We start from the raw sequence: 922,746 nt of genomic DNA on the forward strand, positions 1-922,746 counted from the left end.
CGCCAAAGAAACCGGGTAAAGCGCGCATTGCGCCTTTAACGAATGATTTAAAGCGAGTGAAGAAACTAAAACGAACAAGCGTAGGGTTTTAAGAACTCTTCTTTTTGAAAAATGTTGGATTATAAATTTCATGGGTTTTGTGTGTAGAGTAAAACTATGAAAATTTCTTGAAAGTGCAATAGTAGGCGTAGAAAATCCAGCTTACAATTTTAATTCTTCCATGGGGTCCCAGTAGAGGTTTTTAAAATCCTGAACCTTATCCTCTTTTACTTTTACCTTTTCTTTTTCCAGGAGTTCCTGCATCTGATAAGGAGTTTCAAAATGGTGTTTTCCGGTTAGAAGTCCATTGCGATTTACAACTCTATGAGCCGGAACTTTAGGTTTTACCTTGTGCGCGCCATTCATTGCATAACCCACCAGGCGTGACGAAGTTTTAGCTCCAAGAGAAGCGGCAATGGCCCCGTAGCTGGTAACCCGACCTTTTGGAATCAGTCTTACAACCTGGTAAACCATCTGGAAAAAGTCTTTTTCTGGCATAAAAATCTACGGCAAAGTAGAACATTTCGATTATCTTTGCAAACTATGGAAAAACGTGTTAGAGTTAGATTTGCACCCAGTCCTACAGGTGGATTACACATGGGTGGTGTGCGTACAGCTTTGTTTAATTATTTATTCGCTAAAAAACATGGCGGCGATTTTATTTTAAGAATTGAAGATACCGACCAGACACGCTTTGTAGAAGGCGCTGAAGATTATATTGTAAGTGCACTTAAATGGTGCGGCATTGAACCCAACGAAGGCGTAGGATTTGGAGATGGCAAACACGCACCTTACCGCCAAAGTGAACGCAAAGAATTAGGCATTTATAAAAAATACGCCGATAAACTCATTGAATCAGGTCACGCATATTATGCTTTTGATACGTCAGAAGAATTAGATGCGATGCGTAAGCGCCTGGAAGCCGCTAAGATGGCTTCTCCGCAGTACAATGCAGTAACGCGCCAAAACATGCGTAACTCTTTAACACTCCCTGAAGATGAAGTAAAACGTTTATTGGAGAGCGGCGAAAAATATGTGGTGCGTTTAAAAGTTCCGCGTAATGAAGAGATTCGTTTTAATGATATTATTCGCGGTTGGGTAACTGTAAACTCCGCTCAGGTAGATGATAAAGTGTTATTGAAAAGCGACGGCATGCCAACGTATCACCTGGCGCATATTGTGGACGACATCGAAATGGAAATTTCTCACGCCGTACGTGGCGAAGAATGGTTGCCAAGTGCACCGGCACATATTTTAATTTACCGGTATTTAGGTTTGGAAAATGAGATGCCGAAACTGGCGCATTTACCTTTGATCTTAAATCCGGATGGCAATGGAAAAATATCTAAACGTGAAGCACGCTTCCCTGTGTTTCCTTTAAGCTGGAAAGATCCTCGTGAAGCCACGCCGTACGTTGGTTACAAAGAAACGGGGTATTACCCTGAAGCCTTTGTAAACATCCTTGCCTTATTGGGATGGAACCCAGGGAATAACGAAGAACTTTTTACAGTGGAAGAATTAGGAAAGATTTTTGAATTTGAACGTGTGCACAAAAGCGGTGCCAAGTTTGATCCTGAAAAAGCAAAATGGTTCAATCAACAATATCTGCGCAAAAAATCAGATGCTGAATTAGCGGAAGCCTTTAAACCTATTTTAAAAGAAAAAGGTTTCGAAAAGGATGAAGCGTTCATGATTGAGTTTTGCAAACTAGTAAAAGAAAAAGTTCAGTTCGTTCACGAATTCTGGGATCATGGAAAATATATTTTTATTGCTCCTGATAGTTACGATGAAAAAGTGATGACGAAAAAATGGAACGAAAACAGTAAACCTCTGTTTACAAAAGTGCTTGCTACTTTTAAAAGCGTTAGCGACTGGAATTCTCAAAATGTACACGATGCTTTCGAAAATCTTGTGAAAGATGCCGGTAAAATTGACATGCAATTATTACGCGTACTTATAACAGGAGCTGCAGGTGGCCCACAACTCTTCGACATGCTTGCATTAATGGGGAAAGACGAAACCGTTAAGCGTCTCGAAACCGCCTTGAATAAATTTTAATAGAATAGGCCCGGGAATTACTGTTCTTTAATTTTCCCGGGCTATTCATCTGCACCATTGTGTTGGCGGCCATTCGCGATTATTTGGGTAAATGTCTTTTGTTGAGCTTTCAATTCTAATTATCTGGCAAGCAGGTTCTTTTCTGAATTACAAAAGAATCCGAGTGCAAGCAAACTAAAATCTTTCATGGCTTTAAGTTTTGGGTATCATGAAAGAGGGGCCAATTTACTTTAGTGCGATCATTCCTTCCACTAATTCCGATTCAGTTGTAGCAAGGTCTGCAACTACATATTTTCCAACTACGTTTATATTTAATTCATCAATCACGTCAATCACATTTCCGTAAGTAGCATTAGCATCGGGCTTAATAAGATAAGTGAAAGCGTCAGAATTGGATTTAGCATCTACGACCTTTTGTTTAAAAACAGAATCATTGAGCAGCCCCTTTGAATGTTGATCTGCAAGGTACCTGATTTGATCCTGCATGGTTTTGTTTTTAGAAAGCAGAAAAGTATGCAGGCTATTTTGAGCGTTTTGTGAAAAGCTAAGTTCCAGAAGTTGTGTTTTGCTTCGGCTTTCAGACTCTGAAGTTCTGAATTCACCTTCGTAATAAAAAAGACGGTTGTCTTTGCTTAATAAAAACGTGATCCCATTTCTTAAGTGTGAAGGTTCTCCTGGTGCCGGAAAGCTAAGCTCCATAGATTTCTGCTTGCTAAATGTGGCAGTGAGGACAAAAAAGGTGAGAAGCAAAAAGGCAAGATCAACCATTGGAGTCATATCTACACGGGTAGATTGTTTTTTTGCTCTTCTTTTTGAATTGCTTTGGGTAGTCGTGGTCTGTAGGTCTGCCATATTTAAAGATTTGGGTCTTGCGACGTGATTACAAATCAAAAGTAACATGGCAGGTGTAAAAAGAACTGGCTAATGTTCAGACCCGGGAGTATTCTTTGTAATTGGGAAGTACAAGAAGATATCTGGTTGGATCGCCTGACTGGAAAGAAAAAGTTTATACTACTTTAAAATTTTTTACACTTCCTGAAATAAGCTTTTCAGCATCGGCATTCAGCCAGTCTTTCAGAATGTTTTTATAAATGCTTCTGAAATCGACGCTGTATCTTAGATCTCCTTCGTCAAGATTCTCTAAATCGGGAGCCGAATTTACAATGCCGTTGTTTTTTAATTTTTTTCCGAATAAGAATACGTTACCGGCAGAGCCGTGATCTGTGCCACCGCTGGCATTTTCTTCCACTCTTCTTCCAAATTCGCTAAAGGTAAAAATCAAGCTGTCGTCCCATTTGCCAAGATCCTTCAAATTTTTAATAAAGGCAGTAACAGCCTCGGAATACTGTTTTAATAAATTATTCTGGCGGTCTACCTGATTTACGTGAGTATCAAACCCGCTCATGCTTACGTAATAAACCTTAGTTGTAATACCGCTTCCGATAAACCCGGCAATATCTTTTAGCTGCTTGCCAAGTGCTGTGTTGGGATACTCGTAGGAATTGGTAAAAATTTTATTCTTTTCGTAAATATAATTCACACTCGATTGCGTGTCTAAGAGTGTCTTGTATAAGTATCCCTGGTTATTTTCAGTGAGCAATTCGCTTTTGGTAGCACTTGAAATATCATCGAAATAAGGTGTTTTTAGTTCCCTGTAAAGTTGTTTGATATCCTTTATAGCAAGGCCGTTTAAGCGTTTACCCTTCATGGCCAGAGATAAATAGTTATCAGCTTCAATGCCGTCGTAAGGATACTTACATTCATTATCCATGTATCTTCCCAGCCAACCGGTTTGGAGAATTTCATTACTTGCACTTGCAGTTTGCCAAATATCCATGCTCCTAAAATGGGAGCGATCGGGATTTGGGTATCCAACGTTGTTCACGATTGCCATTTCTCCGTTATCGTAAAATTCTTTAAGACTCGCTAAGGAATTGTTAAGAGCCTGATGCTTGTCAAGCGTAATTAAATTTTCTTGTTTTAATCCTATCTTGGTGCGCTTCTGATAATAAAGATCATTTTTATAAGGTATAACGGTATTCAACCAGTCGTTTCCACCTGAAAGTTGAATGACAATCAGTTTTTTCTGCGAGGTATCGCTGAATAAGCGTTCCAGAGGTTTTAAAAATCCCGGAATCATAAAATAGCCGCTGGCAAGTGAACTTGTTTTTATAAAATTTCTTCTATCCATCTTACATCAAATTATATTCAGGCAATGAAACTATTTTCAAAATCATTTCTTTCTTATTAAACACCGAATCACTCTTTATCCTGGTAATGATCTCCTGCGAAGGCATTTTCAGCAGATAGAAGCTCATGAGGGTTTCAAAATCAAATGCGGAAATTTCGTTAAGAATCTCCTGCCATTGAACTTCGGTCTCGTATTTTTTGTTTACAAGCGGCGATAATTTTACCTGGTCGTCGGGATCGTCAATTTTATCAGCCACTTCTAACTCACCATTGTTCAGGATAACGGAAGGCAATTTCATGCGCAGTAAGAGTGTTGTGCTATCAATAAATGTTTTTCCACCCGGCCAGCCTGCAACATTTGGTGGATAAAACAGCTGTTGTCCGAGGGCGCGTTGTAATTGAAATAACACGTTGTAATTTGTGTAAGTGATCTTAAATTGACGCGACATAACAACGAGGTAATCAATAGGAGATTTAATAATGGCCCCGGCATTTTCTACGCTGTAAAACCAGGAACTTTGCATTATTTTTCGTAGCAAGGCGCCGGTGTTGTATTGACTGTGATAATAAAAATCGGCAAGTTCTTTTACATGCTCTTCATTTACAACTTCGTTAACATAATAGCGGTACATTTTTGTGCAAAGAAAATAAGCGGTCTGTTTGTTGTTAAGGATCATGTTGATCACATGCTCGCCGCCAAAGTTACCGGTCATATTAAAAATAGTTTTCTCCTGGTCGTCATGTTGTTTTGCCTTGAAATCGAAGCTCGCAGTTTCTTTGTTAAAGCTCCACCCCGTAAAAGCTCGCGCAACTTCTTTTACATCTTGCTCTGAATAATTTCCTCTTCCCAAAGTAAAGAGCTCCATAAGTTCGCGTGCAAAATTTTCATTAGGATGTTGCTTTTTGTTCTGCTGATTGTTTAGGTAATTCAGCATAGCAGGACTTTTACTTACTTCCATTAACAAGTCCCTGAAATTTGACAAGGCCAGGCGACGGTGAATGTTGTTAAGCTCCTGCATAAGATAAGGATCGTTAATTCTGCAGGAAAAATGATTGTGCCAAAAGAGGGTTTGTTTTTCAACAAGCTCTTTTTCGCTAACAAGTAATCGTTTTGTCCAGGCAATATTGAGGTCACGTAATTTGTCGCTGATTAATTTTTGAAGTTCCTTTTTATTCATGCCCTGCGCCATGGCATCTTTTTTAAGTGGAATGTCCTGGAAGTTTATTTCCGTAATGGGTTGTGGGTTGGCAGAAAAAACAAATAGTCGCTCTACTATCTCGTTAAACTCAACCTGCGTTAACTCATTGGCCTGCTTATATGAAATGCCAAAACCAAAGCGACTGAAAAGGTGAAAAATTTTGCCAAGCGGAGTTCCCATAATTATCAATTAGACTTAAGTTAGCGAAAAAGGTTTAATCCAAATGGATTAATCTAAATTACTCCATATTGACCCAGAAAAACAAGGGTGACGCAGAAAATAAGGATAGCAAGGATAGTATTCGTGATTTTTATTTGTTTGAGGCTGAATAGAAAATCGCCAATAAAAAACGAAATCGGAAACGCATAAACTAGAATAATATTACAACTATTGGCTCCACCAGAGAAAAACCCGAAGGTAGAAAAGAATAAGAACCAAAGTAAAATGGATTTTGCCCTCTGTTTTTTAACTGTATTTCCGAAACCGTTTACAAGACTGTGGAAAAACGAAATCACCAAAAGAACAAATAGGGAAATGGAAAGAGGCAAGTAATATTCGCTGAAAGATGGAACTTTCATAAACTGGAAATAAAGCTCAATAGCGTCAAATAAATACCCCTGGTTAAAATTACTGAGGTATGCCATGCACTCATACATAAAAAGAGGAGTTGCAAAACCAATGATGGCGATTACCCATTCGCGCCAGTCGAAAGGACGCAAAATAAGCAGGATAATAAAGAACAAGGGAAAGCTGATAACACTGGAAATAGTAATGAAAGACGAGAAACTCAACCAGAAAGCTGCTTCGAAAATTTGGCGGAGGACATACTCTTTCCTATAGGAATCTAAAAGCCGGTAAATGGAAAAAAGAACAAAAACATTGGTAAAAATCTGGGAAGTGATGTGCAGAGGGCTTACTCCCACAACGCAGAGCAGCAGGTATAAAAATACCGGAAAGTAATTTTGCTTGTCTGTTATCTCCTGATTAACAGAGATGAGACTCACTAAAAGCACGCCAATGCCTATAAAAAAGAAATTCAGGGCATTTATAGCGAGTTTAGAGTGGATTTTCTGGGCGAAGTAGTTGTAAAAGAGGTTGGGGTAGTGGTCCTGCTCAAGGGCAATAGGCGACAGGTAATTAATGAGAAAGCACACCAAAAAGATGGTAATCAATAGCACAAGACTCCCGCGGAAACCTTTATTTAACAGATCAGCAAACACCGTTTTTTTCTTTTAAAATAATTTCTATTTTTGTACCCGTAAACATGCAAATTTAGCAATTATGCGGGCTTTGTGTGGCTTGCGATAAAAACTAATAAACAAAAAATTACTTTGTAATTATTATATAAAAAAAGAGACTATGACAAAATTATTAATCACCTGGACAGACATTTTTAACGGAACCGGAGATTTATTTCAATACCTGTTTAAGGCAATGCGTGTTTTAGGACATGGTCCGAATTTATTTATTTCATTATTTGTTATTTTTCTTTTAAGCTACTGGACTCTTCGTTTGGTGCGTTACAGAAAAGCAACAGGACCGAATAGTACGGCGGAATAAATTTTAGATTTTCTCGAAGTTAGTTAACCACAGTTTACGTAAAAGACAGATTAAGTTCTGGTTTACGTAGGCTGTGGTTTTTTTTTCGGCAGCGGGTTGTGGCTGCAAAGCCTGACGCAGATTTCGCTGATAACGCTGATCTGTGCGGGTAAAAATTTATGCAGATTATTCGCTGGTTTTCCGGATCTTATCTAGCCACAGATTACTCAGATGGCGCAGAATAGTTTTGCGGGTTTGTGGTTTTTTATTTTTCGGTAGCGGGTTGTGGCTACAAAGCCTGACACAGATTTCGCTGGTAACGCTGATCTGTGCGCATAAAAATTTACACAGATTATTCGCAGGTTTTCCGGATCTTATTTAGCCACAGATTACTCAGATGACGCTGAATAGTTTTGAGGGTTTGTGTACTCTGTGGTTTTTTATTTAGGTTTTAGTCACAGATTGAACTGATTTCATTATCAGCGCTCTTAAACTAGGCAAGCGGCATAGAGCACAGGGAAGGGCCTCTCTGAAGCGACAGGTTTTCCGGATAAACTACGAAGACTTTCACTTAAGAGAGGAGGCGCCCAAAAAATTGTAGGTCAACAACCGTCAATGGAATTTATTTCATCCCCCGCCCAACTTTTCCGAATTATCTGTGATGCGTTCTGAAAACCCTTACATCTAAATTGAATCTGTGTCATCTGCGTAATCTGTTGCAAGCCTGGTAATATTATAGCGAACAAATAATCTCCGCGGCTTTCTCCAAAGTCTCATCTTTTTTGGCGAAACAAAATCGTAAAAGTTTATTGTCTGTTTTTTGACTGTAGAACGCAGACATAGGAATGGTAGCGAGTTTTTTCTCGACCGTTAAACGAATAGCGAGATCGGCATCATTTTCGTCGCTTATAGTTTTATAGGACATTACCTGGAAATAAGTTCCACTTGTTTTTAAGGGAACAAAACGTGAGGAGGCTGTTAGTTTTAAAAACAGGTCGCGCTTGGCCTGGTAAAAATTTTTCAGGTCCATGTAATTCTTTTTATCTCCGAGAAAATCTGCAAGCGCCAATTGCAAGGGATGATTGACTACGAATACCAGGAACTGATGCACTTTGCGAAATTCAGTCATTATTTCTTTTGGAGCAGCCACATAACCAATCTTCCAGCCGGTTGTATGTACTGTTTTGCCGAAAGAAGAAACAAGAATGGATTGGGCTTTTAAAACTGCATTTCCCGCAATACTCTGATGTTGTTCTCCATCAAATACCATGTGTTCATACACTTCATCGCTTATCACAAGAATATTTGTTCCGGCAACAATCTTTTCAAGTTCTTTCAGATCTTCAGCTGAGAGTGTTGTTCCGCTTGGGTTATGGGGCGAATTAATGAGGATAGCTTTTGTTTTTGAAGTTACTTTCTTACGAACATCGTTCCAATCGATACAAAAATTTTCAGGATGTAGTTGCGAGAAAACCGCTTTACCACCATGCACTTCAATAGCCGGTACATAACAATCATAGGCTGGTTCAAAAACGATTACTTCATCGCCTGCATGAATAAAAGCGGCGATAGCTGTATAAATGGCCTGTGTTGCGCCCGCAGTGATGGTAATTTCGGTATCCGGATGATAAGTGGTTCCATAACACAGGGAAATAATTTCTGCTACACGTTCGCGTAACTGAATGGTACCAGGCATTGGAGCATACTGATTAAATCCGTTATTAATGTAATGGTTGGCATATTTTCTTAAGTCTTCTGAACAGTCGTAATCGGGAAAACCCTGTGAAAGATTTATAGCATTGTGCTCGCGGGCAAGCGCGCTCATCGTGGTGAAAATGGTTGTGCCTACATTCGGAAGTTTACTTTGTATTTGCATACTTAATTTTTATTGCTCTAAAGGATTAAGGTGTGGGTGCTGCAGGAGCATCTTTTTTTGGTCCGTAAATGGTATAAATCTTCACAGTGCTTTGTCCGGTTTTTTCTTTGCACTCATAATTCTGTGTAATATAAAATCGGATGTTACCCTGGTAGGCATAAACGACATCGCCTTTTTCAAGTTGTTTGTAATCCTTGTAATAGGTTTTTACGCCTTTGTCATTTAAAATATCTGTGTAAAAAAAATTTTGTGCGTTATATCCTTCAGCCACAAAATAAGTGTTATTCAAGTCGTATTTCCCTTTGATGGCATTTTTGAGAAAGTACCCTATCTCGTACGGCTCGGCGTCCCAACTGTATTCAAGCGGGAAATAGGTTTTGGACCATACGTTTTTATAAGGAATTACGAAAAGTAAAAATAAAAGCAGATAGGGAAGAACATTGCTACTGAGTTTTTGTTTTATGAAATCAGAGTTCTGAAGGAAGTCAAAAATAAAATGCACCAGCAGGGCTACAGAAAAGGCGAATAGAGGAAACAGAGGCGCGTCGTACCAGATGAGTTTGGTTTTTGCCGTAGAGATAATTATGAAAAATGTGAAGATCAGGAGTGTCAGGAAAAAACTAAAGTGTTTAATCCGCCTGTCTCTGCTGGCCATTCCTACAATTAAACCGCAGGGAATAAGTAGGTATTTTTCGGGAAAGTGATAATTTTTTATCCAATCTAAGTAAAAGAAAAAATCTGATTGCTGTTCTCCCTGTGCAACCAAAAAACGTCCACCCAGTTCATTTTCGCTAACCGCTTGTATATAGCCCGGGTTTTGGGTTTCGCGCAATAAATAATAGCTAAGAATTAGAACCAGAAAAGAAAAGAATCCAATGTAAAAATGTTTGTTTTTTATTAAAGGCAAAATTTGTTTTTGAAAAAGTGCATAAAGAAAAAGTGCCGGGGTGAAGAGCATTCCCGCTACCCCCTTAGTATAAGTGGCAAGTAAGAGACATGTAAAAAATAAATAAAGAAATTTTGTTTTTTTTGTTTCGCTGTAGGCGTAAAAAAATAAGGAGCTTACTGTGGTGAATAAAGTCAATAAAGCATCGTAATCACCTGTTCTGCTTACATGTTCTGTTACAAAACCTTCGGTAGTTATTAAAGTAAGAATCGTTATAAAAGCGAACCAGAAATTCTTTAAATAACGAATAGAAAAAACAAGTATTGCAAAACAAATTCCGAAAGTGGCGAGCGCGGAGGGCAAACGGATAGCAATTTCATTTGGACCAATGGTATGCATAAAAAAGACCTGCAGCCATATTAATAAAGGTGGTTTAGTATTCCACATCTCCGGACAAAAATTCAGATGTGTCACCAAATAATCTCCGTCATGATACATTTGCAGGGCATTACAAGCTATGCGGGCCTCATCCCACATGCGTATAGGCAATGTGTCGAGAAAGCCGAATACAGGCATAACCAACAAGGCAGCCAATAAAATATATTTTAAAGAAGCGTAGACGCGGGTGTTCATTTGTTTTTGAGATTCCTCTTTTTTAAAAGTGCAAAATCAAATCTACAAAAATTATTTTCTAGACATGACTATACATTCAAATGGTTTAAAAGGGCGTTTCGAGGTTAATTAAAGTAAAGTTTGGCTCTGCTGGGAATATTATTTTTAAGGTCTTAAGAGGTTAAAATATTCTTTATTATTCTAAAAAAAGTGTATTTTTGCACCCGTTCTGATATATACCGATGAATTTTGGTTAAATTTGAACGAAATGGTCCTGTCCCCGATAGCTATCGGGGGAGTGGCTAGGGCAGCAAAGCTCTCAAAAAAAACACAAATGGTCCTGTGGCCGAGTGGCTAGGCTCAGCTCTGCAAAAGCTGCTACAGCGGTTCGAATCCGCTCGGGACCTCCCTAGCGGACAGCGTCAAAATTTGACTTGCTGTCCGCTTTTTTTCTGCCCTGTATGCCCCGTCAATTCGAGCAATCAGCGAAAACGTTTCATTCAATTTTCCCGTTCGAACTCGATCATTTTCAATTCGCAAATTTTCCTTCAATATCGAACGGAGGACACTTTGGCGATCTTTCACTTGTCCGGCATTATACACCACATTGAGGTTTTTAACCACGCATAAGCCCTTTTTCAGGTAACGTTTGAAGTCGGCGTCCATATCGTCCGATCCCATGTGATCTTTGATCAGGGAGTCCATTATGGGCTCGTAGCGTTTTTTAATATCCCGGTATTCGTCCGGACTGAGCGTTCCATCCAGCATCATTTGTTGAGCGTTGTTTAGACGTTCCCGGTGTTTCTGAACCTCAATCTGAATTTGCTGTTTTGCCAGCGATTTGCCGGACGTTTTTGATTTAAAAACGTCATCTATGATCTTGTCATAAAGGTTTATGATATCGGAATCGAAAACAACGGTTGACAGCTTGTCGGAAAAGTCGTCATTCAGATCAAAGGCTTTGAGGCGGGTCGCACAACCCTTTATGCAATGGTAATAGAAGTGCTTTATTCCACTTCCTCCCGTTGATCCGCTTCCAGTTAGATTCCTTCCGCACTTGGGACAAACTAAAAATCCCCGTAAGGGGAATTCATTTCGTGAAACAGCTGAATAGGCTAATCGTTTTTTTCCGGCCAGAACATCTTGCACACGCTGAAATAGTGCTTCGCTAATGATTGGTTCATGTAATCCTTTTACGATGGTAAACTCTTCATCCTTCCAAGCTGGAATTTGGATTTTGCCGCAATAGACCGGATTCTTTACAATTTGCCAAAAATTATCCTTACCGCATTTCATACCTTTTTCATTACAGCCTTTTCGTATTTCGTCAATGTTGTATTGACCAGTCGCCAGTTGATTGAATGCCCACCTCATTGTTGGAGCATCTTCATTTGGCACAATAACTCTCTTTCCTTCTTCGGTGGTTATGTTCTTGTAACCTCGAGGCGCAGTTGCCATCCAGCGTCCTTCTTTTTTAGCGCGGCGCATTCCGACAAATACGTTTAGTGAACGTCGGTGGTTTTCAACTTCGGGTGCGGCTAAATAAAATGCGAGCATGATCTTGTTTTCAGGAATGCTAAGATCAAGTGGTTGTTCTATTGCCTGACTTTCTACTCCGAGTCTTTCCAGTGTAGCTATCATGCCATAAGCATCTGCAGTATTACGTGAGAAACGATCCCACTTCGTAAATACTAAAAGATCTGCTTTCGTCTTTTTCTTTTTCAGTGCTTCCAACAATTTGTTGAAAGATGGCCTATTAAAAGACTTTGCGGAATAATCTTCACGGTAACTTTCTACAACCTGATAACCATTGATCTCACAAAATTTATTTAATCGCTCTTCCTGATGAGCAAGACTATAACCTTTGTCTGCTTGTTCATCTGTTGAAACCCTGATGTATAAAATTGCTTTTCTCATATTATGCTGCGTTTGATTGTTCGTCGTCTTCGAATTGAGATTGTTCAGCCCGTTCTTTCCAATCGTTGTAAATAAAAACGCTGTAATCAACCTGGGCGAGTTCATATAGAAAATCCCTGATCGCTAAAATTTCAGCGTCTGCATATTTGTCTTTGCTCTTACCAAGTGCTGCTCGGCACTTCGGTATAGAGAGTTTTTCTTTCAGCTTTACAATCTTTCCTTCCATTAGTCTTTGCTTATAATTCCGACAAATTGAACGTTCACGTCGTGAATGCCTTTTGTTGTTACTCCGAACTTTAAGAACGCATGATGCATCCTGATCACATCGCCCACATTTTCACTGAAAACATAAATACTCGTAAATAGAAAAAGATCAGGTTTCAATTCACCTTTTCTTATTGCGAGATGAAGCCGAGTAAACTCCGGTCGGTTAAAATTATGCCCCGGTGCATATTCGTGTATCACTTCCAAGACTTCGATTGCATTTTTTTCGCAGTATTGGCGAAGCTCCATTTCCTGCGTGGAGAGTTCGGCACTCGCTTTTTTCAGATCGCCTTTTTCGGCTCTCGTGTACAAAATTGCTTTTTTCATAATTATTTGTTTTTACTTGTTAGTACTGGCGGCCTCTGAAATAAAGGCTTTCAGCGTTCGAACAAGAACGGTACAGTATTTCGAACGTCCTCCTGAAAGACACAATAGTTTCGGACTTCGCTAACTTTAGCAAAACAAACTTGCACGTTTGAAATAAATGGTGCATACTGTAAAGCAGGCGGTGGCCTTTTTTCCGGCGCTGGTCAATGGCCCGAACAGCGCGGACACTTTACGTGGAATGCGAGATCAAAGATATTACGATAAAAATCCGCAAGTCTTTAAGTTTAAGCTATTGGCGTGTATTGGAAGGTATTGGCGGCTTATCCGTTTTTCTGAATAATCTGTTTATTTGACTAGTATGGTATTTAACCAGTTAAATGGTTGGATTTTGGCAGTAATTCAGCCTTTGATTATCATACTACTTTTTATTTCATGATGGGGAATGTTTAGTTCCGCACTTTCATAAGTAAACGTCATTTTTTGGTCTTCGGTCACTGCATGGTCTACAGACAAATCAAAGGTTTTTATTCTAACTGTTTGGGAGCCTTCGATTTTGTCGAAGGCAAAAGATGGATACAGAATTAGGTCAAGAGGTCTTTTCCCAGTATGTACATCGGCTTGTTCATTTGAAAAAGGAAGAAATATTTGAACAATCTGGTTGGCGAAACCTAAAATTAACGTATGCTTTGGAAACACTTTTCTTGTGGTACCCAATTTGTTAGCTTGATATAGGTCGGCCCAAGGGGTTTGAAAATAAGTTCTTGTTAAAGATGTAATGAAACCGGTTGAAACATAGGCTAATTCAACATTGTCACTGTTCAACCAAGTGAAAGACCTTTGATTGTTTTTATCATCTTCTAGTGGTAATAGAGACAACCCGATTTTTAAGATCGACTTATATACCCTCAGTGGCACAAATGGAGCTTTTCGAAATATAATGTCGAATGTTTTTTCGTCATGATTAATCCGATAATCATCAAGATCTTGAAGAATTAACTTTTTATGATTTCCTTCCTGATGCTCTAAGATCGTGCGAGTTTCTTCATTGCGGTCTTTGGTTCTCGAGTGAAACTTAGGAATCTTTTTCTTTCCCTTTACCCCAAGCATTGTGAGATAGGGCCGTACGAAAGTTGCCAGATGGCTCTCAAAATTGCTGAATGTCTTATTGCAGGTGTCGCATTCATCAAATGTTAGAGTATCGTTTTCTCCCAACAGTTCGGGTATTAAATGTGTGTCTTGGTTAAATTTGGTTTGAGTGTTATTTTTACTACAGTATCTACAGACTTTTGCTTTACTTTTTTTAAGGTCAATAGTTTTGGAACTACCAACTAAACTATATTTTTTAAAGAAATCTAGTGGATCAGGTCTTATTGATTTTTTTGATTTCATTTACTGATGAAATCAAAAGGAATTTAACTTCGATAATTTATAGATTCCATCTTTGAGGTGCATAATCTTGTCAGGTTCGGACGCGAACCAAGCAAATGAATTCCATGCTAATACTGGTAAGGATTTCCTTGAACCAGTCGATTCGCGGTCTTTAAACGCGGAAACGAAAAGTACGTTCTTTTTATCGAACCCAGCCTTGTCGGTTATCTTATACAGCGCTTCTTGACGCCGTCTGGTTATTGGCCCATCAGTAGCAACTACCTCAATAAAAATTAAGAGCGGCTTTTTATTATTTAGATCAACTAAAATAATGTCAGGTAACTCGGATTCCTTGCGTATTTCAATTCCTATTGAGTGAGCTATTTTTTCGTCGCGGGCAACTTCTTTATTGCCACTTTCACTAAGCCACAGCACTACGGGGTCATTGAGAAAAGTTTTAGCAAAAACTTCGATAACAGACTTCGAAATTTCGGAGCTTGGTCCAGCAGACATGTGTCTGGTTTCTCCATTAGGAAATGTAACAAGGACTTTATCGCCTGCTCCACTCGCTGAAAAGGAAGCTAGTGAGATTCTTGTCAATCCATGCTTCGAAAGATTACTCTCTTGCCATTTCTTAATTTTTTTCAAAAGATCAATATCTTCTATTTCAGGATTAAACAACGCCGCAAAATTTTTCTCTAAATAGTAGCGCGGCTTACTTGAAGTTGTTGGAACAACAATTGACTTTACGGCTCCTACCTGTTGAAGACCTTCGCGCAAAGTTTCATCGCGGATGGGCTCTCTAGTGTTATCGGCATACCAACGTTTACCATCAATGACAGCTCCCTTTTTTAAAGCCAATGAAAGGTAATTATTTCGAGACAGCAGATCGGATTTTAACGACTGCTCTTCGGTCATTCTGTATACATGAATCGGCCCCAAATATCTATCCAAACCTTCTACGGCTCCGATATAAAGCATTGTAAAAATAGTACTTGCAGACAATTCTCTTGTGCAATAATTTCTGTTTGGAGTTCCTTCCGGGAACACAAGTGGAAGACGTCGAACGACCTCTTGGTGAGAGATATACTTCGGAAGTGTCAAACTCATTTAAAGTTGTATAATCGATTGATCTCCTTTTCTATTTTTACAACCGGAGCTTTTTTGGAAATTAATTTATTTAGCGTGGCCAACTCCGAATATTTCGGCAATGGTATCGATTCAAGTTCGTATGCGGAAACTGCTACACTACCGCTTAAGCATCTGAAAATTTCATCAACTATTCTGGAATTCAAAAAGAAAGATAATACTTGTAAACTTACCTTTGGGTTTACTGGCTTGATTATGTTTATGTGATTTTCGACTACTACTCCATTTCTAGCCAAAGCATTAGGAAGCAATGCTGCAATGAGTCGTTTATCTTGTTCTTTCGAAGTTGTACGTTGGACTAATAAACATTGAGTACGAGTAATTAAATACTGATCTTTATTATGAACTTCAATAAACGGAGTGTGATTTGTCTTTGTAGCTTTTAATAAAAATGATCCATTTGGCATAATTGACTCTGCCCAAACAAGACTGTAACAGTTTTTACCACTGGAATTTCTTAATTGCTTTTTATGTCTGTTCCAAACCAATTGTCCAGTATTGATTTCATATCCCCAATCTGCTAACCGCTGACTATTATTCGATATGCTACTAACAATCGTTTTTTGGCTCTCTCTTCTTGGCAAAATCCAGGGATTTGAATTAATACCAATGTTCTTAAACCTCCCTAAAAGTGTATTTGAGGTTTGATATTCGTTTTTATCATTAACAAACGATTCGACTTCATTTACAGAATAAAAACTTTCGGATTTTGGTTTGCGTCTTTGAAATAATGATAAAACAGTTTCTTGTAGAACATCTTCAAAAATACCCTTTCGAGATTTTACAAAATCAAAGTTAATAGGAATTGTATTGTTTGAATATAACTCTCTAAGAACTTTAAAATACTCTCCGGCTAAATAACTGGTCGGTGTAACAAAAGCAATTAACCCATCTACGCGTGTCTTGCTTAATGCTATGTCCATAAATATTCCATAGAGGTTTGCATGGCCGTAAAGCGAGCGAGAAAAGTTCTTTCGTAATATTGGATTCAATTTAATTTTACCATAAGGCGGATTTCCGATCACAAGATCATAAAGCGTATTGTGCTCCAAGGATATTTCTAACGAATCCCCAACTTCAACAACTGAATTCAAATTACGTTTTATTCTAACTAACTGATCTTTCAAGGATATAGCTATAAAGGTTTGAGCAAGCCAAGCCGCATAAGGATCAATTTCCCAACCTCGAATATTTTTCTCAACATGGTTAACTAGTTTGGTTGCGTCCTTGACCGATTTGCATTCACTTGAAAGTCGGCTGCAGAGAAAAACTAAAAAAATTCCTGATCCACATGCTGGATCAAGAACATTTTTATTGTGTAAATCAAATCCGCCGTGTTGAATTCTTGAGTAGATAGTTTCTACTAAATTAGGTGGCGTATAGAACGCACCCTTTTCTGATCTCTCAGTATCTGAAAGCAACAAGGTATAAAAAACTCCAATATGAAAACACGCCTCGGTCACGTCTATTACTGATGCGGACAACGCTAAAGAATTTGCTAATGCTGTTGCAGTACGATCGATTTCTAAATCAGTTTTCGAAGTATTAAACTTCTTTAACTTAACCGAACTATTGAAATGATAAGTCCAGTATCTAGAAATAAGTTGATCGATAAATAGCTGACCTTTAATTTTACGTTCACTAGAATCTAAAGATTTTGCCCATGCTTTAATCAAAACTCTCCCGGTAAATAAAGCTTGTCTAATTGAAGCCTTGTCTAAATGGCTTAAAACAGCTTTGCTCTCCACTAGATTTTTGTTTTCTAGGAGATCAAAATTATAGTCTTGTAAGAGTGCTTCTAGGGCCATAGATTTTTTAAAAATAAGTATTAATTCGGTTTAATAAGATTTTGGTTAAAGATAATATCAATTCATAGTTGTTAATTGCTACAAATTATAGAAACTCTGCACTATTTATGACATTGAGACGCTTACCAAGCACGGTCATTCACTTTAGTTCGTAAAGAAAAATCTAGAGTAGCCAAATTGTTTGTTTGCTATCTGCGAATTACGCTTTGTGTGATTTCAGCTCAATTTGTTTTCTGCTGGAAAAGGGATGGTTTCACTCGCTTTTTTGCGTATGGAAAAGATAACCAGTAGGTTGATTTTTTAATATTTAACACGCAAATATCCCCAAAAGTAGGTAGTAAATTGTTGATTATCAGTAATAACTTAGCATTTTAACAAGGAATACAAAAAACAAAAATGGATTCAGTTTCGTACATTTGAGTAGCACAACCCTTGTCTGCGTTTAAACGCAGATTTTTGAGATATTACCGCTATGGCAACTAAAACCCCAACTCCACCAGTGGTGGACACAGATGCGCTATTACCCAAGATGGACGCCTTCATGCGTACTATGCACCACGTTGCGTTGGATTTCACAATAGAACCAAAAAAGAAGCACATCGCGACATGTATTGACTATCAGGATTTGAATCAACTCAGAAGCGAATTCTTAAGAGAGATGATAGCATCAGTGACCCGATATGTCTATTCAAAAGGAAAACAGGACGAAATACTGTCTGCGGAATCAGTAGATCGCGAACCTTCGGACGCACATAGTATCTTACAGCAACGTGCGAAAGAAAAATTCAGACCCTCCAGTGTGCAAGGCCAATTTTCTGAACTACTGCTGTTCAATCTTTTGATGTATCATTTCAAAGCCGTGCCAATCATCAGGAAAATGAAGATCACAACCAACACGGAATTGGAAAGGAATGGAGCTGATGCAATCCACCTTCGACGTGAGTTAAATAAGTACTTTTTATACCTAGGCGAAGCTAAAACATATACGTCTGGTTTCAAAGCTGCATTTAAGAAAGCCCTTGAAAGTATCCTTGAAACACACAGCAACCACAGGGACGAATTAAACCTTTACAAATATGAGGACTTCCTAGAGCCGGAGTTAAGGAAAGTTGCTGAGTCATACATTGACAACACTCTAAAAGATTTTGAAGTTCACTTTGTGTGTATCATTACCTATTGTTGTGGAGAAATGGAACTTGGAGCTGATCGTGACAAGACTATTCAGAAATATGTAGATTCGATCACCGAAGAAACAAAGAAGATAAAGACCTCTGATTACCCAACGATAGATGCAGCCATTAAAGCCCGAATTAATTATATTTTCATGCCTGTTAACGAACTGGATAAACTAATTGAAGACTTTAAAACAAAGGTGGGAGTGTGATGTATAAGGACGCAGAAGATTTATTAAAAGAACTGTTCGAGTACAATCTCGCACAAACGGCAGTTAAGTTTGGTCTTTCGGACAAACAGCTTGGACCTTTTGATATTAAAAAAGCAACTAAATTATTAAATGTCGCCGAATTTCTCTCTAATAAATCAGGTGATGAGGATAAAATAAAGAGCTTTCTGATCTGTGCTTTATTATGGGAAAATCGTCAGCAGGATTGGCATGCGCTAAAGTCTTTTTTACCTCGAGTTCTTATTAAGATCGGATTGACCACTTCGGCAAAAATGATCGGTCACAATAACGAGACTAACGCCTTCGCATCATTCGGTAGCTACATTGAAGAATTATTTTCAACCGCTAAGATCATCAATCACGAAGTCTCTCTTTTCAACACAACAATTGTGCTTTCTTCATTTCAGAAGCGGATGTGGGATGCCATAGATCAGTACAACCGCGTTGGTATTTCCGCGCCAACATCTGCTGGAAAATCATTTGTGCTGGTAAATAAAGTGATTGAACTTTTGTCTCGGGAGCCTGGTAAAGTAGTATTTATTGTTCCAACAATTAGTTTGATTAATCAGGTGTGTAACGATTTCAGGAAAAAATTTACAGAGTACGGCATTACTGATATTGCCGTTTCTCAGACAGTGAACAATCATTCTCTTTTTAAGGGCGATAAGGTAATTTACGTTCTTACCCAGGAGAGAGCGCTTGGCGCCCTCAACCATACTGAAGGTGATCTTGATGACGTGAAGATATTAGTTGTAGACGAAATTCAAAACGTTGAAAAAGTGGCAAATGAAGATGATGAACGCGCGAAGACGCTTTTTGACGCTATCCAAGAGCTGAAAAATGATAAGAAGCCCGGGCGTATAATCATTGCAGGCCCAAGACTAAAAAATATCGGAGAAATAGTAAAAGATCTGTTCGGGGATGACGGACAAAGCGTAAGCGAAGATATACCAGCCGTATTGAATGTGAGCTATTCTTTTAAGAAAAAGAAACGTGCGAAAAGTATTTACTTCACTCAGCATCTCCCTCTCGGTTATGAAACAAATATCGAAATTGAAGACAAGTATTTGTTGCGGGATAAGATACTCGGAAAAAAAGTCTACGGCGACGAGGTTCACGATTTTATAGCGAAGATTGTTGCCGGCGATTCTGAGTTTGGAAACATAATTTTTGCTGGAACGACTAAACAGGCAAATGAGACCGCTCTGGGGGTTGCTAAACGCTTGCCCGTTCTTCCACCGGGTCCTTTCATTCAGGGCCTAAAGGACTTTATTTCTGAAACGGTGCATCCCAATTACAGTTTGATCGAATCGGTTAGTAAAAGAGTTGGCTTTCACCATGCAAAGGTTCCACACCATATCCGGAGTCTGATGGAAAAAACTTTTGCTAAAAAATACTTACACACCATTGTTTCGACAACGACACTAATGCAGGGAATTAACCTGCCAGCAAAAAATATAATCATCAGGAACCCTTCTATAGCGAAAGGACAGAACCTAACGGGTTATGAATTTACAAACCTTAAAGGAAGGGCTGGCAGGCTTATGCAGGACTTGGTCGGCAGAGCTATCATCATAGACGAATTAGAATGCAATGATCAGCAGATCAGTCTTTCCATTCAGGAGGAAAAAAATTTAAATGTGGGATACGGTTCCCGCTATATTGAAGGCAAGGCAAATATTGATCAGGCAATAGCAGATAACGCTGTAGTGTCTATTGAAGATGCGATTGGTAACGACATTATCATTTACATACGTAATATGGCTCTGAAATATGGTGAACTCGGCTTTAAAAGATTGCATGATGTAGGTGTAAGGTTATCCCTTAAGCAATATCAGAAAGTGCTTGAGGATGTGAGTAAAATAGCAGTCCCGCGTTCTATTTGCTTTAGCAATTTTTATTGGGACCCACTAGTATTGAACAACCTGTATCTCTCTTTCTTAAACAAAGAATGGCCAGAAGTACCTACCAAAATTTTTGGTTGTGGTAATTCGCTATACGCTTTATTGGAAAAGATGTATGAATTCACCCCGATTTATTATAACAAGTACTTCGGGATTACACCAAGCCCTATCGGTGGAGGCAAAGCTCTTTCTATGTGCCTATTCGCCGAGAGTTGGGGACAAGGTAAGCCTATAAAGGAAGTGGTTAATCCAGCTAATTGGCCAATAACTGCTTCTGGAGATATTGATGGCAGAATAGGAGATTTGCATACCAAAGTGATGTATGGTTTACCTAAACTCCTGCGACCATTGTTTCAGATCAGCGATTTAATTAATCAGAATAAATCAGCCCACTTACTTTCTTACATTGAGGTCGGTGCTTTTGATCCAAAGTTGCGAACGCTTATTGAGATCGGTATTCCACGTGAATCTGCAATTGACTTTTTGGACAAGATACCGCAAAGTAACTATTTAGGTGAAGACGGCCAGATTGACGACATCGAATTAAAAAAATTCATTGAACGTGTAAAGGCAAGTGATAGTGTGAATCGGTGGCACAAAATGCTAATTGAAGATCTGTAAACAAAATTAATATCCACCAAATTCTTCGTCTTCGTACGATTCTGATTTTATCTCTTTATTTAGGTATTCCAAATATTTGTTAGCCCAATCGACAACTTCTGAAATACTATGTGTTTTAAGTTCTTGAAACATTCTACGTTGTCTTACCAAAAGGGGAACTATGCTTCCAGTCCAGCCATAAGTACCAAAATTTGACGACATAGATCTACGGACTGCATCTATTTTTCCAAATTCTTGTAATACTTCTAAGGCGAAAGGATGCCATGTGAAACGCTCGCCTTCCAGTTTATACAGGAGTACCATTTCAGCAATAATCGGTGCGTTGTTTTCTGGATTTGATCGACACCAATCCATTATTAATTCAAAATTTCTATCAGGAATATTAAATAAGACAGAACTCTCATTTCCATCTAACCCCATGTCAGATTCGAGAAGATGCTTTAGGTTGTATCGGACGATTGATTCGCTCATTGGACGTTCTAGGGCATTCGCGATTATAGGCCATATTTCTACAAAGTATCCTTTTATTAAAAATGAGAGCAAATTTTTAAGATACATATTGTAGTTACTTAATATTCTACTTCCGTCAGAACAAAAATCTATTATCTGCTTGGTGAATATAATGTGCAATTCAGCACCCAAATCATACTCAGAAATTAATTTTTGTGCGCATTCTCGCCAGGTATGTGCATCTAGATAGCCTTCCTTCGCTAGTAGCAAATTTGTCGAGGTCATTAATTTTTTCAGGTAATTAAAAACATAATCTGTTCGTGACTTATTATTATACTCCAAATAATAAACAAGCGACAATGTTACCGCTTTCGCTTCTAGCGATATAGCATTTAACTTGTCAAAGAATACTGTTGAATCGTTATCAGAGAGGTTTTCGATACCACGTCCGAATTTAAAAGCTAAAAAAAGTTTTACGTCCCAATTGTTTTTGATTGTATGTTCAACCAATTCCATAAAAGAACTTAGTGATACATTGGTTACAGAGAACAGCCAAAAAATATCAGACTCTTTAAGACTACCCAGAACGATAGTCAACGACAAAGCTTGATTTTGAGGCTCTAATGTTGAAATAATCCCCGCAAGAACGGTAACATTTGTATTTTGGTTTTTTTCATTTTTTAAATAATTAATACTGTTACGTATGAATGCCATTTTTTGATCACCTAACAATTCTGCGTATCGACTTCCAAAATAAAATCCATATTGTTGTTCTCCTTTATAGAATAGGTCAAAAATAGTATCATTTTCAATAGACTTATCGTTGAATAAAATATCCGCGAATTCGACAGATTTTACTCTTGCTTTTTCGTGGTAGTCTTCATGTTCTTCGATATCTTCGAAAGAGGGTTGTCCAACAAGGTTAAGGTATTTCTCTTTGAGCGTTTGGGGAGACAGGTTGTCTAATAATTTTTGTAACTCAATTTTTTCTTCTGGTTTGAGTTTATTAGCATGATATTTTTTTACTCTCAAGAGCACGCCTCTAACATCCTTCCATTCGTCAAGAGATAGATTTTTTGTATTTTGGATATATGGAAGTACAATTTCAAATGCACCGACGGTTATTAAATTTCCAAACGACTGCAAAAACGCTCTTTTTGCTTCGCCTGCAATTTCAATATCGTTATGATTTATCAGGTCAGTTAATTCAGTTAAGACAGACTTCCAGTATTCTCCAATTTCTTTACCTCTGGGCTGATAATCTCGCAGGGTTACACTGGTCCCCTGATCCTCGGCACCAGACATTCTCATAAAGTTGTGGGCCATCAGAGCCCGTTGCAAAGCCTTGATCCCAAGAATAACCTCTAACTTGGTTTTTCCTCTTGTAAATTTAATTAATGTGTCAAATCTTGTCTTGAGGTCTGCTTGCGTACCTGCCAGCTGAATTTGAAACAAATGGATAAACTGTCCAGTGGCATTATTAGAAATATGTGTTTCTACTTCTCCAACTGCAAAACTGCCTAGCATCTGACTTGCTCTTGAGAATAAATTTTGACGAAAGCACAATTTTTCAAGTGCCCAGACTAGATTTCTTCTGCCTTCGACTACCGACTCGATTAAGCTAATGTCACAGTTTAAAAATGCAGTTTCTAAACCATCCATCGCTGCTTCAGGGTTCACATCAACAATCGAGCGGAAGAGGCGTGAACCCTGATCTGTTCTAAGAACTTCCGCCGAACCGAAAGGGGCATTTTCCCCACATAAACTTTTGACTGTTTCCTGGGCTTCCTCCAAGAAGCTGAGATATTTCATTTGCTCGCACATCTGCACGCCCAAATTTTGATTTTGAAGTTTTGTTATTATTCGTTGGGCTTTGTCTATCGAGCAACTATGCCACCATTCGGCTGCAAGTGCAATGGCAATGGGCTTTGGTCGAATTGATATAAACCTGCCTTCCTTTTCTATGAGGCCTCTTTTTCGTAGCTGTTCATACATGTTTTCGAATTCAATCCTTAGTTGCTCTGAATCAGTGTGACCGACTATATCTGGATCAGATATGATAAGTTCGAATTCTGATTTGAATTCGTCATAAAACCCCACACGAAGAAATATTGACATGGACATTAGCAATGCCTTCTTCATCGGTGTGTCCCCTAAAGAACCAACGATTTTTTTTAAAACCTCTTGATCTGCAACATTTCGAATCTCTAGTTTTCCTTGCTTTATTTCACGTGCGATAATTATCGCAAGTTCGGTCAAGCCTTGACAAAGTTCAACTATTTTCTTGCGATCGTTCTGCGAGATTTCTGGAAAACTTTTCTCAAGCATACTTGCGATAATCTTTTCATATTTTTCCCGTTTTAAATCAATGTAGTCAACATCTGCGACTTTATATTCAGTGGGATCAGAATAGATAGATACAAGAGAGATACGACTATCCTGCATTTTGACCAGTCCATTTAAATGCTTAAAGGTTTCAAAGTCACAGTTATCAGCTACAATTGTGATCTCTTTTTTTCCTTTCAATACCAGTTCAGTTATCTTCTCCGTTATTCGTTGATAGGGCCCATCGGTATAACAGTCAACATAAAGGACTTTGTTACTTACACTCACTTCACCCGGCGCAGCTTGTTTATCACTAAGCGCTTCAAAGACCAGTCGAGTTTTACCCATTGCAGACAGACCAAGTATTCTCAATGACTTATTTGGATTGATTGCTGCTTGACGGACTTGATTCAGTTCATCCTTCACAATCTCCAAACCTTCGAACGAAACCTCCGGGTTAAGAATTCGTTGCCACAAGTTATAGGTCTTAAAAGGGGCGAACTCACTTCGTTGTCTTAAGCCCTCACTATTTATAATCGACTTTATTGCAATTGCCAGATCGTTCGTTAAGCTGATCTTGGCTGTTTCTTTATTATTCTTCTCAGTATTATCGTAGGTATATTGAATCGGCCACCGCAAATGATGAACATCAAAAGGTATCGAGTCAGAATCTTCAGATGGATTTCCGTAAACTGCGTTTAAGACTGCTATCATCCTTTCGCTTCCAACGGATTTCCGTGCCATACCGTACTCGATAAAAACGTTGTTGTTTTGAAATGGTTTTATCTTCGGTGCTGGATTGATTTTATTATTAATCCACAGCACTGCTTTTTGTACCGTATTTTTTTTTGTCGGTAATGCTTGGTTGACAACAGATAAATCTGAAATGAAAATGTCGCAATTGTCTATCTTGTCCTCGAGAGTCTCAAATATGGCAGGTGTACCGGGCACGTCTTTTGTATCCCTGTCAATTATTATTTCTAAACCAGCATCAGGCAGTTTGAGCTCTTTTTTTACTTTTTTTATTGAAGCTTGAATGCAGCTTTCAATAAAGTTCTTATTGAGCGTACCATTGGTGGTTAGTTGCCACGAGTAAAATATTCTTATATCCATCGGCGCTTTTTTATAAAACTAGTTGTTTTTTATGATAAAAAAAGGGCGGTAAACCGCCCTTTTCACTCAAATTGGTTAATGAATGAGGTAAATTTTTGTTTTAAATTTCCTTCCTTATCCATCCACTCAGGTAACACAAAATATAACATCTTAATCCCCGGTTGTTTTATCTTTTTTATCCTGCCTGATTTTAAACTACGACTAATCGCAGTTGTAAGATTGTTTTTTGGATCATTATAATCACGATACTGGGAATCGATCTTGGTTAGATATTGATCCAGGTCTTCTGATGTAAGTGGCTTTTGATGGAGAGCAAGTAAAAAATGGATTTTAGTTGGAAAGGACCAATCCAGCTTGAACATACCTTGTGTTAGAGCAGGTTTTTCTTCTTTTTGCTGCGATTTAGTTTTAGTTGGCCGCTGTTGATCTTCGAATTTAGTTATCTGCTGGCGAAGTTCGAGAATGTGATTTATAAAATCATTGGAGGTCCAATTCTCAAACTCTTTTAGTGCTGCATTTTTTAGTTCCTTTTGCAGATTTCGCTCCCAATTTTTTGCCATTTCTAACAGATGTAAGATTTTACTAAAGAAGTAACACTATAGTAACATATAAAATGCATATAATTGCTATCAAAGTATCTCAAAAGTAACATAAAAGAAACAAGTAACAAGAAGAAATTATCAACTATTAATGAACCAACAAAATAAATCGCACCCATATGAACCCAAGCAGAGAAGTCAGGGTAAAGGTTAAACCCTACAAGAATAAGGAGTTGAGAACTCTTTACGAAATGGACCACAACCCAAAGGCATGGAAAAAATTAATGGATAAGTATCGTCGCTACTTCGGTGAGCCAGATGGCCAATTTTACGATGTCAATCAGGTGATCATTATTTTTGCAAAACTCGGAGTGCCGGGGATGTATCTGCCGGATGAACTCGAGAAAATCGCGGACGACATGATCCCGAATAAATTTGACGAGGCCGCATAATCTCTACTATTATTTTTACGAAACAAAATACCACCCGATGATCTCGGGCGGTTCTTCTATTTTACCATATTACCTTCCAATAGCTTGTCGTTGCCGAAAAACTGCGCAGTTTTCGCCCGTTATCGCCCTTTTTAGGTAAAATAAGTCTTTCTGAATCCGAGCATATCCTAACTATTCTACTCTGCGGTGGACAGCGCAAGTTTATGCTTTGTACTTTTTTAGTGCTAGAATTTTGACTTCGCATTCACACGAATCTTTTAAAGCGGAGTAATATGGAAACTAATCATGATCATTCTAAAAACAAATTGGACGCACACCAAGTCGCACCAAAAACATTTGTATTAAAAGCCTATACAAAGAAAGAGCTTCGCCTGCTTTATGATATACCGGAGACAACTTTCCGGCGCTGGTTAAAACAAATTCCTGAAACTGCAAATACTGGATATAAAAACTGGTTGGACGTAAATCAAGTTGAAGCAGTACTCAAACATCGTGGTGTACCAGGTGTAAGGATATTTAAATGATTCCCACCAATAACTACCAATAGCTACCAAAAACTTACGATAGACTAAGAACACAGGATCAGCTTAAAATCCTTGCCAGACTTTTGTTCCCATAATCAGAAATCAAAAAATGAAAAATGGAAAAATCACAGTCAACGGATACAAGCAACAGTAGCAGCCTATTTCTAACCGGGACGATCCTGCTGGCTAACATGGACTACACCGGTTTAATGGATTATGCAATCAAAGCATTGGTAGGTGGTGCGATTTGGATGGCCTACAAAATAGCAGGAGATTTTTTTAGTAACCGAATGAGCAAAAAGAAAGAGAACACAAAGCAGAATTAATACAATGGCGAACTGGAAAAAAATAGGTTGGATCACAGGTATAGCAACTGCATCAACGGCGGGCTTGTTGTATATGGCGCGCGGCTTCTTCAATAAAGCGTATGACGTGAACGAGCTGAAGAAGCTCACTGATCAACTTGTTGTGATCCCTTCTGCTAAGATTCACAAGCTAGACTTTACAGGGTTGACTATTCGCATTGATGCCAAAATGAAAAACCCAACTGATCGCGGATTCAAAATGAAATATCCATTTATCCAAGTTGGCTACAATGGCAAAGTCCTCGGTTCTTCTCAAGCTACAAACGAAGTTCTTTCGATTCCTCCAAATGATGAATATACACTGAAGGCGGTTATGCTCAACTTCCCCCTGATCGGGATGCTGTCGCTTGTTAGTGCGCTTTTTAAATCGCTTCAATCCGGCCAAGCCGTGAAACTAAAAGTGGCGACCACTACAAAGATCGATCCGCTTTGGGAAGTGAGCGAAGGTAAGTGGGAATCATTAAAAGATTACGGTGTAAAAGTTCTGCGCGCTATCCCTTATGGGAACATTCAGGAAGTAACTCTTAAAAAAGCCGCAGCATGACCAGAGAGAACGTAAAAGTAAAACCGGGTCATGAATATGATCGCTACTTCCCGCCAGCGCAAGTAGGCACTATTCTTAAAAAAAGAAATGCAAAAGTATCGGACACGCTGAAGCTGATCCCGGTCATCATTCGCGAAACTGCGTGGCAAACTAAAAAGTTTGCGCAAGAAGTTATCAAAGCTGACACACTGGAAAAAACGGGCAGCAACCTGTGGCACTTTGTTTACGACCACATCGCCTATAAAAAAGATGAGACCGGAAAGGAACAGGTGCGTGATGCAGCAAGGATTTGGCACGACAGACACAACTTCGATCCGCAGACCGGTGAGCCGATGGGCTGCGACTGCGACTGCATGACGACACTGATATGTAGTGTCCTATACAACCTCGGAGTGAGGAATGTTTACTTCCGCGTCACTCGCTACGAGGAAGAACACTGGGAGCATATCTATCCCGTGATCAAGCAGCCCAACGGAAAAGAGATCATCATGGACTGCGTACTACATGAATTTAATAAGGAAGCAAAATACACAGCAAAACAAGACACACCAATGGATTTAGAATATCTAAACGGAGTTTCGGACTCCACAATGAGCAAGCTCTCTGATGCACCTGATCTGATGGGCATCATGGATGAGCGGGAAGCGCTCTCGGCGCTTGGAAAAATCTTCAAAAAGAAATCAGCTTCAGGAGGTGGACGATCAAAGCCCGCAAAAAAGGGACTATTCAAAAAGAAAACTGCCGAACAAAAGAAAGCAAACAAGGCGAAGGTTAAAAAGTTTATCGGAAAGGGTCTACACGTTACCAACCGTATTAATCCTGTAACTGTTGCTTTGCGCAATGGAGTATTGGCGGGAATGAAGCTGAACTTTTTAAAGGTGGCGGAATCACTGCGCTGGAGTTATCTCACACCTGAACAGGCGCAAGCTAAAGGTGCGGATATGTCAAAATATCAAAAGCTAAAAGGAGTACGAGAAAAACTGGAAAAAATCTTCCATGGCGCAGGAGGTAAGCCGGAAAACTTAAAGAAGGCAATCCTTACAGGGAGAGGAAACAAAGATAAAGCAGTGCCACTGAATGGACTCGGTTACATCCCCTACGAAAATGTTGAGGGTCTGCACGAAGACATGCCTTTAAATCAATTGCTTGGACGTGAGATCTACTACTCAGAAAATGTTGAGGGCTTAGAAGGACTTGACGGTTTCGAAGGACTTGAAGGTTTCAGCGAGGACAGTGATCTCGGCGCAGCAACCGCTGCAAGCGTAGCCGCTGCATCTACTGTACTTACTACCATAGCTGCTTTGATTAAGAGTATTGGAAGTGTGTTTCCCGGAAAAGCAAACGCTAAAGGTGGTGCTTCGAAAAAGGAAAACAGGAAAACCAAAAAAGCCTCTAAACGTGGCAGTGGAGAAAGTCCAGGAGATGAAAGTGGTGGTGAAGGATCAGGAGAAAGAACAGAAAGTGAATCAAGTGGCGGAGAATCGGATTCCAGTGGTGGTGAAGAAAACGAAGGTAGTGGTGATCCAGCTGCGAAATCAAATAGCGGCGATGAAAGTGGCGCATCAACCGAAGAAAAGAGTGAAGAGGAAAGTTCTGACGAAGACGGCACAACCAATGGTAACGCAGCAGCAAAAGACGGTGATGGGTCAGCCGGGAGCAATCTTAAACCAGCTACGCTTGCAAAAGCAAAACAGTTTTGGGAAAATAATAAAAAGTGGATCAAGCCAACCGGCATAGCAGTAGGTGTACTTGGACTTGTTTATCTCACCCACCGGCTTCTGAAAGCCAATTCGCCAAAAAAACCAGCGCTCGGTCTCACAGGCATCGGCAATAAACAAAAAAGGAAACCTACGAAAAAGAAAAATATTCTCAGCGGCATACGGTCGAAGAAAGGAGGTAAACGCCCGGCAAGAAGGAACCACCAAAAAAGAAAGGTGATCACCTTACTCTAAAAGAAAAAGATAAAACAATAAAACAATGAGCAAGCAGAAAAAAAATATCTATGAGCAAAAGGCAAAGCAGAAATCACTGACAGGACTTGGCTCCACGGCTGCACACGTCGAAGCCAAAGGCGATCTAAAAAATACGATGGCTTACACCGGGAGAGATATCCTGATCGGTGGTTTGGGAGGCAGTTTAGCAGGTGCACTCGCTGGCAGAACCTCACTCCTTATCGGAGCGGTTGTAACTGGCGCTGGTCATTACTTCGGAAGTCCAAGCACAGCTATGTTCGGAGTTGGCATGATGGCCTCTGGTGGTTACCAAACAATTTCAGGTTTGAGCGGAACAGAAAAAGACGGATTTGAGGGTGTCAAAGAACGTTTCCAAAACTTTCAGAGCAATCTCAAGCGTCAACTCTTTCTTGACAAGATCGTAAAGAAAAAGCCCGCTACTGATCAGGAATCTACAAATGGTATGGGCAACGTGCAATACTTCAAGCATGGCGAAGAGGTAAGCGGACTCGACTATACCGAAGCTAACCGTATTCAGGAACAGATCAACGAAAGCGCACGTCAGTTTGAAGCGAGTGTCTCGGGCACCGATGATATGGATGGCGTAGAAGGTTTAGACGGAACGGATGGTGTGGATGGAACGGATGGCATTGAAGATCGTCTGATGTAATCAACAAAAATTTAAAGTTCAATCGCCGGATGTCTCTGTGGTGGCAGGCATCCTTAGATAAGAACTGTCTAAACAAAACAAAAACAATTAAAAACAATAATCATGTTAGAATTAGAAGGACTTGGAGAATACAATAACTCAGGCGCGCTTCTCGGATTAGAGGGTGCAGATGATGAGTTGCTTGGAGCGTTGGCCGCAATGAATCCCATCAAACGTCACAAAACAATGAACCGTTTGTTCGGTGGCAAGGCAGGCAGCCGTGGATCGAGAGCAGAAATGGAAAAACACTTCCATGAATTGCCGCAGCATATTAAGGATGGTCTTTTAAAAGGTGATCTGCGCTTGGCGGATACGATCATCTACAGCCGCAAAGCTGTTAACTCAAAAACGATCAAGCTGTTTGAGACACAGGATGTAAAAGCTGTAGGCTTAAGAAACATAAGCAATGCAAAGCTGCCTAAAAATCAGGCGCTTTTGGTGAGTGGCATCATCCTACTTGCGGGCGTGATCCCCGACGCCCGTCCGGTGAATGACGACTCAGTAATGGCAACCCCATTCGGCAAGTTGGAGGATTTCCCTGCACTTTGCAACGGAGAATTTACTCTGAAAGCGAACAAGAAGATCATTCTCAGTGACGTGGACAACGCGGTTTTCAAAACATCCAACAACAATCAGATTCCGTTCGGCTACTACAAGCTGGCAAACCCACGCGTTATTCAGGATGACATCCTGCTTGAGGCTACGGTAGAGCTTGGATCGCTGACAGGGATCAATACCGAAAAGACCTGGATGTATATCGGGTTGCACGGTACTATTACTACTCCTTAGTAACAGGGTTGAAGTTCCATGCTCAAGGCTGGTGGCCAAGAGCATGGAGCGCAACCTAATCATTAAAAGCAAAAAATATCATGGCAAAATTTTTCAGTAAAGACTTTGATCTTCCTATTACCGCAGCCGGACAAACATTCAAAAAAACATTTGAGCTGGATAAAAGTGTAAAAGCTATCACGCACTATACAATACTGTCTAATCGTGAAGATCTCGCTTACTACCGTGGATCATTCAGATTGGAAATCAACAAAGATGAGATCGCACCTGAAGGATACAGTGTGAAGAAAGTAATGTGTTGGGCTTCTGTGCCTGCGGACAAGCGCTTAAAATCCATCGGCAGACGCGACACGGGTAACGGGCAGATCAACTTTGAATACACAGATACCAATGATGGGCTGACTGCTTTTCAGCCATACGTGGTTAGCATAAGCGTGGAAGGAGAAAGGGAGGATTAATGAGCAGAGCCAGGTTGATAGTTAAGCAGATCACAATCCAAAAACGCGGGGAAGTCAATTTTTTCCAAATCCGTCTTCCGAAAAACGTTGTGCGTATTACCGGAATTGAAACCGACGTGGTCATGCTCTCGACAATTGAAGCTGATTCAAGTGGTGGAAGTCATAGCGACGGCAGTGGTGGTGTAAGACCCGACGGAACATCCGGAGGCGTGGTAGTGAACCGTAGACCATTCATGTTGTGGCGCAGCATAAGCAATCCGGTTGTCGGCAAGCTAAAGCTGCAAAGCATGAATCGATACAACATCTTCTTTGACACCTGGATTCCGTTTGTATTTCTCAACGCATCTATGCCTGATATGAGCTATGGCATTTTCTCAAAAAGTCCTTACAGTCTTATCGTAAAAAGTGAACTGAGAACCACGAATATTCCTTGTAGCAGCAATATCCTGTATGGATTCTTTAGTGATGATATCGGAATAAGAAGAAACGCTGACACACGATACACTGTGAAGGTATTTGTATGGGTACAAACCACCGAGGTTAACAGAGGCGTGATATACGAATTCGAAAATAAATCACCAGATGTAAAACCATGAATACAGAATTAGCATTAGCAGTAATCAAGAGCAGGATGCGCGACATGGGATACAACCCCGTTGACTATTCAACGTCTTTCAGGCACTGTGTACTTCAGGGAGCAGAGATCAGAGAGATAGAAGCCTACAATGAATTCTATTTTCTCGAGCATGATCCCGTGGACGTGAACATCAAATCGGATTTCGGTTTTTACGATCTGAGTAATCCGACCTCTAACGAGCTGAAATACGAACATCAAGGATTGATCGTGCTGCGTAATCTGTCCGGCGCTCCAATCCACGTGCGCTTTATTCAGGTGATCTTAAAACACAAAGCAAACGAGAAATAACATGGCAGCAGAATACAAACCATACGACGCAAGTGAAATAGAAAGCATCCGCTTGATGCTGGATGCCGAAACGAAAGAAGGCAGGCCGCTCTCCTTTGAGGTCAAAGTAAACGGCTTTACACGCGTTCACAAGACAAATAAAGTAGAGCGTTTTGAAGAACTGCACAATTTCTTGAACGAGAACACAACGGAGTTGGTGATCAGTGTGTATCCTGACGTGAACAGCAACCGGAAGGAGTGGTACAAATACACGCTCAACGCAAAGCCGGAGGCACTCAATGGCGTGGACATGGAAGCGAAGATCTCCGAGCGCATGAAACAGTTTGAAGAGAAGCTGGTTATGCAGCGCACCGAAGAGAAACTGAAAGAAACAGAACATAAGTTAGAGCAGGCCGAATTGTACATCGACATCTTAGAGGACAAATTGGAGGATGTAAAAACTAAACCCAATCACATCGGGAGCTTTGATCTCGGTAAGCTGGCCAGCTCAACGATTGAAGGAATAGCCATTCACTATCCGAAAGTGCTGGATAAAGTTCCGGTGCTGAATGGGATCGCTAAAGTGATCCAGGAGGAGAACCGGACAAAGCCTGCACAACTGAACGGCGGTTTCGAGGGTGAGGTTTCATTTAAGACGAAAGCAAAAACAAAGCAACCTGATTCCGAACACGACGAAGCAGTACAACAGCTGAGTGATTTTATCGCTGAGCATTTCGATCAGGATCAGAAACAAATTCTCGGAGCTGTGATCGTAGCGCTGGGTGAGAATACTTCCCAATTAAAAACTGTGGCTGAGCTGCTCAACATTGATCTCAATGCAATCAACGAAGAAGAATAACAATCAACATAAGTAACCATGCCAAAATTTGAATTTGAAACAACCATTGTAGCTCCAAGCGAGCAGGAAGCAATAAAAAAAATGCAATGCCTGAACGCCATCGGCTCTAAACTAACAATGAGCGAACTACAAATCTTAACCAATACAGTTAACAGCCCTGCTGCGCTGGCTATTGCAAAACAAAAATTAGGACTGTAAACACGAAGAACTCCTGAATTGAACCAACTACAACCATATCAACCAACCGCCGCACCGAATTATACACCGGTTCCGGTGCATGAGGCAGGCAATCCATCCATAGCCACCACACTGAAGGATGAAAGCTGGACGCTGAAAGAAAAGATCGTGTACGGCCTGCTGGCTGCTGTGGGTGTCGGAGGATCAATTTGGTTCGGCAGAAAGATCATACTCAATGCCATCTCCAGTAAGGAAGAGCTAAAGAGCTTTGATGAAGGCACTCCGGCAACCACCGCCAAACAGATCAAAATGGCCTTTGATAACGACGGCTGGTGGGGAACCAACACAGATGCCTTACGTGAAGCGTTGGTTTCAGTTCCCTCGCAGGAGGAATGGGATAAGATTATAAAATCTTACCAAAAGCAATACAACAGCAACGTGATCCGCGACATGGCCGATGAGCTGCAAAGTACCGAGTACAACGAGATGATGCAGATCATTAATGCCAAACCAGCGAAGAAAGGACAGCCTCCACTGGCCACGCAGTACAAGGCGTGGGCGAAGAGACTGAAGGCAGCTTTTGACAAAGAGTACGGATTTCTGCCAGGCACAGATAGCGTGGCCGTAAAAGTAACGCTTGACGAAATACCGACGCAGGCAGCATTTATTAAGGTGGGGGTAGAATACAAAACCTTGTATGGTGCCAACCTCTTTGACGATCTGAAAGGCGAAGGAGAATTCGGCCAGTACGATGAATGGTTACAGATCATCGTGAAAAAAAGAAAAAGCTAAAAGTGAACATGACCATGAATACAGGAGAAGCAACAACACAAAACAATGCGGCAACCGATAAGGGAAAAGCCAAAAAAGCGGTGCTGCTAAGTCTCGGAACATTGGCGCTAGGCACTTTAGCCTTCTTTGGAATTAAACATTTAAAAAAACAAAAAAACGAAAGCAATGATAACTCCGATCAAACAACTGATAACCTGGATACTAAAATTCCTGTTCAAACTCATACTAATAGTTTGCCTCGTACCAGTGTACGTCCTGCTAATGCTGGCAATGCCTTTCCTCTTAATCTCGGCGCTAAAGGAAATAAAGTCCTCGAGCTTCAGCAATCTCTTGTGCGAACTTTTGGCGCCAGCATTTTTCCAAAGTACGGCGCGGATGGAGTATTCGGAACCGAGCTGGCGGACTTCCTTCGAAACAAAGGGTATGGAGTCCCGCTATCAGAAGCAGAGTTCAAAAAAATCACGCAAACACAAACAACAACACAAACACCATTAACCATTTTTGATCCGACATCCATTGCACTAGGAATTTATAAAGCGATCGTAGCGAAGGATTTCAACTCTGTAATTACACTGCTGAAGGCAATCACCAACACCAAAAACTATTCTCTCGTATCGGAAAAGTTTAAAAATTATCGGGTGAACGGTGGCGTGAGGCAGACTCTCGTAACTGCATTGTTTAAATCCTTCCCCGAAAAATCCCAGACAGAAGCAACGAAGCAGGTGTTTCTAAAAATGGGACTGAAGTACAACGAAGCAACGGACAAGTGGTCAATCTAAAATTCAAAAATATGGGAACAGTAAAGAGAATAATTAAATACATCGTTGTGCATTGCACAGCCACTCCACCGAACACTACCGTCGACTCCATTAAGCGCTATTGGAAAGAAGTCCGAAAGTGGGGAGACACTCCCGGCTACCACTATATCATTCTGCGGGATGGAACAATAGTGCGGCTATTAGACGAGAACAAAAACAGCTACGGGGTATACGCTCACAATAAAGTCTGCATTAGCATTTCCTATATCGGCGGCATCGACAAAAACGGGAAACCAATCGACAACAGAACAGCCGCACAGAAGCACGCTATGTTCAACAAGATCGTGGAGCTCACCGAAAAATACAAAGGGGCTGAAGTAAAAGGTCACCGTGATTTTGAGGGGGTGAACAAAGCCTGCCCTTCTTTCGATGTAAAAACATGGCTGGCAAATTACACGCCTGACTTTGATCACGCAGCTTAAGGGGATCGGATATGAGCTTGCAGAAAATGAAGGCAATACTGCGCCACAAAGGTTACCATCTATTCTCTCGTCCATACGAATTGAATGTGGTTGGCCTTCGGAGCAAGTCGGTAGTTCCGAATCGCTTTGACGATGAAATACACGTCTTCTACAAGGTCTCCGCACTCAACTGGGATTACCATGTATTCAGAGTGACTACTGATCCCGGAACGTTTTGGCTTAAGCAGCCGATGCAGCCGCAAGGAACAGCGATTCTTGCCGAAGGCCAGTACCTCAATAGCTATGGGTTAGGAATGCATCAAGGTAAGTACCTCTCGTTAGTTCAGCAGAAACCAATTACGGTGATACGCGACTACAATAGGGATGCAGTTCTTGACTTCAGCAATGGGAGCAGGTCAGTCGGAATGTTTGGTATCAACATTCATCGTGCGAGCATCTCAGGCAGCACGAAAATTGTTGACAAGTATTCTGCCGGGTGCCAGGTCTTCGAAAACGTAAATGACTTTCAGCTCTTTCTATCGCTCTGCGAAAAGCACAAACAGCAGTATGGAAATCACTTTACATACACCCTCATCGATTTCAGGGCGGTAAGGAGGCAGAATCTACGGTATGTGCTTGCAAGTGTGGGAGCTGTGAGCATGTTAGGTCTTGGTTATGCAGCGATAGTCAATCAGGAAAAAATTAAAACAGCGGCGCGGGAAGTAAGCGACTTCCTCTCGGACATTTTTCAAACAAAAACAAATGAAGATAAATTTCAGACACATCATTCACCAACTCCTTCAGGATAAAGACGGCAATTTTTCTCTCAGGGAGGCCATCGCGCTCACCTATGTTTTAATGAGCATTGTGGCGTGGATAAGCCAGCAGTTCTTTGGGCTGCATATTCCCGAATATATGTTCTACTCATTCATGAGCATGATAGGTGCTTCGGCCTTTGGCTATTCTCTTGAGAAAAGAAGCGAATAAAAAGATTAATCAATAACCAACTTAAAAAAACAAACATGAGAACCTTTCATATTATTCTCGCCTTTTGCGCAGGTCTATTTACAGGATACTTATTCTTTGACAGCAGCCTAAGCGCTGGCAACATCCGGTTGACGCCTCCCGGCAAAACTAGGGCGAAGGCAAACACCATCGATGCAACGAAATCGAATGCAAATGTTGTATTTAAGAACCGCAATGATATGTTGGCTGGTCAACTTCTGATAGCTAACTCGCAACTCAAAGAAAGTCATGCAGCGCTCCAAAAAGAGAGGAGTAAAATTAAAGACATGCAAAGACGACTGTTAAGCGGCGGCAGCAATGCAATCGGCGATAGTTTACTTAAACATGAAGTGGCCACTCAAATTGATACGCTTAACTCCGTCACCGATTCTTTGGTTTGTGACTACGAGAACAAAGTACATTTTTCAGAATCAATTATTGCGGTTCGCGACTCACAAATTGTGTTGTGTAACAGTGCTTATCAAGAGATGAAGTCATTAGTCCAGGAACAGGTTGAACGCGAAAGGCAACTAACCGAAAACCTAAATCATGCCCTGAAACAACAAAAACGAAAAAGGAATCAGAACCGGGTACTTGCAGCAGGAATGCTGTTTGTGTCCGGGCTTACCACTTCCCTTCTTATCAAATACAGGCGCTAACAAATAAGTAACGACCATGATCAACGAAAAGACAATCGTTTCGTCTGTCACTCTTTTGGCCTCACTCGGTACTTACTTCTATGCGAAAGTTGCCCACAAGGATGCAGTGCCCTATGTAATGATAGGCGGCTTCATAGGAGCGATAATCGGAGAGGCTATTACGGGGATTGTTATAAAAAACAAAGACAAAGACGACGAAGGCAAAACAAAGAATGAATAACCCGCACAAGGTTCGGGGATCAATAACCAACGCTATTAAACGACTTGTACAGTTTTTAGCACCTACCCTTTTTGATCGACTTAGAGCCAAATGCACAAAAACAGAAACAAATATGGCAACACAAATCATAGACGACGGTGCGAGTCTTAAAATTGTCACCAATGGAGTACCGAAGTTCGTCCTTAAATCAAATGTTGTAACGGTAGAGACGCTGTTCAATGGCAAGATCAAAATTGACATTGGCAAAGACCCATTGCATAACATTTACGTGGATCAGGCCACTGTTGACAACCCTGTTAGCGTGAGTCCGGACGACCTGCGTGATAAGATCGAAGCGATGCTTGAACCAGTGTCGATGGCTGGTACTACCGCGACGGCAGCTAATCAGTTGATCCAAACAGCTGAACTCCAAAATATCAAAAACTCCGTTCAGAATGTAAACACTGTTTTGAACGTGATGAATGATAACATGGTACTGGAACCCAAGTTGGTGGATGAAACTGAAGGTCGTGTAATCTACAAAGGCTACGCGGTTCCCGGTACGGCTGGTAATACTGCGGTGTGGGCAATCCAGCGTGTCACCAATGACGATGGAAACTTGTCTTACCATTGGGCTCTTGGCAACAAGAACTTCGACAAGCGCTGGGATATGCGTCGTGAGTACCAATACAGCTAGACTCTAACCTTAAAACTTCCTCCTGGATTCAGGGGGAAGTTTTTAATCATTCAAAACTATTGAAAACACCAATAACATATTACGGAGGTAAACAAACTATACTGAAGTACTTGCTCAGCATGATTCCTGAACACCGGTTGTACTGCGAGCCTTTTTTTGGCGGCGGCGCTTTGTTTTTTGCAAAGCCCAAAGCGGAGGTCGAAGTAATCAACGACGTGAATGGTGAAGTGGTCAATTTTTTTAAGGTACTTAAAACAAAATTTCCAGCGTTGCAGAAAGAAATACAAGCAACGTTGCACAGCCGAGAATTGTATCGTATCGCGATACAGATCTACAACGATCCCGAGTCGCATTCCGATGTGAAACGCGCATGGGCTTTATGGACAGCAACTAATCAAGGGTTTGCAGGAATGATTGGTTCGTGGGGCTTTGGTAAGACTAATTCAAAGGAGAATGCGGTTGCAGCAAAGCGCGAGGCGTTTATCGAGGCATACGAGAATCGTCTAAGGACTGTCCAAGTCGAGAACAATGACGCTTTGAAAGTGATAGCTCGATGCAATGAAAAAGATGCATTTATATATTGTGATCCACCGTACATCGGATCGGATCAAGGTCACTACGATGGTTACACCGAAGCTGAATATGAAAAATTGTTGCAAGCACTTTCAAAAGCAAAGGCCAAGTTTCTACTCAGCAGTTATCCTTCCGAAATTCTTTCCAAGTATATCCGGAAGAACGGCTGGAAAACCAAGAAGATCGAAAAGTACGTGGCTGTAACTAAGCTAACTGAAAAGCGCAAGACCGAGGTGCTGGTTTACAACTATGATCTTGCAAGGATCACCCCGCACATCGGTGTTGAAGCAGAAAAAGAAACCGTGGCTCTTGCTGGCCACATTCAACAAAACAAAAATCAAATGAAAAAAAATCCATATGCGGACATTTGGAGGGAAAGTCTTTTTATCGAACGTTTCCTTGGCTTTCATGGTAAAGTTTTATATAAAAATACATTCGGCATTTTTATAGACGAGCTGCAAAAAGCTATTGAAGAAAAAAAGATCAGAAAAACATCTCCGGTTGCGAAGGAGATTAATGCAATTCAGAAAGCCGCCGTTGATCAGTTTAACAAAATGTATCAGGCGGATTACTTTGTTCTGAAACCGGCAACTATAAAGCACCTGAACGAAATCGTGGCCAAGTGGCAGAATACTGTTGAAGTTTCAGATAAAATATACGCTAAATCAAAGAAGAAAGTAAAAGCCTTGAACGGAGTAAGTGAGCGAAATGCTGCGATCATTTCCAGTTCGCAGTTTGCAAATCTTGAATTTGCAACCATCGGACTAAAAGACAAATGGAAGGATTTTATCGGTGATCCTTCACCGGGATTCACTGCGATGGTGTTCGGTATGCCTAAAATGGGTAAGAGCTACCTGTGCGTCGACTTCGCCAGCTATCTGGCAAAGAATCATGGGAAGGTTCTATACGTGAGCAAGGAAGAGTTTATGAGTCCAACGCTTGCACTAAAGATCAAAGATAAAGAAGCCGCCAACGAGAACCTGGATATTGCGGGAACGATCCCTACAGATCTTTCGCCCTATGGTTTTGTATTCCTCGACAGTGTCACCAGCTTGAAACTTGCACCTGATCAATTGAAACGGCTGGAAGAAAAATATCCGAATATCAGCTTCGTGTATGTTTTTCAGGTAACCAAAGCCGGATCAGCACGTGGAACGAACGAATACATGCACAACGTTGATGTTGTCATTGAAATCCCGGAGAAAGGGAAGGCCATCCAGTTCGGTCGCTTTAATCAGGGAGGGAAGATGGATATTTTTTCTCCAGAATTGTATCCCGCTGCCTAAAAAATTACTCTCTCCTCGGCATTTTGGGCAACCTAAACGTGTTTCTGCCCGAAAGCGTTCAATTGCTCAAGAGAATAGCCTTTAATTTTGAATAAGTTAACGTACCTAATTTCATCTGAACTTTCCATAAAATCGTGATAGATATTTGCTAGCGAATTAAGCAAGTTTTTTGCTACTCGATCTTTATCAATGAGGGCCATTGCCGCCGCGATCTGAGAAAAGGTACTTACCGGAATGAAGATTGGCAATTCAGACTTTTGATGTTGCGTGATAATCGTCTTTGAATTCTCAGGGGTAAGAACAGTCTTACTACTTAGTAAACAAATTTTCAGAACATATTCGACATTGTTTAAGGCGGAGACTAGTTTTGGGTCTTCAAGTTTGTAAGCGTCTGTAATGATCTCTTTTTCGGTGTTATTCAATTGAAGGATCGCCTTTGTAATTGCAGCATGCCGTTTGGTAGGTTTCAAACTTTGAACATATTTAGATTCAATTAGGAGTGTGCGGTTATTGTCTATTATTATGTAGTCGCAGAATTCCGTTCCGTCAATATTTTTTGGACTAACAAAGAAATCTATGCCGTCTGTCATAACTCTATTTAGGATTGCGGTGACTGAAAATTCCTGATAGTATCCATGTTTTCCATCCCCTTGGAAATCTTGCTGGTTGAAAGCCTGTCCAAAAAAGAAATCTTCCTTGTTAAAGGGCTGGTCAAAGGGCAGATGAATAGTTGTTGGTTTTTCTTGCGCTGAATGATCTGTGTTAGATATTTTTATCGAAAAACCGATTTTACTATCTTCTGGTAGGTAGGGCAGTTCGGTAGTACGCAAATCATAGTTTTTATATTCCGGATTGTTATAGATATTGAAGACCCATTTATCGAATTCTGCTCGTTCTATGTCTAACTTTGCTTCAGTTCTAAAAATTGGGTGCGCTAGTTCATTATACAATGCAATAATAATCTCAGAGGATTGTAACAATTTGATAGCAAAAAAATCAAAGCCCTTGTGTATTTGATCTTCCTCACTTAATTTCTCAGCATTGACAAATAAGGGTTCGTCAGATCGGTCATAAATATATAAGGTGCAGCTTCTTGGAGTTACATTAGGATTTCTTAAAACTAGTTCCAAGGGGCAGCCAGAAATTATACTGTCTGTCACAGATGCTTCAAGTTTTATCAATAGCGCGGGCTTATCCTCACTATCCAAGTCTAACCAAAAGCCTTGAGCAAGCTGCTGTAGTTTTTCAAATACGGGTGTTGAAGGAATGTAAAGACCTGACATAGTAATTGGGATTTGAATGAGATCTAATTTCAGAATAAATCAAATGCAACCTAATATTTTTTACGTTTTTTTACACCAAATAGGAAAGCCAAGAAAAAATTAAAAATAATATTGTACTATTCGGTACAATTACTATATTTGTACCATAATTATTTTGAGCAGTGGCTGGTAGACCTAAAATATACGATAATGAAGTTGCTCTTGACAAGGCGACAGAGGTGTTTTGGAAGAAAGGTTACGAAGTTGCTTCTGCAGAGGACCTTTTAAAAGCAATGGGCATAGGTAAGGGTAGTTTTTACTTAGCATATAAAAATGGGAAGCAAGAGTTATTTGAAAAATCACTACAAAGATTTTTCTACAAGTATTTTGATCAATTCTTGAAGGGTCTAAAAACAATTGAAAATCCAGTAGACTCTATAAAGGCATTTTATTATCAAATGAGTGATGAGGCTTCCGGGCCACATATTAATGGTTGCTATTTTAGTAATGCAATAATACAGGTTGAGAAACAAGAGGTGAAAGATCAAGCCGCTGCCATTATGATGAAAATATCAAATTGCTTTTCAGAAGTACTAATTACTGCAAAACAGAAAGGAGTTTTAGACTTTAAAGTACCGAAAGACATTTTGCCCTTATATTTCCTCAATCTTTGGAGTGGCCTAAATATAACAAGGCAATTAGAGAAAAACCCTAAAAAAATTAAAAAGCTCATAGATGAGCATTTTAAACAGATAGTATAATTTTTTTGATCAATTTTGTACCAAATAGTAAAATATAGATATGAAAACAAATTACGATGACACAAGCTAGCGATTTTTTTTAAATAATTATGTACCGATTGGTACATAATTGTAATAAAAACATTAATTAAAAAAATACAATTTAAAAGTAGAAAAATGAAAAAATTAAAATTGACTCTTGCACTATTTGTTGCATTAGTAGCCAATATAAACAACAGTTTTGCTCAAAAAACAGAATCAAAAAATAAAACAAAAAACATGACAGAAACACAGTATGCAGTAATCGATAATCAAAAGATTGCTTATCGAAAAATTGGAAAAGGAACACCAATTATTTTAGTTAATCGTTTTCGTGGAACATTGGACACATGGGATCCACTTTTTCTTGAACTATTAGCAAAAAACAATACCGTTATAACATTTGATTATGCGGGTATTGGGTATTCAACAGGCGAATTACCTCTTCACATTAACGAGCTGTCAGCGGAAGTAACCAAGCTGGCTGACTATCTGAAAATTGATAAGTTCAACGTAATGGGTTGGTCTTACGGTGGATGGATAGCGCAGTATGTAACATTTTTAAATCCCAATAGGATATTAAAGACTGTTCTAATCGGTACTAATCCAATGGGGAAAAATGATGTGCCTTTTGAACCAATATTTTTAGAAAAAGCTTTGAAACCTGCAAATGATTTTGAAGACTATGTAGCTATTTTCTTTGAACCAAAATCAGAAAAAAGTAGAGCAGCAGCGAAAGCTTCAATGGACAGAATATTTGCACATGCTGACGTATCGAAAATTCCTGCTACACAAGATTTATTTCAACGTTACTTTGCAGCAAATAAAGCCATAGGAGAAGACAAAGAAAATTATAGAGCAGCATACGCTACTTTAAAAACGCCAGTTTTGGTAATCTCAGGTGACCATGATGTTTCTTTTGCTACAGAAAATTGGTTCCCGTTGTTAAAGAAAGCGGCTTCGATTCAGCATATAATATTTCCTGAATCGGGTCATGCTCCTCAATTTCAATATCCGGAGCTATCTACAAGCTATATAAACACTTTTCTTGCAAACTAATTAACTAAATAAATCAGGCAGTAATTTACAATACGAAAATTGCTGCCTGTTATTAAAACTAAAGAACAACATGAAATTAACAGGTAAAACAATAGTAATCACTGGTTCAAACCGTGGAATTGGAAAAGAATTGCTGTTAGCAGCATTAAAAGAAAATCCAGAAAAGATATATGCTACAGCAAGAGATACTAGCAAAATAGAAACAAATGATCCTCGAGTTCATAAAATTAATCTGGACTTGAACGACCCCGAATCAATTAAGAAAATGTCAACTTTTCAGAATATTGATGTTCTAATAAACAATGCTGGTGCTCTGGCTTATGATAATATCTCATTTGATAAGGATTTAAATATGTCTACTAATTATTATGGAACACTTGCTTTAACCGATACTCTTATTCCTAACATGAATAATGGTGGTATAATAGCCAATGTTTGCTCCATATTAGCATTAACTCCTATGGCGTTTACAAAGAAATATTCTGCATCCAAAGCAGCACTACATTCCGCAACGCAATCCTACAGAATGCAACTCAAAAAAGAAAATATTCATGTTTTAGGAATATATCCTGCAACGATAGATACTGACATGGCAAAAGATTTTGGGGATATGCAAAAGGCTGATCCAATAACTACAGCTCAAAATATTTTAAAAGGGATTGAAGAGGGCATTGAATATATATTCCCTGATAATGGTTCCAATTATGTAGGGAATGAATTCATGAAAAATCCTGCTAGTTTAGAAAAAATGTTTGCACAATAACTTTAATAACAATTTTAATAACTGGCGCATCATCCTGATTTGTGATCAAATCGGAAATAGAAAAATAGTTTTTTTAATTTAAAATATACAGTTCGCTATTTTGTTATGACAGGAGCATATATAATAGATTTTCAAAGGACTCCATATGGTAAATATGGAGGTGCATTAAGTAATTATCGACCAGATGATCTTGCGGCACTCGTAATTAAATCATTAGTAAAAAGGAATAAACTAATTGATTTGTCCGAAATTGATGATATTATTCTAGGTTGTGCGAATCAAGCAGGAGAAGATAACCGAAACATTGCCCGTTTCGCAGGACTTTTAGCTGAGCTTCCAGTTGATATTCCAGGAGTAACTGTAAATCGCTTATGTGCTTCAGGCATGCAATCAGTTATGGATGCAACTGCAAGAATACAAGCTGGTCTTGACCATATAATAATTGCAGGTGGCGTAGAAAGTATGAGCAGAGCACCTTATGTAATGTTAAAAGCCTCAAAAGGTTTTGACCGTAATTTAGAAATGGTTGACACTACATTGGGATGGCGTTTTGTTAACCCTGCCTTTGAGTCAATTTACAAAACATATTCTATGGGTGAAACTGCTGAAAACATTGCAGAGCAATGGCTTTGGAGCCGTGAAGCCCAAGATGATTTTGCGCTTGCTTCACATAAAAAATACCTTCATGCATATGAAAATGGGATTTTTGAAAAAGAAATTATTCCGTTGACTACAACCTCAAACACTATTCTAAATATAGATGAAGCTGTTAGGAAGGATACAACCATAGAAAAACTATCATCTTTAAAGACCATATTTAAGTCAAACGGTACCGTTACAGCAGGTAATGCTTCAGGCCTTAATGATGGCGCCGCTGCAATGATTATTGTTTCTGAGGATGTAGTAAATAAATACAAACTTAAACCAATTGCAAAAATACTATCAACCGCAGTAGCTGGTGTGCATCCCGATTTTATGGGAACGGGGCCTATACCTGCAACAAAAAAACTTTTAGAGAAAACAAGGCTTCAGATTAAGGATATTGATCTTTTTGAAATAAACGAAGCCTATGCTGTTCAGGTTATACACTGTATTCGCGAACTAAAGATTGATGCAGGAATAACAAATGTGAATGGAGGTGCCATAGCAATTGGTCATCCACTAGGCAGTTCCGGCACTAGAATAACCGGTCACCTTGCATTAGAATTAAATAGAAGTAATAAAAAATATGGCATAGCAACAATGTGTGTTGGTGTAGGCCAAGGTACAGCAGTATTAATCGAAAATGTAAATTACAAATCATGAAAGAAGTATTTATTGTACCTCTAGTGCGGATTGACTATGCTACGTGGTAAAAAAGGGCGAAGTAATGGCAAGAGAAGAACATACTATTGGTTCAACTGAACTTGAACCGCGTCTGAAAAAGATTAGGAACTTTTCAGTGATAACAAAGAGAAAAGCGGATATGGACATCAAGGAGGGCCATATTCAATTTTTGCGCAAAATTAATGCAGTCGATAATGTTCTCAAAGTAGGCGAGGTTGCTCCTGTATTTAGCCTTGTAAATCAGAGCGGCGAAATGATTTCGTCCGCTGAATTTTTAAAAAATGGCCCTTTGGTGATCAGTTTCCAGAGAGGAAGCTGGTGCCCCTATTGCGTCGAAGAAGTCGACATTCTAAATAACATCTATCCTCAAATAACAGCAGCGCGTTCTGATTTATTGGTGATTTCTCCGCAAAATCAACTGGGACATCCTCGTGTAAAATTCAACATGCTTTTAGATCAAGACAATGCATTAGGTAAGAAATTCGGGTTGGTTTACGAATTACCGCAATATTTGCAGAAGCTGTATAGCCTAAAATTTGGAAATGATATTGCAAAAATGAATGGCACAAACGTCTGGGAACTTCCCATGCCTGCCCGTTTCATTATTGGTCAGGATGGCATTATATTGAGCGCTCAGGTAGACCCAGACTACCGCTTTCGCCCGGAGCCACTGGAAACAGTCAATTTCTTGAAAAGCATAAAGGAGTGATTTGGTTAGGGAAATTATATTGATACGGTCTCGAGCCGTTCTTCAGGCAATTGGTGAAATTTCGCTTTTGCAAAAAACTCAAATACAGATACCTTTATGTTATAAAGGTTTTTGTTATGTCTGATAATTTTAATCCATTTAAGGCGCTTCACAAAAAGCAAATGGAAATGAGGTCTGGGGTGCTTAACTACGCCCTAATAATGGAACATTTCACTTCAATGTTCTTGAAGGAGTTATTTGGAGTTACCAAGCCAACTGAAGAGACATTTTGCTTTGGTAATAAAGGAACTTCTCTGTCCTTCGATACTAAAATTTATCTGTTGATGGATATTGGTGCTATGGACAAAAGCTCAAAAAGTAAGTTTCTCGCATTTATGGCAATAAGAAATCAGTTTATGCACAACTTTGATGCAAAATCATATGAGGAGTGTTTCAACTTTCTAGACGGGACGGAAGCGTTCTTGCTCAAAACTTATAAAATCGCTAAGACAGAAAGTAAGGAAGAGTATCTGAAGTTAGCGGTGGAAGCATTGTGCAAAGATGTCAATCAGTTGACCTCTGATGTTATTGAGCATATCAAAGAAAAAAGAAAACGAAATGCTGAACTGAAATTTAAAAGCGAGATGCTTACACATACAGAAACGGCGCTACACTCTTTAACTGATGAATTTATTGAAGATTTTAAGAGTGTTAAAAATAAGAGGTACACAGGCAAAGAAGTATCGAGTATAATAAGTTCTCTGGTTTCAAAGATCGGAACACATGTTATTTTAGGGCGATATAATGAGTTTTTAAAAACTAAAAGCCCGGAAGAAATAAAAGAAATCAATAGAAAATTTAATCGTAGAGACTGAATCTATCTCTTTTATTTATAAAATGTCTATATTTACAATAGGTTTTGACGGAACCTTGCCACTCATCTAAGCGAAGCTGTATCAGCACCGTCTTCTAATTAATAGTATAATCATCGAAACAAGCTTTTCGTTTCGAAGAACGGTAGATGAGTGACTTTTTTCCAACGAAAACTGTTTAACGATGGCTATAAAAATTAATGAGAACACCGGCATTTTTATTAAGCGTCAAGCGAAAAAAATTGCTTCTCAACAACTCATCCCGCATCACGAAGCTCTAGATAAATCAGCAGTTGCTGCGGGGTTTAAAAATTGGAAACATTTTATAAATGTTAGTAAAAATCTTTCAAAAAACATTGAAGTCCAGAATGATGCACCAACAACCGTAAGTTCCTCGGTAAAAGTGACGGCCAAAGTTCGAGGAAGGCGTTTGAATCCTCACAGAAATCTATTAGTTGCATCAATCAATAGGCTTCTCGATGACAATCTAATAAGCTTGACGAATGTGGAAGTAGCGCCTGCACATTCTGAGAAGAACGACGGGCATATTGTATGCGAATTATTTGGATATCCATCAGTTATACTATGGGAGGACATTGGTTGGGAGGAGCTAAGAGTTTCAGTCTGGTGGAATTATAATCACTCGCTTCATCCTCAAGCAAATCTAACTGGAAATCGTAGAGAGAATTTTCGAACTTCGGAGCCGCTTGCTAAGAACCATACCTATAAAAAATTTGTCGGAGTCGTTGCAAGCTGTTGGTTAGAAAGAAAGACCGGGAAGTACATTATGGGCAAGGACCGGGATAAAATTTTTAACATATACACAAGGTCAGCAGATAGATTGGCGCTTGAAAAATTACCCATCCAAGTACCAAAGGGGTATGCCGCTGAAGGAAAATTTATTTTTTAATTAATTCACTTAAAACACAGTTTGGAGAAAAAGGGGCGTTTTGCCCCTTTTTCTGGCTTATACTAGTCTGCTCCCGTCAACTTGAAATAGTCGAATGAATCGGCCAATTTCCGCATGTCTTCTAACAATTCGTTCGAACAGATCTTCTTAAATAAACTTATTCAAACCGGCCTTTTAAACAAAACAAATAGGACTTTAAAACAAACTCGCTCGGACTTTCGTCCTATACCTTTGTCATAACAAATCACCGGAGATTTAAATAAAGCAAAAAACGTAAAAAATAATAATTAATAATTAGAAAACAATTAAAATGGAAACGAACAACAACAAAAATGCAGAAGCAAATATTGCTATCGTGCGTCAGTACTTTACAGAATTGGATTCTACAAAAAAAGTGCCTGAACATTTATTAACCTCAGATTTTGTCTTTAACGTATCAGGATTTCCTCCGATGGATGTAGCAGCTGATCAACAATTCACAAAACTATTTTTCGACTCAATGCCGGATCTTAAACACCCATATGATGAGATATTCGCTAGCGGGGATTTAATTTGCTATCGCGGGAGATATAACGGTACTCATACCGGAGCTCCGTTTATGGGTGTGCCAGCAACTGGTAGCATTGTTGATGCCACTGGTATTGGTGTAGTGCGTGTTGTTGGCGGTAAGATTGCTGAGCTTTGGATCTCGCCTGATAGAATGACAATTATGCAGCAGCTTGGGGTTCTCCCTAAATAATGGTTAGCGAATGGGGAAGAAAGCTAGCGCTTCCCCGATCCTAAAAATTAGCAGGACGAGGTTTTTTAAATACAAATAAGAAAAGATAAAAAATATGAAAACAAATAATTATCAAGGCGCGTTACAGAAACCGATAAACTCAGGATTCAACGCGAAATCTGCTGCAAGCGATGTGATCAAGGGCATTGATCTAACTGGAAAACTTGCTATCGTTACGGGTGGTAACGTTGGTATAGGATTAGAAACTACTAAAAATTTAACGGCTACAGGAGCTAAAGTAATTGTCCTGGCCCGTGATACAGAAAAAGCCAATAAAAATTTAGAGGGACTAGCAAATGTTGATATCGAAAGATTTGATTTGTCGGATACAACATCTATAGATGCCTTCGCGGAAAAATTTCTTGCTTCAGAAAAACCACTTCATTTACTGATAAATAATGCCGGTATAATGTGGGTGCCCTTACGCAAAGATAACCGTGGTATTGAATCTCAATTGGCAACAAACCATTTAGGGCATTTTCAATTAACGGCACGCTTGTGGCCAGCCTTAAAAAAAGCAAATGGAGCTCGTGTAATAAATCTGTCTTCCTTCGGGCATCATTATTCATCCTTTAATTTTGATGATCCTAACTTTGAGAAACGCGAATATGAAACGCTGTTGGGGTATGGTCAATCTAAAACAGCAACGAATCTGTTCTCAATGGAATTGGATAACCTTGCAAAAAATCACAATGTACGGGCGTTTTCGGTTCACCCTGGCTCTGTAGGTGGTACAGAGTTAGCAAGGGAAGCATCATTCGAGTTGTTTCAACAATTGGGAATTCTTGATGAGAAAGGCAATATTCGTCCCGAAGTGGCAGCTACGCTTAAAACAGTTCCCGAAGGCGCGGCCACAACGGTTTGGTGTGCTACAAGTCCATTACTTAATGAATTAGGTGGAGTTTACTGCGAAGACGTAAACATTGCAGAGTTGGATATTGAAAATAAGTTTGTAGGACATGGCGTGTTACCTTACTCACTGGACGAGAATAACGCTAAAAAGTTGTGGAAACTCAGCGAAACAATGACAGGAGTAGAATTTCAAGTTATTTAGTACTTTTATTAAACGACATACAATGGACTTTCAAACAAAATATATAACCCCAGAGATCAAGTTATCATGCTATAAAGAGCGGCTTCATACAACTGATGTAACGTTCGAGAAGCATGGTTTGATTTGGTTTATTTCTGGCGAAACAAAAATAATCACAGCAGAAGGATCCTATCTGTTCTACCCTGGTGATATTTTTTTGATACCAAGAAATCAGATTGCAACCGTGATTTTAAATCCAAAAGATGGCGAGGCGCATAAATCAGTTGCAATGCATCTTACAACTGAAAGACTAAAGGAGTTTTACAGTAAACTAGACGTCAAGCCAAAAACTACAACAAGCAAAAAAATACTAAGATTCAACAATCACCCTTTGCTGCAAAGCTGTTTAGATTCTTTAATTCCTTACTTTGAAATGGAAGGAATATTCCCTGAAGAAATCGCTTCGCTAAAAATCACTGAAGCAATAAGCATTCTTCGGGTTATTGATCCTAGCATTGATAGCCTGTTGGCAAACTTTGAAGTACCTGGAAAGATTGATCTGACTTCTTACATGGAGAAGAACTATATGTTCAATATGCCATTGGAAAAATTTGCATACTTAACAGGTCGTAGCTTAACAACGTTTAAACGTGATTTTGGTAAAGCATTTAATGTTACACCTCAAAAATGGTTAACAGAAAAACGATTGGAGTTAGCATACTACCAATTTTCGGAAAAGAAAAAGAAGCCAATTGAGGTATATTTTGAAGTTGGTTTTGAAAACCTATCTCATTTTTCTCATGCGTTTAAAAAGCAATATGGTTACTCACCTTCTGTATTGATCGAACAAGCCGGTCGGTAATAGTTATTGCTGCAGTGGGCTGATGGTCACAAACCATCACCGCAGTAGCATCTATAAAAGATTCAAATTCATTATTTAAAATCATTGAAATGCTAAGTGTATTAATTATACAACTAATTAGGAAACTCATGTTTAGAAAGAAAATACCAACAGTAAAAAGCTATACTTCAAATCCGGCTTTAAAGACTGTGATGCAGGATTGGTTGGGTACGCCGTTAGACCAGGACGGATTATTTATTAATGCTGAATTTCCAACTATTATTAGCTTCAATGCGATATTTAAATTTTTGATCCAAAGAAATCCTCAACGCTCAATTAAAAAACATGACACATGGCGCATTCCGGTAATAAAAAATGACGTTTGGTTGAATGATTCTGATGACAAAATTGTTTGGTTGGGTCACGCTAGTTTTTTTATTCAATTAGGAGGCTCACGAATTATTGTTGATCCCATTTTCGGTAATCTTGTAGTGGGTAAACGTCATTCAGAGCTTCCGGTTGATCCGAGGAAATTAGTAAACATTGATTACATCCTCATATCTCACGCCCATTACGATCATTGTGATAAAAAAAGTTTGAAGTTATTAGCAGAAAAGAATCCACAAGCTAAAATACTTTGTGGATTGAACCTAAACAAACTAATACGCAAGTGGATTGGCAATTCAATACAAACTGCAGGTTGGTACCAACAGTATGTAACGCAACCCGATTTGCTTATCACATTTGTCCCATCACGACATTGGGCAAACAGAAATATATTTGATGCAAATACAACACTTTGGGGAGGCTTCGTAATTCAATACCATGGCAAGTGTATCTATTTTGGTGGTGATTCAGGACATGGTTCGCACTTCAAAGAAATCGGTAAAAACTTTCCCAACATCAGTGTAGCATTGATTGGCGCAGGGGCTTATGCTCCTAACTGGTTTATGGGTCAGCATCATCAGGACCCTTACAAGGCATTGGAAGCCTTCCATGCAACTGGAGCAAAAACCTTTATCCCTTTTCATTACGGCACGTTTGACTCTGCCGATGAGCCAATGGGGGAACCGGAACAAATTTTAAATAAGCTCAACGAAGAAGGAAAGATCAGGAACAATTTAAAAATCTTGAAACTTGGAGAAATATTTCAGTTCTAATAGTTAACAATCTAAAAATAAATACGATGTATGTAACTAAAAATTTACCATTTAGAACAATGATGCAAACGGGGGTAGTACATCTTGTTTGGATAATGGCATGGACAGGCTTGGTTCTCTTCCTGTTCAGTTATCTAAATCTAAAGTGGATAAATGTTCCTTGGACTGCGGTTGCAGTAATAGGTACTGCCGTTTCCTTTTATATCGGTTTCAAAAACAATCAGGCTTATGATCGCTTATGGGAAGCCAGGAAAATATGGGGCGCAGTTACAAACACAAGTCGTATGTGGGGGAGCAATTTGCGAGGATTCATTACGCCGCAGTTTACAGATAAATCAGTTTCGGACGAGCACATCAACGGGATTGTTAAGAGAATGATTTATCGTCACATTGCATACTTATATACATTAAGAAAACAGCTATTGATACCAGCACCTTGGGAACATGTAAGCCTTAACTCAAGAGTAGCGAGCGTTAATCGTAACAGAATGCAAAAGTTCGGAGCAGGAATGTTTGAAGACGAACATCTTCATTATTTAGAAAAACACTTGGAAAAAGAGGAGCATCAAAAATTACCCGAAGTAGCAAATATGGCAACACATTTAATTGATTTACAATCACAACAACTAATGCAACTTCGCAACGAACACCTTATTGATGATTTCAGGCACATGGAGTTACAGAAATTATTAAACGATATGTACACATCTCAAGGTCAAGCAGAAAGAATAAAGAAGTTCCCATTGCCAAGACAATATGGAAATGGCAGCAAGATCTTCGTTGGTATTTTCATTTTCCTTCTACCTTTTGGGTTAATTACCGAGTTCACAAATTCGGGAGTATTTGGCTCATGGTTCTTTGTACCTATAGTTTCAGTAATTGCATGGATATTTTTAATGATGGAATTAGTAGGTGATTATTCCGAAAATCCATTTGAAGGATTAGGCAATGATGTACCAATGCTCTCCATTTGCAGGAACATTGAAATTGACTTGAAACAGATGATACAGGATTCCGATATACCGGAACCTATAAAGTCAAAAAATGGAGTTTTAATGTAATCCATTACATTCTAAATTTAACCAAAACGATAGATGGCCTGGCAAAAAAGCTATGGATACTAAAAGCACAAAATATAAATTAACCAAACGCATCCTTAAATACTCAGATATATATACCCAGCAATATTTATCCGAATGTTCAGTTGAAGAACTGTTACAGATACAAGAAAGGTGTTTAATAAAACTGCTATTGAGATCTGCCTTTCGCAATCGTGATAAAAACCATAGCGTTTAGCAAATATTACATTTTGGCTTTTAATTTTCAATTAAACTTTCTGTTTTTCTATAACTTCTTTAAAATAATCTTTGGTTGGACAATAGAATTCCGAAGCTGGCATCGTTTCATACTTTTCATTCCAAACGATTATCGAATTTAAAATTGGAAGTAGTTCAATACCTTTTTCAGTTAATGAGTACTCAACTCGTGGAGGTATTTCACTAAATGCTTCTCTTATAACTATGCCATCATCTTCCAATTCCTTCAACTGTTCAGTTAAAACTTTTCTGGTAATCAATGGAATTAGCGCATCTAATTGACCAAATCTTACTTTACGTTTTTGTAATATATAAACTATGATAGGTTTCCACTTAGTACCTATAATAGACATTGATCGCGTCAGCGAACATTTTGAAAAGCTAAATCTTTCGTCTTTCATGTCAGTCTGGTTTTAATAGTTACTTTTCGGTAACTACTTAATATTCATATTGGTATCTTCTGGAAACAAATGTAGGTAACTTTGTGATACAATTCAATTATCAAATCATAAAACAAAAAAACGTAGAAAATGGACAAAAAATTAGCAAACAAGGTAGTAATTGTAACAGGTGCATCTAAAGGAATTGGTGCCGGAATCGCAAAACAAATGGGTGCTGCAGGTGCTAAGGTGGTGGTAAATTACTCGACAAGCAAAGCTGATGCTGATAAAGTGGTTAGCGAGATCACAAAAAAGGGCGGAACTGCAATCGCTATTCAGGGTGATGTCTCGAAGTCAAAAGATGTAAAGCGACTTTTTGAAGAAACAAAAAAGGAATTTGGAAATTTAAATGTGTTGGTAAATAACGCCGGAGTTTTTGCCGGAGTCTCTTTGGAGAATTTCACTGAAGAAGCGTATCGCAAAATGTTTGATGTAAATGTTTTGGGAACACTTTTAACGTCACACGAAGCACTTAAACTATTTGATGAAAAAGGCGGCAGCATTATTAACATTAGCTCTATTGTAAGTACAGAACCGGAACCTACCTTATCTGTGTATGGCGCCTCTAAAGCAGCAATGAGTTTATTAACTTATGCACTTTCAAAAGAGCTTGGACCTAAAAATATCCGCGTGAATTCACTCCGTCCAAGCATGATTTTAACTGAAGGTCTTGCAAGTCTTGGAGTAACTCCAGATAATCCCTACGTGGAGGTTATGACAAATAGAACGCCATTAGGAAGATTAGCTACTGCTGAAGATATTGGTAATATGGCAGTATTCCTTTCAACTGAAGAAGCTGGCATGGTTACAGGGCAGGAAATTGAGGTAACAGGCGGATTTAAATAATCAATTTAATGATTAGAAGGCCAGAAAAAGGAGCATTTCGTCTCTTTTCTGGCTTTTACTAGTCTGCTCCCGTCAACTTGAAATAGTCATATAAATCGGCTAGTTTCCGCATGTCTTCTAGCAATTCGTTCGAAATCAGTATGTCCGGGACCTCAAAAAATGAACAAAAACCACCTTTTCAGGTGGTTTTTTTGTTTTTCACAAGCGCTCGCCAAGCTCGCTTGAGCGAGTGTGAATTGAAAAACAAAAATACAAGCTCTGCTTGTATTTGTTCATTATGACTTTAGGCATGCCCTAAGGATCATAGAATAATCCGCTCGGGACCTCACACAAAATCAAACCCTTTGAAGTCACTGATCTTCAAAGGGTTTTTTGTTCGAAATCTACCAATTAGAATTCCGACTTGATATAAGTATCTGTAAATCAAGAAGTCATCTGTTCGAAAGGATACGTAGTTACACTTGTTAACCTGCCCTCATTCAGAATTTATTCTAAATTCAATAACTAACTTCACACTGTGAAAATCTTGGTTGTAGAAGACGAAAAAGAACTGGCCTCAAACATCGAAGCTTACCTTCATGGACAAGGTTATCGATGCGAATTCGCCGAAACTTTTAGCCAAGCGGTGGATAAGATCTCCGCTTTTCAGTATGATTGTATTTTACTTGACATAATGCTTCCCGGTGGAAGCGGATTAAAAGTACTGGAAGAAATTAAAAAGCAAAATAAACAGGACGGTGTGATTATCATTTCAGCGAAAGATTCTTTGGATGATAAGATTAAAGGTTTAGAAATAGGTGCTGATGATTATATCGCGAAGCCATTTCATCTTTCGGAGTTATCCGCCCGTATTCATTCTCTACTCAGGCGCAAACAATTTGGCAGTTCAAATATTTTAACTCTAAATGAACTTCAAATAAATCTGCTTGCAAAAACACTTACTGTAAATAACAATCCTGTAAGTCTCACTAAAAAAGAGTTTGATTTATTGTTATTATTTATCGGTAATAAGAACAGAATCATCTCTAAAAATGCATTGGCAGAGCATCTATCAGGCGACATGGCGGATATGCTGGACAATCACGATTTCGTGTATGCACATATTAAAAATATGAAACGTAAGCTAACGGATGCCGGTTATGGAAATTATTTAAAAACAGTTTACGGAACGGGATACAAATGGGAACAATGATCAAGCTGCTAAATAAGCCACTGAGAACATTTATAGTTTTTACCTGCGTAGTTCTTGCTTGTAGTATTCCCGCCTATTTCTACCTTATAGAATCCATTTGGTTAGATGAACTGGACGATCACAATCTGCATTTGAAGGAACAAATTCAAACACGGTTTAATGAACCAAATACAGCGGAACTAAATAAAAAAATTGAGCTGTGGAACCAAATCCAGGTTAGTTCTCAAATCACACCTGCATCAGATTTTCACAAAGACAGCGTTTACATTTCCGAAAGGGAAACGGGTGATAACGGTGTAATGGAGCTAGAGCGCTTCAGGGGTTTATTTTCGACAGTCTCGTTAAATGGAAAACCTTACAATGTCGCCATCGAAACAAACGTTGAGGAAGTGCATGAAACGGTATTCGCTATTTCGATGATTACATGCTTGTTTATCCTATTACTGATCTTAGGATTTATTTTGTTGAATAGGAGACTTTCAAAGAGGATTTGGATGCCTTTCACAAATACACTGGAGAAACTTAAGCAGTTCGACCTGAACAGCGCCGGTGTTATTAATTTTGTGAATACGGATATTCAGGAATTCGCGGAGCTGAATGAAACACTTGTAAAATTAATCGATAATAATGTGCGGGTCCATACACAACAAAAAGAATTTACTCAAAATGCATCACATGAATTACAAACGCCATTGGCTCTTCTTAAGACGAAGATTGATCTGCTCATACAAGATGCATCATTAACCACACAACAACGAAAGGTCATCGAATCGCTTGACAATTCAATCTCCAGAGTGACCCGGATCAATAAGAATCTACTGCTATTAGTGGGCATTGAAAACAAACTCTATGAATCAGAGTCGGTTGATCTGAGTGAACTCGTAAAATCTCTTGCCACAAATTTTACCGATTTTGCTGAAGACAAAGGGTCTGGCATTTCAATGAATGTGAAGGATGGCATAAACATACAAGCCAATGAAAGTCTTGTGGAAATCCTGATCTCAAACCTTCTATCAAATACAGTAAGGCATGGCGTGCCGAATTCGGGAATTGCCGTCACTTTAAACGAGCAGGTACTAATTGTTTCGAATGAAGGCAAAGGCTCTCTAAATGAGAATAATCTCTTTAAACGGTTTATTTCCGCTACCGCAAATAATCCAGGTACTGGTCTCGGCTTGGCGATCGTAAAAGAGATATCTGAAAAATACGGTTGGCGCGTTACATACACGTTCACGGGAAATCAACACGTTTTTTCCGTGTTTTTCTAAATTCCAAATTTCTTCAGAATCACTACCCAACCTTGTGGTGTAATTTTAAAACAATACATTATGAAAAAATCAATATTAATTACTGCCGGGCTGATGATCAGTTTAGCAGCATGCGCTCAGAAGGTTAAGGAAAGCGAAGTTCCAGCCGTTGTAAAAGATGCATTTAAAAAATCCTACAAAGATGCAAAGGAAGTGAAGTGGGAAAAAGAAGGTGCAAACTTTGAAGCTGAGTTTGAGATCGGTGAAACAGATCAATCGGTTGCATTTGATGCAACAGGACATTTAGTTGAAACCGAAGTAGAGATTAAAGTTGAAGAGCTACCTTCAGGCGCGAAGGATTACTTTGCTAAAAACTACAAGGACACAAAAATTAAGGAAGCAACTAAGATAACCGACGCAAAAGGAACTGTTACCTACGAAGCTGAAATCAAAGGCAAAGATTTGATCTTCGACAGCACCGGAAAATTCATTAAAGAAGAAGTAGATACGTACGAGGATAAAGACTAATGAACCGGATAAAAATAGTATTAATCTTTTTTCTTTTAGGTAGTTCCTCTTTTTTTGCACAGGAAAGTTTGATCACCATATCAGGCTTGCTAAGGGAAAAAGGGGCAAACGCTCCTTTGCCTTATGCCAGCATCGTAATAAAAACTGAGAAAGACTCTGTATTTGTTACGGGCACAATAAGCAACGATGAAGGCAGGTTCAGTATTCCGGGAATTAAACCGGGAAATTATATTCTTACCACTTCGCTGATTGGTTATACAACAAAAATTCAACCTCTATACGTTGGGAGTCTATCCCCATATTTAGACCTCGGTAGTATTGAAATAGCAGAAAGCGCCTCTACGCTTCAGGAAGTGGAGGTAGCGGCCAAGCAGGATGAAGTAAGTGGAAAAATGGATAAGAAAACCTTTTCTGTTGAGGACAACGTAAGTCAAAGTGGTGGCTCTGTGCTGCAGGTCATGCAAAACTTGCCCGGTATTACTGTACAAGATGGAAAGGTCCAACTGAGGGGAAATGAGAAGATCACCATACTTGTCGATGGAAAGCAAACGGCGCTCACAGGTTTTGGATCGCAGTACGGTTTGGACAATATTCCTGCTTCTGCAATTGAGAGGATAGAGATTATCAATAACCCTTCATCAAAATATGATGCAAACGGAAATGCCGGGATCATTAACATCATCATGAAAAAGAATCAGCAGGAAGGATTTAATGGGAAGGTTGGACTCGCTGGTGGCTTGGGCGCGCTTTGGATTAAGAAAAATAATCTTCCAACTATACGTCCGCAATATCAGGCCACACCAAAAATTAATCCGTCACTTTCTATTAACTACCGTAAGCAAAAGATCAATGCTTTTTTACAGTCTGATTATCTCTATACAGAGACGCTCAATAAAAACGAATTTGTTACCCGCAACTACAGCGATGGAACCGTTATTCGCCAGCAAACCAAGAGAAACAGGAACACTCAGTTTACTAACGCAAAGGCAGGCTTCGATTGGAATATGAGTGAGCGCGATCAGCTTACCGTTTCCGGTTTGTTTGGTAGCGAAAAAATTATTGATCACGGTGATGAGCCTTTTTTTAATTCCAACCTGGATACCCGCTTACGTTTATGGCAGTTTCTGGAGGATGAGTTGAAGACGACGGTAATGGCTTCTGCTGCTTACCAGCACAAATTTAAGGAAGCAGGACGCCTGTTCAATCTCGGGTTTAATTATACTTTTCACCGCGAGAATGAGAAGTATTTTTTTGATAACATTCTACCGAGCTATACAGGACACGATGCGTTCAAACTACTCTCTGACGAACAGGTGTTTGATCTGAATGCAGATTATATTAGACCTTTAAAATACGGTCGCATGGAAACCGGCCTCAAAATCAGGAAGCGGGATATACCAACCAATATGCAGTTTTTTCCCGGAATTAACTCACCACTGGATATCAATGCCGGAGGCGCAGCAACTTATAAGGAAATTATCCCTGCGATCTATGGAACTTATGTGTATGAAAGCAAAAAGGTGGAAGCGGAAGTTGGGTTGCGATTAGAATATGTGGATTTGGAGTATCAGGTTAATCCTAACCATAACACTTACAAAAGCGATGGTTATGCTTATACCCAGCCATTCCCTACGCTTCGATTCGGATACAAATTTAATGACCGCAACAAACTCTCCTTGTTTTATAATCGTCGCGTAGATCGTCCTAATGAAGTCGATATCCGTATTTTTCCAAAATATGACGATGCGGAAATTATCAAGGTCGGCAATCCCGGACTGAAACCTCAATTCACCAATTCATTTGAGATGGGCTATAAGAAAAGCTGGCAAAAGGGCTACTTGTATATGGCCGCTTACCACCGCATGGCGGATGCAACGATCACCAGAATCTCAACCACGATTGCGGGTAGCACTTTGATCTACGCTGTTTTCCAAAACGTGAACAAAAGTTACAACACGGGTCTTGAAATAGTGTTCACGCAGGAGATCGCAAAGTGGTATTCCTTTAATTTAAATCTAAATGGTTATCATAACCGGATAGATGCTTTCACCGTAAATAATCCGTACCCTGTGGCTCATACATTCAGCGCGTCGGCACAAGAGATCTACTCCGGCAACGCGAAATTCAATAACACGTTCCACTTTAAAAAAGATATTGATGCGCAAATAACAGCAATCTATCTTGCACCTGATCTTATTCCACAAGGGAAAATAGGCCAAAGGTTTTCATTGGACTTAGGAGTAAAGAAGAAGATACAGAAAGCAAAAGGGGAGATATTTCTGAACGCAACGGATTTGCTTAATACCATGAATATCCGAAGGGACATTGTAGGTGACGGGTTTAATTATACTTCGATAGACTATTACGAGACGCAAGTGGTTAGAGTCGGATACACCTACAAGTTTTGATTTAGACAGACCAGTCCAAATAAAAATCTGCATAAAAGGGCAATTTGCCCCTTTATGCATTTGTGGTAGTCACGCCGCATGAACCTTTTTAAAGGCCACACGTTTGAAATTTTCGGCCTTTAACGGGGCGTTATCCTTCCGCACCTGTCAATTTAAAATAGTCGTATAAATCGGCTAGTTTTCGCATGTCTTCTAACAATTCGTTCGAGGTCATTATGTGGGAGGGACCTCGTAAACACACTTAGTTACTGTTTTGGAAACGAGATCGAAGAGGGGAAACACGAGGTGGAACAATGCCTGCGCCGGCCAAATAACCTTATAGAAATTTTGAGAATGGCAGGTCTTACAGGAGCAGCTGCAATTAGGTTTAAATTGTGAAATATGATACATTTGTTCGACTATATGAAAAAGACGGGCATAGTATTACTCTCATTATTCTACTTTTTGGTAGCGTGTGGGTTTGCTGTTAATTTTCATTTTTGCGCGGGTAAACTAAAGAGCATTTCATTGTTTCAAAGCAAGGAAGACGGTTGCTGCGGTAACAAAAAGAAGAGTAAAGGCTGTTGTAAAGAAAAAACCGTTGTTTATAAAATAAAAGATAGTCATAAAGCTGTTTCTAATCCAATTGTTCCAAATGAAATTGTTAAAGATTTCCATTCATGGTATACCAGTTTAGATTTTACAGTTAACAGACCCTCACTCGAATTACATGCTTTGCCTGATTGCAATGCTCCGCCTTTTGCCTATCCCGAACCTGTCTATCTTCTAAACAGGAATCTTAGAATTTGATTTTAGTAATCTCTCACTAAACCTGCAACAGATGAGTGGCGGAGTTTTCTTGTTATTATTTATTATCACATTTTAAAATTAAAAAATGAAAAATTACTTTATTTTACTAGTATCCGCTGTATGCATTTCAAGCGCAGCAATAGCACAAATTCCAAACGCCGGTTTTGAAACCTGGACTAATATGGGAACATATGAAAACCCGAATGGCTGGAGTACGCTAAACACTAAAACCACAACACAAAGTATTTACACTGCGACTAAAGGAACTCCGGGAAGTCCAGGCAACTCGTATCTTAAGTTAACCTCTAAAACGATAGGTTTATCAGTAGTTCCGGGAATTGCTGTGAGTGGCAAATTGGATTCTATGTCAATGCAACCCATTTCAGGAGTTCCTTACACCCAAAGACCAGCTTCTTTTACTGGAAAATGGCAGCATATGATTTATGGCAGCAGTCAGGGTTCTCTTATGGTTTTACTTACCAGGTGGAACGCAACTACAAGCATGAGAGATACTATTGCTCATGGGTTACGAGGTTTATCGGGTATGGCCATGAGCTGGGCTAATTTTTCTTTTGCTCTTAATTACATGGATTCGTTAAACTACCCTGACAGTTGTATCATTGTTTTGAGAGCTAGCGGTTCTAATCCAGCAAATAACGATTATTTGTGGACAGATAACCTGGCATTTACGGGAACTGTGGCAGTGGTTCAGCCTACCGTAAATACAACCGGGCTAAATGAAAACACAAAGAAAAATCTTGCATTAACTTTATATCCTAATCCTGCGCAAGATCACGTTACCGTGAATTACTCTATAAATTCAGCACAGGAAGTGTCCGTTCAGATTATAGATGTAAGCGGGAAAGTTGTGAAGGATATGCATGCCCCAAACGCTATAGGACTAAACGTGTTGACAATTGAGACAACAAAGCTGGCAAAAGGAGTTTATACTCTGAAATTGAAAACAGATACTACTGTTACAAGTACAAATCTTGTTATTCAGTAGTCAGGTCTATAACGCTTATATTTTTTATCGATGAAAATATTTCTTTTTAATATTTTCTGTGTTATCGCATTCTTTAGCGATGCACAGAATCCATTATTCATTCCAGATACTCTGGCGGGGCCGAATTATTCTTTAACCATGCACACAGATAGCGTGCAGTTTTTCCCCGGGAAGAAATCTTATACCTATGCATACAATCTCAACAAGTATTTAGGTCCGACTTTGATTTTCAGGAAGGGGACGGCAGTGAATATTACCGTAAATAATCAGCTTAACGACACCACAACTGTGCATTGGCATGGCATTCACCTTCCATCCAAATGGGATGGGGGTCCACATTCGCCGATACTGCCTAACGCGACATGGAACCCGCAATTTACGATAATGGACAATGCGGCTACTTATTGGTACCATCCGCATATGCATATGAAAACGGCTGTTCAGGCTATAAAAGGGGCTACCGGACTAATAATAGTGCGGGACAATGTGGAAGCAGCATTAACCTTGCCGCGCAGATATGGTATTGATGATTTTCCTTTAATTGTTCAAAGTCAGCAATATGATTCTTTAAATCAATCTATGCCACGGGGGATGGAGGATAGCACTCTTTTAGTGAATGGCACGATGACTCCTTTTTTAAATGCGCCTGCGCAGGTTGTTAGAATGAGAATTCTAAACGCTTCAGGCGAAAGGACCTTTAATTTCGGGTTTTCAGATAATAAACAATTTTATCAGATCGCATCCGACGGTGGATTATTAAATCTTCCTAACGTTACAACACGAATCAGATTGTCTCCGGGTGAGCGTGCTGAAATATTAGTAAACTTAAGCGGAATGAATACGCAAACCCTTAACTTAATGTGTTATGGTTCTGAATTGCCGATAGGAGTTCAAGGAGGACCAACAATGCCAATGCCTCCGGGAAGCCCTCCGATGAGTAGCCCGTTGAATGGCGTGGACTATAGCATTATGAAAATAAATGTCGTGGCTCCAACACTAAATCCCATTACAACCGTACCTTCTATTCTTACTGCCAACACGGTTTATCTTCAAAGTCAATCTAATGCATCACGAAAAATAAGATTTACAGCAGATAGCGCGATGGTTATGGATGGGCCATTTTATTTTAATGACAGTACTTTTAACATGATGCGTATAGATTATACAATTCCTTTAAACAGCACTGAGATTTGGACACTGGTAAATAAAACAATGGTGGCGCACCCTTTCCATATTCATGATGTTCAATTTCAAATACTCAATAGAAACGGAATTTCGCCGGGCCCTGAAGAAAAAGGTAGAAAAGATGTGGTATTAGTCTTGCCTGATGATTCAATCAGCTTCATTGCGAAATTTGAAGACTATGCTGACGATCAAATTCCCTTTATGTATCATTGCCATATTCTTATGCATGAGGATGATGGTATGATGGGCCAATTTGTAGTAGGAACATCGGCAGTTGGAATTCGCTCATATACGAAAAACATAAATGAATTATTAATCTATCCTAACCCTGCATCAGATAAACTAAATGTTGTTATAAAGAACTTTAACAACCACAGTAATGCCTCTTTGAAAATATATAATATGCTAGGCAACATCGTCTATTCACAGAATAGAGTAGAGGGTAACCTAACTCAAATTTCTACCACGGGCTTCGCTATGGGTGTTTACACAATAGAATTTAAATGCAACACTCAAGTCTTAACACAAAAACTAATTATCGAATGAAAACAATTTTTAAACTTAATTGTGTGCTAATCTCCTTCTTAACCCTATATGCTTGTGGTGAGAAAGGATTTAATCCCAATGTTACGGAAAACTCTAAAGTAACCTTTCAGGTAAATGGTAACTGCGAAATGTGTAAAGAGACAATTGAGAACTCCTTAAAAGTAGAAGGTGTAAAAGATGCTTTCTGGGATGAGGACTCTAAAATTATAACAGTATCCTATGATACCACAAAAATCAGTCTCGATCAGATGGAGAAAAATGTAGCAAGGGTTGGGTATGATAACGAAAAGTATAAGGGGGATGACAAAGCTTACACGGATTTGCCTGAGTGCTGTCAGTACACAAGAAAATAAGAACCTTGATGTGATAACCAGGTATTCAAATACCCTCTGGCAAATTTCTTCAGAATGGCGACCTGGACTATGTGAACGTGCAAGGACATGAGCTTCAGAGTTGGTCTAACTATAAATTATTAAGTTTCTCAACAACTTGAAAAGTTGGACATTATAAAAGGCCGTCTTACTTTTGAGACGGCCTCTTTTTTATTTTGGATGAATTACTACTTGGGTGAGGGCTTTTCTTTCTATAAACCCAGCTTTTGGCTATTCATTCAAAAACGCTTCAAACTGGGCCCAGACACCTTTTATCTCCGGCTTGTTTGGATCCCCTTCAAACACTATTTTCGCGGCCTCCGTATATTTTAGCTTCACTGTTCCTTCGGCCAATAAATCGCCATTCTCCCCATCTCTGTGCGCGTAAAAACGAACGGTTACCTGATACACCTGGTCTATTTTAAATTTGTCTTTAAAGTTGTACAGCAGCTGGATTGCTGCATAATCTTGAACATAGGCCCTGGCGTAAGCGTTGTATTCGCGAATGGAGCGTGTTGTAGACTGGCGGTATTCAAAATCTTTTGTCTCAAGAATTTTTACCATGTTACTCCAGGCTGCAGATTTTTTGCGAAGCTCTTCACGGTTTACTTTTTGCCCGTTCATTTCAAATTCTATATTTATTTGTTGTCCCGGATATTTCACTTTTGGTGGCGTTTCGAAAAAGCCCATGAACATCATGTTTCCAGCCATGTCTAATTCTGTTTTAAAATCACCGCCGTTCACCGCGATTTTATCCGGGTATCCTTGTTTCTGGAGATGATACCATTGCGCTGCGAACACGACCTTCTTTACATTTTTTGCATAGACCTCATTTTTCATCCATTCTGCTTTTTCCTTCTCAAGTTTTTCTGTGTTTAAGGAAGCAATGATAAGATCCACTTTCGCTTTCGCTGTTTCCAGGTCGTAAGTAGCCAGCTTCGCCTGGTCTTTAGCATAGACATCTTTCACTATTCTTTTTGCTTCCAGCGGCGCCGGGCCACCATTAGAACTGTACTCTGTTTGTGCGGTCTGAGCGAAAACGCCGGGCTCAAGCTCGATCACTTCAATATAACCACCCGCGCTGCCTGTTGTCCATATGTAAAACAGTTTAACTTTATTTTTACTGTAATAACTTTCTTTTAAGGATAGCTTGAGTTGCGGCTCAGTGCTTTTCTTTTTCTCAAAATAGTGAAGTTCATTTACAATTTTTCCATCTGCTTCTTTTACGTATCTAAATCCATAAGATTTTTTATCAAGTGTGCAGAAGTATTGTCCCGTAACTCCCATTTCATCGGTTTCTGTATTAAAGGATTCAAAATTCCCTTTGCCTCCACCGCCACCACTACCGCCGCTGCTGGCTGTCAGTTTTTCTTTTAATTTTCCGATCTGCGCGTTGGTATCGTAACCTACCAGGCAAAGAATTGTTATCGCTAAAATAATTTGTAAATGTTTCATGTTGTTTTTATTTATGGTTATTTATTTACTGAGTATTCCATTTTTTCCCGAGCTTCCGTTATTGCCATTTAAGAAAGACTGCGTTTTCGCTTTTCCTCCAACCCCTCCTTTACCACCCTGGCTGCTGACACTTACTTTTAAGGTGCTAACACCATTGCCTGTGAGACTGATCGCGCCACCATTCCCTCCATTGCCACCGTTGCCGCCATTGCCACTTCCTTCACTACCATTTCCCCCTGATCCTCCGCTAGTGTTTATATTTACAGTATTGTTCACGTGAATTTTAACTTCGGATAAAGTTCTACCGGAGTATGCCTCCGTGACCACCAGCTTGTTTATCTGCTCTCCGTTAATTTGCATTGAAGTCACTACGATATTTATACTTTTGCCATCCGATCCGTTTGTGCCGTTAACATTATATCCCGCTGTATAACCTCTTCCACCTGGGCCTCCAGCTCCCTGGTAATTGTAGTAAATGTCTTTTTTGTAGTTAAGCGGGCAGCTGTATTTTCCTTTGATCTTTTTTTCGTCATACTTTGACCACACCGAGATTTCAATTTTATCATTCTGAATTTTGCGCGAATCGTCCGCAACTTTAAAATCTCCTCCTTCAAAATCGCCGCCATTCACTTCACTTTCAAAGTCGGTATAGGGTGTAAATCCGCCAAGGTTTTTTGTCTTAAGTACTTTCCCGTTGTCCAACTCAAATTCCACTCCAATACCCAGTAGTGTTAAGAGACCAAGGTCATCGGGCTTGCTTACAGGTATAACCCTTATTGCCTTTATTTTTTTTCCTTTCAGAGTGTTTTCTTCAGCTATTTTTTCAGCAGCGGCGTTGTTATTCTCTATTCTCTTGCTGCGTGCCGTAGCTTGAAGTTCTTTGATGCTGTTCCGGTAAGTATCCAAAGTGTTTTTTTCATCAGCGTAACTCCCCACTTTTGATTCAGAGAATATGTATCTGATCGTGGCACCCGTTTTAATGCTCCAGGTGTAGTAATAAATTTTTTTGTCGATGGCTGTAACAACGGTTTCCAGGGCAGGATTCATGTAGTAAGCCGGATACCCCGGCAAATCAACCTGGTATTTCTCTTCTATGATACCTGACCTGTTTACAATCACTTCCGCAAAGGATTCTCCCTCCTTTTTAAAACTAATGGGCCAGGGCTTGGATGCGGCTTCAAATTTAAATTTGCCTCCATTCTCTGTTACTTTATAAACAGGAAAATCTCCGGCGCTGAGTTTTGAAAGCTCAGTGTTCTGGTTCTCCTGTGCACTTCCCTGCAAAAATGAAAGACAGAGAAAAAGTGCACTGGCTATATAGGTTTTCATCAATCGCATCATCTGTTGAATCTTGACGCAAACATAGGGGTTCACTCGCGGGTAATTTAAAACAGTTCAGGAATGGCTGATTTAGTTTAGGAATGGACAAGTAGTTGCTATACTTTTATAAAACGCCTCGTCTTAACATTGCATGCTTTTGCGACCTTCGGCCGGTGTAAAGAATTTTGTTTGTTTAAAAATTTCACCGAACAGACGCATGAGAAATATAAACTACGAAGTGACAGCGGGTAATTTTTGGCTTGCAGAAAATGATTTTTATAGTTCTCCATTCAAAAAATTGAGCGCCTGTACAAAACTATGGTTCTAAATAAAAAAGTGATAGTCACCGGTGCTAGAGGAGAATTGCCGCTTCGAATTCCGCTTTTTTGTATTTGGAAAGTTTGGCAACAAGCCCATTGGTAAGATAAATGGAGAGTTCAGATTTAGAGTAATTTCGTATGTACTCTTTATTAATGATCCAGGATTTATGCACCCGGATAAATTTGGGCAGCCTTTCGAGCAAAGTTTCAAAGTGCTTGAGGTTTTTGCTTACTGTGTGTTTTCTTTCTTTGGTATAAATTGTACAATAGGATTCGAGGGCTTCAATGGCAATTATACTGTCAATTGTAATTATATTTTGCTGTCCCTTGTCATGCACTATAATATTTTTAATTTGTTTTGTCTGAAGTGTATCGCGCAAAAGATCCATTCTTTGTGATAGTCCATGAATGTCTTTTTGCTGTTTCACTCTTTTAACGGCAAGCTTTAAACGCTCAATGTCGATGGGCTTTAGCAGATAATCGATGGCAGCTATTTCAAACGCGCGCACTGCATACTGATCGTAAGCGGTTACAAAAACAATTTCAAACTCCACATTGTCAAAAAATTTAACAATCTCGTAGCCGGCATAATTTGGCATTTCAATGTCGAGGAAAACCAGGTCTGGCTTTTCTTTTTTTATGATTTCAACCGCTTGAATTATATTTTCGCATTTTGCAATCAAAGTTACATGCGGGCAAAAACGAGCGAGAAGATTTTGCAGGACATCTCTTGCACTTTCTTCATCATCCACCAAAATGGCCCTTATTGTGTTCATCGTTTGCAAATTAGCTTTTAAAAAGGTGTGGCTTTAATTGACTTTAGCAATGGCTGTTTTAGTTTAGTAATAGATTAGAATTTTTGTTTTACGGGCAGTTGTATAATTACCCGGGTTCCACTTATTTCGTTTTCCACATATACATCTTCTACTAGATAACCAAAATTTCCTCCAAGTGTTTTGCTTAAAATTTCAAAGCGTTTTTGAATGGCTCTACCTGAGAACGATTCGTGCGTGGCCCCTTGCCGTTGTTTGATAAGCTTTGCTTTTTCTCTTCCTATACCATTGTCTTGTATAATGCAGGTACAAAGCTCTCCGAATTTAAAGGCAATGGAGAGTTGTTTTTTGCCTTCTTTATGAAGCAGTCCATGCACGAGCGCATTTTCAATAAAGGGTTGAATCAATAGAGGTGGTATCATCAGATCTTCCATACTATCACTTATGATTTCATAGTCGAGGTCTTTTTTAAATCTTAATTTTTCCAGTGATAAATACAATTCTAATAATTTAATTTCCTGATTTATTTCAATGAACTCCCTGTCCGAATATTTGAGCGTTTTACGCACCATGTTGGAGAAAGTAGTAATGTAAGAATAGGAGTTTTCCACATCCCCTTTAAGAATCAGATCCTGGATAGAATTCAGAGCATTAAAAATAAAGTGCGGATTCATCTGTGATTTTATAGCGGTAAGTTTGGATGCATTTAATTCGTTTTGTTGCTCAGATTTTTTACGCTGAAGTTTTAGTTGCCATCTGTAGACCAACGCCACCATTAAAAAGAAGACAATAAACTCTAGGGAAATAAACCACCAGCGGTAGTAGAAGGGAGCCGAGATTACGAAGGAGTAGGTTTTGAGTTCACTATAAATACCTTGATTTTCTGCTTTCACTTCAAAAGTGTATTTGCCAGGAGCGAGAGCATTATAAGAGATTTCATTGTCTTCATAATCAGAAACAGACCAGGTAGTTTCATAGCCCGTTAGTTTATAGTGGTAGCGAATGTTTTCTTTATTGCGCAGGGTAGGAGATGAAATGGTAAATTGGATTTTCCTTTGTTCGCTGTCAAAGGCTCCATCTTTATCCAATTGCTTTAAAGGCTGATCATTTACGGCGATCCGTGAGAGTTCTAAAAGTGGTATTTCTTTTGGCTTCGTTAATTGGTTGATGTTTATTTTTTGAAATCCTTTGGAGTGAATGATCCAGATCTGATCTTGTATGATGCCAAAATCAAAAATTTTGTTCGTGGCAAATCCTTGTACCTTATTTAGTTTCGCCAGAATGTTACCGCTCTTTGCCAACACAATAAATCCCTCGGAGGAATTGACATAAATTTTATTCTTGTTTACAATTAATTTGTGAACTTCAATTTCCTTCTGATTCAGTTTTGAAATCAATTTCCGGATAACTTTACCCTGCCTGAAGATGAGGATGCCATGCTTTTTAGTAGCTACATAAAGCAGATCCTCATCATAGAAAAGATCATTCGCAAAAGGATTACTTCCTTCAAAAAGAGGACGCTCAATTTTGTTGTCTGGTTTTATGATCCTCAAACCATCGGAGGTTGCAACAAATATATTTTTTGTGCTTTTTTCCACTTCCACTGCGTAGGTCCGTATGTCTAAAGATGCAATGGCTTCGTGTTTAAATTTGCCCGGGCCGGATGGATTTAATTTCTGGATTCCGGAATTTAAAGCGAGAAATATAGAGTTAGAATCCAGTAATGAAGCGTCTTTTAGCGAGCCCTCAAATAGGCAGATCGTTCTCCGGGTTTTTTTATCGTAAGCTTTTACCTGGCCATCGTCATAAATAATATACCGAAAACCTGGCCAGCTGTTAATAGATTGCAGTGGTTTGTTGCCTTTATTTGAAAGCGTATGAAAAGTAGAGTTTCTGAAAGAAATAAGTTCTCCTTCAGACGAACCTAAAATAATCCCCATATCCTCGTCAATATGCACACTTGTTATGGCCTGGTGTTGAGGAAGCTTGAGCACATCCTGGATTTTAAGTTCCGGAACAACAAGAACGCCATTGTTAAAAGTACTGAGTAGTATGTTTCCTTCATTGTCTTTATATACATAGGATATGAAATAACCGGAATACATTTGTTCTGAAAGATCTTCGGCGTTTTCACCTTCAAGTCTTCTTACTCCCGCAGCTGTGCCTGCTATCCAGACGTCATTGTTCAGATTATAGAATCTTAGAAATCCCTGGAGATTTAAAATGGATTGCTCTTTAAGCGGAGTGCATTCGTAGCTGTCTTCGTTAAAAGAATAAATGCGTTTGTCTTTGTTGCTTATTGCATAAGTTGTGTTGTTTATTTTTAAAAAAATGAGTGGATTTATTTGCGGCTGCGCGGTGTATTTTAAAGGTTTGAATACGATTTTGTTTTGATAGATTTCGAGAAGTGAGTCTTTGCCCGATGCATGATAGATAATAGCACCGCGCCTGGTGTGGAAAGGAAAACTGAAAGCACCCGGATGGTTGTTGAACGCTTTAATGAGTTTCCCTTTGGCATCAAAGAGTATGGGTATACGCGCTACAACAACTAAATTATTTTCTTCTGATATAGCGAGGGACATGTCACTGGAACGTTCTGCTTCTGTTAGTTCGTAAAAAACGGAGCACTGGTTGTTCTCGATCTTGATTAGTTGATGATTTAAATTGTGGCAAAAAATGGTTCCTGTTTTATTGATCACAAATCCAAAGGCAGATAAACCCTTCATGCCATCGCAGTCTATTTTTTCAAATGTATAAGAGTTGTACTTGTAAAATCCCTTGTCTGTGGCAAACCAATAATTATGATTTTTATCCTGTATCGTACTGTAGATCTGAACGCCTTCAAATTGTTCTTTTCCCAACGTAAAATAGGCGGGTTGTTGCCCGAAAAAATATGCTGTGTTCCATAAAAAAAAGAGAAACAGAAATGGATATTTCATGCTACGAATATACTTATTATTAAATCTGAATAGATCGAAAGACTTATCGGGCTATTTTCTTAGTAGAAAGAGGTCAGTTAGAGTTGAGCGAGTGAGACTAAAAAAATGATCCCATCAGCAAACCAGAAGTATTTTTTTCACAGATCTGCTCGCTCTTTGAATGTCGAAATATACATTGCAATCAGCAAGTTTCCGGATGTCTTCCAGTAATCCGTTCGATTACCAGGATTTAAAACGCATAACGAAATATGTCACCCTTACTTCGCACTAACTTTTTTGGTTGAGTGATTAAACAACTCCAGAATAATACCTTTTATGGATACCACATTTAAAGGCAATTCGAGTAATACATGCAGAAAACTCAGGAAAAATAAACATTGAAACCCTGTTTTGTAATTAAAAGCATATGCGCCAATCGAAATGCACCATAATACAAGTATGGTCACTAGCCGGCGTTTAGGAACTTTGTGCCATTGTATTACTTCTGTTTTCGAAAACCAGTTTAAATAATGATAGGTATATGCAAAAGCGATAAAACGCATCAAGAGTATTCCTTTTGAAGAAAAATAAATTCCATTTGTAATTGTACCGGAGTTTGTTTGATCTATGGCAGAAAATAATTTAAGGGAAAAGAAATTAATGCCTTCAAAACTTTTGTAAGCATTAAAACCATAGTTGGAGATCTTATAAGAGGTAGGTCCCTGGAAGACCGAAAATAGTATCAGTGGTACGAGAAACATTGCCCAAAAAGAGAGGTAGCCGCTTTTGCTTTTTGTTTTCAATGCACCATAAAGAACGAACAGCGCTGTAAATAAAAACACATGAATTAGCGTTGGCAGAAAAACGGCGAGGATCAAATAAAAATTGTCAGAAAATTTAATAGTAAGCAGTGCAAGAACAAAAAAAAGAATCCTGTAAATGAAATTTTCAACAAACACAAAAATGATAGCTGCGGTAATTGACAAATAGAGCAACTGGGTTATTAAGGCATCGCTCATATGAATTTTTGTTTTGAATAGCATGCCCAAAACGGGTAAGGATAAAAGTACTGTTAGTCCAACCAAAACAAAATAATCATTTTTCTTTTTTGTGTAGTATTGTTTGTTATGAAGCCAGCTTATTTCTGTAAGATAATGCAGAGGTCCCAAGATAGCATAAGCAATAAGGAATAGTTCGAACGGAAAAACAATAGCAATAGCACAGCTAACAATAATTAAAACAATATTGCTATAGTTAATTTTATCAAGCGTACTAAGTCTCATAACTATAATGTTCCTCTTCTGGCTTGTTCTGCTTCTATAGATTCAAACAAAGCCTGGAAATTTCCCTTGCCAAAAGATTTTGCGCCTTTGCGTTGTATGATCTCAAAAAATAATGTCGGACGGTCTTCAACCGGTTTTGTGAAGATCTGTAGTAAGTAGCCGTCTTCATCTCTGTCAACCATAATGCCCCATTTTTTTAAGACCTCCATATCTTCTTCAATAATTCCGACACGGTTTTTTACGGTATCATAATACGTTCCGGGCACGTATAAAAATTCTATACCCCGTTTGCGCATTTCAGAAATTGTAAATACAATGTCGTCTGTGGCTACTGCTATGTGCTGGCATCCGGGACCATGATAAAAATCAAGATATTCTTCAACCTGCGATTTCTTTTTGCCATGCGCAGGTTCGTTAATCGGGAATTTAATGCGGCCGTTTCCATTAGTCATTACCTTACTCATTAATGCCGTGTATTCGGTAGAAATGTCTTTATCATCAAAAGTTACGAGATTGGCAAAGCCCATCACATTCGCGTAAAAATCCGCCCAGGTGTTCATGGATCCTAATTCTACATTTCCAACCATGTGATCGATGTATTTTAAACCAGTTGATGCAGGTTGATATTCGGTTTGCCATTTTTCATAACCAGGCATAAAAACCCCCTGGTAATTTTTTCGTTCAATAAACAAATGGATGGTTTCTCCGTAGGTATGAATGCCCGATTTTACAATCTCGCCCTGTTCATCCTTAAGCACGGTAGGTTCCAGATAAGATTTAGCGCCGCGCTTTGTGGTTTCTTCGTAGGCCTTACGTGCATCGTCCACCCACAGCGCTATTACTTTTACGCCGTCACCATGTTTGCGTATATGGTGTGAAATTTCACTTTCAGGATCGAAGGGCGAAGTTAGTACTAAACGAATTTTATCCTGAACTAATACGTAAGATACTCTATCGCGGCAACCTGTTTCTAGTCCAGCGTAAGCAAGTTCCTGAAACCCTAAAGCTGTTTTATAAAAATGCGCGGCCTGTTTAGCGTTTCCTACATAAAGTTCTATATGATCTGTTCCGTTAATTGGCAAAAAATCCTGAGCTTTTTCAAAAACTTTTTCTCCACTATAAGCGTAGTTTTTTACTTTGGTTAAATCTGTTACTGACATGATAAGTGTGTTTTAAATAATTTTATTTATGTTAATTGCGGAGCGCTCATCCACGATTTATAATAATCCTTTACTTCATATTTCATGGCTTCGGTTGTAATTTGTAAAGGATTGAAAGGATCAATCATCACGGCCAGTTCTTTGGTTTCTTTTTTACCTATACTTCGCTCAATGGCCCCAGGATGCGGGCCATGTGGAACTCCTGCTGGATGTAAGGTAAACTGGCCGGCTTTAATATTGTTGCGGCTCATAAAATCTCCATCTACGTAATACAAAATCTCTTCCGCATCAATATTGCTGTGATGGTATGGTGCAGGAATTGCATCTGGATGGTAGTCGTATAAGCGCGGTACAAAAGAGCAGATTACAAAATTGCGCCCTTCAAATTGCTGATGAATGGGTGGTGGCATATGAATGCGGCCAGTAATGGGTTCAAAATTAAAAATCGAAAACGCGTAGGGATAAACATATCCATCCCAACCTACTAAATCAAAAGGATGCGTTTCGTAAGTGTATGGATAAATCATTCCGCGTTTTTTGATCATGATTTTAAAGTCTCCATGCTCGTCATGCGTTTCGAAATTATAAGGCAATTTAAAATCGCGTTCGCAGAATGGAGAATGCTCTAAGAGTTGACCAAATTCATTTCGGTAACGTTTAGGAGTGCGGATAGGGCTATGCGATTCAATAAATAAGATCTTATTTTCCTTTGTATCAAATTCTAATTTATATACAATGCCACGTGGAATAATGACATAATCGCCGTATTCAAAATCAACAGTACCGTACATGGTTTTACACCGCCCGCTCCCTTTATGAATGAAAAGTATTTCGTCGGAATCCGCATTCTTATAAAAATAACTTTCCATAGATTTTGAGGGACAGGCCATACCAATCTGCATATCGTTATTAAAGAAAAAAACTTTACGGCTTTGAATATAGTCGTCGTCGGGGTCTACATTGTACCCCATAAAACTTAAGGCTTTTAAACTTTCTTCCTCAGCGGCCAATGGCTTGGCGCATTGTGCTTTCCCGATTTCTTTTACCATGGTGGGTGGATAAAGATGATAAACCAATGAAGAGGTGCTTGAAAATCCTTCAGTACCGAATAACTCTTCGTGGTATAAACTACCGTTGGGGTTACGAAACACAATGTGACGTTTATGAGGAACCCGGCCTTGTTTTTGATAGATCGACATGAAACTATTTTTTTGTAAAAGAAAGATATTTCACAAAAACCTGAAATGATTTTGCTCATCCTGAAAACTAATTATAGTCATTATGTCTTTTACCTGAGAGCTAAACATCAAAATATGAAATACTACTCATCGTGGGAGAATTAGATCATATTCTGCACTAGTTTGCTATAAATCATAACTAATTCTACACCACCAATGCAATTCACTAAATTTAGTAGAGACAATGTAGTCTTGTTAAGATTACGAGTTGTTGGGTTTTTTTTAGTCTTTTTGTTTATGGTCCTAAAAGTAAATTCCCAGGAAGTTATTGGGAAGATGATTGCAAAGCAGCGAATTTTGAAACACTTTACACAAACTGAATTCGCGCTTTTATTAAATGTTGACCGGCAGTACATCTGGAGGCTTGAAAACGGGAAGATAAACCTGACAATGAAGTATCTTGATAAGATAATTATTTGCCTGGACTGTGTTCATGATGATTTTCTTGTGATGGATAGTGTCTGACTAAATGCCTACTTTTTTTGTATCATTAACGTAGAGCTAATACACCAAACTTAAGCCATGAATAAACCCATACATCAGATCAATGACTTTGGATTGTTAGTCGCCGACCGGATTGAGGCCATGCTGGCATATTGGGACAAGGACCAGGTGTGCAAATTTGCTAATAGCGCCTACATGAAATGGTTCGGGAAAAGCAAAGAGGAAATGATCGACAAAATTACCTTGAAAGAACTTCTGGGACCTCTTTACGAACAAAACCTTCTGTACATTACTGAAGCGCTTAAAGGTCATGCTCAACAATTTGAACTCGAAAAAAAAACTTCAAGTGGAGAATCACGAACTAGCCTTGCCAATTACTATCCTGATTTATATGAGGGTAATGTAAGAGGGTTCTCAGTTCACATTACTGACATTACTACTCAAAAAAAAAGAGAAGAATCATTTAAACAAAGCGAAGATAAATTCAGGAGTCTGTTTAATTTTTCTCCTATTGGTATGGTCCTTACAAGCGCTCAAGGAAAATTTCTGGAAGCTAATCCAGCTGTTTTGGACGTGATGGGCTTAGAATCAATAGAGGAACTTACAAGTAAGCCAACAGAGGACTATTATGTGGAGCCAGATGAACGCCTGAAGATGTTTGATTTGTTTCGTAGGAATGGTTTTGTGAAAGATTTTGAATTTAAAGTTAAAAAGAAGAACGGCGAGTTAGCGTGGATCAGCAACAACATTGCACCATACCAGTTTGGGAATAACGACATACAAATGATTTCTTCAGCCGTTGATATTACCAAACGTAAAAACGCAGAGGAGGCATTAGCAGATTCTGAAAAAAAATACCGCGACCTAATCAATTTTTCTCCGGCAGGTATTACGATTTCTAACATTCATGGAGAAATTCTGGAAGCCAATCAGGCAATTATTGACATTTTTGGTTTTGCATCTAAAGAAGAATTCCTCGCTACTCCTGCATTGGAACTTTATGTGAATAAGAATGACCGGGCAAAATTAATTGAAGTTTTTAAAAAGGATGGTACGGTTAAAAATTATGAAATTCAACTAAAAAGGAAAAACGGGGAAATAATTTGGGTTAGCAATTATCTGATGCCGTTCGAGATGCCAGATGGCGAAAAGGCACTGCTTTCAACTTCCCTTAATATTACTGAACTCAAAAAAATAGTAGTACAATTACAAGATGCCAATAAAGAATTAGAGGCATTTACTTATTCTGTCTCTCATGATTTAAGAGCACCACTGAGGGCAGTGAACGGATACGCGCAAATGCTAAACGAGGACTATAGCCCTAAGCTAGACGGTGAAGGAAAGCGTGTTACCGCTGCAATTCGTGACAATGCTATAAAAATGGGAATACTAATAGACGAGTTACTCGCGTTTTCGAGGCTAGGCCGTAAAGAGGTGCAACGTACGAATATCGATATGAACGAACTCGTTGAGAGCGTAATTCACGATATGGATAAGGCACTTTTAAATAAAGCTGAAATAAGGATCGGTAAATTGCACGGGGTAGAGGCTGATTACAGTTTACTTTCACAGGTGATGATAAATCTTATTTCAAATGCTCTGAAATACTCATCAAAAAAAGAGCATCCTGTAGTAGAAATATTTTCGGAAGAAAAACAAGGGGAAATTATTTTTTCGGTAAAAGACAATGGTGCTGGATTCGATATGAAGTATTCTGATAAACTTTTCGGCGTGTTTCAGCGTCTGCATAAACAAAATGAATTTGAAGGGGTTGGTGTAGGCCTTGCAATTGTTCAACGTATCATTGCCAAACACAGTGGCAGAGTATGGGCAATAAGTGAAGTGAACGAAGGGGCAATTTTTAATTTTTCAATACTAAATAAAAGTCTTTAACATGAGTTACAGTGTAGAAATTCTTCTGGTGGAAGACAATTTGAGTGATGCCGAGCTTACAATAAGGGCATTAAAAAAAAATAATTTAGCGAATCAACTGGTGCATCTTGAAGATGGCCAGGAGGCGCTCGACTATATCTTTGCAGAGGGAAATTATCTCACTCGAAGCATTGATGACATCCCTAAAATAATACTACTTGATTTGAAAATGCCAAAAATAAATGGAATTCAGGTTTTGCAGAGAATAAAATCGGATGAACGGACAAAAAAAATACCTGTTATAATACTCACTTCTTCTAAGGAAGATCCGGACATCCAGATTTGCTACGATCTCGGTGCGAACAGTTATGTGGTAAAGCCGGTTCAGTTTGAAAAATTTCTTGCCGCCGTTTCTGAACTTGGGTTATACTGGTTATTATTAAATCAGCCACCTAAATGACCCATCATATGATAAATACAATAAAAATAGTAATTATCGAGGATGATCAAAATGATGCTGAATTACTCCAACATGAACTAAAAAAAGCTGGAATAATTTTTACATCAAAAATTGTTCAGTGTCGGGAGGAGTTTATTGCGGCTCTTGATAATTACCAACCGGATATTATATTGTCTGACTATTCACTCCCTTCCTTTGATGGTGTTACGGCTTTTCATATCAAGCAAAGTCGGCATTCCCACATTCCTTTCATTATTGTTTCGGGAAGTGTTGGCGAGGAAAATGCGGTAGAACTTATTAAAAACGGCGTTAACGATTATGCACTCAAGGATAAACTGTTTACGCTAGCTCCCAAAGTGGAAAGAGCACTAAAAGATGCGGAGAATATAAAAGCAAAAAGGCTGGTAGAGGAAAAATTGAAAATCCAAAATGAAAAACTTTTTGAAATTGCCTTCTTGCAATCGCATCAGGTAAGGGTACCCGTGGCTCAAATACTGGGCCTGTTCAACTTGTTTAAGTTCGAAGATCCCGCTGACCCCATTAATTCTGAAGTCCTTTACCGTTTAAAAAGCGCATCTGAGTCTCTTGACACTATAATCAGGGACATTGTTCAAAAAACAAGCGAGATAAAAGACGCCCTCTGATTTTCCCATTCAAATTTTTACCCATTCCGGCAGCAGCATTTACTATAGATCATTTTCCGGAGCTCTACTACCTGTTTGAGCCAGCTTGAATTAACGGTGAAAAGTAAATGCAAATGATTTTTATAAGCCGGTAATAAATGCTACAACACTAAACTGGATTTTAATTACCGGTATTTAAAAACCTTTTCATCTCTGTTTGTCTTATTGAAATCAAGATCCGGCTTTTGCCTCAATAAGTGTTAGTCATCGATTGCCAGCTGATGAGTTGCTTAATAATCTTTGTACTGGTCATCGACTCTGAACGGTTTTTATGAATAAAATACAAATTGTTTTCTTTTACCTGGAAGTCTTTTACAAAATAAAAATCTTTTAATTCAAAGCTATGTGTGAATGTGTTTTTTGTTAAGTCGTAACGGTAAAGCGTTAGAATGCCGGCGCTGTTAAGACGCGAAAAAACTAAATTGTGCGTGTCATGGTCAACATACAAATGCGGGGTTATTCCTGAAAAATTAGTAAGATCAGTTTTGCTTTTGAGCTTTCCGTTTAAAGAAAAAGTACGTAAGTGTTTATTTGTGTAATCGAATAAAACATAATTACTGTCCAGTCGTTTCATTTCTGATGCTATAGGAGGAAGCATACTTTCATATTTGGAAGGCAGGATCAGCTCTTCTCTCAAAAGATCGAGGTGTTTTTTTATCTCCGTTACCGAGGTCTGGTATTGATAGCCCGCTTTGCGGATACCCAGAAAATACTGCAGATCATAATCCATGTTAAATCCTTTGATGGCAACACTGTCTGCAATGGTAATGATCTCCTGAGGAAGCTGCGACTTACGCTGCTCATCAAAAAGATAATACGTGTTTTTTAACGCGCGGTATTTTTTCGACTTGAGTACAAAACTGTTTCTGTAAGTGCATTCACAGGGCTTCAAAACAGCATAATAATTTTTGATGGGGTAAGGCTTTAAAAGATCCAGTTTCTGGTAGTCAAAGTAAACCTGGTAAATACTGTCGTTGGTAATTAATTGAATGGCCTGAAAACAATCTTTAAAAAGAACTTCCGCTTTTAGAGACAATTGTTTCTCGGTTATTTTGTCTCCCTGCTGATTCATAAGCATCAGAGTGTTGTATTTAGTACCCTTATTTACAAGAGCAAGAATCATATCATCATAAAATTCAAAGTCCAGAAAAAAAATAGTCGTGTTTTTTTGAAAAGTGTCGGTGCGACTCGATTTAACAATTACTTCTTCGAGTGTAATGTTCTTTGGCCGCAGATGCACCCGGTTTCCATACGCTTCAACTTCCTCTACGATGATTTTTTTAATGAAATAACCCATCTGATAGACAACAAGAGTATCGGAGTGTTGAGCGGCTATTTTTACCAGGCCATTTTCGTCCGATTGCGCTGAGCTGTTTTTTCCTTTCACTACCACATAACAAAACTCAATCGGCTCATTGGTTTTGGTATCAAGTACCCGAAACTTAAAGAGTTCTTTTTGCGCTACCGCATTAAAATTGAATACTAGCAATACAATAACACTAAGTTTTATCTTAGTGCACATACTCGCAAGTTGGGTGTGATTTTCCGTTGTCATTATAAACTTTGGAAAGGCTTCTTGATATAAAGATAAAAGAAATAATGAAAATCCAAACAGGATTTTTATATACTCATTTTAAGATATGTGTTCTAAAGTGTCACACCGTTTTTTTGCTTGATTAACTTTGGCATTTCTTTTTCTTCACACATCTGTAAGAAACCTATTTCTATTGTTCTGCAAATAGAGGGCATAGGAATGTCAGACCTTGAACCCTCGAAGAGATTTTTTGACTACTCACGAATAACGTCCATCGCCATAGAAATCTATACTAACAGACCGGGTGCTTTACCAAATCAAGTGAGCCGTAAATTTTTAATGCGTTAAGCAGAGTCTTGTTCCAGCGGTTGAAATCAAAGCAAAAGGAATGTGCTGTCCCGGGAATTTTCAGAGACGATTTTTACGGTCATTTGTTTTACACATTATCTTTCGCAATCACAGTCCAGTCATTATTACCAAAACCTTTATCAATCCACTTGTCCATTTCTGCTGCAATTGCCGGAATGGCAGCGAGGTGTTGGTTCGCGGCGTTCGCTTCTTCCATCATGAGACGCGCGTCTTTGCGGGCCATATTCAATTCCCAGGAAGGATTAGCGAAATCTGCAGCCAGTATGCGTTGTAGTCTGGCAGGAGCCATAGCGCCGGGATTCCAGTTATCGAACAAAGATACCAGGTCTGAAGAAGGCACATCCATGGCTTTTGATAGAGCTAGCACATCAGACCAGCCTGCGGTAAGAAACAGCAAAAAGGAATTGCCTAAAAGTTTAAGACCCGCAGCTCTGTTAACTTCTGTTCCGAAATTGAGTAGCTTGCCCGTCATGCCTGAAAGAACAGGCTCCACTTTTTGAATGAGTTCCTGGTCTCCCGAAACTAGCATGTAGCCGGTACCATCCAGGGCATTTGGCGGACCCATAAAAACAGGTGCATGCAAATAGTGGAAGCCTTGATGTTTCCAATAAGCTGTGCGCCTGGTTGCGCCTTCGGTAGAGGTGGTTGTATGGTCGATAATAATAACCCCTGGTTTAAATCCTGACTTTGCTAATTCAAGTGTTGCATCCACTGCGGCGTCGTCCGACAAAGTGAGGTGAATGCGTTCAGCGTTTTTTACTGCTTCGGTAATATTTTCAAAAGCTTTAGCACCAAACCCTTCGAGGTTCTTCGCTTTAGCAAAAGTTCTGTTCCAGACATTTACCTCTTCGTTTTTCTTTAGAAATGCTTTTACAAAATTCGATCCGAGAAGTCCGGTTCCTATATATGTTATCATAATTTATTTTTTTAGTAAATGAGATTAGTTTTATCGTTTCAGCAGGTTAATATAAGAAACATTTTATGAGTTGATGAAATAGAAGAAAAGCAAATTGTAAAGTAAATAGTTTAAACTGCTTTTAACAACTTCTAAAAAACGAATACATCTTAGTAATTACATATAAGATGGTTCATGCGGTGTATTGAATACGCTAACACGGACTTGTTTTTTGCCGTTCATGTAGTATCGCGGGATATTTTCTAAATGTTGTTTCTTTTTCTGGATATTTAGATCTTAAAATAGATTCCATGAAAATAAAACACTTAATTAATGTAGTTGTAGTTGCGCTTTTGGCTTCGAGTTGTGGCGAAAAGAAAACGGAAGAAGCAACTGTAAAAGAGGCTCCGGCCAAGGAGATTGATTTTAAATTATTTTTTAAAAATCCAGAAAAGGCAGGCTTCAGGATTTCCGGTGATGGCAAGTATTTTTCTTACCGGGCAGATTACAAGGGTAAAACAAACATTTTTGTTCAGCCGGCGGCAGAGGGGTCAAAAGCCGTGCGGGTTACCAATGATACCTTGAGAAGCATCAGCGGTTATTTTTGGAAGGGCGATAGAATTATTTACCAGCAGGATGTGGGCGGTGACGAAAACTTCCAGATTTTTTCTGTAAATCCGGACGGAAGCGGGGCGATCTGCCTCACACCTTTTCCTGGTATTCGCAGCGAAATCATGGATGATCTCAAATTTATCAAAGGTCATGAAGATGATCTGATGATAACCATCAACAAACGTAACAAAGAATATTTCGATCCGTACCTTCTGAATATTAAAACCGGTAAATTGACTCTATTGTTTGATAATAAATTGAATTACGATTCGTGGTATACAGATAACGATGGCGTTATCAGACTTGCTACTAAAACGGATGGTGTAAACATTACCTACAACTATCGCAATACAGAGAAAGAACCTTTTAAAGAATTACTGACCGTTTCCTTCAAAGAGTCTTTTAGTCCTGCAGGTTTTGATTCTACAAACAAGGTGATGTACGTGATGACGAATATAAATCGTGACAAGGTAGCGCTTGTGGAATATGATCCGATTGCAAAGAAGGAAATAAAAGAGTTGTATGCCAATCCGGATTATGATTTAAGTGGCATTGATTACGACAGACAGAAAAATATGCTTGTGAGTGTGAATTGGGAAGGTGAAAAACAAGAACAGCACTTTTTTGACCAGGAGTGGAAAGCGATCCAGGAAAATTTAGAAAACAAATTCAAAAACTACGAAGTTTTTGTAACAGCCTATGATGATCAAAAAACTAAGGCGGTTGTGTGGACAGGCAATGACAGACTTCCGGGAAAATATTTTCTTTACGATTTTGCAAGTAAATCTACTACCGAGGCAGCTAATGCTTATCCGTGGCTGGAGGAAGAAAACATGGCCGTAATGAAGCCTGTCACTTATCAAAGTCGCGATGGCTATACGATTCACGGCTATCTCACCATTCCAAAGGGGAGTGACGGAAAAAATCTTCCGGTAGTTGTTAATCCGCATGGAGGCCCTTGGGCCCGTGATGGGTGGGGATATAATTCAGAGGCTCAGTTTTTAGCTAACAGGGGCTATGCTGTTTTACAAATGAATTTCAGGGGTAGTACCGGGTATGGAAAAAAATTCTGGATGGCCTCGTTTAAAGAGTGGGGTAAAAAAATGCAGGATGATGTAACGGATGGTGTGCAATGGTTAACGAAAGAAGGTATTGCAGATCCAAAACGCGTTGCAATTTATGGCGGAAGCTACGGGGGTTATACAACACTTGCTGGAATTTGTTTTACACCAGATCTTTATGCCTGCGCTGTAGATTATGTGGGGGTGAGTAATCTCTTTACGTTTATGAATACTATTCCTCCTTATTGGAAACCTTATTTAGATCAGTTTCATGAAATGGTGGGCGATCCAAAAAAAGATAGTCTGCTTTTAGCGTCGGCTTCACCAGCCCTGCATACAGATAAAATCAAAGTGCCGTTATTAATTGCGCAGGGTGCAAATGATCCACGTGTTAACAAAGCAGAAAGTGATCAGATTGTAGAAGCTCTTAAGAAGAGAGGTGTGACCGTAGAATATATGTTGAAGGAAAACGAAGGTCATGGTTTTCATAACGAAGACAACCAGTTTGATTTTTATGGTGCTATGGAGAAGTTTTTCGATAAACATTTAAAGGGTGCCAAGACCACTACTAACTAGTGGTGAAGAATGAAATGAAATCCCCGGAACCAGCTTGTTCCGGGGATTTTTTTTTTCGAATCAACTATCCTTTGAAAAGTAAACGAAAAAATCACCAACTGCTGCAAGTGTGCGAAAATAAACTGGTAGTGATTTTGAAATTATATATGAATGGAGAGATAACTTATAGAAAAATTAAGAGTAAAAGGATAAAATACTTCGCCTACTTAAATCTCCTTCCAGCCTTGCAGAAGTTTTTGACCAAGCAGGACTCGTTAAAAAAAGCGCCCGGTTGGTAAATGTGATTACATCCATTCTTTTATCATGCATCAATTGGATGTGACGAAGTTAAATGCGGACCTCACAATAAAAACAGTTATTAAAACATGTATTATTTTGGTCTTGTAGAAAGCAAAGCACTGAGCATACATGAAACCTGGTCGGCATCCAGAGTTGCTTTTCCTAAAGAAGCTAAGATCTATAACACTACGGAAAATTATTGAAGTCATAACTTTTCTGAAAAAATGGTTTTAATTTTTAATAAGTCGCTAAGGATTACAAAATATATCTGGTTATTTTGATCTCTTAATGATAGAACAAAACCAAACCCTTTTCCCCGATTTTACGAAATCACTTAGTATCAATGCGCCAGTCTCAAAGGTATGGCAAACTATAACACTGCCTGAACGTATAGAAAAATGGCTACTCGACGATAAGGTCAAAGTCACCACCGATTGGACTATTGGAAATACTCTAACGATTGAAGTCCTGGAGCACTGGGTGCTTTCTAAAACTACCGGAAAAGTTTTAGCAGTGGAGTCAGAACGACTTTTACGCTACACGCAGTTAAGCTCTCTGTCTAGATTGCCGGATGAGCTCCCAAATCATTGTATTTTGGAATTTAGATTAGAAACAATTGAAAATAAAACGCGTCTCATTTTTACAGCAAGGAATTTTCCCACGGAGTCTATTTACAAACACATGGTGTTTTATTGGAACACTACGCTTGAGGTCATTAAGCAGCTTGCTGAGGGAATCGAAATTTAAAAGATCTTGTGAGAAGTCTGAATGCACTGTAAATTGGGGTGCATGGAGATCAGACGAAACCTTGAGTGCACCGTCTCGACTACGCTCGACGTGACATTCGACTAAGCTCGACGTGACATTGCTAACACACAAGCCGGCTCAAAAGAGTCTTAACTCTTTTGCCCTGCTCGACGTGACATTGCTAACACACAAGCCGGCTCAAAAGAGTCTTAACTCTTTTGCCCTGCTCGACGTGAGATTCGACTAAGCTCGACGTGACATTCGACTAAGCTCGACGTGACATTGCTAACACACAAGCCGGCTTAAAAGAGTCTTAACTCTTTTGCCCTGCTCGACGTGACATTGCTAACACACAAGCCGGCTCAAAAGAGTCTTAACTCTTTTGCCCTGCGCGACATGACATTAGACAAAGCCTATTTCAGTTACGAGTTCTGAAATTATTTTTAAGTAGTTCAGATATTTCAATCCGGTTGTCCCAAAATGCAGGGATTAAGAACCAGCTTGCTTTTAAAAAAACGCTGTGGAAAAAATAATGTACCGCATCATTTGGCACAGCAATATTTATCTATATTTGCCGCTGAAACCCTAAAATCTAAGAACTATGAAAAAAGTATCTCTACTATGTATCGCTGCGGCGATGATTAGCCTTGCGTCTTGCAAAAAAGATTACACGTGTGTGTGTTCAACAAATTACGACAGTGATAAAAGTGTTACCACCCGCGATGTATCTAATTCCAGCAAAAAAAATGCAGAGGCTATTTGTGGAAATTCAACCGAAGTTTACACTTATACCTACACAAACAATGGTGTGACCGTTGTTGATTCGGAAACGTATTTAACCACTTGTGAATTAAAATAAGTGCTTGTTTTTACAAGAAAGCGCTGAAGTAAATTTCAGCGCTTTTTTTTGTTTGAGATGTTTAAAAAAAATTCAATTCATGCTGCTGACGAAAATTTAAGCCGGCACATTAAAAATAAATCCAACGCCAAAAACGTTTTCAATGCTTAAAGTAGGATCTTCTTTCAAATACTTGCGGATCTTGGTAATAAAGACGTCCAGACTTCTACCGAAAAAATAGTCGCTTTCTCCCCAAAGTGTTTTCAGCATTTCATCCCGTTTAATGACTTTATTGCGATGTTCCGATAAATAATTTAAAATATCGCTTTCTTTTTCGGTGATGCGTTTTGTTTTGCCATTGATAATTAAAGATTGATTATTAAAGTCAAATATATAATGGCCTAAGGCTACGCTTGCTATTTTTGTTTCACTCCTGCTTTCAGGAATGCGACGGATCACTGCTTTGATTTTCCAGAGTAATTCTTCCTCATCAAAAGGTTTGGTAATGTAATCGTCTGCATCCAGATCATACCCTTTTAATTTGTCTTCTTTCAAAGATCTTGCAGTAATAAAAATGAGTGGAATTTTTTTGTCTTTTGTCCTGACTAGTTTCGCCAAAGAAAATCCGTCTAATTTTGGCATCATGACGTCGAACAAGCAAAGGTCGAATCCATTTGTTTGAAAGGCTTTCAAAGCAAGTTCGCCGTCCTTGCAAAGCTTAACGTCAAAACCTTCTGTTTCAAGGTAATCTACTAAAAGTACACCCAGGTTAAGATCGTCTTCCGCCAATAATATTTTTAGTTTTTCTTTAGACATTTGGAAGTGTTATGATAAAGATAGCACCCTCATTTTTTTCGCTCTGTAATTCTATACCGCCACCGTGTAGTTCCACGATTTTTTTTATGTATGCCAAACCCAAACCAAATCCTTTAACATCGTGAATATTTCCGGTGGGAACTCTGAAAAATTTATCGAAAACCTGCTGATGATATTTGTATTCTATCCCGATCCCATTGTCAGATACAATGATCATTACAGCGTCGCCATTGTTTCTTGTTTCTATTGTAACTTCTGGTTTTTCTTCGCAATATTTAATCGCATTGTCTATCAGATTGCACAAGGCGTTTGCGAGATGCGTTTTATCTCCCAGTACTATAGACCTTTCAGCTTTAAGCTCGGTCCTCAAAATTCCCAGCCTGTTTTCAATTTGTATACAAATTGCTTTTGTACAAGTGTTTATCAATTGATGAATGTCCAGTTCAGTTTTCTGTAAAGGAATTTCTCCTCTCTCAAGCGCAGTCATACTGAGCACCTGTTCTACCTGGAGCCGCAGTTTTTCATTTTCTTCTAAAATTATGCCCGAGTAATGTTTTATTTTTTCTTCATTTTTGAGCGTTGTGTCTTTCAACATCATTTTGCCTGCCAATGCAATGTTAGTGAGGGGCGTTTTAAATTCATGAGTCATGTTATTTAAAAAATCTGTCGTATGCTCGGATATTTTTTTCTCCTTCATTAAAGACATCACAGTTCGCCAAAACATCACCAATACCACAATTATCAGGATTACCGAAGAGACAAAAGGTGTTCCCATTTCCTGCAGGATAAACTCTTCCTTATCGGGTAGTATGAGAACAAGTTCCAAACCATTTTTGCTGGCGATCTCATCCAAACGTTTCCTGTAAATATTATTTTTAAACCCGCTTTTATCTTTAAGAGAAAACATAGGTTCTTTTATGACTACAAAAGAATAATCGATGTAAAAATTATAAAAACTCATGTATTGGCGGAAGAGTTTATTTATTTTTTCAATATCCGGATTGCTGATGCAGACTTCGGTTGTCTTACAGGAATTGATTACAATACTGCGTGACGCCTGCTCTTCATTGCCAATGGTCTGAACGGTTTGTTTGTCGGAAGAAAGAGCTTCAGTTACTTTTGAGAGTACTATGTTCGCTTTTTCTGTGAAGAGCTCCTCCTTTACTTTTGCCGTTTCAAAAATCCAGTTCACCTGTATGATCAAAACGATCACCAAAGCGAGTGAAGACACTGCAATGAATAAATAGGTCCGGTTTAACTTCATCCTTTAAAAGTACTTATTTTTTGTTCCATCTTATTTCCGTTAACAAGTCATTAACAAGGCAATAACTACTGAGTAACAAGAAGGCATTGAATCGCCTGGTATCTTTGACAAAAGGCAAATCTACATAAGTCTTAGTATATGCGGACCAATTCTAACTTGATAATTTATTTCGTAGTGATCTCATTTATTATGTCCTGTGATGCACAGACAAAGCAGGAAGCAATTTCCGATGCGAAGAGCGCCAATTCGGTTATATCTACGGTTGAATTAGATCCGGAGCTACAGGTAAGTCAGTATATTCGTCGTATGCACCGGGATAAAAAGGGAAATCTCTGGTTCGGTACTAACGGAGATGGACTTGCCATGTATAACGGAGACACGCTGGTGTATTTCACGATGAAAGATGGATTAGGAGGAAGTGCCGTGCGTGGTTTTGTGGAAGATAAAAATGGAGATATATGGTTAGCCACCGACGGCGGGGTTTCAAGGTACAACGTGCAGCACGCCTCCGGCGCTTGCGTCATGAACAGATGTAAACATGATCTGACACATGAAAGTGAGGAAAAAGAACACGCAAAAGAACGCGCTAAGCTTTTTACAAATTTTACAATGATGCACGGATTGGCCAATAACCAGGTTTGGAGCATTCTGCAGGATAAAAAGGGCGATTTTTGGTTTGGTACAGAAAATGGTGTGTCGCATTACGACCACAAGACTTTTACAAAATTTAAACTGCCTGTCCCTGATCTTAAGAATTTTCCTGACGCTTATCCGAGTCCAGCCCTGGTTAATTATATCTTCGAAGATAAAGCTGGCGATATTTGGTTTGCTACCAACGGCGGCGGTGTTTACCGCTATGATACCCGTCTTATGGACTCTACAGGACGAGGAGCTTTCTTAAGTAATTTATCTGAAAAGGATGGACTCTGTAATAATTTTGTACAATGTATTCACCAGGATGAGCAAGGTAATTTTTGGTTCGGAACAAGATTTGGAGGGATCTCTTATTATGATGTAAAATCTTTTCCGGTAAATAAAACTTATTTTAATACCTATACTTTAAATTTTAAGGTGCCCGAAGGTTTGAGCAGAAATTTTATCTGGACATTTTTCGAAGACAGCAAACAAAGGTTGTGGGTAGGAACTGCGGGCGGCGGAATTTACCGGTATGAAGGAACACCAAATGCAATGGGAGTAAAACGGTTTAAAAATTTTAATGAACACGTTGAGTTGCCAAACAGATTTATTCAAAGTTTTATGGAAGACAAAAATGGAACCCTGTGGATTGGATCATCGGGCGGTTTGTTTCGGTATGACGAAGAGAGAAATCTTTTTATAAACGTCACTAAAAAAGGACCATGGAAATGATTTGGAATTCTACCAGTTATGTGAAAAAAGCAGGAGTGTTTTTAATGGCAGTTTCATGCATGGGTTGCGAATATGAATCTGCAAAACCAGACTCTGCTCCGGTAATTTATATTTCAAAAATCGTAGACACCGCTTATTTAAATACCTTCTATAATTCTGAAACAGTTGAAGTAGAACCCTGCGAAGGAGTTACCGTTACAGGAAAAGTGAACACTTCGAAAATAGGCACTTATTACCTTGATCATGATTATACAGATAAGTTTGGAAACAAGTCAGTGACTGTAACCCGAACCGTGCATGTAGTAGAAAACAGTGCTGCGTTTTTAAATGGACCTTATCGGGCAGTTTGCACTTGCACGACGGTTAAGGCTTCAGAGAGTTCTGTAGCTGCAGAAAATTACACCGCTTACATTTCTCCCTCTCCTTTGAAAAATCATTTTGAATTGGTAAATCTGAAAATAGGTCCGGATTTTGTTATTCCTATAACCTCATTGCAGAGAGATAAAATACAGGTAGAGTATTACAGGCATCAAGGCGGCACAAGTTCGGGTACTGTATCCCTTGCGAAAAACAGCTTTACAATTGAAAGTGAAGTAAATGGGAATTTTCCTGTTACTAAATACCGGTGCAAAAATGTATTTGTAAAAAGTGATCCTGACGAAAAGAAACGCAGTGTCAAACAATAAAGACTTAAAAAAAATCAAAATAACTTAACAAACTAACGCCCCTTAAAATTGAAAATTATGAAACTACTTAAACTAGTTCTACTAGCCGCAATGTTTTCAGCGACATCAGCTTTTGTTGTAGTAACAACCGTTATCTGGAAAGCACAAAAAGAATATTCGGTAAAAACAGACATGGGGTATTTCAAGGGGCTAGATGCACTTATTTCCTTTGATGAAATCAATCCGGAAAAATCACGGATCGTAGCTTCCATTGACGCGACTTCCTTTGAAACCGGGAATGGACTTATGAATACACACGCTAAAGATAAAGAAGGCTTGTACACCGAGAGATATCGCCTGATAACTTTTGTTTCTACTTCTATTAAGAGAATTGAGGGAAGCAGGTATGAGGCTACAGGAAACCTGAGCTTAAAAGGAATTATGAAAGAGATAAAACTGCCTTTTACTTTTGACAGTAAGAACAATGTCATGGATCGTTTCCCGATGGTTCCCAAAGGCACTTTCGCAGGTAAAATCGTCATTAATTCCAAAGACTTTAATATTACGCGGGACGGCGCTCCTCCCACAGTAGTAATTGATCTGATGATTCCAGTAAAGCAGTAGAAAATTTAGTTTACTTAAAAAGTCCTTACGGTTTGTAAGGACTTTTAGTTAACTGGTAAACTAATGGTATTAAGCTACAAGACTTGCTGATAGAGTAATTTCAGCTTTTAGTACTTTAGAAACCGGGCAAATTTCTTTTGCTTTTTTAGCAGTTGCCTGGAAGACTTCATCTGTAATTCCCGGAACTTTAGCGTTTAACAGAAGATGAATAGTGGTGATGGTACCATCTTCAAAAGTCAATTTTGCTTCCGTGTTTAAATCCTCCGGCACAAATCCGGCTTCTGATAAGAGGAAGCTGAGTTGCATGGTATAACAACCCGAATGTGCTGCTGCTATTAATTCTTCAGGATTTGTTCCAACACCATTGTCGAATCTTGTTTTGAATGATAGTTGTGCATTGTCTAAGGTTTTACTTTGCGTAGTGATAAGACCTTTACCTTCCATTCCTGTACCTTTCCAGTTTGCTGTTGCGTTTCTTGTGAATTTCATAATCTGATGTTTTTAAGTTTTTGTTTTTAAAATAATGCTCGTTTTGATGGTTCAAAGTTAGAGCGTCAAGGATTATTAATCAAATTAATAAAATTGTATCTTTATAAATAATATTTATAAGTGTGACTCTTCAACAACTCAGATACATTGTGGCCTTAGACGAAGAAAGAAATTTTGCCAGGGCAGCGGAGGCGTGCCTCGTTACACAGCCGGGGCTTACCACTCAATTAAAAAACCTGGAAGAAGAGATTGGGATTAAATTATTCGATAGGAATAAGGTTCCGCTAACCCCCACTGCGCTGGGAACCGAAATAATCAGGCGTGCAAAAAAAATCCTTCGGGAAGCAGATGAAATAAGGGATTTTGTGATTCATGAAAAAGATAAATTAGAAGGAGAAATTAAATTAGGAGTGATTTCCACCTTATCTCCTTATCTGATTCCTTTATTTATTAAAGCTATGCAGGTGGCCACTCCTAAAATGCACTACATTATAAAAGAAGCAAGCACCGGGCAGCTGATGCAGGATGTAGAGACGGGAGCGCTGGATGTAGCTCTGATGGCCACTCCCACAGGTAACCCGAATTTGATCGAGCATCCTGTTTTTAAAGAGCCCTTTGTAGCCTATTTAAATGAAGATCATCCTATGGCGAAAAGCTCCCATTACAAATTACAAGCTAATGATAAAACAGAACTCTTGCTTCTGCAAAGCGAATATTGCTACAATGCACAACTACTCGATATTTGCGGCATTAAGGATTCCGGAAAAATAAAAGAACAATTCAGTTACGATATTAGTTCTATCGAAACCTTAAAAAATCTGGTACGTGCACAATTAGGATTTGCCATCATTCCTGAACTCGCTATGATCAATGAAAAGGACACACGTTTGTTTAAACAGTTTAAAGAACCAAAACCAGTGCGCGAAATAAGTCTTGTGGTTTCTGATACCTTCACTAAAAAACTGGCATTGGAAAAAATGAGCAAAGCCATTTGGGATTGCCTGCCTTCTTCGCTGCGAAAAGATTTTGCTTATAAAAAGATACGCTGGAACGATTCTCCTTATTTTGTGAAGGCTGTGAGTCAGCACCAAAGGTAGTTAAACCGTCTACTCATGGTTTTAAGTTGCAGATTATGGTTTTTGAGCAGTGAATGCAGTTTAAATTTTTTTGTAAACAATATTTTTAAATCAAATAACCGTTCTGTGATGTTTCGCCCAACTTATCATTTCTCCAAGCAGCGGCCAAAGGGTTTTACAATACTCAGTTACTTCATATTCAATGCGAACGGGGATATCATCGTAAACCTTTCTTGTTACCAATTTATTTAATTCTAGTTCTTTCAGTTCCTTGGAAAGCATCCTGAAAGTAATATTGGGTACACTTTTTGCAATCTCCCGATAACGCGTGTGGCCTGTACTCAATGATACGATGATGGGCACTTTCCATTTTCCATTTAGAACATAAAGTGTATCCTGGATATATTTTATATCTGTTCCACAATTAAAATTACATACATACTTCTTTTTCATTTGCTGTCTTGTTAATTTTTCCAAATGCTATACTATAGTATACTGCACACAAAAGTATAGCATTGGCGGTATACCTTTGACAAAAAATATATAAAAATGCAAAAATTAAAAAATAAAGTGGCGGTAATTACCGGAGGTAATAGTGGCATTGGCCTGTCAACAGCAATCTTATTCGCCGAGCAAGGCGCCAAAGTGGCTATAACAGGGCGAAACAAAACCTCTATTGAAGAAGCTGTAAAAATCATCGGACATGATGCAATTGGAATTCCGAGTGACGTATTGGAGTTAAAGAATATTACAAGAGCATACGAAGAGGTACAAAGTAAATTTGGTAAAATAGATGTGCTTATTGTAAATGCTGGTATGGCGCATCAAATTCCTTTGGTAGATTTTACAGAAGAACAATTCGATCAGACTAGCGCTGTCAATTTTAAAGGGGTTTTCTTTTCTGTTCAGCTAGCTTTACCGTATTTAAATGATGGCGCATCTATAGTTTTAACTTCGAGCGCCGTGAATGAAAAAGGTTTTGCAAATGGTGCAGCCTACTCTGCGACGAAAGCAGCAGTGAGATCTTTGGCAAGAACTTTTTCTACCGAATTGCTGCCTAGGAGTATTCGTGTGAACGTATTGTCTCCCGGAGCTATTGATACACCATTCTTCGGAAGAAGTGGAGCGTCAACAGAAGTTGTAAATGGGATCAAGGATTACATGACTACAATTATTCCGGCAAAACGTTTAGGCGCCTCTCGGGAAGTAGCAGAAGGATTTCTTTACCTGGCTTCAGATAGCTCTAAATATATGCTAGGTTCGGAATTGGTTATGGACGGTGGCGTGAAAACGCTCTGATGCTTAAATTTCAATTTCCAGCAATTTTTAGGTGCTCGTAATGATTTTTTTGCCAAATGGCAAATGCTAATATTTTTTATTGAAGCAACTTTGTCTCATGAATAATTTTAAGAATTAAAGGATGGCAAAAACAGTTTTAGTAACAGGAGCTTCGGCAGGCATAGGTAAAGCAACGGCAATTCATTTGGCGCAAAACGGTTACAAGGTTTACGGTGTTGCGCGCCGGGTAGAAAAAATGCGGGACTTAAATTCGCACGGCGTAAGAACGATTGCGTTGGACGTAACCAACGACGAAAACCTTACAGCGTGTGTAGATCAAATTAGCTCCGAGGTCGGCGGGATTGATATACTTGTCAATTGTGCGGGCCTCGGTTCTTATGGTGCATTAGAAGATGTGCCCATGCAAGAGGCAAGAAATCAAATGGAGATAAATCTTTTTGGTGTTGCGCGTTTGATACAGCTTGTCTTGCCAGGCATGAGAAAGAAGAGGTATGGAAAAATAGTGAATATATCTTCTGTAGGTGGCAAAGTTGGATTACCTTTGGGTTCATGGTACCACGCCAGTAAATTTGCTATAGAAGGAATGAGTGATTGTCTTCGTAATGAAGTAAGGGATCTTGGAATTGACGTGATTGTTATTGAGCCGGGTGGCACTAAGTCAGAAATGATAGATATTGGATCAAAAGATATGCTGCGGGTTTCGGGAAACACAGTTTATAAAAATCTTAGTAGAAGCATGGATAAACTGTATGCTGAGATGGCAAAAAATGCTGTTGAACCTCTGGTGATAGCAAAACTTATACAAAAAGGCATTGAAGCAAAAAATCCCAAAACGCGGTATGTTGGCGGCGCCATGGCAAAGCCTATGTTGTTTATGCGGAAATTGTTATCCGATAAAATGTTCGACAAGTTGCTGATGAGTCAAATGAAATAACAAGTATGGAAAAATTAATCAATTATTTGTTACGCTTTGGGAATCTGAACCAACAACAGGTAGACTTCATTAAAAGCAAAGTGGTAAGCAAAGAAATAAAAAAGGACGCCTACTACCACGAAGCTGGAAAAATTCCCAGGGAGGTTATTTTTCTAACCGAAGGAATTATGCGGGTTTGCTATTATAACAACAAGGGCGACGAGGTGACCAAGTATTTTATGGAAGAAGATAATTTTGTAGCAGACATTAACAGCTACAATCAAAACATTCCTTCCACGGAATATGTACAGGCGATTACGGATTGTGCCTATCTTTCTTTTTCAAAAGAGGTGATGGAGGAGCTTTCGATGACCATTATAGAATGGGATACAATCATTGCAAAAATTACCGCGAAAGCATTAGCTGAAAAAGTGAACAAAATCAGTCACATGATGACAGAAGATGCAAAGGAACGTTACCTTTCTTTTCTTGTAAAATTTCCTTCACTTGCTAATCGCATACCACTTTCTTACCTCGCTTCCTACTTAGGGATAACACAATCTTCTTTAAGCAGAATTAGAAAAAACATTTAACAGGGTGTGCCGATACGCAATTGGTGTTTAACTTAACAAGTTTTTACACCTGTCTGGAGTGTTTTTAAGAAGTATTTCTTACTTTTAAATACACGCTTTTATTCGTAACACACATGCAAAAAATAGTAAGTTTTTTTTCGGTTTTTCTTTTGGCTTTTAACCTTAACGCGCAGCACGATACTTCTAAAGCGGGTCTGACCTGGTATACAGACCTAATGAAGGCAAATGAAATTTCGGTAGCAAGCAATAAACCTTTGTTTGCTTTTTTTACTGGAAGCGACTGGTGTGTGTGGTGTCACAGATTGCAGGCAAACGTTTTTGCGAAGCCTGAATTTATTAAATGGGCAAAGGAAAATGTGGTGTTGGTTGAATTGGATTTTCCGCGTGGCAAGACATTGAGTCCGGAGTTAACGCAGCAAAATGCGAGTTTGCAGCAAACCTTCCAGGTACAGGGATATCCTACCGTATGGATGTTTTTTTTACATAAGAAAAAAGATGTGCAGGGTTTTGACATAGAAGCGTTGGGCAGTTTGGGCTATCCTCAGGCTGAACCCGGTAAAGAACAAATTAAATTCATCAGTGATGGAAATGCCCTCTTAAAAAAAAGAGCGGCTAAATAACTTTAAGCTTAAAAATACTTCTCTGCATTCCCATTTTTCATTCTCCTGTTTTAACGCAATTTAGCTGTCTTTGCGGTATTTGCGCGGGTATCTCAAAGTATACCATCTTCTAACAGTGCTTCGGAAGCGCTAACTTTGATGAACCAAATAACCAGGGAGCATTTAATCTCTGTAGAATGGACAAACAATGAAAAGAAAATTAATCAGTATAGAATCTCCTGCCGCAGAACCGGGTTTCCTCGGCAAGGGACATACAGCACGCGCCGTGCTCAATGGAAATTTCGCGCAAAGTGATCCTTTTATTTTATTAATGGATGACATGTTAGATAAACAGGATGGTGAACCCGCCGGCGGTCCGCACCCACATGCAGGATTTGAAACCGTTTCACTTTTATTAGAAGGCACTATGGGTGATTCGCGTCACATGCTGAAAGATGGCGATCTGCAATTAATGACGGCCGGTAGTGGCATAGTGCATTCAGAAACAATCGACACAAAAAAGAAAATGCGTTTATTGCAATTGTGGATCAGTCTTCCAAAAAAAGACAGGTGGACAACGCCACGTGTTCAGGATCTTTCGTTTGAAAGAGCACCTTTTTTAGATGAAAACGGAACTAAGATCCGACTTTACAGCGGTTCGTTTGCAGGACTTACTTCTCCGGTTAAAAATTATGCGAATTTTATTTTGGCCGATATTCACCTGGATGCCGGAAGTACTCTGCTGAAAGAACTACCTGCTTCTTACAATGCTTTTTTATATGTGATTGATGGAAGTTTGAAAGTAGGAGAGGAAAATAAACTTTTAAAGGAATCGCAAACGGGTTGGCTAAATACTTTTTCCACGCAAGGAACAAGCGAGTTGATTTTAAATGGAGGGGAAAAAGGCGCCCGCGTTATTTTATATGCCGGTGAACCAACAGGTGACCAGATTGTTTCTTACGGACCATTCATTGGTGATACGCAAGAGGATATTCGCCGTCTTTATAAAGACTACAGAGAAAATAAGATGAAACACATCTCTTCGGTTTCTAACGAACAGATCTTTAGTTTTTAATGTTTAATGATTGTTCGTGCGTAGTCGGGAACATTTACAATGGAAATAGAATAAAAATGCAAGCGGCAAAACTTTGATCGCCATTGCGCAACCGGATATCTTTATGCAAAAGACTTAAGAGCCAGGTGTTAGCTGCTGGCGTGGTCAACAGAATTGTTCATGTTGTGCCAGTCGTTTCCACAACGGCACTATTTAGCCAGTGGGGTGCGGGCTAGTAGTCCGCACTTTGGGCAGTAGTTTAAGAAAATCTCGTTCTTATGTTTTTTAAGATTTTAGTCGCAACAAGAATATCAAAATTGTCATTGTGATTCGTAAAGGCGCCTGGTCAGAATTAAAATACTTGGAAGTGTGAGAGTTTGGGTCAACCCATTTTATTTCTTTAAGAAATTCTCCAAGTGTTTCAGGTGACAAAGTCAAATGAGATCTAGCATGTTTAATCATCACAAAAACCGGGAACAAAAAAGTTTCTTTTAAATGGACGCCCTAATCTGACGCCTATTTCGGCGTTAACGTATATCGATTTCTGGTATCGGCTTAACACGCTCCTGAATTTGCAAAACTTCAGGCGATGCATATTCCGCGCAATAATCGCGTTCATTCAATTACTGTATTTTTAGAATTTAAATCCAAAATCAAGCCCGGGTTGAATGAAGTAATTAGGCCATTTATTGTCTAGTTTTTTAAAAGATTCAGGTACATTAGTTCTCAGAGGCCAATAACTGCATCCAATAGCTGGTTCAAAAAAGAAGCGGTCTTTAAAAAACTTAAACTGGTAACCTAAATAGAAGTCCAGATACAATGTGTATCCATTTCCAATCTTTTTATTATTCTCATCCATATATTTTTCAAAAGCATTTAATGCATAGAGGGATGTATAAACTCCTTTCCACCAAAACCTCTGGTATCCTATTTGAGGAGCGAGGATGCGTGCATGTCCCGGATAGTTTAGTCCTGGCGCATCAAATGAAGGCCCAAAAGGGATACCTATTGGCCAGGAATAAATTGATCTTTTAAATCTGAGTTGAACAACATCTTTAGGTGTTATCCTATAACCGGCATTTAATTGTATATACTCGGGATTGTTTGTTTTATCAAAATTTCCTAATAGCAATAAGGTACTCCCAATAAACCACTTTCTATAAGTACTGTCTTTTTTAGTGTTCTGCGCATTCAACTGAAAACTGCTGGCTAACAGAATAGCGAGTGCAATCCATAAATTTTTCTTTTGCATATCTTTTTTAATTTTAGATGATGCGGCAAAAGTAGATTGGCGGGTTACAATGGGCCCTTCACTTAAGTTAAGAAATGAAAGTTACTGTTTGCTTTTTTCAAGAATCCGTGTTCTTAATCTGCTCAATGACTGAGGCTTAATGCCTAGAAAACTCGCTAATTGGTGTTGTGGAACACGTTGAAGAAGGTCGGGTCTTTTTTGTAGTAAATTCAGGTAACGTTGTTCAGGTGAAGAGGTCTTAAACTCATCAAAGTCTAGTTGTTGTTTGGCTAATAATTCTTCCGAGAATTTTCTACAAATTATGTCAAACTTTGGAAATTTGCTGTTTATTTCTTCTTCCATATCCGAATTTGAAATTGTAAGAATACTGTCTTCAACACAACTAATAAAATATTCAGAAGGAGCTTTATTGATAACACAATGAGGTGTTAAGGCGTCCATTTCTGTGTAGAAAGCGGTTGTTTTTTCCTCTCCGTCTATTATGTAATAAGTCCGAATGCAGCCATTTAAAACAAAATAGCTTTCTTTCGAACTTTGTCCTTCTTTGAGCAAAGTAGTGCCTTTCTTTACCGAGTGAAACAGGTCTAACGAAAGTAATGCGTTCTTCTCATCATCTGTCAGAGAAACGTATTTTGAGATAAAGTCAAATAGTAGGTCTTGCATCGTTTTAGGTTCTTACTGCCGTCGGTTGCACTTATTGGTAACGTCAAACAGCTAAAAATAGGGTTTTACAATTTACATAAAAATAGAAAAATAAACCAAGCTGAGCCAACTGAATAGAATTAAAATGAGCAGTTTAATTAAAGTTAACCTAATCTTGCAATACTCATTTTTCAGAGACTAGTTTTCTTTAAAAAGTAGCGAAGAAAACACTTTGCAATTTTTAAAGAAATAAATTTGGTACACTTGAAGTGGAAGGTTTACTGAGGTTTCATCCTTCGTCCTTCGTCCTTCAGACGCGATGAGCGCTTGGCTGTTAGTAGCAATTTTTAATGTCTAGTCGCTTGATGGTAAACAAACAGATCAAGGATAATCGCAACGAAGAAAAGGGCCCATCCAATTCGTCTTGTTGCCAATGTAAACTTTTGATAGTTGGTTTCGTTATTTCGTTTGTCGTAATGGTCAATAACAACAGAGATTAATGTAATAGATGCGAAAAGGAAGGCAAAATACATTATCCAACATGGTATGCCATGAAAGTGTAGGCCTCTGGAACGTTTACCTGGGATATAAAGGTCGTCTATATACAAGCCAAATGTGCCATAGGCGAGTAATCCTATTGAGAAAAAAAGACATTTAATTCTTTCACCAGTTGGAATATGATTTGGAGTATAGGTATCTCCATACGAATTTGACTTTGGTCTTACATGTTCAATTGAATCAAACAAATCAAAGCTGTCATTCGAATCAGATTCCTCTATCCTTTTGATACTCTTCTTTCTTTCATCTTCAAGGTCAGACTTTATTTGTTCGATTTCAACGTCTGTAAAGGTTTTACCACGTTTTTTAAATTCGTTAATAGCCGCATACACTGCTTCAGGGTTGTATTTACGTCTCTGAGCGATATAAACTTGAAGACCTTCATCACTTTTAGTTGTCATTAATTTCACGAAGTCGATGTCCATACTTATATATAGGATTTTTTGTCAAGATGTATCTGACCGCAGCTAGGCGCCGGGATAAAAACGATTTCGCAGATGCTAAAAGTTACAATGTTCAACATGAAGTTAATAATAAACAGAGCAAAAGCAAGACAAAAAGCGCCTGCCCCTATAATTGCTTTTGCATGTACTAATGCTCCGGCTGCCGCTGGGCCCTGTGTTAGCTGTCTGGCTGTCACACAATACTAAAAGTCCGGTGTTTTAAGCAAATTTTCTTCTCGCATTATTTTAATTGCTTTTTCAGTTTCACTTGTTCCACCAATTCTTAATCCTGAAAGTATTATAAGTCGTCTTTTTATTTTGCCGTCTTCGTCCTCAAATTTAATTTCGAACCGTGAACGCGTCAAGCCTGGAATTGCCTTTTTTAATTTCACGTCTTTAATTTTATTTCTGTCAATAATTGGAGTCGCGGAATTGTTTAAACTATTTATAATTCCATAAATTAAATACACGGATATAAGTCCGAAAAATATAGCCTTGCCTGTTTGTCCGTTTACATAGAGGTCATAAGAGCTATAAAAAAGGAAACAAGCTATTCCTCCATAAATTAAAAGTATCTTTTGAATGTTATTACCAACTATCACCTTTGCTACGCTACCCATAATGCCGTCTCTCGTAAGCACAATTCTGTCGGGGAAAACATGACAGAAGCCTGTCTTAGTGATGAATTTTTTTTCAGTTTCCATATATGTCGATGGGTTGCCGCTAACTGCCAACCAAACGCTGCAAATTCCAATTTTGATCCGTGTAAGCGTTCCTTGATACAAAGTAAAGTTAAAAAAAATTCAAGAGGACAGATCTTTGAATCTATCCTGTTTACACTACGAAAAACAGATATGGAAGTTAAGATCAGAGTTCATAAAAATTACATGGATTCTAAATGATGGCTTTGTATGCGCTTACTCGCACTATCCTGCTGGTATTTCTGAGATATCAGCACTGCGGTTGATGCGGGATTTTTAAATTGCTAACGAATGATAATCTTACAGCAAAATCACTAAATAGTTAAGAAAAAGTTTAGGAAACTTGCAATACAATTAAAGTTTCCTTAGTTTTACCAAAAATTAAGGACATATTCTTTTTTGTCATGACTAATACAAGCACTCCCGCGCAACAAAAGTTTTCAGATATTGAACCCGATAAAAAGATTTTTGAATTGCATGTAGGCACTTGTGCCATGCCTCCCAAGCACTTTAATATCTATGATGAGAGCCGCTCTGATTTTTTTTCGGTGGTGATTTTATTAAACGGAAGTGTTAGCCTGAAGCTCAACTTAAAGGAGCAGCGTTTTACGAAAAACACCATGGTCTTTCTTCTGCCTAACACGCTTAAGCAGCTGGTAAATGCAACAGAGGATGTGGAACTTTATAAAGTTATTTTCACGACAAAATTTTTATTGCAGATTGGGATCGATAAGAAGGATATGGAAATGATCGATTTTTATTCCCGCGCCGCAGATGGTTCGCTTACTTTGAAGGATAAGGAAGTAAATACACTCAAGAAAATTATCGAAGATCTTAAAGAAAAAAATGATTCTATTCACGATCATCCTTTCGGGGAAGATCTTGTGAAATATACTTTTCGCATTTTTTTATCAGAAATGGCGGGAATAGTTATAAAAAACAATGTGAGTAATCTTGCCCACAAAGTGTCGCGCAAACAGGATCTTGTTATGCAATTTGGCAGCCTCGTAGATGCACATTTTAAAGAGAACCGCTCGGTAAAGTTTTATGCAGACCGACTTTCTATTACACCAAAATACCTTACCGAAATTGTGCATGAAATAACAGGTGAGTCGGCCAGTGCGCTGATTGATGAGAAGGTGATGTACGAAGCTAAAGTGTTATTAAATAATCCGAGATTGAGTATTGCTCAAATAGCAGATGCTTTGCACTTTTCAGATCAATCGTTTTTAGGAAAATTTTTTAAAAGACATTTGGGTTTATCCCCATCGCAATACCGCAATCATAAATTAGTTTAGATAAAAAATAATTTTTGTCCCTTAAAAAGTGCCGGCCATTTATATAAATTTTTATTTTTTCAATGAAAATTATTTGGGTCAAATGATAATAAAAGCTAAAATAGTTTTTATAAAAAATAAAATCAGATTTTGCAGAACCTCTGCAAGCTCTTTAAATAAAGGTCTGTAGACCATCGCGTGAAAAGTTTGCGTAGTAAAATTTCGAGAAACGCACTTTTGACCAATTCCCCCGAACATTAGACCTTTGTATCAACTGTACACTACCTGATCTTTGCATCATCAATTGTTGATTAAGCAATTAGATGAAGTAAAATGATCTCAAAGGCAAAACATCACTTAGGCGCTTCCATAGTTTACACAGGAAGATTGCTTACAAACAGCATCAACAGCCACTTTTTAGCGACCGGGGCAAATATCACCTTCGAGCAGATGCGTATTCTTATGATGGTAGCGTCTCATCCTGAAAAGAAAATTATTCAGAATGACCTGGCAAATCTTGTTCAGAAAAATAAGTCTGGTATTCTTAGAACGATAGATATTCTTGAGAAAAAATATTTTGTGAAGCGCATTCCTGTAGCAGGAGATAGAAGGAAAAACATGATTGAAGTTACACAGGAAGGAATCCGGATCGCCAATGATGCGATTGCTTCGTTCGAAAAAATAGAAAAGGAGTTTATGAAAAAAATTAAAAAAGAAGATCTGGCTGCTTGCACCAAAGTGCTGGACATCATAAAAAAAGAATGCAGTCCGGTTACATTAAATGAAGACTGCGACTAATTACAATCACAAGCTAAGTAAATTACCATGAAGAGTTTATTCACACAACACAAATTACAGGCAGACAAAAGGGCAGGGGATGCGCGCGAAGCAGGGATTTATCCTTATTTCCGTCCTATTTCTTCTGATCAGGACACCATCGTTAAGATTGGCGGGAAAGACATTTTAATGTTCGGTTCAAACAGTTACATGGGTCTTACCAACCATCCCTATATTAAAGAACAGGCCAAGATTGCCATCGATAAATACGGTACTGGATGCGCAGGTTCGCGCTTTTTAAACGGCACGCTGGATATTCATTTGGCTTTGGAAGAGAAGCTTGCAAAATATCTGAACAAACAATCGGCACTGGTTTTCAGTACGGGCTATCAAACCAATTTAGGCGTGGTTGCTTCATTAACAGGGCGACACGATTATATCATTATCGATGAGGCAGATCACGCTTCCATTTACGAAGGCACACGTTTATCGTTTTCGAAAGTGCTGAAGTTTAAACACAATGATATGGACAGTCTTGAAAAAGTGTTATCCGCTTTGCCTTTAGATGCCGTAAAGATGATTGTTGTAGATGGTGTATTTAGTATGGAGGGTGATATCGCGAACTTACCGGGGATTGTTGATCTCTGCGAAAAATACCAGGCCATGATTGTTGTGGATGATGCGCATTCTCTTGGAGTGCTTGGAAATGCGGGGAGAGGAACCGCAGATCATTTCGGTCTGACAGATAAAACAGATATCATAGTGGGAACCTTCAGCAAATCTCTGGCCTCGCTCGGGGGTTTTGTAGCCGCTGATTCTGACGTGATCGAGTATTTAAAACACAATGCACGCTCTCTTATTTTTAGCGCGAGTGCTACACCAGCCTCTGTAGCAAGTGCCTCAGCTGCCCTGGATATTATTCAAAATGAACCCTGGAGGATTGAAACACTTTGGGACAATACAAACTATGCTTTAAAAGGATTAAAAGACCTGGGCTTTGAAGTAGGTCCTACACAAACACCCATCATTCCAATTTACGTGAGAGATGACTTGAAAACTTACCAGATGACGAAAATGTTGTTGGATGAGCAAGTGTTTGTAAACCCGGTAGTAACTCCGGCAGTGAAGTCAGATTCAAGTTTGATCCGTTTTTCTTTAATGGCCACTCACACCAAACAACAAATTGAATTTGCTCTCGAAAAAATAGATAAGGTGGCAAAACAACTTAACATCAAACAATTGGTTTCACTTTAAACCCACTGTCATGATTCAAATCAGCAAAGTGTCTTCGAAAGACGACTTAAAAGCCTTTATCGATTTTCCGCATGAACTTTATGCCGGCGATAAAAATTATGTGCCAGAATTATTTATTGCACAGCGGGATATGCTGACCCCGGGAAAACATCCGTCTTCGAAGCATATAGATCTTCAATTATTTTTAGCAAAGATTGATTCTATTGTCGTTGGCAGAGTGGCTGCTATTCACAATAAAAATCATATTGCATTTACAAAAGATAACAGTGGTTTTTTCGGCTTCTTTGATTGTGTTGAAAATTACAATGTCGCAAAAGTTTTGCTGGATAACGCTGTGGCATGGTTAAATGAGAAGGGACTCGACGGCATTTTAGGCCCGGTTAATTTTTCTACGAACGATCCTTGCGGACTTTTAATTGAAGGATTTGATTTACCTCCACAGGTGATGATGACCTATAATAAATCTTACTACCAGTCTTTTATAGAAATGTATGGATTTGAAAAACGCATGGACCTTTTTTCTTATTGGTTCAACAGCGATACAATTCCTAAACGCGTTTTAACACTGGCGAAAAATATCGAACAGCGCCTGAATAAAAATGGAATTACTATTCGTACAGTCAATTTGAAAAACTTTAAAGAGGAAGTGAAAAGTATCAAACGGATTTACAACGAGGCCTGGGACAAGAATTGGGGATTTGTACCCTTTACAGATGAAGAGTTTGAGTATGTGGCAAAAGACATGAAACTTATTCTTGACAAAGACTTTGTACATATCGCTGAAAAAAATAACGAAGTCATTGGATTCTCTTTAGCCCTTCCAAACATCAATGAAGTTCAAAAGAATGTAAAGCGTGGAAGATTATTGCCCTCTGGCATTTTTAAACTGCTTTTAAATAAATCAAAGATAAACAGTGTGAGGGTTATAACCCTTGGGGTGCTTGATGCTTACAGAATGCAGGGAATTGAGGCCTGTTTTTATACAAAGATAAATGAAAGTATCATCAAAAAAGGTTTCAGGGGCGGCGAGGCTTCGTGGATCTTAGAGAATAACGAGATGATGAATCGTGAGCTTCAGAATATTGGCAGTAAGATTTATAAGACACATCGTCTTTACACCCTGAATTTGAATTAATGCAAAACAAACCTACCATATTGATTACCGGAGCAACTGGCTTCATTGGCCAGCACCTGGTAAAGCTTTCCATCGAAAAAGGTTTTGCCGTACATGCGCTTGTTCGTAAAACAAGTGATGTGACATTTATCAAAAATTTAGGGGCAAATATTTTATACGCCGATCTGTCCAGTACAAAAAGTATCCTGAAGGTTTTTTTAGAATTAACGGGTTTGGGTTTAACCGTGGATTATATTATTCACGCGGCCGCACTGACAAAAGCGAGATCGGAAAAAGAATTTTTTGACAGCAATGCTAAAAGTACTTTACATATTCTTGCTGCGATTGAACAGGCCCGGCTCAAATTAAAGAAATTTATTTTTATAAGTAGTCTCGCCGCCAGCGGACCGGAGAATTTCGGAAAATTGATTGAGAAAGACCATGATCAACCAATAACACAGTACGGTAAAAGTAAATTACAGGCAGAACGCATCGTGCGATCTTTTGAAACAATTCCTTACCTCATACTCCGGCCAACAGCGGTGTATGGGCCGGGAGAAAAAGATCTGTTATCGGTTTTTAAAATCGTAAATCGGGGAATCAATCCTTCTTTAGGATTTAATAAACAACAGTTGACTTTCATTTATGTAAAGGATCTGGCTGAACTCATTCTCGCAGCTGTAGTTTCTGAGCAAATGAATAAAACTTATTTTATTACAGATACTCAGATCTATGACAAGGCAGATTTCGCGACAGCAATAGCACGGTTTATTGATAAAAAAGTTCTGAACGTAAAATTGCCACTTACCCTGGTGAAAGGAATTTCTTTTTTTGCAGAAAACATTTCTTCTGCGTTTGGAAAACAAAGTCCTCTCACTCTTGAAAAATACAAAGAACTCACCGCGCAAAGCTGGAACTGCAATGTGGCTGACACTTTTAAGGAATTAAATTACACACCCGTTTATTCTCTTGAAGAAGGCATCAAAGAAACCGCGCGCTGGTACAAACAACACAACTGGATTTAAAACAACAATTAATAATTTAAAACAAATAAAATGGATGCAATTAAAAAACCAAGTCCTGCCAAAGGCAAATTAGCTCTTTTAATGCCAGGCTTGGGTGCTGTGGCTACAACACTTATAGCAGGAGTAGAAGCAATTAAAAAAGGAAAATCACAACCCATTGGCTCTCTCACTCAGATGAGCACGATTCGTTTAGGCAAAAGGACAGAAGAGCGGAATCCACTGATAAAGGATTTTGTGCCTTTGGCTAAATTGACTGATATCGTTTTTGGTGGCTGGGATATTTACGAAGACAATGTTTTTGAAGCGGCAATGAATGCAAAAGTTCTTGAACCTCACCAGTTATGGGAATTGAGAGCGGAATTGGAAAAAATAAAACCAATGCCCGCTGTGTTTAACCAGGACTATGTAAAAAACATTTCGGGAACGAATGTAAAATCAGGTCCGACAAAAATGGATCTTGCCTATCAATTAATGGGTGATATCGAGCGCTTTAAAGCAGAGAATGAGTGTGAGCGCGTTGTAATTGTTTGGTGTGCCTCCACAGAAAAATATATTGAGCAATCAGATATTCACCAGAGTCTTGAGCAATTCGAGATCGCTTTAAAAAACAACGACGATAGAATTCCACCAAGCATGATCTACGCTTATGCCGCTTTAAAATTAGGGGTTCCTTTTGTAAATGGTGCGCCAAATTTAACAGTGGATATTCCCGCATTAATTGAATTGGCTAAGGAAACAAAAACTCCTATTGCCGGTAAAGATTTTAAAACGGGTCAAACATTAATGAAAACGATTGTAGCTCCAGGTTTGCATGCACGTGCATTAGGCGTTAACGGTTGGTTCTCTACAAACATTTTAGGAAATCGTGATGGACATGTTTTGGATGATCCTGAAAATTTTAAAACGAAAGAGGTTTCCAAATTAAGTGTATTGGACGAAATTTTTCAACCAGAGTCAAACCCTGTTCTATATGGTGACATGTACCATAAAGTGAGAATCAATTATTATCCTCCACGTGGCGATAATAAAGAAAGCTGGGACAATATTGATATTTTCGGATGGATGGGATATCCGATGCAGATAAAAATTAATTTCCTTTGCCGCGATTCTATTTTAGCAGCACCCATTGTTTTAGACCTGGCTTTATTCAGTGACCTTGCTAAACGCGCTGAAATGAGCGGCATCCAGGAGTGGTTATCCTTTTACCTGAAATCTCCGCAAACTGCTGAAGGGTTAAAACCGGAGCACGATATCTTCAAACAATTAATCAAATTACAAAATACTTTACGCCATATGATGGGTGAAGATCTGATCACACATTTAGGATTGGATTATTACCAGGAATTAGTGGAAATGATGTAATGTGGTTTTATAAGTTCATAGCGACTTTCTTTGGTGTAGGATACATCGGTAAGGGAGCAGGCACGGTTGCAGCGTTGTTTTTGTGTGTACTGTTGCATTTGGTCGTAAAATTTAATTTTTATTCCCATAGCCTGCTCTTATTTTTTATCGCTGTTGTTTTCATTACAGGTGTATTTGTATCAGGGAAAGTTGAAAAAAGTTGGGGGAAGGATAATAAACGTGTGGTTATTGATGAAGTACTCGGCATGGCTGTCACTGTTCTCCTTCTTCCAATCAACTTTTTTACTTTGATAACCGGATTTATTTTGTTTCGTTTTTTTGATATAGCAAAACCACTTTATATCCGAAGGCTTGAGAATTTTAAAGGCGGTTGGGGCGTTATGCTGGATGATCTTGGCGCTGGCATATACAGCAACCTTGTTCTGCAGGTACTCGTTTATTTTTACTACAGCTACTTATGAAGACCTTTTTAAAAGCACAGTTTTCCGCATTAATCGCAACCGGGGTCGATTTTTTGGTAATGATATGCCTTGTCGAAATTCTGGAGTGGCATTATACTTTAGCGGTTTTTGTTGGTGCTATTGGGGGCGCATTGACAAATTTTTTGGTGAACCGTTACTGGGCTTTCGACTTGATAGAGCAGCCGGTAAAACAACAGAGCTTAAAATATAGTTTGGTATGGATGGGAAGTGTATTGTTAAACGTAAGCGGAGTTTATCTTATGACGCAGGTTTTTAAAGTGAGTTATATTTTCTCAAAAATAATGGTTGCAATTATTGTGGGCCTGAGTTTTAATTATTTGTTGCAGAAGAATTTTGTATTTGTGAAATGAAAAAGCCAGGTTTTAGTAATTTTCTTCTTATCATTTTCTTTTTTTTAAGTGCTCTGCTTCCGGCTCAAACCACAGTTGTTAGAGGAAAGGTAACAGACGCTAAAACAAATGAAGCTTTGCCTTTTGTAACGGTTTTTTTTGATGAGTCCAGTGTGTCTACCCAAACAGATGAAAAGGGGGAGTTTACAATTAAGACAGAAGGCGAATACACCAAATTGAAACTTATAACGATGGGATACAAACCTACCAGCAGGGAAGTATTTCCTGGCAAAGTGCAAACCATCGCTGTGAAGTTAATTCAGGAAGCGAAAGTACTGAATGAAGTAACAGTAAAGTCTCAGAAAAGCAAATACAGAAATAAAAATAATCCGGCAGTGGAACTCATTCGCAAGGTGATAGATCATAAAGAGAGTAATCGTAAAGAAGGTTTTGATTTTTACGAATACGAGAAGTATGAAAAGATTCAGTTTGCTTTAAGTAATGTCACCGAAAAATTTCAGAACAAAAAAGTTTTTAAGAAATTTCAATTTGTTTTTGAAAATTTAGATACAACCAAGCTCGAAGGAAAGCCGGTACTGCCGGTCTATTTAAAAGAATCATTATCGGAAATTAATTACCGGAGATCGCCGAAGACGAAAAAGGAAATTGTTAAAGCAAATAAAATGGTTGCCTTTGAAGGGTATGTTGATAACCAAGGCCTGGAAGCTTACATGAAATATCTTTACCAGGATATTAATATTTACGATAACACTATTACACTCCTTACCAATCAATTTATAAGTCCTATTGCTAATTTATCTCCTGCCTTTTATAAGTTCTTTATTGCCGATACTGTAGAAGAAAATAAATCTCGTTTTATAAAACTGGAGTTTGTTCCAAGAAATCATTCTGATTTTTTATTCCAGGGATTTATGTATGTAACACTCGATAGCAATTATGCGGTTGCAAAAATTGATATGGGTGTCAATAAAGACATCAACCTGAACTGGGTAAAAGAATTAAAAATTACGCAGGACTTTGAAAAAATGGAGGGGCAGGGATATACCCTTGTAAAAGATGAGTTCTCTGCCGACTTTGGCCTGACGCAGGGAAAGATGGGGTTTTACGGACAACGGACCGCCTTTTACAGAGATTTTCTAGTCAATGTTAAGAAGGAAGAAGATTTTTATAAGGGTGAGGCAGTAACTGTTTTAGACAGCGCTAATTTTCAAACGAATGAGTACTGGACTAAAAACCGACATGAAGAATTATCGAAATCGGAAGCGGGAGTTTATGCAACAATTGACAGTATAAAAAAAGTACCGGCATTTAAGCGTTCTCTGGATGTTATAGTTTTATTAGTAGCAGGTTACAAAACAATTACTCCCTATTTTGATATGGGACCTGTGAGCACCTTTTATAGTTTTAATCCCGTGGAAGGATTCCGGCTCCGGTTTGGAGGACGCACTACCACAACCTTTAGTAAAAAGATAAATTTTGAAGCGTATGGTGCCTATGGTTTTAAGGATGAGAAATGGAAATATTATTTTGGAAGCACTTATTCTTTAACAAAGAAAAGTATTTATGAATTTCCGGTAAGGTCAGTAAAAGTAAGTTATCAGCAGGAAACAAAAATTCCCGGGCAAGAATTACAATTTGTGCAGGAGGATAACATTTTATTGGCCTTTAAGCGGGGAAGTAATACTAAATGGCTTTACAATACTATTTTTAATGTTGAGTATCTAAACGAGTTTAAAAATCATTTTTCTTTTAGTGTAGGGTATAAAAACTGGATCCAGCAAGCGGCCGGTACTTTGCATTACAATACGAGTGATTACACAAACACAGCTTTAGATCTCAAAAATCTGCAAAGCTCTGAAGCATCGTTAACATTGCGTTGGGCGCCTAACGAGCAATTTTATCAAGGGAAAACATATAGAATCCCGGTTTCGTATAAAAACCCAATTTTTACTTTGCGTTATATAAAAGGCATGAAAGGTTTTTTGGGTGGACAATACGACTACCAAAATATTTCGTTAAATGTTTCAAAGCGCTTTTATTTTTCACAACTGGGTTACACGGATGTGGTTCTTGAAGGCGGGAAAATAATTGGCACTGTTCCTTTTCCTTTATTGACAATTCACCGGGCAAATCAATCCTATGCTTACCAATTACAATCTTACAACCTCATGAATTTTCTTGAGTTTGTAAGCGATGAATATGCGAGTGTGAATATAGATCATTGTTTTAATGGGTTTTTCTTTAATAAAATACCTTTACTCCGACGTTTAAAATGGAGGGAAGCGGTAACATTAAAAGTTTTATATGGACGAATTTCCACGAGTAATCTGCCTTCGCTAACAAACGACCTTTATAGATTCCCGGTAAGCGATGATGGCACACCAATCACCTACAGTCTCACCAAACAACCTTATATAGAGGGCAGTGTGGCTATAGCAAATATTTTTAAGTTTTTTAGGATCGATTTAGTAAAAAGATTCACTTACCTCGATCATCCTGGTATTTCACAATTAGGGCTCAGGCTCCGGTTTAAATTTGATTTTTAGAATTATGGGAACAACAATTAGTAACACAGCAATGCGAGAACACATGTCAGTAAGAGACAAACTTCAAAAAGGAATTTATGTTGTCATAAATCCCTTTGTAAAATTTTTAATCAAAATAGGATTTACTCCAAACCTGGTAACATTAACGGGTTTTGTATTAAATATTGGTGTTGCTATTATTTTTATACTGGGTGCTGAAGACGGAAACCGCAACGACCTTTCTTATGTTGGCTGGGCCGGCGCCACGATTCTGTTCGCCGGCTTATTCGATATGCTCGACGGTCAGGTTGCCAGGCTTGGAAATATGTCGAGCAAATTCGGGGCTTTGTTCGATTCGGTGTTGGATCGTTACAGTGAGTTGATTATGTTCCTAGGCATTTGTTATTACCTGGTGGCTCACCATTATTTTTTGAGTTCTCTTTTTGCTTTTCTGGCGCTCATAGGTTCAATGATGGTTAGCTATACAAGAGCGCGCGCCGAAGGATTAGGGATTGAGTGTAAAGGTGGTTTAATGCAAAGACCGGAAAGGGTTATTACCATTGGCGTTTCAGCTTTAGCCTGTGGAATTGTAGCGCATTACATCGGTGGTGATTATAAATTATTTATTGGAGGCATGAGTTTTCATGTTTTTGAAAGCATGTCTGTGTTTACGATTCCGATAACACTGGTAGCGATCTTATCAAACATTACGGCGGTTAAACGTTTAAACGACTGTAAAAAAGCTTTAGAGAAATGAGAGTGCTGGCTGTTTTTTTTGTTTTTCTTTTGAGCTTTCAAAGTTATGCTCAAAGTCAAAAAATTGTGAATATCTCTGATACTTTTCCCGTTCCCAAAATAACAAAGGACTTACTTTTTTACATTCAGCGTACGCATAATAAAAACACCATTATGTATACTTTGAATTATAATGCGGATAGCACGATCAACGAGAAGGAACCAGTAAAAATCTTTTGGATCAGGTATTCAGACAAAGGCGAAGTCGCTCCCTTGTCTTATATACAGAGAAATTACGCTTACGGTATTGAGTCACAAATGACTGACGCTACAAAAAAAACATTCAAACTCAATCTTGTCTCATATAAAAAGCGGACAATTTATCTGATGCGATCGGAAGTGGACAAACAGTACCACGCTTATGTAATGATGGATAATAAACTTGTTTACCTCTTCAAAGCTTTCGCGAAAATAGACGGCGGCACTTTTTGGGTTCCGCATATCACTTACGTGGAGCTTACAGGAAAAGACAGTATGACTGGAAAAAAAATAATAGAAAAAATCATTCCCTGATCATGGAATACAAACGTTTGAGTAATAGTATACTGGTTAGTTTCATCACCGTTTTGTACCTGGCGCTGTCTGCCCGGTTTATAGGCTTTAAAATCGACCAGCTTTTTTTAGCAGCCGTTTTTAATCTGCTTTATTATCTAACAGCATCTACCCGCAAGTTTATTCTTGGCTTTCTTATTTTTATTGTGTTCTGGATCATCTTCGATAGTATGAAACTCTTTCCAAACTATTTGGTGAACGACATTCATATCAAAGATCTTTATCAAAGCGAAAAATCTTTTTTTGGAATAAACGACCACGGAACTGTTTTAACGCCTAATGAATATGCACAAAAGTATTCTATTACTTTTTTAGATGTACTAACAGGGTTCTTCTACATTAACTGGATGCCCATTCCTTTGATCTTTGCTTTTTATTTATTCCGGAAAAACAGGATGCAGTTTTTACAATTTGCTCTCGCTTTTCTTTTTGTAAATCTATTGGGATTTGTAGTTTATTATGCTTTTCCGGCTGCTCCGCCCTGGTATGTGAAAGAGTATGGATTTGAGGTACATTTTAATACCCCCGGCAATACTGCCGGCCTTGCAAGGTTTGATGATTTTTTCGGCATTAAATTATTTCACGGACTGTATGCTAAGAGTTCCAATGTGTTTGCCGCAATGCCCTCCCTGCATTCAGCCTATCCGATTGTAGTTTTGTTTTTCGGATTAAAAAATAAGCTTGGACCTATAACTGTTTTTTTCGCAGTTTTTATGATGGGAACCTGGTTTTCGGCGGTTTACACCGGACATCATTATGTACTTGATGTTTTGGCAGGCATTGCCTGCGCTTTAACAGGATTACTCTTGTTTGAAAAATTACTCTTAAAAACAAAATGGTTTAATTCCTTTTTGAATAAGTACAAAACCCTAATTTCCTGATCTTGAAACTAATTTACGCATGTTTGGTTTTCATAGTTTTAAGTTCCTGTCAAAAGAACTATACCTGCGTTTGTACAACAATACCCGCTAACCAGGATACTATCATTGATAAAGCCAGAACAACAAAAATTGGAAGTAAATACTATGCAAAATTCTGTGCTGACTTTGAGAATCAACGTTCTAATTTAAAAGATTGCCATCTTCAGTAAATCTCGGTTTGTTAAATTAACGCCTGTAAGGTTAAAAAAACTTACTGTGGCAACTTACAGAAAGGCCTCTTCAACATGGCAGCGTTTTTGCGGGAGAAGAGTAAATCTTTCTTAAACTGAACCTATGAGACTTTTATTTCTTACCCTGATGCTTACATTCATTAGCTCCGTGCAGGCTACTGTCTGGAAAGTGGGACCAACCAGAACTTATACTGTACCCAGTAAGGTTGCTGCTCTTGTAAATAGCGGCGATACTGTGGATATCGATGCTGGAGTATACGTGTCTGATGTGTGTGCCTGGACTGACAATAATTTATTACTTCGGGGTATAAATGGTATGGCGCATTTAAAAGCTAATGGGTCAAGCTTTGGCGACAAGGCTATTTGGGTAATTCAGGGCAATAATATCACTATTGAGTATGTGGAATTCTCACAGGCTGCTTCTACTTCCGCAAATGGCGCGGGTATACGACAGGAAGGTAAAAATGTGAGTCTTCGTCACTGTTATTTTCACGACAATCAAAACGGGATTTTGTCGGCTGCAGTGCTTGCAAGTAAAATAACCATAGAATATTGCGAATTTAATTTGAACGGATCGGGTGACGGCTACACTCACAATGTCTACATTGGAGCAGTCGATACTTTGCTCTTCCGTTACAACTATTCTCATCATAGTAAAGTGGGGCATGAATTAAAAACCAGGGCAGTTGTCAATTATATTTTATATAACCGCTTCAGCAATGAAACAACAGGAACAGGAAGTTATAACATAGATGTACCCAACGGTGGCCTGGCAATCATTATGGGAAACGTGGTACAGAAGGGAGTAAATTCGACCAATTCCAATTTGATATCTTATGGCGTGGAAGCATTAACAAGTGCAGGTCCTCACAATTTGTATTTGATAAACAACACATTGGTGAATGAAAGAAGCAATGGTACCTTTTTAAACATACAAACCGGAACAGCTTTATTTAAGTCGTACAATAATATTTTTGCCGGTAATGGAACTTTGTTTACCGGAAACCTTATCACCGTTGATACGGCAGGTAATAAAAAACTGGCGGGCGCTTCGGCTGGCTTTCTTAATTTAGCAGGATATGATTACCATTTAATAGCAGGCAGTGCCGCCATAAACGTTGGCGTAAATGCGGGAAATGCCAGCAATGGCTTTGCGTTAAGCCCCTTGTTCGAATATGCCCATCCTGCAGCACAGAATACTCGTATGGCTAATGGTGCGCTTGATGCAGGAGCTTATGAGCTCGCGGGAATTGTTTCTTTGAAAAACGAATCAAAAATTACCACTATTCGTTTTTATGTGGCGAAAGATATTTTAACCGTCTCCTCACCAGAGGAGATAGAAAGTGCGAAAATTGTAACGGTAGAAGGAAAGCTTATTTACCAAAGTGATAAGTCTTTTACTGTCAAATCACTTTCCACTGCCGAATGGACCCCGGGAATTTATGTCATCACAGCCTATTCAAAACAGGGACAGCGCTTCACAAATAAATTTATAATTCCTTAAGTAGTTAGGAGTTCCTGTATTTCTTTGTAGGTAAAAACATTGCTCGCTTTTTTCTCTTGAAGAGAATTTTTATAAAGCGCTAAGGCAAGTGTTTCTGCGTTAATGCTGCGGTATTTTTTCAAACTTCCAATTAGCAGAGGATTCAAAACTCTCCAAACCAAAATCAAAGATCTCTCCAAGACTCTATGTTCTTCACGGTTTCCGGCAAGCATGCTGGGTTGGTAAATAAATAAGACAGGCAGATTTAATTTTGCGAGATCTCTTTCCGTTTCTCCCTTCATGCGCGAATAAAAAATAGCAGAGTTAGGATCTGCTCCTATGGCTGAAATAAGATGGTACTGCGGAATGGAATTTTGTTTGGCAATTTCTCCTAAAATCACCGGGTAATCGTGGTCAATTTTATAGTAGTCTTTTCTGTCAGGCGTTTTTTTTCTGGTCGTTCCAAGACAGCTAAATAATACATCACCCTTTATCAGGTTTGTGTAATCGTGAAGCTTGTCAAAATTTAAAACATGTTGTTTTAATTTGGGGTGTTTAAGTGCGATCGGTTTTCGGACTAAAATCAGCACTTCGCTATATTCAGGCGCTTCCAATAAAATTCGCAGGAGGTGAGCTCCGATAAGACCCGTGGCGCCTGCAATAATAGCTTTTTTCGACATAAACAGTTTTTTTATAAAAGATGAAACCCTTTTAAAATTAATAAAAGGGTTTCAAACAAAGGTTTTTATTTTCTAAACCATTAAGGGTTATTGGAAAAAATGCTAATGTCCTTCACCAAAACTCTTCTTGACAGTTTTAAATTCGAAACGATAATTTCAGCAAGATCTTCTGCCTGCATTACTTTTTCGGGGTTACCATCTGTCAATTTTAAATTCACCGCCATTTCGGTAGCTGTGGTACTTGGGGTCATGGTAAATACACGGATATTGTCTTTGCGTACTTCCTGCATCAAAGATTCAGAAAGGCCGATAAGCCCGAATTTAGAAGCACTGTAAGCGCTTGTCATAGCTGCACCTTTTAATCCCGCTGTTGACGAAATATTTACAATATCTCCGCTCTTCCTGGTTTTCATATCAGGCAGCACAGCGCGAATCACATAATAAGCGCCCAGTAAATTTGTTTTGATCATACTTTCCCACTCATCTATGGTAAGGTCCATAAACCCTCCGAATTTTCCAATACCGGCGTTGTTAATGAGGATATCAATTTGTCCTAGTTCATATTTTAGAGCGTCAACGGCGGAAATAACAGAATTGTTATCGCTGACATCCGAAGTGATATAAGAAATTTTTATTTCCGAATTTATTTTTTTTGCTTCAGCAACCACCAGGGCTAAGTCTTTAGCGGTGCGGGCTGTGAGCGCAAGATTAATTCCCTCTTTGGCAAAAGCTAAAGCAATAGCTTTTCCGATTCCTTTACCAGCGCCGGTTATGAGGGCTGTTTTTCCTTTTAGATTTTCCATAATTTATTTTGTGCGGTAAATTTACTCAGATAAAGAATACACAAGTGTGAAGAAAGGTTATTAGGATAAAAATGCTTTTTTAATTAAGCTAATGCTCTAAGATTTATTTACTGATAGTGAATTAATTACACCCTGACACTAAATTAAATTTGCGCAATCATCTGCTTGCTTGTATATTTGCAAGCAGATGATTGCATATTAATATGGAAATTAGAAGAGATGTTTTTCAGGCGATCGCGGACCCCACGAGAAGGGAGATTATAACTATCGTTGCCCGGCGGCCTCAGAATTTGAATGCCATAGCTGATCAGTTTGATGTTACGCGTCAGGCAGTATCCTTGCACATAAAGATTCTGAATGAATGTGGTCTGATAATGATTACAAAAAAAGGAAGAGAACGCTACTGTGAAGCAAGACTGGAGCAACTCAGTGAAGTGCAGGAATGGGTCGCGCATTCTAAAAAACTGTGGGCAGGAAGGTTTAATGCCCTGGAAAAATTACTCGATGAACTTCAAACCAAATCGCCCAAAAAGGTGAGTAAAACAAGAAAAAATGGAGCGAGAAAATAATCCGTCAAGTAACAATGCAAACGAGGTGTTTATTGAGCATGCCTTCAATGCGCCGGTAGAACTGGTATTTAGAGCTTTTACTGATCCGGCATATCTGGAGCGTTGGTATGCTCCTAACGGATGTAACATTAGTTATAAGTTTATCGATGTAACTGTAGGCGGTAGATTTCACTCTTGTATTAGTGACCCGAAATTTGGAGACTGTTGGTGCGTTGGTGTATACAAAGAGATTGTAAAAAATAAAAAAATAAGCTATGATATAAGTATTGCAGATGAGTTGGGTAATCTCACTGATCCGGCAACGGCGGGAATGGATCCTGATTGGCCTATGACAACTCGTGTGGATATTTTATTTAGAGAAGAAAACGGCAAGACTCACGTAACGCTTCATCAAAGTGTGTTAGAGAAGATCGCTAAACGAACAGGCGCGCATCCTAGCTGGATTCAGATGCTCCGGAGACTCGAAAATATCCTGGTCATAAAATAATCAAGAAATTATATATGAAATCATTGAAAACACTTTTACTCGTAGCAGTCGTTTTTTTAAGCTGCAGGGAAGAAAACGAAAAGCTATCATCAGCAAAAATTACCAGTATGGATACACTACCAAAGATATCAGCTTCTGACGTTAAAATCGGTTACGCCCCCGTAAATGGAATTCAAATGTATTACGAAATTCATGGTAGCGGGAAGCCTCTTGTTTTAATTCATGGAGGAGGTTCAACCATCGAAACCAGTTTTAGCAAACTCATTCCTTTTTTTGCGAAAACGCGTAAAGTTATAGCTGTAGAGTTGCAGGCGCATGGACACACCGGAGATCGCGACGCGCCTGAAAGTTTTGAGCAGGATGCCGATGATGTGGCGGCACTTCTTGACTATTTAAAGATCAGGCAGGCAGATGTTTTAGGATTCAGCAATGGCGGAAGTACAACCCTGCAGATGGCCATGCGGCATCCGGAACTTGTAACTAAAATAATTCCCATTTCTGCTATTTATAAAAGAGAAGGCATGCAAGCTTTTTTCTGGGGCTTTATGGAGAAGGGCACTTTTAAGGATCTGCCGCAAGTTTACAAAGATGCTTATTCAAAAATAAATCCTGATCCGGAGAAATTGATGAATATGTACACCAAAGACCGTAACAGGATGTTGGCATTTAAAGATTGGAATGAGGAAGATGTGAAGACTATTAAAGCACCGGTGTTGCTGATCGTTGGCGACAAAGATGTGGTGAGACCAGAACATGCTTTTGAAATTGCTAAACTTTTGCCACAGGCCAGGGTAGCTATCGTGCCTGGTGCCCATGGAGATTTTATTGGCGAGGCAATGTCGACGGATGCTGAAAGTAAAATTCCGGAGGCGACTTTTTTAATGATCGAAACGTTTTTAAATGCAGGTAACTAGCGATTGATTTTTAGCAATGAATCCAAAAGCTTCATTTTGGATACAACAACCAGAGCTTCGGTTATTTTTTGTGTTTTCTTTCTTCTGAAATTTGTACCGTTAAAATAAAATTAAGAAAGATGAAGAAAGTAAAATTAGGAAGTCAGGGACTTGAAGTAGTTCCAATTGGATTAGGGTGTATGGGAATGACTAAAATTGCCGGAGGGGATATTTACGGAAAGGCAGATGAGAAAGAAGCAATCGCAACCATTCAACGTTCTTTGGAACTGGGCGGAAATTTTTTGGATACGGCAGATCTGTATGGTCCATTACACAATGAACGTCTGATAGCAAAGGCCATGAAAGACAACAGACAGAAATACGTGATTGCTACGAAATTCGGTTATGAAATTAACGACGAAGGAAATTTAACCTGGAAAATAAATGGCGAAAAAAACTATGTGAGAAAAGCAGTAGAGCGTTCTTTAAAGAATTTAGAAACAGATTTTATCGACCTTTATTATTTACACCGACTGGATCCCAATACAGCCATTGAAGAAACCGTAGAAGCTATGGGGCAATTGGTGAAAGAAGGAAAAGTAGGTTACATCGGACTCTCAGAAGTCTCTTCAGAAACCATCAGGCGGGCACATAAAATTCACCCGCTAACAGCCATTCAAACAGAGTATTCTTTGTTCGAACGTGGGGTAGAAGAAGCGGGAATTCTAACTACGCTGGAAGAATTAGGAATTGGCTTCGTAGCTTATTCTCCCCTGGGACGCGGATTTATTTCAAGCGACCTGAAAATTAAAAGTCCTGAAGATTTTCCGGAAAACGATTTTAGAAGAAGTATTCCCCGTTTCCAGGGGGAACAGTTTTACAAAAACCTTGAATTGTCTGAGGCAATAAATAAAATGGCAGAAGACAAAGGCATTACTTCTTCTCAGTTAGCTATTGCCTGGGTGCTTGCAAAAGGGTATTTACCAATTCCGGGAACTAAACGTGTAAAATACATTGAACAAAATATAGCGGCAACCTCTATAGTATTGAGTAAAGAAGAGCTAGCTCGCCTGGAAGAAATTGTTCCCCTGGGAACTGATACTGGCGCGCGGTACGATGCATCAACTATGGCCACGTTAGACAACTAGAATGACAAACAGAAAAGCTACCTTTATAAGTAGCTTTTCTTTTAAGAAAGAAGATGAAAAAACAAACTCTAAAACCTTATCTCGTTGATTCCATCTCTGAATGGCACCGGCTTTTAAAATTACCGGCCCCTGAACATCCGCTCATAAGCGTTGTAAATTTTGATGAAACAGAGTGTTACCAGGGAGAAGAACTACTGACTTTTTTATATAATTTTTACGTGCTGGGAATTAAAAAGAACTGCAAAGGTAAAATCAGGTATGGCCAAAAGCCTTATGATTTCGATTCTGGTGTTATGAATTTTTTTTCACCCGGGCAACTAATTACTTCTGAGCAAAGCTCGAGCGAAAGGCTTTCAGGCATCTGGTTGTTGATTCACCCGGATTTTCTACGCCGTTATTCTTTAAGTAAAATGATTAAAGGTTATGGCTTTTTTTCATACGCATTAAATGAAGCCTTACATCTTTCGGATAAAGAAGAAAAAACGGTTACTTCTATTCTACTAAATATAGAGCAGGAGTACCGCTCCGTTATTGATACCTACAGTCAGGATGTGATTATTTCGCATATAGAATTACTCTTGAATTATTCTAACCGTTTTTATAACCGCCAGTTTATTACACGAAAACATGCCAGCAACGATCTTCTCGATAATCTTGAAAAACTTTTAGCAGATTACTTTGAGAGCGATAAAGTCAGGAGCATGGGATTGCCTACGGTTCAATTTCTTTCAGATCAATTACACGTTTCCACACATTATTTAAGTGATATGCTCAGGTCGCTTACCGGACAAAGCACCCAGCATCATATTCACAATAAACTTATTGAGAAGGCCAAAGAAACGCTGACTACTACAAATTTATCTGTTTCTGAAATTGCTTATCAGCTGGGATTTGAATATCCACAATCTTTCAGCAAATTGTTTAAGGGTAAAACAAATCTTTCTCCAATGGACTTCAGGAACTCGTTTAATTAGTGCTTTATGGTTTATCTGTGAGTAGATTTTAATACGCATTCTCCTCGCTTGATCCTCGTTATATAGTAAAATCTATCTAAATAAAAGTCACTTTATTCGTTTTTGAGATACTTGTGTTTTTTACTTAAATAAAAAAACCTGATTCACTGGGAATCAGGTTTGATTGTTTTAGCAAAAACCATAGACACATCTGCTAAGTAAATGTCAAATTGCTAAACCAATTCTGTAACAGTCATTAAATTTAACTGGCCTAAATGATAGCTCTGGTGATTTGTTCTTCCTAAAAGCACATTTAATTTATTGCGGTGTGGCTCTTTAGCAAAGTCTTCTGCAGAAACAGCAGTATGTTTTCCCATCCAATCCTCTGCAGACATTTTCGCAAAATGTGTTGTAAGTGTAGCAGTTAAAGAAACCCATTTTGTTTTTAATTCCTGCACGGAACTAGTCATTTCAAAAGATCTGTCGGGATTTCCGCTAAACACTTCCAGCTCAGGAAAAAGTCTTTCTCCCAATCCAAATAAAGGTAACATGCCATCATTGGTTGCAATTAAATGTCCTAACAAATAAATTGCCCTGTTGCGTCCCGGCGCCACTTCACTTAAATAGTCTTCATCGCTGTATTTATTAAAAAAATCGCTGAAGGCTTTATTTCTTCCTGTCCAGGTTTCTACAATTTGTTTTATAAGTTGATCTGTGTAATTTTTTTGCTCGCTCATGATCCCGATTTTAATAAGTTTAAGCTTCTGTGGTTTTGATTAAAACAATCTGTGAAATTTATAATCTGTGGCAGATTAAATCCAAAACACATCGCCAAACACCGACCAGGGTTTCTGTTTGGAATTAACTTCCGTAGGAACACGGCGTGGCGCCGGAATAGCTATTTCAGGCTTTACTGCCAGTTTAGGAGCTTGCATGCCTGCACTGCAAAAGTGGGGTAAACCTGGGCAAAGTTGATCTTTTACATTTTCCATCTTTCTTTAATTTAAAGGGTTAAACTTTAATCTATTTATCTAAATATATCGATGTATTTTCTGATTAAAAAAGGCAGTCGATATATCTGCCTGTTTTCTTTTACAAATGTAAGTGATAAATCGATACATTCAAGTTTATCGATTTATTATTTGGTTTTTTTAACTTTCGTACTGGTTCAGGAATTTGATATAGGCACCAAGAACTTCTTTATTAATCTGGTAACTGGCGTTACGGCCGTCTTTTTCGGCAATTAAAAGGTCTGCATCCACCAATTGTTTAATGTGGTGTGAGATGGTGGATTGCGCAAGTTCGAGCGATTCAACTATCGCAGTGCATTGGCAGGGATTTTTTTGTCTTTTAATCATGTCCATCATTTTCAAACGGAACGGATCACCTAAAGCTTTTGAAATTTTCTCGATTTTCTTTAAATCTAACTTGATATTCATGCCTGCAAATATATCGATTAATTTCGATAGATGGATGTTATAAATTTCCAAAAAGGGAGGCCTATTTAATGAGGGCTGCAATATTTTCAAAAGCGTCGTCGTCTTTGACCACATACATGCTTCCTGAATCCTTTACTGCCAGGGCAATTTTGATATCCTGTTGTGCGCTCAGCAGGATTACTTTTGCTTTAGGATCTTTGGTTTTTATGTCGATAAGGATAGAAAATCCGTCTTCAGCGTCGTCGTACTGACCATTCAGAAAATAATCTACCACAATATAATCTGGTTTCATGTGAAGGTTGTCAAGGGCCAATTCCCCCACAGGAAATAACTTTACTTCTATATTTTCAAACTTTGTTTTCAGAAAAACTTCCAGAGATTTTGCATACAAGGTATTATCTTCTACTACAAAAATGAGTTTTGACTTGTTTTTGTGTCCAAACATTTCTTCAGAGCTTAGTGGTTTATCAGAAGTAAATATATTACTAAATCAGTAATTTTGAAACCTACGTTCTGCTATGTTTGATCTCTTCTATTACCTGAAGACAATCTTTTTTCACTAGTTTAAAAGATGTTTTAATTTGCACCATACCGGTGCTCGTTTCCGCCAGTTCCTCCATTTTGGATAAAATAGGTGAGAGTTTTTCATCCAGTCCTGCCATTGGAATCGACGACTTGAGTTTATGCGAAAGACTTCGAATGGTTTTAAAATCTTTTTTTTCTATGGCTTTTTCAATAAGCGCAAGTTCTTCCGGAATCTGTGTAAGAAATAAATCCAGGATTTCGGTTATAAAATCTTTGTTACCCTTAGAAATTTCTTTTAAATAAGTAAGGTCTAACAGTGTGCTTTCGTTTTTTTTAGAAACCGGCCTGACAGCTGGCTTTGATTTTGTTTCTTCGGTGTTATCTACAAGTTCAGCTATTTTTTCATAAAGCTCAAGGGGCTTAAAGGGTTTCGATATGTATTCATTCATGCCTAAACCAAGGCACTTCTCCCTTTCACTCTGCATGGCATGAGCGGTAAGGGCAATAATGGGAATGTTGTTCTTTAGTTTTGTGCGGATATACTGAGTGGCATCGTAACCATCCATTTCAGGCATGTGCATATCCATCAGGATAATATCGTACTGTTTTTTCTTTAAAGCGGCAATGGCGAGTTTTCCATTATCTACTATATCAATTTTAAAACCAAACCCCTCCAATACTTTTTCTGCCAGTTTTTGATTTAAAAAATTGTCTTCGGCCAGTAGAATTGAAATACTGGAAGGCTTTTTTTTCAGCGAAATTTTTGGTTTCTGAGTAAAGACTTCCATTTGCTGTGCATCAGGAACTTTGTAAGTAATTCTGACTTCAAACGTGGAGCCTTTTTTGGCTTTGCTTTTTATGGAAATATCACCGCCCTGCAACTCAGCTAGTTTTTTTACGATGCTTAAGCCTAATCCTGTGCCACCGTATTTTCTTGTAGTGTCGTTGCTTCCCTGGTTAAAGCGTTCAAAAACGGCATTTATTTTCTCGTCAGGAATGCCGATTCCGGTGTCCTGCACGCTAAATAAAACGGTAACTTCCTTTGACTTTTGTTCAAGTAATTTAGCCACAACTTTTATGCTGCCCTTCTCTGTAAATTTAATGGCATTGCTCACAAGATTTGTGATGATCTGCGTTAAGCGCATTGGATCACCGGTAACAACCTCTGGAATGGTTTTGTCGGACTCAAAAGTCAGTTCTAATTTTTTTTGTTTAGCACGTTCGTTAAATAGAACAAAAAGCGATTCAAACACTGCCCGTATACTTAAAGGCAACGCGTCTATCGCCATCATACCGGCTTCTATTTTCGAATAGTCTAAAATATCATTAATAAGGCCCATCAGGTTTTTGCCTGAAGTTTCAATAGCTTTTGTAAACCCTAATTGTTCGCCGCTTAATTTTGTTTTTAAAAGAAGATCTGTAAAGCCGAGTACGCCGTTCATAGGTGTTCTGATCTCGTGACTCATATTTGCAAGGAACTGCTCTTTTGCAATAACCGATTGTTCAGCTTCTTCTTTGGCTTTGCGAAGTTCTTCTTCAATTTGTTTACGTTCCGTTATATCCTGCATGGTTCCCCTGAACAAGGTAATTTCACCCTTCTCGTCAAGGATAGGTACAACGCGTGTTTCAATCCATTTTGTAGTTCCTTTTGCCGTGATAAAGCGGTTGATACTTTCAGTAGGTTTTTTGCTTTGGTAGGTTTTTGCTATGTCCTCCAAAACAAAAGAGCGGTCATCTGGATGAATCGCACTTATGTATTGCTCATAGCTTAAAGGCTCTACTGAATGATCCATTTCCATGAAATCAAAAATTTCTTTTGACCAGGTTATCTTTTGTTCTTTGATCTTGTTTTCGAAGCTCCCCATCCGTCCTATATTCATTGCTTCAACGAGAAGAGCACGTGCTTCACTTAATTCCCGCTCGCTTTTTTTACGCTCCGTAATATCATAGAACATGCTCAGTGCATGGGGTTTTCCATCTATTTCAATAATTTCGGCAGATACCAAGGCATGCTTTTTTTGTCCCGATCTGTCCGAAAAATTTATTTCATAATTCCTGAGGGATCCTGTTTTTTGAAAATGTGTTACCATGCCTAACCGTTCTTCCTCGGTTAACATGCCAAGTTCTGCGCTGTTTTTTCCAACAGCAGTTTCTTCATCGTAGCCGGTTAGCTGTTTAAAGCTTTCGTTGATTTCTATAATTTGATTGGGATTAAAAGTGGCTAAGTAAAGGGCTGCAGGACTAGAACGAAATATTTTGGTAAATCTTTCGTCTCTTTCTCTTAAAAGCTCTTCCACTTTTTTTCGCGCTGTTATTTCGGTATAAACACCACAAACGCCGTTTATGCTGCCATTTGCATCGTATAGAGGGAATTTTGTTACAAGAAAGTGTCTTGTCACGCTGTCTATGCTGAAAGAGTATTCGTAATCAATGGATTGTTCTTTTTCAAAAACTTCTTTGTCGGTTTCCTGAAGTCTTTCTGCAAGCTCTGCAGGACGAAAATCAAAATCGGTTTTAAAATAAATGTCCTCCTGGCTAATATGAAATATTCTTTCGTATTGTTTGTTAACCATCAGGTATCTTGACTGAGTGTCTTTTATAAAAATAATAGACGAGGTATTATCAAGAATAGATTGAAGCGTATGCTTAGCTTCTTCAATGGCGCTATTTGCGCGTGCCAGTTCTTGTTCAACTTTTTTACGGGAGTCGATATCTCTTACAATTCCCTGAAAACCTGCAATGCGTCCTTCGTTATAAAGGATAACCACATTTTGCTCAATCCATTTTGAAGTTCCGGCAGCTGTTAAAATTTCGAACTCGAAATTGGTTTGGTAAGTTTTGCTTTTAAGTTGATTCGCATAGAAGAGCTTGGTTTTTGTAATCCATTGAGGACTCAAAAGGCTCGTGAAGTGTTTACCCAGGAACTGCGAAGCAGGAAAGCCGGTGATTTCAACAAAGGCTTTACTGATATAATCGAAATTTCCTTCGCTATTGGTTGTGTAGATGATATCTCCTGCGTTTTCGACAAGGCCCAGGTACTGGTTTTTTAAAAGTTCATTTTCATTTTTTTTTCTCCTGAGTTCAAATTGGTTCATCACCAGGCGCGAAAGAGAAGTTAGGGCTTCTTTTTGTTGGCCGGTTAGTTTTTTTGGAACCTGGTCAATCACACATAAGGAGCCAAGAGCAAAGCCTTCCGGACTTAACAAAGGCGCACCGGCATAAAATCGGATGTTTGGGTGGCCTGTTACAAAAGGGTTATCTAAAAATAAAGAGTTTTCTTGTGCATCAGACACTTCGTAAATTTCTTTACCCAAAATAGTATATTGACAAAAGGAAGCATTTCGTGAGGTTTCGGCGCCATCCATGCCCAGCTGTGATTTGAACCATTGACGGTCTTTGTCGATCAAGGTAATGAGTGCAATTGGGCTATGGCAAATTTCTGAGGCTAGCAGCGTTATGGCATCGAGATCTTCTTCAGGCAGAGTGTCAAGAATGTTGTAGGCTTCTAATGCTTCTTGTCGTTCTATTTCGTTAGTGGGAACCGGATGTTTCATGATTTAGGGCTTAAACAAAAATAAGTTTAAAACCCGTAAAAAACCTTATTTTTTATCAGTTCTGTGCCGAAAATGGACGGAAAGGGTGCGGTCCTGAAAATGGGGCTATTCAGTATGTTTTGGGCTATGCACGAAGGCGCGGTTTAGCAGATATTTCTTATTCCTTAAATTCGACGGGTTTCTGAAAAAGTTTAGGGAGACATTGAGTAAATTCGCACCACTATATGCAAACACTCAACCAACTCGTTTCAGGTGAATTAAAGGGAATTAAAGAATTAAAATTGTCCTGTAATCTGATTGAGTTTCCAAAAGAGATTTTTTCTTTAAGCGATACGCTTGAGGTGCTTGATCTTTCTCAGAATAAGCTTTCAGAGCTTCCTTCAGACTTCGGTCGCTTACAAAAATTAAAAATTGTTTTTTTCTCTGATAATTTATTTACTCAATTGCCAGAAGTTTTGTTTGATTGCAGGGAGTTAAGCATGATTGGTTTTAAATCGAACCTGATAGAAGATGTTCCCGAAAATGCTTTGCCGCCTTCTACACGTTGGTTAATCCTGACGAATAATAAAATTAAAAAACTACCCGCGTCCATTGGAAAATGTTTACCCCTGCAAAAAGTAGCTTTAGCTGGAAATCAACTGAAGAGTCTGCCTGATGAAATGGCGAACTGTAAAAATTTAGAATTGCTCCGGATTTCAGCGAATCAGTTTACAGAGTTGCCAGGGTTTTTACTTCAGCTCCCAAGGCTGTCATGGTTAGCCTTTTCGGGAAACCCTTTCAGTCATACGCCTGAAGGAATTCAAAAATTAAATGCGATCGACTGGAATGAATTTGAAGTAGTAGATAAACTGGGAGAAGGCGCATCGGGCGATATCTATAAAGCAGTATGGAAGACTCAAGCATCTAATAAAGAAGTTGCCATAAAAGTATTTAAAGGAGAAGTTACCAGCGATGGTTTTCCGGAAGATGAACTGGAGGCTACGGTAGCTGCGGGAATTCATCCGAATCTTGTGACTTTGTTAGGAGAATTAAAAAGTCACCCGGATAAAAAACAAGGATTGGTGATGGATTTAATCCCTCCTTCGTTTTACAATCTTGGTCTTCCTCCGAGTCGCGATACCTGCAGCCGCGATACGTTTAAACCAGGAACAGTTTTTTCAGTGGAAACAATTTTAAAGATCGTCACCGCCATAGCCTCTACAACAAGCCATTTACATGCACGGGGAATTCTGCACGGGGATTTGTATGCGCACAATACGCTTATTGATAAGGATGTAAACACTTTAATGGGCGATTTTGGTGCCGCGTCTTTTTTTCAAAAGGAAGATAAGAATGCCGATGCTTTAAGGATGATAGAAAGCAGGGCACTGGGTTGCCTGCTGGATGACCTGCTACACCATTGTACCGATAAGGACTCTTTTATCCTTGAAACATTAAAAGTTTTAAGAAGTGATTTGATGAATGAGGATTTACATCTGCGCATTTCCGTCGCACAAGCAGTGGAGCGGTTAAGTACTGTTATGTAAACCCTTTTGGGAGCGGGAAAACCAGACTTTAAACGGCCTGCGCAAATTTTTTGCGCGATTTTGTAATGCCTGTCATGTTTTTATTAGCCCATCCGGCAAGTGCATGCATGTGTGGAAGTAAACTTTCACCTCTTGGAGTTAGCTCATATTCTACGCGTGGTGGAATTTCAGGATATACTGTGCGCTTCACAAGTCCGTCCGCTTCTAAAGTTCTTAAGGTTACCGTCAGCATTTTTTGAGAAATGTCTCCCAATGCTTTGTGTACTTCGTTAAAGCGCATGGTGTCTTCCTCTCCTAAAGTCAATAGCACCAGCATCGACCATTTGTCGCCAATGCGATCAAGAATGGTGCGCACCGGACAATCATCGCTGACATAAAACGTTTTTATTTTTTCTTTTAACTGCATCTTTATTTTTTTATTACATTTTGTATGGTTGCCAATAAGTGTTTTTTTGACATTACTTTATGCTTCACTAGCTCTGGTTGTAAATGCTTGCTCGTTGAGCTTTGCCCGACTTCCCGGTTTCATTAGGCATGCTTCTCTCGCACAGACGACAACCTCTATTTTCTTTTGCCTTGATGCAAAAGAAACAAAAGATCAAAACGATTTGCCAACCTGGATTTTTCGGATTAACGCTCAAATATTACCCCTCCTAAATGAAGAATCCGGGTTCGCACCAAATCGTTCTCCACCACCGAACTCTCCGAGACGAATCAAGGCGCATATGCATTTTATCCTGTTTTCAACAAACCTGTTACATCTATTAAAAAAATATCCATTTAATTAATATTTTATTTTATTGATAATCAGTATTACTAACTTTTAGGTAAGCGTGGCACTTTTTTGTGCCTTCTTGTTTCTGCCAGATCAAGCGTTTACCTTTGACTTACCAAAAGTAAGTAATAAACTTTAAGTAAGCAAGAAACTAAAAAAATCAAATTATGAGTAAAATTTTTATCACCGGGGTAACCGGTCATTTCGGAAAAGCCACACTGAATTTTTTATTAAATAAAGGCATTTCGGCAAGTGATATCACTGTGCTTGTGAGAGAAGAAGCCAAAGCCGAAGAATTTTTAAAACAGGGTCTGGCCGTAAAGCAAGCTGATTACAGCAATTACGAGGCGCTTGTAAAAGCTTTTAAAGGAAGCGATACACTTTTATTGGTATCAGGAACTGATATTCCGAACCGCAGTCAACAGCAGGAAAATGTGGTGAAGGCTGCGAAAGAAGCGGGGGTAAAAAGAATTGTTTACACAAGTTTTGACCGTAAAAATGAAACAAGCACTTCGCCCATAGCTATGATTGCTGAATCGCATTTGCATACCGAAAAGGCAATTAAAGCTTCGGGTTTGCAGTACACCATTCTTAGGAACAATCTATACATGGATATGTTGCCTATGTTTATTGGAGACAAAGCAGTAGAAACAGGAGTGATCTATCAACCTTCAGGAGATGGTAAAGCTGCCTATCTTCTGCGCGAAGACATGGCCGAAATTGCAGCCAACGTTTTAATAAACACGGGACATGAAAACAAAGAGTATGTGGTTGGTGGTGCTACAGCTTATTCATACGCTGAGATAGCTGAATTAATTTCAGAGCTTACCGGAAAAACAATGCAACATGTATCTCCTTCAAAAGAAGAATATATTAAAACGTTAACGGAGGCCAATGTTCCAACGGAGTTTGTGCATGTATTTGCAGGATTTGCAGATGCAAAAAAGCAAGGGGAGCTAGATACAGTGGGAACAGAGACCGAAACACTTTTAGGTAGAAAAGCCACTTCCATGAAAGCTTTTTTGACGGGAGTGTATTCAGCTAACTAGGTATATAACAAGATCGTCCCTAATGGGATGATCTTGTTTAAATCCCATTTATAAACGCCACCATCTCCTGCGGTTTTAACACCAGGTCCACGTTTCCTTTATTAATTGCATGCTGCGGCATGAAAGGTGCTTCAGCAGTTTCGGGATCCTGCACTACTATTTGTCCACCGTTTTTTTTGGTAACGCGTAAGCCCTCTACGCCATCGGAGTTCGCTCCTGACAAAAGCAGGCAGCGTAAATTTTTTCCATAGATATCTGAAGCGGATTCAAAAGACACGTCAATGCTCGGACGACTGTAACTTACTTTTTCAGAAAAGTCGAGAGAGAAGGAATTATTTTTTTCAAAGAGTAAATGGTAATCAGCCGGCGCTAAATAAATTGTTCCGGCGCTAATAGTTTCTTTGTCGTCTACTTCTTTTACAGGAAGTTCGGTGCGGGTAGAAAAAAGATCAGAGAGTGAAGAGTCTGCCGAACTTTTACGGTGCAATACAATAACAATTGGAAAATCAAGAGTTTTTTTAAGTCCTGGAAGTACCTGGAGGATCACTTCAATGCTCCCTGCGGAGCCGCCAATAACGAGCATTTTAGAAGGAGGCGTTATTTTACTTTTCTCCATATTTTTTCTCTTCCCACCTGGTTATACTTGGTTTGTATATCCGAAAATTTAAGTGTTTCTTTTGAACCAAGAGCCAGGTAAGAAAGTTTACCCAAACTCTCATCAAATAATTTGAAAACACGTTCCTGCAATTCTTTATCAAAATAGATCAATACGTTACGGCAAACGATCAGGTGAAACTCATTGAAGGATCTGTCTGACACAAGATTGTGTGTAGAGAAGATCATTTTACTTCTGAGTTCGGGGCTGAATTTACCACCTTCGTAGTTGGCAGTATAATAAGAAGAAAAATCCTGTTTTCCCCCCGAAGCAATATAGTTTTCAGAATACGACTTCATATGTCCCAAAGGAAAAATACCTGATTTCGCTTTTTCTAAAACAGCCGGATTTATGTCGGTAGCATAGAGCAGAGATTTTTGAAGTAGTCCCGCTTCCTGCAGTAAAATTGCCATAGAATAAACCTCCTCTCCTGTAGAACATCCTGCGTGCCAGATCCGGATAAAAGGATTGGTGCCAAGAGCAGGTAAAATAGAGGTTCGCAGCTCTTTATAAAAACCACTGTCACGAAACATCTCGGTAACGTTTACGGTGATTTCTTCTATAAAGCGTTTGATGTAATTGGTGTCGGAGATAATTTTACTTCTGAACTCGTTAAAATCCTTGAATTTATCGAGCGCAAAAAGCCTGTTCACACGTCTTTTAAGGGAGGCTTTCGAATAATAATTAAAGTCGTAGCCATACACTTCGAGCAAGTCGTTTAACAAGAGGTTTATTTCTTCATCAACTATTATCATCTCCAGTTCTTTGCTAATAGCTTGCCAACAGCGTTAGTAATTTGTCCACGTCAATAGGTTTCGAAATATAGTTGTCGGCGCCTGCAGCAAGACATTTTTCTTTATCTCCCGTCATAGCCTGGGCGGTAACCGACACTACCGGAACATCACTCCGTTTTGTTATTTTTTTTATTTCAGGTAGTGCTTCGTAGCCATCCATGTCGGGCATCATCATGTCGAGCAGTACTATATCAATGGGCTCGTCACCCTGTAAAAATTCAATGGCTTCCCTCGCGTTTGTGCGCGAAATACATTCAAAGCCTTTAGAACGCAGGGTTGCAGTGAGTGCAAAAATGTTCCTGTTATCGTCGTCAATTATTAAAATTCTTTTTTTAGACATAGATACTTTTATGCATAATTATCGTAAAGCCAAACTCTCAACAAGGATAACAACTGATCAATGTCCACCGGCTTGGTAATATAATCTGATGCGCCTGCGCTGATGCATTTATCGCGGTCGCCCGTCATGGCTTTTGCCGTTACTGCAATTACCGGGAGGTTGCGCCATTTCATATTTTCACGAATAATTTTAGCCGTTTCATAACCATCCATTTCGGGCATCATCATATCGAGTAACACTACATCCACTTCTGAATGATCGTTGAGTTTTTCCAGCGCTTCTTTGCCATTCATGGCAGTTATCACATTCATCTTTAATTTCTCGAGCGATTTAGAAAGTGAGAAAATATTTCTAACGTCATCGTCTACAATTAAAACTGTTTTTCCATGTAAGATTTCAGTGAGCACGCCTAATTTTTTGTAATCGTTTTTCCTTGGTTCCTGCTTTTTCTTTCCATCTACCACATGCAGGAATAAAGAAACTTCATCGAGCATACGTTGGTACGAGTGAGCCGTTTTTACAACAATAGAATCTGCATATTGTTTAATTCTCTGCTCTTCGCTCATCGACAAACTTTTCCCGGTAAAAATAATGATAGGCAGATTTTCCAATCCTGGATTTTTCTTGGCTTCCTCCAGCATTTGGTAAGAGCTGGCATCAGGAATTCCCATGTCGAGAATGACACAATCTATCTCATCCTCTTTAAGAGCATTTACGCTTTCAGGAACACTGTTTTTTACTTCAGAACTAATGTTGTAAGTCTCGAGGTAATAAGCAAGTGCCTTTGCATGTTTTGGATTGTCTTCTATGATAAGAACTTTTTTAGAGTTGCGGTTTAAAACATATTCAATCTTTTTAAAGATGCCGGGAATTTGTTCAAAGACCATTGGCTTGTTTATAAAGTCAACCGCACCTTTTAGTAAACTTTCATTCTTCACTTTGTATGAGGACATCATGTGTACCGGAATATGACGTGTTTGCAGGTCGTTCTTCAATTCATCAATCACTTCCCAGCCACTCTTCATTGGCAATTGTATGTCGAGCAAAATGCCAACCGGTTTGTATTTTTTTGCAAGGGGGTAACCTTCGTCGCCGCGCACTGTTACAACACCTTTGTATCCTTTTTTGCGGGAGACTTCTAAAAGCGATTTTGCGAATGGGGTATCATCTTCCACAATCAAAATCACCTTATCTTTTTCAGTAATGTTTTCGCGGTCATCCGGAACGCTTTCAGGAATGTTGGCAGCGATATAATTATCGAACTGCGCTTTACCTGTGGTGGCAGATGTTGGCATTGGAAGAAGGGATGGAACTTCGCTCAGATCTTCTTCAAAATAAGAATAGTCGTCAGGTTTTATAACAGGAACTCGCAAGGTAAACTCGCTGCCTCTATTTACTTCACTGGTAACATGAATGTCGCCGCCCAATAATTTTGTCAACTCACGACTGATCGATAAGCCTAAACCTGTTCCGCCGTATTTTCTGCGTGTAGATCCATCGGCTTGCTGAAAGGCTTCAAAGATAAATTGTTGTTTGTCTGCTGCAATACCAATGCCGGTATCTTTTACTACAAAACAAATCAAGGCGTTATTTACAACGCATTTCTTTATTTCAAGACTTACAGAACCTTGTGTGGTAAATTTAAGTGCATTGGATAATAGATTTTTAAGAATTTGTTCAACACGGCTCTTATCGGTTTGAATGCTGTATGGTAATTCCGGACTCACATGAACTTTGAAATCTAATTTCTTTTCTTTGGCAACTTCTTTAAAGAGGCCTTTCATATCTTCAGCTATGTCGTTGATGGGAACGTCGATGTATTCTAATTCCATTTTGCCGGCTTCAATTTTTGAAAGATCAAGAATCTCATCAATCAGTCCTAATAAGCCATTACCAGAACTTTGAATAACATTAGCGTATTCGATCTGATCCATGCTGAGATTTTTTTCATTGTTTTCTGAAAGTAAACGGCTCAGTAATAAAATAGAGTTGAGTGGTGTACGCAACTCGTGCGACATGTTGGCAAGAAATTCTGATTTATAACGTGTGGTTGTTTCAAGTTCCCTTGCCTTGCGCTGAATTTCCTGGTTACGCTCTTCTAACAATACCGACCTTTCTTCCAGCTCCTCGTTTGTTTGTTGCAGCTCTTCTTGTTGAACGCGCAGCTCCTCTTCTGAAGCCTGGAGTTTTTGTGACTGGGCTTCTAATTCGGCATTCAGATTTTCGAGTTCATTATGTTGTGCTTGTAATTCTTCTGTTTGTGCCTGTGTTTCTTCGAGTAAGTTTTGAAGTTTCGCATAACTGATGGCTGCATTGATACCAATAGCGATGGCTTCGGAGTTTTCATTCAAAAATTCAATTTCAAGAGAATCGGGTTTTCTTAACAAGCCGATCTCAACAATTGCGATGGTTTCATTATCATGAACTAATGGTACAATAACCAAAGAAACAGGAAGTGATTTTCCGAGAGTAGATTTAATAATAAAATCGGCGGGAAGATCTTCAACGATTTTTATTTCTTTGTTTTTTGCAGCCTGCCCAACAAGACCTTCACCAATTTCAAAATGCTGTGGGGCTTCGGTGATAGAGTAGCTGGAGGCCAGTGTAAAAGTGCCTGTGTCATTTATGTACAAGGTAGCGATTGGTGCATCGATGTATTCTGTGATGCACGTAATGAGTTTGGAAGCTAAGCGCTTAACATCCCGTTCACCACGAATGGCGTCACCAATTTTAACCGTGCCGTCCTGCAACCAACTTTTATTTTTTAATGTGTTGAAATTTGTTTCCAGAGAAACGGCCATACTATTAAGAGCAGTAGAAACTCTTCCCAGTTCGTCGTCTTTGGCATCTTTGCTTCTTATAGTGTAATCACCATCCGAAAGTTTTTGCGTAACACTTTCCATTACAGTGATACGGTTGGAAGTTTCCTGATATTTTTCTTCGTCTTCTTTTTCTTTTTTTACCCGCTCGTCGAGATCGCGTTTAATTTTTACATACGAGAACAGGGTAATAAGTATAGAAATAAGTGCTGCAAGAATAACAAGGGCGGGAGTAAAACTGGTGTAGGTTTCAAGTTGCCCGGTACGAATAATCAGCAAATTACTTTCTTCTTTTTTAATGCGGTTGGCAAAATTACGAAGGTCATCCATCATCACTTTTCCTTTCACCATTTCATTGTACATTAACGACGAATCGTTGGCAAAGCGGAGATTCTGTTTTTTAGAGACATCGATAACACGTTGCATCTGATCGAATTTATCGTCGATCAAAAATTTCATTTCAGCAATATTTTTTTGTTGCAGGGCATTGTCTGTTGTCAGGTCCTTTAAATTGCTGGCGCTTTCTAAAGCTTTTGACCTCGCATCATTGTAGGGTTCAAGAAAAGCCGGATTATTTGTGAGTAAATACCCCCTTTGCCCTGTTTCCGCATCCTTTAAAGAGGAGATGAGATTTTCAGCTTCTATAAGCACTGCATTGGTATGGTTAACCCATTGCGAACTATCCACTAATTTTTTAATACTATATATAGCCGAACCGATACTGACTACTAAGAGTACTGTTGAAATTAAGAAGACGATTTGAAGATTCCGGATAACTGAGTTGGATGAGTTTTCTGGCATAGTAGGATTTAGTTATTGATAGAATTATTTTTTACGGGCAAAATTAAAGTGAATACAGAGCCCTGTTTAACTTTACTTTTTACCTGGATAATACCATTGTGTTTTTCAATTATTTTTTTTGTGATAGCAAGTCCAATTCCTGTGCCTTCATATGTGTCGCGTGTGTGGAGGCGCTGAAAGATAACGAAAATCTTTTCAATAAATTCTTCTTCAAAACCAATTCCGTTATCCTTTACATGTATTCTGCAAAATTTTCCTTCAGACAGTGCAGGAGCTCCAGCATCTTTTTCATCGGAAAAGTCGGCCGTGATACTAATAACAGGCGGCACACCTTTCCTGGAGAACTTCAAACCGTTACTGATAAGATTTTGAAATACCTGCCTGATCTGGCTTGGAATCGCATCTATGACCGGAAGATGACCCAAAGTAATGCTTGCGCCTTTTTCAGAAATGCTTATTTCAAGATCAGATATGATTTCTTCTAAAATTTCGTCCAGCTTGGTGGGTTGAAATAAGGAAGAGGCAGAAAGGCGCGAATAGTTTAAGAGATTATCAATGAGGTCTGACATCCGTTCCGACGAGCGGATAACCTTGTCGAGAAGCGCATTCGCTTCTTCGTTGTTTTTTAGAAAACGGTCTTTGATCAGGTAATTAAAAGTCTGTATTTTTCTGAGAGGTTCTTTTAAGTCATGTGATGCCACCCAGGCAAATTGCTGCAGTTCGTGATTACTGGTTTCAAGTTCTTCGTTTTTTTCAGTCAGATCCATCGTCCGCTCTTTTACTTTTTGCTCGAGTAAATCGTTCGCCGTTTTTTGCTGGTGAATATCCATGAAGGTTCCCACCCATTTTAAAATTTCTTCTTCTTGTTTTATAGGTTTAACTTTAAGAAGATAGTACCTGTAAGAGTTAGTCTTTATTTTTTTCAGTCGAACTTCGCTGGTATATTCCTGACCCAAAGCAAAAGCTTTTTCCCAGTTCTCACAAACACTTTCGTCTTCGGGATGCACTTCCGGAAACTTATCAGAGACTTCTGAATACTCGTACCACTGATCGTTAACGTAATCTATTTGCCCGTTTTTTTTAACGGTGAAAGCTATAAGGGGCAGCGATTCCATAACAGAGCGCAACTCGTTGATGTTTACAGCCAGCTTATCCTGGGCTTCTTTGCGCGACTCAATTTCTTTTTTTAAAGAAAGTTGAATACGGTTAAGATCTTTGGTTTGTTCTGAAAGTTTATAGAAGGTTTTTACTTTTAAAAGGAGAACATCTGGATCAATTGGCTTCGTTACATAATCTGTCCCGCCAGAGGTGTAACCTTTAGTGATGTACTTTTTGTCTTTGTTAATTGCCGAGAGAAAAATAATCGGAGTATCTTTTGCCTTATTAAATCCTGAAATAGCTTCGGCTACTTCAAAGCCGTCCATATCGGGCATCTGCACATCGAGAAGAATGAGGGAATATGTGTTTTTCAGGACTTTTCTTAATGCTTCTTCACCTGAGCTCGCAGAATCTACAGTAAAATTGTGCAGATTTAAAAGGCTTTTAAGCGAGAAAATGTTGTCAGGTTTGTCGTCAACAATAAGAATCATTTCCAAAAATAGAAAAATAAAAATAATAAGATGTGATATTTTTTTCTTTTAAAAGAATGGGTCGCAGAAGGTGTAAAATATAATTGTGCCAAACTTATGCGGTGATGAAAAAAAAGTATAAACCGTTAAGTATAGGGAGGTTAAAATTGATCCTGATTTTTATTGCTACGCTTAGTTTCCAGCCAGGCCGGGGAAAAATTTCCCTAGCCGGTCAAAAAGGGTCCTGCTTTTATTTTTTGTTTCCTTAGCCATGTACCAAACGGCGAATTTAAAATTTTCAAAATGTTCAATTTCTTTACGATGAATTATTTCGACGCGGAATGGGGGTTGCTGAATATCAGTGTCCAGCACAAATGAAATGTCATCGGTAGTTTTCGCAGATAACCGAACGCACCGGTTATTGATGTCTGAAATAGTCACTATAAAATCTCCGGCGTTTGTTGATTGTTCGGTTTCTTGCAGACCAATGAAAAGTTGAATACTCCTTTCTTTTGGAGCGAAAAACAGCAACGTGCGAAAACGAATTCTTGTTGTAGGACACGGTAATGTCTTTTCGGACAAGGGTTTTAGTAAGCGTTGCCATGAGTGTTGCAGAAGAAGAGATCATAGGAGATTATTTTTTCTCTTGTTTTGCCTTTTTCTTAAAGTATTTTTTCAGTAAAAAACTATGCTGCGCCGCTTCCAGGTCTTCGTCTAATTTTTTGGAACCGCTATCGAGGTTTTTTAACGTGGATTTTAAATGTGCGCCTGCCTCCTCGTCATGTAAAATAACACCGGCGGGAGTTTTCGGATTTCGTGTTGCACTGTTAAGACTAGACACCATTGCTGCCGCTGTATCAGTGATCACATTTAATTTGGCCACCGATCTTTTTAAAGAACTGTAAACTAAAGTATCTGTTACTAATTGATTGGCAAGTGTTCCTTTTTTATTTAATCCGGATGTAAATCCGGATAGGGAAGTCATTACCTGGTTTGCTTTGTCAGATGCGTTTTTCAGGGAATTGCCGGTTGCTGTAAGATTGTTATAAAGCGTTTCGTCTTTAATAAGTTTTCCAATGCTTCCTTTTCCATCACTTAAATCCTGGCTTATCGTTTTTAAATTGCCGGTTATAGAAACAAGATTTTTATTGTTTTCCTGGAGCGTATTCATCATATCTTCTGTAGAAAAAGTCTTTTCAACACTTAAAGTGTCGTTCTCCTGAACAGCCATAGCTGTTGAACTTCCACCATAGATAACAAGAATTTTATTTCCGATCAGTCCATCCGAACTTACTTTTACTTTGGCATCTTTACGAATGTATTGCTGGGCTTTTTCGTCTATGCTCATGATCACACGAACTTTGGCGTCGCCGTAAAATTCTACTTTTTTAATGGTTCCAATCTTCACACCAGAGAACCAGATGTTGTTGCCTTTTTGCAAACCGCCCACATCATCGAATAAAGTGGTGACATGTAACTTTGTCGAAAAAGTGGAGTGCAGGTTTCCTATGGTCAAAATTCCTGCTATTAAAAACAGAATTCCTACGAGTACAAAAACGCCTACAATGATTGCGCGTTTATTTGGTGATTCATTCATGATTTACTGTATAAAATTGTAATTATAAAAACTTTGTATGCGTGCTTCGGGATGATCAAATACTTCGCCGAACGTTCCTACTTTTAAAAAAATTCCGTCAAGCAACATAGCAACACGATTGCCTGTTGCTTTGGCACAAGTGAGATCGTGAGTGATAATGATGGAACTGGTTTTATATTTTGTTTGAACTTCATTAATCAATTCATTTATTTCGATGCTGGTTATAGGATCCAGCCCCGATGTGGGTTCATCGTACAGCATGATCTCGGGTTTTAAAATCAGAGTTCTTGCAATACCGATCCTTTTTTTCTGTCCACCGGAAAGATCGCCGGGCATTTGATTTATTTTGTCACTCAACCCTACAGCGTCCAGAACTTCTTCAACGGAAGTGTCGATTTCTTTTTTGCTGAGGTGTTTAAAATTCATGCGCAGGGGAAATTCTAAATTTCTACGTACATCCATGCTATCATATAAAGCACTGTTTTGAAAAGAAAAGCCGATTTTTAAACGTAAAGCATCGAGTTCTTTGGGACTTAAATTAGCAACATCCTGTCCCAGGACTTTTACGTCTCCGGCATCTGGTTTTAATAGTCCGACTAAAATTTTGATGAGTACAGATTTTCCGGTACCTGAACGGCCCAGCACAGCAACGTTTTCGCCGCGGTAGACATCAAGGTCAACTCCTTTTAGAACTTCTAAAGGGCCAAAAGCCTTGTATAATCCACGAATGGCTATAACTTTTTCGTCCTTATTAATGATGTCTTTATCGTGATGTGTTTCCATAACTAATAAAGTCTGATCCAGTTACTAACTTGTACAATCACTACTTCTTCAATAAAAACCAGGAACATAGATAAGACCACGGCCTGGTTTGCCGCTTTACCAACACCTACAGTTCCGCTGCTTGCATTGTAACCTTTATAACAACCTGTCATGCCTATAGTAAAACCAAAAAAGATAGATTTTACTACTGAAGTAAAAATGTCGAGAAAAGTAATGGTTTCAAATCCGTTTTCGAAAAAACTAAAAATACTGGTCGATTCGTGTCCGTTAATATTTACAAATGATCCCAGCAAACCCACGAAGCCGCAGTAGAGTGCAAGGACGGGAATTGTGATAGTACTGGCAAGTACACGGGTTACAACTAAGTATTTAAAAGGATTGATGGAGGAAACTTCCATAGCATCGATTTGTTCGGTAACACGCATAGATCCTAGTTCGGCGCCTATACCTGAGCCTACCTTGCCAGCACAAATCAGCGCAGTAACTAATGAAGCAAGGGCGCGTAAAATGGCGATGGAAATAAGCGATGGCAACCAGGAAGTTGCCCCGAAAGTTTCCAGAGAAGGACGAGATTGTTTGGTAAATACTATCCCGGTAATAAATCCTGTTAATGTAATAAGTGGAAGAGAGCGTAATCCAATTTCAAAACACTGATTTATAACTTCCCTGAAATGAAAAGGTGGTTTAACCACTTCTCTAAAGAAGCGGCCAATAAACTTATAAGTTTTTTGAACGCCTAAAAAATAGTCGTCCAGTCCTTTTGATAAAACGTACTGTCTTGTTTTGGAATTACTCATACAAGGAGTGAAATGAAATTTATATGCCAGTTGTTTATCAGTTTGCTCCGTTTTATTTTGCACCTCCCGTTCCACACTTTTCCCAGATGGGAAATTTTGGGGAACTTGTTGCGCTAAACATTTAAATAATTCAAATAAATTTTTCTATTTCAGCCAGTAAATGATTTCCGGGCATAGCTCCCGATTGCTGCCAGAGTATTTTACCTTTCTTAAAAAGGATAAGCGTAGGTACTGAGCGCACATTGTAGGCATTTGCCGCGCTGGAATTTTTATCAATATCAACTTTAATGATTTTGGCTTTACCATTGAGTTTAGAAGCTACTTCATGAAGCACGGGTGCCATTGTTTTACAGGGTCCGCACCATTCTGCGAAAAAGTCAACCAGCACAGGTTGTTCTCCGTTAATAAGATCGTTGAATTGAGACATGTTGTTAAGTTTAAAATACCTTAGTAAAAAGCGTGCCAAAGCCTTGACAATTAAGTGATGGCACGGTTTTTTCAATTAGATGGATACAAGAAAAAATACTATGAGCAAATTAATCGTAACAGCCTGTTTTATGTTTGGAACAATTTGTCTGAACGCACAGGATGAAAAGAACATGATAGAAAGCAAACAAGACTCGGTTTATTGTTTGGTGATGAAAGACGGACTTGCTGTATTAACAAGCAGTTCGGGCAGGGTAATTACCAATGAGATTAGCATGTCTAACGGCGCAAAATTAACTCCCAAAGGTGTGCTGACGAAAAAAGACGGTAAGCAAATTATCATGAAAGATGGTGACTGCACCAATACGCTGGGTGAGCCTATGCAAGGCAATGCCACACGAGAAAAAATAAAAAGGAATTAATGATACGTTTGTGTACATTTTTTATAGCCTTATATTTTGGCTATAAGCAGGTTAATCCTGGTCTTCTGGTGCAAAGCACTTCTTTTGCAAACACGCACTATATTCCGTACCGTTACACCTGTGATGGAGAGAATGTGAGTCCTGAATTACGTGTTACACAGATTCCAAAAAACACAAAGACACTGGCTTTAATTTTAATAGATAGTAGCGCAGCCTTTGGTGAGTTTGACCATTGGGTAGTATGGAATCTTCCGCCAACCGCTAAGATTGCCGAGAAGAGCACTGCAGGTGTTACAGGCCGCAATAGTCGCAGAGAGAATAAATACATGGGACCCTGTCCTCCCAACGGAATCCATGAGTACCGCTTTCGCCTGTATGCTTTAGATACAGAATTAGAATTGCCCGATAGTACCGGAAAAGAAAATTTAGTGAAAGCCATGCAAGGGCATGTTTTGGCAAGTGGAGAATTGGTGGGAAAATTTCAAAGGCAGTGATCTCAAAATTTATTGGCATCGTGTTTGCCCTCTCTGAGGTAAGAGACAATAAATTATGAAGAAGATCAGTTTAATCATTACAGCAATTGCACTAACACTCTGTGTAGCCTGCAATGTGAAGGGCGCCAGGGCAGAGGAAGATGCATACAATCCTTACGATACAAGCGAGCTTGAAAACGTTAACTCGGTATCGGATACTTTATATTCGATAGATACCGTCATTAAAAATTTCAAGTTGCAGGAGCTAAAATAATAGCAATAAAAAATCCTTTCATTAAAAAGCCTGACAAACACTTGTCAGGCTTTTTTGATGTATGTTATTCGTAATAAGCCCGATTTCTTCCAGTGTAGGAAGAGCGATCGTCGTTACTTTGGTTTTCACTGTAACGTCCATGCGCCGTTGCATCGTAACCATGCCATTCGCCTGAACGATTTCTGCCGTTATATTCTCCATAAGACTGTTGGTCTCTGTTATTATTTTGAGAACGGCCGTGGTAGCTTTCATTGTCTGAACGCGAAGCAGAAGAGTGTTTTCCATCATAGCTGTTTCGCGAGCGTTCGTTGTTCCAGTTTCTGCCAGCATCCTGAGAGCGGGAATCAGAGTGTTGAGATTGATATCCGCGGGTATTTTCACGTGGAGAATTCCATGTGTTTCTGCCGGATGTTCGTTGCGAAGCGTCTTCGTACGATGATCTTCCGCCTCTTTGTTCTGGTGCAGAACTTCTTCCCTGGTATTGGGAAGTGCTCGTGTCTCTGTAACGGCGGCCATCATTGTCGTTTATAGTACGCGATTCGTAATGACTGTCGTAATCACTGTTCCAATTGTAATTTGAAGGTCGTGGATCGCTGTACTCATCATTGTAACGGCCGCGATCGCTAAATTCGCTAGTGTAATCCGGATTGTAGGACCGGTTGTAGTCGTGACTGTTATAACCGCTGCGGTAATTTCCCTGGTCGTATTGATTTCTGTAGTTTCCGTTGTCATATTCATTCGTGAATTCATATCCCCGATTTTGATTTTGAGCATAATCAGATTCAGAAGTGTAACGATCAGTAGTAGTGCTATAACTATTCGGATTGCGATCGGGGTTACTGTCGTGATCGCGCGAATAATTCGATTGGCCTTGGTAGCCGCTGTTGGAATTCCCATTATGAGATGGAGAATGGTGCCTTGATTGATTTCTGTTTTTCATAAGTTATGAGTTTTATCGATTTCCTTACAGTGTCCGGCTTTCCTTGTCCAGACTGCAATTGCGAAATTAATTTGCAAACCCTGTTCCCTATAGGAACGGGCGCAAAAAGACTGTTTTCTGGCGAGATTGTTGGACGTACTGGCATTTTATTTGCACACTCTCTAGCATGATGCAGCTAATTGATCAACTGATATGGTTATTTTTGATTGCGCTACCTGTGGCAGTAATTGCCTGGACCGTTACGCATGAAGAAATATTTCGCGAGCCCCACGAATGGTGCGTGGAAAAAAGCAAAAAAAGCAAGTATATGGTTCAGCGCAAATTTTTTTATGTGTGGACCTGTGAATACTGTTTCAGTTTTTACGTAACGGCTCTGATACTGTTTATTACCCGTTTTAAACTTTTATTCGACGACTGGCGGGGGTACTTAATTTCTGGTTTCGCTTTAATTTGGCTGGCCAATGTTTACATGAGTCTTTTCTTTTTACTTCGAACAGGAATAAAAAAAGAGGGCGTCGAAATTAAAATAGAAGAAAAAGAATTGGAAAAGTGATCAGACCCTTGCTCTTTATTGGCGATATCTGCAGCCGATGAGCAAATTATTCCCCAGAAAAAAATTCTCCAAATAGCGTGCCAGTATTAATTTAGTTTTCTATACTTTTTATTCGCCATATCTTATATCTTTGAAATAATTAATATTTTCTTATGCTGGTTTTTTTGGTGGATGACGATTATGAGGATCATGAAATTTTTGAAATGGCTTTTAGTAAGGCTGTCACCTCACATCAACTTGTTACTGCAGAAAACGGGATAGAGGCGATAGAAAAGTTTAAGCAGGACAAAAGTTTTAAGCCCGATATTATTTTTTTAGATGTGAACATGCCTCGCATGACCGGTAAAGAATGTGTTCATGAATTGAGAAAATTACCTGAACTGAAGAACATACCAATGATTTTATATTCTACCCACGATAGTCAGAAAGAAGTTATTGAAGCGCAACGCGCAGGAGCTACAGATTTTATGACTAAACCAGCAAGCATATCCGAGTATACACAAGCCCTCCAGGAGATTGTAAAGAAGCATGTGAAGTCATAGTTACATGATGGACACAAAAAATAGTTTCATAGGTAATGAACAGAGAGGCGAAGAAAAATACAATTATCTTTTCGCAAATCTCCCTGTGGCCATGTGTACATGCGATACAGAAGGGTATATTACCGGCTACAACGTAGCTGCTGCAACACTTTGGGGAGCTGTGCCCGCCGTGGGACAAGACAAATGGTGTGGATCTGCGAAGATGCTGATGTCGGATGGTTACACGGAAATACCCCGTGAAAAATCTCCCATGGCCCGGTTTTTAAACAAAGAAAAACAAACCGACAAAGAAATAATTATTGAAAAACCAGGAGGCGAAAGATCTTATGTGCAAACGCATTTAGTGCCAACCTATGATTTACAAGGTAAATTATCAGGAGCCATAAATATGCTGACTAATGTAACGGAACAACGCTTAGCTCAAAAAGCCATTGATGAAAATCAGTTGTTATTCAGAACTATTTCAAACTCGGCACCTGTTGGATTATGGATGACAAATGCCCAGGCAAAATGTTCGTACGTAAATCAAACCTGGGTAAATTGGACAGGGATAAGTCTTGAACAGGCTTTGTCTGAAGGATGGTTTAAAAGAGTGTTAGACGACGATAAGTCTGATATGCTAAACCAATTTCACACTGCTTTTGAAAAGAGAGAATATTTTAGCGGTGAGTTTCGTTTGAATCGCGCAGATGGCGAGTTGCGGTGGTGTCTTACCGAAGGCTATCCTTTTAAAAACATAGAAGGCGAGTTTAAGGGTTACACCGGGTCGGTTACTGATATTACCGACAGAAAAATTGCACAGAATGAATTAGAAAAAATTATTGCAGAGCGCACCAAAAGCTTGATTGATAAAAATGAAGAATTAAAAAAAAGTGAAGAGAAATACCACCGTATGACGGAGGAAGTTCAGGACTATGCTATTATTTTATTAGATAAAGAGGGTACGATATTGAATTGGAATAATGGAGCGAGAAAAATTAAGGGCTACCATGAAAGTGAGATTGTAGGGAAAAATTTCAGGATTTTTTATTTACAGGAAGATTTGGATAGTTGCCTTCCTGAGAAGCTTATTTCGTCGGCTGTAGAATCGGGCCGTGCTGTGCATGAAGGTTGGCGTAAACGTAACGACGGCACTAAGTTCTGGGGAAGCATTGTTATTACAGCGCTTCATGATGAAAAAGAAAATATTATTGGATTTTCAAAAGTAACGCGTGATCTTACAGAACGTAAAAAATCTGAAGATACAATGCGTCAGTATATGACTGAGCTTGAAAAGCAAAACATAGAACTTGAACAATTTGCTTATGTTTCTTCTCACGATTTACAGGAGCCGCTAAGGAAGATCAGAACTTTTTCAAACCTTTTGGAGGGTGAAGTAGAAAATGTAAATCACAGAAACTATCTTCAGAAAATAAATTCCTCTGCCGCGCGTATGTCGGAGTTGATAAAAGATCTACTAAGTTATTCGCAACTTAACAAGGAAGAGAAAAAATTTGTTCCCGTTAATATGAACCAGATTCTTGAAAATGTGAAAACGGATCTGGAGTTAGTTATTGCTCAAAAAAATGCAATTATTGTAAATGATGAATTTCCAATGGTTGAAGGCCTGAAATTGTAATTCAACCAGCTTTTTCTTAACCTGCTCAGCAATTCTTTAAAATTTAATACCGGACAGCCCAGAATTAGCATTACTGTTCAAGCGGCAACTTTGCACGAAATTACCGCTTCAGACCTGGATTCAAATTTGTCGTATGTAAAAATCAGGTTCTCCGATAATGGTATTGGTTTTGAACCTGAATTTTCAGAACAGATCTTTACCATTTTTCAACGTCTGAATACCAGGCAAAAATTCAGCGGAACAGGTATTGGTCTGGCTATGTGTAAGAAGATTGTTGACAACCATCATGGCTCGATTAAAGCAGAGGTAAATAGTGAACAGGGCGCCACATTTGTTGTTTATTTACCTTTAAAACAAGAAATATCCCAAAAATAAAATTAATTTCATCGCGTGGAAGAGCTAAAAAATAATTCTCATATTATCATTGCAGACGATGATCTGGATGATCAGTACATCATTAAAGAAGTTATTGAAAAAATGAATGTAAAGCATGAATTTATCTCGGTTTACAACGGGCTTGAACTCATTCATCTTTTAAAAGGCACAGGAAAAACCGGCGAAAAAATTATTCCCGGCTTAATTATCATGGATTTGAATATGCCTTTGTTGGATGGCCTGGGCGCGTTAACTCAGATTAAAGCTAACGAAGACCTTAATCATATTCCTATTTATATTCTTTCTACCAGTCGTTTTGACTACGACAGACAAAGAGCTCTCGAATTGGGAGCAAATGATTTTTTTAGTAAGCCCTATAAATTCGAAGAACTAAAAGAAATCATTAAAGAAATCTATACAAAAACTTTTACGGAATCTTAATCCGCACTAATTTTTCTTTTTCCTATTTTCAGTTGAACTGCTCTGTGTAGAAGGAGTAATTACAGGCTGCGGTTGACTTGGATAAGTTGTGTACGAACCATTTGTTCCGGGATTTTGTAAAGCAGGTTTTCCGGGTTCTACAGAGTATGAGCCACTGGCGCCCGGAACTGTGGAGTTGGAAGGATTAGCCATATTGTCAGCAGGAGTAGAAAAAGTTTGTGGTGCCGGCGGCGTTGTGTTTGCTCCGGTGTTTGGAACATTTGAAGATGCGGGAGTTGTTTGTGCCGTTAGGGCGGTTGTTGCTGCGAACGCACACAAGAAAAAAAGTTTTTTCATAAGAGAGAGAATTAATATCTATAAACGAAAAAGAAGCGCAAAATTCCGGGTTGAAAAAAGTATTACTATTTATGTAATCCCGGTCAATAACGCTTCAATTCCGTCGCTTTACTCTATCAAATTACATACCTGTAAGATAAGGCAATGCTTATTCAGGCAGGAATAAATATCCTTGATTCTCCGCGCTATGTAGAATAAAATCCTTTTCAACCCCTTGTTATAGTTGGCATTAGTATTTCAATAGCAAATGAAAAAAGAAATGGTTTTCAGTATGACCCAATATAATTCTCTTCAGCTTTACCAGAAAGCTGTGGTGCTTGGTGATGAAGCCGTTTTTTTAATGACCTTAGAGAAAAATGACATTATTTATGCCTTGTATTCTTTTTGTGGATTTTATATTGAGGTGCTCTTAGACCAGGAAGATAAAAGGTTGATCGATATCATTGCCTTTAGACAATTAAAAACAATGGATAAATACCTGGACAATATCACCCTTGTAGGTTTTTAACTGCTTATTCCAGATCAAGAACGTCTGCTCCAAGAACTTCGTCTTTCCTTCGCTCTAAACGTTTTTGGTAAACGCAGATCATTATCTCTAAGGAACCCGTACTCACTTCTGCAGACATTAAATGTCCTGCACGTGCCCTGAAATTTTTGTCTCCTCCTACACCGTGAGCGTGAATGGAAGGTTGACCGTTTTGCCAGGCAATACTTCCATCCAGGGAAGCGAGTTCCATATTTTTAAACATCTGTTTTTTATATGCCTTTTTCTTGGCATTAAAAAAACCAAACTCAATATTGGCAAAGCCCAGACCTGTAAAACTTGCTGAGGGAATATTTTCCTGCGTTGCGAGAGTTTTTAATTCTTTAAAGAGGGAATCGCCTTGTTTTAAAACCATGAGGTAACCACCCGTTACTCTAATGTACTTTGGTGCGGAGGGTGTTTGCGCAGAGAAATTTGGGCTTGAAAATATAAGCACAATATAGAAAATGTGAAAGATTAGGCGCATGAGTTTAGTCGTTTGAATCCGTAAATTTTTCGTGAATGCTGTTTCCCAGTAGCCTGAAGCAAACCAGGATAAGAATGGAAGTAGCGGTTAAAATTTTTAAGAATTTCACTTTAGTGGTTTAACTTGTGTTTACGTTATTACTTGAACTTTAATAGAACCCCTATCAACTAAACAACAAAAACCACCCTAAGGTGGCTTTTATTGTTTATGGTTGTTAGCTTATGTTTAGTTAGCAATAACCAGGTATTTTGAAGCGCTCCAGAATTTATCAGGATTAGTGATAGTAATAGAGTTGTACATTTTATCTGTTTTGTCAACAGTGTAAGAATCGCTTGGGTGAGTAGTTACCATTTTCATACTCTTGCTGTTAACAGGAATAGACATAGTTTGAGTGTAGTCAATTTTAGTAAACATACTGTTATCTAAGTTGTCACTTAATTTTGCTGTTTTACCAATTCCTAACAGACCACCTTTTTTGTCAATCAGATTTGCTTTTTCAAGATCTTTTGAATGACCTACGATGTAATAAGCAGTATGTAATTCATTTGTTCTATCGCTGATTGTTTGTTGGTTAGCTGCATTCTGCATGTTTAAAGTATCCACTGTAGTTTGCAATTGTGCAACTTGAGCGTTTAAAGCATTTAAACGATCGTTTAATTCTGCTAATTCAATATATTTTTGATTTAATTGATTCGTTAAGGTTTCAACGGTTTTTTGAAGTTGTGAATTTTTCTTATCAGAACGGCTTAAACGACGATTTAAGTCTTTTAGTTTTTTATTGTTGGCATCCATCAATTCATTGATCGCTTTGATCTCTTCATTGATACGTGCTTTTTGATCTGCTTTTAAATCCGATTTGTTGGAGTTCATCGTAATGATGTTTTGTCTGCGGCTTACAGAATCAAGATTACGCTCAACTTCATTGAAAGAAGACATGAAATCATTTACTGAAGTTTCGCGTTCATCAATAACTGCCATTAATGAATCTCTTTGGCGAATAACTCCTTCATCTTGTTTTGGGTCTTTACACGCTGTCATCATCATCAGGGTAGACGCGGCAATAAAAATGTAATTTTTCATAGTTGGATTGTTTTGATTTTTTTTGATTTATTTTTTTCCTGATTTCGATTTTTAGGAATACTCTCTTTATAAAAATCTCATGCCAAAATTTAACATATTGGGAACTACTTGATTTTATTGGGTAAACGGGTATCTTAAAAATTTATTGGGAAAGGGATTCCACACTATGAAACGGGGAATTGTTGCGAATCCCCAACCCCATTTTTCTATATCTAATAAAATCAGCGAGATAAAATGTGGCACGAATTTTTCTCTCTATACGCGCACTAAAGCAATCTTATGAAGATCCTGGAAACTAAAATTTTAAAAGGGCCCAATTTCTGGTCTAACTACCGCCACAATCTTATTGTACTAAAACTCGATATCGGCGAGTACGAAGAACTTCCAAGTAATAAAATAGAGGGATTCTCTGAACGCATGGAGGCTATGATACCCTCGTTATTTAGTCACCGTTGTTCTCAGAGCTACGAAGGTGGCTTTTTTGAGCGTGTGAAGGAGGGTACCTGGATGGGACATATTATTGAACATATAGCTTTGGAAATTCAATGCTTAGCCGGCATGGAAGCTGGTTTTGGCCGAACACGTTCGGCTGATGAACACGGAGTTTACCACGTAATTTTTTCGTATGAAATTGAATCGGCTGGCCTTTACGCAGGAGAAGCAGCTCTTAGAATAGTAGAGCATTTAATTTCAGGCGAAGCTTACGACATAGCAAATGATATTGATGTTTTAAAACGCATCAAACTGAGAAAAGGATTTGGTCCAAGCACACAATCGTTAATAAACGAAGCCAGGCGTAAAAATATTCCGGTAAGAGGAATGGAGAACGGATCTCTTATTTTATTGGGACAAGGAGCGAACCAAAAGATGATTCGCGCCTCAATGACCTCTGATACCAGCAGCTGGGGAGTTGAGATGGCTTGTGATAAAGAGGAAACAAAAAAAATACTGGATAAGGCATACATTCCTGTTCCTAAGGGAGAGGTTTGTCGCAGTGAAGAAGGATTAAAAGAGATCATTGCGGAAATTGGTTTCCCGGTTGTGTTAAAACCTATTGATGGAAATCATGGGCGCGGCATTACTACAAACATCACAAATCCTGATCAGGCTATCGCAGCTTTTGAAATTGCCAAAACTGTTTCTGATGAAGTAATTGTAGAAAGATATATTGTTGGTGACGACTACCGCTTTCTGCTTGTAAATTATAAGTTAGTTGCTGTTGCCAAGCGCACCCCGGCAATGGTTATGGGCGATGGACATTCAAGCATTCAATCTTTAATTGATCAAACGAATGCCGATCCAAACCGTGGCGAGGGTCACGAAAAAGTAATGACCACTATTAAAGTAGATAAGGTAACTGAGACTATTTTAAAAGAAAAAAATCTGAGCCTTGATCACATCCTGCCGCTTGGAGAAATTTTGTTTTTAAAAGACACAGCCAATATCAGCACAGGTGGCACTTCTACAGATATGACTGATAACGTTCATCCTGCAAATGTTTTTATGGCTGAACGCATTGCAAAATTGATGAAGCTGGATATATGTGGAATTGATATTGTGGCAAAAGATGTTGCGCTTCCTTTCAATCAGGACAATAACGGAGCTGTCATTGAAGTAAACGCTTGTCCGGGTTTTCGCATGCACTTAAATCCTTCTAAAGGACTTGCGCGTAACGTTGCAGAACCTGTAATTGATATGCTTTTTCCAGAAGGCGGAAAATCTTCGAGAATACCCATTGTTGCTATTACGGGAACAAACGGAAAAACTACCACCACGCGTTTAATCTCTCATATTGCTAAAGTGGCGGGACATAAAGTAGGGTATACTACCACTGATGGAATTTATTTGCAAGATCATTTAATTCATTACGGTGATTGTACAGGAAGCCAAAGTGCCGCCACGATTTTAACCGATCCAACGGTAGATTTCGCAGTGCTGGAGTGCGCACGTGGAGGACTTCTTCGTTCAGGTTTAGGATTTGACCATTGTGATATTTCTATAGTTACCAATATTTCAGAAGATCATTTAGGTTTGAAAGGAATAAAAACGCTGGAGGAAATGGCCAAAGTAAAATCGGTTGTTCCAAAAAGTACTTTTGATCATGGTTATGCCATCTTGAATGCAGACGATGATCTTGTTTATGGAATGAAAGACGAACTGGATTGTAATATTGCCTATTTTAGTATTGATGCAACTAACGAGCGTATTAAAAAACATTGCGCTAATGGCGGACTCGCGGCAGTAGTGGAAAAAGGATTTTTAACTGTGTGCAGAGGAGAGTGGAAGATTCGGGTACATAAAATTGAAAGTATTCCGCTAACGGTTGGTGGAAGAGCAGAATGCATGATCAAAAATATTTTACCGGCTACACTTGCAGCTATCATTCAGAATTTTAAAATAGAAGATATTCGCCAGGCTTTATTAAGTTTTATTCCTTCGCCCGAATTAACTCCAGGACGTATGAATCTTTTCAATTTCAAAAATTTTGATTTGATGATTGATTACGCACATAACACCGCAGGCTTTATGGAATTGAAAACCTTTATGGATAGAACAAGAGCTACTAAAAAAACCGGCATCTTCACGGGTGTTGGTGACAGAAGAGATGAGGATATCCGTAACCTGGGTATTATAGCGGGCCGTATGTTCGACGAAGTTATTATACGCCATGATAAGGACATGCGTGGAAGGCCACAGCAAGAAGTGACAAACCTGGTAATTGAAGGATTAAAACAAACAAATCCGGATATTTCTATTCTGGTAATTTCCGATGAACATGAGGCGGTAGAACACGCTATCAATCATGCTCAGCCCGGAGAATTTATTGTGGTTTGCACCGATACTATCAACGAAAGCACAGCGTATGTAAAATCCCGTCTACAGGAAGAGACAAATAAAAGCAATCTGGTGCATGCTATTAATTAAGCAAAAAGAAACGGTAACAAAAAAGACTGCTAAATTCTTAGCAGTCTTTTTTATTTGCAGTAGTGTATGCTCAGTGCTGAACGTTCACTACCAGATTACAAACGAATTTTTCCTTCAACTCCGCCATCCATTCTCAATCCTGAAACAGCCGAGATAGCGATCTTAATTAATGTGATCATTTTTCCGTTTTTAGTATCCCAGTAATAAGCTTCACTCGGACGCACGCGTACTACAGTTAAATTCGGATCGTCCTTTCCGCCTTTGAACCAGGCTTCGGCTAATTTATTCCACAACTCATCAATTTTTGCCTTATCTCTCGATACTTCGGCCTTACCCAAAACGGATAGGAATTTCGCATCTGAGTTTTTAGAATAAAGCAGTTGCACATCTGAGTCGTGACGAATCTCGTCGTTTTTGTCGCTGCTGGCAGCGCTTAAAAACCATAGGTCGCCGTTTTCATCCACTTTCTGGGTTCCCATGGGACGTGTTTGAAAAGGTACATTGCCCAGATCAGTACAAAACATACATACGCCGATATCTTCAGCCAATTCTTTTAATTTTGCGATCGCATCGTTTTGCGATAAATTTTTTACATCTCCCATACTATTTTTTTTAAATGGTTATTCTAAGGTTAGATACTCGCCAATTGCATGCCATTGTGTTTTTAGGTGGGAAAGCCGGTAGTTGGTAGTTTACAATGGGGATTAGTCGAACTACCTAACCGGGCGTACTAATAATAACTGACAAATTCGGGACGTGAAAATTCAAAAAGACGTACGCGTAAAGTAAAGCTGGTTACGGGATTGTAGACGAAAACAGTGTTGCGGCCATTCGGTGTAAAGGGATAGAGTCCAAAAGAGATCTGGAATGTACTGCTTAAAAGATTTTCATTTCGCACCATTATTCCCAATGAATAAGATTGGTAAAGACGGCTTTGCAGCACAGGATTCACAGGATCTCCTAACATAGCGACGCCCATCATCAGGATAGGGGCAAGGTGAAAGCCAATGATGTTGTATGGAAGGTAAGCAACGGTTTCGGAAGTTAAAGTCATCTTTGTATTACCGGAAAGGCTGGTGCCATTAAACCCATAAAGTTCATCCGGAACAATAGTCAGTCTTTCGCCAGACAATTTATTCTGGCCATGCACCAGGTTGAAATTTAAAAACTGCCTGTAGAACCAGCGTCCATTCCTCAAAAGATCGCTAAAGTAATTGAGTTTAAAATTGGTTGTAATATCGTTGTTAACCCTGCGGTTAAAAAATACACCCTGTGAAAATGTTGCAGATACGTAACCCACATCATAGTGTTTGGCTTTGGCAATTTCAAAGCCGGTGTAGTAACGAATTTTTTCGTGTTCTTTTTTCAGACCGCCGTAAATAAACTGAAGGATGAGTCCCTCGGGCACATCTTCATTGGCTCCGAATCTGTAGATGAATTTTTCCTTATAGTATTGCTGCACAGCGAAACCAATATTTCCTACAAAAGCGGCAGCGTTTTGAAAGCTATAAGTGCTGTCAATGCGGCGCGGGGGTCGTTGGGTAAAAAAGGTTTTATAATAACGTAAGCCGCCTAAAATGTTTGTGCTTTGATTAAATAAACTTTTTTCCTTGCTTAATTTAAAGCTTCTGCCAATCCATAAATCATAAGTATAAGTGTCAAGGTTAAGGCGTTTCACTACCGTGTCTTCTGCAGGCACATAGTCAAAATATCTTCGGCTGTAATTTTGATTTACGCCACCGGCCCATTTAGAGAGCGGTGAGAAAAATCCTCTGTTAAAGCCAAGATTGACAGATGTTCCGGTAATATTCGAATTGTAATCTGCATTTGCAGAGATATAGGTATTGTCAAGATTTGCAATGCCGTAGGAGCCACTGTATTCAAATACGTCGGGCTTCTTAAATCCTACACGTTGCTGGAACTGTTGCCCCCAACCAAAAAGATTTTGATTTTGAAAACGCACAAAACCTGAAATATCTGAAACTCCAAACGGAATGGTGATAGGAAATTTATCAAGCACAATCACATTAACGTCTACACTATCTTTATTTTTAAGGGGAATGATTACAATGCGCGCATCATTAATAAAAGGCGCTTGCCTGAGGATCCTCTCCGTCTCACTAATTGCCAATGCGTCTACCGTATCATTTTTGTGAAATAAGAGGCGATTGATAATGACGAACTTTCTTGTTTTAGTATGAACTTTATTTCCAAAACGTTCTATTCCGTTTGTACTGTGCGAGAGCGTATCGGAGATAGAGTAGCCAAATGGATCGAAAACCGTGACATTGATTTGGCGGATCATTTTGTTTTTGTACTTCAAATAGGGATTTACATTTTTTTCTTCGTGCGATGCTGGCAGAGCAGGGTATTCTTTTGCTTCAGGATCTTTGAAGGTTGCGTCGTAAGCCATCCGCGTAATTTTGTGCTTGTATGCCCAACGCTTTAAAGATTTATATACTCTTAAAGAATCTTTTTCAGAACTGGTTTTTTTTTGCTTGGAGTTTTTTTGTGCGAACGCCGAACTGGCAAGCAATAAAAAAAGGACGCATAGGATAACGCCTGGCTTACAAAAAATATCCGGGTTCATCCTGAGCATCTGGGTTAAAAGAATTACGGGAAACTAATGATTATGTTTTTTACTTATTAAGCCGATTCTTCTGCTGCCCACGCAATTGCTTTGTCCATATCGTCAATAGAAAAAATTGTTACTTCTGTTGCGAATAAATAACTGAGTAGAGTTACAAATAGTTTGGCACTTTTTGATTCAGACACAATGGCCACTCTTCTCCAATGTGATTTCCATTGCATCAAGTGTTTTAAACCGCTTAGCAAACTAAGGCGGAAGTGTTGCACAGAAGAGTTTAAAAGAATAAGGCAATTTAATTTACCGGTTTTTCCAACATGATTTTCAACGGAAGGTAGCATCACTTCTTCGAAATCTTTTTCGGTAAGATCCCACAAGGCCTTAAATCCTATAACATTGGAAGGCAGATCAATTAAACGGTAAATCATAACGTGCAGTAATTAACTATTTTTTGCAAATCACATGCCAAACGACTTAGCGTTCTACTTTTTACCCGCGCGACTAATTAGGTAAATGATCAAAGCAATAATTCCAACTACAAGGAAAATTCCCCAATACATTCCGGCCTTAAAAATTCCTCCAGCCACTGCACATCCACTTAAGGAGATCATTAGTAAGGCTGCTACTGCATAAGTGATAGTTTTCATATGTTCAGATTTTATATATTAAAAATTAGAAGTGAAAGCCTAATCCAAAAGTGGATAGACCAGTAGAGAGATCCAGGTAAATCCCCACGCGTTCTGTTAAATGGCATTCGCTGCCTATGTGCATGCTGCCGTACAATGGACTTTCGTACCTTCTTTCAACGCGCCTGTTTCCGTCATAGCCCGATTCCCAGGTAGTAGCTCTGTACGCAACTCCTATGGATGTTCCTACATAAAAATCCCAGCGCTCACCTGCTTTTAGCCATTCGTCAAAATAGTAGCTTGCTTTAACGCCAACCGGCACACTAGTTTCGCGGTAGTAATAATTTTTATAGGGGTGGTTCGGGCTTCCCCAATAATTATAATCTCGGTAAGTCATGGCCGAAATAAAAGGCGCGAGGGTGAAGTTTCTAAAAACGTCAAATTCATAGTTTACATTCACTGCGGGTCCAAACCCTGCATATGCTGCGCCTATCCCAACGTTTAGACTGTTTCCAAATTTTTCGTTCTGTGATTTTAACGACGATGTCAGAGCTGTTAAAAGCACTAATATTGCTATGGCGTTTTTCATAATCTGAAAATTTTGTTATTGTGGGGTTTAAAAGTACGTGCCACAACCAAAAGGCTATAAACCTTATAGTAGCAACTGGGGAATGGTGCTAAAAGTGCGGAAAGGATGAGGCGTGAATTCCTCATTCTCCAATAAAATTTAAGCCTATGAGAGGGTATTAAAATTGTTATCCTAAAGTATATTTACTAAATCTATATACCGGAAGATGTTTCCTTTTTCTACTAAAAAAATCATTTTTATTTTTTTTAGCATGCTTATGTTTTATTCAGGAGCCGATGCGCAGGTAAAATTAAGTAAGAAAGACAAGGCCAAATTTGTGGAGGATTCTATGCGCATTATGCGTCCCCGTTTGGTAAGACCGCAATTTAGATTAGACAACCGTAACTTGTTTTACCAGGGACAAGTTTTAAACGTGAGTGGAGTAGATGCCGGTGTTCTTCTCAAAAACAAGCTTCGTCTTTGTATTGGTTACTACTCTCTATCTAATAATTTAAACTCATATGAAAAAACGATCGACAATGTAAAATACGAACGTTCGATTAAACTTCAGTATGGGAGCATTAATACAGAAGTTATCTACAAAAATACACGTTATCTGTCTTTGGGTATGCCCCTGGAATTTGCATTCGGAAACAATACACTCGAATATAAAAACTCAGAAACGGGAGAACTTAGTACAAAAAAAGCGGGTTTCGTGGTGAGTAGTGATTTCGGACTATCTGCCACCTTTAAACCTATTCGCTGGATTGGTTTAAAGGGAATTGTAGGTTATAGAAAAACACTGTTTAATGCCGTTAAAGATTTTCGTTTCGACGGTTTGTTCACCTCTATTGGACTCAACGTAGACGTAAGAGAAATCATTAAAGACATTCAAATGTTTAGTCTGAAGCGAAAATACAAACGTGGTAATACTGTAGAAAATGCGGTAGATCTGATAACTGACTAGCAACACCGGTCACTTTACTTTTTTACCTATTGTAAGGATCTGCAGCGCTAAAGGACAATTCGCAGTATTGCCAACACTTATTTCAGATGGTTTTATTTATTGCCGGGAAATAGGTTGAAGCAATCCGCAATCTCTGGGCAGAAACAGTCAGTGTCAGACCCGTTTTTGAGAATCGCTTTTCAAAATTAATCTCAGCGAAGAATCTTTCGTGAAAAAATTCCAGCTCCAGTTCATAAAAGTCAGGAATTTATTTCTGGTGCTTAACATTAACATCAAATGTAGAAACATCCAGGCAAACCAGGCCAATGCCCCCTGAAATTTTAACCAGGGCAGATCTACCACGGCTTTGTATTCTCCTACAGTAGCCATAGATCCGAGGTCTTTGTATTCGTATTGTGTTAAAGCCTTTCCTTTTTCTAATGCTATAAGATTTGAACCGAGATTTTTACCCTGGTTAATAGCTACATTCCCAAGCTGAGGGTGACCATTCGGATATTTGGGAGTAACCATGTAAGCAATGTCGCCAATGGCAAAAATGTTGGGATGATTTTTTACTGCATTGTAACGGTCAACAACATAACGATTTCTTAAAATTGAATCCGGATTCACACCCTCAATCACATTGCCAGTGACGCCTGCAGCCCAAATAAGGTTTTTACTTTTAATCTTTTCGCCATCTTTTAAAGTAACCGTAATGCCATCGTAATCAGTTACAATTACTTCGGTTTTTATCTTTACGCCTAATTTTTCCAGATATTCTCTTGATTTTTTCTGAGAAGGAACGCTCATACTATTAAGTGTATTCTTGCTTCCTTCTAAAATTGTAATAGTAAGACCCGAAAAATCTATATGAGGATAATCTCTTGGAAGGATATTCTTTTTCATTTCCGCAAAAGCACCTGCAAGTTCTACGCCTGTGGGGCCTGCGCCAACGATAACAATATTTAATAATGCCTCTTTTTCTTCCTGGCTGGAAGAAATGTATTTTTCAAAACTAAGTAAAACTTCATTCCTGATACTAATAGCTTCCTGCGTACTCTTCATAGAATAGGCATGTTTCATAATTTGCTCATTGCCAAAAAAGTTAGTTTTGCAACCGGTGGCAATTACGAGATAATCATAGTCATAAACTTCTTCTGAAGTCTGAATCTGGTTACCCGAAGGAAGAATTTTTGTGACTTCAGCCATACGGATTTGTATGTTCTTAGACTTCTGAAAAATCTTCCTGAAAGGAAACGAAATATTTGCGGGCTCTAAACGTGCCGTGGCAACCTGGTAAAATAGAGGCTGGAACTGATGGTGATTTTGTTTGTCAATTAAAATAACATCAAAAAGACTGTTATTTAATTTTCTTGCAAGTTGTAGTCCTGCGAATCCGCCACCAAGAATGATGATCTTCTTTTTTGTCATAACCTGAAATTGATGGTCAAAGTTAACACTTATAAGCAAGAAGAATCATAAGCCAGATTAAGAAATTAACCCATTATAAAATGGCGCAGGGCAAACACAATTATGCCCATAATAATGAACGTCGACAAAAAGATGATGGAAAATTTTGTAACGCCATATTCAGCGATCAAATATTTAATAGGTTGACCGATTCGTCTTTCGATGGTGGTTTGAACTCGTTGCCATGCACCCATGCGATTGGGAATATAGTCTTTTACGCCACCTTTCATCGCTTCTACAGCAAGCCCAACGTTTTCGTCAGATGTTAATATAACTACTTCAGTTGAGGGACTTTTGTCTTTTATTTTTTTGAGAACATCGATACCAGGAGTGCCTTTAGAACCCTTTTCGTACAGGTAATCGTCTACCACAACCATATCCACTTTATGACCATACATCATGTTTAAACAAGTACGGCTGTTGAGGAAGAGAGAGATAGTTAACAGATCTCCAAATCTTTTTTTAAGATAGCGTCTTAATTTGCCTGCAACTTCTAAGTTATCATTCAGAATAAAGACGTTCATTTTTTGAGTAGTTTCCATGATGTAGGGTTATTAAATTAATAATTATGCTGCGGCAGATCTTCTGAAGTTTTTACTCGGAATGTTTAATTCTTCTCTGTATTTAGCAACAGTACGGCGGGCAATAGAGTAGGTTCTTTGCATTAACATATATGCAATTTGTTCATCGCTTAACGGATTTGATTTATCTTCCGTATTCACACATTCCATCAATACTTTTTTAACTTCTTTAGTACTTACAATTTCTCCGTTAGTAGTACTTAAACCTTCGGTGAATAATGATTTCATTAGTAAAGTACCGTAGGTAGTCTGAATATATTTACTGATAACAATTCTTGATACGGTTGAGATATCAGAATCAATTTCTTCAGCGATTGTTTTTAAGATTAAAGGTTTAAGATCAGCTTCATCTCCTGTTAAGAAGAATTTTTTCTGGTGTCTTACAATTGCTTTCGCAACGGTGATCATTAGTTTTTCGCGTTGTTGTAATGCTTCAATAAACCATTTAGCACTTTCTACTTTTGTTTTGATAAAGCTGGAAGCTTCACGCATGCTTTTATCTTTTGCTTTCGAATAAGTGTTTAACATATCCGTATAATCGTCGCTTATTTTTAATGGCGGGTGTTTAGCCGAGTTTAAAAATAATTCTACTTTATCGTTTTCTACTGTTACTGAAAAGTCTGGAACAATAGTCACCGCTCTGCCAGCACTTTCTACAGAGCTTCCTGCCGGAGTTGGATTTAATTTTTTAATTTCGGATAAAGCGTCTTGTAATTCTTCGTTATCGATTTTTAGTGTTTTTTTAATGTTCTCAAAATTTCTCACAGACAGTTCAGTCATATGGTTTTGTAAAATAGTGATAGCATTATAAGTATCTTTTGTTTTTTCTCTTTTTGCGTTTAGTTGCAGAAGAAGGCATTCTTTTAAATCTCTGGCGCCTATGCCAATAGGATCAAGGCTTTTGATCTTATTCAAAACGCTGATCAGTTCTTCTTCACTCACAAAATCGTTTACGAAAGAGTATTCGTCGGCAATGTCGGCTATTTCACGTCTTAGGTAACCATCGTTATCCAAAGTATTAATAAGATATAAACCAATTTGTTTTTCTTTTTCAGTAATAGGTAAAAGGTTTAACTGGTTAATCAAACCAACAGTAAAATCATGACTTTCTAAAAATACCTGTTCGCGTTTTTCGTCATCTTTTGTATGGTTGTTTGCTTCGTATTTATAATCGTCTAACGAATCACGGTCCATGTAATCTTTGTAATCATAGTCTTCTCCCAATTTAGGTTCTGCAATATAATCGTCACCGTGTTCTACTTCAGGCTCTTTATCCTGTTCATTCTCGGCTTCCGAATCGTTTTCTACGTTATCGAATTCCAACGCTGGATTAATTGCCATTTCTGCAGCTATATGCTGTTCGAGTGCGATGGTGGGTAAGCCTAATATATTTATTAGCTGAATTTGCTGGTGAGTAAGCTTTTGGGTAAGTTTTTGAGTTTGTGATTGTATAATAGCCATGATAAGTTATTTTTAAGAGGGGGTTAATAAATTATACTATCTGTTTTTATTTTGATTTAACTTGTTTAAAGAAATTTCGCGCGCAATGAGTGTTATTACGAAAAGCGCTGTGAATAGAAAATACAAAGCAATAAATAGTTTTTCTGAGCCAGATACGATTTCTGTAAGCCCAAAAAGGCCTGTAAAAAAAGAGATGATTAAAAAAGTGAGTGACCAGCGTAACATAAATAATTTGTTTAGTTTCTATCAGGGTATTTGAAATAATAGTGCCGAATTTTTTGGGTTTTTAACAGAATGAAAATCAGTTACTTAAAAAAAGAATTTAGTTCATATTGTGGGGAAAATCGGGAACTCATTCCCCAAACACTAAAAGAGTGGGGAATTAATAGCGTTTTACTGTTAAATTTTGCACAAAAATTAACGCTTGTAATGCCACGCAATCCTCATTTATAAAATTTGAAATTCTCAACCGCCATTATTTTTCGTGGCTGGTAGTTTATAAGGATGTCTAATAATTTTTGTCGCACAGGTAACGATTTAATTTCATTGTATGTAAACCATTTTACCTCGAGTGAGTGTTTGTCAGGTTTAACTTTTATTTTTCCATCCAACATTTTCGCACAGTAAAAAATAGAAATTTGTTTATTAAAAAGTCTTTCGTGATACCTTATGTAAAAGATCCCTTTAATTTTAATATCGCAGCCAGCCTCTTCTTTTACTTCACGTATGGCAGCCGCCATCGGAGTTTCACCCACTTTTGTATTGCCCCCTGGTAAAAACCATTTACCGTTCCACTTTTTGGCCGCCTCGCGAATAAGCAAGAAATACCCATCTTCTTCTAATAATACAAAACTTTTTATGATCATGAGTCAGTTGCTGGAATTCCTGTGCCAGATGGGCGTAGTAGAAATTATAAGAAAACACCATGGTCAGTGTTTTTTTTCACGAGCTCGATATATTGCTCGTAGTCGGTGGGAATTGCATTTGCATAGGAATAAGAAAATCAATTATGGAAAACCAAACACATGCACATGCTTCCGGCGAAAAAATAACTGCTGGGGCTCACGATACATTCTGGGTTAATTCTTCTGAACCTTTAGTGTTCAGAAAATTGGAGGAAAACCTGGAAACAGATGTAGTGATCGTAGGTGGTGGAATAGCCGGGATGAGCGTGGCCTATAATCTTGTTAAGTCTGGCAAAAAGGTAGTTTTAGTAGAAGATGGTTTTATTGGCAGCGGTGAAACAGGAAGAACTACTGCTCATTTGGTCACCGCTTTAGATGACCGGTATTACGAACTCGAACGCATGTTTGGAAAAAAGAAGACGGCATTAATTGCAGAAAGTCATAGCAAGGCAATAAATTTTGTAGAAGAGACCGTAAAAAGCGAACACATCTCCTGTGACTTTGAGAGAGTGGATGGATTTCTGTTTTTACACCCAAGTGACAGTGAAGACTCTCTGTATAAAGAGCTGGAGGCTGCTCGCAATGCAGGAGTGGGAGTGAGTATTGTAGATGAAGTACCCGGAATTGAAAAATACAAAGGCCAGGCACTACGATTTGAAAGTCAGGCACAGTTTCATCCGTTAAAGTATTTAAAGGGTTTGAGTAAGGTTATTGAAAGTAAAGGAGGAAGGATCTATACCAATACCCACGCAAAGGAAGTTGATCATACGGGCATCGTTACCGATGAGGGTTTCCGTGTAAATGCAAAGCATGTTGTGGTTGCTACTAATTCTCCTGTAAATAACAGCTTCACCATGCATTTAAAGCAGTATGCTTACCGTACTTATGTTATCGCCACTAAAATTAAAAAAGGCAGTCTACCAAAAGCTTTATGGTGGGATAGTGGAGATTTTGATGTAAACGAAAACATACCTCCTTATCATTATATACGAACTCAAGGTTTTGATGATACACATGATCTTTTAATTATTGGTGGTGAAGACCATGCTGTGGGCCTTGCAGACGTGGAGGGCAAAACAGAAGAGCAACGCTATAAACTTTTAGAAGACTGGGCAAAACAATTTTTCGAAATAAACGAAATTGTTTACCAATGGTCGGGCCAGGTGCTGGAGCCCATGGATGGTGTAGCATATATCGGAAAAAATCCTTTTGATAAGCAAACTATTTACATTGTGACGGGTGATTCGGGTAATGGGATGACACATGCAACTATTGCAGGCACTTTGATTACAGATCTTATAAATGGTGTTGAAAATAAATTCGAAGCGCTTTACAATCCTTCGCGCATAAAACCTTTTACCGCAGGTTCGGTATTTTTTAAAGAATTTATCGGTGGCTTAAAAACGTATAATGCGGCGAAAAAACGGGATATTGAGAAGAGTGAACTCTCTTTTCTAGAGAAAAATCAGGGGAAAATAATGGACCTCGATGGGAAAAAATTTGGTGTTTTTCGTGATGAATCGAACAATGTACATTTTGTAGGAGCAGAATGCACTCACTTACAATGTATGGTAAGGTGGAACAACGATGAGAAAAGTTGGGATTGTCCCTGCCATGGTAGCCGCTTCTCACACGAGGGAAAGGTTTTAAATGGGCCTGCAAATAGCGATTTACCCTACCACAAAGAAACTAACGAATAAGGCGGTGGCATGACATTTGGAGATAATAAGGCATAACACTAAAAGCTTAAACCCATGAACTACTTTACTCCAAAACGTTTAACAATTCATCCGGAAGATCAAAACGATTTAGCCTATTGGACCCGTAAATGGGGAGTAAATGTCCGTCAGATAAATGATGCCATCCTTGAAACCGGTAGCTTGCGTTTAGACGATATAAGAAACGTTCTTATTAAAAAAGGGTCTTTAGGAAGCGTTTCTCTTTGGCTTCATAAGTTTTTTGGTGATTCACTAACACTACATTAAAATACAACCTCTGTAAATGAGGGCTATAAATAAATTCGGGTAATTTGTTACTGCCTTATACAACCAAAAATATATATACGTAAATCCGTATTCTAACCAACCTACCGTAAACAAACCAATTACCCCAGTATAAAAAAATCCTTCAGTCGAAGGATTTTTTTATTTGAAGGAATCCGGATAAGTGAAGAGTAATCGCAACAATGAGAAACTGTTTAGAAAAGACAAAGCCTGAAATTAACGCTAGTAGAAATCGCTTTTAAGTTTATATTTTCGCAAAGCGCCCGGCTGATAAGGCTTTTGAACTTATGGAAAATAAGAAATTGGACGAAATTATTTGGAGAATAGTAACTGGCAGTTCATGCAAAAAAATGAAACCTGGAACTTTTTACTCATGTGCTTCAAAGTAATTTTAGAATGACAACAGGGACAGCTTGCTTTTTTATTAAATAGAATTGTTTTTCTAATGATAGAAATTTTATTTTCTTGTTTTTTGATAAGTTGTACTAAAGCAGCCATGAGAGTGTGTTATAGGTTATATCTCTTTAATCAAACGCTATGCCATTAAAAGAAGGCGATGGATCTACTCTAAAGCATTGCTTAACCCTCGCAAATCTTCTTTGTAAATTCCACCGCCTTCCATTTATATATGTTGAGTTGAAGAATACACAGATATCTATAACTCTGTGCCAGATGTTTTTCGCCTTTTTAAATAAGAAATGTGAATTATATTTCCCCCTTTAGTGGTATACTATGCACATATACATAAAATAGGCTATCTAATGGTTTTACCTTATAGATGGCAGTCACTTTGCATCTATACTATAAATTAAAAACAGAATGAAAAAATTACTTTTTATACCACTTGCTATTTCAGCACTTTGCATAGTGTCGTGTTCAGAAGAAAAAAAACTGATTCGCAAAGCAAGCAATGCGGTGGATTTATATGATTATGATAAAGCGTTGACGTACTATGACCAGGTACTTGCAAAGGATAGCAATTCTTATTACGCAAATGCCGGAAAAGGCATCGTACTCTCAGAATACATGGGCCGATACGATCAGGCAATTCCTTATCTTGAAAAAGCTGCAAAGAAAAATCCGGATAAAACTGAGATGAAAATTAATAACGACCTGGGGAAAAGTTATCACTATATCGGCAATTATCCACGCGCCCTGTATTTTTACGATAAAACATCCGTAAAAAACACAGAGAAAAATCCGGATTATGACATCTATTTGTATAAACGCATAGAAGATTGTAAGTATGCGCTAGAGCACCCGTCAATTGCGCCTCCTGAGCAGCAGTCGGTGAAAAATGTGGGCTCTGTTATTAATACAGATAAGCCAGAATACGGCCCTGTGTATACTAATGGTGAACTTATTTTTACTTCAAAAAGACAAGATACTCCTAAGGAAAAGAAAAATGGTGTAGACAGAAGGTATTGGGAAAGCATGTATGTTTCAAAACTTGACAATGGAAAATTTGGTCCGGTAAGAAGATTTAAACGTCCGGATTATGGCGAAGATTCTAATTTTAAAAACAAAGGTGGCGAGTCCGTTGTTAGTGCTAGTCCTGATGGAAAAACACTTTACATTTTTAAGAACAGTCAGCTGTATGAAGCAAAATTAAACGATTCTACAAAGAACGAACAGCTAATGCCGGCTAACATTAATATTTCCTATTTGCAAACACATGCATTTGTGTCTCCCGATAATAAAGTTTTATTCTTTACAAGTACTTCTGAAAAGGGTTTTGGAGGAATGGACATCTACAGGTCACTCAGGGGTGAAGATGGTAGATGGCAAGATCCTGTTGGTTTGCCAGGAACAGTTAACACGGGCTATAATGAGGACGCTCCGTTTATGACGGAAGACGGAACTTTGTTTTTTGCTTCTAATGGCTTACCAGGCTATGGCGGATACGATGTTTACAAAACACGTTTGGTAGATGGCCAATGGACAACTCCTGAAAATTTGGGACAACCCATCAATACGCCGGGCGATGACATGTATTTTGCACTTAACCCGAACAGTTCGAAAGGATATTATTCTTCTAACAGACCCGGAGGAAAAGGGGATTTGGATATTTATGCGGTTCACTACATTTCAAACGACATTCCTGAGTGTAAGTCTTTAGATACGTTATTTGTGATCAATGCAATTCCAAACGGCACTAATTCTATGATGTATAATTTCTCTTTACAAATTCCCGAGCAGTATAAAAATAATGTAAGATCTGTTAGCTTAACTGTTAATGATCAAAATTTCAATATGGCTTCAGGAAGTGCAGACTATACTTTTAGCTCGGCTAACGTTTATAAAGTTTCTGCAAAGGCGGTTGTTTATTGTGATACCTGCCCTTCTCTTAGTGCTTTATGTGCTGAAAAAGAAATAACTGTCGGACAAACTTTATTTGTGCAGACGGATACTTCATCAGTAAAAACAAATTCACTGGCTATTGCCGATGCAAATAAAACGGCTGTAAAAGATAAAAAATCGGCAGAAAAGAATAAGATAGGTAATTATGCTTCACAAAGCAAAGTGCCCGTTGGTCCTGATCAACTAAAAGTGTTGGGCTGGAATTCAACTCCAGGATATTTTGAGTATAACAAATCAGGTTTGACAAGCGACACAAAAAAAATGTTGGATGAAAATATAAGAGTCATGAAAAGTAATACAGACCTCGTGGTAATTGTTAACGGTTATGCCGATTCAAGAGGTACAGAGATCTATAACAAAAATCTTTCTGCTCAACGCGCCAACTCTGTTAAAGCCTATTTAATTGAAAATGGTATACCCAAATATAGAATCACAACCGTGAATGCTTACGGAGAAACTAAAATTGAAAATGGTTGTACAGACGGTGTAAGCTGTTCTGAAGAGCAACATAGCGAGAACAGGAAAGTGACATTTGATGTGTTAAGCAACGCGAAAATGATCACGTTTAAAGATTAAGACCTGGTTTAAGATAAACTAAAAAAGCGCGCTAAAAAAATAGGGAATAGCCCCTTTAACTCACCAGGGTAAAAAGAAGAAATCTACAGATTTCTTCTTTTTTATTTAAACCCTATTTATATTGATAATAAATTATTACGATATTATACTTAGTAATTATTTGTTAAGTATATGACGGATTTTAAAGAAAATAAACCATCAAGGGATTCAGATTTTCATATTGCCTTATTAAAAGAAAGGGGATTAATCATCACTTTAGAAGATGAGATAGAAATAAAAGTTTATTTAAATAAAATTGGTTACTATAGATTATCAGGATATTTTGGTCCTTTACAAAATCCTAAAGATAGTTTTAAGCCTGGTAAGACATTTAAAGATATAATTCGCTTGTATGAATTTGATAAGCAACTTCGAGTTATTACGTCTTATGCTGTGAAATCAATTGAAATTAAACTTAAATCTTATATTACGGATTTAATGTCGTTAAAATATGAAAGCACCTGGTATTCGGACTCAGCATTATTTTATAAAAGGACAAAAAAAGATATTATTAAAATGCCTTATATAGATGGTGATGAAATAAAATATCAACAACAAGAAAAAGAATTTGATTTATATAAACTTTTAATTGAAAAAATAAACGATTCAATTTCAAAAAATTCCGAAAAGGCATATATTCGAAAATTTAAAGATAATTATGGTAGCACAGCAATAGTTCCGTCTTGGATGATGATGGAATGCATTTCTTTTGGAGCATTAAGTAAATTATACAGTCTTATGGTACTTGATGGAACTACCAGAAAAATAGCTAAGGATTTTGGTTGTCCAGTTTCTGAAACATTTAATTCATGGCTTCATGGTTTTGTAGTATTAAGAAATCATTGCGCCCATCATGCAAGATTATGGAATATTAGGCCAGCAAAAGATTTGCAATTTCCAAAACGAGATGTTCACAGGTTTCATACAGCAAACGATTCTAACACGCATTTATTTTATGGAATTGGATGTTGTTTACTTCAGGTGTTAAAGACTATCGACGAAGAGTTATACATTCACTATAAAACACATGTAAAACAATTAATGTTGGATTATGGAATTGATAAAAAAGCAATGGGATTTCCGATGGATTTAGATCCCTGGGACGTCTGGAATTAGAAACGTCTATAAACAAGTAGCCCCACATCTTTGAGCGCATACACCGAAATGTATCTAGGCTTAGTGGGGCATTATTGTTATAAAGATAGTTATATATTTTATATTAATAAATTATTTAGAAAAATAAAACAAGCAACTGTTTGATAATCAATTATATATTTTTTGGCGAGTTAAAGGGATAATTCTCAAAAAATGAGTGCGCTTTTTTTATGCAGGATATTTTTTAAAATACGTTTCTATTCTGAGTTTTACATTTTCGCGAATGTTCATATAAAAAAAAGCATAGTCGTTTTTGTGGTAATAAAAAGTATTCATGCCGGGATAATGATTCAGAGGTTTTTTTAGAGCAGGCGCATGAACCCATAAAAAGCCGGATGGCGCCACTTTGGCATCGGTAAGGGCGGTATCAATTTTATTCGCCGTAAAAGGCAAACCACCTAAATTTTTTTGGTGAGGAACGTGCACGGTATCTGTTTTCCAGCTCAAAGGGTTCACGCCAAGAATTTTTCCAACAGGATCTCCATAAAAAGTATTCGTGCGGTAAGCAACGGTATTCCATGTTACATAGCCTCCGGTTTCAGAAGGGGAGCTCATTAGTTTTAGTTGCTTAAAAGTGGTGTCATAAATTGGTCGCCCAATTAAGTAGGCAGCAATTAGTTTTTTATTAAGGGTGGTATCTTTATCAAAAAAGTCTTTCACAAGACTCACTGCATAGTCTGTTCCCTGGCTGTGTGAGGCAATAATTATTGGCCTGCCTTTATTGTAGTGTTTGAGATAGTATAAAAATGCTCTCCGCACATCATCGTAAGCGAGGGCAAAAGCTTGCCGGCCATTTTTTTTTCTGATTGCAAAATAAGAATAGAGAATGGCTGTTCTATAATGAGGAACGTAGATTTTACAACTTTCATTAAAAACACTTGCTTGTAATTTACAGCCAATCTTTTGTGTCAGTTCTCTGGCAATAGAATCATTAACGCTTGCATTCCACTTATATCCATTCAGATAATTTGTAGGCGGAATAAAAAACACATCTGCCCTTGCTTTTTTTTGTCCGTCAACAACGCCGTATCCCGTAAGTTCAAAATCACAACTGTCCAGTTTATCAGGTAAAGCAGCCCAATACAAACGATTAGCATAATCAGGCGGAGAAGGCTGTTTTGTGTTTTTAAAAGAGCGAAGAGGAACGAGGCAAGAGGTTATAAGAAAACCGGATAAGGCAACGAATTTAAGGCCAGTAGTAATTTTCATAATCAAATTATGCGCAACGATGAAATTTTAAGCAATCGGAAATATGACTGGAGTTTTCAGTTTAAGGGCGTAACAACCGGTAAAGAAACAATAAATGTGGAACCTTCGTTTATTTTACTGCGCGCTGAAATAAACCCATTGTGCTGATCGGTGATTTTTTTACAGATAGCAAGGCCAATACCTGTTCCTTCAAATTCGCTGTTAAAATGCAAGCGTTTAAAGATGCTGAAAATTTGTTCGGAATCTTTCTGGTCAAATCCTATACCGTTATCCGTGATATGAATTCTGCAGTACTTTGCCTTTTCATTGGTTTCTATATTCGTTCGTTCAAAACTAATTTCAGAACTAATGCGAATAATCGGTTTTATATTTTTGCGCGAATATTTTAGAGAGTTACTGATCAAATTCTGAAAAAGAGAACGTATGAGGGAAGGATTTACGTATAACGGTGGTAATTTTTCAACCAGGATCTTCGCTTCTTTTTCTTTAATGCCCAGTTCCATTTCTCCGAGCACCTCATTAACCAGCGCGTTCAGGTTGGTTTCAATAAACGAGTTTTTATCTGCTACAATCTTCGACAAAGCAAGAATGTCTTTGATCAAAATACGCATTCGCTCTGCAGCTGTTTGAATGCGATTGATATACATGTCAGCCTCGTCGTCAATTTTGTTAGAATATTTAGAGGAAAGGCGGTCACTGAAGGTTATAATCTTTCGTAAAGGTTCCTGTAAATCGTGTGAGGCCATAAAGGCAAAACGATCCAACTCTTTGTTAGCAGATTCGAGACGCTCAATATTCTGGAGCAATTTGTGATTGAGCTCCTGAATTTTTTCTTCGGATGCTTTGCGCTCATTTATTTCTCCTTCAAGACTTTTATTAATGCTTTTTAAGGTTTGCTCCTGCATTAATAGCATATGGTTCTTGCGATAGAGGTCTACAAAGACATTCACCTTGGCCCTGAGAAGATCAGAGTTTATGGGCTTGTAAATATAATCCACCGCGCCGCTTTTATATCCCTGGAAAATACTTTCTTCTCCAAAATTATTTGCCGTTATAAAAATAATAGGAATATGTTTGAGCTTTTCTCTTTCATAAATTAAAGAGGCTGTCTCAAAACCATTCATATTAGGCATCTGAACGTCCATTAATATCAAGGCAAAGTCATGTTCATGCAACAGGATTTTTAAAGTCTGTTTTCCCGAATTTGCTTTTACAAACTGATAACGTTCGGTGCCCAGAATAGCTTCAATAGACATCAGATTGTCTTCCCGGTCATCAACTAAGAGTATTTTCGGTGGCATAATTTCTATTTATAAAACCAGATTCGCATTAACGATAAAAGCTGATCAATTTTTAAAGGTTTTGTAATATAATCGGAAGCCCCAGCTTCTATACATTTTTGTCTGTCGCCCTTCATCGCCTTTGCAGTAACCGCAATGATAGGAAGTGTACTATTCTTATGTTCCCGTCTTATTTTTTGTGTGGTTTCGTAACCATCCATTTCCGGCATCATAATGTCCATTAACACCATGTCAATTTTCGGATTTTCATTCAGAATATGGATAGCTTCTTTTCCACTTTCAGCTGTGATGGAATTTATATTAAGACGCTCAAAAACAGTAGTCAGGGCAAAAAGATTACGCACGTCGTCATCCACCACCAGAATATTTTTTCCGGTAAGAATGTCTTCTTTCATACGAATGTTTTCAATGATCTTGTTTTTTTCAGGAGCAAGGTCTTTGTGATTTATATGAAGATGTAAAACAGTTTCCTCAAGCAGGTAGTCAATAGAATTTACGCCTTTGGCAACAACGGTATTCGAATTTTTATTGATCTGCTGTAATTCCTGCTGCGTAAAGTCTTTCGCTGAATAAATGATCACCGGTGTCATTTTTTTCTTCACCTTCGAAACTTTTTGAATAAGATCTTGTCCTGATATATCGGGTAGGGTATAGTCAAGAATTATACAATCGAATTCCGATTCGGCGATTAATTTCAGCGCTTTTTTCGCAGTATTGGCAACGATCACTTCAATTTTGTCGCCTTGCAGTATTTTAGCAATTTGAGAAGAATCAATTTCATTGTCTTCCACCACTAAAACATGTTTCACTCCTTTTTCACTAAAATAAATGATGTCTTTAAACAAATCGTTAAGGGCTTCATTCTCTAAAGGTTTTAATAAGAAACTTCTGGCGCCACGTCTCAGCGCAAGGTCTCTGTTTTCTTCACCCGATATTAAATGAATAGGAATATGCCGGTAACTTAAATCATTTCTTAATAAGTCAAGTACTTTCCAGCCACTGGTATCAGGTAGTTTCACGTCGAGGGTGATGGCCACAGGCATAAAACGGTTTATGAAATCGAAAACTTCAATGTAGCTTATAGCAACAATGGCTTTCATGTTATTGTTGTGTGCGCGTTCAATCAGAATTTTTCCGAAACGTAAGTCATCCTCAACAATTAATAAAACTTTATCGGTTGCCTGAATGTTATTGCGATCATCACCACTTTCGTTGATCATCTCGTTTACATTCGTTTTTTTATCTTCCGTGGCAATGCTTAATGAACTTAGAAGCTTGTCGAGGTTTTGATTTTGATTTTCATCGGCAAGTTGCAATTGTTTGTAGGCAGGATTGCTAGAAGTTTCAACCGAAAGAAGGCCCTGGATATTTTCAACAGGAAGAAATAGAGTAAATGTACTTCCTCTGCCGGGTTGACTTTCCAATTCAATTGTTCCACCCAGCAGTTCGGCTAAACCACGGCTGATAGATAAGCCTAAACCGGTTCCGCCATATTTACGGCTCGTTGATCCTTCTGCTTGTTGGAACGCTTCAAAAATAATATTTTGTTTTTCCTGCGGAATTCCAATACCTGTGTCAATGATCGAAAACGCTACCACACGTTTTGCATTGTCCAGACTTAGCATCATTCCTTGCTTCCAGTTTTTACCTTCACTAATGCGGAGTTTCACTTCACCTTTTTCAGTAAACTTAAAAGAGTTGGAAAGAAGATTTTTTAAGATCTGGTTTAAACGTTGTAAATCGGTCTCCATCATATCCGGCAGTGTTGTTTCGGTTTCGATAGAGAATTTTAATTGTTTAGCCTCAGAAATGGGTTTAAAAGTAGTTTCAACAAATGCAGCAATCTCCGTGAAACGAACAGCAGAGAAGTTCGCCGAAATAAAACCGGATTCAATTTTCGATAAATCGAGAATGTCGTTAATCAGTTGAATTAAGTCGTCACCGCAAGAGTGAATAGTTTTCGCATACCGCACTTGTTTATCGTTAAGATTTCCTTCGGCATTTTCGTACAACTGCTGGGCAAGAATTAACAAAGAGTTAAGGGGTGTTCTTAACTCATGCGACATGTTGGCTAAGAATTCTGATTTGTATTTAGAAGTAAGTGTTAACTGTTCTGCTTTTTCTTCGAGTGAGCGACGGGCTTCTTCTACTTCTTTATTTTTAGCTTCTACCTCGTCTTTTTGTTTTACGAGTAAGAGCGCTTTATCTTGTAACTCGTCGTTTGTTCTGCGCAACTCTTCTTGTTGTATTTTTAATTCACCTGCAAGAGATTGCGATTGCGCTAATAGTTCCTCAGTTCTTGAGTTGGTTTCTATTGTGTTTAATACAATACCGATACTTTCTGTCAACTGACTCAAAAAGTCTAAGTGAGTAATACTGAAAGTATCTAAGGAGGCTAGTTCAATTACAGCTTTTACATCGTTCTCAAATAACACCGGAAGAATGATGAGGTTAAGAGGACGCGTTTTTCCAAGCGAAGAATTAATTTTGATATAATCGCCGGGAACGTTATTTAATAAAATTCTCTCTTTTTCAAAAGCACACTGGCCTACCAAACCTTCGCCAATAGCAAACTCTGTTGGAATACCTTTAGTTGCTTTGTATGCGTATGAAGAGAAAAGTTTTAATTTTGCACTCTGTGATTCTTCATCCTGTTTTAAAATGTAGAACGCCCCGTATTGCGCTGTAACAACTTGTGCTAACTCCGAAAGGATACGTTGCGTTACGGTATTCAGGTCTTTTTGACCCTGTAACATTTGCGTGAATTTGGCAAGATTAGATTTTAGCCAATCTTGTTCCTGGTTACGCAATGTTGTTTCGCGTAAGTTGGCGATCATTTGATTGATCGTGTCTTTTAAAGCTTCTACTTCTCCTTTTGCATCTACACGAATATTCCGCGTTAAGTCGCCTTTTGTTACGGCTGAAGCCACTTCAGAGATAGAGCGTACTTGCGTTGTTAAGTTTTCTGCTAACTGATTTACGTTTTCTGTTAAATTCTTCCAGATGCCGGATGCTCCTGGCACCGAAGCCTGGCCTCCCAGGCGCCCCTCTACACCTACCTCACGGGCAACATTGGTAACCTGATCTGCAAACAGAGCGAGTGTGTCAATCATTTCATTGATCGTTTCTGTAAGTTGCGCTACCTCGCCTTTTGCATCAATGGATAATTTTTGTCTTAGGTTTCCGGTTGCTACGGATGTTACAACTTTTGCAATTCCACGTACCTGAGACGTTAAGTTAGATCCCATCATATTCACAGAATCCGTTAAATCTTTCCATGTTCCCGCAACACCTTTTACTTCGGCCTGACCTCCTAATTTTCCTTCAGTTCCTACTTCCCTTGCTACACGTGTTACCTCGAAAGCGAAAGAATTTAATTGTTCCACCATCGTATTGATAGTGTTTTTTAAATCAAGAATTTCTCCTTTAACATCAATGGCAACAGTTTTTGACAAATTACCGGAAGCAACTGCTTTTGTTACTTCGGCAATATTTCTTACCTGTGCAGTTAAATTAGAAGTCATTTGATTTACCGAATCGGTTAAATCTTTCCATGTTCCTGCAACGCCCGGTACAAAAGCCTGACCGCCGAGTTTACCATCCGTTCCTACCTCACGGGCCACACGCGTTACCTCAGAAGCAAAGGCGCGGAGCTGATCCACCATGGTATTTAATGTTTCTTTTAATTGTAAGATTTCCCCGCGAACGTCAACGGTAATTTTTTTCGACATATCACCATTTGCCACAGCGATAGCAACTTCGGCAATGTTACGTACCTGGGATGTTAAGTTACCCGCCATTTGATTTACCGAATCGGTTAAATCTTTCCAGGTTCCTGCAACTCCTGGCACGCTTGCTTGCCCTCCAAGTTTCCCTTCCGTTCCTACTTCTCTGGCCACACGTGTCACCTCCGAAGCAAAGCCACGAAGTTGATCCACCATGGTATTGATGGTGTTTTTTAATTCTAAAATTTCTCCTTTTACGTCTACACCAATTTTTCTGGATAAGTCGCCGTTAGCAACCGCTGTTGTTACTTCGGCAATGTTACGTACCTGGGATGTTAGGTTAGAAGCCATCTTATTTACAGAGTCTGTTAAGTCTTTCCAGGTTCCGCCTACACCGGGTACGTCAGCCTGACCACCGAGTTTCCCTTCAGATCCTACTTCTCTGGCCACACGTGTTACTTCTGAACCAAAAGAGTTCAGCTGATCCACCATGGTATTAATTGTATTTTTTAATTCAAGAATTTCGCCCTTAACGTCTACTGTAATTTTTCTTGATAAATCTCCTTTCGCCACGGCAGTTGTTACTTCAGCAATATTACGTACCTGCGCCGTTAAATTTGAACCCATTTGATTTACAGAGTCTGTCAAATCTTTCCAAACCCCTCCAACACCTTCTACAGTGGCCTGGCCACCGAGTTTCCCTTCAGATCCTACTTCTCTGGCCACACGTGTTACTTCTGAACCAAAAGAGTTCAGCTGATCCACCATGGTATTAATTGTATTTTTTAACTCAAGAATTTCTCCTTTAACGTCAACAGTAATTTTACGGGATAAGTCACCATTCGCTACAGCTGTTGTAACTTCGGCAATGTTGCGCACCTGTGAGGTTAAGTTAGAACCCATTTGATTTACAGAGTCTGTCAAATCTTTCCATGTTCCACCCACACCGGTAACTTTCGCCTGGCCGCCTAATTTTCCCTCTGTTCCTACTTCCAAAGCTACACGTGTTACTTCCGAAGCAAAAGAGTTTAATTGATCCACCATCGTATTGATGGTTTTTTTCAGTTCTAGAATTTCTCCTTTTACATCCACAGTAATTTTACGTGATAAATCACCACGGGCCACGGCCGTTGTTACTTCAGCAATGTTACGTACCTGTGCCGTTAAATTTGATCCCATTTGATTTACCGAGTCTGTAAGATCTTTCCATACACCTCCAACACCTTTAACAGTGGCCTGTCCGCCAAGTTTTCCTTCTGATCCTACTTCTCTCGCAACACGTGTTACTTCAGAAGCGAAAGAGTTCAGTTGATCCACCATGGTATTGATTGTATTTTTCAATTCCAGAATTTCTCCTTTCACGTCAACGGTAATTTTTCTCGATAAGTCACCTTTTGCCACGGCAGTTGTTACTTCAGCAATATTACGCACCTGCCCGGTTAAGTTAGATCCCATTTGATTTACAGAATCCGTTAAATCTTTCCAAACTCCGCCCACACCTTCTACAGTGGCCTGACCACCAAGTTTTCCTTCACTACCAACTTCACGGGCAACACGCGTAACCTCTGAACCAAAAGAGTTCAGCTGATCTACCATGGTATTAATTGTATTTTTTAATTCCAGGATCTCTCCTTTTACGTCAACAGTAATTTTACGTGACAAGTCTCCTTTTGCCACAGCAGTTGTTACTTCGGCAATATTACGTACCTGTGCAGTAAGATTAGAACCCATCTGATTTACCGAATCGGTTAAATCTTTCCACGTTCCTGCTACTCCTTTTACCTGCGCTTGTCCACCGAGTTTTCCTTCTGTTCCCACTTCCAATGCTACACGGGTTACCTCTGAAGAAAAAGAGTTTAGCTGATCCACCATAGTATTGATGGTATTTTTTAACTCCAGGATCTCTCCTTTTACGTCAACCGTAATTTTTTTTGATAGATCACCTTTTGCCACAGCTGTTGTCACTTCAGCAATGTTACGTACCTGAGCTGTTAAGTTAGATCCCATCTGATTTACAGAGTCGGTCAAATCTTTCCATACACCGGCAACACCTTTTACTTTAGCCTGGCCTCCTAATTTTCCTTCGGAACCTACCTCACGCGCCACGCGGGTAACTTCCATTGAAAAGAGGTTGAGCTGCTTCACCATGTCGTTCACTTCTTTAGCGATCCGCGCAAACTCTCCCTGTAAAGCATGATCTCCAATTTTCTCAGACATCTGTTGCGAGAGATTTCCTTTCGCAACCGAACTAATTACGTGCGCAATCTCAATGGTTGGATGCACCAAATCAGAAATCAAAGTATTGAGTGAATCAATCCCTGTGTGCCAGGACCCGCTTGTGCCGGGCACTTCAATCCGTTGTGTAAGTTTTCCTTGCTTACCAATGGTATTGCCCGCGCGGGTAAATTCCTGCATCATCTTCTCGTTCAACACAATAATGTCGTTGAGTGTGTCGCATATCTTCCCGCTCAAACCCACATTGTCAATGGGCATGCGCGCGCTGAAGTTTCCGTTTTTAACTTCAGTAAGTACTTTTAGTAAATATTTTTTATCAAGCGTTCCAAAGAGCTGATCCATTGGATCTATCTGTACGTCCTGTAGTTTTAATTTGGCTTTTCCATTTTTAGGTTTTTCCATCACGAGCAGTTCTTTTTTATGATGTCCATTACCGTTCGAAGACCCATTTGATTTTACAGAGCCGTTAGCACTAGTTGCTTTTCCTTTGGAAGATTTAAGCACTTTTACTTTTTTAATACTCATAGCATTTGATTAAAAAATATTGCAGACCTCGTAGAAAAAAATCACGCGATTTTTTAGTTCAGGTCGTCTTTCAAAGCAAGAAAAAAATATGCTATTCCCCAAATAAAAAGGCCTAATATTAGGCGCTGGGGCCAAAATTGTGGAATAAATTGCTCACAAAAAGTGGCTTAATTTTTGTGTAAACTTGATTTATGTCAAAGAAAATATATCCACACAACTCATCACAATTTTATTATGGGGAACGCTTTCCCGAATAATTTTATAAGTGACTGTGAAAGGGGCGTATTTTTAAAGTTTTGACATGGCACGATTCTTTTATTTACTTCTTTAAAACACAGCATTATGGAAAATTTTAGAAAAGAAAACATGACTACCATGACTGGCATCATGAATAAATTACAGTCGGACGGTTATACTGAAAATTTTGTGGCAAGCGAAAAAGGTTTGGAAGCACCATCCAAAGAAAAGTTTTACATTCCTTCCGAAGTAACTATTAACAACTTCTACAGATTTGAAGGAGAGAGCGATCCGGGCGATAACGCAATAGTATATGCCGTTGAAGCAAATGATGGAACTAAAGGGATGGTGGTTGATTCGTACGGAAGTGAAGCGAGCCATCTTGTTTCTAAGTTCATAACAGAGGTTGAATCCATTACCAAAAAAGAACCACATTCATCTTAGTTCAGTAACCCACAATTAAAAAAAGCGAAATTTATAATTTCGCTTTTTTTGTTTTGTTGTTTTAAATTTTTTTAGCCGTTCCCCCTGATAACACGGAGTAAAATAGCGACGATTGCGATTACTAATAAAATGTGAATGATGCCTCCGGCGCTGTATGCGAAGAATCCTATTGCCCATGCAATAACAAGAATTACTGCTATAATGTAAAGTAAGTTGCTCATAGTTTTAATTTATTAAATGGTTGTTTTTTCTTTTTGGGTTTATATCGTTGTGTAAAATATTTATCAAAATAAGAGCAAAAGCTGCAAGAAGTAATATATGAACAACTGGGCCAACCATGCTAGTGAAAAATCCGACAGCCCAAAAAATGGTAAATAGAACTGCTACTATGTAATTTATTGCGATCATGCTTTGTAATCTTATAATTTCGTGCCTGTTAAAAAACATTGTATTTAATGCTCTTCAGCGCTCAAAATGAAAATTTTGGGGAAAAACATTGCCAGTCTGAGGAAATTTTTTTTTCCGGGTACTGTTATTTCCTTTTCTTTTTATTCTTCTTTTTTTCCTTTTGTTTTTTGTCCTTTTTCGAATCTTTTGAACTATCCCCCTTTTTGTTCTTGTCACCAAAAACTTTTTCAAGCAGCGTTTTATCCTTCGTTTCTTTGAGTTTTGTAATATTTATAGTATTGTCAATACTGGGTCTTAAGGCGCGAACGAAGGCATTTCTGAGAACAAAACTTATAGCACGCCAGATATTGATGTTTGGATCTTCGAACTTGCCATTAATATCAACTTTGGTAGCTAATTGCTCTTTATCCTGATTTTGCAGTACTTCTGCAGCGCTACCAATAAGCGTTTCCCACAAAATCTGTTTAAAGTCTCCTTCTTCTTTGTTCCATTGTACTATGTCCAGGTCTTTAATCACGGGTTTTATATATCCTCCAAAGCCCCCGTCTTTTCCGGCGAATTCGGTATAGACACCAAAATTTCCTTTTTTTGTATCAAAGTTCCCGTAGGCTTTCAGGAAGTCGTTTAACAACGCCAGGTTTACATTTTTAATTTCGGCACTCATATCAAACGTTGGCATTTTCTGCAAGGCATCAAAATCTACGCGGAGTTTAAAATCTCCTTCGTATACGGATGCACTCGCTACAGCGTTGGCAGGAAGTACTTTATTGCTATCGTTCACATTCGAGAGATTTGTAGCCACAATTTCGAGTTCTTTCATGGCCACGTCAACACGTGGTGAAGAGAAAGGATCAATATAATGTATTTGTCCGTTCGAAATTTCAAAGTGATTCACCGTTAGGGGCATTAAATCTTTGATCAACTGGCGAAAGTCTGCTGTGTCTGCCTTGGCATCTTCATCCTTGTGTTTTCCTTTTACAAAATTAACCACAGGATCTTCTACATAAATTTCTCCAACAATGCGGCCCTTGAAGATTGCTTTCCATTGCACTGAAAGATCAATGGCTGTTGATTTGAAAAATGGTATGGTATCCTTTTGTCCCTGCTCGTTACCAAGCTTAACCAATTTAATATCTTTTATAACATAAGCACCGCGAATGAGGGCAATGTCAATGTCTTCCACATGACCGTAATACTCTTCCAGATTTGCCAGTTTGTTGTTTACATATTTTAAAACAATGTAGGGAAGTAAAAGTCTGAAAATAATCAACAGAACAAGTAAGGAAAGGAGAATGATTTTTATTTTTTTTCTTTTGCTGTGTTTCGTGCTTTTGGAATGTATGTTTTCGTTGGAGGATGTTTGTTGAGTTGTTTCCATAGATGTATGCAAAATAAGTAACGTAAATCGCGTTAATTTCATGCCAGTGGAACACTATTTGTTTTTAAAGGGTATGAAAATTAATAAAGCCGCGTTTAAAAGCGGATGGTCAATAACCAAAGATTCTTTCAGTGAATTCAGCGACGATAAGGTGCTTAAACTAAGCGCTGCACTGGCATACTACACTATCTTTTCACTGCCGTCTATGCTCATTGTGATCATTGGTCTTTGCAGTATATTCTATGGTAAGGATGCTATTCAGGGTGAGATTTTTACAGAGATCAGCGGCTTTATTGGTAAGGATGCTGCTCTGCAGGTTCAGGATGTTTTAAAAAACACAACTTTGCACCACGATAATGTGCTTACAACCATTGTGGGGTTTTTAACGCTCCTGGTAGCAGCTACAGGAATGTTCGGCGAGATTCAGGATTCGATTAATTCGATATGGGGTTTACAAACCAAACCAAAAAAAGGATTTATAAAATTATTGCTTAACCGCCTGATGTCTTTTTCAATGGTGGTTGTTCTGGGATTTATTCTCCTGGTTTCGCTGGTGTTAAATGCTTTGTTAGAAGGATTACTGCACCGGCTCGAGCGCTATTTTTCAGAAAGTGTTATCAATTACTTTTTTGTGCTTGATTACGGGTTGATAATTATAGCAACAACGGTTTTATTTGCTTCCATTTTAAAAGTTTTACCCGATGCCAAAATTCATTGGCGCGATGTATGGACAGGAGCTTTTACAACTTGTTTGCTTTTTTTGTTAGGCAAATTTTTGATCGGTTATTATTTAAAACACAATTCGAGTATTACTGCGTATGGTGCAGCCGGTTCGCTTATTCTTATCTTACTTTGGGTATATTATTCCGCCATCATCCTGTACTTTGGGGCTGAATTTACTCAGGTATATGTACGTCATAAAAACAGGAAAATAGAGCCGAACAAGTATGCAGTTTGGGTTGAAAAAAATACGGTAGAGAAAAAGCTCAACACGCAAATTAACGAGCATACAACTACTATTGATAATAAGGTGGAAAAACCCTCTTAAAAAATAAATTCTCCCGACGTTTACTTTTAATTTTTTAAAGGAAGTGTGATCAAAAAGGATGTGCCCTTATCAATTTCACTGCTTACTTTTATATTTCCATCGTGTTTTGATATAATGGTATGCGTTGCAGTGAGTCCTAACCCGGTTCCTCCATGTTTAGAAGTAAAAAATGGCTCGAATAATTTATTAAGGTCTTGTTGCGGAATTCCCTTGCCGTTGTCGGAGATGACAATGGTAACAAGATCTCCGATTACGGAAGCTTTAATACTCAGTTCGCCATTCTCGCTCGTAATCGCTTCCACAGCGTTTACCAGAATATTGAGAAGTGCAATGCTGAGTTTTTCTTTATCGCCTTTTATCAGAATTCCTTCCTGGATATTTTTCGAGATTTTAATTTCCTTCAATTTTGCCCGGTCTTCAACATTTTGCAATGTGTCGCCAATAAGATCGTGAATATAGAGTTCTGCAATATTAATGGTGTCAAAACGTGTTGCATTTAACAGGTCTTCAATCAAAAGATTTATACGCTTACTGTTACGGTCAATAATATCAAGAAATTCGTCAGGACTCTCATCCGAATTTTCGTCGCTTAAAATCATTCGGAGCTCGGCAAGAGATAAATGAATATTGGTAAGCGGGTTTTTTATTTCGTGGGCAATTACCCTGGCTACTTTACCGGTAAGTGTTTGCTTCTCGAGTAATTTCTCTTTTTGTTCGTTTAATCTTCTTTCAGTAATATCATGCAGAACCAACTGGTAAATTTTCTTCTCAGCGTCAACCACAGAAAGGTTTAAAATGCAAAAGCACTTCTTATTTTGCTCCGGTAGCGTTAACTCTATTTCCATCGAAGGATTTGAATAACGTTCTGATTCAAAAATTCTTGGATAAAAATAATCGGAGATGTTTTCACCAATCAGCGCTTCCTTATTTTCGTATTCAAATAATTTTAAAGCAGCTTTGTTAGCATCAATAACATTGAGTTCGAGATCAACAATAAATACATACTCAACAGAGTTCTCAAAAAGATTTTTGAATTTATTTTCACTTTCTTTAAGCGACTTTAAGACGTTTGATTTTTCTATCGCATAGCGAATACTCCTGTCAATGTCTTCTGAAGTATATTGCCCTTTTACTAAATAGTCTGAAACCCCTAGTTTTAAAGCTTGTTCATCAATAGCCTGGGCCTGGAGGCCGGTCATTAAGATCGTGGGGGTAAATGGATATTTTTCGTTAATATAGGATACAAGCTCTATCCCCGTGTGAACTCCAAGGCGGTAATCTACAATAACAAGATCAATGGCTTGTTGTTTTAAAATTTCTTTCGCTTTAGAAAAAGATTCTGCCCAGGTAATGTTTTTTTCAAAACTTGTATTTTTTAGACTGCTTACCAGCAAGAAATAATCATCCTCGTCATCTTCTACTATTAATAATCTTATTGCTTTGTTAGAGTTCATTTTAAATAGCGGGGGTTTTAACTGTTAGTAACCAGTAATTCTTAAATACTTCCATCACTTTAACTAATTCCTGGTAGGAATACGGTTTAATAATATAACTACTCGCGCCGTTATCGTAGGCGAAAGAAATATCATCGGGGTTGCTGCTTGTACTATAAATCACTACAGGTATTTTTTTTAATGTTGCGTTTGTTTTTATTTCTTTAAGGCATTCACGACCGTCTTTCTTTGGCATATTTAAATCAAGGAGAATTATTTTCGGAACGGATACTTCCAGATCCTTATATTTTCCTTTCTTATATAAGTAGTCGAGCAACTCAACACCATCTGAAACAGTGTTCACTTTTTCTTTTACACTCACAGTAGAAAACGCCTGTTTAATCATATACTGATCATCGAGATCATCGTCGGCAATAAGAATACAATTTTCTTCTCTCATAACTGAATTCATGATAAAATTTTTACAGGGAGTCCGACAATAAATGTAGTTCCTATGCCAACTTCACTTTCAGCCGTAATAAAGCCTTCATGATTCTCAACAATGCGTTTGCATATAGCCAGTCCTATGCCAGTTCCTTCATATTCTGAACGGCCATGTAATCTTTGAAAAATAATGAAGATCTGTCGTAAATACTGAAGCTCGAAGCCAATGCCATTGTCCTTAACAAAAATGCAATAATACTTTTTGTGTTTTGTGGGAATATCTTTTACCCATTCGCCTGCTTTTAGTTCCTCTTCAGTATAGTAGTTTGCCGTCACTTTTATTTCTGGAAGTGCTTTGTCGCTAAATTTTAAAGCATTACTTAGCAAATTTTGAAACAGCTGACGGAGTTGCGTGTTATTGCCTTTTACTTCATCCAGCGAATCAATTTCAACCTTCGCACCTTTGGCAGCAAGAGCCAGGCTTAGATCTTCTGTTATCTGGCGAAAAGTGGAGTCGAGGTTAACTTTTTCATTGATATCAAGCATTCTGGTAACACGCGAATAATTTAGCAGGTCGCTGATAAGCACTCTCATTCGCACAACCGAGGTATTCAAACGTTTTAAAGAATCCATTACTTCCTCATCCGGATGATTGGCAAGTTTCATATGTATACGCTCACTGAACGAACCAATTTTCCGGAGAGGTTCCTCCAAATCATGCGATGCTATATAGGCAAACTGTTCAAGTTCTTTATTAGAGTTAGCCAGCAATTCAACTTGTTGTTGTAACTGTTTTTCCGACTCAATCAGTTTTTCTTCGAACATGGTTTTAGATTGGTGTTCGCGCCTTAAAGTCAATAAAATACTTATGAGTAGCAAAATAGAGATGCCAGAAGTGAGAGCAATGATAAAGATAGAAAGCTGTGATTTTGTAAACGTACTCTGGCGAAGCGTGCTAAAGCGCCTGTATTCTATCTTCTTCATTTTTGTAATGGTTTTACGCGTTTTATCCATGATAAAATCTCCGCGTGCCAATATCTTTCTTAAAGAGTCCTGCTCAATAAAGCCTTTTTCAAAATATTTTTTTCCGTCTTCCAGATTTTGAAGCTTGAGGTCTATTTCAATTCCAAAAGCTATCAAAGGTTCTTCTTGTTCCTTCTCTTCCTTTAATATGTCGTAAAGCGAAGCATATTCGCGCTTGATATTTCTTTTCGAATAGTCAAGTGTTTTTAAGAATACAGGACGGTAAGTAATCAGATAACCACGCTGTTGATTTTCTTCGTCTTTTAAAATAGAATGTATTTTGTCGATGCGGGCATTAATGCCATAAGCGTTATCGAGGTAGGATAAAGACTTATAATTATCAGTAATGGTATATAACGCCAATAGAATCGCAGCCAGAATAATAAACAGCGAGAAAGCTGCAATTATATAAAAATAGTTTTTATGGGGTATGCTAAAGCGCGTAAGGGGCATATAAGGTTCTAAATGTATAAACTTTTGTCGCAAATAATAACTTAACAACAAAAATTGGGAGATTAAGTTCTATAAAATTTTATGAATCCCTCAATTTTAAGCTGTGGTATTTTCTCCACACAATGCCGCACATTTTTGATCACGCTCCTTATTCGGGGAAAAGACTTTGATGAAGCTTAACGTAAATCTGGTGGCATATAATTGGTAAAAAATAAGCATCTAATTTTTTTACATGCAAAATTCGCACGACCTTAAAAGAAACCAAAAGGGATCTTCAACTGTAAAAGTTTTCAGGAACTCTTTTATCAAGGAATTAAAATTTATTTATTGGGCTGAAAAACTTCTTATTAAATTTTTAGCCAGGGCGGAAAGAGCAGCCTCAACCAGCTATGCAAAAGCCTGTTTAAAAGGACATAAAGGCGCTACTTCCGAGCAAATAAAACGACTTGAACGTATTTTTATGTTGCTTAATGAAAAGCCCGCCGGAAAAACTTGTTCAGAAATAAAATCGTTGGTAAACGAAGCACACCAGATTTTGAAAGCAACAGAAGAAAATACCCTTTCAAGAGACCTTGGTTTACTTGCCATTATTCAAAAAATGGAGCACCTCGAGATAATTAAATATAACAGCCTTATAAACCTCGCAAATGAACTCGGTATTTTCGAAATTGTTCTTTTATTAGAAAAATCAATCGAAGAAGAATTTGAAGCCAAAGAAATGTTTGCTGCAATAGCGGAAGATACTTTGAATGACGAAAAATTTCAAATTAGAGTTTCTGAAACTTCAGAGGAAGACGACGAGTTTGAACATCTTGAAGCAGTTTGATTTAATTACCTATGAATTTAAAGTCTGGTTACCCATATTTCTTTCTTAAGAATGGTTTATATCACGATTTTGATGTTCTTCGGGAAAATATTACAACAGATGTGGTAGTTCTTGGAGGCGGTATAAGTGGCGCCCTGATGGCTTATGAACTCGTTAAGCAGGGAATAGAATGTTGTGTGATTGACAAACGTAAGATCGGCCTGGGAAGCACCGGTGCAAGCACTTGTCTTTTACAGTACGAAATAGATGTTCCGTTGCATCAGTTAATAACAAAAATTGGTAAGGGAAATGCAATAGAGGCTTACCGCCTATGCAGCGAGGCCATCGATAAGATTTACAAAATTGCCGGCGAAATCGGGTATAAAGATTTTTCGTATTGCGAAAGCCTTTATTTTTCCCATACTTCCCGCAAAAACACCTACCTCCAGAGAGAGTTTGAAAGCAGGCATGAAGCGGGCTTTAAAGTGAAGTATCTTTTGGAAAAAGAAATTCAGGAACGCTATAAGCTAAGATCCAAAGAAGCTATTCTTTCTGAAAAAGCAGCCAGGATCGATGCCTACTTATTCACTCATTTATTACACCTGCATAATCAAAAAAAAGAATGCCGCGTTTACGAAGCTACCCATGTTACAAAAATTACAGAAACCGGCGAAGGCGTAGAGTTGATTACCGACACTGATTTGAAGATAAACACAAAAAAAATAATTTATGCTACCGGCTACGAAGTCACAGAACAAATTAGTAAGTCTATCGTAGACTTAAAGTCCACTTTTGCTTTAGTAACAGAACGTATTGAGAATTTGCCTGATTGTTTTGGTAAAAGTTTATTCTGGAATACAGACGATCCATATTTGTACGTTCGTGAAGACAAAGGTCGGCTGATAATCGGTGGCCGGGATGAGAAGCACTACAATCCTGCAAAGCGTGAAATCCTGCTTGAAAGGAAAGCAAAAAAACTGAAAGGGGATTTTGAAAAAATATTTCCTGATATAAAAATTAAAACACAATTTACCTGGGCGGGAACTTTTGGGTCAACCAAAGATGGATTGCCCTACATAGGCCCTTATGCTAAAAACCCAAACAGTTATTTTGCCCTGGGCTTTGGAGGAAATGGCATAACTTTTAGTGCTTTAGCGGCAGATCTGATCTCAGGATTAATTAAAGATAAGGTCAATACAATTCCCCCAATGTTTAGTTTCAACCGTTAAACTTTAACCTTATGCAAAAAGCCAGTCCTAAAAAGAAACTCCGCAAAGCCCAGCATCAAAGTCGTCCGGGAAGTGAAAAAAAATGCAGCCAAAACCTTTGGATGATGATAAAACAGTGAGGGGGAGTGGTAAGTTAAATGGCAAAACAGCATTTATAACCGGTGGAGACAGTGGGATAGGAAGAGCGGTAGCAATTCTCTTTGCCAAAGAAGGGGCGAACGTGGCTATTGCTTACCTCAGTGAAGATGAGGATGCACAAGAAACCCAAAAAATTATTGAAGAGTACGGACAGAAATGTTACCTCATTCCTGGAGACCTTAGCAAAGAGAAAAATTGCCTCTCGGCTGTAAATAAAACACTAAAAAATTTCGGAACAATTGATATTCTGATTAATAACGTGGCTTTGCACTATGAACAGAAGGAATTAAAAGACATTTCTACAGAGCAATTACTGAAAACATTTCAAACAAACGTTTTTTCTTTTTTCTGGATCACAAAGTATGCTTTGCCCCACATGAAAAGGGGCTCAACGATAATCAATACAAGTTCCGTTACTGCTTATCGCGGAAGTGCTGCCCTGATGGATTATGCTTCTACTAAAGGTGCTATTGTTTCTTTTACCAGAAGCTTATCGGCAAATCTTGCCGCTAAAGGCATTCGCGTAAACGCGGTTGCACCTGGTCCGGTATGGACACCTTTGATCGCCTCAAGTTTTAAAGCTGCTAAAGTTGCGGATTTTGGAAGTGAAGTTCCTTTAAAAAGAGCAGGTGAGCCTGCTGAGGTGGCATCAAGTTATCTATTCCTGGCTTGTGACGATTCTTCTTACATAACAGGCCAGGTATTACATCCTAACGGAGGAGAAATTGTAAACGGATAAATTAAAAATAAGTTCACCATGCATGACAACATAATGAATCTTTCACAGAAAGAAATGAGTTTGATAGTGAAGGATGCTGTAAAGACAGCAGAAGCGGTTAATTTGATTTATGTGAAAGACGCAGAGCCCGGCATCAACCGGGTGAAAAAAGGAGAGAAATTTCATTACGTATTAAAAAATAAAAAGGTAAACAGTAAGAATGAACTCGACCGCATAAAAAGCTTAGTTATTCCACCGGCCTGGCAGAATGTGTGGATTTGTGTGAAAGAAAACGGGCATTTGCAAGCTACCGGCCTCGATATAAAAAACAGGAAACAATACCGGTATCATCCCTTATGGAATGCGTTAAGGAACCAAACGAAATTTTACCGCCTTCATGAATTTGGAACAGTTCTTCCTCAAATACGCGTGCAACTCGAAAAAGATCTGTCTTTGCCGGGATTGCCCCTGCAAAAAATACTGGCATTAATTGTTAGTTTGATGGAGCAAACAAATATCCGTATTGGCAATGATCAGTATGAAAAATTATACGGGTCGTATGGCCTTACCACTTTAAAGGATAAGCACGTAAAGTTCTCGGGAAACAATGTTCAGTTTGCTTTTAAAGGAAAAAAAGGGGTTCATCATTCTATCAGCATTAACAATAAAAGACTTGCGCTATTAGTGAAGCAATGCCGTGACATTCCAGGTAAAGAACTTTTTCAGTACATTGATGAAAATAAAAGACATCATTGTGTAGATTCGGGCATGGTGAACGAGTACATAAAAAAAATCAGCGGTAAAGATTTTTCGGCTAAAGATTTCAGAACCTGGTCTGGAACCATTCATGCTTTAATGGCATTTAAAACCCTTGGCAATTGCGAAACACAAACCGAAACAAAAAAGAAGATTGTTGAGGCCTTAGATATTGTTTCGAAACATCTGGGGAATACCAGGACGGTTTGTAAAAAGTATTATGTCCATCCAGTCATCGTTTCTTTATATGAAACGAAACAGATCAATAGGTATTTTTCAGAACTTGAAAAAATAAAGCCGGCAAAAAAAATATCGGAACTGCACAGCGAAGAAAAAATTTTAATGAAAATATTCGAAAAGGAAGCTGCTCTCTCAAAATCACCTAAAGGAAAAAGAGCTGCGTAACACTTAAAATAAAAAAGTCATGAGATCAATTTGGACCGGCGCAATAGGATTTGGACTTGTAAACATTCCTGTGAAAGTTTACAGCGCAACAGAATCAAGCACTTTAGACCTTGATATGCTCGATAAAAAAGATCATTCGAACATACGCTTTATGCGGGTGAATGAAAAAACGGGGAAGGAAGTTACCTGGGCAAACATTGTAAAAGGCTACAAATTACCGAATGATGAGTATGTGGTATTGACAGAAAAGGATTTTGAATCGGCGAGTGCAAAAAAAACAAAAACAATCGAGATTACCGACTTCGTAAAAGAATCGGAGATCGAAAGCATGTATTATGAAACACCTTACTACCTCGAGCCCGACAAATCGGGAGCGAGAGCCTATGCTTTGTTGCGTGAAGCGCTGCTAAAAAGTGGAAAGGTTGGAATTGCTTCTTTTGTTATGCGTAGCAAAGAGGGCCTTGCAATCTTGCGGGCAAATCAAAAGGTAATTGTTTTAAATCGCATCCGTTTTCATGAAGAAATTCGCGATACTTCCGATCTTACTTTACCTGCCAAAACAGAGGTAAAAGCCAACGAATTAAAAATGGCTTTGTCTCTGATCGATCAACTAACCGAAAAGTTTGATATTTCTAAATATAAAGACACGTATAGCGCCGATTTGATGAAGGTAATCAAAGCCAAGTCGAAAGGTAAACCTGTAAAAGCTTCCAAATTAAAAGTGGTTCATAGTACTTCAAAAGACCTGGTAAGCCAGCTGAAAGCAAGTCTGGGTGGTAAGCGCAAAAAAGCTTCTTAAAATGAAGGCGCTCACACGAAAATCATCAGAGAATACAAAGAGACCGGATAACATGTCGCCAGACAAACCGGCGAAGAAAAAGTCTGCAACGATTTTTACTTTTGGTAGTAGTGATGTGCCTGTTACGCATCCCGATAAAATTTACTGGCCAAAAGAAAAAATTACAAAAGGCGAGGTCGTAAAGTACTATCAAAGCATTTCAGAATACATTCTGCCTTATTTAAAAGGACGTTCCCAGTCTTTACTACGCATGCCAAACGGAATAGACAAGCCGGGATTTTTTCACAAGAATGCCGGTGAAGGCGCCCCTGAATGGATAGAAAGCATTAAGTTATATTCAGAAGCTGCAGATCGCGAAATCGATTATATACTTTGCAACAATAAAGCTACGCTTGCCTATCTGAATAATTTGGGTTGTATAGAAATAAATCCCTGGCATTCTACGGTTAAAAAATTAAATAATCCAGATTACCTCGTCATTGATCTTGATCCTTCTGCCAAAAATACTTTTGATGAAGTAATAAAAACGGGTAAGGTTGTAAAAAAAGTTTTAGATCGTGCAGGGGCCGATGCTTATTGCAAGACCTCTGGCGCTACAGGACTTCACATTTATATTCCGGTTAAGAAGAAATACACCTACGATCAGGTAAAAGAGTTTGCCCATCTCGTTTGCAAATTAGTGCAGGGGCAGCTGCCTGAGCTTACCAGTTTAGAACGCAGTCTCAAAAAGCGTGGAAATAAAATCTATCTCGACCATTTACAAAATAGAAGAGGGCAGACCATAGCTAGTGTTTACAGCTTGCGTCCCAGAACGGGTGCAACTGTGTCAACGCCACTCGACGGGAAAGAGGTAAAAAAAGGTTTATCACCGCAAAATTTTACAATGTTTACTATTTTTGAACGATTGAAAAAGAAAGGCGACTTGTTTAAAGGAGTTTTAGGTAAGGGAATAGATCTTAAGAGGTGCCTTACTAAACTTTCCGCATAAAACGAAAGCACTAAAGTAAAAAAAGCTTACAAAATTTTGTAAGCTTTTTGTTATTATAAATAGTTAACCGATTAATGTTGATTGGCGTGAACCCTTGAATTGAATAGCGGAGAAGGTTGTGGGCGAGGATGAGAATTTGCATATTCTTCTTCCATCATTTTTTTCATAATAGCTTTATTTGCACGTTTTTCAGCTCTCATTTCTTTATACGCAAGCCACTTTTTTCCCAATAAAAAGTTCATCACTTTATCAAAGGGCATGTACAAGGTCAGGCTAAGAAGTCCGAGCAATTTCATTGCAAAGGTTGGAGCTAATTTTCTGTAGCTTACACCAAAGCCACCATCAAGGTAAGTGATATAGTGCCAATAACCGCTAGGCATAAACAAAGCGTCTCCGGGCTCTAAAATATATTCATTGGCTTCCACGTATTTTAAACCAGGGTATTTTGCGTAATCAGGATTATCAAGATCCACCAGGGAATATGTATTGTAGGGCAGGCGGTATAACAGATCGGAATATTCAGGTGAAATTAGCACCACTCTTTTTCTGCCATGAAACTGAGTAAGTATCACACTAGACATGTCAATGTCCTGGTGAATACGTACTTTAATGTTTTTGCTTCCAAAAAACATATAGCCAATTTTACCAAGAATACCTTTGAACAAATAAGGACATGGAAAATCTTTTCTAAGACCTGGTTTCTTTTTAAACATATTGAATAAAAACATGCGCAGGTCAGAAGGTTCGTCTTTTATAATAGTATCCACATAGTCACCAAAATTCATCTGAAGATCAGGGGTAGTGAATGCTGAAGACGAACTGTCTTTTTTACCATTGTCAAAAATATCTACTTTAACATCTCCACAATAAGCCTTGATAAAATTAATATTCCATTTACGGCCGGCTGGATATAAGTTGGCTAAACCTTTTATCAGTACAGGTTTTTGGGGTTTAAAATAGTTTTCGTCAAAATCCTTAGTGTTGATGGAACTAACGCTCTCGATGTTTGTATTGAGTTTCATAATAATCTGATTTTCTAGTTCTACTACATATAAAAGCTTGCCAGTAAATTTTAGAGTATCTTTTTAGATCACTTCTGAAATTCAAAGGTAGAAATCAATTTTTAAACTTTGCAATAATAAAAAACGGCCCCTTAGGGCCGTTTTATTTTTTTATGTTAATTTTTGTTGTCTTTTCCAAGATCTTTAATGGCAGCACCCAGTTCATCCATGTCGTGGTTCCACTCACGTTTAAATTCTTCCCAGTTGTCTTTTGATTTTTCTTTTCCATCGCGCATTTTAACTTTCATTTCAGCATTTTTAGCTTCCAGATTATCAATCGATTCCTTATATTTTTTACTGAATTGCTTATCGTTTTTTTCTTTTTCTCTATAATTAGCAATTTCTGCTTCATTAGCTATGATACGTTGATCGCTTTCAGCCTGGAATTTATCCCACTCTTCAGCATATTTACGCTCAGCATCTTCAAGATCCTTTTGAGCCTCATTTACATTTTCAGCCGCATTTTCTACTTTGTTTTCCGAACCGCCTGAGCAGCTGCTTAATACCGCTCCTGCCATTAGACCAGACAGTGCGAGAATAATAAATTTTTGTTTCATTGGTATATTTATTTTTTGGTTAATTTTTTTCTTTCTCACGCAGAACTTTAATACGGTCATGATCTTTAACAATCTCTGCTTTTTGCGATTCTATTAAAGAAATGAGTTGCGAATTCAATACCTTATCTTCATTTTTTAATATCGTTTCGTAAGTTTCAATAGCAGCATCTTCTCCAAATTCACATGAGGCAAGAATCTCAGCTTTGTTTTTTCCGGTCATTGCCGCTTTCAGATCCATCCACAGACGAAATAATTTACCGGAAGTTTTGGTGCCATCAGTAGGTGTTCCTCCAAGTAAAGTTATCTCATGACCAAGATCAGATTTGTTTGTCTTGCTATGGGAAGCCATCGTTACAAATAAATAATCTAACTCTTCGTCCTCGTTTTCTGCAATTGCTCTTTCATATCCTTGAATACGATCATTGTTTATCTCAACAAGATCATTCAGCCGGGCTATAATTTTTTCTGTAGTTTCTTTAGTGGCGGTTTCCATGATGTAAGTATTTAGTAATGCTCAGTAAAAATTATGCCAGCCTATAATCCGGAAAGTACAGGGGCGCGTCAATTATCAAGTAAAATGATGCTCAGATTGAGAAATTGAAAATCAGGATGTTGTAACCATTTTAAGCAATTTTAGATTTTCCACACTATGGGGAAATTATTTCTCTCCATCCAATTATGTGTAACCACGGGTTTTTGTAGCTGCTTGATTTTCAGTTCATAAGCCGGAAAATCAGGCATGGCACAATCTTGGTCATATCCGGTCATACAAATTATAAATTTTTTAAAAATTAAATATTATGGAAAACGCAGGAAAAATTATTGGCGCATTAGTTTTAGGAGCAGTTGTTGGAGCTGCATGTGGTATTCTTTTAGCACCAGATAAAGGTACTGAAACTCGCAAAAAATTATTCAACGGAGCTAAAGATCTGGCCGATGACTTAAAACAAAAAGCTCAGGACGGTTTAAACAAATTCAAAGACATGGCCGAAGAGCGTGCTGAAGAATTTACAAAAACAGCTAAAAATAAAATGGATCACCAGTATAAATCTGCTGCTGATAAAGTAAAAACTGATTTAGCTTAATAGTTTAATTCCAGCAATTATGATAATGGAAGAACCAACCAAAATTGAAGAAACGGTAGACAGTATTAAAGATTATATTAATACAAGATACGAATTAGCAATCCTTAAAGCTTCAGATAAACTGGCTCATGTAGGATCTAACACGTTCTCTTTTCTGCCGATAATTTTTCTCTCTGTCTTAACTATATTAATGTTAAGCTTTGGTTTAGGTTTTTATCTTAACCATGTTCTGGAGAGTGAATTTCTTGGATTCATTATTGTAGGAGGGGCCTATTTATTGATCGTAGTGATACTGTCAGCAATCAGAAAAAATTCAATTGCAAAACCTTTCCGCAATATGATTATCAAAGAATTATTCAAAAATCATAACCAGTAAAAATTACGAAAATGAGCCAGCAGATAGTTATACAGAACGATACCGATCTACATCACCGTATCATGAAACTTAACAACCTCAAAGAAGAACAAGAGTTAGTTATTAAGAGAAACGTGAGAGAATTGGTTTATTCTATGCATCCTTCAATGATGGTTAAAAATCTGCTGAATAAACTCGGTGGAGATAAAGAAACTACTTCAGACTTAAAAACTGCCGGATTAAATCTTGGAAAAGATTTTCTCATCTCCAAAATTTTTGGAAGAGGTGGCTCGGTAAGAGGGTTTATATCTTCTCTACTTGTTCGTAAGGCTACAGATTACGTTATGACAAATCATCCAGACCTTATTTCAAATGGAATAAATAAAGTGCAGGGCCTTTTTAAAAACCTGAAACAAAAAAAAGCGATAAGCTCAAACAATTCAATTTAAACCAAACAATTAATAACAAATAAAACGCTTAAAAACATGAAAAAATTATTCATTTTAGTAGCTGCCCTTGGATTAGGCGGAGCTATGACATCTTGTAAAAAAGATTACACCTGTGTATGTAACAGAACCTATACTGAAAATGGTACTACTGTAACCACGCATGATCAGGACTATACTTTTAAAGATACAAAAGTAAGAGCAGCTGATAAATGTAATGACATGGAGACTACTGGTACAAGTGGTGGATTCGATTACACTATCGAGTGTGACATTAAATAATCAGAATTAAGATTGGTGGTGAGCAATAATTGCTTTACCACCAATCTTAGTTTCTTTTAATGAATATAATACCCTAATTTAGCTCTAGTACTTTATGTTGATGCTGATGAATAAAAAAGTTCTGATTATTGATGATGAAGCAGACATTCGTTTTCTTCTTAAACGGGCGCTTACAACCCATAAATTTTCTGTTTTAGAAGCAGAGAATTTAAAAAAAGGTGTTGAGCTGTTTAATCAAAATCAACCGGATATAATTATCCTGGATGTAAATCTACCAGACGGAAACGGTATTTATTACGCTAGAAAATTTAAGAATGAAAATAACATGGTTATATTCATTAGCGCAGACAATGATAAATTAGCAGACGGGTATAAAGAATTGGGAGCAAATGGATTTCTCAAAAAACCATTTTTGATAAACCAATTACTAGAAGTGATAAACAACGTAGAATCTAACAAAACAACCATTAATTAAAACACTATGGCAAAAATTCTTATTATTGATGACGACACGGATATCTGTCAATTACTGGATAGATTTCTAAAAAGAAAAGGTCACGATACAAGTTATGTCACCAGCGGAAAAAAAGCGTTAACTTATTTGAAAGAGAATGAAGTAGATATCGCATTTTGCGATTTCAGACTTCCTGATACTGACGGTAAGGAGCTTTTATTAAGCATAAAAGAACTTAACCAAAAAACCCAGGTAATCATTATTACCGGGTATTCAGACGTTAAGATAGCCGTAGATGTTATTAAAAGTGGAGCTTTTGATTATATTACAAAACCCCTTTTACCGGAAGAAGTATTGATGCTTGTAGATAAAGCTATAAGTGCTAAAGATGAAAGAGCACAATCTGGTTCTTCTTCTTCTGAAAATTCTGTTACAGATGGCAAAGTAGAAGCCGTTCCGCATAAAAAACATGTGGTAGCCGATCCTAAAAATCTGGTTGTTGGCAGAAGTAAGGAAGCAGATAAATTGCACACACAAATTAAACTAGTAGCTCCGACAAATTATTCGGTAATTATTTATGGAGAAAGTGGAACAGGTAAGGAATCTGTTGCATACAGTATTCACACACAGAGTACGCGTAAGGATAAACCTTTTATCGCGGTAGATTGCGGGTCTTTAACCAAAGAATTAGCAGGCAGTGAATTGTTCGGTCACGAAAAAGGTTCATTTACCGGAGCTATGCAAACCAAGATCGGTCAATTTGAATTGGCTAATGGTGGCACTATTTTCCTGGATGAGATCGGGAATTTGACTTACGATATCCAGGTTTCTTTATTACGTGTAATTCAGGAAAGAAAAATTCGTAGAATTGGCTCTCAAAAAGAAACCAACATTGATGTGCGTATTATTGTTGCATCAAATGAAAAGTTAAGCGAAGTTACAGCAAAAGGAAAATTCCGTGAAGATCTTTATCATCGCTTCAATGAGTTCTCAATCGATCTTCCACCATTGCGTGAAAGAAATGACGACATTATGTTATTTGCGGATTTCTTTTTAAGAAATGCAAATGGCGAACTAAATAAAAATATTACGGGTTTTGTTCCTGAAGTTGAAAAAATATTTTTGGATTACAATTGGCCGGGTAATTTACGTGAAATGAATAACATCATTAAACGCGCAGCTTTGCTAACAAGCAAAGATGTTATTACTCTTGAAACGCTTCCTCAGGAAATTATTTTCCAATCGAAGTTTAACCTGATTGAGGATACTAAAGAGAGTTCGGCAAATTATAAAGATATGCCGGATCTTAAGTCTGCAGCGCTTCATGCAGAGTATGAAAAGATTCTGGAAGTTTTACGTAAAGTGAACTTTAATAAATCTAAAGCCGCTTTAATTTTAAATATCGACAGAAAAACTTTGTACAATAAAATGAAGACCTTTAATCTGTTAGTAAACGGATAGTACTTTTAATTTTTTATAATTTTAGAAAAGACCAATGTCAGCAGCATTGGTCTTTTTGTTTTTTGTATCGCATTTGTTTTTTTTATAAATTTGGTAAAGATCCCAACTTATGAAAAATCTTTTCCTCTCTTTTTTCCTCTGTTGTTTATTTCTTACTGGCCAAAGGGCTTTTTCACAAGCAAGCTTTAGCCTGACTTCTAATGTATGTGCGGGCACGTCTCTCACGGTAACGGCTAATGCAGGTACACTTTCAGCAACCGCCTATAGTTGGTCGTCTTCTCCTTCAGGACCAATAATTTTTTCCCCTGCTGCTTCAGTTACTTCCATAAGCTTTCCAATAGCCGGAACATTTACAATTAGTTTAGCAGTTGTCACCAGTACTGGTTCTTCTCATTTTAATGCAACGGTAATAGTAAATGCATTACCGTTAATTACTCTAACCGCCAGTGACGACACCATTTGCCCGCCTCAGACAACAACTCTGATGGCCACAGGGGCCACTAACTTTAGTTGGACTGGTACTGCATTGTCTTCACCCGTTGGTGGTGGCGTGATTGCAACACCAAGTGTCACTGCAGTTTACACCGTTACAGGCGAAACTTCAGGGTGTATAAGCTCCGGTACGGTTGTAGTGGTAGTAGGAAATTATCCTGCAGAAAGTTCGGTCTTATTAGCGAGTAGTGCTGCAGTCTGTGTCGGCGAAACGGCTACCCTAACTGGTTATGGGGCAATAAATTATATATGGACTTCCAGTTCCTTTACCGGCAGCATAGCGCAACAGTCAATAGCCGCTACGGTAGGCAGTTATAACTTGCTTTTATCTAATGGAGGAGGATGTACAGCGACAGCGGTTTTTTATCTGGCTAGTGCGAATTGTACCGGAATAGAGGAGTTGGGGGACGAAAAGCACCTGGCCATTTTTCCAAATCCATTTCAATCTGAACTGTTCATTAATATGAAGCATGCCAGTTTAAGTGAAATAAGGTTTTATGATAGCTATGGAAAACTTGTACTTGTGCGAAATTTTCCTTCATCTCCCCCTGGCCTTCTCCATTTTAATGCGACTGAGCTAAAGGCCGGTGTTTATCATCTAAAAATAGTTGACGGACAAGGTAATAGTTCAAATTGTAAACTCATTAAGAATTAGGAATTGTTTCCACTTTCCCTTTTTGCGCTTATTTTTCCCCACGTGCAAATACATTCCCCATTTTTTGCTTTTAATAATAGTGGATATAACTGGCATAAATTTTACTTTATATCCGGTATAAACCATTAAAAACCTATTCCATATGTTACGTTATTCAATAATATTTTTAGTGATTGCTTTAATAGCGGCACTATTCGGATTCACTGGAATCGCTGCAGGCGCAGCAAGTATTGCTAAAGTGCTTTTCTTTATATTCCTCGTATTATTTGTTCTCGCATTGTTAGGCGGAGCATTCTTAGTAAAGAAGAAGTAATTTTTATTTCTTCTTAGTTTAAACGTCTTTGTACTTTGTACAAAGACGTTTTTATTTTATATCTGTAAGCTTGTTTTGAAAGTTTAACCCCGAGAGAGCAATGAAGTTAGAGATCGCGGAAAATATGCCCATGCATGCTAAAGTGAACGAAGCGGGTTCACTGGAAAACTATAACTTAATTTTTAGACTAGTGGAAGAAAAATAGTAAAGAGAGCACCCTCATTCTCGCCGGGTTCAGCAGTAATATGGCCATTGTGTGTTTGTAAGATCTTACGGCAAATAGAAAGTCCGATTCCTGTACCCTCATATTCGGTTTTACCATGGAGGCGCTGGAAGATTTTAAAAATACGGTCCGCATGTTCCTGGTCAAATCCAATTCCATTATCGATGAATTGGATGTGATGGTATTTTTTACTTCCGTCCAGATGAGGATATTGCGCAATCTTTTCTTTTTTTGCAGGGCTTGCTGAAATCTTTATTACAGGCGCAACACCTGGGCGCGTGTATTTTAAAGAGTTAGACATAAGATTACTGAAAAGCTGCGTCATTTGTGAGGAAATTGCGTTAACGACAGGCATATCAATTACTTCAATAGAGGCCTCTTTTTCCTGGATCTGCAATTCAAAATCAACTTCTATTCCTTTAATAATTTTAGATAGGTCTACAGATTCGAAAATGCCTGTTGCCTGCGACAATTGCGAAAAAGCAAGAACATCGCGAATCAGATTTGACATTCTATCGGTAGAAGTATAAATTTTTGATATGTAATTTTTTGATTTTTCTGAGATTTCGGGAATACTGTGCTCCAGCATTTGCGTAAACGTACTGATCTTGCGCACAGGTTCTTGCAGATCGTGAGAAGCAATATAGGCGAACTGCTCCAATTCAGAATTAGAGCGTTTTAGTTGAAGATTCGATTCGTCCAGTTCTTTTGTACGTTCAATCACGGCCGTTTCAATTTGTTTCCGTGTTTCTACCTGGTGCGTAACTTCAATTACTAAAATAATAACTTTAGATACTTTATTGTAACTGTCAAAAATGGGTACATAATCAAATGTTGCAAAAATCTTTTCATGAACACCGCGCCGAATGAGCACCATTTCAGCCTCTTCCGATCTGAATTTTATGCCGGTTTCAAATACTTCTTCTAGCGCAGGGCCATATGTTTCAGCTACTTCCGGAAAAACGTCCCAATAGGTCGCGTCTTTAAATTGCTCACGTGATTTTCCGGAAATCTGAACAAAGCGTTCATTCACGTCTTCAATCTTCGCTTCTTTTCCTATTACAACAGCAATACCGATGGGAGCGGCAGTTATTAAATCACGTAATTCTTTTTCTTTGTTTTCTATTTGCTGGCGTGCAAGAACCTGGTCGGTAATTTCTGATGCAGCTGCCATCATACCATATATTTCACCGGAAACTTTTCTCAGGACTTTGTAAGTGTATGTATAATAGCCGGTATAAGGCTTCCCGAAGCGCACTAAATCGATCTTTTCTTCTGACTGTACAAAAGTTTCTCCAGTAGTAAATACATGGTTCATTCGTTCCTCAAGCACAGATCCGGCAAGTTCGGGAATTGCCTCTACAAATGTTTTTCCTATAATAGATTCATCACGTCCCAGAAGCTGTAACATATTTTTATTTACAACAGAAATAGTCAGCTCTTTTCCAGTATATACAATTTTGGCTACCGGAGAGTGATGTATCACATCGCGCGAAAACAGTTCACTCTCTTCAATTTTTTTAAGCGTTAAAATATGTTCTGTTATATCTGTGGCATGCACAATTATACCTTTCACTTTTCCATCGCTTTTTATGTCGGGTGTGTAAACGATGCTTAGCCACTTATCACCTTCCATTCTTGAAGGAGCATACATTTGATAAGTGACTTGTTCACCTCCGTATGCCCTTCTTAAATTAGGCCGGGTTTGATCGTAGGCTTTGTCTCCAATAAATTCACGAATGGTCTTTCCAAGTGCACCTTTTGCATCCACGTTAAACCATTTCATAAAAACGCCGTTGTATGATTGATACCGCTCCTCTTCATCCACATAAAAGATCATGGCAGGCACTGTATCACGCATTAATTGAAGATGCGCTTCACTTTCCTCAACTTTTTTCCGTGCGGCTACTTGCTGGGTAACATCGGTTGCTACAATCAAAATTCCTGTAATTAGTCCTTCTTCGCGAATGGGTTGATAAGTAAGATCAACATGAATTTTTTCCAGAACATTATTTCTTAAAAGGGTTGCCCCGACCTCATTTGCTGTGTATGCAACACCGGTTGATAGTACTCCGTTCAGCAGCTCTTCAAAACCCTGGCCTTTGAGCTCTGGCAAGGCATCGAGCAAAGACTTGCCAATAATGTCGTCAGGCCGGCGACCTACTAACTGGCCATAAAAACGGTTAGCCATTTTAAACACAAGATTTTCACTGCTTATCCTGGCAATGCCAACAGGCGATTCTTCAAATAGTGAAAGCAGCTCCTGCTGACTTTTTTCGGTTTTTCTTTTGGCCAGTACTTGTTCTGTAACGTCCACAGCCATATCCATAACACCGTAAATTTCTCCTTTTGTATTACGAACGGCTTTATAAGTAAAGTCAAAATAAAAGGGACGAAGTTTTCCATCCACCAACAATTCACAAAACAGACCATTTGCTTCAAATGATTTTCCTGTTGTAAAAACATCATCCAGTAGTTGTAGAAAAGATTGTTCTTTTAATTCAGGGAGTGCTTCGGCCAACGGCATTCCAATTACTGACTTACCTTTGCCCCAAATCTCTATCATCTTGTCGTTGGCAAGGTCAATCAACATCTCTTTTCCTACAAACAAGGCAGTAGCAACGGGAGCTTCCTGAATGAGCAGCCGCACTCTTGCTTCAGTTTCCTGCAGTGTTTTGGCCGCATTTACTTTATCAGTTGTTTCGAGAACAATGCTTTGCACTCCTCCTACTGTTCCATCTTCCATATAAATAGGAATATAGGAAACATTAAAAAAACATTCTTCAAAATATCCGTTCTTATCTACCAGGATCTTTGAGTCCTCCATGTAGATTGTCTCGCCACTCATTACTTTTTCAAAAAGTGCTTTTACAACAGGCCATCTTTGTGAAGTGTTTTCAACCTTCGCACCCAGTGCGCCCGGATGCCTTGTTTTTCCGAAAGAAGGAATGAATGCGTCGTTGTAGAATTGCACATAGTCTTTTCCCCACATAATACACATGGCAATGGGTGAGCTAAGCATTAATCTTAAAGCATTTTTTAATTCTGCCGGCCATGTTTCAGGGCTTCCAACCGGAGTGCTGGACCAATCGAAATTACGAATGAGTTCACCAGTTTCTCCTCCTGCTTTTAGAAATTTAAAGTCTGTATTCTTTTTATTTGAACTCAAAACGAATAACTTAGTTAATGATGGGTTTAAGAATTTCTACCAGCTGGTCAAAGCGATTAGGTTTTGTTATAAAATCTTTGGCGCCAAGGTCTCTTGTTTCTTTTATTGTTGTAGGACTAGCAGAGGTAGAAAAAATAATAACCGGAATTTCTTTAAGGGCTTCGGTATTTTTAAGGAGTGTCAAAAATTCACGTCCATTCATAATGGGCATATTTAAATCAAGAAATATTATGTCGGGATTAAGCTCTTTTGCTTTTAGTTTCTCTAACGCCGTTCTTGCGTTTGTAAAACAAACGCATTGTACCAGATCTGAAACTTTGGAAAGCGCATTGGTAAAAATTTCCTGATCTTCTACATCATCGTCTATCAGTAAAATAGTTTGATATTGCATATAGCGAAAGTACCTTTTTTGCCACATACTGGCAATAGACAGAATGCAGTAACTCCTGTTAATGGTATACCCTTAACTTTTAAAAAGAGAGAAAGCCAACCAAGATTACAGGTACTTCACTGGTGAAAGATTTACAATTGTGATCATCAGGTAACCACGATTAATCCACCTTTAAAAATATATAGCAAGAAAAAGGTCCTCCGTTTCCGGAAGACCTTTTTATAGTAAAGCAGATCTTAATTAATTACTGTTTTACAAAACGTTTAGTTGTTGTTTTATTTTCAGTGATGTTGGTAATTTTTACAAAGTAACAACCAGCACCTAAAGAAGAAACATCAAATTTATTTACTGAATTTGTAGTGATAGTTGTAAGAAGAGTTCTTCCAGTTACATCAATTAACTCAAATTGGTATTCGTCTGTTGAACTTGCAACTTTAATATTCAACACATCTTTAGATGGGTTAGGATATAATTCGATGCCAGTTAATTTTGCAACTTCTTTAATACCTACAGTTTGTCCGTTTTCAACTACGGCAAACGGACTTAATGAAGTTAAACCCATTCTTGATAATTCAAAAGTTCCATTAACACCTGCAGTAGCGCTTGAAGATGCAGTCACATCCCATGCACCTGAAGTGTAGTGACTAACAAATGCATTAGTTCTATCGAAAGCGTTTAATTCTGATGTTGCTTTCCAACCAAATTTTAAATTAGCATTTACTGTAGTTACACCAGCACCTTCAACAAACCATTGTCTGTCTACTGCTTTAAGGCTTGCATTGTACATGCTTTGAGCTTTAACGCTAAAGTTACCTGTAGTACCAGTTGCAGTTTGTTGTACATAAGCTGGAGAATATGCTGCTGTTAAACCTACAGGGAAAGTTACATAAGCACCTGCAGAAGTTACATTTTGAATCAAAACACCAGAACCGTTATCAGAAGTTACAATGTATTTAGTATCATCATATCCAGTGATAGAAGCAGATGGCATAATTTCTAAATCACCATTTCCTAATTCTAATTTTCCTTTTGTAAATTGTAATTCATTATTAATAAACAGTTTTGTTCCAAGAACGATGTTGGTGGTGCCACCAATATTAATAACTAACTTTTTAAGTGTTTGGTTGCTTGTTGATGCATTATCAAAATACAGCGTGTTTTGTCCCGCAGCAGTTAGGTTTAAATTAAGTTCAGATGTAGCACTTCCAATAAATGTACCGTTAGCTGAAGTAGCAGTTAAAGCGCTTAAAGTAAGAACCTTCCCGTTAAGATCAAGTTTACCACTTGTTAAGTACAATGTACTGTTAACTGTTGTATTAGAAGCAAGCATAACTTTATTGGATGCACCTGTAAAATTCACCATAAGTTGATTTAAAGAAGAACCCGAAAGTTCGATCCCAGAAGTGATGTCGCTTGTTCCTGCATATTCAACATTGTAAGCCGATGAACCGGTAAATGTACCCGAGTTAGCGGATAAAGTTCCTTTTTGTACATGAATGGTAGAATTTGCTCCTGCCATTAAATTACCACCTAGTTCAAGGCTTAAGTTACCTTCCATAAGGTAAAGGTTTGAAGTAACTTGCAAATCAGTTCCTAATTTAACAACACCTGTTGAAGTGCGGTTGATGGTTAATGCATCAAGAGAAGAACCAGTAGTGAATCTTAAAAAGTTAGTAGTAGAACCAGTTCCTTCAACAATCAGGCTTGAAGAACTAGTACTTGAAATCATAGCTCCTGAAGAAATTAAAATATCTCCTTTTAGAGTAAGCTTGTTATTGTTAATTTTTAATGTACCATTTGATAAATTAAGATTTCCATTTACCGTGGTGTTGTTAGCAAGAGTTACACTTTGTGTATTGCTTGACATGTTTAAATAGATATTTTGAACGGTTGCAGAATTTAATTCAACACCTGCCGTTTTAGAAGATCCTAAATACATCACATTGTAAGCGTTTCCTGAATTAAATACACCAGAGTTAATAACCAAAGCTCCGTTTCTAACTTTTACAGTTGAGCCGGCTGCCATTGTTAAATTTCCGTTTGTATTTAAACCTAAGTTTCCACTTTCTAATTCAAGTGTATCACTAATGTTAGCTACAGAAGCAAATGCAAGAGTAGAACTACCTGATATAAAATTAGCAAGGTGCTTTACATTCATAGTTCCTGCATAAGTAATGGCGCCTAATAAGCTGAAAGTCATTTTTCCGATACTTACAGTACCCGTTCCTGTAAAATTTCCAGAAGTCATGTGAACACCATTGTTTGTAGTGTTTGTTAGCATTCCGTTCACAGCAAAAGTGTTTAACAAGCCGCTGAAAGTTACATCTGCGTCTAAATTAACAGTGATATTAGCTGGAATGGTGATGTTTTGATTGGAAACTGTTGGACTTGGTGCTGTTCCACCCCATGTTGCAGAATTGCTCCAGTCGCCTGAAGTTACCGCCGTAAATTGCGCGCTAGCCAGTGTAGTGAAGAAAATTCCCACTGCGAATGCTGTTGTTTTTAAATTGAATAGATTTTTTTTCATTTTTGATTAATTTTTAGAATTAGTGTATTACGTTTTTTTATCTCATAGTATTTAATAAAATCATGCCATGCCTTATATACCGTGGTTTCCAACGACATATCTTTTAAGTGTGAACATTCTTCCTCAATAACTGGGCAATATTTGTCTGTTAAATAAAAACAAAAAGGCCGCCAGATTCACTGACAGCCTATTGTTTACAGAGTTCAATTTATTTTTTGTCGACATTTGTCTTAAGCCCGTAAATTTCTACATGAGCTTTTTCGTCTTTCTTATTAGAGATTGTTTTATAAACAAAAACAATTTTTTTGATAGCGCGTTCTCCTCCCTTAATGTCTATTTCTTTCGTTTGTCCCGGGGCCTTCACAGGAAAATTAACACTTACTTTTTGGTTGTCTCCACTTTCATAAAAGATTTCAATGTCCATTATATTAATGGGAGCATCTTCTACTCTGAAAATTAAGGCAGCAAATCTGTCAGCGCCAATAACGGTAATCTCGTCACGCTCTTTTGTGAAATCCACGGTGGTTTCACCTATTTTATGCCACCCTTTTTTATCGCTCACTACCATTTTGGTTTGAGCACTTAACTTATTTATCCCTAACATGGCCAGAAATAAAATAAAAATTACTTTTTTCATTTTTTTAAATTTTAATTTGTGAATAGGATAATAATCATGGAAATTCTGTGCCACGAGGTTTTAGTTCAGTAATTTGAATGAATTCGTAACTAGTTTAAGCGAAACATCAAAGTGTTCAAACGTGAGTGTGAAAAAATCTCAGAAAGCGGGGAGCATAGTTAAAAATGGCGGGCCGGCGTTTTTAATAGCGTCCAGCCGAGCCTTTCTTTTAGACGTTCAGGCATTTGTGCGAAAAAAAACTGCCAGTACTTACAAGGTTCTTAAGAAACATGGGCTCGCTTACTTAATAGGAAGGAATGTAAATGTCAAACCGGGCACCCTTGTTTATCTCCGCTGTTGCGGTAATAATACCGTTATGGTTATCTACAATTTTCTTTACGATAGCTAAGCCAATTCCAGTGCCTTTATAGTCGCTTTTTGAGTGCAAACGCTGAAAGACTTCAAAGATTCTTTCCTTGTATTGTGGGTCAAAGCCAATCCCATTATCAGACAAACTTAGTTGGCAGTAGTTAAGATGAGGCAAAATTCCCGGAAGAGTGATTTTTGTTCCTTCAACCGTTTTACTTTCGATTTTAATGTGGCTTGTAACGCCTGATTTTGCAAACTTTATAGAGTTGCCTATCAGATTATGTAAAAGTTGTCTGAATTGAAAAGGAATAACATGAGCTTCTGTCATTTTTCCCACTTCAATCACTGTAGCTGTTTCTGAAATTAATTCTCTAAGATCTTGCTGAACTTCTTTAACAATTTCATGGAGAGGAAGTGTTTTGAAAATCTTTTCTGTTGTATTGGTGCGTGAGTAAGCCAATAAATCTTCAATCAGAGTCTGCATGCGTTTTGCAGCATCCTGCATTCTTTTAAAATAATCTTTGCCACTTTCAGAAAGGTGTTCGTATTCTTTTTCAAGAATCCTCCCGGCAAAGGTTTGTATCTTGCGAAGGGGTTCCTGCAAATCGTGGCTTGATACATAGGCAAAGGACTGCAACTCTGCATTCATTTTTTCGAGATCGCGGTTTTTTTCTTCAAGTTCCGACGTGCGCTCCTGTATTTGTTTTTCTAACTCACCTGAAAAATCTTTTTGATCCTGGATATCTGTACTGGTGCCTACCCACATTTGAATAACTCCCTCGCTGTTCTTTTGAGGAATGGCTCTGCTTAGCTGCCAGCGGTATATCCCATCATGTCTTTTAAAACGATGCTCCAATAAAAAGTCATCGCCATTGTCGATGGCTTTGGCCCAAAGCAGTATGTTTTTTTGCCTGTCATCGGGATGTACAATTTGAAGCCAGCCATTTGTTGCAACTTCTTCGGCACTTAAACCCGAATAATCGTAAACAGATCGGTTAAAATAATTCAGATTTCCTTCCGGATCAGAAGTCCATATATGTTGAGGCATAGAATCTGCGAGCAGGCGGAATTTCTGTTCGCGCTCCTCAAGCTGCTGCTGGTATTTTTTTTCTTCGGTAATGTCGCGAAGGGTTCCAATGAGTTTGAAAGGTTTATGCTCATTATCATAAAAAACCTTCCCCCTCCCTTCAATCCAGTGAATCGAGCCGTCGCTCCAGATAATGCGTGAAATATATTGCAGTGCCCCACTACGATAGGCTTCTTTGAATGCTTCTGTGCGAATGGGTAAATCATCGGGATGGAGTCGCTGCAAAATTTCGGAATGTGTGATTTTAGCGCCTTGTTTAAATCCTAAAATTTCAAGGTAGCGTTCTGAGTAACTTACTTCCGAAGTCTGAACATTCAATTCCCAGGTAGCAAGATCACTCGCAGCTACAACAATGCTTAAACGTTCCTCATTGTATTTAAGATGTTCACCAGAAATAACACGCTCGTGAATGTCCATACAGGCTCCTATGTAACCCATAAATTCTTCGCCGATAAATCTTGGAACTCCAGAGTCTGAGATCCACCTGTATTCTCCGTCGTGTCGTCTCAAACGGTATTCTATATAAAATGCTTCCCGTTTGCTAAAGGCTGAAAGAAAAGCAGAATTACACCGCTCACGGTCTTCAGTATGAATACCGCTTGTCCAGCCTGTTCCGCTTTCTTCTGCAACCGTTCTTCCGGTAAACGTTAGCCAGGCTTTATTAAAGAAATAACAGTAGTTGGTTACGTCCGACATCCAGATGAGTACAGGAGCACTATCGGCAATATGTTTGAATCTTATTTCGCTCTCTTCTACTTTCTGGCGGGCTTCTACTTTTTCCGTCACATTGTTAACCGTTATCATAATGCCGGAAACATTGCCCTCAGCTTCAAATAATGGAGCGTACTCAAAGTCCAGGTAAAACTTCTTCAGTCCATCATTGCCCTGAACAAATGCAACAGATTCTGTTTCACGATGAATTATACCACTGCTATAAACCTTGTTCAATAGTTCAGGGTACTTTTGTTCTATTAATTCAGGGAAAACCTCCAAAGCTTTCTTGCCAAAAACTTCATCTGGTTTTTTTCTCCACATCAATTCAATCATGGCTGTATTTGCCATTTCTATAACATAGTCCTTCCCCCTGAAAATTGCCATAGGAACTGGAGATTGCATAACAAGCTTTCTGAATTGCCGTTCGCTTTCCGCAAGTGCATGCTTCGCCTTTACCGATTCCGTTACTTCGTTAGCTACTACAATAATTCCCGTGATGGTACCATGCTCTTCTGTTAATGGATAATAAACAAAATTAAAATAGGTGAGCTCGGGTATATTATTTCTGTTTAATGTAATTGGAAATTCATTTCCATAATAAGGGATGCCGGTTTTATATACATTTTTCAGTAGGGGGCGCACAATATCGCGAACCTCTGGCAGGGCTTCAAATAGAGTTTTGCCAACAAACTCATGCTCTTTTTTTCTTACCACGTTCAGGTAAGTTGCGTTAGCCATCTCCACGAAAAATTCAGGACCACGAAAAATAGATATTCCAATGGGTGCCTGTTCAACAATATTTCTAAAGTGTTTTTCGCTGGTTTCTAGTTTCTCGCGTGCTTTGGTTTGAGAGGTTATATCTTCAAGAATGCCACTGAAGCGATAAGCTTTATTATCGTTAAACAGCGCTTTGCCCTTGGCCAAAACTTTCCGTTCCGACCCATAAAAGGGATTCATAATACTGTAAGAGATCTCGTATTTTCCATCAGATCCTGGCATTAAAGCCGTCTGGATGGCATCAACAACTTTTTGGCGGTCTCTTTCAACAATATGGTTTAAGGCCAGCGACAGTTCAATCTCATTTTCAGGTTTTAGACCAAACCATTCTTTTATACGTGCGTTTCCTGTAAATTTATTTGTAACAGGGTCAAGGTCCCAGGTAGCGAGACTTGCTGCATCTAATGCAAAATTTAACTGTTCTTGTTTTTCCTTAACTTCTTTGAGTACGCGTACTTTTTCGGTTGTTTCTGTACAGGCAACAAGCACCCCGCCCGGGTTTCCCGATTCATCATTTATCGGGCTATAACTGAAGGTCCAGTAAACATCTTCAAGTCTGCCATTGCGGTAAATCGGAATAAGCTGATCTTCCCTCCAGGTTCCTTCACCCGTATTAATTGCGTTGTCAATAAACGGTTTTATCACCTCCCATATTTCCGGCCACACCTCTATGCCTGGCTTTCCAAGAGCAGCTGGGTGCTTACCTTCTATGCCTAAACTCGGACGATAAGCATCATTATAAAAACAAATATTATCCGTACCCCAAAAAATAAACATTGGAAATTTAGATTGAATAATAATTCCCAAGGAAGTGAGAAGACTTTGCGGCCATGATGCAGGACTACCCAAAGATGTTTTACTCCAGTCCTTCTTACGGGTGAGCTCCCCCATTTCTCCACCTCCTTTTGGAAGAGATTTATTTTGTTCTGAAAGGTCACCTCTCATAGATAAGGATTATGCTTGAATGATAAAGTTTTCTTTAGAAGGCTGCTTGGCATTTTTTTCTGTAGAGAGATAAATAGCATCATTTATCACTTTTTTAAGTTTTGAAAATTCGGCCGGTTTCCTGATGTAATAATGCGCTCCGTTTTCGTAGAGACTATTTATGGTTTCGGGGTCAAAAGAGGTTGAAAAAACAACTACCGGAAGTTTTTTAAGTTCTGCATCGTTTTTAATTTCTGTCAGACACTCAAAGCCGTTTTTCCGGGGCATGTTAAGATCTAAAAATAATATAGAGGGAAGATGTTGGGTGTTTTTACTCAGAAAACTCATTAACTGTTCTCCATCATGCACACTGCTAAAAAGAATATCTAAAGGTAACTCGTCCAGCGCTTCCCTGAAAAAAAGGCAATCGTCCGAATCGTCATCTGCAAGAAGAAGATTTATTGCTGGAGAGTTCATAGTGTAAAATTAACAATAAAACCCATTTACGCAAGACTTTTACATTTGCCGAAAACCCTTATACAACTGGTATTATAAGGGTTTCGTCGAATTGTTAACGAGAATATAAACTTAGCTTAATAGGCTGTTAAACCTTTATTCCAAAACTCCAGGCAGTCGCAATTTACACACCGGCAAGTCACATGTTACATTATAAGGCAACGTGGTTCCCTGTTATAAAATAATGTCCGAAATAAAATTATGAAGGTGATCGTTAAAAACTTCTTCCTGCTCAAGGTTGGATAAATGTCCCGCGCTGGCAATGATATGAATCTCTGCATTCGGCATGGCATCAAATAATTTTTGAGATTGTGCTACCGGTGTCAGTTCATCCTCTTCTCCACAAAGAATTAAAGTAGGAAGGGAAATGTTTTCCAGCCCAGAACAGGTTTCTTTTCTTCCAGCCATAGCCTTTAATGCTGCTGTAATAGATTTTTGTGGGTTAGATAAAATAACTTGTTTGATACTTTCTACCAATTCTGCTTTTTTAGCCTGAGTTTCTTTTGAGAAAGCTTTTTTTACAAATCCTTCGGTAAATTCATTCAGGCCTTTTGCTTCTATTTCTTTTATGGTGTCATACCTTTTTTTTGCGCCTTCGTCTGTATCTGCAACACATTGGGTGTCGCTTAAAATAATGGCTTCAAACCGATCCTGGTAACGTTCTACGGCATTTAAAAGAATGTAGCCTCCCATAGAGAGTCCGCAAACAACTGCTTTCTCAATTTGCAAAGCATCCATAAAGTGAATGAGGTTGTCTGCAAAAAAAGAGATACTTGTTTCTTCTGTATCCGTGGTCGATCCGCCAAACCCGGGTAAGTCATAAATAATCACCCGGTGGGTTTCTTTTAAAAATTCGAACTGTGGGCGCCAGCTTTCTTTTGAAAATGGAAATCCGTGTATAAAAATTACGGGAAGCGTTTGTTTTTGGGAGTCTTCGTAGTTTATTACTGATCCCGCAAGATTTATTTTGAATGTGTCTCTCATATCATAGTTTTCATTGATAGCTTATAATGTTATGCCAGCCTTTTAATCCCACCTGTTTTCCAGGTGATGTGTTTATTCCCCGTTATAAGCCGGTTAAATCGCTCAGATGCCGGGGCGTGTGATTAAAAGCCCAGAATGGCTGTGGTATGCAATTTGCGATAGAGGAAATGAACAAGATATCAAAGAATGAAAAAAGGAAAAATAATTTTGACACTGCTGTTTGGATTATCCTATGTTTTAAGTTTTTCACAACAACAAGCAGAACAGCGAAATTCAAGAGATGCAAAAAGGCGTGTTGTACCGGGAATCAGAGCTGGGATTAACCGTTCAAATGTTTATGACGAGCAAGGTGAAAACTTTGTGGCAAATAAAAAAACAGGTTTTGCCGGCGGCGTTTTTGTTGCCTTACCTATTGGTAGTTTTATTGGCATTCAGCCAGAACTGCTAATTTCTCAAAAAGGATTTAGTTCGCGCGGTACGATGTACGGGGATCAGTATTTTCTTGAGAGAACAAGTACTTTTCTGGATATTCCTCTACAATTACAATTAAAACCTACGCGTTTTTTCACTTTGTTAGGGGGCGTTCAATACTCTTATTTACTGTCGCAACGTGACGCTTTTACTAACGGAACAAACACCATTGCCCAAAGTCAGGAATTTTCAAATGACAATATTCGTAAAAACATTTTCGGAACTCTCCTGGGTTTTGATATCAATATAAGGCATGTCGTACTTTCAGGACGTTATGGTTGGGATCTTCGGGCTAACCGTGGCGATGGATCATCTTACACGCCTCGTTATAAAAATGTTTGGGCACAGGCAACCATTGGCTATCGCTTCTATTAAAATTACAATTCAACAATTAATAACAACAAAAAAAAACAAAATAATTATGGGAAATTTACTTTATACAATCGCAGTAATTCTTGTGGTAATCTGGGCAATCGGATTTCTGGGATTCCACACAGGCGGAATCATTCATATTCTTTTAGTGATAGCTATTATAGCGATACTTATCAGAGTTATTCAGGGAAAAAATCCGGTTTAAAGATTCTTTCTAAGCCTTCAGAAGCCAAAAGACCTAGTGTCTTTTGGCTTTTTTCATTTCCTGCATTGGTCGGTAACTTCTCCCAATTCTCTAAAAATCTTACATCTGAAATAAGTCAGGCCCAAAAGTAAAAAAGCAGGTTTCAAACTGCAGTAATTTTAACTTCAGATAAGCCTCCCATTCATAACATTAAAAAAGAAAGAAATGAAAAATCTTATTACCATTGTAGCCATAGCCTGTTTTACAAGCTCCGGCTTCGCACAAAATGAATCAGTTGCCTCTCTCAATCACAAATTAGAAGTTTCGAATACCTGTACACTTGGGTATGTAGAAGGTTCTAAAACTTTAAAGGATATTACAGGTTTTCCGGCCAGGTGTGAGCAAATTGCTATAGTGGAATTGCCGCCCGTTAACCAGACGCTCACCGAAATTACAATAGATTTTGCAACAACAGGCTCTTACACCTTTGTTAAAAGTGCCGACATAAAACTTTATCCCGATCGTGATGTATATATAGAGGACATGCTGACAGGAAAAGTATTTGATCTTAAAAAATCAGAATCCTATACATTCAATGTAAATCGCCGCGTAGCCCACCGGTTCATGCTACACATAGATAAGGATCTTAATAAATATGCTGTTTCTTCCCTCACCAGATAAGATTACCAAAAACACAAAAATCTTACATGTGAAACAAGGGAGCTTCAATAGTTAAATAAAGCATACCAAACAGCAGTAATTTTGAATCAACTAAGAACTCATTTAACAACACATAAAACTCAATAGTATGAAAATCTTAACCACATTAATTTACATCGTAGGATTACAATCTTTATCATTGGCACAGGTAAAAGGAGTTGTTCCTCCTCAACGTTACGAAAATCCAAATAAAGTTCAGTACGTTGTAACATCTGCCCGCCCCAATGTGCAGGTTGCCAAATTTACTCCTTCTACAGAAACCAGAAATATTATCATCACCGGAATTCCTGCTTCAGCCAGTCGTTTAACAACGGTAAATATCGATTTTGATACAAAGGGTTCTTTTGCTTTTAAGAAAGATGCTGGTTTAAAAATTCCTGCTACCAGCGAAGTATTCATTGAGGATAAATTAAATGGTAAAATATTTAATCTTAAAAATACCGGCGCTTACCAGTTTAATGTGGACGAAAAAACAGAAAATAGATTTGTACTCCACATTTTAGATAAAAGCATTCCTGAGGAAGTTGTTTCTGCAAATTAAAATAAGTTAGCTCACACAGCTTGATAGATCCGGTCAGAAAGGCCGGATCTATTTTTTTTGCGCCAAATAACTCTTGTCGATGAGGTTTACTTTTAAAACACTTTTTTCGTAGTCGGCACGGGTAATGTTTCCGCTTAGATATTTTTCAATCATCAGGCTTACAATAGGCGCCGCAAATGATCCGCCTGTTCCGGCATTTTCAACAATACAGGCGATGGCAATTTTTGGTTGTTCTCTGGGTGCAAAAGCCTGAAAAACCGCATGATCGTTTCCATGCGGATTTTGAGCTGTTCCTGTTTTTCCGCACATCCGAATGCCTTTTATCTTAGCGCCGGGAGCTGTGCCACCGGGCTCCATCGTTTTTTCCATACCGTCAATAACATTGTCGTAGTATTCTTCTTTTTGTACCGCAACAAAGTGTTTTTCCCTGAATTTTGGATCCAAAAACTTTTCTTTACCAATACCATTTATGCAATGCGGAATGTAATAATATCCCTTATTGGCAATAATAGCAACTACATTAGCCATCTGTAACGGAACAAGTAAAAGTTCCGATTGACCAATTCCTAACGATACTACGGTGTTACTTCTCCAATGATTTTTACCAAAAACTTTATTGTAATAATTTACAGAAGGAACATTCCCTGGTTTATCGAAAGGAAGATCTGAACCAAGACTGGTGCCCGGACCAAAAGTTTTAACCATGTCGCGCCAGTGATTATACCCATCAACAAATTCAGGATATTTTTTCTGGTCTACTATGGCTCTGAATACGTAACTATAATAAGAATTGCAGGACATTGCTACACTGTTTACAAGATCAGCGCCGCCGCCGTGTGAATGACATTTTGGTTTGCCGCCACCCAGGGGATACCCGCTGTGACAAGGAAAAAAAGTAGACCGGTTAATCAGTCCATCGTGTTGGGCTATAAGTGCATCTATTAATTTGAAAGTAGAACCTGGCGGATACATGGCTGTAAGTGCCCGGTTGAAAAGTGGCATTAATACAGAATCAGATCGCAGCAGCGTGTAATTTTTAGAGCTTTCTTTTCCACCAACTAATAAATTGGGATCGTAGCTTGGACTGGAGACAAGACAGAGAATTTCTCCCGTTGCAGGATCGATGGCAACAATAGCCCCTTTTTTACCTTGCATCAAATACTCCCCATACTCCTGCAAATTCATGTCGATGCTTGAATACAAGGGTTTGCCGCTTATGGCACTGGTATCGAATTTACCATCCATATAACGTCCTATTTCTTTGTTGTGCACATCTTTGATAATAATGCGTGTACCTTTTTTGCCCCGCAGCTGGGCTTCATAACTTCTTTCAAGCCCGCTAATACCTATGTAATCGCCTTCGCGATAATAATCATCCTGCAGGATTTTTTCTTTGCCAACTTCCTTTACATATCCCAAAAGATGCGCCGCAATGGGTTTAGAGTATTTTCTAACGGTTCGCCCCTGTACGTAAAATCCTTTCAAACGATAGAGTTTTTCAAGCACCGCGGCGTAAATTTCCGGTGACATTTGTTTTTCAAACACACTCTGTTTACGCGGAGAGTTAGGAGCCTGGCCCGCCTTCTTAATTCGGTTTAAAAATTCTTGCTTATCTATTTTAAGAACTTTGCATAGCGCGTTAGTGTCGCAGCCTTTTACAAGTTTCGGCGTCACCATAAGGTCATAAGCTTCCTCATTATAAACCATTAGTTTTCCATTACGGTCATACACGCAGCCACGTGGAGGATATTCTGTTATGTACTGAAAAGCGTTATTGTTAGCGTAGATCTTATAGTTGTCGTCTACCAGTTGTATATAGAAAAGTCGCGAAACATAAATAACTATGATCAGGCTGAAAAATCCACCAATAATAAATTTACGACTGCTTAAATAACCTGATCTCATTTCGCTAACGAATGTACTATCTAAAATACATTTTGCAAATAAGTCCTTGGTTTAAATCCGTGATTTTTGCTTTAAGAAAAAAAAGCCGTTCCGGATTTTCCGGAACGGCTTTTTTAGAAAATTTAGAAAACTACCTGGTAATAATTACTTTTTGACTTACCTGAACATTGTCTTTTTGCCCCGTCAGAAAATAAATTCCTTTTGCCAGATCATTCACATAAACTTTATAGTTATTCGTTCCTGACAATTCAATTACACGAATCAGTTGTCCGATATCATTTACCAAAGTTAATTTTAACGCAACAGGCGATTCAATTACAAACTCGCCATTGCTGGGGTTTGGATAGATATTCAAGCCCATAGCTGCAGGATTTTGTTCTGCAATACCCGAACAACCCGATACTTTTACCTGTATAGTTCCAGTGCTTGAACAATTATTAATGTCTGTGCCTGTAACTGTATAGATAGTAGTGCTGTTTGGTGATACTGAAATAGTTTGTGTAGGCGAACCAGTTGTCCAGAAATAGGTAACACCTCCGGTAGCAGTAAGAACTATAGATTCTTTTACGCAGATCTGTGTGCGCGTTGCTGTAGCGGTAATGGTTGGATTAAAATAGATACTTATGTCAACCGTTTTGGTAGCAGGACAAAGCACCGCAGTTCCTGAAGTAGTTAAAACGCTGATGGTGAAAACAGCAGCAGCGTTAACGGTAGACGATGTTTGTGAAGTACTACTTGTTGCTACTGATCCTGGGATAGTGTACCAGAGGTAGTTATTTCCCGTGCCTCCGCCTGCAGTTAAATTAATAATTCCATTAATACAGGTAGCCGTATTCCCTGTTACTGTAATGGTTGGAATAAAGATATTTACAGCAACTGTTTTTTCCGATTGACACTGTGTGTTGGTAAAAGTTCCGGTTACTGTATAGATTACAGGTCCGCTTACCAAACTCGTCGGGTTTACTATGGTACTCGCCGTTAAAGCACCTGAGCTCCAGGAATAAACGTTAGCTCCAGTCGCTACAACAGCAACACTTCCTCCACTACAAATAAGTGGTTTGCTCACAGATACAGTTAGTGTTGGAACAGGGAATACCTGTACAAATTGCACAGTAGAAGTAATACAACCAAACGAATTGTCGCCGCTAATATTAAAAGCCGTACTGTTTGTAAGTGTTTCCGTTATTGGAAAAGCAACATAAGAATTGGTAGAGGACGAAGAAGTAACCGTGTAACTTAACCCGCCTGTTGCATTAATGGTAGCAGTTCCACCGCTGCACAGGGTTGAAGGCATGGCAGTAGTGATAATGGTCGGATTTGGATCGGCCTGAACAAAAACGGTAGTGGTATTCACACATGTACCATCATGCGCGCTTACCGTATAGATACTGGATACGGGTGGAAATGCAAGTGGAGTAGCTCCTGTAAAAGTAAATGAAGGAACAGTTGGAGGATTACCTGGAGAAGTCCAGGTGTAAGTCTGACCGCCAGCAACCGTAAGTGATGTTGGCTTACCGGCACAAACCACGGTAGGGCTTGCTATAGCAAAAGTTACCGGCAGAGCATTTACAATAACTGTGACTATCTGCGAGGTGGTGCAGGTGGAGTTTGCTCTCACAATCGTGTAGGTATTTATACCTGGGTTTAACGGGGTTACTACATAAGAGTTGGTAGTAGCAGGTAGTAAATCACCTGACCAATTATAGCTGCCTGCGCCGGAAGCTGTTAAAGTGCTTGATTTACCAATACAAATAAGTGAAGGTGATACTGCCGAAGCAATACTTGGAGTAGCCACAACTGTAATAGGAATGGTGGCTGATGCTGTACAGCTTAATGCACTTGTTCCAATAACCGTGTAAGTAGAAGAGGTAGATGGAGAAAAGCCTACACCATTAACCGCAGAGCCCGACCATACATAATTCGTTGCATTACCAACGCCGGTTAGGGTTAAAGACGTTCCTGAACATAAAGAAGACGAACTTGCAACAGGTGTTACTGTTGGTAATGGATGTATGGAAACTGTTACAGCTGCAGTGGAAGTACCACACGTATTAAGTCCGGTTACTGTGTAAGTATCGGTAGTAGTTGGAGTAAAAGCTACTCCATTTGTAACGGTCGTAGTGTTCCCTGTCCATGTATAGCTCGTGGCCCCTCCTCCGGTTACAGTAACTGTTTTGCCCGGGCATACACCGGAGCCATTGCTGGCAGTTGCAGTAACAGTAGGAGTATTGTCTACCGTAACCGTTATAACACTGTTGGCAACGCATCCAAAGGAATTGGTTCCTGATACCGAATACGTTTGGTTGGTAGTAGGGGCAGGATTAATAGCCGCTGCATTAGATCCTGTTGACCAGGTATAGGTTGTATTTCCATTAGCAGTTAAAGTTGCTGTAGAGCCATTACAAATAGAATTGGTTCCAACAACAGAGATAGTAGACGGGCTAACTACAGTTGTTTGCGTAACTAAACAACTCGTGCCTGGAGTAAAACGCTGCATGTCGTTTACTGCCGACCAGCTTGAAGAATTTCGACCTGTTACTGTGTATGCCGCTGTTCCACCGTTGTTTTCAATCCCTTGTGTGTGATTTCCTCCGTCGGTTACCATAGAGTAAGTGTGAATTTCGATGACGTTTGTAGTTTCAAATAATTTGATTTGCGCAGTTAAAGGCCCTCCTCCTGATCCAAAGTGTGGTACATTGTCATACGTAACGAGTAATGTTCTGTTGGGTGTGGTGCCCACTGTAGCATAGCTGATTGTCCCACCACTGCCCGGATTAAAATCTTCCCATGCAACTGCTATCAAATCGTTGGGTGTTGTCGTACTGGGAAGAGATTGTCCGGTACAACAGCCGTTTACCGTAGATCCAAACGTAATAAAACCATTTGAACTAATGTTGAATGCCGAGTATGTGTTGCAGAAAAATTTAAAAGGAAAGCCAATACTCAATGTTCCGGTTACAGCATCATCAGTTAATGAAACAGTGTTGGTTATCTCAGGGCCTGAGGTATTGGTTGGCATAGGCACAGCATTGTACCATGCAGTACCCGTTCCGCCAGTAACCGCATAGGTTGGTGAGCATACGGAAAAAGTGATTGTTTTAGTGCCCGCACCAGCAAGCGATGGGCTAAATACGGCTCCTGTCATTCCAGGGCCTGAGAAAATACCCCCTGTAGTTGAACCCGCCGATAGGGTAGATGAGGGAGAGTTTGTGCAATAGTTGGCGTTTAAACCCGTAATTGTACACTGTGCTCTTAATGAAATCCATCCTCCTGCGAATAAGGAAATAGTTAACACTAATTTAATTAGTAGATTTTTTTTCATGTGTTGTGTATGTTTAGTGCGATAAATTTAACGTATTTTATGTATTAATTAACACTGTTAATTGATTTTAGTCCTATTTTTAATGCATTTCACCTCATTTCTTAACATCTAATTTTTTAATTTAATCGTTATTTACCTTTTCACGCTTAAAAAGCTCTTTACCTCATATGTTACCACCTTTTTCTCCCCTCCAAAAGCAAAGTCACCAAATCCTCGAATTTCTTCAACGATCTGCCAGCCAAAAAAATCCTGCCTGGTTTTTATATCACCATAAAGTGCGAAGCCCGTTATTTATGGCTGAATCTGTTACACGCATTCTCACTGAAATCACGGAAGAGAAATTTCTTTTAAAAGCCGGAAAAAAAATTAAAAAACTGGAAGATAGTTTGGGGGCTCTTGAAGATTATGACACCCTTGTAACTCTTTTCTCAAAAAATAAAAAGATAAAAAAAGAACAGGTGGCCTATTTTGAGAAAAAACTTGAAAAGACGCAAAAAAAACTAAATAGTAAATTGATAGAGAAAGAATTCTACCAGGAAATCTTTCAGCACCTGTCGTCCAGCAAACTCAATTTAAACAACAAAGAGTGGGTAGAGAAATTTAAAAAACAAATCTCTAAAGAACTTAACGACGGCTACTCCTTTTTTACAAAGCTCAAAACGGGCTTTACTTCTATGGAAGAGGAAGTACATGAAATTCGCCGCAATCTTCGCTGGATAAGCATCTATGCGCAAAGTCTCGACGGACTGATAGTTCTGGATGCGGATTCTAAAAAATACTCCTGGGAGAAAAAATTTATTACCCAGGCTGAAAAAAAATCACCCTATAATAAACTTCCCCTGCAAAAAAACCTGGAAGCTTATATTCACTTTAATAAAAAAGCATTTCTCGCTTTAAGCTTTGTGATAACAAAACTTGGTGAAATAAAAGATAAAGGCTTGCGTTGGGAAAATCTCGCAGAATCATTACCCGAAAATAAAAACGCCATGGATCTTGCCGCGAAACAATTAAATTTAAAATACAATCAAGAAGATCTCTTTAAAGAAGCCTATGATTTATTGGAGGACTATTTTGTGACGCACAGAATTCATGAACTTTTGCTGAAGAAATGATTTAGGATTTTTTCACTCCCTCAACCAGAGAGTACTTTTGCTAAGTCAGAATTTTTATATTAATTTAATAGCTAGTTTTAGCGAAAATATAAGATCATGCAAAAATACCGCGCAGTAATAATAGACGACGAAGAAGATAGCAGGAGCAATACACGCAATATGATCCAGAATTATTGCGAGGAACTCGAAATTGTTGGTGAGGCAGATAATGGTCCGGAAGGAAAAAAGAAGATACAGGAGCTAAAGCCACATGTTGTTTTTTTAGATATTAATATGCCCGGTATGAACGGATTTCAGATGCTGGAAGGTATTTATAACCGTGATTTCTGTGTTATATTTTTAACGGCTTATAGCGAGCATGGCATTACCGCTGTGAAGGCCGGAGCTACGGATTATCTTCTAAAACCTTTGATGTTGAACGAACTGCAGGGTGCTATCCGTAAAGTTGTACAACATTACGAAGCAAAAGGAAACTCAAGCTCAAACACAAAACCCGACGACAATAAAAACCTTGTTCTTATCAATCATAGTAAAGGATTTACCCTTGTTGATTTCCGTGATATCGTTTGGTTGGAAGCAAGTGATAATTACACCAATCTTTATCTTAACGGGCAAAAGAAAATTATTGCCAGCAAAACCCTCAAAGAGTTCGAGGCTATTCTTCCCGACCAGGATTTTTTCCGGGTGCATCGCTCAGCCCTTATCAATATTCATTTTATGAAAGAGTATACCAATCACGAAGGGGGAGAAGTTATCTTAAGCGATGGTACACATGTGCAGGTAAGTAAAGCCCGCACGCAGGAATTTGCCGAGTTTATCAAGTCAAGATCGGTCTCCCCGAAATAAAAACGTTTTTCTAACACAAATATAAAGCCCGTTTAGCGGGCTTTTTGTATTTTTATAGCAGCACAGCAATTAATTTAGACAAACAGTACCGATAGGTATCGGAAGAGAAATACAATTTAGAACCCATAAATTACTTTTTGAATTTTTTAAAACCATACCTGTTTTTTGTTCTCTGTGTGTTCAGCCTCCAACTTTTTTCACAGACTCCCTCATTTAATTTTCAAAAATTAGGAAGCGAAGAGGGATTAAACAATGCCAATATTTTTAATATTGAACAGCATCAAAATGGCTTGTTGTATTTTACCACACAAAATGGTATTTATTATTACGATGGTTATAACTTTAATAAGCTTGACATCGACAGTTTAAAAAGTAATGCGCTCATTAACGTCTCCATAAAAAACGACGAAGAGCTCTTTCTTTCCCTGCGCGAAGACGGTGTTGCCGCCTTTAATTTAAAAACAAAGAGTTTTCAGTTAGATCCCAAACTCAAAATAAAAGACAACAATGCCGATAACATTATAATTACCGAAAATTTTGCTTACTTACTCACTTCCGAAATTAAGATCATACTGGTAGATCTTAAAACGGGAAAACTTATTGTGGACGATCTGCGCAAAAAAGATATCACGAATCGTCCGTATTGCCTCTACAAAACGCAGTCGGGCAGAGTGCTCATTGGCAGAACGGATGGTATTTACGACGCCACTGAGGGAAAGCAGGTACGTTTGGAAGTTCTGAAAAATAATGCCATTCATTCTCTCACACAAACCAAACAGGGAAAACTGGTTGTGGGCACTTCAAACAAGATCTGTATCGTTAACGGCAATAAGATTGAAAAAGAAATCACACCGGCCTACGAAACAAAAAGTTCAACATTTCAGTTAAGTGGAGAGAAGCCCATCGGTAACATTATTGCCGATGATTACGGCCGCATCTGGTTTACTTCTTATCCTCACGAAAATCTTTATCTCCTCGAAAATAACCGGGTGTACGATGTGTTTGAAGTGCTAGACATTCAACCGGCTTTAATAAATTGTCTTTTTAAAGACGCTGATCAAAATATCTGGATCGGAACTTACAACGATGGCGTTTATTACGTGCAGAATTCTTTTTTTAATTCCATCAATTTTTCGTTTAACAATAAAAATCTCAACATTCACCAGGTTTTTTTGAGTAATAATCTGCTTGTGGCCGCCACCAGCAATGGTCTGTACGGTTTAAACCTCGCCGACGGTCAAACAAAAATATTATCAAAACCCGACGAAACATTTTTAGAACCAGTAAATAGCATAACCCAGTACAACGGAGATTTTTATTATGCAAAACGCAATCAAATGAACATGGGGCCCTCTATGATTTTTGATGCTAAAGGCGCCTATAAATTTAAACCGGTAATTGCTAAACAATTTTATCCCATCAATAAAGATCAGAGTATTATAGCCACCTGGGATTACGCATATATTTTATTGTGTAACAGTGATGGAACCAAAACACTGGATACGCTCATTGATTTTCCGGATTTTAGAATCTCTATCAATGCCTTTTTAAAACAGGATAATCTTTTGTACGTAGGAACAAGTAATGGTTTGTATGTTTATGATTTTAAAAGTAAACGCAGTAAAAATCTGGTCCGAAATGAATTAAATTTTAACATCAACGACGTAGCCTTCATTAATAACAAGCTCTACGCCGCCCACGAAGCAGGCATTACAGATGTTTACGATAACAAACTCATACAAGAAATAGGAAAATTCAGGCTCAATACTGTGAAAAAAATAAAACAGTACAAAGATCAGATCTGGTTAGCAACACTCGATGGTATTTTTATCTGCGATAAAGATTTTAATCCCGTAAAAACACTGAATAAATCTAACGGTCTCCTTTCCAATTCTATAAACGACATTACATTTAACGACCAAACGGTTAGTATCGCTACAACCCGCGGAGTATCTACCACACAATTTAAAAATATTATCCGCTTTAGTGCCATGCTGAAGCCGGTAACGATCAATAATATCATCTCAAATGAAGAAGTAATTACGCCGGGACCGAATGTATATACCCTTTCAGCTGGCCAGGAAAATATCTCGATCAATTTTTTCAGTCCCTTGTTTAATAAACCCAACAAGCAATTTTTCCGCTGGAGAATTGATAACGGAGAGTGGAAATATTTTAATAACACAACGTTCGACGTTATTCTGAGCGGCGGATCACATGAGGTAGATATTTCTGCTTCTGCCGATAACATTGTGTGGAGTGAGCCAACAACTGTACGTATTGAAAAAGAACAAAAAATAACCGAGAAACAATCTATTTATTGGCTTATCACTTTAGGCGGACTCACACTCATTACTCTCATTAGTTTTATCTGGATCAGAAGGGTAAAAATAAAAGCAAAGAAACGTCTGCGTGAAGAACAACAGGTAAATCTCTTAAAACACCAGGCAATGAATTCTTTGCTGAGCCCGCATTTTATTTTTAATTCTTTAACCTCCATTCAAAACTATATCAATACAAACAACGGCCTTAGAGCCAGTGAATATCTCGCAAAATTTTCGCGGCTTATTCGCATGATCATTGAGAAGGCCGCTCAAAGCGATATTTCTTTGCATGATGAATTAGCGCGTTTAACCTATTACCTGGAGCTTGAAAAGGAAAGGTTTAAAAATAAATTCGATTATGTCATTCATCTCGATGAAAATATTAATACCCACGAAATACTTATTCCAAACATGATCATCCAGCCTTTTGTTGAAAATTGTATTATTCATGGTATTCTTCCCAAACAGGAGCACGGAGAATTGACCATTTCTTTTGAAACCAGAGGGAATCGTAAATTTATGATCACTATCGAAGATGATGGAATAGGTTTGATTAAAGCTAGAGAACATGCCCGTACCGGACATAAGTCTTTAGGAACAAGTACCATCAATAATATTTTGGAAATAAACTCCAAATTAAGTGGAAAGAAGCAGAACGTAACCATGGTTGATAAGTCTACTTTAGATCCTGCAAAACACGGAACATTAATAACAATAGAACTGGAACTTTAGCGTATTAAGAAATTACTTACATATACATTTTTGCTCTTAAGCTTTTTGTCTTTCTCCCAGAAAAACAATCTGCTTAGAGATTCTGTTGGATTCTGTCAGGGAGACAGTGCTATAGTGGAGATCAAACAAACACCCGAGGACATCACATCAATTACATGGACCACACCTTCAGGAATTATTACCAACACTAAAAAAGTGAGAGCGAAAAAAGCCGGTAAATACTACGTGAAATTAACTTCTTCGCAATTAACCAGTCCCATTTATGATAGTACTACGGTTACTATTTATAGCAGACCAAGAATGCTTTTAAGAGACACGATAATTTGCAAAGGAAAAGCGATCACACTGGATGCGCGTAACACCGGCATGCAATATTTGTGGAACACTTTTGAAAGAACACAGAAAATAAGAATTACTAATCCAGGCATATATTGGGTTGCTATCATTAACGGTAGCTGCAACATGGTAGATACAGTTAGCATAAAACCTGTGCAGGGCAGTGGGGTAGTGGTAAACAGAGAGGCTACCTTTTGTGTGAACGATGAAAATAGAATTATCAGTGTGAGGGCAAATCCTGGAACAAAAATTCAATGGAGTACAGGATCTACCTCTGCCAGTATATACGCAATTAAAGAAGGCACCTATTGGGTGAAAACAGAAATTAATAATTGTGGTGTGCAGGTAGATACGGTTAAAGTGAAATTAAAGGTCTGCGAATGCGAAATGATGATCCCAAATAGTTTTACCCCAAATGAAGATAACCGTAACGATTACTTTTTTCCTGTGGCGCAATGCGATTATTCTTATTACATGATGACCATTACCGATCGGTGGGGAAATACCGTGTTCGCAACCAACAATATAAATTCTAAATGGGATGGGCGTTATAAAGGAAATCTTTGTCCTGAAGATATTTACATATTCCGGATAGAAAGCACGGAAAAAGGAGGCGACAAAAAGCTTGTCCGTAATGGTCATATCTCTCTCTTCCGTTAGCGGTGTCTTTTTTAGCATGAACCCTTAAATCTCCCGTATTTTTATATCTTTGTTTTAGCACCCAATGTGAGCCCACTATGAGAACTTTGCTGTTCATCTTTGCATTCGTATCACTTGTTTTTTTTTCTTTTTCGCAGGAGAGATTGGGTATTACAAATAGCAACTATTACAGCACGGCAGCCATACAACTAAACCCTTCAGCCAGTGCCGATTCACGCTCCTACATGCAATTGCACCTTGCAGGGTTTAATGTTTTTGCAAAAACAAATTTCGCCTACCTGCCCGACTTTAATATCCAACAGATAATTAATCCACCTGAACCGGTTAGAACAACGGGTTCCAACAAAAAATACCTCTATGCAAACGGCTCTGTAGAAGGACCTGCATTTATAATTAGTAAAAGAACTTACGGTGCTGGTTTTTTTGTGCGAGCCAGAACAGTATTGGATATGCGACGTGTATCTTACGACCTGGCAACTGTTTTGTTAAACGGCGAAGGATTAGGTTCTCCGCAAAATCGTAATCTCTTAGGCCAGGATTTTAAAAATGCAAAATTCAGTCAAATGAGCTGGGCAGAATATGGAGTTAATTTTGCGAAAATGGTAAAACGTCAACAAGATGTTCTGATAACGGTTGGTGGTAATTTAAAATACCTTACCGGTATAAATATTATTTATGCCAACCTTATTAATTTTGAAAGTTATAATAATGACAATGGTTCTTTTGGTGTAACAGACCTGGAAGCCAAAATTCTGCGAAATCAATCGCGCTGGAAATCGGGGAGAGGGATCGGACTTGATCTGGGTATTACCTATAAAATTATGGAAGGCTACGTGGATAAATATTACGCTAATTCCAAACAATCCAATTGTAAGTATGTAGACTATAAATGTAAAATAGGCCTCTCACTTCGTGATGCTGGTTTTGTGCGATTTAAAGGAGGAACTACGAGAACAGAAGTGAGTGGCTCGGGTTATTTTGATCCTTACCGTTCTGACACCTCTTTTTTTAATGCCGTAGAACAAAATTTTAAAAACACAACCGTTTATGAGAAGCCAATCATGGCAAGTCTTCCTACGGCTTTAACGGGGCAATTTGATTATAATTTTGACAATTCTATTTATTTAAATTTTACCCTGGTAAAAAATCTTGTTCCTACAAGAATTACAGGAGTTCAAAGTCCGGATATTCTTTCTGTTTGCCCGCGCGTGGAATGGCGACAGTTTGAATTTGCTTTACCGCTCACCCTGCAGAAATTTATTCATCCAATGCTGGGATTTGGTGTGCGTTACAGGAGTTTTGTTTTAGGCATGGATAATATGTTTCCACTCTTTCTTAAAAGAAATACTTATGGTATAAACGTTTATGCAAGTCTGGCTATAACTCTTTTTAGAAACCCAGCCTGTAAAAGCAGAAGTTCAAGTGTTTCTGATTGCCCGAAATACGGCTCAGGAAAAAACAAAATAAAAAAAAGAAAGAAATCAGGCAGACTTTAGTTCTGTGAAAACCCTTGAGGAGGATTCCGTTTCATAATAACTGATGCAGCGAAAGCCCCTGTTAAGCCAATAAATAAAAGGGGAATTAGTTTTCCGGTTGTTGCTTTAAACGCTGAGTCGGGAACACTTTGTTTTTGTTCGGCAATAATCTTCCCAAAGTCTTCCACTTTAATTTTGCCTGGCATCTTAAGTTGCTGTGCTTTTAATATTTCCAGGAATTCCGGGCTGTCATAATAGGCCGCAAAGTTTTCGGCCTGCCAGATAAATTCTATATAATTATAAATACTCGTCCCTATAACACCTATCGCTAAAACGGTAAGGGCTATTCGGGCACCTTCTTTAATGTCGATAAATCCCCCAAAATCTTTTTCGCGGGCATGATAGATGGCTACAAAGAAAAAAGGAATGATCAAAAATACAGCGGTAATAATGGAGTAATAAAATCCAAATTTGCTAAATGAGTTTCCGCTTAAAACGATCGAAACTTTAAAAACAATTACTACTATACAATAGAGTAATCCATAAAGAAGCCCTTTTTTATTCATTTTAACCGTTCATACTGATTAAGAACTCTTCATTGGTTTGGCTGCGACGAAGTCTGTCTAATAAAAACTCCATAGCTTCCTGGGGGTTCATGTCGCCAAGGTGTTTACGAAGAACCCATAAACGCGTTAGGGTTTCTTTATCAATTAATAAATCATCTCTCCGTGTCGAAGATGCTAAAAGATCGATAGCAGGATAAATACGTCGGTTAGATAATTTTCTGTCTAACTGAAGTTCCATATTACCGGTACCTTTAAATTCTTCAAAAATAACTTCATCCATTTTAGATCCTGTTTCCGTTAAAGCAGTAGCAATGATGGTTAATGATCCGCCATTTTCTACTTTACGAGCAGCTCCGAAAAAACGTTTTGGCTTGTGTAAAGCATTTGCATCTACACCACCCGTTAACACTTTACCACTGGCAGGAGAAACGGTATTATAAGCACGTGCTAAACGTGTAATACTATCTAATAAAATAACCACATCATGTCCGCATTCTACCATCCGTTTAGCTTTTTCTAAAACGATGTTGGCAATCTTTACGTGTTTTTCGGCCGGCTCATCAAAAGTACTGGAAATAACTTCGGCCTTTACGCTGCGTGCCATGTCCGTAACCTCTTCAGGACGTTCATCAATTAAAAGAATAATCAGATAAACCTCAGGATGATTATAGGCAATTGCATTCGCGATGTCTTTTAATAACACGGTTTTACCTGTTTTTGGCTGAGCCACAATTAAACCACGCTGACCTTTTCCTATCGGTGAAAAAAGATCCATCACACGGGTACTCATGTTTTCCTGAGGGTGCCCGGTAAGTTTTAATTTTTCGTATGGAAATAAAGGTGTTAAATAATCGAAGATTACACGGTCACGCACAAAAGAAGGGTCACGTCCGTTGATCTGATCCACTTTAATTAATGGAAAATATTTTTCTCCTTCTTTTGGAGGACGCACACCGCCTTTTACAACATCACCCGGTTTTAATCCGAATAATTTAATTTGCGATTGTGATACGTAAACGTCATCAGGAGAGTTGAGGTAATCATAATCAGAACTTCTCAGGAAACCATAACCATCAGGCATAATTTCCAAAACTCCGGTTACAAAAACGATATTGTCAAAATTGTAATAAACTTTTTCTGGCTTTTTTTCAGGAACAATTTCTTGTTCTTCCTTTTGCATACCTTTAACAGCAGCTGTCTCAGACTCACTCTCTTCTTCTTCTGCAGTCGGCACTTTTACTTCAGCTTCCTCTTCAGGAGCTACTTCCGTTTTTGCAGCAGGAATTACAGGTGCAGTTTCTTCTTCAGTATGAACGGCAGTGCTGGGTTGAACAGCGTCCTCAATAATCGGATCAAGCTTAACTTTACGTGGACGTTTTTCTTTTTGTTCACGCTGCTCTCTTGGTTCACGTTGTTCTCTCGGTTCACGAGTATCACGTGGTTCACGGTTTTCCTTCATCTCTCTGCTATTCTCCCTGGTTTCTTTGTGTTCTTTTTTTGGAAATTTATCTACTACCTGTTTTGTAAAATCAGCATTTTCAGATTGCGCAGCAACAATTTTTAAAATAAGATCTCCTTTGGCAAGGCCTTTACTGTCGATTGAAAAAGCTTTACCAATTTCCTTTAATTCAGGTAGCGGTCTACCATTCAGGTCAATAACTTCAAACATAGAGAGGGATAATAGTGATAATTAATTTCGGCTTAATTTAATTTTTTGATTGATTGTCAGCCGTAAGAAAAATTCAGCTGCTATAAATACAAGGCAATATTAGTGAAAATACTTCAAACAGCAAATAAATTGAAAATAAATTTAATAAGAAGGCACGCTTTACAGCGAAGAATGGGGAAAATTTTACCTCTTGTATGAATGTTTTATTGGAATGCGCACACAACACCGCCCATGAGCGCCATACATAAAATCCAATAGCCTGCATTTATCGCAATGTATTTAAAGGACTTTTGTTCAAACAAGGCGTTAACGCCTACTATTGGAAGGGCTAATAAAATTCCGGAGAGGGTGCCGTGAAAAGCGCCGTGTTTAAAAGTGCGGTAACTCGAGTCAAATAAGGACTTAAATTTTTCTAACATCAGGGCTGCTTCAGAATTTGGATCTTTGAATTCTGCCTGCGCACTAAGTAAACTGTAAACGTGCACCTGATGAATAACGAGAAATTGCATTATGAGGGCAACAAAAAAAGAGAAGAGTGTAACGAGTCCAAAAATCAAAAACATATTCGATGTTTTTGCCTTTTCTTCTGTCATACCTGTGGCGTTCATCCATGCTTTTCCAAAGCCAATTTTAGGACTATACCAGATAAAACCTATTACCAGCGGAATAAATGTTGCCGCCAAAACTGCCATCATATTCATTTGTCAAATTTTAAAGTTTAATCAAATATAGAGAACGGAAAGTGAATAGTCAATAGTTAATGGTCTATCGCTAATGATCTACAGGTGATGGGCAGTCGTTAAACTTCATTCCTCATTGATTAATGTTGAAGAAAAGCGTTCAATTCATCTACCGTGAAACTAAATTTAAAAACGTCGCCCACCTGATAATAATTAGCTTTGTCAACACAATGCTCATAAGCATATTTTGCATAATCAAGTCTGTCTTCATCCATGCTAAATAAGCCTGCAATAATTTTTATTTGATTTACTGACAGATAACTATTTTGCAACGCAACCTTTGCTGTACTCATTTTAGTGTCACTAAAACTTTTCGACTCAATAGATTCTTTCATTTTAAGAAAACCGCCTTCGTTCATAGCATACTTTGTGTTGGAAATAGGATGTATGGAGTAGGTGCCCTGAACAGTTGTAGAGGGATCTGTTATATAGGCGGTGTTAAAGCCCGGATCTACAGGGTGATTATCGGAATTTGAATTTGATTCTAAGGGAGCTTCTTCTGCTGTATGGTAGGTTTCGGGAGTAGGGTAGTGCGCTGTTTCAGTTATTGCTACACTCCCTGAATACCTGAGTTTTAGTTTGTTTTTTTTATCACGGCCTATTTTTACTATGTGCTCACGGTTGGCATCAAGCGACATATTCTGTTTTAGCGTTTGCAGATTTTTATTTTCAAATTCAATTCTTACGTTCAGCGATGTTAGCTGGTTGACAAGTTTTACGTGAGTCTCAGCAGAAATATTTTGTTTTACACCATTGACAAAAACATAAAATGCATCTCCGTCTTCCGAAAACAAAGTAAGGTTCATGGTGGTTTGAGAATGACCCAGCATGCAGGTAACTAAAAATCCCATAAGAAGAAGTAATTTATTTTTCATGTTTTTGATTTTAAAAATTATTTTTCAAGGACTGTGCCAAATTCTTCAGCTAAAGTTAAGAGATGCTAAGTGGCATTTTATTTCAAAGCTATTCTATTATTTTTTTAGAGGCAAACAAAATAACTTAGTTAACTTTTCTACTAATAACCAGGCAGGTTTTTATTTTTTTATCTCTGTAAGGTGCGTTACCAGTGTTTTTCACTAATTCGATTTAGGAGATTTTTTTGGCTTTTTTTTGGCTTTTCTTTGGTAGATAAAATTAAAAGATCTAACTTTCAATTTAAACTAAACTACCCACATGAGAACATTTACCAACAAATTTCTGGCCGCATTTGTCTTGGCTTTAGTCGCATTTTCAACTAATGCGCAAGTATCTACCCTTTACACGTTTTCCTCCTTTCAGGGCTCTTACACTGCAATCACAGGGGGAACGGCATTTTCAACAAGCTCTATGGACGATGAGGATATTGTTGATTTGACTTCTACTCCTGTTATTAACGTGACTACAGGGAGTCAGGGAGCAGGATTAAATATTGGATTTAATTTTCTATACGACAATATTATATATGATAGATTTGCTCTTAGTAATAATGGTTTTATTACTTTGGGTCAGTCAGCTCTGGGCAACAGTGCTGTTAATACTGCGATTGTAAACTGGAATCATCCTATTAGCACAGGTTCAAGCGCATCAGCAACTTTGCAGCATAAAATTTCCCCACTTGGTACCGATCTTTTAGGGAAAACCGGTTCTGAAATTCGCTTTCAGACTTTTGGCACATCTCCAACACGCACAACGGTGATTCAATGGTCAAATTATCAGAAATTTGTGGCGGCGCCAACAGGTTCAGATAATATTAACTTTCAATTAAAACTCTACGAAACAAGTAATATTATCGATTTTATTTACGGAGACGTTATTTCTGTAACTCTGGACAGCGCCGCAGAGGTGGGTTTAAAAGGGGGCTCAACCGCTGATTATAATAATCGTAAAGTTAACGCAACAAATACCTGGAGTAACTCTATAGCTGGTACAGCTAATAATCAGCGTGCCCAATTTAGCGCTACACTTGCCCCAGCGAATGGTTTAGTTTACCGTTGGTCGTTACCGCAATGCTCTTCCCTTTCGGCCCTTACAACCACCGCTACTTCAGCACTTGTTTGTCCGAGTAAAACGGTTAACGTTAGTTTAGCACCAACCTTTACACTGTCCGGTGTCAGCTATTCCTGGACGAGCTCTACAAACTCCGCCACAGGCCCCTTTACCGCAATGCCAAATGGTAGTTTGCCCACACAGAACAATCAAACTATGACAGCCACCACCTGGTACCAACTCGATGCTTTATGTATCACAGATAACTCTTCAGTAACATCAAGTGTGTATAATGTATCGGTAACTCCTCCTCCAACTGTAACCGCAGTAGCGAGTTCAGCTTCTTTATGTTCTGGAAGCAGCTTAACCTTAACGGGAGTAGGTAGTGCAACAGCTTACGCCTGGGCCGGCGGTTATCCTAACGGAACCGGGTTTAATGCTTCAACAACAACAACCTTTACAGTTATCGGTACAGGTGTGGCAGGATGTACAACAAGTGCAGTTGTTCCTGTAACGGTTGTACCTACGCCAAGTCTTTCTCCTACTGCCTCACCAACCGCCATGTGTATTGGTAATACTTCTACACTTACGGCTACGGGTGCTACATCTTATACTTGGGCAAGTGGTACTCAAACAGTGTTTACCAATACTTTAACAGTTACACCAAATACCACCGGAATTAGTACTTACACTATTTCAAGAGATAATCAGGGTTGCACGAATACACAGCAAATAACACTTATTACTTATCCGGTGCCTAATGTGCTCGCTATTGCAAATCCAACAATGGTGTGCGCGGGTAAACCTACGTCTCTGACTGTAGCGGGCGGTGTAAATTATACTTGGACTTCTCCAGGTAATCCACCTTCCATTCTCTCTTTTACTTTTGGTGGGCCAACTCCCTTAGCTTTCCCTCCTGTGTCGACAATTTATACAGTTACAGCTCATGATGGAACCTGCGCGACAACTACAACCGTATTTGTTCAGGCAAATCCGAATCCAACAATCATTACATCAGCGAGTCCTTCAACACTTTGTAGTGGAGGAGTGGCAACCATTAACGGGTCAGGAGGCTTAAATTATACAATTATATCATCCGTTACATCTAATACGTACACCTCATTTCCAGTTACAGAAACGGTTACAGGAACGGGTGCTGCAGCGTTTAATGTTACTGGTGATAACACTTTCGGTTGTTCAACTTCAACAGTGCAGTATATACAAATTTTTGCAAATCCATCTTTAAGTACTACGGTTACTAAAACCCTTGTTTGTGATGGTGGTAGCGTAACGCTTAATGCAACCGGTGCCAATGCCTATTCCTGGAGCAGTGGTGCAAACACATCGAGCGCGCTTGTAAATCCATCAAGCAGTATCACTGGTCCGGTAATTTACACCGTTACCGGAACTTTTACAGCTAGTGGTTGCAGTTCAAGCAAAACGGTTGCAGTTGGAGTTTTCATTCCAACATTAACTGCTTATGGAAATACTGCTACTTGTGCTGGAGGTACAATAAGTCTTATAGCCGGTGGAGGAACAGGAAACAATAACTACCGTTGGTACACAGTGCCAGGTGCTCCGGCAACGTCGAGTATCGCTGCTATCAATTCCACCATCTCTGGCACAACTATATTCACGCTTACAGGGTTAACAACTTCCGGAACGGCTTCTCTTTGTCCGGGAACAAAAACCGTTGAGGTTAACTTGTATTTTAATCCAACCATTACTGCCACGCCGCAGAGAAGCGTTATTTGCGTAAATGAATCGGTGATAATTACTGCCGGAGGTGGAGATGTCTATTTATGGAGTACCGGATTTGATACGAATACAATTAGCGTAAATCCAAAATCTACTACAAACTACACGGTTACCGGTACAGACACGAATGGTTGCGTAAACACAACCACAGTGCAGGTTAAGGTATCGGGTTGTGTAAGTATAACTGAAATTGGTGCTGCAAATGCAGGCCTCAATGTTTATCCTAATCCAAGTAATGGTGAGTTCGTTATAGAGTCTACCTCAAGTTTAAAACTGACTTTAGTAAATGATCTCGGACAATTAGTTCGTGTAATAGAATTATCAGGAGCGAATAACCATAAAATTTATGTGAATGATCTTGCCAGGGGAATTTATTTCTTAAGCGGGCAAAAAGACAATGTTCAGATAAATCAAAAAATAATCGTTTCTAAGTAATACTTTAAGATAAATAAAAAGCCGTCCCGATGCATCGGGACGGCTTTTTTAATTCCGTTAAGTGTACGGTAAGGCAGTGTTTATTTTTTAGGATTTTTTTTCGGTTTAATCTTGTAACCTTCTTTTTTGAAAGCAAGCTCTTCGCGCAATTTGCTGAATTCGCTTTTCATAAGTGTCATCAGCTCTCTGTTAGCTTGTGCCAGCTCTTCTTTGGTAGCATAGCCAAATTTATCTTTCGGTTCTCTAACAACATAAGCTTCACTGCTGTAATAACTGAAAAAATCGTGATTCAAAACTTTGCTGATTTGTTGAAGTAGCTCGGTATCTATACTTTCTCTTTTAAAGATATCGTAAATAACCTGGCGATCTCTGTTAATGGCTGCTGCGAACTCCGTACCTTTAAGGCGCGACTTTTTCCAGACCTCTTTAATTTTTTTACCAATGTGCAACTTAGCCATAAGGTAAAAGTCCAGCTTTTTAAAACCTCTGCCAGTATTAAAGTGTTTGTATTTTCAATACGAAGTGTATTTTTTTATTAGCTAAGCAAGGAAGAAATAATCATCCTTTTAGAGCAAATCATGAAAACAAAACTAAAATCTTTATCTGCCTGAAGTTTTCATCGGAAATTCTTCAACACTTAAACCTAAAGCCTTCGCGATTTTTAAATGAGTGCCTATAATCGAATTTTCTTTTGTTCGATTTTTGAATAAGAAGTTTTGCAACTAGGTTTGGCTTATTAAGACTATTTTATTTTAACTTTTAGACTTACCGTATCCTAATTCCCTTCAAAATAGCGAATGTGCGGATCTAAGAAATAGTCGAAAAAAAAATGCGCATCCATTGGGGGAATACGCACTCGTTTTTGTTGGGGTAAGGAATAGAAAGAATTTTTAACTTGCGTCACGCATTCTTTCAAAATTTGGTTTTGCTCCTGTTGTAAAGTGATTCAACATTTGCCACAGACGCTCAATTTCTTTTTCAAGCATTACATTCTTACTTTTTATTTCCAGGTAAGCTTCATCTTTCCAGAAATTGTCGTTTCCGTTTTCGTCGGTATAAATTTCTTTAATGCCGTTGGGCAGCATTTCATTTTTACCAAACAAAAGCCAGTCGGCTGTTGTACCAAAAATCGAAGCCATTCTCTGCAGAGAGCTACGATGAGGTTTTAATGTTCTGCCATTTTCAAGGTGAAAAATAGCTACGTGTGATAAGCCGCATTTAACAGCAAATTCTTTCACACTCAGATTGTAGTGAGTTCTTAACTCTTTGATTCGGGAACCGATTAAGTTTTCCATGGGTGTTGGGGCTAAATTGTATTGGTTTTTAATAATTGTTTAATGTTAAAATGCTTATTTATTATACAAAGTTTTAATACGTTTGGTTGGGTCAAATATTGTACCAATTTTATAATTACCACGTAGCCAATGATTGAAAGGGTGCTTTCACTTAGTGAATGGAATTAAAAAATGCTCAGAGTCATTAAATATTAAGCTTAATTTGTATCATTGTATAAGTAATTGTTATGATCTTGAAAGAAAAGAAACGCGCCATACTCTATTTCGTTTTATTTTTGTCCTACAGCTCGTTCGCTTTTAATGGAACTGTTAAATTCTCCGACGATTTTTACGCTGCCCAGAAATTTTTTTATAACGAAGCCAAACTTAAATTTCCAAAAATCAGTTCTGACCGCATGTATCCGGAAGTTCCGATTAAAGGGGCTGCAACAAGTGACGATCTCCGTAAAATAGAAGCTCTTACTGATTATTTTGATGCCCGTCTAAAATTTCTGAATGAGCTTTCCAGGTATCCTGAACAAATTTATCCGGAAATTTTCACGTTCCTGAACGGGCATCCCGGGTTAACCGTAAATGCCGGTAACAAAGCAAAAATGGCGGCTATTGAAAAATACTTTTCTCCTTTTTATTTTGTGTTTTCATCTGATAAACATTACAGTTTTGGTGAGGAAATAAAACAAAATCCCTGTCCGCTCATCTACTGTCTTAAAGACGAAAAGAAAAATGCACTTAGTTTTAGTGTTTTCAATGTTTCAAAAAAAAATTGGGATTACACTATCACTGAAAGTCCCGGCCAGGGCTATTTAACTGCAGTTGTAAAAAAGCCTGTGTCAGTAAAAGGCGGAGCAACTTCGGTGGTTAAAATTATGGTTGACGTACAAAAACTGAAAAAAGACTCCACATTTAAAGTAGTTAATCTCGTGCTTGCCGATCCCGCTCAACCTAAGATTAAAATAATTATTCCAATAGTTCTTCTGCCTTCAAAGGATCTGTTGAACCTACCTGTGCATGTTTACGATTTTACTTTTTCTTATGGCACCTATTTTAAACACATAAGTTTGCAAAAAGAAAAAGCAAGTTGGCCTGAGCCTTGTCCGAGCAGCGATTGTTCCGGTAAAAAAATGTTCATAACAAGAAGTCCTGATCATTTAACCAGTTCTTATAATTTCGGAGAGCTATGTACCATACAATATAATGTTACCACTGGATCTAATCCTATATATAATTTAAAAAATAATCTTTTTCGTTTTTCTTATAACGAAACCGGTAATTTAGCAGGTGAAGAACGTAATTGCCCTGGCTCTACTCCAGGATCAGAGATACATTGTCCGTACGATGCACCTAATAATGGGAAGGAAATTTATGGAAATCGCAAACTGGATTTTAAATTGTATTTGCCCTCAGGAAAAACACATGAAGTAAAAATAAGGATTGGGTATTCTGATCTCGTAAATCAACCAAGCTCGCATTCGGAATTGAGTTGGTTGCAGGAAAAAAAACTTTTAGTTGTTATTACGGATGAAAAAGACAAAGAAGTTTTTAAAGAGTTGGTCACTAAAAACCCTATAACACTCACTAGCAGAGCGCTATCGGCTGGAACTTACTCTGTGGCAGTTTACCCTGTAACCGAAGATGGAAAACAAGCGCCTTCCTTTAATATTCAACATCTGAACCACGGTACTAAAAGCCGTTTCGACTTTACCCTTATAGGTAACTTCACTGTTGTTTCCAATGCAATTACCGGCAAATAGCTGAATTTTATTTAGTTGGTAATCAGTTTTTAAGAATTTTTAAACCTGGCCATTGTTTTTAGTTTGATTTTTATCAAACTATTATTCCACTCTGTTTCTATCTTTGAGATGCAAATTCTCTTATATTCCAGGGCGAGATTCTAAGTGTGTTAGAGTCTCGCTTTTTTTGGAATTTGGTTTTACACTTTTATTTTTCTGAAATTCTTTTCGCATTACGGCTATCCAATAAAAATTATAAATTCGATTTTAATTTTATATTTGATCAATAAATAATTGTCACACACACACACACACAAATAGTTTATATGAGGAATAGCTGCAAATTTTTAGTCTTGGTAATTTTATGCCTCCTCTGGCAGGCTTCGCTAGCACAAAGCAAACGTCTTATCTCAGGAAGTATAGTGGATGCTTCCACCAAAGAACCTTTACCTTACGTTACAGTTTCTTTAAAAAAACTTCTGATAGGTGTAGTCACAAATGAAGAAGGGAAATTCGATTTGTACATACCTTCAGATCTTACAAACGATACTTTGTTTGTGAATTATCTGGGTTACAAGCATTACCTGGCTGATATTAATAAGCTGAGTTCTCCGGTTACTATCAAACTTCAATCTACCGTTGTGCAGTTAGAAGAAATTGTAGTACGCCCCCTCAATCCTGAAAATTATATTCAGTTTGCAATGCGCAAATTACCTGCAAACTATCCGTCTACGCCTTTTCAGACTGTAGCTTATTATCGCGAAAAAACTCTGGAAAATAACAATCTTATAAAATACGATGAAGGTATTTTTAAAACCTACAGTGCAAATTACAACGACACTCTTGCAGAACAACATCAACTTATGCTTTATAGAAGTGCTGAAAATCCACAACAGGTTCAGTTTATGCGTAAAGAAATTAAAAAGAAGCAAACTAAAGATTCTACAAAGGTGGCTGATGGTAAAGACACTAGCTCCACCATCATCGATCTGGGCAACTCTTTTGGTGGTCCGGATGACCTTTTAAAAAGTGGAAACATCCGAAAAAATAAAGCTGGGTTTTTAGATACCACTCAGTTTAATTCCTTCAAATATTCTTTTGCTAAATCATCTTCTTACAATACCGATGAATTGATGGTGATTGATTTCGCAAGCAAAGGAAAAGTAAATCACCTTCGTCAAACCGGCAAAATTTATATTGATCTGAAATCGCAAGCCATCGTTAAAATTGAAGTTGCCGGGGATATGATAGTTCCTGGCTTAGCAAAGACCATTTTATTTTTTATGAGCATTGGGGTTAAAAATCCAACCTATATAAAACGTGTTGAATTTCAGGAAGTAGATGGGATATGGTATCCTAAAACAATCCATATAAACCTGCATGTTATTTTGACGAATAATCATTTATTTAAAAAAGATGAGTATGCAGATTTTGAGATCGAGCAATTTTTTGCTGTAAACGAATTAAAAACAAATGGCGTTGAACCAATTCCGCTTGAGAAAAGATATAAAGAAAGTAAAGAAATGGACAAACAGGTTCATAACGATAACAACTTAAGCTGGGAAGGTTTGAATATTATTAAGAAATAAAATTTCAGAGTGATTATGCAAAAGACCGTTATGCCGATGGCCTTCTAACAGTTCAGTATTTACCCCCATTATGTTTTCGCGAAAAGCTCAAGTGAATTATTTTTTACTACAAGACTGAGAAAATAAAAAATCTAAATAGTCACTCCGTACAACTAAAATAATTACCGTTTATCATTATTTTGACTGTTAAAAGGCCTTTTCTTTGACTTTTATCATGCGTTTATCTCTATATTTGCATAGGCAAAATTTGATTTGAAAAAAATAAACTATATTTTTCTTTTTATTTTACTGGGGTTTTCTGCAAAAGCCCTTGCTTTGCCTTCGAATAGTTTTGCTGCCATTAAACTCAAAGAAAATAAGTTTGAGAAGGCCGTTAAAGAGACTAAGTTTTCAAAAGCGGGCCAATCTCCTAAAGCGGGCAAGCAAAAAAGACCGAAAAAACCTAAGGGCATAAAGGTTATCGTTCCTGTTGTTTCGAATCACGTATTCAAGTCCTATTATATCTATTCTGATTTATCAGTTAACGAATTAAAGGGCAATTATTCTTTACTGCTTCAATATTCCCATGGCAAAAGGGGACCACCCTCTCATCAGGCTTAAGACCATCTTTTTTTTCTTTACCCAAATTGCGTTTGCTTAAACGTGATTTAGAAATGGCAGGTGCCTTTCGTCTTCCAGTGTTGCTCTTATAATATGTGTAAATAGACTTTATACGTAAACCACCTAACAAAATTACAATGAATACTTTAATTAAAAATAAAATCGCTGACAACTTAAATTATTTCCACTTTTATTCAGGTATGCGTCTTGACACAATTCCTGAAAAAGAAAGAACTGAATTGGAATCTCAGGCAAAAACAATGCATGTTACCAGAAAATCCATCCTTTATACCGAGGGTGAAGTTCCAAAAGGAGTTTATGTTATTTTGAGTGGCAAAGTAAAAGTATCGCAACTAAATGTTGATGGTACGGTGCAGATATTTTTTATTTACTCGTCAGGAGATCTTTTTGGACACAGGCCAATTTTGTGTAACGGAAAACATCCTGTAACGGCCGTTGCCCTTGAAGATTGCAAAATCCTTTTTATTGAAAAAGAACATTTTACCAATGTGCTTGCAAATTCAGCACGTTTATCTTCTCTTTTTCTGCAGAGCGTTAGTCACGAATTTACAGTATTGGTTAACCGCATTAATATTTTTGCTCAGAAAAGTATTAAAGAAAGGCTGGCTTATTTTTTATTGGTTTTAAATGATAAATATAAATTGCCAGGACAAATAAGCGATGAGGCTGAGATCAAAGTTAACCGCAGTGATCTTGCAAGTTACACAGGAACTTCTCTGGAAAATCTTGTGAGGACTTTAAAAGAATTTAAAACCAAAAATTTTATCCGCACAGATGGAAAAAGTATTTATATAAATGATTTTGAATCGTTATACTCTTTAACCGGCGTATCTTCTTAATGGCGATATTCTCCAACAGAAGAGGGGAGGGCGAAAGCCCTCCTTTTTTTTATGTAAATGTTTTTAGTTTTTCGGTTCACACCTGAGCACCAGCTAAAAGAGGAAGGGTGTTAAAAGAGTGTTAGAAAGGTAGTAGTAATTAGTTGTGGCAGCGCGCCTTTTTTGAAGGCTAAACGAATTTCTCTCCTTTGCTTACTTTAACGTCGTTTACAAAATTGCGAATCTGCTGCTCGTCCTGTTTTTTACAAATCATTAAAATGCCTTCGCTTTCTACTACTATATAATCTTCAAGACCCTGTAAAACTACAAGTTTGTCTTTTGGAACAGAAACAATACAATTATTACAACCATATGTAATAATGTTTTTACCCACAAGAGCATTCTTGTTTTCGTCTTTTGGAATGTGAGTATAGAGACTTCCCCATGTACCAAGGTCGCTCCAGCCAAAAATACTTGAACGCACATATACATTATCAGCTTTTTCCATAACACTATAGTCTATAGAAATATTTTTGCAGGTTGCGTAGGCTCTGTTTATAAACTCGGCTTCTTTGTCGGTATTGTAAAAATCCCAGCCTTCTTTAAAAACGTTAGCTAGTTCTGGATCGTGTTTTTCAAGTGCATTGATGATGCTTTGAGTGCTCCAGATAAAAATGCCTGAATTCCATAAAAAGTCACCGCTTTCCATAAAAAAACTCGCCATTTCGGCATTTGGTTTTTCGGTAAACGTTTTAACTTTGTGAATACGCTTATCTTTTTCTTCTACATCGCTTTTAATAAATTGAATGTACCCGTATCCCGTATCAGGGCGCGTAGGTTTAATTCCCAGTGTAATTAAGCAATCGCTGCGTTCTGCTTTTTCAAAACAAGACTGTAAGGCCTTAACAAAAGTATCTTCCTTTTTTACCAGGTGATCACTCGGTGCAACAAGCGTTATGGCTTTAGGATCGCGTTTGTGAATTTTGTAAGAAGCGTAGGCAATGCATGGTGCGGTATTTCTGCGAACAGTTTCGCAAAGAATGTTTTCTTTTAAAAGTTCAGGTAATTGCTCAGCCACTAGTTCTTCGTAAGAGGCGCTGGTAACAACGTATATGTTTTCTTTAGGACAAACTTTAGAAACCCGTTTGTAGGTTTGTTGTAAAAGAGTTTCACCAGTACCTAAAATATCAAGGAATTGTTTGGGATGCTGCGTAGTACTCATTGGCCAAAAGCGGGTACCAACCCCTCCAGCCATTATAATTGCGTAATGATGTTTCATAAAAACGTTACAAAATTATAAAATAAAGCATGCAAATCCTTTTAAAAAGTGCTATTACTGTTAATTTAGATAAAAAGCGTATATTTGCACTCTTAATCTTAAAATTATCTCGCCTGTTTTCGTCGGCATGAAGCATTAAAGCGGGATTTTTTATGGCTTTAATGTATTAATTTAAAATTTAAAAAATGACTTTTCAAGAATCAGGTCTCAACAGCGACCTTATAAAAGCTGTTACGGACTTAGGGTTCGAAAATCCTACGCCCATACAAGAACAAACCATTGCTTTATTAGGTAAAGAAAAAACAGACTTAGTTGCCCTCGCGCAAACAGGTACTGGTAAAACAGCTGCATTTGGTTTACCAATGCTAAACAGAATCGATTGTGATAATAAAACAGTTCAGGCGTTAATTTTAGCGCCAACCCGTGAACTTTGTGTTCAAATTACCAACGACATTAAAAATTACGGGAAATATATGAAAGGCTTTGGTGTAACTGCTATTTATGGTGGTGCACGTATTGACGGACAAATTAAAGACATTAAACGTGGAGTACAAGTTGTTGCCGCAACACCAGGCCGTTTAATAGATATGATCGAGCGTCGTGCTATTAACTTAAGCACTGTTCAGGTTGTTATTCTCGATGAGGCTGATGAAATGTTGAACATGGGTTTTAAAGATGATTTAGATATTATCTTAAAAGAAACCCCAAAAGAAAAAAACACCTGGTTGTTTAGCGCTACAATGCCTAAAGAGGTTGAGCGTATTGCAAGAACTTACATGAGCAAACCTGCTGAATTAAGCACAGGTAAGAAAAATGAAGGTGCTGATAATTTAGAGCATATTTATTATGTAGTTAGTCCACGCGACCGCTATTTAGCTTTAAAGCGTGTTGCCGATTTTTATCCCGATATTTTTGGAATTGTTTTCTGTCGTACAAAAGCAGAAACACAGGAAGTTGCTGACTCGTTAATAAAGGATGGTTACAGCGCAGATGCTTTACACGGAGATCTTTCTCAAAGTCAACGTGATTTTGTAATGAAACGTTTCCGCAGTAAAACTTTACAAATGTTAGTTGCAACGGACGTAGCTGCCCGTGGTATTGACGTGAATAATGTAACTCACGTGATCAATTACAATTTACCTGAAGACGTTGAGAATTACACTCACCGTACAGGAAGAACTGCACGTGCAGGGAAATCAGGAATTGCCATAGCTATTATCACGCCGAAAGACAGTGGTAAAGTAAAAGACATCGAACGTATCATCAAAAAGAAATTCGAGAAAAAAGATGTACCAAATGGGTTAGAAGTTTGCGAAAAACAACTTTTTAACTTAGTACATAAATTACACAACGTAGAAGTAAAAGATGAAGAGATTGAAAGTTTCTTACCTGCTATCTACGAAGAATTAAAAGACCTTACTAAAGAGGAATTAATTAAACGGGTGATCAGTGAAGAATTTAACCGTTTCCACGAATACTACGACAACGCTCCTGATTTAAATATCGTGAAAGGTGCTGTTGATGGCGCTTTCGGAAATAGCAGAACAACGCGTTTCTTCGTGAATATGGGAGCTTTAGATGGCTTTAACATTAATAGTTTAAAAGATTTCTTAGCAGACGCTGTAAAGTTACAACAGCGTATGGTGTTTAATGTAGACGTAAAAAGCAGTTTTTCTTTCTTTGAAACTGAGAGTAAACTCGTAGATACGTTTATGGCTTTAAATTCTGCAGATCTTGAATTTAATAACCGCAAAATTTCGTTAGAGGTAAGTAACCGTAAAATGAAAGAAGGCGGAAGAAGCAGTGATGGTGGAGAAAGACGCGGCGGCGGTGGCGGAAGAAGCTACGGTGGCGGCGGTGGCTACAAAGGTCGCGAAGGTGGCGGTGGTTTCAGAGAGAAACGTGAAGGTGGCTTCGGTGGTGGAGAAAAACGTGAAGGTGGTTTCGGTGGTGGAGAAAAACGTGGCAGTGGAGAAAGACGTCCGAGAAAACCAGGATCTAGTTTCAACAGCGGTGGAGGTGATCGCGAAAAATCATCTTTCGGTGGCGAGAAGAAAAAGGGTTTCGGAAAAAGTAGATTTTAATATCGCACTATAAACTGGCCACAGATTTCACAGAGGACGCAGATTTTTAATTTGCAAGCTGTGAGGTCTGTGGTTTTTTTGTGCCTGTATTTTGCTTTTGTCGCCAGTAACACAGCTGCGATAGCTATTGGATCACCGAATGCTCTTGCAGACTGATTTTTAAAAATCAAATTCGTTTCAACTTTTATTTCGCAAATCTTCAGGTGGCGTGCCCTGAGACTTATTATTTAGAATCTCAAAGTAAATTATTTTTTAATCCGTGAAATCTGTGAAATCAGTGACTGACTACCTTCGAAATCTGGGGGTTTTACCTATATTTGTGACCTAAAAATACACTAACATCCATGCCTTCTATTTCAAATAAAGCCACAACAATGCCGGCTTCTCCAATCCGTAAACTTGTTCCTTTCGCAGAAACTGCAAAGAAAAAGGGAACTAAAATTTATCACTTAAATATTGGTCAGCCTGACATTGAAACGCCTGCTTCCTTTTTAGACGCGGTGAAAAATGCAGACATGAAAATAGTGGAGTACAGTCACAGTGCCGGCAATGAAAGTTACCGTAAAAAATTGTGTGGCTACTACAAAGAATATAATATTAACATTGATCAGAACGATGTGATCATTACCTGCGGAGGTAGCGAAGCTATTGAAATTGCTTTGTTAACCTGTTTTAATCCCGGTGATGAAATCATTATCCCTGAGCCTTTTTACGCTAACTATAATGGGTTTAGTAAGGCTGCTGACGTGGTTGTTAAACCGATCCGTAGTTTTATTGATACTGGTTTCGCTCTTCCTCCCATTGCAGAGTTTGAGAAACAAATCACTTCTAAAACAAAAGGAATTATGATTTGTAACCCGGGAAATCCGACGGGTTATTTGTATACAAAGGCGGAACTGGAAGCGCTGCGTGATCTTGTAAAAAAACACGATCTGTTTTTATTAAGTGATGAGGTTTACCGTGAATTCTGTTACGATGGAAAAGAATACGTTAGCGTGATGCACCTGGAGGGAATTGAAGAGAACGTTATCCTTTTAGACTCTATCAGTAAACGTTACAGTGCTTGTGGCGCACGCATTGGAGCTATGATCAGCAAGAACAAGGAAATTATGTCTGCAGCTTTGAAATTTGCTCAGGCGCGCTTGAGCCCTCCAAGCTACGGACAAATAGGAGCAGAGGCTGCGTTGGATACACCTAAATCTTATTTTGCGGAAGTGAAAAAGGAATATGTAGCGCGTCGTGATTTTGTTATTGAATCATTAAATAAAATGAATGGCGTTTTTTGTCCTAAGCCGAGTGGTGCTTTTTATTGTATAGCCAAATTGCCGATTGACAATGCCGATAAATTTTGTCAATGGTTACTGGAAGATTTTAATTACCAGTCTCAAACTGTCATGCTAGCTCCTGCAACGGGTTTTTATTCTACTCCGGGTGCTGGTTCCGATGAGGTAAGAATTGCATACGTTTTAAAAATAGAGGATCTTAAAGGTGCAATGACTTGTTTGGAAGAGGCTCTGAAAATTTATCCTGGCAAAACAAATTAAAATGGATTTTTTTAAAAGCACGCTTCTTGGTTTTGCGATTTGTATTCTCATCTCTTCTTGCGGAAATGAAAACGACGCAGATACGGAAATAAAAAAACAAGAGGTTCCGGTAGTCGAAAAAAAAATCACGGATACTACTTCCTTCGCCAATAATGTAACGGAGTTTGATCTTGCTAATGGACCGGTAGGAGTTTACCATGTGCCGGAGATGCTGGTATTAAGTATAACAGATTCAGCACAGACCGGGCAGGTATCGGCGGTGCTTCAGCGAAACTTCGCGACTCTTGAAGAGGAGATGGTTGCTGTAGGCGCCGAAGTGAACGGTCCAATAGGCATGATCACCTACAACAATAGTCTTAAAAATTTTAAATTCGAAAGCACGCTTTTTATTAAACGTATTCCAACTGTTCAACCTAAGCGTTGCAACATAGTGGTGCTCGAAGCTTCACAAATGCTGGTTTATAATTTTTACGGGCCGTACAGCAATCTATTTGCTGCTTATGATAAAATTAAGAAGTACTGTGAGAAAAATGATTTAATTGAAAGCGGACCTATGCGTGAATTTTATATCACCGATCCTGAAAAGGAAAAAGATCCCGCAAAATGGTTAACGCGTATCATGCTTCCGGTTATCTCTATGCGCAAAAAGTAGTGCTAAAGCTTTTTTAACCTTGTTCTAAATTTAATTTTTCGCAATTTTATTAGGTGAAAAATTATTTAGCAAAACAAATTTACAGTACGCTTTTCTATCCTTTGCTGTTTGTTATTTTCATCTGGATTGTTTTCTGGATGCAAAATACACTACAGTATAATTTTACGAATTTAGGTGTGCTTCCCCGCAATAAAATGGGTCTCCCGGGAATCGTGACTTCCGTTTTTATTCACGGCAATTTAAGTCACATCGTTTCAAATACACTTCCCTTATTGGTTTTGGGAATGATGTTGTTTTACTTCTATAAAAAAATAGCAAAGCCTGTTTTTTTATGGATCTGGCTCATTAGCGGAATATGGCTCTGGTTGGGTGGCAGGAACACTATTAATTATCCGACTTACCATATTGGTGCAAGCACTTTAGTGTATGGCCTTGCCGGATTTTTATTTTTTAGCGGAGTATTCAGGAGGCACTTACGTTTGATGGTTGTTTCTGCACTCGTTGTATTTTTATATGGGGGAATTGTTTGGGGTATTTTTCCAATAAAAGAGGAAATTAGTTGGGAAGGTCATCTTTTTGGAATGATTGCCGGAATTCTTGTAGCATTTAATTATAGAAAAGAGGGCCCTCAAAAAAGAGTGCACCAATGGAACGAAGAGGAAGACGACGCAACGGATTTGCCATGGCAGGAGGTGCAAGCGCCACCTTTAATTGCTCCGGAGTCTAAAGATGAAATAACCATTACCTACATCTATAAAGAAAAAGACAAAGAGACATAATATTTAGTATCTTAGATAGAACCAAAGAGTCTGAGATGTTTTATCGCTTCATTTTTGTTTTAGGTCTTGTAGTTCCTTTTTTGGGGATGACTCAGACTCAAAATAAAAAGCGTTATATAAATATGGGTTTCCATCGGACGAATTCTGCCGGGCTATTAGAATGTTATAAGTTTGAGGATGGTGGTTTTCCTACACGTCAAACGAGCGCTATATTTTTTGATCTTAATTTCCTCATGGAGCAACACGCTAAGGGCGCTGCGCAAATTCAGGAAAAAAGCCTGGACCTCACAAAATTCGCCTTCACTTACGGCTTCGGAATTAATAATAAAGGATTTAATCAAACGGGAATGACTTCCGATGGCACTGCAAATTACTATGAGTATAAAGCGCTGGTAAAACGAAGCTATTTCAGTTTTTATGGTGGATGTTCCTACGACTTTATAAGTACCGAAAGCTTAAAAGCAGGTTTAGGTTTTTTATTAAACCCTGATACCGATCTGGGTCGTCTCGTAGTGGAAAGCTCTGATTTCAGAATGATCGCACTTGGTTCGCGCTCTTTTGTATTTATTGATTATCAATTGGGCAAAAAATCCGGTTTAAGATTCAGTCCTTATTTTCAATATGCACTCACAAACTATTTCAAAGCTTCGCCAACAAAACTCTCCAACTACAGGCCGAATGGTTTTGGCTTTAATGTGGGAATTTCTTTTTAGAATTATACTTCCAGTTTCCTGAACGCCTTTGGTAATTGTTCAATCACATCACTTATCAAAAGACTCTCTTTGCTTTTCTTTTTTACACATAAATCCGCCGCAAATCCATGTACAAAAGTTCCGATCAATGCTGCCTGGGGTGCCGGATAGCCGCGACTCAGGAGACCAAGAATAATACCGGTTAATCCATCACCAGTACCACCCTTAGCTAAGCCTGCGTTTCCACTGGAGTTAAAAAACACATTGCCATCAGGCATGGCTATAGCTGTATGCGCTCCTTTTAAAATTAAAATACAATTGTATTTTAAAGAGAAATGTTTTGCTGCCTTAAGTCGTTCAAAGTCGTCGCTGTGTTTTTCCGTGAGACGCTCGAATTCTTTTGGATGTGGGGTTAATAGCGTGCCGGGTTGTAAAAAATTTAACCAGGTTTTATTTTCAGAAAGAATGTTTAAGCCGTCTGCATCAATTAGTAATTTTCCGGCAGAGTAACTGAGAATTTTTTTTAATGCTGTTTGCGTATCTTCGTGAGAACCTACACCAGGACCAAATGCTATGGCATCATATTTTTCAGGACTTTCGATTCCGGAAATCCGGTCTGTGTTTTCATCCTCGCTTGTCATCGCTTCGGGTAAATGTTGCAGGAGTGCGTTTAATGTTTCTTTATTCGAATGCAGCGTTAATAAACCTGCTCCGCTTCTTAAGCAAGCTTTAGAAGCTATAATTGCCGCGCCGCTTTTCCCTTTACTGCCTGCTAAAAGAAGCGCATGACCAAAAGTTCCTTTGTGAGAAAATTTTGATCTTGGTCTCATAAGCGAAGAAACGTCTTCTTTGGTGATATAGTAAAAATTACTTTGTTGAAGCGCTATGCCTTGTGGATGAAGTCCGATATCGATAATTTCAAATTCGGGAACATAATTTTTATTTTCAGCAAAAAGAAAAGCAAGTTTTGGGAACTGAAAAGTAAGCGTAAGTGTAGAGTGAATAATTGTTTTATTTTCGGAAGAACTTTTATCTGCGTACAAACCACTTGGAACATCGATGCTGATAATTTTACTGCCGCTGGCGTTGAGGTAAGTGATCGTATCTTCTAAAAGTCCTGTAGCCGCTTTGTTTGTGCCGGTTCCTAGAAGGGCGTCTATGTAAATACAATTTCTGGTAGTTAATTTTTCCTTGAGCTCGTCCAATGATTTTATTTGGGAAATTTTTTCTGGAAATTTTTCTTTCAATAAATCAAAATGATGTTGTGCATCACTACTGAATTTATCTGTGTAGTTTATTACCAATGCGCTTGCATTATAGCCTTGTTCGTTTAACTGGCGTGTAATGGCGAGTCCATCGCCGCCATTATTGCCTTTTCCGCAAACAACAAAAATTACGTCTTCAAGACTGGTTAGCTTCACGATACGACGCACGCAAGCCCGCGCGGCCCGATCCATAAGATCTGCAGACTTTATGGGTTCGTGTTCAATAGTGAATGCGTCGAGTGCTTTTAGATGATCGGTACTAAGAATTTTCATAAGCGTTTTTGGAACATATTTCCGTTTGCATAAATTAAATCAGCTGCAGTTATCACAATTCTTATCTCCTCCGCTCTTCTTCTTTTTAGGAATAAAAAATTTGTAGACTAAAAAAATAAGTGCTGAAGCAAGAAGTATGTATGTACTGATTTGTTGTATCATTATTTCAATACAGGTAAGGTGATTGAGGACGCAGAACCTGCCTGGTGAAAAATTAGTATTTCTGCAGTTTTAAAATCAGAATCATTACACTTGTAAATATCTATAAATGTCTGTGGATTGCGGTCAAACACCGGAAACCAGCTGCTCTGAATTTGAATCATTAGTTTGTGACCTTTTTGAAAAGTGTGTGATACGTCTGGTAGTGTAAATTTTACAGTTTCAATTTTATTTGCATCAAAAGGTTCGGGTTTTTCAAAACTGTTGCGGTATTTTCCGCGCATAATTTCTCCACGTACCAGCATTTGATAACCTGCCATTTCTACTTCTTTCTTCACGCCCTGGCAACAAACAGATGTATCGTAAGAAAAATTATCCGGAAATACGTCGATAAGTTTTACAACAAAATCCGCATCTGTGCTATTTATCGTCACTTTAAGGTCAGCAGTGATAGCACCGGCCAGGGTTAATTCGTTTTCGAGAATCTCTGTTTCGTAAACTAAAACGTCCGGACGTCTTGCTGCAAAGCGCTGGTCATCTATCATGTACTCGCGTGTTCTTTTTAGATGCACACCTTCCGAATACGGAACAGGTTTAGAAGGGTCGCTGGTATATTTTGAAAATGAACTAGACGATGATGGAGCAGTAAATGATAAAGTGTGGTTAGTGTTGAGATAAATTTGTTTGTATTCAATTGTTTTTGGAGGCCAACTCTCAAAGGTCCGCCATTTATTTTCTCCAGTAAAAAATAGAGTTGCTTCTGCGATAGAGTTGGCATCCCCTTTTCCATTTAAATAATAATTAAAAAAAGGAAACTCTAAATTATCCTGGTAATAAACAGAGGTTTTACTGCCGAAGCGCACGTTTCCTAAATAACTTCCATCAGCACGGTGCCATCCCCCGTGGTACCAAGGACCCATCACTAATTTGTTGTTTGTAGAAGGAGATTGTTTTTCGATAGCCTTGTACAAATTATAAGCGCCATAACAATCTTCCGCGTCAAAATTACCTCCAACAACAAGAACAGCCGGTTTGATAGTTTTTACTGCGCGCCTTGCATCTCTTGCTTTCCAGAAATCATCATAGTCAGGATGAGTCATAAGATCGTTCCAGAATTGAATACTATCGCCCATTAACCTGGTAAAATTTTTAATAGCCCCTTGCTTAAGAAAAAAATTATAATTGTCTTTTTCCGGAATGGGATAGCCTGATGCATGCTGTGTGGTAGGCTTTGGACGCGGCTTTCCGAATCCAGAATAAAATGAAAAAGCATCCATCAATGCAAAGGCACCATTATGGTGAAAATCATCTCCCAGGAACCACTCTGTTACGGGCGCCTGCGGACTAACAGCTTTTAGAGCGGGATGTCCGCTCAATGCAGCCATAGTACTGTAAAATCCCGGGTACGAAATTCCTGAAACGCCAATATTGCCATTATTTCCCGGAACATTTTTTATCAACCAGTCAATGGCATCATAAGTGTCGCTGGCCTCATCAATATCTTTTTTCGATTTTTTATTTTCAATAAAGGGACGCACATCCACAAAAGTTCCCTCGCTCATGTAACATCCGCGCACATCCTGCATTACAATGATATAATTTTGCTTAACATAATTTGAATAATGGGAGATCAGGTAAGGCGAAAATTTGCCGCCATAGGGCGCAAGCGAGTAAGGTGTTCGCACCATCAGGAAAGGATGCTTTTCGGTGGTGTTTTTTGGAGTGTAAATGCTTGTAAAAAGATTTATACCGTCTCTCATCGGAATGGATACTTCTTTTTTCGTGTAATTCTGTCTTAACCAGGTAGTATCAATAACCTGTGATTGAAGAAGTGAAAAAGTACAAACAAAAGAGATGAAAAATAATTTAGACATAAAGCGCGGGATTTAGCTGTAATCGGTAAAATTAAGGCTTTTTTGATTAACATCCGGTGGTTTAAAACATTGAAATTCCAGCCAAAAAAATGAAGGCATTCCTTCTATATTTAAAGGATAATGGCTGCAGAAAAAAAGAATAAATTCAGAGGAGGCGATACCGCCGAAACGCTCTTGGATAGTGATGAACGTTCGATTGAACAGAACGATATTGTAGATGTGGTGGAAAAAAAAACCAACGAACGGAAAAATAAACCTAAATCAATGCCTAAAGTGGCGGAGGTTAAGTCTGCGCCTACACCTGAACCATCCCCAATGGCTGGCGGTGCAAAAAAATCAAAAGAAAAAATCAGTTTGGGTAAGCGTTTCGAACAATTTCTTGTTTTTTACAAAGACGAACGTACTCAGAAAATTATGGGCTTGCTGCTGATCCTTTTCTCTGCTTACCTCACTATTGCATTTGTTTCTTACTTCACCAGCTGGGATGTAGACCAGGACAAAGTTTTAGGAAGCAGAGAAGATCTTTTTTTACCAGAAACAAAAGTAAAAAACTGGCTTGGGAAATTTGGCGCTCTTGTTTCACATTTCTTCATGTATAAAGGTTTCGGTGTATCCTCATTTATTCTTGTTCCGGTGTTATGCATGTTTGGATTGCAAAAAGTCGTTCAACGTAAGCTCATCAATGTAGGCTCTTTCAATGCCAAATGGTTATTTTTTATGGTATGGAGTTCGTTGGTTTTTTCTTACATCTTCTCTGAAAAATTATTTTTTATGGGTGGAGGTTTTGGTTATTTTATGAATGCCAAAATTGTAAACTATGTTGGAAGCTTCGGATTAATAGCGCTTATAGCATTTTCTATGCTTACTTTCCTTGTCTTGAGCATTAACCTTTCCTTCAAACTTCCTGCTAAAGCAGTGGTTGAAGAAGATGTTCAAATGGAAGAAGAAATTACCTCCAGCTTTAAATCTGCTACCCCCGTTAAAGAGTTTAATAGTTCTTTCAATGAATTAAGAGACGCTAAACTAACCCCAGAAGAAGAAGCAGAACTTCTGAATTTTGAAGTCATTACAAAAAAAGAGAGTCAGCAAGCCGAACCCGAAATTATAAAAGAAGAATCCGAAGATGTTGGATTTGAAGTTTTGTCAACCACGCAAGAAATGACTTCAACTCCCATTGTTCAGGAACAACCAGGTGTTAATGTGCAAGAACCACCGTTAGCTGAAAATCAAATGGACCTTACCGGCACTGCCGGCGAGATAATAAATACAGAGCCTAAGGGAGAACCTGAATTGGTAATTGCTCCGCCGGCACGAGATGGTGAAGTTATTGAAGATGAAAATAAGGCCGCGAAATTAGTAGAACAATTTGGTGAATACGATCCAACGCTTGATCTGGGTTCTTACCAGTTTCCAAGTTTCGAATTGCTGAATGATTACGGTAATATTCACAGCAAAGTAAACCAGGAAGAACTGATAGCGAACAAAAATAAAATTCTGAATACGCTAAAAAATTACGGTATCGAGATCGATAAGATCATGGCTACTGTTGGTCCCACAGTTACTTTGTACGAGATTGTTCCAGCCGCGGGTGTGCGCATCAGTAAAATTAAAAACCTGGAAGATGATATCGCTTTAAGTTTAGCAGCTTTAGGTATTCGTATCATTGCCCCTATTCCAGGGAAAGGAACCATTGGTATTGAGGTGCCGAATCAGAACCCCGAAATGGTTCCGATGAAAAACATTCTGGCGTCAGAAAAATTCAATAATTCGGTATTTGAACTCCCTATAGCTTTAGGAAAAACAATCAGCAACGAAATTTTCATTGCCGATCTTGCCAAGATGCCTCACTTGCTTATGGCGGGTGCTACTGGCCAGGGGAAATCTGTGGGCTTAAATGCAGTATTGGTTTCTCTGCTCTACAAAAAACATCCTGCACAGGTAAAATTTGTTTTGGTAGATCCTAAAAAGGTGGAGTTAACTTTGTTTAATAAAATTGAACGTCACTTCTTAGCGAAACTTCCAAACTCTGAAGATGCTATCATAACAGACAATACAAAAGTAATTCACACACTCAACTCTCTTTGTATTGAGATGGATAACCGTTATGCCTTGCTGCAGGATGCCCAGGTACGTAACATCAAAGAATACAATACTAAATTTGTTAACCGCAAATTAAATCCAAACGACGGACATAAATTCCTTCCCTACATAGTTTTAGTAGTGGATGAGTTTGCCGATCTGATCATGACGGCGGGTAAGGAAGTTGAAACGCCAATTGCGCGTCTTGCTCAATTAGCAAGGGCTATCGGAATCCACTTAATAATAGCCACGCAGCGTCCTTCAGTAAATATTATAACAGGAACTATAAAAGCCAATTTTCCTGCGCGTATTGCATTTAGGGTGACAAGTAAAATTGATAGCCGTACTATTTTAGATTCGGGTGGAGCAGATCAGTTAATTGGTCGTGGTGACATGTTATTAAGCACAGGAAATGATTTGATCCGTATTCAATGCGCTTTTGTAGACACTCCTGAAGTGGAGAAAATTACCGAGTTCATAGGTAATCAGCGCGCATATCCGAGCGCCTTCCTTTTACCAGAATATGTTGGAGAAGAAGGTGAGTTAGGAAAAGAAGAAGTGGATTTAAGTGAACGTGATAAAATGTTTGATGAAGCTGCCAAATTAATTGTCCAGTTTCAACAAGGCAGTGCTTCGTTTTTACAACGTAAATTAAAATTAGGTTATAATCGTGCGGGGCGTATAGTTGATCAACTTGAGGCTGCAGGGTTTATAGGACCATTCGAAGGCTCCAAGGCCAGGGAAGTTCTGGTGAAAGATATGGCGCAAATGGAAGAAATTTTGCAAAAATTAAGAAATCGCTAAAGATCTGAATCGTTTTATAATGCCTGGAAGCCCTGTATAGCAGGGCTTTCCTAATTTTTTACCCAAATCGGGAAGTTAGTTTAATTATTAAACCTTTTTTATCTTTACACGTCTTATTGGTATAACAAATAAACTATGAAATCGAAGATGCACGAAGGCCTGAAGTTTAAATTAAAAAATGGAAGTAAAAAATTACTTTCCCTTCTGTTTATAAGCACAACGCTGTTTTTAAACGCACAGGAACAAGATCCTAAAGCTAAAGCCATCCTGGATGAAGTAAGCAAAAGTACTAAAGCTTACAAAACCGTTAGTGCTGACGTAGTTTTTACAATTTACGATAAGGATAAAAAAGTGGTGGACAAACCTCAAAGCTGGAAGTTTCAGTTAAAGGGTCAAAAATTTAAACTGGACATTCCCGGTACTACTATTGTTTGCGATGGAAAAACATTGTGGAATTATAACAAGGACGCTAAAGAAGTGACGATTAAAAATTTTGATCCGAACAACGAAGAGCAAAATCCCAGTACAATTTTTACGATGTACGAATCGGGTTACAAATACAAATACGACAAAGAGCAAACCGTTGCTACGGTGCCATGTCACGTGATAGATCTGTATCCAGCGGTGAAACCAGAGAAGAAAAAATTCTTTACCGTTAAACTTTTCATCAACAAAGCCAAAAAACAAATTGTCCAGTTAAAGATGATGATGAAAGATGGTGGCACCCAGGTGTATGATATTAAAACCATGAAAACGAACACTGAGATGCCGGACGCTATGTTTGTGTTTGACACAAAAGGAATGAAGGCTGATCAAATAAGCGACGAAAGAGATTAGTCGTTTTATTAAGATAAGAAAGTCCCGAAAGGGACTTTTTTTATGTGTTTAAGTGGCCTCTGAGTTTACTTGTGACGTGAGTGCAAACCCTTTTAACCCAACAACGTGGAAACAAAAATCAGCTTCACAAATGCAAGCTGCCAAGCCCAGATGTAAAAAACTAAGGCAGTAAATTTTTGAAATAATATAGAGTGTCTATTGGATTGGGAGAATAGTCTTTAGGCAACTGATCTTTGGTAATTGCCTTAAATCCATTTTTAAGATAAAATTTCTGAGCAGCTAAAAACTGATCCATAGTTCCAAGATAAATTTTACTATAACCTTCTTTTTTGCCCCAGTCAAGCGCTTTAGTTAAAAGTAAGGAAGCTGTTTCAAATCCTTTTCCACGGTATGCTTTATCCACCATCATGCGTTTAAGAACCGCTTCGCCATTCGAAAACAAGCTCAATCCAATAGTGCCAACAACTTTTTGTTCATGTAAAGCCAACCAGAATTTTTGATCTTCTAAATGATATACTTCATTAATACGTGTTGATTGTGGTGATGTAATAGGTAAAGGAAATTCTTTCTCTATTCCTTTCATCATCTGATCGATGCTACCCTGGTATTCGGGACTGTAGTTAATTATCCTTACCGGTTCCATCGATCTTCTTGATGAAATAAATGCGGATAAAAAAACTCACAATAGACATTACCATGATAAAAATTCCAAGTTTCGGATAGCCACCAAGCCATTCAAAAATTCCGGAAAGAAAAAGAAGTCCTACCGCTATATAACCTACCCAGGGTTTGCTCATTGCTTAATAGTTTAAATAAAAAAACCTCTCTATACTTAGAGAGGTTTTTTTCAGAGAATTACAAATTATTTTTTCTTGTCGAAATCTACAACTATTGGAGTAGAGATACACAATGATGAATAAGTACCGATTACACGTCCGATTAATAAAGCGAAGATGAAACCACGGATACTTTCTCCACCGAAAATGAAGATAACCAAGAGTACGAAGAATACAGTTAACGACGTTAAAATAGTACGGCTTAATGTACTGTTTAACGCGTAGTTAATTAACGTATTACGCTCTTCACCGTACGCGTCATCTTTACCACTGTCTCTTAATCTTTCACGGATCCTGTCGAACACAACAACCGTTTCAGTCATGGTATAACCCATTACCGTTAAGATGGCTGCAATAAAATCCTGGCCGATTTCAAGAGGAAGAAGTCCGTCGCAGATTGTATAACAGGATAATACGATTAACACGTCATGGAATAAAGCCACAACCGAACCTAAACCATATTGCCATTTACGGAAACGAACAACAATGTATAAGAACATCATTAAACAAGAGAATAAGATAGCTCCATAAGCACCGTAAACGATATCAGTAGCTATTGTAGGTCCTACTTTTTGTTGTTGAGGAACATCAAATCCTACATTGAGTGTAGACAAACCTTTGCTTAATAAAGAATCTACTTCAGCATCAGCATTTGGATTATTATCTGTTACACGGTAAGTCGTTGTAATCTTGGCTTTATTTGAAGTACCAGCACCAATACTTTTTACTTCAAGCGCAGCATCCGGAAAAACAGGCTCTAAAGCTTTCTTAATATCTTCTGTGTTCATGTCTTTATCGAAATGAACCTGGTAAGTGCGTCCACCTTTAAAGTCAACACCTAAGTTTAAACCACCATTTTTAAAGTAGAAAACAACACCTAGAATGATGATTAAAGTAGAAATTGCGTAGTATACTTTACGTTTCCCTACGAAATCAAAGTGAAGGTTTTTGAAAGCATTACGGGTCATAGAATTATCAAATGGAATTTCCATTTTACGTTCTAGCATCCATTCAAAAATAACACGTGTAATTAAAATCGCAGAGAATAATGAAGTACAGATACCGATAAATAAAGTAGCAGCAAAACCTTGTACCGGGCCAGAACCAAAAACGTAAAGGATAACAGCTAAGATGGCTAAAGTAACGTTGGAGTCAATAATAGAAGACATTGCATGTTTAAACCCTTCTTTAATAGCCAGGGCAGTGCTTTTTCCTAAAGCAAGTTCTTCACGCACACGTTCAAATACGAGGATATTCGCATCCACCGCTAAACCAATGGTTAATACGATACCGGCTATACCAGGTAAAGTTAATACAGTACCCAGAGAAGTGAGGATACCCATAATAAAGAACATATTGGCGATGAGCGCAATGTTGGCTACAAGACCAGATCTGTTGTAATATAACCACATGAATACAAGGATCACCAGTAATGCGATCACAAAACTCACTAAACCTGAATCAATAGCTTCTTGTCCTAAAGTCGGACCAACAATACTCTCTTCCACAATGTGAGCAGGAGCAGGTAATTTACCAGCACTTAAAATTGCAGCTAAGGCGTCAGCTTCAGCATCGGTAAAGTTTCCGGTAATTTGAGATTGGCCGCCTGTAATTTCACCATTTACGCGTGGAGCAGAATAAACCATGTTATCCATTACTACAGCCACACATTTTTTAGCATTATCACGGGTAATCTTAGCCCATTTTTGAGCAGCTTCATTGTTCATGCTCATGCTGATCAATGGCACACCACCTGATTGCTGGTTGTAATCTTTACGGGCATCGGTAATAATATCTCCGCTTAATGCAGCTTTACCGTTACTTCCTGTTTGTTTAATAGCGAATAATTCAAAGTAGCTTCCAACAATTCTTCCTTCTTCATCTTTTTGCTCAACTTCTTTAGAACCCCACATGAATTTTAATTTTGAAGGGAAGACGTTTTTAGATTTTGCGATACGTAAATAAGCGTTCACTTTTGCTGTATCAGCGCGAGAAGTTGCAATACCAACACAAGCTCCTTCTGCATATCTTTCCGGTTTGCCATCTTTATCTACCGTTACACGTCCTTTTAAAGGAACCAACGGTAATACATTCTGGTAGAAAGCATATAAAGGCACACGTTTTTGGAACCCTTTAATAGCGGTATCCTGAGGATTAACAGAGCCTGTTTTTACAGCAGCGGTATCTGGTTTTATAGAATCACCTTTTGCAACAACTGCAGCGGTTGAAGTGGTTACAGGTACCGTAGTGCCAACTTTCACTGCGCTGGTATCAGTAGTTAGAGTAGCACTGTCTTTTTTTGCAGCATATAAAGCGTTGCTGATAACAGTATTCGCTTTATCTAACATTGGAGCAATCTCACCATTCTCGTAAGTTTCCCAGAATTCAAGATTTGCTGTTCCTTGCAATAATTCACGCACGCGTGCTTTATCTTTTACACCAGGTAATTCAACCAAAATACGTCCGCTTTGTTCTGATTTCTGAATGTTTGGTTGTGTTACACCAAAACGGTCAATACGACTACGGAAAGTTTTTTCTGCATTACCGATAGCTTCGTTTACACGCTCATCAATAAATTTAATTACTTCTTCATTGCTTGCGTTGTAAGCAATTTTGCTTTTATTCTCTATGGATTGGAATAATGGTGCTAAACGCCCGTTTGGAGCAATTTTTTTGTATTCTCTTTCGAATAAAGTAATGTAGCTGTCGTTATTCTTAACGCCAAGTTCTTTCTGCGCATTGGCTAAAGCCATTTTGAAGGCAGGATCCTGGTTGTCGTTAGATAAATTTTTGATGATATCCATCACAGATACCTCCAAAGTAACGTTCATACCACCACGTAAATCGAGACCTAAATTAATAGCGTTCTTTTTAACCTCTTCGTATGTATAATCCGCAATGAAGATATCATATACGGTAATCTTTTTCATTGAATCTAAATAACGATCAGCCAGCTTAGACTCCAGGTCTTTTCTGAAATCTTCGGTTTCTGAAGCATACTTACTGGAGCCTGATATATTCTCGGCATAAGCTTTAGCATCATTTTCTACATTATTGGTCACCCACGTGAATGATAAATAAAAAATACAGGCCAGAGCTAAGAGGATGGCAAATATTTTAATCGCACCTTTGTTTTGCATAATCGTAAATTTCTACAGTAAAATTTTTTAATTTAAGGGTGCAAATATATCATTTTGCACTATATTTCCCAATTTTAGATTAAAAAATTGATAATTAGGCGGTTATTACCTTTTTTTGTCCCCATAACCATCTGGATCGTGTAAATTTTTAATCGGCAATAATGTCTTTTCAACAATTCACTTTCTTCCAGATTTGTCATTCTTTATGACATAATGGAGCACAGTTTAACAATTCCAAATTAAACACAAGGTGTGGCCTATTTTTTGTTACCTTTATTGGCTAAATTTTTATTTATATGTTTGATTTTCTTAAAAAGCTGTTTGGGACTAAAAGTGAAAAAGATATTAAAAACCTTGAGTCTAAAGTTGAAGAAATAAATGCCATTTTTAATTCCTTAAGTTCCGTATCAGATAACGATCTGCGAGCCAAGTCTGCCGCGTTGAAAGCCTCAATAAAAGAATCTGTTAAGGCTCAAAACGATAAAATCGAAAGCATTAAGGCCAGTATTGCCAACGATCCCGAGATGGATGTAAACGCAAAAGAAGATTTTTACAAAGAAATTGATGATATTGAAAAAGAAATCACGGTTGAACTTGAAAAAGCCTTAACCCAAAATTTACCTGAAGCATTCGCAATCTTAAAGGAAACGGCGAGACGCTTTAAAGATAACAAAGCTCTAACGGTTTCTGTTAACGAATTCGACCGGGAACTTGCGAAAACCCACGCCAACGTAGTTATTGAAGGTGATAAAGCAGTTTATAAGAACACCTGGTTAGCTGCCGGCTCTGAAATCACGTGGGACATGGTGCATTACGACGTGCAGCTCATTGGCGGGATGGTATTGCACGAAGGAAAAATTTCTGAGATGACCACAGGTGAGGGTAAAACACTGGTATCTACTTTACCGATTTTTCTAAATGCTTTAGGCGGACGCGGTGTGCATGTTGTTACAGTTAACAATTACCTTGCAAAACGTGACAGTGAATGGAATGCACCACTTTTCCAGTTTCATGGATTAAGCGTGGATTGTATTGATAAACACGAGCCAAATACCGACGAACGTCGCATCGCCTACAACTGCGACATTACCTATGGAACAAATAACGAATTTGGTTTCGATTACCTGCGTGATAACATGGCACGTAGCGTTGATGAACTAGTTCAGCGTAAACACAATTTTGCAATTGTGGATGAGGTGGATAGTGTTCTGATCGATGATGCCCGTACTCCTTTGATTATTAGTGGTCCAACTCCCCAGGGAGATAAACATGAGTTTATGGATTACAAGCCCCGTATAGAAAAACTGGTGAACGTTCAAAAACAATATTTGCAAACTTGTATTACGGAAGCCAAAAAATTAGTGGCAGAAGGAAAAGAAAAGGATGCAGGAATTCCCTTATTCAGAGCTTACCGCGGACTTCCAAAAAATGGCGCACTCATTAAGTTCTTAAGTGAACAAGGTATGAGAGCCTTGATGCAAAAAACCGAAAACCATTATATGCAGGATCAAAATAAAGAAATGCATATTATAGATGCAGAACTTTATTTTACCATTGATGAAAAAAACAATCACGTTGAATTAACGGAAAAAGGAATTGATTTTTTAACCGGTAACAGTGATGATCCTAAATTTTTCGTGATCCCAAATGTGGGAGACGAGATTGCAGACATTGAAAAAACACTTGTAGATCCTAAAGAAAAAACAGCGGCTAAGGAAGTAGTGATGCGCGAATTCAGTATTAAAAGCGAGCGTATTCACACAGTTAACCAATTATTAAAAGCCTATACAGTTTTTGAAAAAGATACTGAATACGTAATCGATGGCGGACAAGTAAAAATTGTTGACGAACAAACAGGTCGTATCATGGAAGGCCGTCGCTACAGTGACGGCTTGCACCAGGCTATTGAAGCAAAAGAAAATGTAAAGATCGAAGCGGCAACACAAACTTACGCAACGGTTACCTTGCAAAATTACTTCCGTATGTATAACAAGCTTGCCGGTATGACTGGTACAGCAACTACAGAAGCACAGGAGTTTTGGAGTATTTATAAATTGGACGTTGTTGAAATTCCAACTAACAGACCAATGACGCGTAAAGATGAGCAAGATCTTGTTTATAAAACAAAGCGTGAAAAATACAACGCGGTAATTGAAGAGGTTGTGAAATTAGTTGCTCTTGGAAGACCAGTGTTAATTGGTACTACAACGGTTGAGATTTCAGAATTGTTAAGCCGTATGTTGAAATTACGCGGCATTAAACACAACGTATTAAATGCGAAATTACACGCTAAAGAAGCGGAGATCGTTGCAGAAGCCGGTAAGGCGGGAACCGTTACTATCGCAACGAATATGGCCGGCCGTGGTACCGATATTAAACTTGGTGCAGGCGTAAAAGAAGCCGGTGGTTTAGCAATCATTGGTACCGAGCGTCACGAGTCGCGTCGTGTTGACAGGCAATTGCGTGGTCGTGCGGGACGTCAGGGTGATCCGGGAAGCTCACAGTTTTTTGCGAGTCTCGAAGATAATCTCATGCGTTTATTTGGTAGTGAGCGTATTGCTTCGCTTATGGATCGCATGGGTTTAAAAGAAGGGGAAGTAATTCAGCATAGCATGATTACCAAAAGTATTGAGCGTGCGCAGAAAAAAGTAGAGGAAAATAACTTTGGAACCCGTAAACGTTTGATCGAATATGATGACGTTATGAATGCGCAACGTGAAGTGATTTACAAACGCAGAAGGAACGCTTTATACGGAGATAAATTAAGCATTGATATTGCCAACATGATTTATGAAGTAGCTTCAGCGATCGTGGAAGAATATCATCCGGCAAAAGATTACGATGCATTTACTTTAGAGTGTATTAAAAATTTCGGAATTGAAAGTCCGTTTACGGAAGCGCAATTCAGCAATGGTAAGGAAGACAATCTCACTCAGCAATTATTTGACGCGGCACAAGCCCATTACATTGAAAAAGCGCAGCTTATTGCCCAACAAACATTTCCGGTAGTAAGCGATGTTTATAGAAATCCGAACAATCATTTTGAAAACATCGAAACTCATTTTACAGACGGGATCAGGGGAGTTCGTGTAATCGGTAATCTTAAGAAAGCCTACGAAACAAAAGGTCGCGAGTTATTCTTAGGATTCGAAAAAGCGGTTGTATTAAGCATGATTGACGATTCATGGAAAGAACATTTGCGTGAGTTGGATGATTTAAAACAAGCCGTACAAAATGCTTCTTTAGAACAAAAAGATCCTTTAGTGATTTATAAATTAGAATCCTTTAACTTATTTAAAGAGATGATCACTAAAGCGAATAAAGAAGTTATTTCATTTTTAATGAAGGGCGGTTTGCCGGCTCAGAATGAACCACAACAGCAACCGCGTTTCAGCCAGGATGCCCCGGTTCAGAAAAAAGAAAAGCTCGTGGAAACCCGCAATGAAAACGCCATTGAAGAACAAAATGCGCAACAAAAACCAAAACCGCAACCTATTCGTGTAGATACGAAGATTGGAAGAAATGACCCTTGTCCATGCGGCAGCGGCAAAAAATATAAGAACTGCCACGGTGTTGGAATAGCATAAGTAACAAACTATTAAAAACACCGGTTTCTCATAAGTAACCGGTGTTTTAATTTAAAAAAGATTAAGACAAAAATTTCATTAATTTTGATTTTCTATTCATTACATGACAAAAATTAAATTCGGAACAGACGGTTGGAGAGCTATTATTGCTCAGGACTTTACAGTAGATAATGTAGCGCGTGTTACAGAAGCAACGGCAAAGTGGATGTTAGCTAAAGAAAAAAATCCAACGGTTGTGCTGGGTCACGATTGTCGTTTTGCGGGTGAGCTTTTCGCTGAAACAAGCGCGAAAGTTTTTGTTGCCGCAGGAATAAAAGTTTTTTTAGCAAAAGATTTTATAAGCACTCCTATGATCTCTCTGGGAGCAGTGAGATATAAAACTACTCTTGGAATTATTATCACTGCAAGCCATAATCCACCCTCTTACAATGGCTACAAAATTAAGGGAGCCTATGGCGGACCATTAGGTCCTGACGAGGTTCAGGAAATTGAAGATGCGATTCCTGAAAAAGCCAGCTATAACTGGCAGTCGGTAGATCTTAAAGAGGCCCAGAAGTCGGGAAAGGTTGAAATTGCGCATCTTGAAGACATGTACATAAAGCATGTAGAAGATAGTTTTGATATTAAAGCAATTAAAAATTCAAATTTAGTTCTTGCTTACGATGCCATGTATGGTGCAGGACAACGTGTTATCGAACGTTTGTTTCCTGAAATATATAAATTACATTGCGATAACAATCCTGGATTTCATGGACAAGCTCCCGAGCCTATTCATAAAAATTTAATTGAGTTTAGCGATTTCATAAAGAAGAAAGGCAATATCTCATGCGGTTTGGCAACAGACGGAGATGCCGATCGCATTGGTCTTTACGATGATAAAGGTAATTTCGTTGATTCGCACCACATCATTTTATTATTGATCCACTACCTGGTGAAATATAAAAATATGAGCGGGAAAGTTGCCGTAGCTTTTAGCACTACTGTAAAGATCAAAAATATGTGTGATTATTACGAGCTTCCAATGGAGGTTGTAAAGATCGGCTTCAAACACATTTGCAGTATTATGGTGAACGAGGATGTGTTGGTAGGTGGCGAAGAGAGTGGCGGAATCGCCATTAAAGGACATATTCCTGAACGCGATGGTATCTGGATGGGATTAACTATCTGGGAATTTATGGCGAAAACCGGCAAGAGTCTGAATGACCTTATTCAGGAAGTTTATGCCATTACCGGTACTTTTTGCTTTGATAGACATGATCTCCACATCACAGAGGAAATAAAAAACAAAGTTTTACAAAATTGTAAAAATGGTACCTACAAAGAGTTTGGTACTTATAAAGTGAGTCGTGTTGATGATCTGGATGGATACAAATTCTTTTTCGATGAAGACACCTGGATGATGATTCGTGCAAGTGGCACTGAGCCCGTATTGCGTGTTTACGCAGAAGCATCGAATAGAGAGATAGTAGAAGAGATTCTTGCGAGTGCAAAAAAAGTACTGTTGGGTTAGAAAAAATAACTTTCAAAATCTAAGCGGGCAATTTGTCCGCTTTTTTTATAACACTATTTTTCCTTCACAACAATATCATCCAACTGATAACTTGTAGCCCCGGCTGTAGTACTTTTGTATCTGAAAGCAATGCGGGTGCCCGAAGATTTAAAGGTGTTTAATGGCACATATCCCGAAGCCATCCAAAGGTAGTCTCCCGCGGTTGGAGAAATAGCGCAACTGCCTGTGATCGCACTCCACGTTGCAGATGCGGGATTACCTGAGGAGTAGTCGGTGCTTACCAGGATATCCAAAACAGTTCCTGAAAATTTTGCTGCTGTTTTAAAACTTACTATGGGATCTTTTGCAGAAGCAAGATTTATAGCAGGTGAAATTAACCAGTTTTCTGAATTCGTGTTACCACTGACATAACCGCTGATTCGTGCGTAGGGACTGGGAGTTAGCGATGATGTTGCTGTAAACCAATTTACGGAGCTGTTAGTTACGGAGTAAGTTATCCAACCTCCACTCGTTACTGAAAGATCATTAAAATCTTTTGCCATAAAGGTTCCGGCGTTTAAAGTCGTGCTGGGCGTCGCACAAGGAGCACCGTTCATGTTTACCTCGTTGTAATCGCGAAGTAACAATTGCATCGTAGAGTTATATTGACTAACGATAGCTATTATGGTTCCATTTCCCTTAGGCAAAGGTTTACCTGCGAAGTTGGACCGTCCGCTGGTTCTCAGCGTGACTATTTTTCCGGCTTCGCAGGCACTAAGTGTTTGAGTAATACTGGTTTTTCCAATGGCATCGGCAAATGTGGGAACAAGTGTATTTGTTTTAAATTCCAGTCCCGTTAACTCAATCAATTGCGATTGTAGCGCTGCCGAATTTGTTGGATTAGCACTGTAAGAGAAAACTTCATCCAGGGTAACATGTTTGGGGAGAACATCATTACCTGAAGATAGTTTCACGATGTTTTTTGCTACATCAACAGAATCTAAATAAATCATGGAGTTTGCCGAAATAAGATATAAATAGTTGAGATTGATTCTGATCTTGTCTCCAATGTAAAGTCCACCCGACTCTTTTAAATTTAACTGGATTGCAGAACCTGCATCGTCTCTTACAAATACCTGCTGATAGAGGTTTCCGCTTAATTCATCGGCAATAACAGTGCAATAAAGATTAGTGTCTCCGCTCCCGAATTTATAAGATGAAATAGGTCCGGTCAATCTGCTTTTTAGTTTTTGAATGCTGAGTTGTGCGCTTTCACTTACTTGTTTCAGCGGAGGGTAATCATATTCTTTTTTACAGGAATACACAATCCAAACGAGTAAAGCTAATTTCAAAAAATCAGTAAGGCGTGTTTCCATAAAATTTAAAAGTTAAAGTTTATAATAAGCATATAGGTCCTTCCAGTCATATAAACATATTTGTTGGGGAATTTAGAAATGTTCTGCTGATCCCAGCGTAATTGCTCATAGCCGCCGGTGATGACGGTTTTTGTATTTAATAAATTGTTGACGCTGATATTAAAGCCCAGATTTTTTTTCTTGTTAAGACGAAAAGATTTTGCTGCACTAAAATTTAAAGTAAAGTACGATGGAAGTTTTTCCTGGCTGATTAGTTGCTGAGCGAGTTCTCTTTCATTGGTTTGAAATTTTCCTGCTGCTTCTAAGGTTCTTCTATCAGGATTGGGTTCAATGTAAATCTCATCAAAATAATTCAGACATAAACCCGCTGACCAGAATTTTTTACCGGTATAGCGGTATCCAATAGCACTTACAAATTGAGGAGAATTTCCGAGCCTGAAATTTTTTAAATAAACCCGGCGGTTAAAATACAGTGAAGTAGAGTTATTATCCTGCCAGGCCTGTAGCTTCGGTTGGTTGGTATAGTACGATTGAGCAAAGCCAGAAACGAATTGCATACAATGTGAAGAACGAATAGTTTTTTCAATGCTTAATTCGAATCCTCTGTGTTTTTGGCTCACATTGGTCATTATCAGGTTTACTAAAGTGTTGTAAGAATCATCGTAGTAAGTACGTAGCCAGGTTTGATTGTTTATTTGTGTAGAATAAAAAGTCAACCTGATTTTTGCATTCGGATATTTCGCCAGGTAATTAATGTCGGATGAAATAACTTCTTCGTTTTTAATATCATCAACTACATCGTTTCTCACGCGTGGCGATATAAAAATATTTGTTGCTTCAGGTGCCCTTGAAAGAATATTAATATTTCCCGTTATAAAATTTCGTCCACTTAACTTATAAGTTGTTCCGGCTTTAAATCCATAATTCAGAAAATTTAATTTTTCACTTTCTCCTTTACTTGTTGTAGGAAATTTTCCGTTTGCCAGCTCTCCCGTTCGCCAGGCCTTGCTGTCAGAAATGCTGGCGGCACCATAAAAATCGATGTTGTTAAAAGAGTATTCGAGCATAGCCCAGGCTTCTATTTTATTTATGTTTACAACATAGTCGTATCCAAAACGATCGCCCGTAAAAATTTTTCTGTTCGGCTTACTAATATCATTTTGCTGAATCATAGGATCAACGCCAAGGTTTGCCGCAAACTGATCTACATCAATCCAGAAAGTAGACCCTAACAAATCTTCGGCTTCTTTGTACTTCCTGTTTTTATACATGAAACCATTTATGCCCATACTTAAAAATAAATTCTCTTTTCTTTCATTGTAAACAAAAGTAAAGCCTGAATTCCGGAGGTTTTCAATTCTATTTTCCAGAATGTATCTCGCGCGCGTGTCTGTACTATTGGGAGCGTTGCTGCTGTCTTCTGGAGCCGAATAGAGGTTTGCCTGGTTTAAAGCAATCAGTTTATCCCAGTTTATTTGTTTTGTATTCACGTCGTTTTCCCAGCTGTATGTTGCAGCATCACCGCCTGTAATATTTCCCGTGGCATAAAAGTAACCCGGCAAATATTTATAGTAATCGGGTTTAGGATTCGCGGCGGAATTAAAATTTAATCCGCTTAAACTTGATTTTCCAAAAGTTAAATATATAGTTGCCGTCACCCTGCTCCTGGTATTCGGCGTGTAAATGTGTGACAATAAAAACATGGGACGTAAATTTTTGCTGATGCATGCATTGCGCACTTTTCCATTTTGATACCCCCACAAACTATTATAAAAGTTTGTTCCGCTGAGGGTATAAGCTTCTAGGGTAGCAGCGGTCGATAATCCTTTTTCTATGGGAGCAATAAAACCTGTAAAGGAAATTAAATGTTTGTCGTTTATTTTCTTATCAAGCGAAGTATAAAAGGATCTGGCATCAAAATAGGTTCCGGGAATTAAAACTTCCTTTCCAAAACGGGTAGAAGCAGAAACGGTTAGCGCCCAGTTGTTTTTCATCAGTCCGGTAGAATGGGTGAGCATCATCCTGTGCCTGAAAATTCGGCTGGCATTTGCGTAGGAAACGCGCGTGCCTTTTTTAAAAGACGAAGCCCTTGAATCAATATTGGTGTAACCTCCGGGTCCCGAGAAACCATAGCGGTTAGCAACCGTACCAAAACGTGTCTCGGTAAAACGTGTCACATCGTTTAAACCACCCCAACTGCTCCAGGATGCAAACCCTGTTTCCGCATCAGTCACATTTACACCATTTAACATCACGGTTTGGTTCTCTCCCGAGTACCCACGCATACAGTAGCGCGCCACACCAAATTGAAAACTTGCAAACTGTGTAAAAAGATCTTTACTCGATTGCAGAAGAGACGAAACATCCTGATCATCCAAATCAGATTCGGCATCGCTTCCTCCAGTGCTAAAAACCGGTATGCTGCAGGCCGCCAGAGTGTCATGTCTGGATGTTACAATCAAGGTATCCAGTTGCGAAAAAACGCAGAGCTTACTAACCAGAAGTGCGCAGCAAAGTAGTTCTTTTTTCATAAAGGGGGAGCCGCCCAAAAATAAGCAAAGACCTAAGGTGTCAAATGTTTTTTAGACTAAGTGAGCAGGTGCATAGACGAGGATGACTAAGCTTTTACTAGGTTTAATGAATGGAATTACCTTGTATGAGAAAAATTGTTTTTGTGCTTTTTATTTGTCCGGTGTTTTTTGTATTCCCCCAGAAGCTCGACTCTACCAAGGATTACTGGATCTCTGCCATAGGATTTTGGAATGTTGAAAATCTGTATGACACCTTGAACGACAAATGGAAAAACGACGAAGACTTTACTCCTGAAGGTGTAAATCGTTGGACGGGAGAGCGCTATTGGATAAAAATTGACCATCTCGCTACAGTTATCGGCGAAATGGCAACAGATATTACTCCCGATGGACTTGCGCTTTTAGGTTTATGCGAAGTAGAGAACAAAAATGTTGTGCAGGATCTTATCAGCTCCAGTCATTTAAAAAAACGAAATTATCAATTTGTACATATCGAAGGTCCCGACATTCGTGGGGTTGATCCTGCTTTTATTTATAATCCTAAGTATTTTAAAGTGAAAAAGGCGGTTTCGTATCGTGTAAAACTTGTAACAGACTCAGCTCATAAAACACGCGACATCTTAGTTGTAAGTGGTTTTTTTTGTGGTGAAGCACTTACGGTTCTTGTGAATCACTGGCCATCGCGCAGGGGTGGAGAAATGGCAAGCAGGCCGAATAGAAATGCTGCAGCCAAAGTGGCGCGGAAGATTGCAGACAGTATCACGAAAGCAGATCCGCTTTCAAAAATTGTAATTATGGGCGATCTCAATGATGATCCCATGAATGAATGTGTAAAGAAATGCATCGGAACCTATGCAGATATTTCGGAGGCAAAAGAAGACCAGTTTTTTAATCCCATGGAAAAACCTTTCCTAAAAGGCATAGGCACATTGGCCTGGCAAGACAGTTGGAATTTATTTGATCAAATTATACTGAATAAAAATTGGCTTCCTGATGATTATGAAAGCTGGCAATATTACAAAGTTCGCATCTATAATAAAGACTATTTAAAAGCAGATCATGGAAATTTTAAAGGATATCCATTTAGAACATATAGCGGAGGCTCTTATACGGGTGGATACAGCGATCATTTTGCTTCTTACATTATTATTGCAAAGAAAGAAAGGTAAACATGTTAACAAATAACCGTGACACGGAAAGTTAAATCTTCACTTTTTGTGAAGATTTTAAAAAAAAATGAGTACATTTGTATGAGAATAAATTTGATTAAAAGACAAACCGTTAAAGATTTCGTATTAAGAAACAGCGGAAGTAAAAAAGCATTCGAAGATTGGCTCTTTAAAATAAAAGCTGCAGATTGGGAGGTTCCGGGTGATATGAAAACTACTTTTAACTCGGTAGATTTCTTAGGAAAGAATTGTCACCGTGTTGTGTTTGATATTGGAGGAAATAATTATCGTTTGATTTGTAAGTATGCTTTCGGCGATAATGAAGTTCATTTATTCATCTGCTGGATTGGAACTCACGCGCACTATGATGAGTTGTGTTCAGAGAACCGGCAGTATACAGTTAGTTTATACTAAATATTATAATATGGAAACATTAAAATACAAAGTAATTAGCTCGGAAAATCAATACAAAAACTATTGTAAGATTTTGGAGCACCTGGTTTTTTCTTCTCTAAAAACTAAATACATAAAAGATGAAATTGCTTTACTAAATGTATTGATCAAAAAATGGGATGAGGAGCACACTATATTTAATGATTTGGATCCTATCCAACTTTTAAAGTCCCTGATGAAAGATCATAAAATGAAAGCCACGCAATTAGCTAAGCTTTTAAACGTAAGTGAAGGTTTAGTCTCGGATATGTTGCACTATAAAAAAGGTCTGTCAAAAGACTCGATAAGAATTTTAGCTTCACATTTTAAATTAAGTCAGGAAGGCTTTAACAGGATCTACAAGTTAACATTAGAAGATAAATCCCGTAGATCTAAAGTTACTGTTTGACTTTCTTCCCCTTATAGATATTAGTATACATAACATGGGTAGGATGTGAATTATCAATGTACAAGCTGTCTTCACCGAAAAAGTAACCCATAAAGCGGGGAGCATCAAAATGTGTGTCATCACTCATTGTTACTTCGAGGCCGTTAATAACTAGATTGCCAGAAGTTGATGATTTTTTTACCTCCACAACCGTACTATAGGAAGTGTCGTAAATATATGCGTGATTAAGCGAGTCGTAAAACAGTTGTTTACTTCGCAACAAGCAATTATATGTTCCCGCATGGCCATCGCGAGGATCTGTATGAGCTTCTGTTTTTTCTTTGTGGCAAGAAACTAGAGTGACGAAAAAGAGAGAAACTAAAAAAAGGGATGTTTTCATGGTTTTTGGGTTTTAAGAGTGTCTTCAAATTCTATAACCAGAGTTATAGATAAATTTATGTAATAAACCTGATACTCGTGAGCTTTTAACAAAAAAACAGCAATCCGTTTAGATCAAAAATCTCATTTCCTCCTCTTGTAACATAATCCCACATTCAAAATATTGATCTTATAACCGATTCCACCTTCACCATAAATACCAATATTCTTCGAAAAGTAGTAGCGCACTGTTAGAGACATTCCAATGGCAGGAGTAAACGAAGATTTAGGTTTGGTGGAAGGAACGTCATTTATTATGTAAGACTGAAAAGCGTTGAGATGCGCCCCACCAATATAACTGGTAAAGACGTCCAGTTTCCTTCGCACAAAATAACTGTGGTGATGGGTAAAACGCACTGCGAAGAGTATGTTATAAAATGTACTTTTTACAAAATCATTATCTCTCTTGTAGTTGCGTTGCGCCAGCCAGCCTGAAACAAAAGGACCAAGGCCCCAATAGGCATTGCTTGCGTAAGGATAGAAACAATGATCTACTCCAAAGACGAAAGCAGGCGTTTTATAATAAGCTTTCACATCTGAATCAAGCAGGTTACGGTCTAAATGTCTTTTGATTGCCCCAGATCCAAGATATGTAACGGTTACTCCCTTGCCGTAAGAAAGTTTGCTGAAAATGGAATCGTGTGCGGCCGAAATCTTATGCGTAAGAAGTAGCATTAAAATTATGAATAGAGACAAGTGTGTTTTTCCGGACCGCATTTTGAATTTTGAAGATACGATTTTTGCGAGGATTTGAAATACCTGAATATGCAGCATTGTATGTTATGCCGGGCCAATTACCAAAGCCGGGCAAAAGTTCAGTGTGCCGATAGTTATCGGGATGGGCGCGCCGCGTAAGGCCGGGACCCTCAGAAGAAAAAGGTTTGCAGGTAAAGAATCATGCTTTTCTGCTTCAGGGAGAGGCGCCCCAATAAGGCAAAAAAATTACTCAAAAATCATATTAAAATTTTCCATAAAAAAAGCCCCGCATTTGCATGTGGGGCCTTTAACTCTATATTTAGAGAGAGATAATTAAGCTAAACGAACGTTAACTGCGTTTAATCCTTTTTTACCTTCCTGAACTTCAAAAACTACGTTATCATTCTCACGAATGTCTTCTTGTAATCCCGTTGCGTGTACAAAGATATCTTGTCCACCTTCTTCTTTAATAAATCCGAAACCTTTTGCTTCGTTAAAAAATTTTACTACTCCGTTTTTCATTTTGTTTTGTTTTTTGTCCTGGTTTTCAGAACGGTTATTGATTTTGTTTATTACTTGTTTGTGTCTAAAGCATTTTCTAAGCAACGCGCCTAGTTAAATGGATGAGTTGACACCACCTCAATATTTTTCTTAATTAATTTATTTATATCTTTTAAATACGTCATCTCTTCTTTTGCACAAAACGACATTGCTACTCCTGATGCGCCTGCTCTGCCTGTTCTACCGATACGGTGAACATAGGTTTCAGCCTGCTCTGGAATTTCGTAGTTAATTACGTGAGATAATTTGTCTACGTCAATTCCTCTGGATGCAATATCCGTGGCTACTAATATACGAATAGTTCTGTTCTTAAAACCTTTTAATGCTCTTTCTCTTGCACCTTGAGATTTATTTCCGTGAATGGCTGCTGCAGCAATGCCATCTTTTTCCAGATCTTTTACCACTTTATCAGCTCCGTGCTTAGTACGGGTAAAGATTAAAGCGTGTTCAATTTTATTGTTCGCTAAAACGTGTTTTAATAAGCCTCGTTTGTTTTCTTTTTTTACATAATAAACCGATTGCTCAACCAATGTTGTTGTTGAAGAAACCGGATTTACAGCAATACTCACAGGATTCACTAAAATAGTATTTGCCAGTTTCATAATGGCAGGAGCAGCAGTAGCAGAGAAAAATAAAGTCTGACGCTTAGCAGGAATTTTAGTAATGATTTTTTTGATATCGTTAATAAAACCCATGTCCAACATACGATCTGCTTCGTCTAATACAAAGTGTTCGATGTTGTTTAATTTTACGTAACCCTGATTCATTAAATCTAATAAACGGCCGGGAGTAGCAATAATAACGTCTACACCTCTGCGTAAATTATTTACCTGGTTTACCTGAGATACACCACCAAAAATAATACAGTGGGAGATGCCTAAATTTTTGCCGTAAGCTGTAAAGTTTTCGCTGATCTGTGAAACTAATTCGCGGGTAGGAGCAAGGATAAGTGTTTTAACAACTCCAGGCCCTTGTCTTTGATTGCTTTTTTTAGCGTCTAATAATTGTAAGATAGGAAGTGCAAAAGCTGCTGTTTTACCAGTACCGGTTTGCGCGCATCCGAAAATGTCTTTCCCGTCTAAAATGTGAGGAATTGCTTGTTCTTGAATGGGAGTTGGTTGTGTGTATCCTTTTTTGTCAAGTGCCATGACTAGTGGCTTAATAAGTCTTAAGTTTGAAAATGTCATTAAATTGTTTAATTCGTTAATTGTTCTTTTACACGTGATCTTTCATCACATCATTTTAATCAGGGAAAAATGTAAAATTAATCGAATTGCAATCAGGGTGACACAAACAAGAAGTATACAGTCTTCTCAAGAAGATGCGCAAAGATACACAAGTTATTAACAAAAAACTAATTTTTTGAAATAGCTGGCTAATGTACTGATTTTCAATGTGAAGTAGAAAGTGTAACTTCTTAGCTTGATGTATTTCGCGCAAAACACGCATCTGAAATTATTCCTTCACAAGTTTCAAAGTCGGCGAATGTTCGGTAGTATAAAGCCTTAAAAAATAAATGCCGTTTTTATGTACGCTTACTTCCAAGCTGTTTTTTCCTGGCTCCAATTTTTTTGATAAGACTAATCTTCCTGTAAAATCAAAGAGTTTGGCCGGCAGCGAAGAACGTAATGATCTTTACAGAGTATGTTTCAGGGAAATTATTGCGAGCTATTTCTTATTTCCAATCATCTTTTCATAAGACTCATCGTTTCCCGCGCGAAACTTAAAAAAGATTTTGAATTTTGCGCGTGATTTTTCTTCCATCGCACAAAAGAAAGGAAGTTTTGCTGGCTCATACTTCATGCTCAGATCTTTTTTTAAAGTCTGTGGATTTTTTAAGCTAAGGAGTTTTGGGAAAACCAGAAGAGTGGAGTGAAGTGGTGGTAAACGAAGGATTTCTTTTGATGCATTCTGCGCACTACCTACTGTTGTTAGCAATGCGCAGAAAAATACTATCAAAAATTTTAGTTTCACGATTTATATACGTTAGATGCTTTAAACCGGATTAAAAAGTTTAGCTCACGGCTTCTCTTTCTTTTTCCAGGTAGGTATTCACCACTTCAATAGCATTGTCGATCACGTCGCTCAGTGCACAAATGAATGAACCCGGTCTTGCCAACGAAAACGCGTGTTTCAAAGCTTCCACTTCTTTTGGAATGTACTCATAAGATTTATTCGGATCAGATTGTTTGATGCCTTCCACCAAGAGATCCACAATTTCCTGGGCTTGTCGTCCACGTAAAAATTTGTCCTGGCGAATGATAATATGGTCAAACATCTCCGCAGAAATTTTTCCCATTTTACGGATATCATCGTCGCGTCTGTCGCCAGTACCTGTGATGATGCCAATTTTCATCGGTGAATCTACCGAAGATAAAAATTCTTTGATGCCGTTAAAGCCATCCGGGTTGTGAGCGAAATCAATTAGTACTTTATAATCTTTAAAATCAAAAATATTCATGCGTCCCGGAGTTTGCGCTGCCGAAGGAATAAAAGTCTCCAGATTTATTTTTATATCTTCTATCTGGAACCCGTAAACGTAAGTGGCCAGTGTTGCCGCCAAAACATTGGCAACCATAAAGGAAACCTTTCCACCAAAAGTCAAAGGGATGTTTGCTACTTTTTCAATTCTGAATTTCCATTCGCCTTTTTTAATGGTAACGAATCCATTTTCATAAATTGCGGCGATACCACCTTTTTTGCAGTGCTCAACTATTACAGGATTATTTTCATCCATGCTAAAGTAAGCTACTTTACAATCTGCATTTTTTCCCAGAATTACGCAGTGCGCATTGTCGGCATTTAGCACAGCGTAACCATCACGCTTAACGCTTTTTACTACAACGCCTTTTACATTGGCCATGTCGCGAAGAGTATTGATATCCGAAAGTCCCATGTGATCTTCCTGAATGTTAGTTACAACAGCCACATCACATCTGCCGAAACCCAAACCAGATCTGAGAATTCCGCCACGCGCTGTTTCAAGAACAGCAAATTCTACTGTAGGATCTTTTAAAATAAATTCCGCACTTATTGGTCCCGTTGTATCTCCCTTGGTGAGCATTGAATTATGCACGTAGATGCCATCAGAAGTGGTGTAACCAACACGGTAACCGTTATTTTTTACGATGTGTGAAATTAAACGGGTCGTTGTTGTTTTTCCATTAGTGCCTGTAATAGCGATGATAGGAATGCGGCAATTTTTTCCCGGAGGATAAAGCATGTCAATTACAGGCGCTGCCACGTTTCTTGGTAAACCGTTTGCAGGAGCTAAATGCATTCTAAATCCTGGTGCAGCATTTACTTCTAAAACTACGCCACCTGTGGTTTCTAAAGGTTCACTTAAATTGGTGGCCATAATGTCGATGCCACAAATATCTAAACCGATAACACGTGAAATGCGTTCACAATAAAAAATATTTGTTGGATGCATAATGTCCGTTACATCGGTAGAGGTTCCGCCAGTGCTGAGGTTCGCGGTTCCTTTTAAATAACATTTCTCATCCTTTTTTAGAACGGTTTCTAAAGTATAATTGGATTTTGCTAACTGATCGGTGGTCTCTTTGTCAATACTAATCTCTGTTAAAACATTTTCATGACCGTAACCGCGACGAGGGTCTTTATTTTCTGTATCAATCAAAACCTGGATAGTAGATTTTCCATCACCAATTACATGTGCCGGCTCACGCAATGCAGCTGCAATAAAGCGGTGGTTGATAACCAAAACGCGGAAATCGTAGCCGGTGATAAATTTTTCTACGATGATTTTGCGCGAATATTTTTTTGCATGATGAAAAGCTTCGATGGCGGCTTCTTCTGTTTTTACATTAATAGATGCACCTTTGCCATGATTGCCATCCAAAGGTTTAAACACCAAAGGAAAACCAACAGAGCTGATGACCTCTTTCACTTGTTCCTCTTCACTGATACACATGCCTTTAGCTACGGGAATAGCAGCTTCCTGTAACATGCGTTTAGTTTCATCTTTGTTACTGGCGAGGTCTACGGCTATAGAACTGGTGCGATCTGTCATGGTAGCCCTGAAGCGCACCTGGTTTTTCCCGTATCCTAATTGCACCAAAGACTGATTGTTTAAGCGAATAAAAGGAATATCGCGGGCCACGGCTTCATCCACGATAGATCCTGTACTAGGACCAAAACGTTCGCGTTCACGCATGCGGCGCATGGTTTTTATATCGCTGGCAATATCGTATTCTGTATCAGAAATAATAGATTGCGCAATGGCTACTGCAGCCTTTGCAGCATAAACGCCCACAGTAGGCTCCATATAAGAGAATACAACATTGTAAACGCCGGGTTTTCCGGTTCCGCGGGTACGTCCGAAGCCTACTTCCATGCCGGCCATCGATTGAATTTCAAGGGCTATATGTTCAATCACATGGCCCATCCAGGTGCCTTCTGCCACGCGCTCAAAAAACCCTCCAGAATGATCTTTAGAGCAGCGGTGACTATGCAAACTCGGTAATGCTGCTTTTAAACGCTCGGGAAAACCTTTGATTTTGTTGGTAGGCAACTCCTCCAGCTCCTGCAAATCCAATTTCATCACGATGAGCTTTTTACGGTAATTCGACCAGTAATTTGGTCCCTTGAGGGTCTTAATTTCTATGATTTGCATGGCTTAGTGTGTTGTTACTGTGTTGTAGAGCGATCAATGTAAGATTTGTTTTTTATTTAAACAAGAATGTGTTTAAAATAAGGTGATAAGTGAAAAGCGCATCTTGCCATAAATAAAGATAATTACGGTAGTTTTACGCGATACCATTATAACCACAAGTATAAAAAGTATGGATGCACCAAAAGGTAGATTAATTATTATCGGCGGATCAGTTGACAAAGGAAGTTTCACGAAGGGCACAGAAACCCTGCCGCAACAAAATCTTCCGCAACATCTCAAATTTTTCGAGAAAGGTATTTTGAGAAGAATGAGTACAGAATCTGCAAAAGGAAATGACTCTCAGATTGAAATTATAACAACGGCCAGTAACATTCCAAAAGAAGTAGGGGAAGAATATATAAACGCCTTTAAAGCACTGGGGATACATAATACAGCTGTTCTGGATGTGCGCACCCGCGAGGAGGCGAATGCACCTGAAACTTTAGAACGTTTAAGAAAAGCAGACATTGTGATGTTTACCGGTGGAGATCAGTTAAGACTGACTTCTATTTTCGGGGGCACGCAATTTCATCATATTTTGTTAGAGCGTTACCAGAATGAACACTTCGTTATTTCCGGAACTTCTGCAGGCGCTGCGGCGAGCTCCAACAATATGATTTATCAGGGAAGTAGTTCTGAAGCATTATTAAAAGGAGAGGTAAAAATTACGGGCGGACTAGGATTTATCAATAACGTTATTATTGATACACACTTTGTGCAGCGTGGTCGCATTGGCCGCTTGTTGTACGCCTGTGCCAGTAATCCTATAAATTTAGGTATTGGCTTAGGAGAAGATACCGGCCTTTTAATTACCGATGGACATATGATGGAGGGCATTGGCTCGGGACTTGTAATTTTAGTAGATGGCACGCATATGCGTCATACCAATATTACCGATGTGCAAATGGGCGAACCTGTTTCTATTGAAAATCTTACAGTTCACGTTTTAGCTTTCGGAGATAAATTTGATTTGAAGACTAAGAAGATGACACTACATCCTATTAAGGTTGTACCGGAAGACTAGCTTTACCACTAAGGAACTAAGATCACTTAGAAACACTTAGTTTTTCAAAAGTGGAAATGAAGAAAAAATAGACCACAAAAATTGTCTTAGTGACCCTCAGTTTTCTAAGTGTCTTAGTGGTTTTAATCTTTGTAAATCCCTACAAACATTTTTTCACCTTTTAAGGTTGTACCGGAAGACTAGCTTTACCACTAAGGCACTAAGATCACTTAGAAACACTTAGTTTTTCAAAAGTGGAAATGAAGAAAAAATAGACCACAAAAATTGTCTTAGTGGCCCTCAGTTTTCTAAGTGTCTTAGTGGTTTTAATCTTTGTAAATCCCTACAAACATTTTTTCACCTTCTTTAAGCGAAGCTCTGTACATGCCGTCGCTATTAAAGGGCAGCTCAATGTTTCCATTTTTGTCGATGGCTATTAATCCACCTTCGCCGCCAATTTTTACAAGTTTTTGTTTCACTACTTCATTGCAGGCGTCTTTTAAAGAGAGGCCTTTATACTCCATTAAACAGGAAATGTCGTAAGCTACAACCGAACGGATGAAAAATTCTCCGTGCCCGGTACACGAAATTGCGCAGGTGTTATTATTTGCATAGGTTCCTGCGCCAATGATAGGAGTGTCTCCCACACGTCCGTGTTTTTTATTAGTCATGCCGCCAGTACTGGTTCCTGCAGCGAGGTTACCATGCACGTCGATAGCCACGGCACCTACCGTTCCGAATTTTTTATCATCCGGCAAAGTATGATCAAGAACTATAGTATCACTTTGTAAGGCTTGTTGCAATTGATCGTAGCGGAGTTGCACGAAAAAATAATCATCGGGCATAAATTCAGCATTTATTTTTTTTGCGAATTCGTTTGCACCTGCCGCGGCCAGCATAACATGTTCCGATTTTTCCATTACAGCGCGCGCAAGGCTAATAGGATTCTTAATATTCTGAACGCCCGCAACAGCTCCTGCCATCAAGTCTTTTCCATTCATAATGGAAGCGTCCATCTCGTGTTTGCCTTCATTGGTGAACACAGCACCTTTGCCGGCATTAAACAGGGGATTGTTCTCAAGACTCCTGATAGCGGCTTCTACAGCGTCAAAACTGCTTCCTCCTTTTTTAAGGATGCTTTCTCCGGCTACGATAGCGTGCTGGAGTCCTTCCCGGTAACTAACCTCTTTTTCGTCCGTCATGGCAGAACGTAGTATCGTTCCAGCGCCACCGTGTATAGCAATTGCAAATTTTGTCATAAGCTGTTAAAGGTATAAATAATTGCTAAGTCCGTTTCCTTAGTCCTATCGTATATTGTGTTGAAACTATTGTAAAGTGCAGACTTTAAAGCAGTTAATTTGCTATATTTTGGTCGAATTTAGGTTTTTGCTCAAAGCTTTATGAAGTAAATTGTATATATTTGGGGCTTGTGAAAATTACAGAATGTTAAAACGTAATAAGCATTTTATACTTGTTATTGGATTTCTTTTGAACTCTTCTTCTTTTGTGTTGGAGGCTCAGAAAGGGTATAAAATGGAATTTGGTGTAATGACCGGAGTATCCAATTATCTTGGGGAGATTGGCGGTCGTTCTAAAAAAGGCAGACCGTGGCTCCTTGATTTGAAGCTAGCAAAAACCCGCTGGAACGAATCTATTTATATGCGTTACAAATTTAAACCAAATTTGTCGGCACGCCTGGCGTTAAATTATTTAAGAATAGAAGGAGACGATAAACTTTCTATAAATCCAGGAAGGCGCTATAGAAATTTAAGTTTCAGAAACGACATTTATGATCTGGAAGCTACTCTCCACTGGCTTTTTTTTGATTCTAAACAGCCGATAGGAGTTTACTCAAGAACAAGCGTTTATTTTACTGCCTATATTTTTGCAGGTGCCGGTGTTTTTCACCATAATCCGAAAACGTTGTATCAGGGGGCATGGGTTGATTTACAGCCTTATAAAACAGAAGGAGTTACTTATTCTCGCTTTGGATTTGCGGCACCCTTAGGTTTAGGCTTTTATGTAACACTGAATAAACGTCGCCGCGCTCACCGTATTGGGTTAGAAATTAACTGGCGCTATACAAATACAGATTACCTGGATGATATTTCTACGACTTACAAGAGTCCGGCCGATTTGCCTAGTTCTACATCCGTTGCTCTTTCAAACAGAAATACAGAAGTAACCAAACAACCTGCCGGAATGGAAAAGAATTACGGCTGGCGTGGTACTTTGGCAGATGGTGTAACACCGGTTAACCAGGCTCCGCGTGGAAATCCTAATAACAAAGATTCTTACATATCTGTAAATATTACTTATGGTATTGCACTTAAAGCAAATTACAAAAGAAGTAAAGGAAGAAGAATTCGTACAGTACATTTCTAAAAATTTGCACCATTATAAACTAAAAAACCCTGAAATAAATAAAACTTCAGGGTTTTTTTATGGCTTTTAGCTTAGGCTTCTAAAGTAGCTTCGTAAGTGATTTCTGTTTTGTAAAGTTTTGAAATAGGACAATTTGCTTTTGCATCTGCCACCAATTCATCAAATTTCGTCTTATCAATTCCAGGTACTTTTGCTTTTACTGTTAAATGCGAATTTGTAATTTCCCCTTTTGCAGGATCTAAAGTAATGTCGCACCTGGTATCGATGTTAGCTGGCGGAAACCCCGCGCCGCTTAAATTAAAACTTAATTTCATTGTAAAGCAACCTGCATGTGCTGCTGCTACAAGCTCTTCAGGATTGGTTCCCACGCCTTCTTCAAAGCGTGACCCGAAAGAGTATTGTGTTTTGTTTAATACAGTACTTTGTGAAGTTAAGTTTCCTTTTCCTTCTTTACCTGTTCCCTGCCAGTTGGCTGTTGCAAATCTTTTCATGGTTTTTGAGTTTTTAATTTTACGTGTAAGATAATAAAGTTTTTACCATTGGCACGTTATCTAAATGTTCTTTAATTATTCTGAAATTTGCAGCGTAAAACCAAAGGAGCCGTAAAGTAAAATTCCAGCTTATATCCCCTGTGTACTTCTGGCTTATTCACAGACCAGTTATCTTTTTTCAACTGCTCGTGTATTAGAATGACTTTTCTTTCCCGAGTTTTAAAAAGCCGGCATGAAATGTTTCAGGATAAGATAAATTTCTTTTTTTTCATAAGTGTCGATATAGATCCGGCTTCGCCCTTCATAGCCATAAAGGTGTGCTCAGCAGTTGTACCCCCTGCTGATTTTAATGCAAAATAGTTTTAAAGAAAAGTGGGGAGCCATTAACATCATTTGACCGTGAGGTTAAGAGGATGGAGTAAACTGCCCGGCATTATTGACTGTTTTTCAATTCTGACATCACTTTCTTCTCGTTACCATTTCAACTTTAGGCAGTGTCCATTGCTGATTTTAGACCCGCCCGGAAAAAAATGACAAAACCTGCGATGGATGATAAGCTCTTTTTTGTGACCGCTAAAGCCGCTCAGGGCTTCCTCCCGGGCTTAATACTGCAAAAAAAGTTGTTTACGAAAACCAAAAAAATCTTACATGTGAAATATGAACCGGACAATGGCTTATAAAATGGTCTTTTTCTGAGCTTACTTTGTGATGTAGAATTAAGCGAAAAATTATTTAAAACACTTTATCATGAAAACAATTTTTACACTCCTCTTAATCGCTCTCCTTACAGTAGCGAATTCGGCAGCAGCACAAACACGCGCTACCAAACCTCCTGTTGCTAACAAAACTATTATGGTTTATTCGGAAGATGAAGACGCTTTTATATATAAAAGCGAGGACCATATGTCGGGCCAGGAAATTTTAATTGAAACACTGCCTGTTTACGGTAAAGCTTCGGTACCTATGATCGTTCATCCTGAAGTGAATGGCACACTCACATTCAAAAAACATCCTTCTCTTATAGTGCCGGAGTATTATACCATTACAATAGAAGATAAACTTACTGGTGCTGTTTATGACCTGAAATCGGAAGAGACTTTTGCTTTTGAAGTAAAAAAACATGTTCCGGAGCGCTTTGTCTTACAAATGAGCTTGACAAAAACACATTTAACTGCTATGAAATAATTAAACTGACGCGAAAACTATACTGAATGGATAAACATCTACTTTAATTTAATACCAATACCATGAAATCATCTTTAACCTTACTTTTCCTAATAGTGTTTGGCGGTTTTAATACTATTACGAGCCAGAAACATGCTACTCAGGCAGCTCCTATTGATAAACCGGTTGTATTGATTTATTCTGAGGATGAAGAAGCAATGGTTTATAAGCATGAAGAAAATTTTGCAGGTCCGGAAATCATGATAGAAACTCTGCCTTTGGTGCGAAAAGCTTCTTTACCTCTTATTGTTCATACTGATTTGAGGGGTACTTTCACTTTTAAGAAACACCCTGCACTTTTGTTGCCCGACTATTATACGGTTACTATAGAAGATAAGCTTACAGGACAAATTTTTGATCTCCGTTCGAGGGAGGTGTTTTCGGTGGAAGTAAAAAGTCACATTTCAGAACGCTTCGTGTTGCATATGACTCTTGCTAAGACGAATTTTACGGCAATGCGATAAAAACTGATATTAGAAATAGACAAAAAACGATGCGTCGCTATACTGGTGGCGCATTTGTATTTTAGCATAACAGGGAAGCCTTAACCTTCCTTAACAACAATAAAGACAGGGCTTTCATGACGAACGGCGTTCATACAATATCACCGCTGTTGATCCGTTTTTTACATCTATTGGTGGCCTCGTAGCGTATCTTTGATATACACAAATTAATAGACGTAATTTATGAGCAACAGCACCCTTAGATTTAACAACGGAGCAAACCGAACCTTTCAAAACGAACTTAGAAAAAGAGTCGACGCATATTTTAAAGAAAACAAAATCAGCAAGTACGGTAACTTTCATTTGTATTTGAAAACGCTTGTTATGTTCGCTGCTTACCTGGTACCTTATTTTCTTATTGTATTTAATGTTTTTGAAAGCAAGAGTATCTGGCTGTTATTATCGGTATTAATGGGATTAGGTATGGCCGGAATAGGCATGTGCGTGATGCACGATGCAAATCACGGAAGTTATAGTAAAAGTGATCGCTTTAATAAAATTCTTGGCTTTTTCTCTATCGGATTATTATCGGGAAACGCATTAAACTGGAGAATTCAACACAATGTTATTCACCATACTTACACAAATGTGCACGATCATGATGAAGATATCGCACCGGTTGGTGTTTTAAGATTCGAGCCTCATGCTGAGAAAAAGAAGATTCACAAATTCCAGTTTTTATATGCCTGGTTCTTTTATGGTCTGATGACTTTAATGTGGAGTACGGTAAAAGATTTCAAACAGGTAATCCGTTATAACAAAGCAGGGCATTTAAAAACAGCGAACACTACTTTTGGAAAAGAACTAGCAGTAGTGATTGTTTCAAAGATTTTATATTACGCTTATATGCTAGTTCCGTATTTTTTAATAAAGGAAATGACCATTTTAAACTGGTTGACGGGATTTGTAGTGATGCATTACGTGGCAGGATTAACATTGGCCATCGTATTTCAGGTAGCCCACGTGACCGAGGACAATGAATTTCCTTTAGCAAATGAGGAAGGTATGTTGGAGAATAATTTTATCGAACATCAGTTACGTACAACTACAAATTTTGCCATGAGAAATCCGGTGATCTCTTATTTGGTTGGAGGATTAAATTTTCAGGTAGAACATCATTTATTTCCAGGTATTTCTCACATTCACTATCCGAAGATTTCTAAGATAGTAGCTTCTACAGCAAAAGAATTTAATATGCCCTATAATGTTGAAAAGACCTTTGTGGGCGCGATTTACGAGCATACAAAAATGCTTTATAAATTAGGAAACTAAATTTAAGAACCTATTTTAAAGAAGCAATCTGTTTTAATACAGGTTGCTTTTTTGTTTTACCATAACAGCTCCTTATTTTTCTAAACTAAGGCGTCACGATTCCAACAAAACAGAATACTTACGACCTATAGGCAATACCATTTTATTACTGAGCGTAATTTCTGTTTTTTTAATTTCAGAGATCGCTTCACGTTTAACGATGAAAGATTTATGGATACGGGTAAAGTGTTCTGGTGGAAGAAGTGAACTTATGTATTTCATGGTTTGGGTAACCAATAGTGGTTTTTCCTGGTCAAGGTGAATCTTAATATAATTGCCAACTGCCTCTATGTAAAGGATGGTTTTTGTGTTGATGATCTTTAGAACGCCTTCGTGTTTTAATTCGATATCGGGAAACTTAACACTGGCCTCTGCTTTTTTAGGTGTGATAAGATTACTCACTTTATTAATGGCCTTTAAAAAGCGGGGATAAGAAATTGGTTTTAATAAATAGTCTACCACGTCATTCTGGTAGGCTTCGAATCCAAAATTACTGTAGGCTGTTGTTAGCACCACAGGTACGTGGTAGGGAAGGCATTGCAAGAGTTCGAGGCCTGTAAGTTTGGGCATTTCAATATCGAGAAAAACAAGGTCTACTTTTGTTTTACTCAAAAAATCAAGCGCTTCTTTTCCATCATAAACGTCACCTACCGCTTCCAGGAGATCTGTTTTGGCGATGTGTGCGTGTAATACTTTATGAGCAGGAGCTTCATCATCAATTATGAGGCATTTTAATTTCATACTTCTAAAGTTTTATACTGAGCTCTACCGAATACACTTTATTGGCGTCGCTTATCAAAAGTTCATGTTTATTTTTATACGTTAACTCCAGGCGTTTTTTTGTATTGGAGATGCCTGTATTAGTACCTGAAAATTTCCTGCCATCTTCTGTAAAATTGTTGCGCATTTTAAATTCGAGGTTTTTTTTATCACTATGGATGGATAAAAAACAAAAAGGGTGATCGGTATGCGCACTGTACTTAATGGCATTTTCAATAAAAGGCATAAATAACATAGGAGAAATACTGGATAGCCCTGAACTAATATCCGTTTCAAAATCAATTTTTAATTTGGGATTTCTGTTTTGCTCGTAGCTTAAGTATTTTCGGATAAACTGAACTTCTTCGTCTAAAGAAACACGCTCTCTTTTGGAGGATTCGATCTGGTAGCGCAGCAGATCTGAAAGTTCAAGAATTTTATCAGGTGTTTCTGCAGGATCTGTCAAGGCGGTTCCATACAAATTATTTAAAGCGTTAAATAAAAAATGTGGATTTAATTGCGCTTTTAAATGGCGGATTTCTTCATCTCTTTCAATAAGTTCTGTTTTAAATAAAAGATTACGCTCTAAGATATTTTTATGCGTGTAATAAAATCCTAGTCCCACGAGGTACACGGTAAAAATGGAAATGCCCATGGTTACAGGTTCCTCATTTCTCACAAAGCGAAAAGGAGTAAAATAATTGATGAGAAAATAGCTGCTGAATAAAAGGACAATGCCGAAGAAATACTTCCAATTGTTTTTGCTGAAATATTTTTTATAAAGATAAACGTTGTGCACATACACCTGGATGTGCGCAATCAGTACGATCATTCCGCCCTGGAAAATTGCTCTAAGAGCTTGTCCATCTTCATGAATAGGATGATCTTTATCCATGAGGATAGCTATTAATCCAAGCAAACAGAAAAACAAATACAAAACGACATTCCTTACCCAGAAATTAAAATAGGAAAAGTTCATATGCAAAAATAACGGTAATTATTGGTTATGTGGCAAGTTGGGCAAGGAGCGTTTCACCTTTCTGAAAAATCCATCCTTTGATACTATTTTTTAAGTATATTCGTTATTAGCAAAAGTACCCATTTACCCTTAAAACTTTTCACATGAAATCCCTAAACTTTGCAATCGGCGTAACGGCATTAACCTTAATTTTTTCAGTGAGTTTTATTTCCTGTAAAAAAGAACAAACTGTTAAAGAAGGCGCGCTGGAACAAGAGCCCAATCTACCGGTTATTCCGTATGATTATGCGAGCAAGCATGTTGTAGAAAATAACATTGCAACTTTGGGACGCGTACTATTTTACGATAAAAACCTATCCGTTAACAATCAGGTTTCTTGCGGAAGTTGTCATAAACAGGAATTTGCCTTCGCCGATAATGTTCAGTTCAATAAGGGATTTAACGGCATTAACCTGAAACGTAATTCGCCCTCTATTCAGGGTATTCGTGGATTTGCGCCCGTGGCTGGATTTTTCCAGCAAAACTTCAATCAGCAGCAATTTTCGGGCGATATTACAGTGCCAAGCAAGTACAATCAAACGCCGGTGATACTTTTTTGGGATGGTAGACAAAATAGTGTTTCGGATATGGTTTTAAATCCTGTTTTGAATCATAATGAAATGAATGTCTCGGATTTCGAAGCTTTAATTGCGAAGTTAAATACACTCTCTTATTATCCTAACTTATTTATTCAAGCATTCGGTGATGCCAAAATCACAACTGAAAGAATTGCTTATGCACTGGAGGCTTTCCTGGCCTGCTTAAACTCTGAGGACCCTTCTAAAACTAACAACGGAAATACATTTCTTCATGAGCATGGTATTTCTACGCTCGCACCAGATCCAAATTTAACTCCCCTTGAAGAACAAGGTCGCCAGCTTTTTCATACAAAGTATAATTGCGCAACTTGTCACGACCCTTCCAACTCGGGTAGTTACGGCGCAGTTACCAGTCCTTCGCAAATGTTTAATATCGGGTTAGATGAAGAATATTCAGATAATGGTTTGGGAGCTCTTACTAAAAAAGAAGGAGACAAAGGTTTATTTAAGGTTCCAACTTTAAAAAATATTTCCCTTACTGCGCCTTACATGCATGATGGACGGTTTAAAAATCTCGGGGAGGTTATTGATCATTATAGTCATAATATTAAGCCGAATCGCAATCTGAGTGGTTTGTTTGTAAATAGTGCCGGCGCTCCGAAAAAATTAAATATTTTGCCGACTGAAAAATCTGCATTGATTGCTTTCCTTAATAGTCTTAAAGACGAAGACTTTTTGACTAACCCAATGTATTCTGATCCATTTAAAAAATAAATAAAAACAAATTTTATGAAAGGCTATTTTGTGCTCGTTTTTACGACTGTGACTTTGTATTGCAGTGCTCAAAAAATCATTATTCCAGATAGCGTGATTCCTAAAGGAAAAACGCACTATAAATATTTTGGTATCCAGGCTAATTTGTTGTTGCAACAATTTATTAGTTTTAACAGCAACGCTTCGATTAACAGCAATCCTTATATTTTTTGTTATTCTAAAAGTAATATTAAAAGCGGAAATGGTTTTGCTTTTGGTACGGGATTTAATGTTTCTGATAATTCGAGTAACGACGGGGTATCGGCTATACAAGTTCAGAATTTAAATGTCTCGTTCCGTGTTGGTTTTGATAAAAAATACCTGCAACAGGAAAGATTTATTCCTTTCTGGGGCGTAGAATTTGGTGCAGGAGTAATTTATAATAAAACGTCTTCTTCTCTGAATCAGTCCTTTAATACAAATAGAATTGTTGCAGAAACCACAAAAGTATTTGCAGGTCCTTCTTGCAGGGGCGGACTTATGGTTGCGTTTACCAAACATATACTGTTGGGCACCGAATTTTATTTAAATGCGCACGTGGCGGTAACGGAAGAAACTACTTCTGCAAACGGCGGATTATTCTCTTCCTCTCAAAACTTTATTCCTATTAATATGGGTTTCCAGGCACCTACCGCTTTGTTTCTTATTTTCAGGTATTAAGAAGTTCAACCAAGTGGCTTAGATTATAAGTAAATGAGTACCTTGTTATAACTATGTCAAAGAAATTGAAAGTTCTTATACTTTACATTACGGCCTTCATTTATGCGGTAATGGGACTATTACACGTTTTTCTGCCCGAAAAGTTTCTTTTTATTATGCCAGACTGGATGCCTTATCAGCTGCCTCTGATTTATATTAGTGGCGTGGCAGAAATTTTACTCGCTTTATTTTTAATTCCCCGGCAAACACGAAGAGTTTCTGCCTGGCTCATTATTGCTATGTTAGTGGTGTATCTTTTTCTTATTCATGTGCCTCAGGCTATAGATTTTTACAAGACGGATAATCAAAACCTGATCTGGGCTATTTTACGTATCCCGCTTCAATTTGTTTTTATTTATCTTTTGTGGCCTCGCAAACGCCCGTCAGGAATCAAAGCAGCTGATTAGTTAATTTCTCTTTAATTTTTTTTATGCAGGCAATTTTTTTTCATCTTTGCAGACTTGAAAAAATGCCTGCTCATATTTCTTTCTACTTTATTTTCCTTTGCTGGTTTTGCGCAGTTTTCAGACTCCATTCATTACCATGTAAATTATACTTCAACAGGAAACTACAACCGCACAAATACTAACCGCTCGTATTTATTGAATAATACAATTAATTTGAATTACCGTAAAAAGCCATTGCAGGTTAACTTCAGTAATAAATGGCTGTATGGCAAACAACAAAACAGCCTGGTGAATAATGATTTTTCGAGTTTGCTCGATGTCAATCTTTATAAGACCTTCCCGCATTTTTACTATTGGGGTTTGTGTAACTATAATAAAAGTTATTCGTTGCGGATCAATAACCAGTTGCAGGCCGGACTTGGAGTAGCGTACAACCTTGTGGATAAAGTGAATTTTAAAATAAATATCAGCGAAGGAGTTCTTTACGATTACAGCGATGTTATTCTTTCAGATACTACTAATGATATTTATGAAACGCCAAGAAATTCTGCGCGTCTGCAAATAAAATATTATTATGGCTCGCTTTTTACCTTCGCGGGCTCGGGTTACATCCAAAATTCGCTGGAGTATGGCAATGATATTATTTATAAGGGCGACCTGGATATGGCTATTCGCCTGAGAAAATGGCTGAGTCTCACCGCAAAACTTACTTACAATAAGATTGAACGTACAAAGCGCGAAAATTTATTTATGACCTACGGTTTCACTGTAGACAAATTTTTCTAAGAATTATTTAAAATACTTATTCAGAATGGCAGCTAGTCTTAATCCTGCCTTTATTAATTGCGCGTCTACTAAGGGAGCGTTTGAATCTAAATATTTCTGATCAATTTTATTGCCATTGGTGGCATACACAGCAGGTAGCAGAATTCTTGATTCATTCATCCAGGCCACCACATCCGTTTTTTCCATTTCCGCTCTGCGCTTGTCGGTGAGTTTCATTCCTATCAGAACTTTAGCGCAGTGCCATATATCAATCTCTTTGTTTTTTATTATTTCCGAATCCCATACCCGGTGTAAGTTGGTTTCTTTTTGAACAAGATAAAGCGATACCTCATTTCCACCGCGATCGTCCTCGTACCCGCAATGCAGGGGTTGATGAATGTCGCCTACAAGATGAAAAAGTATTTTCAGTGTTTCGTTAATCACCTCGGCCGATTGGTATGTTTTTAATGAGAGCATTCTTAAACAGTATTCTATTTTAGTAACCACATTGATCTGATCTTTGTTGTAGACATAAGTTTTATCCTTCGGCACATTTACGTAATGCCAGGTTTTCATGTAGTCGTACTTAGGTTCTCTTTGAATGTCATCCATCCAGGTAGAAGCTTCTTCCCAACTCAGTCCGTTTAAGTAAAAATCGATGTTGGAAATCGTTTCACGGTCGAGTTGACTCCTTGCAATAAGCACTATCATTCTATGTCCCTGAGCGCCCCAGGCGAAGATTTTAGAATAACAAAGACCAGAGAAAAATAGGAGGAAGAAAATTTTCCGTTTCATGGCACTAAAAATAGGAAGAAATTTGAATTGTTGATTAAAGTCAATAAAGAGGTATTCAACATGCGATGTTTGAAACCATCATAATGGATCGAAGATAGCGATGCAGCCCGGCTGTATAAAAGTTTTACGCAGATTACCCAGGTTTCACTGATCTGCGTGTAATTATAGATTAACACAGATTGTATTTGCCTTTGGCAAATAGTAATACCTTAACAAATTTCTGAGTAATGCGCTTCATCATCGTCACTACTCCAATGCTCAATCAAATAGCCATGAGGTTTGTGCTTTTAATTTGATTATTTTTGCGCCATGTCACTAGTTTTAGTCATCGGTAAAGTATGGCCCGAGCCGGCTTCGTCTGCAGCGGGAAGCCGGATGATGGAAATTATACGCGTTTTTCTATCCCATAAGTACGATGTTGTATTCGCGAGTGCGGCAAATGACAGTGCATTCATGGCGGATCTGGAAAGTATTGGGGTGAAAAAAAAATCAATCCAGTTAAACGACGTGAGTTTCGATTCTTTTGTAAAGGAATTAAATCCTGCGATTGTTTTGTTTGACCGGTTTACAAGTGAAGAACAATTTGGATGGCGGGTAGCGGAACAGTGTCCTCATGCTTTAAGAATTTTAGATACAGAAGATCTACATTGTTTAAGAGCGGCACGGCACAAAGCTTTTAAGGAGAAACGTGATTTCAATGAAGTAGATCTTGTAAGTGATATTGCAAAAAGAGAAATCGCCAGCATTTACCGTTGTGATCTTTCTTTGATTATTTCAAGCGTTGAAATGAAGATCCTCACAGACTATTTTAAAGTAGATGCTTCGCTCTTATATTATCTCCCTTTCCTTTTAGAAAAAATCATTGAAGAAAATGAGAAGCGATGGCCAGACTTTTCAGAACGCTCGGGCTTTATCAGCATTGGGAACTTTTTACATGAACCAAATTGGGACGCCGTACTTTATTTAAAACAGGAGATCTGGCCATTGATCCGGAAGAAATTGCCAAAGGCAGAACTCTTTATTTACGGCGCTTATCCTTCGCATAAAGTATTTGACCTTCACAATCCAAAAGAAGGTTTTTTAATAAAGGGTAGGGCAGAAGATGCCAAGGAAGTGATGTCTAAGGCGAGAGTCTGCATAGCCCCACTACGTTTTGGTGCGGGTATTAAGGGCAAACTTGCAGACGCTATGGTTTGCGGTACACCTAATGTAACCACAGATATTGGCGCAGAAGCTATGAAAGAATCTCTGGCATGGAGTGGTGAGATCAAAAACAGTGCAGCTGAAATTGCTGAAGCAGCAGTTGAATTATATGTTCAGGAAGATACATGGAAAGAGGCGCAACAGAGAGGAATAACACTTATCAATACACTTTTTGCAAAAGAAAATTTTGAGGAAGATTTTATTTCGGCTATTTCCAATCTTCAAAAAAACCTGGACGAGCACCGTTTGAAAAATTTCACGGGAGCTATGCTTATGCAGCATACAGCTTTAAGTTCGCGCTACATGGCGCTTTGGATCGAGGCGAAGAATAAGAGGGACTGAAACTTTTTTTAAATCTATAGCCTGTAATCGTCTTTACAGAATTGACCTCTGATCAACTCTTTATTGAATCGGGAAACAACAAAGTCGTAATCGCCATAAGGAAGGTCGTCAATTTTAACGCTGGTTTCAAGCTTACTTCCTGCATCAGGAAGGTACACGGTTTTTAAAAGTTTACCTGTTTTGTCAAGAACCTTAAAAGTAAAATCACAAATGCTAGCAGTTTTCTCTACATTGATAACAAGTGTCAGTGTGTGAGAGAGTGGACTGGTGAGGACTTTCACATCCATTGTTTGCAGATTTTGAGCGCTGATTTTAAAAGTCAGCAAGAGCATGCAAGTGAAAATGAAAATAAGTTTTTGCATTTTATTTCTTTTTACCAGATTCGTCTTAAAAGTAGTTAAAACGCGATAAACGTCCTAATTCTTTAACATTCTAATGAGTGGTAGGTGACTTCCAGTTAGTGAGCAACTCAGGCTCCCATCTTCCGCTTTGTTTGGCCTGGTCGATCATTCTTTGTCCTTGTTCTGTCATTAATCCAAGAGCAATCATCTTTGCAGCCCTTTCCCGGTTTGGCGCACTCCATTTACTTTTTTTGGGGTTACGGGGAGTGAAGGTCAGGTAAAAACTTTCAGGATCTCTTTTTTTAGCGAGGCTATCAATCCAACCGAAACATACAGCCTCTTCTGTTGCATCATTCAAATTGACGCATTTTGTTTCACTGTTTTTATGATAGAGAACTAACCAAACCGATTTTTCAGCGGTCGCATTTTTCTTTAGCCATTTTCGCCATTCCGATCGCGTTTTTGCAAAAACCGCTAATTTACCATCTTTAATTTCCGTTGTCATAAGTTGCTTTTTTTTGTTCAAGAATTTCGAGGTAATGTTTATTCGTCATAATGCCTAAAACATTTCCAAAGGGATCAACCACAGAAGCCGTCACAAAATTTCCCTTGCCGCCACTGTGGTCAGTGACAGTTTGATAGAGTGTTGCTCCTAAGGAAATGAGCCGGTTGAGTGTAGCTAGTAAATCATCTACATGCCAGTGCGCGATTGCCCCTGAAGGGAGTCCGGAATACCCCTTTGGCGCATAGCTCGCATCGATTATGCCAAGTTCTTGCTGGTAATCACCTAAACGAAATTCGGTGTAACCAGGAACATTAAAGTAGGGTTCTATTCCTAAAAATTCGCTGTACCATTTTTTGGCGGCAGCATGATCTGTTGCATAAAAATTTACCGTTGCAAGACCCCTTAATACTTGTTGTTTTTCCATACTGCTTCTGTTTATGGATCAAAATTAACGAAGGTTAGTGACAAAGGTATGTCAGGGGTGGAAACGACTTTTAGGACAACAGATTAAATACGGCAATTTCAGCTCTTGCTAAAAAACGAACGGGTAAAATGCTTGTTCCAATTCCTTTTGAAACATACATGGTCTTCTTTTCATCTTTATACCAGCCTTTTAAATAGCCACCGCTTCCCTGTGGCAGAAAAGGGACAAAGCCAAACAAATTAATTTGTCCGCCATGTGTATGGCCTGAAAGAATAAGGTCTACGTTTTTTGTTTTTTCAGAAATAACATCTGTGTATTCCGGACAATGATTCAATACAATGTGATAGTCACTTTGTTTAAAGGCATCCAGTGCTCCTATGATATCCGGTTTGCCGCCCAGGTAATCGTCGACTCCTGTAATCGTAAGTGTTTTCCCGCGTATCTCATAGGGCAGATTTCTATTTATGAGTAAGTCACAATTGTTTTCTTTGTAGGTATATTCCAGTTCGTTAAGATCTACTTTCCCCCAATACTCCCAATTACCAAGGATTGCGACTTTCTTAATGTCATGGCTAAGAAGCTTTAAGAATTTGTTGAGGATGTATAAGCTTTTTCCATCGTCAATGGCGTCGCCGGTAATAAGAATGAGATCAGGTTTAAGAACATTTATTTTTTTAGCAAGTTTTTTCAGAGGATGGGTCAGTGATGTTAGATGTAAATCTGAAACCTGTATCAGTTTTATGTTTGAACTGTTTTTTGTAGCGTTGCCAAGAAAAAATTCATTTGTTTCAATGAAAAATTTTTCCAGCCAGATGGAGTCTAAAAATATTAAACCGAGGGCAGTTACAAAACCTGCTTTAATAAACTTTCTTCGTGTCCAGGTTTTTGCCATTCTTTTTAAAAATGCTAATTCTTTAAAGCTTAATTTGCCTTGATAAAAGAGCCATCTTCGACTTCAACTTCCTTTGGTGCTGTGATGTCAATACTGCTTGCTTTTTTTGGATAGATAAGACCTGGAATGCTTTGCGCTGCATAGTAATAATACACGCCTAAGCTATCTCCCAGAGGCTTGGTAAGAAATAAAGTGTCTTTACCCTGAACAAGAAATTGTACGAGCTTAAGTTTTTTAGTTTCGGTATTATAATGGCATTTGTAGATGAGATTAAAATCATTTGGGTTGATAATGCGAATCATAAAATTCGATTCATCTACAGGTACTTTTTGGATTTTTGTAAATCCCTGTTTACTAAAATCGAGGTCCGGATAATTTTTCACGGCTTCCTGTTTGTCTTTTAGAATTCCTGTTATTCCGGTAATATCGCGTGTATCATTTACCAACACACCGTTGCTGTCTGAGAATAGCATTAAAACTTCTGTTTTGTAAATTACGGTATCGCCGTGTTCGATGCCTGTACTGTATGCAGGAGCCAGGTCTCCGAAATAAACTTCATTTAAGGTTACTGGTTTTTTACAGGCAAAAAATGGAAGTGCCAGTAAAAGAAAGAATTTATGTTTGTAGTGCATCATATAAATTTAATTTCCGATAAGTTCTTTTCTGTGTTCAATTCCCCAGGCGTAGAGTTCTTTCATCACCTTTCCTAAGGAGTTACCGTGTTTGGTAATGGAATAAGTTACGCTCATTACTGATTCTATGCTGACTTCGCGTTGTATTAATTTATTTTGTTCAAGCGCGCGTAATTCTTTAGAAAGCATTTTATCTGAAATGCCATCCACTTCCTTCGAAATTTCTTTAAACCGTTTGCTTCCTGTAGATAAAGAAATCAGGATTAAAAAGCGCCATTTTCCATCAAGCGTTTCAATCGCATCTTTAATAGCGCGCATGTTTTTCGGACAACCTTCTTGGTTCAGCATGTTCTTTTTTTTTGAGAATAAATCATTCACTAACCTATAGGTAAGTGTTGACTAATGAAGATCGAAGTTAAGTAATTTTGAAGCATAAATAAAAAACGATGGCAACTAAACTAAAACGTATTACTTCTGCATTACTTATAGGACTTCCTACGCTCGTGCTTATTATGGGTGGTGTAGCAAAAATTCTTGGTAAAGAACCAGAAACAGTTATGCAATTTTTAACCAAGACAGGATTTGGTTCGTGTATAGAGATTCTGGGCCTAAGCGAACTACTCATCGCTGCACTTTTAATTTATCCTAAAACACTTAAAGTGGGCTTTTTATTTGCCATCTGTTATTTCAGTGGGGCATTTTCTCTGGAGCTTTCGGGGGGAATTTTTCCGGCATCTACACTGTTTATTGCTTTGTTGTGGATTGGAATGTTTGTAAAAGAGAAGGCGATGTTTCTCCCAAGACAAGAAGATGTGATAAATTCTACTTTCCGGAGTAGGGATATTTAAATTCTAGCCGGTCAAGTTTGTAAACTTTGCCTTTAGCGTCAAAATTAAAATCGATCTCGCAATTGTGCTGCGGCCGATAACCATCGCCGACAAAAAAAGTGACGAGCATAAATTGTGCATTTGCTTTAGTAACCCAGCCCATCATGTTGATATATACCAATGATTTTTTGTAGAGGAGTTTTTTATCGGCCTGTTCCTGGGTTAAAACAAAGATTTTGGTATTGGCAATTTCAGTTGGCAATTTTATATCAGGAAACTCCGGATTTTTTCCAAAAAACAGAGTGTCGTAACGAGATTTATCTTTAGTGTAAATTGCTTTTATGTATTCGGAAATGCCTTGTGAATAAACTTTTGTAAGCTCTTCTTTTTTTTGCACAGAATTTGACTGCGCGAAAGAATAGCAGGGAAGTAATATAAAAACCAGGAAGCGTAAAATCATTTCAAAAAAAAGTGTGAAAAGCAAGATTCACACTTTAAATGTAAGAAATTTTATATTCTTTACTTTCTACAATTTGTATATGCGGTTTAAACCTTCTTTTAAGGTTAGAGATTTTCTTCCCAACAGTTCTTCCAGGTCTGTAGTTATCTGATTTTCCTGCCCGTTAGCGATATCAATTAAAAATCCACTAATACGACGAATAACGAAGTCGGGTAAGTTTTTTTCTTTTAAGTTTTCTTCAAATTCTGATTTGGAAATAGAAGTGTAAGTAACTTTTTTTTGTGCTAATTCGCTAAGCGTTGTGGCAATATCATCAAAGGAATACAAATTACTTCCGGTAAGTTTATAAATTTTGTTTTCACTTGTTTCCTTCAAAAGCGCAACGGCCATGGCTTCTGCTAAATCTGTTCGAAGACAAAATGAAACCTGGCCGTTACCTGCCGGAACATTTATGCCTGTTTCAAAAACAGTTTCACCTAAAAAATTAGGAATAGAATCCATGTAAAGGATATTCTGAAAAAGAAGGTAAGTCATCTTACTTTCTTTGATGTAATCTTCTGTCAAGAAATGTCCCTGCATTAATTCATTTGCCAAGGTTGTGCGATCTCGTAAACATCTGCTCGTATAAGCTATTGTTTTTACACCGGTTTTTTTAGCGGAGTCAACTACATTTTTGTGTTGTTGTACTCTTTTTTCCTCGTCTGTTCCTGCTATCAGCAAAACAACAGAGATATCTTTCATTGCATTTTCGAGAGAGACTATATCGTCGTAATGACCAAGGCGAACTTCAATGCCTTTTTCTTTTAAATGCTTTGCTTTGTTTTCATCGCGCGCCAAGGCAACTATAGTGTTTGCAGTTGTATGGTTTAAAAGGCTTTGAATGACTGCTCCGCCTAATTGCCCGGTAGATCCTGTGATTAAAATTTTCATAGTAAATTAATTTTTTCAAAGGTCTGTTTTTGAATGCAGATTAAAGATGCCAGAAGAGCGGCACTATTTGTCTAAAAGTCGGAATCGGCTAAAGACCTTGTTTGTAAGCGAGGGGAGAATAACCACTACTTTTTTTAAAAAATTTACTAAAGGTGGCCTGATCTGGAAAATGCAGGAGATCTGAAATTGCAGCGACAGTATTTGCTGGATCTTGTAATAAAATTTTTGCCTGAAGCACAACCGCTTCTGTTAGCCACTGGCCTGCCGTTTTACCACTTACTGCCTTTACAGTTTCTGTGAGATGTTTTGGGCTTATAAATAATTTTTCTGCATAAAATTTTAAACCTCGTTGTTTAAAGGCATAAGTTATAACCAGTTTTTTAAAGTCGCGGGTAAGTAACTGCGCCCTCGATTGTTTGCTGCTTGCCGTAACTTCGTATTGGTTATAAATGGCCGCTATTTCGAACAATAAACCCGCTATAGTTGTCTTTAAAATTTCAGAACGGTAGGGGTTTGGCGTTTCATATTTCTGTTGTAACAGCAGCATGGAAGCATGAATATCCTCAGTTTCTTTGTTGGACAGTTTTAAAACATGTCTCGAAAAACTTTCTAAGAATGTAAATTGATCAAAGTTGATGAGGGTGGTGGACGTGATAAAATCTCTTGTGAAAAACAAACTCAGGGCCTTAAAATCTTTGGATACGCCCGGCCATTGTTTGATGATGTTCGGAGACATGAGCATTAAACAATTTTTCTTTACTTCGTAATCTTCAAGATTGACCTTGAGGTTAGCAGTTCCTTTTGTACAAATTCCAATTTTGTAGTAATTACTTTTGTAGGGAATGGAGAGATCTATTTCAGAGTGCTCAGATTTTTCACCCAGAAAAAAAACTTCCAGCTCACCATTCTTGTCATTAAGAATGGTGTTTATGCCATATGTAGGAATAGAAGAAGGCATTTCAGCAATCAATGCAAGTCTTCTACAAGAAGTTCATTGCCATCAAGGTCATAATAGGTCAGCGTCATTTTAGTTGTATCGAACGACCATTTTTCTATACCACTGCCGGCAAGACCATTTGACATGGCGAGATAACTCGTTTTTCCTTCGTTATGCAGGCTCAAATGTTTTAAAAACTCTTCGTGGTTCACTTCTTTTGAGATGGGCAATTTTTCGTGTAATGCAGGAGAAGCCACTTTATGATTTTGACCATGATATTCTGAATGGCCATCCGCAACAAAGGACTCTTCTTTCTCCACACCAATTTCTTTAAGTGCTTTTAAGTATGCAACTAAAGAATCTTTTTTGCCGAAGCGCTCGTGTATTTTCGTTATTTGATCTTGTGTGAACATGTATTAGACTTGTAATAGTTAAAATTAATGCAAAGATACGCTTATTAGCCAAAGAACTAATACTGGTAAATTGCAATGGCATCACATCCAATAAACATTATCAAAAATCTGTCGGTAGCTTTTTCAAAAAGTTTTGTAAACAATCCGCTTAGTGAGGTATACTCCTTTTTTGAATCAGGGAGAAAACTATTCTGTTTAAACTTTAATAGTACCTGTCTTCACTTTTCCCCTACGTTTGTAATTGGCCAGTATAACGCCCGTTGTGGTTACAGAACTATTTACTAAAGTGAAAGAAGCTGGAAGTAGCGTTGTATCAAATAATTTTTTTCCTTTTCCCAATACAAGTGGGTAAATTTTCAGGTGGAGTTCGTCCACAAGATCATGTTGTAATAACAAATGAATAAGCTTACTGCTGCCCCATACGTGAATGTCAGAAGTCTTTGGTGCGGATTTGCCCACTGCAGGCTTGCTGGATTTAAGTTTTTTAATATCGGCGATGTTTTTTAAAAACTCCGTATGTTTCCAATCAGATTTTTTCCTGGTTTTTGAAAAAACATATTTTGTTCCTTCGTTAATGCCTGGCCAAAAGTCTGCGTGTTCAGGCCAATAGTTCTCCCAAATTTCAAAGGTTTTCCTTCCTAAAAGATAGGTGGCAGGTTTTAATTCTTTTTTTACCGCTTCATTAAAAGCTTTGTCTGAGTATGGCTGAGTCCAGCCACCAAATTTAAAACCTTCAGACTTGTCTTCCTTAGATCCTCCTGGCGCTTGCATTACGCCATCGAGCGAGATCATGGACATTACGATTATTTTTCTCATGTTACTTTTGTTTAATGAACAAATCTCGTAACGAAATTAATAAAAAGTGCGGTAGTAATGCGACAATTCAGAAGGCTAAGTGCGAAACTTAGAGCAAGTGGATTGTGAATTGGTCTATAATTTTTTGGTCAGACTAAGTGCAAATCCAGGTTGATTGTTAGGGCTCCGGAAATTGTATATAGTCCAGGCTACAGATTTCTCACTCTTTTTCCTGTTTGTTACCAAATTACAAATACCCATAATGAATGTTGTTGTTCCAAAGCCAATATTTAGTAACGATAAATTTTTTTTGCTTTCATTGGTATTACTAAATGCTGTACTATATTGTTTTTCCTGTGGCATATTAGCAAGTCCTAAAACAATAGAGCTTGCGCCCGTGAATAAACTCAGTACCGGCACCGTTTTCTTTTTTGTTTTAGTACTTATCTGAATGGTATTCATCGTATTTAGAGAAAGGTTTACGCCACCAAGAAGTGCCGAAGAAATTCCGTATGAAGGCGAAATGTAATTGTAATTATAGGTGGGAGTGGGTCCGTAAGTAGGTTGAATCATGGCACATTCTTCTTTTGTCAAGCCATTGGCAGCTATCCATTCGTCGATGCTTTTATCATTCATTTCTAAAATTTTCTTGTATTGGTGCTTGCCATTTATTTTTTCAGCTTCTTTTCTACCTGCTGTATGTTCTACTAAATAACCAACACCGCAAATGTTACCGTTTTTGTCGATAAAACAAGGAACACGTTTGTCAGCATAATCGTAATTGCGCGGAAAAATTCCTGTAGTCCAGTAGGTATGCAACAATTCAAGAATATGTTCTCTTTTTTGCTGTAATGCTGGTGAGAGGTGCGACTTGTCTTTCTGTCGTAAAAAGCCTTCCACATATTCAAAATGGGTTTTGATACGCAGATCCTCATCTGTTGTGGCTGAAGGAGGATGACCAAATTTCTTCATGAAACTCACGTCGCCAAGTACAGGATTAATAAGCTGGTCGGAGTTTTTTGCAGACTTACTACAACTAAAAAATAAAAAGGCCGTAAGGAACGAAAAAAAGAAAATCAAATAATTCATGGTATTACGTTTTGTAAATAAACGCATTAACTATGGATTTAGTATAAATGCCAACCGGGATTAAAAGAGTCTTCTTTTTAGAGAATTGGATTAGTCTAAGTTTATTTCTTTTTTATTTTCCAAAGCGATCCATTTTTCGTAGTGAGTTTTTCCAATACTCCACTTTTTGTGAGCTCATCCAACTTTTTTTCGGCCTCTGGTCTGGGTGTTTCTGTGAGTTCAGCAAATTCTTTTGCAGTTAATGTACTATAGTTTAAGAACACAGATTTCCAGTTTTTGTCATAGTTATATTTTAAAGGGGATAGCGACAATTTTTTAATAGCATCCTCGTAAGACGCGTAGGGTTTAGATCCGTAAACAACTTCTGTTTTTCCAACTGTATCGCTAAAAAACATTGTTGGAAATCCTCGCACGCCTAGTTCTTTCGCTACTTTTAAATCTTCATTAAAAAGTTCTCTTGCTTTTCCTTCATAGTCCTTGTGTAATTTTGCGGGATCTAATCCTGCATGTTTTGCAGCGAGTTCTATATGTTCCCATTTGCAGATATTCTTTTTTTGCAGAAAAACCATCTCCCTGATTTCGCGAAGAAACAAGACAGCCTTTTGTTCATCCTGCATTTGTGCAGCTTTAAAAGCAATAGATGGAGGGTATGACGAGGGCAGTGGGTCTTCCAGCCAGATGTCGCCATCAATCGGCATATCGTAATAAGCACTTACTTCGTCCCAATGATGCGCTACATCAGAAGGTTTACTGATGCCGCCACTGTTGTAATTCCAATCGGGAAGCAAGCCGCCCATTCTATAGTCAATTTCAATCAAACTACCATATTCTAACTTTAGTTTTCTGAGCTGCGGCTCAATACCCCAACAAGAAGAACAAATTGGATCGGTATAGTAAATTACTTTTATTTGTTTTTTTGAAGCACTTGTAGATATAGTTTCAGTGCTTTCAGAGCGGGTTTCCGGAATTTCACAGAAGCCACTTTCAGGATTGCATAATAGAGGATTGGTCGTTTCCACTTTCTTTTTCGGTTGAGTCTGACAATTAGAATTGCCAAATGTTATTAATAGTAAAATTAGATAAGGCCACTTCATATTTCGGGATGTCTTGCACTATTTGTTTTATCTTTGTGTAAAGTTCTGAATAAATAAAGCGTCACGCAATAAGTCAGGTTTTAATGACTACTAAAAAAAATATAGAAAGCACAGAGGCTTGTCCGGCGCAAGCACTTTTGAAACAATTATCTGGAAAATGGAAGCCTGAAATTTTTCGCTATGCTGTGGATAGTCCATTGCGTTTTAGCAGTCTGCTCCGTCAAATAGAAGGTGCGAATAAACAAAGCTTGTCGGTTGCCTTAAAAGAGCTGGAAGAAATTGGTCTATTGCAAAAAGTGATTGTAAAAGAAAAACCTTTGCACATAGAATATTATCTTACTGAGCACGGCAAGTCTTTAATACCCATCTTCAGGCAATTGGAAAGTTTGGGATAAGGTTTATTGGAATAAATTTGCAAGCACTACTTTACGGTTGTTCTTATAGGTAATTAGAAGGTCCGGTAAAATCTTCAAACAATAAATTGGCTTCTCTGCCATTTGAGCAATAAACCTTACTAAATAGAGTTCAGTTGCTTTTGTAATCGACCTGCCGCATACAGGTTATTTCTGAACGTGCTTTCAAATTGGAAGAAACGTAAAGGTTCTCACTTTTTCTTCGTATTTACATTTCAAAGCCCTAACTAATTCAAACGGGTCTGCCACAAAACAGGTAACCGTTACATGAGTGCCATTGTTAAGAATAAACCAGGCGTACGAATAATTATGAACGGTCGAATACAAACTATGTTTGCCTGTTGTTACTTGACACCTAAAAATGTCGTCGCGATTAAATTTTATTTGTGTGGAACCTTTTGTGTAAGTCAACTCATTATGAATTCTATCAATTTTAACTTTGGCTGAATAATTTTTCAAAAGATAGGTAAGATGAATCAGAGTTGGTGCCAGGAAGACAAAAATGAAAACAACATTACCGATCATGGGCAGCTTGTTTTCATTTACATAAGATAGTCTCAAATAAAGGAGCCCTAAGACCAACCATAAAAAAGATCTGGGACTGATAAAGTGCCAATGATTTGGTTTAAAATTAAATTCAACAAACTCGGTTGATTGTTCTGTTTTTTCTTCAGCAATTTGAGTAGGGGTTGTTTCAATGTCCTCAAGTTTTAAATAGGATTCGAGAGTGCTGTCAAAAAAAAGTCCGATTATTTCTTCTGTCGAGAAGTTGTTTTTTTCAAAGTCATTTGAAACGTAGAAGTCAGAAAACTTACCAGATAAAAAATTCGAGTACCTGATGTTAAAGCCGTTTATGTTAATGGCTTCAATAACTAATTGCCTTTGATCGTCTGCCGAAAAAATAATTTTCGGAATTGTCGGAATATCTGCACTTCTTTTGAAGTCGTCAAGCTCTTTATCCCATGGAAATAATTGAAATTCTTCAACTGCCTTTTCTTTATCTGTGGAGCCTTTTTGTAGAAATTCGTCTGAGTAATGTTTAGTTAGTTGTATTTTCCAGGTATATGCCGGCATATATTTTATTTTCAGTGTACTTTTTTGTTTGAAGGAATTGTGCGTTGTATGGGTTATAACGTTTGGCAACTATTTGATTTTTTTTGCCAGCTCAATTTAAGTATTTGATCGTTAAGCTCAAAATAGCGCTGAGGTTATGCTGGCTCTCGCAGGCGCCTGGCAACTGCGGCACGTGCCCGCTTTCAAACCTATGTTCCTATTCTGTTATCGCAAGTGCTTTGGTTTAAGATTTTGCCCCGCACTTTTTACAACTTCGTCAATGCGTTTTTGTCTTGTCTCCTGTCGTTTAGCAAAGATAATCCAACCTAACAGGAGTTTTCTTGCCGATTTACTCAAACTTAGGAAATAGTCTTTGGAACCCTTGTGACTATTGAACGCTTTTTCTAAATCGTTGGGTAGTATGAGTTCTTCTATTTCGTCTAAAATTGTCCAGTATCCGTTTTGCTTTGCAATCTCAATACTTTCGTGGCCCGCTTTTGTCATTCGGCCGTTTTCAATGAGTTGCAGAGTTTTTTCTTTGTTGATTTTAGACCAGTTGCTTTTAGGTTTGCGTTTGCTAAAATACTGCATAAACGAAGAATCATCGATCGTTTTTTTTGTGCTGTCGATCCAACCGAAGCAAAGTGCTTCATCAACAGCCTCACTCCAACTTAATGAAGGAATTTTAGATTTACGTGTGTAATAGATAAGCCAAACAGATTGTTTGGACTGATGGTTTTTTTTCAACCATTGTCTCCAATCTGCCTGGCTTGTTGGACAAAAGGTTTCTACTTCTTTGTTAAACATTAGGTTGTTCTAACCATTTTATTATTGATTGGGTAGTTTCCTCTGGCTTTTCCTGTTGAATCCAATGACCACAATCCAAACGAACAATATCCAGATTAAGAGCAACATTTTTTAGGTTTTCAGACTCTGGAATCGCGTCACGTTTACCATAAATCATAAGAGTGGGTTGATGAATGATTGGGGTTATTCCTGCCATGAAGTGCCAGTTTCTATCCAGGTTTCTATACCAATTTATACTTCCTGTAAACCCCGATGATTTGAAAGCTGAAATAAATACAGACAGTTCATTGTCTTCCATTAAAGGTTCCCCAAGTGGTTTTTCTGCTTTTGCAAGATTTATCATTAACATTCCGGGCGCTGGTGGCGTGGGAGGTAAATTTTTGCGGAATATATTACGGAGGAACTGTGATGTGTTTTCATCCATTATAGCATCTGCTACTCCGAACTGTCTATTGAAGTGAACAAAGTAGAAGTCTTCTCCAAATAGTGCTTCCATCAATTCTATCCATGGTTTTTCGCCACGCTCTTGATAAGGCAAAGCCAGGTTTATTATTTTTTTTACCCGTTCAGGATGCAATAGTGCAAGACTCCAAACAATGTTTGCACCCCAGTCGTGACCAACAAAGGTGGCATCCTTGTAACCAAAATGGTCGAGCAGTGCAATAAGGTCACCAGTCAAATGTTCAATGTCATATTCCGTTATTTCGGTAGGGCGTGAAGAGTTGCCATAGCCACGTTGATTTGGAATAATAACATGGTAGCCAGCCGCTGCAAGAGCGTGTACCTGATAACGCCATGAAAATGCATGCTCTGGAAATCCATGACAGAGAAAAATAGGGTTCCCTGAATTTTGTTGACCAGCTTCGAATACTTCCAGAACTACACCGTTCACTGAAATCATAGTAGGTTTTGGAAACTCGAGTAGATTAAATCTTGTGTTAATTACGTTTGTCATTTTTTTTCTTTTAAAGATTATTAATGATGCAAACTTATATCTGACAAGTGACAGCCTTATGTCAGGGGTGAAAATAAATTAATGATGGGTATCAAAATATTCTTGCAGGGTCATTTTGTGGAGTTCAAATTTGTCAGGAAGTATTTCTAATTTTTTAATTCTGTCTAAACGAAAAAAACGAAATCCTCCTCTTAGCCTGCAATAAGCTACCAGCAACCAATTTTCGGTGCTTAGCAACGCAAAAGGTTCAATGTATCGGGTGGTGGTTTTATTTTGTTCGTTGGTATATTTAATTTTTGTAAGCCGAAAATTCGTCATTGAAAATTGTAAGTCAGATAAATGACTACTGTTTCGTTCGCGATTGTTATTTTGATCAAATCGCACCCTTTCTGAAATTAAGTTCGCTTTGTCTTGTATGTTGTATTTTAAGACCGCTTTTACTTTTTCGATGGCTTCGGTGTAATCTTTAATGAATGAAGAGTCTTTGTTTTGTAGCACCAATTGTTCTGCGGTAATTAACGCATTTGTTTGTGCTTCTGTGAACATTACAGGCGGAACTCTGTAACCCTCCATTAAGGAATAGCCTTTTCCTTCTTCTGTGATTATTGGAACACCTGCTTGTTCTAAAGCTCTTATGTCCCGGTAAATTGTTCTGATGCTTACTTGGAATTTTTCCGCAAGGATTGTTGCTGTGGAAAGGCGTTTTGTTTGCAATTGCGTTAAAATTGCCGTCAGTCGGGAAAGTCTTTTTGTGTCGTTGTCGTTCATTTTTCTGTCGGACTGCTGTTATTTTTAGTGTGTCGTGGCATTAGGGCTAACGGTTTGCAGGCAGTAGCAGCTACTGTTTTATATGCTGTCGATTGTTAAAACCTCCAATGCCACCGCGAAGTTAAAGTAAATTAAGCAAAAGTAAAACCAGAGCTTGTGCTGAGCTTGTCGAGGCGTCACGACGCAAAGCGCACCAATTAAAAGTGCTTTTGTATACGGCAAATGGCCAGCGGAAATTTGAGCAAAGCTTGTGTGATGGCAAGCTGCCTCTCGTCGGCGGTGGCGCCACGTTTGCTGTTAGGTCCAGTAGCTAAGTCACAAGTCAGTGCATACAGCCTACGTAAACTTTCGTTTGTTTGATGTAACTGTCGGGATAATGAACTTTAACTTTCTGTAAGGTTTGGATAAGGTCTTTGTCGTTAGGGTCTCCATTCGCGGCAACTACGATAAATAATCCCTTTGCAAAACCAGAATAGGCGTCTGAATATTCTATGCTTAAATATACTCCGTCGTCGTAACGTCCTCGAGCAATATAACATGGAAATTCAAATCCGGCTGCCTTACACGTGTCCGCCGGAAATGTTGCGCCACTGTTCTTGTTTGCCTGAAGTTGATTGTCTTGAAAATGAATATGTGTTTTTTCTGAAGCCTTTTTTGCAATTGCATAAGCGTCGGCAATTTTCTTTGTCGATCCGATTATTAGAAATGATTTATTCACGAATGATGCTTCTTGTTGTCCGTACATTGAAACGTTAAAAAAGAAGATTACCGCTATGAAAATAAAATATATTCTTGATGTCATGTGTCGATTGCTATTGTGCCTAAGGTATGGAAAGCTGGCGTTCGTGCCGGTTTACGGTTAAGCTAAAAGTACGAATGTCCAACCAGATACCAAAATAATAAGAAGCCCGGCATGACGCCCTTTTTTGTTAGTATCCGATCTAAATTATTTCAAACGATAGCCAAATAAGTGAAGTAAGTATTCCAACTAAAAAGATCAGGACAAACTGAACGGTCACAGTTTTATTAAACTCTGAGTACCGCATTGTCAGTCGCCAAGTCCACACTGTGAGGATATAGTAATAAACAATAGAAAATAGCATTATGAGTAATACAAGTCCGCCGAAATCGGTAGGTCCAGCATCGTTGTTAAATTTGTACCATTTCCAAAGTAGGAGTCCAATAACTGCTAAAAAATAGAAAATAAAAAGTCGGCCAATTATTTTAATATTTTTCATTGTCTGCCTGATTGTATGCTTTAATTAGTTTGTCACCGATGATTGTTATTGTTTTTTCCCAGGGATGTCCGAACCAGATATTTTCGAAGTCAATTGTTATGAAAATATAATAGTCACCATTTGGAACAAATGAAGGAACCACAGTACTTGACTTGTCTGTCGGTAGCATTGCGTCCACTGTAATATTTCGAGGATTTACATAAAAACATTTGTGTTGCCAGTCTAGCACAATGATTTCTTCATGAGGATTTGAAATGCTAACAAAAGAATTGATACCTTTTTTAATTAAAAAAAACCATTTTGTTTCATCATAGTTGTCGCCCCACAGGTCGGCAATGCTCAGTTTAATGTTAGGTTTGTCGGTTTTAATTGAAGGCCAGTTAGTGGGGTCGACGCTTGGATTAAAGGAAAAGTCATTATCAAATTTTTCCCAGATTTTATCGGAGTCATTTTGCGATATTGTTGTCCAGTTCGTCATAATGTTTTTGTTAACAGTTACCTTTTTTGTCTGAGGTGTTGTTCCGCTACTTACTGTTAAAGGGCTGCGAACTGGCGCCGGCGAAAATAAGATGCTTGCCGGTTTTTAAAAGCCTCCGATGTCTGAACGAATTTACAATAATGTGAGCAAAAGCAAAAACTATTTCTGGCTGCGAAGCGGGCCTTAATTTAAATTTGCTTTTGCATGTACAATCGTCCGCTGGCGCTTAGTTGCTGAAAGCAGTTCGCTGGTGGTACACAGTTACCTGTTGCTTGAGTGTCGCAATCAAAGCGGTTTTTAATTGCATCTATTTAATTTTGCATCTATTTAATTTTGCTGCTTGTCAACTGTAACTGTTTGTAGTCGGGAATTATTTCAGGATCTCTGTAGCTTTCAATGAAGTCGTCAAGTGATTCAAGGTCCTGCTTATTAAGTGGTTTATTGCAATAGTCAAAAATACCTATGGTCATTGCCGCACCGATATGAGAGGGACAAGTGTCTATATAAAGACCTATTACGTCCCTGAGTATTACCTCAATGTTATTGGGAAGAGAATAGCTGTTAATGATGTGTGTAGCCGCATTGATCGCACTTTGTTTCCAAAGTTTTAAAATGTCAAACTCAACAAAATTTGGATACGCTTCCTTGAACGTCGCCCACTCACAGGCGTCTGTAACAGTTGATTCAGTATTTGTCTGAACGATTTGAATAGTCACAGCTCCGTACCTGCCTCTACCATTGAGCGTTTTAGCATACTTATATGTCAAAGGTCCATGGTCAAAGGCAGTTTTGTTTGTCATAGCAAAATGTTTTTTGTCTACTGAGGTTTCGGCTCGGAGAAGTCTGTACCAACAGTCACTGCTAACGAAGGCGAGCTGCCGCCGGCGAAAAAACAAATTTCGACGATGTTAATCCCGATAGCTATCGGGAGTGAAGTTAAAATAAATTACGCAAAAGCAAAACTGTGTCACGCCGCAACGCGGCACCAAACTAAAATTGCTTTTGCATACGCGATGCTGTCTCTCCTCCGCGGTGGCGACACGTTTGCTGTTATGCGGACGTGTTTTTTTGTCCGTCTATTTAGCTAGGAAATCGAGGGACCCTTTTTTAATTAATTTCATATATTGTTTGGGATTATTATTCTTGTCGGTAAAAGAAATAACAGCACCGTCCTGACCAGCCCAATAAAGAAGTTGAAATGAGTCTTGGCTTACAATTATGTCCGCCGGAACATAAGATGCCGAAGTAGATTGCCAATCATTAATATTATTGTCGACCCATTTTGAAAAACGTATGTATTTCTCAGAATTAATAGGTAGTTCGATCTCACGTCTGACGTTACCAGCTTTTCTCTAACACAAAGCTGCTTCATGCAGCACTACATATTTTTGATCACTGCCAATCATCTTTTTTAGAATCGTAATTTTATTGCAGTCAAATTCTCCCTTATAATCAAATTGGTCGAGGGAATTTAGTTTTTTGAAATCAATGTTAGGAATGGATTTCACAATGGTGATATGAGGAGAAATTTTATGAGCATTGCATTTGAATTCTTCCAGCAAAGATCTATTCACAGATTTAATAGGCGCTGGATTCTTAATTTTTAAAACCAGCGATTTTTTCACCTGACCATGATGGTAGACATCTACACCGTCCAGCTTTATTTTAAAGCCTTCGGTGTTTTTTAAGGCTTCTGTAGTTTTACGAATGATAAATTCATCCATACTATAGTTTACTGTCCACTTAAAAAGGGAAAGGTAAGGCACCGACCATAAGTTTTCGGCTGACAAATGAATAGAGCTGTTTACAATACGTTTATAAAGCTTTACTTCTTTTTCCGTTTTTTGATCAGGTTGAATAAGAAAAAAATATTCGTAAAGCTCGTCGCTAAATAAATTTAACTGTCCGGTCATAATAATAGTTTAAAGCTTTTAAAATCAGGCCGCTTGTTTATGATGCGTTCTGCTTGTTACAGTTTGCTCAAATTCAAAACTTCTTAGAGAAAGACGGATTGTATTAAACGTTTCTTTTAACTCGCTCATTTTATTTTCGAAGATCGCCTTCTGGCGGTGGGTAAACTTCGCGCACAAGTATTCATTAAATAACCAACTTACACTTTCAATTGCATCTATCTGCCTCTCTACTTTTTTTAGCGGACGTAAAGCTAGTACCAATTCTCTCGCATAGGCCAGAAATTGCACGTAAGCATAAACCCCACCATGTTGGTTCTCATAGTGGATTCCCTCAATCAGTGTGAAATAAGTTTCGATTTTTTTAGAAGTCTTCATAAGTCTTGGTATTAATGTTTACACAAACTTACTACACAAAGTAGTTTTACTTTGCTACGAATTATAGTATTAACAAAAATACAGCTTCTAACAGTAGAAGAACTTGCAGCCCAAAGCATGCAATTGCAATTGTACATGACAGTATTTCTTTTCTGCCTGCAAAAAAATCTGCGAAATAATCTTAGCGGTAGGCGATCATTGTTTATCTGTGTAATCAGCGTCAGTAAATGAATCAGGACTTGTCCTGCTGCACCCAGATTAAATTCTCAATCTTATAGCCAATCGCTTTAGCTTTATTAAGGTACTCTTGTTTTATGTTTTCAGGAATTGTTTTTTCGCGTGAAAGAAGCCACAAATAGTCGAGGTTTTTTCCTGCCACCAGGGCATATTTATAATCCTCGTCAATAGCTATAACATTGTAACCCGCGTAAAAGGGACCAAAAAAGGAAACTTTTAATTTCGCTTCTTCTGGGTCACCCGCAGATCTTGCTTTCCCTATGCTTTCTTCCCATGTATTCTTCTTGTAGTTGTAGCCTTTATTGTCAACCTTAATAAAACCATTGTCTTTTAACGAATAAGTTGCGGTTACGTTATTAAGGTTTTTTTCAAAGCGGTAATCGAAGCGTGCAATTTCATACCATTTACCAAGGTATTTTTCTTTCTCAAAAGGCTTTACAGCTTTGGCATTTTTAGGAATGGTCTTACACGAGCTAATTATGGCTGCTGTTACAGCGGCAAGAAGAACTGCGCCAAGTATGTATTTTGCTTTCATACACTAAAAGATGCAAAACTGATGCCTGTTTAAGCTTACAAATGATGTTTATTAGCTTTAGACCCTTTTTGCTCTTTTATTTTTTCAAGGATAGAATCCCAGAGCTGGATGCGTGCAAGAAGTGAACGATTTACTCCATTAGTGGCTTCTTCCCATTTTTTCTCGTCTGTACCGCAAAGTTCCAGGGTCATTTCCTGCGCCAGGGTGGAGAGATTGTTTTTTTTACCTGAAGCATTCAGACTTAAATAATAATTGAAAATGCTAATGTGCTTCGGATTTTTCTGTTCTAACTCATCTACCAGCGACTTAAACATATCGGGTAATAAATTCCGGCGGCCAAATGTAAATACCGCGGCTTGCACATGAAGTTTATCTCCGTGAATGGAAGTTTGAATGGTATTTTTAATAAATTTTTTAGCTGTGTCAGGTATGGTGCTTTGATCTAAAGAAATACTGAACGATTGACCATCGCTCAACTCGTGCAGAAACGAGGTAACGGCGTCGGTATTGCAGCCCGCTTGTTTCATGGCATTAAGATAAAGCTCATAATGACTCAGGCGGTTCCCATCCTGGTCGAGTCCACTTTCTTCTTCCAGTACAATACTATTAATCAGGAAACGGGTGTTCGGATTTCCTTTTGGAATCCAGGGCACATGAATGGACGTAAGTTTTTGTTGTAAAACTTTTAACGCCGACATAAAATCCCACACAGCGAAAACGTGATTCTCCATAAAAATCTTCAGGTCCTCCAGAGTCTTGATTTCACTGTATATCGCGTGATTCTTGATTTGTTCTCTTAGCGGTTCAATTTCTTTCTGTAATTGTTCAAGTCTTGCGTTTTTCATAATTTAGATTTTAATAAATTAAATAGCCTGAATTTTGTTTCTGTGTTTTAATGACACAGCTTTGGATTTATCAAGGTAAATAAAATACGTTTAAAAAGGAAATCGATTTTTGATTTCATAGAAACAATTTAACAGGTTTATTGAGTTGTAAGTGAGGGCGATAGACTTAAGTTTGAGGAGATTTTGAGGTATGTTTGGCAATATTATGTGGAAGCTGCCGTTAAGGTAAATTAACAAAAGCTAATTTACCACCCACACACACAAAGCGTATGCGACATTTTTTTTTATGGACTCTTGTTTTATGCAGTAGTTTAGGCTTTGCACAAACACCTGCCAAATACACTATTTCGGGATACATTAACGAAAAAGGAAGTAGGGAAAATCTTCCAGGTGCTACCGTATATGTGCCAAAGCTTAAGGTCGGCGCAGCAAGCAACAGCTATGGTTTTTATTCTATCACTTTGCCCGCTGATACAATTGAAGTGCTCATTTCTTATGTAGGCTACAAAGCTCAGGCTTTTAAGATTCAGCTGAATAAAAATATTCAGCTAGACATTGAAATGCAAAGTAATTCCCTGTTGGAGGAAGTAGAAATTACGGCAAAAAGTGAAGAGAGTATTAGTGAAGATGTGCAGATGAGTAAAATTGATTTACCGGTGGAACAAATTAAAAGTCTGCCTGCACTGTTAGGTGAAAAAGATGTTTTAAAAGCTATTCAGTTATTGCCCGGTGTTCAAAAGGGAAGTGAGGGTAGCAGCGGTATCTACGTGAGAGGCGGAGGACCGGATCAAAATTTAATTATTTTAGATGATGCTACCGTGTACAATGCCAGCCACTTATTTGGATTTTTCTCTTTGTTTAATGGCGATGCGCTAAAAAGCGTTGAACTTACTAAAGGTGGATTTCCCTCCCGCTACGGAGGGCGCCTTTCTTCGGTCATAGATATGCAAATGAAGGATGGTAACAAAGAAAAAATAAAAGCGGATGTCGGCATAGGATTAATTTCATCGCGGCTCACACTTGAAGGCCCGCTTAAAAAAAACAAAGCCTCCTTTTTAATTTCCGGGCGACGCACTTATATCGATTTTTTAGCTCGTCCTTTAATTAAAAAATATTCTGAGGGTGTTATTGCTGGATATTATTTTTATGATCTCAATGCCAAACTGAATTATAATATCAATTACAGGAATAAAATTTATTTGAGCGGGTATTTTGGAAAAGACAAATTTTATTTACGCGATGATCAAAGTGACGCTACTTATACTCAAAAGACGGAGGCTGGTCTCCAGTGGGGAAACGCGACGGCTACATTACGGTGGAATCACCTGTTTACAGATAAGTTATTTTCAAATATCTCTTTAATTTGTTCAGATTATAAGTTAGGGGTTAAATTTAAGGAAACAGATGACTTCGGATCGTTTGATTTGAAATACAATTCAGGAATACGGGATTATTCTGTGAAAGGTGATCTTGATTTTTTCCCCAGCGCAAATCACAAAATTAAAACGGGCCTTGTGGCCACTTTTCATCACTTTACACCCAATGCAGTGGTTTATAAAGAGTCAAGCGAACCAGCCTCATCAAAAAAAACGGTGATAGATGCAACAGAGGCAGCAATATATGTAGAAGATGATTATAAGATCACACAAAAATGGAGAATCAATGCAGGCATTAGACTAACCAATTTTAACGTCCGCAAAAAGTCCTACATAAATCCTGAACCGAGATTATCTGTGCGCTATGCAATTAACAAAACCTTGTCGGTAAAAGCAAGTTATGCCACTATGAACCAATATCTGCATTTGCTTTCCAATTCGGGCTATAGTTTGCCAACCGATCTTTGGGTGCCTGCCACAGATCGTGTTAAGCCCCAACAATCCAAACAAGTAGCATTAGGTTTAGCAAAAGATTTAAAAATTAAGGAGATGGATTTTTTAGTTTCATTAGAAGGATATTACAAGAGCTCAAAAAATGTGATAGGGTATAAGGAAGGCGCCTCTTTTATAAATATAGATGATATCAATCCTTATACTACAAGAAAATACACTTACGAAGATGCTGTAACATCCGGTAAAGCAGAAAGCTACGGTGCTGAATTTTTTCTCCAAAAGAAAGCTGGCAAATTTACTGGATGGGTAGGCTATACACTTTCATGGACCTGGTTGACTTTTGATGAACTTAATTTTGGAAAACGTTTTCCTGCCCGGTACGACAGGCGTCACGATATTTCTGTTGTTGGAATTTATAAACTAAGCAAAAAAATAAGTTTTTCGGCTGTGTGGGTTTATGGTACAGGTAATGCCATTACACTTCCTTTATCCACATACCAGTTAAAAGATCACAGTTCCCAGTACTCTCAAACCATTGTGTCGCAGCAGGCATTATCACACGGCTATCCGGTTACTTATAACGACAATCCCATTGTAAACGATTATGGTGAGAGGAATAGTTTTCGTATGGCGTCCTACCACCGCCTGGATGTAGCTGTGCAGTTTCATAAGATCCGGAAAAAATACGAACGTATATTTGAACTCGGACTCTACAATGCCTATAACCGCAAAAATCCCTTTTTTTATACAACACAAGTAGATCGTAAAACGAACGAAACCAAATTAATTCAGATTTCTTTATTCCCAATTATCCCATCAATTTCATGGACATGGAAATTTTAATAACCGCCACAGCAAAAATGAGAAAAATTGCATCGCTCCTTTTTATTCTTACTAGTTTCTTTTGCATAACATCCTGCGAAAAAGATGCTAAGGTGCGCTTGCCTGAAATTCCTTCACGCCTGGTCATCGTTTCTTTTCTGTCTCCACAGGACACACTACTGAGAGTGGAGGTGACGCAAAGTGAGCCTTTATACAATAACGCTAAAAAAAATAAATATAAACCGGTTGAAAATGCGTTCGTTACAATAAGCAGCCAACTAGGATCAGGAACATTCGTATATGACCCGGTGTCGGAGTATTACGTGCTTGATTCTGCTTTGCTTAAAATTCGGGAGGGAATAGTCTACACAATTTCTGTAAGTACGCCCGATGGCAAGTCAGCCAGTGCTTCCACACGTATTCCCTCAGCAAATACTAGTTTGGTTTTCGAGCAAAACCCTGACTCTACTTTAAAAATAAAGTGGACAGACCCTGCTGAGACCGAAGATTATTATAGGTTATTCTGGCAGAGTTCAAGCTATTATTTATTTGAGGGCTACAATCAAAACGGAAATTTTTCAGATACTATTTACACGAAATATGTTACTGCAGAATGGTACCCGGATACCGAAAGTAAGAATGGTGTACTGTCAAGTTCCGTTCAGTTTTATTATAATTTTCTGTATGAACCCGATACCTATATTTACCTTCTACACGTTTCTAAAGAATATTACGACTATCATACCAGGTTACAACTCGCGCTAAACAGCGGTACAAATCCCTTTTCAGAACCTGTGCCCATGTACTCTAACATAAATAACGGCTATGGAATTTTTGCCGGGTATAACAGTTATCGGGTAAATGCACCATAGATTAATGGATGTAGAGCTTAAGCCCTGTGCCAAAAAAGAAAATATCATACAAGCTCAGCGATCTGGTATTGGGAATGTAACTGTGCACATAGAGATCGTTGGTATTAGCTTCAAAATACCACGCAGCGCGATCTATATGTTTTTTTTCTATTCTTACCGAAATTTGTGTGCTTAAGAAAAAATGAAAACGTGTGCTTTTAGCCCACCAATAATACCCTTTGGGGTATTTGTCATTCCAGAGAACAGTGGTGTGTTCATTAAAATTTTGATTGATAAACAATCCGGTTTGCAGCGGCTCGAATTTTAGTTTTTCAGTGACGTCTAGTTGAAAAGGATTGTAAGTGAATTTTAAAACCAGCGAATTATTTATACCTCCAAATTTTTTTGGCACTCTCCCGTATAAAAGTCCGAGCTCCACTTTATCGTAGCGACTAACTTTCGAAACACCGAAAGTGTAAAGTCCCGTACTTCCTGCATACTGGCCGGTAAAAGCAGTTTTAGGAAGTGCTTTAAAGATTTGAGCCTGAAAGTCTCGAACTGAAAAGAGGATACAAAGTATGTAAAAAAATCTGAGCATCTTAATAAGACAGAATCTGTTTGATAATGGTTCCGTGAATGAATTTCAAAACGATAAATTCTTTTTTTACTATAGCATTTGCCGTCATATACCTTACGCCATCGTCATAATAAACTGAATCAGTGGCGCCATGCAGGTGGGCGTGTAACGATACAATAAATCCTGGTGTAGAATTTAATAGTTTCCGGTAAGGCTGCTCCAGGCTTTTGTCGAAGTCTTCGTTATAAGGTGAAATGTGTGAAACTCCCACAAACCATTTTGGTGTTTTATCTTTCAATTCTGCATCCATCCACGACAGGTTAGGTGCCGTGCCATCAAATCCGTATTCACGACCATTTGTATCATGAAATAAAAACTTATAGTCTTTGTAGATAAAACTATAGTTCTTTTCTCCAAATAGTTTTGTGTAGATCTCACCATTGTCCTCAATGAGGTCATGATTACCAACAGCGCACAAAAAGGGAACATTGAGCTTTCTTAATCTTTCTTCCACCCATAGGTATTCCTGCGCTAGCGCAAAGTCGGCCACATCCCCTGCAAGAACAAAAAAATCAATATTCGGAAGCGTATTTACTTTTTTTACCAGGCTTTCAAGTTCATCATAAAATCTTTGTGAATCTCCGCTGTATACAATGGTAACGGTATCGTCGCTATGCTCGCTGTCAGCTAACAGTTTTGTAATATTCAAAGCATTTAGGTTTTTGCTAATCAGCTCATCCTTAACGTCTTTTTGATAGGGGCTATATTCGAACTTTTTACAGGAATAGAACACTGCCAGCAAAAGAACGAGAAAAGTAAAAGGAGTACTAATTTTAATCATAAAAAAAGGATGCACATTGCATGCCAGCAGGGTCGCTGTTTTTCTTTGCGATAAGTCAAAATTTTTTTTAAGATTTTTTAAGTACTGTCTTCTATTAAAAGATAGTATCTTTACATCAGAATAATTGTTTCTTCTTTTTTTTGGGTAAAAGAAAAACTCCCCCGCCACGAGCAATCGCTGGCGGGGTTCTTCTTTTATAGGGGTTTATAGTCTATGCAGTAGAGTTCAGCTCCAGAATAAAAGTCAGAGTAATTATATAAATTCTGGTGCTATTTATTGGAGTTTAATTTTTGGCATTCCTCCCTGTTTCAACATTCTGTTCGTCTGAATTTTTAACGCAATACGAACGGTCGCCTGTTAACAGGAAAAAAACTTTTTCAGCCGCCATGTATTTTTCTGTAACACTAGCGTCGCCTTTATTTATAGTGCCTGTAGGTGGCAGGTCGTCATAAATTTAACTTGTATAAAATTAAAATTTGCATTAAAAGTTCAAAGAAAAAAGAGGATGAATTTCTATGCTGGCAGTAGAGCCTTTGGTTAAAAAAAAATCCCTTCACAAGGCTGTGAAGGGATTCTTAAATAATTAGAACTGTAATTTAGTTTTTTATAATTTTAAAAGTGTTTAAGGATGCTGCCGATTTTATCTTTAAATAATAAACCCCATTAGCATAAGCGCGCAAATCAATACTTGACTTTTGAGCGTCAGTAGTGCGTTCAGATAGTAGTCTTCCGCTAAGATCGATTACCTGAATGGTTTTAAGGGTGGCATCGTTAAATTCTACAAAGAATTCACCTGCACCCGGATTTGGAAATACACGAAACCCAATCGCATTTTCGGTGCTAAGGCTACTGCAAACATCAACCGTAATAGCTACAGAGCTTGTATTTGAGCAGGCAGTTAACATATCTGTATACGAATAAACAGCAGTGTAAACTCCAGGAAAAATATTGGGATTAAAAGTGTTATTGTTAACATTTTGACCGTAATAGAAACCTCCCGATGGGGTGCCTATCAAATTTAACTGGGCATCGCTTGTGCAAACCAAAGTGCGTTCAGATATTACACCTACTTCCGGAAGCGGATTCACTAATACCGCATGTGTGGATGATCCTTTGCAACCGGTAATGGTATTTGTACCTGTTACGGTAAACACGGTAGTAGCAGCAGGTGTTACGCTAATTATCGCTGTAGTAGCGCCTGTATTCCAGCTGTAAGTATTCGCACCGCCTGTAGTAAGATTTAAAGATTCTCCTATACAAATCTGGCTGGCTCCTATTATAGGCAACACAGGAGCTGGATTTACCAGAACCGTGGTAGAAGCAAGAGATTTACAACCGGTTGAAGTATATGTTCCTGTAACAGTGTAAATGCTGGTAACGGGAGGGTTTACGGTAATACTCGAACTTAAACTTCCTGTACTCCAGCTATAAGTATCTGCTCCGCTTGTAAAAAGGGATGCCGAAGAACCTGCGCAGATGGGTGTTGGAAGATTAATGGTAAGTGTGGGACTTGAAATAACGTTTACTTGTCCCACTGCAGAACTAAAGCAACCTGTTACGCTGCTCGTTCCTGTAACTGTAAAGTCGGTAGTAACGTACAGAGTATCTATTTGCGTAGTGAGGGTAGAGCCATTACTCCAGTTGTAAAGATGAGCGCCGCTGGCAGTTAAAGTAACGCCCTGACCCGCGCATGCAATGGTGGGTATACTAGCGCTTACCGTTGGATTTGGAAGCGAAACTATTTGTATAGTAGTAGTATTTTTACAACCGGTAATCATACTGGTTCCACTAAGGGTGTAAACGGTTGAAGCATTGATTGTTTGCGTGATATTAGCAACGGGAGCGCCGGTGCTCCATGTATAAGTATCTGCACCTGATCCTGAAAGTGATACCGTAGTTCCTTTGCATGCAGAGGCCGGAGAATTTATAGAAATAACCGGGAGATTTAAAACGGTCACCAACGTTGTTGTTGATTCGGAGCAGCCTGTAGCAGTAATAGTTCCGCTTAGCGTATAAAGTGTGCTAATGGTAGGACTCGGAGAGATGCTTGGGGCGATGGTGCCGGAATTCCAGCTATAAATATCTGCTCCACTGCCGGTAAGCGTAATGGTTTGTCCTGAGCAACTTGATGTCGGAGTGAGGATGGCGAGTGTAGGATTAGCGTTAACCAAAATGCTGTGTATTGCCGTGGCTGAACAATTGGTAACAGCGTCGGTGCCAATAACACTATACACGCTATTGGTAGTTGGGGCAACATCGATAGTTAAAGTGCTAACACTTGTATTCCAAAGATACGAACCTGCGCCGCCTGCTGTAAGGGTGATAGTAGTTCCTGAGCAAGTAGCAGATGGACCTGTAATAGCAACAAGTGGCAGAGGATTAACACTGGCAGTAACAGCCAGTGTGCTACTGCAACCGCTCGCAGAAAATCCTGTAACTGTATAGCCAGTAGTTGAAAGAGGGTTGGCATTTAAACTTGCTGTAGAAACGCCGTTACTCCAGCTGTAGGTAGAAGCCCCGCCAGCAGTGAAGTTTACAGCTGCTCCTGCACAAACAGAGGCTGAGGTTCCTGAAATGTTAAGCGTTGGTGGTGTTGAAGGTGTTAGTGTATAGGCAGTTAATGAATTCAAACATCCCAGAGTAGTATACATTTCCACACGCGATATGTTACCCGATGCTTCCGACCATATATCGATGGGAGCGTTAGTAGATAAAGCATATTGCATTCCCATGCGATTAAGCGTAAGCGTGTTGCTTCCCAGTGAAGCGCTGTAAGGAGCAACATTGGCATACGAATTATTATCTGCCCTGTCTCCTAAAATACCAATGATATCACCGGCGTAAACCGGGATGTTTACCGAAATAATCCCAGTACTCGAATTATTCTGCGTGAGGTAAAGTGTATTAAAACTGTTTGTAACACTCGAATAAATGGGAGGAGCTCCGTTAGTGAATTTAAGAACGGCTATATTCGAACTTCCGGTGCTTGCATCTGTTGGAACCCGAAGCCCTGTAATCACAAAGTCAACAGGAGCTGTAAAATAATAACCTCTTGTAGTGGTTGAATAGATGCTTCCATGGGGAGGCAAAGTAAGTGATTGTGTACTTGTAGGAGCCAGTTGCGCAACGTAATAAACGGCCGCAGTAGTTGGTACGGCGATAGCGGATCCTGTTCCTATGGCATTTCCTCCGTAAGCGTTAACATACCAGGATGTTTGCAGGGAAGAAATTCCGGTAGCAGATAAGGTGCCATTAGTGGCTGAACCGGCGCAAAATGCTGTGGGTGTAATAGTGGGTGTTACAGGTGCAGTACACTGGGCTTTTAAAGGAGTACTCCTTAAAAAAACAAGTACAACAACTAGCAAAGCTAATTGAATTGGGTTTTTCATAGACGTGGGTTTACTTTTCGTAAATATAGACAAAAAACCGCTCGCTGCCCACACCCCGCCTTTATACGGATGGGTAAAATTTTCTTCTATTTTACGCTGAATTTCTCATTCACGCCGCTAAAACTGGATCAAATTCTGGCACAGAGTTTTTATAACAGTAATAAAAAAACTGATTATGAAAAATACAGGAACAATTTTAGGAGCACTTTTAATTGGTGCAGCTCTTGGAGCAGTAGCGGGAATTTTACTGGCACCGGATAAAGGTAGCGAGACACGCAAAAAATTAATGGAGGGTTCAAAAGATCTTGCCGGAAATCTAAAAAATAAATTTATGAGATCGGCTGAAAAAGTAGAAGATTTTGCAAATGAGAAAAAAGAAAATCTGGAAGAATTTTACCATAACGTGCATTCAGCGTCAAACCCTGTGGCCACTGCCTAAGTATCAAAAACGCTAAAAGGAAGAGCTGCCAGATAAGGCAGCTTTTTTTTTGCAGACTCCCGTTAAAGAATTTTAAATTCTATGTGGGAGCGGTGTCTTAAAGGATACTGCCCACTCTTGACTCTATAGGAATTGTACTTTTGACGACTTAAAATTACTTATGTATAAATTAAAAATCATCTCGTCAACCGTAAGACCGGGCCGGAAAGGTCCGACTATAGCAAAATGGATAAAAAGCATAGCCGACACTAACGGGAATTTTGAAGCAGAGCTTCTTGATCTCGGTGAAATTAATCTTCCTTTAATGAATGAAGCCGTTCACCCCATAATGAAACAATATGAGCACGAGCATAGTAAACAATGGAGTGCAAAAATTGAAGAAGCAGACGCGTTTATTTTTGTAACAACCGAATACGATCACAGCTATCCTGCGTCTCTGAAAAATTCTTTAGAGTACCTGGTGCATGAGTGGGGATACAAGCCTGCAGGTATTGTGAGTTATTCGGCAAGTCCTTTTGGAGGTGTTAGAGCGGTGCATAGTCTCAAACAAGATCTTCTTTCCTTGAGAACTATTGCTTTGCATGAAACAGTGATTATTCCCGGCTTAAATCAATTGATTAATGAAGATGGAGCATTTACTCCTACAGAAATAATTTCAAAATCTGCTGAAACCATGGTGACGCAGTTGGTGCGATGGACAAAGGGCATGAAGGCAATTAAAGAAGATAAATAGAATTTAAAAAAGTCCCTGTAAAGCCGGGGACTTTTTTTATTCTACAATTTTACCGGTTCTGTATGCCGTCCCTTTAAACATACAAATCAGTTCTCCTTTTTGATTGGTGGTGCGAATGTCATACAGACCGGTTTTATTTCCAAGATGAATTTCTTTAGCTTCCACAACCAAAACATCGCCTTCTACACAAGGTTTGGTAAAGGTTATGGAGACATCTAAAGCAACTGTTATGATGCCATGAGAGTTGCAGGCAAATGCAAACGCTGAATCGGATGCTGAAAATAAGACACCGCCGTGAATTTTTTCGAAGCCATTCAGCATGTCTTTTTTTACAGTGTAATGCAATTTGCAATAACCGGTTTCTATTTTATCTATTTCTAAGCCGAGCCATTTTGTAAAATGGTCGCGTTTTATCATAATGGCTAATACCTCTTCTGGAGTCATTTTATTTTTTTCTTAGATCAAGTATACGGTTTAATTTTCCACCTTCGCTTCTCGGGATAGTTCCGGGACAAGCCAAATGTATTTTCATCGATAAACCGATATCGTCTTTTATTTTTTTACTCAATCCTTTGTGGGCAAATTGAATTTTTTCATGTTTTAAAACATCCGCGTCGCTGGCTGAGGTTTCTTTTTTAATGCCTTCAAAAAGGGCGCTGGCTATTTCAATGTTAACTTCCGCTTCATCCATAGCGCCTTCGCGACTAACAACGAGTTGGTAGTTAGAGCTGAATTCTGAAAAATGTTCTAGCACTGCTTCTACTTGTGTATGAAAAAGATTGACGCCGCGAATAATTAACATGTCATCTGAGCGTCCTACTATTTGGCCCATTTTTACGTGTGTACGTTTTGCACTCTTGTCGTAATAAATATTAGTAATGTCATTGGTCCAGTAACGGATCATTGGCATGGCTTCTTTAGTAAGCGTGGTGAAAACAAGAACGCCGTTAGTTCCTTCTGGTACCGGTTCTCCGGTGTCTTTATCAACGATCTCCGGGTAAAAATGGTCCTCCCAAATATAACTGCCTGTTCCTTTTTCTTCAAAGTCTTCTTGCGAAACACCAGGACCAATAATTTCAGAGAGGCCATAAATATTGGTGGCCGTTACACCTAATTTGGCCTCTACTTCCGAACGAATGCTTTCTGTCCATGGCTCGGCTCCAAGGATGGCATATTTTAAATTCAATGATTTTAAGTCAATTCCTTTTTTCTGAATAAATTCTGCGATCGCTAAAGCATAAGAAGGCGTACAACAAATAGATTCACTTTGAAAATCCTGCAACAACATAATTTGTTTTTCAGTACCACCACCCGAAATAGGAATCACCGTCATTTCTAATTTTTCAGCGCCGTAATGTAAACCTAAGCCTCCCGTGAAGAGTCCATAACCATAAGCGTTTTGAAGCTTCATGCCTTTTTTACAACCAGCCGCCGTTAAAGAACGCGCTATCACTTCTGAAAAAAGATCAATGTCATTTTTTGTATAGCCTACAACAATAGGTTTGCCTGTAGTTCCACTCGAACAATGTAATCTTACCGTGTCCTGAACCGGAACAGTAAACAAACCAAAAGGATAATTATCTCTGAGCGCTACTTTTTTTGTAAAGGGTAATTTATGAAGATCGTTTACGGTCTTAATGTCAGAAGGTTTTAAACCTTTCTCATCTAATTGCTGTTTGTAAAAAGGAACTTTCGCATAGACGTTTTGTAGTTGATGCTGTAATCTCTCGTTTTGAAGTCTGCGTAATTTTTCGAGTGGCATGGTCTCGATATCTTTATTGAAGTAGCTCATTATTTCTTGTATTTAAAATGATCCTCTTGGCCCGTAAACGGTGAGAAGTGTTGTAACAAATGTAATTTTTTAAAAGCAAAAATCAGGCGTACACCTGATCTTGCTTTGGCTTATAAGAACTAAAAAAACTTAAATTAAAAAATAGAATTTCTACTACGGTTTAAAAAGTCTCACGAATTCAAACGAATCTTCTCTTATCAAAATGGTTGATGTAAGGCAACGGTCCCGGTGCTTCTGCCAGCATGTTTTGCTTCGGCACGAATCATATCAGCTGCTTTTTCACCAATCATAATACTTGGAGCATTAGTGTTTCCAGAGGTTACAGCAGGCATAATAGAAGCATCAGCAACTCTCAATCCTTTTACGCCGTGTACTTTTAAGGTTGGATCAACAACAGCCATTTTATCAATTCCCATTTTGCAGGTTCCCACCATATGGTGGTAGGTGCCACATGACTGACGGATGTAATCGATCACTTCTTCTTTTGTCTTATTTTTTCCCGGAAGAACTTCTTCTTTCATCCAGTCTTTCATAGCAGCTGTATACCCTAATTTACGACAGAGTTCTACGGCTTCGTATAAAGCATTTAAGTCAGCGTCATCTCCTAAGTAGTTCGGATCTAAATAGGGCGCGTCTGCGGCATCTGTGGTTTTTAATTTCATTTCACCGCGACTCACGGGACGAATTAAACCAGCGCATAAGGTAAAAGCGTTAGTAGGTCCGGTAAATCCCGGAGAGTAGTATGGTAATCCCATGAACAAAGGTTGTAAGTCTGGAGTTAACATATCGGGACGACTTTTCCAGAAGAGCTGAGCCTCCAGTAAATTTGCCTGAGGTGGAGGAATTTGTTGTTTAGATTCGAAGATCACACTTACTAATAAATGATCGTGTAAATTTTGTCCAACGCCCGGAAGATCTGCGACAGACTTGATTCCGAGTTTCTTTAAATCTTCTGCATTACCCACACCAGACAACATAAGAAGCTGAGCAGAACCAATAGCACCGGCAGAAAGAATAACTTCTTTGCTTGCCTTTACCGTTACTTCTTTGCCATCCTTTTTATAAACAACACCTGTGCAGGTTGTTCCTTTAAAAGTTAATCTTTGCGCAGGAGCATTGGTAATCACCGTGAGATTTTTTCTTCCTAAGGCGGGTACTAAAAATGCCTTTGCTGTTGAACAGCGTTCACCTTCGGGAGTTACCGTCAATTCACATAAGCCGGCACCCCAAATATCTGTGTTGCAATCTTCATTGAGTGGTAATCCTAATTCCGCACAGGCTGCTAAAGAAACAGTAGAGATGGGATTTGGATGCTTGATGGTTGTTACATGCAATGGGCCGCCAACACCATGCGTTGCACTTGCCCCTTTTTCATAATTTTCTGATTTTTTAAAATAAGGAAGAACACTTTTGTAGTCCCATCCATTACAACCCTGGTAAGCCCAGTTGTCATAATCAGAATAGTGGCCACGCACATAAATCATTCCGTTGATAGAACTACTTCCGCCTAGTGTTTTTCCACGTGGCCAGTAGCGCGGCGTGTTACCCGCATGCGTTTGCGGTTCTGTCATATATGCCCAATCACGCTCTGTTTGCCAGGTTCCGGGCCACCCTGCAGGAGCGTGTATATTTGGATCGTTGTCCGGACTTCCTGCTTCTAACAGCAGGACATTTGTTTTTGTGTCTTCTGTAAGACGGGCAGCAATTACACTGCCTGCAGAGCCTGAGCCGATAATGATATAATCGTAATCCATAGTAAAGTGTATTAAGGGTTAATAGTTATTTTTTAATACTGATAATTTGCGGTTGTGTTACTGCTTTTAATCCATCGATGCCAAATTCTACGCCGTAACCAGAATCTTTGGCGCCACCAAACGGAACCATTGGATGTATAGCGCCGTGTTGGTTGATCCACACTGTTCCGGCTTCGATACGTTTTGCTACTCTGGCTGCTTCGGCCAGATCTGTGCCCCATACAGAAGCGCCGAGTCCTGATTCGCTGTCGTTGGCTTTTGCAATTGCTTCCTCAATGGTTTTGTATTTAATGATGGGTAATACCGGACCAAATTGTTCTTCGTCAACAAGTCGCGAACCGTTATCAATGTCTCCAATAAGGGTTATAGGATAAAAGTAGCCCGGCCCTTTCATAGGTTCGCCACCACGAATAATGCGGGCTCCATTGGCTTTAGCATCATCGACTAAACCTTTCACAATATCAAACTGCATTTTGTTTTGAATCGGCCCCAATACATTACCTTCTATCATTCCGTTGCCCATAGGCATTTGCGCAGACACAGCATCTAAGGCACTTATTACGTTTTCATAATCATTTTCATGCACGTATAAACGTTTTGCACAAGCGCAAGTCTGGCCCATATTTATAAATGCTCCCCAGAAAAGATCTCCGGCAATTTTTTGCGCGTCGGTACCTGGTAAAACTATAGCAGGATCATTTCCTCCGCATTCTAGTGTTAGACGGGCCATATTGCCTTTAGAAGCATCAATGATTTTACGTCCTGTTTTTGTAGAGCCGGTAAACATGATTTTATTCACATCTTTATTTTCAATTAACAGAGCTCCGATTTTTCCATCACCCGTGATAACATTTAAAACACCGGCAGGAAGAACCGTATTCATAAGACGCACCATTTCCAGCGTTCCGATAGTAGTGTATTCTGAAGGTTTAATTACCACCGTATTTCCCGCGCGTAACGAAGGAACAATTTGCCAGATAGCAATCATCAAGGGCCAGTTCCACGGTGTGATAGCACCAACAACGCCAAGTGGTTTGCGGTGCAACTCATCTCTGCGTGTATCATCTTCAAAAACAACTTCTACGGGAAGATCTAAGGATGCAGGAACCTGGGTCCAGCCCACGCAAGCTTGCATCTCGAACAGAGAGCCCGGTCCGGCGAGTGGTTTACCTTGTTCTTTGGTGATCCATTCTGCTAAATAAGGGGAGTTTTCTGCAAGAACTTCCGAAACTTTCATTAATATTTTTTTTCTTTCGTCGTCGCCTTTGGCAGCCCAGGCTGGTTGCGCAGCCTTAGCTGACTTTACAGCACTCTCAACGTCAGCGGGGGATGAAATAGATGCTGAACCTATTACCTCACCGGTAGCAGGATTTTTTACTTCGAAAGATTTTCCGGAATCAATCGCTTTACCATCAATCATGAATTTGTAAGTTGCCATAGCCTGTTTAAATTAAATTAGTATAAAGCAAATGTATAGGCGATTACAACGGAACTTCTAACACTATTGTGATAGATTATATCAGGATAATCTCTAAAAAGTAAGCACTTACTTTTTCTGACCGCAAATGATTGAGCTTTGAGACTACATATAATAATGTATAAAGTGGCTTTATTTTTTTTGCAGGGAACATCCACAGGATCAGGTTTTTCTGATAACTTTATCTCATGAATTTTTATACGCGTAAATTAATAAGACCAGAAGATCTGAATGCGAACGGAACCTTATTTGGAGGAAGTTTGCTGCGCTGGATTGACGAAGAAGCTGCCATTTATACCATTATTCAATTAGATAATTCAAAAGTAGTAACCAAGTTCATGTCCGAAATAAATTTTGTGAGCTCGGCACGTCAAGGAGATATTATTGAAATGGGAATTGAGGCTACTGCTTTTGGAAAAACCTCCATTACGCTTTCCTGTGAGGTGAGAAATAAAATTACACACAAAAGTATTTTAACAATTGAAAAAATGGTTTTTGTTAATGTAAATGAAGCGGGAGAGCCCGCCCCACATGGCAAGACGGAGATTAAATATACAGACGAAAGGTTATCTCCAAAACGTAATAGTTAAAACTGTCCTCTGAATCTAAAGATGTTCGTATTTGCGGGAGGCCAATGCATCCTCTTTAATTTTTCAATTCCTAGTCTGGCAATTCCCTTTTTACGATCTGTATAATCTGTGGCTGAGTTTGTAAATCATCGAGGTTAAAATTTAATTCTAATCCTGCTCCTTGTGTAAGCGATTCCTGTATGCTACCGGGGTCATGCCCAATTGACGTTTAAAAATTTGGTTAAAATAACTTTCGCTGTTAAAACCACATTTAATCGAAACAAATTTTATACTGTGATGTTCTGCGTCATCTAATAGATCTTTGGCAGTGTCAATTTTTTTCTTGAGAATGAATTCTACCGGTGTTAAACCAAAGGCTGTTTTAAATTTCCTGAAGAGTACAGCTTTGCTAACACATGCAATGTTACAAAGATCGTCAATACTGATGGGTTCTGTGAAATTCGCGTTAATATGATTTACTGCTTTTGAAAAATTATCGGAAACATTCTGAACTTTCGCACTTTTTAATAAAAGTTCACAGGAATGTGTTTGGCTTAATCGGATGATTAATTCACTCGTCGCAATTTGCATTATGCTTTCATAGTCGAGATTTTTTTCCTGAGCTATTTCCGCAATTCTTTGCGCTAAGCGATAAAGCCCATTTTCTTCGAACAATAGAAAATCTTTATGGTCCTGCAAATACTCTATGTTTTTTTGAATGGTCTTTGCAGAATTGTTTTTTAAGAGGACTTCAATCTGTTTCAGAATGACGTTCCTGTTAATAGTTAATGTTAAACAAAGTGTTGGATGGGTTTTTGATGCGCCCGGAAGGTCAATCAGCATGGGAACATCCGGTGACACTATAAAAACCGCTCCCGGTAAAAACTCAAAAGAGCTTCCATCTATGCGCATTACTTTTCTGCCACTTAACATGATGGCTACCGTGGGATAATTGAACTGGAAACCTATGTTATCGGCTTCTTCCAGAGTTTCATAGAGTGTGAGTTCACAATTATCAAAAGTAAAAACCGTCGGAATTTCCACTAAAGGACTCCGTTGCTTTTGTATGGGAAGTGCTCTGGCTGAATTCTCTTTTGTCTTTAAACTCACACCCTTAAGGTACTAATTTTCATTTAATTTTTTTACCATGGTTAAAATGGTGGTAATAGCAACTGTTTCTTTTGTGTCGTCGTAAACTTCTACCTGCCATTTTACAATGCCCTTAGCAACGTCATTTTCATCTTTTTTCTCTTGAGGAACTTTCTCTTTCACCGTCAAACGCACACCTATCGTAGTTCCGGCGTATACGGGTTTTGTAAATCTTAATTCGTCAATTCCGTAGTTTAAGAGTACCGGACCTTTTTTTCTTTCTACAAATAACCCTGCTGCCGCGCTTAAAACAAAATACCCATGTGCTACAGTTTTCTCAAAAATGGTTCCGTCGAGGGAAGTAGCATCTGTATGAGCATAAAAATGATCCCAGCTTAAATTGGCGAAATTGGAAATATCTGCATCCATGATTGTTCTTTTACCTGTTGTAAACGTTTCACCTATTTGTAGTTCTTCAAAATGTTTCATGAAAGGATGCACCTTATCTTCAAACTGTTCTGATCCCGGCTGATAAACGTTACTCACGGCGGTAATAAATGTTGGAGAACCCTGAATGGCGACCCGTTGCATATAATGTTTTACACCTCGTAAACCACCCATCTCTTCGCCACCTCCGGCTCTTCCCGGTCCCCCATGAACCAGGAGTGGAAGTGGGGCGCCGTGGCCGGTACTTTCTTTAGCGGCTTCTGCGTTTAATATTAAAACGCGCCCGTGATAAGTACCGGAACCAAGTACATACTGTTTTGCTAAGTGTTTGTTAGCGGTTACAATTGTACTCACCAGCGAGCCCATGCCTTTTTTGGCAAGGGCAATCGCTTCTTCCATGTTATTATAAGGCATTAAAGTAGAAACTGGACCAAAGGCTTCTACCTCGTGTGCTTCTGTTGTTAAAAGTGGATTCTCATTCAGCAGTAAAATCGGACTCATAAAAGCGCCTTTTTTACTGTCGGCATCCATTACTGTAACACTGTCTAAAGACCCATAAATGATTTGTGACGATGCTAATAATTTTTGCACTTGTTCAATTACTTCTGCGCGCTGTGTTAATCCTGCTAAAGAACCCATTCTCACTTTTTCATTTAATGGATTTCCAATGGTTGTTTGAGCGAGCGCCTTTCCTAAGGCGATTTGTACGTCTTCTATTTTATTTTGGGGAACAAAAATTCTTCGGATAGCAGTACACCTTTGTCCTGATTTTGTGGTCATTTCCTTGCGAACCTCTTTAATAAAGATTTCCCACTCCGGCATGCCAGGTGTAACGTCCTCTCCCAACACTATACAATTTAAAGAATCGGCTTCCATGGTGAACGGCACGTTCTCACGCATGATAACTGGATTTGATTTTAATAAGAGGCCTGTACTTGCAGAACCTGTGAAGGTTACAACATCTTGCGACATCGTGTGACTTAGTATATCTCCTGCAGAACCACAAATCAATTGTAAAGCCCCTTCGGGTAAAATCTTAGAAGCAATGATTTCTCTTACAACCGCTTCGGTTAAGAAGGATGTTACTGTTGCAGGTTTTACCACCGCTGGAACTCCGGCCATAAGATTGACGGCGATTTTTTCAAGCATGCCCCAAATTGGAAAATTAAACGCATTGATATGAACAGCTACGCCTTCTTTTGGAAGTAAAATGTGATGACCCATAAAATGGCCTTCTTTTCCAAGTATGTGCGGTTCGCCGTCCAGGCAAAAAGATTCGTCGGGAAGTTTTCGTCTCAAAGAAGCGTTCGCAAAAAGATTTCCAATACCTCCTTCAATGTCTACCCAGCTGTCGGCCTTTGTAGCACCCGTTTGATAGCTGATCAAGTAGAATTTCGCTAAATGTTCACGCAAATGAAGGGCAAGAGCCTTTAACATTAAACCTCTTTGTTGAAAAGTGAGTTTGCGTAAAGCAGGGCCGCCCACCGTTCTTCCGTAATTTAAAACACTGGCGAAGTCAATGCCTTGAGTGGAGGCGTGCGCTATAACATCGCCCGATACTGCATTGTACAGCGTTTGACCTTCACCGTCGCCGCTGATCCATTTTCCGAGAATATAATTTTCTAATTTTTTCATCGTTTAATTTTAATGCTTTTCTGAGGATTATTTTAACACAGATAAAGTTTGCGCTTGTTGCGTTTTCAGGTGTCTAAAGTGCGTTTCAAAAAGGGGGTTACACCAAGTGTGGTGGAAGCGCTAAACTCTTTCTATAACCACTGCAAAACCTTGTCCTACGCCAATGCACATGGTTACGAGTGCATACCGTTTTTGTTGAAGTTGTAGTTCCATTGCAGCAGTTGTTAAAATGCGAGCGCCACTCATGCCTAAAGGATGTCCTAAAGCGATAGCGCCTCCGTTTGGATTAATTCGGGCATCATCGTCTTTTAATCCCCAAGCTCTGATCACTGCTATACTCTGCGCAGCGAAGGCTTCGTTTAACTCGATAACATCCATGTCGTTAATGGTAAGACCTGCTTTTGTTAACGCTATTTCGGAGGCCGGTACAGGCCCAATGCCCATGATGCGGGGTTCAACACCTGCAACACCACTACTAAGTATGCGTGCAAGAGGTTTTAAATTATACGCCTTTACTGCTTTTTCGGAAGCCAATAATAAAGCGGCAGCTCCATCATTTAGGCCAGCTGCATTTCCTGCAGTTACGGTTCCCTCTTTTGCAAAGGCCGGACGCAGTTTGGATAAAACTTCAAAAGTGGTTGTGGGTTTTATGAACTCGTCTTTCGCAAAAACTAAGTCGTCTCCTTTTTTTTGTGGAATAGAAACAGACACTGTTTCTTTTTCAAAACGCCCTGCTGCCTGTGCCTTCGCAGCTTTTTGATGTGAACGCATTCCGAAAGTGTCCTGGTCTTGACGATTTATGTTGTATTGCCTGGCAACATTCTCGGCGGTATCACCCATCGAGTCTACTCCATACAACTCTTTTAATTTTGGGTTAATAAAACGCCAGCCGAAACTACTGTCAAACATTTGTGCATCTCTTCCAAAAGCAGAACTGGTTTTAGAAATAACCCATGGACCGCGCGTCATGTTCTCCACACCCCCCGCGATAATCAAATCAGCATCGCCGGTTTGGATCGCTCTTGCCGCACTGATAGCTGCGGATAGTCCCGAAGCACATAAACGATTCACCGTCTCCCCGGGAACCGTTATAGGTAGTCCTGCCATTAACCCCGCCATGCGGGCCACGTTGCGATTATCTTCGCCAGCCTGGTTTGCGCAACCTAAGATAACGTCGTAAATTTTTGATTGGTCAATAGTCGGATTTCTTTTTAGCAGCTCTTTAATGACCAAAGTTGCTAAATCATCCGGACGAACTGCTGCCAGCGTTCCGCCAAAATTTCCAATAGGTGTTCTCACACCATCAATTATGTATGCGTTGTTCATAAATTGTTTAACGGTGACATTTAAAATAGTCGAAAGGTTCTTTGCAATCCTGGCACTGGTAGAGCGCTTTGCACGAAGTTGAACCGAATTGACTCATGACTTTTGTGTTCTTAGAATGGCATTGCGGACATTCCACAATCACTTCTTCACCAAATAATTGATGCACGTGTGGCGAGGAATCTACGGGTGGTGCAATGCCATAAGCCTTTAACTTCTGTTTGCCTGCTTCAGAAAACCAATCGGTGGTCCAGGCGGGGCTTAATTGTGTTTTGATAGTTACCTTTTCAATCCCTTCTGCTAAAAGTGCGAGACGAATTTCAACCGCGATCATGTTCATGGCAGGACAACCAGAATAGGTAGGTGTGATGATAACCTCTACAGAACTATCTTCGTGCACAACAACATCGCGCAAAACACCAAGGTCAGCAATGCTAATTACAGGGATTTCCGGATCACAAACATTTTCCAGTACTTTCCATATTTCGGCTTTATTTAATGTTATCATGTTTACCGTTTTAGATTTCTGCTAAATGAAACACATAGAGACATAGAGGGTATAGATTGATCAGCAGTGTTTCTATTAAGGTACATATAGAATTTGGATCCGCGTTCCAAAGTTAGTTTAGCGGTATTTCTGAGATATAGCATGTATGAAGTTTTCTTGCTTTCGTTTTTTTTCAGTTAGTTTATTCTTAGTGCCTTGGCAAACATTTGAAACGAAGCTTCAAATTATATGAGCCTCTATCCTCTCTTTATGCATCCAGCTGATCCTATGTATCTATGTGGTTAAAACATGTAGTCTATTCACCACTGCAGTCCCGGATAAGCCCGCTGCACACTTTGCATCTCCGCAAGCAGGTAACTTAAATGTTCAGAGTGTTTGCCGGTTTTACCACCTTGTTGCACATTGTTTTTTGTTGTCGGTACAGTTAAGGATGCTTGTGTGAAAACATCCGTCACTTGTTCCAGCCATGTTTTTTTTATCGCTTCAAAATCTGGAATTATTTTTTGCGCTATCAGAATTTTTTCATCGGCTGTAGGCTCTGTCAATTCTCCGCTAAACATCCACAAAGCTTTTAACGCTGTCTCCATTTTTTGTTTACTGACATCTGTTCCATCTCCTAAACGAATCACCCATTCAGAACTCCATTTAATATGATAGCTGACTTCTTTAAAAGATTTTTCTGCTATTGCTCTGAGTGTTTCGTCCGGGCTTTTTCTTAATTCAGATAACACATGGTAATGAAAGCTGTCGAATAAAAATTGACGTAGTATCGTGTGCGCAAAATCTCCGTTCGGTTGTTCGCACAATAAAAGATTTTTAAATCCTTTGCTTTCGCGAAAATACGCATAATCGTCTTCTGACTTTCCTTTTCCTTCAAGACTTGCAGCGTAGTCGTAAAAATTACGCGCCTCGCCAATTAAATCCAGAGCAATGTTGCTCATTGCAATGTCCTGTTCAATAACCGGACCGTGTCCGCACCATTCAGAAAGACGATGGCTTAAGATCAGGCTTGTATCAGCCATAGACAACACATAGTTGAATAAAGAGTGCTGATTGTTTTTTTCTTTTTCCATGACTAAAAATTACATGTGCCCGATACCATCGGGAATAGTATAAAATGTTGGGTGCCTGTAAATCTTGCTGTTAGCCGATTCGTACAAAGCATCTTCTTCGTCGGGATTTGAAGCATGAATGTTAGCAGACTCCACTACCCAAATGCTTACACCTTCCATACGGCGGGTATAAACATCGCGTGCGTTTTCAACAGCCATCTCAGCATCTGCTGCATGAAGGCTTCCCACATGCTTATGGTCTAGTCCCTGCCTGCTGCGGATAAATACTTCCCATAAAGGCCAATCTCTTTTTTCCATGTTATTCGTGTTTAATGTTCAATTTTATTTAATGTGGTTAGTGACACTCTGAACGGTTCAGTAGTTATCTTTAAAAGACTTATGCTACTTTTTTATTTTCTCCTTTGCGTATTCTCTGCTTTTCTGCATGCGCTGAGGCAGCTTCTCTTACCCATTCTCCTTCGTCATAAGCTCTTTTGCGAGTTTCCAGTCTTTCGTGGTTGCAAGGGCCATTTCCTTTTACAACATTCCAGAATTCTTCCCAGTCAATTTCTCCAAAGTCGTAGTGTTTGGTCTCTTCGTTGTATTTTAATTTATCGTCGGGAATTTTTAATCCTAAATACTCTACCTGCGGTATACACATGTCTACAAAACGCTGACGTAATTCGTCATTCGAAAACCGTTTAATTTTCCATTTCATCGATAATTCGCTGTTTGCCGACGCGTCATCGGTTGGACCAAACATCATTAAGGTTGGCCACCACCAGCGGTTCAAAGCGTCCTGTGCCATTTCTTTTTGTTCAGGACTTCCAGCGCAGAGAGCCATCATAATTTCATAGCCTTGTCTTTGGTGAAAACTCTCTTCCTTGCAAACACGCACCATAGCTCTGGCGTAAGGACCATAAGAAGCACGGCACAAAGGTACCTGGTTCAGAATGGCGGCACCATCTACCAGCCAGCCAATCGCACCCATATCTGCCCAGGTTAAAGTAGGGTAATTAAAAATGCTTGAATATTTTGCTTTACCAGAATGTAAATCATTGATGAGTTCTTCACGAGCTGCACCAAGGGTTTCGGCAGCGCTGTATAAATACAAGCCATGCCCCGCTTCGTCCTGCACTTTTGCAAGAAGCACTGCTTTTCTTTTTAAAGAAGGAGCGCGTGTCACCCAGTTACGTTCAGGCAACATACCCACAATTTCAGAATGCGCATGCTGAGAAATTTGACGGATCAAAGTTTTGCGATAAGCATCCGGCATCCATTCTTTTGGCTCAATGCGCTGTTCAGCATCAATGTTAGCCTGGAATTTTTTTTCTAAATCAACGATGTTATTTTTCATTGTATGTTTGATTAAGTTTTTATTGTATTCTCATTTTGTTACATCGGGGAGGGCAAAAGTCTATTTTACTTTTGAGCTAGCGTTGTCACATCAGGGGGTAGTCCATGTTCTCGACTACGCTCGAACTGACATTCAAGGAACTCGAACTGACATCCAAGGAACTCGAACTGTTCTCGACTACGCTCGAACTGACATCGCAAAAGCTCGAAATGTTCTCGACTACGCTCGAACTGACATCGCAAAAGCTCGAAATGTTCTCGACTACGCTCGAACTGACATTCGAAGAACTCGAACTGACATTCAAGGAACTCGAACTGACATTCGAGGAGCTCGCACTGTTCTCGACTACGCTCGAACTGACATCGCAAAAGCTCGAAATGTTCTCGACTACGCTCGAACTGACATCGCAAAAGCTCGAAATGTTCTCGACTACGCTCGCACTGACATTCGAGGAGCTCGAACTGACATTCGAGGAGCTCGAACTGACATTCGAGGAGCTCGCACTGACATTCGAGAAGCCCGCATTGGCACCCTTACAACTAAAACGGTCAGCTTCCATTTTATTTCACGTCAAAATTTATAACTACATCTTTTGTCTTGGGATGTGCCTGGCAGGTTAAAATAAATCCTGCATCAATTTCATCTTGTTCTAATCCGTAATTCACATCCATAGTCACTTCTCCTTTTTCGAGCTTTGCTTTGCAGGCACAACACACGCCCCCTTTGCAGGCATAAGGTAAATCAGACCCACTTTTCATCGCGGCATCTAAAATACTTTCGCCTTCGTATGGAATTTCCATTTCTGTGGATACACCATCGAGTTTAATGATGACTTTGCTCCTGGGTCCGGTACTTATTTTAGTTACTTTCTTAATTTGTTTTTTTGCTAACTGAGCTCCGGCTGTGGTGAACAATTCGAAGTGTATGTTTTTTGTAGGAATACCGGCTGCAGCCAAAGTATCTTTCGCCGTTAGGATCAGGTCTTCAGGGCCGCACAAAAAACATTCGTCAATCATTACCGGATCAATGATATTTTTTAAGAAGTACTCTATTTTGGTTTTGTCAATGCGTCCTGCTAAAATTTCCGCGTCAGCTTTTTCCTGACTTAAAATATAGTATAGGCTAAGACGACGCATATACTTGTTCTTCAGCGCTTCAAACTGTTCTTTAAAAATAATAGAACCTTTATTTTTGTTGCCGTATAATAAAATGATGGTGCTTTGCGGTTCTGTTTTTAAAATGGTTTTTACAATGGACATTACCGGGGTGATACCACTTCCAACAGCAATAAAAAAATAATTCTTTTTATTGGTTTCTAAAAGATCGGTGCTAAATCTTCCCAGTGGTGGCATCACTTCCACTTCGTCTCCTACTTTTAATGTAGAATAGGCGTAATTCGAGAATTTTCCTTCCGGAATGGTTTTAATAGCCACAGTCAATTGCTCATCAAGCGGACTAGAGCAGATAGAGTAGGAGCGGCGAACCTCTTCGCCATCAATGATTGTTTTTAAAGTGAGATATTGTCCGTGCTTAAAACCGAAGATTTCTTTTTTATCTTCAGGCACATCAAAAAGCACCGAAACACATTCCGGTGTTTCTTTTTTCAGAGCTTTTATTTTTAAGTTATGGAAGCGTGACATAATTATTTTTTTAGACCGCTTAAAAGCAGGTTAGTAATATCTTTTTCTAATTCTTTTTCAGAGATTTTTCTTTTCGGATTATACCACAACTCAATCCAGCGTATGGCTGAAAGTATCGTAAACATAGCCACCGAAACATTTATAGGTGCAAATTCTTTTTTAGAGATGCCATTTTCTATCAATGCCGCAAACCTGGCTTCGTAACCTTTGCGTAAAGTTTTAAAAATAGAAAGTTTTGGTTCCGGTAAAGATTTCCAATCATTGTTGGTTACAGACACAGATGCCGCATCTTCGATCATCAACTGAATATGGAGTCGAATGATAGACTTTAGTTTTTCAGTGTAAGATGACTTTTCATTTTCAACCTTAGAAATGTGTGAAACATATTCTCCCGCAATGCGGAAACAAATTTCTTCAAGCATCTCGTCTTTGGATTTAATGTGACTGTAAATACTCGCAGCCTCCACTCCCACGCGTTCTGCCAGGTCTCTCATCGAAGCGCTTCCATAGCCTTTCTCTTTAAATAAGAGCGCAGCTTCTTTAAGAATGTTTTCTCTTTTAGAGATCTTTTTTTTGACAGCAGTTGGCATTGTTATAAAGGGATATTTTAATCCTTAGATAAAAATATGAAAGCGGAAGTGAAAAACCTAACGAACGTTAGTTTTTTAACAAATTATAAGTTGGTGCACAAAAAAAACGGACCGCTAAGGTCCGTTTTGTAATTAAAGTATTTGAAAGTAAACTTTAGTTTATGATCAATTTATGTACATAACTTGAATTAGTGCCCGACAGTCGAAGTAAATAAATTCCGGGCTGCAGTTGTTGTAACGAAGTTTCCTGGGCACCTGTTTTTCCAGTTACAGTTTCTTTTGCTACTACGGCGCCACTCATGCTAACGATCTCTAACAAAGTATAATTTGCTTTTTCATCGAGGTTCATATATAAAATACCTTCTGCGATTTTTGGAGCAACGGGATACCTGTTTTTGTTTTCGGCAATACCCACAGGATTGCCTGTGGCATTGGTGCCAATGCGGTGTACGCTATTATCTGTATGAGAAACAACGTAGGCTTCTCCACTTTCTGTTTCTCCAAAGTGTACCATGCCGGTAGGTGAAAGAGTTTGAGGTGTAGTAGTCCAGCCGCCTGCTCCATCCGAAATAATTTTATACCAGGCACCCGAATAAAAATCTGCGCTTAAGTAATACCCTTGCAATGCTGGAAATGCAGAGCCCCTGTATACAATTCCACCTGTTATACTCGCTGCAGGATTTTGTGTGCTGTATGTATGAGCCGGCGCAACATAAGAGGATTGTGGTCCACAACCCGTAGTGTTAAAAGCAGCATTGCCTTCGTAACAACGCCATCCGTAGTTTTGTCCGGGGATAGCACCCGCAGGTCGGAAATTTATTTCTTCCCAGGAATCCTGGCCTACATCACCGATCCACATATCGTGTGTTTGTCTGTCGAAGCTCCAGCGGTAAGGATTACGCAGACCTATGTCGTAAATTTCGTTGTTGTAAGGATTTCCGGCCGGAACAGAGTAGTAGGGAGCAGCCGAGGCAGTATTGACAGCGAAACGTAAAATTTTTCCAAGCAATACGGAAGTGTTTTGTGCATTATTGGAAACATCACCTGCACCGCCACCATCTCCGGTGGAAAGATACAAGTAACCATCGTTTCCAAAATGGAGCTCACCACCATTATGATTTGTATTGCCTGGGTGAGGAATACTGATAATGACTTTTTTAGAATTAGCATCCGCTACATTCGGACTAGCACTAACCTGGTAACGCGCTATCTCGAGCATGCCGCCGGCTGTTGTATAATAAACGTAAAAGAAACCGTTGGTGGCATAGTTGGGATGAAAGGCCATACTTAATAATCCCCGTTCACCGTCACTGCTGATATTGGTTACCGTTAAGAAAGTAGAAAGTAAAGTGAAGGAAGCATCGTAGGCAAGAATGGTTCCGCTTTTTTGTACGATAAATACACGGTTAGTACCGTCACCGGCATTTACAAATGCGATGGGACCAGTAAGACCGTTTGTAATTACGGGAGTAAGCGTTATTGTTGGCGCTTGTGCAAATGTTTTTCCAAGAAGAAAAACAAAAAGAATTACCAGGTTCTTTAAGGAAATTTTGCGAAGAATCGCTGAGTAAGTGTTATTCATAGTTTTGTGATTTGTTGGTTCATTCTAAGTTAGTAAAACAAAAAAATGCGCCAATCGTAAACAGAATAGATTTTGTGTTTATTTAAGGAAAATTGGCGGCGGCAAAAAACATACCAGGCGCAAAAGGAAATAAATGTGTTTTTAATAAATGAGTTTAAGTTAGCAAGCCATCTTTCAAATCAAATGGGTGCTTTAATTACAGAAATAAAAAGTAGTTATAGATCTATCGATTTTGTTCGTTGTTTAATTTCTGAAAAACACCAATAGTCCAGGCACTGGAATTTAGTTTTTCCTTCCTGTTACTTTCAGTAGCAAATTCTTCAACGATGTATTTTTCAGGAAAGTGACCGGTTGTTTTATAGGTTCCATAAGCAAGCTTAAGCCATCGGTTTTTAATGGTATCGGCTGTAGCATTAAAATTGTAATTGCGTAAACCTTTAATTGCCATCCATTGCAAAGGGGCATACCCATAAGGTGAATCCCATTGTTGACCGGTTTTGTAGGGTGTTGTAACAAGTCCGCCTGGTCTTAAAAAAACTCCCTTAATTCTGTCTTCAACTTCTTTGGCCTGCGCGGGCGAGGCAAGTTGAAAAAATAAGGGAAATGTTCCTGCTAATGAATAAACCAGTGAGTGCCTTTGTTCTTTACAGTTAAAATCGAAGTAATAATTTTTAGCAGCACTCCAGCAGTAATTATTGATGGCGTTCATGCGTTCTTCAGCCCTAAAGTTAAATTCGTTTGTTTTTGAAATGTTGCCGGTTAGAGAATAAGTGTGTGCGAGTACCAATTCTTCATAATATAAAAGACAATTTAAATCGACAGGGATAAAGTCGGTTGTGTGTATGGTTGCCGGTGCATACATGTTCTCACCTGCAATATCGATCCAGCGGCTTGAGCAGCCCCATCCGGATTCTGCTGCAGCGCGAATGTTTCGGTAAAGTTCTTTTTCGCTGTATGTTTTTAGAACCAATGATGCTTCTGCCGCAGCTTTAAGGTCTTCGTAATAATTTTCTGCACGTGGTGTAGTTTGATCATCCCAGTAGCGATTCAGTATTTCACCGCCAGGTAATTTTACAACGCGCTGGAATGTGCCTACAACATTAGCCTTGAGCTGCTCTGAACCTCTCATCCAAAAAGCATATTCTTTTTCGAGGGCAGGGAGATATTTTTTATAAGTAGAATCGCCTTTTGATTGCACTAATACAGAGAGCATGAGCGCAAAAACTGGTGGTTGTGAACGGCTAAGGTAATAACTGCGATTTCCGGCAGGAACAAAGCCATAGTGATTGATCATCCACGAAAAATTATCTACACTATTTTGAACTGCCTCAATGTCGCCGTCTGCCAGTAATCCAAGCATGGCAAAATAACTGTCCCAATAGTGCATTTCACGAACACTTTCGCCTGCGATAACGTAAGGGTAAGGCAATGCCAGCAATGTGCCGTTTTGTTTTTTATCAGCAGGATGTTTTAAAGTTTTCCAAAGCGCTGAAATGTCTTCTGACGCTGAGAGGGAATCTACCCGGGAGTCTTCATGCGGAGGTATGAGGAAATTCTTTTTTACAAAGTCTAAAATAACTTCTGGAGATTTATTCTTAAGGGTAGTATATTCCAGGTTTATGGAATCGAGGTCTCCTAAAGGAACGCAGTCTACAAAGGTTTTACTGTCGCTGAAAATTCTCAGACTCTGTACATCATAAAACAATTGCCCGTAAAGTTCTTCAGGGGGATCATTTCTGAGTGTTTTTGGAAGTTTAGGTTCGTCGGAACATCCGGCTAAACTTAAAAACAGGAAAGCAGGAAATAATAATTTCAGTTTCATGCGCTATTAAAAAGAAATAAAAATAAAACTTATTTCTCAAAAGCAATCAGCTCTCTAAGGAAGTAGTTTTAAATTTTAGCATAAAACTCGCTGGAATTTACGCTTTCAATTTCTCTGTGAAGTGATTTTCCATCAGTAACACTATGCGCAAGAAAAACTCCTGCAAAAAAAACAGCGGTGTAATGCTACCGCTTCATTAAAAAGGAAACGTGGGATTTCCCCCTGAAAGTAGCGGTTAAATATGAATTAAAGATTTGCTGAAATAAAAAAGGAGCCATTGTAAACAGCTCCTTTTTGTAAATGCGTATAAAGACCTTAAATTGTAAGGATGCCTACAACAGTGGTGTTTCCCACTGTAACAGTGATGTTTGATAAGGTAGCGGTATTAAAAGGAGAAACCGGTACCGCAGAAACGCTGTAAGTTCCCGCTGGCAAACCTTTAATAATAAAATTGCCATTGCTGTCAGCAACGGTTGAGTAAGAGTTGCCGCCTGACGTAACAGTAATTATTGCAGCTACTCCGGGTTGCGATAGTTGTCCTTTTATGGAGCCACTGATGGCAGTTTCAACCGTTCTTATAACAGGTTTAAGCGAGTAACTACCATTGCCTTTTTCAACAATGGATTGATTTGCATCGAAATCGAGTAACACATAGTAAGCTACACCGGCCTGCAAAGTTTGGTGAACCTGTAGTTTTAAACCTGATTGTTCAGCACTTGGAGTGCTTAAAGGATAAGTAACGCCTCCTTTAACAACCGTACTGTTAGGGCCTAGTATTAATCTTATTTGCTCTACCTTGTCTACATATAAAGATCCGGTAGCAATAAGTGTGTCAAGGCCATTCGAGAAATTAAGTAAGTTGTAGATGCCGGCGTTTACATTTAATTGCGTTGTATTTCCGTTACCGGTAATTTCTACAGCTTGTAGATCAATGTTTACTGCGGTATACGGTCCAGGCGCATCGGTCATACGCACGTAATAGGGTGTTGGTTTAGCTGGATCTAGGGTTGGTTCTGGGGTTGATTCCTTTGTGCACGAATTTGCAAATAAAACAATCGTGAAAAGAACTGCGAGCGATTTAAGAGTTTTCATAAGTTTTATTTTTTGCAAAGGTTGAATTTGCATTCTCCCTTCAGGGCTGGTTTAAACTATTCTGCTTATAATTTCATGCCATAAAAAACATAAAGTAGTCTCTCTAAAGACTTTAAACAGCGCCTTAACCCCCAAGCATTTCATAAATTTATTTTATTACTCCAGCCATGTTCTTGTAGTCTTCTACAAATGAGGCATATAAGTTCTTACTTTCTAAAGGGAAATAATTCCCTTAGACGTAGATCTCTGAGCCATAAACCTCCCCACATAATTGCGGAGATATAAACTGAAAATAATGTGTGACTGAATAATGGATTGTCCACACGTAAATGAGTAGCCATTGCCCCACCAAAATAACCGGTTAGCAAAACTGCTCCTAGTATGGAGGTTCGAGGAATAGCATAAAGCAAGGTGCAAACAAGAGCAATAACACCGAGTGTAAAAATATGGTGTTCTTTATAACCCAATTCGTTAACGGTTGTTTGAATTACTTCCGGGGGACATGCAAATTTCATTATAGCATCAAATGCCATAAAGAAGATGATAAGTCCACTCATTATTCTGCCGGTTAAGAGTTGCGCTTTTGAAATGTGATTTGTTTCCATAATTTTTTTAAGCAAATATAGAAGGCGTTTTATAAATTCATACTTGTTATTAGCGACATATTGTGGGTTAAATACGTCAACAAAAAAACGGATTTAGTAGTTAATCTCCTTGCCGCTGGTAATAGTATATTCCGGCTTCTTATCTCCGGAGGAACTAAATTTTACAAAATTTATTTATTCTGAATAGTTTGTTACAACTTAAGCACTTTGGGGACGAAAATCATTTTTCAAATCGCTTGTATTAAACGCTAAATTATATCGCATTTATTTTAGCAAATGATAATGGATTCGAAATATACTTTATGCCATAACTGTTTAGTGAAGCCCAAAGCCGTCCGGATTCTGCCTTTGTAAACCTTTTCAGATCACTGCTAATTTCAAAGATTTCGCATTTAAGTCCTGCCTCGTTTACAGGAAAAGAGACAATGGATTTTTGAGGGAAAGATTTATTTCCCACTGTAAAAAATTGAACGAAATCGTAGTCAAAGCCATCGGGTATATAAAGGCACAGTCTTTTCGCGCCTTCCATTAGCTCCACTTTAAGTTCGATAAGTTCTGAAATAGCGTATGTACTTTTAAATAAATTGAACGTTTCTTTTTTAAAATTCCCGGCAACGGATTGAAGCCGTGGAATTAGATTTACATAAACATCAAATTGATTCTCGGAGCCGGTTTGCAGATCCGCATAAAAGTCATGTATGGTAAAATCGCCACCATTTATGGTGTATGCTTTTTTACCAATAAAATAATCGAGGTCTTTTACAAACTCCAGCGCTTCATTTTTTTTCATTTGATTTTGTTTAAGCGTTTGTAAAGAAAGCAGGTTCTACAAAACGACCATATTAAGGCGTTAAGAACCGAAGATAGGCCCAAAGGTAATGCTCTTGCAAAACCTGCTATAAAGTATCGCGGTTTTTAAACGGCAACATTATGCTCTCTCAAAGCATCGTTCAACGAAGTCTTAAGATCGGTGCTGGCTTTACGTTTCCCAATAATCAATGCACAGGGTACCTGAAACTCTCCCGCAGGAAATTGTTTGGTATAACTTCCCGGAATAACAACACTGCGTTCTGGCACATATCCTTTTGTTTCGATAGGACTTGATCCGCTGACATCAATAATTTTTGTAGACTGAGTTAATACAACATTTGCTCCAAGAACTGCTTCTTTCCCAACTCTCACGCCTTCCACCACAATGCAGCGGGAACCGATAAAAGCATCATCTTCAATAATTACCGGTGCAGCTTGCACGGGCTCTAATACTCCGCCAATACCAACTCCTCCGCTCAAATGCACATTTTTTCCAATCTGTGCGCAGCTTCCAACGGTTGCCCAGGTATCTACCATAGTTCCCGAATCTACATAAGCGCCGATATTTACATAACTCGGCATCATAATTACACCGCTTGCCAAAAAAGCACCGTAACGCGCAATAGCATGTGGCACCACTCTTACGCCAAGATTGGCGTAATTGGTTTTCAAGGCCATTTTATCATGAAACTCCATGGGGCCAACTTCAAAAGTGGTCATTTTGCGTGTAGGAAAATACAGAATTACCGCTTTCTTCACCCATTCATTTACCTGCCAGCTGCCATCAGGCATTGGCTGTGCCACTCTTAACTGACCAAGGTCTAATTGCTGAATTACTTCATTAATAGTTGCTACTGTATGTTTGTCTTGTAATAAGCTTCTGTTGTGCCACGCGGCTTCGATAATGTCCTGCATAAGTGATTTTTAAGAACGGCTAAATTAATAAAAAAGGAGAAACTGTCTACAGGAGATGTCTCCCGATATTTTTAGCGAAGTTTAATTACAGAATCATAAGGTGGAATTGTGTAAAGTACGCGGTCTGATTACATGGTGAATTAAGGATCCTACGCCTTCGTTTGTTCGATAAGAGGCTTGTTGGGCCATCTAACCACGCCGGGAGGAATTTATCATGCGTATGATCAAAAAATTATTTGGATTTTCAAAAAAAGCCGTATATTTGCAGCCTGAATCAAGGTTCCATAGCTCAACTGGATAGAGCACCTCACTACGGATGAGGAGGTTTGGGGTTCGACTCCCTATGGTACCACTGAAGTAGAAAACCCCTTTCGATTTATTTCGGGAGGGGTTTTTCACTTCAGTGGTGTCCCGAAGTGAAAGCACGAAGTGATTTTTACTTCGGGGCCACTTCAGAATTTTCCTTGTTTTTATAACTATGCCTCTACCGTATTGTGTTTATATACTTTTTAGTAAGAAAGATTTTGAATTATATGTAGGATATACTTCAAATCTGGAAGCGAGAATTAAAGATCACAACTCCGGCGGGACGAAGAGTACATCATACCGAGGCCCATTGGAATTAATTTTTTGTGAGTTTTACCTTTTTAAAGAAGATGCAAAGAAGCGAGAATTATATTTTAAAACTACAATGGGCAAAAAAGCAATAAAGCTAATGTTGATAGGGACTCTGGATAAATTGGGTTATAAAGGAACTCTTAAGCCTTTAGATATTATCGAAGATACCATTTCAGATTAAAAACACAGTATGTTATTAAAGTTCGACATTTGATTCGACCATTTCCAAAAAATAAAAAATCTTAATTAAATCCTCAGGGTCAAAGTTCGACATAGTTCCCACTGGTACCACGATTATAAAAAAAGCCTTTTCGATTCTATTCGGAAAGGCTTTTTCACTTTAGAAAGTTTCAGGAAATTCCGGCCAATTCAAGCCTGGTAAAACCCGACTTTTACTAATGATGCGATTGTTCTTCGCGGGAAATAAATTGTAGATCGGAAATCAGCTTCAGCACAAATTCGAGTTGTTCTTCTTTTGAAAGGTCGCTGTTGTCCAAAATTACAGCGTCTTCTGCCTGAGTGAGCGGACTTTCTTCGCGGCTAATATCGGCCATGTCGCGTTTTAACAGACTCATTTCCACTTCAGCCATTGTAAAGTACTGACCCTTGCTACTGAATTCATCCATACGCCTTTTGGCCCGGACATCCGGATCGGCAATCATAAATAATTTTAATTCTGCTTTTGGAAAAACGTGGGTGCCAATGTCCCGGCCATCTAAAACAACTGCTTTTCTTTTGCCCATCTGGCGTTGAGCCGCCACCATTTTCTCGCGTACTTCTTTAATAGCACTCACTTTACTAACAAGATCACTCACTTCCATGGTCCGGATATCGCGTTCCACGTCTTCCCCATTTAAAAAAACATCTGAGTGGTGTGTTTTTGGATTGACGTTAAATTCAACATCTACTAAAGGTAATCGAGTTATCAGCTCTTCTTTATTGACAACCTTATTAGCGTCAATAAGTTCATTTCTTATAGCATATAAAGTCACCGCGCGGTACATAGCTCCGGTGTCGATGTAATTATAGCCAAGTTTTTGCGCCAGGGCTTTTGCCAGGGTGCTTTTCCCGCAGCTACTGTATCCGTCTATAGCGATTGTTATTTTTTGCACAGCTATAAATTTACGATTTAATTTATAAGAGAATCAGGAAAATTATGCATGTAGTTTAACGGTTGCGATCTTTGTAATCAAATAAGAAATCAAATCGCTATTAAAAAGTAAAGCCAAAACTAAAGGTCTTTTTTTTTATGTTAACTTTAAGTCCGGTAAATTTTTAAACCCACATCCATGAAATCAGAAAATCCCAATATGTCTGGAGTTATTTTTAGGCAACACCCGACACTTAAAAACAAAAACGGCAATAAAAAATGCATTTTATTTTTAGTGTTAGCAGGCTTGTTAAAACTCAGTTCGGCCCAAACAAGCGGAGCCCTCATTGGGATCTATACGCAGGGTACAAGCGGATCCACGTATTATTCCAAAATTCAGGATGTCGCTTCGGGGCTTATTGCAGCATCGAATTCGCTTACGGGTGTCAATCACAATTATGGTAAAACTACCTATGATGAAGCAGGCAAACGTTATTTTTGTACCACAAATCTGGGTATCACTATAATTGATGCGCAGACAAATAGTGTACTAGGAAATGTTGTGCCCCCTGCTTACTTTGACGCCCTTGAATATAATCCCAATACAGGAAAACTAGTTGGTGTTTGTCATTACACCTCTGATCTGTTTTTTACGCTTGACATTAGCACGGGTGTAACAACGACACTTTCAACTATACCAACCGTGTTTTCTCCGCAGCTAGGCGAAGGTACGTTTGATGTTGCCGGTAACAGGCATTTTTATCGTCTAACAGCAGGAAATGTATTGGTTTTAGATGCGGCCACCGGAGCTTTAATTAAAACTATTGGTGTGGATATTAGTTCCATAGAATTCAATCCTAATTCCGGAGAATTGATAGGCTGTGCTCAAAGGGGTGGTGAATACAAGTTTTGTCGTGTAAATGTTTCAACAGGTTTAATTACAAGTAGTATTACCCTTACCGGAGTGCAAGATATGAGCGGAGAATCTACTTTTGACGCTGTCGGAAACAGATATTTTGTGAATACTAATCTGGGGACAACTATAATCGATCCGACAACAGGAGTTATAATTACGTCAATTCCGCGGGCTTTGTATGGATTGGAATATATTGGCAATATCAGCATTCCTGTTGGCATTTCGGAGATCTCAAGTGGTAACTCTGATGTTTTAAAAGTATATCCAAATCCATGCGCTACAGTGATTAATATTGAGAATGGCGCTGCTATGAAAATAAACCGACATTCGGTACGAATAAACAACAGTCTTGGACAAGAAGTGTATAAGCAGGAGCTAACGCAAAATGCCATCTCTATAAATGCCTCCACGCTGCCGGGCAAAGGCATTTATTACTTGCAATTACTTGATTCTGACGGTAAAATATTGGAGAGACGTAAAATTATTTTGCAGTAATTAGCCAGGTTTTCAGATGTATTTTTTATCCGATCGCAACATTTGATGAGTTAGAGGATGCGACTGGTCTCAGATAAGGCAAAGCGCTTTCTTTAAAAAGTTATTAAGAAATGCCTGTAAAAACCTTTCTCTTTTAGTACTTTTACCCTTTATTTTTCGATCAAAATTATGAGCAAAGCAGACGTATTATTAGGCCTACAATGGGGTGACGAAGGAAAAGGTAAAATTGTAGATGTATTAACTCCCAAGTACGATATCATCGCCAGGTTCCAGGGTGGTCCGAATGCAGGACACACATTGGAGTTTAACGGTATAAAACACGTTTTGCATACCATTCCAAGTGGAATTTTTCATCCAACTGCTATAAATATTGTTGGAAATGGCGTGGTAATTGATCCGGTAATTTTTAAAAAAGAAATTGATGCTTTATTGAAACTGGGTGTGGATGTAAAGTCCAAACTCATGATCAGCAAACGCGCGCATTTGATTTTACCAACGCATCGTTTAATTGATGCCGCCAGTGAAGCTTCAAAAGGCAAAAATAAAATTGGATCTACGTTAAAAGGTATTGGCCCAACTTACATGGATAAAACCGGGCGTAACGGTTTACGCATTGGCGATATTGAAACCAATGAGTTCAGAGAAAAATACGATGCCCTTGTAGAAAAACACAAACAACTTTTACAGCACCATAATTTCGAATACAATTTGGCTGAATTAGAGCCGGCCTGGTTTGAAGCCATAGAATCTATTAGAAATCTACCCTTCATTGAAACAGAACATTACCTGAACAAGGCGATGCAGGAAGGTAAAAAAGTTTTATGCGAAGGTGCGCAGGGAAGTTTATTGGATATTGATTTCGGATCCTATCCTTTTGTAACCAGCAGCAACACTATCTGCGCCGGTGCTTGTAACGGATTAGGAATTCCTCCAAATAAAATTGAAAACGTTATTGGGATTTTTAAAGCTTATTGCACGCGTGTAGGTAGCGGACCATTTCCAACAGAATTAGATAATGAAGTAGGAGAGAAAATTCGCCAGGTAGGAAGAGAGTTTGGTGCTACAACGGGCAGACCACGCCGTACAGGCTGGTTAGATATTCCGGCTTTAAAATACGCTGTGATGATTAACGGTGTTACCGAGTTAATGATGATGAAGGCGGACATTTTAAGTGAATTTGACGAAATAGAAATTTGCACGCACTATGACCACAAAGGTGAAAAAATAGATTATCTGCCTTACAATATCGATCCTCAGTACCTTAAACCAATTACCATTAAAGTAAAAGGGTGGAAAGTAGATCTCACAGAGATCGATAGCAAAGAAAAATTACCTGCTGCTTTATTAGAGTATGTAAAATACATTGAAAAAGCTGTAAATACGCCAATCTCTATCGTATCTGTGGGTCCTGACAGGAAACAAACCATTCACATGAATTAATACGAAAACGACTCTACAAAAAAAAAGCAGCTCAAAAATACGAGCTGCTTTTTTTATTCTATTAATTCAAAGTTTATTCTGGCTTGGTAATAGCTTCCGATCTGTACGAATTCGGAGCTCTTTTAAAAGAGTAAATAATAAAAATGATGCCAATGGCAATAAATGGAAGACTTAACCACTGTCCCATATTAAACTGCATCTGATCTTCAAAGCCTACCTGGTTTTCTTTAAAAAATTCGTCTACGAACCTTTCAATGAAAAGTAGAATGCAGAGCATGCCAAACATAAAACCTGGTCCTACAGAATTGCGTTTGTTTTTCCAAAACCAAAACATGAAAATAAATAAAATGAGACAGAAGATGGCTTCGTATAATTGCGCCGGATGACGCGGCTGATTGTCTGCCTGCACAAAAATGAAAGCCCAGGGTACATCTGTTACTCGCCCGATTATTTCACTATTGATGAGATTTCCGATACGGATACACATACCCGCTAAAGGAACTACAACTACCAAGCGATCAAATAACCACAACCAACTTTCTTTTGTTTTGCGGCAGTAGAGTATCATGGCTGTAATAATGCCAATCGCTCCGCCGTGACTCGCTAAACCGCCTTCATATACCTTCAGCATATTCAGCGGGTGCGATAAATAGCCTTCTTGTATCAACATCCCTGTTGGTGTATACTCATCCCACCAGGGACCATAAAATAAACAATGTCCAAGTCTTGCACCAAGAATCGTCCCTATAATAATATAAAGGGTTAAAGTGTCAAGGTCCTTATCAGACCTGCCTTCTTTTTTGAAAATAATATTCATAAAATAAAAGCTGGCAATGAAGGCAAGCGCCCACGTTAAACCATACCAACGCACTGGCCAATCGATGCCGGGGATAGTGAAAATTTCGGGTGAAGGATTCCAGGTAATGAAGTTTAAAATCATAGAGGGTAAATTTAAGAATTTCTTTCTACCAAACTACTAGACAAATTAACCACTAAGGCACCAAGATCACTTAGGAGCACTAAGAAATAATAAGCGAAAATCGTCGCGTACTTTTGACTACTAAGGCACTAAGATCACTTAGGAACACTAAGAAAAATAAGCGAAAATCGTCGCGTACTTTTGACCACTAAGGCACTAAGACCACTTAGGAACACTAAGAAAAATAAGCGAAAATCGTCGCGTACTTTTGACTACTAAGGCACTAAGACCACTTAGGGACACTAAGAAAAAAAGCAGGAAAAAGTCTAAGTGTTTCTTGTGTCCTTAGTGTCTTAGTGGTAAGAAATAGTTACTTTTGCCCTCATGATTAATGCGGCCATATTTGCCAGTGGAGAAGGTACCAACGCGGAAAACTTATTTACCTATTTTGCGAATGATTCGCGTATAAAGATCAAATTGGTTGTAACCAACAAAGATTCAGCAGGAATTGTAGCGCGCGCGGAAAAGCACAAAAAAAACGTACAGATAGTAAGTAAAGCAGCTCTTGAAAATTACACCGATCAATTGATTGAATTTTTAAAAGTAGAAAAAATTGATCTGATCATTCTTGCAGGATTTTTATTAAAAATTCCGGAAGCTTTTGTAAAAGCTTTTCCAGATAAAATTATTAATCTTCATCCAGCGCTATTACCAAAGTACGGTGGAGCAGGGATGTACGGCGCCAACGTTCACAAAGCGGTTATTGAAAATAAAGAAAAAGAGAGTGGTATTACTATTCACTATGTAAACGAAGAATACGACAAAGGTGAAATTATTTTACAGGCAAGTACTTTATTGGATGAAAATGAAACTCACGAAACACTCGCGAAAAAAATTCAGCAACTTGAGTTTGAACATTTGCCTAAGGCAGTGGAGAAGTTTTTAAAATAAAGTCAGCAAACTAATTTTTAAGCCTAAGTTCCTCATCCCTTAATTTCTTTACGTGCTTTGCATCTCAGGGCGCCGCATTGTTTCTTACGCTCTTAGCGTGTCTGCCTGCAACTTATTTCTCCAAAATCTGAAATTCCGTTCTACGATTTTTAGCGCGACCTTCTTCAGAAAGATTATCTGCAATCGGTTTTGTCTGCCCGAATCCTTTAGCTGTTATACGCTTGCCTTCAATTCCAAACTCTTCCAAAATAGCTTTTACAGTAAAGGCACGATTTGTACTTAAGGCCTCATTGTCTTTGGGATTGCCAATATTATCTGTATGACCCTGAATCTCTACTTTAATTTTCGGATTTTCTTTTAAGTAGCCTGCAAAACTTTCAAGGATAATGCGACTTTCGGGTTTTAAGTCGGCGCTGGCAGTGTTGTATAGAATATTATCAATTACAAAACGTCCGCCTTCTTTTGCTTCTTTTACCTCAATATTCACAACTGTAGGTTCTGAGTTAACAGGTGGCACGTCTTTCATTTTAATGATCTTCACATTAAAAGCAACGTCATCTTTTTTTACCGTTAAAACAATGTCATTTTTTTGTTTCTTCACTGCAATCATGTAATCTCCTGTAGCACTGTCTACCGTTGCGTAAGAAATTTGTTTAGTTTTTACATCTTTAATCTCAATTGCTGCTCCCGTAATTTGATTGCCTGAACTATCTTTCACTGTTCCTTTAATAAAAGATGTTTGCTGCGGACGAGCCTCTTTATAAAGTGGAAAGCCATACAAATCATATTTCCCAACGCCTCGGCCTCTTACTTTGCCTTCATCGTAACTGAAGAAATATCCTGTTTGTGCATCACTGCTTACAAAAAAACCTGTATCGTCGGTGTAACCGTTAATAGGTGAACCAATGTTTTCAGGTTCTTCCCATTCGCCCTTTTCATTTTTACGGGAATAATAAATATCGTAAGCACCAAATCCAAAATGTCCTGTGCTGCTGAAATAAAGAGTCTCACTGTCACTGTGAATAAAAGGTGTTTTTTCATCGCCTTTTGTATTGATGGTCGGACCTAGATTTTGGGGCACGCTCCATTGCCCTGTTTTTACATCTTTTACCGTATAGTATAAATCAATTCCACCATATCCACCCGGACGATCGCTTGCGAAATAAAGTGTAAGTCCGTCGGAAGCAATGCTTGGCTGACTATCCCAGTATTTGCGGTCATTTACATTTGCACTTAGTTTGCGAATCTCACCCCATTCTCCATTTGCAAAATCACTGACATAAAGATCGCAATTCGGTTGAGGTAAACCTTCCTGGCGCATCATCGCGAAGTACAAACTTTTATTATCGATAGAAATACTACAACCACCCTGGTTATCATCGCTTGTATTAAACGGAACTCCCATGGCCTCACCCTTATCAAATTCGCCACCAATAGAACGTTTTGAAATCATGAAAACTTCTTTCTCTGCATCGCTCGCCGAGACACGGTTCATGCTTTGTAAAGGAACGCGTCTAACAAAATAACAACTCTTATCATCGGGAGAAATGTAGGCTAAATATTCATCACGTTCGGTTGACACACCTCTTACCACTTTCGGATCAAACTGCACATTTTTTTTAAGACCCATTTCTTTTTTTGCCGACTTGATCATCATTTTTGCCTGGTAAGTTTCCTCTTTCCAGTCTTTGGCAAATTTTGATTCATCTTCATCTTTAAAGTCAAGAAACTTTTGTAAATATTTTATGGCCGAGTCGTTTTTTGTTTTTTCGTAATAGTCATAACCTATGTAATAATAAGGTTCGCTGTGTATTTGTGGACAAAGGCCTATAGCCTTATAGAAAAATGGTACACTTGGTGAAAAAGGCTTGTTGTCTATCTTACTTGTCTTTATAAATTCCTGCCCCACTGCTAAATAGGTCTCAGCGAAATCTGGTTCCATTTCCATAGCTTTTTTTAAAAATTCAAGGCGTTCAGGCTTTTTATATTTTTTTTTATCTAATCCTTTTTCATAAAGAGCAATTGCCTTTTTGGAAATTTCTTCGCTGCAGTATTTTTTAGGTTTGGCATCTTCATCCTCCTGTGCCAGAAGAAGTGTATTTAAAAAAAGCAAGAAGAAAAGTGCGAAAAGCTTAGTCATATTAGAAGTCATGATCAAAAGTAAATGAATGCTAAAGCTAAATTACTCACAAATTAAAAGGTTGTTTACGTGTCAATGTTAAAAAGCCCTAACAAATGTTTATAAGATTGACTCACGTCTGTGCAACAAACAAATACATTTACCCCAACCTAAAAAAATAGACACACATGGAATTTATTGCAAGATTTTGGTGGGTAATCATTCCCATTTTAATGCTCATATTTTACAAACTCGTTTTTCGTTTATTCGGAATTATTATTGTGCCGGAAGATAAAATCGGGCTCGTTACCAAAAAATTCGTCCTTTTTGGCAAATCAGAATTACCTCCGGGCAGAATCGTTGCCGTACAGGGGGAAGCGGGCTTTCAGGCGCAGACTTTTGCCCCGGGAATTTACTTCTGGAAATGGATCTGGCAATATGAAATCACTTTACAGGCGCTCACCATTATTCCGCAGGGAAAGATTGGATTAATTGTTGCGAAAGATGGAAAGGAATTAGAAACCGGTCACATTCTCGCGCGAAAAGTAGAATGTGATGGTTATCAGGATGCTGTAAGTTTTTTAAATAATGGTGGAAGAAAAGGAAGACAATCGGCTTATATTACGGCAGGAACTTACCGTATCAACACATTTTTATTTGAGATTTTTTCGGTGGACATGTTTACTGTTACCGATAATATGGTTGGTGTTGTAACTACGCTTGATGGTTCTCAAATTGAAGAAGGTAGCATAGCCGGGAAAAACATGGATGGACATAATAATTTCCAGGATAGTGATGCTTTTTTATCACGCGGTGGAAATAAAGGTCTGCAACCGCAGGTTATTTTGGCCGGTTCTTATTATCTGAATCCCTGGTTTGCTGTAGTTGAACAAATTAAAATGACAGAGATACCGATTGGGTATGTGGGGGTTGTTATTTCGTATGTAGGAAGCGAAGGAAAAGATTTAAGCGGAGCTGAATTCAAACATGGTAACATCGTAAGCCGCGGTGAAAAAGGCGTATGGGCAGAACCATTAGGGCCCGGCAAATACCCGATCAATACTTTTATAATGCGTGTGGAATTAGTTCCGACCACTAACCTGGTACTAAACTGGGCAAATGCCCGCAGCGAAGCGCATCAGCTCGATAAACATTTATCCACTATTACGGTGCGCAGTAAGGACGGTTTCCCGTTCAATCTCGACGTTTCACAAATCATCCACATTCCAACAAACGAAGCACCAAAAGTTATAGCACGGTTTGGAAATATGGTTAATCTTGTAGGACAGGTTCTGGAACCCACTATTGGCAATTATTTTAGGAACTCGGCGCAAGATAGTGATGTAATCGCTTTTTTAAGTACCCGTAAAGAAAGACAGGATGCAGCGAAAAAACGTATCAGTGAAGTGCTTGATCAGTACAACGTAAACGGCGTGGATACTTTGATCGGAGACATTGTGCCACCGGATAGCTTGATGAAAACATTAACGGATCGTAAGATCGCCGAAGAACAAAACACCACCTTTGAAACACAAAAACGCGCAGAGATTACCCGCCAGACTTTAGAAAAGGAAACAGCTGTGGCGGACATGCAAAAGGAAATAGTGAAAGCAGATCAAGGTGTATTGATCGCAGAACGTATAGCAGATGCGGCCGTTAAGAAAGCAACCGGGGAAGCGAGCGGTGTAAAAATATCTTCTGTGGCAGAAGCCGATCGTCTGAAAATTATTGCTTCAGCAGATGCTGAGAAAACAAAAGTAACAGCGAATGCAGAAGCGGAGAAAATTAAAGCCTTAGCAAACGCGGAGGCAGAAAAGATTTCAGTGACAGGGAATGCGGAAGCGCAAAAAATTCTTGCTATTGGTAAGTCTAACGCCGAAGCTTATAAATTATCTGTTAGTGCCATGGGCGGAGATAACTTTACCAAATTAAAAGTAACAGAAGCGATCGGGAAAGAAAAAATAAAAATCATCCCCGAAATATTAATTACAGGTGGAGAAGGCGGAAGCAACGGCCCCATTAATGGTTTGCTGGGATTGCAATTGTTAGATGGTATGATGGAGAGGAATGCCAAGAAAGAAGATGGTGAAAGAAAAATCTAACTTTCTGACATTAAAATTTGGAAAAAAATAAGTTTAAAATGTCACGTGTTGTGTCATATAACCTGGGACACTTTGTTAAAAAGCCACAACAAATGATAATTAGTTGCTGTTGGAACGCAGCGTGGCTATAAAAAGTGTTAAGAAAAAAGTAGCTGCCGATAGTCTTTGGTATACTTGTGTAACTAAATGAAACAGCTATGAAAAAACTATTTTTATCCAGCCTTGTAATAAGTGCCCATTTCATGAATGCTCAGCTAAACAAGGGAACAGTTCTCCTTGGTGGTGATGTTGGCTATTATCAGACTAAAAACGACAGGACGGGCACGGTAGACCCTAACCAGAATCAAAAATCGGAGTCCAAAAGTCTAAGTCTTTCTTTGGATGCAGGGTATTTTGTAGCGCAAAATTTCGCAATTGGAATTTTTGCGGCGCATCGCTCGTACACCAGTAACAGCGACGAAGTGGGGAACAACTACATACGATTGTATGACACAGAAGAAAATCAAAGTTCTTTCGGAGGGTTTGCACGCGGTTATAAATTATTTGCTGACAATACGTTTGGTTTCTTTGGAGAACTAAGGGGCGGTTATTTGACAGGGAGTTATGAAACAAGGGATTTTTATCAGCCAAACGCACAACCCTCGCAGTTAAACAGACGCGTTGACAAAGGGCCTGGCTTTATAATTGGTTTGCGTCCGGGCATCGTTTATTTTATAAGACCAAGAATTGGTTTGGAAGCTAGTTTTGGAAATTTGAGTTACATGTCGCAAAAAACTGATAATTCATATAATGGAGAGAAAGTATCGGAAACCAAATCAAATAATCTTAATTTAAATTTAAACGTGAGTAGTATATCTTTAGGAGTTCATGTCTATCTTGGGGGCAAACAATAGTCGACCTAAAGATTTATGGTAACACAACATTTAAAACGTAATTACCGCATTGCAAAATATGTGATCTACAAACAAACTATTGTAGATCCTATTGATCACCTCTGGACTTTTATTGGCGCTTTCATTGGTATAGGACTCGTTGGTTTTCTTCAAGGCACGCGGTTTGGCGAGATGGATAATGTTTTCTTAATCGGATCCTTTGGTGCGAGTGCAGTATTAATTTTTGGAGCAACTAACAGTCCTTTGGCGCAACCCAGAAATTTGGTTGGAGGGCATTTAATTTCAGCCATCGTGGGGGTTTGCATTCATAAGCTGTTGCCGGATCAATTGTGGGTGGCTTCAGCACTGGCTGTTTCGCTTGCAATTGTCGGCATGCAGATTACCAAAACCCTTCATCCGCCCGGCGGAGCAACGGCCCTCATCGCAAATATAGGTTCTGAAAAAATAAAGGCTCTTGGGTTTTTTTATGTTTTTTCACCTGTACTGTCGGGAGTATTGATATTGCTGGCGGTGGCGCTTGTTGTAAACAATATTCCTAAACACCGTACTTATCCTTACCAGAAAAAATTGTTCTGGAAGCGTTACAAAAAGTGAGCTCAGCACAAGTCTTTTCTTATCTTTAGTGGTATTAAAACTCAATTATGGACAAAAAAAGAATCAGAGGAATCGTTGCATTATTCTTAGTACTCTCAATTGGCAATTTTTTACGACTCGACGGACACGAACAAGTACGTCCAGTTCTTTTTATAACGATTCTGGCAATTGGTCTTTTGGCTGGTGTACTTATTAGTGATCTTGCGCATTTGTACAGAACCAGGAAAGAAGATAAAAATAAAATGGTTTAAGCCGAGTTGTTAATCCCCGTTTTATTATCTGGCATACATTAAAAGTAAGTGTCGAACCTTACGGGTTGAATGCCTTTTTTTTGTTAAGCGCCCTATTTTATAATGACTATTACAAGACATTCCTATTTTAAGAATAAACCAGCTGCTAATTCCTGGTTAAAACTCTGGGTCGATCGGCTGGAGAAAATGAATGAAAAACTATATTCTGGTTTCCAGATTTCTACTTCGTTGGGAACAACACAGGTTTATGGTTTAAATCTTGACAGAGAAGATCTTGAGCCCCTTGTGCTATTTCCAGGAGCAAGAACGAGTGCGCTTTTTTTTGATCTGGATAATGGGTTAAAAATTCTTGAAGATCAGTTCAGAATTTACTTTATCGAAACAAATGGATTGCCCAATCTTAGCGACGGTAATACACCTGATATTAAGTCGTCAGGCTACGGTGAGTGGGCTTCAGAAGTGCTCGAAACCTTAAGTATTTCTAAAGCCTTTGTTGCAGGTGCATCTTTTGGCGGACTTATTTGCATGAAATTAGGAATAGTGGCACCTGAAAAAGTAAAAGCGGCATTTCTTTTCAATCCAGGCTGCCTGCAACCGTTTTCTTTAACATCTAAGAACCTCTACTATAATATTCTGCCCATTTTTGCTCCAACCGAAAAAAACGTTCTGACATTTTTAGAGAAAGCGGTACTCTTCAAACCCAATCACTGGCTCTCTGAAGAACGCCTTAAACTTTTGGTGGACTACGAAGTTTATGTTTTAAGAAATTACAGAGACAATACGCAAAAACCTTACTACATGAATGAGGAATTGCGAAAGGTAAAATGCGCAACTTATTTGATAGAAGGCGACAAGGATTTATTGTTTCCTTACCAGCAGTCGATTAAAAATGCAAAGGAAAAGATCAGCACTTTAAAAGAGGTTAGCATTTTAGAAAATGTGGGTCATGGTATTGAAACTTTACCGGCAGCTATGCAGCTACTGAAGCAGAAGATTAATGAGTATTTGAAAGACACTGGAGCTGTTTAAAATAAAAGCTTTTAACTGGTATCTTTTTAGATTCGGCCGCATTATTTTATGAAGGAAATTTTTAATGTATAAAACTCTGTGTTTACTTTTTTTTATTTTATCAAATCAGGTTATTGTGCATTGCCAGTTAAGGTATACAAGCGATGGCCAGGCTTATGAGCTTGAATTCATCAGGTTAAGAAATGTTGATTCTGTACAACACTTAACTACCTTTCATAGTAACGGTCGAAAGCGAACGGAATCTTTTTTTAGAAAGGGGCATTCCTTTGATACGCTTAGAGCATGGGATCAGCAGGGCAAATTATATTGGCTGAAAGTATTTAAAGACTCTTCGTATTTCGAAAAGAGATATTTTGAAAAAGACTTTTGGGAAGAAGGCTGGTACAAAGAACTGGCCGTCGCACCTGGAGAGCGAACAATACGCGACTCTTCTACCTGGACAGTTTATTCAGTGAAAGACTATGAAAGAAAACCCTACTATATCAGGATGGGCACATGGAAAGTTTTTCAGGAGACAGGGGTGATGATAGCACAGGGAAGTTTTTTGCCGGAGAGTTTCGAATCTTCGCAGCCCGCACGAAATGTTATAAAAAAGGGGTTTGAATCTTCTGACTGGTATTTTTTGGGGGGAGCGAAGTTTTCTGGTTTTTACGCTGGTGGTGTGGGATATTTAAAAAATGGCGAATGGATTTATTATAACGACATTGGATATGAAATTTATAGGGAGTTTTACAAAGAAGGTTTAAAAGTGAAATAAGACCATGAAAATAAAAATTACAATTTTGTTGTCTATCCTTTTAATGGGTGGAAGTTTTTCGTCGCTAAAGCAAGCCTCAAAAGATACTGTTCCAACAATTCATGTTGTGGTTGCCCTTTGTGATAATAAATACCAAGGTATTGTTCCGGTGCCTAAAAAGATTGGAAACGGGCAAGATCCTGATAACAATCTCTACTGGGGCTGCGGTTATGGTGTTCGTTCTTATTTTAAAAAAAGTACGGAATGGAAATTTATAAAATCAGAAAAAATTGATTCAATTAAATTAGAAAGGCTGATCTTTAAACACACGTCCAAAAATTTTTACCTCGTGGCCGACGCTTACAATGGAAAGGATATTGCAAAGTGCACACATGATTTTTTTGCAAGTTGTTCGGGGGAGTCAAAAGATAATTTGAAATTAAACGATGCAGTGCTTGGTCTATACGGAAATGCTAAACTTATAGCTTACATTGGTCACGACGGCTTAATGGATTTCGATCTCGATGGTAGTTATAGGTCTGATGGAAAAAAACGCGACTGTATTATTCTGGCCTGTTACAGTAAAAGATTTTTTAAACCACATCTTTTAGAAACCCAGGCAAATCCCCTTGTATGGACAAGTGGATTAATGTGTCCCGAAGCCTATACCTTGCATGATGCCTTATCAGGATACGTAAATGGTGAAGTTGCTGAAAGTGTAAGGACGCGCGCCGCGAAAGCTTATTCAAAATATCAGAAATGCAGTGAGAAAGCTGCGCGAAATCTTTTACTTACAGGGTATTAGTGTCTCTGTAATTTATTCAAATGCGCATACTCTTTTCCTAGTGCTATCAGCTCTTCATGCGTTCCCATTTCAGAAATTTCGCCTTCTTTTAAATAAAGAATAAGATCAGCAGCTTTAATACTGGAAATACGGTGACTCACAATCACGCTTGTTTTTCCTTTCATTTCTTTTTTGAGATTACCCAGAATTAATTCTTCCGTTTCACTATCTACAGCGCTTAAGCAATCATCAAATATTAAAAGCTGAGGTTTATTAATAATGGCGCGGGCAATGGAGATTCTTTGTTTCTGGCCACCGCTTAAAGTAACACCGCGCTCTCCCACAACAGTTTCAAATTTCTCAGCAAAGCCTAAAATATTTTCATAAACGCCGGCCTGTTTAGCGGCATTCTCAACAAGCTCGCGATCAACAACGGCATAAGGGCTTCCGAATGAAATATTATTAGCAACAGTATCGCTGAATAAAAACACTTCCTGGGGAACCACTCCACAATTTTTTCGCAGCAAATGCAAATTGTGTTGTTTAATGTTTTTATTGTCAATTAAGATTTCTCCGCCACTTGTATCGTACTGGCGGGTGATCAGGTTTACGATGCTGGATTTACCGCTACCCACCTGACCGATGATACCAAGGGATTGCCCCTGTTTTAATTTGAACGAAATATTTTTTAATGCGGTAATGTTATTTTCAGGATACGTAAAATTCACATTTTTAAATTCAAGATCTCCTGCAATTTTATAAGTTTCAAGATTGTCATTTTTAATTGTAGGTTGTTGTTGCAAAAATTCGTTGATACGTTGCTGCGATGCTGCGGCACGCTGAACCAGAGAAGTTACCCATCCCAAAGAAGCAAAAGGCCAGGTTAAACGAAACACATATAAAATAAACTCGGTAATATTTCCAGGTTCAATTTTATTTTCAATGGTTAGTTTTCCTCCATACCAAACAGTTATTAGTACGCTCAGGCCAATCATGAGAGCCATTACCGGAGCAAACAAAGATTCTATGGAAGCTAATTTTAAAGCAGTGTTTTTGTAAGCTTCGTTTTTTTCTTCCATTTGTTCTTTAAAAAAATTCTCGCGTGCATAGGCTTTGATAATACGAATAGCGCTAAAGCTTTCCTGGGCCTGCGAGGTAAGTCCACTTAATTGCTGCTGAACCTTCGTGCTTTGTTTTCCGATCATGTCAGATACTTTATATATCACAAAAGATAAAATAGGTAAAGGTAAAAATACAAGAAGGGTTAAAGTGGGGTTAACGCGCAACATAAAAATCAGAATGGTAACGGTTGTCACAATAGTATTGGCTATGTACATAATAGCCGGACCGGTATACATGCGAACCTTTCCAACATCTTCGCTTATACGGTTCATAAGATCCCCCGTGGTGTGGCGTTTGTAAAAACCTGTATCTAAATTCTGATAGTGATTGTAAATCTCGTTTTTCTGATCATATTCAATGTGGCGGCTCATCACAATGGTAGTTTGGCGCATGAGGAACATAAAGAGCCCGCTCACAAGCGCCAGGCCAATAATGGTAAGGCCATACTGAATAAAAACCATCGAGTCAACATCAGCATTTTTGTTGATGATGTCTATGATCTTATTGGTACCGTTTCGTACGATCACTCCCTGGTAGGTGCCAAAAATTGTAGAGAGAGAAACAAACAGCAAACCTCCTAAAAAGTGCCATTTGTACTTTAAAAAATATGCGTTTAATACTTTAAGATGCTTCACAACACAAAGGTATTACTTTTCACGCAGTAACAATCTGCCTTTTTGAAACACATAGAAACATAGAAGGCATAGATTGATATTCCTTGTACTCACTTTAGCACGCATAGAGATTTCGCGGGCGAATTAGTTAGTGCAAACTGTGAGTTAAACGGATTATTCTTTATCGTCGTCAGAGAATATAGGAATAGAAGCCTTTGCTATCTTGTTGTTTCGGTAAGGCTAGTATCATATATAAATTGAATAAACAAAGTTATAAGTTGAAGATACTATATTTTAGCTTTTTGTGCCTAATAAAACAGCAAAGCATTCTTATCTATGCGTTCCTATCTGCGTTTAGTGGTTTCATCCCTTCTATGATCTCTGAGTGTTTAAATGTTCCGGAAGGGTCGCTTACCTGTAATTTCTTTTGTTATTTGGCCCAATTACCCTAAATTTGCCAATCTTTGAACAAAACGATCATGGAAGTAAAAACCTTAACTAATTCCGATTTAATGAAAAATCCGGTTATCGGGCAAATGAGCCTGCATAACCACGAACAGATTTTATTTTGTAACGATAATGCAACGGGTTTAAAAGCCATTATTGCCATTCACAACACTGTGCTTGGTCCTTCTTTAGGCGGTACACGTATGTGGAATTACCAGAACGAAATGGAAGCTTTAACTGACGTTTTACGTTTATCCCGCGGTATGACTTACAAGTCATCTGTTGCAGGATTAAACCTTGGCGGCGGAAAGGCGGTTATTATAGGCGATTCTAAAAAAATTAAAAGTGAAGCGTTACTTCGTCGTTTTGGAAAATTCGTAGAAAGCTTAGGTGGTAAATATATTACGGCAGAAGATGTGGCAATGACGAGCCGCGATATGGAAATCATTAAAATGGAAACGGATTATGTGAGCGGACTTCCTGAAAATATGGGTGGCAGCGGTGATCCTAGTCCGGTTACAGCTTATGGCGTTTACGTAAGCATGAAAGCAAGTGCGAAGGAAGTATGGGGTAATGATAGTCTGAGTGGTAAAAAAGTTTTAGTGCAAGGTATCGGTCACGTTGGTGAAGTGTTAGTTTCTCACTTAACTAAAGAAGGCGCCAAAGTTTATATTAATGATATTAGCGAAGAGCGTTTAAAAGCTGCTGCTGATAAATACAAAGCACAAGTAGTTTCAGCCGACACTATGTTTGATTTAGATATTGATATTTATGCTCCCTGCGCTTTAGGTGCAACGGTAAATGAAGAAACTCTATCAAGATTAAAATGTAAAATTATTTGCGGCGCTGCAAACAACCAGTTAGCTGACGAGAAAATTCAAGGTGAAGCAGTAGGCAAACAAGGTATTCTTTACGCTCCCGATTTTGTTGTAAACGCCGGAGGTATTATCAATGTGTATTACGAACTCGAAGGTTACAACAGAGAACGTGCTATGACACATGCGGAAAAAATATACGATACTACTTTCAATTTATTTCAATTGGCAAAAAAAGAAGGCATTCCAACTTATATGGCTGCTAACCGCCTGGGTGAGCAACGCATAGAAGCAATCGCCCGAATTAATGCAGTACTATAGAAAACACACTAATTTCACAAATTGCACGAATACCTTGGTAGGATTCTAAAGATTAGTGATATGGATAATTAAAAAAAAGACTCGTTAACTTATTAGCAGAACCGATGTTTCGCGCTTTGTGTAATTTGTGTAACTCGTGTCAAAAACAACAACATGTTAAACAGAAGATTTTTAAGAATAAAGGTGATGCAGGCTCTGTACTCGTTTTTTCAACATGAAAAAGGAAATACAATGACCTTTGAAAAAGAACTATTTAAAAGTCTAGACAAGATCCAGGAGCTCTATCTTTCCATCTTAGCTTTGGTGAACGACCTTCACCACATGGCTTTAATGGTAATTGATGAAAGTAAAAATAAACACCGTCCCAATGCTGAAGACCTTGATCCGAATCTGAAATTCGTGAATAATACTTTGTTAACGAGTATGTCTAGAAATGAGGACTTAAAAGATCAGATTGAAAAACGTAAAATTTCGTGGCAAAACGACAGTGATATCGTGCGTCGTATTTTTAATGAAATACGTAACAGTGAAGAATATAAAACCTACCTGGCTTTAGATCAGCCTGGTATTAAAGAAGATCGTGAATTTATTATCTCTGTCATTACCGAGTATTTAAGTGAGAACGAAGTGTTAATTGGTTTGTTCGAAGACAAAAATATTCATTGGGCAGATGATACTTTCGTAGCCTTCAATTCTGTGATTCGCACTTTTGAAGATTTTAACGGAGAATTTAAAATGCAGCCTTTGTTAAAAGACGAAAAGGATGACCTGGATTTTATGAGTCTTCTGTTTAATAAAACAATTATTTACCACCAGCAATTTGAAGAGCTTATTGGAAGACACACTCAGAATTGGGAAGTAGACCGTATCGCTAATATGGATATGCTTTTAATGGAAATGGCTCTAACCGAGATTCTTTACATTCCGAATGTCCCTGTAAAAGCTTCTTTAAACGAGTATATCGATATTAGTAAAGAATATAGTACGCCAAATAGTAAAACATTTGTAAATGGAGTACTCGATAAAATTATCGCCGAACTGAAGCGAGAAAATAAAATCAATAAGACGGGCAGAGGCCTGAAAGAAAATTAGAACGAAGCGGGATGAAAGTCCCGCTTTTTTTATGAAAATTAAACTCTGTAAAAAGTAAAAAGCATTTCTTACTTCAAACTTTGAGCAAAATCGTTCGACAGTAGGGGAATATTACAAACCTGGCATATTTCGCATTTAGATTTCGTTAGCCACAGATTTCTTTCATTCACGGGATTTTTATTCACATTATTTCTCCCTTTCAGAACTTGTTTGAGAAACCAGGAACTTGTGAGTGGATTTACCAATAAAAATTTTAATGCTCTGAAGGGTGAAGCTTTCATTTGTTTCGAAGCAACGGGTTGTCTCGTTAATAATCTCACGCATATAACATCCAGGTTTTTCTCCAGGCTTCTTTTATCCAGTATGGTGATTTCTGCACCGTATCCAATTATTATCGCGTCGCCACCCCACTCACTCGCAAAAGAATAATTCAGAATTTTTGAGCTCGTTTCTAATATCAGTATCGACTTTGGATGGAAAGTGTTTTCCCGTGTCACCTGAACGGTAGTGCCCGAACAATCAATATTAAAATAGTTTTTTTCAACGATGTCGGTTACTATTACGGTATAGATAATTTTTGAGCGTTGTTCGGTCGAAAAAAGTGAACTACGCTGGATGATATTTTCTGTGAGAGCTTTTTCTAGCTGCGTGATTTCATTTTCGCCGATAAAAACAGTTGTATTAACCGATTTAATTTCTTCTGAAAGATCCATATCAATAAGTTCATCCAGAGAAAATAGTTTCTCGCGCGCATGAAAAAGAGAGCGTTTTGTAAAATGATTTTTCTCGATTCGATCGCCGGGATACGCAATTATAAAGTTAGTAGAGCGGCCTTTGTAAATATCATGGTAGTAGTTTTTTATCTGCGTTTTCGAAAGTTTCACACGGTTGATCCACCGTTTGCCCTCGTTTAATAATACATAATCTGCTGCAAAAGGAATTGTATTAAGCGGTGCCAGCTCATCTACTATGTAACAAAAATTATCGCCAAACAGCTGTTCCCGGGCTTCCGCAATTTCAAGATCGTCTTTGCCTTCGCAATGCACAGTATTTGGAAAATAAGCAGCCGACCCATACCCGCAAAACAGGTAATCGATTTTTGGCCACTCAGCTTTTATCTTCTTTAAAAAAGCTTTTATTATATTTTTATGATTGGCAGGAAGGGCATCGTTAATATTCACAAGTACTTCTCCACCTGATTCAATAATCATAATACTGTCGAGCGAATTAGCTATATAGGTAACAGTGGTCGATTTTGAGAGCTTGTAGGATTTGTGCGATATGGCTTCGCAGATATCAGTGTAACCTATACTTCCGAGATACTCCTTTATTCCTTTTTGCCACTGAAAGGGATAAATAATTTTGCTTTTTTTGTTCAGTGTTAGTAACGAATCATGATGAAGATGGTCTTCGTGTCCATGTGAAATAAGAATGACCTCGGCTTCTTTTACCAGATCTGTGGTTTGTGGTTTTGGAAAAAGATGCCATTGATTGCAATAGGTAGCGCCCGAGAGCCAGGGGTCTGTGAGAATAGTAAGATCTTCGGTGTGAATGTAAAGGGCAGAGTGGCAGACGTATTCTATTTTCATTTTACTTTATTTTTAGAACAATTTTTTTGTAGTTGTTAGACTGCGCTATCACTTGAACCGGCAGAGGCATAGCGGTTTGAAAATCACTGAAAGCTCTGAATTCATGGGTAGTTGTATCGAATTCGTCAAAAATTAAAATGTCGTTACTCTTAAGGAATGGAGCTACAGCAAACAAACAAAATAGGGTGGAGCTATAAAGGTCTGCGTCGAAATGAATTATTTTTCTTTGATGTAGATCTTCTGTTTTTAAAAATGATAAAAGTGTGTCCTGAAAAATTCCCTGTATAAAGGTGCAGCGCAGGTCGTTTACCTCGGGATAGTTTCCGTGGTTGGTATAAGTTCCGGCAGGCTTTGTTCCCCAGGCCTCCGGAATTCCAATAAAGGTATCAAAGCCAAAAAAAGTAGAGCGGGGATTTTTATTTTTTGTTAACCACCACTTAATAGAGTCACCTTTTGAAACGCCGAATTCCAGATAACTGAATTCGTCGAGTTTTTCATCATTGCAAATTCCTTCATACATGTTGTAACGATCCTTATAATGCTGCACAGTTGTTGCATCACAAAATTCTTTTTTCCATTGAATGAATTTGAGTAAGCAGTGCAGCTTATGGAAGGCTTGTGAAAAAGGCATCAACAGATAGTAGGTCCTGGAGGCCAATAAAAGTTCTTGTGTGTTCCTTAAAAGGAAAGATTTTCCGGAGCTCAGAGCTGATGTCATAGAAATAAAATCTCAAGATTTAGTTTGCTAATCTATTTACGTGGATTCAGAATCTATTGCCGTTAGTTACATTAATAGCACAATCGTTTTGTTTTTTTCCTGTGCGAAAAACGTAAGGAATGGTACCAACCTTTTGTATAGTTGCGATGTATAGTTTATAAATTCAGGGAATCATTTTAAGGATTAACAGAATATTTTTTTGCGTCTGGCATAAACAGAATGGTTCGACTAGTTAGGTGTATTATTTGTCTGTTGTTTGCTCTGTGTCCGGGTTCGGCGCAAGCACAGGAGCTTTATTTTCAGTCGATGGCGGCAAAACTTAATTTGCCCTCTGACGAATGCTACCACGTTATACAGGATAAAAAAGGTTATATCTGGATAGCTACAGAGAATGGACTTTGCCGTTACAATGGAAATTCAATCCGGATTTACAATGGAAAAAATGGCTTACCCGAAAAAAGAGTTTATTTTATTGAAGAGGAGCAAGGAGGTGACATACTACTGGCAACCTCTGATGGCCGAATAGCGCATATTGTAAACGACTCAATACAGGATTTTCCTTTCTTAAAAGCATTTACAAATTTCAGAAAAGTAAAGAGAGATGCAAATGTCATTTATAACATGGTACGGCTTAATGATCAAACTCTTATTGTATCTGATTATTCATTCTCGTATAGAGTAACCGCCTCTGGAAGTATAAGTCTTGCAGAGGATTCTGAAAGCACGAGAAGACCAGGATATGAAAAAATAGACCTGAGGAATTCAAAACCTTTTGTTGTAAAACACAGGCAAAAGGAGACTTCGACCGTCGAACAAAAAGGGATTCAAAATGTAGACTTTGTGCTGCGTGACACAGTCATAAACCTGAAATACGCCCTTCAAAACGGAGACTTAGACGGCGAAAGGGTGCTTATCTGTGAAAATGAAAACTATTTTTTTATCAGTAAAGGATCAAAATTATTCCGTTTAAATAAACAGGATTATAAACTATCAGTTTCCACCTTTCCTAACGCTATCCTGCATCTATCACATCAATCTGGTGGTTTATGGCTTGGTTTGCGAAAATCAGGTTTACGTTATTATCCTACTGCAAGTAACCTTGAGAACTTTCAGAAAGGTTTAGATGGCTATTCGGTTTCAAGCGTTTGGGCAGACCGTGAAGGGGCGGTGTGGTGCACTACCCTTGAAAAAAATGTTTTTTACTGCAATACCACGGCCGTTACCTATTATTCAAACATAAAAGAATTAAGTACAAGAACTTCTCTTATGGAAGGAGTTGGAGATTCCATGATTGCTTCTACCAAATTTGACGAACTTCTTGTGTTTTATAAAAATAAACTAAGTAAAATAAGTGGCTATAATAGCAGGAGTGGGGAGTTAACCGACGTTCTTAAATTTAAAGACCACTGGTATATTTGTTCAAAAGGGTGTTTTCTGGTCAAACATAAATCTATGTCAGGCTTTAAAATGGTGACACACGCAAATCAAAAAAATACAGGAACTCCATTGCAACTAGACTCTTTTGCAGGTAAACTATACGCTATATCAAACAACTTTGTTTTTAAAGTACTTGGCCTTAAACAAGGGCCTTATCAGATAAATCTGGAATCAAGGGCTAAAAGTCTGCTCTGTTACAATGATGAGTATATATATGTGGGCTGTGCAAACGGCCTTTATAAAATACGATTGTCCGATAAAAAAAGTATGAAAGTAAAAGGACTTTCTTCTGAAATAACAAAATTAGAGCGAGCCTTTTCAGGGGCGATTTTGGTAGGCACGAGAGAGGAAGGTCTATTGCTGCTTAGTAACGATACACTGAAAAATATTTGTCAAAGTGCCATTTCTGCTCCTTGTATTATTTTTGAAGTAGAACAGGACAAAGATGGCTTTGTATGGGTTGCAACTAATTCAGGTCTGGCGAGGTTAAATAAAACTGAAAGTGGAAACTGTAATGGCATTGTGTATAACACTTCTCATGGTATCCTATCGAACACCCTATATGACCTCGCGATTACACACGATCTTATTTACGCATCAACAAGGGACGGTGTATTTAGTATTCCAAAACACGCGGATTTAAGTAATAAAGTTGCTCCTGCTATTTATATAAATTCGTTGAAGGTAAATGGAGAGGGATGTGATTTTTCCAAAAGAGAACTGCAGTTTCCACACGAAAAAAATCGCATTGAGATTGATTTTGACTTATTGACTTTTAGAATAAATGAAAATTCAGAGACGCTGGTTTATCAGCTTAAGGGCGCAGGAGATTCCTTAAAAAAAACGCGTAACCATTTGCTAAGCTTTGAGAACCTTGCGCCCGCGAGTTACGAACTCGTTGTTTATGCTTTAAATAACGATGGCGTGCGAAGTCTTATCCCAGTAATAGTAAGATTTACAATTTCGCCGCCTTTCTGGAAAACTTCGTGGTTTGCCCTGGCTATTTTGTTTTTCATGGGTTTGCTTATAGTACTAATTGTAAAAAAAGTTGTAAAAGAAATCCGGGTGAAGGAAAAAGAGAATACAAGAATAAATAAACTCATAGCAGAATCTCAGCTTTCGGCACTACAGGCGCAAATGAATCCGCATTTTATTTTTAATGCTATTAACAGTATTCAAAATTACATTCTTAAACAGGACGAACAAAAAGCTTTTGAATACCTTGGCAAGTTTAGTAAGTTGATCAGGATGGTTTTAAATCACTCGAGACAAGCGTCTGTTAACTTATCGCAGGAACTTGAACTACTTAAACTCTACGTTGAGCTGGAGCAACTGAGGTTTAAAGATGCTTTTACTTTTAGCATCGTAATTGCCAGGGATTTGGATCTCGAAGAAATTGAAATTCCTACGATGTTGATTCAGCCTTATGTGGAAAACGCTGTGTGGCACGGCTTGATGGGATTATTTGGGCTACGTAAGGGACATTTGTTTTTAGATTTTTCCTTCAAAGATAATTTACTGCGGATACTTATAGAGGACAATGGCGTGGGGCAGGAGCAGGCGGCAAGATACAAAACAACACGTACTAAAACTTCTTTAGGAATGCAGCTCACCGGCGAGAGACTTAAAAAGTTGAATGAACTTCGCGGCGTAAAAGGTATGAAAGTACAAATTACAGATTTAAAGGATGATAAGGGTGAAGCTCTGGGTACGCGGGTGGAATTGTTCCTTGTTCCGGAGCCAGATAAATTTTTCTATGCATAAAGTACGAACCATAATAGTAGACGACGAACCCGATTGCAGGGAAATATTACATACTCTTTTGCAGAAGTATTGCCCTGATGTGGACGTTGTAGGCCTTGCAACAAATACAGAAAATGCTTTTGAATTAATAAATCTGGAAAAGCCAGACCTTGTTTTTCTTGACGTGCAGATGCCGAGAGCTGATGGTTTTTCGTTGCTTAAAAAATTTCCAGACATTCCTTTTGCGGTGGTATTTGTTACTAGTCACGAAGAATATGCTATTGCTGCTATCAGGTTCAACGCTTTGGATTATCTCCTGAAACCTCTTAGTATTGACGAGCTCGAAGCTTCTGTAAATAAAGCACTTTGTAACAAGATGGAGGGCTTAAAAGTTCAGCCACAAATAATTAATTTATTGCATCAATTGGATGGTGATACAGAAAATGCGCGAATAGCCATTCATGAAGGAGCCAGCGTAAAACTTGTTCCTGAAAAAGATATTTTATTTATTGAAGCGGATGGCCGCTATTGTAAAATTTATGTAGTTTCTGGACAAACTCATCTTACCGCCCGTAACCTTAAAGAGTTTGAAGAATATTTTGGTGAATCTTCCTATTTTGTGAGAATAAATAAAACCTACATTGTTAACTCACTACACATTAAAGAATATAGCAAAGGCGAGCCGTTTATACTTACTATGCAAAATGAAATGACTTTTGAAGTTTCAAGAAGAAAGAAACCGGAGATACTTGAGAAATTAAAAAAATAGAAATCAGTTAAGCGTCTAATTGAATTTTCTTGACACACCAAAATACGGAATAGGCAAGGTTCTGAAATTTAGCTTAACGGTATTATCGTAACCATTTAAAAGAGCAAAACATCCCACCGTCCAGCAATAGTTAGGGTCGCCGACAAATTTAACTCCCGCGCCGGCAAGCCCTACGCTTAAGTCTGGAAGGTACCAACCTTCAAAATTAAGCGCCACGTTTTTGCTTAAGCGATTACAATAGGCAGCGCTCACAAAAGCCATGTTTACGTATGGTGCAGGAGAGGAAGTGTAAAAGAGTTCCGATTTTAAACCAAGTAGTCCTCCTGAAAATGTAAAATTTCTGTTGCTGGTTCCTCTCGTTATTCTTGCCTGCCCCCCATAACCAAAAAGCAGCGAGCTACTGCTTCCTGAAAAAATATCCCCTACCACAAAAGCATTTCCACCAATGTAATTATTATCTCCTACCTGGTAAGCGCATTTAACGCCCAAAGAAAATGGATAAAACGCCAGGGTGTTGATGTTAGCTGCCCAGTTTTCAGTAAAAGAGTATTCAAGATTCTCGAGTATGAGCCAATGTGAATTGGTAGAAGCTTTACTTTCTTCAAATAATAAAGCGCTGTTCATCAGCATGTAATTTCGTGCGTGGTCATTTTCGCCCATCTCATCGCTTATTACATCTCTGGTCCGGGGCTGGTTGCGGACCGTGATTTCCGACTTACGCAATTCAACAGTTTCATGCGTCATACGGTTTTCGATTTTTACAAAGTCTTTTGTTTCTTCTTTTACGTAACCAGAATAAACATCGCCATTACGCATTTTAAATCTGTAGTGTACGCCGTGTCTGTATTTTGGTTTGAATACTTCTTCTGTAGTGTCTAATGTTGCCAGCGTAGAGTCCGCCTGAGTTTGCGAGCGAAGCAAACCGCTAAAGAAAATTAAAAATAATATAACGCCGCATCGCACCATTAGTTCTTTATGCCTTTAAAAAAACGTAAAGCCCCGCTCATGTCTTTGATTAAAAAAGTTTTTTCGAATAGATGACTTCCATCTGCATAGCGCTGAACTTCTTTGGCAGTTAACGCATTTAATTCAAAATAGAGCTTGCCCTTTTGTGCCAGGGATTTTGAGCAAAGATCAATTATTTTTTTATAAAAGATTATGCTGTCGTTTCCTTCTACAAACAATGCCAGGTGAGGTTCGTGCTCGAGCACATTTTTCTCCATCAGCTTTTTTTCTTCGGCCTTTATGTATGGCGGATTGCTGATTATGATTTCGAAATCCCTTTCGATTTTAGAGGGAATGTCCGTTTCATCCAAGGCATTTGCTTCAAAGAAATTAACTTCTGCTTTGTTTAAAAGGGAGTTTTTTCCAGCGAGCGACAGAGCATCTGAACTAATATCACAAGCAAAGACTTCCGTTTTCGGAGAATAATATTTCAAACAAACCGGGATGCAACCGCTTCCTGTTCCAATGTCTAACACAGATCTGGACGCAGGATTTTCTTTAAGGATCAGATCTACCAATTCTTCTGTTTCGGGACGCGGAATTAAAACTGAAGCATTCACTTTAAAGCGAAGATTGTAAAACCAGGTTTCGCCCAGGCTATATTGTAAAGGAATGTTTTTTTTAAGGTCCTTGGCACAGTCGTAAAGTTTTAACAGATCGCTTTGATTGATGTTTTCTTCCTGTTTACTTAATTGCTCGGTACGCGAGAATCCTAAAACGGTTTCTACTGCAACGGCCAACATAGCATCAATTTCTGAAACTGGATAAACTTCACGGAGTTCGCTATAAAAAAAGTCGCTTATATGTTTAAGCTTGTTACCTGCTATGCGCATCAGTCTTTTATAAGTTTAAAGGCGTAGCTAGAAGACTGACCAACGATCCTGACAAAATACAAGCCAGACTGTGCGGTTTTTAAATGAGCTGAATGAAGTTCGTAAACCTTCCCGTCAATTTTATCTTCCAGTAGTAATTTTCCCTCGGCGTTGTAAAAGGAAATTTTACCTACTGTTGTTGTTGGCAATTCAATAGTGACTTTTGTATTAAAAGGATTCGGATAATAATTTACCTGTTCATGTAATTTATTTTTTTGTAGCCCCACAAGATTCTCTTCGCAAAACATAGCTGCGAATCCATCAAGCTTGCCATGTCCCCAGGCATAATTAGGAAGTGTTCCCGTATACTGATCGGAATAAGCACAATGCGTAATGGCTTGTTTTACCTGTTGGTTAGTGGCCATGGGGTGCGCCTGCAAATAGAGTGCCGCGAGGCCTGCGACTACAGGTGAAGCGGCAGAAGTGCCACCGCCAATGACGTGAAAGCTTCCCTGTGCCACTGTTTCAGGAGATTGCGCGATTTGCGTGGCCTGCATGCCGGTAACAAGGGTGCTAAAAACAGCCTGACCGGTAGCTGAAATATCGGGTTTCTGTCTGCCGTCACGAGTCGGCCCACTGCTGCTGGTGCCAGCTAACGAGCCCGCGGGGTCCACAATATGGTTAAGTGAATCTCTGACATCGTACCAGCTATTTAAATTAAAATAATTAGCAACGGTAATTATTTCATCACTGCATTGATAGCTGCTCACCATACTGTACATGGTGTCAGCCATTTTGTAATGCGCCATCGGCGGGTATTGCGCCAGTGTTGGTAATCCCGTAGATACAAAATCGAAATTCCAGGCATGATGAACTCCTGTGCCTTTCGTCTCTACTCTCCAGAACATATCTGTACTGTCAGCGCGAATGCGCAGATAAAGTTCGTAGACACCTGAATTATTTATACTCGAAGAATTATCAATGATGGCAATACGGTTACCGTTATATTTTAAAGTGTCGTGTTTTACGGGACCAAGACCGTAAGTATAAGTATGAAAAGCAATTCTTCCTACGTTGCTGAAATCAGTTCTGTTTCCACCCACACTTATCTGCAGATTTTTTACCTGGCTGGTATCTCCATAAAACCAATAGTGTTCTGTGCTTTGCCCGTTGCGCAACCAGGTGAAACTTGTATCGGGTGAAGTGTTTTGTGTCTTAACGTGAAATTTTACATAGCCGGCATTCCCTGCAGCGGCCACCATTACGCGGCCCGGTATATTGGCGATCATGCTTTCAATGAGTTTTGCTTCAAGATCTGTTCCATCATGACTCCCGTAATAATCTCCAAGACTGGCGTTAATCACGCAAGGCTTTCCCAATAAGCTGGCTTTACTTAAAATATAATCAACTGCATCGGCTGTAGTGGGGCCGTTCATGTTAAAATTAACAGCCACCATCACAATATCCGCTTTTGGAGCCACGCCTTCGTGGGTGCCGTTAGAAAGACCATTGCCCGCTGCTATTCCTGAAACATGTGTGCCGTGTCCGTAGTAGGCCATATCTGAATGCGTACACTGATTCGCGTTGATTTGTGTATCGGTCCATTCAATACCATAGCCATACGGCGAAGGAACCGTAGATCCGGAATTTGTTGTCTGATCCCATAAAAATTTAATACGGGTATTTCCCTGTGCGTCTTTAAAATCTTTATGTACTACATCAATACCAGTATCAATAAAACCGAGCACAATGTCTGTTCCGTCGTAGCCTTGTGTGAGCGGATGTGTGCCCAGTTTAGCGGCTTTTATGCGGTTGCGGAAAACCATCGTATCGTTCATAGGTTTCGCGTGCGCTTCTTTAAATTCGGCGTAGGAGATAATGTTATGGTCTATTAGAAAAGAAATCGCCGTTGCGTTACAAGTAATGGAAGCCACATCTCCAGACGAATAATTAAAGGTAAAACCTGCTTCTCGTTGTGCAGCTTTTAGTTTTGTAATATCACCCTGCACCAAAATAGAATAAACCTTTTCTGGCGAGCTTTTTTCAGATAAACGCATTTTAAGAGCAGGATTCAACTTAGCTGTTTGCGAAAAAAGTCCGCCCGACAGCAGCACTACTAAAAAAAGATAAATTAGACGCATTGGAGTAAAATATACTTAAAGTTAAATAAAAAAAACGAACTTTGATTTATGAATCAGGCAAGCATTTTATTCGTCATTCTATGGTTTTGCAGTCTTATGAATTTAGCGCAAACTGACAGTATAGTGTATGCTCCCGGCAAAGTTTTAGAAGATGCGGTTTATCTTACACATGATGATTTCAGGCACTACCGGGGGATCAGGAAAGCACAGATGATTTCAAAAACCGAAAAAGAACAACTTGATTTTTTAAGCAAAGTACTCTTCGAAGAAAAAATGACTTACGAAGAAAATGGAGAACGCTTTACAGTAGAAAGCAAAAAAGTTTGGGGCTATATGCAGAACGGCACTTTATACGTTAACTTTAAAGGAGAGTTTTTCAGAGTACCTGTATTTGGATCCATTTCTTATTTTGTAGCAACAGTAACGGTTATCAATCCTGGATTCTACGACCCGCGTTTTGGAATGTCTACAGGCAGTGGCACCACTAAAGAAATTCGTGAATTTATTATGAATTATTACGATGGCATACTCGTTGAATTTTCGCCTGAAGAAATAGATAAATTATTGGCAAGAGATCCAGTTCTTTTTGCAGAGTTTAAAAAGTTAAGCCGACGTCAGCAAAAAGAGCAGACCTATGGCTACATCAGGAAATATAACGCATTGCATCCGATCTATTTTCTGAGATAAGATGCGCGCTTTTCTGCCACAGATGACGCGGATTGTGCAGAGTTTCTCACAGCACAGTTAGCCCGGTTACCACAGCGTTTTTCATTAAACTATTTGGTGTCACTGAAAGGTTTTGCGCCTGAGTAATCTGTGTAACCTGTGTCAGCTTTCCCGGTGAGTACGATGCCGAATTTACATTTATTCACAATTTTAAACCCAAAAAATTGTATCTTTAGAGCTTCAAAATTATGAGTATTTACGATAAATACGAACCCGTTATTGGTTTAGAGTGTCACATACAATTGCTTACAAAAACAAAAATGTATAGCAGCGATGTGGCAGAGTATGGTGGACTTCCAAACACCCATGTAAGTGTTGTTACACTTGGTCACCCGGGTACTTTGCCGGTGGTGAATGAAAGTGCAGTGGAATTTGCTGTAAAATTAGGCATTGCTGTGAACGCTGATATTCGTGAAGAAAATCAATTCGCACGTAAAAATTATTTCTATGCCGATCTTCCGAAAGGCTATCAGATCACGCAAGATAAAACTCCAATTTGTACAGGGGGGTATATTCCCTTTAAATTAAATGGTGTTGAAAAGCGTGTGAATCTTACGCGGATTCATATGGAAGAAGATGCCGGGAAAAGTTTGCATGATATCGATCCTTTTGAAACCCTTGTAGATCTTAACCGTGCAGGTACACCTTTATTGGAAATTGTATCTGAACCGGAGATCAAAAGTGGCGAAGAGGCTTATGCTTACATGACAGAAGTAAGAAAACTTGTCCGTTACCTGGGCATCTGCGACGGCAACATGGAAGAAGGATCTCTTCGTTGCGACGCGAATATTTCGGTTATGCTAAAAGGCTCAAAAGTGTTTGGAAAAAAGGTGGAGGTAAAAAACATGAACTCTTTCCGCAATGTGCAAAGAGCGATTGATTTCGAAATTAAACGCCAGATTGATTTAATTGAAGCTGGCGAAGCGATTGCCGGTGAGACAAGAAGTTTTGATGCTGTAAAAGATCTGACCTTTGCTTTAAGAAGTAAAGAAAATGCAAATGATTACCGGTATTTCCCGGAGCCAGATCTTCAACCCATTTACGTTACACAAGATTATATAAACAAAGTAAAGGCCGAACTTCCAACCTTACCGTCGGCTTTATTTAAAACTTACACCGAAGAATATAAGTTAAGCGAATACGACGCTTTACAAATTTTAGATGTAAAAGAAGTAGCGTTTTATTTTAACGAGCTTGTTAAGCACACAAAAAATTTTAAGAGCGCCGCTAACTGGATCATGGGCGCTGTGAGGTCATACCTGAACGAACGGGCATTGAACTTTTCTGAGTTTACTTTGGCTCCTGAAAAAATTGCCGAAATCATCGCTTTAATTGATGCTGGAAAAATCAGTAATTCAGCGGCTTCACAAACCTTATTCCCTGCATTGATCGACGCGCCGTCAAAAAGTGCCGAAAGCATTGCCAAAGAATTAGATCTGGTTCAAAACAGTGATAGTGATGCTATACAGGCATTGGTGGAAGAAGCGCTCTCTAAGTTCCCTGCAAAAGTAGCCGAGTATAAGGGTGGCAAAGTTGGTTTGCTTGGCATGTTTGTTGGTGAAGTGATGAAATTAAGTAAAGGAAAAGCGGATCCAAAATTGTTGAATCAACTCGTGAAGGAAACCCTCGATCGTCCCGAATAAAAGCGAAACGTTTATAATAAACCTGCTAAATAAATAAATGAAGAAAATGTATAAATCAATTATCTGTACCGGAGCATTGGCTCTGCTTGTATCCTGCAATCCATCGGGAAGCCAGGGCAACTTCGAACTAAAAGGAAATTTTACCAACAGCAAAGGCGAGATGATCTATCTCGAAAAATTAAATGGTCCGCAACCGGTTGTAGTGGATAGTACTGTTATTGATGAGAAAGGCGATTTCGCGTTTAAAAATTACACACCAAAGATTGGTTTTTACCGTGTAAAAGTTACAGCGCAAAATTTTGCCATGCTTGTTTTGGATTCTTCTGATAAAGTAAACTTAACAGGAAACTTAAATGATCTTGGAAATAGCTACAAAGTTGAAGGTTCGCCGGAAACAAAGTTATTTATCGAATACAACGATATCTCTAAGGCAAGAGATCAGCGTTTGGATTCTTTGAACAAAGCTTTTCAATCGGTGATGGAAGTGAGTAAGATGGATGCTAAAAAAATGGACTCTTTAAGTGCTATTTTTGAAGGACCGTACAACGTTATAGTGGAAAATTCAAATAATAAATTGCTCACGAAAATAAAAGAGAATGCTTCCATGTATTCTTCTCTTATAGCTATCCAGTCTTTAGAACCAGATAAATACCTCGATACCTACAAAACTTTAGACGCGGGTCTTGCAAAAAAATTTCCAGGCGATAATAACGTAAAAATGTTTCACGGAATGGTTCAGTCTTTAGAAGCTACTGCCATCGGACAAGTAGCTCCGGATATCAACCTTCCTTCTCCTGATGGAAAAGAAATCGCTTTAAGTTCGTTAAAAGGTAAAGTGGTGCTGGTAGATTTCTGGGCAAGCTGGTGCGGTCCTTGCCGCAAAGAGATGCCGAATGTGGTTAAGGCTTATGCGAAATTTAAAGACAAAGGATTCGAAATTTATGGCGTATCGTTAGATAAAGAAAAAGAACGTTGGGTAGAAGCTATTGCTAAAGATGGCATAACTTGGCCGCAGGTAAGCGATCTGAAACAATGGCAAAGTGATGTGGTGCCGCTTTACAGCATCCAGGGAATTCCTTTTACTGTTTTGTTAGATAAAGAAGGGAAAATTCTCGCTAAAAATTTACGCGGCGAAGAGTTAGAGAAAAAATTAATGGAAGTATTGAATTAAAAGATAACGTTTCCTCGATCTTAATCTTACAAACGTGGGGAAACGCCATCTCATATACTTTCTGTCTTTACTTGTGGTGCAGTTTGCTGCTCTTGCACAGGAAGATAAAAGTTCTCCCCCTGAACACAAAAGAATTTTCGGATTTAGAAGTCTTAAAGACACTGTTCTCAAAGAAAAGAACGGTGTCTTTGTTTTACCACTCATTTATTATACGCCCGATACACGTTGGGCAGCAGGGGCAGCGGGTGTTTATTATTTTAAGGTGCTGGCAAGAGATACTACCGAAAACGATACCCGCGTTTCTAACGTTCAGTTTCTTACTGATTACACACAGAATAAACAGTTGGATGTTTGGGGACAGTGGAATATTTTTACACACAACGAAAATTATTTATTCAAGGGAGAAGTGCGCTACCGCAATTTTCCCGACCGCTTTTATGGGATAGGTAACAGAACCTCCAAAGAAAATGAGGAGAGATATGTTTATAACCTGGTAAGTTTTAAAACACTTGCACTCAAAAAGCTTGCACCTGCCGTATTTGCCGGCGTTGATTACCACTTCGAAAAGGAATATAATTTTAGCTACGACCCTCTCGGCGCTTTGCAAACAGGTACTATAACGGGTTATAATGGCGGTATTCAGTCTGCCATTGGTTTAGTGGGAATTTACGATAGTCGCGACAACGTGATTAATACTTATACCGGAACTTTACTGGAAGTCTCATCTTACTTTTACAAAAAACAATTCGGTAGCACCTTTGATTTTACTTACCTGAATTTGCTGTACCAGCATTTCTGGAGACTTAAGAAAAAACATATCCTTGCAACGCAACTACGTGGACGCTATGGCTATGGTACTGTGCCTTTCCTCGACATGTCTGCCGTTGGTAACGACGATTTATTAAGAGGTTATCCAAAAAACAGGTACCGTGATAAGAATATGATCGGCGGACAAGTCGAGTACCGTTTTCCTTTATTCTGGCGCTTTGGTATGGTGGTATTCGGTGGAGTGGGAGATGTGTTTTCAAAAACTTCTGACCTGAGTTTAGATCATCTTAAATATTCTTACGGAACCGGGCTGAGGTTTATTGTAAATCCTGCAGAGCGCTTGAACATTCGCCTCGATTACAGTCATGGCAAAGAAGGTGGTTATTTTTATTTTGTGGTTGCTGAATCTTTTTAGACAAGGTTTTTTTAAAACAGAATTCTATATGTACTTTTAGTCATTAATTTTTCTCTATGATGAAACGTTTATGTCTTTTCTTTAGCTCGTTTGCGGCACTGTACAGTTCTTCACAAACAGCTTATTTCCAGCAACGTGTGGATTGTAAAATGGATATCAGTCTTAACGATGAAAAGCATACAGTTTCTGCATTTGAAGAGATTAACTACGTTAATAATTCTCCGCAGACTCTGGATTTCATTTATTTTCATCTTTGGCCCAATGCCTATAAAAATAATTCTACGGCATTGGCCAAACAATTATTATGGCAAGGCAAAACAGATTTTTATTATTCTACACCGGAAGAGCGTGGTTATATCGACAGTCTCGATTTTAAAGTAAACGGCAAATCTTTGAAGTGGGAATACGACAAAGAGAACATCGATATTTGCAAAGTGTTTTTAAATGAACCTCTGAAAGCCTCTGATAGTATTAAGATCACTACGCCCTTTTTTTTAAAAATTCCCGATGCGAAATTTTCACGCATGGGACACACCTTCCAGGCTTATTATATGACGCAGTGGTATCCAAAACCGGCAGTCTATGACAGCAAAGGCTGGCACCAAATGCCTTATCTTGACCAGGGCGAATTTTTTAGTGAGTATGGCAGTTTTGATGTGAAAATAACATTACCTGATAATTTTGTATTGGCTGCAACGGGTGATAGGATTGATGCCGCGGAAGAAGAAGCCTTTCTTAACAAAAAAGTGGAGGAAACAAAAAAGGAAATAGAAAGAAGAGCTACTGAGGTAAGAAAGCCGGGACGTACTGTTTACAAATATGAAACTCCGGTTTCTACCAAATTGAACAAAACTATTCGTTTTAAACAATCACATGTACATGATTTTGCATGGTTCGCTGATAAAAGGTTTTATGTTTTAAAGGGAGAGATAGAATTGCCCCAGAGTAAACGTAAAGTTACCAGCTGGGCTTATTTCTTAGCCCCACATCTGATTGAATGGAGAGAGGCAGTAAATTATGTAAATAGCGCGACCTTATTTTATTCTCAGCACAGTGGCGAATATCCTTATAATAATGTATCAGCTGTTGATGGGAATATTATGGCCGGTGGGGGAATGGAGTATCCTAACATCACCGTTATTGGTGGAGTTAGTTCTGCCATTGAACTGGATATGGTAATAACCCACGAAGTAGGACATAATTGGTTCTATGGTATTTTAGGAAGCAATGAAAGGGATAATCCCTTTTTAGATGAAGGCATTAATTCTTTTTATGAGCTACGTTACATGCGGGAGAAATATCCCCGTGCAACACTGGCCAATCTTATTGGCAGAGATTCTACTTTTAAATTACTGGGGATAAATAAAGTTCCGTTTTGGAAATACCATGAGATCTCCTTCTTTGTTCCCCTGCGCGCCGGTAAAGACCAGGAATTGGCTCTTAAGTCGACAGAGTATACCGAATCAAATTACGGCGGCATAGTTTACAGTAAGTCTGCTAATATAATGGACTATATGTTGGACTACTTTGGCGAGAATGTGATGGACAGCGCTATGCACCGGTATTTCGAGGCATATAAATTTAAGCATCCTACACCCAATGATCTGTTTAGAACGCTTGCAGAGTATTCGGGGAAGGACTTAAAGGAATTTCAGAACCGCCTTTATTACGGAACAGAGCGTATTAATTATAAAATAAAAGGTATTAAAAAGAAAGACGGCAATTATGTGTTGACGCTTAAAAATAAAACAAAGAGCATTCTCCCTTTTAATATTTATGCGTACGATAAAAAAAATAACGTCCTTAATGTTAACTGGTACGATGGCTTTGAAAAGAAACGCACGGTAACTCTTCCTGCTGCGGATGTGCATCATTTTAAAATTGATGGACAAAATCGTATGCCGGACATTTACCGTAAGAATAACAGTATTAAAACGCATGGTTTATTTAAACACTCAAAACCTTTGAAAATGCGTTTTATAACTCAGTTTGAAGATCCATCTAAAACCCTTGTCAATTATGCTCCTGTGCTGGGTGCAAACTATTACGACGGCTTTATGTTAGGTATGAGTTTTCATAATTACAGTTTCTATGAAAAACGTTTCGAATATCTTATCGCTCCTATGTATGCTTTTAATACCAAAGCTCCCGTGGGTTTCGCAGAATTCAATTTTAATTTTTATCCGAAGTCTGTGTTTAGTCATATTAAAGTGGGCGCAAAGCTGAAAACTTTTCACTACGATTATTTTAATTCAGAGTTTTTGAATGAGAATCTTGGGACAAATTTTGACGATTTGTATTTTAAATATTATAAGTTTAGTCCATACATTCAGTTCAAAATAAAGAAGAAAGATGTTTTAAGTCCGATCACGCAATTCTTAACTTACAGCAATACCAACTTAATAACGGATAGTCTTGATACCCGTGTTTACCAAACTATTGCGGTAGCCGGACCTGCAAAGAAAACGACTTATTCTTTTGTAAACCAGTTGAGTTATGATCTCACGAATAAACGGACGATCGATCCTTTTACGTTTAATGTGAACTTGCAGCATACGGCAAGCATGGCTAAGATTTCGGGGACATTAAATTATAAAATTAATCTTACCAGGAAACATGAAATGACGGTGCGTGTTTTTGCGGGTGCTTTTCTTACAGGCAACGCAAACGAGCGTGGATATTACGCTTTCAGGGCAAGTGGTTACAATGGCTGGAACGATTATTTGTTTGAAGGAAATTATGTGGCGCGCAACGAACGCGGTGGTTTTGGCTTTAGCCAGTTTATGGAAAAAGATGGTGCTTTGAAAATATGGACCCCTCTTGGGCAAACCGGCGAATGGATGACAGCGGTAAATTTGAAGTCTCCAAAGTTTTTAAAGCTCTTTAAAGTTTTTGCCGATGCGGTTGTTTGTGATGGACGTTCTTTAAACACCGATAAATTTTTGTGGGATGCAGGAATCAATATCAGCTTATGGACCGATGTGATTGAAATTTACGTTCCTCTGGCCTATAATAACGACATTCGTGAGACCCTGGAGTTAAACAAAGTTAGCTTCCCGAATACCATTCGCTTTACGTTTAATATTCATAAATTAGATGCGAAAAACATCTTACAAACCAGTTTCTTTTAGTGAATTCAAAAAAAATATATTTTGCCTCCGATTTTCATTTAGGCGTTCCTTCCTTTGAAAACAGCCTGCAACGCGAAAAACTCGTTTGCAAATGGTTGGACATGGTAAAACACGATGCGCAGGAAATTTTTCTTGTCGGCGATATCTTTGATTTTTGGTACGAATACAAATACACCGTACCTAAAGGAAATGTGCGTCTGCTGGGCAAAATAGCAGAGATAACTGATTCCGGCATACCGGTGCATTTTTTTGTCGGTAACCACGATCTCTGGATGAAGGATTACTTTACGCAGGAATTAAATGTTTCTGTATTTCATCATCCTATTACAAGAACTTTCAGTAACAAAGTATTTTATATTGGTCACGGCGATGGACTTGGTCCCGGTGACAAAGGCTACAAACTTCTTCGTAAAATTTTCGCCAGCAAAACCTGCCAGTGGTTATTCAGTAGATTGCATCCCAACCTCGCTTTTTACATAGCCAAACAAAGCAGTAAGCGCAAAAAAGAAATTACCGGCAACGAAGATGAAAAATTTTTAGGCGCCGAAAACGAATGGCTGTTCTTGTACAGTCGCGACTATTTAAAAGAAAACAAAATAGATTATTTTGTTTTTGGTCACCGTCACTTGCCTTTAGATTTGGACGTAGACGGCAAAGCCCGCTACATCAACCTTGGAGAATGGATTCATTATAATACTTACGCAGTATTTGATGGCGAGAAAATGGAGTTGAAGGCGTTTGAGGGGTAGAGTAAAATTTAACCACAAAGACGCTGCGCATTTCCTGTCGGCAAATTGAGCTCTTTTTATAAAAAATAGTATTATTTTCTTCTCCAGGCAGTGCGAATAGTGATACCATTCTTTCTCTGTTCCTCCCTGGTAAATCACCGCTTCGTCGTAAACTTCTTTTGGTAAATAAAGGGCACACCTAATTCCAGCGTTACATCGGGCTCTGGTTTTTCTTTTACCTGTTTGCGGTAAGTCGAATAATAAATCTTAATCAGGATCACGAAATACGAAATCAACAGTGGACCAAAGATCAATCCCGGAATTCCCATGTAATTTAAACCCATGATCACACCCAGAACCGTTATAACAGGATGCACATCGGCCATACGTTTGGCAAGTACAAAACGAATGACATTGTCGGCGCTGCCCATAACGATAGCGCTCCAGGCAATAACGCCAACACCCTGCCAGGTTTGTCCTTCTGCGAATAAATAAATAGAGATAGGCAACCAGATCAAACCCGTTCCAACAATAGGGATAATAGAAGCAAAACCTGTAAGAATCGCCCAGAACGCAGCTTCCGGCACTCCGGCTACCCAATAAGCGACAAAGGCGCTCAGGCCTTGCGCTACCGCAATTAGGGGAATGCCAATAGCATTACTGAAAGTTTGTGCTTTTAATTCGTGGCCAAAAAGCATAATTTTTCTTTTGTCGAAAGGAAGAAATAAAATAATAGCGGCTTCAATACGATTAAAGCCCACTAATAAAAAGTACAGGAAAAAATACATCATGGTGATGGAAGAAAAAACAGAGAGGCCCATGTTTAACGCCTGACTTGCGAGTCCTGCGGCGCGCGATTGAAGCTCTGCAATATTTTTTTCAGAAAGGATTTCAATATTAAACTTTGTTTGGATAGTTTCTACGTAAGCTTTTACGTTTTCGGGATGAGAGACAAGTGGCGTTGCTTTGTTAATTACGAGACTTGAAAAAGAAAAGATGGGTACCATGATGATGATAAACGATACAATTACAATAAGAATCGCGGCTCTCCCTTTTTTCCATTTTTTCTTATTTACTAAAAATTCCATCCAGGGTTTAAAGAGCACATAAAACATAATTGCACCCAGAAACGCGGTAAAAAATTCGCGCATAGAGAACAGTAATAGCAAAGCGAAAATGATAATCACTGATAAAAAAAACGACTTGTTTATTTTAGCTGTATTTAATGTTGTACCCCCCATAGTAGTAAAATTTGTTCGGTGTTTTATTTTTAGTAATTTTAATTAAAATAGTTGATAGACCAGCTTTTTACACACAAACAAATTAAAATTATTTAGTATCAAATGTTGTGCCCGCTATCAAGCAGTTAGCCGCAATGCTTAAACAAATATGACGCCTGAGAAAATAGTTATTTTAATGCTTTTAATCGGTTTTTGTAGTTGTTCAGACATTGCAGTCACCTCAACTGTTGAGACGCAGGTTACAGAAAAAAAGTCGTCTGGATTTAGTATAGAAAACGGACTGAGGCAAGGAATCTTGTATGTGGACTCCACTGGAACCGAATATATATACTATTCTGTTACATCAACTATAACGAATGACTCCACAATTCCGATGCATTTTGTGGTAGATTTTGCAAAAGCAACAGACTTAGCTAATGACAGTCTGGGGCCTCGGGTTTTTCTGCAGCCAAGAAGAGCTCTGACACAAGAGAAACTCCAGACAATTAATAAATCAGCAATTTCCTTAAGCATTTCAAACGACATAAAACACGTTTTGGCCATGGTTGCACAAACTCCCACTACGCTCGACACACTGCTGAGTTCGAAGGGTAAATGTGTGATGACCTTTGGTTTACTAAACAACACTAAACATGCAGAACCATATGCAATTGGTCTGCAAGTATCAGGTAATGGTTCTTCAGCAACAGAGCTGGAACTTAAATTTGATAATATAACCCCCGAGAAACATTATGTGGTACCTTGTGGGCAAATCAATTTTGAAAACATTGCTGACAACTTGCATAACCGCTAATAACGGCTAGTGGCGCCCAACTATTGACTATCAACTATAAACTATTGACTATCACGTATGGAGGAAAAAAAGGAATATTTCGAAGAAACTTACGAATTGTTTACAAACTATGTTGACGACCGCATGCTTCTTTTAAAAATACAGGCAGCAGAAAAATCCGGTAAATTAATGTCGGCATTTATAACGATGGCAGTTGTGGCATTATTTACCTTTTTCATTTTACTTTTTGTAAGTATTATGGGTGGTTATTATTTTGCTGAGGTAACCGGAAGTACTTTTTATGGCTTTAGTATTATAGCTGGAATCTATATTTTGTTGCTCCTGATTTTTTTGGTTCTCAACAAACAGGTATTATCCCAATACATTATTAATACAGTGATTCGTATTTTCTTTGAACGTTCTAAAGTAGAAACCGATTTAACTAACGAAGATGAATAAACGTCAGGTCATTATTACTTCGCTTAGCGAATTGGAAACCGAAGAGAGAAGAGTGCGCCAGCGCATTAAAAAACAGGAAGCTGAGTTAATGTTGCGCGTTAAAAAATTACCTGAAGAACTCGTGTCGACCGCAGTTGTAAAGGTTGTCTCCGGACTCATTTCAGGTGATACAGCTAAAACTGTTATGGGTTTTATAAAAAAAATAGCAGGCAATCTCATTTCTAATATTTTCGAAAAGTTTTCTGACGACAAATAACAATTGTTAAGTCGAAAGGTGTTCTAATGCTGCGCCACTGACCGCTGCAAGTATACTCGTGAAGAGTGGACTTAAAGCGCCTGCTCGGTAGGGCAAAAGTCTGATAGACTTTTGAGCCAGATAGTGCGTTAGCTTTGACCCCTGGGAAAAAGACCCCGCACAAACTTTTTATGCAGAGCGAAGTCGAGGCATAGGCGCTTTTAGGCCAGGCGAGCGAGATACAGCAGAGGGCAGGACCGCCATGAAGCGAAAGGCATGCGGAAATATAAAAGATGCCTTTCTGCTTCATGGGGGAGGCGCCCTTAAAATAGCGGGGAAGAAAAGCGTAACTTTTATCCTTTAGCCCTTATTTCCAACACTTTAGAGAGGGCGTTTTCCTTGACATAACGCAAGTTTCAGGCAGACTTAATTTAACTTTAAAATTGACCGAATTAGCCTCTAATTTATTTGCCAATTCGAAAATTATGTAGTTATTTGTTAGATCAACACAAAAAGGTATGACTAGTACTATAGACATTAAAGTAGAAAAGATTAAGAAAAGTCGTGTTTCAGAATACGATATAAATAATGTTGCTTTTGGTAAATGTTTCAGCGATCACATGTTCGTTGCTGAATACTCCGATGGCAAGTGGCAGAAAGCAGAAATCACTCCGTACCAGGATGTGCCGATGAGTTATGCAATGAGTGCGCTCCATTACGGACAGGCAATCTTCGAAGGAATGAAAGCCTACAAAAACGATAAGGGCGAGGTTTCGATGTTCAGAGCTCCTGATAACTTCAAACGTTTAAATAAAAGTGCTGTACGTATGGCAATGCCTGAAATTCCTGAAGATCTGTTCATGAATGGCTTGATGGAATTAATTCGTTTAGATTCAGCCTGGGTTCCTTCCAGTGAAACGGGAAGTCTTTACATTCGTCCGTTTTTAATTGCTACGGACGAAGCCATTGGTGTAAAAATCAGTGACACTTATAAATTTGTGATCATCACGTGCCCTGCCGGTAAATATTACAGCGAGCCAATTAAAGTTTTAGTAGAAACAAATTATTACCGTGCTGTAAAAGGTGGGGTAGGCTTTGTAAAAGCAGCAGGTAACTACGGAAGAAGTTTGTATCCTACAAAATTGGCGCAACAAAAAGGGTACCAACAGGTAATCTGGACCGATAGCGAAACGCAGCAGTATTTTGAAGAAAGCGGAACCATGAACGTGATGTTTGTGATTGGAGATACACTTTTAACGCCGGGCTTGAGCGATACTATTTTAGATGGTGTTACACGTAGCTCTGTGCTTGCTTTGGCGAGAGACTGGGGTATGAAAGTAGAAGAACGTAAAGTAAGTATTAAAGAGGTTTTTGAAGCTATTGAGGCAGGAACCCTGAAAGAAGTTTTCGGTTGTGGTACAGCGGCAACGATTGCGCAAATAATTGGCATCGGTCATAATGGAAAAGATTATGCTCTACCGCCGGTAGCAGAACGTAAGTTCTCACCACGTGTGGATGATACCTTGCGTGCGATTCGCAAAGGAAAGATGGAAGACAAACACGGATGGATGATGAAGGTGCCTTCGTAATCAGGAAATAGATTTATATAAAAACCGGCTTCGAATGAGGCCGGTTTTTTTGTGTCCTTTCTCGACTACGCTCGAAATGACAATCGACTACGCTCGAAATGACACGGGCTACGCACAAGCTGGCCTTAACATCCACTGGATGTTAATCCTGCTCGAACTGAAAATCGACTAGCCTCGAAATGACAGTGTCAAATCGAGCGTAGTCGAGATTGCGTAATATGTATACCTCATTTGAAGTTGCTACTATCGCTTTCATCGTAACTACTTTGTCCTGCAGGAGCTGGTTGGACTGAACAAGGAAAGACAACTGGCCTTAATCTCACTCTAATCTCTTCTCTGTTTTTTATTTTATCTCTTCTTGTATTCTCTTTTTGTTCGAAAAGCTGGTAATTAAACTCCTCTAAAATATTTCTGGAAGCCCCGCCATTCATAGAAGAGAAATGCTCTATGTCTTTTTTGGACATCTTTGTTAATTGCAGACTTACTTCACCTGGCTTTGCTTTTGCTATGCTGTTACTGTAAATGGTCTCGCCTTTAAAACCCATTACAAGTAAACTGTAAGAAAATAATTCATTAAGATTTTCTTTAAAGTCTGCGTTAACAGTTGCAGGCATTCTTTGAAAGGAACTTAGTTTATCAGGAATAAGATAGGCAAGAATGCGGTCGTAGTCTTCCCTTCCCTGAACTTTTACAAGAAGGGGTTCGTAACGAATAACCGCCTTTTTTCCGGATTGAGGATCTGTGTAATCAAGGGTTTCACGTTTACTTGTAGATTCGAAAACATAAACGTCTACGTTTTTCCATCCGGTGGTTTCAATTCTTGTTTCGAAATATGCCGCCGCCGGAGCTTTAACATAAGGTTTATCTAATTGTCTGTATGCCTCTTTCATATTGGTTTCCAACTCTTCCATAAAAACATTGTTTATGCGTTTAACTTCTGATATATTATGGGTAGTTCTTTCTTCAAGTGCACGTTGATCTTCGATTTTTTCTTTTTTATAAAGTGATTGTAGAGTCTCACGCGCAGTTTTTTCGTACAGCGTTCTCTTTTCTTCCATATAAGCATGGAGTTTTTTTAGCTCGCTGGTTTTCATGGAAACGCCGCCTTGCCTTTTGTTATAGAACTCACGAAAGGTTTCTCCGCCTTCACCGAGCATCACCATGGCAAGGCTGTCAATCTCCCACATCCGTTTGTCCATATTTTTAACATAGAGGTCTAATACACTCGCGTTGCAGGTTTTAAAAATTGCTTTTAGTCGCGCTTCAAATTCTTTTGTTGCCAATAATGTTTTATTAAATTTTTTATTCCAGATGGCGCGAATACGGGACGGGGCGATTTCGCAGCCAGAGCTTACGGAATTTTGAACAGATTCTGCAACAGAGCCTCCAATATATTGAATGAGCGCAGATATATCGTTATCTGTTAAAGTCCCTTCAAATACAGTCATGGCTGTTTTCCCATTTTCCAAATAAATTTTATTAGCATAAGGATCACCGCTCTTAATCATCTTTTCACTATTCATGATGTATTTTTTTAACCACTCGCCTTTTGGAATTCTTTCCATTATGCCTTCCAAACCCGGACCGGTGAGTTTTTGTTTTGTAAGGGAATGACAGACTGCGCAATTTTGTCTGAATATTTTTTCCGGATCCGGTTTTCGCACTGTGTCAGATCTTACTGTGTATTTTCCGTAGTCGTCTTCATTTTCATTAAAAGAAGCAGCATCCAATTCGCTGGAAAAGCACGCAAAAGAATAATAAACACTATCCGTAATTTTTTTATCGCTAATATCAAATCCCATGCTTTGCAAAGAGTCTAAAAAGTGTGGCGGATAAAAATCGAGGCTCATAATGTCCATTGTAGTCAAAGCACTTTCCATGGGTTTAGGATCTATCCAATTGATCTGGCCATCCGCCATCCGCTTGCCATCAAACAACATCATCTTTTTCCCATTAGTATTATCGGGAACGCTGGCATAGATGTTTTTGTTTGCAGGAATAATTAAATTTTTTCCATCCTTTCTTGCGTTGATATAAAACATACCTCCAGTCTCCAATAGTTTTCCCTCACTAGTTGTGGAGAGTCCTGCCTTCATTATGTCCAGTGGAGTCAGTGCTTCTTTTATTTCCAGTTCATAATCTTCAGTAACTTCATTACCCGTACTATTTATAAAAGCCCTGGCAGGAATTTGAAAAACCATGCCGCCTTTGGTCTCAATTATAGTATCGCTGTTTCCTCTGAGAATAAAGACTTGCGGACTAATTTGTTCATCCGCTTCTGACCAGTTCTTGTTATTTTGTTCATTCAGTTCATAACGGATATTTCTGTTTTCGGCAAATATTTTATTTATTACCACCATCACCGTTGCAACGGCCAGTGCTGTTATAGCCAAACCCAACATCCACTTGCCAGCTTTGGTTTTGAACGATCCTTTTTTAAATCCTTTGTTAATTTCAGATCTTAATCCCGCGTTTTCAATTCCACGCATAACCTGCCTTTGCAGCTCAAATTCTTTTTTTAATTCAGCGTTTGTTTCTAATTGTTTTTCAAAGTCTGCTTTTTCAGCTTCATTTAGTTCACCATTGAGGTAGTTTTCTATGAGTTGTGTATACTTATTCATGACCGGAAGTTTTTAAGATTTGTAAATTTTCTTTCGCTTTTTCAATGCACCTGTACTTTTGATTTTTAGCCACTTTTTCTGAACCAAAGTTCAGCTTCGCGGCAATGTCTCTCATGGACATTTTTTTAAAGTAAAAGAGCAAAAGCAATTGCTTACATTTTTCTCCCAGCTGGTGGAAAGCTTTTTCCGCCAGTGTATTTTCCGATTCTGTTTTGTAAAGGGTTTCTAAGTGATGTTCGGCAGATGCTTGCTGAGTTGTTTCTAAATCAACTTCTATCCGCTTGCTTTGCTTTTTAAGGCGCTCGCTCCACAAAAAGCGACAAATGCTGTACAAATAAGTAGTCAGACTACTTGTCAAAACAAAGTCGGGTGTTTTTAGTTTCCGGATCAGGATAATAAGTGCCTCCTGGTATATATCTTCTGCATCTTGTCTGCTACCGCTGTTTTTTAAGACGAATTTTTTTATAACAGGGAAGTAGCCGTAGAGCTTTTCGCTGACCTTAGCGTAGTGATTGCCTTGTAGCAATTCAATTATCTGGCTGTCTTTCATTAATGTGTTTTTATATTAATGGAGCTTTTCGCAAAAGGTCATCAAAAGAAATTGTAAAAAATGTATTAAGTCACGTAAGATAGTTAAAATCAATAAAATAGATTTAAATAAGGGTTACGTAAGCGATTTTTAAAATCATGTTTAATTAAATGAAACTGTCATTTTATAATCAAACGCCACTCCGCCTGATTTAATAAGTCATTTCGAGTAGGATCAATATCCGGTGAATGTTGAGGCTAGCTTGTGTATAGCCGGGAAATTTGTAAATTTAATAAACTCAATTTTGCAAACATGAAATCGAAAACGGGCTTTCTTATTGTTTTACTGGTACTTAACTGCATCGTTCTACTCGGTCAGCTTTGGCCCGAAGGGGCACCTCCTTTTGCACGAACGGTCAATATTATTTTCCTTATTTTAAGTTTAATCTTTTTTATTAGTTTACTTCGCAAAAAATAATTGTATGAAAAAAATTATTTCTGTCTTAATTTCTCTTGCTGCGTTTTTTTTAATTGCCTGCAGCGGTTCTGATACTTACCTGGGTAAGTGGAAAGCCACTAACGCGAATGGTGATAAATTCGATCTTGAATTCAGTGCCAAAAAGTTTAGCGTAAAAGATAGCAGCGGACAAATAAAAAAGTACGAATACAAACAGCATTCTATCCACATTGATAATTCTATAAAAACTTACGGCATTAAATTAGAAGATGGCAGAGCTTATGACATTCATTTTCCGAAAGAGAACGATGATAACATTGCTCTTATACGGGATGAGCAGGGTCAGCCTTTGTATACTCTGTCACGCAAGGACTATATAAAGTATGAATCTGTTTATAAATTAGAGTAATTAGTAGGGTGTTTGGCATAAGCGAAGATGAAAAACCTGTTTAAGATAAGTTTCGTTTGCCTTACGCAATTCTTTGCTTCATGTTTTACTACTCAGGAAGAGCACCAGTTAACAACGCAGGAAGCACTCCGATACTTAGATTCTACGCAACTAAATTATGTACTCGCGGGTTATAAAGATACTGAGGGTTATTCTTTCCTAAGTCGGAAACACTTATCAGATACAATTGCCGTGAAGCTTTTTTGCAACCCTGGTTTTCCTGATATTACAGATACACTCGTAGAAATACAATCAGGAATTTTTAAGTCTATTCGCAACCGCACACTTTACCAAATCCAAGCCAATGAAGTCACGGTAACCTATTTTCAAAAAATCATTCACCCTTCTTCGAACTGGCAAGGACAAACGCCCTGGCAGGAAATTAATATAATAAAGTATCGGCGGATCGATAAAAATTTGAGGCCTTAGAACTATGAAAAGTAAAATGAAACTTCAGAAAACAGAAATCCTTTCTTCTGATAAATACCTTCTTAAAAAAATAACTTACGACTATTTGCGAAATGATGGTAAAAGCCAGGTGCAGAGCCGGGAAGTTTATGATCGTGGGAATGCTGCTACGATATTACTGTACAACAAAGAGAAAAAGTCAGTGATTCTCACAAGACAATTTCGTCTCCCTACTTTTTTAAATGGTAACGAAAACGGAATGCTCATTGAAGCATGTGCCGGCATGTTGGATAAAGATAGTCCGGAAGAGGCCATAAAACGTGAGGCAGAAGAAGAAACAGGCTATAAGATCACAGAAGTTAGAAAGGTCTTTGAGGCATACACTTCGCCCGGCTCTTTAACAGAATTGCTTTATTTTTTTATTGCTGAATATTCAAAGGACCTGAAAGTGGCCGAAGGCGGAGGATTGGAAGAAGAACATGAAGAGATTGAGGTTTTAGAATTGGATATAGAAAAAAGCATGCAAATGATAGAAAGTGGCGAAATTAAGGATGCCAAAACGATTATGCTGCTGCTGTATATCAGGTTGCATAAGATTTTATAGATGCTGTTGACTGGGCATAAGGTTTTGAGTTACATCCGCACTTGCAGGCTATTTAACTGGCACCACATTTGCAAAGTATGACTGCACCGCAATAGGGAAAGAGCAAATGGGAAAAGTAATTTTAGACATGTCTATGTCATTGGACGGTTTTATCGGCAATCAGAAGCAAAAGTACATTTACCCCATTGAGGAAATTAAGAAAACACCCCAATTAAAGCAACTCATAAAAAATGCAGGAGCTGTAATTATGGATATAGAGGCCTATGACCTTTCTGAGGGCGATTTTACAGACTATGAATACCAGGTTCCTGTTTTCGTTATCTGCAAAAAGGCACCTGCCAAAACTACAAAAGGAACAAACGAAAATTTAAAGTTTCATTTCATTACTACGGGCATTGAGAGCGCCGTTGAAAAAGCAAAAACTGCGGCTAAGTCTAAGAATGTTATGGTAATTGGTCTGGCTGAAGCGGCGCAGGAGTCGTTAAAGGCGCAGAAAATTGATGAATTAATTATCCGTATTATCCCAGTTCTCTTGGGAAAGGGTGTTCGTCTTTTTGAAAATTTGGGTAAAGAGGCTATCCCTCTAAAAATCCTGAATTCCGAAAAATACCTTGCGCATACCGACATTACTTTTAAAATTCAAAAGTAAGTTACTGGAAATTATTTTTTATTTTGTAGCATGGATAAGATTTCAAACTATGCAAGGCAGCACTACGAATTTGTAAAAGATTCGCGGAGTGTTCTTCTGAACTATTGCCAGACAATTCGGGGGGAAGATTTTACAAGAGAAAACTCAGCATTTGGTCGCGGTGGCAGCATGCGAAATTTGCTGGTGCATATCACCAATGTTTATGAATATTGGGTTGCAGAAGTCGGGTTGAATAAGAGTGTTAAGTTCTCGGACTGTGCATCCTTTGAAACACCTGACGATATAAATGAACTATTCGTTACTGTAAATAGTTATATGGATGAACTTATCGTTAAATTAGAAGATCCCGATTTCCTGGTAACCTATGTATTACATGATGATAAAAAACACGTAACGCTTTTTAAACTTTTTAGTCACGTTATAAGCCACGAGTATCATCACAAGGGTCAGATTTTATCTATCAGTCGCCAGTTAGGTTACACACCGGTAGATACTGATATGATCCGATAGAGCTGAGTTGACTTCGGGATTTATCTTTATATTCGTGCAGTGAAGTTCCTGAAAGAACATAGTTTATTTCTCTGCATTCTTTTTGTCTGCGCGGTTTTAAGGTTTATTCCTTTGTTCGACTACCAGTTTACCTACGACGAATTAAGCGGACTCGAACGCACGCAGTTTTCATCTTTTTCGGAAGTGATTGAAAAAGGGGTAAAGATTGATGCGCATCCTGCCCTTGTACAATTGCTTATTTATTACCTCACACAAATTTTCGGATACACTACCTGGATCATCAAACTCCCCTTTTTGCTTTTTGGATTTGCTGCCATCATTTATGCTTATGCATTTGGACTACGCAACTTTTCAAAGCAAGCAGGATTATTTGCAGCTCTGATTTTTAGTTTTTCTTTAATTTTTGTTTTTTACGCGCCTATCGCCAGGATGTATGTCTCCGGTGTTTTTTTTAGCATCGCGCTTCTGTATTATTTTTTCGAAATATTTTTTTCTGAAAATCTTAAGAAGTCAAATTATTTTTTCCTGGCACTATTCGCTTATCTCTCAGCATTAAATCAACACATCAATGCTTTATTTGCAACGACTGTTTTTCTTTCAGCTCTTTTCTTTCTCACAAAAGAGAATTACAAAGCTTTTATTATAACTTGTATATGCGTTGTTTTAGCTTATTTGCCGGCCTTACCTGTTACCCTTTACCAGTTGGGAATTGGAGGAATAGGAGTAGATGCAGGAGGTTGGCTGGAGACTCCTGAGTTTACCATTGTATTTTCGTTCTTAAAAACGCTTCTTGGAACTGGACGATTGTATTTGATTTTTTTCTTTTTAATCGCATTAGCTTTTATGCTTCAAAAAAAGGTCAGTATTTCTAAAAAGCAAATTTTCCTGTTGCTGCTTTTTGTCATTAATTTTCTTGTGGTCTATTTATATTCTGCCTGGCGTTCTCCTATTTTTCAGTATTCTGTAATGTTGTTTTCCGGAACGGCTTTTATCTTTTTTGTTTGTTCTTTTCTTGAATTCAAAACTACTTTCGTTTTTTATGGTGGATTTTGTTTGTTGGCTTTCGGCCTGATCTACAAGACCTATGTAAAAAAGGACTATCTCGGTGAGTGTGTGAAAACGGTTTTTGACTATCAATTTGAAAGAACGTGCTACTATAAAAGTCTTTACGGAGAAAAAAACGTCTACCCCGTTTTCTTTGATGCGGATGAAATTATGAAAAAGATTTATTTCAATAAATACAAAACCAATTTTGAGTGTAAAGTATCGGCTGATTCTATGATCTCAAATAGGAGTTCAGTAATGTTTAAGCAAAAAACACGGTCGGAAAAAAATGAAGAAGCGGCCGAACAAACAGTTTCGTCCATGCGTTTATTTTCTGAATTTGTGAATAAGATCGATGTCGACTATCTTATTCTAACGTCCGCTATGCCACAATTTCAGGCGGTGGTACTCGAAAAATTCCCTTACCTGCTTGAGAATACACAAACGCAGGGTATTAATTTCAAACTCTACTCCCGAAAGCCGGAAGATAGATCGAAAGTTGTTGCAGACGACGCTGTTTATTATTTTTCATCGCCCTTAAAAGCGGGGAATTTTACTTACTCTAAACTATCTGGTAACACAACAAAAGTTTTTCCATTACGAGTTGATTCGCTTAACGAATTTCCTTTTGATGCAAAGGCCGCGCTTGCTTCTGTCACAGCCAAAGAAGGGCAGGTTGTTCTTATATCTGCAAAATTAAAAATGAAAAGCAGGTATAGTCCTTTGGAAGTTTGTATTTCTGCAACAGACTCTGAAACCAACAAGCAATACGTTTACAGCGCCAGAGCGGCTTCAGATTTTGTGATGAACGCAGATTCGACTATCATGATATATTCAGAACAATTTAACGGCGTGCATTACAATCAATTTAAATACAAAGCAAATTTAACGGCTTATATATGGAATCGCGGTAAAGAGAACTTTACGCTTCAGAATTTCGAAATTAAAGTAATTGATTACTGGCACCGGAAGTGGGAACTTTGGGAGTAGAGGGTAGTGTTACTTCTCGACTACGCTCGAAGTGACACCGGCTACGCACAAGCTGGCCTTAACATCCACTGGATGTTAATCCTGCTCGAAGTGACGCCGGCTACGCACAAGCTGGCCTTAACATCCACTGGATGTTAATCCTGCTCGAAGTGACACCGGCTACGCACAAGCTGGCCTTAACATCCACTGGATGTTAATCCTGCTCGAAGTGACACCGGCTACGCACAAGCTGGCCTTAACATCCACTGGATGTTACTCCTGCTCGAAGTGACACCGGCTACGCACAAGCTGGCCTTAACATCCACTGGATGTTACTCCTGCTCGAAGTGACACCGGCTACGCACAAGCTGGCCTTAACATCCACTGGATGTTACTCCTGCTCGATAAGATATTCGGCTATACTCGAACTGACAGTAGACGGGGCTTGAACAACGACGCTATTACTTCTCTAATTCAGGGTTGTTAGTTCGAGCGTAGTCGAGAACCTTCACCATCAAATAATGCTGAATAATACCCCAAAGCTTATAAGAAATTTCTTTGTGTTTATATCCGGCAGACTCATAAAAAGCCAAGGCATTTTCACGGGCGTGTAATTCTATTTTCTGAAGTTGCATCACTCTTCCTTTTTCTTCCAGGAATTTCAGGATTAGTTTTCCAAGTCCTTTGCCCTGGTAAGCGTCATCAACTGCCATAAAACGGACCTGCCCGATTTTGTTTTCGTTTTCCTGCAATCTTCCGCAGGCAATCACGGTTCCGTTTAGGTCTTCAATAAAAGCGTTTACATTTCCGGCTTCTGATCCGTCTGTAGCGCTTTCAAAAGATTGATTCCACGGCTGACGCAGAATTTTATAACGCAGTGCCAGGATGGCCTCCAGCTCTTTTTGAGTTGTTGCTTGTTTAACGGGAAACATCAATCTAAAAATTTAAACGCGATAGAGGAAACAGATTCGTTTGTGTTTTTTTCGTAAGTGAATTTACGGAGCATCTTTTTTGCTTCCGGCAGTTCAAAAACTTCTTTCAGGTTGCGGATCTTACCAATCGGAATTTCTTTTTCAAGGCAAAGATCAAAAAGCGTTTTAAAATTAAACTGTTTAATATAGTTGTATAGTAGGGCGTACAATTGCGTGCGGTTATTTACACGCGACTGATTATTTGCATATTTTGGATCATTTGCCAGAGTGGCATATTGAATGAGCTCGCAAAGATTTTTAAATTGTTTGTTGCTGCCAATAGCAAAGGTCACCAGCTGATTATCTTTTGTCTCAAACAACTCTCCGTAAGGCGCAATATTCGGATGAATACTTCCTAGTGGTTTCGGAAGCGTTTTTCCAATCAGCCAATTTGTAGCCTGGTTGGCTAAAGAAGCTACGGCGCTGTCAAATAAAGAAACACTTACATGAGACCCTTTATTGGTTTGGTAACGCTTTAAAAGCGCTAGTAAAATAGCTTCTTTTAACTGATGTCCTGCCAAAATATCGATAAGGGCTACAGGCATTTTTAAAGCCTGACTGTTGGGTTCTCCGTTCATGGACATAAATCCACTTTCTGCCTGTAAAATTAAATCGTAAGCAGAGCGGGGAGAGCCATGACCAAAACCGTTGATGGAGGCGTAGATTAATTTCGGGTTAAGAGTAGATAGCGTTTTGTAATCTACTTTCAATTTTTCATCGTCACCGGCTTTGTAATTGGTAATGATAATATCTGCATCCTTAACCAAAGCATATAACTTATCTAGTTGCGAAGGAGCTGTAATGTCGAGACTTAAAAATTCTTTGCCGGTGTTAACACTCCAGAAATAAGCAGAGGTTTTGTCTTTAGGATTTTCTGCTTTTAATTTCCAACTACGCGTTACATCGCCGTTGGTTTTTGGGTTTTCAACCTTTATAACTGTTGCGCCCAGCTCAGCAAAAAACAATCCCACACCTGGACCGGCAAGAACGCCGGCCAATTCTATTACTTTCAGATCTTTAAAAATACCTTCCACAATTTTTTATGCCCTATCTTAATTCAGCGCCTAATTTTTCTTTGTAATTGGAAATTAATTTATCCATTACCGAATCAATTTGTTTGTCCGTTAAGGTGGCCTCCGTATTCAACAAAGTAAAACTTACCGCGTAAGATTTTTTATTCCCTAACTTCTCACCTTCGTAAATATCAAATAAATTAACTTCTTTTAAAAGTTTACGTTCCGTAGAAAATGCAAGTTCTTCTATTTGTTTGTAGCTAACAGTTTTGTCGATTAACAATGCCAGGTCGCGACGCACCGAAGGATATTTACTGATCTCTTCGAATTTTATGTTTTGTTTCGAAAACTCTTTTACCAGCATATCCCAGTTAATGCACGCGTAATAAACAGGCTGAGAGATTCCGAATTTTTTCAGAACACTTTTAGCTACCGATCCCAATTCAACAAGGTTTTTTGTGTTGACTTGGTAAGTTAATCCGCTATCAAAATTAGCATAAGCACTCTCCGTACTTTTGTATGACTTCACGCCACACTTGCTCAATAAATTTGTGACAACAGATTTTAAAAATGAAAATCCAATAGCTATCGGATCAGATTTTTGATTTAAACCGTAGGGATTTTCCGCGAATAAATTTCCACTCACAAAAAGTGTCAGATATTTTTGTTCCTTATACTTTGCTTCCTCTTTATTCGGTTGCTGATAAGTTTTACCAATCTCAAAAAACTTTAAATCCGGGTTTTTACGATTACTATTATAAGCTATCGCTTCTAACCCGCTAAAAAGCATATCTGCACGAAGTACATTTAAATCTGCGCTTAATGGATTCAGCATTTTAATAGTGTTGCTTTCTTCCGTATAATAGCTTTCTTTGGTTAAAGAAAGGCTCATGATCTCATTAAATCCAAATCCTTCTAACACAGCACCGGCGCGTGAATCTAAAGCAACATCAAAGTTTTTAGACTCATTAAAAGCCGTATAAGAAATAGATTTGCTAACTTCTACGTTGTTATATCCGTAAATACGCATTACTTCTTCAATCACATCTGCCTCGCGCGTAACATCAGTTCTATAGCGTGGAACGAGCAGTAATAAAGCATCTGCGCCTTCACTTTCGATTTCAATGCCCAGGTTTAAGATGATATTCTTAATAAGTGTTCTGTCAATTTCTTTTCCGATAAGTTCCGTACAGTTGGAATAAGAGAAGGCAACTTTATAAGGCTCTAATTTTTCAGGATAGATGTCTTTCACTTCCATACTTAGATTTCCACCGGCAGTTTCAAAAATTAAATTTGCCGCGCGTACCAATGCGGTAACCGTTATCTCCGGGTCTGTTCCTCTTTCAAAACGAAATGAAGCGTCAGTTTTTAGTCCATGGTGCTTAGAAGAACGACGCACATACCCTGCATCGAAATAAGCACTTTCTAAAAATATGGAAGTTGTTTTTTCTGTCACTCCGCTGTCGGCGCCACCAAAAACACCCGCAAGACACATAGGTTCGCTTTCATTGCAGATCACAAGGTCATTGCTTTTCAAAGTGCGTTCTACATCATCGAGCGTTTTAAATTTCTCTCCGTCCTTAGCTGTTCGTACAATTATTTTTTTTCCTTTAATTTTATCCAGATCAAAAGCATGTAACGGTTGCCCTAATTCATGCAATACAAAATTCGTAATATCTACAATGTTATTGATCGGTCGCAGACCAATAGACTGTAAACGGGTTTTTAACCAATCTGGACTTTCCTTAACTTCCACTCCAGTGATCACCAGTGCTGAGTAACGTTTGCAGGCTTCAGGACTTTCAACACTTATCTCTACTTCGTTAATGTTAGTAGCTTCGCCAAGTTCGTGAAGGCCCTGGATGTTTACTTCGTATTTTTTTTCAGTTCCCTGCGAATTTAAAATGGCTGCAAGATCTCTCGCAACCCCTAAATGAGAAGCTGCATCACTGCGGTTAGGAGTTAATCCAATTTCGAAAACCGTGTCGGTTTCTACCTTGAAGTATTCTGATGCAGGAGTTCCAATAATAGTGCTATCCGGAAGAATCATAATCCCTGCGTGACTTTTGCCCAGACCAATTTCGTCTTCAGCACACAACATGCCTTCGCTAACCGCACCGCGAATCTTGGATTTCTTTATTTCGAAAGGCTCTCCTTCGCCTGGATACAATTTGGTGCCAATGGTGGCCACAATTACTTTTTGATTTGCTCCCACATTAGGGGCTCCACAAACAATAGAAAGTAATTCTCCGCTTCCAATATCCACTTTGGTTAAACTGAGTTTGTCGGCGTCAGGATGTTTACTGCATTCCACCACATGTCCTACCACCAATCCTTTAAGACCACCTTTAATACTCTCAGAGGTTTCGGCGCCTTCTACTTCTAATCCCGAAGAGGTTAATCGCTCTGAAGTTTCTTCCGCAGAAATATCAGTATTTATAAGCGTTTTAAGCCAGTTATTTGAAATTTTCATACTAAAATTAAGGCCATAAAGATAGGTAATTTTTTAGGACTTTTGATTCTTAAAATAAGCCGCAATTCCTTTAGTCAGCGGAATTTAGTAGTTTTAATTTATCACAAAAAGAGTAAGTATAGTCATCTGGTTTTTTGGAATTGCTCACTGTTCTTCCGCGCAAACAGGCGTGGCAGCTCCCGATGGCTATGCTGACACCTACTCTGTAAAAGAATGTTTTCAGGCTCCGAAATTTACCCCCGGGTTTAAGGCCGATTCCATAGCTCCCAACCGTGTTTTAAAAGGCATTCGCATCTGGCGTTCAGTAAGTCTTGAAAATCGCGAAAATCAACTTGTTTTAAATGGTACTAACAAGTGTGAGGACATGGGTTTACTTGAAATTATAAAGTTTGGAGTTTTTGAAAAAGGTCTGCATGTTTTTTCGTCGGATGATTTTAACGATGCAGCAAGAACAAGGATAGATAAAAAGACGTTTAAAACATTATTGCTGTTAAACGATTCCATTTCAATGCCTGCGTTTGATGAGAAAGGTGAGCCAGTTGCATCAGGCGCTTCTCTCAAAAAATACCTTATGGGAAATGATATCAAAAGTTATTTGATAAAAGAAGATTGGATCACGAATAGTTACAGTGGAAAAACCGAAAAGTACATTGTTGGGATTGCGCCATTGGTTTACGACTCAAAAACTGAGAAAACAGTTCCCCTTTTCTGGATTTATTATCCTGAATGGAAGAGCCTTCTCTCGGCTTTTAAAGCTAAAAATGTTTACACGCATGAAGGCATAAATTTTGCGGAAGTTTTCGCGAAACGTCTTTTTGTTTCACAAATCAGTAAAGAAAGTAACGTATTCGACAGAGGTATTAAAGCTTACAAACATGGGAGTGATACTTATCTGGAAAGCGAACTTATTAAAGAGAAGTTAAACAATGCAGAGAGTGATTTGTTTCAGCATTAGGTATAAGTTATGATAAAAGTAAATCTTCAGAATATTCTCGCGCTCTTTACGGCGCTTTTTTTTAGCAGTTGCGTGACGCGGAGCAAAGGACTTATTTTCTCTCCTGAACATAAGCTGGCACTGGATGTCTACAGTCCGAAAAAGATTCGTTCAAAAACAGATGTGCTTGTTTTTATTCATGGAGGCAACTGGCGATCTGGTAAACGTAAGACCTATAAATTTTTCGGTAAGGGTTTCGCCAGAAAAGGGGTGGTAACGGTGGTTATAGATTACAGACTAAGTGCAGTGACAGATTTTAGAGGAATGGGCACCGATGCAGCAAAGGCAGTAAAATGGGTGCAGCAAAATATTTCGAACTATGGAGGGGATAGTAGCCGGATTTTTTTATCGGGACATTCATCAGGCGGACATTTAAGTGCTTTGGTAGCAACTGACAACGCCTATTTTAAAGCTGAAGGGATTGAAAATACACTCAAAGGTGTTGTCTTGATTGATGCTTTTGGATTGGACATGTATTCTTATTTAAAAAAATCACAAAATGCAGAAGACAGTATTTATTTTCCGGCTTTTACAAAAGATCCGGTGAATTGGAAAAAAGGTTCGCCCATTTATTTCGTGGACAAAAAATCACCACTCTTCTTAACTTATGTGGGGGAAAGAACTTATCCTGCTATTAAAAAATACAGTGGGACTTTTTTAGAGGCTTTAAAACCTTTTCAGCCGCAGGCGCAGCTCTTACTTATCAAAGGAAAAAAACATGTACCGATGATCGCACAATTTTATAATCCTTCGAATAGGCGTTATGATGAGATTCTGGAGTTTATGAAAAAGGTAAAATAGAAGTCAGCGGTAAAAATGAAATGTTGGCTAAAATAAACACATAAAGACATAGAAGGGATAGAAAAAGCTATGTGCCTAAAGGGCACATAGGAAACAAAGCAAAGCTGTGTTTTTGGAACAAAAGCACAGGTTGTGCAATGTTTACTGTCTTTTCTTGGTTCCCTTATGTCTCTTCAGTCATGCTTCTGCCTTAGTCAAGGAAGATCTTAAATGTCCGATAGCTCTCAGATATTAAGCGCCCATTACCGCTATAAACTTTAACGAAATAAATACCTTTTGGCCAGGCTTCGGTCTTTATTTCTGTGGATTTTTCTGTGAGCGTTTTAGTGTAAACGATTTGTCCTAAGGAATTTAAAATCTCTATTTTCTGATTTAGATTTTCCTGGTCAATATAGAAACTGCCCTGCGATGGATTTGGATAAATTTTAATTTCTGAATCCGTCATTTTATTTTCAATGCCTGTGGCTATTGCACAGTCCTCTATTTCTATCAGGAGGGTAGTGTCTTCGGGACACTTGTTAGATTTTTTTGCAGTTACCGTATAAATAGTTGCGGTAGTTGGACTCACCACTACCATGCTGCCTGTTAAGGCGCCTGGATTAAAAGTATAGCTCGTTGCTCCGCTGGCTTTAAGCGTAACAGATTGTCCAGAACAAATCAAACTATCGGAAGCTGTAAGGGTGATGTCAAAATCTATAACCGTAACCTGCACTCCAACTTGTTTGTTGCAGGAGTTTACTCTACCGGTAACGATGTAGGTATCTGTGGATACAGGGGTGTAGATAACACTATTCGTATTAAAATTTCCGGGATTCATGGTATAAGCATTAGCGCCATTTGCGGTAAGGGTTACAGACTCTCCTGCACAAATTGTAGTAGCGGAAGCAGCTAACGATAGAGTGAAATTTGGACTAACCGTTACCTGTATGACAGCAGATGCGCTACAACTTCCGTTCGCTCCAATTACCGTGTAATTTGTACTGGCGAAAGGTGTAATGGTTTGTAAACTTCCTCCGAAGGCACCTGGGAGCCAGGTGTAAGAAGCAGCGCCACTTGCAGTTAAAGAGGTGCTTCTACCCGGACACAAGATGTTCGTAAAATTGCTAACCGTTAGCGTAGGTGTGTTGCCAACAGTTAAAGTCATGGTAGTTTCGCAGCTTGTAGAAGTACTGCTGTTCGCTAAAAGACTAATGGTGTAATTTCCGGCGCTGAAGGTATGGTTGGGGTTTTGAATACTGTAAGTTCCTGCTGATGGTCCGCTTACAATCCATTGCCACTGAGTGGGAACGCCGTTTGTGCTGTAGGTGAGGGGCAGTGTTTGTCCCGCACAGATCTGTGGATTTAACGTTATTGTGTTTGCTATCTGCGGCGGATTGGTTGCTTTTATGCTCACATAATATTTACCAAGGCTTCCGTAATCAGAATAATAATTCGAGCGACCGCCATCCACTGTAAAATAATAAGTTCCGGGTGTAAGCGTTAAACCTCTGAGGGTGTTAAGTTTTGTAAGGGCTGTATCTACCGCCAATACACTAGTAGTTGTGGCATTGTATAAAAAGAAGCGCACATCGAGGTCAGCTCCCAGATAACTGTTGGTATCAAGCGCCCAGGGTTTAACGCCGATGGTTACATAACGGTTGTCGCAAATGGTAAATTGGTAAGCGTCTATATCCGTAGGCTGCGTAATAATTCCAGAGTCTAAAAGATTTATATTGGTTAAATTCAAAATCTTCGCGGTGCCCAAAGTATTTCCTACATCATCGGGAATAAAATTCAAATAACCCGGACTCGTAATGCCAATGCCCGAATTGCCATGGTCGTTTTGAATGGTACTACAACTTGTCGCGCTTTTGCCGTTGTGCCAGATGGTAATATTTTTAGAATAACCCACACCCATAATGGGAGCCCAGGAAGTGATACCGCTGCCCGTACCCGGATGGTATTCTGTTTTCACACAATTGGAAGTATAAGAACTTTGGTGACGCAGTGTTAAGGTATGTCCCACTTCATGCGCGGCAGCCTCTGCCATGTTTTTCACACTGTAACCCAATTGATTTTCAAAAACCCAGCAGGGAGTTCCGGGTGTGCCGCCCCAGACAAAACTTCCTAAAAATGCTACTCCTCCCGCAGAGCCGTACCAGGCACTGGTTGGTGTAAACACAACGCGAATTCTCGTATTGGGTGTTGCTGCATTGAATCTCAGGGAGTCTGTTGTAACGTTTACATCAAAAGGTCTGTAGTCTTCGGCAATTCTTTGAAAGATGGTTGTGATTTCGGCTGCGCTTTTTGTAGAGGGCATGGCATTCACCGCTTGCCCACCATTCCAGGCCGTACCACTAACTACCTGCCCGTCAAAATCAAGGTAAATAACTTTCCTGGTAGTGGCAGGCTGACTGTTGAGTATTGGAATTTGTCCATAACATAATTGACATAGTACAATAAAAAGACCCAGAAGTTTTAGTTTTGATAACATGGTAATTTTTTTAATTATTCAGATACAATATCGTCTTCGTTGCATTTGGTCATGGTCACAATGCCTTTATCGATGCGACCTTTGTAAAAAACAGATTTATCGTCCGATAAAATAAAAATCTGCGTAGAGTATTCTCCATTTATCTGGACCATCAGATAGGCTTTTGGAAAATAAGAAAGTTTGAGTTTTAAAAATTTCATGTCCCCGTTTAAAGTGTTTATCTCCACAAGCGACTTATCTAAAAACGCGTTGTTTTTTAAAACCAAAATATCTTTTGCTTTTTTTGAAAACAGGAGCTCAAAATCGCTTTTAGAAATTGTAAACGAAGCTGGATTTTTTGCAGCAACTTTTGAACTAGATGTTTTAGTGCTCTGCGCGTTCAAAGAGAAAGCACCGACTAAGAAAATCAGAAGCGGTAAAAATTTAATAAAAGTAAATCTCATGAAAAATAAATTAACGTAAATAACAAATCTAGTAAAAAAAATAAGGATCACAAGCATGGCTCTTTCACTAAGGTTTTTCTCCCAATTCGCAAAAAATTAGCACATGCGCCTGGTCTAATCAAAGAAGAACATCCCCGTTATCCCGCAAAGCGCCTTTACCAGCATCAATCCGTCAATGATGATGAGGTAATAGAAAATAGAGCGGCGAATGTGCATAGAATAAGCGACAAGTATGATCAGAAGAAAAGGAACCGTATTTATTAAAATTCTCAATTCTGAAAAATTTCTATAAGAAGCAAAGATCCACAAAGAGGCCAATCCTAAAACACAAAGTGGGATCACAAAATAAAAAAGTGTTTTGCGAAGCCCAAGGTTTACCACTACTGTTTTTAGCTGCTGGTTGTAATCCATCGCATAGTCTTTAATGTCAAATAAAACGCAAAGTACCGTGATGTACATAAAGTTTTTAATAAAAAGAAAAAGACCGATCCAGGTGGGATCGTAATGCAAACCATTGTCGAGACAATAATATAAGATGGGATAAATATTTACGAGCCCCGCCCAGGTAAAACCAATGATAAAAGGTTTGAGCCAGCCAATGTTCCGTAGATTAATTTTACCAAACCAACGGCTTTCTACCCCATAATAGAGGGCCGAAACAATAGGAAAAACAAGCATCAGGGCCCATTCCGCTAAATGAAGGCTCAAAAAATTGCGCCAGTGTCCGCTTAAAAAATAAAACGCGCAAGCCAGCATGACCACGAAAAAAAAGATCTGGTTATTCTTCATAGCAGTGCGGTTTTTTGCATACCAGGATGAACGCAGGTTTTTGCTGTCCTCCGAAACTTCCGTCATAATGTAAGCATTGGTATAATAAACTACCGTGGCAGAAAAAGCAAGAATATAATAAAGCAAAGTATTTAAAGGATACCGTTGCTGCAAAGAACTTTCAATAGAAAGCGCCACGGCACAAATACCATAAAAATAATTCCCAAAAAAAATGAGTTTAATTATTTTATTAGAGGCGAGACGCGACATTTTTGTGGTGTAATTCTTTTGAATGAAAATTACGCAAATTTAGAGCCATTGCAAAGAGTAAGAGTCTTATGCTTAAGACCAGTGACTGCGAGTCTTGATAAATATCGACTTAGTATTAAGTTAGTAGCCAATAATACGGTCAAATACAAAAAGTAGAGAAGTTAGAATGTAATGTCCTGAAAAATCACGAAAATCAACTACGCATGCACATTTAATATCCAGCCTTATGCAGCCTTGATTTCTTTTTTTACTTTTCTTCATCAAGAAAGAAAAGTAAAAAAAATGTTGCCTGCGCGAGGGAGAGTGCCAGATAATTGATAAAAGTCTATCCATGCGCTAACAGAAGCCCCTTGTGTACTTAAGCGTAAATTACTCTGACGCTGACAGGACACAAATAGATAGCAGTCTTTTACGAGAAACATCCGCTAATACTCATAAGATCGCTTCGCTCTTCCAGGTAACGTTTTCGAAATGCCGCAATTTACAGCCTCTGTGTCGTCCGTGCGTTAGTCCATTTGCTGCAGGCGAATTTAATTTTTTTAGCTCATGAAATCTGTGTTAGGTGTTTCCCTCTGTGGCAACATATGGCAGAAACTCTGTCTGTTTTTCAAGGCGCAGTATAGAATTTTGAACCATAAGAAGATATTAAAAATAATATGTGCGAAAATAGAGACCTGAATGTTTGAACGATCAGTTTTCCCCATCGAAATTAAGTAATTTTACTAAATAAAATAGCCTGTAACCTAATTGTGTTTAATACAACAGGGAGCCAGGCAGAAAAATTATATCCTATGCAACTACCCAAAAAGAAATCCGCGACAATTTTTAGATTTTTGTTTTTAAAAACACTGGCTCTCTTTTTTCTTATGCCAGGATCTGCAAAGTCACAAGCTTTTTTTAATTTAACGTCCACCCTGTGCGCGGGTAATACCGTGAACGTTATTGCACAAACCGGAAACCTTGCAGCCAATGCTTTTAGCTGGACCTCTGTATCAACAGGACCCTTATTTTCTTCGCCCAATGCTACTGTCAGCGACATTTCTTTTCCTGCGGCAGGAACTTATACCATTCAACTGGACATTAACGACGGCACCACAACATCCACCACCACGCGAACTATAGTTGTTTATCCTTTGCCTGTACTTTCTTTATATTCATCGGCTTCTCCTATCTGCGTGAATAGCGGCGCAACACTTACAGCCGGCGGAGCAAGTTCTTACACATGGAGTCCTTCTGGAGGGCTCTATTTTTTGTCGAATCTGTACGACGAGGCTTATGCAACTCCAGCGGTAACAACCGGGTATACGGTAACCGGCACCAGCAGCGATGGCTGCCAGGGCTCTGTAACTTTTACGCAAGTAGTTAATCCTTATCCTTATGTTGTTATAAGTGCCAATACCAGCAGTGTATGCCCGGGATACTCCGCTACTTTACTAGGTCTCGGGGCAGCAAATTATACCTGGACCGGATCCTCCATGGCAAGTCCCTTAGTTCAAACAACTATTTCGGCCGGACCCGGATCTTACTCTTTAGTTGGCGCGATTGGAAATTGTAAAGATTCTACTTCTTTCATAATTGATCTGGCTGCCCCTTTAAGTCTCAGTTTAACAGCAAGCCGCTCTTCCATTTGTAAAGACGATAATGATTCGATTATTCCTGTTACTTTAAATGTTTCGGGCGCTCCAGGTTATGTTTGGCAACCTTATCTGCCAGGACGCATGACCTATTCTGTTGGTCCTTATACCGCAGTTTCTCCGAGCATCAGTACCTGTTTTACGGTTACCGGTACAAGTCAGTTTTGTGGAGGAACGGCTGTGATTTGTGTAGACCTCATTACTTGCACCGCTCTGGAAGAAAAACAAAAGAAAATATTTTTACAGGTGTTTCCGAATCCGGCCAACGATAAAATAGTTCTACATTCTTCATTACAAGGAAATGCCATTTTAAAAATGATAAGTATAACCGGACAAGTGATTTTAGAAGAGAAAAAAGAAATGCAGGGAGAACCACAAACGCTCACAATAGAAAATCTGCCAGCCGGGATTTATTTTCTATCTCTGGAAATAAAGGGTCAAACCACTCAGCTGGTTCGTGTAGTGAAGCAATAATTAAGTTAAGAAAGAAAGTGTTTCAAAAAAAATCGTAATATTATATGACCCACAAAAAAAACAACTCATGAAATATCCCAAACATTTTCTTGCATTCATTTGCTTTTTATCCTTCATAAAATTACACTCACAAGCGAGTTTTACTTTAGCGCCAAATCTCTGTGAAGGAGCAGTTGTTTCGGCTTCTGTCAACACCGGAACAATGTCCGCTATTATGTATAGCTGGGCTGCGATACCTTCAACCGGGGTGGTTTTTTCATCTACCTCTACGCAAACCACCACTATCTCTTTTAATTTAGCTGGTACCTACACGGTTGGTGCAGGCTTTTTAACCAGCACAGGCTTTTCTTACACCACAAATGTGATCGTTATTGACCCGTATCCAATAATCAGTGTTAGCCCGACAAGTACAGCCATTTGTCTGGGAAATTCAACTCAACTTACTGCAAGCAGCACAGGCACGTCTTATGCCTGGACACCAACGGTTTCCTTATTTGGGAGCACTGGTCCGAATACGATTGCTTCCCCAACTGTTACAACAATCTACACAGTATCAAGCGCGATCGGAAATTGCGCGGCGAGCGAAACGGTTCAGGTTTCCGTCACTCCCTTATCCACCGTCAGCATTGTATCTACCGCGAATGCAGTTTGTACGGGCTTTACTTCCACTTTAACAGCTTTTGGTTCCGCAAATTATACATGGACCAGTTCAAGTTTTACCTCCCCGGTTTTACAGCAGTCGGTAGCTGTTGGTCCGGGCATTTACACAGTAACAGCTGGCACTGGCACCTGCGCATCGGCGGCTAGTTTTACTGTGGGGCTTATGCCAAATTTAAGTGTAGTTATTTTAGCTTCACCTGCTACACTTACAACGTGTATTGCAAGCAACTCTCCGAAATTTTCAAAACCCGTGCATCTCACAGCCAGTGGTGCAGGAACGTATATTTGGTTCCCCTTTAATCTTACCAGCCCGACCATCGGACCGGAGGTAGATGTGCGTCCTTCTGCAAGCACATGTTACACGGTGGTTGGTAGTACTGCTATTTGCTCAGGTACCGGAGTAGTTTGCGTGAACGTAATTCCGCAATTTACAGCAGCAGTAACTCCTTCAGCACCCGTAACTTGTTTAGGTGATCACACCTCGTTATCTATAGTAGATGTTAGTACACTTGCTACAGGTCCAGCTTCTTCATACACTTACACCTGGATGGAAGCTTTGAATGCTCCGCCAATAAGTATTAGTGACTACTACACCTCTACTGTAACCGTGTATCCGCAAAACGCAACTACCTACACAGCAGAAGTGAGAGACTCTAGGGAATGCGTGTCAAGCCCTATGTTAGTGAATGTTACCGTAAATGCTTGTGTGGGAATAGATAAACAAACTTCCAAAGAATCTCAGTTTAAAATTTATCCCAATCCTGCTAACGATAAAATTGCCATTCAGTCTGCTTCTAATTCAACAGCGTCTATAGAAATTATGGATGCTATTGGCAAAACAGTTATCAAAGAAAAACGAAATTTTTCGGGTGACGCGATGACGCAGAATTTTAACATTGCAGCCCTTCCAGCAGGAGTTTATTTTATTCGCATCAGTGCTGACGACACGCAGACAAAGATTTTAAAACTTATTAAAAATTAAAAAATCTATTGATTGAAATAAAAAAAGCTCCTGGTGGAGCTTTTTTTATTTTATAAAAATGAAATTTTATTGTTTGGCGTACATCACAATAGATGCTTTGCTGAGCATGTTATTGTTGAGGTAAAATCCAACCATGGCCGGCGAGGCGTTTTTATCGAGTTCAATTTTACTTTTCAGGGCATAAACGGTTATCAGGTACTGATGCGGTGCACCGGGAGGAGGACAAGGCCCACCATAACCTGGTTTTCCGAAATCGGTAATACTTTGAATAGCTTCTTTTGGAGCCAGTTTTTTTGCAACTTCCCCGGCACCTGATTTTAATTCTGTAACTGTAGCAGGAATATTAAAAATTACCCAATGCCACCAACCACTCCCGGTTGGAGCATCTTTATCGTACATGGTTACTGCAAAGTAAGTGGTGCCTTCAGGAGCATTCTCCCACGAGAGTTGAGGCGACACATTCTGACCGCTGCAACCCATGCCGTTAAAAAATTGCTTTTGTGCAGCCTGGCCACCAATATCACTGCTTTTTAAAGTAAATGTCTGAGCAGTTGTAGCTCCAATAAAAAGCACATACGCTGAAAGGATGGAAAGTAGTTTCTTCATGTGTGTAAATTTATATGTTAAATAAAATACTAATGTAATAAATAGAAAGATGCCGACAATGGCCCATAAAAAAAAAGGACTAAGTTGCGAAGAGCTTAGTCCTTTTTAGTTTTAACTGTTAGTTCCCCTCCAGGAACTTATTAATTTATGAGCATTCCTGCTCCTTTTATTTAAAAATAATTACTTTTTGCTGAATGCGTTGTTCCTGGTTTTCACCAATAATAAAGTAAATGCCACTTGCAAGATCTGAAACAGAAGTTTCGTAAGCGTTTTTTTCGTCCAGACTAAGAGTAGCAACAACCTGGCCAATCTCGTTTATTACTTTTAGAGCAATGGCACTGGTAGCCTTAATAGTAAAGGCACCGTTGTTTGGATTTGGATAAACAAGCACAGAACTTAAGTTAGAGTTAAACTCTCCTATACCGCTACAAGTGCTTACGGTAACTGTGTAAAGCGCTTTTCCAACACAACCATTTAAATCTGTAGAAGAGTAAACCAGCGTATGATTTCCTGCACCAGCAAGGGTAGGAGAGAATACTCCAACACTGGAAGTACCCGGTCCGCTATAGATACCTCCTATTGGCTGCGCATTTAAATAAAGGGTTGCACTATTCACACAGAATGTTTTTTTGGTTGTAGAGAAAGCGGGAGTTGGCAGTCCGTAAATAGCTACAGAAGAAAGTTTTTGAACCGTACACCCATTGGCATCAGTATATGCGTAAGTTACCGTTTGTGTTCCTACACCTGCAACTGATGGCGTGTAAACCGAGCCGGTTACGCCAAGCCCCGTAAAAGTACCATTAGATGGTGTAGCGGTTAATACAAAAGTATCTGAGTTAGCACAAAGCGAATTAGGACTCAAAGTGAAATTTACAACCGGTAGTCCGTTAACAACAATTGTATTGGTAACACTGCTTGTGCAGCCATTGTTATCGATCACAGTATAAGAAACTGTTTTTGTTCCAATACCAGAAATATTAGGAAAGAAAGTACCTGTATTAACACCCGTACCAGAATAATTTCCATTAAGAGGTGCTGCATCCAGAGGAAGAGCAGCAGCATTCAAACAAATAGTTGGCGGCATGGTAAAAGTAATGATCGGTAAAGGATTCACCTGTATGCTGATGCTACCCGTACGGTAACAATTGAGTGAGGTATATCCACCAACAGTATAAGTGGCGCTGGTGCCAGGGTTTACAACTTGTGTAGACGTGTTTACCGCGTTACTCCAGGTATAGGTAGAAGCACCTGAAGTTGTTAGTGTTATGCTTTTTCCTGCGCAAACGGTATAAAAATTAGCACTAACCGAAAGTGAGGGTTGTGCCACTAAAGATTGCGTAACACTTACTGTAGTGATCAGAGCACAGGCGCTTCCGCCTCCATCCTGTGAAATAATGCTGTAAGTTCCTACGCCAAGATTGCTAACCATAGAACCAGTTTGAGCAGATGCCGTAGACCATGTGTAGGTATACGGACCTGTGCCACCAGTGGCATAAATACTTGCTGTTCCATCTATACCACCAGCGCACGAAACCGGTGTGCTAACCGCCGTATAACTTGGCATGGCTGCTCCTGAAATAGCGAGAATAACATTACGCGGGGTGCCACCGTTTGAAAACTTTACATTTTTTACGTTTTTTGAACGATTGGTACAAGTAATGGGAAGATTCAACGCAAACATTTTGCTTCCTGAACCGTTTGAAGGAGTTGTTCCTGTTCTGTTTACACGGTCAAAGTCAGAAAGAATAAGCACACCGTTGTTTTGAAACCAATCGGAAAGTGACTGGTTCGTAAAAACCTGGGTTGTATTATCGGTAAATCTAACGGTTACAGTCATAGTACCGTTTCCTTCCGTTGAAAAACATAAAAGGCTTAATCCTGAATAGGGAGCCGGGGTTACAAGTGACAAAGAATCTACTGTTACAGTTGCAGTTGTAAAACAAACGTTGTTGGCCGTGTAAGGTGCCAACTGGTAACTATAAGTTCCGCTTGTAATAACACCGTTGTTTGGCAAACCGTACGTCGAGCTATAAAGAGCTCCGTAGGCGGCGCTGTACAAAACATAATTACTGCCGTCTATAGGACCGCTGGTTGTAGCCAGCGCAGTTGTTGCTTCTGCTACAGCATCAAAATTATAGCCAGTTAAAGCAATGGGTGAAAAAGATTGTGCGGAAGATTTTCCGATGCAAAACACAATGCATAAGGCAAGTAGAGTAATTGATTTCTTCATTTTTTTGGATTTATACTCCCAAATATAAACTCTTAAATCGATTTAGTAAAATTTTTAACGTTAGGTCGTTTGCCAGGTTTTGAGATGCGAATTCTCCATTAGGCCGGATGACAAAGCCTTAGGGAGCAACGTAATAAATACAGCGCCTAAAACGAAGAAGATTTTATTTTAGATTTTATTTTAGATGCACTAAAAGACTAAATAAAAGGAAAGAGATGCTATTTACCGGCTCCCCGATTTATTTCAGGTGACTTATCGCGAACTTTTATCAAGTATCCGTGTAATCGTGTCGACGAAAATTTTGCATAAACGATCTGGTAACGGTATTCAAATCGAAATATCTTTTCTGTTAAAGGGTGTGTAAAATTAAAAGGAATGGGCTTTTCGAGTCCTTCTTTAGCAAGACTTAATGATTGTTTTACGGCTTGCAGATCATTTCCGTCGAGGTAGGTCTCTAAAAGATGATCAATGTTGGTGGTTCCAAAGTCAAATTGTAAACGCTCCTTTAAACCTTCATGAAAAAAAACTTCCCTGTTTTCAAGGTCCACTTCCATAGAGGTGGATTTGCTTATCATTTCTCTTCTGTTTTTCCAGTTGAGAGACGGATTGGCGGTGTTGGGGTTTTCTTTAGAGGTCTTAGTTTGTTTTTTCATAAGGTATAGAACAGGAATTTTTTACAGGGTTCTTATACAATCCCGATTAGCTTTATGTACGCTAATTCCTGCCGTCTTCATTTTTAAGTGGTATTAACGCGGGTAAAATACATTATTTTTTAATGCAATTACCAGGCATCTCTATTTTTTTTACAGGAATTTTCGTGTGTTTTTGAAAATACAACTACTGAGGTAGTTAAGCCCTTGATTGAAACACAGAGATCCTGTGTCAAATTAAAAAAAGCGAAAGGCGTATCTAAAACTCTATGTTCGTAAAATCTTTCTGTTCTGCCGCAATTGCTACAAATCATAGCCTCCTTTTCCCTGCTAAGCTTGTATTTTTGAGACATGGAACTGGTGATAAAATTATATAGCGACAAGCCTTCTAAAATCGGTATAAAATATCCCAACGAATACACCGCTGTGAGAGCATACGAAGAGATCTTTCATAAAAATGGCGGCGAAATCTTTTCATTGAAAATAGAATTTGTAAAAGAACGTTTAACCTTAACGTTAATTTCTGACGAAACCGGTGAACGTGTTATCTACAAAGAACTGGAGTATAAGTTAGAACACCTTAAAAAACTGCAGGCATTTATACAAGAAGGGGCAGATCTTGAATTTGTGCATGTGTTCAGTAAGGTTAATATTCTCTATCTGGCTAAAGCTTTTCGCAGCAAAAAATTTATCAAACTGAGTTCTTACGAGATTATTGGTCCGGCTAATTTTGCTAATGGCTTTTAGTTTTATAATAACCTGCAGGGATTACAAGTTTTAATAACATGTTTAGTCACAAACCGCTTAATTTCTTTTCTTTGTAATATGTCTCTTTTTATAGCCTCTCTCAATTCAGGAAGTAACGGCAATTGTTATTACGTAGGTAATGAACATGAAGCTATTCTTGTTGACATTGGCATTTCCTGCCGCGAGGTAGAAAAGAGACTTTTGCGCATGAACCTGGACGTAAAAAAAATCAAAGCGGTTTTTATTTCTCACGAACACTCCGATCACATTAAAGGTGTTGAAGTGTTTTCACGCAAACATAAATTACCGGTTTATATTACGCGCTCTACTTTAATCTCAGGCAAGCTTCTGTTGCATGAAGAATTGATCCTTGAATTTAAAGGCTATCAAACTATAAAAATTGGAAATTTGGAAATTACAGCATTTCCTAAATTTCACGACGCGTCTGATCCACATAGTTTTATTGTCTCAGGAAATGGCGTCACTATTGGTGTTTTAACGGACATTGGTTCTGTATGCGGACATGTGATCGATAATTTTAAACAATGTCACGCTGTTTTCCTGGAAGCCAATTACGATGAGGTAATGATGGAAGAAGGTAATTATCCCTACTTTCTAAAAAGAAGAATTATGGGAACGCATGGTCACTTATCTAACACGCAAGCCCTCGAACTTTTTTTAAATTACAGTTCTCCTTCGTTGAGTCATGTTTTATTATCCCATTTGTCAAGAGATAATAATTCTCCGCAACTGGTTAAAAATTTATTCGAACAACATGCAGGAACTATCAAAGTAGTGGTAGCGTCCCGCGATTACGAAACAGATGTTTTTCATATTCTTGCAACTGCTGTTGCTGAAGCAGCCATTCCTCTGGCCTTGCCTGCCGGTGCACCAAAAAAAATGCAGGCACCCCTTCAGGCACCTGCACAAATATCTCTTTTTTAGCCCTTATTGAAAATTCAGCGTTTCTTTCATCTTAAAGCAACGTTCTGCTTTTCTTAATTTATTTGCCAGTAAAGGAATGATGAATTTCTCAAGTTCTGAATTATAAAATTCAATTGTTCGATTCATGTTAAAAACGCTGTCATTAATGAATTTTTTAATGAGATCGTACTCGCGTTTCACGAGGGCTGTTGCGCCTGGACTCAGTTCTTCCATATCATGATTGGTATTAATTTCAAAACTCATAACATTTGCTTTTACCGAAATACGAAGCGGAAAGGGAAGGTAAGATTCATGAAAGGGTTTTAGTCCTAAAAAATACGTGTTGCCTGTCACCACTAACGAATATTCTGCGTAAAAATTAGAACGGTCGCGATAAGGACGGTCAACGAGGTCAACAATCTTATTCGCAAACGAAATATCCAGGTTTTTAAATTTGTAGGCAGTAACGGTTTTTTGCACCAGTTCGTCAAAACTGAATTTATACATCAGCGCTTCAATATCGCTCATACGATCAATATCTGAAGCAATGTCGGAGAATTTTTGCAAGGCATAAGTCTCAAAGGGCTTTTCCCCAAATAAGTGAAATGTTTTGTTCATGAAGTTTGTCTATTTATGTGTCTTATAAATTAAACTATTTTTTTTGGAAATGGTTGCATCCAGCGCTACCAGCTGCGGTGTTAATAGTCTTAAATTAGGTGAAAACTTATTTTAATGCGGTAAAACAGAAAGTTAAAATAATGGCATCCGCACTATCACAGCGATTCAGGAAATAAGTGCCCCCGATAATTTAGTAAACGGAATGAAAAAAATACCGTGGTAGATTTTAAAGCAGATTACAACCATCCAATCCGGTGAAATTCAAATTTACAGCAGGTAAATCCCCTGGTGTCAATTTTTTAAGGGATCATCCTATAATAAGTTCGGATAGCTATCGGTATCAGCGTCAAACAAGCAGATCCTAATTGATCCGTCGCATCGCCATCTCCTTAGGCTGGCTAATCACCATGGGAAATTGCTCGACTTTCACCGAACTGCTGTCTAGTCCAAATGCCTTAGCCTCACTCAAACTGAAATGCTTCATGATGAAATAAATATTGAGTATAAGTTTTTCGAAAGCAGGAAGATCGTTGTCGTAGGAAAGGAATTTTTCGACTACCACAAATTTGAAATCGCCAATCACATTGTTTTTATTCAGTGATTCGTAGCGACTGGTGATGTCTACTTCTTTATTTTTTACCAGATCTTCCACTACTTTTCTGAATAGCAAATTTATTTTCGGAGCTACGCGAAATCCTAATCGAAAGTCGATCCGGATAATGTCATCTGTTGCCACATGTTTTACTTTATACTCCATGCGGTAAGGCTCATCTGCCACATCCACATGCAAAAACCAATAAATATCAGCGCGCTTCGGACGCTTCTGCAAAATCGAATAAATTATTTTTGATTCTATCTCTTCAGGATTATTTGCGCTGGTCATGTAAATAAGATGCGTGGCATATTTTGTAAGAGACTCGTCGTGACTCAGGTCGATGATTTTTTGCTGATGATCGGCCAGGTTTACCATTTCTACATAGCGTTTCCGGATTCTTTTTGCAAGATGCCACACGGTCATTACGAAAATAAGCACTAAGGCAAGAACAACGGTGATCCACCCACCGTGTAAAAACTTACTAAGGTTTGCGGCAAAAAAAGAAACCTCTATGATCAGAAAAAAAGTAATGATGAAATAGATAAAATACTGGTTGTATTTTTTCATGTGCAGGTAAAAATTCAACAAGGTTGTGGTCATCAACATAGTTAACGCAATGGCCAGACCGTAGGCATGCTGCATATTTTTTGATTCCTTGAAAAATAAAACAACGCCAATACACCCCAACATTAAAAACCAATTGGCAGAAGGAATATAAAGTTGTCCTTTTAAAAGGGAAGGGTGCTTTACTAAGACTTTTGGCCAGAGATTTAAACGGATAATCTCATTTATAATGGTAAAAGATCCGCTGATCAATGCCTGCGAAGCCACAACGGTTGCTATGGTGGCCATCCCGATTCCAAAAGGAATAAACCATTCGGGCATGCTCAGGTAAAAAGGATTTCCTCCTTTAAAAGATTGTAAGGTCATGCCTTCATGTGCAAGGAGCCAGGCCGCCTGGCCAAAATAATTCAGCAGAAGCATTGCTTTTACAAATATCCAGCTCACACGAATATTTTTTCTGTTGGAATGACCCATGTCTGAATAAATAGTTTCGGCACCTGTAGTACATAAAAAGATCGCGCCAAAAATGGTAAAGCCATAAGGATGTGTCACCAGAAGTTTATAGGCATACATGGGATTGAGGCAGTACAAGACACTCCAGTCATTCTTTAACTGGTAGATGCCTATAGCGCCGAGCATAAGGAACCACAGACTCATAAAAGGTCCGAAAGGCTTCCACATAAACCCGCTGCCGAATTGTTGGAGGAAAAATAAAAGAAATAAAATACCGAGCACAAACGGAACCGTTTTAAGATGGGGATTGTAAAAATGCAAACCCTCAATGGCTGCAGAAATAGAAATGGAAGGAGTAATAACACCATCGGCAAGCAAAGCGCTGCCACCTATCATGGCGGGAATAAGCAACCATTTGAAACGTGTACGTCTTAACAAAGCGTATAATGAAAAAATCCCGCCTTCCCCTTTATTGTCTGCCCGAAGCGTAAGAATAATGTACTTTACAGTCGCCTGAAGTGTGAGAGTCCAGAAGATAGCGGAGATGGAGCCTCTCACAATGTCAGCACGAATTTCACTTTCTCCGAAAATAGCGCTCATCACATAGAGTGGGGAAGTGCCAATAGCGCCATAAATAATTCCCAGCGAAATTAATATGCCATTCATCGTAATTTTTCTTCGGTCTTGATTCGGATTTGGCATAACCTGGCTTTTTATATAGGATTTAAAATTACTATAAAAAAAGCTGATCTGGTAGGATAAATGAAACTAGTCTCCGGTGGTGAAACCTTATGATAAATCAATAAAATACTTACAAAGTTTCTGCTCTGTTTTTCAGTTTTTCATTCATCAGCTTAAAGCCATTTACTGTATTTACGTCGAGCATTTTAGTGAGAAGTGGCACAAGTATACCATTAAATTTTTCGCGTTGAATAAAAAGTGTACTTCCATCAGCCAGATCTTTTAATTCGAAAATATGCTCTCCGTCAAAAATTCCTGGTAGAAATAACCGGCCTTTCCAGCGGAACACTTTAAGTGGGCTGACTTCTAAAACAGTGGGACGCATGGTCATTCCTTTTTTACCTGGAGGAAGGAAACGCACTTGTAGTTTTTCATGAGCGAGGGCCTGCCCACTAATCGCCGTTAAAAAAGGATTCCAGCTGGAATAATTTTTAAAGTCCATTAAGATGCTCCATATTTTCTCTTTAGATGCATAGATCTGTATTTCTGTTCTGATTTCTTTTGACATGTTGTTTGTTTTTTACATCACAAAGGTCGGTCGCAAAAGCATTCATGCTCTTGATCTGGATCAAGAAAATAAACGTGCCAAATGTGCAAGTGAAAATCTACTGAAGTGTTTTTTTACGAAGACGACTGAAAGTTTCAGGTGTCATACCCAACATGGAAGCAAGGTATTGCAAAGGTACCTGGTTAAAAAGTTCTTTATTTTTTTCGTAGAAAAGCAGGTAACGTTCTTCTGCGCTCATAGAAAGGTGACTAAAGATGCGGTCTTCCAACATAGAAAAGCACTTGGCAATAAATAATTTTTCAACCTCATGCCAGCGTGGAATAAGATTGCCAATCTCATCATAATTTTTTTTATCTATGGTGTAAAGTTCGCAGTCGCTCAGCGCTTGTATGTTCCAGCGCGCGGGGGCGTTAAAGACGAGGCCGGAGAGGTCTGTTATAAAAGAAGCTTTAGCAGAAACCCATTGTGTAACTTCTTTTTCCGGAGTTTTAACATACACGCGAAGTATGCCTGACTTTATAAAACTCATTTTCTCACAAGGCCTTCCGCTCTTAAGATAAAAATCGCCCTTGTTAAGAATCTCTTCTTTAAAAAGTAGGCTCAAAGTTTGAAGGTCTTTTTCGTGGATTGCAAAATAAGAATGTATGTATTGCTGAAGTTCAGTCATTACTAGTCTGCTATTTTTTCCTGGCAACTCTATAAAAGTAGAAGAGGCCTGGCCGCGTTCTAAAATACAAAACTAATAGCAAAAATAAACAGGAGCTTTTAACCATAAAAAAATTAATTTAGCGGCGTGGAACTCGAAGAAAAAGCAATAAAAACAACTTACCTGAGTATCTTCGGTAACCTGGGATTGGCTATTATTAAAGGTATTACGGGGTACTTCGGAAATTCTTATGCGATGATAGCCGACGCCATTGAATCGGTTTCTGATATTTTTTCTTCACTGCTGGTTTTATTTGGATTAAAATACGCAAGCAGGCCGGCAGATAAAAATCATCCTTACGGGCATGGAAGAGCAGAACCTTTGGTTACTTTTTTGGTTGTAGGTTTTTTAGTGGCCTCAGCAGTTATCATTGCCTGGCAAAGTGTTGAAAACATTCAAACCCCACACGATCTGCCCCGACCTTTTACATTAATTGTTTTAGGAGTTATTATCGGCATTAAAGAAACATTTTACCGTATTGTAAAGCGCAGGGGCGAACAAACGCATAGTTCGGCTATTAAAGCCGACGCCTGGCACCACCGCAGTGACGCTATTACTTCTCTTGCAGCTTTTATAGGAATTTCTATTGCGCTCATTTTAGGAAAAGGATACGAATCGGCCGATGATTGGGCCGCACTTTTTGCTTCCGGAATTATTTTATATAACAGTTACCTGATTTTCCGACCGGCCCTGGGTGAGATCATGGATGAACAACTTAACGACGATCTTATTATCCGTATCCGGAATCTCTCAATACAAGTAGCAGGGGTAATCGATACAGAAAAATGCCTGGCGCGTAAAACAGGGATGAAATACCATGTAGACTTACACATTATTGTCGATGCCGGAATTACAGTGCGCGAGGGTCATGTAATTGCACATAATTTAAAAGATTATCTTCAACAAGAAATTATCCAGTTGGCCGACGTACTTATTCACGTTGAGCCCAATGATTAGCTTCCCTGCTAAGCGCACTGGCCTTAACATCCACACACTGTTAATCCTGCTCAAAGTGACAGTCGGCTTATAAAATCACACTTTACTCGGCAACCAAGCACAGGCACTGAGCTTTCATAGCTGTATTGCGTCATTTCGGGCATAATTCTAAAATGCAGAAAGCGCGAAAAAATTTCCGCGCCTTCCTCTTTTTTTTGGGTAAAAAATCTTCAGTCTACTTAATAACTAATAACTAATAATAATGATGATACAAAGTAAAGGTATTTCACTAAACTATTTTTCGCTAATTGGTAGTTGGTGCTTTTAAATTGATAAAAAGCAGTTTTTAGTTTGTGGAGTGTTTTTATGAAACTATAAAATGCCGGATCCCCCGATTTTAAAGACGTTTAGAGATAATTTTTTTAGAAGTTTTATTAAAATGCATACCCCTTAAAGGGGATGATTTTGATTTTTAAAACAGAATAGTTGAATGAGATGATAGTGATTAGTGCAGATTAATTTTTGGCCTCCTGTGAGATAAAAAAAAAAGCGCGAAATCTCTCCCGCGCAGTTTTCTTCCTTATTTGGGTTTTGCTCGTCTTTTTGGGTAAAAAATCTACAAAACAATGTCGTTAGTTATACAACTGTGTTACAAAGAAACGACTATACGGCGAGGTATTTTGCTCTACTTTGCGGATGGCACGATCTGCTTTGTGAAAAGCGGGTTTAAACTTGTGGAAGGTTTGGGGGTTTCGCTCTGCGAATGTTAAATCTTGTCTTTTTTCTTCAAAATCATAAAGTCCTTTAGGTAAAAGGGCTCAAAGTAGGCAAGGTTTTCAAAGGTTTTTGCCTGAAATTTGTTAAATGTGAGTTTTACCATGTTTTTTGCGGAAGGGTAAATGTTTTCGATAAATGCCGCATTTGACCTGGTTTCTAAAAGACTTTTACATTTCGGCATGCCATCACCTAAATAATAGATCTTAGAATAGGCATTGAATTTTGTGCTGCTGTTTTCGTCAACAATAAGGGCTTCAACGGCACTTTGAGAATTCAGCTTCCAGTCGTAAACCGCTGTGTAAATCTCCATCCTTCGTGCATCAATCATCGGGCAATAAAAGGCTTCTTCTTGTACCTGCTCAAAGGCAGCGAATGCCATAAGTTGCAAGGTGTCGATGCTGATAAGCGGAATGTTCAGGGCATAGGCGAGTCCCTTAGCGGTACTAACTCCAATGCGCAAACCGGTATACGAGCCCGGACCTTTGCTCACCGCAATGGCTGACAGATCCTTTGCTTTGATGCCACTTTCTTTTAAGCCTTGTTCTATAAAAAGATGCAGATTTTCGGCATGTGTAAAACCTTCGTTTAACTCACGTGAAAAAATAAGCTCGCCGTTGTTCGAGATAGACACGGAGCAAACAGTAGTAGCTGTTTCAATATTTAAAAGGTAGATCAAGAAAACAAAATTACGATTCTTACTTCGTATCTGCTTTATACAAGTCTTCTTTTTTAACCACTTTTACTTTGCTCTTGTCTTTTAAAGTTTTAGAAACGGCGCTGTATGGACCACAAACAATTACATCCCCTTTTTTTATACCTGAACTAATTTCAATATAATCGTTATCCTGGATACCTGTTTTAACTTCTACCTGCTTGATGGTTTCTTTTTCGAGAATAAAAACATATTCTTTTATTTTCTCTTCTGATTTCTTTAGCTCTTTATCTTCATTCTCATTTGTTACCGTAATCTGCCTGTCATCCTCATCAGGTTTTTTTGTATCTACTGAGTCTTTATTCCTGGTAGTTACTGCCTGAATTGGAATGGTGATCACTTTAGATACGCGCCTCGTTTGAATATCAACACTGGCACTCATTCCCGGACGAAAAGGAATAAGGTTTTTATCATTCACTAAATACCCATACGATTCTCTCAGCATACGGATTTTAACCACGAAATTGGTTACCTGGTCCACCGATATACCCGTAGCATTCGAAGAGTTTGCAATCTCTGTGACTATGCCTTTGAATTTTTTATCCATGTAAGCATCCACTTCAATAATGGCCGTATCGTTTTTGTGCACTTTAATAATATCATTCTCATTCACTTCTACACTTACTTCCATTTCGTTGAGGTTGGCCAGACGCATAATTTCTGTTCCGGTCATACCGCTAACTCCCACCACACGTTCTCCTTTTTCCACACTTAGTTTAGAAACAGTAGCATCTACAGGCGAATAAATATAGGTTTTCTCCAAATTGGTATTGGCCTCCTTTAAAGAAGCTTCACTGCTTTGAATATTAAATTGCCCGGCGTTTACATTGGCTTCCAAAGATGCAACGTTTGCTTTGGCGCCTTCGAACTGAGCTTTTAAAGCATCAAACTCTTGTTGTGAAATAACGTTTTGTTCAAGTAATTTTTTATTGCGGTTATAAGTAGCTTCGCTGTTGGCCAGGCTAGCTTTGGCTTGTACCAACTGCGCTTTTGCACTTTGTAAATTTGCTTTGGTTGTATTTACAGAAGCATTCACGCGATCGAACGCGCTCACGTATAAATCGGGACGGATGCGGCAAAGTAAAGCTCCTTTTTTAACCTGATCGCCTTCTTTTACCATCATCTCCGTAATTTCACCACTCACATCACTACTGATCTTTAATTCCGTTTCCGGTTGAATTTTTCCGGTAGCAGACACCACTTCTACAATACTACGAACGGCCGCATCTTCGGTATAAACTTCTGCAGGTTTATTGCCCTTCGCTACTTTAACAAGCACGATCGAAGCAATCGCAACAACTCCTATGATAATAATCCAATAAATTCTCTTCATAATTCCATGTATTTTACTCTAAAAATTTCGCATTTTGCTACTTCCGGCGGTTTCTTCCTGTGACAACAATCCGTGAAATTTGCGTCATCTGCTGCAAAGTTGCTTCGATTTTTCTCCAAATTTAACTATTAATAAAAGTAATTGATTAAAACCATGCGTAATTTTAGGGGCTTAGAACAGGATTATTACCATTTATAAAAATTACATGTCGTCCAGCCAAAATAAAACGCCTAACAGCCTTATTCACGAAACGAGTCCCTATTTGTTGCAACATGCTTACAATCCTGTAAACTGGTTGCCTTTTACAGATGAGGCTTTTGAAAAAGCTAAAAAAGAAAATAAACCTGTATTGGTTAGCATAGGCTACAGCGCCTGCCACTGGTGTCACGTTATGGAACACGAGAGTTTTGAAGATGCGGAGGTGGCTGAGTTAATGAATAAACATTTTGTTAATATTAAAGTAGACCGCGAAGAACGCAGTGATGTGGATATGCTCTACATGCAGGCGGTGCAACTGATGACGGGGCAGGGTGGCTGGCCGTTAAATTGTTTTGTACTTCCCGACGGACGCCCCTTTTACGGGGGAACGTATTTTAATAAAAACCAATGGCTGAATATTTTAAGAAACCTGGCGGATATTCATTCCAGCGATCCGAAAAAAGTACAGGAGTATGCAACGGAACTTACTAACGGTATTCGTCAGTCAGAACTTTTAACGACGACTAACAAAAAGAAGGAAGTTTTTACCAAAGAAATCCTTAAAGAAAGTGTGGCAAAGTGGAAAGAGCGGATGGATAATGAAGAAGGCGGGCCTAACCGCGCTCCGAAATTTCCTTTGCCTTCAAACTATCTGTTTTTGCTGAGGTATGCGATTCTCGAAAAAGATAAAGCTCTACAGGAACATGTGGAACTGACTTTGCGTAAAATGGCTTTCGGTGGAATTTATGACCAGTTACACGGAGGGTTTTCGCGATATAGCACCGATATGCTCTGGAAAGTACCGCACTTTGAAAAAATGCTATACGATAATTCGCAGCTTGCGTCTTTGTACTGCGAAGCTTATACACATACTAAAAACGACTTATATAAAGAGACCGCTATCGGGACACTTGAATTTGTAGAGAAGGAATGGTTGACAGAAGAAGGTGCTTTTTATTCGGCTTACGATGCCGACAGCGACGGGGAAGAAGGGAAATATTACGTCTGGAATGAATTGGATCTGAAAGATCTGCTTGGTGAAAATTATCCGCTCTTCTCAAATTATTTTGAGATCAACGACAAAGGCTATTGGGAACATGGAAATTATATTCTTATGCGTTCTGAAAACCTGGCGCAGATTCTGGTGAAATTTAATCTGACGAAAGAACAAGTCGTCGAAAAAATAAATGCCTGCAAAGAAATTTTAAAACAGGAGGCTAAGTCACGCATTAAACCCGGACTCGACGACAAATCCATTACATCGTGGAATGCTATGATGTGCACGGCTTTTGCGAAAGCTTATCTTGCTTTTGGGAATAAAAAATACAAGGAGATTGCGCTGCATTCGCTGAATTTTATTTTGAAAACGCTTTCCAAACCAGATGGAACGTTATTTAGAACCTATAAAAAGGGTACTGCGAAGATTGACGGATTTTTGGAAGATTACGCCTTTACCATTGAAGCCTTGATTCATTGTTATTTAATTAGCCAGGACGAAAGTTATTTGCAGAAAGCGAAAACCATGACGGAATTAACTCTGAAACATTTTAAAAATCCTGACAGCGACCTGTTATTTTATACAGATAATTCTTCCAGCGATTTGATAACCAAAACAACGGAAACCAGCGACAATGTGATTCCAGCTTCTAATTCACAAATGGCTTTAAATCTGTTCCAGTTAGGAACCTATTTTAATGGCAACGATCCTATCACTATCGGTTGGGTAGAACGTTCTGAAGCCATGCTTTCTAATTTCGCAGATGAAATAAAGAAATATGGTGCTGGATACAGCCATTGGGGAAATCTCGCTTTACATTTAACATATCCCTTTAAGGAAGTTGCAATTGTTGGTAACAATGTTGATGAAAAGTTGCAGGAGCTATACAAACAAGGCATTACAAATGCGATTTTCGCTGTACATGCTGATGCATCTGAGCTGCCCTTGATAAAGGACAGGTTTGTAAGTGGTAAGACTTTATTTTATGTCTGCGAAAACAAAACCTGCCAATTGCCGGTTAGCTCGGTGGAAGAAACAGTAAAACTACTTGGGTAAACATTTTTTCATAGTCCTTTTTATCTCTGCGCTGTCCTCTGTTGCGCAAGTCCTGATTCCTACGCCAGAAACGGCTTTTGAACTCCAGCATAATTTTAATCCTGAAGTGATAAAGCAGAAGGGTATAAAAAAAATTACGTTTGAGATCATTGATAAAAAAGATTTTGAAGTGGCTGTAGATAAAAGCCTTATCGAAACTTATGAATTTAATGCCGAGGGACGTCTTTCTCGTTTTTACTTTACCATCATCGTTAAAACAAACGAAAAACAGATCACGCGGGTTAACCGTAAGGGACAATCGGTTTCTCACAGCATAAACGATTACCTCTACGACACCGTTAGCACTACCTATTTTTATTCGGGAAATAACCTGATTCTGAAACGTTACCACGATGGTATAAATTATTACGAAGGCCGCTATTACCGCTATGACAGTCTTGGTAACCTCACCAAAGAGTCACGTTTTAAAGAAACAAATAATAGTACCGACCGTTCTCTTTTTATTTTAGGGAACCAAGTGTTATTAAGCGAAGATAGTTTTCAGTATAAAAAATTCAGCTCGGGACAATTAAAATGTACTTTTTTAAACAATGAGAACCGTCCCTACAAAGAACGCATTACCAACTTTGATAGTCTGGGCAGGAAAAAAACGGAGAACGAAAATTATACTGCAGCTTCCTGGATCATGCAGGAGAGCAAATATGAGTACAAAGGAAAACATTTAGTGTCAGCACAGTTTGAAGGCAATGCGGGAAATAAAGTCCTGGTAAAAAACACTTACGAGTACGACGACATGGACGAACTTTATACTGAGAAACAATTTAAAAACGACGTTCTGCAAAAAGAAATAAGTTACGTCACCAACAAAGGTGATAGTCTTTTAAACTCCATTGTGATTCGCGATCCCAATAACAAGAGCATACGCATTGTACGCCTGAAATACGATTTCGGGATGATAGGAAAGACCAAGTGATTTTTATACCCTGATTAAGGAGAGTGATTAACTGTGCGCCGGTTCTAAGAACCGGATAACAAAGCCCTTTAATTTTACAGGCTTATTCATTAAAATTTTATTTTTAAAGACGGTAATGTCTGCAGGGTAGGCGTGTAGGTGACTAACATCATTTTATGCTTGTCTTAAAGTGCCGTGATTTATTTTATAAGTTGTTTTCTTAACCATTTACCAAGTGGCTTCTCTATGTAGTTATAGATCCATAAAGAAAAACTTACAAATAAGATTATGATCACCACAGGAAAGAGTGGGCTTAACGTTCCAAAGAAAGAACCGAATTTATGGATAAAAAGCACTCCGAGGTTTTCGTGAATGAGATAGAGGGAATAGGAGGCAACGCCAATGGAAGTAAGCACCTTAGATTTAAGAAATCTAAGTTTTTCGGGATAATAAATAAATGTAAGAAAGCTTGCCATCATAAGTACAATAAGCATTTGCATCCTAAGAGAATACCAGGCATCTACAATTAGAAAACTCACTGTAAAGCAAAGTGCAAGCATGGTTAGCCAGGTGTGGGTTCTGGAAAAGATCTGGTAAAAAAGCACGCCCGCTAAAAACCATAATAAGGTTGTTGGGAAATAAAATAAGTGTGTAATCCAGTAATCATAACTTTTTTCAAGGTAGATGTTATGCGGAAGGTTAAAAAAATTCTGTCCTTTTACATCCAGCATCAACCTGTTAAGCAAATAAATGATAATACAAATCCAGGTAAACCTGTTAAAGAATTTAGTTTTGTTTGTAAAGTAAATGGCACTAGCGAGTACATAAAATTGAATCTCCGGCCACAACGACCAATAACTTCCGTTTACATAATTTCCTTCGATGTTTGCAAATTTAAGGATGCGGTCGAGTACCAAGGGGTTAAGGAAAGTAAGACTGTAACCTACATTTTTAAGCTCATGACTGTTTGGTAAAATAGGTTCCGTGTCAAAGATTAAAAAAAGAAAGTAGGTAACAAAAGAGCAAAATAACATCGCGGGAAAGAGCCGGATGAATCTTTTTTTCCAGAAGTCAAAAAAACTTGTTGTATTCTTGAGCGTATAGGCTATTACAAAGCCCGATATAATAAAGAAAAACTCTACGCCTAAATATCCATAAGAAAAAAAGTCTTCTGTTCCTTCGTAGGGATATAAATTTCTTACATAATGATTTGTACCCCAACGTGTGTAATAGTGGTAAAGTACAACACTAAAAATGGCAATAAAACGGAAGCTGTCTAAAACGTCTATTCTATTGCCATCTGGGGTTTTTTGTGTCATATAAATCTAACCTTGAAAATTAAGCTTCAAGGTAAAGGGGGTTTAGTGATGGTGATGCCCACCTGGTCCGTGTACATGACCGTGTTCTAATTCTTCAGATGTAGCTTCGCGCACATCCAGTACTTCACCGATAAAATGCAAATCGTGACCAGCCAGAGGATGATTAAAATCCATTTCTACATCTGTATCAGAAATTGTAAGCACGCGTCCCATTAAAGGATTTCCTTCTGCGTCGCTCATTTCCAGGTCTTGTCCAACTTTCACACGTACATCGTCAAATTTGCCATCCACGTCAAAAGCTGCTTTATCGATTTTTACAACGTAATCTTTTTCGTAGTTACCGTATCCGTTTTTTGCGCTGATCTTAAAGTCGAATTTATCGCCTTTTTGTTTTCCGTTTAAGCTTGTTTCAAAGTCCGGAAGAACGCTGCCATAACCGAATAAAAACACAAACGGATGTTCAGTGCTAGTCTCTTCAATTAATTGTTCAGGCTCATTATTTTTACTTGCAGTTAAATAGTAGTTAACCGAAACTGCTTTGTCATCTGAAATCGTCATGTCTAAAGTTTTTTTATTGGGATTGAATTTACGGAAATTATACCGATTCGGAATAAAATTAAATAAGATGCTTGGTGTTTTTTTCCAACAGGTACAGGAGTTTTTCGCGGGAAAGATCGGGTTTTATTTCCCCATGTAATGTTAAAGAAACAGCTCCGGTTTGCTCACTTACAGCTATAGCCATGGCATCTGTATTTTCGGTAACTCCTACGGCAGCGCGGTGGCGCATGCCGAAATGTGCTGGAAAATTTTCTTTCTCAGTTACGGGTAATACGCATCTTGCGGCAACAATGCGGTTATCCACAATAATTACAGCTCCGTCGTGAAGCGGCGAATTTTTAAAGAAAATGTTTTCAAGCATCCGGCTGCTCATTCCCGAATCAACAACTTCTCCTGTGGCTATAAAAAATTTGAGGTCCGATTTGCGGGCAATAATAATCAAAGCGCCCGTTTTGGTAAAGCTCATATTAAAACAGGCCTCAGCAAGAGCGTCCATGTCCAGGATAATATTTGTCTCGGTTACAGAAGAGCCGAATTTAAAAATCCCTCTCCAGTTTCTGTTACGTAAAAATTCGTTTGATCCTATGTAGAGAAGAAACTTGCGGATCTCCTGCTGGAATACGATCATGATGGCGATGACCCCTACGTTTACAAATTTTCCAAGAATGGATGAAAGTAATTGCAGGTCGAAAGCTTTAATGACGATGTACACAAAATAAATCAGTGCAAGACCAACGAAAATATTTATGGCTGAAGTGCCCTTTACCAGGTTATAAGCCAGGTAAAGGATAACCGCTACCAGGAGTATATCAATGGCATCGTTCAGTCCAAAAGTGATAAAGTTTATGATGGTTAATGAGGTCAATGTCGGTTCTTAAATTTATTTAGTTTCTGACTGTTTCGGATTTTTTTTAAGATGGTCTTCGTAAAGCTGATGCACAAGGCCGTCAGAAAGCCCAACTTGTGGTACAAATACTTTTTCAATATCGGCATTTTTCATGACGGTTAAAAAAATCCTGGCGGCAGGAATAATTACATCGGCACGGTCAGGTTTTAAATCCAGTCTTTCTACACGTTCCTGGTAGGTATAAGAACAAAGCATGTCGTAAATATTTTTGAGTCGCTCGTAACTCAGATGTTTGGTTTCTTTTTTTCCACTCATCTTAAAAATTTTATTGATGTTTCCTCCCGACCCAATGGCCGATAGAGGATGAATACCAATAGTATTACGTTTGAGCCAGGCTTTCATTTCTTCCCATTCTTCTTTATTTACTTTGTCAAGAAGCATCCGTACGGTTCCGATATTGAAAGATTTTGCGGCAATAACTTTATTGTCGTAGTACAAAGTCAGTTCGGTGCTTCCACCGCCCACATCAATATATAAATAAGCGTGTTTTGGATTTAGTAGTTCTTCAATGTGATTAGAGAAAACAAGTGCCGCTTCGTTTTTACCGTCAATAATTTCCACGGTAATTCCAGCTTCGGTTTTAATTCTTTCAATAATTTCCATCCCATTACTGGCATCGCGCATGGCGCTGGTGGCAACGGCCCGGAAGTTTTGAACGCCATAAGCTTTTATAAGTTCCGAAAATCCTCTTAATGCGGTGATGAGCCTGTCTGCTTTTGCCGGGCTTATCTTCCCTTGTAAAAAAACATCTTCTCCTAAACGGATCGGCATACGGATCAGCTCTTCTTTACTGAAATGAGGTTTCCCATCAACCGTGTAAACTCTGCAAAAAAGTAAGCGCATAGCGTTACTTCCAATATCTATTGCTGCAAAAACCATTAGCTGTGTGTTAAAGTTCTGGATTTAATGATTTGTGTTGGTTGTTGCTTATCGTTTTTTAAATACCTGTAAATTTCATCCTGCACGCGCACTTTCTTTTCGCCTGGTTTTGCTTTTTTATAATGGTTTTCCTGGCGACGGTCTAAGATACGGACTTTGGTATTTCCGGATAGCTGAATGTTGATAATGTCTTTTATTTGTTTACGGATTTCCGGGCTATAAATAGGCACTGCTACTTCGCTACGGTTATCCAAATTACGGCTCATCCAGTCGGCCGACGAAATAAATATTTTTTCGTCACCTTTATTGTGAAAAATAAAAACGCGGGTGTGTTCCAGATATTTATCTACAATGCTATAAGCGTGTATATTATCGCTCCAGCCTTCCATTTCTGTCACCAAAGAACATGCGCCGCGTATAATCAGTGTCACTTTCACTCCTGCCATACTTGCTTCATAAAGTTTGGCGATCATTTCTTTATCAACCAGGCTATTCATTTTCAATGTGATCTCCGCCGGTTTTTTGCTTTTTGCATTTCTGATTTCGTTGTTGATCAATTGAACAAATTCTTTACGCATAAAGAATGGCGCAACCAAAAGGTGTTTGAAAGATTGTACCTTGAAGTTGTTCTCGTAAAAATCAAACATCTTAATGAGCTCTCCTGCAATTTCTTTGTTGGCCGTGAGTAAAGAGAAGTCGGTGTATATACGAGAGGTTTTTTCATTAAAGTTACCCGTACCGATATGCGCGTAATGCACTTCCTTGCCGTTTTCGCGAGCGGTAACAACAAACAGTTTGCTGTGCACTTTTAATCCCGGTACACCATAAATAACACGCGCTCCTTCTTCCTGCATCTTATTTGCCCAGTAAATATTATTTTCTTCATCAAAACGCGCCTGCAATTCTACAAGTACGGTTACCTTTTTTCCGTTCTTAATCGCATTAATCAAGGCATTCGCAATTTTGGAGGAATCGGCCACACGGTACAAAGTAATTTTAATACTTTCAACACTCGGATCAATAGAAGCTTCTCTTAAAAGATCGATGATGTGCTTATAAGTATGGTAAGGATAGTGCAATAAAATATCTTTTTGTTTTATCGCTTTTAAAGTGGTAAACGGATTTGTCTCCAGATCTTTATGCAATAAAGCAGGAGGATGATTATAAATAAGTTCTTTTTCGCCAAGATCAGGAAAAGTGATAAAGTTTTTAAAGTTATGATAACGTCCACCTGGAATCGCATTGTCTTTCTTAGCCATGCCAAGTTTTTTCATAATGTACTTTAACATGTCGTCAGGCATAGCTGCATCGTACACAAATCTCACGGGCTGACCCTGCTTACGGGCCTTTACACTTTTCGAGATTTTTTCGATCATACTTTTGCTCACATCGTTATCCAGCTCGAGTTCAGCATCACGGGTCAATTTAATATTGTAGGCCTCAGCTGTGCGAAATCCGAATACTTCAAAAATCTGGTCGGTATTGTAACGGATAACATCGTCTACCAGCATGATGTAATGTTTTTTACCATGTTGAGGTAAAATCACAAAACGCGAAATGTTTTGCGAGGGAATTTCAATTAAAGCGTATTTGTTTTTTTTGTTTGGAACAATGGATTCTAATTTCAGATACATGTAGCTGGCCTTATCCTTCATATAAGGAAAAGGTTTGTTCTCATCTATCATCACCGGGAACAGGTTGGATGCCAGCTCGGTGTTGAAGTATTCAGAAACAAAGATCTTTTGTGTATTGGTAAGTTGTTTTTCGTTGATGATAAAAACATTTTTAGCAGAAAGTTCCACTAAAATTTCCTGGTATATAGTTTCAAAATGATTTTGTTGCTCAATTACTTTCCTTTGCAGGCGCGTTAATAATTCTTTTGGATCTTCTCCATAAACATTCACTGCTTTTTTGCCGAGCTTGGCAAGGCGTTTTACCGTTGCAACGCGCACACGGTAAAATTCATCGCGGTTGTTACTGAAAATTCCTAAAAATTTAAGCCGCTCAATAAGCGGAGTTGTTTTGTCGGAAGCTTCCTGCAAAACGCGTTCGTTAAAGGATAACCAGCTTATCTCACGGTTTATGTAGGGGAATTCTTTGCTTTTCATAATCTTTGTTTTTTGTGCGTATAAAAGCTCAGCCTTTATTTTTAAATTCTTTTGGAAATTGGTAATAGTTTAATTTTCCTTGTTTTTCATCCAGCTCCGACCATTTTTTAATGTCAAAATTATAGGAAACAATGCCACAAGTGGGAATGTCATCAAAAAAAAGATCGTCGCATAAATAGTTACAAATGGTAGTTAACGAAGGATTGTGTCCGAATAGCATAACACTGTTATAACTAGCATCCATCTTCTTAAGAACAGAGAGTAAAGTTTCCAGCGAAGCTTCATAAATTTTTTCTTCCACCTTGATTTTATCCTTGTTTTGTTCTAAAGAACGTGCAAAGATAAAGGCGGTGCTTAATGCTCTGGTCGCAGAACTCGAAAGGATGAGGTCTGGTTTCTTTTTGTTTTTCTCAAACCATTCACTTAAAAAATAAGCGTCTCTGTAGCCTCGTTCGTTCAAATGACGATCAATGTCTTTCAGAAATTCCGTTCCCCAGTCGCTCTTGGCGTGTCGTACAAAAATGAGTTCTTTCATGAGTTATCGATAATTTGAAGTGAAAAGAATTTCTTCGTTGGAGATCCTACACGGAGTTAACCACATAGGTACAAAGGGCGGATAGATAAAACTAACCGCCGAAAGGGGCACATCGGGTTGAAGCTTAGCTTCAACGGGCATCGCCCAAAATTTCATACTCCTGTTGTTTTGCATAAATTAAATCTCGGGTAAAAGTTTAAAATATTCGTTAACATAAGTTTTTTGCCCGTCTTTAAAAATAGTATTGTAATTAAAATTAAGGATCAGGCCTTTCGGTGCCTGAAGCAACTTCATGTAGTTTACAAGCTTCGCTTCAAATATAGGATTATGATCATTAGTGGCTTTTAATTCCACAACCGGGCAATCTCCTACAAATAAATCGCGGCGGAAATTCAGATTTAAATCCTTTGTCTTGTATAAAGCAGGAATTTTGAGTTCCGAGACAAATTTTATCTTTCTTAGAGTTAATTCCTCAATCATACACTGATGGTAAACACTTTCCAATAAACCCCTTCCCATTATTTTGTGGACTTCTATTGCAGCACCAATCACATCCAGCCTTTTCTTTGTCAACTTTTTCATTTTATAAATTCTGGTACCAAACCCGGTAGTTAATTGCCAGAAGTTCTAAAATTGCGCATGCGCAATTCCTATGTGCAACTTTATGCATTTAGGAATTTCCTCTCCAATCTTCGCATAAAAACTATGTGTCTATGTGGTTTAATTAAACAACGTATAAAAGTTAAAAACATTTCAAAGTAAAACTACCTCTCTCAATTCTAAAATTTCCTATGCGCCCCTTTAATCATTTAGTAGGTCCTATGCCATACCGGTGATTCTTAAAAACTCTGTGCCTATGTTGGTTAATTGGCTCCATAACAAAAGGTTAAAAAACATTTCAAAATAACTTACTTTAAGTCATAAATTTACGCAAAACATAATTTGTTATGAGTAATAATTCAACAATTCAGTGTCCTAATTGCAAACACGAATTCGCTATAGAAAACGCACTGTCACAAAAGATTGAAGACGATATCCGCGGAAAATATTTAAAACGGTACAATGAAGACAAACAAAAAATAGAGGCTGAAAAAGCCCAACTGGCCAGGGAAACCGAACAGTTAAAGTTACAGGGCGAAAATCAGGACAGAATATTGCAGGACAAATTGCGTCTGGCAAAAAGCCAACTTCAGGAAGAAGCCATCAAGAAAGCAGCCGGTGAAATGCAGCTGCAAATGGAAATGCTTAACAAAGAATTAACGGAGAAATCGCAAAAGCTTAAAGCCAGCGAGAAAAAGGAACTCGAGCTAATGCAAAAAGAAAAGCAAATCAAAGAAAGGGAAGAAAGTATGAAGCTGGACATGGAAAAACAAATGTTAGAGCGACAGAAAGAGATAGAAGACCGCGTTAAAAAAATGGAAAGTGAACGTTCTGACCTTAAAATTAAAGAGTTGGAAAAAAAATTGGCCGACCAGGTGGATCTGGCAGAAACCATGCGTCGAAAGGCAGAGCAGGGCAGTATGCAATTACAGGGTGAAGTTTTAGAGCTCGCATTAGAAGAATTGTTGCGAAGTAGTTACCCTTTTGACAGCATTGAGGAAGTAGCTAAGGGGGTTAGAGGGGCAGATTGCATGCAGCACGTACACAATACGATTGGTCAGTTATGCGGGAAAATAATTTACGAGAGCAAACGCACCAAAGCCTTTACAAACGAGTGGATTGAGAAACTGAAAAAAGACATGCGCGCTCAACAGGCCGACATTGCAGTGATTGTAACAGAAACACTTCCAAAAGATATGGAGGCATTCGGCTTTCGCGACGGCGTGTGGATTTGTCGCTTTGCGGACGTAAAACCTTTGTCTTTTTTACTGAGAGACAGTCTTATTAAAGTGTATGGAGCAATGGTAAGCCAGGAAAACAAAGGGGATAAAATGCAACTACTTTACAATTACCTTACCGGCAACGAATTCAACCAGAATGTTTTAGCCATTACCGAGGGTTTTGTGGCATTGCGAGACAGTATTACCCGTGAAAAAATTCAGATGGAAAAAATGTGGAAGGAACGCGAAAAACAACTGGATAAGGTGCTTCTCAATACAAGTCTTTTTTATGGTTCTATCAAAGGCATTGCAGGTAACGCCATCAGCGACATTAAATTACTGGATGGTGAGTAGAAATATAAAAAAGAGAGACTCTTAACCAGTTAGCCAAGAGATGCTGAGGGACAAGGTGGAAAGTTCGGTTTCTTCTCAGTATGACTTTTAAAACCTTTTGAGAGGCTCTTCTTTTGTTTTTCAGTTCATTCTTTTTTCCTGCTATCCTTATCCATTCTTCAACCTCCAGCTTTCGCCTTCATAAAGATAAGCCTAGCGAAATGGAAAAAATTACCAACTATTTTAGTTGGATCAAATGAAAAAGACTGCCATCCGGCAGCCTTTTCCTCAAGGGCTTTAGTTTTCAATAACAAGTTTTCCAGAGCTTGTTCCAGAGTCGCTTGTAAAAACGTACAGGTAAATGCCAGCTTTATATCCTTCCAGTTTTACTTCCTGTTCATTTTTCTGAACATTTATTTCTGAGAGGATCTGGCCGGTTAAAGCATAAACAGTTAATACACCAGGATGTTCTGAAGATACTTTTATACTTCCGGAAGATGGATTCGGATAAATCACTAAGCTTCCATCCACACGACCTGTTTTTTCAATGCCCAGTGTTTTTACACTTGAAAGGTTATGTGGCGCTTCTTCGCCTCTGTTGCAGTCTTTCCTGCAAGTGCCTGTAACGGGAGCATTTTCGCTTGACCAGCCTGCTAAATTAACGAACGATCCGGTAAAGCCGTTTACTGAGCCATCAATAACAGTGCTTGCACCTACCTGGTTACAGCGGTAATAAAGCACGAGGTCAGACTCGGTTCCCAGACGACATTTCTGGTAATTGGAAGCTATATCTATTGGAGCCAAAGCTTTTTTCCAGATACGTACTTCATCCATTTTTCCGTCAATGGAGTTAACACCGGGGCAAGCGCCGCAGGCAGAAAGGTTTGTCTGGATCACATTGGGTATGGGCGCTACGGTGAGGAGTTGAGTATCTACCAGTACACCATCTACATATAAATATTTCCTGCCAGCCAAATAATCAGCAACGCCGGCAGCATGATACCACCTGTTGGTTAAAAAACCACCCGCTGGTTTCCATGCGCAATTAAGATCAACCGGCACGCCGGACGGAGGGTCTACTTTAAATACGAGACTGTCATACCCTCTGTTGAAAAATCCGCTATGCCAGCCGAAGCCCAGATACAGATCTCTAAAGGATGCATTGTCGATAGCACTGATGAGCGGAAGGTCATTGCTTGTACTGCCAGGAGCCGATTTTAATTTAAACCAGGTTTCCCAGGTATATCCGGTACTGGTGACGTCGTAATAATACTGGTTGGTAAGTGGCAATGCAACTGACGGATTATTCCTGGTGTCAAAGTCAAGAGAGCCCAGGCATTTGCAGGCTTCCTGGCATGCTGTGCCAGATACTGGTGCGTTTTGGGTAGACCAGGCTGGCGAAGGCGCGTTTAAGAAAGATGCGTTGTTAAAGTTGCTTGTTGCGTCAAGAACGCTGAGTGCGCCTGTTTGGTTAAGTCGGTAATAAAGAAAAAGGTTGGCCTCAGTGCCATTCAGACATTGGTTACAGTTCGCGGAAATTTCTAATGGGCTTAATGGCTTGTCCCAGATGCGCACTTCATCCATATACCCGTTAAGAGAGTTTAATCCGTTGCCGCCATTGTGCGACGAAAGGTTGGTAGGAATAACGCGTGTATTAGGCGCCACGGTTAAAGACTGAGAATTAACAAGTACGCAGTTAACATACAGGTACTTCATGCCTGCACCGTAATCTGCAACACCGGCAACATGGTACCAGGTATTGATTAAAAATCCGCCCGAAGGTTTCCAGGCACAGTTCAGATCAACCGGTACGGCTGCGCTTGGCGGATCTACTTTAAAAACGAGGCTGTCGTAACCTCTGTTCTGAACTCCTCCGTGCCAGCCAAAGCCAAGGTACATATCTTCATAAAGCGTGCCGTCAATGGAACTTATTATTTGACGGTCGTTGTTGGTACTGCCGGGAACAGAATTAAGTTTAATCCAGCACTCCCATGTATAACCACCGTTAACGGCTGTATAATAATGATTGGTTGCAGGCAGTTTTACCGAGATGTCGTTTGTTTGATTAAATAATAATGAACCTTGGCAGGACTGCTGGGCCTCTGCATAATGTATTAAGAAAAATGAAAGTGATAGAAAGAGCAGTTTGCTCCACTGAAATGGTTTTTTCATAACGTTGGTTTTAAATTGTTAATTAAAAAATGCACCGACCCTGTTTGTGAGTAACCTTGATAGCGCGAGGGCTGAGCTAGAATGGTGCTGCGGGCTCTCCTGCGCCGAATAACAAAAAGGTTAAGTGGGTAAAGGCTGTTTTTCTTTCATAGATTGGGGTTTTAGGTTGTACCTACTTTGTTTAAAGCGTAGTTCGGTAAGTCCGCTATTGCAATATATTCTCAGGATCATTGTAACAGGAAGGATCGTTCTTTCGCTGGTAAATGTCAGAAAGCAGCCAGTTAAATTCGGAATGTGTTTCATAAAACGTCATTAAATGAGTTTATGAAGCTAAATTAGTTGACCCCGGGCAGGAAGCCGGAGAAGGATTAACATCTGCTGAAAAGCATCTGACGAACGCAGAGGTTTAACTTACAAGCGCACTTATAATTCTGAGAGTTTTTGTAACAGCAGCTCTTTTTTGCGGGTAGATACCGGCAGCGACACATTGTTTTTTAAAACTGCTTTGCCGCCTTCTGTTTTTTCATACCGTTTAAAATACTGCAGGTTGAGCAGGTAGGTTTGGTGGATCCTGAAAAAGCCATAGTCTGCGAACATGGCCTCAAAATCGCCAATAGTGCTCGATACAACTATGCGCGTTTTGTCTGCAAGATAAAAGGAAGTATAGCCGCGATCAGCCTGGCAGTAAATAATGTCGGCAAGGCTCACGAGATGGATATTTTCAGTGGTTTTAAGAATTATTTTTTTATCTGCTTTAGACGCGTTTATGTTATGTGCAAATAACTTAAGCTTTAGTTCCACTTTATCCAGATCAATAGAGTGAAATGCTTTTTTAAGTGCGTCTGCCAATACAAGCGAATCTACCGGCTTTAGTAAATAATCTAACGCTGCAAATCGAAAAGCACCCAGCGCATAGCCCTGGTGTGCTGTAATAAAAATCACTTTAAAAACAGGACTGGGAAAATGCTGAAAAAGAGCGAAGCCGTTTTCGTTCTCCAGCTCAACGTCAAGAAACACGATGTCTGGTTGATGTTTTGTGATGGCTGCAACTGCAGTGCTGATAGAACTACATCGGTCGCAGAGTTTAATGTCCGGGTGGTAAAGCTTGAGGAGTTCAACTAAAGCTTCCTGTGCGTGTATTTCGTCGTCAATAACCAGTGCTTTTAACATAAAACGAAAATTTCATATAACCAAGGTATGAAATATTACTCTTGCACCATTTGAGGCAGTATAAAAATAACCTTTACCCCCTTACGGCCTGGGCTTTCGGGAAAAGCCTCGCCAATGCTGAAAAACGCTTTTACTTTTGTTTTTTTATTCATCAGGGCAATGCGCTCTTGTGTGATGTCAATTGCCAGCGAGCGGTGGTTTTTAATGGTGTCATATTCTCTTATACCTGTGCCATTGTCGGTTATTTCTAATACAACCGCGTCTTTTTTAAAAGTGTATGCTACGCTTATCAGGCCTCCGCTTTTTATGCCACGAAGTCCATGTTCTACCGCATTCTCAATAAAGGGCTGTGCAAGCATGGGCGCAACAAATGTATTTTCAAGGTCAATGGTTTCATCCGTTTTAATTACATAGTCAAACCTATGATCGAACCGTAGCTGCTGTAGCCGCAGGTAATCGTCCAAAAGGTGGATCTCTTTTTGTAAGGAAATGGTTTCCACGCGCGAGTTTTCAAGTACGTTACGCATCACTCTCGCAAAAAAGCCTAGGTAGCGTTCTGCCTTTTTTTTATCTTCCTTAAGCACAATGCTCTGTATAGCCTGCAGGGAATTAAAAATAAAATGCGGGTTCATTTGCAGACTCAGTACTTTTTGTTCTAAATGAAAATTCTGCTGCTCGCTTTTTAATTTGTTTTGATGCAGAAGCAAATAGGCGGTGCTCAAAATAAAGACCACAAGAAGAAGCATGCCTGCCAATAGATACTTGTTCTGGCGCAGCTCAAGTTCCAGGATCCGGTTTTCGTTTTCTTTTTTTTCGAGATTGTAATTAAATTCTTTTTTCAGGATGTGTTTTCTGTAGTTTTCATTAGAAAGTGTGTCTTTTAATTCGTCATAAAGTTGCTGCATGTCAAAAGCTCTTTTATAATTTCCCAGGCTTAAATACACAAGTTTTGAAAGTCCTGCAATTTCAAGAAGCTGGAGCGTAAAACCTGTGGAGTCTGCGATCCGAAGGGCTGCCTCGGCCGTTTTTAAAGCTTCATGGTTCTTATGTATCTGGTAATTTATACTGATGCTTGTTACCATGGTACGCACAATGTAGAGGTTGCTTTTGGTGCGAAGGGCAATCTTATAAGCTTTGCTGCAGTATTTAAGTGCCGAGTCAAGGTGGTGTATGCTTTGATAGGCAGATGCTATGGAGTTATTTATATCTACCGAAATAAAGTCATCTCCGAAAAGATCTGTGTATTTTTTACAGGCAAAATAGTAGCCGCATTTTAGCATCATATAATCGTTCCGCGCCGTCTGCATATTTAAGATCTGGTAATCTGACCCCAGAGATAAAAGACTTTCAGCAATCCCTCTTTCATACTTTAATTTTTTGTAAAGCTTTAAACACTGCAGGTGCAAGGGCATAGCTTTTGAAATGTCATGCCACGAAAAATAACAAAGTGATTCTTCATGAAAGGCATTAGCAAGGTTTAAAGTATCGTGTTTTCTTTGCGCCAGCCTTATGGCCATTTGAGAATAGGCAAGTGCTTTTTTTATTTCATTCTTTACATAAAAAAGTCGGGAAAGACGTAAAAGGGGAGGGAACATTCCTGCGGTATCTTTGTTTTGCTGCGCCATCTTATAACTCAGGTTACAATAAGTAAACGCTTTGTCGTAAAATCCAAGATAAAAACAGGCGTTGCCAAGTGAATAGAGAGCTTTCCTCTCCAGCTCCGGCAAGTGGTAATAACGGGCATCTGCAATCAAACTATCCCAGTAACTGGTTCGCAGGAGCAGCGATTTCACACCCAGCCAATAACGGATGGTCAGTTTTGCAGTATCTGTTTTTGAATGCAGCAGCTCGCTTTTGAGTGAGTCCACTTCCTGCGGTGTTGCACGCAAAGCGGTTTGTGCAAAGGCGCCCTTCAGGCAAAATAAAATCAAAAGAAATAAAACCGCGGGGTGATTGGTTTTCATGAAAAAACAGATAGGAGAAGTGAAAAGATAAGACTTTTTCTCAGAATTTTCTCTTCCGGTCCCAATTTCACATGGTTTTCCTTCACGTCCTTCTGTAGTTTCTTTCAACGACAATTAGATGTGCTTCAGAATTAACTTTGTAACTCTTTCTTTATTGCAGCAGGCGATCTATTTTCACGTTTTTTAGTAAGCTATTTCTCTTTTTGTATTGAAACTTAATTCGTAAATTTAATTTTCTAAAAATTTCTGTTCCTTTGATAAATCGTATCCTAGTATATTTCCTCCTTCTTACCGCCTCTTGTGTAAAAGCACAGTTCAATTATGGACATCAAATGGATTTTGGTAAGAACCGTATTCAATATAAAGAATTTGTATGGACTTACCTCGATTATGAGCGTTACCGCGTGTATTCCTACCAGGGCGGAACCGAGCTGAGTAAATATATTTCTGTAAGTGTCAGTAAACAGTTAGCCATTCTTGAAAGACGTCTCGATTATCAAAGTGAGGATAAAATCAATGTACTGGTTTATAATACTCAGGACGATTTTAAACAAAGTAATCTGGGATTGAGTAGCGACGACCAAACCAATATAGGTGGCGTTACCCGTATCATAGGCGATAAAGTAAGTATCTTTTTTAATGGATCGCTGGCCGAATTGGATCAGCAAATTCGCGTGGCCCTGGCCGAACTTTTAATCAATAAAATTCTTTATGGTGGAAATGCCGGTCAGGTAGTGAGAAACTCAGCACTTCTTAATATTCCTGCATGGTACTCTGACGGACTCATAAAATATTTATCGGAAGGCTGGACAAGCTACAACGACAACATTCTTTACGACGATTTAAAAAATGATCATTTCAGTTCTTTTAACCGACTTACGGGTAAACAGGCAGCGCAAGCGGGACACGCGATCTGGTATTATATTGCTTCCACTTTTGGAGATGGTATGATTCCGCAACTTCTTTATATGACGCGTGTTTCAAGAAGTCCGGAAAACGCTTTTAGTTATGCTTTAGGAATTACCTTGCCGAATTTAATTTTTGATTTTACCGAAGCTTATCAGCGCCACTTATATATGTTGCGCGATACGCTTCGTACTTCACCGATCAACAACAACAGCGTTCTTAAAAAATATAAAACCAGTCGCCATTATTTTCAATTGAAAGTAAGTCCTGATGGTTCGCAGGTTGTATATGCGCGCACGCAGCTCAGCCAGATGCGGGTGTATTTACGAAACCTTGAAACGGGAAAAGAAAAGCGCTTATTAAAATACGGACCAAAACTGGAACAACTGGAGGACTTTAATTATCCTTTATTAGCATGGCACCCGAATGGGAAAATAGTTTCTATTATTTACATGCGTAAAGATCAACTCTTACTGCAAATCGTAGACCTGGAAACAAATGAAGCCGTAAAACGCAATCTTACGGGTTTTGAAAAAGTAAATAGTTTCTCTTACAGTCCCGATGGAAAAAAACTTGCTATTAGTGGCGTGAAGCGCGGCAAGGGACATAGCGATATTTTTGTTTTTGGCGTAAATACAAGTTCACTTGAGCAGCTTACCAATGATACCTGGGACGATAACAATCCTGTTTTTGTAAAGGGAAACAAACAAATTGTATTTGAAAGTAACCGCTTAAATGATACGATTAAAGCCAGTGATGATAATTTATTTTTTGTAAAACCCAACCGTGATATGGATCTTTTTATGACGCCTTATCCTTTTACGAGCAAGGTTTTAGTGCGCATTACAAACACCCCTGATATCAACGAGAGATTACCTCAGGCTTATACTACAAATTATGTATCTTATCTCAGCGATAAAAACGGAATTTATAACCGGTATCTCGCCGAGTTCGACAGTGCCATTTCTTTTGTGGATACAACAGAGCATTACCGTTATTTTTTCAGGTCAAAACCTGTAAGCAATTACGACCGCAATCTCCTTGAACAAAATATAAGCGCAGAAGGGTCGCATGTGGCAGAAGTAATTTATGCGAATGGGAAAGACATGATGCTTGTGTCGCCTTTACCGAAATTAAATACATTGGAAGTATACGAGCCGATGAAAACCTGGGAGAGAAGTTACATTAGTCCTGCTATTGCTGATCCTACAAATTACAAAGATGTAAGACCTTCTGAAAATGTTTCTCCGCAAAAACCTGAAGATACGTCACAGGGCATTGATTTTGATAATTATAAGTTTGAAAACGAAAAAGGCAAACAAACCAATACGCCGAATCCTCCTAAAGCGCCCGCCACTGCTAAATCAGACAGTTTAAAACCAAAACCTTCCCCGGGCTTCCGATTTCCTATTCAACGGAATTATTATACTTCTTTTTACACGGATAAAATTATCACGCAGTTCGATAATTCGTTCCTCGCCAATAATTACCAGGTGTTTACAGGTGGCGGATCTGCCATTTACCTTAACCCGGGTTTTAATTTTCTTACCAAAGTATCTATCAGTGATCTTTTCGAAGATCAGCGCATAACAGGTGGCTTCAGAATTAATCCAAACCTGGACAACGAATTTATGTTATCCTGGGAACAACGTAAACGGCTTTTTGATCACCAGGTTGTTTTAGATCGCCAGTCCTTTAATAATGTGGCAGTGGGTACAAATTCGCAGGTGGCGTTTTTTGCACGCATCAATACAAGTACTGTTCGTTATTCTATAAAATACCCGTTTAGCCCTGTGGCTGCATTGCGATTGTCTTTGCTGTATCGTAACGACCGTTATATGCCTTTATCGGATGCTGAATACCCTGTTGCTTTGGCTGTACGCCCGGCCTACGAAAATTTAGGGGGTGTGCGTCTTGAGTATATTTACGACAACACCCGCAAAGTGATGTTGAATATTTTAAACGGACTGCGTTTTAAAATATGGACGGAGTATTGGAAATTTAACAGCAAAGAAAACCGCGACTTATTTACCTCTGGTTTTGATGTGCGTCATTACCAGAAAGTACATCGCCAGATTACCTGGTGTAATCGCATTGCCGGTGGAAATTCGCTTGGCACAGACCGTTTGATTTTTTACATGGGAGGTGTAGATAATTGGATCAATCCTAAATTTAATAATAACGTAAACATTGTAAATCCCGACCAGTACGGTTTTCAAACACTCGCTACCAACATGCGCGGTTTTAACCAGAATATTCGTAATGGAAATAATTTTTTACTTTACAACACAGAGTTACGTTTTCCTATTGTAAGGTATTTCCTTGATCATCCTGTGCGCTCTGACTTTATTAATAACTTCCAGCTAATTGGTTTCACTGATTTAGGTATGGCCTGGAATGGCGCTAATCCTTTGAGTCGCGCCAATACAGAAAATACAAAAACTTTTGTGGACAATGATGCTGCTTTGCAAAGTGGCGGTACCGGCATTATAATAACTGTTATCGACGATAAAAATCCACTTGTTGGCGGCATGGGTTTCGGTCTTCGCTCGCGCTTGCTGGGTTACTTCGTTCGTCTCGATTTCGGTTGGGGCATCGACAACTGGCAGGTTCAGAAACGCGTGATAGGTTTATCTCTTACCACTGATTTTTAAGTATGCAAAATTACTTTTTGTAGCTTAGCTTTAAAACCTTTATTTTCATAGCCTAAACAGGTAGACGTATGCGGAATCAGGAGGAAATTAAAAGCTTGGCAAAACAGTATTTCGCCAAAGTAAAAGCTATTCGCGAGCACCTTCACAGCCATCCTGAACTTTCTTTTCACGAAATTGAGACTTCAAAATTTATTCAGAAACACTTGACGGAAGCGGGCATTTCTTTTACAACAGGACATGTAAAGACAGGAATTATTGCTTTGATAAAAGGAAAAAATCCATCAAAGAAAACTATTCTTCTGCGTGCAGATATGGACGCGTTACCCATTGAAGAAAAAAATGATGTTCCTTATAGATCCCAAAATGCCGGCATTATGCATGCCTGCGGGCATGATGTACATTCAGCTTGCGGACTAGGCGCTGCATTTATTTTGAACGATCTGAAAGAAAGCTTTGAAGGAACGGTTAAGATTATGTTTCAACCCGGAGAGGAACTTTTGCCCGGTGGAGCAAGTTTAATGATCAAAGAAGGAGTACTCGAAAATCCAAAAGTAGATCAGGCCATTGCGCTGCACGTTTTTCCAAGCATGGAAACCGGAAAAGTGGGTTTTAAGAGTGGTATGTATATGGCCAGTACGGATGAGCTTTACATAACGATTAACGGTAAAGGCGGACACGCAGCTATGCCGGCAGAGTACGTGAATCCTTTACTAATTGCATCTGAACTATTACTGGAAATAAACAGAACGTTTAGCGATAAGGAATCTCTGAAAAAATTAGGCGGCGAAGCTATCCCAACCGTAGTAGCTTTTGGTAAGATCGAAGGAAAGGGTGCCACCAATGTTATTCCCGATGTAGTAGAACTGGCGGGCACTTTCAGAACCATGGATGAAAACTGGAGAAAAAAAGTACACGCAGAACTGGAACGTATTGTGAAAATAATTTCCGACAAGTATAAAATTGCTTCCGTACTAAAAGTCGATCACGGTTATCCGTTTTTGGTAAATGATAAAGACCTGACAGAATCCTGCATTGATTCGGCACAAAATTATTTGGGAAAAGATAATGTAGAGGAACTCCCGCTGCGCATGACGGCAGAGGATTTCGCCTTCATCACACAAAAAGTTCCCAGTTGTTTTTTTAGATTAGGAACTGCAAACAAAGAAAAGCGAATCACTTCTGGCGTTCATACCGCCACCTTCGATATAGACGAAAGAGCACTTGAAATTGGCATGGGACTGATGGCCGATCTAGCGATAAATGCTTTGAAGTAGAAATCCAATTTCCTCAAATGCCATCTCGCGCCTTAGTCTATTAAATATCCTGCCAGGAAACGGTACGCAAAAGTCTAAGCCGATAGTATAAAGGATCGCGTTAATCTTTTAAAATATCACGTCCATACCCTGGAGTGTCACGTCGAGCGTAGTCGATACGCACACTAAAATCGGGCCCGGGAAGCTTCAGAAAGACATTCGGTCACCTTCTCCACTACGCTCGAAGTGACAGTGCAAGATTAAAAGCAATCAGACCGCTCGTCACAGGAGTTTCTTAGAGCCTTGTTAAAACCGCTTCTTTGTCCCTAGAGTCCTTCTTGTCCTGGCTCTCTTTGGTCTCTTAAGTCCTGCCTCCCTTCCTATCACACAATTTACTATCTTTAAAAGCGTTATTAAATGGTGAATCTGAGGCGATTAGGCGTACTGTTAGTGTTTTCTTTTATACTTGTAAAAGGAAGCGCGCAAATTTTCACGCCTAAACAAATAAAGCTCTTCAAAGTGTTTAAAGACACACTTGTACTGGATAGTCTGAGCCTGGTTCCAGGAACTATAAGTTTTAAGGCCTATCCTCAGGGTGATTCTACGGTATTGCCGGAAATAAATTACAAATACCACGCACTTATTTTTAAGAATGGAAAAAAACCCGATAGCCTTTTCGTAAGCTACAAGCGCTTTCCCTACAATTTCGAAAAATTGTTTTACCATAAAAATTCAGATGTGCTCTATACGGATCTGACGCGCCGTATAAATCCTTTCACTATAAATTACTCTAACAAACAATCTGAAAATTTATTTCAAAACGATGGCCTCAATAAAAACGGCAATATTAGTAGAGGGATCTCCTTCGGAAATAACCAGGATGTGGTGGTGAATTCTAATTTGAATTTACAGGTAAGTGGTAAACTAACGCCTGAGATTGATCTGGTAATGGCGGCAACGGATAATAATATCCCCTTTCAGGCCGACGGAACAACGGCACAATTGCAGGAATTTGATAAAGTGTTTATTCAGTTAAGTAATTACAATACAAAAATGATTGTGGGGGATTATCAATTGTCGCGACCTCAAAACAGTTACTTCATGAATTTTTATAAGCGCGCGCAAGGATTTTACCTGGATAATGTCTACAAAGACACAACTTCCAAAAAACCGATGATTTTTAAAACGCAAGTTTCTGGCGCCGTATCGCGTGGTAAGTTTTCGCGGCAAGTGTTTTTTGGTGTTGAAAATAACCAGGGCCCCTACCGTTTAAGAGGCGCTGAGAATGAACCCTTCATTATTGTTTTAAGCGGGACTGAGAAGATTTATATTGATGGCAGACTTTTACAAAGAGGTCAGGAGAATGATTATATCATTGATTACAACACCGGTGAAGTTACCTTTACCGCGCGCCAGCAAATTACAAAAGACAAAAGGATAGTAGCTGAATTTCAATACGCGGAGAGAAATTACGCGCGCTCTTTATTTTTCTTTGGAGAAGAAGTACTGACCGGTAAATCAAGAATATTTTTTAATGCTTACAGTGAACAGGATAATAAAAATCGTCCGCTGCAACAAAACCTCGACGATCAGCAAAAAAAGAATGTGCTTATCAATGCCGGCGATAATCTTGATCAGGCTTATTTCAGCGGGGCAGACACTGCTGTTGCTTTTAACAGCGACGGTATTTTTTACAGGAAAGCAGACACCCTGGGCTATCAAGGTATTTATATCTACAGCACCGATCCTTCTGTAGCGAAATACAATTTGAAGATGAGTTTTGTGGGGGCTGGAAAAGGGAACTATGAGCAATTGAACACCAGCGCCAATGGAAAGGTTTATACTTTTGTGCCGCCAGCCGGCGATTCTCTTCGCGGAAGTTACGAGCCGGTAGTTCCTTTGGTAACGCCCAAACAAAGCCAAATGTTAACAGGAGGCTTTACGCATAGCATTACACCTGATAATCTGATTTCCGTAGAAGGAGTCTATACAAAATACGATGTCAATAAATTTAGTACTAAAGACAAAGGAAACGATGAAGCAGGTGGTGTAAAAGTATCCAGCAAAAACCAAAGCATTTTTAAACGTGATTCTTTAAAGCCCGTTGTCAAAGCTATTTACAATGTAAACTACGAATTTCTCCAAAAGCAGTTTACGCAGATTGAACGTTTTCGTAGCATCGAATTTGACAGAGATTGGAACCGACCTTTAACCAGTCTTCTTATAAATGATCAAACGCTAGCCAGTGCAGAGTTGGGGCTTGTTCAGCAGAACAGAGCTTCTCTTACTTATACGTTTAATTTTTTTAATGAAGGCACAAACTACCAGGGGATCAGGCATAATATAAATGGCGATTACAAAACAAAAACACTTTACTCCAATTACAACGGGGCATTCCTGACAACTACAGATGATCTTAATTTTCAAACGACGCAATTTTACAGGCATAAATCTCTAGTCTCAAAAAAAATTGATCGTCTTAAGTTTGCCTATACAGATGTTTTTGAAAATAACCAGTTTCGTAATTCTACCGATAACATAATTGCTCCGAGATCTTACCAATTCTGGGAGTGGGAGGGAAGTGTTTCGAATGCCGATAGTTCAAAAAATAATGTCAGGTTGTTTTACAAAGAACGAAGAGACCGTTTAGCTTACCGCAAAGCTGTGGGGACTAATGATCTCGCATTAAAGGACAGTACTTTCGCCACCAATATTGGGCTGGAAGCTTCCATTTTTTCTATTAAAAATAATCCCATTACTTTTTTGGCCACCTACCGTAAACTGGATCTTACCAGAAATATTACGGGCACTTCGTTAAAACCCGATAATACCTTGTTAACGCGTTTGGAATACAATCCGCGGTTTTTTAAAGGCTTAATTACTTCAAGCATTTTTTATGAAGCGGGTTACGGACAGGAAAATAAACGGGATTATTATTATTTAGAGGTGGCGCCCGGTCAGGGACAATATGCCTGGAACGATTATAACGGCAACGGGATAAAGGAAAAAGATGAATTTGAACTGACCAATTTTATAGACCGTCAGACTTATATTCGTTATTACACGCCAACAAATGACTATGTGAAAGTTTTGCAGAATCAATTTAGTATTTCGGTTAGTATTCGTCCCTCTTCATTTTTTACAAATCAAAAGAAAGCGATCAACCGTTTTATTAACCGTTGGGTTTTGCAAACGGCTGTGCGTTTTGATAATAAGATTACCGACAATGATGTTGTAAATAACTATAATCCATTTGTTCAGGCTCCCGACAGCTTTCTGCTCGCAGCTAATAACAACAGTCGCTACAGTGTTTTCTTTAACCAGAGCTCTGCAGTATTTGGAGCAGATTACACACATATAGATAATAAGGCACGTCAACTCTTAACGAATGGCATCGAAGAAAAAACAATTTTTTCAGACGAAATAAAATGGCGTGTCAATTTTCTGAAAGCCTGGGCTATAAACAGCGACAACATTGTCAGCAAAAAAGGAAACAGTTCAGAATATTTTTCTTTACGCGATTATAGTATCAGAAGCTATGAAACCGAACAGAAATTAGTGTTCCAGCCGAACACAGTATTTAGAATAAGTGGTATTTACAAATACACCGAGAAACAAAACCAAGTAGAAGCACGAAATCAAAACTCGTTTCTTCACACTTATGCGCTGGAAATAAAATACAACCAAACAGAAAAAGGAAGTCTTACCGGAAGGATAGACCTGATAAAAATTAAATACAACGACTCTGAAAATTCTGCAGTGGCTTACGAAATGCTAAATGGTTTAAGCAAAGGCGATAATTACACCTGGGAGTTGCAGTATCAAAGAAACCTCAATAGTAACATTCAAATAAGCATTAATTATTCAGGAAGAAAAACGCCTGACAATCCAACGGTGCATATCGGCGGGGCGCAGATCAGGGCCTACTTCTAGAAGGTGAAAGATTAAATGGAAAAGACAGTATGGCATTTCTAAAACAAGTTTGTTTTTTCACTATCCATTCTTTTACATTTTACATAACGGTGGCGATCACTTCTCCGCTTCTTTCATCTTATCGAGAAAATAATGATCTGAACCTGTTGTTCTGGGCACAGAAAACCCAATGCAAACTTCTTTTATAATTCCTTCCCGGTTTATGAAAAAGCTTGTAGGGACGCCATCTACATGAAAGGATTCTTTAGAACCATTGCAGGCCCTGAATAAAGTTTTTATCGAATTACCAGGACAATCGGCAATAATATCGAATGCTAAAGTATCCAGACCCAATTTAGTTTTTCTTTTTCCCTCTCTTTTAGAATTATAGGCCCGCAGGTCGCGAAGATCTTTTTCATTTCCACTTCCAATCAAAAGAATTTGGTAGTTATCTTTTGGATAAGTTTTAGAGATCTCATTTAAAAGACTTAATTCTGTGTAGCAAGGTCCACAACCGAAACCAAAAAAGGAGAGAATAGTTATTTTACCTTTAAAATAATTACTGTCAATTTTTCGTCGGTCAATGGTAGTATGTTCAAAGAAAGAAACAGCACGGTTGATCATAACACGTGAGCCTTTGAATAGTGAATCATTCTGAGAGCGCATGCTAACACCGCAAAGCGTCAGTAAACTAAAAAAGAATAGCTTTTTCATAGTTGGCTTAAAAAAAATAGTACTATTAAAATTACAAATATTGCCTTCAGATTTTGAACGGAATATTCAACTATAAACTATTGACTTTTAAGTATTGACTATCAACTATAAACTATATCCGTCCAATCACCGTCTGTGAACCTTTCACCACATCACCGATCTTCACATCCAGCTTCGTTCCCAAAGGTAAAAACAAATCCACGCGCGATCCAAATTTAATAAAACCCATTTCCCCGCATTGCTCAGCAACATCGCCTTGTTTAGTATACCATACAATACGACGCGCCAAAGCCCCTGCAATTTGTCTGAATAAAATCTCTGTTCCGTTCTTATGTTTTACAACAATGGTTGTACGCTCGTTGTCTGTACTACTCTTTGGTTCCCAGGCTGCTAAAAATTTACCGGGATGGTATTTGAAAAAGCTTACAAGTCCTGCTATAGGATAACGGTTTACGTGAACGTTAATCGGACTCATAAAAATACTTACCTGTAAACGTTTGTCTTTAAAATATTCAAGTTCAGTCGTTTCTTCAATAACAACTACTTTTCCATCAGCAGGAGCAATTATCAAATCTTCACCTTTTGTATGTTGACGTGTAGGATGTCTGAAAAATTGTACAATAACAATGGTTAAGAAAGCACTTAAAGCATACGCAAACCAGTGCGCAATTGGATATTCTGGAAAAAAGTGGCGGGCAATAAAAATGATAATGGCGCTAAAAATAAGTACGATAAATAAACTTGGCCAACCTTCTTTGTGAAATTTCATACGATTCTGTTTAATCCTTAATAATTTGCCTCAAATATAACAGAATAGGCCGTAATGCAGGAATTTATTGTCGAATTTAAAAAGCCTTTTGTCGAGAGATTTTAACAAGGTTAATGTCTTTCTCGACTACGCTCGAAATGACAGTTCGTAGTAAGATGTCAGTTCGTTGTCAGGTGTCAGTTCATGGTCAGATACCAGTTCGTGGTCAGGTGTTAGTTCATGGTCAGATATCAATTCATGGCCAGATATCAGTTCGTGGTTAGATGTCAGTTTGTGGTTAGATGTCAGTTCGTGGTCAAATATCAATTCATGGCCAGATATCAGTTCGTGGTTAGATGTCAGTCCATTGTCAGATGTCAGTTCGTGGTTAGATGTCAGTTCGTGGTCAGGTGTCAGTTCATGGTCAGATATCAGTTCGTGTTCAGGTGTCAGTTCATGGTCAGATATCAATTCATGGCCAGATATCAGCTCGTGGTCAGATGTCAGTTCGTGGTCAGGTGTCAGTTCATGGTCAGATGTCAGTTCATGGTCAGATGTCAGTTCGTGGTCAGATATCAATTCGTGGTTAGATTTCAGTTCGTGGTCAGATGTCAGTTCGTGGTCAGGTGTCAGTTCATGGTCAGATATCAATTCATGGCCAGATATCAGTTCGTGGTCAGATATCAGTTCGTGGGCAGATGTCAGTTCGTGGGCAGATTTAAGTTCATGGTCAGATGTCAGTCCATTGTCAGATGTCAGTTCATTGTCAGATGTCAGTTCATGGTCAGATGTCAGTTCATTGTCAGATGTCAGTTCGAGCGTAGTCGAGAACACACACACACCAGGCACCAAAGCGGCATCCCTTTGCAGCCGGGCCTTAAAGCGGCTGCCTGGCAGCGGCTTTGTTCCGAAGGACAAAGACCCTGCACAGGCAATTTATGCTGAGCGAAGCCGAAGCATAGCCGGTTTTAGGTTCGGCAAGAGGGATATAGCGGCGGGCCCGGTGACCCTGAAGCGAAAACGCCTCCGCAATTCACTAAAAGCGTTTTCTGCTTCAGGGGCAGGTGCCATCATAGTAAAAGAACAGGAGAAAAATCCCAGGCGATTTGTTTAATTAGTGGAATGCTTACAGGAATTAAAACTCATAAAATCCCCTTTAAAAACTTGCCTGTTAGCCCAGCTTTCCTAAATTTGTGCTCTTATTTAAAAATTCTTAAACGCCAATAAAATGAGCAAAATTAAAGTAGCCAATCCCGTTGTTGAACTTGACGGTGATGAAATGACCCGCATTATCTGGAAATTTATTAAAGACAAATTAATTGTTCCGTATTTGGATCTAGATATTAAATATTATGACCTTGGTGTTGAACACCGTGATGCTACTTCTGATCAGGTAACGATTGATGCTGCAGAAGCCATTAAAAAATACCAGGTGGGAATTAAATGTGCTACCATTACTCCTGATGAGGCGCGTGTAAAAGAATTCAATTTAAAATCGATGTGGAAATCACCTAACGGAACCATTCGTAATATTTTAGATGGTACTGTTTTTCGTGAGCCCATCGTTTGTTCAAACGTTCCGCGTTTGGTAACTAACTGGACAGCACCGATCATTGTTGGTCGTCACGCATTTGGTGATCAATACCGTGCAACAGATTTCGTTGTTCCTGGAAAAGGAAAATTGACAATTAAATTTGAAGGCGAAGATGGAAAAGTAATTGAACACGAAGTTTATAAATTCCAGGGACCAGGCGTAGCAATGGCTATGTACAACGTAGAAGAGTCTATTCGTGGTTTTGCTCACTCTTGTTTTAACGTGGCTTTAACTAAAAAATGGCCTTTATATTTATCTACTAAAAACACCATTCTTAAAAAATACGATGGTCGTTTCAAAGATATTTTTGAAGAAGTTTACCAGGCAGAATACAAATCAAAATTCGAAGCAGCAGGCATCGTTTACGAACACCGCTTAATTGATGACATGGTTGCATCTGCATTAAAATGGAACGGTAATTTTGTATGGGCTTGTAAAAATTATGATGGCGACGTGCAATCAGATACAGTGGCTCAAGGTTTTGGTTCATTGGGTTTAATGACGTCTGTATTAATTACACCGGATGGAAAAGTAATGGAAGCAGAAGCTGCTCACGGAACAGTTACTCGTCACTACCGCGATCACCAGGCTGGTAAACCAACTTCAACTAATCCAATCGCTTCTATTTTTGCATGGACCCGTGGTTTGGAGTTCCGTGGTAAATTAGATGGTAACAAAGAATTAGTAGAGTTCTGTCAAACGCTTGAAAAAGTTTGCGTTGAAACTGTAGAAAGTGGAAAGATGACAAAAGACTTAGCAGTGTGTGCATTCGGTAACAATGTAAAACATGGCGAACACTATTTATATACAGAAGAATTCTTGGATGCTTTGGATACAAATTTGAAAAAAGCGCTAGGAAAATAACTAGATCACTTATTGTCATTTCGAGCAGGGCAAAAGAGTTAAGACTCTTTTGAGCCAGTTAGAGCGATAGGTTTGATTAGTCTAGAAAGACAATAACACTGTAAAACCCTCTTCCAAAAATGGAAGAGGGTTTTTTGTTGACCTCCATTTTACTCAAGACTTTTTTTTGGGCGCCCCCTCATGAACCGAAAGGCTGCACTATTTTTTATGGAAACCTCTCTGCTTCACGGGGCGGGCTACGCCGGGCTCCGCTTAACAAGCTGGCTCACCAAGCCACTGGCTTGTTGCCCTGCTGCGGTTTTTTTGGCTGAAGGGCCAAAAAGAACTATCCCGATAGCTATCGGGATTCTGTATCCCTGGCGCGAGAACCTGCATCTAAAAAAGAATATTTCTTCTTACTTGAACGGCTTTTTTATTGGGATAGAATTTTTTATATCTTTATATGATTACCCAAACATTTACAAACGATAGAAATTATTTGTTGTCGGATTTGTGGCGTATAGCGGTCCTTTATAAGCAATTGCCCTAACGACATGCTGACCAGAGAATTCGATCAATGACATATATAATTATTCTAATACTACTCTTTATAGTGACGAGGTTCTTAGTCAAGTCTTTCGTATCGATAAGGAAGAAAAACCCTGTTCCAGACGAAAATCAGACAGTTTCTCAAAGCAAAGGCACATCCGAGGACATGGCATCAGGTAAAGATGCTTTATGGTATCACGAAGATGATTATTGCATGATCGAACTTACACCGAAGGAGAACATTAAGGCACTTAACGACGAATCCGAAATAATAAACGCGAAAAGCAAAGAGAATTTCGACGGTTATGGTTTCACAGACATCCATGTAATATCCGACGAAAAAATTGGGCTGGACATTCGACAAATTTCTCCGGTGACCTTAGATGAAATTGTGAATAAGACAGGCATTCAAAAGGCTTCTTCTGTGGCAACGGGGTATTCAACCCATCGTGAGGGACGAAAAAACACGTTTGGTTTTGGAGCAGGTTATGCGGCTATATATTACAGCGTTAAAGGCGGTACCGTCGACCGCATTTGGTTCACAAACCTAAGCAGTTTGGACAAAGAAAAGGTAATTCCGTGCCTAAATGAAATCGGTGAAAAATGGAACCTCGTATTAATGGACTGGTTTCAGACCAAAGTAGTTGAATTATCTGACAGAAATGAAATTGAAATTTACTTAAAGGGACCGGACGAAAACTGAATCCGGCAACTGCTTATAACACGGGGCCATAGTGCCAGCGCGGACAAGAGACAGCCTTTTTACATGCAAAAGCAATTTTAATCTGGCGTGCTTTGCACGGGACAAGCTTTCACACATTCCGGCTCGTTGGTCCACCGGACCATCGCCCTTTTGCTTTTGCGTAGTATATTTTTAACTTCACTCCCGATAGCTATCGGGTGGACATCAGAACACTATAGCATCGGCGCCATCCTGATACGCGGCCGGCGCAAGCCCCCGAGTACTATAGCGGTAATTTTAGACAGACAATGCGAATTCTAATAACAGTAATATTATTGATATTTTTTTTGGAGATTACAAAAGGACAATCTCAAAACTCAAACTATATTTCAATTGACCATATTCCAATTGTAGTTAGGGATTTAGACTACTTAAAAAAGGAGCTATCCGCATCATTTCACTTTAAAGTAAAGGAAGGGAGGGAGCACGAGGGAATAAAAAATTGTTTTATAAAATTCCAAGATGGAACATACCTCGAGTTCATTACACCAATCGATAGCTCTCAAACAATTGGAAAATATTATGCTGACTTTTTAAAAAATAGACAAGGTGGAACATCATTGGCAATTTCTATTAAAAGTTCTGATACATTGATAGATTGTCTTAATACAAAATCTATCTCCTACAAGATAGATAGCAATAGAATATGGAAAACAATTGAACCCAAAAACAATGACATTTTTTTTATCGAATATTCAAACAACCAATGGGAAGATAGTAAAATCAACACGACACATTTAAATACTGCTATATCATTAAAATCAATTTATATCCTTTCATCAAATATAACCCTTGATGTAAAAAAATATGAAGCAGTTGGTTTTGTTGAGATAAAGAAGGGTAGTTTTTTTAAAATACCCATTAGACATTTAGTAATGGGGCCCAGTAATTTGTACTTATTAGATGCATCTAAATCAAAAAAAATAAGGCAATCTTTTAACAAAGAAAATCTTGAGGGAATCTGTGGTTTTGAAATTAAAACAAAGTCATTACATGCTTTTAATATGCTTCTTGAGAAAACTGACAAAGTAACCGTAGAAAAGAAACAGACAATAATTTATGTACAAGACCTAAGTTTATTTTTTGTTTTTACTGAATGAAATAAAAGTTGCGCTAACAAGGGTTTTGCGTCAGGCGGGCTGAAGTGCAAAATTCAACGGCAGTTTTTCAATTGAACATTAGTAATAATATCAGCTTTTATGCTTCGATTTCCCGCCCTAACGCAAAGCCCGCCACCGTTAGCGGTGATCGAGGCCTGCCAGGCGTGCAAAAACCACACTCTATGTATAGCAGAGACATGAACTTTTGAATATTCTACTTTCGTGTGTAACAAAAGGACTGAGGAAACCGTCCTAGCATCAAAAAACCCAGCGCTTATGAAAGTGTATTTTATTTTAGTGATATTATTCTTTTTACCAGGTGATTTACTATCTCAAGTAACTATCACTATAGGGACGCAAGAAACAGTGGTATATCCATTAACTCTTAACAAACAAAGTTTAGCCGAACAATTACTCCAACTTAAAGGCTTGTTTTCTTCTAAATCAATTATTGGGATGGGTGAAGCTACACACGGTAGTCGTGAATTTTTTGAAATTAAGTCTGGAGTATTTCAATGGCTCGTAGAAGAGTGTAATTATAGAGTATTTGGTATTGAAGCAACCTATGCGGGATGTTGTTATGTAAATAATTTCGTGAAGTCTGGTGAGGGAAATGTGGATAGTGTGATGATTCACCTGGACTTTTGGACCTGGCAAACAGAGGAAGTTCGCGACCTTATTTTGTGGATTAAGGAGTATAATGCTCAAGCAGAACATTTGGAGAAAATATCTTTTTATGGTTTCGATATGCAAAACTTCTATTCTCCAGTGCAGTATCTAAACGATTATGTAAAAAAATACTATTCAGAACACTACGAGACTATTAAGTCTATAAGTTTTCCTATACTTGGCAAAACTGAATTAAAGATTTACCAATTGCTCCAAAATAAGAAAAATAGATTTGAAGACACCTTGCGACAAACCTACCAAATGCTTGCAGATTGGGTGTTTTTCAATAAAAATCAGATTGAAACAAAACAATCGAAGAGCCAATTTCAAGACCTTCAAATCTGTATCGAAAATTTAGAACAGGCAGTAAAAAATTTGTCTGTAAATAATATGTCTCAATACAGAGACAGTTGCATGGCCTATAATATCTTAAGAATACAAAAGCTTGGAAATAAAAAAATGTTTATTTGGGCACACAATGGTCATATTAATTTTGCTCATCCCGACAATAATCTGGGGAATGGTTTATACATGGGTGAGCATTTGAAGAAAAATATGGGTGAAGCTTATTACGCTATCGGATTTGTGTTCAATCAAGGGAGCTTCCAGGCTATTCAAGGTCCAAAGTCGATTGGGGGTGCAATAGTTACCTACATTTTTGCCAGGAAAAAACTATATAAAGGTTTGCAAGAGTGTCATGTCCCTGTCAACAATAGAAACACTTTTACGAATGCTTTGTCGGTAACCAAGTATCCTGTATATTTTACAGATGTTTCTCATTCGGAGAATTCTGTTTTTTCAACCATTTTAAAAACCTACGACGTAGGTTCCATATTTATGAATTACCAACGATGCTCAGCATCCATCAATGCAAAAAAACAGTTTGACGGTTTGATTTTCGTTGAAAAAACAAACAGGGCGAGACCCATCTATATTAAATAGTAATAAAAGTGCTAATTTTCAAGAACTGAATACTGATCTAAAAATAAAAGATCAACTGAGAATAAACCAATTATAATTGTTCTAATAATTTTAATGACGACACAATACGGAAAATATAAAGTGTTCGAAGATGATAAATCTTTTGAAATTCATTATCGTCATTCATTATCCGACATATTTGGTTCAGTAATATTTGTTCTTTCATTTGCAACAGGTTTAATGTTGTTTTACACTTCATACAAAACTTTCAATGCCACTGCTATAACAAGTTGGGTTTTACTAATAGTTGGTTCAGTTTTTTCTGTGTTTGGTGCCTATGCTCTTTTGGCAGGATTATATAGCCCTGGACGTGGAGTATTTCAAATAGATAAGACGACAAATGATATCATAATACGGGACTTTCTTAAATCGGAAAGCATTAAAACCACTATGGTTAAATCTGTATCTTATGAATTGAAAGAAAATGGTAAGCCGAAAAGCATTTACTCAATGTTATATTTAAGACTTTCTGACGGAAAGAAAAAAGATTGTTTTATAATACGAAGTTCAATACCTCTTGACATTGGGCGTGAAGTAGACAAAGACATACATGTAGTTTCAAGACAGTTGAAAGGCGCGATTATGAACGTTATTAAAAATCAAAGAACGAGCAGTACGAACGGATAGTGCTTATACCGACGGATAAATGGTTTCGCAATAGCGATCATGATTTCTGCGTTTCGCGTTTGTACGTCCGTATAATCTCGCTCAAAAGTCAACCATACTTTTGCCGTTAGCCATTGCGTATTTAGATTCATTATACTATTTTAGCTTTACGATGTACATTCGTCCCGATAATTATCGGGAATAGGATTTGAAAATTCGCGCAAAACCTATTCGTAGTCCATCCGTGTTTGCTTTAACGTTAACGCTTTCAAAAACTACCAAACTCAACTCCGAAATTAGAAACAAATTGAGTGGCAGAATAAAATATGCATTTTCAGAAAAAGTTTGGCAACATTCTTCGCCAGGAGGTTGGTATTTTGTTTCGCTTCCCAAAGAAATGTCGAAAGAAATTAGAGATATTTTAGGATCCCAGGAAGAAGGTTGGGGACGGTTGAAGGCGATAGCAAGAATCGGAAACAGTGAATGGAAAACCGCGATTTGGTTTGACTCTAAACGCAAAACCTATTTGTTACCACTAAAAACTGAGATCAGAAGAAAAGAAAATATCGACTTGGAAAATCAAATCGATGTGGTTATATTTCTGTGACGGGTAATTCAGCAAGAAATAGATAATAATTAAAATATATGAGGAAAATAGTAGCAGCCATAAACACCACCATCGACGGTTTTTGTGATCATGAAGCAGGAATTCCCGACGAAGAAACCCATGAGTATTACCAAGACTTATTAAATGGAGCAGACGTGGCCCTTTACGGCAGGATCACCTATCAGCTCATGCAATTCTGGCAAGAGCTGATTAAGAAACCGTCTGGTGAAAAAGCAATGGATGATTTTGCAGTGGCGATAGACAGAATTCCAAAAATAGTATTTTCTAATACTTTTAAAAGTACAGAAGCACTTGGTTGGAATACGGCCAGCTTGTCCGTTCAAACCATTGAACAAACGGTTTTAGATCTTAAAAAACAGGATGGAAGAGATATTTTAATCGGAAGCAGAAGCATCATGGTTCAGCTGACGAATCTTAATTTGATAGATGAGTACCAAATCTGTGTTCACCCGGTGATTATTGGAAAAGGTAAGCCCCTGTTTGAGAAACTAAATGACAGAAAAATTTTTAAATTGTACAATACAAAAATCTTTAAGTCTGGTGCAATTATGCTGTATTACAAGCGCGGCGACGAGTCTAAGGGGTAAAGTAAAGAATAAAACAGCGCAGATTCTAAAACGTCTACTGTAAATTGGTAGGAACATTTAAAAATGCGTTAATTTTTTAAATTGCTTTCCCCATCGGCACTAAAAAACTAAAGCCTATTTTTCAAATATTCGTTTATTTTTCTATTTTTATGTAAAGCAGCAGGCCTGTAAATTGTGAATAATCGTGTTTTTTAAGTCTGCTTTTATGTCATTTTAATACACCAAACTATAGAAATTAACAACTATGAAAAAGACGCTGATTTTACTACTGTTTGCTCTTAAGTTCGTTTGTTATTACGGGCAAACAAATAAATTTCAAGATCTGGTCAACCAGTACAATAAAGAAATGAATTTCAATGGTGTTGTGCTGGTAGCCACAGATGGTAAAGTTGATTATTTAGCAAGCAGTGGGATTGCTGATAGACAATTTGAAAATAAATTAGTGCCTCAATCAAAATTTAAAATTGCTTCCATGACAAAAGTATTCACAGCAGTTTTGATCATGAAACTTTATGAAGATGGTAAAATTCAGTTGAATGGAACTATTGGGAACTATTTTCCGAAATACAAAGGTGAAGCTAAAGACAAAGTGACAATCCATCAATTATTGACGTATTCTTCTGGCATTGAGAATCAAGCGGAACCTTTAGGAATGGAATCTTATCAAATAAAAAAAACTTTAGACGAATACATCGACAAGTATTGTTCAGGTAAACTGATAAGTATTCCAGGTGAAAAAAGCAGCTACAGCAATACTGAATACATAATTTTACAAAAAATTATAGAGAACGTCACAACAAAAAGTTACCAGGAATTTCTTCGGGAAACCATTTTAAATCCATTAAAAATGGGCAATACAGGTGTTTTAAATTCAGATGAGATTATCAAATCTTTATCCAGCAGCTACACATTTGAGACTACAAAAAAAATATTTTCTAAGGATGCTCCCTATTTTATTGAAAACTTTTTTGGCGCTGGCAACATGTATTCAACAGTGGAAGATATTTTGATTTTTAATACGGCTATTTTTAGCAATAAGATGCTTTCCGAAAATGCTACCAAAAAAATGCTTGAAATAAATGAGAACTTAGGATACACGGCATATGGTTTTTGGGGCTCTACCGGCTGGGGCAATTTTAACGAGAAGTTCTATTATAGAACGGGTGGCATTTCAGGTTCATGTTCAAACTGGATACATACGCTTGATACTAAAAAAACTATACTGGTAATGAGTAATACCGACGCAACGAATCTTTATGAATTATCAGAAAAACTTTATTTAGCAAGTCTCGACAAAAAATAAAAATCAGAATAAAAGGAAAAATTTTCGACTCGTTGAAGGTGCATTGAAGCACCCCTCCTTTACTAAAAACGGGCTAAATAAACACCCAATAAAAAATAGTGACCAATGAAACAAACTAGCATCACACCTTTCCTAACCGTTAACGATGGAAAGAAAGCTGTAGAATTTTATATCTCTGCCTTCGGAGCAAAAGAAACAAAGCGTTTCGATCTGCCCGATGAAAAAATATCTTCCGTTCTAAACATGGAAGGTGCCGAATTTTTTGTAGCCGATGAAGAGCCTGAATTTGATAATTTAAGTCCTGGGTTAAAATCACACAACTCCGTTCGTATAATTTTAACTACAAAAAACGCAGACAAACTCTTTGATCAGGCATTAAAACTTGGCGCCACGCAAATTTGTCCTATGACCACAGAGGAAGACTGGCGCATAGGAAAATTAAAAGATCCATTCGGACATATTTGGGAGCTTGGATATGTTTTATAGCCGTTATTTAACGCTACAATCAATTTTCTTTTTTGACCAAAATCTATTTACCTTTAGTAAGTAGAAGATTAGACTACACTATATGTCCATAACATCAGAATCAGAATTAGCAGGAATGAAAGCCGTAAGCGACGCAGTTGCTCACACTTTGAAAGAAATGAAAAACCATGCCCGTGCCGGAATGTCAACCAAAGAACTCGATGAATTCGGAGCAGCGATCTTAAAAAGTTTCGGAGCTAAGTCAGCGCCTTATGAAACGTATAAATTTCCCGGTTTTACCTGCATTAGCACCGGTAAGGAATTTTGTCATGGAATTCCTTCAGAGAAAAAAATATTAGAAGAAGGGGAGTTGATTAATATCGACGTCTCTGCCGAACTCAACGGTTTTTGGTCAGATAATGGCGCTTCTTTTATAATAGGCGAAGACAAACACGGGCATCAGAAATTGGTAGACGCTTCAAAAGAAATTCTTGAAAAAGCAATTAACTCCATAAAAGGTGGCGTGAAAATTTCAGACCTCGGACATCTCATAGAAACAGAAGCTAAAAAACGCGGCTACAAGGTTATTAAAAATTTAACCGGACACGGCGTGGGAAGAAGTCTGCACGAAGAGCCCTCGGAGATTGCAAATTTCAGAGATAAATTTAATGTTACCAGATTTAAAAAGAATTCAGTAGTTGCTATCGAAACATTTATTTCAACAGATTCCACTTTTGCAGAAACCTTGAGCGATGGCTGGACAATGGTCGGAAATAAAGGTGGTTATATGGCGCAGCACGAACATACCATTGTGGTGACTGAGGGCAGGCCCATTATTTTGACGGAGAAAAATGAAATCTGGAATTAGATAAACGGTTTGCTACATGTAAATTTTGCACATGAATCTGTGCCATCCTTTTAATCTGCGTCAAAAATTTGGCATCCAGATTCGCACGAGAACATGATCAAAATTATTTTGTAACTTACACAGATAAACGAAAAATGATTAACCTAAAACTGGATGACATTAGCGAATATTCAAACCTGTGCCGCCATTTTATAGAACTCTTACAAAAAAACAACGAAGATTAAAGCAAATTCATTTCATGAGAACATTATTGGAGTCTAACCCGAAAACATTTCTATTGATTGATAGTGTTGGTGCTCTGTTAACGACCATTGGTCTTGTGGTTATCAGATTTTTTTTTGAAGCCTGGTTTAGAATGCCCTGGTATATGTTATTAGTACTCGCAGCAATCGCCTTTACATTTTTTATATACTCTTTTTGCTCTTTTTACTTTGTTAAAACCAATCACGCTGTATTTCTAGGAAGAATAAGCAGAGCAAATTATGCTTATTGTTTCTTAACCGTATGTCTGCTCATAAAATACCGCTTAACACTTACCATATTTGATTGGTTTTATTTCGTTTCTGAAGTGCTTATCATTTTAGCTCTTGTTCTGTTGGAAGCACGTTCAATAAAGAGGGAGCAAAGTGAGCCAACTAAGCATTCCTCCCCTAAGACACAAAAAATTGATTGAAATAGGCGTATTCAACACTTTACGTTTCTTTTCAACTACTTCCGTATTGTAAATAGCGTGTCTTATGGAAGGAGCGGTAGAGTAGGGATTTAGAATTAGACTTACACTATACAGTCTTGTTATAGATAAAGAGAAATTACTTGGTTTCTTAAAAAGCTGTTCCTTTAAGGATAGCTTTTTTTATTTTCTCTCGTCGGTATTCAGAGAAAAATCCTTTAAATTCATAACCATAAATTGAACACCATGAAAAATTGGGTTTTAGTGAGTTATGTGAGTTTTATTTTTATAACAAGCTGCAGCAAAAACGAGTGCAAAGAAAAAGCGAAAGCCAACTGCATTTGCACCATGGACTATAAGCCGGTATGCGGCTGCAATGAAAAAACCTATAGCAACGCCTGTGAGGCAGAGTGCAACGGGATCACAAATTACACCCAGGGCGAGTGTAAATAGTTTTTTCGGAATTTTTTACCTGCGTTTTAGATGATGGAATTAACCATAAATAAACCACCCGAAATAAGAAATTAGCCAAAAATTGCATTACATTTGGTTCATAGACCTCTTACCTTTTTATACTTAAGATAAACCCCGTGTTAAGTAAAACAGTTGGTTTTATAAAATACCTTTTACCTGTTCTCCTGGTGGCAAGTTGCCAGCTGAAGAAGCTGTCTACTAATGAAAAAAAATTAGTAGAGGCAAATCATGCCATGAAAACCCCAGCGCATCTGTATTTATCATGCGTCATTCAGAACGACCTGGACACCTGTTCTGCTGTTTTTAAAAAAAAGGCAAAATCGCCTTACGAAAAAAATGCAGTAGCCAACACACTTTTTTCTATTGATCCGGATGTAGCCTACGAATACCATCGACAGGCTTATAAAAGCAAACCCAACGAATTGTATTTTATTCTTGAATATGCCATAGAAGAACATCGCCGCGGTAACTATGCGGAAGCGGCTGATCTTTACAAGCAATTTTCAGACGCTTTTCCCGAAAATTTCAGGGTGAAAGTGTGGTTGGCAGATTGTTATATGAATATTGGCAAGGTCGAAAAGTCCATTCAATATTGGGTGGAGGCCGATCATGCAAAACACCATATTGAAATTGAAACGGCTATTCATGAAATATATGGCGCGAAAAATCTTTATATCAAACGGAATTTTTACCGCAGCGAAATAAAAAAAGGCAATCTCAATTTCTTCTATGATTTGTTTTACCTGGATCTAAATTGGGAGTTTGATTGGTGGAATCAGGGGGTGGTCGATCAGGAATTTTTAAACGCAGACATTGCTTTGGCCAATGAAAAATTAGATAAAAAAAGTGAGATCTATAGTTTGATCGAAGCATACGTGAAAATAAAAACTCCCGAAGGCACTAACACAATGAAATCGTTGAGTGATGTTAAGTCAGAACGTCCTCCTTTAGAGGAGACAGATATTGTGAGTGATGTGTATAATAAAACGATGGCCGAAGTAGAAAAAGAAATTCAGGACATGATTAATGCCAGTATAGTAGAGGAAGATACCTTGGTAAAAAATCAGAATGAAAGTCTGGACCAGCAACAGTATATTAAAAATATTCTTGTTACTTACAGTTTCGTAGTCGACGGAAAACCGCTCCCGCCTAATGGCAAAGTAGCTTCTGATTTCCTGGAGGTTTGTTTCACAAATTCTCTGCTTACAAAGTCAGACGTTTTTAGAATTCGCGGCGAAGAAATTCTTGAGAAATCGGAAGAGCTTCACGATGTAGAGTTTTTAAATCTCTATGCACACGTTATGCCGGTAGATCATCAAAAACTCGCAGAAACAGATAAGAAAGGCTGGAAGGAGTATAAAGATGAACGTTTCGCCTGGACCTACCTCATGCTTGGTTTGCTAAATAGGAAACTAAACGTAGAAGAGTTGGATCAGGCTATAGTTGACTTCCCAAACTCTTCACGTATTTATTTAATTAAAACTCAAAAAGCAAAATTGGATAAAAAACAAATGACAAACTATTTTACTGAGCTTATAAAAAAAGAATTTAGAACTCTGGATTCAGGCGTGGGATTGGGAGCTTCTTACTCACGTGGACATAGTTCTTATCCCTTAAAATTATATTTCGAATTACTCCGTAAAGAGTTGCGCACAAGCAAATAAAGCGCACGGATGCCTGCTAAGTAGACGCATCAAGGCGCATTCTTACGAAAACACCTGACAATCATAAATTATTGTTAATAATAAGACAAGGAGTCTTGTGTTTTTTTAATTATGTTTAATTTTATATACATATGTCAAAAAACAAAAAACCACAACGTTATCTTTTTGAAGAGGTACTCGACTTCTTAAAACATAACGACTCAAAAACATTTAATTACAAGCAGCTTGGCGCTGCAATGGAAATAAACAACGATCAGGAAAGGCTTCAGCTGATTGAAGCCCTTGAACTATTAAAGCAACAAGGGTTTGTAATCGAAAAAGATAAAGGCAAGTACCAGATCAAAGAAACGAAACAATACGTTACGGGTACTATTGATTTTACCAGCCAGGGCACTGCCTTTGTTGTGTTTAATGAAAATGAAGCGGATATTTTTATTCCGGCCAAAAAATCGAAAGACGCTTTGCAGGGAGACCTTGTAAAAGTTTATCTTTTTCCAAAGCGCGGCAGTGGCCGCAGACGAGAAGGGGAAGTTGTGGAAGTAATTACACGGGCTAAAACAGAATTTGTTGGGACAATTAAAATCAATCCAAAATTTGCCTTTGTAGTACCTGACAGCCATAAAATTCACGTAGATTTTTTTATCCGCAGCAGCGATATTAACGGCGCACAGGACGGTCAGAAAGTTTTGATCAAATTAAAAGAATGGAAAGCGGGAGAGCAAAATCCTACGGGTTCTGTAACGGATGTGCTGGGTTTCCCGGGACAGCACAAAACAGAAATGAATGCCATCATGGCCGAATATGGCTTACCGGATCATTTTCCGGATGCTGTAGAATACGATGCTAAAAAATTGCCGACCGAAATTACTGACGCAGAAATTGCAAAACGTCGCGATTTTCGTGGTATTCCAACATTTACCATAGATCCTGCTGATGCAAAAGATTTTGATGATGCTTTATCTATTCAACGTCTCGAAAACGGTTTTTGGGAAATAGGTGTTCACATTGCAGATGTAACCCATTATTTAAAAGTAGGAACCATTTTGGATAAGGAAGCAGTGAACCGTGCTACCAGTGTGTATTTGGTAGATCGGGTTATTCCGATGTTACCGGAGGTACTGAGTAATTTTGTTTGCTCACTTCGCCCGCACGAAGAAAAATATACTTTTAGTGCTGTCTTTGAATTAGATGATGACGCACAAATTCAAAGTCAATGGTTTGGTAAAACGGTCATCTATAGCGACCGTCGTTTTTCCTACGAAGAAGTTCAAACAATTATAGAAACTGGTGATGGTGATTATAAAGATCAGATTTTAGTTTTAGATCGTCTCGCAAAAAAGTTAAGACACGAGCGTCAACGAAAAGGTTCTATCTTTTTTGACAAAGCAGAAGTGAAATTCAAATTGGATGACGAAGGCAATCCGATTGGCGTATTTTTTAAGACACAAAAAGATGCGCATAAACTCATTGAAGACTTTATGTTACTCGCGAATAAAAAAGTAGCAGAGTTTATTGGCGGTAAAGAAGAGACCAAAGGAAAATCTTCAGCTAAGAATAAGGGCAAAGAAGATGCTAAAGATGTGGCCGTTTATCGTGTGCATGATATTCCAAGTGATGAGAAGATGCAGGAACTCAGCGGTTTTGCTGCACGGTTTGGTTATCAAATGGATTTGGGAAACAAACAAAAAGTGGCACAATCTATTAATAAATTATTGGTGGATGTAAAAAATAAAAAGGAACAAAGTATGATGGAACTTCTCGCTGTTAGAAGTATGCCGAAAGCGATTTACACGACAAAAAATGTGGGCCACTATGGTTTGGGATTCGATTTCTATACCCATTTCACTTCGCCAATTCGTCGTTATCCTGATGTTCTCGTACACCGCTTACTGGAAGCTCGCTTAAATGGTAAAATTTATTCCGGAAAAGATGAACTGGAGTTTCTAAGTAAACACAGCAGTGACATGGAACGCACAGCGGCGGAAGCGGAACGTGCTTCTATCAAATACAAACAGGTTGAGTTTATGAAAGATAGAGTAGGGGAGAGTTTTGACGCGGTCATAAGCGGTGTAACAGAATGGGGTATCTACGCAGAAGTTGTTGAAAATAAATGTGAAGGAATGATTCGGAGCCGCGATTTAAAAGGTGATCATTTTATGTTCGATCCTGATAATTACCGTTACATAGGAAAAAATACAAATAAGATTTATGCTCTCGGAGATCCGGTAAAGATTGTAGTTGTGGAGGCAGATCTTATTAAAAAACAATTAACTTATGCTTTCGCTGATCAACAGGATAAAAAATCTTCCAATAGTTCTCGGGGTGCCGAAGAACAAAAAAAGACAAAATTCATAGATCATAAAAAAAGAAGAGGGAGATAATATGAAGAGGATTTTAGTATTGCTTTTGTGTGTTGTTTTTGCAGAGTCTGTGTTTTCACAAAAGGTAAATACAACGCTGACCTATTCTGTTCATCTTCCTTCTAAGAAAACCGCAAAAACGCCGGTACTGATTTTATTACATGGCTATGGTAGCAATGAATCTGATCTTTTTGATCTGGCAAAAACCATGGATCCCAAATTTATCACGTTTTCATTGAGAGCGCCAAATGATTCGAAAGAGCAGGGCTATTGCTGGTATGAGTTGGACCGTTTTCCAAACGGAGATTTTAAATACGATTATAAACAAGCGGAAGTAAGTCGTGCGAAAATTTTATCCTTCATTAGCAATGCCTGTAGAGCCTACCAACTGGATAGCACCCAGGTTTTTCTCTTAGGTTTTAGCCAGGGAACAATTATGTCGTACGATATCGCCTTGCATAGTCCGCAAAAAATAAAGGGTATCGTAGCTTTGAGTGGAAGACTCATGGAAGAAAGTAAACTGCAGAAAACAAATTTAATGCAATTGAAGAAAATAAAATTCTTTATAGGGCACGGAACATCAGACAATGTTATCAAACTAACAGAAGCTGAAAAGGCAAGCGCATTTCTTAAAGAGAAAGGAGTCAGTCAAATCATTTACAAAACATACGAGATGCCGCACTCCGTTTCTGGTAATGAATTAAATGACCTTCGCAGTTGGCTTACAAAAGCGCTATCTCCTGACGAGAAAAAAGCGGAAGTCAAAAAATAAAATCTTCTCTCCAACCTTCCTTCATCAGCTGGTTTTTCGCTTCTTGCGAATTAAACTATCTTTGCAAACTTTTATGGCCCCCGGCTTTTTTAAAAATACTCATACAAAAGACACCATTCACCTGGCATGGCCGCTTGTTATTACGCAGGTGGGGCAGATTATTACGGGCATAGTGGACAATATTTTCCTTGGACGTATTGGTCCGGCTGAACAGGCAGCTGGGTTTGTGGCCAACAATCTGTATGTGATGCTTCTTGTTTTTACTATAGGGATGAGTTATGCAACAACTCCCTTAGTAAATGCGGCACATGAAAAGAATGATCTTGTGAAAAAAGCATCCCTGTTCAAGAATTCTTTGTTCTTGAATTTGACCGTTGCTATGATGTGTTTTGTGGTATTATTTATGGCTTCGGGACTAGTGAATTATATGCAGCAACCGGCTGAAGTTATTAAGTTAGCAATTCCTTTTTTTGATGTTCTTATTTTTTCTATTCTTCCGGTCTCTTTATTTTTTGTTAGTAAACAATATTGCGAAGGCTTAAGCAATACACGAATGGCACTGATAATAAGTGTTGCCGGAAATATTCTGAATATTATATTGAATTACATGCTCATTTACGGTAAGCTGGGAATGCCGCAAATGGGTTACATGGGCTCAGCCTGGGCCTCTTTTATAGCGCGGCTTTTTATGGGACTTTCTTTCCTGCTTTTAATTTTTCGTTCTCCTGTAACACGCGAATTGAACACGGTTTTTAAAACTGTCAGAGTGAATTGGAAAGAATTAAGAGAGCTCTGGAAAATTGGATTTAATTCGGCGATGCAATTTACTTTTGAAGTGGCTGCCTTTGCCATATCTGGACTCATGGCAGGAAGTTTTGGAAAGGAACAAATGGACGCTCACGGCATTTCTTTATCTATGGCTTCCTTCACTTATATGTTTGCTACAGGTGTTGCTTCAGCGGCCACTATACGTGCAGGAGTGTTCAAAGCTCAAAACGATTGGATTGGAATTAAAACCGCCTCTTTCACAGCTATTAAATTGGTTCTAATAGTTATGGGAACTTTTGGAATTTTATTTCTGATTGGCCATAAATATCTGCCTTTAGCTTTTAGCATTGAACCGCAAATCATAGAATTAGCATCTACGTTATTAATTATTGCGGCCATGTTTCAACTCTTCGATGGCATGCAGGTTACCATTATCGGTATTTTGCGCGGACTGGAAGATGTAAAAGTTCCAACCCTGATTACACTTATTGGTTATTGGGTAATTGCCTTGCCTCTTGCATATTTTCTTGCCTTTAAAATAAAACTTGAAACTATGGGCATTTGGATCGCTCTCTTGAGTTCTCTTGTCTTTGTAGCTGTCGCGCTCTATTGGAGGCTGACTCACCTGATCCGGAAAAATTTGAAATGAAAATTTTATTGACTTACTCTTAAGTCTTCAATAACAAGTTGAATCGTAGTTGCACCTTTAAATTCATTTTCCTGTATTCTGAATATAATGTCCATTGGAGTTTTACGTTGAAAGAAATTTACATAATCTCCTTTATCAAAAGCCAATGCCTGGAAACGAATGTTAGGATTTGATTTTTGAAAAAGCTCCAGTTTTAAATGGTTATTTCCAAAAACCTGTCCCCAGCCGGTATCAAAAACAGATCGGGCGCAAAACAGGGGTGTCATGTTCTCCGGACCATGAGGCGCAAATTGTTTGAGTATCCTTAAAAGCTTATCGGTAATTTCATGTAGTTCCAATTCAATGTCCACTTCAATTTTTGGAATTAACTGATCGGCTGTAATAGACGCCGAAACCACGGACTCAAATTTTGTTTTAAATGCTTCTACGTTTTCTTTTTTTAATGAAAGTCCTGCTGCAAATTTATGCCCTCCGAATTGCTCAAGCAGATCGCTGCATTTTTCGATAGCACTATAAACGTCATATTCTCTCACGCTTCTTGCGCTGCCAGTTACTTTTCCGTCGCTTTCAGTTAATATAATTGTAGGACGGTAATACTTTTCAATCAAGCGCGAAGCAACAATTCCAATCACACCTTTGTGCCAATGTTCGTTGAAAAGAACCGTAGTGCGTTTCGTAGCAGTCAACACATCGTTATCGAGTAATTCAAAAGCTTCCGTGGTTGTACCTAAATCGAGATCCCGTCGTTCTGTATTTGTATCATTTATCGCCGCTGCAAATTTATCAGCTTGCGCATCGTCTTCACAGGTAAGAAGCTCTACGGCTTTACTACCATGATCTATACGGCCTGCGGCATTTATTCTTGGGCCGAGTGTAAATACCAGCGTACTTATGTTTGCCGGATTTTTTTGCTGATTTATATTCAACAATGCTTTAATTCCCGGTCTTGGATCAGAATTTATTTGTTCGAGTCCGAAATAGGCCATCACACGGTTTTCACCGGTTATTGGAACTATATCTGCTGCTATACTGGTAGCAACAAGGTCGAGGTAATTGTAACACTTTTCCTGCGGTAAATTATTTTTTTGTGAATAAGCTTGTATTAGCTTAAAGCCAATGCCTGCGCCACTGAGTTCTTTGTAAGGATACGGACAGTCGTTTTGCTTTTGGTCGAGTATCGCTACAGCCTTTGGCAAATCAGCTCCGGGAAGGTGATGATCACAAATAATAAAATCAATGTTTTTTTCATTCGCGTAATCTACCTTGTCAATGGCTTTTATACCACAGTCTAAAGCAATGATTAAACTAAAATTATTTGCCTCCGCAAAGTCAATGCTCTTAAAAGAAATTCCGTAACCCTCTTTGTAACGATCGGGAATGTAATAGGCAATGTTTTTTATGTGGTCTTTAAAAAAACTGTAAACTAAACTAACAGCTGTAGTGCCATCTACATCATAATCACCAAAAATCAGAACTTTTTCATTTTTAGAAATCGCAAGATTAATACGATCAATGGCAATTGGCATCCCTTTCATTAAAAAAGGGTCATGCAATTGGTTAAGTTCAGGTCTGAAAAAAGTTTTGGCTTCTTCGTAATTCAAAACCTGGCGCAGCTTTAAAAGCCTCGCTACCACCCTGTCTACGTTTAATTTTTCCTGAAGGTTATTTCCATCAGGAGAATCAGTAGTGGATCTTATTTTCCATTGTTTTTCCAAAGTTTAAGCGATATTGTGATAAACAGCCTCAATATCGTCGTCTTCTTCCATCTTTTCAATCATGGCCATTACTTCTGCTTCCTGCTCAGGACTTAATTCTTTGGTAGTGGTAGGAATGTATGTTTTACTGGTTTCAAGTACATTTATTTTCCGTTCTTCTAATGCAGATTGCATTTTTCCAAAATCAGTAAATTGTGTTTGAATAATAAATTGTTTATGCTCTTCATCTAAACCAATATCTTCAAGACCAAAATCTATAAGTTCTAATTCCAAATCATCCTTATTTAATCCCGCAGCGTCAATTTTAAAGAGAACTACACGGTCAAACATAAAGCTTACAGATCCATTTGTTCCTAAAGCTCCGTTAGCGCGGTTAAAATAAAGTCGCACGCTGGCAACCGTGCGTGTAGGGTTATTGGTTGTGCATTCTACCAACACAGGTACTCCATGCGGTGCATATCCTTCATAAATAATTTCTTCGTAGTTACCAGAGTCTTTTTCACTGGCTCGTTTAATAGCAGATTCTACATTCACTTTCGGCATATTAATAGCCTTGGCATTTTGCATGATCATACGCAAACGTGGGTTACCTTCCGGATGCGGACCACCCGCCTTCACTGCAATTACAATTTCACGTCCTATTTTGGTAAAAGCTTTGGCCATTTTAGCGTAACGCTTAAACATGGTGGCTTTACGAGTCTGAAATATTCGTCCCATTCTTTAAAAATTTGATTTACAAAGATAATTTTTTTAGCGTCTTTTCGCAGTGCTGTTCTTAAATTAAACCACAAATTTTAATTGGTTGGAAACCACGCTTTTCCCGCTGTTAATGGGATTAAAGGATCAAAAAAAAGCCTGCCCGGTTTTACCAGGCAGGCTTTTCAAAAGGTTTAAGGTTCTTATTTTGTAACGATTATTTTTTGTTTGATTTCTTTCGTATTTGCCTGACCAACTAAGAAATAAATTCCTGCAGGAAGATCTTGCACCGAAATTTCGCGGGAATTTCTTTCTTCAAGGTTCAACGTTTTCACTACTTGCCCTATGTCATTTATAATTTGTAAAGTAATTTCTGCATCAGCTTTAATAACAAACGATCCATTGTTAGGGTTAGGATAAACTAACAAAGCGGAAGTTTTTGAAAAAGCACTTAAACCTGTACAATCCGACACATCAACGGTTATGCTGGCGGTATTTAAACAATTGTTTGAGTTTTTTACGGTTGCGCTGTAAACGGTTGTTACACTTGGCGAAACACTGATTGTTGAACTCGTTTGCCCCGTGCTCCACGTGTAAGAAGATGTACTTCCCACGGTTAATATATTGCTTTCACCGCTGCAGATTAAAGAACTACTGGCTGCAACAGTCAATGCTGGAAGCGGGTATACAAAAACCATTTGTGTAGATATATTTGTGCTGGTACATCCTGTAAGGGTACTGGTTCCAGTTACTGCATACGTGTCGGTTTGTGATGGCGCAAATGGAAGTCCTTCCGTAGGACCATTTGTCCATGTATAAATATCAGCGCCAGTGGATGTAAATATCACTGTGCTGCCCAAACAAACTCCCGGTAGGTCTACACTCGAAGATACTACTGGGGGTGCATACAAGGGAATGTTTATAGCAAGCGTGTTCGACGTTACACAGCCGGTAGTACTGCTTTTACCTTTTACAGAATAAGTAGCGCTTGCAGATGGAAAAAATGCCACCCCGTTAACTACGCCACCGGTCCATGTATAAGTGTCAGCACCTGAAGCAAGAAGTGTTATGGGTGTACCAATACAAGCTGCGGTTACAGTACTTACAATGGCAAGTTGAGGCGTTGGATTCACAATTAAAGTTTTTGTTTGTGTTGCACTGCATCCTGTCACAGTGCTTGTACCCACCACTGTATAAACAGTGGTTACGGAAGGTATAAAGGCCACGCCGTCAGTAATTCCGCCGGTCCAGGAATAAGTGTTTGCTCCAGAGGTAGTTATTGTTACTGGAATACCTGAACAAACAGTCGGATTGCTAATGCTGATAACAAGTAGCGGTGAGCTGTTAACATTCACGTACTGACTGGATACATTTGTACTGGTGCAACCTGTCAAAGTATTGGTTCCACTTACAAAATAGTTACCACTGTTTAAAGCGACGAATGGAGCGCCATTGATGATTCCTGCATTCCATGTGTAAGTATTTGCTCCAGTACCGTTAAACACAATTGTTGTTCCGGCACACACATTATTATTACTTACTGTGGCTGTTACAGTGGGAAGTGCGTTTATAGTCACCGCATAATAGGCAACATTTTGACATCCGGTAGTAGAATTATATCCAGTTACAGTATAAGTACTGGATCCTGAAGGTAAAAAGGCAGTGCCGTTAGCTACGTTGTTTGACCAGATATAACTATTAGCACCGCTGGCCAGTAAGCTTAAAGTTTGCCCCGCGCACACAGAAGCGCTGCTTGGTGTAATGGTTAAAGAAGGCAAAGGGTTTACCACAATTGTTACAACTGCGTTATTGGTACTTGTGCAGCCTGTCGTAGCATTTGTTCCATTTACAGTATAAGTAGTTGTAACGGTTGGAGTGAAGGATGTACCATTGGTAACTCCACCGCTCCATGTATAACTATTGGCGCCGCTTCCATATAAAGTTGTCTGATTTGAAAAACAGACGCTTGAATTACTGCTGTAGCCATAAACAAATGGTAATTGATAAACCGTTATCGTTATAGCGGTTGTATTCTGACAGCCGCTGGCCGCCGTACCTGTCACCGTATATACAGAGGTAAAGTTGGGTGAAAAAGCAACGTTGTTGGTTACACCGCCTGACCAGGCATAGGTACTAGCTCCGCCCCCGTTTAAAGTGGTAGAGTTACCCAAACAAAACGCGGAACTGCTCGCAGAAGCGGTTACAACGGGTAAAGCCACTACTGTAAGAACTTTCACTGCTGAATTCTGGCAGCCATTTAAATCCGTTCCATTTACAGTATAACTGGCAGATGAAGTGGGTGAGAAGTTCACGTTATTTGTTATTCCTCCCGACCAGGTGTAAGTGCTCGCGCCGCCACCAAACAATGCAATAGGTTTACCATAGCAGGTTACAGTATTAGAAGCGTTAGCCGTTACATTTGGTAATGGATTCACGGTTACGGTTATCATGTTAGAAGTTGTACCGCAGCTGTTTGTACCGTAAACAGTGTAAGTATCTGTAGAGGAAGGACTAAATGCAACGTTATTTGTTACCCCTCCTGTCCAGGTGTAAGATAAAGCACCCGATGCGGAAAGGCTTGTTGAATTGCCCTGGCAAACAGCAGGATTTGAAGCGCTGACAGTAAGCGCAGGTGCATTGATAACTGTAATACTGGCAGTTGCTGTATTCTGACATCCGTTAGCATCTGTGCCTGTTACCACGTAGTTGCTTGAACTAGCGGGAGAAAAAGGTGTATTGTTTGTAATGCCACCAGACCAGCTGTAACTCAAAGCTCCACTTCCAAAAAGCGTGGTCGTATTACCCAAACATACAAGGGAGTTTGTAGCATTTGCAACAACAGGTGGTAGTGAATGAACTATGATTTGTTTCGTTGCTGTATTCTGGCAATTATTAGCATCCGTTCCTGTAACAGTATAGGTAGTGGTTACTGAGGGTAAAAATGCGGAGTTATTAGTAACACCATTTGACCAGCTATATGAAATACCACCGCCACCGTTCAAAGTCGCAGATGTTCCAAGGCATACCGCACTTGAGCTCGAACTTGCAGTAATAGTCGGTAAAGTGTTAACCGGAATAAAAATAGAACTTGTAGCACTTCCGCAAGCATTAAAACCGGTTAAGGAATAGGTGGCTGAAAGTGTCGGTGCAAAAGGAACATTGTCGGAAATACCGCCAGACCAGCTATAGCTGGAGCCTCCACTGCCAAAAAGAGTGATAGAGCTGCCAATACAAGCTGCTGTGCTACTTGCATTTGCCGTAATTAAAGGAGAGGTATTAATAACGGTAACCATCTTGCTGCTGCTATTAATACAGCCGCTGGCGCTTGTTCCTGACACAGAATAAGTTGTGGTGCTGGAAGGACTGATTCCGATAGTTGTACTTGTTGCTGCAGTGCTCCAGGTATAGGTATTAGCACCGCTAACTGTTAGTGTTGCGCTGTTGCTTGTACAAATAACACTCGGACCAGTAATAGATACAGGAGGAAGGGGATTTACCACGATAGCAACAGTGGCGCTGGCGGTACAACCGTTTACGTCGGTGCCGGTTACGGTATAGTTAGAAGTTGCTGCTGGAGCAAAACTTACGCCGTTTATTGCACCGCCTGTCCACGTATAAGTTAAAGCCCCACCGCCTAATAAAATTGAAGATTGTCCGGAGCAAACAGCCGTGCTGGTGGCAAACCCTATCACATTGAGTGTAGAGGCTGGCTGAGTAATACTGGCAACCTGTGCTGTAATACAGTTATTAACGTCAGCTACAATGCAGGTGTAAGATCCCGCGCTGAGTCCGCTGGCCACAGCAGAAGTTCCTCCTGAAGGTGACCAGTTGTATGTGTAGGGCGGAGTTCCCCCACCGGCAGTTATTCCTAACACACCATTACTTGCTCCGTAGCAGGTAAGGTTGGTTTGCGTAGACGTTAATGCGGTTACAGGCGCAGGTTGAGTAAGTACATAAGTGCTAGAATAAGTATTGGATGCAGCATCTGTTGCATAAACGGTATAAGTTGCAACTCCTAAGCCGGTAATGCTGGTTCCTATAACTCCTGTAGACCATGTGTAGGTGTATGGAGCAGTACCGCCACTGGCAGATGCAGTTAATGCAGCATTAGATAATCCGTAGCATGTAATCGAAGCCGTTTTTGTAATAGTTACACCAGAAAGGCGTGTTAGTATAATACGTCCATGTCCTGAATTAGCAGATGCGGTATTAACAGCAGAAGTACCTCCATTGTAAGAAGCGCCACCGCCACCGGTATAGTTAGCGTAAAACGATCCGGAATTCGCTCCACCGCCTCCTGAAAATCCACCGCCGCCGCCGGTTCCCATGTTATCCGATCCTCCTCCTCCGCCGCCGCCAAATCCGCCATCGCCACCTTCATCAGTTCCGTCGTTCCATCTTAAACCTCCAGTGCCTCCATTGGCAGGGGTTCTCCCGCCAGCCGCGCTACTTCCTCCAGCTAAATAGCTATATGAAGTGGAGTTAGCCCCACCGGTTCCATCGGTTAACCATCCAGCGCCACCACCGGCCCAGTAACTGTTTCCTCCGGTATTAACTCCTCCGCCATTTCCTGCAGTGCCTCCTGCAGCACCTGTCATAGAAGGATTTGCAGTAGTGGTAATAGATGCATCTATCGATCCTGAACTGGCGCTTCCGCCCCCGCCTCCGCCTCCAGCTGCTATTAATGGCAGAGGATCGGTTACATTGTAAAAGGCAAACGAACCTCCCCCACCACCTGGTGCTGCATTATCTGCAGGGGTGCCTTGTGTATCATTGCCTTTCTGACCTACAAGAAATTTTACAACTTGTCCGGCAGTAAAGGTAAATACGCCGCTGATATAGGCTCCTAAACCTCCGGGGTATCCAACGGAATACAGTTGCTTACCACCCGCCGCTCCATAGGCTTCCAGTTTATAACTTCCGGAAGAAGGAATAGTAAAGGATTGAATACCTGAAGAAACAGTAACGGATCCACTTAAATTGGTGTTGGTATAAGTGGCATTAGCCATCAATTGGGTAGGACCCGACTGCCCTGTAGCTCCGCAAGGAGTAAAGGTATAACTAACCTGGGCAGTGAAAACTGCAATGGTTCCTAAAAAGAAAAACAGGCTAAACAATGCAGCTCTGCTGTGTGTGCGTAAAATTGGCTTGTGACTGGATTGGTGTTTCATTTGTTGTGTGTTTATTTAACTGCGTTTATTTAGGGTAAAGTGTTTTAAGTAGACATGTTTCGGCCACTTAATTTATGCTGCTTTAGTGAAAATAAAGAGCACGAAAGTTTCCGTAACCTGGATCATGTAATGTTAAAAATGAATTGAAATAGCGATATAATGGGTTTTTGGGTTTCTTGTCTGAAACGCAAAGATAATTCATTTTTAGTAATCAGTGAAAAAATAATGAAAAAGGAGGACCTTTTCAGAGTCCTCCTTTTCAGTAAAAGGGTTATTTGATACTTATTAGATAGGTTGTAGACGGTTTATCAGTCTTCAAACGGAAACTTATTTGGCAATTACTAGTTTTTGTTTTATGAGTTTGCCTTCAGTCTCTCCAATTACAAAATAGATTCCACTAGAAATATCCTGAACAGAAATTTCATGGGAATTATTTTCGTTAACAGGAAGGGTTCTAATCACCTGACCCAATTCGTTTATGATTTGTAAAACGGCGTCAGATTCACACTTGATCGTAAAAGAACCATTATTTGGATTTGGATAAATAATGAATGCAGAACGCGATTCGTGCTCATTTATTCCGGTGCAGGGACTAACCGTTAAAGTATAAACTTTATTAGACACACAACCAACAGAGTTAGTACCCATCACATTATAAGTAGTAGTAATAATGGGATTTACCTGAACCGTAGAGCCGGTTGCTGCTGGGGATGACCAGGTATAAGACCCTGCACCACTGGCTGTAAGTTTAATTTTTTCTCCCTTACAGAATAAGGCTTTTGCCTGGCTAACAGTTAGCGTTGGTAAAGCATTAACGGCAACAACGACGGTTTTTGTAGATTGACAGGAATTAGTACCAACCCCCGTAACTGTGTAAATAGATGTGGCAGTAGGATTTACCATCAGAGTATTAGTAGAGGATGCTGCGTTCCACGAATAAGATACCGCTCCGGAAACGGACAGCAAAGAGGATTCGCCTTCACAAATTGATGTAGGGCTGCTTAACGCAACAAGAGTGGGAGTAGCTTTCATTACAAGACTAACGGTTTGAGTATTTTCGCAACCATTGACATCTGTTCCTATACACACAATAACCATATTAGGTGCTGCATAGTCTTGAAATATATCACCAGTTGAATTATTATTCCATATATACGTCTGGGCTCCCGTAGCTGTCAATGTGATCAAACTTCCAGGACAAACGCTTGAAGAACCGGTGATTGTTACATTAGGTAGTGAAAATACATTCACCGTAACTGTTTCGGTTGTTAAACAACTTCCGGTTCCTATAGCTGTAACTGTAACTATATTCGGACTTGGGTTCAAGGTAACGCTTGTGCCGCTTGTGCCACCAGGAGTCCAGGTATAACCCAGCGCATTTCCTGTAACTGAGAATGTTCCGCCGCCTCCAGGACAAATACCGGGAGGTGGTATAATTGTAACGTTAGGTAGTGGTAGGATATTTATTGAAACTGTTTGCGTCATAAGGCAACTTCCGCTTCCCATGGCTGTGAGCGTTACAATATTGGTGCTCGGGTTTAATGTAACACTTGCACCTGAAACTCCGCCCGGCGTCCAAGTATAGCCTAATGCATTGCCGGCAACCGAGAAGTTAGCTGCACCACCCGGACATACGCTGCTTGTAAGTGCAGTTGTAGCTAAAGTTAAATTAGACACCGAAATAGAAGCAGTACCTACATTACAACCTACCTGCGCAATTACTGAATAAGTAGTAATGGTTCCTGAGGTAATAGATATAGTTGTTGTAGTGGCACTATTGCTCCAAACAGCTTCCGCAATGCTGCCAACACTTAACGTAATGCTACTGCCTGAGCAAGCAATCAAAGGGGCTGGTGGACTAATGGTAACCGTTGCAGGCGGAACAGTAAGTGAAAATTCAGAAGTACTGAAAGTGATATTGTCCAGGTATTTAAAATTAGCCGTCTGGTCGAGATCGTTAGTTACCGAAGGGTCTCCATACATAGATGGCACCAGGTAAGAAGTACTGCTGGGCTCAAGGGCTTCAGCAGCACTATGAGGAAACATCATTTTCCCTGCAATTGCAGAGTTGCAAGAGGTGAAATCTTTAGTTGGAGTCCATGTATCGCTTACTATATTATATGCTTTTCCAAAAAGGTCGGGATTGGTGATGCTTGATCCTAAAGAAGCGGCAGCATTGTCTGTCCATATAAAAAAAATCTTATTTCCATCTGCACTACGCGATGCTTGAGGCGCCTGAGCCTGCACAAAAGTTGTAGTAACACCGAATGCATTAGGGCCACAGTTAACATTACCTAAATCATAGGCCACCCAGAAACCACTTTTTAAAGTGATGTCATACATGTGGTGCCAGTATGTATAATTAAAGGCATAGCTGCTTGAATTTCCCAGAGTGGTTAAAATATGCGGATTGCCATTTGCATCCACAACAAGATCGTGGTTGGTATTCATCGAGGGTAAATTTCCGCTTACGGTATTAGAGGCTACACAACCAAATTTGGTAACGTCCACAACAATTGGACCGGTCCATGAAGTGCCGCCGTTAGTGGTTTTGTACAAAATCGGATACAAGGTTGCGTCCGCAGGACCGCTTCCAGAAAGGTGCCCGGTAAAACAAATATATCCTGTTGTACCCGTTGGATCAAAAGCGATGTTGTAATCTGAAGTCACACTGGAGGGAAAATAGCTGAAGGCAGGTGTTACTGAGTAGTTAAGAGACCAAACAAAATCGGAGGTACTGCTATTCCACACACCCTTATAAATATTGTAACCATTCGTGCTAACCAGCGGCTCGATAGCCCACATAACACCTGCAGATCCTGTTACCAGAGAAGCCGGTAGATAGGTAGTCCCAATACCGTTCTGATTGTAGGTTTCAGTGATTCCGCCACCGCTAAAGTTAGAAACGCCTGATACATCACCGTTAAACGCTGCAACGGCCGTTGCAACGGTTGGAGCTAAATAACTTAAATAAGCATTTGCTGTGTTCGTATTTGCTGCCGGATTGTAAATGGCAACATTTGGATAGCGCCCGTAACTAGAACTTAGAGGATTTACAGGCCCCTGATTTGAGGTCCACGAACTACCTCCATTTGTGGAAACATCAAATCTTAAATTACCGGAGTTGCCCCCAAATGTTGCAACATGATGACGATGAATGAATACAATACTGTTCAGAGCTTTATTGGCAGCAATGGCACTGCTATTGTTCCTGAATAATCCAACCATGTTGGTGGCGGAACTTAAACTTGCCGTTGTGGCGCACTGGCCAGACGTCTTGTTTTGCAGGATAAATCCGAAAACAAGCATCAAAATTACAGAGTAGTTTTTTTTCATGAATGAGGGTTTTATTGGGTTATACAAAAATGGAGATAGATAAAAATAGTAAATCCCGTGACATAATCACTGTTTTTTAACGAAAACACTACTGTAAATGAAAAAAAGTAACCGGGTGCCAGTCGTGTTTCTTTAAAATTTTCTCAAAATAAGAGTGAGAAGATTCTCGCTCTCCCTCTGCAAACAGAGTTAAACATAGGCTCTGGTGCACATCTCAATTACTAAAACGTTTTAAATTTTATTTCACCAGAACCTTCGCCTCCATCATATCGTGAATGGCATATTTTACTCCTTCTCTTCCAAGTCCGCTTTCTTTTATGCCTCCATAAGGCATCTGATCAAAACGTAAAGTAGGTACATCGTTATGAATCACACCGCCCACTTCAGCGTGTCTGTATACGTAATCAAGCTCCGCTATTGAATCGGTAAATACACCGCACTGTAAACCGAATTTTGTATCGTTTATTTTTTTTACAGCGTCTTCTATCTTACCGTTATACTTTTCAAGACAAATTACCGGGCCAAAAACTTCTTCGTCATAAACTTTCATTCCTTTTTTTGTACCACTTAAAATGGTGGCCTCGTAAAAACTTCCTTTTCTTCGTCCACCACTCAAAAGCTCTGCACCCTTTTCAACAGCTTCATTTACCCAATCTTCCACGCGTATAGCATTTTCTTCATCTATCATCACAGAAAGTTTTGTTTCTTTTTTTAAGGGATTTCCAGTGACAAGGTTTTTTGTTTCAGCCTGCATTAATTTTACGAAGTCTGCATAAATTTTTTCATGTACAAAAAAGCGTTGAGCATGAATGCAAATTTGTCCGCTATAAGAAAATGCTCCCATCACGCATTTTTCAATAATTTTTTTGTAATCACTTTTATCGGAAACAATAACCCCTGCGTTTCCGCCGAGTTCTAATACCACTTTCTTTTTACCGCTTTGTTTTTTTAATTCCCAGCCGATGTCAGGCGAGCCGGTAAAGCTTAATAGTTGTATGCGTTCATCGGTCACCAATAAATTTCCGGTCTTTCGGTCCATCGGTAAAATAGATACAGCGCCTTTAGGAAGATTAGTTCTTGTAATTATTTTGGCAAGTTCTAAAGTAGAAAGTGGAGTAGAGGATGCCGGTTTTAAGATAATCGGACAGCCTGCCGCAATCGCCGGCGCAATTTTATGTACTGCCAAATTCATTGGAAAATTAAAAGGAGAGATTCCGGCAACAATGCCAATCGGAAAATAATTTACAATGCCTTCTTTGTTTTTTCCATTCGCTGTCCAGTCAAGACTCATATATTCCTTAGGCAAACGTTTACATTCTTCGGCAGCAATTAAAAAGGTTTGAATAGAACGTTCAATCTCCGTAAGAGCATAAACAAAAGGTTTTGCGCTCTCAATGGCAAGTACTTCGGCCAGGCGCTTTTTATCCTTTTCGAGTTCATCCGAAATAAATTTTAAAGCTGTATATTTTTCCAGGGAAGATAATTCCTTGCATAAAGACTTTGCTTTCTCTGCAGACTTTATAGCCTTATCCAAAATAGTTTTATCGGCAAGGTAAGTTATAGCATAAGTTTTGCCTGTGAATTTATTTTTAACCGGATGTTCGGAAGCATTCGCAAGAAATTCTCCGCCACAGAAAAGTTTATAATGGATCATAATTTGTTCTTTAAAATCAACACTTAATCTTATTTCCCCTAAGTTAAGCAAAGTTTATTTTTTTCAACCTGCGTTTATAATTTTTTTGATTTACTTTGCCCTCGTAATGAGCACCATAGAAATAAGTCCACAGTTTGAACAAGTATTAAATTTCGTGAATCGCACGGATCAGATCATTTTTTTAACTGGGAAAGCCGGTACAGGTAAAACAACTTTATTAAAGTATATCAAACAAAATACTTTTAAGCAAATCTCCATCGTAGCACCTACAGGTGTTGCCGCCATTAACGCCGGTGGATCTACCATTCATTCCTTTTTTCAATTTCCTTTCACTCCTTTTTTACCGGCCTTAAAAGAAAGTGGCGAAATTGATTCGACAAAAAACCTTCCTACTTTAAAATACAATTCGCAACGGCTGGCTATTTTCAGAAGTCTTGAATTGCTGGTTATTGACGAGATCAGTATGGTGCGCGCCGATCTGTTAGATCAGATGGATGTCACACTTAGGCATACCCGAAAAAAATGGCATCTGCCTTTTGGTGGCGTGCAGGTTCTGTTAATCGGCGACATGTACCAACTTCCCCCGGTTGTTCAGCAGGAAGAATGGAAATTCTTAAGCGAAATTTATCCCACCGCTTATTTTTTCGATAGCCTGGTCATGCGTAGAAATCCGCCGGTCTATATCGAGCTGGATAAAATTTACCGCCAGAGCGAACAAACTTTTATCGGACTTTTAAATAAAGTGCGTAATAATAATCTCGACCTGGAAAGTTTAGATCTACTTAACTCACATTACAAAGCCAACATTACCAAAGAAGACTACCGCGATAATATTACACTTACCACTCACAACCGAAAAGCGGAAGAAATAAATTCCCGAAATCTGAAAGAACTCGAAGGCAAAGAGTATAGCTTCCGTTCAAAAGTAGATGGCATCTTTTCCGATCGCAATTTTCCTGCCGACGAAGTGCTTGTTTTAAAAAAAGGAACCCGTGTAATGTTCCTTAAAAACAACAGCGAAAAAAATTATTACAACGGAAAAATAGGAATTGTTTCCTATATCGATAACGAGAAAATAAAAGTTAAGTGTGATGAAGATCACTACGAAATTGAAGTTGGAAAAGAAACCTGGTCCAACGTCTCATACAAAGTTGATAAATCAACCAAACATGTTAATGAAGAGGTTCTTGGAACCTATACACAATATCCCTTGCGGCTCGCCTGGGCAATAACAATTCATAAAAGCCAGGGCCTAACCTTTGATAAGTTAATTATTGATGCGGCAGAATCTTTTAGTGCAGGGCAAGTATACGTAGCTTTGAGCCGTTGCAGAAGTTTAAGCGGGCTAACCTTAAGTTCTCGCATAAGCAGAACAAGTTTGATGAACGATAATAACATTCTGAACTTTGCCACAACCAAGCAAAACAACGAACAGGTAAATTCTATTTTTTCTTCGTCACAACGTTCTTTCATTAAAACTGTTTTAGTCAATCTTTTTGATTTGTCTGATCAACTTCAGATACGTAAAGATCTTGGAGGCGTTCTTCAAATGTACAACGCTCGTATGAATGCCGATGGCCTTAACTGGTCAGCAACTTTTTTCTCAAGGATAGAATCAATTAACGAGGTTTCAAACAGATTTAAATTTCAACTTTCAAATCTTATTGATAACGCATCTAGTCCGGAAACAGACGAAACTTTACAAGCAAGATTAAAGCAAGCTGCAGTTTATTTTGAAGTGGAATTAAAAAAAGCTACTGATGATCTTAAGAACTGCAGTTTGAATACAGAAAGCAAAGAAGCAGCTACTGAAGCTAACGAACTTCTACAGCTTATGTTTGACGGGCTTTTTCAAAAGCATGCATTGATAAAAACATTAACAGGCGGATTTTTATTTTCAGATTTTGTAAAAAATAAATTGAAGCTGGTTTTCCCCGATTTTAAACTTAACATTTACGCCAGCTCAAAAAATACAAAAGTTTCGGTGGATGTTAAATACCCCGCTCTTTACCGTGAGCTGATATTGAAGCGTGATGAGATTTGTAACGATAGTCATAAACCCATTTACCTGGTAGCCAGCAATAAAACTTTAATCGAACTCACAAATTATCTACCCGATACGCCTGATCGTTTGCTGCGTATATCCGGTTTTGGTGAGGCTAAAGTAAATGCTTTTGGAGATGAGTTTCTTCATATCATTAAAGGTTACATGAATGAGCATGACCTCGAAACAAATATAGCGGCTCTTAATACCAGTAAGGAGAAGAAAACGAAAAAAAACGCAAACGATGGCGAGGAGAAACCAAAAAAAGTAAATACAAAAGAACAAACATACCTTCTTTACAAACAAGGTATAAGCGTAGAAGAAATAGCAAAACAGCGGGGTGTTACTACTAGTACAATTCAGTCTCACCTTGTTCCATACATCACTACTGGCGAAATTATTATTGATGACCTGGTAAGTAAAGAGAAACAAAAATTAATTTTAAAGGCCCTTGAAAAATTTAGCTATGAAGAGGGACTTAATCCAATAAAGAGTAACTTGCCCGATACTATTTCTTTTGCAGAGATCCGTTATGTGATGGCTCATCGTTTAAAAGACTAAAATAACAAACCATGAAACACTTTTTTTTAATTGCATTGGCCTTACTGGCGTCAGATTTTAAGGCAGCACGAATAATAATTAATGGCAATGTGCAACACACAAAAGTTAAAAGTTTAACCTATAGTTTTAATCGCGGGGTTATTCGGTACGAGGAAGTAAAAAAGACAACGACGATTGATAAAAAAGGAAACTTTAAAATTGTGTTGGATTTAAGCACACTTACAAGAATCAGTATTGTTATCGATGAACAATATACCTCGCTTCATCTTCAGCCAGGCGACAGCATTGGAATGAAAATAGACTATCTGGATTTTGATAAAAGCATCGTTTTTTCCGGAAAAAACAGTAGCAAAAATAATTTTGAAAAGGAATTTGGAGAGAAATTTATTCTGGGACATGAATCGGAGATCTATCAACAAAATGCTTATCGTAAAGCTGTACCTTTCGCCAATTACTGTGATAGCATGCTAAAAGCAAAACTTCATTTTACCGACACTTACAGAGAAAAACTAGATCCGGTTTTTGCAACCAACTTTAAAAAAAATCTCATGTATGCAAATGCCTCCGATAAATTAGACTATCCTGGAATGTGGGTTTACCTCAAAAAATTGAAAGACACCCTTCCGGAAATGCCCTACTCGTATTTTGATTTCGTTAAAGAGTTTTCTTTAGACACGGATAGTTTACTTAAAACAGAATCAGGTTTTGATTTTTTGAAATCGGTTTGTGATCACTATGGAAATTACCTCGAACGAACTTCGGGTAAAACTTTAGATTATTATGGAAAGATGCAGATAGCAGAAAGTATGGTTAAAAACGAAAGGAACCTTTTAGCCTACAATTCTCACCTCGTTTTGTCCGCTCTCGAATATGGAAAATTTGTTGAAGCAGAAAAAATATATCTCTCGTATGAACTTAAAAATCCAAATTCAATGTATCTGACCGAGCTAAAGGATACTTACACTAAAATAAAATCTATTTCTCCCGGACAAAATGCTCCAGCCTTTACATTGTTGGATGATGCTGGTAAAAAAGTGAGTCTCTCTGATTTTAAAGGGAAAATTATTTACCTCGATTTCTGGGCAAGCTGGTGCGGACCATGTGTTAGAGAGCTAGCCTTCTCAAAGAAAATAAAACCAGAGTATGAAGGTAAGGACATTGTGTTTCTTTACATCTCTATTGACGAAGATGAAAAAAGCTGGAAAAATGGAATTACCAAAAATGAGATTCATGGCGTAAACCTGATTGCGCCTTCCTTTGATAATGCGCTTTGCGATAGTTATAACGTTAAAGGAATCCCTTCGTATTTTTTAATTGGAAGGGATGGAAAAATCATCGACAATAATCCGCCAAGACCAAGCGAAGAAGAAGCTTTAAAAAAGCTACTGACTTCGGCCCTCGAAAAATAAATACAGAATACAAAAAATCTAAAAATAGTTCCTGCGCCCGTTCTCGCGATAATTCGTCGCGTTGAATAGGAGTTATTTTAGTACCTTTATCCCGCTATGAATATTCAAGAGATCCCTTATATAATTTATGCGGAAGAGACACCAAACCCTTCCAGTATAAAATTTGTTGCCAATAAACTTCTGCTTGTTAGCGGAGCTTCAGCCGAATACCTGTCTCCAACCGAGACTGCTGATGCCCCTATTGCGCAAAAATTATTTCAGTTCCCTTTTGTAAAACGTATTTTCATCCAGTCAAATTATATCACCATTACAAAACAAGATGCACTGGAGTGGGAGGAGATTCGCGATGAATTACGCGTTTTTATTACAGACTATTTAAATAAAGGAAACGTTATAGTAAATAAACTTCCCGAACAAAAAGTAGCAAAAGATTCTTCATTTAAAGAAACTGTTTCCATCAACACTCAACACACTGCACCAGGCAACGATGTTGAAAATAAAATTATCGAGGTCCTCGAACAATATATCCGTCCAGCTGTAGAGCAGGATGGAGGGCTCATCACTTTCAAAGAATTAAAAGATGGCATTGTTACGGTTCAGATGCGCGGGAGTTGCAGCGGTTGCCCTAGTAGCACTATGACGTTAAAAGCCGGAATAGAAGCGCTTTTGAAAAGATTACTGCCCGACGATGTAAAACAAGTGGTTAGCGAGGCTCTTTAATTTAAAATCCTGAAAAAAGGAGAATCAATTGATCAAACACCCGAAGAAAACTTCGAAACCCGAAACCAGAAATAAGAAATTATAATGATCGCAAAACCATCCTTTGATGAAATTTACATGGAGCTGGCCGAAAAGCTGGCTCTTCGCTCACACTGCGTAAAAGCGCAGGTAGGGGCTGTGCTTACAAAGGATACACGTATCGTATCATTAGGTTATAACGGCCCGCCTGCCGGAACTCATAATTGTGATATTGAATGGCCGGGTGTAGGTTGCCCACGCGATAGTAAAGGCAGTTGCTCTCTGGCACTTCACGCCGAACAAAATGCTATTCTTTACGCGACAAAAAATAATGTCAGTATGCAGGACGCCACATTGTATGTCACACTCTCGCCTTGCATAGCCTGTGCCCGCGTGATTTTTACCACCGGCATAAAAAAAGTTTTTTACAAGCACAGTTACGCAAAATACAAAGGCATAAAAAATGATGAAGGTGTCGACTTTCTGCGCACTTTTGGTGTTGAAGTTATAGAATACAAATAGCTGCTGTTACCTCGCCACATATTTTTCGTAACTATCATTATTTTTGCTTCATTATCACTCTCTGCCCAAAACAAAGGGGGCGGCAAAGAAAAAGCAAAATCCAAAGAGAAAAGCAAATCATCCAAAGGTTCTACAGGACCAAAAGAAAAAACTTTTAAGCAGGATCTGAAATCAAACAAACAGGTGCGCAGAGAAGCTCGCGAAAAACGAAAAATTGCCCGTGCTGAAAAAAAAGCCATCAAAAAGTACCATAAGCGTTTGCAAACTAAATCTGTGAGAAAACGGATGAAAAACAGTCGGAAATCTGCTATGCGTCACAACGACAACAAACGTGAATTTTTCATGAAACGCTGGTTTAAAAAGCGAAAAAAGCGTTAAAAATAACACTTATTTACCCTTATTGCCAATTAGACCCTGTTTTTAACCACTTATCAATTTCATTTAACCACAACAAAATCTGTTAATTTTATTTAAACATACGCTAGTAAATTTACTAAAGCTTAAAAATATGTTAACCTTCAATGGCAAGTTTAATATACTGGAAACCATTGTTTTAATAAAAACACGAGAAGTTTTTTTGTTAGATAACGCTAGGGTTTATAAATTTAAGGCTTTACAAACATAGATATTAAGGTAATTTAACACTATATGAAGAAGATTTATTTAGCAGTTGTATTGATTCTTTTTGCAAGCTTATCCGCTTTAGCTCAAAATGATAATGGAGCAATTAAGATCATTTTGAAAGATAAAAGTACTGGTGAGGCAATTCCCTTTGCCAATGTAGTGGCCTATAAAGAAGGGGTTCAGGTGGGTGTTTCCACTACGAATATGGACGGTGAAGCTTTCATCAAGCCTTTAAGCCCTGGTAAATATACTGTTAAAGGTATCTACGTGGGTTATCAGGCGGCAGAGGTAAAAGATGTAGTGGTAGGAGAAGGTAAAACTGCTTATGTCACTATTCCTTTAGCTAATGGAGAAGGGGTAAACCTTCAAACTGTTGATGTTGTAGCTTATCAGGTTCCACTTATCGATCCGGATACAAAGTCGGGAGCAACTGTTACGCGTGAAGATTATCAAAATCTCGCAACAAAAGATGTTAACTCCGTAGCGGCTACAACTGCTGGTGTTTTCCAGTCTGATGAAGGAAAAGCGATCAGTATCCGTGGTGGTCGTTCAGAAAGTGCTACTTATTTCGTAGATGGTGTAAAAGTTTTTGGTAAGCCAAATCTTCCTCAACAATCTATCGAACAGTTACAGGTAATTACCGGAGGTGTTCCTGCGAGTTACGGAGATTTAACTTCTGGTGCTATTTCTATTTCAACTCGTGGTCCGCAATCAAAATATTTTGGTGGTATTGAATTAGTTTCGTCTCAGCTCACCGATAAATTTGGTTACAATTCATTAGGATTTAGCGTGGGTGGACCAATTTACAAAAAGAGAGATTCAACACGCCGCACAGTTTTAGGATTTTTCGTTTCTGGTCAAGGTAATTATATCAAAGAACCACAACCTTCTTTCGTTCCCATCTATGTTTTAAAAGATGAAAAGTTACAGGAGTTAAAAGAAAATCCATTAACTCCGTCACGCTCAGGTACAGGTTACGTGCGTAGTTCAGAGTTTGTAACAAAAGACGACATGACTACCCAACGTTTCAGACCTAACGCTACAAACCGTTTACTCTCTATAAATGGTAAGTTAGATTTTCAACCAACCGCTAACACCAATATTACTTTAGGAGGTTTCTATGAATACAATGACAATCTAAGTGGTGCGGTTACCAATAATCTTTTTAATGCCAGCAACAATGGTTTAACCAGCACGCGAAATGTGAGAGGAAACTTAGGTATTACCCAAAAATTTGGAAATGCTACAGCAGATAAAAGCAAAACGCAATCTCTATTATCTAATTCGTTTTTTAAATTTCTGGTGAGTTATGAAAATATACTTACAAGATCACAAAGTGCTACACACAAAGACAATCTCTTTGATTACGGATATGTAGGTAAATTTGAGAGAACTTACACCGATCAGAATTCGGCATTCAATTACAACTTTGCACCAGAATATTCCATAAATGGAGGACAAGCAGCACAGTCCTACACTTATACTGGTCGTCAGGAACAAGGTGTGATATTTACAGCTGGCACGCAAAATCCTGATGCCGCAGCCTATACTCAGTATATCGCAGACAATACAAATCCAAATGCATTAACAATGGATTATATTGCCGGTAATAATGGTTTAAGAAATGGTGATTTACCACAAAGTATTTACGGCCTGTATCAAAATTTCGGAACTGTTTATGATCTTAACTTAAAACAAAACCAACAACAATTCAGGGTAGCTTCAAGTTTTAATACCGACATTAAAAATCACGCTCTTACTGTAGGTTTAGAATTCGATCAACGTACAAATTCTTATTATCAGATTAGCCCTGTGGGACTTTGGACAAGGATGAGATTGATTGCCAATTCTCACACAGAACAATTAGACAGATCAAAGCCTATCCTAAATACAGAACTTTCGGGTTTAATTCCATACTATTATTATGATTATTCTTATGATCAGGCAAAACAAACACAGTTTTCGGAAAAATTGCTTGACAAATTGGGTCTACCTCAAAATTATACAGGTATGGTTAATATCGATGCGCTTGATCCTTCTACTTTCAGCTTGGACATGTTTAGCGCTGAAGATTTGTTAGGACAAACAGCCAGCACACCTTTGGTATTTTATTCAGGGTACGATGCGCAGGGTAATAAAACAAACAACAATAAAACAAACATCAACGACTTTATCAATGCCAAAGACGATAAAGGAAGAAACACTTTACCGGTAGGTGCATTCAAACCTATTTATTCTTCTGTTTACATTATGGATAAATTTGATTTTAAAGACATTAAATTCTTAGTAGGGTTACGTATCGATCGTTATGATGCAAATCAACAGGTTTTGAAAGATAAATACGCTTTACATGAACTTGCTACTGTAGGTGATCTTGGCTCTATTGAAAATTTACCTGTAGGATTTACAGATAATATTCCTGCTAACATTTCAAAAGATGCGGCAGTTTATGTTGCTACTACTCCAATTGGAGGAAAATCTCCCGGGTACATCACTGGTTACAGAGAAGGTGATAAATGGTTTAACGCCGAAGGAAACGAAATATCCGATCCTAACCTTATTAACTCAACCGAAGCGCGTCCAACACCTTTATTTAAAGATGTGGCAAACTACGACAAAAAAATGTCAACCGGTGGATTTGCAAATTATGTTGCAGCTGTTAACCCTCAGCCTCGTTTAGGCTTTTCATTTCCTATTTCAGACGTAGCTAACTTTTTTGCTCACTACGATTGGTTAATCCAACGTCCTACTGGTAACCAGTTATCACCAATGGATTATTATTTCCTTAATTCTTCATCTACACGTCCTTTAATTACAAATCCGAATCAAAAACCACAACAAACAATTGATTATGAATTAGGATTTGCACAAGTATTGAACGAACGTAAAAATGCATCTTTAACAATTACTTCCTTTTATAGAGAAATGCGTAACCTCATTAATCAAAGAGTTGTGGTTGGTGCTTACCCTAGAGATTATATCATCTTCGATAACATCGACTTTGCAACCACCAAAGGTTTATCAGCAGCATTCGATTTCCGCAGAACTGGCGGATCTCAAATTAAATTAAACTACACACTTCAGTTCGCTGAAGGTACAGGTTCAAATGCTAACTCCGGAGCTAACTTGGCTTCTTCTGGTCAACCAAACTTACGTGTATTACAACCTTTAGATTACGATCAACGTCATAGTTTTGTGCTTTCTTACGACTACCGTTTCGGTGCTAAAAAAGACTACAAAGGACCAACTTTCAAAACTAAGAAAGATAAAACGGTTCAATTATTAGAAGATGTTGGATTTAATTTAACTTTCCTTCTCGGATCAGGAACTCCATACACACGTTGGAATACAGCTAATCCAGTAAGCGGAGGCCGTTCGAGCATCGTTGGTCAAATCAATGGATCTTCAAAACCTTGGCAATTCAGAGCTAACTTAAGACTTGATAAAAACATTGAACTTGAGTGGGGTAAAGAAGAGTCGGACAACAAAAAAACGGCCAGCCTCAACATCTATTTACAAGTACTGAACTTATTTAACACGCGTAACGTTCTTAACGTTTATAATTTCACTGGAGCTCCGGATGATGACGGTTACCTTGCTTCAACTCAAGGTCAGTCAGCTTTAGCTATTACTAATAGCGCGGCCGCATTCAGAGATATGTACAATGTCAGAATGAACTCGCCTACTAACTATAGTTTACCAAGACAAATTCGTATAGGGGCATTATTTCAATTTTAATTTTTTGGAGGAGATCTAACATGAAAAAAATAATAATACTATTTGCTGCACTATCAACCACAGCAATGTTTGGAAGAGAAAAAGCAGGGTTCACTGAAAGACCTTTAGGAACAAGCGGTAATGGCAATAGAGTAATGGCCAACTGTGCTGCACCAAACGCCAGTAGAGAGTTCTGGATCAACAACGTTAGAACCATCATTTTTAGTGGTGGTGATATGTGGTGGGATAGAGCAGGAACAGGTAATGCATATTACTATTTACCTGCTGTTACCAACAGAAATACAGGCGTTTCATCACTCTTCGCCGGATCAATCTGGCTGGGAGGTTTGGATGCCGGTGGGCAATTGAAAGTGGCCGCTATGACTTACCGTCAGAACGGTATCGACTTTTGGACTGGTCCTTTGGATACTACAAACGCTACAGCAGATCCTGCTGTTTGTACCAAGTTTGATCAGATGTACTACATCAAAAGACAAGAGGTAGAAGATTTTGCACTCAACGGTGGTCGTGCCACTGAGAACATTAAAAACTGGCCAGGTAACGGTGTGTTAAGTCAGAGACAAGGTAAACGTCTTGCTCCTTTTGTTGACGTTGATAATGATGGTGTTTATAATCCTGAAGATAGCCGCGATTATCCAGCTTACGACGTAAGTAATCTGGCTGAAAAAGATAATCTTGGATTTTGTAAAACCAAATTATTTGGTGATGAAACAATGTTCTGGGTATTTAACGACAATGGTGGTATCCATACTGAAACTGGTGGTGTTCCTATCGGCGTTGAGGTAAGAGCTCAGGCTTTTGGATTTAAAACAAATGACGAAATCAACAACATGACTTTTTACAGTTATGAAGTTTTTAACCGCTCTTCTTTTCAGTTAAATCAAACCTATTTCACCATTTGGAATGATGCCGATTTAGGATATTTTTTGGATGATTATGTAGGTTGTGATGTGAAAAAAGGGTTAGGTTATATGTACAATGCCGATCCTTTTGATGAAACTGCAATGGGTGTAAATGGTTACCAGGATTATCCACCAGCTGTTGGGTGTGACTTCTTTAAAGGTCCCCTGGCAGATTACAATCCGGATACAGGATTTGGTGATGGTATTGACAATGACCAGGATGGTTTGGTAGATGAAGTAGGAGAAACTATTCAGATGAGTCGTTTTACTTATTATAACAATAACTACGGCGCTTTCCCTCCACAAACAACAAATCCTGATAATGGAATTGCTATTCACTACTACAACTACATGATCGGTAAATGGAAAGATGGATCTCCTTTTACACAAGGTGGTAACGCTTATGGTGGAACTACTCCTGCAACATTCGTGTATGATGGTAATCCTGTTACCGGAACTGGCTGGACTGAAAAAGGTGCAGGTAATCCTCCGGGCGACCGTCGTTTTCTTCAATCGGCAGGTCCTTTTACTTTAAAACCAGGTGCGGTTAACGACATTACTTTCGGTATGCCATGGGCGCAAAGTTCAAGTAAAGGTGGAAATATTCAGTCACTTGAATTGTTATTTAATGCCGATGACAAAGCTCAGGCCTTATTTAATAACTGTTTCAAATTATTAGACGGACCTGAAGCTCCGGTGATGACAATACAGGAAATGAACAATGAGTTGATATTTTATTTAACGAACGAAAAAGGTAAAAACAACTACAAACAATTTAATAATGACTATGCAGAAGAGGATATCTCTATCGTTTCTGATCCGTCTTCGAGTAATCCTGCCCTGGCTAAACCTGATAAATTCTACAAATTTGAAGGCTATATTGTTTACCAGGTTAAAAGCGATGGCGTTGCTTCTACTGAATTAAGTGATAAAACCAAAGCAATTCCTGTTTTTCAGTGCGACGTTGCAAATGGTCACGGTCGTCTTGTTAATTACGAGCAAGATAACGTTGTGGGTGGTTTCGTACCAAAGGTAAAGGTAGAAGGAGCGGATAAAGGAATTTCTACAACTTTTAGAATTACCGAAGATGCCTTCTCTACACTTGAAAACAGAAAACTGGTAAATAACAAACAATATTATTTTATATGTGTGGCTTACGCGTTTAACGAATATCTTCCATATAAACCAGACGTTTCTCCTGCTCAAAGTTCTTCTGAAAACTATTTAGGTCAAAAAAGACCCTACCTTGAAGGACGTAAATACAAACGTGCCGCTGGAACGCCTCACGATGTAGATTTTGAAAAAGGTGGAACCTTGTCTCAGTCTTTCTATGGATTTGGACCAAAAATTACACGTATCGAAGGTCAGGGTAATGGGGGCAACAAGCTTACTTTAACCAGGGCATCTGAAGATGACATCGTAAATAATTTCTTTAAATCAGATATTACTTATGAAAATGCGCAGGGACCGTTGAATATTAAAGTTGTGGATCCTTTGAATGTAAAAGACTCAAAATTCAGCTTTAAGTTTATTCACCAAAGTAAACTAGTACCAACACCACAACCGGCAAAAGACCTGATTGTAGAAGTAGCAGGAACTACAACTGCTTCGCCTGTGACGGTAAGAGGTATTAATGCAACTCTGAATGCTGATTTAATTAGCTGGGAACTCAAAGACTTAAACAGCGGCAAAACTTATTATGCAACTGAAATCAAAGAAAACCATTTACCTAATGATAGTATTTATCAGAGTATAAGAGTTGGAAATGAATATTATTTCCAGGATCTTGGGTTTTCTGTGAATGTTAAGCAAGTAGCTGATCCAGGTGAAAGAGTAAATACCTTTACAGGATTTACATCTCTAAGAGAAGATACTGCCTACTCAGGACCAGAGGAAGGATCTTTTATCGGTGCAAGCGTTGCTTACGTTAATGGGCAGTCCGATTGGTTAAATTCATTAGCTGACGTTGACGGCGAAACTCCTAATAACTGGATTCTTTCAGGAAGTAGTAAAACGGAGGGAACCAGAGATGCGTATTATTCGATCACAACCGATAGTAAAATTCAAGCCTTCTACGATCCTAATAAACAATTCGGACAAATTCTTGGTGGTACATGGGCGCCTTATCCATTAACTGCTTCCTATTATTCGATTACACCAAGTAGCAACACAGAATATCCTATTGCGCGTTCATATGGTGGTCCAGGATTTAATGGAAGAATCTGGGCGCAGGATGATAATATCAGAAAATTATACGGTATTAAACAAGACATTAACTTTAGTCAACCTGACAAGGGCAATACCGACCTTAGAAAAGTAAGCAGCGCCTTAATTGTTTTTACAAACGATAAATCAAAATGGACCCGCTGTGTAGTATTGGAAATGCAGGAGAAATCAAGATTGAGTGAAGGAAATGCTATTTTCTTCCAGCCAAGGAAGCACCAGTCTGTAGATAAAGAAGGCAAGCCTGCTGCGGTGGGATCTGGAACAACGAATGCACCGGATGCGGCTAACTTTATCTCAGAAACAAGCATGGGTTGGTTTCCTGGATATGCAATCAACATTGAAACCGGAGAACGTTTAAACATGGCTTTTGGGGAAGATAGTTACCAGAAAGAAAACAATGGTAATGATATGCTTTGGAATCCAACTTCAAACAGAGATTATCCTTTCCAATATGCTATGGGTGGTAAACACTTCGTTTATGTGTTCAGCGGAAATGCTGTTACCGGGAAATTTGCAGCAAATGCTTCTTTCAAATGGTCACCTTTCCTTGTTGGAAAAGATATTGCGGTGGGACGTTATGACTACGGGCAAAAAATGATAACAATAATGCAGAATTTCTTCAGACAGGAAGTTCTGGTTCAGGCACAAGGTGGGTCTTCACTCGACCCTTTAAATGCTATTGAACGTGATATCATGTGGGTGTCTGTTCCTATGCCTAAATCGGGATTCAATTTCCAGGCGCAAAACCAAATGCCTTCGGATGTGAGATTTCAAATTAACGTTGCCAAGCCATACCGTTATGGATGGTCAGGTACCGCTAATCTTACAGCTACCACGCAGCCCGGAGGTGGAGCTAACCAGTCAAATGCGGTTGCAAATCTGAATTATCTAACCACAGATGTTAAAACGACAGACGTTCAGAATAACAACTTCCCAATGTATACTTTTAACACAAGTGATATCTCTACACTTTATCAGCAGGCAGATGTTTCTAAAAATGCCATGGATAAAATTAATATCGTTCCGAATCCATATTATGGTTCTTCTACTTATGAGGTTAACCGTACCGATAATAAAATCAGGATCACCAACCTGCCTAGTAAGTGTACAATTAAAATCTTTACTATGAACGGAACATTGGTTAGAACTATCAAACGTGATGTAACAGATCAGGAAGATATTTACACCGGTACAGGAGCTACTACTGGTTCAGATATTAAAACGGCAAAACGTACCTCATTTGTTGAATGGGATCTTAAAAATCAAAATAATATTTCTATAGCAAGTGGACTCTATATTTTCCATATTGATGCACCTGGAGTAGGTGAGAAAATATTGAAATGGTTCGGTGTAATGCGCCCTCTGGATGTTCAAAGCTATTAATCAAAAAGAAAGAAAGACTATGAAGATAAATTTAAAATATTTTGCATTGCCTGTTTCTCTTGCGCTTGGCCTAAGTGTAAACGCGGGTAATCCTGAACGTATGGGACAGGCTGGAGCGAGTCAACTATTGATTAATCCTTATGCAAGAAATACTGGTTTAGCAGGTTCTAATTCGGCTAAAGTGCGCGGCTTAGAGTCTCAGTTCTTAAACATTGCAGGTACTGCTTATACGCGTAAAACAGAAGTTATTTTTAACCGTTCAAACTGGTTACAAGGAACTGATATTTTCATTAACAGTTTTGGATTAACTCAGGGTATTGGTGAAACAGGAACTATCGGTTTAGGCGTTGTGGCTATTAATGCCGGCAAAATTCCTATTACCACAGAAGAACAACCTGAAGGTGGATTAGGAACCTACAGCCCTACGTTTTATAACATAAGTCTTTCTTATGCTAAAATGTTTTCTGACAACATTTATGGTGGTGTTAATTTTAAGTTGATAAACGAACAAATTCCAAACGCTGCTGCTCGTGGTATGGCCATCGACGCAGGTATCCAATACCACACCGGAAAATACGATCAGGTACATTTTGGTATCGCTTTAAGAAACTGGGGACCAAAAATGCGTTATCAGGGTGATGGTTTAAGTCGTCAGGCTGCCGTTACTTCTATCAGCGGATCTTACGAGTTAACTGTAAACAACAGATCAGCAGCATTCGAATTACCAACTTTGATAAACATCGGAGCTTCTTATGATTTTTATCTTACCAAAGATTCTACGGGTTTATCAAAAAAACACCGTCTTTCAATTAACGGAAATTTCCAATCCAATTCTTTTAGCTACGACAATGGAATGGCTGGACTTGAATATGCCTGGAAAGAGATGTTAATGTTCAGAGTGGGTACTTTCTTTGAAAAAGACATGTTTAACGATGCAAGAAGAAATGCTTTCACTGGTCCTTCTGCTGGTATGACTTTCGAAGTTCCTTTTAACGAGAAAAGATCAACAATCGGTTTAGATTACTCTTACCGTTTCAGTAATCCTTTTGGAGGTACACATTCCTTTGGATTGAGGTTGAACCTATAGAATTTTTTTCTTATTTTTGTTACTACGAGTCCCGGTCACGATAACAAGCGTGACGGGATTCTTTTTTTTAATATAAACAGTTATGGCAATAGGATATTACACAGAAGAGGGATTGCAAAAGATGAAAGATGAACTTCATCAATTAAGAAGTGTAGAACGTAAAATAGCAACCCAGGCAATTGTAGACGCCAGGGATAAAGGCGATTTAAGTGAAAACGCTGAATACGACGCTGCTCGTGAAGCTCAGGCTTTGTTAGAACTGCGTATTGCTAAACTGGAAGATGTCATTGCTAATGCCCGTATTGTTGATGAAACTAAAATTGATCTCAGTAAAGCGAGTATTCTTACTACCGTGAAAATAAAAAATATGAATAACGGTGCTTCCATGAAATATACACTCGTTGCAGAGAATGAAGCGGATCTTAAAAGCGGTAAAATATCTGTTGATTCTCCAATAGGAAAAGCTTTATTAGGTAAAAAGGTAGGCGAAAAGGTAGATGTTCAGGTTCCTGCAGGAAAAGTAACGTTTGAAGTTTCAGAAATCTCCATCTAATTATGGCCAGCATCTTCTCTAAAATAGTAGCAGGTGAAATTCCCTGTTATAAAGTGGCGGAGGATGAGAATTATTTAGCTTTCCTGGATGTCTTTCCTTTAAAGAAAGGGCATACATTAGTTATTCCCAAAAAAGAAGTGGATTATATTTTTGATCTGGATGCAACATGCTATTCCGGATTAATGGATTTCACTAAGAGAGTAGCAGAGGCTGTGAAAAAATCGGTTCCGTGTAAACGCTTGTCCATGCAGGTTATTGGTTTAGAGGTACCGCATGCGCACGTTCATCTTATTCCTATAAACACAATGAATGATTGTGACTTTAAGCAGGAAAAATTAAAATTCTCGAAAGAGGAGTTTGAAGAAACAGCAAAGCTGATTGCTTCGCAGTTTAAATAAACTTCTAACAACTTATCTGCAAGCGATCTGACGCTACAGCGTTTTTAACAAACTCTTAATCCCAACTCGTTCCTCTAAAAACGCAGGTAAAGCTGCAATGGCTATTCTATCCTGTTGCATACTGTCGCGGTGACGCACTGTAACGGTTTTATCTTCGAGACTTTGATGATCGACTGTGATGCAATAAGGCGTTCCATAAGCGTCGTGACGACGGTAACGTTTTCCTACAGTATCTTTTTCGTCGTAAGCAATGTTATAGTCAAACTTTAAATCCTTCATAATGCTCTCTGCAAGCTCAGGAAGACCGTCTTTTTTTACTAAGGGGAAAATAGCCGCTTTGTATGGCGCGATGGCTGGAGGTAAATTTAAGACCATTCTCGTTTCTCCATTTTCAAGAGCTTCCTCTTTTAACGCCGAAGAAAGAACTGCTAAAAACAAACGGTCAAGTCCTACAGAAGTTTCTACAACATATGGAACATAACTTTGATTTAATTCCGGATCGAAATACTGTAATTTTTTTCCTGAGAATTGTTCGTGTTGTTTTAAATCAAAATCTGAGCGACTGTGAATCCCCTCTAATTCTTTAAAGCCAAATGGAAATTCGTGCTCTATGTCGCAAGCCGCCTTGGCGTAATGCGCAAGTTTTAAATGATCTTTAAATTTATATTTTTCCTGGCCAAGACCAAGTGAAAGGTGCCAATTCATTCTCGCGTTCTTCCAATGCTCGTACCATTCATTTTCGGTTCCAGGTCTTACAAAAAACTGCATTTCCATTTGTTCAAACTCGCGCATGCGGAAAATAAATTGTCTTGCTACAATTTCATTTCTAAAGGCTTTGCCGGTTTGCGCAATTCCAAAAGGAATTTTCATGCGGCCGGTTTTTTGAACGTTCAAATAATTTACAAAAATACCTTGAGCGGTTTCTGGTCTTAAATAGATGGTATTGGCATCTTCTGAAACCGAACCCATAGAGGTACTAAACATCAAGTTGAATTGACGAACGTCCGTCCAGTTGCGGCTTCCGCTAATAGGGTCTACAATCTCAAGATCTACTATGATTTGTTTTACCTCTTCAAGATTATTGTCGTTTAAAGCCGTTTTAAAACGTGAATTGATAGCGTCAATCTTATCCTGATATTCTTTAACACGCGCATTCGTTGAACGGAACATTCCCGCGTCGAAATTTTCGAAACGTTTTGCTGCTTTCTCAACTTCTTTATTTATTTTATCTTCAATGTTGGCAACGTGTTCTTCAATTAAAACATCTGCACGGTAACGCTTTTTGCTGTCCTTGTTATCAATCAAAGGATCATTAAAGGCATCTACGTGCCCGCTTGCTTTCCACGTAGTGGGGTGCATGAAAATAGCGGCATCAATCCCAACAATATTTTCATTTAACTGAACCATTGCTTTCCACCAATAGTCGCGAAGATTTTTCTTTAACTCAGAACCAAGTTGACCATAATCGTACACCGCACTGAGACCATCATAGATCTCGCTGCTTTGAAAAATAAAGCCATACTCTTTGCTATGGGATATAACATTCTTAAAAAAATCTTCCGGTTTCTGAGACATACTGTTTTAATAAAATAAATAAGGAGACAAAAGTAAAGAATCAATTTAAAACTAAATTGTCTATAAGACGTATTTTACCAACAAATACAGCAATGACCGCAACAGCTCGTGGGGCGTCTTTGATGTCTGATAAAATTTCAAGTGTATCGGCATTGCAGATTTCGAAATAATCGAGTCTTGTTGCGGGAATGTGTTCTAATTCAGCAGTGACAAAAGCCCTGGCAGCATCAACCCCTTTTGTAATAACTAGTTCTTTTACCTGTGACATGAGTTTTGGTACCACAGAGGCAGTTTTTCTTTCTTCTGCATTTAGCAAAGAATTACGTGAACTCATGGCCAGGCCATCAGGTTCTCTTAGAATAGGACAGGCAACAATTTCAATGGATGAATGCATTTGTGTTACCAGGGCCTTAACAACCATTACCTGCTGGTAATCTTTACTGCCAAAGTAAGCTTTGTCAGGACTTACTATTTCGAACAAACGTTTAACAATTTGCCCAACGCCATTAAAATGGCCCGGACGATGCGCTCCTTCCAGAATGTTGTCGAGGTAACCAAAGTGGTACTCGGCCTTTTCGTCTTTTACCGGGTACATTTCATCCACTGAAGGCATAAATAAAGCGTCGCAATACGCACTTTCAAGTAACGCTGCGTCTTTTTCAGGCATTCTTGGGTAACGTTCTAGGTCAGATTTATCATTAAATTGCGTAGGATTGACAAAAATGCTGCAAATGGTGTAATCACAATCGCTTTTAGAGAAACGGATTAAAGAAACATGTCCGTCGTGCAGTGCGCCCATGGTAGGCACAAACCCAACGGTTTTATGCTGAGCCCTTATCTGTGATAAATAGCCCTGCAATTCGGTTATTTTGGTGAAGATTAACATTAAGATAGGCCATAAAGCTACAATTTCCTTTGAAAATTGGATTAATTTTTCGTAATTTTGTTTAAATAATCTAAAAAGGAGTTAATCACGTATGAAGAAAGCCAAAGTCCTTTTTGTTTCTCAAGACATCACACCGTATTTAGATGAAACATATGTTGGCAAGATTGCCAGAAGACTTCCACAAGGTATTCAAGAGCGCGGCAAAGAAATCCGCACCTTTATGCCAAAATATGGAAGCATTAATGAACGTCGTCATCAATTACATGAAGTAATACGCCTTTCGGGGATGAACATGGTGATAAATGATGTTGATCATCCATTAATTATTAAAGTGGCCAGCATTCCCACAGCCCGCATGCAAGTTTATTTTATCGATAACGAAGAGTATTTTGGACGTAAAGCAGTGTTAACTGACAAAACCAGCGGAAAGTATTTTGACGATAACGACGAACGTGCTATGTTTTTTGTGCGTGGTGTGGCCGAAACTGTTAAAAAACTAGGCTGGCAGCCTGATATTATTCACTGTCACGGTTGGTTTACTTCTTTAATGCCATTGTACATTAAGAAATACTACCAGGAAGATCCACTTTTTGCAGATACAAAAATTGTTGTTTCTCTTTATGAGGACGATTTTCCTAAAAATCTGAACAAAAAATTCATTGACAAATTAAGTTTTGACGGTTTCAATAAAAAAGACATTAAACACCTTTCTGAAGAGCCAAGCTATCTTAATATGATCAAACAATCTATTGAATTTGCTGACGGTATCATTCAAGGTTCTGAAAAAATGAATCCAGAAATTGAGAAATTCATCAAAAAAACCGGCAAACCTTTCTTAGGGTTTAAAAATGAGCTGGAATACATGGATGCTTTTAATGAGTTTTATGACGAAATGCTTGAAGAAGCAAATGTTTTAAGCTAATTAGCAATATTAAAAAATTAAACCCGTCGTTCGCTGGTCGCATGACGGGTTTTTTATTGGAACTTTTTTTATTCATTTTCCAGGTGGTTTTATTTTTGCAGATCTGTAACTTTCAGGATCTTGTGGCGTCTTATACAAGAGAAAACAATGTCTCCTAAAAAACCATAAATCGCTAAAAGCTACATTATATTACTTATTTTTGCCCGATTAAAATTCATGATATTGAGACTTTCCTTAAAACTTATTTGTTCGCTTATTATCTTATTTAGTTTTGGCTGTAAAAAAGACAAGAGCATTCTTGGAGTGGACGAACAGCCATCTTCAGATAATCTTAATGCGGAATATATTTCAGGAAAACCAATAACAGCTTTCAGCACTCCTTACGATTCGATTGCTTCATATAATTATGCGAACAAATATCTGGGTTGTAATAACGATCCTAATTTCGGGTTAACGGATGTTGGATTGTATTTTAGCACTAGCATTGACAGAACGCTTAACTTTGGTGCCAAATCGAGAATTGCCTCTGCTGAAATTATCTTAGCGCTTGTAAATTCTGATTTTTCGGGCGATAAAACCGCTGTACTCAACTATTCTATTTTTCCGGTAACTTCTACTTTAAGTCCTTCGCAGGCTTATTTCACAACGGATAACAGAAGGCATAATGTTGTTCCTGTCTCCACAGGTACAGTTAATTTTTCTATCTATCCAAGTACTGGTGCCCCAGTATTTCGTATAAAAATAGATTCTACTTATGCAGAAAAACTATTACATGATACTGTAAATCTTGCAAGTAACGAATTGTATCAGGCCGCTTATCCAGGATACTATATAGCTACCAGTATACAGGGATCAGGGGAAGGGTTGATAGTAAATGCGGATCTGGATGATGCCTTAAGTGGTTTTTATCTTCACTATAAAACAATTGATACTTCAAGTACCATAACGGATTGGAAATTTCCTATTACAGGATCAACCATTTTAAGATACAACACCGTGAAGTATACACCGAAACAAGAAGTGAAAAATCAATTTCTTGATTCTACTTTAGGTTCTTCTTATGTGTATGCGAAAGGGATGGGAATTTCTAAAATCAAATTACAAATTCCTTTTTTACAAAATTATTCAGATACATTTAAAATCGCAGTGAACCGCGCAGAAGTTGTTTTTTATGTGGATCGTCCGTTTCCCTCCTCGTCATCGAATTACGCTGAACCACCCAAACTATTGTTATTGTCGGTAGACTCTTTAGGTCGCGAAACCTATGTGAAGGATCTTTTATCAAGTACCGATAATTCCAGGTTCGATGGAACTTACGATGCCACAAACAACAGATATGTTTTTAATATAGCGCGTGAAGCTCAACAAATTTTGGATGGATCAAAAAAGAATCGGGGCTTTTACATTGTTGTTGCAGATTTAAATCTTTCTTTATCTACAGCCTATTATTCTGAGAAATCTAAGATACTGGCGCCTTTACGGCGTGATAATTATATCAGCGGTATTGTGTTTGCCGGAAACGGAAATGTTCTCAAAAAGCCCGTTTTTAATTTGAGCTACGTTAGATTTAAAAACGAGTAATCTCAAGGGCGGCACTCCCTTCTGTTTCCCTATATTAAATAACATTTCGTTGTCACTAAAATAGTGTTAATCCGCTATTATATTAGGAAAAATGCGCTAATTTTATATGATTAAACGAAATAATGATAAAAATCATAAAATTTTTAGGGGTTTGCGCTTTGGTGATAGCTATAAGTACTAAGGTAAGCGCACAACTTTCAGGAACTTATAATATACCTACTAACTATACGAACCTTGCGGCGGCAATTTCAGCACTAAATTCACAAGGTGTAAACGGCCCTGTTATTATTGAACTTAATGCGGGGTATACAGAAACAGCTCCTACAGGAGGATTTTCATTAACAGCAACAGGAACAAGTGTAAATACTATAACTTTTAGAAAAACAGGAACCGGGGCAAACCCTTTAATCACAGCTCCTGTTGGCGTGTCAACTCCTGCGTCTGCCATACAAGATGGAATATGGCGTTTTATCGGATCGGACTATATTACTATAGACGGAATTGACCTTGTTGATGTAAACACTACAAATCCCGCTAGTATGGAATACGGCTATGGTTTTTTTAAAACAAGTGTTAGCGATGGATGTCAGAATAATACTATTAAAAATTGCGTCATAGATCTTAGAACGGTTAATAACGCCGCTGGTACAACACCCGCAGTAGATGGTTCGCGTGGAATTAATGTTGTAAACTCTTTGCACACTACGCAAACTACAGCAGTAACACCCACTTCGTTTTCAGGAAGCAATTCAAATAACAAATTTTATGCGAACACAATTCGCAACTGCAATGTTGGGGTGGCTCTTATCGGTTACGTGGCGCCGAGCCCCTTTACGCTTGCAGATACAGGCAATGATGTAGGCGGAACAAGCAGTATTACAGGCAATAGTATTTTGAATTTTGGTGGTGGAAGTGGTGCAACAAATCCCGCGGCTGGTATCCGCACACTTGCCCAATACAATTTGAATGCTTCTTATAATGTCTTTAATAACAACACAGGGAGCGGCGCAAATCACGCCGCCGCTTTGAGAGCAATTTACACCAATCTGGCTGCAAGCGCCAACGTTTCTATCACAAATAATACCATTACGGTTAATTCGAGTGCAAGTGCCGTACAATTAACTGCTATTGAAAATGTTTCCGGAGCAGGAGCTTCTAACAACACCATAACAATTAATAATAATTTAATTACAAATTCTTCGCACAGTTTAAATACCACCGGTTCTTTTTTAGGCATCTTCAATAATGCCGCTTCCTCTGCCTATCTTGATATTAGTGGAAATAAATTTAGTGGAGTGAATACCACTGCAAGTACCGGCTCAAACTACTTAATTTATAATACCGGAGCTGTTACCACATCTATTTCTATAAAATCTAACCAGATTGATAATTGTAAAAATGCTGCCAGCACTTCGGGAGCGTATGGGGCTATCTTTAATAATGTAGTGTCTACTGCCATACTTGATGTTAGTGGTAATGCGTTTAACACAAATACGGTTACAGCATCTACCGGTAATATCTACATGATATACAATGCCAGTGCTACAACCAATAGTATTCTTATAAATAATAATACATCTAGCGCTTGCAGTCACACTATAAGCTCATCCGGCATATACTACGGAATTTTTAACAGCGGCGCTTCTTCGGCAAATCTTGAAATAAAACAAAATACGTTTACCAATCACAGGGTAGTGACAGCAACGGGTACCAATTTTCAAATTTACAATTCAGCTGCGGTTACAAATTCAATAGTGATGAGTGATAACCTGTTTTCGGCTTGTGTAAATTCAATCACATCTACAGGGTCTTATTTTGGAATTTACAACAACGCTGCCTCGTCTTCAAATTTGGAGATGAGTGGAAATACATTTACTAATATTGCTGTAAATGCGGTAAGCGGCGCCAATCACTTTATATATAACAGAGGCGCGTTAACCAATACATTCTCATCGGTAGCTATAAATGGTAATCTTATATCTAATTGTTCACACGCAGCTACCGGCGCTGCGCCTTTTTACAGCATTTGGAACAATGGTGTTACGTCCACTATAACAAGTATTAATAATAATACAATTACTTCAAGTATATGGACCGCTGCAACGTCAACACGCTATCTCATCAGTAATTTTGGCCCCGCATTGACGTCGGAAACTATAAGTGGAAATTTGATTTCGAATTGTACTCACACGAATAACACTACGGGTGTTCTGTATAATATTTATAATAATAACGCTACAACTGTGTCGTCGGGTGCACTCAATATTAGCAACAATACCTTTTTGAATAATAGTTCGACGGCAACAACGGGTGAAACACATTTAATAAATAATAGTAGTATAATCACAAATACTTTTACTTCCATTTCGATTATAAATAACCTTATATCGAATTACACAAGCGGTGTTTCGGGGATCGGAGCATTTTTTTGTTTTTATAATAACACGGCCTCTGCTCTTAGTATTAATGTAAGTCAGAATACTTTTACGTCCAGCTTATTAAATTCTTCTACGGGTGCAACCTATTTTATTTATAACAGAGGTGTTGCAGGAAATTTATTTACTTCTGTGACAGCGAGCAATAATATCCTTTCGGGGTTAACCCATTCGAATATTTCAAACGGGATTTTCTACGGAATTGTAAATGCGGGTGCTGCAACTACAAACTGTGCGCTTCTTTCAATCCAGTCGAATAGTTTCATGAATAGCAGTTCCTCTGGTACCAGCGGTGGAATAGTACTCGTAAATAATACATGCCCGGTTACCACGTCTATTACGATAGCAACGAATAGTTTTGTAAATCTCACAAATACAGTAACGACCACAGGCACATTTTATGCGATAAACAATGGTGGTAATTCTTCGGCAGGAGATCTTTTCATTACCAACAACTCTTTTGTAAATTTAATTTCAACAGCTTCAACATCGAATCGGTTTTTAGTTTACAACAATGGAGGAATAACCAACTCTTTATCGCTGAGTAATAATTTCGTTTCGGAATGTAGTCACAGCATCACGTCTGGTGGCTCTTTTTATGGGATTTACAATAACAGTGCCTCTTCAGGTTTGAGCGCAGAATTAAGTAACAATACTTTTACGAATAATTATTCAGCCTCACTGGGCGGCAGCACTAATCTTATTCTAAATCTTGGCCTTGTAACAACAACGCTTAGCAATGTAAGTATGCTTAACAATCTTGTGGACTCCTATACTAGCGTGGCAACTACAGGCGCTTTTAATGCTATTGTTAATTCAGCTTTCACATCTTTAAATTTGAACCTGCTTACGAATACCATTACAAACGTAAATGTTTCGGCAACCAACGGTGTTCAGCAACTGCTGGCTAATAGCGGAAGGGTAACAAATGCTATTGCCATTAATGGCAACTTGGTAAGTGCATACACTAGTACAACAAATACCGGAGGTTCATTACTTGGAATTTACAACGCCGCAAATTATGCCAACAGTAATTTCCCCCAAACACTTAACATCCTTAACAATAAGTTTGACAATAGCACATTTAAAACTCTTTCTGGAAGCGTTAATATGATTAGTTCCAGTGGCGTGCAATCAAATACAATTTCGGCGATCTCAATAAGCGGAAACTTATTAACAAATCTAAGTCATACGCTAACCAGTACAGGATCTTTTTACGGTATAAATAACTCTGCCATTACATCCGGAAGCTTGAGCATTAGTGGTAATTCAATAACAAGCCTGAATGTAAGCAGTACAGTAAGCGCGCGATATATGGTTTTTAGTGGAGGAGCGTTTTTAAGCAGAGCAGATCTTTCAAATAATGTTTTTTCAAATGTCAGCAGTACATTAAACACTACGGGCTCTTTTTTTGGAATTAATAATGGTGCACAAAGTCAGGGAAGTATTAGCATAAGTAATAATACTTTTGACAGCCATAAGCTTTCCGCGACAAGTGCAGTATGTCAGCTTCTTTATAATTCAGGTACGGTAAACTCTATAAATTTTACTGGTAATTTTGTTTCGGGAGTTAACCATACAGCAACAACGGGTGCATTTGTAGGTGTTTTTAATAATGCAGCATCCTCCTCTAATTTAAATATTACTGCAAATAGCTTTACAAATATTGTGGGTAACTCAACCACCGGCGCTTTGTATCTTATTTATAGTAACCGTTCTCCTACTGCGGCGACAGTTACTGATATAACTATTTCGGGTAATAGTTCCTCGGCAATTATGTTTCCTTCTCAGACAGGAAGTTTTTACGGAATCTTTAACAACAACATGTCATTTTCGACTCTAAGTATAGGAAACAACACACTTTCGAATGTTGTTACAACGAGTACAAATGGTACGCGGTATTTTATTTATAATACCGGCTCAGGATCAACAATGGCAAGTATCACAAATAATTTAAGTTCCGATTTTACAAGCACATTAAATGCAGGTGCCAATTTTTTCGGCATTTACAATACAGGAAATCAGCTCGGAGATCTAATCGTTTCGGGCAATACTTTTTTAAATCATAACTTAAGGTCAACAACAGGTTCCGCATATATTTCTTACAATACAGCGTCTGTAACCGGCACCGTGCGTATGGATAATAACCTGGTTTCAAATCTTACACACAGTTCGAGCGCCGGGGGATCGTTTTTTGGAATTTACAACAACGCTTATAATTCATCTGGATTAAGTATTTCTTCGAACACGTTAATCAACACCAGTTTTTATACAACTCTTGGTTCCACCCAATACCTTACAAGTCGCGGTGTTAACACCACTGTAGCTATTGGTTCAATCTCCATTCTTAACAATGTAGTAGGGGCGGCTTCCTTTTCGTCATCTTCAGGAACATTTAATGGGATATTAAATACTCAAATTTCTTTTACCAACTTAAATGTGAGTGGAAACATCTTCAGTAATTTCACCTCTACAACTTCAAGCGCCCCTCGCTATTTTATTTCCAACAGTGGTTTAAGTTTTTCTACAACAAATATCAGCTCTAATACTGTTACGGACTACAATGCAACTGGCAATACGACTGGTGTGTTTTATAATGCTGTTAACACAGGATCTGTGAGTGGTAATCTAACTATAAGCGGCAACACTTTCAGCGTTGAAAATTTACCTTCTAGTACTGCTGCTTGTTATATGATAAACAATACAGCACTTGTTACAGGGTCTATATCTATTGCAAATAATCTTATTTCGACAATTTCCCACAGTTCTACAACAGGGGTATTGTATGGTGTATTGCATAATGCAACTTCTGTTACTGACTTAAGTATAACTACAAATTCATTAGTGTCAATAGCAACCACTAATTCAGCCAACATTAAATATCTGGTATATAACACCAGTCCTGCAAGCGTTGCGTTACATTTTAATGGCAATGTCATTTCTGGATATTCTGCTCCATTCAATACAACCGGATCATTTGGTGCTATTTACAACACAGCAAATTCGCAAGGGAGCTTTGAGGCAAATAGTAATGTCGTTAACAATGTTCTCCTTCCAGCAACAACAGGAACATGTTACGCCATTTTCACGAATGGCACCGTTTCAACCACTTCTTCACTAAGTAATAATCTAATCTCTAATCTTAGTTACACTTCAGGAACAACAGGAACCTTTTATGGAATTTTTAATCGCTCTATTGTAACGTCAACTTCTCCCGTTTCTTCGCTCAATATGAGTGCTAATACACTAAGTAATTGCAGCGTGTCGGTTCCGACTGCACCTGTTTTTCTAGTTTACGCTGCTGGAAGTCCGACCATAAACATCCCATCACTTACCATGAATTCTAATGTAATAAGTGGATTTACGATCACACCTGGTACTGGAACATTATACGGCATTTACAATGGGAGCATTTCGTCAGCCAGTTTAAGTATGAGTGGAAATACTTATACAAATTGCTCAACCTCTGCAAGCAATAGTCCAAGGTATCTTATTTACAATACAGGTTCTGTCACAAGTTCAATGGTCTTTGATAACAATAGGGTTAGTAATTTTAAAAGCCTTTTAAACGCAGGCGGTAATTTTTATGGCGTATATAATTCTGCAGCATGTTTAGGTAGTTTGAGCATGAATTCTAATGACATGAATGGAAATGGGTTGGAATTTAGCGCTGGGAATAATTACCTTATTTATAATGCCGGAGCTGTAGCTAACAATATGAGTCTAAACTCAAACACTGTTTCCAACACCACCAGTTCTGCAACGCCGGCGTCAGGTAATTTTTACGGAGTTTATAATTCTGCTGTTTGTTCGGGTAGTCTTAGTATGAATTCTAATTATGTAGGTGGAAACGCTGTGGAGTTTTCTTCAGGAATCAATTTTCTTGTCCATAATGCGGGAGCAGTTAGTAATGGTATAAGTATGAATACCAATACTATTTCGAATAATGCAAATTCAACAAACACAAGCACCGGAGCTTTCTACGCACTTTACAATTCAGGCGCATCACCCTCAAGCCTTTCCATGGATTTAAATTCGGTGGTGAGTAATTCTTCGGCGCTGGCCAGTGGAAACACTCATTTGATTTACAACACGGGTGCGATAAGCAATTCTATTAGTATGTCGTTTAACAAACTGGGACAAGTTTTTACAAATGCAACTGTCGATTATTCAGGAAATTTTTATAATGTTTTTAATGCCGGCGGAACAAGCGCCACGTCCTTAGCCATCAATAGCAACACGTTCACAGGATATAGTTATACCGGCATTCCAGGGTCTGGAAATATTTATTTTGTCAATAACACTAATAATAATGCTCGCTATGATATTGATAATAATTTATGGACGTCTATTTCCCTTTATCACAATGGAAATGAGTATTTAATGTATAACCCATCCAATACGAGTTCACAGTTGAATGTTACAAATAATACAGCAACCAATTATTCGAGAACGGCCACTGCTGCAGCTTTGTATATGTACTATTCCAATGGAAATTCTCCTGCGACTTGTTCCCAGGTTTTTTCAGGAAATTCTTTTTCAAACATCTTTGCGGGAACTCAAGGTACAGGCTCTTTTTATGGAATTTATTCCATGGATGGATCAGGTACTGCTTATCCTAAGAAACAGGCCTTCAACAATAGTATTTCCAATGTTACATACAACGCTCTGGGATTTTTCTATGGTTATTACTTTGACTTTCTCGGAGATGGACTAGGTTCAGGCTCCTCAGTTTATAATAATACGTTAACTGGTGTTTCCTGGGCGGGCCCTTGTTATGGGCTATACATAGGTGGGAATGTTTCCTCTGGTTTCGCAGCCAATGTTTTTTCAAATACTGTAAGTCATTTTTCCATTACAGCAATAACAGCTGATATACATGGCGCCTATTTATTAGGTGGGGGAAGTGGATTGAATTTTTTTAAAAATAAAATTGGCGATTTAAATGCTTTCGGAACGCAAGGAAAAGCGGAAGGCATTCGTGTGAACTCGGCTGTTAACACAACGCTTTATAACAATCTTATTGGAAATATTTTTACGCCTTTAACCACTTTGGGCGATGCGATAAAAGGAATTAATGTGGCCGGTGGTTCGAATGTTAAGGTGTTTTATAATACGGTTAAGCTGAGCGCGGCCAGCAGTGGCAGTTTGTTTGGATCTACAGCATTATACGCCCTTTCATCGGTGTCCTTAGATCTGCGAAATAATATATTAATAAATAGTTCTATACCAAGCGGAGTCGGTTTAACTACGGCCTATTTCAGAAGTTCAAATTCTTTATCTGGATATCAGAACAGTTCAAATAATAATATTTTTTATACGGGTATTCCATCCTCATCGCATCTTATTTTTTATGATGGCACAAACTCTTGTCAAACTTTACCGGCTTACCAGGCCACTGTTTCACCGCGAGACAATGCGTCTGCTTCTGAGAATACTCCTTTTTTGAGCACAGCAATAACGTCTACAAATTTTCTGCATGTAGACTTTACAATCCCCTCTGTTACCGAAAGTGGAGCTGTTAATGTTAATGGAATAAATGATGACGTGGATTCGGAAATTCGTCAGGGTAATACGGGTTACGTTGGAACGGGCACTGCGTCCGACATTGGAGCAGATGAATACGAACAAAGTTTAATTCCATGTTCGGGAGCAAGTGCAGGTACAATAGCGATTCCTACTTCTACGATAAATTGCGAGGGTCAAACTATTTATCTGCTTTCTACGGGATATACTGCGGCAGGTGATATTACTCATCAATGGAAAGTTTCGTCTACTTCAGGCGGACCTTATTCAAATGTTGCGGGAGGTATAGGAGCTAATACAACTGCTTACACAACTTCCACATTATCTTCAGGAACTTACTATTTTGTGCTTGTTACAACATGTAACAATGGAAATATTAGCGGCACATCTAATCAGTTAACTGTGGTTGTTAATTCCGGACCAACAGCCAGCGCTTCTGTTTCAAGTCCGACACTTTGTTCTGGTTTGGATCTAAATTTTACAGCAAGTAGTAACATTGGTGTAAATTATTATTGGACAGGACCTAATAATTTTACGTCCACCATCCAAAATCCAACCATAACAAACGCAGTTACTAATTCAGGAGGAACTTACACTTTATATGCCTCGGATGCCAATTGCACTTCGGCACCTGCTCTAGTGCATGTAATAGTGCACGCTACGCCACCGGATTTTTCTTTAGTTCCGCCGAGCTCGTCCATCTGTATTGGCGGCTCACAAACAATAACTGCTTCGATTCCCATTACCAGTCCGACTTTAAATTTCGGCTCGCAAACTATACAGAATGCCGCTTCAGGATACCCTGCGCCGTATTCGGTTTATTATGGGGGACAGAAAATGCAAATGCTCATTCTTGCGTCTGAGTTAGCTAGTGCAGGATTCACAACCGGAACACCTATTCAAAGTGTTCAGTTTCCAATTGCTGGCTTAGGAAGTAACTGGAATAGTACTTTATTCAGTTGTCAGAATTTTATGGTTGGCATGAAATCCACCACCACAAGTGTTTTGAGTGTTTTTGAAACAGGAATATCTAATGTAGTTCCGTTAACCAGTTACACACCTTCAGTAGGATACAACAATATTCATACATTTTCTGCTCCTTTTATCTGGGATGGATTAAGCAACTTAGTTCTGGAAACGGTTTTTTCAAATAGCATTGTTGGAACATCAGGGAATACAGTGGCTCAGTATAACTCTCCAATTGGTTTTCAAAGTACTTTAGTTTACCGGGCCGATAATCAAAGTGTTTCTGCTATTGCAGCGGCCACAACAAGTAATGTAAATATTGGGTTTGTAAGACCTGATTTTAAATTAAATGGCACGCAGGTAGGAACTTACTCCTGGAGTCCTTCAAATAGTTTGTCTTCTTCTGCTGGAGTATCTGTAGTGGCAAGTCCTACAGCAACGAGTATTTATTCTGTTGAGCTTTCCGATGGTCAGTGCGCTTCCTCTACAACAGTGTCGTTAGACGTCATTCAAAATCCATCTTTAACGATCTCAACTACGGCAACAACGGTATGTTTGGGCAATGCGGCTACTCTCACTGCTATGGGTGCAAATCAATATACATGGAGTTCTGGAATAACCCAACCTTCTATTGCTGTTTCGCCATTTGTATCTACAACCTATACAGTGTTTGGTTCAAATCCTGTTTGTCCGCCTTCTTCTACAACAATATTAATTTCTTCAGCACCTGCTTTTACTCTAACCTCTCAGGTTTTACCGCCTGTGATTTGTCTCGGCGCAAGTTCTACGCTCAGTGTTTCCGGCGCAAGTAATTATACGTGGACCGGTGGAGCTAACACAAACAGTATCACAGTAACACCAGGTGTCACCACAACATATTCTGTTATCGCTTATAACGGCCCAGGTTGCTGGACAACTAAAAACCTGAATGTAAAAGTAAATCCGTTACCAGTTATTACGGTCACTCCATCAGGTGCGACTATCTGTAGTGGTGAATCTGTTGTTTTTGAAGCGGGTGGTGTCTATAGTTTTACATGGACTCCTACAGTGTCTAACTCTCCGATTTATGAAGTGAATCCTCTTAGCACAACTGCTTATACCGTTGTGGGCTCTGATCAAAATAATTGTTTGAATAACGCTGTTGTTACTGTGGTTGTGGAGCCTTGCACAGGAATAGCTTCTACTAAAAATATCACTCAGGTTATTTCAGTTTTCCCGAATCCAAGTTCCGGAATTATAAATATAGAGTTTGGTTTTGACGGGGAAAAAACTGTACGAGTAGAAAACTCTATTGGCTCTCTCATTTTAGAGACGAAAATAATGTCTCAGGAAGAAGAAATTGATTTGAGATCTTACGCAAAAGGAATTTATTTCGTGTACATAAAAACAGGAGTTAAAAGTGCTAGTTACAAAATTATTGTAGAATAGAGTTTTAGAATACTTTATAAGAAGGCCGTCTTAAGGATGGCCTTTTTTGTTTTTGTTTCATCTAAAGTATTTGGCAACTGGTCTAAACCTTGACTTTATAAATCAGGATAATCTTAATTTGAATGAAATGTAATTCATTCATCATGAGAAAAATTAGGTATTTGGTTTTTATTTTCGCTTTTGCAAATCACTTACACGCCCAACTTTCAGGAAGCTTAAATGTTCCCTCCACTTATACGAGTCTGGCATCTGTTATCGCAGACCTTAATTTACAAGGTATTTCAGGGCCAGTGACTGTGAACATCGCGGCAGGCTTTACAGAGACTGTTATTACAGGAGGCTATTCACTTACAGCAAGTGGCACTTCTCTAAATCCCATAATTTTTAAAAAAACAGGAACTGGCTCAAACCCTTTACTGGTGGCGTATACAGGCGGCTCTGGAACCCCAGGGTCTATGCACCAGGACGGAGTTTTTAGATTAATTGGATGCGATTATATTACGATTGATGGGATAGATATTTATGATCCAAATACATCTAATCCTTCTACAATGGAGTTTGGTTATGGATTATTTAAATCAAATTCCGCTGACGGATGTCAAAATAATATTTTAAAAAACTGCACCATTACTTTAAACAGAATTAATAACGCAGGCGGCTCAGGACCCTCTTCAGATGGATCGCGGGGCATAGATGTTATAAATGCAAGCTCAAGTGCTCATAACGCAGCTATATCTGTGAGTGTAAGTTCAGGAAGCAATTCGTATAATAAATTTTATGCCAATACTATTCAAAACTGCAACATAGGAATTTCTATGGTGGGCTTCGCCGATGTAAGCCCATTTACTTATGCGGATCATGCGAATGATATAGGAGGAAACTTAATGTCTACAGGTAATTTACTACTAAATTTTGGAGGTGGTGGGTCTTCGAATGCAGCAATGGGGATCAGAACTCTGGCGCAATACGATCTGAATATTGGGTTTAATAAAATAAATAATAATACCGGTTTGGGAATAAATCATCCGGCAATTCTAAAAGGTATTTATCTGGGCGCTGCAAAAAGCGCAAATACAACGCTTAAAAATAATACACTTACTTTGAATGGTGGTGGCACAAGTTCTCAGATTTCAGTAATTGAAAATGGTTCTGGTGCAACTCCCGCGTCCAACACAGTTACTATTATTGGTAACAAAATTATAAATTGCACTTACGCAACTTCTACATCCGGCGCTTTTTACGGCATCTGGAATACTGCTTCCTGTGAAAATATTTTTGTTACTAATAACGTTTTTATTAATAATTCTACCTCCGCTACAAGTGGGTCCACCTATCTGATATATAACAACGGAGCAGTTCCTGGTTTGATTGGCATTACAGGCAATACGCTGGGTTATATGTACAGCGGTTCCGCATCATATTCCGGTACTATGTATAACATTTATAATGCTAACGGCGCAACCACTTCAACCCTCAATGTTGATAACAATCATTTCTCAAGCTTAAATCATTTTGGATATACTGGAACCGGTAGCGTTTATTTTATTTATAACACAAATGATTCATATGCAACAACTATCAATGGTAACACCTGGTCAAATCTATTTCTAAATCACAGTGGATCGCAGTATTTAATTAACAACGCGTCTTCAACGCAAGGGTTTTTAAATGTTTGTGCAAATAGCATTATCGGTTCTTATAACCGAACGGCCTCCGCGGGAGCTCTCTATTTATATTACTCCACAGGAAGTTCTCCCGCAACTTGCGTTCAGACGTATTCCGGGAATATTTTTTCGAATATAACAGCTACAGTTGCTGGTTCCGGAAATTTTTACGGCATCTACACAACGGATGGAGCTTCAAGTCCCTATCCTCAGAAAAATGTGTTTCAGAATAAGATTTCAAACGTTACGATAAACAGCAACGGTGCGTTTTACGGTTTTTACCTGGATTACCTGGGCGATGGTACACAAACATCTCCTTCCAGCGTTCATAATAATACACTCAGTTCTGTTTTTAGAAACGGAACTATTTATGGATTGTATGTTACAGCTTCCGTTTCTCCAAATTATGCACCCCGAATTTTTGCAAATACCATTCAGTATTTAAATTCAAATGGAGCTGGATCTGCAGTCTATTCAGCATATCTGGCCGGTGGTGGGGCAGGATTAAATTTCTATAAAAATAAAATAACAGACGGGGTGGCTACCGGAACATCTGGCATTGCTCATGGAATTTATTTACCTGGAGCAATAACCACTACGCTGTGTAATAATTTTATCGGTGGAATGAATGCGCCGAATTCTTCCGCCAATAATGCCGTTAACGGAATTTATATAAATGCAGGTTTTTCGGTACATACGTATTTTAATACAGTATATCTTACAGCCTCAAGTACAGGAGGGAATTATAATTCTAACGCAATTTATGCGTCCTCAACCGTAAGCCTTACCCTTAGAAATAATTGCTTCTTAAATCTTTCTTCGACTGGAACGGGCACCAATTCTGCTTTCCGACGAAGTTCGACGTCTTTTACAAACTATATGGCTGCATCGAATACGAATCTGTTTTACGCAGGCATTCCCGGTTCAGCAAATGTTATTTTGCAAAATGGCAGCACGGCCTATCAAACTCTGGCGACTTTTAAAACTGCTCTCTCACCAAGAGAATCTGGTTCAGTAACGCAGACTGTTTCGTTTCAAAATACTTTAGCATCCTCTCCTAATTATTTACATGTGACATCAAATCTTAGTTCTTTACTTGAAAGTGCAGCAACTAATATTACCGGAATTACAGATGATTTCGATGCGGATATTCGTTATGGAAATTCTGGTTATTCGGGAGCTGGCTCCGCGCCGGATATTGGCGCCGATGAATTTAACCAAAATACAAATCCCTGTTCTTCCGCTTCTGCAGGAACAGTCATAGCTATCTCTTCTTCTCTTTGTGCAGCTCAGGCGGCAACTTTAATGGCCCTAAATTATGCACTGGGAACAGGTGTTTTTTATCAGTGGCAGGTGAGCAATGCCCCAGGTGGACCTTATGCAGATGTTAGCGGAGGCACTGGCGCGACTTCATCCGAATTTATTTCTCCTTCTCTAAACGCGGGGACTTATTATTTTGTACTGACTACGACATGCAGTGCTAATTCATCTACAGCGGTGTCTGCCGAAATTTCTATAGTTGTAAATGCTTTGCCGCTTGCTTTGGCTCAGATTGCTTCGTCACTGGTTTGTTCTGGAGAATCTTTGTCTCTGAATGGTGTTGTAAATTCAGCAAGCTCTTTTCAATGGATTGGTCCGAATGGCTACAATGCGAGTGTGCAAAGTCCGACAATTTCTGACGTAAATGCGCTGTCGTCGGGAATTTACTATTTTTCTGCAATGCAGGGTAATTGCAGTTCAGCACAAAGTACAGTAATGGTAAATATAAGCGAAGTCACCCTCACTTTATCGGCTACTCCAACACTTGTATGCCTTGGTAACACTTCTATACTGAGCCTAACAACTTCTGCAAGTACGTATACGTGGAGCACTGGCTCGAATCAAAACACCATTGGTGTTTCACCAACCGTAACTTCAGTTTATACGGTTGCTGTTACCAACACTGCAAATTGTGTTCAAACTAAATCAGTAGCCATTGCTGTTACCAATCCAAGTATTAGTGCAAATAATACAGTTGTTTGCGGAAACAATGGAATAGCCGTGCTAAGCGTAAATGTTTTCAGTCCCGCTGTAGTAAACTGGTACTCTTCTATAACGTCTTCTACAAGTTTGGGCACAGGAATAAGTTATAGCGTAAACACTTCATCGTCCTGCACTTTTTATGCAGAAGCCTCAAATTCTTTGAGTGGCTGTCAAAGCCTGAGAATTCCCGTTAGTGTTACCGTCTCACCGGTTCCTGTTCTAACGCTTATTGCCAATCCATCTGTTATTTGCCCAGCTTCTTCATGCACACTTTATGCAAAAGGAGCGGTAACCTACTCATGGACCAGTTTAGGCACCGGAAGTGTAAGAACGGTTTCACCAACCAGTTCCATTATCTACACGGTTTCAGGAGAAAATAGTTTAGGATGTAGGTCGAGTGGAACTTTGCAGGTAATGACGTATACCGTGCCGGTAATTACAACCGTACAGTCGGCTACAGCTGTTTGTCCCTCAGGCGTTGTAACTTTTACTGCTTCCGGCGCTAATTCTTATTTTTGGAATACCGGCGCTAACGGTTCTCTAAATACGGTAACAGTGGCCCTTAATACAACATATACAGTTTACGGTACAAACACCGAAAGTTGCACCGCTTCAAAGACACTGGCGGTTGTAACGCGATCAGTTCCTGTTATTTCTATTTTTCAGTCAGATGCAACTTTATGCCCCGCAGAACTTGTAACTTTTACCGCTACAGGTGCAACATCCTACACATGGTTGCCAGGTGGAAGTGTTTCTCATACTTTCAATGCAAATCCTATGATTTCATCTGTATACAACGCCATCGGGAAAGGTATAAATACGTGCACCAATGTTGGAATAGCAAGTGTTATTGTAGATATATGTAGCAGTTTAATGGACGAGGATTTTTCAAAAACCAATAGTGTTTTTCCGAACCCATCTACGGGTATCGTCAATTTTGTTCTTGCTTCAAAAGGAAAACAAGCATTCAAATTATTTTCTCCTCTGGGAACGCTTATTATGGAAGGTAATATAGGCAAAGAACAGTCTGTCGATCTTTCCTCAGTTGCTAAAGGAATTTACGTTATTGAAATTTTTTCTGATAAAAATAGGGTTTGTAAAAAACTTTGCCTGGAATAATTTCGAAAAATTATTTTTTATCTTCTTTGTTTACAGGTTGTTTATTCTCGTACAGAAAGGGTTTGGGCTTGGTATAGCGGAGTGTGATTTCAAATCCTCCACGAGATGATGAAGCAGCAACGAGTCGCGATACATTAAAGTCGTAACTTAATCCTACCGCATATGTTTCCTGCCATTCAAGCAATAGTGCTACTATCACAGCATCTTTGTTTCTGTAATACAAACCACAGCCCAAAACATTACGTTTAACAATGCCGGTATATTTCGAGGCGCCATTCGTAAAATATTTCAGCATAGCGCCTGCCTGAATTTCTTGTGCAGATCCCTGGAATTGGGCAAGAAAAGACGGTGCTATAGCCAACTGCGATCCCGGAAAACTAGAAAGTAAATCACCATGAATCACATAACGTCTATATAAAAGGTTGCTGGAATTCAAAAAATGTTGCTTAGGTTGATTTAAATGGTATGTCGCAAACCCTAGCCTGGCCTTCAATTGTTTATTTGCGTTAAGTCTTCGTTCTTCTGAAGCATAAGACCAAAGTATGCCGGCGCTAACATCTCCATAACTAAAATTTGAATTTGAAAAATTTTCCTGCGAAGCTACGTTCTGGTCATAACCCGTTCCGTTGTACTGATTTGGGAAAATGAGTTTACTTTCGTCTAATCTCCTTTGAGACAGACTTCCCTGGAGTCCGAGTGAAAAAAAACTTTTCTTACTGATAGGAACAAAAGTAGCCAAAGTTAAATTCCCTTGAGTGATACCCATTTTACCATCGCCTGCGCTTGCACTGTATACCGAAAAACCCATCGCAAGTCTGCTGGTGCTTTTTTGCTTAAAAGTCATCGATCTGAATTTATCAACCTGCTCCCAATTGCTTTGGTTAAAACGTGTTTCAATAGTTGCGCCAAAAGTTTTATAAGGTGCTGAAACACTTCTCCATTGATCTTTGTATGTTAAAGCCGCTTTTACTGGATCTGCCGCACCTGCCAGTGCAGGATTTAGAAGCGATGGATTTTCGTAAAACTGAGAAAAATGAAGATCCTGAGCAGGCAGTAAACTGGCTGTTAGCAAAACAAAACAAGTATAAAGTAGGGAAAGTACTTTAGTTTTCATTCAATTTAAAAGTATTCTAACTAAAGATAAATAATAAGTACAAATAAAAAAACCGAAATCTTTTAAGTGGTAAAACAAAAAAGCCACTCTCGTTTGAGAATGGCTTTGAATTAAAAGTATGTGCTTATTTTTTAACCTGATCTTCAGGAATAAATTTAATACTCACGCTGTTAACGCAATAACGCTGTCCTGTGGCGGTAGGACCATCGTCAAAGATATGCCCAAGATGCCCCCCGCAATTAGCACAAACAATCTCCGTTCTAATCATGCCATGTGAAAAATCTTTCACTTGTTTCACGCGATCGCCGCCTAAAATATTATTATCAAAACTTGGCCAGCCACAGTGACTATCAAATTTCTGATCACTTGTAAATAATTCTGTGTTGCAGGCTGCACATACATAAATGCCTTTCTGTGAGAAAGTATTGTATTCTCCAGTTCCCGGACGTTCAGTCCCCTTTTCACGTAAAATATGATATTGTTCAGGTGTCAGGATTTTTTTCCATTCCGCATCTGTTTTTGTCAGCTTGTTTTCCATAGATTTTTGAGGTTTGTCTTCACTTTCTTTTGCTGCTGAATTAGTCGTTGTTGTTTGACAAGACACCAGTCCAAATACCAAAAAGAATAAAGAGGTTGTGAATATTTTTTTCATTTGCCCGTTTTATAAAGATACGAGAATTAGAAAGTTATAGTTTTCGATTTACATAAATTAACGCTTGTATTGCTTCAAGCGAAAATGCTTTTTAGTGCATGAAGAGGAAGCTGCCTTCAGCTTTATGGTTTCCTGCTCCTCAATTTTATTTCATCAAGCAACTTTTCTTCACTGCCATTTCTTTGACTAATAGGTATAAATGAGCCCTCACCTTTTGAAGCTATATCTCTTAAATTTCGCATGGCATCTTTGTCATTTCCCAGCGCTACAGTACTTAAAATTATTTTTTTATCGCTCTGTCGTTTTTTCCAGACAAGAAAATCTTCCCGCTCAAACTTAAACTCTCCATCTGTAACAATAATGATCTGGTTATTTCCATTTTGAATGTAGTGTCTTTGAGCTACCTGTTGTCCAAATAAAATAGCAGTTTTGCCAGCAGTCATCCCTTTAGCTTTTAAACTATCTACTAAAATATGCAGTGCGGTTTTGTTTTCACCACTTAAACCTTCTTTTATAACTTTCACCTGACTGGCGTAAGTTACAAAGCTAATGGTGTCAATATCACGCACTTCATCTATCAATTTATGAAGCGCTGTTTTCATCACCGGAAGTTTTAAAGAGTCACGCATCGAGCTGCTTATGTCTACCAAAAAAAGAATGTTGTTTGGTTTATACTTTGAAATTGGCAAGGTTCCTTTTTCCTGCAGGAGCTCTTCCTTAATTGGCTCTGGTGTAAAAGAGTGACTTGCTGCAACACGCGTAGGTGAAGGACTTTCGGGAAGTTTATTAGAGTTGTCTCTTTTTACAGGTGCTTGTGGAATGGAAATTGGCCCTTCTTTTACAGCAACTGTATTCGGTCTTCTTTTTCCGAAATAAACGCAGGCTTGGCGATCGTTGGTTTTTACGTTGGCTAGATTTCCTGATAAAGTTATTTCGTAAGGCACTGTTTTGTCGGTTGCAACCAGGTTTATTTTCTTCTTGAATTTGCCGTTGCTCTCAGGAATAAAAGAGATTACTAAGAGGCAAGTATCGCCTGCTTGCAGAGTCTTTTTGGAAGTGTAGATTTTTACTCCGCGATCAGCATCGGCACGCATTAAAAAAACTTTTTTGTCGGAGGTGTTTGTAAGAACAAGGTCTCCTTTTATTTCGTAGGCTTCGGAAATATTTCCCAGGTTTATATCTTTCTCACTAAATGTGATCTGTGAATCACAAAAAAAAGGAACCAGCAGAAAAAAGAAGAGTTTGTTCATGTTTTATACCATAACAACAAATAAGCCAAACGACACACTATTTGTTTAAATAATTGTAAAAATAGATCAAATTCTGCTATTCACCTTTAATGCTGAGCTTTCTCATGGTAAAGAGAATAGCGAGTCCAACAACAAAATAAGCAATTAGTGAAAGTATCGAAGGACGCATTCCTCCAACCATTTCGCTTATAAGTCCGAAGGTTACAGTTCCAATAATCATCCCTAACTTTTCCATCACGTCGTAAAAACTGAAGAAGCTGGCATGGTCATCAGTAGCAGGAAGGAGTTTGGAGTAAGTACTTCTTGAGAGTGCCTGAATTCCACCCATTACAAAGCCTACTAAAAATGCCACCACATAAAAATGAATCGGAAAGTAGGCGAACTGGTAAGTGAAAACGCAGATAAAAACCCAAATGAGTACAGCGATCATTAGCGACTTAATGTTTCCGATTTTTCTCGAAATTCCCGAAAATATAAAGGATCCTGCAATGCCTACAAATTGAATAATGAGAATGCTAACAATAAGAGACGTCGTTTTTGCTTTTTCTCCAGCTTCTCCTTCGCCCCAGAAAATTTCATTCCTGGCAAATAAAACAGCTACCACCATGATCGTTTGAACTCCCATGTTATAAAAGAAATAAGCAGAGAGAAATCTCTTTAAGCTTGGAATGGACTTCAACTGCTTAAAAACGTTCCCTAATTCTGTAAAACCTTTTGAGAACAATCTCTTTTTGTTATGCACAGTTTCATCCTGCGCTTTATTTGGCAGCACTCTGAAGGTATATTGCGCAAAGCCTAGCCACCAAAGACCGGTAAGAAGAAAGGAATACTTGACCTTGAAAAAACCTGAGCTCACGATAATACCATTCACTTCTTTTTCTTCGTATTTAAAAACCATTATTCCAACTAAACAAATAATCAAAAGAAGAGAGCTTCCGAAATAGCCTATTGCGAAGCCACGGGCGCTAACCTTATCCTGGTTTTCGACGCTGGCAATTTCCGGTAAGTAAGAATTATAATAAACCAAGCTTCCCCAAAAACCAATAGTAGCTGTAATAAAAGGAACAAAACTTAATTCAAGATGCTCGAGCGAAAAGAAAAACAAACACATACAGGAGATTGCGCCGAGATAACAAAAGAATTGCAGGAAGCGTTTTTTGTTGCCCAGGTAATCGGCAATGCCACTTAAAATAGGCGCAATAAGCACAACAATTGAAAGCGCGAAGGCATAAACAAAAGAGTAGATGGTCGTATTCTCTACTTGTTTTCCAAAAAAAGTAACTGTATGACCAATAAATTCTTTTCCCCTATGGGTGGTCACATAATCGTAAAAGTTAGGAAAAATGGCTGATGTAATTACCAATGGAAAAACAGAGTTTGCCCAATCATAAAAAGTCCAGGCGCGAATTATTTTTGGATTATCTTTTTCTATCAAATTCATAAATGTTTTTTGTTGATGAGATTTTAAAAGAGCCTGTCTCTCCAGGTAGGTTATAAATCTAATATTTATTTTTTAATAATCTCAAACTCCACACGGCGGTTGCGCGATCTTCCGGCCTCTGTTGCATTGTCAGCGATAGGCTGCGAACTCCCAAATCCTTTAAAGTACATTTTGTTCTGTACGCCTTTGCTTATAAGGTATTCGAAAACTTCACGCGCACGGAGTTCACTCATTTTTTGGTTTTTGTATTTCAATCCATCATTGTCACTATGTCCGTTAATCTGAATTTCCACCGTAGGATTTTGAATAAGATAGAGTGCCAGTTTGTTCAATTCAATGTTCGACTCGGGAAGTAAATAGTAACGCCCACTCACAAAAAAAATGTTATTGAGACTTACTTTTTCACCTACCTTAATGTCGTCTTTTACTTTCAGGGTAGAGTCGGCCCAAAGCTCTTTGTAATTGGGTCCAATACGTTCCTGTGCCACTTTTTCTTCGAATAGCGGAGATTTTATCATCTTCACATCATCCACAAAATAGTAGGCCTCTTTAGCACCGAATTTAAAGACATCTATACGCGCCATATCTTTTTTAATTTTTGGTGAAAAATTACCGATGGTTAAATATTTCTCCCCACCGTCGGCCTTATAAAATCCTTTGATGGTCATCCATTGATACCCTTGCATTAAGCCGCCGTTTAAACAAACGCTATCAACCATATTAGATTTTGATACATCGTAGGGGCCTTTATAACCTCCTTTTGTAAACAGCACACCAAATGATCTGAGTGTGCAATTACTCCAAAAAGCCAGTCGAATTTGCATGCTGTACTCATAAATAGTACCCCTGTGAAGCGGTTCTACCAATTTAACCTGCAAAAACTCTTTGTATTTTTTTCGAAATCTGAAGCCCGTATAACAGTAACCGTCATAAGCTCCTTTTTGAACCGTTGTGTCGTTACTAAGAGGATTCTGGTAATAATCAATCGTCTCAATAGGCCGCCAGGGCACTGCCTTTCTCACATCATTGGCTTTTTTGCGATAATTTTCGAAACTCCCGTTAGGAACCAGGTTTTTCTCCGGTTTTGGCCCGGCTAAGTTCTGGGCCAAAGAAGCAACGCTGGCTAAAGCCATTATGAGGAGAAAAAATTGCTTCATCCCTGCAAAAATAGACTTAAATCAAAATTTAAGGCGATTTTGTTTTTAACACTTGGATATTCAAAAAAAGTAGTATATTTGCCTTCCCAAAATCGGGAATAACAAAAGAAATTACAGACAATGGCAAACCATAAATCATCAATTAAACGCATTCGCTCTAACGACGCTAAACGTACAGAGAACCGTTATTACGCAAAAACTACTCGTACTGCTGTAAAAGCTTTACGTACAGCTACTTCTAAAAAAGATGCAGAAGCTTTATTACCTAAAGTATCGGGTATGTTAGATAAATTGGCTAAAAAGAACGTTATCCACAAAAACAAAGCGGGTAACATGAAATCTAAACTTGCTAAGAAAGTTGCTACTTTAAAATAATTTTCAATAAAAGTATTTACAAACCGTCTGGGTAAAACCCTGACGGTTTTTTTTTGCTCTTTGCTTAACTTTAACACAGATTCTTAATTCATCACAACCTTATATTATATATTATATGAAAAGAATGTTCGATAAATTTTCAACACAGGTAACAAATGCCACAGGAAGTCCTTCGGCTTTCATTATTGCTTTGGTAATCATTATTATATGGGCAACCACTGGCCCAATCTTTAATTTTTCAGATACCTGGCAATTGGTTATCAATACCGGAACTACCATTATTACTTTTTTGATGGTTTTTGTCATTCAACAATCCCAGAATAAAGATACCAAAGCACTGCATTTAAAATTAAATGAACTGATAGCCTGTAATAAGGATGCAAGCAACCGTTTAATCGATATTGAAGATCTAACAGGTGAAGAGATTGAAGTGCTTAAAAAATTCTATATCAAACTTGCAAAACTTTCCGCTACGGAAGAAGATGTCCACGCAAGCCATTCATTAGACGAAGCACATGCAAATCATAAATCAAAAATTTCGCACGAGAAGGCAAAGGAATAATTTTTAAAACTCCTTTCGTAGAGTGGCCGGACTTGAGAAAATTTCCGCCGCAACAATCAGACCAAAAAAATAATTTCTCTGTCAAAAAAGTATTTTCCTGTTTTTTGTAGATGAATGCGTTGTACGGTAGGTTAAACCTTCATTTTTTTTAGAGTTAAAATTATCCTGCTTTCTAATAGTTTATCTGTTTAATTCTTGTATTTTGTCAACCATGCACAAGCGTGTGCTAAACAAAAGCAGGACTTACAAAACTAAAAACTACCAATTCTAAATCTCCGCAATATGATTACACTTTTATCTGCACTTTTTAGGCTTCAGGTTCTTGCCGTTTCGAAAAAAATTCTGAAATTAACCTTCAGTGATAACGGACACTTATTCTTTGTTACAAAGAGTTTCATTTTCTAAACAGTAATTGCGAGAAATCATCTGATGGAAAAAGAACTAAAAATTTTACTTCTCGAAGATAATTATTCGGACGCCGAGATTTTAATGAAAACGCTCAGCAAAGCCGGTATGCAGTACGATTTGCATCTTGTTGAGTCTAAAGATCATTTTATTTCTGAGCTTGAATCATTCGATCCCGATGTAATTGTTTCTGATTTTTCTCTGCCAACCTTAAACTCGCTGGAAGCACTCGACATAGCGCGTTCACGAAATTCAGAGATTCCCTTTATTCTTGTTACAGGTTCTGTTTCTGAAGAGTTTGCGGTGGAGTGTATCAGAGCCGGGGTAGATGACTATATTCTTAAGAGCAGCCTGATTCGTCTCCCATCATCAATAAAAAATATTTTCTCCAAAGCGCTTGCCAGACGCGAAAAGGAAACTATCCTTTCTATACATCAGGAATTGAAAATAGCCTATAACGAGATTGAAGAAAATAATAAGAGCATGATGGACAGTATTAACTATGCCAAGTTAATACAGGAAGCCATGTTGCCTGAGAAAGCAGTGCTTACAAATTATTTTCCAAATTCACTTATTATCTACAGGCCAAAAGATATAGTAAGCGGTGATTTTTATTGGTTTGTAGAAAGAGAAAGAAAATTATTCATTGCTGTTGCTGATTGCACGGGTCATGGGGTTCCGGGTTCTCTTATGTCTATGATCGGTTATAGTTTATTAAATGAAATCGTCAACGTAAAAAAAATTAGGCAGCCGGCAGAAATTTTAAATAAACTCAATCGTGGAATTCGTCGCACCCTTAAACAAGATAAAACCGGCAATCAAAGGTGTGATGGCATGGATATCGCGCTTTGTGCAATCGACAGGGAGAGGCAGGAAATTGAATTTGCGGGCGCCAACAGACATCTCATTTTTTTCAGGGATAAAGAACTTGAAATGACAAAGGGTAATAAAGTTGGAATAGGCGGCTTACACGATGAAGCAGCTATCAGTTTTACAAATCATAAAATCTCCTACGATGAGGGCGACATCATGTATCTTTGCACAGATGGCTACGCAGATCAGTTTGGCGGAACCAAAGGTAAACGCATGATGACGCGTAATATGATTAAAATTCTTGAGAAATCTTTGTCCTTCGGAGTAGGCGAGCAGGAGCAGCTCTTAAATCATTGGTTAGATAAATGGCAGGGAAATTATGAGCAAACTGACGATATCTTACTTATCGGAATTCAGTTATAACTTGCAGCTTTCAGAAAATTGCCTGTAAACAATTTAAAATTAACTAAAAGAGCCGTTTTTGTCTGTCAAAAACGGCTCTTTGTCGAATAATTATTTTTTTTGAAGATTAGCGGTGATCTGGTTTTTTTAGGATAATAACTTTTGTCTCAACATAAACTCCAGTTGCTCATTTGTAGTCAAAAGTTGTTCACTTAACTCTTTTTGTTTTTTCTTTAAATGGTAGACTTTAAAGGCGTTTTCAATGGTTTCCTTTAGATTTTCATCGTTCCAGGGTTTCTGCAGGTAATGGTAAATCTGCCCACGGTTAATTGCATCTTTTATTGCCTCTATGTCAGAAAAACCGGTAAGTAAAATTCTTATTTGATCAGGATAGTCCTTTACCGCTTGCGCAAGTAATTCGGTACCAAGAGTACCTGGCATGCGCTGGTCTGTAATAAGAACATGTATCTCATTGTCAGCGAGCACTTTTTTTCCTTCGTCCGCTGAAATGGCCGTAAACACTGTAAAATGTCGCCTAAAAGAAGCTTTAAAAGCTAAAAGATTATTTTCTTCGTCGTCAACATAAAGCACATTGATAGTAGGTTGCTCGCTCATTTGAAGTTCTTTAACCGCGTGAATAAATGTTTTTATAAAGTGTTTTTGCTTAAACTGACTCAAACACTTTCTCAGTTCGAATTTATGAATAATAATTTTATTTTTACAAAAATTACATGGTTTAACAACTTCATAAATTATGTGATTTACAGATACTAAACTTAAGAACTAACGCACGGTTACTATGACAGCAACTTCTGAACGCCTGGAAATACTGAGGAGTGAACATCAAAAAAACAGTACTAGCTTCAAGCCCTTGCTTTATAGGCTTCGCGAGGCCAACGATCTCAAATTATTTACCGAGCTGTTGTCAGTACCGGGCATTGTTGTGGTAGATCATATTCGTGAACAGATCTCTGAATTCGTTAAGTTGAAAAGTCCACACAAAAGATTTTCGACCGATCAGTTAAAAACCGAAACAGAAAAACATATTGGCAACACAGATCTCAATGAATATGGGGTTTGGGCGTACTACCCATGGTCGAAGCGCCTGGTGCATATTTTAGACGAAGAAGAATTTATTGAAGTGAGAACCAGTCGCAACCAATACAAGATTACCCGTGAAGAAAGAGATACGCTGGCAACAAAAAAAATTGGCATTATCGGACTTTCTGTAGGCCAATCGGTTTCGGTGACGCTCGCCATGGAACGTATATGCGGCGAATTGCGGCTGGCAGATTTCGACTTGCTGGAACTTACAAATCTTAACCGTATTCGTACCGGAGTGCACAATCTTGGATTAGCAAAAGTATACTCTGTAGCCCGCGAAATTTCAGAAATAGATCCATACATAAAAATAATCTGTTTCCCTGAAGGGCTGAACGAAAATAACCTCGATACTTTTTTCCTCGAGGGCGGGAAATTAGACTTGCTTGTAGAAGAGTCTGACGGGTTCGATATAAAAATATTAAGCAGGTACAAAGCGCGTGATTTGAGAGTGCCGGTAATTATGGAAGCCAGCGATAAATGTATGGTAGATGTGGAGCGTTTTGATTTAGAACCAGACCGAAATATCCTGCATGGTATTGTTAAGCATCTTGATATCGCAACATTAAAAAGCCTAACAACTAACGAAGAAAAAATTCCTTACATGCTGGATGTTCTCGGGTTAAGTTCTACTAGTCCGAGATTAAGAGCGTCTATGTTGGAAATGCAACAAACTATCAGCACCTGGCCACAGTTGGGTTCTGCCGTAACAATGGGCGGTGGTATTACAGCAGATGTAAGCAGAAGAATGTTATTGAATCACTTTACGGATTCTGGACGTTATTATGTAGACATAGATTTACTCATAGGAAATAAAACAGAGGCTTCAACAAATAAATTACAATCTGAAACTTCTATACAGTGGAGTGCCGATAGTATGGAAAAAGTCATCGGCAAAATGAATGAAAAGAGAGAATCCACGATTACCGAAAAAGATCTGGATGCCCTTGTAGAAGCCGGTGCAGCTGCTCCGTCATATGCCAATAAACAACCGTGGAAGTGGCTTGCCGCTGAAAAAAAATTATACCTTTTCAAAGAAAACAAAAAATCTTTCCACGACCCTGACCAACGAAATACTTATATTTCTTTAGGTTCTGCTATAGAAAATGTTATGCTCAAAGCCGAGGAGCTAGGCTACAAAACTAATTGCCACCTATTGCCTCTGACTTCTGAAAAAGAATTTATTGCAGCTTTTAGTTTTGAAGGCGGAGAAACCAAAAACAGCTCCGATTTAAGCCCTTATATTTTTAAAAGAAAGACTAACCGTAAAATGGGCAACGGCAATCCGATAAAATCTAGTTACCTGGATGAACTGCAGGCATTGACGAACCAAAGTCGGGGAGCTTCGTTAAGTTTGGTCACTTCTAAAAAAGAAATAGAGGAAGTTGCTAATGTAGCGGGCGCAATTGAGCGCATAAGACTTTTGGATCCCAGGGCTCACGAAGACTATTTTAAAAACGAAATCCGTTGGCAAACTTCAGAGCCAATTTTAGAAGGCCTGGATGTGAAAACCCTGGAACTGCCTGCCTCGGTGCAAACTGCCTTTGAAGTTATTGCTGATCCTAAAGTAGCGGCTTTACTTAATCAGTGGGAAAAAGGGATTGCCTTCGAGAAATTAACACAGGCCTCGGTTGCCAGTTCTTCGGCAATAGGTTTGTTGAGTATGCCACTTGATTCAATAGAGGATCTGATTGAAGGGGGAAGAATCTCCGAAAAAATTTGGCTTAGTGCCACTAAAAATTCTTTAGCTTTTCAACCTATTTGTGTACCTTTAAGTTTCTTTAAACTAGCTGGTAACAACAATAAAAACAAAACACTAAGTACTAAAACTTTTTATCAGGTAGAAGCGTTAAAAGCCCAACTTTCGCTTATATTTAAGGAATTAAAATCAAGAGAAGCTGTTTTTATGTTCAGACTTTCTGAAGCAGAAATAACACTTACCCACTCGTTGAGAAAGCCTTTAAATGAAGTATATTTTAAAAGTAAGACACACAAATGAAATTAATTTTTCGCGCATTTAAAGCTACTGAGAACAAAGAACTATGCGAAAGGTATCTCAACGGGCACATCCAGGTACTGGTTAATTACGGTATTACGAATATTACCACCAATAATAAAGAGTGGATGGATTGGGATTTCGTGTATTGTGTAATTGCTGAAAAAGAAGACGGAACAGTTGTAGGCGGTGTAAGAACACAAATTGCCGACGGAACACATCTATTGCCGGTTGAAAAAGCCATCGGTAAAATGGACCCTAAAATACATGAAATTGTAAAGCATTACCAGGCGGATGGTGTAGGGGAGCTCTGCGCTTTGTGGAACGCAAAAGAAGTGGCAGGTATGGGCTTAAGCATCATGCTTGTAAGAGCGGGTATAGCCATGCTCAACCAGGTAAAATGCAATACACTTATGGGAATCTGCGCCGACTATACTTTAAAAATGTTTAGAAAAGTGGGTTTTGTCGTAGACAATTCTCTGGGCGATAAGGGTGAGTTTGTTTATCCGAACGAAAATTATGTGGCAAGGGTTCTTGGTATTTTAAATGCAAAAGATCTTTCTACAGCTGAGGAATACGACAGGCTCAAGATGCTTGATCTTCGTGAAAATCCTGTTCAGACAACTACTGAAAAAGGAGCTAACGATGTTACAATTGACATAGAGTATTTACTTTTATTAAAATAATAAAACGCCTTTCCCCATGCTTCGCTCAGGATTTTTGTTTTTCTTCTTACTGCTTGCAAAATTTTTATCTGCACAAATTTTGGTATCCGATTCGCCGCAAAAATCACCGGTAGTCAACCTTAATAATGGCATTTCTTACCTCGAAGACAAAGAAGGAACGTTAACCTTTGATGAAGTTAAATCATCTTCGGCTTTTTTACCTGTTAAAACTAAGGTTCCTAATTTTGGAATAACACGCTCAGCCTACTGGCTCAGGATTCTGATCAAAAACACAACACACAAAGAAGTATACCGATTGCAGATTTCTCAGCCCGCTCTGGATGAAATCGATTTTTACCAAAAAAATAAAAATGGAAATTTTGAAGTTACAAAAGCTGGCGAATCCCTTCCTTTTGGTGCCCGCGAGTTTTTTGATCCTAATTACATTTATCGCCTTCGATTAGATACTCTCGCTACAAATGAAATTTTTATGCGTGTAAAGTCTCGCGACAACTTACAGGTACCCTTACTGATCGATAGCCAGGAGCACATTTTCGAAACCAGCAAGATCAGAGATTATATCCTGGGCTTGTTCGCAGGTATTATGCTGGTAATGTTTTTATACAATACTTTCCTGTATGTAACAGTTCGTGATAAAACTTATCTGTATTACATCATTTATCTGGCCATGGTTATTCTCGTGCAAACAAGCATACAGGGGTATACTTTTCAGTATCTGTGGCCAAATATATCGCTTATAGCACAGTGGAGTCAGTTTACTTTTTCACCTCTCTCAGGAATCACAAGTGCTTATTTCATGAGAGTGTTTCTAAATACGGCTTTCTACACCCCCCGGCTGGACAAAGGATTTATTTATTTTACCATAGCCTACGGGGTTGCATTCGCATTTGCAGTATTCGGAAGATTCGACATCAGCTTCAATATGATCACCGCGTGTGCATCTGCACTTTCTATGTACATGATGATTGTTGCTATTTCTGTATTTAGAAAAGGATACAAGCCTGCAAGTTATTTTTTAATGGCATGGTCGTTATTTTTATTTGGTGTCACCGTTTATGCCATGACTAATTTTGGAATCTTGCCAATAAACAATTTTACATTTTATATGATGCCTTTTGGAGCCGCAGCTGAGGTTGTCTTACTTTCCCTTGCTCTTGCCGACCGTATTAATATTCTTAAAAAAGAAAAAGAAGAGTCGCAGGCCGAAGCTCTAAGAATTTCGCAGGAAAATCAACAATTGATTAAAGAACAAAATATTCTCTTGGAACAAAAAGTACACGAGCGTACTTTAGAATTGGAAGAAACTAACGAAGAGTTAAACGTAACGCTAACATATTTAAAAGATACTCAAACACAACTAGTAAATGCAGAGAAGATGGCTTCCTTAGGACAGCTTACTGCGGGTATTGCACACGAAATAAACAATCCTATTAATTTTGTAAGCGCAAACTTAAAGCCGCTTAAAACCGATATTTCGGAGATTTTTGAAATGGTGGATAAATATGAAACCATTAACCCTCAAACTGAACTTATTGAAAAACTTAAGGAGATTGATGCCTTTAAAAAGAAAATTGATCTCACATACCTTAAGCATGAAATTGGTACTCTGCTAACCGGGATTGAGGATGGTGCAAGAAGAACAGCAGAAATTGTCTCTGGTTTAAAAAACTTTTCTCGTCTCGACGAAAGCGACATTAAAGAAGCTAACATTAACGAGGGAATTGAATCTACGCTTGTTTTATTAAGAAGCTCCATTCTGAAAAATATCGAAGTGGTTACAAATCTTGGTGTCCTTCCAAATATTGAGTGTTTCCCGGGAAAACTTAACCAGGTATTTATGAATGTTCTAAGCAACGCTTTGTATGCTATGAATAAAAAAGATGCTTCATCAAAAAATAAACTAACTATCACTACTTTTGAAAAGAACGATCATGTTTATATTATTTTTGAAGATACAGGCATTGGAATGAACCAGGAAGTAAAAGAAAAGGTATTTGAACCTTTCTTTACCACTAAAGATGTGGGAGAGGGCACCGGACTTGGAATGTCAATCGTATTTAAGATAGTGGAAAGTCACCACGCAAAAATGGAAATAGAATCGGAACCCGGAAAGGGAACAAAAATTACCTTAATTCTCAATAAAAAAATAGGTTAGAAGTTTAAAAAAAAAAGAGCCGTGTAATCTACACGGCTCTTTTTAATTATCTTTTTAATCAAAATACTCCTTCATTCGGTCAAAAAATCCCTTCTCTTTTTTACTGGGATTCGGTTCAAAGTTTTTAGACGTTTTCATTTCCTCTAAGGTCTTTTTTTCCTCAGGACTTAAATGTGTTGGCGTGTAGATACTTATTTCCACTAAAAGATCACCACGACCATAAGAATTCACATCCGGAAGCCCTTTGCCTTTTAGGCGTAATACTTTTCCACTCTGTGTTCCTGCGTCAACTTTAATTTTCGCTTTTGCATCCACAGTGGGTATTTCAACCGTGGTTCCTAATGCAGCATCCGGAAAACCAATGTTCAGGTAATAAATCAAATGGTTGCCCTCACGTTTTAAATAAGGATGTTCTTCTTCTTCAATAACAATTAGAAGATCGCCGTTTATTCCACCACGTGGAGCAGCGTTTCCTTTTCCCTGCATACTCAATTGCATACCTTCTGCAACGCCTGCTGGAATATTAATGCTAATTACTTCTTCTTCCCTTACTATACCGTCACCGTGACAAGTGTTGCATTTATCTTTTACAATTCTGCCTTCACCATTACAAGTGCCACAGGTTGTTTGTGTTTGCATAGCCCCCAGAATGGTTTGCTGCACGCGTGTTATAGCGCCGCTTCCATTGCAGGATTTACACGTTTCAAATTGACCGTTTTTCGCACCACTACCACTGCATGTTTTGCAACTCACATGTTTATTGACTTTTATTTTTTTCTCAACGCCATCGGAAATATCTTTTAACGTGAGTTTAACTTTCACACGCAGATTAGTCCCGCGGGTTACCCGACGGCCACTGGATCTTCCTCCTCCAAAACCACCACCACCAAAAGCTCCACCAAAAATATCCCCAAACTGGCTGAAGATATCATCCATGTTCATTCCGCCACCGCCAAAACCGCCACCAGAAGCTCCTCCAACACCAGCGTGCCCAAATTGATTGTAACGCTGACGTTTTTCAGGGTTGCTTAATATTTCATAAGCTTCAGCTGCTTCTTTAAACTTTTCTTCAGCGGCTTTATCGTCAGGATTTTTATCGGGATGAAATTTAATTGCAAGCTTACGATAAGCTTTTTTTATTTCTTCTTCACTTGCGTTCTTCGCAAGACCTAATACTTCGTAATAGTCTCTTTTAGACATTCGTGTGCGTTTTTTTGTGTGATCTATTTTACTGTATGCGAATTACTGAGCAATAACAACTTTTGCAAAGCGAATAACTTTATCGCCAAGTTTATAGCCTTTCTCAACTTCATCAATTACTTTTCCTTTTTGTGAATCATCGCTCGCAGGAATGTGTGTAATTGCTTCCATTACGTCCGGATCAAAAGATTCTCCTTTGCTTTCAAAAGCAGTTAATCCTTTTTGGACTGTTGAATTTTTCAGTTTGTTATAAATCAATTGAATTCCTTCTTTAATTGCCCCTGCATCGCTCACAGTTTCATTTGCCTTCATAGCCCTTTCAAAATCATCCATGATGGGTAGAATAGCTTTAAAAACGTCTTCAGCTGCTGTTTTTATGATGTCTGATTTTTCTTTAATGGTGCGCTTGCGGTAATTATCGAATTCAGAATAGAGTCGAAGGTATTTATCGTTAAGATCTTTAATTTTTGATTCTGGATCCTCAGAAACTGTTTTTTCGTCAGTTACAGTGCTATTTTCAGTCGTATTGTCAGTGTTGTTAGACGCTGAATCGTTCTCCGGTTGTTCGTCGTTAATGTTATGTTCTTGATTTTGCATGGCTTAAGGACAATTTGTAAGTTTTATACTCTTATAAATCAATTACTTTGCCATAAATTAAGAGCAGATATTTTGTCAGTTTTTGAAGATCAGAAACTCTACCCGGCGATTAATGCGATGATCTTCTTCACGGCAGTCTGTAGTACCTTCACAGATTTTACGAAGCTCAGAGTTGCCTTTGGCTACAGCCTTTATGCGACCTGCTATTATACCTTTTTTTAGAAAATAGGCTTTTACCGCATTCACCTGGTTAGTTGTCAATTCGAGTGCGTAAGCAGCATCCATGCGTGCATCCGTATGTGTAGTTATTTCTACAGATGCCAGTTTATCTTTTTGAAGCATGGCAATAATGGAGTTCAGTTCCTGCTCATCTTTAGGTGTTAAACCTGTACCATTTGTGTAAAAAGTCAGATGTTTTACAACATCTATTTGTCCTAACGAATTTACAATAGTGTGCGAAGTGTCCGCCGTTAGCTTTGTGCTGGCGCGTGCAGATATATAAAATGTAAAACCCTGGTCTTTAGTCCGTCCGTCCATCATGAAATCGCCACTGGCGGTATAAAGCGCAATGGGGTCGGAGGTAGTAATATCAATTTTGTTATCCACTTTTAAGATGAAATCCTGGTTTAACTTTATGTCGCTAAATGAAAATTCTCCCTTGTGGTTAGTAGTAGTTCTTGCAACTGAATCGCCGTAAAAGTTGAAGAGGTACAATTTGATGTATTTAATTGCTTCGTTTTTATCTGAAGATTGTGCAAGTTTTCCAACGACATCTTTTTTAATGGGTTGAATGTTTTTGTGATCATCCAGAATATTTTCCAGTTCCGTCATCTTTGGGTTAATAGCCAGCACCAGTCCGGCTTCATCTATCAGAATATCTGTAGGCAAACTGCTAACCCCATATTTTTTGCACACGTCATCCGAGTACCCGCGAACGGCTATGCCATTGGTGAAAAGTGAAAGAGAGTCTGCAACAATGGCTTCTTTCCAGGCATTTTTATCCGTCTGTACAGCTACGGCTATAACCTCAAATCCTTCCGCGTTTCTATATTGCGCTGTTTTGTAACGTTGCGTTAAACGCGTTAGCTGCTTATTGGCCACTCTCGATTTTTTAACACTGCTGCTCCAAAAATGAAGAAGAATAATTTTCCTCATATAGGGCATGGTATAACTTTGAATGGTGTTTTCCTGAAGATTAAGAATGAAAGATGGCGCTTTTGCACCTGCAATCAGAAGCGAAGAATCCCTTTGTGAAAAACTCGTCGCAAAGAGAAAGATAAAAAGAATGAAAAATTTATACTTCATTATTTGATAATTAATTTATCAAGGGCGGTAATCAAATCTTCACCACGCAAATTTTTATTAATTATAATTCCTTTTTCGTTTATTAAAAAATTTCCGGGAATACTGTTGATGCGGTATTTGGCAGCAGCCTCACTGCCCCAGCCCATTAGATCACTCACATGATTTGACCAGATCAAACCATCTTTAACAATAGCTCTTTTCCAGGCATCAGCGTTTCCATCCAGAGAAACACTGTAAATTGTAAATCCATCCCCTCCTTTAAATGTCTTGTCCTTATAAAGTGAATAAGCATTAACCAATGACGGATTCTCCATCCTGCAAGGCCCGCACCAGCTTGCCCAAAAATCGATGAGGACAAGTTTTCCGCGCAATGAAGAGAGACTCATTACCATTCCCTCGGGATTCGTGTAAGAAAGTTCTGGAGCCAGGTTTCCAAGATTTAAGCCCACTGCGGGCTCAGATTGTATACCCGATGTGTCGTACGACTCTGTTCCATGGTCCTTGCATTTAAAAGAAACTGCAATAACCAACAAAGCGGCAAAAAACAAAGGTGTTATATATTTCATGATGATTTTCGAAGGATTTGTGCACCAATGGCGTTTAAACGACCATCGATGTTTTGATAACCTCTGTCAATTTGGTTGATATTAAAGATTGTACTTTTGCCTTTTGCACTCATGGCCGCGATAAGTAAAGCCACGCCAGCTCGAATGTCGGGACTGGCCATTTGAATAGCACGAAGCTGCACTTTGCGGTCCATTCCCATAACTACAGCGCGATGTGGATCACTCAAAATAATTTTAGCTCCCATATCAATAAGCTTATCTACGAAAAACAAGCGGCTCTCGAACATTTTTTGATGAATAAGAACATTCCCTCTTGCCTGTATAGCTGTAACAAGTGCAATACTTATAAGATCGGGTGTAAAGCCTGGCCAAATGGCATCACTTACAGTAAGTATCGAACCATCAATAAAAGTATCAATTTCATAGCTTTCTTGTTCTGGAATAAAAATATCATCACCTCTGCGTTCGAGCTGAATTCCAAGTCTGCCAAAAATAGTAGGGATAATCCCAAGATTGTCGTAGCTCACATCTTTAATAGTAACTTCCGATTGCGTTACGGCCGCCATTCCAATAAAGGAGCCAATCTCAATCATATCAGGAAGTAAACGGTGCGTTGTTCCTTTAAGTTCTTTCACACCTTCAATCGTCAATAAATTTGAACCAACGCCACCAATTTTTGCACCCATTCGGTTAAGCATCTTACAAAGCTGTTGCAGATAAGGCTCGCAGGCTGCGTTGTATATGGTTGTAATGCCTTCAGCAAGAACCGCTGCCATTACAATATTCGCTGTGCCGGTAACTGATGCTTCATCCAGCAACATATACGCCCCTTTAAGATTCTTTCCTTCTACTTCAAAAATTTCGTTCTCTTGTTGGTAGTTGAATTTGGCACCTAAAGCCTCAAAGCCCATAAAATGCGTATCCACGCGGCGGCGCCCAATCTTATCTCCACCTGGTTTTGGCATATAAGCCTTTCCAAAGCGCGTCAACATAGGCCCAACAATCATCATACTTCCTCTTAATCCGCCACCTTTCTTTTTAAAATCAGGCGACACGAGGTAATCAACATTAACATTATCAGCCTGAAAAGTATATTCTTCATGGCCGGTTTTTTCAACCTTTACACCGAGTTCATGCAAAAGCTCAATAAGCTTATTTATATCAACAATATTCGGAATATTTCCGATTACAACTTTTTCTTTAGTTAACAGAACCGCGCAAATAACTTGTAAAGCCTCGTTTTTAGCGCCCTGTGGAATAATATCGCCTTTTAATTTATGCCCACCTTGTACTTCAAATATTGCCATATAGAAGAATTAAAATTTTCTATTGTTTTTATGTTTGTGATTGTTATTGTTATTCTTGTGTTTATTGTTTTTGTGGTGGAATTTTTTATTATTGGTTTGTCCACGCAACTCCTGGTGAGAGCTTAAAGGCGCCGTGCCTTCAACTTTTAATTCCCCGCCCGAAAGTTCTGAGAGATTTTTGAGAATAACATCGTCTGTAATAGTATCCTTATTCCAGTTGAAATAAGATTTTTTAAGATGATTGGCTATTTGCCTTGTCAATTCATTGCGTTCCGGACCCTCAGCAAGAGACCTGGCTTTTTTTATGATCTCTTCAATGGTTTTACCGTAATGTTTGTAACGGATGCGACCCTTGGGATATTCAAGTAGCTTTGGTTTTTCCTTAAAAGTTTCTGCATTTGGCATTGGATAAGGACTATCAACATCCAACTTGAACTGTGAAATAATAAATAAGTGGTCCCAGAGTTTATGGTTAAAATCAGCCACATCCCGCAGTGGGGGATTAAGCTGGCCCATTATTTGTATTATAGCCCTTGCGCATAAATTCCGTTCATCTCTATCCTGAATCGCACAACAATACTCTATCATTCCTTGGATATTTCTTCCGTATTCAGGAATTATTAATCTATCTAACTGTGTATTATATTCCATTTTATCAAAGTATAAATATACTCAAAAATGATATGGCGCTGAATTTAGCCTGTATTTTAATAGACAAAAGCCTGTTAGTAAAAAGCAGAATCACTGAATTTTCTTTTTTCTTTTTTTTCTTTACCTCCGAAACGCCCGTGATTAAAGGGTTTTTAAAATAAATGCGAATAAATGATAAATAAAGTTTGTAAGTACATAAAGAGTTAGTATTTTTGCCCTCCCGTTTTTTGAGTAGTGAGAGTGCAGGATTGAGAGGAGAGAGAAAAAAGTATTTTATTTTAAAAAATATTTGGAGAATGAAAAAACAATTAGTACTTTTGCCCTCCCGTTTTTTGAGTTATTAAGGTGCAAGATCAGGAATTAGTTCCTGAGTATTATAGAGGAAGGGATTCCGATATTGTTACAGAGTGAGAGAGAAAAAAATATTTTTAAAATAAATTAAAAAATATTTGCAGGATAAGAAAAGAAGATGTAATTTTGCACCCCCGAAACGAAAGAAGAAAAGAAAAGTAGAGAGAGATTAAGTGGGACACGTTCTAAAGACTGACATTTTGAAGGAAAGATAAAGGAGTAGGTAACTACAAATTAATTGATCCGAAAGAAATATAAGACGTTCATTGAAAAGATTGGTAAACAATAATGGTAAGTGATTCGCTCATTAAATTGAGTAGTATTACGAACAAACACATTAGCTTTAAATGTACGCAAGTACAACTAGCCCTTGAGGGATGTTGCAAAAGACAACATTACGTCCTTAAGATAATAAAATATGAAATGAGCAATAGCAAGTTTTCCATGTAGTGATACATGGTAAATCTAGAGGACAAACTTTTTTTTACAATGGAGAGTTTGATCCTGGCTCAGGATGAACGCTAGCGGCAGGCTTAATACATGCAAGTCGAGGGGCAGCAGGATAGCAATATCGCTGGCGACCGGCGCACGGGTGCGTAACACGTATACAATCTGCCTTTAACAGGGGGATAGCCCGAAGAAATTCGGATTAATACCCCATAACAGAAGATTCGGCATCGAATTTTTTTGAAAGCTCCGGCGGTTAAAGATGAGTATGCGTCTGATTAGCTAGTTGGTGAGGTAACGGCTCACCAAGGCGACGATCAGTAGGGGATCTGAGAGGATTAACCCCCACACGGATACTGAGACACGGATCCGACTCCTACGGGAGGCAGCAGTAAGGAATATTGGACAATGCCCGCAAGGGTGATCCAGCCATGCCGCGTGCAGGAAGACGGCCCTATGGGTTGTAAACTGCTTTTACACCGGAGAAAACCTATCCTCGTGAGGATAGCTGATAGTATGGTGAGAATAAGCATCGGCTAACTTCGTGCCAGCAGCCGCGGTAAGACGAAGGATGCAAGCGTTATCCGGATTCATTGGGTTTAAAGGGAGCGTAGGTGGACTGATAAGTCAGTGGTGAAATCTCCGAGCTTAACTCGGAAATTGCCATTGATACTGTTGGTCTTGAGTATAGTTGCCGTTGGCGGAATATGACATGTAGTGGTGAAATACATAGAGATGTCATAGAACACCGATTGCGAAGGCAGCTGACGAAACTATAACTGACACTGAGGCTCGAAAGTGTGGGGATCAAACAGGATTAGATACCCTGGTAGTCCACACTGTAAACGATGATTACTCGCTGCTAGGGGGCAACCTTTAGTGGCTTAGCGAAAGCGATAAGTAATCCACCTGGGGAGTACGCCGGCAACGGTGAAACTCAAAGGAATTGACGGGGGCCCGCACAAGCGGAGGAGCATGTGGTTTAATTCGATGATACGCGAGGAACCTTACCAGGGCTTGAAAGTTAGGGAATAACTCTGAAAGGAGTTAGTCAGCAATGACCCGAAACTAGGTGCTGCATGGCTGTCGTCAGCTCGTGCCGTGAGGTGTTGGGTTAAGTCCCGCAACGAGCGCAACCCCTACCATTAGTTGCCAGCGGTTCGGCCGGGGACTCTAGTGGAACTGCCCGCGCAAGCGGTGAGGAAGGTGGGGATGACGTCAAGTCATCACGGCCCTTACGTCCTGGGCTACACACGTGCTACAATGGCTATTACAGAGGGCAGCTACATGGCAACATGATGCAAATCTTCAAAAATAGTCTCAGTTCGGATTGGGGTCTGCAACTCGACCCCATGAAGCTGGATTCGCTAGTAATCGCGCATCAGCAATGGCGCGGTGAATACGTTCCCGGGCCTTGTACACACCGCCCGTCAAGCCATGAAAGCTGGGAGTATTTAAAGTCGGTAGCCGTAAGGCGCCGCCTAGAGTAAAACCGGTGATTGGGGCTAAGTCGTAACAAGGTAGCCGTACCGGAAGGTGCGGCTGGAACACCTCCTTTCTGGAGCCATCCCTCAAACAAGGGTGTCTGTTATGTAATATATAGTTACTTACTATTTTTTGTTTATCAATCTTTTTTAAAATTTTGGAATAACCCAAGACAAGAGCTGGGTGAAAGAGCTTGGCCAACAGGCGGAAGGATTAACACAGTCCCGTAGCTCAGTTGGTTAGAGCACTACACTGATAATGTAGGGGTCAGCGGTTCAAATCCGCTCGGGACTACACAAACAGTCAACAGTCAAAAGAAAGCAGCAAGCAGTGAGAACTGGAGTCTGCTGACTGAAAGCTGCAGACTTGTTAGCTTGAATTTTGGGGGATTAGCTCAGCTGGCTAGAGCGCCTGCCTTGCACGCAGGAGGTCATCGGTTCGACTCCGATATTCTCCACAGGAATACTTCTTTACAACGGTAAAGATTTTAAATTGAAAAAATGAGGAATAAGCTCTAAAGGAGAGCAAAGATCAGGAAGTAAAATTTTTGATTTAAGAGATACGGTTCGACTCCGTTATTCTGGGCACATTGATTCTTTACGAAGAATTAATTACGTTCATTGACATATTGATAAAGACACGAGAGCCAATTTTAATTTATTAAGATTGGTGAACAACAGATAGACTTTTTTAAATAAAAGATCTATTTTAAATTCATGAAGTTAAACACATGAAGAGTGGAAAGAAACCACTTAAAAAAACAAAATTCTTTGGCATGCGGAGCAAAAGCTGCATACCGTGTCTCTGAGGTATTTAATTACATTGGAAGACAAAAGAAGAAAGTAAATAAGGGCGCATGGAGGATGCCTTGGGTCTTAGAGGCGAAGAAAGACGTGATAAGCTGCGATAAGCTACGGGGATTGGCAAATACGAATTGATCCGTAGATTTCTGAATGGGGCAACCCGGTATATTGAAGATATATCACCTAGCAATAGGAGCAAACGCTGTGAACTGAAACATCTAAGTAACAGCAGGAGAAGAAAATAAATAATGATTGCGCAAGTAGTGGCGAGCGAACGCGCAAGAGCCTAAACCAGAGTAATTACGGTTACGCTGGGGTTATAGGACTACAATGTGGACTTAAAGTTTATAATAGAACAGGTTTGGAAAGGCCGACCATAGAGGGTGATAGTCCCGTATATGAAATGAATTTTATACCTAGTAGTATCCTGAGTACTGCGGGGTCGGAGACGCCCTGTAGGAATTTGCCGGCACCATCCGGTAAGGCTAAATACTCCTAAGACACCGATAGTGAACTAGTACTGTGAAGGAAAGGTGAAAAGAACCGCGAACAGCGGAGTGAAATAGAACCTGAAACCATGCGCTTACAAGCGGTTGGAGCCCTTAAGTGGGGTGACAGCGTGCCTTTTGCATAATGAGCCTACGAGTTGCTCTTTACTGGCAAGGTTAAGGACTTAAGGTCCGTGAACCGAAGCGAAAGCGAGTCTGAATAGGGCGAATAGTCAGTAGAGGCAGACGCGAAACCTTGTGATCTACCCTTGGTCAGGATGAAGTTCCGTTAACCCGGAATGGAGGTCCGAACCGATAAGCGTTGAAAAGCTTCCGGATGAACTGAGGGTAGGGGTGAAAGGCTAATCAAACTGGGAAATAGCTCGTACTCCCCGAAATGTCTTTAGGGACAGCGTAGAGGTTAAGTCTTATAGAGGTAGAGCTACTGATTGGATGCGGGGGAAGCGATTCCTACCAAGTCCTGACAAACTCCGAATGCTATAAGATATACTCTGCAGTGAGCCCGTGGGTGCTAAGGCCCACGGACGAGAGAGGGAGAACTCAGACCAACAGCTAAGGTCCCAAAATCTATACTAAGTTGATATAACGTGGTCCGATTGCATTGACAGCCAGGATGTTTGCTTGGAAGCAGCCATTCATTTAAAGAGTGCGTAACAGCTCACTGGTCGAGCGATTGGGCGTGGATGATACTCGGGCATCAAGTATAGTACCGAAGCTTTGGATTCAACACGTCAAGTGTTGTCTGGTAGGGGAGCATTCTAACTGCGTTGAAGAAGTTGCGTAAGCGCTATTGGAGCGGTTAGAAAAGCAAATGTAGGCATAAGTAACGATAAAATAGGCGAGAAACCTATTCGCCGATAGACTAAGGTTTCCTGAACAACGATAATCGGTTCAGGGTTAGTCGGGTCCTAAGGTGAAGCCGAACGGCGTAATCGATGGACAACTGGTTAATATTCCAGTACTAATACCACTGCGATGGAGAGACGAAAAAACGTAAATGCTGCGAACTGACGGAATAGTTCGTTTAAGCCCGTAGGGTTACACTTGGTAGGCAAATCCGCCAGGTGTCTGAAAGGTGAAAGTACCTTGAGTCGTCAGACAAGAGGATATGCATCCAAGTATGTTTCCGAGAAAAACTTCTAAGCTTCAGGTGAGTATTACCCGTACCGCAAACCGACACAGGTAGTCAAGTAGAATATACTAAGGCGCTCGAGTGATCCGTGGCTAAGGAACTAGGCAAATTAACCCCGTAACTTCGGGAGAAGGGGTGCCTGCAGCAATGCAGGCCGCAGAGAAATGGCGGTGGCGACTGTTTAACAAAAACACAGGGCTTTGCAAAAACGAAAGTTGAAGTATAAGGCCTGACACCTGCCCGGTGCTGGAAGGTTAAGAGGAGAGGTCATCGCAAGAGAAGCTTTGAATCGAAGCCCCAGTAAACGGCGGCCGTAACTATAACGGTCCTAAGGTAGCGAAATTCCTTGTCGGGTAAGTTCCGACCTGCACGAATGGTGTAACGATCTCCGCTCTGTCTCAGCCACGAGCTCGGTGAAATTGTGGTATCAGTGAAGACGCTGATTACCCGCAACGGGACGGAAAGACCCCATGCACCTTTACTATAGCTTAACATTGATTTCGGGTAAGTGATGTGTAGAATAGGTAGGAGGCTTTGAAGCAGTGGCGCTAGCCATTGTGGAGCCGAAATGTGAAATACTACCCTTTACTTACTAGAAGTCTAACTCTGCAAAGAGGACATTGTTTGGTGGGTAGTTTGACTGGGGTGGTCGCCTCCGAAAGGGTATCGGAGGCTTTCAAAGGTCCGCTCAGTACGCTTGGTAACCGTACGTAGAGCGCAATAGCATAAGCGGGCTTGACTGTGAGGCCGACAAGCCAAGCAGGTACGAAAGTAGGATATAGTGATCCGGTGGTTCCGCATGGAAGGGCCATCGCTCATAGGATAAAAGGTACGCTGGGGATAACAGGCTGATCCCTCCCAAGAGCTCATATCGACGGGGGGGTTTGGCACCTCGATGTCGGCTCGTCACATCCTGGGGCTGGAGAAGGTCCCAAGGGTTCGGCTGTTCGCCGATTAAAGTGGCACGCGAGCTGGGTTCAGAACGTCGTGAGACAGTTCGGTCCCTATCTGTTGTGGGCGTTAGAAAATTGAGGGGCCCTGACTCTAGTACGAGAGGACCGAGTCGGACAAACCGCTAGTGTACCTGTTGTTTCGCCAGAAGCACCGCAGGGTAGCTATGTTTGGATGAGATAAGCGCTGAAAGCATCTAAGTGCGAAACTCACCTCAAGATAAGTTTTCTTTATAAGGATCGTGGTAGACTACCACGTTGATAGGCTACAGATGTATAGGCAGTAATGTCAAAGTCGAGTAGTACTAATTGTCCGTAAGCTTTCTTAAAAAAATATTTTAAGATTAGCCTGAAGTGAAAGTTCGCTTTCTACTTCAGGCTGATAATCTTAATTAATCTCTTGTGTCTTTATTCAATATTGTTTTAATTTATTAATTATTACGAGTTGTTTTATGGCGGGTTCTAAACCCAAAATAATTACTAAACAACCCGAAATAATGATCCCTTTATGGCGTCTATTGCGGTGGGGATCACCTCTTCCCATTCCGAACAGAGAAGTTAAGCCCACCTGCGCAGATGGTACTTGGTCTAAAGCCCGGGAGAGTATGTCGATGCCAATTTTAAAGTCAAAAAGCCTTACAGAAATGTAAGGCTTTTTGCGTTTATATAGGTTGCTATAACCTTATTTTAGCACACCCGCAAGCCCCTTAACTAAGCTCAGGCCAATGGATGGTAATTGGTCTAAACCTCAAACTATCCAGCCAGCAGGGTAGGTCAATGCCTCCCAATAACTATCAGCTTTAAGTCAAAAGCCCCACGAAAGTGTAGGGCTTTTTGCGTTTAAATAGGTTGATATAACTTAACCACACCAGTATGCACTCCTGCTAAGCTCAGCCCAATGGATCCTCCTAGCTAGTCTAAACACGTGAAATGTTGTGGCAGCAGAGGAGGTTGATTCCTCCCGATTTCTATAGGGATTAAAATTCAAAAACGTCTTACTGAAATGTTTGAATTTTTCGCTAAGTATGTTGTTTAAAACTGCTTTATTTGAGATTATACACCTGCAGCATGCGCTTGTTATACCTAAGACGGACGTGTGGGGCGCTATTTTAAAGAATAAGCGTTCTTAACTATGTTTCAAGGTTTTTTTTGTTGGACATCAGAAAAAGCTATTGTAGTTGTACTTTCACGAGGACTTAAATAACTTGCTCCTGTTATCTTACAGGCCACTGAATTGCAATAGATAAAGCTAGTACTTATGCATTAAGCGTTCCGCATCCATCTGTGAGCGTGAACCTATTCATCTCAGATAGGGTTTTAGACTTTGAATTAAGAGTTTTACGAAGGGGTTAGTGTGATAATTTTAATTATCAGAAACATTGATCGACGGATTCGGATTAAAAAACTTTATATACATATCATTATAAAAATCCGGAAAATCATTTGATGTAATGCCAGGATCAGGGACGGATTTTAACCAGGATTTTAGCTTAAAGTGTTGGTAGGCATAAACCGTGTTGTTGTATTTTACGGAATAGTTAATGAGTTTAACTGAGTGCAGGCTAAAAAATGTCACCAGAACTAAAAAAGTTGTCGAAAGAGAAAGTGTTCTTAATAGCCGGAGATGGTTAAATTTCTTCATAAGAAAATGTATCAGGTACATGATAAGAAAAATATTTAAAACATTGGTGAGAAACCAAATCCTCTGTCCGGTAGCGGTATTACTGAAAACGATAAGATAAAAGGTAAAAGTTATTATATATCCTGCAGTGCATATAAGTAAAAGTCGTTTCAAGTTAATTCGAGAGGACAAATCAGGAAGATGAAGTGCGATTACAAATGACAAGAGTATGCCAATGAGAAGGTACGGACTGAACTGAGATGTCACTAAACTGTAAAATGAAGCAGAGAAGCTGCTGGTTTGAGTTCCTTTTTCATACAGCATGCGGCTGAAAGATCCCGATGTGAAAGTGAAAAATAGAATGAGCAGTATGTTTAGTGCTAAAAATACAAGAAGTTGTTTCCTTTTTCTTTGTGAATATTTAAAATTATTGATGAGAAGAATGGCAATAGCTGCATTGCTGAAGATAGCAATGTGCTCAGCTCCACTAGCAATTATGAATACTGAGAAATAGATCATTGAATAATTAAGATGTTCTTTCAAAATTAAGATGATGGAAAGTATGCAAGGAAGCAGATAAATTAAAAAACAAGGATACCAGCCGAAAATTTCGGCAGGTCTTGTGCAGATAAAAAATAGCGAAGCAAAGAAGAGCACGGAAACTAAGTACGAATCGATTTTAGTGTTTGCTGTTTGAAAGTGATCAGCAACTATTTTTTTGAAAGTAACGATACTGTAAATGAAAACTGCGGAATAAATTACGCCTGTGAATACCCACAAATAGGCCATATTCGGACATAGCTTCCAAACCAAAAAAAGTAATCCCGAACCAAAAACTCTGGGTGTCCAGGTTGAATACAGGGAGCTTAAATAATTTATGGAGCCTAATTCATTTAAAGAATTAATAAAATTTATTTCATCTTTGTTAGGTCGGATCGAAAAAAAGTAAACTTCGAAAAATAATATAACCGAAAAAACAATCAGACATTTTAAGACCGTCGACAACAAAATCTTACCGTACAAGGATTGGAGATATTTTATGATTATTAAAATTTAAAACTTCAAATAATAATCTTTGGTAAGATCCTTGTATTCCTGGGTGTAGTTGCGGTGGCTGTCTTTTTCAATAACCAGGGTAGATTCGGAGAATTCACTTTCTTTAAACTCAAACTGCATAAGGTGCCTTTTTTCTGAATCTTTTTCAAAACGGGTTCTGATGCGAAGTAATTTTGAAAGATAAAGACCTTTAGACTGTGCTAATTCTCTAAAGATGCGGGCTTCATTGGTAGGTAAGATCAGACAAAATTTTCCTTTCTCATCGAGTAGTTTTTTAACTCCACCCACAAGATCTTCAAACGAGAGTAAATCGGTATGACGTGCAGAAGCTTTTAAATCATTTGCATTCTTGTAAGAGTCTATAAAATAAGGTGGATTAGTGACTATTAGGTTAAACTTGTTGCTACAGCTTTTTACAAGCTCCTGAAAAGACTGGTGAACAACATTTACTTTCTCATTAAAAATACTTTCAGCAACATTTACTTTAGCCTGTTCTGTACTTTCTTTATCAATATCAATGGCTGTTATTTTCGCGTTTGATTTTTGCGCGAGCATTAAAGCTATCACGCCTGTTCCTGTGCCGATATCGAGAATGGTGGTACTTCCGTTCGGAATAACCCATGCGCCCAACAACACTGCATCGGTACTCACGCGCATAGCACATTTATCCTGCTTTATTTTAAATTTTTTGAATTCAAACGTATCATTAGACATAAAATATTTTTAATGTAATAAAAATAGCACTTTCTATTCAAAAAAAAAGCGTTAGTAAAACTAACGCTTTTAAAATTAATATGAAGGTTTTGTATCTGAACGTCCTAAATTAACTCCGTATCCCGGAAATATGTTATAACGCAACATTACTTCCAATCCACCATTTCTTTTCGAAGCAGGTGTGAGGGCGGAAACATTTATATCATAAGAAACACCAATCGCGTATCTATTATGCTGGAATAATAAAGTGGGAATAATGGCATCTCTGAACCTGTAATATCCACCGAACGAGATAGCAGTAGGTTTTTTCAAAGCAGTATAAGTAGACACATCGCCAAGGATAAATTTGAATAATGCTCCAGCAACAATTTCGCTTTGAGGACCTTGTCTCATGTATAAAATAGTCGGCATTATAGCGTTCACAGAATTCGGAATGTTAAAATCACCATTAAAATAGGTACATATTCTCGCATTAAGACGATCATTGTTATTAAAGAAAGATGTTTTTCCCAGGCGGTAGTGGTAAGCAGAAACGCCCACGTCGAACTTAGCGGAGTTTTTAGCACTTATAAATTTGTCGCTTTGAATGTAATTTAAATTTAAACCTCCACCCACGTCAAAAGAGGTAATACCGCTTTTTGTTGGTTCTTCTCCATTCGAAAGATTAGGATTATAATTATATCCATCGTATTGTCTGTCAAACCTTAAATTACTTGCATCAAGTGTTCTGTAAAAGAAACCACTTTGAACACCGCCAGAGAATTTCATTTTTTTAGAAATTCTTTGAATGTACGAAACGCCAAGATTTGGGTTAAGCGTACTTAACTTCGAATCTCCAGCAACGTCCTTAAAAATATTAACGGCAATGGCAAAATAACTACTCTTCAATTTTTTATTTTTGATGGTTTGATCAAATGACAGGGCCATAGTTTGATATTTACCACCTACTGAAGACCATTGGTTTCTATAGTTAGCGATCACACGGGTATTGTAAGTAACACCAGCTAATGCAGGATTAATGGATGAGGGCGCCTCAGGATACTGCGAAAAGTGTATGTCCTGTGCAAAACCAATCTGGTTTAAGAAAGCCACTGCAAGTAACGAAGTAATTATATGTTTTGTTTTCATCTTAGATAGCGTTGTTTTTAATGTCACGAAGGCTAATTATTTTAATTCACTCCGGATATTTACGTTATTGTTTAGCTTACCTTAACAGTGTTATATTTCCTTTGGCACTGAAACCCTTTCCGTCGTAAGTTTTCCCTTCGAGCCTATAAACAAATACACTTGTATTTATTTCCTGCCCTTTAAATGTTCCATCCCAACCCACAGACTGATCGGCAGTTTCGAAAACTTTTTCGCCGAACCTGTTAAACACCATAAAGGTTAAAGATTGAAGACAAATACCTCTTACGTAAAGCACATCGTTAACACCATCGTTATTAGGAGTAAAGGCGTTTGGAACATACATTTCGCCGCAATCCTCAACAACTAATACATTAATTGTATCGCTAGAGTAACAAGATTTACTATTATATCCTTTCAATATATACTGTGTTGTTTTAAATGGATTTACAGTAACACTTGGATTAGTTAATGAAGTAATGTTGTAAGGTGGGGACCATTCGTAAGTATGTGCACCCGTACCATTTAACTTAACGGATGAACCAAACCTGACTATGGTGTCACTTTGCACCTGTCCGGGAGCTATAACCGTAACATTAGGAATATCTACAACCTTAATCATGTTCTGACCGAAAGTTAAAGCACTTCCACCCGGACCTCCATTTGGATCAATCAGAGGGTAAGGGTTAGAAACTTTTAAAATTACTGAGTAAGGTCTGCCCGGGTTAGGGAAGTTATAGCAAACTGTTGGATTTGTAAGTGTAGAGGTATTTGGAGAACCTCCTTCAAATTGCCAGTTGTAATTTTGTGGTCCACCAGCCATTGTATCTGTCAAAGACATAAAGGTTATACAACTACGTGCACAAATAGTGTCATTTAGTTCAGCAGTTCTGAATTTTACGTTTCTTATCGGACGACAATCGATTACTCTAATACTAACCGTATCGAATCGTTTGCAACCTTGAACACCATTATATCCTGAAATAAGGGTATAAGTTGCTATTGAAGATCCATTGAGCAATCGGATAGGAGCGTTTACCGTAACCGCATTATTATTGGCTGGAGATAAGATGGAATTATAAGTAGAGCCATAAGGTGAAACCCATGTATAAGTAGGCACTACACCAAATTGAAGCCCCGTATTTAAGTTATTACCTGTTAAATTAATTGTTACATCAGAAGCCCCAGGATTAAGTCCCACAAAACACACAGTATTGGTTGGAACGTTATTAATTGTAGGGATAGCAATTGCAGTTAATGGTTGCGGAAGAACTGTTACTGTTACTAATCTTGGAAGTGAAATACACTCACGTGAATCGCGAACTTCAGTAGTATAAGTTGTAGTATTTTGCGGATACACGGTTACCGTAGATGTAAAATAATCACTTAAGCTTAGCGGAGGAGCGTTTAGAGCTTCGGTCCAGCTATAAGTATAGGCAGATACCGGGCCAACCGCTCCAGCTCCGATATTTACAATACTTAGTTTAAGCGAATCACCCTGACACATAGCTGGTAAAGGGGGGATCACATTAATAGAGAATTGCGGAATTACATTTATATTTATCACAGCAGTACCTGAACAAATTGCCGTTGATCCGATCAAAGTGTATTGAGTACTTGCGGGGGGCCTAACATCCGTTTGAGAACCTAAAGAATAGGTCATATAACTTGGATTATAAGGGACCCAAACATAAGTACCAGCTCCTGATGCAGTTAGATGCACAGGTTTAGAGAATTTAGGATTGTTACTTGTGATACAAGTTGTCTGTGAAGCCGGAGCTGCGATAATGGATGGAGTTAAATTTGGTAATAAACCAACCGTATAAAATGCAGTTGCCGTGCAACCACCGCCGTTAGACATTAACACCATATAGGTTGCGTTAGGCACTGCTGCAATAGATTGTTGAGCAATACCATTAGTGAAACTAGATCCCGTCCAGGTATAGGATGCTGCCCCAAAGGCGGTAAGAGTAGAGGTAAAGCCGATACAGACACTTGCCGCAGTTGCTACGATTGGGTTTACAGTAGACGGATAAGTGCCAACAACTACTGTAATGGTATTTTGACCAGTACAACCAAAGCCGTTATCTGCAAGAACAGTATATGTGGTATTAATATTTGGCGAGGCTGTCACTACAGGTCCAATAGTTGGTGTAATGAAACTGTTTGGTGTCCATGTGTAATTTATAGCACCTATACTATTGGCCTGCACTGTGTTACTCGCGGTAATTGTAACAGATTGAGGCGAACATATTGTTCCACCGGTAGATGCCAGAGATACTGAGAAGTGAAGACTAGGATCTATACCTACAGAAATAACCGAATTTCCAACGCAACCCAATGAATCGAGTACATGAATGGAATACGTTGAATTACTTGTTGGATTTACTGTGAGATTAATTGAGTTTGTTTGTGATGAAGTTACTGATCCGGAACCACTTGTTTGTGTCCATGTATAAGTATAAGGAGGAGCTGCGGTTGGTGTAACAACACTTAATGTTGCACTTAGACCTGGACAAACGGCCACAGCAGATGAACTAGGGAGTAAAGCAAGATCCGGTCTTATATCCACAGTTACAGAAGGAGGAGGAAATACTCCGGTGCAACCCATACTATCAACAAGGACTGAGTAAACTGTTTGTACTGTAGGACTATCAGGAACTGAAAAAGACGGGCTAGAAGGTTGAGAGAGAACACTCGGTGTATTTCCAGCCAAAGCTATAAAGGTGTAAGTTGTTAAATTGGGTGCCGGCTGAGTTCCAACATTTCCTGCCGAAATAGCAACGGGCTTACCGCTACAGACCAAAGTGGGTGAGGCTACAATAGTTGGCTGAAGTTTACGTTCAAAGATAGTTATAGTGGTAGATCCGACACATCCTGCACTGTCTGCCTGAACCGTATAGTTTAGACCAGACACTGGAATAACCGTTGGTACATTTGCGGTCCCTTTAATTGTATCACTGTTGTCAGTACCGTTCGTAATACCGTCCCATGCGAAAAAAGGTCCTGTAGAGGGTGCAACGAAAGTATAGTTCGTGGATCCTACAGCATTTATAGTTACTGTGCTACCCGGACAAACAGAAGCAGAAGGATAAGGTGTTAATGTAAGCGTTGGGCCCAGATCGAGAATACCTACAGTGTAAGTATCATTTCCTTTACAGCCTACACTGTCAGTTTGTACAGTATAGGTCATTACAAAGGAGTTCGAAGGTGGGGTGTGTATTACTGTATTTGTTGTTCCCGCGTCTACCACTGTAGATGTAGGCAAACTGTTAAATTGAGGAGTAGAAGCAAAGAATGTGTAAGTAGTACCCGCTCCACCAGTGGAATTCAGAGTTAAAGGTCTACCAGGACAAATGGATGGTGTAGTAGATGACAAATCCGTTCTTAATGTTAAAAGATGCACTGTAACTGTTCCAACACCTGTACAGCCTGCACTATCAACAGTTACGGAGTAGGTATGAAACTGAGTAGAATTAAGTGGTGCGGTATTGGTATAGAGTTGCGGATAATTTGTGCCAATATTTGAATTAGTCGCTGTTGCATAAGTGAAGGTAGACCCAGAAGCAACCCCCGAACCGGAGGGCGTAAGCGTCACTTCAGTATTTGGACAAATGGATGGTGAAGAAGCTGTGAGAATTGGTGTGAGGATTTTTGTATTAACTATGATACAGGTGGTTCCGGTGCAACCTGCGCTATAAGCGTTAACACAGTATTGAATAGGGAAACTTCCAGGCGTAGGGGTATGTACAGTATTTACTGTAGCATTGGGTGCGCCGGTAGCTGTACCAATAGTTGTTGCAGTTGATGCGCCAAAAGGAAAGCCGGTGAATGTGTAGGTGAGTCCGCCACTTGCTGAGAGTGTCAGAGACTGCCCAGGACAGGAGAGGGGGGCGGAAGAAACTAAAGTTGGCGTTAAAGTACGTTGAACGATAGCGAATGTCGCAGTACCCGGACATCCGAAATAATTAACAACTACGGTACCCAACATTGGTCCACTTGGAAAGTTACCAATTATTACCTGATGAGGATTATCATGAAATGAGGTGTTTATTGTCGGAGTTCCTGTGCCATCCCAGGTTGTCCAGGTAAAGTTAGTACTCGTTGTTGTCTGAATAGAAACGGCGGTCAGGGTAATAATTGAGTTAGGGCACGCAGATGGGTTAGTTGGCGTTATGGACACCGGAATATTTGTTGTGATAACTACTGCAGAAGTTCCTCCCTGCGTACAGGTTCCGGCGGCACCGGTATATGTTACGACGACGCTGAAAATACTATTAACAGGCGGAGCAATGGTACAAGTGGTGGGGCCGTTGCCAACAGAACCACTTGGCCCAAACCAGTCAAAAGATGTTATTATTGTTCCTGGGGCATTGTTTGGTGAACCAAGAGCTGTTGCTGCTGCTGTAAAACAAACAGGACTGCCGGCACACATACTCTGCGAGGCCGGACTGACCGTTGAAGTTATGGCCTGTACGTTGACAGTGGCGGCTTGAGCAGGTGTTATCGTACATCCGCTAGCAGTTGTACCTGTGAAAGTGTATGCTGTGTTCACTGATGGGCTTATAACAATGGCACCCGTAGTTATACTAAAGTTGCTGGCGCCATTGCTCCATGTGTAGGTTGCTGCTCCACTGGGAGTAATAGTAGCGCTATTTCCAAGACAAATAGTTTGCACCGAAGGTGTGATGCCTGCCCCCGTTGGACAAAAGATAACTCCTGTACTGTAACCTTGTGAAGTAAAACTATTTTGATTCACTGCGGTTGCGCCGGAAGATGGTAATTGAGCAACACAAGTTACGGTGAAAAGGCCGCAGCAAGGTAGAACAATAGCAATAGCGGTATTTGTAACATTTCCCCAGGGCGCCACACTCGTTCCAGCAATCGCTACGAATGTTGGTGTACAATTGGCACCAGTCACGGTCCAGATATAATTTGTAGCCAGGGGTACATTCAATCCTATTTGAGCAACTGCCGCGTAAGTTCCAGAAGAATTAGCACATTGGGCATTGTTAGGGATTTCAAAGTAAGGAGTTTGCGCATTTACTTTATTGGTAAGACACAAAGAAAGAAGGATAAAACAAGAATAAAGTATTCTTTTCATAGTATGAGAATTGATGTAGCTAATTTACGTATAAGTTGAGTTTATAACTGCTCGCTTCACTCACCCGGAGGCGAGCTTTACTAACTCGTAAATATAGACAGAGAATTTTAAATTAACAAATATTGAGAAAATTCGGCAAAAATTAGTAAATGAACGATAAATTTAATTAAGGGTAAGGTTTAGAGTGTCTTTAAAAAATCGGATAATTTTTGAAATTAGTTTTAAAGAACAAATCAACATCTCCTAAAATACGTGATAAAAGTGTACTTTTGGGGTTTAGAAATTAAGTCTAAAAAATCTATGCAATTAAAGTATACTTCGCTTCCAAAAGCTATTCTTTTACTGGAAGACGGAAAAGTGTTTGAGGGAAAAGCAGCCGGAAAAATCGGTACCACTTCAGGAGAAATTTGTTTTAATACCGGCATGACCGGTTACCAGGAAATTTTCACAGATCCTTCTTACTTCGGGCAAATTATTGTGATGACAAATTCTCATATAGGGAATTATGGAATAGAAGAAAGTGAAGTGGAAAGCGATTCCATCAAAATTGCTGGAATGGTTTGTAAAAAGTTTAACCATGGGTATTCGCGTGCACGTGGACATATGAGTCTTGGTAAATATTTTGAAGATTCCAACATTGTTTCCATTTGTGAAATAGATACCCGTGCTTTAGTGCGACACATTCGTGATAAAGGTGCGATGAACTGCATTATCTCTTCAGAGGTTTTAGATGTGGAAGTTCTTAAAAAACAGCTGGCGAAAGTTCCAAGTATGGAAGGGCTCGAGTTATCTTCGAAAGTAACCTGTGCAAGTGCTTACAATGTAGGTAACGAAAACGCTAAATACAAGGTAGCTGTGATGGATTATGGTGCGAAGAAAAATATAATACGTTCGTTAGTGGAAAGGGATTGTTATTTGAAAGTATTTCCGATGACCGCTACGGCCAATGATTTGAAAGAGTTTCAACCGGATGGTATCATGTTAAGTAATGGACCAGGTGACCCCGGGGTTATGAAAAAGGAAACAGAAGCCGTAAAAGATTTTTTAGCCTTGGGAAAACCACTTTTTGGTATTTGTTTAGGGCATCAATTGTTGGCGCAATCACAAGGTATCAGCACATATAAGATGCACACAGGTCACCGCGGGATCAATCATCCTGTGTTAAATATCATTAGCGGTAAAAGTGAAATCACTTCTCAAAATCACGGCTTCACCGTAAACGAAAAAGAGATTCAAAATAATCCTAACATAGAAATTAGCCACGTTAACCTGAATGACAAAACCATTGAGGGTATTCGTTTGAAGGATCGCAAAGCTTTTTCAGTGCAGTACCATCCAGAGGCTAGTCCGGGACCGTTAGACGCAAGGTATTTGTTTGATGAGTTTGTGGCGAATATGGAGGCTGCAAAGAATTAGGATGGGGTTTAGGTTCTTAGCGGTTTGACACAGATTACGCGGGTTTTGGATTGGCGCTGATCCTGTGCCGGATGGTTTGACGCAGGTTACGCGGATGGGGCTGATCTTTGTGCTAAGGGTTTGACGCAGATTACGCGGATGGCACAGATATTAATGTCTAAAAAATTATAGCAGATTTAATTCGCTTTCGGCGAATTATTGATTGGCGTAGATCTATGTGTCTAATGGTTTGAAGCAGATTATGCGGATGGCACAGATCTAAATGGCTAGAAAATTATACAGGTTTGATCCGCCTTCGGCGAATTTTTTATTTTCGCTGATATGGATGCTTCCATGTTTTACGCTGATTTCTTTGATCTTGAAGCCTGAAAAATTTGGGGCATATTCAGCGAGGAGGGGCCCTAAAATCATTCTAAACTTATCGGTTGTATACGGAGTATTTTACACTGATTGGAACAGAGTAACTATTTCAGCTCTTCAAAATCGATGTATTCACCGTCGTTGTTGAGATGTTTTTTGATGGCAGCTTTCACGTCTTTATCAGGTCTGGAAGTTGTGTGAATGGGTGCAGACTGCTGTGTGGTATAGTTTTGTTCTGTGTTATTTGTAAAGACGCGTTTTGTTGTAGCGCTTCTGAAAATAGCTACTACTTTGTAGATGAGCCAAATGATGATGAGGGTCCAGATAATATCTTTCATAGATACGGTTTTATTGTCCGGAAATTAGCTGATGCTATTTTAGAACAAGGTGTAAAATTAGATGATTCCTTCGAGAGTTTAAGTTGTAATTTGTTAAATCAAGAGGCCAAAGTGCAAGTTATTTTTCCGACGTTATTAACAAAAACACCCTCTTTTTTCAGCTTTTTCGTAGCTTTGCAAAAAATTTTATATCCCTAAATATGAAAACACTTGAAAAAGTAAATGGTGAATACCAGACTCAGTTGAATGATTGGATCGATCAGGAGAAGGCTGCATTAGATCTAATTAATGTTGTTGGAAAATTATGGTTTGACAGATCTATCGAACTTATTTTATTTCGTAATCAGTTGGTTGACCGTAGTGCAAGTGAGATCATGAATCTGCATTTGTATGCTAAGAATATTGTGAAGAAACCTATTACGGTTTATGAAACCTTAGCTCTGGCAAATGAAATTTTAAATTCAAAAGTAGGGGCTGCGCGTATTGATATTGGGAAGTTGGCTTTTGAATGGCACCAGGAACAAGATAAGTATAAAACAAAACTCGATTTCATAAATGATAAATTAAAAGATCTTATTGGGGCTAACTCAGTGGTTACGCCTAAGGATGTTGTATTGTATGGATTCGGACGTATTGGTCGTTTAGCCGCCCGCGAGTTAATTACATTGGCAGGTAAAGGCGAACAATTAAGATTGCGTGCTATTGTAACGCGCGGTAACAGCGATGAGGAAATTGTAAAACGTGCCGATCTTTTGCGCACAGATTCTGTACATGGCACTTTTCCCGGAACAGTAATTGAAGATCTTGCGAACAAAGCATTAATCATAAACGGTCACACTGTTCACATGATTGACGCGAAAAATCCTGAAGATGTTGATTATACAATTTACGGTATTGACAATGCTTTACTGATTGATAATACCGGAGTGTTTCGTGATGACAAAGAATTAAGCCGCCACTTACAAGCCAAAGGAATTGACAAAGTATTACTAACTGCTCCGGCTAAAGGTGATGTTCCAAATGTTGTGCATGGTGTAAATCATGAAACGGTGGACTTAAATAAACAACGCATTTTTTCTGCAGCCAGCTGTACAACGAATGCCATTATGCCTATTTTGCAGGTGATCGATAAAGAATTAGGGATTCAAAAAGGACATATTGAAACTGTTCACTCTTATACGAATGACCAGAATTTATTGGATAACTACCATAAAAAATACCGTCGTGGCCGTTCTGCCGCGTTAAATATGGTTATCACAGAAACTGGTGCTGAGAGTGCTTTGAAAAAAGTTCTTCCGCATTTAAGTGGAAAATTTACCGCGAATTCTGTACGTGTCCCAACTCCTAATGTAAGTCTTGCTATTTTAAATTTAAATATAAATAAAGAAGTAACGCGCGATGAAGTAAATGCCATTATTCACAAATACGCGATGGAAGGAAAATTAGTAGAACAAATTCAATACGCTTTTAGTAATGAACTTGTGAGCACAGACGTTATCGGAAATCCTTGTCCGAGTGTTTTCGACAGCCAGGCAACTATTGTATCTCCAGATAAAAAAACCATCATACTTTATGTTTGGTATGATAACGAGTACGGATATACCCGCCAGGTAATCCGTTTCAGTAAACACATTAGTGAAGTAAGAAGACCATTTTATTACTAAGTCCTCTTCTACTACGCTCAGCGTGACTGCTGAGCAGCGCTCAGAGTGAGAAAGAACTACTTTAGAGTCGCAACCTGTTAATTGTTTAAAAAGGAAGAATGCGTTCTTCCTTTTTATTTTATAAAGATTAGAATTTTGTATCTTTAAGAATCATTTTAAAATTTAAGTCATGTTGAAAAAAGTAAGTTTGATTTTAGTAGCAGTTTTATATGTGCAGTTTTTTGTAGCGCAACCACCTGCCGGTAAAGCAACTCCTGGCACCACTTACGGTGCTAAAACGGATGCAAAAAACGCTGTATCGGCCAGCGAATTACCAGCGCTTTTAAAGAGCAAAGATACTGTTGCCGTAAAAGTAAAAGCTACGGTTTTGGAAGTTTGCTCGAAAAAGGGATGCTGGATGAACTTTAAAGTAAATGATGAGCAAAATGCTTTTGTAAAAATGAAGGACTATGCTTTTTTTGTTCCTCTGGATCTTATTGGTAAAACGGTTGTATTAGATGGAAAGGCGTATACAAAAATAACGTCAGTGTCTGAATTAAAACACTACGCCGAAGATGCTAAAAAGCCACAAAAAGAAATTGATGCGATTACACAGCCAAAATCAGAGATTCGTTTTATGGCAGATGGCATTGTGGTGGTAGAATAAAATTCTCTTCTTCATCTCTCTCTCATTTTTGCTAAAAAGTACTATGTTTGTAGAAACTATGACATTAGCAAGAGCTATCAAAAAAGAGGTCCGTGATATTCCGGATTTTCCCAAGCCAGGAATTATGTTTAAGGACATAACGCCTTTGTTTTATAACCAGGAACTCTGCACTGAAATTGTGGATGGGTTTATTCAGAATCTTATGGAGATTCCCGATGCTATTATTGGTATTGAAAGCCGGGGATTTTTATTTGGTTTTATGGTTGCTAATAAATTGAACATTCCTTTTGTATTAGTTCGTAAGGTTGGAAAATTGCCTTACAAAACAGTGAAGCAGGAATATGCTTTGGAGTATGGAACATCGGTTATTGAGATTCACGAGGATGCTTTGCAAAAAGACTGGAAGGTGATTATTCATGATGATCTTTTAGCTACGGGTGGTACCGCGGAAGCAGCGGCACGGCTTGTAGAGAAGATGGGAGCGAAGGTTGCGGGATTTAATTTTGTGATCGGTCTTGATTTTTTGAATGGGAAAAGTAAACTTGAAAATCATTCTGAGAATATTACTTGTTTGGTACATTATTAATTATTAATAGAGTGCGAATTCAATAGTTGAAAGTCAATAGGTGGAGGCTTATAGTTAAGCCAGATCCACTTTATTTAAATTGTATTTTTTAGTTATAGAATAATTAAAGATTCATAAAATTAAAAACCGTTTAGAATGCTAAGCGGTTTTTTTATTTAATTTTGTTACATGCGTAAGTATTCGTTAACCTCGATTGATCATTTCACCCGTTTTGTAATGGGAGATACTGCGAGCTTTAATTGGCTTCTGAATAATGGTTACAAGGAATTTTTCGCCACCATTGATGCCATACGCGATGATAAAAAAGCCTTTCGTTATTTAATGGACAATAAACACATTATTCTTGCGGCCTTTGTGAATGCGGTGTGGGATGATGAAAAAGCATTTGCTTTTTTAATGAAAGCTAAAGCATTTGAATGGGCTGCTATGGCAAACATTATTAATGGTGACGATAAGGCGGAAGATTTTTTGAAACGTATAAAAAAAGAGAATTACATTCTTCTCGCGCATGCTATTCAGATGCGGATACACCAGGATGGGGATTATAATGTGAGCCCGATTGGTGCGATGAAGAACATGTTTAATTTTAAAAAAGCTTTTAAGAAAGACGAATGAGAATTATAGACAGCATACCGCACGAGAGTATGACCATTAGTATTTTTCATATGAATGATAAATACCAGGTGCGTTTTGAAGCGGGGCCGATGGAGCAAATTTTTAAGTTTCATGTAGAAGACGTAAAAAATGTAGATAATTTAAAAACAAAAATTAGTCCTGATTTTATTGAGACTGTGCGGAAGCGTTTTAATGAGATGTTTGTGCAGATGAGGGACATGTCCTTATGATCATCTATCATAATCCGCGATGCAGTAAAAGCCGCGAAGCGATTAACCTTCTTGAAAAGAACAAGTGCGAATTTACTATTCGTGAATACCTTAAAGAACCGTTGACTCAAAAAGAACTAAAAGCATTACTACAAAAATTAGCTTGTAAAGCAGAAGCTATTGTGCGCAGATCGGAACCTCTTTACAAAGAAAAATTCTCAGGCAAGACAATTACAAATGCTCAGTGGATAAAGATTCTAAGTGAAAATCCTATTCTCATTGAACGACCCATTGTGATTGATGGAGAAAAAGCTTTGGTTGGAAGGCCGCCTATTCTGGTGTTGGATATGATTAAACGAAAAAAATAAGATGAATGAAATACGTCGCGATATATCTGGTGATTGTATTTTTCGGTTCGTGTAAATCGCCTCATTCTGAAACTTCTTTTTATTACTGGAAGACGAATTTTAAATTGTCAGCGCTGGAGAGCGAAATTCTTCAAAAAAATAAAGTCGAAACACTTTACATTCGCTTTTTTGATATAGATCTTTCTAAGGAGACGCAAAAGCCCGTACCTTTAGGACTGCTTGCTCACGAAGATTCCATACCCAGGGAGTTTCATATTATACCAGTTGTTTTTATCACAAACAGAACTTTCATCAATCTTTCAAAAGCGGAGATTGATCTTCTTGCAAAGCATGTAATTCAAAAAATAGATGCTTTAAAATCTGATTACGAGGAATTACAATTTGATTGTGACTGGTCAAATAAAACAAAAGATAACTATTTTTATTTTCTTGAACAGATTAGGAAGATCATTGGAAAAAACAAAAATTTAAGTTCGACAATTCGCCTGCATCAGGTTAAGTATTATAACAAAACAGGTATCCCTCCTGTAGAAAGAGGAATGATCATGTTTTATAATATGGGAGACCTTTCCAGTAAAAAAGAAACGAATTCCATTTATAATAAAACAAATTCTGATAAATATATTAAGTACCTGAAAAACTATCCTTTACCGTCAGACGTTGCGCTACCAATTTTTAACTGGTATGTGCATTACCGTGATGGAAAGGTTCTCGGCCTGATTACGAAGAAAACAATTCCGGATGTTAGAGATACAACGCATTTTGCACGAATAGAAAAGAGTTTTAGTTTTGCAGTTAAATTGTCTTTTTTTGAAAATGGAATTTATTACCAGGAGGAAGATGTTTTGCGAAAAGAAGAACTAAGTGAAGAAGAGTTACTGAATGCGGCCAAGGATGTTCTCGAAAATTTACCAACCTTAAAAAGAAAAATAGTTTATTACGATCTTGATGAGTTAAATTTAAAAAATTACAATGAAAACATCTTCAAAAAAATCAGTGATATTGCTAATTAGTGGTATACTACTTGCCACAATCACCGCCCTGGCCTGCGCAGGAGGTGATTGGGAAGGTACAGAGGGTTCGATGTTTGCCCCCGAAATAATAAATCAGCCTCAATTCAAACCTTTTTTCCGAACAACGTACACACCATTTTATGATGGGTATGATGATAAGAGCGCTGAGTTTTTCAAGAAAGAAAACTGTAAAGACTGGCTGAGTTATTTCGGAGCTGGAAATATGAGTGAAGAAGCCCTAAATTATTGGTTGTACACTGCTTCGATAAACCAGGTAGACTCTATGATCTTTGATCTTAAAAATAAACCTTCACATCTCACAGAAGCGTCAAAACGGTATACACTCAAAGCTTTAAAAGCAGAGAAGGGTAATGCTTTTTTATACTTCCTGGGTTTTGCAAAACGCAATGAAGCATTTGCCGTAAAAGAGTCCGAATATTCATGGGAACCAAAGCCTGCGAGGCCGGCCGGCGTGAGCCTAGAAAAGCAGATTGCGGGAGGTATAAATTTTTTGAAAAAGGCGCAAGAGCCTTTTATGAAGGAACGTTATGCTTTTCAAGTCGAGCGACTGTATTTTTTCAACCAGGAGTACGAAAAGGCAATTGCTGTTTATGATGCAAATCAACACTATTTTACCACTGAAAATAACATCAAGTGGCGCGCTTTATCTTACAAAGCAGGTGCTCTTTATAAACTAAAGCAATTTGCCCAGTCAAACTATTTATTTTCCAAAATCTATTCAGACTTTGATCCTTTAAAAAAATCAGCATTTCTATGTTTTCATCCGCAGAACGAGGCGGACTGGAAGAGTTGTTTAGATCTCGCAAAAACAACAAAAGAGAAAGAAGTGCTTTGGCAATTGTATGGATTGCACGCGGATGCCCTTACTGCTATGAAAGAAATTCTGAAATTAAATCCTGCATCTGAGTTGGCTGATCTCTTGTTGGTGCGGACAGTTAATATGCAGGAAGAAAAATTTGGGGGTAATCTAACAACAGGCCACTCGAATGACAGCGAATCGAAAATTAAGGTGGATGAAAAATTCGTTGCTTTTTTTAACGAGGTATCCGCTTCGAATAAATTGATAAATGCAGGCGCCTGGCATCTATCGGCAGCTTATATGAATTATATTTCCCGTAACTATGAAATAGCAGATAAACAATTGAAACGCGCAAAAGAAACCTTAAAAGGGAACGCTTTAATGACTGCACAGTATCACCTTATTAGCCTGATTGGAAAAATTGCCCGCATTGGCTCAATGAATACTACTGTTGAATCTAACCTTGTAGCGGATTTGAGAGGCGTTTTAGATCATAAAAATGATGTTAAAGATCTGCGTGTTGATTATGCATTAGCGTGGATGCGCCAAGTTCTCGCCAGTTATGCGAAGAGCCCTGGTGAGATTGAAAAAGCAGAATTAATATATCCTGGAAGCGCGAGCGTGGGTTTTAATAAAATTCAAACTATAGAGAAGATGATCGCTTATTTTGAAAAAACGAACACGTCGGAATATGAGAAACTATTTTTTCAATATGCTCCTTTAAATAAATTCGACTATGTAGAGTTAAAAGCCATTCGCTTAGCGCAGCAAGATAAGCTTGAAGAGGCTTTATCGACCTTTAAAGCGTGTCAATCGTTAGGTAGTAATTTGCCGGGCAATCCATTTACAATTCATATTAAGGATTGTCATGATTGTGATCATGAAGCTATTCAGAAAATAAAGTATAACAGAATATCTTTTCTTGAGAAAATGATTGAAATGAAAAGCCTCGCGAATGCAAAGCCTGAAGAGGCGGCGCCGAACTATTTTCTTGTTGCTAATGGATTTTATAACATTACTCACTTTGGAAACGCACGTGAATTCTATGGGTATAATAGAGTAGATGGAAGCTTTTATTATTATGGAGACAAATCTCTACCTGAGCAGCAAACAGATCTCGCTTTAAAATATTATCTCCTGGCGAAGCAAAATTCAAAGGATAAAGAGTTTCGTGCTAAATGTACTTTTATGGCTGCTAAATGTGAGCTCAACGCTTCCTATACAGAAATGGATCCGGAAAATGTGAAAGACGATTACATTGCAAACAAAAACTTCTCTATTCTCAAAAAAGAATTCAGTGATACAAAATATTATAAGGAAATAATCAAAGAGTGCGGTTATTTTAGAACTTACCTAGGGACGAAGTAATTTATTTTATGAAGAGTTCTTTTGTAAGAATAGAAACTCCAACAACGAGTGTAAACCATCCAAAGGCAGGTTTCAGTTTTGTCGAGGAAATCTTTCCTGAAAGTGCGCTACCAATTAGAATTCCTGCTATAGCAATCGCAGAAATGCTGATCAAAAATTGCCAATCCATTTTTTGATTACCGAGGTTGCCTGTAAAACCCACTAATGAATTTATTGCAATAATGCATAGGGAAGTGCCGATTGCTTTTTTGAAATTCAGGCGTAAAAAGAAAATTAAAACTGGTACAATAATAAAGCCACCACCAGCGCCTACAAATCCTGTTATAAATCCGATAACGATGCCAAGTAAAATTACGAAAGGTAAACCCATGGGACTGCGTGCAAATTCATCCCATTTTACCTGGCTTTTGCTATTCGGTTTTCTTTTTTTTATCATACTAACCGAAGAACTTAAGATCAGTATAGAAAATAAAATCATGATTAACACCTGCTTCGAGATTTCAAAATTTAAAAAATGAATCTCTTGTGGGATAGATGGCATGAGATATTTTCTTACGCAAAAAACGGTGATCATAGAAGCTAACGCAAATTGATAGAGGGCTTCACCACTAATTTCTCCTTTTCTTAGATAGGCAATGGCACCAATAAGTGAGGTAAGTCCTACGATAAACAAAGAATATGCAGTTGCTTCTTCGGGAGGATAAAATAAAATATAGACCAATACTGGTACACCTAAAATTGATCCTCCACCCCCAATTAAGCCGAGGATTAATCCGATCAATAAAAAGGCTATGAACCCAGCAACAATCACTTTGTCTTCATTATCGTATCAATACTCAGTTCCTTCAGTTGTTCTTCACTAATTTCAGAAGGGGCGTCGATCATAACGTCACGGCCCGAATTATTTTTAGGAAAGGCGATAAAATCGCGAATACTTTCAGCCCCACCAAATAAAGAACAAAGCCTGTCAAATCCAAAGGCGATACCGCCGTGCGGGGGAGCTCCAAATTCAAAAGCATTCATTAAAAATCCAAATTGTTTTTGAGCATCTTCTTTTGTGAAGCCCAGCACTTCAAACATTTTTGCCTGAAGATCTTTGTTGTGAATCCGGATGCTTCCGCCGCCTACTTCAACGCCATTGATTACAATGTCGTAAGCGTTTGCCCGCACAGCTCCAGGATCAGTATTTAATAGGTCGATATCTTCTGGTTTTGGTGAAGTAAAAGGATGATGTTTTGCGTGCCAGCGTCCGGCAAGTGATGCCAGTAAGTTTGGATCGCCTTCGTTCCATTCCAGTAATGGAAAATCGATCACCCATAAACAAGAAAATTTATTCTTATCGCGCAAACCTAAACGGTTACCCATTTCAAGGCGCAATTCACTCATGGCTTTGCGGGTTCTTTCTTCAGCACCTGCCAATAGCAAGATTAAATCACCTTTCTCTGCACCGCAAGCTTCACCCCATTTTTTAAGATCTTCTTCGTTGTAGAATTTATCAACGCTCGATTTAATTGTTCCGTCATTATTGTAGCGAGCATAAACAAGTCCTGTTGCGCCTATTTGCGGACGTTTCACCCATTCAGTTAGCTCGTCGAGTTGTTTACGTGTGTATTCAGAGGCTCCTTTTGCGCAGATAGCGACAACAAGTTCTGCATCGTCAAAAACTTTAAAAGCTTTTCCTTTTGTTACAGTATTAAAATCTACCAATTTCATTTCGAAGCGCGTGTCAGGCTTATCGTTCCCATAATACTTCATTGCATCTGCATAGGTCATGCGTGCAATGGTTGGGATGTCAATATTTTTAACCGTTTTAAATAAATGTCTTGTCAGCCCTTCGAAGGTTTGTAAAATGTCTTCCTGTTCTACAAAACTCATTTCACAATCTATCTGTGTAAATTCAGGTTGCCTGTCAGCACGTAAATCCTCATCACGAAAACATTTTACAATTTGATAGTAACGGTCAAACCCGCTCACCATTAAAAGTTGTTTAAACGTCTGCGGACTTTGTGGTAAGGCATAAAACTGATTTTCGTTCATACGACTTGGAACCACGAAATCGCGCGCCCCTTCGGGTGTTGATTTTATAAGTACCGGAGTTTCAACTTCCAGAAATTTTTGTTTATCTAAATAATTGCGCGTTTCAATCGCTATACGGTGACGTAACTCCAGATTTTTACGAACAACAGAGCGACGTAAGTCCAGGTAACGGTATTTCATGCGTAATTCATCTCCGCCATCGGTTTCATCTTCGATGGTGAAAGGTGGAGTTTGTGAAGCATTTAGAATAGTGAGTAGACTTACTTTTATTTCTATGTCACCGGTAGGATTGGTTTTGTTTTTGCTTTCACGTTCAATCACTGTCCCTTTAACCTGGATAACGAATTCGCGTCCAAGTGTTTTAACCGTATTCTGTAAAGTTGTATCAGAATCTGAATTTAATGCTAATTGAGTGATGCCATAACGATCGCGAAGATCAATAAATGTAAGACCGCCTAAATCTTTTACTCGCTGCACCCAGCCGCTGAGCGTTACTTCTTGTCCAACATGTTCAATTCTTAGTTCTCCGCAGGTATTCGTTCTTAACATAGTGATTTAAAATATAGTCTAAAATTAGTAGTTTTTTGCTTAGTAAATTGAATTCCGGTTCTAAAATTCGATACCTGGATCCAGTTTTTTAATAAGGTTTTTTTGCTTTTCTATAAATGCTTTGAGTTTTTCAGTTTCGGAAGAGTTTTCGTGCAACTGTTTATGGTTTAAAGCCGAATTTATCTTCCCAATTTCATGATTTAGTTCTTTCGTTGTGGCATCAAAGTAACATTCTGAAAATTTTTCCCAAACATAGTTTATTGCCTGCTGATTGGGATGTGCCAAATCTTCTTTATAAAAGCGGTAATCGCGTAAATCGTCATTTACAAGTTCAAATGCCGGAAAGTACACACAACCAGGGTAAAGTTTAAGTAGTTTATTTACGCTTAAAAGAAGTGTCGCTTTGCTAAGATTATTTTCGATGATACCGTCTTTCAGGTGCTTCACAGGTGAGACCGTAAAAATTATTTTAAGTTTTGGATTGAAAATCTTCAACTCATTTATCAGAGAAGAATATAGGTTTACGACTTCATCGACCTCTGCCAATTTTTTTTCAAAAGCATGCCCAGGTTGCTTGTGGCAATTGGCAACTATTTGATGTAAGGTTAGGTGTTTATAAAAAAAGCCAGAACCAAAAGTGATTAGTAAAACATCTGCAGTTTTTAAAAAGTAATGCGTTTGGCTCGTAACCGCGTCAATTTTTTGTAAGAGTTCCTTTTTTGTTTGAGCGTAGAAGGAGCTATGATGAGAATAGCTATAAAACAGATTTTCTTTTTCTAAAATGCTGCTATCGTCGGCTTTTTTATTTTGGATGGCGTCCTGAATGCATTTGTAAATACTTAGAGGATTAAAAAGAATTCCATTTGGATTTATGACGACTTTAAATTTAGCATCTTTTAAATAGGTGCCGATATTTTCAGAAAAACACGATCCTGCAAAGAGAAGCGACTGCTTATGGTTGATTTTAAAATCAGAAGTGCCAGGCGTGAAATTCAAATGAAAGTTCATTTCAAACTATTTTAGTGAATTTAATTCTTCGAATTTTTGATCGAGAAATTTTTTAGCACTCTCAAAATTATTTTCTACCACGCCATCAAGGATAGCGTCTTTTAAAGCGTTTTTTAAAATTCCTATTTCTCTTCCCGGAGTAAGATTATAGAGTTGCATAATATCTTCGCCTTTAATAGGAGGTTGCCAGTTGCGGATCTTGTCTTTTTCTTCTAACTCGATTAATTTTGAACGTACTATCTCAAAATTAAACATGTAGCGTTTTACTTTGTTCGGATTTTTTGTAGTGATATCACTTTCGCACAAAGTCATAAGATCGTCGATATCGTCACCTGCTTCAAACAAAAGACGTCGAACCGCACTGTCTGTGACTTCGGTTTTTGCCAATACTATGGGTCTTAAATGTAATTCGACCAGTTTTTGAACGTATTTCATCTTTTCGTTCAATGGCAATTTAAGATTGGTGAAAATTTTAGGAACCATGCGAGCACCTCTGTCTTCGTGGCCATGAAAAGTAAAACCGTGCCCCTCTTCAAAACGTTTTGTTGCAGGTTTTGCGATATCGTGTAGAATGGCAGACCAGCGTAACCAAAGATTGTCGCTTTTTTTAGCAACATTGTCAAGCACCTCTAAAGTATGGTAAAAATTATCTTTGTGCGACAGGCCATTTATTGTTTCTGTTCCATATAACTTAACCATTTCGGGAAAAATGAGATGAAGTAAACCCGTATTGAACAAAAGCTTAAATCCAACCGAAGGAACAGGTGAAAGAATAATTTTATTTAACTCGTCTGAAATACGTTCTTTAGAAACAATGGAAATACGCTCTTTGTTTTTAGTAATAGCGTTTAAAGATTTTTCTTCGATTGTAAAATTTAATTGCGATGCGAAACGAATTGCCCGCATCATGCGAAGTGGATCGTCGCTATAAGTGATATCGGGATCAAGAGGAGTACGTAAAATTTTATTTTCAAGATCCTGCAGCCCGTTGAATGGATCGAGGAGTTTACCGTAATTGTTCTTAGAAAGCCCAATAGCCAGGGCATTTATGGTAAAGTCACGACGATTCTGATCGTCTTCTAAAGTGCCGTCCTCTACAATAGGTTTTCGTGAATCGCGGCTGTAACTTTCTTTCCTGGCACCTACAAATTCAATTTCAAGGTCATTAATTTTTACCTGGGCAGTTCCGAAATTTTTAAAGGTTGAGAGGTGCGCTTCGGGTCCTAATTGCGCATGTACTTTTGTAGCCAGATCAATGCCTTTGCCGATGGCCACTACATCGATATCCTTGCTGTTTCTTTTTAAAAATATATCACGCACGTACCCACCAATGGCGTACGCATCTACATTTAGTTCGTCGCAACAAAGGCGAACAGTCTTGAAAACAGGGTCTTGTAAGAAATTAAACACGGTTCAAAAGTAAGTAATTTACGCCGATTCTTTTTAGTATATTCATACACAAATCCAAAAAATCACTTTTATGAAAAAACAATTAATTTTTGCTTTAACAACTTTGGTGCTTATTGGCACCTCCTGTAAAAAGGAAGTCACCTGCGAATGCACGACTACAGGAACATCTGTATACACCGACTCGCAAGGATACAGCTATTCATCAGTTAACGACCCAACTACAACCACCAAAACTTACGACAAGGTAAAAAAGTCTAAACTGAAGACTTTGTGTGGAGACAATAAATACAGTAGTACTTCTACTTCGAACAATGCCGGATCTACAAACAACAGTACTTACACTTCTGAAACTAAGTGTGAAATTAAATAAATTTAAGCTATGAAATTATTAATAGGCACCCTTGTTATAGCAGGTAATATTTTTTTTATTTCCTGCAAAAAAGAACGCAGCTGTAGTTGCAAGTACCAAAGTGTTAGCACATATACCTATGTAGCGAAGAATGGAGGAGCTACCTCTAACACAGTTACGACAAACTCTGGAGAGTCGAATCAAACTTATGCTAAGGTTAAGAAGGATGATTTAACCAGACTGTATGATTGTAACAGTAGAAATGAAACGAGTGTGAATACTTATACAACTCAGAGAAGCGTTGCTACACAAACTACTATTGGTGGTAATACATTTACTACATACGTAAGCGCAGATTATGATGTTACTCAGAAAAACAGCACAGACTACACATGTGAAGTAAAATAAAATAGATTTTGAAAATTAAAGAAGGGTGCAGAAATGTTATTTCTGCGCCCTTCTTTGTTTCTCCTTAATGATCAGGTTCAATTCACGGCCGGTTTGGCCCTTTACAGAGGTGTTTTCCTGTGCACGGCGAATAAGGTAGGGCATTACGTCTTTTAGTGGTCCGTAAGGAACGTATTTAGCAACATTGTAAGCATTTAAAGAAAGGTTGTAGGAGATGTGGTCGCTCATTCCTAAAAGCTGTGAAAAATAAATGCGTTTATCTGAGGGTGCGATATTTTTCTCATTCATTAGCTTAACGAGGTACAAACTGCTTTTTTCGTTGTGTGTACCGGCGCACAGGCCCATTACATCGATGTTGTCGACACAAAGTTTTAAGGCTGCGTTATAATCTTCGTCACTTTTTTCTTTGCTAGTTTGAATTGGTGAGGGATAATTCATTTCAGTAGCGCGTTTGCGTTCTTTTTCCATGTAAGCTCCACGTACTAATTTTGCTCCTACGTGGTAGCCTTTGGTTTTTCCGTTTTGAATTGAATCTTTAAGATATTGCAATCTATCACTTCTATAAAGCTGAAATGTATTGTAGACAATTGCTTTTGACTTATTGAAAGCCTCCATGTTCTCGTTCGCGAGATCATCGATAGCTTGTTGGATCCAGCTTTCTTCAGCATCAATAAAAATGCATTGATCGTTTTGATGCGCTGACGTACAAATTTTATTTACACGGTTTTTAACTCTTTCCCATTCTGCTTGCTCTGTTGCAGCGAGACTTTGATTAGCACTTACTTTTTGAAGAAGATCGAAGCGGGCTAATCCCGTAACTTTAAAAACACAAAAAGGAATGTTTTTATCGCCTTTTGCTTTTTCAATTGTTTCTAATGTTTCCTGCAAACAATGATCAAAGTCCTGCTCGCTTTCTTTTCCTTCTACGCTGTAATCGAGAATTGTACCAATATTATATTTTGCCAGCTGTTTAATAGTTTCACTGCAATCGTGAATGTTTTCACCGCCTACAAATTGTTTAAAGATGGTGCTTTTAATTAATCCTTTGAAACCAATGTTAAGTGCAAGTGGTCCGAAAGTGGCGCCAGTCTTTACAAGTAGCGGGTTACTGATTAATTTAAACAACCAATAAGATTTGGTGAGTTCTGCGTTTGTTTTTGCCTTAAAGGCGTTTTCTGTATTGTCGAAGGAAATCATGAAAAAGTCAATAGTTGAAAGTCAATAGTTTAGTTAAAAGCTTTTTAGTAACCGAAAACTTCCTGCAAAGTTAAAAATTTCACGGTGCCATATTGTTCAAGCACTTTCATGTCGAGACCATCTTTTTTTCCAAGTACTAAAATGGTTTTTGGTTTATTTTTAATGTTCTGTTCCTGGAATTTTTTCACATCTTCGTAAGTGTAATTCTGAACTTTTTCAAAAATATCTTTACGAATATCTGTTTTGTTACCGAGATCTTCTGCTTCGAGGTAGTTGAAAATAATATCGGCTTTGGTAATACGTTGTGTGCGCATTTCCTGGAGAATCATGTCTTTGGCAGAGGAGAAAGAGCCTTCAGCTTTAGGCATTTCATTTAATAAATCGTTCAGACCTTTCATAGCTTCGCCCAGTTTATCTGCCTGGGAGCCTATATACGAAAGATTATAATATTTTTTACTCAGTTTATTAGGTTGATTGTAACGCGAGTAAGTAGAATAGGCGAGGGCTTTAGACTCCCTGAGATCCTGGAATAATACGCTGCTCATACCTCCACCAAAATAGCCATTGTAAAGATAGATTACAGGAGCGTCGTTACGGGAATAATCCATGCCATTTGAAAGCATTATAATTTCTGCCTGTTTCATATCGTAATCAACAACGTAAACCGTATTCTCAAGTTTTTTTTCAGTGAACACAATGGCTGCAGGCGCAGGCAACAATGCTGCCGGAGTTTTGTGATAAAGATTTAACTGGTCTTTTACACCGGTTGCTTCTTCTGGACCATAATAAAGCACTCTGTGCTGGTATTTTGTAAGGGATAGTATGGCAGATTTAATATCGGCGGTTGAGATTTTGTTTAATTCAGCATCTGTGTAGACATTTGAAAAAGGATTCAAACTTCCATAGCGCGCGTAATTGGTCATTCCGCGATTCAGAATTAAACGTTTCTGAAGTTTATTGTCATTACGTTCTTTAATAACGTCAGCTAAAAGGTTTTTTAAAACAGGTTCTTCAACAACTGGTTCAGAAAGAACTTTTTCAAAAAGTTGAACAGCTTTTTCAAAATTATCGCTAAGGCCGGAGAGGCTGATCCAGATATTTTCGTTATCGCAAAATACATTAAAAGAACAGCCGTACTTGTACAGTTCTTCTTTTATTTGCGCGGCGGTCATGCCATTGGTAGAGAGATATGGGATATATTTGACAGCAATAGGAAATAGTTTATTACTGTTGCTGCCAAAATCAAATTTGTAATACAGTTCGAATAAATTATTTTCTACATTTTTATTGTAAAGCATTGGAATGTTAGACTTAAGCGAAAGCCTGGTAATGTCTTTTTCGTAGTCTATGAATTTAGGTTCAATTCCTTTAGGAACAGTTTTCTCAAGATTTTTTACAAAGGGCGAGGCGTTATCGCGGTCTAATGTAACGGGAGTAATGATTGGTTTTTCAACTTTTACAATACTTTTGTCTTCGCCCGTTCTTTTGTAAGCTACGGCGTAATTGCTACCTGAAAAATTGTTTTTTACAAATTCAATAAGTTCTTGCTTCGTTATTTTTGAAATTCTGTCTAAGGCATTTACAGAGGTTTGCCATTTAAGATCATTCACAAAAGAATTCATCATAGCATCGGCGCGCGAATTATTATTTTCTAATGCTTTAGTTCTTTTAAGCCTGAGATCTGTAACCACAGCGCTAATCAGCCAATCAGGAAATTCGCCTTTTTTGATGAGTTCAAGTTGTTGAAGAATCAAAGATTCCACTTCTTCCAGACTTTGACCTTCCTTTGGTTCACCATTAAAATAAAAAAAACTGTAATCTTTTAATGGATAATAGAAGTTACTGCTGTTTAAAACCTTTTGAGCCTGGTTTAAATTAAGATCCATTAATCCTGCTGTGCCGTTGAAAAGAACACCCGCCAGTAAAGTACACATATCAGCGTCTTTTGAGCCATCGCCTGCAAAGCGCCACGCCATGTTCACGCTGGCCGGATTAGGGCCAAGAATTTCTTTCACGACTTTTTGAGTAATAGGTTTTTCCGGTTGAAAAGTATATACCGGAACTGCTCTCACAGGAAAAGAACCAAAATGTTTTTGAATGTCAAGAATTACTTTGTCGGGATCAAAATCACCACTCATAATGATGGCCATATTATTTGGCACATAGTATTTATTGTAATATTTGTTGATTTCAAGCATAGAAGGGTTTTTCAAATGCTCAATCGTGCCAATGGTGGTTTGCGTTCCGTAAGTATGATTCTCGAAAAGTCCGGCAAATAAAGCTTCCCAGATTTTGTTATCATCGTTATCAATGCCGCGATTTTTTTCCTCGTAAACTGCTTCTAGCTCTGTATGAAATAAGCGTAAAACAGGTTTACGAAAACGCTCTGCTTCAATCTTCAGCCAGTTGTCTATCTGATTGGAGGGAATGTCATTCACGTAAACAGTTTGATCAAACGAAGTAAAAGCATTTGTGCCGTCAGCGCCTATAGTTGCAAGCATTTTATCATATTCATTGGCAATGGAATATTTTGCAGCAACACCGCTTATACTGTCAATTTTATGATAGATACGCTTTCTTTGTTCTTCATCTTTGTTTTTACGATATACTTCATAGAGCATTTCTATTTTTTTTATCTCGGCATTTTCTTTCTTGAAATCTTTGGTACCATAAACATCGGTGCCTTTAAAAACCATGTGTTCGAGATAGTGCGCGAGCCCTGTAGCGTTGGCCGGATCGTTTTTGCTACCGGCTTTCACGGCTATGTAAGTTTGAATGCGTGGTGCATTCTTGTAAACCGAGAGATATACTTTCATTCCGTTTTGGAGCGTGTAAATTCTCGCGTTTAAAGGATCGTTAGCCGACGATTCATATTTCAGAGCTCCGGCTGAAACTGGAGCTTGTGAAACAGTGGTTTTTGTTTGAGCTACTGTATTAAGAGCGAATGCGCTAAGCGCGGCAAAAAGAATGCATCTATTCTTCAACATAATCGGGGATAAAAATTAATAGTCTATTTCTAAATCAAAACGTTTTTTTAGTTCCAGCAGAGCTGGATTTTTCTCAGACATAGCTTTGAAGACATCTACAGGCTTATAAGCTTTTGTTTGAGCTTCTGCAGTAGAAAGTTGTATGTCGAGTTGTATTAAATTATTTTGTAAATGTTTGCGAATGGCATCTACAAAGTCTTGCTTCACTACGAGTAACTGTTCTTTTTGAGTTTCATTTCCTATTACCAGGTTAATTGTGTTATTGGCAAAGTTTACAGTAGCTGTGTTAAGAATTGTAGCAAGCTGACGAGAACCCTGTTTTTGTTTTTCGTCTGCGTAAAATTTTATCGCCGCTTTTACTTCGTCGGCACTTACTTCTTTGTTGGCAAATTTTATTTCTGGAGCTTCTACGCCCGGAGAATTGCCTGCTTGATTAAGGCTCTGGTAATTTTTCACTTCCTGTAAACTAAAGGAAGCTTTCATTTTTAATTGGTCAAAACTAACGCTGGGTTTGCTTGCGAATTTTATTTCAGGCTCTTGCAGCGCGGTAACTTTGGTGGTTGAAGTTGGTTGCGTTTTGGCCGGAGCGCTGTTGTTTTCTTCAAAGTCTTCTAATTCATCCTTTTTTTTTTCCGCATCAGGCGATGCGGTTAAAAAAGTGAGCTGCATAAGCGCCATTTCTACAAGCAGGCGCTGGTTTTTAGCGCTTTTATAGTTAACGTCTGTTTTGCTAATCAGGGCTAATGCCTTTAATAAAAAAGTCAGACTGCAGGATTGTGATTGGGTGGCATAGCGTTGTTTCAAACTCTCGCTTATTTCCATTAAAGAGATAGTCTGAGGGTCCTTACTTACCATGAGATTACGTAAGTGTTCCCCAAGTCCTAATAAAAAGTTATGTCCATCAAATCCTTTTTTCAAAATATCGTCAAAGGTGAGCATAACTTCGGGCAAACCTTGTACTAAAAAGGCATCAGTAATTTTAAAATAATAATCGTAATCGAGAACGTTTAAGTTTTCTACAACTTGTTTATAAGTGAGGTGATTGCCTGTAAAGGCCACCATCTGGTCAAATATAGAACAGGCATCCCGCAAACCGCCATCGGCTTTTTGTGCAATAACATGAAGTGCTTCTTCTTCAAAAGAGACATTTTCATTTTTTGCCATGAAGGCTAAATGCCCACTGATATCGTCTGTTTTGATCCTATTAAAATTAAAAACCTGGCAACGCGAAAGTATCGTTGGAATAATCTTGTGTTTTTCGGTAGTTGCTAAAATAAATTTCGCGTGTTTAGGCGGCTCTTCAAGTGTTTTTAGAAAAGCGTTGAAAGCCGCGGTACTTAACATGTGCACCTCGTCAATCACATAAACTTTATACTCCCCGAGTTGTGGCGCAAAACGTACCTGATCTACAAGGTTACGTATGTCATCCACGGAATTATTGCTGGCGGCGTCGAGCTCGTAAACATTTAAAGAAGCGCCCGAATTAAATGAAACGCAGGATTCGCAAGTGTCGCAAGCCTCTCCGTCTTTTGAAATATTGGTGCAGTTAATTGTTTTTGCAAAAATACGCGCACAGGTTGTTTTCCCTACACCTCTGGGCCCGCAGAACAGATAGGCCTGGGCAAGATGTTTGGTAATTATGGCATTTTTTAAAGTATTGGTAATGTGACTTTGCCCAACCACTGTATTAAAGTGTTGTGGCCTGTACTTACGCGCTGATACTATGAAATTGTCCATTTTGTGAACTTTAAAAATACGTTTAATGCTTAGGTTTAAGAAAAATAGTTGTGCCTAAAAAAGGTTAAATTATTAACTGTATGTTTATAAATTTATTGGAGAAACCTAATTTTAGAGAATTGAAAATTTCGGGGGTTATAGCGCTGTATTTATGTCTTCTGGCAAATCTTGCGGATGCACAGCAAATAATAAGGGGAACTGTGTTTGAGGGAGATAGCTCCAGCATAATGCCTTTTGTTTATATCATCAATAAAAGCTCGGGAAATGGCACTATGAGTGATAATGATGGAAGGTTTACCCTGGCTACAAATCCGGGTGATACGCTGCTTTGTTCGTATGTTGGCTTTCTTAAACTCTATATTCCTGTAAAAGATCTTCAAAAAAATGAGAAGGGTGAAGTGAAAATCTTCATGAGCCAGATGGCTATAAACCTGGGTATGGTAAATATCACAACTTTCCGGTATCAGCCCTACGAGAGGGAATACATGAATGATATTATCGATAAAAGCCGGATCAAAGCTATTAATTATGCCAGCAGCCCTATTACAGCGCTTTATATGCGCTACAGCAAAGAGGGAAAACAGATTCAGAAATTAGCGCAGATTTTTGACAACCTTTTAATGGAGGAAGAAGTGCAGCGGAGATTAAGCAGAGAGATTCTTGTGAGATTGACGGGCGATAAAGATGTTGACTATTACGCTTTTAGAAAATATTGCTATTACGTGAGTGATTATTTTATTGTGACGCACGAGGGCTTCGATCTTTATTCAAAAGTAATGGATTGCTATAAACAGTTTAAAGCTGATCGCGGGGGCTATCGTTTGCGTGAAGAGGGTGTTTCGCCTGAGAAGAAAAAGGAAACTGCTCGTCCGAATGCTGCTAATCCCGATGGAAACTGGAAAAAGAGGGAAGAGGTTAAGCCTCAGGAGTAGTTTTTTGAGACAACAGATGGTTTTACCACTAAGGCACTGAGTTCACAAGAAGCACTGCGGGATAGATGATTTTTACCACCAAGACACGGAGTTCACAAGAAGCACTGAGGCAGTAGTCAATAGATTATTTTTACCACTAAGACACTGAGTTCACAAGAGGCACTTAGGGTATAGTCAATAGATGATTTTTACCACCAAGACACGGAGTTCACAAGAGGCACTGAGGCAATAGATGATTTTTACCACCAGGACACGGAGTTCACAAGAGGCACGGAGGGTGGAGTCAATAGATTATTTTTACCACTAAGACACTGAGTTAACAAGAGGCACTGAGGGTAGAGTCAATAGATTATTTTTACCACTAAGCCACGGAGTTCACACGAGGCACTGTGGGTATAGTCAATAGGTGGTTTTACCACTAAGACACGGAGTTCACAAGAAGCACTGAGGCAGTAGTCAATAGATTATTTTTAGCACTAAGACACTGAGTTCACAAGAGGCACTGAGGCAATAGATGATTTTTACCATTAAGACACTGAGTTCACTAGAGGCACTTAGGGTATAGTGCATAGTTGATTAGTATTAGTTTATAAGTTTAGGTAGTTTTAACTAACGTTTATTCTATGAATACAGAAATTTTAGAGGGCATTAAAAAGCAATTTGAATATTACAAATTACTTGGGGAAAAAACATTTGACCAGATCTCCGAAGAAAAATTATTTTACAAATACAATGAAGACAGTAATAGTATTGCCGTTATTGTAAAACATCTTCATGGGAATATGCTCAGTCGCTGGACAGATTTTTTAACGAGTGATGGTGAAAAAGAATGGCGAGACAGAGATGGGGAATTTGAAGAGAGTATGAAAACAAAAAAAGAGCTTCTTAAACTCTGGAACGAAGGATGGGTTTGTTTATTTAAAGCTTTGGAGGACTTAAAAGAAGAAGATTTCTTAAAGACTATCTACATTCGCCACCAGGGACACTCCGTAATGGAAGCCATTATACGTCAATTGGCTCACTATCCCTATCACGTAGGGCAAATTATTTTTATAGGTAAAATGCTTGCGGAAGATCAGTGGCAATCTTTATCGATTGCAAAGAATACTTCCAAAGACTACAATGCCGAAAAATTTTCAAAAGAAAAACATACTGAGCATTTCACAGATGAAATTTTAAAAAAGGACAAAAAGTAATTCAATAATTTTTCTCGTCGAGGAGTTCTTTCCATTTTCCTGATTCCGCAAATTCTTTGATCATTTGATTTCTTTCAGTAAGAAATTTTTTCAGGTAGTTTGTAAGAACTAGTTTATTGAAAATCTTTCCGAAAATTCCTAAGGGTGATGCGTATTCAAAGCGGTCGGTCATAATCACAAAACCTTTTTTATCTTCAAAAAAATGATCGTGTGTAAATTTTTTAAATGCTCCTTTAACTTGCTCGTCCCTAAAATGGTGTGGCCTTTCGTATCTGCTTATGACGGATGTTAGCTTTTGGCGGATTCCGAAATGAGTCGCTTGCCAGGTAACTGTTTCGTTAAGTTGGATAATTCCTTTTGTTACGCCGGCAATGGCTTTTTCGTTTGTTCTACTTGTAGAGAGCTGATGCAACTCAATACTGGCAGAAAGATCAAAACAGATTTCAGCTGTTGAATGTATGTGGGTTACTATTTCGATGACTGGCATAACTAATGAATTTTTTCACGATACAAAAATTTTTCCTGGGTACTTCCAAATGGCCTGTATACATAATAAACAAAGCCGTCTTTGATCTTTATTTTTTCCGCGCTGTGATGTTGAAGTTTATAGGTGAGTACTTCTTTTCCAGTTTGATGGTTTATTTGTTTCAAATAATGATGCCCGTCTTTACTAAAAAAAGCGTAAACTTTATTTTCAGGTTCATCAACAAAGAGTTGCTTTTTCCATTCGCGCCAGTTTTTTGGATGGTGATAATTTATTTTGACACTATCAATGAGTTTGTTTTGTTTATCGTAGTGGTATAAGAAATCATTGTGATGATTAAAAATACAAATGGTATCGCGTATTATAAAAAGTGGGGCATACAAAGGTTCGTAAAACATGCTATTGGTAAAACCGCTCATTAAAGCAGCCATAATGTGTTTGTCGGTCTTATAATAATCGGCCATTCGTCTCGCTTCCAGTCTGGCTGCGGTTGGCAGATAATAGTATTCGAAATTATAAAGTTTCATCAGATCCTCGTTCGTAATATTATTAAGAACATGACTTACTGTATCATTTGCTTTTAAGTAATAGTAATTGAAAGACGGGTATTTGTCCCATTGATTGCTGTAATACATGTTTTCCCGAAGTGTATCGGCAATTGGTTTTACATAGCGTTCAAACTCTGTGCGCGGCACGCCGCCAACGATCAGGTCATTGTTAAAAACATCGAGTCTGAAAATTGAATCCTTGCACATCAGTTCAGTGTAGCCCTGATAATCGTGAAAAAAATTCTTTGCAATGCCTGAACCTTTGGGCAGTTTAAAATAGGAAAAAATCTTACCCTGGTAATTTGATAATTGTAATTGCGCTTTATCGAGGGAAGTTTCGGAAGTCAATAAAATCAACTTGTCTTCATAAAAATCAAAATCATATACACTGTAGTTAGGCTTGCCTACCAAAGTTTCAGGAACTTGTTTAGCGAAGATGGGGACAGTATCGAGAGGAAACGCCTTTACCGCCAAATAGAAAACAAAATCAACTGTGTCCTGGTTTTCTCGTTTAAGATCCTTCAGCAAAGTAGTATACCCGTAATGCGATATAGTTAGTTTGTAGATTTCTTTTGGAGGGAGGCGCAAGCTAAACTCGCCCCGTGTATTAGTTGGTGCGGTAAAGGGAGAGCCCGACAATCTCACCGTTGCACCTTGCAGGGCTTCTTTTGAGTTTTCGTCTTTTACACTTCCTCGCAAAAGAATATCTTGATTTTGAGAGTAGACCGTATTCAAAAGTAGAATCAGAAAAGCTATGTAAAAAAATTTACCCATTTCTTATAAGACACATAAAGACAAAAATTCCATAAACTCGTTAACGCAGTTTATTTAAATTGAATGAAAGTCCTGCCTGAACGATAGATCTTGTTAGCCCTGCCTCGAGGTACAAACCAAAAACCCCCTCCGCCAAATATCTAAGGCCGGCCGTGAGTTCTGTCTCTTTTACAAAACCACTCGAAAGTTCTTTCATATTAGTTTTACTCTTGTTCCCCACTATTCTTAAACCTGCGCCGGCTCCAAGATAAAAATCAATTTTTTTCCCATAAAGGAAATGGTAATTAACTCTTATGTTAGTTGTGTAAACCTCATAATCTATCGTTTTTTTTACCAGGACGGGTTGATTACCATTACTTGCATTGTAAGAATAATCATATCTCATGTTGTTGTAATTTAGAGCTGCACCTATGCCAAAACGTTTTGAAACATGAAATTCAAGTTTTAGGTAAAGCGGATTAGAGGCTTTTATGGATGAAATTGTATAATCGCGAGCTGCTTTTAAATCGGCAAACCTTTCGATGTCTGTATTTTGCGTGCCCACTCCAATAGAGAGAATTCTTGAATTGTATCTCCAACCTGTTTTGATTTGTGGCAAAGAATCGGAGTTAGTGGCGGACCGGGAATAGAGAAAAAATGATAAATAAAAATTAAAAATTAAAAAAAAAGTGACTCGGTTCAAATGCATAAGTCTCTAAAATTTTTGATTCCAGATATCCCAGTTTTTTTCTGCCTGTAGGTGTAACATACTTAAACCGTTTACAACAATAGAACCACGTTCTTTTGCCTGTTTTAAAAAAGAGGTCTGTTCTGGATTATAAACCAGGTCATAAGCTAAATGCTGTGGAGTTAAAAACTGGTAAGGTATCGCGGGACTTTCATCTATATTTGGAAAAGTTCCAACCGGACTAGCGTTTACCACAAGCTTAAATGCATTCATAACCAGTTCATTTATTTCGGAATAGAAAAAGGTATTAGCGGTTTTTTTTGTTGAAGCAGAAGTCACGAAATAAATTTCAACACCCACTTTCTTTAAGGCGTATGCCACAGCTTTACTCGCACCGCCCGTTCCCAAAATAAGAGCACGCTGATGATTGGTGTCGAGAAAGGGTTTTATACTTTGCGAAAAACCATACACATCGGTGTTGTAACCAATAAATTTCCCGTTTACATGATGAATACAATTAACTGCGCCAATCTCTTTCGCTTCGGCACTGAGTTCATCTAAAAAAGGTATAATTGTCTCTTTGTAAGGGATGGTTACATTTAAACCTACCAGGTTTTTGTTATCCTCTAAAACTTTCTTAAGCCCCTCAATAGTTGGTATTTCAAACGTATCATAAACATGATCAGTAAGATTTAATTCCTTAAATTTTTTTTCGAAATACGATTTGGAAAAAGAGTGCGAAAGTGATTTACCTATAATGCCGAAATGACTCATATACTTTAATTAAATTCCGGCTTGCCGGTTTCTTACTTTTTAAACTTGCTTTTTAAGGCCGCCAGAGCACTATTCATGTCATTCGGATCGTATTGTTCTTCTTTAACCATAACTTTTGGTTTAGATGCCTTTACATTTTGCGTTTCACCTTTCATGGTTAATGCAATACGTTTACGTTTAGCGTCTACCTCGGTTACATTTACCCAAACCTGCTGCCCAACTTTTACAATCTTATTTGGATCGTCTACAAATTCGTCAGCCAATTGAGAAATATGCACTAGGCCATCCTGGTGAACGCCAATATCTACAAAGGCTCCAAAGTTAGTTACGTTCGTCACAATTCCAGGAAGACGCATGCCTTCGCGTAGATCTTTTATTTCGTGAACGTTTTCATCGAAGCTAAAAATCTCAAAACCTTTACGCGGATCACGTCCAGGCTTTTCCAACTCATTAAAAATATCTTTTAAAGTCGGAAGTCCGATTGTATCCGTTACATAATCTGTTAATTTAATTTTTTTGCGAATGTCTTTGTCTCCGATTAAATCGTCGATGCTGCAGTTTTGATCTGCCGCCATTTTTTCAACGATATGGTAGCTTTCAGGATGTACAGAACTTTTATCTAAAGGATGAATGCCGTTACGAATTCTTAAAAATCCGGCACACTGTTCAAATACCTTTTCTCCCATACGTGGAACTTCCATCAAACTTTTGCGGGATTTAAAAGCTCCTTTTTCATTTCTGTATTCTACAATATTTTGTGCCAGTACGGGCCCAATTCCTGCTACATAAGACAGCAGTTGTTTTGAAGCCGTATTTAATTCCACACCTACCATATTCACACAACTTCCAACAACTTCGTCTAATTTATTTTTAAGAAGCGTTTGATCCACATCGTGTTGATACTGACCAACACCAATAGATTTAGGATCTACTTTTACCAGCTCTGCTAAGGGATCTGCAAGACGACGTCCGATTGAAACGGCGCCGCGAACAGTAACGTCTTTATCTGGAAACTCTTCACGCGCTACGTCTGAGGCAGAATATACCGACGCACCTGCTTCACTCACAACAATAACAGGAATAGATTTAGGAAGCACATCAATGTTGCGCACAAATTGTTCGGTTTCGCGGGAAGCCGTTCCATTGCCAATAGCAATGGCTTCCACATCATGACGCTGGCAAAAAGCAAGTAAGATCATTTCCGCTTCTGTAGTTCTGCGTTGGGGTTCGTGCGGATAAATTACCGTCTCTTCCAGGAGTTTTCCTTCTTTGTTTAAGGCTACGAGTTTACATCCTGATCTAAAACCAGGATCTAAAGCAAGAATGGTTTTTTCACCGAGTGGAGAAGCCAGCAATAATTCTCTTAAGTTATCTGCGAATACAACAATAGCTTTTACATCGGCCTGTTGTTTTGTAAGAAGTCGCATTTCCGCTTCAATGCTCGGTTGCAAGAGACGTTTGTATCCTTCTTCAATTGCCTCTTTTATCTGAGCTGCACTTTCTCCACGGGAAGTGATCATTTTGCGTTCGATCAATTCTTTAGCTTCATCGTTATCAACGGTGATATCAAGAATCAAAATGTCTTCCTTTTCGCCGCGGCGCATAGCCAGTAAACGATGAGAGGGGCAGTTCATTAATTTCTCTTCCCACTCAAAATAATCTTCAAATTTTTCACCTTCTTCTTCTTTGCCTTTAATGACACGGCTTTTAATAGTAGCTGATTTTTTGAAGAGCTCACGCATACTTTCACGTATCAAAGCATCTTCGCTCATAATTTCCGCTATGATGTCACGCGCGCCCTGCAGGGCATCCATAACAGAAGGCACTTCCCTGTCGACAGAAATAAATTTTTCAGCTTCGTCAAAAACAGAATTATTTGTTTGCTCTAAAATGAAGTGAGCAAGCGGTTCTAGTCCTTTTTCTTTAGCAATGGTGGCTTTGGTGCGACGTCTGGGTTTATAAGGTAAATAAAGATCTTCCAGCTTGCTAAGCGTTTCAGCAGCCATGATCTTCTCTTTTAATTCTTCTGTTAATTTATTTTGAGAATCGATTGATTTTAAAATGGAATCGCGGCGTTGTTCGAGCTGACGAAGGCGTTCGATTTCATCGCGAATTTGGGCGATCTGAACTTCGTCTAAGCTGCCGGTAACCTCTTTGCGATAACGCGAGATAAAAGGAACAGTAGCTCCTTCATCTAAAAGATTTACGGTGGCCGTTACGTCGCGGGAATTTAAATTTAATAAGTCTGCAATTTTAAAATGGAGGCGTGCTTCGTTTATCATTTGGTAGTAGTAGTGATTTTTCTTAAAAATAACCGGATTTAGCGGTTCTCAAAAGTTGTTTTTTCAACAAAATGAAAAAACTATTGAACGTTGAAAGGTAGTAGTAGCAAGTGATTGCATCCTAGGCGATTACAGGGATGCATAGAATTTGTTGTCAATGTAGAAAAGAAAAAAACTGAAGAAGTTTGCATTCTTCAGTTTTAATACGATTAAGCGTTTAAGCTTGTGCAGTGGGTCCGCCGAAATTCATTGGAAATCCACCGTCAAGATCTTTGATTTTTCCGTTGATCTGTTCGAATTTTTGTAAGTTCTCAGCAAGGGCTTTTACTAAACGTTTGGCGTGCTGAGGTGTTAAAAGAATGCGTGATTTTACGCGTGCCTTAGGAACTCCTGGCATTATTTTAATAAAGTCTACTACAAACTCACTTTGAGAGTGTGTAATAATGGCCAGGTTGGAATAAATTCCTTCTGCAATTTCTTCGCTTAATTCAATGTCTAAATGTGGTTGTGTTTGTTGATTGTCTTCCATTTCAATTTCTTGTTACGAGTTATTTATTTCGTCTACCGGTTTCGCCCCAGATAACCTGTATTAGTTAATTTAATTAGTACTATAAAAATGCCGCCATTTCTTTGGCTATTTTTTCCGCTTCTTCTCCTGCTTTTTCAGCAAAGTTTTTTCCGGTTGAAGCGTAGATGATTCCGCGGCTTGAGTTTACCAGCAAGCCTACATCTGAATTTAAACCGTATTTGCAAACATCCTGCAAACTTCCACCCTGCGCACCAACGCCGGGAATTAATAGAAAGTGTTTCGGAACTATTTTGCGGATATCCTCCAATAATTTTGCTTTGGTAGCTCCTATTACAAACATCATATTATTTTCATTTCCCCATTGCGCTGAGGTTTCGATCACGTGCATGTAAAAATCTTTTCCTTCCACTTTTATTTGCTGGAAATCTGCTGAGCCTTCGTTACTTGTAAGTCCTAATACAATTGTCCATTTGCCTTCGAATTGTAAAAAAGGTTTCACTGAATCACTGCCCATATATGGCGCAACTGTTATTGCATCTGCATTTAAACGTTTAAAAAATGCGCGGGCATACATGGCGCTTGTATTTCCAATGTCACCTCGCTTTGCGTCGGCAATTAAAAAATGATCCGGATAATTTGTTTTAATGTAGCGAATTGTTTTTTCGAGACTCCCGATTCCACTTAATCCATAAGCTTCGTAAAATGCTGAATTCGGTTTAAAAGAAACACAATAAGGTGCTGTAGCATCGATTATGGCTTTATTAAATTCGTAAATGGGATCACCTTCTTCTTCTAATAAATGTTTTGGTAATTTTTCCGTATCTGGATCCAAACCGACACATAAAAAATTTTTCTTAGTTCTTATCTGATTTATTAATTCGTCTCTTGTCATTTTTTATCCCGCAATTTTATATAAACAATTTTCAATTAAATATTCTATGCTCTTAGTGTAATCTTTAGTAAATTCTTTGCGTACTCGGTTTGCTATGATCACACAAATGGTCAGGCATTCATGTCCAAGTAATTTTCCCAAGCCATAGAGCGCTGATGTTTCCATTTCAAAGTTAGTAATTTGCAGGTTTTGATAGGTAAAAGTATTCAGCAAATTATTAAGGTCGGGCTTAGAAGTTTTTAATCGGATCTCTCTGCCTTGTGGACCATAGAATCCAGGAGCAGTAGCCGTGATGCCTTTAAAAATGTCGTTTTCGCTAAACTTGTGCATTAACTTTTCACTTGCTGCCACGCAGTAGGGGTAAGGAAGATTTTGCGGCCACGATGTATGTTCTATAAATGCTTTTGAGATTTTAGTTTCATTTATTTTATGCCAGTCAGCATAAAAAGTCAAAAGTCCGTCCAAACCAATGCCATGAGTACTCGCTACCAAATTATTTACAGGAATGTTTTCCTGCAAAGCGCCGCAGGTTCCCAACCTGTACAAATTCAGATGTCGTAAGGTTGGATTCAGTTCTCTGGTTTCGAGATTAATATTTACTGCTGCATCGAGTTCATTTAAAACAATGTCGATATTATCTGTGCCAATGCCGGTGCTTATTACGGTGATGCGTTTGCCGTTAAAAAAACCCGTATGAGTAATAAATTCTCTGTTAGCTGTTTTAAGATCCAGGCGTTGGAAATATTTCGAAATTTCCCCGACACGGTTTTGATCGCCTACCAGTATCACATCATCTGCGATATCCTCATTCTTTAAATTAAGATGATAGACCCGGTTTTGGTCAGTGAGAATTAACTCTGTTTCGGCGAAGGGTGACATGCTATTTTGCACTAAATTATTGAAAATCCATAAACTAAAAAACCCTTCTTCCGGTGAGGAAGAAGGGTTTTCGAAATTTATAGTGAGAATTCTTAGTTTACTAAACCAGTAAATCCTGAATCTGCACGTAATTTAATGAACTCAACATCGTCTTTAGCATAAGCTTTTAACGCATTGTCTTTTTCGATAGCTGATTTTAAATTACTGATCACTTCAGCAGTGTTAGCTTGACGAGCAGCAGCCACAGCTTTTAAATAATAGCTGTAAGCAGTTTCTTTTTCGTTGCTTGCGTCAATTGTTTCTTTCACAGAACCAGCACTACCGCTTAATAATTGCGCTAAAGCTTTGTTGTGACCATTGTAGCTTCCAAAATCAGAAACAGCATCAGAATATTTTCCGTCGCGAACTTCGATAATACCCATGTTGTATTTTGTTTCTGCAGCAGAACCTGCTTTTTTGTAAAGTTCCATTGCAGCAACACGATTACCGTTTTTAGATTCAATAATACCTAAGTTGTTTATTACAGCTGGTTGAGAAGCACTTGCTTTTTCAGCACGTTTAAATGCTTCACCTGCTTCAGCAACTTTGTTTTGCATTAAAAGAATCGCACCATAGTTGTTTGAAGTTCTCCAGTCAGTACCGTATTTTGTTTCAGCAGCTTTGTAAATCTGAGCTTGTGTGTTGATGTCGGTAGTTAAAGTAGCAGCATATAAAAGCTCTTCTACAGATAAACTATCAGGAGCAGAAACAGCAAGGGAAGAAATTTGAGCATCTGTACGTGAATTTTTATCAACGTTAACTGTCAATTCAGCACGACGTAATTTTGGTAAAATCTTATCAGCTAATTCCGTGTAGGTTTTAGAAAGATTTTTAATTTCTTTACGACGTTGATCAGGATCAGAATACATAGAAAGAACACGTAAAACTAAGTCTTTATCAGCCATTGAAGATTGTTCAACTTCGCTTTTGAAACCTGGCCAGTCTTCCATTGTAGTACCAACTTTGTATTGTTCTTTTGATTTACCAAAAGTTACAGTTTTGTCTTTGTTTTTTTGAAATTCTTTCATCACTGCTGCAGAACCTGAGTTAGCACGGTCTTTAGCTAAATTTTCGTTTTTATCTGTTTCACCATCCGGAGAAGCATAAGCAGAAACGCTGATACCTTTGAATGCGTAAAAAGGATTACTTAAATTGTTTTTAATGAAAGCGTTAATGTTTTTCATTTCTTCTGTATTCATTTCAGAAGGACGAACAACCGACTGGTTGATTACATAATAAATATGTGTAGTTTGATTTACGGGATACACTTTTACAAAAGCGTCTTTTGCCATAATCGGTTTCTCGTCGTTACGAACTAATAAAGAAGTAGCCATAGTTCCGTCTGCCAGTTCTACACCGTTAAACTTTTTGGTTTTTTTCTTTACCGAACCTTCGCCGCGTAATTCTACTTTAGCATTGCGCATACCTGGCTCAAAAGCAAACTTCTCAGAAGTATAGCTGAAAGAACCACCTGTTTTATAAGCTATTTTTTGCCCCGCTGCTGTTGCTTTTTCTCCAACAAGAACAACTGGTTTAAGTGCTTTTTCTCCGCCTGCATATTTTACCACAGGAGTAAGAGTTAATGTTACCTTTTTCTGGAATAATTTTGGGCTAAATTTCCCGCTAACACTAAACTGCACGCTATCTGCATGCATTTCAATAGGGTTAGGCGTAACCGTATATTGAATGTCCTTTTGTTTTTTAATCATTTTTCCAAGTCCATCGCAACTTGTTAAAATTACTGCGACCGATAACCCGGCACTAAGTGTTCTTAGGATATTTTTATTCATAATTTTGAGATTATCGACAAAAGTAAAAAAATATTTAACATAAAAGAATCTTGGATTTTTAAAATGTTAAAATTTATAGCTATTATAAGTCTAATTTTAACAAGTTAGGGTAGATTTTAGACTAAAGTTAAAAATCGTCGACGAAGCGTAATTAAAAATTTTGTAAGTAAGATTGTCAAATATATGCTAAATTCGCAGTTTTTTGGGGACTACAGCGAGTAATATTTTGGCCAATTCAGACACGTATTCGAAATTTTCGGGTTTTTTAAAGCTTACAAAATTTGGTTTGGGTGGTTTAGTCGTTTTTTCGGCAGTTATCACATATTTTACAATTGCTGAAACTATTCAGTGGATGCAGATTTTGGCCTTGGGTTTGGGAGGATTTTTAGTGACTTCAGCCGCCAACGGATTTAATCAAATCATTGAAAAAGACCTTGACAAGCTAATGGATAGAACCAAGGCACGTCCTATGCCTACTGAAGTTCTTACGGTAAACGAAGCTTTTATATTTTGCAGTATTTCAGGAATTATCGGAACTATTTTATTATGGGTGTTCACCAATCCACTTTGCGGGATACTTGGTTTTGTAAGCATTCTTTTATATGCAGTAGTTTACACGCCATTAAAACGTAAAACACCCTTTGCGGTTTTTGTCGGTGCATTTCCAGGAGCCTTACCAACACTGATAGGCGGCGTTGCTTCCAGCAGCGGTTTTGGAGAAATAAGTTTTTTCGCGATGTTGCTGTTTCTGATCCAGTTTGTGTGGCAGTTCCCTCATTTTTGGGCATTAGCGTGGGTATACAACGACGACTATGCAAAAGCAGATTTTCATTTATTGCCATCCACCGGGGGGAAAGATGAGTTTACAAAATTCCAGATCTTACTTTATTCCGTATTTTTATTAATGATGAGTATTTTACCTTTCGTATTTCATTTTGTTGGCCTGATAAGTACTCTTGCCTGCGTGATTTGTGGGTTTGCGCTGTTGTTGCAGGCTTACAATTTTTATAGAGTTCCCACAACCGAACACGCCAGAAAATTATTTTTTGTTACACTTATATATTTACCATTGGTGCAAATTGCATTAATGACCAAAGCTTAATACTTAAAACCTTGGAAGCAATTAAAACAGATAAAATTTCAGCAAAAGTTAATCCGCACAAAGCGGAACTTAAGTCGGCACAGCGCAAAGCCGCTAAACCCCTATTGTATATTGGAATTGTAAGTATAGTCATGCTTTTTGCGGGCTTAACGAGTGCTTATGTAGTTAGGGCCGATAACGGCAACTGGCTTGTTTTTCATTTGCCAGCGATCTCTATTATCAGTACCGTTATTATAGTCACGAGTAGTTTAACCATGTATCTTGCTCAGAGGGCGATCAAACAAGACAAGCATACACTGACAAGTCTTTTTTTATTTCTAACTTTAGGATTGGGGATCGCATTCTTTTTCACTCAAATTGAGGCTTGGAAACAGTTAACAGCCCAGGGAATTTATTTTGTAGGAAAATACGCAAACGCTTCCGGGTCATTTCTTTATTTGATAGCGTTGGTGCATCTTGCGCACATGGTAGGCGGACTTATCGCGCTGGCAGTATCACTAACAAAATCATTGTTGAAAAAATATTCTTCGGCTAACAGCCTTGGAATAGAGCTCACCGCAATCTATTGGCATTTTCTTGATCTGTTATGGATATATTTGTTTTTGTTTTTATATAATTATCGCTAATATTGCATCTGAAAATTTAACTTTTTATGGCTCATTCAGTAGAAATTGATTCAAAGGCAGCATGGGACGGAGGCAGATCGCCTTTTAACCTTAGTTACGGAAAAATATTCATGTGGTTTTTCCTTGTATCCGATGCTTTAACTTTTGGAGGTTTATTAATATCTTATGGTTTTATCCGTCACAAGTATGCTGACATTTGGCCAAAAGCAGAACATGTATTTACTCACTTTCCGTTTGTGGAAGCGCATATTCCTTTGGCTTATGTGGGGTTAATGACTTTTATTCTCATTATGTCTTCTGTTACCATGGTACTAGCTGTTGAAGCTGGTCACCGTATGGACAGGAAAGGTGTTATTACCTGGATGTTCTGGACCATTGTTGGTGGTGCGGCTTTCGTTGGCTCACAGGCATGGGAGTGGTATCACTTCATTATCGGTACAGATACTGGTGCTTTACGCAGCGTGTTTAATACAGATCCTGCAGTTTATTCTTATGTGAAGGAAACAGTTCATGGAGCTAACATGACGGTGAACGAATATGGTGTTCCGCAATTTGCAAATTACTTCTTCTTTATTACTGGTTTTCACGGAACTCACGTATTTAGTGGGGTAGTATTAAATTTCATTATTTTCTTAAACGTTATTAAAGGAACTTACGAACGCAGAGGTCATTACGAAATGGTTGAAAAGGTTGGTCTTTACTGGCACTTTGTAGATCTTGTATGGGTATTTGTATTTACTTTCTTTTACCTGTTATAGGTTAAGATACACGTTAAACGTTTTAAGCAAAAGAATTGTTCAATAAAAAAAATTAAAAAGTATGTCAGAGTTTCACGATCATTATTCAAATTACGAAGTGATGGCCAATCACGGCGAGGAAGAAGGAAAAGCAACCCGTAAAATTTTATGGAGAGTTTTCTGGGTGATGTTAGCTATTACTATTTTCGAATTAGTTGTTGGGTTTCTTGCTCCTGAAAAAGGCTGGAGTGGCACCTGGTGGTTAAAAACTTTATTTATAGGTTTAACTATTGCTAAAGCTGCAGCCATCGTTTTATGGTTTATGCACTTAAAACATGAAGTGAAATTTTTTAAATGGGCTATCCTTTCTCCGTATATCGTATTTATGTTTTACACGATTTTTATCGTGTTAACAGAAGGTACCTATTCAGGATCATCAGGACACCATACACGCGTTGACAAAATTTTTGTAGAGCAGCAAGCTGCATTAAACAGCGGACATCATGCTGGTGGAGCTGCTCATGATGCAGGTGCTGAACACGGATCAGAAGGTCATGGCGCTGAAGAGCATCACTAGTCTTTAAAATATCTTTAAAAACGAAAGCCATCTGAAAAGGTGGCTTTTTTTAGTTATGCTCGATTAAGATCTTTGGTGAAGGCCGTGTTTTCTTTTCCTTAAATTAATTGGATGCGTTTCCCTTTGTTTTCAGAAGTGCCGCATTAAATCGCTTACCAACCTATTGATTTTACTCAAATTTGAAGAATGGTGGTTAAGTAGTCGACTTTTTTCCAGCAGACGATGCCCGAAATGTGTTTTAATGTCTCACAGGCATGAACTTTGTTCCCCCGGATAAAACAGGGTTACCTGATAAATAAAAGAACACAGAAGAGAAAAGATTAACCGGGATTGAAAATTATTTGTGGTCTTTAAATTTATAAAAGACAGATTCATTAAGTTTTTTGGTTGAATAGGATCGTAAAAACGCTTCCCTTATTTACTTCACTTTTAACAGAAATAGTTCCGCCCATAGCTTCTATTTGCGAACGTGTCATAAAAAGTCCCACACCTTTAGCATTTTCTACGCGATGAAAAATTTTATGGAGACCGAATATTTTGTCTTTGTATTTATTCAAATCTATGCCAAGTCCATTATCAGTGTGCACAAGTGCCAGACCCTGATTTGTAATTTTTGTTTCAAAGTGTATTTCAGGAGTTCGGTCTTGTGAAGCGTATTTTATAGAATTGGTTAACAAATTCAGAAAGATACTTTCAAGGTAAATTTTCGGATACTTAATTTCTGGAGCTTGTGAGAAGTCTGTAGTTATTTTTGATTTAGATTCGGTGATTTGTGCCGTTAGCATGTCGCTGACTTTCTGGAAAAGATCATTAAATTTCAGATTTTCACGCTCCTTATTAATATCTTCTTTTATTTTTAAACTTTCCAGGAGTAAGTTTAAGGTTTCAGAAAGATGTGCAGAGACAGATTCTAATTTGCTAAAGAGCAGATTTTTTTCATCCTGAGTTTTTGCTTCTTTGTAAAGAGTCAGTAAAACGCCTATATTTCCTACTGGCGATCTTAGGTTATGTGAAGTGATGTGGGCGAAATCGAGTAGTTGGGTGTTTTGGTAAGACAGCTTTTTTACAAGCAGATCGACCATTTCTTCTGATCTTTTTCTTTCAGTGAGATCGCGCGTAACTTTTATAAATCCGATTACACTATTTTCTTCATCGTGTGTTGCGGTTATAGTTATGCTTGCCCAAAAGAGATCTCCACCCTTACGAACGCGCCAACCTTCGTCCCTGGCGATACCATCCTGGATCGCCTGTTTGAAAAGTTTTGCCGGTTTACCATTTTCTACGTCAGTTTTTGTATAAAAGGTAGTGAAGTTTTTGCCGATGATTTCTTCGGGTGCATACCCTTTAATCTTTTGAGCACCTTTATTCCAATCGATAATAGTTCCCTTGAAGTCCAAGAGTACAATGGCGTAGTCTTCTATTTCCTGAATGGCTTTTTGAAGATTTTGCGAGGCCGTTTTCTTAGTTGATTTCATTTATGAATCCGGAGTGTATCATAAATGTATGTAAAACCACTTAGGATAAACTGCCTAAGCAGTCAGAGTTAGACACAAATGACAGTTCAAAACCGCGTTAACATCTGTTTTTGCCCCAGAATCTCCCAAGCTTCCAGCAATTCCTGCAGAATAGGCGTGCATGCTCGCAATGAGGTTTCCAACGTTCTTTTGGTGGAATGCAGGTTTCGTCGCAGGTTTGGAAGTCTGTACTTTGATATTTTGTTATTTTTTTTTGCAAGGCCAAACGGTCAGTTTCAGGACCTTCTCTCCCTACGATCATTAATTTGTAAGCATCCGGGCTAAAATATTTTTGCTTGATCAGACGAATGTTATCTGTTGTGATTACAGAAAAGGCCGAAACATAATTTTTGCGGGACTCAAAAGGATAAACTAAAGGATTATAAAAGCATAAAATAGATTCCGCAGTTTTGCTACTATCAGCGCCGTCTTTTAATTTTTTTGCGACTCTGTTTAAAAGACTATCCGAAGAATTATAGGCATGAAATTCGTGGAGGAGGGTGTCGAAGAAGGAGATTGTTTTAATCAGTTCAGTTGAACTTATCCACTTCATTTCGATAAAATTGTTGGAATAGGTTACAGGCCCAAAACTCAAACTCTTTTCCGTGTCCTGTTTCATTTTTGTTTTTACTGCAATAAAATCATCAAACAAAGCGCAGGCCAGCACAAAGCCATAGTAATCAGCAGACCTGAAGGAAGGCGCTGCCTGGAGCCATGTAAGCTGAAAATCTTTTTGATCACGTTTATTGATAAAGCAAATTGTTTTGCTTTTGATTTTCAATATTTTTAAATCTTCATCATTTACTTTTTGCTCTTTGCGTAAAGTTTTCCACCTGTTGAAATGCCTGTTCACGAGTTTTTTAATTTCTTCTTTATCAAAATTTCCGCAAATAAGCAGTGACGTATTTACTGGATTATAGTGTTGGTAGTAAAACTCCCTGAGTTGCTCAGGAAGTACTTTTTGAATGGCATATTGACAATAGGTTCTTCCCAAAGGGTTTTTACTACCATATAAAAACAAGCTTTCAAAAGCAGCAAATACAGTTTCTGTAGTGATTTTTTCAGGGCTATTAAAGTCCATAAGATTGGAGGTGATCTTGTCTATAAGATTAGGTTTAAACGGTAATTTTAAAAGTGAAGAACTCAGTAAACTCATTTGCTTGCTAAAGTCTTTTACAGCGCAGTTTCCGCTTATGATAGTTTGTCCCTGATTTAATTCGCATTTTATTTTTTTCTTTTTTTTGAAAAGCGATTTTTGTTTTTCCTTTAAAGTTTCAGCGATGAGATGTTGAATAAGCTTGCTGTATCCCACCTGACAGGAGTTTTCGTTTTTTTGTCCGCCGTTAATAACTAACCTGACGTTTAAAACGGAGTCTCTGCCATAATTTACCATGCACACTTTTAGACCATTTTTTAAGACAAGTGTATCCAGTTGCGGAACTTCCTGCGAAGCTAATTTCAGCGATAAGAGCAGGCATGCCGTGATAAGTGATCGCATAATTTTGTATTGAATCCTTGACAAACAAGAGAAGTCATTACTTACTGAAACACGCTTTGGTAACATATCAGAGCGAGACCGTATTAAATCACTTACCTCAGAAGTAGTTGAAAGTTTGCTGGATAAATTACGAGCACTTGCATAAGTAGGCTTTAAAATGTACATTTGCCTTCCAAATTTTACGCTGCTTAATAGAAGCGTACTTAATTGAAAAATCCGGAGACCTGTCAGAGTGGTCGAACGAGCCCGCTTGGAAAGCGTGTATACGGGTAACTGTATCGAGGGTTCGAATCCCTCGGTCTCCGCGGATAAATAGCAAAAGGGTTTAAGCGAAAGCTTAAACCCTTTTTTGTTTGACATGAGCGCATAAAGCCCTTCAGCTTTAATGCGTGAAGTGGCGAACAAAAAAGAAGGCTCGTTTTTCACGAGGCTTCTTTTGTATTCTGACTCCGGGAGGCATTAGGGATCATGTCAATAATCCCTCGGTCTCCGCGGATAAATAGCAAAAGGGTTTAAGCGAAAGCTTAAACCCTTTTTTGTTTGACATGAGCGCATAAAGCCCTTTAGCTTTAATGCGTGAAGTGGCGAACAAAAAAGAAGGCTCGTTTTTCACGAGGCTTCTTTTGTATTCTGACTCCGGGAGGCATTAGGGATCATGTCAATAATCCCTCGGTCTCCGCAAAAGATCACCAAATCAAATCAAAGCCCGTCAATCTTAGGATTAACGGGCTTTTTGATTTTTATTACTATTAAAATCATTCATTAAATCGCAAGGCTGAGGTGGAGAATTCGGTGTCACCAAATTCTTTGCTAAGGGTTGATGGCAGCAGCCCTTACATAGCAAAGGCAAATAACCCCACCATTGCTTTGGCAAGGTTAATTGGGTTTACAGTTGATGGTGATGATCAATTTATCAGTTACTGAAATTAGCTGCGCTAATAACAGTGAAGTAGGTGGATCGGTTCTAAATTTAAAACTTTGAGTAACAATTGTTTATCTTTATCAGGTTCACATTCCCTAAAATATTTCTTTTCAATTGTTGGTATTATTATACAAATGACTAACTTTGTGTCAGAATTATGAAAGACGTGGATAAAAGAGAGCATATTTTATTAAAAGCAGAAGAGCTTTTTTCAAAAAATGGTTTTAACGAAACATCTACTCGCATGCTGGCTGCTGCTGCTAAAGTAAACCTGGGGATGCTTACTTATTACTTCGGCACAAAAGACAAAATATTGCAAGCGTTAATTGATCGTAAATTAGGTTTTTTTCGCGATAGTTTTGCCGTAATTGATAAGTTGGATTTGCCAACCATAAAAAAGGTAGACGCAATCATTGACGTATATGTTGATCACATGTTTGAACACAGGCGTTTTCACCGCATCCTGCATAGCGAAGTGCTTTCAGAAAAGCATTCTGACCTGCTGGATTATGCATATGCTCTGATTAAAAAAAATCATGAGTTCCTGAGCGAGATAGTTGAAAAAGGGAAAAAAGAGAAAGAATTTAAGAACATCGACAGTCGCTTGTTTATGGCTTCTATTACCGGCACGCTCACCCTTTTAATTAAAACAGAAACAGTGGGTATATTCTGGTTATCCTCCGATTCAAAAGCCAGCAGCTTAGATGATCCTGCATTTAAAAAACATGTTAAAACGTTTTTAAAAGAAATGGCGCATGGTTATTTAATTGCAAAAACAAATTAAAAAAATTTGCCTTAAAAATTAGTCAGTCGTATGATTAATATTGGAAATTACACGTAAAGTAAAAATTGAACAATGAGAACAAAACTAAAAACAATGAGAATAATGAATTACGCGGTATGCTTTTCTGCCCTGTTTGGTGCCTTGTCATTACAGGCACAACGAAAAGAAGAGTATACGTTAGAACAATTACAAACGTTGGCGAAGGAGAATTATCCCTTACTAAAACAAAAACAAATGTATAGAGATATTGGTGCTAATAAAGCCAAGCAGGCAGGCACTAATTTTTTACCCCAAATAAATGTAACCGGGCAAGCAACGTATCAAAGTGAGGTAACAGAGTTAGCATTGCCACTACCGGGTAGTACAGGTTTTAAACAAAAGCCTGATCAATACGCCTTTGGTTTAGAGTTGAGAGAAAATCTTTTTGATTACGGTGCTGTTAAAACTCAAAAGCAAATGGAAAAAGAAAACTCTGAAATTCAATCTCAGCAAATAGATGTAGACTTTATAAAATTGAAAGACAGAGTTAATCAATTGTACGGTAATGTATGTTTACAACAAGAGAATAAAAAAATAATGTATTTACGCATGAAGGAACTGGAAGCAAAACGGCGAAAAATGCAATCAGCCGTTACTAATGGAGCAGCTTTGTCAAGTAGTTTCTTAGTGTTGGAATCTGAATATTTAACCACTCAGCAAAAGCTGGAAGAGATCAATTCAAATTTGAGTGGTTGGTATAGAACTCTTTCCATCATTACTAATAAGCAAATGGATACGAATGTAGTATTCACCGACATTAAAAAAGAAATACAACTTCAATCTGCTAACATACGTCCTGAATATAGATTGTACGAATTGCAGAGTAGCAATCTAAAACTGAGAGAAAGTATGATCACGAAAAATAACCTGCCAAAAGTTTTTGTGTTTGCAAAAGGTTATTATGGACGGCCAGGTTTGAATTTTCTGAACAATGATTTTAGGCCTTATGGTTTAGTTGGCGCGGGTTTATCATGGAACTTAACAGGTTTCTATACATCTGGTAAAGACAAAAATAATTTGCATATCACTAATGATATTTTAACTAATCAAAGAAAAATATTTGATTTAAATCTACAGGCAACTTTAGCACAGCAGCAGGAAGAGATTACGAAGCTGGAGAGAATGCTTGTGATGGATTATAAAATTGTGGAAGCAAAAACGTCTGTTCGCAAAGCGTCCTCCAGTCAATTAGATAATGGTGTAATTACATCGTCTGAATATATTGTTGACTTGAACGCGGAAAACCAGGCACAGTTTAATTTGAAATTACACGAGCTACAACTATTCATGGCCAAACAAAACTATAACACAACTTTAGGATACTAAACATCATGGAAAATAAACAAGATCATCAGGAAACAATAACTACAAATACAAATCAAATGGAAGAAAATAATTTAGAAAATAAAGCAGCAGGAAAAAAGAAAAAATTCAAAATAATAGGTGGTATTGCCGCCCTTGTTATTGCCCTTGTAGTGTATGTGTGGATAAGCGGCATAGGGCATCAAAAAACCGACAACGCACAAGTGGACGCAGTCATTATGCCCATACGGGCTACCGTTCAAGGCTTTGTAACAAAGGTAAATTTTTCAGATAATCAAATGGTAAAAAAGGGTGATGTGCTCATCGAAATCGATGGCAAAGATTATGTTACCAGGCTTAAACAGGCTCAAGCTGTTTTAGAAAGTGCAAAAGCACAATTGGAAATTGCGAAATCGGGAGCAAGTACCGCGGATATGAATGCAATGGCATCTAGTTTAAATAGCCAGGCGGCCAAAGATAATATTGCATCAGCGCGCGCAAAATTTTCAAAGAATGAAAAAGAAATGAATCGCATGGATAAAATGCTGAAAGATGGCGCAGTAAGTCAACAGCAATTTGAATCGGTAAAAGCTGAATTTGAAACATCTAAAGCGCAATGGGATATGTTAGAAAAACACTATCAGGCTTCTTCGTCTCAGGCTAGCGGCCTTCAATCGCAAGCCGATGGACAAAAATCTCAAATTGTGTTAGCTGAGGCAATTGTAAAACAACGTGAAGCGGAATTAGCTTTAGCACAAACACAATTGGATAATACATTTCTCAAAGCACCGTTTGATGGGATTATTTCAAAAAAATCAATCGATGTTGGACAGTATTTACAAATAGGAACTCCTGTATGCTCAGCTGTTGATTATAATAATCTGTGGGTCAGTGCTAATTTCAAAGAAACGCAAATTAATGAAATGCGTCCTAACCAACCAGTAGATATTAAAATAGATGCTTTTCCAAAGGCTCATATACAAGGTAAACTACAAAGCTTTGGTGGTGCAACAGGTGCGAGATTTTCGTTATTGCCTCCTGACAATGCTACAGGAAATTTTGTGAAAATCACGCAACGTGTACCCGTGAAAATTTTAATTACAGAATATCCCAGAGAATTACTCGGCTTACTTTTACCGGGGCTTAGTGCAGAAGTAGATATTCATACTAAATAATAAGACTGTGAGCAATACTCTTTTATCGCAAAATCAAATCGTCTATCCTACGGGTTTAACCAAATGGATCATCATTCTTACAGCAATTAGTTGTGCTATTTTAGAATTGATTGATAGTACTGTTGTAAACGTATCTCTGCGAGAAATAAGTGGAAGTATTGGTGCAACTACTACGGAGATTGCGTGGGTAACAACCTCGTATGCAATTTCCAACGTCATCATTATACCCCTTACAAGTATGTTTTCTGATTGGTTTGGCCGTAAATTATATTTTACAGCTTCTGTAGTAATATTTACTGCAGCTTCATTAATGTGCGGATTTTCAGAGAGTTTATGGACACTGGTGTTTTGGCGTTTTGTTCAGGGACTTGGTGGCGGCGGCTTATTATCAACTGCACAAACTATTGTTATTGAAACTTTTCCACCCGAGAAAATTAATACTGCAAACGCCATATTTGGAATGGGAATGATCCTTGGGCCAACTTTTGGTCCAACCCTGGGTGGTTATATTACGGATCATATTTCGTGGCAATGGATATTTTTTGTAAATATTCCTATTGGTGTTTTAGCAAGTTTTTTATCCTGGACATATATTACAGATAGAATAGGCGCTGTAAAACCCCGGAAAATGGACTGGTGGGGCATTTTGTTTTTAGTGCTCGCAATTGGCTCTTTACAGTTTGTTTTAGAAGAAGGCACTTCAAAAGATTGGTTTGAAAGTGATGAAATTAGTGTCGTTTCTATTGTTGCTTTATTTGGAATCATTGCTTTTATCTATAGGGAATTGAGTATTGATTACCCGGCAGTAAACATAAGGCTTTACAAAAATTACAATTTAGTTATCGGCAGCTTCATGAATTTAATGTTGGGAATGTTATTATTCGGATCCATATTCATCTTCCCTTTATTTGCACAAATATCATTGGGATGGACAGCGACCCAGACTGGTGTGTTTATGATACCTGGTGCATTATGTGCCATAGTAGGTATGCTTATGGTTGGAAGATTATTAGGCAAGGGTGCTAATCCTAAAGTTATTATCACCCTGGGCATCATGTTCATTTTTGGCTTTTTAATGTTGCTTGGTTCAGCTTCGCCAGATTCTAATGAAAGCAATTTTTATATTCCGTTCTACATGCGTGGATTTGGTATGGCATTCATGATGTCGCCTATTCTAACCCTGGCAGTTGCAGGTTTAAAAGGAAAAGATATGGCGCAAGCAGTGGGTTTAGCTAATATGAACCGGCAACTGGGTGGAGCATTAGGGATTGCGATATTAAACTTGTATTTGATAAAGTCCGCCGCTCAAATTCGTGGCAATATGTTAGGCTATATTAATATTTACGATACGTTGAGCGCTGATAGAATTTCGACATTGACCCAAAATTATCTTGCAGCGGGGCGTAGTTTAGAAGAAGCCCAAGCTTTAGCGTATAGATCTTTAGAGGGTGCTTTGTTCAAACAACAAGCTCTGGTAAATTATAATCAGGGATTTCTGATGGTGGGCTTTGCAGTGCTGGTTTGTATTCCTTTAGTATTACTGATTCGTCATAAGAAAGTGGAAAAGCCTGAGGCTATTTCAGAGCATTAGTTTTTTGAATCTGCAATACACTTTAGAATGAGAATCATCGAATGTTCAAGACTATTTACAGGATAAAAAAATAAGTGCTTTCGTCGGAAAGATTATCATCCTTTCCAACACAACCGGAGTTTCTGATCAAGCACCTATTAATTGCCTGTTTCTCACTATTGTCCCAGGATTTTAAATCATTGAAATTGGAGCGCATCTTCACTCAGCAAAAAAAAAGCTTAGAAAAAATAGCTGCCGCTTTCAAAAGTGGGTGCCAATGGTTTGATGAAGCTGTTTAGGGATTTGGTGGCTGTTCATCGGCAAGGTACTATTTATCAGGAAGCATCGCTGCCGAAGACTTAGCGGCTGATCTTTTAGTGTAAAATCGCTTTAACTAATAACACCCCATCGCTTAACTAAGCCTACATTAAAACTTGTGACCTGTTTAGTAATTACTATTAGAAGAAAACCTGCTAAAAATGAAAGCCACTCAATTGCTAAAAACAAATCCCACAGGGCTTACCCGATTTGCCGACTTAACCACAAAAAACAAAAAACTTGAGTTGTATGTTACAACCGATATTCAGGCCACTGAATACTTTAGAATATTTAATGTAACACGTTCAGATTTTTTCTCAGTATTATTTTTTTTGAACGGGGAACTGAATTTTGAAATAAATCAACAGAAACAAACGGCGGTAAAAAATTCCATTTTGTTTTTACGACCAAACACTTTTGTTAACACATCTTTTGAAAATAGTAATGCAAAGGTAAACGTTGTATTATTTACTTCTAAATTTTTGTTGCAAATAGGGATGAAAGATCACGAAGTGAATATGGTGGAATTTATCACTGGTAATAGTGGCTCCGTCCTTTTTTTTGATAAACAGGAAGCAAAATCACTTTTAAAACTTATAAAAGATTTAAAAGTTAAAAACGACCAGGTGGAGTTACATCCCTTTGGAGAAGATATCGTAAAATACGCATTTCGTATATTTCTTTACGAAATGACAGCAATGGGCAAAAATTATAGTAACTCTCTAAATCAAAAATCTTCAAGAAAACACTATGTTGTTATGGAGTTCATAAAATTTATGAACAGTACTTTTAAAGAACAAAGAGGCCTAAAATATTATGCAGATAAACTTTCCATTACTCCAAAATACCTTAGCGAAATAGTAAACGAGATAACCGGGAAATCGGCGAAGGGACTTATTGATGAAAAAGTTATGTTTGAAGCGAAGCAATTACTCGATAACCCAAAATTCAGTATTAATCAGATTGCTGAGCTTCTTAATTTTGCTGACCAGTCTTTCATGGGTAAATATTTTAAACGTCATTTAGGAGTTTCTCCCTCGCAGTATAGAAATCACAGGGTGCAATAAAAATAGCTCTTAAATTTGGACGAAACGATCGGACTAACCCCACCCATTTAAGAGAGTGCGAATAAAAGTAGCGACGTTAGCTTTGACTAAAACCAGGATAGATTTGAAGCCGGTAACTTTTTTGAAGACTAAGGACCTTTGTGTTATGAAAATAGCAGCAACAGAAACAATTAGCCACTTCGCTGATGCCAACTGATTTAAATGGGGTTTGACTATTTTGCTTCAGAAAAACATTATTTTACACTATGACTGTGCCAAAGATCAACCTAATAAAACCATCGCTGAATATCATCGGGTTATAGAACTACCAAAACCTGTACTCCTTTTGTTGACACTATTTTTAATTTTTATTCTGTTGCAGTGAAGAAAAATTTTCATGTTAACATGGAATAAGGGCAACAAGTTTCTTTTTCAAATTAATCCTGTTTAAGGAATTGTATTTCTGCCGCAATTTTGATTTCGTCACCAATTAAAAAGCCACCTGACTCTAAGCCAACATTGTAAGACAGTCCCCAGTCTTTTCTATTGATTTTCCCGTTTAACGAAAAGCCTGCTTTTTGGTTTCCCCAGGGATCTTTGTTCACACCTGCATATTCCACATCAAACGAAACCTTTTTTGCAATGCCTTTAATGGTAAGTCTCCCATTTAATTTATAATTTAGATTATCAAGTTTTATAAAAGAATCACTTTCAAATCTAATATTTTTGTGATTTTCAACATCAAAGAAATCGGCGCTTTTTAAGTGATTGTCACGCTCGATAAAATGGGTGCAAATAGAAGACGCTTCGATTATAGCACTTATATTCGCTTTACTCATGTCATCAATTGATGAAGTAAATTCTGAAGTGAATTTCTCGAATGCTCCTGTAACATTTGTCAGCATCAGGTGCCTGACTTTAAATACGATTTCGCTATGTGCCGGATCTAATATCCATTTGGTTTTATTTTCCATAAAACTTTTCTTGTAACTTTTAGTTTTAATAAAGAATTTTTATAAGTAAACTTTAATTCGGGCAGCACAAGCTGCCCGAATTAGAATTATTGCATGACCCCTATTTCTTTCATAAAACTCAAGTTATCCCAGAACAAATACTCTTCGATCATCTTGCCGTTTTTCCAGTGCCCAACCGTACACATCTCAAAACGGAATTTTTTACCTGTCGGAGGAATTGATTTACCATTTCCAATTGGCATAGGTTTAGTGAATGTGCCTTCAACAACTCCTATAACGGAGGTCCATTCTCCATGGCCAAACTTTACAGGATGTTCCGTCACTTTTACATCCGGTGCAAAAACAAAAGTTGGGGTTAACTCTTTGATATGATCCGGGAGACCCGTGGTAGTGTGTCCATCTGGATAATGAACTAAAATATTATCAGCATGGCTGGCGTGTAAGTTCTCCCATTGTTGATTTGAATAAACTACGAAGTCAAGGCTGTCGAAACGCGTTAGTAGTGTGTTCATTTTTGCCGCTTCATCTTCGGCAGTTGATTTTGCCTCTATTTGTTTGCTATCTGCTTTTTGTTCAGTTTCTTTTTGCGAACAGCTGCTTAAAATTAAAATTACTGGAATAGCAACACTTATTAAGCTGAAGCTCATTTTATTCAAATTTTTTTTCATTTTTTCCTGTTTTAGTTTTGTAGATAATTTAAGGAAGCAAAAATCGATTAATTAAAACCACTAATGATTCACATATGTTAATTAATAGAAAACGCGTAGAGTAGGCTAAGACTATAGTAGTTGCAGTATACCGCGTTTACTTCTTTTGTGCTTTTGGTTTACGAGCGCGACTAAGAGATTGGGGTTTTACTCCTAAATAATAGGCAATTAAGTATTGTGGGATTCTTTGCACGAATTCCGGATATTGTTGAGAAAAAGCAGAATACCTCTCGTCGGCTTCAGTGATGTTTGTTTTTGCTATCCTTAATTGTGCTGTAATATAAGCGTTCTGAACTATTATCCTGAAATATTTATTAAGACTTAAAATAGTATCGCAAACAGCTTCAAAATTTTCCCGGCTTATAGCTAGAACTTCAGTAGACTCCAATGCCACCACGTTATAAATCGCTTTTCCACTTGAAAAAAAACTACATAAATCAGAAATCCAATTTCCTTCCAGTGCGAACTGCACAACACTTTTAGCACCATTGTCTTTTTCGATGTAGGAGTAACAAGAGCCTTTCAGAATAAAATAAATATAATTATTGCTGCGTCCCTCTTCAACGAGAAAGTCTTTTTTATCATAGCTTTTTACAAAAGTTAATTTTAATAAAGCCTCGAATTGTTCCGAACTAAGACTTTGTTTTATTGTATTTTCAATCTGAAGTTTTAATAAGTTCGGCATACTAAAATTAGAAAAGCGAAATATACGAAAATTTAAAAAATAGTATTTTTATATTTTGACAGAGTAAATTAATCTGAAAAAAAACAACTTCCGCATTTGATAACATATGTTATCGTCTTCCCGAATAACCGTTGTGTAATTTTGCCCTGCATTTTATTTATTTCTATTCATACTCTGAGAGGAGATGGGATTAACAACATTCATTCCCAGGCCCCTGCTGTAAAGATACATGCCTCTGGTTAGCTTCCATCAACTGTTTTTATGGTTCAGGTTTTTGTAGTTTAATTTCCTGATTTACTAAACAGCTGTAGTTAGGTAGCGACTTAGGTTTGGACATCTTCCAGTGACTAGATCATATATCAGAATTAAAATACCCTATCTTTATATCTACCTAAATAATTTTACTTGTATGATCGAACGAATAAAACAAATGTATTCTTTGAGTGATAAAAAGTGGAAGATTTATAGTGAGTTTTTTAAACCCGTTCAGGTGCCTGCCAAAACAATACTATTGAAAGAAGGCGAAGTAGCTCAGAAAGTGTTTTATATAGAGAAAGGGTGTATCAGAGTATGGTTTGAAAAAAACGGAAAAGATGTTACTTTTCAATTTTTCTTTGAAGATCAGCGTATCTCTTCCTCCGAGAGTTTCAAAAATAGAATTCCAAGTTTAGTTAGTATTGAAACACTAGAGCATTGCTCATTGTGGGTAATTAGTAAAAAGCATATGGATATTATTATTTCTGATGCGATGAAATCAAAACTTACAAGAGATAAGGTTTTTGATGCTTTACACGATAGAAATATACATTACATGAAGCACTCGCTTTCGTTCATAAAAGATAAACCCGAAGAACGTTACCATAATCTTATAAAGAATAACCCGCAAGTAATTCAGCGTATCCCTCAGCATTATATTGCCTCCTATTTAGGAGTATCGAGCGTACATCTTAGTCGCATAAAATCCAAATTAGCAAAGATGAAGCACTAGGTATTTTTAATAACATTTGTTATTGCATCGTGGCTTTCACCTCATGTAGCTTTGTTTTATAAAGTAAAGGACATGAAGACACAAGAGATCATTTATTGGATAACAACAGTGTTCTTCTCTTTATGGATGGTTAAGAATGCTTACGTTTATCTAGCAGCTGAACAAGCTAAAAAACTGTGCAAGCATTTCGGTTTGCCGAACTATCTGAGAGTAGAGTTAGGTAGTGCAAAACTTCCTTGTGTAATTATCTTGTTATTACCTATCATAAAAGCAAGCCTGAAAGAGTGGGCTTACGCCGGATTTGGCATTACTATGCTTTCAGGTTTTATAGCGCATCTGGAATCTGGAGGTCCATTGGAGCAGTCAGGATCTGCCTTGTTTGCTGGCCCTATTGCTAACTGCTTATTTCTGCTATCCTCCAATTAACAGCTCAACAGTTAATAATCTAAAATAGTTTAGAATGAGAAAGACCACAAACTGGATAATAGGTTCTATTACACTAGCGGTATCAATTTATTTATTTTCTCCAGGTTTAAGTCACTTAATTGACAACCCTACAGCATGGGAAATGCAGGCGCAGTTTATGTATGTAACAGGTATTTGTAGTATGACCCTGATGGTCGCAGCTATGTTATTGTCACTTCGGATCCCAAAAATAAATTCAATTTTCGGCGGGTTGGATAAATCATATGAGGTGCATAAATGGACAGGGATATTTACAACGGTGTTCGTTGTAATACATTGGCTTGGAGACAAAATACCGTTGCTAATGGTAAAACTGAATGTGGTACCAGATCCGGAGGCATTTATTGATATAAGGCAATACACGAAACCAGAAGTTCTACTTTATAAATCTGGTACACTTTTAGCTGAGGTACTTTTTTACGTTTTTATTTTTCTCATAACGGTTTCGCTTTCTAAAAAGATCTCCTATAATTTTTTTAGAAAAATGCATAAACTCATTCCCGGAGTATTTTTAATTTATGCCTATCACGGTGCTACTGCACCCCTAAAAGAACATTGGTACCGCGACCCAAAGATTTTTATTGTATTGGCAATTATTTCTGTTGGATGCGTTGCGGCTTTTATCTCGCTATTCAGATTAATTAGTAAATCACGTAAAACAATGGCTATAATCACTTCTATTGATCAGCATGAAACTAAAATTATGGATATTCGTATGCGAACAAGCACTAAGCGATTTAGTCACCAAGCGGGACAATATGCTTTTCTAAAATTCGAACATAGCGAGGAGCCACACCCTTTCTCTATTGCATCTTCTGCACATGCGAATGTGCTGCGCTTTGCCATTAAAGAGTTAGGGGATTTTACAAGCGATCTAAAAAATAAGATTGCCGTTGGTCAGTACGTGCAGCTTGAAGGTCCGTACGGTGAATTTAAATTTGAAGACGATTCCGAAGGGCAAGTGTGGATAGCCGGAGGCATTGGTATCACTCCTTTCTTAGCACGGTTAGAATATTTAGCAGAGAGTGGAGGCGCTAAAAAACCTGTTTATTTTTGGTATTGCACAAAAGGAGATTTAGACCAACAATTTCCAGCTTCATTAAAAGAGCTGTGCAACAAAGCAGGGGTAACCCTTTATCATCTGAATGAAAACAAGGGAGAGTTTTTTAAGACAGATATTTTAAAAATGAAATTTCAGCACCTGGAAAAGATGAGTGTTTGGTTCTGTGGCCCGGTTCGATTAAGATCAGTCATTGATAAAGGCTTAACGTTACTTGAATTTAATAGGCGAAATCTCCACTATGAGAGTTTTAGCATGCGTTAACTTAATTAACAGAAAAAATAAAAGCTGCAGTTATATTTTACAGAAGCGATATGCCAAATACATCGGAAATTTTCCTGAACCTGGTGCTGAAAATAAACAGAAAGTTCTTCTGGCAGTCGGATAAAGGGTGAAATGAAACTTCTGTTTTCTGAAATACTTCCCGAACTATTGCAGTGGCTGAAGATGGAAACTTAAGTCAGGAGCCAAAAATATTAGTTTGGGTAACATCGGAAAATTGTGGGTGGAAGGCTTTGATGCTAAAGGGGGGGTGTTACAAGGTAACTTTAAAGTTTAAATCCATCTTAAAATAAAAGTGTCTAAAATAGTAAAGGATAATTTTGTCCTTTAATATAAAATAATTATTTTTGTGCCCTAATACACTTAGAATGTTTTCAAAAGCTTGTGAATACGCCATTAGGGCTACAATTTATATCGCAGTTCAATCTAATCAGGATAACAGGGTAGGCCTAAAGGATATTTCTAAAGAAATAGATTCCCCTGAAGCATATACCGCAAAAATTTTACAACAGCTTTCCAAAAATAGCATCATTGATTCTGTTAAAGGCCCGAATGGTGGTTTTCAAATAGACAAAAAAGAAATGGAAAAAATAAAATTGAGTCAAATTGTTTCAGCAATTGATGGTGATGCAATTTACAGAGGCTGCGGATTGGGGTTTAAAAACTGTTCAGAAAAGAAGCCTTGCCCGGTACATGATAAATTCAAGGTAGTTCGCGACGAATTAAAAAAGATGCTTGAAAACACTTCTGTTTTAGAATTGTCGGTAGGTCTGACCAAAGGTTTAACATTTTTACACCGATAAAAAAAATTAAATTAATAAAGGATATAAAGATCTTAATATACTTAATTAAAAAATCATAAATTAAAAACCATGGACACTTCAAAACCGTCGCAAACCCAGACTAGTCAGTTAATTCAAAACAACTCAAACAGAAGCACATCAAAGTGGCTGGATGTGCAAGCCACCAAATTTGAAAGGGCACGTTTTTTTTGGATGCCTATATACATTACAGCGCAGAGCTGCCTGGCATCCATTGCTTGTGGTTTTATACTTCATAATTACGCCAATACCATTATGCTGTGCATCTGCGCATCTGTAGCAATGATGAGCAATGCTGTATTTATCGCTTTAGGTCCGCCAAAAATTTGCCTCACCATTGTTTATCTGAGCTTTATGGTAAATACAATTTTTATTCTCATTAATTTTTAAGAGCACTCGTGAATTCTACCGGTACCTTATAATCATTCATTGTAAGACAGCCACCCTTTAAGAAGTCAATAAAATGCGATACATGAAACGACATTTCACAATAATACTTATATGCTTATTTAATACTTCACTCTGCTTAAGCGCACAAGAGGTAAATACTATTCTTCATCCCGAAAAAACGCTCTTCTCATTTTATTTTATACTTATAGTATTACTAGTTGCGTTTTCCTTACCAGTTTGGTGTTTAGTGAAAAAATTCAATGCTTCATTTGCTCGGCATAGGGCATGGTCTAAACAAGATATACAAGGGAGATTTTCAAATTATCTCAGCGCCTTAAATTCCAAACAAATAGAGCAATTCCTAAAGATCAAGTACGCAAAAAATAAAAACTCAAATAAAACTACTCTCTCAATTGTATTCTTGCTGTTTTCTTGTTGCGGGCTCTCAGCGCAAAACACGACCAATACGAAAGAAGATCTTTCTGGTCAAACAGGTATACTAATTACCCTCTTACTTATTCTCATTCCAATTATTTTAGGTGTACTATTTGCGATTAACAGGGCGATTAGTGCATTTAAACATTACAGCAATGAGAATAAGCTGCAGGAAGCCAAACGATTTGCAGAACATCTCTCGCAACTAGAAGAGGATGAACTGGAAAATGTTCTTTTAAAACGCAAGGCCGCACTTGATTATGCGTTATCCAATGATGAACTATCCGGGAACCATGAAGCCGAAGACAGCATTGGAGTAATTCAAAATGCCAGCCCAGACCATGACGTGCATTTTACTGCTAAAAAAAAGAAGGCGATTCCGAGGCCAGGTCTCGACAAAGACATTACAGAATTAATTTTATGGTATTTAGGATGCGCTGCTTTCTGGTTAGCACTTGGAGGGACGATTGGTGAGTATGTAGGAATAAAATTTGTATCACCAGATGCCGATCACATCAGCTGGTTAAGTTTTGGAAGGTTAAGACCAGTTCATACCAACATGGTATTTTGGGGTTGGGCATCATTAGGTATTATTGGCCTCGGTTATTATGTAGTGCCAACTGTTAGCAATGCAAAAATACATAATATCAGATGGGGTTGGCATGCACTATGGCTAATTAATGCTATGGTAATTTTCGGAACCATCAGTTTAATGGCTGGGATTAACAATGGTGGCGGTGAGTTTAGAGAATATATCTGGCCAATAATGTTATTATTTGCGGTTGCTCTTATTCTCACGTTATTAAATTTTTTAAAAACGGTGGCCAACCGCACAACCAAAGAGATTTATATATCAAATTGGTACATCCTTTCATCTATTATTTTCACACTTATAATCGCACTAACAGCCTATTTGCCTTTTTGGCAAAATGGCATTAGCGAAACAATTATTCAGGGCTATTATATGCACTCGGGTGTTGGCATGTGGTTTACCTTATACACACTTGGATTGTTATATTATTTTATCCCCCAACAATTAAACCGTCCAATCTACGCCTATAGCTTGGGGATATTGGCATTCTGGACACAAATTTTGTTCTATACAATTATAGGAACGCACCATTTTGTGTTTAGTGCCATTCCATGGTGGTTACAAACAGTTGCTATTGTGGGGAGCGGGGGCATGATCATTCCTGTTGTGGCGGCTACAATTAACTACTTTTTTACATTTAAGGGGCAGTGGAAAAAAGTATCAAACAGCTACACGCTTCCATTCTTTTTTATAGCGGTTATGTATTATTTCGTTGTTTCTATGCAGGGTACTGCGGAGGCCTTTAAGTTTACAAATCTCTTATGGCACTTCACCGATTTTACTGTGGGACATTCTCACCTTGGTTTTTATGGTATAATCACATTCGCCATTTGGGGTGGCACCTATACAATTGTACCTAGATTAACAGGCATTGAGCCACAACAGTATACTGTAGGCGCTCACTTTTGGCTGGCTTTTATTGGCTTATTGTTCTACGCGATTCCTCTATCAATTGGCGGTACCCTTAAAGGCATGATTTGGATGGAGGGCAAGCCGTTTATTGATAGTGTAATTATGATGTTTGACTATTGGCTATGGAGGGCCATTGGCGGTAGTTTAATGTTTTTATCTCACTTTGTGTTCGCTTATAATTTCTACAAAATGACCCGAAAACCACTTGTGGAAATTGATATTAAAGAAGAAGCCATCAGACACTTAACATCAAGTATTGGAAATTAACAAAGCAGCATGAATATATTTAGCGATCATAAAAAATTATATACCACGGCTGGTGCTTTGTTTTTGGGACTAACCTTCTTTACCGCAATTATGCCTGCTCTGCAGAATCAAAAAAACACTGAACCGCTACCCGAATCAAAACCCTTGAGCGGAGATGCCCTGGCGGGTAAAATGATATACATATCTGAAGGTTGCGTTGCCTGTCATTCACAACAAGTGAGAAATGTAGAGATGGATAAAGTATTCGGTTCAAGACCCGGTATGGCTGCCGATTATGCAAATATTGAAAGAACAAGTTTTTGGCAAAACACTGCAACCCTTATGGGTACGGAAAGAACGGGACCTGATTTAACAGATGTTGGAAACAGGCAGCCAAGTATGGATTGGAACTTAATGCACTTGTTTAATCCAAGAACAGTTGTTAAACAATCTATCATGCCTTCCTACGAATGGTTGTTCGAGTCTAAACGACACCCGGCTAAAACAGATGTTGTTGTGAATGTGCCTTCTGAATTTCTGAAGGGAATTAATGGTAAAGTGGTTGCAAAAAAAGAGGCCTTACAATTAGTCGCTTATATACAATCTTTAAAACAAATTCCCTTACCTGATGGTGCTAAAGCACCAGGTTTCTTATATAAAAGACAGGTTAAACAATCTATAACCCGTAATGCAAAAACCGATCTGGATGGACAAGCCCTTTATATTGCAAATTGCCAAAGTTGCCATCAGGCAAATGGTGAAGGTCTTAAGGGCGCATTCCCGTCCCTAAAGGGAAGCCCTATTGTAAACGGAGAAAATCTGGAGTTATATGTCGATATTATTATGAATGGCTATGATGCGCGGGCGGAGTATGGAGTGATGTCGGCAGTAGGTACAAATATGGAATTTACCGAACAGGATGTTGCGGCAATTATTAATTATGAAAGAACCAGTTGGGGAAACACAGGTAAAAAGGTAAAGCCCGAAGAAATAAAAAAAATAATGGATTTTATTAAAATTAAAGCAACAGCGGCAAAATGAAGAAAATAGGTGTACTACTAATTATATTTCTGCAAACAGTTGCCATGGCTTGTCCTGTATGCGAAAGACAACAGCCGAAAGTTTTACGGGGCATTTTACATGGCACCGGGCCTGATACCAGCTGGGATTATGTTATCGTTTGGACAGTTGTTTTTATAGCAGTAGCAACACTTTTTTTTTTCTATAAAGTGGCTTATTAAACCAGGCGAAAAAAACAAATCACACATTAAGTATTTTATTTTAAACAACGACTAAAATGAACGCCAACAGCAAAGTCATCATATTCTTAGACGAAGAAATGATCCCATCTGGAGAGTTTGAAGCCCCTATTAATTTTGAACTTGACACCCGCAAGTTGGTTGATGGAGCGCATAAACTTAAAATTGTAAGTAAGGATCCACTGGGTAAAGAAGGCATCCGCCTCATTCCATTTGTTGTTCGCAACGGCCCTGCAATTGCCGTTGAAGGTATTTCAGAAAACGAAGTAGTAGATGGTGTTTTACCAATTATGATAAATGCTTATGGTAAAGGTGATCAAAAACGTTTTTTGATTGAAGGTAGTGAAACTCCCCAAAGCATCCCTGCCTGGCTTTGGGCTTTAGTGATTGGCTATGTTGGATGGGTAATTTATTACGTAGTAACCGCTTTAAATACATTTCTATAATGAAAGAAATAATAACCATTGAGGACATAAAATTATTGGTGGATGCGTTTTACACAAAAGTAAAAACCGACAGTTTATTGGCACCAGTTTTTAATGATAAAATTCAAGACAGATGGCCTATTCATTTAGAGAAGATGTATCGCTTCTGGCAGACCGTTTTATTAAATCAACATACCTATAACGGCAGTCCGTTTGTTCCTCATGCTAAACTTCCTGTAACACACCATCATTTCGATAGGTGGCTATTATTGTTTTATGAAACAATTGATGAAAATTTTAGCGGAGAAAAAGCGGCAGAGGCAAAATGGAGAGCCGAAAAAATGGCCGAAATGTTTTATCATAAAATAGAGTACTATAAAAACAACACAGACAAATTAATTTTATGACAAGCACTACAAAAGATTTATTCGCGTTTGCCGTAATTTATTTATGGATTGGTTTTGTTTGCGCAATCAGTTTTATGGAAGCCTGGTTAAAATTCAGAGCACCAGGAGTAAATCTGTCGATAGGATTAGGCATTGGAAGGTTAGTTTTTAGTGCGTTAAACAAAGTGGAGTGGGTTTTTGCCATCGCATTAGTTAGTACTTTATTGTGTTCAAAAGGTTCTGTTTCTGCGCCATTTAATCTATTTCTTCTTCTTGCTGTAATCTTGCTTGTGATGCAAACATTTCTGTTGTTGCCTTACTTAGATGCGAGAGCTCAACTGCATATGGATGGCAAGTCAGTACCTGCGTCAAACGCACATTTGTATTATGTTGCATTTGAAGTTACGAAAACAATTTCACTTTTTATTTACAGTATTAAATTTTAAAAATAATCAACTATGGAACAAACAATTATTCAACAAATTGAAGATAAGTATAAAGCATTGGGAGAAAATTCTGATACATACTTTAAAGGACTACTCCAATCAAAGCCCATTAACTACTGGGATTACGTTGAGGTGGATACGCTTTTATCATTGCAAAAAACACGAACAGATTTTAAAGATGAAGAAATCTTTATTATGTATCATCAAATAACGGAATTATTCCTTAAGCTGATGATACACGAAATAAAACAAATTGTTTATGCCACTTCCATTACGGAGGCCTTTTTAATTACAAAAGTGAGCCGCCTTAATCGTTATACTGTGATGTTAATCAACTCGTTTGATGTTATGAAAGATGGTATGGACTACCAAGATTATAATACATTCAGGGCAGCTTTAGCTCCCGCAAGTGGTTTTCAAAGCGCTCAATTCCGATTAATAGAAATTTATTGTACACGTATTGGGAATTTAATTAATCAGGAAGGAAAGAAGCGACTCTCAGACCATCCATCCATAGAGGAGTACTTTGAGCATATTTACTGGAAAGACGCCGGTATGAACAGGAATTCAGGGGAGAAAACGTTAACCCTAAAACAATTTGAAGAAAAGTATCTTGACCGTTTTATATCTCTTGCTAAAAAAGTAAAAGGAAAAACATTGGAGGAGCATGTATTAAAAATTAAGAACCCCTCTGCTGAACTTACACAAATATTGAAAGAGTTTGATTGCCTCTATAATATCAAGTGGCCGCAGGTTCATCTCAATACCGCAAAGCATTATTTAGATAAAAAAGGCGAAAATCAAGCGGCTACAGGTGGCTCTGAGTGGAAAAAATATTTGCACCCTCAGTTTCAGCAACGAAAATTTTTTCCTGAGTTGTGGACTGAAAATGAACTGTCAGAATGGGGGAAGTCAAATGAAACTATGGCAAAATGAGTGATCTTAAGACAGTATAATTCTGCCTGTAGAACATGACCATGAGTATATAAATAAATAAAAAATAAAACACTATGAATACAACTAAAGAAAAAACAATTGGCGAAATCGTTGCAGACGATTACCGCACCGCGGCAGTTTTTGAATCATTCGGTATCGATTTTTGTTGTAAGGGCAATAAAATGATGGACGAAGTTTGTGCAAGCAATAATATAAGCAGAAACGTTTTGGAGCTGGAGCTCAAAAAAGTAAAGGCAAATGAAGCGAACCAGGTGACGGACTACAAATCCTGGCCCTTAGATTTATTAACCGATTTCATCGAGAAAAAGCATCACAGGTATGTGGAAGATAAAACACCTGTATTGAAACAATACCTCGACAAAATCTGTACTGTACATGGTAAGAATCATCCGGAGTTATTTGAAATAAAAGAACTTTTTAACCAATCGGCTGGTGAGTTGGCAGCACACATGAAAAAAGAAGAACTGATTCTGTTTCCATTCGTTAGAAAATTGGCGCATACAAGGCGTGAGAATCAGGCCTCACCTCAACCTTCCTTTGGAACAGTTCAAAACCCTATAACTATGATGATGCACGAGCATGATACCGAAGGTGAGATTTTCAGACAAATTGCCAAACTAAGCAATAATTATACTCCTCCTTTAGATGCTTGTAACACTTACAAAGTAACCTTTGCATTACTAAAAGAATTTGAAGCCGATTTGCACCTGCACATCCACTTAGAGAATAATATTTTGTTTCCTAAATCAATAGAAATGGAAAAATCTAATCCGCAATAAGCTAAAGTGTAAAGAAAGGCAACCGAAAAATTTAGCAAAGTCATGTATTAAACTATTTGCACATGAATAATATGTCATAAATTAAGTTTAGGCCAAAAGATAAATGAGAAAAGGAATTTGTTATTGATCTTAAAAAAAAGGATGAGTAGTATTTAAAGAATACTAATGTATCCCCCAAAGCCAGTGCTATTAGGATAGTAAAGTCGTTTGTTGTAATCAGTTTATAAGTTATGCCTTTTGTGTGATGCTATTCGGCATTCTATAACAAACACTACGGCTGTTAAAATTTTTGTTATGACAGGTTTTATTAAAAACTTAAAAAAACGATGGAATCGTTACCAATTAAAAGAAGTAAGGCATTGCAACCATTAAGCCGTGAGCATCATTACGAGCTTTTGTTTTGCTGGAAAATAAGAACGGGCTTCAAAAAGAACATCGACGTAAGCAGGATAAAAAAATACGCGGACTGGTTCTTTAAAAACAGGCTAATACCCCACTTCAGCGAGGAAGAAGCGTTTGTGTTTCCTCTATTGGGTAAAGACCATGAATTGGTGAAAAAGGCACTGGCAGATCACCGCCGGCTAACACGGCTTTTTGAAGACAGCCTGGATATCAAAAAATCTTTAAGTCTTCTTGAAGAGGAATTAGAAAAACACATTCGTTTTGAGGAACGGATTTTATTTACCGAGATCCAAAAAGCAGCATCTGAGCAGAATTTAGATTTGATTATGAAGGTTCTTTCTGAGGTCGGTACTGAAGAAGAGTGGGACGACGAATTCTGGAAATAAACGAAAACGTTGAAACTGCTTGGGAAGCGCACTATTTATTTCACTTACGATAAAACGGCACACTACATTACCCTTTATTTCGAGGCAAGGTTAACGGGTATTTTATATCCAAACCAACGTGGGCTGTAGTTATATTTCTCTGCGCTAACCGGGCTATTTTCAATTTCAGGCAGTTAGTGGATTTTAGTATATTTAATCAATGATTACCTGTTTGCTAATTGACGATGATCTGGATGATCATGATTTTTTTAGAATAGCTTTGGAGCAAATTAATCCGGAAATCTCCTCACACTTTGTTGAGAATGGTTTGAGTGGGTTGAAATTACTGCCTACGCTTAAACAGAGGTCTAAAGTAATTTTTCTTGATCTGAACATGCCTGTGATGGGAGGACTTGAATTTCTCTCAGAATTATTAAAAACAAACTACCAAGATATTCCCGTGACAGTGTATTCGACTTCAGACGAGCGTTTCTTTAAGCAGAAGGCTCTTGAGCATGGGGCCGTTGCTTATCTTACTAAAACGTCTACTATGAATGCGCTGGTAGAAGGAATTGGGAATGAATTAAAAAACTTGTCTTTACTATAAATTTTTAAAAGCTGATGCAGGAAATCCCTACTAACACCGCTTCGCACAACGACCTTCGGAACCTTCTTGCCCAGGCACCTGTGGCCATGGCAATTTATCGCGGTAAAGATCATATAATCGAAATAGCTAACAAGGCCATGTGTGAGTTTTGGGATAAGCAGCAGGAAGCTATTGTGGGTAAGTCTTTGTTTGAAGTATTGCCAGAAGCTGAGCAGCAAGGATTCAGACAGGTACTTGATCAAGTTTTGGCTACGGGCGAAAGAGCCACGTTCAATGAGATTCCGGTAGTATTAGCAAACCAGGGGCAAAATAAAACGTTGATCTACAACCTTTTGTTTGAGGCGTTGCGCGACACAAAGGGCTCTATTTATGGGCTTATGGGACTAGCCACAGACGTAACCGCTTCGGTAATGGCCAGAAAAAAGATTGAAGAAAGTGAACGTAAATACCGCACTCTTATTGAAAGTACCGATGTTGCCACGGCTCTTTACGAAGGTTACGATATGACGATTAAGATGGCTAATGATGCAATGATTAATCTATGGGGAAAAGGTCCTTCTGTAATAGGAAAAAATCTACACGATGCTTTACCGGAAATACAGAACCAGCATTTCCTTAGCCTGTTGCAAGCTGTTTACGAAACAGGCATTAGCTATAAAACGAATGAAGGTCGTGCAGACCTTTTGATTGATGGGAAATTAGAGACTTTCTACTTTAACTTTTCCTACCAGGCTTTGAAAGATGCGGATGGTAAAGTTTATGCCATTTTAAACATGGCGGTAGATGTCACACAAAGTGTAAACGATCGCAAAAAACTGGAAGAGGCCGAAGATAAAACCCGTCTTGCATTGGCGGCAGGTAATTTCGGCGTTTGGGATTCAGATTTTGAAAATAACTCTGTATACCTTGATTCACGCTGCAAAGAACTTTTTGGCATTACTGCATTTGATGATTTAACTCCCGAAGATTTTGCAAAATATGTGCATCCCGAAGATCAGAAGAAAATTGAGAGCGCAATTGCAGAAACTATAAAAAAGGGTCAGAGTGACTATCGGATTGAATTTCGGGTACTGTTACCTGATAACAAATTGAGATGGCTGAGAAGTTATGGGAAAGCTTACTTTAATGCGAACGGCTTGTCGCGTATTGTTGGAACAAGCCAGGATATAACCTCTGAGAGGGAATCGCAAAATGAACAAGCGAAATTGCTTGCGTTGGTTGATAATAGTGTGGAGCTCATGTCGCTTCTGGGTTTAGACGGAAAGAACTCCTATGTGAATAAAGCCGGCCAGCAACTGCTGGGTTTTGATTCTATGGCACAAGTCATAGAGACGCCAATATCTGAGCTGCATGCACCTGAAGATTTTCAGAAGGTGAATGATGAGGTGCTCAAGGCGCTTGTGGAAAAAGGGCGTTGGTCGGGTGAAATGATAGTGAGAAATCTTAAAACAAAAGAACTCATTCCTGTTTATAACAATACTGTTCGCATTCATGACCCCGAAACCGGAGAAGTGTTGGGATTCGGTGCTGTAATGCGCGATATGAGACCAGAACTTGAGGCGCGTCGTACGCAACAACGCACAAATGATTTACAGGCAGCAAATACTAATTTAAAACGTTCCAACGAAGAACTAGAACAATTCGCCTATGTAGCGAGTCATGATTTGCAGGAACCGTTGCGAAAAATTCAAATGTTTAGTGATCTGATCTTGTCAAGTCCGAACGACTCCGACTATTTAATAAAACAGGTGGTTAAAGTTGCTGCGGCCTCTAAGCGCATGAGTGCCTTGGTAAAAGATCTGCTGAATTATTCAAGACTGTCGTCTGTAACGCAGGATTTCGAGACTGTAGATTTAAATGAGGTCATGAGAAATGTCATGACTGATCTCGATTTGACGATAAAATCTGCCTCTGCGCAAATACATTTTACCGGTCTTCCAAAGGTTTTAGGATTGCCTTTGCAGCTCTATCAGTTACTATTGAACCTAACTTCCAATTCGCTTAAATTCATAAAGGCAAATCCTATCATAAGCATCAGAGCTCAGTCCTGCATTGGCGGACAGGGTGGCGTTTATGATCACCTCATAAAAGGAGTAAGCTATTGGTATTTAACTTTTGAAGACAATGGAATAGGCTTTGAGCAGGAGTATGCAGATAAAATTTTTACGATCTTCCAGCGTTTGCATAATAACCGCGATTACTCCGGAACGGGAATAGGTCTGGCTATCTGTAAAAAAGCGGTTGAAAATCATCACGGTTTTATTTATGCAAGTAGTAATCCCGGGGAGGGTGCTACCTTCCATATTTATTTGCCCAAAATGGAATAAGACTTTATCTGCATGCCAACAAATAGTTTGTTTGACTGAAAATAAGCTTTCCAAAACGATTTTTTGCGATTGGCTTCTGTGCCACCTGAAAACGTGTTCACGTTCATAATGCCATAGTAGTCGCTGGTAACTTTTGACCAAATTTGTCCGAAATGACTGCGGCGGGAATTATGAGTGCAGATATAAACGAGATTTATTTGTTTATTTTCTTTTTGCTTTGAGATCACATACCTGGAAATTTGTTGCAAAAGTTTTTTTCTGTCTTGTGAAATTGTGCCGAACTTTTTTGTGAGTTCTTCGCAATAGTTTTGAATAGCTAAATACATACGCGAAATTAGCAGCATCCTCCACCTGGCGTGCAGCAGCTTTGTTTGGTTTCTCCTAAATCCGACAGTTTCGCTTTTTGTTTTTGACCTCTTACCCCGCAGGCGTCACTGGCAAGGCAAGCCGTGTTCTTTAAGGTAAGCTGAAAGTTTTTTCCATCGTAATCTAATCCATATTTACCAATCGTATCCGATTGATACTCTACTTCAATGTCTAAGTTTTCCATGCCCAGTACCTTTTCTGAAAGAGCAATAATATTCTGGAGTTTGGCAGGTTTTAACCGGTGTTCGGTATCGTTCGCATTCCATAGCTGGAAGTTGGCAGCTTTTTCTCTTCTGACAGTGCCACCACAATCAATAAAGTGTTTATCTACAATCCCCACTTCTGTTACATGGAAATGCTCCGGTACAAAAGAACCGTCTGGCAACTGAAAGTTTACGGTTTCAACCGTGTTCAAATGATTTTTGATTTCTGATAGCTTCATTGTTGTATTTTTTAAATAGTAATATCGTTAAATAACGATTGATTTAGTTAAATTTTTTTTATCTTTTTACTTGAGTTCTGCAGTGTTTCCACAGAACAGTAGCGCGCCAAGTATCTTTCACTTTAACAATGCTCATGAGCAACACGTAGTTTTATTGGTATACGAAACAAACAGAGCATTCAAGTACGCCTTAGCTATTTCCCATTCTTTTTCGTCAATGCAATAGCAAATTTTTACACCATCTATATCCCCTTTAATGAGGCCAGCTTCTTTTAACTCTTTTAAATGTTGAGACACTGTACTCTGTGATAAAGGCAATTCATCAACAATATCTCCGCAAATGCAGGCTTGCTTTTTGATCAGCAGCTGCACTATTGCTACACGCGCAGGATGCGCTAATGCTTTCGCGTATTTTGCTATTTTGTTATCCTTAATTGTAAATTCTTCCGTTTTAGTGCTTCCCATTTTTTGGTCCTTTATCGGCGTATTTTTTTTATTGTATCGTAAAATTACGATTAATAAAACACGTTGGACAAATAGAATCACTAAAATTTAAGCAAAGCGTTGGCTATGAGTAAATTATTTTGAGTAGAGAGTGTTTAAAATGAAGAATCGGTTGATGTTTTTTTAAAATGCATCTAAGCATGTTTACCTTAAGGTTCTGTCACTTTTCCAGACACAGTAAATTTGTTGTCAAGGTATGTAAACGGAATGTTGCAAAAAACGGCGTTCACTTTTCCCTCCGAAAGCGCAATAAATACTTTTCCCGCGCCAATAGCTGTCTGTTGTAAATTTCCGCTGGGTACTATGTCCATATAAACCTGACCTTCCTGAATATCAAAAAAATTCTGTGTAACCTCATACATTCCGGGGAAGGGAGCAGAGGCTGTGTTGAAACGTAGAGTAATGAAATTGGCATTATTTGTAATAGCCATTTCGTATTGATCTGAATTTACGTAGCTCGTTACGGTAGCTGTTCCACCGATAATGCCTCCCGTATAAGTACATTGATTGTTCGCAGGATTGCAGCCTGCGTTCAGGGGAGTAACATTTATGTTGACAGTGGAAGTAGCGGAACTTTTGCCATTTATACTAACAACAAGACTGTAAATACCTGCCGAACCTGCATTGGCATGGTGAATAGAAACGCTTCTTTGATCTGACGTGAAATTATTCGGTCCCTTCCAATCATACGAAGCGTAGCGGCCTGTTTTTGCTTCGAGGGTAATTGTTTGGTCGTAGCTGACAGGCGAATTTGTAACAATACCAGCTTTGTCGGAAACAAAAATGCTGTGTGAAACTTCGTCTGTTTTACCACCCTCTCTTCTTGAATAGGCGGTGAGAGTTACCACATATTCACCGGCTTCGTCTCCCGTAAACTCTTCCGAACCACCAATACTTTCTCCGTCCACCGAATATACCCACGATTCTGCGTCGCGGGTGCAGCCCGGATCTATGACAATTGTTTCGCCAAAAGATGGATTTTCCGGTGACAAGGTAAAGCAGGCGCTGGGTCTTTTGTCGCAGGATGCAATACTACTAAAAACAAAAAGAAGAGTTTTTTCATGGAGAGTAAGATAAAAAAAAAATTTGGCGTAGACCTGTTCGTATTTTTATGTTAGTACGTTTTTAGATTTATTTCCCCGCAACTCTCTTTAATGAAAAGAAACTAATAGTGTCGGTTTGAATAAAACTCTGTTTTTCGGTTACAACAATCTTAGATTCTGTTACACCCTTGTTGGCATTAATGTGGAGCTTTGTAGTGTAAAAAAAATATAACATATGAAAGTTTTTGTCACAGGAGCTACGGGCTTTGTTGGTTCAGCGGTTGTAAAGGAATTATTAAGTGCAGGTCATGAAGTTCTGAGCCTTGCAAGGTCAGAAGAATCTGCGAAAGCGCTTCTGGAGATGGGAGCCAAAGTTCATCGTGGAAGTCTCGACGATTTAGAGAGTTTAAGAAAAGGTGCCGCATCAGCAGATGGTGTAATTCATACAGGCTTCAATCATAACTTTTCAAGATTTAAAGAAAGTTGCGAAGAAGACAGGGATATAATTGCTGCCCTGGGATCGGCACTTATAGGCTCTGAACGTCCTTTGATTGTCACATCCGGAACTGGAGTGCTCCCAGTATTGGGGCGTGTGGCCATAGAGGAAGATAGTGTAGCTGCAAGCGTCAATCCGCGTAAGGCTTCGGAAGAGGCCTCAGACGCCCTGGCTGAAAAAGGTGTCCGGGTTTCCATCATGCGCCTTCCGCCCTCTGTGCATGGAAAAGGCGATCATGGTTTTGTTCCGATGCTTATAAACATTGCACGTGAGAAAGGTGTTTCGGTATATAAGGGAGAAGGGGGGAATCTGTGGCCCTCAGTGCATCGTTTCGATGCTGCCTGTTTATACAGACTTGCTTTGGAAAAATCACCTGCAGCAGGCACTCGTATTCATGCTGTGGCAGAGGAGGGTATAGCGTTTCGCACAATTGCAACGGCTATAGCAAAGGGTTTGAATATTCCGGTAGCGTCGAAGTCACCTGAGGATGCTGCCACACACTTTGGTGGGTTCGCGCATTTTGCAGCTATGGATTGTGCTGCCTCGGGCAAACACACACAGGAGTTCTTTAATTGGCACCCGATTCAAACAAGGCTTATTGAGGATGTTGAGAGTAATTACTTCCAGATGTGATTTTTTCGAAAACTATTAACTTTAAATTCTTTACGAAAATAAAAAGTGGCAGGCGTAAATTGCCCGGCAAGTCTATCCACTCATCACAGGTGTTTTTCTTATCTTCGGAAAAAGCTTTATACAGAGAGAACGCATACTGTTTGGACTTTGTTGATAGCAGTGCTGTGTTTTTATTCCGGTTTGTGTGTTGCTGCCGCCGATACAAAAATTACCGGAGAGTGGGTTAAAAAATGATCGGCAGCGGAGGCTTAGTATTTAGAATTTTGGTGTAACATGTCGTATAAAAAAGTTGAGAGAGTTAAAACAATAACGGAATACCAACGTTCGCGGGGTTTGCCGAAGCCTGAGCATCCTTTAATTAGTTTGATAGATTATGAAACTATTAAACACGCGCCTGAAAACAACACTACCAACTGGGTTTTAGATTTTTATTCTATATCACTTAAAAGAAATTTTGATGCAAAAATAAAGTATGGTCAATCTGAATATGATTTTGATGAAGGTGTTATGTTTTTTATTTCGCCGGGACAAGTTTTTAGCATTGAAGTTCAAAAAAATCCCAATCCTAAACGATCGGGCTGGACCTTATTAATACATCCCGATTTCCTATGGAATTCTTCTTTAAGCAAAACAATAAAGCACTATGACTATTTCGACTACTCCTCCAATGAAGCATTATTTCTGTCAGATAAAGAAGAGAAAACGGTCGTTGAAATTTTAAAAAATATTCGTCATGAATATCAATCCAATATTGACAGCTATAGTCAGCACTTAATTATTGCCCAGCTCGAATTACTATTCACTTACGCTGAACGTTTTTATCACCGTCAGTTTATCACCAGAAAAATCCCGAATCATAAAATCCTGAATCAGCTGGAAGATGCACTTGCAGACTATTTTGCAAGCGAGTCACTTTCAAAAGCAGGTATGCCCTCAGTACATTACATAGCCGAAAAATTAAATATTTCACCAAATTATTTAAGTAATCTTCTTAAAGTGTTAACGGGACAAAGCACTCAACAACATATTCACGATAAATTGATAGAAAAGGCGAAGGAAAAGTTGTCTACCACAGATTTATCTGTAGGCGAGATAGCTTACTCACTGGGTTTTGAGCATACACAGTCTTTCAGTCGACTGTTTAAATTGAAGAGCAAGGTGTCTCCGCAGGAATTCAGATCAGGATTTAATTAACTTTTTTTTCTTTAGTCGTTTCTTCATATAACTCCAGTAAGAGCTGGTATAATTTACGAAGATTTCTTCTCCGGCTTTAATGTCACGAGAGGCAACAACAAAACACTTATCTCCAAAAATAACGTAGTCGCTGTTATTTCTAAGACCTTTTACGCGTGTAATTCCAGCGGCATCATTGGCATAACGCGCTTTAAATTTCGGTGTGTACAGTGAATCTATCGAAAGGTCCATACGTAGAAAAAACAAATAGTGATCTTCTTCTCTACGCGCCCGCCTGCGGTATTCGTTGTAGCCGATAATTTCGCCGCGGTATTCTATAATTTTACTATCCTTGCGAATAGCTTTAGTTGTAAACAAGCCTTTCCCGGCTCCAGGTAATTGTGATTTTTTGACAAGCAATGCCATAATTATAAAGACCGCAAAAATACTAAAATAGAATTAGTGTATTCAACTATTTAGTCTTCAGGGGGTGGTTTAATGAATTCATTTTCGCTTTTAGAAATGATAAGGGTGGCAACGCCGTTTCCGATTAAATTAGTAATGGCACGGGCTTCACTCATAAATTTATCTACACCCAACAAAAAGGCAAGCCCCTCTACAGGAATTTTATGAATAGCGGTTAAAGTGGAAGCCAGGATGATAAAACCGCTTCCAGTAACTCCAGCGGCACCTTTGGATGTCACCATTAAAATTCCAATGATACTTAAAATTTCAGGCATAGTTAAATGCACATTATAAAGTTGCGCTAAAAAGATGATAGACATGGAAAGATAAATAGAAGTGCCATCGAGGTTAAATGAATAACCTGTTGGAATCACCAAACCAACTATGGGTTTACTGCAACCCAGTTTTTCAAGTTTAACCATTATCGAAGGCAACGCTGCCTCGGACGATGAGGTGCCAAGCACCAGTAATAGTTCTTCTTTTATATATTTTAAGAAGGTGAAAATATTTTCCTTGTAATAACGCATGATGCCGCCAAGGATAAAAAAAACAAATACGATCATAGTCAGGTAAACGCTTCCCATCAATTTGGCCAGTGGAACTAAAGTGTGCAAGCCGAATTTTCCAACAGTAAATGCCATGCCCCCGAAAGCTCCCAATGGCGCCAGATACATGACGTACTTTAAGCCTGTAAACACGATCCTGGAAAGTTTATTTAGAAAATCAACAATAGTTTGGCGGTACCTGGAAGCATTTAAAAGAATGCCAATAATAATTGAAATAATTAAAATCTGTAGAGTGAGATTTGATGAAAAGAATTTTAACCAATCAAAATCACTTGCTTTGGCATTTGCATATTTCGAGGCGTCCTGAATTTGTAAATTTCCTTTGTCAATTTTTCCGGGCTGCATGATGTATGCCACCGCAATGCCGATAACCAAAGCTATAGTGGTTACAATTTCAAAATACACAAGGGCTTTAACTCCTATACGACCCACTTTTTTTAAGTTGCCCATGCCGCTTATGCCAAGTACGATGGTGAGGAATATGATCGGCGCTATAAACAGCTTAATGATCTCGATAAATGCTTTACCGATGACCTCCATTTTTACAGCCTCCGTTGGGTCGTAATGGCCCAGCAAGGCCCCACAGATAATAGCGATTAAAACCCAGAAGGTAAGATTGGTAAGTATGGTGCGAAACAGGTTTTGTTTCATATATCTTTTTAAAGTTTACAATTTACACTTATTTAAACTAATCCTTTCTTTACTTTTATAACATAAAATAAAAAGATGTCCTACTGCAATGCCATAGACTATATGTCTGAAGAGAAAAAGGCGATTCACAAACCATATCACGATCTTCAATACGGATTTCCAATACACGATGATAATGAACTTTTTTGCCGGCTTGTTCTGGAAATTAACCAGGCGGGACTTAGTTGGGAGACCATTTTAAAAAAAGAAAAAACTTTCAGGCTTGCTTACGATAATTTTAATGTGAAAAAAGTAGCGGCTTACAAAGAGAAAGATTTTGAGCGACTCATGGCCGATCCCGGAATTATTCGTAACAAACTAAAAATAAATGCGGCCATCGAAAACGCGAAAACCCTTTTGTCTTTGCAAAAAGAATTCGGATCGTTCGAAAAATGGTTGGAGTTGCAGCATCCAAAAAAATTAGAAAACTGGGTGAAGCTTTTTAAAAAAACCTTTCGTTTTACAGGTGGAGAAATTGTAAATGAATTTTTAATGAGTACGGGTTATCTTCCGGGCGCGCACTCTGAGTCCTGCGGGGTCTACAAAAAAGTTACAAAGGCAAAGCCTTTGTGGATGAAACCCTCTAAAAAATAACTATTTGTTTATTTTTCCCCGCGCATCCTGTTCCCCGATTTCTCTTTTCTCTGCTTTTACTTTTCCGAAATTATAAGAGAGGCTAATATTTAATCTCCTTGTATCATTGGAGTTAAAACGTTGCCATTTTTGGTTTTGAAAGTCGGCTGTAGAACTAAAGGTTTCCGAAAAGAAAATATCGTTAACACCTATTGAGCAGGCCATAGCATTTTTAAAAAACGATTTTTTTATGGCGATGCTTGCTGCGCCTCTTGCTTTGTAGCGCGTGGCAATTCCCAACCATGGTCCCCAATAGTAAGTGGTAAGTTCTAATTTTAAATCGTGTGGTAAAATAAAAGTATTATTCAGCCATTCGTAATGCGGAATGGCAGATAGCGAATAGGCCTGGCCGTTTAACTTACCGGCGTACCCTACATAATAAGTGCCAAAATTAAAACTTAGGGTCCACCATTTTTTTAGCTCTTTCCGTATAAAAAATGAGTAGCGGAGTACCTGGAAATAATCAAGATTCGTGAGGTGTTCAGTACTGACTTTGGTTAGATCGTTTTGCGAAGTGAAACCGCTAATAGCGGTTTCATAGTGCGTGAATGTGAGGGAGTTAAAAACGCTGCCTTTGTATGAGTAGTTTAAATTAAAATTATGGGCGTAAGCTTGTTTTAAATAAGGATTTCCCTGGAAGTAATTTAGAACATCGAGAAAAAATATATAAGGATTGAGATTGTTATAATCGGGGCGCCCAATGCGTTTGTTATAACCCAGCGAAAAAATGTGATTCTTAGAGTGATTGTAATCCATGCTGATAGCAGGAAACAGGTTGAGGTAATTTCTCGTATAAAGCAAAGGCTGATTTTTGGTGCGGGTTTTAATAGCCGTTTGTTCTGCTCTGAGGCCCAACTGAAAATTAAATTTTTTAATTTCTTTGCTAAGATTAAAATAGGCTGCAGTGACCTTTTCAAGGTAGTTAAAAGTGTTTGTAAATGCTGTGTCCGTTCTGTATTCGCCTGATAGCAGATCTTTTCGCTGAAGTTTATAATCGCTTTTTATGTCCTGCAAATTATACTTAACGCCCATTTCAAGGTTTAGTGTTTTGGATAATTTTTTTTCAAAATCAAGTTTGGCAAAAAATAATTTTATATCAAGCCGGTTGTCGTTTAGAAATTCGTTAGGGGGCAGGGCAGGGGTATTCAGTGAGTCCAGAAAAATGTTTTGGAATTTTCCTTTGTAACTGTCATAGTTGGGAGTATAAAAATCGGTAGAAAATTTAAGTTTGGTGCCCGTTGTGTCAAATGTGTGTTCAGCATTTAAGTTGTAATTATACATCAGCCAGTCATTGGGAATTGTTTTTTCAAGTACTAATTGCCGGTATCCAAGACTATTATCACTAATGGAAGTACTGGCTTTTTCAAAATTATTTCCATAGCCCTTCATTACCTGCACCTTTGCGCCAACTAGTGTATTTTGACCTGCATCCCAATCGAGTCCAATGTCTGTTACTGTATTTCTGTTATCATGATCGTCGGTAACGCGCTGATTTAAATAGGTAGTTTGACCGTTGTAGTTTATCTCCTTATCAAAGGTGGAAATATTATGCGTCATTCCCTGGTTGCCGTTAAAGCTGCTGAAGAAGGTGAATTTTCGTGCTTTGTAGTTTAAATAAAAACCGCCGTTAGTGTTCTCATAAAATCCTTGTGAGTAAGTACCATTAATGCTGCCGCTAAAGCCTGTAACTTTTATTTTTTTTGTCTTAATAGAGATAATGCCGGCACTACCCGCCGCATCGTATTTAGCAGGAGGATTATTTATCACTTCAATTTTTTCGATAGATGATGCGTTTATACTTCGCAGTAAATTCATCAATTGAGCACCAGCCATTTGTTGACGGCGATCATCCATATAAACGAGTGCACCGGGTTTTCCTTGGATAGAGATGACATCGTTATCGACCGAAACCCCCGGAAGGCGTGCCAGAAGGTCGTACAAGCTGTTGCCGGTCGCCAGTGGACTTCCGTCAATATTTACTGTTATATTTCCCCCTTTAAATTCTATCGGCGCCTTAATATTGAGTACGCTTACTTCATCCAGATTAATCCCCTTGTTTTTCAGGACAATCACTCCGAGGTCTTTATCAGCTAATGAGTCATAAAAAAAAGCGGAACTAGCGCTTTCTCTATAACCTGGAAAATTTATTTTTACAAAATAGTTTCCTGCTTTTACAGATTCGAATCTAAAATTGCCTTTTGCATCACTGAGATTTCCTTTAACCACGGTACTATCTTTTGCATTAAGAAGGCCTACGGCGCAGAATTCTACTGGTCTTTGGAGACTATCGCTCAGACTGCCAAAGATGGAACTTTGTGAAAAAGCAGAAAGGCAATTAAGCGTGAAAAACAGGAAAAATTTATAGTTCACAAGGTCGGGTTAAGCGTTATGTAGTTATACACGCCAAACAAAAGCAGGTTCAAAATCCCGTTATTTTTTTTGATTTTGAGCAAAATAAAGCGGAACTTGTTTCACTAAATCTCTTTTATGTTTTTAATACGTCTATCCTTCCTTGTTTCTTTGTTTTTTTTAAATTCTTTTACTACAAGAGCATCGGTTTGGCCTAAGGATGGCGCGAAACTGAATGCCACATTTGTATATCTTGAAGAAGAGATTCAGGATAAAGCAGTTAGTTACGAACTGACGGTTTATAAAGGACAAAATGGTAAAAGCCTGGTTTCTACAATTAACAGCGCTTTACCCTCAGGTCACCTGAGCGGATTAGACTGGAACACTCAGTATGTTTGGATCGTTAAAGCCTTCGACGGAAATAAAAATCTGATCCACACGAGTTCCGAGCATAACTTTACAATTGAGAAATACCTCGTTTCATTTCAACAGGCAGAAGAAACCAACATAAAAATTAAGGTTAATAACAAAGAAAAAAATGCCGGTGGTTTTATTGGGATCGATCATATTCGTGGCTTTGTGAATCGTGAGGGCCAGCCCGTGTGGCAAATTCCAAATATAGCAAGGTTTACAGATGACGAAACATTATTCAGAGACATAAAGATTACAGAGGACAATACGGTTACTTTTTTAACCCCGGAAAAAGGAATAGAGATAAGTCTTGATGGTGAAATTTTATGGTCGACGCCTGCACCATTTGTTTTCAAAAAAGATACGGTTATGTATCACCATGAATTTCAAAAAACACCCCGCGGCACTTACATGATTTTGGCTAACCGTAAAGTGAAACGTCCAATGCCGGGACAATACAAGCCAGAGCAAATCAAATACAATTCTGAAATAAGTGTGGTGAATGGAGTTGTATATAAGAAAACACAAATGACGGTTTTGCTTGAATTTGATAAAACCGGAAAGTTGATTTGGTTTTGGGACGCAGATACCTATATTGTTCAGGCCGATCTGATGACTAAAAAATATCCCAACGGAATGCCGGTATTTTCTACACATTCCAATGCTTTTTGTGAGAGCAAGGACGAAAAATTCATTTATGTAAGCTTTCGTGATATTAGCCGCGTTGTGAAGATTGATAAAAAAACAAAACAAGTGATGAAGGCATACGGCGAAAATTTTACTTCGGCCAAAGGCATGGTAGCTACGAACGATTTTAGACGACAACATGATGGAACGCTTACTGATCGCGGCACACTTTTGATCTTTGACAATTCAGAGCAGTTGAACGAGACAGATTCACCCGTTTCTTCCTTTATAGAAATGAAAGAAAATCCAGGTCCAAAAGATAGTGCTGTAATCTGGCGTTTTCCTATGAACTTTGATAAAGACATGACTTTCCCTTTCAGTTCAGGGGGGGGGAATATGGTTGAGCTTCCTAACTCCAACTTTCTTTTATGCGCAGGCGTGCTCAACCGCGTTGTAGAAATCTCACGTGATAAAGAAATTGTGTGGGACGCTATTCCGCTGATGAAATTAAAAAATCAAACGCAACAAGGCTGGAAACCTTTTCCACAGTACCGTTGCAGTTGGGCTCCCGCTTTTAAAGATTACCATTTTTTTGTTTCTTTAAAAGATTCGGTACAAAAAGATATGCTTTATATCTCTATTTCAAATTCCGGTAGCGCTGATGATTCTTATAAGGTAGAACTGATTGCAGGTGAAAAAGTGCTGTCAGCTTTAACCAGTGTAACTGTTTTGTCTCAAGCAAACGTGCTGCAAGCTCTGCAAATAAAACCTGCTCAGGCCGGCTTAAAAAACCTTTCGGTTCGCATTACTTCTTCTCATGATAAACGCATCATGCAAGTTGTAAAAATCAAAGAGTAAAAGAGAGTTATTCCTTTAGCACTTTTAAGGTCGTTCTCCTGTTTTTAGCTTTACCCGCATCGCTCGTGTTGTCGGCTACTGGCAGGGTTTGACCGTACCCTTTAGCACTGATACGGGATGCTTCGACCCCTTTATTCACTATAAATTTTTTCACCGCTTCGGCGCGTTGTTGCGAAAGTTTTAAATTTTCGGCAGGGTCGCCAACATCATCCGTATGCCCCTGTATTTCTATTGTCATGGTTGTTTTTAATTTCAGCACTTCGGCAAGATCATTCAGGGCTTTATTCGAGCTGGGTTTTAAAGTAGCTTTCCCACTATCGAAATAAACATTTTCAAGAACATATTCTTTCGGTGGATCAATACGGATTTTCACTTCATAGCTCGCTTCTTTGTCGGCGGGTATAGTCATCCTGGTATAATCCTGATCGCTTGTAAAGGTTTTGTATTTTAACACATAGCTTGCATCTACAGGCACAAGGATTTCAAATTTGCCGCCTTTGTCGGTATTTATTTTCACCACGCTTTTTGTCTTTTCATTAACAAATGAAATAGTTTCGTTGCCCAAGGCTTTACCCTTAAAATTAGTTACTGTTCCTGTTAAAAGAGCCAGGTTGTCTGTAGCCACAAGCTTTTGAGCGGATGTAGAAAGCCAATAGGAAAGGAAAAAAAAGACTGAAAAAAAATAGTTTGTCATGGTTTATACTTTAAAACGTTAGCTGGTAAACTCCCCTCTATAATCTTTAAGATAGGAAATAGATACAAAACCTGAGTTTACAATTTGTGTTTTGAATTTCACATAAATTTAATACCTTGTGAGGACAGTAAATAGTTAGAAACAAAAATTATAAGCCCATGAAGAAACTCAGTAACCTTATCGGTATCATTTTATTATTTAGCAGTGCTTTGAATGCACAGAATATAAGCGGCACGGTGAACAACTACGCCGCCGTTAAAAATCTTACAGGAACAAACATCGGCGTGAATGCGACAACGGGTTTTGCTTTTGGAGATAAAGTTCTTCTTATTCAGATGAAGGGAGCCGTTATAGATTCTACTAATAGCGCGAACTTTGGTAATATTATAAATTTGGGTGGCGCGGGTAACTATGAGTTTGCTACAGTTTCCACCGTTGTAGGCACAGTGATTACATTAAGCAGTGCTCCTACAAAAACTTACAATGTTCTAAAAGGTTTTGTTCAGCTTGTGAAAGTTCCAAAATTTTGCAATCCAACAGTTGTGGCTCCGATTACCTGTCCGGCCTGGAATGAAACTGTGGGCACAGGCGGTATCATCGCATTCGAAGCGGGTACGCTCACTTTAAATGCCCCGGTAAACGCAAATGAAGCTGGATTTGCCGGTGGAAACTTCGCCTTGGGATCTTTTGGTTGCAGCAATGGAAATTATTTTGGGGTGCAGGGAGTGGATGGAGGTCAGAAAGGGGAAAGTATCTCAGGCTATATGCCCTATAAAGACGGGCGCAAAGGAAAACAAGCAAACGGCGGTGGCGGCGGCAATTCAGGTAACTCTGGCGGCGGCGGCGGCGGAAATGGTGGGGTTGGTGGTTTGGGTGGAAATGAATACAGCGGTTGTGGAAGTTATGACGACAGAGGTAACGGGGGATTAGGAGTTGGTACAGGATTAAATGTGATGTACCTTGGCGGCGGCGGTGGCGGAGGTTACGAAGATAATGGCCAGGTGGCAACATCTGGAGGTCGTGGCGGGGGAATTGTTTATATAAAAGCAAATGCGATTTTTTCCAATAACGAGGTAATTTCGGCAAAAGGTGAAAGTGTTACTATCATAGCGAGTGATGAAGCCTCTGGTGGTGGTGGAGCGGGTGGAAGTGTTTTTATTGAGTGCACGACGATTACCGGAACATTGCAAGTAAATACAGATGGCGGTTCTGGTGGAAGCAACAACAATGTACTGTTTCAAGCAGATGCTCATGGTACGGGCGGCGGCGGCGGCGGCGGTGTATTCGCCTACAGCGGAGCTACACTTCCTTCAGGGGTAACAGTTAGTTCAGTGGGTGGTGCAGCCGGTACAGTAAATAACCCACAGAGTTCACAATACAATACTACTTATGGCGCAACAGCAGGCGCTACGGGAGTTTCTTATGCTAACCTGCCTACCACGCCGGGAATTGTTGTGCCCGTAATGACGGTATCTCAAAATACTATTGTTTGCGCAAAACAAAGCATTGTGCTTACAGCTGGAGGTGTGCAAACATACAGCTGGAGCACCGGTGCAACGACACCTTCTATTTCAGTGTCTCCAACAGTTAATACTTCCTACACCGTTACAGGCAGCGGCACTAATACAAACTCGTGCAAGGTTGTTTCTGTGATCTCGCTAACGGTTATGAACTGTACGGGACTCGAAGCATTTACTACCGACGAGACCTTAAAGGTTTATCCAAATCCAACAAGTGGTAAAGTGAGTTTTGAAACTAAAAATAAAATCAGTGTACAAATCACAGACAATATTGGTAAAGTTATCCTTGAAAAAGAATTTGAGGAAGGAACTTACACGCTGGATCTGAGCGCATATGCTACCGGTATCTACCAGGTAAAGGTTTTGGGAACTTCTGAATCTAAAATTATTAAACTGGTTAAAACAGAATAGTTTTTTAAATATTGAAACAAGATAAAGCCCTTGCATCCTAAAAATTGGGAGCAAGGGCTTTTTTGTTTGCCGATTTGTCTAAGCTTTTCCAGCCAGTTTTAAAAGTTTTACGCAAAGAGGAATTAAGGCAAAAGAGAGCAGTAAAAAGAAAGTAACCCTCAAATAATTTAAATTTTTCCAAAGTAGAGTTTTGTCAACCAGGTTTTCAACCGTGTTTTGTGTTTCAGTTATTTTTTCAAAGTTCATAATGTGGGGAGCGAAGTAAAGAATCGTCCAAACACGAACCGCGAAGTGAAGAGCAAAAAGAATCAGCAATCCATTTCTTATAGGATCCAGTCTCCAGCAAAAAACAATGGCGAGTATAAAAGTGATTTCGTGAATGGAATGCAGTACGATCCAGAATATTTTTAAACTTGCTCCGTTTTTATCTGCCAGCCATTTAAAAGATTCGGGCGGCGCAGCTGTCCACTTAGGAACTATGACGGCGGTTTCAAAAATTTGTGCGCCGTTCATTAAGAAGTACAAAAGGGTTGTCGCAAAGAGCCAGATCTCCGCTCTTACGATGTAGTTGGCGTTAAGATTTTCCATGACTTTATTTTTTGCTAAGTTTTTCCTGGGTTTCTTTCATGATCTTTGTAGCATTCACAAAATATTTTTCAATGATCTGAAATTCCTTTTCAGAAAAAGATGAAATAAGTTTGGACGTTTTTTCCTGCACGTCTTTAAAAAGGGGTTCCATGACTTTGTTGGTGTTTTGTTTATTTGCTACAATGATCACTTTCCTGCGGTCATCTTTTACAAATTCTCTTTGCACGAGTTTTTTCTTTTCAAGACGATCAATCAGCCCGGTAACAGCGCCAGTGGTTAAACCCGTCACTTTTGAAAGTTCACCGGCCGTCATTTGTCCTTTTTGAAGAATTAATCCAAGGTATTTGTGATCCGTTCCCGAAAGCCCGGCTTTTCGGGCAATTGCTTCATGCATTAAAATGGAATTGTCAGAATAATTGCGGCTTATGCTCCTGAAATGTTGAATGCGTTCTTTCACTGTCATTTGTTTTATTTAATAAGTATCTTAGTGACAAAGATAAATAAATATTGCTTCACGCTACACAGAATGCTAAAAAAATCCGGATCCGGTAATAAGGGAGTTATTTATCTTTCTTACGGATTAACATTTATTTCTTACAGTAAGCCCTAGATTCCTCTACGGGGTATTTTTTGTCGAGGTCGATGTCGTTGAAGCTTTTAGTATTGCCCCAGGCAAATAATTTCTCGAAGACAGGAAGTAACTTTTTATGCTTTATTCTGTTGAGAAAATATATTTCGTGCTCTTTTTCTTTAATGCCCATCTCGTATAAAACCTGATTATGTTCTATGATACCCAATTCATGAAAGTAATGCATCATACGGAAATATTCACAAACGTTTCCACTTTCAAGGCGTCCGGCAAAATAGTAAGGCATAAACCAGCCGATCACGTAACAAGATGCGGAGATTATTTTACCGATCACATGAAATCTGAATTCATAAAATTTGGAGACAGGGATTTCATAATGCTTCATAATTTCTAAAACCTCCCTGCGGTGTCCCCATTCGTCGTCCTCGATTTGTTTGATGGAAATTTTTTCAGCCGGATCTTTTACCGAAGCAGCGTGGCCTTGATAGGCGAATGCTGCGGCTTTTTCTGCAGAGTAAGCCTGTTGTAATAATTTTATCAGCTTTTTATGTTGAAGTTTCATAAATTAAAAGAGGTTTGCAAAGCTACCCGGGCGTTTAGGTACGCAGCATAAAAGTACAGTTTAATTACTTACTCCGTCTTCAACAAATCAATTTGCCTCCAAATTGGTTATTTGCTTAAGTTGGGTGTGAAATTCTCTTACCTTTAAATTAAAATTCCTTCGAAGTTTAAACCCATGAAAAAAACCTTTGTTTTATTAAGCCTGCTTTTATTAGTGGGCTGTAAAAAAAAATCTTCTGAAAGTGCCGAAGAAACCGCAACAACTACCACTGGCAGCACAACAAGTGGTGGAAGCACAACCGGCAATCCTTTTGTTAACCCAGCCTTTGCTGTTGAATTAACAAGTACAAATACCGATCATAGTTACAGTTATTCCAGCGCGCGTTTTTATGAAAGCTCTGCCAGCGCTGTTCTTATTGATCAGGTAAAATCGGATAATAAAATTATGGGACAGTATCCCGGCGACGAATACCGTTATGCAAATGCGTCTTCAAATTATACGGCCGCAGTTCTCTGGGATCTTTCGTCCAGCAGAGAGCATATTCCTGACACTTCTTTTTATTCACCAGCGTTTCCAGGCATAGGGTTTACAAAAAATACTTCCCTTACCTATGATAGCACGAAAGATTTTACGATTGCCATTGATCCGGGTGCTTGCGACAGTATGTTCATTACCTTAGGAACAATCACGAAGAAAATTCGGGGAAAAAGCGGTGTAAACTCTGTCACTTTTAAACCAGGTGATGGTGTAAAGGCTAACACATTTGATACTGCCGAAGTGGTTGTAGAAGTAGCTACTATGAATTATTCGGTTTTTACTGTTCGTGCCAGAAAATGGCGGGTAATGAGCGTGACGACTGCACAATCGCACTATAAGTACAAATAAAACCTTTTATAAGCGGAGTTTTATTGCACTAATTTCTATCATGGGTTTATTTTATCCAAAAGGGAAGTTAAAGGCTCGCTTCTTTTTGATGTAAAGGAAGTGTGATAATAAAAGTCGCGCCCTTATCGGGCTTTCCAGCAGCCGTAATGCTGCCTCCGTGACGCTCTACGATTTTTTTGCAAAGTGCTAGTCCAAGGCCTGTGCCTTCATATTTGTCTTTAGAGTTAAGTCGCGTAAAAGTCTCAAATATCTGTAAAGCATTTTCAGGCTCAAACCCTATGCCATTATCTTTTAAAGTTATATGGACCAAATCGTTCCATGTGTTATCCATCTCAGAGGAGAGCGAAATTTGCGGTGCCAAACCTTTTTGTGCAAACTTTATGGAATTATTAATGAGATTATAGAACAGTTGATAAATAAGTACAGGTGCACCTTCCAGCTTTGGAAGATTATGAAGGTGAATTTTTCCATTTGTTTTTTGTAAAGAAACTTCCAGATCATTTTCAATATTTTTTATGACTTCATTCAGATCAATTAGTTCAGGTTTTTGCTCGCCTGCATTGGTGGTGGAGTAAGCTAACACGCCATCAATCATGGTAAACATACGATCAGTTGCCACATTAATCCTGTCGATAAAGCGTGCAGAAGAGTCGTCTAAAGTATCGTGCAGTTGATCCTTTAGTCTTCCTATAAATGTTTTGATTTTTCTCACAGGCTCCTTTAAGTCATGCGATGCTACGTGGGCAAACTGCTGCAAGTCTTCATTAGAGCGCTGCAGTTCTTTTGTACGGGCATTCACTTGTCCTTCCAGGTTTTCTGCTAAAACTTTATAGCGTTTTTCACTTTCTTCCAGTTTTTTTCTCGCTACAACCTGTTCTGTCACGTCTATGGCTACCTGAATCATACCAACTATTTGCTCGTTTTCTCTTAAAGGACGGTAGGCTATGTTGTAAAAATAATCCTGCATAACGCCGCTGCGACTATGAGCAACTTGCACTTCAAGCTGGGTGAAAGGAACGCCCTGTTCAAAAACTTTTTCCACCTGCTCCCATATATACTGTCCTCTGAGTTCAGGCATTACGTTGATTAACGGATGCCCTATAATTTCTTCTCCGCGACCTATCATTTGCAGCATGCGCTTATTAATTTGTTCGATCACAAGATCATGCCCCATCAAAACCATTGTGGGAGCCGGGGTTTGATCAATCATTGATCTAAGCCGCGTCTCGCTTTGCAGAAGTTTTCCCTCAATCCTTTTAAAGTCGGTTACATCGCGTGTTGTGCCGGCAATAGCTTCCACCTCTCCTTGAGCATTAAAAACAGGCACCAGGATATAGTCGTACACACGACTTCCTAATTCAGCGTGGGGAAATGCGACCGTGCCACGGATGGATTTTTTCGTTGCAATGATCTCGTCAATTTCGCGTTCATGCATCTGTGCATGCCATTCTTCATAGCCGTTTTCGCGCAGCCCCTTGCCTATGGCGTCTTCTGCGGTTTTGCCCCACATAGTGAGTAACGCTTTATTGGCATAAGAAAATTTATAAGCCAGGCTGAATACATAAACAAGATCAGGAGTATTATTGGCTATGGAATCGTAAAGTCTTTGTTGTTTTTCTGCAACATCCAGAGAATTCTTTAAAGCCAGTTCAGCCTTTTTAGATTCGGTTCTATCCTCTGTGGTTACTACTAATAAATCTCCTTGTTTTACTGCAGTGAAATGAAACCAATTTTTTACCCCTTCTCCTTCCTGCCAGGTTTCAAAGCTCCCTGTTTCACCTGTCTCAGCTACCTTTATAAATTTTTCAAGAACTCCATTGACTTTCATGCCTGGAAAAATATCGCCATAGAGTTTTCCTTTGTATTCTATGTTGCCAATCCAATTGCGTGTATAAGCATTAAAAAGCAGAATGGAGAAATCTTTCACTTTTCCTTTTTCATCTTTCGCCGTCTTCATAACGGCAATTCCGTTGGGTGCTGAATCGAAAACGGTTTGTAAGAGATCTTTATTTTCTGTTAATTCCATTGTGCTTTTACAATCTGAAAAAAAATTGGTAATTCACTGATTTACATTAGCGAACTTAAAAGTGATTTATGTATTATTTTTTGGGTCGTCACTGGGCTAGGTGGTTTTACTTCGCAATTTCTGTACAAATCATCGAAAGAAAGTTACGGGATTTGTGTCAAAAATGAATTTCTGGTATGAAATATTTTGCATAAAAAGGTAATTTAATACCTGATGCGAAAATGATGCCAGCGCAATCAGTGCTGAGATGACTATTGCGCCATTTTTAATTAATAATTTGCCCGTCGCTATTCGCCAGCTTTTCACGCCACTTCTGAATTTCTTCAGGTGATTGTCTCAGCCATTCTTTGGCTTCTCCAGTAATTTTCAGAGCTCCGTTTGTGCGATAGGAACGGGTTGGATTACCGGGAAATTTTTTGTCCGTAACGTTGGGATCATTTTCAAAATTCTCTGTAGGTTCTATAATATATACGCGTTCAGGTGTATCTCCATTAGCCAACGCGGCCGCAAGTCCGGCGCTATTTAAAAGGGCGGTAAAATAAATATGATTCATGGTTAAATCAGATTTGTAATTCGATCCCTTACCTGGAGTTAACAGATCCCCGGTTTTCAGGTCCGCCCTGGTTCCGTGGTAAAAAGGGCCTTTGTCAGTGGGTTTATCATTACTGGCCTGAGCGAGCTCGTGATTCTTTTTAGCGTTTTCAAAATCCTTTAGGTCTTCGCAACATTTTGCAATAGTTGAATAAAGAAATGGAAACGCGGATTTAACCGAATCGTCATTTATTTTCAAGCCCATTTCTAATACAGACTCTAACCATCTTAATTTTTCGCGAACTTCTTTTTGATGCCGCGCGATATAATATGCCGCGATAAATTTTTCGAAGTCCTGGGTCGCCTCGTTATACGCTTGAAGAAATAAACGCAGTGCTTCTTCAGGTTTGTTCTGTGTTTCCAGGTCCATTCCCTGCAGGCAGAGTTTTACTATGGGGTTACGCGGGTCAAATTGCATGTACTAGGTTTTTAAGGGTATTTTTTCTGGTTATTTTGTTTGCGCCTCAAATCCGTCTTGTATTGCTTCGCGCAACACATCCACATTTATATCTTTCAGAGATTTGAATTTTATACAATACCCTGTAACTTCAGCTTTGCCTATTTTTTTGCCATAAGTAGTTACCAGGAATTTTTTATCTTCTATACCCATGATGTATAGGGAAATTCCTGATGTATTGGCACTTAACCCAACTTGATAAAACTCACGCGTTTTGCCACCGGCGTACTTCATGGTCTGAAGTCCGTAGCCAATATTCGGATTCGAAACAGTTTTGCCTTCTTCGTTTTTGCCATCGAGAAACCATAGTTTGTCTGTTGGCATTAGTTTCAGAATTAGACTATGCAACTCCTGCATGTCGCCGCGTTTTGCTTCGGGCTGACTGGCAATGTATTCTTTGATTTGTGTTTTTACGGTCATAGATAATAATCCTGGTTATGTATGAGTGCTAAATAAAATGTGTAAAAAGTTTTTGACGAAACGTGACTTAGTTACCGGTATTTTTCGAAATCACTGAAGTTTGAGAAAATCCACTTTTTGTTTTTAAGTCAATATTAAAATTATCAAGTTTCATGCTCATGTCCATTTTAGTGTCGGTTTGATAGTTGACATAATAATTATTTGCGATGTCATAAAGTAGTTTTCCTTTTCCGCTGCCGGTAGCATTAATCGTGTACTTGGTTATGGTGGTTTTCATGGTGTAAACATTTACTACATCAAAGTCTGCAACACCATTGTTTACACTTAAGAGTTTGTAGGTAGTGGTAATAATCATTTCAAGCGTTACACCTGCTACAGGAATGTTTAAAGGTGTTTCTATCGAGAATTTTTCGCCTACTTTAACCTGGCGCTCTGGTAAATCCAACTGTGAAAACATGCTTTGCATTGTTTGAAGCAAGGTTTTTTTAAGTTCTTCGTTAATGCCCTCTGAAACTACAGAGTCGAGTGTAGGCATCGCTCCCATAGAACCATGTCCGTAAAGTAACAGGCCATCCGGAATATCCTTTTTTCCGTCACTGCTGCTGGTTGTCACAATTTCTATAGTTAATGGAAAATTTTTCCCATCAGTGGATTTACCAGTTTTGAAAAGGGTTTCCATTTTTGAACTTTTGTTCGTTATAGTTGGATTTTCAATGCCTTTGTCTTTTAAGCTACGAAGAAATTCTTTAGAGCCCGAATAGGTTATTTCATTATATGATGTTTGTTCGATGGTATTACTGTATTTTGTTTCAGGATTGTATTGAATTTTAAAAGTTATGCTATTTTTCGATTGACTGTAAGAGTAAATCTGATTGACTAAAAGCAGCGCCAGAAGGATTTTTTTCATGTGTCGTTAAAAATGGGTTAGGGATTTATATCAGTTACCAGTTGGAATAATAAATGTACGATAGTGCGGGGTAATTCCAAAATGGATTTCTCACATTCGCATTTTGTCGTTCTGCTTAATGCGGGATTTGTTATGAGAGAAACTTTGCGTTTCAACTGATCATTAACAATCGTCGCAGCCCGTTTTTTTCCAGCGGCGCGCGGTGAACACAAGGGAGTACTTTGCTTTCAGGATGATCGACTGCCAGTTTCCATAAGTTACCAAGGCCCAGGCCGATCGGCTGTGCATCAGGCTTAGGAAGGTAGTGCAGATCATAAAAATGTTCGGTTAAAAATGCTTCAAATCCTGCTACTTCTCCTCTGTATATTTTTCTAAGTTCCTCACGGATTTCAGGGACAAGTATTTTTTGTGTGGCTTGCGAATTCGGTAAAAGTTCACTGGGCTCGCCATAGTAAGTACATAAAAAAGTATCGGTGGGCACTGGAGAACGATCCACATGAAAAGAATAAACATCGGTTGGAAAAAAAGGATAGCTTTCGTCTCTCTCATAGTTTTTGATCACATTAAGAATGGGAGAAGTTCCCCGCGACTGCAACAGCTTTAGATCATTTAAAAGAATTTCACGGGCAAGTTTTCCTTTTTCGCTCAACTGGAGTTTCATCAATTCCGGGAGATCAAGAGTACTCATGTTTTCGGAGAGAGCGATTTTATTTGCAATTTCAGAAAAATCACCATCCAGTTTGCGCTTCCAGCAAATCGCATTTATTTCTCCTTCGAACGGTGTAGATAGAAGCGCATCAAAATTGGAGACATAGTGAATTTGATTTGCAGAAGTCGATAAATCAATCATAATAGCTGGTAGTGTAAATCCATTTAAAAAATATGCAGTAGTGAGTTTGGGTGCGTAAGTTTTTGCCATGGGTAAATTGGTTGTCTAAAGACACTATAACAACATTAATGATGGTAGTCGTGGATAAATAAGCAAGCCTTGTTTTTGCTAAGCAATTTACAAATTTGCCTGCTCTTACACAAGCCATATGCGGTGTTTACAACCTTTTAAGTGTAGATTTTTTTTTACAAAAGCGGCTCTGTGACTTCGTTCAGAGGTTTTTTATAATGGCTTGCTTACAAAAAAAGGTATTTGCTTATTTTTTCTTTTCTAACAAGAATTTAATTCGCTCTAGTTGAATTCTATGATTTCGCTGTAAAATTATAGGATAGAGATTTCCGATTACATTAATAAAAGTCGTCAGGAAAAAAATAGCCACGTGCCCTTTAGCTAGTAAGACTATTGAGACTATTACAATTAAATTGAATGAAGCTAAATGTCCAAACTCTGATTGCCTGGTTTGGGTATCAAAATTTTCAAGCCCTGCTCTTAATCCATCAAAGTATTTTTTTCTATTATTTTCTTTTCCCCAATAAAGTTTGATAAGTAGATATTTAAATATTTTAATGCCTAATAAGTTGTAAATAAAAGTCAGTTGTTTTGAGTTCTTTATCTGGTAATATGAATTTGGTAACAGTTTATTTGTCAAAAAAACAAACCCCGGAAATGCGAAAATACCAGTTATAAACAAATTCAGAACTATGGAAATAGAAATGATTTCCAGGCTACTAAATGCTGCTGGCTTTGAATTAACCAGTAATTTAATTAAATCTACAGAACGATAAGTGAGAAAAATTGAAAACAATGGAAATGCTATTTTTTTAAACATATTCATTCCGTTTTTGGTTAATTTAATTTAGGTTTAACCTAATCTTTAAGTTGTTTTTTAAGTTCCTGCTTAAAGCACCGGAACTTAGCGCGGCGAAAAAAATCACAGGCGCTCAAATGTTGCAATGTCGTTCCAATAGCCATCGGGAGTGAAGTTAAAAGAAAATATGTATTCACAAAAACCTTTAAGTATGTGGCCGCAGATATGCAAAGTAATGGTCCGTTGGAGCTTGAACTTCTGTTAGCTATCTCGTGGTCGCACTCACATACTTCAGGCCACAATTTTATTAATCGAGTCTGTGTCGAAACCATGGGCTTTTAATATTTTAAGCGCTTTTTGTTTATCGTTGATTTTTGCTTTGTCAAACTCGTCAAGAAGTCCACTCACGAGCAACCGTTCCTTAACAGTCATTCCAATAAAATTTATTGATTTGTTGGAAATTGCAATGTCGATCCATTTATGGTTAACAAGAGTTTGATATTGGCCCCATTGCGGCGTGCCATTTTCTCTGCCTTTCACTTTTGTAGGCATAATGAAATCGTCTTGACAACCCGTGCATGGTTCTGAAATAATAATCCAGTCGTCTTCATGAATATTGTAGGTCTCAGCGCAATGATTTTCGGCCTCCTCGATCGTATCAAAAGTATAGTCTGAGATAGAGGACGTGTCATTTACACAATCAAAACCAAAAAGATAGACGGTGTCTGAGGAAACATAAGTGATGAGTTTTTTAATTTTGTCAAATGTGTCTATGAATGCCACTTTTCTCATTGTGTTCTGTTTTACGGAATGTCTGTCCTCCGCCTCCCGATTTCTATTGTAAGCGATGCCGCTCCTCTTTACTAGTAGCTATCGCGAGTGAAGCTAAAAATAAATTACGCAAAAGCAAAACTGTTTCACACCGAAGGCGCCAAATTTAAATTGCTTTTGCATGCGCGATGCGGTCTCTCGTCCGCGGTGGCGACAGTTTGCTGTTATAGGCTGCAAAAGTCATCTATTCTTCAATAACGCATTGTTTGTCTCGGTTAAAATTTTGAACTATTTAATTTTTAGAATAAAAGATCTATCTAAGAAATAAGTAGTATTACCTCTCCGATAATAGAGATTTTGTATTAAACAGATAGCATTTTCACTAATAGGGCTTTGTCCACTCACAGATTTAGATAGACGAGGGATGTCAAGTCTGTTTGTTAAGTTATAATATGTAAGTGTGTCATTAGATATTATATATGCTGTCAATGCGCAAAAATCAATTCGCTTATTTTTCGATTTAATATAAATATTTATTTCGTTTTTCGTATAGTCTAAAGGAATGCTATCAATATAAGAATACAAAGCCATTTCGGACGGAAGACAATTAGGCGAATTCGAAGCTGAAACCACTTGTTCATCATATCCTTCGTCTGGAGATATCAAATAGTGATATTGCTTTCTGTCGGTGCATTTGAATGAGACTGTTTTTTTTGCACCTTCTTGTTTATATTCACTCGGAAGTAGTATCGTCGCCGGCTGAATATTAGGATAAAATACAGAAGCTTTTTCAAGACGAAATTTATGCTTACCAATAAATAAAGTGTCTGAAAAGTTTTTCTGACCGAATGCAGTTGTTGTCAGGACGACTATGTAAATTACTATTTTTTGTCGCATATTTTTTGTCTTCTGGCCTTTGGTCTGTCCGCCGTTGTTACCTCTAAGGGACCGCAGCTAGGCGCCGGCGAAAAACGCTTTCGTACATGCTAATCCCATAGCCATCGGGAGTGAAGTTAAAATATTTTGAGCAAAAGCAAACACTATTTCTGTCCGCGAATCGGCCCGCTTTAATCAGTTTGCTTTTGCATCTTAGAATATCCGGCTGGCGCCACTGCAACGTGTGAGGTGGAGCCATTATTGTCAAGGATTGGTGTCAAAGCCATAAAATAAAAAGCGGTTGTCCTTTTTTATGAATAGAAAAATATGTCCGCCGCCTTCATGTCTTGGAGATATTTCATTTGGTTTAAATGTAAAGAAGAATATTTCATACAATATGAAAGATTCTTCTGTCTTTTGTGATACGTTTTTTGGTTGATGCTCTTTGGATAAAAATCCGAAAATATCTTTTTCGTCCGCTTTTATAACCGTCTCAAGTTTTGAATCCTTAAACCAACTGTAAAATGAATTGATGAACGAATCAACAGGCACAACATAATTTGTCGCAGGAGTGTCCCGCATTGTGCATGGAATACAATGAATTAATGGGAGAGAATTGTTTTTTATCTCGAGGATATTTTTGTCCGTAAGATATTTAGAATATTTAGTCCAGGTATCTAGAAGAGAAATAGAGTCGGTGGCACTTAATTTAATGTTCCCTTGTCCAAAGAGTTTGATTGTCCAAAAGAATATGATGATGAGTATGTAAATTCGTCGTGTCATAGGTGCAGCTAACGTTTTTGGGCTTGGCGAAGTGAAAAACCTTATATCCGCGTTTGATTTTATGTCAAGTGTCTTCATTTATTTTTTTTCGTTTTCGGTAGTCTTACCATTACCGGTATCGTACCGCAGAAAGACGCCGGCGAAAAAACAATTTGACACTGTGCTGATGCCGATAGCTATCAGGAGTGAAGTTAAAATAAAATACGCATTCGCAAAAAACTAAAAAGGTCTGCGAAGCAGGCAATATATTTTGCAAATGCATGCACACATGTCCGCTGGCGCCACGATTGCTGTTAGCGGGTCGTGCTTTATAATTTCAGGTCATAAATTTGGTCATTGTCTATGTCGTACTGAACAGACCACCAGCAGTCTTTTGTGTCGTCATTTGTGAACTCGACTTTTTTCCATTCGTCGTGTCCGCCGCAACGTACAGCAACGAATTCAATTTTAATAATTTTGTCGCCCTCTATACTTGTCCTTCCGAAATAACGTCTTTTATACCATTTTAATTGATCTTGGAGTGGAACTTTTTTGTCAAGGCTAGTTGTATAAATTTTTTGGTTGTCCGCTGTTTTCGCGTCAAGATATTCTAATAGTCTCTGCTCTGCCTTTTCAATTTGTCTGGTTGACGGTTTAATGAAATGTCTTTTTCTCGAGGGTCGTTGTCGAACGTAACGGAGTCTGGTCGACTTATTTTTGAGTCGGTGCAACTTATAAAAAGTCCGATTGTCAATATGATGAGTGTCTGTCTAAGCATGCCCACTAACTACCCGCTAAACGCCACTTTATCATTTACAAGAATTTCAATTAATTAAAATTGACTCTCCTTCGGGTAAACTAAAAATATAAAATTATTTTGTGCTTTTTTTTTAGGATAACAAAAAACCTACCGCCCCTTAATCCTAACTTTTCTATCCCGGCCCCAGGCAACAAAAATCGCAAGAAAGGCAAAGAAAATATTGATCCCGATCTGCGAACTTTCTCCGCGGTTGATGTGAAAAATACTCGCACCGATCATAAGTGCTAAAATAAAATAAGCCGTCACAACCACCAGTTGTGGACGAATGCGAAGCAAAGAAGGAAGAAGTATTCCGAGGCCCGCCAGGAAATCTACAAAGGCGCTGAACTTTACAAGGCCCGCATTTTTAGCCGTCCACGGCCACATCACAGCTAGTTCGTCTGCTGGCTTAAAAAGTTTCGTGCAGGCAGCCCAGAGTAAAGTTGCCGCTAAAAGTGCTTGTGCCATCCAGAGAAGAACATTTAAGAGTTGAGATGTTTTGTTTTCTGTTGTCATGAGCTCTGATTTTTAGCGGTTAATTTAAAAAACTCTAGAACGGTGGTTCATTAAAATCTTCAATGTCATTTCTCTTAATGATATCCGGAGCAGGCGTATCTTCAATACGATCCCAGTTTTTAGAAGCAACCGTTTTGGTACCGTTGTTATTTAAGAAGTCATCGTTTTGTTGTAAAGGACCAGGATTATTCTGATTGTAAATAATATCCTGACCTTCTGTATAATCTAAATCGGCAAACTTCGCGTACTGACCAATAAAACGCAGCTTCACAGTTTCCAAAGACCCGTGCCTGTTCTTGGCAATAATCACTTCCGCGCGCCCACGCGTAGGTTCGTTGTTTTCGTCAACCTCCAAACCGTAATACTCCGGACGGTAAATAAACATTACCATATCGGCATCCTGTTCAATAGCTCCCGATTCACGTAAATCACTCAATTGCGGACGTTTGCTGCCTCCCGGTCTGTTCTCTACCTGGCGACTCAACTGCGATAAGGCAATGATTGGAATCTCTAACTCCTTAGCCAAACTTTTTAAACCACGCGAGATCTGAGAGATCTCCTGTTCACGGTTTCCTTTAGCATCCGGACCCCCACTCATTAACTGTAAGTAGTCAATAATGATCAGCTCTACTTTATGGTTCTCAACCAAACGACGCGCTTTAGCACGCAATTCAAAAATAGAGAGGGCCGGCGAATCGTCTATGTATAAAGGCGCTACAGCCAACTTTTTAATACGTTCGTTCAATTGAACGAATTCATGATTATCTAAATTTCCTTTTAAGATCTTATCCTGCGAGATCTCTGTTTCACTGGAGATCAAACGTTTTACCAACTGAAGACTGCTCATCTCTAAGCTGAAGATCGCAACCGGCTTATTAAATTCTACCGCCGCATTTTTCGCCATCGAAACAACGAAGGCCGTTTTTCCCATACCGGGACGGGCCGCAAGAATCAATAAATCTGATTTCTGCCATCCCCCTGTAATACGGTCCATGGCCGTAAAACCGCTGGGCACACCTAAGAGACCATCTTTTTGGTTCGCTGCACTTTCAATTTCGGTGATCGCTTTTGCAATAAGCGTACTCATCTTATCGTGTTGTTTACGCACGTTAGAATCGAGAATTTCAAAAATATTCTTTGTTGTCTCGTCCAGTAATTCAAATACATCGGTACTGTCTTCGTAAGCCGATTTAATAGTTTCGGTGCTTAAACGAATAAGTTCGCGTTGTAAATATTTTTGCGCCACAATACGGGCATGAAATTCAATATTAGCAGAAGAAGCAATACGGTTGGTAAGAGCCGATACATAGTACGAACCACCCACAATCTCTAATTCTCCGGTACGCTTTAATTCCTGCGTCACTGTCAGAATATCCACAGGTTCTGAACGGTTAAACAACGAAATCATAGCGGCAAATACCCGGCTGTTTTGCTCTTTGTAAAAAGCTTCCGGACTTAAAATATCAATAACGGTACTCAATGCTTCTCTTTCAAGTAACATGGCACCTAGTACAGCTTCCTCAAGTTCTACAGCTTGTGGCGGTAATTTTCCTATTTCATTCGTGTTGGGGGCAGATGAAGTTAAAATGCGTTTACGTGTTTTATTCTGATTATCCTGATTCATAAATTTTGTGTGGAGGGCAAAAGTGCGAAAAAAAGAGCCATATTAAATTTACGAAAATCCCATCTTTCTTAATAAGTTGTGCATAAGTATTGTTTCTATGTCAAAGCCCATGAGCAGTGGGGTTTAAGGCTTCCTGCTTCTGTTAATAAGATAAAAAGTCAATTTTGAACAGCAACTGTGTTAGGTAAATGTTAATTGTTTAAGCGCTTTCATTTCCAGGTATTTAAACGTTTCCGAAAGATTTAATTTGTATTTGAAATGAAAAAACTCTATCTCTTTAAGCTAAAATACCCTCATCAGTAGAAATTATTCAGATGCTTAAGGAGAATTATGGGGGCGCCTCCCCCTGAAGCAGAAAGGCCTTCTTCTCTCTTTTCGTTTGGGCCTTTCCCTTCAGGGGGCCCGGCCCTCTGCTGTATCCCGCTTGCCTGGCCTAAGAGCGGTTCGTTTTGTGCAGGGTCTTTGCCCTAAGGGTCAAAGCCGCTGCCAAAATACCGCTCTAAGGCTAGTCTGCACGGGGATGCCGCGCCGGTCCGTGGCGCTAAAATCCATCAAGAAACAAATTTCGATAATAGGTAAAAACTTTGGATAAAGTTCAGTGCTGGTCCATCACACTTCTGACCTCGTAAACCAAGATCATGCTCTTAGTTTAATAGCTAAAAGAATAACAGAGATATAGTTTTATATCCTTTGAAGCAAAGCTTCAAATCCTATGGATCCCTGAATAAGCCGTTGGTCGGTCAATCTATGCTATCTATGTTTTTATGTGGTTAAATTTTTGAGTAAGAGTAATAAATAAGCGTCAAAGCAATACATGCACCTTAGTCTTTCCGGGAACAAATTCGGAAACACATTTCTGCGGGCTCAGCAATTTCATTTGCAGGGCAATATTTTCAAGTTTACTCTCGAGCAACATTTTTTTATACTGCCAGAGCTTTAATTCCTGTTCCTCCTGTAGCGATAATTTTTTTTCAGATGAATTAAGACGCATCGAAGAAAAATTCAGAATCTGTTCATCGGTATTTATAAAATCGGTGACGCCAAGTTGAAATACTTCGCAGATCCTAAGAATGATCTGGTCCGAAAAATGTTTTTTTCCGTTTTCAAGATCGCTGTATTGCTGTTGACTCGATAGATTTAATGAACAGGCCAGTGTAAATTGTTTTATCTTATTAGTTTCCCGCAGTTGTTTTAAACGGGCGGCGTAAATTTTGTCTCTCTTGCTAAGCATATTTTTTTTACGGATTTTCTTTGTAAAATAATTTTATCTCTAAAACCCATTGCTTTTTTGCTTGCCGTGCTTTTTTAAGAAAATAAGTATTAGCATGCAGTTTGGGCATTTGGGTAAGCACAAATTCTAAGTTAAAATTAAAACATTTTTTTTAGTTTAAAGATGCCTTACGGGTTTTTTCCGTGAAAAACCCCCGGGGGAAAATTGCTTTTAACTTTTTTGTGATCGTAACTTGCAAGCGGTTAAAAGTTTTGTAGGTACCCAAAATGTTAATCGGGCGGAAGCGAAAAGCCTGCATGAGCAAAGAGTAGCAAATTATTTAAAATCAGTAAAAATGGAAATTAAAAAACTAAGCTTAGCTGAATTAAAAGCTAAAGCAAATGCCGTAACAACTGCAGAAGCCTTAAACGCAATTAAAGGTGGTGCCCAAGTTAAATGCCATTACCCAATTATTGAACCGATAAAATGCGAGTTACCTACAATGAAAGAATAATTTGCTAGAATTTTGACAGGGAGGTGCAACCGCATCTTCCTGTTACTTTATCCCCCGGTTGTTATGAATTATTTTTGTGTGTTAATATTCATTACCTGTATCCTTACAAGCTCCGCGCAAACTGAGTCTTCTTTGCTGATAGGGGCAACCACCGAAAAAAAAACATACAGCGCCAATTTCACAGCCATAAAAAATCTTCTTGAAACTTACAATGCCGCCATTCTTGAAAACCCGACCTATGTCGGCAGCGAATGGGCTCCCAAAGTCTTAAACGAATACACTATTCCAGATTACTTGCTTAAACAAGAAATCTCAGCGTACAGATCCAAATTCCAGATTAAGCCAAACCTTATGTACATTTTTAAAATGGACAGTTGTTGGGTTGCTCAAATGGCTTATCATTTATATGACGGCACTGAATTTAAAGGTCTGCTTTGCGTTTATAACTTCGGAGTTACAAAAATTCAAAGTGACTTTAAGCTGGTCCCTTATGCTCAGCTTCAAAAATTTAAACAGGGCAAAACAAAAACCATCTCTTATTACAGTCACGAAAATTCAGTTCTTTCAGCCAGTAACATCGATAGTCTTGAGAATTATAATAATTTCCTGTCAAGAGTTTTAAAAACCCCCGTAATTTCTTTTAAATGCTATAACTATCTGAATTTTGCGGAACTCAACATTTGCAATGGATTGATAGCAGGAAATTTTTCACATGCCATTTCTGAAAATGCTTATACGGATATTTATAACAGCATTATTCATACCACCAGTTTTGAAAGCCTTTTTCACGAAAGTACGCATCTTTACAACCATCAGTTAAATCCAGTTATGCACCCCTGCATCGATGAGGGTTTGGCTTGTTATTTTGGTTCCTGTCAGAAAAAGCCCTACACTTTTCACCTGGCTGTTTTGCAGAACTATTTGCAACTGCACCCGGAAATAAACTTAAACAACACACTCTACTACCACAAAGATTTTATCAGCCAGGAGAGCAGTTTCGAAACGGATATGGGCAGTCTGCTTGCAGCTATGGCCTTTGGCCGATGGGGTTACGCGGGTATTCTGAAACTCACTTCCATAAATTCCGGCAATGAAGAATTTTATGCCGGCATTACTAACTTATTTAACGTAAAACGCGAAGACCTCAATGTGTTTTTGCGCGATGAATTAAAAAAATACACCAATGGCAGCAATAAAAGCGATTAACCTGGAGCGCATCAACACGGGCAAAGCACATTTTGCCGAGCTCATAAAAATTTTATTCTATAAAGCCAACAGCGATCTTATAGAACTTTTAGATCTGGACAGAGATGAGATTTTCCTGGATCCTTTGATTTACGCTTATTTTAGTGATGCAAATGGCGCAGAGAAAACAACCTTAGAACAATTGATATATGGCTATATAGCCGATGATCTAAAGCCAGAACGCATTCCTTTGCTCTTTGATGAAGAGGGGATGACTTATCTTCCGGAGATAGGTTATTTCAAAGCTTTGGAAAACATTAAACCTTTTCAGCGCTATTATTTTTCAGGCAAAAATTCCGGAACCTATACGATCTCTTCCCAGGGGGGTGAGCCTTTAAAACTAAGATTCTTTTCGCGCCAGTTTGCAGATGCAGAAAATAAAATAGAACTCATCCGCTTTCAGCATCCTTTGCTTAAATCTTACTTCACATCCAACTGGCCGGGTAACGAAAGAGAAGGTCAGCCTGCAGACATTGAAGTGAACGAGATCACCCAATATCATACGGCGAATGTAAAAGATGCTCTCCATTTTCTAAAGACGAACTACAACGCGATCTATGAAACACTGGTAGCGACTAACAGGCGGTTTATGATTTTTCAAAATATGGATTGTCTCTGTTTTACCCATCAGAATTTACTCGGTATTTCTTTTTTCAGTACTTCCCATGAACATACGCGTGTCTTTTTTATGGAAGAAATCCTGCACCAGGGTTCTCACAATATTTTTAATACCATGCACGATGATAAATTCCGTTACTTTAAATTAAATGTGGAAGAGGAGCGTCTTGGTGATCACATCGGTTTGCCGGAAGAGCATCGGACAATCTATAATGTCTTCCATGGCCTGGTGACGGTTACGCACAGGCTTATCTGTTACAAAGAAATGGTCGAAAAAAATCAGCTAAAAGATTCAGAAATGCACGAGCTTTATGGGCGTTATTGCGATCAATACAAAAGATTCAACACTGGAATTGAATTGTTGGAGAGCGATAAAGTTTACACCGAACAGGGCAAAGAGCTTTTTAACGAAATGAGAACGAAAGGCAGCGAAGCTCTGGACTATTTCAAAGATAAAGCAACCGTCTACAATCTCAGTAACCAACCCTGGGAATTTAACTACCTTTTATTTAAAGAACTCAACACTTTATAATTTATGATCAAAAACTTTTTTCTCATCCTGTTTCTGAATTGTGCTTTGGCGTTTGGCCAGACTAAAATTATATTTTCCAATGTGAACGTGGTGGACGTGGAGAACGGAAGTCTTATTAAGAATACGAATGTTATAGTGGAAGAAGGAAAAATTAAAACTATCTCTCCCGATCTCAAAAAAGTAAAAATTTCTAAATATAAAGTGATAGACTGTTCAAATAAGTACATGGTGCCTGGTTACATTGATTCTCACGCCCACCTGCCTTCGGGTGAAAGTCCTTATGACTATGACACTTATTTTTTATCTTATTTAGCGAATGGTGTAACTAGTTTAAGAGTATTAAGATTTGATGCAAAGAACGAGACCTTTCGTGATAGCGTCACTAAAAAAAAATATCTCGGAACAAATTTATTTTTGACTCAGCCACCGATTACGAAGTTTCTGGGTTACGATGCTTTCAAAAAACAAGTAGATACCTACAAAAGCCGGGGTTACGATTTTGTGAAATATTTATGTTGTCTGAATAAAAAACAGTTGGACAGTATTTCTATGATCCTGAATGAAAAATCTATTCCTCTGGTAGGACACGTGCATAACGAGGGAGCCCTCTTTACTATACAGCATAAATTCAGGAGTTTGGAACATCTGGAACCTTTTGTAAAACCCCTAAAAAGAGATTCTGCTGCCACCTACGATCTGGCCAAGGCCATGAAAGAAAACAATACATTTATATGTCCTACTTATTTCTGGTACTATTATTCCTGGGATCAATTTTCAAAAGAAGAGATCTATGCATATCCGGAATTAGAGTTTGTTCCCGCATCGGTAACGGCTTTGTGGAAAAAGGAATTTGAAGAATACGAGGCTTCTTTTATTATCGCAAAGAGAGAGCAGTATAAAACAGAACGAGAAGTTTTTAAATCGGATCTTCAAAAGTTTGATCGTTTTGCAAATTACCTTAACAAAAGTGGAGTTAAATTGTTAGTGGGATCGGATGATCAATCCTTCGGAGTGCCCGGATTTGCTTATCACCGGGAGATAGCTTATTTCAAAAATGCAGGGATTCCGAATGCAGATATTCTTAAAGGCATGACCAGTTACGGGGCAGAATGTCTTTCGCAAGACAAAACCTTGGGAAAGATAAAAGAAAATTATAAGGCAGATCTGGTTATATTAAATGATAATCCTCTGGACAATACAGAACATCTGAAAAATATCTCGGCAGTGGTAAAGTCCGGAGACTACTACGAGATCAGCCAGCTCCGATCAAAATTGAAAAATGCAGTGACTAAAGCGAACGGTAAATAAATGGCAAAAAAAATTCAGTTTTATAAACAGTTAGATCAAATGGATTGCGGTCCCACCTGCCTGCGAATGGTGGCTAAATTTCATGGCATGACGGTTTCTGTGGATGACCTGAGAGACAGAGCCTACATCACGCGGGAAGGTGTTTCCTTCTCCGGACTCGCCGAGGCCGCTGAGGGCATTGGCTTTAGCGCTATGGCATTTAATATTGGCTTTGAGTCTTTAAAGAATGATGTTCCCTTGCCATGTATCGCATACTGGCGCCAACGTCATTTTGTTGTAGTGCACGCTATAGATAAAAAATATGTGCATGTGGCAGACCCTGCTTTCGGAATGATCAGGTACTCGCATGAAGATTTTAAAAAGAGTTGGTTGCCTTACCGCGGAACAAGACAAGAGGACGAAGGATTGATCATGGCTATAGAACCGGGCTCTGATTTTTCTCCGGATATTTTTGCAGAAAAAGTAACTACAAAAAATAAATTCGCTTTCCTTTTTAAATATTTCAAACCTCACAATAAATATATTGTTCAATTATTCTTAAGTCTGATCATTGGAACACTTCTTCAATTGGTATTTCCTTTCCTCGCGCAAGTGGTGGTAGACAAAGGGGTAAATCTCCGTGATCTTAATTTTATTTACCTGATCCTGATCGCACAATTAACCTTATTTATTTCAGGAACGCTTGTAGATATCATAAGGGCCTGGATCCTTTTGAATATAACTTCCCGCATTAATATTCAACTGGTCTCTGATTTTATTAAAAAACTGATGCGCCTTCCAGTTTCTTTTTTTGAGTCTAAAAACATGGGCGATCTTTTAAACCGGATGCAGGATCATCAACGCATTGCCAATCTTTTATCGACGAGTTCTCTCAGCGTTATTTTTGGCATCGTTAATATTATTTTATTCGGCATGGTGCTGGCTTTTTTCAACATGACCGTTTTTTTTGTATTTCTTGCGGGTTCTTGTTTATATGTGACCTGGGTAATGCTGTTCATGAAAAGGCGCGCCTTACTCGATTACCAGTACTTCGATCAGTCCTCTGGAAATCAAAGCGGTTTCTTATCGATCATAAATGGAATGCAGGAAATTAAACTGAACAATTCTGAAAAGAAACACCGCTGGCAATGGGAAGCTTCGAAGATCCGCCTCTTTAACCTGAGTGTGAAAAATTTGTCACTCGCTCAAATACAAAACATTGGCGGCGTTTTTATCAATGAAATAAAAAATATCATCATTACCTTTCTGTCAGCCAGAGCTGTTATAAACGGTGAGTTAAGTATTGGTGGAATGATGTCGGTACAATACATCCTTGGTCAATTGAATTCTCCAATAAACAACCTGATAGTTTTTATCCAGACCCTGCAAACCGCTCTCATAAGCGTAGAGCGTGTTTCAGAAATTCATGATAAGGAGGATGAGGACGATGTGACGCAAACAAAGCTAACCACTTTAAAAGCAGACAAGTCGATTATTTTTCAGAATGTGAGTTTCAGATATGGGGCCAGCAACATGCCTTTGGTTTTAAATAATCTGAATTTTATGATCCCGCAGGGCAAGGTCACAGCCATTGTGGGTGCAAGTGGCAGTGGTAAGACAACCCTGCTTAAAATATTACTTCGCTTCTATGCTGTGAATGAAGGAACTATTCTGGTGGGAAATAGTAACATCCATAATTATAACATTCAGTTCTGGCGAAGTAAATGTGGGATCGTGATGCAGGATGGGTTCTTGTTTCCGGATAGTATCGCGAAAAATATAGCTGAATCGGAAGTGGACAATGCTATTGACAAAGAAAGACTTTATCATGCCGCTCATATTGCCAACCTTACTGAATTCATAGAAAGTTTACCGATGGGCTATAATACAAAAATCGGATCAAACGGCGCCAATTTGAGTGGCGGACAAAAACAAAGAATTTTAATTGCCAGAGCCGTTTATAAAAATCCTGATTTCCTATTCTTTGATGAAGCAACCAGTGCCCTGGATGCGAACAATGAAAAAGTGATCATGCAAAACCTGGAAGAATTTTACAAAGGTAAAACCGTTATCATAGTGGCCCATCGTTTAAGTACTGTTAAGAATGCCGATAAGATCATTGTCCTCGAAAAGGGGGCTATTCGCGAAGAGGGCAGTCACATTAACCTTGTGGACAAACGTGAATTGTATTATACCTTAATTAAAAATCAATTGGAACTGGGAAACTGATGGAAGAGCTGAAGGGAAAAATAAATGATGTAAACGAAGAAAGCGAATTCGTGCGGGACGTGCTGGAAAAACAACCCTCCTGGATGTTGCGGTTTGGACTTATTTTATTTTCTTCCACCGTTCTTCTTGTTTTTGTTTTTCTCTATTTTATAAAGTACCCGGATGTATTAACCGCAGATATCACGCTTACCACTTTGAACCCACCTGTAATTATGGTTGCTAAAAACAATGGTAAACTTGTAGCGCTTCTTGTGAAAAACAAAGACCTGGTTAAGAAAGAGCAGACTATCGCCGTGATAGAGAACACAGCGAATTACCTGGACGTTCTGAAGCTTTCAAAAAGTTGTGAAACCCTGGCAAATCAACTGAAAACAAAAGATACACTGACATCTTATTTCATAAAGGAAGGTTTAAAAGTAGGGGAGTTAACGCCCACTTATTTGCTTGCTTTAAAATCTATAAAAGATCTGAGTCTTTACAACACTGTAAATTCATACAAGAGACAAATAGAATTATTGCAAAATGATTTGTTTAACTACAACGATCTTCTCGCCAAATATAAACGCCAGGAGGCAATCAATAAAGAACAACTAAAACTATCGCAGACCGATTATAACCGCGACAATTCTTTGTTTGAAGACAAAGCAATTTCTGCCCGGGAGTTGGAAAACAAAAAAAAGGAATATTTGACGGCTCAAAACAACAACGAACAAATACAGATCACCATCTCCAATTGTTTGATCCAGATGAATACTATTGAAAAAAATATTCTTCAGTTAAAAATTCAGGATTACCAGGATCAGTCGCGTTTTAAAAATGAACTTCTACAGAATTTAAAGAGCCTGCAATCGGAAATAAGTAGCTGGAGACAACTCTATTTGATAGAAAGTCCGGTAGAAGGCCACATCTCTTTTTTTAATGTGTGGACTATTAACCAGAATCTCAAAACCGGTGACGAGCTTCTCGCCATTGTTCCCTACCAAAGCGAGCACTTTATCGGTAAATGTTCTTTGCCTGTTTTAAATTCGGGGAAGCTCCAGGTAGGTCAGCATGTAAATATCAAATTAAATAACTACCCCTCTGAAGAAAGCGGCATGCTTCGGGGCACGGTTGAGAATATTTCAGAAATGCCTAACAAAGATAATTTCGCCATCGATGTAAAGTTGAATGAAGGCCTGGTGACGTCTTATAAAAAGAAATTGGTTTATAAGCAGGAAATGAAAGGCAAAGCGGATATTATTACTGAAAATGTTTCTGTTCTGGAACGAATTCTCTTCACTTTTAAAAGACTCCTCGATAAAAATACCTGAGTTTACCGCCAGGCTGATCAATGCTTCGTTTAATTATTTAAATTTACCGGAGTGTTTAAAAAGTCTTTGCATTTATGAAAGTCCTCCTGGCAGATTCCAATCATCCTGTGCTTTATGAAACCCTCAGCGCCGCGGGCATTCAATGCGATCACTATTGGACTAAGTCAACAGAAGAACTCCTTCAAATTCTACCGGAATATGAAGGACTTGTGATAAGGAGTAAGTTCAGGCTCACCAAAGAAGTTCTGGAAAAAGCCACGCACCTTAAGTGTATCGGCAGAGTGGGAGCAGGTATGGAAAACATTGACGTTGCTTTCGCTACTTCAAAACATATTGTTTGTCTTTGTGTGCCGGAAGGTAATCGTGATGCAGTGGGGGAGCAGGCGATCGGAATGTTGCTCATGCTTTTAAATAATTTAAAAAAGGCAGACGCAGAAGTTCGCCAGGGCATTTGGATCAGAGCCGAAAACAGAGGTTTTGAAATAAAAGATAAAACCGTTGGCATTATTGGTTATGGCAATATGGGTTCCGCCTTAGCAAAAAAATTATCAGGTTTTGAATGTAAAATTCTTGCTTACGATAAATACAAAACACATTTTGGCAATGACTATGTAACCGAATCATCGCTTGAAGATCTCTTTGAACAGGCTGATATCCTGAGTATTCATCTACCGCTCACCGACGAGACTCAGTATATGATCAATAGCAGTTTCCTTAAAAGCTTTAAAAAAGAAATATATGTCATAAACACAGCCCGCGGCAAATGTGTAAAAACCGATGATCTCGTAGGGGCTTTAAAATCGGGAAAAGTAAAAGGCGCCTGTCTTGATGTATTAGAATATGAAAAAGTGTCTTTCGAAGGGATAGCTACAGATCAAATGCCTGCTCCCATGAAATTTCTGATAGATTCGGAAAAAGTAATTTTAAGCCCACACATCGCTGGCTGGACGCACGAAAGCAATTATAAAATGAGTAAACTTATTGCGGAAAAAATGATCGCTGTATTGCACCAGAATACTTGATCTCACTGCGCCTTAGTGATCTTAGTGTCTTAGTGCTAGATCTGTATTAGGATAAACTAAAAATTCAAGGTGTAAACCGGACTAGCTACACTATTAGAACGATGCCCTTTAAGATCTATCACAAATCCCGTGAACTTAATAATCTTTTGCGCATCATTTATGCGAAACTCTCTTAGCGGAATAAAAATCTCCCCTTTAATAGACTTTCCTTTGTAGTAACCATTATCCGGCTGTACAATAGTATTGGTGATTCTGAAAGTATCCTGGGTAATAGGGTCTTTATCTACATCAAACTTACCTGTTGCTGTGTTGTAAAAGAAAGGAATAAAAATAACATTCGGTCCCTGGGTGTTATTGTCCATAAAAATATCGCCATCACCATCCTCATATCCCAGGGAGAGCACAGCTGTATCCCTACCTGTAAATTCAGATTTTTGGGCATGCAAAAGATCTTTGTATTCAATTACAGGCACAGGATCTTGGATCAGGCGCAAAATCTGTGGAGTAAAATTTAGGCAAATAGTTTAGAGAGTCTAAATAGGAAGAAATTTACATCTGTAACTCCTCGGTATTGCGCTCTAAAAGCTTTGATTTTCGCATTAAATGATTCGGCTGAGGCATTAGTACTTCTGTTATTAAAGTAGTTTAGTATTCTTTTGTAATTGTTTTCAATGGTTCTGGATAGGGTATTGAAGGTCTTGAACCCAGATTGGGCAACCTCTTCATGCCATTTGGCTAATCTTGTAAACGCATATATTTTCTCTTTTGTATTGCTGTAGATCCAGGATAATTTTTGAGCCAGACCATACGCTTTTTTAATATCAGGATAACGATCAAAAAGTATGTTAGCTCTTTGGGATTGTTCTAAAGTCCAGTTGTGTTCGGCTTTGTAGAGTAAATAGCGGCTTCTTGCGAGTAGTTGTTTGAGAGTCTCACCATTACTTAAAATTTCAGGGACATAAGCTCTTTTGTTTTTCCGGGATTCGTCAATGCCATTATTTTCAGCCTCTATAGCTTCCCAACGATGTCTTATTCTTATTTCCTGGAGTGCTTCGGTAGCTAACTGTTGAACATGGAAGCGATCAATAACCATACTTGCATGAGGAAAACATTTTTTTACGATTAACCCCATGCTACCCGCAAGATCCAGTGTGACTTCACGAACTCTCTTTCTAAGATGTAAGGGGATACTTTGTAGCAATGAGATTATGCTCTCCGAGTGAGTCCCCTTTAAAATCGCAACTATGGTACCCTTCTTCCCTTTTGCCGCTTTGTTGGAGAGGATTGTGTAAAGCTCTGAGTGTGATAAACAGGTCTCATCAATGGATAAATAAGGACCAATGTTTTCAGGAAATATAATTCCTTGTTCGGCTTTATTCTTGTATTTCCAATCGTTATAATCACTTAATTTCTTACGATAGTAACGCTGAAGCTTTTTGCCATTAATGCCGTAAAATGAGCCTATAGTTTTAATGCTATGCGCATGCGTATCAACTAATTTCTTTTAAAAAAGCCGCAAAATCGTTTGTGATTCGCGTCCCTTTTGTAATGATATCCCAATTACGAAAAACTACACTTCCGGTCTCCTCATTAAGCCAGCGACGACGCTTGACATGCAGAAAAACATTGTGCCCCCGAATCGGAAAATCTTGTATAGTTACCTGATCAAAAAAACCTTTTGAAGTTAATCGGACAGTCGCGTACTCAGCAGGAATAGTGCTTATCTCTTGTAAATACAAATCAATGCGCTCGCTTTCTGAGTCTTTTTTATAACCTGTGAGTTCAAAATAATCGCAAATCCCCTCAGGTAATACTATTTTTAAAAAGTCATTGTAGGATGGGTCCATAGTTAGTTTTAGTCCCCGTAAAATTCAGATTATTTTTTCTTCCCCACAACTTTTGCGCCTGATCCAGGATCTTTCGTTTTAGGTTTTACGCAGGAATAAGCAATCAGGCCACTCAAAAATATAATGAGAATATAACGCATCTTTTAAGAATCAATATCTAAATTTACAAAATTAAATAGTTTAAGGACTTTACCGGTTGTTAAAAAACGAAAATAATATCTTTGAAATTAGCTCTGCAGAAGACTTCTTAAAGCAAGCCCTTGAAATTTTTCAGTTTCAATACCGGGAAAATTTGATCTATAAAAAATGGGTTGATCTTTTAAAAGTAAAACCCTCTCAGGTAACAACTCTTGCCGGAATTCCTTTTTTGCCAATAGAATTTTTCAAAAAATTTGAGGTGGTTTCGTCTCCGGTAAATTCTGAAACCGTTCAGTTTACAAGTAGCTCTACCACTTCACAAACGCCTTCTACACATTTCGTAAATCAAATAAATCTTTACGAAAAAAGTTTTTTAAAAAGCTTTGAGCTCTTCTACGGCAGTCCGAAAGACTATTGCATTCTGGCACTATTGCCAAATTACCTGCAGCGTAGCGGGTCTTCGCTGGTTTACATGTGCAAAGACTTAATAGAAAGGTCAGAACACCCGTTCAGTGGGTTTTTTCTGGACAATGTGGACGAGTTGATTGAGAAGATAACTACATTAAAAACTGAAAATCAAAAAATTTTGCTCATTGGGGTCTCTTATGCTTTGATGGATCTTTGTGATAAAAATGTAGCACTCAATTCTAATTTCATTGTAATGGAAACAGGTGGTATGAAAGGCACAAGAAAAGAGTTATTAAAGCCGGAACTACACACTTATTTAAAAAATGGCTTTAGAATAGATACTATTCACAGCGAGTATGGAATGACGGAATTATTAAGTCAGGCCTACAGTAAAAAAGAGGGGTTATTTGAAGCTCCGCCCTGGATGGGCTTTATGACGAGAGAAGTAGACGATCCTTTAAAAATAAGAACCGATCACAAAACAGGGGGCATTAATGTGATTGATCTCGCAAATAGGTATTCCTGTTCTTTTATTGCGACAAAAGATCTCGGGAGAATTAATGCCGATGGAAGCCTTGAATTAATGGGGCGTTACGATCATAGTGATGTGAGGGGATGTAACCTCATGATGGGAGATTTTTGATAATGAACCACTACGACAATAAGGTCACTGAGTTGTACTGAGAAAATTACCGAGTTGTAATGAATTTTAATTATGAGATCAGAACACAAAAAGACTTAGTGCTCCTTGGGTTCTAAGTGCCTTAGTGGTAAAACAGCACTAACCTTGGCGGCCAGCGAGTAAGAACATCACCGCCATACGCACCCACAACCTGCAAGTAAAAACATCACGACCATCCGCACGGCTACAGATTCTTAACCGATATTACAATAAGGTCACTGAGTTGTACTGAGAAAATTACCGAGTTGTAATGAATTTTAATTATGAGATCAGAACACAAAAAGACTTAGTGCTCCTTGTGTTCTAAGTGCCTTAGTGGTAAAAAAGCACTAGCCTTGACGGCCAGCGAGTAAGAACATCACCGCCATACGCACTGCCACACCATTTTCCACCTGTTCAAGAATAATAGATTGTTTGCTGTCTGCTACATCGCTGGTAATTTCAACACCGCGGTTAATCGGTCCAGGATGCATCACGATTATTTTCTTAGATAGGCTGTCGAGTAATTCCTTATCAAGACCATACAGCATGGTATACTCCCTTAAAGAAGGAAAATATTTTATGTCCTGGCGCTCTAATTGAATGCGCAGCATATTTGCCACATCGCACCAGTCAAGAGCTTTTTTTAAATTTGGTTCTACCTCTACACCTAAAGAAGTAATGTATCTTGGAATAAGAGTAGGTGGCCCGCAAACTTTTACAATGGCTCCTAATTTTTGAAGACAGAAAATATTTGAAAGTGCCACACGTGAGTGTAAAATATCTCCAACAATCACAATTTTTTTACCTTTCAGGTCTCCTAATTTTTCCTGCATAGAGAATGCATCCAGCAAGGCTTGTGTAGGATGTTCGTGCGCGCCGTCTCCTGCATTTACAATTTTCGCGTCAATTTTTTTTGACAGGAACATTGCTGCGCCAGGACTCGCGTGACGCATCACGATCATGTCCACTTTCATGGCCAGGATATTGTTTACCGTATCTACAAGCGTTTCTCCTTTTTTTACAGAAGAGTTGGAGGCTGAAAAATTTATAACATCGGCACTTAAACGCTTTTGAGCCAATTCAAATGACAAACGGGTACGTGTAGAATTTTCGAAAAATAAATTCGCAACTGTTAGATCGCGAAGAGAGGGAACTTTTTTAATGGGACGATTAAGTACTTCCTTAAAATTTTGAGCAGTACTTAAGATTAATTCAATATCGTTTTTTGTAATTTGTTTTATTCCGAGGAGATGATTGACGCTTAAATGGCTCATTTTCTTTTTTGAATCCTTCCCGACGACGATCAGGTTAGGGTGAATTTTCAAAAGTTAAAAGTAACTTTTATATTTTACATTCTAAATTATTTTTTCAGGTAGCGGTCTTTAATCACATTCATATGATGTATCGCGTGTCCGCAGGTTAGGAAGCCAATTGCCAGTACCGTAGTCTTTCCTATGGCAGTATTCCCGGCATTTAACAAAGTACCTGGTGAAAAACCTTTAAATAAGGATAGGGTAGCTTTTCTAACTGTTTCAAATTCCTGTAGAATGTCCTCAAGCGTTCTTTCGCTCAGTTCTGCATTAGCGGCATAGTCATTCTCTTCAAAAGATAAAGGTTGCTGAGCATCTCTGCGGGCAAAACGCAATGCCCGGTAAGCGAAAATACGTTCTGTGTCTACCAGGTGCATAATTACTTGCTTAATGGTCCATTTGCCGGGTGCATAAGCGTAATCTTCCATCTCTTTGGGGATAGAGGAAATGAAATTCTGAAGATCTTCCCAGTTACGCGTTAAAGCAAGGTTCACATCTTCCTGGTTCACCAGTGGAATATACTGGCCATAGTATTCCGGATAGGTTCCTTTTTCTGGTCTCATTTTTTAGTAGTGAGTAATTAGTAGTAATAATAAGTACTTAGTATTCTGGTTAAAAATACCTAAGAAAATGTTCTGCTTTTGTGTATAACACCGAAGCGAACTTTGTTCTGCTTTGGTGTTATTTGTCTACCAGCGTTACCTTATCTGCGCCATCTGTTTCTTTCCACTCTACGCGCACATTTTGTGTGGAAATGGAATCGATAGTGATACCAATGTATTTTGCCTGGATGGGAACATTCCTGGAAAGCCTTCTGTCTACCAATACCAGTAACTCTACATCCTTCGGACGGCCGAATGCCAGCATAGCATCCAGTCCGGCACGTATGGTTCTGCCTGTAAAAAGAACATCATCTATCAATACCACATTTTTATCTTCAATAATAAAATCAATATTGGTGCGGTTGGGAATGAGTTCTTTTTTCCGGAAATCGTCGCGGTAAAAAGTCGTGTCTAATTCTCCACAATGAATGTGTTTTGATTTTAAAATGCTTTGCAACTCCTTCTGAATGCGGCGTGCGAGATAAATACCGCGCGGCTGCAATCCAATAATTACCGTTTTACTAAAATCGTTGTGTACCTCAATTAATTGGTGGCACAGGCGTTTAAGGGTAACATCGAATTGGGTTTTTTCTAATAGGATTTTTGGACGCACGGTAAAAACTTTTCAGATTATAAGGTTTAAAGATAAATATTTTCTGCAATCTAAAGAGCTTTGCTGAACTTTGCTTTTTAACCTGTGGAAGTTTTATTCTTTGTTCTTGCTGTCAAGAATAATCGTCACCGGACCTTCATTTACGAGGCCTATTCTCATATCAGCGCCAAATACGCCCGATTTACAAGGCTTTCCTAGTGCAAGTCCTAGTTCAGAAAGAAAGCTTTCGTAAAGAGGAATGGCTTGATCAGGTCGCGCCGCTTTAATGAACGAGGGACGGTTTCCTTTTTTTGTGGAAGCATGTAAAGTAAACTGGCTCACCACTAAAATCTCGCCACCCACTTGTTTTACATCGAGATTCATTTTTCCGTCCGCATCTGAAAAAATTCGCATGTTCACGGCCTTTGCAACCAGGTAAAGCAAATCTTCTTCCGTATCGGCTTCTTCAATTCCAGCTAAAATTAAAAGACCTTTTTGTATAGAAGCGTGAATCTGACCCTCAATAGTAACACTGGCCTCTGCAACTCTTTGAATTAGCAATCGCATGATTTATAATGAACCAAAATTAATCAGCCGCTAAGCTTTCTGTTTGAATTTATTAATAGCGTTTATAGTGAATTCACTTAAAACCAATTTACCACTCATGCCTGCGCGTTCAACCAGTAAAGTATCCCAATTCTCGGTGCCTTCCCACATGATTTTTTTTAGCATAGCCATAGCTTCGGGATTGCTCGCGGCGAGTTTGTTGGCTAATGCATCAATGCCTTTGTCCATCTCCTCAATGGTAGTAAATAACTCCGCGTATAAATTTTTTTCTTTGGCCCATTGCGCTGTTTGAAATTCGGTAGCGTTAATGGTTAACTGACAGAAGGCTGCTGTTCCCACTTTACGTTCAACGGCTGGTCCAACTACAAATGGCCCGATACCAACTGCCAACTCACTTAATTTTACAGCAGCTGCATCGGTTGCAAAAGTATAATCAGCGCTGGACGCAATACCCACGCCACCACCCACAGCCTTGCCCTGTATGCGCGCTATAACAAACTTAGGAGCTTTACGCATAGCATTAATAACCATGGCAAAACCAGAAAAGAAGTGTGTTCCTGTTTCTAAATCTTTAATCGAGATTAATTCATCAAAACTGGCGCCTGCGCAAAAGGTTTTATCGCCTTCGCTTTTTAACACGATAACTTTGGCAGCATCATCTTTTCCTACTTTTTCAATTTCTGCAGCGAGGTTACGTAATTGCGTCCCCGGCATTGAATTGCTTTGAGGATGAAAAAAAGTGATTGTTCCTATCCCGTTTTTTATTTCTGATTTTACGAAGGCTTCCATTTTATTTCGAGTTTCAAGTTTAAATGTTTCGGGTTCTGTGTTTACACAGAACCCGAAATAAAAATAGCTACTATAGAATTGTTATACGATCATCGTCACCGGATTCTCGATAAAGATTTTAAGTGTCTGTAAGAATTGTGCGCCGGTTGCGCCATCTACCGTGCGGTGATCGCAGGCAAGACTCAACATCATGGTGTTGCCAGGAACTACCATGTTGTTTTTCACAACCGGTACTTGTCTTATTGCTCCTACCGATAGTATACAAGAGGCCGGAGCATTGATGATGGAAGTAAAGGATTCAATACCAAACATACCCAGGTTGGAAACTGTAAAAGTATTTCCTTCCCACTCTGCAGGTTGTAGTTTTTTATCTTTTGCGCGTTTACCAAAATCTTTAGCTTCCGCTGAAATTTGCGATAAAGATTTTTGATCGGCAAAACGAATTACCGGAACCAATAAACCGTCTTCTACAGCTACTGCCATACCGATATGGATATGAGAGTTGAAACGTACTTTATCTCCCATCCAACTTGTATTAACTTGTGGATGTTTGCGTAAAGCCGCTGCGCAAGCCTTTATAACTAAGTCATTAAATGAAACTTTAGTGTCAGGAATGGCGTTTATTACATTACGGGCAGCCATGGCGTTATCCATGTCTACTTCGATATTGAGATAAAACACCGGAGTGTTTTGAGTGCTTTCTAATAAACGACGGGCAATGGTTTTACGCATTTGCGAAGCGGGTTCATCTCTGAATTCTTCTTTTCCTAACGGTGCAGAGCTTGTTGCTGTTTTGGCTCCTGAAGCAGAGGCCGCTGCAGGTTTGTAATTTTCAATGTCTGCTTTTGTAATACGGCCGTTTTCAGCAGTACCTTTTACTTTACCGAGGTCAATTCCTTTTTCTTTAGCTAATGCTTTTGCCAAAGGCGACGCCTTTATTCTGCCGTCGGCGCTGGTATGTGTTTCTTCGTCTTTCCCGACTGCGCCCGAAGCGGCATCTGTTTTTTTAGCATCTGAGTCTTTTTCTTCAGACGCTTCTTTCTTTTCAGGAGTTTCCTTTTTCTCTGCGCTTTCTGAAGATGCTTTAGATGAGCCTCCACCAGATTGAACGGATGCTAAAATTGCCTTTACATCTTCATCGCCTTTTCCTAATATCCCAATAATGCTATCTACCGGGGTCGCTTTGCCTTCTTCAATACCCTGGTAAATCAAAACACCATCCTGGAACGATTCAAATTCCATGGTAGCTTTATCAGTTTCAATATCTGCTAATAATTCTCCGCTTTTTACTTTATCGCCAACTTTTTTATGCCATTTCGCAAGAACACCTTCCGTCATAGTATCGCTGAGTTTCGGCATACGCACCACTTCTACCCCTGCAGGTAAAGCTTTTGGGGCACTGCTTTCAGACTTTTTCTCGTCCTTCTCTGCTACGCTCGAAGTGACAGACTCTTTAGATGTAGATTCTTTTTTAACCTCTTGTTTGTTGTCCGACTGCTTACTTTCTCCAGAGCCTCCGTCAAGGAGTCCGCTAATATCTTCCCCTTCTTTTCCTAAAATAGCAATGATAGAATCTACGGGAACAGCTTGTTTTTCCTGTACGCCAATGTGCAACAAAACACCATCCTGGAAAGATTCAAATTCCATAGTTGCTTTATCGGTTTCAATATCGGCAAGCAATTCTCCGCTTTTTACTTTATCCCCAACTTTTTTATGCCACTTAGCAATAACACCATCGGTCATGGTATCACTTAATTTGGGCATTTTTACTACTTCGGCCATACTTTTATTTAATTAGAAATGGAAAATTAAAACTTAATTCGTTGTTGATTTATATGCGTCTGAAAATTATTCTATAATGTATGGGTAGTTTGGTTCGGCATAAACATCTTTGTAAAGTTCTTCCGGTTCAGGGTATGGACTTTCTTCCGCAAACTGAACAGACTCTGTTACCAGGGCTTTTACGCGTTCTTCTGCCGCTTCAATGCCTGCATCATCTATCCATCCGTTTTTCTTCAAAGTGTTTAATACTTTTTCAATGGGATCCTGAGTTTGATATTCTTTTACTTCGTCCTTAGTACGGTAAGTCTGAGCATCGCTCATACTGTGCCCTTTGTAACGGTAAGTTTTCATTTCTAAAAATGTGGGACCGTCACCGCGACGGGCGCGTGCAACAGCTTCTTCCATAGCTTCGTGAACAGCTTCTACAGTTAAACCATCTACTGGTTTTGAAGGCATATCGTAAGCTAAACCAAGTTTCCAAAGTTCATGCACATTACTGGTACGTTCTACTGAAGTTCCCATGGCATACATGTTATTTTCTACGATGAACACAACCGGTAATTTCCAGGTCATGGCCATGTTAAAAGCTTCGTGTAAAGCACCCTGACGCACTGCACCGTCGCCCATAGAGCAAACGCACACATTGTCGGTACCATTATATTTTTCAGCGAAGGCAATTCCAGCTCCTAGTGGCACCTGACCTCCAACAATACCATGCCCTCCAACGAAACCATGTTCTTTACTGAAAATGTGCATACTTCCACCTTTGCCTTTGCTGCAACCTGTGATTTTAGCATACATTTCAGCCATAACGTATTTTGGATGTAAGCCTAGTCCAATAGGATGAGCGTGATCACGGTAGGCCGTAATGTGTTTATCACCTTTTTTGGTAGCGCTTACAGTGCCTGCTACGATTGCTTCCTGACCTATATAAAGGTGGCAAAACCCCTTAATTTTTTGTTGAACATATACCTGCCCGGTTTTTTCTTCGAACTTGCGCATTAAGAGCATAGATTCGTACCAATGCAAGTATTGGTCTTTTGTAAACTTTAATTTTTTTTCTGTAGCGGTTTTAGCCATAGCGGTTAAATATATGAAGACACAAAAATAACAGAAAAATGATAAAAACTCACTTTAATTAAGTGAGTAGTCACCTAAGTTTACGCAATCGTTATTGCTGATCTGCATTTTTAGTTAACCTGCACTAAATGAGCGCTTTCGGAATTTGTATGAAAAAATAGTTTTCTTGTTTTTTGCAGGAATTACAGTGGGAATTTTTTTTGGAAGAAAAAACTTTGCAAGCTCATAAACAAAAAAAATGGGAGTTTAAAAGCTCCCAAATTTCGGTTGTGTGAAAACCTGTCTATTTACCCCAATTTAAAATAAAAGATGTCAATCTATATCTTAAACGAATATAATATTACGAAGCCCGAAAATTTGAAAAAATGGGACAAACAACGCTTTAAAGGCTGTGAATGATTTGGGGGTATAAGGGCATTAGGAAATTCAGGAGGAAAATTGTTTTCCGAAAAATGCATGTACTTCAGATTGGTAGGTTCTGCCGATTGGTAATTCAATGGTATCTAATAGCACCTTTTGAGCATGAATTTCGGTAACCGCGGTTTTATTAACGATGTAAGATTTATGAATTCTGACAAAAGAATTGGCATTTAATTGTTTTTCGAACTCACTTAAAGCATCGCGGATAACCCGCCGTTTGTTGCTTGTAAGATTAATTAAGGTGTAGTTTCCAGATGCTTCCAGCCAAACAATTGTGGGGTAGGGAAGTTTTATCAGGGCGCGACCTTCTTTTACAATTAACGATTCTTCGTCTTTGTGTGCTTCATTTTTTTCGCTGGAATTAAAAAGGGCAAGCTCTATGGCTATGAGCAAATCCTCGTTCTTAAAAGGTTTTACAATGTAAGCGTTAGGATGTGCATGTTTGGCCCTGCTAACAATATCGGCACTTTTATGCGAGGTGATAAAAATGTAGGGGATATTATAGGTAGAATGTAAAAGGTTACCCAGGTCAATGCCGTTTTTCCATTGTCCTAATTCTATGTCGGTTAGTACCAGTCCTGGTTTCCTGATTTCTATCTCTTCAATAGCTTCTTCTACGGACACAGCGATGCGAACACTTTTGTATCCTGCATTTAAAAGAATATCGTGAATTGTTTCCGCTATCAGTAATTCATCTTCTACAATTAATATGTCGTTTACTAGTTCCAAATTTTAGTTTTCTGGTGAGAAAGTTAAGGTAAAAGTTGCACCTGGAGTGTTTACTTTGGTTAAAATTGCGCCTATTTGTTTAGCCATTATGTTTACAAGTCTTAATCCCAGGCTTTCCTTTCTTGCTGAGAGATCTTCCGGCATACCTTTTCCACTGTCTTCAATTTTTAAAATCCACGAGCGGTCTCCTTCATTTGAAGCCTTCAAAGAAATCTCTATTTTTCCGCGATCTTCTTCTTTAAAGGCATATTTAATAGCATTGGTCACCAGTTCGTTTATGATAAGGGCAATGGGAACAGCTATTTTGGTTGGAAATTGAACGGGGTGAACATCTACCCGCATTTCTACGTGTTGTAATTTGCTAGCCAAAACATCGCGGTGAAAATTGAGCACCTGGTTAAGATAATCTTTCATATCTATTTCGAGGTGTGAGTCTTGCTGATACAAAAGTTCATGTAGCACTGATAAAGATTGTATGCGGCTTTGACTTTGCTTTAAATACCCGAACAGGCGCTCATCGGCTACGTTATTGGCTTGCAGGGTAAGCAAACTGGAAATGATTTGTAGATTATTATTAATTCGGTGATGCACTTCCTGAAGGAGTGTTTCTTTTCTTTGTGCTTCTTCTGCTAAAAAAGTGGCTATTTGTGTTTTGTTTTTAACCGACCGGCGCAAAACGAAAACTAAAATAATGGCCAAACCCAGTATGACGAAGAGAAATAAACGGAATTGTTTTTGTGTTTGATTTTCTGCTTCAAGAACCTGTAATTGTTCCTGATGAATAGCATTTTCTATGGCTTGTTTTTTTTCGAACTCGTAATTCATCTCTAGGCGCACATTTTGTTCGGTATTTGCCACATTTATAATGGTATCACGTGCGCTGATAAAGGCTTTAAAATGTTCAAGTGCTTTTTTCTCCTTTCCCCATGCGCTATAAAGATCGCTCAAAGCATTTTCAATATCCTTTATAGCATTAATAGATTGAATTTCCTGCGAAAGTTTAAGTGCGCGCAAAAGAAAGGACTCGGCGATAGTAAATTTTTTTTGAAGCGAGTACACAATACCGATGTTTCCGGTAAAACTGGCAATATGATCTTTGTTGCCGTATTCTTCAGCAAGTTTAAGTGCCTGCTCGTAATAGGGTAAAGAAGTTTTATAGTCTTTGTTGTCCTGGTAAATGCTTCCAAGATTGTTGAGATTCATAGCAATGCCACTTTTGTTTTTGATGTGCTCATTCATCTCAAGGGCTTTTAAGTAAAATTCAATTGCTTTTTCGGTTTTCTTTTGTTCGCTGTAAACGGTTCCTATGTTGCCCAGTTGTATGGCCAGGCGCGTTGAATCTTTAATCTCCTGTGCTATTTTTAAAGATCTGAAATAATATCCCAGTGCTTTTTCTGAAAGTCCCTGTTCGGCGAAAACATTTCCAAGATTGGAAAGTTGAATAGCTACTCCTGCTTTATAGTTTAATTTTTCATATTTGGTCAGCGCTTTAAAATAATTTTCAGCCGCCTTTGAAAGATTTCCTTCCATCAGGTAAGCGTGCCCCAAACCTCCGAAAACTTGCGACATGCCATAATCATCCCCAATGTCCATAGAAATTTTTAAAGCTTTTTTAAAATAATCAAAGGGCAAATTGGGTTTTCCGTGCAGATTATAAAAAATACCCAGATAATAATATGTGCGCGCCAGTGTTTTCTCTTTCCATTTTGGTGGTAAAGTGGCTGCGTTATCCAGGTTATTAATAAGTGAAAGCGATTGTTCGCTTAGAAGTATTGCAGAATCTACATTGACATTTCTTAAACTCCAGGCCCTGGAATTGTTTTTACTGATCAGACTTGTGTCGTTGTCTGCAAAAATGTTAGTTCTGCAAAGTAAAAAAAAAGCTAGTATGAATAACCTGAACGCAGACACAACGTGAGTATAGTGGATTAATTCAAATATACGGAATAAAATAAATTTTAGTTTTTTTAAAGATTAAACCTGTATAACGGAAAGAACTTGTAAAATAGCATAACTCCACATTCTCACAGGCAGCGTCTTAAAACTCTTTTATTACAGCGAAGCGATGCGCTAAAGAAAACTTTATTTTACGGAAATGTTTATTGAATTAAATTATAAAGTCTACAAGCTTGAGTTTAAATATCCTTTTGGTGTTTCATCTAATACGCGTAAGGAAACCTCAAGTGTTTTTATAGAATTAAAAACCAGTGAGTTTATAGGGTACGGCGAAGCGTGTTTGCCGGCATATCTGGGGGAAACGGTAGAAGGAACTATTTCTTTTTTTGAAAAAGCGAGACCTCTTTTGGAAAGGAGTTCTGCCCCGATTAGTATACCTCTTTTATTACACCAAATAGATGTATTAGAGGAAGGTAATAATGCGGCAAAAGCGGCCATTGATTTAGCCTTGCATGATTTGCTCTGCAAAACGCTGAATAAAACCATCGCCCAATTTTATGGGTTTAAACAAGATAAATCTAAATCTACTTCTTTTACAATTGGAATTGACCGTGAAGAAATTCTTATTCAAAAATTAAAAGAGGCTTCGGACTACACTATTCTTAAAATTAAAGCTGGAACGAAAGATGATAAAAACCTTATTTCGACTATTCGTAAGCACAGCAACAAACCCTTGTATGTGGATGTTAATCAGGGATGGACGGATAAACATTACGTTCTGGAAATGATCTTATGGATGAAGGAACAAAATGTTATCCTTGTTGAACAGCCTATGCCAGTAGCTATGAAAGAAGAGATGGTCTGGGTTACGGAGAGAAGCCCACTGCCAACCATTGCCGACGAAAGCGTAAGGCGTTTGAAAGATCTGCAGGATCTGGATGGTAGCTTTAGCGGAGTAAATATTAAACTGATGAAATCTACGGGAATTCATGAGGCCTTAAAAATGATTGACTTCTGCACAAAAAACAAACTCCTTATTTTGTTAGGTTGTATGGCGGAAAGTTCATGTGCAACGGGAGCAATGACCCAACTTATGGGTTTTGCAAACTATATAGATCTCGACGCCCCCATGCTTTATAAGAACGATCCTTTCAGGGGACTTTGTTACAAAGATGGAAAAGTGTATACCTCCGACCTTCCGGGTATTGGCGTGGAGCCGATTCCGGATTTACTAAAATTCTAATACGCAGTTTAACATGCGGTAGCCTTGGGCTTTACGTTCAATCGGAATGCTGTAAAATTGAAAGAGCCTGCAAAATGCCAGCCTGCAATAAACCGGCATTTTGCTAGCTTGCTCTGAGGTATGTTCTAACTGTCTAGTTTACCCAGGCTGTAAAATGTAAGTCCTCTGCGAGATTTGGCAACCTGACCATTTGCTGAAAATGTCCAAATGCTGTGAAATTTTTTAGTAGAATCACTGCCCTTTAAAATCACTTTTTTTCCTTTCAGGGTCCAGGTCCCTTTAACACTAATTTTATTGTCTTGCATCGAAAAATCCTGGTAATAAAAAGTCTGATCTGAGTTTAGTACCAGTTTAATTTGCGCAGGATCTGATGCGGTAACACCATAGGTTCCTATAAACTCTGTAGTGTTTTTGTTTGTAAATGACGACATTAAAATAATTGTCGCTAGTACGGTCAGGATTTTAATTGTTTTTGTCATGGTTATATGGTTTTAATTTATGGGAGTGTTATGATTACCTGCTTACAATTATTTTTTGTTTAAATAAACGTTGTCCATCCTGTGAGCTTATATAATAAAGGCCTTCGGCTAATTCACGAATGTCAACTTTATAGTCAGAAGATGCGTTAACAGAAATAAGTCTTACTGTTTGTCCTAAAGCATTAATAAGTTTCAGATCTATTTCTGAATTGGATTTAATGGAGAAGTTGCCATTGTTAGGATTTGGATAAATGGCCAGGATACTCGCAGATTCTTTTGTTTCGTTAATTCCTGCGCAGGTAAAAACGTTCTGAGTGTAAACTTCGGTTTTAAAACAGCCCGTATTGTTGCTTCCTGTAACCGTGTAAACTGTCGTAACGTTTGGTGTAATAAAAATGTAGGCAGCAGGGGTGTAACCGGCCCACGTATAACTTAGCGCGCCTGTAGCTAATAACGTGGCGGTCTCACCCACGCACATGGCCGTGTTCGTGCTTAAAGTCTGTATAACCGGAATTGTTTTTACTGTTACAGTACTTACCGCGTTGTTGGTATTGGTGCAACCGAGTGTATTAGTTCCGGTAATTGTATAGGAAGTTGTAGAGGCGGGCGTAACTACCGAAGCACCATTTGAAAAAGTATAGGTACTCGCACCACTTGGGCTCATTGTAAAAGAACTTCCTTCGCAGATAGAACCACTATTTACAGAAATCAAAGGTGACACAAAAACGGTTATATAACTCAGGGCTGTGGCGGTGCATCCTTCAGCGCTTATTCCGGTAACAGTGTAAGTGGCATTGCTGGTTGGACTTACAACAGCCGTTCCCCCGGAAAAGTTGTAGCTGTTAGTTCCGGCTGGTGCTAAAGTGAAATTTGTGCCCTGGCAAAGCGTGCCACTGTTAACGGTTATGGTAGGTGTTATAAAAACGGTTACCTGGCTTATTGCTGTGTTATAGCAGCCGAAAGCACTTATTCCTGTAACCGAAAATTGAGAAGAGGAAGCAGGATTTACAACCGGACTTCCGCTCCAGAAGCTATAGCTGCTTGCTCCCGTGGGCATGAGAGTAAATGATTTTCCTGAGCAGATAGACCCGCTGTTTACTGAAACGGTAGGTGTAATATAAACTGTTACAGAACTTACTGCTGAATTTGTACAGCCCGTTACACCTGTACCAGACACACTATAGGTAGTGTTAGCGTTAGGCGCTACGGTATTGGTAACACCTGAATAAGTGTAACTGACCGCTCCCGCAGGGGATAAAGTAAATACAGAGCCAGAACAAATGCTTCCACTATTTACCGAAATGGTAGGGGGTTGCAGCACAGAAACATTACTCGGTACACTCGCGCTGCAACCAAGCGAGTTAGTAGCAGTAGCAAAATAATTTGTTGTTGTAACCGGACTAACCACGCTCGATCCTCCGGAAATGCTGTAGGCACTCGTGCTCACCGGTATAATGGTAAAACTTGTGCCGGAACAGATAGTGCCGCTGTTTACACTGATGGTTGGAACAGGGTTAACGGCGAGTGTCATGGAAGTTGTATTGGAGCTTGGACATCCCTGTGAGCTTAGTCCAGAAACCGTGTAAGTAGTTGTTACTGTCGGACTAACGCTTGTTATACCACTTCCCGAAGAGTATTGGGCAGCACCGATTCCGGTAAAGGTAAATGCACTGCCTGTACAAATTGTTGCGTTAGATACAGAAATGGTGGGCAAGCTATAAACGGTTACAGAACTTACCGCCGTATTGGTGCCAATACATCCAAAAGCACTTGTTCCTTTTACACTGTAAGTACTATTGGCGGTAGGGGTTACTACTGCAGAACCGGTAAGATAGGTGTAGGTAGCGGCTCCGCTGGCATTCAGACTAAAGGATTGTCCTGTGCAAATACTTCCGCTGCTTACGGTAATAAAAGGATTGGGGTTTATAGTAACCGGTATAGTAGTTTGCGAGGTACAACTTACATTGTTGGTAAGTGTGAGTAAAAGCGTATAGGTAGCGGCACTTCCATAAGAATGCGAGGGGGATGAAAGTGTAGAGGTATTAGCAGCACCTGATGCAGGATCACCGAAATCCCAGGTGCGGCTGGAAATGCTGGCGCTGGGGGATGATGAAATGGAGAAAGTCGTATTTAAACAGGTGTTCGCCAGCGTGAAATTAAGGCTTGGCGCAGGATAGATGGTGAAACTTTGGTCAAGGGTGTCAGAACAACCTGTGCTTGAAATACCAATAGCAGAGGCGGTATAGGTGCCTGATGAGGGGTAAGTGAAGCTTGTTTCTGTAGACGTTCCTGTTGTTAGTCCGTCATAATTCCAGCTGTAACTGCTTTGACCTGTGCCCGTATAAGAAAAACTGAATGCTGTGGAGCAAACGTTTAATGCCTGTGCAGTAAAGCTTACAGTGGGAGTGGGTGCAACACTTATTGTCTGAGTGTTTGTAGATGAGCAACCATATTCTGTTGTAAGTGTCAAAACAACCTGGTAATTTCCTGGTGCAAAAGTAAAAGAAGGACTGGATGATGTGCTGGCATAGAGCGTTGAGGAGCTGGAAGATAAAAGCCATGAATAATTTGTAATGCTCCCGGAAGCAACCGAAACATAAGGCGTGAAAGCGATTAATTTGCGGCTACAAAGATTTGTTGTGCTAAAACTGATTGCGGGACTGGCGTATACGGTTACCGTTTCAACTGTGCCAACCGTGCATCCTGAAGCTGCGGTTGCAGTAAGTGTTATACTGTAAATTCCAGCGGAAGTAAAGGTGGCTGATGGATTTACAAGTGCTGAGTTTGATGCGTTTCCGAAATCCCAATGGTAGGAGGTGATGCTTCCCGGTGCGGGTATGGTGGACGTGTTTGTAAATGTTGTGGAGGTATTCAAACAGATCGGAGAAAAATCAAAAGAAAGAGCAGGAATGGGTGAGACAGTTAAAATATGTACCGCCGAATCTATACAGCCTTCGGATGATTCGGCTACTAAGGCCACAGAATATGTTCCCGGAGCGCTATAATTGTAGGTAGTTGATGGGAAAGATAGAGAGCTGTTTCCATCACCAAAATTCCAGGTTTGAGAGATCAGAGATCCGGAACTTACGGATGCATTTCCGTTAAAAGTATAGGAGCTGCCGCAGAGTGCAGGGGCATTTGTACTGAAAGTTACAACAGGTTTATCGGCAACAGTAATAGAATAAGTCAATACCGGGCCAAAAGCGCCGAAAAGGTCAATTGTCTGGCAACTATAGCTTCCTGTAACCACCGGATTAATGCACGTTGCGGTCTGACTACTGATGCCTGGTCCATCCCATATTCCGGTAGAGTATCCTGAGATACAGAGCTGAGAGCCACTACAAAGGGTTGCCGTAGATTGTGCGAAAGTAAAAAAGGGGGTAAAAATGCTGAATGAAAAAAGAAGCAGAAAGAGTTTGTATTTCATAGATAATGCTTTAGGGTTGCGGCTTATGGGATCTTTATCAGGACTTAAAGATATTAAAATTTTGTTTTCTTCCGCAAAATAGAAACCATCACTTCTTTGCTTAACTTAGGGTTCAGCAAATAGAAGAAGTATGCAAAACAATGAACTTATAAAAGATTTAAAAGAAACCTTTTCACTCATGACTCAACAAAGTAGCCAAACCACGCTTGCTGAAGGTGTGAGAAGCGCTGTGAGGACTATTAACCGGCTGAGTACAGACAAATCAGCGCTAAATCTTCATCTTAAAAAAATAGCGGCCGATTTAACAGCACTTTACGCAAACCAGCTCCAATACTGGGAATTGCTTAGTAAAACAGAAAATCCCGGACTAAAAGTGAAGCCTGAATTTGATGAAAGTTTTTTTAATTCTCTCGCTATTTTAAGGCAAGAACTCTTCCAGGCATTGGAAAAGCTCTGAAAATTCTAAAAAAATACCCCCTTACGACTCTCTTAAATCGCTAAATAATCTTATTTTTGTGGCCCTTAACGCGTATGGTTTTTAGTGGTATCACGTATCTCGTTTATTTTCTCCCGGTATTCATTTTATTGTACCATCTGGTTCCGCATAAATTTAAAAATGCGGTTATTCTTGCTGCCAGTATTTATTTTTACAGCTGGGGCGGACCAAAATTTATCTTCGTCATTCTTGGAACAACCTTTTTAGATTTTTTGCTGGTAAATGCCATGCAAAATCAAAAGACACAAAAGTCTAAACGAGTTTATCTCATAGTTTCGCTTTGCCTTAATCTCGGTTTACTATTCTATTTTAAGTACTGTAATTTTTTTATAGAGAATATCAATGCCTTGCTAGGTTCGGAGATCTCCTGGATGAAAGTGGTATTACCAATCGGAATTTCGTTTTACACATTTGAAAGTCTAACTTATGTAATAGACGTGTATCGCGGAGTTCATAAGCCTTTGAAAAATGTTTGGCATTACCAGACATACATTTTGTTGTTTCCGAAATTAATAGCTGGCCCGATTGTAAGATATCACGACATAGCGGATCAGATTACTAACCGCGAAAAAAATTACACTGCCGAAATTAAATTAAGTGGTTTCTTGATATTTTGTCTGGGTCTGGCGAAAAAAACAATTCTGGCAAATACTCTGGGTATGCAGGCTGATGCGGTTTTTAAATTACCCGCAGAACAAATAGATACTGCAGCTGCCTGGGTTGGAGCCCTGGCATATACCTTCCAGATTTATTTTGACTTTAGCGGATATAGCGATATGGCCATTGGTCTTGGAAAAATCATGGGATTTAAATTGCCGGAGAATTTTAATAATCCTTACATCTCAGGAAGTATTACCGAATTCTGGCGCAGGTGGCACATCACCTTAGGAACCTGGATGCGTAACTACCTTTACATTCCTTTAGGTGGGAATAAGGTATCGGATGCCAAGCTTTACCGTAACTTAATTATTGTGTTTTTATTTTCTGGTCTCTGGCATGGAGCGAGCTGGAACTTTGTGCTATGGGGTGCATATCATGGATTTTTCCTGGTACTTGAACGCTTGTTCCTCGGCCGTGTTTTTCAAAAGCTTGGTAAATTTATTGCGATTCCTGTTACTTTTTTAATTGTAGTAAGCGGTTGGGTTTTGTTTCGCAACGAAGATCTGCACTATGCTCTGCACGTCATTAAACAAATGTATGCTTTCGATTTTTTCCACGGTAAATTTACAGTGAATAATGATTTTGTAACAATGGCCATTGTGGCTTTATTAATTTCTTTCTTCGCAGTAACTGCAAAAACAAAACACCTGCAGGATAAACTTTACGGTGAAAAATTTACTGATACCGGAAAATGGGTGGCAGTGCTGGGAGGAATTGTTTTGTATTACGTTTCTCTGAGTTATGTTTCTGCACTTAATTTTAACCCCTTTATTTATTTTAGATTTTAATGGCGGCTAAACTAAAAACATATTCCATTCACTGTGTCATTGCTTTTTTAGCTATTGCATACCCCTTGTTAATGACCTTTGCTAAAGGAGAGGATAATAAACCTAACCTTACCGGAATTGTTATCAGTGATGAGAAACCAGTGTTTTCCTGGGCCGATTGGTTTAACGGCACCTACCAGGCAGAACGCGAGGACTATAACGACGATCACTGGGCATTTAAAGAAAACATGGTACGTCTTAACAACCAGTTTTATTATACCGCATTTAACCAGATTCGCGTAAATAATTTTGTGAGCGGGAAAGAAAATTACCTTTTTAGTGAAGGCTACATCTTTGCTGCATTTGGTGACGATCTGATGGAGGAGAAAAAAGTAGTGTCACTTCTCGAGAAAGCAAAAGTTGTTCAGGATACTCTGAAGAAAAAGGGCATAGATCTTCTTTTTGTTTATGCTCCAGGCAAAGGATCGGGAAGTATTGAATATGTAGAAGATAAATATGTTCATGAAATTAAAAAAACAAATTACGACTATTTCGTATCACATGGTAAAGATCTTGGTATAAACACGCTGGATCTTTATGAGTGGTTTGAAAAATCAAAGCCCACTTCAAAATATCCCTTGTTTCCAAAGTTTGGCCATCACTGGAGTTTCTATGGCGAATGTCTTGCAGTAGATACCATTATTAAATACATAGAAAAGCTGCACAATTGTGACATGCCAAACATCAGCTGGAAAACAATTGATGTGGTCGATACTTCTCGCAGCCGCGATGCTGACGTGTTAAAGAGTATGAATCTCTATTCTGATCCTCCGCAAAATATGCAGCTGGCTTATCCCAATTATGTGTTTGAGGAAGATAGCACGAAAAACGTTACACGTGTTCTTACAATTTCGGATAGTTATTGGTATGGCCCGGTGTACATGGGGATTGGGCAAAAAGCTTTTGGTTTTGGTGAATTCTGGTACTACAATAACCGCGTGGTGCCAAACCGTGTTGCAGGTGAAAAAACAGAAACCTGGGAGTTGGATCTTAAAAAAGAAATTGAAAGTAACCAGGTTATCATGCTTCTCTATGCAGACGGTAATCTTCCGGGTTTTGGAAACGGGTTTATTGAGAACGCCTACGAATTGTACACTTCTCCAAAAACCTATGCTGAAAGAATTGAACGCAATAAACAAATACAGACTTACGCAAAACAGATTCGCACTATTCCAGGTTTACTTAAAAAATCTACTTTAAAAAGCACGCAATTGCAAATTAGTCTTGATAGTGCCATAAAAATAGATGCTGTGAAAATGGCTGGATTAAGCAAATAGAGCGCAAACCCATCAAATGAATATACAAACCACTACCATGAAGAATAAAGTTTTAATCCTCCTTTTAAGTTTATGTTTTTTCGTAAGCAAAGCCGACGAAGGAATGTGGATGCCACAATTGATAGATGCCTTAAACTTTAAGGACATGAAAAAAAATGGCTTTAAATTAACAGCCAAAGATATCTACAACATTAACAAAGCCAGCATGAAAGATGCTGTAGTAATTTTTGGGGGAGGATGCACGGCCGAAGTTATTTCCAACAAGGGATTAATTCTTACAAATCATCACTGTGGGTTTTCTTCCATAGCGGGATTGAGTACGGTAGAAAAAGATTATCTGAAGGAAGGTTTTTTTGCGAAGGACCAGGGAAAAGAAATTCCCTGCAAAGGTTTAAGCGTAACCTTTATTAAAAGAATTGAAGATGTAACAGCCAGGGTAATGGCAAATGTAAAGTCTGATTTTTCGGAATCACAAAAAGATTCTGCAATTCAGTCTAACATGAAAAGTCTGGAGGCAATTGCGGAAAAAGGAAATCATTATGACGCGTTTGTTCGTGCGTTTTACTACGGTAACGAATATTACATGTTTGTAACTGAAGTTTTTAAAGATATTCGCCTGGTAGGAGCTCCTCCTGAAAGCATTGGCAAATTTGGAGGCGAGACAGATAATTGGGTTTGGCCCAGACACAATGCTGACTTTAGCATGTTTCGTATTTATGCTAACAGTGAAAATAAACCCGCAGAATTAAGTGCTGATAATGTTCCTTACGTTCCGGCGTATTCTTTCCCTATTTCTTTAAAGGGGGCCGACAAAGATGATTTTACCATGGTGTGCGGCTTTCCGGGAAGAACACAGGAATACCTGACATCTTATGCGGTTGATCTTTTAGTAAATCAACAAGATCCTATTCGCGTGAAGCTTCGTGAAAAAAGACTGGATGTGATGGAAGAGTCTATGAAGAAGAACGATACACTTCGACTCATGTATGTTAACCGTTATGCGGGTGTTGCCAATGCTTATAAAAAATGGACCGGCGAAATGATCGGGCTCAAAAAATCGGATGCGATTACCAAAAAGAAAAAATTTGAGGAAGACTTTTTAAAAAGCGTTCAGAATGACAAAGTGAAATCTGAAAAATATTCGGCACTTCTTAAAGAGTTTGAAAAAATATACGACGACTACGCGCCTCTAAGTAAACAGTACGATTATTTCTCAGAATGTCTCTGGGGTATTGATGGGCTTCGCATGACGAGCCAGTTTCTTCCTGTTTTTACAGAATTAAAAAAGAAGCAGGCTGGAAAGGAAAATAAATTTGCTGAGGTTTTAAAGTCGGGCACACCTAATATTCCGTTTACCAATTTTGATAAGGAAACAGATCGTAGGTTGTTTAATGCTATGATGGACATGTATATTGCCGATGTAGATCGCGCGATAATGCCTGATCACCTGGATTCTTTACTCACGGCTTTTAATAACAGTACCCAAGCTTTAACGGATTACATTTACAACAATTCCGCTTTTATTGACAATGCAAAATCAAAAGCGATGTATGCTGATTTTGAGGCGAACGCTGCGACCTACGAAAAAGATCCCATGTATGTTCTTACAGCCGCAATTTATTATCATTATCAAAAAACGGTGATCCCACAGATTACTTACTACGACAAACAAATTCAGGCTCTTCAAAAAGAATACATGTTGGGTTTGAAAGAAAACGTAAAAGACAAAAAGTTTTATCCGGACGCGAACGGAACCATGCGTGTGTCTTTTGGAAAAGTATCCGACTACAAGGGAAAAGACGGGATACAGTATTTGCACTTCACTACTATTGATGGCTTGGTTGAAAAAAACAAAACAGGTGCAGAGGATTTTTATGTGAAGCCGCGTTTGCTTGAACTTTACGAGAAAAAAGATTTCGGACAGTACGCAGATAAAAACGGAAAATTAAGAACTGCATTTATTGGCAGCAATCACACTACCGGCGGGAATAGTGGGAGTCCGGTTTTAAATGCCAAAGGTGAATTAATCGGAACAAACTTTGATCGTAATTGGGAAGGCACCATGAGTGACATCATGTATAATGGCAGCTTCTGCAGAAACATTACTTTAGACATTCGTTTCACTTTGTGGATGGTAGATAAATATGCCGGCGCCGGCTATTTATTGAATGAGATGAAGATTGTGAAATAACCACATCCCGATTACGCTCGATGTGGCATTTCATTATGTCAATTAGAGCAGCCTAAATACCCTGTGGATATTGAGGCTGGCAGATGCGCGCTTATGTGAAGTAGGGCACAAACTATAAGTCCTTACAATAAATCAGCATCCCTTCTCTTAAAAACTTCGCGAGACCTTCTTTATGTTTCTCGTAATTCTTTTTGAAACGGTCGTCATTTACGTAAAGATCTGCAAGGCCCTGGTAAATCTCAGGAGTAACGGTGTAAAAACCTCCCATCATTTTGTAGTGTCTTTTAATGAGGGCCTGAACTTTTTCATCATCGGGTTTTAAATTCATAAGTTTAGAAAGTTCCTTAGTGATTTCTTCACCCTCTGCTAATAATTTGTCAAGACCCTCTTTGCCCATTTGTTTCATGCGCAATTTCGATTCATTCATAATGTCTGAACCATATTTTTCTGTGGCTTCTTTTTCATAAGCTTTTAATTGCTCTTTATCAAAGCCGTGATACATATCTTCTGCTTTCATTTTTTTTAGTTTTGATTTTTGAGATAAAGACTTTAATGTTTTATCAATTGTTTGTAATAAGTCCATGGTACGTTTTTTGCGTTTGAGAAGTTCGTTTTTATGCGACTTTAAAGCAGATGCCGTATCAAAAGAAGGGTCATCTAAAATCTCTACTATCTTTGCAAGCGGTAAATCCAGTTCTTTGTAGAAAAGAATTTGTTGCAGGCGAAGGAGCTCTTCTTCGCCATAGTAACGGTAATTAGATTCCGTTCTTGTGCCAGGTTCTAATAAACCTATGTCATCGTAATGATGCAGTGTGCGCACACTAACACCCGCTAACTTTGCCAATTGATTTACTGTAAACCTGCTCATAGAATTAATTTTCCTACAAAACTAGGCTATAACGTTACGTTAGAGTCAAGAGAAATTTAATTTTTAAGCATAATTACCTGATTTTAAGTACGAATAATTTTATTTTACACGGTCAACCGATGCCTGTTTTCCATTCACCGACGTTATTTCGCTCTTCACCGCCTGTATCCTTATGTTAGAAAGTAAAGCTTAAAATAAGCCAAAATATTTTCAGACCTTTGTATAAGTGAATGAACATTCATTTATATTTGTACCCGCAAATGAGAATCAGAGACGAAAATAAAGAAGCAGCTATTCGGGAAAAGGCAATGGAGATGATCGTGAAGGAGGGATTTGATGGACTGAGTATGAATAAGCTTGCCAAAGCGGCGAACGTTTCGCCCGCCACCATCTATATCTATTTTAAGAATCGTGAAGAAATGGTTCAGGAACTTTTTAAAATAACACAAGAAACTTTTGCAGAATCTGCGTTGAGGGATTTTGATCCGGAGGCTTCACTGGAAGATGGGTTATGGATGCAATGGCGAAACAGATTGCGTTATGTTCTGGAATACCCTGTTTACTTTCAGTTTTACGAGCAGTTTCGCAATACGCATCTTATTAATCATAAAAGTGTAGACATGTCGGTGTTTAAGAACAACATGCAGCAGTTCGTTAAAAACGCGGTTAAGAGAGGCGAGATGTCGAAAATGGAACCTGAAATTTTTTGGTCTATTGCTTACGGATCTCTTTATGCATTAATAAAGTTTCATTTACAGGAGAAAAAAATGATGAATGAAGATTTTAAACTCACAGAAGCAAAATTAAAACAAACCTTAAAAATGGTCGTAAAGGCCCTTAAACCTTAAATAGCATGGTATTCATGGAAGAATTAACCCACATACTCATTTTTAAAACTAACATCAGCACGACAGAAGATAAACTTCGTGTGAAAGAGGTCTTAAGCAATACAGCGTTTGTAAACGAGTGGAGTGTGGATTGTGAAGACATTGATTGTGTTCTGCGCATCGTGTCGTATGAACTCAGTGCAGAGCAAATAATTAATTTAATAAATCAGGCTGGCTTCGAATGCCGGGAGCTTGAATAACGCTGGGGCACAGCAAAGTTTATATAAGGATTAGTAAACAAAAACCAGTTTAAAAATAAATACATGGAAGAACAAAGTATAGAAGCAGATAAAAAAAAGAAAAAAGGCAAAATGCAGGTAGATAAGTTTACATCTTACCAGGTATTTGTTTTGGTGATACTGGCCTTAATACAGTTTACTATTATTCTCGACTTTATGATTTTATCGCCGCTCGGTGATATTTTGATGAAGACTTTAAAAATTACCGATGCCCAGTTTGGCTCTGTGGTGTCTGCTTACGCCCTTAGTGCCGGCGTATCCGGGCTCATTGCAGCGGGCTTTGCCGATAAATTCGATCGTAAAAAACTATTGCTGTTCTTTTATATAGGGTTTATAGCAGGAACCTTTTTCTGTGGGCTTGCCTATAATTATGAAACACTTTTACTGGCACGTATACTAACAGGTGTTTTTGGCGGAGTAGTTGGTTCTATTGGAATGGCGATCATTACCGATGTTTTTGTTATTAATCAACGGGGTAGGGTAATGGGCTTTGTACAGATGGGTTTTGCCGCAAGTCAGGTACTTGGTGTTCCTATCGGGTTAAAATTAGCAACTCACTGGGGCTGGCAATCCACTTTTTTTATGGTAGTTGCCCTCGCTTTTGTTATTGGAGCCGCTGTTGTTGCCAAGCTCAAACCTATCAACGAACATTTAAAAATTCAGCAGGATAAAAATGCTTTTGAGCACTTGTGGCATACCGTTAGAAAAAGAGATTACAGAATAGGATTTCTTGCCACGGCTTTATTATCCATGGGTGGTTTTATGATCATGCCTTTCAGTACAGCTTTCCTTGTAAACAATATTCATATAGCACAGGATGATCTGCCTATGATATTTTTGTATACAGGAATTGCCTCTATAATTATCATGCCTTTAATTGGAAGATTAAGCGACTCTATTGATAAATTTAAATTGTTTTCTATTGGTACGCTTGTGGCTGCGATAATGGTACTGGTTTACACAAATCTTGCGCCAGTGCCGCTATGGACTGTCATCCTTGTAAATGTAATTATGTTTATGGGTATTATGGGACGAATGGTTCCTTCAGTGGCCTTGAACTCAGCGATACCAGAGATGTACGACAGAGGAGCTTACATGAGCATCAATTCCTCCCTGCAACAAATGGCAGGTGGTTTTGGCGCTATCATTGCAGGGTTTGTAGTGCTGCGTCCTAGTCCAATCAGTCCGCTTCAGAATTTTGATATTCTTGGTTACATGATGGTGGGTGTGTTTTTGTTGTGTATGGTTTTTGTGTACCGCGTGAGCCAAATGATTAAAGCCCGGGAGTTAAAAGCGAAAGAAGCAGCTTAACAAATATGCCAGTAAAAAAAAAGGGATTCTTTTATAGAATCCCTTTTTTTTACAGAAGATGGTTTTAGACTATTTGGTTTTATCCGAGTTAAGTAATTTCACTCCTAAAATGCTTTCCAGCAAAGAAGCGTCTTTATTATTTCCACCATTCATATAAGTAGAAGGCAAAACGATTTTGGAAAGAGCTTCCGCCACACCTATTTTTGTTTCCTTTTCATATTGAGCGCGTTCCTGGGGCGTTAAACCTGCTGAAACCAGCCGTGAGTTAGCATAGGATTGTGCATCTGCATCCGTTTTTACTTTTTGAGCCTCAAGAATGGCGGTTTGTGCTTCAAGTTCAGCTACTTCTTTTTGCTGTTGTGCTTGCGTGATAGCTTGCGCTTTAATTACTTCCTGTTCCCATTTAGCTTTAGCTGCCGCAGCTTTCCCTTGCAACTCAGTAGTAATAGCATCCTGCTCTGCTTTTTTAGAATTCGCAATAGCTGTTTGCACTTGCATGTAAGCTTGTTGTTGTACCTTGATTTGTTTTTCTACCTCTTCATCATAATCAATAGCGTTGAGCGCAAGTCCCTGCAGGCTAACATTGTATTGCTTTATGGCCGAAACTTCCTGACGCATAGGCTGATGGTTTTGCTCTACGATTTTTACCACTGTGATCGTTTTATCGGTATTCATCAAATCATCATGAACCTTAATGTCTTCTTGTTTGGTTCTGTAAACACCATTAATGGATTGATCTTCGATGTAAGAAAGTAAATCGTTACGTTTTTCTGCGGAAGATTCTTTCGAAGACATTAGAGGTCCTGTCATATAAACTGCTTTGGTCACAACTTGTCTGATAAGCTGTTGTTCAATTGCTAACTGGGAGCCAAAGTCTGTGTGCAATTTAAGAATTGCCTTGTCATCCTGTGGCATATACCAGCGAACCGAGCCGGAAATAGTTCCATGACCGCCATCATTAAACCGGATCTTAATGGAATTATCTTCAGAGCCTCCTTCACGAGTTGGTTCCTTATTGGTTTCATCATGTTTATTACTAAACCAAAATTGATTAGATTTTTTATAATGTGTTGCTGTTCCAAAATTTTGCGCGGCCGGACCAGGTGTTGTGTAAATGGAAATTTTACCACTGAATGCACTCTGAATAATTACAATTTCAGAGTTATCTACATTCTCTACCATGCGTCCTGAGAACAACAGGAATATTAGAAACAAAACGCCAAATCCCAGCATCAGGATTTTTTTTGTGTTTAGGTTTGCAATCGCGATTTTCAATTTTTCGAACATTTTATTTTTATTCTTTAGGTTTATTTAATAAGTTATCGGCCTCTTCTTTTAGTTGTTCTGCAGTTTTATAATGAGCATTCACTTCTTTCTGAACTTCTTTTATTTCCTCTACCTGAACTTTTGCTTTTGTCATTTTTTCATCCAGTGTTTTTTCCTCTTTCGTAATAGGGTTTACAGTTTTATTTGTTTTTCGAAAAGATCCAAAAAAAGGTTTTCCCGCAATAAGGGGATAAAAAAATTCGGTTATAGACATCAGAACGATGCCCGCTAATGCGATTATCTCAAGTAGTCTCCACATGGTATTAAGTTTGTGTATTTATGGGTCTGTGTGTTTTCCGGCAGCTTGTATTTTTCTGCCATCCGGTGGATAAATGTACAAATGTTTTTTAGCATCACAAAAAATGGCTGATCCATGATTTTTAGACTGGTTCTAAAAAGAAAAATCCCGCTATGGAAGCAGGATAGATCATGTTACGAAACACCCAAATTACTAAATCGGTTTCATTTGCGTAGAAACACCAATTCTGTTCCAGGCATTAATTGTAATGATGGCCATACTAATTTCAGTCACTTTATTCGCCTCGAAAACGACAATGGCTTTCTCATAAGTTTCATCAGTCAAACCTTTCTGATTAATTAAAGTGATTTCTTCCGTCATGGCGAGAATAATTTTTTCTTCTTCTGAATACAAATCAGTTTCGTACAACAACAGAGTCAAGGTAGGTGATATCCGCCGCAGAAAGCGGAACATATGTCTGAATATGTTTTATAAAGCCGGGAAAAATTTTTGAAGCGTCCATTATTTGCTAGCTTCGTTTGCGTTCTGTTGCCTTTCTGCAAGTGTTTGTTGTAAAGCTTCTCTGGCTGTTTCTCTGATAGTTTCGTTTGTAAGAATTTTTTCCAGCTGCTCTGTACTTTTATGCTTATAGAGATTTTTATATTTATCTACCTCAATTTCTGTTTTTGTTCTTTTGTAATTAAAACTGTATTTTTCCTGCGACTTAGATTTTGAAATTTTGGGTAAATCTACATTTAGAAAAAGAAAAACAAGGAATAAATAAAAACAAGTAGGCTCAAAACTCAGGTTCATAGAACCTACATTCCAGCTTGTATTTACAGGCATGGCAACCACATCAATAAAATTAAAAATGGCCAGGAAAAAGGTAATTACAAGACTGTATTTGTAAAACGAACGAAGCGCGAAGTAGATGATAAAATTAATACAAACCGCTGCAAAAGCATAATAATGGCGGGTTGTAAGCGAAAAAAGATAAGAGCTTCCTTCAGATTCAATAATTCCTTGCCAAGATTGCACAAGCAGCTGAATACAAAGGAATAAAAGTAGAATAAGTGGAACAAGTAATTTGTGTTTACCGTAAAGTTCTTTAAAACTGGCCATTGTAAAAATTAAAATGCTATTCTCTGAACTTAATTAAAATATGTCTCACCGTATAAGCGGTTGCCGTTTTTTCAATCACTTGTAAAAAATGATAGCCGTAAATGGTGCGAAAAGGTTGTGAGATCATTCCTGCATCTAGTTTCACTACTTCGTTATCAAACTCAGGTACTAATCTTCCATATGGGATATTCAAAAGCATTCCTCCTCTGAAATTAGTTCCGGGATCTTCAGAGTTGGTTAAAGCGAGTTTAGAAATATCGCTGCCATTTTTTACAAGTGTGTAAAGCGAATCAACAATTCTCCTGGCTTGCGCTTCTGTTCTGTTAATGGGTCGTGGTTGTGCGGAAAGTAAACCAACTGAAAAAATAAAAAAGGCGATAAGAAATTTCATGAGCTTGACGAAAGAGTGTAACTTGTTTTTCTTGTGTTACTAAAGTACTCTTTTTTACAAATGCAATCACTATCCAAATGTGAAAAATACTCAAAGTTTTTTCAAGTAATCGAGTAGTTCTTTCTTATCTTCTCCGGATAGAGTCCAATGAACGCCCGTTTCGGCAAGACTTCCATCGCTCTTCAGGTCTTTGTCTAAAAAGCGATAAAAGAGTGAATCTGTGTAAGGAACCGTGTGTTTTTTGGGATCGCTTAAGCTTGACCATTTTACACTACAGTTTTTATTTCTCTCTCCTTGTTTACCATGACACCCCTGGCAGGATTTTACAAAAGTGATTTGAGAATGTTCTTTGTCAAGTAATTTTTTGCCGTGCTTATTTTTGCCTGTTCTATAAATGGTTGCGCCATCTGAAAGGTAAATCTCTTTTGAACAACTAAACAGCAGTACTAAGCTTAGTATAAAAAGTACTTTCATTTTTTAAGGAGAGCTACTATGCATAAAAGGAAGGAAAGTACTGAAGAGAAAGTGCGCCAGTGATGTAAATTGTTCCAGCTAGATTCAAATTTTTCGCGCATAATTTTTATGTCATTTTCAGAAGCGGTAACACTATTAAATTGATCAAGCGTAGTGTTTAAGGGTACATTTCCCAATAAAGTAATTCCCATTACTCCAATGATATAGACGAGTGTTGCCGAAAGAAGAAAATAAAAAGAAGTACCTGGTCCGTTTTTAAAACTAAAATAACTCGCCACAGGCAGAAGCACGAGGCTACCCATAAAACTTGTAAAAAAATAAGGATTTAAAATGGCCCGGTTTATGGATTGAAAAGCCTGCAGGTATTCCTTATCCTGTAAGTTTCCCAAACCAGTAATAACAGAACAATCATAGCCATAAAATAATCCAGCCACTAGTCCGGTTAAAAGGATGGCAAAAATTAGCAGAGTAGTTGAAAGAGTCATAGTTTTTTTTATAACCCAAAATTAGAGACAGTCTTGTAAGTAAAATTGTACAAATCCGACAAAAGATTACTTTTCTTTCGGGGATTTAAATGCAGAGGGTTTTTTGCCGGTAAACTTTTTAAAGCTCCGTATAAAATGGGATTGATCTGCATAACCACCGTCAAAAACAATCTCAGAAAGACTCGTAAAGGCCTTGTCTGAGAGTTGATTGAAAGACGATTGAAATTGTATGATGGTGGCAAACTGTTTGGGTGACAATCCAATGTATGCTAAAAAATGTCTTTGTAAGGTTCTTTCTGTAGTATGAAGATTATTACACAAAGACTTTATGGTAATTTTCCCCTGGCTGTTTAAAATAAGATTTACGGCCAGTTGAATTTTCTGTTGTGTATGATCAAGGCTTTCTATTATCCGTGCAGAAAGGAATGCGGCGATCTGGTTTTTTTGTTCCTCGGAATCGGTTGTCGCCGCTAATTTTTTTGCAATAGCATTTACTTGGCTACTCACCTGGCTCAAATCATAACACTCATCATTTAATTCTTTTGGATTTACTCCAAACAAAATTTTTACAGCGAACGGATATAATTGAAAAATAATAAGTTTGTAGGACCCTTCAATTTCTATTTCAATAGGATGAACCGTTTGACCGTAAATAAAAAAATCACTGAGCTTTTTATTTTTCGGAAAAAGACAGGCCCCCTTTTTCGTTTTTAAGAAAACAATTCCTGGGTAGCCATCTGCAAAGAAAGGCAGGAGTGTTTTTTTAGTTTGCAGAACCTGCTCTTCCAGCACAATAACATCCTTTACATAAAGGTCAAGATGGTGTGTTTTAATAAAACTTTGTATCCCCATAATTTAAAGGAAGTAATACTTCAAGGTAGAAAGTTAAAAGTAATTTGAAAAGAATCGTTGTCTGATGGAAATTATTTTATGCGCTTACAAAAGTTTTGCAGCATCTGAAAATCTGTTAGAGATTTTTTTACACTAGTGAGGATGCATATTTTAAAGAAGATGTTTCCTTAGGTCTCTTATTGAAAGTCCTTCCAAGGTGGTCTTCAATTTTTTTAACGACCTCGTCCGTTTCCTGTGAAGAAGCATTTTTTCCAAACCTGAAAATTTTGTTCTCTGTTTCTAGCTCAATGCATGCGTTTTTCACAAGAATAATCGGTTCTTTTTTTGGATTCTCGATAATTTTAGAATCTTTAATTTCTAAAAACCCTATAGTGTAAACATCACGCAATAAGAACTCATGCTTAACTTCATTAAAAAAACTCTTATGCACAATGGTGATCTTGCTATAACTGACAATGATCTTTTCGGTAAAAAGAAATTTTTCGAAATACCGCTTTGAAACGAAAAGTGCGGCGAAAAAAAATGCGGAGATTAAAAGGCCAACAAGTAGAGTACTAGTAGAAAAAGTGATCGCAAGATACATGAGAGCGGAAACAGTACTAAAAAGGAGTAACAACTGAAGAATAAAACCAAATTTAAAAACAGGTTTTATCCTGGCTTGAAGTGTTATCGCGAGTGTGGCCATGCTTAGTAGGGGCTAACTATGGGTTTGGGTACTGTTTAAGAGGCTTGAAGGTAGAAAACGCTTTTAGTAAAAGCAAATACAAGTACAATTTATTTTCCTAAAAGGAATTAGTTTTAGAACTTAATTAAATTTTACAAATGAAACGTTAGTTTTAATAAACTACCAAAACCATTTTTTAGCCAGGATATTTCTTTTTTTATAGTGCAGCTCAAGTGTGTCGTTATTTTGTATTCCTTTTATATGGAGGATTTCACGGTTTAACTTATAAGTGCCTTTTAAAACGGATAGACTATCAATGATGTCTTTTTCATCGCCGGCTCCACCTTTGTTGATGTAAATAGTTAGTGAATCGTTTTTGGGACTAAGTCCCACTATAAAGGCATCGGTTTTGTCGTTGAATCTTCTTAAAACATTCCACCTGCTTTGTTTCTCAATATAAAGATCTTTGTAATAAACACTGTCGTTTGAGGGCTTGTGAATGACACCATTTTTCCTCATTTTTTCAAGTGTGTAAACACCAACAAGACCGGCATATTTGCGTTGGTATTCTGTTTTGAAAAAGTTTTGTTTTACATTGACTAAGAGAATTAAAACGGCTAAAACAATCACCGACCATTTTGATGTTTTAATTATCACCCTGGTGTTAGAACTTAACTGAATGCCTGGTGAAAAATTGAGTGACCTGAAAAATTGCAGGATACGTTCTTTCTGACTGTAAACCAGGTAAGCGTTGCACGCTAGCAAAACTGTAGCGGCAGGAAAAGTAACTCCTCCAATTTTAAAAAATAAATTGAGAATAAAAACCTGTGCAGTAACCGGAAGTAATATAAGCGAGGCCAGGTAATAGGTTCTTCTGTGAAGAAGTAATACGCCTGGTATAAATTCCATGATGCCTGCAAAAAGTTCTTGCCACTTGTTTTTTCCAAAATAATACCAGGCTAGTTCAAACTCAGAAACGTCAGTTAATCTGGAGTCCAAAGCAAATAACTGGTAATCAAAAAAAGTACCAAAGAGCTTGGGAATTCCGTAAAAGATCATAAAGAGTCCAAGGATATTTCTTTGTGTTCCAATATTTAGGTAGTCAATTTCTGATGTTTTATTTTTTTTCCGGAGACTTCTGACAACGAAAAAACAAAGACAGAATGTCCCGGTTAATATACTTGCGAAAGCAGACAATAGAACTAATTCGTCGTCGAAACCAGCTGAGGCAAAGGTGAGAAATGCCAGCAACAAAGTAATAGCAAAAAAGCTGATGACAGCTCCGAGGTTTTGTTCCTTTTTGTTTAACATCGTTTTGGTGTTTAATGAATGATGAGAAAGGGACTTGCTTAATTTGTGTAAAGCCTGATCAAGATAGTATTTACCGACAGAAATACAAAATCGCATTGTGTTAAGGGATTTTTAAAACACATGCTAAAAATAAAAAGATCTCTGCACGTCAGACCAACATTAGCGCAAGTAGCAATTTACCGGTAGATCTGTTTAAGGTTTTCTACAGCTATTTTAACTGCTTTATTTATTTCCCCCTTCACCAAAATAATTTCCCCCTTAAGATTTCCAGATCATTTAAGTTCTGAGAGTATTAATTTTTTTTGTTTAAATGTATTTGTCATTGCCTTTTCTCTCACATTAGGATCACTGCTATTAATAAGGTTGAAATATTCTACTGGAACAACCTGCCACGATAAACCATATTTGTCTTTACACCACCCACAAGAACCTTCCTCTCCACCGTTTGCGGTCAAAGCATCCCAATAATAATCTACTTCTGCCTGGTCTTTACAATTAACAACAAACGAGATGGCTTCACTAAATTTGAACAATGGACCTGCAGCCAAAATACTGAATTCTATACCGGCAATTTCTATATTCGCCGTTTCAAATGTCTGCCCTCCTGCCTCTGGGGGATTCTTAAATTGGTGATAGTCTTTCAGTTTGCCATCTTTGAAAATAGAAAGGTAATAATCTGTTACTGCTTTTGCATCTTTGTCTACCCAAAGACAAGGAGTTATTTTTTGCGGGATTATATCAGTCTTTTTTTCTAAAGTTGGGTTGGAAACTGTATCCATGTTATTTTTTTGGTGGGAATTCTGCAGAGAATCTCCACAACCCATTAGAATCAATACCACTAGCGCGGTCGAAAAATTAAGTTTACACTTTTTCATGGCGTTATTTATTTAATGATTTGTAGTACCTAAGGGCGGCTGTGAAAAAATACATTTATCACAATTTTGCACATAATGCTTTACGTAAAAATAGGAAAATAAATAAAATTGATAGGAGTTTACAAAGAAATTTCGTCAAGTGCATGATTGCGAAAAACTTCAAAATTTATGGGACAAAAAATCTATCTTTTTGTTTTTTTATTTTTTCGAATCGAACTTTTCACAAACTTGCCCACCTGTTTTCCAGCAACTGCAAAAGTATCACCAATACGAAGACCGCCGGTAGGATCGGCTACAACCCCTTCACCCCTCATATTCCGGAAGAATAGTTTTGCCAGTATTTTATTTGGTTCTGCAATCCTGATCAAATACACTTCACCACTAAGAAATGCACTGGGAGTTTCGTCATCTGTATCGAAACCAGCATGCAGCTTCGTTGGACGCACTATAAAGCAATAGTATGTTGCTAAAGAATCCAGTTCGGTATATTTATAGAAGAGCGTTTTAAATCTTCTTTCAAACCAAAATGTTCTTTTTTCAGTCCAGTTCGCTTCCCATTTTGCACCGCCGCCTTTTTTGTTTTCCTCAAACCTTTGTTTCATCTTCGCTACAAATTCGTTTTCATTGCCGTAACCAGCAACTTTAAGACTATCAAAATCTATTTTAACCGCGATGCTTGTCTGATCGCTAAGGCTATTGAAATCGCCGTATACAAGGCCAACGTTTTTTTGCGCATGACTGAGCGTACAGAGGAATGACACTACAAGAACTAGAAATTTTTTCATTTTGTATTTGGGTAATATTAAGGATATGAAAATACTAAATCTTTGTTGGATGTATACCGTTTTTTTTAAATCGTTTATTGCATTTTCTTTTTATGGGTTCCTGCTATGTTATGCAGTTTCATTTATGCCAGCATCTAAGCAAATAAGTTTTTTCTTTTATATGGGTAAGCTTTAATTCTAAAAAATTTTTTTCTGGTTTGTATGTCATTTGGTATTTAAAGTTCATAAAGTAAGGAATAGTCGAACTTGTTGGAGTGAATGAATTACTAATAAGAGTCAATGTGTCTAGCGTAATCTGCCATCTGTAATTTTCTGTTCTGTTATTTGGAAATTTTAGAACTGCCGTATTATTATTGTTGAAATTTATTATCGGACAAGCATTACAAAGCAATCCATATCTGCTATTAATAGTCCATTCGCCAATTAAACCAGTTGTATGATTGTCGGAGGTTAGCGTTTTGTTTTCTGAGGTTTGATTTTTTGAGCCGCAAGCCACTAAAATAAAAATTATCAGAAGTCCGTATAGTATTTTGCTCCACATTTTATTGACTATCGAAATGTTTTGTTTAAAAGAAGGCCTCCAGCACTTGCCGCTAAAGGCAGACTGTAAAAAAGTATGTTTGTTCCCAATTTGTCGTTATCTTATTTGATATAAAAATAGAAAATTAAGCGAAGTCTCCGTTTTGGTTTGACTATAGCGGCAGTAGTATTTATTTGTCAGTGGTACAATCATTCTTATACCAAAAACTTACCGGACAGATCTCATTGCAATGTCGTACAATGTTAATATACTTTAGTCTGCCTTTACTGTCAAAACTGAAGTCAATGTTACGGTAGCAATCTTTTGGTCCGAAAGTTATTCTAGAACTGTAAATTGTCGTCTCTTCAATTCGTCTGTAAATTTGAACTAGGTCCTTTTCGCTCTTAATGTTGGCCGTTTTCGAAATACTGTCCATAAGAATCCATGTATCACCTCCTACAGAAAAATAGAGTGAATCGGGCTTTAAATTTTTTGGTAAATCAAGTTTTTGACTACAAGTCTTTAACCAGTAATATGTTTCTTCGGTCGCAGTTTTCCTCACTTCAATTGGTGGAGGATCATATCTGTCAAATGCGTTAAGTTGAGCGAAAGTGGATTCACTTAACACAAAAAAAAGTAAAGTCAGTCGAATCATAATGTTACTGCTAACTTATGGCCTTGTGCTAATTTTTTACTGTCACAAGTTCGGGTGTCGGCCGTAAAGCTAAAATAATACAACAAACCGAAATACGCAATGGCAAAAAATATAAAAACGCGAAGCGGCAAAACTATGATCGCCTTTGCGCAACCGAATGTCTGTCCGCATAAGGCCTATTTGCTGTTATGCAGCGTTGTGAACGTATTGCTTTATTGAGTTTAGGTCCTTTTGTTTATGTGTCTTTTCGTCTTCAATGTCAAAGTCGTCTTGGAGTCCAAGCCAGAATTTGGCAGAATTGCCAAAAAATTTTGAAAGTCTTAAAGCCGTGTCCGCAGTGATTCGCCTGTTACCTTTGACAATTTCTGAAATGCGGGTCTGTGGAATTGAGATTTCTTTTGAAAGTCTATAAGCGGTAATCTCAAGTGGAATCAAAAATTCTTCTAATAAGATTTCACCAGGGTGAATGTTTTTCAATTTCTTCATTGTCTAGGGTTTTAATGATAGTCTATTAGTTCAACGTTAAATGCATTGCCGTTTGTCCATTGAAAAATCAAGCGCCATTGATCGTTTACCCGAATCGAATAAAAGTCCTTGCGATTGCCTTTGAGTTTTTCAAGTCTGTTCGAAGGTGGAATCATTAGATCCTTTATGTCGATAGAGTTATTGAGCATTCTTAACTTTCTTCGGATAGTTTCTTGAATGTCTTTCGAAAAACCTTTCACCCATTCACCGTCCCAGATTTTTTGGGTTGTCTTGTCGCCAAATGAAACAATCATACTACGTTTTTACGTTACTAACGTCAAAGGTAAGTATTTGTCGAGATGTTTGCAAATTTAATTTTTGTGAGAAATTTGGGCCGGTTGTCCGTCTACACAATGCCGCATAACTACCAGCTTACCACCACAAAGCCATTTGCTATCCTTGGTAATTAATTAAAAGAGCGTTATTTCAAAATCAGTTTACCAGTGCCTGTTTCTTTAGCAGCGGAAGTGATTTTATAAACATAAATACCGCGTTCTTTTGTTGAAAGATCAAGTGTGTAGGACTCTTCAGAAATTACTTTAGCTAAGATTTGTTTTCCGGTAATGTCAAAAATTTCCAGCATATTGCCTTTTTGTAAAGCGCTAAAAGTAAAAACATCGTGACTCGGATTTGGAAAAACAGAAACTTTCGGATCTGCATTTGCTTGTTGTATTCCTACAGCATCTGTAGCGGTGTAAAATTTCCAGGTGTTCGACCAGTCGCTGGTATGTCCGCCATTATTGACTTTCACGCGCCAGAATACTTTCTGTGTCATGTGCAGTAAACTCGGATTTAAATAATAGGAATTGTTTCCGGTCTCAATAGTTTTAAGTAGAGTCACAAAGTTAGTATCTTCTGAAACCTGCAAAGTATATATGATGCCATCTGATTTCGCCGCCCATTTTAATAATAGCTGGGCATTAAAAGGAATATTCACGGCATTGTTTGCAGGGGTGTTCAAAGTAGGTTTAGTTGGAACCGTATCGTTAGATCCAATGGCAGTGATAAACATTTCGTGCTTCACATTGGGACGATCGTTTGCATTTCTTGGTGCGCTTACAATCGTATCTGCAATATTTATTCCGGAAATTACACGTCCATAAGCAGAATAGTTTCCGTTAAGCGAAGCATAAGGCGCAACGCAAATGAAAAACTGGGAATTCGCTGAATTGGTGTCCGTATCGCGGGCTGCGGAAAGAGTTCCACGAACATGCTTAGCGGCTGTAAATTCGGCATTTACATTCGGCTGGTTAGGCTGACCTTGTCCCCAGGTGTTTACGTTCCCATGACGAGAGTTGGGGTCCCCACCCTGAATCATAAATCCCGGAATTACACGGTGAAAGGCGGTTGTATCAAAAAAATGTACACTTACTAAACTGTCAAAATTACGGGTGTGATGGTAGGCTATGTTGGGAAACAATTCAACCTTAATTGATCCGATGAAAACACCTCCACGCTTCACGTCAATTTTATACATGGGTTTGCCGGTATAGGTTACCTGAGCCTCCAGGGAAGTTAAACCTGCAATAATACCTATAAGGAAAAAAGTAATTTTTTTCATGAGCTTTAAAATTTTTTACTTAAACGAATATAATGATTTAATAGGGTATATATGCATTGGACAAGCTGTCTACTGGCATAAAGTTTTCTTACATTTATTAAAAACGCTATGAGTTCTGCATTTGTAAAAGAGGGGGATGATATGTGGTTACACGATATTGCTCCCACAATCGATGCCCTGGTAAATTACCTCACACGTGAAAATGGAGGTTTACGCATCACTGAAAAAGATAGTTTTTTTGATAAAGAAAAGCAATCACAAATTCATAAGATGAGCGACGGCTTTTCTTATACTATTAAAGAGAATAAATGGGTTGGAGTTGACTAATCTCGACTACGCTCGATTTGACAAGCCCACTACTTTCGGATTATGATCGCCGTTCAATCTCGCTGCGCTCGATTTGACATGTTCACTATTTTCGGATTATGATCGACGCTCAATCTCGCGACTACGCTCGATTTGACAAGCCCACTATTTTCGGATTATGATCGAAGTTCAATCTCGCTACCTCGCTCGATTTGACAAGCTCACTATTTTCAGATTATGATCGCCTTTCAATCTGGCTGCGCTCGATTTGACATGTTCACTAGGTTCGGATTATGATCGCCGTTCAATCTCGCTACTACGCTCGATTTGACAAGCCCACTACTTTCGGATTATGATCGCCGTTCAATCTCGCTGCGCTCGATTTGACATGTTCACTATTTTCGGATTATGATCGACGCTCAATCTCGCGACTACGCTCGATTTGACAAGCCCACTATTTTCGGATTATGATCGAAGTTCAATCTCGCTACCTCGCTCGATTTGACAAGCTCACTATTTTCAGATTATGATCGACGTTCCATCTCGCTGCGCTCGATTTGACATGTTCACTATTTTCGGATTATGATCGCCTTTCAATCTGGCTGCGCTCGATTTGACAAGCCCACTATTTTCGGAAGTGGCCCGAAGTTTAATCTCGCTGCTACGCTCGATTTGACATGTTTACTATTTTCGGAAGTGGCCCGAAGTTCAATCTCGCTGCTACGCTCGGTTTGACAATTTCACGATCTCCGGCCTTATGTCAGATCGAGCGTAGTCGAGATCGTCCAGGCTTCCTTAGTCCCGATATCTGATTTACCATTCATTTTTAAATAAGTAAAGAGTTGATAGCGGTATGCAGCCAGCCACTTAATAGGAGCATTAATTATTGCAGTACCAAGAACCATTTTTTCTTTGGATGGCAACTCCACTTCCTTTTTAAACAGATCTTCTTCTGAGATCATATTCATATACATCACAATGTCTTCCATTTGTTTATCTAGAAAGTCTTTGAAGTTTTCGCGCGTCAGTGTTTTGCGATGTTCACGGATTTTCACCCACTCTTCCGGCGTTAAATCATTTTTCACAAACCAACGCATCATGGTGGCGCCAATACCCGACAAGTATTGCATCAATTCTAAAGTACTGCGCATTTTTTCTGCAGGACGAAAACTCAGATCACGTTCCTCAATGAGCGGAGCCATTTGTTTCAATAAAAAAATCTCTCTTTGAAGATTTTGCAAAAGTTGTTGTTTATACATGGAAAATATATTTTACCGGAAAATTACATATTAAAGCAGACTTTTTTACAGTCTCTAAGTAACCTTCTTATATTTTGAATTTAATTATATTTGACTACTTGAGAATCTATGAATCCTAACTTGAAGCCAGAAGAACGCGACCTTACCAAGCTTGTGACCTATTTTAAAAAGCGAGCTGAGATACTTATTATCGAAAACCGTTTGGATGATGAATACAAACAAATGCTGGAAGTTTGTGATAAGCTCACCGAACAGTTGGATATGCATGCAAAGAACCGGGAAGAAGTGCGCTCGGAACGTGAACTTTTAAAAGGCATGATAAAAGACAATGCACAGTGTCCGAAATGTTTTAGCAATGCAAATTTGAAAGTGATTGGCACGGAAGCAAATGAAAAAGGCTGGAAAAGCAATAAATACAAGTGTCGCCGTTGTAACATTACTTTTGTGTGGAATGCACCGAACAATCCCTGGGACATGATTCCTTATGTGGAAAATTTTATTTCGCAAATGGAATTAAAATTAAAAGTTGCCCGGAACTCAGAAGAATCTGCTGATACAGAACTGGAAAGCACTTCGGCGGCTCTTGAACAAATGAAGGTAAATCTCGAAAAACTAAAACCTGTAGTAGAAGCTTCTGATCTTTCCTTAAAAGAATTGGAAGAGCGCGAAATTCATATGGCGGAGATGGTTCATAAATTCCGGAAGCATTTGATGATCGAGAAAATAAGGATGGAGAACTGAGCTGCTATTAGAGGCAAGACGCTGATTCCGCAGATAACGCAGATTTTAAAGTCATTCGTTCCAGATAAAAAATGCGTAGGATACGAAATTTATCTGCGTTAATTTTAGGCGCACAGATCGGCGTTATCTGTGCAATCTGCGTAAGTTTATTTAGGTAAGCGGTAGATCAGTGCCGTCTCATTATCATTTCCCCTGGGGTTAAGCCAGTGTAGCGTTTTATCAATCAAACTCGGTTCAATTGTAGCCTCGTATTCTAATTTTGGAAAACGTTTTTTTAAAGAGTCAACTCTACTTTCCATATGTTCGGCTTTCCAGAATACCACGTAAGTAGGCTTATTGCTGTCGGGCTGAGCATTATAATATTTCAAAGCGCTGTCAGCCGGATTTAATTTTGTGATGCCAAAAACGGAAGGCCACTTTCCATAATAGTATAAGGGCGGAATTAAAAAGTCATCTTCTTTAGTACCGTCTTCTATCATAAAATTAATTGAGCCGCCTTTGTCGTAAAGATAAGACATGGCTTCTACGCGGTGGCGTTTACTGTACGAAACCGTTAGCACGCAAAGTAAAATGGAATTTAAAACGATCACAAAAATTTTACTTCCACGAAGTAATTTTTGATTAATTCGCGCATAGTATTTTTCGTAAAGCATAAACATACCTACTGTACCTGAAATAATAATTAAAGGTAAAATAGTCATGATGAAACGTTCTTGTTTATTTGGAAAGTAGGTGTGGAAAGCCAGGTAGATCAAGGTTGGCCAAAAGATCAGCGGCATTTTTTTCCAGCTTACAAAATAACCTGCGAATAAAACAATACTTAAGGGTGGAACAAGCAGACCGAAGATCAGGTCAAAATACATGTGCCAGTTGTCAGTGCCATAAGTGCTGGCATTATTGATATTGTATTCTACATAGGATGAAAATTCAGCAAAGGGCCTTTTCCAGATGATAAAATCTATTAATCCCTGTGTTAACAGTACCACTGAGAAAAAAGACAGAATTAAGAGTACACTATTTTTAAAAGACGTTTTATAAATCAAGAGCGCAAGTCCCACTCCTGCAGTAATAAAAAGCGTTTGAAACCTTATGGAGAAAGCCACTCCCAGCCAAAACCCGGCAGCTAAAAAATGTTTGTAAGTAAGATCTTGCTTCTTTAAAATATAGATGGCAATTAAAAAAGGGGGAACAGAAACAAATTCTACAAGATTGCGCACACTGGTAAACGGAATGAACCAGTAAAATGTAATAAAGACACCCACATACCAGGCAACTTTTTTAGTTGCGTATTGCTCTGTGATTTTATAAGCATATTTGATAATCAGTAGCGACCATACTGCATGCAGGAAGCGCACGATGTACATTTTTGACTGTGGGTCGCTGATATGCAAGAACGCACAGATCTTAAAAATGTAATAGTGAAGTCCGATGTAAAAAAAAGAGTGGCCCTGAGGTTGAACATCCGGATTTTCGTCTGAAGGAATCCAGTTATTGCCAAAACCATCCGCCCAGTTTTGTGCAGGTTCAATAATCAGAAAATGATCATCATGCCATCCGAATCCTTTGCTAAAGATCACTGAAAACATGCGGATGATAAAACCAATGATCAATAATTGATTTAAAGGTGTGTAGTGATTTTTAAACCATTGAATCTGTTTCATAGTAAAAGAAAATTATTTTTGAGCCACCCTGTAAAAGTAAAGTGCGACGCAGGAAAAAACAATGTTGGGAACCCAGACCGCTAAAAGAGGAGGGGCACTGGTAGTGGTAGCAATGGTCATAAATATATACATCAGCATGATGTATATACAACTGAGAAAGAGTCCAAGTGCAATTTGCGATCCAACACCACCCCGTACTTTTCTTGAAGACACGCATACGCCAATGATGGTAAGAATAAAAGTGGCAAAGGGAAACGAAGAGCGTTTATAAAGTTCTACTTCATACAGCACAATGCGACTCGAGCCTTTGGCTTTTTCCCGCTCAATGTAGTCTCTGAGTTCAAAATAGGGTTTGGTTTCAATTTTGCTTTCATCGCGCCACATATCAATGGGTGAAAATTCGAGTTTGATTTTTTTGGCAGGCGAAAATTTATGAACCTGCGAGTAAATGGGTTTTTGATTCTTCAAGGTATCGAGGTGATCCTGCATTTTAATGGTTCTCTCGCGAACATTCGTAAAAATCCACTCACTTGAAAGCGTGTCCCAAATCATATTGTCTGCGCTCAGAAAATATTTTTGTTTATTGTCCACCACCTCTTCAAGACTGACTTTGTAACCGGTGTTAACGTGGTTGTCGTAGCTTTGAATGTAAAGAATGGTGTTCGGTCCGATTTTCCGGTGAATGTTTTGTTCTTCGTTTACATAATTGTTGTTGATCCATTTATCTTCGAAACCTATTTTTATTTTAAAGGCCTTGGGAAGAAAAAAATGATTAAGAATGAGCGATCCAAAAGAAATAATAAAGGCTCCAATCAAATAGGGACGCAGCACTCTGTTAAAACTGGCTCCACTGCTTAAAATAGCAATGAACTCGGTTTGCTGAGCCATTTTGGAAGTAAAGAAAATAACCGATATAAAAATGAAAAGCGGGCTGAAGAAATTTCCGTAATAAGGAATGAACATCAGGTAATAATCTAAGATGATTTCTTTTAACGGAATATCCTTGGTGGTAAAAGTGGGCAATTTGTCTTTAATGTCGAATACAATAAAGATCATCAAAATGAGGGTAATAGAAAAGAAGAAAGTCGTGAGGAACTTTTTTAAAATATATCTATCTAATATTTTTAAAAACATTACAAACGTTGGGCTACTTGTTTTACCATTTTTGTTTTCCACTCTGAAAAAGTACCATCAATAATACGTTTGCGGGCTTCCTTTACCAGCCAGAGATAAAAAGCAAGATTGTGAACGCTTGCAATTTGCGCGGCTAGTAATTCATTACAAACCAATAAATGTCTGAGATAAGCTTTCGAATATTCTTTATCTACAAAGCTGGTTCCATGTTCATCGAGCGGAGAAAAATCGTTTTTCCATTTCTCGTTGCGAATATTAATAATACCCTGCGAAGTAAAAAGTAACCCGTGACGGGCATTTCTTGTGGGCATTACGCAATCAAACATATCAATTCCTAAAGCAATACTTTCGAGAATATTTACGGGTGTTCCCACACCCATTAAATAGCGGGGTTTGTCTTTCGGAAGAATATCAGTCACTACTTCCGTCATTGCATACATATCTTCTGCAGGCTCTCCCACACTTAAGCCTCCAATCGCATTTCCAAAAGCATTTTTGGAAGCAATGTATTCGGCAGACTCAATGCGAAGATCTTTATAAACACTTCCCTGCACGATTGGGAACAGGGCTTGAGTATAATTATATTTTGGTTCTGTTTCGTTAAAGCGTGATATGCAGCGGTCTAACCAACGATGTGTAAGGGCAAGTGAATCTTTAGCGTATTTAAAATCACAAGGGTAGGGCGTACATTCATCAAAAGCCATAATAATATCCGCGCCGATTATGCGCTGAATATCCATCACACTTTCTGGTGAAAAAAAATGTTTACTACCGTCAATGTGACTTTTGAAAGTGGCACCTTCTTCTTTGAGTTTGCGTTGTGCAGCGAGTGAAAAAATCTGGTAACCACCGCTATCCGTTAAAATCGGACCGTCCCAACCATTAAACTTGTGCAGTCCACCAGCTTGTCCAATCACATCCAAACCCGGACGCAGGTACAGATGGTAAGTATTTCCTAAAATGATCTGTGCTTCAATATCCTGCTTCAGTTCGCGTTGATGAACAGCTTTCACTGTTCCTGCAGTTCCAACGGGCATAAAAATAGGCGTTTCAATAGCGCCGTGATCGGTTTCCAAAAGCCCGGCGCGGGCTTTGGTGTCTTTGTCGTTATGTAAGAGCGAAAATTTCAAAATCCTGTAAAGATAAAAATTTAGTGTTTGCAGCTAAGGGTTTATGCTGCTAATCAGGGAAATAATGTTTTAAATAATCCTAAAACTTCGTGCATGTTTTTCAAGGTATAATCCGCCACAGCAAATCCTTTCAGGTGGTTGTGTTCATCATCCGGAACTGCAATCACTTTCATTTGTGCGGCTTTGGCTGCAATAACACCATTTAGCGAATCTTCAATAACCAAACATTGCTGTGGATTTACAATTAATTCACCGGCACAGTCCAGGAACACCTGAGGATGCGGTTTGCCATAAGGCATGTGCTCTGCAGAAATTGTCGAATGAAAGGTATTGCCAAGGTCTAACTTTTTTAAAACAGTTTTCATTAAGAGCTTTGAAGACGATGTTGCTAAGCCGACCTTTAGTTTTTTTTCTTCGCAGAAGGCCAGTAAGGCAGGAATTCCGGGAATAAAATTTCCAGCCTGGTCTATAAGCTCTAAAAGTCGCGAAATGATACGCTTTTCTATCTCATCTGCCACCAAATGTTCCTTTTTAAAATGCGATAACCAACTTTCGATCACTTCGCCAATCCTTAATCCCATGGTCTTACGGCAATCATCTTCAGTAAGTTCCATTCCAAATTCCTTAAATCCGGCAATCATGGCTCTCCTCCAGAGGTATTCGCTTTCAATTAAAACGCCATCCATATCGAAAATCACGGCTTTTATCAGTCCCTGCATTGTTAATTATTTTGTTTAAACAATGCAAAGATATTCTATTTTGTGGCTTGGGCTTATGGTAACTTTACCAAGTATGTTTTTTCCTGACTTTAATGCTGCCGGACTTCCTGAAATACTGAGTGTCCTGGCTTTTCTTGGTTTTATAACACTTGTAATAAATTACTGTATTGCTTACTTGCCCCTTTCTTTGTTTAAAAATGTGCGTTTAACCACTGAAACGAATACGCCTCCTATTTCCATTATTATCTGCGCCAAAAATGAAGATGAAAATCTAACGGAATTTCTTCCCAAGATTTTAACGCAGGAATATCCCGATTTTGAAGTAATAGTGGTAAACGACTGTAGCTACGACAATACCGAAAACGTGATAGATGAGTTTGCAAAGATCTTCCCTAATCTTCGCAAAGCCAATATTAAAGAAGATGCTTATTACAAGCATGGAAAAAAATTCGCCATGCTGGTAGGAATTAAGGCAGCGAAACATAACGCCCTTTTATTTACAGATGCCGATTGTTATCCCTCGTCCAACAATTGGCTAGCGGAAATGGCCTCCGGATTTTCCGGAGAACGTGAAATCGTTTTAGGCTATGGCGCTTACGAAAAACACAAAGGCTTTTTAAATAAGTTAATTCGTTTCGATACTTTTATTATCGGGGTGAATTATCTTTCTTCTGCAATTAAAAACAAGCCTTATATGGGAGTGGGACGAAACCTGGCTTACACAAAAGAGTTGTTTTTTAAAGAAAAAGGCTTTTCTAAACATTATCATATCAATTCAGGCGACGACGATCTTTTTGTTAATAATGCCGGCAACTCTGTGAATACAAATGTGTGTATAGAGAAAGATGCTATTACCTATTCACGCCCTAAGAAAACTTTTAAGCAATGGAATTTTCAAAAAACAAGACACCTTACAACGGCGCCGCTCTATTCCTCTGCTTCTAAATCTAAAATAGCTTTTAACTATTTTTCACAATACTTCTTTTATTTCAGTTTAATCCCTTTAAGTTTTTCGCTTCAAACAGTTTTGCTTATTCCAATCCTGCTTCTGTTAAAGGTTTTAGTACAGGTGATAATGTTGAACAAAGCGTGCAAAAAGTTAAATGAAAAAGACCTGTTAGCAGGAAGTGCGCTTTATGAGTTGATTCTTTTATTTATTTATCCTATCTTTCATATTAGCAAAATCTTTTATAAACCAAACAAGTGGACGAACTAGAAGATAACGAGCAAAAACTAACCACCAAGGCGGTCTATGATTATAGACTTGTTAAGCTTGCTATCGAAAAGGATGATCAGAAAGCTTACGCAGAGCTACTGAACCGCTACAAGGAAAGCGTTTTCTTCACCATGATGAAGATGTGCAATAACAAAGATGATGCTGAAGATCTTACAATCGAAGCCTTTGGCCGCGCTTTTAAAAAACTGGATCAATATAGTCCCGATTTTGCCTTTAGTACCTGGTTATTTAAAATTGCCAGTAACAACGCCATCGATTTTTTACGCAAGAAAAAACAGACTTTCGCATTGTCTTTAGATAATAAGACAGAAGGAACGGAAGGATTGGATTACACATCGAGCATCAAATCTCATTCGCTTGATCCTGAAGAAACGTTTATTAAAAAGCAAAAAATAGAAAATATTCGCGTGCTGGTAGATAATTTAAAGCCGAAATACAAAGAGATGATCGAACTCTTTTATTTCCAGGAATTGAGTCACGAAGAAATCGCTAACAAATTGCATTTGCCTTTGGGAACCATTAAGGCCCAGCTTTTCAGAGCAAGAGATCTACTCTACAACGCATTTCAACACACAGAAGGAAAAAAATAAGTGATAGACATTATTCATAAGTACTTTCCAGCACTTCCAGCAGAACAAGTTTCACATTTTGAAAAACTATTTGATCTTTATAGTTTGTGGAACGGGCAGATCAATGTGATCTCACGTAAGGATATTGATCTTTTATACGAACGCCATATTTTACATTCTTTAGGCATTGCGAAAGTGATGCAGTTTAAACCTGGTACACAGGTGATGGATGTGGGAACTGGTGGTGGTTTCCCGGGTATTCCTTTAGCGATACTTTTTCCGGAAACACAATTTACTTTGGTAGACAGTATAGGTAAAAAAATAAAAGTAGTAACGGAGGTTGCTGCGGCTTTGGGTTTAAAAAATGTAAAAGCGTATCACAAACGTGCAGAAGAACTGGATCAAAAGTTTCATTTCGTGGTAAGCCGCGCTGTTACAGAGTTTCCGGTGTTTCATAGCTGGGTTAAAAATAAATTTCTCAAAGAAAATTTTAACGATCTTCCAAATGGCATTCTTTACTTAAAGGGAGGAGATTTAAAAGAAGAGTTCGGTCGCTTTTTTAACCAGGCCAGATTTTATGACTTAAAAGATTTTTTTTCGGAAGAATTTTTCGAGACCAAGAAGGTTGTTTATTTTAAGATGTAAGCATCTGTCATTATTAACTTATATTTTCGGTAAATAGTTTTATTTTAGATAATTTTCTCCAGCTTTAATAACCCATGTTAAAGAAAATTTTTCTCTTCCTGCTTTTAATTTTATTTTGCGATTTGAGTTATTCTCAAAAACTAAATCGCTTTAATAAACACGGTCAGCGCACCGGTAAATGGATAACCTACAATGATTCTGCGAAAACATCCAAATCCATTGAGGGACGCTATAGGAACGGAAATCCAAAAGGCACATTTTATTTTTATACGCTGGATGGTACCCTGGAGCGAAAAGAAGTTTCGCGTTTTAAAATACTGAAAACCACCTTTTATTATCCGGATAAAAAAATTCAGTTTAAAGGTCAGGCACGTATAGATAATGAAACAGATAAAGTTCATTATTACTTTTTTGGGAAGTGGAAGTATTACGATACCACAGGGCAGGTTTTGAAATATGTCTACTATGAAAAAGGAAGGCAGGTTAAAACCGAGTACACTGATAAAAATAATAAAACCAACGATTCGCTTACTGGAGTATTGGTCTTGCTTGATACTGTCTTCCAGGCACGTAATGAAGGTTTGCTGGACAGTATTTCAAGAGCGGGATTTAATATTCAGAAAAGAGAGCGCCTGCAATTTGAGCTCTACATGACCGATACTGCAAGCTATCGTATATTGGATTTCATTTTATCGAAGTACGGTTATCCGTCTAAAGATAAGGTTCACGAACAATCGGTTGTGCCATTCTATATTTTAAGTTTTGCTCCAACAGGTATTCGTGAAAAATACCTCCCGCTTTTAATAAAGGCTGCAGATAAGGGTGACATTGAATGGAAGTCGCTTGCTTTTTATATTGATAAGATAAAAGTTGCAAAAGGAGAAAAACAGGTTTACGGCACGCAATATTATCGCAACCTCAAAGGAAAGTCGCTGGAGCATAGTTATTATCCTGTGGAAGATCCGGAGAAGCTGCAGGAGCGAAGGGCCTCGGTGGGGCTATAGGAGCTCGGCTATACGCATTCTGGCCTTAACATCCACCTGGCATTGTCACTTCGAGCGTAGTCGAGAAGATTGCACACTCAAGAAGATCTCCCTTCGAGCGTAGTCGAGAAGATTACCCTGTCGAGAAGGTTGTCCCTTCGAGCGTAGTCGAGAAGATTGCACAATCAAGAAGGATGTCACTTCGAGCGTAGTCGAGAAGATTGCACAGTCAAGAGGATGTCCCTTCGAGCGTAGTCGAGAAGATTACCCTGTCGAGAAGATTGTCCCTTCGAGCGTAGTCGAGAAGATTGCACAGTCAAGAAGGTTGTCACTTCGAGCGTAGTCGAGAAGATTGCGTAGTCGAGAAGATGCAGCATAGCCCCCTGTAAAATCAAGGAGCAACCGGTTGACTGGGCGTCAACATCTCCGGCCGTATCATCGGCAGGACTTTTTTCACCTCCGTGTAATTCGGATTAATCTGCAAAGCCTTATCCCAATTACGTTTAGCAAGATCATATTTACCCTGGTTAAAATAGATACCCCCCAAATTAAAATACGCTTCTGCATTCCGGGGTTCTACTAAAGTCAGAAAATTAAACGCTATGGCTGCCGAATCTAAACGTCCTCTGTGATAACTGCTGTTTCCTCGATTCGTTAGATCCTGCGCAAACGCCTGGAAGTAACCGCGCAGGTAGGGATTATTAGGATACAAACGTTCTGCATTTTTCCAGTAAAAGAGTGCTTCAAAGTCTTTGTGCAATTTAAAATAGAGTAGTCCAAGATTAAGGTACCCATTCACATAGCGCGGATGCAGTTCTATCGCATGTTTCAAAACTTCAGCCCCATGATTTAAAACGGCTTCATTCTTCGTTTTGTACTTCCCTGATTTCACCTCTTCATCAATATTTTTCAGGGTGCCGTTAAAATCGTTAAACGTGGTATCGTAGCCCGGTTTTTTATATCCAATAATATCTCTTGTGTTCGAAAGATCAACGTATCGCGCGCCGGCATTGCCAAGGCAAAGCACTGAATTCGGCATGGTCTTTACATCTTTTAAAAATAAGGTGACATCGTTTTTCCAATCAAAATTCCTTTCCCAGGTTTTACAGCCAAATAAAAAACCCACAACTGACACGAAGAAACTTAATGCCAGTCTACGCGTGCTTAATTTAAGAACCGACAATTTATCCAGTCCTTTCAAAATTAGGTAAGCTGCAGCGATACAAAAACCTATGGACGAATGAAAAATCAAACGTTCGCCCATGGTCGCGCCAATATCCATAAGAACGTTGCCAATGAGCAGGGCAAATAAAATGTACGTCATCAGTGCAAAACCAAGTATGTGTTTTTTTAAAGTGTAATATATTGCGAGTATGACCATACCAATATGTATAACAAGAGAAAGAATGAAATCCCAACTCGTAAAATGTCTGTAGGCAATGGAATCAAAAGAATAATCAGACGACAAAGGATGCGGAAATGTCTGTAAAATCAAGTACTTCATTAGAACATAAACTTTTGTGCAAAATCTTTCTTCACCGGTTGCCAGCAAATAAGGGTTGTTGAGGATTTCGGTATCCGGCACACCTGGTTTTAATTTTACAGCCATCCAACGCATCCCAATATAAATAAGCACGACGAAAAATAACCAGCTCATCAATTTTAGAAAATTATTCTTTTTGCTTACTCCCATAAAAAAAACAACAACGCCAATAAAAAGAAAAGGAAATAACCAAAAGGAACGTACAGGTTTGGCACCGGGCATAGCATGAACATCAAAATCTCTTTTAATGTATGTCATAATAAGGGCACAAAGCACGAAGGCAAATGTGACATACAGCGCAGGTTTAAATTGTTCTGTTTTTTTAAAGGTTCTAAAGTCAAAATCATTTTGTGTGAAAAAATAAACAGACAATGGAATAATAAATAAAAGCATAACCGCGTATTCCTTTGATAGCAATGCAAGCAAGAGCATGAGGCTGCACCAGAAAATGTGAATGGTTTTTTTTGTTTCTAAATACCGGAAAGTATAAAAGAAAGTCAATGCAATAAATATCAAAGAAAAGAGTTCGTCACGGCTTTTTACATTGGCAATTGCCTCTGAATGTATCGGATGCATCGTAAATAACAATGCAGCTAAAAAAGCAAGGTCAGGTTGGCTTCGGAAAAAATAACGCGAAAAAACCAGGTACAAAAACATACAGCCTAAGGCAAAACACCAGATGTTATTAAAGTGACGTACGCCTGCACCATAGAGTTGACAATCGATTTCATTAAAAATTCCGTCTTTGTTAATGTCTTCTTCTGGTTCGTCTTTAAAGTTTTTATTTTTATCCCAGCAGTTATAACATTCATTAGGTTGTGCCGAGCCGTCGAAGTTCAGATCTACAAAATCATTGTACTCGTAATTGGTTTCTGGCCGGCCGCAAGGGGTTGTGAAGTTAACCTGTCCTGCATCCAGCATACCGTTCTTATTCGAGTCTTCGCGTTTTAAATACAGTCCGGTTCTGTACGGACCAATGAATTCCTGTTCAATGGCAAAGCTCACGGCTGACAATGGTCTGTACCGTCCGCCCGCCAGTTGATCTGTAGCACACATACGCCTGTAAAAACTTTCGTATGCGTCTTTCATCAAAATGTCTTTTATGCCTCTTACACCTTTAACTACATGATCGTTTTGATGAATGATAATGCCATCATCGAGGGCGTATTCGCCGTTAATAGACGTAATGTAAAAAGTAAACGCTACTATGCCAATCAGCCATAAAGCGCTTCGCTGCGTAAGGAAAGAGACATACTGAAAGGGTAGATCGGCGGATGAAACAACGGGAGCTTTTAAAAAAGGTTTTTTAGGAGCAGACATGTTTGTGGTTTGTTAGTGAGTTTAAGCTTGCATTAAGACAATAGAAATTCGCTTCTCCGAAAAGAAAAATTTTAAACCTGGAAAAGAATTTAGTGATCAGTTCTTAAGGAGAGCGGGTATCGGAATGTGTTTTTGTCATTTTTCTGGGCAAAGTACGTTTAGCACGTTCAGGGTGATGGACGCAAAAGTTATTTTTATGAAATGAAACGTAGTTAGTTGCGAATTACCAGTGTGGGAATACTGGTAAGCATTGTAGAACTATTTACAGATATCGTAGTGTTTTTAATAGATAGCGACTCATCATAGGAAATAAAATTTCCTGCACTGTTTGAAGTGTAATTAGGTTCATTCAAATAGAAAATTCCGGCTGAGATCAATAGTAACGATAGACCCACGTGGTAAAATTTAAAATCCAGTTTAAAGAATAGTAAAAATCTTTCTAAAAAAGAAGTGTTTGCCGTTTCTACTTTTTTTCTTGCAAGTACTCTTTCACGCGCTGCAAAAATTAAAGCAGGGTTTGGACTTTCTATCTCTGATGCTTCCACTGATAGTATCTCTCCGAGAAAATTATCAAGTTCTTTCTTTCTGTCCATGTTTTAATGTATTACGGGATTAAATATCTGCAATCTGTCTTCCAGGATTTTTAAAGTATAATGCAGTCTCGATTTTACGCTGCCTTCCGGGCAATTCTGTATGAAAGCGATTTCTGCAATTGTTTTTTCTTCCTGGTATTTTAAAATAAATGCTTCTTTTTTTTCTGGTGGCAATTCCTCTAGTGTTTCCTCTAACATTTTTCTAAATTCAACGGCATCGAGTTTGTTCGCTAGTTTTAAAAAACTACTTTCGTTTACCTTTGTATCCAGATAAAATATCTCGTCCTGACTCTGCAAAACCACTTGTTTATGACGGTAATAATTTTTACAAGTGTTAGAGGCCACTGAAAAAATCCAGGTCTTAAATGAACGGCTTCGGTCAAACTTTTCAGGATGCTCCGCTATTTTTAAGAACAAATCCTGCAAAGCATCTTCTGCAAGATCTTTATCAAAATTCAACATGCGTGTGAAATAAATCATCAGGCGCCTGCTGTATCTTTCGTAAAGCTCATCAAAGGCCATAACTTCTCCATTGCTCAGATGAAACATTAATTCTTCGTCGGGGTATATGGCGAATTTGTTTTTTCTTTCAGGCATGGGCAATGCTCGTTCTTAAATAGCTGTACACCAAGATCGAAACAAAGTTCATTGGTTATTTGAAGCAAGTGTGAAGAAATGTGAAAAGAGATGTCAATCGAGCAGGATTAACATCCAGTGGATGTTAAGGCCAGCTTGTGTGTAGTCGTGTCAATCGAGCAGGATTAACATCCAGTGGATGTTAAGGCCGACTTGTTTGTAGTCGTGTCAATCGAGCAGGATTAACATCCAGTGGATGTTAAGGCCAGCTTGTGTTTAGTCGTGTCACTTCGAGCAGGATTAACATCCAGTGGATGTTAAGGCCAGCTTGTGCGTAGTCGTGTCACTTCGAGCAGGATTAACATCCAGTGGATGTTAAGGCCAGCTTGTGCGTAGCCGGTGTCACTTCGAGCAGGATTAACATCCAGTGGATGTTAAGGCCAGCTTGTGCGTAGCCGGTGTCACTTCGAGCAGGATTAACATCCAGTGGATGTTAAGGCCAGCTTGTGCGTAGCCGGTGTCACTTCGAGCAGGATTAACATCCAGTGGATGTTAAGGCCAGCTTGTGCGTAGCCGGTGTCACTTCGAGCAGGATTAACATCCACTGGATGTTAAGGCCAGCTTGTGTTTAGTCGTGTCACTTCGAGCGTAGTCGAGAAGTAAAAAAAGGGCCCAACGAGGGCCCTAAAAGGATTTTTCTTGCGGGATTTCTCCCAGGACGGGTTGTTTGTACGCAACCATAAAAAATCCTTCCACAGTTCATATTGAAAAAACCGTGCCAGATCTTTTGAAACTATTCTATAAAATGTGAAAGGTTTGTGACCGCATATCCTATGAGTACTAATAACATCAAAACAGCAACGCCGCTTATCACAGGCACATTTTTGATGTTTAGTGGAATGCGGAATGGTCGCTCCTCTTTGCTCTTCGTAAAACGTCCGCAAATAACAGTGATATTAATGGTTAAGAAGGTTGCGAAAACAAAAAAATTAGCGATAAGGGCAACACTTTTAATGTCGCCAATAAAGATAAATCCTCCTGAACAGCAGGCGCAAAGCAATAGGGCTGGAATAGGGGTTTGTCTCTTTTCAGATATTTTAGACAATACGTTTCTACTTGAACTTTCTTTTGCCATTTGATAAACAATACGCGAGGCGCCAAGCATATTTGACAATAATGAATTACTGGTTGAAAATAATGCAACTACAGCGAGCCCGATGGCGCCTGGGCGACCGAATTTTTTTTCTGCAATGTCTGCCAGTGGACTGTCTGACTTTTCGAGTTCTTCAAAAGAAATGGCACTTACTGAACTTAATGCTATTATGATATATAATAAGATAACAATTGTTGCTGAAGAAAAAAGTGCTTTTGGAATGGTGGTGGCAGGATTTTTAGTTTCCTCCGCCAGTTTTACGGTGTCTTCAAAACCTGTAAAGGCAAAGAATCCCAGTGCAGCTGCAGATAAAATACCATTTACACCTCCGGGTGGAAGTTTAAAAAATTCCAGGTCTTCACTTAAATTAATTGCACAATAGATCACAAAGATGAGTCCGCAAGCTTCGATGATCGTAAAAATGATATTAAACAAGGACGACTGTTTAATTCCGATAGTGTTTACCAGCAGTATAAAGGCGGTAATTAAAAGCGCGGCAATAAGTTTATTAAAATCGATAAGTTCGGCCAAATAGCCTGAAAATCCGATAGCGATGGTGGCTGCTCCCACTATGCCGCCCAGTGCGACCACACACCCAATAACATACGCAAATTTTTTCCCCAGAATTTCTTTTACATAAAAAAATTCTCCTCCTGCTTTTGGATACATAGCACTTAATTCTGCGTAGGCAAAAATAGTGAGTAAGGCAGTGAGTGATGCAATAGCGAAGGAAAGCCAAAGCATATTGCCCCCCAGTCCGGCTGCTTTTCCAATTACGGTATAAATACCTGCACCAATTATAACGCCGGATGCAAAGAAAATAACTTCTCCAAGTCTTAAAGTTCGTTTTAATTCTGCCATTTTTCCATTAAGTATATCAAAAATGGTTCGCAACATTCTTCCACGATTTCGCAAACAAAAGCGGGAATATATTTCCACTTTCGGGGGGATGTCCCCACTTTGAGATCACTTATTAATAAATTAACTATGGTATTGGTTTTGATTTTATTTATGAAACTATGATTTCAAAAGTATCTTTAAAACAAGTAAACAATTTTCTGCTTTGCGGAATTTTAATTTGCGTGATATTATATTTCGCACAAAAGGTCCTGATTCCTATAGCCTTTGCGGCTTTTTTCGCCATGTTATTTACGGGCATGTCTAATAAGATGGAAAAGCATGGAGTGAAAAGGATTTGGACGGTACTTATTTCTTTGCTGATTATCGTCGTCGTTACTTTTGGAATTGGATTCCTTGTGTACATGCAATCTAAAAAACTCGCCGATGAATTTCCAGCCATCGAAAAAAAATCACAGGAGTTTATGAAACAGGCCCAGGACTATATCAGCGAGAAATTGAATATACCCGAAGCAAAACAAGATGAGTTAATCGATAAACAGGTAAAATCTGCAGGCTCCTCCGCTCAGGAGGTTATTAAATCTATTTTCGCGGGAGCCGCCGGTATTCTTGGCTCATCTGTTATAGTACTTATTTTCACCTTTTTATTTTTGCTTCAGCGCGAAAAATATGAGTCTTTTTTTATCCAGCTCTGCACAGACACAGAACCCGACGAAGCCAAAAAAGTAATTCATAAAATCAGTAAGGTCTCGCAGAGCTATCTTACTGGCAGAGCGCTTTCCATTTTGATTTTTACAGCTTTATTTACTAGTGGATTTTTAATTGTCGGTTTAAAAAATGCATTTCTTTTGGCTTTTATAGCAGCCTTGTTAACGATTGTGCCTTATGTAGGATCTATCGTGGGGGGACTTTTTCCTTTTGCTGTTGCATTAGTAACTGAAGATTCAAGCCAGGTCGCTATTGGCTCATTGGTTGTGGTGCTTATCATTCAAGGCATAGACAATTATTTTATCGAACCGTATATCATTGGAGGAGAAGTTAGCATAAGTGGATTTTTTACAATTTTAATTTTGCTCATCGGCGGCATACTTTGGGGCGTGGCTGGTATGGTGCTCTTTTTACCTATGTTGGGTGTCGCTAAAATTATCTTTGATGAAGTGCCGGCGTTGAAACCGTATGGCTATTTGATCGGAGATCAAAAGGAAGAAAAACAATCGACCCGCATGTGGGATAAAATTAAAAAGTTATTTGGTAAAAAAGACTAGGAGATTGTGGTATCGGTTAATGCCTTATTAAGGAACAAAGAATGCCGCAACTCCATTCTGCTGCACTTTGTGAAGGGGCTTGAAGGAGGAATGAATGAGAGGTCACAGCATTTTTTTTAACAGAGAATCTTTACCATTAACGTAATTTATCTATTTTCTGATAATTAAGCATGCTACTGGGTGCAGGGCTTCGGGTCAATGCCGCTTTACGTTTCCGCAATTCTAAGTATATTCTAATTGGTTTTTTCAGGGATAGTCTGTATTATTAACCTATGAGTCCCTTATTCGAAAATATTGGTGAAAAAGCAGTCAAGCGTCTCGATAAAAGGTCGGAGCGCGCCAGAACTGCCAGAGAGAAGGCTAAGGCTTTTATTATTTTAAAACGTCTTTTTAAACGGGAAGTAATAAATGGGTGTTTAATGTTGCTTGGCGTATTCTCAGCGGCTTTCGGATTAAAGAGTTTTTTACTTTCTAACGATTTTATCGACGGGGGTATCACCGGTATCTCTCTGCTTATATCGGCTGTTACTGGTATAAATCTGTCTATTCTTATCGTTTTATTAAATATTCCTTTTATAATATTAGGCTATACACAGATCGGTAAAAACTTTGTAATCAAGACTACCTGTGGCATCCTGGGCCTTGCCATCGTTTTAGCACTGGTCGATTTTCCCATTTTAACCACCGATAAATTACTGGTTTCTGTCTTCGGAGGCTTTTTCCTGGGAGCTGGAATCGGCCTAACCATGAGGGGCGGGGGAGTGATCGACGGTACCGAGGTAATGGCCATCTCATTTAGCAAGCGTACTGGGCTTACTATCGGCGACATCATTATGATTGTGAACATTATTATATTTTCATTTGCGGCCTGGTTACTGTCTTTTGAAACGGCATTATATTCAATTTTAGCGTATCTTAGCGCCTCAAAAACCGTAGATTTTATAATTGAGGGGATTGAGGAATATACCGGTGTTACTATTATTTCGGCGAAGAATGAGGAGCTAAGGCTTATGATTACTGAAGATCTTGGTCGCGGAGTAACGGTTTACAAGGGGTCCAGAGGCTTTGGGAAAACGGGTGATAAGAAAGGGGAGATAGATATTTTGTATACAGTTATCACACGTTTGGAGGTAGCGAAGTTGAATACGGAAATTGAAAAGATTGACCCTGCTGCCTTTGTGATCATGAACAGCATAAAGGACACCAAGGGCGGAATGATTAAAAAAAGAGTACTACATTAAAAAGATATAAGCGAACCAATTATGTGGAAGATTTTTTCAGCAGTTTTATTAAGGAATAAATTAATTTTTACCATTGTTGTTTTACTGGCTACAGTATTTATGGGCTACCAGGCTTCGCGTATGGAGCTTTCTTACGAATTCGCAAAAATTTTACCGGACAACGATAGTACGTTTATTGGTTATCAGAATTTTAAAAAACAGTTTGGTGAAGATGGCAACGTCATGGTTATGGGCTTTGCAGATAAAAATCTTTTCCAATACGAAAAATTCCGCGACTGGCACGAACTCAGTAAAGCGGTAAAAAATATTCAGGGTATTAAAGAGGTGATGTCGCTGCCAACTATTTTTAAATTGGTAAAGAACGACAGTCTCGAAAAATTCCAGATGATTCCGCTTGTTCAGAATCCTATTACTTCTCAAAAAGAAGTAGACAGTTTAAAAGCAGAAATCCTCAACATGCCTTTCTACGAAGGGTTTGTATACAACAAAGAAACAGGCGCTACTTTGTTGATGATCACTTTCAAGAAAAAAGATCTAGATTCTAAACGTCGTCTCACCATTGTGGAGGAGATCAAAAATTTAGGGGATGCCTTTGCCAGCAAACACAACCTTGAAATGCATTATTCAGGAATGCCTTACATCCGTTCGCAGCTGATGACCAAGGTTTCGCATGAAATGACTTTATTTCTCGTGTTGGCTGTATTAGTAACAGCATTTATTTTATGGATGTTTTTCCGTTCTGTAACAACGGTGATCTTTTCCTTAATTGTGGTGGTTATCGGAGTTGTATGGTCCATCGGAATCATGGAGCTTTTCGGTTACAAGATCACTGTACTTTCAGGGTTGATTGCCCCCCTTATTATGGTAATCGGACTTCCCAATTGTATCTTCCTCATCAATAAATACCATGCAGAATTTTTAGCTCATGGTAATAAGATGAAAGCCCTTCAACGCAGTATAGAAACTATTGGCGTTACTTTATTCTTGGCCAACATTACTACGGCTATTGGATTTGGTGTTTTGTATTTCACCAAAAGTTCTATGCTTGTTGAGTTTGGCGTAGTGGCCGCAATAAGTGTTATGACTACTTACGTTATCACGCTCATTTTGATTCCAATTATTTTAAATGTGCTTCCAACACCTAAGGCAAAGCATACCAAACACCAGGAAGGAAAACGCATCAATAAAGTATTAGATCTGGTTGATCAACTTGTGCAAAAGCGCAGACCGGCTATTTACATTGTAACCACCATCATCACTTTGATTTCCTTCTGGGGCATGACCTTTATTGATATGAATGGCTATGTGGTGGATGACCTTCCTGAAAAAGATCCTGTTTACACCGACCTGCATTTCTTCGAGACAAATTTTAAGGGAGTGCTTCCTTTTGAAATTGCTATCGATACAAAAAAACCAAACGGACTTTTTGCCGACAATGCAAAAGCGCTTTATAAAATTCAACGCATGCAAAAGGTTTTTGCCGGCTACGATAGTGTGTTTAGTAAACCTTTCTCTATAGTTGAGGGAATTAAATTTGCCTACCAGGGTTACCGTGGCGGTGATGCAAAATATTACAAGTTGCCTCCGGTTTCGGATTTAAAAGAATTGAAAAGTTTTACCGGTGGCTTGTCAGGTGCGAATAGCAGACTGCAAAACTTTATCGATACCTCAAAACAAATAACACGTGTTTCTTACCAGGCAAAGGATATTGGGTCTAAACGTATGGACGCTTTGATGTTAGAGTTACGTCCAAAAATAGATTCGATTTTTCCTCCGGCAGATTACAAGGTAACTACAACCGGTCACAGTTTAGTATTCTTAAAAAGTAACGACTATCTTTTAGATAATTTAATTGAGAGTTTGGTAATTGAAATTATTTTAATTGCTATAGTAGGAATCGCCCTGTTCCGTTCGGTGCGTATTATTTTATTATCAAAGTTGCCTTGTTTAATTCCCTTAGTTATTACGGCAGCGGTAATGGGTTTCCTTGATATTCGTTTCAAACCTTCTACGATTTTGATTTTCAGTATTGCCTTTGGGATCTCCTCCGACGGTACCGTCTATTTTCTCTCCAAGTACAGGCAGGAATTAAAGAAGGTAGGGCAGGATGCTTCACAAGCCATCTCTGCGGCTATTAAAGAAACCGGTTTGAGCATGGTTTACACCTCTATTATTTTATTCTGCGGGTTCGCTATCTTCACAGCATCCAGCTTTGGCGGAACAGCGGCCATGGGGATTTTAGTGTCATTAACGCTGTTAATGTCCATGTTTACTAACCTCATACTTTTACCGGCTATTTTACTTTCCATTCACCGTAAATCGCTCAATAAAGAAATTACCGAAGAGCCCCTCATCGATATGGAAGAAAGTATCGAAGAACGCGGGAAAGATCTTTCGGATATTTAATTACTTCGGGTTGAGAGTTTTATTACTTCCGGTTCCAGGTAAAGCGTTGCGCTAGCACAAGGATATTTTCTTGCGTAAGGTTCTAAGGTTGACAGGTACAAAAAAGATTTATGCGCTTATTTGAGAAATAAAACTAATATTTGCGCGGCAAATTTTTATTCCTGATATAATCTTACCTACTGGCTATATATTCAATTCTTTAAAAAAACAGATACATTTTACCGCGTCCATAAAAAGAAAAGTACTGAGTGGTTTTATTTTATGTGTTTATCTGTCTTTCATCGTTATTTTTCTTCAACCCTTTGATACAAGGCAATTCGAAGCGAAAAACAAGACACTCCTTCTTTCCGGTTATGGCATCTTTACTTTTGTTGTCTTTGTAATTCACAATAGTGTTGAAAATATCTGGTATTTCAGAGTTCGTAAAATCTGGACCGTAGCTTACGAAATTATTTCTACGCTGATCTTTTGTTTTTTTTCAGGAACGGTTCTGTATATCTACAATAGATTTATTGTAAATAATCTGGACCTTACTTTAGTTACCTATTGGCGTTTTTTAAGCATCACGGTCTGCTATATGATCCCTGTTTTTGTTCCCCTGATGCTTTTTTTAAGACAGAAGTTTGGTGAACGGATTATTCCGGCCCCGGAGAATTCGATTATACTCACCGGAGAAAACAAGAATGAGATCCTGCAATTGGATAGAAGAGAATTACTATTTGTGAGAGCTGTAGAAAATTATGTGGAAATCTGTTTTACGGATAAAAACAAAAAGGTCATTTCCAAAACATTCCGGCAAACGCTCTCAAATGTTTGCGAACAAGTTCCGTTTTTAGAAAAATGCCACCGCTCTTATCTGGTCAATATAGGTACCATAAGTGAAATAGAGGGTAATTCACAGGGCGCAAAGATCTTTTTTGGCGTTGGTGAAAAAGAAATTCCCCTCTCTAAAACCTATTATAAACAGATAAAGAATAAAGTCTCTTAGTTTTTGATAAAAAGTTTGACCGAAACCTATCTACTCGTCAAAAAAGCTATGCGTTTCATCACATTAAGTTGAATCTCAGTGTATTTCGCATTTACTTTGAAAGCTTAAAAATTCACTAATTATGCGCAGAACCAAAAAAATGAAGTTCGTTATTTTGAATTTCCTCCTGATTTTCCTTTTCAATGCTATTTTTGCCCAAAACAATCCGGGTCATTTTAAAAGCGATATAGATTTTGGTAATGGAACCGTCATTTCTACCTTTTTGGATGTAGCGATTGCCCGGGATAAGTTTACCATTACCTCTCCAAAAAATGCAGATGTACGCATAGTGGGTGGTGTTAAGGCAAAATTAGGAAGACTTTTGGGTAAATTGCCTAAAAAAGGGATCATCGTAACCATTAAAGGAACTGAGAAAACAGACAGTTTATGGGGGAATGCAAACATTCCAATGTTCGGTAAATTACAGTTTAAAGGAATTGTAAAGAATGACCAACTCACTGGCGAACTCTTGAACAAGGACGGAAAATCGGTAGGAACAGTAAAGGGAGTGAATTCTAAAGAGGACAAGATCGCCTATAAAGAACTTTATCCTAAAATAATTAAAACAATACAAGATAATATTTATTCAAAGGAAGTAGTGCAAACTAAAGAATGGAAAAAATTCGAAAAAAAACTTGAAAAACTTTGTAGTAGCGCCCACGATGATATAGAGTTATATTTCGGTTTTAGCATGCTTACTCCGAAGCTTCCATTCACTCACTTATATTTATTAATTGTGCAAGACACCACTAATAGCGAAGGGCCTGCAAACACAGAAAAGTCTGTTTTTTTCGAAGAAAAAAACAACACTACCGCCTATCTGAAAATTAAAAATTTCAGTAGTTCGGAGAAAGAATTAGCAGAAATCTTACCTAAGATAGTGGCCAACCCGGCTTACAAAAATTTGATTATTGATTTACGTAACAATGGCGGCGGCGGTGTAGGTCCTGCTTTCGCGCTTGCAAAATACATCGTAACCGAAGATCTGGAAGTAGGTTATTTTCCAACGAACAAACTAAGTTATTCGGGTTATCAGCCCGAATTATTTAAAGCACTACCTGAAACGCAGCCCAAAAGTACTGATGAGCTCGGGAATGAATTAAGAGCTTCGCCAGGCGTCAAACTTATATTTAAAAAACCCAGTAATCCTGTATTCGCAGGTAAGATCTATGTGTTAACCAATGGTTATACCGGAAGTACTTGCGAGCCTATGGTGTATGCTTTGAAAAACACTAAAAAGGCAACCATTATTGGTGAAAAAACTTATGGCGGCATGCTGGCTGCCTCGCCTTTTGTTGCCTCAGGAAAATACATGCTCATGGTGCCCATTGCAGATTTTTACACTTATGATGGCGTTCGTTTAGACAAAGTGGGCGTAGAGCCGGATATTAAGGTCACGTCAGACGAAGCGCTGAATAAAGCCATGGAACTAATTGAGGGAGTTAGGGATAACAAATAAACTATGGTCACCATACGGTAACCTGGTAAATGGCTTTAAGCTATCGAAAGACAATTACAGCTAAGAAAATACAGATTGAATATCAATGATCAGTTGGTACTTCTATAGAAAAGCAATTAGTGCCTACCACGAATCAAGAAGTGTGAATTGGGCCCTGTAATTTATATTTGAAAAAAATAAATTGTATGTCAAATAAGTGAGGCTATACAGGCTACAACTAATTTTACGTTTCTTCAGAACTTATGTCCATATTTTCTTCTATTTTTATAGAGCAAAATAACCCGAATGAATACATCCAAAAACATTGCAAAACATTTAAGAGAAATTCATTTCGGAGGTAACTGGACTTGTGTAAACATGAAGGATACTTTGTCTGGACTTACCTGGCAAGAGGTCACCACACAGGTTTATGGATTCAATACCATAGCAACCCTCACCCATCATGTAAATTATTATGTGGACGCTGTAATAAAAGTGTTTGAGGGAGAAGCTTTAAATGCAAAAGATGAATTGAGTTTTAATCACCCACCTATAGCTTCGCAGCAAGATTGGGAGAAGATGTTGGATAAAGTATTTACGGAGGCTGAAAAATTTGCAGTCCTGATCGAAGAATTACCGGATGAAAAATTATGGGAAGACTTCACAGATAAAAAGTACGGGATTTATTACCGCAACCTGCATGGTATCATAGAGCATATGCATTATCATTTAGGACAGATTGTGATTCTGAAAAAAATAATCCTACAGCAAGAGGCAAAATAAAACATATTTAACTTAAAAATCTTGTCAAACTATGAGATGCCTACCGGGCTTAAAAAATTCTTTAGTTCTTCTAGCTGTGATTTTCATGTCCTGCTGCGGGGGCGACTCAACTAAAGGTTTTGAATCCACCGAAAAAGTGATTATAATTAATGTTCAGCCTTTGGGAGATTTTTCAGCAAAGCAAACAAGTTTTATAGTGAACGAATTAAAGAAAGTTTATTCAAAAGTCATTCTAAATAAACCAATAAATTTCCCTAAGTCTGCTTATTATGAGCCACGCAAAAGGTATCGCGCCGATTCCCTTATAAAATTTCTTCGGGGCATTACTGAACAAGATCACGTAACTATAGCGCTCACAGATAAAGATATCAGCACAACAAAAGGCAAAGTACAGGATTTTGGGATAATGGGATTGGGTTACCAGCCCGGGCGATCCTGCGTGGTTTCTACGTTTAGGTTAGCAAAACAAAATTTAAACACTCAATTCTTTAAGGTAGCGGTACATGAACTTGGCCATACGCAGGGATTACCCCATTGTTCAGTGAAAACTTGTTATATGCGTGATGCTGAGGGGAAAAATCATCTGGAAGAGGAAACGTGTTTTTGTGAAACCTGTGGAAAACATTTGTCAGATCGCGGATGGAAGTTAGACATGTAGAAATTCATGTTCTTGGAAATACGATAGATTACAGTGAAAAATCGATAGAGTAAAAATGAAAATCAATTCACAATCACAGAGGGTTTAAGAACTGCGGGAGAATATTATTCCAATGAAAAATTAAAAGCGAGCGTGTTCATCAAAAAGAAGCGATGATCTTAAAAACAGGAAAAACAATCTGGATCAAAAATAAAGATTGGAAAATGTATCCAAAGCAAAATTAGTTGGTTTTAGAAATTGCTGCATAAACTGTAAATTCACACAAATTTGATGTATGAAAAAAAAGCTTGTGTGCTTGCTCTGTTTTCTTCTTGCCGCCAAACTTTCTCCCGCTCAGGTAATTGATAGTCTGCTTAAAGTTCTTCCTGCATCAAAAGATACGCAACGTGTTAAACTTCTTTACAGCCTTTGTTTTGAGTATGCCTACAGTGAGCCCGAAAAAGGAAAGCGCTATGGAGCTGAGGCGCTGGAACTTTCAGAAAAATTGAATTATACCCTAGGCAAAGCAAAAACTTTAAACCGGATCGGAATTATTTACGACGTAACGGGGAAGTACGATAGCGCTATTTATTGTTACACGCAAGCTGGAAATTACTACGTAAAAGCTAAGAATATTAAGGGCAAAGGTTCTTCCTTAAATAATATTGGATTGATCTATGGCACTTTGGGTAATTATCCCAAAGCCATTTCAACGTACTTTGAGGCCTTAAAAATTTTTGAAGACGTTAAAGACGAAGGTTATGTGGCCAGTGCTTTAAACAATATTGCAAACGCTTATGCTGACATTAGTAAATACGATCTTGCATTCAGATACTATTCCCAGGCAGCAGTCATAAATAAAAAGATCAACGATCAGCAGGCTCTGGCGTCTAATTACACAAATATTGCTTCGTCTCTGAGAGAATGCCACAAGCCAGATTCCGCCCTTTATTACGCAAATAAAAGTCTGGAAATTCAAACAGTTTTGAATAACCAATACGGTTTGGGAATACTTTACACGTTGCTTGGCAATATTTATGCTGATCTTGGACTGCAGGAGAAAACACTTCCCTTTCTCTTAAAATCTCTAAAAATACGGAATGAATTAAATGACGAGGCCGGAAAAGCATCTGTACTCTATGTGCTTTCTGTGGTTTACAAAGGCTTGAAAAATCCCGTGCTTGCAGAAAAATACGCGTTAGAAGCCCATGAACTGGCGTTAAAAAATAAGAGTTACCGCATGTTAAGAAAAACAGCTCTGTTTCTATTTAATTTTTACAAAGAAACAGGCGAATTTAAAAAGGCTTCTGAATTTGTGGATGTGGCAATTATGGCAAAGGATTCTGCTTTAAATGAAGAGGGTCAAAAGTCAATTACAAATCTGGAGATAAAGTATGAAACGGAAAAAAGGGAACTTGAGTTTGAGAAAAAAAGTCTTGCCTTAGAAAATGCGACCCTGGAGATTAAACAGAAAAGAAGTACGATTGTTCTGCTGATAAGTGCATGCCTTTTGATTTTATTATTTGGCTTTGGTATCTACTCCTATATCCGTAATCGCAACCGTCGTAGTTTGGATGCGCAGATGTTATCGCAGCAGGAGCTGCGCAATAAAGCAATTATCGACGCGGAAGAGAAAGAGCGCGTGCGCATTGCCCGTGAATTGCACGATGGTATTGGCCAGCAGTTAAGTGCTGCAAAAATGAATTTATCTGCTTTCGAATTTTCTGTAGCTGACCAGGATAAAGCAAAATTCAAAGATCTTATCGCTTTGGTAGATGATGCCGTAAAAGAAGTACGGACTATTTCTCACAACATGATCCCTAATGCCTTACTCCGTTCAGGCCTCGCCAGTGCTATAAGAGATTTTGTAAATAAATTAAGCGGTACAAATGCATTAAAGATTGATCTTCACATTGTGGGTATCAGCGAACGCCTTGATACTACACTCGAAGCGGTATTATACCGGGTTATCCAGGAATGTATGAGTAATATTGTGAAACATTCGCAGGCAACACAGGTCAATATTCAGCTGATCAGGCACGAAGATCACTTAAATCTTGTTATAGAAGATAACGGTAAAGGCTTTGACGCAAAAAATGTAGAAAATTTAGATGGCATCGGTTTAAAAAATATAATCTCGCGGGTTCATTATTTAAATGGAACGGTTGATTTCGACTCCCTTCCCGGTAAAGGAACAACGATAATAGTAGACGTGCCAATTACGAAAGAACAACCTAATTTAAAATAAATAACATGAGAATCGTTCAACTGATAGTGATCTTCAATTTTTTTATAGCTATTGCCAGTGCACAAAAATTCCCTCAAAAAGAACAAGTCAGTGAAAAGCCTTTTGTTCTCGGAACCACTGAAGAAATTCAATCCGTTCAGCTCAATGAAAAGCGCGTACTTAATATTTATCTTCCAGAAGGGTATGACAAGAATGATACTGCTCACTACCCCGTTATTTATCTATTAGATGGCTCAGCTGACGAAGATTTTATCCACGTTGTCGGACTTGTACAGTTCAACACTTTCCCATGGGTCAATCGTCTTCCTAAGTGTATTGTAGTAGGAATTGCTTCCGTCGACCGCAGACGTGATTTTACTTTTCCTTCAAAGGTGGAGGAGGATAAAAAACGCAATCCAACCATGGGGCACTCTGATAAATTTAAAGCTTTTATAGAAAAAGAATTACAACCTTTTATTGAAAAGAAATACAAAACAACTGCTTCCAAAACACTCATAGGTCAGTCACTGGGCGGACTCCTCGCTACAGACATACTATTCGAGAACCCTAAACTCTTTAACAACTACATTATTATCAGTCCAAGTATTTGGTGGGACAATGCTTCGATCTTAGAACGATCTCCCGAAATTTTAAAAGAAAGTTTTTCTTCTATCACAGGAATTTACATTGCAGTGGGTAAGGAAGGGCTTACACCAACTGTGATTCCACATGTTATGGAGGTCGATGCAAATTTACTCGTCGAAAAATTACAATCAGCTAAGAATAAAACTATTTCTGTCAGCTTTGATTATTTGCCCGAAGAAAATCACGCAACTATCATGCATCAGGCTCTTTTGAACGCTTTTAAAATTTTAAGCCTTCAAAAAAAAGAAAACTAGGTGGAGCACCAATTTAGGCCTTAAAAAATCGGGAGGGACTAATTTTTTGGAAACAAAAATAATCCTATTTTAGATCACCAGAATTCAGATCCATGAAAACATTTAAAAACGTTGATGACTATATTTTGAGTTTTCCGAAAGAGACACAATTACTTTTAGAACAGATACGCGCTACTATTCAAAAAGCCGCTCCCAGGGCTGAAGAGTATATTGGTTATGCAATGCCGGCTTATAAATTACATGGCGCACTGGTTTATTTTGGCGGTTACAAAAACCATATCGGATTTTATCCAAGTGGGTCAGGCATTGAAGCTTTTAAAGACAGTTTTGGCGCCTATAAATTTTCTAAAGGAGCCGTGCAATTTCCCCTGGATAAAAAAATCCCCCTTGCACTAATTACTAAAATTGTGAAGTACAGAGCCAAGGAAAATACAGAAAAAGAGAAGCTTAAGGCTGCTAAGAAAAAATAATTTATTTTTTTGTCCAATTTGTTTTACCCGGTTCGTCATGCTTGTATAAAAACAATCATAAACAAAACGAAAAACAATGGAAACATTTTTAACTCCCATCGAAAGACCAGATAGCCTGCTTATGAAGCTGGTTTATTTCTTCACAAAAAAACAATTCGGTAAAGTACTCACTCCCTTAAAGGTACATTCTGTGCGGCTTCCTTCAGCATTTGGCATGTTTTACGGCAAAATTTCAAAGCTGGATAAGAAATTGATTTTGCCTTCTGATACCGCCTTAATGCTTAGAGTGCAGGTAGCAAGGATCAATATTTGTCTTTTTTGCATAGACATCGCGCGCTCCACAACGGCAAAGGGATCTAAATTGGAAAGGAAATTAGATGCCCTTAACAGTTACGGAACTAATCCCTTATTTACAGACGCTGACAGGGCTGCACTGGAATATGTTTCGGAATTGACTAAAGAAAAAAAGGTTAGCGAAGCAACTTTTAAAAAATTGTCGGCAAACTTTTCAGAACGAGAGATCTGTGAAATAGTTTACATTGTAGCCTCCGAACATGTTTACAATATGACGAACATAGGTTTGAACATTCATTCGGATATGCTTTGCGACATTGCTAAACGATAATTTATCAATAAATTGAAACTAAGTAAATGGCATTCGGCCGGATTTCAAATCCGGCCGAAAGGCTACTTCGCAACCACTAACTTTTTTAAATATTTTTTCTCATCATTTAAAATAGTGATGAAATAAATTCCATTTCTAAAGTCTTTCAGGTCAACAGGAATGATGTACTTACCCTCATATTGCTGTTTGATGTTAACCACATTTTTTACCAAAGCCCCCTTGTCGTCATAAATACTTACTTCTATATCGCTGCGTTTTAGAACATCATAGCGTATACTGAATTCTTCGGTTGCTGGATTCGGATAAAGAATTACTTCCGGATCAGAACTAATAAGTAGGTGATCCGTCAGATCATGAAACGTTTTGTTTTGTTCAGATTCTTTGGATTCCGAAGTATCTGTAACCGGATCTTCCATTACTGCAACAAGGCCGGTTGTAGAAAAAGTCGGATCAAAAATAAGAGTCTGTAGTTCAACGGTCTCTGACGAATCCTTGAGCTTTTCTTCTGAAATCAGCATAGTGTCTCCCATCAGCATTTCTGTTTCAGGTTCTTTTGTAATAACGGTGTCGGGCTCTACGTATCTTATTCCGCCCATGATCATAGGTTCTGTCATGATCAAACTATCTGGAGGTAATGGCAAAGTCTCTTCTTTTACAGGAGTACGGGCAATTTTTCCTTTCATGTAAACAACAGTCTCCGTGTCTTCCAGTTGAACATTCTTAATTTTCTGCCCTTTAAGATCGGTAAAACTAAAAAGCATGGTTCCGAAAATCATAAGCAAAACAAAAGCAAATCGTTTAGTGCTGCTCATATTTTCAGGCAAATTATGGAGGTCAAGACGAATGTTCAGTGGACGGTTAACCTGCGTGGTTTTAAAATGTCCGCATACTTTTTCATTCTTTCGCTCCAGCAGTATCGCATGGATCTCAAGGTCGGTTTTGTTAGAAAAGTCAATTACAGACTTGCTGCAGGAACTGCAAAACTTGCCTTTAGCTTCTGGTAGCATGGCATTCCAGTCTTCGTGACAAGGTTCGGCTATCTGGATACGGTAATTCGCGTTATTCATAATGCTTGTTTTATAATAAGATGCATAAAGTTTAAGTATTCCATAAATTAGTTTTGGAGGGCGATGATTTGTTTTATAACCGATGGGCTTTCAGAACGATACGTTAAAATTATGGCCGGCTGTAACTTTTTGTACGGGCAAAACGTCTTAGGTTTTTGATAGCCTTTTCTTATATTTATATAACGAAGTATTTAAACTTTACACAATGAAATCTGAACGTTTTAGCGTGGTTTGTCTTATTCTGTTATCCTTTTTGTTTTTTGGAAGTCAGAAATATTACGCCCAAATTGTTATCCCAATTAAAACCGACCTTCAAAATGAAGACAGAACCTGGTATGTGAATGATATTTTGGATAGCATTATGAATAAGCGCCAATTTAACGCTGGCGGAATTATTTATGTAACCGAGTCTTCAGTGGTTATAGATACAGTAGTTACGGGGCAGGTACGACGTGTGGAAAATGATTCGGTGATACTTGGAAAATTTCTTAAAAAGAATCAGAAAAAAATCAGTTCAAAAGAGTTCTGGGGCGTTATAACGCTTTCCGGATATTGTCAAAGGTTCTACGGAGCCAGCCTTTTCGAGGTATGGGAAAGTCCTTCGCCCTATATATACAAACTAGAAGGGGATTTTAAAACTGCGTTTTATTTTAGTGAAAATTTGCTGAGTCCGCTTTACTCGCTTGACAGGAGCACTATTCAAAATGCTGCATTAGATACCAGTGCTAAAAGAATACTTAACCAGGCGATGGATGATCGTGTGAAAAACTACCAATACCAACTGAGTGATCAAAAAAGAGCTGTCGTGGCAGATATCTCAATCAATCTGGCGCTTGTCATTTTGCAGGTAATGTTATCCGGTGGTGGATCGTCACACACGCATTCTTCTTCTTCTTCTTCTTCAAATCATCAGGCTCCCAGAAGTACCGGACCGAGACGTTAATCTTTATTCGCCTGTACAGCGTCCCAAATGTAAAAAAGGTTCAGCGCTATGTAGAGTATGCCAAGGATAATCCGCATACGTTTATCGAAACGGTTGGATTTTTCAACATCTCCGTTTTTTACGGTGTTTAAAGCATATACAGAAGAAGCGATGATGGCAAAAATAAAAATCAGTGTCAGTCCGTGAAGCATATCTACCAATGTAAACGAACTCGATTCAGGTAAAGAAGAATCAATTACGTATTTATTTCCCACCACGGCGAACAGTGAGCCAACGCTTAATCCAAAACGTGCATCAATATTGTCAGCATGAATGTAAAAGCATATAAAAGCAATAAAGAAGGCAACGTACATACCTAAAAACATTTTCCAGAAAAGCCCCATAGCCTCACGTTGCAGGCCAATACTCACGCGATAAGAGCTGTATTCGGAATGTGGCGTTTTAATTTCCTCATCTCCAAATGCAGTTTCATAATATTTTATTTTCGAACTCACCTTAAAAGAATCAATTGTCCAGCCATTCAGAGTGAAGCGTGGATCGAAATGTTTGCCTAAAGTATCTGGCTTAAATATAAGTGAGTGCGAGTCAAATTGTGAATTTTCAATCGAGAGGCGTAACTTCTGACGATCAAAAGGAAAGCGGTCAATTTTCCAGGAGTCTTTCATAACACATTGTACTTTCATTAAAATATAAATGCGTTCGCCGCTGGTATCTAAAGTAGAAAAAGATTTGGAGACCGTTTTTGCTAATGGCACCTCAAGATTTTGAAGAAAATCGAATTCTTTGTTTTTGTATTTCAACCAAAGCCAGAAATTAACGGTGTATTCTTTTTGTTTAAAATCTATGTCGTGTATGCTTGTAATGTAAATACCGGTGTAAACGGTGTCAGGTAAAGTGTCCTGGGCATTGATCTGACTAAACGACAGTATAAGTGCCAGGGAAAGGAAAAACTTTTTCATATTTCTGTAATCCTAAATATAGCTAAATATAAATTGCCGCGAATCTCATGCCATTTACAAAGTGTTTAAAGGGCGGAAGAATTTTGTTAGTTTAGTAAAAAACTATCAAACATAAGATCATGGCCAAAAATTCCTCTTCTCCCAAATTAAGCGATGCTGAGCAGGTAGCGCATTGGATGCAAACAAGCACTTATCCGTTGAAGGAGGAGATTGAAATACTTCGCGAAGTTATAAAGAAGGCGGATAAAAAAATCTCCGAACGCATCAAATGGAATGCGCCAAGTTATTATTATAAAGAGGATATAGTAACTTTTGGTCCCGATCGAAAGGGCCGGATTCTACTGGTCTTTCACCACCCTTTCGTGGTTAAAATCAAATCTGATTTGCTGGAAGGCGATTACAAAGACCGTCGTCTGGTATATTTTAATGACGCTAAAGAAGTGAAGGCCGCAAAAAAAGAGCTTACCCGCATAGTCAGGGAGATTGTTGAAGAGATTGATAAATAAATTTCCAATTAACAATTATTCTAAATCGCCAAGTCACAAGGGGCAACATGGGTTTTATATTTGTACAGAAATTTAATCCAAAAACATGCGCACAATAAAGTTGCTTCTTTATTTCATTTTCATCTCTCTTATCATTTCCTTACTGGCACTTTATTGTTGCAACCGCTTTATCGATAAAGCAGCAGAAGGGAAGTTTTTTACGGATGTTGAAAAAGTGCCGTATCATAAAGTTGGATTATTACTAGGTACCTCAAAATTTTTAGGCAACGGCGTAGAGAATCCTTATTTCAACTACCGCATAAATGCCGCAGTAGAACTTTACAAAGCAAAGAAAATTTCTTATATTTTAGTCAGTGGTGACAATAGCCGCAAAGAATACGACGAACCTAACATGATGAAAACTGATCTGATAAATGCCGGTGTCGATTCTACCAGAATTTTTCTGGATTATGCGGGCTTCCGCACTTTCGATTCCATGGTGCGCTTAAAAGAAGTTTTTGGCCAAAATTCTGTCACCATAATTTCACAACAATTTCACAACGAAAGGGCACTGTATATTGCCCGGCGTGAGGGCATAGAAGCCGTAGCTTTTAACGCAAAAGACGTTGGCAAACGCATGGGATTCAGAACGCAGTTACGTGAAAAGTTTGCGCGTGTTAAAGTTTTTGTGGATTACCTGTTTGGGAATGAACCGAAGTTTCTCGGACCCAAAGTACTTATTCCAGCCTGAACAACATTTTACAATAAGTTGAGGTTATTTTACGTAGTTTTAAACTTCAGATAAAATCACTCAATGAGTAAAGATCTGATAAACTACTATCGCGACCGCGCACTGGAATACGAAAGAATTTATGATAAACCAGAAAGACAGGAAGACCTCCGGTCTGCTGCAAACTTGCTCAAAGAAATTTTCCAAAATAAAGAAGTGCTGGAGATAGCATGCGGCACTGGATTCTGGACTCAGTTTATCGCCGAAACTGCAAGATCTATTTTAGCAACCGACATAAACGATTCTGTTATTCACATCGCAAAACAGAAAGAAATAAAAAATCCTGCACTAAATTTTCAGGTGGCGGATCTGTACTCCTTCCATGCAGATAGACAATTTGAAAGTCTTTTTGGAGGATTTATATACAGTCATATTTTAAAACAGGATCTTGATCATTTTTTTAAAACTCTGAATGGTTTCGTTAAGAAGAATGGGCTGGTTGTGTTGATGGATAACTCTTACGTAGAGGGAAGCAATCAACCGGTTACAGAAACCGATGAACAGGGAAATACTTACCAAACACGGAGTCTGGATGATGGAAGTGTACATAAAGTTTTGAAAAATTTTGCGACTGAAAATTATTTAACGCAGAAATTAAAAAATGTAGCAACAGATTTAAAGTTTATTCAACTTAAGTACTTCTGGATTCTCTCGTATAAACCTGTTTAGTTTCACAAAGGGCTATTCGGGAGTGGAGTAACTCTTTAGGGGGAGGGGCTATACCAGAATACATATAAGTTGTTAACTACTTGCTTTTTGCTTTCAGTTTAGTACATTTAAACATTCAATAACCCAATCGCTTTAAGCGATCCAAAATCAAAATTCATGAAAAACTTTAGCCTTCAAAAATTTGGAATAGGCCTTTGTCTTATTCTGCTGTCTTCAGGTATGCAAGTACGTGCGCAAACTCCGTCATGGGCATGGGCACGAACGGGTGGCTCATCAGGTATGGATTATGCCGGGGGGTTGGATTATAATTCTTCCACCATAGCTACAGATGCAAATGGTAACAGTTATATGACTGGACTTTTTAACGGCACGGCCAGCTTTGGAACAGTAAGTGTTACCAGTCCTTCACATCCCGAAGTGTTTGTTGCAAAATACGATCTAAATGGCATTTGTTTATGGGTTCGTCATTTTGGCGGAAATGATCCCGACGTGTACGGTAATGAGGGAAAGTCTATAGCGGTGGATGCTTCAGGCAATTGTTATGTTACAGGAACTTTTCACGGATCTGTAAATAATGTGGTTTCCGTTGGAAGCTTTTCCCTTAGTGGAACTGGAAAACGCGAAATCTTTACAGTAAAATATGATGCCAATGGTAACGAGCAATGGGCAAATCAACCATCGAATTCTGGCACTATGAATAACTACGCAAAAAGCATTACCGTGGATGGCAGCGGCAATTCATACATTACAGGTTACCTGGGCGGCGGACCAAATGTGTTTGGTACTACCGCGGCACTAAGCGGACCCGGCGCATACATTATTATGTACAACTCTTCCGGAGTCGCGCAATGGTCAACAAAATTAGGCAATGGAAACGCAGATGCACTTTGCGTTGCAAATGATGTAAATGGAAACGCTTATGTTTCAGGTTATCTTCAGAATACTGAGACCTTCGCAGCCAGTTCACCAATAACATTAACAAGCACGGGCATGAGAGATGTTTTTCTTGCGAAAATAGGATCTACAGGAATCTTGGCCTGGGTAAAACAATTCGGTGTTGGAACAAGCACCGCTCCATCAACACCTGCGGCTTACGGAAAGGGGATCAGCGTTGACGGGCTCGGAAATATTTTTTTAACGGGAGATTACCAGAAGAAACTCATAGTTGGCTCTACAACTTTACTGGGTTCTGGACCTTCAAGCACAGATGCATTTATTGCCAAATTCGATCTGAATGGAAATCCCCTTTGGGCTTACAGCACATCCAACGCTAATGGAACGGGAGTAAACGCAAGAGGCACAGGTGTAAAAGCAAACAATGCAGGCGATTGTTTCTTTACAGGATATTATTATCCTTCATCTGGACCGCAACAAAATACGCCATCTTTTTGCGGTCTAATATTTCCTTCGTCTGGTAATCAAATAACCTATGTTATAAAAATAAATGCTGGTGGAAGTACTGCCTGGGGTCAGTTTTCTTCAGGGGTGGGCAGCAGTTCAATCCCCGCCGGTATAAGTATTGATCAGGCCGACAATGTTTACATTGCAGGAAATAATCAGGGAACTCAGGTTATGGGCTCTACAACCATTACTAGTAATGGCGGTTACGATGTTTTAATTGCCAAAATTGGAAATGCAACCCTGACTACCGGTATTAAAAATGATCACTCAGATAACCAAAGCGTGCTCATTTATCCTAATCCGTTTAATGTTTATACAACCATTGATATTAAAGGTTACGACGCAAAGAAAGGAATGAACTTTAAAGTTTATAATTTGCTTGGCGAAGTGGTAAGATCTTATTCAGACATTTCTTCGTCCTTCAGATTTGAAAAAGGCGATATCTCAACAGGCATTTATTCTTATGTGCTATCTGAAAATAATACACCTGTGAAATCAGGAAAAATTGTTGTTCAATAAAAGAAACAGATTCTATGAAGAGGTTCCGGTTTAAATCGGGACCTTTTTTGTTTTCAATAATTCACACTTCCTTAATTAAATCTGAGAATTATTATCTTTAAGCATGAAGAGCGAAAAAGAAAAAATGATAGAGGGCGATTTGTACTCTCCGGTATCAAAGGAGTTATTTGAGGAGAGAACTCAAGCTAAAAAATTGCTTCACCGTTTAAACGTTACAGAATATTTAATGAACAAAGCCTCGGCTTTAATCTTAAAGGAATTGTTACCAAATGCCTTTAAAAACATTTACATTGAGCCTCCTTTTCATTGCGATTATGGCTACAATATTTATTGTGGCAGCCGGGTGTACTTTAATGTAAATTGCGTGGTGCTCGACAGTGCCAGGGTTACTATAGGTTCCAACGTTATGTTTGGCCCGGGAGCCCATATTTACACAGCTGCGCATCCTTTAGATGTGGCAACCCGCAGGGTTAAAGAATTTGCGGAGCCGGTTACCATTGGTGATGACTGTTGGATAGGCGGCGGAGCTATCATATGTCCGGGTGTCAACATTGGAAGTGGCTCTGTTATTGGTGCAGGGGCTGTTGTAACAAAGGATATCCCCGAAAATTGCCTGGCGGTGGGTAACCCTGCAAAGGTTATTAGAAAACTGAATCAAAAGTAAAAATCACACTGCCTGAGATTTTGGGTAGAAGTCGGCTTTTAGATATTCTTTTTTTTTGGTATATTTGTTTACCTGCTCGTAGTTTCAAAGTGAAACGTGAAAAAACAGGCGTAACAAAATTTTTTTAAAAAGATGAGTAAATCACAAGAAACCTATAGCAAAAAAGAAAAAGAAAAAAAGAAAGAGCTGAAACGCAAGGAGAAGAACGAGAAAAAAGAAGAGCGAAAAGCAAGTGGAAAGAAAAGCTTTGAAGACATGATTATGTATGTGGATGAATTCGGTCAGTTTTCATCAACTCCACCAGATCCAAGCAAAAGAAGAGAACTGAATCTTGATGATATTCAATTAGGAGCGCGCATTGAAGTTGCCCCTGAACCCGCCGATATTTTAAGAAAAGGAAAAATAACTTTCTATAACACTGAAAAAGGTTATGGTTTTATTAAAGATGAAAAATCTCAGGAAAGTATTTTCTTTCACGTGAACGGTCTGTTAGGTCCGGTAAAAGAAAATGATAAAGTGAACTTTGAAACCGAAATGGGTCAAAAAGGAATGGTAGCTGTTAAAGTGACCGTTATTGCTTAATTAAAATTTCATTTTTAAGCTTCGCACTAAATTAATATAATTTAAACGACAGATATTCTTATCTGTCGTTTTTTTTTGCTCGGTTCTCAAATCTACCAGGCAAATTCAATGGGTATTTAAATATCTCAGTGTCTTAAAATTATCCGCTTTGCTTTCCCTGCTAAATTTTTTACCTTTAATCTACACTCTAAAAAAAATCCACATGAAAAATTTTGACTGGACTGCTTTTTCACTCAAAATATTGGTGAAGGCACAACTGAACACTGTTTACGATGCATGGACTAAAACAACGGAAATTGAAAAATGGTTTGTAAAAAAAGCTAATTTTTTAGACAAGGAGCGAAAAGCAATTTCGAAAGAAGCAAACATTGAAGCCAGCCATTTGTACGAATGGACTTGGTATTTGTACGACATCACAGAACGGGGACGAATTCTTTTGGCTAATGGTAAAGATCATTTGCAATTTACCTTCGCAGGCGATTGTATAGTAGATGTAAAGCTTACTCAAAAAGAAGACTACGTGCTGGTAGAACTTATACAAAAAGATATTCCCTCAGATGAAGAATCAAAAAAAGAAATTCGCATTGGTTGTCACACAGGTTGGTCGTTTTACCTGGTAAATCTAAAATCTGTTTGTGAAGGCGGCCTGGATCTGAGAAATAAAAATCAACTTTATAAACCTATGGTCAACAATTAACTTTATGGAGTTTACTTTACGTCCGTGGACGATGAACGATTTACAAAGCCTTGTGAAGTATGCTAACAATCATAAGATTGCAGAGAATATGACAAACCAGTTTCCCCATCCCTATAAGGAAGAGAATGGAAAGGCATTCATCGAATTTGCCACAAAAGATTCTCCCATTCATATTTTTGCCATTGAGGTAAATGGTGAAGCGGTTGGAGGCGTGGGCATTCACCCACAAAGTGATATCCATATTAAAAATGCAGAGCTGGGATACTGGCTGGCGGAACCCTTCTGGGGCAAAGGAATAGTATCAAAAATAATCCCACAAATTGTTGACTTCGCTTTTAAGACTTACGATATTACCCGTGTTTTTGCGCGCCCTTATGGAAGAAACAGAGGGTCGCAAAAAGTTCTTGAAAAGAATGGTTTTAAACTGGAAGCCAGATTAGAAAAGACCATTTTTAAAAATGGTGAATACGAAGATGAATTAATTTACGCAATTAGAAAATAAGATGGACAAGGAGCATCACTATACATTAACAGTTGCATGGACTGGCAACAAAGGTCAGGGAACCAGCGCTTACACGGCTTACGATAGAAGCCATAGCATTAAAGCGCAAGCCAAAGTAAACATTGAAGTATCCTCTGATCCTTCTTTTCGCGGAGACAAAACAAAATACAATCCCGAAGAATTATTTCTATCCTCTTTATCGAGCTGTCACATGTTGTGGTATTTGCATCTGTGCTCTGAGGCAGGGGTTGTGGTAACAGACTATGTGGATCATCCTGAAGGAACAATGATCGAAACAAAAGATGGCGGAGGTTATTTTAATGCGGTCACTTTACATCCTGAGGTAACTGTAGCAAACCAAAGCATGGTTAAAAAAGCTGCAGACCTTCATCATGACGCGAATAAAAAATGCTTCATAGCTAACTCCTGCAATTTTCTGATAGAGCACGAAGTAAAAATTAAAGTGCAGAGGCCTTAAAGTTTTTTGACTTGATTTTCCATCACGAGATAGTATTCTGAATCGTCCTCCCTATCTAAAAGTTGCAAACCCGTAAGATGTCCGAAAGCTGGCAAAATAAGGTGAGTAGAGCTTTTATAAAAGCAGGGTAATTTTACAGATTGACGGGCTTTACCATAAAGCTGAATCCCGGGATGAATATGTCCGCAAATATTTAACTTTTTAGATTCCTTAAGAGGATGGTGCGTAAAAATAAAATCTAATTCTTCAATTTGTCTTACTTTTAAAAGGTTGGGTATGTCATATACATCTTCTCGCATGATATCATGATTTCCCTCCACCAGGACAAATTGAACCTGTGGATAGTCCAATAATATAGATTTAAACCAAAGCCATTCACTATTATAAGCACTGTGAAATAAATCGCCCAATATCAATACAGTTTCAGGTTTCCAGGTATTCAGTAAGTAATGTATGGTATCAATGTCTTTTAAATGACTTTGCGGTGGCATTGGGATTCCCTGTTTACGAAAATGCGTGGCTTTTCCCAAATGAATGTCTCCAAAAACAAGTTGCTTGTAACGCGGCCTGAAAATAGCCCGTTGTGGTAAAAGAAAAAAAGGTTCCTGTTTTAAAAAGATTTCCAAGTACATTATTCCTGCGTGACTTTCAAGATTTTGTCGATGCGGGATTGTATGTCTTCATTACTGAAGCGCTCCCGCAAAGTATCTACTAAAATAGGAAAAGAAAACGGAGTAGGGCGCTCAGGGTGCGAAACAATTATTTTTTGTGTACTTATCCGGTCGAAAGCTTCCTGCATGCGGGTGATGTCCAGCTGAAAATCAAGCACTTCATCAAAAGACTGACGTAATAATAAATTGTCTTTTTCGTAATCTTCAAAAACTTTAAAAAATAATTGCGAGGATGCTTGTAAATGGCGGATTTTTTTCTGATGTCCCGGAAAGCCTGTAAATATTAGTCCTGCGATGGTTGCAATGTCTCTGAATTTTCGCTTCGCCATTTCCGTGGCGTTCATGCTTTTAAAAGCATCGTCATGTAGGTGTTCAGGAGAAAAAAGTTCATTGTCGAGCACCGCTTCAAGATTAACTTCTTTATCACTCAGTAATTCAAATCCATAATCATTCATTCCGATCGAAAAAGTGAAAGGTTCCAAAAGTGCGATGCGATGCGCCAGTATGGCGCCCATACCTTCATGCACAAAGCGCCCCTCGAAAGGATAAACAACGAGATGATATCCATCTTTTGTTTTAAATTGCTCAATAAGCAATTCGTCTTTTCCTGGCAGGTGCGAAATTTTTGCCTGAAGGTCGAGTAGGGGACCTAATTTTTTTAATTCTTCGTAAGTACTTTTATGGTGTTTGTATTCATCCAGTTGCATGCGAATACTTTGCGAAAGCTTTGAAGATAATGGCAGACGACCACCTAACCAGGAAGGAACAATCCCATTTCCTTTTTTGCTGATCTTCACACGCGCTTCCATGTCTTTGATCATAACGAGTTCTAAATTTCTTCCGCCGAACCAAAATACATCGCCGTTTTTTAATTTCGAAAGAAAAGCTTCTTCTACCACGCCTAGTTTTTTGCCTGCCATAAATTTTACATGCAGCATACTATCGCTAACAATCGTACCTATGCTTAAACGGTGGCGCATCGCAATTGCTTTACTTACGACTTTATACAGGCCGTTCTCTATCACCACTTTGTAAAATTCATCGTAAGCTTTTAAAGAGCTACCGCCTGCGGTAATAAAATGCAGACACCAGCTAAATTCTTCAGGACTCACACTTTGAAAGCAATGCGTGCCTTTAATTTCGTGATAAAGTTGTTCCGGATAAAAACCATCGGAAACAGCGAGGGTAATCATGTATTGAATCAATACATCAAAAGAACGAACATAAGGAATGCGGTTCTCGACTAAGTTGGATTCAATAGCGTAACGCAAAGCACTTCCTTCAATAATTTCTAAAGAGTTGGTTGGGACAAAATATATTTTACTTGTAGCGCCAGGATGATGTCCGCTCCGTCCGGCCCTTTGCATAAAGCGAGCCACGCCTTTGGGAGAGCCTACCTGTATTACCGTGTCTACCGCGTGAAAGTCCACACCAAGGTCGAGACTCGATGTACAGACAACGGCTTTAAGATTTCCTTTGTGTAAATTATCTTCTACCCACTTGCGGATATTTTCGCTTAATGAACCGTGATGTAAAGCAATTTGCCCGGCTAAATGCGGCGCGGCATCCAATAATTTTTGGTACCAGATTTCTGCTTGTGATCTTACATTTACAAAAATAAGTGTGCTGTTACTTTTTTCGATAATGGGCACGATCTTCGGCAGGAGCTTAATGCCAAGGTGTCCCACCCAGGAGTATTTTTCAATGACATCCGGATAAACAGTTTCTATTTTTATTTTTTTAAGGATATCTGTTTTTATATCTACGGAGTTCAATGTGTTAGGTCCTAACAAAATTTCCTTTGCTTCCTGCAAATTTCCAATAGTTGCAGAGATGGCCCATATTTTTAGATTCGGATTCAAAACACGTAAGCGCGAAAGGGCCAGCTGAACCTGCACGCCTCTCTTGCTTCCAAGCAGTTCATGCCACTCGTCGACAATCACAAATTCAAGGCCTTTAAAAAATTCGGGATAGCCTTTCGACGCTAATAACAGTTGAATGCTCTCAGGGGTAGTAATTAAAGCTTGTGGAGATTTTTTGCGTTGCCTCGCTCTCTCTGCCGTGGTAGTGTCTCCACTGCGAAGGGCAACTTTATAATCCAGGTTCATATCAACAGAAACCTGCTGTGTAGCAAGTAATATCTCTTTTGATAAAGCCCGTAAAGGGGTAATCCACAGGCAATGTAGGCCTGTATCTTTTTTGTTTAAGGCTATGGTTCTTCCTGTTTTCCTACTGACTTTTGATTTGTGTAAAGCATAATAGTGATGCAAGATACCGAACCAGATAGCGAAGGTTTTTCCACTCCCTGTAGGGGAATTCAAAAGTCCGCTTTTTCCCTCTTCAATAGCTTTCCAGGTTTCTTTCTGAAATTTAAAAGGTTTCCAATTTTTGTATTTGAACCATTCGTTTCCTATGCTCATATATTAAACAGAATTTAATAATTGCAGAAGATCATCTTTGGTATTGATTTCTTCTTTCTTTTTATCTTTTCTCCAGCGTAAAATTCTTGGGAAGCGCAAAGCTATACCACTCTTGTGACGAGGTGAAGAATTAATGCCTTCAAATGCGATTTCAAAAACCAATTCTGCTTTTACACTTCTTACCGGACCGAATTTTTCGATGGTGTGTCTTTTCACCCAATTATCTACTTCTAATATTTCCTTGTCAGTTAAACCGCTGTATGCTTTTGCAAAGGGCACAAGTTCGCCTTTATCCCAAACTGCAAAAGTATAATCTGTAAATAAATTTGCCCTTCTTCCATGCCCCGATTGCGCATAAATTAAAACGGCATCCACTGTATAAGGATCTACTTTCCATTTCCACCATTTACCTCGTCTTCTTCCGGTTTCGTAAATACTGTCTTTATGTTTCAGCATGAGTCCTTCGCAGCCTGATAGTTTAGACTCATTTCTTAAAGTGTCGAGATTATTCCAGTCATCGCAGTCTAGTAACGGTGATAGTTTCAGGAGCTGAGACGTGTGAGTGCTTAATAGCTCTTCCAACAATGCCCTCCTTTCTTTTAAAGGTTTCATGCGGATATCTTCGCCTTTGTATTCTATCAGATCATAACACATTAAACAAAGGGGAACATCCTGCAAGGTTTTTTTTGAGACATTTTTTCTTCCGATGCGTTTTTGCATCTCATTAAAGGAAAGAATTTTGCCATCTTTAAAAGGCAATACTTCACCGTCAAGAACTGTACCGTTAGGCAAAATATTTTTCAAAGACTCAAATTCAATAAATTTTTCGGTCATCAGTTCTTCGCCGCGACTCCAGATATGAAGTTCATCATTGCGAACAATGAGCTGTCCGCGAATTCCATCATACTTGCGTTCTATTTGCCAATCATGTATGTTACCCAGCTCTTCTGGCTTCATATCTAATTGGTAGGCAAGGTAAAAAGGATAAGGTTTTGAATGATCTGATGATCCATCGTCCAGTAAAAGTTGGTTAACATCTGTGTTCTGGGGAAGCCATGTTCCCATTAACTTATGCGCAACAATTTTATCGTCGATAGAAAAAACTTTCGCCAGTGCCTTAAAAACTAATTGCTGAGAGACACCCACCCTAAAACTTCCGGTGATGAGTTTATTGAAAACAAAAAGTTCGTCTTTGGAAAACGTTTGCCAGAACGACAACAACCAGTTTTTTTTCTCTTCATCGGTCTTATTCGCTAACAGCAGGATGTCTGACATCAGAGAGTTTAAGGAGATCGTGGATTGGTAGGCTGTTGTTGGAATAAGAAGACTAATGGTTTCTGCAAGGTCACCCACTACATTGTAGGAATCTTCAAATAACCAAAAAGGGATCTCTGCTAATTCTGTGGCCCATACTTTTAGATCTGTTGTTTTTATCGGGCGTTTAGGTCTTCTGCCTGTTAACAATGCTATAGCCCAAATAGCATCTTTCGGATCTGCAAGCGAAAAATAATTTGCCATTGCAGATATTTTAGCATTGGTTTTTGTAGTTTGATCGAGTTCGCTATAAAGATCGGTGAAGCCTTTCATGCAGCGTCCTCGCTTTCTTCTTTAATGGATTCTATGGAACTGTTTTCAATGCTTTCTCCTTCAAATTGAGTCTCAAGTTCAACTGCATTTAATTTATACTGTTCTCTCAACCATTTTGCATAAATAGACCGGTACCCGTGAGTCACGTATATGTTTTCTGCACCTGTTGCAAGCACAGCTTCATTCAAACCTTGCCAATCGCAATGATCACTCATTACAAAGCCCATATCTGCATTGCGTCTTCTGCGCGCGCCGCGCAATTGCATCCATCCACTGCACATGGCAAGTTTGTAAGGTTCAAATCTTCTTAACCAGGGTGATCCCATCGCAGATGCTGTAGCTACTATAACACCGGGATTCAAATCTTCTTTTTGAAAGTCTTGCGTAAATTTTTGATACCGCGAATTATCAAAACCTAATGCTTCATTGGTATTGTAAACTGTAGAATGCAGAAGTATTGGACGGTCAGTAATCAAACCGTTTAAAATTCTCTGGGCTTTTCCTAAAGCGTAGCCAATGATAATAGAGTTTAAACCTTGCGCCGTATTTTCAGCCACCCAGGTATTCATTTGCGCGTTCACAATTTCTGCTTCTGGAAAATTATAAATGGGTAACCCAAATGTCGACTCTGTTATAAAGTGTTGACATTTTACGGGTTCAAAAGGAATGGTATATCCATCTTGCTTTACCTTGTAATCTCCTGAAACAACCCAGATCTCACCTTTGTATTCAAGTCTTACCTGCGCAGAACCAATAATATGCCCCGCGGGAAAAAGACTAATGTTTACGCCGTTAATAGTCACGCTCTCATAATAGCTCAGTGTCTCTAACGAAATAGTACCAAGCCTGTAACGCAGTATAAATTCAGAATCTTTATGAGCCAGATAATGCTTGCTTCCACTCCTCGCATGATCTGAATGGGCATGCGTAATAATAGCCTTATCTACAGGCCTCCAGGGATCTATGTAAAGATCTGCTTGTGGGCAGTAAATTCCTTTATTTGTAAACTGTAAGAGCATTTTAATAAAAACAAGTGGTTTTATATAAAGTTTAAATCCTGGTGTAAATTAACTGTATTTATCGTGCTATAACAATGCCAATTAATTACTGCTGGGTAGGCTTAAACTGCTATTAAAATTTTGTGTAAAATTTTACCCTTTTCGAGAGACTACTCTTTTATTACCTGTGTAATATGGCGGTTTTAGCAGTCTTTCAGGTGGTATGATTTTTTCTCAAACAAATTAAAATTCAAAAAATGGAAAAGATTTTATCACAAAAAAAAGTTGCAATTGTAGTTACAAACGGCTTTGAACAGTCGGAATTCGAAGAGCCCTTAAACGCTTTGAAAGAGGCTGGTGCGAAAGTTGACATTATATCTCTTAAAAAAGAAAAAGTAAAAGCCTGGAAGGATAAGAACTGGGGTGACGAATTTGCGGTAGACCTTGGTATTGAAGAAGCCGATAGTCAGAATTATGATGCGCTTGTTTTACCTGGGGGTGTAATGAATCCTGATGTTCTTCGCACAAACGAAGATGTAATAGCATTTGTAAAAGATTTTATAGAAGATGAAAAGCCTGTAGCAGCTATCTGTCATGGTCCATGGACATTAATTGAAACAGGGCTTTTAAAGGGAAGGAAAATGACTTCTTATAAATCCATAAAAACTGATTTGATAAATGCAGGTGTGAACTGGGTAGATGAAGAAGTAGTGGTTGATGATGGATTGGTTACAAGCCGCAGTCCAAAGGATCTTCCTGCCTTCTGCGCTAAAATGATCGAAGAGATTGCCGAAGGTGTACACCACTAATGATTTTATAAATAATTTTTTAGAAAAAGATTCTTTTCAAGTAAGAATCTTTTTCGTTTTTACCCGTTTCTCTCTTTTCTTAACTTGTTGTCTGCTAAATTTCTAATTACTATTTTGCGGAAACGAAACTTATGAAAATTTTTCTGAAAACGGAACGCTTAATTTTGAGAGAATTACTTGAGGAAGATGAAGCCGGCATGTTCGAGCTGGATTCTGATCCTGAAGTGCATAAATATCTTGGTAATCAGCCGCTACAGAAACCTGAGCACAGCCGGGAAATAATTCGTTTTATCCGTAAACAATATGAGGATAACGGTATTGGTCGTTGGGCAATGATCAATAAAGAAACTAATGAATTTATGGGATGGACCGGGTTAAAATTAATGAGGGACCTTACAAATTACCATATTAATTATCATGATTTAGGCTATAGATTGATAAAACGGTTTTGGGGTAAAGGATATGCAACGGAGTCGGCTAAAGCTTGTATCTCTTATGGATTTAACGAGTTAAAACTAAACGAAATTTATGCTATGGCTGATGTAAATAACAAAGGTTCAAGAAACGTTTTAGAAAAATCAGGATTAACCTACGTTGGAGATTTCGATTTCCAGGGAGATCCGCACCAGTGGTTCAAAATCTCTTTATAATAGGTAGAAACGTAATACTCACTATTAGGGAGACTCTCTTACGGTTCTGGTGTTATTTACACTTTTTAAAATCCGACTACTCTCTTGTTTACTTGCGTAAGTGGTATAAAAAAAGAGCGAAACTTAATTCGCTCTCTCATTTAAAAATACTACAAACTATAAACTATTGTCTCTAAACGGATAACAATTACCAGCCTAAGATCCAAGCAAAAATTAACGGAGCAACGATAGTAGCATCACTCTCTACAATAAATTTTGGAGTAGTGATATCCAGTTTTCCCCAAGTGATTTTTTCATTCGGTACAGCACCCGAATAAGATCCATAAGAAGTCGTTGAATCGGAAATCTGGCAGAAGTAGCTCCAAAAAGGAATGTCTGTCATTTCCATATCCTGATAGAGCATCGGTACTACACAAATAGGGAAATCACCAGCAATACCACCACCGATCTGAAAAAAGCCTACACCTTTTCCACCACTGTTTTTTGGATACCAGTCTGCTAACCAGGCCATGTATTCAATACCACTTTTCATAGTACTCGCTTTGATCTCGCCCTTGATAACATACGATGCAAAAATATTACCCATGGTACTATCTTCCCAGCCCGGAACTACGATTGGTAAATTTTTCTCAGCCGCTGCAAGCATCCAGCTGTCTTTAGGATCAATTTCGTAATACTGTTTCAATTCACCACTGTTTAAAATCTTGTACATAAACTCATGCGGAAAATAACGTTCTCCCGCCGTGTCTGCATCTTTCCAGATTTTATAAATATGTTTTTGTAAACGACGGAATGCTTCTTCTTCAGGAATACAGGTATCGGTTACACGGTTGTAATGATTTTCTAAAAGATCCCATTCGTCCTGTGGAGAAAGATCGCGATAATGCGGCACACGTTTATAATGACTGTGTGCAACAAGATTCATAATATCTTCTTCAAGATTAGCACCTGTGCAGGAAATAATATCAATTTTTCCCTGGCGAATCATCTCTGCCAAAGATTTTCCGAGTTCTGCAGTACTCATAGCGCCTGCAAGAGTAACCATCATTTTACCACCCTCGGTTAAATGTGTTTCATATCCTTTTGCTGCATCTACAAGGGCTGCTGCGTTAAAGTGTTTATAATGGTGAGCCACGAAATTTGAAATCGGTCCTTTTTTTGCTAATGCTGAATCTGACATGTTTAATTTTTTGCTGCAAAGATAAAATTTTTTAATTACTGTATTGATTACCCGGTAATCAGGGTTTGCTGGAAGGGCTGAAATTGAAAAAACAGGAACCTGTAATGTTAAATTTTTTCCAAAGATTGGCGGTATTCACGTTTCTTAAAGTAATATTTTGTGTGACGGATCACGTGTCGCGCGTCAATCCAAAGACCGAAGGAGTAGTAAAATCCTTTAAAATGAAGGTCAATATTTTTTTGCTGAATAACATGACGGTAGCCTCCTATGCAGCTTACCCCGGCCCATTTAACAGGTTTAAAAATAAACTGAAGACCCGCGCTGGCGGGTATAATATTGCCGCTGGACTTTTTTAAATAATTATCAAGATTATCGGTGGTCCGTGTGGAATAGAGACCATAGCCTATTTCAACCGGCGCATTCACCTGAAGGTAACGTTTGTTAACGAGTACGTATTGATACGAGGTTATAAAATAGTTAAGAATTAAATACTCTCTTCTTGTAATGTTATTTTCATCGGTTAACTCAATGGATTTTTGGGTCAGCCGGTTTAAGGTGTAATAACCTGCGCAAAGAATATGTTTTTCTACCAGGGTAATGCCTGCCATAAATCCGGCTAAGTTTACAGGTTCTTTACTTATGAAAGAATAGCGGTTCTCTACACGCAGGTACGGTTTCGAATACTTTGGCCGGAAAATAAAGGCGGAATCTTTTCGCAATTCTGCTGTTAAAGAATCTATTTTTTGCTGCCTCGTACCAGGAGCTATCGGGCTTTTCTGAGCAAAAGTTAATTCCGCTATAGAAACGACTAATAGTAAAGCAAGCAACACTCTCATTCTTCTTTTATCAAATTTTAGTTTGTGGGTAAGGCTAATGTAAGCATATAATTTTATTCAGGTATTTAAAGTCCTGCCAAACGCTCACAAGTGTGATACACAAGTTTAAATACGTTTTCAAAATCTTCTTCCGCGCCGTAATAGGGATCAGGAACTTCAAGAAGCTCAGAAATTTTATTTCCTTCTAAAAATAAACAGACTTTGGCTTTGTGATTTTCATTTTTTGCAAGACTCACCACGTTTTTAAAATTATTTTTATCCATTACAAAGATCTGGTCAAAGTTGTCGAAGTCTGAAACATTGAATTGCCGTGCGCGCAGAGCGGTGAGGTCTACGCCGTTTTTTTTTGCATTTGCAATGGTTCTTCTGTCGGGAGCTTCGCCTGTATGGTAGTTTGCAGTACCTGCTGAATCTACTTCCAACTGCAAATTATGTTTGTCTTTTAAATGAAGCATAATGCCTTCCGCCAAAGGCGAACGGCATATATTTCCAAGGCAAACGAATAATAGTTTTTTCATGCGCACAAATTTAAAAAAATAAAAAAAACGGATTTGGGTTAAGCCAAAATCCGTTTTTTATGCATGCAATTTCTTATAAGCCGAAACTGTAAGAGGCCCTCATGCCATTGGTGTAAAATCCTTCAATAAGTACCGGTCCCGATTTTTCAAGACGTTTTTTAACTTGTGAAGAAGATTCCATTTTTTGTTTATCTATATGCGTGATAATAAATCCTGCTTGAATACCTGTTTGAGCAAGTCTTCCCGAATTTAATTTCTGAATTCTTACACCATTCTCAATCTTCATATCGGTCAGCTCATCACCGTCTATATCCTCTAATTCAGCTCCAAGTATACTTGCCGTAGACTTAACCATCTCACTTTTTTTCACGAGGTTGGTGGTGTTATCCAACGTTTTTAAAACAACCGGAATAACGATATTCTTGTTATTACGACTGATAGCTACATTGATTTTATCACCCGGACGGTATCTGCTTATTTGTTCTTGTAATTCACTTACAGAATTTATAGAAACATCCTGAATGCTTTTAATGACGTCACCTTCAAGTACACCGGCATCTTCGGCGCTTCCTCCAAGGGTTAAACCATTTACATATACTCCGGTTAATTGTTTCAGATTTTTTTCTGCTGCAAATTTCGCGTCAATATCTTGAATGCTAACTCCAATATAAGCGCGTTGAACCGTACCAAATTCTACCATATCACTCACCACTTTTTTAACGATGTTAACAGGCACCGCAAAGGAATAACCCTGGTAAGAGCCGTTGTTAGAAGCAATTGCAGTATTGATACCAATCAGTTCTCCTTCTGTATTTACCAAAGCACCACCACTATTGCCTGGATTTACAGCTGCATCCGTTTGTATAAATGATTCAATGGGGCGTTTATTTCCGTTTAAAATATTGTTACGCCCTTTAGCGCTCACAATACCGGCAGTTACTGTGCTATTAAGGTTAAATGGATTTCCTACAGCCAGCACCCATTCTCCTACTTTAACCACATCGCTATTTCCATAGTTTAAGAAGGGAAGGTTTTTCTCTTTAATTTTTAGCAAAGCTACATCCGTACTGGCATCGGCCCCTATTACTTCCGCCTCGTAGGTGCGACGGTCGTTTAATATAACTTCGATCTTGTCAGAACCGGCGATCACGTGGTTGTTAGTAACAATGTACCCGTCCTGGCTGATAATAACCCCACTTCCGCTTCCTTGCTGAATATAGCTTTGTTGTTTTTTAGGCTGACCAAAAAATAATTCAGCGAAAGGATCATACGAAAGATTATTAACCTGCTCGCTGATTGTTTTTATATGCACAACAGAGTTTACAGACTTCTCAGCAGCCATTGTAAAGTCGCTCATGCCGCCCGAAGCACTGCTCGAATAATTTGTTAGTTTGTATACATTTGATTGCTCAGGATTTGTAACCTGACTTGTAGAATGTTCATTTTCGAATAGAAAGTGTGAACCGGTTAAAGCAACGAAGCCGCCGAAGCATGCTACAAAAATGGATGAAACTATTTTTTTCATAGGTTGTTATTTTTGTTTTTTAAATGCCACATGATATACCCACCTTAACTATATGCGTTTTGCGCTGCAGCAAAATGGCTATCTCATATCTATTTAGTGTTGGTTTTTTTTGTTTCCGATACTCTAAGCTAACTGTTCTAATCGCGACTTAGAAACTGACCTTTTATATCTTTTTAATTTTAATGTTACCTGTATAACACAAATGTAATGCGGATATTATTTTGGCAGTTTGTTTTTAACAATCCTTAACCGGCAAGGGTTTCCGGCTGTTAAAAATTCAAAACTTTCGCTTCCCAACCCATCGCTATTTTGATTAAATTTACAGTAAAATTAATGAGATTGAAAAGAAAAATACCCACCTTTATTTTTGGAGTATCAATAGGTTTGATAATTGGCGCTGCTTTTTTTGTGTTCAAATTAAACGAGGTATTTGACAGGTTAAAATCCTCTGGCCCCGGCCAGGTGACAGTAATCGAACAGTCAGTTAAAAATGAGAACGACAAGCAAGAAAAAGATAATAAAAAAAGTAAGGAACGTTTTAAAATTGATGTTTCTAAAAGTAAAAAAGTAGATTATAGCGAAGTGGATAGTTTGATTAGCAATGACGAAACCATTAATATTGCGACGGATGAATTATTGTCAGTTAAAAATGTTAAAGTCATTATCATCGGTGACAATATTTCAGGAAAGGACTCCCTGGCCTCCAAACTCGCTCATGTAAAGGATAATTATTCGGATCTCTATTTTATCGAATTCTGGAAAACACCTTTAAATACCAAAGGGTATCGCTTCTCAAAAAATAAAATAATGCTTTATGGGTTTATGGACTTTAACAATGTGTTACTCTATAAACTGGATAATTCATACTACATAAAATCTTCTGACCAGGTTTACAAACTATTTTATGGGGGCGATTTTAAACGTCTTGAGAGAGTTGTAGACACTGATCTTCTTGCAAAAATCAATTAATGGAACTCAGTTTTTATAAATACCAGGGAACCGGTAATGACTTTATCATGGTCGATAACCGGAGTAATAATATTTCTCTTAGCCACGAACAGGTTGCTTCTTTATGTCACCGTCGTTTTGGAATTGGAGCCGATGGTCTGATCTTATTGGAATCTGAACCAGGTTTTGATTTTCGTATGGTATATTACAACAGCGATGGAAACCGCAGCAGTATGTGTGGCAATGGCGGAAGATGCCTGGTTGCTTTTGCAAAGGATTTAGGACTAATTTCTGAAAATGCAAAGTTTTCTGCAACCGACGGACCGCACGAAGCAACTATCGATGCCTCAGGCATGGTTTCTTTAAAAATGCAGGATGTTAAAACTATGGAACTGGGTGAGGATTATTTTTATCTCGACACGGGTTCGCCTCATTATGTAAAGTTTGTGCTGGACGTTGAAAATTTTGACGTAGTTAACGAAGGAAAAAAAATTCGTTACAATGAGCGCTTTAAAGAAGAAGGTACAAACGTGAACTTTATCGAAAAACAAGAAGATGAATTATTTGTTCGCACTTACGAAAGAGGAGTAGAAGATGAAACTTATTCTTGTGGAACAGGTGTTACAGCAGCGGCTCTTGTAGCGGCCGTTAATGGCATCTCTAATGGTAAAAATAATTGTCTCATTAAAACCAAAGGTGGAACACTGGAAGTAACTTTCGAAAAAGTGCTCGAACAAAATTTCTATAACATCTGGCTCAAAGGTCCTGCTGTAAAAGTTTTCAGCGGTTCGATTCATATCGGTTGATTGCAGTTTTACCAGGCATTCAGATCCCTTTCCCGCCTGAACCTATGCCAGGACATTTTTTGAACTGCTCTTTAGGGTGAGTGACAAAGTTATTCTTGCCACAGGCAAAAAAATAAGCGGCAAAATAAAAACCTGCGTCCTGTTTTTTTATAGAAAGTAGGTTGTGGTAAAGAAATTGAAAATCAAACATATTTTATTTATAGCTGTCACTTTGAGAAAAATCTGTGAAATCGGTGGAATCTGTGGCAAAAGCATCCGGGAATTATTTTAACTTTATCCAATCATGTTCTTAAAAGGAAACAACATCTCTCTTAGAGCCTTAGAGCCCTCCGATGCAGACCTGCTTTACCGCTGGGAAAATAACCAGGCGCTCTGGCCGGTGAGTTACACGCAGGTACCCTTTAGCAAATTTATCTTAGATGAATTTACCAATGCCGCATACTCGGATATTTATACGAACAAACAGCTACGCCTGATGGTGGCAAAAACAACTCCGAAGGCTGATGGATCTGCCGAAACTATCGGTATTGCAGATCTTTTTGAGTTCGATCCGCAACATCACCGTACGGGTTTAGGAATTTATATAGAGGAGTCTTTTCGCAAGTCTGGTTGTGCATTAGAATCTATCGAGCTTTTGAAAGCATACTGTTTTAAAACTTTGCTTTTAAAACAAATTTTCGTTCACGTTTCCGCCTCCAATACTGCCAGCATAGGCCTGTTTGAAAAAGCGGGTTTCGAAAAGAGCGGATTGAAAAAGTGCTGGATCAAAACGGGATTGAATACGTTTGAGGATGTTTGGTTCATGCAAATCATTAACAACGGTGACTAGGATTTTTACACTGAAATATTTTCTGTACTATTTTACCTTGCTTCTTGTCATGATTAGCTGCGGTCCGGACGCCGCAATAAATCAAACGAAAGAAAAAAAGGATTCTTTACTTTATTTAAACCATTCCGATTCTGCTAAGTATGTGGGAATGATGACTTGCCGGCAATGTCACCAGCCTATCTATAACACCTTTATAGAAACCGGAATGGGAAAATCTTTTGATATAGCCACCACAAAAAAATCTTCCGGCGATTTTTCATCTGCTTCAATCTATGATAAAATTGCTGATCTGCATTACAAGGCTTATTGGGATCACGATAGTTTATTCATCAAAGAATTTCGACTTGCTGAAAAAGATACAACGCATGTAAGAACAGAGCAGGTGAATTATATAATCGGGTCGGGACAGCATACAAATTCTCACATGCAATCTGTGAACGGCTATATCAATCAAATGCCGATGACCTATTACACGCAAAAAAAACACTGGGATCTTCCACCTGGTTTTGAAAATGGTGTGAATACTCGTTTCTCAAGAAAAATAGGCCTTGAATGTATGTCTTGTCATAATGGTTATCCGGAATTTGTTTTAGGTTCTGAAAATAAATTTAAAAGCGTTCCTAACGGCATTGATTGCGAGCGTTGCCATGGCCCCGGCAGTATCCACGTGGCAGAAAGAAGCACGGGCAGCAAAATAGATACTTCCAAATACATTGATTATTCTATCGTAAATCCTGCTAAACTTTCTATTGATGCGCAGTTCGATATATGTCAGCGTTGCCATTTGCAGGGAAATGCAGTTTTAAAAGAAGATAAATCTTTTTATGATTTTAAACCCGGACAGAAATTGAGCGATTTTATTTCGGTCTTTCTTCCAAAATATAAAAATGCGGATGAAGACTTTATCATGGCTTCACACGCCGATCGTTTGAAACAAAGCGCCTGCTTTATTAAATCCTACGAAAAAGCCGGAAAACAAAATAGTTTAAAACCTTATCAGGGAGCCATGACGTGTGTTACCTGTCATAATCCCCATGTAAGCGTTCGCAATACCAATAAAAATAGTTTTAACGATGCCTGCATGAAATGTCATGCTCCCGCTTCGAGCTTGGTCGAGAAGGCTCACCGCCAACTGCCTGCTGCCAACCTGAAAAACTGTGTCTCCTGCCATATGCCATCCTCAGGGTCTACCGACATTCCACACGTTTCTGTTCACGATCATTATATTCGGAAACCCATTACAAAAAAAGAAAAAGAGAAGATCAAAACTTTTATAGGACTTTATTCTGTAAACGAAAAAAATCCGGATGCTTTAACACGAACAAAAGCTTACATCGATCAGTACAGCAAGTTTGATCAGAATCCCGTGTATCTCGATTCAGCTCTAAGTATTTTAAAAACGGTGAAAGATGCGAAGAAAAGTCTTGCTCTGCAGATTCAGATTTATTTTATAAAACAAAATTTCCCGCAGATCTTAAATCTTATAAATACCTATGGAGAAAAAAAGTGCGATTCTTTTTTTGTTACAAAATCTTTCGAAAATAAGGATGCCTGGACTGCTTACCATATCGGTGAAGCCTTTTCGAATACAGGAAATACTCCTTCGGCTGTTAAATGGTTTACAAAGGCCGTTGCCTTAGCACCCTACAATTTGGATTTTAGAAATAAATTAGGTTCGAACTTGGCCGCTTCTAACAATATGAACGGCGCTACAGAACAATTTGAATTTATCATGCAGGAAAATCCAAAGTTTGTATCCGCCTACTCAAATTTGGGTTATATAAAATTAACTCAGGGCTTTCCTGCAGAGGCTTTCCGCTTGTATACACTTGGTAAAAAATTAGACCCGGATAATGAAGCACTTTTATTAAATTTGGCGGGGTATTATATGTTTATGAAAGATAAAGTTTCTGCTAAAAAACAATTAGAAATACTCCTTAAAAAAAATCCTAAAAATCAGAGAGCCGCCATGGCCTTACAGCAACTGAACAGATTATGAGTAAGAAAAAGAAAAGCGGTTTTTTAGTTATCCTGGTTATTCTTGCTATTCTTGTTACTGCAGGAATGTACTTTTACCAGAAATTCTTTAAAGGCATTAATTTAAAGGATAAAAATTACACCTACATCTACATCGAAAGGGACGACTCTTTTGAAGATGTAGTGAACGACATAAATTCTGAGAACATTATTGAGAATGTAAAATCCTTCGAATGGTTAGCCAAAGAAATGGATCTTGAAAATAGTATTCATCCGGGAAAATACCGTATTAACAATGGGATGAACATGCGCCAGATCATTAACATGATCAAATATAATAAGCAGGAAAAAGTAAAGCTTACCTACAATTCGCAGATTCATGACCTTGAAGAATTTGTTGAATATACTGATGAAAAACTGGAGCTCTCGGGTTCAGAACTGGAAGATGTGTTAAGTGACGAAAAAAAACTACACGAATGGTTTAAACTAGATCCTGATAATAGTTTCGGACTTCTTGTACCAGGTGTGTACGAGGTTAGCTGGGCCATCACAACCGAAGAACTCTTTGATATTTTGAGAGAACGTTATTCAAAAGTATGGAACAGCAACCGAGTAACTCAGGCAAAAAAACTGGGCTTCAGGGTAGCTGAAATTATTACCATCGCTTCTATTGTGCAGAGTGAAAGTGCTATTGAAAGCGAACAGGAGAAAATTGCCGGTGTATACATTAACCGTCTCAAAAAAGATATGCGCCTGGAAGCTGATCCAACTTTAAAGTTTGCAAATAAAAATTTTGGTGCGCGAAGAGTTTATAATGTCGATAAAGAAATTAATTCGCCCTACAATACCTATCGTTACAAGGGACTGCCACCGGGGCCCATCTGTCTCGTTTCGCAACAAGCAATTGATGCGACCTTAAATTACAGCAAGCACAATTTTATTTTCTTTTGCGCGAAACCAGAATTGAATGGACTTTCAGACTTTTCAGCCACCTACGAGCAACATCGTAAATATGCCTCTGCCTATCAAAAAGCCATGAATAAAAAGGGGCTGGGGCGCTAGAAGCAAGTTTTGCGAAGCCTTGTAAAATGTGTATTTTTGGGGCTCCTGCACATCAAAAGATAAACAACTAGAAATACTTCCCGATTATGGATAAGAATACTGAAGAAAAAATAAAACTTTTAGAAGATAAATACGGCCAAATGGGTCAGGACATTAACGGTTACCTGGATGGACTATTACTTTCAAATTATTTGACCTATTGGGATTACATTCAGGTGGAAACTCTTCTTACTTTACAAAATCCTAAAACAGATTTTCCGGATGAGCAGATTTTTATCATGTATCATCAGATCACCGAACTTTTTTTCAAATTAGCTTTAAACGAATTTGAGCAAATAGGAAACAACGGCCCTGTAATGTTACCAAATGGTAAGATGGATGGGTGGAAAGAAAAACTCGATCCTAAATTTTTTGCTGAAAGGGTAGGCCGCATCAACCGCTATTTTGAAGCGCTTACCAAATCTTTTGAGATCATGGTAGACGGTATGGAAAAAGAGCAGTTTTTACGCTACCGCATGGCCCTGCTTCCTGCAAGTGGTTTCCAAAGCGCCCAATACCGTAAGATCGAAATTTGTGCCACTGATTTTTATAATTTGGTAGACAAAGATGTTCGTCCTACTTATCAGAACCAACATCCTCCGATAGAGGAAATGTTTAAAAATATTTACTGGAATAAAGGTGCTACAGAATTAAGCACCGGTAAAAAAACTTTAACGCTTCTGCAATTCGAAAAAAAATACGGGAAAGAATTTGTAAGACTTGCTGAAGAATACAAAACGAAAAATCTTTGGGCAAAATATAAATCACTTTCTGAAGAAGATCAGAAAAATCAAAAAGTAATAAATGCTTTAAAAGAAATTGACGTGAATGTAAATGTCAACTGGCCTTTGATGCATTATAAATCTGCCGTTCAGTATTTACAACAAAACACCGAAGATATAGCGGCAACAGGGGGAACTAACTGGCAAAAATATTTGCCGCCACGTTTCCAAAAACGTATATTTTTCCCTGAACTTTGGTCGGAAGAAGAAATTGCCGACTGGGGTAAAGGCTGGGTGGTTACGAATGTTTTTAGAACCAATTAATTATTTCGGTTTTTTTATTCCGGCTTAAACACGAAATGAAAAACCCGTAACTCGAACTAATATGTCGATACAAGTAAAAAATATCACCAAATTATATGGCACTCAAAAGGCGTTGAATAATATTTCTTTTGAAGTAGGAAGCAATGAGATAGTTGGTTTTCTTGGTCCGAACGGTGCGGGTAAAAGTACCATGATGAAAATTCTTACCTGCTATATTCCGCCAACACAGGGCTCTGCCACAGTTGGAGGTTTTGATATAGCTTCTCAAAGTTTGGACGTAAGAAAACAAATTGGGTATTTACCAGAACATAATCCTCTTTACCTTGACATGTATGTAAAAGAGTTTCTTGAGTTTGCAGGCAATCTTCATAAAATAAAAAATTGCAACGCGCGTGTTAAAGAAATGATTGCGGTAACGGGATTGCAACTTGAACAGAATAAAAAAATAGGAGCTTTAAGTAAAGGTTACCGTCAGCGTGTAGGTCTTGCCCAGGCTATGATTCACGATCCAAAAGTGTTGATCATGGATGAACCCACTACCGGACTTGATCCCAATCAACTGGAAGAAATTCGTAACCTGATAAAATCGCTGGGTAAACAAAAAACAGTGATGTTAAGCACCCACATCATGCAGGAGGTTGAAGCTATTTGCGACAAGGTAATCATCATCAATAAAGGAGAGATTGTTGCAAACGACGAAACCAAAAACTTACAAAAAAACAGCACCAAACAAATCATTACCGTCGAATTTGATAAGATCGTTTCTTCAGATTTGCTAAAAACAATTCCTCAGATTGACCAGGTGAATTTTCTTCAAAACACAACCTGGCAGTTAATTTCCTTATCAAAAGACGATGTGCGTAAAGAGATCTTTAACTTTGCAGTAGCAAACAATTTGGGCGTATTAACGCTTAATAAAGAAGAACAAAAGATTGAGGACGTCTTTAAAGAATTGACAAAATAATAAAGCTTTTGCTTTTCAAACTTAACTGCTTCAAGTATAGAGCAAACATTTATACCTTCCTCCAATAGCTATTGGCCTTCGTCTTGCTTAGCGGTTTGTTATCAGGGTCTGTACACTAAATTGTACTGCTGCAAAACAGGACTAGAAGAGGTTTTAAACTTCAAAGATTTTAAGTCGGTAAGAACCTGAGTAATTTCTTTTTGCTGACTCCTCGTAAAATCAAAAGCATTTGTAAAAACAGCTTTCTTTACCTTCCCTTTTTCATCCAGCATTAGAGAAACATCAAATTTTCCGACAAGATTTTTTGCCACGAGAGCTTCTTTCAATTCTTTTTTAAAGGCAGCTTCGTCTGAAATTTCAGGCAGAGCAATAGCTGCCCCAGCATCAGAGCTGGCGGCAGAAGGTGGCGACATATAATTACCAGATCGCTCATTGCCCTCAGTAGACTTTAATTTTTTAGAATCTTTAGCACCGGCTACCACTTCTTTTTCGGAGTCGGATTCCTCTATCTTTTTAGTTTCTTCAGCCTTTGCAACAGCAGGCATGTCACTGCCCTGATTCATTTGTTCTACCGGTGCAAGCACTTCATTCTTTTCACTGGCAGGAGCTGACATCGGTTTTGGCGCCGTCTTGATTTGGAAAGAAGTAATGGTTTTTTGATCGTCTTTGAAGCTGGATTTAATTCCCTCTTTCATTGGAGCCTCAGGAGCAGTTTCTGATTCTGAAACAGGTTTTGCGTTTTCAGAATTAACCTGACCCGCTGATTGCGACGGATCCTGAGCTTCAAACTGAAGACCGCGATTTTTCAAAGTTCGCTCTTCCATGCTCTTTTGAAGCTTATCACCGCTGCTACTTTCAATGGCTAATTGATCCTCTTTAACAGAAGAAGTTTTGAGAAATAAATAAATGCTAAAGCCAATTACCAAAAACAATCCCGCTGCAGCATACCAATAGCCGGTAACCGACTTTTTCTCTTCATTAAAAACTTCCGAAAATAGTTTTGCATCTACCCGATTTTGTAGATCAAAAGCTTCTTTCTCATTTTCAAGCATGGCAAAACCTTCCAGGGCATCCTGATCAAAGGCATCAAACGACTCGTCCTGCTGAGTTTTTTTGTTCAGCAATTCTTTCAATTTGTGTTTATGCGTATTATCCTTGTGGCTGCTCATTTATCAGGGCTTCCATTTTTAATTTTAGATTTCTTTTTCCGTTTTGAATATAACTTTTTACGTCGTTGTTGCTAAATCCAGTTATATCCATAATTTCTACATAAGATTTGTTTTTTAAGTAAAACAACTCAATGCACATTTTTTGTTCTTTGTTTAAAAGGTCGATCGCTACTTCCATAATTGAAATCTGCTTCTCCTTTTCTTTTAGTAGATGCTCAGGATCTGAGTAATCCATAAGCAAATGAACATTATCCTGCAGTTCAAGCTCTTTTTTGAGTGCACTTTGCCTTTTTCTAAGTTCCATTAAACAAAAGTTTTTACTGTACACGTAAAGCCAACTCTTAAAATACTCTATTTTGTGTTTCTTAAGGTCCTTTATTAGGTTTGTAAAGATTTGAATAACAGCGTCCTGAGCCTCGTCTTTATTCTTTAAATACTTGATGCATAAACCCAAAACCAGATGTCCGTAGCGCTGGTAAAGGATTCCAACCAGTTTGTTGTCGCCCGACTCTGAAAAAACGTTAATCAGCTCATTGTCGGAATAATTGTTGTATTTATCGTTAAAAACCAAGAATAAAGCGATTTGGGGCTAAATTAATAAAATAACCAATAATAATTTGGCATTTAAAATCAAATATTATCTTTGTGAAATTCATTTAAGTCTGTCTAAATCATTTAAATATTTACTTGTTGTTTTTTGCCTGATTTCCCTCAAATTTCAACAACCTTCTACTTTTGACGCCAACTCAAAAATCAAGGCCGTATTTTTGTATAATTACACCCGTTATTTTGAATGGCCTGATAACAAGAAAGTTGACAATTTTGTGATTTACGTGGTTGGTAAAAATGAAAATCTTATCACGGAACTTAAAATGCTTGCTACTAAGAAAAAAGTTGGAAACCAGGAAATTGAAATTAAAAATTCAGCCACTTTCGATCCGGCCATTATTTCTCACATTATCTATTTTGCGCCTGAAGCGTCTAAATCACTTAGTGAGGGCGCCTCTAAGAATAAGGGAAAAGGAACACTCATCGTTTCCGAAACTCCCGGAGGTGGGAAATCAGGAGCGAGCATCAACTTTATAGCCCTGGAAAATAAACTAAAATTTGAATACAATAAAAATGCAGCAGTGAAAGCCGGTTTAAAAACTAACGAAGATTTTAAAGCGCTGGCCGCCGTAAATATTGATTAATATTAAACAAAAAATGATGTGCAATTTGCGCCATATATCTAAAAACTTGCTTGTGGGCATCCTCATGCTTCTGAGTGCGGGCTTATGGTCGCAGGAAGATAGGCTAGTCCGGGCGCAGCAATTGATGCGTGCAAAAGCACCAGGATCTATTGAAAGCGCGGCAAAGGCAATCGATAGCGTTATTGTTAATCCACAAACTAAAAAGGATTATGTTTCATGGACTACCCGTGCATTTATTTACTTCCAGATTTACAAAGCCAACGACAAACAAAAATTAAATTCGTCCTACAGGGATACAATCATCAACTCCCTGATAGTATCAAATAGTCTTCAGCCAGATTCAAGCTATCTTGTTCAAAATAATAGCCTGTTAACTAACCTGGCAAAAAACTACTTCAATATTTCACGCACTTTGCTCCAGGATTCTATGGATGCTGATAGGAGTATAATTGCTTACGGCAGGTATAAATCTATTAGCCGCCTTGTAGATCCTTCCATGGATTTTAAAACAGATGACATCAAATATTACCTGGCACTGGGCAGCCAATATTCTGCGGTTTTTATCAAGGACAATAATGATGCTAAATCCCAGGAAATTGCCAAGGTGGCATTATTGAAAGTGCTTGAGCTTCAACCTGAAAATCCTACCGCAAACATTAATATCGGGCTTATGTACTACAACCAGGCTGTAAATTTGAGTAAGTCTTTAGATTACGGTGCAGATTTCTCTCAAATCGATATTGTTCAGGAAAACATGGTAAAACTCGCAAAACAGTCTGAGCAGTTTATCTATAAAGTTTATGCTAACGATAATAAAAATCTTAAAGCAATAGAAGCCCTCTATTATATATACCGTATGTTAAATGAGCCTGCAAAGTCTGATGACTTTAAGAAAAAAGGTGAAGAACTGGGTATTAAATTTTCTGAGCAACCAGCTGATAAAGACAAATAGCCATGAAAATGAGGTTTACTATAGGAAGAAGGATAGGGCTGGGTTTCGCTATCTTTATTTTATTAACGGTTATAGCTTTCATTCTTACCGTTGTTATTTTAAATGAAAGTAAACGCCGCACCGAAACAGTGGTTGGAGAAGTAGCTCCGAGTGTTGCCGAATTAAAAGAGCTCAATCTTTTATTACAACGCTCAAATACAGACGTATCGAAATGGTATTACAATAAGAGCTTTAACGACATTGAATTTCGTGATGAACTCAAAACTATTATCAGCACTGAATATCCCAAGAAAAAGGCCATTTTGACCAAATTTTCTGAAGATTGGCTGACAGAGGAAAAGAAAAAATTAGGAGTTATTTTTTTACGAATAGAGTCCTTATTTAAACTATACGAGACTGAAATCATTGGTCAGTTAAATTCTACAGAAGCTTACGATGATCCAAGTATCTATATGATGGCCCGTTTGCCATTTGAACAGTCGGACACTGACATCAAAATTATTTACAAGGACTTAACTTCCTTAATCGAGCTCAAACAAAAGTATGCGGAAGACGTAACGCAAAAAATGTTCTCGTCCATCAACTTTCTTAAAACCTTTGTTCAACTTCTTGGGATTACACTCGTGGTGGGTGGATTACTGATTGCGATTTTCACAACCCGCTCCATCACTATTCCTATCCAGGTGCTTAAAAAAATGCTCTTGTCTATGGGACTTGGTATTCTTCCAAAAGAACGTGTTAGCGCAACCCGCGACGAAATTGGTGAAATGGGAAATGCTCTGAATGATCTCATCAGATCGATGCAGCATACTACAGACTTTGCTAAAGAAACCGGGGCAGGAAATTTTGATGCGGAATACAAACCTTTGAGCAAAGATGATTCTTTGGGCCACGCCCTCTTGAAAATGCGTGTCGATCTTGCAGAAAATGAGCGTTTCCTCGAACAAAAAGTAATTGAGCGCACAGAAGAGGTGGTACGTCAAAAATCGGAGATTGAAAATAAAAACGAGGAGCTTGAGATTCTTTACAAACAAGTAACCGATAGTATTCACTATGCAAAACGTATTCAGGATGCTATTCTTCCTACTGCTAATACGGTAAAACAGTTATTGCCGGACGCTTTTATTTTGTTTAAGCCCAAAGATATTGTCAGCGGCGATTTTTACTGGATCGAACAAAAAGATAATTTGGTGTATTTTGCCGCAGTAGATTGCACGGGCCATGGAGTACCAGGGGCATTTATGAGTCTGGTAGGACACAATATTTTAAAGGACATTATTAAAAACACAACCGCTACCAGGCCTTCTGAAATTCTTGACAGCCTGCGGGAAGGCATTGTAAATGCACTCAGAGTCGATGATTCTGGAAGACAGGCCAAAGACGGGATGGATATGACGCTATGCGCTATAGATTACAAAACAATGGAACTTCAGTACGCGGCAGCTTTTAATCCTCTGTATATCATTAGAAAGGGTGAATTATCCATGTACCCGGCAAACAAATTTCCAATTGGATCTTACATAGGAGAAAAAACAAATTTCGACAATCATACCATAAAGCTTGAAAAGGGAGACCAGATCTTTATCTTTAGTGACGGGTACGCTGACCAGTTTGGCGGCCCTAACGGCAAAAAGTTTATGGTTGGCAACTTTAGAAAGCTACTTACCCAAATCAGTCAATTACCTTCTAATCAGCAAAAAGAGAAGCTCGACGAAACTTTACTAACATGGCAGGGTGGACAAGAACAGGTAGATGACGTGCTTGTTATTGGAGTAAAGGTTTAAATTTATAGAATGCGCATCCCTTACACGCTAGTTGTCTTATTTACTGCTTTATCACTTGGCCTGTTTTCTCAAATGCAAGTGGAAAGCATCAGGGTCTCTACGGCACAAGTTGGAGTCTCTGCTATCAGCGTCAACAGCCTTATTGCAAAAACCTACGACCTTACTTATCCGCTATACGATTATAAAGTAGATACACTAACCAGGCAACTGATTTTTGCAGGAAGACAAAGAGGCGAATCAAGCAGTAGTACTTATTTAAGCCGTGGTTTTTTTGCCGCCCTGAGTAGTGTGAACGATTCTATTAAATGGATCAACGAATCGAGTTTATACGACATTCGCCTTTCTGGTAACAACCTGATGCTGAGTAACGAAGTGCGTTCTGTACGCTACAATAAAATTCACGGGTACGATGAAATTCGTTACGATTCTAAAATTATTTTTACTGTACCCAAATACAACCGCGGTTTTATGTATGACAGAACGCAGGAAAATGTTTTGAATTGCGTAAATCTTACATTGGGTACAACTACCTGGAGCTGCACTATTCCCAAAGGCGAGAACTGGATTGACACACAATTCTTAAATGACTCAACTGTGTTAATTGCAGCAGGCGGCCTTCATGCAGTAAATGTACGGACGGGATTATTGTGGACTTTTCCTTTAAGTACAGCCATTCGCACCAACCGCTCTTTTATTTATTCCAACGCAAAGTTTAATACCATTCAGAAGATCAGTTCTGTTATTAAAACCTCTACAGAGGATAATATTGTAACACAGATTGCTTCTAATATTTACAAAGACAACAACCTGATCTATTTTGCATCCAAAGAGAAATTAATCGCTGTAACACATGCCGGTAAATTGGCCTGGCAGGTAGATTTAAAAAATTATCCAACATCCAAAATGCTCATCTCAAAAACAGATTCGTCCCTGATTTTGGTAAACTTTGGATTGGCAACACACAGCAATAACTTCGTAACATGGGGCAAACCATTTATAATTACCCTCGATCCTGCTTCAGGAAGAATTATCACACAAGCTGACTTAAGCAACATTGAAAATCTCGCAGACTATGTAAAAACCGACAAACGTTTTATTTTAGCCAGCAAAGATGATGTGCAGGAAGTAACTCCGGGCAAATCAGAATTAAAAACGGTACTTGCTCTGGGGCCCAATAAATACGGGGAGTTTGTTGAATTTATAAACGGTGATGAATACTATATTTTAAAAGAAGGGTATTTTGTACCATTGAATTTCATCAACGATAACGTCACTTATTTTCGTGCGGATAACAATAAAATTTACGGCATAGAAGCAGAAGACCTTAAATACGAATATCACTTCACTGAACTTTTTAAACTCGACAAAAAATACCAGGATAAAACTGTGTTGTATAACGAACAAAAAACACTGATCACTAACAGTCTTTTTGAATTATTATTCACCATAAATCTTTCTGATAAAAACGTCATTCTAAACAACAAAATGTACTTTATGAGCAATTATAAGATCTTTATGCTCAACCTGGATGATTTGAAATAATCAGTTTTATCTTTCGTAGGCTTCCATCAATTCGCGCCAGAGTTCCGGAACGGGAATACTGATATTATGAACGTAGTCCATGGCCACTAAAATCCCAATGATGGCGGCGCATTCAATAAACTCCCCATTTACTTTTTTTACAATGGAGTTTTTAAAACGGATACTTTTAGTGCCAAATTTAATGGCTTTCGTACAACAGTAAATCTCGTCGTTGAGGTGAACTGGAATGATATGGTCGATCTCTGTACGACCTAGAATAAAGCCTCTTTCAGCCCAGTTAACCTTATCTTTTAAAACATCTTTCCAATAACTTACCCTGCCCAGTTCAACATAATTGTGATAAACCGAATTGTTTACATGGTCCAATTTATCGATGTCGCAAAATCTTATCTGGATCGGAATAATATGTTTGTAGTCTTGATAGCTCATTACACTTGTCTGTTCAGCAATTCTAATGCAAACTGCTTTAATTTTTCTTTCTTCTCTGCAGAGGCATTTACTTTATCGAGGAAATTCAATGCACTCTGTGTATGTTTATCAGCTTCATCCTCGCATAGCTTTTTGATATTTAATTCTGAAAAAATTACGAGCATGCTTTTTACTTTTTCACGGCTATCAGTCAAAGACATTATTCGTTTAATTTCGGCACGCTGCTGCGGAGAGGCTAGTTCCATTGCTGAGAGCAATAGAAAGGTTTTTTTATTGGCAATAATATCGCCTCCCGTTTGTTTCCCGAATTTTTCATTGTCTACTGCAAAAGCGTCTAAAAGATCGTCCAGCAGTTGGAAAGAAAGTCCGAGCTGTTTCCCGAATTCGTAAAGGTGGTTTTGATCTTCTGTGCTGGCATTTGCAGCAATAGCACCCATTTTTAAACTGCATCCTAACAACACCGCAGTTTTTAAGGCGATCATGTCCAAATAGGCTTTTACCGGAACCGAATCGGCTGTTTCGTAATTCATATCCAGCTGCTGACCTTCACATACCTCAATAGCGGTTGTATTAAAAAGTTTGCTCAGAGATTTGAAAGCATCGGCATTATAAGATTCGAGACATTGAAATGCTTTTACGAGCATCACATCTCCGCTTAAAATAGCAATATTGGTATTCCACTTTACATGCACGGTTGCCTGATTCCTGCGCAATGGCGCGGCGTCGAGGATGTCGTCATGAATAAGCGAAAAGTTATGAAAAAGCTCAACCGATAAAGCCGCATCTAAGGCAAGTGCAGGGTTTTTATCGAAGAGATCGCTGGCTATGAGAGCGAGTAGTGGACGAACACGTTTGCCTCCTAAGGATAAAATATAGGATTCCGGCTCATATAATTCCTTCGGAAATTTTTTACTTAAGCCAGCAGTGTGTTTTTCTAAATGATCTGAAAATAATGTTAAAAGTGTAGCGTAATCTTTCACAATTCTGTCTTAAGCATTTTTAGCTACTTCTAAAAGGTAATTGCCATAACCGCTTTTTGTAAGGGGTTGAGCTATTTTAATAAGTTGCTCTTTACTGATATAACCCATATTAAAAGCAATTTCTTCAATACATCCTATTTTTAAGCCCTGACGTTCTTCAATAACCTGCACAAATTGTCCGGCCTGCATTAACGACGGAAAAGTTCCGGTATCCAACCAGGCAGTTCCTCTGTCCATAATAGAAACTTTGAGTTTGCCTTGTTTTAAATATTCTTTGTTTACATCTGTAATTTCGTATTCGCCTCGTGGGCTGGGTTTCAAGTTTTTTGCAATTTCTACAACGTGATTATCATAAAAATATAAACCCGGAACAGCGTAATTTGATTTAGGCTCCAAAGGTTTTTCTTCTATGGAAATAACATTGTGTTGCTTATCAAATTGCACAACGCCATACCGCTCAGGATCACTCACATGGTAAGCGAAAACCACACCACCCTCAGGATTGTTGATCTGTTTTAAAGCGCTGCCCAAGCCAACCCCATAAAAAATATTGTCACCTAAAATTAAGGCAACTTTTTCTTTCCCGATAAATTTTTCGCCTATTACAAAAGCCTGAGCCAGTCCGTTCGGAATTTCCTGCACAGCATATGTAAATTTGCAACCCAACGATTCTCCGTTTCCTAAAAGTCTTTCAAAGTGAGGAAGATCATGGGGCGTGGAAATAATAAGAATTTCGTTAATACCTGCCATCATCAATACCGACAAGGGATAATAAATCATCGGCTTGTCATAAATAGGCATCATTTGTTTACTCATAGCGAGTGTAAGTGGATGCAAACGAGTACCGGAGCCTCCTGCGAGAATAATTCCCTTCATAGATTTTTGAGTTTAAAAATGTGAATCTTTATATTGATTTTTATCGCAAAAGCTTTTACTTTGTTATTTCGAGTCCGAAAGATACAAATTTTTTAAAACCAAGTTTATAACCCCGACATATACTGCAAGTAAATGAAACACAAAAAAATAAACGCAAGCATTTTTTTTCTGGCCTCCCTAGCACTTGTTTTGTTATCATTTAAACAGGAACAATCGTTCTTTATAAAACTTGCTCAAAGTGGTATCGCACAAACCAAGTTACAGGTAACCTATGTTCCGGCATACGTTCAAATTAACTATCCCAACGGAGATGTACCCGCCCACACCGGCGTTTGCACCGATCTGGTTATAAGGGCCTATCGTACACTTGGCATCGACCTTCAGAAAGAAGTTCATGAAGACATGGTTAAAAATTTTAATGCCTATCCCAAACTGTGGAAATTAAAAGCTCCTGACACAAATATCGATCATCGCCGCGTTCCCAACCTGATGACGTTCTTCAAACATAAAAAAGCAGTGTTGCCAATTAGCACCAATGCAGCGGATTATAAGCCCGGCGACCTGGTAACGTGGAATCTTCAAAATCAGAAGACAGCAAGCGGCATCACCCATATTGGCATTGTTACAGACAGGAAAGCGGCAGATGGAAAACACTATCTGATGGCTCACAATATAGGCTCAGGAAATCAGTTGGAAGACATGCTTTTTTCTTATACAATTATCGGGCATTACCGTTTTAGCTTATAAGAGGTTTTAAACATCCTCTTCTTTACAAATCAAGACTTTAACTGAGTAAAAAGGCCTTTTCGCTTATTAAGGCTATCAAATTTTTCTTGTATATTTACTATCTTTGTATTAATATTAAAATTCCGGGGTTCCGGATGCGGTATTAGAAAAAATTTCCGCTTTAATGCGAGCAAAAATGTTTAAGAAACTGGATATGAAAATAAATCTTAATAAACTTATAGTGGTGCTCTTACTGTTGCTGGCATCGAAGCAATCTTTGCTGTCTCAGACTTTAAGTGCAATTGTACAACCTACTACTGCCTGTCCTAATCAGACAGCTGTGGTTACAGCTGTGTGGCCAAATGCAAGTAATCCTTCCTATTCTCTTTACACGCCGGGATTTCCCCCACCGAACGCCCCCTTTGCCGTATCTTTTACCACCAATACATTTGTTATTTCTAATCCTGGTCCTTTACCGGCGTATGATTATACTATTGTGGGTATCGCCACAGTAGGAGGTAATACAGTTACCCAGACATTTCCTTTTCAGTTTTATATCCAGTCGCCTCCCCCAATGACTTTTACAAATCCAACGAGCTTTTGTAATGGTACAGCAATTCAATTTACCGCCCAGCCAGGCGCCAACACTTATAGTTTTTCTGGTCCTGGTGTCGCGTCCAGTAGCAGTATTACCAACGTGATTACCATCCTCAATTCAGTTCCCAACAATACTGGAAATTTTACTGTAACAGCAGTTATTGCGGGTTGTACAGTAACGGGGGTGACAAATGTCCAGGTTTCTCCCTATAAAACTTTAGCCGTAACTCCAGTTGTAAATGTTTGCCAGGGTGATGCCGCTACATTCACGGCAGGTTTAACCGGGGGTACCCAGGATTATACCTGGAAAGATAACACTGGTAATGTAATTGCTTCGGGACCGGGGCTTACTTCTATAAATATTCTCAATACTACTATAAATAATCAAGGGGTTTACACTGTTATGACAGATGATTTGTTTAACAGTACCCTATTGTGTCCCTATACCGCCACAGCGCAGTTAAACGTGGTGCAAACTAGCACCCTTGCCCTTACGGCGAATCCTGGGACCATGGTTTGCCAGGGCACAAATTTAGGTTTGTTGGCCAACGCGGCTTTAAACCCTTCTTTTCAATGGACTGGTCCCTCTTTTAGTTCAAATCTTATTAACCCAACCATCAACCCGGCTTTACCTGCTAATGCAGGTGTATATTCGGTTACAGCTACTTTCCAGGGTGCTTTCATCAGTTGTCCTGTAAACGCTGTAATACAAATCGTTGTTATTCCCGTGTCTACACCAATGATTACTATGCCTAACATTGTATGTCAGGGTGGTACCATTCAAGCTACCGCAAGTTCAGCCGTTAATCCTGTCGAGTGGGCGTGGACAGGTCCACTGTTTGCCAGTGTTCCTGTAACAAATGCAGTCTCCATTACTGTGCCCAGTGTACCGGCAAATGCTTCCGGAACGCAATACCTCACCGCTTATTTTGCTGCAAACCAACAATGTCCTGTAACAAGCTCCGTTCAATTGAACGTAGTACCTGTAACTACAATCTCAGTGGTTCCTCCGGATGTTGTTTGTGCGCCTAACCAGGTATTTCTTCAGGCTTTGGCAACGGGCGCTTATAATTATCAATGGTCAGGTCCAAATAGCTATGTGAATCAGGGGCCGAACGTATTTGTATACACCACTACTTCTCCTTTGTCAGCGAACGGAATTTATACTGTTATAGCTTATTTTGGAGGTACTGCATTAGTGTGTACAAGTGTAAACACAGTCCAGGTGCAGGTGAATGTTCCTTTAACTTTCAGTTTGATTCCTCGTCAGCATGTGTGTTATAATTCGTCTGTTACCATTACGGGACCTGCTGGTGCAACTTCCTATTCATGGACAAGTTCAACAGGGTTTAATTCCGCTAATAAAGACATCAATTTCCCATCTGTGCAGCCAATTAATTCAGGAAATTACACATTAAATATTATGAACGGCCCTTGTCCAAGTTCTGCATTTACTGAACTTGTAGTGTTAGATGAAGTGAAATGGGAGCTTAAACCATTCGACAGGACAATTTGCAGAGGTGATACTATTTTTCTGGAAGGTGCCGCTAGAGGTGGTAGCGAAAATTATGCTTATACCTGGAATCCTGCAGTTTATTTAGAGTCTTCCACCGGCCCTAAGCAAATGGCAGTGCCTTTAGGATCTGTATTGTACAATCTTACCGTTTATGATATTGCTTGTCCCGCATACAAAATAGCTCATGCTTTTAACGTTAAAGTAAATCAGCCACCATTGCCTAATTTGCAGTTAACGCAAAGTGAAGGTTGCGTTCCTCTGTGTCTGGATATAGATCCTAAACTTGGGAAAACATCCGCCATAACGACTTACGATTTTGGTGGAAGACGCATCTTTCAAAGAAACGACTCATTATCTTTTAAATACTGCCTTGACGAAGCTGGAACTTATACGCTGAATATTTACACTAAAGGAGTTAATGGTTGCAGTAATTCTTACACGTATCCGTTTCCTCTGATTGTAAATCCTAAACCAGGTTCAGACATTACCTGGGAACCGGAAATACCTACCACCAATGATGTTATTACATTTAATCCAACTTTTAAATCAGACTGGCCTATTACTTATATGAGCTGGACGTTCTTAGGTGGTGTTACGGAAGGTGATACGAATATGCTTAATTTACCGGGGGTAAGCGATACAACAAACGTAAAAAATCCTACCAGGGCTTATTCACAAATAGGAATGTACCCTGTTGTGCTTATAGCTAAAAACGACAGAGAATGCACTGATACTATTTTAAAACTTGTAAAAATTACGGATGATATGCAGATTTTTGTACCTAATTCATTTACACCAAATGATGATGGAATTAATGACGTGTTTATCCCTAAAGGAACCGGCATGAAATCAGAAGGTTATACGATGGATATTTTTAACAGGGCCGGGTTAAATATATTCACCACCAAAGATATCACGCAGGGTTGGGATGGTAAAGTGGGGGGACAGTTCGTAAAAGACCATACTTATATTTATAAGATAAAAGTTGTAGGAATGAATGGCGAAGGACGAAGAGAATTTACAGGATATGTTACACTGATAAAATAAATAAAGATTTATAACTTTTCATAATCCCTTCCCATAAACGGAAGGGATTTTTTATTTTTACACAACAGAAGACTATCAGAATGAAACAATATCACGAGCTCATGCAACATGTTTTAGATGTGGGTGCAACAAAAACAGATAGAACAGGAACAGGAACCACAAGTGTATTTGGCTACCAGATGCGTTTTAATTTGAAGGAGGGCTTTCCTTTACTGACCACAAAAAAATTACATACAAAAAGTATTATTCACGAGTTATTGTGGTTTTTAAAAGGGGACACAAATATTAAATATTTGAAGGACCATGGTGTAAGTATTTGGGATGACTGGGCAGATGAGAATGGAAATCTTGGGCCGGTATACGGTTCGCAGTGGCGCAGCTGGCCGCTTCCAAACGGAGGGCATATTGATCAGATCACACAGGTAATTGAGATGATTAAAAAAAATCCTGATTCCAGGCGTTTGATTGTGAGTGCATGGAACGTGGCTGAAATTAATAATATGAAATTACCGCCCTGTCATGCTTTCTTCCAGTTTTACGTAGCGGATGGAAAATTAAGTTGTCAGCTTTATCAAAGAAGCGCTGATATTTTTTTAGGTGTTCCTTTTAATATTGCGTCTTATGCCTTATTGACCATGATGGTAGCACAGGTTTGTGGTTTGCAGGCAGGTGAGTTTATCCATACTTTGGGCGACGCGCATTTGTATTCCAACCATATTGAGCAGGCAAAATTGCAGTTGACAAGAGACTTAAGACCTTTGCCAACTATGAAGATAAACCCCGAGGTAAAATCTATTTTTGATTTTAAATTTGAAGATTTTCAACTGGAGAATTATGATCCGCATCCTCATATTAAAGCGGCTGTAGCAGTTTAAACCAAAGTATTTTAGTGTGTAATTTATGATCGCTACAATTTTCCATGCGGGTAAAGAATATAAAGTTGATTTTTTTAAACCACTGGATATTTCAATACCCTTAAAAGCCGATAAAGACTGCGCCAGTGCATGGTATGTAGAACCCATGAAACTGGAACCGGTTGTTATGGGCGAGTGGATAGGAGATGTAAATAAAGGTGGAAGCGTCAATTTCAGAACCGTTACCTTTAATCCACATGGCAATGGTACTCATACAGAATGTGTGGGGCATATCAGCAAAGAGTTCTATACTATCAATAAATCGCTGGAGCGTTTTCTATTTATCGCTGAGGTAGTAACCGTGCTTCCAACGGATCTTGGTAATGGGGATTATGTGATTACACGCAAACAATTAGAGCAACTTCTCGCAGAAAGCGGTAAACCCGAAGCTTTGGTTATCAGAACCTTAAGCAATGGCTTAAATAAATTGGCTGTTAATTATAGCAATACAAATCCCCCTTATATTTTAAAGGAAGCTATAGAGTTCTTGAATGAATTGGGCGTTATGCATCTGCTTATTGATATGCCGAGTATCGACCGTGAATCGGATGGTGGTAAACTTGAAGCGCATCATGCCTTCTGGAACTATCCTGAAAATACACAAATGCACAAAACCATCACCGAGTTTATTTATGTGAGCAATGATATAGATGACGGTACTTATCTTTTGAATTTGCAAATAGCACCTTTTGAAAATGATGCGAGCCCAAGCAAACCGGTGTTGTACAAAGTTTTTTAAGTCCCTACTTTTTTGAGACAAAACGTGTGTCGCTTAAACTTCTCAAAAATTCTTCCAGATCTTTTTTATCTCTTTCTGTAAGTCCTAAAGGTTTTTTCAAAAGACTGTCCCGGTTAATAGAATTGTTTACAAAGCTATCCGGCTTATCGTAATAATCTATCACCTGTTTTAATGTTTTAAATTGTCCATTATGCATGTATGGTGCAGTATGCGCTATGTTGCGAAGTCCGGGAACTTTAAAAGCTCCAAGGTCTTTGGGGTTTTTCGTAACCATAAAACGGCCTTCATCGTTGAGGTCTTTTGCATTATAGAGTCCTATATTTTTGAAACGGTCGTTCCCTGAAAAGTCGGCTCCAAAATGGCAATCAAAACATTTTCCTTTATTGTTAAAAATATCCAGACCGCGCTTCGCACTTTCGCTCATGAGTGTTGTGTCTTCTTCACTCATGTACTTATCAAATACGGTATTACTTGTTTCTAGCGTTCTTTCGTAGGAAGCAATTGCTAATCCCAGTAAAGCTTTAGACGGCATTTCACCATAAACATGTTGAAAGGCTTTTACATAAGCTGCATTTTTAATTAATCGTCTCACGCTTAAAGTAAGTGGAAAATCCATCTCCACGTGATTCTCCATTGGCCCCAATGCTTGTTCTTCAAGAGTTTCCGATCTTCCATCCCAAAAATAAAAATTTCTGTCGCCCTGGTTCATAGCGCTTGGCGTGTTGCGTGTACCGGCTCTTTTAAAGATGCCAGCGCTCAAAGCAACTGTGTCGGCAAAAGCAAATTCGGGTTTGTGACAACTCGCGCAGCTTATAGAGCTATCGCGCGATAAAATGGGATCAAAAAATAATTTTTCACCCAATTGTTCTTCAGTGGTAATAAGACTTTCACTCTTCTTTTCTGAGCAAGAAAAAAAGACGAATACAGTTACTAGGAGAGGGATTACTTTCATTTTTTTTAACTAGGCACTACTGGTGTTTAGAAGAAAAAACTCTACATTTATGCTTTATCAAAAATAGGAATTAATTCAGAATTAAGCCGCCAGAATGGACGAAACGACGGAGCAAACAGAACAAAAAACAATTCCTTTTAATAATCTGTACCTTATTTCGGGCTTAGTTCATGGTTTGAATAAAAGCTGGATGTACATGTTTACGATGCTGCTCCTGGTTTTTGGTTATTTATTATTTCAATCGGCAGCTGTTTACCCTTTAGCGGAGGTTTTAAGTCAGCATGGTATTTCTATAAAAGATATTTCAGAGAATCCAAATTTGTTGTTCGACGCAAATGCGCTGCATATGGACAGGAATGTAGTTCTATTAATAGAGTTTGGAATGTTTGTTTTTGGCTTCATAGGGTTCTATTTAGGTCTGCGCTATATACATCAAAAAACAATTACAAGTGTTTTAACTGGATACGAAAAATTCAGGTTTAAAAGATTTTGGTTTGCCTTCGCAACCTGGGGACTAATGGTTGGCGTTAGTGTTCTTGCAGAGTATTTTTTAAATCCTGGTAATCTTGAATTACAATCAACGCCGCTGAATGGAGAAAGCGGTTTTCACTTTAATACAACCGGTTTTATTATCTCCATTGTTATCATGCTGGTGATGATGCCTGTTCAAACAGGTTTAGAAGAAGTTATTTTCAGGGGATACCTGGTACAGGGTTTATCGCAGGTTTTTAAAAACGGATTTATTCCTTTAATAATCACTTCTCTTTTATTCGGAATGGCACACATGTCAAATCCTGAAGTACGCGCTTACGGCTGGCCGATCATGTTAACTTATTTTTGCTCTTTTGCCCTGTTTATGGGTGCTTTAACTTTGTTGGATGAAGGTTTAGAGCTAGCATTTGGCATACATTTTGCAAATAATATTATGAGTAGCATCCTGGTGTCTTCTCCAAATTCAGTGATAAAAACTTATTCTATTTTCGAAGCCAAACACGAAGATCCTTATGCGGAAATCTGGTCCTGGCTTGTTATGGCTGCTATTACCTTTCTTATCTTCTGGCTCAAATACCGCTGGAAAAATTTCAGTTTAATTCTAAAATAAATTCATGCAGAAAATAATTCTTGTTCTTGCACTTGTATGTGCTAATCTTTTACACGCCGATGGCGATTATCATTATTTTGTAAATCTTACTAAAGTTACTAACGACAAGGTTTCGGTGGTATTAACGCCACCTGATTTTGCGCAAGATGAAATTGAATTTATGTTTCCGGCCATGGTGCCTGGTACCTACGAAGTTTATGATTTCGGAAGGTTTATTTCCAATTTTAAAGTAAGTGGTAAAGGGGGAGTTGACATAAAAGTTACCAGGGTGAATGTGAACACTTACAAGATTTCACCTGCGTCGAAAATTGATAAAATTACCTACGATGTGGATGATACTTTTGATAAAACGGACCTTCCAGGTACAAAAGACAAAGTGATTTTTGAACCAGGCGGGACCAACTTTGAAGAAGGGAAAAACTTTTCGATCAATACTCACAGTATGTTTGGGTATTTTAAAGGATTTACAAACAAAAATTTCATTTTAGAATTTGAGAAGCCGAAAGGATTTTATCCCTCCACTGGTTTGTCTGATATAAAACTTGGAGAAACCAAGGATCAACTTACTGTATTTGATTACCATGATCTTGCAGATGCCCCTATTATGTATTTTGTACCTGATACAGCAACGCTACTTGTAGGAAAAACAAAAGTGCTTGTGTCAAGTTATTCGCCAAACAAAATGATCAGCGCGAATTTTATAGCAGGAAATTTAAGGGAATTATTATATGCTCAGCGCGATTATTTAGGCGGAGAACTTCCGGTGAATAAGTATGCCTTCCTTTTTTATTTTATGGACAAGCCTACACAATCTGGAGCGAGTGGGGCACTGGAACATTCTTATTCTTCTTTTTATGTCATGCCTGAATTTGACAGTACTTCCCTGCAACAACAAATAAGAGACGTGGCTGCACATGAGTTTTTTCATATTGTAACGCCTCTTAATATTCACGCGAAAGAAATTGGCGACTTTGATTTTAATGATCCTAAAATGAGCGAGCATTTATGGATGTATGAAGGTATGACCGAGTATGAAGCGCATCACGCACAGGTAAAAGGGGGGTTGATCGACATAAATGCTTTTATCAATACCATGATGCAGAAATACGAAAATAGTCTCGACGGGTATAATGATACTATGAGTTTTACCTACATGAGTAAACATGTACTGGAAGAAAAAATTCACAAACAATATGGAAACGTTTATGAGAAAGGCGCTGTAATTGGCATGTGTCTTGATATTTTATTGCGTGATTTAAGTAATGGTGAATACGGAACACAAAATCTGATGAAAGATCTTGCGACAAAATATGGCAAGAATAAATCTTTTAATGACGAAGATCTTTTTAATGATATCGAAAAATTTACTTATCCTGAAGTGGGAGCTTTCTTGAGAAAACATGTGGGAGGAACAACTCCGTTACCAATGCGCGATATACTCGGACGTATAGGAATTGAATTTGCGAATGAAAGTGTTAGTTATGAATTCTCTTTGGGAAATCCGGATTTGAATTACAACGAAAAAACAAAACGACTTTTTGTGGAAGATGCGAAAGAGCTGGATGAATTTGGTAAACAACTAGGCCTTAAAAAGGGAGACGAACTCTCTAAAATAAATGGAACAGAAATTAAGATTGAAAAAATCAGGGAGATCGTGAGCAACTACTACGACACCCTGAAAGAAGGAGACAAGGTAACTATCGAGATTTACCGTCCGAAACTACGCAAAGGCAAATACAAGAAAAAAACACTCACTGCGACCGCAAAAAAAATTAAGATTACCCGTAACAATCAAATCAGTCTTATGCCTGAAGTGTCAGATAAGCAAAAAGCTACTTTGAAAAGCTGGGTTGGACTTTAATTATTCTGAATTCTAATACCTATATTTAATATTAAATAAAGAACAATGCATATCAAGTCGCTGATAAAAATAGTTTCTTTCCTCCTTGTGTTTTGCCTACAGCAAGGTATTGCGCAGTCTATGCCGCCGGGTCAGTATACTAGCTCTAGTAAAAAAGCTATAAAGCATTTGGAAGAAGGGAAAAAAGCATTTGAATATTCGCACGATAATGAAAAAGCGGAGAAAAGTTTTTTGAAAGCTCTTGATGAGGATAAGAATTTTATTGAAGCGGCTTTGGGCCTTGCCACAGTTTATCAGCAAACGGGTAAGCACGAAAAAGCAATTGAGTACTTCAAAAGAGCGATTACGATTAATCCCAAGTTTTATAACAATGCCTTTTTCTTTTTGTCCGAATCTTTATTGCTTACAGGACAATATGATGAAGCTAAGAAAAATCTGGATTTTTTTGTAAAACTTGAGCGCATAAGCCCAGGTATTAGAGAAGCAGCTCAGGCAAAACTGATTACTGCAAATTTCGGATCAGAAGCCATTAAAAACCCTAAGCCTTACAACCCGGTAAATGTAGGTGCCGGAATAAATTCCGAAATGGATGAATATTTTCCTGCGGCTTCAGCGGATGGAAAGAAATTTCTATTTACGCGGAGTTTACGCGATTCGCAAAACCCGGAATTTTACAATGAAGATTTTTATGTGAGTGATAAGGTAAACAATGTCTGGCAAACTGCACTACCCATTCCTGAAATTAACACGCCTTCAAATGAAGGGGCCCCAACTCTTTCGGCCGATGGTACCATAATGTTTTTTACTTCCTGCGCAAATGATTTTGGCGACTATAGTTCGGATCGTAAAGGTTTTGGAAGTTGCGATATTTTTTACGCTCAAAAAATAAATGGTCGTTGGACAAGAGCGCGCAATGCCGGAGGAGCAATCAATACAAATCATTGGGAAACGCAGCCAAGTTTTAGCAGTGACGGGAAAACACTTTATTTTATTCGCGGAATTCTCGGGCGCAATGGTATTCGCGAGCAGGATATTTATAGCAGCACAATAGGTGATGATGGAAAATTTTCGCCTGCTGTAAAAATATCTACTGTAATAAATACACCATACAAAGAAGAATCAATCTTTATTCACCCGGATAATCAAACTTTATATTTTAGTAGCGAGGGACATCCGGGCATGGGTGGACTTGATATTTATATGAGTAAGCGTCAGCCCGACGGGGAGTGGGGCACACCCGTAAATCTGGGTTATCCCATAAATACTTTTAAAGATGATATCAGTTTGCTGGTTGCCCCTTCCGGGGAACTCGCTTTCTTCTCCAGCGACAGGCCAGGTGGAAATGGCGGTTTGGATATTTATCAATTTGAATTGCCAAAAGATTTGCGTCCCGAAAAAATTACTTATGTAAAAGGAAAGGTTTACAACGCGAAAACAAACGAGCCCCTGGAAGCAAGTTTTGAGCTAATTGATTTAACCACACAAAAACAAGTTACTAAATCGTATTCGCAAAAAAACGGCGAGTTTCTTGTAACGCTCACGGCCAGCAAAAATTACCTGGTAAATGTAAGCAAAGAAGGATTTTTATTTTACAGCTATAATTTCAGTCTGAAAGAAATTGAAGCAGATTACAACAAACCTTACCAATTGGATATTCCTTTAGAACCGATTGATATCGGTAACGTGGTGGAATTAAAAAATGTGTTTTTTGATGTCGATAAATTTGAGTTGAAACCTGAAAGCAAAGCAGAATTAGATAAGTTAACGGCATTTCTGACAAAGAACGCTACATTGAAAATTGAATTGGGTGGACATACAGATAATAGCGGTGATCCAAAAAAGAATCTTACTTTATCAGCAAATCGTGCTAAAGCGGTTTACGATTATTTAATTATAACAGGTAAGATAGCGGCGGGTAGGCTTCAGTTCAAAGGATATGGCGAAACAGTTCCAAAGGTGCCGAATGACAGTCCGGAAAACAAAGCAGAAAACAGGAGAACAGAATTTAAAGTTACCGGAAAATAAATTTTGAATGTTTAGCCAATAACGTTTAATCAGTAACTTTTGAAAAGGCCTTCATCCACCTGCTTAACACAAACAGTTTAAACAGTAATTTGTAATGAAAAGTAGTTGAAGTGTCCCAACTTTCAATTTTATCGTAATTAACAAATTCAAAGTGCGCTTCCTTTATTTCGTGAATAAGTTTTGGTTTTAATTCAGTAACCCATTTTTTCATAGGTGTTTCAAACCCTTTTTTGTCGTAACGCGTATAAATTTCCTGCGGAAGTTTTTCTTTTACCGCTTCTCTTAAAAGGTATTTAGAAATTCCTTTTTGTATTTTCTTATTTGCATCGAACGAAAATAGAAGGTTGATCAACTCCTTATCATCACTGAATGGAGTGCGGCTTTCTACACTGTGCCACATTCCGCAGCGGTCTTCACATTTTAAGAATGATTTTAAACGGCTGTGGTAAATATCGTCGATTAACTGAGCGTTTATATCATTAAAATAGACAACAGGATTTTTTACTTCAGAACTCTCTATAAACTCTTTAGTTAAAAATAGTGCGAATTGTTTTTTGTTAAAATAGTAAGCTTGTTTTAAGCGTTCTTTTACGTAAAAAAAGCGGGAACCCGGAATAGTCTTATTAGAAGCAGAGATGTCTTTTAGCGCTTTTAAATAAAGTCCTTTTGAAATGTGATTATTCCACTGGGCTATAAAATGATGATGATAGCCTGCGAATAATTCGTCGGCCCCCTGTCCATCCAATACCACCTTTATGTTATTTTGTTTTGCCAGTTCCATCACCTTGTATTGAGCATACGTACTGGTGCTCCATATCGGCACATCCTGCGAGTAAATAAGATCATCTACATCTTTTATAAAACCTTCAAGACTAGGCTCGGTTTTATGGTGTTTGGCATGAATTTTTTCAGCAACTGCATCTGCATAAACTTCCTCATTAAATTCTTGCCCTTTGAATACGGAAGTAAAACAATGAAGCGGAGTAGTGCTTTGTTCGGCAATTGTAACCGCAAGAGCACTGCTGTCAATTCCTCCGCTCAAACAGGTACCCACTTCTACATCACTTCTTAAACGCAGGCGTACTGAATTTTCAAAGGTTTCTTTTATTTTTTCTATCAGATCTTTTTCAGAAAGCTTGTCGTTTTCTAAAGTAACGTGATCTCTTAAATTGTAGTATTCTTTGATCGCAATATGTTTTTTTTCAATATCGTAGATAAGGTTCGTTCCGGGCCAGAGTTCATTAACACCCTCAAAAAAATTGCTTACTTCATTTTCTAAAAGATCATTCACCAGGTAATTGTGAAGTGCTTTTTTATTGATCTTAAAAGGAAGCAATCCGGATTTAATAAATGCTTTTTGTTCACTTGCAAAAGAGAAGAACTTATCATTATTTACATAGTAAAAGGGTTTAACGCCCAGCCGGTCGCGCGAAGCAAAAAGAATTTTCTTTTCACTATCGTAAATGCAAAAGGCCCACATGCCGTTAAATTTTTTTACACAATCTGATCCCCAGTACTTGTAAGCTGCGAGAATAACCTCGGTATCGCTTTCTGAAATAAAAACGGCCCCTGAATTTTTTAATTCTTCTCTTAATTCTATATAGTTGTAAATTTCTCCATTAAAAACAATCCATGTTTCAGCATTTACGTCACACATAGGCTGATGGCCTGCATCACTGAGATCTATGATGGCGAGCCTTCTATGCGCAAATGCAAGAAAAGTAGTTTTTTCAGCAGTTTCAATAGAAGAGTGGGGAATGTAATTAAACTCTCTTTTCTGAAAGGCAAATTTCTGGCCTGAAAAATAGGGTGTTATCGATTTCGAATCAGCCATCATAAACCCCTCACCATCAGGACCGCGGTGCTGAATGATCTTGCTCATCGAAGAGATCTTTTGTGCAAGATCAAATTCAGTTTTTTCTTTTAAAAGTATACCCGCAATACCACACATATATTAGTTAACCCACATAAATACCTTTTTATTGTCTGTAAAAGGTTTCATGTCTTTTTCAAGAAGAATAAAACAAAAATCTATGAGAGGGAGTAGTCCTACAATACCGCCAAAACTACCTATGTAAACCACTGGAACATAAGGCGCACAACCCAGGTAAATGCGATGTAAGCCAACAATGCCAAAAGGAAAGGGAAACGCTAAAAGGGCCGCCGTAAGCTTTTTGTTCTTCTTTTGTTTTTTATGAAACATCTGTAAGAGTGGAGTGGGACGGTTATTTAGATGCCTGTAAGAATCTTCGCTGATAAGGGCAAAATCATTGAGTTGCAGGTGGGAAATTTCTTCTTCTGAAAGGATATAAATTCTTTGAAAAGGCTGGTTTGCCGTACAAATTTTCGAAAAAAGAAATAAACAATAGAATATTAAAATTTTTTTCACAGTGCACCGGATGTTTGTATTGCCCACAGGGCCTCAATTTGCTTTTTCAAAGTTATTAAATTCTGCGTACCGGAGTATATTTTGTTAATATTAACACTTAAGCTTTAGGATAGATTGTCTATATTTGCGCCCGTAAAAAACCCGAGTTTTGACCCTAATTAAAAGCATATCAGGAATCAGAGGAACTATAGGCGGTAAACCAGACAATGGACTAACCCCTTTAGATACTGTAAAATTTGCCTCAGCATATGGCACATGGATTCTTAAGAATAACAGCAAAGTAAAACATCCCACTGTAATTATCGGACGCGATGCGCGCATCAGTGGTCAGATGGTAAGCAATATTGTAAGTGGAACACTTATAGGTTTGGGAATTAACGTTATTGATCTCGATTTAAGTACAACGCCAACTGTTGAAGTGGCGGTTACAGAATTGAAAGCTCAGGGCGGTATTATTTTAACTGCCAGCCACAATCCTAAACAATGGAATGCTTTAAAGCTTCTGAATGAAAAGGGAGAATTTATAAGTGAAGAAAACGGTCAGGAAATTTTAAAACTGGCCGAGGCGGCTGATTTTGACTACGCAGAAGTTTCTGATCTTGGTAAATATTCTTTAAATAAAGAATTTCTCTCAATACATATTCAAAAAATACTTGATTTGCCTTATGTGGATGTTAAAGCCATTGAAGCAGCAAATTTTTCTATAGTGCTTGATGCAATTAATTCCAGCGGTAGTATAGCTGTTCCGGCTTTGCTCGAGAAGTTAGGGGTTAAAAAATTACAGGTTATTCATGGCGAAACCACTGGTGATTTTGCACATAATCCTGAGCCATTACCAGAACATTTAAGCGACCTGAGTAATACAGTTAAAAAACAAAATGCTCATTTAGGAATTAGTGTAGATCCAGATGTTGATCGTCTTGCATTTGTTTGTGAGGATGGAGAAATGTTCGGTGAAGAATATACCCTGGTAGCAGTCGCCGATTACGTATTAAAACATAAAAAAGGAAATACAGTTAGTAATCTTTCAAGCACTCGCGCATTGCGTGACGTTACTGAATTAAACGGAGGATCGTATTCTGCATCAGCTGTTGGAGAAGTAAATGTGGTGACAAAAATGAAAGCTACAAATGCTGTGATTGGTGGAGAAGGAAATGGAGGGATCATCCTTCCTGAATTACACTACGGTCGCGATGCATTGGTAGGCATTGCTATTTTTTTAACCCACCTCGCAAAATATGGTAAGTCAACCTCCATGTTAAGGGCGAGTTATCCTAACTATTTTATTTCAAAAAATAAAATTGAATTAACTCCTCAAATAAATGTGGATAAAGTTTTACTGGCTATAAAAGAAAAATATAAAGATCAACCCGTAAATACAGTAGATGGTGTTAAGATAGAATTCGATAAAGAATGGGTACATCTGCGTAAAAGTAATACAGAACCAATTATCAGGATTTACAGCGAAAGTCAAACGGAAGCAACTGCAGACAATCTTGCGAAAAAAATAATTTCAGACATAAAAGAAATTATCCGCAGTTAACATTAATTAAAAGTTAAAGACCCAAATGAGTAAGACTATCTTTTAACTTAGTGAAAGATTTTTTAATTCATGTTGTCCTCCATAATTTTGAACAAGAAATAATAAAAGTATAAACCCAAATCTAACCCAGTCCTAAACTTATGTCCCAAAGAACCTAAACAAAGGGTTCAAGTACTTATCACAAAAAACAAATAGCGAAAAAAAATAACGTAGGCTTTACGAAGAGTTTACTATGTATTTACGCGAAAAAAAAAGAAAATAAAATGAACCCAACCTTTGTGAAAGCAGGTAGGTATTAATGATTGAAATCGAACAAAAAAACAAACAAATAAATATATACCCCAACAAAAACAACAAACAAATCATGAAAAACAAACTACTCCTAACGGGAATTGTAGCTCTAAGCTTCTTCTTTTCCCACAAATCCCAAGCGCAGGTGCCCACGGCATCCTTCTCGCTGAGTCAGCCATCCGTGTGTGCGGGTGGAACTTTACATTTAACGGATGCGTCTTCTGAAACACCAACGGCGTGGTCGTACACAATCGAAGGTCCGGCAACTCTTAATTCCACTTCTCAAAATCCTACTTTTACATTAGCCACTGTAGGAGATTACACAGTTATTTTAGTAGCTACAAATGCCAATGGTAGCAGTTCGCCAGCAACAGGAACTATTTCCGTAAAGGCATTACCGGTTGTAACAGCTTCAGCTCCAATGGAGGCTTGTGCTGGTTCATCAGTAACATTTAGCGGTGGTGGTGCATCTACATATGCATGGACTGACGGCGTTAGTGACGGTGTTGCGTTTGCAGCATCAACATCAAAACAATATACAGTAACGGGTACTGATATTCAGGGTTGTAAAGCCGAAACAACAGTTTCTTTAACTGTTCATCCTTTACCAGTTCTTACCATGAGTGGAGCAAGTTCTGTATGTATCGGAAGTGCTGTTACGCTTACAGTGGCAGGTGCTTCAAGTTATACCTGGAACAGCGGAGAGACTGTAGACAATATTTCAGCTACTCCTGCAACTAATACAACATTTATTGCTAGCGGTACAGATGCCATAACAAGTTGTTCAAATTCAGTTTCGCAAAGTATTACCGTAAACGCTTTACCAGTTGTTACTGTTAACAGTGCTAGTATTTGCTCAGGCGATTTATTTACAATGGTTCCTGCTGGAGCTGCTTCATATGTATACTCTAACGGTTCTAATACAGTAACCCCTTTAACCAGCGATAGTTATACTGTAACGGGTACAGATGCTAATGGTTGTGTGAATACAGCTGTTTCAAATGTTACGCTTCTTGCTTTACCTGTTATCAGTGTATCAGGTGGTACTCTTTGTTCTGGTTCTGTATTTACCCTTACCCCAACAGGTGCTGCAACATATTCTATTAACTCTGTTTTAGGTACAACAGTTAATCCGGCAATTACAACTTCTTATTCTATAACAGGTACAGATGCTAACGGTTGCAAAACTGCAGCAGCAGCTATTGCTGAAATCACTGTATCTGCTTCTCCGGCTTTGTCTGTAAACAGCGGTTCTGTTTGTGCAGGTCAGGTTTTTACTATTACTCCTACAAGTGCTAATACTGTTACTTTTTCTTTTGTAACAGGTGCAAGTACTGTAGCTCCTTTAACTTCTACTAATTATATTGTTGCAGCAGAAGATGCTAATGGTTGTCGTACTGAAGCAACTTCTGTTTTAACTGTTGTTGCTTTACCAGTTGTTACTGTTAACAGTGCTAGTATCTGTACAGGTGATGTATTTACAATGGTTCCTGCTGGAGCTGCGTCATATGTGTACTCTAATGGTTCTAATACAGTATCTCCTTTAACTAACGATAGTTATACTGTAACAGGTACCGATGCTAATGGTTGTGTAAATACAGCTGTTTCAAATGTTACGCTTCTTGCTTTACCGGTTATCAGCGTATCAGGTGGTACTCTTTGTTCTGGTTCTGTATTTACGCTTACCCCAACAGGTGCTGCAACATATTCTATTAACTCTGTTTTAGGTACAACAGTTAATCCGGCAATTACAACTTCTTATTCTATCACAGGTACAGATGCTAACGGTTGCAAAACTGCAGCAGCAGCAATTGCTGAAATCACCGTATCTGCTTCTCCGGCTTTGTCTGTAAACAGCGGTTCTATTTGTGCAGGTCAGGTTTTTACTATTACTCCTACAAGTGCTAACACTGTTACTTTTTCTTTTGTAACAGGCGCAAGTACTGTAGCTCCTTCAACTTCTACCAATTATATTGTAGCAGCAGAAGATGCTAATGGTTGTCGTACTGAAGCAACTTCTGTTTTAACTGTTGTTGCTTTACCAGTTGTTTCAGTTAATAGTGGTAGTATTTGTTCAGGTAGCAGTTTTACAATGACTCCTTCAGGTGCAACTACTTATACTTTTGTTAACGGTTCTAATGTTGTAAATCCAACTACAAACACTTCTTACTCAGTGAATGGTTCATCTGTTGAAGGGTGTGTTTCAGCAGGGTTTGCTGTTTCTGATGTTACTGTAAACGCGTTACCTGTGGTAAGCGCTAATAGCGGATCTGTTTGTTTAGGATCAGCTTTCTTAATTACAGCTTCAGGTGCATCTACTTATACTTTTGAAGGTGGTTCATCTTCTGTTACCCCTCTTGCAACAACTAACTACACTGTGGTTGGTACAAGTGCACAAGGATGTACCTCGTCAAATATCGCAACCGTAACAGTTAATGTGTGGTCTTTACCTGTAATTACAATTACAAGTCCAACAGCTATTTGCTCTGGTCAAACTACAACTCTTAACGTGTCTGGTAACGCATCTACTTATACTTGGGTTGTTTCAAATTCAAACGCTACAAGTTACCCGGTAAATCCTACAACTAATACAACTTACACAGTAATTGGTACTGATGGAAATGGTTGCGAGAAATCGGCAACACGCTCAATAGTTGTAAACTCTTTACCTACAATCACGGTTAATAGTGGAATTATTTGTTCGGGTGGTTCTTTCACAATTGTTCCAACCGGTGCATTAACTTATAGCATTCAAAATAATTCAACAGTGGTAAGTCCTGCCGCTACTACAGCTTACACTGTAATCGGTGTTGATGCTAACGGTTGCGTATCTGCTCTGCCTGCTGTTTCTACGGTTTCCGTTGTAAATTCTTTAACTATTAACGTAACTGGAAATACAACTATCTGTAACGGACAATCAACAAGCTTAACTGCAAGTGGTGCTACAACGTATTCTTGGAATGCTACTACTTTAACCAATACCATTTCTGTTAATCCTTCAACTACTACAAATTATGTGGTAACTGGTAGCGCTTCAGGTTGTTCTCAAACTAAAACAGTTACTGTTGTTGTAAATGCTTTACCTGTTGTAACGGTTACTTCTTCTTCTGCCCTGATTTGCGTTGGAGAAACTGCAACTTTAACTTCTACAGGAGCTCTTACTTACAGCTGGGATAATAACTCAACTTTAGCTTCTCTTGTAGTTACTCCAACTGTTAATACAACTTATACTGTAACAGGTACTGATGTAAATACATGTTCTGCAAAAACTACTTTCGTACAAAATGTATCGGAATGTACTGGTATTGCAAAAGCAGATGCTAACATGGTAAGTGCCGGAATTTATCCTAATCCTACGAATGGAGATTTTACTGTGACTCTTACAAAAGAAACTGCTGTTAAAATTCTTAATGGCATTGGACAAGTTGTTTTTGCTAGCCAATTAGCTAGTGGTGACACTACTGTTTCTTTGAACGGTCAACCAAACGGAATTTATTTCGTACAATTAAAACAAGGAAATCAATTTAAAACAGTAAAAGTTGTAAAAAACTAAGCTTTTCTAATATCCTACCTTATAAAAAGGGTGATTGTTCAGTCAATCGCCCTTTTTTTATTGCCAAAACCCTATAACTCTATTAATAGAGCTGAGCATAATTCTTTTTTAACTATTTTTACGTATATTTTGCATACCAGGTTCTTGTGCTCTTAAATTTTATAACACACAAACCACACAATGATTAAACATTTACACCTAAGTAAAACGTTACTTTTTTGCGCGTTAGTTATCTTATCCTTTAGCGGAATTTCACAAGAGTGGACCTGGATTCAAGGGGCAAACACGGTAAATAATTATGGAGTTTACGGAACTCCCTATAATGCCTTTGGCGCAAATACTCCCGGTGCGAGAAATGGTGCGGCATCGTGGACAGATAATGCTGGAAATTTGTGGCTCTTTGGCGGGGATGGAAATTCTGCGACTAATGGTGGTAGATTAAATGACCTGTGGAAATTTAATGTCATCACAAATGAGTGGGCATGGATAAAAGGTAGCAACCAGGCAAATCAAATGCCTAATTATGGCAGCCAGTCTGTACCAAGCTCAACTACTACTCCGGGAGCAAGGGCTTACAGTCTCACCTGGAAAGATGGTAACGGTAATTTATGGTTATTCGGTGGAGAGGGCTATGATAGTAATGGTTCGTTTGCTAATCTGAATGATCTATGGAAATTTGATATTACTACTTACAATTGGACCTGGGTAAGTGGAGCAACTACGATCAATCAATTTGGTAATTTTACCACGCAAGGTGTGGCTTCGTCCACAAATGTTCCGGGTGCAAGACGCTATTCTTCAGGTTGGGCCGATAATAGCGGCAACTTATGGGTTTTCGGCGGATATGGTTACGGTACTAGCGGAGGTGAGTATCACCTGAATGATTTATGGAAATACACTATTTCAACAAATCAATGGACATTTGTTAATGGAGGTACTTCAGCAAATCAAAATCCAGCCTATGGAACATTAGGGGTTGCCAGCTCAACTAACTTTCCGGGAAGCCGCTTCGGCGCCGTTGCTTGGAATGACAACAGTAATAATCTTTGGTTATTTGGAGGTTATGGCAGAGATGTAGCTAACGAGGTATTCTTAAGTGACATCTGGAAATACAATCCTTCTACAAATCAATGGACATGGATGGATGGACCCAGTACTGGAAATGAAGCAATAGCTGGCATAAAGGGCATCGTAAGTTCAACGGCAACTCCAGGAGGACGTTATCTTTCAAGTGCCTGGACAGGCACAGCAGGAAATCTTCTTATATACGGAGGCAATGGGGTAGGTGGTAATGATGGAGATCTTTGGCGTTACGATATTAGTTCAGGAAATTGGACCTGGTTAAGGGGAGCTTTGAATATGAAGTCTACCAGCGGACAACAAAATGTGTCTTCAGTTAACAATGAGGTCGGGGCAGCTTATAACCAGTGCGCCTGGAAAGATAATTCCAATAATCTTTGGTTATTTGGCGGACTTGCATATGATATTTTTGGATCATTCAGTAATACCAGTACCTTATGGAAAACCAATTTTCCTGCAACGGTTCCAACCGCGAGCTTCTCTTTTAATCAAACGGCAAACGTTTGTATTGGTACAAGAGTTAGTCTAATTAATCAGTCAACAAATTCCCCTGCATCATTCAATTATTATCTGGACGGCAATCTTTTTAGTTACAGTTCAGAGCCTGTAATTGCCAACGGTACCTTAGTACCTATAAGCGCAGGAATTCACACAGTATCCTTAGTAGTCTCTAATGCCGCCGGAACCAGTTCTTCCATTACTAAAACAATTTCTGTTTCATCTTTTGCAGCTGCAACTATTACCCGAACTCCTGGCGGTGTAGCAACCATCAACGTGGGATCAGGTCAAACTCCCAACAGCAGTTGGGCGCCCTGGGTATACACATTTGCAGATCCTATCCCCGCGGGGGCTACTATAACAAAAATAGATATGTCTTACGACGCGGTTGATCAGGGCTGGGGGGGAACTGGCGCAACGGCTGTGTTTCGTATTGAGGATGAAGATGTTTCAAGCGCTGTACTTTCGCACTCAAGCCAGTCTTTTAGCACCTCAGTTATAAAATCTGTTCCAAAATATAATTATGGCGGTTTTAACGCTCTCAAGGTTTATTTTGTGGGGTATTCAGGCTGGGAATCTTTTTACAACAACGTTACTCTAAATATTTATTACGAACGGTACGATATAAAAATTTGTGCGGGAAGCAGTACAAGTCTTACCGCTGCAGGTGGTAATTCGCGCTCCTGGTCGGGGGGCATCACAAATGGAGTTTCGTTTACACCCACAGTTTCGGCAATTTATACTGTTACATCTACAGAATTAAATGGCTGTCAGAATACCCAAACAGTTTCTGTTACACTGGATTCTCCCACGATTAGTATTTATAAAGGCGAAATATGTACTGGACAATCTTTTACGATTGTACCAAACGGAGCTCAAACCTACACCTACGTTGGCGGACTAACTGTAGTATCACCCACAATAAATACGACTTATTCTGTTACCGGAACAAGTTCTTTGGGTTGCGCTGCTTCTAACACCGGCGTGGTTACAGTCACTGTAAATTCGAACCCTACCATTTCAGCAAATAGCGGAAATTTATGCCCTGGAAATGTTTTTACAATAACTCCTTCAGGAGCCTTCACCTATACTATTGACGCTCCCTCATTTTTAGTTTCTCCAAGTATAACCACTACATATTCCATAACAGGAACAAGTAGTAAAGGGTGTGTATCCACGGCCAATGCAGCGCCAACAATCAGTCTCGCCACCTTGCCCATCGTTAGTGCCAGCGACGCCGCTATTTGTTATGGCGATACGTACACAATAGTTCCGAGTGGCGCATCAAGCTATACCTATTCCAGTGGTTCCAATACAGTGTCTCCTTTACTTACAACAAGCTATTCAATTTCGGGTACCAGCTCCTTAGGATGTATCTCCGCTTCCGCGGCAGTTATTAACCTGAGTGTAAATCCCCTTCCTTCTATTACTGCTGTTAGTGGCACTGTTTGCTCTGGAAACTTATTTATAATAAATGCCAGTGGAGCTCAAACATTCACTTTTTCTGGTGGTTCATCAGTGGTAAATCCAACGATTAATACCTCTTATTCAGTCACGGGCACCAGCAGCCTTGGTTGCCTTTCAGCAAGTGCAGCAGTGGCAAACGTCACAGTGCTTTCTTTGCCTTTGATAGCTGTCAATAGCGGAACTGTGTGCAGCGGAACATCGTTTACACTCACTCCCTCTGGCGCACTTACTTATACCTATCTAAATGGATCTGCTGTTGTTTCCCCCACAAGTACATCCAGCTATTCTATTATAGGAAAAGATGGTTTCGGCTGCGCTTCATCCATCCCGGCTATCGCCACTATAAGTGTTACCGCACCGCCCTCCGTTACTATCAGCGGACCAAACGCGGTATGCTCGGGTTCAACTATCTCTCAAACCGTAAGCGGTGCAACAACTTATTCATGGAGTACAGGGTCAACAAATACTTCCATTTCAATCAGTCCAACTATTACCACCATTTATACAGTTACGGGTACAGATGCAAGTTCAGGGTGTTCAAATACAGTAACCAAAACAATCGCCACGGGAAATCCGCCGGTTATTAACGTTAATAGCGGAAATATTTGCGCGGGTGCATCATTCACATTACTACCGAATGGAGCCTCTGCTTATACGATTTCAAACGGGATGAATTTTGTTTCTGCAGTAGTTTCACCCACTTCAAATACGAGTTACTATGTTTCTGGTACCAGCGCTTTAGGGTGCGTATCTACCAGCTCTGCCATATCCAACGTAATTGTAAATGCCGCTCCGCTAATTTCTGTCAATAGCGGTGGTATCTGTGCTGGAAATATATTTACGATGACTCCTACAGGTGCAAGCACATATACTTTTTCCAATGGTTCATCAACTGTTAGTCCCGCCGCTACTACAAGCTATTCGGTAACAGGCACGAACGTACTGGGTTGTGTGTCAACAATGGCGGCTGTTTCCACGGTTACCGTACATGCTATTCCCACTATAGGTATTTCTAATGGAACCGTTTGCGCCGGAAGTAATTTTAGTATCATGCCAACCGGAGCTTCCAGTTACACCATCGTTTCAGGCGCCGGACCAAGTTCGCCCTGGGTTACTCCCACATCCAACACCACCTATTCAATTTCTGGAACCACCCTTGCAGGATGCGTCTCCTCCAGTCCTGCAATTATGACCGTAAGTGTTATCGCATTGCCAACCATCAGTGTTAACAGCAGTTCTGTTTGTGCAGGCTCTGTTTTCACCCTCACTCCTTCAGGAGCATCTACCTATACATACTCCGGCGGATCAGCGACCGTTGCCCCTGTAAGTAATATTGCCTATTCTATAACAGGTACGAGTGCTGCCGGTTGCATTTCTTCTAATACGGCCGTTGCAACGCTAACTGTAATGGCAGTGCCTGTAGTATCTGTAAATAGTGGTTTTGTGTGCGCTGGAAGTGTTTTTACCATGGTTCCTTCAGGTGCCCTTTCTTACACGTTCTCAGCTAACTCTTCAACTGTTGCCCCCTTAACAAACACTTTTTACACAGTAAGTGGTTCTGATTCTCAGGGATGTGTCTCAGCATACGCAGCCATTGCAAATGTTGTAGTAAATGCTTTGCCAGCTGTCTCCATTCTAGGTAATTCTGTAATTTGTAAGGGAGAACAAACAAGTTTAATTGCTACAGGCGCTAGTTCATATACCTGGTCGGGTGTGGGTTCAAATGCCGTCTACATAGTTGCTCCTATTGTAAATACGGTTTATTCAGTTTCAGGAACCAATGCTAATAATTGTAAGAATACTGCCACCATTCAAATTGTAGTGAATTCGCTTCCGGTAATTAGTTTAAATTCCGGCACAGTTTGTCCTTCTGGAACATTTGCTCTCCAGGCTTCAGGAGCGCTTAGCTACACATACTCTGGTAACTCAAACGTGGTATCGCCAGTAATCACAAGTACTTATTCGGCCATCGGTACAGATCTTAATGGGTGTACATCCAGCATCCCTGCTGTAACTACGCTTACAGTAGTAAATAACATCAGCATTTCTGTAAGTGGTACAGGCAGTATTTGTGCTGGTCAATCCGCCAGTCTCTCTGTAACCGGAGCACCTTCTTACACATGGAGTAACGGCCAGTTAGCCAGTAGTATAGCTCCAACACCTTCTGGAAGCACAGTTTACTCTGTTATTGGTGCTGATGGTTCTTGTAAGGACACGGCCTTTATTTCAGTTCAGGTAAACATGCTCCCAGTGCTTGCAGTAAATAGTACAAATAGCGTGCTTTGCATGGGCCAAACAGCAACACTAACCACCACCGGCGCAACTACTTATTCCTGGACCGATGGAGGCTCTGATGCTTTGATAATAATCACACCAACTGCCACCACAATTTATACCGTAACCGGAACAGATCTTATTGGCTGTTCAAATAAACTAACTTTCATTCAAAATGTAAGTGAATGTGTGGGCTTTGAGTCTTCTAAAACAATGCTGACCTCCTTTTTGAACTTATATCCGAATCCTAATAATGGCCAATTCACTGTAGAAACCTCCCAAATACTCCATATGACTATAATCAATGCCTGGGGTCAAAAAATATTTGAAACACAGTTGTTTGAAGGTGAAAATCATATATTGCTTGAGGAGCAGGTAAAAGGCATTTATTTTGTTGAATTTAGACGGGGCTCGCAGATCAAGACCATTAAGGTTATCAAGCAATAGCTACGTAAAAAAGTCGCACGCTGATTTTTAAATTATTAAAGTTAAAGGGCACTTTTTAACTTTTAATACTACTTGTCAACATTCCGGAAAACATCTTACAAATCCTTGTAACTTTTTTCCTGTCGCTCCGTATATGTCCTTGATTATACCTGTTGTGTAATCCGAAAAATTGATTTAATTTTAGTACAATATTTTTATCCAAGAACTATGAAGAAATTCTATTTATTCCTATCACTTTCAATAATTTTTAACCTTGCTAATTTTCTCAGAGCTCAGTCAGAAATCTGGGGTGTAAATGCAAGTGGAGGAAGTGGATTTGGTACGCTTTACGGTATGCCAACAGGAGCAACATCACCCACAGCCTCATTTAACTTTGCAGGAAACCCAGGAAGTAACCCGCAGTATGCGAAGTTGTTGGAAGCTGCTAATGGAAAACTTTATGGTATGACAAATACCGGGGGTTTAAATAATGTGGGCGTGATATTTGAGTATGATACAGCAACAAACGCATACACCCGTAAAATAGATTTTATCTCTACCAATGGCGCCAATCCTAAAGGTTCATTGATACAAGCTGCGAATGGCAAGCTTTATGGTATGACCCAATTAGGCGGAGCAGGTAATTTTGGAGTGATTTTTGAATACGACATCGCAACCAATACACAAAGTGTTTTAGTGTCGTTTACAGGTAGTGTTGGTATTACGCTGGGTAGTTCACCAATGGGATCATTGTACCAGCCAGATCCAACAGTTACCAAACTATACGGGATGACACGTACTGGAGGTGCAAATAATTTAGGTGTTTTATTTGAATATGATTATGGAACAGGAACTTATACGAATAAGGTTTCTTTCACAGGTTCAACAGGCTTGTCGCAAGGGGCTTTACCTTTTGGTTCTTTAATTAAAGCAGTGTCTGCCAGTTCGTCCACTACTGCCCTTTATGGTTTGGCAAGCGCTGGAGGAACCAATAACATTGGAGTGCTTTTTGAATACGATTACGCAAATAACACTTATACAAAAAAAATAGATTTTTCTACTACCCTGGGCTCAAATCCGCAAGGCTCATTGCTTCTTGCTTCAAATGGTAGATTGTATGGTACCACTGTATCCAATGGAGGATCAACAGGTGGAGTGATTTTTGATTATGTTATCAGTTCGAATACCCTTACAAAATTAACGGACCTTACAATTGGTACTGGTAATATTGGAGGAGCGTCTCAGGGCGATTTATTAGAAGCGACAAACGGAAAAATTTACGGTCTTACGCGATTTGGCGGTTCAACCAATGCCGGTGTTATTTTTGAATACGATATCGCCATCCCTGCATCGCCTGTTTACACCAAAAAGGCTGACTTTTCTACTGCAAACGGTTCACTTCCTTTCGGTTCTTTAATCCAGGTTTCAACTGGCAAGTTATATGGATTCACTTCTGCCGGCGGAGCGGCAAGTGGTGGAATTATTTTCAAGTACAACATGTCGGCCACCTCATATTCCAAAACAATTGACTTAAACTCTTCAAACGGAGGGTCTCCTTCTGGAGGCTTAATGCAGGCTTCCAACGGGAAATTTTACGGACTTACTCCGATTGGAGGAACAAGTAATCTTGGAACTTTATATGAATATGATAGAACATCCAACACGTTCTTAAAGAAAGTTGACTTTACAGGGAATACGGGCGTTAACCCTGGTAATGCACCCTACGGCTCATTAATTCAGGTGGGCGCTTCAAAATTATATGGTGTAACATCTGCGGGCGGAACAACAGGAAACGGAACGCTTTTTAGTTATGATATTGCCACCGGAACGCATACTAAAATTATAGATTTAACAGGTGGAACCGGGTTAAATCAAGGTGGACAACCTTATGGTTCACTGGCGTTATACTCTAGCAGTACAAGCACTCTTAACGGCAGATTGTATGGTATAACCAAACAAGGCGGGACATCTAACCAGGGCGTTATATTTGAGTTTGACCCATCCACAAATGTGTATTCAAAAAAGTTAGATCTCACTTTAGCATCCGTAAATGGTTACAGCGCTTTTGGGTCGATGGTACAATCGGGAAATGTGTTTTATGGGATGACACAATTGGGTGGAACAAGTAGTTTCGGAACTATTTTCGAATACGATCCTACTACCAACACTTACACTAAAAAAGTAGATTTCACCGGAACCAGTGGAGCAGCTCCAGGAAGCCTTCCATTTGGCTCACTGGTTGAAACCGCCACTGTAGGCGTATTGTATGGTATGACCAGAACTGGTGGTGCTAACGACCTTGGTGTTATTTTCGAGTACAATGTTTCAACAAATACCTATTCTAAGAAGGTTGACTTATCGGCTTCAAATGGATCTTTGCCTTACGGATCGCTTATAAAAGCAGCCAATGGAAAACTATATGGCAAAACAAATTCAGGTGGCGCAAATGGTTCAGGTGTTCTTTTTGAGTACGACATTGCTACTTCAACCTATACTAAGAAAATAGATTTTTCAGTAGCAACAGGAAATAATCCAACTTATACACAACTGCTCGAGGTTTGTACAAAACCTCTTGCTCCAGGCTCTGTAGTTTCTAGTACAAACGCACTCTGTCAAGCAGATGCGGCAACTAAAAATTTTAGCATAGCTTTAATTCCGAATGCCACTTCTTACTCTTGGACGGTTCCTGCAGGGGGTGCGATTATTTCAGGAAGCACAACTTCTTCTATTGGAGCTGATTTTAGTGGTGTTGCTGCAGGAACTTTTACTTTTGCCGTGTCAGGTTTAAATGTCTGCGGATCGGGTTCTTTAAGTATCAATACTGTTACTGTTAATGCTTTACCAACGGTTTCAGTAAACAGCGGACCAGTGTGTGCCGGGTCAACATTCACCATTATTCCAGGCGGAGCCACTACTTATACTATCGAAGGCGGGTCTTCTTTGGTTTCTCCGTCATCTAACACAAACTATACGGTTATAGGAAGCAACGCTCTAGGCTGTCGTTCATCCAATACAGCTACTTGTTCTGTAGTTGTAAATAGTTTGCCAATTATTAGTGTTAACAGCGGAACAATTTGCGCAGGTGATGTATTTACGATCACTCCAACTGGGGTAGTAAGTTCTACTCCTTCTGGTGGATCTTTATTGGTTTCTCCGACAACTTCAACGTTTTACACTATAACAGGAACAGATGCAAACAATTGTGTTTCTGCTAATACCGCAACAGCAAATGTTAACGTAAATATTTTACCAACCATCGCTGTAACTAACGGAACTACCTGTGCCGGAGGAAATGTAACCATTACGCCATCGGGAGCAGGGGCAGGTGCCACTTACCAGGTTGGCTCATTTACCGGAGCAGGGCCATTTGTTTTTGCCCCAGGCAGCAGTACTATTTTGCCTGCAACAGCAACCACATCATTTGGTTGTTCATCCGCAAATTCTCCTTCGTCAACGGTAACGGTATACGCTCTTCCTATAATTTCGGTAAACAATCCAACTATGTGTTCGGGAACGAATGCTGTGATTATTCCTTCAGGTGCTGGGGTTTCAGGGACTTATACATCCGGAATTTTAAATGGAGCCGGACCCTTCACTGTCAATCCATCTTCTTCAACAACGTTTACAGTTTCGGGAAGTTCAGCTGAAGGCTGTATTTCTGTAGCTTCTGCAACATCAGCTGTTACTGTATATTCTCTGCCAGTAGTATCCGTGGCTAATGGTACGTCATGTGCCGGTTCGCCCTATACTATTACACCTTCAGGAGCGGCAAATTATACTTTTTCGGGAGGATCCACAGGAACTGGACTATCGTTAGTTGTATCACCAACAAGTAGTCAATCCTATTTTGTAAGTGGTGTTAGTTCTAATGGTTGTATATCTGCAAGCTCAGCAACTATGGGCGTAACAGTTTTTACTCTCCCAATCTTATTTGTAAATAGCGGAGCAGCATGTGAAGGAACAACATTCACTCTTACGCCTTCAGGTGGAACCAGCTTTACGATATTGCCAATGGGAACTACTACTAATTCAACCCTTGTTGTAACCGTTCCTTCCTCTAATACAAGTTATTCTGTTATGGGTGAAAATTTCGCAGGGTGTGTGGCTTCTTCAATGGCCGTTTCCAATCTAACTGTAAATTCTTTACCCTCCATTTCAGTTCAAAATGGAACAATATGTGCAGGAACAGTTTTCAATTCAACTGTTAGTGGAGCTATTTCTTACACTTACGTAACTACAAGTCCTTCATCAACTATAGTTGCATCTGGGTCAACGACTTTGAGTCCTTCTTCAAATCAACAATACTTCGTAACTGGTAGTGACGCAAATGGTTGTGTTAGTCCTTCCCAAACATTCAGTCTCGATGTTAATTCTCTACCTGTTGTTACGATTACCGGAACCAATGCTATTTGCGACGGAGACATTACGAACTTAACTGCCAGCGGAGCAGATACCTATATTTGGGCCACATCTACTAATTCAATCGTTGCTGTGAATCCTTCTGTTACCACGGTTTACACCGTAACAGGCACAGATCTTAACTCTTGTTCAAACACGGCGTCTTATACATTGGTTGTAAATCCATTACCTACAATAACACTTATCAGTGGAGCTATTTGTCCGGGTAATTCTTATTCTTTTACTCCAGGTGGAGCATCGACGTATACTTTTTCTAACGGTAGCAGCGTTGTTTCTCCAACTATAACTACCACTTATTCGGCCGTTGGTACTAGTTCAGCAGGTTGTGTGTCGCTTTTACCAGCTGTTGCAACAGTAAGTGTTGTAAATATTCTAACTGTAACTGTTAGTGGCAATACAATTGTTTGTGAAGGAGGTTCTGTTAATCTGACCGCAAATGGTGCTAGTACGTACAGCTGGAGCACAGGCACTCTGACAAACAGTTTGTCAACTATTCCATCTTCAAGTACAATTTATACAGTTATTGGTTCAAGCGGAACTTGTCACGATACCACCGTTGTGAATGTAACGGTGAATAATTTACCTAATGTTTCAGCCGTTTCAGACCGTACTTTAATTTGTGTATCTGAATCTGCACTATTAACTGCAGGTGGAGCTGTTAATTATGTTTGGGTGAACAATGCAACAACTTCTACAACCACTGTAGCACCAACTGTTGCCACTACTTATACAGTAAAAGGTACTGACGCCAATGGGTGCGAAAAAATAGCCAGTGTAACAGTATTGGTAAGTGCGTGTATTGGAATAAATGAGGTGTCGGCCCATGCAGTAAATTATGTGCTGTATCCTAATCCAAATGCAGGAGAGTTTACAATTGAAACAGGATCTTCTATTTCTGCTACCATTGTTAATGCTTTAGGTCAAATTGTTTTAGAGCAAAAACTTAACGAAGGAAAAAATAACATTAATCTGAATGAACAAGCCAAAGGAATTTATTTTGTTCAAATTAAAAATGGCAGTTCTGTTAAAACTATTAAGGTTGTAAAACAATAGATTTTAAGGTCTTAAACTACTATTATTTTAAAAAGCGGACCCTTCAGGGTTCGCTTTTTTGTTAAAACCATAATTCTGTTTTGTTAAAGCTTTTAATTAACTTTACCGTCTGTAAAATAATAGGTTTTTCGTATTTATTGAAACACTAGAAAATGAAAGTATATCTTGATAATGCCGCCACCACCCGTCTTGACGAAGAGGTTTTAAAAGCGATGATGCCTTTGCTTGCAGAGGACTTTGGAAATCCTTCTTCTATTCATTCTTTTGGTAGAAAAACCCGCGCCTCGATAGAAACAGCGAGAAAAATGGTTGCTAAACTTTTGAATGTAACTCCTGCGGAAATTTTCTTTACCTCCGGTGGTACGGAAGCAGATAACATGGCCATTCATCAAAGTATTGAAACATTCGGTATTACGCATGTTATTTCAAGTACTATAGAACACCATGCAGTTGAACACACGATTAAAGTTTTAGAGAAAGCCGGCAAAATAAAAGCGAGCTGGGTAAAAATTGATGAAAAAGGAAATGTTGATTTGGCAAACCTCGAAGAGCTTCTTAAAAATAATCCGAAAACACTTGTCTCTCTCATGCATGCGAATAATGAAATTGGCACCCTGCTTCCCCTAAAAGAAGTAGGTGAACTTTGCGAGAAATATGGGGCTATTTTCCATAGTGATACCGTGCAGACAATGGGGCACTACAGAATGGATCTGAGAGATCTAAAGGTGCATTTCGTAACTTGTGCTGCTCATAAATTTCACGGTCCTAAAGGTGTAGGTTTTTTATACATTAATCATTTGCATAAAATAACCCCTTTTATTCATGGTGGTGCGCAGGAAAGAAACATGCGCGGCGGAACAGAAAATGTTTCCGGAATTATTGGATTGGCAAAGGCACTTGAAATTTGTTTCAGAGAGATGGAAGACCACCAAAAGCATATCATGGAACTTAAAGATTACATGCGCGAAACCCTCATCGACAGAATTCCGGGAATTGAATTTAATGGAGAAGTAGATCATGATAAATCTTTATATACGGTACTCAATTGCCGTTTTCCAAATCATCCGGATGCTGAAATGATTTTATTTAATCTGGATATTATGGGTATTGCCGCCAGTGGTGGTAGCGCCTGCAGTAGCGGTAGCAACCAGGGAAGTCACGTTTTAAGAGGTTTGGGAATTGAGATGGAGCGCCCCTCGGTAAGATTTAGTTTTAGCAAATACACAACAAAAGAAGAAATAGATTTTGCGATTTCAAAAATTACAGAATTGTTTGCTGTGAAAGAAAAAGTATAAAAAGGAATTATTAGATTTAAAGAATAAATAAATTTTATGTCAGACATTAAAACAGTACTTGATACAACAAAAGCTTCCATGGAGAAAGCTATCTCTCATCTTGAATCAGAATTACAAAAGGTAAGAGCTGGAAAAGCCAATCCGGTTATGCTGGAAAACATCATGGTGGATTATTACGGCAGTAAAGTACCGATTAGTAATACGGCAAGTATCACTACGCAGGATGCGAGAACACTCATTATTCAACCCTGGGAAAAAAGCATGTTGACGCCTATTGAAAAAGGAATTCAAATGGCGAACCTGGGATTAAATCCTCAAAACGATGGTGTTTTAATTCGTATCATGGTGCCGCCTTTAACAGAAGAGCGTCGCAGAGATCTTACTAAAATGGCAAAAAGTTTAGGGGAAGACGCAAAAGTGGGAATTCGTACAACCCGCAAAGAAGCGATGGAACAAATAAAGAAACTTCAAAAAGATGGTTTGCCTGAAGACGAAGCTAAAACGGGAGAAACCCAGGTGCAGACTTTAACCGATGCACACGTAGTAAAGGTGGATAAACACATCGAACAAAAAGAAAAAGAAATTATGACGGTTTAGTCATTGAACCTATTTCAAGAAAAAACCCGTCCCAACTATGGTTGGGGACGGGTTTTTTGTTAATTAAAATTTTGAATGTGATTTTAGTCTTGCAAATTTATAAGTCAACTAATCTTATCCAAACAAATATATAAATTGGGTTAGAATCGCAATAATTTAATTAACAGGAAAAAATTAAGCTAACTTTACGTTAACAGCGTTTAATCCTTTTTTACCTTCTTGAATTTCAAAAACAACTTCGTCGTTTTCACGGATTTCTTCTTTAATACCAGAAACGTGAACGAAAACTTCTTTTCCGGAACCTTCAACTTTAATGAATCCGAAACCTTTTGTTTGGTTGAAAAACTTTACTGTACCTTTTTCCATTTTTTTACTTTTTATTTTTTTCCCTTTTTTATTACTAATAAATAGGGCTGAGAAAAAAGGGGATGACTCAACACTATTAAATCTTTAAATCTGATTATTTAAAATCTGATCACATCTAATCGCATCTGGTTGCAAGTGTTTACTAATTCTTAAAAAATTGAAATTAAACGAATTGCAAAGGGGAGAAATCGGAGATAATAAGAATTTAAATAATATTCGTTTAAAAGATTAAGACAAATTTAATTATATAATCTGAAAATCCAAATTTTCCGTCGGCATAGCTTTATTTTCATTAGAATTATTAAGAATTCCGGGAATGAGGGGATAAATTGGGCGGCAATAACGGCTATTTTGATTTTTTGTTTATTTTAGCGCCACACAAACCCAAATGACAAAACCTTCCGGTCTTATTTACGCCCTAGCGGTAGGGATTTTAATGATGCTTTATGCTTGTAAAAAAGGAGAAAACGATCCGGCCGTGTCGTTACTCACACGCAAGGCGCGACTTACCGGAGAATGGAAGATGACCAGCGGCAAAGCCATCTATACCCAATACACCAGCAAAGCTTTGTATACTTTTGATGGGAACAGCTACACCGCTACCATTATAGAGAGTAATAAAAGTAAAAACACCAGCGGAGACTACTCTGTTAGGCTCACCATACGCAGGGACGGGGACTTTAAAGCAAAGGAAATTTATGGCCCAACCATGCTGGATTGCGAAGGAATCTGGGCATTTAATACGGGCGTTGGAAAACAAAAAGCTAAAGAAGCTACAGCGTTTTCTATAACCAAAGTAAATGAAGGCCTCATTACAAGCTGTTTTTTTAACAGAATCAGTCCTGCCTTTATTTACACACTAAAAGAGCTTCGGAATAATAAACTTGTGCTTACTTCTTCAGGAAGAATTTTATCAGATACTAAAGGCAATTACGCCAGTTTAACCACCGAATACACTTTTGAGAAATAATTGAAACTACTTATCAGGGTCAATGGAGCGATAATTATGAGGAAAAGAAAGATATTTTACGTGCTGCTTTTAACGGCTTTTTTATTCTCCTGTAAAAAGGGTGAGAAGGATCCTTTTTTGTCTCTCAGCACTCGTAAAGCACGCCTTGAGGGTGATTGGAAACTTGTGAAAGGGCATTTGAAATTTACTTATGAAAAGGATGGCAACACGCTTTACGAAGATAACAGCACTTTGACGGAAGATTATTTTACAAGTGTAAACGATTTAGACGGTTCAACCTTAGAAGGGAAATACAAGCTTCAAATTTCATTTACAAAAGACGGGGATTTTAGTTTCTTACAACTGATCGAATCAAACACTGTAAGCGGTAACGGAACATGGGATTTTTTACGGGCGAGTGGCAAATACAAAAACAAAGAACGCGTGAGTTTTAAGCCAAACGCTATTGGCGGCGGCTCTTACTGGATGGATGCATTTAATAAATCAGTAAATTATTTTATATATGAAATATCGGAGTTGAGAAAAGACAAGATGGTATTAAAGGTTGACAAAGAAGTGTTAGATGTGAACAGCAAAGATGGGATTACTTGCTACGTAACATCGGAGTACACATTCGCTCAAAAATAAAAACTAAACACTAAAAACTATGCAAAAAAAGATTTCACTGGTAATATTGGCAATACTTACGCTTTGCTTTACCGAATGTAAAAAAGGCGAAGATGATCCTGTCATTTCTTTAAGAACAAGAAAAGCTCGGGCAGCGGGGGAGTGGCGATTGGTAAGCGGAAATGCTTCTTACACAGCCAAAGGTTATAACGAAGATTATGCTTTTGACGGGACAAACGTAACGGCAAACTATACTTCTGTCACCCCTATAATTTATACCGGGCGATACATACTTAACTTAACTATTTCAAAAGACGGTAAATTTACATTTAAAGAAGTAGTTGCCGGACTGAGCCTGGAGGCCGGTGGCGACTGGACCTTTAACAAAGGCGGAGGAGAGGATAAAAAGAAAGAAGATTTTATTTTCACCATTACTTCTGTTTCTAAGGGCAGCACAAATGAACTTCATTTTTTTAACCGGTTGAATACAAACTTTACTTACCAGATAAAAGAGCTTAGAAATAAACGCCTGGTAATTCACTCTGCGGGTACTTTCTATACAGACTCAAAAGGTAATTACTCAACTTTGTCTACCGATTACGTCTTTCAACAATAATAGTATGCGAACCTTAAAGTGGGCTTTGCCTTCACTCTTCTTGTTTTTTCTGATCACTTCGTGTAAAAAAGGGGAAGACGATCCTGCATTTACACTCCTGTCGCGTAAAGCAAGGGTTGCAGGTGAATGGAAACTGGCGGAAGGAAATATTACCCTGGGTGTTAAAGATGCAAGTGGAATTTACGCTGTACACATATACAAACTCAAAGATAATGGTTATACCCGTAAAGATCCGGGAAGAGGCGCCAGTTTTGAAGGAGACTACAATCTTTCTCTGATTTTTACTAAAGACGGTAAATTTTCGATGACCCAATTATTAGATTCTTTAAACTTTGCATTTAAAGGAAGCTGGCAGTTTGAAGGTAAAAGTAGCAGCGCCAAAAATAAAGAAAGAATTAATCTTCAGCTCGATAAAGGCAATAATAGCTCAGGTTACTATGCCGCATTCAATAAATCTTTGACAAATTTTAAATACCGCATAAAAGAACTCAGAAATAAAAAAATGGTGCTTACGTGCACGGAAGAGATGCTTGATCTGAATAGTACTTACGGATTGTATGTAACTGCAGAATATACTTTTGTTCAGTAGTATTACATTCTGAAAAGTCCGTACTTTAAAATACAGTAAATGGCTCGGAAGCCATCTTTCCAGCCGATTTTTTTTCCTTCTTCATACGTACGCCCGTAATAAGAAATGCCTACCTCGTATATTCTCACATTTGGAATGCGCGCCACTTTTGCAGTGACTTCCGGTTCAAATCCAAAGCGTTTTTCTTTTAATTGAAGGCCTTTTACCAGATCTGCTCTGAATAGTTTATAGCAAGTTTCCATATCTGTTAAGTTAAGATTGGTAAACATATTGCTTAGGGTAGTCAATAATTTGTTTCCGATAGAATGCCAGAAAAAAAGAATGCGGTGAGGCTGATGTCCTACAAAGCGACTGCCATATACGACATCGCCCATGCCATTTAAAATGGGTTTTAAAAGCAAATTGTATTCTTCGGGGTCGTACTCCAGATCTGCATCCTGTATGATGATATAGTCGCCGGTAGCTTCTGCAATGCCTGTATGCAATGCGGCGCCTTTTCCTTTATTAACTTCATGTTTTCTATATTGAATGTTGAGGTCTTTATTAGATGCCTGGTAATTCAATATCGCTTGTTCAGTATCATCTTTTGAGCAGTCGTTTACAATTATCACTTCTTTTTCAAAACCGCCTTCTAAAACAACCGTTTTAATTTTATTTAAAATCAGGTGAATAGTTTTTCCTTCATTGTAAGCAGGTATTACTATTGATAATTTCATAGGGAATTTTCATTTGCTTTTTTATTGTCATATGGTATAGCCATTTTGTCTTCTCTCTTACGTGTTTGGCAAAATGGCTGTTTCATGGACGGGGATGAATTTTGAAAGTGTAAATATAATTCAATTATTTTGGTTTATCTCTTCAAAAAAATTAGTTTTACGTTTCATGAGCAAAGTCCTTATTCTTACGTATTACTGGCCTCCCAGCGGTGGAGCAGGTGTTCAGCGCTGGTTGAAATTTGTTAAGTACATGCATTTGTACGGATGGCAGCCAATTGTGTACACTGCCGAAAACGGAGAAATTCCGGTGAGAGACGAAAGTCTGCAAAAGGATGTGCCGGAAGGTACAGTGATCTTGAAAACACCTATCTGGGAACCATACACCCTTTACAAAAGGTTTATAGGCCGGAAAAAGGAAGATAAAATAAACGCCTCTTTTCTAAATGAAAGCAAAAAAACAGGCACTACTGAGAAAATAAGTATTTGGATTCGCGGTAATTTTTTTATTCCTGATGCTCGTAAATTCTGGATCAAACCTAGCGTAGCTTATTTGAGCGACTATATCCAAAAAAATAACATAGACTATGTTATAAGTAGCGGTCCGCCTCATAGTATGCACCTTATTGCTTTAGGACTCAAGAAAAAATTTCCGAAACTCAAATGGCTGGCTGATTTTAGAGATCCATGGACCAATATAGACTTTTACGAGAAATTAATGTTAAGTACCTGGGCTGACAAAAAACACCACGAGCAAGAACTCAGCGTTTTAAAAAATGCAGATTCGGTAGTAAGTATTGGTCAGGCGATGAGCGACGAGTTTGATGAGATGTTTCGCAAAGCAGGTGGGATAGAAAAGAATAAATTCAAGGTGATCACTAACGGTTACGATGAAGATGATGTGAGTGAAGGCCTGGAAATGAAAGATTCTAAATTTAGCATTGCACATATAGGAACCCTTGTAAAGGACCGAAATCCAGCATTGTTATGGAAGGTGTTAAGCGACCTTGTAAAAGACAATGCAGAGTTTAAAAAACAGTTGGAAATAAAATTAGTTGGTAAGGTTGATATTTATGTAAAAGATCAGATCGCCCTTTTTGGTTTGAGTGATTATGTTAGAAAGATAGACTACCTGCCTCACAACGAGGTTGTAAAAGAGCAACAAAGATCGCGTGTATTACTTCTTCTTGTAAACAATACAAAAAATGCAAAAGGTATTTTAACCGGAAAGTTTTTTGAGTACATGTCATCTGGAGCACCTATATTAGCCATTGGCCCAACAGATGGTGATCTTGCTAAAATTATTAACGAAACAAAAAGTGGATTGATAAGTGATTTTGATGACGAAGAAAATTTGAAACGAAATATTCTTACTTATTTTAAAGGCGGTTCAAATTTGCGCGATGAAGCCGCTATTTCACGTTACAGTAGAAAGGGTCTTACAAAACAACTGTGTGACCTTTTAAATACTTTGTAATCAGATGGTGAGTTGATTCAGTTTGTCAATAAAAAAGAGCGCCATTTTATTGGTGTAAAATTTGTCTTTGAATTGTCCCACCCATTGAATACCATTTACACTGTTGGTTAAAAAAACTTCGTCACCATTCATAAGTGTGTAAGAGGTAATAGCACTTTCAAAAGTCAGGATTTTATTTTCGGTAGCAAGACTCATGATTTGTTTTCGCATAACTCCCGCTACACAGCCTTCTGAAAGAGGAGCGGTGTAAAGCGTTCCGTTCTTCACTACAAAAATATTCGAGTTTATACTTTCGCAAATAGTGCCATTTTCGTTAATCAAAAAACAATCATCCAGCTTCATGCTCTGTTTAGCTATGCCTGCCATCACATACATAAGCGCATTACCACTTTTAATATTGGATAATTTATTTATCGATTTTTTAATATCTGCGTAAATATCCACCCAGTAGCCTTTTTGATTTATTTCATAGGGGGCCGGCAATTCTTCACTTTCAATTAAAAAAGAGATATCATTTGTTTCTGGCGTATAAAAACCACCATCGTTTCTAAAAACGGTGAGTCTCACCCTTGCGTGCGGTGCATGCACATTGTGTTTTAACAGATGTATGATAAACTCGTAAATATTCTCGGTATTAAGTTCGGCAGGCAGGTTCATACGCAAAACTGTCATGCCCAGTTTTAAGCGTGTAATGTGATCGCGCAAAAACATCACCTTATTGTTGCAGATCCGGATGGTTTCAAAAAGTGAGTCGCCATAGCGGAAGGCGCGGTTGGAGAAGGATACGCTTGGTTCGTAAATACTAATGAGATGTCCGTTAAGAATGCAATAAGTGTCCTTTGCCATTGGTGGTAGCCTTTGGATAACAAAAGTGCCTATAAAAGCGGGCTAATAACCTCAGTATCAATTTATTTAATAACAATGTAAAGTTAATGCAGGTTTTGGTGGTTACTATTCTGCCTTATTGTACAGTGAAAAGTATGACAAATTAGCGTTAATAACTATTTTGCACCGTATTTGATATAAGAAGCCTAACAATTACATTTGAAATAACTAAAAACAAAAAATTATGTTTGATAATAATGAATTTAGAAAGTATGCCACAAAGCACGCAGGCATAAACAGTTTAACTTACGACAGTTATACTTCCCGTATTCAATCTTCTTTAACTCCTTATATTATTGAAGAGCGTTCGCTGAACGTTGCGCAAATGGACGTTTTTTCACGTTTAATGATGGACCGTATTATTTTTTTAGGAACAGGTATTAACGACCAGGTTGCTAACATTGTACAGGCTCAACTTTTATTTTTGGAAAGTGTAGATGCGAAAAAGGATATTCAGATCTATGTAAATTCTCCTGGAGGAAGCGTTTATGCAGGGTTAGGTATTTATGATACCATGCAAATTATTAAACCGGATGTTGCGACTATTTGTACCGGAATGGCAGCAAGTATGGGTGCAGTGCTTCAATGCGCTGGAGCTAAAGGAAAGCGTACAGCTTTAAAACATGCGCGTATTATGATTCACCAGCCATTGGGTGGAGCAGAAGGACAGGCAAGTGATATTGAAATTACAGCCCGTGAGATTCAAAAGTTAAAGAAAGAGCTTTATGATATCATTGCTTTTCATAGTGGACAAACCTACGAAAAAGTATGGGCAGACAGCGACCGTGACTATTGGATGATTGCTCAGGAAGCTAAGGAATACGGTATGATTGACGAAGTTTTGGAAAGAAAATAAGTTTGATTGTATCTTTTAGAATTTTTAAGGGTTATGCGTTAAACGTATAACCCTTAATTATTTTAGTACTTAACAGTTTTTACCCATAATAATCACAAAATAGTTTTATAAATTTTGCGTTTATCAGAGTATTAAATATATTTGGATTATAGATATTTTAAAAAAGCACAAACATGAAAAAATTTCTTTGTCTAGTTTTAATTGGCGCAGGATTAACAGTTGCAGCTCAACCTAAAAAAGCACCTAAAATGGCACCGGTACTTGCTCCAGGTTATTACATCGGAAGTAAGAACGATACAGTTAGAGGCGAGGTGCAAACAAACCCTGATCCGGAAATTGAGTTGTATACGAAATTTAATTTCAGACCCGCAAAAGGCGGTAAAGTAATGCCGGTAGATCCTAAAAAAGCTAAAGCTTATGGTTTTGAAGGAAGACATTTTGTAATGTTGAATAATGGTGGCGAAATGATGTACCTCGAGCGTCTTGCCGAAGGCAGATTAAATTTCTACGAACATAAACATATGGGAAAAGTAGATGGTTATGATGCCATTGTTGCCGATTATTACATGCAGGATACGCGCGCTGAAGGCGCTGACGCCGGGTTAAAAGAAATTACCAAGATCTCTAATAAATTTTATAAAAAAGATCTTAAGCCTTACATGAAAGATCAGGCAATGATTTGGACGGATCTTGATAAATTTACTTTTAATAGAGAGACAGTGAAAAATGCTATAATTGAATTTAATAAATATTATGCACCTACTGCTAACTAGTAGAGTGTTAAAACAAAAAAAGCCGTCCCCAACCATGTGTTGGGGACGGCTTTTTTAATGCTCTGAAATGTTTATTTAGATGCTTTACCTGTATTCACTTCTTTCCATTGCACCAAATCTCTAATAACAACCGATGCACAGGTAAGTCCGAACGCTGCAGGCAAATATGAAATTGTGCCGTAGGCCGATTTTTTATACTTGCTTCCATCAGTTTTCATAATAGAATATTTAGCAGGAATCTCGGTGCTGTAAACTGATTTTATGCCCTTGTAAATATTCATATAGCGTAAACGCTTGCGCACATATTGGGCCATGGGACAAATATTTGTTTCTGCTATGTCTACCACTTTAATTTTGGTTGGATCCATCTTTCCACCAGCACCCATGCTGGATATGATACGTTGATTGTTGTAGTAAGCGGTTTGCAAAAGATAAAGCTTCGGCGAAATACTATCAATCGCATCGATAACATAAGAGAATTTCTGTGACATAAAGTCCTTCATATCATCCGGATTTTTAAACTGGTCAATGACCGTAAGATCTAAATCTGGATTTATAAGTTTTAAACGTTCACCCATTAAGTGTGCTTTGTTCATGCCGTGCGTAGAGCTCAAGGCTTGTAATTGACGGTTCCTGTTGGTAGGGTCAACCGTATCTCCGTCAATAATCGTCATTTTTCCAACACCGCTGCGACCTATGGCTTCTGCTGCGTATGAGCCAACACCACCTAAGCCCACAACCAATACGTGTGCATTATTTAATTTTTCTAATCCTTTTTGCCCTACTAAAAGGGCCGTGCGTTCCATCCAAGAAGTATCCATGTCTCTTTATTTTTAGTGCCAATTTTTAGCCATTAATAAACACATAGATACATAGATTGAATAGAAAAGACAAGATGTCTAAAGTTACACATAGGATACTTCGCAAGCGAAGTATGGGTAACGCAACACGTCGGGTAAAATGGAACTATGTTGCTGAAGTTCTCGAACTTTAGATAATGTCCATAATAGTATTTATTCAATGCAAACATATAAGGGGCTGAGAAAGTATAGAGTTCAATCTGTGCTACTAAATTCAGCAGCTGGTCGGGCACCTAGAATTTGAAGCAAAGCTTCAACTTTATGTATTCTATGCAATCTTCAGCGTCAAATTGATTCTATGTTTCTATGTGTTTTAATTTTTAGATTAGGTTTTACAATTTAAAGTTAAAGACTTTTTCGAAATTACTTTGTAATTGCTGTTTAATAATCTCTTCATCAATTCCTAAAAGTTCGGTTGCTTTTCTGTAAACATATTTTATCGAAAGATCTGCATCGTCGGTTTCTAGGAAGAAATTTTTGCGCCCCACATTTTTAATGGCCTTGGCAGCGTTAGATTCGTAGCCTAAAAGTGCTTTACCAAAAGAAAAATAAAGTCCTTCGTTCACGAGTATGCGCGCAATATTTTCGTTGTTATTAAAGCCGTGTACAATTACGGGTACTTTGTTATCGTTGAGGTTAAGGCAATTTATTAATTCGTTAAAAGCTTTTACACAGTGAATGATAAGGGGTTTATTTACCAGGTTCGCAATTTTAATTTGCTCAATAAAAACCTCCTGCTGAAGTTCGAAATCTACCTTGCTTAGTTTATCAAGTCCGCATTCGCCAACAGCAAGACAGCGTTTTTCATGGACCGAAATTTTTAAGTTTCGTAAATCTTCGAGGTAAGTCTCTTTTTGAATGTACCAGGGATGCAGTCCGTAAGAATAATGATTTGGTTTATCTGTTGTTCCAATGCTGAGATTTACCAATTCTAACTTGGCGTCATACAGCTGTGTATGCGTATGGATGTTGATAAACACGATTAATTTTTTTTAGAGACCGAATTATTTCCTGCATCAAACTTAGTAACTTTAAAACTTACTACTAAAGATGAATTCAGATAATTATAACAAAGTAACGTCAATAAACTTTTCCGAGCTCGAAACCCTTGTGGGAAAAGACTTTATAAGTTCGGGTACCGAACAACTTGAAAAGTACGGGCAGGATGAGACCGAAGACTTTGTTTTTTTACCCGAAGTGGTTGTAAAACCTCAAACGGTAGAGCAGGTAAGTGCTATAGCCCGACTCTGTAATGCTCACAAAATTCCTTTAACAACGCGCGGGGCGGGAACAGGATTAAGCGGCGGAGCGCTACCTGTAAAAGGCGGCGTATTAATGAGCATGGAGAAATTCAATAAAATTATCCAGATAGATGAGGCAAATTTACAGGCAACGGTTGAACCTTGTGTAATCAATTATATTTTTCAGGAAGAAGTAAAAAAACTAGGCTTATTTTACCCTCCTGATCCAGCGAGCTGGGGAAGTTGCAGCCTGGGCGGAAATGTAGCTCACAGCAGCGGAGGTCCCAAAGCCGTGAAATATGGCACAACCCGCGATTATGTCTTAAATCTCGAAATCGTGTTGCCCAATGGCGAAATTATCTGGACAGGCGCAAATACCTTAAAATATTCCACAGGTTATAACCTCACACATTTAATGGTGGGCAGCGAGGGCACTTTAGGCATTATTACCAAAATTGTTTTTAAACTTATTCCCCTTCCAAAACACGATCTCTTAATGCTGATTCCTTTTACAAGTGCCGAACAGGCTTGTAAAGCGGTAGGAGAAGTTTTTCGTGCCGGAATAACTCCTAGCGCTATGGAATTTATGGAGCGCGACGCTATTGACTGGAGTATTAAGTATTCAGGCGATGTTAATTTTGCGATCAAAGCAGAATGGCGAGCTCTACTATTAGTGGAAGTGGACGGCAATGACATGGAAGTGCTGATGAAAGACTGTGAAATGATTGGCGAAGTAATGCAAGCGAATGAATGCGACGAGATCTTATTTGCAGATAGCGCTGAGCAGAAAAATGCTTTATGGAAAATTCGGCGGAAAGTGGGTGAGGCGGTGAAAAGTAACAGTGTTTATAAAGAAGAAGACACAGTGGTGCCAAGAGCTGAATTACCCCGGCTTTTAAAAGGTGTAAAAGAGATTGGCGCCCGTTATGGATTTAAATCTGTTTGTTACGGACATGCCGGAGATGGCAATCTTCACGTTAACATTATCAAAGGCGATTTAAGTGATGATGTTTGGGAGAATGATCTTCCAAAAGGTATTAAAGAGATTTTTGAATTGTGTAAAGCCTTAGGTGGAACCATTAGTGGGGAGCATGGTATTGGTCTTGTGCAGAAAGAATATTTGCCAATAGTTTTCAGTGCCTATCACCTCGAAGTAATGAAAGGCATTAAAAAAGTTTTTGATCCCAACTATATTTTAAATCCGGGAAAGATTTTTGATTGAAAGTGAGTGCGAAGGAAAGGTTAATTAATACTGCATTAAGCTGTATTTCCAGCATTAAAGGGTGATCTAGATTATTTTACTAACTTGTAAATTAAATTTAATCAGCCATGAGAATATTTATCTTCTTGTTTTTTTGCGTTTTATTTTGCAAAGACCTTTTGGCGCAGGTAGTTTTCTGTCCACCAGGTGCGGAATGGCATTACAATTTCGCGATGAATTCGACCCAAATTGAGAATGAGCACATAAAATATGTAAGAGACACGGTTATTGGACAGAGTACCGTAAAGTTGCTCGCTCATACCCGCTTTTATCATAATTGTAGTACGCCCCAGGGAAATCAATACACCATGCTCAGGCAAAATGGCGATACTATTTTTTTTAAAAACTTTGCTAGCCAGAATACATGGCAAATATTGTACAATTTTGCCTGCCAGCCAGGGCAAAGTTGGCAAACCACTTTTAAAACGGCAGATGGCATGTCAGTGGTCACAAGCTCTTACATGGTAAGCGCCGTAACTACTGTCACCGTAAATAACTTGAGCTTAAAAAAAATGAATCTCGGAAACAATCAGGTAACAGAGCGCCTGGGTTGCGATAAATTTTTGTTTATGCTTAGCAATCCTGCGGGATGCAGTACCGGTTTGTTCGCTGGCAATCTTTGTTACAGTGATAGTTCATTGGGGTTAGTGCAGTATTCGAATTTGTCTTGTTACAATGATGGCGTCACAGGTATCAAAGGTATGGACTTCCAACTTTTTAAAGTCTACCCTAATCCAGTAAATGATTTTATCTCTGTTGAAGACATGGATTCTGAGTTATCAAATGCGGATTATTCTTTTTGCTTGAAAGATATTTTCGGGCACAGTTTGATGGAAGATATTAGTCTTAGTGAAAGCCGAATAAATGTTAGTGCTCTACCAAAAGGGATTTATTTTCTGCACATTTTTAAAAATGAAAGATTAATATCTACTCAGAAAATTCTGAAGGATTGAACAGAATATCATTGGAACAGCCCTTGCCAATACTTTTCAATTTCGTACATTCACTGAATAGCTTAGCTTGCAATTTAGACATGAAAACATTTTTTACTTCTCTCTTTTTCTTAGTTTTTTTATTTATAAACGCGCAGGAACCTGTGAAAAGAACTTGCGGTACTGAAACTCCCGGCGAGGCCTGGGATAAGTGGTTTAACGAAAAAGTAAAGGAATTTATTGAGAATAATCCGCAAGCGAAAGAGCAGGCTAACTATACCATTCCTGTTATTTTTCATGTGATCTACGACAATCAACCCGTGGGAACTTTTCCGAATTTAACCCAGGCGCAAATTCATTCTCAGATACCAATTCTCAACAACGACTTTGCAGGAACCGGCTTTAATGTTTCTAACTTTTCCTCCACCACATTTAACCAGGCTCTCATCGCAAACTGTAATATTACCTTTTGTCTTGCTAAAAAAGATCCTACTGGAGCAACTCTCAATGAACCGGGAATTCACCGTGTCAGTTACAGCGCTTCCGGCTGGACAAATCCCGCCAGCTTTACAACTCAGGCTTCTTTTAAAAATTACATGGATGGCACCATTAAATCAAACTCCATCTGGGATCCATCGCGTTATCTAAATATCTGGATCTCCGACGTAAATACAACAGTTGGTTTATTGGGATACGCTACTTTTCCTCCAGCCTCAGGTCTAACCGGAATGCCGGCGCAGGGCACTATCCTGGATGATGGGGTTTGGTGCTGGTCGAGAGCCATTGGGGATGTTGGTTTTTTAAATAATGCTTACAGCAAAGGAAGAACCGTTACGCATGAAGTAGGGCATTACCTTGGTTTACGACACATTTGGGGAGATTCAAATTGTGGAACGGATTATTGTAATGATACACCCACACAACAAGCAGAAAATACAACCTGTCCAACTTTTCCGCATGTAACCTGTAGCAATGGTCCGAACGGAGATATGTTTATGAATTTTATGGACTATTGTTATGATGCCTGTCTGTATATGTTTACCGGCGACCAGCGCACGCGCATGCAAACTGCCATGGCGAACTCCACATTACGAAAAAATTTAACTGCCAGTGCGGCCACACTTTGTGCCGGTTCTGACGCATGTACGTATACCATCACTAACTTTTCAAGTACCGATACTTTACAATCTTATCGCCGTTCTACTGCCGCTTCATCAGATGCTTTCTGTTTGCAAGGTCCAGGTAAAGCGGGTTACATAGTAGGTTCTAACTGTTACGGAGATAAAGAAAAAGCAGAGTTTTATGCTGGTTCAAAATACGCTAGTGTTACCGGGCCACATGTATCGGGGGTTGTAGTTTTGTTTTACCAGTATATTAATACAGGCACAGACGGTACGGGGAATGTAGGTCTTAACCTTTATAGCGGCACATCTGCAAACACGGCTCCGGGCAGTTTGTTGGGGTCTATTTCTGAAAATCTTTCTACCATTGCTGCAACCACCAATACAAATGGGGTTAACTTTTGTGGAAATCCTAATTTGGCTTTTGCTAATCCTATTATCATGCCATTTAAATTTAATTTTACATCACCTGTACCTGTGCCACAAAGTGGTTTTTTTGCTTCTGTAGTTCTTCCAACATCTTCAAATGATACTGTTGCCATACTTGATAAAAGAACGGGAACTACTAACACGGCCTGGGAAAAGTGGGATAATAATATCTGGCACGATATGAAATCAGCCTGGGGGGATGTTCGCAATTTTAATCTTGCTATTCTTCCTGTTATTGAATGTGGCCCTGTGGGTTTAAAAAATAATTCTATTTTATTTTCAGGCGTTGATTTGTTTCCAAATCCCTCAAATGGCGATTTTACCATTGTAACCACACTTCCCACGGTACAACGGCTAAAAATAAATGTTTATTCTATGATGGGGCAATTGGTTTACCAGGATGTAGTGGAACAGGCAAAACAAAATCTTATTGAAATAAAAATGCACGATCAGTCACCTGGAATTTATTTTGTACAACTGGATAATGGAGAAGAGAAAGTTGTAAAGCGGATGATTTTGACGCGATAGCAGGGATGTCGGGAGGGGGTAGCCTTTAGTTTAGGTAATAGGTAAAACCTGGAACGGGAAACAGTAAAGAAGAAGAGATCTTATTCTTGTAGAAGAAACAAAAAACCAGGAACAAAAAAAACAGGAACGTAGATCTATTCCAGAACTTTATCTTTTGTGTATTTTCTCCATTTTTCAAGAACAGCCTGCATGTCGTTAGGAATGGGACTGTCGAAAAACAATTTCTCGCCTGTTATAGGATGCGTAATACCCAGAGTTTTGGCGTGTAAGGCCTGACGTGGAAGCAGATCAAAACAATTCTGAATAAACTGCTTGTATTTTGCTGTATTTATTCCTTTTAAAATAGTGTCTCCGCCATATTCATTGTCGTTAAACAAAGGATGTCCTATACTTTTAAAATGCACGCGGATCTGGTGTGTACGCCCGGTCTCCAATTTGCATTCTACAAAAGTGATGTAGCCAAAACGTTCAATAACTTTATAGTGCGTTATTGCATGTTTGCCATGTTCGCTATCCGGTGGAAAAGCATACATTTTTTTACGGTCCTTTAAATCTCGTCCAACATTTGCAACAATGGTTCCTTCATCTTCTTTTAAATCGCCCCAGCAAATAGCAATGTATTTTCGGTCCATGGTACGGTCGTAAAAATCTTTTGCAAGCCTCGTCATGGCCAGTTCGGTTTTAGCTATGATGATAATGCCCGAAGTATTTTTGTCGATGCGATGCACCAAACCCGGACGATCTAAATAAAGGTCGTTGTTGAGTTTTGTTTTTGAGGTTGGTAAATTTGTAAAATGATAAAGTAATGCATTCACTAAAGTGCCGGTGTAATTTCCATAAGCAGGATGAACTACCATACCTGGCTTTTTATTTACAAGAGCAATGTAGTCGTCCTCAAACGTAATATCGAGCGGAATATTTTCAGGAAGAATTTCAGAAGTTCTCGGTGGTACTGTAAGAACAATGGAGATCTCATCAAAAGGTTTGATCTTGTAGTTCGATTTTACCGCTTTTCCGTTTACCAGTACAAATCCAGCGTCGCAGGCATTCTGAACCTTGGTCCGTGTGGTGTTGGCCACGCGTATCATGATAAATTTATCAATACGCATGGTCACCTGGCCTTTTTCAACCTTTATATTATGGTGTTCAAAAAGTGCTTGTTCTTCATCGGAATTCAAATCATCCGGTCCTTCATCAAAATCAGCCATCACAAAAAATTAATGCTGTACAATTATTTTTTGTTGCTGTACAGCTTGTCCCTTACTCTTAAGTACTAAAATATAAATACCTGCTCCCAGCTCATTCGTAGAAACAGTATGGTGCGAAGAATCTATTTTTTCTGACTTAATAAGTTGCCCTAAAGAGTTGTAAAGTTGATACCCTGAATTTTCAAACTCAGAAGTCACAATATTAAATTCATCAGAAGAAGGATTAGGATAAACAAGGAATTGGTTTTTCAAAGAGCGTTTTAATTCTTCAATCCCTACAGGCGCGTAAAAGGTTCCAAAGAAGGGCTGCATCATGATAGATCCATTTTCCTTCGATTGCTCAAAATTATTTCCAGAATCAAAATATAAACTTTCTTTATGATTATAATTTTTATCGAAACCAATGGTAAGAATACTGCTCGCCTGTTGAATGCCGATAAAATAAGTGCCAGGATTTAAAATTAATGGTCTTTTGAATCGGTATTCAGGAACTTCTTTAAAACCAGCAGAATCTGAATATTTTGGACGATAGGCGCTGCTGTCTCTATAGTAAGGTGGACTATTAACCGGATTACCATTCCCATCAGCAGACCAAACATTTAATGTAAAATTGTAAACAGAATTAGGATTCGTTATTGTGCTAACATTGCCGGCGGGATCGAAATAAATTCTAACGCCTGTGAGGCTGTCTGTTTTATTCAATTTTATTTTCACAGCAATTTTAGCAAGAGCTGCGTTCACATAATATCCTGCTTCAGCACTTCCATCATCAAAGGCATAATAGTTATAGAAGCGTTGGTACTGTATAACAGTGTCATTTGCCGGAACCGCATCTGGTACGCCATTGTCGTAAAAAACATAATGCTTAATTGGAAAATATACCCCGGTGCTCTTAGTGATCTCAAAAGTATCTATTACAATAGGAGTTGCTTGCGAGGGGACTTTGCTGTAACCATATCCGGGAGGTACTGCGTTATTTTTCCAGAAAGGATTGATATTTTCAGCTCCACCATCGTATTCTGAAAAAACAGGATTGCCATACATGTCGAAAACCCGGTACCGGTAATAGATATTCTCTTTAGCACTGTGGTTATTGCGAATTCTCACATTGGTTCTGAAAGCCATTTCTGAAGGAAGATATTGCTGCAAAGGCATTGCAGAATAGTTTTTTAAGAAAGAAGTTGGTATTCCGGCAATGGTTATATCCTTACGGGTTGTATCTGTTAAAGAATCTGACTGCGGACGATTTTTATCCAGGAAAATATAGTCCAGGTGCCAGTGATCGAAGTTTCCGGTAACCGAAGCATAATTTCTGAAACGGAACTGGAAATCCGGATGAAAATAAGCGCTGTCAGTAATTCGGATAAAGGCTCTTTTAAAATTAGTATCGAGTGTATTAGAAGAAAGATTTCCTTCCTGATACCAGACACGCGTTTGCCATTTATTTTGGCGTGGTTTAAAGAAATCAAGGATTAAGCTGTCAGACTGCTCAGGCCCATCGCCATTGCCCCGTGCCTGGTAATAAAATGACAAGGCAATATTATCAATTGTAGGGTTTAAAGTCGTACTGCCGGAGGTATATAAATTAATTGGCTGAGAAGTAAGCTTATCCGCAGGATCAGATTTAGTAAGATTAGAAAGGGTTGGATTGTAAGGATAGCCGTATTTATTAAGTCCATCAAAAGTAGCTACACCAATACTCAGCGGCGCTATCGGCATTCCCGAATTTACATAAACGTTAGAGTCCTGCCATTTAGTGGGGTCAGGATAATTACTGGTACTTGAGTAATAAAAATCTTCTATAAATGGCAGTGAATAAGAAATAGATGAAGTTCTTTGTGCACTGATATCCGTGTTTGGTTTAACGGCTTTTGATTTAAGATCGGGATAAATGTAAGTGATGTTTGAACTTAAAGGACGAAGCCCTTCTTGTGCAAATGAGAAGCAGGAAAAGAGTACAAAAAAGAGGCTGTATAAAGTTTTATTTATCATCATTGTCAAAATTTACATCTTCGTCCGTTGCGCTGGTATCAGCTGCTTCGGCATGATAAAAGTTATCTTTTCTTCCTACGATCAGTTCAATAACACTTCCTTTTTTAAGACCTTTACCAAATTCGATTTCTTTGCCGTTCATGCGTTGCGAAAGCACACAACCGTTGCAATCGGCTGCTCTTTCTGTAACGGCGCCAATTTTTAAGCCTAAACGTGCAAGGATGAGGCGGGCCTGCCTTTCGCTTCTGTCAACCAGCTTTGGCATAATTACTTGCGGAGCAACCATTCCAGTAACGTAGAGATACACTGTTCTATTGTGTTTAACGGCAATATTCATTTCAGGATCTTGTCTCAACACAACTCCGGGTTTTTCTTTAGGATCGTAAATACTATCTATTATCTGGTAATTAACGTGCTTATCTTTTACAAAAGATTCCAGCGAGCTTACCTCCTGACCTTTAAAATCGGGCACCATTACCATCTTTCCGTGGTTTGTGTAAGACGAAAGCCAGGTTAATGTCCCAAAAATCAAAAGGAATATCAACGCGAGAATGATACTGATCTGAATTAAAAAGTGTCGGGATTTTAAATAGGAAACGAAATTTTTCATCAACGCCAGGTTTTCGGGATTATTATACTGAGAACTTAAGCGTGCTCAGTCTGAGGTTCGTGAATAATAATTTTAAGAAACACGATAACCATCGCACCAACCACTTGTTCGCTCATTTGCCATACACAATCCATCATGAGATGTTGTACGCTAAGGTGCCTGGTAAGAGAAATATTGACAATGGTTGCAATCATAAAAAGCGAAAAGCCTGCAATAGCGCCACAGATAAGGCCTCTTACAAAAAAGATGCGGATCTTTTTCATGAGCGAACTTTCGTAAAGAAAATAGATTCCTGCTCCAAAAAGCAAATAGGTTACAGCAGCAAAAGTAACAAACCAGCTAAGAGGAAATTGAATACGTTTAAAGTCGTTTAAAAAAATGCCATGCCATATATAAAATAAGGTAAACATGACGATTGCGGACAGAATCCACGAGAGAAAAAATCTTAATCCTAGTTTCATTTAATTAAAAACAAATGTAATGAAAAAAAGGGCTCTTTTCCGTAAAAAAAGCCTAAAAGTAAACCTTTGTGTCTGGGTTAAATAAATGGCAAGGTCTGGCGCCCGATAATTATCAGGATTACCCGCAAGCAGTGCAGTTTCACTCAAAAAATAATATATATTTGTAAAAATGAGAACAGTAAAGCGTGCAGTACTAATTTTTGGTTTATTTCTTGTGCTCTTTGGCTGCAGAAAATCATCAGATGCAAACTGGGATGTCGATTTAAGTATTCCGGTAGTAAATAGTTTGCTGAGCATAAAAAACTTTGTAAACGATTCGCTTTTTCAAGCAGATAATACAGGCCTGCTTTATGTGCATTTAAACAGGGAGATTGCTTATTTAAAGCTGGATTCTCTTATTGCCTTGCCCGATACCAGCGTGCCTGATTTGAATATAGTGAATTTATTTCCGGGCGCATTAGAACTTACCCTGAATAACCCTCCAACTACGCTCCCTCCGGCCGATCTCCGGTTTGATATTCCCAATGGCATCCTATTAAACAGGGCAGATATTCGTGAAGGGCTTATCACAGTTAAATTTACGAACAAACTTTCTCAACCCTTAGACCTGATTTATCAAATAAAAGCCGCAACAAAAAACGGACAATCGTTTACAATTAAAGAAACTATTCCAACCGGAGCGAACGGTCTTACCAAGACCTACGATCTTTCTGAGTATTCTCTTGATCTGCGGGGTACAAGCGGTACAGATCACAACATGGTTACTCAGACTTACACCTTCGGACTCAGTGCATCAGCCTCCAATTCTACTACCGTTAGCGCTTTTGATACCGCAGCAGTTTTAAAAGTTTCCTATTCAAAATTAGTTCCGTCTTATGCTGAGGGATACTTCGGAAACCAGGTTATTGATATAGCCCAGGATACAGCGAAATTGGGTCTTACCGACAATTTTACCGCGTCTAATTTCATGCTGAGCGACGCTACCATGGATTTTTCTATTGTGAATGAATTAGGTGCTGAGTTCAGAGCTTCCTTAAGCAATATAAAATCTATTAATTCGGTAAATAATAATGTTGTGGCATTGAATACGAACCAGCTCTCCACTATAAATATTGATAGGGCAAAGTGGTCCGGTGGGCTTCTTAAGCCGGGCATCAGAGTCATATCTTTTAATCCTGCAAATAGTAATATAACAGGCTTTATCTCGAATCTCCCGGATAAGCTTACTTACAAGGGAAGCGTGCAGGTAAACCCTATTCAGAATTTCGGGAACACGGACTTTGCTTACTACAATACTGGCATTCGCATACTGGCAAACATCAGTATTCCCTTAAAGTTTGCGGCAGATTATTTTGAGTTAAGGTCAACTACAGATGTTGACTTTTCGGGGGTCGATCAGCTGAATAAAGTGAACTACGGAAATTTTGTTATTTCTGCGAGTAACGGGTTTCCTTTCGCGGTGCGACTTCAGGGTTACATGTACGATGATCAGAATGTGATGATTGATTCTTTGTTTGTACCGGGTTCGAATGTTATAGATGCGGGAGCACTCAACAATGCCAATGAAGTTACGGTTGCAACGCAAAAAAAAGTGCAAATACCGATGGGAAGATCTAAGATAGAGAATTTGAAAAAGTGTAAGAAAATAAGGATGGTCTCCAGGTTTATTATGCCAAATAATCCGCCGGATATCAAGATCTTAGAGAAGTATGAAGTAAAGGTGAATATTGTTGCGAATATGAATTACAATGTAGCGCTGGGAGGATAAGGAGCTGGAGTCAGGACCGAAGGGATTGAAGAGAGTTAAGACAGAGCGGACTCAGGAAATTTAGCCTTTAAAGGATTCGAAGAATAAAAACTGAAGAGAGCCAGGAAATAAGATTCGATGGGTTGGAGCAATTTAAAAAAATAAGACATAGAACTAAAAAAAATAACAGTAGAAGTTCCGGCTCTCTGGAGCTGGGCCTACCGAATCTTTTCGAATGAAGCATAATTTTAAAAAGTTAATCATATGGCAGGACGCAATGAATTTTTGCGATCTTATTTATAATTACACTGAATCTTTGCCTTTGAAAGAAAAATATAATTTGATTCATCAGCTCGAAAAATGCGGTGTCTCAATACCATCAAATATTTCGGAGGGATCTGGCAAGAGAACTAATATTCATTTTGCTGAATTTCTAACGACCTCATTGAGCTCAAGCTTCGAGGCTGAGACACAGTTATTGATTTGCGAGAGAAGAAAGTTTGGAAATAAAGAGCAGTTAGATTATTTGCTTAAGAGTGTGGGGGAACTGCAACAGAAGATATATAATTTTAGAGAGACAATAATTAATAGCAAATAAATGGAGGGCCAAAGGGACTGCAGGGAATCACGAAAGCGGTCACGGTTGTATTTTAAGAAAGTGGCAAGACAGGGCAGGCTGGAGGTATGGTATATGGTTGCAAAGGCAGGAGCGCAGGTTACTAAAAAAAATTAGGACAGAACGAACCGATAATAGAAGGAAATTAGGTTGAATTTTAATGAAAAGTTTTATAGAATATTACATATCGATAAGTGTTGATCTTAGGTCTCTTGTATCTCGTTTCTTCTTTCGTGCAGGTGCAGCTTCGTTAAAGTCAGGGCTTATGAAACTCTTTAGTTTAGGGTCATTTTGGTCTTGCATCCCTGCAGTCCTGCGTCCCTTCCGTCCCGCGTCCCTTTCGTTCTGCGTCATCGTTCTTGTCCTCTCTGTTACCGGGGCCTCCGCGCAATACAACACCAACTTCCTGAACTACAGTAAAACCGGGCGCAGCGTTTCTGCTAACCTTGATTTTGAGGCCGGTAGCAATGGCATGAGCACAGGCCTTGTGAACAAACTCATATGGGGTGGTTATATCGACAACGATCTTAAAGCAGAATCTGCAAAACATTTAAAAGCTAAAAATAATTTCGGATTGCTTTTGAATTATGATGTGCACTCTTTTTTTAAAGGCACTAAAAAGTTTGATTTTTTAATTGGTATTAAAGAGCAGCAGGTTTTAAATGCCACGTATTCGCGCGACGCTTTTAATTTAATGTTTTACGGAAACCAGATGTACCGAGGTCAGACTGCCGATCTGAGTAATTTAAGTCTCAACGCTTTGCGTTTTCAGGAAATTAAATTCGGCGCCATTATGCACCATGTAGATTCGGTTGGGAAAATTGGCGTTTCTGTATCCTTGATTAAAGGAGAGCAATTATTTTATATAAAGACAAATAATAATTCAGGACTCTACACCTCGGCCGATGGAAGTGAAATTGTTTTCAATTCCAATTTTAATATGGCTTTGAGCGATACCAATAACAAACGTATTGGTGGGTTTAACGGAATAGGGGCAAGTGCAGACATCTTTTTTGAAACCACATACAAAAGCAGGGGCGGCAAAAAATGTTTATTAACGGTAAATGCAAATAACATTGGTTTTATTCATTGGTGGAAAAACAGTGTACAATACAGCAGCGACTCTTCTTTACGGTATACGGGGTACAATATCCGCAACATAAACGATTTAAAAGATTCAACTATCAGTGCCATCGATAGCGATAGTTTATTAAGAAAACTAACGAACGCACGCACCGAAGATTTTAATGTAAACATTCCAACCAATCTTGTTATTATAAATAAAATTTATTTCGGAAATGTATTTTGCCTGGGTACCGGATTTCGCTATATTTTTAACGCCAACTACAGACCTTACATTTTCGTGGAGCCGGAATTCAAAATTAAAAACGTTATTTTTTGTCTGCACGGTGGTTATGGTGGTTACGTAAAAGTAAACATTGGTGCCTCTGTAACCTGGAATAGCAAGGGCTGGTTTGTGCGCTTGGGCAGTAATAGTCTGCAAGGGTATTTTGCACCTAAAACTGCTTATGGTCAGGGAGTATTTGTAACTTTAGCTAAGAAATTGAAATGAGAAATCTATTCGTCATAATGTCGGTAATTTTTTGTTTGGAACTTCGTTCACAATCACCCGAGAGATTTTATTGCAGATATGGCGGATCGGGTGAGGATGTTGGATATTCTGTAAAACAAACAAAAGACGGCAAATATATAATTGCAGGCAGCAGTTCCAGTTATGGCACGCATGGAAACACCGATGTGATTTTAATGAAACTTGATAAATTTGGTTTTCCTGCCTGGGAAAAATACTTCGGCGGAACTGGAAATGAAGTTGGGAAATCGGTTATTCAATTGCCAGATTCGGGATATATGATTGCAGGCTTTACAGACTCTTATGGTGCCGGAGGATTTGATGCGTTTATCATTAGAACAGATAAAGATGGCGTTCAGCTTTGGCAGAGAACATTTGGTGGCGCAGATTGGGATTTTGCCAGCGACCTTGTACAAGCTATTGACGGAAATATTTTTGTGGTTGGCAACACTTACAGTTTTGGAAATGGAAAAAAGGATGGCTTTATTTTAAAGTATGATATGTCGGGTAACCTTCTTAACCAAAAATTTATTGGAGGTGCAGAAGATGATGAATTGCGATCTATTATAGTAACCAATGATTTTAATTTAGCCACAGTTGGAAATACCTCAAGCCGAGGTGAAATAAATGGCGACGGTTATTTTGCGAAGTTAGACTTAAACGGCGACACACTTTTTACAAAAACTTTTGGAGGCCCTCTTAAAGATTATGCCTGTGATTTGGTGCAGAAAGGAGTGTCCGAAAACTTTGATTATGTCGTTGCAGGCGCAAGGACACATCTTTTTCAAACAAAAACAAATTCATATATGTATAGAATTTCAACCACTGGAAATTTTGTTTATGATTATGACAATTATAATAGTTCAGGAGATGAAAATTGGGAATCTCTGGCGAACTCGTCTAATTTGTCAAACGCAACTGCTTTCATTAGGACGATTCCCGTACCAGCATTATCTCAACAAGGAAATATTATGCAGAAATATCCGAATGGATTTGAATTTTTGGTAAATTCTTTTGGTGGGGCTTTGGATGAAGCTTTTTACTCAATTGAAAATGTGGAACATGGAGGGTACATAATTATTGGTTCTACTGTGAGCTATGGTAGCGTAGGAAAAGATATTATATTTATTAAAATGGATAGTACAATTATAAATTATTCAAGCATCGTTGGTAATAAAGAAATAAGACAAGAAAAAAAACTTGATTTCTTTTACAAAGAAAATCACGTTGTAGGTTTTAACTTTCCTGATAATGATTTACCTCAAACGGCTGAATTGTATGATCTAAAGGGAAAACAAATCAAAAAAGTAGCACTTGAAAAAAAAGAGATTGAAATAAATTTGTCAGATCTTACGGATAGTATTTATATAATTCGCTTTGGTTATAGTAACGGCCAAGCTATTTATCAAAAACTGATAAATTAATGGACGAAAAAAAAAAATATCTTTTCTTTTCTTTTTTTGTTGTACTAAATATTATTTTAAAGTGCTTATGCGCTGGAGATTCGTCATACAGTTATGATGAAATGATTAGCGTTAAGGATTCATTTCTTGATTTTGGACACATTAAACATGAATCTGAATGGGATAATAACCCTCCATTTTACTACTATTGCTTATGGGTATGGCACCAACTTTTACCAATCAATGAATTTAATTCAAGACTTCTTAGCGTCCTGTTCTCTTCGTTATCTATCGGTTTTAGTTTTTTATTTGCCTTAAAAAAATTCAATTATAGAACTGCTATGTTCAGTGCAGTCCTTTTAACTCTTTCTAATTTTTTACTATTTTATTCGATTGAGGCAAGAACGTATTCATTAGTAGTCTTTCTTACCTTACTTTCGTCGTTACAGTATTTCAAATTTGTTGAAAAGTCTTCCTGGGCTAATTTACTGCTACTTTCCCTGCTCAATTTTCTCCTGATATATTCTCACTATATTTCTGGAATTGTATTAATTGTACAATATCTTATAACGCTGATATATTACAGGAAGAATATAAAGCACATTTTTGGATTTCATACAATTTTAATAATTAGCCTTGTACTTTTACGATTTACAAAAAAACAATTTCTGAATATAATGGGATTTAATCAGAAGGGCGATTTTTGGTTAAAAACGGCTACCTGGAATGACTTAAAATTAACTTTCTTAAATCTTTTTGACAATAGATTTACAGCCGTGTGTTTTTTAATAATTGTGTTTTTAGCCGTAACCCATTTTTTTATGGATAGGAAATACAAACCGACAAGTAGCGAAATGTATTGCCTGTTTTTAGGATTTGGCTCTATCCTGGTGTTGTTTTTTACAGGACTTTTTAAAGCTGTTTTTTTAGACCGTTATCTTATTTTTTGCATTCCATTTGCGACAATGTTGGTATGTTCTAAGATAGCAAATTACAAAAATGTTGGTCTTCTTTTTTTTGGTATCCTTTTATTAATTCAACTTGTAAATTACAAGTTCGGAAAAACGCCCACCATTGACTTTAGAACGGTGGCTGATTTGGTCAAACAAAATGAACAAGCAGGAGATTATAAAGTTATTAATACAAAAGAGAACAGAACGCTATTTGGGTATTATTATTACGGAAGAAAATTTTTGAATTTCAAAAACATCGACTCAATTTCCCACTCACAAAATATTTATGGTGTAGATGAAGTCGAAGCCCTGGAAAAAATAAATTTCTCGCCAAGCAACAAGATTTTCTTAATACAATCTTTTCATAAAATCCAAAGAACAGACAATCCAATAAAAGAATATCTTTTAAAAAACAACCGCCAACTTTATTCAAATAGTTTTAGTTCTGGAATCGAATTTACTTTACTGAAAAATGTCAGCTATTAAATTTTGGACAATTTTTTCGGACAAACTTAAACACATCAAAAGAGTGTTTCTTGATTCATAGATATAATTATTGTCAATTAAGACCTATTTCGAGCAGACCTATATTTAATTCTGTCGAAGTAATTTCTATGTATTTCAGATTTAAAGGTATTTAATTCTTGATTTTCCTTATTTTTCTACAAAGAATTGTCCCTCATTTAATGAGAAACAGACTAAAGTTATTCATTTTAATAACTATATTTATTCCTTAAAAAAAATACATAGATGAAGTTCAATAAACTCCTTACTTTTATTTTAGTTCTTTCTTCTCTAATCAGCTCCGCCCAACTCATGAATGTGCGTAAATGGAGGCCTACCGAGAGAGACTCATTGGACAAAGCTCTGGAGTTATTTGATGAAAAAATGTTTCTGAGGGCCTTGCCTATTTTTGAAAATCTATTAGCACAACATTCCAACGAAGAGTTTTTAAAATACAGTTACGCTAAGTGCGCGCTTTACCGTTCAGATAAGCACGAAGACGCCTATAACTACTTTAAAGAAGTTTACAATAACAATAAAAAAGTGCCCGATATTCAGTACGATATGGCGCTTGCGGCCCTGTACAACTATAAATTCGACGAGGCTACCGATTACATTACGCAATACGACAAAAGCAGATTCGCTAATCCTGACGGTAAAAAAAATGCAGAGTTACTGAAACGCAACATCGTGAATGCAAAATATTACCTCGCTAATCCCACCAATGCCAAAGTAACCAACCTTGGAGCCGGCATTAACTCTGAATATGACGAATACGTTCCTGCTATTACAGCAGATGAATCGGCTTTGATTTTTACCTACGCAGGAGCAAAAAGTTTGGGAGGACGTCAGAATGAGAATCTCTCACCCGATAAATACGGGAATTTCCTTGAGGATATCTACATTTCACGCAAACAGAATAATGTTTTTCAGGCGGCAGTACCATTGGATAGTTTAAATACTACCTCGCCCGATGCAGCAATTTCTATGAGTGAAGATGGAAGCATCCTATACATCTACCAGGATATTGGCGACGGTCACGGTGACATTTACCAGAGCTTCTCGAACGGCGACCAGTTTACAAAACCCCAAAAATTAAAAGGTGAGGTAAATTCTTATTCATGGGATGGCCACTGTTCTATCTCTCCTGACGGTAGAACCTTGTATTTTAGTAGTGAACGTGCCGGCGGTTTTGGTGGCAGAGATATTTACAAAGCCTCGTTATTATTACCTGATTCGGTTTGGGGCAACGTGGTTAACCTGGGAGATTCTGTAAATACAGCTTACGACGATGATGCGCCTTTTATTCATGCGGATGGGATCACCTTGTTTTACAGTTCTAAAGGAAGATCCAGTATGGGCGGCTATGATGTTTTCAGAACGGTAATGCGTTTAGAAGATTCTACGTTTAAGAAAACAGAAAACTTAGGCTACCCAATTAACTCTTCTTCTGATGATATTTATTTTGTAATGGGAGCAAGCGGTAAAGTGGGATATTACAGTAGCGGAAAAAAAGAAGGCAGGGGAATGAAAGACATTTACCAGGTGGAACCGAATTTTAACTGGCCAAAACCTTCACTCTACCTGGTAAAGGGAAGCGTTAAGACCGGAAACACCGGAGTTGAGTCCACCATTAAAGTGGAGATTACTTCAAAGAACAACAGACTTTACAAGACCCTAAAATCGAATTCAAAAACAGGTGAATATTTGGTGAGTTTGCCTCCTGGTGTAAGCTACCAATTAACATACAGTTATAAGAATCTTCCTGAAAAACGCTTTGCTGTAGATGCAGTGGAAGCAAGCGGTTATGTAGAGAAAATCAATAATGTCAACTTTGAAGAAATACCAGATGTACTAGCTTCAAACACGGCTTCACTAACTAAAACAAAAGAGCCTGCGTTAAAAACAGACACACCGAAGCCAGCAGAAACAACTCCGATAGCTAGCGTTGCTGCTAAAACAACTCCAACCAGTCAGCCGCTTGCAGTTGCAGAAAAAACTCCGACAGCGACCGGAACAGCAGTGAAAGAAGTTCCTGTGCCAGAAGAAGTAATTAATCATGTCCCGATAGCTATCGGGACACCTAAAACGCAAACCACAGCCGTGGCTGTTGCTGTAAAAAAGGAAGAACCTGTGAACCCTAAAACGACTGCGGAGCCTGTAGCTGTTGTAGAGAAAAAGGCCCCTGTAAAAAAAGATTTTGAAGAGGATGTAGTCATCGTGGAAGATAAGAAAGCACCTGAAATTCCAGTTGCAAAAGGCTCGGGAACTCCAATTGTAGCCATTTCTGTCCCCGTAGTTGTATCTTCCAAACGTCCGATTATTTCCACCAATGACTTTACTGCTAATCCGGTAACATCCACTCCATTAAATGTGCCTGCGAAAACAGCAACGGCCTCTAAAACCGAATTTGTACCTGTAAACGGTCCTCAGGCAAAAGCAGTGAAGTTCACCGAAAAATATAGCGATGTAACGGCTAACGATATGGAGTTTCGTGTTCAGGTAGCTGCTGTTAAGAATGATAACAACACTGTGTTACCCAATCAAAAAGCTTTAGGTAAAATAGAGAAATTAAATCTGAATGATGGATTTATAAGAATCACTGTAGGTGGTTCATTTAAGACTTTAGGAGAGGCTTTGGAACACAATAAAAAAGTTGTGAGAGCTGGTCAAAAAGAAGGATTTATCATAGCCCTTTACCAGGGAAAAAGGGTGAGTCTTGATGAGCTCGAGAAAATGGGCTTGCTGAAGTAGTTGCTTGTTTCGTCTCTAGATATGCCGGGTTAGGATTGCGCCGTGCCGAATATTGTGTTTTCTTAGTTTTTCGGTTTCGCAAAGTGTGTCTCAAAATACTGTTATTTTTTCTAGGTCGTCCGAGTACCTGACATCAACGTAGCTAAAAATTAGGCACATGGTTTTCCCCTCCTGAAAGGGGCAAGGGGGGATTTACAGCACTGGCTTTAATTGATCAATTGTTTCCAAAATAATCATTCGCACACGATTTATTTCATTTAATACTTCCCCGTTTTTGAAACGAATAACTCTGAAACCGGCTTCCTCCAGTTTACGCTGTCGGATAAGATCGTTTTTTATCACGTCCTCCAGTAAATGCGTGTATCCATAAACTTCGATAATTAATTTTAGCTCTTTACACATAAAATCGGCAATGTAATTTAAAACTGGTCTTTGACTATTAAATGTATAGCCCATTTGTTTAGCTTTTAAAGCATACTTCCAAAGGCAGGCTTCCGCTTTAGTCATACTATTTCGATTTTCAACAGTGAAATTGCGAAGCGACTTGTTGTAGAAATTATTATCAGACATGTCCATATACAATCATAAATACAAAATGAAATTTGTTTTAAATTGCCAGTGAAATTTCTTACCTGCAACTTCGGCCCCCGACTCCAGATAATAATTTATGCTCAAAAATCACCAGGCAGAATAAAAATATATAAAGAAAGTATAGCTAATTTTGGTTGTTAGGTCTCCTCCCCCGTCCTTCGGGCACCCTCCCGAGTCGAGCCCGGGACACCCTCTCCAGGGAGGGATATACATGGGCGCCTAAACTGAGCACACTATTTAGCTAATTTTATAAATTAAAACGTTCCTGCTGGTTTTTTTTCAGTACCTTCGCATACAGTTTTTAGGAATTTCACACGAAACTGTATGTCAATCACAACCAAATATATCTTTGTTACCGGTGGGGTAACATCTTCTCTAGGAAAAGGAATTATAGCAGCATCTCTGGCCAAATTATTACAAGCCAGGGGATTTACCGTTACCATTCAAAAATTAGATCCTTATATCAATATAGATCCGGGCACTTTAAATCCATACGAACATGGCGAATGCTACGTAACAGACGATGGAGCAGAAACAGATCTTGACCTGGGGCATTATGAGCGTTTTTTAAATGTTCGTACCTCGCAAGCAAACAATGTCACTACCGGACGCATTTACCAATCGGTTATAGAAAAAGAGCGTAAAGGAGAATTCTTAGGAAAAACGGTACAGGTAATTCCGCATATCACAGACGAGATTAAAAACCGTATCAAATTATTAGGCAAAACAGGTCAGTACCAATTTGTAATTACAGAAATTGGCGGAACGGTTGGTGACATTGAGTCATTGCCTTACATTGAAGCTGTGCGTCAGTTAAAATGGGAAATGGGCAGCGATTGCACGGTGATTCATTTAACGCTTTTACCTTACCTGGCAACTTCAGGAGAGTTAAAAACAAAACCTACACAACACTCCGTAAAATTATTATTAGAGTACGGTGTTCAGCCGGATATACTTGTTTGCCGTTCGGAGTATGCTATCAGCAAAGAGATTCGTAAAAAAATCGCTTTGTTCTGTAACGTATCGCCGGATGCGGTAATTGAAGCTTTGGATGCATCTACAATTTACGAAGTGCCGCTTTTAATGGAGCAGGAAAAACTCGATGAGATTGTTCTTAAAAAATTGCATGTAAACGGTTTACCGGATATGCATTTAGAAAAATGGAAAAATTTTCTGAATAAATTTCACAATCCCAAACACGAAGTAACAATTGGTCTTGTTGGAAAATATGTTGAATTAAAAGAATCGTACAAATCCATTGTTGAAGCCTTTATTCATGCAGGCGCTGTAAACGACTGCAAAGTAAAAGTAGATTGGATTCACAGTGAAAGTTTATCAGAAGAGAATGTTGCAGAAAAATTCAAAGATCTTCAGGCGGTGCTTGTTGCTCCTGGTTTTGGAAATCGCGGTATAGAAGGAAAAATTGCTGCCATTAAATATGCGCGTGAAAACAATCTTCCGTTTTTAGGAATTTGTTTAGGAATGCAATGTGCGGTTATTGAGTTTGCCAGAAATGTATTAGGTCTGCGCGACGCTCATAGCAGGGAAATGAATCCCGCAACCAATAGTCCGGTAATTGACTTACTTGAAGCGCAAAAAAATATTTCGCACATGGGCGGTACTATGCGTTTGGGCTCTTACCCTTGCAGAATAGAGGAGGGGACTCTTGCCTACAGTATCTATGGCAAAACAGATATTAACGAACGTCACCGTCACCGTTATGAATTTAATAACGAGTACACTAAAAAGTTCATTGATGCAGGAATGGTACTTTCAGGTGTTAATCCCGACGCGGGATTAGGTGAGATCATTGAGATTCCAAACAACCGGTTTTTTATCGGGGTGCAGTTTCACCCGGAATACAAAAGTACAGTGGAGAATCCACACCCTTTATTTGTGAGTTTTGTAAAAGCAGCTTTAAACTAGCTCTTCGGGCGAAACGCTGCGGCTGACTCAAAAGAGTCGTAACCCTTTTGCCCTGCTCAGAGCGACATACAGAATAACTTAAAAAAGTAATGGATTTAACGCAGGTTGGATATTTTAGTAAAACGCATGGCGTTAAAGGACATCTTATTTTAAAAATCGACAAAGAATTTTTTGAAGATCAGGTGAAGGCTGTTTTTATTGAGTCTTCCACAGGCAAAGCACCTTATTTTATAAGTGAAATAAAATCCACCAACAATGGATTGATTATTGCTCTCGAAGAAATAACAGCCGTAGAAAAAGCGAAAACACTCATTGGAAAAGCTGTTTATATCGATTCCAGTCTTATTGAAGAAGTAGAAGAAGAATTTGACTGGATCGGCTTTGAACTCATTGACAAACATCATGGTTCGTTGGGGAATATTACTGCTACCAGCGACAATGGTCACCAGGTACTATTGAGTATCGATTATAAAAACAAAGAAATATTACTTCCTTTAGTAGAAGACTTTATTGAAAAAATCGATGAAGAAGGGAAGAAACTCTATTTTAATGCTCCGGAAGGTTTGATAGACCTTTACATTTCTGATAGTGGCGAAGGTCCTACAGACGAGGAAGAATAAGTTAGTCGCTCCACCTCACTAACAGGGACGTTCTTCAGTCATAAAAATTAGTAATTCAGATTCATTTAACTTCCGGGTTTTTTGTCCGACAGCGTGAATGCTCATCTCATGTACTTTGATTAAAAACAAAACCGCTCAGCCCGATGAATCGGAGTGAGCGGCTTTCTTAATCAGATACAACTACTTAATTCGTCTTAATTATTTTTTTGGTAACACTTTTTTCACCTGACTTAAGCACTACAAAATAAATTCCGTTTGGTTGGTTTGTCATATCAACACTTATTTTTTCGTTACTTCCGGTTGAGGTGTAAACAACCTGGCCAAGGTTATTATAGATAGTTACCAGTTCCGGACCCTTACCATCGCTTGCGATAGTGAGTAAATTGTTTACCGGATTTGGGTATATCGCATAAGCTTTATCTAACACATCACTTGTAATTCCTGTAAGAACAATAGTTTTACAGGCACTTGTGTCAGAGCAATTATTTGTTGTAATGATTACAGCGTAACTACCATTTGCCTGTGGAGTAAAACTTTGGCTAGTAGCGCCTGAAACACTACTGTTGTTAGTAGTACAATTGATCCATTGATAGGTTGAGTTGGCGGCATTCGCCTGGATCACCAACCCGTTTACACTTGTAGAAATATCTATTGGAGCTGGTTGGGTTATATTCACTGTATGAGTAGCCGAACATGAATTTCCATCTTTCACGTTAACGGCATATACTCCAGCAGGCAATGAAGACGAGGACGCAGCTCCACCACCGATGGGTGACCAGGAATAAGTAAAGTTACCTGTTCCACCGCTTGCAGATATGGTAGCAGAACCATTAGATAGTCCGTTGCAGGAAACATTTGAAGCCCCTACTGGAGTGATATTGATAGCTGCAGGTTGTAAAATAGTTAAAGTTTGAATGCTTGCACATAAATTTGCGTCTTTCACAGTAACTGAATACATGCCTGTTGGCAGAGAAGATGCAGAGGCTGCTGATCCACCTGTTGGTGACCACGAATAAGTAAAACCACCCGTTCCACCATTTGCTGAAACAGTTGCGCTACCGTTTGATAACCCGTTACACGAAACGCTTGAAGTTCCTATTAGACTTAGAGAGATACTTGCCGGCTGCATTATGCTAAGTGTTTGCGTAGCAGAACACAGATTAGCATCTTTAACAGTTACTGAATAAATTCCAGCACTGAGTGCGGAAGCGGAAGCAGCTGAGCCACCCGTTGGTGACCATGAATAGGTAAAACCACCCGTTCCGCCATTTGCTGAAACAGTTGAGGTGCCATTCGATTGACCGTTACATAAAATGCTTGAAGTTCCAACTACAGCTAACGAAATACTTGCAGGCTGCGTTATGCTAAGCGTTTGCGTGGCAGAGCACAGATTAGCATCTTTAACCATTACTGAATAAATTCCAGCTGTAAGGGAAGAAGCGGAAGCAGCCGATCCACCTGTTGGCGACCATGAATAAGTATAGCCACCCGTTCCACCATTTGCTGAAACAGTGGAAGTACCGTTCGCCAAACCGTTACACGAAACGCTTGAAGAGCCCACTACACTTACAGTAATTGCTGATGGTTCGATAATGCCAACTGTTTTTGTGACTGAACATAAATTCGCGTCCTTAACTGTTACCGTATAAATAGCAGCAGACAATGAGGTTGCTGTTGATCCGTTTCCTCCTGCGGGGCTCCATGAATAAGTGAAACTTCCTGTTCCACCACTTGCTGTTAATACAGCAGAACCAGTGTTGCCGCCATTGCAGGTAAGTGAGGTTTGCGAAGCAATCGATGCTGTAACCACGCTTGATGGCTGTATGATGCTAAGAGTTTTAGTGGCTATGTTTGTACCATCAGTAGCAGAAATTGTATAAAGGCCTGCTGAAAGTCCCGTCGCAGTTACTGTGTTTCCTCCAGAGGGAGTCCATGAATAGCTTAGTGCGCCTTCGCGTCCTACAGCAGTTATAGTTGCCGCGCCTGTAGAAGAACCAAAGCAGCTAACACTGGAGGTTGCAGTTACGCTCAATGAAATTACCGGCTGAAGAAAAAGTCCAATAATAACAGGATCATGATCGGAAGATCTGAATGGACCTGAATCATACATGTAAGCAGGGTTAAATTCCTGGTTGTAATCCTTACCAATGGGTTCGTCGGCATTAATATGCCATTTGGTAGTTCCGGTTACCTGAGCTAAAAGTGGTGTGGAAGCTAAAGCGTGATCTAACGATCCGGATTGTCCATCGAACACATAAGAATAAGCATTGGTGAGTAAAGGGTTCAGACCTCCAGCTATTAAAATATCAATTGGATCTTCTTGTTCATAAGCATTCAGGTCACCTATAACAAGCACGTCATTGTCGCCTGAGCTTGTTTTAACCGTGTTAATGAACGTAAGTAAAGCGCTGGCCTGATTCTTTCTGGCATCATTAAAACAGCCTTGTCCATCGTTTTGGTCGGTATTAGCTCCTGACGAACCTGTACACCCTTTAGATTTAAAATGGTTAACGAGAACAGAGAATTTTTCGAGTGTATTATTATGTACAAAAGTCTGCGCTAGTGGCGGGCGGTTATGCACAGCGCTATTATCAGCAAGCGAAGAACCAGTAGGAGTTAGTACTGATGGCTTATAGATCATAGCTACTTTGATCTCATCCGTGCCCGTTCCTCCGTTTGATGTTGTAGGGTCAATAACGAAAGTATAAGTAACAGATCCAATAGAGGTATTTAATCCGTCAACCAGATCCTGGATGGCAGATTGAGCGCTATTTCCATCGTTTTCCATTTCCATTAAACCTAAAACATCAGCATCTATTTGTTTAATAGCTTCAATGATTTTTGTTCTTTGACGCGTAAATTCAACGAGTGTGTTGGCACCGCGGCTCGTTGGAAAACCCCCACCAGAGCCATTTCCGTTAAAATAATTGAGCACGTTAAAACTTGATGCTTTCACGTTGTGAACTCCTACAGAAGGTACTGAAGGGCGTGCAGCGTAAGTAAATGAGGGAGTTTGAACCGGTTGAATTCTATAAACACCGAAATCATAATCCATGATTCCATCGAGGTTGGTAAGTGTACTGCCACAACGTAAGGTGTTATCCACTGCATCCACGTAAGGAACAACCGCGGGATTTTGCACGGAACTGTGATCATCTAATAAAATGCGACTGCGATTGTTTAAATCTTGTTGAGCAAGAACTGCCGCAGCGTTGCTGGTTCCGGTACTGGAAGTTCCGCTAGCAGGATTATCATTTGGATCCACAAAATTTGTAGGGTTTGTAAGGCGCCCGTTTAAAGATAAAGACACTTCGCCATAACGCGCTAGTGTATAAACTTCTGTAACAGAAAGTGTTTGTGTAAATTGTACACGCATACCTTCCCATTTTTCGGCCTCAGTCATCGTAGCAAATGGCAAGCTCACAGTTACCGGAGTAATAGTAGTGGTTGTGCTTTGAATAGAAAGAGAGGTTAAAGATTTGATCTGAGTTTTATTAAAATACTCTTCAACCGTTCCGCTTAATGTTACGAAATCACCAACACTCACGGGAAAAGAAGTATTAAAAATAAAAATACCTTCCGAGGTCAGGGGATTGGAATCTCCCACTGCATCCTGGATAAAAAAGCCACCCAGTTCATTAGTGCCTTGAAAATCGGCAGTAACTATCCCCTGGGTTGCTACTACCTGTCCTGTATAAGTACTTGCGGAGGCGGTACCTTGTATTTGCGCGATGCTGGTGAGTGCAATTGCTACTCCCGATAAATTTAAAGTTGCAGTGTAAGAACTGCTGGTATGTGCGGCAGTGCCAGAATCTGTACCCACGGCTATAGGATTATACCTCACATATACGATCACTGGCGCAGTAGTAAAAGAAGAAGATGGTATGGATAAGGAAGATGAAAACGGGCCTGTGCCGCTTAAAGATAATTCAAAATACAAGGGAGCATTTACAACTACCGGAGCAGTAAGCGTGTTTCCTGTAATGGCATAAGTTTTGGTGGGTGATGCAACATTAGCAAGTGTAGTGAAACTTAGTGAAGCAGGAGAAAGCTGCATGCCGGCAACTGTTATGACGGTTGAGCTGCAGGTTGTGGAATGGGTTCCCAATCCTCCAAAAACGTCCTGTGAATACCCGTCCCATTCGGGTGAAGTGTAAAAGGTATTTGTTGTTGTGATGTCTCCGGTGCAAATTGTTATTTTTCTGCGCATAGTTCTGTTCAGTGTGCAGGTATCGTTAGATCCCCATTGGGTACCCGGATCGTAACCTACCTGGCCAATGACATCTAATATGGTTCCGGTAGCGCCGCCTTTTCTGAGTACAACAGCATCGTCTCCGTTAAAATTAATCACGCTCGACGAGGTCATATCTGGAGTGACGAAAAGCGTAGCCTGTGCATGAGCAATGATAAAAACGCCACCAGGCACAATAGTACCAGTGAGTGCCAAAGTAGTACTGCTTGTACTTCCATTAAAATAAGATTCCAGCACATACTGTCCGCTGGCAAGATCAATAGCCGCATTTGTGCCATTGTATAATTCGATAGCTTTATTAAAGCTTGAACCCTCTACATATTCTGAAATAAACAGATCGGTGGGTTGCGCTTTAAGAATTGGATTTAGCAGTATGATAAACGCTGCGCAAAAGAAATAAATATTTTTTTTCATAGTTTGAATTTGGTGCCGCTAAACTAGAGTACTGATGAAATGTAAGCGTTAACTCCTATTTATCTTATTGTTATAAACTCAGCTTCTTAAATTCACAGGGTAAGAAAATGGTAATATTGAACACATAAACAGGTGACAGCCAAATTCAGATTATCGCTTTTAAATAACCATAGCATAAACTACTGCTAACTTTCTCTTATCATTTTTTTCACGCAAAATTCTAAAATTTGCCATCTCCTATTCTATGAAACTTCCTTTACGCAAAACCGCTTTGGCTTTTTCCGTTTTAGCTCAAATGAGTTGTACCGACAATGCTCTTAAAAACGAAAACAAAACAGAGATCCGTGAAATCAAAATTACCGGCTCCGACACCGAATATTTAATGGTTAAAGATCTGGCCGACGCCTATATGGAAGAACATCCGGGGGTTAAGATCCATGTAGAAGGCGGAGGTTCTAATAAAGGAATTTCTGCGCTTGCTTCCAACAAAACAAACATCTGCAATTCGTCGCGTGAAATAACGGAAGAAGAATTATTAGCAATTAACATGCATAATGTTAATCCTGTACCTATCATGTTTTCGGTGGATGCAATGGCTATCATCACGAATTTTAAAGTGGGAGTGGATAGCTTGTCTACTGAACAAGTAAGCAAATTATTCAGCGGTGCAATTAAAAACTGGAAGGAGCTGGGCGGAGATTCTGTGCCTGTTTCACTTTATGGCCGTGACAGATCTTCAGGAACGAGGGATTATTTTATTAAAAAATTCTTATCAGATAAAAAAGAAAAGTCCATTACCGAATGCGCAACCAATACGGATGTTCTAAATTCTGTTATTAATAATGCAGGAGCGATTGGATATGTGGGTGCCGGTTTTTTATTGGATAGTATAGGAAAGCCAAACGGCAAAATTTGGGCTATGCCAATCTATATTGAAAACCACAGCGCAGTTTCGCCTTATCAAACCGATGCGGTAAAAAAAGGAGAGTATGTAATTACAAGACCTTTGTACCAATATGTAAATGGTGTTCCGGATGAAGTGATCCAGGATTTTATTTTATTTGAACTCACAAAACGCGGGCAGGATATTGTTATTAAACATGGTTTTTTTCCTATCAACGATTACCAGACGCAAATTAACCGATTGAAGGGATTGATCAATTAAGAATTGACGAGAGCTCTGTAGAAGGGCTGGGATTTGCAATCTCATAAAGAATTATCCCGGGTGCAGAGAATTTGGGCAATTTACGTAATTATACGGGGCACTCTGCGCTTTATATTCCTTAGAAATCAGGCAGGTACGCTGTCTGCTCAAAACAGATAATTTATTTTAAAAAAATATGGATTTAAACTAAAAAATCATTAAGTTTGCAATCCAAATTCAGAAACCTGTTTAAGTAATCTTGGTTAGGTGGATGAGTGGCTGAAATCACCGGTTTGCTAAACCGACGTACGGTGTTAAGCCGTACCGGGGGTTCGAATCCCCCCCTGACCGCCACAAGGTTTTTGAATTTAAAGAAAACCCGCATTTATTGCGGGTTTTTTTGTTTCCGGATCCTTCTAATTTTACTAAAAAATTGCGATGGCTTTTTATGTGTACATTATTCAGAGTACCGCTGATTACTCTTATTATAAGGGCTTCACGGAAGACTATGTTGAACGGCTAAAACAACATAATTTGGGATTGTCAAAATACACCTCGTCGAAAACACCATGGATACTTGTTTATTTAGAGGTATACGATTCAAAACGAGAGGCTCTGATACGTGAAAAAAGACTTAAAAAATATAGTCACGAACAAATTCGCAATCTGATAAACTCACCTAGTAATAAACAAATAAATTTAGTACGTGAGTGGCTGAAATCACTCCCCAACAATGTTGGGGACTAAACCGACGTACGGTGTTAAAGTCCCCAACCAGGTTGGGGAGGGTTCGAATCCCCCCCTGACCGCCACAAGGTTTTTGAATTTAAAGAAAACCCGCATTTATTGCGGGTTTTTTTGTTTCCGGATCCTTCTAATTTTACTAAAAAATTGCGATGGCTTTTTATGGATCAGGCGCAAAAGGAGTGGTTTAAAATTCACCAGCTTTGTACCAACTCTATGGTTTCTCCAGCAATACTCCGTATTTACCCAATACATTGCCGCCACACCCGTCTTTAAGCCAGATCCAGAAACAAATACAGGTGAATACCGCTTTCGGTTAAAGGCGCAGATAGAAAACTATTTGTAGCTTAGCATGTACACTACAATCAAACTTTATTTTCTTCCCCACAGTATTTGAGCATGATCCGGCTCCTTCTCGTTTTGGCATAATATTACCTTGTATAAGGTACTATTTGTAGCTTTTAAGATCGGGATGAAAAAAACCTGGTGGCTACTGAAACCAAAAACAAACAATTATGAGCACAGACGAAACACTAATTCTCCGGTCATTCAACAATGAGATCGAAGCTACAATGGCCCAGGAGAAACTTGAACAGGCCGGTATCTATTCTTTTGTTGAAAATCCTAATACAACGGGACTAACGCCCTTAGGCGGCACTGTACTCAAAATATTTTTAAAAGATAAAATGCAGGCTGAAGAAATTCTTGCCGACGAAACGCTGGGTCAATAGTTACAAGCCGGGAGTTGCGAAAACGGATCAAGATCGATCACCCCCCGGGTATTGAAACTGGAGGCTTTGGCTCCATTATCTTTTAGTGCAATGAATTTAAAGGAGTTTGAAAAAATTACAAGCAGTCTTCCTATTCAATCTAAAAAATTACCGGTACTCTTTACATCCCACGGAAATCCTATGGATATTCCTATGACAAAACGACGAATGAGATTTTCTACATCATGTAATTTACAGTTACAAGCTCTTTACACATATAGTTGGGTCAGGTATCTGATTTTTTATTTTCTGAGTTGGTAACGTTATATATGTAGAAAAGAGTTTAAAGAAATTTCTTTAAGAAAGTTTATCTGGCATAATTTTCTCAGAGTTTAGTTGTTATTTCTAAAAAGAGATCACATCAACTAAAAACGACCTATGGAAAAAGATGACAACATTGAGATTAACGTAGAACTGTTGATGGAACATGCCGAAAAAATCATTCATGATCCGGCGTTGGGCTTTGCACCAAACATTTCGCAACTTGTAGAAGAAATCACTATTAAAGGGATGGTATATGAGCTTCGCCTGGAATTAAAAATGAAAGGAAGAGTAACTCCTTCAGACGACATTATTGTTTGATCTACAAACAGTATTTTTCTATAAATTTCGATTTGAGAATTTTATTTCCCAAACCGTTTTTCTTCCCCATACCTTTAGTAACGAGTAGTAGGTAGTTCTGCCCAAAGTCAATAAATACGGGTCTTTGCACATCCTGCCAGGATTTCCGTGCGTGTTCCCAGGCGAATTCTACTTTCGTTGAATGACCTTCTGATTTATTCAAATTATAAAGTTCGAGCACTTCATTGTTTAATTTTAAAATGAGTTGTTCGCGGCTGGCAAACTTATTTAGAGACATATCCAGCGTATAGAGTTTAAACTCGTTATTGTAATGGAAGCCTCTTTCTGACAAGAATTTTTTTATCACATCCGTTTTTACTTGCCAATCCTCAATAATCAGGCAGTTTTTTATTTGAGGATAAAGCGTAGCTGCAAACTCATCAAGAATAGTGAAACGCCACTCTCTTAAAAATAATTCGTCATAAGTGTGAAAAGTTTCTTTAAAAGGAATTCCATTAACTACCCAGATCATTTTGTCCCCGTAAAATTCTTCACGTGCTTTTATAATTTCTGAAGAGATGGGAGAGTTTTGAAATTCGAATACAATTTCATTTTTAGTAAATACATCTGCAATGTGGTAACAGTTATCTTTCTGAATACGGATTTCTGAAAAGTCAACACCAAATTTATTTTTCCAGTCGCGGTGCCAGGCAGTTTCTGGTTCCGTCCAGGCATCGCAGGCATCCGATTTAACATGAGCCCAGTGCCAGATATTTTTTGTTCCGCATTTCGCTATAACTTCGTTACTGCAATGCAGACAAGATCCTTTTAAACCAGGTTCTGCTGAGTGTTTTCGGGAGTTGTAAAGCGCGAATTGCATGCATTGCAAAGATAGGAAATTCGCAAGATGTAAATGTGATTTGTGAATGGCCTATCCTTTTTTATCAGGCGTTTTGGTCGACTGCTTTTCTTTGCCATTGTCCTTTTTGGTTTTAGCAGTCTTCACATGTCTTTTTCTGGTAGCGAAGTCTTTGCCAGTGGAATGTTTATGATCCTTTTTATATTTTCCTCTTGAGCCGTCTACTGTATTAACGGGATCTACTTGTTTCGAATTTTTTGGAGTTCTTGCCGGGTCCTGAAGCACGGGTAAAAGCGTTGAACTTATACCTTCAACGGTATTCAAAGTTAAAATGGTAACTAAAAGGAGGGCTAGCTTTTTCATGATGTGTTTTTAGTAAAACCTCAATTGTTATGCCTGATCTCCCTTACTAGTAAATGCGACTTATTTCTCAGATTAATTCCCCAACTTTTTTTGGTTTTCAAAAGCGATATAAAGGTTCTCAGGGTTCTACCGTATCTTTAGAAGAACTATAGGCTAAAGAAAAATAAAGAATAGAAAAAAGAGCGTGGCATTAAATTAGAGACTAGGTGTTAAAATTAAAATATGAATAATTTATTCAGAGGATTACTTGCTGGCTGGGGAGCTAAGAAGTGGGGTGGGGGCTGTTTAAGCACCATTATTATTTTTATTATTCTATGGGTTGTTTTAGGGCAATGTAGTTAGTTAGTTTTATGAAAATCAAGTTTATTGGAGCTACCGAAACCGTAACGGGAAGTAAACACTTAGTCATTACTGAAAGCGGAAAACACATCTTATTAGATTGCGGGCTCTATCAGGGCATGGGGAAAGAGACGGACGCTATGAACCGTAACTGGGATCTCGATGCGTCACAAATAGAAGCAGTCATTTTATCGCATGGACATATTGACCATTGCGGAAATCTTCCTGGATTGGTGAAACAGGGTTTCCAGGGTAAAATTTATGCGACTTCTGCCACCAAAGACGTATGTAATATTTTGCTGCAGGATAGTGCGCACATTCATGAAAGCGACGCTGCTTTTTTAAATAAAAGAATCAGAAACAGCGACGAAGAAATTAGCCCATTGTACACACTCGCTGACGTTGAAAAATGCATGGGTCTTTTCGAAACGGTTGCCTTTGATACGGATACAAGAATAAATGAAGAAATTTCTTTTTATTTTTCTGAAAACGGGCATATTATCGGAAGTGGCGCCATCAACATCACCGCAAAAGAAAATAATAAGGTTACAAGACTTGTATTTACGGGCGATATAGGACGTTACGGAGATCCACTTTTAAAAAGTCCGGCAGTGTTTCAACAAGCCGACTACATTATATGCGAATCCACTTATGGTGACAAACTTCATGGAAGCAGCGATGACGTAGAAAAAAGATTATTAGATATTGTGACAGAGACCTGTGTTTCAAAAAATGGTAAACTCATCATTCCTGCTTTTAGTTTGGGACGTACTCAGGAAATTTTATTTGTTCTGGATAAATTGGCTAATAAAAAAATGTTGCCTGAAATTTCTATTTACGTAGATAGTCCTATGTCAGTGAAAGCAACCAGCATCGTAAGGGAACACTCTGAAAGTTACAACGCTGAGCTTCAGGCATACATAAAACAAGATCCAGACCCGTTTGGATTTCCAAATCTTACTTACATTGAAGATGGTTCAGAGTCACGTCAGCTAAACGAGATGCAGGAACCCTGTGTAATTATATCGGCATCAGGCATGGCAGATGCGGGGCGGGTTCAACACCATTTATGTTATACCGTTGCGGATGAAAAAAATACAGTACTCCTTACAGGGTATTGCGCACCAGATTCTTTGGGAGGTAAACTTATGCGTGGTGAAGAGCAAGTGCGTATTTTAGGCTATTTATTTGATGTTGCCGCTGGCATTGAGTCCATACATTCTTTAAGCGCGCACGGCGATTACAACGACATGATTCGTTTTTTATCTTGTCAGCACAAATCAACTGTCAAAAAGATATTCCTGGTACACGGAGAAGCTGAAACAAAATCTGTTTTCAGTGACAAGTTATTGGCCGAAGGATACAATGAGGTAGTGATTCCGGCTAAGGGCGAAGTCTTTGAATTGGAATAGTAAATAGATTAAGCAAAGAAACGCTCGTTCTTTTTTAACCGTAAATCCATCTCTGCGAAAATAGTTTTATTTTTGTCAAGCATGGTTGAAACTTCCATTATTAAAAGACTTAAGATTACTACTATAATTCAGGAAACGGCCGATACTAAAACCTTTGTATTTGAGCCGCTGGATAATTGGGTGCCTGTTTACAAACCCGGCCAGTTTCTAACACTTATATTTTATACAAAGCATGGTGAAAAACGAAGATCTTATTCCATGTCTTCTTCCTCACACTTAAATGAAGCTTTAAGCATAACGGTTAAGAAAGTTGAGAACGGAGAGTTTTCAAGATTTATGCTGCAGCACCTCAAAGTTGGTGACATTCTTTTAACTTCGGGAATTAGCGGGTTGTTTGTGTTACCTGAAGAAATGAGCAGAGATCACCCGTTTTGTTTTATCGCTGCAGGAAGCGGAATCGTTCCTTGCTACTCTCTGATTAAAACAATTTTAGCTGGCACTTCTGGTAAAGTGATTCTCATCTACAGCAATAAAAATAGGGAAGAAACTATTTTTTATGACGCACTTCTAAAATTACAAAAAGACAATTCTTCGCGGTTTCAGATTCATTTTCTGCTCAGTTCCAATACTGATCTTTATTACAAACGCCTGAGCAAATGGCTGCTCGAACAATTGATGGAGAAGTACCTGCAGAATAACCTTGAGAAAACCTTATTTTATGTTTGCGGACCATTTGAATACATGCAAACAATAGAGATTATACTTCGCATTCAAACGCCCAAAGAAAATATAATTAAAGAAAATTTTAGTTCTCTTCCAAGATTAATACTTCCTGAACCTCCCGATAAAGAAGCTCACGAGGTGAAAATTCACATTAACCAACAAATTCATACCTTGCAGGTACAGTACCCAAAATCTATTTTAAAAACAGCGAAAGAGCAGGGCATAGAATTACCTTACAGCTGTGAAGCAGGCCGTTGCAGCAGCTGCATTGCTAACTGTGTTCGAGGAAAAGTCTGGATGGCTTATAACGAGGTATTGGTAGATAAAGAAGTGGAGAAGGGGAGAGTATTGGTTTGCCAGAGTTTTCCAATAGGCGGAGATGTGGAGCTAAATTACGACACAATTTAAATCTCAATACAATGAAAAAGATTGCCACAAGTTCAGCGTTATTAGGTATCGCTTTGTTTCTTGCTGTTCACACTCAGGCGCAGCTTAAACTTAAACAGTACTGGCTGGCAGGTTCGGTTTTATTCGCTTCTGGCCTTATGGATGGCACTATTGAAAGTATCAACTACCATTATGAAGACGGGTTTAAGTTACGGTTTCCCAAAGCCAGGGATCATTTCTGGAATCCTGCTGTAAGCTGGAAAAATAAATACAAAAATCAGGATCCAGCGCAGGGTCCGAAATTTAAGGGGAGCACAAATGTTTTTGTTTTTACAACGGATGCTTATCATTTACTTAGAGCTACAAGTCGCACGCTGAATGGTTTTACCCTGGCCTTCTATATTAATCAGAGTGCCCGTGAAAAACAACTATCCAATAAACAAAGGTGGTTAAGAATAGGACGTGATTTCCTTGTATTAACAGCCATTCGCACAGCTGGATTTCACCTCACTTATTCGGTTTTGTTCAGGAAAGGCGGACTGTAATCCCTTAAAATTTCTTCCACAAATAATTTTACCTCGTCCAAAGTATTGTTTTTTCCAAAGGAGAAACGGAACGAATTTTTTATTTCTTTTTCATTAAGACCCATGGCTTTTAAAACGTGCGAAGGCTTTTGCCAATTGTTAGCGAAGTCAAATCGGTTAGCAAGCCGCATTATTTTTTCTCCCTCGGAAAAAGTAAGATTGCTTGTGTTATAAAGTCTGTGACGAGTGCTGCCGTTAATGCGCAAGCCCTCAATATCCAGCAACTGATGCTCTAAATAATTTTTAAGTTTCGAAATGTGCGAACTCATCTCCCACTGCAATTCTGAACTTAGTTCTGCCGCTTTTCCAAAACCAACAAGTTTTGATAGAGCTGGTTGAAATGAATAATTTGTTTGAATAAAGTCTTTAAAAGGCTTGTAATCTTTATCAATATAAAGTAAGCCTATGTCTTCAGGACCATGCATTTTGTGAGCTCCGAAAGCAAGACCATGCATACCAAGGTCTTTCACGTCGCAACGCATTTTTCCCACAAATTGTGAAGCGTCACTAAAGAAGAAGACGGAATGTTCGCGGCAAATTTCAGAAATCTTTTCAATGGGTTGTATAACGCCTGTTTCATTATTGGCGCACATGATACTTACAAGAATAGTTGTTGGTCTAATGGCTTTAAGAAGCGTTTCAGGATCTATCAGGCCTTCTCTGTCAACACCCAGGTAAGTAATTTCAGCTCCCAGTGTTTCCAGGGTCTGGCAGCACTCTAAGGTTGCGGGATGTTCTGTAACGTTAGTAATAATATGGTTGCCTTTGTTCCTGAAAAAATCGAAAGCCCCGCGAAGTACAAGTTCTATCGACTCGGTAGTTCCCGATGAAAAGAGAACTTCCTCAGGCGCTGCATTAAGAAACCCGGCCAACTGAAGTTTAGCCTGGCCAATGGCAGTCTCATCAGCATTTTTTTCCTGTGCAAAATAGGGCGCCATTGCCTTAACTACCGCTGCATCAGTTTGCGTAGTTCTGTTATTATTAAAATAAATTAAATTGGTATTCCTGTCCATTCTCGTACCTTTGCAAGCGTTTTAAAAATTGTTTAAAGGTATAAATAAACATTATCTGATTCTCCACGCCATCGTTTTTATGTGGGGTTTCTCTCCTATTTTGGGAAGATTGATTACTGCTGATGTGTGGCAGTTAGTCTGGTTCAGACTTATCCTGACTATTGGTGTCATGTTTCTTTACTTGAAATTGTCAAAACAAGACTTACGGGTGAGCAAAAAACATTTGTGGCAGCTCACCGGCATAGGACTTATTATTGCCATTCACTGGCTGGCTTTTTACCAGGCTATTAAAGTGTCCAACATTAGCGTTACCATGGTTGCTTTTAGTACAGGTACCTTGTTCAGTTCTATCATTGAACCCCTGTTTCTTAAACGCCGTGTGAGGTTTTACGAAGTCATTATTGGTTTAATTATCATGGGCGCTATTGCTCTTATCTTCTCCATCGAATCACAGTATTGGCTTGGCATTATTTTGGGAATTCTCGCAGCCTTTACTTCTGCATTATTCAGCGTGTTTAATAGCATTCTCGCCCACCAGGTTAAATCAAGCGTTCTGAGTTTTTACGAATTATCAGCCGCAGCATTGGGCCTGACTGTTTTTGTTGTTTTAAATGGCAGTTTCAACGCTGATTTTTTCGTACTTGACCAAAATTCCATCATTGGCCTTTTATTATTGAGCATTGTCTGTACTGTAGTTCCTTTTATAACTTCCGTAAATCTTTCTAAATACATTAGTCCTTATACCATTGTTCTGACTGTTAATCTTGAATCTGTTTATGCTATAATCTGGGCAATTTTATTTTTTGAAGAAAATAAAGAAGTAAAACCCACGTTTTACCTGGGCATGGTAATTATTTTGTTTGCCATTTTTTTAAACACCTGGTTGCGTAGATTAAGCGATAAAAAATCTGAGCAGATTTCTTAAATTTAAAAGTGAAAAAACTACTGATCATAAGGTTTAGTTCTATTGGCGATGTTGTATTAACCACGCCAGTAATTCGTTGTTTAAAACAACAGCTAAAGGATGCAGAAATTCACTACGTTACCAAACAAGCTTTTTGCCCGGTGCTTAATGCCAATCCTTACCTGGATAAAGTTCATACGTTTAAAGAAGATATATCGGAGATCTATGGGGAATTGAAAAATGAAAATTTTGATTTGCTTATAGACCTTCATAAAAACCTGCGTAGCCTAAGATTAAAAAAACAGCTTAAAACAAAGAGTTATTCTTTTGATAAATTAAATATAAAAAAATTTCTTGCTGTAAACTTTAAGCTGGTCTCATCTTTACCAGAAAAGCACATTGTAGAAAGGTATCTCGAAACAGTTGCGCCATTGGGCGTTACTAATGATGGACTAGGACTTGATTATTTTTTAGAAAAAAGAGATCAGGTAGATGTTCCGAACTTGTTTTTTAATGGCAAGCAGGAAAAATTTATCGCTTTGGTGGTGGGAGGTTCTTACTACACAAAAAAAATTCCGCTGAATAAGTTAAAGGAAATTTGTAAGAATGCAGCCGTTCCAGTCATAACATTGGGTGGAAAAGAAGATCTGCTTATTGCGGAGGAACTTCAGAAAGAGTTTCCAAAACTCATAAATGCCTGCGGAAAGTTCTCCCTTAATCAAAGCGCTTCGCTGGTTCAGCAAGCCGAATGGGTTATTACTTCCGACACTGGCCTAATGCACATAGCATCGGCCTTTCAAAAAAAAATAATTTCTGTTTGGGGAAATACAATTCCGGAGTTTGGAATGGGGCCTTACTTACCACGGGTTGAAAATAAGATTCTCGAGGTAGAAGGCCTGAGCTGCCGCCCTTGTTCAAAGTTAGGGTACAAAAAATGCCCCAAAGGGCATTTTAAATGTATGAATGATCAAGATCTGAATTTCGTTTCCGAACTAAATTAATTATTCCACCACGAGTTTTTTCCTCGCTACTTCTGAACCGCTTTCTATTTCTATAAAATAAATTCCTTTTGCAAAGTTACTAAGATCTATCGCGTAAAAGTTTTGATTGTTTGTTTTAGAAATGATCAATTGCCCGATAGCATTGTAAACAGCCAGGTTAAACTGTCCGGCATTTAACTCGATTTTAACCTCTGCGCTGGCAGGATTGGGATAGATATGTAAACTGCTCAGGCTTTGTTTGCTTATCCCGGCTAAAAAATCAACACAGCTGCTTTCTTTGGAAGAACAATTATTATTATCGGTAATGGTTAGGGTATAACATCCCGGTGTAAGATTTTGTGCCAGTGCATTTGTTCCTCCTGACGGTGACCAATTGTAAGTATATGGAGGAGTTCCACCATTTACGCCTGCCATAAGCGCGCCGTCGGCACAGGCCATGCAAGCGGCATGAGTAACACTTAGTATGGATTGTATAGCTAACGGCGGCACAATACTAAGCGGTGCCTGAGAGGAACAACTATAACTATCCATAGTATACACAGTATAAACACCCGCGCAAATATTAGAGCAGGGGAAATTGGTACAACCCATAGAACCGCTTAAAACATACGTGTAAGGCCCGCTGGAGCCGTTAGTTGCTGCGCTAATACTGCCATCGCAGGTGTTAAAGCACGAAGGGTTAACTGAGGTAACTGTTGTAGAAGGATTGGCACGTACAATCACACTAACGGTTTTAGAATTGACGCAATTGCCAGAGGTGCCTGAAACAACATAATTGGTTGTTGTAGCAGGATTTACTGTTATTGAAGAAGTTGTTGCCGCGGTATTCCACGAATAAGTTGTTGCACCGCTTGCTGTAAGTGTTGCAGTTGATCCAGAACAAATGGTTTGATTATTGGCGCTCAGTGTTACGCCGGACACAACTGAAACAGTGTAAATTCCTGAGGAAGCACAAACACCGTTGCTACCCGTTAATGTATAAGTGCTGTTAACGGTTGGAGTAAACACAAAGTTAGATCCGGTAAGGTCGGGACCGTTAGATGAAGACCAGGTATAAGAAGTTGCACCGTTTCCATTTAAAGTATAAGTGGAGCCACTGCAATACACCGACGATGTCGTTGCAATAACCGGATTTGCTAAAACTGTGATGGTTTTTACAAGGGTAGATGTCAGGGTGTTATTTACTCCCGATAAACTAAGCGTGTAAGTTCCTGGCGTTGCGTAAGTAACAGTTGGAGTTCCTACGGTGGAAGTAGCCGGCGATCCTCCCTGGAAAGTCCATGTATAATTTATTGCCCCCACGCTCGAATTAGAGAAAGTATACGAAGGATTTACACATATGGAAGCATTACTAACAGCCGAAAGTGTTGGTGTCGGAAAAACAAGATTGATGTTATCTAAATAAATTGCCTGACCGTAAGCGCCTTTATTTAAAAAAGCAAACATCACACTTCCTTGTCCCGCTGTGGCGGTTGAAATATCAATGGTATCTCTTCTCCACTGTGTGCTGGTGGGTATAAATTGTGAAGTATAATCACTAGAAAGAACAGAGAGCGATGATCCTCCTTTTCTGTAGATCTCGGTCCAGCTCGTTCCACAGTCTGTAGACATCATCACCTCAAGCGTATCAGAATAATAAGCATCGTAACGCGCATAAGACACATCAAAACGTAAACGGGCGCTTCCCACGTTTGTGAAATCAAACTTAGGACTGCGCATCTCGTCTTTTTCTCCTGGAGCATTGTAAACAAAGTTGTTAAACATCGCGCAGACGGTGCTGGTTCCAAAACCACCAACGCCCGTTTTACGTTCCCAATAGATGTTATCATTCCAGATGTTGTTTTTTACCCAGTTTGCCGGTAAAAAGGCAGCGTTTTCAAAACCTTCCTGGAAGGGAAGGGGTGTTGGCCCGGCAACTGTAATGTAAGCGGTTTTTGTTTTGGTATTAGAACCATTTGCATTTGAAACGGTTAAAGATACGGAGTAAGTTCCCGCTATAGACCATGATACAGAAGGATTTGAAGAAGTGGATGTAGCCGGACTACCCCCCTGGAAAGTCCAGCTCCAGCTTGTTGGATTGTAAAGAGAGCTATCTGTAAACGGTATGGCGGTGTTGGGACATGTATTCGGCAGTGTGGCAAAAAAATTGGCAACAGGTGGAAGGGCTGAATAAGTAGCTGCGCAATTCATGGCTGCAAAAGCATCTATGCGTCCCGCGCCCAGTGCGCTATTAGAAGCGTAGGACGTGTTTCCCGTTAGTGTATATATATTTACCGCAGAATTCGAAATACAGTTAAGCACATCTGTTCTGGTCATGTTCGGACTTTTAGAAAGCATAAGTCCAGCAAGTCCTGCAACCATTGGCGTTGCCATAGAAGTGCCACTCATTGTATTGTAGCTGGCCGTACTGCTAGTGTAAGGAAGCGTGCTGAGGATGTTTGAGCCTGGAGCCGAAATATCCACGTAAGTTCCGTAATTAGATAAACTTGCTTTCGTATCTGTCGCGTCAACCCAGGCAACGCAATAAACATGGTTGTAGGCCCCGGGATAATTAAGTGTTGAATTTCCTGCATTTCCGGCAGAAGCAAAAATAATACAGCCGCGATTCCAGGCATAATCAATAACATATTGTTCTGTTAGTGAAGAAAGGCCTAAATTTCCCCAGGAGCAGGAAATGATTTTTGCTTTTGCTTTAACGGCATAGATAATGCCTTCGTATCCCAAAGCTACAAATCCCGGAGAACTGTTGTCATAAGAGGCCTTTACTGGAATAACCTTCACATTCCAACCGATAGATGCAATTCCTATCGAATTGTTGTTGTTTGCTCCAGCAATGCCTGCGCAATGTGTTCCGTGATCCTGAGCCGTATTTGTCGGATTAGTCACGCCATCCATGTCGGCAACATCGTACCCATTTATATCATCAATGTACCCATTACCATCATCGTCAACTCCGCTTGTACCATTAGCTTCTACCGTATTGGTGTAAGTGTTACCAACAAGGTCAGCATGTGTCCACATCACAGCATTATCTACAATGGCTACGGTAATATTAGAATTTCCACTAAATACATTCCAGGCATTTTGCGCATTAATTTGGTTTAAATGAGTAGATCCTGAGGAAGTCGCGAACAAGGGGTCATTCGGAATGACGTCTGTTTTATTGATCCTTACTTTTTCAGCATAGTCAATTCCGGCAACACGCTGTAATTCTTCAATGAGTGCTTCTATTTTATCAATCTGGCTGAATTCTATTTTTAGTATACTGGAGAGATTGGCATCATCATCGGCCTGATAAAAGGGTTTGTAAACCTTGCTAACGCCATAGTTTGAAAACAGGCCTTGTAAGGAAGCAAGTTTGGTAAGAGGGATGTTTGTCGGATTTTCTCTTGAAATACTTTTAGAAAGATTTTGTGAAAGCTTTACGTATAGTTTTCCGTCCTGATATATCGGATCAATGGTTTGGGCATTTAATCCTGAAAAGGAAAGAAAAATCAGTGAAAAGTAAAGTAGTTTTTTTATCATGGATCCGGAAATTTTATCTTTATAAATATAGTGATTTGTGGCGAATCAATAAGTCTCACGTACTCAACGAAACCCCTGCTTTACTCAGTAGATTTGGTCAAAAAATCTAAAATATTCTGAGAATAAGCCAACAACCTACATAAAAGTATTTATATTTAACCTTGAACCGACCCGGTTGGAAAATTTATGAGAATTGCAGTTATAGATTGCGGCACAAATACATTTAATTTAATAATTATTGAATTATTAGATCCCAAAAAATATACCAAGGTATACTCTACACGCATTGCGGTGAAGTTAGGCGAAGGGGCCATTAACAAAGGTTACATTGCAAGAGCTGCTTTTGTACGCGGACTGGATGCCATACGCATTTTTAAAGAAAAATTCGAAGAACATAAAGTCGAGCATGCTTTAGCCTTCGCTACGTCAGCTATTCGCGACGCGAGTAATGGTGAAGAGTTTGTGCGGGAAATCAAACAAACTTTCGGTATTTATATCGATGTTATAGATGGAAACAGGGAGGCTGAACTCATATACTTTGGCATTCGTGAGGCGGTAAAACTTGGAGACCATATTTCTTTAATCATGGACATTGGGGGTGGAAGTAATGAATTTATTTTAGCCAATGCCGAAAAGATTTTCTGGAAACAAAGTTTTAATATTGGTGCAGCCCGGTTGCTGGAAAGGTTTCAGCATTCAAATCCCATTACAGTGGAAGAAAAAACGGCTATCGACGCTTATTTGACAGAGCAACTCCAGCCACTGGTTAAGGCTTGTGAGAAATTTAAGCCAACCGAACTGGTGGGCTCGTCCGGCGCTTTTGAATCTTTAATTGAAATGATTCACAGCGAATTAGGTGGAGAGCCGCTTACCGGTGATAAAACCGAATACGAACCGGATTTGAGTTCGCATTTTAAAATCACCGGGCTTATTAAAAAGTCTACACTCGAAGAGCGCAGAAATATTAAAGGTCTTCTTCCCATACGTTTTGATATGATCGTGATCTCTTGTATTATGGTGGATCATATTTTAAATTTACTGAATCTGGAAAAAATGCGCGTGTCTACTTATTCCTTAAAAGAAGGAGCGCTGGCGGAATATCTACAGTACTTACAACAAAAAGAAAATTAATTTATGGCAAAGATTTTAGTGATAGATGATGAGAAGGCAATTCGCCGTTCAATAAGAGAAATTCTTGAATTTGAAAAACACACAGTCGATGAAGCGGAGGATGGTCAAACCGCTTTAAGTCTTGCTCTTAAAAACAATTACGATATAGTGTTGAGCGATATAAAAATGCCTAAGCTTGACGGCACTGAACTGCTGGAAAAATTAATAGAGAGCAATGTCAGTAGTTCCATCATCATGATGAGCGGACATGGAACGATTGAGACCGCTGTAGATGCTGTAAAAAAAGGAGCTTACGATTATCTTGCAAAACCCATTGACCTGAACAGGCTCCTGGTTTCTATCCGAAATGCCATGGAAAAAAGTGAACTGGTTTCAGAAACAAAGGTTCTGAAGAAAAAAATCACTAAAAGCGTCGACATGATCGGTAACTCCAAAGCCATTCAGGATATTAAGGATGTTATTGAAAAAGTTGCACCCACAGATGCTAAGGTTTTAATTACTGGAAGCAATGGTAGTGGTAAAGAATTAGTAGCTAAATGGATTCACGAAAAAAGTAACCGTGCTGCAGGTCCGTTGGTTGAAGTCAACTGTGCGGCGATTCCGTCAGAGTTAATCGAAAGCGAATTATTCGGGCATGAAAAGGGATCTTTTACAAGCGCCGTAGCGCAACGGAAAGGAAAATTCGAGTTAGCGGAAGGGGGAACTTTGTTCCTCGATGAAATAGGAGATATGAGTCTGAGCGCACAGGCTAAAGTATTGCGGGCTCTGCAAGAAAATAAAATAACAAGAGTAGGGGGGGACAAAGAAATAAAAGTAAATGTTCGGGTAGTAGCTGCAACAAATAAGGACCTGGAAAAAGAAATTGAGAAAGAAACGTTCAGACGCGACTTATTTCACAGACTAGCTGTTATTCCAATCCACGTTCCTTCGTTAGACGAACGTAAAGAAGACATTCCTGTGCTTGCAGATTATTTTCTTAATCTGATCTGCGAAGAAATGGGAACCGCCAGAAAACCAATCAGCCAAGATGCGATCGCAGCTTTACAAGAAAGAAAATGGCAGGGTAATATCCGTGAGTTTAGAAACGTGATTGAGCGTTTAATTATTCTTGGTGGGAAAGAGATTTCTTTGCAGGATGTGACACAGTTTGGCTAGGATTTTCGCGCCTGACGCAGATCCGATAGCTATCGGATCCACAGATTTCACAAACTTTTTCAGGAAAGCTTATTAGTCAGTTGCTTCCGGCAAAATTTATTTCGCAGATTTGGAATACCGTAATTTACTCTCAACTAGTGATAACCTGTATAATCTGAGTAATCTTATAATTAGCCAAAGGCGAATTTAATGTGTGTAATTTTTTAGGCGTTTAGATCTATGTTATCAGCGAAATCAGCGTCTATTTTGGAATCCAGCAACAAACGCTGGTTTACTAGTAAAATTCTAAAACAAAAAATCCCTTGCAGCATAGTGCAAGGGATTCTTTTATATAGAACAAAGCTTCTTTTTAGTTAATTGGTTTCGCAAGGAAATCAACCATAATTAGATCTTCTAATGTATAACGTTTACCATCTACAAAAGCTACGATCCAGGCATCTTTCTGACCTTTGTTAATGGCTTTCTGACGGTGAGCTTCGGCTTGTTTTAAAGTGGTAAAATCTTTTTGAGTGAAACGTGTTATGCCATCAGGATAAGAATCTGATTCTACTTTTCCTAAAGACTTAACCGCGCTTGCTGTGAAATTCTCTGGATTTCTGTAAGCCCCTACTTGTACTTTGAATACAATGTTGCTTGAGCAATAGTTTCCTGCAAGGGCCATCAGTTGTCTGTAGTTAGCACCGTCATTCAGGCTTTTTCCTTTTAAATTTTCTAAATCAGGAAGATTACTGTTGCAGGGCCCTGACGAAGCTGGCGTAGAAGACTTATCGTTGTTGTAAGCAGTTTCTTCTTTAGGCTCAGCTGTTTTAGTAGTATTTTTCTTTGTGCTTGATTTCGGCGCCTTAGGTTCTTTCGTTTCTGTTGGTGCTTTCGTTTCCGTTGGCGCCTTCGTTTCTGTTTTAGGCGTTGAAGTTGTTGCTAAAGTTGGATCTTCGCCTTCAGCTTTGCTATCGAGTTTGCTTATCTCTGCATTTCTATCGGCTGGTGTAGTTGAAGTTGCCAGTGGATTTGTTCCTCCTGTAGGCGTTGTAGCTGGAGTTTCATCTTTCGGTGCTTGCGGAGCAGGAATGTCTTTGGGTGCTGCAGGATCTTCTGTTTTTGCAACCGGTTCTGTTTTTGGTTGTTTAACCGGAGCCTCTACTTTAACCGTAGTTTTTACTCCTGATTGTTTTGGTGGAACTGAATTTGCTGCATAAGCTTGTGTATACATGTAAAAGTCTTTTACCAGTTCCATGTAACCTCCTATGTTTTCTACGTCAAGGTCTTCTTCAATGTAATCAAAGCCGTCTGCTATTACTTTAATGCGGTAAACAAATCCAGGACTAAGCGCCATTAAGTATTTACCGGTTTTGTTGTTTGCTGTAAACGGACCAATATTTTCTTTTTGTGCTGTCTTAATTACCTCTATTCTTGCTTCAATCGGACGATCATCTCCATAAACAGTTCCTTTAATTAGGGCTACAATTGGTTTCTCGCCTAAGATACCAGGCGTTACCATATAAATATCCTGCTCGCCTAATCCTCCCGAACCTGTTCTGTTACTACTGAAATAACCTTTATCACCTTTTGAGTTAATCACATAATAACTGTCATCTTCAGTGGTGTTTAAGGGAATTCCCATGCTTTTTGGTTTGGTCCATTCGTTGCCTTCTTTAATGGAGAACATAATGTCATAACCTCCAATACTTTGGTGTCCCTGTGAACTGAAAAATAAAGTAATACCATCCGGGTGAATAAAAGGGGCATCGTCGTTGTAGGCTGTATTGATATTTGGTCCCATGTTAACTGCCGGACCCCAGTCGCCATCAATGTTTTCACTTACCCAAATATCTCTTCCGCCGAAGCCTTCAGGACGTTCACTGGCGAAGTATAAGTACTTACCGTCGGCCGAAATAGAGCAGGAACCCTCCCAGTAATCTACTGTATTAATGTTGCTGTTCAATGGAACCGGCGTAGTATATTCATTTCCTACAAGCTTACTTACCAAAATGTCTCCAGGATTACTGCCCGTACTTAAGAACGTAAATAAGGTTTGTCCACTTGGAGAAATAGCAATGGCAGCATCGTAACCGTTAGTGTTAAGATTTTTCATTGTTTCCGGCTTGTTCCATTTTGTATCTGTTGCGTCGCGCGTCGACATCCAGATATCAGATAGAAAAACACCGTTTATAGGATCGGATTGTAAAGCCGTATTTAATTTACCACCCATGCTTTTTGCACCGATGTAAGTAAAGATCATTTGCGACTCATCGGCAGTAATAATAGGTACCCCCTCTAATTCGTTAGTGTTAATAGGACCTCCGATATTTTTAATATCCGCGAATATCTTATTTTGCATTAAGTATTTTCCGTTCTCACAGTTTGCAAGCGTCAGATTTACATCGTCCAACAAAGCTTTATCTTCTTTTCTGGCGCTTTTTCCAAGAACCTCTACCAGGGGTTTTAATGTATTGATGGCGTCGTCAAATTTATAATTGCGGTGGTATGCTTTTCCAAGATAAACTTCTACCTCAAGGGTTTTATATTTCGCCTTCATGTCTTTGAAGATCTCAATGGCCCTATCTTTCTTGTCCGCGTAGTTCAGACAGCAGATCCCCAGCTTAAACTGGTAATCAATTTCTTTAGGGTACCTTGAATGTAATTTGTCGAAAATTTCGTAAGCCTTAACATATTGATGTGTGTTGAGAGCATCATAGCCCTGGTCTTCCAAAGTGCTTTTAGATTGAGCCTTGAGTTGACCCGCGAAAAGAAAAAGTACGAGCGCGGCAACGTAGTTAAAGGTTATTTTAGCCATGTCTATTGTTGTAAATAATTTCCCCTAAAATTTGCAATTAATGCGCAGTGAAAAGCGTTGCCTTAAACAAACTTATTAAGAGTGACCTGTTTAATACCTTGAAAATGAGTGCTGGTGGGGCATTATTGCACTTTTAGCGAACTGTACTGCTGTTAAAATCCCCCGGAAGTGGTAGTGGAGTCAATAGTTTATAGTCAATAGTTTATAATTGATAGATTCGGCGGTACGGGTTCTGCCTGTTGACTATCGGCTAATTACCAACTGCAATTGCAGGGCGGACTAAAGAAAATAATTGTCTGCGGTAGCATCTCTTGAATAGTATTCTGATGAACCTGCGGAATCAAAATATTTCTAAGATCCATGATCCTTAAATTTTTTAATTTGGACATTGTCTCAGGAAAAAACTCTAAGTTGTTACTCCAAAGATCAGCAACCTCCAGGCGTTCCAGATCTCCAAAAGTATAAGGTATTACTGTTAACTCGTTTTGATTGACATTTAGAAAACGAAGGTTTTTCATCTCCCCAATATTTTTAGGAAGCATTTTTAAACCATTTTTGCTTATAATAAGGTGTTGAAGGTCTTTAAAAATAACGATAGAGTCTGGAAGTTCTTCAATGTTGTTTTTACTTAAATCGAGGTACTGCAAATTTTTAAACTTGTAAATTTCTTTTGGAAATGAATCGTACTTTTTTTTACGAAGTATCAATTTAATAACGTTGTCAGGATCAGCCAAAGCTTCTTTCATATCATCAAACTCAGCATAGTTGGCAAGAGTCATAGAATCAAGCAGAACCTGGGAAAAGGAGCATGCAGAAAGCATCACAAAAAAAAGGAGACTAAGTTTTTTTATCATGAGTAAGCAGGTATTAATTTTAAACTGGTTTCTTTGTCCAGGTCAATTGCCTCAATTAATTGAGTTAAGTTAGCAAACTTTTTCTCATCCCGTAAACGTTTTAGAAAATTTAGCTTTATAGTTTTGCCGTAAATCTCAGCATCAAAGTCGAAAATATTTACCTCTAATTTTACCTGGCTATCCGAATCGGTTGTTGGATTTAGTCCTATACTCATCATGCCAAAATATTTTTCGCCGGCCAAAATAACTTCCACAAAATACACGCCAATTTTTGGAATGATCTTTTCTTCTCCTTCGGGTTTTATGTTTGCCGTAGGATAACCCAGGGTGCGTCCTAACTGTTTGCCTTTTACTACAACACCGCTTAAAGAAAAGGGGTGACCCAGAAATTCGTTGGCTTGCTCAATGTGGCCTTCTTCAAGGCATTTCCTTATTTTTGTGCTGCTAATGGCAATGTGATCAATATCTATAGCGCTAATTTCTTCAACAGTAAAAGAACCATCATGAGCTATCTCTTTTAAAGTACTGATGTCGCCGCTTCTGTTTTTACCAAATTTATGATCATAGCCAATTACCAGATACTTTACGTTTAAACTGCGCAACAAAACCTCCTCAATATAAAAAGGGGAATCTGTCTCCGAAAATTTTTTAGTGAAGGGATAAACAACAGTCACGTCTACACCATATTTATCAAGGAGTTCAAGCTTTTCATCTATAAGTGTGATCAGCTTTAAATCTTTTTGCTCGGGAAATAATACTTTACGGGGATGAGGTTCAAAAGTAAGTACAACGGTTTTCAGTCCGGTCTTCTCTTTGAGTTCTTTCAAACGCGTTAAAATTTTTTGGTGACCAAAATGCACGCCGTCAAAAGTACCGATGGTTACAATGGTAGGCGACTCTATGCGAAAATGTTCTGTGTTTTGTATGGTAAGCACACTACAAGTTTACGAAAAAATGCCCGATTAGTAAAAAGCTGCTAGCAGACGCATTTAATTAAAATCAAAAGGCGATTCGACTGAACCGCCTTTCGTAAAAAAACAATTTGAATTTATTCCGTCTTTACCAACCTGGTAATTTTTGAACTACTACCACTTGTCGATTTCACAAAATAAATGCCTTCTTTAAAGGAATGAATCTCGGCGTTGTGAGAACCTGCATTATAAGATCGTTCGAGCACTACCTGACCAAGGGCATTTGTAATAATTACTTTTACATCTTTGTCTGTTTCTATGGTTAAATTTCCATTCGTCGGATTCGGATAAACTTTGAAAAAGGTATCTGAAGCATCGTCTGATTCTATACCGGTACATTTGGCAACCGTAATTTTGAAAGGTTGTACAACTTTGCAGGGATTAGGTCCCATACCGTAAGCAGTAACCGTGTAGGTAGTAGTTACAGTGGTTGTTAAAGTTATGGTAGGCGTAGTGGCCCCGGTACTCCACGAATAAGAGGAGGCCCCTGCGGCCGTATACGTCCTTACGTCCTTGGCGCATACGGTAGAAAAACCGCTGAAGGTAAACGACAATGCCGAAACCGTTAGTGGCACCCTGACAGTATCAGTGCTGCAGCTATAATTTAAAGCCAGTTTCACCGTATAAGTTCCACCCGCAGAAAAAGTATGACTCGGATTTGCAAGAGTGGAGGTATTATTAAAAGAGGAGTTAAGATCTCCAAAATCCCAGGCATAGCTCACTACGGGATTAGTAGCGAACGAACAACCTGAAGCTACGGTGCCCTGCGGCGCTGGTGGAGAAAAATCCACGTTCTGGCAACTTGCAGTAAAAGTAAATGGAGTGGAAGGTTGCTTGAAAAAGCTATTGATGAAATTAGGAAGTCCCAATGTTGATGTGTCCTGGCCTAGCGATAAGCCTGTGTTGGTAAAGTTACAGGACGCTCCAGCATTGTTAGGAGAACTAATAAGGCTTAGAAAAGGAACAAACATTCTTGCAATATATATTTTTCCATCTGTGGCTAATTGAAAAGAACCTGTGTAATCGTTGGTAGTAGTCATTGTAACCCTTGAAGCAATGATGGCGGTGTTAGATCCTGCGCAAAGATCCCATTGAAAAAGTTCAGGTACTGTTACCCTCCCACTGTAAAATTTAGTTCCGTCAGGCGAAAATTCACACCCGTAATTAGATGTGGCAGAGTGAAGCATAAATCCATTAGACACCATTCCTGTTAATGCATCGAAATCATGCATCTCCACTGGCCCTGCAGATCCATCGTAAATGGTAAGACCTAACTTTTTGCCGTTAGGGGATACTTTCATTTGGCCTATGGTTCTTCCATTGGCTCCATTTACAGCCGCTCCTGAAGCGGATACAATAGGAGTAAGACTTACTCCTGCAGCCGTTACCAGGTAGCTTTTAAAGTTAGCAGAGTTCCATTCGTGAGTTACAACCCAGATGTCGCTGCCGTTGCAATGCGCTATGGCGGTCATCTTTTCACAACTGGGAGTATATAAACTATAATTCTTCACCGTAACAGAACCCATACCTGCAGCCAGCGTAAGGTCCACTTCCGAATACCTAAAACCGTTAACACCTGCGGTTTGTTCTAACGTAAATACATAATAAGTAGTCTGACTCCCCGGTTTCTTTACAATGATCGAAGACTGGGTGCTCGAACCATTTCCCATCAGGCCCGTTCCGTTTGCCATTATTGCATGAGCCTGGTTGTAAACTGTTATACCGTCTGTGTAAAAAAGCAGGTTGCCGGTGGCATCTGAAATGCTTGCCGAGCCCTCGTCGGTTCGCATGGCGCCATTGTTGAGCACCGTGGGCGGACTTGTAGCAAAATTTAAACCGGCGTTATATCCAAAATACCATTTCTGAGCTTCGAATTGTGAAAATAAAATACACGGTACAATGAGTAGAAGCGTAAGTAAGGAGGTTTTGGAATAGATTTTCATTTAAAAATAGAGATTAGGATGTGATGTAGGCTTACTTTCTGTTAAAAACCCCTTAATAAATACCTACTTTTTGTTTAGAAATTAAGATTAAAACACTACCTTTGCGCCGTTAAAAACTAAGAATTAAATCATGTCTAAACAAATTGGCAAAATTGCACAGGTTATTGGTCCGGTAATCGACGTACGCTTCGATCTTGAAGGTGGACAGTTACCGAATATATTGGATGCTTTGGAGATCGTTCGTGGCGATCAAAAATTGATCCTTGAAGTTCAAAAACATATTGGAGAAGATATGGTTCGTACCATCGCTATGGATAGTAGTGACGGTGTGTATCGCGGAATGGAAGTTGTGGCTACTGGTAGCGCAATCAAAATGCCGGTAGGTGATAAAGTAAAAGGCCGTTTATTCAACGTTGTTGGAGAAGCGATCGACGGTATCAACGTGGTTAGCAACGAGGGTGGTAAATCCATTCACCGTAATCCGCCAAGATTCGAAGACTTATCTACAGCAACAGAAGTATTATTTACCGGAATCAAAGTAATCGATTTGATCGAGCCTTATTCAAAAGGTGGTAAAATTGGGTTATTCGGTGGTGCCGGAGTAGGTAAAACTGTATTAATTCAGGAATTAATTAATAACATCGCTAAAGGTCACTCAGGTTACTCTGTATTCGCAGGTGTAGGTGAGCGTTCACGTGAAGGAAATGACTTGTTACGTGAGATGATTGAGTCAGGCATCGTAAAATACGGTGAAGAATTCAAACATTCCATGGAAAAAGGCGGATGGGATTTAAATAAAGTAGATTTAAAAGAATTAGAAAAATCACAAGCTACGTTTGTGTTCGGTCAGATGAACGAGCCTCCAGGAGCACGTGCTCGTGTGGCTTTATCAGGATTAACCATGGCAGAATATTTCCGTGATGGAGATGGTTCGGCTCAAGGTGGACGTGATATCTTATTCTTTATCGATAACATTTTCCGTTTTACACAAGCTGGTTCTGAAGTATCTGCTTTATTAGGACGTATGCCATCAGCGGTAGGTTACCAACCAACATTAGCATCTGAAATGGGTGTGATGCAGGAACGTATTACCTCTACTAAAAATGGTTCCATTACTTCGGTGCAGGCAGTTTATGTTCCTGCCGATGACTTAACGGATCCGGCTCCTGCAACAACGTTCTCTCACTTAGATGCTACAACTGTATTAAGTCGTAAAATTGCTGAGTTAGGTATTTACCCTGCTGTGGATCCATTGGATTCTACATCACGTATCTTATCTGCTGCGGTTTTAGGTGACGAACATTACAACTGTGCTCAACGTGTGAAATTAATCTTACAACGTTACAAAGAGTTACAGGATATTATCGCCATCTTAGGTATGGATGAATTAAGTGAAGAAGATAAATTGGTAGTTGCGCGTGCTCGTCGTGTTCAACGTTTCTTATCTCAACCTTTCCACGTAGCTGAACAGTTTACAGGTTTAAAAGGTGTTTTCGTAGGTATCGAAGATACTATCAAAGGCTTTAACATGATCATGGATGGTAAAGTGGATGAGTATCCTGAAGCTGCCTTCAACTTAGTTGGTACTATTGAAGAGGCTATCGAAAAAGGTAAGAAAATTCTTGCTGAAGCAAAATAGTCAATAGTTGATACTTGATAGTAAGAAGTAATAGTTTTTGGTTAGTAGTTTTAAGCTATTGACTATAAACTATAAACTAAAAGTTTAAAAATATGAAATTAGAAATCATTACACCTGATAAAATGTTATTTGAAGGTGATATTAAGTCGGCGGTTTTTCCGGGCAGCGAAGGTAGCTTTGGCGTTTTAGACAACCATGCGCCTATGATCGCAACTTTAAAAGCCGGAAGGATTGAAATTATCGCAAGCAACAGTTCACTTCATGAGTTTTCTGTTAAAGGCGGAGTTGTTGAAGTTCTAAAAAACAAAGTTGTTGTTTTAGCCGAGTAGTCGACGAAACTTAAATAGTTTTAATAAAAAATTCCCGGGACATAAAGTTCCGGGAATTTTTGTTTTTTGAGAAAGCAATTAGACCAATACAGGATGTTGCATGACAAAAACTTAATTTACTTAGATTAAGAAGTTAATTCTATCGTCGGATATAATTCAAATCATTCTAAAACCTTCTTTCGACGAAGGCTTTAAATTGCAGGTTAAAGAATTGTTTATCGCCTGCCAATCCTAAATATTCTCCTTCTGAAAAAAAATTAAACTTCTTTCTGAAATTAACTTCTCATAAAGTTTTAGCCCAATCTGACTTTGTAGCTGACGAATGAATGAGTTAAGCCTATGGCAACGTTATCATCATCGTTTGAGTACCTGTTTACAGCTCCTTCTTCTATTTCAGGCTCTGTATATTTGTTTTGAACCCCCTAATCTCCAGGACATGAAACAAACTTTACTAGCCATTACATTTGCATGTCTTTTTACTTTTTCGTCTAAAAGTCAGTTTAATTATTCTTCTATTTGGGTGGCCTATCCCCCTGGATATGAGCTCACTTCTGGTTTCGCTACGAAACAAAAGCCAGGGTATTTTTGGATTGGTTACATGCCCACCGTTCAAAATATTCAAACCACCTGGTACATCAACAAAAATTTTTCTATTCTTGGCGCTGGTCCTTCTTCCATGTCTGTTTCTTACAAAGTATTCGATGCTTCTGCTTGTATTCCAGGAGCTCCGTTGAGCCAGGTTTTAACCGGTAATGGAGTTTCCGCAATTGAAACAAATGGCGCTAATGGGTTTCGCTATGCCATAGCAGGTTCTTACGACAAAGCGTGTTATTTCACGGCTATCGACACTGCAGGTAATGTACTTGCGGCTGTATCTTACCCTTTTCCTTATCTTCCAACAGGTTTATACCCTGCACCTTCAAAACCTCTTATCGTGGAATCTGACACCCCCGGTGAATTTTACATTTGCGGGTGTTTTGAATCGAAAATATACGTTCTTAAAGTAAATTCGGCGGGAGCTATTCTGTGGTCGTCGTTTTATGCGCTGGGACTGGGCGTCGATGCCAAAGATATTATGGCAGACCCTTACATGCCCGGACATTTTATCGTTGTGGGTCAAACAACCACTTTGTTACTCGATAAACAAGGCGTTTTTATGCGTTTAAACGGCATGACAGGAAATGTTATCATGACCAAAACCTTTGGCGACTATGGCATTCAGGAAGAATTTGGAACGGTTGTCGAAGCCCATGCTGCTACTACTTCGGGGGGAGCAGGTTTTATACTCGGCGGACAAAGACATTTTTTAAATGCTTCTGAAAAACCCTGGATACTTAAAATAAGTCCGCAAGGAACTATCGTTTGGAGCTATTTACCCTTGACTTCCGCCGGCACCAGGGGCGCCGTGGTAGATGTTACAGAGCGTTTAAATACGTTTAATAACTACGAATATTATGCGTTATTAGATTCGGATGCGGGATTACATGTGCTTAAATTAGATTATTCAGGACAACCCTTTCCAACATCTTCACCTAACGCACTTCACAACGAATTTATTTATAACCTTTCTTCTTCTCTTCCCCCAAAAGCTGCAAGCATTTCATATATCGACAACGCAGCTTCCAACAGCAATGCCGGAATTCAGGTATTTGGTACTTCCTCACACTGGCCTGGATTTTCAAGTAGCTATGTAGTGAGTGCTTATTTTAACGGAGAAATAAATTGTTATCCTACCCTTACAACTATGCAGGGCATGGGTCAGGGTTCGCTGGTTAGCTATAATGCTTTAGTTACAAGATTCGGTTCTTTTGCAGCTTGTACTAATTTTCAGGTACAAAGTTTTATTATAGGGGCAGGTATTAATTTTCCCTGTTCAGGTTTTTTAAGTTCAGGTAGCAATCAGCGTTCTATTTCAGCTACTTCTGATCTTCCGGAAAATAAAATGGAGAATTTTTCTGTTTTCCCGAATCCGACTCAGCATAAAGCTACCCTTAATTATTCAGCTTCCGATAATAGCAAAACAACGATAGCTCTTTATAATCTTGTTGGCGAATTAATCTGGAACAAAACGCTTGAAATTGCCACTGCCGGTACCTTTCAGGAAGAAATAGATTTTAATGCGCTTAACATTCAAAAAGGAATTTACATTGCAATCTGCAACAGCAATGGCAAAAACTACAAGCAAAAAATAGTTTATACCAACTAGAAACACCTGGTACTATTGAGAAGAAAAACCCAGGAATTATTCCTGGGTTTTTTGCTTAAAAAATAATGCAAGCATAACAAAGCTTCTTTGTAAATATTCGCAATCATTAGTTACATTAGTGAAAATTAATAGCAACTTGGAAAATAAATCGAAAATATCGGCCAGTATTTTTAAACTGGGAGCGCTTAACGTTTTTATTTGCATTAACTGTTTTATTCTCCTTAACTATTTTGGGAATTTCAGAATCGATCTGGCTTATCTTCTCCTTTCTTCCTTTGCTTGTTTTATAACGGGCTTTTTAATTTTGTATTACTTTTATTATGTAAGCGTTACCAGAACTATAAACGCACTTACCGAAAAAATCAGGAAACGTTTTCTAAATAACGAAATTCCTCAAAAATACAATCAATTGGAAGAACAGGATGCTATGTCACTCTTACAGGAGCGGGTAGACTTTCTTATCGAGTCACGTGAAAAAGAAGTTATCCATTTTGAAAATCTTGACAGTTACCGTAAAGAATACCTTGGTAATGTGTCTCATGAGTTAAAAACACCCGTTTTTAATATACAGGGGTATGTGGATACGCTTTTAAACGGAGGACTCGAGGATGAAACCATTAATGTGGATTATTTAAAGAGAGCCGAAAAAAGTATTGATCGTTTGATAAATATTATTGATGACCTTGAAACTATTACGCAGTTGGAGAGTGGGGGACTTGACCTGGATGTTGACAATTTCGATATAGCTCACCTTTGCAAAGATATTTATGCGGCCCTTGAATTAAATGCCGCGAAAAAAAATATTAAGCTGGAGCTAGCCCGCAAGTATGACAAGCCTATAATGGTAACAGCTGATAAATTCAGGATTCGCCAGGTGTTGGTTAACCTCATAACAAATAGTATTAAATACGGCAAAGAGAATGGCACCACACTCATTGAACTAAATTATTTGAACGACGATGTTGTTTTAGAGATCAGTGATAACGGAGATGGTATTGATGAAAAACATCTACCCCGCATTTTTGAAAGATTTTACCGCATCGACAAAGGCCGAAGCCGCGAACAGGGAGGAACCGGATTGGGCCTTGCCATTGTAAAGCACATTATTGAAGCACATGAAAAGTCTATTAAGGTGGAAAGTCAGCAGGGCAAAGGCACCAAATTCACCTTTTCTCTCCGTTCAGCTCAAGACTAGGGTTTTCAAGCTAAATTTCAACAATGAAAAAAACTTAAATTTTGGCAATTTTTAAAACTTTTAATTGCTAGACTTGCCTATTTTTACTAAAATTGCAAAAACTTTACGCTAATGGCTGAAATTCATATTACCGATATAAATTACATAGAAATCAATTCTCAAAGTGGTCTGGATTTTAAATATAAACCTGAAGTTCCAAAATTAAAATTGGTTGGAACACTTCTAATGTCTGAAAGTGAAGACGAAGAAGATGGCGTTTTATTTCTTACCCAAAAGCAATTAAACCAGGTTTTAGTTGGTAAAGATATTGATCTGAAACTTCAGGATGATCGCTGGCTTTTAGGTAAACCTCTTACAAAAGAGCAGGTTAAAAAAGTTGGTTTGGTAGATGTTGATGCTGAGTACATGGGTACTGCCGGCGAATTAAAATGTTTTGAAGCTGTAAAAGTTTCTGAATAATTTTTATAATAAATTTACCAATAGGCTGGTCCGTATTTTTTTGTGAGTGAGCTTTTGGGAAAAAGCTCATAAAACAGATAATCAAAATAAAATAAGGCTTTTAAAGTGAAAGACAGGTTGCTTAAACGCTCACCTGTCTTTTTTCTATCTTGCAAACAGAAGCGGTAGGTTACATCAGCGCCTGCTCCCAACCATTTAAAAGCTTTGTACTGCAATGTAATTCCTGGCTCGTAAATCAGTAAAATGTATTTAGGTTCGCTATTTCCTAAAGAGTATTTTTTACTTTCCTGGAACCATAAATAGCCTGTGCCTAATTGAATAGGAACACTGAGCTGCCAGTGCTGAGTCTTGTGAAAAACAAAATCGATGTAGTAGCAGGCATACACAAACTTCAGGTATTTTTTTTGCACCTCAAGTTTTCCGTCAGCGCCTAAAACATAAAAGTCTTTGGTAACATTTGTTTTTAACCAGGAATATCCATCTGTTTTTAACCAGCTAAATCCCGCTCCAAGCCTGAGTTTTCGCTTAAACGTTAAACCGATGCGCACACCGCTTACGCTGGTGAGTTCGTTGCCAATTATGCTGGCGCGCGATTCCAGGCGAACGTCGATACTGTACTTATGTTTCATCAGGTCACGGATGGTATCCAATAACTGGGCTTTTCCACTAAAAGAGAAAAAAAGAAGAAGAACTATAATGCCTGGTTTGCGCACTTCACAAAAGTAACTGTATAACCTTTTTAATCATTTTAGGATACGCAATTGTTTCAACAATCTACTTGTAGTAATTTCGCTGTTCTTATATGTATTGCCCCGTTTGAATGAAATGCTCGACACGCCTATTGAATATTTAAAAGGTATTGGTCCACAAAGGGCTGAGGTTCTAAAAAAGGAACTAGGCATCTTTATTTACCGCGACCTCTTAACTTATTATCCTTTTCGATATGTCGACCGCACCAGGTTTCATAAGATTGGCGAAATTTCTGAAGAGCTTCCTTACATACAACTTCGCGGTGTTATAGAACGCATGGAAGTAATAGGACAAAAAAGCGGGAAGCGCCTTTCCGTAATGTTCAGGGATACTACGGGCATGATAGAATTGGTTTGGTTTAAAGGCTATAATTGGGTCGCACAGAAACTACAACTAGGAATAGAATATGTAGTATTTGGAAAACCTGCCAGCTTTAACGGACGCTTTAATCTGGCACATCCCGAGATAGAGCCTGTAACAGAAGAGTTTTTAAAGCAGCAATCCGCTTTTCAATCTGTTTATAATTCCACAGAAAAATTAAAAGTGCGGGGCCTCGACAGCGAGGGAATTCGTAAAGCACAAAGAGCTTTAGTGAATCAATTGCAACCCCAGCACCTCGAAGAAACCTTAAGCGAGGAGGTTCTGGGTGATCATCAATTAATGGGTCGCCATAAAGCTTTGCAACAGATTCATTTTCCCGACAACGCGCAGTCTTTAAAAAAAGCTGAATTCAGGATAAAATTTGACGAGTTATTTTACATCCAACTACGTTTGTTGAGACTCAATAAGGTGCGGGCAAACACCGTGCAGGGATTTGTTTTTCCGAAAGTAGGAGAGATCTTTAATGATTTTTTCGCGAATCATTTACCTTTTCAACTCACTAATGCACAAAAGCGTGTGTTAAAAGAAATTCGTATCGATACGGGAAGTGGCAGACAGATGAACCGTTTATTGCAGGGCGATGTGGGAAGCGGTAAAACCCTGGTTGCTTTAATGAGCATTTTACTCGCAATTGATAATGGTTTTCAGGCTTGTTTAATGGCGCCAACAGAGATTCTGGCGCAACAGCATTTCGAAACTTTTAAAACATTATTAAAGAACATGAGCGTTGAAGTAGCCATACTTACTGGTTCTTCGAAAACAAAAGCAAGAAAATTAATACATGCTCAACTCCTTAGTGGTGAAATAAAAATTCTGATAGGAACACATGCGTTGATTGAGGATATTGTGCAGTTTCAAAACCTCGGACTGGTTGTAATTGATGAGCAACACCGCTTTGGTGTGGCACAACGCGCAAAATTAAGAGCGAAAAACGTCAACCCTCCACACATGCTGATCATGACGGCGACGCCCATTCCGCGAACGCTGGCTATGACGCTATACGGGGATCTCGATACAAGTATTATTGACGAGCTGCCTCCCGGAAGAAAGCCTATAAAGACCGTGCATTACATGGAAAACCAGCGCCTGCGCGTGTATGGCTTTATCAAAGAACAAATTGCACTGGGAAGACAGATCTATATAGTTTACCCACTTATTCAGGAAAGTGAAAAAATGGATTACCAGAATTTGCAGCAAGGCTACGATAATCTTATTCTTGAATTTCCAATGCCAAAATACCAGGTTAGTATTGTGCATGGCAAGCTCACCAATGAGCAAAAAGAATTTGAAATGCAACGTTTTGTAAAGGGAGAAACACAAATTATGGTAGCTACTACGGTTATTGAAGTGGGGGTAAATGTGCCTAACGCTAGCGTGATGATTATTGAAAGTTCCGAACGTTTTGGATTGTCACAACTGCATCAGTTAAGAGGCCGGGTAGGGCGTGGAGCCGAACAAAGTTTTTGCATTTTAATGACCGGTTTTAAGTTGGGAGCCGAAAGCAAATTACGCATGGAAACTATGGTGCGCACCAATGATGGATTTGAGATTAGTGAAGTGGATTTAAAATTGCGGGGCCCTGGCGATATTGAAGGTACACAGCAAAGTGGAGTGATGGATCTGAAATTGGCCAACCTGGCGCAGGATGGTCAGATCTTACAGTTGGCAAGGCAAACGGCACAGACTTTGCTGGATGAAGATGCAAATCTTGAACTTCCTAAAAACAGGGTCTATCTGGAGCATCTCAGCGCGCAGCAGAAAAACAGACAAAACTGGAGTAAGATTGGTTAACCAGGTGTTTTGTCAGAATGAGATATTCGCCTCTTGATGGGGGTATTGACCGCAATTTTGAAACTATTTTTGCCACATGAGAGTATATAGAATAACTTACCCCGGAAACTATTTTCTCGAAACTACAGGCAAAAAATGACTAACTATTTGTTCGCTAAATCCTGGCAATTTTTTTTGCTGCTTTTCATCTTTTCAGGCTTCCTTCACGGGCAATCGATAACTACAACAACCGTAAGTGGCACTTCTCCGTATTGTGCCGGAACGTCTGTTAACGTTACCTATACCATCAGCGGTACCTTTTCTAACACACCATCTAACAATGTATTCACAGCCGAACTTTCTGATATCAATGGAAGTTTTGCCAGTCCGGTAACGATTGGAACGCGCACAGCTACTAACGGTGGCGTTATTGCATCTGTAATTCCATTTACTACGGCTAGCTCCATACTTTACCGTATTCGTGTTAAGAGTTCTAATCCCGCTATTTTTGGATCAGACAATGGATATAATTTAACTATCAATGCGCCTACGATTAGTACACCCACAGTGTCAGCTTTGCAAATTTGTCAAAATGACGGATTTACTGTTGCTTTCTCAAAGACCTGTAATTTTGGAGCTGGAAACGTTTTTTCATTTCAACTATCCAATGCTTCCGGAAGTTTTGCTTCACCAGCCACACTGGCAACTTATACAAACGTAAACGCAGGAACTTATAATATCACAATGCCAACCTCTGTGGCCGCGGGCTCAGCTTACAGGATAAGGGTAGTGAGTAGCAATCCGGTTATCACCAGCGCCGACAATGGATCTGATATAGTTGTGAGTGCCGCTGCAGGTAATCCTACAGTTGCAGGCACAGGGGGATGGAACGCTTATTGTTTTAACGCCTTTAATAATTACACGCTCAATTACCAGGGTTTCTATACAGAAACTGCGATGAACATTAACACGCAAAATATGTGGGTTAATGCCAATAGCCCGAGCAGTGCCACCAGTAATGGATTTGGAACGGGATATGCCGGCTGTCCTTTTGGAAATCAAAATTATTCGATTTCTTATCTGAGAACAAATTTTACCTGTGGCTACTACCAGATTGACATTCCCGGGCATGACGATAATATCTACCTGTACGTAAATGGCTCACTGATATATCAACACGCGGGTTGCTGCGATGCGCATACAAACGTTTGGACGGGTTTTATAGGTCCAAGCACTACGGTTGAATGTCGTTTTACCAATGGGGGCGGGCCGGGTTACATGAGTGTTAATTTTGTGCCCGTAAATCCTCTAACCGTTAGTCCTCCGCCAACAATCTGTTCCGGCACTTCCAGTTCGCTTACAGTAAGTAATTCCAACGGATTGCCTCTAACTTATTCCTGGTCACCGGCGGCTTCATTAAATTCACCAACAGGAAGTATGGTGGTAGCCTCACCAACTATTACCACAACTTACACAGTTGCCGGAATAGACGGAACAACCGGTTGTCCGGTAACAACTACATTATTAGTGACCGTTAATCCTGTTCCAACCACAACTATGGTGGCAACTCCAACGCTTATTTGTACCGGAGTATCCACTGCAACAATGATCGCAGGAGGCGCAAATACTTATAGTTGGTCTCCTTCAGCAGGTTTAAATACAACAACGGGTAATTCGGTTATTGCCAATCCAACCATTACAACAAGTTACACGGTTAGTGGTTCTAACAATTGTTCTGTAGTAACCGTGGTAAGAACCATTTCTGTTCAAACTCCACCAGTTTCACCTGCAACTACTGTATTCGGAAACGGCACCTGGAATGCCTACTGTCACAGCAATGCAACGCTTAACAGCTATTTCGGATATTACACAGAAAATAACCTCAGCTTCGATAGCCAGGTACGGTGGAACAGTAACAATGGCCCGAGCACCTGTACCAATACATCAACAGGATTAGCCTACAGCGGTTGTACTTTTCCCGGGAATCCCTGGTCTATCAGTTACAAACGTACGAACATTCCCTGTGGCTATTACCAGATAAATATTCCTGGTCACGACGATGGTGTTTATCTTTATATTAATGGCGTACAGGTCTATCAGCACAACGGTTGTTGCGATGCGCATACCGCTGTTTGGACTGGTTTTATTGGCCCTGCCACTACAGTAGAATTTCAAATAGTAAACACCGGTGGTCCGGGGTACCTGGCAGTAACTTTTTTAACCATTCCTTACCCGGTGTTAGGTCCACCGGTAACCATCTGCGCAGGAACTTCCGCTACCTTAACCGCTGACATGATAGCCGGAGCAGGCTATTCCTGGACACCCTCTGCCTCTGTAGCTTCACCCGCAAACTACACCACGGCTGCGTCACCAACCATCACTACAAATTATACCTGCACTATTACCGATGCAATAACAAGTTGCAGCGCTTCTGCCAATGTGCTTATCACCGTAAGTCCCACTACAGCAGTATCTGTGAGTCCGGTAACTTCCACCGCTAATTGTTCTGCCAACGTATATACTTTAACGGCAACCGGAGCCAATACTTATTCCTGGCTTCCCACAGCCGGATTAAGTTCTGCAACGGGATATACTGTAGTTGCTTCGCCGAGTGTGACAACGGTTTATACTGTTACGGGAAATAATAATTGTGTTACCTCTTCAGCTACTGCAACGGTTGTGGTATTGCCGCTTATTTCACCCACTGTATTTCCTACTACCGCATGGAATGCCTATTGTTATGGAGATGTTTCGCAAAGCAGCTATTACGGCTATTACACAGAAAACGGAGTAGGGGCAAGCGGTTACAATTTTTCAACTGCCACACGTTTTTCAAGTACTACCCCAATTCCTTCAAATGCCAATGCTACAAATGGACTGGCTTATTCTGGCTGTTCATTAACAGCCAGTAATTGGTCTATCAGCTTTAAACGCCGTGGGTTTACCTGCGGCACCTATTCTATAAATGTTTTTCATGACGATTATTTTTATCTTTTTGTAAATGGTGTTCAGGTTGCACAACATACTAACGGCATTAACGATACGCACAATGGTGTTTGGACCGGAGTACTAAATCCAAGTTCAACGGTAGAGTTTATCTTGGTTCAGACTACAGGTAATGGCGTTTTGTCTGTAACCCTTGCAGCTATTGCTATTCCTGCTGCACAGAGTACATGGATAGGAACAACAAGTTCAGATTGGTTCACTAGCTCTAACTGGTGCGGTAACGGTGTTCCAACCGCAACGTTAAATGTTGTCATTCCTGGTTCTGGTCCTCAGTTTATGCCGGTAATTTCTGCTGCAGGTGCTCAGTGCAGAAATATAAACGTAGGATCGCCTGTAAATGCAGGTACATATAATTCCGCTCTTCCTGCCGCAAGTTTGGGTATTTCCGGTGCTTTTGCACTGGATGTTTATGGTGATTGGATTAACGGCGGAATTTTCAGCACGGGTTCTGGCTCTATCAATATTTTGGGATCTATAGCTAGTACATTTAGTTGTGCTTCCACAACAACCGAAACTATTTATAATCTTACGGTTAACAAAACAGGAACTGTGGGTATAACCATGAATGGCGGTATGCATAGCATTAGTAATAGCCTGGTGTTAACGAACGGCAGAATTAATCAAACATCTTCTCTAACCATTTTGAATGGAGCAACCGCAACCGGACAAAGCAATGCCAGTTATGTTAATGGTCCAATAGCAAAAATTGGAACCAATGCATTTACATTTCCTGTAGGTACCGGCGGGTCTTACAGACCCATATCCATATCATCTCCCACGGCTTCTACCGATTATTTTGTAGCTCAGTATTTTTATGGTGATCCCAACGGATTATATTCAGCATCTTTAAGAGATGCTTCTCTAGATCACGTAGGGCGTTGCGAATATTGGATTCTTAACAGAGCATTGGGAGTTACTTCCAATGTAAGCGTTACTATGACCTGGGACCCGAATAGTTGTGCTATAAATAATTTACCTGATTTAAGAGTAGCAAGGTGGGACGCTGGTCAGGTAAAATGGAAAGATCAGGGTAACGGTGGTACAACAGGAACAAATTCAGCTGGTTCTTTGATAACCAGTGGACCGGTCCCAAATTTTAGTCCTTTTAATTTTGGGTCGGCCACGGCATTTAATCCTCTGCCTATTTCATTAAAAACCTTTTATTGTTCAATGCGTGATAGAACTCATGTGGATTTAGTATGGGTAACGTCTTCAGAACACAACAATGATTTTTTTGACGTAGAGTCTTCTTACGATGGTCTTACTTTTAAAACTTTAGGAAGGCTTAAAGGAGCAGGGGAAAGTCGAAGGGAAGTGACATACAATTACACTGATTTAAGGACTGGAAACGCAACTGTTTATTACCGCCTCAAACAGGTGAATTTCGATAATACATTTTCTTATTCTTCAATTTGTTATGCAGGGGAGAATTCAGACCCTTCCATCAAAGTGTATCCTAATCCCGTTACCGACAGGCTCAGCGTGGAGTTTAATCCATTGCTCGGAACACCACAGAATGTCCATTTACTAAGTGCATTGGGAGCAGAGATGCCGTTTGGCATAAGTAACTCTGATGGGACAATGATTTTAACTACTTCAGAATTAACTACCGGGATTTATTTTCTTGAATTTATATTGCAGGATAAAAAAACGGTTTTCAAAGTGAATGTTCTCAAATAAGTGACCCCGCAAAACTACATGAGCCTGTTATAGTTTATACCATTCCGTTAAGATTTTAATTTCGTCTTAAATTTTTGGCCTTTAGTCTAATAAACATATATATTCGCCGATTTTATGTGTTTTTTTATTTATTTTTAACATCTACAAATCCGGCAACGGAGTTGTATCGTAAGTGGTACGTTAGATGGCGGAGTAAATAGACACACCCCAACCTCTAAAAGTATTATGAAACAGAACTTAACCCTCTGCTTGCTATTGCTAAGCTTAATAGGCTTTTCGCAGGCGCCTGAACTTATTAATTATCAAGGTATCGCGCGTGATGCGAGCGGTGCCGCCATTGCAGGAAACGTCGATTTAAAATTTGACCTACACCAGGGCGGAGCCACTTCTCCGACAGTATTCACCGAAGCTCAAACGGTTAACACCACTTCGTTGGGACTTTTTTCCACCCAGATTGGTAAGACCTCTAACTTAGGTGCAATTGACTGGCAGTCGGGATCTCTTTTTTTAGAAGTTTCTCTTAGATTGTCAGGAGGCACTTATACTAGTCTGGGCACCCAGCAATTGGTAAGTGTTCCTTTTTCCATGCTGGCTAAATCTGTTCCTGCCTCCTACACCAATAATGTTTTAACTATAGGGTCAAATGCTTTTACTTTGTCGCCTTCTACAGGGGCGGTGTATACGGCAAGTACGGGCATTGCTATAACTTCGGGATCTATCCTTACTAACACGGCTCCTGATGTTCCTGTAACTTTTACTTCTACCAGTACTAATATTGCCGTCAATGGAACATATCCAAATTTCAGTCTCTCTTATACAGCTCCCGCGAATGCGTCCACGTCTTTAACGCTAAATGGAGCTGACAATAATAGTCTTAGCGCAGGAAGCAACACCGTGGTTCTTAACACCTACACAGCGGGTGCAGGTTTAACTATAAGTGGCGGACCTAATTACACGATTTCATCCTCAGTGGCAAATCCCACCATTACCGGTGTTGGGGCAGCAGTAGTAACACCAACCACGGGTACAAATTTTGTGGTGAGTGTTGCCAATCCAACATTATCAAGTTCAGGAAACAGTGTTACATTAACACAGGGCACACTGGTAACAACAGCCACTATAGCTGCAACGCCTGCTACGTCTTTATCAGCGGGTACCAACGTTAATATAGCAGGAACAAATCCTTATACCATTGCAGCAACTCCGACTTTAAATTTATTAACGGCCAACACCTTAAGTATAAGCGGAGGGAATTCAATAACGATTGCTCCTACAGTTTCTGTTTCCGGAAATGGATCATTGAGCGTGGGACCTTTAACGAACAGTGTAAACATTGCTCCTAATTTATTAGGAACAGGTGCTGTGTCGGTTAGCGGAACCTTTCCAAACTACACAATTTTTGCAACTCCGGCCGGAAGTGTGACGGTTATCTCAACAACGGTAACGGGCACCAATCTGGCAAATGTAACTTCTACAGCCACCAATTTATATAATGTAGATGTTCAGCCTCCCACTTTTACACCAGCGGGTCCGGTAAGTATCAGCGGTACTTATCCTAATTACACAATTAATTCAAGCGCAGGAGTAACGTACACAAATGGAACAGGTATTAGTATTACTTCAGGATCTATCATTACCAATACTTCTCCTAACATAACACCTACCATTGTTATAACAAGCACTGCAGCAGCAGGGTCGTCGGTAACAAGTTCAGGAAGTTCGTTCAGTATCAATGTTCCACCGGCAATAATCTCCAGTTCAGGAAATACAATTACAGTGACACATGGCACAACCATAACTACAGCAACGATCTCTGCAGGCCCCACAACAAGCTTAGTTCCGGCAGGTGTTGTAAGTATGACCGCAACAGGCACCAACTCATTTATAGTTGGAGTTCCGGGTCCAACTTTAACCAGCAATGGTAATACTTTAACCATTACCCAAGGTACAGCAGTAACGTCGGCAACAGTGGCAGGCAGTCCAACTACAAGTTTAGTTCCGGCAGGTGTTGTAAGTATGACCGCAACAGGCACCAACTCATTTATAGTTGGAGTTCCGGGTCCAACTTTAACCAGCAATGGTAATACTTTAACCATTACCCAAGGTACAGCGGTAAGTACGGCCACTGTTCCGGCTTCTATAACTTACACCAACGGTACGGGTATTTCCATCACCTCAGGATCTGTTATTACCAATGCAAATCCCGACCAGGTAGTAACACTTGCTAACGGAGCTAACATTTCCGTATCTGGAACTTATCCTGCATTTACTATTGCATCTCCTTCACCAACCTTTACACCAAACGGACCAGTAACTATAACGGGCACCTATCCATCTATGACGGTTAACTCCACTGCAGCGCCTGTGTATACAAATGGTGCGGGTATTTCTGTTACAGGATCTGTGATTACAAATACAAGTCCCAACCAAACAGTAAGCGTTGCAAGCGGCGCTAATATAAATGTTTCAGGAACTTATCCGGCTTATACTATTTCCTCTCCAACGCCTACTTTCACACCGAGCGGTCCGGTAACTATTACAGGAACTTATCCTAACATGACAATCAACTCTACCGCAGCAGTTACCTATACAAACGGTACAGGTATTTCCATTACATCAGGCTCGATTATTACTAATACAAATCCAGACCAGGTGGTAACTGTGGCAAGTGGTTCAAACATTAACGTTTCAGGAACTTATCCTGGTTATACCATTTCCTCTCCAACACCCACCTTCACACCAAATGGACCGGTAACAATAACAGGAACTTATCCCTCCATGACGGTAAACTCTACCGCAGCGCCTTCGGCCAGCTTTACACAAGGGGGTATTGTAAACATCAGTACAATTACAGCAAATTCATATAGTATCAGTGTATTGCCTGCAACCATAGCTGTAACTTTCTCGGCTGCTGCGAATCCAGCTGTTACAACTACCGGAAACTCTTTTAATATTAATATTCCACCGGCTGTGGCTCCGAATATTACTGTCTCTTCGTCTCTTGCAGCGGCGGGGATCTCTACAACAAGTGCAAATAATTTTAATATCAATGTTCCTTCTCCAAACATTGTTGTGTCACAAACGGCTGGTGCTGTGGGCATCAGTACCACAAGTGCAAACAATTACAACATCAACATTCCTTTAGCGAATGGTGCATGGGGACTTTTAGGAAATGCCACCACCACTGCAGGAACCAATTTTATAGGAACTACAGATGCCAGGGATCTGCAATTTAAAACCAATAACACGCTCGCTATGGTTATTAACACTTTGGGCAGCGTAGGTATAGGAACAACAAGTCCTGCTTCTAAGTTTCATGTGAGTAACGGAGCGGCAAGCGGGGCAACAGGTTATTTTGAAATAAACAATGCCTCCGGAAGTGGCGATGCTCTTATAGCTCTGAGCTCCTCCGGAATTAACAACACTTATGCATTAAGAGCCATTAATACCAATACTACCACATTAACGTCGTACGGCGCCATGATTGAAGGCGGAACAATATTAAGGCCTAAGAATGTAGCTTCGGCTTTTATTCTCAAGGCTCAGACCAACGGAGGTTCAGATCTTTTTACCATTCGTAACGACGGAGCTGTAACTATGAGCACGTCTGCAACCGGCAATGATCTTACCATTTTTAATAGTGGAACGAATGCGGGTATACAATTAAAAAACTCTTCGTCGGCAAGTTTTGGATTTATTATTGGACAGAACACTATTGCAACCAATGTCTTATCTTATGAAAACACTCCTATGTATTTTGGGAATAATGGATCAAATAAAATGGTTCTTTCAGCAGCAGGAAATCTGGGAATAGGGTCGGGGGCGTTTGCGCCAACGGCAACTTTAGAGGTTGCGGGTACAGTAAAGATTGCAGATGGAACGCAAGGGGCAAACAAAGTGCTTACTTCCGATGCTTCCGGAAATGCTACCTGGCAAAATACCGGAGTTCCGGCCGGGGCAATTATGGCTTATGGCGGTACAGTTATTCCCACGGGTTGGACGCTTTGCGATGGAACAACTTTGAGTCGTACCACTTACTCTGTATTATTTGCAGCTATAGGCACCGCCTGGGGCGTAGGAAATGGAACCACCACCTTTAACGTACCCGATATGCGGGGAATGTTTTTGCGAGGGGTAGATGGAGCAGCGTCTAATGACCCGGATGCATCATCAAGAACAGCTACTAATAGTGGAAATGCAGGTAATAATGTAGGTAGTAAACAGGCAGATGAATTTGAAAGTCACACGCACAGTATTAGTAATGTAGGGAGTACAACATTAGCAGGACTTGGTTTGACTAATTTGCTTAGTCCAAGTGGCACTTCCAATACAAATGCCAGTGGCGGAAGTACTGAAACCCGCCCTAAGAATGTGTATGTATATTACATGATAAAGCATTAACGCTAAATCTGATAATTTGGCAAAAAATGGGTCTGAAATCGGTGAAAAATGCTTTAAATGCAGGTTTTCTGGTTATTTCCGGGTAATATTTCGCGTAATTCGTCGACATAAAAAGGATCTTTGTCGCCAAAAAATGGGTCTTGCTTTAAATTAATGTTGCAGAATATCAGTTTTTAAATACCTTTATGTGTTAAAATATCAAAAAAAGTATGAAGCACATCTTTACCATTTTATTTTTTAGTTTAGTTTATTCTGGATTTGCACAATCTCCCGCACTTATTAATTACCAGGGTGTTGCGCGTGACGCAAGCGGCAATCCTATTTCTGGACAGATTTCAATAAAATTTGAGGTCCTTCAGGGCAGTAATACTGGATCAGCCGTGTTTACTGAAAATCAAACCATTCAAACTACCACACTTGGAATTTTCTCTACACAAATAGGGAAAAGCGCTTCTTTAAATGGAATTAGCTGGCCGGGCGGGCCTTATTTTTTAAGAGTTTCCATGGATCCTGCAGGAGGTAATAATCTTGTAGTTCTTGGCACTCCACAACAGATAGTGAGTGTACCATTTGCCATGCACGCCGCGTCTGTTCCTTCTACCTACACAAATAACGTGCTAAGTATTGGATCACAAACCTATACCATAAATTCCGGTACAGCGACAACCGTTAGTTCCACCGGCACAAACATAAGCGTAAGTTCAGGTCCAAATTACACAATTTCTTATACGAGTCCCCAGCTGTCTATCAACTCTAACAATTTAAGTATTGATGGCGGAAACACCGTTACTTTACCGGTTGCGCTTACGCCCACACTCGTGCCTTCAGGCATTGCTACTGTAACAAACGGTGCTTCGAGTTATACAGTGGGTGTTCCTGCGCCAACATTTAACATGGTTAATGGTGTGCTTACAATGGGATCGGCCACTACACTGGTTACACCAACTTTAGGACTGAGCGGTGGCATTTTATATTCGGGAGTTTTTACCAATTCAGTAGCCATACCGAGTGCTGTTACCGTTTCTGGTACAGGACTTGCCACGGTTACCGGTGGTCCGGCGAATTACCTGGTAAACGTAGCTCCGCCGCAACTGGCGCTTTCGTCCAATAATTTAAGTATCAGTATCGTAGGAAGTAACTCGGTGGCATTACCAGCGGCCGTAACGGTGGCTCAGGCGGCAAATAACATTATCACTGTTAACAGCAGTCCTGGCGCTTATACCGTAGGACTTGCAAATCCGGTTTGGACTGGAACTGCCCTTATTTTAGGAGCAAGCACTACAACTATTGCGCCCACACTTGTTTACAGTGGAGGAACACTTACCGTTGGTGCCGCAGGAAACACAGTAGATATCAGCGGCGCGGGACCATTTAAACAAGCTGTTGGCTCTGTTACTCTTACAAATCCAGGTGATAATGTAGCGCTTGGACAAAATTCAGCGAGTGCGAAATTAGATGTTTATTCAAATGCAAGTACCGGAGGTATTATTAAAGCAACCAATGCCAATGCAACAAATACTACGGCGGCAGTAGAGGCATCTTCGTCAGGCGCTAAAAGTTTGTATGTTACTAACACTAGTGCAGGTGGTGTGGCAGGCGATTTTAGTGCGAGTGGCGGTAACGCGGTTAACGCACAAAACTCAAGTACTTTTCCAGCCATTCTGGCTCAAAATACAAATGCTTCCGGGCTTGCCGGTCAGTTTATTGGCGGGTTATCTGTTGAAGGAGGTGGATCAAGCTCTGCAAATTTTGCCTTTAAGGCAATTAATAATGCATCTTCCGATTTATTCAATGTTAGGAACGATGGTTATGTAGGTATTGGTATTAATGCTCCAACGGCAGCATTGCATATCGACGCGGGCGCAAACAAACCAGGTTTTCTCTTACATAACGCTGTTGACGTGGTTGGTGGGGCGTTACCTTTTATAATTGAAGCTAACACAGCTTCTCAAACATATGGCAGCAATACCTACGGACGTTTAATGAGGTTAACAAACCTTACTCAAACTGTAAGTTTTGATTTAGGAATCAGTGGCAATGGAGGGTTTTTTCTGACGACGATAAATAATTATGCTTCCCCAAGTATTTATATATCATCGGGCAGCAATGTAGGGATCGGTACTCCTGCCCCCGTGGCAAAATTAGATGTAGCTGGGAATGTGAAAATTTTTGACGGTACACAAGGCGATGGAAAAACTTTTGTTTCTGATGGTAATGGAGTGGGTGCATGGAAAAGTTCTCCGGCGGCAATTTCATTCAGTGGATTGAATGCAAATAGTGTAACAGTTACTACAAGTCCAACAACTCTTATAACCAGTGCTATGGTTTTCGCAAAACAATACGCGGCTACCGAAGTACATATTTCTTTGCATTCTTTAATGGGTGGTGGTGTTTTCTCCGGCGCCGGTAGCATTTATTTTGAAATTTATGTAGATGGAGTTGCTGCGGGTGTTACCTCACGCCATTATATAAAATCAACAAATAAAGAAGAATATGTTTCTCTTGAATCCTATTTTTCGGGACTCTCTGTGGGGAATCATACTATCACTATTATTGCTGCTACTGATGCGGGCTCATCTTATCCTGTTACCGCAGATCCAGGTGGGTATAACGGAAGGCTACTCGTAAAAGAAACTTTTTAAAACAGAATAACGCTCTCAAAAGTATATATGACCTGAAAATAAATTAAAACGAAACCCAATGAAAACTATGAAACTCTTATTGGTCCTGGCTTTACAATTAACTGTATTAAGTGTTTTAGCCCAGAGCCCTCCATTAATTAATTATCAGGGTATCGCACGCGATGCCAACGGACTTCCCATTACAGGTAATATCGATCTTCGTTTTGAATTTCATCAGGGTGGAGTATCTTCTCCTACCGTTTTTTCTGAACAACAAACGGTAAGCACCACCTCTCTGGGTCTTTTCACTACACAGATTGGAAAAACCTCCAATTTAAATGCTGTTAACTGGGAGTCTGGTTCACTTTTTTTAGAAGTTTCAGTGAGCTTATCGGGCGCGGGTTATGTAAGTATGGGAACGCAACAATTAGTGAGCGCACCTTATGCGTTGCATGCACAATCTGTTCCTTCAACCTTTACAAACAATATCCTTACCATAGGTTCAGGAACAAACGCGAAAACCTACTCGCTTACTTCTGTAGGAAGTTCGCCAGGTACCAGTATCACTACCAGTGGTGCGGCTACCGTTACCAGTTCGGGTACTAATACTTTTAATATCGATGTTCCCGCTACTACTTTTTCTTCAGGAACAAATGTTTCTGTGCAGGGTACGCACCCAAATTATACCATCTCTTCAACGCCTAGTTTGAGTATTAATGGAAATAACCTCAGTATATCAGGTGGTAACACAATTCCCATTCCCACGTCAGGAACTATTGCGGCTGTTAATACAACGGTGGTTACCAGTGGTGCGGCAACCACAACTACGTTAGCACCAAATTCATTCAGTATAAATGTTCCTGTTCCAACATTTACGGGAGCCGGGCAAACTACTATTTTGGGTTCTTTTCCTAATTACACTGTTAATACACCTACAGTTACAGCCGGTTCCAGTCCCACCATTACCGGTGTCGGGGCAGCAGTAGTAACACCAACCACGGGTACAAATTTTGTGGTGAGTGTTGCCAATCCAACATTATCAAGTTCAGGAAACAGTGTTACATTAACACAGGGCACACTGGTAACAACAGCCACTATAGCTGCAACGCCTGCTACGTCTTTATCAGCGGGTACCAACGTTAATATAGCAGGAACAAATCCTTATACCATTGCAGCAACTCCGACTTTAAATTTATTAACGGCCAACACCTTAAGTATAAGCGGAGGGAATTCAATAACGATTGCTCCTACAGTTTCTGTTTCCGGAAATGGATCATTGAGCGTGGGACCTTTAACGAACAGTGTAAACATTGCTCCTAATTTATTAGGAACAGGTGCTGTGTCGGTTAGCGGAACCTTTCCAAACTACACAATTTTTGCAACTCCGGCCGGAAGTGTGACGGTTATCTCAACAACGGTAACGGGCACCAATCTGGCAAATGTAACTTCTACAGCCACCAATTTATATAATGTAGATGTTCAGCCTCCCACTTTTACACCAGCGGGTCCGGTAAGTATCAGCGGTACTTATCCTAATTACACAATTAATTCAAGCGCAGGAGTAACGTACACAAATGGAACAGGTATTAGTATTACTTCAGGATCTATCATTACCAATACTTCTCCTAACATAACACCTACCATTGTTATAACAAGCACTGCAGCAGCAGGGTCGTCGGTAACAAGTTCAGGAAGTTCGTTCAGTATCAATGTTCCACCGGCAATAATCTCCAGTTCAGGAAATACAATTACAGTGACACATGGCACAACCATAACTACAGCAACGATCTCTGCAGGCCCAACAACAAGTTTAGTTCCGGCAGGTGTTGTAAGTATGACCGCAACAGGCACCAACTCATTTATAGTTGGAGTTCCGGGTCCAACTTTAACCAGCAATGGTAATACTTTAACCATTACCCAAGGTACAGCAGTAACGTCGGCAACAGTGGCAGGCAGTCCAACAACAAGTTTAGTTCCGGCAGGTGTTGTAAGTATGACCGCAACAGGCACCAACTCATTTATAGTTGGAGTTCCTGATCCTATTTTAACCAGCACTGGAAATAGTTTAACCATTACACAAGGTACAGCTGTAAGTACGGCCACCATTCCGGCTTCTATAACTTACACCAACGGAACAGGTATTTCCATCACCTCAGGATCTATCATCACCAATACAAATCCCGACCAGGTAGTAACTCTTTCCAATGCCGGAAACATGGGGATATCTGGAAGTTATCCGAATTTTAGTTTAGCTGCACCATCCGCCAGTTTCACACAGGGCGGTATAGCGAACGTTAGCACTATTACAGCAAATTCCTATAGCGTAAGTGTTCCGGGCCCTACTTTAACGAGCACTGGAAATAGTTTAACCATTACCCAAGGCACAGCGGTGAGTACAGCCACCATTCCTGCTTCTATAACTTACACCAACGGTACGGGTATTTCCATCACCTCAGGATCCGTTATTACCAATGCAAATCCCGACCAGGTAGTAACACTTGCTAACGGAGCTAATATTTCCGTATCTGGAACTTATCCTGCATTTACTATTGCATCTCCTTCACCAACCTTTACACCAAACGGACCAGTAACGATAACCGGCACCTATCCATCTATGACGGTTAACTCCACTGCAGCCCCTGTGTATACAAATGGTGCGGGTATTTCTGTTACAGGATCTGTGATTACAAATACAAGCCCTAACCAAACAGTAAGCGTTACAAGTGGCTCCAATATTAATGTTTCAGGAACTTATCCGGCTTATACTATTTCCTCTCCAACGCCTACTTTCACACCAAATGGTCCGGTAACTATAACAGGAGCGTATCCATCCATGACAGTGAACTCCACTGCAGCACCGGTTTATACAAGCGGTACAGGTATCTCAATTACATCTGGAACTATTATTACCAATACAAATCCTGACCAGGTGGTAACCCTTTCTAACGGAGCTAACATTTCCGTTTCGGGAACTTATCCTGCATTTACGATTGCATCACCTTCACCCACCTTCACACCAAATGGACCGGTAACAATAACAGGAACTTATCCCTCCATGACGGTAAACTCTACCGCAGCGCCTTCGGCCAGCTTTACACAAGGGGGTATTGTAAACATCAGTACAATTACAGCAAATTCATATAGTATCAGTGTATTGCCTGCAACCATAGCTGTAACTTTCTCGGCTGCTGCGAATCCAGCTGTTACAACTACCGGAAACTCTTTTAATATTAATATTCCACCGGCTGTGGCTCCGAATATTACTGTCTCTTCGTCTCTTGCAGCGGCGGGGATCTCTACAACAAGTGCAAATAATTTTAATATCAATGTTCCTTCTCCAAACATTGTTGTGTCACAAACGGCTGGTGCTGTGGGCATCAGTACCACAAGTGCAAACAATTACAACATCAACATTCCTTTAGCGAATGGTGCATGGGGACTTTTAGGAAATGCCACCACCACTGCAGGAACCAATTTTATAGGAACTACAGATGCCAGGGATCTGCAATTTAAAACCAATAACACGCTCGCTATGGTTATTAACACTTTGGGCAGCGTAGGCATAGGAACAACCACTCCAGGGACAAAATTCCATGTTAGCAATGGTTCCGCAACGGGAGAAACAGGTTATTTTGAAATGACCAATGCTACTGGTGCGGGTCATGGATTAATCGCATTGAGCGCTTCCAGTAACTCTTTAAGTTATGCGTTTAGGGCCATCAATAACAACGCGGCTCTAACTTCTTTCGGAGCAATAATAGAAGGTGGAGCAATTGTAAGAGCAAAAAACTCAGCCCTTGCATACGCATTCAAAGCACAGGCTTTTGCAGGTGGAGATCTTGTTACTATTCAGAATAACGGTAATATGGGTATTGGTACAAATAGTCCAGACGCATTATTAAATGTGCAGGGTAGCATTGATATTGGGATTACGAATTCGGTAACGGGGATAATGTCAGCCGCTATCGGAACCAGTAATACCGTTACCGGCCATCGGTCTTTTGCACTCGGTAGCTCCGCAAGCATTTCAAACCTGGGTAGCATGACCCTGGGAGACTGGGGAGGCGGTGCACCAACCGTGTTAAATTCTACCGCAGACGATCAGCTATCGGCCCGTTTTAGCGGTGGTTACAGATTTTTTACGGACAACACTTTAACAGCACACAGGGGGATTTACTTTACCAGCAATGGTAACGTTGGTATTGGAGTTACCAATCCCGGAACATCAAAATTATTTGTGATGGTGCCAGCTGCAGATGGTACAAATAATATTGGACTTACTGCAACCAATAATTACACGGGTACTTCAACAAAATACGGAATTGATGTAAACGTAGATGGAGCAGGAAGCGGAACAAAATATGGTATCAGTTCCACAGTTGTGGGTCTCGCGCTGGATGGGAGTGCTAATTATGGCTACCAGGTGATAATGACTCCCAATGGCACAGGCTCGGGGTTTGCAAATTATTCATATCTGCAGCCAGTAGGAACAGGTCCACGTTACGGCCACCTCACATATGTTTACAGCGCTTCTGGAAATACTTCCGATACATATGGACACTACATTGGCATGAGCGGCTCGAATGCTACCGCTGTAAAACATGGTTTATATGTAACCGGTGAGGATCAAAATTATTTTTCGGGAATGGTGGGTATGGGAACTATTACACCTCAATACGGTTTAGATGTGAAATACAATGGAGGCGTATACATGGCAGAATTCGAAAACCTAAATACTGGTAGCGGAGCTGATGGGATTAAAATTAGTGTACAAAATGGTAGTCCGACATCGAGCGCTTACTTCGTAGGATGTTACGCAAATGGACTTAATATCGGGGGCATAAGAGGTGATGGTGCTGGAGGCGTTACATTTCCACAATCATCAGATCGCCGTTTAAAACAAAATATAAAAGACTTTAAAAATTCATTAGAAATAATTGGAAATATCCAACCCAGACAATACGAATATAAAAGGAGTCCTGGTATTACCAGTATAGGGTTTATAGCACAAGAACTTAAACAATACTATCCTTATGCAGTCATCGGTCAGGAGAATTCAGACGTGAATGAAGACCCAATGATGGTAGATTATTCAAGGTTAACCCCCTTATTAACAGGTGGTATCAAAGAACTCCACGAAATCGTGAAAAAACAAGACCTCGATATTGAAGAATTAAAAAAGCAATTAGAAGAACAAAAAAAACTAATTGAGCAGCTTTTAAAAAAATAAAACGCAGACTATTTTAAATTTAAAATGAAAAAACTTTTTATACTCACTGTTCTCATAGCCAGCTGTAAAGTGTTTGGTCAAAGTCCCAGCATTAGTCCGCAGGTAATAAACTCTGCGGGAGATCACCGGCAGCTCGGCAATACAGGTATTTACGTAACCGATAATGTAGGAGAACCCTTTACTGAAACTGTTGGGGGCAATAATGTGATTACGCAAGGGTTTATTCAACCAGAAGTAGTTTCCATTTTTGGCTTTTCGGCAACCGCACAGGTTAAAAATGTGACCTGTCTCGATAAAAACGACGGTGAAATCCTTATAAAACTCACTAAAGCTACTGAAGCGGCAAGTTACGTAGTAACCTATAGCTGGACACCCACAATGACCTGCACAACACGTTGTGATTCACTGACGGACCTTACCCCACAAACTTATACTGTAAATATGTTTATTACCTATACCACCAGCGTAGGGGTTGTTAGAAATGATACACTAAAACAGGTGATCGCGCTCACGGGTTCGAACGAAGTTTGTAGTGTAAAAATTTACACCGGTATCAGCGCTAATAACGATGGCTTAAATGATGTTTTAACGATTGATAATATCGAAGCCTTTCCAAAAAACACTCTCAAAATTTTTAACCGCTGGGGCATTGAGCTAGCAGATATAAAAGGGTATAATATGAGCACTAATTCATGGCCAACAAAAGATAAGTTGGATAATCTGCTCTCAAGTACTTATTTTTACATCCTTGATCTGGGTAATGGAACAAAGCCTATTAAAGGATGGGTTGAATTAATGAAAAACTGATAAATCAAGACCTATCACGCAAAACAAAAACAAATGAAAAGAAGTTTAATCCTCGTTATGAGTATGTTGATTCTTTCCTCAGGAATGAATGCCCAACAAGATCCTCAATACAGTATGTACCAGTTTAACCAGATGATCATTAATCCTGCCTATGCCGGAGCACGAGATGCCCTGGCAATTGTGGCATTGCGTCGCGATCAGTGGGTAAGTTTTCCCGGAGCTCCCAAAACAACTTGTCTAAGTGGCCACGCTCCAATTCTCAATAAAAATATTGGAGTGGGAGCAACCATTATAAGAGATGAAATAGGGCCAAGAAGTACCACAGGTTTCTACGCCAATTTCGCTTATATTTTAAAATTAAGTCAGAAAATGAAGCTCTCCTTTGGCTTAAACGGCGGGTATAACCGTTACCAGTTCGACTTCAGCAAAATCTCGTTTCAAAGGGATGAGGCGCCACCGGAATTATTACAAAATCTAAATAAAGGAACACTGGATATTAATGCAGGACTTTATTTGAGAACACATACTTTTTTTACAGGACTTAGTGCAACCCACATAAATAATCCAAGTGTTTATTCTTATCAAGCACCAACACCAAACGGCGGAAAATTTAGTTACAAAGTACGTACGCACTTATTTTTCACCATCGGTAATTCGTTTGTAATAAGTAAAGACCTGGTATTTGCGCCAACACTTTTAATTAAAAACGTAAACAACGAAATTGGAGCCGATTTAAATTTGAATTTCTTTTTATTTAAACGTATGTGGCTGGGCGCCTTTTATAGAAATGGATATGGTCCGGGGGCACTCATGCAGTTTTATGCTACTGATAAATTAAGACTGGGCTTGTCATACGACACCGGGCTTCAGGACGCTCGCAAATTAGGATCCAGTTTTGAAGTAATGGTAGGATTCGATTTTTCAGGCGCTAAAGCAAAAATGATTAACCCAAGATTTTTATAAGATTTATGCGATACACACAGCTATATTTTTTAGTTTTTATTTTTTCATTTGTCAGTCACTCCTTTGCTCAAATGGCAAAAGGAGATAAGTTTGTTGAGAATGGAGAATATGTAAAAGCGATTCCTTGTTATAAAAAAGAAACCAGGAATAAAAGCACAGAAAAAAGACAGGAAGCTTTAATTAAGCTGGCTAATCTTTACAAGTTAACCAATCAGTATGCTAAGGCGGAAGATTCGTACAGAAAACTCTTCGAATTAAATCCTGATCAGCCAAAAGAAGTGATCTTCAACTATGCGCAAATTTTAAAAGCGAATAATAAATATGAAGAGGCTGCAGACCAGTATGCTAACTATATTAAACTTAGTCCAAATGATGAAAATGCAAAAAATGCCTTGAAATTTTGCAGGGAGATTAAGTATTATCTCTCCAAACCGATGGAGTATAAGGTAGAAAATATAGAGAGCATTAATACCGCTAAATCCGAGTTCTCTCCTTTTGTAATGAACAATAAATTAATGTTTATTGCTGAAAAAGAACAATTTGATTTCGTGAATTATTCTGTGGATGATTACAGTGGTCAGCCATTCATGAACATGTACGTTTCTGATATGAACGGCACGGAAGTTGAAAAATCAAAGTTGCTTTCTAAAAAATTAAACTCTTTTTACCATGATGGACCAGGTTGCATGAGCAGCGATGGTCAGACACTTTATTTTACGCGTGCCGATTATGTAGAGAAAAAAGGCTATGTAAACCGTTCACAGATTTTTTCTGCAAATCCAAAAGGTAAATCGTGGACGAACATAAAGGCGATTACATTAAATAGTAAGGATTATTCTATTGCCCACCCAAGTATTAGCGCCGACAATAACACGCTTTATTTCACTAGTGATATGGCAGGTGGTTATGGTGGAAAAGACCTTTACATGAGTAAAAAAGAAGGAGAAGTTTGGGGCGCGCCGGTTAATTTAGGTCCGGACATTAATACTTCGGGCGATGAAATGTTTCCAAGTATTCGTAAGGACGGAACTTTATTTTTCTCCTCTAATGGATTACCCGGATTTGGTGGTCTTGATATTTACTCGGCAAAATCTATTAATGGAAAATGGATTCTTACCAGGAATGAAGGGATGGATTTGAACAGCAGTACAGATGATTTTGGCATTACTTTCTTAAACGACACGGTAGGTTATTTTTCCTCTAACCGTGCTGGCGGAAAAGGAAGCGATGATATTTACATCTACCGGTTCAAAAGCAGATCGGCCGTTGTGGAAGGAAATGTTTTATATACTGAAAATGCAAAAGATTACGCCAAGGGAAAAAAAGTTTTACTATTGGATGAATTGGGTAATGTAGTAGACAGTGTGTACACCGATGCTAAAGGATACTTTGCATTTAAGAATCTTGACGGCGATAAAAAATACATGGCCGCTGTAATTGAAGAAGATCCTGAACTTGTAAACAAGGCACGTTTTTATCTTTCGGAAAAAGACAGTGTTATTCACCGTGTAACAAGTAAATATAAGGACAGTAAATTTGTATTCCGCAATTTACCTGTAGATCCAAATGCTTTGCCTGACCTTTACACGGAAGACGATTTGGTGTTCGCCGGAATATTAAGAGTCGGGAATACCGGAGATCCACTTGTAAATGCTAAACTTAAATTGGTAAATGATTTTGGTGATGTAGTGGAAGAAGCTACTACAAACGAGTATGGATCTTTTGCTTTTCGTAATATTCCTTCTGATCAAAATTACCTTATAGCTTTAGAAGAAGGCGATGTAAAACTGGCAGAGGGTACAAAAATTATTCTAACCAATAAAAGTGGTAAAGACGTAAGAACATTCTATAAAGGAAAAGGAAAATTCACTTTCAAGATCCTTACAGCTGATAAAACTTTGTTGGACGATATGGATGCCGAAGACGTGAATTTAATCATGGGCATCTATGGTTATATGTACGATCAGGATAAAAAACCGATTACCAACGCTAAGTTAAAAGTGAAAGAAGAAGATGGTACAAACGAACAAACCTGGACTACAACCGCTAATGGTAAATTCAACTTCAAAAACTTAGACGCAGAAAAAAACTACATGTTCGAGACAGAAGAAAATGATCCTAGCCTCGCGAATGTACGACGTATATATATTGCTGACAGCAAGGGCAGGATTTATAAAGTAATAGACATGGTTGGAGGCAAATTCTCTTTTAAAATTTTAGAGGTAGATAAATTCTCAATGGGGGAATTTGATGTAGAAGATCCTTCGTTGAAAATTGCAGAGATTAAAAAACAGAAAGAAGAAGCTGCTAAAAATCCGGTAAAAGAACCAAAAACAAAGGAACCTAAAGTTGCGGCTGCAAAAGAAGAGCCGGAAGAAGAATCGGAAATGACTGTAACGATTGTTGAAAGCATCTATTACGCTTACGGTGATTACTCGATAGGTGATGAAGGTAAAGCAATACTTGACAAAGCCGCAGATGCGTTGGTAGACTATCCAAAATTAATAATGGAGATCAGTTCTCATACCGATTCTCAATCGAGCAGCGAGTTTAATTTAAGCCTTTCTAAGAAGCGTGCGCAAACAGCCGTAGACTATCTTGTGAAAAAAGGTATTAGCCGTTCACGTTTAAAATCTACGGGCTATGGCGAAACACGTTTATTAAACAAGTGTGAAGATGGCGTTGAATGTACGGATGCAGAACACAAGGTGAACCGGCGAACTGAATTTAAAATCACAAAGCCCATTAAGAGGTAGATATGGACTTTGTATTACGCGATGATTTCGAAAACTGGAAGGGTTTTCTACCTCTTACCTTCACTAGGCCAATTGCTGAGCTCAGGATCGGGATCTTAACACTGAAAGAAAAATGGGACAAACACTTAAATACGGTTTGTACTTATCAAACGCAACCTTACCTTTCTAAAAAATTCCCCGGGATAAGTTCTCAGGCAATTTATATTAGTTCGCATTATTGTCCTGATAAAAATCTGGCAGAAGCAATCAAAGGTTTAAAGCAAAACGAAGCTTTATACAAAGACCAAGAGCTTGTTGCCTTTTATGGAGATTTTAAGGACCTTGAAAAAGTTTCTGCTTTTAAGAAGATTGATTATCCAGCACCCATTTTCTTTATTAAGAATCTCTGGGATATTTTCCAAAAAAACGGCGAGGCTCTTAAAGCAGATTTTGATTTCCTTACCAAGGGTAGAACCAGTAACCCTTTGAGCGAGTCGGTAACCGTAATAGGAGATAGAAATTTAATTTTCCTGGAAGAGGGTGCAAAAATTGAAGCCTGCATTTTAAACACAAGTAGTGGACCGATTTATCTTGGTCATGATTCTGAAATGATGGAAGGCTCTGTAATTCGTGGTCCGTTTGCGCTTTGCGAACATGCTGTGGTAAAATTAAGCACCAAGGTTTATGGCGCTACAACAGTTGGTCCGCACAGTAGAATAGGAGGAGAAGTTAGCAACAGCGTTATTATTGGATATAGCAATAAAGGGCACGATGGATTTTTAGGCAACTCTGTACTTGGCGAATGGTGCAATTTAGGAGCAGATACTAATAATAGTAATCTTAAAAATAATTACGGCAACGTAAAACTGTATAGTTACGCCAAACAAAAACAAATAGATACTGGTTTACAATTTTGCGGACTCATTATGGGCGATCATTCAAAGTCTGGTATAAATACGATGTTTAACACAGGTACAGTAGTGGGAGTTGGCTCTAATATTTATGGCGGCGGTTTTCCTCCAACACATGTTCCAGATTTTAGCTGGGGTGGAAGTGAAGGTTTTGAATCGTATAAACTTGAAAAACTATTTGAAACTGCTGAACGGGTATATGAACGCAGAGGTTTAACGTTTTCTGATACAGAGAAAGAAATTCTTTCTTATGTGAATGAAGGTAAACTAAAACTCTAGTTTTACTCCCTCGTTTTTTCTGCGAGCAAAGCAAAAATCATTGGAATTTTATTTCCCAGATGCTTGATCCTGAATTTTCCAGGTTCAAATTCTTCTGTATGCCGAAAACAATTGTAAGGTGAATAATCAAATTCTTCGTAAGATAAAAGTCGCAGTCCGTTTTGTAATAAGCTCGTGAGAACTTCGCCGGTAGGGTGATTCCAGCCCACATATTCTTTATTGATCTGCGCATTTCTGTCGGCATAAGTTCCACTCTCGGTTTCTATAATGGGACCGGCGTTAAAATAGTTGTAAGCTACTTTTGTAAAATCGTCATCAAACATCCATACAACCGGATGAAACTCTGCGAATACAAATTTGCCGCCTGGCTTTAAATAGCGACTTACAATCTTTGCCCATTTGTCAAGATCTGGTAACCAGCCAATGGTGCCATAACTGGTGAATACGATATCATATTTTTTATTTAAATGTTCAGGTAGTGAATACACATCGCAACAAATAAATTCTGCTTTTACTCCGGCTTTTTCAGCGAGAAGTTTTGCGTTGTTTATGGCATTGTCCGAAAGGTCTACTCCTGTTGCCTCGGCGCCCATCCTGGCAAGTGAAAGAGTATCCTGGCCAAAATGACATTGCAGATGAAGGATACTTTTTCCACGGATATCGCCAAGAAGATTTAGTTCAACTTCTTTTAAAGACGAGTTACCGGCTAGAAATCCTTTCACATCATAAAATTCTGATTCCAGGTGGTAATCCGTTCTTCGGTTCCAGGAGTCTTTGTTTTTTTCAAGGTAATTTAATTCTTCAGACATATTAGTGGGTTTTAATATCCTCAATGGAAGTGTGCAAAAAAACTTTCAGGTTTTTAAAAAACTGAAGGTGAGCTTTTTTTAAAATGTTCGCAAAGACCATGCCTATTAGCCTATTGGCGGTGACTTCAAAATTTTCTGTAACAATAAGGTTTTTGGTTTTATCTTTTGAAAAACGGATATCAACCGTAAGAAAGATGTTTTTTTTAACGGGTGAAGTGTAGCGGATGTGTTTTCCTTTTTCAATTTCAATAACCTTTGCCGTATAGGTTGGATTATTTTTAATAAAGCCGAAAAAATAAATTTCTTCTACTATTTTGTACTCTCTGTATTCGGGTTTTTCGTCGAGGAGTTTTACCTCTGTCATAAACGGATGAATCTCACCAAACTTTTTAAAATCGAACAAACTGGCATAAACCAAATCGAAATGATCAGGTAAAGTGTGTTCTAAAGTAAAAATTGTTTTGGCTGACATCTGATTATTATTTAAACACTCTTGATGTGTTTAACAAAAATATCATTTTTTAGTTAAGTAGTCTTTGAGTATTTTAGGTTTATTAAAATGGTCCTCCTAATAAAATACAAATCCGCGCTGCTGTATGGCATCTCTCTCGCTGCATTACTTATCCTTTTAAAGCGGTTAGAATGGCATTTTTTTATTGTGAACCATGCCCTCGATCTTTATATTGGATCGATCGCCCTGGTATTTACAACGCTGGGAATATGGTTGGCAAGCAAACTTATTAATCCAAAGCCACTTATTATAGAAAAAACCGTCTATCTGGAAAACCAGGAATTTGAAGTTAATTCGTATCCCGAAGAAGAAAGAGAACCAGATATTGGAGCGCTTGAAAAATGGGGTTTAAGTAAACGCGAACTTGAAGTTCTGAATCTGATGGCAAAAGGATATAGCAACCAGGAAATAGCCGAAGCTTTATTTGTGTCATTAAATACTGTAAAAACACATTCTTCTAAAGTTTTTGAAAAATTGGATGTAAAAAGAAGGACTCAAGCCGTTGAAAAAGCTAAACGCTTGAAAATCATATGTTAGTTAAGCTGCTACTTTAGGGTGAAAGCAAGATTATAAGATAAAATCACTCGAAAGTATGAGCGAAAATTACAAGTAAGTCCTGACCTTTGGCCCCCTATAAACCACTTAAAAAAAGTAAATGAAAAAAAATGTGATTGTCTGCGGACTTATTGGAGGCCTTATTATTTCCATAGGAATGATTATTGGTGCTAGTTTGTGTGAGAAAAATGCAAACTATGAAGCGAGCATGTTACTGGGCTATGCGACTCAAATTGTGGCCTTCTCTTTAATTTTTGTGGGTATTAAAAATCAAAGAGATAAAATTAACGGAGGTTCTATTTCTTTCGGAGAAGCCTTCAAAATAGGATTATTTATAAGTCTTATCGCTTCCACACTCTATGTCCTCGTCTGGCTGGTAGATTTTTATGTATTTATTCCTGACTTTATGGAGAAGTATTCAGCTCACCAGGTAAAAGCTTTAAGAGAAAGTTCTATCTCTGAAAAAGAAATGGCAATTCAGCTGGAAGATTTGAATCAAATGAAAGAACTTTATAAAAATCCCCTTATGGTGTTTTTGATCACTTACGTGGAGGTTTTGCCACTGGCCTTAGTCCTGTCATTAATTGCCGCCGCTATTCTTCGCCGCAAAAAGAAGCCGGAATTACCTGCCTGATTTGTTTTATTTGGAAGTGGCTTCAAATAAGCATTTGTAGGACTAAATAAACTGTTGTAACTTGAAGAAAAATTCACAAATGATTAAGTTTTTCAAATTAGTATTTCTAAGTCTGGTTATCACAAGTTCGTTTACAGCACAAACTGTAACTCCTTTGTTTGAAGGAGAGGTTATTTATTCAAATACCTTTAAGAGCAAAAATCCAAAGCTTAAAGAAAAGGAACTTTCAGCAATGATGGGATCAATACATAACTATTATGTGAAAAATGGTGATTATAAAACCGTAACCAATGGTGCCTTTGCTCAGTGGCAGCTCTATATTCAAAAGGATAATAAACTTTATAATAAAATGGTAAGTTCAGACACGCTTTTTTATAATGATGGATTGGATTATGACGATGAAGTGCTAAGTACTAAACTGAATAAAAACGTTACCACTATTTTAGGTTACCCTTGTGATGAGTTGATCCTTACCTGTAAAAGCGGTGTGCAGAAATACTATTTTAATTCTAAATTAAAAATTGATTCCAGATATTTTGTGAATCATAAATATGGGAACTATTATAATTATATTTCAAAAACAAATGCTGTGCCTTTAAAAATGATCATAGAAGATTATGATTTTATAATGGAAAGTGTAGCTACCAAAGTGGAGCAAAAAAAATTACCGGTAACCGTTTTTCAGTTACCGGTAAATTCTAAAGTTGCCAAGTTTCAATACTAAAATTTGTTTATGCCTATTACATGCGTTCCGGAACTCTTATTCCCAGGAGTTCCATGGCGTTATGAATAGCCTGTGCAGAAAGCTGCGCCAGTTGTAAACGAAATTTTTTGATGTCCAGATTTTCTTCCTTCAAGATGGAGAATTCGTGATAAAAGCGGTTAAATAATTTCGTTAGTTCGTAAATATAGTTTGCAACAAGCGCAGGACTGAGCGTTTTACCTGCTTCTTCCACTATAAGGTCAAAATCGTAAATGTTTTTTATAAGTTCTTTTTCAAGAGCGTTCATTTCTACTTCAGAATTATCGGAAGTAAAATCCATCTCTGCTTTACGTAAAATGGATTTGATACGCGCGTGTGTATATTGCATAAATGGCCCGGTATGACCATTAAAATCAATACTTTCTTTTGGATCAAAAAGCATTTTCTTTTTTGGGTCAACCTTCAGCATAAAATATTTTAAGGCCCCGAGACTTATAGTGCGGTAAAGTTCTTTAAGTTCTTCTTCTGAAAATCCTTCCACTTTACCAAGTTCTTTGGTGGTATTTTCAGCCGTCTCATACATCTCCTGTAAAAGTTCATCGGCGTCTACAACCGTTCCTTCGCGACTTTTCATTTTCCCTTCAGGCAGCTCAACCATCCCATAACTTAAATGGTAACACTCTTTTGCCCAGTCATAGCCTAATTTCTCAAGGATTTTAAACAATACTTTAAAATGGTAGTCCTGCTCATTACCTACCGTATAGATCATTTGTTGAAGATCGGGGTAGGTTTTAAAACGTTCGATCGCGGTTCCCAGATCCTGTGTAATGTAAACACTGGTACCATCACTTCTCAAAACAATTTTCTCGTCGAGTTTTTCTGCAGTTAAATCAATAGCTACACTGCCATTTTCTTTTTTATAGAAAACGCCTTTGCTTAATCCTTCCTGCACAATTTCTTTTCCGAGTAAATAAGTATTGCTTTCGTAATATAAAGTATCAAAATCAACACCGAGAATTTTATAAGTTTCGTCAAAACCCTTGTAAACCCAGTCGTTCATGGTTTTCCACAGACCTACAACCTCTTTGTCACCGGCCTCCCATTTGCGGAGCATGTCCTGAGCTTCTAACATAAGAGGAGCATTTTTTTCAGCCTCTTCTTTAGTTGCTCCATCGCTTACAAGATCATTAATTTGTTTTTTGTAGGCTTTATCAAACTCTACATAATATTTACCCACCAGGTGATCGCCCTTCATACCGGCAGTTTCAGGAGTTTCTCCTTTACCAAACTTTTGCCAGGCCAGCATACTTTTGCAAATGTGTATTCCACGGTCGTTAATAATATTGGTCTTTATAACTTTATGTCCATTTGCTTTTAAAATTTGTGCTACAGAATAGCCTAAGAGGTTGTTACGGATATGTCCGAGATGCAAAGGTTTGTTGGTGTTGGGGGAGGAATATTCCAACATAACGGTTTTACCAGTACTGTTTTCTTTCTTCAGTCCAATAGTTTTCAGGTTCTTAACGGCATTGAAATAATCCATCCAGAATTTGCCAGAGAGCGAAATATTTAAAAATCCTTTCACAACATTAAAAGCTGAAAAGGTGGGATTAGATTTTACCAGGGCTTCTCCAATCTCTGAACCTAATTGTTCAGGAGATTTTTTTGTGTCTTTGGTATAAGGAAAAGTTACGAGTGTAAAATCACCTTCAAATTCTTTTCTTGTTTTTTGAAAGATGATGTTATCTGTTTTTAAAGAATAAAGTTCAAGAAGTGTTTTTTGAACGGAATCAAACAATAAAGTCTCTGCGTTAATCATGCGCAAAATTAACAATTATAAAGCAAAATAGAAGGTAACATGTGCTTAATCCTGTACAAACACACCATAAAAAAAGCCGGTTAAATAACCGGCTTTCTATGAGAAAATCAAACTTTATAGTTTTGCTACGTCAACAGGCGGGTTGTTGTTGATTTTTACCATTTTAATTCCCACTTTTTTGAAAAAAGCAGCGAACCAGGTTTTATCTTTTACTGATTTAAGCTGAAGGTTGATCATGTAATAATCGCCGTTATTACCCCCAACTCTTGCCATCATCACATCAGGATCTTTAGCCATTTCAGCTACAATTTTATCAATTTCGCCGGGTTTGTATATCTCGAAATTGAAGATGGGCGCCATAGAAAAATAAGTAGCAGGATCGTTTGCTGCAGGATGTTTAATAACCACCGTTTTCGGCTGGGTTTCAGCAATTGCAGTCTGCGGCGGATTAGATTGTGCTGTGCTTACGTTAACTACAGCTGTAGATAGAAAGATAGTAAGGGAAAGAGACTTTAGAATTTGCATGATAAATTATTTAAAGTAAATAGTATATTGAATATATAAATTTATTCAAAAATTGCACCAAAACCAATTATTTTCGTTTTTGAGCAAAAAAATCCTTTATGATTTTCTCGCACTCCTCTGCAAGCACGCCTTTTACAATTTCTGTTTTTGGGTGCAGTACATTTTTTTCAAGCAGAGTAAATCCTTTCTTCATATCAGAGGCTCCAAACACAATGCCGCTGATCTGACTCCAGGCTAGAGCCCCGGCACACATCAAACATGGCTCCAGAGTTACATAAAGTGTGCATTCTACCAGGTATTTGCCACCAATGGCATGCGCTGCCGAAGTAATAGCTTGCATTTCGGCGTGGGCAGTAACATCGTTGAGCCTCTCTGTAAGGTTATGAGCGCGCGCAATTATTCTGTTATCGGCAACCACAACAGCTCCCACCGGAACTTCGTCCGCATCGTAAGCTTTTTGCGCCTCTTTTAAGGCTTCGCGCATAAAATATTCTGGCGTGTATAAGGGTGCTATTGACAATTGCAGGTATTTGTGCTTGTGGTACTGATATCATAAATGCGGGTAATAGTGTCGCAATCGTACATCAATAATTTATAATTGTAAAGAGAATCGTACCCTTTTTTTGGCTGAATGTAATATTCGCCACAGGGTTCTTTGTGTATGTTGCTGAGATCGTAGTTAATTTCAAAATGTCTTAATTCTACTTTAAGCAAGGCTTCGTTTTTACGCAGACATTTTAATTTGCACTGAGCTTTTTCAGAAAGGTTCATGGATTGAGAAACCAGTTGTTCCATTCGTACTTCATTCGGCGTAGTGCAGGACCGCTGACCAAAGATTGCGAAAACCATTAGTAATCCAATTCCAAATCCAATACCGTAAAATTTTAAACGTCCCAAAAAAGTCATGCGGCGAAGTTAAGCGCTATTTTTTAATTGGGGAAAGGAAATTTAAATTCATTTTCGTTTAGGGATGGGTCTGGCACTGGCATTCTTTTTGAGGTATATTGCTATAAGTCATGTTATGGAAAATGCATCCAGGTTCAATAAAGTAGGAGCTATTTTAAGATTAAAATGCCCAAATTGCGGAAAAACAAACGTTTTTTATAAGGGTAAGTATCTGCTAGTTGGCACTCCTCAAATGAAAGAGGTTTGCGAAAGCTGCGGATATAGTTTTGATCGTGAGCCAGGCTATTTTCGCGGAGCAACTTACCTAAGTTACACACTCGCTCTCATTGAAGGGCTGATTGCTTTTTTACTTGCAAAATATCTTATATATGGCATAACAAACGTGGAACTTGTGCTGGTAACCGTGGCGGCTATTTTGTTATGTGCTGTTTGGAATTACAGGTTGGCAAGAGTCATGTGGATGAACATCGCTCCTGATAAAAATCAATAACGATCGAGACGGTGATAATCTATATCGTATCCTTTCGGAACTATAGGTTCTTTTATGCTTGAAGCAATTTTAGAGTCATTGATTTTAATTGCCGACAAACTGAAATTAGAATATTGATACTTATTTTGAAAATCTACCGAATCCATTCTTCTTACCGGTAAAAAACTTTTTTTATCTATATAAATATTTGTAATTCTTTTTTTACGATCAGGATCTTGCGAAATAATCTCAATTTTATAACAAACGTAATTCCCTACTTTTTCTTCTTCCAGCATTTTAATCTTGTTACTTTTTTTGAAAAATGGCTCGTAAGGAATTTTTTCAGTGTAATGATTCATCAAATTAGCAGTAGGAAAATTTTGTTTCAAAAGACTCATCGTTGGTTTTCCTTTTCCCCTTGGGCCTACTGTATCTATAGTGGCTTTTTTGCGGGTATGATTCATTGTAATATTCTTTTTTCCGTTATAGAAAAGTTCTGTTTTAAAGGTTATAGCGTAAAATTGAAACTGACTTGTCATTTTCATTTTACAACCTAACAAAGTATCTACACTTTCCCTCTCCATGGAAATAGTTGCTGAAGTTTTAAGTGTGTCATTTCCTCCGGCAAATTTTTGTACAAAGTTGCAATCGTAATTCACCGACTTCACATTCAATAAAGCAATTCGTGATCTGAGTAAAATATCATCACAGCTCACACGCTTCATCTTTACGCTAAATCCAAAAATTAAAAAACTTATGAGGAAAAGAAGGACCGGTGATTTGTATCTGAAAAAATTCATGCTTTAATATGTATCGAAATGCCTCGCGAAGGCAAAGATAACATTTAAAGTTTCGGTGGAGTGTTAGTAAATTATAAAACCGGGTTTTTCCCCTTTTTAATAACGGTTTTCTACTAACATGGAAATGTTTATTAAAATTTAGAAGTGAAAAAGTGTATGCATTCTGTTTTCTCTCCTTATCAATTATCCGATAGAATAAAGTTTAGGCCCCGTTCAAAGCCAATTAAGGGAGTTTCCATGTGTTGGAGTCCGGGATAAATTTCAAAGCGCGATCTTACCCTAAGAAGAGCCAGTTTTTTTTCAAAATCAGTGAATACCCCTATATGGGTAGTAAGGTCGTCGTCAAATTCACCAAAACTTAGATAGCATCTTTTTTGAAGCGAAGTTATTTTGGAGGGATTTAGCGTGTTAGTATAATTTAAAATATAATTGTCTGCGTAATTCAACGAGGGGCTGATGCAAACATAATTTTTTATTAAAGTGTTCTCTTCTTTCAAATCAGTCAATAAACTCCAGATAGGGAAATATCCTCCAAGCGAATGCCCCATTATGCTTACCTCTTTTTTATTGGTACGGAAACTTTGATGAGCGTAGGGTAGTAATTCCTTTTGAATAAAATCTCTGAATTTATCAGCGCCGCCGCAAAGCAAACAACTATCTGCAACAAGGTCCCGGGGAAAAGTGTAATCTCGTTGTCTTAGTGAATCCATTAGGGCTACATTTGCATAACCAATACCGATTAAAATAGCTTCAGACAAATGCTCTTTATTTTCGGGATCCCAAAAATCAGAGACGCCAGTGAAGTAGGCATTTGCGTCAAGTAAAAGAACGAGTGGATACGTTTTAGTTTTATTTTTTTGATAGTTAGACGGCAGATGCACAAAAAGTGAGAACGTATCCTTCACATAAGTTGATATCAGTACCTTTGTAGCGGAAATTTCCTTTTCATCTTTATCTGAATTTCTATTTGTCTCCGGCGTAAGAGCGGTAAGATTCATTAAATAGTGGTGTGGCGGTACCATCCATTCTCCGAGACTTGTTTTTCTGACAAAGCTTTTGCTTCGGCCTCCTAATTTTACTTCAAGAGCGATTGCTTTTTTTCTTTTTTGAGATGGAAGAAATTCAAAAGCAACAACAACTTCGTTTTTGCCGTAAAGATTATATTCGGAAATAATGCAATGAAGCCAGCCTTCTTTTAATAATGCAGTTTTAAAAATGGGTTGTGTGTTTAGTCTTTCAGCGGGACGATTACCGTCGAACTTATAAATATTGATCCTGAATTTAACCGAGTCGGCATTGTCTTCATTAATATAGAGATCTACTGAGTTAAGTTTTGTGTTTGTTGCCGGAAGTTTTATGAGTTGTGCGATCTCAAATATATCATTCTGATTAATGGAAGCATCTATAAAATGAATGGCTGCATGCTTTGTGAGCCCAAATTTTGCTTCCACTAATTTGCTGGTAGAAATGCTAATTTCCGGTAGAACTGATGCTTGACGGAAGAGAGGAATAACCTTTTTACCGCTCGCCTCAATGGGGAGTTTAAAGTCGGCATAACCTATCAACGAAAAAGTAAGTGTATCGTTTTGAAAACTGGAAGGAATTGAAATAGAGAAAGTGCCATCGCTTAAACTCGTTGTCCCTAAATTTTTACCTTTGATTCCAATATTCACATAAGCCAGAGATTCGCGCGATAACGGATCGAGGACCTTACCTGAAATACTAATTTGGGCACCTAAGGGTTGAATGAATAAAACGCTTGTAAAGAGTAGGATAAAACGCAGCATCTGCTTAAACTGTAGGGTGTTGCTTTAAGACGCTTTAAGATTATGAATGTTACACTTAATTAAAATTATTTTGGTGTTTTTTTATCTTTGACTTTCGATTTTCCATTTTCCTGCAAGGCTTTCTGAAGCAAATACTCGATCTGCCCGTTCACGCTTCTGAATTCATCATCGGCCCATTTCTGGAGTTCTTTCAGTGTGTCGGGGTTGATGCGGAGTATGAATGCTTTTTTTTCTGCCATTACACTATTGATAAACCAGTTTCAGAAAGGATTGTTGTTTTAACCACATAGAGACATAGGAGGCATGGAAAAAAGTTAGATTGGCCAAAGGCGCACATAGTATTAAACCTGCGGTTCAATTTGCGACGACCTGACTCATTGACTTCTTTCAGTGTGTCGGGATTGATGCGGAGTATGAATGCTTTTTTTTCTGCCATTACACTATTGATAAACCAGTTTCAGAAAGGATTGTTGTTTTAACCACATAGAGACATAGGAGGCATAGAAAAAAGTTAGATTGGCCAAAGGCGCACATAGTATTAAACCTGCGGTTCAATTTGCGACGACCTGACTCATTGACTTCTTTCAGTGTGTCGGGGTTGATGCGGAGTATGAATGCTTTTTTTTCTGCCATTAATTTAGAATATCTATAAGTATACTACTACAAAATTAAACCACAACTTGAGCCCAACTTATTTCGCGATAGAGACAAAGATAAGGAGAGCAATTACCGGATGTAAAGAGTTGCACATAATAATACAAGCTTTGCTTCCGTGTGATAGAGTCAAACGCCCAACCTTTTTCCTGCTTCGTATTTATCAAGCTTAAAAATTAATTTGCTAGTGGTGCAGTGTACCTGTATTTACAATTGGACTAACCTCTTTATCACCACACAAAACTACCAGTAAATTACTTACCATAGCTGCTTTACGCTCTTCGTCAAGATGCACAATTTCACGTTCTGATAACTTTGATAAAGCCATTTCAACCATGCCCACAGCACCTTCTACAATTTGCCTGCGCGCTGCCACCACGGCTGTAGCTTGCTGTCTCCTCAACATGGCACCGGCTATTTCCTGTGCGTAGGCTAAATGACTAATGCGCGCTTCCATAACTTTGATACCTGCGGGGGCAAGACGCTCAGATAATTCATTCTCTAACAAACGACTTACCTGTTCTGATCCTCCACGTAAAGTTACTTCTGCCGTTTCTTCTTCGAAATTATCGTATGGACAAATGCTTGCCAGGTGTCGCACCGCAGCTTCACTTTGAATGTTGACATACTTGGTATAGTCATCTACCTCGAAACTCGCCTTTGCCGTATCCTGTACCTGCCACACAATAATGGCAGCGATCTCTACCGGATTACCGATTTTGTCGTTTACTTTCAGCGATTGTCCATTCAGGTTTCTCGCTCTGAGGGATATAAATTTTCGGATGTAAAAGGGGTTCACCCAATGGAAGCCGCTTTCTTTAACTGTGCCCTTATAAGTCCCGAATAAAATAAGTACGTTGGCTTCATTAGGATTTACTATGAGAAATCCTTTGCTGAAAAAGAAGACCGGTAGAAGAAGTATTACCGCGAGAGGAATTATATTTAATATGAAAGCAGCAATAGCTCCAACAGTAAGTAATACGCAAATACCAGCTATTCCGTATCCGGAAAATGGCTGAAGGGATTTTTCTTGAATCATAAATATGATATTAAATTGATATCACAAAGATATTAGATAAAAAATGAGATAAGCAAGCAAAATCGTAAAAAAAGGATGAACGGTGGATTTTCGATTGGAATTTGCTGCGCGCTGGTATCTTGCCACAGATGGGCGAATTAACTGAACTGAACTTTTACTTATAGTGCAAAGCACGGAGGGATGTTTTCTTTTATGCGCTGTAAGCCCCCTTCAATTTTCGAAAATTTATCTGGGTCCGCGCGATATTCTTATTGCTAAGCAAACCTGCGATGGCAATAGATTTTAAGCTTTCCTTCTGAATGTACTATGGCATCTTCGATATACTATCGTTCGGTTTCGGTTTGACCAAGTTGCGGAGAATGCTACTTAAATTCCCTGCAAATCCATCCCCTCACTATCAATCATCGTCACCCATTTGCCCATTTTCTTTTGGATGATTTTAAAATGATGTTTGTCTTCTTCTGTGATAAAAGAAATCGCTTCACCAGGTGATTCGGCGCGACCTGTCCTTCCAATGCGGTGAACATAGTCTTTTGGTGAGCGGGGCAATTCGTAGTTGATGACGTGTGGTAAAAATTTAATATCAATACCACGCGACAATAAATCGGTGGTTACTAAAACACGCAGTGTTCCTTTTTTAAATCTGCTGAGGGCTTCGGTTCTTGCATCCTGGCTTTTTTTGCCGTGCATGGCCGTTGCCTCAATCCCGTTCTTTCTCAATTTATCAGCAACATTGTCTGCTTTATAAACGGAGGAAACAAAGACAAGGACTTGTTTCCAAGCGTTGTGTTTAATGAGGTAACGCAAGAGCGGACCTTTTTTTTCCTCACTCACAAAATACGCGAGTTGCGAAATAAGATCGATGTTATTTTCTTCCGCTTCAATTTTAATAACAACCGGATCTCTCAATACCAGTTGATTGAGGCCATCGAGATCTTCGCTGAGCGTTGCTGAAAATAAAAGGTTTTGTCTTTTCCGGGGAAGCAACGAAAAGATTTTCTGCATCTCTTCTTTAAAACCGAGATTCAGCATTTTATCTGCCTCGTCTAAAACGAGAGTATCTATTTCTGATAAATGCACTGCGTTGCTTTCTACTAATTCGAGTAAACGTCCGGGTGTGGCCACAAGCACATTTACACCTTGTAAAGCCATCATTTGAGGGTTGATAGAAACACCACCATACACCGCAAGAGATTTTATTTTTTGGGGAAGAGCTAATCCGAATGTCTGGAAGACCTCTCTTACCTGCGCCGCCAGCTCACGCGTTGGAACAAGCACTAGAACTTTTACGTGACGGTTTTTTGAAAGTGTATTGCCTTGTAAATTTTGTAAAATTGGTAACACATAGGATGCGGTTTTACCCGATCCTGTTTGTGCAATTCCTAAAACATCTTTTCTTTTTAAGATGGCGGGAATTGCTTCTTTCTGAATAGGGTAAGGCTCTTTGTAGTTTTGCGCTTCGAGAGCCGTTAATAAAGAGGGAGGTAATCCTAAATCAGAAAATGACATAAAGTGAAATTAATTTCCTGTAAATATAACTAATAGCACAGCGGTATTTCAATTTTTTCGTATCACTTCAATCTCCTGATTTATTTCTTTTAATGCACTTATAAAACCTGTTTTATCTTGTGGAGAGATCATCACAGAATCAAATTTATTATAAAAAAGTTCCAATCTGTCTGTGGAGGCCGCGGGCGATTTAATAATTCCCCATGTTTCTTCGATTTTATAGATGGAAGAAATTGGAATCTCAAGTTTATAAAATGGTCCCGAGCTAATTAGTAATCTATCTTCAATGATCTTATAACAAATAGAGAAAATGGTATAGAAAGCCACCAGTATAAAGGGAATCGCAACAAAAAGAGCGGTGTAATCTTTTATATAAATGCATAAAATTAAAATGCCGAAGATTAATAGAGGAAGAGAAATTACAAATCCTAAACCTATTTTTGTTTTAAAGTTTTTTGCATTTGTGGTCATGTTTCAGGACTTAAATTTCTTCTTTCATTTTCAATAATTCTTCTTCCAGCCTGTCAAAATTTTCTTCATTAGATGGAACTACCACAGGTTTCAGACTCTTGCAGGTTTGTGGATCATCAAATATCATTTTAAAGGTAAGCTCTGTTTTATGTCCCGGCCTTTCGCTAAAGGTTGTTACCACCTGGAAGTAGGGTTTGGTATGACGTTTCCAGATGAGTAATTCGGGAGCAACAATCTGAATAAACTCTACTTCGTTATTGTAGTCTCTTTTATCGGGACCATGCATCGTGAAGACCCATCTGCCGCCGATTTCCAGATCAAATTTATGAAAGCTGTTCGTAAACCCTTTTGGTCCCCACCAGTTTTTTAAATGTTCTGGATCAGTCCATGCTTTATAAACAAGTTCCTGATGAGCATCAATAATTCTGGTTGTTATAATTTCGCAGTCGGAAGAGGAAGCAGGTGATGTTGAAGAAACGTTCATTATGTTATTCATATTTGTTTCTGAAATTTCGGGACTATTTTTGCCGCAGCAAAATTATTTGTGAAATTTTGGTGGGAATTTTTTTATTAAAACACTATCATTTGCGCCGGGATGCAAATTTCGATAGCCTCTAAACTAAGGATCCAGTGGTTATTAAATTGAAGGTTTGCATTGACAGGTATCTCACCTTGCAATAACAAGTTTTCTGCAAACGCACCAAATACCGTCAGACATGCGGAGTGTATAAAAACCACGGGGCAAAGAACTAAGGTCAAGTATAGTCACTTGAGAATTGATGTCTTTTTTTAGAAAAGCCAATTGTCCGAGCTCATTATAAATTTGTGCCTCACAGAACTGAGGGGCGTTTGCAAATTGAAGCGTTAAATTAGTAACCACAGGGTTAGGGTAAAATAAAAAAGAGTTTTCGTTTTTTAGCTCCTCAACACCTGTTGTTAGTGGTATTGGTGATCGCGCGATTTCGAAATTATCTATCAGGTTCCAGGAAGAATAACCGGGAACAGTTTTTACAGTAATGTATTCTGATGCCTGCGAAGCCGTGAACGAAAAATTAATTTGCGACCAGGTATTATAGTTGGGAATAGCCAGGTTTATCTGTGTGCCAAAGGTAGAGTCTGTAAGCGATTCACCGACTTTTACACCGGATATTAAGTTTTGAAAATTTGAATTTCCGTAAACATAAAAAGATAGATAATAGGTGATACCTGGTGCGAGCGGTGAGTTGAGTTCGATTGCAACTGCGTCAGAAGTTGTTCCGGTGTTTGATGCAATACCCAGGCACCATCCTCCTTGTTGTGGAGTAAAGCAGAGGGTGTCGAGAATGTCAGTCTCACCGAGATAAGCGGGGTTGCCTGTATTGGTTTTGCCGAACGCTTTTACATGTGGCATTTTTGTGTTAAACAGTTGATCTGATTGATTACTGGTGCAGGCAGTAAGACTATGGTTTTCGAAACTTCCATTGTAAAACGATTGCGCTTGAACCGTCAGCGAAAAAACCGAGAACAAAACAACTACTTTGAAATAGCTCATTTTTGGGCATATTATTTTGTTATAATGATTTTTTTAGAGAGCCATCTGTTGTTATCCAACAGCCGTAATGTGTAGTAACCAGGCGGCAAAGACGAAATATCGAGTTTTGTATTTTCAGACGCCCCGATAGTCTCATTTAAAACAGTGAGTCCCATACTGTTGTAAATTCTAAGTTCGGTTTGTGCTTTAGAAGTTTTGAACTGAATGTTCAGTGTTTCCTGAGCGGGATTAGGATAAACCTCGAAAAGATCATTTAGAGCGTAATTATCCACTCCCAGCAGGATAGGGTTTTTAGAGATTACAAAATTATCTACCTGAATCCATGAATTATAGCCGTATACAGGTTTTACAGTAATAAACTGCGAAGTATCAATTGCCATAAAACTAAAACTTGAATTTTTCCAGCTTAAATAATTTGCAGTAACGGTATGAATAGGAGTACCAAATAAAAAATTGTAAGGCGACATACCTATGGCGAGATCGCAATCAAAATTTTGAAAAGATTTATTTCCATAACAATAGAACGAAACATAATAAGTTGTGCCGGAATCAAGCTGGGCATCTAATTCGATAGCGATGGCATCGGCTAATGGTTGAAACCCTGCTCTTAAACCCACGCACCATTTGCCATGTTGCGGAACTACAGAACAACCGCTATCCTGAATGCTCGATTTTCCCAGTGGAATGCTAGGGCCGTTATAATTATTTCCAAAGGCAACAACATGAGGCATGTTGTTGTTGAACTGATGATTATAAAGGGTAGTAGAACAAGTATTTAGAGCGTTGTTTTCGAAACTTCCATTATAAAAATTCTGGGCATAGAAATTTGCGGAAATAGAAATAAGAAATAACAGCAAGAGCTTTTTCATGAGGCGGGTTTGAGTCTTTAACGCAAAATAGTTAAAAATAGTGTTTAGAACTGTTAAACTAATTAGCTGATTTCCAGATATTATAGTTTGATTTGGAAGGAAAATAAATAAATCTCCTTAATACTAGGGGTATTCTGTTATCAGGTTGTCTTAGCTATGTTCTATGAAGTATGATTATTTAATTGAAAGCTTATATTTGCGGAGAAATTCCGGTGGAAAAGCAAGTAAATGAACAGCAGTATTGGCAGCAGATCAGCCAGGGCGATAAGAAAGCGTTTGAACAGATGTTCAATACTTATTATCAGTCCCTCTGCAACTATGCCTGTTCCATGCTAAAAGACATAGACGAAGCAGAAGAAGTGGTACAAAATACTTTTTTTAATATCTGGAATAAGAGGGAGGCTTTGCAAATAAGCTCTTCTTTTAAATCTTATGTATACCGTGCTGTGCATAATGATTGCCTGAATAAAATAAAACACGGAAAAGTAAAAGCAGTTTATGCTGCCGATTATAAAAGCAGTATGGGTGGCGGATTTGACGACAGCGCAAAGGTTCTGGAATCAAAAGAACTTGGTAAACAAATTCATGAGGCTATTTCTTCTTTACCAGAGCAATGCGGAATTGTTTTTAAACTCAGCCGTTTCGAGAATTTAAAATATTCTGAAATTGCCGAACACCTGGATATTTCCGTAAAAACTGTAGAGAACCACATGGGTAAGGCTTTGAAAATATTAAGAGGACACCTGAAAGATTATTTACCGCTTGTAACCTGGTTATTCTTTATTAATTAAGATGAACGCAAATTCAGAACATATAGACGATTTGATCGCTAAAGTCCTTGCCGGTGAAGCAAGCAGGGCAGAGATCGATGTGCTCGAAGGCTGGATGAATGAAGCTAAAGAAAACGCGCTTTATTTTGACGAAACCAAAAAGTTATTCACGCAAATTGAAAGTTTCAAGGTAGAGCATAAAGTAGATACGCTTAAGGCCTGGGAAAAACTCGACACGAGAATTTCTTCGGAGGATAAATATGCACCGCATAAAATAATTCCTTTATTCCAGCGCCCTGTCTTTAGAATCGCTGCATCCATTATGCTTATTGCTACATTAGCACTTCTTGTCAATTATTATTTTAATAGTCCGGCACCGGTTCCTGCTATTTTTGCTGCTGAAAAACACATAAAAAGTCAAGGACTTCCTGATGGCACAAAAGTAACTCTGAATAAAAATTCGGAACTCGCCTACATAGTAAATGATAAAAAGAAAGTGCGCGAGGTTAAATTAAAGGGCGAAGCTTATTTTGAAGTAGTTCACAACGAAGACTTGCCTTTTGAAATTACTATAGACGACATTATTATTAAAGACATTGGAACGGCCTTTAACGTAAAGGCTTTGCCGGGAAGTAATGTGGTTGAAGTTTTAGTAGAAGAAGGAGAAGTACATTTTTATACCACTTCTAATGAAGGATTAAATTTAGTAAAAGGTGAAAAAGCTTTGTATAATAAAACTTCAAAAGAATTTTCAAAAGTAACTCCTAAGCCTTCAGAAAATACTGTGAGTTATAAATCAAAGGCTTTTCAGTTTAAAGGAAGTCTGATGCGTGATGTTGTAAATCAGTTGAATGCTATTTATGATAGCAACATTGTTTTGAGCGACGAACGTTTAGGTAATTGTCGCCTCACAACCAGGTTCACAGATTTAAGCGTGGATGGTATTGTTGACATTATTGCTGAGACACTTGACTTTGAAGTAGAACGATCTGGTGGAAAAATAATACTCAAGGGTAAGCCTTGCGTTGAATAATGCATGAAAAAATTTGTTTTAATCTCCCTGCTTTTGCTTTGTGTAAATGGCCTGATGGCTGTTATACCGCCATTGGAAAGAGAAATAAATCTTACTGTATCTAACGAACGCTTTAGCGATGTGCTCTTTAAAATTCAGGAACAAACCGGGTTAATTTTCTCTTACAATCCAAGTATCATAAGCGGAATTCGGCCGCTCTCTTTGCAGATAAAACACAAAACAGTGCGCGAAGCTTTAGCGATGATGCTTCCAAAAACAATTATTTATAAATCGAAAAATAACTACATTATTTTAAAAGAAAAACCGGCTGAGAAAAATCAGAACAAAACGGAGATCAGCGGCTACGTCATCGATAAAAAAACAGAAAAAAAGGTAGCAAACGTAACCATTTACGATAAAGAAAGTTTGCAGTCTGTAACCACCGACCAATATGGGTTTTATTCCATCAGCGTTCCTGCAACCAACGAAAAGATCAGCATCAATAAAGAAAATTACCAGGATACAATTCTCTCTTTAACGGATGTAAAAGACAATAAGATAAATAACATCAGCATAGCACCTGTTACAGAAGAACAAAGAATCCAGGATTCTATAGTACGAAGAGACAGGCTTAAAGAACTTGGACTTTACACAAGCAATATCTACAAAAAGTTTACAGGATTTATAAATACAATCAATATTCGTGATACCATTACCAGGCCTATCCAGGTGTCTCTTCTTCCTTTTATTGGAACCAATCACCGTTTGTCGGGATCGGTAGAGAATAAACTTTCGTTTAATATTTTAGGAGGTTTCTCAAAGGGTACAAAAGGGTTTGAGGTTGGCGGACTATTTAATATTGACAGAGAAAATGTGGTTGGATGCCAGGTGGCCACCATTTTTAATATTGTAGGTGACAGTATGAAGGGCACCCAGCTTGCTGCCCTGTTTAATATTACAGGAAATTATATGACCGGATTTCAGGGAGCTGGACTTCTAAACATTAACAACCGTGATTTTAAAGGTGTGCAGGCTGCCACGCTTTTAAATTTAAATAATCGCAAAGCCGAAGGCGTTAGTATCGCAGCACTCATGAATATCAGCAACTATGTTAAAGGGGTGCAGGTTTCCTTTTTAGGAAATGTAAGCGATACTTTAAATGGTGTTTCGCTGGGCGGTTTATTTAACGTCACCGAACATGCCGTAAAAGCAGTTCAGGCTGGTTTTTTATTCAATAATCAACGCACAGGTACATCTTATGTGCAAGTGGCCGGACTTTTCAATACTGCTTGTTACGTAAAAGGCATTCAAATTGCACCAGTTAATTTTGCCGACTCTGCCAGTGGCGTTCCTATTGGTTTTTTTAGCTTCGTAAAAAAGGGAGTACATCAATTAGAATTAAGCAGCGACGAATTATTTCTTGGAAATGTTTCTTTCAGAACAGGGGTTCCGGCTTTCTATAATATTTTCAGTATTGGATTCTGGTCGCCGAATACAAAAAGCCTTTCGCAACTTGGGTATGGTGTTGGAAGTTCTTTTCGTATAAAAAACAAGTTACGAGGAGATGTTACTTTAACGATGCATCACATTAGCAAGGGAGGCTTTTACTATGGAACTAATGATCTTTACCGCGCTTATTGCGGAATTGAGTATAAATTCAGAAAGAAATTTTCTGTAGCAGCGGGGCCAACATTTAATCTTTTTATGAGTGATCAATTGTTGCCGGATTATTCGGTTTATGAAACTATTATGCCCTCTTATTTGTTCAGCACCACCAATTCCTACGACTTTAATCTGAAGGGATGGCTGGGCGCTAAGATTGCGCTGAGATTTCTTTAGGTAAACCTGCCGGCTTTAGAGGCAGGACCCTGGTTTCACAGATAACGCAGATTAACAAGCAGAGAACTTTCGCCGCAAAAAGTTATTTCTGATCATTGCAGCAATCAAACACCGATCAGCGCAATTGCTACTTAGCGCTTAATTTTGAGTATACAGGCCAGCGCTATTTGTGAAATCTGCGTACGATCGTAATCAGAAAGAATAATGAAAAGTTAAATAGGGGTATTTTTTATCTGCGTTGTCTTAAGAGCACAACAAAGAAAAAATGCAAAATTTAAACTCCATCACACTGGCGCTATTACTTGCAGGATCTGCAATAAATGCACAACAAGATTCGATAGCCATCGGATCGGCAAAAAGTCAAAAACAAGATACAACATCTACCAGATCTAAAGAGTATAAAGAAAGAGCCTTCTCTTTGACTTTCGTGAGTCCTATTGGTACTAACGGGTTAGACTGTTATAAAGTTAGCAACCACGTTTCTATCAATATTTTAGCAGGAGTATCAAGAGGTGTAAAAGGCTTTGAAGCAGGAACACTGGCTAATGTTACTTTAAAGGATATGGAAGGAGCACAGTTTGCTGGTTTCGCTAATGTAGTGCTGGGAAATGTTCATGGCGCTCAATTCTCTTCTTATTTTAATTACTGCGGTAAAGATTTGAAAGGCGCGGGCTTCGCCGGATTATGCAATTTTGGTCTCGGCGAACTACACGGTGGACAATTTTCGGCGGGTGTAAACATAAACCGTAAAGGTGGCAAAGGTGTGCAGTTAGCTTCATGGACCAATGTCATTCTTGGTGACTTCAAAGGTGCACAGATTGCTGTGGGAACAAATGTCGCACTCGGAACTTTAGATGGTGCGCAAATTGGTATGGTAAACGTTGCCAAAAAAGTGAAAGGTGTTCAGGTTGGATTTGTAAATGTAGCCGATTCCGTAGATGGAGCTGCTATTGGCTTTTTAAACATCATCAAACATGGCAAACATCAAGTTGAAATTTCAGGTGACGAATTATTTTATGCCAATCTTTCCTACAGAGCCGGAACAGATGCGTTCTACAATATTTTTACAGCAGGATTTAAACCAGGTTCGAAAGATGATCTCTGGCATTTTGGTTACGGCGCAGGAACATCCTTTAAAATAAAAGAAAAATTAAAAGGGGAGATAAACGCTACAGCCCACCACGTGAGTACCGGAGGATTCTATTGGGGAACCAGCGAATTGATTAGACTTTACTGTGGTGTAGAGTATAAAATAGCGAAGAAAATTTCTGTAGCAGCAGGGCCAACATTTAATCTTTACATGAGTGATGCTTTGTTATCTGACTACGATACGAAAAAAAATATACCAGCTTACCACATGTTTAACCGCACGACTTCAGATGATTTTAATGTGAAAGGATGGGTTGGTGGAAGAGTCGCTTTGCGTTTTTTCTAATACAAACCTAAATCAAAGGTAAAATGGTTAGAGATTAATTCTCTAGCCATTTTTTTATTTTAAAAAGATAAAAAGAATAGTTTAAAAGAGTAGGGGTTTAACCTTTCCAGTTTGTCTTTATTACAAATCCACAAAATGACAAAATTTATTTTATTTCTGATAGTAGCCCTGGTTATAAGAATACTGTCAAGGGTAGCAGTAAACGAATTGTCAGAAGATCAGGAAATAAACAAATAAATAAATCCAGAGCCATGAAGAATTTAAAAATACTAGCGGTGCTTGTTTTAGTTGTAGTCAATCTACAAGCACATGCGGGCATTCCAGGAGCAGCTACGCTTGAACATAAAAAAGCAGTTTCTTTCGACATTAAACTCGGACGTCTTTCGCTGATCCGTCAAAAGAGTTTGGAGCAGCAATCTTCTTCGCTTATCTTTAGGAGTGGTAATTTGGATGCAGGTTTTATTAGCGGATTGCAAAAGAAGACTAAAAATTCCTATCTGGATGGAATTCTGAAGTGGGATTTTAAAGTAAAATTCAAATTGAATAAAAATATGAATATTATTTTCTCTTATAATTAATTCGCAATAGGGGTAAAAAAAGAATTGAGTGTCCTAACTATATAAAAACAAAAAAATGAAATCTTATAAAACATCTAAACTTATTTTAATTCTTGCAATTACAGCTTCTGTTTTTTCAGCTTGTCGCAAAGGTGGTCCATGGGGTATTAAAGGAAAAGGCGAAAATGTAACAGAAACAAGGTCGGCAACAGGCTTTGATCAAATTGATCATTCTATCGACGCTGATATTTATTACACCCAGGATTCTATTTATAAAGTTGAAATATCTGCGCAACCAAACATACTTGCCGTTTTAAAAACGGAAGTAAAAAATGGCATATTGTTTTTTGACTACAGGAGAAATGTTTGGGATCACAATACGGTTAAAATTACCATTCACGCACCCAAATTAAAAGAAATCGCACTTAGCGGAAGTGGGGACATGAATTTTCAAAACGAAATCATTGCTGCAGATATGAAGATAAAGATCAGCGGTTTAGGTGAAGTCTATTTTCCAAAATTAACAGCACAAAATTTGAATATTAACATCAGTGGCAGTGGCAGTGTAAAGATTGCTGATGGTGCAGTGAAAAGTGAAAATTGTGAGATTAGTGGGTTGGGAAGTGTGGATGCTTTGGGCTTAGTTGCCGAAAATGCAGAGTTGGAAATAAGCGGTTCGGGCGACATGAAGGTGAATGTTACTGAAAATCTCGATATCAGCATTTCAGGAAGTGGAAGCGTTAGTTATAAGGGAAATCCCCGCCTTAGCAAAAGCATTAGCGGCTCAGGAAAAGTAATTCATCTTAATTAATCTTACATCTTAAATCCTTATTCCCCGGTACTCTCTTGTTTTACCACATAGATAGTACCCAGGGTGAGGCATGTCCTCACGTACCGTTTTTTTTTACCTAAACTAAAATCCTATGAAACTTATTTATACCAGGCTCATAATAGTTTTTCTATTTATAATTAGCAACACTCCAGCCAAGGCACAAACCATTACGCAAACTGTGCGGGGAACCGTAGTGGACAAAATCTCTCAGACGCCTATTCCAGGCGCAGTGGTGCAGGTGTTGAATTCCGATCCTCTTAGTGTGGCTACCACTAATGCCAATGGAGAATTTTCTCTGTCAAATGTTCCGGTGGGCAAACAGAGCGTAAAGATCACATTCATAGGTTACAAAGAAATCATTATGAATAATCTTTCGGTAAATGCAGGAAAGGAACTTGTTTTTACTGCCGGAATGGAAGAGGAAGTTACAAAAATGGAAGAAGTGGAGATCACGGCAAAGGTTGAAAAAAATAAACCGCTTAATGATATGTCTACTGTAAGCACAAGGGCGTTTTCTGTAGAAGAAACTCAAAAATTCGCGGCAGCGGCGAATGATCCGGCGCGTATGGCCCTGGCTTTTGCAGGTGTTGTATCTACCGGAGATGGTAATAATATCATTTCTGTCCGCGGAAATTCACCCAACGGTTTGTTATGGCGCATGGAAGGCGTGGAGATTCCCAATCCCAACCATTTCGCCAATGTTGGTACATCAGGTGGAGGTATTTCCATTATAAGTTCGCAACTTTTAACCAATTCAGATTTTTCAACGGGCGCTTTTGCAGCGGAGTACGGTAATGCACTGTCAGGCGTTTTTGACCTCAAACTTCGCAAAGGCAATAATCAAAAAAGAGAATATACCGTGCAGCTGGGTGTTCTTGGACTTGACCTTGCAGCAGAAGGCCCGTTCAAAAAAGGTTATGGAGGTTCTTACCTTATCAATTACCGTTACTCCACCTTATCTGTACTTGGTAAGATCGGCGTGCCCCTGGGAGATGCGATCACAAATTTTCAGGATCTTTCATTTAATATTTCGCTTCCCACAAAAAAAATTGGAACGTTTGGACTCTTCGGTTTTGGCGGCCTGAGCGACCAAATAAGTTACGCAAAAAAAGATTCTACACTTTGGAAAGAAGATGACTTTAATCGCTACGATTCGAAGTTTTATAGCAATACCGGCGCAGTGGGACTAACTCATACAAAACTTTTCGGAAATCAATCTTACCTGAAAACGGCAATGGTTTTATCCGGAAGTCAAAATGGGTATTCCCAGCTGAAAATGCTTAACAACTATGAGAACTTTATAAAGGACTATGAGCAGAAGTATGATCAGACAAAAGTTACCCTGTCTACAGTATATACCCAGAAGCTAAGTCCGAAAAGTAATATACGTGCAGGGTTTATTCTCAATCGCCTGGGATATAATTTAAACCAAAAAGACATGACCGATACTACTGTGCTTCTTGAAAAGATTCGTGTGAAAGGAAATACACAAACCGCTCAGCTTTTTTTTCAATGGAATTACAGGCTTACTTCTAAATTAACCACCAATGTTGGACTCCATTATTTTCAACTATTTTTAAATAATTCGAATTCGGTAGAGCCACGGGCCTCTTTGAAATATGCCCTTACGCAAAAAAATGTGTTTACCCTGGGTTATGGTCTTCACAGTCAATTACAGCCAATCGGCGTATATTTTGCAGAGAAGACAAGCTCCGACAATGCTACACTACAACCCAATAAAAATCTTGAACTCAGCAAGGCACATCATCTTGTTTTGGGCTACGATCACGTGCTCAATGAATTTTCTCATGTAAAAACAGAAGTATACTACCAGCACCTTTTTGATGTTCCGATTATCAAAGATCAAACCAGTACATATTCTATTCTAAACGTTACCGAAGGGTACAATACTGAAGCGCTTACGAATAAGGGGCTCGGTCGTAACTACGGCGCTGAGCTTACTTATGAGCGCTTTCTGCATCGTAACCTTTATTATTTACTGTCGGCTTCACTTTACGATTCAAAATACAGAGCCCCTAACGGAAACTGGTACAATACACGTTTTAATACGAACTATGCCCTGAGTTTTACTGCGGGAAAGGAATGGACTTTATCGGCAAAACACAAAAGCCGGATCATTGGATTTAATATTAAGTCTATTTACGTAGGAGGCTTTCGTTACACGCCAATAGACCTTCCTGCATCTGTGGCTGCGGGCGAACAAAAATTAAATGATGCTAGAACCTTTGCGGATCAAAATCCGGCTTATTACAGGTTAGACGTACGTATCAGTGTTAAGCGAAATTACAAACACGTTACAAGCACTGTGGCTTTAGATCTTCAGAATGCTACGAACCGCAAGAATGTGGGAGGCCAATATTTCGATGCAAATACAGGAGCAATAAAATACTGGTATCAAACACCGCTTTTGCCATTGCTGAGTTATAGACTGGAGTTTTAAACGCCTTATTTCGTAGCGACAAACGTTACAAAACCATCTTTTTCGTTTGCGTGTAAAATAGTCATGTTGTTATTTTCGAGCATTTCTTTTACATCCTCAGCGCTGATCCTGAATTTATTATAAGAACTCACTTTTTGATGCCAGGTGCTTCCATCGAATTCATAGATCAGATCACTAACAACAACATGCGTGGGTGAATAGTCTAAAAAACAAGTCATAATGCGTGTAGTATCGCTTTTTACAGGAATAAAGCGTTCGTTGCCAACACGTTTTTCAGAATAATCACGAAAGGATAAGATAAATTTCCCCCCGGCTTTTAATATATCGCAGGAATAATCAATAAAGCGTTCGATGTCGCTTTCATTTTCAAGGTGGGTTAAAGTGTCGCCCCAGCAAACCAACACTTCGGGATTAAGATCTTCGTGTTTTGTAACAAGGCGCATGTCCTGCTCAACAGGCGTAATCTCTAACCCTCCGCAATTTGTTTTTAATTCTTCGAGTAGGGTAGTACTTGAGTCCACAGCCCAAACTTTATAACCTGCGTTGGCCAGCGCTGCACTCTGAGCGCCGTCTCCCGCACCCAGATCAATCGCTACTTTTGTGCTTGCCGGAAAAATATGTTGCTCTTTCAGAAAATCAGAAAATTCTTTCTGGCGCGTTTCAAAATCGCCTGCCATCCAGGAGTATATCTTCGCGAGGTGATTTTCGTAGTGTTCTTTAGCGTTCATAAAATTCTTTATAACTCCACGTTTTATTCGGGTAAAAAATAAAGTGGTTTTAATTTAGTAAAAATAAACTCTTTTTTTTCTAATAGTTAGCGATTAATGTGAAATTAGTTTAAGAAGAGACAAACTTAATAATAACTTTGAAAGATGAAAATTGACAAATATATCGCCTATTATGGCTATACCTCGCGTCGCAAAGCTTGTGATCTGATAGAAGAAAAACGCGTGCTTGTAAATGGCAAAGTAGCGAATTTTAGTACAAAATTTAAAGAAGGTGATGTGATAGTAATAGATGGCGAAGAATTAAAGCCAAGAACGTTTACACCTACTTACATCGTGTATAATAAACCGAAAGGAATTGTTTGCACCACGGAAAAGATCCAGGGAAATATTGTAGATGCCATAAATCACACGGAAAAGGTGTACCCGGTGGGTAGACTGGATAAGGACTCAGAAGGGCTCATCTTATTAACCAACCAGGGTGAGATGATCGATAAAATTGCCAATGCAGCGCACGGACATGAAAAAGAATACATCGTCACGTTAAATTTACCGGTTCGTACTCAGTTCCTGAAAGAAATAGCAGAAGGTATAGAAATACAAGGCGAAAAAACAAAACCATGCACTGTGAGTCTGGAGCCCAATGCAAAAAGAATTTTCAGAATAGTATTGACTCAGGGAATGAATAGACAGATTCGTCGCATGTGCAATGCTTACGATTACCAGGTATTAAAACTTCAAAGAGTAAGGGTAATGAATATTTTGCTTGGTAAATTAAAACCAGGCGAATGGCGTGACCTTACTAAAGAAGAACTGGAAAGTCTCCTGTCTCAGTTAAATTAAGACCAACGACGGGTGGACTTTCAGAATAATTTCTAATTTTATGTGGACTTTATTTTGAACCTTATGAAAGAATTTTACAAAGAATTGTTTGACTACAATCACCAGGTGAATCAAAAACTTCTAATCGCTTTTAACGAACATTCTGACAAAGCGTCGGAGAAATCGGTTCAGTGGATCAATCATATTTTAAATGCTCACCAGGTTTGGATTAGTCGCATCGATGAGCAGGAAGAGCCGTTGAGTCCCTGGCATGTTCACTCACTGGGATATCTTAAAGACATAGATCTTTCAAACTATAACAGATCATTGGCTGTTATTTCTAATACAGATTTTACACAAGTTATTTCCTACGTTAATTCTGTTGGAAAATCTTATAAAAATAGTGTAAAAGATATTTTATTTCACGTGATTAATCATTCTACTTATCACCGGGGTCAGATTGCCACTGATTTTAAAAACTCCGGCCTGTCACCCCTGGTTACCGATTACATTGCATTTAAAAGATAACACTTTAATACTAACTTAAGAGGAATGGCGTTATGGCAATAGCATTCTACTAATGATGAAGTTTTTTTACCCATTTATTTTTATCTATTCATTTTCTGTCGCACAGCAATTCAATCGCAGCTCTTTATAAAACTGAACTAAATTTTCCTTAAAATTTCTCGGTTTTTTTTTGAATCGTATAAAAATATAGTAATAATACCGATATTAGAGCCTACCTATTACTTATTATGGAATATTTCATCGACATTCTTAAAATTATTTTACCTGCAGGACTCGTTTTTGCAGCGGCCTATTTTATCATCAAAAGCTTTTTAGACAACGATCAGAAGAGAAGAGATAGTGAAATGAAAAAGCATAACCAGGCTACGATTACGCCCTTACGTTTACAAGCTTACGAACGCATTGTTCTTTTTTTAGAGCGTATCAATCCAAGTTCACTTGTAGTGCGTGTAAATAAAAATGGGATGACAGCTCAACAGCTCCATCTTGAATTGATTAAAGCGGTTAAAAGCGAATACGAACATAATTTATCGCAGCAAATTTATGTTGGCGCAGGAGCCTGGGAGCTTGTTAAGAACGCAAAAGAAGAAGTTATAAAACTGGTTAATATTTCTTCCACAAAAGTACCGCATGATAGTAGCAGTAACGAACTGGCCATGATGGTTATTAATATCGCCTCCAATCTCGGAAAAAAACTACCAAGCGAAATCGCATTGGACTACATTAAAAAAGAAGCCAGTCTGATTTTTTAAGTTTCCTTCGTTTCAACAGTCGTTTTATAGCTTTTTTAAAGCAGCAGGCCATTTAACAGGGCTCTCAAATTGGGTTTTTTGCGTAACTTGGCCGTATAATTGAAGCCCTTATGCAGAAACTATTTAGCGATTTTAAACCAACTACCGCCGCAGAGTGGAAAGTTCAGCTTCTTAAAGATCTTAAAGGCGATACTTACGAAAATCTTGTGTGGCAAAACGATAATGGATTTGACATTCAACCGTTCTACACAGCGGAGGATTTAAAACAAAGCTATGAACCGGTTTTTACACACGCTGCCTGGGAAATTTGTGTTTTTCCAAAATTAAAAGATTCCAAAAAAGTAAATGAACAATTGCTCCTGCAACTTAATGCAGGCGCAACAGCCATCTCTTTAAATCTTAACGGACTGGATCTGGAAGTTGCTTTAAAAGATATTCAGTTAAATTATATTCAATCCACTTTTTTTGTCAATTCAAATGCTCTCGAATCGCTAAAACTATATCTTGAAAATCACTACGATGTTAGTGCGCTGCAGTGTTCACTTTTTCCGGAAGATTTAAAAACATCATCCGACATGGAAGCCTGGTTTAATGGAAGCAGAGAATTCTATAATTACGAAGGAATAAAAACATTAAGCGTCAACGCTCTTTCGTACCATAACCAGAATTGCCTGGCGTATTACGAGATAGCGATTGTTTTATCGCAACTAACCGAATACATAGAATTCTTTATCGCGAAAAAGGAAAGTCTTCCCGCTTGTAAATTTGTCGTTAAAACAGGTGTGAGTTCCGATTATTTTATTCAGATGGCTAAGTTGAGAGCTATCAGGCGTCTTTGGACTCTTCTGAAAAAAGAATATGAGCTGAAAAACGACCTTTATTTAATCGTAGAAACCACACTTACCAATAAATCCATTTCAGATAGTTATAATAATTTATTGCGCACAACCGTTGAGTCTATGGCCGCCATTTCAGGTGGTTGCGACGAATTATTAGTCACTGATTTTGATGTTCTTTTTCCTGCAAATAAATCCTTGGCTGAACGCATGTCCGTTAATCAACAACTGGTTTTGCGCGAGGAAAGTTATTTTGATAAAATGGCCGATACGGCCTGCGGATCTTTTTATATTGAAAGTATTACGGATGCTTTGGCAGAAAAAGCCTTAGCAACTTTTAAACGTTTCGAAAAAGAAGGAGGCTATTTTAAATGTCTTGAAAAAAATATCTTCTCTCAGGAAATAAAGGTTCAGGCAATGCAGAAAGAAGAACTGGTAAGGGGGCAGAAACAAATTTCTATTGGGGTGAATAAATTTAAGAATGAAAAAGAGAAAATAGAAATAAGTGCTTCTGATCTGAAAGCCCTGAAAAAATTAGACCTGAATAACCCAGTTTTAAAATTTGAATTGGAAAACTTTTTTGACAAAACCAATGCGTAGATCTTTAGAAAACCTTCATTATACTCCAAAAGGAGAAACAAATAATAGTGTTACAGAACACTATACAACCGCTGAACAGATTGATATCGCTACGAACTACCAGTCTTCAGACGTAAAAGATCTCGAACACATAAATTATACGGCAGGTTTACCTCCTTTTTTACGCGGACCCTATACCAGTATGTATGTGAAGAATCCCTGGACCATTCGTCAGTACGCGGGATTCAGCACCGCAGAGGATAGCAATGCTTTTTACAGAAGAAACTTAGCTGCCGGACAAAAAGGATTGTCAGTGGCCTTTGACTTGGCTACGCACCGGGGTTACGACAGTGATAACGAGCGGGTAGAAGGAGATGTCGGGAAAGCCGGCGTTGCCATTGATAGCATTTTGGACATGAAGATACTATTCGACCAGATTCCTCTCGATGAGATGAGTGTTTCGATGACTATGAACGGTGCAGTTTTACCCATATTGGCGTTTTACATTGTAGCCGCGAAAGAGCAGGGTGTAAGTATGGACAAACTAACCGGCACAATACAAAATGATATTCTAAAAGAATTTATGGTGCGGAATACATACATCTATCCCCCTGCGCCCAGTATGAAAATTATCGCAGATATTTTTGAATACACCTCTAAAAATATGCCGAAGTTTAACTCCATCTCTATAAGTGGTTATCACATGCAAGAGGCCGGAGCCACCGCAGATATTGAGCTAGCCTATACTTTAGCAGATGGTTTAGAGTATTTAAGAACAGGAGTAAATTCTGGTTTAGACATAGATACATTTGCTCCACGCTTATCCTTTTTCTGGGCTATTGGCATGAATCACTTTATGGAGATTGCCAAGATGCGCGCCGCGCGTATGTTATGGGCCAAGATCGTAAAACAATTTAATCCTAAAAACGCAAAGTCACTGGCTTTAAGAACACACTGTCAAACCAGTGGCTGGAGTCTTACAGAGCAGGATCCTTTTAATAATGTTACCCGCACAGCTGTGGAGGCTATGGCTGCTGCCATGGGACATACGCAGAGTTTGCATACCAACGCCTTAGATGAGGCAATTGCGTTGCCTACAGATTTTAGCGCGCGTATAGCACGTAATACGCAGTTGATCTTACAAAACGAAACCAATATCACAAAAGTGGTTGATCCCTGGGGCGGAAGTTATCATGTTGAAAAACTGACGCATGAACTGGCGCATAAAGCGTGGACTTTAATTGAAGAAGTGGAGAAACTTGGCGGCATGGCCAGGGCCATTGAAACCGGTGTACCAAAGATGCGAATTGAAGAGGCAGCGGCACGTAAACAAGCACGTATCGACGGTGGAAAAGATATTATTGTGGGAGTAAATCGCTTCCAGGTAAATGATACCACGCAAATGGATATTCTTGATGTGGACAATACGAAAGTAAGAACACAGCAAATTGAGCGTCTGAAAAAATTAAAAGCTGAACGTGATACTTCTAAAGCAGAAGCTGCATTGAATGCCTTGACAGAGGCTGCAAAAACCGGTAAAGGAAATTTACTGGAATTAGCAGTAATTGCAGCAGAACTAAGATGTACACTTGGTGAAATTTCTTCGGCACTCGAAAAAGAATTTGGAAGATACAAAGCACAAATCCGCTCTATTGCCGGAGTCTACAGCAAAGAAATTAAAATGGATAAAGATTTTTCAAAAGCGAAAGACTTAGCCGATCAGTTTTCTGAACTCGATGGCAGACGTCCACGTATTATGGTTGCCAAGATGGGACAAGATGGACATGATCGCGGTGCCAAGGTAATAGCAACGAGCTTTGCCGATATGGGTTTTGACGTGGATATTGGTCCATTATTTCAAACACCATTTGAAGCTGCAAAACAAGCAGTAGAAAATGATGTGCATATTTTGGGAGTTTCTAGTTTAGCAGCAGGCCATAAAACTTTAGTGCCACAAGTAATTGCAGAACTTAAAAAGTTCGGACGTGAAGATATTATGGTAGTTGCCGGTGGCGTCATTCCTCAGCAGGATTATGAATTCTTATTCAAAGCCGGTGTAGATTTTATTTTTGGTCCGGGTACCGTTATTAGCAAGAGCGCCATTGATATTTTGAATAAATTAATTGAGAAAGTAAAGAATTAGACTTTAGTAGTTGGACAAGAACTTAAATATTTCCATAAATCCTCTGTATAGTATTTGCAGTATTTTCCTGATCGCTGCCGGTATTATTATTTGGTATGCTCAGCGTTTAAAAAAGGAACGGAAACAAAAAAAAGTAATTGAAGATAAATACAACGAACTGGAGTTAAAAGTAAATTCTCTGGAACTTGATAGTATCAAGTACAAACTCAATCCGCATCTTTTTAAGAATACTTTAAACTCTATTCAATCACATGCGTACCAAACATATTATGCTTTAGATAAACTTTCAAATGTACTCGATTTCATTTTATATGAAAGCGACCGTACTTTTGTCTCTCTAAAAGAAGAAATAGGATTTGCTCTGAGTTTGATAGAAATCAACCGTTTAAAAGTCAGTCCTCTTTTTGATTTAAGAATTAAGAATAAAATTGGTGAAACAAATCCTCTGTACGAACAAGAACTTATTGCTCCATTGATAACCATTGATCTAATTGAGAATGCTTTTAAACATGCCGATCTTCAAAGTGACGGTGCCTTTATTTCTATTGTGTTTGAATTAAAAGACGAGGTGTTTTCGTTAACGGTCTCAAACAAAATGAGCAGCCGTCCTGCAATGAAAAAAACGAAAGGCGGATTTGGTAAAAAAAGTTTTGAAAAACGTCTCTCGATTATTTACAAAGATAATTACACGCTCGACCAGTTTACGGAAGACGATATTTATATTTCTCATTTAAAGATTAATTTACTTGAACACAAAGCTCAGATGCTTGCTATTGGATGATGAATTGCCGGGTTTAACCTACCTGCGCATGCTCTGTGAACAAATTTCTGAAGTGGAAGTAGTTCGTGCTTTTAATGATCCAATAAAGTTTGTAGAAGAAAGTAAAAATCTGGACTTCGATTTCTGCATTCTTGATATTGAAATGCCAGGACTTAGCGGACTGGAGGTTGCACGTATTTTAAAAAACAAACCTGTAATTTTTACATCTGCATACAAGGAATATGCAGCCGAGGCCTTTGACATAGACGCTGTTGATTATGTCAGAAAACCCATTGAGAAAGTCCGTCTTGAAAAAGCCATTCAGAAAATCGTCAGCCAGCTAAATGAATCTCCAAAAGAAAAAGAAAAACAATTTATTCAATTGAACACGAATAAGGGTAAAGCCTTGTTGAGTTTTAGTCAACTCATCCAGGTCACAAATTCTTCTACTGACAAAAGGGATAAGCTGGCAATTCTGGAAACAGGTGAAGAACTCGTTCTTAAAAATATTTCTTTCGGCCAATTACTTTCCTTTCTGCCGACAAAAGAGTTTTGTCGCATTAATAAAAAGGATGTTATCGCTATGCGGGCCGTAAAATTTTATTCGCATACTAATATTAGCCTTATTAATAATCAGGTATTGACACTCAGCGATAATTTTAAAAATGATTTTATTACGAAGTTGAGGCTTTAATTGCCCTTTTTCAGGTTTTGTAATATCTTTATTTGATTTATTTAACGCATGGAATTCGAAAGCCTTTATACAGAGCGTCTTCAACTAAAAAAGTTCACACCCGAGGGACTTAAATACGTATTTGATACTTTTTCTAAGGAAGAAGTAAGAAAGAAATTGGGCCTTTTAAGCGACGAGGAATTTGAACGCGAAAAAATGAAAATAGAAGGGGGTTTTAAAACCTACGACAGAACTCTTGTACATTTTAAACTAATTTTAAAGGAAAGTAACGACGTGATAGGAGCAGGTGGCTTTCATAACTGGTATGCCATTCACCGCAGAGCAGAGTTAGGTTATATGTTGAATAAAGACGATTATAAAAAGAAGGGCTATATGCACGAAGCTGTATGCGCAATGTTGGATTATGGATTTACAACTATGGATCTAAACAGAGTAGAAGCTTCCATAGCTCCGGAAAATGTGGCTTCACAAGCACTCATACTTAAAAATGGATTTACGCGGGAAGCTTATTTAAAACAAAATTATATAAGTGATGGTATAATTTTTGACTCTGTGATTTATCGTTTATTGAAGGAGGAATATGAAATCCATAAAAGGTCGAAAGTATAAATAGGATCAGAAACTAAAATTATTAATGCAAATAACTTCAGGGAGCTATATTGCTGTTCTGAAGGTTAGCAAGGGTGAATAAGTCGACACGAAGATGTATAATAGCTCACGAATTAGTATATTTTAGGGATATGATCTTGTACGGAAAACGCGAAGAATTTACAGCTTCCAGGTAGAATGAGCCCTCACTCATGCTGGCAATTGGGAGTACCTGATGCTTAACTTTTGTTGATGCCGCTAAATTGTTTCCGTAAAACCGTAAGAGGCATGTGTTAACGAACCTGTTATGAAGCGTTATGTGTACTGCTCAAACTTATCGGGCTTTTCTCTACGCCTTGTAAAATCAAATAGTCTTTAATGCCCGTCCACCTCATAGTGTAGCGCAAATTATCGTGGTGATTGAGAACAGCTTTGCCCTCCATCATGTCCCTCATATATTGCATACCTTGCCATGCGGGATAGAGTTCTGTTTTAGAACGGTCGAAAAGTTTAGCGATGTGAATAATCGCATTTAAAAGTGAAATGCCGCCTGGTCTGAATAATTTGTAAGGCGAAGTACTTAGTTCAGTCATTATCTTTCTAACGTCTTCTGTACTTGCACTGTCACCTGCTATTCTTAAATAACGTGGTGTTTCATCATCTAAAGCAACTTTGGCAGTATATTCAGCAACGTTTAAAGTGGTTGTAAAATCCATCTTAATAGTTGAGTTTCCCCAGCTAAGAATTCTTTTTTTCTTAAAAAGGATTAAAGGCATATCGGTTGTCAGGAGATCCATGAAAGCCCCGTTAAAAATTGTAGTCGCTTTTATGGGTGCTTTATCCAGGTAGGTATGAAATTCTCGCCTCAAATCTAAATTGCGGTTTTTACCCGGACTAAGACGAGTGAAATCAGTAGAAAAATCGCTTGGAATAAAACGCGGTACACCGGCCAGCAAGGCGCCATCTAGTAAAACTTTTTGTGCTTTAATTACCGTGTCTTCTAATCCTGCAAGTACCGAAACTACGCAACTTGCTCCAAGACACGCTTTAGCAATTTCGTTTTTATCGTGCATGTTGATTTGAAAAACTTTTATCCCTTTTTGTTCAAGGCTTGAAATTTTTAGTGTATCGCTCGTTTTTCTCACCAGAGCCCTTATCTCTAATCCTAAAGGCGCATTAGCTAATAAAGCATCAACGATTTTAGTCCCTATGTTACCGGTAGCACCAGCCACTACAATAATTTTTTCCATACAATAAACCCAGTAATTACGAAGTCTGTTGGTAAACAATCAAAAGCGTGAATTGTTTAACTAGCAACGCGCACCTGCCTTGTTACATTTTTCTCCTGCTTTATTACATTTCTTGATTTATTCGCGTTTGTATCCTTCTATAACCCCGATTTACAAATTACCTTTGCTAACTATAGCTATGAAATTCTTTATTTTTAGTCTGACCCTCCTTCTAGCGGGAGTTATGTCTGCCCAAACAGGTGCAGGCGTTGGACTCTACGCTACAGGTTCAGAAACAGGAATTGGCTTTCGTTCGGGTAAAGAAACGCGTTGGGTAATCGACGCGCGCATTGCAAAGGCTAATATTTACAGTGAAAAAAACAAAGCTTCGTCTTTCAGTACTGAACTTTCTGGCGTTTGCAGAATTGTGAAACTCGAGAAAGTGCGTTTTCATTTGGGATTGGGTTATAAAGCAGAATGGAACATACATGCTGAAAACAGACATGGGCTGGTAGTGCCGGTTGGTGTAGAAGCATTTCCCTTTCCATTTCAAAACGCAGGTTTATTTTTTGAAGCTGCTGCCTTCTGTATGTCAGATCCACAGCAAAATTATTATTCCGGTATTCGCACTTCTGCTGGATTTGTCTTTTATTTTATTCGCAAACCAAAACTTTCTAATACAACGGCTCCTTAATGAAAAATTTTAAAAATACTTTATTCTACATCGTCATCATTGGTGGATTTTCGGCCATCATGTATTTTATTCTTATTCAAGGCAAAGGACAAGAAGCAGGACGCTTTTTCCAGGAAACCAAAGCATCCGGCTCCAACGTTTGGGAGACATTGGTAACTACTTATCACTACAATGTAACACATCCGCTTGCCATTTTACTTCTGCAAATTATTACTATCATTCTTGTGGCCAGGTTCTTTGGATTTATTTGTAAGAAAATAAAACAGCCTACCGTAATCGGAGAAATCGTAGCTGGAATTTTTCTTGGCCCTTCTTTTATCGGGTCTTATTTCCCTGAATTTTCCGGTTTTCTTTTTCCTAAACAATCCCTTAGTAATCTGCAGTTTTTAAGCCAGATAGGTCTTATCCTGTTTATGTTTATCGTGGGAATGGAGCTCGATTTAAAAATGCTTAAAAACAAAGCAAAAGATGCTGTTATCATCAGTCATGCCAGTATTATTTTTCCTTTTACATTAGGATTAGGGTTAGCATACTATATCTATCAAATATTTGCTCCGCCCACCATTAATTTTTTATCCTTTGCTTTGTTTACCGGAATCGCCATGAGCATTACCGCCTTCCCGGTGCTCGCGCGCATTGTGCAAGAGAAAGGATTAACCAAAACAAAACTGGGAACCATTGTTATTACCTGTGCCGCGGCTGATGATATAACCGCCTGGTGTATTCTGGCCGCCGTTATTGCTATCGTAAAAGCAGGCTCCGTGATAAGCTCGCTTTACACTATTGCAATGGCACTCGCTTACGTATTTATCATGCTTAAACTGGTGCGGCCATTTTTGAAAAACGTAGGTGATAAATACTCTAACAAAGAAGGTCTTAGTAAACCGGTAGTTGCGGTGTTTTTTATAACACTTTTATTATCTTCCTACATTACAGAAGTAATTGGTATTCACGCTTTGTTCGGAGCATTTATGGCGGGTGTTATTATGCCTGCTACCACAAGCTTCCGTAATATTTTTATTGAAAAGGTGGAAGACGTTTCTCTGGTGCTCTTACTTCCGTTATTTTTTGTTTTCACCGGTTTACGAACGCAAATAGGTTTATTGAACGAACCTTACCTTTGGCAAATATGCGGTTTAATAATCCTTGTTGCCGTTACAGGAAAGTTTGTAGGAAGTGCGCTGGCCGCAAAATTTGTGGGACAAAGCTGGAAGGAAAGTTTGATGATCGGAGCCTTGATGAATACACGCGGACTTATGGAACTGATAGTTCTTAATATTGGTTACGATCTTGGTGTTCTTAATCCTCAGGTTTTCGCTATGATGGTAATTATGGCACTGGTAACTACATTAATGACTGCTCCAGCCCTGGAATTGATTAATTGGTTTTTTAAGGAAAAGGTTGCAACAACTATAAACGAAGGAATCAGAACTTCAAAATACAATATTCTCGTTTCCTTTGGTAGTCCGCAAAAAGGAGTGTCCCTCTTAAAACTCGCCAACAGTTTGGTGAGAAAATCTATAGAGACTTCCAATATTACGACGATGCATCTTACGCCAAGCACCGAGATAAACCAATTTAATTTCCAGGAATATGAAAAGGAAAGTTTCAGACCAGTGAAACTCGAAGCAAAAAAACTAAATCAGCCTATTCATGTTTTTTTCAAGCCTTCACCGGATATTGAAGGAGAAATTATTCAAACTACCAATGCAGGCAATTATGATCTTCTTTTAATCGGTATTGGTAAATCTGTGTTTGAAGGTTCTTTATTAGGCGAAATTGCAGGTTTTACATCCAAGATCATAAACCCTACAAGGTTTATTGAAACTGTAACAGGTAAAGAAAAGCTTTTTGAAAGTGCACTTTTTGACGAAAAAATTAAATACATCATAAAGTCTTCTAAAGTTCCGGTTGGAATTTTGATAGATAAAAAATTAGATAAAGTTGAGCGTGTTTACGTTCCTATTTATTCTATAAGTGATAGTTTTTTGTTGGTGTATGTACAGAAACTAATAGTTAACAGCCAGGCACAGGTAAGTATCTTAGATGTGGTAGGAGTAATTCGTCAAACTCCCGAACTTTATGAAACGATCCGTTCTATTGAACAAAAAGCTCCTAATCAAATAGCTCTTCAGGATGATAAGATTGTTGACGAAGAGTTTTTAAATGAACAGGATCTGATGTTGATCAGTCTCGACAGCTGGAAAAGAGGAATAGAAGAGGAAAGCCTCAGAATTTCAGAGAAAAGTTCTGTGCTAATTTTGAAACCCTGATCCTTGGCCTATTTTTGACCAGAGGTTATAGGACGATTTGCTGTTTTATTAAATCCTACTTCCTGTATTTGAATGCCATTGGTAGATAATGGATTTATACGTATGTAGCCGAAATTGTTGCCAATTTTCACCCCAACGTACCCTGCACTGAAATCCCAGCTTGCAGAGCATTGCTGTAAACGCAGAGCTATAGAATTTACCCATACATTTTCCTGGCCAATCACGATTGACTCTTTGAAAATTTTCGCTCCGGGACTAGTGTTTTGCGCGGCTAAAGAACTTTGTGAATTTAGCGCAGAAATAACAACCAGGTAATTGTAAGTTGGACAGTGTCCACAATACTCGCTACCGGTATATAGACTATGACTCGCTTTCAACAAGTAATCTGCAACCTGATCTCCGTTTACATCCAGATTATATGTAGTGGTTGAATCGGAAGGTAGTGGGTAAGTGTAGGCACAGGCGGAATTGTTGAACGAGTAGGAGAGCACCGACTGTATAGTAATTCCGCTTTTAAATTCTGAATAAATAATTTCATCTTTTGGTTCTTCCGTTTGAATTGCAGGATTTTCAGATTTTTTCTTGCAGGATAGGCTAAAAAGAAGACTTAGAGTTAAGATACCTGAAATATAATTTTTCATAGCGCTTGGGATTAATTGGTTGCTAAAGATCTATACGTGCTTCATCGCCTTAGGGTTGGGTTATAGTTCATTTTATATAAGTCTAAACCCGGAGCCCAGTAATTTTCTATAACTTCCATCAATTCAAATCCTTTTTTTTCGTAGAATTTGTAAACTAATTGGGTAGTTCTTACTATAATGGTTTTCAGCTCGGTAAATTCTTCCAGCTTTTTTAACCTGTAATCAAATAAGGTACTTCCGAGAGATTTACCCTGGTAATCGGGGTGAAAAATATCCCAACTTATCTTTCCTACAGCAGCATTCCCGGAAAAATTAAATCCCCCACAGCCAACAATACTCTCCTCATATTCAAGAACGAAATAATATTCAAGTTCATTCTCTAAATAATAACTAAAATCTTTTTCTTCTTCGGGCGCAAAGTAGCGTGGTGTATTTAGGCGCAGCAAATTTAAAACCTGCTGCTTATCTTCGGCTGTATATGTTCTGATTCGTGTCTCACTACCCATATAAACTAAAATTTAATTGCTATCACTAATTTCAGATATTAATCGGAAAGGTATTCACAAACATGTAAAATGTTTTTATCACTCAACCAAAGAACTAAGAAGTAAGGATTATAAATAATACCATCATAAAGCAATTTATAATTTTCAAAATAAGTATCCACAGGAAGTTCTGTGTCGAAAAAATCTCTGGAGATCACGTAAAAGGCAGGGGAAGTTGAGAGAGTTAGGATATCTATAAATTTATCGAGGAGGTATCTTTCTTCTTGTTCCAGCGGTACTAAAGAGTTTTTAGGAATTTGTCTATCAAAAAAATGAACGGCTTCGTTTTTAGAAAATTTCCTAAAGTCAGAAAGACTTATCTGTTCAAGATTTAAAGCATGACCCAGAAAGTTTCTTGTGGGATCTTCGTTAAGACGAATGATTTTATGAAAGTCTTCATGCTTAAAATTTTCAGGAGTCAGAAAATCGTTCATGATTTTTTCGCCATCGGCTTCTGATGCGATAGCTATCGGATTTATTTGATAGTCATTGATGGAAAAAATAGAATAGGTTGAAGTTGTTTCGCTACGGCTTAATAGTTTAAAGCTTGTCATATCTACACGATACAGTTTAAACTCCTAGGCCCCCAACGATTTCCAGCTCCTGCCCTTTCTGCGGCATGCCATCCAAAATAGGCATAGCCTTCATAATAACCGATCTCACACTTTCAAGTTTTAAAGAATTATCGTGATCTTCTTTCGTATGCCAGATTTCTGTTACCCAAACAGAATCAGTATCATTCGCGTCTTTTCCAATAGCATAAAGGTCGCAACCTTTAGCCGCGGTTAACGTTTGCGCGGCTTCGAGTAGAATAGAGGAGAGCTCTTCTCCTTTTCCTTCTTTCGCTTTTAATTTTCCGTGTAGCAAATATTTTTTCATGTACTTTTTAATAAGGACTTAAATTAAGAATTTATAGCAGGCATTAAAATTAAATTTTCTTTTGGCATATACTGGAAATGTCAATGTTTTCGAGCAAAATCGTGAAGTGAAATTTGCCAACGGCAAATTAATCCGTGAAATTCTTAGCCTAACAGATCAGCGAAATCAGTAGGGTCAGCGTCAGAACTGTTTAAACAGAACAGCATTCGCCATGGTGAAACTGCGCAACCTGTACTACAACAAAAAAGCCACCCTGGGGTGGCTTTCTATATTATCGCATTTTGTCAATTAAGCGTTTTTAAAATCCCAGGTCTCCATAAACTTCGTAGTATAATCTCCTGCTTTAAACTGCTCGTTCTGCATCAATTTAATATGAAACGGAATAGTGGTCTTAACCCCTTCAATTACATATTCACTTAAAGCACGGTGCATTTTTGCAATCGCTTCTTCACGGGTTTGTGCTACGGTAATTAATTTTCCAACCATACTGTCGTAGTTTGGTGGAATTCTGTAACCACTGTAAACGTGCGAATCCACGCGAATACCATGTCCACCCGGTGTATGAAGTGTAGTAATTGTTCCCGGTGAAGGAGCAAAATTCATAAACGGATTTTCAGCGTTTATACGGCATTCGATAGCGTGTAATTGCGGGTAATAATTTTTACCTGAAATTGGTACACCAGCCGCCACTAAAATTTGTTCGCGAATTAAGTCGTAATTAATTACTTCTTCTGTGATAGGGTGTTCCACCTGAATACGGGTGTTCATCTCCATAAAGTAGAAGTTACGGTGTTTGTCCACCAAAAACTCAACTGTTCCTACACCTTCGTAAGCGATAGATAAAGCAGCTTTTACTGCAGCATCACCCATGGCATCACGCAGTTCAGGGGTCATAAATGGCGAAGGCGTTTCTTCTACCAGTTTTTGGTGACGACGTTGAATACTGCAATCACGTTCACTTAAGTGACAAGCTTTACCGTATTGATCGCCCACAATCTGAATTTCGATGTGACGAGGCTCTTCGATGTATTTTTCCATGTACATGGCTCCGTTACCAAATGCGGCTGAAGCTTCGTGAGTAGCGCTGTCCCATGCTGGTTGAAATTCTTCTTCATTCCATACAATGCGCATTCCTTTTCCACCTCCACCGGCTGTGGCTTTTATAATAACAGGATATCCTATGCCTTTAGCAAGTTCTTTTCCCTGGTCGGCGCTTTCGAGCAGACCTTCGGAGCCAGGTACGCAGGGTACGCCAGCTTCTATCATGGTTGCTTTAGCATTGCTCTTATCTCCCATCTTGTTAATCATTTCGGGAGAAGCACCAATAAATTTAATTTTATTCTGACGGCAAATTTCAGAGAACTTGGCATTTTCACTTAAGAATCCATATCCCGGGTGAATAGCGTCAGCATTTGTAATTTCGGCAGCAGCAATAATGCTGGCCATGTTAAGGTAACTTTCTTTACTTGGCGGGGGCCCAATACATACGGCTTCATCGGCAAACTTAACATGCAGAGAATCTTTGTCAGCGGTTGAATATACCGCTACCGTCTTAATTCCCATTTCGCGGCAGGTACGTATAACCCTGAGCGCAATTTCGCCACGATTTGCTATTAATATTTTTTTAAACATACTTTTAGAGTTTATGGTTTGAGGTTCCAGGTTTCTGGCTAAGCAAACCTGCCAGAGGCAGCGCAACCAGATACAAGAAACTTAGAAACTTCAAACATTAATAATTAAGAAGGGTCTACCAAAAATAATGGTTGATCGTATTCTACAGGAGTAGCGTCGTTTACAAGAACTTTTACAATTTTGCCTTTCACGTCACTTTCAATCTCATTGAATAATTTCATGGCTTCAATAATACAAACTGCTTTTCCTACAGCGATTTCATCACCTACATTTACAAATACAGGTTTATCAGGACCTGCAGAACGGTAAAAAGTACCGATCATAGGCGATTTAATAGTAATATATTTTGACTCATCAATGCCACCTGTGGTAGTACCTTTGTCAGTAGCTCCAGGCGTTACAGCAGGTGCAGCTGCTTGCGCTACCGGAGTTGCCACCGGCGCTGCTATCATTGGCGCTGCCTGCATCATTACTGGCTGTCCGCTCTTAGGGGTGCGGATAACGATCTTAATTTCCTTTGTTTCCAATTCAACTTCGCTCACGCCGCTTTTAGAAACAAATTTAATGAGATCCTGAATTTCTGTTAACTTCATTTGTGTAGTTTTTAGTTAGTAATTAAATCCTTCGTGCCGGGAAAAGGCTCCAGGATTTTCTGGTAATTATTTGTAGTTAGTGGGGCAAAAGTAGAAGTAATTTTGATTAAAAAAAGTCTTTTTTAGCTTGATTTATAACAAAATGAGTGTTTTTAAGTCGTTTTTGCCCAAAAAGGACATATTTAACACAAAAAAATCCGTTTCACTTAAAAGTAAAACGGATTCCTGAATTTTTAAAGGTTTTAGAACAAAATTCCCACATTTATGCGAATTCCACTCGCTTTTAGGTTTTGTTTGATAAAAGTAGATTTTCCAGAACTAGCTTCTGTTTTATAGAAAGTATATTCCGATTCGCTCTTAGTTTGATTTAAAAGACTTCTGAAATAATTAATATTGATGAATACAGAAGTTGAACCGGCAATACGGTATTCTGCACCTAAACCTGCGTTAAAACAAAGTCTTAAGGGAGCAAAGTCTTTGCTTACATCAATATCTGTTTGAGAAGATGCACCAGATGTTGGAACATACGTGAAAGTCGAATCAAATTTACCTGAGCTTAAGTAAGAATCCTCGGCAGTAGCTTTTAAACGAATGCCAAGTTCTCCGCCAAACATTCCGAAATATTTAAAGCCACTATATTCTTTAGTAGAAAGCTTTAACATAATAGGAATTGTTACGTAAGATGTTTTAACCGTTCTACCTTCTAAGATAAATGCCGTGTTAGATTTAACCTGTTTATTATTCGTTCCATCGGTTTTGTTGTTAGGGGCCACAAATACATTGCTTTCGTCTAAAAGATAGGTTACCTGGTAATTATTCACAGGGTCATTTCTGAAAGTGTATTTCCCACCTTCAAAGTCCCCGCCAATTCCTGTAAGGAATGAGGCTACATCTGACATCCTGAATTCAAGATTTAATCCAAATCCAAATCCAAATTTTGCTCCGTTGGGCGTAGCGTTTTTATCTCCCGAAGTAAACCAGGTAGGTTGCGGACTAACTCTTAATCCAAAGCGTACTTTACTGGGTTTTGATGCAGGATCCTGAGCTAATAAAGAGGTGCTTATGAGAGAGAACGTTATTAGGGAGAATAATAATTTTTTCATCATTATTTTTTTTATTGATTAGTTTTACAAATATAAAAAATAGATCTTCCTGCTATGAAAAAAAGAATTCTTTTTATTGCTGCTCCATTGTTCATTCTTTTTGCCTGTGAACCAGATAAACTGGACGTAGATGTTTCTGAAGTAAAAACAGAATCTCTCAAGTTAATGCGCCTTGAAGACGATCTTTTTCAATTAAACCCGTCAAATTTTGACGCAAAAGCACCAGGTGTTAAGGCTAAGTATGGGGCTTTCTACGAACATTTTCTTATTAATCCGCTTGGTCTTAACGGTACAAAGGACACCGCCTATAAAGCCATGGTGCTTGATTTCGTTGGTAATAAAGATGTGAAAGAAGCCTACGCTGACGTGAAGACTTTGTATCCTGCTTCGAAATTCGAAAAAACAGCTTCGGAAGTGGAGGCCATGATCAAACGGTTTCACTACCATTTTCCCACAAGGAAATTACCAACACGACTTATTACCTGCACTACCGGATGGAATTATGCTTTTGCTTATCTTGACAGTGCACTGGTTGTTAGTCTGGATATGTATCTGGGAGAGAATTCGAAATTTTACCAGATGTTGAACTATCCACAATACCAGGCGAGGAAAATGAACGAGGCACATTTACTACCAGATATAGCGCGCGGATGGATACTAACAGAGTTTGATAAAACTACACCGGAGAATACTTTGCTCAATCATACCATTTTTTACGGAAAACTTTATTATGCTGTCAATGCGTTAGTGCCAGACCTCGCGGACAGTCTTATAATAGGGTATACGGCCAAACAAATGAAATCTTGTGAAATGTATCAGAAAAATTACTGGAGTTATTTCGCTGAAAAAAACAGGTTGTACGAAAACAATATGAACACCATTCGTGAACTCACGAGTGAAGGTCCTTTTACAGCAGCCATCAGCAGAGAGTGCCCGCCCCGCATAGCTATGTGGATTGGTTGGCAGATTGTAAGAAGCTACATGAAGAATAATAAAGAGGTAACGCTTGAGCAGTTAATGGACGATACCAACGCGCAAAAAATTCTCTCAAAAAGCAAGTACAGGCCTTAGTTGGAGGCAGGACTTAAGGGACTTAAGAGAACCAGGATAGAAAAATCAGTCTTGTTTCTCTTATGTCTTGAATCCCTTCAGTCCCGCCTAATGTTACTTTTCGTAACACTTTTTCATAAAAGAAAAATGATTAGCCTTCTCGTAGCAATTATAGACCCCTAGGCAATTTACCACTAAGGTCCTCAGTTCACTGAGGTGCACTAATAAAAAGAGAGCGTCTGCCGTAGAGAACTAAGTGTTTCTAAGTGATCTTAGTGCCTCAGTGGTTTACTTCTCGTAACACTTTTTCATATACGCAAAGTAATGATCTTTCCAACCCTTTTTAAGACTCTCGCCCTGTCCTTCCGGAATGTTAGTGTGTGTAATAGTCACCAACGTGTGATCGTCTTTGTAGGTGAAAAATAATTCGATAAGCGAATCTTCATCATTTGCTGCGAAGTCAGTAGTTCGCCATTTTTGAATAATTTTTTTGTAAGGGAAGATTTCTACGTTAGTGCCACTGATGAAACCATCCCAGGCTGTAAATCTCCCGCCTTCATTAGGACTTGTAGTTGCTTTAGAACCTCCTGTAAATTCTGAGTGCGTTTTGTCGTTTAGCCAGCCTGTAAATACTTCTTTAGCTGCGCAGTGTAATTTCACAGATACTTTAAATTTTTCCACTAATTATGCTTGTTTTTTGCCAGGAAGCGTATCTGGGCTTTGCTTCCTAACTGGTTGTTTTTCCTCTAAGATTTGAATCGCTGTTTCTGCAATTTTCTTTGGGGAAAAACCACATTCTTCGTAAAGTTCGGCCTGTTCGCCGTGCTCTATAAATTGATCAGGTATGCCTAAACGCACTACCCTGGCAGAATACTGATGGTCTGCCATGAATTCCAGCACAGCACTGCCCATTCCACCCATGATACAGCCGTCTTCAACGGTGATCACTTTATTATATGTTGAAAATACTTCGTGTAATAATTCTTCGTCGATAGGTTTTGCGAAACGCATATCGTAATGTGCCGGATCAATGCCTTTTTCTTTTAAAAGCTCAAGGGCCTGAGTAACCAGGTTACCCGGGTGTCCAAGCGACAAGATCGCAACGTCTTTTCCGTCTTTAATTTTTCTTCCTTTTCCAATTTCAAGTTTGGCAAAAGGCGTTTTCCAGTTTACCATCACACCTTGTCCGCGTGGATAACGAATACTGAAAGCGGTTTTTACTTCATCCAGTTGAGCCGTGTACATTAAGTTGCGCAACTCCTCTTCATTCATAGGTGCACTCACAATCATGTTGGGAATACATCTGAAATAAGCGATGTCGTATGCCCCGTGATGCGTGGGACCATCGGCACCTGCAAGACCACCGCGATCAAGACAAAATATGACTTTTAAATTTTGTAGTGCTACATCATGAATCACCTGATCATAGGCCCTTTGCATGAAAGAGGAATAGATGTTGCAAAAAGGAACAAGTCCCTGCGTTGCTAATCCGCCACTAAAAGTTACTGCGTGCTGTTCTGCTATGCCAACGTCAAATGCGCGATCGGGCATAGCTTTCATCATAATGTTCAAAGAACATCCGGATGGCATGGCAGGTGTTATTCCTACAATAGATAAATTTTTTTCGGCTAGTTCAACAATTGTGTGACCAAAAACATCCTGATATTTGGGAGGCTGAGGCGTTTTAGGAATTACTTTGATAATCTCCCCGGTTTCTTTATTAAACAATCCTGGAGAATGCCAAATAGTTTCATTTCCTTCTTCGCTGAACTTATAACCTTTTCCTTTTTTTGTAAGAATGTGCAATAATTTCGGACCCGGAATATCTTTTAAATCGGCAAGCACCTTTGTAAGGCGCACCACGTCGTGCCCGTCAACAGGACCGAAATAACGGAATTTTAAAGATTCAAATAAATTACTTTGTTTTAATAAACTCGTCTTAACAGCATTTTCTACTTTGCTTGCAATTTCTTGCGCGTTCGGGCCAAATTTACTGATCTTGCCGAGCAATTCCCAAATCTTGTCTTTCGCTTTGTTGTAAGTATGTGAAGTGGTAATGTCGGTTAAATATTCTTTTAATGCTCCAACATTCGGATCAATGCTCATGCAATTGTCGTTGAGCACTACTAACAGATTGGCATTTTGAACACCGGCGTGATTTAATCCCTCGAAGGCTAAACCGGCCGTCATCGCTCCATCGCCAATTACAGCAATGTGTTGCTTGTCATTTAATTCTTTGTATTTGCTGGCAACCGCCATTCCTAAGGCTGCACTAATGGAAGTAGAGGAGTGACCAACGCTGAAAGTATCGTATTCACTTTCACTTCTTTTAGGAAATCCGCTTATGCCTTTATAAACGCGGTTCGTATGAAAAACGTCACGACGTCCGGTTAAAATTTTATGTCCGTAAGCCTGGTGGCCTACATCCCAAACCAATTGGTCGTATGGTGTGTTAAAGATATAATGTAAGGCAACGGTTAATTCAACAACACCGAGAGAAGCTCCAAAGTGCCCTCCTTTTACAGAAACGAGGTCGATAATGTATTGTCGTAATTCTGAACTAAGTTGTTCTAGTTGGTCTTCGTTTAATTTTTTTACATCCGAAGGAGAATTAATTTTCGCTAATAATTCCCCTGGAATAAATCCAGAACCTTTTACAATTTCCATTGGTACAAAGATAAAATTATTTAACTCAATCTTAGCCAAATCTATTGTCTAATAAAGAGTAGTATTTTCCCTGTTTAGTATTTATTAACTGTCGCGATTAAACGCGTTCCTATTCAGGGTTTCTTTAACAGGTAGCCTTTTTCAAGTATAACTGTTTCTTTTTCACTAAGGCCAAGGTCTATATTTTCAGTGATCTCAGTATATCCTTTTTTCTTCACTACTAAAGAGTATTTACCGCCACGCATCGTAAAAAAATATTCTCCGGTTTCATTTGTATTAGCTGAGGCAACTTCATTGTTGTCTGCATCTTTTACAATTACCACAGCATCCTGAACACCATACCCTTCGTTCCCTTCGCGAATAGTGCCTTTTAAAATGCTTAAACCATTGCTTGTTTTTACTTTGCCATCTGGCTCTAAAATAGCGTAATCTTTTAAATCAATTTTATAGATATCGGCGTCTCCAAGCCCTCCTTTACGATTGCTTGAAACGTAAGCGAAACGGCCGTCGGCACTCATGGATAATTGCCCTTCTTTACCGCTGCTGTTAATTGGATAACCCACATTTACCGGGGTACTCCATTTGCCTTTTGAATAAACCGTTTTAAAAACATCGTAACTCCCCATACTTCCGGGGCCATTGCTGCAAAAGAAAAGCGTTTTGCCATCCGGTGCTAAAAACATGCCACCTTCGTCGTAAACGGTGTTAATCTCTGAGCCAAGATTAACCGGGGTTCCCCATTCTGCTTTACTCACTTTCTCTACCATCCAGATGTCGCTCCCACCGAAACTACCTTTGCGCTCGCTGGTAAAAAAATAACGCTTACCATCAGGAGACACGCAGGCGCCACCTTCCCAATAGGAAGAGTTAATAGGTTTGCCCAGACTTTCAGGAGCTTTCCATTTTCCATTTGCTACTTTACTCACGAATACACTTCCACCGCGTTTGTCGGCAACTTTAGCATCGTTGTAATAAATAAAAATTTGTTTTCCATCGGGCGAAATACTTGTTACCGCATCGTGCGCTTTGGTGTTGATAGAATTACTAACACCTGAAGCTTTTGAAAAATTCCGAGTGGTGGAATCTAAAGTAGCAGTGTAAATGTTTTCGAAATATTTTCCGTCACCTTCTACATCTGTTGGGTCGTTGGTTGTTTCAGGACGGCGTGTTGTGAATACAAGACGACTTCCGTCTGCGGTAACACATGGGTTTTTATCATCAAATTTACTGTTGATATCAGTACCAAGATTTGTAATAATAACATTTACAGGTGCAGCCATCATCTTTTTTGCGTTTTCGCATTGACTCAGGTAAGTGTCAGCGTCTTCTTTCGTTTCTTTATCTTCAACAGGCGAAGCTTTAAAAAGTTTAAATTCCTGAATAGCTTTGTCTATGCTGTCTTCTGCCTGGTAAATTCGTCCAAGCAAAAAATGTGTTTCAGGCTTCACATCCTTAGGTGCTGCAAGAGCCTTTAAAAGGCTGGTTTTGGCGTTTTGCGTTTGACCTAAGTTATAATAACACTCGCCTATGTAATATTTTATGACCGAGTTAGTGGGATTGCTTTTTTCAACTTCTCGGAATGAATTCAGAGCACTCACATACTGGTGACCCAATAATTTTTGCTTGGCTGAAAATATTTTGGCGTCATCAGAAGCCGAAGCAAATACGTTTCCTTTGTTCTCTTTTTGTCCAAATGTATAAACAGAGATTAAAAGTAAAAGACAGGTAATTTTATTCATAGAGTAACAGTTTAGCGAACCTAAAATACAGGTTATTTTGCTAAAGTAGCGTTATTGTGGAAAAAGTTTTATGTTTTTCGATCAGGTTTCTGAGCTAAATTTTAAAGCTTATGAAGTGTTGAGGTAATTGAAATTTCACTAAATTTGAAAATCTCAAAAGAAATTTCTGGATTTATTATTAATGGATTTTTTTTAGAAGATTTAAACTATGAAGAAAAAACTATTTATCCTGGGTGCCACTGCTGTTGCTTTTACAGCTCTTGTTTTAGCGAGTTGTGCAAAAGACATGGGCAAACTGCCTGAGCCTGCACCTGCAGGAACTTTAAGCTGTGATACTATTACGTATACAAAACATATTAAAGCTATTGTGGATGCCAACTGTGCAATTCCTGGCTGTCATGATGGTTCCAACTCAAATCCTTTAATGAGCACTTATGAGCAGGTAAAGGATAGAGCAGAAGCAGGAAGAATTCAGGCACGTGTTATTGATCAGCAACCCTCGTCTATGCCGCCATTAGGAAATTCTAATCCTGTGTTGACGGCTGAACAGAAAGCTTTGATAAGCTGCTGGCTTGGCAATGGTTATAAAGAGTAAACTGCTCTAGGTTTTTTTACGCATACTTACTACGATCGGCACACCAGAAAAGTCGTAGTTTTCACGTATTTTATTTTCAAGAAAACGTTTGTAAGCTTCAGTCACGTACTGCGGCAGGTTGCAATAGAACATAAATAATGCTTCCGTTTTTAATTGTGTAATGTATTTTACTTTTACGTACTTACCCTTCACCGCCTGCGGTGGTGTGCTTTCAATAAGGGGCAGTAAAAAGTCATTCAACTCACGGGTAGGAATGTGACGTGTTTTATTTGCATAAACAGTCATTGCAATTTCCACCGCTTTCATAATTCTTTGTTTGTCGTGAACGGAAATAAATAAAATGGGAATATCTTTAAAAGGCTTAATGCGCTCGCGGATCTTTTCTTCGTATTCTTTAGCTGTCTTGGTATCTTTTTCAATTAAGTCCCACTTGTTTACGATGATAGCAACGCCTTTACGGTTTCTTTCGATAAGGCTAAGAATGCTCAGATCCTGAGCTTCTACACCTTGCTCTGCATCAATCAAAAGTAAACATACATCACTTCTTTCAATGGCATTCACACTGCGCATTACACTGTAAAATTCAAGGTCTTCATGCACTTTAGCCTTACGGCGAATGCCTGCAGTATCAATTAACCAAAAATCATGGCCGAATTTGGTATAGCGTGTATTAATAGTATCGCGGGTTGTTCCGGCTACAGCTGTAACAATATTTCTTTCTTCTCCCAATAAGGCATTTGTTAATGAAGACTTTCCTACATTAGGCCTCCCTACAATGGCAATGCGTGGAATATTTATTTCTTCAAGTCCGCCTTCGTCCTTAGGAAGCATAGCTACCAAAGCATCTAACATGTCGCCTGTGCCGCTTCCACTGATAGCGGAAATAGGAAAAACATCTCCTAAACCGAACTGGTAAAATTCTGCTGAATACGCAGCTTTTTCGTGACTGTCAACTTTATTAGCAACCACAATGCACTGCTTTTTACTTTTGCGAATGATCTTGGCTACTTCTGTGTCATACTGAGAAACGCCTTCTACCACATCCACCACAAATATCAAGGCCGAACTTTCGTCGATCGCAATCTGAACTTGTTTGCGGATCTCGCCCTCAAAAATATCCTCGCTGCCTCTGATATAACCACCTGTGTCTATAACACTAAACTCAACACCCTGCCATTCTGCTTTACCGTAGTGACGATCACGGGTAACACCCGCAACTTCGTCAACAATAGCCTGACGGGTTTCGGTTAAACGATTAAAAAGTGTCGATTTACCAACATTGGGTCTTCCTACTATAGCTACTACATTTGACATAAGGGCGCAAAAGTACGAAATTTAACCCAAATAGGTAGCAGAAAGGTGAGTATTGACTAAAGTATTGGGCGCTGTCATCTTGTGAAATAAACCTAATTCTTGTATATTTGATTAATGTCCAATAAACTGCTCCTAATACTTCTCTCTTTCGGATGTTTTTGCCTCTCCCACGCCCAAAGTGATAGTAATCCCCGTGTTGTTAGTCCCCACGTTAGCCCGGCCCTAAAACTCACAGAAAATCTTGGTCAGTGGCAATCTGAGGTGCTTTTTAAGGCACAGTTAGATGGTGGAGCGCTTTACGTCGAAAAGGCCGGTTTAACTTTTAATTTTTACGATAAGAAAAAATACAGGGCTATTCACCATGGGGGGGCGCTTAAAAACAAGTTCAGTAACCTTGATATTAATTGTCACGCTTATAAAATTAAGTTTGAGAAGTGCAATACGGCAGCAGCCATAGATAAATTTCAAGCTGGACCAGATTACGAGAATTTTTTTCTCGGAGGCGATAAAACAAAATGGAAAAGTGGGGTAAAAAACTATCATCAGATTTTCTTAAGGAATTTATATCCGGACATAGATTATGAACTCATTACCGCGGTGAATGGCCTTAAATATAATTTCCATGTAAAAGCGAAAGCTGATCCTTCCTTAATTAAGATGCGCTACCAGGGGATAGACAAACCAAGATTAAAAGACGGGACTTTGGTTTTATCGCTATCTGTAAACGAGGTCATAGAGCAAAGACCTTATGCTTACCAGCTAATTAATGGAGTAGTAAGGGAAGTGAAATGCGACTATCGATTGAGAGATAATGTAGTAAGTTTTGAATTTCCTGAAGGCTATGATAAAAACCACGAATTGATAATCGACCCAATCCTTGTTTTTGCAGCTCAATCGGGCTCAAATGCCGATAATTTTGGAATGACCGCTACTTATGATAACCAGGGAAACTTATATTCAGGAGGCACCATTTTTGATGTAGGTTATCCCACAACTACCGGAGCGTACAGCTCTTCTTTTAATGGCCCTGCATACTACGGTAATACGGATGTGGTAATTACTAAATACAGCTCGAGTGGAAGCAGTTTGTTATTTTCCACCTATTTTGGAGGCGGGTTTACTGAAACAATTCACAGTATGATTGTGGATGGATCTGGTGATCTTTGCATTTACGGTGTAACAAGCAGCAGTAATTTTCCAATGCTATCAAACAGTTATGATCCTACCTTTAATGGGGGGTCATTTATAATGTTTGTAGCAAATGGTCAACGTTTTGTAAACGGAACAGATATTTATGTTTCAAAATTTAATTCTTCCGGAACCAGCCTCCTTGCTTCCACCTATATTGGAGGAAGTGCTAACGACGGATTAAATCATAGCAATTCAGCGTCAGGTTTCTACCAGGTGCCCGCAACACCACCTGCAACAGGCGTTATAACAGTGGCCGAACCCGATTATGTAAATTTGCAATATAATTACGGCGACCAGTGCAGGGGCGAAATACAAGTAGATTTGCTTGGCAATATTTACATTACAAGTTCTACCCGCTCTTCCGATTTTCCAACTACCAATGGGTTTGACAGCAACTTAGGAGGAACACAGGATGGGATATTGGCGAAATTTAATTCGGGCCTTAGTTCTTTACTTAACTCTTCATTTATTGGCGGTAGCGGATTAGACGCCGGCTACGGTCTTATTGTGAAAGATAATTTTGAAGTCTATGTCACCGGTGGCACAACCAGCAACAATTTCCCGCATGCATCTGGTGGCTATCAGTCTGCCTATCAGGGTGGAGCGGCGGATGGTTATGTAATTCGGGTGAATCCTGCCGGAAATAGTGTTATGAATGGCACCTATTTCGGGACCTTTCAATATGATCAGTCTTTTTTTATTCAGTCCGACAAATATGATAACGTTTACATTTATGGACAATCCCTCGGTAATATTCCTGTGGTTGTGGCGTCAAATGCAGCAAGCGTTTTTTCCGTTTCTGGCACGCATCAGTTTATTTCGAGATTTAATGCATCGTTGAATGTTTTAAATTTGTCTACAGTCTTTGGGAATTATTCAAACACTACTGACATTTCTCCTTCAGCTTTCGCAGTAGATAAGTGCAATAATATTTACATTTCAGGGTGGGGAGGTAATGTTATAGGAAATCCTTCTCCTTTGTCAAACATGCCCTTGATGATCCCCACCCAATCAAGTACAGATGGCTTTGATTTTTATTTTATGGGTCTGGATTCAAATGCCGTGAATCTTCAATATGGGTCTTATTTTGGAGGCAGCTTTAGCGATGAGCACGTAGATGGAGGTACTTCCCGTTTTGATCCGGGCGGACGCATTTATCAGTCGGTATGCGCGGGTTGCGGAGGGAATGATGATTTCCCGGTGACACCGGGAGCATGGCCCAATACCCCGGGAAATCCGAACCATTCAAATAATTGCAATAATGGCGTTATTAAACTAGATTTTCAATTGCAACTTACTATTGCAACAATCTCTACAAATACTTTATCAGGCTGTTCTCCGCTAACCGTTACCCTTACAAACGCTACTCCGGCAGGTGCAAACTCAACTTATACCTGGGATCTTGGAAATGGGAATACCACGTCCAGCAATATTAATCCGGTGGTAACCTATACAAATCCGGGTACATATACCGTTCAGTTAACTATAGAAGATAATACAACGTGTAATAAAATCGACAGAACTAAAACATATATTACTATTCTTCCAAAACCTTCCACCACTATTACTTTAACCGGAGGCGCCTGTACCACTACTATTCAGGCTACGCAGGTAACAACCGGTAACCTTGCAGCCAATCCTTATTTATGGAATTTCGGGAACGGAAATACAAGCACTTTGAGTGCTCCCGGGTACACCTATCCGAGTAATGGAACATATACGGTCAATCTAACGGTTACAGATGCAAGTGGTTGCGTGGAGATACAAACTAAAACTATTACCATATTCGATTTTTCTCCTGGAGCCCTTAGCACTGCAAGCCTTTGTTATGGACTAAGCACTAATATTATGGCCAGCGGAGGAACAAGTTATACCTGGATACCGGCCACTAATCTTAATAATCCTTTCATAGCGTCACCACTCGCAAACCCATTGGCTAATACCATCTACACAGTAACCATTTTAAATAACACTTCAGGATCGAATTGTCAGAAAACCCTTACCACCCAGGTACTGGTTCTGCCAACACCAACTGCAGGCTTTACTTACAGCGCTAACCCTTGTGGCGGAGATGTACGTTTTTATGATCAATCAGAAGACGATATCGTAAAATGGAACTGGATACTTGCCCCTGCGAAAACAAGTACACTTCAGAATGCTTATAATTTTTATCAGAATGGTGGAACGTTCACAGTAAGTTTGGAGGCAACAAACAGTTCTGGCTGCAAAGATCTTGCCGATACGGTTATAACATTGCTAAAACCACCACCTGTTTCTGTAAGCTCCACATCAGCGGTATGCCGCGGAGAACAAGCGCAATTGCACGCAACCGGGGGGATAAGCTATCTTTGGACGCCTTCGCAAACACTTGATTTTCCAAGCTCTTCAGATCCAGTAGCAACTCCCACAATTACAACCGACTA

At 38.7% G+C, this 922,746-nt stretch carries 796 protein-coding genes, 6 tRNA genes, 3 rRNA genes and 2 pseudogenes (2 of these 807 cut by a window edge); 432 read left to right on the forward strand and 375 right to left on the reverse strand.

Translation table 11 applies throughout. The features are described from left to right. Together CNR22_13350 and CNR22_13355 are read right to left on the reverse strand one after the other, a co-directional pair. Nucleotides 1–132: the beginning of a hypothetical protein gene (locus CNR22_13350; GenBank protein PBQ32718.1), read on the reverse strand. Its footprint begins 5,649 nt before the window's first position; 132 of the gene's 5,781 nt are visible here — the first part of the coding sequence; the start codon lies at nt 130–132; its stop codon lies off the left edge, out of view. Nucleotides 133–201: 69 nt separating this feature from the next. Continuing rightward, a complete protein-coding gene (locus CNR22_13355) occupies nt 202–537 on the reverse strand; it encodes a cysteine methyltransferase (GenBank protein PBQ32719.1) in 336 nt (111 codons plus the stop codon). Nucleotides 538–582: 45 nt separating this feature from the next. Here CNR22_13355 and CNR22_13360 point away from each other — a divergent pair, with 45 nt between their 5' ends. Beyond that, nucleotides 583–2,097, forward strand: coding sequence for a glutamate--tRNA ligase (locus CNR22_13360; GenBank protein ID PBQ32720.1), 1,515 nt, complete (start codon nt 583–585; stop codon nt 2,095–2,097). Nucleotides 2,098–2,322: 225 nt separating this feature from the next. Here CNR22_13360 and CNR22_13365 read toward each other — a convergent pair whose 3' ends face one another. From CNR22_13365 to CNR22_13380, 4 genes are all read right to left on the reverse strand, one after another. Beyond that, complete coding sequence (locus CNR22_13365; GenBank protein ID PBQ32721.1) at nt 2,323–2,997, reverse strand: hypothetical protein; 675 nt, start codon at nt 2,995–2,997, stop codon at nt 2,323–2,325. 106 nt (nt 2,998–3,103) lie between these two features. Then, entirely contained in the window at nt 3,104–4,288 is a 1,185-nt protein-coding gene (locus CNR22_13370; GenBank protein ID PBQ32722.1) for a twin-arginine translocation pathway signal, read from the reverse strand. A 1-nt stretch (nt 4,289) separates the two neighbouring features. Continuing rightward, complete coding sequence (locus CNR22_13375) at nt 4,290–5,666, reverse strand: hypothetical protein (GenBank protein ID PBQ32723.1); 1,377 nt, start codon at nt 5,664–5,666, stop codon at nt 4,290–4,292. 53 nt (nt 5,667–5,719) lie between these two features. Then, nucleotides 5,720–6,706, reverse strand: coding sequence for a hypothetical protein (locus CNR22_13380; protein PBQ32724.1), 987 nt, complete (start codon nt 6,704–6,706; stop codon nt 5,720–5,722). Nucleotides 6,707–6,845: 139 nt separating this feature from the next. Between CNR22_13380 and CNR22_13385 the strand changes: the two genes are divergently transcribed. Then, nucleotides 6,846–7,046, forward strand: a complete 201-nt coding sequence (locus CNR22_13385; protein PBQ32725.1) for a hypothetical protein — start codon at nt 6,846–6,848, stop codon at nt 7,044–7,046. 712 nt (nt 7,047–7,758) lie between these two features. Here the strand turns inward: CNR22_13385 and CNR22_13390 are convergent. Then, complete coding sequence (locus CNR22_13390) at nt 7,759–8,901, reverse strand: methionine aminotransferase (GenBank protein PBQ32726.1); 1,143 nt, start codon at nt 8,899–8,901, stop codon at nt 7,759–7,761. 25 nt (nt 8,902–8,926) lie between these two features. After that, a complete protein-coding gene (locus CNR22_13395; protein PBQ32727.1) occupies nt 8,927–10,420 on the reverse strand; it encodes a hypothetical protein in 1,494 nt (497 codons plus the stop codon). A gap of 315 nt (nt 10,421–10,735) precedes the next feature. Between CNR22_13395 and CNR22_13400 the strand changes: the two genes are divergently transcribed. Continuing rightward, nucleotides 10,736–10,809, forward strand: a tRNA-Cys gene (locus CNR22_13400). Here the strand turns inward: CNR22_13400 and CNR22_13405 are convergent. The 5 genes from CNR22_13405 to CNR22_13425 all read right to left on the reverse strand — a co-directional run bounded on the left by CNR22_13405 (nt 10,778) and on the right by CNR22_13425 (nt 17,232). Continuing rightward, nucleotides 10,778–12,421, reverse strand: a complete 1,644-nt coding sequence (locus CNR22_13405) for a recombinase family protein (GenBank protein PBQ32728.1) — start codon at nt 12,419–12,421, stop codon at nt 10,778–10,780. The two genes, CNR22_13400 and CNR22_13405, sit on opposite strands and share 32 nt — an antisense overlap. Before the next feature lie 120 nt (nt 12,422–12,541). Further along, on the reverse strand, nt 12,542–12,907 hold the full coding sequence (locus CNR22_13410; protein PBQ32729.1) for a hypothetical protein: 366 nt from the start codon (nt 12,905–12,907) through the stop codon (nt 12,542–12,544). A gap of 399 nt (nt 12,908–13,306) precedes the next feature. Beyond that, entirely contained in the window at nt 13,307–14,296 is a 990-nt protein-coding gene (locus CNR22_13415; protein PBQ32730.1) for a hypothetical protein, read from the reverse strand. Between the two features lie 12 nt (nt 14,297–14,308). Then, on the reverse strand, nt 14,309–15,385 hold the full coding sequence (locus tag CNR22_13420; protein PBQ32731.1) for a restriction endonuclease: 1,077 nt from the start codon (nt 15,383–15,385) through the stop codon (nt 14,309–14,311). Beyond that, entirely contained in the window at nt 15,382–17,232 is a 1,851-nt protein-coding gene (locus CNR22_13425) for an SAM-dependent methyltransferase (GenBank protein PBQ32732.1), read from the reverse strand. Before CNR22_13425 ends, CNR22_13420 begins: the two co-directional genes overlap by 4 nt. 472 nt (nt 17,233–17,704) lie before the next feature. Here CNR22_13425 and CNR22_13430 point away from each other — a divergent pair, with 472 nt between their 5' ends. Together CNR22_13430 and CNR22_13435 are read left to right on the forward strand one after the other, a co-directional pair. Beyond that, nucleotides 17,705–18,616 (forward strand): hypothetical protein, encoded by a 912-nt coding sequence (locus CNR22_13430; GenBank protein PBQ32733.1) that lies wholly within the window; start codon nt 17,705–17,707, stop codon nt 18,614–18,616. After that, nucleotides 18,616–21,159 carry a hypothetical protein gene (locus CNR22_13435; protein PBQ32734.1) on the forward strand — a complete coding sequence of 848 codons (2,544 nt, stop codon included), beginning with the start codon at nt 18,616–18,618 and terminating at the stop codon, nt 21,157–21,159. The genes CNR22_13430 and CNR22_13435 overlap by 1 nt, the downstream gene beginning before the upstream one ends. A 6-nt stretch (nt 21,160–21,165) precedes the next feature. Here the strand turns inward: CNR22_13435 and CNR22_13440 are convergent, their stop codons facing one another. Together CNR22_13440 and CNR22_13445 are read right to left on the reverse strand one after the other, a co-directional pair. Next, a complete protein-coding gene (locus CNR22_13440) occupies nt 21,166–25,047 on the reverse strand; it encodes a hypothetical protein (protein PBQ32735.1) in 3,882 nt (1,293 codons plus the stop codon). A gap of 62 nt (nt 25,048–25,109) precedes the next feature. After that, the gene (locus CNR22_13445) at nt 25,110–25,607 is read right to left on the reverse strand and encodes a hypothetical protein (GenBank protein PBQ32736.1); all 498 of its coding nucleotides are present in this window, start codon (nt 25,605–25,607) and stop codon (nt 25,110–25,112) included. Between the two features lie 158 nt (nt 25,608–25,765). Between CNR22_13445 and CNR22_13450 the strand changes: the two genes are divergently transcribed. The 20 genes from CNR22_13450 (at nt 25,766) to CNR22_13545 (ending at nt 39,749) form a co-directional block, all read left to right on the forward strand. After that, nucleotides 25,766–26,038, forward strand: a complete 273-nt coding sequence (locus CNR22_13450) for a hypothetical protein (protein ID PBQ32737.1) — start codon at nt 25,766–25,768, stop codon at nt 26,036–26,038. Between the two features lie 272 nt (nt 26,039–26,310). Next, a complete protein-coding gene (locus CNR22_13455; GenBank protein ID PBQ32738.1) occupies nt 26,311–26,562 on the forward strand; it encodes a hypothetical protein in 252 nt (83 codons plus the stop codon). Between the two features lie 116 nt (nt 26,563–26,678). Beyond that, the gene (locus CNR22_13460) at nt 26,679–26,888 is read left to right on the forward strand and encodes a hypothetical protein (GenBank protein ID PBQ32739.1); all 210 of its coding nucleotides are present in this window, start codon (nt 26,679–26,681) and stop codon (nt 26,886–26,888) included. A gap of 4 nt (nt 26,889–26,892) precedes the next feature. Then, entirely contained in the window at nt 26,893–27,471 is a 579-nt protein-coding gene (locus tag CNR22_13465; GenBank protein ID PBQ32740.1) for a hypothetical protein, read from the forward strand. Next, on the forward strand, nt 27,468–29,423 hold the full coding sequence (locus CNR22_13470; GenBank protein ID PBQ32741.1) for a hypothetical protein: 1,956 nt from the start codon (nt 27,468–27,470) through the stop codon (nt 29,421–29,423). Before CNR22_13465 ends, CNR22_13470 begins: the two co-directional genes overlap by 4 nt. 25 nt (nt 29,424–29,448) lie before the next feature. Beyond that, nucleotides 29,449–30,093 carry a hypothetical protein gene (locus CNR22_13475; GenBank protein ID PBQ32742.1) on the forward strand — a complete coding sequence of 215 codons (645 nt, stop codon included), beginning with the start codon at nt 29,449–29,451 and terminating at the stop codon, nt 30,091–30,093. 102 nt (nt 30,094–30,195) lie between these two features. Then, entirely contained in the window at nt 30,196–30,921 is a 726-nt protein-coding gene (locus CNR22_13480; protein ID PBQ32743.1) for a hypothetical protein, read from the forward strand. Between the two features lie 80 nt (nt 30,922–31,001). Beyond that, nucleotides 31,002–31,379, forward strand: a complete 378-nt coding sequence (locus tag CNR22_13485) for a hypothetical protein (GenBank protein PBQ32744.1) — start codon at nt 31,002–31,004, stop codon at nt 31,377–31,379. Next, complete coding sequence (locus CNR22_13490; GenBank protein ID PBQ32745.1) at nt 31,379–31,975, forward strand: hypothetical protein; 597 nt, start codon at nt 31,379–31,381, stop codon at nt 31,973–31,975. Before CNR22_13485 ends, CNR22_13490 begins: the two co-directional genes overlap by 1 nt. Further along, entirely contained in the window at nt 31,972–32,304 is a 333-nt protein-coding gene (locus CNR22_13495) for a hypothetical protein (GenBank protein ID PBQ32746.1), read from the forward strand. Before CNR22_13490 ends, CNR22_13495 begins: the two co-directional genes overlap by 4 nt. 1 nt (nt 32,305) lies before the next feature. Next, nucleotides 32,306–33,142, forward strand: coding sequence for a hypothetical protein (locus CNR22_13500; GenBank protein PBQ32747.1), 837 nt, complete (start codon nt 32,306–32,308; stop codon nt 33,140–33,142). 18 nt (nt 33,143–33,160) lie between these two features. Then, nucleotides 33,161–33,340 (forward strand): hypothetical protein, encoded by a 180-nt coding sequence (locus CNR22_13505; protein PBQ32748.1) that lies wholly within the window; start codon nt 33,161–33,163, stop codon nt 33,338–33,340. Between the two features lie 18 nt (nt 33,341–33,358). After that, nucleotides 33,359–34,111, forward strand: coding sequence for a hypothetical protein (locus CNR22_13510; protein PBQ32749.1), 753 nt, complete (start codon nt 33,359–33,361; stop codon nt 34,109–34,111). Next, complete coding sequence (locus tag CNR22_13515; GenBank protein PBQ32750.1) at nt 34,075–34,890, forward strand: hypothetical protein; 816 nt, start codon at nt 34,075–34,077, stop codon at nt 34,888–34,890. Before CNR22_13510 ends, CNR22_13515 begins: the two co-directional genes overlap by 37 nt. Before the next feature lie 11 nt (nt 34,891–34,901). Further along, nucleotides 34,902–35,351 (forward strand): N-acetylmuramoyl-L-alanine amidase, encoded by a 450-nt coding sequence (locus CNR22_13520; GenBank protein PBQ32751.1) that lies wholly within the window; start codon nt 34,902–34,904, stop codon nt 35,349–35,351. Nucleotides 35,352–35,362: 11 nt separating this feature from the next. Next, entirely contained in the window at nt 35,363–36,139 is a 777-nt protein-coding gene (locus tag CNR22_13525; protein ID PBQ32752.1) for a hypothetical protein, read from the forward strand. Between the two features lie 213 nt (nt 36,140–36,352). Then, nucleotides 36,353–36,994, forward strand: coding sequence for a hypothetical protein (locus CNR22_13530; GenBank protein PBQ32753.1), 642 nt, complete (start codon nt 36,353–36,355; stop codon nt 36,992–36,994). Nucleotides 36,995–37,010: 16 nt separating this feature from the next. Then, complete coding sequence (locus CNR22_13535; protein ID PBQ32754.1) at nt 37,011–37,214, forward strand: hypothetical protein; 204 nt, start codon at nt 37,011–37,013, stop codon at nt 37,212–37,214. A 112-nt stretch (nt 37,215–37,326) separates the two neighbouring features. Further along, a complete protein-coding gene (locus tag CNR22_13540; protein ID PBQ32755.1) occupies nt 37,327–37,890 on the forward strand; it encodes a hypothetical protein in 564 nt (187 codons plus the stop codon). 119 nt (nt 37,891–38,009) lie between these two features. Further along, nucleotides 38,010–39,749, forward strand: a complete 1,740-nt coding sequence (locus CNR22_13545; GenBank protein PBQ34900.1) for a hypothetical protein — start codon at nt 38,010–38,012, stop codon at nt 39,747–39,749. Between the two features lie 32 nt (nt 39,750–39,781). On the opposite strand, the gene CNR22_13550 is transcribed toward CNR22_13545, so the two are convergent. Then, complete coding sequence (locus tag CNR22_13550) at nt 39,782–41,032, reverse strand: hypothetical protein (protein PBQ32756.1); 1,251 nt, start codon at nt 41,030–41,032, stop codon at nt 39,782–39,784. A gap of 161 nt (nt 41,033–41,193) precedes the next feature. Here CNR22_13550 and CNR22_13555 point away from each other — a divergent pair, with 161 nt between their 5' ends. The 12 genes from CNR22_13555 to CNR22_13610 all read left to right on the forward strand — a co-directional run bounded on the left by CNR22_13555 (nt 41,194) and on the right by CNR22_13610 (nt 52,281). Beyond that, a complete protein-coding gene (locus CNR22_13555; GenBank protein PBQ32757.1) occupies nt 41,194–41,772 on the forward strand; it encodes a TetR family transcriptional regulator in 579 nt (192 codons plus the stop codon). Between the two features lie 258 nt (nt 41,773–42,030). Then, nucleotides 42,031–42,849 carry an alpha/beta hydrolase gene (locus CNR22_13560; protein ID PBQ34901.1) on the forward strand — a complete coding sequence of 273 codons (819 nt, stop codon included), beginning with the start codon at nt 42,031–42,033 and terminating at the stop codon, nt 42,847–42,849. A gap of 70 nt (nt 42,850–42,919) precedes the next feature. Continuing rightward, nucleotides 42,920–43,612 (forward strand): short-chain dehydrogenase, encoded by a 693-nt coding sequence (locus tag CNR22_13565; GenBank protein PBQ32758.1) that lies wholly within the window; start codon nt 42,920–42,922, stop codon nt 43,610–43,612. A 105-nt stretch (nt 43,613–43,717) separates the two neighbouring features. Continuing rightward, complete coding sequence (locus CNR22_13570; protein PBQ32759.1) at nt 43,718–44,917, forward strand: acetyl-CoA C-acyltransferase; 1,200 nt, start codon at nt 43,718–43,720, stop codon at nt 44,915–44,917. A gap of 43 nt (nt 44,918–44,960) precedes the next feature. Further along, complete coding sequence (locus CNR22_13575) at nt 44,961–45,647, forward strand: alkyl hydroperoxide reductase (GenBank protein PBQ32760.1); 687 nt, start codon at nt 44,961–44,963, stop codon at nt 45,645–45,647. 116 nt (nt 45,648–45,763) lie between these two features. Further along, nucleotides 45,764–46,501, forward strand: a complete 738-nt coding sequence (locus CNR22_13580; protein PBQ32761.1) for a hypothetical protein — start codon at nt 45,764–45,766, stop codon at nt 46,499–46,501. 181 nt (nt 46,502–46,682) lie between these two features. Then, the gene (locus tag CNR22_13585) at nt 46,683–47,408 is read left to right on the forward strand and encodes a hypothetical protein (protein ID PBQ32762.1); all 726 of its coding nucleotides are present in this window, start codon (nt 46,683–46,685) and stop codon (nt 47,406–47,408) included. A 310-nt stretch (nt 47,409–47,718) separates the two neighbouring features. After that, the gene (locus tag CNR22_13590; GenBank protein PBQ32763.1) at nt 47,719–48,147 is read left to right on the forward strand and encodes a hypothetical protein; all 429 of its coding nucleotides are present in this window, start codon (nt 47,719–47,721) and stop codon (nt 48,145–48,147) included. Between the two features lie 94 nt (nt 48,148–48,241). Further along, the gene (locus CNR22_13595) at nt 48,242–49,240 is read left to right on the forward strand and encodes an oxidoreductase (protein PBQ32764.1); all 999 of its coding nucleotides are present in this window, start codon (nt 48,242–48,244) and stop codon (nt 49,238–49,240) included. A 22-nt stretch (nt 49,241–49,262) separates the two neighbouring features. Further along, the gene (locus tag CNR22_13600; protein ID PBQ32765.1) at nt 49,263–50,081 is read left to right on the forward strand and encodes an AraC family transcriptional regulator; all 819 of its coding nucleotides are present in this window, start codon (nt 49,263–49,265) and stop codon (nt 50,079–50,081) included. 128 nt (nt 50,082–50,209) lie between these two features. After that, nucleotides 50,210–51,220: a Zn-dependent hydrolase gene (locus tag CNR22_13605; protein ID PBQ34902.1), complete on the forward strand. Its 1,011-nt coding sequence runs from the start codon at nt 50,210–50,212 to the stop codon at nt 51,218–51,220. Between the two features lie 26 nt (nt 51,221–51,246). Further along, entirely contained in the window at nt 51,247–52,281 is a 1,035-nt protein-coding gene (locus CNR22_13610) for a hypothetical protein (protein PBQ32766.1), read from the forward strand. A 266-nt stretch (nt 52,282–52,547) separates the two neighbouring features. Here the strand turns inward: CNR22_13610 and CNR22_13615 are convergent, their stop codons facing one another. Continuing rightward, complete coding sequence (locus CNR22_13615) at nt 52,548–52,901, reverse strand: transcriptional regulator, hxlr family protein (protein PBQ34903.1); 354 nt, start codon at nt 52,899–52,901, stop codon at nt 52,548–52,550. 165 nt (nt 52,902–53,066) lie between these two features. On the opposite strand from CNR22_13615, the gene CNR22_13620 reads away from it, so the two are divergent. The 9 genes from CNR22_13620 (at nt 53,067) to CNR22_13660 (ending at nt 63,076) form a co-directional block, all read left to right on the forward strand. After that, on the forward strand, nt 53,067–53,822 hold the full coding sequence (locus tag CNR22_13620; GenBank protein ID PBQ32767.1) for a hypothetical protein: 756 nt from the start codon (nt 53,067–53,069) through the stop codon (nt 53,820–53,822). Between the two features lie 517 nt (nt 53,823–54,339). Next, the gene (locus CNR22_13625) at nt 54,340–55,014 is read left to right on the forward strand and encodes a DNA-binding response regulator (protein ID PBQ32768.1); all 675 of its coding nucleotides are present in this window, start codon (nt 54,340–54,342) and stop codon (nt 55,012–55,014) included. Then, nucleotides 55,002–56,282, forward strand: coding sequence for a histidine kinase (locus CNR22_13630; GenBank protein PBQ32769.1), 1,281 nt, complete (start codon nt 55,002–55,004; stop codon nt 56,280–56,282). Before CNR22_13625 ends, CNR22_13630 begins: the two co-directional genes overlap by 13 nt. A gap of 60 nt (nt 56,283–56,342) precedes the next feature. Further along, nucleotides 56,343–56,789, forward strand: a complete 447-nt coding sequence (locus tag CNR22_13635) for a hypothetical protein (GenBank protein PBQ32770.1) — start codon at nt 56,343–56,345, stop codon at nt 56,787–56,789. Next, nucleotides 56,789–59,197: a TonB-dependent receptor gene (locus tag CNR22_13640; protein PBQ32771.1), complete on the forward strand. Its 2,409-nt coding sequence runs from the start codon at nt 56,789–56,791 to the stop codon at nt 59,195–59,197. Before CNR22_13635 ends, CNR22_13640 begins: the two co-directional genes overlap by 1 nt. 402 nt (nt 59,198–59,599) lie before the next feature. Beyond that, nucleotides 59,600–59,986: a hypothetical protein gene (locus tag CNR22_13645; protein PBQ32772.1), complete on the forward strand. Its 387-nt coding sequence runs from the start codon at nt 59,600–59,602 to the stop codon at nt 59,984–59,986. 85 nt (nt 59,987–60,071) lie between these two features. Next, the gene (locus tag CNR22_13650; protein PBQ32773.1) at nt 60,072–60,992 is read left to right on the forward strand and encodes a hypothetical protein; all 921 of its coding nucleotides are present in this window, start codon (nt 60,072–60,074) and stop codon (nt 60,990–60,992) included. 30 nt (nt 60,993–61,022) lie between these two features. Further along, a complete protein-coding gene (locus tag CNR22_13655) occupies nt 61,023–62,723 on the forward strand; it encodes a bilirubin oxidase (protein ID PBQ32774.1) in 1,701 nt (566 codons plus the stop codon). After that, nucleotides 62,720–63,076 (forward strand): ATPase, encoded by a 357-nt coding sequence (locus CNR22_13660; GenBank protein PBQ32775.1) that lies wholly within the window; start codon nt 62,720–62,722, stop codon nt 63,074–63,076. The genes CNR22_13655 and CNR22_13660 overlap by 4 nt, the downstream gene beginning before the upstream one ends. A 249-nt stretch (nt 63,077–63,325) precedes the next feature. Here CNR22_13660 and CNR22_13665 read toward each other — a convergent pair whose 3' ends face one another. The 7 genes from CNR22_13665 to CNR22_13695 form a co-directional block, all read right to left on the reverse strand. Next, entirely contained in the window at nt 63,326–64,549 is a 1,224-nt protein-coding gene (locus CNR22_13665) for a hypothetical protein (protein PBQ32776.1), read from the reverse strand. A 21-nt stretch (nt 64,550–64,570) separates the two neighbouring features. Beyond that, nucleotides 64,571–65,878 (reverse strand): hypothetical protein, encoded by a 1,308-nt coding sequence (locus CNR22_13670; protein ID PBQ32777.1) that lies wholly within the window; start codon nt 65,876–65,878, stop codon nt 64,571–64,573. Nucleotides 65,879–66,221: 343 nt separating this feature from the next. After that, nucleotides 66,222–66,965 (reverse strand): hypothetical protein, encoded by a 744-nt coding sequence (locus CNR22_13675; protein ID PBQ32778.1) that lies wholly within the window; start codon nt 66,963–66,965, stop codon nt 66,222–66,224. A 74-nt stretch (nt 66,966–67,039) separates the two neighbouring features. Then, nucleotides 67,040–69,901: a hypothetical protein gene (locus CNR22_13680; GenBank protein PBQ32779.1), complete on the reverse strand. Its 2,862-nt coding sequence runs from the start codon at nt 69,899–69,901 to the stop codon at nt 67,040–67,042. 257 nt (nt 69,902–70,158) lie between these two features. Next, on the reverse strand, nt 70,159–71,163 hold the full coding sequence (locus tag CNR22_13685; GenBank protein ID PBQ32780.1) for a hypothetical protein: 1,005 nt from the start codon (nt 71,161–71,163) through the stop codon (nt 70,159–70,161). 2 nt (nt 71,164–71,165) lie between these two features. Further along, on the reverse strand, nt 71,166–72,323 hold the full coding sequence (hppD, locus tag CNR22_13690) for a 4-hydroxyphenylpyruvate dioxygenase (GenBank protein PBQ32781.1): 1,158 nt from the start codon (nt 72,321–72,323) through the stop codon (nt 71,166–71,168). A gap of 26 nt (nt 72,324–72,349) precedes the next feature. Beyond that, nucleotides 72,350–73,522 carry a homogentisate 1,2-dioxygenase gene (locus tag CNR22_13695; protein ID PBQ32782.1) on the reverse strand — a complete coding sequence of 391 codons (1,173 nt, stop codon included), beginning with the start codon at nt 73,520–73,522 and terminating at the stop codon, nt 72,350–72,352. Between the two features lie 195 nt (nt 73,523–73,717). On the opposite strand from CNR22_13695, the gene CNR22_13700 reads away from it, so the two are divergent. The 4 genes from CNR22_13700 to CNR22_13715 are packed head-to-tail and all read left to right on the forward strand — an operon-like array spanning nt 73,718 to nt 76,981. Next, nucleotides 73,718–74,026, forward strand: coding sequence for a hypothetical protein (locus tag CNR22_13700; GenBank protein PBQ32783.1), 309 nt, complete (start codon nt 73,718–73,720; stop codon nt 74,024–74,026). Between the two features lie 57 nt (nt 74,027–74,083). Continuing rightward, the gene (locus CNR22_13705; protein PBQ32784.1) at nt 74,084–75,898 is read left to right on the forward strand and encodes a hypothetical protein; all 1,815 of its coding nucleotides are present in this window, start codon (nt 74,084–74,086) and stop codon (nt 75,896–75,898) included. A 1-nt stretch (nt 75,899) separates the two neighbouring features. After that, nucleotides 75,900–76,337 (forward strand): two-component system response regulator, encoded by a 438-nt coding sequence (locus tag CNR22_13710; protein PBQ32785.1) that lies wholly within the window; start codon nt 75,900–75,902, stop codon nt 76,335–76,337. Beyond that, nucleotides 76,334–76,981, forward strand: a complete 648-nt coding sequence (locus CNR22_13715; protein ID PBQ32786.1) for a hypothetical protein — start codon at nt 76,334–76,336, stop codon at nt 76,979–76,981. The genes CNR22_13710 and CNR22_13715 overlap by 4 nt, the downstream gene beginning before the upstream one ends. 229 nt (nt 76,982–77,210) lie before the next feature. Here the strand turns inward: CNR22_13715 and CNR22_13720 are convergent, their stop codons facing one another. Together CNR22_13720 and CNR22_13725 are read right to left on the reverse strand one after the other, a co-directional pair. After that, nucleotides 77,211–78,575, reverse strand: a complete 1,365-nt coding sequence (locus CNR22_13720) for a hypothetical protein (GenBank protein PBQ32787.1) — start codon at nt 78,573–78,575, stop codon at nt 77,211–77,213. Between the two features lie 415 nt (nt 78,576–78,990). Beyond that, the gene (locus CNR22_13725; protein ID PBQ32788.1) at nt 78,991–79,839 is read right to left on the reverse strand and encodes a 6-phosphogluconate dehydrogenase; all 849 of its coding nucleotides are present in this window, start codon (nt 79,837–79,839) and stop codon (nt 78,991–78,993) included. Nucleotides 79,840–80,129: 290 nt separating this feature from the next. On the opposite strand from CNR22_13725, the gene CNR22_13730 reads away from it, so the two are divergent. The 4 genes from CNR22_13730 to CNR22_13745 all read left to right on the forward strand — a co-directional run bounded on the left by CNR22_13730 (nt 80,130) and on the right by CNR22_13745 (nt 83,952). Continuing rightward, nucleotides 80,130–82,067, forward strand: coding sequence for a S9 family peptidase (locus CNR22_13730; GenBank protein ID PBQ32789.1), 1,938 nt, complete (start codon nt 80,130–80,132; stop codon nt 82,065–82,067). 2 nt (nt 82,068–82,069) lie between these two features. Beyond that, nucleotides 82,070–82,345, forward strand: coding sequence for a hypothetical protein (locus CNR22_13735; GenBank protein ID PBQ32790.1), 276 nt, complete (start codon nt 82,070–82,072; stop codon nt 82,343–82,345). 289 nt (nt 82,346–82,634) lie between these two features. Beyond that, entirely contained in the window at nt 82,635–83,093 is a 459-nt protein-coding gene (locus CNR22_13740) for an ATPase (protein ID PBQ32791.1), read from the forward strand. Nucleotides 83,094–83,730: 637 nt separating this feature from the next. Further along, nucleotides 83,731–83,952 carry a hypothetical protein gene (locus CNR22_13745; GenBank protein ID PBQ32792.1) on the forward strand — a complete coding sequence of 74 codons (222 nt, stop codon included), beginning with the start codon at nt 83,731–83,733 and terminating at the stop codon, nt 83,950–83,952. A gap of 96 nt (nt 83,953–84,048) precedes the next feature. Here the strand turns inward: CNR22_13745 and CNR22_13750 are convergent, their stop codons facing one another. Both CNR22_13750 and CNR22_13755 read right to left on the reverse strand, forming a co-directional pair. Further along, entirely contained in the window at nt 84,049–84,747 is a 699-nt protein-coding gene (locus CNR22_13750; protein PBQ32793.1) for a DNA-binding response regulator, read from the reverse strand. Further along, nucleotides 84,740–86,011: a hypothetical protein gene (locus CNR22_13755; protein PBQ32794.1), complete on the reverse strand. Its 1,272-nt coding sequence runs from the start codon at nt 86,009–86,011 to the stop codon at nt 84,740–84,742. Before CNR22_13755 ends, CNR22_13750 begins: the two co-directional genes overlap by 8 nt. A gap of 138 nt (nt 86,012–86,149) precedes the next feature. On the opposite strand from CNR22_13755, the gene CNR22_13760 reads away from it, so the two are divergent. The 3 genes from CNR22_13760 to CNR22_13770 are packed head-to-tail and all read left to right on the forward strand — an operon-like array spanning nt 86,150 to nt 88,668. Then, complete coding sequence (locus tag CNR22_13760; GenBank protein PBQ32795.1) at nt 86,150–87,379, forward strand: hypothetical protein; 1,230 nt, start codon at nt 86,150–86,152, stop codon at nt 87,377–87,379. After that, entirely contained in the window at nt 87,370–88,065 is a 696-nt protein-coding gene (locus CNR22_13765; protein PBQ32796.1) for a hypothetical protein, read from the forward strand. Before CNR22_13760 ends, CNR22_13765 begins: the two co-directional genes overlap by 10 nt. Nucleotides 88,066–88,122: 57 nt before the next feature. Continuing rightward, nucleotides 88,123–88,668 (forward strand): hypothetical protein, encoded by a 546-nt coding sequence (locus CNR22_13770; protein ID PBQ32797.1) that lies wholly within the window; start codon nt 88,123–88,125, stop codon nt 88,666–88,668. 69 nt (nt 88,669–88,737) lie between these two features. Here CNR22_13770 and CNR22_13775 read toward each other — a convergent pair whose 3' ends face one another. Then, on the reverse strand, nt 88,738–89,157 hold the full coding sequence (locus CNR22_13775; protein PBQ32798.1) for an OsmC family peroxiredoxin: 420 nt from the start codon (nt 89,155–89,157) through the stop codon (nt 88,738–88,740). Between the two features lie 122 nt (nt 89,158–89,279). On the opposite strand from CNR22_13775, the gene CNR22_13780 reads away from it, so the two are divergent. Beyond that, nucleotides 89,280–90,254 (forward strand): LysR family transcriptional regulator, encoded by a 975-nt coding sequence (locus CNR22_13780; protein PBQ32799.1) that lies wholly within the window; start codon nt 89,280–89,282, stop codon nt 90,252–90,254. A gap of 90 nt (nt 90,255–90,344) precedes the next feature. Here the strand turns inward: CNR22_13780 and CNR22_13785 are convergent, their stop codons facing one another. Next, nucleotides 90,345–90,686, reverse strand: coding sequence for a transcriptional regulator (locus tag CNR22_13785; protein PBQ34904.1), 342 nt, complete (start codon nt 90,684–90,686; stop codon nt 90,345–90,347). A gap of 96 nt (nt 90,687–90,782) precedes the next feature. On the opposite strand from CNR22_13785, the gene CNR22_13790 reads away from it, so the two are divergent. The 5 genes from CNR22_13790 to CNR22_13810 all read left to right on the forward strand — a co-directional run bounded on the left by CNR22_13790 (nt 90,783) and on the right by CNR22_13810 (nt 94,712). Further along, entirely contained in the window at nt 90,783–91,532 is a 750-nt protein-coding gene (locus CNR22_13790) for a short-chain dehydrogenase (GenBank protein ID PBQ32800.1), read from the forward strand. A 121-nt stretch (nt 91,533–91,653) separates the two neighbouring features. Beyond that, on the forward strand, nt 91,654–92,466 hold the full coding sequence (locus tag CNR22_13795; protein PBQ32801.1) for a short-chain dehydrogenase/reductase: 813 nt from the start codon (nt 91,654–91,656) through the stop codon (nt 92,464–92,466). Between the two features lie 5 nt (nt 92,467–92,471). Then, nucleotides 92,472–93,038 (forward strand): cyclic nucleotide-binding protein, encoded by a 567-nt coding sequence (locus CNR22_13800; protein ID PBQ32802.1) that lies wholly within the window; start codon nt 92,472–92,474, stop codon nt 93,036–93,038. A gap of 113 nt (nt 93,039–93,151) precedes the next feature. Beyond that, nucleotides 93,152–93,658 carry a thioredoxin family protein gene (locus tag CNR22_13805; GenBank protein PBQ32803.1) on the forward strand — a complete coding sequence of 169 codons (507 nt, stop codon included), beginning with the start codon at nt 93,152–93,154 and terminating at the stop codon, nt 93,656–93,658. Nucleotides 93,659–93,845: 187 nt separating this feature from the next. Further along, a complete protein-coding gene (locus tag CNR22_13810) occupies nt 93,846–94,712 on the forward strand; it encodes a pimeloyl-CoA dehydrogenase (protein PBQ32804.1) in 867 nt (288 codons plus the stop codon). A gap of 613 nt (nt 94,713–95,325) precedes the next feature. On the opposite strand, the gene CNR22_13815 is transcribed toward CNR22_13810, so the two are convergent. The 5 genes from CNR22_13815 to CNR22_13835 form a co-directional block, all read right to left on the reverse strand. Next, nucleotides 95,326–95,943: a hypothetical protein gene (locus CNR22_13815; GenBank protein ID PBQ32805.1), complete on the reverse strand. Its 618-nt coding sequence runs from the start codon at nt 95,941–95,943 to the stop codon at nt 95,326–95,328. A gap of 81 nt (nt 95,944–96,024) precedes the next feature. After that, nucleotides 96,025–96,606: a cyclic nucleotide-binding protein gene (locus CNR22_13820; GenBank protein PBQ32806.1), complete on the reverse strand. Its 582-nt coding sequence runs from the start codon at nt 96,604–96,606 to the stop codon at nt 96,025–96,027. A gap of 326 nt (nt 96,607–96,932) precedes the next feature. Further along, complete coding sequence (locus tag CNR22_13825; protein PBQ34905.1) at nt 96,933–97,319, reverse strand: hypothetical protein; 387 nt, start codon at nt 97,317–97,319, stop codon at nt 96,933–96,935. Nucleotides 97,320–97,570: 251 nt separating this feature from the next. Continuing rightward, nucleotides 97,571–97,783 (reverse strand): hypothetical protein, encoded by a 213-nt coding sequence (locus CNR22_13830; GenBank protein ID PBQ32807.1) that lies wholly within the window; start codon nt 97,781–97,783, stop codon nt 97,571–97,573. Nucleotides 97,784–97,789: 6 nt separating this feature from the next. Continuing rightward, entirely contained in the window at nt 97,790–98,290 is a 501-nt protein-coding gene (locus CNR22_13835) for a phosphoribosylaminoimidazolesuccinocarboxamide synthase (protein PBQ34906.1), read from the reverse strand. 401 nt (nt 98,291–98,691) lie between these two features. Between CNR22_13835 and CNR22_13840 the strand changes: the two genes are divergently transcribed. The 14 genes from CNR22_13840 (at nt 98,692) to CNR22_13905 (ending at nt 112,415) form a co-directional block, all read left to right on the forward strand. Further along, nucleotides 98,692–99,585, forward strand: a complete 894-nt coding sequence (locus CNR22_13840) for a hypothetical protein (GenBank protein ID PBQ32808.1) — start codon at nt 98,692–98,694, stop codon at nt 99,583–99,585. A gap of 312 nt (nt 99,586–99,897) precedes the next feature. Then, on the forward strand, nt 99,898–100,362 hold the full coding sequence (locus tag CNR22_13845) for a hypothetical protein (GenBank protein ID PBQ32809.1): 465 nt from the start codon (nt 99,898–99,900) through the stop codon (nt 100,360–100,362). 27 nt (nt 100,363–100,389) lie between these two features. Further along, a complete protein-coding gene (locus CNR22_13850) occupies nt 100,390–101,595 on the forward strand; it encodes an 8-amino-7-oxononanoate synthase (protein ID PBQ32810.1) in 1,206 nt (401 codons plus the stop codon). A gap of 10 nt (nt 101,596–101,605) precedes the next feature. Further along, nucleotides 101,606–102,730 carry a hypothetical protein gene (locus tag CNR22_13855; protein PBQ32811.1) on the forward strand — a complete coding sequence of 375 codons (1,125 nt, stop codon included), beginning with the start codon at nt 101,606–101,608 and terminating at the stop codon, nt 102,728–102,730. After that, entirely contained in the window at nt 102,730–103,734 is a 1,005-nt protein-coding gene (locus CNR22_13860) for a UDP-glucose 4-epimerase (protein PBQ32812.1), read from the forward strand. Before CNR22_13855 ends, CNR22_13860 begins: the two co-directional genes overlap by 1 nt. 30 nt (nt 103,735–103,764) lie before the next feature. Beyond that, entirely contained in the window at nt 103,765–105,096 is a 1,332-nt protein-coding gene (locus CNR22_13865) for an inositol-3-phosphate synthase (GenBank protein PBQ32813.1), read from the forward strand. Further along, nucleotides 105,096–105,557: a phosphatidylglycerophosphatase A gene (locus CNR22_13870; GenBank protein ID PBQ32814.1), complete on the forward strand. Its 462-nt coding sequence runs from the start codon at nt 105,096–105,098 to the stop codon at nt 105,555–105,557. Before CNR22_13865 ends, CNR22_13870 begins: the two co-directional genes overlap by 1 nt. After that, nucleotides 105,554–105,928: a GtrA family protein gene (locus tag CNR22_13875; protein ID PBQ32815.1), complete on the forward strand. Its 375-nt coding sequence runs from the start codon at nt 105,554–105,556 to the stop codon at nt 105,926–105,928. The genes CNR22_13870 and CNR22_13875 overlap by 4 nt, the downstream gene beginning before the upstream one ends. Then, nucleotides 105,925–108,474 carry a hypothetical protein gene (locus tag CNR22_13880; protein ID PBQ32816.1) on the forward strand — a complete coding sequence of 850 codons (2,550 nt, stop codon included), beginning with the start codon at nt 105,925–105,927 and terminating at the stop codon, nt 108,472–108,474. Before CNR22_13875 ends, CNR22_13880 begins: the two co-directional genes overlap by 4 nt. A gap of 31 nt (nt 108,475–108,505) precedes the next feature. After that, nucleotides 108,506–109,210 (forward strand): CDP-diacylglycerol--inositol 3-phosphatidyltransferase, encoded by a 705-nt coding sequence (locus CNR22_13885; protein PBQ34907.1) that lies wholly within the window; start codon nt 108,506–108,508, stop codon nt 109,208–109,210. Next, nucleotides 109,207–109,761 (forward strand): DUF4833 domain-containing protein, encoded by a 555-nt coding sequence (locus tag CNR22_13890; GenBank protein ID PBQ32817.1) that lies wholly within the window; start codon nt 109,207–109,209, stop codon nt 109,759–109,761. The genes CNR22_13885 and CNR22_13890 overlap by 4 nt, the downstream gene beginning before the upstream one ends. 2 nt (nt 109,762–109,763) lie before the next feature. Further along, on the forward strand, nt 109,764–110,681 hold the full coding sequence (locus CNR22_13895) for a PA-phosphatase (GenBank protein ID PBQ32818.1): 918 nt from the start codon (nt 109,764–109,766) through the stop codon (nt 110,679–110,681). 2 nt (nt 110,682–110,683) lie between these two features. Further along, nucleotides 110,684–110,890, forward strand: a complete 207-nt coding sequence (locus CNR22_13900) for a hypothetical protein (GenBank protein PBQ32819.1) — start codon at nt 110,684–110,686, stop codon at nt 110,888–110,890. Between the two features lie 124 nt (nt 110,891–111,014). Next, nucleotides 111,015–112,415: a hypothetical protein gene (locus tag CNR22_13905; protein PBQ32820.1), complete on the forward strand. Its 1,401-nt coding sequence runs from the start codon at nt 111,015–111,017 to the stop codon at nt 112,413–112,415. Here CNR22_13905 and CNR22_13910 read toward each other — a convergent pair. Further along, nucleotides 112,412–113,074, reverse strand: a complete 663-nt coding sequence (locus CNR22_13910; protein ID PBQ32821.1) for a nucleoside-diphosphate sugar epimerase — start codon at nt 113,072–113,074, stop codon at nt 112,412–112,414. The two genes, CNR22_13905 and CNR22_13910, sit on opposite strands and share 4 nt — an antisense overlap. 80 nt (nt 113,075–113,154) lie before the next feature. After that, nucleotides 113,155–113,877: a 3-ketoacyl-ACP reductase gene (locus tag CNR22_13915; protein PBQ32822.1), complete on the reverse strand. Its 723-nt coding sequence runs from the start codon at nt 113,875–113,877 to the stop codon at nt 113,155–113,157. A 203-nt stretch (nt 113,878–114,080) separates the two neighbouring features. On the opposite strand from CNR22_13915, the gene CNR22_13920 reads away from it, so the two are divergent. The 5 genes from CNR22_13920 (at nt 114,081) to CNR22_13940 (ending at nt 117,948) form a co-directional block, all read left to right on the forward strand. After that, complete coding sequence (locus CNR22_13920) at nt 114,081–114,446, forward strand: transcriptional regulator (protein PBQ32823.1); 366 nt, start codon at nt 114,081–114,083, stop codon at nt 114,444–114,446. Beyond that, nucleotides 114,430–114,933 carry an ATPase gene (locus CNR22_13925; GenBank protein PBQ32824.1) on the forward strand — a complete coding sequence of 168 codons (504 nt, stop codon included), beginning with the start codon at nt 114,430–114,432 and terminating at the stop codon, nt 114,931–114,933. The genes CNR22_13920 and CNR22_13925 overlap by 17 nt, the downstream gene beginning before the upstream one ends. Nucleotides 114,934–115,040: 107 nt before the next feature. Further along, nucleotides 115,041–115,847, forward strand: a complete 807-nt coding sequence (locus tag CNR22_13930; protein PBQ34908.1) for an alpha/beta hydrolase — start codon at nt 115,041–115,043, stop codon at nt 115,845–115,847. Between the two features lie 119 nt (nt 115,848–115,966). Beyond that, nucleotides 115,967–116,974, forward strand: a complete 1,008-nt coding sequence (locus CNR22_13935) for an aldo/keto reductase (protein PBQ32825.1) — start codon at nt 115,967–115,969, stop codon at nt 116,972–116,974. 53 nt (nt 116,975–117,027) lie between these two features. Then, nucleotides 117,028–117,948, forward strand: coding sequence for an AraC family transcriptional regulator (locus CNR22_13940; GenBank protein PBQ32826.1), 921 nt, complete (start codon nt 117,028–117,030; stop codon nt 117,946–117,948). A gap of 212 nt (nt 117,949–118,160) precedes the next feature. Here CNR22_13940 and CNR22_13945 read toward each other — a convergent pair whose 3' ends face one another. From CNR22_13945 to CNR22_13965, 5 genes are all read right to left on the reverse strand, one after another. Beyond that, the gene (locus CNR22_13945; protein ID PBQ32827.1) at nt 118,161–118,664 is read right to left on the reverse strand and encodes a hypothetical protein; all 504 of its coding nucleotides are present in this window, start codon (nt 118,662–118,664) and stop codon (nt 118,161–118,163) included. Between the two features lie 75 nt (nt 118,665–118,739). Next, nucleotides 118,740–118,919 (reverse strand): hypothetical protein, encoded by a 180-nt coding sequence (locus CNR22_13950; GenBank protein PBQ32828.1) that lies wholly within the window; start codon nt 118,917–118,919, stop codon nt 118,740–118,742. Between the two features lie 159 nt (nt 118,920–119,078). Continuing rightward, on the reverse strand, nt 119,079–119,366 hold the full coding sequence (locus tag CNR22_13955; GenBank protein PBQ32829.1) for a transcriptional regulator: 288 nt from the start codon (nt 119,364–119,366) through the stop codon (nt 119,079–119,081). A 61-nt stretch (nt 119,367–119,427) separates the two neighbouring features. Beyond that, nucleotides 119,428–119,811, reverse strand: coding sequence for a response regulator (locus CNR22_13960; protein ID PBQ32830.1), 384 nt, complete (start codon nt 119,809–119,811; stop codon nt 119,428–119,430). Nucleotides 119,812–119,872: 61 nt separating this feature from the next. Further along, on the reverse strand, nt 119,873–123,445 hold the full coding sequence (locus CNR22_13965) for a hypothetical protein (protein PBQ32831.1): 3,573 nt from the start codon (nt 123,443–123,445) through the stop codon (nt 119,873–119,875). Nucleotides 123,446–123,669: 224 nt separating this feature from the next. Between CNR22_13965 and CNR22_13970 the strand changes: the two genes are divergently transcribed. After that, nucleotides 123,670–124,971, forward strand: a complete 1,302-nt coding sequence (locus CNR22_13970; GenBank protein PBQ32832.1) for a protein kinase — start codon at nt 123,670–123,672, stop codon at nt 124,969–124,971. A 28-nt stretch (nt 124,972–124,999) separates the two neighbouring features. Here the strand turns inward: CNR22_13970 and CNR22_13975 are convergent, their stop codons facing one another. Next, nucleotides 125,000–125,359 carry a transcriptional regulator gene (locus CNR22_13975; GenBank protein PBQ34909.1) on the reverse strand — a complete coding sequence of 120 codons (360 nt, stop codon included), beginning with the start codon at nt 125,357–125,359 and terminating at the stop codon, nt 125,000–125,002. A 554-nt stretch (nt 125,360–125,913) separates the two neighbouring features. Here CNR22_13975 and CNR22_13980 point away from each other — a divergent pair. Then, complete coding sequence (locus CNR22_13980; GenBank protein ID PBQ32833.1) at nt 125,914–126,795, forward strand: NAD(P)-dependent oxidoreductase; 882 nt, start codon at nt 125,914–125,916, stop codon at nt 126,793–126,795. Nucleotides 126,796–126,832: 37 nt separating this feature from the next. Here CNR22_13980 and CNR22_13985 read toward each other — a convergent pair whose 3' ends face one another. From CNR22_13985 to trxA, 10 genes are all read right to left on the reverse strand, one after another. After that, on the reverse strand, nt 126,833–127,411 hold the full coding sequence (locus CNR22_13985; GenBank protein PBQ32834.1) for a chemotaxis protein CheB: 579 nt from the start codon (nt 127,409–127,411) through the stop codon (nt 126,833–126,835). Beyond that, entirely contained in the window at nt 127,393–128,205 is an 813-nt protein-coding gene (locus CNR22_13990; GenBank protein PBQ32835.1) for a chemotaxis protein CheR, read from the reverse strand. The genes CNR22_13985 and CNR22_13990 overlap by 19 nt, the downstream gene beginning before the upstream one ends. Nucleotides 128,206–128,218: 13 nt before the next feature. Next, nucleotides 128,219–128,584 (reverse strand): response regulator, encoded by a 366-nt coding sequence (locus CNR22_13995; protein PBQ32836.1) that lies wholly within the window; start codon nt 128,582–128,584, stop codon nt 128,219–128,221. 8 nt (nt 128,585–128,592) lie between these two features. After that, entirely contained in the window at nt 128,593–132,204 is a 3,612-nt protein-coding gene (locus tag CNR22_14000) for a histidine kinase (GenBank protein PBQ32837.1), read from the reverse strand. 8 nt (nt 132,205–132,212) lie between these two features. After that, a complete protein-coding gene (locus CNR22_14005) occupies nt 132,213–133,793 on the reverse strand; it encodes a hybrid sensor histidine kinase/response regulator (protein PBQ32838.1) in 1,581 nt (526 codons plus the stop codon). 171 nt (nt 133,794–133,964) lie between these two features. Next, nucleotides 133,965–134,303, reverse strand: a complete 339-nt coding sequence (locus tag CNR22_14010) for a hypothetical protein (GenBank protein ID PBQ32839.1) — start codon at nt 134,301–134,303, stop codon at nt 133,965–133,967. 103 nt (nt 134,304–134,406) lie between these two features. Next, nucleotides 134,407–135,369: an ABC transporter permease gene (locus CNR22_14015; protein ID PBQ32840.1), complete on the reverse strand. Its 963-nt coding sequence runs from the start codon at nt 135,367–135,369 to the stop codon at nt 134,407–134,409. A 3-nt stretch (nt 135,370–135,372) separates the two neighbouring features. Continuing rightward, nucleotides 135,373–136,152 carry an ABC transporter ATP-binding protein gene (locus tag CNR22_14020; protein ID PBQ32841.1) on the reverse strand — a complete coding sequence of 260 codons (780 nt, stop codon included), beginning with the start codon at nt 136,150–136,152 and terminating at the stop codon, nt 135,373–135,375. A 2-nt stretch (nt 136,153–136,154) separates the two neighbouring features. Then, nucleotides 136,155–136,949 (reverse strand): ABC transporter permease, encoded by a 795-nt coding sequence (locus CNR22_14025; GenBank protein PBQ32842.1) that lies wholly within the window; start codon nt 136,947–136,949, stop codon nt 136,155–136,157. A 130-nt stretch (nt 136,950–137,079) separates the two neighbouring features. Next, nucleotides 137,080–137,376, reverse strand: a complete 297-nt coding sequence (trxA, locus tag CNR22_14030) for a thioredoxin (GenBank protein PBQ32843.1) — start codon at nt 137,374–137,376, stop codon at nt 137,080–137,082. A 79-nt stretch (nt 137,377–137,455) separates the two neighbouring features. Here trxA and CNR22_14035 point away from each other — a divergent pair, with 79 nt between their 5' ends. The 3 genes from CNR22_14035 to CNR22_14045 are packed head-to-tail and all read left to right on the forward strand — an operon-like array spanning nt 137,456 to nt 138,544. After that, nucleotides 137,456–137,797 (forward strand): hypothetical protein, encoded by a 342-nt coding sequence (locus CNR22_14035; protein ID PBQ32844.1) that lies wholly within the window; start codon nt 137,456–137,458, stop codon nt 137,795–137,797. After that, a complete protein-coding gene (locus CNR22_14040) occupies nt 137,797–138,291 on the forward strand; it encodes a YbhB/YbcL family Raf kinase inhibitor-like protein (GenBank protein ID PBQ32845.1) in 495 nt (164 codons plus the stop codon). The genes CNR22_14035 and CNR22_14040 overlap by 1 nt, the downstream gene beginning before the upstream one ends. Before the next feature lie 55 nt (nt 138,292–138,346). After that, on the forward strand, nt 138,347–138,544 hold the full coding sequence (locus tag CNR22_14045; GenBank protein ID PBQ32846.1) for a hypothetical protein: 198 nt from the start codon (nt 138,347–138,349) through the stop codon (nt 138,542–138,544). 64 nt (nt 138,545–138,608) lie between these two features. Here the strand turns inward: CNR22_14045 and CNR22_14050 are convergent, their stop codons facing one another. After that, complete coding sequence (locus tag CNR22_14050; GenBank protein ID PBQ32847.1) at nt 138,609–139,484, reverse strand: hypothetical protein; 876 nt, start codon at nt 139,482–139,484, stop codon at nt 138,609–138,611. Nucleotides 139,485–139,653: 169 nt separating this feature from the next. Here CNR22_14050 and CNR22_14055 point away from each other — a divergent pair, with 169 nt between their 5' ends. The 5 genes from CNR22_14055 (at nt 139,654) to CNR22_14075 (ending at nt 143,013) form a co-directional block, all read left to right on the forward strand. Further along, nucleotides 139,654–140,037 carry a hypothetical protein gene (locus CNR22_14055; GenBank protein PBQ34910.1) on the forward strand — a complete coding sequence of 128 codons (384 nt, stop codon included), beginning with the start codon at nt 139,654–139,656 and terminating at the stop codon, nt 140,035–140,037. A gap of 152 nt (nt 140,038–140,189) precedes the next feature. Continuing rightward, nucleotides 140,190–140,579, forward strand: coding sequence for a response regulator (locus CNR22_14060; protein PBQ32848.1), 390 nt, complete (start codon nt 140,190–140,192; stop codon nt 140,577–140,579). A 4-nt stretch (nt 140,580–140,583) separates the two neighbouring features. Continuing rightward, nucleotides 140,584–142,197 carry a hypothetical protein gene (locus CNR22_14065; protein ID PBQ32849.1) on the forward strand — a complete coding sequence of 538 codons (1,614 nt, stop codon included), beginning with the start codon at nt 140,584–140,586 and terminating at the stop codon, nt 142,195–142,197. 21 nt (nt 142,198–142,218) lie between these two features. Then, nucleotides 142,219–142,572, forward strand: a complete 354-nt coding sequence (locus CNR22_14070; GenBank protein ID PBQ32850.1) for a hypothetical protein — start codon at nt 142,219–142,221, stop codon at nt 142,570–142,572. Nucleotides 142,573–142,587: 15 nt separating this feature from the next. Then, entirely contained in the window at nt 142,588–143,013 is a 426-nt protein-coding gene (locus CNR22_14075) for a two-component system response regulator (GenBank protein ID PBQ32851.1), read from the forward strand. Nucleotides 143,014–143,019: 6 nt separating this feature from the next. Here CNR22_14075 and CNR22_14080 read toward each other — a convergent pair whose 3' ends face one another. Then, nucleotides 143,020–143,349 (reverse strand): hypothetical protein, encoded by a 330-nt coding sequence (locus CNR22_14080; protein PBQ32852.1) that lies wholly within the window; start codon nt 143,347–143,349, stop codon nt 143,020–143,022. Nucleotides 143,350–143,596: 247 nt separating this feature from the next. Between CNR22_14080 and CNR22_14085 the strand changes: the two genes are divergently transcribed. Then, nucleotides 143,597–143,857 carry a hypothetical protein gene (locus CNR22_14085; GenBank protein ID PBQ32853.1) on the forward strand — a complete coding sequence of 87 codons (261 nt, stop codon included), beginning with the start codon at nt 143,597–143,599 and terminating at the stop codon, nt 143,855–143,857. Nucleotides 143,858–143,861: 4 nt separating this feature from the next. Here CNR22_14085 and CNR22_14090 read toward each other — a convergent pair whose 3' ends face one another. Both CNR22_14090 and CNR22_14095 read right to left on the reverse strand, forming a co-directional pair. Next, on the reverse strand, nt 143,862–144,359 hold the full coding sequence (locus CNR22_14090) for a DNA-binding protein (protein ID PBQ32854.1): 498 nt from the start codon (nt 144,357–144,359) through the stop codon (nt 143,862–143,864). Nucleotides 144,360–144,584: 225 nt separating this feature from the next. Beyond that, nucleotides 144,585–145,397: a hypothetical protein gene (locus CNR22_14095; GenBank protein PBQ32855.1), complete on the reverse strand. Its 813-nt coding sequence runs from the start codon at nt 145,395–145,397 to the stop codon at nt 144,585–144,587. Between the two features lie 321 nt (nt 145,398–145,718). On the opposite strand from CNR22_14095, the gene cphA (CNR22_14100) reads away from it, so the two are divergent. Further along, nucleotides 145,719–148,364: a cyanophycin synthetase gene (gene cphA, locus CNR22_14100; GenBank protein ID PBQ32856.1), complete on the forward strand. Its 2,646-nt coding sequence runs from the start codon at nt 145,719–145,721 to the stop codon at nt 148,362–148,364. Nucleotides 148,365–148,459: 95 nt separating this feature from the next. On the opposite strand, the gene CNR22_14105 is transcribed toward cphA (CNR22_14100), so the two are convergent. From CNR22_14105 to CNR22_14120, 4 genes are all read right to left on the reverse strand, one after another. Further along, on the reverse strand, nt 148,460–148,966 hold the full coding sequence (locus CNR22_14105; protein PBQ32857.1) for a general stress protein: 507 nt from the start codon (nt 148,964–148,966) through the stop codon (nt 148,460–148,462). A 128-nt stretch (nt 148,967–149,094) separates the two neighbouring features. Then, on the reverse strand, nt 149,095–150,900 hold the full coding sequence (locus CNR22_14110; GenBank protein PBQ32858.1) for a hypothetical protein: 1,806 nt from the start codon (nt 150,898–150,900) through the stop codon (nt 149,095–149,097). 110 nt (nt 150,901–151,010) lie between these two features. Next, the gene (locus tag CNR22_14115) at nt 151,011–151,379 is read right to left on the reverse strand and encodes a hypothetical protein (GenBank protein ID PBQ32859.1); all 369 of its coding nucleotides are present in this window, start codon (nt 151,377–151,379) and stop codon (nt 151,011–151,013) included. A 244-nt stretch (nt 151,380–151,623) separates the two neighbouring features. Then, on the reverse strand, nt 151,624–152,166 hold the full coding sequence (locus CNR22_14120) for a hypothetical protein (GenBank protein ID PBQ32860.1): 543 nt from the start codon (nt 152,164–152,166) through the stop codon (nt 151,624–151,626). Nucleotides 152,167–152,371: 205 nt separating this feature from the next. On the opposite strand from CNR22_14120, the gene CNR22_14125 reads away from it, so the two are divergent. Continuing rightward, on the forward strand, nt 152,372–153,112 hold the full coding sequence (locus CNR22_14125; GenBank protein ID PBQ32861.1) for a hypothetical protein: 741 nt from the start codon (nt 152,372–152,374) through the stop codon (nt 153,110–153,112). Between the two features lie 153 nt (nt 153,113–153,265). Here CNR22_14125 and CNR22_14130 read toward each other — a convergent pair whose 3' ends face one another. The 3 genes from CNR22_14130 to rpoN form a co-directional block, all read right to left on the reverse strand. After that, nucleotides 153,266–154,522, reverse strand: coding sequence for an FAD-dependent oxidoreductase (locus CNR22_14130; GenBank protein PBQ32862.1), 1,257 nt, complete (start codon nt 154,520–154,522; stop codon nt 153,266–153,268). A 65-nt stretch (nt 154,523–154,587) separates the two neighbouring features. Further along, entirely contained in the window at nt 154,588–155,103 is a 516-nt protein-coding gene (locus tag CNR22_14135) for a hypothetical protein (GenBank protein ID PBQ32863.1), read from the reverse strand. 24 nt (nt 155,104–155,127) lie between these two features. After that, entirely contained in the window at nt 155,128–156,603 is a 1,476-nt protein-coding gene (rpoN, locus tag CNR22_14140; GenBank protein ID PBQ32864.1) for an RNA polymerase sigma-54 factor, read from the reverse strand. 61 nt (nt 156,604–156,664) lie between these two features. Here rpoN and CNR22_14145 point away from each other — a divergent pair, with 61 nt between their 5' ends. Beyond that, nucleotides 156,665–156,862 carry a hypothetical protein gene (locus tag CNR22_14145; protein ID PBQ32865.1) on the forward strand — a complete coding sequence of 66 codons (198 nt, stop codon included), beginning with the start codon at nt 156,665–156,667 and terminating at the stop codon, nt 156,860–156,862. A gap of 184 nt (nt 156,863–157,046) precedes the next feature. Here CNR22_14145 and CNR22_14150 read toward each other — a convergent pair whose 3' ends face one another. Continuing rightward, nucleotides 157,047–157,469: a hypothetical protein gene (locus CNR22_14150; protein PBQ32866.1), complete on the reverse strand. Its 423-nt coding sequence runs from the start codon at nt 157,467–157,469 to the stop codon at nt 157,047–157,049. A gap of 143 nt (nt 157,470–157,612) precedes the next feature. Between CNR22_14150 and CNR22_14155 the strand changes: the two genes are divergently transcribed. The 4 genes from CNR22_14155 to CNR22_14170 all read left to right on the forward strand — a co-directional run bounded on the left by CNR22_14155 (nt 157,613) and on the right by CNR22_14170 (nt 163,603). Next, complete coding sequence (locus CNR22_14155; GenBank protein PBQ32867.1) at nt 157,613–159,208, forward strand: (2Fe-2S)-binding protein; 1,596 nt, start codon at nt 157,613–157,615, stop codon at nt 159,206–159,208. 54 nt (nt 159,209–159,262) lie between these two features. Beyond that, nucleotides 159,263–159,493 carry a hypothetical protein gene (locus tag CNR22_14160; GenBank protein PBQ32868.1) on the forward strand — a complete coding sequence of 77 codons (231 nt, stop codon included), beginning with the start codon at nt 159,263–159,265 and terminating at the stop codon, nt 159,491–159,493. Nucleotides 159,494–160,330: 837 nt separating this feature from the next. Next, nucleotides 160,331–162,448, forward strand: a complete 2,118-nt coding sequence (locus CNR22_14165; protein ID PBQ32869.1) for a hypothetical protein — start codon at nt 160,331–160,333, stop codon at nt 162,446–162,448. A gap of 171 nt (nt 162,449–162,619) precedes the next feature. Continuing rightward, nucleotides 162,620–163,603: a hypothetical protein gene (locus tag CNR22_14170; protein ID PBQ32870.1), complete on the forward strand. Its 984-nt coding sequence runs from the start codon at nt 162,620–162,622 to the stop codon at nt 163,601–163,603. Between the two features lie 207 nt (nt 163,604–163,810). On the opposite strand, the gene CNR22_14175 is transcribed toward CNR22_14170, so the two are convergent. From CNR22_14175 to CNR22_14185, 3 genes are read right to left on the reverse strand one after another with little or no spacing between them, the layout of a single operon-like run. Continuing rightward, nucleotides 163,811–164,851, reverse strand: coding sequence for a hypothetical protein (locus CNR22_14175; protein ID PBQ32871.1), 1,041 nt, complete (start codon nt 164,849–164,851; stop codon nt 163,811–163,813). Nucleotides 164,852–164,907: 56 nt separating this feature from the next. Further along, complete coding sequence (locus tag CNR22_14180; protein ID PBQ32872.1) at nt 164,908–166,152, reverse strand: hybrid sensor histidine kinase/response regulator; 1,245 nt, start codon at nt 166,150–166,152, stop codon at nt 164,908–164,910. Nucleotides 166,153–166,157: 5 nt separating this feature from the next. Next, entirely contained in the window at nt 166,158–172,454 is a 6,297-nt protein-coding gene (locus tag CNR22_14185; GenBank protein ID PBQ34911.1) for a hybrid sensor histidine kinase/response regulator, read from the reverse strand. Between the two features lie 525 nt (nt 172,455–172,979). Between CNR22_14185 and CNR22_14190 the strand changes: the two genes are divergently transcribed. Continuing rightward, entirely contained in the window at nt 172,980–173,318 is a 339-nt protein-coding gene (locus CNR22_14190; GenBank protein ID PBQ32873.1) for a hypothetical protein, read from the forward strand. Nucleotides 173,319–173,543: 225 nt separating this feature from the next. Here CNR22_14190 and CNR22_14195 read toward each other — a convergent pair whose 3' ends face one another. Further along, nucleotides 173,544–173,765 carry a hypothetical protein gene (locus tag CNR22_14195; protein PBQ32874.1) on the reverse strand — a complete coding sequence of 74 codons (222 nt, stop codon included), beginning with the start codon at nt 173,763–173,765 and terminating at the stop codon, nt 173,544–173,546. A gap of 85 nt (nt 173,766–173,850) precedes the next feature. Continuing rightward, nucleotides 173,851–175,104 carry a hypothetical protein gene (locus CNR22_14200; protein ID PBQ32875.1) on the reverse strand — a complete coding sequence of 418 codons (1,254 nt, stop codon included), beginning with the start codon at nt 175,102–175,104 and terminating at the stop codon, nt 173,851–173,853. A 73-nt stretch (nt 175,105–175,177) separates the two neighbouring features. Here CNR22_14200 and CNR22_14205 point away from each other — a divergent pair, with 73 nt between their 5' ends. Beyond that, nucleotides 175,178–176,152, forward strand: coding sequence for a ribonuclease BN (locus tag CNR22_14205; protein PBQ32876.1), 975 nt, complete (start codon nt 175,178–175,180; stop codon nt 176,150–176,152). Nucleotides 176,153–176,178: 26 nt separating this feature from the next. On the opposite strand, the gene CNR22_14210 is transcribed toward CNR22_14205, so the two are convergent. The 3 genes from CNR22_14210 to CNR22_14220 are packed head-to-tail and all read right to left on the reverse strand — an operon-like array spanning nt 176,179 to nt 179,505. Further along, entirely contained in the window at nt 176,179–177,606 is a 1,428-nt protein-coding gene (locus CNR22_14210; protein PBQ32877.1) for a hypothetical protein, read from the reverse strand. Nucleotide 177,607: 1 nt separating this feature from the next. Beyond that, nucleotides 177,608–178,057, reverse strand: a complete 450-nt coding sequence (locus tag CNR22_14215; protein PBQ32878.1) for a two-component system response regulator — start codon at nt 178,055–178,057, stop codon at nt 177,608–177,610. Further along, complete coding sequence (locus CNR22_14220; protein PBQ32879.1) at nt 178,054–179,505, reverse strand: hypothetical protein; 1,452 nt, start codon at nt 179,503–179,505, stop codon at nt 178,054–178,056. Before CNR22_14220 ends, CNR22_14215 begins: the two co-directional genes overlap by 4 nt. A gap of 232 nt (nt 179,506–179,737) precedes the next feature. Here CNR22_14220 and CNR22_14225 point away from each other — a divergent pair, with 232 nt between their 5' ends. The 6 genes from CNR22_14225 (at nt 179,738) to CNR22_14250 (ending at nt 185,343) form a co-directional block, all read left to right on the forward strand. Then, nucleotides 179,738–180,331 (forward strand): hypothetical protein, encoded by a 594-nt coding sequence (locus CNR22_14225; GenBank protein PBQ32880.1) that lies wholly within the window; start codon nt 179,738–179,740, stop codon nt 180,329–180,331. Nucleotides 180,332–180,342: 11 nt separating this feature from the next. Further along, nucleotides 180,343–181,539: an FAD-dependent oxidoreductase gene (locus CNR22_14230; protein ID PBQ32881.1), complete on the forward strand. Its 1,197-nt coding sequence runs from the start codon at nt 180,343–180,345 to the stop codon at nt 181,537–181,539. An 82-nt stretch (nt 181,540–181,621) separates the two neighbouring features. Further along, nucleotides 181,622–182,416, forward strand: a complete 795-nt coding sequence (locus CNR22_14235) for an NAD(P)-dependent oxidoreductase (GenBank protein ID PBQ32882.1) — start codon at nt 181,622–181,624, stop codon at nt 182,414–182,416. A gap of 18 nt (nt 182,417–182,434) precedes the next feature. After that, on the forward strand, nt 182,435–183,556 hold the full coding sequence (locus CNR22_14240) for a DNA topoisomerase I (protein ID PBQ32883.1): 1,122 nt from the start codon (nt 182,435–182,437) through the stop codon (nt 183,554–183,556). 19 nt (nt 183,557–183,575) lie between these two features. Next, entirely contained in the window at nt 183,576–184,355 is a 780-nt protein-coding gene (locus CNR22_14245; GenBank protein PBQ32884.1) for a Ku protein, read from the forward strand. Nucleotide 184,356: 1 nt separating this feature from the next. Then, nucleotides 184,357–185,343 (forward strand): DNA polymerase LigD, encoded by a 987-nt coding sequence (locus tag CNR22_14250; GenBank protein ID PBQ34912.1) that lies wholly within the window; start codon nt 184,357–184,359, stop codon nt 185,341–185,343. Between the two features lie 71 nt (nt 185,344–185,414). On the opposite strand, the gene CNR22_14255 is transcribed toward CNR22_14250, so the two are convergent. The 3 genes from CNR22_14255 to CNR22_14265 form a co-directional block, all read right to left on the reverse strand. Then, on the reverse strand, nt 185,415–186,365 hold the full coding sequence (locus CNR22_14255; protein ID PBQ32885.1) for a hypothetical protein: 951 nt from the start codon (nt 186,363–186,365) through the stop codon (nt 185,415–185,417). A gap of 155 nt (nt 186,366–186,520) precedes the next feature. Next, nucleotides 186,521–187,021 (reverse strand): peptidase M23, encoded by a 501-nt coding sequence (locus CNR22_14260; GenBank protein ID PBQ32886.1) that lies wholly within the window; start codon nt 187,019–187,021, stop codon nt 186,521–186,523. Further along, nucleotides 186,981–187,454 (reverse strand): hypothetical protein, encoded by a 474-nt coding sequence (locus CNR22_14265; protein PBQ32887.1) that lies wholly within the window; start codon nt 187,452–187,454, stop codon nt 186,981–186,983. Before CNR22_14265 ends, CNR22_14260 begins: the two co-directional genes overlap by 41 nt. Nucleotides 187,455–187,758: 304 nt before the next feature. Here CNR22_14265 and CNR22_14270 point away from each other — a divergent pair, with 304 nt between their 5' ends. From CNR22_14270 to CNR22_14305, 8 genes are all read left to right on the forward strand, one after another. After that, nucleotides 187,759–188,046: a hypothetical protein gene (locus tag CNR22_14270; protein PBQ32888.1), complete on the forward strand. Its 288-nt coding sequence runs from the start codon at nt 187,759–187,761 to the stop codon at nt 188,044–188,046. A 19-nt stretch (nt 188,047–188,065) separates the two neighbouring features. Further along, nucleotides 188,066–188,422, forward strand: a complete 357-nt coding sequence (locus CNR22_14275) for a hypothetical protein (protein ID PBQ32889.1) — start codon at nt 188,066–188,068, stop codon at nt 188,420–188,422. A gap of 11 nt (nt 188,423–188,433) precedes the next feature. Continuing rightward, nucleotides 188,434–188,850 (forward strand): hypothetical protein, encoded by a 417-nt coding sequence (locus tag CNR22_14280; protein PBQ32890.1) that lies wholly within the window; start codon nt 188,434–188,436, stop codon nt 188,848–188,850. Between the two features lie 36 nt (nt 188,851–188,886). Further along, the gene (locus CNR22_14285) at nt 188,887–189,129 is read left to right on the forward strand and encodes a hypothetical protein (GenBank protein PBQ32891.1); all 243 of its coding nucleotides are present in this window, start codon (nt 188,887–188,889) and stop codon (nt 189,127–189,129) included. A 94-nt stretch (nt 189,130–189,223) separates the two neighbouring features. Further along, nucleotides 189,224–189,604, forward strand: a complete 381-nt coding sequence (locus CNR22_14290) for a hypothetical protein (GenBank protein PBQ32892.1) — start codon at nt 189,224–189,226, stop codon at nt 189,602–189,604. A 6-nt stretch (nt 189,605–189,610) separates the two neighbouring features. Further along, complete coding sequence (locus CNR22_14295) at nt 189,611–191,044, forward strand: sigma-54-dependent Fis family transcriptional regulator (GenBank protein ID PBQ32893.1); 1,434 nt, start codon at nt 189,611–189,613, stop codon at nt 191,042–191,044. Between the two features lie 109 nt (nt 191,045–191,153). After that, nucleotides 191,154–192,191, forward strand: a complete 1,038-nt coding sequence (locus CNR22_14300; protein ID PBQ32894.1) for a hypothetical protein — start codon at nt 191,154–191,156, stop codon at nt 192,189–192,191. A 142-nt stretch (nt 192,192–192,333) separates the two neighbouring features. Beyond that, on the forward strand, nt 192,334–192,504 hold the full coding sequence (locus tag CNR22_14305; GenBank protein PBQ32895.1) for a DUF1328 domain-containing protein: 171 nt from the start codon (nt 192,334–192,336) through the stop codon (nt 192,502–192,504). Nucleotides 192,505–192,686: 182 nt separating this feature from the next. Here the strand turns inward: CNR22_14305 and CNR22_14310 are convergent, their stop codons facing one another. The 7 genes from CNR22_14310 to CNR22_14340 all read right to left on the reverse strand — a co-directional run bounded on the left by CNR22_14310 (nt 192,687) and on the right by CNR22_14340 (nt 204,801). After that, nucleotides 192,687–195,896 carry a hypothetical protein gene (locus CNR22_14310; GenBank protein PBQ32896.1) on the reverse strand — a complete coding sequence of 1,070 codons (3,210 nt, stop codon included), beginning with the start codon at nt 195,894–195,896 and terminating at the stop codon, nt 192,687–192,689. 10 nt (nt 195,897–195,906) lie between these two features. Beyond that, the gene (locus CNR22_14315) at nt 195,907–196,287 is read right to left on the reverse strand and encodes a response regulator (GenBank protein ID PBQ32897.1); all 381 of its coding nucleotides are present in this window, start codon (nt 196,285–196,287) and stop codon (nt 195,907–195,909) included. Between the two features lie 244 nt (nt 196,288–196,531). Beyond that, nucleotides 196,532–198,814, reverse strand: a complete 2,283-nt coding sequence (locus CNR22_14320; protein PBQ32898.1) for a hypothetical protein — start codon at nt 198,812–198,814, stop codon at nt 196,532–196,534. A 208-nt stretch (nt 198,815–199,022) separates the two neighbouring features. Next, nucleotides 199,023–199,505 carry a hypothetical protein gene (locus CNR22_14325; GenBank protein PBQ32899.1) on the reverse strand — a complete coding sequence of 161 codons (483 nt, stop codon included), beginning with the start codon at nt 199,503–199,505 and terminating at the stop codon, nt 199,023–199,025. Between the two features lie 229 nt (nt 199,506–199,734). Next, nucleotides 199,735–203,322, reverse strand: a complete 3,588-nt coding sequence (locus tag CNR22_14330; GenBank protein PBQ32900.1) for a hypothetical protein — start codon at nt 203,320–203,322, stop codon at nt 199,735–199,737. A gap of 9 nt (nt 203,323–203,331) precedes the next feature. Next, a complete protein-coding gene (locus CNR22_14335; protein ID PBQ32901.1) occupies nt 203,332–203,778 on the reverse strand; it encodes a response regulator in 447 nt (148 codons plus the stop codon). Between the two features lie 213 nt (nt 203,779–203,991). Beyond that, on the reverse strand, nt 203,992–204,801 hold the full coding sequence (locus CNR22_14340) for an alpha/beta hydrolase (GenBank protein PBQ32902.1): 810 nt from the start codon (nt 204,799–204,801) through the stop codon (nt 203,992–203,994). 186 nt (nt 204,802–204,987) lie between these two features. Between CNR22_14340 and CNR22_14345 the strand changes: the two genes are divergently transcribed. The 4 genes from CNR22_14345 (at nt 204,988) to CNR22_14360 (ending at nt 207,089) form a co-directional block, all read left to right on the forward strand. Then, nucleotides 204,988–205,647, forward strand: a complete 660-nt coding sequence (locus tag CNR22_14345) for a hypothetical protein (protein PBQ32903.1) — start codon at nt 204,988–204,990, stop codon at nt 205,645–205,647. Continuing rightward, nucleotides 205,628–205,849 carry a hypothetical protein gene (locus CNR22_14350; protein PBQ32904.1) on the forward strand — a complete coding sequence of 74 codons (222 nt, stop codon included), beginning with the start codon at nt 205,628–205,630 and terminating at the stop codon, nt 205,847–205,849. The genes CNR22_14345 and CNR22_14350 overlap by 20 nt, the downstream gene beginning before the upstream one ends. 204 nt (nt 205,850–206,053) lie before the next feature. After that, nucleotides 206,054–206,509 carry a hypothetical protein gene (locus tag CNR22_14355; GenBank protein ID PBQ32905.1) on the forward strand — a complete coding sequence of 152 codons (456 nt, stop codon included), beginning with the start codon at nt 206,054–206,056 and terminating at the stop codon, nt 206,507–206,509. A 127-nt stretch (nt 206,510–206,636) separates the two neighbouring features. Further along, on the forward strand, nt 206,637–207,089 hold the full coding sequence (locus tag CNR22_14360; protein PBQ32906.1) for a hypothetical protein: 453 nt from the start codon (nt 206,637–206,639) through the stop codon (nt 207,087–207,089). Nucleotides 207,090–207,137: 48 nt separating this feature from the next. On the opposite strand, the gene CNR22_14365 is transcribed toward CNR22_14360, so the two are convergent. Both CNR22_14365 and CNR22_14370 read right to left on the reverse strand, forming a co-directional pair. Further along, nucleotides 207,138–208,994: a hypothetical protein gene (locus CNR22_14365; protein ID PBQ32907.1), complete on the reverse strand. Its 1,857-nt coding sequence runs from the start codon at nt 208,992–208,994 to the stop codon at nt 207,138–207,140. A 130-nt stretch (nt 208,995–209,124) separates the two neighbouring features. Beyond that, nucleotides 209,125–212,316: a hypothetical protein gene (locus tag CNR22_14370; GenBank protein PBQ32908.1), complete on the reverse strand. Its 3,192-nt coding sequence runs from the start codon at nt 212,314–212,316 to the stop codon at nt 209,125–209,127. 167 nt (nt 212,317–212,483) lie between these two features. Between CNR22_14370 and CNR22_14375 the strand changes: the two genes are divergently transcribed. The 5 genes from CNR22_14375 (at nt 212,484) to CNR22_14395 (ending at nt 219,822) form a co-directional block, all read left to right on the forward strand. Further along, a complete protein-coding gene (locus CNR22_14375) occupies nt 212,484–213,428 on the forward strand; it encodes a hypothetical protein (protein ID PBQ32909.1) in 945 nt (314 codons plus the stop codon). Nucleotides 213,429–213,524: 96 nt separating this feature from the next. Then, a complete protein-coding gene (locus CNR22_14380) occupies nt 213,525–214,274 on the forward strand; it encodes a hypothetical protein (protein ID PBQ32910.1) in 750 nt (249 codons plus the stop codon). Nucleotides 214,275–214,411: 137 nt separating this feature from the next. Then, complete coding sequence (locus CNR22_14385; protein ID PBQ32911.1) at nt 214,412–217,330, forward strand: hypothetical protein; 2,919 nt, start codon at nt 214,412–214,414, stop codon at nt 217,328–217,330. Between the two features lie 45 nt (nt 217,331–217,375). Beyond that, the gene (locus CNR22_14390; GenBank protein PBQ32912.1) at nt 217,376–218,326 is read left to right on the forward strand and encodes a hypothetical protein; all 951 of its coding nucleotides are present in this window, start codon (nt 217,376–217,378) and stop codon (nt 218,324–218,326) included. Between the two features lie 77 nt (nt 218,327–218,403). Continuing rightward, nucleotides 218,404–219,822, forward strand: a complete 1,419-nt coding sequence (locus CNR22_14395) for a hypothetical protein (GenBank protein ID PBQ32913.1) — start codon at nt 218,404–218,406, stop codon at nt 219,820–219,822. Here CNR22_14395 and CNR22_14400 read toward each other — a convergent pair. From CNR22_14400 to CNR22_14415, 4 genes are all read right to left on the reverse strand, one after another. Continuing rightward, nucleotides 219,819–220,367 (reverse strand): hypothetical protein, encoded by a 549-nt coding sequence (locus CNR22_14400; GenBank protein ID PBQ32914.1) that lies wholly within the window; start codon nt 220,365–220,367, stop codon nt 219,819–219,821. The genes CNR22_14395 and CNR22_14400 overlap by 4 nt on opposite strands. Nucleotide 220,368: 1 nt before the next feature. After that, nucleotides 220,369–222,036 (reverse strand): transcription termination factor Rho, encoded by a 1,668-nt coding sequence (locus CNR22_14405; protein PBQ32915.1) that lies wholly within the window; start codon nt 222,034–222,036, stop codon nt 220,369–220,371. Nucleotides 222,037–222,239: 203 nt separating this feature from the next. Beyond that, nucleotides 222,240–222,737 carry a hypothetical protein gene (locus CNR22_14410; protein PBQ32916.1) on the reverse strand — a complete coding sequence of 166 codons (498 nt, stop codon included), beginning with the start codon at nt 222,735–222,737 and terminating at the stop codon, nt 222,240–222,242. A 119-nt stretch (nt 222,738–222,856) separates the two neighbouring features. Continuing rightward, entirely contained in the window at nt 222,857–223,651 is a 795-nt protein-coding gene (locus tag CNR22_14415; protein PBQ32917.1) for a hypothetical protein, read from the reverse strand. Here CNR22_14415 and CNR22_14420 point away from each other — a divergent pair. Together CNR22_14420 and CNR22_14425 are read left to right on the forward strand one after the other, a co-directional pair. Beyond that, a complete protein-coding gene (locus CNR22_14420; GenBank protein ID PBQ32918.1) occupies nt 223,650–223,856 on the forward strand; it encodes a hypothetical protein in 207 nt (68 codons plus the stop codon). The genes CNR22_14415 and CNR22_14420 overlap by 2 nt on opposite strands. Before the next feature lie 93 nt (nt 223,857–223,949). Beyond that, nucleotides 223,950–226,934 carry a hypothetical protein gene (locus CNR22_14425; GenBank protein ID PBQ32919.1) on the forward strand — a complete coding sequence of 995 codons (2,985 nt, stop codon included), beginning with the start codon at nt 223,950–223,952 and terminating at the stop codon, nt 226,932–226,934. Between the two features lie 80 nt (nt 226,935–227,014). On the opposite strand, the gene CNR22_14430 is transcribed toward CNR22_14425, so the two are convergent. Continuing rightward, a complete protein-coding gene (locus CNR22_14430) occupies nt 227,015–227,392 on the reverse strand; it encodes a hypothetical protein (GenBank protein ID PBQ32920.1) in 378 nt (125 codons plus the stop codon). 432 nt (nt 227,393–227,824) lie between these two features. Beyond that, on the reverse strand, nt 227,825–228,229 hold the full coding sequence (locus CNR22_14435) for a hypothetical protein (protein ID PBQ32921.1): 405 nt from the start codon (nt 228,227–228,229) through the stop codon (nt 227,825–227,827). Between the two features lie 227 nt (nt 228,230–228,456). Between CNR22_14435 and CNR22_14440 the strand changes: the two genes are divergently transcribed. The 4 genes from CNR22_14440 to CNR22_14455 all read left to right on the forward strand — a co-directional run bounded on the left by CNR22_14440 (nt 228,457) and on the right by CNR22_14455 (nt 233,008). Then, entirely contained in the window at nt 228,457–229,980 is a 1,524-nt protein-coding gene (locus CNR22_14440) for a hypothetical protein (protein PBQ32922.1), read from the forward strand. Nucleotides 229,981–230,285: 305 nt separating this feature from the next. Further along, nucleotides 230,286–231,548, forward strand: coding sequence for a hypothetical protein (locus CNR22_14445; protein ID PBQ32923.1), 1,263 nt, complete (start codon nt 230,286–230,288; stop codon nt 231,546–231,548). A gap of 252 nt (nt 231,549–231,800) precedes the next feature. Further along, entirely contained in the window at nt 231,801–232,148 is a 348-nt protein-coding gene (locus CNR22_14450) for a hypothetical protein (GenBank protein PBQ32924.1), read from the forward strand. Between the two features lie 137 nt (nt 232,149–232,285). After that, nucleotides 232,286–233,008 carry a hypothetical protein gene (locus CNR22_14455; protein PBQ32925.1) on the forward strand — a complete coding sequence of 241 codons (723 nt, stop codon included), beginning with the start codon at nt 232,286–232,288 and terminating at the stop codon, nt 233,006–233,008. Nucleotides 233,009–233,177: 169 nt separating this feature from the next. Here the strand turns inward: CNR22_14455 and CNR22_14460 are convergent, their stop codons facing one another. Then, on the reverse strand, nt 233,178–234,266 hold the full coding sequence (locus CNR22_14460) for a mannose-1-phosphate guanylyltransferase (protein ID PBQ32926.1): 1,089 nt from the start codon (nt 234,264–234,266) through the stop codon (nt 233,178–233,180). Nucleotides 234,267–234,451: 185 nt separating this feature from the next. Here CNR22_14460 and CNR22_14465 point away from each other — a divergent pair, with 185 nt between their 5' ends. From CNR22_14465 to CNR22_14485, 5 genes are all read left to right on the forward strand, one after another. Further along, on the forward strand, nt 234,452–236,350 hold the full coding sequence (locus CNR22_14465; protein PBQ32927.1) for an ATP-dependent RNA helicase: 1,899 nt from the start codon (nt 234,452–234,454) through the stop codon (nt 236,348–236,350). A 344-nt stretch (nt 236,351–236,694) separates the two neighbouring features. Beyond that, nucleotides 236,695–237,894, forward strand: coding sequence for an aspartate aminotransferase (locus tag CNR22_14470; GenBank protein PBQ32928.1), 1,200 nt, complete (start codon nt 236,695–236,697; stop codon nt 237,892–237,894). 1 nt (nt 237,895) lies between these two features. Beyond that, on the forward strand, nt 237,896–238,546 hold the full coding sequence (locus CNR22_14475) for a hypothetical protein (protein ID PBQ32929.1): 651 nt from the start codon (nt 237,896–237,898) through the stop codon (nt 238,544–238,546). A gap of 137 nt (nt 238,547–238,683) precedes the next feature. Beyond that, nucleotides 238,684–239,325 carry a rhomboid family intramembrane serine protease gene (locus tag CNR22_14480; GenBank protein PBQ34913.1) on the forward strand — a complete coding sequence of 214 codons (642 nt, stop codon included), beginning with the start codon at nt 238,684–238,686 and terminating at the stop codon, nt 239,323–239,325. A 35-nt stretch (nt 239,326–239,360) separates the two neighbouring features. Then, nucleotides 239,361–240,038, forward strand: a complete 678-nt coding sequence (locus tag CNR22_14485; GenBank protein PBQ32930.1) for a hypothetical protein — start codon at nt 239,361–239,363, stop codon at nt 240,036–240,038. Nucleotides 240,039–240,040: 2 nt separating this feature from the next. Here CNR22_14485 and CNR22_14490 read toward each other — a convergent pair whose 3' ends face one another. Further along, complete coding sequence (locus CNR22_14490) at nt 240,041–241,555, reverse strand: bifunctional ADP-dependent NAD(P)H-hydrate dehydratase/NAD(P)H-hydrate epimerase (GenBank protein PBQ32931.1); 1,515 nt, start codon at nt 241,553–241,555, stop codon at nt 240,041–240,043. A gap of 161 nt (nt 241,556–241,716) precedes the next feature. After that, complete coding sequence (locus tag CNR22_14495) at nt 241,717–243,588, reverse strand: X-Pro dipeptidyl-peptidase (GenBank protein PBQ32932.1); 1,872 nt, start codon at nt 243,586–243,588, stop codon at nt 241,717–241,719. Between the two features lie 315 nt (nt 243,589–243,903). Between CNR22_14495 and CNR22_14500 the strand changes: the two genes are divergently transcribed. Together CNR22_14500 and CNR22_14505 are read left to right on the forward strand one after the other, a co-directional pair. Further along, a complete protein-coding gene (locus CNR22_14500; protein PBQ34914.1) occupies nt 243,904–246,471 on the forward strand; it encodes a cell division protein FtsK in 2,568 nt (855 codons plus the stop codon). A gap of 135 nt (nt 246,472–246,606) precedes the next feature. Continuing rightward, nucleotides 246,607–247,308: a hypothetical protein gene (locus tag CNR22_14505; GenBank protein PBQ32933.1), complete on the forward strand. Its 702-nt coding sequence runs from the start codon at nt 246,607–246,609 to the stop codon at nt 247,306–247,308. A 160-nt stretch (nt 247,309–247,468) separates the two neighbouring features. Here the strand turns inward: CNR22_14505 and CNR22_14510 are convergent, their stop codons facing one another. Continuing rightward, on the reverse strand, nt 247,469–247,951 hold the full coding sequence (locus tag CNR22_14510; protein PBQ32934.1) for a GNAT family N-acetyltransferase: 483 nt from the start codon (nt 247,949–247,951) through the stop codon (nt 247,469–247,471). Between the two features lie 219 nt (nt 247,952–248,170). Then, on the reverse strand, nt 248,171–251,284 hold the full coding sequence (locus tag CNR22_14515) for a protein translocase subunit SecDF (protein ID PBQ32935.1): 3,114 nt from the start codon (nt 251,282–251,284) through the stop codon (nt 248,171–248,173). A gap of 296 nt (nt 251,285–251,580) precedes the next feature. Between CNR22_14515 and secA the strand changes: the two genes are divergently transcribed. Both secA and CNR22_14525 read left to right on the forward strand, forming a co-directional pair. Next, the gene (secA, locus tag CNR22_14520) at nt 251,581–254,871 is read left to right on the forward strand and encodes a preprotein translocase subunit SecA (GenBank protein PBQ32936.1); all 3,291 of its coding nucleotides are present in this window, start codon (nt 251,581–251,583) and stop codon (nt 254,869–254,871) included. Nucleotides 254,872–254,974: 103 nt separating this feature from the next. Next, nucleotides 254,975–256,381 (forward strand): phosphoglucosamine mutase, encoded by a 1,407-nt coding sequence (locus CNR22_14525; protein PBQ32937.1) that lies wholly within the window; start codon nt 254,975–254,977, stop codon nt 256,379–256,381. A gap of 53 nt (nt 256,382–256,434) precedes the next feature. Here CNR22_14525 and CNR22_14530 read toward each other — a convergent pair whose 3' ends face one another. Continuing rightward, complete coding sequence (locus CNR22_14530) at nt 256,435–257,736, reverse strand: hypothetical protein (GenBank protein ID PBQ32938.1); 1,302 nt, start codon at nt 257,734–257,736, stop codon at nt 256,435–256,437. A gap of 5 nt (nt 257,737–257,741) precedes the next feature. Next, nucleotides 257,742–260,267, reverse strand: coding sequence for a hypothetical protein (locus CNR22_14535; protein PBQ32939.1), 2,526 nt, complete (start codon nt 260,265–260,267; stop codon nt 257,742–257,744). A gap of 125 nt (nt 260,268–260,392) precedes the next feature. On the opposite strand from CNR22_14535, the gene CNR22_14540 reads away from it, so the two are divergent. The 3 genes from CNR22_14540 (at nt 260,393) to CNR22_14550 (ending at nt 262,277) form a co-directional block, all read left to right on the forward strand. After that, complete coding sequence (locus CNR22_14540; GenBank protein PBQ32940.1) at nt 260,393–261,436, forward strand: endonuclease; 1,044 nt, start codon at nt 260,393–260,395, stop codon at nt 261,434–261,436. A gap of 81 nt (nt 261,437–261,517) precedes the next feature. Then, nucleotides 261,518–261,850 carry a hypothetical protein gene (locus CNR22_14545; protein ID PBQ32941.1) on the forward strand — a complete coding sequence of 111 codons (333 nt, stop codon included), beginning with the start codon at nt 261,518–261,520 and terminating at the stop codon, nt 261,848–261,850. 10 nt (nt 261,851–261,860) lie between these two features. After that, nucleotides 261,861–262,277, forward strand: coding sequence for a transcriptional regulator (locus CNR22_14550; protein ID PBQ32942.1), 417 nt, complete (start codon nt 261,861–261,863; stop codon nt 262,275–262,277). On the opposite strand, the gene CNR22_14555 is transcribed toward CNR22_14550, so the two are convergent. From CNR22_14555 to cphA (CNR22_14585), 7 genes are all read right to left on the reverse strand, one after another. Beyond that, nucleotides 262,267–262,656 (reverse strand): hypothetical protein, encoded by a 390-nt coding sequence (locus tag CNR22_14555; GenBank protein ID PBQ32943.1) that lies wholly within the window; start codon nt 262,654–262,656, stop codon nt 262,267–262,269. The two genes, CNR22_14550 and CNR22_14555, sit on opposite strands and share 11 nt — an antisense overlap. 122 nt (nt 262,657–262,778) lie before the next feature. Continuing rightward, nucleotides 262,779–263,468: a hypothetical protein gene (locus tag CNR22_14560; GenBank protein PBQ32944.1), complete on the reverse strand. Its 690-nt coding sequence runs from the start codon at nt 263,466–263,468 to the stop codon at nt 262,779–262,781. Nucleotides 263,469–263,723: 255 nt separating this feature from the next. Next, nucleotides 263,724–263,912: a cold-shock protein gene (locus tag CNR22_14565; protein PBQ34915.1), complete on the reverse strand. Its 189-nt coding sequence runs from the start codon at nt 263,910–263,912 to the stop codon at nt 263,724–263,726. An 89-nt stretch (nt 263,913–264,001) separates the two neighbouring features. Next, the gene (locus tag CNR22_14570; protein PBQ32945.1) at nt 264,002–265,138 is read right to left on the reverse strand and encodes a DEAD/DEAH box helicase; all 1,137 of its coding nucleotides are present in this window, start codon (nt 265,136–265,138) and stop codon (nt 264,002–264,004) included. A gap of 268 nt (nt 265,139–265,406) precedes the next feature. Beyond that, the gene (locus tag CNR22_14575) at nt 265,407–265,568 is read right to left on the reverse strand and encodes a hypothetical protein (GenBank protein PBQ32946.1); all 162 of its coding nucleotides are present in this window, start codon (nt 265,566–265,568) and stop codon (nt 265,407–265,409) included. 51 nt (nt 265,569–265,619) lie between these two features. Continuing rightward, a complete protein-coding gene (locus CNR22_14580; protein PBQ32947.1) occupies nt 265,620–265,925 on the reverse strand; it encodes a hypothetical protein in 306 nt (101 codons plus the stop codon). Nucleotides 265,926–265,965: 40 nt separating this feature from the next. Then, the gene (gene cphA, locus CNR22_14585; protein ID PBQ32948.1) at nt 265,966–268,587 is read right to left on the reverse strand and encodes a cyanophycin synthetase; all 2,622 of its coding nucleotides are present in this window, start codon (nt 268,585–268,587) and stop codon (nt 265,966–265,968) included. Nucleotides 268,588–268,756: 169 nt separating this feature from the next. Between cphA (CNR22_14585) and CNR22_14590 the strand changes: the two genes are divergently transcribed. After that, complete coding sequence (locus tag CNR22_14590; GenBank protein PBQ32949.1) at nt 268,757–269,650, forward strand: cyanophycinase; 894 nt, start codon at nt 268,757–268,759, stop codon at nt 269,648–269,650. A 305-nt stretch (nt 269,651–269,955) separates the two neighbouring features. On the opposite strand, the gene CNR22_14595 is transcribed toward CNR22_14590, so the two are convergent. Continuing rightward, a complete protein-coding gene (locus tag CNR22_14595) occupies nt 269,956–270,888 on the reverse strand; it encodes a beta-aspartyl-peptidase (protein PBQ32950.1) in 933 nt (310 codons plus the stop codon). Between the two features lie 184 nt (nt 270,889–271,072). Here CNR22_14595 and CNR22_14600 point away from each other — a divergent pair, with 184 nt between their 5' ends. Then, nucleotides 271,073–272,014: a hypothetical protein gene (locus CNR22_14600; GenBank protein ID PBQ32951.1), complete on the forward strand. Its 942-nt coding sequence runs from the start codon at nt 271,073–271,075 to the stop codon at nt 272,012–272,014. A 71-nt stretch (nt 272,015–272,085) separates the two neighbouring features. Here the strand turns inward: CNR22_14600 and CNR22_14605 are convergent, their stop codons facing one another. After that, the gene (locus CNR22_14605; protein ID PBQ32952.1) at nt 272,086–272,505 is read right to left on the reverse strand and encodes an OsmC family peroxiredoxin; all 420 of its coding nucleotides are present in this window, start codon (nt 272,503–272,505) and stop codon (nt 272,086–272,088) included. A 747-nt stretch (nt 272,506–273,252) separates the two neighbouring features. Here CNR22_14605 and CNR22_14610 point away from each other — a divergent pair. From CNR22_14610 to CNR22_14620, 3 genes are all read left to right on the forward strand, one after another. Then, nucleotides 273,253–273,690 carry a hypothetical protein gene (locus CNR22_14610; GenBank protein ID PBQ32953.1) on the forward strand — a complete coding sequence of 146 codons (438 nt, stop codon included), beginning with the start codon at nt 273,253–273,255 and terminating at the stop codon, nt 273,688–273,690. Nucleotides 273,691–273,752: 62 nt separating this feature from the next. Continuing rightward, nucleotides 273,753–274,193: a hypothetical protein gene (locus tag CNR22_14615; GenBank protein PBQ32954.1), complete on the forward strand. Its 441-nt coding sequence runs from the start codon at nt 273,753–273,755 to the stop codon at nt 274,191–274,193. Nucleotides 274,194–274,415: 222 nt separating this feature from the next. Further along, nucleotides 274,416–275,504: an acyl-CoA desaturase gene (locus CNR22_14620; GenBank protein PBQ32955.1), complete on the forward strand. Its 1,089-nt coding sequence runs from the start codon at nt 274,416–274,418 to the stop codon at nt 275,502–275,504. 93 nt (nt 275,505–275,597) lie between these two features. On the opposite strand, the gene CNR22_14625 is transcribed toward CNR22_14620, so the two are convergent. Both CNR22_14625 and CNR22_14630 read right to left on the reverse strand, forming a co-directional pair. Then, nucleotides 275,598–276,284: a DNA-binding response regulator gene (locus CNR22_14625; protein PBQ32956.1), complete on the reverse strand. Its 687-nt coding sequence runs from the start codon at nt 276,282–276,284 to the stop codon at nt 275,598–275,600. Nucleotides 276,285–276,288: 4 nt separating this feature from the next. Next, nucleotides 276,289–277,281, reverse strand: a complete 993-nt coding sequence (locus tag CNR22_14630) for a hypothetical protein (protein ID PBQ32957.1) — start codon at nt 277,279–277,281, stop codon at nt 276,289–276,291. Between the two features lie 143 nt (nt 277,282–277,424). On the opposite strand from CNR22_14630, the gene CNR22_14635 reads away from it, so the two are divergent. From CNR22_14635 to CNR22_14650, 4 genes are all read left to right on the forward strand, one after another. Continuing rightward, nucleotides 277,425–278,633, forward strand: a complete 1,209-nt coding sequence (locus tag CNR22_14635; GenBank protein ID PBQ32958.1) for a hypothetical protein — start codon at nt 277,425–277,427, stop codon at nt 278,631–278,633. 15 nt (nt 278,634–278,648) lie between these two features. Then, nucleotides 278,649–279,332 carry a hypothetical protein gene (locus tag CNR22_14640; protein ID PBQ32959.1) on the forward strand — a complete coding sequence of 228 codons (684 nt, stop codon included), beginning with the start codon at nt 278,649–278,651 and terminating at the stop codon, nt 279,330–279,332. A 53-nt stretch (nt 279,333–279,385) separates the two neighbouring features. Continuing rightward, nucleotides 279,386–279,778, forward strand: coding sequence for a DoxX family protein (locus tag CNR22_14645; GenBank protein ID PBQ32960.1), 393 nt, complete (start codon nt 279,386–279,388; stop codon nt 279,776–279,778). A 66-nt stretch (nt 279,779–279,844) separates the two neighbouring features. Next, nucleotides 279,845–280,564: a hypothetical protein gene (locus CNR22_14650; protein ID PBQ34916.1), complete on the forward strand. Its 720-nt coding sequence runs from the start codon at nt 279,845–279,847 to the stop codon at nt 280,562–280,564. A gap of 3 nt (nt 280,565–280,567) precedes the next feature. Here CNR22_14650 and CNR22_14655 read toward each other — a convergent pair whose 3' ends face one another. Next, the gene (locus CNR22_14655; GenBank protein ID PBQ32961.1) at nt 280,568–281,338 is read right to left on the reverse strand and encodes a hypothetical protein; all 771 of its coding nucleotides are present in this window, start codon (nt 281,336–281,338) and stop codon (nt 280,568–280,570) included. A gap of 309 nt (nt 281,339–281,647) precedes the next feature. Between CNR22_14655 and CNR22_14660 the strand changes: the two genes are divergently transcribed. Further along, the gene (locus CNR22_14660; GenBank protein ID PBQ32962.1) at nt 281,648–282,883 is read left to right on the forward strand and encodes a glycosyltransferase; all 1,236 of its coding nucleotides are present in this window, start codon (nt 281,648–281,650) and stop codon (nt 282,881–282,883) included. A 14-nt stretch (nt 282,884–282,897) separates the two neighbouring features. On the opposite strand, the gene CNR22_14665 is transcribed toward CNR22_14660, so the two are convergent. The 6 genes from CNR22_14665 to CNR22_14690 form a co-directional block, all read right to left on the reverse strand. Next, a complete protein-coding gene (locus CNR22_14665; protein PBQ32963.1) occupies nt 282,898–283,245 on the reverse strand; it encodes a hypothetical protein in 348 nt (115 codons plus the stop codon). A 70-nt stretch (nt 283,246–283,315) separates the two neighbouring features. Next, the gene (locus CNR22_14670) at nt 283,316–283,729 is read right to left on the reverse strand and encodes a hypothetical protein (protein PBQ32964.1); all 414 of its coding nucleotides are present in this window, start codon (nt 283,727–283,729) and stop codon (nt 283,316–283,318) included. After that, nucleotides 283,713–284,153 (reverse strand): glyoxalase, encoded by a 441-nt coding sequence (locus tag CNR22_14675; GenBank protein PBQ32965.1) that lies wholly within the window; start codon nt 284,151–284,153, stop codon nt 283,713–283,715. Before CNR22_14675 ends, CNR22_14670 begins: the two co-directional genes overlap by 17 nt. 70 nt (nt 284,154–284,223) lie before the next feature. Continuing rightward, nucleotides 284,224–285,045, reverse strand: coding sequence for a metallophosphoesterase (locus CNR22_14680; GenBank protein ID PBQ32966.1), 822 nt, complete (start codon nt 285,043–285,045; stop codon nt 284,224–284,226). A 29-nt stretch (nt 285,046–285,074) separates the two neighbouring features. Further along, on the reverse strand, nt 285,075–285,677 hold the full coding sequence (locus tag CNR22_14685) for a hypothetical protein (GenBank protein ID PBQ32967.1): 603 nt from the start codon (nt 285,675–285,677) through the stop codon (nt 285,075–285,077). A 9-nt stretch (nt 285,678–285,686) separates the two neighbouring features. Then, nucleotides 285,687–286,025, reverse strand: coding sequence for a transcriptional regulator (locus tag CNR22_14690; GenBank protein PBQ32968.1), 339 nt, complete (start codon nt 286,023–286,025; stop codon nt 285,687–285,689). Between the two features lie 98 nt (nt 286,026–286,123). On the opposite strand from CNR22_14690, the gene CNR22_14695 reads away from it, so the two are divergent. Then, nucleotides 286,124–286,525, forward strand: a complete 402-nt coding sequence (locus CNR22_14695) for a hypothetical protein (protein ID PBQ32969.1) — start codon at nt 286,124–286,126, stop codon at nt 286,523–286,525. On the opposite strand, the gene CNR22_14700 is transcribed toward CNR22_14695, so the two are convergent. The 7 genes from CNR22_14700 to CNR22_14730 form a co-directional block, all read right to left on the reverse strand. Beyond that, nucleotides 286,500–286,964, reverse strand: coding sequence for a hypothetical protein (locus CNR22_14700; protein ID PBQ32970.1), 465 nt, complete (start codon nt 286,962–286,964; stop codon nt 286,500–286,502). The genes CNR22_14695 and CNR22_14700 overlap by 26 nt on opposite strands. Nucleotides 286,965–287,030: 66 nt before the next feature. Beyond that, nucleotides 287,031–287,894 carry an NAD(P)-dependent oxidoreductase gene (locus CNR22_14705; protein PBQ32971.1) on the reverse strand — a complete coding sequence of 288 codons (864 nt, stop codon included), beginning with the start codon at nt 287,892–287,894 and terminating at the stop codon, nt 287,031–287,033. 88 nt (nt 287,895–287,982) lie between these two features. Continuing rightward, the gene (locus CNR22_14710) at nt 287,983–288,864 is read right to left on the reverse strand and encodes a hypothetical protein (GenBank protein PBQ32972.1); all 882 of its coding nucleotides are present in this window, start codon (nt 288,862–288,864) and stop codon (nt 287,983–287,985) included. Next, on the reverse strand, nt 288,861–289,244 hold the full coding sequence (locus CNR22_14715; protein ID PBQ32973.1) for a phage envelope protein: 384 nt from the start codon (nt 289,242–289,244) through the stop codon (nt 288,861–288,863). Before CNR22_14715 ends, CNR22_14710 begins: the two co-directional genes overlap by 4 nt. Before the next feature lie 195 nt (nt 289,245–289,439). Next, nucleotides 289,440–290,060, reverse strand: a complete 621-nt coding sequence (locus CNR22_14720) for a dihydrofolate reductase (GenBank protein ID PBQ32974.1) — start codon at nt 290,058–290,060, stop codon at nt 289,440–289,442. Between the two features lie 114 nt (nt 290,061–290,174). Next, nucleotides 290,175–291,155, reverse strand: coding sequence for a hypothetical protein (locus tag CNR22_14725; GenBank protein ID PBQ32975.1), 981 nt, complete (start codon nt 291,153–291,155; stop codon nt 290,175–290,177). 74 nt (nt 291,156–291,229) lie between these two features. Then, a complete protein-coding gene (locus CNR22_14730; GenBank protein ID PBQ32976.1) occupies nt 291,230–292,222 on the reverse strand; it encodes a dithiol-disulfide isomerase in 993 nt (330 codons plus the stop codon). Between the two features lie 83 nt (nt 292,223–292,305). Here CNR22_14730 and CNR22_14735 point away from each other — a divergent pair, with 83 nt between their 5' ends. After that, nucleotides 292,306–292,617, forward strand: a complete 312-nt coding sequence (locus CNR22_14735) for a transcriptional regulator (protein PBQ32977.1) — start codon at nt 292,306–292,308, stop codon at nt 292,615–292,617. A 183-nt stretch (nt 292,618–292,800) separates the two neighbouring features. Here CNR22_14735 and CNR22_14740 read toward each other — a convergent pair whose 3' ends face one another. From CNR22_14740 to CNR22_14795, 12 genes are all read right to left on the reverse strand, one after another. Next, nucleotides 292,801–293,709: a hypothetical protein gene (locus CNR22_14740; GenBank protein ID PBQ32978.1), complete on the reverse strand. Its 909-nt coding sequence runs from the start codon at nt 293,707–293,709 to the stop codon at nt 292,801–292,803. A 204-nt stretch (nt 293,710–293,913) separates the two neighbouring features. Continuing rightward, nucleotides 293,914–294,495 (reverse strand): hypothetical protein, encoded by a 582-nt coding sequence (locus tag CNR22_14745; protein ID PBQ32979.1) that lies wholly within the window; start codon nt 294,493–294,495, stop codon nt 293,914–293,916. After that, nucleotides 294,488–295,450 carry an alpha/beta hydrolase gene (locus CNR22_14750; GenBank protein ID PBQ32980.1) on the reverse strand — a complete coding sequence of 321 codons (963 nt, stop codon included), beginning with the start codon at nt 295,448–295,450 and terminating at the stop codon, nt 294,488–294,490. The genes CNR22_14745 and CNR22_14750 overlap by 8 nt, the downstream gene beginning before the upstream one ends. Nucleotides 295,451–295,528: 78 nt before the next feature. After that, nucleotides 295,529–296,218 carry a DNA-binding transcriptional regulator gene (locus tag CNR22_14755; GenBank protein ID PBQ32981.1) on the reverse strand — a complete coding sequence of 230 codons (690 nt, stop codon included), beginning with the start codon at nt 296,216–296,218 and terminating at the stop codon, nt 295,529–295,531. A 322-nt stretch (nt 296,219–296,540) separates the two neighbouring features. Then, nucleotides 296,541–296,963 carry a hypothetical protein gene (locus CNR22_14760; protein PBQ32982.1) on the reverse strand — a complete coding sequence of 141 codons (423 nt, stop codon included), beginning with the start codon at nt 296,961–296,963 and terminating at the stop codon, nt 296,541–296,543. Between the two features lie 196 nt (nt 296,964–297,159). Then, complete coding sequence (locus CNR22_14765) at nt 297,160–297,456, reverse strand: hypothetical protein (protein ID PBQ32983.1); 297 nt, start codon at nt 297,454–297,456, stop codon at nt 297,160–297,162. After that, complete coding sequence (locus tag CNR22_14770; protein ID PBQ32984.1) at nt 297,443–297,934, reverse strand: hypothetical protein; 492 nt, start codon at nt 297,932–297,934, stop codon at nt 297,443–297,445. The genes CNR22_14765 and CNR22_14770 overlap by 14 nt, the downstream gene beginning before the upstream one ends. Nucleotides 297,935–298,257: 323 nt before the next feature. Beyond that, complete coding sequence (locus tag CNR22_14775) at nt 298,258–298,734, reverse strand: hypothetical protein (protein ID PBQ32985.1); 477 nt, start codon at nt 298,732–298,734, stop codon at nt 298,258–298,260. 552 nt (nt 298,735–299,286) lie between these two features. Further along, nucleotides 299,287–299,847, reverse strand: a complete 561-nt coding sequence (locus CNR22_14780; GenBank protein ID PBQ32986.1) for a hypothetical protein — start codon at nt 299,845–299,847, stop codon at nt 299,287–299,289. A gap of 24 nt (nt 299,848–299,871) precedes the next feature. Beyond that, entirely contained in the window at nt 299,872–300,222 is a 351-nt protein-coding gene (locus CNR22_14785) for a hypothetical protein (GenBank protein PBQ32987.1), read from the reverse strand. A 232-nt stretch (nt 300,223–300,454) separates the two neighbouring features. Next, a complete protein-coding gene (locus CNR22_14790; protein ID PBQ32988.1) occupies nt 300,455–300,994 on the reverse strand; it encodes a lipocalin in 540 nt (179 codons plus the stop codon). A 35-nt stretch (nt 300,995–301,029) separates the two neighbouring features. After that, on the reverse strand, nt 301,030–301,839 hold the full coding sequence (locus tag CNR22_14795; protein ID PBQ32989.1) for a heme oxygenase: 810 nt from the start codon (nt 301,837–301,839) through the stop codon (nt 301,030–301,032). A gap of 269 nt (nt 301,840–302,108) precedes the next feature. Here CNR22_14795 and CNR22_14800 point away from each other — a divergent pair, with 269 nt between their 5' ends. Both CNR22_14800 and CNR22_14805 read left to right on the forward strand, forming a co-directional pair. Next, the gene (locus tag CNR22_14800) at nt 302,109–304,511 is read left to right on the forward strand and encodes a TonB-dependent receptor (GenBank protein ID PBQ32990.1); all 2,403 of its coding nucleotides are present in this window, start codon (nt 302,109–302,111) and stop codon (nt 304,509–304,511) included. After that, nucleotides 304,493–305,362 carry a hypothetical protein gene (locus CNR22_14805; GenBank protein ID PBQ32991.1) on the forward strand — a complete coding sequence of 290 codons (870 nt, stop codon included), beginning with the start codon at nt 304,493–304,495 and terminating at the stop codon, nt 305,360–305,362. The genes CNR22_14800 and CNR22_14805 overlap by 19 nt, the downstream gene beginning before the upstream one ends. A gap of 1 nt (nt 305,363) precedes the next feature. Here the strand turns inward: CNR22_14805 and CNR22_14810 are convergent, their stop codons facing one another. From CNR22_14810 to CNR22_14820, 3 genes are all read right to left on the reverse strand, one after another. Further along, nucleotides 305,364–305,939, reverse strand: coding sequence for a hypothetical protein (locus CNR22_14810; GenBank protein PBQ32992.1), 576 nt, complete (start codon nt 305,937–305,939; stop codon nt 305,364–305,366). A gap of 1 nt (nt 305,940) precedes the next feature. Further along, the gene (locus tag CNR22_14815; protein PBQ32993.1) at nt 305,941–306,927 is read right to left on the reverse strand and encodes a metallophosphoesterase; all 987 of its coding nucleotides are present in this window, start codon (nt 306,925–306,927) and stop codon (nt 305,941–305,943) included. Between the two features lie 428 nt (nt 306,928–307,355). Further along, the gene (locus CNR22_14820) at nt 307,356–310,148 is read right to left on the reverse strand and encodes a hypothetical protein (protein PBQ32994.1); all 2,793 of its coding nucleotides are present in this window, start codon (nt 310,146–310,148) and stop codon (nt 307,356–307,358) included. A gap of 175 nt (nt 310,149–310,323) precedes the next feature. On the opposite strand from CNR22_14820, the gene CNR22_14825 reads away from it, so the two are divergent. Both CNR22_14825 and CNR22_14830 read left to right on the forward strand, forming a co-directional pair. Then, nucleotides 310,324–310,587: a hypothetical protein gene (locus CNR22_14825; protein PBQ32995.1), complete on the forward strand. Its 264-nt coding sequence runs from the start codon at nt 310,324–310,326 to the stop codon at nt 310,585–310,587. A 160-nt stretch (nt 310,588–310,747) separates the two neighbouring features. Then, nucleotides 310,748–311,320, forward strand: a complete 573-nt coding sequence (locus CNR22_14830; protein ID PBQ32996.1) for an NADPH-dependent FMN reductase — start codon at nt 310,748–310,750, stop codon at nt 311,318–311,320. A 36-nt stretch (nt 311,321–311,356) separates the two neighbouring features. Here the strand turns inward: CNR22_14830 and paaD are convergent, their stop codons facing one another. The 4 genes from paaD to CNR22_14850 all read right to left on the reverse strand — a co-directional run bounded on the left by paaD (nt 311,357) and on the right by CNR22_14850 (nt 316,304). Beyond that, nucleotides 311,357–311,764, reverse strand: coding sequence for a phenylacetic acid degradation protein PaaD (gene paaD / locus CNR22_14835; protein ID PBQ32997.1), 408 nt, complete (start codon nt 311,762–311,764; stop codon nt 311,357–311,359). A gap of 1 nt (nt 311,765) precedes the next feature. After that, entirely contained in the window at nt 311,766–313,112 is a 1,347-nt protein-coding gene (locus CNR22_14840; GenBank protein ID PBQ32998.1) for a phenylacetate--CoA ligase, read from the reverse strand. 197 nt (nt 313,113–313,309) lie between these two features. Next, nucleotides 313,310–314,866, reverse strand: coding sequence for a choline dehydrogenase (locus CNR22_14845; protein ID PBQ32999.1), 1,557 nt, complete (start codon nt 314,864–314,866; stop codon nt 313,310–313,312). Nucleotides 314,867–314,891: 25 nt separating this feature from the next. Further along, on the reverse strand, nt 314,892–316,304 hold the full coding sequence (locus CNR22_14850; GenBank protein PBQ33000.1) for an aldehyde dehydrogenase: 1,413 nt from the start codon (nt 316,302–316,304) through the stop codon (nt 314,892–314,894). Nucleotides 316,305–316,531: 227 nt separating this feature from the next. Here CNR22_14850 and CNR22_14855 point away from each other — a divergent pair, with 227 nt between their 5' ends. After that, nucleotides 316,532–316,933 (forward strand): acyl-CoA thioesterase, encoded by a 402-nt coding sequence (locus CNR22_14855; protein PBQ33001.1) that lies wholly within the window; start codon nt 316,532–316,534, stop codon nt 316,931–316,933. A 147-nt stretch (nt 316,934–317,080) separates the two neighbouring features. Here CNR22_14855 and CNR22_14860 read toward each other — a convergent pair whose 3' ends face one another. The 7 genes from CNR22_14860 to CNR22_14890 all read right to left on the reverse strand — a co-directional run bounded on the left by CNR22_14860 (nt 317,081) and on the right by CNR22_14890 (nt 324,323). Next, the gene (locus CNR22_14860) at nt 317,081–318,022 is read right to left on the reverse strand and encodes a hypothetical protein (protein PBQ33002.1); all 942 of its coding nucleotides are present in this window, start codon (nt 318,020–318,022) and stop codon (nt 317,081–317,083) included. Nucleotides 318,023–318,034: 12 nt separating this feature from the next. Further along, nucleotides 318,035–320,083 carry a phenylacetic acid degradation bifunctional protein PaaZ gene (locus CNR22_14865; protein PBQ33003.1) on the reverse strand — a complete coding sequence of 683 codons (2,049 nt, stop codon included), beginning with the start codon at nt 320,081–320,083 and terminating at the stop codon, nt 318,035–318,037. A gap of 120 nt (nt 320,084–320,203) precedes the next feature. Next, nucleotides 320,204–321,409: a 3-oxoadipyl-CoA thiolase gene (gene pcaF / locus CNR22_14870; GenBank protein PBQ33004.1), complete on the reverse strand. Its 1,206-nt coding sequence runs from the start codon at nt 321,407–321,409 to the stop codon at nt 320,204–320,206. Between the two features lie 7 nt (nt 321,410–321,416). Next, nucleotides 321,417–321,914, reverse strand: coding sequence for a phenylacetate-CoA oxygenase subunit PaaJ (gene paaJ / locus CNR22_14875; GenBank protein PBQ33005.1), 498 nt, complete (start codon nt 321,912–321,914; stop codon nt 321,417–321,419). Between the two features lie 299 nt (nt 321,915–322,213). Further along, complete coding sequence (gene paaI, locus CNR22_14880) at nt 322,214–322,987, reverse strand: phenylacetate-CoA oxygenase subunit PaaI (protein ID PBQ33006.1); 774 nt, start codon at nt 322,985–322,987, stop codon at nt 322,214–322,216. A gap of 9 nt (nt 322,988–322,996) precedes the next feature. Beyond that, nucleotides 322,997–323,284: a 1,2-phenylacetyl-CoA epoxidase subunit B gene (locus CNR22_14885; GenBank protein ID PBQ33007.1), complete on the reverse strand. Its 288-nt coding sequence runs from the start codon at nt 323,282–323,284 to the stop codon at nt 322,997–322,999. A 79-nt stretch (nt 323,285–323,363) separates the two neighbouring features. After that, nucleotides 323,364–324,323: a 1,2-phenylacetyl-CoA epoxidase subunit A gene (locus CNR22_14890; GenBank protein PBQ33008.1), complete on the reverse strand. Its 960-nt coding sequence runs from the start codon at nt 324,321–324,323 to the stop codon at nt 323,364–323,366. On the opposite strand from CNR22_14890, the gene CNR22_14895 reads away from it, so the two are divergent. Then, nucleotides 324,310–324,906: a hypothetical protein gene (locus CNR22_14895; GenBank protein ID PBQ33009.1), complete on the forward strand. Its 597-nt coding sequence runs from the start codon at nt 324,310–324,312 to the stop codon at nt 324,904–324,906. The two genes, CNR22_14890 and CNR22_14895, sit on opposite strands and share 14 nt — an antisense overlap. On the opposite strand, the gene CNR22_14900 is transcribed toward CNR22_14895, so the two are convergent. The 8 genes from CNR22_14900 to CNR22_14935 form a co-directional block, all read right to left on the reverse strand. Next, on the reverse strand, nt 324,884–325,963 hold the full coding sequence (locus CNR22_14900) for a phenylacetic acid degradation protein (GenBank protein ID PBQ33010.1): 1,080 nt from the start codon (nt 325,961–325,963) through the stop codon (nt 324,884–324,886). The two genes, CNR22_14895 and CNR22_14900, sit on opposite strands and share 23 nt — an antisense overlap. A 2-nt stretch (nt 325,964–325,965) precedes the next feature. After that, nucleotides 325,966–326,553 (reverse strand): TetR family transcriptional regulator, encoded by a 588-nt coding sequence (locus CNR22_14905; GenBank protein PBQ33011.1) that lies wholly within the window; start codon nt 326,551–326,553, stop codon nt 325,966–325,968. Between the two features lie 154 nt (nt 326,554–326,707). Then, nucleotides 326,708–328,135: a glucose dehydrogenase gene (locus tag CNR22_14910; GenBank protein PBQ33012.1), complete on the reverse strand. Its 1,428-nt coding sequence runs from the start codon at nt 328,133–328,135 to the stop codon at nt 326,708–326,710. A gap of 223 nt (nt 328,136–328,358) precedes the next feature. Next, nucleotides 328,359–329,957, reverse strand: coding sequence for a trehalase (locus CNR22_14915; GenBank protein ID PBQ33013.1), 1,599 nt, complete (start codon nt 329,955–329,957; stop codon nt 328,359–328,361). A gap of 315 nt (nt 329,958–330,272) precedes the next feature. After that, complete coding sequence (locus tag CNR22_14920; GenBank protein PBQ33014.1) at nt 330,273–331,082, reverse strand: hypothetical protein; 810 nt, start codon at nt 331,080–331,082, stop codon at nt 330,273–330,275. 173 nt (nt 331,083–331,255) lie between these two features. Then, nucleotides 331,256–331,654, reverse strand: coding sequence for a hypothetical protein (locus tag CNR22_14925; protein ID PBQ33015.1), 399 nt, complete (start codon nt 331,652–331,654; stop codon nt 331,256–331,258). Nucleotides 331,655–331,907: 253 nt separating this feature from the next. Continuing rightward, a complete protein-coding gene (locus CNR22_14930) occupies nt 331,908–332,444 on the reverse strand; it encodes a hypothetical protein (GenBank protein ID PBQ33016.1) in 537 nt (178 codons plus the stop codon). 125 nt (nt 332,445–332,569) lie between these two features. After that, complete coding sequence (locus CNR22_14935; protein ID PBQ33017.1) at nt 332,570–333,379, reverse strand: 2,3,4,5-tetrahydropyridine-2,6-dicarboxylate N-succinyltransferase; 810 nt, start codon at nt 333,377–333,379, stop codon at nt 332,570–332,572. A gap of 278 nt (nt 333,380–333,657) precedes the next feature. Between CNR22_14935 and CNR22_14940 the strand changes: the two genes are divergently transcribed. Both CNR22_14940 and CNR22_14945 read left to right on the forward strand, forming a co-directional pair. Beyond that, nucleotides 333,658–333,731 (forward strand) — tRNA-Arg (locus CNR22_14940). Nucleotides 333,732–333,857: 126 nt separating this feature from the next. Then, complete coding sequence (locus CNR22_14945; protein ID PBQ33018.1) at nt 333,858–334,178, forward strand: excinuclease ABC subunit C; 321 nt, start codon at nt 333,858–333,860, stop codon at nt 334,176–334,178. Between the two features lie 214 nt (nt 334,179–334,392). On the opposite strand, the gene CNR22_14950 is transcribed toward CNR22_14945, so the two are convergent. Beyond that, a complete protein-coding gene (locus CNR22_14950) occupies nt 334,393–335,109 on the reverse strand; it encodes a cytidylate kinase (GenBank protein ID PBQ33019.1) in 717 nt (238 codons plus the stop codon). 177 nt (nt 335,110–335,286) lie between these two features. Here CNR22_14950 and CNR22_14955 point away from each other — a divergent pair, with 177 nt between their 5' ends. Continuing rightward, nucleotides 335,287–336,498 (forward strand): hypothetical protein, encoded by a 1,212-nt coding sequence (locus tag CNR22_14955; GenBank protein ID PBQ33020.1) that lies wholly within the window; start codon nt 335,287–335,289, stop codon nt 336,496–336,498. A gap of 168 nt (nt 336,499–336,666) precedes the next feature. Further along, nucleotides 336,667–337,938, forward strand: coding sequence for an adenylosuccinate synthase (locus CNR22_14960; protein PBQ33021.1), 1,272 nt, complete (start codon nt 336,667–336,669; stop codon nt 337,936–337,938). A 73-nt stretch (nt 337,939–338,011) separates the two neighbouring features. Here the strand turns inward: CNR22_14960 and lgt are convergent, their stop codons facing one another. Continuing rightward, entirely contained in the window at nt 338,012–338,875 is an 864-nt protein-coding gene (lgt, locus tag CNR22_14965; GenBank protein ID PBQ34917.1) for a prolipoprotein diacylglyceryl transferase, read from the reverse strand. Nucleotides 338,876–339,241: 366 nt separating this feature from the next. Between lgt and CNR22_14970 the strand changes: the two genes are divergently transcribed. After that, nucleotides 339,242–339,808, forward strand: a complete 567-nt coding sequence (locus CNR22_14970; protein ID PBQ33022.1) for a phosphoribosylglycinamide formyltransferase — start codon at nt 339,242–339,244, stop codon at nt 339,806–339,808. A gap of 112 nt (nt 339,809–339,920) precedes the next feature. Here the strand turns inward: CNR22_14970 and CNR22_14975 are convergent, their stop codons facing one another. Continuing rightward, nucleotides 339,921–341,960 carry a hypothetical protein gene (locus CNR22_14975; GenBank protein PBQ33023.1) on the reverse strand — a complete coding sequence of 680 codons (2,040 nt, stop codon included), beginning with the start codon at nt 341,958–341,960 and terminating at the stop codon, nt 339,921–339,923. Nucleotides 341,961–342,115: 155 nt separating this feature from the next. On the opposite strand from CNR22_14975, the gene CNR22_14980 reads away from it, so the two are divergent. The 7 genes from CNR22_14980 (at nt 342,116) to CNR22_15010 (ending at nt 348,337) form a co-directional block, all read left to right on the forward strand. Next, nucleotides 342,116–344,029, forward strand: a complete 1,914-nt coding sequence (locus CNR22_14980) for a band 7 protein (protein PBQ33024.1) — start codon at nt 342,116–342,118, stop codon at nt 344,027–344,029. 197 nt (nt 344,030–344,226) lie between these two features. Next, nucleotides 344,227–344,922 (forward strand): hypothetical protein, encoded by a 696-nt coding sequence (locus CNR22_14985; GenBank protein ID PBQ33025.1) that lies wholly within the window; start codon nt 344,227–344,229, stop codon nt 344,920–344,922. Between the two features lie 15 nt (nt 344,923–344,937). Continuing rightward, nucleotides 344,938–345,516: an HPP family protein gene (locus CNR22_14990; GenBank protein ID PBQ33026.1), complete on the forward strand. Its 579-nt coding sequence runs from the start codon at nt 344,938–344,940 to the stop codon at nt 345,514–345,516. Between the two features lie 47 nt (nt 345,517–345,563). Beyond that, nucleotides 345,564–345,767: a hypothetical protein gene (locus CNR22_14995; GenBank protein ID PBQ33027.1), complete on the forward strand. Its 204-nt coding sequence runs from the start codon at nt 345,564–345,566 to the stop codon at nt 345,765–345,767. Between the two features lie 102 nt (nt 345,768–345,869). Beyond that, nucleotides 345,870–346,796, forward strand: a complete 927-nt coding sequence (locus tag CNR22_15000; GenBank protein PBQ33028.1) for an alpha/beta hydrolase — start codon at nt 345,870–345,872, stop codon at nt 346,794–346,796. A gap of 64 nt (nt 346,797–346,860) precedes the next feature. Continuing rightward, nucleotides 346,861–347,553, forward strand: coding sequence for a hypothetical protein (locus CNR22_15005; protein PBQ33029.1), 693 nt, complete (start codon nt 346,861–346,863; stop codon nt 347,551–347,553). 4 nt (nt 347,554–347,557) lie between these two features. Further along, entirely contained in the window at nt 347,558–348,337 is a 780-nt protein-coding gene (locus tag CNR22_15010) for a hypothetical protein (protein ID PBQ33030.1), read from the forward strand. Here the strand turns inward: CNR22_15010 and CNR22_15015 are convergent. Continuing rightward, complete coding sequence (locus CNR22_15015) at nt 348,334–350,073, reverse strand: ABC transporter (protein PBQ33031.1); 1,740 nt, start codon at nt 350,071–350,073, stop codon at nt 348,334–348,336. The genes CNR22_15010 and CNR22_15015 overlap by 4 nt on opposite strands. Before the next feature lie 458 nt (nt 350,074–350,531). Here CNR22_15015 and CNR22_15020 point away from each other — a divergent pair, with 458 nt between their 5' ends. Then, on the forward strand, nt 350,532–351,635 hold the full coding sequence (locus tag CNR22_15020; GenBank protein PBQ33032.1) for a leucine dehydrogenase: 1,104 nt from the start codon (nt 350,532–350,534) through the stop codon (nt 351,633–351,635). A gap of 153 nt (nt 351,636–351,788) precedes the next feature. Continuing rightward, the gene (gene nusB / locus CNR22_15025) at nt 351,789–352,727 is read left to right on the forward strand and encodes a transcription antitermination factor NusB (protein ID PBQ33033.1); all 939 of its coding nucleotides are present in this window, start codon (nt 351,789–351,791) and stop codon (nt 352,725–352,727) included. Between the two features lie 68 nt (nt 352,728–352,795). Here nusB and CNR22_15030 read toward each other — a convergent pair whose 3' ends face one another. Then, the gene (locus CNR22_15030; protein PBQ33034.1) at nt 352,796–354,316 is read right to left on the reverse strand and encodes a hypothetical protein; all 1,521 of its coding nucleotides are present in this window, start codon (nt 354,314–354,316) and stop codon (nt 352,796–352,798) included. 1 nt (nt 354,317) lies between these two features. Then, nucleotides 354,318–355,034, reverse strand: coding sequence for a hypothetical protein (locus tag CNR22_15035; protein PBQ33035.1), 717 nt, complete (start codon nt 355,032–355,034; stop codon nt 354,318–354,320). Nucleotides 355,035–355,253: 219 nt separating this feature from the next. On the opposite strand from CNR22_15035, the gene CNR22_15040 reads away from it, so the two are divergent. After that, entirely contained in the window at nt 355,254–358,235 is a 2,982-nt protein-coding gene (locus CNR22_15040; GenBank protein PBQ33036.1) for a hypothetical protein, read from the forward strand. Beyond that, entirely contained in the window at nt 358,159–358,983 is an 825-nt protein-coding gene (locus CNR22_15045; GenBank protein PBQ33037.1) for a hypothetical protein, read from the forward strand. The genes CNR22_15040 and CNR22_15045 overlap by 77 nt, the downstream gene beginning before the upstream one ends. Nucleotides 358,984–358,998: 15 nt before the next feature. Here the strand turns inward: CNR22_15045 and CNR22_15050 are convergent, their stop codons facing one another. From CNR22_15050 to CNR22_15060, 3 genes are read right to left on the reverse strand one after another with little or no spacing between them, the layout of a single operon-like run. Further along, nucleotides 358,999–359,949 carry a hypothetical protein gene (locus tag CNR22_15050; GenBank protein ID PBQ33038.1) on the reverse strand — a complete coding sequence of 317 codons (951 nt, stop codon included), beginning with the start codon at nt 359,947–359,949 and terminating at the stop codon, nt 358,999–359,001. Continuing rightward, nucleotides 359,949–360,821, reverse strand: a complete 873-nt coding sequence (prmC, locus tag CNR22_15055) for a protein-(glutamine-N5) methyltransferase, release factor-specific (GenBank protein ID PBQ33039.1) — start codon at nt 360,819–360,821, stop codon at nt 359,949–359,951. The genes CNR22_15050 and prmC overlap by 1 nt, the downstream gene beginning before the upstream one ends. Continuing rightward, nucleotides 360,821–362,941, reverse strand: a complete 2,121-nt coding sequence (locus CNR22_15060; GenBank protein PBQ33040.1) for a hypothetical protein — start codon at nt 362,939–362,941, stop codon at nt 360,821–360,823. Before CNR22_15060 ends, prmC begins: the two co-directional genes overlap by 1 nt. A gap of 96 nt (nt 362,942–363,037) precedes the next feature. On the opposite strand from CNR22_15060, the gene CNR22_15065 reads away from it, so the two are divergent. The 6 genes from CNR22_15065 to CNR22_15090 all read left to right on the forward strand — a co-directional run bounded on the left by CNR22_15065 (nt 363,038) and on the right by CNR22_15090 (nt 371,544). Beyond that, complete coding sequence (locus CNR22_15065; GenBank protein PBQ33041.1) at nt 363,038–363,628, forward strand: hypothetical protein; 591 nt, start codon at nt 363,038–363,040, stop codon at nt 363,626–363,628. A gap of 227 nt (nt 363,629–363,855) precedes the next feature. Continuing rightward, a complete protein-coding gene (locus CNR22_15070) occupies nt 363,856–365,310 on the forward strand; it encodes an Asp-tRNA(Asn)/Glu-tRNA(Gln) amidotransferase GatCAB subunit B (GenBank protein ID PBQ33042.1) in 1,455 nt (484 codons plus the stop codon). A 37-nt stretch (nt 365,311–365,347) separates the two neighbouring features. Next, nucleotides 365,348–366,481, forward strand: coding sequence for an alkyl hydroperoxide reductase (locus CNR22_15075; protein PBQ33043.1), 1,134 nt, complete (start codon nt 365,348–365,350; stop codon nt 366,479–366,481). Between the two features lie 34 nt (nt 366,482–366,515). Then, nucleotides 366,516–367,664, forward strand: a complete 1,149-nt coding sequence (locus CNR22_15080) for a hypothetical protein (GenBank protein PBQ33044.1) — start codon at nt 366,516–366,518, stop codon at nt 367,662–367,664. 56 nt (nt 367,665–367,720) lie between these two features. Further along, the gene (locus CNR22_15085) at nt 367,721–370,795 is read left to right on the forward strand and encodes a hypothetical protein (GenBank protein ID PBQ33045.1); all 3,075 of its coding nucleotides are present in this window, start codon (nt 367,721–367,723) and stop codon (nt 370,793–370,795) included. After that, nucleotides 370,756–371,544, forward strand: coding sequence for a UDP-2,3-diacylglucosamine hydrolase (locus CNR22_15090; protein ID PBQ33046.1), 789 nt, complete (start codon nt 370,756–370,758; stop codon nt 371,542–371,544). The genes CNR22_15085 and CNR22_15090 overlap by 40 nt, the downstream gene beginning before the upstream one ends. 134 nt (nt 371,545–371,678) lie before the next feature. On the opposite strand, the gene CNR22_15095 is transcribed toward CNR22_15090, so the two are convergent. Continuing rightward, complete coding sequence (locus tag CNR22_15095) at nt 371,679–372,764, reverse strand: AI-2E family transporter (GenBank protein PBQ33047.1); 1,086 nt, start codon at nt 372,762–372,764, stop codon at nt 371,679–371,681. 148 nt (nt 372,765–372,912) lie between these two features. Between CNR22_15095 and CNR22_15100 the strand changes: the two genes are divergently transcribed. The 4 genes from CNR22_15100 (at nt 372,913) to CNR22_15115 (ending at nt 375,819) form a co-directional block, all read left to right on the forward strand. Further along, on the forward strand, nt 372,913–373,557 hold the full coding sequence (locus CNR22_15100) for a hypothetical protein (protein PBQ33048.1): 645 nt from the start codon (nt 372,913–372,915) through the stop codon (nt 373,555–373,557). 57 nt (nt 373,558–373,614) lie between these two features. Then, nucleotides 373,615–373,995 carry a hypothetical protein gene (locus CNR22_15105; protein ID PBQ33049.1) on the forward strand — a complete coding sequence of 127 codons (381 nt, stop codon included), beginning with the start codon at nt 373,615–373,617 and terminating at the stop codon, nt 373,993–373,995. Continuing rightward, on the forward strand, nt 373,988–374,251 hold the full coding sequence (locus CNR22_15110) for a hypothetical protein (GenBank protein PBQ33050.1): 264 nt from the start codon (nt 373,988–373,990) through the stop codon (nt 374,249–374,251). Before CNR22_15105 ends, CNR22_15110 begins: the two co-directional genes overlap by 8 nt. A gap of 497 nt (nt 374,252–374,748) precedes the next feature. Then, nucleotides 374,749–375,819, forward strand: coding sequence for a branched chain amino acid aminotransferase (locus tag CNR22_15115; protein ID PBQ33051.1), 1,071 nt, complete (start codon nt 374,749–374,751; stop codon nt 375,817–375,819). A gap of 227 nt (nt 375,820–376,046) precedes the next feature. On the opposite strand, the gene CNR22_15120 is transcribed toward CNR22_15115, so the two are convergent. After that, nucleotides 376,047–378,440 (reverse strand): hypothetical protein, encoded by a 2,394-nt coding sequence (locus tag CNR22_15120; protein PBQ33052.1) that lies wholly within the window; start codon nt 378,438–378,440, stop codon nt 376,047–376,049. Further along, entirely contained in the window at nt 378,433–378,990 is a 558-nt protein-coding gene (locus CNR22_15125; GenBank protein PBQ33053.1) for an RNA polymerase, read from the reverse strand. Before CNR22_15125 ends, CNR22_15120 begins: the two co-directional genes overlap by 8 nt. Nucleotides 378,991–379,450: 460 nt before the next feature. Here CNR22_15125 and CNR22_15130 point away from each other — a divergent pair, with 460 nt between their 5' ends. From CNR22_15130 to CNR22_15155, 6 genes are all read left to right on the forward strand, one after another. Continuing rightward, nucleotides 379,451–379,834, forward strand: coding sequence for a hypothetical protein (locus tag CNR22_15130; GenBank protein PBQ33054.1), 384 nt, complete (start codon nt 379,451–379,453; stop codon nt 379,832–379,834). A 27-nt stretch (nt 379,835–379,861) separates the two neighbouring features. Beyond that, complete coding sequence (locus tag CNR22_15135; GenBank protein PBQ33055.1) at nt 379,862–380,302, forward strand: hypothetical protein; 441 nt, start codon at nt 379,862–379,864, stop codon at nt 380,300–380,302. A gap of 4 nt (nt 380,303–380,306) precedes the next feature. Continuing rightward, nucleotides 380,307–380,885, forward strand: coding sequence for a GDP-mannose pyrophosphatase NudK (locus CNR22_15140; GenBank protein PBQ33056.1), 579 nt, complete (start codon nt 380,307–380,309; stop codon nt 380,883–380,885). A 106-nt stretch (nt 380,886–380,991) separates the two neighbouring features. Next, the gene (locus CNR22_15145) at nt 380,992–381,534 is read left to right on the forward strand and encodes a riboflavin biosynthesis protein RibD (GenBank protein ID PBQ33057.1); all 543 of its coding nucleotides are present in this window, start codon (nt 380,992–380,994) and stop codon (nt 381,532–381,534) included. Nucleotides 381,535–381,564: 30 nt separating this feature from the next. Further along, nucleotides 381,565–382,044 (forward strand): damage-inducible protein DinB, encoded by a 480-nt coding sequence (locus CNR22_15150; GenBank protein ID PBQ33058.1) that lies wholly within the window; start codon nt 381,565–381,567, stop codon nt 382,042–382,044. 18 nt (nt 382,045–382,062) lie between these two features. Continuing rightward, complete coding sequence (locus CNR22_15155; GenBank protein PBQ33059.1) at nt 382,063–384,078, forward strand: hypothetical protein; 2,016 nt, start codon at nt 382,063–382,065, stop codon at nt 384,076–384,078. A 440-nt stretch (nt 384,079–384,518) separates the two neighbouring features. On the opposite strand, the gene CNR22_15160 is transcribed toward CNR22_15155, so the two are convergent. Genes CNR22_15160 through CNR22_15170 form a run of 3 tightly spaced genes read right to left on the reverse strand, consistent with a single transcriptional unit; the run spans nt 384,519 to nt 388,514 of the window. Further along, on the reverse strand, nt 384,519–384,989 hold the full coding sequence (locus CNR22_15160; protein ID PBQ33060.1) for a hypothetical protein: 471 nt from the start codon (nt 384,987–384,989) through the stop codon (nt 384,519–384,521). Then, on the reverse strand, nt 384,989–386,053 hold the full coding sequence (locus CNR22_15165) for a carnitine dehydratase (protein PBQ34918.1): 1,065 nt from the start codon (nt 386,051–386,053) through the stop codon (nt 384,989–384,991). The genes CNR22_15160 and CNR22_15165 overlap by 1 nt, the downstream gene beginning before the upstream one ends. 22 nt (nt 386,054–386,075) lie before the next feature. After that, nucleotides 386,076–388,514 (reverse strand): phenylalanine--tRNA ligase subunit beta, encoded by a 2,439-nt coding sequence (locus CNR22_15170; GenBank protein PBQ33061.1) that lies wholly within the window; start codon nt 388,512–388,514, stop codon nt 386,076–386,078. A gap of 169 nt (nt 388,515–388,683) precedes the next feature. Here CNR22_15170 and CNR22_15175 point away from each other — a divergent pair, with 169 nt between their 5' ends. Both CNR22_15175 and CNR22_15180 read left to right on the forward strand, forming a co-directional pair. Continuing rightward, on the forward strand, nt 388,684–389,469 hold the full coding sequence (locus CNR22_15175) for a hypothetical protein (protein PBQ33062.1): 786 nt from the start codon (nt 388,684–388,686) through the stop codon (nt 389,467–389,469). Nucleotides 389,470–389,478: 9 nt separating this feature from the next. Next, nucleotides 389,479–390,309: an esterase gene (locus CNR22_15180; protein PBQ33063.1), complete on the forward strand. Its 831-nt coding sequence runs from the start codon at nt 389,479–389,481 to the stop codon at nt 390,307–390,309. Nucleotides 390,310–390,499: 190 nt separating this feature from the next. On the opposite strand, the gene CNR22_15185 is transcribed toward CNR22_15180, so the two are convergent. From CNR22_15185 to CNR22_15195, 3 genes are read right to left on the reverse strand one after another with little or no spacing between them, the layout of a single operon-like run. Next, nucleotides 390,500–392,782 carry a hypothetical protein gene (locus CNR22_15185; protein ID PBQ33064.1) on the reverse strand — a complete coding sequence of 761 codons (2,283 nt, stop codon included), beginning with the start codon at nt 392,780–392,782 and terminating at the stop codon, nt 390,500–390,502. A 14-nt stretch (nt 392,783–392,796) separates the two neighbouring features. Further along, entirely contained in the window at nt 392,797–393,282 is a 486-nt protein-coding gene (locus tag CNR22_15190) for a hypothetical protein (GenBank protein ID PBQ33065.1), read from the reverse strand. 57 nt (nt 393,283–393,339) lie between these two features. Further along, entirely contained in the window at nt 393,340–394,263 is a 924-nt protein-coding gene (locus CNR22_15195; GenBank protein PBQ33066.1) for a hypothetical protein, read from the reverse strand. A 749-nt stretch (nt 394,264–395,012) separates the two neighbouring features. Here CNR22_15195 and CNR22_15200 point away from each other — a divergent pair. Both CNR22_15200 and CNR22_15205 read left to right on the forward strand, forming a co-directional pair. Then, on the forward strand, nt 395,013–396,371 hold the full coding sequence (locus CNR22_15200) for a hypothetical protein (protein PBQ33067.1): 1,359 nt from the start codon (nt 395,013–395,015) through the stop codon (nt 396,369–396,371). 67 nt (nt 396,372–396,438) lie between these two features. Next, nucleotides 396,439–398,013, forward strand: a complete 1,575-nt coding sequence (locus tag CNR22_15205; protein PBQ33068.1) for a hypothetical protein — start codon at nt 396,439–396,441, stop codon at nt 398,011–398,013. 66 nt (nt 398,014–398,079) lie between these two features. Here the strand turns inward: CNR22_15205 and CNR22_15210 are convergent, their stop codons facing one another. The 4 genes from CNR22_15210 to CNR22_15225 all read right to left on the reverse strand — a co-directional run bounded on the left by CNR22_15210 (nt 398,080) and on the right by CNR22_15225 (nt 401,852). Continuing rightward, nucleotides 398,080–398,619 carry a YbhB/YbcL family Raf kinase inhibitor-like protein gene (locus tag CNR22_15210; protein ID PBQ33069.1) on the reverse strand — a complete coding sequence of 180 codons (540 nt, stop codon included), beginning with the start codon at nt 398,617–398,619 and terminating at the stop codon, nt 398,080–398,082. A gap of 166 nt (nt 398,620–398,785) precedes the next feature. Next, nucleotides 398,786–400,849, reverse strand: coding sequence for a hypothetical protein (locus CNR22_15215; GenBank protein ID PBQ33070.1), 2,064 nt, complete (start codon nt 400,847–400,849; stop codon nt 398,786–398,788). A gap of 218 nt (nt 400,850–401,067) precedes the next feature. Continuing rightward, nucleotides 401,068–401,502, reverse strand: coding sequence for a hypothetical protein (locus tag CNR22_15220; GenBank protein PBQ33071.1), 435 nt, complete (start codon nt 401,500–401,502; stop codon nt 401,068–401,070). A 128-nt stretch (nt 401,503–401,630) separates the two neighbouring features. Beyond that, on the reverse strand, nt 401,631–401,852 hold the full coding sequence (locus CNR22_15225) for a hypothetical protein (protein ID PBQ33072.1): 222 nt from the start codon (nt 401,850–401,852) through the stop codon (nt 401,631–401,633). Here CNR22_15225 and CNR22_15230 point away from each other — a divergent pair. Next, a complete protein-coding gene (locus tag CNR22_15230) occupies nt 401,851–402,246 on the forward strand; it encodes a hypothetical protein (GenBank protein PBQ33073.1) in 396 nt (131 codons plus the stop codon). The two genes, CNR22_15225 and CNR22_15230, sit on opposite strands and share 2 nt — an antisense overlap. Nucleotides 402,247–402,324: 78 nt before the next feature. Further along, nucleotides 402,325–403,191, forward strand: a complete 867-nt coding sequence (locus CNR22_15235) for an MBL fold metallo-hydrolase (protein ID PBQ33074.1) — start codon at nt 402,325–402,327, stop codon at nt 403,189–403,191. 3 nt (nt 403,192–403,194) lie between these two features. On the opposite strand, the gene CNR22_15240 is transcribed toward CNR22_15235, so the two are convergent. The 4 genes from CNR22_15240 to CNR22_15255 all read right to left on the reverse strand — a co-directional run bounded on the left by CNR22_15240 (nt 403,195) and on the right by CNR22_15255 (nt 407,316). Beyond that, complete coding sequence (locus CNR22_15240; protein ID PBQ33075.1) at nt 403,195–403,788, reverse strand: hypothetical protein; 594 nt, start codon at nt 403,786–403,788, stop codon at nt 403,195–403,197. Between the two features lie 361 nt (nt 403,789–404,149). Further along, nucleotides 404,150–406,102 (reverse strand): potassium transporter Kup, encoded by a 1,953-nt coding sequence (locus tag CNR22_15245; GenBank protein ID PBQ33076.1) that lies wholly within the window; start codon nt 406,100–406,102, stop codon nt 404,150–404,152. 109 nt (nt 406,103–406,211) lie between these two features. Further along, nucleotides 406,212–406,649, reverse strand: coding sequence for a polyketide cyclase (locus tag CNR22_15250; protein PBQ33077.1), 438 nt, complete (start codon nt 406,647–406,649; stop codon nt 406,212–406,214). A gap of 97 nt (nt 406,650–406,746) precedes the next feature. Further along, nucleotides 406,747–407,316, reverse strand: coding sequence for a cyclic nucleotide-binding protein (locus tag CNR22_15255; GenBank protein ID PBQ33078.1), 570 nt, complete (start codon nt 407,314–407,316; stop codon nt 406,747–406,749). Between the two features lie 126 nt (nt 407,317–407,442). Between CNR22_15255 and CNR22_15260 the strand changes: the two genes are divergently transcribed. Beyond that, on the forward strand, nt 407,443–408,312 hold the full coding sequence (locus CNR22_15260) for a cation-efflux pump (protein ID PBQ33079.1): 870 nt from the start codon (nt 407,443–407,445) through the stop codon (nt 408,310–408,312). A 745-nt stretch (nt 408,313–409,057) separates the two neighbouring features. Here the strand turns inward: CNR22_15260 and tsaB are convergent. Together tsaB and CNR22_15270 are read right to left on the reverse strand one after the other, a co-directional pair. Continuing rightward, a complete protein-coding gene (gene tsaB, locus CNR22_15265; GenBank protein ID PBQ33080.1) occupies nt 409,058–409,744 on the reverse strand; it encodes a tRNA (adenosine(37)-N6)-threonylcarbamoyltransferase complex dimerization subunit type 1 TsaB in 687 nt (228 codons plus the stop codon). A gap of 19 nt (nt 409,745–409,763) precedes the next feature. Further along, nucleotides 409,764–411,113, reverse strand: a complete 1,350-nt coding sequence (locus CNR22_15270; protein ID PBQ33081.1) for an efflux transporter periplasmic adaptor subunit — start codon at nt 411,111–411,113, stop codon at nt 409,764–409,766. A 205-nt stretch (nt 411,114–411,318) separates the two neighbouring features. On the opposite strand from CNR22_15270, the gene CNR22_15275 reads away from it, so the two are divergent. Further along, on the forward strand, nt 411,319–413,364 hold the full coding sequence (locus CNR22_15275; GenBank protein PBQ33082.1) for a thioredoxin domain-containing protein: 2,046 nt from the start codon (nt 411,319–411,321) through the stop codon (nt 413,362–413,364). Continuing rightward, complete coding sequence (locus tag CNR22_15280; GenBank protein PBQ33083.1) at nt 413,357–414,337, forward strand: hypothetical protein; 981 nt, start codon at nt 413,357–413,359, stop codon at nt 414,335–414,337. The genes CNR22_15275 and CNR22_15280 overlap by 8 nt, the downstream gene beginning before the upstream one ends. Before the next feature lie 179 nt (nt 414,338–414,516). Here CNR22_15280 and CNR22_15285 read toward each other — a convergent pair whose 3' ends face one another. From CNR22_15285 to CNR22_15315, 7 genes are all read right to left on the reverse strand, one after another. Continuing rightward, a complete protein-coding gene (locus tag CNR22_15285) occupies nt 414,517–415,635 on the reverse strand; it encodes a hypothetical protein (GenBank protein ID PBQ33084.1) in 1,119 nt (372 codons plus the stop codon). A 42-nt stretch (nt 415,636–415,677) separates the two neighbouring features. Then, a complete protein-coding gene (locus CNR22_15290) occupies nt 415,678–416,193 on the reverse strand; it encodes a peptidylprolyl isomerase (protein ID PBQ33085.1) in 516 nt (171 codons plus the stop codon). Between the two features lie 58 nt (nt 416,194–416,251). After that, on the reverse strand, nt 416,252–417,058 hold the full coding sequence (locus CNR22_15295; protein ID PBQ33086.1) for a TIGR00159 family protein: 807 nt from the start codon (nt 417,056–417,058) through the stop codon (nt 416,252–416,254). A 15-nt stretch (nt 417,059–417,073) separates the two neighbouring features. Further along, the gene (locus tag CNR22_15300) at nt 417,074–417,979 is read right to left on the reverse strand and encodes an exopolyphosphatase (protein ID PBQ33087.1); all 906 of its coding nucleotides are present in this window, start codon (nt 417,977–417,979) and stop codon (nt 417,074–417,076) included. Continuing rightward, on the reverse strand, nt 417,979–420,087 hold the full coding sequence (gene ppk1, locus CNR22_15305; protein ID PBQ33088.1) for a polyphosphate kinase 1: 2,109 nt from the start codon (nt 420,085–420,087) through the stop codon (nt 417,979–417,981). Before ppk1 ends, CNR22_15300 begins: the two co-directional genes overlap by 1 nt. A gap of 28 nt (nt 420,088–420,115) precedes the next feature. Next, nucleotides 420,116–420,622 (reverse strand): phosphohistidine phosphatase, encoded by a 507-nt coding sequence (locus tag CNR22_15310; GenBank protein ID PBQ33089.1) that lies wholly within the window; start codon nt 420,620–420,622, stop codon nt 420,116–420,118. Between the two features lie 177 nt (nt 420,623–420,799). Continuing rightward, nucleotides 420,800–421,204: a GxxExxY protein gene (locus CNR22_15315; protein PBQ33090.1), complete on the reverse strand. Its 405-nt coding sequence runs from the start codon at nt 421,202–421,204 to the stop codon at nt 420,800–420,802. Between the two features lie 428 nt (nt 421,205–421,632). Here CNR22_15315 and CNR22_15320 point away from each other — a divergent pair, with 428 nt between their 5' ends. Continuing rightward, a complete protein-coding gene (locus CNR22_15320; GenBank protein ID PBQ34919.1) occupies nt 421,633–422,796 on the forward strand; it encodes a hypothetical protein in 1,164 nt (387 codons plus the stop codon). Between the two features lie 276 nt (nt 422,797–423,072). On the opposite strand, the gene CNR22_15325 is transcribed toward CNR22_15320, so the two are convergent. The 3 genes from CNR22_15325 to CNR22_15335 all read right to left on the reverse strand — a co-directional run bounded on the left by CNR22_15325 (nt 423,073) and on the right by CNR22_15335 (nt 428,189). Then, complete coding sequence (locus tag CNR22_15325; protein PBQ33091.1) at nt 423,073–424,947, reverse strand: hypothetical protein; 1,875 nt, start codon at nt 424,945–424,947, stop codon at nt 423,073–423,075. Nucleotides 424,948–425,370: 423 nt separating this feature from the next. Further along, complete coding sequence (locus tag CNR22_15330; protein ID PBQ33092.1) at nt 425,371–426,117, reverse strand: hypothetical protein; 747 nt, start codon at nt 426,115–426,117, stop codon at nt 425,371–425,373. 35 nt (nt 426,118–426,152) lie between these two features. Beyond that, nucleotides 426,153–428,189 carry a hypothetical protein gene (locus CNR22_15335; protein ID PBQ33093.1) on the reverse strand — a complete coding sequence of 679 codons (2,037 nt, stop codon included), beginning with the start codon at nt 428,187–428,189 and terminating at the stop codon, nt 426,153–426,155. Nucleotides 428,190–428,335: 146 nt separating this feature from the next. Between CNR22_15335 and CNR22_15340 the strand changes: the two genes are divergently transcribed. From CNR22_15340 to CNR22_15350, 3 genes are all read left to right on the forward strand, one after another. Further along, the gene (locus tag CNR22_15340; GenBank protein ID PBQ33094.1) at nt 428,336–431,641 is read left to right on the forward strand and encodes a hypothetical protein; all 3,306 of its coding nucleotides are present in this window, start codon (nt 428,336–428,338) and stop codon (nt 431,639–431,641) included. 68 nt (nt 431,642–431,709) lie between these two features. Further along, entirely contained in the window at nt 431,710–432,915 is a 1,206-nt protein-coding gene (locus CNR22_15345) for an N-acyl-L-amino acid amidohydrolase (protein PBQ33095.1), read from the forward strand. Between the two features lie 396 nt (nt 432,916–433,311). Then, nucleotides 433,312–436,827: a hypothetical protein gene (locus CNR22_15350; GenBank protein PBQ33096.1), complete on the forward strand. Its 3,516-nt coding sequence runs from the start codon at nt 433,312–433,314 to the stop codon at nt 436,825–436,827. Nucleotides 436,828–436,923: 96 nt separating this feature from the next. Here CNR22_15350 and CNR22_15355 read toward each other — a convergent pair whose 3' ends face one another. The 3 genes from CNR22_15355 to CNR22_15365 form a co-directional block, all read right to left on the reverse strand. Continuing rightward, nucleotides 436,924–437,520: a hypothetical protein gene (locus tag CNR22_15355; GenBank protein ID PBQ33097.1), complete on the reverse strand. Its 597-nt coding sequence runs from the start codon at nt 437,518–437,520 to the stop codon at nt 436,924–436,926. Nucleotides 437,521–437,632: 112 nt separating this feature from the next. Beyond that, nucleotides 437,633–438,289, reverse strand: a complete 657-nt coding sequence (locus CNR22_15360) for a phosphatidylserine decarboxylase family protein (protein ID PBQ33098.1) — start codon at nt 438,287–438,289, stop codon at nt 437,633–437,635. A gap of 126 nt (nt 438,290–438,415) precedes the next feature. Next, entirely contained in the window at nt 438,416–439,186 is a 771-nt protein-coding gene (locus tag CNR22_15365) for a hypothetical protein (protein PBQ33099.1), read from the reverse strand. A 310-nt stretch (nt 439,187–439,496) separates the two neighbouring features. On the opposite strand from CNR22_15365, the gene CNR22_15370 reads away from it, so the two are divergent. From CNR22_15370 to CNR22_15450, 17 genes are all read left to right on the forward strand, one after another. Next, complete coding sequence (locus CNR22_15370) at nt 439,497–440,726, forward strand: isocitrate dehydrogenase (NADP(+)) (GenBank protein PBQ33100.1); 1,230 nt, start codon at nt 439,497–439,499, stop codon at nt 440,724–440,726. Between the two features lie 180 nt (nt 440,727–440,906). Further along, complete coding sequence (locus tag CNR22_15375) at nt 440,907–441,197, forward strand: hypothetical protein (protein ID PBQ33101.1); 291 nt, start codon at nt 440,907–440,909, stop codon at nt 441,195–441,197. A 223-nt stretch (nt 441,198–441,420) separates the two neighbouring features. After that, entirely contained in the window at nt 441,421–441,957 is a 537-nt protein-coding gene (locus CNR22_15380; protein ID PBQ33102.1) for a hypothetical protein, read from the forward strand. A 287-nt stretch (nt 441,958–442,244) separates the two neighbouring features. Further along, complete coding sequence (locus CNR22_15385) at nt 442,245–443,096, forward strand: hypothetical protein (GenBank protein PBQ33103.1); 852 nt, start codon at nt 442,245–442,247, stop codon at nt 443,094–443,096. Nucleotides 443,097–443,318: 222 nt separating this feature from the next. Beyond that, a complete protein-coding gene (locus CNR22_15390) occupies nt 443,319–444,707 on the forward strand; it encodes a hypothetical protein (GenBank protein PBQ33104.1) in 1,389 nt (462 codons plus the stop codon). 93 nt (nt 444,708–444,800) lie between these two features. Further along, complete coding sequence (locus CNR22_15395; protein PBQ33105.1) at nt 444,801–445,373, forward strand: hypothetical protein; 573 nt, start codon at nt 444,801–444,803, stop codon at nt 445,371–445,373. 298 nt (nt 445,374–445,671) lie between these two features. After that, a complete protein-coding gene (locus CNR22_15400; GenBank protein ID PBQ34920.1) occupies nt 445,672–445,959 on the forward strand; it encodes a hypothetical protein in 288 nt (95 codons plus the stop codon). 38 nt (nt 445,960–445,997) lie between these two features. Beyond that, a complete protein-coding gene (locus tag CNR22_15405) occupies nt 445,998–446,567 on the forward strand; it encodes a dihydrofolate reductase (GenBank protein ID PBQ33106.1) in 570 nt (189 codons plus the stop codon). Nucleotides 446,568–446,811: 244 nt separating this feature from the next. Beyond that, nucleotides 446,812–447,870, forward strand: coding sequence for a serine hydrolase (locus CNR22_15410; GenBank protein PBQ33107.1), 1,059 nt, complete (start codon nt 446,812–446,814; stop codon nt 447,868–447,870). Between the two features lie 105 nt (nt 447,871–447,975). Then, a complete protein-coding gene (locus CNR22_15415) occupies nt 447,976–448,356 on the forward strand; it encodes a glyoxalase (protein ID PBQ33108.1) in 381 nt (126 codons plus the stop codon). 82 nt (nt 448,357–448,438) lie between these two features. Next, nucleotides 448,439–449,203: a type I methionyl aminopeptidase gene (gene map / locus CNR22_15420; GenBank protein ID PBQ33109.1), complete on the forward strand. Its 765-nt coding sequence runs from the start codon at nt 448,439–448,441 to the stop codon at nt 449,201–449,203. Nucleotides 449,204–449,441: 238 nt separating this feature from the next. Further along, nucleotides 449,442–449,876 (forward strand): hypothetical protein, encoded by a 435-nt coding sequence (locus CNR22_15425; protein ID PBQ33110.1) that lies wholly within the window; start codon nt 449,442–449,444, stop codon nt 449,874–449,876. Nucleotides 449,877–450,119: 243 nt separating this feature from the next. Beyond that, nucleotides 450,120–450,326: a hypothetical protein gene (locus CNR22_15430; GenBank protein ID PBQ33111.1), complete on the forward strand. Its 207-nt coding sequence runs from the start codon at nt 450,120–450,122 to the stop codon at nt 450,324–450,326. Nucleotides 450,327–450,463: 137 nt separating this feature from the next. Continuing rightward, complete coding sequence (locus CNR22_15435; protein PBQ33112.1) at nt 450,464–452,011, forward strand: hypothetical protein; 1,548 nt, start codon at nt 450,464–450,466, stop codon at nt 452,009–452,011. Between the two features lie 131 nt (nt 452,012–452,142). Next, on the forward strand, nt 452,143–454,392 hold the full coding sequence (gene rnr, locus CNR22_15440; GenBank protein PBQ33113.1) for a ribonuclease R: 2,250 nt from the start codon (nt 452,143–452,145) through the stop codon (nt 454,390–454,392). 1 nt (nt 454,393) lies between these two features. After that, nucleotides 454,394–455,143, forward strand: coding sequence for a hypothetical protein (locus CNR22_15445; GenBank protein PBQ33114.1), 750 nt, complete (start codon nt 454,394–454,396; stop codon nt 455,141–455,143). Beyond that, nucleotides 455,076–456,560, forward strand: a complete 1,485-nt coding sequence (locus tag CNR22_15450) for an MATE family efflux transporter (protein ID PBQ33115.1) — start codon at nt 455,076–455,078, stop codon at nt 456,558–456,560. Before CNR22_15445 ends, CNR22_15450 begins: the two co-directional genes overlap by 68 nt. 5 nt (nt 456,561–456,565) lie before the next feature. On the opposite strand, the gene recJ is transcribed toward CNR22_15450, so the two are convergent. The 5 genes from recJ to CNR22_15475 all read right to left on the reverse strand — a co-directional run bounded on the left by recJ (nt 456,566) and on the right by CNR22_15475 (nt 469,132). Continuing rightward, nucleotides 456,566–458,275 (reverse strand): single-stranded-DNA-specific exonuclease RecJ, encoded by a 1,710-nt coding sequence (gene recJ, locus CNR22_15455; GenBank protein PBQ33116.1) that lies wholly within the window; start codon nt 458,273–458,275, stop codon nt 456,566–456,568. A gap of 3 nt (nt 458,276–458,278) precedes the next feature. Then, nucleotides 458,279–458,992: a YebC/PmpR family DNA-binding transcriptional regulator gene (locus CNR22_15460; GenBank protein PBQ33117.1), complete on the reverse strand. Its 714-nt coding sequence runs from the start codon at nt 458,990–458,992 to the stop codon at nt 458,279–458,281. A gap of 182 nt (nt 458,993–459,174) precedes the next feature. Continuing rightward, nucleotides 459,175–464,142, reverse strand: a complete 4,968-nt coding sequence (locus CNR22_15465) for a hypothetical protein (GenBank protein PBQ33118.1) — start codon at nt 464,140–464,142, stop codon at nt 459,175–459,177. A 327-nt stretch (nt 464,143–464,469) separates the two neighbouring features. Then, on the reverse strand, nt 464,470–467,478 hold the full coding sequence (locus tag CNR22_15470; GenBank protein PBQ33119.1) for a hypothetical protein: 3,009 nt from the start codon (nt 467,476–467,478) through the stop codon (nt 464,470–464,472). 238 nt (nt 467,479–467,716) lie between these two features. Next, nucleotides 467,717–469,132 carry an aldehyde dehydrogenase gene (locus CNR22_15475; GenBank protein PBQ33120.1) on the reverse strand — a complete coding sequence of 472 codons (1,416 nt, stop codon included), beginning with the start codon at nt 469,130–469,132 and terminating at the stop codon, nt 467,717–467,719. Nucleotides 469,133–469,238: 106 nt separating this feature from the next. On the opposite strand from CNR22_15475, the gene CNR22_15480 reads away from it, so the two are divergent. From CNR22_15480 to CNR22_15525, 10 genes are all read left to right on the forward strand, one after another. Then, entirely contained in the window at nt 469,239–471,737 is a 2,499-nt protein-coding gene (locus CNR22_15480; protein ID PBQ33121.1) for an aldolase, read from the forward strand. Between the two features lie 11 nt (nt 471,738–471,748). Beyond that, the gene (locus CNR22_15485) at nt 471,749–473,146 is read left to right on the forward strand and encodes a hypothetical protein (GenBank protein PBQ33122.1); all 1,398 of its coding nucleotides are present in this window, start codon (nt 471,749–471,751) and stop codon (nt 473,144–473,146) included. 96 nt (nt 473,147–473,242) lie between these two features. Beyond that, nucleotides 473,243–473,866, forward strand: a complete 624-nt coding sequence (locus CNR22_15490) for a NifU family protein (protein PBQ33123.1) — start codon at nt 473,243–473,245, stop codon at nt 473,864–473,866. Between the two features lie 84 nt (nt 473,867–473,950). Further along, nucleotides 473,951–474,406 (forward strand): cytidine deaminase, encoded by a 456-nt coding sequence (locus tag CNR22_15495; GenBank protein PBQ33124.1) that lies wholly within the window; start codon nt 473,951–473,953, stop codon nt 474,404–474,406. A 183-nt stretch (nt 474,407–474,589) separates the two neighbouring features. Then, complete coding sequence (locus CNR22_15500) at nt 474,590–474,784, forward strand: hypothetical protein (protein PBQ33125.1); 195 nt, start codon at nt 474,590–474,592, stop codon at nt 474,782–474,784. A 270-nt stretch (nt 474,785–475,054) separates the two neighbouring features. After that, nucleotides 475,055–478,768 (forward strand): hypothetical protein, encoded by a 3,714-nt coding sequence (locus tag CNR22_15505; GenBank protein ID PBQ33126.1) that lies wholly within the window; start codon nt 475,055–475,057, stop codon nt 478,766–478,768. Between the two features lie 65 nt (nt 478,769–478,833). Then, a complete protein-coding gene (locus CNR22_15510) occupies nt 478,834–483,279 on the forward strand; it encodes a hypothetical protein (GenBank protein ID PBQ33127.1) in 4,446 nt (1,481 codons plus the stop codon). Next, complete coding sequence (locus CNR22_15515; protein ID PBQ33128.1) at nt 483,263–484,366, forward strand: DUF3308 domain-containing protein; 1,104 nt, start codon at nt 483,263–483,265, stop codon at nt 484,364–484,366. The genes CNR22_15510 and CNR22_15515 overlap by 17 nt, the downstream gene beginning before the upstream one ends. 82 nt (nt 484,367–484,448) lie before the next feature. After that, complete coding sequence (locus CNR22_15520) at nt 484,449–484,919, forward strand: transcription elongation factor GreA (GenBank protein ID PBQ33129.1); 471 nt, start codon at nt 484,449–484,451, stop codon at nt 484,917–484,919. A gap of 2 nt (nt 484,920–484,921) precedes the next feature. Continuing rightward, complete coding sequence (locus CNR22_15525) at nt 484,922–485,317, forward strand: HIT family protein (GenBank protein PBQ33130.1); 396 nt, start codon at nt 484,922–484,924, stop codon at nt 485,315–485,317. 33 nt (nt 485,318–485,350) lie between these two features. Here the strand turns inward: CNR22_15525 and CNR22_15530 are convergent, their stop codons facing one another. Next, nucleotides 485,351–486,892 carry a glycine--tRNA ligase gene (locus tag CNR22_15530; protein PBQ33131.1) on the reverse strand — a complete coding sequence of 514 codons (1,542 nt, stop codon included), beginning with the start codon at nt 486,890–486,892 and terminating at the stop codon, nt 485,351–485,353. A gap of 40 nt (nt 486,893–486,932) precedes the next feature. Next, on the reverse strand, nt 486,933–487,778 hold the full coding sequence (locus CNR22_15535) for a pantoate--beta-alanine ligase (protein PBQ33132.1): 846 nt from the start codon (nt 487,776–487,778) through the stop codon (nt 486,933–486,935). Nucleotides 487,779–487,869: 91 nt separating this feature from the next. Here CNR22_15535 and CNR22_15540 point away from each other — a divergent pair, with 91 nt between their 5' ends. From CNR22_15540 to CNR22_15555, 4 genes are all read left to right on the forward strand, one after another. Continuing rightward, on the forward strand, nt 487,870–488,700 hold the full coding sequence (locus tag CNR22_15540; GenBank protein ID PBQ33133.1) for a glycogen synthase: 831 nt from the start codon (nt 487,870–487,872) through the stop codon (nt 488,698–488,700). A 216-nt stretch (nt 488,701–488,916) separates the two neighbouring features. Then, a complete protein-coding gene (locus tag CNR22_15545) occupies nt 488,917–490,281 on the forward strand; it encodes a hypothetical protein (protein ID PBQ33134.1) in 1,365 nt (454 codons plus the stop codon). Nucleotides 490,282–490,403: 122 nt separating this feature from the next. After that, nucleotides 490,404–500,636, forward strand: a complete 10,233-nt coding sequence (locus tag CNR22_15550; protein ID PBQ33135.1) for a hypothetical protein — start codon at nt 490,404–490,406, stop codon at nt 500,634–500,636. Nucleotides 500,637–500,758: 122 nt separating this feature from the next. Then, complete coding sequence (locus CNR22_15555) at nt 500,759–505,441, forward strand: hypothetical protein (GenBank protein ID PBQ33136.1); 4,683 nt, start codon at nt 500,759–500,761, stop codon at nt 505,439–505,441. 10 nt (nt 505,442–505,451) lie between these two features. Here the strand turns inward: CNR22_15555 and CNR22_15560 are convergent, their stop codons facing one another. From CNR22_15560 to CNR22_15580, 5 genes are all read right to left on the reverse strand, one after another. Next, entirely contained in the window at nt 505,452–506,555 is a 1,104-nt protein-coding gene (locus tag CNR22_15560; GenBank protein ID PBQ33137.1) for a hypothetical protein, read from the reverse strand. 124 nt (nt 506,556–506,679) lie between these two features. Continuing rightward, the gene (msrB, locus tag CNR22_15565; GenBank protein PBQ34921.1) at nt 506,680–507,093 is read right to left on the reverse strand and encodes a peptide-methionine (R)-S-oxide reductase; all 414 of its coding nucleotides are present in this window, start codon (nt 507,091–507,093) and stop codon (nt 506,680–506,682) included. 236 nt (nt 507,094–507,329) lie between these two features. Continuing rightward, nucleotides 507,330–508,457, reverse strand: coding sequence for a hypothetical protein (locus CNR22_15570; protein ID PBQ33138.1), 1,128 nt, complete (start codon nt 508,455–508,457; stop codon nt 507,330–507,332). Between the two features lie 76 nt (nt 508,458–508,533). Next, the gene (locus tag CNR22_15575) at nt 508,534–509,898 is read right to left on the reverse strand and encodes an MFS transporter (protein ID PBQ33139.1); all 1,365 of its coding nucleotides are present in this window, start codon (nt 509,896–509,898) and stop codon (nt 508,534–508,536) included. Between the two features lie 65 nt (nt 509,899–509,963). Next, a complete protein-coding gene (locus CNR22_15580) occupies nt 509,964–511,055 on the reverse strand; it encodes a hypothetical protein (protein PBQ33140.1) in 1,092 nt (363 codons plus the stop codon). A gap of 120 nt (nt 511,056–511,175) precedes the next feature. On the opposite strand from CNR22_15580, the gene CNR22_15585 reads away from it, so the two are divergent. From CNR22_15585 to CNR22_15595, 3 genes are all read left to right on the forward strand, one after another. Beyond that, nucleotides 511,176–511,430, forward strand: coding sequence for a 30S ribosomal protein S20 (locus tag CNR22_15585; GenBank protein PBQ33141.1), 255 nt, complete (start codon nt 511,176–511,178; stop codon nt 511,428–511,430). Nucleotides 511,431–511,545: 115 nt separating this feature from the next. Continuing rightward, nucleotides 511,546–511,992 carry a hypothetical protein gene (locus CNR22_15590; GenBank protein ID PBQ33142.1) on the forward strand — a complete coding sequence of 149 codons (447 nt, stop codon included), beginning with the start codon at nt 511,546–511,548 and terminating at the stop codon, nt 511,990–511,992. A 429-nt stretch (nt 511,993–512,421) separates the two neighbouring features. Then, nucleotides 512,422–513,633, forward strand: a complete 1,212-nt coding sequence (locus tag CNR22_15595; GenBank protein ID PBQ33143.1) for a hypothetical protein — start codon at nt 512,422–512,424, stop codon at nt 513,631–513,633. 126 nt (nt 513,634–513,759) lie between these two features. Here CNR22_15595 and CNR22_15600 read toward each other — a convergent pair whose 3' ends face one another. Beyond that, nucleotides 513,760–514,227, reverse strand: coding sequence for a two-component system response regulator (locus CNR22_15600; GenBank protein PBQ33144.1), 468 nt, complete (start codon nt 514,225–514,227; stop codon nt 513,760–513,762). Between the two features lie 184 nt (nt 514,228–514,411). Between CNR22_15600 and CNR22_15605 the strand changes: the two genes are divergently transcribed. Genes CNR22_15605 through CNR22_15615 form a run of 3 tightly spaced genes read left to right on the forward strand, consistent with a single transcriptional unit; the run spans nt 514,412 to nt 519,550 of the window. Beyond that, nucleotides 514,412–516,712, forward strand: a complete 2,301-nt coding sequence (locus tag CNR22_15605; protein ID PBQ33145.1) for a hypothetical protein — start codon at nt 514,412–514,414, stop codon at nt 516,710–516,712. Then, entirely contained in the window at nt 516,709–517,395 is a 687-nt protein-coding gene (locus CNR22_15610) for a hypothetical protein (GenBank protein ID PBQ33146.1), read from the forward strand. Before CNR22_15605 ends, CNR22_15610 begins: the two co-directional genes overlap by 4 nt. Before the next feature lie 16 nt (nt 517,396–517,411). Beyond that, on the forward strand, nt 517,412–519,550 hold the full coding sequence (locus CNR22_15615; GenBank protein ID PBQ33147.1) for an ATPase: 2,139 nt from the start codon (nt 517,412–517,414) through the stop codon (nt 519,548–519,550). A gap of 54 nt (nt 519,551–519,604) precedes the next feature. Here CNR22_15615 and dnaJ read toward each other — a convergent pair whose 3' ends face one another. The 6 genes from dnaJ to CNR22_15645 all read right to left on the reverse strand — a co-directional run bounded on the left by dnaJ (nt 519,605) and on the right by CNR22_15645 (nt 525,176). Then, entirely contained in the window at nt 519,605–520,750 is a 1,146-nt protein-coding gene (dnaJ, locus tag CNR22_15620; protein ID PBQ33148.1) for a molecular chaperone DnaJ, read from the reverse strand. Nucleotides 520,751–520,792: 42 nt separating this feature from the next. Then, entirely contained in the window at nt 520,793–521,347 is a 555-nt protein-coding gene (gene grpE / locus CNR22_15625; GenBank protein ID PBQ33149.1) for a nucleotide exchange factor GrpE, read from the reverse strand. Nucleotides 521,348–521,422: 75 nt separating this feature from the next. Next, nucleotides 521,423–522,652: a hypothetical protein gene (locus tag CNR22_15630; protein ID PBQ33150.1), complete on the reverse strand. Its 1,230-nt coding sequence runs from the start codon at nt 522,650–522,652 to the stop codon at nt 521,423–521,425. Beyond that, entirely contained in the window at nt 522,652–523,218 is a 567-nt protein-coding gene (locus CNR22_15635; protein PBQ33151.1) for an alkyl hydroperoxide reductase, read from the reverse strand. Before CNR22_15635 ends, CNR22_15630 begins: the two co-directional genes overlap by 1 nt. Then, a complete protein-coding gene (murA, locus tag CNR22_15640; protein PBQ33152.1) occupies nt 523,215–524,525 on the reverse strand; it encodes a UDP-N-acetylglucosamine 1-carboxyvinyltransferase in 1,311 nt (436 codons plus the stop codon). The genes CNR22_15635 and murA overlap by 4 nt, the downstream gene beginning before the upstream one ends. A 9-nt stretch (nt 524,526–524,534) precedes the next feature. Beyond that, on the reverse strand, nt 524,535–525,176 hold the full coding sequence (locus tag CNR22_15645; protein ID PBQ33153.1) for a hypothetical protein: 642 nt from the start codon (nt 525,174–525,176) through the stop codon (nt 524,535–524,537). 835 nt (nt 525,177–526,011) lie between these two features. Here CNR22_15645 and CNR22_15650 point away from each other — a divergent pair. The 5 genes from CNR22_15650 (at nt 526,012) to rrf (ending at nt 531,473) form a co-directional block, all read left to right on the forward strand. Beyond that, nucleotides 526,012–527,539, forward strand: a 16S ribosomal RNA gene (locus CNR22_15650). Between the two features lie 140 nt (nt 527,540–527,679). After that, a tRNA-Ile gene (locus CNR22_15655) sits at nt 527,680–527,753 on the forward strand. 89 nt (nt 527,754–527,842) lie between these two features. Beyond that, nucleotides 527,843–527,916, forward strand: a tRNA-Ala gene (locus CNR22_15660). 379 nt (nt 527,917–528,295) lie between these two features. Continuing rightward, a 23S ribosomal RNA gene (locus CNR22_15665) occupies nt 528,296–531,182 on the forward strand. Nucleotides 531,183–531,360: 178 nt separating this feature from the next. Further along, nucleotides 531,361–531,473: ribosomal RNA gene (rrf, locus tag CNR22_15670) — 5S ribosomal RNA — on the forward strand. The 16S, 23S and 5S rRNA genes sit together here with 2 tRNA genes alongside, the layout of an rRNA operon. 743 nt (nt 531,474–532,216) lie before the next feature. On the opposite strand, the gene CNR22_15675 is transcribed toward rrf, so the two are convergent. The 4 genes from CNR22_15675 to CNR22_15690 all read right to left on the reverse strand — a co-directional run bounded on the left by CNR22_15675 (nt 532,217) and on the right by CNR22_15690 (nt 540,473). After that, nucleotides 532,217–533,497, reverse strand: coding sequence for a hypothetical protein (locus CNR22_15675; protein ID PBQ33154.1), 1,281 nt, complete (start codon nt 533,495–533,497; stop codon nt 532,217–532,219). Between the two features lie 30 nt (nt 533,498–533,527). Further along, a complete protein-coding gene (gene mraW / locus CNR22_15680) occupies nt 533,528–534,244 on the reverse strand; it encodes a 16S rRNA (cytosine(1402)-N(4))-methyltransferase (protein ID PBQ33155.1) in 717 nt (238 codons plus the stop codon). 75 nt (nt 534,245–534,319) lie between these two features. Next, nucleotides 534,320–535,372 (reverse strand): hypothetical protein, encoded by a 1,053-nt coding sequence (locus tag CNR22_15685; protein PBQ33156.1) that lies wholly within the window; start codon nt 535,370–535,372, stop codon nt 534,320–534,322. 76 nt (nt 535,373–535,448) lie between these two features. Continuing rightward, complete coding sequence (locus tag CNR22_15690; protein ID PBQ33157.1) at nt 535,449–540,473, reverse strand: hypothetical protein; 5,025 nt, start codon at nt 540,471–540,473, stop codon at nt 535,449–535,451. A 300-nt stretch (nt 540,474–540,773) separates the two neighbouring features. On the opposite strand from CNR22_15690, the gene CNR22_15695 reads away from it, so the two are divergent. After that, a complete protein-coding gene (locus CNR22_15695) occupies nt 540,774–541,889 on the forward strand; it encodes a carbamoyl phosphate synthase small subunit (GenBank protein PBQ34922.1) in 1,116 nt (371 codons plus the stop codon). Between the two features lie 464 nt (nt 541,890–542,353). Here CNR22_15695 and CNR22_15700 read toward each other — a convergent pair whose 3' ends face one another. Further along, nucleotides 542,354–542,587, reverse strand: coding sequence for a hypothetical protein (locus CNR22_15700; protein ID PBQ33158.1), 234 nt, complete (start codon nt 542,585–542,587; stop codon nt 542,354–542,356). A 200-nt stretch (nt 542,588–542,787) separates the two neighbouring features. On the opposite strand from CNR22_15700, the gene CNR22_15705 reads away from it, so the two are divergent. The 8 genes from CNR22_15705 to CNR22_15740 all read left to right on the forward strand — a co-directional run bounded on the left by CNR22_15705 (nt 542,788) and on the right by CNR22_15740 (nt 549,876). Then, entirely contained in the window at nt 542,788–544,251 is a 1,464-nt protein-coding gene (locus tag CNR22_15705) for a glyceraldehyde-3-phosphate dehydrogenase (protein PBQ33159.1), read from the forward strand. A 172-nt stretch (nt 544,252–544,423) separates the two neighbouring features. Next, on the forward strand, nt 544,424–544,897 hold the full coding sequence (locus CNR22_15710; GenBank protein PBQ34923.1) for a DUF4920 domain-containing protein: 474 nt from the start codon (nt 544,424–544,426) through the stop codon (nt 544,895–544,897). Between the two features lie 58 nt (nt 544,898–544,955). Continuing rightward, nucleotides 544,956–545,483 (forward strand): adenine phosphoribosyltransferase, encoded by a 528-nt coding sequence (locus CNR22_15715; GenBank protein PBQ34924.1) that lies wholly within the window; start codon nt 544,956–544,958, stop codon nt 545,481–545,483. A 168-nt stretch (nt 545,484–545,651) separates the two neighbouring features. Then, nucleotides 545,652–546,098 (forward strand): hypothetical protein, encoded by a 447-nt coding sequence (locus tag CNR22_15720; protein ID PBQ33160.1) that lies wholly within the window; start codon nt 545,652–545,654, stop codon nt 546,096–546,098. Then, a complete protein-coding gene (locus tag CNR22_15725; GenBank protein ID PBQ33161.1) occupies nt 546,095–546,328 on the forward strand; it encodes a hypothetical protein in 234 nt (77 codons plus the stop codon). The genes CNR22_15720 and CNR22_15725 overlap by 4 nt, the downstream gene beginning before the upstream one ends. Further along, nucleotides 546,325–546,675 (forward strand): arsenate reductase (glutaredoxin), encoded by a 351-nt coding sequence (gene arsC, locus CNR22_15730; GenBank protein PBQ33162.1) that lies wholly within the window; start codon nt 546,325–546,327, stop codon nt 546,673–546,675. The genes CNR22_15725 and arsC overlap by 4 nt, the downstream gene beginning before the upstream one ends. Before the next feature lie 5 nt (nt 546,676–546,680). Further along, the gene (locus CNR22_15735) at nt 546,681–547,688 is read left to right on the forward strand and encodes a hypothetical protein (protein PBQ33163.1); all 1,008 of its coding nucleotides are present in this window, start codon (nt 546,681–546,683) and stop codon (nt 547,686–547,688) included. Next, nucleotides 547,648–549,876, forward strand: a complete 2,229-nt coding sequence (locus CNR22_15740) for a hypothetical protein (protein PBQ33164.1) — start codon at nt 547,648–547,650, stop codon at nt 549,874–549,876. The genes CNR22_15735 and CNR22_15740 overlap by 41 nt, the downstream gene beginning before the upstream one ends. A gap of 1 nt (nt 549,877) precedes the next feature. Here CNR22_15740 and CNR22_15745 read toward each other — a convergent pair whose 3' ends face one another. Genes CNR22_15745 through CNR22_15760 form a run of 4 tightly spaced genes read right to left on the reverse strand, consistent with a single transcriptional unit; the run spans nt 549,878 to nt 554,880 of the window. Next, entirely contained in the window at nt 549,878–550,687 is an 810-nt protein-coding gene (locus CNR22_15745) for a permease (protein ID PBQ33165.1), read from the reverse strand. After that, a complete protein-coding gene (locus tag CNR22_15750) occupies nt 550,684–552,462 on the reverse strand; it encodes an aspartate--tRNA ligase (protein PBQ33166.1) in 1,779 nt (592 codons plus the stop codon). The genes CNR22_15745 and CNR22_15750 overlap by 4 nt, the downstream gene beginning before the upstream one ends. A 60-nt stretch (nt 552,463–552,522) precedes the next feature. Next, nucleotides 552,523–553,470 carry a GSCFA domain protein gene (locus tag CNR22_15755; GenBank protein PBQ33167.1) on the reverse strand — a complete coding sequence of 316 codons (948 nt, stop codon included), beginning with the start codon at nt 553,468–553,470 and terminating at the stop codon, nt 552,523–552,525. 6 nt (nt 553,471–553,476) lie between these two features. Continuing rightward, on the reverse strand, nt 553,477–554,880 hold the full coding sequence (locus CNR22_15760; protein ID PBQ33168.1) for a tRNA nucleotidyltransferase: 1,404 nt from the start codon (nt 554,878–554,880) through the stop codon (nt 553,477–553,479). A 70-nt stretch (nt 554,881–554,950) separates the two neighbouring features. Here CNR22_15760 and CNR22_15765 point away from each other — a divergent pair, with 70 nt between their 5' ends. Further along, nucleotides 554,951–555,250: a hypothetical protein gene (locus CNR22_15765; GenBank protein ID PBQ33169.1), complete on the forward strand. Its 300-nt coding sequence runs from the start codon at nt 554,951–554,953 to the stop codon at nt 555,248–555,250. Nucleotides 555,251–555,259: 9 nt separating this feature from the next. Continuing rightward, a complete protein-coding gene (locus CNR22_15770; GenBank protein ID PBQ33170.1) occupies nt 555,260–555,637 on the forward strand; it encodes a hypothetical protein in 378 nt (125 codons plus the stop codon). A gap of 36 nt (nt 555,638–555,673) precedes the next feature. On the opposite strand, the gene CNR22_15775 is transcribed toward CNR22_15770, so the two are convergent. Genes CNR22_15775 through CNR22_15785 form a run of 3 tightly spaced genes read right to left on the reverse strand, consistent with a single transcriptional unit; the run spans nt 555,674 to nt 561,558 of the window. After that, entirely contained in the window at nt 555,674–556,834 is a 1,161-nt protein-coding gene (locus CNR22_15775; protein PBQ33171.1) for a proline dehydrogenase, read from the reverse strand. Between the two features lie 44 nt (nt 556,835–556,878). Continuing rightward, entirely contained in the window at nt 556,879–559,821 is a 2,943-nt protein-coding gene (locus CNR22_15780) for a peptidase M16 (protein ID PBQ33172.1), read from the reverse strand. Nucleotides 559,822–559,836: 15 nt separating this feature from the next. Beyond that, nucleotides 559,837–561,558 carry a DNA polymerase III subunit gamma/tau gene (locus CNR22_15785; GenBank protein ID PBQ33173.1) on the reverse strand — a complete coding sequence of 574 codons (1,722 nt, stop codon included), beginning with the start codon at nt 561,556–561,558 and terminating at the stop codon, nt 559,837–559,839. 80 nt (nt 561,559–561,638) lie between these two features. On the opposite strand from CNR22_15785, the gene CNR22_15790 reads away from it, so the two are divergent. Then, nucleotides 561,639–562,490, forward strand: a complete 852-nt coding sequence (locus tag CNR22_15790) for a hypothetical protein (GenBank protein PBQ33174.1) — start codon at nt 561,639–561,641, stop codon at nt 562,488–562,490. Between the two features lie 623 nt (nt 562,491–563,113). Next, nucleotides 563,114–563,686, forward strand: coding sequence for a hypothetical protein (locus CNR22_15795; protein ID PBQ33175.1), 573 nt, complete (start codon nt 563,114–563,116; stop codon nt 563,684–563,686). 1 nt (nt 563,687) lies between these two features. Here CNR22_15795 and CNR22_15800 read toward each other — a convergent pair whose 3' ends face one another. The 9 genes from CNR22_15800 to CNR22_15840 all read right to left on the reverse strand — a co-directional run bounded on the left by CNR22_15800 (nt 563,688) and on the right by CNR22_15840 (nt 573,344). After that, complete coding sequence (locus CNR22_15800) at nt 563,688–564,173, reverse strand: cell division protein (GenBank protein PBQ33176.1); 486 nt, start codon at nt 564,171–564,173, stop codon at nt 563,688–563,690. A gap of 2 nt (nt 564,174–564,175) precedes the next feature. Next, a complete protein-coding gene (locus CNR22_15805) occupies nt 564,176–565,492 on the reverse strand; it encodes a hypothetical protein (GenBank protein ID PBQ33177.1) in 1,317 nt (438 codons plus the stop codon). 40 nt (nt 565,493–565,532) lie between these two features. Beyond that, on the reverse strand, nt 565,533–566,180 hold the full coding sequence (locus CNR22_15810; GenBank protein PBQ33178.1) for a hypothetical protein: 648 nt from the start codon (nt 566,178–566,180) through the stop codon (nt 565,533–565,535). A gap of 6 nt (nt 566,181–566,186) precedes the next feature. Beyond that, nucleotides 566,187–566,933, reverse strand: coding sequence for a shikimate dehydrogenase (aroE, locus tag CNR22_15815; GenBank protein ID PBQ33179.1), 747 nt, complete (start codon nt 566,931–566,933; stop codon nt 566,187–566,189). Between the two features lie 32 nt (nt 566,934–566,965). Continuing rightward, nucleotides 566,966–569,215, reverse strand: a complete 2,250-nt coding sequence (locus CNR22_15820; protein PBQ33180.1) for an RNA-binding transcriptional accessory protein — start codon at nt 569,213–569,215, stop codon at nt 566,966–566,968. Between the two features lie 217 nt (nt 569,216–569,432). Continuing rightward, nucleotides 569,433–569,744 carry a hypothetical protein gene (locus CNR22_15825; protein ID PBQ33181.1) on the reverse strand — a complete coding sequence of 104 codons (312 nt, stop codon included), beginning with the start codon at nt 569,742–569,744 and terminating at the stop codon, nt 569,433–569,435. Nucleotides 569,745–569,823: 79 nt separating this feature from the next. Continuing rightward, nucleotides 569,824–570,636 (reverse strand): orotidine-5'-phosphate decarboxylase, encoded by an 813-nt coding sequence (gene pyrF / locus CNR22_15830; protein ID PBQ33182.1) that lies wholly within the window; start codon nt 570,634–570,636, stop codon nt 569,824–569,826. 3 nt (nt 570,637–570,639) lie between these two features. Further along, nucleotides 570,640–571,515 (reverse strand): phosphorylase, encoded by an 876-nt coding sequence (locus CNR22_15835; GenBank protein ID PBQ33183.1) that lies wholly within the window; start codon nt 571,513–571,515, stop codon nt 570,640–570,642. Nucleotides 571,516–571,607: 92 nt separating this feature from the next. Further along, nucleotides 571,608–573,344, reverse strand: coding sequence for a hypothetical protein (locus CNR22_15840; GenBank protein ID PBQ33184.1), 1,737 nt, complete (start codon nt 573,342–573,344; stop codon nt 571,608–571,610). 190 nt (nt 573,345–573,534) lie between these two features. Between CNR22_15840 and cyoE the strand changes: the two genes are divergently transcribed. From cyoE to CNR22_15860, 4 genes are all read left to right on the forward strand, one after another. Next, nucleotides 573,535–574,446, forward strand: a complete 912-nt coding sequence (gene cyoE, locus CNR22_15845; GenBank protein PBQ33185.1) for a protoheme IX farnesyltransferase — start codon at nt 573,535–573,537, stop codon at nt 574,444–574,446. Between the two features lie 11 nt (nt 574,447–574,457). Further along, nucleotides 574,458–575,072, forward strand: coding sequence for a cytochrome oxidase subunit III (locus CNR22_15850; protein ID PBQ33186.1), 615 nt, complete (start codon nt 574,458–574,460; stop codon nt 575,070–575,072). Between the two features lie 26 nt (nt 575,073–575,098). Then, on the forward strand, nt 575,099–575,830 hold the full coding sequence (locus tag CNR22_15855) for a cytochrome oxidase subunit III (GenBank protein ID PBQ33187.1): 732 nt from the start codon (nt 575,099–575,101) through the stop codon (nt 575,828–575,830). A gap of 61 nt (nt 575,831–575,891) precedes the next feature. Next, complete coding sequence (locus CNR22_15860) at nt 575,892–576,386, forward strand: hypothetical protein (GenBank protein PBQ33188.1); 495 nt, start codon at nt 575,892–575,894, stop codon at nt 576,384–576,386. A 374-nt stretch (nt 576,387–576,760) separates the two neighbouring features. Here the strand turns inward: CNR22_15860 and CNR22_15865 are convergent, their stop codons facing one another. Next, the gene (locus CNR22_15865; GenBank protein PBQ33189.1) at nt 576,761–577,861 is read right to left on the reverse strand and encodes a hypothetical protein; all 1,101 of its coding nucleotides are present in this window, start codon (nt 577,859–577,861) and stop codon (nt 576,761–576,763) included. Between the two features lie 97 nt (nt 577,862–577,958). After that, nucleotides 577,959–579,563 carry a hypothetical protein gene (locus CNR22_15870; GenBank protein PBQ33190.1) on the reverse strand — a complete coding sequence of 535 codons (1,605 nt, stop codon included), beginning with the start codon at nt 579,561–579,563 and terminating at the stop codon, nt 577,959–577,961. A gap of 53 nt (nt 579,564–579,616) precedes the next feature. Between CNR22_15870 and CNR22_15875 the strand changes: the two genes are divergently transcribed. From CNR22_15875 to CNR22_15900, 6 genes are all read left to right on the forward strand, one after another. Continuing rightward, nucleotides 579,617–579,703, forward strand: a tRNA-Ser gene (locus tag CNR22_15875). Nucleotides 579,704–580,477: 774 nt separating this feature from the next. Beyond that, complete coding sequence (locus CNR22_15880; GenBank protein ID PBQ33191.1) at nt 580,478–581,104, forward strand: hypothetical protein; 627 nt, start codon at nt 580,478–580,480, stop codon at nt 581,102–581,104. Nucleotides 581,105–581,176: 72 nt separating this feature from the next. After that, a complete protein-coding gene (locus CNR22_15885) occupies nt 581,177–582,469 on the forward strand; it encodes a hypothetical protein (protein PBQ33192.1) in 1,293 nt (430 codons plus the stop codon). A gap of 5 nt (nt 582,470–582,474) precedes the next feature. Beyond that, on the forward strand, nt 582,475–583,620 hold the full coding sequence (locus CNR22_15890; GenBank protein PBQ33193.1) for a secretion protein HlyD: 1,146 nt from the start codon (nt 582,475–582,477) through the stop codon (nt 583,618–583,620). After that, nucleotides 583,604–585,211 carry an MFS transporter gene (locus tag CNR22_15895; protein ID PBQ33194.1) on the forward strand — a complete coding sequence of 536 codons (1,608 nt, stop codon included), beginning with the start codon at nt 583,604–583,606 and terminating at the stop codon, nt 585,209–585,211. Before CNR22_15890 ends, CNR22_15895 begins: the two co-directional genes overlap by 17 nt. A gap of 458 nt (nt 585,212–585,669) precedes the next feature. Then, entirely contained in the window at nt 585,670–586,575 is a 906-nt protein-coding gene (locus CNR22_15900; protein ID PBQ33195.1) for a hypothetical protein, read from the forward strand. A gap of 416 nt (nt 586,576–586,991) precedes the next feature. Here the strand turns inward: CNR22_15900 and CNR22_15905 are convergent, their stop codons facing one another. The 3 genes from CNR22_15905 to CNR22_15915 form a co-directional block, all read right to left on the reverse strand. Further along, entirely contained in the window at nt 586,992–587,528 is a 537-nt protein-coding gene (locus tag CNR22_15905) for a hypothetical protein (GenBank protein PBQ33196.1), read from the reverse strand. Nucleotides 587,529–587,614: 86 nt separating this feature from the next. Beyond that, nucleotides 587,615–588,175, reverse strand: a complete 561-nt coding sequence (locus CNR22_15910; protein PBQ34925.1) for a polyketide cyclase — start codon at nt 588,173–588,175, stop codon at nt 587,615–587,617. A 157-nt stretch (nt 588,176–588,332) separates the two neighbouring features. Continuing rightward, complete coding sequence (locus CNR22_15915; GenBank protein ID PBQ33197.1) at nt 588,333–588,920, reverse strand: cyclic nucleotide-binding protein; 588 nt, start codon at nt 588,918–588,920, stop codon at nt 588,333–588,335. Between the two features lie 409 nt (nt 588,921–589,329). Between CNR22_15915 and CNR22_15920 the strand changes: the two genes are divergently transcribed. The 16 genes and pseudogenes from CNR22_15920 to CNR22_15995 all read left to right on the forward strand — a co-directional run bounded on the left by CNR22_15920 (nt 589,330) and on the right by CNR22_15995 (nt 603,064). Continuing rightward, nucleotides 589,330–589,908, forward strand: coding sequence for a cyclic nucleotide-binding protein (locus CNR22_15920; GenBank protein ID PBQ33198.1), 579 nt, complete (start codon nt 589,330–589,332; stop codon nt 589,906–589,908). A 72-nt stretch (nt 589,909–589,980) separates the two neighbouring features. Further along, nucleotides 589,981–590,334, forward strand: coding sequence for a DoxX-like family protein (locus CNR22_15925; protein PBQ33199.1), 354 nt, complete (start codon nt 589,981–589,983; stop codon nt 590,332–590,334). 34 nt (nt 590,335–590,368) lie between these two features. Next, the gene (locus CNR22_15930; GenBank protein ID PBQ33200.1) at nt 590,369–591,697 is read left to right on the forward strand and encodes an iron reductase; all 1,329 of its coding nucleotides are present in this window, start codon (nt 590,369–590,371) and stop codon (nt 591,695–591,697) included. 386 nt (nt 591,698–592,083) lie between these two features. Next, nucleotides 592,084–592,518 (forward strand): transcriptional regulator, encoded by a 435-nt coding sequence (locus tag CNR22_15935; GenBank protein PBQ33201.1) that lies wholly within the window; start codon nt 592,084–592,086, stop codon nt 592,516–592,518. Nucleotides 592,519–592,587: 69 nt separating this feature from the next. Continuing rightward, nucleotides 592,588–592,926 carry a hypothetical protein gene (locus CNR22_15940; protein PBQ33202.1) on the forward strand — a complete coding sequence of 113 codons (339 nt, stop codon included), beginning with the start codon at nt 592,588–592,590 and terminating at the stop codon, nt 592,924–592,926. An 82-nt stretch (nt 592,927–593,008) separates the two neighbouring features. Continuing rightward, a complete protein-coding gene (locus CNR22_15945) occupies nt 593,009–595,132 on the forward strand; it encodes a cytochrome oxidase subunit I (GenBank protein ID PBQ33203.1) in 2,124 nt (707 codons plus the stop codon). A 9-nt stretch (nt 595,133–595,141) separates the two neighbouring features. Continuing rightward, entirely contained in the window at nt 595,142–596,152 is a 1,011-nt protein-coding gene (locus tag CNR22_15950) for a cytochrome-c oxidase (GenBank protein PBQ33204.1), read from the forward strand. After that, a pseudogene (locus CNR22_15955) lies at nt 596,149–596,407 on the forward strand (hypothetical protein). Before CNR22_15950 ends, CNR22_15955 begins: the two are co-directional and overlap by 4 nt. A gap of 1 nt (nt 596,408) precedes the next feature. After that, on the forward strand, nt 596,409–596,816 hold the full coding sequence (locus tag CNR22_15960; protein PBQ33205.1) for a cytochrome C: 408 nt from the start codon (nt 596,409–596,411) through the stop codon (nt 596,814–596,816). Then, entirely contained in the window at nt 596,816–597,202 is a 387-nt protein-coding gene (locus CNR22_15965; GenBank protein ID PBQ33206.1) for a globin, read from the forward strand. Before CNR22_15960 ends, CNR22_15965 begins: the two co-directional genes overlap by 1 nt. Further along, nucleotides 597,199–597,627 (forward strand): hypothetical protein, encoded by a 429-nt coding sequence (locus CNR22_15970; GenBank protein PBQ33207.1) that lies wholly within the window; start codon nt 597,199–597,201, stop codon nt 597,625–597,627. Before CNR22_15965 ends, CNR22_15970 begins: the two co-directional genes overlap by 4 nt. A 12-nt stretch (nt 597,628–597,639) precedes the next feature. Further along, the gene (locus tag CNR22_15975) at nt 597,640–598,563 is read left to right on the forward strand and encodes a tryptophan 2,3-dioxygenase (protein ID PBQ33208.1); all 924 of its coding nucleotides are present in this window, start codon (nt 597,640–597,642) and stop codon (nt 598,561–598,563) included. Nucleotides 598,564–598,637: 74 nt separating this feature from the next. Then, the gene (gene ric / locus CNR22_15980) at nt 598,638–599,363 is read left to right on the forward strand and encodes an iron-sulfur cluster repair di-iron protein (protein PBQ33209.1); all 726 of its coding nucleotides are present in this window, start codon (nt 598,638–598,640) and stop codon (nt 599,361–599,363) included. Between the two features lie 326 nt (nt 599,364–599,689). Further along, a complete protein-coding gene (locus tag CNR22_15985; GenBank protein ID PBQ33210.1) occupies nt 599,690–600,151 on the forward strand; it encodes a cation-binding protein in 462 nt (153 codons plus the stop codon). A 199-nt stretch (nt 600,152–600,350) separates the two neighbouring features. Next, nucleotides 600,351–600,737: a hypothetical protein gene (locus CNR22_15990; GenBank protein ID PBQ33211.1), complete on the forward strand. Its 387-nt coding sequence runs from the start codon at nt 600,351–600,353 to the stop codon at nt 600,735–600,737. 14 nt (nt 600,738–600,751) lie between these two features. Then, complete coding sequence (locus CNR22_15995; protein ID PBQ33212.1) at nt 600,752–603,064, forward strand: histidine kinase; 2,313 nt, start codon at nt 600,752–600,754, stop codon at nt 603,062–603,064. Here CNR22_15995 and CNR22_16000 read toward each other — a convergent pair. The 4 genes from CNR22_16000 to CNR22_16015 form a co-directional block, all read right to left on the reverse strand. Beyond that, the gene (locus CNR22_16000) at nt 603,043–603,390 is read right to left on the reverse strand and encodes a hypothetical protein (protein ID PBQ33213.1); all 348 of its coding nucleotides are present in this window, start codon (nt 603,388–603,390) and stop codon (nt 603,043–603,045) included. The two genes, CNR22_15995 and CNR22_16000, sit on opposite strands and share 22 nt — an antisense overlap. Nucleotides 603,391–603,398: 8 nt before the next feature. Further along, nucleotides 603,399–603,872, reverse strand: coding sequence for a hypothetical protein (locus CNR22_16005; GenBank protein ID PBQ33214.1), 474 nt, complete (start codon nt 603,870–603,872; stop codon nt 603,399–603,401). A gap of 132 nt (nt 603,873–604,004) precedes the next feature. Then, the gene (locus tag CNR22_16010; protein ID PBQ34926.1) at nt 604,005–604,337 is read right to left on the reverse strand and encodes a transcriptional regulator; all 333 of its coding nucleotides are present in this window, start codon (nt 604,335–604,337) and stop codon (nt 604,005–604,007) included. Nucleotides 604,338–604,525: 188 nt separating this feature from the next. Next, nucleotides 604,526–605,368, reverse strand: coding sequence for a hypothetical protein (locus CNR22_16015; GenBank protein ID PBQ33215.1), 843 nt, complete (start codon nt 605,366–605,368; stop codon nt 604,526–604,528). A 286-nt stretch (nt 605,369–605,654) separates the two neighbouring features. Here CNR22_16015 and CNR22_16020 point away from each other — a divergent pair, with 286 nt between their 5' ends. Both CNR22_16020 and CNR22_16025 read left to right on the forward strand, forming a co-directional pair. After that, on the forward strand, nt 605,655–606,548 hold the full coding sequence (locus CNR22_16020) for a 3-beta hydroxysteroid dehydrogenase (GenBank protein ID PBQ33216.1): 894 nt from the start codon (nt 605,655–605,657) through the stop codon (nt 606,546–606,548). A gap of 273 nt (nt 606,549–606,821) precedes the next feature. Further along, a complete protein-coding gene (locus CNR22_16025) occupies nt 606,822–607,742 on the forward strand; it encodes an AraC family transcriptional regulator (protein PBQ33217.1) in 921 nt (306 codons plus the stop codon). On the opposite strand, the gene CNR22_16030 is transcribed toward CNR22_16025, so the two are convergent. Beyond that, a complete protein-coding gene (locus CNR22_16030) occupies nt 607,728–608,147 on the reverse strand; it encodes an SET domain-containing protein-lysine N-methyltransferase (GenBank protein PBQ33218.1) in 420 nt (139 codons plus the stop codon). The two genes, CNR22_16025 and CNR22_16030, sit on opposite strands and share 15 nt — an antisense overlap. A 50-nt stretch (nt 608,148–608,197) precedes the next feature. Continuing rightward, a complete protein-coding gene (locus CNR22_16035) occupies nt 608,198–609,403 on the reverse strand; it encodes a glutamate/aspartate:proton symporter GltP (GenBank protein ID PBQ33219.1) in 1,206 nt (401 codons plus the stop codon). 75 nt (nt 609,404–609,478) lie between these two features. Between CNR22_16035 and CNR22_16040 the strand changes: the two genes are divergently transcribed. Next, nucleotides 609,479–610,036: a DNA-3-methyladenine glycosylase gene (locus CNR22_16040; protein ID PBQ33220.1), complete on the forward strand. Its 558-nt coding sequence runs from the start codon at nt 609,479–609,481 to the stop codon at nt 610,034–610,036. Here CNR22_16040 and CNR22_16045 read toward each other — a convergent pair whose 3' ends face one another. Then, on the reverse strand, nt 610,037–612,445 hold the full coding sequence (locus CNR22_16045) for a hypothetical protein (GenBank protein PBQ33221.1): 2,409 nt from the start codon (nt 612,443–612,445) through the stop codon (nt 610,037–610,039). Between the two features lie 117 nt (nt 612,446–612,562). Here CNR22_16045 and CNR22_16050 point away from each other — a divergent pair, with 117 nt between their 5' ends. Next, a complete protein-coding gene (locus CNR22_16050; GenBank protein ID PBQ33222.1) occupies nt 612,563–614,320 on the forward strand; it encodes a hypothetical protein in 1,758 nt (585 codons plus the stop codon). A 7-nt stretch (nt 614,321–614,327) separates the two neighbouring features. On the opposite strand, the gene CNR22_16055 is transcribed toward CNR22_16050, so the two are convergent. Next, nucleotides 614,328–615,014, reverse strand: a complete 687-nt coding sequence (locus tag CNR22_16055) for a hypothetical protein (protein PBQ33223.1) — start codon at nt 615,012–615,014, stop codon at nt 614,328–614,330. A gap of 158 nt (nt 615,015–615,172) precedes the next feature. Between CNR22_16055 and CNR22_16060 the strand changes: the two genes are divergently transcribed. Then, nucleotides 615,173–616,945 (forward strand): hypothetical protein, encoded by a 1,773-nt coding sequence (locus CNR22_16060; protein PBQ33224.1) that lies wholly within the window; start codon nt 615,173–615,175, stop codon nt 616,943–616,945. A gap of 78 nt (nt 616,946–617,023) precedes the next feature. Here CNR22_16060 and CNR22_16065 read toward each other — a convergent pair whose 3' ends face one another. From CNR22_16065 to CNR22_16075, 3 genes are all read right to left on the reverse strand, one after another. Continuing rightward, a complete protein-coding gene (locus CNR22_16065; GenBank protein ID PBQ33225.1) occupies nt 617,024–617,533 on the reverse strand; it encodes a transposase in 510 nt (169 codons plus the stop codon). 4 nt (nt 617,534–617,537) lie between these two features. Next, a complete protein-coding gene (locus CNR22_16070) occupies nt 617,538–617,996 on the reverse strand; it encodes a MarR family transcriptional regulator (GenBank protein PBQ33226.1) in 459 nt (152 codons plus the stop codon). 124 nt (nt 617,997–618,120) lie between these two features. Beyond that, entirely contained in the window at nt 618,121–618,684 is a 564-nt protein-coding gene (locus tag CNR22_16075; protein PBQ33227.1) for a hypothetical protein, read from the reverse strand. A gap of 174 nt (nt 618,685–618,858) precedes the next feature. Here CNR22_16075 and CNR22_16080 point away from each other — a divergent pair, with 174 nt between their 5' ends. Then, nucleotides 618,859–619,569: a hypothetical protein gene (locus CNR22_16080; GenBank protein ID PBQ33228.1), complete on the forward strand. Its 711-nt coding sequence runs from the start codon at nt 618,859–618,861 to the stop codon at nt 619,567–619,569. 67 nt (nt 619,570–619,636) lie between these two features. Here CNR22_16080 and CNR22_16085 read toward each other — a convergent pair whose 3' ends face one another. From CNR22_16085 to CNR22_16145, 13 genes are all read right to left on the reverse strand, one after another. Next, complete coding sequence (locus CNR22_16085) at nt 619,637–621,595, reverse strand: PAS domain-containing sensor histidine kinase (GenBank protein ID PBQ33229.1); 1,959 nt, start codon at nt 621,593–621,595, stop codon at nt 619,637–619,639. A 265-nt stretch (nt 621,596–621,860) separates the two neighbouring features. Beyond that, nucleotides 621,861–622,604 (reverse strand): rRNA adenine methyltransferase, encoded by a 744-nt coding sequence (locus tag CNR22_16090; GenBank protein PBQ33230.1) that lies wholly within the window; start codon nt 622,602–622,604, stop codon nt 621,861–621,863. A 30-nt stretch (nt 622,605–622,634) separates the two neighbouring features. Further along, entirely contained in the window at nt 622,635–623,063 is a 429-nt protein-coding gene (locus CNR22_16095; GenBank protein ID PBQ33231.1) for a hypothetical protein, read from the reverse strand. Nucleotides 623,064–623,130: 67 nt separating this feature from the next. Then, nucleotides 623,131–623,970 (reverse strand): hypothetical protein, encoded by an 840-nt coding sequence (locus CNR22_16100; GenBank protein ID PBQ33232.1) that lies wholly within the window; start codon nt 623,968–623,970, stop codon nt 623,131–623,133. Between the two features lie 151 nt (nt 623,971–624,121). Continuing rightward, a complete protein-coding gene (locus CNR22_16105; protein ID PBQ34927.1) occupies nt 624,122–624,820 on the reverse strand; it encodes a hypothetical protein in 699 nt (232 codons plus the stop codon). Between the two features lie 295 nt (nt 624,821–625,115). Continuing rightward, nucleotides 625,116–625,688: a hypothetical protein gene (locus CNR22_16110; protein ID PBQ34928.1), complete on the reverse strand. Its 573-nt coding sequence runs from the start codon at nt 625,686–625,688 to the stop codon at nt 625,116–625,118. A 270-nt stretch (nt 625,689–625,958) separates the two neighbouring features. After that, nucleotides 625,959–626,459 (reverse strand): hypothetical protein, encoded by a 501-nt coding sequence (locus CNR22_16115; protein PBQ33233.1) that lies wholly within the window; start codon nt 626,457–626,459, stop codon nt 625,959–625,961. A 267-nt stretch (nt 626,460–626,726) separates the two neighbouring features. Next, on the reverse strand, nt 626,727–627,335 hold the full coding sequence (locus CNR22_16120) for a hypothetical protein (protein ID PBQ33234.1): 609 nt from the start codon (nt 627,333–627,335) through the stop codon (nt 626,727–626,729). Nucleotides 627,336–627,578: 243 nt separating this feature from the next. Further along, a complete protein-coding gene (locus CNR22_16125; protein PBQ33235.1) occupies nt 627,579–628,097 on the reverse strand; it encodes a hypothetical protein in 519 nt (172 codons plus the stop codon). A gap of 308 nt (nt 628,098–628,405) precedes the next feature. Continuing rightward, on the reverse strand, nt 628,406–628,807 hold the full coding sequence (locus tag CNR22_16130; protein ID PBQ33236.1) for a hypothetical protein: 402 nt from the start codon (nt 628,805–628,807) through the stop codon (nt 628,406–628,408). Nucleotides 628,808–628,983: 176 nt separating this feature from the next. Beyond that, nucleotides 628,984–629,391 carry a hypothetical protein gene (locus CNR22_16135; protein ID PBQ33237.1) on the reverse strand — a complete coding sequence of 136 codons (408 nt, stop codon included), beginning with the start codon at nt 629,389–629,391 and terminating at the stop codon, nt 628,984–628,986. A gap of 34 nt (nt 629,392–629,425) precedes the next feature. After that, nucleotides 629,426–631,015 (reverse strand): replicative DNA helicase, encoded by a 1,590-nt coding sequence (dnaB, locus tag CNR22_16140; protein PBQ33238.1) that lies wholly within the window; start codon nt 631,013–631,015, stop codon nt 629,426–629,428. An 802-nt stretch (nt 631,016–631,817) separates the two neighbouring features. Next, nucleotides 631,818–632,246 (reverse strand): hypothetical protein, encoded by a 429-nt coding sequence (locus CNR22_16145; protein PBQ33239.1) that lies wholly within the window; start codon nt 632,244–632,246, stop codon nt 631,818–631,820. Between the two features lie 232 nt (nt 632,247–632,478). Here CNR22_16145 and CNR22_16150 point away from each other — a divergent pair, with 232 nt between their 5' ends. The 7 genes from CNR22_16150 (at nt 632,479) to CNR22_16180 (ending at nt 640,982) form a co-directional block, all read left to right on the forward strand. Then, nucleotides 632,479–632,739 (forward strand): hypothetical protein, encoded by a 261-nt coding sequence (locus CNR22_16150; GenBank protein PBQ33240.1) that lies wholly within the window; start codon nt 632,479–632,481, stop codon nt 632,737–632,739. A 63-nt stretch (nt 632,740–632,802) separates the two neighbouring features. Continuing rightward, on the forward strand, nt 632,803–633,945 hold the full coding sequence (locus CNR22_16155; GenBank protein ID PBQ33241.1) for a hypothetical protein: 1,143 nt from the start codon (nt 632,803–632,805) through the stop codon (nt 633,943–633,945). Further along, nucleotides 633,923–635,134: a hypothetical protein gene (locus tag CNR22_16160; GenBank protein ID PBQ33242.1), complete on the forward strand. Its 1,212-nt coding sequence runs from the start codon at nt 633,923–633,925 to the stop codon at nt 635,132–635,134. Before CNR22_16155 ends, CNR22_16160 begins: the two co-directional genes overlap by 23 nt. Before the next feature lie 3 nt (nt 635,135–635,137). Continuing rightward, on the forward strand, nt 635,138–636,442 hold the full coding sequence (locus tag CNR22_16165) for a hypothetical protein (GenBank protein ID PBQ33243.1): 1,305 nt from the start codon (nt 635,138–635,140) through the stop codon (nt 636,440–636,442). Next, nucleotides 636,443–638,650 (forward strand): ABC transporter ATP-binding protein, encoded by a 2,208-nt coding sequence (locus CNR22_16170; GenBank protein PBQ33244.1) that lies wholly within the window; start codon nt 636,443–636,445, stop codon nt 638,648–638,650. Then, nucleotides 638,650–639,960, forward strand: a complete 1,311-nt coding sequence (locus tag CNR22_16175) for a hypothetical protein (protein ID PBQ33245.1) — start codon at nt 638,650–638,652, stop codon at nt 639,958–639,960. Before CNR22_16170 ends, CNR22_16175 begins: the two co-directional genes overlap by 1 nt. 74 nt (nt 639,961–640,034) lie before the next feature. Next, nucleotides 640,035–640,982, forward strand: coding sequence for a hydroxyacid dehydrogenase (locus tag CNR22_16180; protein PBQ33246.1), 948 nt, complete (start codon nt 640,035–640,037; stop codon nt 640,980–640,982). A 56-nt stretch (nt 640,983–641,038) separates the two neighbouring features. On the opposite strand, the gene CNR22_16185 is transcribed toward CNR22_16180, so the two are convergent. Genes CNR22_16185 through CNR22_16195 form a run of 3 tightly spaced genes read right to left on the reverse strand, consistent with a single transcriptional unit; the run spans nt 641,039 to nt 642,829 of the window. Next, nucleotides 641,039–641,476, reverse strand: coding sequence for a hypothetical protein (locus CNR22_16185; protein ID PBQ33247.1), 438 nt, complete (start codon nt 641,474–641,476; stop codon nt 641,039–641,041). Between the two features lie 17 nt (nt 641,477–641,493). Further along, nucleotides 641,494–642,447, reverse strand: a complete 954-nt coding sequence (locus CNR22_16190; GenBank protein PBQ33248.1) for a DDE transposase — start codon at nt 642,445–642,447, stop codon at nt 641,494–641,496. Between the two features lie 25 nt (nt 642,448–642,472). Beyond that, nucleotides 642,473–642,829 (reverse strand): transposase, encoded by a 357-nt coding sequence (locus CNR22_16195; GenBank protein PBQ33249.1) that lies wholly within the window; start codon nt 642,827–642,829, stop codon nt 642,473–642,475. A 196-nt stretch (nt 642,830–643,025) separates the two neighbouring features. Here CNR22_16195 and CNR22_16200 point away from each other — a divergent pair, with 196 nt between their 5' ends. Continuing rightward, nucleotides 643,026–644,018: an acyl transferase gene (locus CNR22_16200; GenBank protein PBQ33250.1), complete on the forward strand. Its 993-nt coding sequence runs from the start codon at nt 643,026–643,028 to the stop codon at nt 644,016–644,018. Nucleotides 644,019–644,386: 368 nt separating this feature from the next. Here the strand turns inward: CNR22_16200 and CNR22_16205 are convergent, their stop codons facing one another. The 9 genes from CNR22_16205 to CNR22_16245 all read right to left on the reverse strand — a co-directional run bounded on the left by CNR22_16205 (nt 644,387) and on the right by CNR22_16245 (nt 653,821). Continuing rightward, nucleotides 644,387–645,313 (reverse strand): aspartate carbamoyltransferase, encoded by a 927-nt coding sequence (locus CNR22_16205; GenBank protein PBQ33251.1) that lies wholly within the window; start codon nt 645,311–645,313, stop codon nt 644,387–644,389. A gap of 86 nt (nt 645,314–645,399) precedes the next feature. Beyond that, the gene (locus tag CNR22_16210; protein PBQ33252.1) at nt 645,400–645,912 is read right to left on the reverse strand and encodes a damage-inducible protein DinB; all 513 of its coding nucleotides are present in this window, start codon (nt 645,910–645,912) and stop codon (nt 645,400–645,402) included. 118 nt (nt 645,913–646,030) lie between these two features. Beyond that, nucleotides 646,031–646,564, reverse strand: a complete 534-nt coding sequence (locus CNR22_16215; GenBank protein PBQ33253.1) for a bifunctional pyr operon transcriptional regulator/uracil phosphoribosyltransferase — start codon at nt 646,562–646,564, stop codon at nt 646,031–646,033. A 93-nt stretch (nt 646,565–646,657) separates the two neighbouring features. Beyond that, the gene (locus tag CNR22_16220; GenBank protein ID PBQ33254.1) at nt 646,658–647,110 is read right to left on the reverse strand and encodes a D-tyrosyl-tRNA(Tyr) deacylase; all 453 of its coding nucleotides are present in this window, start codon (nt 647,108–647,110) and stop codon (nt 646,658–646,660) included. A 30-nt stretch (nt 647,111–647,140) separates the two neighbouring features. After that, on the reverse strand, nt 647,141–647,899 hold the full coding sequence (locus tag CNR22_16225) for an enoyl-CoA hydratase (protein PBQ33255.1): 759 nt from the start codon (nt 647,897–647,899) through the stop codon (nt 647,141–647,143). 81 nt (nt 647,900–647,980) lie between these two features. After that, nucleotides 647,981–649,681: a pyruvate dehydrogenase complex dihydrolipoamide acetyltransferase gene (locus CNR22_16230; protein ID PBQ33256.1), complete on the reverse strand. Its 1,701-nt coding sequence runs from the start codon at nt 649,679–649,681 to the stop codon at nt 647,981–647,983. 66 nt (nt 649,682–649,747) lie between these two features. Then, complete coding sequence (gene pdhA / locus CNR22_16235) at nt 649,748–650,761, reverse strand: pyruvate dehydrogenase (acetyl-transferring) E1 component subunit alpha (protein ID PBQ33257.1); 1,014 nt, start codon at nt 650,759–650,761, stop codon at nt 649,748–649,750. Nucleotides 650,762–651,187: 426 nt separating this feature from the next. After that, the gene (locus tag CNR22_16240) at nt 651,188–651,910 is read right to left on the reverse strand and encodes a DNA-binding response regulator (protein ID PBQ33258.1); all 723 of its coding nucleotides are present in this window, start codon (nt 651,908–651,910) and stop codon (nt 651,188–651,190) included. Nucleotides 651,911–651,913: 3 nt separating this feature from the next. Continuing rightward, nucleotides 651,914–653,821 carry a hypothetical protein gene (locus tag CNR22_16245; protein PBQ33259.1) on the reverse strand — a complete coding sequence of 636 codons (1,908 nt, stop codon included), beginning with the start codon at nt 653,819–653,821 and terminating at the stop codon, nt 651,914–651,916. Nucleotides 653,822–654,005: 184 nt separating this feature from the next. Here CNR22_16245 and CNR22_16250 point away from each other — a divergent pair, with 184 nt between their 5' ends. Then, nucleotides 654,006–655,049, forward strand: coding sequence for a dipeptide epimerase (locus CNR22_16250; protein ID PBQ33260.1), 1,044 nt, complete (start codon nt 654,006–654,008; stop codon nt 655,047–655,049). A gap of 125 nt (nt 655,050–655,174) precedes the next feature. On the opposite strand, the gene CNR22_16255 is transcribed toward CNR22_16250, so the two are convergent. Then, complete coding sequence (locus tag CNR22_16255) at nt 655,175–655,528, reverse strand: hypothetical protein (GenBank protein ID PBQ33261.1); 354 nt, start codon at nt 655,526–655,528, stop codon at nt 655,175–655,177. Between the two features lie 34 nt (nt 655,529–655,562). Continuing rightward, nucleotides 655,563–658,955 (reverse strand): hypothetical protein, encoded by a 3,393-nt coding sequence (locus CNR22_16260; protein ID PBQ33262.1) that lies wholly within the window; start codon nt 658,953–658,955, stop codon nt 655,563–655,565. A 130-nt stretch (nt 658,956–659,085) separates the two neighbouring features. Here CNR22_16260 and CNR22_16265 point away from each other — a divergent pair, with 130 nt between their 5' ends. From CNR22_16265 to CNR22_16280, 4 genes are all read left to right on the forward strand, one after another. Continuing rightward, complete coding sequence (locus tag CNR22_16265) at nt 659,086–659,412, forward strand: hypothetical protein (protein PBQ33263.1); 327 nt, start codon at nt 659,086–659,088, stop codon at nt 659,410–659,412. A 74-nt stretch (nt 659,413–659,486) separates the two neighbouring features. After that, the gene (locus CNR22_16270) at nt 659,487–660,899 is read left to right on the forward strand and encodes a sugar acetyltransferase (protein PBQ33264.1); all 1,413 of its coding nucleotides are present in this window, start codon (nt 659,487–659,489) and stop codon (nt 660,897–660,899) included. Further along, nucleotides 660,899–662,215: a hypothetical protein gene (locus CNR22_16275; protein ID PBQ33265.1), complete on the forward strand. Its 1,317-nt coding sequence runs from the start codon at nt 660,899–660,901 to the stop codon at nt 662,213–662,215. The genes CNR22_16270 and CNR22_16275 overlap by 1 nt, the downstream gene beginning before the upstream one ends. Before the next feature lie 16 nt (nt 662,216–662,231). Continuing rightward, entirely contained in the window at nt 662,232–664,406 is a 2,175-nt protein-coding gene (locus tag CNR22_16280; GenBank protein PBQ33266.1) for a serine protease, read from the forward strand. Nucleotides 664,407–664,518: 112 nt separating this feature from the next. On the opposite strand, the gene CNR22_16285 is transcribed toward CNR22_16280, so the two are convergent. Next, the gene (locus CNR22_16285; GenBank protein PBQ33267.1) at nt 664,519–665,274 is read right to left on the reverse strand and encodes a MerR family transcriptional regulator; all 756 of its coding nucleotides are present in this window, start codon (nt 665,272–665,274) and stop codon (nt 664,519–664,521) included. 260 nt (nt 665,275–665,534) lie between these two features. Here CNR22_16285 and CNR22_16290 point away from each other — a divergent pair, with 260 nt between their 5' ends. The 3 genes from CNR22_16290 (at nt 665,535) to CNR22_16300 (ending at nt 667,711) form a co-directional block, all read left to right on the forward strand. After that, nucleotides 665,535–666,122: a TetR family transcriptional regulator gene (locus tag CNR22_16290; protein PBQ34929.1), complete on the forward strand. Its 588-nt coding sequence runs from the start codon at nt 665,535–665,537 to the stop codon at nt 666,120–666,122. A 14-nt stretch (nt 666,123–666,136) separates the two neighbouring features. Beyond that, nucleotides 666,137–666,361 (forward strand): hypothetical protein, encoded by a 225-nt coding sequence (locus CNR22_16295; GenBank protein PBQ33268.1) that lies wholly within the window; start codon nt 666,137–666,139, stop codon nt 666,359–666,361. 111 nt (nt 666,362–666,472) lie between these two features. Further along, nucleotides 666,473–667,711 carry an MFS transporter gene (locus tag CNR22_16300; protein PBQ34930.1) on the forward strand — a complete coding sequence of 413 codons (1,239 nt, stop codon included), beginning with the start codon at nt 666,473–666,475 and terminating at the stop codon, nt 667,709–667,711. Nucleotides 667,712–667,780: 69 nt separating this feature from the next. Here CNR22_16300 and CNR22_16305 read toward each other — a convergent pair whose 3' ends face one another. The 17 genes from CNR22_16305 to CNR22_16385 all read right to left on the reverse strand — a co-directional run bounded on the left by CNR22_16305 (nt 667,781) and on the right by CNR22_16385 (nt 679,495). Continuing rightward, nucleotides 667,781–668,998: a hypothetical protein gene (locus CNR22_16305; GenBank protein ID PBQ33269.1), complete on the reverse strand. Its 1,218-nt coding sequence runs from the start codon at nt 668,996–668,998 to the stop codon at nt 667,781–667,783. Nucleotides 668,999–669,005: 7 nt separating this feature from the next. Further along, on the reverse strand, nt 669,006–669,251 hold the full coding sequence (locus CNR22_16310; GenBank protein ID PBQ33270.1) for a hypothetical protein: 246 nt from the start codon (nt 669,249–669,251) through the stop codon (nt 669,006–669,008). Nucleotides 669,252–669,488: 237 nt separating this feature from the next. After that, nucleotides 669,489–669,749, reverse strand: coding sequence for a hypothetical protein (locus tag CNR22_16315; protein ID PBQ33271.1), 261 nt, complete (start codon nt 669,747–669,749; stop codon nt 669,489–669,491). Nucleotides 669,750–669,797: 48 nt separating this feature from the next. Then, complete coding sequence (locus CNR22_16320) at nt 669,798–670,397, reverse strand: hypothetical protein (protein PBQ33272.1); 600 nt, start codon at nt 670,395–670,397, stop codon at nt 669,798–669,800. Nucleotides 670,398–670,413: 16 nt separating this feature from the next. Continuing rightward, nucleotides 670,414–670,788 (reverse strand): hypothetical protein, encoded by a 375-nt coding sequence (locus CNR22_16325; protein ID PBQ33273.1) that lies wholly within the window; start codon nt 670,786–670,788, stop codon nt 670,414–670,416. 90 nt (nt 670,789–670,878) lie between these two features. Continuing rightward, a complete protein-coding gene (locus CNR22_16330; protein ID PBQ33274.1) occupies nt 670,879–671,262 on the reverse strand; it encodes a hypothetical protein in 384 nt (127 codons plus the stop codon). Then, entirely contained in the window at nt 671,259–671,747 is a 489-nt protein-coding gene (locus CNR22_16335; protein PBQ33275.1) for a hypothetical protein, read from the reverse strand. Before CNR22_16335 ends, CNR22_16330 begins: the two co-directional genes overlap by 4 nt. Nucleotides 671,748–671,813: 66 nt before the next feature. Then, nucleotides 671,814–672,599, reverse strand: a complete 786-nt coding sequence (locus tag CNR22_16340) for an AraC family transcriptional regulator (GenBank protein ID PBQ33276.1) — start codon at nt 672,597–672,599, stop codon at nt 671,814–671,816. A gap of 127 nt (nt 672,600–672,726) precedes the next feature. Next, complete coding sequence (locus tag CNR22_16345; GenBank protein PBQ33277.1) at nt 672,727–673,284, reverse strand: hypothetical protein; 558 nt, start codon at nt 673,282–673,284, stop codon at nt 672,727–672,729. 159 nt (nt 673,285–673,443) lie between these two features. After that, nucleotides 673,444–674,670, reverse strand: coding sequence for a hypothetical protein (locus tag CNR22_16350; protein PBQ33278.1), 1,227 nt, complete (start codon nt 674,668–674,670; stop codon nt 673,444–673,446). A gap of 176 nt (nt 674,671–674,846) precedes the next feature. Further along, complete coding sequence (locus tag CNR22_16355) at nt 674,847–675,449, reverse strand: hypothetical protein (protein ID PBQ33279.1); 603 nt, start codon at nt 675,447–675,449, stop codon at nt 674,847–674,849. 182 nt (nt 675,450–675,631) lie between these two features. Further along, nucleotides 675,632–676,234 (reverse strand): hypothetical protein, encoded by a 603-nt coding sequence (locus tag CNR22_16360; GenBank protein PBQ33280.1) that lies wholly within the window; start codon nt 676,232–676,234, stop codon nt 675,632–675,634. A gap of 118 nt (nt 676,235–676,352) precedes the next feature. Next, nucleotides 676,353–676,775, reverse strand: coding sequence for a hypothetical protein (locus tag CNR22_16365; GenBank protein ID PBQ33281.1), 423 nt, complete (start codon nt 676,773–676,775; stop codon nt 676,353–676,355). A gap of 169 nt (nt 676,776–676,944) precedes the next feature. Beyond that, entirely contained in the window at nt 676,945–677,409 is a 465-nt protein-coding gene (locus CNR22_16370; GenBank protein ID PBQ33282.1) for a hypothetical protein, read from the reverse strand. Between the two features lie 186 nt (nt 677,410–677,595). After that, nucleotides 677,596–677,895 carry an addiction module antidote protein, HigA family gene (gene higA / locus CNR22_16375; GenBank protein PBQ33283.1) on the reverse strand — a complete coding sequence of 100 codons (300 nt, stop codon included), beginning with the start codon at nt 677,893–677,895 and terminating at the stop codon, nt 677,596–677,598. Between the two features lie 11 nt (nt 677,896–677,906). Continuing rightward, entirely contained in the window at nt 677,907–678,188 is a 282-nt protein-coding gene (locus tag CNR22_16380) for a plasmid maintenance system killer family protein (protein PBQ33284.1), read from the reverse strand. 167 nt (nt 678,189–678,355) lie between these two features. Beyond that, nucleotides 678,356–679,495 (reverse strand): hypothetical protein, encoded by a 1,140-nt coding sequence (locus CNR22_16385; protein ID PBQ33285.1) that lies wholly within the window; start codon nt 679,493–679,495, stop codon nt 678,356–678,358. Nucleotides 679,496–679,603: 108 nt separating this feature from the next. On the opposite strand from CNR22_16385, the gene CNR22_16390 reads away from it, so the two are divergent. Further along, nucleotides 679,604–679,822, forward strand: coding sequence for a hypothetical protein (locus CNR22_16390; protein PBQ33286.1), 219 nt, complete (start codon nt 679,604–679,606; stop codon nt 679,820–679,822). 734 nt (nt 679,823–680,556) lie between these two features. Here the strand turns inward: CNR22_16390 and CNR22_16395 are convergent. Beyond that, nucleotides 680,557–681,060, reverse strand: coding sequence for a hypothetical protein (locus CNR22_16395; protein PBQ33287.1), 504 nt, complete (start codon nt 681,058–681,060; stop codon nt 680,557–680,559). A 108-nt stretch (nt 681,061–681,168) separates the two neighbouring features. Here CNR22_16395 and CNR22_16400 point away from each other — a divergent pair, with 108 nt between their 5' ends. Further along, entirely contained in the window at nt 681,169–681,801 is a 633-nt protein-coding gene (locus tag CNR22_16400; GenBank protein PBQ33288.1) for a hypothetical protein, read from the forward strand. Nucleotides 681,802–681,947: 146 nt separating this feature from the next. Here CNR22_16400 and CNR22_16405 read toward each other — a convergent pair whose 3' ends face one another. From CNR22_16405 to CNR22_16420, 4 genes are read right to left on the reverse strand one after another with little or no spacing between them, the layout of a single operon-like run. Continuing rightward, nucleotides 681,948–683,462: a hypothetical protein gene (locus CNR22_16405; GenBank protein PBQ33289.1), complete on the reverse strand. Its 1,515-nt coding sequence runs from the start codon at nt 683,460–683,462 to the stop codon at nt 681,948–681,950. A 12-nt stretch (nt 683,463–683,474) separates the two neighbouring features. Beyond that, nucleotides 683,475–684,596: a hypothetical protein gene (locus CNR22_16410; protein ID PBQ33290.1), complete on the reverse strand. Its 1,122-nt coding sequence runs from the start codon at nt 684,594–684,596 to the stop codon at nt 683,475–683,477. Further along, nucleotides 684,596–685,726, reverse strand: a complete 1,131-nt coding sequence (locus CNR22_16415; GenBank protein PBQ33291.1) for a tRNA guanosine(34) transglycosylase Tgt — start codon at nt 685,724–685,726, stop codon at nt 684,596–684,598. Before CNR22_16415 ends, CNR22_16410 begins: the two co-directional genes overlap by 1 nt. 53 nt (nt 685,727–685,779) lie before the next feature. Further along, the gene (locus CNR22_16420; GenBank protein PBQ33292.1) at nt 685,780–686,445 is read right to left on the reverse strand and encodes a 2-deoxyglucose-6-phosphatase; all 666 of its coding nucleotides are present in this window, start codon (nt 686,443–686,445) and stop codon (nt 685,780–685,782) included. A gap of 22 nt (nt 686,446–686,467) precedes the next feature. On the opposite strand from CNR22_16420, the gene CNR22_16425 reads away from it, so the two are divergent. The 4 genes from CNR22_16425 (at nt 686,468) to CNR22_16440 (ending at nt 689,900) form a co-directional block, all read left to right on the forward strand. Next, nucleotides 686,468–687,661, forward strand: coding sequence for a glycosyl transferase family 2 (locus CNR22_16425; protein ID PBQ33293.1), 1,194 nt, complete (start codon nt 686,468–686,470; stop codon nt 687,659–687,661). Continuing rightward, nucleotides 687,649–688,272, forward strand: a complete 624-nt coding sequence (locus tag CNR22_16430; protein PBQ33294.1) for an RNA polymerase subunit sigma-24 — start codon at nt 687,649–687,651, stop codon at nt 688,270–688,272. Before CNR22_16425 ends, CNR22_16430 begins: the two co-directional genes overlap by 13 nt. Nucleotides 688,273–688,275: 3 nt before the next feature. Beyond that, the gene (locus tag CNR22_16435; protein PBQ34931.1) at nt 688,276–688,896 is read left to right on the forward strand and encodes a 16S rRNA (guanine(527)-N(7))-methyltransferase RsmG; all 621 of its coding nucleotides are present in this window, start codon (nt 688,276–688,278) and stop codon (nt 688,894–688,896) included. 74 nt (nt 688,897–688,970) lie between these two features. Further along, nucleotides 688,971–689,900 carry a hypothetical protein gene (locus tag CNR22_16440; protein PBQ33295.1) on the forward strand — a complete coding sequence of 310 codons (930 nt, stop codon included), beginning with the start codon at nt 688,971–688,973 and terminating at the stop codon, nt 689,898–689,900. Nucleotides 689,901–690,270: 370 nt separating this feature from the next. On the opposite strand, the gene CNR22_16445 is transcribed toward CNR22_16440, so the two are convergent. The 4 genes from CNR22_16445 to CNR22_16460 form a co-directional block, all read right to left on the reverse strand. Further along, nucleotides 690,271–692,742 (reverse strand): hypothetical protein, encoded by a 2,472-nt coding sequence (locus CNR22_16445; GenBank protein ID PBQ33296.1) that lies wholly within the window; start codon nt 692,740–692,742, stop codon nt 690,271–690,273. 212 nt (nt 692,743–692,954) lie between these two features. Continuing rightward, on the reverse strand, nt 692,955–693,335 hold the full coding sequence (locus CNR22_16450; protein PBQ33297.1) for a hypothetical protein: 381 nt from the start codon (nt 693,333–693,335) through the stop codon (nt 692,955–692,957). A gap of 3 nt (nt 693,336–693,338) precedes the next feature. Beyond that, the gene (locus CNR22_16455) at nt 693,339–693,932 is read right to left on the reverse strand and encodes an RNA polymerase subunit sigma-70 (protein PBQ33298.1); all 594 of its coding nucleotides are present in this window, start codon (nt 693,930–693,932) and stop codon (nt 693,339–693,341) included. A gap of 772 nt (nt 693,933–694,704) precedes the next feature. Next, entirely contained in the window at nt 694,705–695,961 is a 1,257-nt protein-coding gene (locus tag CNR22_16460) for an amino acid transporter (GenBank protein PBQ33299.1), read from the reverse strand. A gap of 122 nt (nt 695,962–696,083) precedes the next feature. Between CNR22_16460 and CNR22_16465 the strand changes: the two genes are divergently transcribed. The 11 genes from CNR22_16465 to CNR22_16515 all read left to right on the forward strand — a co-directional run bounded on the left by CNR22_16465 (nt 696,084) and on the right by CNR22_16515 (nt 708,940). Continuing rightward, a complete protein-coding gene (locus tag CNR22_16465; protein ID PBQ33300.1) occupies nt 696,084–697,187 on the forward strand; it encodes a hypothetical protein in 1,104 nt (367 codons plus the stop codon). A 272-nt stretch (nt 697,188–697,459) separates the two neighbouring features. Then, nucleotides 697,460–698,428 carry a hypothetical protein gene (locus CNR22_16470; GenBank protein ID PBQ33301.1) on the forward strand — a complete coding sequence of 323 codons (969 nt, stop codon included), beginning with the start codon at nt 697,460–697,462 and terminating at the stop codon, nt 698,426–698,428. Nucleotides 698,429–698,449: 21 nt separating this feature from the next. Then, nucleotides 698,450–700,834, forward strand: coding sequence for a patched family protein (locus tag CNR22_16475; GenBank protein PBQ33302.1), 2,385 nt, complete (start codon nt 698,450–698,452; stop codon nt 700,832–700,834). A 577-nt stretch (nt 700,835–701,411) separates the two neighbouring features. Next, nucleotides 701,412–701,822, forward strand: coding sequence for a hypothetical protein (locus CNR22_16480; GenBank protein PBQ33303.1), 411 nt, complete (start codon nt 701,412–701,414; stop codon nt 701,820–701,822). Between the two features lie 121 nt (nt 701,823–701,943). Next, entirely contained in the window at nt 701,944–703,320 is a 1,377-nt protein-coding gene (locus CNR22_16485) for a hypothetical protein (GenBank protein PBQ33304.1), read from the forward strand. A gap of 285 nt (nt 703,321–703,605) precedes the next feature. Beyond that, nucleotides 703,606–704,082 (forward strand): DUF1572 domain-containing protein, encoded by a 477-nt coding sequence (locus CNR22_16490; protein ID PBQ33305.1) that lies wholly within the window; start codon nt 703,606–703,608, stop codon nt 704,080–704,082. A gap of 31 nt (nt 704,083–704,113) precedes the next feature. Then, on the forward strand, nt 704,114–704,740 hold the full coding sequence (locus tag CNR22_16495; GenBank protein PBQ33306.1) for a Zn-dependent protease: 627 nt from the start codon (nt 704,114–704,116) through the stop codon (nt 704,738–704,740). Between the two features lie 274 nt (nt 704,741–705,014). Beyond that, nucleotides 705,015–706,967 carry a hypothetical protein gene (locus CNR22_16500; protein ID PBQ33307.1) on the forward strand — a complete coding sequence of 651 codons (1,953 nt, stop codon included), beginning with the start codon at nt 705,015–705,017 and terminating at the stop codon, nt 706,965–706,967. A gap of 5 nt (nt 706,968–706,972) precedes the next feature. Further along, the gene (locus CNR22_16505; GenBank protein ID PBQ33308.1) at nt 706,973–707,845 is read left to right on the forward strand and encodes an esterase; all 873 of its coding nucleotides are present in this window, start codon (nt 706,973–706,975) and stop codon (nt 707,843–707,845) included. Between the two features lie 92 nt (nt 707,846–707,937). Beyond that, complete coding sequence (locus tag CNR22_16510) at nt 707,938–708,315, forward strand: hypothetical protein (protein PBQ33309.1); 378 nt, start codon at nt 707,938–707,940, stop codon at nt 708,313–708,315. 76 nt (nt 708,316–708,391) lie between these two features. After that, entirely contained in the window at nt 708,392–708,940 is a 549-nt protein-coding gene (locus CNR22_16515; protein ID PBQ33310.1) for a hypothetical protein, read from the forward strand. A gap of 62 nt (nt 708,941–709,002) precedes the next feature. Here CNR22_16515 and CNR22_16520 read toward each other — a convergent pair whose 3' ends face one another. Next, nucleotides 709,003–710,007, reverse strand: a complete 1,005-nt coding sequence (locus CNR22_16520; protein ID PBQ33311.1) for a hypothetical protein — start codon at nt 710,005–710,007, stop codon at nt 709,003–709,005. Between the two features lie 205 nt (nt 710,008–710,212). Here CNR22_16520 and CNR22_16525 point away from each other — a divergent pair, with 205 nt between their 5' ends. Further along, nucleotides 710,213–710,950 (forward strand): hypothetical protein, encoded by a 738-nt coding sequence (locus CNR22_16525; protein PBQ33312.1) that lies wholly within the window; start codon nt 710,213–710,215, stop codon nt 710,948–710,950. Here CNR22_16525 and CNR22_16530 read toward each other — a convergent pair. After that, complete coding sequence (locus tag CNR22_16530) at nt 710,947–711,909, reverse strand: hypothetical protein (protein ID PBQ33313.1); 963 nt, start codon at nt 711,907–711,909, stop codon at nt 710,947–710,949. The two genes, CNR22_16525 and CNR22_16530, sit on opposite strands and share 4 nt — an antisense overlap. Nucleotides 711,910–712,028: 119 nt before the next feature. On the opposite strand from CNR22_16530, the gene CNR22_16535 reads away from it, so the two are divergent. The 9 genes from CNR22_16535 (at nt 712,029) to CNR22_16575 (ending at nt 718,696) form a co-directional block, all read left to right on the forward strand. Continuing rightward, the gene (locus CNR22_16535) at nt 712,029–712,415 is read left to right on the forward strand and encodes a hypothetical protein (protein ID PBQ33314.1); all 387 of its coding nucleotides are present in this window, start codon (nt 712,029–712,031) and stop codon (nt 712,413–712,415) included. An 85-nt stretch (nt 712,416–712,500) separates the two neighbouring features. Continuing rightward, nucleotides 712,501–713,145 carry a protein SanA gene (locus CNR22_16540; GenBank protein PBQ33315.1) on the forward strand — a complete coding sequence of 215 codons (645 nt, stop codon included), beginning with the start codon at nt 712,501–712,503 and terminating at the stop codon, nt 713,143–713,145. A gap of 63 nt (nt 713,146–713,208) precedes the next feature. Then, nucleotides 713,209–713,853, forward strand: a complete 645-nt coding sequence (locus CNR22_16545) for a hypothetical protein (GenBank protein ID PBQ33316.1) — start codon at nt 713,209–713,211, stop codon at nt 713,851–713,853. 156 nt (nt 713,854–714,009) lie between these two features. After that, a complete protein-coding gene (locus CNR22_16550) occupies nt 714,010–715,773 on the forward strand; it encodes a hypothetical protein (protein PBQ33317.1) in 1,764 nt (587 codons plus the stop codon). Nucleotides 715,774–715,876: 103 nt separating this feature from the next. Continuing rightward, complete coding sequence (locus tag CNR22_16555; protein PBQ33318.1) at nt 715,877–716,437, forward strand: maltose acetyltransferase; 561 nt, start codon at nt 715,877–715,879, stop codon at nt 716,435–716,437. Nucleotides 716,438–716,569: 132 nt separating this feature from the next. Beyond that, nucleotides 716,570–717,019, forward strand: a complete 450-nt coding sequence (locus tag CNR22_16560) for a DNA-binding protein (protein PBQ33319.1) — start codon at nt 716,570–716,572, stop codon at nt 717,017–717,019. A gap of 202 nt (nt 717,020–717,221) precedes the next feature. Further along, the gene (locus tag CNR22_16565) at nt 717,222–717,716 is read left to right on the forward strand and encodes a hypothetical protein (GenBank protein ID PBQ33320.1); all 495 of its coding nucleotides are present in this window, start codon (nt 717,222–717,224) and stop codon (nt 717,714–717,716) included. 4 nt (nt 717,717–717,720) lie between these two features. Next, the gene (locus CNR22_16570; protein PBQ33321.1) at nt 717,721–718,218 is read left to right on the forward strand and encodes a GNAT family N-acetyltransferase; all 498 of its coding nucleotides are present in this window, start codon (nt 717,721–717,723) and stop codon (nt 718,216–718,218) included. 1 nt (nt 718,219) lies between these two features. Then, nucleotides 718,220–718,696 carry a peroxiredoxin gene (locus CNR22_16575; GenBank protein ID PBQ33322.1) on the forward strand — a complete coding sequence of 159 codons (477 nt, stop codon included), beginning with the start codon at nt 718,220–718,222 and terminating at the stop codon, nt 718,694–718,696. On the opposite strand, the gene CNR22_16580 is transcribed toward CNR22_16575, so the two are convergent. Genes CNR22_16580 through CNR22_16595 form a run of 4 tightly spaced genes read right to left on the reverse strand, consistent with a single transcriptional unit; the run spans nt 718,693 to nt 724,393 of the window. Then, nucleotides 718,693–719,328 (reverse strand): phosphoesterase, encoded by a 636-nt coding sequence (locus tag CNR22_16580; GenBank protein PBQ33323.1) that lies wholly within the window; start codon nt 719,326–719,328, stop codon nt 718,693–718,695. The genes CNR22_16575 and CNR22_16580 overlap by 4 nt on opposite strands. Further along, a complete protein-coding gene (locus tag CNR22_16585; GenBank protein PBQ33324.1) occupies nt 719,328–721,787 on the reverse strand; it encodes a DNA ligase-associated DEXH box helicase in 2,460 nt (819 codons plus the stop codon). Before CNR22_16585 ends, CNR22_16580 begins: the two co-directional genes overlap by 1 nt. Before the next feature lie 3 nt (nt 721,788–721,790). Then, on the reverse strand, nt 721,791–723,374 hold the full coding sequence (locus CNR22_16590; GenBank protein ID PBQ33325.1) for an ATP-dependent DNA ligase: 1,584 nt from the start codon (nt 723,372–723,374) through the stop codon (nt 721,791–721,793). Further along, complete coding sequence (locus CNR22_16595; GenBank protein PBQ33326.1) at nt 723,371–724,393, reverse strand: DNA ligase-associated DEXH box helicase; 1,023 nt, start codon at nt 724,391–724,393, stop codon at nt 723,371–723,373. The genes CNR22_16590 and CNR22_16595 overlap by 4 nt, the downstream gene beginning before the upstream one ends. 236 nt (nt 724,394–724,629) lie before the next feature. Between CNR22_16595 and CNR22_16600 the strand changes: the two genes are divergently transcribed. Next, nucleotides 724,630–725,181, forward strand: coding sequence for a protease (locus CNR22_16600; GenBank protein PBQ33327.1), 552 nt, complete (start codon nt 724,630–724,632; stop codon nt 725,179–725,181). Nucleotides 725,182–725,312: 131 nt separating this feature from the next. Continuing rightward, nucleotides 725,313–725,831 (forward strand): GNAT family N-acetyltransferase, encoded by a 519-nt coding sequence (locus CNR22_16605; protein PBQ33328.1) that lies wholly within the window; start codon nt 725,313–725,315, stop codon nt 725,829–725,831. A gap of 187 nt (nt 725,832–726,018) precedes the next feature. On the opposite strand, the gene CNR22_16610 is transcribed toward CNR22_16605, so the two are convergent. From CNR22_16610 to CNR22_16625, 4 genes are all read right to left on the reverse strand, one after another. Further along, a complete protein-coding gene (locus tag CNR22_16610; protein ID PBQ33329.1) occupies nt 726,019–727,011 on the reverse strand; it encodes a deoxyhypusine synthase in 993 nt (330 codons plus the stop codon). A 107-nt stretch (nt 727,012–727,118) separates the two neighbouring features. After that, entirely contained in the window at nt 727,119–727,847 is a 729-nt protein-coding gene (locus tag CNR22_16615; GenBank protein ID PBQ33330.1) for a hypothetical protein, read from the reverse strand. Nucleotides 727,848–727,912: 65 nt separating this feature from the next. Further along, nucleotides 727,913–728,365: a protein-tyrosine-phosphatase gene (locus tag CNR22_16620; protein ID PBQ33331.1), complete on the reverse strand. Its 453-nt coding sequence runs from the start codon at nt 728,363–728,365 to the stop codon at nt 727,913–727,915. Nucleotides 728,366–728,438: 73 nt separating this feature from the next. Next, entirely contained in the window at nt 728,439–729,890 is a 1,452-nt protein-coding gene (locus CNR22_16625; protein ID PBQ33332.1) for a deoxyribonuclease HsdR, read from the reverse strand. Nucleotides 729,891–730,223: 333 nt separating this feature from the next. Here CNR22_16625 and CNR22_16630 point away from each other — a divergent pair, with 333 nt between their 5' ends. The 7 genes from CNR22_16630 (at nt 730,224) to gldA (ending at nt 737,561) form a co-directional block, all read left to right on the forward strand. Next, nucleotides 730,224–730,859 carry a hypothetical protein gene (locus CNR22_16630; GenBank protein ID PBQ33333.1) on the forward strand — a complete coding sequence of 212 codons (636 nt, stop codon included), beginning with the start codon at nt 730,224–730,226 and terminating at the stop codon, nt 730,857–730,859. After that, on the forward strand, nt 730,859–731,644 hold the full coding sequence (locus tag CNR22_16635; protein PBQ33334.1) for a diaminopimelate epimerase: 786 nt from the start codon (nt 730,859–730,861) through the stop codon (nt 731,642–731,644). Before CNR22_16630 ends, CNR22_16635 begins: the two co-directional genes overlap by 1 nt. Nucleotides 731,645–731,927: 283 nt before the next feature. Next, entirely contained in the window at nt 731,928–732,473 is a 546-nt protein-coding gene (locus tag CNR22_16640) for a GNAT family N-acetyltransferase (GenBank protein PBQ33335.1), read from the forward strand. 49 nt (nt 732,474–732,522) lie between these two features. Continuing rightward, the gene (locus CNR22_16645) at nt 732,523–734,472 is read left to right on the forward strand and encodes a pilus assembly protein TadD (protein PBQ33336.1); all 1,950 of its coding nucleotides are present in this window, start codon (nt 732,523–732,525) and stop codon (nt 734,470–734,472) included. Then, nucleotides 734,469–735,512, forward strand: a complete 1,044-nt coding sequence (locus CNR22_16650) for a hypothetical protein (GenBank protein ID PBQ33337.1) — start codon at nt 734,469–734,471, stop codon at nt 735,510–735,512. Before CNR22_16645 ends, CNR22_16650 begins: the two co-directional genes overlap by 4 nt. Nucleotides 735,513–735,598: 86 nt before the next feature. Next, the gene (locus CNR22_16655; protein PBQ33338.1) at nt 735,599–736,597 is read left to right on the forward strand and encodes a tryptophan 2,3-dioxygenase; all 999 of its coding nucleotides are present in this window, start codon (nt 735,599–735,601) and stop codon (nt 736,595–736,597) included. Nucleotides 736,598–736,658: 61 nt separating this feature from the next. Further along, nucleotides 736,659–737,561 (forward strand): gliding motility-associated ABC transporter ATP-binding subunit GldA, encoded by a 903-nt coding sequence (gene gldA, locus CNR22_16660; GenBank protein PBQ33339.1) that lies wholly within the window; start codon nt 736,659–736,661, stop codon nt 737,559–737,561. A gap of 101 nt (nt 737,562–737,662) precedes the next feature. On the opposite strand, the gene CNR22_16665 is transcribed toward gldA, so the two are convergent. Then, nucleotides 737,663–738,730: a hypothetical protein gene (locus tag CNR22_16665; GenBank protein ID PBQ33340.1), complete on the reverse strand. Its 1,068-nt coding sequence runs from the start codon at nt 738,728–738,730 to the stop codon at nt 737,663–737,665. Then, nucleotides 738,711–739,313 carry an RNA polymerase subunit sigma-24 gene (locus CNR22_16670; GenBank protein PBQ33341.1) on the reverse strand — a complete coding sequence of 201 codons (603 nt, stop codon included), beginning with the start codon at nt 739,311–739,313 and terminating at the stop codon, nt 738,711–738,713. Before CNR22_16670 ends, CNR22_16665 begins: the two co-directional genes overlap by 20 nt. A gap of 10 nt (nt 739,314–739,323) precedes the next feature. Here CNR22_16670 and CNR22_16675 point away from each other — a divergent pair, with 10 nt between their 5' ends. From CNR22_16675 to CNR22_16690, 4 genes are read left to right on the forward strand one after another with little or no spacing between them, the layout of a single operon-like run. Then, the gene (locus tag CNR22_16675) at nt 739,324–739,923 is read left to right on the forward strand and encodes a hypothetical protein (GenBank protein PBQ33342.1); all 600 of its coding nucleotides are present in this window, start codon (nt 739,324–739,326) and stop codon (nt 739,921–739,923) included. After that, nucleotides 739,916–740,875, forward strand: a complete 960-nt coding sequence (locus CNR22_16680) for a hypothetical protein (GenBank protein ID PBQ33343.1) — start codon at nt 739,916–739,918, stop codon at nt 740,873–740,875. Before CNR22_16675 ends, CNR22_16680 begins: the two co-directional genes overlap by 8 nt. 2 nt (nt 740,876–740,877) lie before the next feature. Next, entirely contained in the window at nt 740,878–742,659 is a 1,782-nt protein-coding gene (locus CNR22_16685) for a hypothetical protein (protein ID PBQ33344.1), read from the forward strand. A gap of 9 nt (nt 742,660–742,668) precedes the next feature. Further along, entirely contained in the window at nt 742,669–744,201 is a 1,533-nt protein-coding gene (locus CNR22_16690) for a hypothetical protein (GenBank protein PBQ33345.1), read from the forward strand. Nucleotides 744,202–744,207: 6 nt separating this feature from the next. On the opposite strand, the gene CNR22_16695 is transcribed toward CNR22_16690, so the two are convergent. Genes CNR22_16695 through rfbA form a run of 3 tightly spaced genes read right to left on the reverse strand, consistent with a single transcriptional unit; the run spans nt 744,208 to nt 746,486 of the window. Further along, nucleotides 744,208–744,630: a hypothetical protein gene (locus CNR22_16695; GenBank protein PBQ33346.1), complete on the reverse strand. Its 423-nt coding sequence runs from the start codon at nt 744,628–744,630 to the stop codon at nt 744,208–744,210. Beyond that, nucleotides 744,630–745,610 (reverse strand): polyprenyl synthetase, encoded by a 981-nt coding sequence (locus tag CNR22_16700; GenBank protein ID PBQ33347.1) that lies wholly within the window; start codon nt 745,608–745,610, stop codon nt 744,630–744,632. The genes CNR22_16695 and CNR22_16700 overlap by 1 nt, the downstream gene beginning before the upstream one ends. A gap of 9 nt (nt 745,611–745,619) precedes the next feature. Beyond that, a complete protein-coding gene (gene rfbA / locus CNR22_16705; GenBank protein PBQ33348.1) occupies nt 745,620–746,486 on the reverse strand; it encodes a glucose-1-phosphate thymidylyltransferase in 867 nt (288 codons plus the stop codon). A 132-nt stretch (nt 746,487–746,618) separates the two neighbouring features. Between rfbA and CNR22_16710 the strand changes: the two genes are divergently transcribed. The 4 genes from CNR22_16710 (at nt 746,619) to CNR22_16725 (ending at nt 752,025) form a co-directional block, all read left to right on the forward strand. Then, on the forward strand, nt 746,619–747,233 hold the full coding sequence (locus CNR22_16710) for a DUF1287 domain-containing protein (GenBank protein PBQ33349.1): 615 nt from the start codon (nt 746,619–746,621) through the stop codon (nt 747,231–747,233). Between the two features lie 163 nt (nt 747,234–747,396). After that, the gene (locus tag CNR22_16715; protein ID PBQ33350.1) at nt 747,397–750,372 is read left to right on the forward strand and encodes a hypothetical protein; all 2,976 of its coding nucleotides are present in this window, start codon (nt 747,397–747,399) and stop codon (nt 750,370–750,372) included. A gap of 80 nt (nt 750,373–750,452) precedes the next feature. Beyond that, the gene (locus tag CNR22_16720; GenBank protein PBQ33351.1) at nt 750,453–751,247 is read left to right on the forward strand and encodes a thymidylate synthase; all 795 of its coding nucleotides are present in this window, start codon (nt 750,453–750,455) and stop codon (nt 751,245–751,247) included. A gap of 25 nt (nt 751,248–751,272) precedes the next feature. Continuing rightward, nucleotides 751,273–752,025, forward strand: coding sequence for a metal-dependent hydrolase (locus CNR22_16725; protein PBQ33352.1), 753 nt, complete (start codon nt 751,273–751,275; stop codon nt 752,023–752,025). A 4-nt stretch (nt 752,026–752,029) separates the two neighbouring features. Here the strand turns inward: CNR22_16725 and CNR22_16730 are convergent, their stop codons facing one another. After that, nucleotides 752,030–752,977, reverse strand: a complete 948-nt coding sequence (locus tag CNR22_16730; GenBank protein ID PBQ33353.1) for a cytochrome-c peroxidase — start codon at nt 752,975–752,977, stop codon at nt 752,030–752,032. A gap of 94 nt (nt 752,978–753,071) precedes the next feature. On the opposite strand from CNR22_16730, the gene CNR22_16735 reads away from it, so the two are divergent. Genes CNR22_16735 through CNR22_16745 form a run of 3 tightly spaced genes read left to right on the forward strand, consistent with a single transcriptional unit; the run spans nt 753,072 to nt 757,965 of the window. Continuing rightward, complete coding sequence (locus tag CNR22_16735) at nt 753,072–754,079, forward strand: hypothetical protein (protein PBQ33354.1); 1,008 nt, start codon at nt 753,072–753,074, stop codon at nt 754,077–754,079. Between the two features lie 4 nt (nt 754,080–754,083). Then, nucleotides 754,084–755,940, forward strand: a complete 1,857-nt coding sequence (locus CNR22_16740; GenBank protein PBQ33355.1) for a peptidase M61 — start codon at nt 754,084–754,086, stop codon at nt 755,938–755,940. Nucleotides 755,941–755,985: 45 nt separating this feature from the next. Next, complete coding sequence (locus CNR22_16745; GenBank protein PBQ33356.1) at nt 755,986–757,965, forward strand: hypothetical protein; 1,980 nt, start codon at nt 755,986–755,988, stop codon at nt 757,963–757,965. A gap of 25 nt (nt 757,966–757,990) precedes the next feature. On the opposite strand, the gene asnB is transcribed toward CNR22_16745, so the two are convergent. Continuing rightward, a complete protein-coding gene (asnB, locus tag CNR22_16750) occupies nt 757,991–759,916 on the reverse strand; it encodes an asparagine synthase (glutamine-hydrolyzing) (GenBank protein PBQ33357.1) in 1,926 nt (641 codons plus the stop codon). Nucleotides 759,917–759,919: 3 nt separating this feature from the next. After that, on the reverse strand, nt 759,920–760,381 hold the full coding sequence (locus CNR22_16755; GenBank protein PBQ33358.1) for a hypothetical protein: 462 nt from the start codon (nt 760,379–760,381) through the stop codon (nt 759,920–759,922). 121 nt (nt 760,382–760,502) lie between these two features. Between CNR22_16755 and glmM the strand changes: the two genes are divergently transcribed. The 6 genes from glmM (at nt 760,503) to CNR22_16785 (ending at nt 778,850) form a co-directional block, all read left to right on the forward strand. Beyond that, nucleotides 760,503–761,897, forward strand: a complete 1,395-nt coding sequence (gene glmM, locus CNR22_16760) for a phosphoglucosamine mutase (GenBank protein PBQ33359.1) — start codon at nt 760,503–760,505, stop codon at nt 761,895–761,897. Nucleotides 761,898–762,195: 298 nt separating this feature from the next. Further along, complete coding sequence (locus CNR22_16765; protein PBQ33360.1) at nt 762,196–765,741, forward strand: hypothetical protein; 3,546 nt, start codon at nt 762,196–762,198, stop codon at nt 765,739–765,741. Nucleotides 765,742–765,921: 180 nt separating this feature from the next. Then, nucleotides 765,922–771,507 carry a hypothetical protein gene (locus CNR22_16770; protein ID PBQ33361.1) on the forward strand — a complete coding sequence of 1,862 codons (5,586 nt, stop codon included), beginning with the start codon at nt 765,922–765,924 and terminating at the stop codon, nt 771,505–771,507. Between the two features lie 207 nt (nt 771,508–771,714). Next, entirely contained in the window at nt 771,715–776,958 is a 5,244-nt protein-coding gene (locus CNR22_16775) for a hypothetical protein (protein PBQ33362.1), read from the forward strand. 152 nt (nt 776,959–777,110) lie between these two features. Continuing rightward, entirely contained in the window at nt 777,111–778,253 is a 1,143-nt protein-coding gene (locus CNR22_16780) for a cysteine desulfurase (GenBank protein PBQ33363.1), read from the forward strand. A 36-nt stretch (nt 778,254–778,289) separates the two neighbouring features. After that, nucleotides 778,290–778,850: a ribosome recycling factor gene (locus CNR22_16785; GenBank protein ID PBQ33364.1), complete on the forward strand. Its 561-nt coding sequence runs from the start codon at nt 778,290–778,292 to the stop codon at nt 778,848–778,850. 174 nt (nt 778,851–779,024) lie between these two features. On the opposite strand, the gene CNR22_16790 is transcribed toward CNR22_16785, so the two are convergent. Continuing rightward, nucleotides 779,025–779,216, reverse strand: a complete 192-nt coding sequence (locus tag CNR22_16790) for a cold-shock protein (protein PBQ33365.1) — start codon at nt 779,214–779,216, stop codon at nt 779,025–779,027. A 388-nt stretch (nt 779,217–779,604) separates the two neighbouring features. Here CNR22_16790 and CNR22_16795 point away from each other — a divergent pair, with 388 nt between their 5' ends. From CNR22_16795 to CNR22_16810, 4 genes are read left to right on the forward strand one after another with little or no spacing between them, the layout of a single operon-like run. Continuing rightward, complete coding sequence (locus CNR22_16795; protein PBQ33366.1) at nt 779,605–780,186, forward strand: hypothetical protein; 582 nt, start codon at nt 779,605–779,607, stop codon at nt 780,184–780,186. A gap of 36 nt (nt 780,187–780,222) precedes the next feature. Further along, nucleotides 780,223–780,813 (forward strand): hypothetical protein, encoded by a 591-nt coding sequence (locus CNR22_16800; protein ID PBQ33367.1) that lies wholly within the window; start codon nt 780,223–780,225, stop codon nt 780,811–780,813. Nucleotides 780,814–780,832: 19 nt separating this feature from the next. Further along, a complete protein-coding gene (locus tag CNR22_16805) occupies nt 780,833–781,408 on the forward strand; it encodes a hypothetical protein (protein ID PBQ33368.1) in 576 nt (191 codons plus the stop codon). A 4-nt stretch (nt 781,409–781,412) separates the two neighbouring features. Further along, complete coding sequence (locus CNR22_16810) at nt 781,413–781,997, forward strand: hypothetical protein (GenBank protein PBQ33369.1); 585 nt, start codon at nt 781,413–781,415, stop codon at nt 781,995–781,997. A gap of 2 nt (nt 781,998–781,999) precedes the next feature. Here the strand turns inward: CNR22_16810 and CNR22_16815 are convergent, their stop codons facing one another. Further along, on the reverse strand, nt 782,000–782,713 hold the full coding sequence (locus tag CNR22_16815; protein ID PBQ33370.1) for a glycosyl transferase: 714 nt from the start codon (nt 782,711–782,713) through the stop codon (nt 782,000–782,002). A gap of 166 nt (nt 782,714–782,879) precedes the next feature. On the opposite strand from CNR22_16815, the gene CNR22_16820 reads away from it, so the two are divergent. After that, complete coding sequence (locus tag CNR22_16820; protein ID PBQ34932.1) at nt 782,880–784,187, forward strand: glycosyl transferase family 1; 1,308 nt, start codon at nt 782,880–782,882, stop codon at nt 784,185–784,187. Here the strand turns inward: CNR22_16820 and CNR22_16825 are convergent, their stop codons facing one another. Beyond that, entirely contained in the window at nt 784,188–785,033 is an 846-nt protein-coding gene (locus tag CNR22_16825; GenBank protein ID PBQ33371.1) for a 4-amino-4-deoxychorismate lyase, read from the reverse strand. A gap of 223 nt (nt 785,034–785,256) precedes the next feature. On the opposite strand from CNR22_16825, the gene CNR22_16830 reads away from it, so the two are divergent. Both CNR22_16830 and CNR22_16835 read left to right on the forward strand, forming a co-directional pair. Continuing rightward, nucleotides 785,257–785,928, forward strand: coding sequence for an ATP-dependent Clp protease proteolytic subunit (locus tag CNR22_16830; protein ID PBQ33372.1), 672 nt, complete (start codon nt 785,257–785,259; stop codon nt 785,926–785,928). A gap of 173 nt (nt 785,929–786,101) precedes the next feature. Beyond that, entirely contained in the window at nt 786,102–786,701 is a 600-nt protein-coding gene (locus tag CNR22_16835) for a hypothetical protein (protein ID PBQ33373.1), read from the forward strand. A 71-nt stretch (nt 786,702–786,772) separates the two neighbouring features. Here CNR22_16835 and CNR22_16840 read toward each other — a convergent pair whose 3' ends face one another. After that, a complete protein-coding gene (locus tag CNR22_16840) occupies nt 786,773–787,522 on the reverse strand; it encodes a tRNA threonylcarbamoyladenosine dehydratase (protein ID PBQ33374.1) in 750 nt (249 codons plus the stop codon). Nucleotides 787,523–787,893: 371 nt separating this feature from the next. Then, entirely contained in the window at nt 787,894–788,544 is a 651-nt protein-coding gene (locus CNR22_16845; GenBank protein ID PBQ33375.1) for a hydrolase TatD, read from the reverse strand. Between the two features lie 67 nt (nt 788,545–788,611). On the opposite strand from CNR22_16845, the gene CNR22_16850 reads away from it, so the two are divergent. The 3 genes from CNR22_16850 (at nt 788,612) to CNR22_16860 (ending at nt 793,073) form a co-directional block, all read left to right on the forward strand. After that, nucleotides 788,612–790,024 (forward strand): FAD-binding oxidoreductase, encoded by a 1,413-nt coding sequence (locus CNR22_16850; protein PBQ33376.1) that lies wholly within the window; start codon nt 788,612–788,614, stop codon nt 790,022–790,024. 107 nt (nt 790,025–790,131) lie between these two features. Beyond that, on the forward strand, nt 790,132–791,016 hold the full coding sequence (locus CNR22_16855; protein PBQ33377.1) for a hypothetical protein: 885 nt from the start codon (nt 790,132–790,134) through the stop codon (nt 791,014–791,016). An 80-nt stretch (nt 791,017–791,096) separates the two neighbouring features. Further along, complete coding sequence (locus tag CNR22_16860; GenBank protein PBQ33378.1) at nt 791,097–793,073, forward strand: hypothetical protein; 1,977 nt, start codon at nt 791,097–791,099, stop codon at nt 793,071–793,073. 134 nt (nt 793,074–793,207) lie between these two features. Here the strand turns inward: CNR22_16860 and CNR22_16865 are convergent, their stop codons facing one another. From CNR22_16865 to CNR22_16880, 4 genes are read right to left on the reverse strand one after another with little or no spacing between them, the layout of a single operon-like run. Then, nucleotides 793,208–794,281: an RNA pseudouridine synthase gene (locus CNR22_16865; protein PBQ33379.1), complete on the reverse strand. Its 1,074-nt coding sequence runs from the start codon at nt 794,279–794,281 to the stop codon at nt 793,208–793,210. 9 nt (nt 794,282–794,290) lie between these two features. Further along, a complete protein-coding gene (locus CNR22_16870; protein PBQ33380.1) occupies nt 794,291–796,276 on the reverse strand; it encodes a hypothetical protein in 1,986 nt (661 codons plus the stop codon). Next, entirely contained in the window at nt 796,263–796,883 is a 621-nt protein-coding gene (locus CNR22_16875) for a hypothetical protein (protein ID PBQ33381.1), read from the reverse strand. Before CNR22_16875 ends, CNR22_16870 begins: the two co-directional genes overlap by 14 nt. Before the next feature lie 35 nt (nt 796,884–796,918). Further along, entirely contained in the window at nt 796,919–797,293 is a 375-nt protein-coding gene (locus CNR22_16880) for a hypothetical protein (GenBank protein ID PBQ33382.1), read from the reverse strand. Between the two features lie 220 nt (nt 797,294–797,513). On the opposite strand from CNR22_16880, the gene CNR22_16885 reads away from it, so the two are divergent. Both CNR22_16885 and CNR22_16890 read left to right on the forward strand, forming a co-directional pair. After that, nucleotides 797,514–799,112 carry a hypothetical protein gene (locus tag CNR22_16885; protein ID PBQ33383.1) on the forward strand — a complete coding sequence of 533 codons (1,599 nt, stop codon included), beginning with the start codon at nt 797,514–797,516 and terminating at the stop codon, nt 799,110–799,112. 214 nt (nt 799,113–799,326) lie between these two features. Continuing rightward, complete coding sequence (locus CNR22_16890; GenBank protein ID PBQ33384.1) at nt 799,327–799,689, forward strand: diversity-generating retroelement protein bAvd family protein; 363 nt, start codon at nt 799,327–799,329, stop codon at nt 799,687–799,689. Between the two features lie 198 nt (nt 799,690–799,887). Here CNR22_16890 and CNR22_16895 read toward each other — a convergent pair whose 3' ends face one another. After that, complete coding sequence (locus CNR22_16895; GenBank protein ID PBQ33385.1) at nt 799,888–800,106, reverse strand: hypothetical protein; 219 nt, start codon at nt 800,104–800,106, stop codon at nt 799,888–799,890. 73 nt (nt 800,107–800,179) lie between these two features. Between CNR22_16895 and CNR22_16900 the strand changes: the two genes are divergently transcribed. The 4 genes from CNR22_16900 (at nt 800,180) to CNR22_16915 (ending at nt 806,912) form a co-directional block, all read left to right on the forward strand. Then, on the forward strand, nt 800,180–801,280 hold the full coding sequence (locus tag CNR22_16900; protein PBQ33386.1) for a hypothetical protein: 1,101 nt from the start codon (nt 800,180–800,182) through the stop codon (nt 801,278–801,280). A 17-nt stretch (nt 801,281–801,297) separates the two neighbouring features. Continuing rightward, complete coding sequence (locus CNR22_16905) at nt 801,298–802,722, forward strand: hypothetical protein (GenBank protein ID PBQ33387.1); 1,425 nt, start codon at nt 801,298–801,300, stop codon at nt 802,720–802,722. Next, nucleotides 802,722–804,140 carry a hypothetical protein gene (locus tag CNR22_16910; GenBank protein ID PBQ33388.1) on the forward strand — a complete coding sequence of 473 codons (1,419 nt, stop codon included), beginning with the start codon at nt 802,722–802,724 and terminating at the stop codon, nt 804,138–804,140. The genes CNR22_16905 and CNR22_16910 overlap by 1 nt, the downstream gene beginning before the upstream one ends. A gap of 264 nt (nt 804,141–804,404) precedes the next feature. Beyond that, a complete protein-coding gene (locus tag CNR22_16915) occupies nt 804,405–806,912 on the forward strand; it encodes a hypothetical protein (GenBank protein ID PBQ33389.1) in 2,508 nt (835 codons plus the stop codon). A 192-nt stretch (nt 806,913–807,104) separates the two neighbouring features. On the opposite strand, the gene CNR22_16920 is transcribed toward CNR22_16915, so the two are convergent. Further along, a complete protein-coding gene (locus CNR22_16920; protein ID PBQ33390.1) occupies nt 807,105–807,482 on the reverse strand; it encodes a hypothetical protein in 378 nt (125 codons plus the stop codon). A gap of 345 nt (nt 807,483–807,827) precedes the next feature. Between CNR22_16920 and CNR22_16925 the strand changes: the two genes are divergently transcribed. Together CNR22_16925 and rimM are read left to right on the forward strand one after the other, a co-directional pair. Further along, on the forward strand, nt 807,828–809,429 hold the full coding sequence (locus CNR22_16925) for a CTP synthetase (protein ID PBQ33391.1): 1,602 nt from the start codon (nt 807,828–807,830) through the stop codon (nt 809,427–809,429). A gap of 89 nt (nt 809,430–809,518) precedes the next feature. Further along, the gene (gene rimM, locus CNR22_16930) at nt 809,519–810,049 is read left to right on the forward strand and encodes a 16S rRNA processing protein RimM (GenBank protein PBQ33392.1); all 531 of its coding nucleotides are present in this window, start codon (nt 809,519–809,521) and stop codon (nt 810,047–810,049) included. Nucleotides 810,050–810,233: 184 nt separating this feature from the next. Here the strand turns inward: rimM and CNR22_16935 are convergent, their stop codons facing one another. Next, on the reverse strand, nt 810,234–814,715 hold the full coding sequence (locus CNR22_16935; GenBank protein PBQ33393.1) for a hypothetical protein: 4,482 nt from the start codon (nt 814,713–814,715) through the stop codon (nt 810,234–810,236). Nucleotides 814,716–814,959: 244 nt separating this feature from the next. Between CNR22_16935 and CNR22_16940 the strand changes: the two genes are divergently transcribed. The 7 genes and pseudogenes from CNR22_16940 to CNR22_16970 all read left to right on the forward strand — a co-directional run bounded on the left by CNR22_16940 (nt 814,960) and on the right by CNR22_16970 (nt 817,955). Then, the gene (locus CNR22_16940; protein PBQ33394.1) at nt 814,960–815,880 is read left to right on the forward strand and encodes a hypothetical protein; all 921 of its coding nucleotides are present in this window, start codon (nt 814,960–814,962) and stop codon (nt 815,878–815,880) included. Between the two features lie 240 nt (nt 815,881–816,120). After that, nucleotides 816,121–816,213: transfer RNA gene (locus CNR22_16945), tRNA-Ser, on the forward strand. A gap of 84 nt (nt 816,214–816,297) precedes the next feature. Continuing rightward, nucleotides 816,298–816,606: an endonuclease gene (locus tag CNR22_16950; GenBank protein PBQ33395.1), complete on the forward strand. Its 309-nt coding sequence runs from the start codon at nt 816,298–816,300 to the stop codon at nt 816,604–816,606. Continuing rightward, on the forward strand, nt 816,593–816,949 hold the full coding sequence (locus CNR22_16955; GenBank protein ID PBQ33396.1) for a hypothetical protein: 357 nt from the start codon (nt 816,593–816,595) through the stop codon (nt 816,947–816,949). Before CNR22_16950 ends, CNR22_16955 begins: the two co-directional genes overlap by 14 nt. 169 nt (nt 816,950–817,118) lie before the next feature. After that, entirely contained in the window at nt 817,119–817,334 is a 216-nt protein-coding gene (locus CNR22_16960) for a hypothetical protein (protein PBQ33397.1), read from the forward strand. Between the two features lie 90 nt (nt 817,335–817,424). Further along, nucleotides 817,425–817,535: pseudogene (locus CNR22_16965) on the forward strand (dioxygenase). Between the two features lie 216 nt (nt 817,536–817,751). Then, complete coding sequence (locus CNR22_16970; protein PBQ33398.1) at nt 817,752–817,955, forward strand: hypothetical protein; 204 nt, start codon at nt 817,752–817,754, stop codon at nt 817,953–817,955. A 1-nt stretch (nt 817,956) separates the two neighbouring features. Here CNR22_16970 and CNR22_16975 read toward each other — a convergent pair whose 3' ends face one another. Together CNR22_16975 and CNR22_16980 are read right to left on the reverse strand one after the other, a co-directional pair. After that, nucleotides 817,957–818,814 (reverse strand): hypothetical protein, encoded by an 858-nt coding sequence (locus tag CNR22_16975; GenBank protein PBQ33399.1) that lies wholly within the window; start codon nt 818,812–818,814, stop codon nt 817,957–817,959. Between the two features lie 51 nt (nt 818,815–818,865). Continuing rightward, the gene (locus CNR22_16980) at nt 818,866–819,156 is read right to left on the reverse strand and encodes a hypothetical protein (protein PBQ33400.1); all 291 of its coding nucleotides are present in this window, start codon (nt 819,154–819,156) and stop codon (nt 818,866–818,868) included. 350 nt (nt 819,157–819,506) lie between these two features. On the opposite strand from CNR22_16980, the gene CNR22_16985 reads away from it, so the two are divergent. From CNR22_16985 to CNR22_16995, 3 genes are all read left to right on the forward strand, one after another. Further along, nucleotides 819,507–820,907, forward strand: a complete 1,401-nt coding sequence (locus CNR22_16985; GenBank protein ID PBQ33401.1) for an MBL fold metallo-hydrolase — start codon at nt 819,507–819,509, stop codon at nt 820,905–820,907. An 81-nt stretch (nt 820,908–820,988) separates the two neighbouring features. Then, the gene (locus tag CNR22_16990) at nt 820,989–822,038 is read left to right on the forward strand and encodes a hypothetical protein (GenBank protein ID PBQ33402.1); all 1,050 of its coding nucleotides are present in this window, start codon (nt 820,989–820,991) and stop codon (nt 822,036–822,038) included. Nucleotides 822,039–822,049: 11 nt separating this feature from the next. Continuing rightward, nucleotides 822,050–822,562, forward strand: a complete 513-nt coding sequence (locus CNR22_16995; GenBank protein PBQ33403.1) for a hypothetical protein — start codon at nt 822,050–822,052, stop codon at nt 822,560–822,562. On the opposite strand, the gene CNR22_17000 is transcribed toward CNR22_16995, so the two are convergent. Next, on the reverse strand, nt 822,529–823,614 hold the full coding sequence (locus CNR22_17000; protein PBQ33404.1) for an IscS subfamily cysteine desulfurase: 1,086 nt from the start codon (nt 823,612–823,614) through the stop codon (nt 822,529–822,531). The genes CNR22_16995 and CNR22_17000 overlap by 34 nt on opposite strands. 28 nt (nt 823,615–823,642) lie before the next feature. On the opposite strand from CNR22_17000, the gene CNR22_17005 reads away from it, so the two are divergent. Together CNR22_17005 and CNR22_17010 are read left to right on the forward strand one after the other, a co-directional pair. After that, nucleotides 823,643–824,539: an EamA family transporter gene (locus CNR22_17005; GenBank protein ID PBQ33405.1), complete on the forward strand. Its 897-nt coding sequence runs from the start codon at nt 823,643–823,645 to the stop codon at nt 824,537–824,539. Between the two features lie 8 nt (nt 824,540–824,547). Beyond that, a complete protein-coding gene (locus tag CNR22_17010; GenBank protein PBQ33406.1) occupies nt 824,548–825,519 on the forward strand; it encodes a glycosyl transferase in 972 nt (323 codons plus the stop codon). Here the strand turns inward: CNR22_17010 and CNR22_17015 are convergent, their stop codons facing one another. Beyond that, entirely contained in the window at nt 825,520–829,044 is a 3,525-nt protein-coding gene (locus CNR22_17015; protein PBQ33407.1) for a hypothetical protein, read from the reverse strand. A 186-nt stretch (nt 829,045–829,230) separates the two neighbouring features. Between CNR22_17015 and CNR22_17020 the strand changes: the two genes are divergently transcribed. Together CNR22_17020 and CNR22_17025 are read left to right on the forward strand one after the other, a co-directional pair. After that, nucleotides 829,231–830,175, forward strand: a complete 945-nt coding sequence (locus CNR22_17020; protein PBQ33408.1) for a phosphatase — start codon at nt 829,231–829,233, stop codon at nt 830,173–830,175. Nucleotides 830,176–830,178: 3 nt separating this feature from the next. Continuing rightward, entirely contained in the window at nt 830,179–831,330 is a 1,152-nt protein-coding gene (locus CNR22_17025; GenBank protein ID PBQ33409.1) for a response regulator, read from the forward strand. A 349-nt stretch (nt 831,331–831,679) separates the two neighbouring features. On the opposite strand, the gene CNR22_17030 is transcribed toward CNR22_17025, so the two are convergent. The 4 genes from CNR22_17030 to CNR22_17045 all read right to left on the reverse strand — a co-directional run bounded on the left by CNR22_17030 (nt 831,680) and on the right by CNR22_17045 (nt 837,892). Next, nucleotides 831,680–834,124 carry a hypothetical protein gene (locus tag CNR22_17030; GenBank protein ID PBQ33410.1) on the reverse strand — a complete coding sequence of 815 codons (2,445 nt, stop codon included), beginning with the start codon at nt 834,122–834,124 and terminating at the stop codon, nt 831,680–831,682. A 254-nt stretch (nt 834,125–834,378) separates the two neighbouring features. Further along, nucleotides 834,379–834,978: a hypothetical protein gene (locus tag CNR22_17035; protein ID PBQ33411.1), complete on the reverse strand. Its 600-nt coding sequence runs from the start codon at nt 834,976–834,978 to the stop codon at nt 834,379–834,381. Next, nucleotides 834,975–835,913 carry a riboflavin biosynthesis protein RibF gene (locus CNR22_17040; GenBank protein PBQ33412.1) on the reverse strand — a complete coding sequence of 313 codons (939 nt, stop codon included), beginning with the start codon at nt 835,911–835,913 and terminating at the stop codon, nt 834,975–834,977. Before CNR22_17040 ends, CNR22_17035 begins: the two co-directional genes overlap by 4 nt. A gap of 113 nt (nt 835,914–836,026) precedes the next feature. Next, nucleotides 836,027–837,892: a hypothetical protein gene (locus tag CNR22_17045; protein ID PBQ33413.1), complete on the reverse strand. Its 1,866-nt coding sequence runs from the start codon at nt 837,890–837,892 to the stop codon at nt 836,027–836,029. A 130-nt stretch (nt 837,893–838,022) separates the two neighbouring features. On the opposite strand from CNR22_17045, the gene CNR22_17050 reads away from it, so the two are divergent. The 5 genes from CNR22_17050 to CNR22_17070 all read left to right on the forward strand — a co-directional run bounded on the left by CNR22_17050 (nt 838,023) and on the right by CNR22_17070 (nt 843,720). Further along, a complete protein-coding gene (locus tag CNR22_17050; protein PBQ33414.1) occupies nt 838,023–839,531 on the forward strand; it encodes a F0F1 ATP synthase subunit beta in 1,509 nt (502 codons plus the stop codon). Between the two features lie 92 nt (nt 839,532–839,623). Next, complete coding sequence (gene atpC, locus CNR22_17055) at nt 839,624–839,860, forward strand: ATP synthase F1 subunit epsilon (protein PBQ33415.1); 237 nt, start codon at nt 839,624–839,626, stop codon at nt 839,858–839,860. 322 nt (nt 839,861–840,182) lie between these two features. After that, entirely contained in the window at nt 840,183–842,066 is a 1,884-nt protein-coding gene (locus tag CNR22_17060; GenBank protein ID PBQ33416.1) for a hypothetical protein, read from the forward strand. A 154-nt stretch (nt 842,067–842,220) separates the two neighbouring features. Continuing rightward, complete coding sequence (locus CNR22_17065) at nt 842,221–843,261, forward strand: two-component sensor histidine kinase (protein PBQ34933.1); 1,041 nt, start codon at nt 842,221–842,223, stop codon at nt 843,259–843,261. Between the two features lie 111 nt (nt 843,262–843,372). Next, entirely contained in the window at nt 843,373–843,720 is a 348-nt protein-coding gene (locus CNR22_17070) for a hypothetical protein (protein PBQ33417.1), read from the forward strand. A 14-nt stretch (nt 843,721–843,734) separates the two neighbouring features. Here CNR22_17070 and CNR22_17075 read toward each other — a convergent pair whose 3' ends face one another. Further along, entirely contained in the window at nt 843,735–844,433 is a 699-nt protein-coding gene (locus CNR22_17075; GenBank protein PBQ33418.1) for a hypothetical protein, read from the reverse strand. Nucleotides 844,434–844,545: 112 nt separating this feature from the next. Here CNR22_17075 and CNR22_17080 point away from each other — a divergent pair, with 112 nt between their 5' ends. From CNR22_17080 to CNR22_17120, 9 genes are all read left to right on the forward strand, one after another. After that, on the forward strand, nt 844,546–846,642 hold the full coding sequence (locus CNR22_17080) for an ATP-dependent DNA helicase RecG (GenBank protein ID PBQ33419.1): 2,097 nt from the start codon (nt 844,546–844,548) through the stop codon (nt 846,640–846,642). A 135-nt stretch (nt 846,643–846,777) separates the two neighbouring features. Next, nucleotides 846,778–851,307: a hypothetical protein gene (locus CNR22_17085; protein ID PBQ33420.1), complete on the forward strand. Its 4,530-nt coding sequence runs from the start codon at nt 846,778–846,780 to the stop codon at nt 851,305–851,307. A 225-nt stretch (nt 851,308–851,532) separates the two neighbouring features. Further along, complete coding sequence (locus CNR22_17090) at nt 851,533–855,708, forward strand: hypothetical protein (protein PBQ33421.1); 4,176 nt, start codon at nt 851,533–851,535, stop codon at nt 855,706–855,708. 209 nt (nt 855,709–855,917) lie between these two features. Beyond that, a complete protein-coding gene (locus CNR22_17095) occupies nt 855,918–858,350 on the forward strand; it encodes a hypothetical protein (protein ID PBQ33422.1) in 2,433 nt (810 codons plus the stop codon). A 58-nt stretch (nt 858,351–858,408) separates the two neighbouring features. Further along, on the forward strand, nt 858,409–863,559 hold the full coding sequence (locus CNR22_17100) for a hypothetical protein (protein ID PBQ33423.1): 5,151 nt from the start codon (nt 858,409–858,411) through the stop codon (nt 863,557–863,559). A 24-nt stretch (nt 863,560–863,583) separates the two neighbouring features. Then, entirely contained in the window at nt 863,584–864,366 is a 783-nt protein-coding gene (locus CNR22_17105) for a hypothetical protein (GenBank protein ID PBQ33424.1), read from the forward strand. 33 nt (nt 864,367–864,399) lie between these two features. Beyond that, nucleotides 864,400–865,329, forward strand: coding sequence for a hypothetical protein (locus tag CNR22_17110; protein PBQ33425.1), 930 nt, complete (start codon nt 864,400–864,402; stop codon nt 865,327–865,329). A 5-nt stretch (nt 865,330–865,334) separates the two neighbouring features. Then, nucleotides 865,335–868,085 carry a hypothetical protein gene (locus CNR22_17115; GenBank protein ID PBQ33426.1) on the forward strand — a complete coding sequence of 917 codons (2,751 nt, stop codon included), beginning with the start codon at nt 865,335–865,337 and terminating at the stop codon, nt 868,083–868,085. Between the two features lie 2 nt (nt 868,086–868,087). Further along, nucleotides 868,088–869,254 carry a glucose-1-phosphate thymidylyltransferase gene (locus CNR22_17120; protein PBQ33427.1) on the forward strand — a complete coding sequence of 389 codons (1,167 nt, stop codon included), beginning with the start codon at nt 868,088–868,090 and terminating at the stop codon, nt 869,252–869,254. Nucleotides 869,255–869,256: 2 nt separating this feature from the next. Here CNR22_17120 and CNR22_17125 read toward each other — a convergent pair whose 3' ends face one another. Next, nucleotides 869,257–870,063, reverse strand: a complete 807-nt coding sequence (locus tag CNR22_17125) for an SAM-dependent methyltransferase (protein ID PBQ33428.1) — start codon at nt 870,061–870,063, stop codon at nt 869,257–869,259. Between the two features lies 1 nt (nt 870,064). Then, nucleotides 870,065–870,535, reverse strand: a complete 471-nt coding sequence (locus tag CNR22_17130) for a hypothetical protein (protein ID PBQ33429.1) — start codon at nt 870,533–870,535, stop codon at nt 870,065–870,067. Between the two features lie 87 nt (nt 870,536–870,622). Between CNR22_17130 and CNR22_17135 the strand changes: the two genes are divergently transcribed. The 3 genes from CNR22_17135 (at nt 870,623) to CNR22_17145 (ending at nt 872,487) form a co-directional block, all read left to right on the forward strand. Then, complete coding sequence (locus CNR22_17135; GenBank protein PBQ33430.1) at nt 870,623–871,111, forward strand: helix-turn-helix transcriptional regulator; 489 nt, start codon at nt 870,623–870,625, stop codon at nt 871,109–871,111. 118 nt (nt 871,112–871,229) lie between these two features. Continuing rightward, nucleotides 871,230–871,763 carry a DUF4199 domain-containing protein gene (locus CNR22_17140; GenBank protein ID PBQ33431.1) on the forward strand — a complete coding sequence of 178 codons (534 nt, stop codon included), beginning with the start codon at nt 871,230–871,232 and terminating at the stop codon, nt 871,761–871,763. A 154-nt stretch (nt 871,764–871,917) separates the two neighbouring features. Further along, complete coding sequence (locus tag CNR22_17145) at nt 871,918–872,487, forward strand: hypothetical protein (protein ID PBQ34934.1); 570 nt, start codon at nt 871,918–871,920, stop codon at nt 872,485–872,487. 16 nt (nt 872,488–872,503) lie between these two features. Here the strand turns inward: CNR22_17145 and CNR22_17150 are convergent, their stop codons facing one another. The 4 genes from CNR22_17150 to CNR22_17165 all read right to left on the reverse strand — a co-directional run bounded on the left by CNR22_17150 (nt 872,504) and on the right by CNR22_17165 (nt 875,716). Continuing rightward, nucleotides 872,504–874,285, reverse strand: coding sequence for an arginine--tRNA ligase (locus tag CNR22_17150; GenBank protein ID PBQ33432.1), 1,782 nt, complete (start codon nt 874,283–874,285; stop codon nt 872,504–872,506). Nucleotides 874,286–874,399: 114 nt separating this feature from the next. After that, nucleotides 874,400–874,810 (reverse strand): hypothetical protein, encoded by a 411-nt coding sequence (locus tag CNR22_17155; GenBank protein ID PBQ33433.1) that lies wholly within the window; start codon nt 874,808–874,810, stop codon nt 874,400–874,402. A 67-nt stretch (nt 874,811–874,877) separates the two neighbouring features. Next, entirely contained in the window at nt 874,878–875,294 is a 417-nt protein-coding gene (locus CNR22_17160; protein PBQ34935.1) for a tRNA-specific adenosine deaminase, read from the reverse strand. Nucleotides 875,295–875,320: 26 nt separating this feature from the next. After that, complete coding sequence (locus CNR22_17165) at nt 875,321–875,716, reverse strand: hypothetical protein (GenBank protein PBQ33434.1); 396 nt, start codon at nt 875,714–875,716, stop codon at nt 875,321–875,323. 64 nt (nt 875,717–875,780) lie between these two features. Between CNR22_17165 and CNR22_17170 the strand changes: the two genes are divergently transcribed. Further along, nucleotides 875,781–876,206 carry a hypothetical protein gene (locus tag CNR22_17170; protein PBQ33435.1) on the forward strand — a complete coding sequence of 142 codons (426 nt, stop codon included), beginning with the start codon at nt 875,781–875,783 and terminating at the stop codon, nt 876,204–876,206. Here CNR22_17170 and CNR22_17175 read toward each other — a convergent pair. The 9 genes from CNR22_17175 to CNR22_17215 all read right to left on the reverse strand — a co-directional run bounded on the left by CNR22_17175 (nt 876,200) and on the right by CNR22_17215 (nt 884,845). Continuing rightward, the gene (locus tag CNR22_17175; protein PBQ33436.1) at nt 876,200–876,985 is read right to left on the reverse strand and encodes a hypothetical protein; all 786 of its coding nucleotides are present in this window, start codon (nt 876,983–876,985) and stop codon (nt 876,200–876,202) included. The two genes, CNR22_17170 and CNR22_17175, sit on opposite strands and share 7 nt — an antisense overlap. A gap of 179 nt (nt 876,986–877,164) precedes the next feature. Then, on the reverse strand, nt 877,165–878,772 hold the full coding sequence (locus CNR22_17180; protein PBQ33437.1) for a hypothetical protein: 1,608 nt from the start codon (nt 878,770–878,772) through the stop codon (nt 877,165–877,167). Nucleotides 878,773–878,837: 65 nt separating this feature from the next. Continuing rightward, nucleotides 878,838–879,011, reverse strand: coding sequence for an Arc family DNA binding domain-containing protein (locus CNR22_17185; GenBank protein PBQ33438.1), 174 nt, complete (start codon nt 879,009–879,011; stop codon nt 878,838–878,840). A gap of 599 nt (nt 879,012–879,610) precedes the next feature. Continuing rightward, nucleotides 879,611–880,423: a band 7 protein gene (locus CNR22_17190; GenBank protein ID PBQ34936.1), complete on the reverse strand. Its 813-nt coding sequence runs from the start codon at nt 880,421–880,423 to the stop codon at nt 879,611–879,613. Nucleotides 880,424–880,831: 408 nt separating this feature from the next. Beyond that, nucleotides 880,832–881,974, reverse strand: a complete 1,143-nt coding sequence (locus tag CNR22_17195; protein ID PBQ33439.1) for an RNA helicase — start codon at nt 881,972–881,974, stop codon at nt 880,832–880,834. A gap of 48 nt (nt 881,975–882,022) precedes the next feature. Next, entirely contained in the window at nt 882,023–882,445 is a 423-nt protein-coding gene (locus tag CNR22_17200; GenBank protein ID PBQ33440.1) for a hypothetical protein, read from the reverse strand. A 10-nt stretch (nt 882,446–882,455) separates the two neighbouring features. After that, nucleotides 882,456–882,929, reverse strand: a complete 474-nt coding sequence (locus tag CNR22_17205) for an ATPase (protein ID PBQ33441.1) — start codon at nt 882,927–882,929, stop codon at nt 882,456–882,458. A 183-nt stretch (nt 882,930–883,112) separates the two neighbouring features. Further along, entirely contained in the window at nt 883,113–883,976 is an 864-nt protein-coding gene (locus CNR22_17210; GenBank protein ID PBQ33442.1) for a hypothetical protein, read from the reverse strand. 11 nt (nt 883,977–883,987) lie between these two features. Continuing rightward, nucleotides 883,988–884,845 (reverse strand): hypothetical protein, encoded by an 858-nt coding sequence (locus CNR22_17215; protein ID PBQ33443.1) that lies wholly within the window; start codon nt 884,843–884,845, stop codon nt 883,988–883,990. A 284-nt stretch (nt 884,846–885,129) separates the two neighbouring features. Here CNR22_17215 and CNR22_17220 point away from each other — a divergent pair, with 284 nt between their 5' ends. The 7 genes from CNR22_17220 to CNR22_17250 all read left to right on the forward strand — a co-directional run bounded on the left by CNR22_17220 (nt 885,130) and on the right by CNR22_17250 (nt 893,751). Next, nucleotides 885,130–885,636, forward strand: coding sequence for an RNA polymerase sigma-70 factor (locus CNR22_17220; GenBank protein ID PBQ34937.1), 507 nt, complete (start codon nt 885,130–885,132; stop codon nt 885,634–885,636). A 1-nt stretch (nt 885,637) separates the two neighbouring features. Continuing rightward, nucleotides 885,638–886,648: a hypothetical protein gene (locus tag CNR22_17225; GenBank protein ID PBQ33444.1), complete on the forward strand. Its 1,011-nt coding sequence runs from the start codon at nt 885,638–885,640 to the stop codon at nt 886,646–886,648. A 3-nt stretch (nt 886,649–886,651) separates the two neighbouring features. Continuing rightward, complete coding sequence (locus tag CNR22_17230) at nt 886,652–888,466, forward strand: hypothetical protein (protein ID PBQ33445.1); 1,815 nt, start codon at nt 886,652–886,654, stop codon at nt 888,464–888,466. A gap of 265 nt (nt 888,467–888,731) precedes the next feature. Next, complete coding sequence (locus tag CNR22_17235; protein PBQ33446.1) at nt 888,732–889,901, forward strand: hypothetical protein; 1,170 nt, start codon at nt 888,732–888,734, stop codon at nt 889,899–889,901. A gap of 275 nt (nt 889,902–890,176) precedes the next feature. Further along, nucleotides 890,177–890,479 (forward strand): hypothetical protein, encoded by a 303-nt coding sequence (locus CNR22_17240; GenBank protein PBQ33447.1) that lies wholly within the window; start codon nt 890,177–890,179, stop codon nt 890,477–890,479. 55 nt (nt 890,480–890,534) lie between these two features. Next, the gene (locus CNR22_17245; protein ID PBQ33448.1) at nt 890,535–891,269 is read left to right on the forward strand and encodes a hypothetical protein; all 735 of its coding nucleotides are present in this window, start codon (nt 890,535–890,537) and stop codon (nt 891,267–891,269) included. Between the two features lie 112 nt (nt 891,270–891,381). Further along, nucleotides 891,382–893,751, forward strand: coding sequence for a TonB-dependent receptor (locus CNR22_17250; protein PBQ33449.1), 2,370 nt, complete (start codon nt 891,382–891,384; stop codon nt 893,749–893,751). 5 nt (nt 893,752–893,756) lie between these two features. Here CNR22_17250 and CNR22_17255 read toward each other — a convergent pair whose 3' ends face one another. Continuing rightward, nucleotides 893,757–894,479 carry an SAM-dependent methyltransferase gene (locus tag CNR22_17255; protein PBQ33450.1) on the reverse strand — a complete coding sequence of 241 codons (723 nt, stop codon included), beginning with the start codon at nt 894,477–894,479 and terminating at the stop codon, nt 893,757–893,759. 144 nt (nt 894,480–894,623) lie between these two features. On the opposite strand from CNR22_17255, the gene CNR22_17260 reads away from it, so the two are divergent. From CNR22_17260 to CNR22_17295, 8 genes are all read left to right on the forward strand, one after another. Then, on the forward strand, nt 894,624–895,319 hold the full coding sequence (locus tag CNR22_17260) for a 23S rRNA pseudouridine synthase F (GenBank protein PBQ33451.1): 696 nt from the start codon (nt 894,624–894,626) through the stop codon (nt 895,317–895,319). A 63-nt stretch (nt 895,320–895,382) separates the two neighbouring features. Then, a complete protein-coding gene (locus CNR22_17265) occupies nt 895,383–895,826 on the forward strand; it encodes a damage-inducible protein DinB (protein ID PBQ33452.1) in 444 nt (147 codons plus the stop codon). A gap of 227 nt (nt 895,827–896,053) precedes the next feature. Continuing rightward, nucleotides 896,054–896,578, forward strand: coding sequence for a hypothetical protein (locus tag CNR22_17270; GenBank protein PBQ33453.1), 525 nt, complete (start codon nt 896,054–896,056; stop codon nt 896,576–896,578). A 110-nt stretch (nt 896,579–896,688) separates the two neighbouring features. Then, nucleotides 896,689–898,014 carry a hypothetical protein gene (locus CNR22_17275; GenBank protein ID PBQ33454.1) on the forward strand — a complete coding sequence of 442 codons (1,326 nt, stop codon included), beginning with the start codon at nt 896,689–896,691 and terminating at the stop codon, nt 898,012–898,014. Continuing rightward, a complete protein-coding gene (locus CNR22_17280) occupies nt 898,007–900,136 on the forward strand; it encodes a methylmalonyl-CoA mutase (protein ID PBQ33455.1) in 2,130 nt (709 codons plus the stop codon). Before CNR22_17275 ends, CNR22_17280 begins: the two co-directional genes overlap by 8 nt. A 28-nt stretch (nt 900,137–900,164) precedes the next feature. Then, entirely contained in the window at nt 900,165–900,917 is a 753-nt protein-coding gene (locus CNR22_17285) for a histidine kinase (GenBank protein ID PBQ34938.1), read from the forward strand. Then, a complete protein-coding gene (locus CNR22_17290; protein PBQ33456.1) occupies nt 900,883–901,590 on the forward strand; it encodes a two-component system response regulator in 708 nt (235 codons plus the stop codon). The genes CNR22_17285 and CNR22_17290 overlap by 35 nt, the downstream gene beginning before the upstream one ends. A gap of 48 nt (nt 901,591–901,638) precedes the next feature. Then, on the forward strand, nt 901,639–902,199 hold the full coding sequence (locus CNR22_17295; protein PBQ33457.1) for an N-acetyltransferase: 561 nt from the start codon (nt 901,639–901,641) through the stop codon (nt 902,197–902,199). Between the two features lie 284 nt (nt 902,200–902,483). On the opposite strand, the gene CNR22_17300 is transcribed toward CNR22_17295, so the two are convergent. Further along, a complete protein-coding gene (locus CNR22_17300; GenBank protein ID PBQ33458.1) occupies nt 902,484–903,428 on the reverse strand; it encodes an NmrA family protein in 945 nt (314 codons plus the stop codon). Nucleotides 903,429–903,606: 178 nt separating this feature from the next. On the opposite strand from CNR22_17300, the gene CNR22_17305 reads away from it, so the two are divergent. Further along, on the forward strand, nt 903,607–904,101 hold the full coding sequence (locus CNR22_17305; protein PBQ33459.1) for a hypothetical protein: 495 nt from the start codon (nt 903,607–903,609) through the stop codon (nt 904,099–904,101). Further along, nucleotides 904,101–906,374 carry a cation/H(+) antiporter gene (locus CNR22_17310; protein ID PBQ33460.1) on the forward strand — a complete coding sequence of 758 codons (2,274 nt, stop codon included), beginning with the start codon at nt 904,101–904,103 and terminating at the stop codon, nt 906,372–906,374. Before CNR22_17305 ends, CNR22_17310 begins: the two co-directional genes overlap by 1 nt. Before the next feature lie 8 nt (nt 906,375–906,382). Here CNR22_17310 and CNR22_17315 read toward each other — a convergent pair whose 3' ends face one another. The 7 genes from CNR22_17315 to CNR22_17345 form a co-directional block, all read right to left on the reverse strand. Then, on the reverse strand, nt 906,383–907,015 hold the full coding sequence (locus CNR22_17315; protein PBQ33461.1) for a hypothetical protein: 633 nt from the start codon (nt 907,013–907,015) through the stop codon (nt 906,383–906,385). A gap of 41 nt (nt 907,016–907,056) precedes the next feature. Continuing rightward, a complete protein-coding gene (locus CNR22_17320) occupies nt 907,057–907,521 on the reverse strand; it encodes a GNAT family N-acetyltransferase (GenBank protein ID PBQ33462.1) in 465 nt (154 codons plus the stop codon). 38 nt (nt 907,522–907,559) lie between these two features. Further along, nucleotides 907,560–908,114 (reverse strand): hypothetical protein, encoded by a 555-nt coding sequence (locus tag CNR22_17325; GenBank protein ID PBQ33463.1) that lies wholly within the window; start codon nt 908,112–908,114, stop codon nt 907,560–907,562. A gap of 16 nt (nt 908,115–908,130) precedes the next feature. Then, nucleotides 908,131–908,439: an antibiotic biosynthesis monooxygenase gene (locus tag CNR22_17330; GenBank protein ID PBQ33464.1), complete on the reverse strand. Its 309-nt coding sequence runs from the start codon at nt 908,437–908,439 to the stop codon at nt 908,131–908,133. A 288-nt stretch (nt 908,440–908,727) separates the two neighbouring features. Beyond that, the gene (accC, locus tag CNR22_17335; GenBank protein ID PBQ34939.1) at nt 908,728–910,071 is read right to left on the reverse strand and encodes an acetyl-CoA carboxylase biotin carboxylase subunit; all 1,344 of its coding nucleotides are present in this window, start codon (nt 910,069–910,071) and stop codon (nt 908,728–908,730) included. Nucleotides 910,072–910,175: 104 nt separating this feature from the next. Next, a complete protein-coding gene (gene accB, locus CNR22_17340) occupies nt 910,176–910,664 on the reverse strand; it encodes an acetyl-CoA carboxylase, biotin carboxyl carrier protein (protein ID PBQ33465.1) in 489 nt (162 codons plus the stop codon). A 242-nt stretch (nt 910,665–910,906) separates the two neighbouring features. Continuing rightward, nucleotides 910,907–911,770 carry a hypothetical protein gene (locus CNR22_17345; protein ID PBQ33466.1) on the reverse strand — a complete coding sequence of 288 codons (864 nt, stop codon included), beginning with the start codon at nt 911,768–911,770 and terminating at the stop codon, nt 910,907–910,909. A 51-nt stretch (nt 911,771–911,821) separates the two neighbouring features. Here CNR22_17345 and CNR22_17350 point away from each other — a divergent pair, with 51 nt between their 5' ends. After that, the gene (locus CNR22_17350) at nt 911,822–912,838 is read left to right on the forward strand and encodes a hypothetical protein (GenBank protein ID PBQ33467.1); all 1,017 of its coding nucleotides are present in this window, start codon (nt 911,822–911,824) and stop codon (nt 912,836–912,838) included. A 267-nt stretch (nt 912,839–913,105) separates the two neighbouring features. On the opposite strand, the gene CNR22_17355 is transcribed toward CNR22_17350, so the two are convergent. From CNR22_17355 to CNR22_17365, 3 genes are all read right to left on the reverse strand, one after another. Continuing rightward, on the reverse strand, nt 913,106–913,498 hold the full coding sequence (locus CNR22_17355; GenBank protein PBQ33468.1) for a hypothetical protein: 393 nt from the start codon (nt 913,496–913,498) through the stop codon (nt 913,106–913,108). A 3-nt stretch (nt 913,499–913,501) separates the two neighbouring features. Then, complete coding sequence (gene dxs / locus CNR22_17360; GenBank protein ID PBQ33469.1) at nt 913,502–915,484, reverse strand: 1-deoxy-D-xylulose-5-phosphate synthase; 1,983 nt, start codon at nt 915,482–915,484, stop codon at nt 913,502–913,504. A 113-nt stretch (nt 915,485–915,597) separates the two neighbouring features. Then, nucleotides 915,598–917,223, reverse strand: coding sequence for a hypothetical protein (locus tag CNR22_17365; GenBank protein PBQ33470.1), 1,626 nt, complete (start codon nt 917,221–917,223; stop codon nt 915,598–915,600). Nucleotides 917,224–917,431: 208 nt separating this feature from the next. Between CNR22_17365 and CNR22_17370 the strand changes: the two genes are divergently transcribed. Beyond that, nucleotides 917,432–917,818, forward strand: coding sequence for a hypothetical protein (locus CNR22_17370; protein ID PBQ33471.1), 387 nt, complete (start codon nt 917,432–917,434; stop codon nt 917,816–917,818). Nucleotides 917,819–917,824: 6 nt separating this feature from the next. Here the strand turns inward: CNR22_17370 and CNR22_17375 are convergent, their stop codons facing one another. Further along, nucleotides 917,825–919,132, reverse strand: coding sequence for a ribosome biogenesis GTPase Der (locus CNR22_17375; protein PBQ33472.1), 1,308 nt, complete (start codon nt 919,130–919,132; stop codon nt 917,825–917,827). 114 nt (nt 919,133–919,246) lie between these two features. Here CNR22_17375 and CNR22_17380 point away from each other — a divergent pair, with 114 nt between their 5' ends. Beyond that, nucleotides 919,247–922,746, forward strand: partial view of a hypothetical protein gene (locus CNR22_17380; GenBank protein PBQ33473.1) — the 5' portion only. The gene runs 610 nt beyond the window's last position; 3,500 of the gene's 4,110 nt are visible here — the first part of the coding sequence; it begins with the start codon at nt 919,247–919,249; the stop codon falls past the right edge of the window.

The sequence above is a fragment of the Sphingobacteriaceae bacterium genome (assembly GCA_002319075.1).
GTDB lineage: Bacteria > Bacteroidota > Bacteroidia > B-17B0 > Aurantibacillaceae > Aurantibacillus.

Coding starts and splice junctions, on each gene's coding strand:
- CNR22_13355 (PBQ32719.1), bottom strand. CDS start 537: ATGCCAGAAAAAGACTTTTTCCAGATGGTTTACCAGGTTGTAAGACTG.
- CNR22_13360 (PBQ32720.1), top strand. CDS start 583: ATGGAAAAACGTGTTAGAGTTAGATTTGCACCCAGTCCTACAGGTGGA.
- CNR22_13365 (PBQ32721.1), bottom strand. CDS start 2,997: ATGTTACTTTTGATTTGTAATCACGTCGCAAGACCCAAATCTTTAAAT.
- CNR22_13370 (PBQ32722.1), bottom strand. CDS start 4,288: ATGGATAGAAGAAATTTTATAAAAACAAGTTCACTTGCCAGCGGCTAT.
- CNR22_13375 (PBQ32723.1), bottom strand. CDS start 5,666: ATGGGAACTCCGCTTGGCAAAATTTTTCACCTTTTCAGTCGCTTTGGT.
- CNR22_13385 (PBQ32725.1), top strand. CDS start 6,846: ATGACAAAATTATTAATCACCTGGACAGACATTTTTAACGGAACCGGA.
- CNR22_13390 (PBQ32726.1), bottom strand. CDS start 8,901: ATGCAAATACAAAGTAAACTTCCGAATGTAGGCACAACCATTTTCACC.
- CNR22_13395 (PBQ32727.1), bottom strand. CDS start 10,420: ATGAACACCCGCGTCTACGCTTCTTTAAAATATATTTTATTGGCTGCC.
- CNR22_13405 (PBQ32728.1), bottom strand. CDS start 12,421: ATGAACTCGCCCAGGTTGATTACAGCGTTTTTATTTACAACGATTGGA.
- CNR22_13410 (PBQ32729.1), bottom strand. CDS start 12,907: ATGAAAAAAGCAATTTTGTACACGAGAGCCGAAAAAGGCGATCTGAAA.
- CNR22_13415 (PBQ32730.1), bottom strand. CDS start 14,296: ATGAAATCAAAAAAATCAATAAGACCTGATCCACTAGATTTCTTTAAA.
- CNR22_13420 (PBQ32731.1), bottom strand. CDS start 15,385: ATGAGTTTGACACTTCCGAAGTATATCTCTCACCAAGAGGTCGTTCGA.
- CNR22_13425 (PBQ32732.1), bottom strand. CDS start 17,232: ATGGCCCTAGAAGCACTCTTACAAGACTATAATTTTGATCTCCTAGAA.
- CNR22_13430 (PBQ32733.1), top strand. CDS start 17,705: ATGGCAACTAAAACCCCAACTCCACCAGTGGTGGACACAGATGCGCTA.
- CNR22_13435 (PBQ32734.1), top strand. CDS start 18,616: ATGTATAAGGACGCAGAAGATTTATTAAAAGAACTGTTCGAGTACAAT.
- CNR22_13440 (PBQ32735.1), bottom strand. CDS start 25,047: ATGGATATAAGAATATTTTACTCGTGGCAACTAACCACCAATGGTACG.
- CNR22_13445 (PBQ32736.1), bottom strand. CDS start 25,607: ATGGCAAAAAATTGGGAGCGAAATCTGCAAAAGGAACTAAAAAATGCA.
- CNR22_13450 (PBQ32737.1), top strand. CDS start 25,766: ATGAACCCAAGCAGAGAAGTCAGGGTAAAGGTTAAACCCTACAAGAAT.
- CNR22_13455 (PBQ32738.1), top strand. CDS start 26,311: ATGGAAACTAATCATGATCATTCTAAAAACAAATTGGACGCACACCAA.
- CNR22_13460 (PBQ32739.1), top strand. CDS start 26,679: ATGGAAAAATCACAGTCAACGGATACAAGCAACAGTAGCAGCCTATTT.
- CNR22_13465 (PBQ32740.1), top strand. CDS start 26,893: ATGGCGAACTGGAAAAAAATAGGTTGGATCACAGGTATAGCAACTGCA.
- CNR22_13470 (PBQ32741.1), top strand. CDS start 27,468: ATGACCAGAGAGAACGTAAAAGTAAAACCGGGTCATGAATATGATCGC.
- CNR22_13475 (PBQ32742.1), top strand. CDS start 29,449: ATGAGCAAGCAGAAAAAAAATATCTATGAGCAAAAGGCAAAGCAGAAA.
- CNR22_13480 (PBQ32743.1), top strand. CDS start 30,196: ATGTTAGAATTAGAAGGACTTGGAGAATACAATAACTCAGGCGCGCTT.
- CNR22_13485 (PBQ32744.1), top strand. CDS start 31,002: ATGGCAAAATTTTTCAGTAAAGACTTTGATCTTCCTATTACCGCAGCC.
- CNR22_13490 (PBQ32745.1), top strand. CDS start 31,379: ATGAGCAGAGCCAGGTTGATAGTTAAGCAGATCACAATCCAAAAACGC.
- CNR22_13495 (PBQ32746.1), top strand. CDS start 31,972: ATGAATACAGAATTAGCATTAGCAGTAATCAAGAGCAGGATGCGCGAC.
- CNR22_13500 (PBQ32747.1), top strand. CDS start 32,306: ATGGCAGCAGAATACAAACCATACGACGCAAGTGAAATAGAAAGCATC.
- CNR22_13505 (PBQ32748.1), top strand. CDS start 33,161: ATGCCAAAATTTGAATTTGAAACAACCATTGTAGCTCCAAGCGAGCAG.
- CNR22_13515 (PBQ32750.1), top strand. CDS start 34,075: ATGGTTACAGATCATCGTGAAAAAAAGAAAAAGCTAAAAGTGAACATG.
- CNR22_13520 (PBQ32751.1), top strand. CDS start 34,902: ATGGGAACAGTAAAGAGAATAATTAAATACATCGTTGTGCATTGCACA.
- CNR22_13525 (PBQ32752.1), top strand. CDS start 35,363: ATGAGCTTGCAGAAAATGAAGGCAATACTGCGCCACAAAGGTTACCAT.
- CNR22_13530 (PBQ32753.1), top strand. CDS start 36,353: ATGAGAACCTTTCATATTATTCTCGCCTTTTGCGCAGGTCTATTTACA.
- CNR22_13535 (PBQ32754.1), top strand. CDS start 37,011: ATGATCAACGAAAAGACAATCGTTTCGTCTGTCACTCTTTTGGCCTCA.
- CNR22_13540 (PBQ32755.1), top strand. CDS start 37,327: ATGGCAACACAAATCATAGACGACGGTGCGAGTCTTAAAATTGTCACC.
- CNR22_13545 (PBQ34900.1), top strand. CDS start 38,010: ATGATTCCTGAACACCGGTTGTACTGCGAGCCTTTTTTTGGCGGCGGC.
- CNR22_13550 (PBQ32756.1), bottom strand. CDS start 41,032: ATGTCAGGTCTTTACATTCCTTCAACACCCGTATTTGAAAAACTACAG.
- CNR22_13560 (PBQ34901.1), top strand. CDS start 42,031: ATGACAGAAACACAGTATGCAGTAATCGATAATCAAAAGATTGCTTAT.
- CNR22_13565 (PBQ32758.1), top strand. CDS start 42,920: ATGAAATTAACAGGTAAAACAATAGTAATCACTGGTTCAAACCGTGGA.
- CNR22_13570 (PBQ32759.1), top strand. CDS start 43,718: ATGACAGGAGCATATATAATAGATTTTCAAAGGACTCCATATGGTAAA.
- CNR22_13580 (PBQ32761.1), top strand. CDS start 45,764: ATGTCTGATAATTTTAATCCATTTAAGGCGCTTCACAAAAAGCAAATG.
- CNR22_13585 (PBQ32762.1), top strand. CDS start 46,683: ATGGCTATAAAAATTAATGAGAACACCGGCATTTTTATTAAGCGTCAA.
- CNR22_13590 (PBQ32763.1), top strand. CDS start 47,719: ATGGAAACGAACAACAACAAAAATGCAGAAGCAAATATTGCTATCGTG.
- CNR22_13595 (PBQ32764.1), top strand. CDS start 48,242: ATGAAAACAAATAATTATCAAGGCGCGTTACAGAAACCGATAAACTCA.
- CNR22_13600 (PBQ32765.1), top strand. CDS start 49,263: ATGGACTTTCAAACAAAATATATAACCCCAGAGATCAAGTTATCATGC.
- CNR22_13605 (PBQ34902.1), top strand. CDS start 50,210: ATGTTTAGAAAGAAAATACCAACAGTAAAAAGCTATACTTCAAATCCG.
- CNR22_13610 (PBQ32766.1), top strand. CDS start 51,247: ATGTATGTAACTAAAAATTTACCATTTAGAACAATGATGCAAACGGGG.
- CNR22_13620 (PBQ32767.1), top strand. CDS start 53,067: ATGGACAAAAAATTAGCAAACAAGGTAGTAATTGTAACAGGTGCATCT.
- CNR22_13630 (PBQ32769.1), top strand. CDS start 55,002: ATGGGAACAATGATCAAGCTGCTAAATAAGCCACTGAGAACATTTATA.
- CNR22_13635 (PBQ32770.1), top strand. CDS start 56,343: ATGAAAAAATCAATATTAATTACTGCCGGGCTGATGATCAGTTTAGCA.
- CNR22_13640 (PBQ32771.1), top strand. CDS start 56,789: ATGAACCGGATAAAAATAGTATTAATCTTTTTTCTTTTAGGTAGTTCC.
- CNR22_13645 (PBQ32772.1), top strand. CDS start 59,600: ATGAAAAAGACGGGCATAGTATTACTCTCATTATTCTACTTTTTGGTA.
- CNR22_13650 (PBQ32773.1), top strand. CDS start 60,072: ATGAAAAATTACTTTATTTTACTAGTATCCGCTGTATGCATTTCAAGC.
- CNR22_13655 (PBQ32774.1), top strand. CDS start 61,023: ATGAAAATATTTCTTTTTAATATTTTCTGTGTTATCGCATTCTTTAGC.
- CNR22_13660 (PBQ32775.1), top strand. CDS start 62,720: ATGAAAACAATTTTTAAACTTAATTGTGTGCTAATCTCCTTCTTAACC.
- CNR22_13665 (PBQ32776.1), bottom strand. CDS start 64,549: ATGAAACATTTACAAATTATTTTAGCGATAACAATTCTTTGCCTGGTA.
- CNR22_13670 (PBQ32777.1), bottom strand. CDS start 65,878: ATGAAAACCTATATAGCCAGTGCACTTTTTCTCTGTCTTTCATTTTTG.
- CNR22_13675 (PBQ32778.1), bottom strand. CDS start 66,965: ATGAACACAATAAGGGCCATTTTGGTGGATGATGAAGAAAGTGCAAGA.
- CNR22_13680 (PBQ32779.1), bottom strand. CDS start 69,901: ATGAAATATCCATTTCTGTTTCTCTTTTTTTTATGGAACACAGCATAT.
- CNR22_13685 (PBQ32780.1), bottom strand. CDS start 71,163: ATGAGACTTAGTACGCTTGATAAAATTAACTATAGCAATATTGTTTTA.
- hppD (PBQ32781.1), bottom strand. CDS start 72,323: ATGTCAGTAACAGATTTAACCAAAGTAAAAAACTACGCTTATAGTGGA.
- CNR22_13695 (PBQ32782.1), bottom strand. CDS start 73,522: ATGTCGATCTATCAAAAACAAGGCCGGGTTCCTCATAAACGTCACATT.
- CNR22_13700 (PBQ32783.1), top strand. CDS start 73,718: ATGCAATTCACTAAATTTAGTAGAGACAATGTAGTCTTGTTAAGATTA.
- CNR22_13705 (PBQ32784.1), top strand. CDS start 74,084: ATGAATAAACCCATACATCAGATCAATGACTTTGGATTGTTAGTCGCC.
- CNR22_13710 (PBQ32785.1), top strand. CDS start 75,900: ATGAGTTACAGTGTAGAAATTCTTCTGGTGGAAGACAATTTGAGTGAT.
- CNR22_13715 (PBQ32786.1), top strand. CDS start 76,334: ATGACCCATCATATGATAAATACAATAAAAATAGTAATTATCGAGGAT.
- CNR22_13720 (PBQ32787.1), bottom strand. CDS start 78,575: ATGACAACGGAAAATCACACCCAACTTGCGAGTATGTGCACTAAGATA.
- CNR22_13725 (PBQ32788.1), bottom strand. CDS start 79,839: ATGATAACATATATAGGAACCGGACTTCTCGGATCGAATTTTGTAAAA.
- CNR22_13730 (PBQ32789.1), top strand. CDS start 80,130: ATGAAAATAAAACACTTAATTAATGTAGTTGTAGTTGCGCTTTTGGCT.
- CNR22_13740 (PBQ32791.1), top strand. CDS start 82,635: ATGATAGAACAAAACCAAACCCTTTTCCCCGATTTTACGAAATCACTT.
- CNR22_13745 (PBQ32792.1), top strand. CDS start 83,731: ATGATTAGCCTTGCGTCTTGCAAAAAAGATTACACGTGTGTGTGTTCA.
- CNR22_13750 (PBQ32793.1), bottom strand. CDS start 84,747: ATGTCTAAAGAAAAACTAAAAATATTATTGGCGGAAGACGATCTTAAC.
- CNR22_13755 (PBQ32794.1), bottom strand. CDS start 86,011: ATGAAGTTAAACCGGACCTATTTATTCATTGCAGTGTCTTCACTCGCT.
- CNR22_13760 (PBQ32795.1), top strand. CDS start 86,150: ATGCGGACCAATTCTAACTTGATAATTTATTTCGTAGTGATCTCATTT.
- CNR22_13765 (PBQ32796.1), top strand. CDS start 87,370: ATGGAAATGATTTGGAATTCTACCAGTTATGTGAAAAAAGCAGGAGTG.
- CNR22_13770 (PBQ32797.1), top strand. CDS start 88,123: ATGAAACTACTTAAACTAGTTCTACTAGCCGCAATGTTTTCAGCGACA.
- CNR22_13775 (PBQ32798.1), bottom strand. CDS start 89,157: ATGAAATTCACAAGAAACGCAACAGCAAACTGGAAAGGTACAGGAATG.
- CNR22_13785 (PBQ34904.1), bottom strand. CDS start 90,686: ATGAAAAAGAAGTATGTATGTAATTTTAATTGTGGAACAGATATAAAA.
- CNR22_13790 (PBQ32800.1), top strand. CDS start 90,783: ATGCAAAAATTAAAAAATAAAGTGGCGGTAATTACCGGAGGTAATAGT.
- CNR22_13795 (PBQ32801.1), top strand. CDS start 91,654: ATGGCAAAAACAGTTTTAGTAACAGGAGCTTCGGCAGGCATAGGTAAA.
- CNR22_13800 (PBQ32802.1), top strand. CDS start 92,472: ATGGAAAAATTAATCAATTATTTGTTACGCTTTGGGAATCTGAACCAA.
- CNR22_13805 (PBQ32803.1), top strand. CDS start 93,152: ATGCAAAAAATAGTAAGTTTTTTTTCGGTTTTTCTTTTGGCTTTTAAC.
- CNR22_13810 (PBQ32804.1), top strand. CDS start 93,846: ATGAAAAGAAAATTAATCAGTATAGAATCTCCTGCCGCAGAACCGGGT.
- CNR22_13815 (PBQ32805.1), bottom strand. CDS start 95,943: ATGCAAAAGAAAAATTTATGGATTGCACTCGCTATTCTGTTAGCCAGC.
- CNR22_13820 (PBQ32806.1), bottom strand. CDS start 96,606: ATGCAAGACCTACTATTTGACTTTATCTCAAAATACGTTTCTCTGACA.
- CNR22_13835 (PBQ34906.1), bottom strand. CDS start 98,290: ATGGAAACTGAAAAAAAATTCATCACTAAGACAGGCTTCTGTCATGTT.
- CNR22_13840 (PBQ32808.1), top strand. CDS start 98,692: ATGACTAATACAAGCACTCCCGCGCAACAAAAGTTTTCAGATATTGAA.
- CNR22_13845 (PBQ32809.1), top strand. CDS start 99,898: ATGATCTCAAAGGCAAAACATCACTTAGGCGCTTCCATAGTTTACACA.
- CNR22_13850 (PBQ32810.1), top strand. CDS start 100,390: ATGAAGAGTTTATTCACACAACACAAATTACAGGCAGACAAAAGGGCA.
- CNR22_13855 (PBQ32811.1), top strand. CDS start 101,606: ATGATTCAAATCAGCAAAGTGTCTTCGAAAGACGACTTAAAAGCCTTT.
- CNR22_13860 (PBQ32812.1), top strand. CDS start 102,730: ATGCAAAACAAACCTACCATATTGATTACCGGAGCAACTGGCTTCATT.
- CNR22_13865 (PBQ32813.1), top strand. CDS start 103,765: ATGGATGCAATTAAAAAACCAAGTCCTGCCAAAGGCAAATTAGCTCTT.
- CNR22_13870 (PBQ32814.1), top strand. CDS start 105,096: ATGTGGTTTTATAAGTTCATAGCGACTTTCTTTGGTGTAGGATACATC.
- CNR22_13875 (PBQ32815.1), top strand. CDS start 105,554: ATGAAGACCTTTTTAAAAGCACAGTTTTCCGCATTAATCGCAACCGGG.
- CNR22_13880 (PBQ32816.1), top strand. CDS start 105,925: ATGAAAAAGCCAGGTTTTAGTAATTTTCTTCTTATCATTTTCTTTTTT.
- CNR22_13885 (PBQ34907.1), top strand. CDS start 108,506: ATGCGAGAACACATGTCAGTAAGAGACAAACTTCAAAAAGGAATTTAT.
- CNR22_13890 (PBQ32817.1), top strand. CDS start 109,207: ATGAGAGTGCTGGCTGTTTTTTTTGTTTTTCTTTTGAGCTTTCAAAGT.
- CNR22_13895 (PBQ32818.1), top strand. CDS start 109,764: ATGGAATACAAACGTTTGAGTAATAGTATACTGGTTAGTTTCATCACC.
- CNR22_13905 (PBQ32820.1), top strand. CDS start 111,015: ATGAGACTTTTATTTCTTACCCTGATGCTTACATTCATTAGCTCCGTG.
- CNR22_13910 (PBQ32821.1), bottom strand. CDS start 113,074: ATGTCGAAAAAAGCTATTATTGCAGGCGCCACGGGTCTTATCGGAGCT.
- CNR22_13915 (PBQ32822.1), bottom strand. CDS start 113,877: ATGGAAAATCTAAAAGGAAAAACAGCCCTCATAACCGGCGCTGGTAAA.
- CNR22_13920 (PBQ32823.1), top strand. CDS start 114,081: ATGGAAATTAGAAGAGATGTTTTTCAGGCGATCGCGGACCCCACGAGA.
- CNR22_13925 (PBQ32824.1), top strand. CDS start 114,430: ATGGAGCGAGAAAATAATCCGTCAAGTAACAATGCAAACGAGGTGTTT.
- CNR22_13930 (PBQ34908.1), top strand. CDS start 115,041: ATGGATACACTACCAAAGATATCAGCTTCTGACGTTAAAATCGGTTAC.
- CNR22_13935 (PBQ32825.1), top strand. CDS start 115,967: ATGAAGAAAGTAAAATTAGGAAGTCAGGGACTTGAAGTAGTTCCAATT.
- CNR22_13940 (PBQ32826.1), top strand. CDS start 117,028: ATGAAAAAACAAACTCTAAAACCTTATCTCGTTGATTCCATCTCTGAA.
- CNR22_13945 (PBQ32827.1), bottom strand. CDS start 118,664: ATGAGCGAGCAAAAAAATTACACAGATCAACTTATAAAACAAATTGTA.
- CNR22_13950 (PBQ32828.1), bottom strand. CDS start 118,919: ATGGAAAATGTAAAAGATCAACTTTGCCCAGGTTTACCCCACTTTTGC.
- CNR22_13955 (PBQ32829.1), bottom strand. CDS start 119,366: ATGAATATCAAGTTAGATTTAAAGAAAATCGAGAAAATTTCAAAAGCT.
- CNR22_13960 (PBQ32830.1), bottom strand. CDS start 119,811: ATGTTTGGACACAAAAACAAGTCAAAACTCATTTTTGTAGTAGAAGAT.
- CNR22_13965 (PBQ32831.1), bottom strand. CDS start 123,445: ATGAAACATCCGGTTCCCACTAACGAAATAGAACGACAAGAAGCATTA.
- CNR22_13970 (PBQ32832.1), top strand. CDS start 123,670: ATGCAAACACTCAACCAACTCGTTTCAGGTGAATTAAAGGGAATTAAA.
- CNR22_13980 (PBQ32833.1), top strand. CDS start 125,914: ATGAGTAAAATTTTTATCACCGGGGTAACCGGTCATTTCGGAAAAGCC.
- CNR22_13985 (PBQ32834.1), bottom strand. CDS start 127,411: ATGGAGAAAAGTAAAATAACGCCTCCTTCTAAAATGCTCGTTATTGGC.
- CNR22_13990 (PBQ32835.1), bottom strand. CDS start 128,205: ATGATAATAGTTGATGAAGAAATAAACCTCTTGTTAAACGACTTGCTC.
- CNR22_13995 (PBQ32836.1), bottom strand. CDS start 128,584: ATGTCTAAAAAAAGAATTTTAATAATTGACGACGATAACAGGAACATT.
- CNR22_14000 (PBQ32837.1), bottom strand. CDS start 132,204: ATGCCAGAAAACTCATCCAACTCAGTTATCCGGAATCTTCAAATCGTC.
- CNR22_14005 (PBQ32838.1), bottom strand. CDS start 133,793: ATGATTCTTATTGTTGACGACAAACCTGACAACATTTTCTCGCTTAAA.
- CNR22_14015 (PBQ32840.1), bottom strand. CDS start 135,369: ATGAATGAATCACCAAATAAACGCGCAATCATTGTAGGCGTTTTTGTA.
- CNR22_14020 (PBQ32841.1), bottom strand. CDS start 136,152: ATGGAAACACATCACGATAAAGACATCATTAATAAGGACGAAAAAGTT.
- CNR22_14025 (PBQ32842.1), bottom strand. CDS start 136,949: ATGAGTAATTCCAAAACAAGACAGTACGTTTTATCAAAAGGACTGGAC.
- trxA (PBQ32843.1), bottom strand. CDS start 137,376: ATGTCTCAATTCAACGATCTTATTAACGGAGAACAACCTGTGCTGGTT.
- CNR22_14035 (PBQ32844.1), top strand. CDS start 137,456: ATGGATACAAGAAAAAATACTATGAGCAAATTAATCGTAACAGCCTGT.
- CNR22_14040 (PBQ32845.1), top strand. CDS start 137,797: ATGATACGTTTGTGTACATTTTTTATAGCCTTATATTTTGGCTATAAG.
- CNR22_14045 (PBQ32846.1), top strand. CDS start 138,347: ATGAAGAAGATCAGTTTAATCATTACAGCAATTGCACTAACACTCTGT.
- CNR22_14050 (PBQ32847.1), bottom strand. CDS start 139,484: ATGAAAAACAGAAATCAATCAAGGCACCATTCTCCATCTCATAATGGG.
- CNR22_14055 (PBQ34910.1), top strand. CDS start 139,654: ATGCAGCTAATTGATCAACTGATATGGTTATTTTTGATTGCGCTACCT.
- CNR22_14060 (PBQ32848.1), top strand. CDS start 140,190: ATGCTGGTTTTTTTGGTGGATGACGATTATGAGGATCATGAAATTTTT.
- CNR22_14065 (PBQ32849.1), top strand. CDS start 140,584: ATGATGGACACAAAAAATAGTTTCATAGGTAATGAACAGAGAGGCGAA.
- CNR22_14080 (PBQ32852.1), bottom strand. CDS start 143,349: ATGAAAAAACTTTTTTTCTTGTGTGCGTTCGCAGCAACAACCGCCCTA.
- CNR22_14085 (PBQ32853.1), top strand. CDS start 143,597: ATGAAAAAAGAAATGGTTTTCAGTATGACCCAATATAATTCTCTTCAG.
- CNR22_14090 (PBQ32854.1), bottom strand. CDS start 144,359: ATGCGCCTAATCTTTCACATTTTCTATATTGTGCTTATATTTTCAAGC.
- CNR22_14095 (PBQ32855.1), bottom strand. CDS start 145,397: ATGACAGCGTGTAAAGACCCAAAACAAGATGAAGGAGTTATTCGCCAA.
- cphA (PBQ32856.1), top strand. CDS start 145,719: ATGAAGATCCTGGAAACTAAAATTTTAAAAGGGCCCAATTTCTGGTCT.
- CNR22_14105 (PBQ32857.1), bottom strand. CDS start 148,966: ATGGGAGATGTAAAAAATTTATCGCAAAACGATGCGATCGCAAAATTA.
- CNR22_14115 (PBQ32859.1), bottom strand. CDS start 151,379: ATGATTTACCGTTTAATTGATCTGCCTTCCAATGTTATAGGATTTAAG.
- CNR22_14120 (PBQ32860.1), bottom strand. CDS start 152,166: ATGAAAAACGCCATAGCAATATTAGTGCTTTTAACAGCTCTGACATCG.
- CNR22_14125 (PBQ32861.1), top strand. CDS start 152,372: ATGTTTCCTTTTTCTACTAAAAAAATCATTTTTATTTTTTTTAGCATG.
- CNR22_14130 (PBQ32862.1), bottom strand. CDS start 154,522: ATGACAAAAAAGAAGATCATCATTCTTGGTGGCGGATTCGCAGGACTA.
- CNR22_14135 (PBQ32863.1), bottom strand. CDS start 155,103: ATGGAAACTACTCAAAAAATGAACGTCTTTATTCTGAATGATAACTTA.
- rpoN (PBQ32864.1), bottom strand. CDS start 156,603: ATGGCTATTATACAATCACAAACTCAAAAACTTACCCAAAAGCTTACT.
- CNR22_14150 (PBQ32866.1), bottom strand. CDS start 157,469: ATGATCATAAAAAGTTTTGTATTATTAGAAGAAGATGGGTATTTCTTG.
- CNR22_14155 (PBQ32867.1), top strand. CDS start 157,613: ATGGAAAACCAAACACATGCACATGCTTCCGGCGAAAAAATAACTGCT.
- CNR22_14160 (PBQ32868.1), top strand. CDS start 159,263: ATGAACTACTTTACTCCAAAACGTTTAACAATTCATCCGGAAGATCAA.
- CNR22_14165 (PBQ32869.1), top strand. CDS start 160,331: ATGAAAAAATTACTTTTTATACCACTTGCTATTTCAGCACTTTGCATA.
- CNR22_14170 (PBQ32870.1), top strand. CDS start 162,620: ATGACGGATTTTAAAGAAAATAAACCATCAAGGGATTCAGATTTTCAT.
- CNR22_14175 (PBQ32871.1), bottom strand. CDS start 164,851: ATGAAAATTACTACTGGCCTTAAATTCGTTGCCTTATCCGGTTTTCTT.
- CNR22_14180 (PBQ32872.1), bottom strand. CDS start 166,152: ATGCCACCGAAAATACTCTTAGTTGATGACCGGGAAGACAATCTGATG.
- CNR22_14185 (PBQ34911.1), bottom strand. CDS start 172,454: ATGGATCAGCTCTTTGGAACGCTTGATAAAAAATATTTACTAAAAGTA.
- CNR22_14190 (PBQ32873.1), top strand. CDS start 172,980: ATGGAAAATTTTAGAAAAGAAAACATGACTACCATGACTGGCATCATG.
- CNR22_14195 (PBQ32874.1), bottom strand. CDS start 173,765: ATGTTTTTTAACAGGCACGAAATTATAAGATTACAAAGCATGATCGCA.
- CNR22_14200 (PBQ32875.1), bottom strand. CDS start 175,104: ATGGAAACAACTCAACAAACATCCTCCAACGAAAACATACATTCCAAA.
- CNR22_14205 (PBQ32876.1), top strand. CDS start 175,178: ATGAAAATTAATAAAGCCGCGTTTAAAAGCGGATGGTCAATAACCAAA.
- CNR22_14210 (PBQ32877.1), bottom strand. CDS start 177,606: ATGAACTCTAACAAAGCAATAAGATTATTAATAGTAGAAGATGACGAG.
- CNR22_14215 (PBQ32878.1), bottom strand. CDS start 178,057: ATGAATTCAGTTATGAGAGAAGAAAATTGTATTCTTATTGCCGACGAT.
- CNR22_14220 (PBQ32879.1), bottom strand. CDS start 179,505: ATGCCCCTTACGCGCTTTAGCATACCCCATAAAAACTATTTTTATATA.
- CNR22_14225 (PBQ32880.1), top strand. CDS start 179,738: ATGCAAAATTCGCACGACCTTAAAAGAAACCAAAAGGGATCTTCAACT.
- CNR22_14230 (PBQ32881.1), top strand. CDS start 180,343: ATGAATTTAAAGTCTGGTTACCCATATTTCTTTCTTAAGAATGGTTTA.
- CNR22_14235 (PBQ32882.1), top strand. CDS start 181,622: ATGCAGCCAAAACCTTTGGATGATGATAAAACAGTGAGGGGGAGTGGT.
- CNR22_14240 (PBQ32883.1), top strand. CDS start 182,435: ATGCATGACAACATAATGAATCTTTCACAGAAAGAAATGAGTTTGATA.
- CNR22_14245 (PBQ32884.1), top strand. CDS start 183,576: ATGAGATCAATTTGGACCGGCGCAATAGGATTTGGACTTGTAAACATT.
- CNR22_14250 (PBQ34912.1), top strand. CDS start 184,357: ATGAAGGCGCTCACACGAAAATCATCAGAGAATACAAAGAGACCGGAT.
- CNR22_14255 (PBQ32885.1), bottom strand. CDS start 186,365: ATGAAACTCAATACAAACATCGAGAGCGTTAGTTCCATCAACACTAAG.
- CNR22_14260 (PBQ32886.1), bottom strand. CDS start 187,021: ATGACCGTATTAAAGTTCTGCGTGAGAAAGAAAAAAATTAACCAAAAA.
- CNR22_14265 (PBQ32887.1), bottom strand. CDS start 187,454: ATGGAAACCGCCACTAAAGAAACTACAGAAAAAATTATAGCCCGGCTG.
- CNR22_14275 (PBQ32889.1), top strand. CDS start 188,066: ATGATAATGGAAGAACCAACCAAAATTGAAGAAACGGTAGACAGTATT.
- CNR22_14280 (PBQ32890.1), top strand. CDS start 188,434: ATGAGCCAGCAGATAGTTATACAGAACGATACCGATCTACATCACCGT.
- CNR22_14285 (PBQ32891.1), top strand. CDS start 188,887: ATGAAAAAATTATTCATTTTAGTAGCTGCCCTTGGATTAGGCGGAGCT.
- CNR22_14290 (PBQ32892.1), top strand. CDS start 189,224: ATGTTGATGCTGATGAATAAAAAAGTTCTGATTATTGATGATGAAGCA.
- CNR22_14295 (PBQ32893.1), top strand. CDS start 189,611: ATGGCAAAAATTCTTATTATTGATGACGACACGGATATCTGTCAATTA.
- CNR22_14300 (PBQ32894.1), top strand. CDS start 191,154: ATGAAAAATCTTTTCCTCTCTTTTTTCCTCTGTTGTTTATTTCTTACT.
- CNR22_14305 (PBQ32895.1), top strand. CDS start 192,334: ATGTTACGTTATTCAATAATATTTTTAGTGATTGCTTTAATAGCGGCA.
- CNR22_14315 (PBQ32897.1), bottom strand. CDS start 196,287: ATGCAATATCAAACTATTTTACTGATAGACGATGATGTAGAAGATCAG.
- CNR22_14320 (PBQ32898.1), bottom strand. CDS start 198,814: ATGAAAAAAAATCTATTCAATTTAAAAACAACAGCATTCGCAGTGGGA.
- CNR22_14330 (PBQ32900.1), bottom strand. CDS start 203,322: ATGAGAGGTGACCTTTCAGAACAAAATAAATCTCTTCCAAAAGGAGGT.
- CNR22_14335 (PBQ32901.1), bottom strand. CDS start 203,778: ATGAACTCTCCAGCAATAAATCTTCTTCTTGCAGATGACGATTCGGAC.
- CNR22_14340 (PBQ32902.1), bottom strand. CDS start 204,801: ATGAGAGACACATTCAAAATAAATCTTGCGGGATCAGTAATAAACTAC.
- CNR22_14345 (PBQ32903.1), top strand. CDS start 204,988: ATGAAAAAAGGAAAAATAATTTTGACACTGCTGTTTGGATTATCCTAT.
- CNR22_14355 (PBQ32905.1), top strand. CDS start 206,054: ATGAAAAATCTTATTACCATTGTAGCCATAGCCTGTTTTACAAGCTCC.
- CNR22_14360 (PBQ32906.1), top strand. CDS start 206,637: ATGAAAATCTTAACCACATTAATTTACATCGTAGGATTACAATCTTTA.
- CNR22_14365 (PBQ32907.1), bottom strand. CDS start 208,994: ATGAGATCAGGTTATTTAAGCAGTCGTAAATTTATTATTGGTGGATTT.
- CNR22_14370 (PBQ32908.1), bottom strand. CDS start 212,316: ATGAAAAAAAATCTACTAATTAAATTAGTGTTAACTATTTCCTTATTC.
- CNR22_14375 (PBQ32909.1), top strand. CDS start 212,484: ATGTTACCACCTTTTTCTCCCCTCCAAAAGCAAAGTCACCAAATCCTC.
- CNR22_14380 (PBQ32910.1), top strand. CDS start 213,525: ATGCAAAAATACCGCGCAGTAATAATAGACGACGAAGAAGATAGCAGG.
- CNR22_14395 (PBQ32913.1), top strand. CDS start 218,404: ATGAGAACTTTGCTGTTCATCTTTGCATTCGTATCACTTGTTTTTTTT.
- CNR22_14400 (PBQ32914.1), bottom strand. CDS start 220,367: ATGAATAAAAAAGGGCTTCTTTATGGATTACTCTATTGTATAGTAGTA.
- CNR22_14405 (PBQ32915.1), bottom strand. CDS start 222,036: ATGTTTGAAGTTATTGACCTGAATGGTAGACCGCTACCTGAATTAAAG.
- CNR22_14410 (PBQ32916.1), bottom strand. CDS start 222,737: ATGAATATGATGGCAGTTTTGGCGGCAACATTTATTCCGCTGGTAATA.
- CNR22_14420 (PBQ32918.1), top strand. CDS start 223,650: ATGTTTTTGATTTTAAAAATTATTTTTCAAGGACTGTGCCAAATTCTT.
- CNR22_14415 (PBQ32917.1), bottom strand. CDS start 223,651: ATGAAAAATAAATTACTTCTTCTTATGGGATTTTTAGTTACCTGCATG.
- CNR22_14425 (PBQ32919.1), top strand. CDS start 223,950: ATGAGAACATTTACCAACAAATTTCTGGCCGCATTTGTCTTGGCTTTA.
- CNR22_14430 (PBQ32920.1), bottom strand. CDS start 227,392: ATGGCTAAGTTGCACATTGGTAAAAAAATTAAAGAGGTCTGGAAAAAG.
- CNR22_14435 (PBQ32921.1), bottom strand. CDS start 228,229: ATGGAAAACTTAATCGGTTCCCGAATCAAAGAGTTAAGAACTCACTAC.
- CNR22_14440 (PBQ32922.1), top strand. CDS start 228,457: ATGATCTTGAAAGAAAAGAAACGCGCCATACTCTATTTCGTTTTATTT.
- CNR22_14445 (PBQ32923.1), top strand. CDS start 230,286: ATGAGGAATAGCTGCAAATTTTTAGTCTTGGTAATTTTATGCCTCCTC.
- CNR22_14455 (PBQ32925.1), top strand. CDS start 232,286: ATGAATACTTTAATTAAAAATAAAATCGCTGACAACTTAAATTATTTC.
- CNR22_14460 (PBQ32926.1), bottom strand. CDS start 234,266: ATGAAACATCATTACGCAATTATAATGGCTGGAGGGGTTGGTACCCGC.
- CNR22_14465 (PBQ32927.1), top strand. CDS start 234,452: ATGACTTTTCAAGAATCAGGTCTCAACAGCGACCTTATAAAAGCTGTT.
- CNR22_14470 (PBQ32928.1), top strand. CDS start 236,695: ATGCCTTCTATTTCAAATAAAGCCACAACAATGCCGGCTTCTCCAATC.
- CNR22_14475 (PBQ32929.1), top strand. CDS start 237,896: ATGGATTTTTTTAAAAGCACGCTTCTTGGTTTTGCGATTTGTATTCTC.
- CNR22_14480 (PBQ34913.1), top strand. CDS start 238,684: ATGCAAAATACACTACAGTATAATTTTACGAATTTAGGTGTGCTTCCC.
- CNR22_14485 (PBQ32930.1), top strand. CDS start 239,361: ATGTTTTATCGCTTCATTTTTGTTTTAGGTCTTGTAGTTCCTTTTTTG.
- CNR22_14490 (PBQ32931.1), bottom strand. CDS start 241,555: ATGAAAATTCTTAGTACCGATCATCTAAAAGCACTCGACGCATTCACT.
- CNR22_14495 (PBQ32932.1), bottom strand. CDS start 243,588: ATGTCTAAATTATTTTTCATCTCTTTTGTTTGTACTTTTTCACTTCTT.
- CNR22_14500 (PBQ34914.1), top strand. CDS start 243,904: ATGGCTGGCGGTGCAAAAAAATCAAAAGAAAAAATCAGTTTGGGTAAG.
- CNR22_14505 (PBQ32933.1), top strand. CDS start 246,607: ATGAAATCGAAGATGCACGAAGGCCTGAAGTTTAAATTAAAAAATGGA.
- CNR22_14510 (PBQ32934.1), bottom strand. CDS start 247,951: ATGGAACCGGTAAGGATAATTAACTACAGTCCCGAATACCAGGGTAGC.
- CNR22_14515 (PBQ32935.1), bottom strand. CDS start 251,284: ATGCAAAACAAAGGTGCGATTAAAATATTTGCCATCCTCTTAGCTCTG.
- secA (PBQ32936.1), top strand. CDS start 251,581: ATGTTTGATTTTCTTAAAAAGCTGTTTGGGACTAAAAGTGAAAAAGAT.
- CNR22_14525 (PBQ32937.1), top strand. CDS start 254,975: ATGACAAAAATTAAATTCGGAACAGACGGTTGGAGAGCTATTATTGCT.
- CNR22_14530 (PBQ32938.1), bottom strand. CDS start 257,736: ATGGAAACACGCCTTACTGATTTTTTGAAATTAGCTTTACTCGTTTGG.
- CNR22_14535 (PBQ32939.1), bottom strand. CDS start 260,267: ATGAAAAAAGAACTACTTTGCTGCGCACTTCTGGTTAGTAAGCTCTGC.
- CNR22_14540 (PBQ32940.1), top strand. CDS start 260,393: ATGAGAAAAATTGTTTTTGTGCTTTTTATTTGTCCGGTGTTTTTTGTA.
- CNR22_14545 (PBQ32941.1), top strand. CDS start 261,518: ATGAGAATAAATTTGATTAAAAGACAAACCGTTAAAGATTTCGTATTA.
- CNR22_14550 (PBQ32942.1), top strand. CDS start 261,861: ATGGAAACATTAAAATACAAAGTAATTAGCTCGGAAAATCAATACAAA.
- CNR22_14555 (PBQ32943.1), bottom strand. CDS start 262,656: ATGAAAACATCCCTTTTTTTAGTTTCTCTCTTTTTCGTCACTCTAGTT.
- CNR22_14560 (PBQ32944.1), bottom strand. CDS start 263,468: ATGCTGCATATTCAGGTATTTCAAATCCTCGCAAAAATCGTATCTTCA.
- CNR22_14565 (PBQ34915.1), bottom strand. CDS start 263,912: ATGAAAAACGGAGTAGTAAAATTTTTTAACGAAGCAAAAGGTTTCGGA.
- CNR22_14570 (PBQ32945.1), bottom strand. CDS start 265,138: ATGACATTTTCAAACTTAAGACTTATTAAGCCACTAGTCATGGCACTT.
- cphA (PBQ32948.1), bottom strand. CDS start 268,587: ATGCAAATCATAGAAATTAAGACCCTCAAGGGACCAAATTACTGGTCG.
- CNR22_14590 (PBQ32949.1), top strand. CDS start 268,757: ATGGATGCACCAAAAGGTAGATTAATTATTATCGGCGGATCAGTTGAC.
- CNR22_14595 (PBQ32950.1), bottom strand. CDS start 270,888: ATGACAAAATTTGCAATTGCTATACACGGTGGCGCTGGAACGATACTA.
- CNR22_14600 (PBQ32951.1), top strand. CDS start 271,073: ATGTTAAAACGTAATAAGCATTTTATACTTGTTATTGGATTTCTTTTG.
- CNR22_14605 (PBQ32952.1), bottom strand. CDS start 272,505: ATGAAAAGATTTGCAACAGCCAACTGGCAGGGAACAGGTAAAGAAGGA.
- CNR22_14610 (PBQ32953.1), top strand. CDS start 273,253: ATGAAAACAATTTTTACACTCCTCTTAATCGCTCTCCTTACAGTAGCG.
- CNR22_14615 (PBQ32954.1), top strand. CDS start 273,753: ATGAAATCATCTTTAACCTTACTTTTCCTAATAGTGTTTGGCGGTTTT.
- CNR22_14620 (PBQ32955.1), top strand. CDS start 274,416: ATGAGCAACAGCACCCTTAGATTTAACAACGGAGCAAACCGAACCTTT.
- CNR22_14625 (PBQ32956.1), bottom strand. CDS start 276,284: ATGAAATTAAAATGCCTCATAATTGATGATGAAGCTCCTGCTCATAAA.
- CNR22_14630 (PBQ32957.1), bottom strand. CDS start 277,281: ATGAACTTTTCCTATTTTAATTTCTGGGTAAGGAATGTCGTTTTGTAT.
- CNR22_14635 (PBQ32958.1), top strand. CDS start 277,425: ATGAAATCCCTAAACTTTGCAATCGGCGTAACGGCATTAACCTTAATT.
- CNR22_14640 (PBQ32959.1), top strand. CDS start 278,649: ATGAAAGGCTATTTTGTGCTCGTTTTTACGACTGTGACTTTGTATTGC.
- CNR22_14645 (PBQ32960.1), top strand. CDS start 279,386: ATGTCAAAGAAATTGAAAGTTCTTATACTTTACATTACGGCCTTCATT.
- CNR22_14655 (PBQ32961.1), bottom strand. CDS start 281,338: ATGAAACGGAAAATTTTCTTCCTCCTATTTTTCTCTGGTCTTTGTTAT.
- CNR22_14660 (PBQ32962.1), top strand. CDS start 281,648: ATGTCACTAGTTTTAGTCATCGGTAAAGTATGGCCCGAGCCGGCTTCG.
- CNR22_14665 (PBQ32963.1), bottom strand. CDS start 283,245: ATGCAAAAACTTATTTTCATTTTCACTTGCATGCTCTTGCTGACTTTT.
- CNR22_14670 (PBQ32964.1), bottom strand. CDS start 283,729: ATGACAACGGAAATTAAAGATGGTAAATTAGCGGTTTTTGCAAAAACG.
- CNR22_14675 (PBQ32965.1), bottom strand. CDS start 284,153: ATGGAAAAACAACAAGTATTAAGGGGTCTTGCAACGGTAAATTTTTAT.
- CNR22_14680 (PBQ32966.1), bottom strand. CDS start 285,045: ATGGCAAAAACCTGGACACGAAGAAAGTTTATTAAAGCAGGTTTTGTA.
- CNR22_14685 (PBQ32967.1), bottom strand. CDS start 285,677: ATGCACTACAAACATAAATTCTTTCTTTTACTGGCACTTCCATTTTTT.
- CNR22_14690 (PBQ32968.1), bottom strand. CDS start 286,025: ATGCTGAACCAAGAAGGTTGTCCGAAAAACATGCGCGCTATTAAAGAT.
- CNR22_14695 (PBQ32969.1), top strand. CDS start 286,124: ATGGCAACTAAACTAAAACGTATTACTTCTGCATTACTTATAGGACTT.
- CNR22_14700 (PBQ32970.1), bottom strand. CDS start 286,964: ATGATTTTACGCTTCCTGGTTTTTATATTACTTCCCTGCTATTCTTTC.
- CNR22_14705 (PBQ32971.1), bottom strand. CDS start 287,894: ATGAAAATTTTAATCACAGGATCTACCGGGCAATTAGGCGGAGCAGTC.
- CNR22_14715 (PBQ32973.1), bottom strand. CDS start 289,244: ATGTTCACACAAGATCAAATAACGAAAATACACGAGCGCTTCGGCAAA.
- CNR22_14720 (PBQ32974.1), bottom strand. CDS start 290,060: ATGAGAAAAATAATCGTAATGTCCATGATCTCGCTCGATGGCGTAATG.
- CNR22_14725 (PBQ32975.1), bottom strand. CDS start 291,155: ATGCGTTTATTTACAAAACGTAATACCATGAATTATTTGATTTTCTTT.
- CNR22_14730 (PBQ32976.1), bottom strand. CDS start 292,222: ATGAAGTGGCCTTATCTAATTTTACTATTAATAACATTTGGCAATTCT.
- CNR22_14735 (PBQ32977.1), top strand. CDS start 292,306: ATGACTACTAAAAAAAATATAGAAAGCACAGAGGCTTGTCCGGCGCAA.
- CNR22_14740 (PBQ32978.1), bottom strand. CDS start 293,709: ATGCCGGCATATACCTGGAAAATACAACTAACTAAACATTACTCAGAC.
- CNR22_14745 (PBQ32979.1), bottom strand. CDS start 294,495: ATGTTTAACAAAGAAGTAGAAACCTTTTGTCCAACAAGCCAGGCAGAT.
- CNR22_14750 (PBQ32980.1), bottom strand. CDS start 295,450: ATGACAAACGTAATTAACACAAGATTTAATCTACTCGAGTTTCCAAAA.
- CNR22_14755 (PBQ32981.1), bottom strand. CDS start 296,218: ATGAACGACAACGACACAAAAAGACTTTCCCGACTGACGGCAATTTTA.
- CNR22_14760 (PBQ32982.1), bottom strand. CDS start 296,963: ATGTACGGACAACAAGAAGCATCATTCGTGAATAAATCATTTCTAATA.
- CNR22_14765 (PBQ32983.1), bottom strand. CDS start 297,456: ATGAAAAATATTAAAATAATTGGCCGACTTTTTATTTTCTATTTTTTA.
- CNR22_14770 (PBQ32984.1), bottom strand. CDS start 297,934: ATGACGAACTGGACAACAATATCGCAAAATGACTCCGATAAAATCTGG.
- CNR22_14775 (PBQ32985.1), bottom strand. CDS start 298,734: ATGACAAACAAAACTGCCTTTGACCATGGACCTTTGACATATAAGTAT.
- CNR22_14780 (PBQ32986.1), bottom strand. CDS start 299,847: ATGACCGGACAGTTAAATTTATTTAGCGACGAGCTTTACGAATATTTT.
- CNR22_14785 (PBQ32987.1), bottom strand. CDS start 300,222: ATGAAGACTTCTAAAAAAATCGAAACTTATTTCACACTGATTGAGGGA.
- CNR22_14790 (PBQ32988.1), bottom strand. CDS start 300,994: ATGAAAGCAAAATACATACTTGGCGCAGTTCTTCTTGCCGCTGTAACA.
- CNR22_14795 (PBQ32989.1), bottom strand. CDS start 301,839: ATGAAAAACGCAAGACTTGAACAATTACAGAAAGAAATTGAACCGCTA.
- CNR22_14800 (PBQ32990.1), top strand. CDS start 302,109: ATGCGACATTTTTTTTTATGGACTCTTGTTTTATGCAGTAGTTTAGGC.
- CNR22_14805 (PBQ32991.1), top strand. CDS start 304,493: ATGGACATGGAAATTTTAATAACCGCCACAGCAAAAATGAGAAAAATT.
- CNR22_14810 (PBQ32992.1), bottom strand. CDS start 305,939: ATGCTCAGATTTTTTTACATACTTTGTATCCTCTTTTCAGTTCGAGAC.
- CNR22_14820 (PBQ32994.1), bottom strand. CDS start 310,148: ATGAAAAACCCAATTCAATTAGCTTTGCTAGTTGTTGTACTTGTTTTT.
- CNR22_14825 (PBQ32995.1), top strand. CDS start 310,324: ATGAAAAATACAGGAACAATTTTAGGAGCACTTTTAATTGGTGCAGCT.
- CNR22_14830 (PBQ32996.1), top strand. CDS start 310,748: ATGTATAAATTAAAAATCATCTCGTCAACCGTAAGACCGGGCCGGAAA.
- paaD (PBQ32997.1), bottom strand. CDS start 311,764: ATGACTCCAGAAGAGGTATTAGCCATTATGATAAAACGCGACCATTTT.
- CNR22_14840 (PBQ32998.1), bottom strand. CDS start 313,112: ATGAGCTACTTCAATAAAGATATCGAGACCATGCCACTCGAAAAATTA.
- CNR22_14845 (PBQ32999.1), bottom strand. CDS start 314,866: ATGGATTACGATTATATCATTATCGGCTCAGGCTCTGCAGGCAGTGTA.
- CNR22_14850 (PBQ33000.1), bottom strand. CDS start 316,304: ATGGCAACTTACAAATTCATGATTGATGGTAAAGCGATTGATTCCGGA.
- CNR22_14855 (PBQ33001.1), top strand. CDS start 316,532: ATGAATTTTTATACGCGTAAATTAATAAGACCAGAAGATCTGAATGCG.
- CNR22_14865 (PBQ33003.1), bottom strand. CDS start 320,083: ATGAAAAAATTAGAAAATTATATTCTCGGAAAATGGATCAGCGGCGAC.
- pcaF (PBQ33004.1), bottom strand. CDS start 321,409: ATGAACAACGCATACATAATTGATGGTGTGAGAACACCTATTGGAAAT.
- paaJ (PBQ33005.1), bottom strand. CDS start 321,914: ATGATAACATTAAATAAAGCCGAAATATGGAAAGTACTGGAAAATGTT.
- paaI (PBQ33006.1), bottom strand. CDS start 322,987: ATGGAAAAAGAAAAAAACAATCAGCACTCTTTATTCAACTATGTGTTG.
- CNR22_14885 (PBQ33007.1), bottom strand. CDS start 323,284: ATGGAAAAAAGAGATTGGCCTTTATGGGAAGTATTTATCCGCAGCAGG.
- CNR22_14895 (PBQ33009.1), top strand. CDS start 324,310: ATGTTATTTTTCATTGTATGTTTGATTAAGTTTTTATTGTATTCTCAT.
- CNR22_14890 (PBQ33008.1), bottom strand. CDS start 324,323: ATGAAAAATAACATCGTTGATTTAGAAAAAAAATTCCAGGCTAACATT.
- CNR22_14900 (PBQ33010.1), bottom strand. CDS start 325,963: ATGTCACGCTTCCATAACTTAAAAATAAAAGCTCTGAAAAAAGAAACA.
- CNR22_14905 (PBQ33011.1), bottom strand. CDS start 326,553: ATGCCAACTGCTGTCAAAAAAAAGATCTCTAAAAGAGAAAACATTCTT.
- CNR22_14910 (PBQ33012.1), bottom strand. CDS start 328,135: ATGAATAACACTTACTCAGCGATTCTTCGCAAAATTTCCTTAAAGAAC.
- CNR22_14915 (PBQ33013.1), bottom strand. CDS start 329,957: ATGAAACTGAAATTATTATTTCCTGCTTTCCTGTTTTTAAGTTTAGCC.
- CNR22_14920 (PBQ33014.1), bottom strand. CDS start 331,082: ATGCAAATTCAACCTTTGCAAAAAATAAAACTTATGAAAACTCTTAAA.
- CNR22_14925 (PBQ33015.1), bottom strand. CDS start 331,654: ATGGAAACAAATCACATTTCAAAAGCGCAACTCTTAACCGGCAGAATA.
- CNR22_14930 (PBQ33016.1), bottom strand. CDS start 332,444: ATGAAAAAAAATGAAGCGCTGGAGTTTGTAAAAGACCTCGATTATTTT.
- CNR22_14935 (PBQ33017.1), bottom strand. CDS start 333,379: ATGCAGGACATTATCGAAGCCGCGTGGCACAACAGAAGCTTATTACAA.
- CNR22_14945 (PBQ33018.1), top strand. CDS start 333,858: ATGCCTCTACCGTATTGTGTTTATATACTTTTTAGTAAGAAAGATTTT.
- CNR22_14955 (PBQ33020.1), top strand. CDS start 335,287: ATGAAATCAGAAAATCCCAATATGTCTGGAGTTATTTTTAGGCAACAC.
- CNR22_14960 (PBQ33021.1), top strand. CDS start 336,667: ATGAGCAAAGCAGACGTATTATTAGGCCTACAATGGGGTGACGAAGGA.
- CNR22_14970 (PBQ33022.1), top strand. CDS start 339,242: ATGATTAATGCGGCCATATTTGCCAGTGGAGAAGGTACCAACGCGGAA.
- CNR22_14975 (PBQ33023.1), bottom strand. CDS start 341,960: ATGACTTCTAATATGACTAAGCTTTTCGCACTTTTCTTCTTGCTTTTT.
- CNR22_14980 (PBQ33024.1), top strand. CDS start 342,116: ATGGAATTTATTGCAAGATTTTGGTGGGTAATCATTCCCATTTTAATG.
- CNR22_14985 (PBQ33025.1), top strand. CDS start 344,227: ATGAAAAAACTATTTTTATCCAGCCTTGTAATAAGTGCCCATTTCATG.
- CNR22_14990 (PBQ33026.1), top strand. CDS start 344,938: ATGGTAACACAACATTTAAAACGTAATTACCGCATTGCAAAATATGTG.
- CNR22_14995 (PBQ33027.1), top strand. CDS start 345,564: ATGGACAAAAAAAGAATCAGAGGAATCGTTGCATTATTCTTAGTACTC.
- CNR22_15000 (PBQ33028.1), top strand. CDS start 345,870: ATGACTATTACAAGACATTCCTATTTTAAGAATAAACCAGCTGCTAAT.
- CNR22_15005 (PBQ33029.1), top strand. CDS start 346,861: ATGTATAAAACTCTGTGTTTACTTTTTTTTATTTTATCAAATCAGGTT.
- CNR22_15010 (PBQ33030.1), top strand. CDS start 347,558: ATGAAAATAAAAATTACAATTTTGTTGTCTATCCTTTTAATGGGTGGA.
- CNR22_15020 (PBQ33032.1), top strand. CDS start 350,532: ATGGAAGTAAAAACCTTAACTAATTCCGATTTAATGAAAAATCCGGTT.
- nusB (PBQ33033.1), top strand. CDS start 351,789: ATGTTAAACAGAAGATTTTTAAGAATAAAGGTGATGCAGGCTCTGTAC.
- CNR22_15030 (PBQ33034.1), bottom strand. CDS start 354,316: ATGAAAATAGAATACGTCTGCCACTCTGCCCTTTACATTCACACCGAA.
- CNR22_15035 (PBQ33035.1), bottom strand. CDS start 355,034: ATGACATCAGCTCTGAGCTCCGGAAAATCTTTCCTTTTAAGGAACACA.
- CNR22_15040 (PBQ33036.1), top strand. CDS start 355,254: ATGGTTCGACTAGTTAGGTGTATTATTTGTCTGTTGTTTGCTCTGTGT.
- CNR22_15045 (PBQ33037.1), top strand. CDS start 358,159: ATGATAAGGGTGAAGCTCTGGGTACGCGGGTGGAATTGTTCCTTGTTC.
- CNR22_15050 (PBQ33038.1), bottom strand. CDS start 359,949: ATGGTGCGATGCGGCGTTATATTATTTTTAATTTTCTTTAGCGGTTTG.
- prmC (PBQ33039.1), bottom strand. CDS start 360,821: ATGCGCATAGCAGGTAACAAGCTTAAACATATAAGCGACTTTTTTTAT.
- CNR22_15060 (PBQ33040.1), bottom strand. CDS start 362,941: ATGCGTCTAATTTATCTTTTTTTAGTAGTGCTGCTGTCGGGCGGACTT.
- CNR22_15065 (PBQ33041.1), top strand. CDS start 363,038: ATGAATTTAGCGCAAACTGACAGTATAGTGTATGCTCCCGGCAAAGTT.
- CNR22_15070 (PBQ33042.1), top strand. CDS start 363,856: ATGAGTATTTACGATAAATACGAACCCGTTATTGGTTTAGAGTGTCAC.
- CNR22_15075 (PBQ33043.1), top strand. CDS start 365,348: ATGAAGAAAATGTATAAATCAATTATCTGTACCGGAGCATTGGCTCTG.
- CNR22_15085 (PBQ33045.1), top strand. CDS start 367,721: ATGATGAAACGTTTATGTCTTTTCTTTAGCTCGTTTGCGGCACTGTAC.
- CNR22_15095 (PBQ33047.1), bottom strand. CDS start 372,764: ATGGGGGGTACAACATTAAATACAGCTAAAATAAACAAGTCGTTTTTT.
- CNR22_15100 (PBQ33048.1), top strand. CDS start 372,913: ATGACGCCTGAGAAAATAGTTATTTTAATGCTTTTAATCGGTTTTTGT.
- CNR22_15105 (PBQ33049.1), top strand. CDS start 373,615: ATGGAGGAAAAAAAGGAATATTTCGAAGAAACTTACGAATTGTTTACA.
- CNR22_15110 (PBQ33050.1), top strand. CDS start 373,988: ATGAATAAACGTCAGGTCATTATTACTTCGCTTAGCGAATTGGAAACC.
- CNR22_15115 (PBQ33051.1), top strand. CDS start 374,749: ATGACTAGTACTATAGACATTAAAGTAGAAAAGATTAAGAAAAGTCGT.
- CNR22_15120 (PBQ33052.1), bottom strand. CDS start 378,440: ATGAATAAGTATACACAACTCATAGAAAACTACCTCAATGGTGAACTA.
- CNR22_15125 (PBQ33053.1), bottom strand. CDS start 378,990: ATGAAAGACAGCCAGATAATTGAATTGCTACAAGGCAATCACTACGCT.
- CNR22_15130 (PBQ33054.1), top strand. CDS start 379,451: ATGAAAAAAATTATTTCTGTCTTAATTTCTCTTGCTGCGTTTTTTTTA.
- CNR22_15135 (PBQ33055.1), top strand. CDS start 379,862: ATGAAAAACCTGTTTAAGATAAGTTTCGTTTGCCTTACGCAATTCTTT.
- CNR22_15140 (PBQ33056.1), top strand. CDS start 380,307: ATGAAAAGTAAAATGAAACTTCAGAAAACAGAAATCCTTTCTTCTGAT.
- CNR22_15145 (PBQ33057.1), top strand. CDS start 380,992: ATGGGAAAAGTAATTTTAGACATGTCTATGTCATTGGACGGTTTTATC.
- CNR22_15150 (PBQ33058.1), top strand. CDS start 381,565: ATGGATAAGATTTCAAACTATGCAAGGCAGCACTACGAATTTGTAAAA.
- CNR22_15160 (PBQ33060.1), bottom strand. CDS start 384,989: ATGTTTCCCGTTAAACAAGCAACAACTCAAAAAGAGCTGGAGGCCATC.
- CNR22_15170 (PBQ33061.1), bottom strand. CDS start 388,514: ATGAAAATTTCAAATAACTGGCTTAAAACGCTTATAAATACTGATATT.
- CNR22_15180 (PBQ33063.1), top strand. CDS start 389,479: ATGATAAAAGTAAATCTTCAGAATATTCTCGCGCTCTTTACGGCGCTT.
- CNR22_15185 (PBQ33064.1), bottom strand. CDS start 392,782: ATGTTATCAAAACTAAAACTTCTGGGTCTTTTTATTGTACTATGTCAA.
- CNR22_15190 (PBQ33065.1), bottom strand. CDS start 393,282: ATGCTTGTGATCCTTATTTTTTTTACTAGATTTGTTATTTACGTTAAT.
- CNR22_15195 (PBQ33066.1), bottom strand. CDS start 394,263: ATGTCGCGTCTCGCCTCTAATAAAATAATTAAACTCATTTTTTTTGGG.
- CNR22_15205 (PBQ33068.1), top strand. CDS start 396,439: ATGAAATATCCCAAACATTTTCTTGCATTCATTTGCTTTTTATCCTTC.
- CNR22_15210 (PBQ33069.1), bottom strand. CDS start 398,619: ATGAAGAAACTACTTTCCATCCTTTCAGCGTATGTGCTTTTTATTGGA.
- CNR22_15215 (PBQ33070.1), bottom strand. CDS start 400,849: ATGAAGAAATCAATTACTCTACTTGCCTTATGCATTGTGTTTTGCATC.
- CNR22_15220 (PBQ33071.1), bottom strand. CDS start 401,502: ATGAAAAAACAAACTAAGACCTCTAAAGAAAACCCCAACACCGCCAAT.
- CNR22_15230 (PBQ33073.1), top strand. CDS start 401,851: ATGGAACTGGTGATAAAATTATATAGCGACAAGCCTTCTAAAATCGGT.
- CNR22_15225 (PBQ33072.1), bottom strand. CDS start 401,852: ATGTCTCAAAAATACAAGCTTAGCAGGGAAAAGGAGGCTATGATTTGT.
- CNR22_15235 (PBQ33074.1), top strand. CDS start 402,325: ATGTCTCTTTTTATAGCCTCTCTCAATTCAGGAAGTAACGGCAATTGT.
- CNR22_15240 (PBQ33075.1), bottom strand. CDS start 403,788: ATGAACAAAACATTTCACTTATTTGGGGAAAAGCCCTTTGAGACTTAT.
- CNR22_15245 (PBQ33076.1), bottom strand. CDS start 406,102: ATGCCAAATCCGAATCAAGACCGAAGAAAAATTACGATGAATGGCATA.
- CNR22_15250 (PBQ33077.1), bottom strand. CDS start 406,649: ATGTCAAAAGAAATCAGAACAGAAATACAGATCTATGCATCTAAAGAG.
- CNR22_15255 (PBQ33078.1), bottom strand. CDS start 407,316: ATGACTGAACTTCAGCAATACATACATTCTTATTTTGCAATCCACGAA.
- CNR22_15270 (PBQ33081.1), bottom strand. CDS start 411,113: ATGAAGAGAATTTATTGGATTATTATCATAGGAGTTGTTGCGATTGCT.
- CNR22_15275 (PBQ33082.1), top strand. CDS start 411,319: ATGTCGTCCAGCCAAAATAAAACGCCTAACAGCCTTATTCACGAAACG.
- CNR22_15285 (PBQ33084.1), bottom strand. CDS start 415,635: ATGACACAAAAAACCCCAGATGGCAATAGAATAGACGTTTTAGACAGC.
- CNR22_15290 (PBQ33085.1), bottom strand. CDS start 416,193: ATGACGATTTCAGATGACAAAGCAGTTTCGGTTAACTACTATTTAACT.
- CNR22_15300 (PBQ33087.1), bottom strand. CDS start 417,979: ATGGTTTTTGCAGCAATAGATATTGGAAGTAACGCTATGCGCTTACTT.
- ppk1 (PBQ33088.1), bottom strand. CDS start 420,087: ATGAAAAGCAAAGAATTCCCCTACATAAACCGTGAGATAAGCTGGTTA.
- CNR22_15310 (PBQ33089.1), bottom strand. CDS start 420,622: ATGAAAGAACTCATTTTTGTACGACACGCCAAGAGCGACTGGGGAACG.
- CNR22_15315 (PBQ33090.1), bottom strand. CDS start 421,204: ATGAAAAAGTTGACAAAGAAAAGGCTGGATGTGATTGGTGCTGCAATA.
- CNR22_15325 (PBQ33091.1), bottom strand. CDS start 424,947: ATGAAAAAACCATTTCAGTGGAGCAAACTGCTCTTTCTATCACTTTCA.
- CNR22_15330 (PBQ33092.1), bottom strand. CDS start 426,117: ATGTTAAAAGCACTGGTTATTGACGACGAAATACACGCACAGGAAGCT.
- CNR22_15345 (PBQ33095.1), top strand. CDS start 431,710: ATGCGGAATCAGGAGGAAATTAAAAGCTTGGCAAAACAGTATTTCGCC.
- CNR22_15350 (PBQ33096.1), top strand. CDS start 433,312: ATGGTGAATCTGAGGCGATTAGGCGTACTGTTAGTGTTTTCTTTTATA.
- CNR22_15355 (PBQ33097.1), bottom strand. CDS start 437,520: ATGAAAAAGCTATTCTTTTTTAGTTTACTGACGCTTTGCGGTGTTAGC.
- CNR22_15360 (PBQ33098.1), bottom strand. CDS start 438,289: ATGAAATTTCACAAAGAAGGTTGGCCAAGTTTATTTATCGTACTTATT.
- CNR22_15370 (PBQ33100.1), top strand. CDS start 439,497: ATGAGCAAAATTAAAGTAGCCAATCCCGTTGTTGAACTTGACGGTGAT.
- CNR22_15375 (PBQ33101.1), top strand. CDS start 440,907: ATGAACCGAAAGGCTGCACTATTTTTTATGGAAACCTCTCTGCTTCAC.
- CNR22_15380 (PBQ33102.1), top strand. CDS start 441,421: ATGGCATCAGGTAAAGATGCTTTATGGTATCACGAAGATGATTATTGC.
- CNR22_15385 (PBQ33103.1), top strand. CDS start 442,245: ATGCGAATTCTAATAACAGTAATATTATTGATATTTTTTTTGGAGATT.
- CNR22_15395 (PBQ33105.1), top strand. CDS start 444,801: ATGACGACACAATACGGAAAATATAAAGTGTTCGAAGATGATAAATCT.
- CNR22_15405 (PBQ33106.1), top strand. CDS start 445,998: ATGAGGAAAATAGTAGCAGCCATAAACACCACCATCGACGGTTTTTGT.
- CNR22_15410 (PBQ33107.1), top strand. CDS start 446,812: ATGAAAAAGACGCTGATTTTACTACTGTTTGCTCTTAAGTTCGTTTGT.
- CNR22_15415 (PBQ33108.1), top strand. CDS start 447,976: ATGAAACAAACTAGCATCACACCTTTCCTAACCGTTAACGATGGAAAG.
- map (PBQ33109.1), top strand. CDS start 448,439: ATGTCCATAACATCAGAATCAGAATTAGCAGGAATGAAAGCCGTAAGC.
- CNR22_15425 (PBQ33110.1), top strand. CDS start 449,442: ATGAGAACATTATTGGAGTCTAACCCGAAAACATTTCTATTGATTGAT.
- CNR22_15430 (PBQ33111.1), top strand. CDS start 450,120: ATGAAAAATTGGGTTTTAGTGAGTTATGTGAGTTTTATTTTTATAACA.
- rnr (PBQ33113.1), top strand. CDS start 452,143: ATGTCAAAAAACAAAAAACCACAACGTTATCTTTTTGAAGAGGTACTC.
- CNR22_15445 (PBQ33114.1), top strand. CDS start 454,394: ATGAAGAGGATTTTAGTATTGCTTTTGTGTGTTGTTTTTGCAGAGTCT.
- CNR22_15450 (PBQ33115.1), top strand. CDS start 455,076: ATGACCTTCGCAGTTGGCTTACAAAAGCGCTATCTCCTGACGAGAAAA.
- CNR22_15460 (PBQ33117.1), bottom strand. CDS start 458,992: ATGGGACGAATATTTCAGACTCGTAAAGCCACCATGTTTAAGCGTTAC.
- CNR22_15465 (PBQ33118.1), bottom strand. CDS start 464,142: ATGAAACACCAATCCAGTCACAAGCCAATTTTACGCACACACAGCAGA.
- CNR22_15470 (PBQ33119.1), bottom strand. CDS start 467,478: ATGAAAAAAAACTACTCTGTAATTTTGATGCTTGTTTTCGGATTTATC.
- CNR22_15475 (PBQ33120.1), bottom strand. CDS start 469,132: ATGATCCATTATAAACTTTTCTGTGGCGGAGAATTTCTTGCGAATGCT.
- CNR22_15480 (PBQ33121.1), top strand. CDS start 469,239: ATGAGCACCATAGAAATAAGTCCACAGTTTGAACAAGTATTAAATTTC.
- CNR22_15485 (PBQ33122.1), top strand. CDS start 471,749: ATGAAACACTTTTTTTTAATTGCATTGGCCTTACTGGCGTCAGATTTT.
- CNR22_15490 (PBQ33123.1), top strand. CDS start 473,243: ATGAATATTCAAGAGATCCCTTATATAATTTATGCGGAAGAGACACCA.
- CNR22_15495 (PBQ33124.1), top strand. CDS start 473,951: ATGATCGCAAAACCATCCTTTGATGAAATTTACATGGAGCTGGCCGAA.
- CNR22_15505 (PBQ33126.1), top strand. CDS start 475,055: ATGAAGAAGATTTATTTAGCAGTTGTATTGATTCTTTTTGCAAGCTTA.
- CNR22_15510 (PBQ33127.1), top strand. CDS start 478,834: ATGTTTGGAAGAGAAAAAGCAGGGTTCACTGAAAGACCTTTAGGAACA.
- CNR22_15515 (PBQ33128.1), top strand. CDS start 483,263: ATGTTCAAAGCTATTAATCAAAAAGAAAGAAAGACTATGAAGATAAAT.
- CNR22_15520 (PBQ33129.1), top strand. CDS start 484,449: ATGGCAATAGGATATTACACAGAAGAGGGATTGCAAAAGATGAAAGAT.
- CNR22_15525 (PBQ33130.1), top strand. CDS start 484,922: ATGGCCAGCATCTTCTCTAAAATAGTAGCAGGTGAAATTCCCTGTTAT.
- CNR22_15530 (PBQ33131.1), bottom strand. CDS start 486,892: ATGTCTCAGAAACCGGAAGATTTTTTTAAGAATGTTATATCCCATAGC.
- CNR22_15535 (PBQ33132.1), bottom strand. CDS start 487,778: ATGTTAATCTTCACCAAAATAACCGAATTGCAGGGCTATTTATCACAG.
- CNR22_15540 (PBQ33133.1), top strand. CDS start 487,870: ATGAAGAAAGCCAAAGTCCTTTTTGTTTCTCAAGACATCACACCGTAT.
- CNR22_15545 (PBQ33134.1), top strand. CDS start 488,917: ATGATATTGAGACTTTCCTTAAAACTTATTTGTTCGCTTATTATCTTA.
- CNR22_15550 (PBQ33135.1), top strand. CDS start 490,404: ATGATAAAAATCATAAAATTTTTAGGGGTTTGCGCTTTGGTGATAGCT.
- CNR22_15555 (PBQ33136.1), top strand. CDS start 500,759: ATGAAATGTAATTCATTCATCATGAGAAAAATTAGGTATTTGGTTTTT.
- CNR22_15560 (PBQ33137.1), bottom strand. CDS start 506,555: ATGAAAACTAAAGTACTTTCCCTACTTTATACTTGTTTTGTTTTGCTA.
- msrB (PBQ34921.1), bottom strand. CDS start 507,093: ATGGAAAACAAGCTGACAAAAACAGATGCGGAATGGAAAAAAATCCTG.
- CNR22_15570 (PBQ33138.1), bottom strand. CDS start 508,457: ATGAACAAACTCTTCTTTTTTCTGCTGGTTCCTTTTTTTTGTGATTCA.
- CNR22_15575 (PBQ33139.1), bottom strand. CDS start 509,898: ATGAATTTGATAGAAAAAGATAATCCAAAAATAATTCGCGCCTGGACT.
- CNR22_15580 (PBQ33140.1), bottom strand. CDS start 511,055: ATGAAGCAATTTTTTCTCCTCATAATGGCTTTAGCCAGCGTTGCTTCT.
- CNR22_15585 (PBQ33141.1), top strand. CDS start 511,176: ATGGCAAACCATAAATCATCAATTAAACGCATTCGCTCTAACGACGCT.
- CNR22_15590 (PBQ33142.1), top strand. CDS start 511,546: ATGAAAAGAATGTTCGATAAATTTTCAACACAGGTAACAAATGCCACA.
- CNR22_15595 (PBQ33143.1), top strand. CDS start 512,422: ATGGAAAAAGAACTAAAAATTTTACTTCTCGAAGATAATTATTCGGAC.
- CNR22_15600 (PBQ33144.1), bottom strand. CDS start 514,227: ATGAGCGAGCAACCTACTATCAATGTGCTTTATGTTGACGACGAAGAA.
- CNR22_15605 (PBQ33145.1), top strand. CDS start 514,412: ATGACAGCAACTTCTGAACGCCTGGAAATACTGAGGAGTGAACATCAA.
- CNR22_15610 (PBQ33146.1), top strand. CDS start 516,709: ATGAAATTAATTTTTCGCGCATTTAAAGCTACTGAGAACAAAGAACTA.
- CNR22_15615 (PBQ33147.1), top strand. CDS start 517,412: ATGCTTCGCTCAGGATTTTTGTTTTTCTTCTTACTGCTTGCAAAATTT.
- dnaJ (PBQ33148.1), bottom strand. CDS start 520,750: ATGTCTAAAAGAGACTATTACGAAGTATTAGGTCTTGCGAAGAACGCA.
- grpE (PBQ33149.1), bottom strand. CDS start 521,347: ATGCAAAATCAAGAACATAACATTAACGACGAACAACCGGAGAACGAT.
- CNR22_15630 (PBQ33150.1), bottom strand. CDS start 522,652: ATGAAGTATAAATTTTTCATTCTTTTTATCTTTCTCTTTGCGACGAGT.
- CNR22_15635 (PBQ33151.1), bottom strand. CDS start 523,218: ATGAAATATATAACACCTTTGTTTTTTGCCGCTTTGTTGGTTATTGCA.
- murA (PBQ33152.1), bottom strand. CDS start 524,525: ATGGCAATATTTGAAGTACAAGGTGGGCATAAATTAAAAGGCGATATT.
- CNR22_15645 (PBQ33153.1), bottom strand. CDS start 525,176: ATGGAATATAATACACAGTTAGATAGATTAATAATTCCTGAATACGGA.
- mraW (PBQ33155.1), bottom strand. CDS start 534,244: ATGTCTAATGATACGTTTGAATTCAAAAAATTTAAAATAAAGCAGGAT.
- CNR22_15685 (PBQ33156.1), bottom strand. CDS start 535,372: ATGAAAACAAAACATATAATTACTTCGTTACTTGCAGTGGCTTTCTTA.
- CNR22_15690 (PBQ33157.1), bottom strand. CDS start 540,473: ATGAAAAGAATACTTTATTCTTGTTTTATCCTTCTTTCTTTGTGTCTT.
- CNR22_15695 (PBQ34922.1), top strand. CDS start 540,774: ATGCAATTAAAGTATACTTCGCTTCCAAAAGCTATTCTTTTACTGGAA.
- CNR22_15700 (PBQ33158.1), bottom strand. CDS start 542,587: ATGAAAGATATTATCTGGACCCTCATCATCATTTGGCTCATCTACAAA.
- CNR22_15705 (PBQ33159.1), top strand. CDS start 542,788: ATGAAAACACTTGAAAAAGTAAATGGTGAATACCAGACTCAGTTGAAT.
- CNR22_15715 (PBQ34924.1), top strand. CDS start 544,956: ATGACATTAGCAAGAGCTATCAAAAAAGAGGTCCGTGATATTCCGGAT.
- CNR22_15720 (PBQ33160.1), top strand. CDS start 545,652: ATGCGTAAGTATTCGTTAACCTCGATTGATCATTTCACCCGTTTTGTA.
- CNR22_15725 (PBQ33161.1), top strand. CDS start 546,095: ATGAGAATTATAGACAGCATACCGCACGAGAGTATGACCATTAGTATT.
- arsC (PBQ33162.1), top strand. CDS start 546,325: ATGATCATCTATCATAATCCGCGATGCAGTAAAAGCCGCGAAGCGATT.
- CNR22_15735 (PBQ33163.1), top strand. CDS start 546,681: ATGAAATACGTCGCGATATATCTGGTGATTGTATTTTTCGGTTCGTGT.
- CNR22_15740 (PBQ33164.1), top strand. CDS start 547,648: ATGAAAACATCTTCAAAAAAATCAGTGATATTGCTAATTAGTGGTATA.
- CNR22_15750 (PBQ33166.1), bottom strand. CDS start 552,462: ATGTTAAGAACGAATACCTGCGGAGAACTAAGAATTGAACATGTTGGA.
- CNR22_15755 (PBQ33167.1), bottom strand. CDS start 553,470: ATGAACTTTCATTTGAATTTCACGCCTGGCACTTCTGATTTTAAAATC.
- CNR22_15765 (PBQ33169.1), top strand. CDS start 554,951: ATGAAAAAACAATTAATTTTTGCTTTAACAACTTTGGTGCTTATTGGC.
- CNR22_15770 (PBQ33170.1), top strand. CDS start 555,260: ATGAAATTATTAATAGGCACCCTTGTTATAGCAGGTAATATTTTTTTT.
- CNR22_15775 (PBQ33171.1), bottom strand. CDS start 556,834: ATGATTTCCTTCGACAATACAGAAAACGCCTTTAAGGCAAAAACAAAC.
- CNR22_15780 (PBQ33172.1), bottom strand. CDS start 559,821: ATGTTGAAGAATAGATGCATTCTTTTTGCCGCGCTTAGCGCATTCGCT.
- CNR22_15785 (PBQ33173.1), bottom strand. CDS start 561,558: ATGGACAATTTCATAGTATCAGCGCGTAAGTACAGGCCACAACACTTT.
- CNR22_15790 (PBQ33174.1), top strand. CDS start 561,639: ATGTTTATAAATTTATTGGAGAAACCTAATTTTAGAGAATTGAAAATT.
- CNR22_15795 (PBQ33175.1), top strand. CDS start 563,114: ATGAATACAGAAATTTTAGAGGGCATTAAAAAGCAATTTGAATATTAC.
- CNR22_15800 (PBQ33176.1), bottom strand. CDS start 564,173: ATGCCAGTCATCGAAATAGTAACCCACATACATTCAACAGCTGAAATC.
- CNR22_15805 (PBQ33177.1), bottom strand. CDS start 565,492: ATGGGTAAATTTTTTTACATAGCTTTTCTGATTCTACTTTTGAATACG.
- CNR22_15810 (PBQ33178.1), bottom strand. CDS start 566,180: ATGCATTTGAACCGAGTCACTTTTTTTTTAATTTTTAATTTTTATTTA.
- aroE (PBQ33179.1), bottom strand. CDS start 566,933: ATGAGTCATTTCGGCATTATAGGTAAATCACTTTCGCACTCTTTTTCC.
- CNR22_15820 (PBQ33180.1), bottom strand. CDS start 569,215: ATGATAAACGAAGCACGCCTCCATTTTAAAATTGCAGACTTATTAAAT.
- CNR22_15825 (PBQ33181.1), bottom strand. CDS start 569,744: ATGGAAGACAATCAACAAACACAACCACATTTAGACATTGAATTAAGC.
- pyrF (PBQ33182.1), bottom strand. CDS start 570,636: ATGACAAGAGACGAATTAATAAATCAGATAAGAACTAAGAAAAATTTT.
- CNR22_15835 (PBQ33183.1), bottom strand. CDS start 571,515: ATGTCACCCTTCGCCGAAACAGAGTTAATTCTCACTGACCAAAACCGG.
- CNR22_15840 (PBQ33184.1), bottom strand. CDS start 573,344: ATGAATAAAAATATCCTAAGAACACTTAGTGCCGGGTTATCGGTCGCA.
- CNR22_15855 (PBQ33187.1), top strand. CDS start 575,099: ATGGCTCATTCAGTAGAAATTGATTCAAAGGCAGCATGGGACGGAGGC.
- CNR22_15860 (PBQ33188.1), top strand. CDS start 575,892: ATGTCAGAGTTTCACGATCATTATTCAAATTACGAAGTGATGGCCAAT.
- CNR22_15865 (PBQ33189.1), bottom strand. CDS start 577,861: ATGAAATCAACTAAGAAAACGGCCTCGCAAAATCTTCAAAAAGCCATT.
- CNR22_15870 (PBQ33190.1), bottom strand. CDS start 579,563: ATGTACATTTTAAAGCCTACTTATGCAAGTGCTCGTAATTTATCCAGC.
- CNR22_15880 (PBQ33191.1), top strand. CDS start 580,478: ATGAAAGACGTGGATAAAAGAGAGCATATTTTATTAAAAGCAGAAGAG.
- CNR22_15885 (PBQ33192.1), top strand. CDS start 581,177: ATGAGAACAAAACTAAAAACAATGAGAATAATGAATTACGCGGTATGC.
- CNR22_15890 (PBQ33193.1), top strand. CDS start 582,475: ATGGAAAATAAACAAGATCATCAGGAAACAATAACTACAAATACAAAT.
- CNR22_15900 (PBQ33195.1), top strand. CDS start 585,670: ATGAAAGCCACTCAATTGCTAAAAACAAATCCCACAGGGCTTACCCGA.
- CNR22_15905 (PBQ33196.1), bottom strand. CDS start 587,528: ATGGAAAATAAAACCAAATGGATATTAGATCCGGCACATAGCGAAATC.
- CNR22_15910 (PBQ34925.1), bottom strand. CDS start 588,175: ATGAGCTTCAGCTTAATAAGTGTTGCTATTCCAGTAATTTTAATTTTA.
- CNR22_15915 (PBQ33197.1), bottom strand. CDS start 588,920: ATGCCGAACTTATTAAAACTTCAGATTGAAAATACAATAAAACAAAGT.
- CNR22_15920 (PBQ33198.1), top strand. CDS start 589,330: ATGATCGAACGAATAAAACAAATGTATTCTTTGAGTGATAAAAAGTGG.
- CNR22_15925 (PBQ33199.1), top strand. CDS start 589,981: ATGAAGACACAAGAGATCATTTATTGGATAACAACAGTGTTCTTCTCT.
- CNR22_15930 (PBQ33200.1), top strand. CDS start 590,369: ATGAGAAAGACCACAAACTGGATAATAGGTTCTATTACACTAGCGGTA.
- CNR22_15935 (PBQ33201.1), top strand. CDS start 592,084: ATGTTTTCAAAAGCTTGTGAATACGCCATTAGGGCTACAATTTATATC.
- CNR22_15940 (PBQ33202.1), top strand. CDS start 592,588: ATGGACACTTCAAAACCGTCGCAAACCCAGACTAGTCAGTTAATTCAA.
- CNR22_15945 (PBQ33203.1), top strand. CDS start 593,009: ATGAAACGACATTTCACAATAATACTTATATGCTTATTTAATACTTCA.
- CNR22_15950 (PBQ33204.1), top strand. CDS start 595,142: ATGAATATATTTAGCGATCATAAAAAATTATATACCACGGCTGGTGCT.
- CNR22_15960 (PBQ33205.1), top strand. CDS start 596,409: ATGAACGCCAACAGCAAAGTCATCATATTCTTAGACGAAGAAATGATC.
- CNR22_15965 (PBQ33206.1), top strand. CDS start 596,816: ATGAAAGAAATAATAACCATTGAGGACATAAAATTATTGGTGGATGCG.
- CNR22_15970 (PBQ33207.1), top strand. CDS start 597,199: ATGACAAGCACTACAAAAGATTTATTCGCGTTTGCCGTAATTTATTTA.
- CNR22_15975 (PBQ33208.1), top strand. CDS start 597,640: ATGGAACAAACAATTATTCAACAAATTGAAGATAAGTATAAAGCATTG.
- ric (PBQ33209.1), top strand. CDS start 598,638: ATGAATACAACTAAAGAAAAAACAATTGGCGAAATCGTTGCAGACGAT.
- CNR22_15985 (PBQ33210.1), top strand. CDS start 599,690: ATGGAATCGTTACCAATTAAAAGAAGTAAGGCATTGCAACCATTAAGC.
- CNR22_15990 (PBQ33211.1), top strand. CDS start 600,351: ATGATTACCTGTTTGCTAATTGACGATGATCTGGATGATCATGATTTT.
- CNR22_15995 (PBQ33212.1), top strand. CDS start 600,752: ATGCAGGAAATCCCTACTAACACCGCTTCGCACAACGACCTTCGGAAC.
- CNR22_16000 (PBQ33213.1), bottom strand. CDS start 603,390: ATGTATTTAGCTATTCAAAACTATTGCGAAGAACTCACAAAAAAGTTC.
- CNR22_16005 (PBQ33214.1), bottom strand. CDS start 603,872: ATGAAGCTATCAGAAATCAAAAATCATTTGAACACGGTTGAAACCGTA.
- CNR22_16010 (PBQ34926.1), bottom strand. CDS start 604,337: ATGGGAAGCACTAAAACGGAAGAATTTACAATTAAGGATAACAAAATA.
- CNR22_16020 (PBQ33216.1), top strand. CDS start 605,655: ATGAAAGTTTTTGTCACAGGAGCTACGGGCTTTGTTGGTTCAGCGGTT.
- CNR22_16025 (PBQ33217.1), top strand. CDS start 606,822: ATGTCGTATAAAAAAGTTGAGAGAGTTAAAACAATAACGGAATACCAA.
- CNR22_16030 (PBQ33218.1), bottom strand. CDS start 608,147: ATGGCATTGCTTGTCAAAAAATCACAATTACCTGGAGCCGGGAAAGGC.
- CNR22_16035 (PBQ33219.1), bottom strand. CDS start 609,403: ATGAAACAAAACCTGTTTCGCACCATACTTACCAATCTTACCTTCTGG.
- CNR22_16040 (PBQ33220.1), top strand. CDS start 609,479: ATGTCCTACTGCAATGCCATAGACTATATGTCTGAAGAGAAAAAGGCG.
- CNR22_16050 (PBQ33222.1), top strand. CDS start 612,563: ATGTTTTTAATACGTCTATCCTTCCTTGTTTCTTTGTTTTTTTTAAAT.
- CNR22_16055 (PBQ33223.1), bottom strand. CDS start 615,014: ATGACAAACTATTTTTTTTCAGTCTTTTTTTTCCTTTCCTATTGGCTT.
- CNR22_16060 (PBQ33224.1), top strand. CDS start 615,173: ATGAAGAAACTCAGTAACCTTATCGGTATCATTTTATTATTTAGCAGT.
- CNR22_16065 (PBQ33225.1), bottom strand. CDS start 617,533: ATGGAAAATCTTAACGCCAACTACATCGTAAGAGCGGAGATCTGGCTC.
- CNR22_16070 (PBQ33226.1), bottom strand. CDS start 617,996: ATGACAGTGAAAGAACGCATTCAACATTTCAGGAGCATAAGCCGCAAT.
- CNR22_16075 (PBQ33227.1), bottom strand. CDS start 618,684: ATGAAACTTCAACATAAAAAGCTGATAAAATTATTACAACAGGCTTAC.
- CNR22_16080 (PBQ33228.1), top strand. CDS start 618,859: ATGAAAAAAACCTTTGTTTTATTAAGCCTGCTTTTATTAGTGGGCTGT.
- CNR22_16085 (PBQ33229.1), bottom strand. CDS start 621,595: ATGGAATTAACAGAAAATAAAGATCTCTTACAAACCGTTTTCGATTCA.
- CNR22_16090 (PBQ33230.1), bottom strand. CDS start 622,604: ATGCAATTTGACCCGCGTAACCCCATAGTAAAACTCTGCCTGCAGGGA.
- CNR22_16095 (PBQ33231.1), bottom strand. CDS start 623,063: ATGACCGTAAAAACACAAATCAAAGAATACATTGCCAGTCAGCCCGAA.
- CNR22_16100 (PBQ33232.1), bottom strand. CDS start 623,970: ATGAAAAAAATCCTTCTGGCGCTGCTTTTAGTCAATCAGATTTACTCT.
- CNR22_16105 (PBQ34927.1), bottom strand. CDS start 624,820: ATGATTGATTTATCGACTTCTGCAAATCAAATTCACTATGTCTCCAAT.
- CNR22_16110 (PBQ34928.1), bottom strand. CDS start 625,688: ATGTTTAAAAAAATAGCATTTCCATTGTTTTCAATTTTTCTCACTTAT.
- CNR22_16115 (PBQ33233.1), bottom strand. CDS start 626,459: ATGAGAAAAGTGGCATTCATAGACACATTTGACAAAATTAAAAAACTC.
- CNR22_16120 (PBQ33234.1), bottom strand. CDS start 627,335: ATGCGACAAAAAATAGTAATTTACATAGTCGTCCTGACAACAACTGCA.
- CNR22_16125 (PBQ33235.1), bottom strand. CDS start 628,097: ATGACACGACGAATTTACATACTCATCATCATATTCTTTTGGACAATC.
- CNR22_16135 (PBQ33237.1), bottom strand. CDS start 629,391: ATGACAACAGAAAACAAAACATCTCAACTCTTAAATGTTCTTCTCTGG.
- dnaB (PBQ33238.1), bottom strand. CDS start 631,015: ATGAATCAGGATAATCAGAATAAAACACGTAAACGCATTTTAACTTCA.
- CNR22_16145 (PBQ33239.1), bottom strand. CDS start 632,246: ATGCTTAGCAAGAGAGACAAAATTTACGCCGCCCGTTTAAAACAACTG.
- CNR22_16155 (PBQ33241.1), top strand. CDS start 632,803: ATGAATTATTTTTGTGTGTTAATATTCATTACCTGTATCCTTACAAGC.
- CNR22_16160 (PBQ33242.1), top strand. CDS start 633,923: ATGGCAGCAATAAAAGCGATTAACCTGGAGCGCATCAACACGGGCAAA.
- CNR22_16165 (PBQ33243.1), top strand. CDS start 635,138: ATGATCAAAAACTTTTTTCTCATCCTGTTTCTGAATTGTGCTTTGGCG.
- CNR22_16170 (PBQ33244.1), top strand. CDS start 636,443: ATGGCAAAAAAAATTCAGTTTTATAAACAGTTAGATCAAATGGATTGC.
- CNR22_16175 (PBQ33245.1), top strand. CDS start 638,650: ATGGAAGAGCTGAAGGGAAAAATAAATGATGTAAACGAAGAAAGCGAA.
- CNR22_16180 (PBQ33246.1), top strand. CDS start 640,035: ATGAAAGTCCTCCTGGCAGATTCCAATCATCCTGTGCTTTATGAAACC.
- CNR22_16195 (PBQ33249.1), bottom strand. CDS start 642,829: ATGGACCCATCCTACAATGACTTTTTAAAAATAGTATTACCTGAGGGG.
- CNR22_16205 (PBQ33251.1), bottom strand. CDS start 645,313: ATGAGCCATTTAAGCGTCAATCATCTCCTCGGAATAAAACAAATTACA.
- CNR22_16210 (PBQ33252.1), bottom strand. CDS start 645,912: ATGAGACCAGAAAAAGGAACCTATCCGGAATACTATGGCCAGTATATT.
- CNR22_16220 (PBQ33254.1), bottom strand. CDS start 647,110: ATGCGATTGCTAATTCAAAGAGTTGCAGAGGCCAGTGTTACTATTGAG.
- CNR22_16225 (PBQ33255.1), bottom strand. CDS start 647,899: ATGGAAGCCTTCGTAAAATCAGAAATAAAAAACGGGATAGGAACAATC.
- CNR22_16230 (PBQ33256.1), bottom strand. CDS start 649,681: ATGGCCGAAGTAGTAAAAATGCCCAAATTAAGTGATACCATGACCGAT.
- pdhA (PBQ33257.1), bottom strand. CDS start 650,761: ATGGCTAAAACCGCTACAGAAAAAAAATTAAAGTTTACAAAAGACCAA.
- CNR22_16250 (PBQ33260.1), top strand. CDS start 654,006: ATGTTTATTGAATTAAATTATAAAGTCTACAAGCTTGAGTTTAAATAT.
- CNR22_16255 (PBQ33261.1), bottom strand. CDS start 655,528: ATGACAAAAACAATTAAAATCCTGACCGTACTAGCGACAATTATTTTA.
- CNR22_16260 (PBQ33262.1), bottom strand. CDS start 658,955: ATGAAATACAAACTCTTTCTGCTTCTTTTTTCATTCAGCATTTTTACC.
- CNR22_16265 (PBQ33263.1), top strand. CDS start 659,086: ATGCAAAACAATGAACTTATAAAAGATTTAAAAGAAACCTTTTCACTC.
- CNR22_16270 (PBQ33264.1), top strand. CDS start 659,487: ATGGTTTTTAGTGGTATCACGTATCTCGTTTATTTTCTCCCGGTATTC.
- CNR22_16275 (PBQ33265.1), top strand. CDS start 660,899: ATGGCGGCTAAACTAAAAACATATTCCATTCACTGTGTCATTGCTTTT.
- CNR22_16280 (PBQ33266.1), top strand. CDS start 662,232: ATGAATATACAAACCACTACCATGAAGAATAAAGTTTTAATCCTCCTT.
- CNR22_16285 (PBQ33267.1), bottom strand. CDS start 665,274: ATGAGCAGGTTTACAGTAAATCAATTGGCAAAGTTAGCGGGTGTTAGT.
- CNR22_16290 (PBQ34929.1), top strand. CDS start 665,535: ATGAGAATCAGAGACGAAAATAAAGAAGCAGCTATTCGGGAAAAGGCA.
- CNR22_16295 (PBQ33268.1), top strand. CDS start 666,137: ATGGAAGAATTAACCCACATACTCATTTTTAAAACTAACATCAGCACG.
- CNR22_16300 (PBQ34930.1), top strand. CDS start 666,473: ATGCAGGTAGATAAGTTTACATCTTACCAGGTATTTGTTTTGGTGATA.
- CNR22_16305 (PBQ33269.1), bottom strand. CDS start 668,998: ATGTTCGAAAAATTGAAAATCGCGATTGCAAACCTAAACACAAAAAAA.
- CNR22_16310 (PBQ33270.1), bottom strand. CDS start 669,251: ATGTCTATAACCGAATTTTTTTATCCCCTTATTGCGGGAAAACCTTTT.
- CNR22_16315 (PBQ33271.1), bottom strand. CDS start 669,749: ATGTTCCGCTTTCTGCGGCGGATATCACCTACCTTGACTCTGTTGTTG.
- CNR22_16320 (PBQ33272.1), bottom strand. CDS start 670,397: ATGGCCAGTTTTAAAGAACTTTACGGTAAACACAAATTACTTGTTCCA.
- CNR22_16325 (PBQ33273.1), bottom strand. CDS start 670,788: ATGAAATTTCTTATCGCCTTTTTTATTTTTTCAGTTGGTTTACTTTCC.
- CNR22_16330 (PBQ33274.1), bottom strand. CDS start 671,262: ATGAAAGTACTTTTTATACTAAGCTTAGTACTGCTGTTTAGTTGTTCA.
- CNR22_16335 (PBQ33275.1), bottom strand. CDS start 671,747: ATGACTCTTTCAACTACTCTGCTAATTTTTGCCATCCTTTTAACCGGA.
- CNR22_16340 (PBQ33276.1), bottom strand. CDS start 672,599: ATGGGGATACAAAGTTTTATTAAAACACACCATCTTGACCTTTATGTA.
- CNR22_16345 (PBQ33277.1), bottom strand. CDS start 673,284: ATGGCCACACTCGCGATAACACTTCAAGCCAGGATAAAACCTGTTTTT.
- CNR22_16350 (PBQ33278.1), bottom strand. CDS start 674,670: ATGCGATTTTGTATTTCTGTCGGTAAATACTATCTTGATCAGGCTTTA.
- CNR22_16355 (PBQ33279.1), bottom strand. CDS start 675,449: ATGAAAAAGTGTAAACTTAATTTTTCGACCGCGCTAGTGGTATTGATT.
- CNR22_16360 (PBQ33280.1), bottom strand. CDS start 676,234: ATGAAAAAATTTCTAGTTCTTGTAGTGTCATTCCTCTGTACGCTCAGT.
- CNR22_16365 (PBQ33281.1), bottom strand. CDS start 676,775: ATGTGGAGCAAAATACTATACGGACTTCTGATAATTTTTATTTTAGTG.
- CNR22_16370 (PBQ33282.1), bottom strand. CDS start 677,409: ATGATTCGACTGACTTTACTTTTTTTTGTGTTAAGTGAATCCACTTTC.
- higA (PBQ33283.1), bottom strand. CDS start 677,895: ATGAAGAAATTGAAAAACATTCACCCTGGTGAAATCTTATTAGAAGAA.
- CNR22_16380 (PBQ33284.1), bottom strand. CDS start 678,188: ATGATTGTTTCATTTGGCGACAAGACAACCCAAAAAATCTGGGACGGT.
- CNR22_16385 (PBQ33285.1), bottom strand. CDS start 679,495: ATGAAAAAAATTACTTTTTTCCTTATAGGTATTATTGCAGGTTTAACT.
- CNR22_16390 (PBQ33286.1), top strand. CDS start 679,604: ATGAGTTCTGCATTTGTAAAAGAGGGGGATGATATGTGGTTACACGAT.
- CNR22_16395 (PBQ33287.1), bottom strand. CDS start 681,060: ATGTATAAACAACAACTTTTGCAAAATCTTCAAAGAGAGATTTTTTTA.
- CNR22_16400 (PBQ33288.1), top strand. CDS start 681,169: ATGAATCCTAACTTGAAGCCAGAAGAACGCGACCTTACCAAGCTTGTG.
- CNR22_16405 (PBQ33289.1), bottom strand. CDS start 683,462: ATGAAACAGATTCAATGGTTTAAAAATCACTACACACCTTTAAATCAA.
- CNR22_16410 (PBQ33290.1), bottom strand. CDS start 684,596: ATGTTTTTAAAAATATTAGATAGATATATTTTAAAAAAGTTCCTCACG.
- CNR22_16420 (PBQ33292.1), bottom strand. CDS start 686,445: ATGCAGGGACTGATAAAAGCCGTGATTTTCGATATGGATGGCGTTTTA.
- CNR22_16425 (PBQ33293.1), top strand. CDS start 686,468: ATGCAAAGATATTCTATTTTGTGGCTTGGGCTTATGGTAACTTTACCA.
- CNR22_16440 (PBQ33295.1), top strand. CDS start 688,971: ATGTTAAAGAAAATTTTTCTCTTCCTGCTTTTAATTTTATTTTGCGAT.
- CNR22_16445 (PBQ33296.1), bottom strand. CDS start 692,742: ATGTCTGCTCCTAAAAAACCTTTTTTAAAAGCTCCCGTTGTTTCATCC.
- CNR22_16450 (PBQ33297.1), bottom strand. CDS start 693,335: ATGGACAGAAAGAAAGAACTTGATAATTTTCTCGGAGAGATACTATCA.
- CNR22_16455 (PBQ33298.1), bottom strand. CDS start 693,932: ATGCCTGAAAGAAAAAACAAATTCGCCATATACCCCGACGAAGAATTA.
- CNR22_16460 (PBQ33299.1), bottom strand. CDS start 695,961: ATGTTGCGAACCATTTTTGATATACTTAATGGAAAAATGGCAGAATTA.
- CNR22_16465 (PBQ33300.1), top strand. CDS start 696,084: ATGATTTCAAAAGTATCTTTAAAACAAGTAAACAATTTTCTGCTTTGC.
- CNR22_16470 (PBQ33301.1), top strand. CDS start 697,460: ATGAGTCCCTTATTCGAAAATATTGGTGAAAAAGCAGTCAAGCGTCTC.
- CNR22_16475 (PBQ33302.1), top strand. CDS start 698,450: ATGTGGAAGATTTTTTCAGCAGTTTTATTAAGGAATAAATTAATTTTT.
- CNR22_16480 (PBQ33303.1), top strand. CDS start 701,412: ATGATCCCTGTTTTTGTTCCCCTGATGCTTTTTTTAAGACAGAAGTTT.
- CNR22_16485 (PBQ33304.1), top strand. CDS start 701,944: ATGCGCAGAACCAAAAAAATGAAGTTCGTTATTTTGAATTTCCTCCTG.
- CNR22_16490 (PBQ33305.1), top strand. CDS start 703,606: ATGAATACATCCAAAAACATTGCAAAACATTTAAGAGAAATTCATTTC.
- CNR22_16495 (PBQ33306.1), top strand. CDS start 704,114: ATGAGATGCCTACCGGGCTTAAAAAATTCTTTAGTTCTTCTAGCTGTG.
- CNR22_16500 (PBQ33307.1), top strand. CDS start 705,015: ATGAAAAAAAAGCTTGTGTGCTTGCTCTGTTTTCTTCTTGCCGCCAAA.
- CNR22_16505 (PBQ33308.1), top strand. CDS start 706,973: ATGAGAATCGTTCAACTGATAGTGATCTTCAATTTTTTTATAGCTATT.
- CNR22_16510 (PBQ33309.1), top strand. CDS start 707,938: ATGAAAACATTTAAAAACGTTGATGACTATATTTTGAGTTTTCCGAAA.
- CNR22_16515 (PBQ33310.1), top strand. CDS start 708,392: ATGGAAACATTTTTAACTCCCATCGAAAGACCAGATAGCCTGCTTATG.
- CNR22_16520 (PBQ33311.1), bottom strand. CDS start 710,007: ATGAATAACGCGAATTACCGTATCCAGATAGCCGAACCTTGTCACGAA.
- CNR22_16525 (PBQ33312.1), top strand. CDS start 710,213: ATGAAATCTGAACGTTTTAGCGTGGTTTGTCTTATTCTGTTATCCTTT.
- CNR22_16530 (PBQ33313.1), bottom strand. CDS start 711,909: ATGAAAAAGTTTTTCCTTTCCCTGGCACTTATACTGTCGTTTAGTCAG.
- CNR22_16535 (PBQ33314.1), top strand. CDS start 712,029: ATGGCCAAAAATTCCTCTTCTCCCAAATTAAGCGATGCTGAGCAGGTA.
- CNR22_16540 (PBQ33315.1), top strand. CDS start 712,501: ATGCGCACAATAAAGTTGCTTCTTTATTTCATTTTCATCTCTCTTATC.
- CNR22_16545 (PBQ33316.1), top strand. CDS start 713,209: ATGAGTAAAGATCTGATAAACTACTATCGCGACCGCGCACTGGAATAC.
- CNR22_16550 (PBQ33317.1), top strand. CDS start 714,010: ATGAAAAACTTTAGCCTTCAAAAATTTGGAATAGGCCTTTGTCTTATT.
- CNR22_16555 (PBQ33318.1), top strand. CDS start 715,877: ATGAAGAGCGAAAAAGAAAAAATGATAGAGGGCGATTTGTACTCTCCG.
- CNR22_16560 (PBQ33319.1), top strand. CDS start 716,570: ATGAGTAAATCACAAGAAACCTATAGCAAAAAAGAAAAAGAAAAAAAG.
- CNR22_16565 (PBQ33320.1), top strand. CDS start 717,222: ATGAAAAATTTTGACTGGACTGCTTTTTCACTCAAAATATTGGTGAAG.
- CNR22_16570 (PBQ33321.1), top strand. CDS start 717,721: ATGGAGTTTACTTTACGTCCGTGGACGATGAACGATTTACAAAGCCTT.
- CNR22_16575 (PBQ33322.1), top strand. CDS start 718,220: ATGGACAAGGAGCATCACTATACATTAACAGTTGCATGGACTGGCAAC.
- CNR22_16580 (PBQ33323.1), bottom strand. CDS start 719,328: ATGTACTTGGAAATCTTTTTAAAACAGGAACCTTTTTTTCTTTTACCA.
- CNR22_16585 (PBQ33324.1), bottom strand. CDS start 721,787: ATGAGCATAGGAAACGAATGGTTCAAATACAAAAATTGGAAACCTTTT.
- CNR22_16590 (PBQ33325.1), bottom strand. CDS start 723,374: ATGAAAGGCTTCACCGATCTTTATAGCGAACTCGATCAAACTACAAAA.
- CNR22_16595 (PBQ33326.1), bottom strand. CDS start 724,393: ATGCTCTTACAGTTTACAAATAAAGGAATTTACTGCCCACAAGCAGAT.
- CNR22_16600 (PBQ33327.1), top strand. CDS start 724,630: ATGGAAAAGATTTTATCACAAAAAAAAGTTGCAATTGTAGTTACAAAC.
- CNR22_16605 (PBQ33328.1), top strand. CDS start 725,313: ATGAAAATTTTTCTGAAAACGGAACGCTTAATTTTGAGAGAATTACTT.
- CNR22_16610 (PBQ33329.1), bottom strand. CDS start 727,011: ATGTCAGATTCAGCATTAGCAAAAAAAGGACCGATTTCAAATTTCGTG.
- CNR22_16615 (PBQ33330.1), bottom strand. CDS start 727,847: ATGAGAGTGTTGCTTGCTTTACTATTAGTCGTTTCTATAGCGGAATTA.
- CNR22_16620 (PBQ33331.1), bottom strand. CDS start 728,365: ATGAAAAAACTATTATTCGTTTGCCTTGGAAATATATGCCGTTCGCCT.
- CNR22_16625 (PBQ33332.1), bottom strand. CDS start 729,890: ATGAAAAAAATAGTTTCATCCATTTTTGTAGCATGCTTCGGCGGCTTC.
- CNR22_16630 (PBQ33333.1), top strand. CDS start 730,224: ATGAGATTGAAAAGAAAAATACCCACCTTTATTTTTGGAGTATCAATA.
- CNR22_16635 (PBQ33334.1), top strand. CDS start 730,859: ATGGAACTCAGTTTTTATAAATACCAGGGAACCGGTAATGACTTTATC.
- CNR22_16640 (PBQ33335.1), top strand. CDS start 731,928: ATGTTCTTAAAAGGAAACAACATCTCTCTTAGAGCCTTAGAGCCCTCC.
- CNR22_16645 (PBQ33336.1), top strand. CDS start 732,523: ATGATTAGCTGCGGTCCGGACGCCGCAATAAATCAAACGAAAGAAAAA.
- CNR22_16650 (PBQ33337.1), top strand. CDS start 734,469: ATGAGTAAGAAAAAGAAAAGCGGTTTTTTAGTTATCCTGGTTATTCTT.
- CNR22_16655 (PBQ33338.1), top strand. CDS start 735,599: ATGGATAAGAATACTGAAGAAAAAATAAAACTTTTAGAAGATAAATAC.
- gldA (PBQ33339.1), top strand. CDS start 736,659: ATGTCGATACAAGTAAAAAATATCACCAAATTATATGGCACTCAAAAG.
- CNR22_16665 (PBQ33340.1), bottom strand. CDS start 738,730: ATGAGCAGCCACAAGGATAATACGCATAAACACAAATTGAAAGAATTG.
- CNR22_16685 (PBQ33344.1), top strand. CDS start 740,878: ATGAAAATGAGGTTTACTATAGGAAGAAGGATAGGGCTGGGTTTCGCT.
- CNR22_16690 (PBQ33345.1), top strand. CDS start 742,669: ATGCGCATCCCTTACACGCTAGTTGTCTTATTTACTGCTTTATCACTT.
- CNR22_16695 (PBQ33346.1), bottom strand. CDS start 744,630: ATGAGCTATCAAGACTACAAACATATTATTCCGATCCAGATAAGATTT.
- rfbA (PBQ33348.1), bottom strand. CDS start 746,486: ATGAAGGGAATTATTCTCGCAGGAGGCTCCGGTACTCGTTTGCATCCA.
- CNR22_16710 (PBQ33349.1), top strand. CDS start 746,619: ATGAAACACAAAAAAATAAACGCAAGCATTTTTTTTCTGGCCTCCCTA.
- CNR22_16715 (PBQ33350.1), top strand. CDS start 747,397: ATGCGAGCAAAAATGTTTAAGAAACTGGATATGAAAATAAATCTTAAT.
- CNR22_16720 (PBQ33351.1), top strand. CDS start 750,453: ATGAAACAATATCACGAGCTCATGCAACATGTTTTAGATGTGGGTGCA.
- CNR22_16725 (PBQ33352.1), top strand. CDS start 751,273: ATGATCGCTACAATTTTCCATGCGGGTAAAGAATATAAAGTTGATTTT.
- CNR22_16730 (PBQ33353.1), bottom strand. CDS start 752,977: ATGAAAGTAATCCCTCTCCTAGTAACTGTATTCGTCTTTTTTTCTTGC.
- CNR22_16735 (PBQ33354.1), top strand. CDS start 753,072: ATGGACGAAACGACGGAGCAAACAGAACAAAAAACAATTCCTTTTAAT.
- CNR22_16740 (PBQ33355.1), top strand. CDS start 754,084: ATGCAGAAAATAATTCTTGTTCTTGCACTTGTATGTGCTAATCTTTTA.
- CNR22_16745 (PBQ33356.1), top strand. CDS start 755,986: ATGCATATCAAGTCGCTGATAAAAATAGTTTCTTTCCTCCTTGTGTTT.
- asnB (PBQ33357.1), bottom strand. CDS start 759,916: ATGTGTGGTATTGCGGGTATACTTTTAAAAGAAAAAACTGAATTTGAT.
- CNR22_16765 (PBQ33360.1), top strand. CDS start 762,196: ATGATTGAAATCGAACAAAAAAACAAACAAATAAATATATACCCCAAC.
- CNR22_16770 (PBQ33361.1), top strand. CDS start 765,922: ATGATTAAACATTTACACCTAAGTAAAACGTTACTTTTTTGCGCGTTA.
- CNR22_16775 (PBQ33362.1), top strand. CDS start 771,715: ATGAAGAAATTCTATTTATTCCTATCACTTTCAATAATTTTTAACCTT.
- CNR22_16780 (PBQ33363.1), top strand. CDS start 777,111: ATGAAAGTATATCTTGATAATGCCGCCACCACCCGTCTTGACGAAGAG.
- CNR22_16785 (PBQ33364.1), top strand. CDS start 778,290: ATGTCAGACATTAAAACAGTACTTGATACAACAAAAGCTTCCATGGAG.
- CNR22_16790 (PBQ33365.1), bottom strand. CDS start 779,216: ATGGAAAAAGGTACAGTAAAGTTTTTCAACCAAACAAAAGGTTTCGGA.
- CNR22_16795 (PBQ33366.1), top strand. CDS start 779,605: ATGACAAAACCTTCCGGTCTTATTTACGCCCTAGCGGTAGGGATTTTA.
- CNR22_16800 (PBQ33367.1), top strand. CDS start 780,223: ATGAGGAAAAGAAAGATATTTTACGTGCTGCTTTTAACGGCTTTTTTA.
- CNR22_16805 (PBQ33368.1), top strand. CDS start 780,833: ATGCAAAAAAAGATTTCACTGGTAATATTGGCAATACTTACGCTTTGC.
- CNR22_16810 (PBQ33369.1), top strand. CDS start 781,413: ATGCGAACCTTAAAGTGGGCTTTGCCTTCACTCTTCTTGTTTTTTCTG.
- CNR22_16815 (PBQ33370.1), bottom strand. CDS start 782,713: ATGAAATTATCAATAGTAATACCTGCTTACAATGAAGGAAAAACTATT.
- CNR22_16820 (PBQ34932.1), top strand. CDS start 782,880: ATGAGCAAAGTCCTTATTCTTACGTATTACTGGCCTCCCAGCGGTGGA.
- CNR22_16825 (PBQ33371.1), bottom strand. CDS start 785,033: ATGGCAAAGGACACTTATTGCATTCTTAACGGACATCTCATTAGTATT.
- CNR22_16830 (PBQ33372.1), top strand. CDS start 785,257: ATGTTTGATAATAATGAATTTAGAAAGTATGCCACAAAGCACGCAGGC.
- CNR22_16835 (PBQ33373.1), top strand. CDS start 786,102: ATGAAAAAATTTCTTTGTCTAGTTTTAATTGGCGCAGGATTAACAGTT.
- CNR22_16840 (PBQ33374.1), bottom strand. CDS start 787,522: ATGGATACTTCTTGGATGGAACGCACGGCCCTTTTAGTAGGGCAAAAA.
- CNR22_16850 (PBQ33376.1), top strand. CDS start 788,612: ATGAATTCAGATAATTATAACAAAGTAACGTCAATAAACTTTTCCGAG.
- CNR22_16855 (PBQ33377.1), top strand. CDS start 790,132: ATGAGAATATTTATCTTCTTGTTTTTTTGCGTTTTATTTTGCAAAGAC.
- CNR22_16860 (PBQ33378.1), top strand. CDS start 791,097: ATGAAAACATTTTTTACTTCTCTCTTTTTCTTAGTTTTTTTATTTATA.
- CNR22_16865 (PBQ33379.1), bottom strand. CDS start 794,281: ATGGCTGATTTTGATGAAGGACCGGATGATTTGAATTCCGATGAAGAA.
- CNR22_16870 (PBQ33380.1), bottom strand. CDS start 796,276: ATGATGATAAATAAAACTTTATACAGCCTCTTTTTTGTACTCTTTTCC.
- CNR22_16875 (PBQ33381.1), bottom strand. CDS start 796,883: ATGAAAAATTTCGTTTCCTATTTAAAATCCCGACACTTTTTAATTCAG.
- CNR22_16880 (PBQ33382.1), bottom strand. CDS start 797,293: ATGTTTACCTTATTTTATATATGGCATGGCATTTTTTTAAACGACTTT.
- CNR22_16885 (PBQ33383.1), top strand. CDS start 797,514: ATGAGAACAGTAAAGCGTGCAGTACTAATTTTTGGTTTATTTCTTGTG.
- CNR22_16890 (PBQ33384.1), top strand. CDS start 799,327: ATGAAGCATAATTTTAAAAAGTTAATCATATGGCAGGACGCAATGAAT.
- CNR22_16900 (PBQ33386.1), top strand. CDS start 800,180: ATGAGCACAGGCCTTGTGAACAAACTCATATGGGGTGGTTATATCGAC.
- CNR22_16905 (PBQ33387.1), top strand. CDS start 801,298: ATGTCGGTAATTTTTTGTTTGGAACTTCGTTCACAATCACCCGAGAGA.
- CNR22_16910 (PBQ33388.1), top strand. CDS start 802,722: ATGGACGAAAAAAAAAAATATCTTTTCTTTTCTTTTTTTGTTGTACTA.
- CNR22_16915 (PBQ33389.1), top strand. CDS start 804,405: ATGAAGTTCAATAAACTCCTTACTTTTATTTTAGTTCTTTCTTCTCTA.
- CNR22_16920 (PBQ33390.1), bottom strand. CDS start 807,482: ATGTCTGATAATAATTTCTACAACAAGTCGCTTCGCAATTTCACTGTT.
- CNR22_16925 (PBQ33391.1), top strand. CDS start 807,828: ATGTCAATCACAACCAAATATATCTTTGTTACCGGTGGGGTAACATCT.
- rimM (PBQ33392.1), top strand. CDS start 809,519: ATGGATTTAACGCAGGTTGGATATTTTAGTAAAACGCATGGCGTTAAA.
- CNR22_16935 (PBQ33393.1), bottom strand. CDS start 814,715: ATGAAAAAAAATATTTATTTCTTTTGCGCAGCGTTTATCATACTGCTA.
- CNR22_16940 (PBQ33394.1), top strand. CDS start 814,960: ATGAAACTTCCTTTACGCAAAACCGCTTTGGCTTTTTCCGTTTTAGCT.
- CNR22_16950 (PBQ33395.1), top strand. CDS start 816,298: ATGGCTTTTTATGTGTACATTATTCAGAGTACCGCTGATTACTCTTAT.
- CNR22_16955 (PBQ33396.1), top strand. CDS start 816,593: ATGTTGGGGACTAAACCGACGTACGGTGTTAAAGTCCCCAACCAGGTT.
- CNR22_16960 (PBQ33397.1), top strand. CDS start 817,119: ATGAGCACAGACGAAACACTAATTCTCCGGTCATTCAACAATGAGATC.
- CNR22_16970 (PBQ33398.1), top strand. CDS start 817,752: ATGGAAAAAGATGACAACATTGAGATTAACGTAGAACTGTTGATGGAA.
- CNR22_16975 (PBQ33399.1), bottom strand. CDS start 818,814: ATGCAATTCGCGCTTTACAACTCCCGAAAACACTCAGCAGAACCTGGT.
- CNR22_16980 (PBQ33400.1), bottom strand. CDS start 819,156: ATGAAAAAGCTAGCCCTCCTTTTAGTTACCATTTTAACTTTGAATACC.
- CNR22_16985 (PBQ33401.1), top strand. CDS start 819,507: ATGAAAATCAAGTTTATTGGAGCTACCGAAACCGTAACGGGAAGTAAA.
- CNR22_16990 (PBQ33402.1), top strand. CDS start 820,989: ATGGTTGAAACTTCCATTATTAAAAGACTTAAGATTACTACTATAATT.
- CNR22_16995 (PBQ33403.1), top strand. CDS start 822,050: ATGAAAAAGATTGCCACAAGTTCAGCGTTATTAGGTATCGCTTTGTTT.
- CNR22_17000 (PBQ33404.1), bottom strand. CDS start 823,614: ATGGACAGGAATACCAATTTAATTTATTTTAATAATAACAGAACTACG.
- CNR22_17015 (PBQ33407.1), bottom strand. CDS start 829,044: ATGATAAAAAAACTACTTTACTTTTCACTGATTTTTCTTTCCTTTTCA.
- CNR22_17020 (PBQ33408.1), top strand. CDS start 829,231: ATGAGAATTGCAGTTATAGATTGCGGCACAAATACATTTAATTTAATA.
- CNR22_17025 (PBQ33409.1), top strand. CDS start 830,179: ATGGCAAAGATTTTAGTGATAGATGATGAGAAGGCAATTCGCCGTTCA.
- CNR22_17030 (PBQ33410.1), bottom strand. CDS start 834,124: ATGGCTAAAATAACCTTTAACTACGTTGCCGCGCTCGTACTTTTTCTT.
- CNR22_17035 (PBQ33411.1), bottom strand. CDS start 834,978: ATGATAAAAAAACTTAGTCTCCTTTTTTTTGTGATGCTTTCTGCATGC.
- CNR22_17045 (PBQ33413.1), bottom strand. CDS start 837,892: ATGAAAATCTATTCCAAAACCTCCTTACTTACGCTTCTACTCATTGTA.
- CNR22_17050 (PBQ33414.1), top strand. CDS start 838,023: ATGTCTAAACAAATTGGCAAAATTGCACAGGTTATTGGTCCGGTAATC.
- atpC (PBQ33415.1), top strand. CDS start 839,624: ATGAAATTAGAAATCATTACACCTGATAAAATGTTATTTGAAGGTGAT.
- CNR22_17060 (PBQ33416.1), top strand. CDS start 840,183: ATGAATGAGTTAAGCCTATGGCAACGTTATCATCATCGTTTGAGTACC.
- CNR22_17070 (PBQ33417.1), top strand. CDS start 843,373: ATGGCTGAAATTCATATTACCGATATAAATTACATAGAAATCAATTCT.
- CNR22_17080 (PBQ33419.1), top strand. CDS start 844,546: ATGCTCGACACGCCTATTGAATATTTAAAAGGTATTGGTCCACAAAGG.
- CNR22_17085 (PBQ33420.1), top strand. CDS start 846,778: ATGACTAACTATTTGTTCGCTAAATCCTGGCAATTTTTTTTGCTGCTT.
- CNR22_17090 (PBQ33421.1), top strand. CDS start 851,533: ATGAAACAGAACTTAACCCTCTGCTTGCTATTGCTAAGCTTAATAGGC.
- CNR22_17095 (PBQ33422.1), top strand. CDS start 855,918: ATGAAGCACATCTTTACCATTTTATTTTTTAGTTTAGTTTATTCTGGA.
- CNR22_17100 (PBQ33423.1), top strand. CDS start 858,409: ATGAAAACTATGAAACTCTTATTGGTCCTGGCTTTACAATTAACTGTA.
- CNR22_17105 (PBQ33424.1), top strand. CDS start 863,584: ATGAAAAAACTTTTTATACTCACTGTTCTCATAGCCAGCTGTAAAGTG.
- CNR22_17110 (PBQ33425.1), top strand. CDS start 864,400: ATGAAAAGAAGTTTAATCCTCGTTATGAGTATGTTGATTCTTTCCTCA.
- CNR22_17115 (PBQ33426.1), top strand. CDS start 865,335: ATGCGATACACACAGCTATATTTTTTAGTTTTTATTTTTTCATTTGTC.
- CNR22_17120 (PBQ33427.1), top strand. CDS start 868,088: ATGGACTTTGTATTACGCGATGATTTCGAAAACTGGAAGGGTTTTCTA.
- CNR22_17125 (PBQ33428.1), bottom strand. CDS start 870,063: ATGTCTGAAGAATTAAATTACCTTGAAAAAAACAAAGACTCCTGGAAC.
- CNR22_17130 (PBQ33429.1), bottom strand. CDS start 870,535: ATGTCAGCCAAAACAATTTTTACTTTAGAACACACTTTACCTGATCAT.
- CNR22_17135 (PBQ33430.1), top strand. CDS start 870,623: ATGGTCCTCCTAATAAAATACAAATCCGCGCTGCTGTATGGCATCTCT.
- CNR22_17140 (PBQ33431.1), top strand. CDS start 871,230: ATGAAAAAAAATGTGATTGTCTGCGGACTTATTGGAGGCCTTATTATT.
- CNR22_17150 (PBQ33432.1), bottom strand. CDS start 874,285: ATGATTAACGCAGAGACTTTATTGTTTGATTCCGTTCAAAAAACACTT.
- CNR22_17155 (PBQ33433.1), bottom strand. CDS start 874,810: ATGCAAATTCTAAAGTCTCTTTCCCTTACTATCTTTCTATCTACAGCT.
- CNR22_17160 (PBQ34935.1), bottom strand. CDS start 875,294: ATGCGCGAAGCCTTAAAAGAGGCGCAAAAAGCTTACGATGCGGACGAA.
- CNR22_17165 (PBQ33434.1), bottom strand. CDS start 875,716: ATGACTTTTTTGGGACGTTTAAAATTTTACGGTATTGGATTTGGAATT.
- CNR22_17170 (PBQ33435.1), top strand. CDS start 875,781: ATGGGTCTGGCACTGGCATTCTTTTTGAGGTATATTGCTATAAGTCAT.
- CNR22_17175 (PBQ33436.1), bottom strand. CDS start 876,985: ATGAATTTTTTCAGATACAAATCACCGGTCCTTCTTTTCCTCATAAGT.
- CNR22_17180 (PBQ33437.1), bottom strand. CDS start 878,772: ATGCTGCGTTTTATCCTACTCTTTACAAGCGTTTTATTCATTCAACCC.
- CNR22_17185 (PBQ33438.1), bottom strand. CDS start 879,011: ATGGCAGAAAAAAAAGCATTCATACTCCGCATCAACCCCGACACACTG.
- CNR22_17195 (PBQ33439.1), bottom strand. CDS start 881,974: ATGTCATTTTCTGATTTAGGATTACCTCCCTCTTTATTAACGGCTCTC.
- CNR22_17200 (PBQ33440.1), bottom strand. CDS start 882,445: ATGACCACAAATGCAAAAAACTTTAAAACAAAAATAGGTTTAGGATTT.
- CNR22_17205 (PBQ33441.1), bottom strand. CDS start 882,929: ATGAACGTTTCTTCAACATCACCTGCTTCCTCTTCCGACTGCGAAATT.
- CNR22_17210 (PBQ33442.1), bottom strand. CDS start 883,976: ATGAGCTATTTCAAAGTAGTTGTTTTGTTCTCGGTTTTTTCGCTGACG.
- CNR22_17215 (PBQ33443.1), bottom strand. CDS start 884,845: ATGAAAAAGCTCTTGCTGTTATTTCTTATTTCTATTTCCGCAAATTTC.
- CNR22_17220 (PBQ34937.1), top strand. CDS start 885,130: ATGTTCAATACTTATTATCAGTCCCTCTGCAACTATGCCTGTTCCATG.
- CNR22_17225 (PBQ33444.1), top strand. CDS start 885,638: ATGAACGCAAATTCAGAACATATAGACGATTTGATCGCTAAAGTCCTT.
- CNR22_17230 (PBQ33445.1), top strand. CDS start 886,652: ATGAAAAAATTTGTTTTAATCTCCCTGCTTTTGCTTTGTGTAAATGGC.
- CNR22_17235 (PBQ33446.1), top strand. CDS start 888,732: ATGCAAAATTTAAACTCCATCACACTGGCGCTATTACTTGCAGGATCT.
- CNR22_17245 (PBQ33448.1), top strand. CDS start 890,535: ATGAAATCTTATAAAACATCTAAACTTATTTTAATTCTTGCAATTACA.
- CNR22_17250 (PBQ33449.1), top strand. CDS start 891,382: ATGAAACTTATTTATACCAGGCTCATAATAGTTTTTCTATTTATAATT.
- CNR22_17255 (PBQ33450.1), bottom strand. CDS start 894,479: ATGAACGCTAAAGAACACTACGAAAATCACCTCGCGAAGATATACTCC.
- CNR22_17260 (PBQ33451.1), top strand. CDS start 894,624: ATGAAAATTGACAAATATATCGCCTATTATGGCTATACCTCGCGTCGC.
- CNR22_17265 (PBQ33452.1), top strand. CDS start 895,383: ATGAAAGAATTTTACAAAGAATTGTTTGACTACAATCACCAGGTGAAT.
- CNR22_17270 (PBQ33453.1), top strand. CDS start 896,054: ATGGAATATTTCATCGACATTCTTAAAATTATTTTACCTGCAGGACTC.
- CNR22_17275 (PBQ33454.1), top strand. CDS start 896,689: ATGCAGAAACTATTTAGCGATTTTAAACCAACTACCGCCGCAGAGTGG.
- CNR22_17280 (PBQ33455.1), top strand. CDS start 898,007: ATGCGTAGATCTTTAGAAAACCTTCATTATACTCCAAAAGGAGAAACA.
- CNR22_17295 (PBQ33457.1), top strand. CDS start 901,639: ATGGAATTCGAAAGCCTTTATACAGAGCGTCTTCAACTAAAAAAGTTC.
- CNR22_17300 (PBQ33458.1), bottom strand. CDS start 903,428: ATGGAAAAAATTATTGTAGTGGCTGGTGCTACCGGTAACATAGGGACT.
- CNR22_17305 (PBQ33459.1), top strand. CDS start 903,607: ATGAAATTCTTTATTTTTAGTCTGACCCTCCTTCTAGCGGGAGTTATG.
- CNR22_17310 (PBQ33460.1), top strand. CDS start 904,101: ATGAAAAATTTTAAAAATACTTTATTCTACATCGTCATCATTGGTGGA.
- CNR22_17315 (PBQ33461.1), bottom strand. CDS start 907,015: ATGAAAAATTATATTTCAGGTATCTTAACTCTAAGTCTTCTTTTTAGC.
- CNR22_17320 (PBQ33462.1), bottom strand. CDS start 907,521: ATGGGTAGTGAGACACGAATCAGAACATATACAGCCGAAGATAAGCAG.
- CNR22_17325 (PBQ33463.1), bottom strand. CDS start 908,114: ATGACAAGCTTTAAACTATTAAGCCGTAGCGAAACAACTTCAACCTAT.
- CNR22_17330 (PBQ33464.1), bottom strand. CDS start 908,439: ATGAAAAAATATTTGCTACACGGAAAATTAAAAGCGAAAGAAGGAAAA.
- accC (PBQ34939.1), bottom strand. CDS start 910,071: ATGTTTAAAAAAATATTAATAGCAAATCGTGGCGAAATTGCGCTCAGG.
- accB (PBQ33465.1), bottom strand. CDS start 910,664: ATGAAGTTAACAGAAATTCAGGATCTCATTAAATTTGTTTCTAAAAGC.
- CNR22_17345 (PBQ33466.1), bottom strand. CDS start 911,770: ATGATGAAAAAATTATTATTCTCCCTAATAACGTTCTCTCTCATAAGC.
- CNR22_17350 (PBQ33467.1), top strand. CDS start 911,822: ATGAAAAAAAGAATTCTTTTTATTGCTGCTCCATTGTTCATTCTTTTT.
- dxs (PBQ33469.1), bottom strand. CDS start 915,484: ATGGAAATTGTAAAAGGTTCTGGATTTATTCCAGGGGAATTATTAGCG.
- CNR22_17365 (PBQ33470.1), bottom strand. CDS start 917,223: ATGAATAAAATTACCTGTCTTTTACTTTTAATCTCTGTTTATACATTT.
- CNR22_17370 (PBQ33471.1), top strand. CDS start 917,432: ATGAAGAAAAAACTATTTATCCTGGGTGCCACTGCTGTTGCTTTTACA.
- CNR22_17375 (PBQ33472.1), bottom strand. CDS start 919,132: ATGTCAAATGTAGTAGCTATAGTAGGAAGACCCAATGTTGGTAAATCG.